Source organism: Legionella beliardensis (assembly GCF_900452395.1).
Classification (GTDB): Bacteria; Pseudomonadota; Gammaproteobacteria; order Legionellales; family Legionellaceae; genus Legionella_C; species Legionella_C beliardensis.
On the sequence record NZ_UGNV01000001.1, the window covers coordinates 1,262,568 to 2,185,313 of the forward strand.

Sequence of the window (922,746 nt, forward strand, 5' to 3'; positions counted from 1 at the left end):
TATTTTTTATATAAAAATAATCAAGAGTCTTTATCAGATTTTATTGATATTCATTTTGCAGCTTGCCGATTAGTAGCGCGTGCTTTAAATATGAAATTGTCTAAACCTACGGTTACTACTCAACAATTTAGTTCAATTAGTTATCTTCAGGCCGTAGCTGAGCACAATGTATTACGCATGCGTCGAATTCGTTTAAAAAATAAGTGGTGGCAAAATGACGCAGGCCCCTTCATTGGTTTTTTTGATCATCGATGTTGTGCACTTTTACCTAAAAAAGATAGCTATGAATTAGTAGATTGTAAAACCGGGGAACGTAAATTAGTAAATGAAAAGATAGCTCAGCATATCCATCAACATGCTTATATTTTTTATCCAGCATTGCCCGAAAAAAATGTTTCCATTACAGCTATAATTAAATTCACTTTTGCTCTACTAAAAAGAGAAATAAGAAAGGTCATTTTTTTCCAAATTATAGCTTCATTATTGTTAACCATGATTCCTATTGTGACAGGCATTATTTTTGAGCAAGTTATTCCTTATTCTAATTATTCTTTATTAGTCCAATATGCAACCTTACTCGTTATTATTGGTATTGTCATAAGCTTAATGAGCTTTATACAAAAGATTATTTTACTGCGTATTAGACTTAAAGCGCAACATCGAATCCAAGCAGCTATTTGGGATAAATTATTAAAATTACCGGCTTCTTTTTTTAAGAAATTTACTGCAGGGGATTTAAGTTTTAGAGTAGGCGTTATTAGCTTAATTCAAGAGCAATTGGGCGAGCATGTTATTTCTACCATCATCGGAGGTATTTTATCAATTACTTATTTAGGTTTGATGTTTTTTATCGATTTCTATCTAGCTCTAGTTACATCCCTGTTGGTATTAATTATGATTGTTTATTCTATTTGGATAAATACTAAAGTTTTTAAAGAAAAAAGAAAAATAACAACAAAACAAACCCAGATTAGTAGTACGTTACTAGGTTTATTAACATCAATTAGCAAGATTCGTGTCGCTCATAAAGAGAAAAATGCCTTTCAATTGTGGGAAAAAGTCTATGCGGCAAAAACAGCTTCACAATTTAGAGCGAATCAATTTATTAATCGACTTAATATCTTTACCAAAGGTTTCATGGGCGTTAGCACATTAATCATTTATGCCTTAGTTATTTGGCGGGGTAATACGTTAAGCTTTAGTGATTTTATTATTTTTAACGCAGCATTTATTCAATTTTTTTATGCTATTTTAGATTTAGTGATGATAGTTAGCGAAAGCCTAGAAATTATCCCATTATTTAAAAAAGCAAAACCGATATTTGATAGTTTGCCTGAACAAGAGAAAGGAAAAAGTAAATTACATGCGCTCGATGGTCATATTGTCATGCGCGATATTGTTTTTCGTTACCCAGGCGTGGATAAACCTTTATTTACTGATCTAACTATTGAAGTTCAACCCGGGGCATTTGTAGCATTTGTTGGGCCATCTGGCTCAGGTAAATCGACAATTTTCCGTCTATTATTAGGCTTAGATTTTCCTGAATCAGGTATTATTAAATACAGCGGCATTGATTTAAAAAATATTAATTTACGTAGCTTAAGATCGCAAATTGGTGTGGTAATGCAGTCAACCCAGTTAATTCCTGGGACTATTTATGAAAATATCTGCGGTAACAATACTTCCTTAACTCGTGAGCAAGCACTCGAAATTGCTCGCCACGTAGGGCTAGGTGATTTTTTACAAAACCTTCCTATGGGCATTGATACATTGATTAATGATGGTATCCAAATGTTATCGGGTGGTGAAATACAGCGTATTAATATGGCACGCGCTATAAGCACTCAGCCTAAAATTTTATTATTAGATGAAGCGACTAGTGCTTTAGATAACAAAGTACAAGCCCAGATTCAAGGATATTTAAATAAACTTAAAGTCACGCGTTTAGTGATAGCCCATCGTTTTAGCACCATTGTTGATGCTGATATTATTTATGTTATCCAGGATGGCCGCTGTGTTGAGGTAGGCAATTATCAACAGTTGATGGCAGCTAAAGGGCTTTTTTATCAATTATCTACTAAACAATAGGCTTAACCCTGGATGAGATATGACTAAAAGACAGCTGATACCATTTAGGATCAAGACTTATCAATTTCTGTGAAAAGCGAGTTGCATAAAAAATAACTTTATGCAAAAATAAATTTTCCTGCTTCTATTTTTAACAAACAGAGCTAAGAATGCAACAGCAAAACCATTCATTATTTTTAATAAATAACGTCAGTGTTATGTTTGCTGCTGTGTTAGCTATTCTCTCCATTATTACCATTATTATTAGCTGCCTGTCTTAACGGTGAGCGATTAATAAACACGTTAAGACAGGGCTCTTAACGAAATACGTTCGCTCAGTAATTCTGCTTATCTAATTTTATTAATTCCTTAAGAGAGTTGTTAATCATGGTAAACATGCTATTTAGAGCGCAAACTAAACGCTTTTCTGCCTATCCCTTATTTGTTATTACGTTGGCTTCTGGGTTTCTTTTCTATAAATACGTATTACAAGTTTTTCCTAGCATTATGACGGATGACTTAATGCAGCAATTTAATTTAACCGGCACAGGCTTAGGTGGCTTAGCAGCTAGCTTTTATTATGCTTATATGGTTATGCAATTATTTGTGGGTATTTTATTAGATAAGTACAGCACGCGCTATTTTATAGCGGCGGCTATCTTTAGCTGTGCTTTAGGTGTTTTGTTGTTTTCGCAAGCTCATACTTTTTTAATGGCTAGTTTATCGCGTGGTTTGATGGGCGCGGGGGTTGCATTTGCTACCGTTGCTTACATGAAATTAGCTGCTATTTGGTTTGCACCACGTCAATATGCTTTTATCAGCGGATTACTGGCAACAGCTGCCATGGCGGGTGCCGTTTTTGGTCAAGCACCATTGGCATGGTTAATTGATGAATTTGGTTGGCGGCACTGTTTACTACTCGTGGGCCTAGTTGGGCTTGCTTTGGCATGTTTATTTTTTGTTACGGTGCGCGATAAAGTGTCTTATGAACAAACTACCACGAATCTGTCATTTTCAGCTATTAAATTAGCCTTAAAAAATAAACAAAATTGGTTACTTACGATTTATAGTGGTTTAGCTTTTTCACCCGTTGCGGTGTTTGGTGGCCTTTGGGGTAACCCTTTTTTAGAACAAGCTTATCATTTAAGTAAAACCCAAGCAGCGTCTATTATTTCTTGTGTGTTTATCGGGCTAGGTTTAGGTAGCCCAATTTTAGGTATATTATCAGATAGGTTAAACAACCGACGTGATGTGATGTTGTTTAGTACCATTTTGTCTTGTGTTGCCATAACTACCGTTTTATATCACTCTTCTTTGTCACTTAGTGCCTTAGCTGCTTTATTGTTTGTATTTGGTTTTGGCTTAGGCGCTTTTATGCTGGTTTTTGCTATAGGAAAAGAAATTAATCCATTAGCTTTAACAGCGACTATTGCGGCTATGATTAATACGAGTGATGCTGTCTTAGATGCTTTAACAGAGCCATTTATAGGCAAATTATTAGATTTAAATTGGGATGGCAAAGTAATTAATGGTATGCATGTATTTTCATTAAGTAGTTATCGAATGGCATTATCTATTCTACCTATTTATTTAATCTTAGGTACGTTATTATTAATTTGGGTAAAGGAAAAGCCAAAAAGTTAGTAAAGTAAATTAATAGAAGTAAGGAGTAAAAGCTATGGCAAAACAGCACTCGCCGCGATTTTTAGCGTTAGTATCTGAAACCAAGAAAGATATTCAAGAAATAGACGCACAAACTCTTAAAGATAAGTTAGATAAACAGCTACCCATGTATCTTATAGATATTCGGGAAGATCATGAGTGGCCCATAGGGCATATTCCTACAGCAGTGCATATGAGCAAGGGTATTATTGAGCGGGATATAGAAACTAAAGTACCTAATCCAACTACGCCAATTATAGTCTATTGTAGTGGTGGTTTTCGTTGTGCCTTGGTTGCCAGTAATTTACAAAAAATGGGGTATACCGAAGTTTATTCACTAGATAAAGGCTTACAAGGATGGCTTGATGCAGGTTACAGTCTGGTAAAATAATGATGCAAGACTATAAACTGCATGAGGCTTTAAATAATTTTATCGGGTAACTACGGATGCAGTCATTCTAGAAACACAGCTTTGTTTGCCCTCGGCATTATAAATGTCTATTTGCCAAACATGAGTAGTGCGACCTATATGTATAGGTCGAGTTGTGCCTGTGACTAAGCCTTGGCTGACAGGCCTTATATGGTTAGCATTAATTTCTAAGCCTACACAGTAAGATTTGCTTAAATCAATGACTGAATTAGCTGCCACACTTGCTAATGTTTCTGCTAACACTACGTTAGCCCCACCATGGATAATGCCTAGAGGTTGTTTAGTGCGTTCAGTAGCAGGCATGGTAGCAGTTAGATAATCTTCACCTATTTCAGTAAACTCAATACCTAGAAAATCAGCTAGAGTATTTTGATTGCGTTTCTTTAACGCTTCGATAGTAATGGGTTGAAACCAAATAGCCATAATTATACTCACTTAAATTATTAAATATTATCATTTCTATCTGGCATTGTTGCATGGATAAAATAAGTGGTCAAAGTACCCTATATTCATTGAATTACCGAGGCTGGAGCGTGGTGTCTAGTGAAGTAAGTAGTATTGGTTGAAAAGTAAGCTAAATTATTATAAGTCCCAGACTGATTTTTCAATACGTGAAAATTTGCAATTGCTTGGATTGTAAGAATGCCTGATGTGAAAATATTGATTTTCGTTGACTGTTAGCTCTTTAATTAAACGTATTTTAAAATTACGCCATTGTGGTAGAGGGCCATTGACACTTTGGCCTTGGTATTGAAAGGCGTGTAACTGCTTTTTACCTTTTAAAATACCAAAGTGGTGTGGTTCGACTAAACGAGGCAAATTATTGTAGGTAAAATAAATGGGATGGCGCTGATGAATCGCTTTTGCAAGTTTAGTTTCAATAGACATGATTGATTCCTAAATTTATCTTAAAATAAATAGTTTTAATATTAAAAATAATAAAATTATACATTCTAATTTTAGAACAAAAATTGGATTTATTTTGAAAAATTTGATGAAAAAATAATGATTATTTTAATATTAAACTCATAAACTTACTGTGTTTCACCAACATTTTTATAATCTTTTTCATTAAAAATAGCAGAAGAATAAGTATAGTATTTGAATTCAAGTAGATTATTGCTTGGATCTTTTAAAAAGAAGGATTCATGCTCGATTTTGGTATTCGGAAATCGCACCTTAGGCTTTATTTCAAAAGGAACTTGCTTAGCAGTTAACTGTTGAATAAATGAATCAAATTCAGCTTTTTTAAGAAAAATCAGGCCAAAATGACGTGGATAAATGGTTTGTTGCACAGGTAGAGGCTCAGCAGTTAAATGAGCGACAATTTGGTGATTACCAAATTGAAAAATTAACGCATGCTCTGACTCACGCCCAATTGGAAAACCTAACTGCTTATGATAAAAAAACTTTGCTAAATTAAAATCATGAACAGGAAAGGCGAGATGAAATAATGTTTGCATAAAATTATTATGGATTGTTTAAATATAATTATTATATTAGCCTACACTAATAAAGATATGTTAATTTTTACGTTGCAAAATTAGTTTGCTCTAATAATTCTCTAGATAGGTTATAATGACCCCTAGGTTGAGGAGTTTAGGATGATTGCCATGTTGCTTAGAAATTATATGAGGCTTAAATTTGTTCAAGTTGTATTGAAGTTACTTAAAGGCAAAAAGGGTACTTTATTAAAGGGTGGGTTTCCCATTGCATTAGCTACCTTCGTTTTAGAAGAGGTTTTTAACCGAGCTTGGAAAGATAAAAGTAAAAACAAGGCAACTAACAAACCAAAGAAATAAAATGCTGGATTTAAATTATGGGCCGTATAGGGTTCGAACCTATGACACAGAGGTTAAGAGCCTCCTGCTCTACCAGCTGAGCTAACGGCCCATTAATAGGATACTTGGTTTAGGCAAAATTGCAAGTGATAAAAATTTGTTTTAGGATTGAGCAGCCGTATTTGATTTTCGCCAAAATTGGTTTTAAATCTTAACATTCAGTAGGGTTTAATTATTAGAGTTCTCTCAAGTTAATCCCAATCTTTATATGTTTCGATCGCTTTATCAACATGCAGGTTATTTTTCGAAGCGACTTGGGGTTTGTAAGTAAACGTTTTTAACGCTTCTTGTAAAGATACAAAGGTAAAGCCATGTTCTTTATAGAGATTAATAATATCAGGGAGCGTATAGGCGTTTAACAGATTTGCATGAATTAATAAGATTTGCGCCTGGTCAGGGTTATGGGCTCGACGGCTTCGCTCTTGTGCTTTTAAAGTTTGCTGCCAAATAAAATCTAGATACTGTGGTTTTAATTCATTTAGGTAGTTTTCGCGGGCTTCTTCTGGTACGGCGACTAATTTGCGATTAAATAAGAAATCTCTACTATCAATAGTAATTGGCGCAATTTGATAATTATTATCCACCAAGTATTGCATAACTTTTTCTTTTTTTTCGCCTGAGCCTGTCGCTAAATAAGGAAAGCGAAAGTATTTAGGCTCAGTCAATATCGGTAATAAGAGTTGGTCAGCTAGCTCTATTTCTTCAAGATAAGCTTCGGTATTTACTTTATTTAAATTAGCATGTGAAACAGTGTGATTTCCTAATCCAAAGCCTGCGTCACGAAATTTCTGCAACATTGTCCAATTACTGCTCTGTATATCTCCTGCAACAATAAATCCTGTGGCCGGTACGGCATATTCTTTTAATGTCGAGAGAATCATATTCAGATGAAAATTCTTTTTATTGCCGACAAAAGGCAAATCATCAATGGTGAGAGCAATTTCTCTATTTGCAGCAAAGCTTTGGTTTAAGCTTAACAACAATAAGATAAGGAGGGTAAATTTTCTTAACAATTTAATTCTCATAAAGTATAGCGTTATACGTCCTTGCAATCTCGCTTAGTCATGTACTTCAATGCATGTTCCTTCGCCCACTCACTTGGCCTTATCTAAGCTTAGTGAGCAACGCCATAGGATTAAGTAGTACGATAAATGTTTTATTCTAGCAAAAATTAATCTAAATGACGTTGATTTATTGCTTTTATATTGCAATTTTCAATAATATTTACAGTACGTAGGAATTATTTTTGCTTATGCTGGCAATTTATTGTTTAATAAAACCAAAGAAAATGCCCATATCACCATACTTGCAAGCAAGCTTAAGTCTTTAGATTTAATAAATCTAACTTAAGTATGCAGGAAGTTAATAGGAGTACAAATAGGATTATGGCTAAAATATGTATTACAGGACTTACCCTCCTTTCTTTGACAATGGCCGCACAGGCTAATGACACGGCAGTTGGCGGTAGTGGTGCTTCTCCTTATCCGGTTGAGCAACCTAATATTAAGATGGTTGCTGAGAAAATAATAATAACTGGGCAAGATCTCAATAAAGAAAATATGCGGGGGGCTTGGGATTATGATTGTAGTTTTGTGTTTAAAAATACCTTAAACCAACCCATATCTCTACAAATGGGTTTCCCTTTTCCAATTAATGATAAAGAAACGATGGTTGCGATTCCGGCAGGACAGCATTCAAAGCCAGGCGACGCGCTTGTTTATAATTTTACAGCGCGAGCTAATAACAAGCTTCTTCCCGTAAAAAGGCAGAAAATTACAGCTAATATCGAGAAAGATTTATTTTATCGGGATGCATACATTTGGAAATTCACCTTTTCGCCGCTTGAAACGGTGGCTATTAAGCATAATTATGAAACGGGCGCAACGTTTGATGTCATGGGTTTTCACTTTGTATCTTATGTATTAAAGACGGGCAAGTTATGGCAAGGTGGCCGTATTGGACGCACGGAGATAGAGGTGATACCTAATACCCCGACTCGCTTATGTAGCGAGGTTAATAAAGATGCCCAGTATACTAAACCAAAGCCTAAGGGAATAAAAATTATAGGGAAAGGGAAGAATAGGCGCTATGTTTGGAATTTAAAGAATTTTGCACCGACCGAAGACTTATCCTTGTGTTTACAAACAGGTAAAAACTATATTCGTTATCGCGTTATTTATCCTTTGCTGCAAGAAGATTTATCTCGTTTACATGCCATGACCAAAGAGCAATTAGCGTTAATAAGAAATACAATTTATGCTCAGTATGGGCGAGTTTTTGATACGCCTAAATTACAAGCTTATTTTAAGCGCCAATGGTGGTATGAACCGAATGCGCATTACTCAGATAATTTGTTAACGCCAGAAGATCAAAAACTTTTATCTGTTATAAAACAACTAGAAGCTAAAAAAACTTAACGTTACAGAGACATAGTTGCGTTTAATCAGTTGCATGCCCCTTTGCTTAAAAGAGGCATGTATAAAAATTGATTAGACTTTTGTAAATCCTAGCAACCCTTAGTGGCTAGAAAACCATTTAGGCGTAATCGAGTAGGGATTGAGATTATAAATACTGGTTGATGGTTCTTGTTCAGTGGGTGCTGTCTTTTTACTTGAAAAAAAGCTTTGTGGTTGATTAATTGAACTGCCTAATGCTGGTTTTGCATTTGGCTCATTGGCTTTATGTAGCTGTGCTGTAACCTGCGCTTTCATAGCTTGTAATTTTTGTTGACTATCTTTTAAATCTTTCACGTCATTAATTAAGTCATTGCGTTTATGCATGGTATTTGCATGTAATACATCAAAAAAGTTAAGGTGTGCCTTTTTATTTTCTTGCGCGCTTCTCTGAATTGCCAGGATTTCTAAGGCCAGATCTCGAAAATTTATAGGCCTGTTTTGATTGATTGGCTGTACAAACGAGTTATCTTTAACAAACCCTACGTCGCCAGTATCGCTAGCGATTGGATAATTTTGTCTAGCAGCTGTATCAAAAGTAACTTTTAAATTATTCAATTGTTGACGTAATTGATGCGATTGACTCAATATTGGCGCGGCTTCTCTACTACGATGTTTTTCAATTGCTTGAATAATTTGACTGATTTTAGCATCTGCTTGATGAAAATGATGAGTGTGATCAGGAAACATGGCCTGTTGTGATAAATCATCATCATAACTGGCTAAATCCCTATTTAAGCCATCAAAATCAGTCAGAATTGTAGTAAGATCATCAAAATGTTGTGTAGTTGATTGTCTATCTGCGACGATTTCTGTTAATTTGTTCTCAACTTTGGTTAACTCAGTTGTTTTAGCTTCTAAGGCTCGGTTTAATTCATATTCGAGTTTGCCAATCGATTCCAGTAAGGCCAATAATTGAACTGGATCGTCGTAATTAGCATTATTTGTTTTTTGATTATTGGCTAAAATCTTGTCAATTTGTAATTGAGCTTCATCACAAAGCTTTTTAAATTTCTCATCTTCTTTGTGAGCCAGCTTAAGGAGTAAGTAAGCTAATAAGCGTTGCTGTTCTGCTTGCTCTTGCGAGATTTGTCTAGATAAATTATCTTCTTGCTCAACTATCTTGATTAATTCTTCACGTACCAGCTCACGTACGGTTTCTCCCGCAGAGGTTTTTAAGAACGTAAGAACTTGGGTTGAATTTTGCAAGCCAAATTGACTTAAAAGCTCTTCTTTACCTGTAACATCAGGGGTTGTTAACGTATCAACCAGCCAGTTATGTAATGCGAGCTCATTTAATTCTACTTGCGTACCGTTAGCATTCGTTAACAATAAAGGGCTATTTTGCGCTAGTAAGGCGTGTTCAGCAGAGGAAGATAACCCGTGGGCCATAGTTTAGTCTCAAGAAGTGAATTAAACTAATTATATCAGATAAATTTGCTTCCAAGCAATACTTTTTGTATAAATATATATCAAAGTGGTTGTGTAGGTTAACTTTTAGCTAAATTAACTGTTTTAAGAAGGATAGAAACTAAGATGTCACCGGAAGACATGCATAAAGCGATCGAAACTAAACAATGGCAGCTCTTGCAGCTTTATAATTTTTTTCGTCTGTTTTGTGTGCTAATTTTTCTAGCTATTTCTTTATATCAACCTGATCTAATTCAATCAGGGGGATATTTTAACCTATTATCAGGTTACTTACTATTCAGTTTAATCTGCCTTTTTGTTACAAAAATCAAGCTTATACATTTTGAGAATCAAGTTTTATTGTTTGGCATGTTAGACATCTTATTCATTGTGGGCTTAATTAGTTTTATTGGTGGTTTGCGCTCAAGTTTTACCATTTTATTAAATGTTACTATTGCCGCTTTAAGTATACTTGTACCAGGTACCTTGGTTCTTTTTTTTGCAGCTTTTGCGAGTACCGTACTATTAATAATTAGCTTTATTGAATCCAGTTATGGGGAAACACCATTCTTGATTTCCTTTTATATAAGTGGATTACATGGCATTAGTCTTTTTGCAACAGCTATTGCTGTTTGGTATTTAGCCTATCGAGTGCGTATCAGTGAAACCATTGCTTACCGGCATGGTAGAGAATTAGCGGGCATGCAGCAAATTAATGAATACATTATTGAACGTTTATACTCAGGTGTTATCTATGTGGATTTAGACCGCTTTGTATATTTTATTAACTCAGCAGCGAAGCAATTTTTTAATATTGAACTAACCGAAGAAATTACGGAATTAAAGCAATTATCTGCTGCCTTAGATGAAAAATGCTTGCAATTTCTACAGAAAATTAAACTCGATAATAGGCCAGTGCAAACAGTAATGGAGGTGCCCTATTTACGAATCCATTTCTTTGCATCCTCAGTTGGGCCAAAAACAGCAGTGCTTATCTTCTTAGATGATTTATCAGCTATCGCCCAACAAGCTCAACAATTGAAGTTATCTTCTTTAGGGCGTTTTTCAGCGAGCATTGCGCACGAATTAAGAAATCCACTTGGCGCTATCTCGCATGCGGTGCAGCTTATGGGTGAGGCAAGTCAATTAAGTGCAGAAGATTTACGTATGAAGCAATTAATTATTAATAATTGTAATCGCATGAATGGCGTTATTAAAAATGTGCTGCAATTATCAAGAAGAGAGCCTCCGCATCCGCAGGTAATCGATTTTATTCCTTTTATTAAGCAATTTAAGCAGGATTTTTGTGTCTATAATCAATGTAATATGATTATAGAAAAAATAGGAGCGGCATCTGTGGAATTTGTTTTTGATAAAAGTCAATTAGAGCAAATTTTAGTCATCCTTTGTGAAAATGCGATTCAACATGGCAGCGTTAATAATCAGACGCTGATTACTATAAATATGAAAAAGACTCATCTAAAAACAGAAATTATGGTTGGTGACCAAGGGCCGGGGGTGCCAGCTCATTTAAAAGACGCTATTTTTGAACCTTTTTTTAGTACAAAACGTACAGGATTTGGGATGGGATTATTTATTGCTAAAGAGCTTTGTGAAATAAACCAATCTAGGCTTGAATTAATACCATCCGAACAAGGTTGTTGCTTTGCAATTATTATTGAACAAACAATCGGAACATTATAATGAGTAAGGCACGACTACTTGTCATAGATGATGAACCTGATATTTGTGAACTATTATGCCTAACCTTAATACGCATGGGATACGCCTGTGACTTAGCGCATACTTATCAGGAGGCTATTGCAAAGCTTAATACAACGACTAACTATTCACTTGTCCTAACGGATATGCGTTTGCCTGATGGGGATGGTATTGAATTAGTAAAGCATATTCAAAAAACAAAAAATCAATTACCCGTCGCTGTTATTACCGCTTATGGTAATGTAGAAGGTGCTGTAAATACATTAAAAGCTGGTGCGTTTGATTACTTATCTAAACCAGTTGATTTAAATCAATTAAAGGACTTAGTAAAAACTGCACTGGCCATGCAGGCAGAAGACAAGAAAGGGGGGTCAGATAAAGACGATGTTTTATTAGGTAAGAGCCTCGTTATGCAAGAATTGCGGAATAATATTGATAAGCTAGCTCGCAATCAAGCGCCTGTATTTATTTTAGGTGAGTCCGGTGTGGGTAAGGAATTAGTAGCCCAGCTTATTCATCGGCAAGGGCCACGCGCTGATAAACCATTTATTCCGGTAAATTGTGGTGCTATTCCTAGCGAATTAATGGAGTCGGAATTTTTTGGCCATAAAAAAGGAAGTTTTACCGGTGCAATTGCTGATAAATGTGGCCTTTTCGTAGCAGCTAATGGTGGTACGTTATTTCTTGATGAAATTGCTGAATTATCATTGCCTATGCAAGTTAAATTATTAAGAGCGATTCAAGAGAAAGCAATTAAGCCTATTGGTGAATATAATGAAATCTCAATTGACGTACGTTTGCTCAGTGCCAGTCACAAAAATTTACAGGATGAAATTCTAGCAGGACGTTTTCGCCAAGATCTATACTATCGTGTTAATGTTATTGAGCTACGCGTACCAACGCTTAGAGAACGCTTAGGCGATATAGCTATTTTAGCGAATCACATCTTAGCTAACTTAAGCCGCAAGCAGAATAGAACTATTTTGCCTTTAACGCCGGAGTGCATACAAAAACTACAAGCTTATCATTTTCCAGGAAATGTAAGGGAGTTAGAAAATATTCTGGAACGGGCAGTGGCCATGTGTGAAGGGAATACAATCACGCTTAACGATATACAACTACCACAAGCTACCCCGACTACCTTAGCTGCACAGCAGTTAAGTCCAAATTTAAATGCCTCTTTGTGCGAGCATGAAAAAGAGCTTATTCTTAATGCCCTAGAAAAGACTAAATGGAACCGCACCGCAGCGGCGAAGATTTTAGGAGTAAGCTTTCGCACACTACGTTATCGATTAAAAAAATTAGGCCTAGATTAGACTAGTTTATTAAGCTTTCTAAAGGCTCATCTATTTTGCTAATATCCGTTCTTTATCGGTTTTGCGTCAAATTTAGATTAATTTTTAGCCATATATTTTATATCTTCAATCATTGCTTCAGCGCGGGCGATTAAATACTGGTCTTTCTTAGCTAAGGCACGCGCCAATTTTAGCTGTCGCAATGCATCCCGCTGTCTACCTTGTAAAAGATGACATTGGGCTTCCGTAAAATACGCATAACCTTTTTGCTCAGCAGCAGCTTGGGCTTGCGCTAACTCTTCGCATAAAGGCAAATCATTTTTAAATTGTCTAAAACCTTTCAATAAGATGGTAACTGCCTGATCTGATTTACCAGCTAATCGTAATGTTTGCGCATAAGCCATTAAGGCAGCATAGTTTTCTGGGTAATTTAATTGTAATTCTTGTAATCTTTTTAATGAAGCCATAAATTGCTTACTGCCAGTTTCTGCTTGGGCCATCGCAATTTGATAAAAGAGATTGTTATTATCATTTTTGATCAATGGCATTAAATGTTGTTGGGCTTGTTGGTAATTATCGATTTTAATAAAAGAGATAGCATAGCCATATTGGCAGGCCGTATTTGAATTATGACGTTTACACTCGTGTTTATAATAAGTAAATAATTGTTGCGGGTTTTGGGTGACCGTTGTGCGAATGAGTTCTTTAAATAATTGGTAATCTAAATTATCTAAATATTTCTTATTTTTTAAATCAGCCGTACGACTTTCAGCTTCTGCAATGCGATCATCATCTAGAGGGTGGGTACGTAATATGGCTGGCAGATTAGCCGTATAGAAATAGCGTGAATGTTGTTGCAGCTTCTTAAAGAAATTAGCCATGCCTGTAGGATTTAATCCGGAACGAATTAGCATGTTAATGCCAATTCTATCTGCCTCTTTTTCATTAGCACGTATAAAATTAATATTGTCTTGAGCAAAGCCGGATAAAGAGGCCATTAATGCGCCGCTACCTAAGGTTGGGTTGACCGCGCCTAAAGCCACTGAAGCTAATAATGATGCAAGAAGGGGGATGCGCATTTGCTTTTCATGTTCTAGCAGGCGATATAAATGATGTAAACGCACGTGCGCTAATTCATGTGCCATAACGCCAGCAAGTTCACTTTCGTTTTCAGTCGCTAAAATAAGCTGTGAATTAAGGCCAATGTAACCGCCGGGGCCGGCAAAAGCATTTATCTCGTCGGATTTAACAATAAAAAAATAAGGCGAGAAAGAGGAATTTGAGCGTGTAAGTTGCCGGCCTAGATGATTAATATACTGATTTGCTAAAGGGTTGCGAACAATACTGTCAGATTGATTTATCTGTTGAACAAACTCTTTTTCTAATTCTTCGAGCTGTTTATTGGAATAAGGGGTTAAACAATAGGCATAATAGGTATGCAATTGTAAGCTAATGATAATAAGTAGAGTTTTGATTATCTTAAAGCGTTTAAGGATTTTGTTTTGGGCTCTTTGCTTCATAGGCTTTACTTTAAGTTGGATTTACTAAGCTTAGCTTGCATGCTGCTGTGGCAAACTCATATTAATTAGTTATCGCATACATTTAAAATTAATATATAACAAATATTAAGTTACATGCAATTTATGATATTGTTTCTACCTAATTTAAGTGTTTAATTTTTGCCCATAAATAGTTTAATTAGTTTCTAGATTAAGCATACTCTATGAAAATAGGTTTTCTCAAAATCCTCGAGGTCTCTACTCAATAATTGAATAATTTGTTATCATAGTCCCCTTTTTAAAGTGTTGTTTTAACTATGCACAAAGAGTTTATGATTGCCGCCCTTAAACAAGCTTGGCTAGGCCGAGGTGTTTGTGCGCCTAATCCTAGTGTTGGAGCGGTAGCTGTGCATGATAATCAAATTATTGCCAGCGCCTGGCATCAAGGCGCTGGCAAAGCACATGCAGAGCAAAGCCTTTTACAACAATTGCCGGCTAATTTAGATAATGTAACGTTATATGTCACGCTAGAACCCTGTAATCATTGGGGAAGGACGCCGCCTTGTGTTGCAGAAATTATCAATTCAAAAATTAACCGCGTTGTTTTTGGCTTTCGTGATCCAAACCCAGTCGTTGCTGCTAATGACACGCCACAAATTTTAAAAGCGGCAAAGATTAGCGTTGAACATTTTCCCTTGCCTGAAATTGATGAGTTCTATCAAAGCTATTTTTTTTGGACAAAAACTAAAAGGCCCTGGGTAACTGCTAAAATTGCGCAGACTTTTGATGGAAAAATTGCAGGCCCACAAGGTATGCGTGTATCATTATCAAATAAAATGTGCTGGGAGTTTACTCATCAACAACGTTCATATACGGATGTTATATTGACTACGGCACGCACTATTCGTCATGATAACCCAGCTTTAAATGTGCGCTTGCATGAAGTTTATACCAGCAAACCTATTGCTATTATTGACTCACAATTAGCGCTTACCGCAGATAAGCAAATTTTTACAACGGCGAAATATTGTCATATTTATCATGATGAATGTGTTGCAGTGAAGCAGCCAATCCCTAATTGCACCTATCATGCCATGCCAAGTCGTAATGGCCAATTAGATTTAGACGCTGTCATTAGCAAATTAGGCGAACTTGGTTATCATGATGTATGGGTAGAGGCAGGTGGGGCGCTTTTTTCAGCATTACATCAGCAATCATTAGTCCAAAAAACATACGTTTATCTTGTACCTAATTTACTAGGAGATGAAGCCATATCTGCTTATCAGGGTGATAATTTTTTTATCTACCCGCATCGAGTTTCTTGGCTTGCGCAAAAAGATAATGTGATTGCTTGTTTACTGTGGGAGAAGGCATGTTTACTGGATTAGTAGCACAGCAAGGGGAAGTCATTGTAAATGAAATTGGGAAAGTAGCCAATCGTTTGGTATTACGCTCATGTTTTAAAGAATTAGAACCGGGTGAAAGTATTGCTGTAAATGGGGTGTGCTTAACATTGCTTCCTGATAGTTTTGACTTGTTACAGTTTGATATTTCACCAGAAACATTAAGTTTAACGACGCTAAATAGATTAAAAAAGGGTGACAAAGTTAATTTAGAGCGCGCGATGCTAGCAAATAGTCGGTTTGGTGGGCATTATGTGAGTGGCCATGTTGACACCACGGCAGCTGTCTTAGGTATTATGCCTGTCGAAAATTTTCTTGAGATAACGCTAGGTGATTTTGGTAAAGTGGCTAATCTTTATCTACTGCCAAAAGGAAGCATTACCATAGAGGGCGTAAGCCTTACGATAAATACGGTTGCTAAAGAGGGTATTAAAATAATGCTAGTACCCCACACACTAGCAAATACAACACTCGGTCAAATGGAAATTGGTCAGCGAGTAAATGTGGAGTTTGATTATCTTACCCGGATTGTAGCACATCAGCTTACCGCTTCGGGGCAGTTAAAAGTTGAGGTTTAACATGACAAATTTTGCTACTATTGAGCAAGCCATTGCTACCTTGCAAGCAGGCCGTATGATCATCTTAATGGATGATGAAAATCGAGAAAATGAGGGCGATTTAGTTATTGCTGCTCAATTTGCGACCCCCGAGGCAATTAATTTTATGGCTCGTTTTGGGCGTGGGTTAATTTGTTTGCCTATGGCGCAAGAGTTAATTGATAGGTTGCATTTACCATTAATGGCTGCAAATAATCGTTCTCCTTATGGTACGGCTTTTACAATATCTATTGAAGCAGCCACAGGCGTTTCTACTGGCATTTCAGCACACGATAGAGCTCGCACGATACAAGTAGCAATTAATCCTGAAAGCGGTCCTGCTGATATTATTTCACCAGGTCATGTCTTTCCCTTAAGGGCTAGAGAAAAAGGGGTCCTTGAGCGGCCTGGCCAAACAGAAGGCAGTGTTGATTTAGCAAGACTAAGTGGATTGATCCCTGCTGCAGTCATTTGTGAAATTATTAATGATGATGGGAGCATGAGCCGACAGGGTGATTTAGTTACTTTTTCAGAACAGTATAATATTCCTTTAGTTACCATTAAGGATTTAATTGATTATCGCATTTGTCATGAAGAATTAGTTCAAGCTGCAGCGCAGTCAACTATTCCATTACATCAGCATGGCGACTTTTCAATGACAGTCTTTACCAATAAACTAGATAATGCTGAGCATTTTTGCTTAGTCAAGACGCCTAAGACTGCTAATCAAGTGCCTTTAGTACGTATTCATTCAGAATGCATTACTGGTGATGTTTTTGGCTCTTGTAAATGTGACTGTGGCATGCAATTGCAGCAATCTTTATCATTAATAAGCGAACAAGGTGGTATTTTAATTTACTTGCGTCAAGAAGGGCGCGGTATTGGGCTTGCCAATAAATTAAAAGCTTATGCATTACAAGATCAAGGTTATGATACGGTTGATGCCAATTTACAACTTGGTTTTCCTGCTGATGCCAGAAATTATGCCATTGCTTTTCAAATTTTAAAATTATTAGGTGTTGAAGCAGTACGCTTATTAACTAACAACCCTAAGAAAGTGCATGCTTTAGAGCGTTATGGTTTAATTGTTAGTGAGCGTATTCCTCTTACCATCGAACCGTCCCATGCTAATCGTGAGTATTTAAAGACCAAAAAGCTTAAGCTAGGCCATTTAATTACCATTGATTAGTTGAAGATAGCTTTATAGTCTTAACTAAAAATAAATGAAATTATTTAATAAATAAGTGCTGCTCACTTTAGTTTAAAAAATAAACAACTGGATAAGTTAAAGATTTAAAAATCAGATTACTTAGGAATTAGGTATTATTTCTTGCGTGATTTTGTTAAAATTTAGTCCCGTTTATATTTAAAATTGCTACAAGCGAATTAGCATTCTAAACGGGGTCTTTATGACAAAGTATATCTTCATTACCGGCGGCGTGGTTTCTTCATTAGGAAAAGGAATTGCAGCTGCTTCTCTGGCCGCAATTCTTGAAGCACGCGGCTTAAAAGTTACACTCATTAAACTTGATCCCTATATTAATGTTGATCCAGGCACAATGAGCCCTTTTCAACATGGCGAAGTATTTGTTACAGCTGATGGAGCAGAAACTGATTTAGATCTCGGTCATTATGAGCGTTTTGTACGCACAACCATGACTAAGCGTAATAATTTTACTTCGGGGAAAATTTACGAAACGGTAATCAAAAAAGAAAGAAGAGGGGATTACTTAGGCGGAACGGTACAAGTTATCCCACACATTACCAATGAGATTAAACGCTCTATTAAACTTGGCGCTGATGGCTTTGATATTGCTATGATAGAAATTGGCGGCACAGTGGGGGACATTGAATCGCTACCTTTTCTTGAAGCAATACGGCAGATGCGTATTGAGCTAGGTGTACAGCGTTCTTTGTTTATTCACCTAACCTTAGTGCCATACATCGCTACCTCAGGCGAGACAAAAACTAAGCCTACCCAGCATTCTGTAAAAGAATTGCGTTCTATTGGAATCCAGCCAGATATTTTAATTTGCCGTTCAGAGAAAGCATTGTCGGCAGCAGACCGTGCAAAAATCGCGCTTTTTACCAATGTTGAAAAAGAAGCCGTTGTTTCTCTAGAAGATGCTAAATGCATCTATCAAATTCCAATCATCCTCCATGAGCAAGGATTGGATGAAATTGTTATCAAGAAATTAGGGCTAGATTTAAAGCCTGCTGACTTAAGCGAATGGCAGGCCGTGGTTGAGGCGCAAGCTGTGCAAACTATGACTGTAAAAGTAGCTATGGTTGGTAAATACATTGAACTTAACGATGCTTACAAATCGATTAATGAAGCATTAGGTCATGCAGGTATTCATACGCAAACGAAGGTACAGATTGTTTATATTGATGCAGAGCTTATTGAAAAACATGATACAGAACTGCTAAAAAATATTGATGCTATTTTAATTCCAGGCGGCTTTGGCGAGCGAGGCATTGAAGGTAAAATTAAAGCAATACAATATGCACGTGAATCTAAAACGCCATTTTTAGGCATTTGTTTAGGCATGCAAACAGCTGTTATAGAATTTGCACGCAATGTAGCAGGCTTAGCTCAGGCAAATTCAACCGAATTTGATAAAAATACACCTCATCCTGTGATTGGTTTAATTACGGAATGGATGGAAGAAGATGGACGTGTTAATACACGTGATGAAAACACAGACTTAGGCGGTACGATGCGTCTAGGGGCACAATTATGCCAGCTTGAACCAGAATCTCAAGCGTATAAAATTTATAAAAAGCCAGCAATTATTGAGCGCCATCGTCATCGATATGAAGTAAATAATAAATTCGTTGAAGCGCTAATCACGAAAGGGCTAGTCATCTCGGGGCGCTCAAGTGATGGGGCGCTGGTTGAGATGATTGAATTAAATGATCATCCTTGGTTTATCGGTTGCCAGTTTCATCCAGAATTTACTTCAACACCGCGAGATGGTCATCCCTTGTTTGAGCAGTTTGTTATGGCTGCCCGCCTTCATCATGAGCAACAGGATAAAGCGATATGAAGCTATGTAATTTTGAAACAAGTTTAACAAGTCCTTTATTTTTAATTGCAGGCCCTTGTGTCATTGAAAGTGAGGAAATGGCACTAGAAACGGCTGGTTATTTAAAGGAACTTTGTCAGAGTTTACAAATTCCTTTTATTTACAAGTCTTCGTTTGATAAAGCGAATCGCTCATCAATTGCAAGTTATCGTGGCCCAGGATTTGAAAAAGGATTATTAATCCTTGAAAAAGTAAAGCATACGATAGGCGTGCCGGTTTTAACTGATGTTCATGAAGATACGCCTTTATTAGAAGTAGCAAGTGTTGTTGATGTATTACAAACACCAGCATTTTTATGCCGCCAAACTAATTTTATTCAAAATGTTGCTGCCATGGGAAAACCTGTAAATATTAAAAAAGGTCAGTTTTTAGCACCTTGGGAAATGAAACATGTTGTAGCTAAAGCTAAAGCAGGTGGGAATGAGCAAATTATGGTCTGCGAGCGAGGCGTTAGCTTTGGCTATAATAATTTAGTTTCCGATATGCGCTCTTTACAAATCATGCGTGAAACTGATTGCCCCGTTATTTATGATGCGACCCATTCTGTGCAATTGCCAGGTGGTAATAATGGTACCTCCGGTGGGCAGCGAGAATTTATTCCTGCTTTAGCACGTGCTGCGGTTGCAGTTGGTATTGCGGGAATTTTTATGGAAACTCACCCTAACCCCGATAAAGCGCTAAGTGATGGCCCTAATAGTTGGCCATTGCATGAAATTAAACCGTTATTGGAATCGTTAATTGAAATTGATAAGTTAGTTAAGGCGCATGCGCTATTATAAGCTTATTTATTGTTTATTGTAGCCTTGATGAACCAAGTGTAATCAAGGCCTTATAAGAATAGAACTTACAAATCGTTTGGATTAATTACTCCCCATATCCATTGGACTAATAGTGCACTCGTGGCTTAGCTGGCTTTCTAACTCCCGTAAGTGCGCTTGCTTTTGCTCTATATAGTTTTTTAAAGCCGAAAGCATTGGCTGCCCGCCACCACCACCCCCTCTTGTCCAAGTGCAAGCGGTGGAGTAACTAAAGCAAGCAAAATTGAAACCAAGCCCAGAATCAGCAAGTAAGGGAAAAAACTGTCCACCCTCAAGTTTAAAAGTCCGCCTAAATGAATTCTCATCCTCTAATACGTTATTTATGACCGAAGCATGTATTTGGGCATCATACGCGGTTACCTGCCTTTGCACATAACCAACAATTTTTTGCCAAAAAAGGTCACGGTTCTTCCAATTCAGCAAGACATTAAAATTAGCGATATAGGCTTTATGTACTGCGATTAAGTGCTTTAAATTAAAGTGCTTGCCCTGAGTAATTTTTTCTTGACAAGTTATTGCTCTTCTAAATGCTTCTAGCGCTGATTGCCCATGATCAGTATCATTGACAATAGCTATTGCAAGTTTATGATAGTAATCTTTTAGCGCTGCTGCAGAGACATCATCTTTATCATTTTCAATCCCATCAGGAAATTGCTCCTGAAATTGCCTTAAGGCTTCGCCTTCTTCTAAACTTTCAAAGTAGGGAAGTATCATCTCCCACATGGGTTTATCACCTGCACCGAGCGCTGCTTGAAAGGCTGTTCCTATAATAGTCCGCCCACTATAATCCAGCGTTTCTTGGCGAATTAATAGTAACTCTGGGTTTTTCTCTAACATCCTTTGCGCTTCATCTTGCTCGCCTAATACTACATGGGCCAATAGTTTTTGAGCTTCTCGCTGCAAAAGCTCGGGAGCTACGGTAGAGTAGAGTGTTTTTGAAGTTAAAGAAAGACTTAACAAATCTTCTTTCTTAAAAAAGGTTGGATTAAATCCCTCTGAGTAAATTTGTAAAATAGAAAATACTTCTTCTAACCTTGATAGGTCTTTTATAGTTGAATCATTTTCACTAAGAGGTATGTTTTTTGAATACATGATGTCATTTTGTTAATTAAAATAACATATTGTACTTTTGCATTATATATAGATGCAAATAAAAACTTATTCTCCTCGTGTTATAATACAATTAATTCGAGCATGTCTAAAAAGTATATTGACTAAAAAATATAGAATTGTTTAAAAGTATTGCTAAAATAATAGAATAATTTTTTCTGTATGTTGCTTAATGAAATAAATGATTTTTATAAAAAAACCCCGGCAATTTGCCGGGATGAGTAGCGGAGAAAGGGGTTAGTCGCGGCCTGAAAAAGCGCTTAATAGTTGTAATAAACTGATAAAGAGATTGTAAATTGAAACAAACAGTGACACGGTTGCTGAAATGTAATTTGTCTCGCCACCATGAATAATTTCACTTGTTTGGAACAAAATTAATCCTGAGGAAATCAGTACGAAAGCTGCTGAAATAGCTAACTGTAGAGCTGGTATTTGGAAAAACATGCCAGCAATCATAGCTAGAAGAGCTACCATAACGCCTATAAATAAGAACCCGCCTAAAAAGCTAAAGTCCTTACGGGTAACAAGGGCATAGCCTGATAGAGCAAAGAAAATCATGCCGGTGCCACCTAAGGCTGTTGCTACTAATTGTGCGCCATTAGAATAGTTTGCCATAATTAAGTTAAGGATGGGGCCCAAGGTATAACCTAGGAAGCCTGTAAAAGCAAATACGCTAATTAAACCTAGCGCACTGTTTCTTAAAGCATGGGTTAAAAACATAAGTCCATAAACCCCAACGATCATTAAAAGGGGATTCATTGGTCTAACTTGCCATGCAAAAGCCATGTAGGCAGTCAGCGCACTAAATAAAAACGTCATACTAAGTAGTAGATACGTATTACGTAATACCTTATTGGTTGCTAGTACCGATTCATTGCGCTGGCTTAAAATCGTTACATCATTCTGTTTCATATATCGCTCCAAAATAATTTATACTGTTATTGTAGCATATGTATGGTTAATTATTAGGTTTTTCAAGTCTATACATACTTAAAACACCAAGCAAGAGGTAAACTGCTTAACCTTTGGAAATTCATTCCATAAGAATGAAAGAATTCAACCAACCTGAGCTAAATTATGACTAAAGTGGCTGTTGTACAAATGACTTCCTCAAGCTCGATTGCAGCTAATTTAAGTATAGTAGAAAAATTGCTGTATCAGGGGGCCAAAGAGCATGTTAATCTGGTTATTTTACCAGAAAATTTTGCTTTTATGGGCAAAAATGAAACAGAAAAATTTAACATAGCGGAGCCGTTTGGCGAGGGGAGGATTCAACAGGCAATAAGTCAATTTGCTAAAGAGTATAATGTATGGATTGTTGCGGGCACTATACCAATTAAAACAACTACCAAGCGCACGCGCTCATCATGCTTAGTTTTTGATAATAAAGGTTTATGTGTTGCAAGATATGATAAAATTCATTTATTTGATGTAGATGTTTCAGAAAAGGAAACTTATCTTGAATCAGCAACGGTTGAGCCAGGAGAAGCATCTGTCGTCGTTGATACGCCTATTGGCCGATTAGGATTAAGCGTTTGTTATGATGTGCGTTTTCCGGAATTATACCGCCAGTTAGAAAAAAAGGGAGCACAATTATTTGCTATTCCTTCTGCGTTTACCGCCATAACAGGTCTTGCGCATTGGGATGTATTGCTGCGTGCTCGTGCTATAGAAAATTTATGTTATGTTTTAGCCCCAAACCAAGGAGGGAAACACGAGAATGGCCGCCATACTTATGGTCATAGCATGATTATTGATCCCTGGGGGAAGGTATTAGCGCAACAAACAGTTGATCCTGGTATAATAGTAGCAGCGATTGATTTAGAACAGTTAAAAAAGCTAAGGCAAAGATTCCCTTGTAATCAGCATCACGTATTATAATAATTTAGATTAAAGGAAGGCTTTAACTTTGTATAATTTATAAGCTTAAGGCGAATTTTAACTCATGCTTTAAGCATGAGCTTGCATTAAATAGGTAGACTATTATGACTCAGGCATTGGCTATTGCTAAAGATATTATTTTAAAACCTGCATCTCTTGATGAATCAGCAATTGAAAAATTATTGCAATCATTTAGAGGACGACACATCGATGATGCTGATCTTTATTTTCAAAGTAGTATTTATGAATCCTGGTATTTAGAAGATTCAGAAGTAAAAAGTGGGAGTTATTCTATTGATAGAGGCGTAGGTATACGAGCTATAAGCGGTGATAAGACAGGCTATGCTTACTGCGATGATATTATGTTATCTGCTATTGAAAGAGCAGCAAATGCTGCCCGCTCCATTGCTTTAACCACAGCAGCGCCTATTCAAGCAATCGCAGTTAAAGGTACAACCTTAGCTAGGTATGCAGGAATAAACCCTATAGAAAGCTTAACTAAACAAGAAAAAATTTCATTACTCGAAGCAATTGATAAAGAAGCAAGGCGATTAGACCCACGAGTCATTCAAGTTAATGCATCCTTAAACGGTTGTTATGAAGCAGTGATGGTCGCCGGTTTACACGGTGATTTGGTCGCCGATATAAGACCATTAGTTAGTGTTAATGTAAGTGTTATTGTAGAAGATAGCAAAGGACGTCGTGAAGCAGCGCGTTCAGGCGGCGGTGGCCGGGTGGCGTATTCTTATTTTTTACAAGAGGAAATGGCATTAAAGTATGCACGAGAGGCGGTGCGAGAAGCGTTAATGAATCTAGATGCTGAAGCAGCACCTGCCGGAACTATGCCTGTGGTGCTTGGCCCAGGCTGGCCTGGGGTGTTATTACACGAAGCAGTTGGCCATGGCTTAGAAGGAGATTTTAACCGTAAAGGCTTGTCTGCTTTTTCAGGTAAACTTGGCCAACAAGTAGCCGCAAAGGGCGTGACAGTTGTAGATGATGGTACGTTACCTAACCGCCGTGGTTCGTTAACGATTGATGATGAAGGCACGCCTAGCCAATGTACGACCTTAATTGAAGATGGCAAGTTGGTTAATTACATGCAGGACAAACTAAATGCCCGTTTAATGGGTATGCAGCCTACTGGAAATTGTCGTCGTGAATCCTATGCGCATCTACCTATGCCACGTATGACTAATACGTATATGTTGGCAGGCCAAGATGATCCAGAAGAAATCATCCGTTCAGTAAAACAAGGCCTGTATGCTGTTAATTTTGGTGGGGGCCAAGTAGATATTACTTCAGGCCAATTCGTATTTTCTGCTAGTGAAGCTTACTTAATTGAAAATGGGAAAGTAACAAGGCCTGTGAAGGGTGCAACCCTTATTGGTAATGGCCCAGATGTCATGAAAAAAATTAGCATGATAGGCAATGACTTATCCTTAGATGCGGGCATCGGCGTTTGTGGAAAAGATGGTCAATCCGTGCCAGTAGGCGTAGGGCAGCCTACCTTAAAAATTGACGCACTCACTGTAGGCGGCACGCGTTAGGCGAACAGTTTGGTAGGTTGGGCTAAGCAACACGCAGCCCAACAACTAATCGTTGGACTGCACTTTGTTTAGCCCGACCTACCTTACTATCTTTAAAAGCAAGCAAAATTTCATTAAAATTTTTTTTGTTTTTTTAAGGCAGCATCTACCTGCTTTATCTAACTTAAGTCCGAAATACCGTGGCTTGACCACGGTATCCACCCGTCAGTGCCACTTCACTGGATACCGCAGACACGTCGCAGTAATTCGATTGTGATTTATTTCATACTAAATAAACGTAGCTTGGGTGCAGGCCCACAGGGCCGTAACCCGGGTTGCACTTCGTTCACCCAGGCTACATCGCTAATTTTAACAAAATGGCTTGAATTTCAAAGATGCGTTCTTCGGTGCTTGTTTTATCTAAGGTGAAGCGTAGTTTAGTTGGGCCCTCTAATTGATAACGCTTGGCATGCACTTGAATTAAATTAATCAAAACACTCGTATTGATACGAGGATTCTCACCAAATTCAATTTTGCCTTGCTGCTCAGCTGCTGTAATTTTAATAATACCTAATTGCGCGGCTAATAATTTAAGCTCTGTAAGCAGGATTAAATTTTTAGCAGCTTGAGGTAATAATCCGAAGCGGTCAATCATTTCTATTTGCAAATCGCGCAATTGTTCTTTATCAGTGGCGTTAGCAATACGTTTATACATAATTAAACGGGTATGTATATCATAAATATAGTTTTCAGGAAGAATAGCGCTAATGCGTAAATCTATCTCAGGGCCTTGATGAATAGGCGTGGTTAATTCAGGCGTTTTACCTTTCTTTAAATCATCGACCGCTTTATCCAGCATATCCATGAATAAATTAAAGCCAATGGCATGCATGTTGCCGCTTTGTTCTTCACCGAGTAATTCACCTGCACCCCGAATTTCCATATCATGGGTTGCCAGAGTAAAGCCTGCTCCTAAATCTTCTAAAGAGACAATGGCTTCTAAACGCTTTACCGCATCAGAGGTTAAGAGTTTTTGATTAGGTGTTAATAAATAAGCATAAGCTTGATGGTGTGAGCGCCCGACGCGACCACGCAGTTGATGCAATTGTGCTAGGCCAAATTTATCAGCTCTATCAATGATAATCGTATTTGCTGTAGGGATATCAATCCCTGTTTCAATAATAGTGGTACAGACTAAGACATTAAAACGGTGATGATAAAAATCAGACATGATTTTTTCAAGCTCACGCTCTTTCATTTGCCCATGAGCACTACGAACCTTGGCTTCAGGAACTAATTGCTGCAATTCTTGGCCAATTCGCTCAATTGTCTCAATATTATTGTGCACAAAAAAAACTTGCCCGCCGCGTAAGATTTCTCGTAAGAGGGCTTCTCTAATGATTGTGTCATTTTTTTCTTGCCAAAAGGTTTTAATAGTAAGGCGCTTTGCAGGTGGCGTTGCAATTAGAGAGATATCCCGAATACCAGCCATAGCCATATTTAGTGTGCGTGGAATAGGGGTTGCTGTCATCGATAAGATATCAACATTTAAACGCATAGCCTTTATATGCTCTTTTTGTTTTACGCCAAAACGATGTTCTTCATCAATAATTAATAGACCTAAGTTCTTAAACTCAGTCTTTTTAGCAAAAAGCTTATGTGTGCCAATGATAATATCAATACGTCCATCTTTAAGTCCTGCCAGAATTTTTTCTGATTCTTTGGCGCTGCGAAAACGGGATAATAATTCAATATTGACTGGAAAATCAGCGAAGCGATCGCGAAAATTCTCATAATGTTGGGTAGCAAGTAAGGTTGTTGGTACCAATACGCAGACCTGTTTGCTATTTTGCACAGCTAAAAAGGCGGCGCGCATCGCCACTTCCGTTTTACCAAAACCGACATCGCCACAAATTAACCTATCCATAGGCCGAGGTGATTGCATATCTTGAATAATTTGCTCCACTGCGTGAGCTTGATCGGGCGTTTCTACAAAAGGAAAGCCACTGGCAAACCGTTGGTATTCTTGTTTATCAAACTGATAAATAAAACCAGGTTTTGTCTCACGCTTGGCGTATATTTCTAATAATTCAATGGCAACATCATGAATTTTTTCTGCTGCTTTTCTTTTTTCTTTCTGCCATTGATCGCTGCCCAGCCGATGTAGCGGGGCATGTTCACTATCTATGCCAGTATAGCGGCTAATTAAGTGTAGCGAGGTCACGGGCACATAAATTTTATCATCGCCGGCATAAGATAAGATAAGAAATTCATTGGCTGCGCCATCATTGGCAATTGTTTTTAAACCCTGATAGCGACCAACGCCAAATTGTAAATGGACAACCGGTGCATGTAACTGTAATTCAGCTAAATCACGAATAATTAAATCAGGATCAACTGATTTTGTAGTACTACGACGTTGGGGGGTGCTGTAATCTCCATATAATTGCGCTTCGGTAATAAGTGCTAAGCGTTCATTAATTAATTCAGCGCCATCCGTTAAAGGGCCAATAATAATACCTAGTCTTTCATTGGCAGCTAAAAATTCTTGCCAAGTTAGATAAGTCGTGGCAGGTAAGTTATTTTGCTTCATTAAATCAAGTAAAACCTCACGTCGGCCCGCACTTTCAGCGACGATAAGGTAACGGTAAGGTTGCCCCCCTAGGTAATCAGTTAATTTTTTTAAAGGATTAGGGGCTTTGCGATCAATAAAAAGGGTAGGGCCAGGCTGAATAGGAAAGTTAAAGGCATTTTTTTTATCTGATTCATCCGCGAAGCAATGAATTTGTTGATAGAGATTTGCCTTAGTAAGTAGCTCATTTGGTGTTAAAAAACATTGCTCTGGTTCTAATAAAGGCCTAGAAACATCATAGCGGCGTTGTTCGTAACGCGTGGTTACTTCATGCCAAAATGTTTCTGCTTGAGCAGGAATATCAGCAATTGTAAAAATTGCAGCATCCTTAGGTAAGTAGTCAAAAAAAGTCACTGTGTCTGAAAAAAACAGCCGCAGATAGTATTCAATGCCCGCAGGAAATTGGGCATTGCTCACTGCTTCATAAATTGGACTATGGCTAGGATTGCCAGGAAATTTTTCTCTAAAAGAACGACGAAATAGGGTGATGCTTGCATCATTTAAAGGAAATTCCCGCGCAGGCAATAAGTTAATTTCCGAAATTTTAGCAATGGTTCGCTGTGTTTCGGTGTCAAATTGCCGTAAGCTATCAATCGAGTCATCAAACAGTTCAATACGGAAAGGATGCGTACTACCCATAGGGAAAACATCAATAATGGAACCACGTACCGCGAATTCACCATGTTCCAGTACTTTATTAACAGCATAGTAACCTGATTCTTGTAAGCGGTATTGAAATTGGGGTAAGTCTAGTTTCTGCTCTTCTTTTAGAACAAATGCATATTGATTAAGAAACGATGGTGGTGCTAGGCGATGCATTAAGGTAGCAGCAGAGCTTATAATAATTGCGTTAGAGGTTTGTTGTAAGCGGCTTAAGGTCGACAAACGCTCAGAGATAATATCTTGGTGCGGTGAGAATTGATCATAGGGAAGCGTTTCCCAATCGGGAAAAAAAAGTATTTCTTGTTCATCAGAAGGGTTTAAGAAAAACTCTAACTCAGCAAGCAGTTGGCCAGCAGTTAGGTTATCCGGCGTAATTATTAATTTAATTCCTGCTTGATTTTGGCAATATTGTGATAAGACTAAGGGTAGGCTGGCGCCATATAATCGCCCCCAAGTTTGTTTTTTGCTAGGTTTTGGGATAGATGTCAGCATACAACTACAATATAAATCAAAAAATAATCACACAGTATACTATAATTATCGCTATTTTTTTAAAAAAATAGCGATAATTATACTTTTAAGGCATCTTTATAGAAAATATTAAGCGATTAGTAATATTACATAACCCATTAAAAAATATAATAAATAATTAATAAGTTGTACCTATAAAAAACAAATAGTAAAATTATTGACAACTAGCTTTAAACATGTTATTTTAGAATTGAGACAAGAAAACTGATGTATTCAAGGTATGGCAGGACTTCATGCCAGTGATTTCAATATTTATTGAGATCCAATCCATTAGTGGTATCGGGAGCTGTAATAAAAGTAGCGAATTTGTTGATAATTTGTATCCTTCGGCAACGGTTACTGTTTTAAGGTAAATCATTATAGGTTACCTAGCTAAGACACAAGACAACATATTGGTGGTCAATGGAAGGTTATTGCGCTTCCGAAAATAAATCCAACTTATGTTTGTGTTGAGGTCCATATGCCAAGTATTAAATTATCTAATGGGATGCCTATATCAAGTATAAAAGAACCTGGATCTTATTATTCTTCTGCTATTTCATTAAGTGAAAAAGCCCGAAAAAACGCTGTTCACGTAGCTGTAGGTGAATTTGAACTGCTAAGGGTAGATAAGCAGGGATGTATTTGGACAGATTCTTTACAGTCTTGCTTTCCAGCTGTATTTAAATTTAAAAATGGTGACATAGGCATGTTGCATGCAAACTCTGCAACAATACGGAAAATTTTGCCCCTACTAGATCGGTCAGATCTTGAAGAAATCCAAGTATTTGAAAAAGGACAGGAGTTTAATTCTCAGAAAGTAGGAGGATTTATAGAAAACGTTATAAATCACTACCAACAGAACAAACAACTTACTAAGCCACGTATAACTATTCAGATTCAAGAACATATTGCACCTTATGGAGTAGCGGTCTGTTATAAATCTCCTGACAACCAGCCTATTATAATCGTTGGTGAGAGTAATACAGATGGTAGTAATAGCTTAGCGCTCACCTTAAATGAGTGCACTAACTCAGAAGATTTCATTCGGCAATATGAATTCGAAGATGCAGCAGAGAGGTTTGGTATCGTTTTAAATACGGTTAACATTCCTGCGCCCACACCATCTGCAGAAAATAGTCATCGATTTCTTGGTGGGAAAAAGAAAAACAAATGGAATGATGAAGTGGAAATAGAAAGTGCTAAGAAAATTAAAAAATGTACTATTTTATAAAATAGGCTAATTAGGCCTGTAAAATTAGAGCTCAAAAATTCTTTAACATATTACCGCGGTTTAGCCCTCTCAGGGCTTGACCGCGGCTATCGCTTTTATTCAGGTAAGCAAGAAGGATTACAATTATTAGGATTAATACTGTTTGCATCGCAGGTATTTTTAGCCATAGAAAATGCTTGATCTTGATTAGGAGCGAAGAATGACCAATGCTCGCCTTTAAGATTGCTTACCACACAATGCCAGCGTCCCCCAGGCACACCATTATCCATGCATGTTGGATTGCAATTATTAGGGTTTACGCTATTCGCATCGCAAGCATTTTTAGCCATCGCTTGTGCACTTGTTTGTGTTGGCGCGGTAAATGTCCAATGTTGGCCTTTTAAGTTAGCCACATTACATATCCAATTTGCATGCGCCGTAAATGTCACAATTGATAAAGCGGCAAGACTAGTCATTAACTTGATTCTCATCATTTTTTCCTTAAATTGATGGTATTAAATATAATTTAACTGATTTATTTTAGAAATCAAACTAACCCATTACTATATAGCTTAAAAATACGGATTGTTTACGACTTTATTTGGGCTGATTTAACTTTAAAATGCGATGCTTAGCATCTCCTACTTTTAGGTTGACTATGTATAACTTTTTTTTTAACAGAAAATTATTTTTAAAACAAAAAGTTACTTTAATTTAGTTGCAATTTATTTTTAATGTATTTATTATGGTTAAATTGTTTTAATTTTTATTAATATTATTGGCTATAGGAATTGAGTTATGTATTGTCATAGTAAGCTGCACAAAGCCAATGCCTTTTTAAATTTACTACCGTGGATTATTCTCCTCCGCTGCGGCGGATAGATATTGAGCATTCTTAAAAGTTAAGTGTCGGATTTTTAAATAAGAAATCCTTAAGTCAGCCCTAGTCACGGAGAATAATTCATGCGCAGCCGTTCAATAGCTTGGATTGTTTGGTTCACAGCATCCATATTTTATGCTTATCAATATATTTTAAGAGTGATGCCAAGTGTCATGCTTGACAACATTACTCAGCACTTTCACATTGATCCCGCACTTTATGGGCAATATTCAGGTATTTATTATATTGGTTATTCCTTAATGCATTTACCAATTGGGATTATGTTAGATCGTTTTGGCCCAAAGCGAGTCATGTCAGGATGTATTTTACTTAGTGTGATTGGCTTGTTGCCTTTAATTTATGCCGATAACTGGATTTATCCGGTAATAGGGCGCGCCCTTATTGGTATGGGTTCGTCTGCGGCAATATTAGGAATTTTTAAAATAATTCGCATGACATTTAGTGAGCAACGTTTCACGCGCATGCTAAGTCTTTCGGTTACCATTGGTTTAATCGGTGCTATTTATGGTGGCGGCCCGCTACGTTCTTTATATGAGTTAGTTGGGTATCAAAAAGTAGTCGAAATTTTTGCGGTATTTGGCGCATTATTAGCGTTATTTACGTATTTTATTGTGCCAAATTTAAAAGAAACGCAACAAACTACCATTTTAGATGATATTAAGGTTGTTATTACTAATAAAAGAGTCATTTTCTTATGTCTTTGTGCAGGCTTTATGGTGGGTCCCTTAGAAGGATTTGCTGATGTGTGGGGGCCTGTGTTTTTAAGGCAAGTTTATGGTTTAGATGGTAGCCTTGCTAGTTATTTGCCTTCTTTAATTTTTGCAGGCATGTGTTTTGGCGCACCCGCTTTGAGTTTTTTTGCTGAGAAGATAGGTAATTATCTATTAGTCATTACCATTGCTGGCTTAGTTATGCTATTAAATTTTGTAGCCTTAATATCTGGCTTATTTAATACTGAGTTGATGATGGTTGCCTTTACGATAATAGGTGTCTGTTGCGCTTATCAAATTCTGGCTATTTATAAAGCATCTACTTATGTGCCTGAGCATGTAGCTGGTTTAACTACGGCTATTGCAAATATGATCATCATGAGCTTTGGCTATGGTATACATACCACGATTGGTATAGTCGTCAATGCCTTTAAGGAAACGAATGCTCTGCACTCCTTTACTTATGGTATCAGTGTTATACCGTGTACTTTAGGCATTGGTGTCTTAGGCTTTTTAGTGCTGCTGTTATTGGAGCAAAAAAAACTCAGCCGTATAAGTACTCATACTCAGTACAAGTTTGATACCTCAAGAGAAGCCACCTAATCATAAGCTAAATAAATACCGTGGCTTAACACGGTATTTATTACCAAACTAGCCTTTACCAGAAATTATAACACTCAGCTTTAAGATAAAATTAATAATATGGGGCAGAAAATAGCCTGTAGCAAAGCCTGCTATAAGTCCAAATAGATGCCCCTCCCAGGAAACGCCTTTTTTGCTAGGAAAAATACCGTAAAAAATACCGGCAAAATAATACAGAGAAATAATTCCTAAAATAATAGCAGTGACGCTGCCTTGGGAATAAATATTGCTGACCAAAAGTGCCCAATATCCGGTAATTAAAGCGCTTGCACCAATATGAATGCCAGGCTTAGCAAACAGCCAAATTAATAAACCACTGCCTAAGGTGATAACAATTGTTACTATGAGATAGTAAATAAACCCATCTATTAAGATAAAATTACTAAGTACCAGTAGGGGAATTGAGTTAAAAAATAAGTGATTAAAATTTGCATGCAGTAAAGGGGCAAGTAAAATACCTGGTATACCCCTTAAGTGACGCGGAATAATGCCTAAATAAAGAAGCCGCTGCTTAAAAATAAGTAAATTTACAAGATATACCGCCCAAGGTATAGCAATAATTTTTATTAAAATAGGCAAATGAATTTTAGTATTATTGATAATTGTGCTTAGGCTATCATTTAATTCATTAAGCATGCTTATAACTCTTCTTTTTTAGAAACTGTACAAGAAAGTCGTCCTTGGGCTAATTGTAAGTTAATTAAGTCGCCTACGTGGATGTGCTCAGTATTAAATAAGATTTTATCGTTATAAGTTGCAATAGCATAGCCTCTATCTAGAGTAGCTAGAGGGCTAACCGCATGTAGGGTTGCTAAGTGATGAATTAAATGCTGTTTTAATTGCTCTATTCTTTGCATCATTAGATTGTCTAGGGTTTGTTTTAGCTGCTGTATTTTTAACTTTAAGTGCTGTAACTCAGAGATTGGGTTTTTAGCCATTAAGGTCGCTAAATGAAGATTAATTTGATGGCGATGGCGGTGTAACATGCTCGTTATCTGTTGATTTAATTGTTTTTCTAGGTAATCTACCGTTTGCCAGTGCTGAATAATGAGTTGTTCTGGCGAAGACAGGCTGGCTATTTTATGAGTTAAAATAAGTTGATGCTGTTGAATAAAGCGATGTATCGCTGTAGCCATTCTTTTTTCAAGTGTGCTTAATAAATTAATGAGCTCAAGCTTGTCCGGCGTGGCAGCTTCTGCTGCAGCAGTAGGCGTAGCAGCGCGTAGGTCAGCCACAAAATCACAAATCGTAAAGTCCGTTTCATGACCCACGCCAGAGATGATAGGAATAGTGCTTTGATTAATTGCTATTGCTAATTGCTCGTCATTAAATGGCCATAAATCTTCAATACTGCCACCACCACGAGCGATTAAGATGACTTCCGCTCTGTTATCGGTATTTGCTTGCATGATAGCACTAATTAATTGCTGTGCCGCTCTTTTTCCCTGCACTTCGCAGGGATAAATTAAAACCTCTGCTAAAGGAAAGCGTCTGGCTAGCGTGCATAATATATCGCGTATAGCAGCACCAGTTTGTGAGGTAATAACTCCTATGGTTTTAGGAAAGCGTATTAGGGGTTTTTTTAAATGGGCAGCAAATAAACCTTGTTGTTCTAATTTCTTTTTTAATTTCTCAAATTGCTGATATAATTCGCCAATACCAGCTTCGGTCAAACTTTGGACAATAAGTTGATAATCACCTCGAGCTTCATATAAACTTAACTTACCCTGTACGATAACTTGTTGACCATCTTTAAAGAGTTTACTGCTAAGCGTTTGGTGGCTGCGGAAAAAAACGCAACGAATTTGAGCGCCTTGATCTTTAAGTGTGAAATAAAGATGGCCCGATGCGGGCCTGGTGACATTAGAAAGCTCACCTAGTACCGCAATATTAGCAAGCTCATGTTCTAACCACGTGCGAACTTGTTGATTAAGCTGGGTTACCGTTATAGGTGTTAGTTCTTGTTTAAAAATCGACAATTTCTTTCCATTAAAGCTGTAAAGAGTAAGTTAGTATTAATTTATACGCAATGCATTGAGATTTAAATCTTTTAAATAATTTAATTATGGATAGGTGATAAACATGAAGTTACTAGTATCAGTTTTTTTAGCCTTACCTTTTTTGTATACAACAGCCCTTAGTGCAGCTTCTCAAGTGTCATATACACGAGAGTATAATATGCTATTTGGTGTTTCTGGCGACTTGACCTCCTTGGATAGTTTATCTTTAAGCATTACGCCATATAAAGGCACAAAGAGAGTTAGCAGTATTAATCATCAATCCTTTACTAAAGGGCCAGCTGCTTATCTTATAGATATTGGAGAAAGTCCCAGATTAAGTAAATGGCAAGAAAAAATAAACGCCTTTTTAAATACAGACACTAACGCGTTACGCTTGCGTCCATCAGCCCATCCATTGCTAGTGCAAGAAAAATTAACAGCGTCTAATACAACTGCTAAAAAGGCAACGAATAGCAGGTGGTTTATTAAAACAGGACATTTCAAAACAAAAGCTAACGCTATTGCACTGGCTAATCGTTTAAAAAGGCTAGGCTTTAAGGTATTTGCCCAGCCCCTTAAAAAAGGCGCTTCTATATTAATAGGCCCTTACGAATATCGTTTCCATGCCACTAGTAGCATGGAAGCGCTAAAAGAAATTGCTCATGTTCAAGGTGCTTTAGTTAATTTTACACCTGAGCGCTGGTACGGTTAATTAGATTTAGTTTAAATAATGCCAGCATCCTCAAGTGACTCTTAAGGGAGCGCAAAGTGCCACTCCATTTCTTCGGATAACTTTTGCAGCATGATTTCACCTCGAATGCTATTGCCTTTAGAATTGACAAGAGGACTTAAGACAGCTATGCCAGCTTTGCCTGGAACAACGGCAATCGTATAGCCTGATACACCACTCTTAGCTGGCATGCCTGTTCTTACCATGTGAGTTCCGGTTTCATCATACAGGCCACAAGTCGCCATAACGGCAAGCGTAATCTTACAGGTTGTCGTTGAAATAACTTGCTCTTGCGTGATAGGGTCTCGGCCGCCATTAGCAAGTAGTGTAGGTAAGTAGAGCATTTGCTCTAGGAGAGCCTCATAGGAGCAAAGTGTAAAATATAAGTCTAGCGTTTCATAGACATCTGTTTGCAAACTATTGCGGCTTTTAAGTAAATAAGCTAAAGAACGATTGCGATTTCCCGTTCTTTTTTCTGACGCAAAGACTAAGGGGTTAATACTTAGCCGTTGGTTAAAGAGTTTTTGCACCCACTGCTCAAGCCAGGCAAATTGTTGCTCGCCTACGCCAGGAATATGAGAACAAAGTGTGATAGCACCTGCATTTAGCATAGGATTTGAGGGCTTAGGGCCAAACTGTTCAAGTCTTGTGATGGAAGCAAAGTCATCGCCAGAAGGCTCTACTTTGACCCACTCAAACACTTGCTCTGGCCCCATTTCTTCTAACAATCCAATGAGCGGAATTAATTTGCTTGTGCTTTGTAAAGTAACAGGAGAAAGTGGTTGATTACTATAGGAAAGGCTCTCACCGCCTAACCTCGCTACAGCTATTCCGGTAAGGTCTTTGTTAACATTGGCTAATTCAGGAATGTAATCTGCTGTATGGCCTTCTTGATTAGTTTGTGCGTAGTCAACAATATTTTTTAGAAAATCTAATGAAATGTCTTTTGTCATGGATACTACATAAAAGAAAAAAAAGTCATTATGCTAAATTTAGCACACTAAGACAAATAATTATCAGATAGAATTAATTCTTACAGCGCAATGGGTTAAATTATTTGGCTTGGATGAGCTCTTGTAATTTACGGCCAATATTTGTTGCCCGCATTAAACTTTCACCAATTAAAAAAGAATGGATGTTATTTCTTAACATAAGGGCAATGTCACCTGGGGTATTGATGCCACTTTCAGTGATAATAATTTTATCGTTTGGTATATCAGGCGCTAATGTAAGGGTTACATTTAAATCGGTTATAAATGTATGTAAGCTACGATTATTAATCCCTATAAGCGGTGTAGGCAATTTAATCGCTCGATGCAGCTCCTCTTTATTATGGCTTTCTACTAAAACAGCCATATTTAGCGCTTGGGCTTCTTGGCAATAATCAAGCAATTGATTATCACTTAAAAGATCAACAATAAGCAAAATACAATCGGCACCTAGTGCACGGCTTTCAGTAATTTGATAGCTGTCAATAATAAAATCTTTTCTTAAAATAGGCAGGCTTGAATTTTTTTTAGCCAACTCTATGTAGCTAAGCTCGCCTTGAAAAAATTGGCTATCGGTTAATACAGATAAACAGGCTGCACCATTGTCTTCATAGATTTTAGCAATTTTAGCAACATCAAAGTCTTGGCGAATAATTCCTTTACTTGGGGAAGCTTTTTTTATTTCAGCAATAATGGCTGGACAAGACTGTTTCATAGCGGCTATAAAATCGCGAGTAGGCTCAATTAATAAGTCTGCAAAACTTGCTAAAGGTCTTTTCTTCTTTGCAGCTTGTACTTCTAATAACTTTTGCTGGGCTATTTTTTGTAAAATACTAGTTGTCATAATGCTTGCAGTTGCGAGTAAAGTCTCGAAATTGTAAAAATTGTTGTTTAGCAGCGCCACTGTCAATGGCTGCAGCTGCCATTTCAATGCCTGATTTAAAATCACCGGCTAAGTCTGCACAATAAAGTGCAATAGCCGTATTTAATAAGATACTATCACGTGGCGCACCTAAAGCGCCAGCAAACACGGCCTCAATTAATTGAAGGCTTTGGCTCGCTGTATGAACAATGAGGTTATCTAGGTTAGGGTGATAACAATTAAAATCTTTAGGATTAATAGCCCAAGTAAACTGTCGTCCTTGATGATATTCAAGAATTGTGGTGGGTGCTGAGATACTAATTTCATCTAGCCCGTCTTCGGAATGCAGAATAATAACTCGCTCACTGCCTAAATTAACGAGTACTTGTAATAAACTCTCTTGCCAATCTTTGGCAAAAACGCCAATGACTTGTTTTTTAACATGGGCTGGATTTAATAAAGGGCCTAATAAATTAAACAAGGTTTTTATGCCTAGTTGCCTACGTACTTCTTTGACCCGCTGGGTAGCTTGGTTAAAATGAGGTGCAAATAGAAAGCAAATATTATTCTGGTTTAAGCAAGATTTTAATTGTTCATCAGAAAGCTCGATATTAAACCCTGCTTCTATTAGTAAGTCAGCACTACCACTTGAGCTTGAAACCGAACGATTACCATGTTTAGCAACTTTAGCGCCAGCTGCTGCAGCAACAATGCTACTTGCTGTAGAGATATTAAAGGTATGTTTACCATCGCCACCGGTTCCTGCCATATCGATTAAATCAGGCCCAAGATCGATACTATGTATTCTTTCTTGCATCGTTTTGGCAGCGGCTGTTAGTTCATCGATGGATTCACCTTTGGCGCGCATTAATGTAAGAAAGGCACCAATCTCGGCATCAGATAACTTGTCATCAATACAAGCTCGCATAACCTGCTGCATGTCAGCAAAGCTTAAGTTCTCCTGATTAATTAAGCGCTCAAAAATCTCTGATAGTTTCATAATTTAAAAAATTTGTTAATAATTGCAAGCCATGCTCACTTAAGATGGATTCGGGGTGAAATTGTAAACCAAACAGCGGATGTTGACGATGAGAAATTGCCATAATTGTATCCTCTGCCCACGCGTCAATTGAGAAAACAGGGGGCAGGGTCGCAACATCAACGGCTAACGAGTGGTAACGCATTGCTTGGAAAGGATTTGGTAAATCGTGGAATAATTTTCGTTTATGATGCATGATGGTTGATGTTTTACCATGTACCGTTTGTGGTGCCTGAATAATAGTTGCGCCAAAGGCTTGGGCTAGGCATTGATGGCCAAGGCAAATACCTAAAATAGGAATAGTTTGATAAAAGTGTGCAATAACCGCTAGTGAAATACCCGCATCCATTGGCCCTTTAGGGCCGGGTGAAATAACAAGATAAGAGGGCGATAATTGTTCAATATCGGTGATCGTTAAATCATTATTTTTAAATACTCTGACTTCTTGATTTAATACTTGAAAATAGTGCACTAAGTTATAGGTAAATGAATCATAATTATCAATAAGTAATAGCATAATAAGTTATAATGAAAATTCTTCACCAAGATAGACAGTACGTACTTGCTGATTAGCTAAAATATCAACAGGCGCCCCTTCACATAAAATTTTCCCCTGATTGACTATATAAGCTCGTTCACAAATGTCTAATGTTTCTCTAACATTATGATCGGTAATTAAAACGCCAATATTTTTTTCACATAAATGGGAAATAATACGTTTAATATCAATAACTGAAATAGGGTCAACTCCGGCGAAAGGCTCATCTAACAAAATAAAAGCCGGTTCAATTGCAAGTGCGCGCGCTATTTCAACACGACGGCGCTCTCCACCAGAGAGGCTCATGCCTAAGTTATTTTCTAGATGAGAAATATTAAATTCCTCTAATAATTGTTTTAATTTGTTTTGCCTGCCTTCATTATCAAGGTCTTTGCGTAATTGCAAAATGGAATAAATATTATCAGCAACACTCATTTTACGAAATACTGAGGCTTCTTGCGGTAAGTAGCCTATACCTAAGCGAGCACGCTGATGCATTGGTGCTAGCGTAATATTTTGCTCATCAAGAAAAATATTGCCTTCATCACAACTTTGTAAACCAACAATCATGTAAAAGCAGGTGGTTTTACCTGCACCATTTGGACCTAATAAGCCGACACATTCTCCTCGCTTTATATTGATACTAACATCACTGACGACCGTCCTTCCTTTAAAAGATTTTTTTAAGTGCAGTGCTGATAGTTTATTCATGCGCTTGACCCTGACCTTGATGAAAAATAATAGTGGTGCGCATTTTATTGTCACCTTGAGAGATGACATGTTTTTTTTCAGTATTGTAAGTGATTTTAGGCGCCGATAAAGAATCTTCACCTTGTTCAATACGGGCATTACCAATTAAAACAATTAAATGACGTTCAGGATAATAGTTTATTTTCAATGCATAAGCATGAAGGGGTGGTTTATTTGCATCAGTCTGCGTCCAAAAATGTGCAGGCTCTTTATCGGTACCAAGGGCTTGAGCAAAAGTAAGCTTATTATGCTGATTAACTTTGGTAATCGCTTTTGTTGCCCGTAAATGAGTTGTCCCTTGATCAAATTGCACATTACCAATATAGGTACCTTGATGTGCTTGTTGGTTTAAATCTGCTGTATCGGCAGCTAATTGAGCCGTGACATTTTTATCTGTGTCTAATGCGAATACTTTAAAACTAGCTAATGCTAGTAAACTTATCCGTATAAATTTTAAACTAGCCATGGTTTGGTTCATAGATTGCCTGCGCTTTATTTAATAATTCAACACGTTTTTGATCAAGATAAGCTTTCATTCCTTGTGAATGGATGACGCTACCGGGTTGTTCAAAAATAACAGCAAGCGTTGTTGTAGCAAATTTTTGTTCAGGGAAATAAACAAGCTCTTCTGTTTTCAAAGTACTTTCCGGCGATTTAATTCCCTTATCTTGATGTACAATAACGTGGCCAATAAACGTAATTTGCTTTCCTTTATCAAGTGCTAATGCTTTTTCTGATTGAATATCCCATTTAGGTTCATTATTGTTTTGGGTAAGAATAATGTGAGGAGAGTCAAAAAAATAAGTGTTTTTTTCCGGAACGTGCTTAGCTTGTGGGCTTTCTAGAAAATGAGCTAAGGTGCCTTTTGCATCAAATTGGCGAACCTTAATTCCTGTAGCCACGGAATCAGGCATTTTTGCTAAAGCATTATCATCAAGCTTTATGACCGAAGATGAGCTGGCAAAATACCAGCCAAAACAAGATAGAGCAATTAATAAGAAAAAACCCCAGACAGATTGCTTAGCGGCATTCATGATAAAAGATACCGAGCTAATGCATCTTCTTGTTTTTGTTGGGCATTTAAAATGAGATCACAAACTTCGCGAACCGCTCCACGTCCTCCTGTTTGTTCCGTTTGCCAGACAGCAAATTCTTTTACCTGTGGTACTGCGTTAGCAACAGCGATGCCTAAACCCACTTGTTGTATGATAGCTAAATCAGGTAAGTCATCGCCAATATAGGCTAAATGCTCATTGGCAAAGCCAAGCTGTTCTTTAAGCTTGATAAACGCATTGCGCTTATCAACTTGCCCCTTAAAATAATATTTAATACCAAGCTGCTCCATACGATAATCGATAACCGGGTTACGGGAAGTCGTAATCACACCGACTTCAATCCCAACTGCCATCAGTAATTTTAAACCCATGCCGTCTTGAACATGAAACGCTTTTAATTCATTACCGTAATTATCCAAATAGAGAAGGCCATCTGTTAAAACACCATCGACATCGCAGATTAGGCATTTTATTTTCTTAGCTCTTTCTATTAAGTTCGTTGTCATTATTACTCACTTGTTAATTGGTAAATCAGTAGCTGACCACTATAGTATAAAACTTAGGCAAAAAAGTCTAATAGACACCTGCTTTAAGTAAGTCATGCAAATGAAGCACGGCAAGAGGCCGTCTAACATCATCAATAACAACTAATGAGGTAATGGAAAACTTTTCCATAATAGCTAGTGCTTCAGCAGCTAGAATACCTTTAGAAATAGTTTTGCAATTTCTACTCATCACGTTGGTAATTGGCGTGGTATTAATATCAATCTGCTGATTTAAGGTTCGTCTAATATCGCCATCGGTGTAAACACCCACTAAATAGCCTTGTTTATCAATAATACAAGTCATACCTAATTTCTTAGCGGTAACTTCAATAAGTGCCTCGCTAATAGTGGCTGTTTCTGGTACTAAGGGTAGTGAGTCCCCTTGATGATAAAGATCGTCTATGCGCAGCAAGAGTCGACGTCCTAGTGCACCACCAGGATGTGATAAAGCAAAATCTATCTCACTAAATCCCTTGGCTTCTAATAAGGCAATAGCTAGGGCATCGCCCATAACGAGCGACACGGTTGTACTTGTAGTTGGCGCAAGACCAAGCGGGCATGCTTCTTGTTTAACACTGATATCTAGAGAAACAGTGGCAGCTTTAGCTAGTGTCGAATCTTGATTACCTGTTAAGGCGATAAGGGGTATTTGTAAACGCTTAAGTAGCGGCAAAAGAGTAATAATTTCATTGGTATGTCCTGAATTAGAGATAGCAATGACGGTATCTTGATTAGTTATCATACCCAAATCCCCATGACTCGCCTCACCTGGGTGTAAGAAAAAGGAGGGAGTTCCGGTGCTAGATAGGGTAGAAGCAATTTTATTAGCAATATGCCCTGACTTTCCCATGCCAGTGACTACAACGCGGCCTTGGCAATTTAAAAGGAGTTCGCAAGCTTGCTCAAAGCGATGATCAATACGTTGAGTTAACTCCAGCACAGCTTGTGCTTCCGTTTCAATTACAGCTAATGCTAATTTGCTAAAATTCATCTTTATTATTCTAAAATAAGCAAATTGAGGAGCTTACCATACAAATAAAATTGAATAAAAATAAATTTTTAATAGGTAGCAATGCTGCTTATTAAAGCAGTTTGGATAGTCCCTTAAAGGGTTTACTAAAAAACTAAAAAATAAAACAATTGGATAAAGTATTTACAGCTAAAGGAAATTGGTTTTAATAATAATTAATTTCTAGAAAAAATAGTATTTTTTGCCTAGCACCTATATACTGATTTCTTAGTTTAACGTGAGTTTGACAGACAGGCTATGAAATGGCCTCAATGTCGTTAAACAAACGTTTTTTATAATCGAACTGACATTAAAATAAGCGAGTTTCTATTATGCAGAATAGTTTGGTGCAAATCACCAATCTAACATTTAGTCGCGGCAACCGAGTCATATTTAATAATATTAATATGTCAGTTGAGCGTGGCAAAATTACTGCTATTATGGGACCTAGTGGCAGTGGTAAAACAACCTTATTAAAATTAATTGGTGCCCAGCTGCAACCTGAGGCTGGAGAGATAGTCATTGATGGTTTAAATTTGCACCATTTACCTCGTAAAGAGCTTTATAATGCCAGACGGAAAATGGGGCTACTATTTCAATCGAGTGCGTTATTCACCCATATGTCTGTCTTTGACAACGTAGCGTTTCCTCTGCACGAACATACCAAACTCAATGATGCTATGGTTCGTGACATAGTCCTGATGAAATTAGAAGCAGTCGGATTAAGAGGTGCTGCTCATTTAATGCCAGCAGAGTTATCAGGAGGCATGGCCAGGCGTGTGGCTCTCGCACGAACCATCGCACTTGATCCTGAATTAATGATGTATGACGAACCTTTTACGGGGCAAGATCCCATTTCAATGGGTGTTTTAGTACGGTTAATTAAACGGCTAAATCAACTATTGCATACAACAACTATTATTGTTTCTCACGATGTGGAAGAAACATGTTCTATTGCTGATTACGTTTATTTAATAGCTGATGGGCATTTCATAGGTTATGGAACGCCGCAAGAATTAAAAAATTCAGAAAAACCACAGATTAGGCAGTTTATGCATGGCGAACCTGATGGCGTTGTGCCTTTTCATTATCCAGCAAGGCCCTATATTGAGGAGTTGTTAGATGCTTAATAAGCTAGCATACATAGGACAACGCAGCCTGCATACCTTACAATCTATCGGCCATACGGGCCGTTTTTTGTGTGGTGTCTTTGTTCGTAATCCAGATATTCGTCGTCTTTGGCCAGCGCTTGTTGGCCAGGTTCATTTTGTAGGCGTGTTGTCTTGTTTAATCATTATAGTTTCAGCTTTATTTATAGGCATGGTTGTTGGATTACAAGGCTATAACACCCTGCAAAAATTTGGTGCTGCTAGTCAATTAGGGCAGTTACTTGCATTAAGCGTGGTTCGTGAATTAGGTCCGGTGATTAGTGCATTACTTTTTGCAGGTCGTGCAGGTTCTGCGGTGACTGCTGAAATTGGACTTATGAAAGCGACTGAGCAGCTTGCTAGTATGGATATGATGGGCGTAGATCCTCTAGGTCGTGTTATTTATCCTCGTTTACTAGCTGGTTTAATTTCACTTCCTATCTTAACCTTAATTTTTTCTGCCGTGGCTGTATATGGCGGGTACTTTATTGGGGTTGATTGGTTAGGTGTTGATGCGGGCAGTTTTTGGTCAAATATGCAGTCAGCTGTAAGTTTTAGAGTAGATGTCTTAAGTGGAATGATTAAGAGTGTCGTTTTTGCCTTTGTCGTTTCCTGGATTGCGGTTTTTCAGGGTTTTAATTGTATTCCAACTGCAGGAGGAATTAGTCAAGCTACTACGCGAACTGTCGTTTATTCATCGTTAGCAGTGTTAGGGCTTGATTTTCTTTTGACAGCCATGATGATTGGAGGTTGGTAAATGAATAGTACACAACGTTATACTGATATAAGCGTTGGATTTTTTATGCTGCTTGGTTTACTGGCTTTACTGATTATGGTAATGAAAGTAAGTGGCATTTCTCATTTTACAGCAGTCAAAGGTTATCATGTCACTGCTGAGTTTTCGGATATTGGTGGTCTTAAAATAAGAGCACCTGTGACAATTGCAGGTGTTAAAGTAGGTGAAGTAACTAATATTGAATTACAGCCTAGTGAACTCAATGCTAAAGTGACTATGCTATTGCGATCTGATAAGCACATTCCGTTTGAAGATGCGACAGCGCGTATTTTAACGGAAGGCTTACTAGGTTCTAATTATATTAGTATTGTGCCTGGCTTTGAGGATAGTAATAATGATCATCCTTATTTAAGAGAGGGTGATCAAATTCCTAAAACGCAAGAAGCAATTATTCTTGAAAATTTAATAGGTCAACTTTTATTTAATATTAAAAAATAGGTGGAGCATGAAAATAATAAAGTTAATTGTTATTGGTCTTTCCTTGTGTTTTATGCAAAGTATATGGGCTCAGCCGTCTCCTATTCCTATGTTGCAAGATACGGCAGATCAAATTCTCTCAACACTTAAGCAAAATAAAGCAAGCTTAAAACAAGATCATTCTATTATTTATCAAGCGGTAGAGCGCCACTTATTGCCTAAAGTCGATGTCAATGGCATGGCACGTTCGGTTTTAGGTCGCCAAGCTTGGAATAAAGCAACACCGGCTGAGCGTAGCCAATTTGCCCAAGCATTTACTCAATTGGTAATTCGTACTTATTCTAATCCCTTAGCAGAATATACTAACGAAACCATTAAGTTTTTACCTGTTAAAGGTTCATTAGATAAACGTTTTGTTAGAGTAAGTAGTCTCATTATTCGTTCTAATGGTAAGAATATTCCCCTTAATTACAGTCTAGTTGCTAAAAATGGTGATTGGAAAATTTATGATTTAAGTGTTGAAGGAGTAAGCTTATTACAAAGTTTCCGTTCGCAGTTTGCCCAAGCTTTGCAATCGTCTAATATGCAAACTCTAATCAAAGAAATGCGTGAGCGTAGTAATAAAAAGGCTGCTTAAGCATGAATTCATCCTCTTTTATTCCTGCTGAACATTTACTATTTACAACTGTTGAAGCAGAGAGAAAGCGATTACTGGATTACTGTTGCTCAAGTACAGGAAAGTTATTGACTATCGATCTTAACAAGGTATCTCAATGTGATAGTGCAGGCCTTGCTTTTTTAATTGAATTTAAAAGGCTAGCGCGTATTTACAATAAGCAGGGCAAGATAAAAGGCATTACCAACGCTATTTTTGCCTTAGCAGAATTCTGCGGCGTTGATCAAATCTTAGTAGAAGAGCATCAGGAGTGATGACGCCTTAAGGTTTCAGACAATCTTAGGGAGTCTGGTTAATTTAAGTTTAAGGAAAAAATAATAATTATTTTTTCCTTAAACTCATCTCTTTTAATCAAACGTTCGTTTAGTAACCCAAACACTTACATGATATTTGGTGTTGCACTCACGCTATTTTCTAGCTTTCTAAGCTGCAAATTATGATCTGTAATTATTTTTTACATTTTTGTTTTAGAGAAACTGTACTTTATCAGGTTTACAACATAAACTTGCTAATTTTTTTATAAATTAACCTCAAGTCTTGCAAGTGAGTTGCCGATGTTTCTAAAAGGATTAGCTATAAAAGTTTCAACGTTTAGATAAGGCTTTACAGTAATTCATTTTGCTGTTAAACAAAGGGGCAGCTTCGGCTGGTAAGAGTACTGTTAAGTGAGATGTTATGTTAACTAACGATGCCTTAGAAAAACAATTACGCGATATAGAAGATGTTTATTATGCCAAAGTTGAAGGTGATGGCTATCATTACCAAATTACTATTGTATCAGAAGCTTTTAAAGACAAATCTCCTGTCATGCGGCAACAATGGGTTTACGGGAAGTTAAAAGATTATATTACTTCTGGAATGCTGCATGCCCTAAGTATGAAAACCTGGACAAAAGAAGAATGGGAGAATAAACGTGGATAAGTTGATCATTAATGGTAATAAACCTTTAAATGGAGAAGTATTTATTTCAGGCGCTAAAAATTCAGCACTACCCATTATGGCTGCCACGTTGCTTGCTACGGATAACATCACGATTCGTAATGTGCCACAATTGCAAGATGTTAATACCATGTTTGCTTTGCTTAGACAGCTAGGTGTGCAAATTAGTGTTGATGAAGGAAGAAATGTACAGGTTGATTCAAATAATGTCGAGAGATTTGTTGCTCCCTATGAATTAGTTAAAACAATGCGTGCTTCAATTTTAGTCCTAGGCCCGCTGTTAACACGTTTTGGTAAAGCAGATGTATCGTTACCTGGCGGTTGCGCTATTGGTACAAGACCTGTTGATTTACATTTAAAGGCGTTAAAATCCATGGGCGCTGATATTACGGTTAAGAATGGTTTTATTAAAGCCCGCTGCAAAAAAGGACGCTTGCAAGGTAGGCAGTTATTGTTCGATACAGTTACAGTAACAGGTACAGAAAATATTATGATGGCTGCTGTACTAGCTGAGGGAAAAACGACGATTAAAAACGCTGCACGTGAACCAGAAATTGTCGATTTAGCGAATTTTTTAAATCAAATTGGTGCTAAGATTTCAGGTGCAGGAAGTGCAACCATTGAAATTGAAGGTGTAGAAGCGTTGAGCGGGGGTGTCTATTCCGTAATGCCTGATCGCATTGAAGCAGGCACTTACTTAGCTGCTGGGGCAATTACTCGCGGTAAGGTAACGGTGCGCCACGTTAAACCGGAAAATCTCTTATCTTTGTTATGTAAATTTGAAGAAGCAGGAGCTGATTTAACCATTGGCGAGGATTGGATTTCATTAAATATGAATGGGAAACGTCCGCAATCGGTTAATATAATTACAGCCCCTTATCCTGCTTTTCCTACTGATATGCAAGCTCAATTTATGGCGTTGAATGCAGTGGCTGAGGGTGCTTCTTCGGTTACAGAAAATATTTTTGAAAATCGGTTTATGCATGTACAAGAATTGCAGCGTATGGGTGCTCAAATACAACTTAATGGTAATACGGCAATGATAAATGGTGTGGAGCATTTAACAGGTGCACCAGTTATGGCAACCGATTTGCGGGCTTCGGCAAGTTTAATTCTTGCAGCCTTAGTGGCAGAAGGTCAAACAAAAATTGAACGTGTTTATCATGTAGATAGAGGTTATGAGCGCATCGAAGCAAAATTGTCAATGTTAGGTGCAGAGATAGAGCGAGAGCGAGAGTCTATGAGATGATATTGCGTCAAGAGTTAGTAAGTTATATTGATAAGTTGTTGGCATGTTCAAACTTTAATGATTATGCACCTAATGGTTTACAGATAGAAGGTAAGGAAACAATCACAAGTATTGCAACAGCTGTAACAGCCTCAAAACGCGTGATTGAAGAGGCTAGTACTTTGCAAGTTGATGCCTTACTTGTGCATCATGGGTTTTTTTGGCGCGGTGAAAATCCTACTATTATAGGAATGAAGCGCGCCCGCATTGCTGATTTATTAGCAGCTAATATTAATTTGTTTGCTTATCACCTACCTCTAGATTGTCATATTGAGTTAGGCAATAATGCTTGTCTTGGTCAACTATTAGGTTTGCAGGAAATTAACCAACATTGCGTACAGAATACGGCTAATTTATTGTGGTCAGGTGCGTTTGCGTTAAATAAAACTCGTGAAGAAGTGTCAACCTTATTAACAGAGCAGTTAAGGCAAAAACCAATTCATGTTGCGGGCACGGATAAATCTATTAAAACAATCGCTTGGTGTAGTGGGGCTGCCCAAGATTTTATCGAACAGGCGCACGCCCTAGGCGTAGATGCTTATATAAGTGGTGAAATTTCTGAAAGAACGTTTTATCAAGCGCAGGAATTAGGTATTCATTATTTCGCCTGTGGTCATCATGCAACTGAACGTTATGGTATTCAAGCATTAGGAAACCATTTGGCTGCGCAATTTACCTTAACCCATCAATTTATTGATAGTGAGAATTTTGTTTAAGCCTGTTTTAATGAATAGTCCGTGCCAACAAAGGCTTAAATTGAGGTCTTTGATAAACACGCATGAAGCCATCCTGGCGCTCTCAAAGCACATCTTTGTGCTTTGAAGGTTTATCAAAGACCTCAAACTTAATCCTTTGCTATGCCCATCGCTAAAATTGCTAGCATTTTGTTAATTTAAATAAAACTAATGTAGGCCAAGCTTGCAACAATTGGCCTATAGTTTGAGTTCCTAATAATGGTGAGGCTAATGAGGCAATAACATCTGCTCTTGTTTTTCCTCTGGTAAGCTTTCAACGGTAGCAAACCCTTCACTTGCCTTCAATTTAGTCATTAGTTCTTGTAGATAAACAGGATCTTTTTCGGAAACCTGCCACTTTATTTTAGCTTCTTCATCACCAATTTTAATCAAAAATCCATCTTCCGCCATATTTAATGTAATTGGATGTGCTTCATAATTGTTACTTTTAATTTTTTCTATTTCTATTAAATCCATCACAGCTAATTCAATCCCATTGACTACCCGATGGCCATTAACTAAATTAAAGCCAGTAATAGGCGGCAGCTTAGCTTGACTAATCATGGCTTTAGTAAGTAATGAGCAGGCATTACAGAGTAATTTCCAGGTTAAATCTAGGGTCATGCCCACACCCCAGCCAACACCTGTGCCTAATAAACGCATCACGGAACCTAGAACGTATGCAAATGAAACACCAAAAAATGTATCAAACAACTTACCGGCATAGGTAGGTGCTAAGAGCATAATACCCATACTCGATGTTGAGCCCATAAGTAAAATTAAGCCACTGCCAAAAAGCGCGGTAACGGCATGACGAGCTGGTAATAAGGAATAGGATTTTGCTGTTAGATCGCCAACTAACCAACCTATAGAAGTTCCGGCTGCGGCCATGGGTAGGGCAAATAAAGGCATCATGATGGCGGTAATTGGGTAATCCTTGTGCCATTTTTTATCTAAATTATTACATTGCTGATTAATAAAAATAGTAAATTTGTTCCATTCAATTTCTGAAATATAAGCATTTTTAGCATTGTTATTTCTCTTAGATAATATACTATTTATAGTTTGTAACTGATTATCACGGAGATAGCGTTGAGTTGCTAGTAAGCAACACGCATAGGTCTCTTCATCAACTAGATTGCTAGAACACAATAATAAGGCTTCTTCTAATAAAAGACCTAGGGTGGCATTAATACCGCTACGGATAGTATAAGTATCATCGATTTGATTGCGAATGTAAAAAGCAGTAGCCACCAACATTCTTAGTCCCATTAGGTGCGCTTGTATTTCTTCTTCACACGTGAAGTCTAAGTTTGGTTTTAGCTGGCTACTGAGAATAATTAGCCAATTTTCAATAAAAGATATTTGTTTGAGACGGGTTTTAATATCTTTTTTGCCAAAAAATAATGATACAGTATAAGGCTCAGGTGACGTTTCTAAGTTTAGTTTGGTGCGACTTTCATAATCAGAACGAAGAGTTAGTAGCTTTTTCAAAAAGCTATCAGCAAGAATTAGATGCATTTTTACCTCACTTCCAATGTTGAGTAAGCGTCTTTTTATATTACGAGTGTTTACTAAAAAAATGCAATTTAATTATTTTTTTCTCTAGAAATTTTAGCGCATTATTTAGAAAAAAGATGGCAAATGATATAGTAAGAATTCGATAAACGTAGGTAAAAAGCATGCCCTCATTAAAAAAAATTGCTTATTTATTAAGGCTATCTCATTGGAGTAAGGCCGCATTTATTTTTCTAGGCGTTATTTATTCAGGGTTGCCTGAGTATTTTTTAAGTGCATTCTTAGCAGCACTTGCTTTTTGTTTGTTATCAAGTGCGGTATATATTTATAATGATTTACAAGACCGCGAGCATGATAGGGCGCATCCGCAGAAATGTAACCGTCCTTTAGCCGCTGGTGAAATTTCCTTAGTTTGGGCAGTCAGTCTGTTAATTTTTCTTTTAGTAGGAGGAATATTACTTGCTTGGTTAATATCGAGTATTCTCGCAGCTATTTTAGGTATTTATTTAATCATTAATTTAGCTTACAACTATATTCTTAAACAAATTCCTGTATTAGATGTTTTATGTATCGCAAGTGGTTTTATGTTGCGCGTTTTAGCAGGAACAATAGGTATCGGTTTGCCCATATCTTGGTGGTTAACTATTACAGCTACTTTAATTAGTTTATTTATTGCTTTTTGCAAAAGAAGATTAGAAAAACAACTAAGTTTAAATAGCGAAACAAGAGCGGTTTTAAAGCGCTATTCACAGTCAACGCTTGATCTATTAATTACGATTACCGCGGTTAGTTCGTTTATTTCTTATTTACTTTATACTTTGCTTGTTCGCGATGAATCCTTTTACTTTCTTATAACGTTGCCTTTTGCAGCGATAGGAATTTGGCGATTTGCCTGGCTTTCTACCCGCACGAGTTTTGATGATGATCCTATCTCAATCTTTTTTGATGATGCACTATCTCGCTTTAATTTATTGTGTTTTATTTCGTTAACCTTGGTGGCTCTTGCTAATGGATAAAAGGAAGTGGCTTTTTTTATTACTTATTATTATTTTTGTTTATCTACTCGTTTTACAGATTGCTGCAATTTGGCCATTTACCATTGATGATATGTATATTAGCCTGCGTTATGCTAAGCATTGGGCCAATGGCCAAGGACTATTATGGAATATAGGGCAGTCGCCTGTTGAAGGTTATTCTAATTTTAGTTTTGTAGTTTTAGCAGCCTTGGCTATCAAAGTAGGGCTTAATCCTGTGTTTGTGCTTAAATTCATTGGCTGGATAGGGTTATTGCTTACCACCTATGGTGTCTACTTGCTTTCCCGTTTTTGGTTTATTCCAAGTTTGGCGTTACTTCCTTGCGTTGGCATGTTGCTTTATAGTGGCCAGATCATTTGGGCTGTGAGCGGCCTTGAAACAACAACTTATCAGGCCTTAATTTGCTTATCTTTATTTATATTACTTAAAGCAAGCGGTTATCAGGCCTATCCAAAGCCTCGGGGTGAAAGTAATCAATTAGGATTTGCAGCCGCTGGTATTTTGTTAGCCTTAGCAAGTTTCACTCGGCCAGAAGGCCCGTTTCTTACTATTTTATTTTATGGCATAGCTTGGTTTGATAGGCCAAGAAATAGCAAGATTTATACAAAAGGGCTACTGTTAGGGATTTTATCGTTTGGCTTACTTTACAGTCCTTATTTTTTATGGCGCTTGTATTACTATGGCCGTCTATTTCCTAATCCAGTTTATTGTAAAGGCCTTATGGATTCTTATTTTGGCCAGCTTGATAATAATTATTTGCATTTTGTTTGGCCCTTTTTATTATTAACAATACCTGCAATATGGCAAGCTACTGATAAGCGACATTATTACTTTTGGTTGCCTAGCATTATCTATTTGCTACTTTTAATCAGTGCTGATCCTGTTGTGGCCTTTGCTAATCGTTTATTTCTACCTGCTTTTATTCTACTTTTACCACTTAGTTTAAAAGGACTAGGGACGTTGCTTTCTAAGTATTTAAACAATAAAGAGCAAAGTGACTATTATCAATTTATTTTAATCATACTCGCAAGCTGGGTAGGTTTTCTTTTTATACCGATGATGAGTTTACCTAATCTTAGGTATTTTGCAAAGGCTCCCCAGGGCGGGCAGTTATTAAGAGAAAAAGTTAGCCTATGGCTTGATAAAAATATTTCAGCGCCTAATCAAGTCCTCTTAGCTGATAGTGGTTTAATTCCCTACCGTAGTTCATTAACCTTTATTGACTCTTATTGCTTAAATAATCGCGAAATGACACAAAAACCTGATAAAAATATGTATTGGCAACAATGTATAAAGACATTTCAGCAAAAACCAAAAGTAATTATTTTAACCTCATTGGTGGAAAAAGGCAGGGTAATTTATACACCAGTTGATGCCTGTCTCTCCAATCGTTTAAAAACGAATAAAGATTATGTGTATCAAACCACGCTGCAAACAACGGACAAAGACTTAAGGTATCGGTACGAAATATATACTGCATTAGATTAAAGATGTAGTAAGATAAGCTTATTTTCTTTATATGGGTTTAGAGCAATTAGTGGGTAACGCTATAGTTAGCTTAAAGCTTATACCTTGACAAATAACAATAAGGTGGCTGACCTTAATAAATAAAAAGGATTGGATAACCAATGCAGACCCTGAAATTAATTTTGATTAAAATTTATAAAAAAATGCCAGTGATTGCCTTTGATATTCTATCAATCCCGGTGGCATGGTACTTATCGTATTGGTTACGGTATAATATGAAACCGTTTCCTAATAATTTTACCAGTAAATATGCGCTAGCTGCACTCGCAACGTTAATGCTCTGTCAAATAGGTTGCTATTATTATTTTAGAGTTTACCGCGGTCTGTGGCGTTTTTCATCAATCAATGACGTGATTCGCATAATTAAGGCAGTTATTATAGCGATTGTTTTAACGCTGCCCGTGCTTTATTTAACCTCGCTTTTAAAGCATATTCCTCGTTCAGTTTTGCCTTTATACAGTATTATTTTAACCACCTTATTATGTGGTGGCCGATTACTTATGCGTACTTATCGCGAAAAAAACAATCGCAATGTGTCGAATAATTCTATTTATCGGGTACTAATCATCGGCGCAGGTCATGCCGGGGAGAGCTTAGCACGTGACATGAAGAGAACCTTTACCTATGCGCCTATTGGCTTTGTAGATGACAATCTTGGTAAACGAGGCTTGGAAATTCATGGAATTAGGGTTTTAGGTTCAACGAGAGAGTTGCCAGAGCTTGTGTTAGCTAATGCGGTTAATTTAATCTTCATAGCGCTTCCTTCAGCACGTTCTGCAGCGATGCGGCGTATCGTTAATTTGTGTGAAGCGTGTAAAGTTCCTTTTCAAACCCTACCTAGTTTATCTGACTTAGCTTCGGGCTTGGTTAAAGTAAATGCTTTACGTGAAGTAAATATTGAAGACTTATTAGGACGAGATCAAGTTCATTTAGACTGGAGTAAGATTGGTGCAGCCATCTATGATAAACCGATTGCTGTAACAGGCGGAGGTGGCTCAATTGGTTCGGAATTGTGTCGTCAAATTATGAAATTAAAACCGAGTAAATTACTTATTGTTGATAACTCAGAGTTTAATTTATATAAAATTGAGCAAGAACTTAAAAACGCTTACCCTCATGCCGTTATTATGCCAGTGTTAATTTCAATAACAGATGCTGTAGCAATTAATTTTCATTTTGGTAAATTTAAACCTCATATTGTTTTTCATGCTGCCGCTTATAAACATGTGCCAATGCTTGAGGATCAAATTAGGGTGGCGGTACTAAATAATGTTTTAGGAACGCAGATTGTAGCAGAAGCGAGTGTTAATGTGGCTGCTGAAAAATTTATCTTAATTTCTACCGACAAAGCAGTAAATCCTACCAATGTTATGGGTACAACAAAACGTGTTGCCGAAATTTATTGTCAAAATTTAAATGAGCGAGCAACAGAAACGCAATTTATTACCGTAAGATTTGGTAATGTCTTAGGATCAGCAGGTAGTGTGGTACCGCTATTTCAAAAACAATTGCAGCAGGGCGGTCCTTTAACCGTGACTCACCCTGATATCCAACGATACTTTATGACCATTCCCGAAGCTTGTCAGCTTATTTTGCAAGCGATGATTAATGGTTCAGGCAGTGAGATCTTTGTTTTGGATATGGGTGAGCCAATAAAAATTAGCTATCTAGCTGAGCAAATAATACGGTTAGCTGGCAAAGTACCAGGGCAAGATATTCAAATTAAGTACACTGGCTTAAGACCTGGCGAGAAATTATTTGAAGAATTATTCCATGAATCAGAGGAATTAACCCAGACAGAGCATGAGAAATTATTCAAAGCAAAATTTCGCAAAATTGATTGGAACGAGCTTGCTCAAACTATTCGCTTACTCGCTGCTGCCTGTGATAAACATCATAACGATGAATTGCATATTCTACTAAAAAGCTTAGTACCTGAATTTAAATCACAAATGGATACGGTATTTTAGAGTATAGACAATACCTAAAGATACCGTTATAACTTATTATTAACTTACTAATATTTGCAATTAGACGTACCAAGGTAGGGCTTTAGTAATTCAAGGAATAATGAATGATAAGTAGAGTGCATCAAGTCCCAGGACAGTTGAAAAGGATAGCTAAAGTCACTCTGCTTGTTCTATTAGTAAGCTGTTCTGACGCAAAACCTCCCGCTGTTCAACCTAAGGTTAAAGTAACTGTTACTCAAGTAAAAACTTCTTATATTCCTATTTATAAAGAATACATTGGTATCACTAAATCGATAGCAAGCGTTGATATTCGAGCACGAGTCAAAGGTTTTTTAATTAAAATGAATTTTGTTGAAGGGAAATTGGTTAAAAAAAACCAATTGTTGTATGTCATTGATCCTAAGCCATTTGAAGCTAAGCTAAATTTAGCGCAAGGGCAATTGTCTAAAAGCATCGCAGCAAAAGAGTATCAACAAATTGAATTTTTACGCATGCGCGATCTGGTTAAAAAAGGGGATGTAGCAAAAGCACGTTTTGATGAGGTAACAGCTCAATATCGGGAAGCAGTTGCCCAAGTGGAAATTGAAACAGCAGAAGTAGAAGAAGCAAAGATTAATTTAAGTTATTGCTCAATGTATTCCCCCATTGATGGCATCATTAGCCATAAATACGTGGATGTGGGAAATCTAGTTGGGGGCACTGAAAATACATTATTAGCTAATGTGGTACAGCTAAATCCTATCTATGTTGAATTTAATCCTAGCACAAGTGATTATTCTGAGTTTCTACAATATCGGGCTAATATGCCCTTTAAAGTGGAGGTTTCCTTACCCCATGATAAGAAGGATGTTTTTCACGGCAAAGTGGATTTGATAAATAATCAAGCTCAAGTTTCTACCTCGACTATTTTAATGCGTGCCGTTGTAGATAATCCCCAAAATTTGCTCCTACCAGGAATTTATGTCAATGTAAGGTTAACCCTAACAGATAAAAGCCCTGCCATTTTGGTACCCATATTAGCTGTGGTGCAAACGCAAGAATTGCGCTCTGTTTATGTTGTTACTAGTGCCAATAAAGTACAGTCACGTACCATTACTATTTCAGGGCAAGAAGGCGAGAATTATATTATTAAATCAGGCCTTAAAGATGGGGATATGGTTATCTTAAATGGGTTACAAAAAATTCAACCAGGCATGGAAGTTATACCCCAAGTAAGCAAATAGGAATGCATTAATTATGGTTAAATTTTTTATATACCGTCCTATATTTGCAATGGTAATTGCTATCCTTATGGTATTAATTGGTGGTATTTGCATTCTTATTCTGCCCGTTGCGCAGTATCCCTCTATTGTTCCACCTGTAGTACAAGTAAGCACACAATACTTAGGGGCCGGGGCCGGTGTTGTAGCAGATACTGTAACAACCCCACTTGAAAATAATATTAATGGTGTTGAAGGTATGATTTATATATCTTCTGCTAGTACCAATAATGGCAATTCTGTTATAAATATAACCTTCGATGTGGGTTATGATATCGATATTGGGGCGGTAGATGTTTTAAACGATACCAATACAGCAACGCCGTTACTTCCTGCAACGGTCACTCAATCTGGTATCACTATCCAAAAAGTTTCTACGAACATGGTGGTCGTTGTAAACTTGCTTAGTAATGATAATAGCTTTGATGAATCGTTTCTAAGTAATTATGCGCAAATTCAAGTAACGCCAGCACTGCAGCGCGTGCCTGGTGTAGGTAGTATTACTAATTTTGGTTTATTAGAGTATTCGATTCGTATTTGGTTAGATCCTAATAAATTAGCTAGCATGGAAATCGCGCCTCAAGAAGTGATTCAGGCGGTGCTTGAGCAAAATCAGCAGGCTGCAGTTGGCGTGATTGGGCAGCCGCCTGTACCTAAAAATGTACCCTTTCAATATCAAATTTCAACCTTAGGTCAATTAAGTGAAGTTAATCAGTTTGCCGACATAATTGTCAGAGTAAAAGAAAATGGCGAGATAGTTCGCGTTAAAGATTTAGGCCGCGTTGAGATGGGCGCTGAAACTTATACAACCACATCAAATTTTAGTGGTAGGGCAACTGCAAGTATCGGTGTCTATCAATTACCTGGTTCAAATGCAATTCAAGTAGCCAATAGCGTGCGCCAAGTGATGGAAGAATTAAAGAAAAGCTTTCCCAAAGGCCTGACTTATACCATTGCTTACGATACAACCAATTTCGTCCGCGAAGCGCTTAAAGAGGTAGTGATTACTTTATTTGAGGCCATTGTTTTAGTTTTTATAGTCGTTTTTGTTTTTTTACAAAATTGGCGAACCACGTTAATTCCTTGCATTGCTATACCTGTTTCTTTAATAGGTACGTTTGCGCTATTAGAGGCGTTTGGGTTTTCTATTAATATATTAAGTCTTCTAGGCTTAGTGTTAGCTATTGGCTTAGTTGTTGACGATGCGATTGTGGTTGTTGAGAACGTTGAGAAGAAATTAGAGCAAAGTTTTACTAATATAAGAGAAGCAACGCTTGAAGCGACTCAAGAAGTGCAAGGGCCAATTGTCGCAACGACATTAATTTTATTAGCGGTGTTTGTCCCTGTAGCTTTTATACCTGGGATGACAGGAAGTTTATATAATCAGTTTGCATTATCCATTGCTTTCTCGGTAGCTCTTTCAGGAATTAATTCATTAACATTAACACCTGCACTGTGTGGCCTTCTTTTAAAACAAAAAAAAGAAAATAAGTTCTTTTTATTTCGTTGGTTTGAATTGGGCTATGAGAAATTACTTGTTTACTACCAGTATGCGGTTAAGAGATGCATTGAGTATAGAAAATTAGTCTTGCTTATTTTTTGTTTATTAGGTGTAGCAGCAGCATTTGTATTTTATTACCTGCCGACAGGGTTTATCCCAGAGGAAGATCAGGGGTATTTTATTGTTATGATTAAGGGGCCTAATGGCTCTTCTCTTTACCGTACTGAACAAACCATTGATAAAGCACAGACAATTATAGGCAAAACGGAGGGAGTGGCCAGTAGCATTGCTGTTAATGGTTATAATATTATTGATTCAATTAATCAGCCTGACTCAGGCGTGATATTTGTTATCTTAAAACCTTGGGAAGAGCGCACGACGCCTGCGTTAAATGTAATCGGCATCATGGCTACTATGCAAAAGCAATTTAATCAAATCAATGATGCCGTGATTGTCGCTATGAATGCGCCTGCTATTCCTGGTTTAGGTTCTGTGAGTGGATTTCAACTTGAGGTTGAAGACAGAAATCATTTAGGCGTTGATGTTTTAGCTAAAGCAGTTAATGAATTGGTAGCTGAAGGCAATAAGCGCCCAGAGTTAAAAAGTTTATTTTCTGATTTAAACACCGATGTGCCTCAATTATATTTAGATATCGACAGGACAAAAGCAAAAGCGCTTGATGTCTCAATTACCAATTTACTTGCTACTTTGCAGACTTATTTAGGCTCATATTATGTTAATACGTTTACTAAATATGGACAAACTTATCGTGTTATGGTGCAGGCAGAAGGTCAGTCACGTGCCGATGTGGCTGATATTACAAAATTATATGTTAAAAGTAATGCGGGAAAAATGGTGCCCCTATCAAGTTTAGTGAGGGTTAAAATGATAAACGGGCCATTTAATATTCCGCATTATAATCTTTATACCTCTGCCCTGGTGACAGGCGGGCCTGCGCCAGGTTATAGCTCGGGGCAGGCATTGAATGCAATTCAAGAGGTAGCAAGCAAAGTGCTTCCGATTGGAATTGGCTATGAGTGGACTGGTATTACCTATCAACAATTAAAAGCTGGAAATCTTGCAGCACTTATCTTTATACTTTGCTTAGTTTTTGTATTCCTGTTCTTATCAGCTCTCTACGAAAGCTGGGCTATGCCCTTTATGATTCTGCTTGCAGTTCCTCTTGCTTTATTAGGCGCGGGATTAGCACTTATGATACGTTCTTTGGCACTCGATGTTTATGCGCAAATTGGTTTAGTACTGTTAATTGGGCTTGCTGCGAAGAATGCCATTCTTATTATCGAATTTGCCAAGGATAAGCGAGACGCCGGTGCAAGTATTATAGAAGCTGCAATGGATGCAGCGCGTTTACGTTTGCGGCCTATTTTAATGACTGCATTTGCATTTATCTTAGGAGTATTGCCTCTAGCCTTAGCAACAGGTGCTGGTGCTGCAAGTCGGCATTCTATAGGCACAACGGTATTAGGTGGAATGCTGGTTGCAACGATTTTAAGCTTACTTGTTGTTCCTGTATTTTATGTTGTTATTGAAGGGTGGCGTGAACGGCGTCTGGTTAAAAAGAATGCAGCAATGCGTAATGACTTAGAGTAAATTTATTTGCTTAGTGAGCGTTTGACATAACGCTCACTAAGCTCTTCTTGAGTAGACTAACTTCTATTAGGAAAAATATCTTTAAATTGAATAGGCTTGTTACGTTCCATGGCCTCAGTTCTTCGTTTATGAAATCCGCCTAATTTGTAAATAACAATAGGAACAACAAAACTCGCGACGCCCATAATAAAAGCAATCTTATAGGTAGGATCTTGATTCATGCATAAAAAGATAAGGCAGGCAACCATAAGTATGATTGCAATAATGCCTGTATAAGGGGAGCCTGGGGTCTTATATTGTAAATCATTGGTTGTATACCCAGCTTGATAAAGGCGGCGGCGAAAATTAATCTGCGCCCAGCATAAAGAAATCCAAGCTGTGGCACCTGTAAAGCCTGAAACAAGCAGTAACGCAATATAAAGGAGGGATTGGCCAAAGAAATAGCTTGTAGCCAGTAAAAGCCAAATTGAAATTAAGGTAACAATGCCAGCATTTTGTGGAACAAAGTTACGATTTAATTTACTAAGAGGATGAGGCGCCATTCCATTTCTTGCTAAGGCATTTAACGACCGTACAATGCCGTAAACCCCAGAATTCGAGCAAGATAGAGCTGCCGTCAGGGTGACAAAGCTGGTAGCAGCTCCTGCCCAATGCAAGCCATAAAAATTAAGTGCATCAGCAAAGACAGAATTATCTAAACCCGCTTTCTGCCAAGGGAATATAAGCACTAAACAAAAAACCGGAATAATATAAATAAATAAAATTCGGTAAGTAACGTTTCTGATGGCGCGAGGAATCATGCGCGCAGGATCAATGGATTCGCCAGCGGCAAGCCCAATAATTTCTGAGCCTTGGTAATTAACTAGCAACAATACCATGGCGGTTAACAAGGCAAACGTGCCATTAGGAAATAATCCGCCTTGATCAAAAATAAATTTACCACCTATAATGCTGTTTGGCTGGGGTCCGTGAATAATTCCAAAAAAGATTAATATCGATAAAAAAACAAAAGCTAGGAGAGCAAAAATTTTAATAACAGCCAACCAAAACTCTATTTCACCAAATGTGCCCACTTTGGCAATATTGACGTATGTAATTAATAAACCAAAACAAACAGCCCAAATATAGCCGTTTACTCCTGTAAAATGTTCCATAATAATACCGCCAGCAATACACTCAGCAGGAATATAAGCAACCCAACTTATCCAATATGACCACCCAACGCCACATGCTATTGACGGTGAAATAAATTCAGCTGTGTAGGTGATAAAAGAACCCGAGATAGGTATCGCGACTGCAAGCTCGCCCATGCAAAGCATGGTTAGATAAATAATTAACCCACCTAATATATAGGCAATAAATACAGAAGGCCCAACTTGATTAATGACGGCGCCTGTGCCTAAGAAATAACCAGAGCCAATTATTCCACCTAAGGCAATTAGTTGCACATGACGGTCTTTTAGACCACGTTTATAACCACCATCGTCAAGAGGCTTTTTTATAGAGTTATGTTGATTAATCACTAATTGTATAATCTCTGGGTTAATACAAGTCAAATTGTACAGTAATAATCAAAATTGCACAATTTTTTTTGTAGTTCTGCTGCAAAATGAGATTTTTATAAGAAAAACATTAAGAACGCAAGATTTATTTTTGTAGATTAGTGAAATTAATAGGTAATGTCATGTTTTTTAATAGATTATTAAAGAGGTTACCTAATAAAATATTGTCTTAGATCTAAGTTTAATGATTCAATTATAAAGTGGTTGAAACAGTGGCGGAGAGAGAGGGATTCGAACCCTCGATACGTTTTACCGTATACACACTTTCCAGGCGTGCGCCTTCAACCACTCGGCCACCTCTCCTCTGGCGCAAGAATAGCGGGTTGACCACACAAAATCAATCCCTCTATGAGTATCCTTCCTAATTTAGCTGAACAAACACGGGCTAAATACTCTATGGCCGTCAGGCTAAGCTCCCAAGAGCCAAGATTGAGGCAGGCAGAAGTAAAATGTGGTCCCTTGTTGGGAGCGCCGAAACCATCCATGCAGCTCGATGTTATGCATCCAGGCACAACTTCGTTCCAAAAAGAGGCCAAACTTACCTCCTGCGAGAGCGTAAGTACTCTAAACATATTATTTTCTATGGTGCTAAGAGAAATACTTGCTTAACCTGACGGCTATGGGCTAAATACTTCGAACTGGGATTAAAAAAGGAAGCGACTTAAATAGTTTTAGTTTATACTTAATATAAGTCGTTATTTTTAAATTATTCTTATGATTAAACATAAATTTTTGCTGCTAAGTGGGCTTGTGTTTTCTAGTCAGCTATTTGCTTTCCAGTGCTATTTTACGTTAGTAAAAGATAGTTGCTGGACTGATTATTCAGTGACTGTCAATGTAATGGATGTGGCAAACAATAGTACGGCAGTAACAGTTACGGCGCCTAAAGGCCAATCATGGGCAAGACAAGGATTTACATGCCAACCAGGTCAAGAATTTCTCTACAAAGCGACTTTTGAGCCTTATATCTGGTCAAGTGAAAAAGGGGAAGTCTATACTGCCATTAACTATTGGACTTTGCCTAAGGCGCCTAAGCCTGGTGAGTCTGCGTGGGAAATTCCTGTATGCTACCCTCAAGCTTTTTCAGCGGTTCCTTTGCCACCACAAGCGACTAATAATTGTGCCTGTGATTTTAGTAAAGTTCCAGCCATACCGCCTAAGAAACTTGATTGATATCTGTACAAGTGGCAATTTATTGATTGATAAATAGATTTATAATAACGAGTTGTGTATTATTCTTAAAAATTTCTTAATTTCGGATAATAATTGCTTACTTTAAGACAGCAAATTGGCCAGATGCTTATCATGGGCTTTAACGGACTTGAATTGAATTCATCAAATCCTGTGCGTGAATGGCTTGTTAAAGATGGGTTAGGCGGGGTTATTTTATTTGATAAAGACGTAGCAACTAACTTACCTAGAAAAAATTTAGAAAATTTAAATCAAATAGCAGCGTTAACTGCTCAACTAAAACAATGTGCCGAAAATAATAATACCCTCGTTGATTCACTGCCTTTATTTATAGGAATTGATTATGAGGGCGGTGCAGTTGATAGATTAAAAAATATTGCAGGCTGTCCTAAGACGTTAACGCCTGAGCAAATGGCTCAATTGTCTGATGTCGAATTTATAAAGCAAGCAGAGCAAATGGCAAAAGTAATAAAACAGTTAGGTTTTAACTTAAATTTTGCACCCGTGCTCGATTTAAACCTTAATAAAGATGAAGGTATCATCGGCAAGCTAGGACGTGGTTTTTCAGCAGAACCTGCTAAGGTAATTAAATATGCAGAGCTGTTTGTTAAGGTGTTTGCTGAGCAAGATATAACTTGCTGCTATAAGCACTTTCCTGGGCATGGTAGTGCTCTAGGGGATACTCATCAAGGTTTTGTCGATGTAACCGATACGTTTCAGGACTTAGAGCTTAGTCCCTATCAAGCGCTCTCTGCTAGAGGCCAATTACCTGCCATGATCATGACAGCGCATGTGATTAATCGCCACTTAGACTCAAGCGGTTTACCTGCAACCTTGTCAAAGCCTATATTAACTGATTTACTAAGAAAAAAATTGGGTTTTGATGGCGTCATAGTCAGTGATGACTTGCAGATGCATGCTATTAGTCATTATTTTTCTTTAGAAGAAATGCTTTGCCTTAGTATTAATGCTGGCGCTGATATGCTTATTTTTGCCAATCAGCTTGGGTATAATAGTGCCTCAGACATTATTGATATCATTGAACAATTAGTAAAGAAACAAGCTATTTCTAGTGCGCGTATCACAGAATCCTATAATCGGATTATGCGCTTAAAGCAAAGGCAGTTAGCAATTGTTTAAAAATCAATCTTGATCTCAAGGTAAATTGTGTTAAAATGTGGTCTTAATGTTCAAAAAGAACTCAAGAAGGTAACTATGGATAAATTTATTTTCATGACAAGGTTTTGTAATCTCACTAGCTTTTACGGCTGCTGTTGTTGCTGTTGCTGCTAAATGTTAAGTCATTAATTAAATTTATCAATGAATGTAGTTATAGGTAGTCTTCATGAGTATACAAGCTAAAAATAAATTTTGGTTCAGCCCGCTCTTCTTATATTCTCTAATGATTGTCTTGGGCTTGCTAAGTGGCTGGTCTGATATTTCTGAGTTAAAAACCCTAGGTTTATTTATTTCAGATGTGTTTATTCGCATTTTTAAATGCATCAGTTTGCCGATTATCTTTTTATCTATTATCGTAACCTTATCTAACTATCGCACTGATGGCTCTTTGCGCTTTGTTTGGCGTCGAGCGATGACTTATACGTTAGGAACAACCTTAGTTGCTGCAGCCATTAGTTGTTTATTGTATCTTTTAATTAAACCAAGTTTAATAGAAACGATTAAACAGCCTAGCGTGTTACCAGGTAAGCAATTAACCTATCTAGAGCATATTAGCCAGTTAATTCCATCAAATATTTTATCCCCCTTTTTAGAGCAGCAGGTATTAAGTGTGCTTTTACTTGGGATTGTCTTTGGCATTGCGATTCGTTTTATTCCTGAGCTTAAATCTCGTGAAGCAATTACCGCTTTTTTTCGTGGTACCCATAGTATGTTTATGGTTATTACTAGCTGGATTATCAAAATTATCCCTCTAGGCCTTTATGGATTTATAACAACAACGGTTATAGAGTTTCGCAGTGGGGTGGCTATTAGAGGCATTGGTGAATATTTATTAGTCATTATACTGGCTAATCTTGTGCAAGGTTTTATTGTTTTACCTCTTTGGCTAAGAGCGCAAGGTATTAAGCCGTTTGTTGCAATGAAAGGTATGCTGCCAGCATTATCAGTTGCTTTTTTCTCTAAGTCTTCAGTGGGTACGCTACCGGTTACAATGAAAACAGCCGAGCAAAATTTAAATATTAAACCTGAAGTGAGCCGTTTTGTTTTACCTTTATGCACGAGCTTAAATATGAATGGGTGCGCTGCCTTTATTTTTGCAACCGTTATTTATTTAATGCAAAATTATGGGATGGCTATTTCATTGCCTATGATGGCCCTTTGGGTAATTATTGCCACTATCGCTGCCATAGGAAATGCTGGTGTGCCCATGGGCTGCTTTTTCTTAAGTGCTAGTTTATTGGCAAGCATGAATGTGCCAATTACATTGATGGGTATTATTTTACCTTTTTATAGCGTCATTGATATGTTAGAAACCGCATTAAATGTTTGGTCAGACTCTTGTGTGACTCAAGTTGTTGATGAAAAATTAAAGCTAAGCGAAGCTGATACCTCAACAGATAAAGCAATTTTAGGAACTAACGCTATTTAATGCCTTAATAACTTACGTTCAGCTTAGCGTAAGTTTCACTTAGTTTATTAATAATTGCTTACAGATTAGAAAATAAATTTCTCTTAATACTTCTAAGTCAGCTAACGATACGCACTCATTGACTTGATGAATGGTTTTATTAATAGGCCCTAATTCAATGACCTCAACACCATAAGGCGCAATAAAACGCCCATCTGAAGTGCCACCATCAGTAGATAGATGAGGTTTTTGTCCGGTAACTTCGGTAATTACTTTAATTGAGTTATCCAGTAGCTTTCCGTGATTAGTTAAAAAAGGCTCACCATTAAGCCGCCATTTAATGACTGATTGAATCCCATATTTTTTGAAGCACTCTTGCACTTGAGTTTGGATACCAGTGACTGTTTGCTCAGTAGAAAAGCGAAAATTAAATTGTAAAAGTAATTCTCCAGGAATAATATTTTCTGCCTGTCCGCCTGATTGAATATGAGTAATTTGCAAAGAAGTGGGTGGGAAAAATTCGTTGCCATTATCCCATTGGGCATTTGTAAGCTCGGCTAAAGCTGGCGCTAATTGATGGATAGGATTTTGCGCAAGGCGCGGATAAGCAACATGGCCTTGTTTTCCTTGCACAGTGATATTGCCAGTTAATGAACCGCGACGGCCAACTTTAATCGTATCACCAAGCATATATTGACTGGATGGTTCGCCAACAATGCAGTAATCCGGTTGAATCCCAAGCTTTTGTAATTCACTCATCACATAAGGGGTGCCCTGATCAAATAAGCTTCCTTCTTCGCCACTGGTAATTAAGAAGCCTAAACTCCCTTGTAAGGGATGATTGTTAGCAACAACTTGTTCTGCCATAGCCATCATTGCGGCTAAGCTGCCTTTCATATCAGCAGCGCCACGAGCGTAAGCTATGCCATTTTGCTCGATGAGTTCAAATGGTTCAGTACGCCATTGCTCTCTATTACCTACAGGAACCACATCAGTATGTCCGGCAAATACTAGCAGGGGGCCTTTCTTGCCAATATGAGCAAAAAAATTAGCAACCGGAGGATTATTAAATTGGAAGCAAGTAAACCCAAGCTGATTAAAGAAATGCATCATATATTCTTGGCAGCCATCATCATTAGGGGTAATTGATTTGAACTGCACAAGCTCGCTTAATAATGAACGAATAGAAATCATTATTGATAATCTCTTAAAAGCTCATTAATACTTACTTTTGCTCTAGTTTTTTCATCGACTTGCTTAACAATGACCGCACAATACAAACTATAACGACCATCTTCACTGGGAAGGTTTCCAGGCACAACAACAGAGCCTGCAGGAATTCTGCCATAACTAATAGCGCCTGTTAGTCGATTATAAATTTTTGTGCTTTGACCTAGGAAGACACCCATCGATAGGACTGAGTTTTTTTCGACAATAACACCCTCAACAACTTCCGAGCGCGCTCCAATAAAGCAATTGTCTTCAATGATAGTTGGATTGGCTTGTAAAGGCTCAAGCACACCGCCAATACCTACGCCACCTGATAAGTGAACATTTTTACCAATCTGAGCACAGGAGCCAACAGTCGCCCAAGTGTCTATCATAGCACCCTCATCAATATAGGCGCCAATATTAACATACGAAGGCATTAAAACCGTATTTCTAGCCACATAAGCGCCGCGACGCACCATGGCATGCGGAACAACACGAATTTGCGCTTCCTGCCATTTGCCTTCATCATAATCTGTAAATTTAAGTGGAACTTTATCGTAAAATTGACAGAACCCTGCCTCAATAGGCCGATTTGGATACAATCTAAAAGACAACAAAACAGCTTTTTTAAGCCATTGATTCACCACCCAATGGCCATCTTTCAATTCAGCTACCCGATAATAGCCCTGGTCTAATCCTGCTAAGACCTCGTCTACGGCAGAAAGAAGATCAGAATGGGCATTATTGGCTGTTAATTGTTGACTTATTTTAAAACCCTCATCAATGATAGCTGCTAATGAATTCATAAATTGAACATTCTAAAAAATGATAATTGCTAGTATACCCAAACTTAATCAAGAATGAAGTAGTGACATTTACATAATTCTCGCAAAAGCCAGTAAACACGGGCTAAGTACTCCGGTATTGAGATTTAAGTAAGAGCAAATCAAGAAGAGATCACTTGGAGTCCTTTGATTAACTTATCTTTTTCTTCCCACTGCTCGTTTAACCAATTACGAAACTCTAATTGCTTATGCTCATTATGGATGAGTGATTGATCAAAAAATTTAGCCGGAATAGGAATTTGGCGTAATTTGACATAAATGGTATCAATACGATGACAGAGAAAATTCCATAAGGTTGGTTTTTTAGAAGAATAAACGATAGTCAAATCGGTAATCGACTTAACCCGGTTTTCTAACGCCGCAATAACAAAACTAATGCCGCCGGCTTTTGGTTTTAATAAAAAATGATAAGGTGATTTTTGATTTGTTTTCTTTTCAGCCGTGAAGCGTGTTCCCTCAATAAAGTTCATCACCGCTGATGGGGTGTTTTTAAATAACGTCATCGCCTTATTAGTAGACTCTAAATCTTTGCCGCGCTTATGTGGGTTTTTGGTTAAATATTCTTTAGAATAGCGTTTCATAAAAGGACAACCCATAGCCCACCAAGCAAACCCTAATAACGGAACCCATTTTAGCTGATCTTTTATAAAAAATTTTAAGACAGGAATTTTACGATTTAAAACGTATTGTAAAACAACAATATCTAACCAGCTCTGATGATTAGCGACGACTAAATACCAATTATCATCGGATAAATTATCTAATCCATTGACTTCCCATCTTACTTTCTTTGTTAAGCGAATATACCAATTATTGGTACTACTCCAGTAAGTCGTGATAGTATCAATGAGCTTGGTACAGAAAATACGAAAGCGTAAATTAGGAAATAATTTTAGCAAGCCCATAATAAGAATGGGTATGAAAAATATAATGGTTGAGGTAATAAGCACTAAAATAGATAAAACCCCATGCCATTGGCTACCTCTTTTCTGACGCATTTAACACTCCTTAGTTTTAAGCTAATGCATAATTTAAATCAGCAATCAAATCTTCAATATATTCAATACCTACTGACAGACGCACAAAGCCATCAACAATACCTAATACTTTTCTTGTTTCGGGTGGAATGGAAGCGTGGGTCATAATTGCTGGGTGCTCAATGAGACTTTCCACCCCACCTAAACTTTCAGCTAAAGTAAATACCTCACAACGATTAAGAAAACGCTGACTAAAATCAAGGCTGCCATCAAGGACAATAGAAATCATACCGCCAAAAGCATGCATTTGCTGTTTAGCTAGAGCATATTGTGGGTGGCTAGGTAATCCTGGGTAAATAACGTGTTTAACTTTAGCATGCTGCTCAAGCCACTGTGCAAGTACCATGGCATTCTCACAATGCCGTTGCATGCGAATAGAGAGGGTCTTTAAACTACGTAGCAATAAAAAACTATCAAATGGGCTAGCAATAGCACCACAGGAATTTTGTAAGAAAGCAAGTTTCTCAATAAGCTCTGGGTTGTCACCAACCACAACTGCGCCACTGACTACATCTGAATGACCATTAATATATTTTGTAGCCGAGTGTAGGACAATATCAAACCCTAATTCTAAAGGACGTTGAATCCAGGGGGTGGCAAACGTATTATCAGCAACAGTAATTAAGTTGTGTTGTTTAGCCAGGCGTGCAATCTCACTTAAATCTGCTAGTTTAAGCATGGGGTTAGATGGCGTTTCAACCCAAATCATCCGTGTTTCAGGACGAATTGCTTGTGCTATAGCTTGCGAGTTTTCCATATCAACAAATGAAAAAGAAAGACCTGAAGTACGTGTTTTTACTTTATCAAATAGGCGGTAAGTACCCCCGTATAAATCATTTGTTGCAATAACGTGATCACCCTGGTTTAATAAATCAATGACAGTATTAATGGCTGCCATACCAGAAGCAAAGGCAAATCCTTGAACGCCTGATTCTAAATTAGCTAAACACTGTTCATAGGCAAAGCGAGTAGGGTTTTTTGTGCGCGAGTACTCATAGCCTAAATGTACGCCAGGTGCTGTTTGTTTATAGGTTGATGTTGCATAAATTGGGGTCATTACAGCGCCCGTTGAAGGATCAGCCTGCTGTCCTGCATGGATGGCGCGTGTATCAAAATGTGTTTTGTCCATGGACGTTCCTTCTGGATAAGTTAAGCAAAAATTAATAATGCAGTATATACTTTAATTGATAAGTAACGCGTTTTCTAAAAATTATTTTAGATTAAGTCGCTAACATGGTTGTTATTTTAGTGAGGGATCGATGCGCAGGCAAGAAATCGACTACCAAAAAGTTGCCTTAGCAGCTGAGACAGTAAAGAAACGCGGTAAAGAACCATCTTTAACGAATGTATGCGAAGAGCTAGGTATCATTAAGATTACTCCCAATCTTCCTTCTCTATTAGAGAAGTGGTATCGCACGCAGCCTGAATTTCAACGCACCAACTTAGCCCCCTTATCTGAAAATATTAAGGTAAATACTAGCGCAATTCTTGAAAAAAATACTGAGCTTGAGAAATCCCTCTCTCTATTACGTGCAACATTAGAATGCACCACAGATGGTATTATGATGGTTAACGGCCAAGGACAAGTTGTTGATTGGAACCAAAAATTTGTCGAAATGTGGCGTATTCCTTCTTACATGCTAGAGTCAGGAACAGAAAGTATAGGATTTGAGTATATTTTAGATCAATTAAGTAATCCGGAAGCGGTAATTGCTGATGTGCAATATTTATATGAACACCCTGATTGGCAGGGCGAACTTCCATTAATTTATTTTAAAGATGGTCGGATTTTTGCACGCTATAGTCAGCCACAACGTATTGGCAATGACATTGTTGGTCGTGTTTATAGTTTTCGTGATGTAACCCAACGACAAATGGCAGACGAAGAGCTTAGAATTCGTGAGCGAGCTATTGAAGCCAGCACCCATGGGGTAGCAATTATCGATATCACGAAAGAAAATCTACCTATTATCTATGTTAATAAAGCCTTTGAAAGAATTACAGGGTTTAACGAAAAACAAATTTTAGGCCAAAATTTAGACTATATTCATGGTAAAAAAATAGATCAAGCGAATCATAAGCGTGTCATACTAGCAATTAAAGAATTACGGGAAGAGACCGTTGAGCTTGAGACATCTAGACGTGCTGGTGAGGCTTATTGGTGCGAAATGAGTGTAGCTCCGGTGGCTGATCTTTCAGGTAAAGTTAAACATTATGTTTGTATTATTAATGACATAACTCAACGTCGGGAAATGGAAAGTCAGTTGTTGATGCAGGCAACACACGATTCATTAACGGAACTGCCTAATCGAGTTTTGCTCATGGATAGGGTTGAGCAAGCCATCTTACAAGCGAAAAAGAAGGGCTCAATACTTGCATTTCTATTTCTAGATTTAGATCGTTTTAAATTAACTAATGATACGCTAGGTCATAGCGTTGGTGATAAGCTGTTACAAGCCGTTTCAAATCGTCTACTTGTTGCGACGAATGATTTTGATACCGTAGCCCGTTTAGGGGGGGACGAATTTGTTATTTTGCTACAAGATATTAATAGTGAAAAACAAGCTGAACAAACAGCGAATGAAATCTTACACCTCATTGAAAAACCATTTCAAATTGGCCAACATAATTTAAAAATCACGGGTAGTATTGGTATTAGTTATTATCCAAAAGATGGACTTGATTATGAATCGTTAATGAAAAATGCTGATTTATCTATGTATCATGCAAAAGACAGTGGTCGTAATAACTATCGTGTCTTTGAGCAAGAAATGAATAAGCGTGTTATTAATCGTATGCAGCTTGATAATGCGTTAAGAGATGCCTTAAAACGAAATGAATTTTACATGGTTTACCAACCTTTAATGGATTTAAGGAAAAATAGCGTTGTAGGTTTTGAGGCTTTAATTCGTTGGCACAGTCATTTGTTAGGTCAAGTTTCGCCTGCCGATTTTATAAGTACGGCAGAGGAGAATGGCTTAATTGTTGATATTGGTAAATGGGTTTTAGAAGAGTCTTGTCAACAATTAATGCGTTGGCATAAAGAAGGGTATAAGGATTTAATAATTGCTGTAAATATATCAGGTCGGCAATTTAGACAAACACGCTTACCTGAGGTTATCCATGATATTTTGGTCAATACAGGCTTGCCAGCAAAATATTTAGAGCTTGAATTAACTGAAAGTTTATTAGTAGAAGATGTTAAACATGCAGTAGAAACCATGTATCAGTTACGCGAGATGGGTACTAAATTAGTTATTGATGATTTTGGTACAGGTTATTCTAGCTTATCTTACTTAAAGAAATTTCCAGTTAATAAATTGAAAATTGACCGCTCTTTTATTAGTGAATTAGTTAATAAAGAAAACGATGCAGCCATTGCCAGAGCTATCATTAATCTTGGCCATAGCCTCAACCTAGAAGTATTGGCAGAAGGTGTAGAAAACGAGTTGCAAAAAGAATTTATTATCAAGCATGGTTGTGACTATGCTCAAGGCTACTATTTCAAACCACCAAATAAACCGAATGAGCTTAAGGAATTTTTAGACAAGTATAGCCTGCCGCAGCTTAATAAAAACTAAGCTTTTTTATTAAATTCAGTTAATTTTCCTACCTATTCATGATTATTAAACCCAGATCTGAGTATTTGGCCCGTGTTTACTTGTCTTTAAGGCCTTTTCCAAACACGCTATACACCTCCATGTCGCTCGGTGAAGGGCATCCATGCCCTTCAACAGTTTGGAAAAGGCCTTAAAAACAAGCAAACACTAGTACCGTAAAACATAAAAACTTCGAATTAAAATCCCGGGTCGGAGTATTTAGCCCATAGCCCTCAGGCTAAGCAAATAGTTCTCTTATCACCATAGAAAATAATATGTTTAGCGTACTTACGGTCTCGCAGCAGAGGTAAGTTTGGGCCCTTTTTGGAACGTGGTTGTGCATGGATGCACAACATCGAGCCGCATGGATGGTTTCGGCGCTTCCAAAAAGGGCCCAAATTTACCTCTACCTGCCTCTACCTTGACTCTTGGACGCTTAGCCTGACGGCCATAGAGTATTTATCCCGTGCAACATAAAAACTTCGAAGTGGGATTTATTAAAAAACAATGAATTAGTTAATCATTTTACAAATAGGTATGATTTTTGCTGTTTAAAAAATATTGAGCATAAAGAATGACTCTTTAGTTTGCTTAGGTGAAATCTATTTGATTTAGTATTTATAGGCAGATTAAGACTATTTTTCGTAAAAAGGATTAAATAAATGGATTAATTAATATAGGGTACAAGTAAATTAAAAGAAAATGAAAGTCCTACTTGAGAGGAGAGCAGGATGAGTCATGTGACCATTATTGGTTCAGGATTGGCAGGTACATTATTAAGCCTGTATTTAGCTAAGCGAGACTATCAAGTTGAGCTTTTCGAGTCTCGGCCTGATATGCGGCTAGGGGAGGTCGATAAAGGGCGCTCGATTAATTTAGCCATGTCTTGTCGCGGCCTTACTGGCTTAGCAGGTGTTGGTTTAATGCCTGAGGTTGAACAGATTATGGTACCCATGCGCGCGCGTGCCATTCATGAAATGAGCGGCGAAATTAAATACCAGCCTTTTGGGCGGCATGCAAATGAATACATTAACGCCATTCAACGCAGTGACTTAAATAAATTACTCCTAAGTCAGGCAGAAGCATTGCCTAATGTTAAGCTTTATTTTTCAACACGCCTGTTAGACATTAACTTAGATAAAAAATTATTAATTTTAGAAGACGCTGCAGGCCAGAAATTTAATAAATCTTATCAGCACTTAATAGGTGCAGATGGCGCAAGTTCAGTGGTTCGCCAACTATTGTCTGACAAAAAAGCCATTAATTTTACAAGAGATTATTTAAATTATGGCTATAAAGAATTATCCATTAGTGGTGCTTCACCTGAGAAGATGGCGCGTGAGCATTTGCATTTATGGCCACGTGCTTCCTTCTTATTATTAGGAAATCCGAACTGTGATCATTCAATAACTGGCTCATTATTTTTAGCCCATGAAGGTGAAAATAGCTTAGCTAAATTAAAAAATGAAATTACCGTCAATGCGTTTTTCAAGAAATTTTTTAAAGATGCCTATGATGAAATGCCAAATTTAGTTGAGGAATTTTTTCATAATCCTACGGGTAACATGAGTACAATTAAGTGTGCGCCTTGGTATTATCAAGATCAATGTTTATTAATAGGCGATGCAGCCCACGGCTTAGTGCCTTTTTTTGGCCAAGGAATGAATAGTGCCTTTGAAGATTGTCGAATCTTTAATGAAACATTGCAGCAATATAATGATAATTGGGCTGATGCATTACCTGCTTTTTACCAAACTCGTAAAATTAATACCGATGCTGTAGCACAAATGTCTATGGATAATTTTCATGAAATCCAAAGCGATATCTGTGATGAAAAATTTAATTTAAAAAAGCAATTAGAGCATATTTTGATGAATCGCTATCCGGAACGCTATGTTTCTAAGCATGCTTTGGTGATGTTTACTAATGTGTCTTATGCGCATGCATTAGCTGTTGGTCAGCTACAAAATGAGTTTTTAAATAAGATTTGTGCAAATATTAAAACCATAAATGACCTTAATTGGCCGCACATTGATTTATTGATGGAGGAATATGACAAAAAATTGGCGAATTTAAAAGTTCATTAGAAATAGTACTAAAATACAATCACATTTTAGTCAAAACTTTGTCAAAAAATGAGATTTCAGGGACAATTTTTTGTCGCTACCTGAGGCTCTCCCTCGTCTAAAAACCCTAAAAGCAGGCTTTTTAAGGGGTTTTTTTGTTAAAATCGCTTAAAAATTTGGCACGTCTTCTGCAATAGTAAAATTGTCCAACAAATTTATGTCCTGGAGACAGATATGAAAACTTTACAAGCATACATTGATTCAAAGCAACATGAGTTTATGAATCATCCTTTTTTTGAAGTTTTAGAACAATTAGATACAATTGAAGAAATCAGCTACTTTGTTCCAGAACTTACTTTCTGGGCTATGACTTTCCAAGATATTTTAAGACTAAATGAAGAAAGAGTAACCGATCCTTACTTGAAAAAAGTTGCTCGCCATCATCGCTTAGAAGATGCAGGCCATGAAAAATGGTTTATTCATGATAAAAAATACTTAGGCGAGTTAAGCACAGATAAATCTTGCAATAATGACGATGTGACTTGGTTGTATAGTAAAGAAACACAGCTAACACGTGATGCAGCCTATTCAATTATGTCAGAAATATACAAAGCAAGTGATGAAATATTGAATGTTGTCCTGTTACTAACATTAGAATCATCTGGCCATGTATTTTTTGAAAAAGTTGTGAAACAAGTTAAAAAAACGGGCGAAGATAAAAATTTAAAATATTTTTCAAGCTCACACTTAGAAGTAGAAATGGCACATGCCTTGTTTGAAGAAGAAATGGAAAAAAATCTCTTTTCAAGAACTATACCAGTGGAAACAAGACGTGAAGCTTTAAAAATGATTGACCGTTGCTATGATGCGTTCAGTAAGATGTTTGATGGCTTACTTATCGCTTGCAACCGTAGACTTGAGTTGGCCCGAGAAAGAGCATTACAAAATGCTGCTAACACAGTTGAGTACTCAACTTCAGCAGACCAAGCAAGTTAAATAAGTATCACCGAGTTGGACAAGCGTATGACCAGAGATGGCATACGCTTGTTTTTTATTACGACCTCTTTTAAACCAATAAACTTAATAAAAAATAATATTATTTGTCTGGATTTGCTCTATTTATAAAAATAACTCATTGATAATTAATTATAATTTTAAGTCAATGGCTGGTTTTTGAGCATAAATTTTGACTTTATAAAAACCCTACTCTAAGTTTTAACATGTTAAGAATTGTTCTTAACATTTAGGGCGATTTCTATACCCATATTCTAAGAGTGTATTTTAGCGTTAACAAGTAAAATGATATAGAGCGCTGAAGTATGGCCTAATTCAATCATTTTCACCGACCTAACTATAAGACGCATTCAAAGGTGTGGCACACGTATAATCATCGCAATTAAACAGCTATTTAAAAGGAGTTAGATATGCGTTTAAGATTAATGTTAACTGCTTCTGCTTTATTCGTTGCTGGGCAAGTTTTAGCTGATGTCTCCACAGATTTTTTAGCTAAAGAAAATACTGACCAGCAATCATTGTTAAATTACTGGACACCTGAGCGTATGAAAAATGCGAAAGAGATGCCACTGCCTGTAGCCGATTATAAAAGTGTGCAAGAGTTACCAATAAACGCCTGGCAAATACCCATGGATGGGGCGGCCTCAGGCGATGGTGCTCCGCCAGAAGGTGAAGACATCAAACCAGATGTTCGCCAACTTTATACGCCTGCATCGCTCTTAGATGATACCACGGAAGAAAATAGAGTTGCCAGCTTTGACCGAGGCACCCTTGGCTTTAATTTTTCAAGCTCTCGTTTAATTCCTTTATCTGCTGATTTAACGTATCCTTACCGTGCTGTAGGTAAGTTATTTTTTACTAAACCAGGTCAAGGGGATTTCGTTTGTTCAGCATCGGTAATAAGGCACCGCGTTATAGTAACGGCTGGCCACTGTATGCATAGTGGTTCAGGAGGTGCTGCTGGTTATCATACAAACTGGATATTTATACCCGCTTTTCGCGATGGTACTGCACCTTATCAGGTATGGACTTGGGCATATGCACTCGTTTCAGCTAGTTGGGCAACAGGCGGCGGGTCTGTTCCTAATGCTGCAGACTACGGTATGCTTGAAATGCAAGACAATATAGTGAATGGCAGTGCAAAACGTATTGGTAACGTCACGGGTTACTTAGGTTATCAAACCCAAGCGCTTAATCCTAATCATGCTCATTTATTAGGTTATCCTTGTAACTTTGATAGCTGTCTGAAAATGCATCAAGTGACTGCTCAAAGTGCTCGCAATGTTGCGCCTAATAATGTTGAATATGGTTCTGATATGCGTGGGGGCTCAAGTGGAGGTCCATGGGTACAGAATTTTGGTGCGTATTCTGTTGGCCAATCTGGGGGATTAAATGCTGGTATTAACCGAATTATAGGAATTACTTCTTATGGTTATATAAGCACTGATCCTAAAGCTCAAGGAAGTTCGATTCCTGATAGTCGCTTTACAAGTATACTTAATAGTGTTTGTGCTCATAGAGCTGGTAATTGTTCTTAAAATGAGTTGCTAAGCCAACGTTAATTCTTAAACGTTTTTAGCTTTCATAAAAGCCATTTATTGCCTCTAATGAATGGCTTTAATTATGTTAAAGAACGCTAGTATGTTTGAGAAATTCCTTTTAACATAGTAAGAAGATACCTAGGTAATTTTCCTCAAATGGTTTCTTAAATTAAGGTTGGAGTCAGTAGCAACGGAGGGAGCTATGTTTAATTTTCGGCTGCTTTTAAGTTCCGCAACAAAATATATTAAAGATAATCAACCTGTGGGTATTACAGGCTCGTTAATTCATAGTTATTATTGGTTAACTTCTAATTCAAATGACTATGTCTATTCTATACCTTATTTTAAACCAAAAGATAATGATGAAGGGGCAGCAATTTATTGCATTCATGGTACAGCAGATTACCCTTATTCGTTAGCACGTATTGCAGAGCGCCTTATAGCTAAAGGGGGTCTAAAAAATATTAATTCTATTACGTTAGTCTCTTTTACTAAACGTTATCGAGGTAGGAGCATTGATGATTTTTCGGAAGAATTTTTAGAGAAAATTAAAGTAAATAAGCATAAAAAAATAATAATAATTGGTCATTCTCGAGGTGGTTTAGTTGCTGCAAAAACTGCCTTAGAAGCAGCTAAACACGGTATTGAAGTTGCAGCAGTAATAGCATTAGGTACGCCTTTTAATGGTTCTTATTTAGCACTTCCACCTTTATCTTCCCTCTCCGCCTCAGTTAAGCAGATGGAAATTGGGCATGAATTCTTAAAGAATTTAGCGGAAGAAGTTTCAAAATCAACTATTCCCCATTATTTTATGATAGCTGAACACGATGAAATTGTGCCTTCAGGTGCATTTATCAAAGCGTGTGTAGAGGCTAACCCATTATCTATGACCGTTTTTCCTAGACATACTCATTTATCGTTAGTCTCATCTCATAAATTAATAGCCAAAATTCATGCTATTATTACGGGTAAAAATCTTGCTGAAGTAAATCCAACTTTGGTAGATGAGGGCGGTTATGAAGAGGATCTTTTTGGTTTTTTTAGTGGTAATGATTTAGAGGTAGTTCAAGAGTCGGTTCCTGAGCCAGGCGACGAACAGGATTGCTCTCCTACGATATAAAGACATTAATCTAAGCATAGCCCTGCTGATTGCAGTAGATTGACATGTTGCCATAACACATATGCCACATCGCTGAATACCGCTTAAAGCGGTATCCAGCGCAGTTAATTTAATTCAGTTGAATGATCGGCTTTAAAAAATTACTAATATCTGGTTTGCGTTGCATGCGATACTGATAAACAGCGTAAAAAGCAATGATGTTTTTTAAATAGTTACGAGTTTCTCGCCAAGGTAATGTCTCAATCCATATATCCATTTCGTTAGAAGGATGATTTTTAAGCCAATAATTGACTTGCCTTGGACCAGCATTATAAGCTGCGGCAATTAAAACAGGATGATCGTTAAAGCGCTTCGCCAAGTGCTTTAAATAGGCAACGCCTATGTTTATATTTTTCTGTCCAGTAAAAAGCTGCGCTTTATCTTTATAATCAATTCTTGCCTGTTTAGCTACTACGCTCGCAGTAGTTGGCATAACTTGCATTAAACCACGTGCACCTGCACTGGATACAGCATCATCTCTAAAGCCACTTTCTTGCCTAATGATGGCATAGATAAATTCCTGTGGTACTTGGTAACTCTTAGCATAATTATTAATAACAGCATGATAAGGCACAGGAAAACGCAGTGATAATTGATTGCTTAATTCATCCGTATTACTTAAAGCCAGTGATTTGCCATGCCATTGCAAATCATTCGCCACCCAGGAAAGAAGTGCGCTTTTATCTTCTTTTGGTAACTCAGCTACAAAATCATTTAATAAGCGCGAAGCTTCTAGCGTCTGCCGGCTGTTATAAAGTAACTTGACGTTTTCTGTCACCGGATAATAAGGCTTTAAAATAGTTTGATTAAGTGTTGGTCTTTCATTTTGAAATGAAAACGCTTTATTTAATCGCAGACTTGCAAGAAAGCCGTAGTACTGGCGTGATTTAGCAAGTTCTTGATAAATCTCTTTAGCCCTTTCTGGATGACCCGTTGCGTCTTTGGCGCGTGCCAACCAATACTGCCAGCACGGTTTTTCCTTATCTTGAAAATAATTAATTAGATTTTCAACTTGCTGCCATTGCTGACGCTTAAGGGCTAAACGAATCTGCCAATCTAATAGTAAATCATTGTAATAAGCGGGTTTAATTTTTGCGAACCATTCCCAAGCATCATCATGATTACGCATCGCCTTATATAAGGCAACATGCGCTAAAAAGGTTTGATTTTGAGCGGTATTTAAAAGGCTATTATGTTTGGCATGCTCCCAAAGCTTAATGGCTTTGTCCATGTTAATGGATACCATGCGTTTAAGGCCAAATAAATAAAAATAGCTATTTAAGCCTTTTGGTGTGAGTCGTTGTATGCGACTAGGATTTTGATCAATTGCAATTAATTCTTTTTCATCGTTCAAATGAGGAGGCTTATATTGCTTTAAAAGATAACGGGCAAGGGCAAGATTACGCTTATCAAGCGCTAAAATGATGCGTTGAGTAATTAAAGTTTCATTAAATGCTTTATCTTCTTTAAGCATTAAGTCAAATAACTGATTACATGCCGTGGGTTGAGAGTCCCCCGTAAGCCATAAGGCTCTAGCTTGCGTAAAGGCAATCTCTTTCTTGCCCTGATAGTAATTCGCTAAATGGTAAAAGCATTGTAAGTTGACATCCTCAGACTGCTTGTAATAGGCACTATAATCAGACCAATCTTTTTGGCGTGCCAATTGATATAACCATTTTTCCCGTAATTTTTTAGCCAATGGCGTGTCGCTATCAATAAAAAGCAAGAAATCTTTATCAGGCTTTTCTGGTAGGTTTTGTTTCCATTTAGTATAAGTTGCAAACCGCTCCATATAAGCTTCGCCTGACGCGGCATTCACGAATATGCACCAAAACAAAGACAACCAAAAAAGGAGTGTTTTCATAGTAAATTACAAGGCGGAAAGTTGAGTTCGCATAGCTGTAATAGACTTCTTATAATCCTTGTCGGCAAAGATAGCAGAACCCGCAACAAAGTGGGTAGCGCCTGCTTGGGCAAGTTTTTGTATGTTATGAGCAGTCACACCCCCATCAACAGAAATAGGTAACGTTGGGTAGCGCTCATGAATCATGGCAATTTTGTCAATTACTTGCGGAATAAGGGTTTGCCCGGCGAAGCCTGGATTTACAGTCATGACCAACACAAAGTCAAGTCGTTTAAGGCACCATTGAATACAGTCAGGCGAGGTCGCTGGGTTTAAAACAAGGCCAGCTTGAGAGCCTAATTCACGAATTAGCGCTAAGCTTCTATCTAAATGAATGGTGCTATCAGGATGAATACTAATACGTTTAGCACCTGCTTTGGCAAATTGTGTAATTAATTCATCAACCGGATTAACCATTAAATGAACATCCACAATAAGATCAGGAAATCGCTCTATAATATGCTGGCAGACAAAAGGGCCTAAAGTTAAGTTAGGTACGTAATGATTATCCATTACATCAAAATGAATCATATCTGCACCAGCGGCCATAACAGCCTCTATCTCGTCACCTAAACGAGTCATATCAGCAGATAATAAAGAAGGTGCAATTAAAAATGTCATAATAAAAATCTTATTAAAAATAAATGAGACAAAGCCATCCTTCCTAGACGTCATCGTTTTATTTATTCCAACTTTTAATTTATTGTTTTAATTGCTAGATGTAAATACGCTAGAAATTTAGCGTTAGAGATGACTTTGGTGGAGCTAAAACAATCTTAGACTAAATAGGTAATTTTAAGCAATATAATTTTTAAAGATTATACTTATTCTTACCCGTCCCTACAAGAACGGGTCTTGCAAGAAGTTAGGATGGGGTAGGTTGGTCAAAGCCAAAATTCATAAATAAATTAAGTGATCCGAGCGCAACTCTGCCGCCATTTAAATCGCTAATTTTATTAGTTGTTAAATAACGAAAATCTGCGCCAAATGAAATCGTGTCATCAAAAAAATAACTAATACCAAGAATACCTTGGCCAACTGGCGCTGTGGTTGATTCTTGAAAGTCAGTACCAGTAATTACATTGCCAAATTGATATAAATTAAATTTAGTACGTAAATAAGAATAACCAATGCCGATGCCGGCATAAGGAACTACATTTGTTGCACTGCCTGGTGTATAAAAATCATAATAAGCATTAAAAAAGCCAGCTAACATGCCCGTATTACCACTTACGCTTAAGCCCAGAGGGTTTTGGTGGCTTCTAATGGGGCCTATAATAGGAAATTGTACTTTTTCGAGTTTATTATAATTTATATAAAGTTGACCTTCAAAGCGATAATTTTCACACCAGCGATAACCAGCTTGAAACCCACCATTGAAACCAACTTTATAGGTAAATTCAGTGGTTAAATTTGAAGGAAGAGTCGTAGTAGTAATGGTAAGTAAAGGGAGGGTAGAAATATTAACATCAATATTATTTAAATAACTACCGCCAATCATAAAACCTGCATACCAGCCATCATCTGGTTCAGCCGCATATATTGCACTGCTTGCAAGCATAGTACTTGCAATACTTAATCGCATAATTAAATTCATAAACTAGCCCTTATTTATAAATATGTTCATTAAAACGGTAGATAACTCCAACAGTAGCTAAATTGGCTTGGAAGACTTTGCCTAATGCATCTACGCGATTGGTTCCAATATAACGATAAGCGATATTAAGTGCGTAGTTTTCTTCGAAATTATAGGTAAAGCCAAACGTAGCTTGGTAAGCAAAAACATTACTAGAATTGCGATAATAGGTATAGGCAGGATAAGTAGTAGAATAAGAATAGGTAGGATAATAAAAATTGCGGCTACTCAAGCTTCCTTTAATCCAACCATAGCCAATGCCTACTCCCAGAAAGGGGGAAATGGCTTCGACCATATCAGGAAAATCATAATATGCATTAGCCATTGCAAAGATAGCATCTGTATTGCCACTGGCATGGGTTTGACGAATATCATTGACATAAAATCTTCTCAAGTCAGCATTGAGATAAGTTAATTCCCCTTCATAGCGGATTTGATTCGCTTGCAAACCAAGCCGCCCACCAACTTCATAACCAAACTCATAAGAGGCATCAGTAAATGCAAGTCCATATTTATGGACACTAAGATTATCAAATAGATAATTAGTACCTGAAAAGATACTTGAATACCAACCATTGATTGGTGTTGCGCTCATTGCTGTAGTAGCAAATAGCAATGCGCTTGAAAAAAATGCAATTTTCATGACATCCCTTCTTATTATTTTTAAGCTACCTCATGTTAGCGATTTACTTTCATTTTGCAAGCAGCATTTATCGATTATCTTCTACGTGTAGATGAAGATCTATGGTCAACATGAATATCATGCTAATTTGGATATGGATCCCGCCTGCACGGGAAGGTATTCGGCTAGCGGCAAAACGCTATCCCATAGCGGGTTATATCGAATTCACGTTACTTAAAGCCCGAGGTAATTGGAAAGCGCCAGTCACGGCCAAATGCGCGTGAGCTAATTTTAATGCCTGGGGGAGCTTGGCGGCGTTTGTATTCGTTGCGTTTAATTAAGCGAATCACTTTACGCACTACTTCGGTATCATATCCTTTAGTAATAAGTGCTTCCGTATCAAGATTGTTTTCCATATAAGCTGTAATGATGGCATCAAGGATTGGATAATCGGGTAAACTGTCTTGATCAGTTTGGTTTGTTACTAGTTCAGCGGAAGGCGCGCGGGTAAGGACACGCTCTGGTATGACTGGGGACAATTGATTACGATAATGAGCTAGAGCATATACTTGCGTTTTTAACACATCTTTCAATACAGCAAAGCCACCCGCCATATCGCCATACAAAGTAGCATAACCAACTGCCGTCTCGCTTTTATTACTTGTTGTTAAGACGAGATTTCCTTTTTTATTTGATAAGGCCATTAAAAATAAACCACGAATGCGTGCTTGAATATTCTCCTCAGTAATGTCTTTAGGTAATCCAGCAAAGGTTGGTTCTAAGGTAGTTAAAATGCTTTCAAATACAGATTCAATTGGTAATAATTCGCTTTTAATACCTAGCGCCTCAATTTGTAGCTGGGCATCAGTATTACTCATTTCAGCCGTATAACGAGATGGCATCATCACGGCTTGCACCCGATTTGGTCCTAAGGCATCAACTGCAATGGCTAATGTTAATGCAGAATCAATACCACCTGAAAGGCCTAGTAAGACGCCGGGAAAATTATTTTTTTCCACATAATCCTTGGTGCCACAAATTAAGGCTTTATAAATTAATTCATTTAAGTCTAACAACGGAGTGATAGGGCCTGTTAATTTTTTTTCATGTAAGGTAACGGTGGTGAATTCTTCTTTAAACGCTGCTGCGCGAGCACACACCTTACCCGTTTCATCCATAGCAAAGGATTGCCCATCAAACACTAGCTCATCTTGTCCACCCACAGCATTAACATACAGAAGAGGAGCTCCTTTTTTAACATGTTCACGAATTAAATCTTCGCGTAACTGATACTTATTATATTCAAAAGGAGACGCGTTAATACAAATGATGGTATCGGCGCCAGCCGTAATGAGTTCATCAACGGGTTGTTTAAGCCAGACATCTTCACAAATACAAAGACCGACTTGGTAGCCTTCAATTGTTACAATACATGGCTTAGATTGGCCGGAGACAAAATAACGTATTTCATCAAACACGCCATAATTTGGTAAAGCTTGTTTGTGATAGATTGCAAACCTTTCACCACGAAAATAAATGCTTGCAGAATTAAAGCAGCGATTACCCTGCAAAGTAGGGTGGCCAAGAATTACATAACAATCGTTGACAACGCTGGCAATTTTATCTAGGGCTTTAGCGATTTGAGCATGAAATTCAGGTCTTAAAAGCAAATCTTCAGCCGGATAACCACTGATAATGAGTTCAGGAAAAACGATAATATCATGCTCTTCTTGATAATGAAGTATGATACTAATTACTTTATCAGTATTAGCATCAATGGCCGCAACAGTTGGGTTAATTTGCGCCATTAATACATTTAATTGTTTAGCCATTGTAGTTATAAGAAAAATAATCAGTCTAGTATAGTTTATAGTTCAAAGTGAAATTAATGTATATGATTATAGCAATTTTTTAGGCTGACTTTGGTGCATCCTGAACAGTTTAAAAACTAGTCTAATGAATAAAAAATTTATTTAATTTAAATATTGTCACTATTTTACTATAATAATCGGTTTATTTTTAATGTGGCCTAAATTATGTTGAAAGATGCGTTATCACGGATGGCTGACGTTTTTTTACCTACCGTTTTAATGCATGGTTTGGACTATCAAAAAAAAGGTTTTGTATTAAACATTCGCTTAAGTGAGGGTTTACTTAAAGCGCGCGTAAAAGACCCCTCCAGTCAGATTTATGATGTTCATATAGATTTAAAAATTTGGCCAAAACAGCCGGCTCGTTGTAGCTGCCAGGCTAAAAATTGTAAACATGCAGCAGCTAGCCTGTTTGCTTTACAAGCTAAAGAAAAAATTGAGATGAAGGTTATTAAGCCAGCGGTGCATGCAGAAAACTTACCATTTGGCCAACAGTTATCATTTATTAATAACCACAATAAAAAGGCCATTAGCGCTACCCATGACGTAGTTTACCTACTTGAGACAGAATTACAGGCAACTCGCGTTACAGCTCATCTAGCATTAGCTAGGCGCTTAAAAAGCGGTAGGTTAAGTAAAAAAATTATTTTTCATACTATTACCGAAAGTCGCAAGCAATTTTTTACTGAACTAGATGATGAAATTATTACCACGTTAGCGCTAAGAAATCATGTGCACGGTTGGTTTGAGCGACTAATTATTCCTACTAGCGTTTTGTTACAAAAAATTCTTTTAACACGAAGGGCTTATTTTAAAGACGTTAACGAGCCTGTTGCTTTTAAAGTTGATGATGAAGTGACATTCCATTGGCAATTAGATATTGATGGTACCCAGCATTTAATCATTGGAGAAAAGCAAGATTTACTCATGCCAATTTTGCTAGATAAGCTTTGGTATTATAATGAACAGGAACAAATTTTAGCAGAGCTAACAACTTCTTATCAAAGTGAACACTTAAAATGGCTTCTAAGTTTGCCACCTGTTTCTATTGCTAAAGCACATGACGTAGCGGCAGCAATAGATAAAGTTAATTCAGAGTTACCTAAGCCTAAAATTTACGAAAACAAACTAATTAAAGAGATAAAGCCTATACCAATTCTTATATTAGATGCAAAAGAGTTAGAGATTGATAAGTTAGATCCCTTAGGCACCTTTGATTCTAAAAATTATATTATTACTTGTGATTTATTGTTTGATTACAGAGGTATTCGTATTTCAGGGCGGGAAAATTATAAGCAACTCTACTATGAGCAAGGTAGCGATTTAATTGAGATAAACAGAGACTTTGTATTTGAGCAACACACGTTAGCTTATTATGAATCGCTTTTACTAAAATATGATAGTTTATATAGTCAAGACATTCATCAATTTTTAACAAATGCTGTAGTATTAAAAGATTATAGCTATGCATCAGATATAGCGAAATTACATGCTGAATTAGTACCTATTTTAAAAAATAAGGGATGGTTTGTTGAATTTAATCATGATATTTTTGCGGAAGAATTTAGCATCGATGCAGTTAAATGGTACTCTGAATTTCAAGAGCAGGGGAATGATTTTTTTTCCTATCAATTAGGTATTTTAGTCGAAGGGAAACCTGTTAATATTATCCCTTTAATTGCTAAATTAATACCTAAGTTGAAAGCAGTTAATTTAGAAGAACTATCAGATGAAAAACAAGTTGCCTTATTATTACCTCAGCAAAAAAGATTGCAAATTCCACTCGGCCGAATTAAACCTCTTCTGCGGTTTTTACTGCAATATGTGACGCAATTTAATCCTCTAGATGAGCAATTAAAAATTAATCATTATCAGCTTATGTTAATGTATGAAACAGAGCAAGCGTTTGCTACAACCTCTTTACGTTGGCAAGAAGCTGGAGCTATTGGGCAGAAAATTAAACAATTAATGAATCCTGCTGCTTTTAAAGAAAATTCTATTCCTCAAGGATTAACCGTTCATTTACGCGATTACCAGCAGCATGGCCTGGCTTGGTTACAATCGTTACGGCGAGGTAAATTTGGTGGGGTATTAGCAGATGATATGGGTTTGGGAAAGACAATCCAAACCTTAGCCCATCTACAGTTAGAGAAAGAACAAGGGCGTATGCAGCAAGCCTCTTTAATTATTGCGCCCACAAGTATTATTGCTAACTGGTATGAAGAAGCTAAGCGATGTACACCAAATTTAAGGGTTTTAGTATTTCATGGTAGCGGCCGACAAGAAGAAAATTTTGATGATTACGATCTTATTGTATCTACTTACAGTTTAATTCAGCGAGATAAAACTAGATTTACTAATTATCAATTTTATTATTGCATCTTGGATGAGGCACAATTTATTAAAAATGCTCGTGCTAAAGTAACCCAAATTATTCTACAAATTAAAGCTCATCAGCGACTTTGTTTATCAGGCACACCGCTTGAAAATCACTTAGGTGAGCTTTGGTCACTTTTTCATTTTTTAATACCAGGATTATTAGGCGATGGTAAGTATTTTCGTAAATTTTTTAGAATCCCTATTGAAAAAAATACAGACGAGCAACGTCATGAATTACTAATGGCCCGTATTCGCCCATTTATGCTGCGCAGAACTAAAAATCAAGTTGCCAAAGAATTACCGCCCAAAGTTGAAACCACACTTAAAATAGAATTAGTTGGCGCCCAGCGCGATCTCTATGAAACGATTCGTATAAGCATGCAACAGAAAGTTCAGTCAGCAATTGCCAAGTTAGGATTGAAGAGAAGTCATATTATTTTATTAGATGCCTTACTTAAATTAAGGCAAGTATGTTGCGATCCCCGTTTGGTTTCTATCAATGCTGCTGAAGTAGCTCATGAAAGCTCAGCAAAGTTAGACGCTTTAATGACGCTTTTAGATAATTTAATTGCTGAAAAACGGCGCATCTTAGTTTTCTCGCAATTTACTTCCATGATTGAACTGATTGAAGAAAAATTAGTAAATCGTTCTTATGACTATCTTAAATTAACTGGGCAGACAATAAATCGCTTAGAGCTTGTTAATAAATTTCAGGAAGGACATGTCCCTATCTTTTTAATTAGTCTTAAAGCAGGCGGTGTAGGATTAAATTTAACCCAAGCAGACACAGTGATTCATTATGATCCCTGGTGGAACCCTGCAGTAGAAAATCAAGCAACCGATAGAAGTCATCGTATTGGACAGAAAAACACGGTGTTTGTTTATAAGTTAATTACCGTAGGTACGGTCGAAGAAGTCATAGTAGCCATACAAAATAAGAAAAAACATCTTTTTGAAGGCATTTTAAATGAAAAATTGAGTGGACTTAGTTCAATTACCGAGCAAGATATCGAACAGTTCTTTTTACCGCTTAAAGATTAATCACTTGAAATTTAAAAAATTCGGCATAATTTGCAAAGTACACATTACTAGCTTATCCTTTTTAAGGATAACTTGTATGGAGAGAAATGATGAGCCAATGGAAATCGTTAATTGCGATTATGGTAATGGCGCTGCTTATGCCACTGATTACGATAGCTGCACAAACCCCTGCGGGGAATTGGACAACTATCGATGATAAAACGGGACAAAAAAGAGCGGTGATTAGGTTATCTGTCTCAGGTAATACATTGAATGGAACAATTGTTAAGGTTTACCCACAACCTGGTGATAGTGGCACATGCAAAAATTGTCCAGGTGGTTTCAAAAATAAACCTATTTTAGGTTTGCGTTTTCTCTGGGGTTTAAAAGACAAGGGCAATGGCGTTTGGGAAGATGGTCAAATTTTAGATCCTAAATCAGGTAAAATATACCGTGCTAAAATAACCGTGCAAGGTAATAAGCTATATGTACGGGGTTATGTAGGTATTTCTGCCCTAGGCCGTACGCAAGTCTGGGTTAGATAAGGTTTTAAAAAAGTTTCGCCTAATTAACTAAAGACACACAAAGAGTGTGTCTTTTTTTTTGTTCAGCATTACAATAGAGTTAAGTTTGAAAAAACAAATATAACGTTTTGTTGTAGAATGTAGGACATTGCGAACGTTCGAAGCAGCATAAAGCAATGTTAGGATAAGGGCAAACTCACGTTAATTAAATAAATTAGAAAATTATGGCCGAAGCATTAGCACGAAAAAACAAGCAAACAATTGATCCTTTAAAAAGACCTCCGCATTCTGCAGAAGCAGAACAGTCAATCATTGGTGGCCTCATGCTTGATAATCAAGCTTGGGATAAAGTAAATACAAAATTATGTGAAGCAGATTTTTATCGTACTGAACATCGAACCTTGTTTCGCGCTATTGTTGACCTAGCTCGCAAAAGCCAGCCATTTGATGTTGTGACCTTACTTGATACCTTAAAAACGAGTAATGAACTTGATCAAGCAGGCGGCGAGACGTATCTATTTGAACTAGCTAGCAACACCCCAAGTGTGGCTAATATTTCTGCTTATGCAGACATAGTGCGTGAAAAATCTGTACAACGACAGTTAATCGGTGTAGCAAGTGATATTGCGGATGCTGCCTATAATCCTGCGGGCCGCGAAGTGACTGAGCTACTAGATCTTGCCGAAACCAAAGTATTTGCTATTGCTGAGCAAACAGGGGGTGATGGGGGACCTGAAAGTATTAAGTCCATTTTAGTGAGAACCGTTGAAAGAATAGATGCGCTTTATCATAATGGTGACGCAATTACAGGCCTAGCTACCGGTTTAACTGACTTAGATGAATTAACCTCAGGATTACAGCCTTCTGATTTAATTATTGTTGCCGGTCGGCCATCTATGGGTAAAACAACCCTGGTTATGAATATGGCTGAACATGCTGCTATCCGGGGTGGAAAGCCCGTCTTAGTTTTTTCAATGGAAATGCCCTCAGATTCACTTGCTATGCGTATGATGTCTTCTTTAGGCCGCATTGATCAACATAGACTTCGCACCGGAAAATTAACAGACGATGACTGGCCGCGCGTGACTTCAGCGGTGCATATGTTATCTGAAGCCCCCTTATTCATGGATGATACACCAGGCTTAAGCCCGGCTGAGATGCGGGCAAGAGCAAGAAGAACAGCGAAAGAGTATGGGCAACTAGGCCTTATTGTTGTGGATTATTTACAGCTCATGAAGGTGCCAGGTTTTAAAGCTGAAAATCGCACAGCAGAAATCTCAGAAATATCACGAAGTCTTAAATCCCTCGCTAAAGAATTAAAAGTACCCGTAGTGGCTCTGTCGCAGTTAAACCGTAGTTTAGAGCAAAGACATGATAAACGGCCTGTTATGTCAGATTTACGGGAATCAGGTGCAATCGAGCAAGATGCCGATGTGATTTGCTTTATTTATAGAGATGAAGTTTATAATGAGGATAGTCCTGAAAAAGGCATGGCTGAAATCATTATTGCAAAACAGCGTAATGGTCCCATTGGCAGAGTTAAAGTCGCCTTCCTAGGTAAATATACACGCTTTGAAGATTTGGCCTTTAATGGTTATCAGGAGTAATTACCGGTGACTAGGCCAACCTATGTGCAAATTGATAAAGAAGCATTACTGCATAATTTAGCCGAGATAAAACACTATGCGCCAGGAAAAAAAATAATAGCAATGGTTAAAGCAAATGCCTATGGCTGTGGGCTACAAGCCGTAGTGCCTGTTTTGGATGGCCAGGTTTATGCGTTTGGAGTAGCGTGTGCGGAAGAGGCAATTGCTATACGTAAACTTGGCATAGCCAGTGAATGCATTTTATTTCAAGGTATTTTTAGTGCGGATGAATTAATAGCAGTAAGCCAATATCGGCTGCAATGCGTTATCCATCAAGCTCAACAATTACAATGGTTATTGGCTAATCCTCAACCGCATAAAATCAAGGTTTGGGTTAAAATCAATACAGGTATGCATCGTTTAGGTTTCGCACCAGAACAAGTTTATAGTGTAGTAGAGGCTTTGCAAAATTGCCCTTGGGTGGACGCTGAAATTGGTGTAATGACCCATTTGGCTTGCGCTGATGAACCAACTAATCCTGTTAATCAAGTACAACTCGCTCGTTACCATAAACTTAAATTACCCGCAGGTAAATTTATTAAGAGCATTGCTAATTCAGCTGCCATTATTGCAATTCCTGAGGCACAAGCGGAAGTTGTAAGGCCTGGGATCATGTTATATGGGGTTTCTCCATTCCTTGATAAGTCTGCAGCACAATTAGGTTTAAAACCTGTTTTGACTTTTGTTTCTGCAATTAGTGCCATCCATCACTACCCTGCAGGTGTCCCTATTGGTTATGGTGGTATTTGGCGAACTAAGAGGCCATCTATCATTGGTGTGGTTGCTGTAGGCTATGGTGATGGCTTTCCACGTCATATTAGTTCTGAGGCTCATGTTTGGATTAATGGGTTTGTTGCACCTATTGTTGGCCGAGTTTCTATGGACATCTTAACGATTGATTTAACAGATTATCCTCATGCTAAAATTGGGGACGCTGTTGAGCTTTGGGGGAAAAATATTCCTGTAGAATCAGTAGCTAAATCAGCTAATACCATTCCTTATGAATTACTCTGTCAGTTATCTCCGCGTGTACATCACAATTACAAGCTAAATTGTGGATAATATCTAACCTTGATGGTAGAATACAAACCGATTTCAAACGTTATACAGGTGAAATTGCATGAAAAAAATAGTATTAGCAACACTTGCAACCTCGGTTTTTTTGTCAAGCTGTGCTCAGATTAATAATGAAGGCGTTGGCTCATTGACAGGTGGCGTTGTTGGTGGTCTGATTGGTAGTCAATTTGGAGGCGGTTCTGGAAAAGTAGCAGCTGCTGCGGGTGGCGCATTATTAGGGGCCTATTTAGGTGGTAATATTGGCCGTACTATGGATAGATTAGATCGCTTAGAAATGCAAAAAGCATTAGAAACTGCGCCAACAGGTAGACCTGTAACTTGGAGAAATCCAGACAGTGGCAACAGCTATACAGTGAAACCAACACGTACTTATTATACTAACCAACAGCCTTGCCGTGAATATACAACGCGCGCAATCATTGGCGGTAAATCACAAGAAGTCTATGGTAAAGCATGCCGTCAAGCAGATGGTGCATGGCGTGTGGTGCAATAATTTAATCTTTTTTGAGTATCAATTATTTAATAATTGATACTCCTATCTAAATTTCTTCTTGGCTCATTTCACATATAATATTCATCAACTATACTTGTTAATAAATCGGATTTGTTAAGGTGATGCCATGGCTAATCTCATTTATTCCATTCTCCCAGATCCAAGACGTCCAGTTGTCTATATAGAGCCTTCCTTTACCGTCATGGATTGTGTCAATTTAATGGTCACTAAAGACATTGGGGCATTAGTTGTTCATGACAGAACTGAGCTACTGGGCTTAGTAAGTGAACGTGATGTGGTGCGCTCATGCGTACACCTTGGCCTAGATCCTAATCAAGCCACAGCGGGTGACATTGTTTATAAAGAGGTCAGTATATTAGATATCAATGATACCGTTGAAGATGCGATGGAAATAATAACGTTTACTAAGCGTCGTCATGTTTTGATTAATGAAGATAATAAGCTGGTAGCTATTATTTCTATCGGAGATATTTTGTTTTCATTAATTGAGGACAAGACACGCTTGATAGAACATTTAGAATCTTATATCCATTCATAGTGTCTAGAAAGATAGGTTACTTTACTAACTTATTGTTTTGCATAAAATACAATTGAGGATATCACCAGTCCCATCCCAAAAAATTGTATGTTAGTTAATTGCTCACCTAACAATAACCAAGCAAAAATGACAGTGCCAATTGGCATAACTGCTGTGGATAAAGACGCCATAATACCATCTACCCGTTGCGAGCCAAAATACCAAAAAATATAAAATAAACTAGTACTAATTCCAAGGCTACTTAAAATTAACCAATGGTTAGCGCTAATATTAGGTATATGTGTAATTTCAAATAGGGAAAAAGGTAATAAAACAATGGCATTAATACCATTCATAACGGCAGAAATTAAAAACACTGGCAGGCGCGAAATATGCATTTTATATAACACATAATAAGCTGCTTCCGGTAATAAGGCGACAAAAATTACCAAGTCACCTAAGAAAGAATGAGCCTTACTTAGATGATTGAATTTTTCAGTGGCAATAACAATAAGCCCAAGTGTTGCAAAAAGAATACAAAAACCAATCTTAGCGGATAGCTTTTCTTTTAAAAAAATAAAAGACATAATTGCGATGATTGCTGGCAAGGTGCTCGTTATAATTCCTGCGACATTAGCATCCGTCGTATGCAGACCTAACAACATAAAAAGGTTAAATAAAACTCCTGCTGATAAAGCTTGACCAAAAATAAAATACCAATCTTTATTATTTAAAAGAGAAAGATGATGCACTAAACTTTTTTCCTTTGCTGGAGTTAGCCAATGTAAAGGGAGTAAGATAATACTGGCTAAAGCAAAACGTATATTAATTAATAATAAGGTAGGAATGTCATTAACTAGCTTTTTAGACAACACAATATTTAAGCCAACCATAATTTGAGCAAGAATAAGTAAAAGAAGGCCAAGAAGGTAAGCATTATTATGTTTTTTCATAGTTTCACAAGGTGATTTAGCAATAAGATGCTACAAGTTGTGAATTATTTCAACTTCTTGCTGGTTATGCAATAGATAATTGTTGTGATTAAAATAAAAACATGTAAAAAAATAATGCCGCTAATTTAATAATGAATTGAAATTAAATCTCATTGTTTTAAATATAGGAGTATAATTTTTATTGAGGCTCTGGTTAGGAAGGTAAATAGGCAATGTATAAAAAATTGATAATAGGTCTAATGCTATCTTTAATTAGCCAAGTTAATTGGGCTAGCGATTTATCTACGCAGTGGTTTACAGGAAGTGGTAAACAGGTCACCCTACAAGTTCATTTATTTACTGTATCAACTTGTCCTTATTGTCAAAAAGCAGAAGCATTCCTTAACGACTTAGCCTCAAAAAACCCCTGGCTTGATATTCATCATTATGTCATCAATACAGACAAGCAGGCGCTGGTCACCTTTAGTCAATTTCTAAAAGGACAACAGCTTAATGATTTCTCGGTGCCTGCCATTTTCTTTTGTGATAGTCGCTGGGTAGGTTTTAAAGATAACGAGAAATCAGGGGCACAATTGCTTGCTGGTTTAAATTACTGCCGTGAACAGATTAGTAAGTCAGGTGAGTTAACTCCTGCAACCGTACAAACGTTAAAGCAAATGGCTTTAGCAAATTGGTATGAAGGAAGCTTAACCACACCGCCATCAACGCCATCATTTATTCCGTTAATGGCGATAGTTGATGCATTAAATCCGTCGGCGACTATTTTAGTTTTCGCGCTTATTGCTTTCTTAATTAGCCTTCCTACACAAAATAAACGGGCAGTTATTTTAATTTCTTTTGCTTTAGGTGCAGGCCTTGCTCATTATTTTCAATTCGCTCATTTATCTTTTTTTTATACGATTACTGCTTTACTCCGTCCTTTAGCTATTTTAATAGGGCTTGGATTAATGATCTTTATCCTAAAATTTGTCAAAAAATCGAACGCTCAGTTAGTGATTGCTACCACGGCTATCTTAGTGTTTTTTACCGCCTTAATTATTCAAAGTTACATACAAATTAATAATTCTCCTAATTTTGCCTTGATTGTTAAACAGTGGTTGGTTAGCCAGCAGTTTAGCGCAAGCAAGCAAATGTTCTATCAATTAATTTATATCATGACTTACGTCATCACCCTGGCATTAGATGCCTTAATCATTGTGCTACTATTTCGGTTAAAGCGCTTGCAAAACTATTTACCGTTGTTTAAACGATTAGGAGAATCGTTTCTTTTAGTTGTTGGGGTATTTTTAATTGCTTACCCTTATCAACTAAACCGCTTATCTTTTATTTTTATTGTATTAATTTTAACCGTACTAATCACCTGGATTTTGCCTAAATTTTACGTAACTAAGAAAAATCCTTCTTAACCCTTCTATATTATTAAATGCGGGATTAAATTTAGGTAGTCAAGGAGAAAGGAATGGAAGAGGATATAAGCCATAATTATTTCCCTATTGCTTATGATGTTGAAGCCGGTAAAACATATCATTGGTGTCGTTGTGGCAAAAGCAAGACAGAGCCTTTATGTGACCAACAAGATTGTGAGCTTGGCGTGGCTTATTATGCGCCTTATACTGATACGGTGTATTTTTGTGGTTGTAAGCAAACCAACGATCCACCCTTTTGTGATGGGTCGCATGCTAAATTATTACTTAAATTAATTGATGAACGTAAGCAAAAGAAAGATAATCTTAAATAAGGCGAGGCATTTAATCTTGATAGGTGTTGGTAATGAGTAAGTTAATTGATATCCCTGTTGTCATTGAGAGTGGTTATAAATACAAAACTCAACATGGTGTAACTGCTATTAAAGATGGCATTAAATCATGCTCTACCACTGTAGAAAGGCTACCTAAGCCAAAATGGTTAAGAATTGTTAACCAAACCACACCCGCGTATCATCAAGTCAAGGAGCAAGTTGTTAAACACCGCTTGGCTACTGTCTGTGAAGAAGCTAAATGCCCAAATATTGGTGAGTGTTGGTCACATGGTACTGCAACTATTATGCTTATGGGTGCAGTATGTACGCGCGCTTGCCGCTTTTGTTCTGTAGATACAGGAAATCCGCATGGCTGGTTAGATAAAGCTGAGCCTGAAAATACGGCCAACACCGTTGCCTTGATGAATTTGGATTATGTTGTTTTAACCTCCGTTAATCGTGACGATTTAGCTGACGGTGGTGCCAATCATTATGCAGAGACCATTCGAGCTATTAAAGCACGAAGCCCTGGTACAAAAGTCGAAGCACTTACGCCTGATTTTCAAGGCATCACCCAAGATATTGCTACGCTGCTTGATAGTGGGGTAGATGTGTTTGCTCAAAATGTCGAGACAGTCGAGCGCTTAACTCATCCAGTACGAGATAATCGAGCTGGCTATTGGCAGACTTTAAATGTATTAAAATTTGCCAAACAGTATCGCCCCGATGTGTTAACTAAAACAAGCTTAATGCTGGGCCTAGGTGAGACGGATGATGAAATCATTAAAACGATGGATGATTTGCGCGCGCAAAATATAGATATTCTTACGCTCGGTCAATATTTACAACCTACCAAAAATCATCTGCCTGTTATGCGTTATGTAACGCCTGAAAAATTTATTGAATTTCGAGAAATTGGTTTAGCAAAAGGTTTTTTTGAGGTAGCTTCAGGCCCACTTGTACGCTCTAGTTATCGCGCTGACAAGGTATTTAAAAGAAATAATTTAGACTTGTGAGAGGATTCTAACTAAATACGTAGCCTGGGTGCAGGCCCATAGGGCCGGAACCCAGTTTTCACTTCATTCACCCAGGCTACGTTTACTTAGTATGAAATAAATCACAACCGAATTACCGCGGCGTGTCTGCGGTATCCAATGAAGTGGCACTGACGGGTATGGATAACGTGGTCAAGCCACGGTATTTCGGACTGGGTTAGATAAAGCAAGTAGATGCTGTCTTAAAAAACAAAAAAACTTTTAATGAAATTTTGCTTGCTCTTAAAGATAGTATCTACTTGCTAACTTGGCTTCTACGCACTAAGTTACAAATCAATTAACTTTAATATTTGCTTTTGTTAATTTTCTTTGCATAACATAGGCGCCAGCACTCATAAAAGCACCTAAGATTATTCCAATACAGCCTAACCAGAAATAATAATGAGTGTAAATAGGGAGTGTTTCAAGCGGCGAAGCAGTTATATCTGGCATAGCAACGATTTTTGCAAGCCTGCCAGAAATGGCGTGCGATAAGGAACAGGCCAAATACCAAACGCCCATAGCAAAAGCTAAATTTTCACTATCACAATAAAGGCCAATCATGCTAAGCCCAATTGCACTGACCCAAAGCTCAGCAAGGGTAATTAAAATATAAGTTAAGCCTATGTAGTTACCATTCACATAGCCCTGGTTTGCTGTGAGCGTAGCAAACACAATAAGTAGTAGAGCTATGCCAGCGAGCAATGTACCCATAGCAAATTGGTAAGGAATGGTAAAGCGTGGAAAGCACCGATACAAACGCGGCAATTGCGAGCCTAATAGAATAATTAATAAAGGATTTAGCAGCTGATAATGTGCTGGTAAGACATCAAAACCTAATAACCTTAAATCCGAATTGTATTTCGCAAATAAAACCAGCGTACTATTCATTTGATTATAAATAATAAAAAATATAATCGCTTCTATAATTAAGATTAATGCAACAGCCTGCTTGAGGCGAGCTTGTGGCGCTAGGCGCAGCGTTTTAATAAAAAAAGCAAAAATACCTATTGCGCAACCTAAACCAATAATAATACTCGCTAAATAAACTTGAGAATAAGCGACTAAAGTAAAGCCATAAATACTGACGATATAAATAGCTAATTGTAATTTGGTGCGCGCTGACATAGGCTGCCTATCATGCCCATAAATCACGTTATCATAAAGACGGTAGTGCTTAGCAAAGTTCAGAGCCGCCAAGGATTTGCCAATAAAGGCTACCGTTAAAATGGATAAAGGCCCATACGCGCTTTCCAAGAGCACAGGTGCAATAACAGTAGCTAATAATGCTCCAACATTGATTGCCATATAATAATAGGTCATGGCAGATTTGGCTTTAATCGCATCATCACTATAAATATGAGAAACAAGCCCAGATGAGGTACCCATAAGCAAGGAGTTGGTGGCTGGTATAAGTGCGTAAGCTGCAATAAATAATTTATCGCCAAAGCTTGTTAACGTATAACCACTTAACATAATTAATAAATAAGCTAAAGCAAGCATAATACTGCCTAGCAAGATAGAACGTCTAAGGCCAAGTAGTTGATCAGCGACGAAACCACCCAACACGGGCATCAGATAGCCTGTTGCTTGAGTAATGCCAATAAAGGCATATGCTTTTGTTTGGCTATAACCTAAGCCATGTTTTAAGAGGGGACGTGTTAAGAATAAAATTAACACAGTATTTAAAGCATAAACAGAAAATTGGCTCCAAAAAGTAATCAGTACAATATTATTTGTTTGTCGTTGTTTTAAGTCAACCATAGGTAAGTAATTTTTGATCGCTTGATAAAGCACCTTCCCTCCCTAAATATTTTCTACTCAATGAGTAAACTATTTATACTGAAAATAACAAGCTCTTTACTGCTTTTGATCAAGTGTTACTTTTTTGCAAGGATAATGTCAATAATATGTGTATCATGATAAGGAAAAGTAAATACTCTATTAAATAAGCGTTTTAACCGTTCAAGAAGAAATGTTTTTGGTAACATTCTCATAGAAACACTGTTTAAAAACCAAGTTCCTTCAATGCCGAAACGCGCTAATTCATCCGCATTATTTAAAATAATAGGTATATATAAACGTTGATGCTCCATCACTTGAAATTGATGATGATTAAATACCTGTAATAACTCATCAAGACCTGTTGAGACCGTCGTATTTTTAATCATGGCTTTATAATAATGGCCCACGACGGTACTTACTAAGGTATCTTCAGCAATAAAATTAGCTAATTGTTGCTGAGCTATTGGAAAAGATTCGTATGTTGTTGTAATTAAAGAAAAATAACCATTTGACCGGGTTAACAAGTCAGCTTCACTAAATAAAGTATGGATAGGAATATAAGCATTAATAAAATGAGCAAGAACAAGATCTTGGCTATGATGGGGTAAATAACGACTGGCCTCGGTTGCACTTGCTTCAATGGTAGTCAGTGGCAGGGCTTTTCTAGCTGAGGCTAAGCGTTTACTGGAAATATCGATACCGGTAAATTCAGCATCGGGCATGTATTGCCTTAATTTTTCTAAAAATGCGCCATTGCCTACACCAAAATCAAGTACTTTATAACCTAAGCGCTGTCCTAAATGCGCTTTTCTAATTTGTTCAATTGCAACCTGATGACTATTACTGATCGATTTAAACATATCAGCAGTAGCATAGTGATCAGAGATGTTATTGTATTTAGCCCTAAAAGGCATTCGCTATCCACCTTTTAAACATCAAACTAGTATATCTCGAATTTATTGAAATTTGCGACTGTTTGTTTCTTAAATTATTTCTATTTAATGTAGCGCTTATACAGTTCGCTAGGTCACTTAGGATAAATTGTTGATAAGGATCGTTGATGACCGGGTTTTTAATATTAATAAAGAGAAGTTCAATATAAAATAGTGATTATTTTTTATATCGAACTCATGTTAATTATATTACTATTTGTTATCTTTGTTTTTAAGGGTTTCTTGTATGGCAATGCTTGAAATTACTTGGCCTAAATTCATAGTAAAAGACGCAGCTACGGTTTTGCTGGCTGCTTTGCTATTGGCCATTCCAATTAGTTCAAGCGGCAAAAGTATTTTTGCTAGCTTATCGTTAGTGGTTATCCTTTTATCTAGAGAGCATCGCACACAAATCAAAGAGATTTTAAGCCGTAGTTGGTGTAAGGCCATATTGTCTCTTGTTGTATTTGCTTTAATTGCTTGCTTATGGACTCCGGCCAACATGCAAATCATGGTATTTGTTTTGGAAAAATACAGTAAGCTTCTTTACTTGCCAATTTTTTTGGTTGGTTTCCGTAATGAAAGGGCCCGTTATTTAGGGGTGCATGCCTTTTTAATCGCTATGTTTATTACAGCCTGCTTATCGATAGGAAAAGAGTTTAATCTTCTAACCACATCCCATGCTTATGCCGATCACGTTTTCCGTAATCATATTATGACCAGCATGATGATGGCTTTTGCAGCGTATCTCGCGAGTTTTTTATTTTTCAAGCACAAAGGTTATATGCGCTTTGTATATGGTAGCTTAGTTGCTCTGTATAGTTATCAGGTTTTATTTATTAATACCGCGCGCATAGGTTACATTATCTATATTGCATTATTGATTACTTTACTAGCTCAGGTGCTAAATAAACGCCAAGCGCTACTAGGTCTATTATCTGTGGCCTTTTTTTGTTCTATTTGTTACCAGTTAACGCCTACAGTACAAGAAAGGATGACATCGCTATATAGTAATGTCTTACATTATCAGCAGGATAAAAATACGTCTGTTGGTTTTCGTTTGCAATTTCATAGCTATGCAAAAGAATTATTTAAACGCCACCCCTTAATGGGCGGGGGAACAGGGAGCTTTATTTATTATTTTGAAAAAGAAGATCCGGTACCTGCTTGGGGAGCTAGATATAATGGTTATAAACTAGGCCATAAGCTATTAGAGCCTCACAGTCAATATTGGTTAACTGCTGCAGAGCTTGGATTAATTGGGCTAATTATTTTTGCTGTATTGTTCTTAAACTTATTTAAGGAAGTAATGCAATTAAGAGTATGGCGCTTTCCAGCGATTGCATTGCTAATTTTAATTGCAATTGGTAATTTCTCTGATTCCTTGTTGTTTTATTCAGGATCTGGTTACTTTTTTATCGTATTTATGGCTTTATTTTTAAGTGAAAGGCAAAGATAGAATAAATTTTTTGCTTAGCTCTTACTCTCATTGGACGGTTTTAGCCTAATTTAGATACGCTTGCGAAAATGGGCTTAATCATTTTCGCAAAGATTTTTAGGTTGTCTCAACCTGTTTTATTGATTTGCAATTATATTGGCGCTTTGCCCGTTCAACACCTGGTTGGTCAAAAGGATTGATATCCCAAATGACACTTTGTGTAAATATTTTATGCTCGTAAAGGGCAATGAGTTGGCCAATATTAAATGGTGAGAAAGACGAAAGGCTAATATGATTTAAAGGTATATTACCTGGAATATAATTATTACGATCTGCCTCATCGTGTATACCATAGGCTAATACTTTCATTTTAGCCTGGCAAAAATAGTTAATCATTTCCTCGCGTGACGAGTCAAGACTAATAAAATCACCTGTAACCCGATGCGTGCCCTGACATAGTAATTGAAAATAGCTATGTTGCGCTTGATTGCCAAGCCCGCCCCAAACAATCGGGCCAGTCGCATAATTAATAGGTTGCCCTTGATTATTTACGGATTTGCCATTGCTTTCCATATCTAATTGTTGAACATAAGGTATAAAGTATTCCAGTTGTCTAGCGTAAGCTAAAATAAGATGGGTATTGATATGTAGGAAATTATTATTCCATATACCCATTAAAGCTAATAATATAGGTAGATTGTTAAAAATTTCTGTGTTCTGAAAGTGTTTATCCATGCTATGAGCACCCGCGAGCAATTCGATAAAACATTCATAACCAACCGCAACAACGGTAATGAAATTAATGGCTGAGCAAATAGAAAAGCGACCACCTATCCAATCCCAAAGACGCAAGATCTTTTGAAATCCTAATTCTTTGGCTTTAATTGCATTAGCAGTGACAGCAATAAAATGTTTTTCATCAAACGTTTTAAATTCACCCCACAATTTTATCTTATTTAAAGTATGTAACGTTTCTGGGGTCGTGAATGATTTTGAAGAAATGATAAAAAGCGTCGTTTCCGGTTTTAGTTCGTTTAAAACACTTTTAGTGCTATACGGATCAACGTCCGGAATAAAATGATATTTTAGCTTTTTTAAAGTCCATTCCTTAAGGGCATTAATACAGAATCTAGGGCCTAAATCAGAGCCACCAATACCAACATTGACAATATCTGTAATAGGTTTTCCTGTAGAGCCAAGCCACTTACCTTGACGAATTTGATTTGATAAACAACGCATTTCTTCACGTGTGGCTATAATATCGTTCATCACATTATAACCATCCACTAATATGGGTTGGTTATTGGGTTGCCTTAGCGCCGTATGCAGTGCTGGTCTTTTTTCACTTTGGTTAATTTTATCGCCACTAAGTAATGATTCGATCTTTTCAAAAATATTCTTTTCATTTGCAAGATTAAATAGTAATTCAAGGGTTGTGTCATCGACCTGTTGATGTGTAAAATCAATAGTAAGCTCAGGTATAGTGATGTATAAATTTTTATTTCTTGCAGAACTTCTATTTAAATCACTAAGACTTCTAGCGTTTGTTTTTTGTGCATGCTCTTGTAATGCACGCCAAGAATTAAGTTCAGTTAAATGTTTCATGCTAAGTTAATTCCTTTTATTACAGGTGTAATCATTAATTTGGCCGTAGTTAGAGAATTTACATAAGCTGTTACTTTAAATGAAAAAGTATAATTTATCTATTTTCGGTTAAATAAAAAATCATTATTTCTTAATATTCTGTTAAGAAACATTGTGTAAAATTACAATCAAACAATTAAAATTGATTGTTTGTTGTTCAAACTGCAGTTATTCTGTGCGCCATGGATGTTTCTATGGAAAAATAATAGCTGCAATTAAGGGAGATTAGTCATGTTGATTTTGACTCGGCGTATTGGTGAAACGTTAATTATTGGTGATGATGTTAATATCACCGTGTTAGGTGTAAAAGGAAATCAGGTGCGTTTAGGTATTAATGCGCCTAAGGATGTATCTGTTCATCGTGAAGAGATTTATTTGCGCATTCAGCAAGAAAAAGAATCTTCAGATAACGAAGAAGCAGTATAAACTGATTTTCCTCGCAGTCATCCAGTCCCCGAGTAAAATAGCTTAGCTTGGGGCAAACACCTTTCTTATCACTTCATTGCAATTCTTTAACTCTGTTTTTTTAAGCTTGTATCGCCTGATGAAAGGTAATGATAATTACCATGCTCATCTTTTAGACATAATTGCCCTTGCTCATTTACCCCACAAGCATACCCACTTAATGAGGTATTAGCTTGAAAAACTTCAATTTGACGGCCATTTAAATAATCAACTTGCTGCCAATGGTTTTGAAAAGATTTAAAGCCCTGTGCTAAAAATTGTTTTAGATGAGAATCTAGGGTGTAGATTAATGTCGCAATTAATTGATTGCGGTCAAAAAATTGACCTGTTATTTCCCTTAAAGAACACCAAGGTGTTTCAGCTTTATCATTTGAGGTATTAACATTAATACCAATACCAATAATAATTTGCACACAACCATTTGTTTCAGCCAAAATTTCAATTAAAACGCCAGCAAGTTTTCTGTGTTGCCATAGTAAATCATTGGGCCATTTCAATTGGATACCGTGTTGAATGTCAAGTTGTTGTAAACTAGTGAGAATGGCAAGACTTACAATTAAACTTAAGCCAGACAGTTGGGAAAGACAACAAGTTAATTGCCAACGACCTGAAAAGTAAATATTTTCGCCAAAAGGCGAGTGCCATTTACGTCCAAAACGGCCTCGGCCTTTAGTTTGTGCCTCTGAACAACAAATGGTAGTCGTTCGACTAATCGGTAAATCTTTGAGGAAGCGATTAGTCGAGTCAATGGTGGCAAATAAATTAAAGTTAATTTCGTTTTGATAATTTAATTCACTAAGATAATGACGTATTGCCGTCTCATTTAAAGCAATAAAAGGCTTATCTAATTGATAACCTTGGCCAGTATTACGTTTAATTGGTAAACCTAATTCAGTTAATTGGTTTATTTGCTTCCAAATAGCAGTCCTTGATACACCTAACTGTTGTGCAATAGTATGACCACTTTGACATGTCTCATCGCCAAGAAAATTAAGTAATTGCAATTGGATTGGCGTAAACTGCTTCATAATGTCATTAAGCTTAAGTAATTTGGTAAGTAGTTTAGCATCGCTTTTTTAATTACCAACAGCCGGCAAGATAAATATTTCGCCAGCAGGCAAATAACCGATAATTATAAGGTGTAATTATCGGAAAGTATTATTTGGCGAATCGTTTGAATTTCAGGATTGAAGCATAAAGCGGCAGAACAGCTTATAGTTGGCATAAATGAGATGATAGCTAAGGTGCTTTGGTGAATTTGATCAAATACCAGTTCTTTAGCAGCTGGCATAGCTTTTACTGAAAATTGTTCAGTTGGATAGCTAAGGCCCATGCCACACGCTTTAATAAATGCTTCTTTTTGTGACCAAATATTAAAAAAAGCTATCGCTCTCAGGGCAGGCGGTAGCTGGCTTAGCTCCTTTCTTTCCTGCTCTGAAAATAGATGTTTGGCAATACCTTGATAAGGCCTAGCAGAGAAAAATTCTAAATCAATGCCTAGAGACGATCGCTGACCTATAGCAAGTAGGGCTAAATCACTGGAATGGCTTAGATTAAATTCCAACTGCATGCTGTTAATGACAGAAGGTTTACCATATTGATTATAGGTAAACTTAAGCGTTGCAGGGGATATCTGTAAATAAGAGCTTAGGATGGTACGTAATATGCTACGAGCGACTGTAAACCGACGTTTATGACGTTTAAAATAAAAACGGTCAGCGCGCGCTAATTCGTCTTTATCTAAAATACTTAATGCGTTTGGTGGCAATACCTTTAATGGAAACTGCCAAACATCAATACGATCAGCGGCAAGTTGGCAATCATAATGAGACATGGGTTGAAATAAAGAGGCGTTCATTATTGCAAGGGTAGCATCAAAAGACAGTTACGGTTATCATAGCGCATGAGAATTAATTCGCCAACGAGTAATAAATGAGCCGACAATTTTTAGATTTTGAGCAACCTATTGAAGAGTTAAATCAAAAAATTCAAGCACTACGCATGGTTGGTAATGATAATGAAGTCAATTTAAGCGAAGAGATTACCCGCCTTGAAGCAAAGTGTGAAGAGTTAACTGCTTCTATTTTCGCAAATTTAGAGCCATGGCAAATCACGCAAATGGCACGCCACCCGTTACGCCCGCAAACAACCGATTATATTGAAAATATATTTACCGATTTTCAAGAGTTACATGGTGATAGGCATTATTCAGCAGCACCAGCCATCATTGGTGGTCTTGCCCGTTTAAATGGCGAGCCAGTATTAGTATTAGGACACCAAAAAGGAAAGCGCACAAAAGAAAAAGTCTATCGCAATTTTGGTATGGCAAGGCCTGAAGAGTATCGTAAAGCCTTACGTTTATTTAAGTTAGCCGAGAAATTTCAGCTGCCTGTTTTTACGTTTATCGATACCGCTGGTGCTTATCCTGGCATTGGTGCTGAAGAACGTAATCAATCCGAAGCAATCGCACGTAATTTACTAGAGATGGCTAAATTAAGAACACCAGTTATTTGTACAGTAACCGGTGAAGCAGGCTCTGGTGGTGCTTTAGCCATTGGCGTAGGCGATCGGGTGCTTATGTTACAGTTTGGAATTTACTCTGTTATCTCTCCAGAAGGCTGTGCATCCATTTTATGGAAAGATGCAGCAAAAGCGAGCGAGGCGGCTAAAGCAATGGGTATTATAGCTGATAAGATTTTTGAGCATCGCTTAGTTGATAAAATAATTAAAGAGCCATTAGGTGGTGCTCATCGTAATATTGAAGCAATGGCAGCCCGTCTAAAGCGCGTATTTATTGAAGAATTACAGGCTTTAAAAGAATTGTCTCCGGATGAATTATTAGAGCAGCGCTATAAAAAATTTATGGCCATGGGAGCCCCCAATTAGTGATATTTTAAAGTCAGAGTACCTTAGCCAACTTAAGCAGTATGCCCGCTTGTACGTAGGATTTAGTGGCGGGCTTGACTCCACTGTCCTTCTGCATGCCGTAGCGTCCCAGCCATTATTAGCTGGTAAAACAGTAGCTATTCATATTAATCACGGTTTAAGTGTTAATGCTAAACGTTGGCAACAGCATTGTGAACGCGTTTGTCAAATACTTAATTTGCCTATTATTACGCAGGAAATAACAGTTAAACGTGCTAACAACATAGAAGATAAAGCTAGACAAGCACGGTATGCGGTATTTTATTCACTGATTAAAAATCAGGAAGCATTATTATTAGGCCATCATCAAGATGATCAAGCGGAGACCTTGTTACTGCAATTATTTCGTGGAGCGGGTATTGATGGGTTAGCTGCAATGGCTGATTGTCAACCATTTGGTCTAGGTTGTTTGCTGCGGCCGCTATTAACTTTTTCTCGTCAGCACTTAACATCTTACGCTGCTAGTCATCAACTAGACTGGATTGACGATGAAAGTAATCTCGATTGCCGTTATTCAAGAAATTTTTTAAGACAACAAGTTATTCCCCTAATCCAGACACGTTGGTCAAATGTTGGGCTGAATTTGGCGCGTACGGCTGCGCATTGTCAAGAAGCACAAAAGAATCTAGAAGATTTAGCTTATCTAGATTGCCTAAGTATCACAGAGGATAGCAATAAGCTGTCGCTATTATCTTTGATTGGTTTAAGCAAAGCTAGAAAAAAAAATGTTTTAAGGGCTTGGCTTAAAAGACAAACACATTATATGCCTGATACGAAGGTGTTTAATCGCTTAATACCAGAAGTAATTGAGGCCAAAGAAGACAGTAATCCTGAACTTTCTTGGGGGAATTATTGTATTCGTCGCTATAAAGAGACGTTATATCTTTTAAATTTAACCAATGAAGTAAAGCCAGTTAGTATTCCTTGGGTTAATTTCCCTAAGCCTGTGACCTTACCTGGTAATCTTGGTAGCCTGAAAGCGATACCTGCGCTAACGGGATTGGTAATACCTACGGGAAGTCATATAGAAATTTGCTTTCGCCAAGGTGGTGAGAAAATTTACTGGCATGGGCAGACTAAGGTATTAAAAAAGCTTTTTCAACAGTGGCATGTACCTCCTTGGTTACGTGATCTAATTCCATTAATTTATATCAATCACGAATTAGCAGTTGTTGTCGGTTACGCGGTCAATGATAAATTTTATAATGCATCGGCTAAGACTTGTTATCAGATTGTTAACTAGTAGTTAATACATATTAACCATTACCTGCCTTTATATTAATTATTGATTTATTTATAGTCTATATCTTACTTGATATGGAGTGAGTGTGATGGTTTCACGATTTAAATTAGGGTTATTGCTGAGCTATTTATCAATGCCATCAATTGCGGCGGTCATTATTACGCCAGCGTTACCGTTTATTCAGCATCAATTTAATCTGAGCGCAGGTAAGGTAGAGGAATTAATTAGTTTATTTTTAGTAGGCTATGTAGTTGGGCAATTAATCTATGGGCCGCTTGCTAACCGTTTCGGTCGACTTTTCGCTCTACGTGCAGGTTTAATAATTTATATTATTGGGAATTTACTGTGCTTGGCTGCAGTTTATTACAATATCTACAGTTTATTAGAATGTGGTCGCTTAATTAGTGCGCTAGGATCAGCCAGCGGTCTTGCTTGTACTTACATGATAATTAATGAGTGGTTACCAACTGAGCAAAGAAAAACAGCCATGGCATACTCTATTGTCGCTTTTACAGTAGGTATAGGTCTAGCAGTTTCTTTAGGCGGTATCATTACGGAGTATTGGTTATGGTCTGGGTGTTTTATACTTCTGCTGTCCCAAAACCTATTCATGTTTCTAGGCACGTTTTTATTTAAAGAAACATTAAAAACACCACAGCCTATTAATATAAATACCATCTTAATTAACTACAAAAAGGCATTAAAGTGCCAGACATTAGTTATTTTTGCTTTAGCAGTTGGTTTCTGTTCAATTATTGGTTATTGTTTTGCGGCAGTTGCACCCCAAATTGCTAATGATTATCTATACCTGTCTGCTGCACAATATGGCTATTGGAACTTACTTAATATGCTCGGTATGTTAATAGGCGGATTATGGTCGAGAAGATTATTAGCTCATTATCCTGCTCTACAAATTATACTAGTAGGCCTAGGAATGAGTGTATTAGGAATAGCTAGTTTATTGTTTATGTGGGAAGTGAAGTCGCATTGCCCTCTATGGTTTTTTATAAGTACTACCCATTTATATCTCTTTAGCAGCGTAGTTTTTGCGGGCGCAACATTTATTGCCTCAAACGCATTAGCCGATAAGGCGAGTGGATCGGCAATGATGAGTTTCATTAACATGGGTAGCGCTACAGTAGCTGTTCTTATTCTTAGCAAGATTGCAACAAATCCACTACTCGCTTTTGTTGAGCTCTTAATAGGTGAGTGGATCTTAATAACCAGCTTGGTATTAATGTATCAACTAAAAAAACGTGCTATACAGCTAAATTAATTTAAGTTGAGGACATAGAAGGTATAAGACCTTCTGTGTCTCATTTATTTAGTGGTGATTTTTGATTGTCATTATTAGCATTCGGGAAGATTAACATTGACTGCTAAGCCGCCCATAGATGTTTCTTTATAAATACTTTGCATATCAAGTCCGGTTTGTTTCATAGTTTTTATTACTTTATCTAAAGAAATATGATGTTTACCGTCACCCATGAGTGCCATACGAGCAGCATTGACAGCTTTAACTGAACCCATAGCATTGCGCTCAATGCAAGGAATTTGTACTAAACCTAAAACTGGATCACATGTCATGCCTAAGTGATGTTCCATCGCTATTTCAGCAGCATTTTCAATTTGGTCAATTGACCCACCTAGCACGGCTGTAAGCCCTGCTGCCGCCATAGAAGAAGCAACGCCAACCTCCCCTTGGCAACCTACTTCAGCACCGGAGATAGATGCGCCTTTTTTATAAAGAATACCAATAGCCGCAGCGGTCAGGAAATAAGTGTAGATATCTTCTCTGTTAACCTTATGATGAGCTTCTTGAAAGTATTTTAAAACAGCTGGAATAATACCTGCTGCACCATTGGTAGGGGCGGTAACAATACGGCCTCCGGCTGCATTTTCTTCATTAACAGCCATAGCATATAAATTTATACGGTTCATAATGTCCGCATATTCAAAGCTACTTTTAATATCCTGATGATTAGTTAATTTTTTATAAAGTTCAGGCGCACGTCGTTTAAGCAGCAATCCTCCAGGTAAGATACCATCATGATGGCAACCATTTTCGATACACTCATTCATCACTTTGGCAATAGCTAATATACCCTCTTCAATTGCTTTGCTATCTCGCCAAGTTTGTTCATTCACCATCATTAATTCTGCGATTGATAAACTATTGTCTCGGCAATATCTTAATAACTCATCAGCAGTAGAGAAAGGGTAGGGTATGTTGCTTTCTAATGCCGGAAATTGATCCATTTCTTCTTCAGTTGCAATAAAACCACCACCGATTGAATAATAAATCTGACTTGCAAGTCTATTTTCTTGGCTATCGTAAATCGTAAAACGCATACCATTGCTATGTTTTGGTAGCAATTCTTTTTGTAAAAATAAGAAATCTGCCGTGTCATTAAATGAAATCTCATGGGTATTATTTAGTTTTATTTTTTGTGAACTAATAATTTCCCGCATGCGTGGCACCATATTTTCAGGGATGACGGTATCTGGTAGCTGGCCCTCTAATCCATTAAGAATCGCTTTATCTGTGCCATGGCCTTTACCAGTTAGGGCTAACGAGCCGTATAATTCAATTTTAATGCGGCTAACTTTAAATAAATCTTGATGCAAGGATACTTGCTTAACAAAAGCATTAGCAGCAAGCATAGGCCCAACGGTATGTGAGCTGGAAGGACCAATGCCAATAGAAAATAAATCAAATAGACTAATACTCATGGTGTTTAATTTTAAGAATTAAAATGGCAAGTGTAGAAGGAAAGCTATCTATTAACAATATAAGTATAAACAAAAGATGAGAAAAAAAAGTTTAAAATATCTAATTTTTGACATAAGTAAAAGTAATTCTAGGTTTTTATCAGTATTTGAGGGTATAAAAGGCGCCTTAAGTTTTTAATAGCTAGTAATTTAAGTTAAATTTAGGCAAAATAAGCGGGCATATTTCACAGATTTTAAATCTTACGAAGTTAGAAAGGGGAATTTTTTATGAAGATGAAATTAGTCGCTGCAGCGATAAGCTTAGTGGTATCAACTGCCTTTGCTGTGCCAGATACTACTAACACTAGTACTACAACTAATGGTACTAACGCTAGTGCTACTACACCAAGTACAAGTACAGTTTTAAGCAGTGACATGGATAAATTATCTTACAGTATTGGTGCTGATTTAGGACGAAATTTTAAAAAGCAAGGCATTGACATTAGCCCAAATGCTATGGCAAGAGGCTTGCAAGACGGCATGAATGGTGGCCAATTACTACTGACTGATGATCAAATGAAAGATGTTTTAAACAAATTTCAAAAAGATTTAATGGCAAAAAGAAATGCAGAATTCACTAAAAAAGCAGATGAAAATAAAAACAAAGGTGACGCATTTTTAAACCAAAATAAAAGCAAAGAGGGCGTAGTTGCTTTACCTAGCGGTTTACAATATAAAGTAATCGAAAATGGTAAAGGAGCTAAACCTGGTAAAGATGATATGGTTACTGTTGAATATACTGGTAAACTTATTGATGGCCAAGTATTTGACAGCACCGAGAAATCTGGCAAACCTGCTGAATTTAAAGTATCGCAAGTCATTCCTGGTTGGACAGAAGTACTGCAATTAATGCCAGCTGGCTCTACCTGGGAAGTTTATCTACCTGCTTCTTTAGCTTATGGCCCACGCGGCATTGGCGGCGCCATTGGTCCTAACGAAACGTTAATCTTTAAAATTCATTTAATTTCTGTAAAAAAATCATCTGAAGCTTAAAAAGCAATAGACGCACTTATAGTAAACCTATGAGTGCGTTATCTAAACTCATTAAAAATAATGATTGTTCTTAAAATCTTAGGAATATTTCCTAAATGAATAAACGCTTGCTTATTGTCTTTTTACTTGGCCTTTCTTCAGGACTCCCACTTGCTTTAATTACTTCTACGTTACAAGCTTGGTTTGCTGACAGCGGTATGCCCATTTTAGCGACAGGTATGCTAAGTTTAATTGGCCTTCCCTATTTATACAAAATTGTATGGGGGCCTTTGCTTGATCGTTATACACTATTATCGTTAGGCAAGCGGCGTAGCTGGATATTAATAACACAAGTTTGTTTATTTGTCGGTTTCAATGTCATGGCGCTACTTAACCCCACCGACTCTGCTTCTGCTTTAGCCCTAATTGCGTTGATACTAGCAATTTTTTCAGCAACTCAAGACACAGCGATTGATGCGCATCGGGTAGAATATTTACCAATAAAAGAGCATGGATTAGGGGCATCCCTTGCGGTATTTGGCTATCGATTAGCTTTGCTTATTGCCGGTGGGCTTGCTTTAATTATGGCCGCGCATATTGGCTGGGCGATGACTTACCATATTATGGGCTTAATCATGGGGCTATGTATCATTGTCACTTTATGGAGTCAGGAGCCGTCTGTTGAGAATCAGGTAGCTAAGCCTTTATTATCTTCTTTTTATGCTCCAATGAAAGAATTATTGCAGCGTCCTAAAACGTTAGCACTGCTTTTTTTTATTTTTTTCTATAAGCTAGGCGAAGCGTTTACGGCGACTACAAGTGGTATTGTCATGCCTTTTCTGATTCAAGGGATCGGCTTTTCATTAGATACCATTGGCTATATCAATAAGTTATTAGGCATTAGTTCTATCTTATTAGGTGGGTTAACAGCGGGTTTAGTCTTAATGCGTTGGCCTTTATATCAAGCGCTTCTTTGTTTTGGTTTATTGCAAGCCCTAACTAATATTTTATTTATTGCGCTTGCCATGGTGGGTAAGAATTTAGCTTTATTTGCTGTGGCAGTTTGTTGTGATAATTTTGCTGCTGGTATGGGTTCGACGGCATTAGTAGCCTTATTTATGCGCTTGGTAAATAGACAATTTACAGCGACTCAATTTGCAGTACTTGTGGCAGTTTCTAGCTTACCCCGTACTTTCTCAGGGCCAATTGCTGCTTTATTACAACTGTGGTTCGGTTGGGTTGGTTTATACCAATTATCATTTTTACTAGCATTAGGTTTTATTCCATTCTTGATCATGATTAAGGAACATACAAAACCTAGAGAAAACGACCAGTTGCCTTTTGATGAGCTAAAGCCAGCTCACTAGTTATACCGAGGGTGGGACTCGAACCCACACGGTGTCACCACCACCGGATTTTGAATCCGGCGCGTCTACCAATTCCGCCACCCCGGCATGAGCGAGGATTATAACAAAGAAATAAACTTAAACAATAGCTTAAAGATGATTTGACATGACTTAAGTAAATTAAATAATCTTAAAGAAAGATATAACGTGAGGTAATCATGAAAGCTGTCGTGATAACAACTTATTTAATTGCGAATTTATTTTATTCCCTTGCTTATGCTAGTAGTAATTGTCCTGATCCTAAGACAAGTTCACTGCAATGGGGAGAAATACCTGAGCCTTGGCAGCTAAACCCTTTTTCTGAGCACAAGCCTCAAGGTGATGTTAATACGCAATTTGCTCGAGCTAATATCATGGTGTATGGAGGTTATGGCCATGGTGTTATTTGCACCTATAGAAATTCCATAGGCAATTATTCAATTTGGTGGCCAGTGTTGGTAAAAATACCTGCACGGGTTGATTACAATTGGATTGATACCCTTGGGGGTTACGTTTGTACTGAATCGCTAACTGCTTGTCAGTTTTATACGGCTAATTAGCAGCAGTTTAGCTGCTAATGACCTGTCTTAGAGTGCCGGTGGTTCATCTACGTTTAGTCTTTCTATTTTACTATTTATCTCATCAATATCACACGTATCTGTTATTTCTGCTTTATCTTTAATAAATTGAAGTCGCGTTGCCAAACTTCCAGTAGGTTTAATAGGATTTTTGGCAGTAATTAATTCATCCCCTAAGGCAGTAAGCAGAGCATTAACTGTGGGTGTACCACTATAGTCTTTTAAGAAATTTCTTACGGTATTAGTATGATGACGCTTATGTAAAGTGGCGGCTAAGCTTACTTTACTAAACAGAGTTGCAAATCTCGACTCAGGCGCCTTGGTTTTGCAATAATCTTTTAAAAGCGCTAGCGCTGCTGAAAAATTTGAATCTACTATTCTTTCTTTTCCCTTAGCTGAAAATAAATCCTGAGTTTTGGCATTGAGCCAAAGCTCGGAATAGCTATCAGGGTAGGTTTCTTCTGGCTCTTTTTTAGTTTCTTCCATAATATGTCTAAATGCTTCTGCTTGGGCGAGGGATTTTTCCTTTTCTGCGGCTATTTCATTTGCTTGTTTATAAATTAATGCAATTATTTCGTTTGCCATTGCAATTCTGCTTTCATGATCTTCACTCGCAGACATAACAATTAAATCATCAATATCAAGTATATTATCTTTAAGCTCTTGCAATACCGCTGTAGGATTGTCACCTAGGTAGCTATCTGCTTTTGTCCCTACTAAAATAAATTTTGCTTGATCATTTGTAAGTTTAAATTGCCGCAATTCTTTCGCTATTTTATTTGGCTCTATTTCTTGACTTAGATCAACACAATATAAAAAAACATCCTTCTCTGGAGACAAACTTAATAAAAGTGATTTATATTCCTCTTTGCCTGTTGTATCTACAATTTTGATTTCACCATCGTCTGAAACATAATTATCAAGTACCAACGTACTTTCATAGCTAGGTCGGTAGGGTCTTTTTAAAATCAAATTTGTAAGCTGTGTTTTGCCACTTCCCTCAGGGCCTATGACACATACTTTAATAGGATTAGTCATGGTAAAATCTTATAGGTTAATTATTAAATTAATGAATAAATCTGCTTAAATAAGATTATTTATTAAGCACTGAACACTATAATTTTATCATAGATTGACTTAACTGATTATTAAGAGAGCATTTTGAATAATGATTAATTAAATAATTTGCTAAATTGAGGCAAGCTAAACGATTCTTTGACTGTTGCTCGCAAAGATAAAATATTAAGGCGTTAATTTAGGAAAATGCTCAAGTTCTTCTTCTTGTGCTGCAACTATTTCAATTAAATAGCGGCGCAAAATAGCTACTTCCGATACTAGTCCTATGAAATGGTGATTTTCATCAATGACTGATAAGCGTTTTAATTTTTTCTCATTAATTGTATCGATGTAATTAACAATGGATTCGGTTTGATAAACACAATGTGTATTTTTTTCAATAAGGTTACATAAGGATAAAGGGGATGTTTTTTCTAATTCCGTCAGCAATAGCTTATTATTAGCAAGCCCTAGAAAATGGCCATTTTTATCTTTGATGGCAATGTAATCGACTTCGGCGCGCTTTGCGGCGTTAGCAGCATCAATAAGCGACGTATGCTCTGCTATAGTTGGTAATTTGATTAAGGGTAAATTCCCAAATGTTAATGCTTTTAAGCGACCAATATCTTGTGGGCCAGTTATATCTGACCCACGAATATGAAATCGCCATGTTGAAAAAGAATAGCCAAATAAGTAACGGGTAAGCACGCTAGATACAATGACCGTGATGACAGTTGAGATAACGCCTAAATTTAAATTCGCAGTTTCTAATAGTAAAAGTATAATGGCGGCTGGCGTGCCAATAATCGATGCAGCAACCCCTGCCATGCCTGCGACGACGGTTAAGTCTAGGGGTATGGCATGGCCGAAAAGAGGTATGGTAATAATATCATGAATAATACAGCCTAAGGCTGCGCCTAAAAATAAAGAGGCTGAGAATAGTCCGCCCCGAAATCCTGATCCTACACATGCAATTGAAGCAGCCATTTTAGCTAGGAGAATTAGAATAATTAAATGAAGAGCCTTCGAGCCTGCAAGAATTTCATTAATCCCATAATGCCCAGGCCCCATGACTTGTGGCACAATAAGGGCAATTAATCCAAGAAAAAGTCCGCCAATGGCTGGTTTTAAAAAGTTAGGTAACTTTAGGCTTTTTAATAAATATTCTAAACTTGTTGTCCCACGCATCACAAGGATACCCACAGCGGCTGCCATACAGCCAATCAATATTGCGATTGGAAAATGCCAGATAGAAGGTGTTTCAACAATATTAGCCTTAAACAGTGGCTCGTAACCGATTAAAATATAAACCATGAGGCTACTTAGGGAGCTTGCCAAAAGGGTAGGCATTAAGGCGCGCGTTGCATAGCCACCTACCACTAATTCTAAGGCATAAAAAGCCCCAGCTAAGGGGGCCCCAAAAATAGCAGCAATACCAGCCCCTGTGCCACAGGAAACTAACATGCGTAGTTCTTGTCTTGCAAAATTTAAGCGCTGGCCTATTGCACTTAAGGTGCCTGCGCCAAGCTGAGTCATTGCTGCCTCAAAACCCACCGAACCACCTATAGAAATAGAAACCAGCGATAAGCCTACAAAAGTAAGTGAATCTAAAAAAGACATCTTGCCGCCATTGACTGCATTTGCTTCGATGGGATCAACCATAGAAAGGCGCTTATAACGCGCACTTAAAACAAGTAGCAAACCTAAGATTAATCCACCTACGGTTGTAACAGCTAGGATTCTTTCCCAAGGCGTACTTATGGCGCTATGCATATTAACATTCGTGCCGAATAATATCGTTTGAATAAAGCCAACTAAGGTGCGAATCAAAGAAACTGCTGAGCCAATGGCTATGCCTCCTAAAGCAGCTAAGCTAAACAATTTTAAGTTAAGAAAATTAGTTAGTTTCTGAACTACATCACTTACCATAGTTTATCCCTAAACATTGATTTAAATTGTTTAAACTACGTTTACCTAAATTGCATGCAGGCGCTTCACATGTATCAGATAGCGTTTGTCTAAGCCGAACTCATTTTATTTTTATCAATAAATTAACAGCTAAGCTCGCTTAAGCTGTCTGCTGAGGCTCTAGAATGTACTATACTTTTTCATGCAGCTTAATCCCAGGAGTATTAGCATGTCTAGTAAGATAAATCTAGAGAATCAGGATGATGTGCAAGTTATTCATCAATTTTATCAAGATATTATAAGTTCCCTACCCAACATCGTTTATTTATTAGATAAAGATTGTACCTTAGTTGGTGGTAATAACAATTTTCTAACGATGCTTGGCCTTACTCATTTAGATGAGTTAGAAGAAAATTTTTATCAGCGGTTAGTTACCTTTGCAAACTGGTCTGAAGAGCGGGCGCAACTGTTAAAGCGTGATGATATTAATGCCTTGCTTTCAGATACGGCTACCTACGATTCGCCTGAGAAACCTGTCCTTGGTGCGGAAGGAAAAATTACGTATTACTTAGCTACACGTGTACCTTTATTTTCTAATGATAAAAAAAATCAAGGCTTGTTAGTTGTTTTAATGGATGTTAGTGAGAAGCTGTTATTAACAGAGCAACTCAAAAAAATTAAAGAACAATTACAATTAAGCAATGCTCAACCAGCACCTACATCCGTTGCCTCTCATATTAATATGTCTAAAAATGAAAGGCCTTCTGTGTTATTAGTGGAAGATAATAGGATTGCTCAAAAGGCAGGGCAAGCTTTATTAATGCAATTTGATTGCAAAGTTGAAGTGGCTCCTTCTGAGGGCGAAGTGGCTAATTTATTTAAGCCTGGTAAATATGACATTGTTTTTATGGATATTAGCTTAGAAGATACATCAGGCTATGTCATGGCAAAAAAAATTCGACAAATGGAACAAAATACCGCTCACCATGTGCCGATTATTGCTCTTACCGGATATCAGGCAGATGTTGTTAAATATGACTGTGATGATTATTTTATGGAAGGTGCAATTACCAAGCCCCTTACCAGTGAGCAAGTAAAGCAAATTATTCAACACTATGTTTATCATATTGATATCCCTATTAGTGGCCTAAGAAGCATTAAAACAGCCCCGAAAAGTAATTAGCCGCGTTTAAATTGTAAGGATAATGTATGGCAGTCATAACAGGTTTATCAGGTAATGAAATTTTCTGCCTAGCACAGAAAGGTTTTATACCAGGCAATATAGTTGTTGGTAATAGCGTGCATTCTTTAGGCGTGATTGGCAGTGTTGGATCTAATTTAAAAGCAATGTTAGGCGGTGAATTAACGCAAATTACCAGGCTTATCGAAGAAGGACGAGAAACAGCCTTAGAAAGAATGTTTGCAGAAGCCGCAGCGCATGGGGCAACAGGTATTACAGGTGTAACAAGTCAATTAATATGGCATGACGCAAATATTGAATTTTTATCAATTGGCTCAGTAGTAAAATCAAAAAACATTGGACTTAAGCCTTTCTCAACCTCAGCAGATGGGCAAGAACTTTATGCGCAACTTGATGCAGGTTATGAACCTATCTGTTTTGCTTTTGGTAATGTAGCTTACTCCATGGGAATTGGACGTGGAATTATTGGTAGTTTGAAAACCTTAGCTCGTGGAGAGATTAGAGAATATTCAAATATTTTTAATGTGACTCGTCACTTAGCGTTAAATAGAATCAAGGCACATGCCAGCGCAAATAATGCCAATGCCGTTTTAGGCATACAATCTACTATATTACCGTTTGGTGGTGTCAACGAAATGCTCATGATTGGAACAGCGTCAAAAGCGCCATTTGTTGTTGGTTCGACTGAGCAGGGCATTATTACCAGTGACATGACTAACATTGAAATGTGGAATATGGCGTCATTAGGTTATATGCCTCTACGTTTACTGCTAGGAACATCTGTCTATTCCTTAGGCGTAGTTGGCGGGATTACTTCCGCAATTAAATCGTTCATGCGGGGAGAATTAACAGAGCTCTCGCGTCTAATTTATGATGCTCGGGAAAATTCTCTAGGTATCATTAATGATGAAGCCAAAGCGATTGGCGCAGAAGATGTCGTTGGCGTTAAAACATATGTCTATCAATTAGGTAATGGTTTAGTGGAATTTCTTGCTATAGGCACAGCAGTTAAAAAATCAGCCTCAGTAAAACCCCAGTCACCGCAGTTACCGCCACAAGCTATCGTTGTTGATAAGACTACCTATTATGACTTAGTAAGTAGCTATGGCACAAAAGTTAATATTAATGAAAGTCGCAAACCTATCGGTAGAAATAATTCATTATTACCCTTAATTCTTTTTTTCCTCATTTTCCTTATTTATACCGGCTTTCATGGCCTACTAGCTTTATTTAGATAGAATAGGGCTTCGCTCCATTTGCAAACGTCTTTAAATTAAAATTGCCTGGTAACAAAATCCAGGTCTATTAGACCTTTAATTTAGATCAAAAAACAATTAAGATGTGTAAAAAATACATATTTAGTTTTTTTTTTAGGAGATTTCATATGCTTAAAATAAGTACTTCCTTGGTGTTGCTAGGAATAACAGTTAGCGGCTTTGCTAATGATCTTTGTAGCCGTTTAGCTAACGATAATAAAGTACAAAGCTGGGCTTATGAGGCGATATTAGCAACCAATAATTATAACTTTGTACATTCGTCTAAAGAAAAAGAAGCGGCAAATTATTTTACGAAATCAGCATGGGCTAGTTATAAAAAAGAATTTAATGTAAATAATCAGGTAAAAAAAGTACAAAAAGAAAAGATGGTAGTCTCAGTTGGCCTGCAAAACTCTCCTTTAATTTTAGAAAAAAATAAGAACCACTGGAAAATACAACTGCCTTTGATTTTGAATTATCAAAATGAAACGACCAAACAAACTGAGCTAGCAGGACTAGAAGTGACTGTGGTTAAAGATAAGCAAAAAGAAGACTGTCTAGTCATTAGCTCGGTTAAAAAAATACCGCTTGCCAATGATTCATCTAGCTCCTAAAGTTTATTTATAATGCCTCAAATTATTTCCGACTAGATAGGGTCCATGCCTAAAATTGGTATGAGACTAAGGCTAAACGTGGATCTCCGCCTGTAAGAAAAAATGCAGCAAGCCTGGGTAAAGGCGTGAAGGCCCTATGGGCCTGCACCCAGGCTACTTATACTAAAAGTTTGTCATTCCCGTATAGACGGGAATCCATAGCTAAACTGGCAGCATGCTTATGTTGGGCATGGATCTTCGTCTGCGTGAAAAAAACATAATTTGAATTCAAAGCTATAAATAAAGACTTACGTTATTCGCGAGATTTTAATAATTCCTGAATAGGTTTAGGTAGTAATGCTTGTGCCTTTTGGGTGAGAGTTACTTCATGTTTTTGCCATAAAGTACCAAGATAAATAATAATTAAACCAATTAAGGTCAGGGCAATAGGAAATAGCATGCTATTTTGAAATACTTGCCAGGCTAAATGGCCCAAATAAATACAACAACCTATACCACCAAGCACTACAAAAATGCGCCTTACTAGAATAACGCCAATTCCTATCATGAATAGATTAATACAAAGGTAAAAGAATTTAGACAATTCGCTGTCTGAGCTTTGGGCAGTCATGCCTCCCCAGAACGTAATAACGCCAAACAAATAGAGCCAAAACGCATAATCTACAGTATGACGTGAACGCACATCAACCCAAAACGCAATTAATGTCACAATTAAACCAAAGTACATTGAAATTAACGCATTAAATTCAAAATCGACTGTATCACCCATGATTAAATCAGCAATATCCATAGACATATACCAAAGCGTTACCGCAATAGGCATAACCATAAATGGATAACGATATATCCAAGCTAAAATAAGGCCCACAATTAAGGTGGCAAACTCCATGAAAATCCAGTGCCAATGGATAATAGCGTGAAAACCACGGTAATGAGAATCTTCAATAGGCCATAAACCTAAAGCCTTTTGCACCGCGTAAACAGCCAGTGGCGTTAAGGCAATAACAAAGGTGGCGCAAATACCTGCAGGGATTTTATAGTTTTTCTTATCAAATAAAGCGGTTAGCCACAGACCAATCATTGCATAAATAACACAAAGAAAAAAAATTCCCCAAGGCCCAAAATTTTCCCAACCAAGGTTCATGAAGAGTGTCATCGCGCCAATAGCGATAAGGCCACCGAAATAATACAAAACATTGGTAAAATTAAAACTTGCTTGTTGGTCAGGTTGATTTTTTATAAATTGGTATAACGCGTTAGCCTGTTCAGGCGTAATAATCTGCTCATCTGCTGCTTTATCTAAAGTAGATCGAGAAATTTTCATGCGCTATCCTAATGTTAGTTAGATAGTTTCTCTCTCTAAATTATAGAGTGCATTTTTAAAACGCGGCAGGAAATGGGTGATTATTTAACAATGCGCTTTAAAAAGGAAGACAACGTAATGTAAAATAACTGAAAAAATAGCTGATTTAATTTGATTTTAAGCCCAAGAATAGCTATTGTATCGGCACTTGCTCGTTTGATAGTGATGTCTATGCAAGAAGTACCTAGTTTTTTTGATTTCGCCTCGCTTTCTACACAAGAAGTTGCCAACTTGCTTGCGCAATTTAATGTGCGCTTGACTGTGGATGAAGCACTTTTTATCCAAAATTCACTCCTTAAAAGACCGCCAACGTATGCTGAATGTATCCTTTGGTCTATACAGGGATCTGAGCATTGCTCATATAAAAGTAGTCGTAAGTACTTAAGTCAGTTTGTTACCACAGCGCCGCATGTTATTTTAGGGCCAAAAGAAGATGCGGGTATTGTCGCCGTTGCTACCGATAATCAAGGCATTCGTTATGGCATAGTAGTTAGCCATGAATCGCATAACCATCCCTCACAACTTGTACCCTATGAAGGGGCGGCAACAGGGGTAGGAGGTAATGTGCGCGATGTTGCTTGTATGGGCGCGGAAGTGATTGCGGTTGCTGATAGTTTACGTTTTGGTGATATTAATAAAGCTAAAACGAATTGGGTTACGGAAGGTGTGGTACATGGTATATCAGGTTATGCAAATCCACTAGGTATACCGAATCTTGCCGGCGATACGTATTTTGATGACGCTTATAATGAGAATTGCTTAGTTACCTTAGTTACCTTAGGCGTTATTCGAGAAGATCACGTTATTCACTCTTATGCGCCACCTAATGCTGAAAATTATAAATTTATTTTAGTCGGCAAACCCACTGATAATAGTGGTTTTGGGGGTGCTGCTTTTGCCTCAGCTAATCTAGATGTAGCGCAACAAGAGGAAAATAAAGGCGCTGTGCAAGAGCCAAATGCCTTTCTACAGCGCCACATTCTTAAAGCAAATTATGCATTATTTGCATGGCTTCGTGAGCAACATTTAATTAATAAGGTCGGTTTTAAAGATTTAGGTGCAGGCGGTATTGCATGTGCCTCAGTTGAGTTAGCTGATGCTGGTGGTTATGGTGCAGAGATTAATCTTAATCTTGTACCTACTAGTATGTCAGAATTATTACCAGCTGTTATTTTATGTTCTGAAACGCAAGAGCGTTTTATGTGGGTTGTTCCTGAGCATTTAGTGCCCATTGTCTTAGAGCATTATAATCAACGCTTTGCATTACCTGAGATTTGTGAAGGTGCAGGCGCTACAGTAATAGGCAGTTTACGCCATGATGGCCTCTACGTGGTGACTTATGATGGACAAGAAATCGTTTCAGCACAGGCTAAGGATATTACGCGTGGTATTGTCTATGATAGGCCTCATAATTATCAACAACCAAATAACCTTGAGCCAAAGAATTTGCCTACAAGGGATTTAAATGACACGTTGTTGCAACTGCTGAGCCACGAAAATATTGCTTCATGCGCACCCATTTATGAAATGTATGATAAGCAAGTGCAAGGTCGTTCAGTGATAGAACCAGGCAGTGCTGATGCAGGCGTCATGGCGCCTTTTAATGAGGATAAATATCCTATTGAAATACGTATGACCGGTGTTGCTTTATCCTTAGATCACAATCCTCGCTATAATAAGATTGATGCTTATTGGGGTGCTGTTAATGCTGTACTGGAATCAGTACGTAATGTGATTGCAGTTGGTGCTTGGCCTTTATCATTAACTGATTGTCTTTGCTTTGGTAATCCCGAAAAGCCACAACAAATGGGTGAATTTGTTGCATCAATAAAGGGTATTACAGATGCATGCAATGCAGTTAAATGGCCAGCTAATCCTGACGTAACCTTACCTATTATTTCCGGTAATGTTTCACTCTACAATGAATCTGAGCAAGGTGCTATTCCTCCTAGCCCAATTATTAGTTGCTTAGGTGTTATAAGTGATTATCGCAAAGCGCTCACTTATGACTTAAAACAACCTGATTCTTTATTACTACTAATTGGCGAGCGGCGAGATGAGTGCGGCGGTAGTGTTTATTATCAATTACACAATGAGCTTGGTAATGAGCTACCTAAACCGGATTTAGCCACATTTACGCAAGAAATCACTGCAGTTTTTACAGCAATTGAGCAAGAATTAGTTTTATCAGCGCATGATATTTCTGAAGGTGGATTAGCGGTTAGCCTTGCTGAAATGAGTTTTAAAAATAATATTGGTGTGACCATTGAAATACCGGGCAGCTTAGCGGAGGAAAAAAAGCTTTTTTCAGAAAGCGGTGGGTTTATTCTTGAAATTTTGCCTGCTAACTTGCCAGCTGTTACCACTATTTTTAGTGATTTTGCAGTCCCTTATATTGTATTAGGTAAAACGACAGCAGCGCCAATTCTTAAAATGAATAGCAAAATAGATTTAGCAATTAGCCAGGCAAAAGCAGCATGGCACAATGGTTTACGGGAGAAACTGACTTAATGGCAAGTATTGATTATAAAGCAGCAGGTGTCGATGTTGACGCAGGTAATGAAGCTGTACGTAATATTAAAAAAGCAGTAGAGAGCACTTTCTCACCGCAGGTCCTAACGCCTATCGGCAGTTTCGGTGCTATGTATGATCTTAAACCACTATTAGAGCAATATGATCACCCGGTCTTAGTACAGAGCATTGATGGTGTTGGTACTAAAATGATGGTTGCTAAAATGATGCAAAAATTTGATACCATCGGAATTGATTTAGTCAGTGCAACGACTAACGATATTATTGTAATGGGTGCTAAGCCCCTCACGCTTTTAGATTATATCGCCAACGATAAGTTAAAACCTGAAGTCATCGAACAAATTGTAAAAGGAATAGTGGCAGGCTGCCTTGACAATGATATTGCGCTTGTCGGTGGTGAAACTGCTGAAATGCCAGGTACTTATTTACCTGGCGAACACGATTTAGTAGGTATTATTACCGGCGTTGTTGAAAAAGAAAAAGCCATTTTGGGGAAGGATATTAAGGAAGGCGATGTAGTGGCTATGTTTCCATCCAGTGGGTTGCATACCAATGGCTACTCCTTAGCGCGCAAGTTACTCTTTGATACTGCAAGATTTACCGTTGAATCTTATGTTGATGAGCTAGGCCAATCGATTGGTGAACAGTTGTTAACCCCGCATATCAATTACACGCAGCCTGTTTTAAGCACCTTGCAACAGGGCATTGCCATTAAAGGAATGGCACATATTACCGGTGGCGGCTTATTAGAAAATATTCCTCGTATTTTACCTAACAACTGTGCCGTAGAAATTTATAAAAATAAAATTCCTGAACAACCATTATTTAGGTTATTACGCAAACTGGGTAATTTAGACGATAATCAAATGTATAAGACATTTAATATGGGTGTAGGTTTAGTGTTATTTTTATCAGCAAAAGATTTCGAATTAATGTCTAAATTTCTACAGATTGAATTTCCTTCATTTCCACTTTATGAAATTGGCCAGGTTATTTTAGGTAAGCCAGAGGTAAAATTGTTATGATACGCATTGGGCTGATTCAATTTCCAGGATCAAATTGTGAGCGTGAAACGGCATTAGCAATTAAGCGTGCTGGGATGCAGCCAGTTGAGTTTTTATGGAATGAGCCAATTTCTAAGCTTAAAGAAATGGAAGGGTATGTACTGATTGGTGGCTTTTCTTATGAAGATCGCTCGCGAGCAGGCATTATTGCAGCACTTGATCCTGTTATGCGCGAAATTAAAATACAAAGTGATGCCGGAAAACCGGTACTCGGTATTTGTAATGGCGCCCAAATTTTATTAGAAGCAGGCTTAGTTCCTGGCTTAACGGATAGCAATAATAAAATTGCCTTAACTGAAAACAAGCGCGTAAAAGATGGAAAAATCTTAGGCATAGGTTTTTATAATGCTTGGGTTAATGTGTGCTTAACTAAGCATTATCAGAAAAATAATGCATTTACCCGCTATCTTTCTGAAAATGATACAATTCATCTGCCTGTAGCGCATGCTGAAGGGCGCTTTATTATGCCTGTCGAATTTTATCAAGAACTTAAACAGCAAGGTTTAAATTTACTGCAATATTGTGATGAGCAAGGTGAAATTATTGATAATTTCCCAATAAATCCTAATGGCTCAATAGATAATATTGCTGCTATTAGTAATGTTGCAGGTAATGTGATGGCGATGATGCCGCATCCGGAGCGCACCACAAATGGTGATGTCTTTTTCCACTCCATGCGTGATTTTATCATATCCACGCCCTTAGCACACAAGCTTGTCGCGAAACCTATTCAAAGAAATGTAGCAAAACCGCCGCCATTTGCACCAACAATTGAACATACTCAGTGTGTTGTTAAATTAATTATTACAGACAATCAAGCATTAACAGTGCAAAAAACATTACAGAAATTAGGTATTCCTGTTACGGTAAATCGTTTTGTGCATTGGGAAATTAGCCATGATTCAGCTGCGATATTAGAGCAGATAAAAAAAAGCGGGGTTTTATACTGTGATCGCAAAGAACATGAAGTTAGTTTACCTATGGCTGCAACTGACGCTGATTATTTTTGTTTAGTGCGTGCGAAGGAAGACTTAGTTGGGCAGCGCGCTAAGCAAACGTTAACCGAGCATTATTCTATTTCAGAGGTCAAGTCTATTAAGCATAGTATTTTATGGCACTTCAGCAGTGACTATGGAAATATCGATTCATTAATGGATGAAATTTTATTAACTAATATAATTGGGAATCAATACGCTCATGAGTTCTTCAGCTATAACCGATAATTATCGCAATAAAATTCGCACAGCTTTGCCATTTTGCCTCAGTAAAACTAATTTTCCGTTTGCTAAAGTGCAAGCAGGTAAGGTACGAGATACCTATGACTTAGGTGATAAGCTCATGCTAATTACCACCGATCGTCTAACTGCCTTTGATAGACCCCTTGCTTTAATTCCTTATAAAGGGCAAGTTTTAAATCAAACCAGCGCTTGGTGGTTTGAGCAAACTGCATCTTTGGTGCCTAACCATGTAATAGCCGTGCCTGATCCAAATGTGCTGATTGCTAAAAAATGTGATGTTTTTCCTATAGAATTTGTGATTAGGGGTTATATTACCGGTACGACTAATACCTCGTTATGGACGCAATATAAACAAGGCGTTCGCGATTATTGTGGCATTACTTTTCCAGAAGGGCTGAAAAAAAATCAAAAACTTGATAAGCCTGTTTTAACACCAACCACTAAAGAAAAAGTTCATGACCGACCAATTGCACCTAAAGATATTATTGCTGAAGGTTGGATGACGGAAGAGGATTGGCTGGAGGCAAGTGATTTAGCCATGAAACTCTATGAAAAAGGTGTTGAGCTTGCTAAGCAGCAAAATTTAATATTAGTTGACACCAAATATGAATTTGGCCGCGACCAAGATGAAAAAATTATTGTCATTGATGAAATCCATACACCTGACTCAAGCCGCTATTGGCGAGCAGACACCTATGAGCAATGTTTTGCCGAAGGAAGAGATCCTGACAATATTGATAAGGAATTTTTACGCCTCTGGTTTGCAAAAAATTGCGATCCTTATCAAGATGAAACCCTACCAGAAGCGCCAACTGACTTAGTTGAAGAGCTCTCAGCGCGCTATATTCAACTGTATGAGATGATAACAGGTCAATCATTTCATTTTATTGAGCAAAATGAACCTATTGAAGAAAGAATTTTGCGTCATGTAAGCCGTTATATAAGTTAACTAATTTATTAAAATAATATAGTTCACCGTTACATGGATACCGCGTATAAAGCGCGGTACGTAGAGATAGGGTTGTTATTTCATAGCAAGTAGCCTGGGTGAAACAAAGTGAAACCCGGGTTCCGGCCCTATGGGCCTACACCCAGGCTACATTTATTTGGCATGGAGTAAAATATAAAAACCGAATTACCGCGGCTTGACCGCGGTATCCACCGATGTGACACGAATCTTATGATTAAGTCATAGTTTTTCGGTTGGAATAAGTAACAGGTAGAAACTCAGAAGCCTAGTTTATAGACTAGACTGTCTGATAAAGACTAGAAATTTAGCTTGCTAATTGTTTAAGGTATTAAAACATGTGCGGTATTGTTGGTATTCATAGTCATAAAGCTGTTGCGCCTGAGTTATATGAAAGCTTGATTCATTTACAACATCGTGGTCAGGATGCCGCTGGTATTTTAACTTCTGATCAACGTTTTTATCATAAATACGGTTTAGGACTTGTTAGAGAAATCTTTAATGCTGACAATGTACTGCCTTTAAAAGGCAATGTTGGCATTGCTCATACCCGTTATCCCACTGCCGGTGGCTATGGCACAGCAGATGTCCAACCACTCTGGATTGGTAGCCCACGTGGCATATCTCTTGCCCATAATGGTAATTTGACCAATTACCCTGAATTAGCAGAAGAAATTAGTAAGCAACATCGCCACTTAAATACCTCACTTGACTCTGAAGTATTATTACTTGTTTTTGCAGATTTGCTAGCAAATAGCCCTGGCTTTATTGATAATGATGAGCAATTCTTTGACGTATTATGCAGGGTGGTTAGCTTATTATTCGCTAAACTAGAAGGTGCATATTCAGTAGTTAGCGTCATTGTTGGTAAAGGTTTAATTGCTTTTCGGGATCCACATGGCATCCGCCCTTTAGTGTTAGGTACACGTGAAAATGAAGATGGCACAACTGACACTATTTTTGCATCTGAGACAACGCCTTTTTATGCCTTAGGTTTTAACCCACAAGGCGATATACTGCCCGGTGAAGTTGCTTACGTAAATAGTCAGGGCAAGTTATTTCGTCGTGTGGTTAAAGCAGCGGAATTTAGACCGTGTATTTTTGAATATGTTTATTTTGCAAGACCTGATGCCACCATTAATGACATCAGTGTTTATCGGGCACGATTACGAATGGGGCAGAATCTAGCCTGCCAGTGGAAAAATAAATACCCTAATCTTATACCCGATGTAGTGATACCTGCACCATTTACAGCCAATACGGCAGCGCTTTCTTTTGCACATGAATTAGGCGTACGCTATTCAGAAGGACTTTATAAAAATCCTTTTATTGGCCGTACGTTTATTATGCCGAATCAAAGTGTTCGTACAAGTAGTATTCGTCATAAATTAAACCCACAACGTACTGAAATTAAAAATAAAATTGTACTTATTGTGGATGACAGTATCGTTCGTGGCACCACCTCACGAGAAATTGTTAAAATGGTTCGTGAATTTGGAGCTAAGCAAATTTATTTTGTATCAACTTCTCCACCGCTTATCAATCCTTGCTTCTATGGTATAGATATTCCATCGACCAAAGAATTAATTGCTGCCAACTGTACAGAAGATGACATTGCTAAATTTATTGGTGTTGATGCGCTACTTTATCAAACGAAAGAAGATTTAATTGAAGCTGTCACGCGTCGCAGTCAATATAAGATTAATAAAACCTGTATGGCTTGTATGGATGGTGATTATTTTTGTAGCAAAATTACTCCAAATAAAATGCAGGAAATGGAAATTTATAGAGAAAAAGCTCGTCATAAAAATAGCGAAGACATAGAGGATTAATTACGTAATGAATATTCTTATTATTGGCTCAGGCGCACGTGAGCATGCCATTGCTAAAGCATTAGCTTATTCTAATCAAAAGCCACATTTATATTGTTTTGCTACCTCACTTAATCCAGGTATAAGGGCTCTTTGTAAACACTATGTTGTTGGCGATATTACTGATGCTCATGAAGTGATTAACCAAGCGACTTTATGGCATATTGATTTAGCAATTATTGGGCCTGAAGCACCCCTTGAGCAGGGCATAGCAGATGAGCTATGGCAAATGGATATTCCAACGATTGGGCCTAAAAAAGCGTTGGCACAAATTGAGACAAGCAAGCAATTTGGCCGTGATTTAATGCACAAGTATTCTATTCCTGGCTTGCCAAAATACAAAAATTTTAATTCTTTAGATAATATTGCTGAATTTATAAATGAATTAGGTCAAACAAATTATGTTATCAAAGCAAATGGTTTAATGGGTGGCAAGGGTGTTAAAGTGGCTGGAGAGCATCTACAGTCTGTGGGTGAAGCATTAGCGTTTGCCAAAGAAATTTTAGGTAAAAAACAAACACTTATTATTGAAGAAAAATTAATTGGCCAGGAATTTTCTTTTATGTGTTTTGCTGATGGGAAAAAGCTAATCCCTATGCCGTTAGTGCAAGATCATAAACGAGCTTATAATGGCGATAAAGGCCCAAACACGGGTGGCATGGGCAGTTATTCTGATAGCAATCATAGTCTCCCTTTTCTGACATCCAATGACTTAAAAGAAGCCTTGCAAATCAATCAGCAAGTTTTTACAGCACTCAATAAAGAATGTAATCAAGCTTATATTGGTATTTTGTACGGCAGTTTCATAGCGACTAAACAGGGCGTCTTTGTCATTGAATTTAATGCGCGTTTTGGTGATCCAGAAGCATTAAATGTTTTATCTATTTTAGAATCTGATTTTTTAGTCATTTGCCAGCACTTGGTTATGGGGGATTTAACTCCTGAACAAGTGCAATTTAAAAAGCAAGCTACCGTATGCAAATACGCGGTACCTGAAGGTTACCCAGATAGCCCTTTAAAAAATTTCCCAATTGATTTTGCAGCCATAGATAATAAGCAACACCTTTATTTAGCTGCTGTGGATGAACAAAACACAGGTACGGTTACTGCAACAGGCTCGCGTACAGCTGCTTATGTTGGTATTGCAGATACCATTACTGCTGCTGAGCAGCTTGCCGAAAAAGCCATGGCGCAAATTAAGGGCCCTTTATTTCATCGCACTGATATTGGGACAGCGCCATTGATTGAGCAACGTGTTAATCATATGAAAAGGATTCGCAACGCATGATTCGCTTAGGCATTCTAGGTTCAACACGAGGTACTAATTTATTAGCCTTAGTTGAGGCAATCAAGAACAAAAAACTTAATGCGTCGATTGAAATCGTCCTTAGTAATAAACCTGATGCTCTTATTTTAGACAAGGCAGCGCAGTTTGGCTTGCCGTCACAATACCTTTCTTCAAAAGGCTTAAGCCGGGAAGAGTTTGATCAAAGATTAACAGATTTATTAAAAATTAATCAGGTTGAACTTATTGTTTTAATTGGTTACATGCGTATTTTATCCCCAATATTTATCCATAATTGGCGAAATAAAATTATTAACATTCATCCTTCTTTATTGCCTGCTTTTGCAGGGCTGATGGATTTAGATGTTCATCGTGCCGTATTAGCTGCCGGTGAGAAGCAAAGTGGCTGTACCGTACATGTTGTTACGGAAGAAATTGATTCAGGACCGATTATTTTACAAAAACAATGTGATGTATTAGAGGAAGATACGCCAGAAGAGCTTAAAGCGCGTATTCAAGACCTGGAGGGCGCTTTATTAGTTGAAGCAATTACGCTTATTTCTCAACAAAAAAATAATTAATTTAGGAAAAGTTATGACAAAAGCACGAATAGCAATCTTAATGGGATCAAAGTCAGATTGGCCTTTGATGGAGGAAGCTAGCAAAATTCTTGATACTCTAAATATTCCTCATCAAGTACGCGCACTTTCAGCTCATCGAACGCCGGATGCCTTGTTTGATTATTTAAAAGCTGCTGAGGAAAATGGTGTTGAAGTATTTATCGCAGCAGCTGGCGGAGCTGCTCATTTACCAGGGGTAGTGGCAGCTAAAACAACGCTGCCTGTGTTAGGCGTCCCCATTCCTTCATCTACTTTTACCAATGGCTTAGATGCTTTATTATCCATCGTGCAAATGCCAGCAGGTATACCTGTAGGAACACTAGCAGTAGGTAAGGCAGGAGCGATAAATGCTGCATTATTAGCAGCGAGTATTTTAGGGAATAAGTACCCCGAGTATCAGCAAGCTGTTAAAAAATATCGCGCTGAGCAAGCGAAGAAGGTTTTAGATAATTCAGTGATTAAAGAATAGTATAAGATAAAAGGGCGGTAAACCGCCCTTTATTAAACAATCTTAACGACGTGTGTCATCAATGTCATATTGACGCCAATCGTTTTCTAACTCAGAGTAGTCACGGCTTGGGTCGCGACGAACGCCCATAACGATACCACCTGAACGCACACCTTCTTCGTAGCGACGAGCTTTATCTTCTGGGATACCCCAACCAGCTAATGCGCCAATTAATCCGCCAGAAAGGCTGCCAGCACCAGCGCCAGCAAGACCTGCAGCAATTGGGCCTGCGATAACTAAGCCTAAACCAGGAATAGCTAAGTTAGTGCCAATCGCAGCAATTGCGCCTAACGTAGCGCCTACAATACCACCTATTGCGCCACCAACACCCATGCCTTCTTTCATGCGGTTGTCATCAGCGCCATTATTCATTGTAGAGTCATTGTCTAAGTCTGATTGGCTTGCACCGGTGCTTGCTCTAGCAATATCAGAATTATAATATTTACTGCGTGTGTCTTCTGACATGATCACATTAATATCTTTAGGGTCATAACCACGATCAATGTAGGAACGGTAAGCTCTTTCGGCAGAGTCTTTATCTTGAAAGTAACCTGTTAGCATTGAGTCATTATGATGAGAGCGAGAAGTATCGCGATTCATCCCTTCATTACGATCCATATAATTGTCCATGTCTCTCTCCTAGATTTAAGTTACAATTAAACATAGACCATAAATTGTAATTCTGCAAATTTTTATTCAAATTCAATAAGTTTAATCAAAATACTTTTAATACGGTTGACGGTCAGGCTCACTGGTGTAAAATCGGGGCACTTTGCAGTAATTTATTAATGACCAGTTATTGGAAGGAAAATTTATGCAAGGAACGGCCGAAAATAATAAGGCATGTGATTTAATTTTATTTGGTACAAAAGGTGATCTTGCAAGCCGAAAGCTTTTACCAGCCCTTTATCAACTGGAAAAGCAAGGTTTGTTACATCCGCGCACGAATATCATTGGTGTTGCACGCGATGCTTTTAGTAAAGACCATTACCTTGAATTTGTAGCAGAGATATTAGAAAAATTTATTAATGAGCCCTTTGATACAGTTGTTTGGGAGCGGTTGCAACAAAAGTTGCATTATGTGCAAATCGATCTTACACAGATAGCAGACTATAATAAACTTAAAGAGTTTACTGATCCTGAAACGCGTGTTGCTGTGAGTTATTTTGCCACTTCGTCTTCGTTATTTGGACCTATATGTCAAGGGTTAGCTAGTGTTGAATTAACTCATGAACCTGCTCGCGTTGTTGTAGAAAAGCCTATTGGACATAATCTAGCCTCTTCTATTGCCATTAATGACCAAATTGCACAGTATTTTAAAGAAAGTCAAATTTATCGTATCGATCATTATTTAGGCAAAGAAACGGTATTAAATTTATTAGTATTGCGCTTTGCCAATGCGATTTTTGCAACCAATTGGGATTATAAAGCCATTGATCATGTGCAAATTTCGGTTGCCGAAGAAGTAGGGGTTGAAGGGCGCTGGGGCTATTATGACAGCGCAGGGCAAATGCGTGACATGGTACAAAACCATCTTTTACAGATTTTAACTTTAGTGGCAATGGAGCCCCCCCTTAGCTTAGACGCTAATAATATTCGTGATGAAAAACTCAAAGTACTCAAGGCGTTAAGGCCAATTAATTTAGAAAATGTTCATGAAATGACAGTCCGCGGCCAATATACTAGTGGTTTTGTTGCGGGCAGAACAGTGCCTGGGTATTTAGAAGAAAATGAAGCTAAGACAAGCACCACTGAAACATTTGTAGCATTAAAAGTATATATTGATAACTGGCGTTGGGCCGGCGTTCCTTTTTATTTGCGCACCGGTAAGCGTATGCCTAGAAAATACAGTGAAGTATTGATTTCATTTAAACCACAGCCACATAATATATTTCACCAAACGTATAAACATTTAAAAGCAAATAAGTTAATCATCCGCTTACAGCCTGATGAAGGTGTTGAAATCCAAATCATTAATAAAGTTCCAGGCTTAGGTGAAACGATGTTATTACAGCAAAGCAAACTAGATTTAAGCTTTGATGAAACATTTAAAACACAGCGAATTGCTGATGCTTATGAGCGCTTATTATTAGAAGCGATGCTAGGCAATCAATGTTTATTTGTGCGCCAAGATGAGGTAGAAGAAGCTTGGAAATGGGTTGATAGCATTCTTGAGGCTTGGGAAATTTATAATGAACCGCCAATATCTTATCAAGCTGGCACATGGGGACCGGCAGCAGCAACCTCCTTATTAGCTCGCGATGACAGAAATTGGGATGAGTAGTATGCATATACAGCAGTTTAATGATACTGATAGTTTAAATGATTTTCTTTGTAAAAAATTGCAAGCTATTTTAGCGGAGGCAATAAAAAGTCGCGGCCAAGCTTATTTAGTTGTCTCCGGTGGTAAGACGCCTGCGCCTTTATTTAAGCAACTCTCAGAAATCGATTTAGAATGGGATAAAGTAACTATACTTTTAGCAGATGAGCGCTGGCTACCTTCGTCTAGCGAAGATAGCAATGAAGGGATGTTAAAGCGCAATTTATTGATTAATAAAGCAAAAAAAGCAAGTTATATTAGTTTGCTTACTAACGCAGAAAGCCCTTATCAAGGTGTTCCAGAAATTCAAGATTGCCTGAGTCATTTACCACAATTTGATGTTGTGATTTTAGGCATGGGAGAAGATGGGCATACGGCGTCACTTTTTCCCTGCAGCAACGAAATCGAAGCTGGGTTGACTGATTTACATTCAGCAGTCATTGCAGTTACGCCAACAACAGCGCCTTATGAGCGTATTTCGTTAACAAAAAATCGGCTAATAAATAGTCGCTTTATTTTTCTACATTTAGTAGGAGAAAATAAATTAGCTGTGCTTAAGCAGGCAATGGCAGGCCAAGATGCTACTGCTATGCCCATCAGGGCTTTTTTGCACCATCCTTCTACCGATGTGCAAGTGATGTTTGCACCACAGTAAGTTAATACGATAGGATTTTATGAATAACGTAATTAAGCAAGTCACCGAGCGTATTATTAAACGAAGCACTGAAAGTCGCTCGCATTATTTGGCTCGTATAGAAAAAGCTCGCTTAAAAGGCCCTCATCGGGGCGCTTTACATTGTGGCAATTTAGCACATGGCTTTGCTGCCTGCCGAGAGGGCGATAAGCTGGTGATGCGTGCATTAGTACAGCCCAACATTGCCATTGTTTCTGCTTATAATGATGTTTTGTCTGCCCATAAGCCCTATGAAAATTATCCAATTTTGCTCAAAGAAGCTGTTAGCAAAGTAGGTGGTATCGCTCAATTTGCTGGTGGTGTTCCTGCTATGTGTGACGGGGTAACGCAAGGCCAGATGGGTATGGATTTAAGCTTGATGAGCAGAGACGTTATTGCTTTGTCAGCTACTATCGCTTTATCACATAATTTATTTGATGGCGGACTAATGCTTGGCATTTGTGACAAAATCGTTCCGGGTTTGTTAATCGCTGCCTTAACGTTTGGGCATTTACCTTTTGTTTTTGTACCAGCAGGGCCCATGCCGTCGGGGATTTCTAATAAAGAAAAAGCACGCATCCGACAATTATATGCAGAAGGAAAAGTCAATAAAGAGGCATTACTCGATGCAGAAGCAGCTTCTTATCATACTTCGGGAACATGTACTTTTTTTGGTACAGCTAATTCTAACCAGCTGATAGTAGAAATGATGGGTTTGCATTTACCTGGTGCATCATTTGTTAATCCGGAGGCTCCACTACGCCAGCATCTTACTGACGCTGCCGCCGAGCAAGTAATGACATTAACTGATTTAGGTGACAATTATTTACCTATTGGCCATTTAATTGAGGCTAAATCTATTGTTAATGGCATTATTGGTTTATTAGCCACAGGTGGTTCTACTAATCATACTATGCATCTTGTTGCCATTGCGCGAGCTGCGGGCTTTATAATTAATTGGGATGATTTTGCTGATTTATCAAAAGTGATTCCGCTTGTTGCGAAAATTTATCCGAATGGAAGCGCTGATATTAATCAGTTTCATCGTGCCGGTGGCATGGCTTATTTAATTCGTACTCTATTAGACGCTGATTTATTACATGATGATGTGCATACGGTAGTAGGTTATGGGTTACACCGCTATACAGAGCAACCTGTGTTGCGTGATGGTCGCCTACATTGGGTAGAGGGGCCAAATACGCCTTTAGATGATGACGTGCTCCGATCAGCTAATAATCCCTTTAGTTCACATGGCGGGTTAGAGGTTTTGTCAGGTAATATTGGGAGAGCAGTTATCAAAACTTCTGCTTTGCATGAAAATAATTTAGTTGTTCAAGCGCAAGCCGAAGTATTTACAAGCCAGGAAGAATTTATAACTGCTTTTAAAGAAGGGCGATTAAATAAAGATTGTATTATTGTTATTCGCTTCCAAGGTCCTAAAGCTTGTGGAATGCCCGAGTTACACCAGTTAACCCCCCAATTATCAGTATTACAAAACAAGGGCTATCGGGTTGCTTTAGTGACAGATGGACGTATGTCAGGCGCTTCAGGAAATGTACCAACAGCATTACATGTAACGCCTGAAGCCTTAGATGGCGGCGCTATTGCTAAGATTCAAACGGGTGATCTTATTTTGCTTGATAGTAAGCAAGGTATTTTACAGCTTCTTATTTCAGAAGATGAATTAGCCCAACGAAAACCAGCAAAATTCGATACCTCGAGCTATTATGTAGGTATGGGGCGTGAACTGTTTGGCTGCCTACGTACGCAATTAACTGGTGCTGAGCAGGGCGCTTGTAGTTTGTTTGTTACAGAGGATTACCTACAATGAGTACACAACAACTTGCTCTTGAGGCATGCGCCTATGCTATTGTTGCCGATATTGGAGGTACAAATGCACGCTTTAGTTTAGTCGACTTAGTCAATCTTACGGTAGATAAGGTAGCTGTTTTTCCTTGCGCAAATTTTCCAAACTTAAAAGACGCATTAATTTACTATCGTACAATGCATGATTTATCTGAGATAAAGCATGCGACCATTGCTATTGCTTGTCCAGTGATTAGCGATAATGTGGTGATGACTAATTGCACTTGGAATTTTTCAATTAGTCAATTGAAAGACGAGCTTGGATTTAGCCACCTACAAGTATTAAATGATTTAAGTGCTGCAGCAATGAGTTTACCTATTTTAACCGCTGAGGAAAAAGTACAAATCGGTTCTGGTGAACCTGATCTGACTAAGCCCATGGTGATGCTTGGAGTAGGAACAGGTTTAGGGGTGGCGCATCTAATTCCAACATCTTCTTGTTTTATGCCTTTATCAGGTGAAGGTGGGCATACAGCTTGGGCAGCTCAAAGTGAACAAGAATGGTTTATTCAGCGCTTTTTGATGAATAGATTCGGTCATGTTTCTTCTGAACGGCTATTATCAGGGCCTGGGTTAGAAAATTTATATTTAGCCATCGCTGCTTATCAAGGCTTAACTATTTCCCCTCTACCAGCGGCAGAAATTGTGCGCTTAGCACTAAATAATGAATCGACTTTAGCAATTGCTGTTGTTGAGCAATTTTTTGCAAGCTTAGGAAGTTATGCTGGTGATTTAGCCTTAAAATTATGCACTTTTGGGGGCGTGTATATCACAGGTGGCGTTGTACCTAAGCTCTTATCCTTGATGGAACAGAGTGAATTTAGAGCGCGCTTTGAAACCAAAGGCCGGTTTAGCGCGTTAAATAAACAAGTACCTAGCTATGTGGTTACAGCAAAACACCCAGGGTTAGTGGGTGCGGCTCTTTACTTAAAGCAAATTATGGAAAGTGAGTAGTATGTCATTAAATAATAGGGCATCATTGCCTCCAGAGGTCTTATTTTCACAGGGGCCTATTATTCCCGTCTTAGTGATACGCCATCTTGAAGATGCAATACCTTTAGCCACTGCTTTAATTAGTAGTGGCATTAGTCTCTTGGAAGTGACCTTAAGAACGGCAACTGCTTTAGAGGCTATTCGTCTATTAAGGCTAGAATTTCCTGATATAATCATAGGCGCAGGAACAGTTACCTCGCCGGCACAATTAGAGCAAGCCATTCAAGCAGGTGCTCAATTTGCAATTAGCCCTGGCTTAACACGCGAATTATTACAGGCAGGTAAGGACTCGACAATTCCATTAATTCCTGGTATTGCTAGTATTTCTGAACTGATGGAAGGACTTCAATTTGGTTTTAATCATTTTAAGTTTTTTCCAGCTGAAGTTGCAGGCGGGATTGCTATGCTAAAAGCCATTTCTGGGCCATTTCCAAACGTTCATTTTTGTCCTACAGGTGGTATTAATGAACATAACTTTTTAGATTACTTAAACCTCCCTAATGTGTCTTGTGTTGGAGGTTCATGGATCGTTCCTGATGAAGCAACAAAAACAAAAAATTGGGAGAAAATTAAAATGCTAAGCTCAGCGGCTATAACACAAGCAATCAGCGCGCTAGGTAAATTTGTACTACAGAAAAACTAAAGCATTCAGGTAAAAGTATTTAAAATGATTGACGTTACTTAACTCTCAAAATTTTAATGTTGATAATAAATCTACATAGGTCTTCTATAAAACTAAACTTATGAATTAGTATCTTCATACTAAATTGCGTTATTTAGTATTGTTTTGACTTAAGTATTGAAGGTTTGAATAAAGATAAGGAATAAATATGGCTTGGTTGGTAGCGGTTATTGGATCGGTAGCAGGCTTTTTATTTGGTTATGATGAAGGAATCATTGCTGGTTCTTTAGATCTGGTTAAAAATCACTTTTCACTTAGTCATACCCACGTTGGTATTATGACATCAGCGCTTCCTTTTGGTGCTTTATTTGGCTCAATGTTTATTGGCGCTTTAATCGCTTCACGTTTTGTTAAATACTTAGGTAGACGTACCACGTTATCGTTTAGTGGCGCTTTCTTTCTCCTAGGTGCTTTAGGTGCTGCATTTGCTACTACTGAATTAATATTAATAACGTCTCGTTTTATTCTAGGTCTTGCAATTGGTATTGCCGCCGTGACTACGCCTTTATATTTAGCAGAAACAGCGCCTGTTAAGCTGCGAGGTGCAATGGTCGCAATTTATCAATTAGCAATCACAATTGGTATTGTTTGTGCCTATGCTGTTAACTATTTACTTATTGAACAACAAGCATGGCGAGTTATGTTTGCTTCCAGCGCAATACCAGCCTTAATTTTAATGGTCGGTATTTTATTTTTACCTGAGTCACCCCGTTGGTTATGTTGTGTCGGTCTTGGATTCAACAGATTAGTGCAACTTTTGTATATAAAAGAGGCAGGATAAGAGAGTAAACTTCCTGCTGTTTTAGTACAGGAGTTGTAAATGAGTTACAAGCATTTGGATTATCTCAAGCGGTGTAAAATTCAAGCGTTTGTGCATGCAGGTTATACGCAGCAACAAATAGCCGATGAGCTAGGGGTCCATAAGTCAACGATTAGTAGGGAGCTTAATCGTAATCTAACCTTTATTCGCACGCGCTTAGGATATTGGACCTATAAGGCAAATTACGCGCAGAAGTATGCGGATGATAGGCAACGAGATAAGCCCAAGTACATCAAAGTCAATGAGGAGATTAAGCAGTTTATTAGGGAAAAGATAAGCCAGGACTGGAGTCCTGAACAAATTAGCGGCTATGCTAAACGCAAGCAGTTATTTAGCTTAAGTCATGAGTGGATTTATCAGTTTATTTTAACGGATAAAAAGCACGGCGGTAGCTTATTTAAACACTTAAGGCATCAACAAAAGAAGTATCGTAAGCGCTATGGTGGCCCTAAACGTCAAGGGCCAATTAGAAACAGGCGATTCATTGATGAAAGACCTAAAATCGTTGATGAAAAAGCGCGAATTGGTGATTGGGAGATTGATACCCTTATTGGCAAGAATCGTAAGCATGCTGTCGTTTCAATCGTTGAACGAAAGACTAAGTTTACTATCCTTAAAAAGGTTAACCAGAAAACCGCTGAAAACGTAAGCTTAGCCACGATAGATGCTTTAAAACCATATACCAACTCGGTTTTATCCATTACAGCTGATAACGGCTCTGAATTTGCTTATCATGAGAAGATAACCGAGCAGTTAAATTCCGATTTTTTCTTCGCTCATCCTTATTCATCTTGGGAACGTGGACTTAATGAAAATACCAATGGATTGGTACGACAATACTTAAAAAAAGGCGCAAGCTTTGAATCCATAACTGATGAACACTTAAAAGCAATTATGGAAAAATTGAATGACAGACCTAGAAAAACATTAGGCTTTAAATCACCAGCTATGTTATTTTTACCGCAGACAGCTGATGAAGAAAAGGTGGTTGCATTAGCTTGTTGAATCCGCCGGTAAACATAATTTAGCGTTAAACGCTTTAAAGAGATTGCGGGCTGGAAAGTCTGTGGAACAGGAATTAAATGACATAGAGGTAACTTTAGCAAGAGAGCCTCACGGGGATAAAAATTGGCGGTTACTCTTTCAGAAACCCTTACTGCCCGTATTACTTTTAGGCGTTACCTTATTCTGTTTACAACAGCTAAGCGGTATTAATGTAATTATTTATTATGCGCCAGAGATTTTTAAAAACTTAGGTTTTACTAATACGACTGGACAAATTTTAGCGACAATGGGTATTGGCCTAGTTAATCTACTAGTAACAATAATTGCTATATTTTGTGTCGATAAAATTGGTAGGCGTAAATTACTATTAGTTGGTTTCATTGGTACTTTTTTAAGTTTAACGGCGTTAAGCTTTTTCTCTTTCTATCAGACCGCATCGTTGGCTTATTTATCTGTATTATGTTTAACAATTTATATTTTTTCCTTTGCTATTAGTATTGGCCCTATTCCTCATATTGCAATGGCAGAAATTTTTCCACTTCATGTTCGTGGAGCTGGTATGGGACTATCATCGATGAGTAACTGGGGCTTTAATACGTTGATGGTATTTAGCTTTCCTATTTTGTATAGCCAAATTGGTATTGGCTTTACCTTTTTATTATATGGGATCATTTGTTTTCTAGGCTTTATCTATACGTATTATTGGATGCCAGAAACTAAAAATATAAGCCTTGAAGCGATTGAACGTTATTTAATGAGTAATAAGCCCTTACGTTATTTAGGTAGGCCGCAAGAAGACATTAAAAGTAACGTAGAGCAAGTCGAGTTGACGTCTATCATTTAATTTTCTACAAGCAAAAAATTCAGCTGATTCCGATTACTGCGTCGATAGTAACCGGAACCAGCAGTTCTTAAGATAAGTATCTTAACAATTAAATCGTAGCAATCATTGTAGCTAGTTTTTCACGCACTGCTAAAGCCCGCAATATAGAAACATAGCTCCAAGTTAGAGAATAAGCGCCTTGTTGCGCGCCTGTATGACGATTAATTTGTTCGCTAATGTATAGTGTTGGCGCATATTCTTTAATTAAACTTAAATAGCCGTCGCCTTGCCCCATATAAGAAGACAGCTTTGCTTTATTGTTTGCTGGGAGCATTGTGCCTAATGTGTAGTAGTATTCTGCCATGGTTGCTGTAAGAATAAACCAAGGATTACCTTCACCATTTCCATAACCATCATAAATGTCATCGATGTAGCGGCCAAATAAGATAGCATCGCTGTGATTATCATTGATTGGATAAGCTTTAAACTGCTCTTTTAAAGCCAGAGCCGTGTTTTTTATATAATCATTAGTTGGTGCAAACACATTATCATGCGTATTACCTAAGAGCGTGGCTAAAATGACTGATGAATCTAGCTCTTGTGTTTTTTGAGGGCCTGGGTGAGGAGGGCGGGTTGCCTGGATGGTTTTATGACTGTTATCAATGAATTGATTAAGATCCTCGGTAATTAGCTTTGCTTGAGTTTCATAATATTGTGCTTTTTGGTCATCACGAAGTTCGCGTGCAAATTGTGCGCCCTCGATTAAAGCTTTTCTTTGTACCATTTCAGTAAAGAAATGATGGCCATAAACTTCTTCCCATAAATCAAAGTTATTGTCTTGCCAATGTTCGGCAACAAAATCTAAGTCTGTTTTGATAATGCCTGGCGATGCAGATAGGTTATTTTTATTATAAAGATGTGCATTTACATAATCCATTTCCTTATCTTTTAATAAAACTTGGGCAAAATGAATGAATGTTAATGCTCTAAGTGCGGGGCCATCATGTTGCGGGCGCCCCCAAGGGCCGTCATAAGGAAAGCCGTTTAAATAAAATTTAGGTTCCCCCAGAATGTGCTGATCAGGCAGAGAATCAATTTGATTTTGAACTTTTTCAGTCCAACTTACATAATTTAAAAGCCTCGTTTTATCTTGAGCGCTATGGGTATTTTCATACCACGACTCCACTAAGCTCATCGTAATAGCAGCATCACGAATCCAGTCAAAGTAGTAATTAGGATAAATTTGAGAAGGAGAGGCTACTACAGCACCTTCTTCATTAATGTTAGCAAGAAAATTTTCTTTAAGTGTTTCAATTTCAGCAGTAGAAAAAACAGCCGCATAGCTTTGCCAGGACAACATGCATAAGCTTAAAATTAAACTCCTTTTCATTAAAACTCCTAGTATAGTTTTTAGCCTAAGCAGAATAGCTTAACGTAAATGAAAAAATCAAGTGATACCTAGACTTTAGAATAAGCGTCTCATTGATATACAAACTTATAAGATATATATTTAGCACATTACCAAAAATGATTTGTCTAACCCTTAGAATCAATATGAACACAATTTAAAAGAGTCTAACCACGCCAGAAATTATTCTGCACCATGTAGTGTATTTATATGCGAACTCATTTAAAAAGAACAATTAGGGTAAATTAATTAGCTGTTTTAATAGTTGTCTGATAAATTTAAAGATAAGCTATATGCAAAAGGATTGAACATGCAAACGCGACATTGGAACCAGCATCATATACAGCAGTGCAAGCAAACGTTTTCACAAAGCTTCTATACCGAAACGTCGCTTCTTAATGCATTTAGCCAGGATTTTGGTAAGTTAATAACATCTGATCCTAACGCCGTATTTATTCCAAAAAATGTTGACGAGATACAACAAATTGTCACCTATGCCAATAGCAATGGTTTGCCTATAACCATCCGTGGTAATGGGTTGAGCCAGTGTGGGCAATCTCTCGTAGTTCCAGGGGGGATCGTATTAAATACGGCTGAATTAAATGCTGTTCACCACCAAAATGAAAAAACAATTTGGGTAGATGGAAATACTAGCTGGGCTGCATTAATTGAAGCATCACTGCAGCAAAATAAAATTCCCTATGTTATTCCTTATAATTGTGGGTTATCGGTAGGTGGTGTACTGTCAGTAGGTGGAGTAGGGGCTGCTTCCTTCAAGTACGGTTGCGCTATAAATCATGTGCAAGCCTTAGAGGTAGTCACAGCAGATGGCGAACTTCAGCAGGTTAAATCAGGTTCACCATTATTTCAGGCTTGTTTAGGGGGACAAGGGCAGTTTGGTATTATTACGAAAGCTTGTATTGCATTACGACCTTGTGAAAAACAGGTAAGAACATTTTTTTTAACCTATTTAGACGAGAAGCAATGGCTTAATGATTTAACTGAATTGCAACAGGCTGCAGATTACCTAGAATGTTTTTGCTCCCCGGCAGTTCAAGGTGCAAAGCTAACTAACCAAGGTAGGCGACCTTTTGCCCAATGGTTATTTGCTGTGCATATTTCTATGGAATACACGGGTTCTGCCCCGGAGCTTAGTGATATTTGCCAACATATAAAGCCATGGAAAGTCTTGCATCAACAAGATGAGTCTATTGAATCTTATCTACACCGGCATGATGGTCGATTTCAATTAATGAAGTTGACTGGGCAATGGGAATTACAGCATCCTTGGTATGAATGTTTTGTATCTAAGGACGTTTTATTTGAAAATTTTACGGATTTCTTAGCCACCTTACCGCTACACTATGTTCCTATTTTGCAACTTGTTCCTATTGCATCTAAAAACTCAAACGGGTTTTTAATGCTACCTGATGAAGATGATGTTTTTGCCGTTATGATTTTAAACCCGGGCTTGCCTGCAGCACTTATTCCTAGTTGTTTAGAAACCATTGATGCGCTAGATAAAAGATTTTTACTTAAAGGCGGAAAACGCTATTTATCCGGCTTTTTAGGTAAAGACTTAAATAGTAATTACTGGAAAAATCATTTTGCTCAGCACTACGATGACTGGGTCGCTTTAAAACGGCGATATGATCCTAAACAATTGTTTCAATCAGCACTTCACAATTGGCTATAGAAAGGCACTATTTTTGAATTAAATGCTTAAGCAATTTTAGCTTGGGCTAAATTTCATTAATGTAAATAAGCTGGTTGTGTTATAGCTTGCTTCAAAATGAAATCCTAATGGCTCAATACTTTGTTGCCATTCCGATAATGTTCGCTGTCTACCTCCTAATAAGACCATCATAACAATATCCATCGTTTTATTAGGGTGAGGCGTATTATCATCAGGCATGACTTGTTCTGCAATAAATAACGTTGATTTTTTTGGCATCTGCTGAGCGCAATTTGTGAGAATTTGCTGCATAGTTGCATCATCAAAGTCATGTAAAACCCCTTTAAATAAATAAGCATCAGCCATTGGGATTTCTTTTAAAAAATCACCGGCAATTAACCTGGCTTGCGGCGGAAACTCATGAGCGTTTAATTGATTAATAACAGCAGGTGTATCAAAAAGAATCACGTTAACGGTAGGGTAATGCTTAGCAATAGATTGAACCATACCGCCTCGGCCACCGCCCATATCAACGATACTTGTTAGTTCACCAAAATTATAAGACTTACTTATTGTATCATCATCATAGGTTGATAATTTAGCCATGCCGCGATCAAAATTAGCCTGCTTTTGGGGGTTTTTACTTAGATAATTAAAAAAATGATCGCCGTGTTGATGATAAAAGGCAGACTTACCGGTCTTTAGGCTTTCATCAAACTGAGAAAAAGCTTGCCACCAGCTCTCATCAGCCATACATAACACGTCTCTTATTGAATGCGGATCATCGTCGCGCAAAGGTTTTGATAATTCTGTTAAAGAGTAACCATTTTGCTGAAAATTAAATAATTTATAGGCACTTAAAAAACGCATTAGCCTAGCTAATAATTCTGGTTTGGTATTACTTTGTTCTGCTAATTGTTCTATTGAAATAGGTTCATCTGACATATAGTTGGCTAAACCTAGCTGCGCTACAACGTGTATAGCACGAGAAACGACATACCAACGTGACATCGTTGCTAGTATCATAAAAGGTTCTTGTTCATAAGACATGCTATTATTTCCTTATTTTATTTTTCCTTGCTACATCCATATTATGGTAAGGTAGATTGGGCTAAACGAAGGGCCGCCTAGCCAATGATCATTGGGCGGTATGTTGCTTAGCCTAATCTACAACTCTACACAAATAAACGTAGCCTGGGCGCAGGCCCAAAGGACCGGAACCCGGGTTTTACTTCGTTTCACCCAGGCTACTTTGCTGGATACCGCGGTCAAGCCGCGGTAATTCGTTTTCCTTTTATCTATAACTTACTTTAACTCGAAATACCGCGGCTTGACCACGGTATCCATCTGGTTCAATATCTTCGCTATCTTACTTCTCAAGTATAAGCTACAGTGTCTTTACCGCTTTAAAGTAACTAGTGCTATTGTTTGAATTTTAGCAGAGTCTGATTTACTTTGGCTAAACTCTTCTCAAATTCAAAGCAAATAATTCCGTAAAACTTGCATGTTAATTCATTTATTTTTTATAATAAATTGTTTTAATATTGCACAGAGTTTAGTTTTGTATCGTGATCCTTTATAGAAAGTAGGTTACGTGTGGGGCATAAGTATGGTAGCTTTTAGTGTAAGAATTAATTTATGGAAGTTTGAAATTGTTTTTATCATTGTATGAGTCACAAAAGTTAATAGCTATTATCATCTTTTTAGTGATGGCTAGCTTATTTGCTTATCAACTCATAGATTTTTTACAACAAGATTTAACCAAGATTGTTCAGCCAAAGCCTGCTGTTATTAATTCTAAACAAGTGAAAATTACGACTCAATCTATACTTTTCACTAAACCTCTTTTCGGTGATTATATTCCGGTAATTAATGAAGCAGATATTAAAGAGTCAACGCTTGATGTTGAAATTGTAGGTATTGTATTTTCACCTGATATTGCAGAGTCACAAGTATTAATTAAAGATACCGCGGGAGAGGAGCGTACGTATTTTATTGGCGACACTTTACCCGGGGGGGCTGTGATTAAGCGTATCAGCGAAAATGGAATTGTTGTTTTGTATAATGGTTCTTTGGAGAGCTTAAGTTTACCTAAAGCTGAATTGCTCTTTGATAAACCAGCAAAGCCTTTAATTAGTGAGGAATAACGTTATGCGAGGAGTTGTCCGCTTGGCTCTGTTGGCACTATTAAGCTTTCTATTAGCAGCTTGTGTTACGCTTAGTAATTATAGTTTTAATGAAGGAATAAGTTGCTTTCGAGCAGGCAATTATCGCAAAGCTTTTATTCGCTTGTTACCCGCGGCTCAAAAAGGTCAACCTGATGCGCAATATGCAGTGGGTTATATGTATTACTATGGCCAAGGTGTGGTTGAAGATCGTGCAAAAGCTTGGTATTGGATTAAAAGCGCTGCCTCTAAAGGGCAGCCTGAAGCGGTAGCAGCTGCAAAAATATTATGCACAACGAACACCATTGAAAGTGTTTAATAAAATGAGGGAATAATTAATTTAGATATTCAATAATAAAACTATTCTGTTACTGATTTATCGGTTAGCACTAATAATAAGAGACATGATATAACAACAATAAACTAAAATTAAAAGCCCGCCATGCCACCTTGTCATTTTTTGATGACGTCTATTAATCCATAAGAGAATAAGTGTGGTTAAAAACATAACTGGCATATCTCGCCATAAAAGTGCATGACTAATTAATGAGGGATGAATAATTCCTGGAAAAATAAGTACCGCAAGTAAATTAAATAAATTAGCGCCTAAAATAGTTCCTACCGCAATGTCGTCTGCTCCTTTTCTTATAGCTAAAATAGCCGTAGTCAACTCAGGCAAACTGCTGCCGATTGCAATAAGAGTTAATCCTATAACTAAATCACTTAATCCTAATTGTTGCGCTAAATGTGAGCTATTAATAATAAGAAACTTGGCACTAATTGGCACAACAATGAGGCCAATACAAAGACTAAATGCATAGCTTAGTAAAGAATGTTTACGTAAAACAGCGTGTCGAAATTCCTCTGTAATTTGGTGCTGCACCCTTGAGTGTTTTAATGTATATAGCACATAGCCAATAAACAATACGCAAGCCAATAGCGATAAACAGCTATCAATAATACCTATATAGCCATCTAACATAAGAGAATAAATAAATAGCATGGCTAAAAAAAGCATAGGAAATTCACGCTGTAAAAAAGTAGGCTGTACTCTAAGTGGTCTTATTAATACAATTAAGCCAAGCACTAAACCGATATTAGCAATATTAGAGCCAATGGCATTACCTATAGCCATGTTATTTAGCCCCTCTAGCGATGCCCGAATCGCTATCATAATTTCAGGCGCCGATGTTCCTAGAGCAACTAAGGTAAAACCAATTAACAATGGTGGTAAGCGATAATAATAAGCTATTCCTGACGCGCCAGAGACAAGATGGCTTGCTGACCAGAGCAATGCGGCAAAATTAACTAGGATTAAAAAAAAACTATACATTTTATCTCTCAACCTTGTAATTGGTTATCAATCAAATTGCGCTTTTAAATGATTTTCAGATGTAACTTTTACTTTCAATAAATCCTAATCAAACAATTATGATACTTGATTTAAATAACAACACAAAGCTAGTTGGCTAATCTTTACTGGTATAATTGCAAGGTGTTAGGGTTTGGCAACAAACGATTTTTGTGTTAATATGGTTCAGATTTTTTTATTTAAACTCATTATGTTTTATATAATAACTTTTTGATAATGTTAACTTCATTCTCATAAATACTATTGTTAGCAATAATAACATAATACAAAATCGGGCGCCTTGATCTAAAGTGATTGGAGCCTACGCTCATACAATTTCAAACTACGTACCCTCCTTTTAAGGTACATCAGCTAAAGATAAATTCCTAATATCTTTGCGAGCGCAGGAAGCAATCTTACCTAGATACGCCCCAAAATAATGGTATTACTATGTTTAAAGAACAATATCGCCTGATGCGCCAAAGTAGCTTTAGGCGTTTTACACTAAGCTGTATGTTAGCTATGTTTGGTAGTGGCTTAACCTATATTATTATGGTTTGGGTTTTGATGCGTTATGATGCATCTGTGGTATCGACTGCTATATTAATGACTTGCTTTTGGTTACCTAATGTTTTATTGGGCTCTTTCTTTGGCGTGCTTGCTGATAGATGGAATCGCCATTACATATTAATTGTTGTAACCTTAGCTAGGGCTCTGTGTCTGTTTATTTTCGCCTGTTTAGGACAAACCTATGATACACCTCTAGCTGTTTATTTATTAGCAACGCTGATGGGGGTGTTTCTAGCTGCTTATGTTCCAGCCGCTATGAGCTTTGTGCGTGAATTAATTCCTGAAGAAGATTTACTTTATGGTAATGCACTAGGCGACATGGCTTATGAGGTAGGAGGTGTCGCCGGGATGGGCTGTGCGGGATTTGTTTTAGCCACAACCTCATTTAAAACTTGTTTTGTAATAAATGGTCTTTGCTATTTATTTGCAGCCATCATTCTAATGAGGATTAAACTGTCCGATGCGCAGCAAGCACCTTTAAGAAAAGAATCCTTCTGGACACAATTTGTTAAAGGGTGGCGCTATATTAAACGCAGGCCACCCTTATTGCTTGTCTACCTAACGCAAGGTTTATTTTTTGTAAGCTATATGACTGCACCAGTGTTATTGGCGCCGTATGCTAAAACAGTTCTCCATAGTAGTGTGAGTCAATTTGGCTGGCTTGAGTCAGGGTTATCCCTGGGAATTATCCTAGGTAGTTTTATTGCACCTTACTGTGCTTCTTATTTCTCAACGTTTAAAGTAATCGTTGGGCAAATTATTTTAGGCGTCATAGGCTTTTACTTATTTAGCCATACTACCAGTAATAATTTAGCTATTTTTTATCATCTTTTAATTGGCTTTTCTTTTTCATCTTGGGCGCTAATTACAACGTTGGCACAAGAGATGACAGATATTAATTATCAAGGGCGCGTACAATCATTATTTAATAGCTTATCCGGTGTGGTCATTATTTTATTTTATTATTTACTCGTTCAATGGAAAAATTTACCAATCGCTAATTTATATTTTGGAGAAATTGGCATTTTAGTCATTGCGATAATGATATTAATTTATGTAGGGATTAATAATAAAGATGAAATAGAGGTTAGCAATTATCAATAACGTCTTATCACAGCTTGGCTGCGATCGTAGCCTGGGTGCAGGCCAAAAGGCCGGAACCCGGGTTGCATTTCATTTCACTCAGGCTACTTACTGTTAATGTACCTCAAGAGCTATAGATACTATGGTCAAGCCACGGTATTTCGATAGGTGGCCTAGAATCAATCAAAATAACGAATTACCGCGGCTTGACCGCGGTATCCAGCGATGTTACTAAGTTCTTACGTTAATTCTAAAAAGTTTGAGATAATTTGATAGATGGGCTTAGCAAGACCAATAGACGTTAATTCCTGCGGCGCAAACCATTTACCTGCACCTTCCGCGACATAACAGCTCTTATGTTCGATTTTAAACGCAGTTGGATTAATATAAAGATGAAAATGGCTAAAGGTATGCTTGAAATTTGGTAAAGGTTTTGCTTGCATCAACGTAATGTCATACCACTGTGCTAGGTAATCGATAGGCTCTTCTTCTATGTCTAAAGTAGGTAAACACCATAACCCACCCCAAAGCCCAGTTGGCGGGCGCTTTTCTAAATAAATTTTATTATCGTCAGTATGCAGTAGTAAGAAATGCTGTGTTTTAGTAGGTAGCACTTTTTTCACTTTCCGAAAGGGATAATGCGCCACTTTCTTATTTAAATAAGCAAGGCATGTTTCCTGTACTGGACAATGAGAACAAGCTGGCCGTTTAACCGTACAGCAAGTGGCTCCTAAATCCATAATTGCTTGCGTGTAATCCGCGCAGCGCTTTGACGGCATGCATTGATTAGCAAGCTGCCATAGTTGATTTTTTATCTGAGCCTGCTCAGGCCAGCCATCAATCATAAAATAACGCGTTAGCACCCGCTTGACATTGCCATCTAAAATGGCAGTAGGTTGATTAAATGCTAATGAGGCAATAGCTGCAGCGGTAGATGGCCCTATGCCGGGTAACTGCATTAACTGATTGAGGTCTGCTGGAAATTGGCCGTTGAAATCGGAGGTAATTATTTTGGCAGCTTTATGCATATTGCGTGCGCGACTATAATAACCTAACCCAGACCAGTGGGATAAAAGTGTATCTTCATCAGCACAAGCAAGATGTTTGACCGTGGGAAAACTTGTCATAAAGCGTTCAAAATACGGTATGACAGTTTGCACCTGAGTTTGCTGTAACATGATTTCGGAAACCCAAACTCGGTAGGCTGATTTTGGGTATTGCCAAGGTAAATTCTTACGCCCATGGTGATCAAACCAAGCTAAGAGTGGATAGCTGAAATTTTGGTAAATAGCTTCGTTATTCATCATTAATGATTAAAAAATGAAACAAATTGATCTTTAATTTTTAGTACGGGTTTCACTAAGTTAGTCTTAATCCAAAATTTAGCCAAATTTGCGTTTATTTTTTTTAAATCAGGTAACACCGTAGGGTGGTTTAAATTACCTTGAATTATTAACGGGAAACTACCGCCTAGTGATTGCTGTATGTTGCTTATTTTATCATCTTCTGCGGTAAGCGTTGCCATAAGATGACTGGTTAAACGATAGTCTGTTAAGCTAAGTTTACCATCACCTTTCAATTGTAGCATGGCTGTTTGCAGTACGATTGCATCGCTTGATAAAAGCGTATGGTCTAGTTGATATTGAATTGACATGAGCTTAAGTGGTGTTGTTCCACGAAAAAACGTTGGATAATTAAATGCTTCAGCTTCTAAAGGTGGTGCTGCTTGATTCTCTTGATTTTGGCTAATAGCATTACTTAGTTTTTTAACTACTTTATTTAAATCAATTATTTCAAGCGTGCCTTGATGAAGACTAATATTGCCGCTACCCGTTGTTTGGTTTAACCAGTTATCTTGGCTCAAATTTGATTGTGAATGAAGAGATAGATCAAGTTTTCCCTGCAATAATTTTTGATTAAATAAAGCAGCCGTAAAGCGCGCGCTATTTATTCCTGTTGCTGTTTGATTAATTTTGAGCAACTTAGAAAAGAAATTGTAATTTAAGTCACCAATGGCTTCGCCTTGATAAAGATTAAGCGTCAGGGGATTTAAAGAAATAACACCATGTTTCATAATGGTATTGGCACTTAATTTATTGATTTTGAAATTATCAACTTGCAGATTTTGGAGAAGGAGTTGCCCTTTTAGAACAATCGATTTAAGAAGAGCATCTAATTCAGTCAGTGCCCTAAGAGGAGCACCTACTTCACCCTTAAATTGCAGTTGGGTAGAAGCATGTTTTTGATTAAAAACATAGTCAATTGCTGCTTTGAGTTGAAAGGAAAATAAATCTTGCTGTAAATTAATGCTCTCAGCGCCTAGCTGTAAAGAAGTGACATGAAGAACATTATTATCCATATTAATACTTAGTTTACCATGAGTCATTAATAGTCTCTCAATAGCAAATTGCTCTTCTAACTTCTTAGCAGGTGGAGTAATTGTTAATGGGGTTGTAGGTGCAGATACTACTAAAGGTGGCTTTTTATTTAAATTTATTACCGCTGTGACATTATCAATTTTAATTTCATTAAATACTATTTTACCCTGTAATAAGGCTGAGATTTTTAAATTAAAAAGTAATTGCCCTAATTTTATAGCACAGGGGCTTTGTGCAGTTTGATTGCCGATACAAATATTTTCTATTTTAATTCCTGGATGAGGGAATAGCTGCCAATTAATAGCCCCTTTTATCTCGCTAGGTTGCGTAGTCAGTGTGGTTATTTTCTGGTTGACAAAGCTTTTCATTAATTCTGGACTTACTGATTTGGTTAAAATCCAAAGAGAAAGAGCAACGAATGAAATGAAAGCTAAAAAGGTAACTATAAATTTTTTTAAAAACGGCATAAAAACGACAAAAGGTCAAAACGCAAGCATAGCGCTAACTTAAAGCATGTCAAGTTTTATTCAATGTGTTCTTAAAGGAATATTATCAATTTTCAAGAAATCTATTTTTATTTTTAAACGTTTAATTCAGTTAAAAGCGCAAATTAGCCTGCTAGTTCTGCATTTTTTGTCTATATTTATTGGTTCTTAGTGATTTATTCTATTTTTAAGGAATTTTTATATTAAATTTACGTTTAAGAATTCACAAATAAAAAGTATGAATTAAAAAAAATTAAAAAAAGCAAGTAATTACTATTGCTATTAAGCAAAGCTAAGTTTAATCTAAAGTCTTCCATATAAAAAGGTTAACTTATGGAAGGTTGTAGACGTAGGATTTAGTTTTTTAGATGTACTCAGGATGAGTCAAATAAAAATCAAGGAGAACGTCATGCAATTTAGTGAGTGGGAAATCATTATCCTCAAGCCAACCTATGTTTTTTCTTCATTTCTAGCTTCACAATTACCCGATATAGAATTACCTGATCCCCATATGTTAAGTGTTGATAATACAGCTTATGTTATTACAAAACAAAAAAATGATGAGGAAACTTTAAATGAAATAGAACGTCATTTTAAGTTTATGTTCCATCATGAAATTAGCCGCTGGCTAGGTGACACTGTACACAATGAGATTGAGAGTAGTTTTCTAGATTTCCTCTGTTGTTTCAAATTTGAGCTGCACTCACATATTGTTTTGATGGAAGAGTCCATGTCTCATGGTAAGCAATTAATGCGTGTTAAGCCTCGTTCTGTCTTATTAAAATGGATGAAATCTACTGTAGAAGAGCAAAGAGAATTAACTAGTATTATAGAAGAAGTAACGGTCTCTCATTTGGCTGAAAATGCTACAGTAATCATTAAGAATTTTAATGACTTATCAGAAGTAAAGCCCTTTCTTCAAGTACATTATCCACAAATCTTTGAAGCTGAGATGTTTAGAATGTGTGATGAAGCAGATCAGTGGCCAAAGATTGACTCTTATGAAACCTTCAGTCGTTATTTTTCTATAGATATACATACACAATTAATTCATCTGCACTAAGGAGGTTGGCTATGGGGCCAATAGCAATAGCTGTTATTTGTGCAACTGTTTTTGGTGTAATTAGCAGCATCGGCGCTTTTATACACCAAATGTTGAGTAGTCGAGATAAGCGCTTAAATGATTTAGCCCAACAAAGAGCATTGGGTCAAGAAACGACAGAATTAAAAAAATTACGTGATGAAATGCTCAATTTCAAGCGCTATAATGCCTATTATCAAGTTTTAGGTGAAAATAAGGAAGCAGTTCAGTATCTGGATCAAAAGATAGAAGAAATCTTAAAAAAGAAATCAGCGCTCATAGACCGTTACGCTCAGGCTATTATTAAAGAATCAAATGCCATTGTAGCTGGGGACTTGTCTTTAGCCCGCAAAGAAGTTTGTGATAAATTAAAAGATGAGATTGATAGCCAATGTAAAGCTTATGATCTAGAAATTGAGCAGTTGCAAAAAAGGCGTGCCAGCTTATGGGATTCACACAAAGAATTACAAGCTTATATTCTTGACCAAGAAAAAAAGCGCAATGAGCATATGGATGCTGTTTACCAACAACACTCAGCTTTACTTGAAAAAATCTTCCTTCGTCATAATGAGAATAGTGAACATACTGCTAAATCGCTTATAGAATCATCTACACAAGTGTTTAAATCCTTTATTGCTGCACCTATTGAATTTTTAGCTTCTTGTTTTAACTTATCCCAAGGGATATCATTAAAAGCCGCGCAGCAAGAAAAATTACGAAGACAAACGATTGCAGCCTTACAAGCCTCCATTAATAATGAACAAGACACGTTTGGCAGTCATAGCTTGGATAAGAAAAATCAGCATGACTCTGAAACTGCCGATAGAGGATACCCTGCGCAATTTTCTTTTACAGCATAGCATATTTAAGGAATTCACGGTTAAAATATGTTAATCGTGGATTTTTTTCTACCAATTTTGATCAAATTAGTGCATAATCTCGTTCTTCATAAATCTTAATTAGAATTATTTGGCTTGTTAAGTTAATTGAGGTCCAACGTCGTTAATAGACTCTTATGATAAATTTAAAGAGTTATTGCAGCTTTTTTAACTTAGTTTTAGCATAAGAAAAGACTGAACATCAGGTCAACAAATAATCAATTAAGACAGGCTTATTATGGAGTTCTAAGATGAGAAATAAGATTTGGAAGCATGTTTTTATTTGTTTTTTTAGTCTTTTAGCTTGTAATGCTATAGCAGGCAATCTAGGTGATCTTTTAAATTATGAACGAAACACGGTAGAAATTTTTCAAAAATTTTCTCCTAAAGTTGTTTCTGTTCATCGATTAGCAAGAGTGCAGCATGCTTATACCAAGATGCGTGTTCCTGCTGGTGCAGGGTCTGGAATTATCTGGGATAAACGGGGACACATAGTCACCAATTACCATGTCGTAAAAGGCGCTGATGATCTTGCCGTGACAATTGGTAATGTGACGGTACCGGCAAAAGTGATTGGTGCTGAGCCGCGTAAAGATATTGCCGTCCTTGCCATTTCATCAGCAAAAGCATTAGATCTGTTAAAGACATATACCCCATTTGAATTGATTCATAGTCGCGATTTATTAGTCGGACAAAAAGCAATTGCTATTGGCAACCCATTTGGTTTAGATCATAGCTTAACAATCGGTGTTATTTCTGCATTAGGTCGCCAAGTACCTGGGGCTGGGGGCGTTACCATTCGTGAAATGATTCAAACTGATGCCTCAATTAACCCCGGTAACTCAGGAGGGCCGTTACTAGATAGTCGCGGGCGTCTAATAGGGCTTAATACGGCGATTTACTCTAATTCAGGCTCTTCTGCGGGTATTGGCTTTGCAGTTCCTTCTGATGATGTAGAGCGCATTGTGCCGCAGTTGATAAAAAATGGTCGGGTTGTTTTAGCAGGTATTGGTATTCGTCGTGTTGAGCCTAGCATTGCTAAACGCTTTGGCATTACTAAAGGTATTTTAATATTAGACATCTTACCTCATTCACCAGGGGCTGCGGCGGGTTTGCGTGGTACATACCGCGATGCAGATGGAAGAATCCATTTAGGTGACATCATTACGGCAGTTAATGGCCATCCTGTACCTAATTATGATGCTTTTTATAATTTACTGACTGACATTAAAGTTGGTGAAGAAATTACTGTAACTGTTAAGCGTGGTAGTAGGTATGTTGATCATAAATTAAAAACGATTGATATCGCTAGTTATTAAAGGAAGATAGGTTGGGCTGCACTTTGTTTAGCCCAACCTACCATACTTAAGCGCCATAGTCTTCTTGATACGTTTTTAATCGTTCTAACTCTTCTACTAATTGTCTTTTTTCTAAATAATCCATCAAATCATGTACATTAATAATAGATAATACATTGATACCTTGATCTTGTATTTCGTTGATTGCTGATTGTGTGGTTAATCCACGCTCACAGCGATCTAGGGCAATAATGACTGTTGTTAGCTTCCCGCCATTGGTTTTTATTAAATGCTGTGCTTCACGAAAAGCAGTGCCTGCGGTAATCACATCGTCAATCATGATTGTCTCACCTATTAATGGTGCGCCAATAAGCACGCCGCCTTCACCATGGTCTTTAACTTCTTTACGATTAAACGTGACGGTAGCATCGATGCCTTGGCCTGCTAAGGCAATAGCTGTTGCAGTAGCTAATGGTAATCCTTTATAAGCCGGCCCAAATAAATGCTGGCAATTTATTTTATGCTCTATAAGCGTTTGCGCATAAAATTGGCCAAGTTTTTTTAAGGCTTGACCCTGGTAAAATAAACCAGCATTAAAAAAGTAGGGGCTTTGACGTCCCGATTTTAATAAAAAATTGCCAAACTTAAGTACATTGTTACTTATGGCTAAATCAATAAAGTCCTCTTTAGAATAGGTTTGTGGCGTTTTAACTAGGTTAACCAAAATAAAATCACTCCTATATTACAAAAAAACCTTAACAATCAACAAAAAAATGCTATGCTAATCTTAATGCTAATTATTTTTAGCATTGTTAGGTATTTATTCTAACTTAAAATTTCTTTTAATTAGAGGATTTAAAAGGAATGGTGTTTAATTAGTTTAATAAATACGCGTGTGGTTAGATTTTCGATTACGAAGCTTCAGATGGAAAGGAGATAGCAAATGTCGCAAGTAGAGACTGGCCGTGTAAAATGGTTCAATGAAAAAAAGGGATTTGGATTTATTGTTAATCAAAATGGTGACGACATCTTTATTCATTATCGAGATATTAATGGCACTGGGTTTTTAACATTGCATGAGAACGAGCTTGTTTCTTATACTGTTGCTAAAGGGCCTAAAGGATATAAAGCTCAAGATGTTACTGTTATTCGTGATGAATAGTTAAGTTAGGTAATTTATTGCCTTTAAATGGTTAACTAATCTAATACGAATTAGATTAATTGGTCTTTGTTAATAACATCATTGCTTAATTTACTAAGTAAAGCACAGCGATGATACTATCTAGCTATTGGCTAAATAAGCATATCTAAAGGCAGCATCTTAGAATAATACCAGCTAACATAGCGTAGTAGGCTGGCCTATTTCTTTTTTTCAAAAAATACTTGGCTTTGTATTCAGCATGTCTGATAATGACATTGAACTAGATAAGAATATTTTCAACTGTTAAGAGTTCTTAATCATGTCTTATAAAATCCCCCAATTCTCCAGGAGCCAAAATCATGGAAACTTCTAAGCAAGTAGCTGTGATTACTGGTGCTGCAAATGGTATTGGTTTTGCTTTAACAAAAAATTGCTTGCAACGTGGCATTAATGTGGTTATGGCAGATCATGCGATATCGACTTTATGTGATCGTGTTGAGCAATTAAGTGGCCAAAATCAAGCAGACGTTTTTGGGGTTACCTGTGATGTAACCAAACCTGAGGGGTTAAAGCATTTGGCTAAGCAAACGCTTGAGCGTTTTGGTCGTGTTGATTGGTTATTTAATAACGCTGGGATTTGCGGGCATTTTGAGCCAGTATGGGAATTAACAAGCGAGCATATCCGTAAAGTGATGGATGTTAATCTGTATGGTGTCATTCATGCCTTACATGCTTTTTTACCGATTATGTTTAATCAATCGCATCGTTCCTACGTTATCAATATGGCAAGTTTTTATGGTTTATGTAGCGGTTCGCAATTATCAGCTTATGCTATGTCAAAACATGCCCTAGTCGCGCTTTCTGAATCTCTTTATTTTGATTTAAACCGCCTAAATAAACCAGTTGATGTTTCTGTGGTTTGTCCTTCGTTCACTAACACACAGCTCTTAACTAATTCGACGCCATTAAATAACAATAAGCTTCATGAAATGATGAGTCATTTAATTGAAAGAAGCAGGCCAGCGGATGATGTAGCCAAGCATATTCTTAATGAATTAGAAAAGAAGACTTTTTATATTTTGCCTGATAAAGAGGTGAAAGAATATTGCACACAACGAACGGAAGCAATTATTAACCAGACCGAACCCCATCAACATAACATTGAAAAACTTATTGCATCATTAAGCAATCGCGCTTTAAAAGCGAATTCTTCAGTTACGTGAGTCTATCAATCCATGTTTTTAACCCTTTTCAGTAATTTTAAAAACCGAATGATAAAACATGCAGTTATTAAGAAGTAGATTATTTTTGCCGTTATTTTTAACTCAATTCTTTGGCGCATTTAACGATAATGTCTTTAAATTAGCCATGCTTACCTTGATTAGTTACCATTTAAGCACATCGCAAGCTAATTCTGAGCATTATCAATCAATAGCAGGTATTTTATTTACCTTGCCCTTTTTCTTATTTTCAGCGACAGCAGGTCAGTTAGCAGATGCGTATGATAAAGCAATGTTGACACGTTTAGTTAAGATTGTTGAAATAATATTAATGTTGATAGGTAGTATTGGGCTCTTAAAAAGTAATATTCCTTTGATGTTATTTACTTTAGCAGGACTAGGCATTCATTCTACGTTTTTTGGCCCAATTAAATATGCAATATTGCCTGATCACTTACCACGTCCGCAGTTGCTTAAGGCCACGGGTTTAATTGAAGCGAGTACGTTTTTCGCTATTCTAACAGGCACTATTTTGGGAACTTTATCCATAGGTAACGATAAAAATCATGTTCATTATGCTATTTATTTAATAAATGTTGCCTCTTTAAGCGGCTTTATCGCCAGTTTATTTATCCTGTCTGCTCCTTCTTCAGAGCTAAATCGAACGAAAATAGATTATAATATTTGGCGCGCTACCATAAACATGCTTAAGCGTGTACTAACTAATAAACAGATTTATCCTGCCGTCTTGCTAATATCTTGGTTTTGGTTAGTAGGCGCGGTTGTGGTCACTAAGCTTCCTGATTATGCCCATTATGTTTTAAGAGCCGATACAACTGTATTTGCCATGTTTTTAGGCATTTTTTCTATTGGTATTGCTGCGGGATCCCTGGCCATTACCAAATTTTTAGCCGGAAAAATTACACTTCGCTATGTCCCATTGGCTATGTTTTTTTTATCTTTATTTGCTCTGGATTTGTATTGGATATCGCCTATTGAAAATCCTGATTTACCCTTAGTAAATTTATGGCAATTTTTAATGTCGTTATCCCATTGGCGCATCACTATTGATTTTTTTCTCTTTTCCTTTTGTGGCGGTTTATTTGTCGTGCCGCTTTATACTTATTTACAAGTCATAAGCAAAGAAAGCCAACGTGCACAAACCATTGCCGCAAATAATATTTATAATGCCTTAGCGATGGTTTTAGGGGGAATTTTGGTCATCGTTATGCTTAAGCTTAAATTTTCGATTGCCGATGTTTTTTTAGTGATTGCTATACTAAATATTATCGTAGCAACCGTTTTAAATTATATTTATAAAATTAATCGCATAGCCAGTCTTTAGCAGGTAAAAAATCGGTGTAAAGTTTTGCTTCTGGACTATTTGCTTCAGGCTGCCAATTGTAAAGCCAATTTACCTCAGGTGGAAGGGACATAAGTATCGATTCTGTTCGCCCTCCTGACTGTAAACCAAACAGCGTTCCTCTGTCATAAATAAGATTAAATTCTACATAACGGCCACGACGGTATAATTGAAATGCTTTTTCGCGCGCGCCGTAAGGGTGGTCTTTGCGTTTGTTAATAATAGGTTCATAAGCTTTAATAAAATGATTACCTATGCTTTGCATGAAAGCAAAGCTATGCTCAAAGCTTACCTCATTAAAGTCATCAAAAAATAAGCCGCCAATTCCTCGTGCTTCTTGTCTATGCTTCAAAAAGAAGTAGTCATCACACCAGGCTTTAAACTTAGGATAAAGGTGCTCGCCAAAGCTTACGCAGGCTTGTCTGGCGGTGTAGTGCCAATGCTTGCAATCTTCGAGAAAGCCATAATAGGGGGTTAAGTCAAAACCGCCGCCAAACCACCAAATAGGGGGAAAGCCTTCCTTTTCAGCAATGAAGAAACGTATATTGGCATGCGTAGTAGGAGCATAAGGATTTTCTGGATGTAGCACAATAGATACGCCTAACGCATTAAATGTTCTGCCTGCAAGCTCAGGTCGTAATGCACTAGCTGCAGGAGGTAGTTTTTCACCTGAAACGTGGGAAAAATTTACACCAGCTTTAGCAAAGACATTGCCTTTTTCCATAACACGTGTGATTCCGCCACCACCAAGCGGTCTAGTCCAAATGTCTTCATGAAAGGCTTTACCATCCATGTTACTTAACGTAAGGCAAAGGCTATTTTGCAGATTAAGTAGGTAAGTTTTCACCAATTCAATGGCATTTTCAGGCAAAGGAAGGTTATTCACAGGATTCCTCATCAATCAGTTTTGCCCAATAGTACTATAGTCTGATTAAAAAACCAGAGACTTAGTAATTTTCTCGCAACATCTTCTAGGTCAGACTTTGTTTGTTTGTAAATTAGTAGTTTAATTTGCTGGCATAGCGCTTGCATCTTAAAGATTAAGTATACCATTGGAGCGCACATTGTGTTTGATTTAGATGGTTATCTTGAAAACTATGACGATTTAAATCAATTAGATACACAAATGCGGTTTCCTGACCAAAAATCAAATTCTTTTTTGCCGAGTGGCGATACAACGTGGGCATTACTGACCTGGTATCATTTGAATTACATAGTGCCAGATTTTAGCAAATGCTTAGCATCTACCTTTCAATCTAACCAAGTTTTACAGGCATCAGCGTTAGTTGGCCGTAAAGTCATTGTTACCGCAAATTATTTATTAATAAATAAAGAGCTTTCTTGCCAAATGCTTATTGAAGTCATTACCCATGTCAATAAAGCAATGGCCGTTATCTATGATTGTACCGGCAGGATAATTCGTAAGTTGCTATTAGGAGAGCAGCCTGCTGGTTTTTTAGAATTTGAATGGGATTTGTTAAACTACCAAGGCTTACGCATCCCCCCAGGTAAGTACTTATTACAAGCCAGTGGCTTTGTAGCAGACAAGAAAATCCCACTAAAAACTCTAATCATAGCGAATGTAAATGGAGTGAATTTAGAGCAGAAAACAGGTGAAATTAAATTAAGTATTGCAGGTCTTGGTGATGTTACCCTTGAGCAAGTCGAATTCATCTCTAATTAACTTAAATTTGTCATGCCCGTGTGGCATTGTTGCGTGGATCAACTAAGCGGCTTATATTATTAATTAAAGGTTAAACAACCTAGTCAGCTTGGCCTTAAAACCGCCAGTTGCTTTAATCCATTCGCTCGTCTTTGCGAGCGCAGCGAAGCAATCCAGGTCAGATGTTGTAAGTAGCACTGTTCTGGATTGCTTCACCTTTACGGTGTAAAGGTTCGCAATGACGGGGTGTTTTAGCAAGCACTCCAGATACCGTAGCCTGGCTGCAAGCAAGCGGGGATTAAATCTTAGTTACCTAACCAGATCCCAGCTGCTAGCAGCCGGGCTACAAGGTCGCTTTGACCATGCAACAAAGCCACGCGGAGATGACAATACAGGAAAGCTGTATAAAGCATTATCGAATGATCATTTTTATATTACTAAACGAATGTCATCTGCCAAAATGAGCAGTCATTATACTGAATCTAAGTTAAAAAGCTCTCTTAAATAAATAGTTGAAACTATTTATTTTTTAAACCTTATCGTCTAAAAAAAATTAAGATAGTATAAGCAAATTCTAAATAATTGTGAGTTATAATGGCTGAGCCGGTAATTCATTGTCCAAGTTGTAAAAATGAAGTCAAGTTAACTGAATCATTAGCTGCGCCTTTAGTCGAATCAATAAAAAAACAATATCAATTAGAATTGGCTCAAAAAGATTTAGCTATCGCCAATCGCGAAGAAATTTATAAAAGGAAAGAAGAACAATTAAAAGAAGCACAAAAAAAGCTCAATGAACAGATCGAAACGCAAGTCCAAGAGCAACTCAAGAAGGAACGCAATATTGTTGCTGCTGAGGAAGCAAAAAAGGCAAGGCTTGCTTTAGGAAATGAATTAGAAAGTAAAGCAAGTGAGGTCATGGAGTTACAAGCTATTCTAAAAGCGCGGGAAGAAAAGCTCGCTGCTGCACAAAAAGTTCAAGCTGATTTGCTAAGACAGCAGCGCGAGCTTGAAGATGCTAAGCGCGAAATGGATTTGACGATAGAAAAAAGTATTCAAGAAGGTTTAGCTGAAATTAGAGAAAAAGCGAGACGTGAAGCTGAAGGGGCATTGCAACTTAAAGTACAAGAAAAAGAAGAGACAATTCTTGCCATGCAAAAGCAAATTGAGCAATTGAAACAAAAAGCTGAGCAAGGCTCGCAGCAATTACAAGGTGAAGTACAAGAATTAATGTTAGAAAACATGTTGCAGGCTAAATTTCCAACTGATGTAATTGAATCTGTGCCTAAAGGTGAATTTGGCGGCGATATTCTACAACGTGTGTTTGCTTTCAATGGCCAAGATTGTGGCACTATTTTATGGGAATCAAAGCGTACCAAACATTGGAATGAACAATGGCTCACGAAATTACGTGATGATCAACGTGCTGCCAAAGCTGAAATTTGTGTCATTGTCAGTCAGGCCTTGCCTGTAAATGTCGAAACATTTGAACAAATAGATGGCGTTTGGGTCACTCATCCCCGAGCAGCCTTTCCTGTTGCTATGGTGTTAAGACAAACACTTTTAGACATTGCTATGGTTCGTAAAGCATCAGAGGGTCAGCAAACTAAAACCGAACTAGTCTATCAGTATTTAACTGGTCCCCGTTTTCGCCAGCGCATTGAGGCGATTGTAGAAGCCTTTTCTGCCATGCAAACTGATTTAGATAAAGAGCGTAAAGCCATTCTTAAGCAATGGGCTAAGCGCCATGAACAAATTGAGCGCGTTATGCTAGCAACTGTTGGCATGTATGGCGATCTTCAAGGTATTGCAGGTAAATCACTGCAAGAAATAGCTGGTTTAGATTTTGCTGCTTTAGAAGACGATAAGACAGTAGAAGTGATTCTTTGATCATATAAAGAAGTATTTATAACCGTAGTTTGGGCCACTCGGCCCAACAAATGATTTCAATTCCAAGTTGTAGGTCGGGCCTTTGGCCTATAGCCGTCAGGCTAAGCAAATAGCTCTCTTAGAACCGTAGAAAATAATATGCTTAGAGTACTTACGGCCTCGCAGCAGAGGTAAGTTTGGGCGCTTTTTGGAACGTGGTTGTGCATGGATGCACAACATCGAGCCGCATGGACGGTTTTGGCGCTTCCAAAAAGTGCCCAAACTTACCTCTGCCTGCATCGATCTTGACTCTTGGCCGCTTAGCCTGACGGCCATGGGCCCTTGGCCCGACGCTTCGCTCTAATTATTTAAACGGATATCGACCTTTATTTTTTCGCTCCATTTTAGAATGTTCATGAGCTTTTCTCGCTTTTACTGCAGATGCTTTAGGCGCTTGTGTAGGAAGGCGATGGTTAGGTTCAAAATCATCGACCTCTATTCGTTTAAGGCGATGATTAATTACTTTTTCAATAGCTTGTAATTGTTTAAATTCATCAGCGCACACTAACGAGACAGCTAGGCCTTGATGACCCGCGCGCCCAGTACGGCCTATACGGTGTACGTAGTCATGAGGTACATCAGGTAAATCAAAATTAACCACTAAAGGCAATTGCTCAATGTCAATTCCCCGTGCTGCAATGTCTGTGGCAACCAAAATTTGTACTTTGCCATTTTTAAAATCATTCAGTGCTTTAATGCGTTGGGGCTGGCTTTTATTACCATGAATAGCTAACGCTGGAACATTGGCTGAAGTTAAACCTTTAACAAGCTTATTAGCGCCATGTTTGGTGCGCGAAAAAACAAGTGCTTGCTGCCAATTTTCTTTGTGAATTAAATGACAAAGTAGGGCTGTTTTTCGTGCTTTATCGACAGGGAAAATAATCTGATTGACCTTAACTGCAGTGGCATTACGAGTAGCTACCGAAACTTCAACGGGATTTACAAGCAATTTTTTCGCTAATTTTCGAATATCATCTGAAAAAGTGGCTGAAAATAATAAATTTTGTCGTACACGCGGCAGTAATGCAATAATCCGTTTAATATCGTGAATAAATCCCATATCCAACATGCGGTCTGCTTCATCTAAAACCAAGGTTTGAATATCGGTAAAATGAATGGCATTTTGCTGGTGTAGATCAAGTAGCCGACCTGGGGTAGCTACCAATATTTCAACACCTTCTTGTAATGCTGCTATTTGAGCGTTAATTTTAACGCCACCGTAAACGACTGCTGAGCGAAGCTTAAGGTGCTGGCTATATTGCACCACATTGGTATGTATTTGAATTGCTAGTTCACGCGTAGGTGTTAATATCAGAGCTTGTGCCTGCTTTGCTTTTGCCTGCGGCTTCTCGGTTAATTTTTGTAAAATTGGCAGAGTAAAGGCTGCCGTTTTTCCTGTACCAGTTTGTGCTGATGCTAACAAATCAACGCCTTTTAATATGAAAGGAATTGCTTTTTCTTGTATGGGTGAAGGTGTTTCATAGCCTTGTTCACGAATTGCGCGCAACAAAGGTTTTATTAAATTTAAATTTTCAAAACTCATGTAGTTTTCTCGTTTCAATCAGACATGTTCAATATAAATTAGTTCATAATCGCTCTTTCTAGCTCTTTACTTAAAAGGCATGGAAAGTAGCGTCGTAAGAATAATATCTAGTGGTTAATCATAAAATAGAAAGCAACTATTTAGTCGCTTTGAAGGTTTTTATAAGGGCTTTTCTCAAAGATAATTAAAGAACTTCAATGTCTTGTGGTCCATTTTGGCCTTGCTAAACCATTAAACCTTTTAAGAGATTTATTTGACCTGTCTTTTTATTAAAAGCTAATTATAACAAATTTTTAATGGTTTAAATAGTAGCATCTAGCTTGCTAGCACCGCTGACAGCTACTATTCATGCGATAGATAACTTTATTACCCAGCTTGGCATTAAGATTTTAAATTATATAAAATTCGTTTCGCTTCTTCAGTTAAAACAGGATCTACTTTTATATCTTGTGCTTTTTCATAAGCTCGCTGAACAGCGGGTCTTGCTTGTATTCTTAAAAACCATTGTTTTAAATTGGGAAAATCATCTAAATTTTGGCTTTGTTTTTCAAAGGGAACAATCCAAGGGTAACAAGCCATATCAGCAATGGAGTAATCACCGGTAATGTAATCACGATTTGTTAATTGTTTATTTAAAACCCCATACAAACGAGTTGTTTCACGGATGTAGCGTTCAATTGCATATTGCAGTTTATCGTCTTCTTTAAATTGGCTGAAGTGATGATTTTGGCCAGCCATAGGGCCTAAGCCTGCTACTTGCCAAAATAGCCATTGCAAGGCTTCATAACGAGAGTAAAGGTCTTGTGGTAAAAAATGGCCTGTCTTTTCTGCTAAATAAATTAAGATTGCACCGGATTCAAAGATAGCTAAAGGTTTTCCGTCTTTTATAACGTCATGATCAACGATAGCTGGCATGCGGTTATTAGGGGAAATTGATAAAAAATGCTCGCTAAACTGGTCACCTTTCGTAATGTCTATAGGCTTAATTTCATAGGGTATGCCGCATTCTTCTAAAAAAATGGTAATTTTATGTCCATTTGGCGTCGGCCAATAGTAAAGGTCTATCATCATTTTCCTTTTATTTTTGTATAAAAATTTGTCATCTATGAACTATAGTAAAAAGAACTTACATTGTTATCATTGATAATGACGTAAATGAGCAAATGTATCAAATTAATCATTAATAACTAAGGCTATTAATTAAGTAGCTAGCATGGTGAGATTAATTTTTATTGTTTTAGGAGGTTGTGATGCACTATCGAGCTAAACAAATAAATCAATCGGTATTTTGTGCTTACGATATACGCGGCATCATTGATGAAAATTTTGATGAGCATGCTTTTTACAGTATTGGTCGTGCTATTGGTTGCCGTTTACATGCTTTAAATCGTCAAAAAATAATTGTTGCTCGCGATGGTCGTTTAACAAGTATGGGTTTATCAGCGGCTTTAAAGCAAGGACTACTCGATAGTGGCATAACGACGATAGACATAGGTGAGGTGCCTACGCCAGTGATGTATTTTGCCACATTTAAGTATGGCGTTGATAGTGGGGTTATTGTAACGGGAAGTCATAATCCTGCCGATTATAATGGGATTAAGATTGTTTTAGCGGGTAAAACCTTAGTTCAAGAAGATATTAATATACTCTATAATCTTGTCTTAAATCAGACATTTATTAACGGCCAGGGTCAATCTGATTATTTGGATGTTGTTCCTGATTATATAGAGCGTATTCTTAACGATGTTGTATTAAGGCGCCGCTTAAAAGTGGTTGTTGATTGTGGCAATGGGGTAGCTGGCGGAATTATTCCACAACTTCTGCAAAAGCTAGGTTGCGAGGTTATCTCGCTTTATTGTGATGTCGATGGCCGTTTTCCTAATCATCATCCCGATCCATCCATTGAAGAAAACTTAGTAACGTTGCAACAAACCGTTCTCCAAAATCAAGCAGACATTGGGCTTGCGTTTGATGGGGATGCTGATCGATTGGGTGTGGTAACTAACACAGGTAAAGTAATTTGGCCTGATCGCTTAATGATGCTTTATGCTCGTCACCTTTTAAAATCTAAACCGGGCGCTACCATTGTTTATGATGTGAAATGCTCGTCGCATTTAACAGATGTGATTACCGCTGCTGGCGGACAGGCTCATATGTGTCCAACAGGACACTCAATTGTTAAAGGCGTAATGAAAAGTACGCAAGCAGCGCTAGCAGGTGAGATGAGCGGCCATCTTTTTTTTAAAGACAGATGGTATGGTTTTGATGATGCGCTGTATAGCGCTTGTCGTTTATTAGAAATAATTAGTGAGAATCCTTTATCAGCAGACGCGCAATTTCTTACAGTTCCTGATAGCGTAAATACGCCTGAGATTAAAATTCCTATTAGTAATAGTCAGAAATTTAACTTCATGCAACAATTTATTGAACATGCTGTATTTGATGCTATCAGAAAAATAAAGATTGATGGTTTGCGAGTTGAGTTTGAGCATGGTTGGGGGCTTATACGTGCTTCTAATACCACACCTTGTCTAGTCGCGCGTTTTGAAGCTCGAGACCACCTTAGTTTAAAAGCAATTCAGGAATTATTTAAGCAGCAATTGCATAGTATTGCAAAAGATCTTGTTATTCCTTTCTAGCAAGAATTGGGTTTAGATTAATAAATAAGAATATATAAAAGTAGTCTTCTATAGCCCTTTGTAAAGGGCCTCATAACGAGCTAACGTATTTTTGATATCATGCTGTGCTGCCATTTCAAAGCTTGCTTGGCCCATTTTTAAGCGTAATGCTTCCGATAAGTTCTTTATTATCTCTATTTTTTCAGCCAACTCAGAACTATTTCCTGGTTGAAAAAGGTAGCCATTTTTACCTTCTATAACTAAGTGAGGAAGCGCTAAAGCATCGGCTAAGATAACCGGTAAAGAAGCGGACATTGCTTCTAATGTTGCCAGGGATTGTAACTCGGCTGTGCTCGGCATACAAAATAGAGATGCTCGAAGATAGGCTTTACGTAAATCCTCTTCACTAATTACACCTAGAAATGCTACTTTATCAGCAATATTTAAGCTTTTTGCCAGGTTTTTTAATTTATCACAAATTTCGCCATCGCCTACTATTTCTAAATAGATATTTAAATGAGATGGTGACTTAGCAATAGCCTTAATGAGTATATCAATATGCTTTTCCTCAGCGATCCTGCCTACAAAAAGAACGATAAATTTATTATTTTTATCAATATACTCATTAGGCTTTAATTGATAGTGTTCTGAATTAATGCCGTTTGAAATAGTGATTATTGGTAAATTTAATTCCTTACTAACAGACTTTGCCGCTAAATCAGTAGGCATAGTAATAGTTTGAACTTTGCTTAATACATTACGCATATCATAAAATAAGTATCTAATTAGCAAATTAATCAGCCAATTTGGTAGCGGTAAATAAGGTATAATATTTTCTGGCACGACATGGACGGTGGCTATGATAGGTATCTGACGACGGTTAGATTCCTTGATAGCTAATCTACCAATTGTAAAATGACATTGAATATGTACTACATCCGGTTGCACTTGGTCAAAAATCTTTTTTACTTCTTTTTTAATTTGCCAAGGAAAACACATACGAAAAGTAGAGTGAGTCAGTATAGGGTGAGAACGTAAACGATATTCTGTGACGCCATGATTAGATGTGCTAAAACTTTTCCCTTTTTCACTAGCAGGCGCAATGACATAAACATCATGTCCTAACTGGCATAAGCCTTCTGCCAAACGTTGGCCAAAGCGTGCAGCGCCATTAATTTCCGGAGGATAAGTCTCAGCTACAATAATAATTTTTAATTTTTGCTTAGCAGTGCTAGACATTTTGTAAGTAGTTGGCTAAAAAACCTTATCTCTAAATATAGCTTATAATAATTATTATTTACCTACCTATCAGGATGCTTGATGATATTGCCTATAATTTTAGCAGGTGGTACTGGAAGTCGTCTTTGGCCCTTATCGAGAGAACTCTATCCCAAACAATTTTTAAAGCTTTTTGAAACACAAACTATGTTGCAAATGACGCTAGCCCGTTTACAAGGCTTAGAGCATAAGCCACCAGTTATTATTTGTAATGAGGAACATCGCTTTCTTGTTGCCGAGCAATTAAGGCAGGTAAATAGTGAGGGCTCAATTATTCTTGAGCCCTTTGGAAGAAATACTGCCCCAACGATTGCCATTGGCGCTTTATTAGCCTTAAAACAAGATGATGATCCTGTTTTACTGACTCTTCCAGCTGATCATATGATTAGCGATATAGATAAATTTCATCAGGCAGTCAATGAAGCGTTAGTTTATGCTAACCAAGGTAAATTAGTTGCTTTTGGGGTATCTCCAGATAAACCTGAAATAGGTTATGGTTATATTAAAGCTTCTAAAAATAACCAAGCAATGGCTATTGAGCAATTCATAGAAAAGCCTGATTTACAAACTGCGCAATCTTTTTTGCAAAGCGGAGATTACTATTGGAATAGTGGGATATTTATGTTCCGCGCTAGTGTTTATTTAAATGAGTTACAACAATATAGAAGCGACATTTATGCAAGTTGTGTAGAAGCAGTTAATCATGGGCATAAAAATAATGGGTATATTTATATTAGTAAAGAGCATTTTTTAGAATGCCCAAGTCAGTCAATAGATTATGCCGTAATGGAAAAAACTACTCACGGTGTTGTTGTTCCTTTAAATGCTAATTGGTCAGATGTAGGCTCGTGGTGTTCAATTTGGGACATTTCGCAAAAAGATTTACAAAATAATGTACAACTCGGGGGGGATGTTGTGCATTTTGATAGTTCTAATAATTTAGTCAATAGCGAAGATAAATTAGTCGTAACGATGGGGCTTAAGGACACCATCATCATTAATACTAAAGATGTCTTACTTGTGGCGACCAAAGATAATGTGCAAAAAATTAAGCAGGTAGTTGAGGAGCTTAATAAAAAGGAGCGTAAAGAAGTTAAAATACACCGCGAAGTGCATCGACCATGGGGAAAATTTGATTCACTTGAGAATGGGAAACGTTATCAAGTAAAACATCTAACCATCTTACCAGGTCAAAAGATTTCTACACAAATGCACCATCATCGCGCTGAGCACTGGATAATCGTCTCAGGCTCCGCTTTAATTACTAAAGGCGAAGATACTTTTTTATTAACTGAAAATGAATCCACCTATATTCCAGTAGGTAAAGTACATACTTTGGAAAATCCGGGAATTATTCCTCTGGAAGTGATTGAGGTGCAAACAGGGTCTTACTTAGGAGAAGATGATATCGTTCGCTTTGAAGACCGGTATGGACGTGATACTTCCGAAGATGATTCGCCAGAGCTCTTAGAGCCGCAAGATAATAACATTAAATAATGTTATTTAATGTAAGCTTTAAAAGGGAAAATAATATGGCAAAGTCTGTACTTCAGGCAAAATATGATAGAAATTCACTTTTTTATTTAAAGCTATTGCTTTTGTTAGTGATTCTACAATTAGTTGCCTGCTCCCGTCCCTCTAAGCCTGTGATATCAGGGTATGTGGAAGGCCAGTATATTTATATCTCTACCTTATCTGCAGGTACCTTAAAATCATTACAAGTTACGCCTGGCATGCAGATTAAAAAAAATCAGGTGCTATTTACCTTAGAGCCGTTACTTACTGATGAAAATTTAACAATCGCGAAAGCTCGCGTTCAAGCTGCACTTATTGAAATAAAAAAGGCTGAAACACGCTACAAATTATTAGAAACTAATAAGAATAGAAATGCGCTTTTATTGAAAAAAGATATTATTTCTAAAGAAGTGTTTGAACAGAGTGTGATGGAATATCAGCAAGCTTTGGAGGATAAGAATAATGCATTAGCAAATCTTACTTCATTTAAAGCAGAAGAGAAAAAGGCGCATTGGGAAATACAACAGAAAACAGTTAGCGCGCCTAAAGATGGTATTGTTTTCGATACCTACTATGCGGCTGGAGAAAATATACAAGCAGGTTCACCTATATTATCTTTACTTGAGCCAGCTCAAATTAAAATTGTATTTTTTGTTCCTGAAATATTATTAGGTAAGCTACGTATTAATCAGCCAATCAAGGTGCATTATGACGGCGCTCAAGCGCCCATCGACGCTAAAATTACTTATATTTCACCTAAGGCTTCTTATAATCCGCCGATGATTTATAGTACTGAAGAAAGACAACGATTAGTGTTTCGTATTGAAGCGTCACCTGTGTTAAAAACAAAAATAACAGCTCATCCAGGGCAACCTGTTTCTATTGATTTATGAATTAGGACAATTAATGGAAAAAACCAATTTAATTATTGATGCCAATAATTTATACAAAAGTTTTTCTAATGTTCCTACCATTAAAAATGTCAGCATTAAGGTTGAGTATGGTGAAATTTTCGGTTTTTTAGGGCCTAATGGCTCTGGAAAAACCACAATTATTAGAATGTTATGTGGCTTATTAACGCCAGACGCAGGTTCTGGCACCTTTATGAATTACGACATTCTTACCGAAATAAATGCTATAAAAAAACACATAGGCTATGTCCCGCAGTTTTTTAGCTTATATAAACAATTAACAGTGTATCAAAATATTCTACTGACTGCAGAGTTATACAGTGTTCCGCATCGTTATGAACGTGTTGAGCAGGTGATACAACAATTAGGGCTATCTAGTGTGCGTAATCAATTGTCAGGAACGCTTTCAGGCGGCTGGAAGCAAAGATTAGCATTAGCAGCAGCAATTGTTCATGAACCGCTCCTCTTATTGTTAGATGAGCCTACTGCCAATGTGGATCCAGAGTCTAGCCAACGGTTTTGGCGCCTTATGCATCATTTATCCTCGGAAGGTATGACCATTTTACTAAGCTCGCATAATATGAATGAAGTACAGCACTGCAATCAAATTGCTTATATTTGCGAAGGGCAGGTAATTGTGCAGGGTAAGATAAATGAAATTATTAAGCATTTAAACCTTACAACCTGGGAAGTTCAGGGACCAAATATTATTAATTTAGCCAAAGAGCTTGAAGTGATTCCGGGCATTGAACAAATCAACGTTTATTTTAATAGACTCCATATCAGTGGGAAAGACTCGCATGCTCTCGCGCAGGCGATTAATCCCTATATGAAAGACCCACAGCTAGTATGGACTAAAATTACGCCTGAGCTGGAAGACGCTTTTATTTGGTTAGCTAAATATTAAGTTGAGTCAAGTGCATTAATAAGATAAATTAAATTAATCAGGAATTTAGTTACTATTGTTCTTAGCGCTGTAGAGCATTAATTTTATTAAAAATTAACCGTAAGAGTCTAAATGTCTAAAATTAATAATATGGCGTTACGCTTTTTCGCAATTCAGAAAAAAGAATTCATTGTCATGATGCGCGAAAAAAGAACTTATTTTTTCCTCGTTTTAATTCCTTTAATTCAAGTCGTTTTATTTGGATTTATCATTAATAGTGACGCGAAAAACCTCCCTACGGTCGTAGTAACTCAAGATACATCCCCCTTTGTTAATAGCATTGTTCATTCGTTTATTAATTCAGGCTATTTTAAAATATTACCTTTTAGTGGTAATGCCAAAGAAGCAGAAAATTTGATGGCGGCAGGAAAGGTAAAATTTATTATTTATATTCCTGAGCATTTTTCGCGAGATTTAGTCAATAATAAGCAACCCCATTTGTTATTAGAAGGTGATGCCAGTGATCCTATGGTCGTAGGTAATGCTTTTGCTGCTGCTAATATTATTGCAAGCGAGGCGCTTAACAGAGATGCTGTAGGGCATTTAAGTTATCTTGCTAGTAAAGAGCCAAGTTTTATTATTGACAGGCATGCTAAATATAATCCTGCTGCCAAAGCACAATTCCATACGCTGCCGGGTTTACTGGCTTCTATCACTACCATCTCATTAACCATGTTAACGGCAATCTCCATTATTAGCGAGTATGAGGCAGGTAATATGGAAATGTTGTTAATCTCGCCTATTCACCCTTTGGAAGTCATTTTTGGTAAAATTTTCCCTAATCTTATATTAGGCTATATCTTATTTTATTTAATTTTAATTATTACCCGATGGTTATTCCATGTGCCATTTCATGGCAGCCTATTACTCCTGTCGATAGTCGTTTTTCCTTTTTTTATCGCGAACTTAGGTATAGGAATAATAACGTCAGCCATATCAAAAACCCAATTTCAGGCAGCAAATATTGCCAGTACCTATGCGCTACCGGCCATTTTATTTTCAGGGTTTATGTTTCCTTTTGCAGCCATGCCTTATTGGGCGCAGTGGTTAGGTAATTTACTACCGCCTACCTATTTTTTGCGAATTACCAGTAACATCATGTTAAAAGATGCTAATTTAAAAGCTATTTGGCCGGATTTTTGGCCTATTTTACTGTTTGCTTGCATTGTTATTGTTGTTGGTGATCGCTTGTATCGGCAAACGTTAGACTAGTCGTATTGTAGTTAGTAGGAGAGAAATATAGCCTTTCAAAGGCATTGAGTGTTTCACCCATACTGTGCTTTTTAGCTATTTCTAAGCTAGCTTTACCCATTGCCATTCGTTCTTCTTCTGAAAGCTGTACCATTTTACTGATTTTATCAGCTAACTCTGTACTGTCATCAGGGGAAAATAAATAGCCATTTTTGTTATCATTAATAAGATGTGGTAGGGCCATTGCATTTGCTAATATGACAGGCTTCGCTGCAGCCATGGCTTCTAATGTTGCAATTGATTGCAATTCTACTGTTCCTGGCATGCAAAATAAAGTGGCAGATAAATAGGCTTCTCGAAGCGTGTTTTCACTAACATGTCCTAAAAAATGGACCCTATCGGCGATATTTAATATTTTCGCTTCTTGTTCGAGCGTATGACGTATTAAACCGTCGCCAACAATGACTAAATTGATATTTAAATGACTTGGAGTTTGGGCAATTGCTTTTATTAGGACGCTAATGCATTTATCGGGATCAAGGCGTCCTACGAAAAGAACAGTGGGGTATGGCGGTCTAGGTATCTCTTCATTGGGTAATACCTGGTACTGAGCTAGATCTATCCCATTTGAAATAGCAATCACTTCTTTCAAGGACGTGTTTGTTTGTAACGATTCAGCTGCCAAGGGCGATGGTGTTGTGACTACGTTTGCCTGGCTAAACACTTTGCCGATGTCACGCCAAGAATAATTGGCAATTTTATTTCTAAGCCATGAAGGAAGTGGTAAAAAAGGAGACAAGCATTCTGGAACAAAGTGATTAGTCGCAATTAAACGCAAATTTCGTTTTACAGCTTCTTTAATCGTAACTCGGCCAATGATGTAATGACATTGTGCATGAACAACGTCTGGCTTAATTGAATCAAACAGAGCAGCGATGTCTTTTTTTATTTCCCATGGGAAACAAATCCGATATGTTTTATGGGTTGGTACGGCATGAGAGCGTAACCGATGCTCGGTGATATTTTCTGATTTTATTGTGTAGCTTTTACCTTTTTTATAGGATGGCGCTAGGACGTGTACTTCATAATTTCTTGCACTCAATCCTTTAGCTAAACGATAGCTAAAGTGAGCAGAGCCATTAATATCAGGAAGATAAGTATCGGCCGCAATAATGATTTTTTTCTTATTAATATTAATAGGTTCCTTAGCCATAATGAGTTGATTCCTCTAAAAAGTCCTTTATTTTCTTTGCTACAGCCTCAGGTGCTTCATAGTGTAAAAGATGGCCATAGCTGGGAATAATATGTAATTTAATATTAGGCGATAAATTAGCTAATTTTCTTTGTTTAGAAGGAGAAGAAATGTTATCTTTTTCAGCAGCAATAATTAGACACGGGGTAGAAATATCTTTGGCGTATTGACTTACTGAATGGTTTTTAATCATTTGAAAGGTATGTAATATTGTCTTTTTTGAGGCGATATTAGTAAAGTGTTGATCATGCTGGCCATGTATCCATTTTTTTACTTTTTTGTTTTTGGTTTTAATCATGGCTTTACTCATGGCTTTGACGATGAATTTGCTTTGCAATAAATTCAAGCCTGAGCGCTCAGGTAAAATGCCTGCAAGCCAGTAATAAAATACTGTTAATTGTGCTATAGGGTTGTAACGAGGCAGAGTTTCTGCAAGTGGATTGACTAAAATAACTTGGTCAACAGGTAAACTTAACGCCAGCGCAGCTGAGACAATCAGTGTACCAAAAGAATGGCCAAAAATAATTACTTTACCCTGATTATGGATGTGCAGAATAAATTGTTGTAGCCAGTGAGTATAAGCATGGTTATGATGTTCAACGAAGGGTTCCGATAAGCCAAAGCCAGGTAAGTCAGGGACTATAACTCGGTATTCATTAAGCGCTTCGGCAATTAATTCAAGGCCATGATGATCACCGCGGAACCCATGGATAAGCACCAGGGTTGTGTCGGCATGAGGGTTACCATAAGTCCAATAATATGTTTTAGTTTGAAAGATAGTGACAGAATCTTTTTGGGGCAAAATAGACGAAGAAGACAGCATCTCTTTACAACTCACATATTTATAACAATAAGTATAACATTAGTACATTTTAAGTGTTATATGAAAAATTAATTAGCTAAATGATCAAATAAATTGGCGTTTTATAAAATAATTTAATAAGTTAATTGCTAAAAATTAAGAGGTTAAAGGCAATAAATTCGATAAAAATCACAATTTTTTTATCCAAGTGTTTTTTAATGCTTAAAACGATTTATAGGCCTATTAAAGGCTAAATTAAGCCTGACATTGCGATAAAAATGCTGTATCAAGGACGTTATAAATGAAAAAGATTTCTTTACTTGTGCTTTATTTTTGCTTAACCAGTTCCAGTTGGGCAGTTAACTTATTGGAAGTATTTCAGGATGCTTTGGAAAATGATCCTCAATACCAAGAAGAGATGATCAAAACTCAAATCTCGCTCAATGATATAAGAATTAGTGCCTCTACCTTATTGCCTCATGTCGGTTTTACAGCACAACCATTGACTGATAATCAGACTAGCGAGGGCGCTATTACTGCTAATGGGCTGCAGCCTGCTAATAATGTGTATCGAGTGATGGACATGAGATTGAGTGTCGCTCAACCCGTTTTTAATATGAGAAATTTTTTACGTCTATCTGCTGCTAAATTATCTCACCAAGCTGCGTGTGCGCATTTAAATGCCGAGTTTCAAAATCTCATGTTAAAGGTTGTCAAAGCTTATTTTAACACCTTGTTTTATGAGAATAATTTAATCTATTATGATCTACATAAAAGAACCATGGCAAAACAGCTGCGGCAAGTACAAGAAAGGCATCGATTAGGAAAAGCTAATGGCAGAGATGTAAGTAATGCTCAATCTGCATTGAGCGTTGCTGAATCTGATTACATTGATATGCAAATGCAATTAATGGATAGGCAGCAGGAATTAGCTCAAATCACTAATCATGATTATACCCATCTTAGTTTTTTAAATGATAGTTTTCCTTTGCTTTCTCCTCAACCCTCAAATCTTAAGGTGTGGATTGCCATTGCTTTAAAGCAAAACTGGACGATTAAAACCAATCAATTGCTTGTGAGGGTCGCGAAAGAACGAGTTAAACAACAGTTTGCCGGCCATCTACCAGTCATTAATGCCTACATAGATTATGATAGTCAAAATTTTCATGCCAAAAAGGGAAGTTTAATTGTTGCTCAAGGTTCAAGTAGTCAGAAGAATATGGCTGCTTACTTAAACCTAACTGTGCCTATTTATTCGGGCGGCTTAATTACCGCAACAACGAAGAAATTTTATAATATGGCCAAAATGGATAGATTAAGGCTTGATTTTTCCCTACGTGAAACTGTTTTAATGGTTAAGCAAAACTACATGAGGATTTTAGCTGACCTACAGCGAATAAAAAATGACAAACAAGCCATCTTAAGTGCTAAAAAATTACTGCGCGCCTCTCAAGAGCAATATGAACTTGGTAGTGGAAATATAATGGATGTCATTCAACAACAAAATCAATTAATTCGTACACAAATAAATTATAACCGCGATAAATATAACTATATCATCGAGTTGTTAAGTCTTAAAAAAGCAGCTGGGACCTTATCTATTGAGGATCTTAAGGTAGTAAATTGTTGGTTAAAAAATAACGCAAAGTATCAGATAATGCTTAAAAAACCTTGATTTAATACTAAAATAGGGAGTTTTTTTGATCTTAAATTAAATTTATTATTTAAATAAATATCTTTCATTTTTACACAAAACTGATTTTAACTACTACACTGTTTTATAAGTGTGGAGGTTAGATGTTTAATAAGTATCCAAAGATTGAATACCAACATTTATGTGACATACTCGCTTACCGCAATACGCACAACCCCGAAAGCATTGCCTATCGTTTTTTAGGGCCTGATGAGCAAGAGGAATTATTAACCTCAGGGGAATTATTTATTGAAGTTGCGAAGCTTGCTAATTTGCTTTTAGAGTATGCCAAACCAGGTGACCGGGTTATTTTAGCAGCACAACCTGGGTTAGAGTACATTATTGGCTTTTTTGCCTGCTTACGCGCTGGGATGATCGCGGTACCTGTTTTTCCGCCAGCTAATCCACAAATGGCCTCTCGTTTGTTACATATCATTGCTGATGCCAAGCCGAGCTTGATTTTAGGCGATAAGCCCGTTGTAAGCTCACTTAAAAAAGGTCAGCTAGCAACGCGCTTTTTACCCAATCGCCTAGGTAAGCTGATGGGTTTATCAGGTGAACTCGCAAGTTTATTTGACGTTTTTAAGCAACAGCAGTTGCCAGTGATTGCGACTAGCCAGCGCAAGCACTACACCACGACCTTACCGCCGGTAACCATTGGCGCAGGCACCATTGCATTTTTGCAATACACTTCAGGCTCAACGGATAATCCCAAAGGGGTGGTGTTAACGCATAAAAATTTATTAGCCAACTTCGCGATCATGAAGCAGGCCACACGGCAAACCCCAGAAAGCCATATTTATTCTTGGCTGCCGCCTTATCATGACATGGGACTCATTGGCAGTATCTTAGAGCCGCTTTACGCTAACATCATGACCACTTTTATGTCGCCGCAGGATTTTATTAAGGATCCAGTCAGGTGGGTTAAGCATATATCTAAGTACCGCTGCACAATTACCAGTGGCCCTAACTTTGCCTATGAACTTTGTGCAAGGCGCGTCTCAGAGGCAGTGCTGGCTACTTTGGATTTAAGTTGCTTGGATGTGGCTGTTAATGGGGCAGAACCGGTCTCAGCTAAAACATTGGCGCTCTTTTATGACACGTTTAAACAGGCAGGTTTAAAGCAAAGTGCGTTATTTCCTTGCTACGGCTTAGCAGAAGCCACGTTAATGGTGACTGCGGAAGCGGACTTTTCCCCAAAAAAAGTGATTCAGGTTTCTTTGCAAGATTTAAGTGCGCATCGGGTTGTCTTAGAAGAAAAATCAGCCACCCGTGTGGAGTTGGTGAGCTCTGGTAAAGCTCATTTGGATGTAGCCATTGTTGACCCTAACACCCAAACACGCTGCCGAAGTGATGAAGTAGGTGAAATTTGGGTGCATGGGGACTCGGTTGCCCAAGGGTATTATCGGAATGAACAAGAAACGCACAAGATTTTTAAAAATCGAATTAAAGACAGCAATGACCCTAAGGAGTACCTAAAAACCGGTGATTTAGGCTTTTTTCATGATAATCATTTATTCGTTTGCGGACGCGTTAAAGATTTAATCATCATCAATGGCCAAAACTATTACCCCCAAGATTTAGAAAAAGTGGTCGCCCATGCCAATGCCCACATTAAAAAAGGCAATGTCATTGCCTTTGCGAAACCAGGTCAGGTCACCGAGCGCTTAGTGATTGTGGCAGAGTTAAAAGGACCGGCCGATGAGGAGGTGTATCAAGCCATTATTACTGACATACAAAAAGCGCTATCAGCGGCGTTCTACCTCACCGCGCAATGTATTTATTTAATGCCTAAGCGCAGCATCCCTAAAACCACCAGTGGCAAATTACAGCGGCGCAAGTGTGCTGAATTAATTGCCGATGATAAAATAAAAGCGCTTTTTACTTATTGTGCTACAGAAGAAAGCCAACCTTCTGACCAACAAGCCAGTGCCACGTGGCTTCAAGCCCTTTTAAATACCCCTGAAGCGCTGCGACAAGACAAGCTTATTGCTGAGCTACAACAGCTGCTTGCCCAAGTGCTTAATTTACCGAACTCGCAAGATATTGATCCCAAAATGAGTTTATTTGAATTAGGGATTGATTCCTTAACTGCTGCAACATTAAATGAAAGGTTAAAAGAAAGACTATTAATTAATTTAAGTTTAAACGAACTATTTAAAAATCATACCTTAGTTAATTTAAGTCATTATCTATTAAGTAAGATACCAGCAACTGTTAAATTACCAGCGGTGAACGCTTCTATTTTACCGCTTGATAGCAACCAAAAATACCCATGCTCTTTTACACAAGAATCGATTTTAAAACATTATTCTATAAATAAAGAAGTGGCAAAATATAATCTATACACCTCCGTTCTATTAGATAAACAGGTCAGTCATGATGCAATAATTGAAAAAATTAGAGCGTTCATCACTAGCCATGACTCCCTGGCTATAAAATTTGTTAAAGACCATGATACTTATCAACTGTTTTACTCAAAGCAATTAGATGACGCCTGCATTTACTCGTTTAAATTAGCTAATAATCTTGATGCCCGAGATAAGGCTTTTCAAGAACAAGTACTGACTCAATTTGATTTACTAGGTGGCTTATTATTTCGATTTGTAATTTTTGAGTATGATTCAGGTGAGCATGAGATACTTTTTGTAGTAAATCATATTATATCTGACGTCTATTCCTTAATAGTAGCCCAGCAAGAATTAATCAATTCTGGCGGCATGAAAAAGCAGTTAGCCCAGGCCGAATTTAATATCGCCGAGCGATCACTTTATAGCCGGGATAATAGTGATGTTTACCAGTTAAAAGACTATGGGTTGCGCAGATTAGCTAGCCTGAAACCTATAAAGCTACATACACAGTCTAAAACAAAGAATGAATTGTTTAAGACGCAGACATTTAAATTATGCCCTACAAATACCATGCATACGCTCATGAATCAGTTTCACACCACCGGTTTTAGTGTATGCGTCGCTTTAATGAGCCTGTTACTAAATGCTCTGTCTCTAAATGAAAAAATTCAATTATTAATTCCGTTGAGTAAACGGAAATCTCACAATGATAGCCAAGGTTTGTTTGCGACTAATTTGCTAATTTGTCCATCCATTGACTGGAATATTGGTTTTAAACACTTATGTACGGCTACTCAAGATGAAATGCTTGCTATGCAAGAAAACTACTATCCACTTGAAGAGCTGCTGTCTGACTTAGTAATGACTAAGGGAATTAATATCAATCTACCGGTTGTAATAGGTTATCTAGGTGATTTTTCTGACTCATTCTCACAATTAGCAAATATTGGCGCTACTAGTATGGGCCTTGAATTAATGATTTATTACGCCATTGATCATAATAATCAGTGGACGATGCATATTAACTACGTAGAGGGAAATTTTTCATCCGTACTTATCAACGAAATAGGTATGTGTTTTAGGAAAATGTTAACTCAAGCCATTGATACCCCAAAGTTATTAACCTATGAGTTATATTCTAAATTTTCAAATAATAAAGCATTGCATGACTATGCGGAGTCACTGCATTCTTCTGCAATTACCGTAAAGACAAACATGGAAGGCGACATTCTAAGTGATGCATTGCATTTATTTTTTGAAACTTATCCATCCATTCATTTAACTGTTAATAAGGGGTCTAAAAATGACGCGTTGTTTAGATTGAGTAGCCTAGATAAACGCTTGGTTCAAGTAGTCATTATAGATGCTAATAGTTATGCGAAATCGGAAAACCTATCTGATGAGGAAGGCTTATTAAAACTTATAGACCAGATAAATCATTTATTTGTTGATGATAATCAGTTTTCACCAGTTATTGTTGGAATCATGGGTAGTCAAGTTTTAGATACAAATGCCTTTAAAAATAAACATAGCATTTTCCTGCAAGCATTAGACTCAAGCCAATATGAATTAAATTTAATTGAACTAATAAAAAAAATAACACCTCAAATTGTAAATAAAATATCCTAACATAGGAAATGAAGTTTATGCACATAGATAGCTTTAATGATCCATACCAACATTTATGTGACATACTCGCTTACCGCAACGCGAATAACCCCGAAGGTCTTGCCTACCGATTTTTAGGGCCTGATGAGCATGAGGAATTATTAACCTCTAGGGAATTGTTTATTGAGGTTGCGAAGCTTGCTAATTTGCTCTTAGAGTATGCCAAACCAGGTAATCGGGTTATTTTAGCAGCGCAACCTGGGCTAGAGTATATTATTGGTTTTTTTGCCTGCTTGCGCGCTGGGATGATTGCGGTGCCTGTTTTTCCGCCCGCTAATCCGCAAATGACCGCTCGCTTACTACACATTATTGCCGATGCCAAACCGAGTTTGATTTTAGGCGATAAGCCTGTTGTAAGCTCACTTAAAAAAGGTCAGTTGGCGACTCGCTTTTTACCCAATCGCCTAGGTAAGCTGATGGGTTTATCAGGTGAACTCGCAAGCTTATTTGACGTCTTTAAGCAGCAGCAGTTGCCGGTGATTGCGACTAACCAGCGCAAGCACTACACCACGACCTTACCACCGGTAACCATCGACGCAAACACCATCGCGTTTTTGCAATACACTTCAGGGTCCACGGGTAATCCCAAAGGGGTGGTGTTAACGCATAAAAATTTATTAGCCAATATGGCGATTATAAAGCAGGCGACACGCCAAACTCCACAAAGCCATCTTTATTCTTGGTTGCCGCCTTACCATGATATGGGGTTAATAGCTGGTCTCCTAGAGCCCCTATACGCCAATATTATGACTACCTATACGTCGCCACAGGATTTTATTAGGGATCCAGTCAGGTGGGTTAAGCATATATCTAAGTACCGTTGTACAATGACTGGCGGCCCTAATTTTGCCTATGAACTTTGCGCACGACGCGTCTCAGAGGCAGTGCTGGCCACCTTGGATTTAAGCTGTTTGGATGTGGCTGTCAATGGGGCTGAGCCAGTTTCAGCAAAAACTATGGCGCTATTTTATGACACGTTTAAACAGGCAGGCTTAAAGCAAAGTGCGTTATTTCCTTGCTACGGCTTAGCAGAAGCTACGTTAATGGTGTCGGCGGAAGCGGATTTTTCGCCCAAGAAAGTGATTCAGGTGGCCTTACAAGACTTAAGCGCGCATCGGGTCGTCTTAGAAGACAAATCAACCACCAGTGTGGAGTTGGTGAGCTCAGGTAAGGCCTGTGTGGATGTGCAAATTGTGGATCCTAACACCCAAACACGTTGCCAAAGCGATGAGGTGGGCGAAATCTGGGTGCATGGTGATTCAATTGCTCAAGGGTATTATCAAAATGAAAAAGAAACCTACAAGATTTTTAAAAATCAAATTAAAGACAGCAATGAGCCGAAGGAGTACCTCAAGACCGGCGATTTAGGTTTTTTTCATGATAACCATTTATTCGTTTGTGGACGCGTTAAAGATTTAATCATCATCAACGGCCAAAATTATTACCCTCAAGATCTAGAAAAAGTGGTCACCCATGCTAATGCCCACATTAAAAAAGGCAATGTCATTGCTTTTGCGAAACCTGGACAAGTCACCGAGCGCTTAGTGATTGTGGCCGAATTAAAAGGACCGGCCGATGAGGAGGTGTATCAAGCCATCATTACCGACATACAAAAAGCGCTATCAGCGGCGTTCCACCTCACTGCGCAATTTATTTATTTAATGCCTAAGCGCAGCATTCCTAAAACCACCAGTGGCAAATTACAGCGGCGTAAGTGTGCGGAATTAATTGCCGATGACAAAATAAAAGCACTTTTTGCTTATTGTGCTGCAGAGGACAGCCAGCCCGTCACTGATCAACAAGCCAATGCCACTTGGCTGCAAGCACTCTTAAGTACCCCTGAAGTGCTGCGACAAGACAAACTTATCGCTGAGCTACAACAGTTGCTAGCCCAAGTGCTTAATCTACCGAACGCACACAACATTGATCCTAAAATGAATCTTTTTGAGTTAGGGATTGATTCGCTGCAGCTCGGTGAGCTATTAACTAAACTCAATGCTAAGCTTCACAGCCTTTGTAATTTAAATGCAGCGTTAATTCTTGATAACCCAACCATTCTACATTTAGCCGATGTTATTGAAAAAGCTGTTAAAAAACTAGACTATAATGAAATTGAGCAAATATTATCTAAGCATTCACTAGCTAGCCAATTTGAGTACTCAACTTTTTACCCTATGACGGATAGACAACTCAATTTCTATTTAAGCGATAAGTTAGCACCTAGTAAAGGTGCTTATAATATTGCAGTTGCCGTAAAATTAAATTTTAAAATTGACCTTTCTAAACTTAAAAGTACGCTATTAAAACTCATTACAGCCCATTCAGTATTTAAATCTAAAGTTAAGCTGCAAAATGATAAATTATATGTTAATGAAGAAGGTAAAGCGCTTTCTCTTGCGCAATTTTTTATAAATATAAAATGCGAGGACAAAGAACTTAACTCCTTATTTAATCAATACACCATTGAGCCCTTCGAAACTGAGCAGGGGCTTTTATTTAGAATTATATTGATTGAATGCCAAGGGAATTATTATTTACAATTAGTAGCGCACCACTTAATTGCTGATGGGATATCATTAAAGCTATTTGTAGAGCAATTTTTACGGCTTTATCATCAAAATAAACTTAGCAGAGCGCACCAATATGCAGAATTTGCTTCTTGGCTTAAACAATATAAATCATTGCCGCAATATAATCAGGCTCAAGTCTATTGGAATAATTTAATTGAGCATGCGTCTTCTAAGAGTTATTTAAATCAGCCAAAGGGATGGGATATTGCCTTAAATCAAGATGAAATTAATTATGAGCAAAGCGAGCAAATTAAGCAATTTTGTCGAGCACATCATATTAGTGTGCAAAATTTATTAATGTATAGTTATTATTTAGTGCTAAGCAGGAAACTTGCAACGACCCAATTAACGATAGGAACTTTATTTTCTGGACGAATCTCTGAGCGTTGGCAAAATACTTTGGGGGTCTTTGTAAATCTATTACCAGTGGTATTTAATTACACATCCTACCCAGATGTTTTACAAGGTATTAAGAATTTACAAAAGCAAATTATTCATTCTGGCGAATATGCTGATTATACCCAGCCAAATCGTTTATTAAACAGTAAAAATAAAAAGCTTTTTGAATTTGTTTTTGTTTATCAAGTGACAAGTCAAGCAAATCAAGGCATTGACATTGTTTATAAAAACAATGGCCTAGGCCTAGATCCGTTTGTTTTAGAGGTGCGCAATGATGGCACAATAGAGCTACTTGTTAAATATAACCAAACCTTATTTTCTGCTAAGGACATTGAAAGCTTTATTAAAGAAATGAAAAACGTATGCCTAGCTATTGTCAACAATACCTTAGTGCACCAAAATTCTTTCCCCGTAGAGAAATTTGACCATTTAACATCGCCAAAAAAATCGATTGGCTTATTATCAACATTTACCATTGAACCAATTAAGCCATTTATAGAATATTGGTTTGACCAAATTGACCAGCACTATGATTTAGAAATTGGTGATTTTAATCAAGTGATTCAGAATTTAATTAATGTAAATAGCCTACTTTATAAACACAAAGTTAACTTTCTTTTTATTTCTCTTTATGATTGGTTTAAGGATAAATTAGATGAAAGCATAATCACTGATTTAATCAATGCGCTTGAGTTTTATGCACACAATACTACCTATCCCATTTTCTTAATGTTTACCCCACCGCCGCCAGATTTAACAGCAGAGATAAATTTTAATGACATGGAATTAACGGTGCAAAATCATTTTAAACAAGTTGGAACTGTTTATGTTAAAACCCATGCTGATTTCTTAAGTGTTTCTGCAGTCGCTAATTATTTTGACCAGTTAACTTACCAGCAGGGCAGCATACCCTATACCCAAGAACTATATCTGGCTTTAGCTACCTATTCGGTAAGGCAATTACACTGCCTACAACGAGCCCCTAAAAAAGTGATTGTGATTGATTGTGATAATACTTTATGGGAAGGAGAAATTGGCGAAGTAAGTTTTAAAGGAATAAAAATTAATCCTAATCATTTGCAATTACAAGCTAAGCTAAAAGAGTTAAGATCAAATGGATTTTTATTGGCATTAAGCAGTAAAAATACCTTAGAGGATGTGCAGTTAGCGTTTGAAAAGCGCAAGGAAATGGTTCTTAAATGGAGCGATATTGTACTTGCTAAGGTTGATTGGAATAATAAAGCAACTAACATTCTAGCTATAGCCGAGGCGCTTAATCTAAGCTTAAATTCATTTATTTTTATTGATGATAATCCCTTGGAGTGCCATGCCGTAAAAACTGCTCTTCCGGACGTTGAGGTTATCCAATTTCCTAAAGAACAAGCTGATATTAAACAGTTTTTAGCGAATATTTGGAGCTTTGATTTACCTAAAAAAACCAAAGAAGATTCATTAAGAACTGAATTTTATAACCAAGAGAAATACCGAGAGAGTATTAAAAAATCTGCACTTAATCTTAATGAGTTTATTAAGCAGCTTAATTTACAAATTAATATTGCTCCTTTAAAACAAGAAGATATTTCTCGAGTTTCTCAGTTATCTATGAGAACAAATCAATTCAATACAACGACTATCCGGCGTGATGAAAGTCAAATTATTGATTTTGTAAAACAAGAAAATTCAAATATATATACTGTGAGTGTTGCAGATAAGTTTGGAGATTATGGGTTAGTCGGTGTTCTCATGATTTATTGGCTTAAAGACCGTCTAGTGGTAGACAGCATGCTATTAAGTTGCCGCGCTTTAGGTCGTGGCGTTGAGCAACAAATGCAGCAAAAACTAATTGATTTGTGTCAGCAAAATCAAGTCAAAACGATTGAATATAAATTTATAAAAACTAAAAGAAACGATCCGGCGCAGCAATTTTTAGATTCTATCTATACTAAACTAAATTTGGATAATTATTTAGTTATTTTAAGTTGAGGATCAGGATGATGGAAAAAAATTTTTCGGATTTACAAAAAATGTCTCCCGCGGAGTTACTCCAAGAGATTCAAAAGCGTAAAACGAATAAAGTGAATGAGTTAGTCACTGACAATGAATTCGAACAATTTTTAATTGATTTATGGCAATCCTATTTTCCAGACAGTCATTTTGATACACACACTGATTTTTTTTCTCTTGGCGGGACGTCATTGCAAGCGGTCATGTTCTTATCAAAAATTAAGAGCAAATATAATATTGAATTTGACTTAATTGACATGTTTAAAGCCACAACAATTGCAGCGCAAGCTAAGTTAATTAAGGATACTTTAGATAATCATAAAGAAGAGGGTAAGTCCTTTGATTACCAAGCAGATATTAATTTAATAAAGCAAATTAATTTGAGCAGTGACATTAAACCTGTTTCGAATAAATTAGATAATATTTTGCTAACTGGTGCTTCTGGGTTTTTAGGTATTCATTTGCTTAAAGAATTGCTAACCAACACAGACGCAGTTATTTTTTGTATTATGCGTGCAACATCGAAAGAGGAGGGCTTAGCTCGATTATTAAAAATTGCTAAAGCTAATAAAATTACTTTGACTACGGCTGAGCAATGTAGAATTCAGTGTTTATGCGGCGACATAGCTCAAAAAAATTTAGGGTTATCGGAACCTGATCTGACATATGTAACCGAATGTTGCGATTTAATTATTCATTCTGCAGCCGCTGTGAACTTTGTTTATCCTTATGAGCGCTTGCGTGAAACGAATGTGTTAAGCCTTATTGAGTTAATTAAAATCGCCGCAACCTATAAATTAAAATCCATTCATTTAATATCAACCATTGGCGTATTTAATAATCAGTTTAATTCTTTAAATAAAATTAATGAAAATACACCCTTATTAGAATCAGCGCATCTTAATGGTTATTTTCAGTCAAAATGGGTAATTGAAAAGATAAGTGAGATTGCCAAAGAAAAGGGATTACCGATAGCAATTTATAGACCAAGTGGTATTACCATTAACTCTAAAACGAAAGCTCTAGGCTCAGAGGATCTAACGTATCAACTCATGAAATTATCGATGAAAATGGGTGCCTTTGCCGATTTAAATACTATCATTGATGTAGTGCCTGTAGATTATGTAGCCGAAGCTATCACTAAACTCGTAGCTAATCATCCTTTTCAAAGTAATATTTATCATCTCACCTCAGGGGAGGCGTTAAGTAGTAAAGAGTTGATTAATCAATTACCTAAATCAAAATTTATTAAAATATTATCTTATAAAGAGTATATCGAGCAGGCGAATAAGTTAGTGGCTAATACTGAGGATAAAGAATTACAAAGATTAGGAACCTTATTGATTAGTCATTTAGTTGTTAATTCTAATGCCACCGATAATCTCCCTACATTTAATTCCACTTTTACCGACTCTTTATTAAACTTAAAGAAAAAGCCTAAGCTTAAAGATACGTTATTATTAATTATGAAGGCTGCAAGTTAGAATCAGAGAGAAGATGTTGGGCTGCACTTCGTTTAGCCCAACTTACTTTTAACAGTTAAATGTTGGGTTTTTATCTGTAGTTTGATCTACTATCTCATGTTGGTTTAACTTAAAAGTTTCTTTTATAAATTGTATTCGACGAGCTAAGGATCCCGTAGGGTTTATCAAGGTAATATCATGGAGTTCATTAACTGCTTCTTGTAGAGTATTAAGCTGTCCACTATCAATTTTATTAACTAATTTGGTAACTTCTTTACAGTGATGTCGATTTAAGTGGCCAGAAAAAAACCGCTTAATCCAGGAATCATCTTTTGTATAATCAATCAATAGTGCTTTTAATTGATCCAATGGATTTTGGCTTGAGCACGCATGTATTTTTATTTCATAAGAGCTAGGTATTTTAAGATGGTTAATTAAAATATTTTTGATATTAAGTTTTGTAGAATCAGATAAGCAATCTGAAATTATTTTATTTATACAAGGTAAAGAGGGTTGGGTTATTGAATTTAAATTCAATAACCATTGCACCACATTTTCATCATTATCAAACGCAGCCCTTGCTAAGGCTTTATCTATTCCTTCTTGAGACGGCATAAGTTGATAGGGTTGGTCACATAAGAATTCAATTAAATCTTTATGCTTACTTATTACGGCTGAATACAATGCTTTATCGATTCCTTTCTGTGAGGGGGAGTGAGTAAGCAATTTTTTGATTATAGCCTGGCAATTGTGAAACCCAGCTGTAGACAGCGCGTCATCAATTCCTTGCTGTGAAGGCTTATATTTAGTGGAGGCCAGCAAAATTGCTAAGATTGTCTGTTTATCCTGCGATGCTGCTGTATTTAATGCTTTATCGATTCCTTTCTGTGAGAGCTTGTTCGCAGGCAATAGTGTCAGTAAAAGGTTAACAGTTGCAGCTTGATCATTTAATATTGCTGATGATAATGCTTCATCGAATCCGTGTTGAGAAGGTTGCATCGGCAAGGATTGGGTAAGAATCCATTCAATTAAAATTTGCTGGCCATAAAAGGCAGCTGAGGCTAGAGCTTCATCTATTCCCTGCTGCGAGGGCTTAATTTCACTTTGTGCAAAGCAAAGCTCAAACAAAGCTTGTGAGCCATTTATAGCAGCTATCCTTAGTAATCTATTCAATCGGATTTGTAGAACATGAAGCTCTGTATCTTGAGCAAGCAATTGTGTAACACGATTGCAATGCTCTTGAATAGCTTCTAATTCTAGAACTTTGCCTATCATTTGTTGTGAGGGTTTAAGCTTAGATGATTTTGCCAACAAAATATTAAAAATAGTCTGATTATCGGTTAACGCGCCTTGCTCTAGTAGATTATCGATAGCCTGTTGCGAAGGTCGTAACTCGGAAATTGGTGTTAGTAAAAGAGAAATAATTGGACAATTAGAATAATTGAAATTTTCTCCTAATAATTTTAGTGTATTGTCAATAATCTGTTGTGATAATTTAGGCTCAGAGGGCTGGATAAGAAATAACTGAACAATTCCTTTGTGACCTCTTTGTGCAGCAGCTGTAAAACCATTATCTATATCTTGCTGAGATGGATTGAAAATGGATAAATCTGCAAGAAAAAATTCAACGATGGGCTGATGGCCATTTTCGGAAGCTAAAACAAAGGCTTTGTTTTTTGCTAGAGACGATACTTTAGGCGCTGATGAGTGTTTTAATAATAGCTTAACCATATTTAGATGGCCATGATTTGCAGCGCGCACAAGTGCCTCATCTACTCCTGGCTGCTCTGGTAGGTTAGATGCAGATAAACGCTTAAGAAGTAAGTTAACCGCTCTTCGATGGTTAGCTTCCGCAGCCATCGCTAACGCATTATTTATCCCTTTCGGGGAAGGCTTGTTTTTAGAAAGTGTAAGTAATAGCTTAATTATGGCCTGATGACCTCTCCAAGCAGCCTCAGATAACGCTATATCTATACTTTCTTGTGAAAAAATTATTTCCGGTGAGGTAAGTAATAATTTAGCGATATCCTTATGGTTTTTTCTCGCAGCTGAAAACAGTACTTCCCTTATTACACCTTGCGATGGTTTAGGATCTGACAAATGGGTAAATATTAAATTAACTATTTTTTGATATCCTCGACGTGAGCCTAATAATACTGTTTCATCTAGGCACTCCTGTGAGAATTTGAAATGGGGAGAAGCGGCTAATATTATATTAACTATAGTGTATTGTTCGTTATCTACTGCTACTCTTAATGCACTTTCTACTCCCTGCTGTGAAGGGCTTGGGCTAAATTCCGCAGTTAATATGTTTTGTACAAGCTTCTTATTATTTAGCTTTATAGCCGTGTTTAGAGCAATGTCAGAATCACTCGCATCAGTCGGTAACTCAATCATTTCATTTTGTGGTTGGCGGCAGATGATTGCCCATTCTATAATCGATAAGCCCAGACTGTTTTTAATTTCTTCATTAATATACAACTTATTTAAAGTAGATTGATTATTTCCTTGGTGTATAGCATAAAGAAGAGAAAAGCCATTTTTCGTTTTTAATTTTAAACTCCTTAAAGCTAAATCTTCTTCATCTATAATTTTTCCCTCTAATGCTTTGCAAAATAATTTTTGCTCTTCTTTTGCAAGCTGACCAAATTGTGTTTGATAAAGTTGCCAAAATTGTTCAACAGCAGTGTATTTAGGATTGTGTAAAATGTTAGGAAAATATTGCCTTATTTTTTTAGTCCACAACTCTTTATTTTTAAATAATTGCTCAAGCCCTGTATCGGTTTGCTCTAAATGAGTACTAAGCTCAGGAAATAATTCTTCAATTTCTGCTCGGGACGGTAGGGATGTAGGTTTAGGCATTATAAATTACAAATTGTTTTTTTAATTTCGCCTACTATATCAAGTAGTAAAAAAAAATGTAATTATTTTGGTCTTCAATTATATAATTGGATCATAATAAATATTAACTTGTTGATCTTTTATAAACTTAAGAATAAAAACCTATATATCTTAGGGTGAGAAGATCTTAAAAAGTTAAGCATTCAGCTTGCAGCGCCGTGCGGCCTATAAGAGAGGATGAGGGAGTAAGGGAGAAATGATAAGTGTTTGAATGGTGGCTATGGGTAGACTCGAACTACCGACCTCAGCATTATGAGTGCCGCGCTCTAACCGGCTGAGCTACATAGCCACAAGAGGCGTGATTTTGGCTTTTTATAGGCGTTATGTCAATAGTGTGTAAGCAAATTTTTAAAAAGATACAGTAATGAAAAAAATAAACCTCCATAATGGAGGTTTATTTAAAGCAAGGCACATGTTTTTTTATATTAATTAAATAATTAATAAGAAGAGGGCACCAGGTCCACGCAATACTTGTACTAATAGGCGTTGCTTTTGTTGTTGGGCAACAGTTTGTAGTGTTTTCACATTTGGTGTGGTTAGTTTATTGGCTGAAACAATTACATCGCCTGGCCTTAAGCCAGCGCGCCAACCTGCACTATTTTCTGAAGCACCGACTACTTGAACGCCAATAATATTACCATGGGTAGGGGAATCTTGTTCAAAGTTTCTTAATGCGAGCCCATATAGAAAAGGATTACTTGCTTGCAGTCTTTGTTCATGTTTTTTGATATCAGTGACTACTGCATTTAATGTCATTTCTTTGCCATCTCGCAAAACATTGATTTTAGCATCACTACCAACGCGTAAGAGGCTAATGGTTGTTTTTACTTGGGTTGCTTGCGTAATTTTAGTGTTATTAATTTGTGTAATAATATCACCTGGTTTTAAACCGGCTTTTTCAGCAGGAGAGCCTTCATTAACTTGAGAGACCAAAGCACCTTGAAAATCTTCATTGTAACCCATCGCTTGAGCTAATTCTGGCGTTAAATGTTGCACAAAAATGCCCATTAATCCACGATGAATAGAACCAAACTTAAGAAGTTGCATAACAACGTCTTTAGCCATATTAATGGGTATAGCAAAGCCAATACCAACATTACCACCATAAGGAGAAATGATTGCGGTATTAATACCTATTAATTCACCTTTGGCATTCACTAAGGCACCACCTGAATTACCAGGATTGATAGCGGCATCAGTTTGGATAAAGTTTTCAACGCCTTCAATATTTAAATCACTGCGTTTCATAGCGCTAATAATACCAAACGTAGCTGATTGGCTATTACCAAAGCTATTTAAGCCAAAAGGATTGCCGATAGCAACGACAAAATCACCAACCTCGGCTTTATCAGAGTCACCTATGGGTAGGCTTTTAAGATTTTTTGCATCTACCTTTAAAACAGCTAAATCGGTTTCACTATCGCTACCAATTAATTTAGCTTTTAAGCGGCGGCCATCATTTAAGGTTACAGTAATTAAATTAGCATTGCGGATTACGTGATCATTGGTAATAATAACGCCATTATTAGGATCAATAATTACACCTGAACCTATACTTTGAAATTTTCTAGGTTTTTCGGGCATGAGCTGCTGGTTTTCTGGTGGGCTATTATTATTACCGCCCTCATTATCTTCTTCTTCAGTATTAGCAGCAGGCGTTTGAATAATTCCTTGTACCGCGATATTCACAATAGCAGGCATAGCATTTTTAAGCACTGGTGCTAAAGAAGGGATTGATTGCGAAGCAGGAACTTCAACTAAAGGTGCTTCAGCAAAGAGCGATAAAGGAAGTAAGTTCAATGCAATAGAACTTATTAAAAGTGGGAGATAACGTTGCATAGATTTAATCCTAGTTATTTGTTAACCAAATTAGTGTAACTATTCTACCTGTTTGTGCTTCTCGACGATAGGAATAGAAGTCATTTTTCTGTTCAAAAGTGCATAAATGTGACTGATAAACCCTAGAAACGGCTAATTTTTTAAGAACTTCCTCAGCAATACCTGGGATATCGCTAAGCCATTTTTGACCATAACGCTTAAAAAATGGCGTAGAAAATGGATAAGTTGCTTTATAAGTTTCGTAAACCTCATCACCTACTTCATAGCATTTAGAGCAAATAGATGGGCCAATCCAAGCACATAAATCACTTGGCAAGCTTGTCATTTGGGTTAGCGTGTTTTCTATAATACCATTCACTAGTCCACGCCAACCAGCATGAATAGCAGCAATCTCTGTTCCTTGTTTATTACAAAGCAAAATAGGCAAACAATCAGCAGTCATAATAGCTAAAACACGATTAGCAGTTCTAGTGATGGATGCATCGGCTTGGCGTAAGGTTGTATTTTCTATAGTGACACAAGTTGTGCTATGAGTTTGTTCTAGCCATTCAGGCTCGTTAGGCAAGGTAGCACTTAAAGCGCTACGATTGGCTTTAACATGATTAGGATCATCACCTACATGCAGCCCTAAATTGTTACTAGCATACAGACCTTCACTAAAACCGCCATGACGTTGGGTGGTGAAGGCAGATATGTTTGAAGGCGCCGCCCAATTGGGATAAGTATTAGTGAGCATAATTATCCAATAAAATTAAAAGTTGTTGAAAATCATCAGGCAAAGGTGCTTTTAAAGTCAAGGGTTGCTGATTAGTTGGATGGGTTAATGTTAGAGTGTGTGCATGTAGCGCTTGGCGTTTAAATTGCTGCAGCGTTAAAAGCAGCTCAGCACTTGCTTCCTTTGGCATACGCATGCGACCGCCATAAAGCGGATCACCAACAATAGGGTGATTGATATAGGCCATATGAACTCTAATTTGGTGTGTTCTGCCGGTAAGAAGCTCTACATCCAATAACGTGTAAACCTGATACTGTTTTGCCACAGTAAAACGGGTAACTGCTTGTTTACCTTGCTCGCATACTGCCATTTTTAAGCGATTACGGGGATGGCGGCCGTATAAAGTATCTATCTCTTCACCCGCAATAACATGGCCTTGAACTAAGGCTAAATAACGACGTTTAATTTGCCGTGCTTGCATTTGTCTTACTAAATAAGTGTGAGCTGTAAGCGTTTTAGCAATAAGGAGTAAGCCTGTTGTATCTTTATCTAGTCGATGGACAATACCTGCACGTGGTAAGCATTCTAAGGGAGGATGATAATGCAAGAGGGCGTTAACTAAAGTATGCGTCGGATTACCTGCGCCTGGATGAACGACAAAACCTGCAGGCTTATTAATGACAATAAGGTCTTCATCCTCAAAGATAATAGTTAAGGGAATGGCTTCAGGTTGAATATGTTCTAGTTTCGTGTCAAGGAAATCGAGATTAACATCAAAATCGATAAATTCACCACCAAGAATTTTATCTTTGGGCTTTAGTTGATGGTGATTTACTTTAATTTTACCTTCTTTTAACCACTGGCTCAATTGTGAGCGTGAGTAATCAGGGTATAATTGGGCAAGGACAACGTCAATGCGCTGCCCATGCATTTCTTTCGGAATACTAGTCATATTAAGCGGTTACACATGCCTCTTCTTCATAACGAGCGCGCAGCGAATTAGGTAGTGCCTCAGTAATTACTACCGATACAAATTGACCAATAAGCTCGGCCGGCCCGTCAAAATTAACGACTCGATTACATTCAGTTCTTCCAGCCACCTGGGCGGCATTTTTCTTAGATTGACCTGTTACCAGTACGCGCTGCCTACTACCAACCATCGACTGGCTATAACGAGATGCATTTAAAGCTAGTCTATTTTGTAAAATTTGCAAACGTTGTTTTTTAACTTCCATTGGAATTTCGTCATGGAGGTTTGCTGCTGGCGTACCAGGACGAGGGCTATAAATAAAGCTAAACGAGGTATCAAACCCTATTTCATGCACTAAATCCATTGTATCTTGGAAGTCTTTGTCTGTTTCACCAGGAAAGCCAACAATAATGTCAGTAGATAAACGAATATCAGGCCGCACTTTACGCAGTTTACGTATTTTAGATTTATATTCTAAAGCGGTATAACCACGCTTCATTAATGATAAAATCCTGTCTGAACCACTTTGTACTGGTAAATGCAGGTGATTAGCAAGTTCTGGTACTTCTGCAAAGGCATTAATTAAATTATCAGAAAAAGCGAGTGGATGAGACGTGGTAAAACGTATTCGGCCTATGCCTTTAATGGCGGCAAGATAGTGAATTAAAATTGCCAAATCAGCAATATCACCATTTTCCATCTGGCCACGGTAATCATTAACATTTTGTCCTAACAAATTAATTTCTCGCACACCTTGCAAAGCGAGCTGATAGCATTCTGCTAATACGTCATCAAAAGGTCGGCTAATTTCTTCGCCACGTGTATAGGGAACAACGCAATAACTGCAATATTTACTACAGCCTTCCATAATAGACACAAATGCAACAGGTCCTTCAGCACGTGGAGCTGGTAGATGATCAAATTTTTCGATTTCAGGAAAGCTGATATCAACGACGGGTTTTTTTGATTTAAGGCGCTCTTCTAATAAAGCAGGAAGGCGATGTAAAGTCTGGGGCCCAAAAACTAAATCCACAAAAGGCGCACGTTTGATGATATCACCACCTTCTTGGCTAGCTACACAGCCGCCAACACCAATAATGACATTTGGCTTAGCCTTTTTAAATTCTCGCCACTGACCAAGTTGAGAAAAAACCTTTTCTTGCGCCTTTTCTCTAATGGAACACGTGTTTAAGAGTATCACATCTGCTTCTTCTACCTTATCTGTTTTCTCTAAACCATGTGAATGTAATAAGACTTCTGCCATTTTTGATGAGTCATATTCATTCATTTGGCAACCATTGGTTTTAATAAAAAGTTTTTTAGACATAGTTTCTCTACTAATTGCTTTATTAATCTAATGTTCGTGATGGATATTATGGCAGTATGTTTCTTTAATCCGTGGCAAAATAAGTAGGGCAATTAACATACCAAGCGGTAAAATACTAAGAGCTAGATAATAGGCTTCTAGAGGATAAACCCTAACTTTATCGACTAGTTGACCTTGCCACATCTTATCTAAAATTAAACCGACAAAGGGTTGGGCAAGCGCAATGCCTATCATATTCATCATATTCATGAAGCTTAAGCCCGTTGCCACATATTGTCTGCTGCATAATTCTTTTGCAATAGCAAAAGCTGGCAGAAAGCCTGCAGAAAAAATGCCAAATAATAACAATAGCAAGTGCATTAAAAAGCCCGAACTAATCGGTGCATAAATAAATAACAAGCTAGTCGCTAAAGCGCCTATACTGCCAATATACAAAGGCGGTTTACGCAGTCCAATGCGGTTAGAATAAATCCCCCATAACGGGCTGGCAATGGCCCAGCCAATAAAAACGAAGGAAATATAATTGGCGGCTACCGCTTTTGCAAGATTCATTTTATACATTAAAAAAGGCACACCCCATAATCCACAGAAAACAGGCGTTGCCATGTACATTAATCCGCCGTATACAGCAACTAACCAGAGTTGCCTGTTTTTGATTAATTTCAATAAACTAGGCCATAAATGCTCTTCATTGTCATGTGGTATATGAGCTGTAGTTGATTGGTTTGGCGCATCTTTAGCAATTAAGAGAATAAGAATGGCTAAGAAAATACCTAATGTACCCAGAATAAACATGCTTTCCCGCCAGCCATAGGTATCTATTAACAAGGCTAAAGGTACTTCTCCGCCAATAGCACCAAGCATGCCTACTGTTACCATAATGCCTGTTAATAAAGCAAATCGATTTGCTGGAAACCAGTTGGCTGCCAACTTCATTGTACCGACGGCAGCAAACGCCGATCCAAAACCAATCATTAAGCGGGCAAAGCAGGCTGTGTAGAAACTATTGGTATAGCCAAAGGCGATAGTGCTTAAAGAACAAATTAAAGTCGCAATAGTAAGTAGGCGTTGTGGGCCAAAATAATCCATTAAAACCCCGCCAGGAAGCTGCATCGCTGCATAAGAATAAAAATAAATTCCTGATAAAAGCCCTAAGGTTTGACTGGTAACGGCAAAATCCCGCATCAATTCATTGCTCATCACACTAGGTGAGACTTGTAATAAGCATTCATAGAAATAAAAAAGACAACCTAACCCCCAAATAATCCAGGGCAGGATAGTGAATTGTTTTTTATGCGCTGATGGTGTGTCATTATAGGCCATTCTTAATAAACTCCCTCATTAATTGGTACTTGCATTCTAGATATGGCTTATTATTATTTATGTTACTTTTCAGTTAACTAACTGATAAATTATCTTTCAAAAAGAATTAAAATAATAAAATTTTATCATCTTCAGTACTTTATGTCTATTAATTACTCATTATCAAGAGTTGGTAGTCAATAATAACGCTGTAAAACAGAAAAGGCCATCAAAGATTGTTACTAACGTATTTTTCTTTTGAAGAATCATATAAAATATGGGGTGAAGTTTTTGTTAAAGGCCTAATTTAAACAAAATGGATAGGTCAGGTTTGAGAAGTAGGTTTAGGAGCAATTAGCTAGCTTAATAATTCCAATAAGGTGGGAACATGATTGTAGAAATCTTATCGAGAGCACAGTTTGGATTTAGTATAGGGTTTCATATCTTATTTCCTACTTTGAATTTGGGGTTGGCTATTTTTCTCATCATCATGGAAGCCACCTGGCTGAAAACACAAAACCCGCTTTATTTTCGAATTTGTAAATTTTGGACTAAAATTTTTGCCTTAACCTTTGGTATGGGCGTTGTCTCAGGCATTGTTTTAGCTTATCAGATAGGGACAAATTTCGGCCCTTTTATAATTCAATTTGGAAATATAGTAGGTGCTTTGTTTGCCTATGAAACCTTAACGGCGTTCTTTTTAGAGGCAGGGTTCTTAGGCGTCATGTTATTTGGGTGGAATCGAGTCCCACCTAAATTGCATTTTTTTGCGACAGTTTTTGTTGGCTTAGGTACAACAGTGTCTGCCTTTTGGATTTTATCTGCCAATTCATGGATGCAAATTCCAGCAGGTTATGAGGTGATAAACGGTAAATACGTCGTTAGCAGCTGGTGGGAAGCCGTGTTTAATCCCTTATTTATACCACGCCTACTTCATATGATTTTTGCTTCTTACACAACCACTTGTTTTGTGGTTGCTGGTGTTTCAGCTTACTTTCTATTAAAGAAAACACATATCGATGTTGCTAAAAAGTGCCTATCTTTTGCCATGTGGTCTGCTTTGATTGTTGTGCCATTACAAATAGCCATAGGGGATACAGTAGGCTTGGCAATTCATCAATATCAACCGCTTAAGACAGCGGCCATGGAAGGGGTATGGGAGACACAACGAGGCGCACCATTTGTCATTTTCGCCATTCCATCACAAGAAGAACAAAAAAATAACTATGCAATTGAAATACCGAAATTAGCAAGTCTAATCAATACGCATGAGTGGAATGGAAAAATGGTTGGCTTAAAATCAGTTAGTGTTGCTGATCAACCTAAAGTTGCCGCTGTGTTTTTCTCATTTCGCATTATGGTTGGTATTGGCCTTTTAATGTTAGCCACTGCAGTTACAGCGGCTTTTTTACGTCGAAAAGATAAGTTGTTTCAAGCCCGCTGGTTTCATCGCTGGTGTGTTATTACCGCGCCACTTGGTTTTATTGCGACAATTTGCGGTTGGTTAACTGCGGAATTTGGCCGCCAACCGTGGATTGTTTATAATCTACAGCGCACTCAAGAAGCGGTTTCGCGAGTTGGCTGGCAAGAAGTAGCAACTTCCTTTTTATTGCTTGTGTTAGTTTATATCATTATTTTTAGCTTTTATCTTTATTATTTGTTTAAAACGATTCGTCGTGGCCTAGTTATGCTTGATAAAGAAGCTGTTGATCACATGCCATTTCAATACATGTCTGAAGTTAATCCAGAAGGAGAAACCAAATAATGTTGCCATTTCTTTTTGCTGGCTTACTCGGCTTTATCATTATAATGTATGTTATCTTAGATGGCTTTGATCTGGGTATAGGAATTTTATTTCCCTTTACAGAAAGTGAAATTGAGCGCGATCAAATGATGAGTTCGGTTGCGCCAGTTTGGGATGGTAATGAAACTTGGTTAGTCTTTGGAGGTGCGATGCTTTATGGTGCCTTTCCAATGGTATATGGCTTATTACTACCTATTTTATATATGCCTCTTATGCTTATGTTAGTTGGTTTAATTTTTAGAGGTGTTAGCTTTGAATTTCGTTTCAAAGCAACCACAAGTAAGCCCCTATGGAATTGGATATTTACCATCAGTTCAATTTCAGCTGCCTTTTTTCAGGGCGTGGTTTTAGGCTGTGTCGTTCAGGGTTTTCCAATTAATGAAATGCAATTAACTATCAATGATATTAACTGGTTAAGTCCCTTTAGCTTACTTACAGGCATCGCATTAATTTGTGGTTATGGTCTGCTAGGCGCGACGTGGATGGTGATTAAGGGCCAAGGAAAATTGCAGCGCAAAATGATTCATTATGCAAAAGGCATGTTGATTTTGGTAAGTTTGTTTTTAATTATTGTAAGCATATGGACACCCTTACACAGTGAAGAGATTTTTACTCGCTGGTATAGTATGCCTAATATTTTCTTTTTAGCACCGCTGCCTATTTTGACTGGTGTTGCTATTTTAATCACATGGCTTAATTTATCAAACATCTCAGCAGGAAATGAGGTAAAACCTTTTATTGGTAGTATTATTATATTTCTTTGCGCTTATATAGGTATTGCCATCAGTATTTATCCCTATTTAATCCCTCATCAAGTAACGATTTGGGAAGCGGCCGCACCAGACTCGACACTCATTTTCATTTTAGTAGGTGTTGCAATTATGTTGCCCGTGCTGCTTGCTTATACACTTTATTCTTATCGTGTTTTTCGTGGGAAAACGGCAGAAAATTTTTATTAATTGATGTTTTCGGTATAAAGCTATGCCATAGTTGCCTGCAAAATGTGAGGTATTGATGCGGGCTTCCTAGTAAAAGATCAATTTAATATAAAAGTAATTCTTACTTACTAAACTTATGAGAGCTTGATTTTAAGTAATAACTGTTGTAAAAGCATGATTCAATTTTTATACCTAAAGCGATAGTGAACGCCAAGGTGCTAATAGCGCCGAATAATGATTTTGTAAAAGAAGGAAAATAACAACAATGCAACTTGAAATTACATCGTTAGCTATTAATTTTGTTATAAATACAAGCCTCACTTGACTACTAAGGCGTTGGTTTTATGCATACTGATTCAGTTTTCTATACTATTTTTCTAATTTTTGCTGGCGCTGCGGTATTTTCAACGTTTGTATTATATACAAGACAATCACTGCTTGTGGCTTACATTCTACTAGGGGCTGCTTTAGGACCTTGGGGGCTTAAGTTAGTTAATAACGTTACTACTGTGCAGCAGGTAGGTGATATAGGCATTGTTTTTCTCTTATTTTTATTAGGGTTACATTTACAACCACAAAACCTTGTCCATATGCTTAGGAAAATTACCGGCATTGCCCTAGTAAGCTCTATTCTCTTTGCTCTAATTGCGTTTGGTATAGGTCGCTGGTTTGGTCTTAGTGTTGCGGAGTCCTGGATTTTAGGGGCTACTATGATGTTTTCCAGTACTATTATTGGACTAAAACTGCTTCCTACTACTATTTTGCATCACCAGCATACAGGCGAGGTCATGATAAGCGTCTTATTGATGCAAGACGTTATTGCTATTGTTGTGCTTATTTTAATTAATGGCGCACAACAAGGTGGTGGGCTTTCTTTAAATGATATTATTCTTGTAGGATTTGCATTACCTGCCTTAACTTTATTTGCTTTTACTGTTGAGCGCTATATCCTGGTTAAGCTATTAGCTCGGTTTGATAGAACGCAGGAATATGTATTTTTACTATCAATTGGTTGGTGTCTAGGTCTTTCCTTTTTAGCAGAGCAAATTGGTTTATCAGAAGACATAGGTGCTTTTGTTGCCGGGGTTGCTATCGCATCGAGTCCTATATCACTTTATATTGCTGAAAGCTTAAAACCCTTGAGAGATTTCTTTTTAGTTATGTTCTTTTTTTCAATTGGGGCTACATTCAATTTTAGCTTTGTTGCGCAAGTTGTTATTCCCGCGTGTTTGCTAGCTTTACTTATGTTATTGCTTAAGCCCTTGTTATTTCAGTATCTTCTTGTAAAATCAGGGGAAAAAAAGGTAGTCGCTAAGGAAGTTGGTTTACGGCTTGGTCAAGCGAGTGAATTTTCACTCTTAGTCGCTAGCATTGCCTTAAATACAAAATTAATTTCTGAGGTCGCAGCTAATTTAATTCAAGCCACTACCATTTTAACATTTATTGTTTCTTCTTATTTGGTAGTTTTAAAATACCCGACCCCCATTGCATTATCTGATAAAATGCGTAAGGACTAGCCATGAAATTATTAATTATTCTTATAAGCGTTTTAAGTGAACGGCATTTAATTCATGCTATTTCTGCGACACGTTTTAACTGGTTTTCTAATTATGTTGAAAATTTAACAGGCCGATTTCCGCAAGCTGGATTTATACAAAACCCATATATTGCTTTATTGCTTCTTATAGTACCTTTATTGTTGATTGTTTGGATCTTATTTGCTCTTATAGGTCATTTATTATTTGGCTTTTTAGGGTTTTTAATGAGTCTAGCTATTTTTTATTATTGTATAGGGCCAGAAAATCCTTTTTATCCAATGAGTGCACCTAATGATGAATTAGAAAATGAATTGGCAGCAGGAAATTACTTTGCTAAGGTTAATAACCAACTTTTTGGCATTATTTTTTGGTTTGTAGTTTTTGGCCCCTTGTTTGTACTTTTTTATCGTTTAGTGTCCTTATGCGTGCATTATGATATTACTAAGCGAGCTGCGCTACGCATATTGACCATTTTGGATTGGCCTACATCGCGGGTAACGTTAATGCTTTATCTTTTTGTAGGTAATTTTCAACAAGGATTTAACTATTATCAGCAGATGTTTTTATCATCGCCACAAAATAATGAAGCAATGCTAAGTACGGGTGGGTTGCTAGCTGCCCGTAGTCAGGAAGATGAGGTCATTACTTTAGCTTATGCGCAAAGTTTAGTAGAGCATGCGTTAGTTGTTTATTTGATTTTAATTGCGGTGTTTACTTTATCCATATGGTTATAACAGGAAAATTTTGACTATAATGAGTATACTTAAATGATTATTTTCATGCGTGGTGCATTAGTCCTTTTATTAATCTTCTTGTGTTCCTGTACACATTACCCCTTCGGGCAAAATAAGGCTTCTTCATGCAACCTTTGCAAAGTTGTTTGTGAGCACCGTGCAATAGCTTGTAATAAAATCTGTCGCAATAGCCCATCCCAATGTGCTGCGTTTAGAAAACAGTCTGTATCAGAAGCTTATCTCTATTATAGGCATGAGCAATATGTAAAAGGTGGGGAAATTATTCGTGATTTGAATTCTTACCGCGATCCACTACAATGCCGCAAAACAACTTGTAATTGTCGCGCAGATTATCGCATTTGTGTGCAGGCTTGTACCGGGGCAATTTCTAAGCAATTGCGATCAACTGTATGAGCGTGCCAATAAAGACTTAAGACGAGGAACACATTCATGGCGAGTGAAACATTTAATGATATTGATCCAACGGAAACACGTGAATGGCTGGATGCCTTGCAATCTGTATTAAAAAATGATGGTAGTGAAAGGGCAGCATTCTTATTAAAAGAATTGCAAAATCTGGCTAGTGCCCAAGGTATAAAGCTGACTAATACTGTTTGTACGCCTTATCAAAATACCATTAAGCCACATCAAGAAAAACTGATTCCGCCTGATGAGGGCGTTGGTAAACGAATTAGTGCCCTTATCCGGTGGAATGCGGTTGCTATGGTTTTGCGTGCCGGCAAATACGCACCTGAGCTTGGTGGGCATATCGCTTCCTATGCATCAGCAGCGACATTATACGAAGTGGGATTTAATTATTTTTTTAAAGGCGCTAATGGTGAGCATGGCGGTGATTTAATTTATACACAAGGCCATTCATCGACAGGAATTTATGCACGCGCCTTTCTAGAAGGTAGGCTGTCTGAACAGCAATTAGCTAATTTTAGGCAAGAAGTAGAACGAGATGGTTTATCATCCTACCCTCATCCGTGGTTGATGAATAATTTTTGGCAGTTTCCAACCGTATCAATGGGCCTTGGTCCTTTACAAGCTATCTACCAAGCCCGATTTCTTAAATATTTAGAAAACCGTGGCTTAATAAAAGCAGAAGGAAGGAAAGTCTGGGCATTTTTAGGTGACGGTGAAATGGATGAGCCAGAATCAGTTGGTGCTTTATCCATTGCTGCCAGAGAAAAATTAGATAATTTAATTTTTGTGGTTAACTGTAATTTACAACGTCTTGATGGCCCCGTGCGCGGTAATAGTAAAATTATTCAAGAATTGGAAGGGTTATTCCATGGCGCTGGTTGGAATGTCATTAAGGTCATTTGGGGCGGACGTTGGGATAATTTATTTGCTCGCGATAAAAATGGTCTCTTGTTAAAGCGTATGGAAGAATGTGTTGATGGTGATTATCAAGCTTATAAGGCACATGACGGCGCTTATGTTCGTGAGCATTTTTTTGGCCAGTATCCTGAGCTTAAAAAAATGGTTGAACACATGTCGGATGATGAAATTTGGCGTCTAAATCGTGGTGGTCACGATGCACAGAAGGTTTATGCTGCCTATGCACAAGCAGTAGAAAGCCAGGGCGCGCCAACCGTTGTTCTAGCAAAAACTATTAAAGGCTATGGCATGGGTGCGGCTGGTGAAGGCCAAAACATCACACATCAACAAAAGAAAATGTCAATTGAGCAATTACGCGCTTTCCGTGATCGATTTAGTATACCAATTAGCGATGATAAAATTACTGAAATTCCTTTTTATCGTCCAGCTGATGACAGCCCAGAATTACAATTCTTACGCAAGCAGCGCGAAGCGTTAGGTGGTTATTTGCCTAGCAGGACTACTGATTTTGAACCATTGAAAATTCCTGAGCTAGCTACATTCGATTCCCTATTAAAAAGCTCAGGCGACAGGGAAATTTCGACAACCATGGCGTTTGTGCGCATTCTAACCTTGCTATTAAAAGATAAAGAAATTGGTAAGCGAGTAGTGCCTATTGTCCCTGATGAATGTCGAACTTTTGGTATGGAAGGTTTATTCCGCCAAATTGGTATTTACTCGCCAGTAGGACAGCTTTATACACCTGTCGATCATGAGCAAGTAATGTATTATCGTGAAGCACGCGACGGGCAAATTCTAGAAGAGGGCATTAATGAAGCTGGCGCTTTTTGTTCATGGATTGCAGCGGCTACCTCTTACAGCTCGAATAAGTTACCTATGATTCCTTTTTACATTTATTATTCGATGTTTGGTTTTCAACGCATAGGTGATTTAGCGTGGGCTGCTGGTGATATGCAAGCGAGGGGATTTTTATTGGGAGGTACAGCTGGGCGTACTACGTTAGCTGGTGAAGGTTTACAACATCAAGATGGGCATAGTCATATATTAGCCTCTACAATTCCTAATTGCGTGACTTATGATCCAACTTATGCGTATGAGTTAGCTGTGATTATTCAAGACGGCTTGCGGCGTATGTATGCTGAGCAGGAAAATATTTTTTACTATATTACCGTTATGAATGAAAACTATACTCAACCTGATATGCCAAAGGGAGTAGAAGAGGGAATCCTTAAAGGTATGTATCGATTACCAAGTAAAAATAAGAAAAATAAAAAGAGTAAAGCACACTTGCAACTTTTAGGTAGTGGAACTATTTTGCGTGAAGTCATTGCTGCTGCCGAGTTACTACAAAATGATTATGATGTAACCGCTGATATTTGGAGTGTGACAAGCTTTAATGAGCTACGTCGGGATGGCTTGGCTGTAGAGCGCCACAATAGAATGCATCCTAACGAGGCTCAGCAGCAAAGTTATGTAGCACAGCAACTTGCTGATTGCCAAGGACCAGTCGTCGCTGCAACTGATTACATGCGCTTGTATGCTGATCAAATTAGACCTTTTGTACCTGCTTTATATAAAGTATTAGGTACCGATGGTTATGGCCGTAGTGACACACGTGCTCGTTTGAGGCACTTTTTTGAAGTAGATGCGAAGTTTATTGCCCTAGCTGCTTTAGAAGCATTAATAGAGCAAGGGAGTCTACCTAAGAGTGTGTTAAAAGATGCCTTAAAACGTTACAATATCAATCCAGATAAGCTGGATCCTGCAACACATTAATATAAAATCGTCCTTGAATTGTTTGCTCTAGTTACATAATAGCTAGGCAAACAATCGTAAATAGAGCTAGAACTGACATTAGGCTTATTGCCTATGGCTTGAGGATAAACATGGCAGATGAAATTAAAATAAAAGTTCCAGATATTGGTGGAGCGACCAACGTAGACGTTATTGAAATCTTAGTGCATCCTGGCGACGATATTGATATAAACACGTCACTGATTACTTTAGAATCAGACAAAGCAAGCATGGAAATTCCTGCGTCTCAAGCTGGAAAAGTAGGAGAAATTTTTGTAAAAGTCGGTGATAAAGTCAGTGAAGGTGATGTGATTTTAACATTATCTGAAGCATCATCTACTGCTGATAAAGATAAAGCAAGCCCTACCTCTGATAACGGTAATGCAGCTGAGCAAGAAGATAAAAACCCTGAGCAAAAAAATCACAAAGATGAACAAGCAGTGCCAGAGAAAAAAACGATAGAAGTATTAATTCCGGATATTGGCGGTGCAACGGATGTTGATGTGATTGAAGTGATGGTTAAAGCTGGCGATACTATCGAAAAAGAGCAAGCTTTAATTACCTTAGAGGGTGATAAAGCCACCATGGATATTCCTGCGCCTGCTGCAGGAAAGGTAGAAAAGGTTACTATAAAAGTTGGTGATAAAGTATCGCAAGGTGGTCTGATTTTAACGTTAAGCACCGAATCAGCCCAAGAAATTAAAGATACTAAAACGTCAACTGAACCACCATTGGCTAAAAGAGATTCTGCAGATACTAAAGAGGAGTTAGCATCTGAAAAAACAGTAGCATCTTCTTCTAAGCCAGACGAAGCCTCACCTACGGAAACTGCAGATGTGGTAGTTTCTGCTGGTCCTGCGGTAAGGCGAATGGCAAGAGAACTAGGTGTTCAATTAAGTCGGGTCAGAGGAAGCGGCCGGAAAGGTCGAGTAACTAAAGAAGATGTACAAGCTTATGTAAAATCTCAACTCACAGAAAAAACAAGTTCAGGCCAATTTTCGTTACCACAGGCGCCTGCTATTGATTTTAGTAAATTTGGCGACATCGAAGTAAAACCACTTAATAAAATAAAGCGCTTAACAGGCCAAAATGTTCATCGCTCTTGGCTGACAATTCCGCATGTCACCCAATTTGATGAGGCAGATATTACTGAATTAGAAGCTTTTCGAAAAGCTGAGTCAGAAGCTCTCAAAAACATGGGATATAAATTAACCATTTTAGCGTTTGTTACTAAAGTAGTCAGTAAAGCGTTAAGTACTTTTCCCCAATTTAACGCATCCTTGGATGAGAAGGGTGAAAACTTAATTTATAAAAAATACATCAATATTGGCATCGCGGTTGAAACACCTAATGGGCTAGTAGTGCCTGTAATAAAAGGTATCGATAAGCTATCTGTTGGCGATATTGCTAAGCAGATGGGTGAAATAAGTCAAAAAGCGCGAGAAAAAGGCATTACTCCAATGGACATGAGCGGTGGGTGCTTTACTATTTCTAGCTTAGGCGGCATTGGCGGTACTGCATTTACGCCTATTGTGAATAGTCCAGAAGTAGCTATTCTTGGTTTATCTCGCAGCTCAATCAAACCGATTTATGTAAATGGTGAATTTAAACCACGATTAATGTTACCGTTATCTCTTTCTTATGATCATCGGGTGATTGACGGTGCTGAAGCGGCACGCTTTACACGTTTTATAGCGGAACTACTTGGCGATATTCGGCGAACCATACTCTAGGTTTTCCAGCCATAGCATGTATTCGCTATTATACTAGACAATGTAGGATTGTTTTGAAATAACTAATTAATGAGGCCGTAATGAGTGAAAGTATTAAAGCAGACGTAGTCGTTATTGGAAGTGGCCCTGGCGGCTATACGGCGGCTTTTCGTGCTGCTGATTTGGGTAAGAAAGTTGTTTTAGTCGAACGCTACAAAAGCTTAGGCGGTGTATGTCTTAATGTAGGGTGTATTCCTTCAAAAGCACTTCTGCATATCGCTAAAGTCGTTGATGAAGCGCATGAAATGGCAACGCAGGGGGTTACCTTTGGCGAGCCTACCTTTGATAATCAGAAATTAGTTACTTGGAAAAATTCAGTCGTAGGCAAGTTAACGGGTGGTTTAAAGGCACTTGCTAAGCAGCGTAAGGTTGAAGTGATAACAGGTACTGCGCAATTTGCAGGACCCAATCAACTGTTAATTGATAATGAGCAAACCGTTGATTTTGAGAATGCTATTATTGCTGTTGGTAGTGAGTCAGTGAATTTACCATTTATTCCTGAAGACCCGCGCATTTTCAGTTCAACTGGTGCTTTGGAATTAGCAGACATCAAGGGTGATTTACTCGTTTTAGGTGGTGGCATTATTGGTTTAGAAATGGCTACTGTTTATGCGGCTCTAGGTGTCAAAGTAACTGTGGTTGAATTTATGGATCAACTCATCCCAGGCGCTGATGCTGATCTTATTAGCATATTACAAAAGCGCATGAGCAAAAAAGGCGTGAATTTCTTATTAAAAACTAAAGTCACGGCTATCGAGGCAAAAGAAGACGGCATTTATGTCAGCATGGAAGGAGAACATAAAACAGATTCGCCTTTGTGTTTCCAACAAGTATTAGTTTCTGTAGGCCGCAGACCAAATGGTAAAGCCATTGCTGCCGAAAAAGCGGGCGTGCATGTTGATGAGCGCGGTTTTATTCCTGTTGATAAACAAATGCGTACAAATGTATCTCATATTTTTGCCATTGGCGATGTTGTAGGCCAGCCTATGCTTGCTCATAAAGCTATACCAGAAGGCAAAGTTGCGGCCGAAGTGATTGCTGGTATGAAGCATGAGTTTGCGCCTAAATGTATTGCTAATGTCGCTTATACTGATCCCGAAGTCGCTTGGGCAGGGCTTACTGAAAAAGAAGCAAAAGAAAAGGGAATTGCTTATGAGAAAGGCACTTTCCCATGGGCAGCCAGTGGTAGAGCATTGAGCATGGGTCGGGAAGAAGGGATGACTAAGTTACTTTTCTGCCCAGAGACCAAGCGTATTTTAGGTGCAGGTATTGTGGGCCTAAGCGCTGGTGATTTAATTGCTGAAACGGCATTAGCGATTGAAATGGGCTGTGATGTAGAAGATATTGCTTTAACCATTCATCCTCATCCAACGCTATCTGAAACCGTAGGTCAAGCAGCAGAAGCATTTGAAGGCACTATTACCGATTTATATTTACCGAAGAAAAAGAAAAAATAGGACTTAAGTAAATGTGACAAATGTAGCCTGGGTGCAGGCCCATAGGGCCGAAACCCGGGTTTCATTTGCTTCATCCAAGCTACTTGCTAGAACTCAAAATTTAATGAAGAGTAGTTCTTGAATTACACTTCAATCAACCCCCTCGCCCGCGCTAGAAGTCTGATTAATGCGAGTATGTTGTTTGCGGGAGGGGGAGTTGACTGAGGTAAAATGAAAAACTCAGCAAGTAGCTTGAGGCAGGTTAGAAGGTCTAAAGCCCAGGCTGCACTTCGTTTCACTCAGGCTACATCAGTCTTCGTCAGAAATAGTTTAATAAAGAATTATTAATATTTACTCTGAAGCATTTTCATTGCAAACATAATCAGCTACATTTTTATTATCTCCTCTTAATTAATTATTAAAGGTAGCTATTTATGTTTACCGTTCGCTCAATGCAATTTAAGGATATTGATGAGGTTTATCACATTGAGTTAACAGGCCATCGAACGCCCTGGAGCCGTGATATTTTAAATGACTGTGTTTTGGTTGGTTATGATTGCTATGTTCTAGAGCAGGAAAAAAACAAGAAAATTGTGGGCTATATTATTTCTCGCCAGCATTTGACTGTTTATCATATTCTTAATCTATGCATTATACCGAGTATGCAGGGTAAAGGCTTAGGAAAGTATTTATTAAAAGCAATTATCGATAAATTAAATGGTAGTGCAGTTGATAGTATGATTCTTGAAGTAAGACCAAGCAATCAGCGAGCTATTTCTTTGTATCAACGTTTTGGGTTTCAGCTAGATTCAATTAAAAAAGACTATTATCAAGATACCAATAGCCAAGAAGATGCTTGGCTATTAAGAAAAGTTCTACAGCAGCCCCCAAGCTCTTAACTCATTTTATTTAAAAATTCTTGCAAATGAATTTTGTGAGGGTGACTTGCTAAATAGGTTTTTAATTGTTCAATGGCTTGTAGGTAATCTTCTTGCGTAAATACGCCGCGCATTAATTCAAAGCGCAAATAAATACAATAAGTATTAAGTACATCCGTCTCGCAATAATTGCGAATATTTTTTATATCGCCAGCAAGATAGGCATCAAATACTTTTGCGCCACTCATGCCCATTTTACCTGGAAACCCTAACATGCTAGCGAGTTCATCTAACGGCGCAAAGGCTTTATTTTGATAGGCTGCTAAAATATCCATTAAATCCAGATGGCGATAATGGAAACGGTTTAAATAATTGTTAAAGCGAAAGGTTTGTTGATTTTCACCATATTCCCAATAAGTAGGCGCACTGACACCATGTAATAAGGCTCTATAATGAAGGACAGGTAAATCAAAACCACTGCCATTCCAGGTAATTAATGTTGGAGTAAATTTATCAAGGCCTGTAAAAAAACGGGTAATTAATTCTTTTTCATCCGCTTGCTCATTACCTAAAGACCAGACCTTAAGCTGTTGCTCTTGGTTAATTACCAAGGAAATAGCAATTACTTTCTGTAAGTAATGAGGCAAAAAATCATGGCCAGTTTTTGCCTTTCGTAAAGCGAGCATTGCTGAGGCGGTATCCTCATCAGATAGCTCATCTAAGCCATATAATTTTCTACCTGCATCAAGATCAGGAATAGTTTCAATATCAAAGACTAAAATATTCAAGCAAAAACTCAATAAATAGAAGTAGTTATTATTTTTATAATGCGATTGTAACATGCTTCTATTTAGTTACAATACCGTGCTAAGCCTGTGTATTTCAGTTTTGTTTGCAGGCGGGAAAAGAAAGGTATTATCGTAATAGCTATTGATAGGGTATAGACATGGAAGTACCTAAACTAGGAATTTTTTATAAAAGTGTTTTATTTCAGCTGCTTTTTTGCTACTAATACGCCTATTCTAAAATTAACTGTGAAATCTAAATGGGTTTTCTGCGCCTTTTATTAATAAGCTTGTTTTTTTTATTGTCCTCTTGTGTCACTAAGCCACCTAGGGATGTAGACAACCTTTGCCATATATTTAAACAATACCCCGATTGGTATGTTGCTGCGAAAGGGGTCGCTTATCGATGGAAAGTACCTATTTCTGTTCAAATGGCAATTATTCACCAAGAATCAAAATTTGATGGTAGAGCTAGACCTAAGCGGCAAAAACTATTATGGGTTATCCCGTGGAAAAGACCTTCTAGTGCTTATGGCTATACCCAAGCCTTACGCACCACCTGGAAAGTGTATAAGAAAAGTAAAGATGGTCGCCGCTGGTCATCGCGTAATGATTTTAATGATGCCGTTGATTTTATTGGTTGGTACGTAAACCAAGCCCATATTCGGGCAGGAATCCGGCGCAATGATGCTTATAATCTTTATTTAGCTTATCATGAAGGCATTGGCGGCTATCAGCGTCAAACCTATTTAAAAAAACCTTGGTTAATTCAGGTAGCAAAAAAAGTAAATTTACGCACGCAAGTGTATCATACGCAATTAATGCGTTGTCGATAATTAAAGATTATTCTACATTTGCCGAGTACAAAGAACTACTAAGTATTTAATCACTATGTAATACGTAAGTAGTTAAGTTTATATTCATTAAAATGGGTCTTGATAGGTTAGTAGACAGTCGATTTAAGTTTTAATTAGGAGCATCATTAATGCGTTTAATGTTATTAGGTAGTCCCGGCGCTGGCAAAGGTACTCAGGCCCTTAAGCTAAGAGAATATTTTAATATACCGCAAATCTCTACTGGGGACATGCTACGCTCTGCTATTGCATCAGGAACAGCAGTGGGTAAAAATGCGAAAGCAATTATGGACGCAGGTAAATTAGTTCCAGATGAAATTATTATAAGCTTAGTTAAAGAACGACTAACCGCAGAGGACTGCCATAATGGTTTTTTATTTGATGGTTTTCCAAGAACTATTCCGCAGGCAGACGCTTTAAGAAAAGCGAATATTAAGCTAGATCATGTGATTGAAATTACAGTTCCTGACAGTGAAATTATGAATCGATTAGGTGGTCGACGCGTTCACGTTGCTTCTGGACGGGTTTATCATATTAAATTTAATCCACCCAAAATTGCAGGTTTCGACGATATTACAGGTGAACCCCTAATTCATCGAGATGATGATAAAGAAGAGACTATTGCTAAGCGTTTAGAAGTTTATCATCAACAGACAGAGCCATTGGTCAACTATTATGAAAAATGGGCAGAAACTAAGACGACAGGTGCACCACAATTTCATCGTGTAAGCGGCCTTGGTGATACTGATATGATTTTTAAAAGCATTATTGCAGCTATTAATAAAAATAAAGCAATAAAGGATAATGTGACATGCTAAAAGCAGCTATTAATGCACAAGAGTTGGAAGTGCTTATTAAGCAAAATGACCTTGTTTTAGTTGACTTTTGGGCCGATTGGTGTGCTCCATGTAAACAATTTGCTACGGTGTACGAACGTATGGCTCAGCAAAACCCTGATCTTGTTTTTGCTAAAATAGATGTAGCACAGGAAACAGAGTTGGCTCAAGCTTTTCACATACGCTCAATACCTCATTTAATGATTTTTAAACAAGGTATAGTTATTTACTCAGATTCAGGAAGCCTGCCTGAATCTTCGTTAGCAGAGTTAATTAAACAGGCTATTGCGGCTGATGTAAAAAGTATTCGCGAGGCAATTGATAAAGATGACGGTAGTTAATCTTTTCCTAAAAGATAATTAGCTAATTTTTCTGTTGCCACTGAGTCAAAATTAATCCCTAGTTTAGTACGGCGCCATAGCAAATCATCAACTTGGATAACCCATTCTTGCTCGCGTAGGTAATCTACTTCTCTTTGAAACAAGCCATGGCCAAAGTTTAACCCAAGATCACTTAACTGATTACAATGAGCCAGAATTAATTCTAGCCTGGTGCCATAAGTTTTTAGCAAGCGCTTTAAGATATCATCTGCGAGCCATGAATATTTTTTATGAGCATACTGAACATAGTCTTGATAAGATAAATTATGAAAAACAGCGCCTGGCAACGGTGTTTTATGGGTGATGGAATGGCTTAAGTGTGGAAAAACAGTTTTTAACTGATTGACTGCTTCGCGTGCTAATTGTCTATAAGTAGTAATTTTACCCCCATAAATGGTGACGGCAGGCGCAGGCAGAGAAGTATAGTGATACGTATAATCTCTACTGATAGCTTGTGGTGACTCTCCTGGTTCAGCAATTAAGGGCCTGACACCACTCCAGCTAAATAAGATATCGTTGTTCGTTAATGGTTGATTAAAATAAAGACTAATTAAGTTAAGCAAATAATCTATTTCTTCAGGAGAAATACTGACTTGATTTAAGTCGCCTTTAAATGGAACATCGGTCGTGCCAATTAAGGAATAGTGGTGGTAAGGAATGACAAAGACGATACGTTTATCATTGTTTTGCAATAAATAAGCCTGATTGCCCTCATATAGTTTGCGCACCACAAGGTGGCTACCTTTGATTAAAGACATTTGATAGCGGGTATCTAATCCTAATAAATGATTAATAGACGCTACCCAGGGCCCTGTAGCATTAACAAGGGAACGAGCTTGGCAGGTAGTAAACTGACCTTGCTGATCGCAAAGCTGTAAATGCCACGTGTTATTTTTTACCGAAGCGTCTGTTAAGGCTGTATAAGAATGAATTTCAGCACCATATTCTTTAGCTTGTAAGGCATTAACTAGGGTCAGCCGCGCATCGTCTGTGTTGCAATCATAAAATAAAAAACCTTTGGTTAAGTTTTGCTTCAGTGGAGAAAAATAAAGAGATGAAGGGGCGCGCTTAATGAGCTTACTTTTAGGTAATTTATTTTTACGGCTTAAGTTGTCATAAAGAAATAACCCTGCGCGTAATAGCCACATAGGACGCATAGAGGGTAGATAAGGCAAGACAAAAGGCAAGGGATCAATAAGGTGAGGCGCTAAAGATAATAACGTTTGTCTTTCATCTAGTGCTTTTTTTACTAAGGAAAAATCATAATACTCAAGGTATCTTAATCCACCATGAATCAATTTACTGCTGCTCGATGAGGTTTTGGAAGCAATATCATCTTTTTCTATTAAGATAACTGATAAACCTCGAAGCGCTGCATCTGCTGCAATGCCACAGCCATTAATTCCACCACCTATCACAGCGAGATCAAAAAACTTAGTCATGTTTTTGCCTTGCTAAAAAGTATGTAAAATCAATTAATACTACCTTCATATTGAGGAAATAGAAAGAAATGCAAAAATATCTTTTAGCCATTGATCAAGGGACAAGTAGTACACGAGCTATTATCTACACGCATTTAGGGCAAGAAATAGCAATTAGCCAATATGACCTGACACAATTTTATCCACACGCAGGTTGGGTAGAACATTGCCCTGAAGAGATTTGGTCAAAGACTTTAAAGGCAATAAACGATGTAATAGCTCAGATTGATGTAAAAAAATTAGTTGCATGTGGTATTACCAATCAACGGGAAACAACGCTCATTTGGGATAAAGAGACAGGCAAATGTTTATATCCTGCCATCGTTTGGCAAGATAGACGAACAGAGGAATTTTGCTCTTCTTTAGATAAAGAAATGATAAAGAAAAAAACCGGCCTGCTACCAGACTCTTATTTTTCAGCGAGTAAATTACATTGGCTTTTGCAACACTGTCCAGAAGCTAAAACGCTTGCGGCTCAAAATCAACTTGCTTTTGGTACAATTGATAGCTTTTTGATTTGGCGCTTTACTCAAGGCAAAGTACATGCCACCGATGTTACCAATGCCTCAAGAACACTTTTGTTTAATATTTTTAAACAAGAATGGGATAAGGAATTGCTTACTCTTTTTGGCGTTAATCCCAGTGTTTTGCCTGAAGTTAAAGCGTGCGATGCTTACTTTGGTGAAATTGATCAAGGGCTATTTGGTTTTTCTATACCTATTACCGGCGTTGCAGGGGATCAGCAAGCCGCATTGATTGGTCAACGCGGCCTAGATGAGGGTATGATTAAAGCTACCTATGGCACCGGCGCTTTTTTATTAATGAACACAGGCTCCCGTCCCATAAGCTCAAATAATTTGCTTACCACGGTGGCTTATAAGATTAAAGATAATTTGGCCTATGGACTTGAGGGCAGCATTTATCAAGCTGGCACGACCATTAAATGGCTACGCGATGAAATGAAGCTACTTGCAAGTGCGGCCGAATCAGAAGAGCTCGCAGCAAGTTTAGCGGATAATGAAGGTGTTTATTTAATACCTGCCTTTAATGGTTTAGGTGCACCTTATTGGCTAGCATCAAGCGGTGCTTTAATAGTAGGGCTAACTCGAAAAAGCAATCGTGCACATTTTGCGCGCGCAGCACTTGAAAGTGTGTGTTATCAAACCAAACAGATTCTGCAATGTATGCAGCAAGAAAGTAATATCATTATCAAAATTCTTCGCGTTGATGGCGGCATGACAGTCAATCAATGGCTTTTGCAGTTTTTAGCATCTCAATGCCAAGTAACAGTACAGCGGCCAAAAAATATTGAAACAACCGCACAGGGGGCGGCATTACTTGCAGCAATAGGATGCGGGGAATTGAGTTCAATTAACGCTTTAAAAGCAAGTTGGCAATGCGAGCAAGAGTTTTTACCCGAGAATAAGCAAATCCAAATAGAAAGCAATTTTGCAGGCTGGCTACATGCCATTAACATGCTGATAGCTAATAGTGGCTAAATAATCTTGATTAATTATATTTTAGTAATTATGAGCTAAAATTAGAATAAGCTTAATTATAGGGTTTAGATAACCTATTAATTTTAAGGAAAATACAGCGAATGCGATGGCGAATTAGGCTTCTAAACTTATTATTTTCTTATTGCTTAATGGTATCTACAAGCCTAGCGGATATTAGAGTAGGCACTTTATTTTTCTACCCTCCTTTTGTTTTATCGAATGATAGTGGCTTTGATATACAATTAATTAAGACTATTTGCCAAAATATAAATCAAAAATGCATTATGGTGCCCATGGATTATTACAGCTTATTCTCAGCACTTAATACTGGTAAAATTGATATAGCTGTTGGTGGTATTACTATCTCGAAAAAGCTTAAAGAGACTTATATTTTTAGTTTGCCTTATATGCTCAGCAAAGGGCAATTTATTGTGCAAAAAGGCTCAGCTTATAAATCAGTTAATGATTTAAAAGGGAAAACAGTTGGCATATTAATGACTGAGGAAAAGCAAGGCGCTTATTATAATTATTTACTTGAGAATTTTCCCGGCTTATTTGTCATTCAACAATTTGATGACATTGAGGATTTAATGACATCGCTTAATGAGAACGAGATTTCTGCTGCTTTTTTAAATTATCTTAGCGCAAGCTATTGGGTTATGAGTTCTGCTAGCCAATTACAGAATCTAGATGCGGCAACGCCCTTAGGCGAAGGTATTGGTATTATGTCTATTCCTAATAATGCTAATTTAATTGACGAGATTAATGGCCAGTTATTGCAAATGGAAAAAGATGGCAGTTATTTAAAATTATATAATATGTATATTCCAACCTTCTAATTTTTAAAAACTAGCTATCCTAATTAAATCTCTCCCATGTAAATGAAGCGAAGTAAAGGGACTTAATAAAGAAGTCTTCAATTTATAACTATGCTTGTATGCAAATTTAAGTTAAATTGATTATATTCTTACAAAAGGCCTTGGAATGGAGCGCTAGCCTTTATGAAAGTTGCGTGGTTGTTTTGCCCTTTTTTAAGTTTGTTTTTGCTTAGCAGTGTTGCTTTTTCAGAAACTGCTAATGAAGAGCAAGTAGCAAGCTCAACTGCAAACGAAAAAACGATACTTGAAAAAAGAGTACGTGAAAAAAATAAAACAAAGCATTACAGCAATATTGTCAATTTATATCACCCAAATTATATTTTGCCCTACTATAGAACTGGAAGGCCTTATCAATCTATTTATTGGGAAGCAACGCCTAATAATCAATTTATTATGCAAGATGAATTGAAGGCTCAAATTAGTTTCTTAGTGCCATTAATTCATCATTTACTTGACTATAAACCCCTTTCGCTTAATTTTGCTTATACCCAGCTTATGTATTGGCAAGTATACGCTGATTCGCAATATTTTCGTGAAACCAATTATGAACCTGAATTTTTTATAGAAAATTATTTTAATCCCTATATAGCTACGCAAATTGGAATTAACCATCAATCAAATGGGCGCGGCGGGGTATTGGAGCGTAGCTGGAACCGAGTTATTTTACAGTTACAATTTTCAGGAACAAGGTGGCTTGCCCATATTCGTGGTTGGGCCTTAATTGATCAAGCAAAATCCAGTGATCTTCATAATCCTAACATTGCTTATTATTTGGGTTATGAAAACCTGTTATTTTCTTATAAATTTTCTAGTTTAAAGGCGAGTATTGAGGCGCAAAATATTGCCAGTGGGCTTAAACGAGGTTTTGTACAAGTCACGTTATCTTATCCATTATTAAAAGCCCTTTCGATTTATGGCCAGTTTTTCAGTGGTTATGGTCAAAGTTTAATTGAATATGATCATAGAACAACTAGCTTTGGTATTGGGGTGGCCTTAAATGATTGGATGAATTAATAGACAATGAAAGGACTGAGGTTTGGTTTAAGGTGCAGTTTTTATCCAAGCTCGCAGTACTTCAGCCACACTCCAAGCTTGAGCTACACAGCCTCTGGGTGTGTAAGGCTCCATAGCATCGAACACTTCACTAATTGAGCCTACGCCTGAATCTTCTAAATGCTGCTCAAAGCTTAATAAAAATTGGCGCGCTTTTATGCGTTGTTTGGGATAAGCTTTAATCCATGCATCAATAAAGGGTCCAATTAACCAAGCCCAAACAGTACCTTGATGATAAGCTGCATCCCGCACACGTAAGCTACCGTCATAATATGGTTTATAATCAGGGTGGTTAGGGGCTAATGAACGTAACCCATAGGGTGTAAGTAACTCTTTTTGACAAATTTTAATCACCTTTAGCCAGCGATTTTTTTCTAACACGGGGTATTTTAAAGAAATAGCAAATAACTGATTGGGCCTTAATGCATCATCATTTCCTATTTCACCTTCTATAACATCATAAAGATAACCTTTATTGGTAAGCCAAAATTTTTGATTAAAGGATTGGTAAACATGATGGGCAAGTTCCTGATAGTGTTGGCTAGCGCGTGTATCGCTATTTTGAGTCCATTCGGCCATTAATTTTAGCGCGTTATACCATAACGCATTAATTTCAACGGCTTTACCCCGTCTAGGGGTCACTACCCAATCACCCACTTTGGCATCCATCCAGGTTAATTGATAGCCTTCTTGGCCTTGCTTGATTAAACAATCGTTTGCATCCATGCCGATATTAAAGTGCGTACCGCGTTCATGAAACTGAATAATTTTTTTTAAAGTAGGTAAAAAATAAGGTAGTTCAGAGTAATTCTGGGTCAAGTCAAGGTAGCGATCAAGAGCATGAAAAAACCATAAAGTGGCATCTGCTGTGTGATATAGGCCTTCGTGAATACCTTCGGGGAACATATTGGGGATTAATCCGTCTTTCACATAATGGCAAAATGTTTTTAAAATCCACAATCCTTCTTTATGCCGGCCGGTACATAAAGTCAATCCTTCGAGAGAAATCATTGTATCGCGCCCCCAATCCGTAAACCAATGATACCCGGCAATGATAGTATAGGCTTCATTGCCTTCAGCGCGTGCACGAACGGCATCTGCAAAACGGCTTAAAGGCGTGATAATAAATTTGTCGGCAGCAAGTATGAGTTCAGCTCCCATTTCGTTTTGAGCTTCGGGTTGTGCTAATGATAGAAGGTGCCTGCGGCGTGCAAGCTCAGCTGGTAATGCATCTTCAGGTTTAAGGGCAGTGATAGTTTCCCATTTCTCGGTTGATGCGACCAGGGTTGCACCATATCCTTTCTGTAACTCTAAATTAAAGTAACCAGGTGTCCAAAGTTGACCTAAACATTCATAACCAAGCATCTCTTCCATTCTAAAATAAGCGTCTGGAATATGATTTTCTTGTAAAACAAATTTAACATTTTGGCCATGTAAAAAGAGACGAAGAGGGGGATGATTGTCAAAGGTAATTTCATAACGATTTTCAATGGCTAAAATTTGATAAGGCGCTGGGTTATGTTTACTTACTGGCGCTTCATGGGGTCTAAAGTTAAATGACGGTTGGATATTTAAATATACATTGTCACAGCCACTGATTAACTTATAAGTAATTTGTATCGTATTTTGTTGATAAATAAGAATAATTCTTTTTTCAATAATAATATCATTAATATGATACCGCCAAACGGGTAAACCATAATCTAAATAAAATTCTTGTAAGTAACTCATACCAGTTAAGGAAATATTGCCATTACTGCGCTCATCACAGCTGATTATGAACGTCTGTCCATCTGCAGTAATTACTTCTTCATGTAGATGGTTTAGCATAATCGTTCTACCATAAGGCGGTGGTAATGCTGCAACTAGATAACCATGGTATTTGCGCGTTGTTATTCCGGCTACGGAGTTAGAAGCATAACCGCCTAAGCCATTAGTAATGAGCCATTCGCCACGTAATAGGCGAGCAGCATTATTTAATGGTGTTTCATCTGTTTTATATTCGATGATGCGATGATGTCTTATAATTTGCTTCATATTAACTCTTTCAAATTTAAAACAATGGCGCAATAACCAGGAATATACCAATTACCTTTATCATTAGGACGAACAGTCCCGTGGCCGCCATAATTCGGATCTTCGCTAGACCAATATAAGTTCCATACACAATTAGCAGGTGGCGCTAATAAAGGTTCTGGTGCTGGATCTAAGTATAAATCAGCACCTAAATTTATGAGCATCAATCGTTCATCTTCTTCGCCAAAGAAACGAATGACAAATGCGTGACTTGATAAGACAGCGCCATCTATTTTTTTAGGCGTGTGACTATTAAATACCTGATCATTTTTCCTAAGTTTAATTAAATCTTTATGTAGCTGATACCAAGTATTGTTAGTTTTACATTCGGTTAAATCTAATTTACTTTTCATGAAAGTTTCTTTATCAATCGGATTAGGTAAGGAGGCGCGTATTTTAGGTGTGCGCAAACTAGGAAATTGTTTAAAAAACTCAAGCCGCCCTAAATAAACTTGTTTGGCAATTTCTGGTTTATGATCAGCAAAATAATTAAATGGACTTGAGGTAGCGAATTCTTGCCCTTGAAACAGTAAAGGCGTTTGTGGAGAAAGTATTAAAAAGGCAGTCATGGCACGCAATAAGCCTGGGTTTGCTTTGCGATGTAGTCTTTCACCATAAACAGAGTTTGCGATTTGATCGTGGTTTTCTAAAAAATTAATAAAACAGCTGGGATTAAGGTTAAATGTTGCTTTGCCCCGTGTTTTTTTCTGCCAGCGATACCATTGTCCTTGATATAAAAAGCTATATTTACTAATCGAAATGAACTCTTGTGGAGATCCTTTATAATCAGTGAAGTAAGCTTCGCGTTTGCCGGTTATTAATACTTTGGCAGTATGATGAAAATCATCATTCCAGAGCGCATCAAAACCTAAGCCACCATTATCAATGGGGCGTAAATAATCGCTATTTTGTGGTTCATTTTCAGCAATCAAATAAAGAGAGCGATGTGGTGCTTTACTGCGAATAGCTTGACCAATTTCTTGTAGAATATGTGGCTTAGAGTCATCATAAATATTTTGTGAAGCGTCCACTCTTAAGCCATCGAAGTGATATTCGTCTATCCAATAAGTGGCATTTGCTAAAAAATAATTTCTTACCTCACTTGCATCGTTATCAAAATTAATCGCTTCGCCCCAATCGGTGGTGTGTTTAGTAGAAAAATAGCTATCGGAAAATTGCCTTAAATAATTGCCATCTGGCCCTAAGTGGTTATAAACAATGTCTAAGATTACACCCATATTTAATTCATGAGCTCGATTTATAAAATGACGTAGATCATCTGGTTTACCGTAAGTATGCATAGGCGCAAATAAATCAACACCATCATAACCCCAACCAAATTCACCAGCAAATTCTGCAATAGGCATCATTTCAATAACGGTAATTCCTAAATCAGCTAAGTAGTCTAAATGTTGTGCTGCGCTAAGCCATGTGCCTTCTTGGGTAAACGTTCCTATATGCATTTCATAAATAATGGCATCTTCTTTTTTAATGCCTTTCCAGTTTTGATCTGTCCATTTAAATGAGTTAGGATCAACGACTTGTGAGGCTTGATGTGGGCCTGCTGGCTGATAGCGTGAAGCGGGATCAGGGTATAAATTAGGATCATCATCTAATTGAAAACTATATAAATCACCTGCTTTAACGTTTTTTACTAGTTTCTGAAAGTAACCAGTTTTTTCCGCAGTCATTGCAATTGGTGCGTTATCCCTATTTTTTAAAATAAGGTTTACTTTTTTTCTTTTTGGAGCCCAAACTCTAAAGTGTACATCCCCATTAATGACTTCAGCTCCAATTGGCATTCGCCGCCAGCTTAAAGATTTTTTTTGCGCCATTGATATCCTTATCATAAATTGTAGTGCCTAATCTTATAGCTTACGTTTAGTGACATAAGGCCTCTTTATAGCCTTTATGTAGTACTTACATTAAGTATAATCTTCATTTTATAAGAAAATCTAATACTTAGGAGCTTTATTGAGCATAGTTCTATAAATAGAAAAAAATCTAAAAATAGATTATACTTAGGAAAGAAGCTGAGGAAAGCTATGAAAACATCAACTCATAAAGCCATTGTAGTGTCTAACCAGGTAGCCTGGAAAGCGCTTAAAAACCTAATTGAGCGCTTTAATTTTACTAAAGAAGAGGCGCTTAAATTAATGGGTGATATGAAAGTTTCTTCCTACTACAAAGGTATCAATAAATTTGAAGGTAATTTAGATAGAGATGAGAAAGAGCGGATTTCATTACTATTGGGGATTTATAAAGACTTAAGAATTTTATTTATAGATAGTGCACAAGCAATGACTTGGATTAATCGAGAAAATAAGTTACCACCATTTAATGGCATCACACCTAAGCAGTACATGCTGGAAGGCAGTTTAATTCGCTTAGCTGAAGTGAGACGATTTTTAGATTTTTGGCGAGGGTAATTATTAGATGTTTAATTACAGGGAGTTTAAAGAAAAAACTCATAGGTTAATACCATCTAGGTTTCCGCCTATCAATCTTTTTGACTGGGCAGAATCACCTGAGGAACTGGAAGAACTTGCTTTATTAGAGGGGATGACCAACGATCGTTTAGCAACAGAGTATGGGCATATTTTTTTAGTTGAAAAAGAAGATTGGGTAAGCGGCGCTGGTTCAACGCCACTTATGGCAGCTTTTACCCATTTTGGTGTATCTCGCTTTAGTGACGGCACATCCTATGGTATTTATTATGCAGGTGACTGTATACAAACTGCGATTGCAGAAACAAGATTTCATCGAGAACAATTTTTAGTTGCCTCTAATGAGCCTCCGTGTATTATCCAGATGCGTGATTACACCGCCTTTATAACTAAAGAATTAGTCGATATTTCTCCGAGCACCTATCAAGAATACCTAAATCCTGACATCAATTCTTACCCTTTAAGTCAAGAATTTGGTCGGCAAATTAAATTAAAAAAAGAGTGGGGGATTTTATACCCCAGTGTGCGTAATCAAAATGCTTACTGTGTGGCCATTTTTAGACCGCCTGCCTTAACTATTCCCGTGCAGGCTGGTCATTATGATTATATATGGAATGGAAATTCCATTTTTGAAATAAGAAAATCCATTAAATATTAATGAAGATCGTTATGCATGCGTTTTTTATGTGAACCTTTTTGTTTGATCATTTTCCATAAAAAAGCTAGCACAGCTAAACGCATTGAATTTCTCGCCCATCGCATCATCGTAACCTCCAGTGTTAGCGATATCAGCTCAATGAACTGATATAAGTTATAAGTCCTCCTTAAAAAAATAGGTGAGGATTACTAAAATTGCAAACCAGCTGCATAAGATCTTTAAGACTTCAGATCAATCTTTAAGGCTAAGAATAGAAAGTTGGTGTAATTGCTGGTGTTTCGACAATTATAGGCTCAGGTAAACTTAAATTGCTTTTAGCAAAAAGTGGCTGAAAAGTGCGTACCTCTTCATTTATTTTACTTTCCTCATGAGAAAGCATGTTTTTAGGGGTTGCCTCTAATAAGTTTTCCGACATGTGCGTATAACTATCAACTAATTCATAGTCTGGTTTATGATCATCCATATTAGCGGTAATCCAACAGTTTAAAGCTTGAATGCCAATGACTAAACTAAGGATTGCGGAGCCAGTTAAAATGGCAAAACCGGCTAAGGGAAACAGCATACTACAGGTTACAGATAGGGCAGTAATGAGACTAACAGCAGTCATCAAAGCGGCATATTGTAAATAATTTGATTGGTAATTTGCTGAGTAATCACTGCTTTTTGGAGAAAATTTTAGTTTGTGAAATTCGGCAACACACCAAAATAGATTACTGCTAGCAAATAGCCAAGCTGCTGGAATGGCTATAAAGGGTGAACTTATCGCTACAAAAAAGCAAATTGTAGCTGTTAGGCCTAAATAAGCTGCATATTTATGTTGGGTATTAAAAGAGGCAAAGCCATACCAAAAGTCTTTATGTTTAATAGATTCAGGATTAACAAGGCTTGCGACTAACCAAAGAAGGTAGCCAATTAAATAACAAGCTGATGAAAAAATATTGGTAATAACCGAAAATAAATAAAAGGGCAAATATTGTACTTTTGCAGCTAGAAAGCCTGTTAAGAAAAAGAAGCTACTAGCTTTATTTAAGTGTTTTCCGTAACTCACTTATCATTTTCCTGTCATAAAAGATTCATTAATTTATAATAACTTTAGCTTTTGAATCCCGCAAGAAAGCAATGATGATTTGTTTAAATCATTTGAGAAATGTAGGGGCTAGGGATTTTTTTGTAGCCTGGGTGTAAGTCCGCAAGGACTGCAACCTGGGTTTCGCTGCGCTGCACCCAGGCTATGGGTGGGCTTAAAGATGATAATTGATTTAAATTATTGGTAAAATATACAAATTACAGTATCGACATAGCCAATTGATTTTCATTGAGATCATCTCCAATTAGATTAAGCGCGTTAAATATCACACCACCTTCTTTTATTGCATTTTGTACCCAAAACTGAAAGCCATACCAGTTATTGCAAGTTGCTAGTTGATCTCGTAATTTTCCAAAGGATTTTATATGAGCGCTGCCAGAAGGTAATAAATCTAAGATAACATTGATGTCTTGGACTACACTATTTTGGCTAGCATGTAGATTGCGAAAAAGAGCGCGATGCATGTAATTAGATAATAGCAAAGCTAATCCGTAAGACACGGAAGGAAGTGATGCAATAGTAAAAAATAGCTTGCTTAGCAAGAGAGTATCGCTCGCGGCCTCATGTTTACATCTTTCATGTCTAGGCACACTGCACAGATAATAACATGTCCATAACGTTACTCCAGTAAGAAGAGCTGCAAACGTAAATTGTTTTATTTTTAAAAAGTGATTTTTTTCGAGCGCTTTTGTTATGCTGTCTACGAGGGAGAGCCAACCTCTTTCGCTATTAATCTGAGTTACCATAAAACTATTTAAATCTTTAAATGATTGCTCTAATTCAACTATTTTTCTGCGCACTAATTTATAATGGCAATTTGATTCATATTTAGTGATTCCATCCCTAAAAAGGGTGAAGAGATTAGTTGAGTGGTATTTCTGAGCCTCTTTTTTGATGAGATCATAGTTTTTTTGTTGGTTATCAGACTGCGCTAAGGTATAAAATAAAAACTCTTTTAAACTGTGTTGGGAGCTCACATACTTTTGCAGGGCAGTGATATCTTGCTGTATCCTGTGAGTAGATGGAATAATTGGATTGTCTCTTAAACGCTGTAGTTGCTTAAGTAAATGGCTAAGCTGTTCTTTAGTAAGTTTGTTTTGGCCAATATGCTGTATAACATTTGATAACTGGTCATCATAGTCATAATAAGGAAGGCAGTAAGTTAGTTCATCAAGCTTATCTGTATTGGCTGCGAAAAGTTGCCATTGTTGCAAGGGTAAATCACAAAATAATACCTGGCCATTATGTTCTCTAAAGCAAGCTGCTGGAAGCAGTTGCCCTATGAGATAGTAGAATTGATTCAGGCATTGCAATATATTCTGTAAAGCCAATTTTTTTATTGGCTTCATGGTTAAACAATAGCGATGCAACGCCAATTCAACAGGCGTCATGTGCTCATAACGTGCCTCTTTGACATTCAGCAATGCTATAGCAGGGTTGTTCTGCTCTAATTCGGCCTTTAAAAGCCATTGAAATGAATCATAATCACAGCGATCTACTAATATATGCCAACAAGAAATGCCATCTTTATCTCTATCCTGAGTCGCTGCACCAAGACGGTATAATAATTCAATAAGCGATTTTTCCCTTGACTGACAAGCATATAAAAATGGCGTCCTTCCTATTTTACAACGAGAATCCAAGCTAGCTCCATTTTTATACAACCATTCTATCAGCTGAAGATCGCAGCTTTTATTTTTCCAAAAGCCACATGCAAGCATCAAAGGGGTGAAGCCATCAATTCTTGTAGGTTGATTGATGTACTGCACCAATGATTCATTTGTAAAAGATTCCTTTATTTTTTCCAAAAACTCAATAGCAAATTTTATATGACATACAGAAACTAAGTGTAAAATAGTAAAGCCTGATAAGTCAGCAAGGAAAATGCTATCAGGTGCATGGTTTTTAAATACTTCTAATAAGTAAAAGACAATTCTTTTCCCTGCTTCTGAAATAGGGGTTTGCAAGGAAATTTGCTTAAGAGCGTAAAATAAGAACGTTTCACCATCATCATTCTTGAAAGACAAATAGTTTGGACCTTTTTCTAAAATACGATTTATAGTTTGGTGAATTTGCGCTTCGTTTTTGTTATCAATGGCTGTAAATAAAAGTTGCACTGTGACTTCTAATTCGTTTTGCATATTACACCTTTAGCTAATCAATTATTATTGTTATCTTTATCTATCTATTAGGGTGATCACTCAATTGTGTATACTAATTAAACTTGTAGCCTGGGTGCAGCGCAGCGAAACCCGGGTTTCAGTCCTAGGGATTTACACCCAGGCTACAGATAGTTCTAATATTTATTGTATGAATTAAAGGTGAAAAATCATTGCAAAACAAGTGGTAAGGCAATAGTGACTCTTAATCCACCAGCTTCTCTATTATTAGCAGTAACCTGCCCATGATGTAAAGTGATTGCTTTTTCAGCAATCGATAAACCTAAACCATAGCCTCCTGTCTTCTTTTCACGTGACGTATCTACGCGATAAAAAGGGTTAAATATCGTCTTCAGTTGCTCTTCTGGCACGCCTGGGCCTCTGTCTTCGATATCAATGTATAGCGTTGTTTTTTCAGGATTGGTTGATAAGGAAATCGTAACTTTCTCATTAGCTGGTGAATAGCGCAAAGCATTCCTTACAATATTTTCAACGGCTCTATGAATTAGGCGTTCATCAACTAAAAGTTGATAATTTTCAGAAGCTACTAATTGCACTTTATTTTGTTCATCACTGTATTCAAAGTTAGCATCATCAATGATTCGTTTGACTAGATTTAAAATATTAACTTCTGTTTTATTCAGAACTTCTGCTGAGCGGTCGAGGCGCGCAAACTGCAGTATTTCACCAATTAAGTTATTTAAGCGTAAGCATTCAACTTCCATGCGACAAAACTCTACATCAGCAAGGGGTTTGGCTTTTTTGCGTCCTAATTCTATAGCAATTTGTAAGCGTGCTAAGGGTGAGCGTAACTCATGAGAAATATCTTGCAGCAACCTTTCTTTAGAGTTTATTAGTGTTTCTAATTGCTCTGCCATTCTATCAAAATCACTGCTTAATTCAGCAATTTCATCGCGGTAATGGCCTTTAAAATGGCCAACTCGCGTATTTAATTTTCCTTTTGCAATAGATTTAGCTGCCATTCCTAATGAGCGCAAGGGTTGGGTGAGATACACAGAAAGGAGATAACAAATTAGTCCACTAATAAAAATGGCAATTGTTAAACGAATGGTTAAGCCTGCCCAGGGGATAATAAAAAAGTGTGATAACGGTTTTTCACTGACAGCAGCTAGGCGATAAGCTTTGCCAGAGGTTGATAAAATTTCATGACTTACCAGTAAATTACCAAACTTAAGTACACCATCATCTAACTCTTCTTTTACTAAATCAGCGGCAACTCGTTTAATTTCTAAAGGAGGCGGTGAATTTCCTATTATTTCGCTAGTACTACTTAGTAAGTACAGGTTCATTTTTTTTGATTCGCCCGTTTGTGCAAGCCATTTTTTTAATGCAGCATGTTGTCCTGATTCAAACGTTGCGACTGCTGCATTAGCATAGCTATCCATGAATACTTTTTCATGTGCTGGAAGAGATGATTTTTGGGCGATTTCACTGGTAACCCAAGCTGTTGTAATAATAATAAGAATTGTAGCAAGCCAGAAAGAAAGGAATATTTTCCAATACAAACTACGCATTAAACATATATCCAAAACCACGAACCGTTTTAATTAAAGGCTCACCAAATTCATTATCACCTAATTTATTACGTAAGTTACTAATATGGACATCAATACTGCGATCATAGGCGGTATATTTTCGACCTAAGGCATATTCAGTTAACTCTTCTTTAGAAAAAGCTTGACCTGGTGACTTGATAAGCATCTCTAAAATATTAAACTCAGCATTAGTTAATTCCATAGGCTGGCTATGGTGTGTGGCGATACGCTTAGAGCAATCGACTACAATATCTTGATGCTCAATGACTGGTCGCTGCGCAGGAATTTTTTGTGTTCTACGTAAAATAGCACGCAATCTTGCAACGAGTTCTCTAGGATTACAGGGCTTAGGCAAATAGTCATCTGCCCCGATTTCAAGGCCAACAATACGATCAATGTCATCGCCTCGTGCAGTTAGCATGAGTACAGGCGTTTCTAAATGTTCACGGATAGCTTTTAATACTTCAAAGCCATTTAATTTAGGTAACATGACGTCAAGTATAATGGCATCAAACGCTTGGTTTAATGCTTTTTTTACGGCATTTTCGCCATCATGAACACAGATGACATTAAAACCTTCTGATACCAGATATTGCTCTAATAAGTCAGTAAGTTCCATATCGTCATCAACAATCAAAATGTTATTACTCATTTAACATTAATCCTTAACTTGCGTTTTATACTGTGAATATAAGGAAAAGGTATTATCTTACTTTTGCTTTGAAAGGACAGGTAAACTGTCTTGATATAGACTTTCGGTTTTATCAATTGTATTGGCACGCTTGTCAAAACAGCCTAATAATTTTATCCGTCTAGCATCGGCATTAATTACTTTGAATTCAAACTGATTAATTGTAATTACCTCACCTCGTTTAGGCAGGTAACCAAAATTAGCCATGACAATACCACCAATCGTATCATAGGTTTCATCACTAAAATCAGTGTGTAACTGCTCATTAAACTCCTCAATAGGCATATGCGCTTTTATAATATAATGTGCATCGCCATGGGCTTTAATGTAAGCTTCTTCATCCACATCAAATTCATCTTCTATATCGCCGATAATTTGTTCAATAATATCTTCGATAGTGACAAAACCACTTACTGTACCATATTCATCAACAACTAAAGCCATATGATTACGATTATTACGAAAATCACTTAATAATAAATCTAAGCGCTTGCTTTCTGGTACAAAAGTAGCATGCCGCACAATATCATTTAAATCAAATTCATTAGCATTTTTACCTTGAAATTTTAATAAATCTTTTGCATGCAAAATGCCAATAATATCATCAACATTATCACCTGTAACTGGAAAACGCGAATGGCCTGAGCTGGTAACTATCTCTACTACTTTTTCGAAATCATCATCTTGCGAAAGTGTTGTCATTTGTTTTTTTGGCAACATAATATCGCGTACTTTCATTTGCGAAAATTGAATAACGCCTTCAATCATGCCTAATGTTTCAGAGTTGATTAGTGAGCGAATTTGGGCATCACGCAATAAGCTGATTAGTTCCTCTTGATTTTGTGGTTCAACTTGCAGGAATTGTTTCAACCGCATAAACCACGAGCCAGAGTCGTCTTCTTTATTCACTGATCGCATCCTCTTGTTGGTAAGGGTTAGCGAAACCTAACTTCGCTAATAATTTAATTTCCATCGTTTGCATTTTTTGTGCATCTTTTTCTTTAATATGATCATAACCTAATAAGTGAAGTACGCCATGAATGACAATATGAGCCCAGTGTGCATCTAAAGCTATCGCTTGCTCTTGACTTTCTTTTTCTAATACATTTGGACAGATGATAATATCGCCTAGCAAAGGGTATTCTATTTTGATTTCATCAGGCAAATTGCTAGGAAAAGCAAGCACATTGGTTGGCTTGTCTTTTTTTCTATAGGTTTTATTTAATTCAGCAATTTCATGAGTGTCCACAAAACGTAGCGTAAGCTCAGCCACTTCGCTATGCTCTTTTAAAGTCAAATTTACCCATTTTCGTACATCCTCATCAGCAATGGGTAGAGGCTTTTCGCAAGCAACCTGAATATCAATACAATCGTCTAGCTCATGGCAATCATTCATTTTCTCCTCCTATTTCTCTATCATAACTATCGACAATGCGAGAAATTAAAGGGTGTCTAACGACTTCACGACTTGTAAACCGATGAATACTAATTTCATTTAAATCTTTAAACAGGTTAACTGCATGAGACAATCCTGACTGGGTCCCTTTTGGTAAGTCTACCTGGGTCATGTCACCTGTAACTACAGTTTTTGAGCCAAATCCCATACGAGTTAAAAACATTTTCATTTGCATGATTGTTGTATTTTGTGCTTCATCTAAAATAATAAAGGCGTCATTTAAAGTGCGCCCCCGCATAAATGCTAGCGGAAGAATTTCGATAATTTCGTTTTGAATTAATTTTTGTGCTTCTTTAAAGCCCAACATTTCATAAATTGCATCATAAATAGGCCGCAAATAAGGAAGTACTTTTTCAACCAAATCACCGGGTAAAAAGCCTAGCTTTTCACCCGCTTCAACCGCAGGTCTTACAAAGACTAAGCGTTGTACTTCACCTTTCTCAAAGCATTCTATTGCTTTAGAGACAGCTAAATACGTTTTTCCAGTTCCTGCCGGCCCTACAGCAAAAATTATATCATTTTTATCAATACTGGTTAAGTACTCGGCTTGCTTGCTATTGCGAGGCAAGATAACTTTTCGACTTAATTTAATAGAATTAATAGAACTCATAGTTGGTTCAGTTTCCTTAATAGTGAGTAGTGATTGCACAATATCTGGGCTAATTGGTTGCTCAGCAAGACGATATAGCTCGTTGATAATAACTTTTGCACGTAGCAGAGAAGAGGGTGAATGTGTGTATAAAGTCAGTTGGTTTTGATTAATTCTTATCGATAATTGGAGCGATTTTTCTAAAAGAATAATATTTTCATGTAAAACGCCACATAAATTAGCCAAACGCTGCACATTCAGGTGAGGTAAATAAACGTGTTCGCTTTGCGGTGTACTACTCAAGGTTGTTTAAAATGGTAAATAATCTATTTAAAGAATAGTTCAAAACCCCTCCATTTCGCAAGTGCTGAATCATATTTTCTTAAAGTATTCGAAAATTGCAGCCAACCGGCTTTTCCGCAAAATGATGGGATAAAAAGTAATGTATACTATACATTTAGTTATAAATAATTTTAAATTTTAACCTTTTTGATTAAAAATGATATAATAAGGCAATTTTATATGCTCCAAAATTGCCTTGCGGTTTAAATTTTAGCTACATTAGGATCTTATGATAGATTTACATTGTCACAGCCATTTTTCTGATGGAGTCCTCTCCCCAAATGAATTAATAATGAAAGCAGCAGCTGCTAATCTTAAGTTTTTAGCATTAACGGATCATGACACCACAGCGGGAATAGAGGATTTATTGCGCACAAACAATCAACATTCAGTTACCTTAATAACTGGTATTGAATTAAGCACGCGCTGGAAAAAATATGATATTCATATTATTGGTTTAGGAATCGATATTACCCATCCCTTTTTAATTGAGTTAATAACCAAACAAAATGATAGACGTATTAATCGGGCTAAACGCATTGCTGAGCAACTCACCCATATTGGTATACATGATGCGTTTAACAAAGCTTGCATTTTAGCTGGACATGACCGCATTGGGCGTCCTCATTTTGCGCAACTTTGTATAAATGAGGGTAAGGCTCGCGATATGCAATCAGCGTTTAAGCAATTTTTACGACGTGGCAAATGCGCTTATATCGAAACTTCATGGATTTCTGTTGACGAAGCAGTCACAGGCATTACTAAAGCCGGGGGGCAGGCAGTACTTGCTCATCCATTAAAGTACCAATTAACGCAGACTAAATTAAATGAATTAATTAAAGAATTTAAAAGTGTTGGTGGTGAGGGCCTAGAAGTTGTATCAGGTGCTGTAACGACTGATCAAAAAAATCTAGTTGCAGGTCTTTGCCAGCGTTATGAATTACTAGCTTCCAGTGGTTCAGATTATCATGGCGAAACTTTATCTCGCATTTCTCTTGGACGCCAAGCACAACTACCGTTAAACTGTATGCCTATTTGGCATAAGTGGAACATCTGACAGGGGACTTATATGAGTCAGTTTTTTGCAATCCATCCCGATAACCCACAAGCACGTTTGTTAAGACAGGCAGCAAAAGTTATTGAGGATGGAGGTTTGATTGCCTATCCAACCGATTCAGGCTATGCATTGGGCTGTAAGCTGGGTAATAAATCAGCATTAGAGCGTATCCGGCTTTTAAGGCATCTAGATAAGAATCATAATATGACACTTGTTTGTCGTGATTTATCACAATTAGGTACCTACGCACGCGTCTCTAATCCAATATTTCGTTTATTAAAGGCGTTTACGCCGGGATCCTATACCTTTATTTTGCAAGCAACCCATGATGTTCCACGTTTAATGCTTCATCCTAAGCGTCGAACCTTAGGTTTGCGTATTCCAGATAATAACATTACTCTTGCTTTGCTTGAGTATTTTCATGCGCCTTTAATGAGTACAACGCTGATTTTACCTGGTGCAGAAGCGCCTCTAAGCCAACCAGAAGCAATCCAAGATCTCTTAGGAAGTAAAATTGATTTAATTATTGATGGCGGTAATTGTGGCTACGAACCCACAACTGTTGTCGATTTAACAGGTGATTATCCCGTGATATTGCGAGAAGGAAAGGGCGATCCTGAGCCTTTTAGGTAGTTTAATAACAAATTAGAGTTTGATTCAGGTGTATTTTGAGGTTTTAAATGTCTGCTTTATTTGATTTAAATAAACGAGTAGTTTCTGGTATGCGGGCCAGTGGCCGTTTGCATCTTGGCCATTATCATGGTGTCTTAAAAAATTGGCTTACCTTACAGCATCAATATGACTGCTATTTTTTTGTTGCTGATTGGCATGGTTTAACGACGTGTTATGATGACCCTGGTTATATTGAAACCATTCTTTGGGATATCGTTATCGATTGGTTAGCGTGTGGTATTAACCCAAGTTTATGTAAATTATTTATTCAATCTTGGGTGCCAGAACATGCAGAACTGCATTTACTGCTATCAATGATAACACCTTTAGGCTGGCTTGAGCGTGTGCCAACGTTTAAGGATCAGCAAGAGAAATTACACGACCAAGATCTAGCGACTTATGGTTTCTTAGGTTATCCCTTACTACAAAGTGCAGATGTCTTATTATATAAAGCGTCTTATGTTCCTGTGGGAGAGGATCAAATATCACATATAGAGCTAATACGTGAAATAGCACGGCGTTTTAATCATATTTATGGTCGCGAGCCTAATTTCGAAGCTCAAGCTCAAGAAGCAATTGCCAAAATGGGTAGAAAAAATAGCAAACTATATTGTGAGTTAAGAAAAGAATTCCAGCAGGATGGTAAACTTGATTCTTTAAATACTGCCAAAGCACTCATAACTAATCAATATAATTTATCCATAGGTGATAAAGAACGGCTTTTAGGCTATTTAGATGGTTCTGGCAAAATTATACTCCCTGAGCCGCAAGCCTTATTAACTGAAACTGCCAAAATGCCCGGTATTGATGGCCAAAAGATGTCAAAATCGTATAATAATACCATTAGCCTGCGCGAAGAGCCTGCTTCGGTAGAACGTAAAATTTTAACGATGCCTACTGATCCAGCGCGTGTTAAAAGAACTGATCCTGGTAATCCGGAAAAATGCCCGGTGTGGCAATTTCATAAAATTTATTCCTCTGAAGAGGTAAAGGACTGGGCCCAAAACGGCTGTCTAACAGCGGGCATTGGTTGCATTGATTGTAAGCGGCCTGTTATTGATGCAATTAATCAAGAATTAGAAACAATTCAATCCTCAATAAAAGAGTTTGAATCAGACTTAGGCTCTGTTAAGCAAATTGTAGCTGAAGGAAGTGAAGCTGCGCGTGATGAAGCCAATAAAACATTAAAAGATGTACGTGAAGCCATGGGCCTTGACTATTAATGAAAGAAAGAGCAGAAGAGGATCTTGTTATTGCTACCCTTAGTGGGAAGTCATTTACTGATATACCTTCAGATCTCTTTATTCCTCCTGATGCCTTAGAGCTATTACTTGACTCGTTTACAGGCCCATTTGATTTACTGCTATATCTAATTCGCCATCAAAATATCGATATTATGGATATTCCTATTGCTCTCATCACGGAGCAATACATGCATTATATTCAACTGATGGAAGAGAGTCGTTTTGAATTAGCTGCTGAATATTTAGCGATGGCTGCCATGTTGGCTGAAATTAAATCGAGGCTTCTGCTGCCTAAAGCGCCTAATCTTGATGAAGAAATAGAAGAAGATCCTCGCCTTGCCCTAGTAGAAAAATTACAGCGTTATGAGCAGTTTAAATATGCTGCCTTAGCCATTGATAATTTACCCCGCTTAGAAAGAGATACCTTTCGTTTTAGCCTAAAACCGCAGGCTTTAGAGCCGGTTATCTTGCAACCAGAAGTTGCTTTATCTACGTTAATCCACGTGATGGATGAATTAATTAAACGCCAAGGACATAGCATTGGCCATCAGATCATTAAAGAAGCTCTTTCTGTTAAAGAGCGCATGCTTATCGTATTGGAAAAGTTACAAAATAAATCAATGTTATTCTCCCAACTTGTTATCCTTAAAGAAGGACGCACGGGCGTTGTGGTTACCTTGTTAGCTATTTTGGAATTAGCCAGGCAATCGCTTGTTTTTATTAATCAGACAACCGAGTTTGCGCCCATTCGCTTAGAGGTCATTTCATGACCAATAATGAATTAAAATACATTGTTGAAGCACTACTAATGAGTTCAGAAAAGCCATTGACTTTAGATCAACTCATGAATGCTTTTGAGGATTGGCAAAGGCCAGAGCAGAAGGAAATTAAAAAAATTTTACAAGAGCTCGCGTTAGATTACCAAGAAAGAGCCATTGAATTAGTTGAACTTGCAGGCGGCTATTGTATTCAGACCAAAGCGCAATATGGACGTTGGATAAGCCGGCTACAAGCTGAAAAACCAACTAAATACTCGCAAGCACTATTAGAAACATTAGCAATTATTGCTTATAAGCAACCGGTAACCCGAGCAGAAATTGAGGCCATTCGGGGTGTGAGTATCAGTACATCTATTCTAAAAACGCTACGTGAGCGAGAATGGATAAAAACAGCAGGGCATCGTGATGTGCCAGGAAAGCCCGCGGTTTATGTAACAACTAAGCAATTTTTAAATTATTTTAATTTAACATCAATTGAACAATTACCGCCTTTAAAGGACAATGCTACGCTTAAAAATAACAGGCAATCATCTTTAGAAGAGTACAGTGAATTATGAGTGCGGAACGATTACAAAAAATATTGAGTCAAGCAGGATTAGGCTCTAGACGAGAAATGGAGCGCTGGATTGAACAAGGTTTAGTTAAAGTCAATGGTCAGCTTGCTAAGTTAGGTGACAGCGCGACAGCAGAAGATAAGATTACTGCCAAAGGTAAAGATATTCCTAATCCTTTAAAACGAAGCGTAAAAACACGGATTTTAATTTATCACAAACCAATTGGTGAGATTTCAAGTCGCCATGACCCAAAGCACACCCGGACTGTGTTTGATAAGCTTCCTACTTTGCGCCAAGGTCGTTGGATACAAGTAGGTCGTTTAGACATTAATACCTCAGGGTTATTATTATTTACCAACAATGGTGAATTAGCTAACTATTTAATGCATCCAAAATATGGGTTAGAAAGAGAGTATGCGGTACGAGTTCACGGACAGGTAAGCCCTGAACTTATTAAAAATTTATTAAAAGGTGTTCAGCTTGAAGATGGGCTTGCGCAGTTTAAAAGCATTACCTTTCAGGGAGGCGAAGGTAGTAATGCATGGTATCATGTTACCTTAACGGAAGGGCGCAATCGTGAAGTAAGACGATTATGGGAATCACAAGGTGTTGAGGTAAGTCGTTTGATTCGCATTCGTTATGGTAATATCCATATGCCTCGTTTTTTAACAAGAGGTAGTTATCATGAATTATCAGCTAAAGAAATAGATTCATTACTTGCATCTATACCGGGGCTAAGATTGGGTTGAGAAAAATTTACAAGAGTTATTTTAACGTTCAGATAGGGGGTTAGGATAATTTTTTAAGATATGATTATAGTTGACAGTAGTTTCTAGCGTTAATTCAATTAACAAGCACTGTGTCTTTACAATTAAATTGTAATTATGAGTTTATAAAAATGGGAAATAAGCATCACTTATCTACTGCGCCTCAAGTGGCTCAAATCGAGAAGTTCAGTCACGATGGCCGTGGCATTGCCCGTATTAATGGTAAAACCACCTTTATTGGGGGCGCCTTACCAGGCGAGACAGTAAGCTTTCAGTATACTAAAGTAAAAAAAGATTTTGATGAGGGCCAATTACTATCTGTTATATCTAGGTCTGCTGCACGGGCAGAACCACGTTGTCCTCATTATCAGTTGTGTGGCGGTTGCTCGTTACAGCATTTAAATGAAGAAATGCAAATACAAGAAAAGCAATTACTACTACTAGACCTGCTGCAACGCATAGCGCACATTAAGCCCGAGCTTATTTTGCCGCCCCTAAGTAGCGTAAGTTGGAATTATCGCAATAAAGCGCGTTTAAGCGTGCGCTATGTCGAAAAGAAAAAAGCAGCCTTAGTTGGTTTTAGGGAAAAAAATAACCCCCGGTTTATTGCCGAGATTAGTCAATGTCCAATCTTAAACCCTAAGGTAGATGGAAACATTTCGAAATTAAGAGAATTAATTGATTCGTTAGAAAATCCACACAGTATTGCCCAAATTGAAGTAGCGGCGGGTGACGAAGAGGTTGCTTTAATCTTGCGCAATCTAGAGTCGTTAACTTCAAACGATGAGCAGGTGTTGCGGCAATTTAGCCAAGACAATGGTTTTACTTTATACCTACAACCTGGTAATGCACAAACAGTCACTCGGTTTCATCCGCCAGCCGACAGCGATTTTTTAACTTATAGTTTACCGAAAGAAAACATCCATTTTAAATTTCATCCAACTGATTTTACACAAGTTAATGCCAGTTTAAATCAATTAATGATTACGCACGCCATGCAATTAATGGATTTAAAGCCTGATGACATCGTATTAGATTTATTTTGTGGATTAGGAAATTTTTCCCTACCGCTTGCTAAGCGCTGTAAACGGGTAATTGGCATTGAAGGAAGTGGTGCGATGGTTTTAAGAGCTCAGTTAAATGCTCAAATTAATAACATAGCAAATGCCGAATTCTATTGTGCTGATCTGGATAAGCCAGATGGGTTAAAGCAATTTCCTATTGGAGAAGTCAATAAAATATTAATTGATCCGCCGCGATCAGGGGCTTTAGAACTTGTTAAACAGTTCGCTAAACTGAAAATTACAAGACTTGTTTATGTTTCCTGTAATCCTGCCACCCTAGCACGTGATAGTGATATTCTGGTTAATCAATTAGGTTTTAAGCTAAAAGCAGCTGGCGTGATGGATATGTTTCCCCATACAGCGCATGTTGAATCCATTGCTTTATTTGAAAAAGGGTAAGACATATGGTTAAAGTCAAAGAGAGTGAACCTTGGATAACTGAAGATGGCCATATTGATGTTGAGCTTTGGTTAGCGCAATTAGGCTCAAAAGGTTACTTTCAGGATTTAGAGCGTATACGCAATGCGTGCACATTAAGCCAACTGGCTTGCGGTGATCATGCAACTGAAGCCGGCTTTCCATGCCTACAGCAAGGTTTATTAATGGCTGATATTTTAGCCGATTTAGAAGTTGATCAAGATACGCTTATTGCAGCTATTATTTTTGTTAGCGTTCATTATGCAGATTTATCGCTAGATGATGTGGAAGAGCAATGTGGCCCTGCTATTTCTAAATTAGTTAAAGGCATTGAAAAAATGAATGCCATTAATAATTTAAAGCCTCTAAATACTTATCAACAAAATAAACACCAACTTGATAATGTTCGCAGAATGCTGTTAGCGATGGTTGATGATGCACGCGTTGTTTTAATTAAGTTAGCAGAACGTTTATGTTTTCTGCGTGCCTCCACTCAATTACCAGAAGCGTTACGTAAGCAAATTGCCACTGAGGCCATGGATATTTATGCACCGCTTGCTAATCGGTTGGGGATTGGCGCTATTAAATGGGAAATGGAAGATTTAGCGTTCCGACACCTTTGTCCTGAGGATTATAAGTCCATTGCGAAAGGGTTAAAAGCAAAACGACTGGAGCGTGACAAGTACGTTGATTTGATTGTGGCTGAATTAAATAATCAAATAAAAGCCACAGGCGCTCAACATTTTGCAGTCTATGGCCGCTCTAAACACATTCATAGCATCTATCGTAAGATGACTAGAAAGAATGTTTCACTAGATGAAATCTATGATGCAACGGCAGTCAGAGTGCTCGTTGAAACGGTCGATCAATGCTACGACGTGTTAGGTATTGTTCATTTTCTATGGAAACAAATTCCTGCAGAATTTGACGATTATATTAGCCACCCTAAAGCGAATGGTTATCAGTCGCTTCATACCGCTGTTGAAGGGCCTGAAGGGCGCGTATTTGAAGTGCAAATACGTACGTTTCATATGCATGATTTAGCAGAAATGGGAGTGGCTGCACATTGGAAATACAAAGAAGGTGGTACGTCGCGCAAAGAAAGTCATGAACTTAAAATTGAATGGCTGCGTGATGTATTAGCCTGGCATAAAGAAATGGCGACTTCTAGTGGTGTCCCTGAAGCCATGGAAAGAGAGTTTCTAGAAGACAGAGTTTATGTTTTTACGCCTGATGGTGATGTATTAGATTTACCAAATGGCGTCACGCCACTTGATTTTGCTTATCATGTTCACAGTCAGGTTGGTCATCGTTGTCGTGGCGCGAAAGTCAATGGCACGATTGTTCCTTTAACCTATGCCTTGAAAACCGGCGATCGCATCGAAATTTTAACAGGAAAAGAAGAACGACCTTCCAGAGATTGGATTAATCCCCACCTTAACTATTTAAAAACCTCTAGAGCCAAAGCAAAAGTTTTGCATTGGTTTAAGATGCAAGATTATGATAAGAATCGAGCCGAAGGTCAGGAAATTTTAGATAAAGAGCTAAAAAATCTAGGAATTAAAGCAGAGCGTTTGCATGATGTAGCTACTTCTTTTAATTTTAAGCGATTAGATGATTTACTTGCGGCCCTAGGTAGAGGAGATATTAAATTAGGGCAAATTCTACATCGCTTGTCTCCTATTGAAGAAATAGACCCAGAGTCTGTGATTGTTAAATCAAAACCACATCCTATCCCCGAGACACGCGGCAGTGATTTAAAAATTGAAGGTGTTGGTAATCTTCTTACTAGTATGGCTCGTTGTTGTCAGCCACTGCCAGGCGATGAAGTGGTTGGCTATATTACCATAGGACGAGGTGTCTCTATTCACCGGCAGGACTGTCCCAATATTATTCACGCTAGTGAAAAACAGCGGCAGCGTTTTATTCAGGTAAGCTGGGGTAGTTCAACACGCGATCATTATGTGGTTGATATTTTAGTCAAAGCATTTAATCGATCTGATTTACTTCGCGATATAACTTCACTGCTTGCTAATGAAAAAGCACATGTTTATGCGCTACAATCGCAAAGTAGTAAGCAGGATAATATCGCCTTTATTACTTTAACTATCGAAATAGATGGATTAAATAGTTTATCCAGGTTATTAAATAAATTAGAGCAAATACCAAATATCTTAGAAGCGCGTCGGCAAGTAGGCGGCTAAAGAGAACTTATGTTAAAATAAGGCCCAAAACAACTTCACGTTGTTCGTTAAGTAAAATATTATAAGTGCGACATGCAGCACCAATAGACATAGACTCAAGGCTAATTCGCTGACTTGATAAGTGTTGTAGCAAAGAAATAGGAGCAAATTTTCCTGCTAATTTATGGCCAATGATAATAATTTTAGGCTCATAAGTTAGCAAAGGCGACAAGTTTTCATGACTTAATTGTTGAATGGCGGGCACCTGCCAATTTGTTATAACACCATACTTGCTTACGACTAGGTTATCTTGATAAATGACAGAATCAATTTTAACTTCTGATTCGCTATAACCTTGAATGGCGTATTGATCGCCTGTTTCTAAACTAATGTGCATGTTTTATTCGAGCATTAAAAAGTACTATTTGCAGTATAACACAGAGGTAAAATTATGAGTCAATTTTCGCGTATTAAACGCTTACCGCCTTATGTATTTAACACCTTAACGCAATTGAAGGCCGAAGCGCGAGCGCGCGGCGAAGATATCATTGACTTTGGTATGGGTAACCCTGATCAACCAACACCTCCTCATATTGTTAATAAATTAATTGAAACTGCAAAACGCCCTGACACGCACCGATATTCAATGTCTAAAGGTATTCCGCGGTTACGACGTGCCATGGCAAACTGGTATAAAAAAAATTATCAAGTTGATTTAGATTCAGAAAAGCAAGTGCTCACTACCATAGGTTCTAAAGAGGGGCTGGCACACTTAGCGTTAGCAATAAGTGGCCCTGGCGATACCGTATTAGTCCCTGATCCTGCCTATCCAATTCATACCTACGGTTTTATTATCGCCGGTGCTAATGTGAAACAAATTCCTTTAATAGAGGAAAGTCAATTTTTACAGGCAATTGAAGAAGCTATCGAGCAAACTTGGCCTAGGCCTAAGGCATTGGTTATTAATTTTCCTGCTAATCCCAGTACGCATTGTGTCGATTATAACTTTTTTGAAAATGTAGTCGCTTTGGCCAAAAAACATAAAATTTGGGTTATTCACGACTTAGCTTATGCTGATATCGTATTTGATGGTTATAAAGCGCCTTCAATCTTGCAAGTGCCTGGAGCCATAGACATTGCTATTGAAACCTATTCCTTGTCTAAGTCTTATAACATGCCTGGCTGGCGGGTAGGGTTTGCTTGCGGCAATGAAGAACTAGTTGCGGCATTAACTCGCATAAAATCTTATTTAGATTATGGGACATTTACACCCATTCAAGTTGCTGCAATTACTGCTTTAGAAGGCCCTGATGATTGTGTAAAAGACATATGTAAGCTTTATGAAAAGCGCCGTGATGTTTTATGTGAGGGTTTACAAGAGTTAGGTTGGGAGGTTGAGAAACCTAAGGCGACAATGTTTGTATGGGCTAAAATACCGCCTCATTATCGCCATTTAGGGTCGTTAGAGTTTTCAAAATATTTGTTAAAAGAGGCGTATACAGCTGTTTCACCAGGTATTGGTTTTGGCCCACAAGGTGATAATTTCGTGCGTTTTGGTTTGATTGAAAATAATCAACGTATTCGTCAAGCTCTAAGAAATTTAAAAGCATTATTTAAACGAGATGGCTATGCTAAAGTGATTTAAAAGAAGATAGCTCATCTACAAAACAAGAAGCGCGACTAAATTGCTTCAACTTTACGGTGTAAAAGTTCGCAATGACGATGAAAATTGAGCAACGCTAGCATGGCTCGTTTTTGCGAGCGAGCATTGTTGCGTGGATAATTAAAACGTAGCTCAGGCAGGTGCAGGCCCATAGGGTCTAAGCCTGGGCTTCAATTCGTTTCACCCAGGCTACAAGGTCGTTTTGATCACTTATTCTATCCACGCAACAATGCCTGGCAAGCGAAGCAATCTAGGTCGGATATTGTAAGTAGCACCGCTTTGGGTTGCTTCACCTTTACGGTGTAAAGGTTCGCGATGACGGTGTGTGGGTCTGATAAAATCTACGCTATTGTTAATTTAATCTTAATTCAGTTATTGTCCTAAGAAGCAATAATTTTTTGCCTAAAGCAAATTATCTTTCTACAAGGTATTTAAAGATGGATGTAATCCTTAATGATAATAAGCATTATCCGCCGCAAAATTCTAAGCCATTGACTACTTACGGAAGCTTTGAATTAAATCTCTTAGTCAACCTAGGCTATGAAGCTAACAATCCACCTTTAGGAGATTTTCTAAGGCAATATCATCAACTTGACGGGCGCTGGCTAGTTGCTTGCCCAATTCATTGGCAGGCAACACATAATGATGCCCTAATCGTTGCCTCAGGTCAGGAGCTTGATTTAAGTGAGGAAGAATCTCTTCGGTGGTTAAAAGAGGTAAAAAAATTTCTTACTGAAGAAAGCTTTGATTTACATTATCATAATGCCAATATGTGGATGCTTAAGGTAAATGATAATACGCCACAATTAAAAGCTAAGCCGCTTCATCTTGTTCAACATCAATCATTAATGCCTTTTTTAGAGGAAATGGATGATACACTCTACTGGCAGCGCTTATTTACCGAATTACAGATGTTTCTAAATAACCATCCTTATAATGAGCAGCGCCAAGATAAGCTGCCAATCAATGGCTTATGGATCTATGGCGGTGGCCAATTTAAAGTTAATTCAAAAAGACCAATAATGACTGATGATTCTCAATTGTTATTCGTTTTTCCTGATAAAATAAAACCTTTAAAATTAACTAAGCCTATTGATAATAGAGGCATTTTTCTGATAAAACATGCAAACCAAATTAATATCGATGATCTAGCTAACCGCTTGAGTCATTACCGAGTTAACTGGTATTGGAATAACAATGCTTATCAAATAGCAAAATTAAGTTGGTGGAGTAAATTGTGGCGAGGACGAGTTAATGCTAATTAAACAAAGAACATTACCTGAATCATTGCCTTCATTAGGGGATATTTCACCTGTCTTACAACGCATTTACGCAGCGCGTGGCATTACTGATGAGACGCAATTAGATAAGCGTTTGCAGACGCTCTTACCTTTTACTCACTTAAGTGATATAGACAAGGCATGTTTGCGTTTAGAAAAAGCGTTAATTAACCAACAACGTATTTTAATCATTGGCGATTTTGATGCTGATGGTGCCACCTCAACAGCGCTGGCGGTGTCAGCTTTGCGAGTTATGGGCGCGCTTCATGTTGAGTTTTTAGTTCCTAATCGCTTTGAATATGGCTATGGTTTAACGCCAGCCATTATTGAAGTTGCTAAAAAATGGCAGCCTAATTTAATTATTACTGTTGATAACGGCATCACTAGTATAGAAGGGGTAGATGCGGCAAATGCAGCTGGCATCGAAGTGATTATTACCGATCATCATCTACCTGCTGAAATTTTACCGAACGCGTGCGCAATTGTTAATCCTAATCAAACTAATGATTTATTTCATAGCAAAGCCATTGCAGGCGTTGGGGTTATCTTTTATGTCATGCTTGCCTTACGTAGACATCTTGTTAATGTAGGCTGGTTTACAGCGCAAGCCTTGCCTGAGCCCAATATGGCTCAGTTTTTGGATTTAGTTGCTTTAGGCACGGTAGCAGATGTCGTTGCTCTTGATCAAAACAACCGTATTTTAGTAAATCAAGGCCTAGCCCGTATCAGGCAAGGGTTATGTCGGCCAGGTATTAAAGCTTTGATTGATATTACTAAGCGTGACTGTATGCGCTTGCGTGAAAGCGACTTAGGGTTTGCTATTGCGCCACGTCTAAACGCTGCAGGACGCCTAGATGATATGTCTTTAGGTATTGAATGCTTATTATGTGAGGATATTAATCAAGCAAGAAAATTAGCAGCCCATCTTGATGAATTAAACCAAGAACGCCGTATTATTGAAGCAGAAATGAAAGAACAAGCGTTGCGGGCGGTAGAGCAATTAACTAAAAAAATTGAACATGCTGAGCAGTTACCAGTCGCTTTATGTTTAATTGATCCAGCTTGGCACCAAGGTGTTATTGGTATCTTAGCTGGTCGTTTAAAAGATCGCTACCATCGGCCTGTCATCATTTTTTCTGTGGTCAGTGAGACAGAAATAAAAGGTTCAGCGCGTTCAGTGGCGGCATTAAATATTCGTGATGTTCTAGCAGCAATTGATAAAAATAACCCCGGGGTTATTCATAAATTTGGGGGCCATGCAATGGCCGCTGGCTTAAGCCTGCATCCTGATAATTTTTATAAGTTCCAGCAAGCTTTTATTGCTGAGGTTGAACGGCACCTGGATGTGTCACACTGTGAAGGGTTATTACTAACGGATGGGCCATTAGGTCTTCATGACCTTAACCTTGAAATGGCAAACTTACTTCAACAAGCAGGGCCCTGGGGACAACAATTTCCTGAACCTTGTTTTGATAATGAATTTGAAATTTTAGAGCAGCGCTTAGTTGGACAACAACACTTAAAATTAACCCTAGTACATAGCCTAGGCGGCGAGCCGCTAGATGCAATAGCATTTAATATTGATTTAAATAGCTGGCCTAATTACCGGGTTAAGAAAGTTCATCTAGCTTATAAACTAGATATCAATGTCTACCAAGGTCGCTCCCGCTTGCAGCTTTTAGTAACTGCTATAAAAGCGATATCTTAATCTTTAGTTAAATCCCCTATGTGCTGCGCTTCACGGCAATCCCTATGGATGTGGCCATTGATATGGATACCGTGGTCACGCCATGGTATTTTGGTGAGCTGAAAGAGAGCAAATAAAAGACGAATTACTGCGATGTAACCGCGTTATCCACGTCGCAGTGAAGTAATAAGGTAGGTTGGGCTAAGCAAAACGCCGCCCAACGATTAGTTATTGGACTGCGCTTCGTTTAGTCCAATCTTGCTTATACGTTAGTTTACCTAACCTCACCCGAAATACGGTGGCGTGACCACGGTATCCAGGTTGTTAAGGTGAAGTAATTTAGAATGAAACAAAATTGCTTAAATATAATTAGCCCATTAAAACCATGAATCTCGTTAAAAGTCCCATTTTAATTCTAAAATAGATTATAATGAGGGTTTATAATTTGTTGTTATTGCATTTACATGGTTAACGCTTTGCTGTCTCCTTTGTCTGTTGCGCCAATGATTGATTGGAGTTACACCCATTTTCGTGTATTAATGCGCCTTATTGCGCCTTGCGCCTTGTTGTATACTGATATGCAAACGGTAGGTGCGGTTAAGAATAACCCGCATCGAAGTCTCAGCTATTCACCCATGGAACTTCCCTTAGCACTCCAGCTTGGTGGCTCTGATAAAGAGGCGTTAGTTGCTAGTGCAAAACTTGCTGCTCAATATGGCTATAGTGAAGTAAATCTCAATTTAGGTTGTCCTAGTGACAGGGTTTTATCAGGGCGTATGGGCGCTTGCTTAATGGCCGAAGCTAATCATGTTGCTGATTGCATCAAAGCCATGAAACAAGCTGTGGCAATCCCAGTCACCGCTAAAACGCGGATTGGAATTGATAATCAAGATAGTTATGAATTTTTTGCCTCATTTGCGCATAAGTTAATAGACGCTGGCTGTGATAAATTAATTGTTCATGCTCGAAAAGCATGGCTCCATGGCCTAAGCCCTAAGCAAAATCGCAATATTCCGCCACTGCATTATGACTATGTTTACCGAATTAAAGCAGAATTGCCGCAAATTCCTATTATTATTAATGGCAATATCCTTGATCTTTCGGCAGTTAAGCACCATATGAATTATGTAGATGGTGTTATGTTAGGTCGACTTGCATGTAAAAACCCCTATGCATTAGCAGTAATGCATCAATGGTTTTTTCCCAATGTAGCTGTGCAAACGCGAAGTCAAATTATGGAAGCATATCTTAATTATATCGAACAGCAACATAAGCAAGGGATTAGGTTAAGTAGTTTAATTAAACCAATATTTAATTTTGCTCATGGTTTACCAGAGGCTAAATTCTGGAAAGATAGATTGCTTTTAGCGCAACAAAAGCAGGTAGTTAGTTATTTACAAGAGGCATTTAGGTGGCTTAAAGAAAATGAAAATGCCACAGCAATGACAAGTGAAATAGAGTATAATATTGTGCTAGTTTGACTTAAATTGCACAATTTTGAATTTATAGTTGGCTATTTTTTTTAATTTATTAAAAATAAGTGAAAAAGAGAAACATACATGGCAATTTTACTAGAATTCTAGTAAATTAAGCAGTTTTGATGCGAGACAGTTAGAGGATTATCGAGGCAATGCTAAATACGTTGATTAAAAAGATGTTTGGTAGTCGGAACGAACGTACCTTGCGACGCATGGAAAAAGTAGTCGAATCAATTAATGCATTTGAACCCTCAATGCAAAGTCTATCCGACGAGCAGCTCGCTGCAAAAACCCAAGAATTTAAAGCGCGTTTCAAAGAGGGTGAAACCTTGGATGAAATGTTAGCTGAAGCTTTTGCTGTCACGCGTGAAGTGTCTAAACGCACCTTAGGGCTTAGGCATTTTGATGTGCAGTTAATCGGCGGTATGGTGTTGCATGAAGGTAATATTGCTGAAATGCGCACGGGTGAAGGTAAAACATTGGTAGCAACCTTACCAGCTTATTTAAATGCGATTAGTGGAGCAGGCGTTCATATTGTCACAGTTAATGATTATCTTGCTAAGCGAGACAGTGAATGGATGCGGCCTATTTATGAATTTTTAGGGTTAAAAGTAGGGACTATTTTCCCAGATATGCCACATGCTGAGAAAAAACAAGCTTATGCGGCTGATATTGTCTATGGTACGAATAACGAATTTGGCTTTGATTATTTACGCGATAATATGGCCTTTAGCCTTGAAGACAAGGTACAACGAGAGCTTAATTTTGCCATCGTGGATGAAGTCGACTCTATTCTCATTGATGAAGCCAGAACCCCTTTAATTATTTCAGGAGCAGCTGAGAATAGCTCTGAACTTTATATTAAAGTTAATAAATTAATTCCTCTCCTTAAAAAACAAGAAGTTGAGGGTGATGGTGGTGACTTTACGATTGATGAAAAGCAAAAACAAGCCCACTTAACTGAAGCTGGACACCAACATATTGAAGAATTGCTAGCAGAGCAAGATTTATTAGCACCAGGCGATAGCTTGTATCATGCAAGCAATATTATGTTAATGCATCATGTTAATGCCGCCCTAAAAGCACATGCTATGTTTCATCGGGATATAGATTACATTGTTAAAGATAATCAAGTCATTATTGTCGATGAGCATACTGGCCGTACAATGCAAGGCCGTCGTTGGTCAGAAGGCTTGCATCAAGCAGTAGAGGCTAAAGAAGGCGTTTCTATTCAGCAAGAAAATCAAACGCTCGCCTCTATTACTTTCCAAAATTACTTTAGAATTTATAATAAACTAGCTGGTATGACAGGGACTGCTGACACCGAAGCTTATGAATTTCAACAAATCTATAATCTTGAAGTGGTTGTTATCCCAACTAACAAAACGATGTGTCGTAAAGATGAAGCTGATTTAGTTTATTTAACGCAACAAGATAAATTTCAAGCCATTATTGATGATGTAAAAGACTGCATTACACGCAAGCAGCCTGTTTTAGTTGGTACCACTTCCATTGAGTCATCAGAATTAGTCAGCCATCTATTGAAAAAAGCAGGCATAAAACATCAAGTTCTTAATGCGAAATTTCATGAAAAAGAAGCGCAAATTATTGCTGAGGCAGGCCGCCCAGGGGTGGTAACGATTGCAACAAATATGGCAGGTCGTGGAACAGATATTGTTTTAGGTGGAAGCCTTGCTGCAGAATTGGCTCAATTACCAGCAGACGCAACGCAAGAACAGAAAGATGCGGTTAAGCAAGAATGGGAAAAGAGACATCAAGAGGTTTTAAAAGCCGGTGGGTTAAGAATTGTTGGTTCAGAACGTCACGAATCACGCCGGATTGATAATCAGTTACGAGGACGGGCTGGCCGACAAGGTGACCCGGGAAGTAGCCGTTTTTATTTGTCTCTTGAAGATAATTTAATGCGTATATTTGCTTCTGAGCGCGTAGCTTCTATGATGCGTCGTTTAGGAATGCAGCCTGGTGAACCTATTGAGCATAATTTAGTTACTAAAGCTATCGAGAATGCGCAGCGCAAGCTCGAAGGCCATCATTTTGATGTGCGTAAACAGTTATTGGATTATGATAATGTTGCTAACAACCAGCGTAAGGTTATTTATACTCAGCGTGCGTCAATTATGGCTATGAGTGATCCTAAAGAAGTCGTGGATGCTATGCGTGAAGATGTCATGACTAGCTTGGTTGATAATTTTATTCCGCCCCAAAGCATGGAAGATCAGTGGGATTTACCGGGCTTAACTAAAGCTTTAGCTGAAGATTTTCAAATTAAAGCGGATGTAGTCCAGTGGGCAGAGCAAGATCATCATATTCAACCTGAACAAATACAAGAGCGCATACTTAAATTAAGTAAAGAACATTACGAAGAAAAAGAAAGGCAAGCTGGCAGAGAAGTGCTTGCGCAGTTTGAAAAATCAATTATTCTACAAACAATGGATAACCAGTGGCGCGAGCATTTAGCAGCCATGGATTATTTACGCCAAGGTATTCACTTACGTGGTTATGCACAAAAAGATCCTAAGCAAGAGTATAAGCGCGAAGCATTTTCCTTGTTTTCAGAAATGCTAGAGTCTTTAAAGTACGATTTAATTCGTATTCTAAGCTCAGTGCAAGTACAAAGCGAAGCAGATGTTAATGCGGCTGAAGAGCAACGTCGTGCTGAACAAGTTCATAAAATGACATTCTTGCATGAAGATGATTTAGAAGATGAGAATCAATCAGACTCAGAAGGAAATTTAATCCCATTTCGTCGTCGCGAAGATAAAGTAGGCCGCAATGATCCTTGCCCTTGTGATTCTGGCAAAAAATATAAAAATTGTCATGGTAAATTGGCCTAATGATGAATTTAACATAATTATTATAAATTTACGTGCTGCAAACTCGTTCCTGAGAGTTCAACGAAATTAAAACCCTAAATACCGTGCTTTATGTGCGGTATCTGGGTAGATTGGGCTAAACGAAACGCCGCTCAATGATTAATTGTTAGGTTGCATTATTCTAACCATCTTTACTGGATACCGTGGTCGAGCCACGGTATTTCGAGATCGGATAGTCATTAAAAATCGGGTTGTTTCATTTGACAATGGCACCTGAAGATGCAAAGGCAAGATAAGCTAAAGACAAAGGAATGCCGTATTACCGCAGCTTGACCGCAGTATCCATAGATACATAGGTGGATAAGCTAAAGGCGACTTGATCATGGTATCTGTAGATGCAGAGGCAGATAAATCAAAGACAAAGGAATGCCGCATTACCGCGGCTTGACCGCGGTATCCATAAAGATGTTGAAGATAAATAAATTCCTTTAAATTGCAGGTATTTTATAAAAGAAGTTCACTATGTCGATTAAAGTTGTGGTATGCATCATCATTAATAGTGAAAATCAGGTTCTGATTACAAAAAGACCATTGCATGTGGACCACGGTGGTTTTTGGGAATTTCCTGGCGGCAAAATAGAAAATTCAGAAACTCCTTATAATGCTTTAGTGCGGGAAATAAAAGAAGAAGTTGGTTTGCAAGTTCTGGATGCCCAATATTTAACTGAAATTAATCACGATTATAAATGCAAGCGGGTCACATTATTGGTTTATCGTGTGTTGAGTTTTCAAGGCATACCCAGTTGTCGAGAAAATCAAATTGATTTACGTTGGGTTAATTTGAACGACTTATCTGCTTATTCTTTTCCTGAGGCAAATCAGGCTATCATTAATTTAATTTGTAACTAAACTAAGTTGGCTTAAGCGTCTACTTCAATGGTTATGGTGCGGGCATCAGAAAAACCATGATCATCTACTACCCGCACGATAAATTTACCCGGTTTTGCTTGCCAAAAGTAAGATTCATCAGCGCGCGTTTTAGTTAAAAAAGAATCATTAATAAACCAATATAATGTTTTAATATCTGCATCTGTCACTGCGGAAAATGGAATAGTTGTTTTTTCTAAGGTATTGGCACGTAAAATATAGTGTAAGTCAATTTGAGGCGAAGTAATTTGCGGCTTTAATCCGCCTGCAGCTTTTAAGGCGCATCCGGGTTCAAACACAGGCGGCGTACGACGCTCAATCCCTGCTTGTTTGAAAATAGCAAGTAAATCAGAAGGCCAAAATTCATAAACCTCAAAACGCGTGTTTTCATCAAAATGACAAGTTCTAAGGCCATTTTGTTTATTAATTGCTATTTCACGGTAAATAGTATCAGTCTGAATGGGCGACTTACCCGGAATAAACCATGTTTTTTCAGTATCGTGACAAAAGCGAGTGGGTAGTAAACCTGATGCTTTGCATACATCTGTTTTGACTAAATTTAAGTGAGGTAAGGCATTGGAAAAGGTTGATGGCAAATTAGTTTTTTCATGCTTAATTGCACTAGCTAATTCAAAAAATAAAGGGGCGGCAATGTTTTTACCAACAAAGGCAGGATTACCTTTATTATCAAAATTGCCAATCCAAGTGATTAGAACGTAAGGGCCAAAGACACCTGCTGTCCAAGCGTCACGGTAACCAGATGAGGTGCCTGTTTTCCAAGCAATCATGTCTTGATTCGCTGTATTTTTGGTAAAATTAAAATCAGCTTGTGGTGTATCTTTTAGCATATCCAGTACTAAAAAACTTGCTTCAGGACTTAGTAAACGCTTGCCAGTTTGTTTTGGATCATTTTGTAGCTTGCGCAAAGGATGCCAGAGGCCTTCATTAACTAACATGGCGTATAAGCTGGCTAATTCTTGCATACTTAATTCAGCGCCACCCAACGTTAGTGCTAAACCATAAAAAGATTCTGATTTTAACTGCTGAACATGTGCGGCACTTAGTAGATCGTAGAGGCTAGGGTTAGTAAGTTGGCTTGCTAAGTAAATAGCAGGAATATTACGACTAAGAATTAACGCATCACGCGCCTTAAGAGGCCCCATAAAATCATAATCAAAATTTTCCGGATTATAATTACCAAAGCTGCGTGGCACATCTTTTAAAACCGTACTGGGGTGAATTAATCCTTGATCAAGCGCTAAGCCGTAAACGAAAGGCTTTAATGTTGAGCCAGGGGAGCGCTTTATTTCGGTGCCATTAATCTGACCACTAATCGCATTATTAAAAAAATCAACAGAGCCAATTAAGCTTTTAATACTCATATCGCGCGTATCAACTAACAATACCGAGGCATTATAGACACCAATATGATGCTTACGCTTAATGTAATTTTTGGTAATGCGTTCCAAAATCGTTTGCAGATGGCTATCTAAAGTAGTATTAATTTCTTTGCCCAAGCGCGCTTGGTGCAGTATAGAATTTACAAAATGAGGGGCAATAAAAGGCAGTGAAGCCACAGATTTCATAGCAAGAGGTAAGTCAATAGTTATTTTTTGTTTGCGGTCTTCTGGATGTAGCGCTAGCCAGCGAGCAAATAATTTATTGCGAATTTTTTTTAAATCTTTATTTTGCGGTGTCCGCTTATTCGGGTTTTGCGGCATAACAGCAAGCGTTAAGGCTTCAGGTAAATTAATATTAGCAATAGGCTTATTAAAGTAAATTAAGCTGGCAGCACCAGCCCCTTCAATATTACCGCCATAAGGTGCGAGATTTAAATAGGCTTCTAAAATTTGAGTCTTACTGTAATGCATCTCTAATTGCAGCGCTCGTATAATCTGCATAAACTTTCCAGATAAAGTTTTCGAGTTAATACCAAAACGCAATCGCGCAACCTGCATGGTAATTGTTGATGCACCCATACGACGTGATTTAATTAAATAAGTTTGCCAAGTTGCTTTTATTATTGCGAAAGGGTTGACACCATAGTGGTTGTAAAAATACTGATCTTCTTGTAGTAAGGTTGCAGTAACAAGGTGGGGCGAAATCTTTTTTAAAGGGGTATAAACGCGGTATTTATCGTCGTTATTAAGCGTTAAACGTAATAACTGCTTATGATCATCATAAACGACTGTGGAAAAATTTAGCTTTTCTAATAAGGGTGGCGGTGGAGAAAAAGATAATATGACCCAACTGGCAGTTAAAAAAATAAGGGCAGCCAATATTAATGATGTAAAAAAAATCTTCATAAAGCTTGAATCTAATCTTTTAAAAAAATAAACTGCATAGTAAACTTGGTGTTTTTTTAACCTCAATTCGTCTCTATGCCCCTTTTTAGGTCAGATTATATATGAACGATACGCCTATTGCTAAAAAAAAAACCAAGTTTAATTCTTTTTTAGCGCTTATATTAGGGCAGGTTCACTGGTCTAGCCCACCTTGGATTGGCTATTTACAGCGGAAAGCGAAAAATCGACCGGGTTTATTTTGGTCGATCACCGTATTTTTATTACTAGGGTTACTAACTGCCTTATATAGTTATCACTGGTATATAAACTTACCAAAACCACAATTAATTACCGCTAATATTGCGCCTCCTAAAATTACCCCGCTAGCAGATACCCTTAAACCAGACATTTTAGGAATTGATTTTGGTTTGCGCACCGATAAAGAATTTATCCCTAAGTCTGTTGCACCCTTAGAATTAGTTGATAAAGAAGTATCTCAGTATATCCAGTTAAAACCAGCGCTGAAAGGTGTGTGGGCTTGGGAAGGGGATCATCGCTTAGTATTTACCCCTGATGAAGACTGGCCTGCGGGGCAAACTTACACGATTCAATTTGGTAAAGAATTTTTCGCTAAAGGCACGCGTATGGAGAGTCTAGCCTACTCTTTTTCAACAGAGCCTTTTCAAGCGCAAATTAAAGAATTTAAATTCTATCAAGATCCAGTTGATCCTAAAGTTAGGCAAGCGGTGGCTACCGTTGACTTTAATTTTCCTGTAGATTCTGACAGTTTTGAGAAAAAAGTTTCCCTTCTATTGCAAGACATTAAAAATGAAAAGCTTAATTTAGCTGCGCAACATTTTAAATGGACTGTCGACTATGATGAGCACAAGCGTACAGCTTACATACGCTCAGAAACCCTGCCCATAACAGCGATTGAACGTTACTTGGTATTAACTATTGATAAGGGTGTTAAATCAAGCACAGGCAGTAGTTCCTTGGCTCAGGAAATTACTAAAAATTTATTAATTCCTGATGCAGCGAGTTACTTTAAAATAACCAACACCGCGGCCTCTATTGTGCGCAATGAGCAAGATAGGCCAGAGCAAGTGCTAACCATAGAAAGTTCCATCGGGATAACTGATACGCAAGTTAATAAATCATTACATGTTTATTTATTATCAGAAAACTACCCGGCAACAAAACTTGAAACAGAAAAATTAAATTATGAATGGCAAAATCCTGGTGAAGTAACACCAGCCATATTATCCCTCGCAAAACCTATAGCATTGCAGCCAATACCTGCCGATAGAAATTATGCAACGCTGCATAGCTATAAATTTAATGTACAAGGCCCACGCTACCTTTACTTAAAAATAGACAAGGGCGCACGAGCTTTTGGTAATTTTGCGCTTACTAATGATTATGCAGCAATTATTAAAGTGCCTGAATTACCTAAAGAAATTAGTTTCCTACATAAAGGGGCCTTACTTGCCTTAAGTGGTGAGAAAAAATTATCGGTGCTGGTGCGCGGCGTACCCGCAGTTAAATTTGAAATAGCACGGGTGTTACCGGGTAATATTAATCAATTAATTACGCAGACAGAAGGTGATTTTAACAACCCACGTTTTGTTAATTATACTTTTAATCAACAAAACATCAGTGAAATTTTTTCAGAAGTACAGTCGTTTGATGACAGTGATTTAACCAAGCAACAATACACAGCGCTGGATTTAACTAAATATTTATCTGCGCCTGTTGATGGTATGAAAGGCTTATTTTTGCTAAAGGCCACTGGTTGGGATTTAGTTAATAAGAACGCTTTGGACGTAAGGGCTAGCCGTTTAATACTTATTACCGATTTAGGTATGTTAGTAAAGGACAATAGTAACGGCAGTCATGATGTGTTTGTAGAATCTATTACCGGAGGAAATCCTATTGCAGGTGTGGAAGTATCGATCCTAGGTAAAAATGGATTGCCTATATTTTCTAGCCTCACGGATAATCAAGGGCGGGTTAGTTTTCCCACATTAAAAGATTTTATAGATGATCGCGAACCGGTCGTTTACTTAGCTCGCTTAGGCAATGATGTCTCGTTTATTCCTTATAATAACGCTAACCGGCAACTTAATTATTCTCGTTTTGATGTTGGTGGCCTTTATAGTAATAACCAAGAATTGCCGAGCCTAAGTGCTTATCTTTTTTCTGACAGAGGAATTTATAGACCAGGTGATGTAGCTCATCTTGGTATGGTTATTAAACAAGCCTATGCACAGCCGCAGCCACCAGGATTACCTTTAGAAGCGATTATCGTCGATCCCCGCGGAACGACTGTTTATGACCAAAAATACACTTTAGATGCAACGGGATTTTTAAGTTTTGATTTTAAAACCAATCCTAGTTCGCCTACAGGACAATATTCTGTTTATTTATATACGGTAAAAGATAAGCATACAGAAAGTATTCTTGGCAATACGACCATTAAGGTTGCTGAATTTCAACCTGATAGAATGCGTATAACAACTCAAATATTACCAACACCCAGTACGGCTGGGTGGATTGCGCCTGCGAAGGTTACAGCGCATGTTAATTTATGGAATCTCTATGGTGCACCTGCTGAAAATAGACGAGTGGGCGCAAAAATTCTCTTAACCCCCCAGAAAATAGAATTTGAAAAGTACCCAAGTTATATTTTCTCTGATCCGTTACTTGATCCTGCCAAGCCGGCTAAAGTATACACTGAAACGTTGTCTGATAACCAAACCAATGATAAGGGTGAGGCAAACTTTGACTTGCGCCTAGATCGTTTTGAAAAAGCAACGTATCAATTAACTTTTTTTGCAGAAGGTTTTGAAGCAGAAGGGGGCCGAAGTGTCACAGCCCAAGCTAAAACGCTAATAAGTCCTTTACCTTATTTTATTGGTTATAAGCCAGATGGCGCACTTAATTATATAAAGCAAAATAGTATACGAGAGCTTAATTTTATTGCCGTTAATCCTAAGCTTAATTTACAATCTGTTAGTAATCTAAAAATTCAGCTATTGTCTTTACGGCCAGTAAGTACACTTGTTAAAAATGCTAATGGCACTTATCAATACCAATCAGTAATACAGACCAAAGTGGTTAATACAAATCCTATTGCTATTAATGAGCAAGGTACTAATTATACGTTGCCCACTGATCAAATTGGTGATTTTGCTTTAAGTATCTTAGATGAAAATAATGTTGAATTAAACCGCATTAAATTTTCAGTAGTGGGCACAAGCCAATTACCATTAGCTAAAAATGCTGAGCTTAATGTTAAGCTTAACAAGGCTGAATATAGTGCTGGTGACGAGATCGAGTTGCAAGTTACAGCACCCTATACTGGCTCAGGATTAATTACTATCGAACGTGACAAAGTCTATGCGACGCAATGGTTTAAGACCGACACAACAAGTTCAGTACAAAGGATCCACATTCCAGAAAATTTTCAAGGCAATGGTTATGTTAATATTGCCTTTATTCGTGACTGGAATTCGCCTGAGTTATTTATTAGTCCACTCAGCTATAACGTTATTCCTTTTAAATTAAATCATGATAATCACGCTGTCCATATACAACTGGATACAGCTAAACTAGTGAAGCCGGGTGATAATTTAACCATTAAATATAGCACTGATAAGCCTGGGAAAATAATCGTATTTGCTGTTGATGAAGGCATATTACAAGTGGTTAAATATCCAAAGCCTGATCCTCTGGCTTTCTTTTTCCAAAAGCGTGCTTTAGAAGTGCTGACCCAGCAAACAGTTGATCAAATTTTACCAAAGTATATTCGGGAAAGAGAATTATCAACCGTAGGAGGGGATGGCAGCGAAGAGCTTCTTGCAGCTCATCTTAATCCCTTTAAACGTAAAACAGATTTACCGGTTGTTTTTTGGTCAGGAATTGTTACTGCCGATTCTAATCAACGGGAATTAATTTATCAGATACCTAATTACTTTAATGGCTCTATAAAAGTAATGGCAGTAGCGGTTGCGGACAATGCGGTGGGCTCTACTGATAAGTCGCTTGAAGTGCGTGGCAATTTTATTATTAATCCAAATGTTCCTACTTTTGTTACACCTAATGATAACTTTGAGATTACCGCAAGTGTTGCCAATAATATTCAGGGCTCAGGAGACAAGACACCCATCACTGTTAAATTACTTACTACCCCTGGCTTAGAAATCATAGGGCCTAACAAAGCAACGGTTAATATTGGCGAAGGACATGAAGGCGTGGTGCAATTTAAAGTAAGAGCTAAATCTGATTTAGGTTCTGCTAAAGTGACACTGGAAGCTAGTTTAAATGATAAAACCAGTAAGATGGATGCAACCTTAAGTATAAGGCCTGCTAGTCCCTTTATTACAACGGTTGATAGCCAAGTTGTAAGTGATGTACAAAAAACAGTTAATCTTACACGCAATTTATACTCAGAATATCGACAAGTAAATATCGCTGCATCCACTAATCCACTTATTTTAGTGAATGGATTGCAGCATTATTTAGATAATTTCCCTTACGGTTGTACCGAACAATTAACAAGCAAAGCGATGCCTTTGTTAGCAATGGCTAATAAAGATTGGTATCTAAACATAAAGGATAAAAGTCAAGCTCTTACGAAGGTGCAAGACACAATTCAATTGCTAAGCCAACGGCAAATGTCTAATGGTGCTTTTAGTTATTGGCCATCCGCTAGTGATAAATATAATGATACCTTTGCTTCTATTTATGCACTACATTTTTTAACTGAAGCAAGAGATCAAGGTTATGTTGTTCCTAATGATCTCATGTCAATTGGTATAAGTTATTTAAAAGACTTTGTATCACAAAATGCGCAAGATGCTGAAACTGCACGTCTGCAGGCTTACGCAATTTATATTTTGACGCGTAACGAAATTGTAACGACAAATTATTTAACAAATTTACAACTTTATTTAGATAGAGATAAAACTAATAATTGGCAAAAAACCATAACCGGCGCCTATCTGGCAGCAACGTATAAATTGCTAAAAAGTGAAACTAATGCAGAGCAATTAATTAGGCGCTATCAAGTACACAATACAAGTTTGCCAAATACAGATTTTTACAATGCTAATCTTGCGGATGCGCAATATTTGTATCTCATATCTAAGCATTTTCCTGATAAATTACCAAAATTAGGTAATGGTTTAATTATGTCATTAGTAAAAGCTATCAGCAGTGATGAGCTAAATACACTATTGTCAGGTTATGCAAGCTTAGCTTTAACGTCTTATGGGCAAGCAAATCAACCTGATCCTAACCAGCAGCCTCTAGTTATTCGTGAATTGTTACCAAATAACCAGCAAAAAATATTGGATGCATCTAATACCTTATTTAAAAAAGCAGCTATCTCTGAAAATGCTAAACAAGTTATCATTGATAACCCTGACAAGACGGCCTATTTTTATCAGTTAACTCAAGCAGGCTTTAATAAACAAATACCTGCAAAGGAAGTTAAACAAGGCTTAGAAATCTATCGCGAATATTTATCTCCGGATGGTAAGCCAATTACCAATACAAATTTAGGCACCGAAATAGAAGTACGGATTAAAATTCGAGCCTTAGATGATCAATACGTCAATAATATTGCTATTACTGACCTATTACCCGGTGGTTTTGAAGTAGTTAATGATTCAGTTAACCTTAATCAAGTAGATTATGCTGACCTACGAGAGGATAGGGCGCTTTTCTTTATTGGTGTAGGCAGTGAGGCAAAAGAAATTCGCTACCACATCAAAGCAACAAGCGTGGGTAAATTCATTGTACCACCTATTTATGCAGAATCCATGTATTATCCGGCCATACAAGCACAAGGAAAAGCCGCAAATATTACTGTAGATAACCTAAGCTAACGCGAGCTAATACAAATTAAACAAGCCTGATTAACTTACAAAAAGTCTTCTAATTAAACGTCTTAAACGATAACGAAAATGAAAATAAATAACCCATAATAATTTAGCACATTACCAAATTTATATTCAAAAAAAATTAAAGAAGATACAAACAAAATTGGGATTGTACCTATAAAATAACTGCTATATATTATGCCCAAGTTATTAACACATAGAGGATTAAAAAGAATAATGAATTGGATTACTGAGCGTAAAAAATTTCAAAAACAATTACAAAATCACCTTCATTCTGCCTTAACAATAAATAATCATGAACTCAAAAATAAACTATATGACAATCATCTGGTTATTCAAGGACAAAAATTCTTATTAAGTTTAGAAGAATTAAAAAATATCTTAAATAAAGGAACTCAGCCACTTTTACTAGCTATTTTATCAACAGCAACTTTATGTTTAGAAAATCCTACCCATGAAAACATTAATGCTCTAAAAACGCAATATAACTATTTAAAACTGCGCTTAGAGGAAAATAAAAAAAGTAATAAAGCAGCAACAGGCATTGGTTTGTTTTTTAATTCAATTTACTCTATATCTGGTTTCATAGCAGGCCTAACAGGGTTTGTGATGATGAGTGAAGCAATGGCAGCTCTTGCTGGAGCCACAGCGAGTGCATTAGTTTTAGCGACTGGACCCTGGGGCGCATTAGCATTAGGTTTAGGCGCAGTCATGATAGGTACTGCAATTGCTGTTATTAAGGGCCAATCGGTTGTTGAAGAAGTGAAATTCCTTGCTGATAAACAAACTAAAGGCATAGGGGAGTTTATAAATCTTCTAGATGCCCCACATACAGTTGATGCTGATCAAGTAGTGCCTGAGGAAACACGCAGTAATTCTTACGCCTTCATTTAAGCAGTCATTGACGTTAATATACGACGTGGGCCTTTAAACGTGGCCCGGCCATGCATCGCTAAAATGCATGATATCGCCTCTCTTCCAAGGAATAGAGGCAGTGCATTTATCCAAGATATCCATAATATGATAAATATCCTTGCGCGAGATTTTATCTCCATCAGCAAAAGTAACTTCATGCAAACGTGTTAAGCGGCGAAAATAAACTAATTTGGCAGCTAGGAATCTTAATAACCCTAATAACTTAGGACTAAAATCGAATAAGTGTGCTTGATTAAACCAAACCGTTTCTTTGGTAATGGGGTGTTGTAACAAAGGCGACATAGTATGTTTAAGTTCAATCCAATTCTTTCCTAGCCAATGCAATTCAATATTACTTTTTTTGCAAAACTGCATCACTTCTTCGGGATCAGTCGTTTCAAATACTTCTAACCAGGATTTATGTGAGCGTGCAAAATGATTAATTAAATCCATCAGCTTACTTTTCTGATAATAGTGGGAAATGTAGGTGATTTTTTTATCTTGAAAGCGCGCCACGAGTTTTGGATCAAGTTGTTTATAGACTTCTCGCGCATCACCAATAATAGTTTCACCTCGAGTCGCAGGTTCAATTTCACAAAAGAAATAAATATGTTTAGGGTAGGTTTGTAAATATGAAAGCTCTTGATGGAGAGGAATATAAATCTTAGGTGGCGCTTCAGTAGACGTATAGATGCCATCCATTAATTTACTTCTGGGGCTATCTCCGCCTACGTAGCTAAAAAATTTTCCTAAGCTTAGTTTTTCAATAAAATATGCAAATTGACTAGCTTCTGTTACAGGTAAATTACGAAAAATTATTGCGCCATATGTTAATAATAGTGTTTCGAATTCTTGTTTATAAGCTAGTAAATTCTCTAAAATGCTTGCTAATGTCAGTTTTTTTCTTAGCGTGGCTACTACAGGAAAAGATTCATGAATATCAAATATATCCATTATAATCTCCATCCATGAAGATAAATTTCGCTATAAATATACGTTTAAACTAGTAAAAATGGCAAGTAAATAATTTTAATCTTTGCATTCCTTATTAAATTAGTTAAAGTATTTGCAATGATGCATTTAAAATAAGGAAATGATTATGAATCAAAAATTAAAAATGGGTGCCTATAGTTTATTATTAATCGCGTCTACCCAAGCTAGTCATGCGGCAGCGAATAACTCAGCTTCGGCACCTGCTCAATCAGTAAATACACAAATTATGCAACTAAATAACCAAATTCAAAATCAATTTAAGCAAATGCAAGCGCAACATCAGCAACAAATAACCACTTTAAATACTCAAATACAACAGCAATTAAAGCAATTACAAACCACCTTTCAAGGTCAAATACAAGAGCTAAATACGCAGACTCAAAATCAGCTTAAACAAATTCAAGCAGGCTTGCAGCAACAAATGACACAATTACAAAGTCAAATTAATCGGATGGGTAAGCTGGGAGGCTAACCACCTGCTTTATAATTTTGAGACAAAGGGATTGCCTTGAATATAAAAGCGTAATGGCTTCTCTGCCCATTCTTTAGCATAAGCAACACCGATTCTTGGTCGGGTTACCATAGTAAATGATGGGCTATCTTCACTAATGGCAAGGTAAAAGTTATCACTTAATAAGTCATGCCCATTTAATTCTTTATTGATGTGCATTGCTCTACAAAGCAAACCCGGCCCTTGGGTGCGCTCAGTAATATGTTGAATAGGCTCAAGTGCTCTTATTAAGACTGCCGAGCCAAAACCTTCTTCTGCGGTAACCACATTCATGCAATGATACATACCATAGATTAAATAAACATAAGCAAAGCCTGGCGGGCCATACATAATTTTAGTTCTAGGCGTTATGCCTTTTGAAGCATGAGAGGCTAAATCATGAGGTCCAAGGTATGCTTCAACTTCAACAATTCGTCCTATTTTTTCTTGCTTATTAACCACATGTATAAGATATTTACCCAGTAATTGCTGGGCGACAGTTAGGGCATCATTGGCATAAAATTCGCGCTTAAGTTTTTCCATTTTAGTAAGTCATTTAAAATGGTTAGTTTAATGGATTATTGAGAATTGAAAAAGGCTACTTATGAATTATTATCTCATGTTAAAAATGTTACATATTTTTGGGGTAGTTTTATTCTTAGGCAATATCATCGTAACCGGATTTTGGAAAGGCTTTGCTGACATAAGTCGTGACTGGAAAGTCATTGCTTTTTCGCAGCGCCTGGTAACTTACACAGATATTATTTTTACGACAACTGGCGTTATTATTATCGCAATCACCGGTTTATTAATGGCTAGCTATTTCCATAATTTTCTATCAGTTAAATGGATTGTATGGGGAATTAGTTTATTTATTATATCTGGTCTTATCTGGGTAATCATACTAATACCACTCCAAATAAAATTGCATCGCCTAGCAAATTTATTTAAAAACAGTGAAACGATTCCAGTTACTTACTGGCAGTATGAAACATGGTGGATGGTGTTTGGAACCATTGCGACTATTTTGCCGCTCATGAATTTATATTGGATGGTTTTTAAACCCAGTTAAGTAGGTTGGGCCATGGACCCAACCTACATTTGTTAAATTAAAAGGATAAATTGCGCGTAAATTTAACTACACATTTAAGCTAGTTTGCTCAACCTTGTCTACATCGTCCGGCACTTGTAAGCTTGGTATTGCGGGGGTGAATACACCAAAGGTAGTTACGCCTGAAGATGTAACTAGCGGCGATAGCGAAAAAGCTGGATAGAAGGCCGGAGAATCTGGCGACTCAATTTCTAATGGTGCTTCTTCCATTTGAGTTTGCAGTGCTCGTTGAATATCATCAAGGTAAACTGACCACTTAAATTGACCGACACCTTCATTATGCGCAGACACACAATATGCGTACCCGTTTGCTTGGGCAGCTTGAATCATAGCGCGGTAATCTGCTTGACTGTCATCCATAATATAAATGCTATCAATAGATTCATTTCCTTTTTGTTGTTGTATATGCCAATTAACATCAGTATATTTACGGCCTGAATCCATAATATTTATTTTGTTAATCTCTTCTGCGCTAAAACCCTGATATTGAAGCATAGCTTGAATATAATCTGCTCGATTTTTAGTAACGATACTAATAATAACATTTTCTTGTTGTAGTAATTCGTGGAAGAAGATCACTGCATCTTTATGCATGAGCATATCTGCATCTTCTTTCGTGTAGTCAAAATCACTCGTAAATTCACCAAATTTTGTTCTAAATAACTGTTGAACTTCTTCGTTATTCTTTAAAGGGCTTAAGCGATAATTATTCTTATCTGGCGCTTGTTGCAAGGAAGCATAAAAAGTAGAAAACACGGTTTTACTGCCATCTCTGCCAGTAATCGTACCATCAAAATCAGTATAAATTAAAGTTTTGCCCATTATCTTTCCTATTTCGGTTGGAATTGGCGCAAGGATAACTGATTATTATTAAGACAATATTAAGAAAAAATAAGCTGTTGGGCGGCAGTAGATATAGCATATCGAATTTCGCAGCTAAATATTAATCCACTCTCCGGTATCGTAAAAATTCCAAATTTGCTCTAGATATGGGTCAATATTGATATTTTTCTCTTTTAACCAATCTTGATTATAATAAGTTTCATTGTAGAGATGGCCACTATCGCCAGCAATGGCAACAAGTGAGCCTGGCTTATTTTCTTGTAGTAAGTTTGCAATTAACTTAAATGATCCATAAAGCGTTGTGCCTGTTGACGCACCAAATCTTAAACCGGTTAATTTTTCTAAAAAGTGCAGGGCCGCAATGCTGCCTGCATCAGGAATTTTCATCATGTGAGAAATAACATTAGGAAAGAAAGAGGCGGGAATATAACTTCTACCAATACCTTCAATACGTGAGCAGGATGGCATAGTCACTGAGCTATCCCGTGTTTGATAATAATCATATAGGACAGAATCTTCAGGATCAACAACGCATAATTTTGTTGGATGTAAAGCGTATTGAATGTAACGTCCTAAGGTTGCCGCAGTGCCACCTGTTCCGGCACCGCATACAATCCAGCACGGAATAGGGTAGCGCTCTTGTGCCATTTGTCGGAATATTGACTCGGCAATATTATTATTCCCGCGCCAATCAACCGCTCTTTCGGCAAAGGTAAATTGATCCATAAAATGCCCATTAATTTCTTGTGCTAGCTGCTCGGCAACGCTTCTATCTATTTTGGCATTATCAATAAATACACAGTCACCGCCATAAAGTTGAATGCGTTTGATTTTAGTTTGTGAAATGGTTTTAGGCATAACAGCGATAAATTTAAGTCCTAATAAGGATGCAAAGTACGCTTCAGATACTGCCGTGTTTCCCGAAGAGGCTTCAATAATGGTTGTGTCTTTATCTATCCAGCCATTACAAAGGCCATAAAGATACAATGAGCGGGCAAGTCTGTGTTTTAGGCTTCCGGTTTTATGGCTGGTTTCATCTTTTATGTATAAATTAATGGATGAAAGTTTGGGTAAACGAATTTCTAAGAGATGCGTTTCTGCGCTTCGATTAATTTCAGCAAGAATTTCTTTTATCGCTTTTTTTCGCCATGGCATAGACATGCTATCCAATTATCCTTTTGGTAAGTGCCTAATTATTCCTATTTAAATAATAGCTGAATTTATTATTAAATATTAAGTATAGCCAATAAGATGAAATTTAATTCGACTTAATACTAAAAATGTTGAAGAAAATTAACATACTTAATATTTCATTAAGGTTAGCATTTTAAGATTTTTTCTCTTCTTAATTACTAGTAAGGTGTACAATGGGAAAAGTCATTCTTATTCATGCTAATTGTGTTAATCCAGAAGCTAGAGGTGATTACACTTTCGCTGGAAATATAGCTAAAGATCTTGTAAAAGAGATTACAAAATCTCAAGAGAATATTGATGTTATTTTAGTTAGTAGCTTAGATGGTATTTCTCAATTTGTAAGCCTCTACGGTCCTGTAGTAAATAATCGAGTTAATATAGAAAACACTAGTATTGGCCTTTCTTCGTTAGAAAAATTTGATGCTATTGAAAATACTGTTGTAGCGTTTATAGATGCGAATCGTTGCAAGTATGCAGCTGCAGATATTGTAAAGCGAGTTCTTGATCCTGAAAGCAAACTTTTGGTTGTGGGAAATGTTAATAAGCAAGCCTACGATACTGTATTTGCGCAGTTAGGTTATCGCCATTACCTTCGCAATAAGCAGCCTGGACTTTATGAATTATTTAGTGAAAGCGATCTATTTTTAGCCAGTGCCGGACTAAGTAATGAACGTTTAGGTTTACCAGCCATTAATAAAGCCAAAGATTTGCCAGAGCTATCTAGTGAACAACAATCTATGCTACCTTCTGGGAATTACGGATTTATGTATGTTAATGCAGCATTAGAGTGGACTGCATACGAATTAATTGCGCAGTATATTAAGTTAAGTAATCAGGATGAATATATACTCGTAGGAGATTTCAATAATAGCAAACCTGAAATTGAATTATTTTATAAGCTAGATGATTCCTTACCTGCTATTAAAAAATCATTTCCGCCGATTCAATTTTATCAATCCTTACCTAATCATTTGATGCGTAAAATGGTTGCCGGTGCAACGGCAACATTAGTTGCATCAACTGGTGTTACCAGTACACTTGAAGCCATGCAAGATAATAAGCTGCCCTTTTATCAGGATATAGATACTAATGAGAACTTCGTCACAGCTTATTTGATAGCAGTAAAGTCCATATTTTCTAATGACACATCCTTATTTGGAGGTATGCCACAACTTCTTATAGAATTATCCAATTTATTATTTGCTGAAAAACCACTTAGCAATCAAGAAATAGAGCGTACTCAGGAACTACTGTCTATGTCTTCAGTAAGCTCTAGATTAGTTGAAACAAATCAAAAGATAATAGAACAAGCAAATGGTAAGATTGCACCAAAATTGTTAAGCTTCATTCATCAAGGCCGTAGTACTCAGCAGCAAGTTCAGCTTGCCACTGTATGCACCTCATTACGTAAGCCGGGTGAAACAGGTAGTCCTGTTCATGAGCAAGCATTAAGACGAGCAGCTGCTTGGGGGCGCTTATTTGAACTTAAAGTACTTATCAAAGCAATACCTAATGATTTAGATAAAAAAGATGTAACCCTTGAACGTACTGCTCTACATTGGGCTGTTGCATGTCAAAATTTAGATTGTGCACGCGTTTTAGTAAAAGCCGGTGTCAGTTTAGACCTTCAGGATAAAGAAGGTAAAACACCACTTCATAAAGCAGTAGCTAATGGCGATAAGCCTATGATTGAAATGTTGATATTGGCTGGAGCTCGAAGTAACATTTTGGATAAAGCAAGTAAGAAACCAAAAGATTGTGCGCCTGATAAGGATACTTTATTGTTTATGCAGCAATGCCGAGAGCTAAGACAACCAATTTCTGCTTATTCCTAAATAGGGACTTATATAAGGCCGCAATAAGACATTATTGCGGCTGTTGGTAGTTACCATTGTGCTCATTTAGATACTTAAAACGATACTACTATAACATATCATATCATTGCCTTTGGCCAAGAAGGCGTATAATAAGTTTTTTTCTCGCATGCCATGCTAATAATCTGTCTTACTCAGGCAGTTCGATACCACAATAAGTATAGCCGCCATCTACTCGTAAGATGGTACCAGTCATATAACTTGAGGCATCAGAGGCTAATAATAATAGTGGGCCGGTTAACTCCTGGGGCTTAGCAGCTCGTCTTAAAGGAATCGTTTTACGCCATTTTTCACCTTCTGGGCCTTCTAAAAATTCTCTGACCATTTGCGTTTCCATCCAGCCAGGTGCTAGGCAATTAACCCGAATATCGTGCTCGGCTAATTCCATTGCCATGTTACGTGTAAGGTGTTCAACAGCTGCTTTTGATGACGCGTAAGCTATCCGTTTTAATTGCGCACGCTTACCTAAGGATGAAGAAATATTGATTATTTTCCCTTTGATTTTATGTTTAATCATATACCGAGCTACTTCCGTTGACATTAACCAAGTCCCTTTAAGATTAATATCGAGTACCTTATCCCACTCAGCCTCAGATACATCAAATAAAAAATGATCCCCGCCTAAGATGCCTGCACAATTGACTAAACTATCAATGCGACCAAATTTTTGATGTGTTTTTTTAATTAAATTATTAATAGCTTTTTTATCGGTTACATCACACAACTGGGCTAGAACTTTATTAGAATTAATCTCTAAAGCTAGGGCATTTAAACTTGATTGGTCTACATCGGCTAAAACAACGTTTGCTTCTGCGTCAACTAAAATTTTTACTAATTCCTGGCCAAGGCCCCCACAAGCCCCGGTTACAATAGCAACTTGATCAACTAAAGAAAATTGTTTACTGGCATTCATTTTGGAAATCCTATCCAATTAAGGCAATTATTTTTTACAAGTCAATGTCGGTATACAACTATACCCTAAAAATTTACTGGTACTTGTGCTCGGTGGCAATTTAAAATCAAACACGCTGACGCCATAAATCTGTCTGCCTTTATAAGTTCGCCCATCACTGGCGCCGACCATGAGCGGTTCGCCCTGTTTATTTTTTCCAAGGTACATCATAACATGAGTGACGTAGATGGGATGCTCTCTTTTATAAGTCCCGCTCCAAAAGAGTAAGTCACCAGGTTTAAGCTTTGAGAATTCAGGATCATTAAAAGAAGGCTTAGTTATTGGATAAAAATTACCTTTATCTTTCACCCATTGATATAAGCCTTCGGAAGAGCGGGGCACTGATTTTATGCCAAGTTTAGTGAGCAGGTAATACATGGTTCCTGAGCAATCCATGCCACCGGCTTCGGGTTTGGCAGAACCATATTGATAACCTATATTTTGCGCAGCCAAATCTAGCGCCATTTGAATAGCACGTTTTACTTCCACAGGATTTGATTCAAAATCAAGCAACATGGTTGCTGAAATACTTTCAGGTAGCCGACTTACTGTTTCAGCTGTCAGGCTCGTCATAAAAACAGCTAAAATGACACCAAAAAAATAAAACTTCTTCATATATCCATCCTAAAAAAAGCATTTCAGCTTTTAGTAATAACATGTTGTGTTTAATCTGTTAAGCACCTATAACAATTGCGTTTAAGCTAATTTGCTTTGTTCTATTTTTTAAATATGAGCAAGACGAGCAACTTTTGCGGTTAGAAATTAACTATTAATTAATTTCTTGTTACTATAAGAAAATTTAAAAAAGCTAACTAACTAGTATTTAGGTTTTTATAATTAAAAGGAATTAATCATGCAACAGCCTATAGAAAATGCTACTGCCTTGATATCTGGATTTGCTATTTCATTTATATCAGGCAAACCAATTCCAGATGCCACCATTACTGTGATTGAAAATGAGCAATTAAAGTTTAAGACTGACGATGCAGGAAAATTTGGGCCCTTTGAGTGGCCAGTTGGACAACCCATCACGTTGGTTTTGGAAAAACCAGGATCGTTCTGGTCAGGCTTTAAAACCACACAAACTGCAACCATGATAGTTCCACCTGAAGGAATAAATAATGATGATTTTTTGAAAAATATTTCCTTTCAAGTGCCATCAAACTTTATTTATAAGTTGTTTGCTCTTGCGATGGGGGAGAAAGAAGATCCAAACGCTTGCCAAGTGGCAGCAACGGTCACCCCGCCAAATATGACACTTGCTGATTTACCGCAAGGTATTGAAGGGGTCAAGGTTACTTTATCGCCTAATTTAAATAAAAAACCTTTCTATTTTGGTATTTTACCAATTACTAAAAAAACAAACCCGTTTAGTAGAAAACTAGCATCGACCTCACTTGATGGTGGCATCGCCTTTGTTAATGTGCCACCTGGGGATTATACGCTAGAGGCGCAAAAAGACGGCATGGTATTTTCTAAAGTAAACATCAAAGCCCGCAGCGGCGTTCTCGTAAACGCGAGCCCACCCTATGGCCCTACGGTGTTAGCAGAATAGTCAGGTAGGTTGGGCTAAACCCAATCTACCATCCAACCGATATGTATTAAGCTCAAAATTTTGCTGTTGGCGATAGCGATAAGGCATGGTCAACAGTATCATGCAGATCTTCTGGGATTATTTGTTTATAGTCTCTTAGTTGAGGATGCTGTTTATTTTTGGCTACAAAAAACGATGCTATCCCAAGCAAAGAAGGGACTTCCTCTCTTACTTTTAGTGATTTAATTAAGCTCGTTTCTAAACAGGGGCTTACCTTCTGACCTTTATTGTCTACAATATAAACTTCCTTTACATTAGGAAAGACAGCGCCTAATGCTTCCCGTTGTTCCAGTGACATTCTTTTAATTTCATTGGAACTTAAGACAATAGTTTCTATATGTGGCAGCGTATTGCTCAGCGCATTTAATTTGTCTAAGGATAATAAATGCAGTCTATTTTTACATAAATTAAGCGCACGCACACTTTGGGGTATAGCCCGAAAGGCAATATCTAAATTGCCATCTTTAATATCTTTTAACTGATTGTGGCTTAGATTTAATTTTGTTAAGTTAGGTGGAAAAGCAGCAAAAAAAGAAGCTAACTCGTTACCACGTTTATGAAAAAGTTTATTTTTTTCTAAATTAATTGAGCAAACTTCCCTGGGAATAAGATTAGCAAATTGCTGTAATTTGCCTGCCTCTATATTACCTAAATCATTGTCCACCAACGAAAATACAGAGACAGAAGGGGGAATAAGTTGAAAAGCTTGGACTAGATTGACAATTTTCTTGTGAGAAAGCCGGTTTTTATCAGCGTCAAGTATGGTTGTGTTAGCTGGGATGTTTGCAAAAGCCGCAATGAATTTAGCTCCAGAAACCTTTTCAAGACCTGTCAATCTATACTTCATTTAAGATCCTTAATGTTGCTCTAACGCAGTAATGAATTTAAAAGTGAAAGCATATTATACAGTAAGCCCTTTATTTATCAAGTCTGCTTTAAAAGAGATAATAGCTGCCTCTCTTAAAGGCAAAGGGTTGCTATGAGGAGAAGCATACTGAAGAAAATAATGATTATTGATTAGCTATTCGCTACAATTTGCTTGGGTTAATTAGTTTCACTGTAGAAGGGAAAATGGAATGCGTGAGATACAAAAAAAGGGCGAGCTAAAGAGCGGTAGCGAGGAGTTAGCTTTTGCAGATAATAGGTTGCTTAATGATAATCCGCTGCAACAGCAAGAGCAATTAACTCAAACTCTTGGGCGTAAAAGACAACTTGCGCAAATAAAAGAAAAGGTTATCCATTTAATTGACACACCACAAAATAACAGCCTCTTTGCTAAGGCATCTCACAGTTGGGGCAAGCTACCTGTTTGGCAAAAAATTTTTCTTGGTATCATCCTGACTGTTCCTTTATTTATTACAGCTATCGTTACACACCTTACCCTATTGCTAGCAATTAGCTTATTTTGTCTTATTAATTATGTCGCTAGCAGTTTATTACTTGATAATCATCATCAACAAAATGAAAAAAATAATGAGTACTTAAAAAATGAAATTGTAAGTTTGCTGACGGTATTTGAGTTATTAATGGATTCATTAAACCAATTAAACGAACAGTTAGTCCTTGAGTTAAATAAATTTCAAAAAGAAAATAGTTATTTAGCAGAATTGCTAGGCAAAATGGCGGGAGAAGTTAACTTCCTAACATCCGAGAATGAAAATTTAGCTGCAATTGAAGAAAAATTATACACAACGCAACAGGCCCTTGAACAAATGACAGTCAATTTAAACGTGACTGAAAAAAAATATTCCGAATTATTACAAACCAGCCAAGATGAATTAAATAAAATTATACAAGCAGCTGAACAAAGAGAGTTTACATTTAAAGCAGAAATCATTGATTTAGAGCAATTAAACGCAACCCTCACAGGCGATCTTAGGCAAGCAAAATTAATCGCACTTGCTCTACAAAATACATTACACTTGCTGACTGATACCCTGGTTCAGGCCAAAGATAAGAAAGAGGCATTCCAGCAAGGTTTAGAGGATTTGTTAACTAATCAAGAAAAATATCTCAGGCAATTTACCGCACGTCTTGGTGAAACGGGATCGCAATTGCAGGGGATTAGTGGGCAATTTAAAGACAACAATCAACGCTATGAAAAATTACTTGATAAAAATGAAGAGCAAGTTGAGCGATTAACTCGCCTAACGCAAAGCCAAGAGAGCGTAGGCGCGATACTTAATAAAGTAGGTTTTTATGCAGACACTTCTAAGGTTGATATTTTAGACAATCAATCTCATGCTCTGAGTATGTAAAGAGTGAATGAAATGAATGATTAGTATTTATTTGATCATTCATTTCAACCTCCTTACATTACTTAAGAGTAAGAAAACATACGCTCTTGACCTGTCGTGTGCTCTGCAAAGTAGTTATAGCGTGAATTAATTTTACTGGCAATTTCAGCCGATCTAGAGCCGGCGATATTTTTACTCACTAAATTATTTACGATAAATTTAATACTCTCATCTGTAATGTGATTGATTTTTTCCAAGTCTTGAAATTTAAAAGCTTCTATTTGCGTCATTAAGCTTTCTATCGCATCTATGAAAATAGTATTGATATTTGTTTGTGTTGAGTTAGAGCTGCTTCCATAGCGATTATTATCTCGGATGATTGGTTGTTTACCAAGCTCCCTTACTGCTGTATGTGCTACAACATGTTTAGGGTTTAACAGTAGAGCATTCTTGTAAAGTTCAAATGCTAATAACGAGGTATTCTTAAGGGGCAGCTTTGTATGACAGTAAAAATCTGCAATCAGAGAAAGAATATTAGCTAAAAAATTAGGATTAGACTCGTTGCCACCTAGTTCCTTAAGTGTTTTTACAAAAGCGATAGCATGAGAATCTTCTTTAAAGGTAACTTTTCTTGCAGCGGTATGCCTATTAGCAAAAAAGGTGGCTGTATTAGACATTTGAGACATACTCGGCAAATCTTTCGGGTATGACTGTTGTACCTCAGCAGTTGGAAGAGGCACTATACTTTCCGCCTCGGTATCGATAGCACTGATTTCCACACTTTCTGTAGCATCATTATCATCTATACAAATGGCTCTAGATTTTTTGTAAGTTTTTTTACTAGTAGATCGTTTTAGTACAAGACTCTCGTCTTCATCCTCATCTTCTGAAAAAACTTCTTTCTCTTCCTTTTCATTTAAAGGCTTATCAATTACTTTGAATTTGCGTTTCCTAAGAGGGGTAACTTCGTTATCGTCAGGTAACTGGGCAATTAAATTCTTTATATCTTCGATAAGAGGATGATCACTATCTATATCAGCAGAATTTGCTATTAATTCTCTAAATTCTGCTATATATTGATTGGCCGTATGCGCATCATCATTCGCAACAGCAACTAACAGTTGATAGCTTAGGATTTCAAGAGTTTGCATCGTTGTAAGGGGTAATTCGAGCAATTTATTGCTACTAATATGCTGACTTATTTTTACAAGATAACTTTTATCTAAACTACTTTTGTATCCTTTCTCTAATAAATTTAAGTATCCAAGGTGCAAGTCGAGATCTAGGGGTGAATTTCCTTGTTTAGCATAGTTTAATGCTTTAGTGATCCATTCTAAAGCAGGTGCAAGGTCGCTTTCAGGAGGTATTTCATTGAGATTATCAACTAATTCATCGCTAATTATTTCACACACATCAGCAAGTAATTGATAACCAAACACCATTTTTTCTTTGATAATCTCTTTCTTTTCGGATGAGCCCATCTCATCAAAAACAGTTTCTAATTCATTCACCAGCCCCGGGATGTCCTGCCATAATTTTTCAATAGGCGCACAATCAAACGTTGTTTGCTCATTGGTTGATTGCTCATTTATTGTTGCATTAATAACCTCACAATTAGTTATGATTTCTTCACAAATAACAAAAGCAAGGGCATAAAGAAAATCACTTCTTCTCTTAAAGTGGCGTTCTGCTGCTTTTTGATTCAAGGTTTGGTGGGCGTTCTTATAGTAAGTTAGGGCTTTGGTAAAATCAGCTTGATCATAAGCTTCATCACCATTGATTTGATCTGGCGTGTTAAAATAATAGCGCATTTTAATATTTAATTAAAAGGGAAAAATCGTATCATATGAGTAATATATGAACAATACAATAGCTCTCGCAATAATTTAGAGACGGGCTTTACTCTATTGTGATTAAATTGTGCTTGTTGTGAACCGTATATACTACAACCACATCCTTATCCACAAAATAGATAACAGATAGTGCTGTATTTTAGTTGTTGTTGTTTAGTTATTTACCCTTAATTTGGTATATCCGGATATTGGTAAGGAGCTGCCGGGGGAGCAATTTTATTCAATTCTCGTTCTATTTCCTTAATACAGCCATGAAAACTCGCGCGTTGAAAATGAGCTTTTAAATAAGCGGCTAAGTTAGGCCAGCGGCATGCATCAATAGGGAAACCTGAAAAATGCATATTCATAAACATGCTCACTATTGCAACATCAGCGATGGTGAATTGATCAGCTATAAAATAAAGATTTCCTACTAATTGCGTTTCTAGGTATGTGGCAACAGCGGGCAGCCTTTGGGTAAGCGCTTGGTCAATCTGGGTAGTATCTGGCTCACGCCCATGATAAAGCGGGACTAACACAGTTTGATAATAACAAGGTGCAATGGCTTGAAATAAAACAGTATCGGCGTATTCCTCAAACCACAACGCCTTGGCATAGGCTTGGGGGTCTTGTGGATAAAAACTAGGGGTTGGGTATTTTTTATCTAGGTAAGCACATATGGCTGATGAATCAGCTAAGGTAAACGAATCATCTCTTAATACAGGAATTTTAGTCAGGGGACTTGCTTGTTTAAACTCTTCATGAACATAACGATAGAGATTAATGGGGTCAACTATAAAAGGCACTTTTTTTTCATGCAATAAAATACGCGGTTTTCGTACAAATACTGAGCCAGGAGCGCCATATAAGGTAATCATCAACTATCCTTGATTTTTATTAAAAGCCTAAAATTGTGCAGCACTAGTGTCTATTCGCTACATAATTTGACGTAAGTTTAATAATCCATGTCCCTAATAATCAAGTAAATTATTAATAGTCTATCATTTATTCATAGAAGCTAAGGGACTAGGTATGGCGCATAATAGCATTAAATGGATAAGCTTAGTTTTACTAGGGTTATTTACTCTAGCTGTTGTGGCTATTCTTTTTGTTTCAGGGGGTGGCTTAGGATTTGCACTAGCGCCTATGGTTTGTGATAACCCCGCTTCCTGCCAAGGCATGTTTAGTATTTTAGCCGTGTGGATGCTCGTGCTTTTTCCAGTGCAATTAATACTTAGTTTACTTATTGGCTGGGTGTGCTTTTTTTTACAAAAATATAAACAAGCCATGTGGCTCACTTGGGGAGTTAGCATGTTATGGCTGGTATTTATTTTTGTGAGTCTTTAATCTTATTATTCCTTGGACAAAAGAAAATTAGGATATCGACTACAATAAAAGGAAAGCGCTTATTGTATACGGAAATTGAATCATGACTAATACTTACAAGAGTTCAAGCCGCGGCGATTTTCATACGATTTACCAGGGTAAGACAGTTGATCAATTAATCATCGATTACATGGAACAAAATAATATTCCTGGGATGTCACTGGCGATTGTGCAAGCGCCATACATTACCCGTGTCGTTGGTTATGGCTACGCTGATTTAGATAGTGGCCGCTTAGTAGCCACAAACACCATGTTTAATATCGGCCAAATTACCCATGCTTTTACCGCTGTTGCAATTATGCAATTAAAAGAGCAAGGCCAGCTTAAACTAGACGATAAAGTTAATCAGCATCTAGCAAATATACCACCAAGCTGGCGCACTATTACCATTCGCCACCTATTAAATCATAGCTCTGGCTTACCCGATTACACAGAAGCTGAAGATTTTGATCCAGCGCGAGATTATCAACCGCAAGATATTATTAAGCTTATTAAAGGTAGCAAACTAGCGTTTAAAGCAGGCGCTCAAATGCGCCCCAGTGCCACTAATTTTTATTTATTGGGCTTAATCATTGAACAGGCAAGTGGCACCACCTTTGAGAATTTTGTGACTAAACATCAGATTGAACGCATGGGATTACAGCATACCTATTTTCTTAGTAATTTAAACACCATTCAAAATGAAATAACCAATAAATCGACGCCGTTTAAACACAGCTTATTTTTGAAAAAAGCTGCTTTTATTAATCCTACCGAACCTGCAACAGGCTATAGTGAACAGGATAATACTTTAAATGCTGTCCTGCCTGCTTCCTGGGCTGCGGTCAAGGCAGATGCTGGCATCTATGCCTCAGCAGAGGATATTAGTCTTTGGGACATTGGCCTTGCGGGGAATATTTTAGTTAGTGCGCCCGAAGACCGCGATTTTTTATATAAATCGGTGATTTTAGCAAAAAATTTATCTAGCCCATCCAATGCCAGCTGGCTGTTTCCGGGACATCAAGGTTTAATGGAAATTAAAGGCAATGTTCCAGGTTACTCGGCCTTTTTAAGTCGGTTTACGGCAGCTGATGAATTGGTCTGCGTAACCTTATTAGCGAATAAAGGTAATTTACCCGATCTTGATATTTTAGCACGTAAAATTGCGGGTGCCTTTGATGCTAAACTTGCATCCCCCCAAGGTGCGCCTTGGTCTGAAGCCTTGCAAAGCCCATATAGCGTTAATGAAACTATAAAACGTATAACTAAACTAATTAAAAAGCAAGGCGGTAAAGTTTTTGCTCATATTGATCATGCTTATGAAGCAAAGCAGGCCAAGCAAACCCTTCCTCCTACCGAAGTTTTATTGATTGGTAATCCTGCCAAGGGCACATCATTAATGCAGGAAAATCCGGCTTTAGCGCTAGATTTACCGCTGCGTATTATGGCAACTCAAGACGACAATGGGCAAGTATGGCTTAGCTTTACAGAGCCCCTTAAGCTGGTTATGGCTTATGAGTTACCGAGTAAGCAGATGACTCTTTTACAACAAATGTCTCATAGCTTACGACAGACCTGCGAAAAAGCAGTTTCTTCGCAATCAGAATTTTAATTAATTGCCTATTCAATGTCATAAAAATGACAAAAAAATACACTTGTTACGGCAGGTAAAAAGCTTAAATATAAATTAAATCCTTATTAATTAATGACTTACGGGACGCACTGGGTTTTTTGTTATAGAATGGCTGCCACAAAAAAATTATGGAGATAGCTATCTATGGGAGAAAACCCTCGTTCCTTTTTAAGTAAAGCATGGTCTTATGGCACGTATTTCATAAAAAATAATAAATCGCAGCTAATACAAACTGCCGGCATCGTTGTTGCCTCTATTGGGGTATTTGTGGCTAAAATTATGGAAAAGTTTGCTGAACAAGAAGAGCCAGCTAATGCTGTCGCTCATGCAGCTGGAGCAACGATTAAGTATGTTTTATTTCCAGCCCTTACCCCTTACGTCATGCGGTTAACGACATCCGTTTTACAAAGCAGTAATATTGGCTATGTATTAGGATTAGACAAACGCTTTGATACCCATAAAGCAGTGGCTGGTTTCATTTCAATTAGTTCTGTTATACATACTGCTGGCCAGCTTTATCATCAGCCTAAAGTTAGCACTACACAAGAAGGTATAACGGGTTTTATCTTGCTTGGCTCCGTGGCATTGCCGTTAGGAGGAGCTTATTTTTTAGCTAAATCTAATTACATGAAAAATAAGCGCCTACCTTATGAGTTTATTTTTCTAAGGCCTCATCAAGTAGGCGCTGCACTATTTATAGCAACTTATGCATTACATACCAAAGATTTACGCTTACTGCCTTATGTCCTTGGCGTGGGGGGTGCATTTATACTAGATAGGCTAATTGAAAAACTCTTTTTCACTTTTTCAACGGTGACGAGTCACGCCACAGCCTATGGCAGAATAATAGAGCTTGAAATTGCTAAGCCACCTAAATTTGGCAAACACTTACCTGGTCAGTATGCTTACCTTAGCTTAATTGAAGAGGGCAAGCTTTATCACACGAGCCATCCGTTTACTATTGCTAATGGTCATCAACAGAATAATTTACGTTTTTATATTGCTAGCAGTGGGAAGTGGACTGAAGCGCTTGTTTCGCAAGTTATTAATAATAAATTTGCAGTGATGCAAGCCAAAATTGCCGGGCCATTTGGCTCACCCTTGCAATCGCAAGGTAAGAAAACAGAGTTAGTATTGATATCAACGGGGAGTGGTTTTACACCGTTTCTCGCTCTATTATCTTATCATGCGCAAACTAAAGCACCAATAAACGTCATCGCGATTCATTCAAGTAGCATTGTTAATGAATTTACACCCCTTATCCAAGCTATTTATGATGCTGCTTGCAATCACGTTAACATACATGAAAGCCATTTTTATTTAACTAGCGCTGATCCCATTCTCAAAAGAGATGGCATGATTCAATTAAAAACTAGTATTGAAAAATTAGGTATGAAATTTGTCGATGTGGATAAATTTATTCCGGCTGATTATGATGATTCTTTTATTTCAGGAGATACAATCGAGTCTGATGTCGTGGACGAATTATCTACTTCAGCGGATTTAATCCACTCTGATCTAGTGGATGAGCCAGATAATTCAGGAAGTACAATCCATTCTGATCCGTTAGAGGATGCCCAAGAACCAGTGATTAGCAATAATGAAGACACGGCATCTAGAAGGGTTAATGACACTGTATTTAATTTTTTCAAAAATAGGCATGTAGTAGAGAATGAAGAAGCGATATTAGAAATTTCTGAGAGACCAGAAGATATCCATATTGATATTTTGCAAGCCGAGGTAGAGGTACCAGAAGAAATAAGCCCCCTTGCTGAAAAGGTGATTTTTTGTCACGGTCGGCGTTTTGATCCTATTAGTAATGAAGACGTTTTCGGCCTGATGATCCAATCACTAATGAGCCTGCCATTTCAAATAAACTAGCCTTGTCAAAGCTCGCGGGCTCTTTTTTCTATTGTGGTAATGAAAAATTAGAAGCGCGCTTATTGCAAGCCCGTGTCGAGGTCGACAAACCACTTGCGAGAGAGCGATTTAGCTTTTAGCTCCTAACAACTAATTACACTGAGTTGGCAAGAAATTATTGCCAGCTTGGTATTTGCTGAATTTCACATTTTTGATTAGATGCAAACTGGATTAGAGGTCAGCATTTCATGTAATAATGCTTGCAAATTAGCTTCAGTTCCTAATAGGCTAAGAAGGCAATTTTTAATGTCTTTACGAAATTTCACGTAAATTAATTCACAAACGTCTTCCTTCTTCTCTTTAATATCTAACATAGCGTTTAAAACACCTTCATGTATTGTGGGTGAAAAATATAAGAGTTGATTGATTAGATTGGTAACAAAACGATGCTCTAGATCAGTAATATTATTTTCAGACGCTTTAACGACGCTAAATAAACTATAGCTAAATGATTCTCTTTCTTGATTAATTTGTTCTAAGACATTAATAAGCGAGTCTAGGTGCTTTTTGGCCAAAAATAAATATTGAAATAAGGTGTTATAGTCATTAAAAAACGCTTTTAATAAGGCAGGGGATAAGGCATTTTTACTGCCTAAAAAACCTATAGTATCAACGATACATTCATCACGGACTGAGTCACCATCCCTAACTATATGCCGATTAAATGATTTAATTATTTCCTTTGTTTGTTCAGAACTGTTTTCAATCATATTAATAATAAAGAGCTTAGATTTTAGTACAATATTATCTATTGCCCCCCATATTAGATTGCTTTTACCGGCCTCAAGCAATGCCTTTCTTTGACAAATGTTACTAAAGTAATCATTACGTTTTATTAAACTAGCAAAAACTTCTTGTGCTTTTATTACATCTACTTTGAATAATACAAAGTTAAGGCCAGCATCATCAAGAAACAATATTGTTTGGAAGCCTGAGGATTGTAAGTTATGAAAGAATTCGTAATTGTCTTTTTCATAAGCAATCGTAGGAAGCTTTAAACCGCTACAAATTTTATTAAGTAGGCCTGTGTGAAAATCCATGCCCACATGTGCAATTGAGCGGCCAAGGTATCTAGATAATATACCTAAGCACACGCCTTGTTCAGTTAATAAATAGCTTAAGTTAGTTATTGCTTGTTTATTGATGGCAGCGGGAGGCAAATGTTCAATTATTATTTGAGAAAATCTACCTTTTGGAAAAATTTCTTTAAGTTTTGCATCAGTTAAATCGCCTTCAATATCTGGCCTATAGCTACTACCTGGTAAATCCATCGTCAAGAATTCAGTCGGCGGGTGTATTTCCATATGATCAACTTTACCTAATCTTACTCCTTCCAGATACATACTCTCTTTACAAAGAGACCCACATCCAATCACAAGTTTTTCTTGTCTTTTTAATTCAAAATCATTACTTCTCATGGCAACCTTCCCTGGCCTGTCCAGTCTTTTGGAACAAACCGGCGCGCAAACTCATCTTGTCTTAAGGCTTTAAGATGAATTTTAATTGATCGGTATCCTATGGGGAATTTCTTGAAAATACGTTTATTTTCTTGTATTTGCTTAAGTAATTTGACATGTAATTTAGTAATAGCCATAAAATTTTTTGTCGGATAAATAGTAATTGGTTTTTATATTATACATATTGAGTTATTTTAACTCAATAATAAGTTTGGATTGAGTACAGTAAACGGCCTGTTCACCGTTCGTACTGGATTGCTTCGCTTTGCTCGCAAAGACGGCAATGCTTGGGTATTTTCACAGTCACTATCGCGCCGTCATTGCGAACTTTCACGCAGTGAAGGTGAAGCAATCCAGACCGGAGCCTGGTTCACTATCTGAAATGGATTGCCTTGCTTCGCTCGCAAAGACAATTTGTTCTAACATTAATTTATCTATTACTTTATAGCTTTTAAGACTAATGCAAAAGGCTCGTTATCGCTGCCATCAATTATTGGCCTTACCAGCTTAACCTGTACCAAAACATGCCTAGGTTTATCGGTTAGAGAACATTTGCCATCACTTAAGAGCTTGCAATTTGCAACTTGATGAACGGTATCGATTGGGCTGTCGTCATAGGCAATCACCTCACCCGTCTCTTTATCAATTAATTCCAGTGAAAGATGGCTAAGTTGCCATTCCGTATTATCTTTAAAATAGCCGACTCGGCGCTCATGAACTAGTGTGACTTTGTCACCCACCTCTAAAAAAGTGTCATAAGTTAAGGAAGAATGTTCTAACGTTACCTTATCTTCAATGATATTTTTGCGTTGCTCAAACGCTTCTTCCATGTTCAGGTAACCCCAACCATACGTTCTATTCCATTGTGAACCCCTGATGGGAAAATGATTTTTAATATCTCCACTATAAGGCTCTTCGTTGCCATTATCAGTCCACGTATCAGCACTATTGATAAGAAGAGCTTTTATCGCTAAAGGATTAGTAATTCCTGCATCTTGAATTAATAAAATCGCAGCGCCAACATGAGGAGCAGCAGCGCTGGTTCCAGTCATGAGCCGATAACCGCTTTTATAATCCATGCTATCGGTGTATTTAAAAGGATAAGTTTCCGGATCAGGCGCGCAAGTTCTCGTGCTATGCCCAGGAGCGGTTAAGTCAGGCTTGCGTCGTCCAGACGTCGTTGGGCCGCGGCTGCTCGTTGAGCGAATACTGTGTTTATCTCGATTTTCGGTTTTATAAGCAATACCATTCTCTGTAACAATAGGATTCATATTAGCAACGGTAAGCGCATTATAATTATCACCTGGCACAGTTAAAGTAGACGCAAACGGTGCTTGATTGGTTGGGGCGATATAGCCTGCGTTACCTGCCGATTTAACCCATAAGATCTTTTCATGATTAACAACGTAATCAATAACTTTTGCAAGCCCACTCCATTCAGGACAATTGGGGCAAGCCGTTTTCCCATTGCCCATACTGTAGTTAATAACAGTTGGTTTGAGCTTTGCCCGCGTTAACATCCAATCTAAGGTGCTCATGGTTAACATAATATCTTCGATGTTTGGCGTTTCTTTGCCTGATAAGCCTAAAACAAATTTTTTAGCGCCATAGGCAATGCCCTTATAATTTTTATTATTACTAGCATAAATACAAGCCACGCCTGTGCCATGAGGTGAGCGTACACCATTTAAAAAATTAGAATAAAGGGAACCTCCTTCTTTGCGTACAATTAATGTCTTATTGGCTAAGGCCGGGTGAGTAGGATCAAGACCATCATCAATCAAGCCAATGACTCCTTTGCAGCCAATATAACCATGATCCCACCAGTTTTTCACCTCTGGATAAGTTTTTGAAGGTCTTAGTTTTAGGATTTGAGTACTAATATCAAGCTCTGTTTTTCCTAAATTGTTAGCAGAAATTTGTGCGACAGCAGAGTGGTTTGCTAGTTTATTTAATAAATGTAGGTTTGCAGGCATAGTGATTGTAACAGCCGGCATGAAGTTTATTTCTTGAATAGCAAGACCTGGGTATTTACGCAGCTCTTCTAAGAAAGAGGGCTTCTCGTTAAGTGAATGCAAAAAAATCAATAAAGAAATTTTAGATTCATTGCTGGAATTAGTTTGTTGTATAGCTTGTCTTTGTTTTTGTTTTATATTATTTATGACATCGCTATCAATGAGCGCCTCTGCACCAGCAAAAGGCGAAAATAACACTAGCAAAACACCAGGTAGAATTTTTTTCATGTTGTAAAATTATCATTATGTTTAATTGAAGGTCAGCATAATTGGCCTTCATACTGAAGTCAACGTAAAAAACACCCTGATTATTAAAAGCTTTTTTATTTAATCTTTTGATCTTTGAGTATCAAATTTATTCACTTTAGGTGCGACTTTAACCTAACATTTAAAAATTGAAAACTAACCGTAATAGCCTAACAAATTAGCAATTTCAATGGTGTATCTGAAATTACAGGCACTGTCAGCCGTCATATTCCAGTTAAATAACCCAGCTAATCCCAAATAGGGTGGGATAGTTGGCTGGCATTTTTCCGTATCAATGCCATTGGCTATTTGGGTAGCAGGATAGCCAATATTAATAAGGCTACTTAAGAAATCTTGGCCAAAGGTTTCACTGCCATTATAGTAAGTTTGAATATTAATCAGATTAAAATTAGAAGCATTAGCGGCGTTAACTTGCGTATCGTCAAGCCCACCTTGTTGAGAATTATTACCGGCTGGGGTAATAGTTAAATAATAAGGCTTATTGTCTTGTAGGGATGCATAATTTAGGGCATTTCTTAAATTGGTAATGACGCTATTGAAATGTCGTTGCGGGATTCTACCGCTTGTTCCACCAATTTCTTCATCATCAATGTCTAGACCATCTAATTGATTGGCGCGAATAAATTGGATGACACTAGGGATAAAAATATTGGCATGATTAACATAATCCGTATTGATATAAGCCCAATCATTCTTACCCCAGCCTAACGAAATTAATAACTTGATGGAAGGGTTTAGAAGGCGGGCGGTTTGCACTAACCGTCCTATGCGTGCAGCCTGATCGGTTTGGCCAGCTTCATAGGTTAAAATTGCGCCATTGGCATAGGGGTAAGTGTGGGCAAAGGCTATAAAAATGGTATTAATCCGGTTAAAAGGCATAGAAAAAGTTGGCTCAATCCATTGTCCGGGGCCTGAATTATAAATAGGGTAAAATGTGCCTACATAAGGCAGGGGAAAGGTAGAATTGGGGATATTGCGACTCGCGATAACGAGCACGCGATTACTCAAAATAGGGACTGAGCAAACAGTGCCACGATAAGCACAAACACGCGGCGTAAGACTTGCAAATGTCGCTTGATTGTTACCTTGAATGCTGACCGTAAATTGACAGCTTGCACCTGGCTTAAGCTGCTTACATTGATTGCCGTTTAGCGCTAAAATCAAGACATTGCCTGGATTGCCATAACTTGAGTCAATGGTGATGGCAGTTAGCGTTTTCGTGGTATTGTTTTTAACAGTATACGTTAAATAGCTTGCCCCATTTGCGGCAATAGCGATAGGATAGGTACTGCTTGGTACGATATCTAAAATGGCGGCTGCATAAGCGCTGCTTAGGAAAAAGTAACATAATTTAGCAAGTAAAAAGTTAGTCCCTGTTTTCATGCAATTTATCCTAAAACTTAGCTTTCAGTGAATGAAATATGAATGGCAAAAATAATACTTTGCGCATATAAATTTCTGACTTTTAAGGTGGTCGCGGCTTGATTCGATAAGCCTAGTTTTCCTTCACCTAAATTAAAATAGCGATAACCTAAAGAAGCAGAATAATTCATTTTGCGTGACTTATCTGCAAGTAAATGATATTGGAGGCCTAATCCTAACTCATAGGAAAAGTCTTGGTGCTTGTTATCATTAAATAGCTGCGAGGTAGCAGCACTTGAGGCAGGATGAGTGGGGTATTCTTGATAGTTATATAAGTGATTCCACGCTTTGCCAATGCCTGCCAAGAGAAAAGGCTGCCAATTATTCCAGGCAGAGTAAGCTAAATAAGATTCAACCAGCAGTAACTTATTTTCTACCTGAAATCGGTAATTTAACGTATCAAATAAGCCTTCATTAACAAAAGGATACTCAATTCCCTGAACCTTGCCTAAGGATAATGAATAACCGGCAAGTCCTAAGGACAAGGACACATTATTTAAAAAACCACTAAACGTTTGATTAAAGCCGCCACCCCAAAAGCCCTGCCAATGGGATTCACGGCTTGTGTGATAATTATTCGTAACTAAATTATTTATGGCCAGTGCTGTCTCGTTTTTAAGCCGTGCAGCAGTCGCTCCACCAGCAACAAAGAAATTTAATGGGTTGGCATAAAGACAGGATGGGGCAATAAAAATAAAAAAGAATAATTTTTTCAAAATTAAATCCGTTTAATAATTAAAAATTAGATAAAAAATTTTTTAAGCGATTGAAAACAACAGTTTATGGATTTATAAAATAAAATCAACTTTTTTATAGTCATGCGCTTTGGCTAACTATTTAATTCGCACTAAATCCATTTGTAGGCACACCAAAATAGCTATAAGGTATTAAATTAATTTAAATTTGCTTTCTTAAAAACAATAATAGGTATAAATTTGGAGATCACGATTAATGCAAGTAAAAGCAGCAGTAGCATACCAAGCCAAAAAGCCTTTGGCTATTGAGATGGTTGATTTGGAAGGCCCACGAGCGGGCGAGGTGTTGATTGAAATTAAAGCAACAGGTGTTTGCCACACCGATGCCTTTACTTTATCAGGCAGCGACCCAGAAGGTTTATTTCCTGCAATTCTTGGTCATGAGGGGGCAGGAGTTGTGGTTGAAGTTGGCTCAGGCGTGACGTCAGTAAAGCCAGGCGATCATGTTATACCTTTATATACGCCTGAATGCCGGCAATGTGAATATTGCCTCTCGCAAAAAACTAATTTATGTCAGGCAATCCGTAATACGCAGGGTCAAGGGCTTATGCCAGATGGTACAAGCCGCTTTCATTTGCATGGGCAACAATTATTTCATTATATGGGTACCTCAACCTTTGCTAATTACACGGTTTTACCCGAAATAGCCGTAGCCAAAATTCGCTCTGATGCTCCTTTTGAGAAAGTGTGTTACATCGGTTGTGGGGTAACCACAGGCATTGGTGCGGTTATTTATACGGCGAAAGTGACGCCTGGTTCTAAAGTTGTTGTATTTGGCCTAGGCGGCATAGGACTTAATGTCATTCAAGGCGCACGCCTGGTAGGGGCCGAACAGATTATTGGTGTTGATATTAATCCAGAGCGCCAAACATTAGCCAAAAAAATGGGAATGACCGATTTCGTGAATCCTAAAGAAATTGGTGATAAGGAGTTAGTGGCCTATTTAGTAGAACTGACTAAAGGTGGTGCTGATTATAGTTTTGAGTGTGTGGGCAATGTGACATTGATGCGCCAGGCGTTAGAGTGCTGTCATAAAGGGTGGGGAGTTTCTACGATTATTGGGGTCGCGGGAGCCGGTCAGGAAATTGCCACCCGGCCTTTTCAGCTAGTCACAGGTAGAGTATGGCAAGGCTCAGCCTTTGGTGGCGCACGTGGGCGCACGGATGTGCCTAAAATTGTGGATTGGTATATGGATGGCAAAATTAATATTGATGATTTAATTACCCATGTTATGCCCATCGAACAAATTAATGACGCATTTGATTTAATGCACCAGGGTAAATCAATTCGCACAGTCGTTACTTTTTAAAGTTTACCTGGAGAGCTCATCATGACTGTTCAGCTTGTTGAAGAGCATTGCTGTTTTGGCGGCACGCAACGTGTGTACGCCCATCAATCCATAGCGACCCAATGCAACATGCGTTTTGGTCTTTTTTTACCACCTCAAACAAATAAGCATAAACTGCCAGTCTTGTATTGGCTTTCAGGTTTGACCTGCAATGAACAAAATTTCATTACTAAAGCTGGCGCCCAACGCCTAGCTGTAGAGTTGGGTTTAATCCTTGTTGTACCTGATACCAGCCCGCGTGGGGTTAATTTACCAGGTGATGATACGGATTATGATTTTGGGGTTGGAGCTGGGTTTTATCTTGATGCGACCCAAGCGCCCTGGTCAAATTATTATCGCATGGCGACTTATATTCAAGAAGAATTACCAGCGCTAGTGCAAGAACTTGTCCCAGTTGATAAAGCCGCTTGTGGTATCTTTGGTCACTCCATGGGCGGGCATGGCGCGCTTACATTAGCCTTGAAAAATCCACAACAGTATCGTTCCGTGTCTGCTTTTGCACCTATTTGTGCCCCTAGCCAATGCCCCTGGGGGGAAAAAGCATTTACCGGGTATTTAGGAGATAACAAAGCAATCTGGAAAGATTATGATGCTTGCGAATTGATTGTCGCTCGCGGGTGGCCAAATCACAGCATTTTAATTGATCAAGGGACAAGGGATCCCTTTTTACAAGAACAATTAAAACCAGATTTATTTAAGGATGCTTGCAAACAGGCTGGTATTGAGCTGACTCTACGCATGCAACCTGGTTATGATCACAGTTATTATTTTATTGCGAGTTTCATCGACGATCATTTACGGTTTCATGCTCGTCAATTAAAAGAATAAACGAGTTATCCCTGTTTCTCCACATGCTTATCCACCGTTTTTGTGGATAAGCCATTAGCATCTACCTCTTCCACATTAAAAGTGTATTGTGGTATCAGGATCCGCAGCACGAACTGTTGATGGTGCAGTTGTACTTATATTGTCTTTCAATGGATTGCTTTCTGCTTTTTCTACCGTTTGCACCTCATCTGTAGCATGACTATCTTCAATAAAATCAGGCGAAACAGGAATGTTAAGTATAACCTTAGTAGAATGATTAAGGTCTGTTTGTGCTTCAATCTCGTCGTTGATACTGGCTTGATTAATATCGTCTGCGCGCCCTTGTTTAGCAAAGGCAGTCTTCGCCAAAATAGGTGGGATAAGGACGCGGCCGATTAAATAAAGCAAACTTGCTGCTGATGCTGAGGCGATAATAATCAAACCCACAGGTAGAAAGAATACTGACGTGGCTATCCCTGCTAAGGTTAAGGATACTAAACTAATCCCTACAGCCCTATTGGCAATCACAAGTGATCCTCGTTTTGCTAATTTATAGTCATAAAGTCCTTTTTGATCATGCAAACTTTGTAATCGCTTACAACAGTTGTCATACTCTTCCTTTAGCGTCAAGACATCTTGACTACTGACAGATGTTTGTTGCAGTTCTTTTGCTTGACTACGTATTTTCTCTAAATTGTTAGTTTCCTCTGCAATGGCTTTATTAAGATTTTTTAATTGCTCTTTAATTTGCACACGCTGATAAATTAAACGGCCTAAGGTAAAAACAGAAACACTTAGCACAAACACGGTGGTTGCTAACCCAATAAGGGGGCCTACGCCTGGAACAGCAAGAGAAGCAATAGTTAAACCCAATAAAATCCCAGCATAAGCCCATTGCCCTCCTTTAGAGAGGGTAAAGGGGAGTGGTTCTTTTAAAATAGCCGCTGCTAGAAAAATCGCTGGAATGCGCACAAAATTAATGATTGCTAGCGCTAAGTCTACCCATTGCAGCGTTGCGCTCGCTGTAGTTAAGGATGGTGAAAGGTTACCTTCACTTTGTAATATCTTAATTAACGTTGAACTTATAGTATCAATCTTACTTAATAGACCTGATAACCAAGGTATTATCTTTAAACGTTCTAAAAATTTAGATTTTTTAGACAAAGCGGCAGGTTTAAAAAGTATAGGGTGATTTATTTCATCAAGAAGCGCTATAACATCGATTTCTGGGATGATGTTCAACGTTTTAATTTTATCATTTTCATGATTTATCTTGGTCGTTAGAACTTTGTCACCTTCTTGGATTCTATTTAGAGTAGAAATTCTATCACTGCTATGATTGCCCATGGGGACACCTAAATTTTATGTTCTTTTATTTCGTAAGATATCGAGAAAATATTAAGAAAATATTAAGAAAATGATAAAAAAAACAAGCCATACTAATCTGTTAACTTGGCTAACCTTAAGATTAGTTGGGGTTTTCTTTAATCCATTTTAAAAAATTACAAAAGACAGCTTACATTAAGGCAGTAGTAAGTATTGCGTAAATTTAATACAAATAACGTGGCGAGTGCCCCCCGTTACTATTATACTTGTAAGAGAGTATTTCTTGCTGGAAAGTGGTTGCTTATTAAGTCAAACTGCATTGGTGAGGTAGGTGTATAACATGGTTTCCATATCCGGATATACATTACAAGAAAGAATGCGGAATAATCATAATATAGATACCTATTATGCCTTGCGACGAAAAGATAGTTATAAAGTTCTGTTAAAAAAACCTAATAATCACAATGCCCCTTCAGAAAACTTAGCCATTTTACAGCATGAATATAATCTACTGCAAAAAATTACCGCCCCCACCATTATAAAAGCTTATGATTTTATTCAGAATTTTTCAGAACCTGTTTTAATTTTAGAAGGGGTAGAGGGACAACTTTTAAGTTTATACCTTAAAGAACAGCAATTATCAATCAGTGATTTTTTAAGTTTAGCACTACAGTTAGTTGATATTATTGAGGAATTACATCAATTAAAAATTATTCATAAAGAAATAAACCCTACAAATATTATTATCGATCCCAATAAATTAACTCTAAAATTAATTGATTTGAGTGCTTCCACTAAATTATCTGATGAAACATTTGATTATTTAAATTTAGATGGATTTAAAGAAAGTTGGGCCTATATTTCGCCTGAGCAAACTGGACGAATTAATCGTCCAGTGGATTATAGGACTGATTTTTATTCATTAGGCATTATGTTTTTTGAAATGCTAACTAATCAACTACCTTTTTCAACAGCAGATCCGCTTGAATTATTTCACTGTCATATTGCTAAACAACCACCCGCTGTCCATGAAATTCGCCGAGAAGTACCAGAAATCCTCACTAATATCATTGCTAAATTATTACAAAAAATGCCTGAAGAACGTTACTCAAGTACGATTGGATTAAGATATGATCTGCAGGAATGCCAAAAACAATGGCATGCTAAGGGCGGTATTAATAAGTTTAAATTAGCACTAAAGGATAAAAAAGACTACTTAAGTATCTCGCGTAATTTGTACGGCAGAGAAGAACAAGTGCGCCAGCTACTGGAAGCGTTTGAACGTGTAAGTCGGGGCACTAAGGAATTAATTTTTATTGCCGGCTATTCAGGAATAGGTAAAACCTCTTTAGTTAAAGAAGTGCACAAACCCATCATGCAGTATAGAGGGTATTATATTCAAGGTAAATTTGACCAATTACAGCAAAGTATACCTTATAGCGGTATCGTAGCAGCCTTTCAAAATTTAGTTAAGCAAGTATTATTAGAAAGTGAAGCACGCTTGCAAGAAATAAAAACATATTTGACTCAAGCCTTAGGAAATGTGGGGCAAGTAGTTATTGACGTTATTCCTGATGTTGAGCTTATCATCGGTAAGCAACCCCCGGTCCATCAATTGAATCCAAGTGAGGCACAAGCGCGATTTAATTTGGTTTTTCAAAATTTTGTACGTGTATTTGCCCAAGCCACTCATCCTTTAGTGATGTTTTTGGACGATTTACAATGGGCTGATACCTCATCCCTTAATTTTATCGAAACGTTATTACAAGACAGGGAAACTAATTATTTGCTCATCATTGGTGCCTATCGAGATAATGAAGTTCATGCTAATCATCCATTACAGTTTACAATAGACAGTCTAAAAAAAACGAAAGCGCCGTTTACCACGTTAACACTACAACCTTTGCACTTAAGCGACACGCAACAACTTTTATTTGACACATTATCTGGGCCTATGGAGGAAATTCGCAAGCTTGCCAAATGCATATACGATAAAACGCAGGGGAATCCTTTTTTTATTAACGAATTTATTAAAATTATTCATCAAGAAAAAATACTCAATTTTTCTTACGATAGGGGAACATGGGAATGGGACTTAGATAAAATAAAGCAGCAAAATGCAACCGATAATGTCGTTGAATTACTTACTACGAAAATTCATTTACTGTCAAAACCTACCCAAGAAAATCTAAAATTAGCCTCATGCCTTGGGCATCGGTTTGATTTTAAAACCTTACTTACAGTGACCGGCCAAAGTGTTCGAGAGACCGCAGAGCGATTATGCGATGCGATTAAAGCGGGTTTAATTTATCCGCTTGAGGAACCCTATAAAACAGTTGGTTTAATCGGGTTAGAAGAAATTATTACTGATCTTAACATCAGTTCCTTAAACTATCGCTTTGCTCATGACCGGATTCAACAGGCTAGTTATGGCCTTATTAGCCAACAAGATAGACCTACTATTCATCTTAAAATAGCGCGCTTACTTTTAAATGAGAAAATCCTTAAGCATCAAGATGAAAGTTTGTTTGAAGTGATGAATCACTTTAACCAAAGTTTACCGTTTATCACGGATAACGAAGAGCGGTTATTATTAGCCAAATATAATCTCTGGGCCGGCCAAAAAGCAAAGCGTGCTGCAGCTTATTATACGGCTAATGATTATTTAACAGCAGGCGTGGCACTACTTGAAAAGGATTGTTGGACAAGTGACTATAATCTCACCTTCCAACTGTACAAAGAGCTTGCCGTTTGTAAGTATCTTATTAGTGATTTTAAGGCAGCTGACCAGTATTTCTCACAGATACTAAGCTATATTAGTGACACGCTTGATATTCTCGAAGTTAATCGCCTTAAAATTGAAATGTTTTCAACATTAGGAAAACATACGGAAGCGTTAGATATAGGGCTCAATGTTTTAAGAAATTTTGGTATAAAAATACCTAAAAAACCAAGCACGGTGCAAACCCTATTTGCAATTTTTAGAATTAAATTTCAAATCAGAAAGGCACGCATCGAGGACATTGACCTACAACCCATGACCAATAAGACGCAACGAGCCATTGCTGATCTAATTACGCAATTGTTTAATAGTGCCTTTATTACCAATCAGCAATTATTTGTAATTCTTATCTGTAAAAGCATTAATTTAAGTTTAATCCATGGGTATACCGAAAGTACTTCCATGGCCATGCCTGTCTATGCCTTTGTAATTATGCATACCTTTAATCTATATGAGGATGCCCTGGCTTTTGTCAAACTCTATAATAATTTAAAGAAAAAATACGGCTCTTCTAATTTTGAAGGCAAAAATCAATTTGTATTGGGTACTTTTATCGAGCCTTATCAAATATCATTTAACCTTTGTAATAACACCGTCATTAAAGCCTTTAAGCTTTGCTGTGAAGTGGGTGATTTAGTCTACAGTAACTATTGTGAATTACTTTTGGTTATCCATGCTTTTTCAGCTGCAAAAGATTTAAATGAGGTGAAAAAAAATATTAAATCGTTTTTGTCTTTCACAACCCGAGTTAATACCTCTGACTTTATGATGATAGGGCAGTTTTGGGAATACGCCATCCAGTGTTTAGAGACGTTTGAGTTAGCAAATCTTGAGGAATCCATCCGTTTTGAAGAACTCATTATTAAGGGAAAAAATACCACAGAATTAAGTTTTTTTTACAGTACCTTAACTCGTTTACATTTTTTACTTGGAAATTATGAAGCAGCAATTAAATCTGGTTTAAATCATGAACGTTATTCAGATTATGATAAAGGCTTAATTAGTCATCTAGATGGTAAATTTTTCTTCGCTTTAGCTTTGTTTTATGACTATCCTAATGCTACCAAAAGCCAGCGTAGATTTTATTTAAAGAAACTAAATTACCTTTTAGTATTTATTAACAAATATGCGACTTGGTGCCCTAGTAATTTTGAAGCTTATGCCTTACTTATGACCGCTGAGATGGCCAATCTTAAAAAACAAGATGCTTTAGGCTTGTATGAGCAAGCCATTGAAGCCGCTCTCGCCAGTAGGCTCATTTTAGTGGCAGCTATCGCGAGTGAAAGTGCGGCTCATTATTGTCTAGCTAATAAAATGCAGCGATTGGCAAACTTATATTTGCAAAATGCCTACCGGTATTTTACTGATTGGGGTGCTATCGCTAAGGTGCAATGGCTAGAAAAAGCTTACCCTGATCTAAATCGTGATAATGCCTTACAAAAATTAGGGACTCAGCAAAGTAATGCCCCCAATTTAGATATGCTGGCTATCTTAAAATTTACTCAGCTTATCTCCAGTGAAATTCGCCTGGATAAATTATTACAAAAATTCATGGTAATTGTGCTAGAAACTGCCGGCGCACAGCGCAGTATTATCCTTGCCAAAGTTAACGATAACTGGGTCGTTGAAGCAGAAGGAAGTCTTGAGCAACAAGCTATTTATTTGAATAGCTTATCGTTAGAAGAAGCGCATCCGAGCTACCCAGTCTCCATTTTAAACTACGTGCAAAGAACCCAAAAGCCCATTATATTAAACGATGCAACCCAATCTGAGATTGGTTTTCATGATGCGTATGTGCAACAAGAATGCCCGCGATCTGTGTTAATGATGCCCTTGTTTTATAAAGGCCAATTGTGTCGTATCCTTTATTTAGAAAATAAAAGCACCACGCATATCTTTACGCCTAATCACTTAGACGGTTTACAATTATTGTCAGCACAAGCAATGACATCGCTTGAAAATGCAAAACTTTATTATCAAGCCACGCACGACCCTTTAACAGGACTTGCCAATCGCAATATGCTTTATGAAATATTTCAACAAACTGCGAAACAAATAACTCGCTCCCAAGATAAATTAGCCCTGTTATTTTTAGATTTGGATTATTTCAAAGTCATTAATGATACCTTAGGTCATGATAATGGTGATAAATTACTTATGCACGTTGCCAAAACATTTAATACTATTTTGCGTGAAGGTGATGTAGCAGCAAGGTTAGGAGGGGATGAATTTGCGATTATGTTGGCAAACATTAACACCAAAGAGCAAATCACCCGCATTGTTGAGCGCATCTTTCAAGAATTAGTAAAACCTGTATGCATAGACGAACATTTAGTGCAAATCACCTTCAGCATGGGTATTAGTATCTGCCCTGAACAGGGCAATGATGTTGAAAAATTGCTTAAGCTTGCTGATACAGCGCTTTATCAAGCAAAAGGTAAAGGGCGTAATCAGTTTCATTATTACTCTATGCAATTGTATGAAGAGTATCAAAAAATCCATGGCCTAGATAAGGATTTACAATGTGCTTATGATAACCAGGAATTCTTTTTAATGTATCAGCCTTTTTATGATATCAATTCGGGAGAAATCATAGGACTTGAAACATTACTACGCTGGAACCACCCTGAAAAAGGAGTGTTGGAAGCCAGTCATTTCATTCAAACATTAGAAAAAAGCCCACTTATTATTCCAGTAAGTGAATGGATTATTAAAACCGCGTGTAAACAAGCTAAAATTTGGCAAGATAAACATGTACCTTTTGGCTCGGTCGCTATTAATATTTCTACCGTCCAATTTCTACGCCAACCCTTAAGTAAACTTATCAGCGACGTGCTCGCTGAAACGCAACTAGATTCTACTTGTATTGAGCTAGAAATTACTGAAACCATTTTTATTGAATACAGTGATAAATTATTTGAAGAAATTAAATCCCTCAAAGAATTAGGCATTAACCTCGTGATGGATGATTTTGGCACAGGCTATTCGGGTTTATCTTATTTAAAAAATCTACCGGTTAATAAAATAAAATTAGATAAAGCGTTTGTGAAAAATTGTGATATCGATCAGCTCGATCAAACAATAATCAGTGGGATTACGATGATGGCTCATAATTTAAACATCAAGGTCATTGCCGAAGGTGTGGAAAATGAGAGCCAACTTCATATACTTAGAGCGCATGGGGTCGATGGAATTCAAGGCTATTATTATTCACGCCCACTGACCACCGAGGGGTGTGAAACTTATTTAACTAAAAATCAATTAGAGAAACTACCAAAAATATGAGTCTCCCCCGAGTGACTTATTTTAGAACTATTTAGTCTTCCTATATTTTATAATTTTTTGATTTAATTAAAAAAGTTAGCATATTAATGGCTAACTATGTACTCATTACGCCTTTGTATAACTATCTGGTTTTTTGATACATTATCATCCTATGGTTATAATATAAATACTGGTTTAATTTGGCTCATCTATACTTTGCCTCTGTTTTTATACAGTTGCAGCATAGAAACTAGCGGCGAGCGACGATGCTTACATGGTAGTTGGGGAAGGCGATGAAAAGGAAGACAACTTTTCGACTACAGGATGAGTGTTTTTTATTGCTTCTGCAAAATTCACTCAAATCAATTCCATTTAATATTTTTTTAGCCACGTTTATCTGGGGATATTTATTATACCGCGGTGCGCCCTCATTATCCGGTAGTATTTGGTATTCACTCATGGTCATATCTACCATTTCTCGCTGGATAAATAGTAAACAATGCATTACCAATCAAATTTATATCTTAAATAAACGAGCAACTAGAAATCGTTTTTTATTGCTCACTTTTATAACCGGAAGTTTATGGGGGCTATGTTACGTCATTTTCTATCCCTATTTCTCTGCCATGCATCAAAATGTTATTACGTTGGTGCTAGGAGGGATGGCTGCAGGCGGCTTAGCCTCACTATCAGTTTATACGCCAGCTTATTACGCTTATTTATTTCCTATGTTTTTACCGTTAATTATTTATAATTATTGGCTTGCTGATATAGACCATATACTTTTAGCAACCATGTTTGTCCTTTTTGTAGTTATGCTCGTCGTGACCGCAAACTACTCGTCTTATTTATTGCAAGAAACTATTCAACTGACGAAAGAGAAAGACAAAGCCTTAAAAGAAGTTCAGCGCGTGTCAATTACCGATGCATTAACCGGACTTTATAATCGTCGCTATTTTGATGAACGGCTTAATGAAGAGTTTAGACGGGCTAAACGAGATAATCATTCACTTAATTTAATCTTAATTGACGTGGATGACTTTAAAAACATTAATGATAATTATGGTCATCCTTCTGGTGATTTATTTTTAAAAGACTTAGCTAATGAGATAAAAGTGGTTGCTCAAAGGGCAAGTGATACCGCTTTTCGTATTGGCGGTGATGAATTTGCTGCTATTTTGTCTAATACCTCGTTGGAGGATGCCATTATTATTTGTAATAAAATGCAAAAAAAATTTAAACAGGAAACTTCTACGGGTAAATCCACTATTAGTATCGGTATCGTCGGTGTCTCGCCAGTTTGTGCAGACAGTGTCAGTGAAATTATTTCGGCTGCCGATAAAACCTTATATGAGGCTAAAAAATCAGGGAAAAATCAAATACGCTCTAAGAAGTTCAATTGTTAAGTTAGACTACTCACAACATATTCTAAATTGCAAGTAGCAATATTTAAGTTAAATTAAGCAAATATAACAAGTGTAATCATATAATAGGTATTGTATGATTTATTTTAAAAATAATTCTGTACAAGACAAAACGTTCAATCGCTTGCAATTTAGCGCTATCTTTGCCTTAAATAGTTTATTAAGGAACATTAACTATTAAATCACTTTAATAACATGGAGGTTTATATGAGTTTTACAATTCCTGGATTTAAAGAATTATTAAATACATCAAAAAAACTAGTGTCTTCTTATCAAGTGACGCGCGATCAATTTGATAGTCAACGAATTTTCGCGAGTATTCGTCCAAAAACCCACAATCCAGAGCGATTAAATGATGCTGCCTGTATTGAAAAATTAGCAACCTATATTATGGATAATAAATTTAACTATCAAAACCTAGATTTGCGATTTAACAAAGCTGATTACGCCAAGGTAATTGCGCCTTTTTTAAAAGAAGCTTTATCGGGTGCGCTGTTACTTGAGCTTATTAAAATTACTAACACTTATTCCAAGGAAGAAGATGCCAAAAATAGTGCGTTAGCTAAAATTATCCTAGATGTATTTAAAATTAATAAGTTAAGTGATGTTCCTACCGAGCAGCTCAATAAGTGCTTAACTAATTTTCTGTATTTTATAGAAGTTTATGAGCAGGCCGCGGCAAATAAAAACTTAAATATACCCTTACATCAAACAAAAAGTAATGAGGATTTAAAGCAGGAAATCTCTAGTGAATTAAGAAAACTTACTAATAATTTAGCCTGCGCTATTTAAGTTTAGAAAATAAATGTAATTGCTTGCATGACTAGCCCTTGAGGATGAAGGGCTAAGTGTTTTCTTAATAAATATTCTAATTATAGAGCCAGGTCCTTACGACAGTAGAGCAAGGTGAGAGATATCCTTATGAAAGGTTTAATCTTTTTATTATTACTATTGAGTGGCTCGTTAGCATTTGCCGCGCAAAAAGCAGTTGTTTGTCATATGCAAGGATTAACAGGCACACTCTCTTTTCCACTACCCAATAAAATGGGTGGTTTACCCACTATTGATTTTGATTACCCGGTTACCGCGACCCGATTTAGCATGCGCGACGGTAATTTACTCCTTATTGCTATGGATAAAGATGAAATGACTCGTCCGCGAATTTTTATTTCAGCGCAATTAAACAAACAAGGTAACGCCTACCTCGGACAATTCATGATAGATTCTGGCGGCAATCAATTACAACTTGATAATGGACCGGTTTCCTGTCTAGTAAAATAATTTCTTTAATTTATAGCAATAAAATCCTTCTTTAATGAGATTTAAAGAACTTATTGATGAGCATGCTGAACCATAATTTTACCTTTTAATACCAAACGCTTAGCAGAGCTGCTATTTTATATTGACAATATTAATTAGATATATAGTGACAAACATGTCAATTTGATTGACTCAAAAAAATATCCATGTTAAGTTAACTACACAATTAATAAAATTGAACTTGGAGATAAATATGCCTAATTACAACGATGCTTCAGAAGCAATTAAAAAAGGAAAAGATTATTTGCAAGAAGAAGGTTATGATACTTTAAAAAAAGGAGTCCAAGAGGCTAAAGAGTCTGGTAAAGACTGGTGGGCTTATGTGGAAACTCATCCAATTCAATCGATGTTTTTCGGCGTTATTGGTTATTTTGCCTTAAAGGGCATGTTTAAAAGTTAATTTTAACGCCTTCTAAAGATTAAGCATCACTTAGGTTAAGCCATAAAAAGTAATTAACTACTCCTAAGCGATGCTTATTATCAACTAGTTAAGCAGGGCCTTGCTTAAAAATAATCTAACTATAGATCATAGAAGTAACGCATAGTAGAACTACTTTTTTCTATCCTTCCCACCATACCATGAAGGCGCATCACTGGCAGGAAAAGTCTCTTTTAATGTTTCGTCTACCTTCTTTTCAATTGCTTTTTTGGAATTCAAATTATTTTTCTTAGGAAAACTTCTTTTCTTTGTTAGATAGTCCATATGAATGCCTCAATTAGAATGGTTTAATTTTCCTTATCTACTTATTATAACCTCTATCCAAAGATGCGGTTTTTTCGGTCATTCTAGACCTATCTAAAATTAAAATACCTAACTTGATGAAGCGTGCTGACTTTGTTTATAAATTGACTATAATTTGAATTAACTGGATAAAAATTGGAGGGAACCATGGCCAGTATCGATATGCACTATTCAATTAAGGACAAAGTCTTACTGATTTCTTGCTCTCATAATGTTTTTAATGCTTCAATGGGAGCCCAGCTTGCTCAGGCTGCACCGACCATTTCGTTAAACGCAACTGATCCAATCAATAATGATGCTGATTTAAAAGAGTGGTTAAAGGAACAATTTGAAACTATTAAAACACACCCAGATTACAATAGCGTTAAGCGTGTGGTTTATTTAGGCGATGTTAACTTAAATCATAGTGGCAAAGAAGAATTTCCTATGTGTTTAAGAGATAATTTTATTAAAAATCAATTTTCACCCCGTCCAGTTGAAAAGGTTTTATTTTCAGCCAATCAAAGTATTGTAGACCGAGCACGAACTTTAAATATTCCTGATACCACGGTTATTATTACGCCAAATTCTGGGCCAGAAGCCAAAAATTTAATTAAGCAAATTCAAGAAAATAAAATGCCGGTAGAAGAAAAAATGGCAGATAACTATGGTTTAATCACGGAAGAAAATGAAGAAATGGAAGATTGGGCGCCACCTGAAAACGCGGGAAAACCAGTGTTTAAGGGTGAGCAATTTAAATTTTTTAATCATGATAACGGCGCTACTAGAAAACCTATGAATCAAGAAAATAGGGAAGAGAGACCTGATTCTCCTAAAAATATGTAATTTATGACCAACATAGCAAATGCATAACCTCCTAATCACTGAAGAGCAGAAATCCTGTTACTTCAGTGATAGGGGGTATATAATAGCCACAGCTGCATAAATTAAAGGCTTAATCAATGTCGCCACTTAAACGCCTCCTAAGCTATTACCGCGCTTCCAAAGAAAATCGCATTCAACTCATTATCTTTCTAGGATTTGTAGTCATTCCTATCTTAGGCATGGGGCTACTTTATATTTTAGTGCGCCTATTTTGGCTTTAACCCATGAAATTTATGATTTCTCAGTTCTGCTAATAAGACTGCAACTTGCTTGTGCTGTGGGAAAAATAGTCATTTCAGCAATATTGACATGGGCCGGCCGGGTGAGGGCATAAAGTACTGCATCGGCAATATCTTCACCCATTAATGGATCAAACCCTTGATAAAATGCTTTTGCTTTTTCAGCATCATTCCAGCGTACGACACTAAATTCCGTGTCTACAGCGCCTGGCGCAATTTCTGTTACCCGAATACCTGTTCCTGCTAAATCAAGGCGCATGGATTTAGTAATGCTTCTAACAGCATGCTTCGTTGCACAATAAACATTGCCATTGACATAACAATCTTGGCCAGCAACTGAACCCATATTGACTACGTGCCCCTGACCTCGTTTAATCATGCTTGGTAAGATAAAACGACTGATATAGAGTAATCCCTTAATGTTGGTATCGATCATGGTGTCCCAATTATCGGTTTGCCCCTGCTGAATTGGGTCTGTGGCTAACGCTAAACCAGCATTATTGATTAGAATATCAATGGGTTGCCAGGCGGTTGGTAATGTTTCATAAAAATTGCCCATGGCTTCTTGGTCCCGTACATCTAATTCAATAGGAAGAACCTCTATAGCATGTTTTTGTTGCAGCGTATTGGCTAAGGCTTGGAGTTTATTAAAGCGCCTTGCTGTAAGAATTAAATTAGCGCCCTGCGCTGCTAATAGCTTGGCACATGCCTCACCAATGCCACTTGATGCACCCGTAATTAAAACAATTTTTTTATCTAAAGAGGTAGCCATAGGATTTATCTAGTTTAAAGAAAGCTTAAAAATATAACTTATTTCTTAGTAATTGCAAAATCATAGGCAGATTTGCTATCGTTTAAACCTTATAAACTTGGAGTAGTGCTTAAAATGGCTAAGCGAACAAGGATGTCTGGCTTTATCATCCTTATGTTTTTTTATTTAACTCACATGGTTTACGCCGAAGCAGACAATCCTTGTTTAGGTGCTAATGCTTTTATGAATATTATAGATAGGCCGAATAATGCTGATAGTGCATGCACTGTCCCCTTTAAGCACTTTGAATTTGAATCAGGTTACGCTTACCAACGAGTTGTTCAAGCCTTAGGCGAGGCACATGATTTCCCAGAGCCAGAATTACGTATTGGTCTGCCTTGGCAAAGTGAAATTTATCTTATACCACCTAATTACAATTATTTACCATCATCACATCTGACAGGTTTCACAGATGCAGTGATTGGGCTTAAGCATCAGGTTGGTTATAATGCTAAATGGATATTTACCGTAGAGGGCGCACTTAGTTTACCAGGCGGAAGTAGTAATTTTGGTAATAGAGCCTTAGGGAGCTTCGCTAATGCTATCATCAATTACAATATAACCGACACCCTTAGCCTTACCTTTATGCTAGGTGGCAGCACGGAGACCGATCCTGACGCTTCTGGCGGCAGGCGTTATAATAGTTTTAATCCAGATGGTGTTTTATCTTATGCACTTACCGAAAAAATATCTATGTATGCCGAAATTTTCGGACAAACAAAAACAAGTGCCGAAGACAGTAGTGGGTTTAATGCCGATGCCGGATTACTTTATTTATTACACCCCAATATTATCCTTGATGTAAGTGTAGGTCAGCGCCTTTGGGGTTATTTAGGTGGGTATGAAAATTATATTGGTAGTGGCATATCTTTTTTGATCTAGATCTTAAGTTCATTTAAAGAAAATGTTAAACCTAAGCCATTGTGTAGAGCATTCTGATAAACCACTTCAGCCACACTTACATCTTGGATGGCTAATCCTACTGATTTAAACACCGTTAACGTGTCTTTATAATTTTCTGTCTTATGTATTAGCCATTGACCGAGTTCAATGATTTGCTCTTTTTGTAGCGCTTGTTTCTCAATAGCGGCAATAATTTCACCTGCTTCCTGCAAAACCGCTTCTACTTGATCAACAATAACGACAGCCTCGCTTAATACCTCTGCGCTAATTTCTTGCATAAATTGCGTGTGTGAACCAATGGCATTGATATGGGCATGCGGTTTTAAAGAAGCTAATTCAATGAGAGGTTCCGTGCTGCTGGTGGCGGTACAGATAATGTCTGCCTGCTTAATAGCCGCATTGACAGTATGATGGACTTGTACGTTATATTGATGAGCAATGTTTTTTGCAAACGCTTGGGCATTATTTATATTACGCGACCATACGGATACGTGTGTAATAGGGCGTACGGCGGCTACCGCCTCAAGTTGGGTGTGGGATTGCGTCCCTGTACCAAGGATAGCAACCTGATGTGCCTCTTGTTTAGCAAAATAGTGAGTGGCTAGCCCAGAAATAGCGCCTGTGCGAAGTGCTGTTAAAAATCCTGCATCCATCAAGGCTTTTGGTTCACCGGTGGTCGCATCAAGTAGCATAATAAAGCCGGTAATCGATGGTATATTTTTCGCTATATTTTTTGGAAAAATAGACACAACCTTAAGTCCTAGCGTTTTGTCCTGCGCTAAATAAGCAGGCATTGTTAAGCTTAATGCCTCTTCTTCCTCAATCGTAATACCTGTTCTTAAAGGCAATTTAACCTGTTGGCGTGCTAATTGAATAAACGCATCTTCCATGGCCTGTATTGCCTGGGCCATTGAAATACTTTGTTTAACGTCATCTAGTGATAATAATTTTAAGCTCATGTTGTCTTTTAGCTAACTTAGATTAATTTATCTTGCACTTTCTTTAAAAATAACTCAATGCGCTAATTTATTTTCTTAAGATGAATAATTTCAGATGTGCAAAAAATAACCTGGATCACGGGGGTAGCGCGAGTATAATGCCAAAATTTAGGCAACTAGGATAATTCTAAGGTTTAATCACTATGAAAACTATTTTATTTTTGGTGAGCAGTATTGGTGATACTGATTTAGCATTGAAAACAATTAAAGCCCTTGAGCAAAAAAAATCAAACTACAAGACAAGCCTTATTAGTTTAACTAAAGCAGCCACTCTACGTATTGAAAATTTTCAATCAGCATCACTAACTACTAAAGTAACCCTGCCTGAAATTTTAAGTTTACCAGCAAATGATTTTCCACAAGAGGCTTGCAGTGATGCTGAATTGCACACAATCCTTCAATATATTAAAGATAAAGCCAGTGACTATGCGTATGTAGGGGTTCCTTCTGTCAGTAGTAAGACCCCTTTTCAAATCGCTGAACGACTAACAATTCCAGCATTAATAGCTTATGAATTTATGTTTAAGCCTGAAAATCATTCTTTATGGGACTATTTACCAAATTTAGAAGAAAAGCCTAATTTAAGTTGGGCTATACCGTTAGCGCAAGCTAAAGAAGATTTTCCTCGCTTAGAACATAAGTCATTTATCACCGGTCATTTAAGTATTGATAATTCCTATCAAGCCGTGACATTTGACAAAAGCAAAGAAGAAATAGCAAAAGCTCTACATGTATTACCAGAGCAATCTTACGCTTTTATAAGCAGTACAACTCAGCCTGTAGAAATTGATGCCGATTTTTTAGATTGCTTGTTGTCTGAGTTAAAATCTCATCCAGGTATGCAAGTTCGCTTAGGCTTACATCCTGGTATCGCAAACCTAGATGCTTATTTAACAAGGATTTTAGCAATTTGTGCTAAGTATCCTCAGGTGGGCGAGCAATTTAAAATTATTTTACCAGATAATTTACTAACTCGACTTAAGACGCCAGAATTAACGATTGATAATGACTTATACCGACATTTGTTTTTGCGCGTTAATATCACCGGTGCTGAAGCAGCTTATGCGGCAGATAGAGTTACTCAGGCGGTTCCAGGTGCCTTATTAAATCAAGCAGTAATAGAAGGAAAACCAACTTATTCGCATCGAGGTAAATCTTATTTGCCACAAAACTATTTTTCTACCTCGTTAAATTCTTTTTTCAATGCAAAACCTAATAAAGTGGTAAGTAAAGAAGAGTTAGGTCTAGATGATAAGACAGCGCCAGAAAAATACGCTGATTTAATTATGAACAGCGTTAAATTATAACTAATTAGCAACTGTCTTGAGATTAATACAAGGCAGTTGCTAAGTTCATTCTATGAAATTAACTGGTCAGCGCTAAAGTCTAAAGGAAATATTAAATTGTTTTAATGCGTAATTTTTAGAGTTAACGTACCATAATTCTGGTTTACTAATATTTCATAATATCTTTATTATAAAATAGTTAAAATTTAGTCAGCATGGTTTTAATTTTATGCCACATGTCGTCATTATTGGAGCAGGACCTACCGGGTTAGATTTAGCAAATAAGCTCAAGCAAAAAGGGATAAAAGATATCATCGTTTATGACCCTCGAGCAGGCGATTACGTTAGGCCCGGCCTTCTTGATGTTGATATATTCCAACGAGCAGAGGCGGGCTTAAGTCTTCCTCTTAACTTTAACAAACAGACTAGTCATATTAGAGATATTGAGAAAAAATTATACAACCAGGCTATTTTGCAACATATCCTAATCGAGAAAAAGCAATTTGTTCGTTTGTCGGAAGAAGAAAAAGGCATTTATGTTGCCTATCAAAATGAACAGCATGAATTAGTCGAAGAATTTGTACCCTGTGACTATGTTTTTGACTGTTCAGGCTCAAAACGTGTATTAGCGCATAACATTAATAGCAAGCATGAAAGAAATAAACTATCTAAGCCATTTGTAACGTCTCCTATTTCGCAGGATGTAATCATCAAAAAACATCTTATCGCTTATCTAAAAATAGACAATGATCTTGCTTTAAAAGTCCAAAACCCAATACCCTCTGAAACAACTATTTTCTCAGGAAAAACGCCTTTGGAACGTGCTCAGGCTCTTGAAAAATTACGGCCATTTGGTTGGACAGAATTTACAATACCTGCTTGCTATCACACCCATTTTAAAGAAAATAAAAATTGCTTTTATATCGAGTGCCCTAATAATTTACCCGAAGAACAAAAGCAAGCTTGGTTGAACATCGTTTTAAGTATCGTAACTGATCAAACTACGATTCAGTATGAACATATGAAATCCAAGAAAGGTCGCTCTAAGCCGAACTTTACTCTCTTTACCGTCGATCCACAGCAATTGAATTGTTTTACTTATCATGAACAAGGCTTACCGCATGTCGTCATTTTAGGCGATGGGCAAATGGAGCCGAATTTTGTTTTAGGGCACGGTATTGCAGGTGCATTCGAACGCAATGATATCTTAATCAAAAGCATGGTTGTAAGTCATGAGGAAATTACCAGTTACGATGCTCAAGAATACAATAGAAGTGAAAAAATCATTTATTACAATGCTAAGGAGTATAATAAAAGTGTTAAGGATGCTATCAAAATGCACCAACATGCGATTATAGATTATTATAAAATTCGAAAAATAGATTTTCGAGCAGGGGCCAATGGCGTCAAACCCTATTATACGGATGCTATTACACAAACAACGGACCCTGTAGAAAAAGCCCTTTTAACAGAAAGACTGGAAGAAATTACAGCACGGACTGCTTATTATTCTGCTTTATACACGATAGCGGAAAATAGCGTGCAGCTTAACCAGAACAATAGCGCAGATGTACTTGAAGCGCTTACTGATGCTAAACAAGTAATTGAACAAGCTCTAAGCAAATTAACACAATTCGAGCAAAGAGAAGCCACGCAAATATCGCAAAGATTAATTATTAACTTTAAAAATATTGGTTATCAAGCTCTTCAACAAGCAAAGTATGGTTTGGCAATTAAAGCCTACAAGGAAGCGCTAGGCTTACATGCGATTAATGGTATAAAAAATAATGAAGAACGATTATCTACCTATGCTAGCCTTATTGTTTGTTATCGTAAAACAGGCCAATTAGAAAATGTGCTTGCAGCCTTCCAGGAAGCCGCTCCTTTCCTAGAGCAGGCAAGTGATGCGATTAAGAAAAAAATACTATTTCACGTTATTAAAATAATAGCTAAAAATTTAAACGTACCTATGTCAGATAATCAACGCTTAAAGAGCTTAGCTAGCGCTGCTAGTATACTTGATACTTATCATGACGTTATCAACACACATCTTGCAGGTAGTTTAAAGTTAGAGTTGAATAAAATAGATGATGCTATAGCTGAGGTTCATAATAGTAGTATGCCTGCAAAAAAAGTAGAAAACTGCCCTAATTTCTAAACATTTGGCAGCCAAATAGCTCGCAGCGTCAGGGTTATTCAGCAAGCATAGGTCAGGTCTTAGTCCAACCTATACTAAAGAATGCGTTAAGGAAATACACCATGATTGGGGCGCTCATCAAACGTGCTTTCTGGCGTTTTAACCTCTTGATTAACTTGAGCTGAGTTGCTTGCATTCCCATTAAAAAAGAGATGCGGTGAATTAGTTTGTAAAATAGGCGCTTTGCCAGTTAACTGCTTACAATGGGTACGGAAGTTCTCATCTGCTTCAGCTATCGAAATAACCTTAGACATTAAAAAATAAGGCAGCAAGGATTTAACATGCGCTATAGCTGCAGGGTCATTGTGAGTAAAAATCTTTATTGACTTTGAACAATCATAAAAAGCACAATAATCAATCACTTTAATGGCTGGAGAAATAAATACTGCTTCTAAACTTTGACAAGTATCAAAAGCATATTTATCAATTTCAGTGAGTTGCTCTGGCAGAATGAGGGATTTTAAACGAGTACAATTATGACATGCCCCTTCTTTAATAGCTGTTACAGAATTAGCCAGTATAAGCGTTTCTAAGCTAGTACAATTAACGAATGTAGCCGTCTCAATCTGAGTTATGCCTTCAGAAAGCGTAACGCATTGTAAATTAATACAATTGCGAAATGCGAAGCCGCCAATAGAGGTAATCCTTACAGGCGGGTTAATTGTTTTTAAACTCGTGCAGTCTTCAAATGCCATATCAGCAATGGCAGTGACACTGTCAGGAAAATCAAAAGAACCATCTGGTTTAATGTCTTTATTCTCTACTTCTAGCAGTATTTTCCCATCTTCAGATAATTTCATAATCCTTCTTTCTCATGGTTAAGGTAATAGATTTTGTGGGCATTATATTAAGTAAATTCCCTAAAAGACACTGTTCTTCAGACATTATAAATAACTCAATTTAAACTACTTAAATCCCTTAGCCAGGACATTTTTGCGGCATAAGCAGGATTTAAATTAATCAAAAAATTATAACCAGGAAGTTAAATTATCAAGCAAGATTAGAAAGGAGCTATGTTAAGATAGGGCCATTTTAAGATAAGAAAAAAGGACAATAAACCATGCCATATACTAACACATGCCCAATCTCGCTTGAGCCACTTTCTAAAGAACAGGCTTTTTTAATCAAGGTTCCCAAACAAGATAAACAGATAAGCGATAAATATTATTATATCGGCGATGAAAAAACCTTAAAACAACTCTTTGAATGCCCATTCACTAGACGCAAAGGTGATTATTATGCCCTTAAATTATCGGAAACTTCTTCTGCTGTTATTAGTAAGCTTTTGGCAGAAAATGATAAGAATACACTGATTGAGGATAATGATCTTCTTGCTAAGATTGATGCAGAAAATAGGTTTAATTGGCAAGTAAGGTATTTTGGCAATAGATTAATTAATAATCAGCCTAATATAAATATTCAGGATCTAGTAGCGGTGATGGATAGGTCTGTAGCAAACACGCGTCATTTAATTAGTGATTACAAAATAAATTTTTTGCGTCATCCTTCGCCAAGAATTGGGCCTGAGGATGTTATTCTACGTCGGGGTAGTCTTGCAAGGTATTGCAAAACTGTTAATAAATTAATGAATAATGCGCTTGTAGAAGAACATGACTTACTCTTTCTAATTCATTCCTACATCCTCATTTCTAAACTTGAAGATAGCCGCTATAAAACAGCACTACAAAATGCTGTGGCTAATCAGCTAGTAAGGTATCTAACGGGTTTACTCCTTGTAACTAACGCCGTTTCAGTTGCTATTGATGTAGTTAATAATGGTTTTTCATCTTCTGCTTTTTGGGGAGTTTTGAAAATTTTGCTGATTGATCGCGCACAAGATAGCCTGCAGCATTTATTTAGCAAAAATATGTGTTTCAACGCTCACTCAATTTTATATGCCATCATTAGCAATGGTCCTAAACAATTAGCAAATCCCGCAAACCTTTATGTGAGCGCAAAAAGTGCAACAACCCATGCTTATGAATTTGTGAAAACAAATTTAAGCTTTTTTCATAATAAATTTATAAAATCAGAACCGGTGCAGTATGAACTTCCTGAGGATTTAGAAGCGCTTCGTGAGAGTGCGGCAAGGGGTTTAAGGGGATATCTAAATTAAAGATAGAGGGCTAATTTTTCCCTGAATTAGAGCGTTAAATATTACCAAATAACGCTCTACTCATGATTTACGGCACTCAATATTTTATTTCAAATACTGGACCATTGTGCTTAGGGACGTAGGTATCCTTATCAATTTTAAGTTTAGTTATCATATCTATTTTTTTGAGCGCATCTGTGTATTTAATTTCATTATTTTCAGCCTTTCTAATTAAATCCCATAATAATTGATTTCTTAAATTGGCAGATGATGATTTCACACCAAATATCCCTTTTTTAATTAGCATTGAACGTTTGATTAAATCAATTTGAGCCTTGGCTTGGGTTTCTTTTGTAATATTCTCAACAGGTTTTGCTAATTTTATATGTGTTTCACTGTGAAAGCTTTGCACAGTATAATCTGTAAGTATAAACTTCTTTACATTGGAACGTGTCATTTCGGCGTTAGTTCTTCTTTTTATAATTTGCTTGACGAAAGGGCTATGATTTTCTTGTTGAGCTGTTGTAAATTGAGGCTGAGGAAAAACTTCAGCAAGGTTTTGATATTTCCTTTGACTTTGAAAGTTATTAAAAATAAAACCTAAGACACCTTCCTGTGCTTCTCTTTTAAACCATATTCTAAAATCATTAAAATTAGAAAAGGTTATTTCACCATAATTTGGGTCAAACCACGCTATTTCAATGCCTCTTTTAGCGAAAGAAACGGCATGCCCAAAGTTGTCAGGTAAATCCCCCTTATTTTGATCAAATATGCAAACTCCTGAACAAATAAGGCCATAATGGCACTTATGGCGTGCCATATAATTTAACAGATTATCAATATTTGCAGCGAAAGTATGCTCATTTGGCTCAGAGGAATAATTACCGCCATCTATTGCAGCTTGTGATATATCAGCAGTCTGATAATGCTTACTTAAAATGCTACGCACCTCTTTATCGGCAGTTCTATTATCACCAAAGGCGACAAAATAAGGCACACTAGAATCGGTTATTTTATGGATGGTAGGCGTTTGAATATCATCGCTGCATATTTTATTTAGCATCCATTCACTGGCTAAGGCATTACATGCACCATACCAAGTAGGATCTAATACTTCTATCAAGGCACCTTGATCAAAGGGCGTATAGTTATACTTAATACCTTGTTCCTTTAAAAAATCCAAACATTGATAACTTTTCATTCCTTGAGGTTTTTCTAACTTACTTTGCACAACGATCTCTCTAATAGATTTATAGTAAACACATCATACTAAATAATTATTAAGTGATTATTAAATAATCAATAATATTATAAAATGACCCAATCGTCTAAATATACATTATAATATATGAGCAAGTGAACTTAGTTTTCCTAAAGGGCAAGTAGTATCTATGTTAATAGTGCAATTAGCATTGTTAAATTCATAAGATGGGGCGCCTAAAGAAAATACGATGATCTTCATCTTAAATAGGATTTATGAACAGCTTTTAGGTATCTAAATTTCAAGCAATTTTTCGGACTTACTGAGGAGATTATATGTTTAGTAAAAAAGAAAGCTTTTTTAAGAGAAAAAATGTAAGCCGATTTAATGTTGCAAAAGAAGTAAGCGGTACGGTTAATCCAAAGGATGACATTGCTATGGGTGATTCAAATACGGGAAAGTTATTAGTTTCACGGCATTTTGCACCTTGTGTGGCCGTTTTTGCTGAGTTAAACAATGGCGAGTATGCGCTATTTCATGCTAATGTCCCATACTATAGTGCCGATATGAAAAAATTTATTGAACTTATTAAAGACAAAGCAAGCGAAGTTGTGGTGTTTCAAAAAAATACTCCAGCAAGAAATGCTGAAAAATCGCCTCTTTTAGCCCTGCAATTAACAATTCATTTAAGCTTAGAAGTTAAAATTCTTTGTGTAGAAAAATACACAGGCATTATTGCCAATGCCTCTGAGAAAAAAATTATTTTATTTGATAAGGATAACTTAAAGGTAGATAAGGGCAATACGACAGAATTTTATCTTAAAAGTAGCAGTTTTATTGCTGAAAAAAAACTTATTCCTTGGAATAAAACGTTTGAAAATTTAAGTGAAAAATATAAATTTGAACTAAGTAGTGATGGTAGTTGCTCATTTAATATAGCTGATAAAACAGTGACTGTTCCCTCAAAACTTGTGCCAGAACACTTTAAAGCAGAACGTGCTTTTAACAGTTTGCCATTTATTTAAGCGCTAAATGGAGTACAAGTACTCCATTTCAAGTTTACATGAATGAGCTAGGCGATATTTCTGGCTCTGATCTAAAACCTAGAGTCGTTTCTAAGATAGCTATATCTCTTACTTTATCTTGACCCTTAGGTAATAATGATTGAACTAAGGCAATCTTATCAGTGGGAACAAATATCGCATCTACTTCATCATAAGTACAACCACCTACAACAGTCATTTCACCTGAAACATCACTACCCCGATATTTCGCTCTACCATCTTTTATTTGGCAGGCATAAACAATAGGGAAGGGCTCATCAATTAATTGCTTATTAACATGGTCATAATTATTAAGCTGCAGTTCAATATTTTTTGCTTGTCGTTTGTAGATGTGGATTTCATCTTGTAATTTCTTAGGAATCTGTCTACCAATGCTTTCTTGTTCGGCATAATAATCAATTTGATGTTTTAGTTTAATTAATTTCTTCTGGGCACTTTCTGCTATCCAACGATTTTCTGCCATGCTTTTAGACCAGATTAAGGCATTTTCAGCACGCTGGATGTCGCATCCAGATATGGCAATTTTGTTAATGGAATTTTTTGCAAATACGTTACCTAATTCGCCGCTATATACTGCGAGACCCGCAGAAAGCAATTCCATAGTTGGAAATAATAACCTGTCATCAGGGTCGCTACGTAATGCAGCTAAATATAATAAACTGCATGAGGTGGAGCCTGTAAAAAAATTAGCTGTTGGTAATAATTGGCGAAGTTTATTCGTTTTATTCTCGCGTCCCCTAGTGTCAATTTTTAATCGGAAATCAAACATATTAAATAAATATTAGACAAAGTATATTTATTATATACTACTTTGACTTAAGGTATTATTAAATCAGCTTATTTGATAGCTTTGCTTGGCTACTTCTAAAAGCAAGGTAGGTTGGGCTAAAACGAAGTGCAGCCCAACAATTTAACAGTTTTAATTTGTCAAAATATACCCTAACCGATACTCAAACGTTTCGCCCTCACAGTTTGGATCAAGTGAGACAAAGTGGGAGCCATAGGTTTTAGGGCTCCAGCAGCGATACAATGCTGTCGTATTAGGTTGCTCATCTTGGTACAGCCAACCTAAGGTACGTAGCCTTTTATAACCCCCAGGAGCACAGACGCCATCCGGCGTGACGACATGGTCGACATAATTTGACCAATAACCAATGCATTCTTCTATTTTTACGGTCGCAGGAGCATTCGTGCCTGTTAATTGCCGGGTCATCATATAGCCTAATTTTTTATTATAGGTAAATGGGCCTATGACGGGCGCTGTGGTACTAATTATTTCTGGTTTATTGTTATGTAGCCACCGGCTTAATTCAACGCCTACTTGTGGCTTTTCACCTGCTTCATTTTTTGTCGTGCTTAAGGTTAAGATCACATCGCGATTAACTAAATAGCGGCTACCATAATCTGCACCAGGCTCTAAATACATGTGCGTTAGTGTAAAATGACCCTTTTCCCACTGGCGCTCCCCTAAAGAGCTAACTACCGCAACATAAGCAATTAGTTCTGTAGCATCAGGTGTCCTATGCCACGTGGAATTATCACTCATTAATAATGGATCAGGAAGAGTAATAAAATTAATGCGGTCAGCAGAGAAATAAGTGACAACACCGCTGTTTCCTGAAGGAATGCTAGTTAACATAATATAATCTTTTTCAAGCCAGCGTGAGGCTGCGCCATAGGCATTGATGCTCGTGGCATTGCCCCCTAACCCTGGAGAAGACCAGCTACCATTAAAGTATTTTTGCCAGGTGCCACTTAAAGGAGGAAGGCTTCGGGGCGCTCTGGCCACAATTGTTTTGTAGTCTGTATTGCGATAACAATAAATATAATAATAATTATCATCAGCAACCGTTGAGCAGTCACCCTCACCAGTTGTTTTTCCAGGGGTAGGCAGTTCTGAACCGGCAATAATTTGTCCTTCTAACGTCCAAGTTTTTCCCGCATCAAACGATTGCGCAACCGCCATAGATTTATGCGTTGTGCCTTGATTGTAATTACAATCCTGTTCTGCATGCACAAAGGCATATAAATGCGACGCATCACTAGGATCGCGGTTAAGATCGTTTACCCAAAGCCCACAATTGGCATAATCATTGTTAACGGGTTTAAGAATAGGGGTTAATTGTGAGCCAGTACACAAAGGCTTTGTGCCAGTCATTGCATACGTGGTTGCATTGGCAGTGGTGCATAAATAATTTCCATTTTCAAGCTTGATTGAATTAAATAACGCATCCACTTTATCAGGGACAGGACCTAATGTTGTCTTAGGTGGCCCTATGCGAATTTGTACTCGCTTAATATCATCTTCTAAATTAGCAGGATTAGTCGAGCGCGCGCCCTCGGCTTGCAATATAAATGGCCCTTGGGGTTGCGGCAATGTAGGGGCTGCATTAAATTGAATGGTGATGGGTTTGGCACACGTAGGATCAGGTTGTAAAACAGGCACATAAGGACTGCCACCTTTTAAGGTCACCGTGTTATTAGTTTGACTAGATACCTGCCAATTTAGCCAGGGATTTCCCCAAATATTGGTGGGCATAGCCACAGCATAATGAAAGCTAAAATTAAGATTGCTTAAGGGCACTGTCCAAGATGAATTATTACAAAGGGTAATTGTTTGTACCCAATTGTTATTGGTAACTGTGACTTTAACCGGCACGGTTGTGAGTGGCAAAGCATAAGATATAGGTGGCGCAAAGCTTAAAATAAGTAATGGGAAAATAAAAAATAGCTTATTGGCGGGTAGGACTAAGTGTTTTTGGCTCATTATTTTTCTTTTTCACTTAGTGAGCTAATACTAATTACTATAGTACAGATATCATAAAAACTTATAGTAATTTAATGGCATGAGTACGAATAATTAATCGCTCCTGTTTAAATCTTGTCTCTAAGCAAGTGCGATAATTGTGCCACCACTTAGAAGAAAAATGATCATCCATAACTTCATAAATAATCAATTCATCTTTCACTACCTTGTCATTTTCTTTTTGCCAAAATCCTTGCATGGGCGCGCGTGTATAAGCAGTTAATCCCCCAAATTCATCGATTAATTCATCATAGGTTTGTTTGAATAAATCAGCAGGAATTTTTTTATTGTTATTATCATAAACGGGTAAAAATAATTCGATAAGTTGCATAAGAACTCTCGTTTCATAAATTATATTTATACAAAATTAATTAAATAATAATTTTTTTATTTCACTGTAGGTGTACTGTATCGTTTTTACCGATTTGGGTGCAATAAAAATAGAGTCATCGCCGGCAATGGTCCCTAAAATTTCAATCTTATCTTTATGATAATCTAACACCCGCGCCACCAGTTGAGCAGCGCCCGGGCTGGTATTTACAATAATGATAGTCTCATTAGCAATGACTTCAATAATTAAGCTGGATAGTTGACTAGATGTGGTCGGTGGAGCCGGTTCTCGAGCTAGACGATAGACAATTTGCCCTAATTCATTTTTAGATTTAATCGCATTTAACTTATGAATTAAGCGCGACACTTTAGATTGATTAACATGATGGCCTTTAGCTTGGAGCTCAGCGCAGATTTCTTCTTGTTTGGTGACGTTACCATCTAATAATAATTGCCTTAAGTCATCCATTAAACTTTGTTCACTTTCTTCTTTCTTAGGGAGTGTGCCCGACATAGGTTAGATCCTTTAGATAAATATTTTATTCACATAAAGTGGTTATTAATGCAATATTATGCCATAAAATTGAATAAATTGTCATTATTGACTTGTTATAGTTAAATTTTTGAGTTAATATTCAAAAATATTGAATATTTAATCAATATTAAAGTCATATTTTGGATATTTATTCATGAATAAACAGTATAAAGTAGCTATCGTTGGTATTCAAGGTTACATTGGCCAGGAGCTTACCCGGCTGGTAACTAATCATCCTTATTTACAATTAGTTGCCGGTTATAGTCGGCAAGCAAAAGAAGAGCTCTACCAACAAATACCTGCTTTAGCAGGGCAAGAAATATCCATTTACTCCCCTGACAAATTAAAAAATCATGCCTCGCAATTGGATATCATTTTTTTAGCAACGCCTGCTGAGGCCTCTATGGAACTGACTACCCAAGTTATTTACCAAGGGAGCATCATTATTGATTTAAGTGGTGCCTTTCGCTTACCGCAAGCGCAATTTACTTCATGGTATGCTATGGCGCATACCGCTCCTGAACTCATCAAATACGCTTGTTACGGCTTATCACCTTGGGTTACTTCTCAGGCTCAATACACCTTAATTGCCAACCCAGGGTGCTATGCAGCCTGCGCACTGATGACTTTATTGCCTTTGCTTAAAGCAGACTTGCTGCAATTAAATCAAATAATTATTGATGCTAAATCGGGCGTATCAGGCAGTGGCAAACAAATTAACCCTGATTTAATGTTTTGTGAACTCGCAAACAATTTTTTTCCTTATAAAATTGGCAAGCATCAACATACGCCTGAAATTAACAAGGCGCTATCTGACTTAAGCCACAGGGAAGTCAATGTTAGATTAACCACGTCCATGCTACCTCTTACTCGAGGACTGGCCATGACTATTTATGCCCAAGCCAAATCTTCCTGTTCAGATGATAGCCTGTCTTTTGCCATCGAAACTGCATTTAAACAAGCGTATCAAGCTTATCCTTTAGTGCGCTACCAAGAGGTTGGCAAGGCAGGCAATCCGTTCATTTTAGCGTTAAAACACGTCATCAACACACCCTATTGTCATATTGGGTATTTCGTTAAAGAAGGGCAGATTACGCTTTTTTCTACGATTGACAACCTATTAAAAGGTGCAGCAAGTCAGGCGATAGAAAACGTGAATGCGTTTTATAAGTTACCACTGCACACCGGCTTATTGTCATTTAAGGGGGCATTATGATACTTGGTTCAGGCATTTTTAGAACAAAGTTACCGCTGGGGTTTAAAGCTGGGGGTATAAATTGCGGAGTAAGATTATATCGCCCTGACTTAGGCGTTATTATTTCTGAATCACCTGCCGTGACTGTTGGCGTTTTTACGCAAAACCAATTTAAAGCAGCACCAGTTCACTATTGCGAACAATGCTTACCGTCTAATGACATTAAAGCCATTATTACCAATAGTGGGGAGGCAAATGCCGCAACCGGTAGCGAAGGCATTAATAATAATTTTTTAATGGCCGATACCCTGGCCAAAACATTAGATTGTTACACTAACCAGGTGCTTACAGCCTCAACAGGAGTCATTGGCAAATCATTATCTATTGAAAAAATTACTCACGCTATTCCTACCTTAGTAACAAAAACAACGGACATTGCAGAAAATTTTGCAACCGCCATTTTAACCACCGATCTCGTGCCCAAAGCGGTTTATAAAGATGTCGACCTGTCGTTAGGAAGGGTACGAATTACCGGCATTTGTAAAGGCTCAGGTATGATTCATCCAAATATGGCAACCATGTTAGGTTATTTATTAACGGATGTGCAATTAGACATTCCTGAAGCACAAAAATGGCTTAAAGAAATTTGTGATAAAAGCTTCAACATGATCAGTGTTGATGGTGAAACATCAACTAATGATTGTGTGTTTTTAATGGCCAATGGGTGCAGTAAGGTCACGTTAGCTAACACCGATGATTGCACACTTTTTTATGAATCACTCCTAGAAGTCGCAGTCACGCTTGCAAAAAGCATTGCTCGTGATGGCGAGGGCGCGACTAAGCTTATCGAGGCAAACGTAACTGGCGCTGAAAGTGAGTTGCAAGCGCAAACAATTGCGAAATCCATTATCACTAGCTCCTTAATTAAAACAGCTATCTATGGCGAATCTCCTAATTGGGGTCGAATTATTGCTCGCATTAGCAATGAAGCCATTTCGGAATCTATGCTTAATCGCTGTAACATTTCTATTCAAGGCGTCACCCTATTTTCGGCAGGCGCACCGCTTGCAGAGTTAGAGCTAAGCACACTTAAACAACTATTAACAAAAGATGAAGTAATCATCAACGTCACCTTTTTTCAAGGCACGGGCAAAGCCCGCGCTTGGGGGTGTGATTTGACTGAGAAATACATCAAAATTAATGCCGAGTATCTATCATGACTTTTCTCAAATTTAATCAAGCAAATCATAAACTAATTCTGATTAAAGTGGGTGGCTCAATCTTACAAGATGCAGCAGCAATCACCGCATTATGTCTAGATTTTAAGGAAATTTTAGCCCACGGTTATCAGATTGTTTTAGTTCACGGTGGCAGCAAAGCTATCAATGAAGCACTTAAGGTCTATGGCATTGAATCAACCTTTATTCAGGGGCTCAGAGTGACTTCTAAAGCGGCAATAAACATCATTGAAATGGTGCTTTGCGGGCAAGTTAATCAATTATTAATTAGAAAATTAAATCACGTGGGCATCAAGGCGAGCGGTTTATCAGGCGCTGAAAATCAACTGCTACTTTGTGATTACTTAGCTAGCCAATACGGTTTTGTGGGTGATATAAAAACAGTCAACGCCACGCATATTAAACAGTTATTAGCCAATAATTTACTGCCAGTTATTGCGACATTAGGGGTTGATAAAGAAGGACAGGCCGTTAATGTCAATGGCGATATGGCGGCGTGTCATCTTGCGCATGCCTTAGCCGTTGACCAACTTATTTATCTAACGGATCAAGACGGTGTTTATGACAGTCAGGGGCAATTATTTTCCGAACTTGCCGAAGAGGATTTAAAACACTTAATTGCACAGTCCATTGTCACAGACGGCATGCTAGTTAAAGTCCAAGCTATCTTAAATTCACTAGAGCAAGGTCTTCGGCAAATTAGGATTTTAAATGGCAAACAACAGCGAATTTTAACTGAGGCGATTTTGCATGAAAAAAAGCGAGGGACTTTGTGTGTAAGGACTACCTGCCAGCCAACATTAAAGAAATGCGTTTAGGAGAAAATGATGAATTCTGAGATTAAAAAAATTGTTTTAGCTTATTCAGGTGGTTTAGATACATCAGTGATGATCCCCTGGCTTAAGCAGCACTATAAACATGTTGAAATTATTGCAGTGATTTGTAATTTAGGCCAACAAGAAGATTTGACTGCTATTTATCACAAAGCCCTTAAAAGTGGGGCTGCTAAAGCGTTCGTTTTAGACGTACAAGACACCTTTGTGACAGAGTATTTATGGCCGCTAGTCAAGGCAGGTGCTTTGTATGAGGACCAGTATATTTTAGGGACCATTTCACGACCACTGATTGCCCAAAAATTAGTGGAAATTGCCAAACAAGAAAAAGCTCAAGCCATTGCACACGGTGCAACGGGTAAAGGCAATGATCAAGTGCGCTTTGAATACACAATTAATGCTTTAGCACCGCACCTTAAAGTGATTGCACCTTGGCGCACCTGGGAAATTAAATCACGGCAACAAGCCATCGATTATGCAAAACAACACGGTATCGAGCTGTCAGTCACTCCCAAAGCGCCTTACTCTCGTGATCATAATATTTGGTATATTTCACATGAAGGTGGTGTATTAGAAGATCCAGCACAAGACTGCCCAGATGACGTGCTATTAATGACTAATTCGCTGGCACAAACGCCTAATCAACCCGAAAAAATTAGTATTGAATTCATGCAAGGTTTGCCTGTGGCTATCAATGAGCAGCCATTGCCACCTACCGAGTTATTAACCTTGCTTAATGAAATAGCGGGTAATCATGGTATTGGGGTGGCCGATATTATTGAGAATCGACTGGTTGGTATGAAAATTCGCGGTGTTTATGAAGCGCCTGCGGCAGCAGTTCTTTATAAAGCCCATAAAATACTAGAGAGTTTATGTCTTGATAAAGCAACCTTACATCTTAAACAATCACTGCAATCCACTTATGCAAACTTAGTCTATGAAGGTCGATGGTTTTCACAGGCAAGAGAAGCATTAGATGCTTTATTTAATGTTACCCAACAACATGTTAGCGGAACGGTTAGCCTTAAATTATTTAAGGGTAACATCATGCCTGCTGGTGTCACGTCCCCGTTTAGTTTGCATCAAGCAGCGCTAGCCACGTTTGAGGAAGATCATGTTTATAACCAGCAAGATGCACAAGGGTTTATTAATTTGTTTTCATTATCTGCCAAAGTTTACGGCTTAGTGCACGGAGGCAATCATGACGAATAAACCCTGGGGAGGCCGCTTTAAAAAAGCACTCCATCCTTTAGCTACTGCCTTTAATGCCTCTTTAGCGTTTGATAAGGCTCTTTACCCTTATGATATTTTAGGCAGTAAAGCCCATGCAAACATGCTCGGTGCGCAAGGTATTATTCCTGCTCAGGAAGCCAAACTTATTTGTGATGCCCTCGACGCCATTAAACTTGAATTACAAGCAGGGCAACATGTATTAGACGAAGAGTTTGAAGACATTCACATGTTCATTGAACACCTTTTAATTCAAAAAATAGGGGATATAGGAAAAAAACTACACACAGGCCGCAGTCGCAATGACCAAGTTGCCCTTGATCTGCGCTTATATACCAGAGATGCCATTGGGGATGTGAGTGCTTGTTTGCAACAGTTAATTAATCGTTTAAAGGCCTTAAGCTCTAAGCACACTCAGGATAAAATGCCAGGCTATACGCATTTGCAACAAGCACAACCTATTTATTTGTCAAGGTATTTGGATGCTTACCAACAAATGTTTTTAAGGGATTTAAGTCGTTTTAGTGATTTACAAGAACGAATGAATTTTTCACCGCTGGGTGCCGGTGCCTTGGCAGGTAGCCTCCTGCCCCTCGATAGGCAAAAAGTAGCAGAAGAGCTCGGGTTTAAAGGGGTAATAACCAATACCCTAGATGCTGTCAGTGACCGAGATTTCATTATGGAGTTTTGTAGTGCTGCGGCTATTACTATGGTGCATTTATCGAGACTTTGTGAGGATTTAATTATTTGGGCCACCAGTGAATTTAATTTTCTTATTTTAGATGATGAATTTGCAACCGGTTCATCTCTGATGCCTAACAAAAAAAATCCTGATATTTTAGAACTCATCCGCGGTAAATCAGGTCGGGTCTTTGGCAGCTTAATGAGTATTTTAACGGTCATGAAAGGGTTACCATTAGCTTATAACAAAGACATGCAAGAAGATAAAGAAGGCTTGTTTGACACCACCCGCACCTTAACCGCGTGCCTTACTATTTTAGTGCCTTTTTTAGAAAGTGTGACCTTTAATACTGAGCATATGGCGAAAGCAGCAGAAAGTGGTTATCTTGATGCAACAACTGTGTTAGAAACACTAGTTAAGCAAGGCATGCCTTTTCGAGATGCCCATCACCAGGTTGGGTTATGGGTGGCAGCGGCATTGGAAAAACAATGTTCTTTAACGGACTTGCTTAAGGAGATTAGCCCTGATTCTTTTACATCGGCCGCGCATGAATTATCCCATCAGATACAGCAAGAGCCCCTGCCAAAGCCGGCTAAAACAAAACATGTCATCACAGGGCAAGAATTAACTGCGAGTGCTATCGCAGACATACTGCACTTGGCGAGCCTGCTTAAAAAAAATCCTAGCCATTATCAAGATAAACTTAAAAACAAAACGCTTGCAATGGTTTTTGATAAACTCTCCTTTAGAACGCGCTTAAGTTTTAATTTAGCAATAGAAAGTCTAGGGGGCATTGCGATAGAAAGTGTTAATAGCACTAGAAAATCTGAAACACCTAGTGACTTAATCCGCGTTTTAAATGGGTATTGTGATTTTGTCATGGTACGAACGCATGATGATGAGCATTTACAAGAAATGAGTAAGCATGCCACTATACCACTTATTAATGGCTTGTCAGCCTTACATCATCCTTGCCAAATTCTCGCCGACTTACTGTCCTTACAAGAATGCTTTGGCTCGTTGAAGGGTTTAACGCTTGCTTATGTCGGTGATGGTAATAATATTTTAAATAGCCTGTTGCTCATAGCGCCTCAAGTGGGCTTAACCATTAATTATTGCTGCCCTGCAGGGCATGAGCCGGATAACGCCATTTTATCTAACAGTAAAGAGCAATTTCCGGGGCAAATTAATCGCTTTGCTACCCCTGAGGAAGCCGTGCACAATGCGCATGCTGTCTATACCGATGTATGGGTTAGTATGGGTTTTGAGCACACGGAAAAGGGTGATTTTACCGGGTTTCAAGTGAATGAAGCACTGATGGCTAAGGCCCATGCTGACGCTGTTTTTATGCATTGCATGCCTATGGAGCGCGGTAAAGAAGTCTCAATGACTTTGCCTGATAGCCCGTGTTCAATTATTTTTTTGCAAAGTGAAAATCGGCTGCACGTACAGAAAGCGTTATTAATTTATCTAGCCTACTAAGAGTTAATGGGGCAACCATTTAAGCGTTGCCCTTAAGTTTATCATACAGTCAACGAGCTATGGCTTATACAGTCTTCTAAAATCGAGCTAATCCATTTATTAAGCGCAACAGGCGTAACCAAGCTGTCATTATTAAACGTTAATACCGTTAAATTAACGATGTCAGATAACTTAATTAACTCACTATTATAAGTCTTTGGTAAAAGCTCAGGAAATTGGTTAGCCCAGCTTGCTTGAGAGGTTAACTTTTTAAATTGCAATAGCTCCGTTAGGTCTGGATGGTTATTAATATAATGACATAGTATGGGAAAATGTTCAGTTGCTTGTTGCTCTAGCAAATTAATGTAAATCATGCATTTAAGAACTTGTACTTCCGGCTTATCCTGTTCAATATAGCTAAAAATTCCCTTAATCATCTCATAACTTTCTTTAAAAGGTGCTAGTAATGTTGATTTCCCGGCAATGAAAAATTGCGGATCAATGTTGAAATTAAGCCAAACATCAGGCGCTTTAACTAAATTAATAAAGGTTAAAATGCCCGCTGTGGTCAAGCCCTTATTGATTAAGAATAAAAAACCCCCATTGGTAGGCAAATCCTTACCGATACTTAGCATTCTACAAAATAAATCGGTATTATCTTCGATTGATAAATGCTCTAAACTCGATAAATATAAATAGCTTATCGGTTTACCAAGCTCTTTCATGTAGTTTGAATTATTTTTAGCTTCCTTTTCCTCATCTTCAGCCAACTCGTCCTCAACATAGCCTGAATTAATTTTAGCTCCCTTTTCCGTATCTTCATCTGGCTCATCCTCATCAGAATTAGTACCATAGGCCAAGGTTAATGCATTATGAAGGTCTTCAGAATCATAAGCATAAGTAAACTCTGCATCATGCCAGTGCCAGATTTCTTTATTTATGTTTAGCTGTGTTTGTTGTTTTAAGTTATCACTGATGTGCCATAATGCTTGTATTAAGCATTTTGGTGTTTTTGACATGAGTAAGCTATGAAACCGGTCATGGTCAAGTGCTTCTTTAAGGGTGACGTTTTTAAACTTATGAATATTCTCGTAATTGGGGGTTCCTGGAAATGCCATGGCAGCTGAACGGGTAAAAAACCTTACCCCTTGCATAATATCATCAACCGATAACACGCCTAGGCGCGAAATAGGTCTTACATAATATTGTTCAAAACGCGCAATACCTAACGCATCAAATGCCCCGGTCGATAAACAGACTAACTCTTTTTTATCAACGAGCATGGCTTCATTATCTTCTTCTGAGCTTCTTTCTTCGTATTTATGAACATACAAAGACCCTAAATTGAGCAAATCATGTCCTAAGGATTTATCATAAGTATCGAAAGTCAAATGGCCGGTTTCTGTGGTATAAAAAATTTGTTCAGATGGCTCTAGAGTCAAGACTAGCAATCGGAAAGATTCAAGCTGCTCATCACTTAAAGGCAATTGTTTTGGCGCAGTTACTGCAGGAAGTAAAATTGTTTTCGCAGCTTCAGTAAAATTGCCTTCTGAATCTAAAATCCTATAGGTTTTTCTAGGTTTAAAATCTTTAAAAACGTAATGTCTTTCTAAAGTAGTACACATTTGCTGATGGGAAATTTTATCGGCTGCAAACAACGCTAGGGCAATATGAGGTAAATCGCGATGAGAAAAAATAGCAGCATCCCAGTCTGCCGCCTGTAGGGCTATTTCTAATGCTAAAACCTGCGCCTTGTTTAAGGATTTTTTAACAAACTGGCCATTTAAAAAATAAATAAATTGCTGGCTGTGATTTCCCCTAGGATTTACCCATATTTTCTTATCTGAAGTACGTTGATTGTGCCAAAAAGATTGGATGGCATATGCAGCACTGTCCGGGGATTCAAATTTTATAGAACCAGCTAAGCGATTGGCGACAAAATTAATATAATCTTGCGCCTCTATTTCTGATAGTTTAGCTACATAGCGCTCGCGTTTTGGCGAGTAAGAAATTCTTTTAAAATTAGCCCAAGCCTGCTCTGCTTGTAATCTATTAACAATGGGCATGATTTTTAACCTCAATATCTATCTCATTTCCCTTAAGATTACTTTTCTTGCTTAGACTTAGCAGTAAAGATTTATACCTTCAATTGTAAAGAAAAATTATTAAGAAATTATTAAATGAGCTAGTTTTTAATTAATTTTCAGGCTAAACGCACAGTCATTAGGCCGCACTTAACCCAGTTACCTCGCTAGGTACATTTTGGTACCACGTTGTTTGTATGTTTAGCAGGCAAGCTAAATGTATGATCCTCATTGGTGTTTAAAAAGCGCACTATTTCTATTAAAGCTGGTACATCAATTTGTTGGCTAGGCGGAATTGCTAGATTATTTTTTTTAGCCAATTGCAGCCATAAATTATGGATAGGTTCTTGGTTAAATAGACTTAAAAGTGAATCATCCATGGCATTTAAGTTTTTCCACAGGTATTTATCTGCATCTTTTTCAATAGCTCTGGCGTAAAATGCTAATGTTCCTAATGTTACCCCTTTTTTTGCAGCGATTTCTTTAGTTTTTACCGCGCCAACCAATTCTTTCATTAAGTCTCTTTTAACGGAATTGCCTGTGTGTTGTGCAAGCGTATTTAAAAAATCAATGGCCGCTTTTTGCTCTCTAGATAAGACTATTTCTTTGGGGCTGGTTGTTAGTCTTGTGAAAAAATTACTTGGGGTTATCGCATAGCCACTTCCGGGTTTGCAGGCCTTATGTTCAGATAGATTTTGCTTAGCCTCAGGTACTTGATTGTCATAGCAACAGGTGAGTTGGGTTAACATACCAGAAAAAGGGTAATTATCTTTGGTATAAATACCATAGGTTGATACATGCCCCATGGCAACAGCCCAGGGATCAACAATTAAGCAATTTGCTAACTCATTTAAATCATCTGAATTATGATCAATTAACAGAAAAGTATGTGAACCTAAATCATGATTATGGCTTACCATTTTTATGTGCATAGGTGGCAACTGCCCGCTATCAATAAGGTTTAAAAAGTGATCGGCAGCAAGCTGGGCAAAACTGTGACACTCACCCATCTTTAATTTTTTAACGTGTTTTGCCGTTTGTTCTATGGCTTTGCGATTATAGTTAGGTAGGGCTCCTGTACCAATCACCGGCGGGCCATAGTAGTCTTTTTTAGCTTTCTCTAAAATACTTTCTTTTGCATCTTCATTGATACATTGCGGAAATCGTGCTGCATCTGTTGAGGCGTAATCTGGCAGATGCAATTGATACATAGCCTTAGTAAGAGGGGTGTATATAAACGTATTTGGGGCTACCACCCGATGTACTGAAGGCAAACTATTGAATTTAGGATCATTAATTACAGATTGCAGAATTTGCTGATTATAAGCTGAGGTAGTACGGTGACTATCAAGATAGGCTTGTGGGTTAGCAATGAAGGAATTTAAGTCATTATCATTGTTTAATATTGCTAGAAATTTTTCGCTATTTATAATTAAATTTTCTGAAGGTAATTTCGATTTTTCAGAAACAAATCTGGCAAAAAAATTAATTTTATCGTTAAGATTGTCAAGGCCTTGCAGCGTACTTAATAATAGCGCTGTTTCGCTCGAATTTTTATAACTTAAACACAAGTTTTCGAATAAATTTTCGAGAGATAAATTGGCATCACTAGGTGATTCATTTAGAAATTTTTTTTTGAGAATTGTGATAGTGTTATTAAAAATCTTAATTCTTTCATTCTGAATTAAATTAGCAATATCTTTTCTAACCTCACCTCTATTTCGCATTATTTTAAGAATACTTATTAGAATTTATCTACTTATACAGGAGAAAAATTAAGGAATTATTAAGTAATAATTAACAAAATAATTAATCGCTTAATAATGAACAAGAAAATTTGAAAAAATTCAAGCGCTAAATAATTTGATTTAAGAGATTAATTTTAGCCATTTGGCGCAATAAAATTAGCCTTAAAAAATCGTCTATAATTTAGATATAGGATTTGCCATGGAGGGCGTATGTACCGTCTAAGTAGCCAAGCAGATATTACTATTTATGAAAATCCTGCCCGGGATCTCACCGCGGTTCAGGGTAATTCTAGCGTTGTTTATCCTTTTTATAAATCATCGGGTAACAATAGCAAAAGTGACCAAACCTGGTTTCCATGGATGGGTTATTTTGATAAACATCCCAAAAATCCCAATGAATTATATATGGTTAAACCTGATGTTAAATCTCTATCTGCAGAGACTAAAGCCATTATTAGGCAGCATTTAGGTACCAACGAAGTATCAGAGAACTTAATCAGCCGAATGGGCAATGATGAGGCTCTGGCTATTTCTTGTTCCTTAGGGGGCGGTGTATGGGCAACCTACCCAAAGCTTCGGGAAGATATTATGATGGCCTCTGCTACTAAAGATTATATTAAAATGTTACATGTAGAAGCAGTCAAAGAAATGCAGGTTCCGCCTGCACAAAAAGGTCTTACTCCGTTTATAGGTAAAAGATACGAAGGTGAAGCGTTTGACAGTCATGTGGGCATGGCCACAGCCATGGAAGGAGTCGTGGCTAGGCAAGCAGCTAAATTCGTTTCAACCTATTCTGTACAAGATAAAGGCAAATTTCCTAAGACGCAAGAATTAGAAAGCATTGCGCAGCTATCCCATGGTAAATCCATTAGAGATAATTATATTGCCAAACTAGATAAGTTAGGTCTTTTTCAGAAAATCCCACCCACCATGCCGCCGAAGACCGGTGATGACTTAAAAGGAGGCATGCAACTTAAATAAAGCTCTATTTGACTCTAAAATAAACATTTCAGTATTTCCTGCTACACTAAACATTGGCAATTAATAAATGAGTTTATCGTAACTTATTCTTTCTATTATATAAATTTAAGGATAAATTAGCGGCTTATACGATTTAAGCTGCGCTCAATGAAACTATTAGGGAAAAATCATGATAAAGGCTATCCAACGCTGCTTGTTGATGACATCACTCTTATTTTTTTGTGTTAGTACTCACGGAGAAGTAAATCAACGTTTTTTAGAGGAAAATTTAGAAACACTGCTTAAAGAGGGGGGATTTGGTTTTGGTAATCTAGAGCACCGCGAATTAGGCGATTTCATTGCTTTAAAAGGATTACAAAATCCTCATACCAAATTAACGCTTCCTAATCACCTGCAATTGACTTATGGTGAAATTGTCATGCTCGCAGGCGATTTATTCGGCAATCCTAAATACCCTGTATCAAGCTGTCCTTTATCCTCCCCTAGTGATTGCTTTGATGCGCAATTTAATGCACTAGCCTCGTCTCCTATCAAAGAAACCGCAGAACAAGTTAACAAGTTAAAAATTTTTTTTGATGAAATAGATATCCAACTACAACAGGCGAGAAAGCAAGGCCGCAGTGACTGGGATTTTTATCGAGAAAACTCAAGTGCCATGTCAAAAAAGCTCAATCGCTTAACAGGTGGCGGAAGTTTTATTAGTGATTATATTCCGTTTGGCCAATACATTTTATTAGCCCAAGCTAATTTTGATCATTTTGTACCCGATTCGTTGGTCGCTTATCAGGTAGGCCACAAAAGGGCATTGCAAACGGCTTTAACTGCACACCAACTATTCCTGGATAATAAGCTGCAACAAGCCGATGAAACATTACAATTAGCTTACGCACAAAATGCTTTTGCGAATCATTATTTAACCGATTCCTTGTCTGCTGGCCATATGCGTACCCCAAGGCGCGCTATTGCCAACATTTGCTTACCTGCGGTTTTGAATTTGCTGATTGCTAATTTAATGCATGATGAAGACAGCCATCAAGGGCTGTGGGTTTCTAATTCAGAAGGAACAAGTTGGTTAGCTTATGGTGATGGGGATTTATACAGTGATAACAGTGCCTTTCATCGTGAAATGATCCTTAAAATGATGCAACTGTCTGCCGATGATATTTATAAAGCATTTCAACTTGGCACCATCCCGAACACGTTTCCAGAAATGGCTCTTATGCCTCTTTATCAACAAATTGGCGAGTTAAATAATACCGCGCCCTTATTTAAATTAGAAAATGGCAAGCTTTGGAAACGAAAAAGTAATGATAACCCTTGGGACTTTAATTGGACTGACGTGTGGAGCCCTTTAGTGACTTTGCTAGAATTTGAAATTAAAAATAAATAACTATGCCCTCAAAGCAGGGCATGCTATTTAAAGTTTACAAGTTGGTTGAGAAGAATGCGCTTCTTCTTTAACAGGTTTAGTTTTATCTTTTGGTATTACACCAATTGGCACAATGCTATTGTCAAAGAAGAATGCTGCTTGAGTCAGCTTAGCAATATAGTTTTCTGACTTAGTTTTTTCTGCTTTATTGTCATCGTTATTTAATTTATGTGCTTTAAACATACCTATCCTTTTACGTAAAAAAAGAGAGTCCACTTAATATTTACTTAAGGTTTATTATTTATCATTTTGCCTAAGTTATATTAGCTATCATAATAAATATGTCTAAAACAAAGCAAGATCTAACAGCTGCAAAATCATTTAATGTCGAAAAATTTACTGAACAGGTTGTGAAAGGCGCTATTGTAGGTAGTATTAGTACAACAGCTACTTTCTTTGGCATTGACAAGCCATTAGCACATGCGACTAAAGCTGCTGCAGAAAAAAATTACTTTCACTTTCCTAATCCAAAAAATTTTCTACTGTCTTGGAATAATAGTCTTTATGTAAATGCCTATCGGGCTACTTGGCAGCATCCTGTTAAAGGATATTCAATGGCTCTCTTTAATTCTTGTATGAAAAATATTGTTCTTTTTCCAACAAAATATGTGACTGAGAAAGTAATCTATACCTTAACTTCTAGTGAAGAGGCAGCAAAAAACTATTCTGGATTTTTAGCAGGTATGTTTACTGTTTATGGTACAACACCTATCTCTGTCTTAAAAACAAGAATGATGACCAACGTACCGCTTAAAGACTTGAGCATAAACCGGTTAATGTCAGGCGTAAATGCCATTGCCTTACGAGATGGCATTCAATATGGCATTTATTTTAATACTCTAGAATTATTTAAAGAAAAAATGGGCGATAATTTTCTTGCTGCAGGAGCCGCAGGAATTCTTGGGTATACGCTTAGTAATCCTCTGAGTGTCATTGGTCTTAACCAAAAAACATCAATAGAGCCACTTAATATTGCTGACATGGGTAAGAAAATTTATAAGGCCAATGGTGTAAAAGGCTTTTATCCCTTAATTGCCTTATCTGCTTTTGGCATGTTTGCTCGTGGTGTAGCCATTAGTAAAGGCCTTGAATTGTATGATTCTATCACTGAAAGTCAGGCTCAAAGTAACAAAGCCAGGTAAGCAACACGCCGCCTAACCCAACGATTGTTTGTTGGGCGGCCTTCATTTAGCCCTACCTTCCATAAATACCTTAATTGGTAAGGTTAAGCTTTATATATCATCAGCATATGTAATTATTCGATTAAGATGCTCTGATAATAATTGACGAACTCTTATCTGCTTATAAATCTCTTCTATCATTTTTTTAGCGCAAGTGTGCACAACTTGATTTAAAGCATCCCAAGAATCTTCGTGTTCACCCCTACAGACTGCTTGTGCTCTTTCCATCATGATTTGCAGTTCTTTAGGCAAGTGATTAATTGCCCAGGCGGCTGCTTTAAGTTTAGAGCGCATGGCATCTGTTGCCAGCGTGCTCCAAATTCGTGCGAGCGTTAACAACACGTTGCATGTATCTGTTGCAATAGTTGCCATTAACTCTTCAATCGAATCAATTGAAGCTAATATAAAATCTTTATAAGGAACGCGACTAAGTAGCTGTTGAGGGCTTGGACCAAAAAGAGGTTGGCTGGCTAGTAAAACTTGCGTAATAAGCAAGGCTAAATCAGGAAGCGCTTTGGTTGCCCAAGGTTCAATATTACCTTGTTCAAAAGGCACGCGCAGCCACTCCCCATATTGAAAATCAAATTTGGGTGGATAATGCCAAGGATTTATTTCCGATTTAACAGCAATCGACATTTCAATAGGGCGCTTTAAACTTTTTTTATAAATGCCTGAGATTTGTAGTAAGTGCGTAACGAGCTGCTTTTTTTCTTGCGTATTAGTTGGGCGGTTCACAACAACGAATAAATCAATATCACTGTATTTTTGCAACCCACCAACAATAGCAGAGCCATACAAATATACGCCTAGTAGACTGTTTCCTAATACTTCTTGCAGTAGATTAAGACAGGCAGCAAGTTGGTGTTCTGAGTTTTTTTCTAATTTAAATTTCATAACCTGCAATTCATTGGTTATTTTCCATTCTTTATGAATATATAATTCTTTAAATGCCTATAAAATAGCTTCTAACTTTTTTATAATCGCCCAACATGGTTGGTAGGATAACTTATGAACACATTTTTAGTCACGAAAAAAAAGCTAGCTCTCTGCCTTGCTGCACTAACATTAACTCTGCCTGCGCAGGCGATTACCACTGCTGACTATGCAAAATTATTTAAAGGGTATGATGCTTGTTTTATTCTATACAATGTAAATGACCATAAAATCATCAGCGAATACAATCCCAATAATCGGTGCAATCAACGCCTTGCTCCCGACTCTACCTTTAAAATCGCCTTATCATTAATGGCGTTTAACCAAGGCACGATTAATCAAAACACAGAATTTAAGTGGGATGGACATAAAGGGGTGCTACCTGAACATGACCGTAATCAAACACCAGCCAGCTGGTTAAAATATTCAGTCCTTTGGGTTTCACAACAAATTACACCGCAATTAGGTGAGGCGCGTATTAAGCATTATTTAGCTGGATTTGCTTACGGTAATCAAGATTTTTCTGGCGATAAAAATAAACACAACGGCCTTACCCATGCCTGGCTTTCAAGTAGCCTTAAACTATCTGGCTTTGAGCAATTGAATTTTTTAAAGGCTATGTTAACTAACGAATTACCAGTTAATGCCAATGCTGTTAAATACACGAAAGAAAATTTGTACTTAGGCAAACTTGCTAATGGCGCTGATTATTATGGCAAAACTGGTTCAGGCAGACATGGTCGTAACGAAAGATACGCACATCCTAGTCAATTACGCGATGGTTGGTTCGTTGGTTTTATCGAGCAGGGTAAACAACAATATATTTTTGTAAGTAATCTTACCGATAAACAAGTGCAAGCGACAATTGATCCAGCCGATGGCAGTTTAAAGCCTTTTGGAAGTCAGTTGTTAAAACCTATTACTATGAACATATTAAATACACTCCTTAAGCCTAAGGTTTAAACTTAATCTAATAAATTTACTTTATTGTATATACTAAGTATAATTATATTAAGTATATACTTTTTGAGAAAAATATGTCTATTGTGACTTTAACTAAATGGGGAAATTCCATTGGTGTTCGTATACCATCAGCTATTCTTAAAGAAGCTCATTTAAATCCCGGCGAAGAATTAGAGATTACAGCAGATGAAAAGGGTGTGCTGACCCTAATTCCCATAAAAAACCAGCAAGAAAACTGGCTAGAGCAATTTAATGCTGCTGCAGATTCAGGTAATGAAAAAACCGCTATTAATATAGTTAATGACTTTGATAAAGATGAATGGACATGGTAAAACGGTTTGATGTTGTTTTGGTAAACTTAGATCCAACGATTGGCTCTGAAATAAAAAAGACGCGTCCTGCAGTCATTATATCACCGGATTCAATGAATTTAAGTCGGTTAAAAACGGTTATTATTGCACCCATGACCAGTACGATTAAAGAGAATTTCCCAACCAGGGTTATGACGCTATTTAAAGATAAGCAAGGGCAGATAGCACTCGATCAATTAAGAGCAATAGATCGCTCACGTATTATCCAAAAATTAGGAGTTATTGAAAAAAAAGCGCAAATAAGTGTATTAACTATTTTAGCGATTTTATTTCAAAAATAGGTACGTTTACTAACAACAGACCGTCGGTTTTGCTATAACTTAAGTGCCACATCGCTGGATACCGCGGTCAAGCCGCGGTAATTCGTTTTTCTCTCTCTGACTTCTTTGTATTCTATTTTCTCTTTGGCTTCTTTTCACTCTATCGAAATACCGTGGCTTGACCACTGTATCCAGTCTGATTTACATATTAAAAGCCTGATTAGATGGAACTTCTAAATGCTTTGAACGCACACATTCAATCATCTCGCTAGTACGTTTTAGGATTTGATCTGCGAGGTAGCCAGGTTGATTATTAATAGTTCCCATCGCTTTAGCAAATGATGTGTAATGATTCTGATTAAGTGATAATTCGCCTGCAAAAACAGTTTTTACCACATCATAGACGCCTTTATGCTGCGTTTTGGCATTTTCTAATAGTTGCGGGTTCATTTCCTTTAATGATGCAATAGCTGCCTTCAATACATTATATATAGCTTGCGGTTTAGGGCCTGGCGCGACTTTTATTTTTTGCCATGGCAGTGGTTCAAGCATAGCCTTTTCAATCAAAGCAAAAAATAAAAGTGAAAAATTATCAATTCTTCCTCGCGGTTGTGGCCCGGTTTCAAAACCTAATGCATAAATAAGATTTTGAATATCTTCCAGCAAGTGATCACGCTCTTTTTTTTCTAACTCTGTAAGGCTTACGGTGGAAGCTTGCGGGTTTCTGGTAGCATTTAATTGGCTCTCTCTAGCCCTTTGCTCTCTTTCTCGCTGCTGACGCAACGCTGCAGCTGACTGCCTGTCTCGTTGCTGCATCTCACGTTCCTGCATTGCTCTTGCTAGAGCGGCATCATTTGCAACCTGTTGATTGTTGCCGTGCTGATGTGAGCTAGTAGTAGAATTCGCTGTTTTAATAGTTTCAGGCTCGCTACTTTCTCTCTGATATTGTTGGTTGCGCACATTTGCATTGACTTTCAAATAATCTTCAACGGCTGACGCAATATTGTATGCTTTTGCATACCCTGTAATAGGTTCTCTATTTAAGGGACATAGTAAAGTTTGACCCTTGTTTGCTGCTTCTTGCAATAATCTGACAATAATTTCTTTTTCATAAACTCTTCCAGTTGGAAAAACCGTGACTGGCTGTAAAAAAATTAATTGGGTTATAGGGCAAATTAGATGCTCGGGTATTGTTAAAGGTTGGGGTGCTTCAATGTTACTCATTTCATGTTTACTAATCATAGATTCTCCTTAAATTTATTATTATTTGCTGATTAATCAGTTGCTGTTTCTTAGTATCTTAGTAAACATTAATAGGCTGGTTTTTGTTAACTCGTAGGGGCAGTTTTATTACCTATAAAAAAATTTAGGCATAATATAGAAGGAAATTTATTAGGTATAGTTATTTATGAAAAATTTTCTTATTTAATTGATTTTAAATTAGAAATTGAGGGCACGTGGGCATAAGCGAGTGGCTGAGTAACTTACTAAGAATTAGGAAGCTACTCAGTCAGGCATTTCTTATAGATTGCTAAAATCACATGATAGTGCAGGGATTTTCAATGTTCTCTTTCGAGTGCTCAATCTCTTTCACAGCAGTAAATAAGGTTTTAGGCGCTCCCTGGACTGTGGTTGATTTTCTCCACCAGTCGGAACTAGAATATGTTCCAGGGCTTGTAATTAAACTGCGCCTTAATGCAAGGTTTTCAAAGATAAGCGTGGCACATTCCTTCATCGCTTTTTCATTCATACCCAACGTACCTTTACTAGCTTCCATTATAATTCGTAAGGTTAATTCCAAAGGGAAAAAAGTACTAGCTGAAAAAACTGACAGGTTATCCGGATTAACTCTATAATAAATTTGCGCAAATACGATGCAGGCATTAACAAAAGCAGCTTGAGATTGTTGAGTTTTTTTACGTCTATTAATTTTCGTAGCATCACTTAATAAGGGATTCGTTCCACCAGGCGGATTAAAGGAAAGTAGGTTAGGGTTCTTTCTGATAGCATCTAATATCTTTTGCTGTGTTTTTGATTCAAGATCAAAATTATCTACGAAGGTAAACCCATAAAGAGAGCATTGATTAGGATCTGAAAATAAAGGAATTAGTTCGGATACATGCCCATCCGCTAAATTACAAAAGTTCATACTTAAAGAGTTTAGGGTTAAATTATTTCTAATAAGTTTTTTGATAGCATTCATGTCCTCTACCCAGACGGAGTTAGAGTCCAGGATTAACTTTTTGATAGAGCAGTTTGATGTACGTAATCCTGTGACTAGGCTATCTAAACCATTCGAGCTAATTCCTATTGAATTAAGGTACAGTACTGTTAAATTTTTTAATAAGGGTAGTTCATTCACTAAATACTGAATGCCGTCGTCACCAAGATTATTACTACTTAAATTCAATACCTCAATTGCACAATGATGAGTTAAGGCAGGCAATAAATCCTTCGTGGCTTTTCCGGTAAAACCGCATTGATTAAGTGTTAATTCTTTTAAAGGATGTTGATTTAAGAAAGTTGCAAGTTTTTTAACGCCGTCATCGCCTAATTGGATGTAATTTATAGTAAGTGCTCTAAGCGATTTAGATTCCATCAATCCATCAACAAAGGTTAGAGGCGCAAGATTTAATGAGCTTATTTTTCCTTGTAAGTAAATCGATTCTAGGCTCTTATTATTCATTAACAGCGCGCCTAAATGATTCATAGATGCTAGGTCATCACAATAAAAATAAAAATCAAGGTGTTTAATCTGCGCATTGCCGTTTAGGCATTCTAGAAATCCCATTACTTCTGGCCCGCTTAAGGATAAATTTTGGAGATTAATGGTGACCGTTTCTAAAGTGGGAATGTTTTTTAACGCCTGGCCAATTGCTTGGGCACCGGCTTCAGTCCATTGAAGCTTACAAGAGCTACCACGGTCTATTACTTTAAATTCTTTTAAAGTAGTATTTGTTTCTAGGGCTTGTGCAAGAAGCAATAAATCAGCATCGTAATACTGGTAAATAAAGTGCCCGGCATAATGGGGATCAGGTATAGGATTTACGGCGATATGAGTGAGTGATAAGCTAGTAAGGTTATCATCATTTGCTAAACGCTTAATAACCTCAGGTAAAGTTTCAATTTTAGATTGCATTAGAAATTCTCAAAAAATGATTTAATTGGCCGCAGATTATACAATGCTTATTCTTAACATTTTCTTAATAGAGATTAAAATCTTCATTTTGCTTAATTAACTATATAAATTGGCCAAAAAATGAATTTTTAATTATTAAATCTGGCTAGAGAACTAAGGAGTAATGGAACAGAAAAATGCGCTAAGTACTTGGCTCATCGCATTTAAAATAGTTAGCATTCAAGCGTGGTAACAGCTGATTGGAAAAAAAGGGTTCCTCTACGTTCCAAAATAGAATTGCAGCGCCTAAATAATCGTTTGAGAAAGAATAGAAATCAGAAAAACTGTATAAATTACCGGTGGATGGATTTTTATAGGTGTAATCAGGCTCTTGGATAGCGATAGCGGTCAATAGTTTACCTCTAAATTTATGAAAAAAAGGATAGCTATTTTTCATTTGCGAGTCTTTAAAAGGCACAACATCTGGACCACCTAAGCCAATGTGATGCTTGATAGCGAAAGCAAATAGCCTACTCATGTAATGGTGTTCATTATTCCATTCGCCAGGAAAGAAATTGACATACTGAATAACGCTACTCTTTTTAAAAGCCTTTTTTAAATAGCTTATATTATCAATGACTGAATAAAAATACTTATCAAAGGTGAAATCTTTAGGCAAATGGTTAGGATCAAAATCAGCGGATGTTTCTGGGAGATTTATACCGTCAATTTTTCCATCAAATTGCGCTGCTAATTTTTTTAGTAATAAATGAAAACGAGCCCTAACCGCAGGATCCCAGGTTCGGGCTACCCATCCTGTAGTAATAGGTAGTCCTTCGCCTGGAAAATCATGTTGCATTTCCACGCCACCGTGATATCTAGTTTCTGCGCGGATATAATCAGGCACATTAAATTCATCTGGAGTAAAAGAGCGGTCTTGTATTTGAATAAATAACTTTTTATGCGCTTGATTAAGAAACTTTAAATCATTTTCAATTTTTTCAAAGTCATAAATACCTTTTTTAGGCTCTAATTGTTTCCAAGAATAAATTATTTGAACGCCACTTACACAATTATTCGTAAGGACATGTTCATAGGCACTGGCATCATCTCCACCTAAAAACAAAAATAATTTTGGTAAACTAGCTTGTGCGCAAGTAAGGCTATTAAAAAATAATAGGGGCCCAAGAAGCCATGTCTTTTTAATGTTCATTAAATATCCTGGATTATAATTTGACTTTATCTAATCTAATGAATAAAGCGATACAAGATCTTCACTCGGCTCAACTTTTTTAGATACTTGCTGAGATGCAGTTTTAAAAAAGCGAATTGCAGCCCATACATCTTGAGAAGTAGGTAAATTGGCTTGAGCTGAATCTCTTATTATTCCTGTAGAGGCTAATCGATTGCTTGATGAGCTAGGCTCTTTTAATTCAATCTCATCTTCAGATGAATTAGGCGAAGCTTTAAGTTGTAATAACTGTCTATATTGGCCTTTTTCGAACAAGGTAATATCAGTTATATCTTGCTGAGATAACGGTAACTCTGGTTCGAGGGCACCTAAAACAGCCCAGCCAGCTACTTTCTTAGTTATTACCAGTGAACTAGGACTGGTTGCCTGTAAAAATTCTTTTCTTAATTTCTCGACTTTAGCTTCATTATTTTTACTCGGCACACAAGAGATACATTCGATAGGCATTTGCTTATCTTTATTTCTTAAGTTTGAGTCTGCGCCAGCGGCTATGAGTAAACTAGCCGATTTAAGCAACTGATTAGTATAGAGACTGCTTAATCTGTCTGCAGCTTCATGAAGTGGGGTATTGCCAGAATTGCTTTTTAGATTTGGGTTAGCATCTTGGGATAATAACAATTCAACCACTTCTGGGGATGAAACAGCATAAGTTAAAGCCGGTCTGTTGTTATCATCGACTGTGTTAGCATCCATACCTTGATCCAAATACCACCTAATTATATCAATCACCGCATTTTTCAAAACCTGATTCTCGTATACTTCTCCAAAAACGTTTGCTAAGTGCTCTTCTTGGGCAAGAAGGGACGCATATTTTACATAAAGAATAAATTTTTCCTGATTATTTTCTGCTTGATTCAATTCTACTTTTAATTTAGCTTGTGTTGATAAATGGCCAAACGCTTTTTTTTTCTGTTCTTTTAATCATTGTTTAAACCTATCAAATTTGTTTAAAAAATTTATTTTACATCATCACCGCAGTATAAAAGAAATTATTTATGATTTTTTTATGATCACTATGATATATTTCGCCCCTATTTAAAAAGAGTAATTATTATGCAAAATATACGTTATGAAACAGAGGCTTATCAAATTTGCTTACTCCAACTAGGTATACCGCCTGTGGGGTAAGGGGTAATTCGTTTGCACATTACGCGAACTGAGCAGGGCGCATAGATATCTTAATATGGTTTAAAGAACATGATCCTGAGCAATTATTAGAAAAAGACAGAATAAGAGAGCCGGTAGCTTTGATAGGTAATAATAAAGACGCCACCTTAAAAATGAAAAACCCAGAGAGCCTATGACGATGGATTTCTTTGGTTAAAAATATTCTAAATAATAGCGAAAAAGAAGAAAATGAGCTGGCAAATCAATCAACAGTAAATGGTGTTTAACTTTAGAGGCATTAATTAGGTCGTTGTGAATCTTTACGAAGTAAAGGTGATGGAATATAGTCAGGTACGTTTGTCAAAGCCCGACCTGGATTGCTTCGCGTCGCTCGCAAAGACGAACAAAAGGATTAAATCAAATGGCGACTTTAAAGCAACGCTGAATAGCGACTGCTCAAAATGACCTTGTAGCCTGGGTGAAACGCAGTGAAACCCGGGTTTCTGTCCTTTGGGCCTGCGCCTGAGCTACGTTTATTTAAATCACAACCGAAATACCGCGGCGTGTCTGCGGTATCCATTGAAGTGGCACGATGAGTATGGATACCGTAGACACGCCACGGTATTTCGGATTTAAGTTAGATAAAGCAAGTAGAGACTGTCTTAAAAAAACAAAAAACTTTTAATGCAATATTGAGGCTAAGTTGAGTAAAGTAATAACGTATAAAATCCTAGTAAAACCCTAGAAAAAGTAGCTTTTTCTAGGGTTACCCACTAAGTCTGATTATCACAATAATCAGACTTAACATTTAGGATTTAAGGATGGAAGGCTCTCTATGGAAGGCTCTCTTTTGTCAAACAAAGCCCCTTCCTTAATATGTAAGTTGATTTGTATTACTAAAATATTCATAGTGCCTTGCACTTCAGTAAGTAAGTAGCAATAATTTCAATTTTTTATATTCTTCTTCATTCTCAGAACGTGGCGAGACATTGAATCGGACTTAATAAATTAGATAACTTGTAGCTGAATGGTTTATCAAGTTAAAAGCTTGGCAAGTCCCCATGCTATTGTTAGTATATTTTTTTACTATTTGTTAAGTTAAAGGAATAACGATGCAGTATAAAAAAATATTCTCCTATTTTGTCATTCTTTTTTTTGTCTTTGTAAATACTGTATTTGGCAATACGAAGACAATAGCCAGCCCCATTTTAACAAAAATTCCTGGATTATCTTTTACAAGCTCTGTAGGACAACTAACTGTTACTAATTCATCAGGAAAAGACATTGCAGTGTCTACGATGTTACTGAGTTTTTCTCTCGATCAAGCAGGTATTGCTGGTTTATGGGGAGCACCTTGGTTAAATTGGCAACCTTACACCTCTAGCTATGCAAAAAAAGATTTAGCTTCTAGTGATTATCGGTTTGTTAATCAAGCTAATTTACCTAACAATCTATTCCAGGCAGGATCTTCTATTACTGTGCAATATTCGCCACAGCCTTGGAATAATCAAGCTGTGCCTGAGAATATTGAATTGTTTCACTTATCCTACACTTTAAGTCCCGTTGCCATTAATTCCTCTGTTAGCTATTCTGGGGGGGTTAATACACTAACCATTACTAATGCTTCAAATGCACCTATTAAACTAAAAGGCGCCCAACTTAAATTCAATTATGGAGGGCAAATTGGTCCTTCTATTTGGGGCGCACCTTGGGTGAATTGGACAGTAGGAAATTCTGGGCCTGATTATATTTTAAACGCTGGCACAGCCGCTCAAATTCCAGAAAATGGCATATTAACTGTCTCCTTTGCTGGTGATTCTAAGCCTATTACCAATATTTCATTATGGGTTCAAAGTGATGGTGATACCACCAGACAAGGCAGTATGAAAATAAATATACCGGCCGCTCCTGCAAATGTAACAGCAAATCCAAAAATTACACTAACTGGCCCTAGTTACCCGAATGGCCAACTTTACACAGGGAGTTGGGGACAGCCTCTAACGATAAATAATTTACAAGGAGGAAGTTATACTCTTTCAACACCCGATATTCAAATTCCGACACAAATTTATACTGCGAGCTTTTCGCCTAATCCAGTGATTGTCAGTGGCCCTAATCCGGTGAGTGTTACTCTTTCATATACTACTCAAAAATCGCTAGCTAAATTAAGCATAATGATGCCAGAGGCGCCTGAACTAGGTATTGCTGCACCTGTTATGACTGTACAAGGCCCAGATTTTCCAACAGCAACAAAATTTTCAACTAATTGGGGAAGTAGCTTACAAGTCTGTGCTAATGGTGCTAGCACTTGTTGTGGAATATCACCAGGAAATTATACGCTCTCTTTTTCTAATATCTATTCTTCAACAGACGCGTTTATGGCATCTGGTTTTTCTAATCCAGTTGTACTTAAAGCTAATCAGGATGTAAAGCTGCCAATTACCTATGTGCCTATTCCAAAGGGAAGTTTTTTAGTAACAATATCGATGAGCACGCAAGCTAAAAAAACAAAACAGCAAAATTTTATTGTATCCTTTACTAATTCTGTTGGGCATATTTTTACTAAAAATTTAGTCGGAGGCGCAAACTCTGTTTCACTTCCAAGCAACGATACTTATACTATTTCTGCGCCTAACTTAAATGGCAAAGTTGCAACGGTCACACCACCTAGTATTACCGTTACTCCTACAGGAGCACCTAATGTTTCTATTAAATATACGGATAGTGCGCCAGGTCATTTCGTTGTTTATTTTGGAGGTTGGCAAGGTGGTCTTTTTAATCTTAACACTAACTTACCTTCTAACGTAACCGCTGTTAATTTGTCTTTTGCTAATATTACTTCAAACTTGCAAATTGATACTGCCCCTTCTGGGTGGTTAACCAATATTCCTGCACCTAACGTTACTATGCAGCCAAGTTATGTTAATTGGACAGTATATAAATACAATCATCCTAGCACCAAAGTTCTCTTAGCGATTGGTGGAGCTACGTATTCAGCAATTTGGAATAATGTGCTTACTGCAGCTAATGCAGAGACGATTGCTCAGAACATTGCGAAAGTGATTAACACCACTTACCCGGTCTATAAAGGCAATATTTCCTATCCTAATGACTTAATAGGACAAGTAACTATTGACGGTGTTGATTTAGATGTCGAAACGGGTGGGCGTTTAAGTTCTGCTATTAGTAATAATATCGCTTTATTAACAACTCATTTGAAGAAGTATCTTAATCCTGGGAAGTTAATTACTTTTGCTGGGTTTTCTGTTGGAGCTGATCCGAATGATAGTCAGTGTACAGTACCTGAAAGTATACACTGCGGCGAAGATATTCCACTTTTACAAAGTACAGGCCACTTATTTGATTGGGTAAATGTAATGGCTTATGATGCTGGGCAAAAATATGCAACATCTCTATATCAAATTGCGATGGCAAACTATGCTAAATACTTACCGAAGAGCAAATTATTATTAGGCTTAGACATTCAACTGCAGTGGCCTGGTTTTTCAGAAACTGCCGAACAGTTAGCTGCTAAGGCGTTATGGCAAAAACAAAATGGCTATGGAGGTGCTATGTTTTGGGGCGTGAATGTACAAAATAACCCTACTCAAGAACTAGAATTCATTACAGCTATTTCTGCAGCCTTAAGATAAACTAGAATCTAGGCCTCACAATCTCCCGTGAGGTCTAGAAGCTATCAATACTGATAAAAACTGGCTTATACCTATCGAAGGATAGTTTGTACAAGCATGCAACAGGCCCTTTAATTTTGTCTTGTGCTAAAGATATTTATGAGATTTATTAATAACATACTAGAAGGAGGCTTACTTTTTAAAAAATAAAATCAGCTTTAGAGCTTTATTTATCTAGTTAATAGATAACTAGATTTATTCATCTTGTTATGTTTTCAAGTAAGAAAAGCATATTGCATTTATTTTTAAAATTTTAATACGATAAGGATATTAAATAAGAATGAAAAAATTAAAACCCTTGTATCTTCTTATGGGAATGAATTTTATCACTCCTGTGGCTCAAGCAGCTACGCCTCTATGGACTTTTACTTTAACTCAGGGCAGCGAGTCTGTTCAAACTGTGCCAGAAAATATCACGTCCCAAGTAAGTTACCTTGTTAAAAATCAATCAAAACGTTCAAAAATCCTTGTTTTAAGGCCTAGAAAAGGTTTAGTCCAAGCGACTTATTGTCAGCTTGCACCTAAAGGAAGTATCGGAGATAGTTGTGTTTTAACATTGAATATTATTGGAAATTTATTGCCTAAAGGTGGGTTAAATGGTGGGCCTACTCTTTGTCAAGCTAATATAGATGGCAGCCCAAACCCTCTGCAGTGTTACCAGCCTAGTTTAGCGGATAGATTGCATATAACAAAAGTAGCAAAATTAGAAGATTGGCCTAGTTGGGGGCAAAACACCAATAACAATCATCATAATCCGAACTCAGGAATAGCGATAGACAATATCTCTAAAATAAGTCAGCTATGTAAAATAGACTATACGCAAGGACTTACCGGTGCTCAAGCTATGTCATATTCTACGAGTGCCAAGCCTATTCTTATTAACGATACCATTTATTGGACAGGTTTTGCTGGCAAGCTTGGAGCGCATAAATTAATACGAGATAACCAGGGTAACTTTATCGGCTGTAATCAACTTTGGGTACAAGACGTTAGTAATCTATTAGGTTTAGACGTTTCTGGTTACACGCCCTCAGTTCGGTCTTCTCCGGGTTACTATCGTCGAATGAATGGACGGGGCACATTACTCTATACTGCAATTGATAGTATTTTTTCTTTACCCTTTCCTTTATGGTTTTCTACACCACCAGTAGCATTTGCTCTAGACGCTAATACCGGCCAAAAGCTTTGGCAAATAGAATTAGCTAGCCAAAGCGCCATAGAGCCAGGAGGAGATGCAATTGCACCAAGTACCACTTCTAGCCCTAGAATATACAAAAATACGGCTTATATTGGTCTTGCAAGTCTTAATAATGCACTCGATACTGTCCCTCTAACCTTTAGAGGACACATGATAGCCCTTAATTTAGGTGGTCAAGGCAGTTCACCTGATATGCCTTCTATTAAATGGGTTCAATACACCGTCCCTCCTCGCCCTTCTAATTATGAGCTCGGCTCGTGGTTTGCAGGTGGTGGCGTATGGGCTAGTGCTCCCTCAATTGTTCCTGAATTAAATTTAGTCATTTTTGGATCTGGTCAGCTTTATAATTACCCTGATTTCACTGCAAGGTGTATGGAGAGACCGTTACCTATTACTACTTCGTCATTTAGTACAACTAAACAAGGGGAAACTGGTAAAGGGGCTCAGGATTGCCTAATAGCTGCACAAAAAAGATTAAAAGCTTTAGGTATTTCACAGCCGCTCGCCACAAACTCTATTATCGCTTTAAATATGTCTAATGGAAAATACGTATGGCATGTACCTACCGCCGGAATTGATGGCTGGCAATCAGCATGTGGGTTAGGTGAGCAACAACCCTGTAATATTCCTGTTCCTGGGCCAGATTGGGACATTAGTGGCAGCTCACCTATCGTCGCAAATCTTAGTTCACTTGGTAAAGTGATTATCTCGCATAATAAAGGAGGAGAAATTTTTTGGATAAAAGCTTCCAATGGAAAACTAATAAGGCGAGCTGATGTGTGTGTAGGAAGTACAATAGGTGGCATACACTGGGGATTAAGTTTTGATCCTGTAAGTGAAACAATTTATGCAGCTTGTTCTGCCGGGGGTATAGCGCCTTCTTTTGGTGGAAGCGTAAACTTTTTATCTATATTAGCTAATGGTAGAAAAACTTGTATGACAGGTTATCTAAACGCTATTGATGCTAATACTGGACAATTAAAATGGCAATCTGCTCCTGCAAGTTCTGAAATTATTGATGTTAATACTCCTGACTGCCCAGATCAGATTTACGCCACGGATGCACGCTTTAAGTATGGGTTAAATTTTGACATAGTTATTAAAAACAACGTATTTAATGTGCCTGTCAATATTATGCCTAACAACAGTGGGATTCCTTTAGCTAATCAACAAAAAGCAAGAAGTAATGGCGTTCCAGCAAATGCCAACGGCATAGTCTATTGGCCTGTATACTATGGAACTGTCTATGCATTGGATGGAAGAACCGGAGCCTTCCTAAACCAGATGAACTGCGATCAAGGGGCAATGTATTCAGCAGGGCCTTCTGTGGCTAAAGGATTAGTTATGTTTGGATGTGGGTATGGTTTCTTAAATCCTGATGATGTTGGCAGATCTATTATGGTTTATGGTTTACCTAAAATCGTTACTACTGAAACAAATAGCAACGGCTAAAGACTACATAACCCCACTAAATTTAGTGGGGTTAATTTAACATAGCCATTCTTTCTTTGCTTTTGCTTATATTAATAAAACTACAAACTACTCACAAAGATTTACTTAAATAAAAAAAGCCTTGCTTTAAGATAACCGTGCCATGATCGATGAAATAATTAAGCTTCTAAATTACTTCATTAACGCACAAAAAATTTACTTAGCTCTCAATTGTGAAATCCTTTTGCAGTACCTCAGGCTGATAAAATTGCTTTATCTACTTTGTGCGTAAGTTATCTTAAAAATTTTTATTTTCACCGGCTTATCTTTAAACTACTAACGAAAGATTAAACATTAAACCATGGGTATAAAAATGATTAAGGTCTAACCGGTTATTCACTGTTTGACCATAAGCTCGACCTAATTCACTTTTTCCCCAATCGGCAAATTCATAGCCTATGCCTGCCTGCAAATAGTCAGTAATGGATTTTTGTAAACCAGCACCAACTGTATAGGTAAATGTATTTTTTGTGTGATTATGGAAATTAGGGTTAGGCACCGCTTCAGGAATTAAAGGAGTATTAGTAAAATTATGTGATCGGTTAAAGCCGACACCCAAGCTACCACTCACCCAAGGAGTAAGCCAATAACCATAATCTTTCAATAATTTTCCTTTTACTGCCACACGTTTATGTCTTACTTTATATCGATACGTGTAATTACTAAACTCTGGGTCAGCATCATCCCAAATCACCCCGTGCAATTTAGCACTACCGGCTGTCGCTATAGCTAATCCTAGCTGGGCTTGCCAATCAGAAGAAAAGTTTTTCTGTGGGCCTAAAAAAAACTCTCCAGAAGCCAGAACATCATTTGTCTTTTTAGCTGCGTAAGTTTTTACAATGTCTGGCGTTAGGAAAAGAGTCTTTGACTCCCCGCTGTCGGTCCATATAGGGCCTCCACTAATAGAGCTGACCCAGCTCCAAGTAGCTGGCACAACGATTGGACCCATAGTACCAGCTAAAATCTGGCTAGACATACTACCAGCTGTCGCTGCTAATATAAATAAATACTTCTTCATAAATTGCTCCTTGCACAAATATGGGGATTAATGGAAGAATGAGAATAGCATTCAGCGTGTATAATAATGGAATCAAGATAGATGTCATGAAAATTGATATCAATTAGTATCTATCTAAGACGCTAACTCATTTCATGATATTGCAGGTGATTTGCAAGCGAAAGTTCCTCTTGATTTTAGTTATAAACTATCTCAATTATTTACAACTCCTATTTAATACTAACACGTTATTTTATATCGATAAAATACTTATTAGTCCAAAACACCTAATAATTTATATCTGCCTTAATTTCTTACCAATGCCTCGATTTAAATATATGAAAATTGATTATAGAAATTCAGTTAATTCGTCAGTTACCAACCATTTAAACTTCAGTAATTAATTTAATGCAATGCCGTAGCGTTCTCTCAGATTCAGGAGGAAGGGTTTGGTAATCACCATACTCTTTACTTAAGATTGATTCAGCTTTGTTGGGTATATTAAAGTATCTATTTTCAAAAAGAGCACGCTTAAGGGGATAAACTTCGGTAAATTCTATAAGGGTTACCTTTTTGCAATGATAGCCTCTGCCTAAATAAGGGCTATCAATTTTTTTGGACATAGATACTAAATAATTTAGTGCCTTATTGAGAACAGCTTTAGGAAAAATATATCCTAAAGTGCGATATAAATTATGACTGCGCCCCATTGGAAGTAATGAGTGCTTAGTTCCTAGCATTCGTAAACATTTGCGTGACAACCTTTTATAAAAACGGCGCTTCCATGGTATTGTCGTCATTTTGTCATAAACAAAAATATCAATAAATATACCCTGTACATAAGGTTCATTGCCCTTCTCATGTCTTTCTAAATAATAACTAGAACGGTCACGAATCTTTAATGGCGTACCTAGATTATAATAGCCAGGCTCAATCCCTGCCTGCTGTAAATGCATATGCGCAGGAAGTTCTAAAGGCGCAACTTGCAGAAATTTTTCATAACTTTCTCGTGGCATAGCAATATCCATGTCATCATCCCAAGGAATGAAACCTTGATGTCTAATAGCACCAAGCAGCGTGCCTGCATCGAGCCAATAATCTATTTGATATTTTACACAAATAGAATCAATAATAGTTAACATCTCCAACATCTTTAATTGAGCCCGACGCAAGCGACCATCAGCAAGAATTTCTTGTGGCGAGTGAGTTAATTTTTCTGATAGTTGAATTGATTCCAATTGAAAATTGCCCATATAAATTTATAGCAAAGATATCACTAAAGCCTTATTTCGTATAGATGCTTAAACTTCGTATACTTGCCCTATGCTATAACTAAATTTAATTTTAAACGTAAATAATGTAGCCTGGGTGAAACAAAGTGAAACCCAGGTTTCTATCCTTCGGCTCTGCACCCAGACTGCGCTTGCTTACTTTATTAACTAGTTGCGCTTCATTATTAAAAGGCTTCTAATCCCTCAAATTCATTTTTAGCAAACAATTGGCGCTCCTGCGTTAAAATTTCATCGCGCGTAAATTCAATAACATTGGCGTTGGCAAGGCAGCGCCAATTTTGCATATTAAATATGTATTGTTTGTCTTGCATTACAAAAATATCTGGCGTGAATGCGGCTATATTCTTCCCAGGCTGCTTTGCTCGTGCTGAAAAAAAGATAAACGCCTCAATCCCTGCTTTACGCATATCCGAGCCTAGCGGTTGACTGTATTCATAACTTATTTTATTAGAAATTTTATCTTGATGTTCATTAAATGGTGATTTAGTTAAATCTATCCCTTTTTTGGCCTTGATAGCCACTTTAAATGCACTCATAGGAATTTCGCTATACTCAAGATTTGCTAAAGTATCAGCAAAAAACTTTAAACGATAATAAGCTACTTCAGCAAACGCTGTTTGTAGATCGTGTGAACCATACCAAAGAGATGGTTCATAAGTTCTACCAAATCGAGAACCATATTTTAAAGGTGGATATCTAAAGGGAGTAAAAATTAAATAGTGCTTCTTATGAGCTATGAGAGGTTTTGATTCCTCTAATAATGATTCTAAGAGATCATGCTCCTCGATGTTATCTACTAAGTCTCTTGAGCTAGAAATATGTTGTGCCTCAACAACCCGCCATGGCTCAATTTCAATGTGTTTACAGAATTTTTCCCCTTGGCAACGTTCCCAAAGGCTCATAATTTACCACGCATTGCATCTAGGTAATTAAGGACTGCAATTAAGCCAGGTATGGTTTTCATTTCTTCGATCGGTTTATTATTGAAATAGTTATTTTTACTGTTTAACCATAATTTGGCTTTCTCGTGATTATTTCCAACCATAGCATTTAAACTTCTATATATTCTTATAAGTAATAGCGCCATTTCCCCTTCTTTCGTGCTTGGGGAAATTAATTTTTTGCCTTGGCTAAGGCGTGAGGCGCTCGCTTCGCTTATCCCAATGATTTTACTAAGATCTTTACCAGTAAAAGAATAAAATTTTGCCAAATTAGCAATAGCTTTGGTCAAAACAATTTCTTTCTGAGAATGTAGATGTTCAGAGGTTTTCATATTTTCTCCTTTCATTTGAAATTATAGTAAAATTATATTTCATATGCAATAAATCAGGATATTAATATTTCCTTAAGTTTTTATTGGTAAAATTAAGTACTTTGTGATTATTTTTTGCGCTTTATAAGTAAGAAGGAAGGTGTGATATGCAAAATAGAGAAGAAATGGAACGGCCCTATTCTTATCAAGATCATATAGCAAGGCATCAAGCTCAACCAGAGAGTTGGAATATAGTGGAATACTTGCGAAGCTATATACTGATTACGACTGAAGCCAGAAATTATATTGAGCGAGCCTATAATGAAAATAGCCCTGGCTATTTAGGACGAATATTTAATAGTCTACCTTCACTTGACACAAAAACTATTGATGAATTTGCAGAAGAGTACTTAAGAGAAATCAAAAAAGGAAGCTTTGCAGAATACACCCTGAGAAAAGTTTCAGATTTATTACATACACTAATTGATTGTAATCAAACCACCAATCACGCTGAACCCAATCCCCATTATGGACAATTAACGGATACTGCCTTACAAATTTTTTCAGAGGTGCTAAACAAAACGCCAGATGAAATTAAGGCACATTTTTACGGCGATCCAATTGAGCAAAAAAGAGTCATGAATCTCGCCAATCAAATGTATGCCTCACTAATGATTGCCATGACTTCCCGTTTTACGGATATTAAAGAACGCTCCCAAACACCTGAAGGCGCGACTTATAAGGATTTTAGCCATTATAATTATTTATTTAATGGTTTTAAGATGAGCGAGGATGGTTTATCTGTTTTACCAGCAGGTGAATTAACTTTCAAAGATTTAAACCAGTTAAACCTAGATGCGTTAACCCAGCGTCGTGAATTAAATCCTCAAAGTGTAGAAACTAACCAATCCTTAAGAAAATTTGTAGAGCATATTGATGCAATTATAGAAAAATGGCAGTCAGAACCTTTAGTAAAAGATGCCTTAAATATTTTAATGACCATGAAAACTCATGCCCTTGTGATTATTAGCGGTAATGATGTTGTCGCTCATAATTATGTTAGCCAGCGAAAAGAAGTGATCAATAGTTACATTGATGAACAACTTCATGAAGAACAGCCTAAGGCCACAGGAAGCAAGAGTCTATTGTCAATATTTAACAGAAGAGAGAAAAAAGCAACGACCCGTCACTCACTTTTAGGGGAGCTACAACAGGATATTAATCATGGTATAGAGCCCGCCTCTTTATCTTTAGATAATAAGATGTAAGTGAAGAAAAAAGGTCCTATCTAGCTCAAGTGCAAGATTAGGAATAAGGTGAAGAGATAATTTGATTACATTAGCAATAAGTTTAAGCTAACTAGGCCAAATTTCATTTCTCTTCGCCTACCGTTGCCGAAGATTTTTCAATGGGTTTACGTTTTTCAAATAATTCCCCCATATTTTTCTGCTCACTAGCAGATAAATTCTTCTGGGCTTTAATAAAAAGCTCTTCCTCTTCCTCATTGATATGATGCAGATAATCTTTTTCAAGAATTTCAAATTGATTAATCCATTTGTTATCAATGGCCTTTAGCTCTGCAAGCTCATTAATCGAATCTTCAATCTCTTTATGTTCAGCTACAGAGTGTCTTGCATCAGCAGTAAATTCTGGTTTTTTCATTAAAGATGAATAGAGGGCTTGTTCCTCTGCTAAAGCATGGGCTTTTACTTCTAGAGAAAAATTAGAAAAAAGCTCTTTACATACAGTAGGATTATTAATTTCTTCCTTAATTCGTTTGAGCATATTTCGATGGCGATCATGGTCTGTTTTTAATTCAATAAAAATAGAAGTGGATACACTAGACTTTTTGTTTGGCAAAAGTGATTCTCCTGTTAAAGCGTTAAGTTTTTATTTATATAGGTATAGAAGATAACTCAAGTAATGGTGTTTTATCCTCTTTCTTATCCTGCGTTTGAAGGCCAAAAAATTGATACCTAGCGGTGTTTTTATTTGTTCCATACGAACCGGTGCCTGCCATAATACCACCATCAATATTGTACTGCGAACCGGTAATAAACAAAGAGTCATCAGAGGCTAAAAAAACAGCAAGGCTTGCGACCTCACTTACTTGCCCCATACGTTTTAACGGGATGGTGTTGCTATATTCCTCAATACGACGTGAGCGTTCTTCACCCTGGCCAAATTCAGGATCCCACATTTCAGTCAAGATTGCAGCAGGCACAATGGTGTTGCAACGAATATGGTAATTTTGTTTAGCGCAATGCATGGCGACAGTTCTAGTAAGATTTAAAATTGCGGCCTTACTTGATGCATAAGCAGCATTAGAAGGAATCCCTACTAAACCCGACCGGGAACCCATATTTATAATGGATGCATTAAGGCTCTTTTTTAAAAGTGGCATCATCATTTTACATCCCAGAAATGTCCCATCTAAGTTAACACGATGAACAAGTCGCCAGTCTTCAAGAGAACAATTTTCTATGTCTTGCGGCTTATCAGATTTAGCAGGAGCATCTATGCCTGCATTGTTAACTAAAATATCAAGCCGTTGATATTTGCTTGCAATATAGTTTGCTACATCCTGCCAACTCTGCTCAGAACAAACATCTAAATTGAGATAATCGTTTGCCCCAACTGATTGTGCAATGCGTTCGCCTTCTGCCTGCAAAAGTCTACCTGTGAGGATTACTGTAGCGCCTTTCTTACAAAATGACTCAGCGATGGCAAGACCAATTGATCTCGTACTTCCAGTAACTAAGGCAACTTTATTCTTTAATTTTCCCATGATTATCAATCCTTGTTAATTCCTTAGGGTTGCTAAATTATAAGTATTGTCATTGATTAGCACAATTCATACTGGTTACCAAGCGATTACCCTACCATCATAATTAAGAAGTCTTTCTGCATGACTATGTGTTAATTCTTTCTCTACTTGTTTTAGAATTCCTACCACACTGGTTTGTACATCAAGTGGCGCATTTGGCCCACCCATTGCTGTTTTTACCCATCCAGGGTTAATTAACATGACATGAACGCCTCTGTCTTGCACATCGATGGCAAAGCTTCGCATGACACAATTAAGAGCTGCTTTACTGGCACGATAGGCATAAGAGCGCCCGCGTTTATTTTCAGAAATACTTCCCATGTCTGAGCTAATCACTAAAATACTTTTTTCTTGACTCGCCTGGATATTGGTTAGTAAAGCGTCACTCAATTTAACGACACTAAGACAATTTATATTGATAACATTAAGGAAATTCTCTCTATTAATATTACCTAGTGTTACGCCTTGCTCACCACTCGTGCCGGCATTATTGACAAGCAAATCAATTGGTCTGTCATTTAGTGTTTGCTTTAAAGATGCGATATCCTTGTCGCTGGTCACATCTAATTGAATCAATTCATCAGCTAAGGCTTTAAGTTCCTGTGCTTCTGATGGGTTACGGCAACATCCTAGAATATAATATCCTTTATCTTTAAGTTGACGCGCAAATTCCAAACCAAGTCCTTTATTGGCACCTGTAATAAGAGCAGTTTTCATATCAACCTCCTGTATCTGAAATCAGTAAAGTATAGCCCCTTTTGTCTTTACTTTAGAAACAAGTAGCGCTACTATCTTGAAAAATGAAACAACAATCAAGAGAATTATCGATGACTCATGGCGGAAAAAGACTGGGCGCCGGCCGTCCTAAAGGCAGTGGTCAATATGGTGAGGCTACATGTACTGTCCGTATCCCGCGCTCACGACTAAACGCGGTAAGAGCCTTTTTGTCAACAAATCCGTTAAACGTAGGTCTTCCTTTTTTTTCGACAACCATACGCGCAGGGTGCCCTACGCCGATTGATGAAGGCAGAGAAGAATACATTGACTTAAATACGCATCTTGCCTCTCAACCTGAATCAACATTTATAGCCACTGCCTCTGGTGACTCGATGATAGAGGCAGACATTTATGAAGGTGACATGCTGGTTGTAGATAGTAAACAAGAAGCTTGCTCAGGTGATATTGTCATCGCCATGATTCATGGCGAGGCTACGGTTAAACGTTTAGCTATTCTAAGTCATGAGATTCAATTATTACCTGAAAATCCCCGTTATCAACCGATTATCGTGAACAACGAAGTAGACTTTAAAGTGTTAGGTGTAGTGACTCATGTCATTCATCGTGTTAAGTAAAGGAGAATAGGTCATGAAAATGTTGTTTAACGCCCTCTTTAATTCAAAAGATACGTTAAAAAGTAAAGCACTTGCAATCCTTGCTCAAGATAGGAAGGACATGATGAAGCCAATAATAAACGGTAAAAAAAATAAAAAGTCGTGAAGGATTTAAATTTTTAAAGTACTAAATCACTATTTTTTATAAACTCAAGAAAGGAGGCAACTTTTTTAGGTAAATGCTTTCTATTCGGATAGAGTAAATAAACAAACAAAGGGGGTTGCTTTAAGTTAGGTAACAATTGAATTAGAGTGCCTTGTGCAAGTTCTTTGCGTACAAAAAGTTCAGGCACTCTCCCTATGCCTGTGCCTAATAAGAGAAATTGAATTTGGGCGCGTAAGCCATCAACTTCAAAATTGGCATTGGGGATAAATTTAATTAAATTATTATGCTCATCATAATAAGGCCAAACATTGGTTGTTTGCCCCGTAGGTGAGGTGCAATTAAGAGTTTTTAAATCTTCTATCGTGGTGGGGTGCGCGATATTGGCTAAATAAGAAGGAGCGGCCACATACACCATATCAAGCGTCGACAAGACACGCATTTTTAGGCTTGAATCGGGTAATTGCGCCGCAATTCTAAACGATAAATCAAAGTTTTTTTCTACCAAATTTTCAGTAGCACTCGATAAAGACAATACAATTTTGATATTAGGGTACATTTGACTGAATTGATAAATAATTTTTGGCAAAAATTCAGAACCAAAAGCAATCGGGGCGGTAATTCTTAACGTGCCTTTTATCGCGGTAAATTCCTGTTTTAGCTCATCAACTGCTGCCATGTAATTTTCCTCAATCTCGTGACATCTTAGAAAAAAACTGTGGCCAGATTCCGTTAAGGATAGCGAGCGGGTCGTACGATAAAGCAATTGAATGCCAAGTGACTTTTCCAATTGATTGACGTGCCGGCTTAATTGCGACTTTGACACACCCAAAATGGCAGCGGCCTTTGAAAAGCTACCGGCTTTAACAACTGCTACAAAAGAAATTGCATTGCTTATCATTCGCCACCTATTGTTGCAAATATGGAACAATAGGATAACACAAATGAATATTGTCTGAAAATTGATCTTAATCACATAATAGAATTCCTTGAAAAACCTAGGAGTCTTCTATGTCGATTAGAAAAAAATTGCAAAATGGCTTACTAAACATAAAAGATGGAATTCAAGCTACCTTGTCATTTATCAGTGCAAATGCCAAATGGCTTACCACATTTAATAATTCCCCAGTAGGGCTTGTACTTAGGCCTATTTTAGGCTCTGTGCTGCTAATACTGCTTATTCACCAAGCTTATGAATTTTATATACTTGCGCAATTTAATCTCGCCAAGTTCCTTGACTTCATTGTAAATTTAATTAGCACAACCTTAACCAATATGGCGTTTACAGGTAGTCTTGCCGCAACCGTCTGGCACGTAAGTTTTGTCCTAGGACCTTGGTTAATGATGGGCGCATTTGCCATCGGATTCATACATCAAATTGGATTATTTGGCTACAATCTCTATAACTATCTAATTGCAGACAAACAAGCGACGCGTACGCATTATCTACAGGCTACAGTTAATAATCTGTTTAATAGTTTGTTATTTGCTGCAGCTATAATTTGCTCTGCGCTAGCCATTGCATCCCCCGCAGCCCCTATCGTCCTTAGTGTATTTTCAGTCCTAGTAGCCTCATTGATAGTGGCTAACCTGGTTTGGAGAAACATGCCTGACGCAATGAAACAAAAAATTAAACAAACTCTTTCTATAGAAAAACAAGAAACTAATGAGTTAGATAAAAGCTATTCAGCGCAAATAAATCTAAAACATGAACCAGAAAAGCAATGCCTTGCACCAGATGAGCCTAAAATTAGACGCCCTCTACATTTTTGGGCTGTAAAAAATGAAGAAAGCAAGGATAATACTTTGGCAAGGCCTCAATTTAAAATTTAATTGATGATTCTTTCAAAGAGCAGCATACGCACTATCAAACTATGATTAGGTTGCTCTTAGATAAATACACCGAATATTTTCGCAATTAATTTAATTAATAGTTCAGCAAACTAGCCACCTTTAAAAGGTGGCCGTGTGAGACACTAATGCAAAAACTCAGGATAAAAATAATTCATTAATTTGTTTAACTAACTTCAAACCATCTGGATCTGCCTGTGTTTTTATTGCGCAAAAGTTATTTGCCCAATCAGAGCTTCTCACTCTTAATGGTGGGTTAGGGTTGTTGATGACATCGACAACACAATCAGCGACTTCACTTGATGTTTGATAAATATCGCCACTGTCTGCCTTACTTAAACGTTTCTGTGCGCCACTTAAATATTGCTGTAAACAAGGCTCATAGTCATTCGCGTTATTGTCAGGCTCCATTTTATAACGAGCAAGAAGATTATTAGCAAATTCAGAAGTAATACCACCTGGCTCAACTAAACTAAATTTAACGTTAAAAAACGCAGGAATATAAGTTGCCATGCTTTCAGTATAACCTTCTAGAGCAAATTTCGAAGCACAATAGATTTCATTGAAGGGTTGGCCAATTAAGCCTCCTACTGAAGAAATATTGATGATATGTCCACTACCTGCTTTTCGCATGTGGGGTAATACTGCTTTAATACAGCGAACGACACCAATGAAATTAGTATCTATGACTTCTTTAATTTCTGTCTCGGAAGCTAACTCAGTGCTTTTAATAAATCCCATCCCCGCATTATTTACCAAACAATCAATTCGACCTTGCTCTTTAATAATTTCATTAATGCAGGTATTGATACTGGTCGTATCTGATACATTTAATGACTTTATAAAAAGCTTAGCATCCTGAGAATAGGATGCATTGACTAATTCTCCTTTCTTGCTTAAATCACGCATGGTTGCATAAACGCAATGACCTTGTTTGGCTAATTTAATGGCTAAACTCAGTCCAAGCCCAGAAGAGGTGCCGGTTATAACAATTACTTTATTCATTATTTTCTTCCCTGTTTATAAACACTATTTTTTCCCTTACAAAAATGCCAAGAGAAACAAATTAAAGATATCGTATTAGGGAGTTTTTCACTAACATTTTTATTTGCTAATAATTTCCTGAGGAATACAAGGAACACAAACTGGCTTCCTTAAGGATTATTTCTTCAAGTCTCTATAAAAGTTCTCGTGAACTCCCAGTGCCAACAATACTCTTTCTTCTGGAAGCCACTCATAGGCTAAAAGATACTCTTGGTTGCTTACCCTAAACTTATAGACATAAACACCCAATAAATCGCCTTTTTTAGCTACTCCTAAATTGGGGTTCTTTATAATAGCTTTGATTGCTTTTTTAACTTCTAGTTGTTGGGCCGTATGCAATTTTTTAAATGCCTTCTTAAAAGCAGGCATTTGGCTAACTTGTATGTTACCCATTTTATTCTTCGGCAAAATCGAAGGGTTCAGCAAGAGAGCGATCGGTGTTTTTTGCTATTAACAGATCTTTAATAAATTCAATGGGTAAATCCGGATTGTCTAAGGCACATTTACCAATCTTAGCCCAAAATTCAATTTGCCCAGGTATTGAGCGGCATTCAGCCTTAGCTACTTTTCTAGCATCTTCATAAATCTCATCATCAATTCTGATTGGGACACCCATCACTTTTACCTTTGTATTAAATTACTACTTTTGTAGTATAGCATAGCGTTGGTAGTTTTTTATTGGTTTTTTTGGGATAAATTAAACCGGTAGTATGGTAATCTTTGGGTAAAAAATTATTATTATTTCTTCCACTTACGAGAATCTTTATGAATCCTGATGTTCTTTTTATCGGTGCGGGGCCTATCGGACTTTTAGCAGCCATTCAATTAAAACTACAATGTTCTGACAAAGAAATCCTGATGTTTGAAAAATACGAGCATCCTATACGCAACCATGCCATGTATGTTGAGCAAAGTTCCTTTGCTGGAATGGATAAGAGTAACGGCTTTGGAGCAATCCTTGCTGGTATTTCATCTAAAGTATTGATTAGTGATTTAGAAAAAACACTCAGAGAATATGCTCTGTCGATTGGGATTAAAATTCAATACCAAGAGATTAAAAATTTTAATGCATTAAAAGACCAATATCCTGATACTAATTATTTTATAGGAAGTGGCGGGTTGCGAGGAATTGTTCATCCGCAGGTTTTTAATGATGAAAATCAAATTAATGAGCCGCTGCGGTATGCGGTTGAAGTTAAATATAAAGCTGAAGGTAGAGCGCGCGCTTTAAATAAAGTTACAGAACTGCCTGGCGTACTGGCCTATACAAAGCACTTGGTTTCTGAATACGTAGGTCGTTTGAAAGATGATTTGACCCCAATTTCTCTTAGAATCTTTATTGATGAAACCACTTATCAAGCAATGAAGAGTGCTACATTTAAAAATCCATTTACGCTTAAGGATCAAGATAAAATTCCAGTCGACCTAGTTAGAACCATCGATACTTATTTGAAAGCACGACAACACCTAACTGCTGAAACATGTGTAAAAGACAGTTTAAAAATATCTACCATTACTTTATCCATTTATGCCAGTAAAGTATTCTGTAAGAACCTAGATGGGAAAATAGTCTTTCAACTTGGAGAAGAAGCTTTTGCTTGCCCATTTTACCGAAGCTTTAATGATAATGCTTCTTGCATACCCTTATTTATTAAGGCAATGAAAGCACTGTTTGCAAATACTAATGTTGAGGTAAATAAAATCAGCTCAAGCACTTTCTTTAGCTCATCAAAAACCCAAAAAGAGCCTCTTGAATACTACCAACATGATGTTCAACGCTTTGTGAATAGTGAAATTCGCACTATTTATTTCTTAAATACTGGTATTGACGTACTCGAAACTTCCGTGGCCTCATCACAAACTGTACCGCAATTTACAGGGTCAAAGTTAAAATTAAAAACCGGAGGCAAACTATTTCTTGAAGAAGTAAATAGGGCGAAACCAGAAGTAGAGGATAATAAAGAGGCTTATAGCGCAAAATCAAAATGTGTTATTTTTTAAATTTAATTTTGAGAGTATAAGATTTAATATTAGCAAAGTGCTCTCATAGATTTAGCTGCATTGACTTAAGCCAGCCCTTATACTTTGCTGGCTTATTATATCCATGCCCTCATCTACTACTATTCCCAAGGATTAATTAAGTCTACAAAAGCATATTCAAAGTCTTTTGTATTTAAAGACGGAATTGGGATTAAAAATTTATCCTAAGTACATTAACTATTATACTTAATCTAACTTGTCTAAAAGTGCAATCGCCGCGTTTGCAGGGTCAACAATAACAGCAATTCTGCCAAAATTACTAAGCTTAGTAATAGGCACTTTTACTGTGGCGCCATGTTCAATTGCCTTGTTGACTGTTTCTTCCAGATCTTCAACTAAAATATAACTTGTCCAGCGAGGTAAAAGTTGAGCTTTTTCGTGGTTAGGTATTTCCCACATTCCACCAATTGGCTTATCGTCTGTTGCTATCTTAATAAATGTGTAAACATGTTCACCCATGGCTTGCTCGGTATACTGCCACCCTAATACTTTTTCATAAAATTCTTTAGCGGCAGCAATATTTGTAGTCATGAGTTCGTTCCAACAGAACTTTCCAACTTGAGATTTATTCATAATTCACCTATTCATCTTCATTTCAAAGGGAAAGTGCTAAATCTCTACGCATCCAATCATTAAATTACTTATTACAACCCTTAAATTACTTAGCAAATACCCTATTTATCTACCTTCTAGAGCCAGTTAGTTGATTGTCATGAGAAGTCCTACATTTAGTAAATAATAGTAGACGAGCTAAACGGGTGCAAGGCGCCCTGACTGCTTACAACGCTTAAGCCTATAAAAATAAATAGGATATTTCTTATGACTAAATCTTAAAATGAATTAAAAGAATAACAAGGAGACATATGATTCTTCTTCATACGATTTACCATGACGAGTAATATATTCCTCTTTAGGATAAATTGCGGACTGGTGGGCATTTTGACAAACCTGTGCAATATTAGTCCTTTTCTTCCAGTCAAGATACTCGCCGATAGTTTGACCTATTTCTTGAGGTAAACCAATTTGCTCGTTGGTCGAATTAGAATAAGGTTGCCACATTAAAAACATACCACCTGTACCAGCCATGGTAAATTTTTTCTCTTCTATTGAGTTATAACGTGCTTGCTTATTTCGTCTACGTATTTGGTCATTACAATAAATAATGTCTTTATTGGTTAACTTCATTTTACAACCCTAATTCCAATTAAATTGTTATTTTTATTGTAATTTATAATGAAATTATACTGAGCGCTTAAATTTTAGCTTAATTTTATTGAAATAAAAATAGATAAGCACTGTTAGCGCACCAGCAACTATACCAATTAAGAAATCACTGACCAGCGCTGTGAAAAAAGTTAAGTCTTGTGTGTAATGATGTATGACAGGTACTTCATGGCTAATGATGCTACCTCCTACTAAAAACATGGCAATTGTTCCGGCTATAGCTAAGAGTTTCATGAGTATAGGTGCGCTACCCACCAAAAGAAGGCCTAGTTGTTTAATGGGGCGCTTCTTTTCCTGCAAAATAAAGCCGAGATCATCTAATTTGACAATCAAAGCGACTAAGCCATAAACACCAATCGTCATAATTAATGAAATTAATGTTAATACAATGACTTGATTAATCAATGACGCAGTGGCAATTGTACCTAGTGTAATCACAATAATTTCAGCGGATAAGACAAAATCAGTACGTACTGCGCCCTTAATTTTATCTCTTTCGAATAGATGCATATCAGTATCTTGCAACGCTATTTTTTCTAACTTCTTCTCTGGATCATGCTGTTTCTTATGAAATTTTTTGATGACTTTTTCAAACCCTTCAAAACATAAGTACAAGCCACCGACTATTAACAAAATACTCACAAAAGTAGGCATAAAGAAGCTTATTAAGAGCGCCAATGGGATTAATATGAGTTTATTAAGAGCTGAACCCTTCGCTACTGCCCATACCACAGGAAGCTCTCTATTGGCATGTATTCCTATGACTTGCTCGGCGTTAAGTGCCAAATCATCGCCTAACACACCAGCAGTTTTTTTCGTAGCGACTTTGGTCATAACCGCGATATCATCGAGGGCTGTGGCAATATCATCAATGAGTGCAACTAAACTTGTCCCTGCCATTTTGTCTAACCTCAATGCCTTGATTTTATTTATAATAACTCAAAATGAATACAGCCCAAAAGATGATTATTTTTAGTCATTTTTTACCTAATCAGCAATAACCTTCTTGCAAAAATGTTGGGCAATTTCTTCTAGAATAAATTAAAATTATTAATCAACTTAATTATTGTTCCAGACCTCTTAAGGAGAGGATAAATTCTTATGACTTATCCACAGAAAACTGCAGCCGCTATTGCAAAAGAAAATGACTATCCAGCGTCTGCCATGTTAAATTTATCGCAAGTAGGTAAGCAATTTAATTTTTTCAAGCAGCTGCCACCTTATCAAGAAGCTTTAACTAAGTTAAGGCAACTCCTTAGTCATGCTGCATTAGGTGAATGGGAGCAAGCAAAAACCATTTGGTTAAATGATCCATTACTTTTAACGCATGGTGGCACAATATACCATCCCAATTGCATTGATGAGTTAGACCAAAAAATCGAAATTCCAATTGAGATGAATCCAGGGCGTTATAAATATGTTAATTGCACGGCATGGCAAATTGCTTTGATGAATGAAGAATATGATGTGGCGCAAGAAATGGCTAAGTTTATGACACTTGAAGAAAAGCAAAAACAGTTCAAAATCTTTCCAAATGGAAAAATTACTAAAGTTAATTGGGATTTGAGAGACGCCATAGAACGATTAAAAGCGGTTTTTTATGCGATCATAAACGATAAAACCATTAACCCTAGCTGTAATAAGATGAATGAAGACACTTACAAAAAACTAAATGATTTTTATCTTTATGTAAAACCAGCAAAACAACAGCGTATGGGCTTGGTATTTGATGTTACTATTTATTTAGAGGCACTTAAATTATATAAAAGTAAATTTAATTCATTTCAAAGCTATGCCCAACGTGCCTTTTGGTGTGTGCGTGTCGAAGAATATTTAGCGTCATTATTAGGTACAAGTTATTTACGGTCTCATGTTCAAGGTCTACCTAGCGATTTTAAAAAAAAAGATTGTCTCTTAATAGATGGTTCATCTTATTTTGCCTTTCGACGATCTTCTAAATCCATCCCTGGCTTTCATTTTTTTCTTAATTATAAGGGCCAGCAAATACATGGCGGATGGCGCGATTGCACCCAAGAAAAAGACTATACATTCTGGCCATGGGCTAAGGACTTATTAGGTTATTTTGAAAAAATTCATCAAGATAATATCAAACAGGGAACATACTTTATGCAGCAATATTCGCCTCAACAGTCCTCTTTGTGCAATATTTTATAGAAACAATCTTATTGTTTTAGGTATTATTCTACCAATATTCACTAATCATGACGCGGCCCTGGTATTCCTCAACGCGTCTTTTTGTTGCTGGCGAGATATCTACGGGCAATTGCTGTAAATAAAACCACTGTTGCTCGGCAATTTCTGCAGAAACAACTGGCTCTTGCTGGCCTAATTGGCAAATATAAAAAATGATATAATCGTCGCGTTTTTCATGGCAACTGTAATAAACTGAAAATAATTTTGGCCGGCAGGATAAGGTTACGCCTACTTCTTCTTGCAACTCACGTATGAGCGCCTGATAAGGTGTTTCGCCTGGCTCAATACTGCCACCTATGGTATACCACCCTTTTTGATAAGTATGTTTCACTAATAAAATTTTATCTTCATGCAGCAGTAATGCACGAACACCAATGGTTCGTTTTGCTAACAGGTAAAAAATAGCATTTTTTATGACATGATAAAACCGCATCATCTGTAAAATTTACTCCTCAAGCAATCAAGAAAAGCTTACGCCTCAATAACTTGAGGCGTAAAGTCTAGTGATTTATGGTATTAAAACATCCTTTTGCACCATGGTTGAGCTCTTTTGGTTTTGACACACACTATTTAAGAAATACGTAAATTTTCCAGAATTTCCGGGTAGTGTTTTATCCGTCCAAGTTAAACCGGCACCTTTCCATAGGACCCTCTTCATCCAATCGCGCACCTCAAAGGTGGTAGCAGGCGACCCACTGCTAGGTGTAACCCACTTTAAAGTAACGGATTTTTTATCCGCAGAGTAAGTTGTTGTAATGTTTCCTGGGGGATTACAGATATTTTCAGCTACATTCGCATCGTATTGCACATCAGGTGATTCCTGGTTAGCGCACATTGAGCTTAAAAAATAGGTGTATTTACCAGGTTGACCAGGTAAGGTTTTATCGGTAAAGGTTAATAGCGAACCTTCCCATAATAAACGTTTCTGCCAGTCTTTTACCCGATACAATTGGATGGGTGCGCTATTTTGTGGTTGATTCCACTTTAAGGTAACACTTCTCATATCATCGGTTTGCGATGAGGTGATATTAACTGGTGCTATACATTGCTCCGTAGGCTTACCTCCACCGACCTGGTACACTTTAATGCTATTTACATCCATACTAGCTTTTTGCAATTGCGGGTTTGGCGCACCAGCGTAAGGGCCACCAACCGCTAAGTTAACAATTAAATAAAAGCCACCATTAGGATCGTTAAAGCCTCTTCGTAAAGCATTAGGGCCATCGGCAGGTAGCGTATCCGTTCTTAGCGGGCCCCAAACTCTCGTATTATCAATATAGCCGGTCATAATATAGCCACCGTTTGGACTTTGGGGATCTTTTTCCCATTCATATCCCCACGTATGAGGCTGTCGATAGGCTAATTCAGGGAATGTACGATTACCTAAGCCATAGCCCCAGCCACGACAATCATTACCGCCGCAACGAGGGTCGTTGCCATTAAAATGTAAGGCCGCAGTCGTTACGTTAAATGCTGTATCCTTAGGATAAGCTTCCATAATATCAATCTCACCATTTAATGGCCATTCATTATCATAAGTGGGCATCATCCAAATGGCGGGCCAAAGGCCGCGATTATAATCAGCTGGGTTACTGCCATTTTGGCATCTTCCATCAGCACTAGCTGTACAATAAGGTAATCTGACGTTGACTTCCAAGTAACCATGCGTCATTACTTTGGTTGTCCAAATTGCAGAGGGAGTTGGGGCATTGTATGGCGGTGATGTGAGATTAGCGCGAGTCATAATCTCACCTGAGCGCCAGAATCCAGGATTAACAATATCAGCTAAAAGCGTTAAGGCCCCATCTGTTTTCTTAACAACTTTTCCTGCATCATACACATTGATTTCGCCAGACATGCGATGATCATAATTAGTCGGTGCGTAATAATTTAAACCTTCAGGAGATTTATCCTTTAAAATATCTGTTTTGAGTTCACAATTCTTTGCTTGGTCAAATGGACAAGGGGCCGCAATAATAACTTGAGAAAGTAAAATAGAAGGTAATATCCATTTCTTTTTCATAATAATTCCTTAATATTGTTATTGTAATTTTTACATCCTTTACCAGCTTAACATAAGCCTAGAATTAAAAGAAAATAGTAAGAAATTTTGCAATTTAAATAATTAATTTACTAACAATAGCTTCATTGGTAAAAATGTAAGAAAATAGCTTTCATAAAACAATTAAGCAATTTCTCTCAATTTATCAACTGCTGATACGAGCTTCTAATTAACGATTTTAGTTATTACGTTTAGAGTTTCTGAACTGACTTTAAATGAATACATGCAGGTTTCATGCATTAATTAAGCAAGTATAATAACAGTGTGCTTTAATTTAAATATCAAGTTAATGGCAGAAATAAAGATGAATGAACCTGTACGAATATTAGTCGTAGAAGACGCCAAAGCAGCCCAAATTGTAGCCAAGCTTTATTTAACTGAATTAAATTGTTTAGTTGATACGGCTGACAATGGCATGATCGCTTTAACTCAAGCTAATACAGTACGTTATGATGCAATTTTAATGGATTTAGGCTTAAGCAATGGCCCCAATGGATTTGAAACCACCAGTTTAATCAAAGCAAGCAGTACTCTTAATAAAGACACGCCTGTCATCGCCTTAACAATTCATAGTGAAGCTCAATTTAATGCACAAGCAGCGGCTGTCGGTATGAAAGGATTCTTATATAAACCATTTACCCTTTCAGAAGCTAAAGAATTAGTCGATTCCATTAGAAATTCTCTACAATAGTTTCTTAAAGTAACTTCATTAAACAGATTCCCCACACAGTTATCCACAGTTTTTGGGGATAACTCATAGACTATTAATATTCACTTAATTTTCTTTTGCTAGAATTTGTAATTAGATTAGTTTTATAAGTTCATCATGAAGAAGCTTTTTGAAAAAACCCCAGCTACAGCTCATATAGCCGTGTCTGACATGCATGATATACTGCAGCCAGATAATACGCAAGAAATAACTTTCGAACCTCAGAACCAAGAGATAAAACCAGAGAGCCCTGCTGAGCAAAAATTATCTTTAAATTCAAGAAAAAGGACTAATTTAGCGGTAGAAAAGAAGGATAATAAAGAAGAAAACCCTCTTGATGCAAAAAGGAAAAAAGAGGCAACATTAGAGCCCAGGAAAGAGAAAGAGGTAGAGCCTGACGAAGATGATGAAAAATCTGTAGCAGAAAATTATTTTTATGAGCGAGAAGCAGGATTACGTGATATTTCTTTTATCGTTTTAAACGAAATCGGAATTGTTATTGGGGCCAGTAGTAAGCTTGAAGATAAAAATGAGCCATTTTTAGTATCTAAAAATGGGATTATTCCTAGCGAAGATGGTTCAACTCATGCCTACATTGTTATTAATGCCCAACTTAGAAACCAATCTAATCAAATTGCAAACGTGCAAGTCGTCGTTATGCGTGGATTTATTGGCAAAGATAGTAGCCACACTTTCTTATTTCAATCAGTGGTATCTAACGCCTATAAGCTTCAAAATGTATTAAAAAAACACGGCATTACTATAGATAGTAGAGACTATTATTTTAGCGGAGAATGCCAATCTTTATTAAAAGTTAGCGATGTTCAATCTATGATCGGTCAACCTTTAAAAGGCATCACTTTTAATACCAAGGGAACGATAACGGATCGTTTTAAAAAATCAGATGGTCCTGAACTCACTAGCTATATACCTAAGTCTTGCTTGACTTTGCATTCAAAGCATGACGAGCATCTGAAACTTAGATGCTCTGATGATGGAATTTTAATAAATAAACAAAGGTCAATTTCATCTTCATCTTTATCATCTTCCCTGCCATCAGATCCTTTCTCATCTATGCCTTATACTTTTTTTGCTAATGAAGCTAACTTAAGCAAACAGCCTGATGATAGCCCTACAGAGAAAGATAACGCAGAAAGTACAGTAAGCACTACTACTAAGCTTCATTATGGAAATTAATGGTTTAATATTGCCTTAATTTTTCAATGTTAGAATAATTAGAGTAAATTATATACATAAGTCTAATTATGAAGCAACCTTTTGAATCTAATTTGAAAAACCCTAATTCCCAAGAATTAAATGATGGTAATTTAGTTGACTCAGATTACTATTTTTATGAAGAGGAAGTAGGGTTACGGGAACACTGTTTTATTATTTTAAATGAAATGGGCACTATCATTGGGGCTGGTAGAAAACCAGAGGACGGCAATGATGAGTCATTTTTAGTTTCCAAAAATAACATTATTCCTAGTACTGATCAGTCAACGCACGCCTACATCGTTATTAAGGCCGAGCGTGAAATCATTATTAATGGCGATCGCCAAAAAGAAGCATTACAGATCGTTGCTATGCGTGGATTTATTGGCAAAGATAGTGCTCATAACTCCATCTATACTTATCTCACCAAGATGAAATTAAGTAATTTTAAAGCATTTCTTGATAGAAAAAATATCAAAATGGAAACAGATTATTATTTTAGTGGTGAATGTCAATCTAAGCTAACTATTGGTGAGATACAAAAAATGATTGGCCATACTTTAACTAACATAACATTTAATAGCAAAGGTACAGCAACTGAGCGCTATCAATCAAGAACTAGTCCACCTATAATTAGCTATATTCCTGAGTCATGTATGTCTACCCATGAAGTCCATAAAAAGTTTGATAAGTATTTAAAACTTCATGGCCCTGAATATCGCAGGAAGGTTGAGCAAGGAATTATTTGTCCATCTTCGTCATTTTCATCTTCATCTTCTTCTAATGAAGAGGATACAACAGTTGATCAGAGTCCAACATTTATTTCTTCGCTTAAGACTTCTATTTCTGCTGCTACTTCCTATTCTTATTCTTCAATTTCCTCCATTTATAGTTTTTTTAGCGGCAGTAAAAACCCTACAGCACCTGTGAGTAACGCTAATAATGAGCAAAAACAAGATGAGAACGGGAATACAAATCCTTCTTCTACTATATAATTTTGCCTTATTAAGTCGCATTATTTAGCCTAAGCCTTTTAAAGGCTAGGCTTTTATTTTTTTTTCTTATAACGATAAGCTGCAGCTGAAGGTAAAAAAACTTCATCTTCAATTTTTTTATCACTTCTGACAGTTGCTAACGAACGTTTCTGTCGACGACTAAAATTCACATCCGTAATTGGTAAATCATCCTGATGAAGGTAAATGATAGGCATAGACGTCATTAATTTTTTAGTAAAAGATAATCCATCTTCATTTTTGAAAGTAGCTACATTTGCGGCCCATAGGCATTGCGTGTCACGATGTATGGCAAGTTTATCATCGTCTAAGAATTGTAATTTTTGTTGTTGAACATCAATATGAAGCCCCTTACCTATTTTATCTAATCGAGCAGCAAGTTCTTTCTTACTAATTATAATATGAGAATTGTGCTTAACCTGCGTAAAAGTAATACGTCTTGGATGATAATCAAGGCAAGGTATATGGCGATATACTTGCTTTAATTTAAGTCTACGAAAACCAGCATTTTTGAGTATGGTGTGAATCACTTGGGTATCTTTGCTCTTCATTTCTTTTAAGTAGTCATTGATGACAGACTTTAATTCATCTTTACTGTTGTTAACATTTTGAACGAGTTGCAGCGTTGCTAACGTACCACCTAAAGCACCTTGATAAGATTTAGTATGTTGAGGAGTTTCCAGATCGCCTGGGTAAAAATCAATTAATGCAGCAAAGAAATGCTCATAATTTGGAACTAAAATTTCTTTATTTGCCGGATCATTGATCCAAACGGGATGAGTAGTTAATTTTGTACGAATATGATCCTGCAAGATCTCCATGCTTTTAAGCAAAGCATTAAAATGATCAACAATATCAATTGCACTGCTCATAACCGGCTTAACCTTATTGTTCGATAATAAAGTGATATTATACAAGCTATTTACAAAATAGCGGAATTGTATTTCTATTTTGCTTGGTTTAATTTGCTCAATTTTTTATTTATTGGTTTGAATTTTTTAAACTTTTGTAATTTAATTAATATATTTTGGTAATGTGCTAAATATTGAATACCTGTCATTTTACCAACGTTATTTTTGGCTATATTTTATTAATGGCTTAATGAAGCTTTTGCCCATTAGGTACTTTAGCCTCAGTGGTAGCTAAGCATATTGCGCCATTCTCATCAGAAAAGCCTACTAATAAAAATTGCGAAGTAAATCCTGCGATATTCTTTTCACCTAAGTTTACACAGCCAATCACTTTGCGCCCTACAAGTGACTTAGGCGTATAATGAATGGTAATTTGTGCTGATGTCTGTAAAATACCAAAAGTCGGCCCAAAATCAACCCACACTTTATAAGCTGGCTTTTTAGCTCGTAAGAATTGCTCTGCCTTAATAATTGTTCCTGAGCGTAAGTCTATTTTTTCAAATTCATCATAAGTGATAATCATGCTGCCCCACCCTTCCAAAATTAGTTGTATTACATTTTTACGTATATTCGGGTAAAATTCTATTGAAAAGAGCCTATTAATCTACTGCATGACCATTTACTTAATTATTAAAATTTTGCATATCATTAGCTCAACTATCCTCTTTGGTACAGGGATGGGGATTGCATTTTTTATGTATCGCACCAAATTTACGACTAATTTGCAGGAAAAATATTATGCTATTCGTAATACTGTATTGGCAGATTTTATTTTTACGACCCCCGCAGTTATTGTACAACCATTAACAGGGATAGCACTAATCTGGCTTCTAGGCTATCCTTGGGATGCTCCCTGGCTTTTAGCAACCTATGTTTTATATGTGTTTATAGGTTGTTTTTGGCTCCCTGTGGTATGGATTCAAATCAAATTACGAAACATACTCGCGCACTGCATACAAAACCAGACTGACCTACCAGCAAATTATTATAAACTTTTTAACATATGGTTTCTTTTTGGATTCCCTGCTTTTTTAGGAATAATTGTTATTTTCTATTTAATGGTCGCTAAGATAGTGCCCTTTTCCATGTGGCCTTGAAGATATTATTGTTTGTCTTTTATTATTTTACTTTCAATTTGAGATTGCCTTTATTTTAGGTATTTTTGCAATCTTTATTGGTAATGTGCTAAATATTTGTATGCGTTTAAGTGTGCCTCCTTTAAACCTCATTAATTGTATAAAAATTAATCTCTTATTTGGCCATCCCCTAACACAATCCACTTATAACTCATTAAAGCATCTAGTCCCATAGGCCCACGAGCATGGATTTTTTGGGTACTAATACCTATCTCAGCCCCTAAACCAAACTGACCACCATCGGTAAACGCTGTAGATGCGTTTACGTAAACAACAGCAGCATCAACGGCGGATAGAAATTTATGACAGGCTTCTGTATCTTCTGTAATAATTGCCTCACTATGGTGAGAAGTATATAGTTGAATATGTTCAATAGCCTCTTCTAAGGTCGAGACGGTCTTAATAGCCATTTTAAAGTCTAAGTATTCTTGGCCAAAATTTTGCGCCTCAGCTTGATGTAGCAGATTGCTGGGGTAATGTTTCTCTAAAGCATGAAAACTTAAGCTATCTGCATAAATTTTCACCTCTTTATTAGCAAGTAGCTTAATAAGCTCTGGTAAGTCTGCTAAACGTTTTTGATGAATTACTAAGGTATCTAACGCATTGCATACGCTTACTCGCCTTGTTTTCGCATTATTAATAATCAATTGACCTTTGTTTAAATCACCTTTCTTGTCAAAATAAGTATGCACAATGCCGGCGCCTGTTTCGATAATAGGGACTTGGGCATTTTTTCTGACAAATTCTATTAGCGCTTGACTGCCACGCGGAATACACAAATCAATATATTCTCTTGCTTTAAGTAAATAGAGTGTGTATTCGCGTTCAGGTGGTAACAAATACACAAGGTTTGGGTTTAACTTATAATCATTTAACGTATTTTTTATGATGGTCACTAAAAACTGATTAGAAAAAAAAGCTTCTTTACTACCCTTTAAAACACAGGCATTTCCAGTTTTGAAACAAAGACTAAAAACATCTAAGGTCACATTTGGCCTTGACTCATAAATGACTGCAATAACGCCTATCGGCACTGTCATTTTCTTAATAATTAACCCATTAGGCATTTTATTTTCTACAAGAATTTTTCCTATTGGATTAGGTAAAGTAGCAACTAGTTCAATATCACGAGCTATTGATTGGATTCTTTCTTGGTTAAGTAGTAGGCGATCATACTTTGGATCATTACTGTCCATTAAATCCAAGTCTTTTTTATTTTCAATAATTAATTGCTCACTGGCAGCCCTCACCCTTGTGGCTAGGTCTTTTAAAACCTGAGTACGTGTTTCTGAATTTAAATTTTCAAGTTCATAAAATGATTTTTTTACCGCTTTTAATTGTGCAATAATTTCGGAGTTCATTACTTTCCTTCATATTTACATTTAACTAATTTAACTATTTTTAGCAATTGTTAATAACTTACCAAGGCATTATCTGCAATTGATCATAGTGGATAAAGGCTGGTTTATTTTTCTGACCTAAGTACTCTTCTAAACGTTTAACATCATACCGAGCCAGTCCAATCCCTATTTTTTCTTTTCTTAAATTTAAGATATCTATTAAATCGCCCTTTTTCCACTCGCCCAGGTAACTAACAATTCCTATGGGTAGAATACTTAATATTTGTTTATTTTCCTTAATTAGAGAAAATAAGGGATCATTAATTGTGATTGAAGGTAGCTGTTTTGTATTGTGTAGGGCAATCCAACGTTTTATATTGGATGTCTTTCTATTAGCTAAGATAGTTGTGCCAATATTTCCATTATCGATAATCTTCGTAATCACAGAATCGGTATTAATATTAGCAATGGTAGTTGCTATTCCTAAGCTAGACATTTTACGAGCGATATTAAGCTTAGAAAACATACCTCCTCGCCCTAAAGTAGATTTAGCTGTCGATACAGTTGGCCAACTTTGGGCAGGATTAATCTGCTTGATAAGTTTTGCGCTTGGTTCTTTAGGATCGCCTGTAAATACTCCGTCTACATTAGTAAGAATAATTAAATGATCCGCATCTATTTGCGCTGCAATAAGCCCTGCTAATTCATCATTATCAGTAAACATTAACTCTTCAATAGCAACAGAATCATTTTCATTAATAATGGGTATGATGTTTTGATGTTTAAGGAGCTCAGCTAATAAACGAGCAATATTTAAGTAGTGCTGGCGCGTTTGGAAGTCTTGTTTAGTCAGTAATAATTGCGATACTAAAATACGTTGTGATTTAAATAAACTCGAATAAATATTCATTAATTCAGGTTGACCGATAGAGGCTAAAAGTTGTTTTTCGCCAACAGAGAGGCCTGCTTGTTTTTGTAAAAATGACTCTGCTACTTTTCGACCTGAGCCTACTGCACCAGAGCTTACTAAAATAACATGGTGATTTGCCTTAAGAAGGGAGGAGATTTGGCTTACAATACTGTTAAGCACTGAGTCTATTGGTTTCCCATCTACTTCTAAAATACTTTGCGTGCCAACTTTAATGACAATTTTCATAAACGTCTTAAGCTATTTCTAATTGCTAAACTATATCATTTTATAGACTGATTATTTAATCCTTATCTTTTTTACTAAATGCTTCTTCAGCAACCTCAAATGAAATAATAGCCTATTTAATTAATAGGCCAATCAATTAAGAATTGTCTAAACCTTCCTCATGCAAGGATTTTTTAACAGACTCACGTCGACTTAATTCGTTAGCAAAATCCTGTAAGTTACTTAACTCATCTAAGTTAATTTTAAAATTTTTCGCCCACAGTAACATAACAAATAAATAAGCATCAGCTATAGTAAAATGATTATCTGCTAAATAGGGTTTCTGCATCGCTTTATTAATAAAGGAAAATTTTGATTTAATTAAAGGAATAAAAATCTCTTCTTTTACCTGCTCGGGCATCTTTGGATTAAATAAAGGACCAAAACTCTTATGAACTTCGGTAGTAATATAATTAACCCATTCTAATATACGATAACGCTGCATATTACCAACTTCAGGCAATAACGTGGTTGCCTTAGCTTCATCAGCTAGATATTGCAAAATAACTGCATTTTCAGTAATAATCTCGCCATTATCTAATTTTAAAGCAGGAACTGCACCTTTAGGATTAATGGATAAGTAGTTTTCTCCTGTTTCCGTTTTCTTTTCCTTTAAGTCAACAGATTCAAACTGTGCTTTTAGCCCTAATTCATTAATAATAATTCGTTGAACTAGTGAGCAGGCACCTTTAGTATAATAAAGCTTCATTTTTTCTCCTTGTGTAAAAATCGACATACTTCAATTAACTAAATGGCTTACACCAATCATTTCACTTAATCCACTTTATTCTCTAAAGCGACAGTTAACAAGATTTTTTCTTCTAATTCTTTTGCTTTAACAATATTGGTATTTATACCATTACTTATGATAGAAAAAACGTATTCCTTACCATTAGGTGCAACCATATAGCCTGATAATGCAGAAACGTCATGCATGGAACCAGTTTTTGCAGCAATTTTTCCCATAAGTGGAGACTTTTTCATTCTCTCTTTTAAGGTACCTGATTGCCCCATTTTAGGTAATGCGCCTAAAAACAGTGGGCCTAGCGCTTCATCATGATATAAATCGGTAAGGAGAACTACAAGTTGTTCAGGCGTGATAAGATTGTATCTCGTCCCTACTCCATCAGCTAGTTCTATTTGCTTCATATTAAGATGAGTATGCTTGCTAAGCGATGTTTTAATACTATAAGCACCTTGTTTATAAGTTCCTTCGCCTGTCAAATTTACTGCTAACTGTTTGGTGATACTGTCAGCATAGAGGTTATCAGATTCTTCCAACATGTGCGCGAGTAAAACAATTAAATTAGCCGATTCTTCCTTAGCAAGAATTTGCGCGCTTGCAGGCGTTCGGCCAGGGGTCACTCTTCCCTTTAATTCAATGCCATTTTTTACTAAAGTTTGCTCAATTATTTGCTTAGCAAATAGCATCGGATTTGGTATAGCAAAAAACATTTTTTTAGGCTGCTTAGTTTGGGCAATACATCCGTAAAGACGTAACGTATTATTTTTTAACGTTTGGATATTAAATGAGCAATGCTCTTTTTCGTCTGCTTTACTAACTGTAATTACCTCATTAATGACAGTTAACGGATTATCCACAGCTTGCGAGGTAATTTCAGCAATTTTATTAAGCTCTTTGGCACTAACATCATAGGCTATAGCATTTTCATTAAGGATAATTGCTGTACTCGGTGCTGCATAATACCAACCTAAATCATCATAAGAAGTACCAGGCGCGTAAAATGGCGGTTTAAAGTGGGATGCATCTAAAATAACATTGTTAATTTTATTAATACCTAACTTAGGTAATTGTAAAACTAAATTTTGTAACTTTTCGGTAGTTAAGGAGGGTGAGCCATTAAAGTTAAAATAAATATCATCCCCCTGCTTTGCTAAATTAGTTGTATAGCGATAATTGGGTCCTAACTCATATAACGCTGCTGCAGCAGATAATAGCTTCATATTACTTGCTGGGTTAAACAGCTTGTTGGCATTACGTTGATAAACAACTTTGTTAGATTGTATATCTTTTATATAGATACCAACATTAGCATAAGGCAACATTTGATCAATTACGGCATCTAAATTTTCTTGCAGGGTTTGCGCAGAAAGCATTGTGGAGGAAAAAAAGGCTATAGAGGTAATAAGTAATTTAAATGGCTGCATAATGGTTTCAAGAAAGAGGGTAATACTTTTATTCTCAATGTTTAGCTGCCAATCATCAAGGCTTAATAAAAAAAATTATGGAATTACTTCATCGTTCATTCAGAAGTTATTTATTTTTTGCCTGTTTTATTTGTAAATAAAAAATATAATCAAGGTATTCGCTTAAACTACATCTTCTCGCTAATAAGGGACTATAATAGCGACTTAAAGAAATGCACGAAAAGTAAAAAAGCTCAGCTAATGTACGCTTTCTCTGTCGCCTTACGAGATTTGTTTTATCCACCGTCAGCCCCCAATTTGCATAAAATGGTGAGCCATAGCAATAAACAGTTTTGCCAGCCATTAAGCCTAAAAATCCAGCTTTGGAATTAACGACAAACAATTGCTCTATTTGATTAAAAAGCTCATATATATTAGTTAGCGAATCAATAATTGAAATATTCTGATGGTGTTTTAAATAGCTATCTAGTAAAGATTGATTTAAATAAGTATTTTTGTGTTTTCTTGTTACATCAGGCCGCTTAATTAAAATATCATAATCAGAGTAATATCTTACTGCTTCGTCAAGCATTCTTTTAAAATAACTCTCCACAAGGGGATTAGTTGATTCAATGTGCTCATCAAGCAATAAAATTTTAGGTTTTCCCATGCGCCCAATCGGTTTATCTGCAATTGGCTTCGTAAATTCAAAAGAAACGTGTTGCGATATAATTTTATTAATACAAAATTCGGCTTCTATTATTTGCGCACGAGTTAATTCTACCTTGCCTTCTAAAAAAGTTTGCAAGCGCGTATTTTTATTTGTTTCATCATAATAAGCTAAATCATCTAAGGTAATAGCAGTCCATTCCTCTCCGATACAAAGAATGCCGCGCTCTATATATGTTTTTGGAATCTTGTTATTTAAACTTAGCGATTTTCTCTCTCTAACTTGACAATTAATTTCTACCCAATTTTGCAAATTATTAAGTTTATTAGTAATGATTTTCTTGGCATTTAATAAATGCGGAATATAGGAAAAAGGGCCACTTAAGTCAGGGAAATAAACTAAATCAACGGCAGGTTTTTCATCAGTAATAAATCGTCTGATAGCTAGAGGAATAGCATTTAGAGGCTGTATCGTTATTGACTGCAGAAATTCCGTTATTCGCTTTGTTGCCTGACCATCAAAACCATTCTTCGAAAATGATTGCACAGCCCAGTCTGTAGGAACAGGTTGCACAGTTTGCTTCTCCTGGAACCAATCATCTAATGTCGCTACTAATTGCTCATTATTAAAAACGCATTTTATGCCAGCTCGTTGCCAATCTTCATTAAAATCGAAATATTTAACAGACAAGGCTTTCTTGCCCATCAATAAGGCTTCAAATAACATCGTACTATTAATTGAGATAATAATATCAGCGTGATAAATAGCTTCTTCGGGTGCAAAAATATAGTTTGGTGAAGGCGAGTCAATAAAAAAGTCATCGCTCCTTCCCATTTGCTTATTAATCTGTTCATCAACAATAGGATATTCAGTGGGCGGACAACGTAAGATAAAGGCACACCCTTTTTCCTGGCAATAATTGATTAACTCACTAATTATTTGCCGCTGTATTGATAAGGCTAGTTTATGTTGAACTTGAAAATCAAGGGTTTGAGCAGTAAACATAATAATTTTTTTATTATGTGTTAATGCTGCCTGTTGGCAAAACTCTGTTTTCGAAAATTGCGGTTGATACTGATGATAACGATCAAATTTTGGTGCACCTACAATGTTGATACGCTCTGCAGGATAGCCTCTGCTAATAAATATATCTTTTTGTAATTGCCCCCAACACAGCACATAATCACATAAAGGTGTATCAATTCCTGTTATAGGATGCAAATAGTATTTATTGCGATTAAAAAATACTGATTCATGCGGAATAAGAATGGTTGGAATAGCAAGTTGTTGACATATTTTAATAATTTGGCGTTGTAATAAGCCATAGTCAAATGTAAAAATAAACCCTCTTATGTTGTGGGCTATGGGCTGTAGCCACGCAAAAATAATTTGATTTAATTGCTGATTATTATAGTGCGTAAAGAAATTTATTCTTTGGCGATTTTTAGATGTTTGTGTACTTGAAAAAACAGGAAAAGGAATTAAATGAACATGGGGTGTAGCACTATCTAGATGTTCCATTAATCTGTTGGTTAATGCCTCTATCCAGGGTAAATATAAATAGCAGGGATAGTCCTGACAGCGCTTAATGAGGCTCTCACTTGGCGTTTTCTGAATTAGACAAGACTGATTAATAAATTGTAATGCAATTTTTCTGCGTACAAACTTAACTAATTGTATGTACTGTTTTAACCCCGGTAACGCGGTGAAAACCTTGAGCATCCGCTTATAATTTGCTCTTTTTAGTAATATGTCCATTTTTTACTTCAATCATTTAGAGTGTTAAATCTATTTTAAATGGTAATAGCTCAACTATTTACCTTGCTTATCTTAAAGATTAGCTGCTACCTTCGCAGCCAAAGCCAACTGATACAAGATAGACGACATCATGCCAGTTACTTTAATGCCATTTTCAGTTTGTTTAGGCAAGACAATGAGCTGGTCGCCGCCTTGGAGTCCTACGTGTCCTGAATGCCAGGAGTGTTTAACCAGTTGCACTTGGCCATTTTGTCTGACTAACAAAAACTCGCCTTGATTGGCTGTTTTTTGAAAGCCACCGGCCGCTTGAATGTAATCAATCAAGCGATACTGCGGGTTGATGGTTAGCGAGATGGAATTCACCACATCACCACTGACGGTTACCACAGAGGAGTGCGGAGGAATATTAATGACATCATTATTTTGCAACAGGATGGTATTCCACTGGTCTAACTCACCTAAGACCACTTGGCCTTTGGTTTCAACTTGCTTGGCTTCTTGCACAAATTTGGTAATTAATTCCGAGCGTGCGGCTTGCAGTTTGGCATCATCTCCGGTGAGTGTTTCACCGGTCATGGTCTGGCGCTGTAAGCGAGCAAGATTGGCATTGAGGGCTTCTTTTTGTTGTCTTGCCACTGATTCGCGAAACAGTTGCACATTGGCGAGATTAGCATCCGGCGCAAGCGGCAGTGTTTTTAGAAATTGGCGCAAGGTGGTGCCTTGTTTGACCACGTACTGATGCGGTCCTTTGACTTGGCCTTTGACCGTAATCAACGTTTGTTGCACTTCTTTATCCGCCACAAAGGTAATGCGGTCACCGGCTTTGATTTTAAGCGGTTTGGAAGAGTGAATGGGTTCGTAAATAAAGGTTGGCTGGCGGCCTTGGTTGCGTTGAATACGCACGTAAGTCGCTGTCGGCTCGACATTCGCTAAGCTCATTAAGGCGGATAAGGGCAACTCTTGGTCTAGCAATTCATATTGATAGGCACTTTTCACATCCCCCGCCACCGAGATAATGTACTTTTGCGCCTTGACTAAAATCGTATCCCCTTGGTGCAATTGAAACGGGGTGACAAAGCCTTTAAACAGAAAATCGTATAAATCAACCTGGCGAAGCGGCTTGCCATTGCGAATCACTGCAATGTCACGAAAGCTCCCCTCATTTAAATTGATGCCACCGGCGGCACAAAGAAAGTAAATCACCGAGTCAGACGATAGCCCATCATAAAGGCCCGGTGAATTCACAAACCCTGCCACATACACTTGCACCGGTTGCGCGGTCACTAAATCAGCATACAGATTCACGCCCTTCTTAAAGCTCTTTTTCACATGCTGTTGGATGACCTCATTTAATTGTTGGTTTTCAACCCCTTCCACTTTCACAGGCCCTACGTCTGGGATAAAAATATTCCCCTGACTATCAACCGTAATCCGTTGCGACAACTGATACGCACCCCACATCTGAACATTCACTTCATCACCAACCGTTATCCGATATTCTGGATTAAAAAATCGTGCTTGGTGTAATTGTTCACATTGCCGCCCAAATAAATTGCGTCCAAACACTGGCAACCGTTGGTTTAACACATCTCCCATGTGCGTGCTTGATTTTAAATGGATATTCGTTTCTTCATCATCCGCGGCATCTCGGCCATCATCCGCGCTGTTACTGGCGGCAGAAAATCCAGTCGCTGATAAGCTAGTTGTATTCCTAGCTTGATCTACTGAAGTTTTTTCGACCTGCTCAAAACTAGACTTAGTCATGTCTTGCAGGCCCGGAATATTTCGTTGCTCACCAGCTAAAGCCATCAAAGGAAATAGACATATTAGTAATAATGTAGTGAGCTTTTTCATTAATCTCTATGCTCTCTGATAATAATAATAGCCATTTTTGTTAGAACAAATAAGATTAAAAATAAGAATAACAGATTAACTAAGTCATAAAATGGTGCAGGCTTACTAGGTTCATCAGGTAGATTTGGCGCCTCAATTTGAATGAGCAAATTTTGATTTTTAGATAGATTAATTGCTGCAATATCATACGCTTGCTGGGCTGCCTGATATTCAGCCTGAGCAAATTTTAACTGCAACTGTATCCACTCAAAATCTGTCATTATTTGATTAAGCTTGCCATTTTTCTCTTTATTGCCTAATAAAAGATTGGTTTGCTGTTCAATCTGATCTTTAAGTGCCTTAATTTCCTCAGTTAAGGTGACAACTTTATTAGAATTAGGCTGCATAAAGGATGAATAAGTAATTAGCTCGGTTTGCTTTTCAACTAAGGTACCTTTTAATTTAGCCATTACAGATGATACGACTTGTGCTGTTTCTTTTGGGTCAAATAAACCATTTTGGTTTTGCCATTCCATTACATCTTTACCTGCTTGAAATAGCTTTTCTTTAGCTAAAGCTAGTTTCATCTTAGCGAAATTATATTGCTTCTTAGCTAACGTGTTAGATACTTTGTTAACAAATTCTTTAGTTTCTTTAATAATTTCTATTAATATTTGCTTTGCTGCTTCCGGGGTGAAAGCTGATGACGTAATAACGATCTCAAACGTTTCAGGCTCAACAACAGCGTTAACCATGTTGCGATAATATTTTAATAACTCACCCTGCGTAGCACTTTTATTTAGGCGAGAAAGAAAATCATTATGCTTTGATTGATAATGATCTCTAATAGCAAATCGCTGCTCAAGCCGAGATAAAAGCTCACGCGAAACAATATACTCACGTGTTAAATAAATTTCGGAGAGTGCTGGATTTCCATTTCCCCATAATTTCATAGTCATATTGACAGGATCATACTGCTCATCACGCTCAACTAAAACTTTAGCGCTGCTTTCATAGATGGGTGACTGCAAGAATAGAATATAGAAGGCTGCAAATAGCCAAGGAAAAAAAACTATTAAAGAAAATAGCTGTTTAGTCCTAACAAAAAATATAAAGCGCCCACTGATAGGGTGCGATTTTAAGGCTAAAAGGGTTCTATGTTGCTGTAAGGACTTTATTTCTAAAGGTATTAAGTCGGTCCCACGCTTAATAAATCGACGCAGCTGTTTCAAAGATCCTTCCATAATAAGCTATGCTGTCCAATAAAAATTGCTTTAATAATTTCATACTGATTAAACAATACCTTTAAGCAAACCAGCAGGCACACATGTTAAAATATTTCATTGTTATCTGCAAGCTGTAATAATACTGGTTTAAATTACTCATAATCAAGAATTTCTAGTATTTTAATGTTTCTTTATAGATAGCCTCAATAAATTTATACTTTACATTTAAAAAAGGTTCGTTATAGTATTTTAATTTTTCTACCCACGGATGAATTTAACTTTAAGGAGGAAAAGTTGAAAAATATTTTTACAAGTCACCCTAATGAGGTGGGCGAATCTTACATTGAACATATGTTTTTCGCGCTTCGGTTTTCTCTTAAAATGTTATTAGGCTCAATTGCTTGTTTTTTACATGCATTTTTTCCTTTTACTTTTAAAAGAACTGGTAGCACAATTGTATTAAAGATAGTTACTAACCTAAATCAAGGAGGCCGTAAAAATTTATTTGATGTTCCTTTAAAGAATAAATCTTAGTAAATATTACTAAAGATTATGAAATAAAATCTTTACAGCTTAGGTTGAAAAATAAATATTGTTTTTTTCGAGGATATAGAAAGAAAAAGCTTTAATAAGCTATCTTATTTTGTATTTTAAATAATTTGAATTCAAAACTATGACAAATTTCAATATATTGAGGATAGCTACTTAATGTATGAAATTAAAATGTTCTTTTGTAATATTTAACATGTAAGATAAGCAATTAATTTTTAACCTCCGTTATAAGCATAGATTTAAATAAATCTTTTATACTTGCTTATCAATAACCAAACCTTATAGCTACCGAATTTAAGTATAAAATAATAATTTCAAAGTTACACTTAAGTTCGAAGTAAATAAGTTTATTATTTATTTAGATAGTTTAAAATATTATCGTCAAGGATAAGTCAGTAGGACTGTAATATGGATAAAAAAGCGACTCACATTAAAAAATATCCTAACAAGGAAATTAATATAGTTACTAAGCCCGCCAAAGGTTTAAAGCAAGCCAATACCTCGAAAGAAGAGATTAATGAAAAATATTTGAATTATATCGAAATTTTAATTCTACAAAAAGAAGAGCAATCCATTAAAATTACCCAACTACAAGAGAGCCTTCAAAAAAAACAAGAAAATAATAACAGGTATTTAAAACATATAGAAGCTTTGACCGAACAAAATGCACATAAGCAAACTCAAATAAAAAAACTACATGAGCGGTTGGAGAAACAAGCTAAATATTTCGAACAAGTCGTTGAAAAAACCGCTCAGCATAGAAGCCTTTTAACAGCAAAAATCAAAGATCAACTGATTACCATTAGCAAGCTCAAAGAAAATGTTCATAAAAAACAAGTACACCATGATAAGCATTTAAAACGCATGGAAGCTTTGACTGAACAAAATGCACATAAGCAAGCTCAGATAAAAAAATTACATGAACGGCTGGAAAAACAAGCTAAATATTTCGAACAAGTCGTTGAAAAAACCGCTCAGCATAGAAGCCTTTTAACAGCAAAAAACAAAGATCAACTGATTACCATTAGCAAGCTCAAAGAAAATGTTCATAAAAAACAAGTACACCATGATAAGCATTTAAAACGCATGGAAGCTTTGACTGAACAAAATGCACATAAGCAAGCTCAGATAAAAAAATTACATGAACGGCTGGAAAAACAAGCTAAATATTTCGAACAAGTCGTTGAAAAAACCGCTCAGCATAGAAGCCTTTTAACAGCAAAAAACAAAGATCAACTGATTACCATTAGCAAGCTCAAAGAAAATGTTCATAAAAAACAAGTACACCATGATAAGCATTTAAAACGCATGGAAGCTTTGACTGAACAAAATGCACATAAGCAAGCTCAGATAAAAAAATTACATGAACGGCTGGAAAAACAAACTAAGTATTTCGAGCAAGTCATTGAAAAAACCGCTCAGCATAGAAGCCTTTTAACAGCAAAAACCAAAGATCAACTGATTACCATTAGCAAGCTCAAAGAAAATATTCACAAAAAACAAGCACACCATGACAAACATTTAAAACGCATGGAAGCTTTGACTAAACAAAATGCACGTAAACAAAATCAAATTAAGAAACTACACGAACGGTTGGAAAAACAAACTAAGTATTTCGAGCAAGTCATTGAAAAAACCACTCAGCATAGAAGCCTTTTAACGGCAAAAACCAAAGATCAACTGATTACCATTAGCAAGCTCAAAGAAAATATTCACAAAAAACAAGCACACCATGACAAACATTTAAAACGCATGGAAGCTTTGACTAAACAAAATGCACGTAAACAAAATCAAATTAAGAAACTACACGAACGGTTGGAAAAACAAACTAAGTATTTCGAGCAAGTCATTGAAAAAACCGCTCAGCATAGAAGCCTTTTAACGGCAAAAACCAAAGATCAGCTGATTACCATTAGCAAGCTCAAAGAAAATATTCACAAAAAACAAGCACACCATGACAAATATTTAAAACACATGGAAGCGTTGACTGAGCAAAATGCACATAAACAAACTCAGATAAAAAAACTACATGAAAATCTTAAACGGCAGACAAAACATTATACAATGAAGGCGCAAGCCGAATTAAAAAATTTTGATAAGTCTATTACACCAAGCCTAACAAGTGTAAATTTCTTCGATAATATGTTTAGTTTTGCAAGTCACGTTGAGAATTTAGCTGAAAGCTTGCAAGCAGATGCGTATCTCCTTATAGGGCGGTCAGATTTACTCTCCGTAGCCACCTTAAAGGAGCGTTTTGGCGGAAAGATCATTTGGTATGTAAATGAGCACCCTTTGTCCAACTTACAAAGAAGGTATTCACCAAAACTATATAATAAGACTGATCGACAATTTATAACCTACTTAGATACCATACATCACGAACTCATCAAAGTGATTGATTCCTGTATTTGTACGGGGCAAGGTTATGCTAATCTTTTAGCTCAAGTGGGTGTACCCTCATACAATGTTAACCGTTATATTGATATCGATACTACGATTATTGATAATCAAAATGATAATATTATTCGCGATAAGCTATCATTGAATCCAGCTAAACAGATTATTCTAGCTTATCCGTGTAATATTTACCCTACCTCTGATTTTATAAGTATTCTTAAATATATACTAAGTTTACCTAAACATTTTGTCTTGGTTCACTTAGGTAATTTTGCTAGCAAAGAACTTCAATCGAAAATAGAATATTACCGTGATACGATGGGATTAAAAGACAGAGTAAAATTTTGTGGCTCTTTTGAAAAAAATGAAATGATTGGGATCTTAAAAAGCAGTCATTTAGGAATAGTTCATTTTGCTAACTTTATAGAGTGTAACCGACTTAGCTTACATAATCGTTATGCAGATCTAGTAGCAGCAGGTTTACCTTTTATTTCCACAGAAAACGAAAGCTTGTCTTTCTTATTAGAAGACTCTCCTGCTGCCACTATTTATAGCTGGACCTGCCTTGAGAGCATGAGAAATGCTACCTTTAGTATGCTTAATCAATTGGGTGAAGCTCGTATAGCAATACGAGATCTACGAAAAAAGTTTGATATAAAAAATTATGATTCTATATTTCAAGAAGTTTTTTCTGATATTCGGACTATAAGCCTTATTAGCCAAGTGGATTGGCGAAAAATAGTGGAATTACCTCCCTTTTTGACATATCTACTAAAAAATAATTTAAAGATAAAAATACTAAGTTTACTGGATAAAAAATATCTTCCAACTAGTGGAATAGGTCATATTATATCGCACCCTAATATCACTTTTGTCTCGCAAGATTGAGGATTTATAATGAGCGATACGTTCATAGTACCTTATTTAAATGGAGTAGAAGCAACTAGTATTCCTTATACGCGTTGTATGATTACTAATATTGTCGATCACATAGGGGATGAACTTAAAGCTGATATCTACGTTGCACACCTTGAAGAAGCAGTATGGGCGGCTTATGCATTAAAACAAAAATTTAATGATGGAGCCATATATCTTGATCAAGTAGAAATACCTGGTTTGTATATGCAAGACCGCTGCTTGCTTAAACCCTATAAAAATTTCCTAGAAATTTATATGGAATTTACAGCTAAGGCAATGATTAAAAAGGTCGACAAAATATTAACTGCTAGCAAACCATTAAAAGATTTTATAAATGAAAAATATTCTTTTAAAGACATTATTACTATAGAAAATTACCCTTACTATCATAAATTAAAAAATGATAAACAAACAATAATACGAGCCTTATGTAGGGCTGAGGACTCCGATATATTAATACTTTATCCAAATAACATTTATTCAGTATTACAATTTGAAAAAATATTAGATTGGCTAGCTTCATTGCCTGCTCACTTTAAAATGGTTAGTGTTGGACATATTTCTACTAAGGACTTAAATGACCTGAATTTGTATGCTGAAAAGATTGGAATGAAAAATAGAGTCATGTTTTTTAACGAAAACGACTTTAGTAATATGGCTGATTTTTGTAGTGGCGCTGATTTCAGTTTTATTTGTCCAAATCCGCAGATTCTCAATGATTATTTAACATTATCTAATAGAATTTTTGATTGCATTCGAGCAAGGTTGCCCATACTTTCTTATGATGTTCCTGCACATAAATTTTATATTGACGAGTATAAAATTGGAGAGGTTGTTTCGCTAGAAAACCAATCAAATCAAATGCCCGAACTAATTAAACGGTTTGCCGATAAATTAGAATTTTATCGGAGTAATCTCGAAAATGCAGCGAAGGCTCTTGTCTGGGAAGCACAAGAAAATAAGTTTTTAGAATTTTTTAATTATCCTAAAACAGTAACCTTTATTGGGAAAAATGATTTAAGTAATAACAATCGTACCTTGCGTATGGTTCAAACTTTAGTAAATCTAGGAACAAAGGTCAATATTGTAACAACAAGTGACCCCAAAGAACCTATTACTAAAGTAAATTACTATAATATGCATACGTATTTTAAACAAAATTTATCTAATTAAATCTTCAAAAAGATAATCATTTTTAATTTAATGAATTAATTAACATTAACCACTTAGAAATACAAGTAGATACTTTATTTCCATTTTTTGGTAATTTCATTTTATTAAAGAGAGTATTGTTTTTTATTAAACGGAACATAATAAGATTTCTTGAATTTAAATTGATCATACAATCGTTCCATTAATATTTCCAAGTCGAGCAAACGACGTTTATTAATACCAAAATTAGCTGTACCAAATTTATTACACGTTGTTCTTGAATCATTTCTATGCGCTGCCAAAGTTAGTACCAAAGGTGAGACAATCAAATTCCGTGCGCTATAAAAAAGTCTTATTCTTTCGGGATATTCAGAGTCTGATCCAAGTAAATCCGTATAAAAATAACCTAAATCTTTTATTACTTGTCGTTTAAATAAGAGGGAGGATACACAAATACGGTTTAAAGGATAAATATGTTTTGAAAAAAGCTCACCAGTAGGCTTGATTCTAATTAGCTTAGACATAGAGGCCATTGCATTACGTTTAATTATCTCATTAAGTTGAGCTGATATGCGCTGAGGGTGTGCCCAATCATCTGCGCCATGAAATGTGATAAAATCACCTTTTGCTGCTTGCATACCTAAATTCATACAATAAAACGGGCCAACATTTCTATCAAGGTTTATCGTTTTAAAATTTTTAAATTTATGTTTATTACAAGTATTGATGAAGACGTCTAATGTTTTATCGCTAGATGCATCATTTATAAAAATGATTTCAATATTTTTATAGCTTTGGTTTATTAATGATTGTATAGCACCTTCTATTAAAAGCTCTTCATTTTTAGCGCTAACAATAATTGAAACTTGGCCATAATTTTTTTTACTCTCTATATGAGAGACGATAGCAATGTTATCTATGTATAATGGTTTGTTTTCATTTACCTTAGTAAGAGGTAATAAATTATTTGAATTAAAATATTGATTTAATGTTTTCTCTGCTTGAGAGGCGTTATAATAGTGATAATGATTATAAAGATTAAAAATAAGAGAGGGTTTCTTTTTCAAAAGATTTTTTAACGTACTTTCATCGCTTTGGCTAGGAAATAAAAAAGAACGATAAATAAAGGCTAAATCTGACTTTCTTCTAGTTCTATCTAAGAGTTGTAGACTCATTTCTGGATTTTGTTGCGTAAAAACTTTAATAATTTTTTTAAAATCTTTTAACTTAAGCTTTTTTGAAAAGGTAACAAGATACTCAAAAGAAATACTTTCTATATCTAAATATAGCTTTAATAATAGAGAAAAAAACTCATTTTTTTTGGCGCTTGCCTCTCTACATTTTTGTAAAAATTGTCTTTGATAAAGTAAATTATAATAATATTTATTGTTAGTAAATTTTATTAACTCACAAATATAAATTAAATAAAAAAGATTTAAATTAATAATTAACCTTATCACTAAAATTACCTTAATTTTTAAAACCTAAAATTTTTTCAATATATGATATTGAATATTGGGATGAAAATATTTTTGCTCATGATTGCTTAGGCAAAATATCTTAACGAAAACCCCGTTATTGGCCAATGTACCTGCTATTCGCCTAGCACGCTGATTGTTTACTAAATCATTCATACTTAAAATAGTAACCGACTCTCTTCCATTAATTATTTTTAATAAATTTGACTCGCAAGAGGTCCAACTATAGAGTTGATTTAAATTAGTCATATTTAATTTATAAAAATTTAAATCTAATAACACCTTATTGATAGCTTGTGACCAAGACAAAGGATTTATATCTTTTAATATCAGGCCACATTTATGCTTAAATAATAAATTTCTTATATCGGGGATATCTGGAGAGATAATGGGTAGAGTGGCAGCAAAATAATCAAATATACGATTTGGTAGAGATAGATAGCTATTCAATCTTTCTGGATCTAATAAAATGATACCTAATTTAGCGCAAGCGATTGTTTTGATAAGGTTATGATAAGGTATTGGTTTAATCCAATGGCACCTATTATAAACCTTATTATCCTTCGCAAATTTTTGCATCGATTGTTTATATGCTTCTGGACGTATCTCTCCTAAGAAAACTAAATCAACATCTTTTGGAAGATGGTTAATACTTAAAATTAAACTTTCCACATGACTAGTTATAGTACTTAAAATTAAGACTAATTTTTTGCAACTATTAACTCTAACTAGCCTATGTAAACAATCATTGTGACAAGCGAGAGAGAGTTCTACTTGATTGTTTAAACGATAATTAGGGATAACATGTACTGGTAACTTATAACTACGTAGATAGTTTCCTAAAGACTCACTTACAGTCATTATCTCACTTGTATTTTTTATGTAAAAATCATTAAGAAGCTCTATAGTATCAAGAACAGTTGGATGCCATTTAACAGACGTATTCCGATGCTTGAAAGATGGGACTTCAATAGCATCATATATATAATTTTTATTTGTTATGGTGCTAAGCGTATAGGCTGCGGATAGCGCTCGTACTCCATGAGATATATATAATTCGGAAGAAAGCAGTTTAGAATTATCATAAGCATATCTTGCAAAAGTTAATATTCTATCCAAATGAAAATTATATAAATGAGATTTATGATTATTTAATAATCTTGATACTACTTTTTTTGTATAACGCTTTCTAATAAAATTTTGAAAACGTTTTTGCAGCTTAATCAAAATCTTTGACCTGCTGTAAAATATTTACAAGCTGAATTGAATCCTTTATGCCTGGGGATTGATTCAATTTATTTTGTTTAATATTTACAATAAATTCATTCATTTGATTATGAAATAAATCTTGTTTATTTGTCACAATTTGGTGTTTGCCAGCTTGATAAGAATTTGTGCTATTTATTAAATAAAATTCAGATAATCGATTTGCTTGAATAGACCCAAAAAAGCTTCCATTTTCCCCCTGAACTTCAATAGATTGACTAAAGGCAGGCGTTAATAGGTCAGCTTGCACCGTAACATAAACGCCTGATCTAGTAAAACCTGCAACAGACACAAAATCTTCTGCGTCAGCATCAATAGTTATACCATTAATAATACGTTTGGACCGAAGCAAATGAGTGTTACAATGATTAACGTCTGTAATATCTCCAAATAACCAGTTAACCAGATCCAGCATATGCACTAACATTTCATTAATAGCCCCACCTCCAAGTGATTTTTTGTGCTTCCAAGCATTATGATCACCTCGGCCACCAATTTTAAGGTTTGCTAAGATCACCCCCCCCAAAGGCTTTTCACTTAAGTTAATAAGCTTGTGCAGCTCTTTAAACGCTGGTACTTGTCTATATACATAACCAACCTGAACGAAATAGCCGGTCCTTAAAGAAACATCATTTAATATATTGGCTTGCTCTAGATTTTCACAAAGTGGTTTCTCACAAAAAACATGTTTTTTTGCATTTAACGAATCTAAAATTAATTCATAATGCGTTAAAGTAGGAGTAGCAATAATAACTCCATGGATATTAGGATTTTCAATTATTTCTTTAACAGATGAAACAGCATTAAGATCATTTTCTTTTGCTAACTTTATTGCTGCCTCCTGATTAATATCAAATAATGAAATATTCTCTACATTTCCACGTAAACTTAAAATATGCTTGGCTGCTTGTTTTCCACAACCAATGATTCCAATATTAATCATATAAAAACCCTAATATTTATTAATGGCTAATTTTTAGAAAATTTAGTTTATTTTTTAAAATTTTCAGCGGTGACTTAAAGCGCCTTTTTTTCTTAAAAGGTTTATCTGCAGTCAAAAAAGTATCCGTAGTTTTAAAATGTTTTATCTCTTCATTAAGCTTTTGAATGGATTGATTTGCTCTAATAAGTTTAGAGAGAGTTTGTTCGCATTGATTTGTTTGCCACCCTAAATAATCAAGATCTTTATAAGTCTTAGGTAAATGACTAGACTTATGCATAACCGATTGATAAGTATCAATAAAATCATCAATAACTAGGTCAATGTCATGATGTTTTTCAACAATTTTTCTACCAAATGTTGATAAATGTTTTCGCCATTCATAATCTTGAACTAATTTTTTTATAACTTGCTTAATATTAACTGGATTCGCGTTAGCAACAGGCATTTCATTGCCATAAACACAACTAAATAGGTCTTCTCTTAAATTAGCTATAACAGGCTTTCCTAAAGCCATTGCCTCAAGCGTAAATACGCCTGGTGCGCCTATTAAAATTTGGTCAATGATGATATCAGAGTTACGATAAATTTGGGCTGCTTTCTGATGAGACATTCCTTGAATTAATTTTAATTCAAACTTTAAACCCTCATTTTTTAATTCTTCCAAAGCTTTCAAAATAAAATTTGAACCTTTGCATATCTTATCAGTTGGAGCATGTACTATTAGCGGTACATCATTTTTTTTTATTCCAACAAATTTATAGTCATTCAAAGCTAGAGCTCTAGGTATAATTTTAGCCTCACTACAAAATTGCTGGAGCTCAGGGTCTTGAACTAAAAACTGATCGACATATTCATGAAGGAAATCAATATAGCGTAAAATTGCTTCCTCAGGCACCTTGCTAACATAGCCATAGCGAAACGGACTATAGGGGTTAAAAGCGAGATCTTTACTAGAAGTTCTTAAATCAAACCCCGTAAAACGATGTATAATTTTCTTTCCTCTGGCTTTAATAAGGGGTATATCTAATCCCGACATTAAGGAGACATCAGCTTTATAAAATAAAGATTTGTTCCAGAAATGAAAAATATCAAAATCGCGTTCAAGATATTCTTTTAAAATAGTAATTTGCGCTTTAGTACGCCCCCCCAGAGCTTTAAAATTTACACTTCTATCTAATGGATAACCCAAAGGATGTCCATCACCTAAGTTATAATGTACCTGCTCAGCCTCATACCCTCTTTCTTTTAACTTGTTAACAATAACCATTGGCATATTAGCAATATTCATTGGTGCTAATACAATTTTTAACTTATTTTCTGTCATTATGAGCTCATGGTTTAAGATAAATTTTGACAAATTACTTCAGTAATATATTTAGTATCTTCTATAGATAAACCATGATGGACAGGTATTGCTATGATCTCATTACATAAGCGCTCAGTCACTGGAAGGGTTAAATGGCCATATTTTTCAATAAAAATAGGCTGCTGATGCAATCCTCTAGGGTAATGAATGCCCGATTCAATTCCTTTCTCTTTTAATCTTATAATTAATTCATTTCGATTAATTTTTGCTTGATTTGAATTGATAGTAAAACAATATTGATGAACAGCCGGTTGTGTATTAGGTAATGCTTGCTGAAGCTTAATACTAGGAATTGAAGATAAATATTCATTATATAGATGATAATTTCTACGCCGGATGGTTAACATGTCATCTAAACGTTTTAATTGCTCTCTTCCAATTGCAGCTTCTACATCTGTCATTCTATAATTTAAACCAATCATAGTATGAAGATATTTTCCTGTTTGCCCATGAGAACGCATATACCGTAGTTTATAAGCTATCTCTTCATCATTGGTAAGAATCATTCCACCTTCGCCTACAAATAAATTTTTTGAAGGATAAAAAGAATAAGATGTAAAATCATTAAATCCCCCTACATCTTTATTTTGATACTTAGCACCATGTGCTTGCGCATTGTCCCAAATTACTTTTAAATCATATTTTTTAGCAAACTTTTCTATGCTATTAATATCGCAAACATTACCAAACAAGTGTACAGGAGAAATAGCTCTAGTTTTATCCGTAATACGTTTGGCTGCATCTTCTAAGTCAATTAAAAATGTATCAGGATTAACATCACATATGACTGGCTTACCACCAGCCATCATGACCATTGAGCCAGTTGCCATAAATGTAAAAGAAGGCACTAATACTTCATCACCTGGTTGTAAGAAAGTCATGTATGCTAAATGCAAAGAAGCGGAACCATTCGCACAAGCGATAGCATGCTGAGCGCCAACCTTTTTTGCAAATTCTTTCTCAAAAGCCTCACATTCTACACCTTGTCTTAACGAGCCTGATTTCAGTATAGTAGTGGCAGCATCTATTTCAGAGGATGATAGGCTAATCTCTGCCATTTTAATTGTTTTGGAAATAGACATTTTAAGATACTCCTTGTAAATAATATTTTTATGCTAATAAATATTTTTGCCAGCTTAGTGCAATATTCTTTTCCTCAAGCTCTTTAGGTAAAACAGTAATTTTGCCAGCACTACCCATTACCAAGCTCATAGGTGGAATATCTTTAGTAACTACTGTCCCTGCTGCTATAAAAGAGCCTCTTCCTATACGAATGCCAGGTACTATAATTACTCCCCCTCCAATAGTTACTTCATCTTCAATAATTGGGCCTATAGGTTTATAAGTATCACGCATTTTCAAAGGATATTTATCATTTGTCATGGTTACTCCAGGACCAATGAATACACGTGAACCAATGGTTGTATGTGTCGGAATATAGCAATTAGACTCAATTTTTACATAATCACCAATAATAATGTTTCCATCGAGAACCGTATTTGTTCCTATAACAACATGTTGTCCAATTTCCGTATGTTCACGAATTAAAACATAATGTCCGGTTTGAAAATTAGAGCCGCAAGTAACATCACAATAAATAATACTACCTGCGCGAATAAGTGTATTTTGACTAAACGTTGTATTTTGACTATTCTCTTTGTATTTTAACCCTATGATAGCACCGGGCTGGATGATAATATCTTCTGGTGCGGTATAACAACCTTGCATTGAATTCACTACTAGTCCTTAAATAATTTTTAATATTTACCATTTAATCCCTTTAAAAATAATATCTTGACGGATGTTATTTTTATAACGGTTAACAACTTCAAATATTTTTTGCATAGAATCTTCTGTTAAATAATGGGGCTTAACACCAATATTTTGTAAGCCTTGATAAGCGGGGTTATAGTAATGCTCCTCTTTTTCCTTCCGAGGATTTTCTATATTTTTAATTTCAACCCTAAACCCAAGATTATCACCTACCTTCTTAGTCAATTCAGCTAATTGGTTGGCAGTGAACGTTTCCATGATTTGATTAAATATTCGTAGCTCGCCTTTTTGGGCAGGTATTTTTTCAGAAGCATGAACACATTGCAGGGTATCATTAATATTTAAATAACCGCGTGTTTGTCCACCTTTACCATAGACTGTTAAAGGGTAACCTATAACAGCTTGTACAATAAAACGATTAATGATTGTGCCAAAAATTTCATCATAATTGAAAATAGTTTTAAGCCGATCATCGATTATAGATTCTGGTGTATCAATGCCATAAACAGGGCCTTGCATTAAATCTGTGCACTTAAGATCCCACATACGCACAGCAAACCAAATTAAATCGGTATCCATAACCTTTGTTGTATGATAAATGGAACTAGCTTGACGGGGAAATAAAAATTTGTCTTTACGACCTTTATGCTCTATCTCTAACCACCCTTCTTCAATATCAATATTGGGGGTACCATATTCGCCCATGGTACCTAATTTAATTAAATGGGTATCAGGCGCAAAATCTTTTAATGCGAACAAAATATTATTAGTTACTAATAAATTATTTTGTATTGTATTGTTTGCATACTTATAATTAATTAAAGAATAAGGCGCTGATGGTTGTTCTGCGTAATGAATTACGGTATCAGGAATTCCTGTAAAATTATTATTTTCAGCCCTTTGATAAGCCACACGCCCGTTAAACAGACTGCGCATGACTTCCGGGTCAGCAAGATCACCAATAACAACTTTAATATCTTTACCAGTTAATTCAAACCATAATTTAGCGCGCTCAATAAGTGATGGAACTGGGTAAAGCATGTCTACATCAAGCTCAACACAAGAGTTACGCCTTAGATAATTATCAACAACTGTTACCTCATAACCCCGGTTTGAAAAATACATGCACGTAGGCCAACCGAGATACCCATCTCCGCCTAATATTAAAACATGAGGCACGTTACTTCTCCTTAAGACTTAAATAGTTAATGCAGTATAATTTTGCTCTGCCTGGGAGGCAGCTATAGGTATAACTCGCTTAGTAATATGGTTTGACACAGCGCCTTGGTATTTATAGCAATCCAGAAGAAAATGTGACAGTAAGTAATCTTTTATTTCTTCTACTGTCATAAATTTTTCACTTGAACTAATGTAGGGCTTAGTTACATTTTTACTAACTAAGGTTTCATAACTGCTATAATCTATTTCTTCATATAAAGGAAGCATGGCGGGCTTTACCATAAACATATGTTCAAGCTCATAAGCTCTTTCAGTCTCATCCTGGGTCATTAATTCTTCATAAAGCTTTTCACCAGGTTTTGTCCCTATATATTCAATGCCTATACTATCTGGATCGCGATCAAATTTTGGGGCTACGAGCTCTATCATGGCAGTTGCTAAATCTATAATACGCATTACAGGCATTTTTGTGATAAAAACCTCACCACCTTTAGCTAATAATGATGCCTCAATAACTAACTTAACAGCCTCGTCCGCAGTCATGAAAAAGCGAGTCATACGACTGTCGGTAATAGTGATATTTTGGCCTTCTTTAATTTGAGAATAGAAAATGGGAAGAACAGAACCTCTCGAGCCAATAACGTTACCAAAACGTGTACTAGTAAAAATGATATTACTAGAGCCCTTAATATTACTTGCCGAAGTAATAAGGCGTTCACCTAATAGTTTGGTAGTACCCATTACATTAGTAGAGTTAACAGCTTTATCACTACTTGTATAAATAACTCGGCTAACAGTTGTAGACTCTATAGCAGCACTAATAACATTCAGTGTGCCTTCAGCATTGGTTCGTACGGCTTCAAATGGGCTTTGTTCACTGATAATAACATGTTTCATTGCAGCGGTATGTAAAATAATATCTACATTGCGAGCAAGATATTTAAGCCTATCTAAATCTCTGATATCAGCAAAGAAACCATTATAACGAGATTCTTTTCGATTTTTTTCATTTAAATAAAATAATTCAGATTCATTGTTATCAAGGGCTTTGACTTCCTTAATATTTAACTTCAATAATTTTGCAGTTAAAACACTACCGATTGTGCCTGCAGCACCTGTAATAAGAACCCTTTTTCCTTTATATACTTGCTCCATACAATTCCTTTAATAAATCAAACTCCAAATTTGCAATAAAACAGTAACATAAATTGTTCATATAAAGCTAGAAACTAAGCTTTAAATCAAGCGTGTAACTTTAATTTATAAAAAATTAAGCCAAATATTTATATAATTGAATTATTTCCTCTATTGAATTAGCTTTTATAATTTTAGTGCCTTTCAAAAATATGCCTTGCTTACAAAATTCTCTTACTACACCTACGCTATGAGAAACCATAATAATACCTTTACTTTCGGCTTTCTCATTGAAAATAAGTTTACATTTTTTTCTAAACGATAAATCACCAACAGCTAAAGCCTCATCAACAATGTAAAAATCAAAATCAAAAGCCATTGATAAACCAAAAGCTAAACGTGAGCGCATTCCAGAACTATATGTTTGGACAGGCATATCAAAATAATGACCAATTTCAGCAAAATCCTGCACAAAATTAATTTTCTCTATTGTTTCGTCTTTATCATTCATAAAGAGCCGACAAACAAATTTTACATTTTCTCGTCCCGTTAAATTGGCAATAAAGCCACCTGCCACACCGACGGGCCAGGATAAACGGCTAGTAATATTAACTACCCCACTACTGGGCTTTTCTATACCACATAAAATACGTAATAATGTAGATTTACCCGCACCATTTGAGCCCATTAAAGCAATTCGTTCGCCTGGCTTAATACATAAAGACAAATCATTAAATACAATGTGCTTTTTTCCTTGTACTTTATAATATTTACTAATATTAATTGCCTCAATCATCGCTGCTCGATCTCAATCATTATTTTTTGATAGGTAGCTAAATAAAGCCCCATCCCGATTGCTAATGTAATTAATGATACCTTTAATAAATAGTCACTTGATGTATACGAAGTAAATGAAAAAGGTGGCGTAAAACTCTCGCGTATTATTTCTATAAATTGAAAAATAGGATTATAAAGAACTATATTTCTTACAGATTTAGGTAACATATCAGCGCTAAAAAAAATGCCTGAAAAAATGTAAGTCATTCGATTAATAATTGAGATAACAGTCGACATAAAGTTAAAGAAAAAACAAGCAATTGAAATAATAAGGGATAGCCCCAAAATAAAACCTACAAATGATACTGAATTTCGTAGCAACCTTAAAAAATCATAAAGATTCCATTTGATTCCAAACCATTTAAGTCCTATTAATAGAATGATAAAAATCAGTAATGAAACCATAATCTCACTAATAATTTTTGCAAATATGGGGTCTACAGGCTTAATCTGGCGAAATAGATAGAAGCCTTTATTAATTTTAATACTTCCCTTACTGCTATTTATAACATTGCGAAATAATAGAAAGGGTATAACCCCTAATAAAATGAAAAGTGGTGCAGGAAGAAGAGTATGAATATTTCGATTAAAGCCGATCCGAATCAACATCCATACGCCAATATGCGTAATAGGCTCTAATATCACCCATAACATACCAATAGAGCGCTCTGTATTTACTGTTTTAATAAATCTTTTTTGAATATCTCGAATAACTAGAGCAAAAACTGAAGCATACATTACTTGCCATGAATAACGCATTGAATGACTAGTCATTGCTAAGTGTCTCAACAAATAATTTAAAAAGACTGTAGCGCTAGCAACATTAAGCTGCTAGCTTTAAAATATTTTGACAACCAAATTTATTGGCAAACAAGAACATTTGCTTCATCATCGTCATCATCATTACCAACAAAAGCAATAATACCACCAATAACCGCTGCAGCTAAGACACCGCCCGCTATCCAGCCTGGAGACCAACTCATCCCGGGGCCGCCAGCAAAAGCAACTGAATTTGCTAGAGCAATGTATAAACCTAGAGTGAACTTATTTATTAATTTAGAAAATATAGTTTTCATCCTCTCATCCTTGTTTATGAAATAATCTGTTAGCTTTATGTAAATAGCTTTGCTACGCTATTGAATAATACCAGTCCCTATTCTTAATATCAATCTAAATATAATGATAATTAATTAGAATATTTTTCTATAAGCCTATGATTTTATAAATTTTTAACTAAACAATTTTTTTACTTTATGCTAAAAATAATCTCGGTAAACGACCTTCTTAAATAAAAGCCCCGAGGCAAAGTCAGGATTTTGTTTCCTTCATTGTCTAAGCCATAACATAGAGAACGAGCATTGGCAGCTTTAGGTCGCACTTGCAAATAATGTCCCATCGTTGCATCAATCTCTTCTAGGCGGCCAGTACCTATCATAGTGGTTAATTCTAACCAATCTTGCTGTAAAATCTCCTCTTGCTCAGGAGTAGGCGACCATAGATAGGCTTGGCCAATTCGACGTTGCGCAAACGGTATTTCTCTTGCGCCTTCAACTGGAATCCAAAGGATACGCTTTAGCTTTTGATAACATTCTGAAGCGTACCATTCTTGACGATGCACATGTAAAAGAGGAATAGAGGTAATAAATGTAGATTCTGCAGGCTTTCCACGATTATTAAAAGGAATTGTTTTTAATTCAATATTGAGATGATTAAAATCAGGCACAGCTTTAGTGCCTGCAGTCGCACCTAAAATTAACTCTATCGCTTGGCCTGCCCAGCCTTTACGTTTTACTTGATCTTTAGGAATAGAGGCTTGGATAAAATTTGCTAGCTGAGCAAAGCTAATTCCTTCAATTTGTAAGCAGCGAAACAGTAATTCATCCTCATTGTTCGGGGGTGATTTTGGTAAGCGCGCGTTCATATTTTTTTTCTTCTCGCCCTTCTTTTTCTTTCAATTCTACACTAATAGGAGGAATAGGAGATTTTATACCTGCTAATTTAAATTGCTCCATAATTGCAAAAAGAACTTTTGAGCGAACCTCAAAACGAGTATGTGTTTGCACATTTATAAAATATCGCACTTCAAACTCAATTAAAGCTTCATCAATTTTCTTTAAAAAAACCTGCGCCGGCGGCTCACTTACAATTTCTGGTGTGATAGCCAATACATCTAAAATTATCTGCTGGATAATACTTGGATCATCAGCACGACTTACTTTAATAGGAACGACTGTTCTTATGATACTATCTTGATGAGTCCAATTGGTAAAAGGCTTATTAAATGTTTCAGCATTGGGAATTAAGACTTCCATATTATCCCAAGAAGAAACCCGCATTGAGCGAATACCAATATGGGATACGCGCCCCTCATAATTACCTAAAGTGATTAAATCACCTTCTCTAACTGGCCTCTCTATAAGTAGCATAATGCCACCTACTACATTACTGGCAAAATCTCGTAAACCAAAACCCATACCTACAGCAAGACCACCAATTACCATGGACATGCCACTAAAATCAAATCCCAGCACGCGTAACGTAATAATACTGCCAATCAGAATAACTGCATATTGAGTAAATACAGATAAGCTATTGCGGATGCCTGCATCTCTGGTATTACGGTATAACCAACGGTAACAAAATTCCCTCGTCCATTTCGCAGTCCAATAAAACACAGCCAGTACCACAAGAAACTCGCCTATACTCACTGACGTAATATGAATACCCGAAATATTAACTAAAGGATATTCTGCGATATGCTGTAATTTTGCAACAATGGCTGAGTCTGACAACCAGCCAAATAATTGGCAAAAAATAACCAAAGACAATATAAGTAAAGATACGCGCAAAATTTTATCTAAAGGCTTTAAAATAACTTCTATCCATAACCACCCATTCGTTGAATTTGAAATCATCCATTCTGATAAAAGCTCCAGGGCATCAAACATTAATCCACGTACAACGATATAACTGGTAATGATAAATAAAACTTGTACCTGATAACGGCTCATTGTCCAAGCTAAATTAATATAGCCAATTAAACCAATCACAGCGGTGATAAACAAAGTAAGTGGTGTAAGTATCATTAATATCATGACCGCATTACGAACATAGCGTTTCTTATTTTTTAATACAGGATATAAAAGATGAGTGATAACATCCTTGCTCTTTAAAACAAGAATTGACACGGCCACTAAGAACAACATAAACAATCGATTAAATATATCTTGTAAAATTAATGGCAGCGGTAATTGATAGCTAAATACCATTAAAGCAGTCGTCCATCCCCCTGCTAGCAGCAGCCATTTTACTTGATAATATAATTTAACGTCCTTACCTGAAGAGTCGCTAATGCGCTCTAGCAAGATTAAACGAGCAATTAACAACATGGTACGAAATGTAAGCCACACTAGAATAAGATTAATTAATAATTGGTAATTACTAAAAGGAACCTTATTTAGATATAACATAAGGAATAGCGTACTGATAAATGCTAAATAAGGCATATTACGGCTTAATAGGGTTAAAAGCCCACCATATAAATGGCCTGAAAGCCTTGAACGCTCTTTATCTTGAGTTAAACGCTTTAATAAGTGCTGTAGGAAATAAAAGATAGCCGCTGTAACAATTAAAGTCAGCCAAATAAAGATGGCCGGTACTGTATCTTGCCATAAATAATTATCGCGGGTTTTTAATGCCAGCGATTTTAAATAACTATAAAATTGCATAGGCATACGTGATAGCTCATGAATAATAACAGGCCAACTGTCAATCCGATACTCAGATAAGCTTTGCCTTACAGAGAGCTGTTTTTTTAACTCCTGTTGATGATTTTCTAAATCTTCTTGCAGCGTTTGCTCTTGTATAGTGATATCAGCAATCCGTTTGTTAATAATGCTAGTTAATGTTGAGAATTGCTGCTTTAAGCTTGCCTCAGTTAAATGGCGCTGTTCTATATTTAGCAATTGCACCATCTTTTTTAGGGCTTGCTCCATGTCTGAAAGTTGTGAAATAGTATTTTTATAAACTTCAGTTACCATTTGCAAGGTGCGAATATCTGGCGCTCTTAATAATTCATAATCAGCTTTTATTAGCTTACGCTGTAAGTTAAGACCAGCTTTCTTATGCTGAGTTAAATTAATCACTTGATTATTTAATAATAATTTTGCTTCCAGTAGATAAACTGTTTTAGAATTTGCTTCTGCCTTAATTTTCTGCTGTAAAGTTAAGCTATTTTCATATAATTTATCTAAGGATTGGTTTAGTTTATCTTCTTGGGCATGTAACTCCCCTAAGCGTTGCCGCAATTGTGCTTTAGATTTCCATAGATCAAGTTTGTGTTTCTGCTCTAATAATAATTCTTGATAGCGAGTGGCTAGGCTTAAATTTTCATTAATAAGTTCAATGGTTCTCTTATTAACTTCATTAAGTGAATTAATTCTTTCAATTTTTGCTTGCGAATTAATTTGTGGCGAGTCGGTTACTTGAAACTGCTGCAGCTGTTTAAGACGCAAACCAAAATCAGCTTGCAGCTTTTTTTGCGTAATTAAAAAACTTTCTAAGTTAGCAATTTTAGCCTTATTTAGAGCAATGAGCGCCTCGTTTTGCTGAACTTTTTTTAAATAATCCTCATCTGTTGTCGGTAAGGCAAATAATTTAGCCTCACCGCTGACTAAGGTAAAATTTGTTTTTTCTTGGGTTAAATATTCAATTAGTTTACTTGAATTATTCGTTGACGAGCGCGCAAACACCATTGTAGTACACAGTAACAGCACTATAATGACAAACAGCCACTTCCTTAGCATTCCAAAAGAAACCTCATGTCGTTTATTTAGATACCGATAAGTTGGGTGCAAGGCGAATTCCCAATTCATTAAGTTGCGCCTGACCTACGGGCGTAGGCGCGTTAGTTAATAAACACGATGCAGATTGGGTTTTAGGAAACGCAATCACATCACGTATCGATGATGAGTTAGTTAATAGCATGGCTAAGCGATCAACCCCTAAGGCAATGCCTCCATGGGGTGGGCAACCAAACTGTAGGGCATCAAGTAAGAAACCAAATTTATCACTAGCTTCTTGCTCATTAATGCCAATTAAGTCAAACACAGTTTGCTGAAGCTCTGGTTGATGTATACGAATTGAGCCGCCACCAATTTCATAACCATTAATAACAATATCATAAGCCTTCGCTAACATGTTTGCAGGAGAAGCTTTCAAAGCGTCGCCATCGAGTTTACTAGGAGAAGTAAACGGATGGTGCATTGGCTGTAATGCATTTGTTTTTGGATCAATTTCAAACATTGGCCAGTCAACTACCCAAAGTAATTGCCAACCAGATTGTACCAACCCATTATCATGACCAAGCTTTACTCGTAAAGCGCCCATCGATTCGTTAACAATAGTTGCTTTATCTGCACCAAAAAATAATACATCACCTGTTTGCGCATCTAATCTATCCAAAATAGAGTTTATCATATCTTCAGATAAGAATTTAAGAATAGGTGATTGCAGACCTGTCATACCCTGGGTGCGATCGTTGACTTTAATATAAGCTAAGCCTTTAGCGCCATAGATGCCTACAAAACTCGCATAGTCATCTAATTCTTTGCGGCTTAGTTTAATACCATTGGGTAACTTTAATCCAACAACTCGACTGTCTGGGTCATTGGCAGCTGCTGCAAACACTTTAAAATCAGCGGCTTGTACCAAGTCAGCAATATCAACAAGTTCCAATGGAATGCGTAAATCGGGTTTATCACTTCCAAAACGACGCATGGCTTCAGCAAAGCTCATCCGCCTTAAAGGCAGGCTTAAGTCGACTTGCAATATATCTTTAAAAACTTTTGCTAACATGCCTTCAATTAATTGTTGAACATTTTGTTCATCAATAAAAGACATCTCAATATCAAGCTGGGTAAATTCAGGCTGCCTATCCGCCCTTAAATCTTCATCCCGAAAACAGCGCACAATTTGATAATACTTATCAAACCCTGACATCATTAATAACTGTTTAAATAATTGTGGGGACTGAGGAAGCGCATAAAAAGACCCCGGGTGTACTCGCGAGGGAACTAAGTAATCCCGGGCACCTTCAGGTGTTGCTTTGGTCAACATGGGGGTTTCAATATCAACAAAATCTTGTGCATTTAAGTATTCGCGTATACAACGAATGAGATTATGCCTAAGAATTAGATTCTTTTGCATATCAGGGCGACGAAGATCTAGGTATCGATAGCGGTAACGTAAATCTTCATTGATTGATTGATAATCATCAGGAAGAAACGGTGGGGTTTGCGCTTGATTTAGTATGTTAAGCTCATGGCCTAAAATTTCAATTTGGCCAGTAGGCATCTTAGGATTTACCATGCCTTCAGGTCGTGCTCTTACTTTTCCTTGAACACACACTACAAATTCAAGACGTAATTTTTCTGCTATTTTAAATACGTCAACTTGCTCAGGCTCATAAACAACCTGCACTAATCCTGAGCGATCACGAATATCTAAAAAAATAACGCCACCATGATCACGGCGATTATGAATCCACCCACAGATGGTTACAACCTGGCCTATCATTGTTTCATTAATTTCTGCACTGTAATGTGATCGCATGGGACACCTATCTTAATAAGGATAAATAACAGGCTCTGCACCATTTTGTGGTTGCATAACACCTAAAGAAATAGTAAATTTCAACGCTTCATCAATAGTCATAGTCAGTTCAATCACTTCTCGTTTAGGCACCATGACTAAAAAACCTGAGGTAGGATTTGGCGTAGTTGGTATAAATAAACAAACCATCTCATCCCCGGCATGAGAGACTATTTCAGGATTAGCCATGCCAGTTTGAAAAGCTAGTGTCCAAACGCCCTTACGCGGGTATTGAATTAACATCACTTTACGAAACGCTTGGCTATTGGTCGCAAAAATTGCTTGAATGACTTGCTTAGCAGCATTGTAAATAGAGCGCACAAGAGGAATACGAGCCAGTAAGGCTTCACCCCAGCCCATTAACCGCTGCCCAAGAATATTAGTTGCAACAACGCCGGTTATTATCAATAACAACAGTGATAAAACTACGCCCAAGCCAGGAATACGTACCCCAAGCAGGTGCTCTGGTTGATAGGCCTGTGGTAAGAGCGCCATTGTTGAATCTAATATGTCAATGATAAATCTTAAAACAACAAACGTCACAAGTATCGGCAGCCAAATTATCAAGCCTGCAAAGATAAAGCTGCGTATTGATTTAGGTTTCAATCTCTTTCACCCTTTTCACCTGTTTGGGTTTTTACGTCACTCGAACTTTTATCTGAGCTCTCCTTGCCACTCCCTTTCTGAGTTGCGGGCGCAGAAGACTTATTTTTAAAATCAGTAGCATACCAACCTGTTCCTTTTAATTGAAAGCCAGCCGCAGAAATAAGCCTAACCGCAGTATCTTTAAAGCATTGCGGACATTGGGTTGCGGGAGCGTCATGTATTTTTTGCATTAAATCAAATTTATGATGGCAATTCGCACACTCATACTCATAAATTGGCATCCAGAAATCTCCATAATTATCAAGGTTCAGGAAATAAAAGAAAATAAAGCTGATATTTCGAGTTTATTGTATATAGTAATTTTTAAATAAAATTTCAATGAAAATTACTAAAATCTATGTTTCTAGCTAAAGAAATACTTATAAATTATAACTAACTCATTGAGTATAAACAATGCATACTTCGTATAAACTCTGGTTCAACAAGGGTAATTTCCTAGTTTTTAACAGGTTTGACCTAAATTTAGGAAAGCTATCGCACTATCTTTGCAAATCTTACGAAATGAAGGTAGAACAATCCAGTCTTAAGAGTTCTTCATCATCTGAACTCGGGAACTTCAAAACCCCCGGTCATTGCGAGCCTTTACAGCGTAAAGGTGAAGCAATCCAGAGCTTTCTTATCATTGTAAACTCTACCTATAAGCGGCATATGCATTCTGGCTTCTAACGTGGCAATATTCTCTTCAACAACGAGCATATTATTGTCTAAATAATTAGCTACCCAACCAAAACAAGTAATTTGGTTCGCTTTAAGCACAGCATCTGTTAATAAGGCGTGATTTATACACCCTAAGCGCATGCCAACAACTAATATAACGGGTATTCTAGTTAGTTTTAAAAAATCGAGCCATGTTTCTTGAGAATTTAGAGGAACTAGTAGCCCGCCTGCGCCCTCAATAAGCAAGTAATCAAACCGAGTAAACACGTCTTGTTGACAAAATTGAGCAATCTCGTCAACGGTAATTACCTCACCTGCAAATTGTGCCGCCAGGTGTGGCGAGATAGGTGGCAAATATTGCCAGCGATTAATAGTCAAATTGGGATCAGCATTGTATCGCTGCAGCCTTATTACATCCTGACTAATTAATTGACCATTTATTTCATCACAACCACTTGCTAAAGGCTTTAACGCTTGCGCTTTATACGTTTGGTTAAGATAATTTAACAAACTACCTAGTACATAGGTTTTACCACAATCAGTGTCAGTACCTGTAATAAAAAATTGTTTCATAATAAGAATTTCTCAACTTCTTTAATAAAATCCTGTTGATGACTTATAAATGGCATGTGTGCCGCTTTAGGAAATAAAATATAATTAAACTGCGGATATAATTCTTGCATTCTGGGTAATAAATGCCTTGGTACGATGGCATCTAAACGTCCAAACATAAAACAAGTCGGGCTTTTTAAGCCTGGTAGACAGGGGCGTAAATCCCAGCTAGCAAGTATAGTTAAGCCATTGGTGAGTGCTTCTAGGTTTGAGCTAAACTCTCCCAAATTAGCGACTGAAGAAGAAAAATTCTGTAATTGCAAAGCGATAAATTCTTCCGTCGTTTGTTTGGGATTCTGGCTTAAATTGATAAAAAATTGTTCTAAGGTCTGCGGTGTTATTCCTGGCCACTCTGTATCTTGGACAAAATAAGGTGACGTTGTCACATTGAGTAAATGCGAAACTCGCTCATGCTCCTCAATAGCAAGCTTGGTTGCAAAAAGCCCACCTAATGACCAACCGAGAACTGCAAATTTTTCTGGCAGCTTACTTAGTAATTGTTCCTTAAATAAAGACCAGGACATCATTGTACTTTGTCCAAATCCAGGTAAATCGACTAAATAAAGGGTAAAATTATTGGTTAATAGAGGAATTAGGGATTGCCAAATTTTTTGATTAAATCCCCAGCCATGTAATAAAACAAGGGGCCTATTACCCTTACCTATTTGGTTGACTTTGAGTATCATCAATTTGCTGCAACCTATCAAATAAGTGATCAATATCCTGCGGCTCATGCTGAGCATTCAAGACAACGCGCAACCCTGTTGCAGTACGACATACGGTTGGTTCACGCATGGCTTGACAAATAATACCGTATTTTTTTAATTGTAAAGCATAATCAAGCGCTTTATGTGGGCATCCTAATTGTAATTGTTGAATTGGGGTATGCGAGTGGCGCCATTTTAAAGGTGATTTTTGTATTTTCTGCTGAAAATAGGCAATTAATTCAGCCAGTTTACTGCGCCTATCATCTGATTTCATAACAATATCTAGGCTTTTTAAAAGACCATAACTTAAAGCAGGACTTACGGCAGTTGAGTAAATATTTGAACGTGCTTGTTGGAATAAAGCCTCTACCCACTCCCCTTGTCCAACTATAATAGCGCCTTGCCCACCTAATGATTTACTAAAGGTAATTAAACGTAGTGGCACTTGGTGTTGAGGCAATTGATAATAAGCGACAGCACCTAAACCATGTGGCCCCACCACACCGAATGAATGCGCTTCATCAACTAAAATAGGTATTTGCCCGGTTGCACATAGCTTAGCAAGTATAGCCAAATTGGATTGCTGTCCGCTCATGCTAAAAATGGCCTCAGTAATAACCGCAGGGTTAATTATAGAATTAGAAAGCTTTCCTTCTAAATCCTCATAATTATTATGCAAGAATCTCGTGTACTTTATATTATTTAATTTAATACCATCATAGATAGAAGCATGAACTGCTTTATCAATTAAAACATGGCAATTTAATTGGGCAAGCAAAGAAACAATGCCAAGATTAGCTGCATACCCTGAACTAAATAAAAGCGCACTGTCAGCTTTTAAATAGTGTGCAAAGGTTCTTTCTAGCTCCTGATGAATTTTATGATAGCCACCCACAGACATAGAAGCACCACTGCCAGATGAATGCTTACAAAAACCCTGGGCATAAGCCCTTCTAACTTGCTCATCATGTCTTAGCGATAGATAGTCATTAGAACTAAAATTAAGTACATGCGGCCCATATTCATCAATAATAGGTCGTGTTCTATATAAACCTTGTTGCAGCAATAAGCTCTTTTGCTGCCTTAACAAATCAGTAATCATGCTGGCAATGCTTGTAATCCTAATTTGTTAAATAGCTGCTCATCTTTATCAAGCTGGGGATTCTCTTGAGTTAATAATTTATCACCAGCCCAGACTGAATTTGCACCCGCAAAATAACATAATGCTTGTAACTCATCACTCATTTTGGTACGGCCAGCGCTAAGCCTTAGCATACTTCCAGGCATCAGTAAACGCGCTGTGGCAATAGTACGAACCAGCTCAAAAGGATCAATGGGTTTTGCCTGAGCTAGCGGTGTACCTTCGACAGGAATTAAGCTATTAATAGGTATACTTTCTGGCGGTGAAGGTAGATTTACTAAGGTATGTAAAAACTCAATACGATCCTCCCTGCTCTCCCCTAAACCTAATATGCCGCCACAGCAGACTTTCATGCCTGATTTCCGCACCTCATCAATAGTGGCAAGGCGATCGTCGAAAGTACGTGTAGTTACTACCTTGTCATAATAGGATGGCGATGTATCGATGTTATGATTATAAAAATCAAGGCCAGCTTGCTGTAAAGTGGTTGCCTGCTCCGTACTGAGCATGCCTAACGTCATGCAGGTCTCAAGGCCTAGGGCTTTTATTTCTTGAATTATTTCTACCAACTTAGGCATAGCTTTTGCTGGCGGACTACGCCATGCGGCACCCATACAAAACCGAGTAGCACCCTTTGCTTTGGCTTCCTGAGCTTTTTGCATGACTTCTTCTACTGATAACAAATTTTCTTTCTGAATAGCGGTTTTGTAATGCCCACTTTGCGAACAATAACCACAATCTTCTGGGCAAGCGCCTGTTTTAATATTTAACAACACGGCTAGTTGCAACTGATTAGCGCTATGGTGCTGACGATGGCATTGGTGTGCTTGAAACAATAAATCATTAAAAGGTTGTGTATAAATTTTTTCAATATCAGCTTTAGTCCAGCTAATTATCTGCTTATCCACGAATTTACTCATTTTGTTATGGTGCGCTACATGATAAAGTGAACACTTTTATTGTCAACTCAAATTTTAAATATGGTTAACAAAGAGCAAATTATTACAAAAGATTTAAATCACATTTGGCATCCCTGTATGCAAATGAAAGATTTTGAAACAAGCCCTCCCGTTATCGTTTACGCTGCAAAAGGAAGTTATCTGGAAACCAATCAAGGGAAACTCATTGATGGAATTTCCAGTTGGTGGTGTAAATCGTTAGGCCATGGCCATCCAGCTATCACTGCGGCTATCAAAGAGCAGTTGACAACATTTGAACATGTGATTGCTGCGCATACCACCCATGCCTCATTAGCAAAATTAGGTGAAAAATTAGCAGAAATCACTAAAAATCAACACTTATTTTTTGCCAGCGATGGCTCATGTGCGGTTGAAATTGCGCTTAAATTAGCCCTACACGCCCAACAGTTGCAAGGAGAGGGTCAGCGCAGAGAATTTATTTCACTACGCAATAGCTATCATGGTGAAACCTTTGGCGCATTAAGTGTTAGCGATTTAGGATTATATAAAAAACCCTATGAAGGACTTGGGTTAAAATGCCACTTTATTGATAATCTCCCTTATGTAAGTGGCGAACATGACCCGGCCTGGCAGGATGCAACAATACACTGGCAAACAACACAGACCTATTTAGAACAAATTAAAGACCACGTTTGCGCAATCATTGTAGAGCCTATTCTACAAGCTGCTAGTGGCATGCGCTGTTATAGTGCAGATTTTTTAAATAAACTTGCCACTTGGGCACAACAACATGGCATTTACGTGATTGCTGATGAAATTATGACCGGCATTGGCCGCACTGGAAAATGGCTAGCAAGTGAGTATGCAGGTATCAAACCTGACCTAATATGCCTTTCTAAGGGCCTAACATCAGGTAGTATACCATTTAGCTGTGTGTTAATTGATAATGCCATTTATAATCTTTTTTACGCAGATTATAATCAAGGTAAATCCTTTCTTCATTCTCATACCTACAGTGGCAATGCATTAGCTATTAGTGCCGCTTTGGCGACAATTAAAACGATAGAAGAAGAGAAACTTAACCAAAAAGCATTACTAGTAGGAAAACAAATGCTTAAGCTCTTTGAAGAAATTGCTGAAAAAACTCAGAAGATAACCAATATTAGATCGATAGGCGCAGTGGTCGCTGGCGATATGGTTGATATACCTAACCAACGCGTAGGTTTTCAATTTTACCAAGAAGCTTTAAAACGAGGTGCATTACTGCGACCAATAGGAAATACCCTTTATTGGCTGCCTCCCTTAACCATTAGCGAGCAAACTATTATGCATTTAGCAGAAATCACCCTAAACTCTATTTATGCAGTTTATGATAACTTAAGTTATGGCTAAACAAGCACCTACAGAAGATTTACGACTAAAGTTTAGTACAGTATGGGCTATCGCAACAATTTTATTAATCTGCTTGGTTAACTTTTATCAAGGCTGGCATTTAAAGTACCAAAAAGAGAGTCATTTACAGCTACAAGCAAGTCATTTGGGCTATAAACTAGATCACTTTATCGATACTATTGTTAAACCACTTGATTTATTACCGCTTACGCAAGAACAACTTAAAAATTGCCAACACCTTCTTTTGCCAAAATTACAAGCGCTTGTTTTTAATAGCCCTATTATTACAGGCATTGTAATTTACAATGCTAAAACAAATTTTATTTGCACGACATTTGATCCACAAGCGCCTCTTCCTAATCCCTATATCTCACAGCAAATACTACTTGGGCCAATGAAAACAACTCAAGTTAATAATGAATTCTTTTTATTACAGCGCCCTTATCAAGATATTTATATAGGTATTTATATTTTAAAGTCAACGTTAGAAACATTTCTACTCGATGATTTAGATCATACAACAATGGCACTGTACGATATGCAAAAAAAACAGATTATTTTAGATAGTAATATTTCTACTACTAGTGATAAACAACTATACCCAATGACTTTAAATAACTTAACAAATCTGAATAAAAATACCTTAATCCTTCCTTTAGATTCCTTAAAAAATATTAAATTAATTGTTCAAGCTGACTCATTTAATTTTTATAAGAATTTAATTGTGCAACTCTTGTTAATTTCTTTGCCTTTACTCTTTCTATCTTGGCTATTACATAATTATTTTCAACAAATAATGAATAAGCGTTTTTCTATTACTGCTGCTTTAAATAATGCATTAAAAATGCACCAATTCTTTCCTTCTTATCAGCCTATACTTTGCCCTAAAACAAAAACATTTTGTGGGGCAGAAATATTGATACGTTGGATAAATGATGAAAACGAACTTATCATGCCAGATTATTTTATAGATGATGCAGAACGTTCAGATTTAATTGTACCGATTACCTTACAATTAGTTGAAAAAACTTTAGCGGAATGCGCAGAATTTCTACATAAAAACCCTTCTTTTCATTTAGGATTTAATATAGCGCCTAGTCATTTTAAAAGTGAAACCTTCTTTGAGGATTTTGATAACCTTTGTAAATACAACGCCATCTTTCCAAAACAAATTATGCTAGAGCTTACAGAAAGAGAGCTATTTAATAATGTTGAACAACGCATCAAAATAAAAATGGCAGAATTAAGAAACAAGGGGTACTTATTAGCAATAGATGATTTTGGCACGGGTCATGCAAGTATTAGTTATCTGCAACATTTTCCATTTAATTTTTTAAAAATTGACAAACTATTTATTCAATCTATTGGAACAGGAGCCATAACAGAAGCATTAAATGAGGCAATTATTAGTATTGCTAACTCATTAAAACTAAAAATTATTGCTGAAGGTGTAGAAACTCAGGAACAATTTGATTATTTAATAGCAAAAAAGGTTGATTTTATACAGGGATGGTTTATTGCAAAAGCAATGAATTTTAATCAATTACAAGAATTAATACTTAGCAAAAGGAAAAAGCATGAATAAAAAGAGTCTTTATTGTATTGTACCCTTTTCTTTCTATGCCCAATTTGCTCTAGCTCAATGGCATTGCATCGCTGAGGATGGTGCGAATCGGCAGTGGCTTGCTATAAGCAATTATCAAAGAAGCGCCATTAATAGGGCCATGGAAGTATGTAAAAAAGAAAGCCATGAACCAAGCTCATGTAAAACTTCCAAAGCTAATTGTGATTTATTTGTTAATGGAATCTCAACTAAACCAGCCTGGCAATGCACAGCACTTGATCAGATGGCTGTTGTTTGGCGTAGTAACTCTTATTCCAATCGGGACGATGCAGCGCTGGCAGCTAAAGCTTACTGCCAAGAGAACAGCGGTTTTCCTGATACGTGTTATGTTAATTTATTAACATGCAAAAATATTAATCGAAGAAATATTAATCAATAGGAATAAATGATGTTTTGTGTTGGTCTAACGGGTAATATTGGTAGTGGTAAATCAACGGCTATTTCTATTTTTAAATCGTTGGGTGCTGCAGTCATTATTGCTGATGATATTGCCAAAGAACTGACTATGCCTAATCAACCAGCTTTTAAACTTATTAAAGAGCATTTTGGTGCCCAAATTATCACCGAAACAGGGCAACTTAATCGTGCGCAATTAAGAACAATTATTTTTAACCATGCCGAAGAACGTATCTGGCTTGAAAACTTATTGCACCCATTAATTCGTAAACAGATAATGATAAATGTATTTAATAGCCAAGGCCCTTATGCTGTCATTGAAATACCGCTATTATATAGCCGTATAGATTACCCTTATTTAGATCGAATATTGGTTATTCTTGCAGATTTTAAAACGCAGCTTGCCCGGATTTTACAACGTGATTTATGTACCGAAGAACAAGCCCTTGCTATACTTGCAACCCAATCTAATGAAACACTAAGACGTGAACTCGCCGATGATATTGTTATTAATGATAATTCTTTAGAACAATTACAGCATGATATAAGAAAATTACATGGAAAGTATTTACAATTGGCTATTGAAAAGTCATCATAAAACTCTTTATTTAGAACTTAATTATTATTTAATAATAGTGCTTAAAAGAATAACAGCTTATGTCTTCTGATACCATAATTTTTCAATTAGCAACTCATTATTTACCTAAAATAGCCTTGCGCTTAGAATCGCTTTATCAAACAGTAAACCAAGCTTGCTCGGAAACGCATCCTGTCATTCATCATTATGCGCTAAAAAGTATCATTGAGATTATTCAACTTATTGAAAAGCCAGAACTTAAAAGCCGTTTTTTAAAAGAGTTAATGCGGATCGAACATCTGGTGAACAAAACTCAGCCTCCCTTGCCTCCTGAATTGAGCAAAGACTTGCATGCTCAGATTTATACCTTAAGTCATGTAGCTGGGCGGTTTGGTGAAAAAATTCACTTAGATCCATTTTTAAATTCTATTAGAGCCGCTCAACCTTTGATTGACTCTGAAATGCAATCACCCCAACTGCTATTATGGTTAGAATCCAATTCTACGCTACGACAACGCGATCTAATACTTTGGCAGTCGTGTCTGCATACGCTCCATGCTGCCGTTAGCTTATACTTACAATTATTACGTGATACAGCTCAGTTTCAACAAGTTGACATGAATCATGGTTTTTATCAGTGTCCTTTACCACCAAAAGCCTATTGCCATCTTATTTTATTACGCATGAATAAATCCTTTGGTATAGTACCTCGAATGCAACTTGGGCATCATGGTTTAAGCGTTAGATTATGTGAAGCAGCCACAATGCGGGAAGTTAAAGATACAAATGCTAAGCTAGATCTCGCAATCTGCCAACTTTAATTTGGTACATTTGCCACTTTCATATAAAATTGTGCCTCTATAAGAGTTAACTCATCACTTTAATAAAATGTAAATCTAATTTTGGAATTTCAATTACAATGAATACAGGCAAACAAACTGCTGCTCATCAAGCTGCTAAAGCAATTAAAGAACGCGTACCTAATTTTAAACCTACTATAGGCGTGGTTTTAGGCTCAGGCTTAGGAAGCTTTGCGGAGCAATTAGAAGATGCGGTCATGATTAGTTATGATGATCTTCCTGGTTTTCCTAGATTGACTGTTTATGGGCATAAAAGCAATCTCGTTTTAGGTTATTTAGGTGGCGTTGGTGTGGTGTGCTTACAAGGTCGAGCACACAGTTATGAAGGGTTTGATTATGAAATTGTTAGAACCTATGTACGTACATTGCGTTTATTAGGATGTGATTACTTCTTAGCAACAAATGCCTCTGGCTCGTTACGTGAAGATGTAGGCCCAGGTGAGTTAATGCTAATTACCGATCACATCAACATGCAGCCAGGCAATCCATTAGTAGGTCCAAATGATGAAGAATTTGGCCCTCGCTTCTTCCCCCTCGATAATGCCTATGACTTAGAGATGCGTGAGCGCTTACTGCAGATAGCTCACCAAGAAGATATTGCTTTACATCAAGGCATTTATCTTTCTGTTTTAGGACCTAATTATGAAACAGCAGCCGAAATACGTGCCTTTAGAATTATGGGCGCTGATGCTGTTGGTATGTCTACCGTACCTGAGGTTTTAGTCGCCAACCATTGCGGTATGAAAGTTGCCGTTATTGCAACCATTACCAACTATGCGACAGGACTAACGTTTTGTAGTCATAGTCATGAAGCCGTAGTGCTCATGGCTTCAAAGGCTGCTGAAAAATTAAACCACCTTATAAAACAATTTATAAAAAACCTTACATGAGCCTGAACCTAGACAAAACATGGCTAGCCACCCTCAAAAAAATTGATAAGGAATCAATCGAGTTTACTACTGACTTAGTAAAATCAGTGATTGACTTAACGCTGCTTGATGAATTAGCTGATAATGATGCTTTAAAAACCCTTGCGGAAGAAGCAAATAGTCATCGAGTAGCAGCAGTATGTGTTTTTCCTGAGCATTTAGAAAAATTTAAACACCTAGAGACGAGCAAACGAGCCACGGTCGTTAATTTCCCTAAAGGGCAAGACTCGCTAGATACTACATTAGCTACCATTCAAAAAATAGCCCTTGCTCATGTTGATGAGGTAGATTATGTATTTGCTTATCCTGATTACTTAAGCGGACACCAACGCTATGCTTTACAACAATGCCATGAAGTTTATGCATGTTGCCAAGCAAATAATATCAGGCTTAAGGTAATTTTAGAAACAGGTGCTTTCCCAAATGCCCCGCTGATTTATAAAGCAAGTTGTGACATTTTAAATTCTGGTTGTGATTTTTTAAAAACGTCGACAGGAAAAATCAAGATAGGAGCGACACCACTTGCAGCCTTTAGTATGCTTAAAGCAATTACAGATTCTAATAGTTCTGTTGGGATTAAAATCTCTGGCGGCATTAAACAGCTTAAACAAGCTTATTTTTATATGGCATTAGCTGCTTTTATTTGCAAAAAAGAAATTGATAACTCGTGGTTTCGTATTGGCTCAAGTAGTCTTCATAGGATGATTTAAGCTTAAACATTGTAGCCTAAAATAATAGCTAGCCACATTATTAAGCCATACCAGCCATTCCAAGAAAAAGCGTTTAGACATTTTTCTTCATTACGATCAATTGTTAACCATTGTTGATAGATTAAAATAATAGCGCCTACAACCCAGGCACTAAAAAACGAGCTTCTTAGGTTTAAAAAGTGGACTAAGGGAATCCAAAGAGTATGAAAAAATAATTGCAAAAAGCCTACTGCTAAGCGGTCATAGTTGGCAAATAAAATAGCAGTAGATTTAACGCCAATGCGCAAATCATCTTTGCGATCAACGATTGCATATTGCGTATCATACGCAATAATCCAAGCATAATTAATGAGTAGCAAATAAAAAATACTTTTATTAAAGGGTGAATTAGACGCAACAAACGCCATTGGAATACCTAATGAAAAAGCAATACCTAAAACAAGCTGCGGCCCTTGAATAAAACGCTTACAAAACGGATAGATAAACGTTACTAATAGTGCAAATAATGCATAATAGAAGCAAGTTACCGGCAATTGTATTAATATTATTAGTGAGGCAACAAGAAAACTTATAAGCAAGGTTATCGCTTCATTCAAGCCTACCTCGCCCGCTGTTAATGGTCTATTACAAGTGCGTTTTACATGCAAATCAATGTTGCGATCAGCGATGTCATTCATAATACAACCGGCCGCTCGCATAAATACGGTACCTAATAGAAATAAAATCAGCAAATAAATAGGTGGGTTTCCTTGGTTAGCTACCCATAATGCCCACGCGGTAGGAGACCATAGTAACAGAATACCAACGGGTTTATGAAACCGTGCTAATCGATAATAACTATTCCAATTCATGCGCTACCTTTAATAAATCTGGTAAAAATATTTCAACTAAATAAAAGGGATCCTGAGTATTAATCGTAAATACCGCCAACCTTCCCCATAGGTTCTCCTCATTACCAGTAATTACAGACTTTAACCAATAGTATTCGATTGACTTAGGTGTAATCAAATAATAATCCAGTGCAAGACGAGTTATTTCTTGATTATCAAAAATCAGATGCCCTAAACTTTCATGCTCTAAGCGAGCAAAAAAACTTTGATGCGTGTGATAAGTATGAGCAGGTATAATAGTTCGTGCATACCAGCACTTCTTACCTTGTGCAGAAATTATGATTTCACGCTGAAAAACTGGTTGACTCGCATCTAGCTCAAAAACATAGCGGTTCCACCAAGTCATATTACGCCAGTATTGCTTAAGCACTATTAAATGAGCTTCCCCAGCCTGCTCCTTAAGCTTTTTTGTTAGTGACTTAGTATGGGTCAGCCATGGGAATAATTCAGATGGAGGCAAAATACTCGTTTTTATCGTCTCAAAAAAAGGGAGTAGCATGTTGTATTAGTTAAGACAATATAGGGGCTTATTATAGTCTTTTTTACTTCTTATTGTTAGCTTTTATAGCTACTTTCAGGATAAACCTCTTAAGACAGAGGCTCTACTTAGTCACCTCATTAACTACATGCCCCACGCGTAATGCCTAAGCGCCCACTGGCTAGGATATTAATAATCCGCACATTATTTCCTGTACAACCTGTAGCATTAACGGTCATATTAAAAGCGCCACTCGTGATAAATCCTGAACCATCATAACTAACCAAGGAATTATTAGCTGTCACTGCCATGTTAGCTGGCAATGCTTCGTGAACACGAATAATATCAGCTGTTGAGTCAATAGCATTATTATTGTTAGTATCTACAAAAACTAACCAGCCTTGTCTCCATTGAGTTGCACTACCGCATGATGTCAATGAAGTATTTGCTGCCGCACAAACTGATACTCTTACCCCTCTTCTAATAGCCTCTGTACGTGCAAAATGCATAAATGCTGAAATTTCATTAACGGCTGAAACGACTCTATTATTTTGGATTGTTGAATAATAGCCTGGTACTGCTAACGCAAGAAAAATCGCAGCAATAGCAAGCGTGACCATAAATTCTGTAAGTGTAAAACCAGTTTTCTTTTTCACATTCCCTGCCCAGTGATTCATCCTAGTTTTGATTATAGATGAATTTCTTTTTTTATGAATTTAAAAAGAATTTTTCTTTTGCAAGGTATTCATGCTAGCTTTTGTTGAACTATTAAATTCGTCATTCCCGCAAACAAAAATTCATGCATAGCTCTCCGCCTGCAAGGTATTGTTGTGTAGATAACTAAGTAATCAAACCGATCTTGTGGCCCGGCTGCTAGAGCCGGGATCCGTTTAGCTAAACTAAGATTTAATCCCTGGCTGCAAGCAACTGGGCTATGATAGCTGGGGCACTTGCTAAAACACATCGTCATTGCGAACCTTTACACCGTAAAGGTGAAGCAATCCAGAACAGTTCTACTTACAACAACCGACCTGGATTGCTTCGCTTCGCTCGCAAAGACGAGTAAATAGACTAAGGCAACTGGCGGTTTTAAAGCAAAGCTGACGAGGTTATTTGACGTTTAATTAATAATATAGGCGTAGTTGATCCACGCAACAATGCCGCCTGCGCAGAGATGGCAAGCTAGTTTAATTTTAAATAGCTCTATTTAGAGCTCAACTACTCTAATCTAAAGAAATACAGAAAGAGCAGTTTTATTTTCAACTCCCATTACAGCTTACCAAACTCACTGTGAGCAAAACAAAATCTATTAATGATTAATTTCTCTTGTTCATGCCCTTTAATCAAGAAAGAAAAATGACCATTGCAGCTGGCATTTTTTAAAGCAGGTGAAAAAAGAATATAGTTTTTCGACTGAAATCCTTGCCAACGTATTTGCATTCCATTGGGAGCCCACTGCCATACTTGTATTATTTTTTCTGCTGTAGGAGCATGGGTTTTATCACTTAAAAACAAAGCTATTCCATTAGACCAATCTAAACCATCCCATGGTCTAAGTATTAAAAAATTACCCTGTGCAAGTGCCATATTTCTTCCATATTGAATAGCGCTTTGTAACTTATCACTAATAATTTTTATTTGGTTTTTTTGATAGAGGGGTTGACCTATTGGAGCAAATAATAGTAACAAACCAATAATACTAACAACCATTAAAACTTCAATTAGGGTAAATCCTTGTCTATGTAGCATCTTTATTTAGTAATTCTTTAACATAAAGTAAATCTTGGTACGCTTTCTTTTTATCCGTTAACTTGCGTAGTAAGTAAGCAGGATGATAACTAACAACAAAAGGGGTTTGCTGATAATAATGAACCTGGCCACGCATTTTACTGAGCGTAGTTGCTTCTTTTAATAAAAATTGCCCTGCAAAGCGACCTAATGCCAGTAATAATTTTGGTGCCACCAACTCAATTTGCTCGGTAAGATAAGGAGTGCATTGCATTATTTCTTCATTACGAGGATCGCGATTTTCAGGTGGGCGGCATTTTAAAACATTGGCAATATAAACCTCTTCTTCCGTAAGGCCCACGCTCTGTAACATATGATTAAGTAACGCGCCGGCCCTACCTACAAAAGGTAACCCTTGCTTATCCTCATTATATCCTGGTGCTTCCCCAATAATCATTAATTCTGCAGTTGGATTGCCACGAGCAAAAACCGTTTTAGTTCGACATTGAGATAAAGGACATTTAGTACAATTAGCAACAATACCGGCTAAATCAGCTAATTTATTGTCAGATAAATTAATTTGGCGGGGGACCCAAGGCTCAACACCCATTTGCTGTAAATAATAAAAATGATCCTGCTTTGCCATAGTTGCATACAACAATAAAAAATTAAGTATATACCTTAATGGATTGATTGTATAACCATACCTTCTGGCTCCTCGTTAGCAGCACGTTTAAATAAATTTAATTCAGCCTTTTTATCATTTATTTTATCATTGGCAGATAAAATAGATGAGGTTACAACTGATTTTTCAGGTTTTTTAATATTACGGCAGAAATCAGCTAATAAAGGCCAGTCTATTTTTTCAAAATCTTCTAAGATAGTTTTTGTTTGCGTAAGCGTAGGCCAAGCAGCATAAAAACTAGGATCATGCAGTTTATTTTCTGAACTAATGAGAGATTCAAAAACAGTAAGTTTTCGGCATAAGGTATCTATATCTATTAAAGCTGCTTTAAAGTCTTTAAGAAGATGAACCAAGAGATTAATTAATAAATGTGTTTCACCCTGTAGTTTTTCTAAATACTCAAGGCAACCTAAAGGCTCTCTAATAGAAAAGGAATGCCTCGCCCACCTATATAGTTTTAAATCAAAGGCATTATTAATAAAATTACAAGGCAGCTTTAAAAAAATTGGATAAATAGCGGCAAACAATATTCTATTGATACTTAAATCCTCAATACTAGTAAAAGAATTGGATTCGGCAACGATACCATTTTTATTTTCATCAGTAAGATCACTAATAGACTCATTAAAGTAGCGAATCCTTAATTGATTAACCGCATATTCGGTTGATCCCTCTAATAATGACCGCCTAGCAAAGTATTCAAACCAATCTTTACGACCCCGATAGCAGCTGTAATACATTGCTTCTTGGCTATTGGCAAAGGTTAAAAATAAATGCTCCTCATTTAAAGCTGAATAGCTAGCATCGTTTTGTTGTTGATAGCGGGCATTGATATAATTTTTGCCAGCCTGATAACCATTTTCAAATAATAGGGCTTGCCCATGAGCATCAATGTTAAATTGAGTAGAACTGATATCAGCTGGTGAAATTAATACGACTTGACTGCCGTAATTTCTTAATTTAATTCGTTCACGTTCCCAAGCACTAACTGGATCTTTCACGCCAGTTAAAAACCCATAAATCCAATTTAAAACAAAATTTTCTCTATAAACTCGCGTTAAAAAAGTATCTAAAATTCCTCTTTCATACCCATTATCAAATTGAAAAGCTACAAGACTTAAACAATTATTGTATTGTGATTCTAAAAATGTTGAATAATCATCACTAAAAACTTCGGTAGGTAGGTTATTTAAAATACCTCCATCGTTATACTGTTCGCCTTCAAAAACTGTGGGTTTAAAGACAACTGGAAAACTAGCAGAAATTGCACCAGCTTCGCTGATTTCCATTGCCGGAGTGAGCGTGTAAGAAAAATAACGAGTTTCTCGTTTTTTGATGTTGGTGGCAGTAACAATTAGCTCGTCTCCTAACCCACAATTAGGGTATGCATTTTTTAAGTTCTTAAGTGATTCAAATGTAATTTTACCATCTTTAAAAACATGATTTACTAAAAATTGTTGCCCCTCAGATGTTTGATCTAAATCATGAGACGCAATAATATGATTAACTTTTTTAACAATCATAAAATCAAGTGCTGCTTTTAAAGCACGAGTGTCAGAAATTCCGTACCGATCAATATCATAAAATATCAAATGTTCTTGACGAAAATTTTTAAAAAATTCATATATTTCAGTTGAGGAATAGCCTAAATAACAAAGAATTGCCATAATTGCGCCAGCTGAACTACCAGCAAATTTTTTAGGCTTGATTTTTGCATCTTCAAATGCTTTATAAGCACCTAGATGTGCAAAAAATTTTACCCCACCGCCACAAAAAACAAACGTATCTAAATCAGGGCGTTTCTCAGTAATTAATATTTCGCCATTATCAGGCCGCTGATAAACTTGCACATTCCCTTTTATGGTAAGTAGTTGCGGCTCTTTAAAAGATACTTTTTGCTCTTGCTGCTTGATTTCAGGCTTAATCGCTAATGGCTGAAACCAAGTTATAAACCATCGCCATAAGCGAGCATGCCAGGATAAGGTATAAATAAGCCCTTGAACTTGCCTATGCTCATGCATGGCTTTAAGACGTTGCTCTTGTGAAATAACTCTAATTGCAAAAGGATGAGGATTAGACACTATCTCGCTGTAATCAAAAGAATCTAGATCACTTAACATAAGTTGTTTTACTAAAGCGTCGGTAAAAAAAACTCGTTTTGTATTTCGCAGAGGTTTATCTTGATTATCATTATCCAGATGATATTTGTTTGCAGTATTTTCAGTAGCGTGCTGATTTAATCCAATCAACAAGCCATATTCACCTTCAGAAATTTCTATACTATTTAGCTGATAATCGTTAGTTAGTTCAAACGGTGCTAAATGCCATTTATATGATTTTTTACGTCGAAATAATAAATTAGTAATTCTACCCCACCAACTTAAACCAACCTCCGCAGTATAGCCACGATAATCATTAGTCGTTGCGTCGCTTAAAAAAAACCGCTGGGCATTTTTTTGATGTGCCTCTAAAAACCAATTTAAAAATTCATCTTTTTTTTGTTTACTTAAGTGGGTGAAATCAAAAATGACTCTTTCTTCATCAAGCAAATAATCACTTAAAGAAAACTGTTGATCAGGCGAAAGCCCATTGATTCTAAACCGCCCAAAATAAACACAAAGTAGATACTTTTTCAATAAAACACTATTAGGATTTTTTATTCCATTTTGCTGCAGTAATTCACTTAAAACATGTCCTTTGCCCATAGTCTGCTCCCATTAGAGTTTTAAAACTCTTTTCGTTTTAAAAGGTCAGATCTATCAAATTGTGAATCTATACAAAGCTTACTTGGTTATCCGCTTACATCCTGATCAGTTGATTATCACTACGTTGTAATAGAAATCTTCTAATTAAGAAGCTAACTCAGCGATTTACTCCTAACTAACTTGAATACAATATCCGGTAACATGCGCAGCATTGATACAGGATCTAAGTTAAACAAGATGAATTAAATAAGTCATCCTTTTTATAACTAACATAAATTTTATGAGAAATGAATAGCAAGCGCACACTTCTTCGAGCAAGCAAGCTATTTTATTATAGACAAAGAGTTAATTTTTTAAGTATTTCTTACCCAAATCCGTTTAGGTAGATAAGGAATGGATAATTGAGTCAATGACTGCTTTTGGATTCGCAGCACGTGTAATAGGCCTACCAATCACTAAATAATCACTGCCCATTTTTATTGCTTGCTCTGGGCTGGTGATCCGTATTTGATCATCAACACCGCTATGAGGTAAACGTATACCAGGCGTGACCGCTAAAAAAGATGGGCCGCAAAGGGATTTAACGAGGGGAGCCTCATGAGCAGAACAGACAACGCCATCAAGGCCTGCTTGATAAGTAAGTTTTGTTAAACGTATGATCTGCTCTTCTAAAGGGGAAATAATACCCATGGCAGGTAAATCTTCGGCAGCCATACTTGTTAACACAGTGACACCAATTAATAAGGGCTTACGCAGACCGTAAGGTGTAAGTGCCTCTCTTGCCGCTTGCATCATTTTTAAACCACCGGATGCATGAACATTAACCATCCAAACACCTAACTCAGCCGCGGCTCGGCAAGCATGTGCTACTGTGTTGGGAATATCATGAAATTTTAAATCAAGAAACACGTTGAAATTTTGTTTAATTAAATGCCGAACGAAATCTGCTCCAAACAATGTAAACATTTCACTACCTATTTTTACAGCGCAGTGCTCAGGGTTTACATCCTTAATTAATGCTAATGCCTCTGCTTGATTAAAAAAATCGAGCGCTATAATAATTTTAGTGTTCATCTAGCTAGCCACTTTCATTTCATTAAGGCAGTATTTTAATGCATTTACTATGGTCTGCTGCTCATTAATACTTAAATAAGGATGCATAGGTAAACTAATCACATGCTTACTCGCTTGCTCTGCATGCGGAAAATCACCTATTTTATACCCTAAATGAGCTAATGCTTCTTGTTGATGCATGGCGATTGGATAATGGATAGCTGTTGGGATTCCAAGCTGTTGTAGCTGAACTTGAAATTCATCGCGGTGGGGTACCTCAATCGTGTATTGGGCATAAACACTTTTATTATTAGGTAGAATGCAAGGGATGTTTACAACATCAGCAAGCAACGTATTATATTGAGTAGCCACTGAGTTTCGTAACTCAATCTCATGGGCAAATAATTTCATTTTCTCAATCAAAATTGCAGCCTGGATGGTATCCATGCGCCCATTAAGGCCAATACGTTTATGATGATAACGTACGTCCTGACCATGGTTGCGAATTTCACGTAACTTTATAGCAAGCTCATCACTATCGGTAAAACAAGCGCCTGAATCACCATAGCCGCCTAAAGGCTTTGATGGGAAGAAGCTAGTGCAGCCAATCGTGGATAATGCACACGAATAGTGACCAAAATGAGTAGCTCCAAAACTTTGGGCGCCATCTTCTATAACTGGGATTTGATATTTATTAGCAATTGCATTAATAGCAGCCATGTTTGCACATTGGCCATATAAACTAACTGGCATGATTGCTTTAGTTTTCTTGGTAATAGCTGCTTCAATTTTGTTAGAATCAATGTTATAAGTTAGTGGATCAATATCTACAAAAACAGGTTTAGCCTGACACAAAGCAATGACTTCTGCAGTCGCAAAAAAGCTGAAAGGGCTTGTAATAACTTCATCCCCTGGGCCTACATCCAAAGCTAATAAAGACATGAATAGTGCATCGGTACCACTTGCATTAACTACAGCATGTTTCACACCAATAAAATCAGCTAATTTTTTTTCTAAAATTGTGATTTCTGGACCCATAACATATTGACCATGATTCAGTACATTTTGGATGCTATTTAAAATATCTGTCTCAATTAATTTATATTGCTTTTTTAAATCAATAAATTGCATAAAATTCTCTAATGTTTAACAACTTTAGTAGGTAGCTATAACAAGTTTTGCCTAAGATATAAGAAAAATTCAATTAGTCACCTTCTAACCCATAAACAGGCTTCATTTTACCCCACTGCTTACAACTTGGGCAATGCCAGTGCAAATGCTTACCTCCAAAACCACAGTACCCACAGCGATATTTGGGCTTATTTTCTAAAAATTTACTCGTTATATTATATAAAATCTGTAATTTTGTTTTGACTTTGCCGTGTGCACTCTCTAAATGCCAAAAAATTAAGCGATTTAATCCTTTGATAGAAGGATAAGTGCTTAATTTTTCCGAGACAAAATCAATGGCAGTATCTATATTTTCTTCTTTTTGTAGGTGATCTGCAATAACAAAAATAGTTGAAGCGCGGGGATTAGATAATAATGTTTGCTGTAAATATTCTATGCATTCATTCATTGCATCTAATTGACGATAGCAAAACACGAGAGGCTCAATAATTTCAGCTAAAAAATCAGGATCTTGCAAAGGAACTCGTTTCAATGAGCGAAGCGCTTGTTTATAGCGAGCATTTTTAATGTCTAGCGATGCCTGTAGTAAACTTGCTCGGACAGATTCTTTATCAATAAGCAGGGCTTGGCGCGTAGCACTTTGGGCTTTATCAAGTAAATTAGCTTTCAATGCTTGTTCAGCAATTTCACAGTAATAATGGGCTGCTTGATGGTTTAAACTTTGTCCGGTAGAGCACTCTAATTTCTGAATTATTTCTAGTGCTTTTTCCCAGGCCTTCTCTTGTTGATAAATAGCTAATAATCCATGAAGGCTATTTATTTCTTGGTTACCGCCTAATTTAACTGCCTCTAAGAAAATACGCTCTGCTCTATCGAAAACACCAGCACTCATATAATCTTGACCAAGAGCACGTAATGCTTCTTGACGCTCGGTTAGACTTAATTGTGGCCTTGCTATAAGATTTTGATGAATTCGAATTGCCCTATCAACTTCACCACGACGTCGAAATAAGCTACCTAGTGCTAAATGAGTTTCTACAGTTTCACTATCAACATCTAGTAGCCTAATGAAAATATCTACTGCTTTATCAGGTTGCTCATTTAGTAAATAATTTAAGCCTACGACATATTCACGCGAGAGGTAATTACCACTTTTTGATCCTTTAAGTGAATAATTACGGCTAGCAACCCACCAGCCAGATAATGCTGCAGCAGGTAATAATAACGGCCATAAGTTAATCATTAAAGAATCCCTATCAGAACCAATAGAAGCAAGTTATTTTAATGTGTTTTAAGCTAGTTTTGCTAGTATTATCTGCTTTACTATCAATTTAAATTTAAACCGCTTAAATAAAAGCAATAGACTTACTAATCGGAAGACTCACAACTATGAAAATAATCTAGTAGACAGGAATAATCAGGGTTGATCTTTCAGAGGCATCGTTCGCAAATTTTTAATTTCTTTTTCAGTAATCTTTAGTTGATTTCTTATTTTTAAACACGCCATTTTAAGACGCCAATAACGGCTTAAGAAAAGCAAAAAACCAATAATAAGCCCAATACCTAAGGTTAATGCCATTAATACTGAAATGGGCAGAGTCAGAGTAGTTACATAAAAATTAACCTGCACTGAAGCTGCATTTAAAGCAGCAAAGCTTATACCTAATAGTATTAATAATAAATATAATATAATCATTATTATACGCATCAATTAATCCTTTTGTAGACTACAAAAATAATCTATTTGAGCTCTTTAGAATGAAGCATGAACAAAGTAAAGAATTAGAATAATATTATTTTTTGATTAAAGTAAAAAATAAAAAGCGTAGTGGCCTACGCTTTTTATCATCATTAAATCAAACTATTCTGCTTCTTTATGAGCCATTTTTTCTTTAAGTAAATCACCTAAAGTGGTTGAAGCAACTTCACTGCGTGAATATTTTTTAATTGCTTCTGCTTGGTCATGAGCATCTTTTGCTTTGATTGAAAGAGATACAATGCGGCTCTTTTTGTCAATATTAACAATTTTAGCTTCTACTTCATCACCTTCTTTAAAGCAAGTAGTTGCATCATCAACGCGGTCTTCAGATAATTCATTAGCCCGAATAGTACCAATTACTTCACGGCCTAAGTCTACCGTTACCGTTTTTGGCTCAACGCCAACTACTTTGCCTTTAACAATTGCACCCTTATTGTATTCTTCCACAAAAGTAGCAAAAGAATCACCTTCTAATTGTTTCAGACCTAAAGAAATACGCTCTCTTTCTGGATCAATAGCTAATATGACTGCTTCCAGCTCTTGGCCTTTCTTAAACTGCTTAACTGCCTCTTCACCTGGTGTAGTCCAGGAAATATCAGATAAGTGAACAAGCCCATCAATATCACCATCAAGTCCAATGAAGATACCAAAGTCAGTAATTGAACGGATTTTACCGGTTACTTTCTGACCTTTATTGTGAGTTTGGGCAAATTGATGCCAAGGGTTGCCTACGCACTGCTTCATACCTAGAGAAATTCGACGACGCTCTTCATCAATTTCGAGTACCATAACATCAACGATATCACCCATTGAAACAACTTTACTTGGATGAACGTTTTTGTTTGTCCAATCCATTTCAGACATATGGACTAAGCCTTCTACACCCTCTTCAATCTCTACAAAACAACCATAATCGGTGATATTAGTTACTTTACCCTGCATTTTCTTACCAACTGGGTAACGTTCTACTAAATCAACCCATGGATCATTTCCAAGTTGTTTCATACCTAATGAAACGCGATTACGCTCGCTATCAAAGCTTAATACTTTAACTTTAACATCTTGACCTACAGTAAGAACTTCACTTGGGTGTTTTACTCGTTTCCAAGAAATATCAGTAATATGTAATAAGCCGTCAATGCCACCTAAATCAATAAATGCACCGTAATCTGTGAGGTTTTTGACGATACCATGTAGAATTTGTCCATCGTGCAATGAATCCAATAATGCTTGTCTATCAGCACTACTTTCTTCTTCTACAACAGCGCGACGTGAAACAACAATATTATTGCGTTTCAAGTCCATTTTAATTACTTTGAACTCAAGTTCTTTACCTTCGAGGTAAGACGGATCGCGAACAGGTCTGACGTCAACCAAAGAACCGGGCAAGAATGCTCTTATTGTGCCAATCTCAACTGTAAAACCACCTTTAACTTTACCAGAAATTAAACCAGTAACTGTATCGTTATTTTCATGTGATTTTGATAGTTTACGCCATGCTTCTTGACGTTTTGCTTTTTCCCGGGAAAGCAATGTTTCACCGAAACCATCTTCAACAGAATCTAGAGCAACTTCAACTGTATCCCCAACATGGATTTCTAACTTACCATTTTTATCTTGGAACTCTTCTACCGCTACAATTCCTTCAGATTTCAAGCCAGCATTTAGGGTTACATAATCATCATCAATATCAATAACTTTTGCAGTAATTATGGCACCAGGATAAAATTGAGCACCGGCGATGCTTTGCTCGAATAACTCTTTGAAACTTTCAGACATGTTAATTAACTCTCTAGTAAAAAAAATAGCCATGTGACATCCAAATCACAAAGCCTCCCAATATTTAATTCAGATTATCTTTTATAATAAATAAAATCATTTAACTTAACTATAAATGATATTAATTCTGAATCGCACCACAAGCATTACTGAAAAAACGGGTGCTTGTTCACTAATTTTAAAACATTATTGAACACTTGTACAATCGTTAATCCAGTTGTATCAATAAGAATTGCATCTGCAGCTGGCATTAAAGGCGCATGTTGACGTCCAGTATCACGCTCATCCCGCATTTTTAACTCATTAATAACTTCGGCGAGGCTAACATCAATTCCAGATTCTTTCAACTGTAAGTAGCGTCTATTTGCCCTAACCTCGGCTGAGGCATATAAATATAACTTAAGAATTGCATCAGGAAAAACGACTGTACCCATATCACGCCCATCGGTTACTAACCCTGGTAATTTGGCAAAAGCACGCTGTCTCGCTAGTAATGCCTCTCTAACTTCGGGAATAACAGCAATCTTTGAGGCATCTTGTCCACATTGCTCACTTCGAACTTCCTTGTAAACATCGTTATTATCTAAAATAACGCTGCATTTTAAGTGAGGATCAGTCTCAAATTTAACATTTAAATGATGAGCAAGGTTGACCATACTGTTTATATCATTAAAATCAATCGCTTTTTTTCTAGCAGCATAAGCAAGCACTCTATAAATCGAGCCACTATCAAGAACATGCCAATTTAGATGATCGGCTAACCTATAACAAATGGTGCCTTTTCCTGTACCACTAGGGCCATCAATGGTAATAACAGGAATTAACTTACTTGACTGCATGACGTTGTTCCTTGATAGCTAACTGAATCATGTTAGCTGTATTAACAAAAGTTGGAAATGACGTGGCGACATTTTCACAGTTTTTTATAATAATTTCATTCTTAGCAGCCGCGCCTGCAATAGCAAACGCCATCGCTATGCGGTGATCGTGATAACTGTCTATCTCGCCACCTTGTAGCGTACCGCCATTAATAAATACGCCGTCATAAAATGCTTGTGCTTCTATACCGAGTCGTTGCAAGCCATCAACCATAGCGCTAATTCTGTCACTTTCTTTATTACGTAATTCCTTAGCCCCATGTAACCTCGTTTGTCCTTTTGCACACGCAGCCGCAATAAATATAATAGGAAATTCATCAATCGCTAATGGTACCAAGGCTGTAGGAATATCAATTCCTTCTAAAGGCGCATACTGAACATGTAAATCAGCAACTAATTCCTCGCCATAAAGTCTTTTATTTTTAAGCTCAATCTTTGCACCCATCTGTTGTAGAATTTGAATAATTCCAGTACGTGTTGGATTTATTCCTACATTTCTTATTAAGATATCTGAATCAGGAATGAGCGTTGCTGCAACGATAAAAAAGGCTGCTGATGAAATATCACCTGGTACAATGACATCCGTACCAATACAGGTTGCTTCCGAGTTAATAATAATTTTATTCTCAGACTTACTGATAGGATAAGAAAAAGCCGTTAGCATTCTTTCAGTATGATCACGGGTTAAACCAGGTTCTATAACTGTTGTCTCCCCTGAGGCGTATAAACCTGCTAAGAGTAAAGAAGATTTAACTTGGGCGCTTGCCTCAGGCATTTCATAGGTAATGCCTGTTAGCGATTGTCCCCCTTTGATAGATAAAGGTGGCTTTCCTTCCGTCGTATCAATGTCAGCCCCCATTTGCGTAAGGGGCCGGCTAATTCTTTCCATGGGCCTTTTAAGTAAACTTGCATCGCCAGTAAGCACGCTATCAAATGATTGAGCAGCTAATAATCCTGCTAGAAGTCGGATACTGGTACCTGAATTACCACAATCAATGACCTCGGCAGGGGCTTGCAAACCATGTTTACCAACCCCTTGAATAATGACCCGCTGTGCTATGGGGCCTTCAATGGCTACGCCCATTAGGCGAAATGCATTTAAAGTGGCTAAACAATCTTCACCATCTAAAAAGCCATTAATTGTCGTTGTGCCTTCTGCAATAGCACCAAACATAATTGCCCGATGCGAAATAGATTTATCGCCAGGAACAGTAATATCCCCTCGTAACTGCTGAACTGGGCTACTGACATAATCGAACGTATTCATAAATATTGTTCCTTGGCAAAATCATGCATAAATTGAATTAAAGTCTCAACTCCGGCAAGTGGCATCGAATTATATATACTTGCTCTTAAGCCTCCTACCATGCGGTGGCCCTTTAATGCCAATAAGCCTCTGTTACGTGCTTTTTTAAGAAACAAATCGTTAAGTTCTGGGCGAGATAAATTAAAGCAAATATTTAAAAACGAGCGAGCCTTCTTATCAATATTGCATTGATAAAAGGGCTCGTTATCGATATAGGTATATAATTTTTCCGCTTTTTTACAATTTTGCTCGTAAAGTTTTTGCACGCCACCTTGCTTTGCAATCCACTTAAACATCTTTAAAGCTAAATAGCAATTAAGGGTAGGCGGGGTTGCGTACAGGGATTTATACTGAGCATGAATGCGAAAATCAAGCATTGTTGGTAATTTAGTCTCTTTAATCTTATGGATTAAATCGTCTCGTATAATAACCACAGTTAAGCCTGCATTAGCAATATTTTTTTGCGCACCGGCAAAAATTAAATCATAGTCATTAATATTAATTGGTTCAGCTAATAAACAAGACGTCATATCAGCAATGACAGGAATCATGCCATGTTTAGGGGGAAAAGCAACCCGTACACCGTTTATTGTTTCATTGGGTGTGTAATAGATATAAGACGTATTTTCTTTAAATTGCCATGCTTGCTTTGCTGGTATTGATAAAAATTGATTCGCTTCACTAGAGGCAATGACATAAGCTTGCTTAAGGTGCTTTGCTTCTTCGTAAGCCATTAATGACCATATGCCTGTTATAAGAAAGCCAGATTGCTCATTATCTGCAACTAAATTCATTGGAATCATGCTAAATTGGGTACGGGCAGCACCACCTAAAAATAAAACATGATAGGTTGCAGGGATGGATAAGAGCTGGCGTAATAATTGCTCAGCTTCCGCCATAAGCGACATGAATTCTTCAGTTCGGTGTCCTACTTCCATAACCGACATGCCTAACCCTTGCCAATTTAATAGTTCCTCTTGTGCCTCACGTAATATTTCCTCAGGCAACATGGCGGGGCCTGCGCCAAAATTATAGCCCCTATTCATCAATCATTTCTTCAGCAACTGCTAAGTCTGGCTCTTCATCAAGCTCAACAATACGTTGCATTCCTACAACTTGCTCACCTGTATGTAAATTCATTAAGCGCACGCCCTGTGTATTTCTACCAATGACCGACAATTCATCTACTCTAAACCGCACCAATGTGCCTTTATCCGTAATTAGCATTGCTTCATCCCCTGCTTCTACCTGCAGGGCACGAACCACTTTACCATTACGTTCATTTACTTGGATGGAAATAACACCTTGTCCTCCGCGGCCAGAAATTCGATACTCGGCAATATTGGTTCGCTTGCCATACCCGTTTTCAGTTGCAGTTAGAATTGTTCCTTCGGATTTAGCAACAACAAGTGAAATAACAGATTGATCATCACTTAAACGAATACCTCTCACGCCCCTGGCTGTTCTACCCATAGGCCTAACTAATTTTTCGTCAAAGCGAATGACTTTACCCGCATCGGTAAATAACATGATATCTTTGCTGCCATCTGTAATATCTACCCCTACTAAGCGATCAGCTTCACCAAGATCAACGGCAATGATTCCATTAGAACGCGGCCTGCTGAAAGCTTCTAGAGGAACTTTCTTAACCGTACCATGCTTAGTAGCCATAAATACAAAATAGCCTTCGTCATAGCTACGTACAGGCAACATGGCGTTAATTGCTTCACCTGGTGCTAAAGGCAGGATATTAATAATAGGCTTACCACGTGAAATGCGGCTTGCTAATGGCAATTGATAAGCCTTTAGCCAATAAAGTTTACCGTGATTAGAAAAACACAATAACGTATCATGCGTGCTAGCAATTACTAATTTTTCAATAAAATCTTCATCTTTAACATTGGTTGCAGATTTACCCTTACCACCGCGGCGCTGAGCTTGATAGGCCGATAAAGGCTGGTATTTGACATAACCTTCATGCGATAAAGTCACCACCACATCTTCTTCGGTAATTAAATCCTCAATGGTTAAATCTTCTTGCGAGGCAATTACTTCCGTGCGGCGCGTATCACCAAATTGATTTCTAATATCTACAAGCTCATTATAAATAACTGTTAACAACCTATCAGGTGAGGCAAGAATATCGAGTAAGTCTTTAATATGTGCCAAAAGCTGCTCAAATTCTTTGATTATTTTATCTTGCTCTAACGCCGTTAAACGATGTAGTCTTAATTCTAAAATAGCTTGGGCTTGCTCTGGCGATAAACGATAACCCTCGTCACTTAAACCATATTCTGCAGATAAATTATCTGGGCGACAGGCGTCACTGCCTGCAGTTTGCAACATACTTTTTACTAAGCCAGAATTCCAAGTTTTTGCTAATAAGCGTTCTTTAGCATCATGCGGAGTTGGCGATTCCTTAATTAACGCTATCATTTCATCAATATTTGCTAGAGCAATGCCTAACCCTTCTAATAAATGGGCTCTGTCCCGTGCTTTCTTGAGTTCAAAAATAGTTCGTCTGGTTACTACTTCGCGACGATGCTTAATAAAGTATTCTAAGACTTGCTTTAAATTTAAGGTACGCGGTTGCCCATCAACAAGAGCTACCATATTAATACCAAATACATTTTGCATTTGCGTATGGGCATAAAGGTTATTTAAGATAACTTCTGCTACTTCACCACGCTTTAGCTCTATTACCACGCGCATACCTTGTTTATCTGACTCATCGCGCAAGCCAGATATCCCTTCTATTTTCTTTTCCCTGACTAATTCCGCAATTTTTTCTATTAAACGGGCTTTATTTACTTGGTAAGGTAGCTCCGTAATAATAATAGCTTGCCTGCCTGAATGCTGATCAGTTTCAATGTCAGTACGAGCTCGAATAAATAGCCGACCACGACCTGTGTGGTAAGCTTGGACAATACCAGCCCTGCCATTAATGATGGCCGCTGTAGGAAAATCAGGGGCAGGTATATACTCCATTAAGTCATCGATACTTAAGCTTGGGTCTTGAATTAAAGCAATACATGCATTAATGACTTCGGTTAAATTATGCGGCGGGATATTAGTAGCCATCCCTACTGCGATGCCTGAAGAGCCATTAATTAATAAATTAGGTACACGGGTAGGTAAAACCGAAGGCGCAAACTCTGTTTCATCATAGTTAGGCACAAAATCAACGGTGTCTTTATCTAAATCTGCTAATAAGGCATGTGCAAGCTTTGACATGCGTATCTCAGTATAACGCATAGCTGCAGCCCGATCGCCATCAACTGACCCAAAGTTTCCCTGACCATCAACCAATAAATAACGCATTGAAAAAGGTTGGGCCATACGGACAATGGTATCATAAACTGCAGTATCACCATGCGGATGGTATTTACCAATCACATCCCCTACTACGCGTGCTGATTTTTTATAGGCTTTATTCCAGTCATTACCTAGCTCACTCATTGCAAATAGTACACGCCTATGCACAGGCTTCAAACCATCCCGTACATCTGGCAAGGCCCGGCCTACAATAACACTCATTGCATAGTCAAGATAGGACTGCTTTAGCTCATCTTCAATATTAACTGATATAATTTCTTTGGCAGAATAAACCATGGGGAAGAAAGATCCTTATGCAATTTTTAGATAAAATAAAATCCTATAAGGATACCATAATGCCAGCCTCAATTGAATCAGACAAATCAGCTATGTACATCTTTCTGGTAAAAATCCTTTTCTCTTAAGCTTAATGAACCTGATTGCGGCACTAAATCTCTAACCAACTTTCGTATCCTAAACGAATATTAATCCGTAAAATGGGAAAACATTATACAGATCTAGATTAAAATGATTAATTTCCCATAAAAAATTCTTCATTTTAGTGGAATTTCAGTATAATAGCTCTTTTCTTAAGATAGGATGCACCTAGCTATTTTAGAGCTTTAAAGGGGGGTTTAATATATTAAAGTTTGATCACTAATTATTCAAATTATAATATAATTAACCATCAAGTGTAAAAAAAATTGTAGACTGTAGAAAAGCATTTTTATATAGTCTTGTGCACTAACGCATCCAGGCTCTCAAGCCATTACTCAGGAGACGCTATGACCGAAAAGTTTGCCAAACTTAGCCTAGAGGGCCACGAGCCGGTAGAATTACCTATTTATAGCCCTACACTTGGTAATGATGTTATTGATATTAATAACTTAAGCCGGGTTGGTTTATTTACTTTTGATCCAGGGTTTGTTTCAACTGCTGCTTGCGAATCTAAGATTACCTTTATTGATGGCGATAAGGGTGTATTACTTTATCGAGGTTATCCTATTGAGCAATTAGCTGAGAAAAAAGATTTTCTGGATGTGAGTTATTTATTATTAAATGGCGAATTACCAAACGAAGAAGAGAAAAAAGACTTCGTTAGCCTGATTAATAACCATACCATGGTACATCAACAAATGTACCAATTTTTAAATGGCTTTCGACGTGACGCTCATCCCATGGCAATTATGGTAGGTATTGTGGGTGCCTTATCCGCTTTTTATCATGACTCCATGGATTTAACGAACCAATATGACAGGTATATTTCTGCAATACGATTAATCGCTAAAATGCCTACTCTTGCTGCCATGAGCTATAAATACTCAATAGGCCAGCCCTATATGTATCCTTTAAATAAAATGTCATATGCAGAAAATTTTCTGCATATGATGTTTGGTGTGCCCACAGAAAATGTGACACCTAATCCAATTATTGTTAATGCAATGGATACTATTTTTACCTTACATGCTGATCATGAGCAAAATGCCTCAACATCAACAGTAAGACTTGCAGGCTCAACAGGCGCTAATCCATTTGCTTGTATATCTGCGGGAATTGGTGCGCTTTGGGGTCCTGCCCATGGTGGTGCCAATGAAGCGTGCCTCAACATGCTACAAAACATTGGTGATGTTAAAAATATTAATCACTATATTAAGCGAGCTAAGGATAAAGATGATCCATTTCGCTTAATGGGCTTTGGCCATAGGGTTTATAAAAGCTATGACCCCCGTGCTAAGGTTATGCGCAAGACTTGCCATGCTGTATTACAAGCAGTAGGCGCGCTTGATTCACCACTTTTTAAATTAGCTATGGAACTTGAGCGTATTGCGCTTGAAGATGATTATTTTATTGATAAAAAGCTTTATCCAAATGTGGATTTTTATTCAGGATTAACTTTAAGCGCTATCGGCATTCCAACCAATATGTTTACTGTTATTTTTGCGCTAGCAAGAACAGTAGGCTGGATGTCTCATTGGATGGAAATGGTGGCTAGCCGCTCTAAACTCGGCCGTCCCCGCCAGCTATATACAGGCGAGAAAGAAAGAGATGTGCCTTAGGCTTAATTTTCCTATTGTTAAAAGCGCCCAGCCAAGCTAGGATTGGGCGTTCCAATCAACTTTTCTACTTAATACCTAAATAATTGATTTGACCGCTGTGACTCGGCATCTGTATCAGTGGCTCTTTTGGTAAATAAATTATATTTTTTAGCATAACTAAGATCAGATTCTCCTTCCCTTTTTGCCAGCTTTAAATAGACATTGCGGGTTGTTTCAGCAGCCAAATGTTGCTCTCGTTGATAGGCTTTAATGGCGGCAACAGCGAGTTGATTATTATTTTCCCTGGCAATCATTAAAGCATTTTTATTGGCGTCATTTTGCCAGGTTACACATGCACCTGCTTGTAGCAATAATGTGATTAACTCGCTGTCTTTTTTATGGTACTTACAAGCAAGCATCAGCGGCGTATTACCCTTAAGATTAGAATGATTAATTTTTATAAAGGGATGGGTCAGCAATAACTTAACTAACGCTGTATTCCCTGCTTTACATGCAAGACCAAGTACTGTTGTTTGATTAATTACACAAGTATTAATATCTAAGCCTTTTGCATTCATTAAAGCAATTAATATTGCTTTTTGATTTCTTCTAACACAAGACAGTAGCACACCTTTAATCTGCTCTAAAGTCAGGTAACTACGCCTACTGCTATTATGTAGCCTTATTAATTCTTCAAAACTATATTCATCACCGCTTTGAATACAAATATCGATAAAGCTATAGTCACGGCTATTTTTATGAAAAAAATGTTTATAAGTTAGGGAATAACTACTATTTAATTTTTCTAAGCGCAATCTTAAAGATTTATTCTCGGTAGAAATAAAATCGAGATTAAATATAAGATTACCCGATTCTTCAAAACTATCTTTTAACTGACTACTCAATTGTGCACTATCAAGCACAAGATAAGGATAATAAGTAGATTGCTCATACAGGTAATTAATATCAATAAATAACCAATAATTTGCTGCTTTTTTTAATCCAACCGCGTGACTTTCATTACTAACAACCATAGCTAAATGATCATTTTTTTTTATCAGCAAACTTAGTTGGTTAAAGAAATCTGTAGTATGGGTCAACGATTCAAACGCCACAGTCTTAGCAAAAATACGCTTAACAGGCTGCGTAATGCAGCCTTGTTGTGCTGCAGCAATAATATGATTAATGTTTACTTGTGTTAACCGCCTTGCATAAACATCTTCATAAGCGTCTGGTGATTGTGCCATACAAATCATTTCAATAAATGATTTGATTTCTAGTAGTTGATAGTCTTGCCATTTAATGGGTTGTTTATGTTTAACTTTATAAGTAATCGCATCAGTTTTTGGTAAAATCTGCCCTTTTTCTCGTCTAATTAAGTTAAGACGCTCATAAAACTCCTCTGCCTGTAGCAATGCCACCTCTTGCGCCCAGGTAATTGTAAAACCAAAGCAAATTCCTTGTTCAGGTCGGTAGTTAAAATGCTGCAATAAAGCAAGTAAATCATCGTGACTTAGCTTATTAGAAGATAAGCCTACGTGAGGAGGTAACAAGCGAGATTTAATTAACACCCCGAGCGCGAGAATAAACAGCAGCAAATAAATAAGATAAGCCATGTCGTTTACCCAGGAAGTCCCTTTAAAAAATCAAAACATAGTTTTGAATTAAATGTAAATAGATAAAAATAGAAAACGCCTGTATCTGCTAAATAAACTTTATTTAATACGCATCGGCTAAATACTTATTGATGACGCTTAGCATGAAACCAATTAAGCGCCAGCACAGTAGCGGCATCAATTAGTTGCATACCATCCATAAGTTGATAAACTTTTTCACGCTTTATAACGTGAGTCATGATTTCTTCATCATCTACGCCATGTAATTTACAGCTAGGCAACTCATTTACTTCAGCATAAAAAAGATAATTTTTCTCAGTTAGAAGGCCTGGGCTTTTGTATACAGTAGCAATAAGTTGAATGTCTTTAATTTCAATTCCTGTCTCTTCTTTCACTTCACGATAGGCAGCTTTTTTAGGACATTCTGCTTTATCAATGTTTCCGGCTACACATTCTAAGGTAAAGCAATCATCTTCAATTTTATTAAGAAATACACCCACCCGAAATTGTTGGCATAGTATAAAACTATCTTTAGCTGGTACATAAAGAAGAACCGATACTGAGTCATTTGTGTTTATTACTTCTCGATCATTGATTGCAATATAGTCCTTCTGAGAAGATAAGCTAGGCACTTTAAGACTAAGCTTAGAAATTTTCAAATAACCATCATGTAACGTTTGTTGATTTATAATCTTTACTTTTTTATTCATTTTTCTAATCCGTATTATTTTTAACTAGCTTAGTCGAATTAGCCGGAAAAAAGGATAGGGTGGATGTTAAGTCATTAATTTTTAAATATAAAAAAATTAAAAAACTACACAAATGCTTACATTTATGACATGATACGCCTGCAAATTTTAACTTATTTTTTAGGAATATTATGAAAGTAAAACAAAAAGGACTAATCTCTTTAGCGGCACTCGTCTTGTCTTCTGCTACTTATGCAACTGATTTATTAGCAACAAGACATTATGAGTTTGAACCAAATCAAGGGAAAGTATTAACGAATCCCTTTTTGTGGCAGCTCACTATGACATGTACTTTATCTACCCAAGATGAGAAGAGTTCTCTAACAGCTCACATGCTAAAGTACACAGGCATTGTTAATAATCATGTTCTTAAAGAGGGTGAAGAAGTTAGCCTTGATATCAAAGATCAAGATACCTTAAATATTAGTGTCGATGGCAGTGCGCAAGTAGAAATCACCAATCATGGCGCTTCAGTTATTACAGCGGATTGTGAGTTATAAATAGAACAGAGCATGCTCAGTTGAATATTACTCTTAAAGCTGAAGCATGCTTGATTTAAGAAAAGTGGTTATAACCCATACACTCAAAAGGAGCTTATGCAATCGAATACGAATTGTATTCTATTTGCTCCTTTTCTTTTTTCTCTTCAGGAGCCCACAGGCCATATATACCTGGCGATTTTATAATTGTTTTTTCCATTACATAATCGAAGTACCCAGGCGCATGAACCTCATCATAAGGGACTTTTTTCATTACTTGAAACCCTTGCTTTTTATAGAAGTTAACTGCCTTTTCATTATCAACATCGACCTCTAATTCTAGCCCAGAAATATTTTTCTCTTTTAAATACGAGTAGCATTGCTGTAATAAAATTGTCCCTAATCCTTTCCCTTGCTCTTCTTGTATTAGATAAATTTGATCTAAAAAAGCTGGTTTCTTATTCTCCTTAGGTAAAATGATATGTGCATAACCAACCATATTATTTTGTGAATTAGTAACAACCCATAATCTACGATTTATATCTTTAAGATAAGATTGAACCTTTTCTATTGAAAATCGGTCAGCAATTTCATGTGCAATAGCTTCTTCTCCCTGTTTAGCGATGTAGCTTGGGTAAGTTTCTCGCCAAGTTTTAATGATCAACGCGTGCAATTCTTTGCAATCTTTCTCTTCTGCTACACGAATTTCCATGGATTTAATAGCTCCTGATTTACATTTAACTAGGTAACACGTCCTTAAATAGCATGCGATAAGTTTTTAATCGCTTACCTTAAAGTCAAAATTCTTGATTATCTACATCTTCGTTTGTAATTTCTCCGTTAATTGATAAAGAAGAAATAGCTAGTGCTGGTGGTTTAAAGAAAGCAGCATTTTTAGCGATATTGCTTTTATGAGCTACGTCATAAAACACTTTTAATTCTTGTTTTAAATTAGGAAAATCCTTAGTTGTTCATCCTAAGGATAAACCTAAAAATATTTCATGTAAATTTAATAAATTGTTTATCTATAAAAAAAGAAAAGTCACGGAAGCTATTGGGCATTATTAGATTTATCGAACAAAAAAAAAAAATTATAATGACTGATAGCTAGCTGGTAAATAAAATCTGAAGCTAATATTAAAGCTAGCTTTACAGCCATTATTTATTTTATTTGCAAGTGAACGTCAATCTTGAAATAGTCAAAAATAAATTAACGCCCTCAACCGCTGCGAAAAAGTCATTTACATGATGTTACAATTGATGCCATTTACCAATTCATTTTCACCTTCAAAGCCTTCCTCTACAATAAGATTGGGGTTATTTTGAATAGTATTACTAATAAATTCAATGACATTATCTATCTCTGAAATTATTCCCATGTGCGGTAAAGGGAATTGATCTGCTCCAAAATAATCGATTAATTTCTGCCCTAATACCTCTAACTCATCATTTGTGTCCCAACTGATGTCCCATATTATTCTGAAATATTTTTGATAGGAGCTTTCTTTAATTGTATTTAATAAACTTAATAGTTGGTTCGCTGTGGTAATTTTTTCATGACTTTTAATAGAAGCAACAAAATGATTATTCAGAGCATTTGAATGAAGTTCTTTTTTTACTTGCTTTTCATTTTGAAATATCGTTAAAAATAAACTAAATTTATGGCCTTGTGCCTGCGCTATTATGCCAATTGGTGTATCTATATCAAAATAAATATAAAAACCCAGTAAGTCATTGTGGCTACCATACATTCCTCCGATACGCAGGAGCACAGGGCAAATAGGCTGTTTGGCTAATTCTTCAAAATTACAAGTTAGCTCTTGTGGCGTATAGGCGTTTGCTAAGGCAAGCTTTAAAAATCTGGTCGACAGATCATTAAAATGCTTACCAGCTAAATGATTTGGCAGATATTTTTGCGCATAAAGTATAATTTTCAACAAATGTACTCTTAATAATGCTACTCCTTCTATTAAGTCTTGAACTTCATCATATGATTGCTCATCTGATCCAAGATCGGCACCATCATTGAAAATAAAGTTGTAAAAAAAATCCCCTTGATACTCTAATTGGCCATGGTGAGAAAATCTATCGTTTAAAAGTTCTAATTGGCAGAGCCTATCATTCAAGATATTTAATTGACGTGAGAATTTTTCAGAGTGAGACGCTTTAAAAAAGAGCGCATTGACATTAGAAAATGAATTTAATGTTTTTTTATCTAAAAATGTTTGCAGATTTTTTATGCTATAGATGGGCAAATCATTTATCATAAAAAACCCCTTTAAAACAAAGAAAATTTTAAAATTATCTTATAAACTTTTTTGCAACACAATCACCTGTGTACACGTCCTGGATGAGACTCTTTTAAAACAAAAGCAGCAATGATCAAGCTTATTAAGAAGCAACAAGGCATAACCAGTAAGGCTTTATTGTAACTAGCAACTGTATAGATATGTACACCATTAATTGCTTGCCAATCATTGCTATGGTGCAAAAATACGCCAACTAGCGGTTGAAATACAGCACCACCTATAAGCACCGATAAATTATTAAAACCTGAGGCTGTGCCAACTAATTCGGCTGGATTATTGTCTTTTACAACAGCAAAACTAACCGTCTGGCCGCCTGCGCCTAAACCTAAGATAAAGAGAATTAAGTACATCCAACCTAAAGTAACACCAGGAATATATAATAAGAATATTGTTGCAGCTAGGCCTAACACAGCACTAGTAATTAACGAAAAGCGGCGACTGTACACCCTGTCACTTAACCAACCCAGAAGCGGGCTGCCAACACCAATCCCCAACCAAATCATACTGCATAATCCTGAAGCAGCAATCACACTGATTTGAAATTTTTGCTGTAAATAAGGAACACCCCATAATGCTGCAAAAACTGCAATTGGCGTCCATATAGCGCAAGAATAAATACCAATAACCCAAGTATATGCTCGGCCACAAACTGCAATAAGCCGCCGCCACTCATCGCGAATATGACGCTTTGCCACAAATTGAGTGGGTTGATGTGGGTAATCCCGAATAACCAGCCAAATTAGTAAAGCGAGTAAAAGGCCAATTAACGCTAAAATAAAGCTAGCTTCTCGCCAACCTACTGCTTCAATTAAAGCAGCAAGAGGCATTTCACCAAACATCGCACCTACTGAGCTCATCAATTGAGCAATTCCTGCTAGTAGCGCAAATTGCTGAGGCGGAAACCAACGCGATACTAAAACTAATACACCAATAAACGAGAAAGCCGACCCTATACCTATTAAAAAACGCCCTAAGGCTGCAGTAAATAAGCTATCGGTAGAGGCAAAGAAAAATGAGCCTACAGCGCATAATATAAGCGCAAAGGTCATTAATTTTCTTGGGCCATAGCGATCAAACAATAAACCGGCAGGTAATTGCATGGGCGCATAGGCATAAAAATAAAAAGCAGAAACTATACCAAAACCCGCAGCCCCCACGCTAAATGTTTGCATCATTGAATCTGCCATAACACTTGGTGCTACTTGCAGAACAAATTCATACAAATAAAAGGTCGCTGATAATAAAAAGATTATGTAGGCATCCAATTTATAGCTATGCCTAATTTTTATGTCCTGTGCTTGCAAAATATTTTCTTTGTTTAAATTAAAACGCACATTACACCGCAAGCGAATTTCGTTTGTCAATCCCCGCTGGATAGATTACACCTAATATTGCAGGATAATTTGCACCAGTAATTGCTTTTAAGTCTAAGGGAACTTGATTTAGTGTTTTATCAGCAAGCCAAGCCATCATTAATGCTTCAATAAAATCGGGATTACAATTAACCGCTTGTGTAGATAAAACAGGTACTTGCGGCAATAATTGGGCAAGCTCTTTTAATAGTAACTGATTATGAGCACCACCCCCACAAACAAATAAGTGTTTAGGTTTTGCCGACTTAGTATTAATACTAGTTGCAATAGATACCGCTGTTAGCTGCAATAACGTTGCCTGTATATCAACAGGTTTATACTCAGAGTGACAGTACTTGCTTAGCCATTCTAAGGAAAAATATTCTCTACCAATACTTTTAGGTGATGTGCGTAAAAGATAGGGATCTTGTAATAAATCATTTAATAAAGGCTCAATGACATTACCTTGTGATGCCCAATTACCATTTTGGTCATAATCCTGTTTTAAATGCTGATAGATCCAGGCATCCATTAAACAGTTCCCAGGACCTACATCAAAACCACAAACGTTAAATTCATCTTTAAGATAAGTTAAATTTGCTATACCACCAATATTTACAACAGCTAAAGGATAACCAAAATCCTTAAAAATAGCCTGGTGATAAACAGGTGCAAAAGGAGCACCTTGTCCCCCTACTACTAAATCCCGCGTTCTAAAATCAGCGACAACTGTAATTCCTGTCATTTCGGCAATAGTATGGGCACAGCCTAATTGCACCGTATATGGAATATCAGTCATGGTATTATGACAAAGTGTTTGCCCATGGCTGCCAATGGCAATAATATTTTGTGCAGAGTGATTACTTTTTTCTAATAGCAACAGTACAGCGTTAGCAAACTCTCTTCCTAATAAGGTATGTAGTTGACTAAAATAGCCTAGGTCATGGGGCTGCATAGCAATTGACTCCCTAAGTCTTGCTTTAACATCTAAACTGTAGGGACAGGTCATGCCATAAAGAAATTCATTTTTAGTAAGATCAACGAGTGCAACGTCAATACCATCCATACTGGTTCCTGACATGATCCCAATATATAGCTCCATTCTAACCCGTACTCCTACATACAAAGCCTCAAAAGAAGTTTTTTCAAGTTAATTTAAGTAAAAGTGTCTGCAAAACAGCAGCTAAGCATTGCTCAGGGTTGTCTTCACCATTTTTACTTCGCCAAGCCACATGACCATCCGGCCTAACTAAGACCGCACCTGTCTTATCAATTTGGTATACATCTAACCAACGCCCCTCTGGATCATGTAGATCGCCACCTACTTTTCCTATACGATAACTTATTAATGGTAAATTTTTATACTTTAAAGCGGCTTTTTGCCATACATCTGTCTGATCTGAACTTAGCAATACAAATTTATTATCAAATAAATCAAGCGTTGACAGCCGTTGGTTATCTTTTTCTAGCACATAATAAGGAGCTCTACATCCAGGATAAGTTGATGGGCTATAGGTATAGACATCTTGAGCAGCTTGCGGCACTGCTTCAGCAATAACAGTACCCTCCTCATAACAAAAACCTAAATCTAGGCTAACCTGGTTAAGGTGCTCATGCTGTTCTTCAATTGCAGTCATCATTTCTTTAACATTGCCTGCATACATAGCTGTGAAAATCTTATTAAACCGCATAGCATTTTTAGCACTCCATTCTATGTTTTTACCAGCTATGGGTGCCCGCTCCTGAAAGTAAGTTTCTAATAACGCTTCATCAGCATAGCCTTTAATAACAGCTGCTAATTTCCAAGCAAGATTATGAGCATCTTGAATACCAGTATTCATGCCCAATCCACCTGTTGGTGGCAACCTATGAGCAGCATCACCTGCTAGAAAAATTCGCCCTTCATGGAATTGCTCTGCCACGAGTGCTGCCATTGTCCAAAATGCTTTATTAATTAGCTTAATATCAATTGTGTCATCTTGAAGGACAGTTTTAATTAACTGTATACAAAATTCATCTGTAAAGCTTTCTTTTGTCAAACCAGACTGAAGATCATAACGTGTACCTATCAACCACTTTTGTAACCCATCTTTTGCTAACAGGAAAGTGCCTCTAACATCCTCACGAGTAAAGATATAACCAACGCTAGGTCTGTCTTGAACATATTTTTCTAAATTCATTTCACAGTAAATATTACAAAACTCGCCTAAGTTATCTTGACCTTGCATAGGAATATTTAATAATTTACGAGTTGGACTAGAGGCTCCATCAGCCGCGACCAAATACTCTGAGGTTAATTGGTACCTTTTACCGGTTAATTTGTCTTCTACTGTTGTTACTACTTTATCCTTAGTTTGTTCTATATTAAGCATTGCAACATTAAAGTAATAACAAATTTCAGGATACGTTTTTACTTTATTTAAAAGTTCTTGCTCGACCCAATCTTGCGAAATTAGAGCGCCTGTTACTGGGCTATTTAAATTTGGCTTAGCTTCAGCGTTAACACGTTTTATTTCTTTTCCTTGTAACGATTCAAGCCAAATAAAGCGATGCGCCTCTTTAGGCAATTGTTGCTTTCGCAAAGCTGCATCAATTCCCCATAATCTAAAAATTTCCATGCTTCTTGTATTAACACCACGGGCCTTAGGATGATTAGTTGTGCTAGCGTGCCGCTCAATAAGAATACTTTTAATCCCATGACGAGCCAAACCAATCGCTGTGCTTAAGCCTACAGGGCCTGCGCCAATAATGACTACTTGAGCATTCGTTTCCATAAAACCTCTCTTAATTTGCTTTAGGCTAGCTTAAAGCAGCGCTTAAAATTTTCAGTGGTTTGCTTGGCAACCTGCTCATAAGTTTCTTGCCTAAGCTCACTTATTGCAGCTGCTACATATTTAACCAAGGCCGGATGATTTTGCTTACCGCGATAAGGGACAGGCGCTAAATAAGGTGAGTCTGTTTCGATTAATAAGCGTTCTAGCGGAATAGATTTAGCTACTTCATGCAGTGAAGTTGCGTTTTTAAATGTTACAATACCTGATAAAGAAATATAAAAATTCATCTCAATGGCGCGCTCTGCAATGCTTAAATCTTCAGCAAAACAATGCATAACACCGCCAATTTGACTGGCATTTTCATCTGCTAAGACTCGCAATGTATCTTCAGCGGCTTGGCGGGTATGAATAATTAATGGCTTTTGACAAGCAATGGCAGCACGAATATGCTCTCTAAAACGCGCTCTCTGGTGCTCTTGAGCATCGGGCTCATGCGTCCTATAGTAATCAAGTCCCGTTTCACCAATAGCAATACAGGCTGGATGCTCGGTTGCTAATTTTATAAGCATGGCAGCGTTAGGTTCTTGATCTATTAAATTATTAGGATGCAGGCCAACTGATATTTTAATCTGTTGGTAATCATCTGCTATTTTACATAGCGTAGGATAGTCAGCTAAATCTACGCAAACACATAAAAGCGAGTTCACCTCATTAAGCGTAGCCGCATTAATGACATTGCTTAATTGATTGTCAAATTCCGTTAAGTCAATCAAATTTAAGTGGCAGTGTGAATCAGTTAGCATACATTACATCGTATCAGTCATTTGTGATGATTTTAGCATAGCGGCTAAATAAGTTTCTATTTTATTTTTTAAAGCTCTAGCATCATCACCTATGAGTTGAAATCCTAAACCGGCAGGCTTATTACCCTGGGAGCCTCTAGGCGTTATCCAAGCTACTTTAGCAGAAATAACATACGGATTTACTTCAGAAAGTAATTTTACTGACAAGTTAACTGTGCTGCCTAAAGGCAGTGTTAAATTTGTCCGTACAAACAAACCACCGCCACTTATAAAGGGCATGTAACCCATATAAAGTGCGGACTCTGTTGGATAACTACAATCTACAATAGGCACATCCATTATTTAAACTCCCTGGTCTCGTAGAAGCTAAGCAGCAAGTCTTCTAAAGCAAGTAGTTGATTTACGTTTATACTATAGCTTAAATTCTTAATGATCTGATTTAATTTATCGAGTAAAAAAAATAAATTAATAGGTTTAAAATACTTAGTTAATTCTTCTAACATAGAGAATAACACTGATTGCGGGTAATTTTTATGAAAATAATTATGAATCATCTGCGCTGTAACTAAGTACATAAACCGGGCCAAATCCATTAATTCATAAATTGACCATTTCTCAGCAATAGCGATAATTGATATTTTTTCTTTTTGAATAGCTAGCAAATCATTTATTAAAGATTCACTTTGCTCAGACAATTTACCCAAAGAGCTTTCAGCGTCACCTAGGCTACTTTCTACTAAATAATTGCCATTGTAATGATTAAAATTAGAAAAAAACCAATACTGACAACGGCTAAAAATTGTTGCGGGAATTGTATTGATGGACTCAGCACCTAAAATAAAATAACTATTTTGCGGCGGCTCTTCTAGTATTTTTAACAGGGAATTTGCCGCTGAATGATTCATTTTTTCAGCATTTTTAATAAAAACAATCTTATTTTCGGCGATTTGCGGTGAGGTATATAAATAATTTTGTAACTCTCTAACCTGTTCAACTTTAATAACCCCGCCTACTTTATCAGGCTCAATAAGGTGTAAATCCGGATGCTCACCTTGTATAGCTAAATTACATGATTTACAGGTTGTGCATGGCGCTGTAACTTGCTTACATAACATGGTAGCTATCATATGATTAACTAATGGCTTTAGATAAGCTAATGATGCGCCACTTAATAAAAGCGCATGGGTTAAACGCTGATTATCATAGGCACGCTTAAACTGCTGCCAAAAACCATGGTATTCTGGTTTAAGATCAGTTAAATCAACCTTATGCATGCTCATTCAAAAAAGCCTCTAAGTGTAAGCAGATAGCCTGCTGTACTTGGTCTAAGGGTAGGCTTGCATCGATAAGTTTCGCTCCAGTAGTATTATTTAATTTATTATGATAAGCATCATAAACCCGATTAAAAAAAGCCAATGACTCTTGCTCAATGCGATCGAGTTTACCGCGATTATCAGCACGTTTAAGACCTAATTCCGGCGAAATATCTAAGAAAATTGTTAAATCGGGTTTTAATCCTGAAAGACAAAAAGCTGACAAGGTATCTAGAATGGTTTGGTTAATACCTCGGCCACCCCCCTGGTAAGCATAAGTTGATAGTTCAAAACGATCTGCTATGACCCAGTCCCCTCTAGCCAAAGCTGGCCGAATTACTTGCTCAAGTAATTGTACACGAGCAGCATATAGCATTAATAATTCACTACGTTCATCCAGAGGTTCATTAGGAATGGTTTCTTTAATTAACGCCCTAAGCTTTTCGGCAATATAAGTGCCACCTGGCTCGCGAGTAATGATGACATTATTAACTTTATCGTGAAGATAGTGCTTAATTGTTTCAATAGCAGTTGTTTTACCAGCGCCTTCAAGGCCTTCAACTACAATAAATCGCCCTGGCGTCATTCGTGCTCCTTGTTCATATAGCGAGCGATCGCTTTTTTCTGCTCTTCATAAGTTTTTGAGAAAATATGGGTACCGTCGCCTTTCGCTACAAAATAAAGGTAATCAGAAAACTTAGGATGAGCTGCAGCATCAATAGCATCACGCCCAACCATGGCAATAGGTGTAGGCGGTAACCCTCTATAGCGATAAGTATTATAAGGAGAATCATAATCTAAATTATGATGCCCTAGTTTGCCTGAGAAAGAAGGGCCCAGGCCATAAATAACCGTTGGATCCATTTGCAATGGCATCCTTTTTTTAAGCCGATTAACCACAATACCACCAACAATTCGTCGCTCAGATGGTAAAGAAGTTTCTTTCTCAAGGATAGAAGCAACAATAAGGAGCTCATAAGGCGTTTTATAGGGCAAACCGGGGCTACGTGTTTCCCAATTTGAATTTAATATAGCTAGCAAACTTTTATTAGCATGCAAAAGCAGTCGTTTGGCATCACTGCCAGCATCATAATGGTAGGTATCAGCAAGAAGCAAACCTTCAGCGCTTGAATAATTACCTATGACTGTTGCCCAGTCATCAGATTGGTAATTTAAATAAGGTGCTTGCAGGAGCTTTTGCTGCACTTGATAAACATTACTACCTTCGATAATTCGAAAAGCTGCTGTTAAAACATCACCCTTAACAATACGATCAATAAAATTTGGTGCTGACTCACCTGGTTGAATTTGATAAACACCAGCTTTTAAATGATTTGCTAACCCTTTATATTTAATATAATTTTGTATTAAAGGCTTAGATTGAATGTAGCCATTATTATATAAGTATTGCACTAATGCGCTCGCAGTCGAGTTAGCTTTAACTTCGACAATCAGCGGCTTACCCTCTGTCATCATTGGTTTCATCAAAAAAAAGTAAAGTCCGCCTAAAAAAACTGCTATTAATAAACCAAGAGTTATTAAAAAATAGCTGATTATTTTTAAGGCTGAGCGTTTCTGCCCAGCTACGTGAGTGTTTAGTGTTGGCTTGTTGTCAGTTTGCATTTATTGCACCATAGATAAAAGCTACTGTTCTAGCAATCCCTATGAATAATTTCCCATTTGAAACAGAATTAAACATAAAATAACCACGCAACCTTAATTGTCGGTTTAAAAGATTAAGATATACTATTTATACTTAATTTAAAATTGGCGCCTTACAAATCCTTTAATATTCTTTTATGTTTTAGACTTCTTACGAACCTGTCAATACCGTACCAAAGCCTAGTAAAAAATCATCTGAAAGAACAAGCGCGTACAGGCAGTACGTAAGTAAGCAATCTGAAGATTTTTTTCGTGAGATTAGTCCGTTGATAGTAGACTTTAAAAGCCTGATGTAGTTTACCTGGTGTACTTAGCTATTTACGTAAATTTAGCTACAGATATAAAATTACTCAGGCAAATCGATACGTTTAAATAACAAACTACCATTTGTTCCACCAAAGCCTAGCGAATTACTTAATGCATAATCAATTTTTCTAGATTGAGGTTCATGTGGTACATAATTTAAATCACAGCCTTCATCTGGTTGATCTAAATTTATAGTAGGCGGAGCTACTTGATCTTGAATAGCCAAGATACTAAATATGGCTTCTACTGCACCAGCAGCACCAAGTAGATGGCCTGTCATTGATTTAGTCGAGCTCATTGCTAATTTATAAGCATGCTCTTTAAAAACCCTTTTTACCGCTTTTGTTTCATTTAAATCATTTAAATAAGTAGATGTTCCATGGGCATTGATATAATCAATTAAGGCTGGATCAATATTGGCATCTTGAATTGCTGCAAGCATGGCTCGTGATGCACCATCAGCATCTTCATCGGGTGCTGTAATATGGAAAGCATCGCCCGACATGCCAAAACCTACTAATTCAGCATACATTTTTGCACCGCGCGCTTTAGCATGCTCATATTCTTCTAAGATTAAAATACCAGCACCCTCACCCATAACAAAACCATCTCTATCCTTATCCCATGGGCGCGAAGCCTTTTCTGGCTCCTCATTACGTTTAGAAAGCGAGCGTACAGCTGAGAAACCAGCTAAACATAAAGGCGTGGTTGTCATCTCAGCACCACCACAAATCATGATATCAGCATCGCCATGAGCAATCATACGCCCTGCTAATCCAATATTATGCGTACCCGTAGTGCAAGCCGTGACAACAGAAATATTAGGGCCTTTTAATTTATACTTAATAGAAATTTGTCCTGCAACCATATTAATAATACCTGCAGGTATAAAGAATGGAGAAACCTTCCGGGGCCCGCCCGCCATCAGTTTTTCTTGATTATTGGTGATCGTTTCTATACCACCAATACCAGCACCTACAGCCACGCCAGCACGTAAGGCCGTTTCATCGTTGATATCAAGCCCAGAGCTAGCTAAGGCTTCATCAGCTGCAGCTAGCCCATATTGGGTAAATAAATCCATTTTTCGAGCATCTTTAAGCGGCACGTATTTTTCAATGTTAAAATTCTTTACCTTAGCCCAAATTTTAGTAGGAAAATCAGTTGTATCAAAACCTTCTACAGGGCCGACACCACTTTTACCTGCCAAAATATTATGCCAAGTTTCTTCTACATTTAGACCAAGTGGGGTTACCATCCCCATGCCAGTAACTACAATACGCCGCTTACTCAATGAATAGCTCCTTAATTTCAAGCTTCTTCTTTATTCATATTAGATTCAATATAATCAATTGCTTCTTGAATAGTCGTAATTTTTTCTGCTTTCTCATCTGGAATTTCAGTTTCAAATTCTTCTTCAAGAGCCATAACAAGTTCTACTGTATCAAGAGAATCAGCACCTAAATCTTCTACAAATGAAGCATCATTCTTCAATTCATCTGCCGTAACACCTAATTGCTCGCCGACAATTTTACGAACTCGCTCTTCAACTGTACTCATAACTTGTATTTCCTTTCTTAAGGTTAAAAAAATATATGGTGGGTAGTTTATTCATTTCTTTAAAGAACGCAAGCTTAATTAATATAAGTTTAACAGAATCTCCCTTAAAAGACCCAAGTTAACTAATCCATATATAAGCCACCGTTCACATGAATAGTCTCACCAGTAATATAGCTTGCATGATCAGAAGCTAGGAATGCAACAATTGCTGCTATGTCTTTGACTTGGCCAAAACGTTTCATAGGAATGCGTTTCATCATTTCTTCTTTTACCAAATCAGGCAGAGCATTTGTCATATCCGTTTCAATAAAACCAGGCGCAACCACATTAACAGTCACACCTCGACTAGCTATTTCTTGCGCTAATGATTTTGAAAAACCTATGACACCTGCTTTAGCAGCCGTATAATTAGCTTGGCCTGAGTTCCCACTTGAACCCACCACAGAGCCAATTGTAATAATACGTCCCCACCTTGCTCTAAACATAGGCTTAATACAAGCCTTGCTCATGCGGAAAATAGCATTTAAATTGGTTTCAATGACTCGGTACCATTCTTCATCATCCATGCGTAACAATAGATTATCTGCTGTAATACCGGCATTATTGATTAAGATTGAAGGTAACTTTTTTTCATCAGAAAGCTCTGCCATAAGGCTTTCAACCTGTTCTGTACTCGTTACATCAAGAACCATTCCCTCGCCCTGAAGATTATTATCCTTAAAACGTTGGCTAATGGCCAGGGCGGCATCTTTGGTGGTTGCAGTGCCTATGACATAAGCGCCATTCTGGGCCAATGTTTGCGCAACAGCGCTACCAATACCTCGGCTTGCACCTGTCACCAAAGCTAGTTTACCTTCTAGGTTAATCATATAAACCCCTTTATTAAATCATATTTAATCTTAACTGATTAAGATTGAACACCCTTTGAGCTTAATTTTCTTGCGTTTGCAATTGCGATACAACGTGATTAAGTGAATTTTTATCATGTGTATTAAATATTGCTAAGCTTTTATCAATGCGCTTTATTAATCCTGCAAGAACTTTTCCAGGACCACATTCGATAAATTGACTTACACCCTTTTTTTGCATCATTTGAATGGTTTCAACCCATCTTACGGGCTTATATAATTGTTCTTTTAATAAAGAACGAATTTGTTCAGGGCTTTCATAACAGCTTAAATCAACATTACTAATTACTTTTATTGCCGGTGTAAAAATTGGCGTTTCATCTAAATAAGATTTAAAAGCCATTGCTGCTTCTTCTAGCAAAGAACAGTGACAAGGAACGCTGACAGGAATAAGTTTAGCTAGCCGCGCGTCTCGATTATTTGCTTCAGTAATGGCCTTTTCAACTGCAATACTGTGACCTGCAATCACTACTTGGCCTATCGTATTATAATTTGCTATTGATACTTGCTCACTAGGAGTACTTACCTTAGAACAAATGTCATGCACCACTTCATCAGTTAAACCAATGATAGCTGCCATCGCACCTTGTCCTAGCGGAATGGTTTCCTGCATCAATTGACCACGTTTTGCTACTAATTTTACGGCATGAGGTAAACTTAATGCGCCAGCACATACCAAAGCAGCATACTCACCCAAACTATGCCCAGCCATCCATTTAGGCTGCGGCAATTCTTGCGCACGTAACAAATTATAGATAGCTACATCAGCTGCTAACATAATGACTTGCGTGTTTTCAGTCTGATTTAACTTATTTTCAGGTCCATGTTGAACAAGATCCCATGTATCATAGCCAACTTGCTGAGAAGCAATAGCAAAGGTTTCTTCAATTATTGGGTAATTTCGAGCCAGCTCTGCTAACATTCCTATTGATTGAGAACCTTGGCCTGGAAATACAAATGCGCACTCTGTCATGTAAAAAAACCTCTAAATTCTCACTGTCCCCACAGTTAATAACTTAATCAAAAATGAGATGACTGTTGCTAACGGCTATTAACTTAAGCGTTAATACCGTATTATCATCGCTCCCCAAGTCATGCCACCGCCAAACGATTCTAGTAATAACAAATCACCCCGTTTAATGCGTTGCTCTTTAATGGCTGCATCTAGCGCAAGTGGAATGGATGCTGCTGAGGTATTGCCTTGGTTTTCGATGGTAACAACAACTTGTGACATAGGTAAGTTTAATTTTTTAGCAATTCCTTGAATAATACGGATATTCGCTTGATGAGGAATTAACCAATTAATATCAGATTGGGCGAGCCCGCTGGCCTCTAAAATTTCGTCAACGATATCTCCCATAATATTGACTGCAATTTTAAACACCTCATTGCCACGCATACCGATTAACGCTTTATTGCCTTGAGAAGTGTAGTTTGGATAAGACAATAGTGAATTTGCATCAAAGGCAGCGTGCAAGACACTAGCCATAATACCAGGCTCCTCTTGCGCACTTAATATTGCTGCTCCTGCACCATCACCAAATAATACACAGGTTGAGCGATCATTCCAATCAACGGCCCTTGACATCGATTCACTGCCAACAACTAACACGTGCTTTGCTGAGCCAGCTTGAATATACTGTTTAGCGACATCCATTGCATAAACAAAACCACTGCATGCAGCCCCAACATCAAGCGCGGGGATACCTGCCGACGTTAAACCTAAAGCATGTTGTACATAACAAGCAACCCCTGGGAAAAAATTATCCGGTGTACAGCTTGCAGCTATAATCAAGTCAATGTCGTTAGGCAAAATAGTTGACGATTCAAACGCTTGTTTTGCGGCTTGAGCTGCCATGTAAGATGTTGTTTCATAATCAGAAGCAATATGACGGCTACTAATGCCTGTACGCGAAAAAATCCAATCATGAGTTGTATTTAATTTAGTTTCTAGCTCATAATTTGTAAGATTTCGCTCTGGTAGATAGCTACCTGTTCCATTAATAACCGCATGCATCATAACAATAAACCTTGATTAATAAACTCATTTATTTGATCACGCACTAAATCAACCACATTATTTTTTACTTGTAACATAGCTTCTTCAATAGCATATTGAAAAGCTAATTCATTAGCACTACCATGACTTTTGACTACCGTGCCATTTAATCCTAATAAACTTGCACCGTTATAACGAGCTGGATCCATGCGAGTTTTTAAGCGTTTTAAGGCTGGCCAAGCAACAATACTCATAAACCGAGTTAAAACATTTTTTAAAAAAGATTCTTTTAAAATAGCCAGCATTAATTTGGCAAGTCCCTCACTTGCTTTTAGAGCGACATTGCCAACGAACCCATCACAAACAACTAAATCGACTTCACCTGAGTAAAAATCATCGCCTTCCACATAGCCGACATAATTTAATAGACTACAATCAGCTAACATGTGCGCTGTTCGCTTGATTTTGTCATTGCCTTTTATTTCTTCTACACCAATATTTAACAGAGCAATTTTTGGTTTAGGCTTTTTATCAAGGGCTTGAATAAGTGCTGAACCCATTACTGCAAATTGAAAAAGATGCTCAGCACAGGAATCAACATTTGCCCCTAAATCAATCACACGGGTTTTATCTTGTAAAGTAGGTAACTCCGCAATAATTGCTGGTCTATCTATTCCTGGCAGTGTTTTTAACACAAAACGAGCAGTAGCCATTAAAGCACCCGTATTGCCAGCGCTAACACAAGCTTGGGCGCGTCCAGATTTAACGAGGTTAATTGCCACTCGCATCGAGGAATCTTTCTTATTACGCATTGCATGCGAAGGCAATTCATCCATACCAACTACTTCAGAGGTATGGATAATAGTAAACTGAGCGCTATTAGAACCGCCGTGCTTTTTAAGATAAGTAGCAACTTGAGTTTGATCACCTACTAACAACAACCTTAAATCAGGATTGTGTTTCGCAGCACGAACGCAAGCAGGAACCAGGACCTTTGGCCCATGATCCCCACCCATCACATCAATTGCAATGGTGATAGTTTTCAATCGATTTACTCTTGTTCGTAGACGTCGTTATCTTTATCTAATACCTTGCGGCCACGATAATAACCATCAGCGGTAATATGATGTCTACGATGAGTTTCACCCGTTGTGCTATCAACACTTAAAGTTGGTCCAGTTAACGCGTCATGTGAACGCCTCATATCACGTCTTGAACGTGTTTTTCGGTTTTGTTGTACGGCCATGCATTACTCCTAGGCAATTTGTATTCGTTGGTGCGAAATATTACCCATTTTTTGTCATTAATCCAAGTATTACTTATAGTTTCTCATTAATATTAGGCGAAAAATGGATAAATTTACTGACTTCTGCATCACATTTCGTAATATCCGAGTGATATTCGGGGCTACAAAGATGTAATTCATCAGTGATTAATTCTACTAAGTTAACTAGCGAGTTTTTAGTCACAATACACTCATACTCATCCATTAACTTCTCCGCTTGAGCATCATTGTCGCAAATCGCTAATGTTGTACTGTTGTTATAATTGTATAAAAATTGAGTCAAACAACGCTGGCATTCAATTGTAATATCGCCACTAACATTTAGCGTTAAGAGAAAATAGTTAGTCATTGCTTTAGCTGCATAAGAACAACTTAGTAAGCATGGGGGGGCAACTCTAGATGGCATTCGCTCGGTTAATTCAAGTTGCACGCTTTCTGGCTCGGCTGTTTTAGCGCACGTTTTAAGATCAATTAGCATATCAAGTCTCAAATATAATATAATAATACTCTTTAAGTTTAACAAATATAGGCTAATTAAGGTTAATAAATTTAATTTAGTCTTTCTCTTTAAATGAATTAATTAATATATGAAGAAAAAAGTAATTGTAGGAATGTCTGGCGGCGTTGATTCATCTGTAGCGGCATGGCTATTAAAAGAAGAAGGTTATCAGGTTGAAGGTTTATTTATGAAAAACTGGGAACAAGATGATAACGATAGCTTTTGCTCTGCTGCCATTGACTTGGCAGACGCACAAGCCGTGGCAAATCAACTGGATATTCCGCTACATACTGTTAATTTTTCTGAAGAATATTGGCATGACGTTTTTGCCCATTTTTTGCAGGAATATGAAGCCGGCCGCACACCCAACCCAGACGTTCTTTGCAATAAAGAAATTAAATTTAAAGCCTTCTTAAACCATGCCTTAGGTTTAGGTGCAGATTATATTGCTACAGGACATTACGCTCGAGGCGAGCAGGGTCGTTTATTTAAAGCTAAGGATAGAGACAAAGATCAAACATATTTCTTGCATGCAGTTGACAAAGAAGCATTAGCAAAAACCTTGTTTCCTATAGGAAATTATTTAAAAAGCGAAATTCGCACCTTGGCTACTAAGTTAGAGTTAGTGACTTCGCATAAGAAAGACTCAACTGGAATTTGCTTTATTGGTGAGAAGCGTTTTAAATCATTCCTTAATGAGTTTATTTTAGCCAAGCCAGGTGAGATCCAAAGTGCAGACGGCAAGTTCTTGGGCAAGCACGATGGACTCATGTTTTATACAATAGGACAGCGCCAAGGTTTAGGCATTGGTGGGCGACAAGATAGTCCTGATGAACCCTGGTATGTTGTAGATAAAGACATTAAAACAAACACATTAATTGTGGCACAAGGAAAAGACCATCCCATGTTGTATGTGCAAGGTTTAATTTGCAGCCCTGTCCATTGGTTAGAGCCTTATGAAGATAAATTGCCATTAACATGCTACGCAAAAACCCGCTATCGCCAACCAGATCAGGCTTGCGTGCTCTCGCCTGCACTTGATAAAGGCCATTGTGTCATGTTTTCAACGCCACAACGCGCCATAACGCCTGGGCAATATATTGTATTTTATGAACGTAATCAATGCCTAGGTGGGGCCATTATTGAACAAATTATCCGTTAGTTAACCCTACTTTGGCGTTTTTAGATTTCATGGGACTTGCGTTGCTTGTCTTTAAGGGCTTTTCCAAACCCATGAAGGGCATTCATGCCTTTTATCGAGCAACCTGGATGTGTGTAAGCATGTTTGAAAAGGCCTTAAAGAACAAGTAAACATGGGCTAAATACTCCAAACTGGGTATTAATTAATAAATTAAATCATTTTAGGACACAAAAATTTAAGATAAATGTTACAATATAAATAATTAAGGGACAGCTTTCTCTATTAATCGCCATCCTCATTTATAACCATTTTAATTAGGAGTAACTAATGAGCTCTGTGAATGTAGCATCTGCTGAAGTAGAGCCTAATACCAAAACAGGTATTTATTTCTCAATTAGCGCAGCTGACAAAGTTGCCTCCCTGCTTGCTGAAGAAGATAACCCTAACTTAAACTTACGCGTTTATATTACCGGTGGTGGCTGCTCAGGGTTTCAATATGGTTTTACCTTTGATGAGTCCATCCAACACGATGATACTATTATTACTCAGCGTTGCTCGGATGGTAAAACGTCAGTTAAGCTATTAGTTGATTCAATGAGTTACCAATTTCTGCATGAAGCTGAAATCGATTATATAAAAGGCATACAGGGCGAACAATTTGTTATTCGCAACCCTAATGCCAAAACAACGTGTGGTTGTGGTTCTTCCTTTAGTATCGACGATGAAGACGAGGATGCTAAAGGCCAAAGTGGCAACACCACAGACACAGAAGATAACCTTAAAGATAGCAAAGGCGGCATCGACGAAGATGGCAAGGTGTAACAGGCCCTATTCAGTTATCTTAATAAGGGTGCACAACCACTTTAGTACCTATTTTAATAAAATTACTATGTAACCATTTAGCATCATGTGGTCTCACTCGGATGCAACCATGACTAGCATTGTAGTTAGGTACATCATAAGAACCATGAATTGCATAATATTTAGAAAAAAACATACAATAAGGCATTGGCGATCCACCACGGCCAAGCGGGTAACGACTTGAACGGCAGCCTGCGCCTTGTTTGCTAATCACCGTATACGTGCCTGAAGGGGTTTTACATGCTCTTTTTATATCGGAGCAGTATTTACTACCACCTGACGCTTTACCACTGCGAACAACTTTGCCATTATGATTAACTGCAGTCCAAGTTAATTTCTTAGGATTAAAGATAAACGTGTTTGCATAAGATAGAGCTGAAAAAGATAAGAAGGTAACGAAAATGAAAGGTACGGCAAGACGTTTAGTTAGCTCAGTATCCATAATGAGTCCCGTCTCTGGTTAGGATATTTTAAATATAGGTCAAATTTTGTATAAAGTGATAAATTTTTATACTTATTTTATTATTTAATGCTAAATTATTTATTAAACTTTTGAATTTTAATTAATAATTTTTTAAATGGCTGTTAAAGTTGCTTTAGGTAATAATCTTCTTTGTTATGAAAAGACAACTGGACCTCTAAAAGGGCGTGGTGTTTTCCAGATTGAATTCGATTGCTTCGCTTGCAAAGACGGATGATGACGAAGAATAGTGACAAACATTGCCTGATGTTAAAACACAAGCATAAACCCCCTATCAATTTGATTGTTCTTTGCAGAAAGTAGATACTGTCTTTAAAATCAAGCTAAACTTTCATTAAAAGGTTTTTGTTTTTAAGACAGCCTCTACTTGTCTTATCTACCCTCGTCCGAAATACCGTGGAGTATCTATGGTATCGAACCCGTCAGTGCCACTTCACTGGATACCGCAGACACGCCGCGGTAATTCGATTGTGATTTATTTCATACTAAGTAAATGTAGCCTGGGTGAAACGCAGTGAAACCCGGGTTTCGGCCCTCTGGGCCTGCGCCTGAGCTACGTTTTAATTTATCCATGCAACAATGCCGCGTAGGCGGAGATCCATACCTGATATTAGCATCATGCCATTACCAGGCTAGATTCCCGTCTACACGGGAATGACAATATTCGGCGTTATTCATATTGTGAGACCTAGCAAGTAGCCTAGGTGAGACGAAGTGAAACCTGGGCTCCGGCCCTTTGGGCCTGCACCCAGGCTACATTTAATGCTTAATCAGAAAAGTCGTCGTTGCGAACCTTTACGCAGTAAGGGTGAAGCAATCTAGTAGAGTGTCCAGCCTAAGCTGGATTGCTTTGCTCGCAAAGACGGCTAATTGTGAAGAATAGTGTTAGGAACATCACCTGATTTTAAAACACGAGTGCAGCAAGGCCCCTATTAATTCGACTCCTCTTCCCAATGATTTGTCCCAGACTTTTTTACTAAAAATTGAACAAATTCTTGATGGCTCGCCAACTCTTGCTCTGTTGCGTAAATAATTGGTGATGTACTTTGTAATGTCGCTTGACTAACGGTAGTCGTTATAATAGTTGAATCAACTTGCTCAAGGTTATCTTCAAATAAGCTGCCTTGCCCACCGGTCATCGCTAAGTAGACTAAGGCTAAAATTTCAGCGTCAAGCAAAGCGCCATGAAGCTCACGATTAGAGTTATCTATTTCATAACGCTTACAAAGTGCGTCTAAGCTATTTCGTTGTCCTGGGTGTTTCTCGCGAGCTAATAAAAGCGTGTCTAATACTTTGCAGTAATTGTGTACTTGGTGCGGCCAATTAAGCAGGGTTAATTCTGCATTTAAAAAACCGATATCAAACGCTGCATTATGAATAATTAATTCCGCATCCTTAATAAACTCTAATAGCTCCTCAACAACTTCACAGAATCGTGGCTTATCTGCTAAAAATTCAGTACTAATACCATGAACTTTAAAAGCCCCCTCATCTACCTCACGCTCGGGATTTAAATAGGCATGGTAGTTATTGCCAGTTAATTTTCTATCAATTAATTCCACACAACCTATCTCAATGATTCGATGACCATTTTGAGGGTCAATACCTGTGGTTTCTGTATCTAAAACGATTTGCCGCATACATACCTTAACAATATATTTAGAAGTTAAAATTTAATGAATTTAAGTATGGCACATATTTGTTAATTTATAAGCTCAACTATACCTTGATTTGCTAAGGCATCCGCTATTTCATTTTCGACATGACCATTATGCCCTCTAACCCAATGCCAATTAATACGATGTCGGCTTGCCAGCTCATCTAATTGCTGCCAAAGATCAGCATTTTTAACTAATTCTTTCTTAGAGTTACGCCAACCATTTTTCTTCCATCCTAATAACCAGGTAGTCATACCCTGTCGAAGGTATTGTGAATCTGTATACAATTCGACGTCACACGCGCGCTTTAAGGCTTGTAGGGCTTTTATCGCAGCAGTTAATTCCATACGATTATTGGTAGTCATCATCTCGCCACCATACAGTCGTTTTTCTTGGCCATTGTATCTTAGTAAAGCCCCCCAACCGCCTGGCCCAGGATTACCTTTACATGCCCCATCAGTAAATATTTCAACGCTCATAATACTTAATATCAACCTTATCAAAGGCTTACATAAACCAACTCTGTTTCATGTTTGTTTATTTTTTGGAATATGTATGCCTGCCCAGTAACGAAGAAAATAATACAATAATTTTCCATAAGGTGGATAAAAAAAAGTAATCGCTGACAATTTGCCTTGTTTTAATACTGGTTTTAATTTTGAAAAAGTATCAAAACCTTCTTGCCCATGATAATTTCCTAATCCACTTTGACCAACGCCACCAAAGGGCAAGTCATCCATCGCAGCATGCATGATTGTATCATTAATTGTTAGCGCACCAGAGAGAGTTTTAAATTGTAATTGCTTAATTTCATCTTCATCTTTACCGAAATAGTAAACCGCTAAGGGATTAGGCCTTGATTTAATTAAATCAAGCGCTTGAGAAAAGCTATCATAAACAATAATTGGCAATATAGGACCAAATATCTCTTCATTCATCAGCTGCATTGAACGATCAACATTAAACACTAGATAAAATGGCATACGCGACCCTTCCTGCTCATTGCCAAATTGCTTAATTCGAGCCCCTTTATTGCGTGCATCTGCTAGTAACTCATTAAGACGCGCTTTGTGAGTGGTAGAAATCACATTAGAGTAATGATTATTTTCAGTTAATTGCGGGTAGCGATTCTCTATAAATCGCGTAAATAGCTGCTCAAGCGTGTCTTCCCAAGGCCGTGCAATCAGTAAGTAATCCGGCGCCAAACAGGTTTGCCCAGCGTTAAAGAGCTTGCCCATAAAAACTCTATCTAAATAATGTGCGTCAGCTGTAGCAGAAATAATAGTAGGTGATTTACCACCTAATTCTAAAGTAACTGGCGTTAAGTTTTCACTCGCAGCTGCCATCACTTTTTTGCCTACTTTGGTAGAACCTGTAAATAATAAATGCCCAAACGGCAAGCTGGTAAAAGCTGCCGCCAATGATGCATCACCATTATAAATACTAACAAATTCATTTAAAATAGAGTCCTGACTAACGAGCTCTTGAATTAGGTTGCCTGTTAGAGGTGTTGATTCTGACATCTTAAGCATGACGTGATTCCCAGCCGCTAGAGCATAGGCAAGAGGAACAAAAGAAAGATAAACAGGGTAATTCCAGGGGGAAATAATACCAACAACGCCTAAGGGTTGGGCTAAGATAAACGCTTTCCCCGTGCCAAAATACCAATCTATTTTTCGCTTTCTTAATCTAGTCCATTTTTTTAAATGCTTAATGCAATAATTAATGGCGCTAATGGTTGGAAAAATTTCTAGTAACAATGTTTCTTCAAACGCGCGCTGCCGGTAATCACTATTAATTGCCTGGGCTAAATCTATTGCTCTAACTTGTAATAATTTTTTTAAAGCACGTAAATTTTTTACCCTGCTTGCAATGGGTAAATAAGAATGATGAGCAAACCGTTGCTGGTGCGCTTGAAATCGCGTGAATAATTCCTCTTTAACGTCCATTAGCGTCCTTTCTAGCATATTGATGGCTAACTAAAATTAGAACAATTCCTCATTTATATAACGAGTAAACTCCCCTTGTAAAATTTTTTCTTTCATGATGGCGATGTCAGGTGCAAAATACCTATCTTGCTCATACGGTAAAGCATACGTTCTAACTACATCATACACATCTCTAAGCATAGGTGAGGTCGTTAAGGGCTTATGAAACTCAAGTCCCTGGCAAGCAGCTAATAATTCAATTGCTAAAATTGTCGCAGTATTATTTACCATATTACTTAAGCGCCTTGCTGCATTAGTAGCCATGGAAACATGATCTTCCTGGTTGGCAGAGGTTGGCAAGCTGTCTACCGAATGAGGGTGAGCTAATGCCTTATTATCACTGGCACAAGCTGCAGCGGTAACGTGAGCTATCATAAAGCCTGAGTTAAGACCGCTTTCATTAACTAAAAAAGCCGGTAAGCCGCTGAAGTGATGATCAATTAGCAAAGCGATTCGCCTTTCAGCATTAGCGCCTATCTCAGCAATAGCTAGTGCTAGATTATCTGCTGCCATCGCAATAATTTCACCATGAAAATTCCCACCTGATAAAATATCCTTTTCAGCAGCAAAGACCAGCGGATTATCAGTGATGGCATTTACTTCAACTGCTAAGGTTTGAGCTACGAATGTTAACTGATGTAAAACAGCACCCATGATTTGTGGCTGACAACGAAGCGAATAAGGATCTTGCACGCGCGTACATAAGCGATGTGATTCGCGTATTTGGCTACCTGATAAAAGCATACGATATAAGCTAGCTACATGTCGCTGAGCTTCATGACCACGAATAAGATGAATGCGATCATCGAAAGGCACATCACTTCCTCTAGCTGCATCAACGGACAGGCTACCTGCTATTAGCGCGGTTTTAAATAATAAATTTGTGTTAAATAAAGCTTGCAAGCATATCGCCGTTGAGGCTTGCAGCCCATTTAACAGGGCCAACCCTTCTTTTGGTCCTAATTCAAATGTACTTAAGCCAAATCTAGCCAGTCCCTCTTGCGCTGGTATAATAGCGTTATCAATACGCACATTCCCTTCGCCTAGTAATGGTAATGCTAAATGTGCTAAAGGTGCTAAATCCCCTGAAGCGCCTACCGAGCCCATAGCGGGAATACAGGGATAGATTTGGTGGTTATAAAGTGCGATAAGTGCATCAATTAACTCTTTTCTTACGCCAGAATAACCTTGCGCTAAGGCATTTATTTTTAATAATAAGGTCAGTGCTGTAACGTCATCATCTAATAATTCACCACTACCACAAGCATGCGATAAGACAATGTTACGTTGTAATTGCTGTAAATTCTCAGTTGAAATGCGTTGATAGGCAAGAGAGCCAAAGCCTGTATTTATCCCATAGACTGTTTTTTCACCGGCAATTATCTCATTTACAGCCTCATTAGCTGCTTCAATTTTTAGCAGGCAAGAGGGTGCCAGCGAAATTTTATCCCGAGTTTGCAACAGTAATTTAATATCATATAAACTTAATTGCCCTGGATTGAGCTCGACGTCGTTTGCCATCCCTGCAACTCCTTTAAAGCATAGGTAACCATAAATTATTCTCTTGCGCACATTGCTTAGCTAAATCATAGCCAGCATCTGCATGACGCATGACACCTGTGGCCGGATCATTATGTAGTACACGTTGCAGACGCTTATGTGCGTCATCAGTCCCATCAGCAACGATAACTACACCTGCATGCTGAGAAAAACCCATGCCCACACCGCCACCATGGTGAATACTTACCCAAGTTGCACCACTTGCACAGTTTAATAAGGCATTTAAAAAAGGCCAATCCGATACAGCATCACTACCATCTAGCATGCCTTCAGTTTCTCGATTCGGGCTTGCCACAGAACCTGAATCAAGATGATCACGCCCGATTACAATAGGCGCTTTGACTTCTTTATTTTTTACCATCTCATTAAATGCTAAACCAAGGCGTGCCCTATCCTCTAAACCGACCCAGCAGATTCTGGCAGGCAAACCCTGAAAAGCGATTTTTTCTCGTGCCATGTCTAGCCACCGATGTAAATGTTTGTCGTGAGGAATTAATTGTTTTACTTTTTCATCAGTAGCATAAATATCATTAGGATCGCCAGAGAGCGCTACCCAACGAAAAGGACCAATTCCTTCACAAAATAATGGGCGTATATAGGCAGGAACAAAGCCGGGAATATCAAACGCATGCTCTACATTTTGCTCAAAAGCCATTTGCCGAATATTATTACCATAATCAAACACAGGAATACCTTGCGCCTGAAAGCCGAGCATAGCTCGCACTTGTAGCGCCATAGATTGCTTAGCAGCTTTAATCACTTCATCAGGTGCTGTCTCACGCTTTAACTGAGCTTGCTCTAACGTCCACCCTTTAGGTAAGTAGCCATTTAATGGATCATGGGCACTGGTTTGATCGGTGATTAGTGAAGGCTTAACACCGCGCCGTAATAATTCTGGGTATATTTCAGCCGCATTCCCTAATAAACCCACCGATAAGGGCTGTTTTTTTTGACAAGAATCATCAATCAATTGCAATGCTTTATCTAAATCAGTGGTATAACAATCAAGATAACGAGTCTGGAGGCGTTTCTTAATGCGATTTAAATCACACTCAACAGCAAGCATGCTTGCCCCTGCCATCGTAGCGGCTAAGGGTTGCGCGCCTCCCATCCCTCCTAAACCAGCTGTTAATACCCAATGACCGGCTAGGTTGCCATTAAAATGCTTTTTAGCTGCTGCGCTAAACGTTTCATAGGTACCTTGCACAATACCTTGCGAACCAATATAAATCCAACTTCCTGCTGTCATCTGGCCATACATCATAAGGCCTTTTTTATCTAATTCATTAAAGTGAGCCCAGGTCGCCCAATGAGGGACTAAATTTGAATTAGCGATTAATACGCGTGGTGCGTCTTTATGGGTAGGAAATACACCGACTGGTTTCCCGGATTGAATTAATAATGTTTGATCGTTGCCTAATTGCTTTAGAACTTCAACAATTTTATCAAATGCTTCCCAATTACGAGCAGCCTTACCCAGACCACCATAGACAATTAAAGACTGAGGAGCTTCAGCAACCTCTGGATCAAGATTATTGCAAAGCATTCGCAATGCAGCCTCTGTTAACCAGCTTTTTGCTTCTAAATTTAAGCCGGTTCTCGCTTTAATCTGCCGTGTTGGCATATTTTCCATAGCCATGTCCTTCCTTAATATCCATAATGGAGAATAGATAATTGCTAATTAAATGGAGCAAGCCACTTAAAACCTGCTACTATAGGTGATTGCTGATTTATTGCAATACTATCCATTTAAATTTTAAAATCTACTTAAATAAGTCGTTCTAATTAGAAGAAATTGCTGCAATAAAACTATACAATTAAACAATTTAACTATAATTATCTAAGGTGAATACTTCAATGACTTTTATTAATCTCAACCTCATCAATAAAAGTTAAAGGAATTGATTTATGGGAGCTCTAAAAAAAAAATACAGTTTTGCTATCATTGGTGGAGGTTGGTGCGGAATTGGTTGCTTGGGCGAGCTTATTAAAGCTGGCCATGATGTTGCCTTATATGAAAAAAATGATGATGTCGGGGGCACTTGGCATCCTAGCAATTATTACTGCGATTTAAAAATACATGCCCCAAGTTATTCGATTGAATATCCAGATTTTCCTCTACCAAGTCATATCGATAGGCTTGAAAAACTCTCTGCAGCACAAGTCTATGATTATATAAAATCTTACTGTAAATTCAAAAAATTCTATGAAGTCATGAATTTTAATTGTCAGGTAGAAAAGGTTAATTATTTAACGCAAGAGAATAAAATTGAGCTCTTTATTAGACATACTCAATCCAATACGCTAACGAGTAAAAAATATGATTATATTATTTATGCAAATGGTTTTTCTGAACGAACTAAGCCTTATTTTAAGGGGCAAGAAGACTTTTTAGGACAAATTATTCATTCACTTGATGCCACAGAAACTACAATAGCCAAGCTTGTCAGTGAAAATAAAAATATCACGGTCTTAGGAGGAAGCAAAGCAGCTACGGATGTTGTGCAATATTTAGCGACACGTAATTATAAAGCAACTTGGCTATATAAAGCGCCTTACTGGTTTTTACGTTTTGACTCTATAGTTGATGCTCTAAAAAAAAGGGCTTCTAGCAAATGGTATACAATAAATCTACATAGAAAATTCTTGGTTTTTGGGTTTATATTAGCCGGAATAAATTTAAATAAACTTAGCCTATTACTATGGAAATTTTTTAGAATAATTGATTCTTATAATACAAAAAAACCCTATAATTTTAAAAAATTTCATCTGGGTATCTTAGACGATAAAGAAATCAAACTTTTAAATAATTATAGTCATCTTTATTCCATACAAGGTGAGATTGAAAAATTACAGCCTAATGGCATCCTGCTTAATGACAAAAGGTTTATAAAAACAGATGTATTAATCTGTTGTACAGGCAGTGGTATTACTATACCAAATATAGAAGTAAGAATTGATAATAATAAGGTAAATTTTAATAAAGTTTTTACGGTATACCATGGCAGAATAATACCGGCCATTCCGAGGCTAATTTTTGCCGATCATTTTATACCAATTGGCTCTATTTATAATGGCATTTTACAAGGAAAATGGATTGTAAACTATGTCAAGAAATCACCAAGCACAAAGTATTTGCTCAAACATTCTACTAAGTATGAGATACCTTTTTTTCATAAAAAACAATTCATCTTTAATTCACAAGATTATGTTCTTAAAAATTTACTTAATGATTTAGATATATTCTTCTTAAATGACTCCCTCTCTGAGAAGGAGTTTTTACGAGGTTTCCTTGATATTTTTTATCAAGGCTCTGCAGGATTTAAAGCAGAAAAATTTAATGAGAAAATTTAAATTTAATCCAATTAAATTAACCTTATTTATTCATTTTTTATAATGATAAAAACTCTTAAAAAAATAAACTTTTTTTATTATATTTGGATAAATTCCCTATTTATTCAATAGCTAATCATCTTAAATTTATTTCATATTTCCAGACTAAAATTGAAGAATTTTTATACAAAATTGCACTTGAGTCTTAAACTCAATCAAAATTTAACAAAAAGAGTATAAAATATACACAACAATATGATAAGATAAAGCTACCTGATTCATGGTGTAAACTTACAGTGCAGAATATTAATAACCAACCCCCAGCTTTAAAGATCTTCTTTGCTACTGAAATGTGGGAAAGATATGGCTTTTATGTGGTTCAATCGTTACTTGCCTTGTACATGGCCTTACACTTTAAATGGCATGATAAGCACGTTTATGCGCTAGTTGGCTCATTTACTGCTATGACCTATTTATCGCCTATTGTTGGCGGCTGGATAGCTGATCAATTGCTTGGTCAAAAACGAACGATTCTTGCGGGCGCTTTCTTTTTATTTGTCAGTTACATCATGTTAGCCTTTATAACCTCCACCTTAGGGTTGATCACAGCTTTAGCAGGAATTGCCGTAGGAACAGGTTTGCTTAAACCTAATATTTCCTCCTTATTAGGTAACGCCTATGAGACTGATTGCCCAAAGAAAGAGCGAGGGTTTACCATTTTTTATATGGGTATCACGTCAGGCATCATTTTAGGCACCACGCTACCTAGTTATTTAAGTACAAACTATGGCTGGTCTGCAGCTTTTCTTAGTGCATCCTTTGGTATGATCATTGCTGCTTTCGTGTTTACTCTTGGTGCTAAATGCTACAAAATTGCTGATTATCAAGCCTATCAATATGCACCTAGCAAAATTATTAAGGCTGCTTTGTTAATAGCAGTCCTTTGGTCTATGTCCTTTTTTATTTTATTTTACCCACATTTCGCTGATTTAGCGTTTGGCTTCGTTGTCTTAATTTCTCTAGGTTATCTAATTTTAACTTATATGCATGAGCCTCCAAAGCAAGCAAATCAAACGATGGTTATAGGCTTACTTTGCATTATTTCAGTTGTGTTTTGGGCATTCTATTTTCAAATGTTTTTATCACTGACACTCTTTATTTCACGGGTTGTTAACCCTACCTTATTGGGTATAAAGTTTCCGCCGCCTTATTATGTGAGTATTCAAAGCGTTGGTATGTTGCTTTTTGGTTATTTCATTGCCAAAAATAAGCAGAAATTAAGCCTTAATCAAAGTGGTATTAAAACTGGAAATAAATTTTTAATGGCCATCTTATTTACTTTGCTAGCCTATGCTTTTATTCTCTTAGTTTGTCATTTCTCTGAAAATACCACTAATTTATTATCACCTCTTTTATTTATACCTACTTATTTACTACTTTCTGTAGCCGAATTACTTCTATCACCTGTAGGGCTTGCAGCGATTACAACCTTAGCTAGTCGTGAAAAAGTGAGCACGATGATGGGCATTTTCTTTGTGTCATTAGGCATCGGTGCTTATTTATCTGGGAAATTAGCTGACTTAACCGCAATTAACCCTGATTTAATGACAATTACTGAATTAAAATCACACTATAGCCAAACTTTTAGTCACATGTTTTTAATATTGCTCGTGGCAACTATGCTATGTGTTTTACTTAATAAGCTAATTAAACACTTGCTTTTAAGAAATGAGCAAACGACTACTACGTTACTTAATTCAGTACCTCAACAATAGTGTCTGTAAATGCTGAGTCAGTTTGATAATCAATGACTATGGCTGAATCTAGACCATTAACCAGCATAGGCATAACTATTTCTTGTGCTATTCGTTTATGTTCGGGATGATCTAAATAAGCATCCCTACTTTCAATGGTTGCAAACTCCATAACAAAGGCGTGGGTAAACCCCTTACTTAATCCCTCAGGACTACAATTTCTGCCACCTGAGAAGCTTTTCATTAAAGGAATAAACTGTTTTAAATGTCCAAACTGATTAATTGCTTCTGCAATTTCCACCTCACTAAAAGTGGATTTAAATTGTAAAAAGACAATATGCTTTATCATGTTATGCCTTATAAATTAAATTAAACGTTGTTCGTTTAACCATCGGTAGCCAGTAAAATTAATGCTATTAAAGCAAAAACCATTCCCAACGCTTGTTTATAGGTAATTGCTTGCTTTAAAAAAACCATAGACAAGATAAGCGTTACAACTGGGTACATGGAAGTCATTAACACGACAGGCATCGCAGGGCCTTTACGCAACGCAATTATAAAGAAAATACAAGCAATGCCACTTGCTAAGCCATTTAATAATCCGTAAATACTGCCTTTCCCAGACAGTTCTGGTTTAAAATTTAATAGCACGAGTGCCAAAATACCTGAAATAAGCACGCCTAAGCTTGAGTAAAAAGTAATCGATAACGGATTAATAAAACCAGCGGCCCTTGATCCCCAATAGCCCCATGCCCCATATAATAAAAGGGCTATTAAGGAAGGATAATACCAAGCGTTAAGTACCATATGAGTTAGCTCATTAAAACAGCAGTTATACTTGGCAGCATACCTTGTGTAGGGTAAGAATAAAACTATCTTCTATCAAATTTATCTCATGCTTACCAATTCATATTTACAACTTATTGACTTTAATCTAGCGACTTTAATACCATACCTCATGTTTTTATAAATTATTTTAGGCGAGTGAATGGACTACCATTATTTCAAAGACATTATTAATGCCATTTATGGTCGTCACATCGGTTATGACAAACGCCCAACGTTTTTCAATATTGATCAAACCTACCCCTCGTTAAACGAAATCACTAAGCATTTTCCAGAGATAAAAAAAGAATTTTATCAAGTATTAGCTAATAACACCCAATTACCGCGATATCATGATATTGATCCAGGCGAAGCTGACATCTCAGGCACGACACAAAAAAATTGGAATGTTTTTATGCTCTATCTACTTGGTTATCAAGTAGAAAAAGCACAAGCTTTATGCCCTACTCTTTGTCGATTAGTAGAGCGAATACCCAATTTAATTCAAGCTTTTTTTTCTATTTTGGAACCCGGAAAATCAATCCCACTTCATAAAGGCCCCTATATGGGCTATTTACGTTATCATTTAGGAATTCATATTCCCAAAAACCAACCACCAGAAATAATTGTTAATGGTCAAACTTATACCTGGCGAGAAGGCGAAGCTGTTTTATTTGATGATTCTTGGCCACACGAAGTTAAAAATGAAAGTGATGATTATCGTGCTGTTTTAATTATTGATGTATTAAGACCTATGCCACTTGTCCCTCATTTACTTAACCAGTTTGTCACCAATGTGATTGGCAGGTATTTCTATGGCCGCAAAGTCATAAAAAGGGCACTGCAATTTAATGAAGAGATAAAGCCCATCGCGCAATAGCTCAATAACAGAAGAAATAAAGAAACTATGAAAAAATTATTAAGCTTACTATTTATTTTATCAGCTAGCATCACCTCAAATGCCTTATCAGCATCTTGCTCAACTCACATCGAATGCCCTGCTAATACTCAATGCGTCTGCTCAACTGGCGCCTCATCCGCTTACTCAAGGTATTTCTATTTTGACGTTAAATTACAAAAAGGCTTTCACTACGAATGCACTTTAAGTACTTCGATATTTAATGCCAATGTTTTAGATAGGATCTCCCTTCCTAAGGGCGCTGAATATCAACAACCTAGCTCCCCTCGTTTTCCTTTAAAATTGAATGTAGACACCACCAACATGGAAAATCAAGATGAAATAATAAGCATTAGATTCTTAGTCCCACCATCTGACATGGCAGATGATTTTCAGGGTATTTGCCATATAAAAGAAGGTGTATTATAAAATATAGAGCTTAGGATCTCACTAATGAGTTACTCTGTTGTAAGATATTGAATTCATTGAAAAAATGCTTGAATATTAAACACTTAATTGTTTAAATACCCTTTTAAATTATTAAGGATTTCTCATGTCTTTTAAAAAGATGGAAAAAATATTTGCCGAGCAATTAAAAAAAAGCAAAGATGAATTTGAAACCTCAACATATAATGTAATCAATTGCTTGAAGTATCGTGAAAATCATGAAGAATGTAGAAAAAAGGTCCGTCAATTTAATCATGATCTCGTGAATTACGATGATATGCACGAAACTTATTTTGGGGTTTTAGACGATGTATTAGATAAAACTAGACAGCAATTTGATGATAAGCTGGAAAAAAATTATCCACATATGGAATTGGTAGATATGGTCAATTTACCAGAAAAATTAGCAAAGCTTAAAACAGATTATAGTGATCACTCTAAACAATATCTTGCCACTAAAAAGAAGGCAGAAGAATTTAAAGAAAAAATGGTTAAGGCACTAAGTCAAACTTGTGTACAAGAGAATTCATCTTACTGGAGAAGTTGCCAAGATCTTAATCAAACAGCAAAACAGTTAGATAGTTCGATTAAAAGAATCGATAAAACACAAGCACAGAATGAAAAAGCTCCATACATTTCTACCCTTGAATCCCTATTAGTTAGTCAAAAATTTTTTGATACCTACAACCGCGCTATAGAAGAGCAGCGCATCGAAAAACAAAATGAAGAGCTTTTAACTCAATATTCACCATTTTAAGCTCTATTGAAAAATAGAAAAAAGATGTATTTTGAATTTAGCTTAGCTGGTTGAGATAGTGTAGCAAGCCTGAGCTAAGCTAAATTCTGGCTGGACAAAAAATTTATTCAAAATTAAACAACCCATTCACTGGCAATTAACATAGCTTTTTCTTTATTCAGAAACAAATTAAAAGCCCAATAAATCATGTAATGTTAGCTTAATACAAAACTCATATTAAAAAATTAAGCTGCAGGCGACGTTAAGTTGTCATACTCATGTTCTTTATCAAGCTCCACGCCAGGCTGTACGAAAGAAAAGATATGTTTCTTTAATTCAGGCGGTAGAGCATTCAAAGAAGAATTTTCAGCTTTTTTACTGCCTTCCCAAAAGAATGTTACTCTGGCTTCAAGTAGCGAACGTGCGCCTGCCATAAATGCTTTAAACTCTTTACTTTCATGATTTGCTTTTACGCTTTGACCCATTAAAGAGCGGGCACAGTTGATAAGTGACTCAATAAGATTACCTGAACTTTTATTCAAAATCACAGTTAAGGGATGGTTAGGATTGATTTTTAACTGTTTTAAAAAAGTCAAACTGGTTGCTAAGGGAGAAGCCTTTAAGCGCGCCATAATGTCTTCTTTACAAAACTGATTTAATGCTGACAGGGTGTGATCTGAAAATGATTTGCCTGCAAGTAAATCATCCCAGATTAAATCTAACAATGGCTTAGCAGTCTCTGCAGTAATAATGAGTTGATTTAAATACTCCTGAATTCGGGTAAAATCATGTCTTATGGCACATTCATAAAGCCTAATGGCTTGGGGTAAGTCAATAGGGCCACCGCGGCCCATTTGATGCATGCGAGCCCGATTAGACATAGCCGTGCCATTCCCTAATTTAATTGCTTCCTCATACAGCCTAATGGCTTCATCATGATTTACGGCTCCTCCCTGGCCTAGACAATGCATCAAAGCACGGTTATTCATTGCCTCAGCATTGCCTAAATTAATCGCGTCATTATAAAGCTCGATAGCCTTATCATAATCGATGGGTCCACCTTGGCCATTCTGATGCATTGAAGCACGGTTATTCATTGCCTCAGCATCATTTAATTTAATTGCTTCTTCATAAAGCGCAATGGCTGCAGCATAATTAACGGGCCCGCCTTGACCGCATTGGTGCATCAGAGCGCGGTTATACATGGCGCCAGCATGCCCTAATTTAATTGCATCGTTATAAAGCGCAATCATTGCATCATAATTCACAGGCCCGCCTTGGCCGTTTCGATACATCAAAGCGCGATGGTACATGGCGCCAGCATGCCCTAATTTCATTGCTTCCTCATAAAGCGCAATGGCTGCATCATAATCAACGGGCCCGCCTTGGCCGTTTTGTTGCATTAAAGCCCGCCTATTCATGGCATAAGGATTCTTAAGCTTAACTGCCTCATCAAATAAATGGCTGGCTTTCTGGTAATCGGTTGGACAATCAATACCAAAGAAGTATAAAAGTCCGTCTAAGACCATAGCATGCGAACAACTTGCGCTTTTTTCTTGGCATTGAACACGAATAGTGTTGATAACGTATTGCAGAGTAAGATCAGTCTCTATATTTGCCTTAAATGCAGCAGAATGAAATGTCTGGGTTAATAAGGAGAATTTAGTATAGTTCCCTTCTAAAAGCTCTTGAGCAACTTGAGTTACCAATTTAGCTTGTACATAGGGTGATGTAGCTACAACTGAGTATGGGTAAGTTTCATTAAAAAGCATTCTTAATATCCAAAAGAACAAAAATTTACCAATATTAACATTTTCTGATTAATATTTGAATGTTTTTAATGAAATTTGTTTAATTTAAATACAAAAAGATAATTGGACTCAATCTTTCAAGATCTAATTCTTAAGTAAACGGGTAAATTAAAAAATTAAGTTATATTACATTTGATCCTTGTAGGTGCAATTATTACCGCAATTGAGCTTGTCCAGTGCTAAAAAAGCTTTGCAATCGCCACTGCTTTTGATCTAGCTAACTTGAATTCTTTTAGGCATGTCTGTTATTATGCAACGCTTTAAAAAATGATTAAATTATGTTAGAACAACCAGCAGAACTTAAAAAACTTCTTCACTTTCTAGAAGATAATCAAGCCATTGATATTAAAACGATTGATGTGAGTGAACAAACAGCGGTGACTGACTTTATGGTCATTAGTAGTGGCCGCTCTTCTCGCCATGTCAAAGCGATTGCTATGAATGTGATGGAAAAAATGAAATTAGCGCAGATACCTATTTTAGGCTCGCACGGGCTAGATGGTGGTGATTGGGCTTTGATTGATTTTGGCGACTTCGTCTTACACGTTATGCAACCTGACACCAGGGCTTTTTATAATTTAGAAGCACTCTGGCAAGATAACCCTTAAATATAATGTTTAAAATTACTCTTATTTCTTGCGGCAATAAAATGCCTGCATGGGTTGAGCAAGGTGTTAATGAATATACTAAGCGGTTAAAAGACTATATTAAATTTAATCTAATAGAAATTCCTTTAATTAAGCGTGCTAAAACAAGTGATTTAAAACGTATTTTAGAAAAGGAAGCCTTATTAATTAACGCGTCTATACCGGATGGCGCAAGAGTTATTGCACTTACCATTGATGGCGAGACGTTTAGTAGTGAGAAGTTAGCTACTAAATTTGAAGCATTACAACAAATGGTAAGCCATGTATGCTTTATTATAGGCGGGCCAGAAGGCTTGAGTGAGCTTACTTTAAGCCAATGCCAAGAACGATGGTCTTTGTCAGCTTTAACGCTACCTCATCCCTTAGTTAGAGTTGTTTTAATAGAAGCCATCTACCGAGCTTGGTCAATTATTCATAATCACCCTTACCATAAGTGACATTTTACGCTAAGATGTTTTCTCGTTTTTGCACTTAGTTTTTTCAAACTTAAATCAGAATTAATAATAAAATGCGCTTAAACTCACGTGTAAACAATGAACAAATAGAATTTCATATCCACCGCTCTCGCCTAAATATATTAATTGCAATGATTATTTGTTTCTCTGCGCTTTTAATCTCAAGGCTTGGTTATTTACAGCTAGCACAATACAAACGTTACGAAACGCTGTCTTTAAAAAATCAAATGAGTATTATTCCAATCGCACCGCCACGAGGAATTATACTGGATAGAAAAGGTGTGGTACTGGCAGAAAATACGCCCGTGTATGTTTTAGAAATTATCCCAGAACATGTCAAAGACTTAAACAAAACATTAGCTGATTTACGAACCCTTATTCCGTCAATTACTGATGAAGACATTAAGAACTTTAATCGCACACGGCGCCAGAATCGTTCGTTCGTTCCCATTCCTTTAAAACTTAAATTAAATCAGGAAGAAGTAGCTATTTTTGCGTCTCACCAATATCAATTCACCGGTGTCAGTATCAAGGCACGCTTAATGCGTTATTATCCTTTAGGTGAAATTACCGCGCACTTTTTAGGGTATGTAGGGCGAATTAATATCCCAGAACTTAGGCAAGTTGATCCGACCAATTATCGCGCAACTAATTTTATTGGTAAGGCAGGCATTGAAAAATACTATGAAAAATTACTACATGGAAAAGTTGGTTACCAATTAGTAGAGACTGATGTCAGTGGCCGAACATTGCGAATTTTAGACAAACAAAATCCTGTTTCTGGTGAAAAATTATATTTAACGATTGACTCACGTTTACAACAAGTTGCTTTTGACGCCTTAAAAGATAAGCGAGGCGCGGTTGTTGCCATGAGTACTCATAACGGTGATATCCTAGCAATGGTCAGCGCCCCAAGCTATGATCCCAATATCTTTGTAAATGGCATTAAGCTAAATGATTACCAGAAGTTAGCCACCGCAAAAGATAAACCCCTTTATAATCGCGCTGTCAGAGGACTATATCCACCTGCTTCTACTGTCAAACCCTTTGTGGCTCTAGCTGGATTAGAAAAAGGTGTAGTCGATACGAACTATCGAGTTTTTGATCCAGGTTGGTTTAAATTACCGGGTGTTAGTCATGAATACCGTGATTGGAAAAAAACAGGCCATGGGATGATTAACCTTACTCGCGCCATCACAGTTTCTTGTGATACGTATTTTTACCAACTCGGACATAAGATGGGAATTAAATCCCTAGAAGAAATGCTACGTAAATTTGGCTTTGGCCAACTTGCCAATGTAGACTTAAATGAAGAAGCGCCTGGTATTGTGCCAAGCGCCCACTGGAAGCGCAGTAGTAAAGGCGTGCCTTGGTTTCCCGGTGATACACTAATTACAGCCATTGGCCAAGGATTTATGCTAGCCTCACCGTTGCAATTGGCCAATGCCACAGCAGCATTAAGTCAAAAAGGCCATCGATATCGACCTCATTTATTAGCAAAATCCATTCAAAGTGATAAAGAGGAAGTTCATCTTTTTAAGCCAGTAGAAGAATACCCTGTGCGACTAAAAGATGATAAGTATTGGACTATCGTAGCAGAGGCAATGCATGCGGTTATTACCACTGAGGAAGGCACAGGTTATCGCTTTGGTCGCACAGCACCTTACTCCGTTGCTGGTAAAACGGGAACCGCGCAAGTATTTAGCGGTCGTCAATATGAGAAAAAACGTTATGAAGATATACCGGAATTTCTAAGAGATCACTCGTTATTTATTGCTTTCGCGCCCGTTGAGAAACCCGAAATTGCTATCGCTGTTATGGTTGAAAATGATTTTGCAGCCGCAAGCGTAGCTCGTAAAGTTCTTGATGCTTATTTTCAATTTAAACAAAGCGAGGCTAGCGCATGAAACATCAGCAAACACGCCCAGTTTATCGGCTAACTGCTAAATCGATTCACCTCGATTGGCCTTTGCTAGGGTTACTATTTATATTAACCGCCTTTGGCATGCTTATTTTATATAGCGCTTCTAATGAGAATATAAATATGATCATGCGTCAAGCAATGCGCTTGTCTTTTGCCTTTACTGTCATGCTAATCTTTGCTGCCATTCCTCCGCATAAATATAAAATATGGACACCCTGGATTTATGGTATAGGACTTGCCCTGTTAATTGCGGTCATGGTCATCGGAAAAATTGGTAAGGGAGCACAGCGATGGCTTGATTTAGGGTTATTTCGTTTTCAGCCCTCAGAAATCATGAAATTAGCTGTACCGCTTATGGCGGCCTGGTATTTAGACAGAAAACCCACCCCTATTGATTTAAAAACCTTAGCGTCGGTGGTCTTAATCATTTTTATACCAGCCCTTCTAATCGCTAAGCAGCCTGATTTAGGTACTGCTATTATGGTGATCTCAGCAGGTTTAAGTGCTGTCTTTTTAGCAGGCATATCCCTGCGCATTATTCTGCTTGTAGGAATATGTGTTGGATTTAGCGCACCTCTTTTGTGGCATGTTATGCATGATTATCAAAAGCAGCGTATTTTTACCTTGCTTAATCCTGAGCAAGATCCACTTGGCTCAGGCTATCATATTATTCAGTCTAAGATTGCGATAGGCTCAGGGGGTGCTTTTGGCAAAGGTTGGCTACAGGGATCACAATCGCATCTTAATTTTCTTCCAGAACATGCAACTGACTTTATCTTTGCGGTGAGCGGAGAAGAGTTTGGTTTTGTTGGCAGCAGTCTGCTAATTATTCTTTTCATTATTATTTCTTGGCGAGGATTACAAATTGCTAAACAAGCTCAAACCTGTTTTACCCGTTTGTTGGCAGCGAGCCTTGCCATGACTTTTTTCCTTTCTGCCTTTGTGAACATTGGTATGGTAATGGGTATCTTGCCAGTCGTTGGTATTCCTCTACCGCTTGTTAGCTATGGCGGAACAGCCATGGTTACTTTTTTAGCTAGCTTTGGGATTTTAATGTCGATTAGTTCGCATCGAATTTTATTTAATGCCCATCGCTAGGCTAAATTTTTAAGCTTCAACAGGCATTGGCTGTGCGAGTTGGTTAGCTTGAGCAGCCAACAATTTAGCAACGGGCCCATAGCTTTTTCGATGAATAGCACAAGGGCCAAGTAGTTGCAGTGCATTTAAGTGCTTAGCAGTTGGATAGCCTTTATGCGTAGCAAATTCATATCCAGGATAATGCAATTCCAGGGCATCCATTTCAGCATCCCTCGCTACTTTCGCCAAAATTGAAGCAGCACTGATTTCCGCTACAAGTAAATCCCCCTGCACAATCGCTTCGCAGCTAATTTCTATAGTTGGAACATATAAACCATCTACCTTAATATGATGTGGGCATATGGGTAGGTTTTCGATGGCACGCTTCATGGCTAATAGGGTTGCATGGTGTATGTTTAAATGGTCAATTTCTGCCACTTCCGCTCGACCATAAGCAAATGCTAAGGCTTTACTTTGTATTTCTAGAGCAAGCACGCTTCGTTTTGCGGCCGTTAATTTCTTTGAATCAGTTAAACCCGCAATAGGTTCATTTAAAATAACAGCTGCTGTCACAACTGGGCCTGCTAAAGGTCCGCGACCAGCTTCATCGACACCCGCAATATAGTTAACCATGTTTTTAGCCTTTTTGTATTACCTAGCATTTTGTAGGCTGCATACTAAAACAGCAAGTCTTACTTTTCAAATTGATTTATCAGCTAAGACATGCGATCATGCGCTTAAATTACCCAATTTTAATCTTCATGAATGTGTTAAAATGTGCTGTTATTGGTGTTGGCTACTTAGGCCGCTTTCACGCCCAAAAATACAAAAGCCTACCTAATATTACCCTGGTTGGCGTATGCGACATTAATCCAGATGTCTGCGACCTTGTAGCTCAAGAACTTAATGTCCCCTCTTATTATGATTATAAAGAATTATTTGGAAAAGTGGATGTTGTTAGTATTGCAACAACCACAAATCAGCATTTTGCTGTTGCTAAAGAGTGTTTAGAGCAAGGTATTCATGTTCTCATTGAAAAACCGATTACCGAAACCGTAGAGCAAGCTAATCAGTTGATTGCTTTAGCAAAAAAACACGGCGCCAAATTGCAAGTTGGTCATTTAGAACGCTTTAACTCGGCACGTTTAGCCTTAGAAGAACATCTTGATAAACCGCTTTTTATTGAATCACAGCGATTAGCACCTTTTAATCCACGTGGCACAGATGTTAATGTAATTTTAGATTTAATGATTCATGACATTGATATCATTCAAACCATCGTAAATAGCCCTATTACTAAAATAGATGCGCAAGGAACACCAATTCTGTCTTCGTCAATCGATATTGCTAATGCGCGCATTAAATTTAAAAACAATTGTGTCGCTAACATTACAGCGAGCCGTATTAGTTTTAAAACTGAACGTAAAACGCGTATTTTTCAACCCAATTCTTATATTTCTATTGATTATCACAATAAGCAATTTGCGGTATTTCGTAAAGGAGAAGGCGAAATGTTTCCGGGGATTCCTGAAATCACTAGACACCAATCTGTCTTTGAGAAAGGTGATGCGCTCTTAGAAGAAATTAATTCATTTATTCATTGTATTCGTGCCGATACCACACCTTTAGTTACTGGAGAAGAAGGACGCAACGCGCTAGCTACTGCTCAGAAAATTACCAAGCTTATTAATACGGATCTCGTATCTAGGCTGACTGATGCTTATGCCTAAGCATATTGTACTTCTTGCAGGTGAGGAATCGGGCGATCACCATGCGGCGCATTTAGTTAAAGAATTATTAGCCTATGACCCAACATTACAATTTAGCGGCATGGGCGGCAAACACATGCAAGAAGCAGGCGTTGACGTCATTGCCGACTTAGGTCGCTTTGGTGTTATAGGTATCACTGCTGTTATTACTCATGCCTTTGTCATTAAAAAAATACTTACTACTGTAAAAAAGCATTTAGAACAGGTTAAGCCTGACTTAGTCATTTTGGTGGATTGCCCAGGTTTTAATATTCCTATGGCAAAATTCGCTAAACAGCGATTGGGACTCCGTATTATTTACTACATTAGCCCGCAAATATGGGCGTGGAAAGCAAATCGCATTCATACCCTTAAAGCCTGCGTTGATCATATGGCAGTTATTTTCCCTTTTGAAAAAGAAATTTATCAAAAAGCAGGCGTTCCGGTATCGTTTGTTGGTCATCCGTTAGTAGACAGGGTAAAACCCTCAAAAGATATTGAACAAATTAAGCAAGCGCTTAATCTTCCTCGTGATAAGAAATTAATTGCCATGCTACCTGGTAGCCGTCGCAATGAAATAGAAAAACACCTGCCCGTTTTGGTTAAAACTGCCGAAAAATTAACCGCCTTACATCCAGATCTCCATTTTGTTATTCCTATTGCGCAAACCATTAAACCTAATCTTATTCAAGATTATTTTAAAAATAGCCCAGTCAATATAAGCTTTATTCCTGGACAAGCCATTGATGTTCTTGCTTGCAGTGACTGTGTCGTGGTGGCTTCAGGAACTGCATCCCTTGAATGCGCTTTAATGCAAAAACCCATGTGTATCATTTATAAAGGTTCTTTTTTAAGTTATCTTATTGCTGTAAAAGTAATTAAGGTTAAATACTTAGGATTATGTAATTTATTACAAAATAAGATGATAGTTCCTGAGCTGTTACAATACGATTGTAACGATGTTGAGCTAACGCGTACTTTAAATGAACTTATCGTTGATAAATCGCTGCAAGAAAAACTTACCAATCGTTTAACAAAGCTTAAACATTCTTTATCTAGCGAGCAAGCTGACCGCTCGATGGTTAATGTTATAAAAATGGAACTTGATAAGGTTTAAAGGTCATTAAATAAAAAACAATTAACAAGCTAATTAGCGCTGGCCAACCTAAGATAAACCAAGATTTAAAATAAGTATAATATGCCTTAGGTAATGGAGTTCTTGTTTTTGCTGCATAAGAAGTTAGGTTGCGAATTTTAATTTGTAGATAAACCACAATTAACCAACATAACAAAGCAAACCCATAAGCTATTAAGCTTCCCATTATCCAAAAAGATGTTAAAGGAAAGCCACTGATATAAACCATCGCTAAGCCTGTTAGGGGCTGAACTATCATGGTGCTGCCAGTGAAAATCCAATCAACAACAACGACATACTCATTAATAGCACCCATCACCACAATGTCTTTTTTTAAATGACCATAAAGCATGATGCATGCGGTACCAATACCGGTGCCAAATAAGATAGTGGAACTTAAGATGTGTATGTATTTTAGCCATAAATAGAGCATATTAATCCATTAAATAGAGAATAATAATACTAATTAAAACCGGAATATTCTTAACTATAGAGCCAAATGGCTCTAACCACAAATCGGGTAATTTGATGGTAATAATAACCGTGTAAGCAGCCATAACCAGCACTTGTAACACGCAATTTAGCTTTGTTTTATAATTAAATAATAAGCTAATTCCAATAAGTGCATTAATGATACAAGCACTATTTAGTAAAAACGGTTGCCAAGAACTAGCTACCCCAACCTTCGCTAAAAGCGTATAAGACGCAACCCTGGGAAAGAAAAACGCACTAACAAGCGCACTGGCTAACCACATAAAGGCTAAGCTTAAGCGCAGTAAAGGTTTGATAAAAAATAATCGAGCATAAAAACGATCTGGCTTATTGCTCGGATAGCTATAAACACCTTCTGTAAAACTTCTTGGCGTAAGTCGCGCCGTTTGGGCAAATTTTTTCGCCTCAGCGGGGCTCGTCACATTGCCCAGTTCAAGCATCGCAATCGCTGGTGTATTTATAGTAGAAAAAGGCAAATAATCTCCCAGCTTAGCACCTAATTTAATGAGGATTAAAGGAATAGATAAACAGTAACCACGAGCGAGCTGTAACCAGCTGCGCAGGGTTAATAGTATTTCTTTTAAGGTGATTGGCGTGCTTGCTACAGCCGCTAAAATAACGGCTTCATTGATATCATGCTCAATCATATTACTTATAGCGTGTGCTAAATCCCCAACATGAATAGGCTGAAATTGCTGCATTCCTTTTCCTGGTAAAGGAATAATGCCAGGAAAAGCGGCCAAAGCACGCATTAACGCCATCCCGCCCTCTGATGCGGGACCATAAATAAAAGAAGGTCTTAAAATAATGGCAGGAATTTTTAGGGTTAATAAATAATCCTCAATCGCTTTTTTACTGGTTGCATAATCAGACTGGTAGCAGTCAACACCTAAGGCTGAGAGGTGAATAATTTGTTTAACGGTTGACTGCTCAGCCGCTTTAAATAACGCCTTTGGCGTATCAAAATGGATAGCCCACATGATTTTAGGATTTGAATGGTAAAAGATACCTACGCAATTAATGACAACATCAATGCCTGCTAACCGAGGCAGCCACGCTTCAACAGTTGTATCCTTCACAAAATCACAAGCCTGTACTTGCGCTTGTGGAAATAATTTTTGGGTGTACGCTATATCTCTTACTGCAGCAACTACTTGATGCCCTTTTTGAATTAACTCTCTGGTGACCCAAGTACCAGCAAACCCTGATGCGCCTGTAATTAAAATATTCATTACAATTCGCTCACCTTAATTATCTTGTTTAGTTAGCGCGCGGCCATAACCTAAATAACCACCAATACAGCTGGCTAGAGCCCCAACACAAAACATGATAAAAGTAATTAAAGCATTAAGTACGATAACTTTCTTATCTTCCTCTAAAGTAACACTCAAGGGTGCTTTGCCACTTAAAAATATCTCAGTTAACATAGGTGCGTCATTGGTAATTTTTATAGCGACTAAACTTGAAGTAAAATTAGCATGAAAGATAGTAAATTGAATCATATTGGTAATTAAAATAATGGTCATGATTAATAATAAAGCCCACGCTAAAAAACCAATAAAGATGCCCCAAAATCGATTTAAGGTAGGGTAAGAGAGCCTACCAGCTAACCAGCCTGTTGAAAACATAGCAATAACGGCTGCGATACAAAAGCAAATAAGCCCCCACAGAGAAAACTCAATTTTACCGGATAACCTGATAGTAAAGCTGGCTATACCTAAAGCAAGTGCTAATAAATTTAACAAAAAATTAAGCCCAACGCCGGCAATAGCTGCTGAAAAAATGGCTGACCAGGTAATATAAGTACGATTTTTTAATTTATTCATTAACATTTCAGCCATACTTGCTCCTTACGAGGCCGTAAATTGAAATACAATCAAACATATAAAAGCAATGACAGCAATAAGGCCATGACCTACTACAAAAAATTTAGGAACGGGCTTAAGCGTTACATCACGCCAAACCATATAAAAACCACCAAGAGCCGCTAAAATAAATAAAATTAAGCTAACAACAGGCGAGGATTGACTGGAAAAAAAATATAAAATGAGTAAAACAATTCCTAGTGCTGCAAACGCACCATGGATCATGACAATACCTTTAGGGGTATTTTTATCTTGAAAAATATAGTTAATTAAATAAATACCTAATGCAGCTGCAATTGCAAAAACAATGGTTGCCAAAATTAACATGGATAAACGCTCCTTATCAAAAATCTATTCTTGTTTTATGGTCAAATCAGCCATGGCCGGTCCCTCAATGTATTTACCTTGCTTAGTAAAGCGGCTGCCGTGGCAAGGGCAATCCCAAGTTTTTTCAGCGCTATTCCAATTAACAATACATTTCATATGTGGGCAGACAGCAGAGACCATGTGTAGTTCATTTTTATCTCGGCAAACAGCAAATTTTTCCTTATTAATTTCGATAACTTTGCCTTCCCCCTCTTTAACTGATTCAATATCAGCCGCTGCAATGGGTAAATCCTTACTATATTGCATAGCAACATTACTATTTTCCTTAGCCATAAAGCCTAAAGACGCACCAAGGGTGTTGCGATTAGCTTGATAGACATCCTTAAAGGGTATAGTTTTTTTAAGAATCAAATCAGCAATATTAAGTCCTGCTAATGTGCCATACGTTAATCCATCTGCAAAATAGCCAGTAGCCATAAAGGTATGTTTTGCAGTTCGTGAAGCTAGGCCTATGTAAGGGATATTATCAGCTGATTTATAATGCTGGGCTGACCATTTAAAAATAACTTCTTCGATTGGCAGGAAGGTTTTTAAATACGTTTCTAATTCTTGATAATGCTTTTCGGTATTATTCCCTTGCCCGGTTTTATGATGGCTACCAGAAAGCATCAATAATTCAGGATCATCACTTTGATAAGCATGCGCCGAAAAGATATGAGACTGCTCACTTAAATCCCAAAAGTGTCCTTCAGGACAAACGTGATTTTTTAAACGCACAGCAACGACATAACTTCGATAAGGAGCCGTAAAAAAGTGAGCATTATTGATACCAAGCGGCGTATGGGTAGCTAAGAAAAGCTTATCTGCCTTAATTTTTGCATTTTTAGTGTAAGCAAAGCATATCTCTTTTTCTTCAAAATGCGTCACCTGAGTATTTTCATAAATCATACACCCTTTTTCATGCAGGTAGTCTGCCATGGAAATAACATATTGTAGTGGATTAAAGCGCGCTTGATTAGGCATGACAGCTGCTTTTTTGTAGGGTACTGCAAGAGGCATTTGAGTTGTGTAATCAATATCAATGCCTAAGCGCTTAAATAACTCAACTTCCTTTTCAATAGAAGCACGCTCTTTTGCAGCCGTCGTGTAGCAATACCAAGGCCTGCGGTTAAAGTGGCAATTGATATTTTTTTCACGTACATTTTTTTCGATATGATCGATAGCCATGAGCCGCGATTGCGCAACCACTTTAGCGGTATCTAAATCAAATTTTTTTTCAATGGTTTGATAAAATGGCTGTACAGCAACGTATAAATTACCGGTTGAATAACTGGTTGTTAGTCCACCAATTTGACCAGCTTCAATGATAGCCACGCGTTTACCGGCTTCGATTAATTGACAAGCAGCAGTAACCGCCGTAATACCGCCGCCAACAATAGCTACATCCACCTCAATGTCAGCCATTAGCGTTGGATAATTTTTTTCTCGCTTACTAATAGCAACCCACAGCGATTTACCTTCTTCCATTACCGTTCCTTAGCGTTAATTAGCGTTAGTTGGCTTAAACCCGCTTTATAGCCAACTGATCTTTAACCTAGATCCTTTATGAATACTGCACAAAATTCTATAAAATTTTCCGTTAAATTCAAACATCTAATTATAGCCTATATAATAAATCAAGCTTAAATAAAAACTTATTAAGTTAAATTTTATTTAAGACTATTAGCGATGGCAATTTAATAAGAAGTCTAATGTAACATGCTATAATGCAAAATGAACAACTAATTGAAAAGATATGAAACTAAATTTTGATAATAGTTTTGCGCGCTTACCTAATTATTTTTTTACGAAGCTCAACCCCACTTCTGTGAAAGAGCCTAGGCTTGTTCATGCTAATCATGAAACAGCTGCCTTATTAGAAATAAGCGATAAAGATATTCAGAAAAAAACCTTTGCTAATTATTTTTCTGGCAATACGCATCTACCAGGAAGCGAGCCTTTAGCCACTGTCTATTCAGGCCATCAATTTGGTTATTATGTGCCACAGTTAGGCGATGGTCGGGCTCTTTTATTAGGCGAAGTCGTTAATCAGCAAGGTGAGCGTTGGGATGTGCAATTAAAAGGCGCAGGCCAAACACCTTATTCGCGTATGGGCGATGGGCGCTCCGTATTGCGTTCCGCAATCCGAGAATATTTATGCTCAGCTGCCATGCATGCCTTAAATATTCCTACCACTCGTGCCTTATCTATTGTCGCAACCAATGAATTGGTTTACCGCGAAGTGCCAGAACCTGGTGCGGTATTAACGCGGGTTGCCGAATCACACATTCGTTTTGGCCATTTTGAGTACTTTTACTATACCAATCAACATCAGGCGCTAAAAGAATTAGCAGACTATGTTTTGCATAGACATTATCCTGATATACCAACTAATGTCGAAGGTTATCTTCACTTATTTGAGCAGGCCGTCTTAAAAACCGCACAATTAATTGCAAAATGGCAAGCAGTAGGGTTTTGTCATGGCGTCATGAATACAGATAATATGTCCATTTTAGGATTAACTATCGATTATGGCCCCTTTGGCTTTCTTAATGCCTTTAATGCAAATCATATTTGCAATAGTTCTGACTATACGGGACGTTATGCATTTGATCAGCAGCCAACAATTGCCTTTTGGAATTTATTAGCGTTAGCACAAGCACTAACACCTCTTATTGCTGCTGAGCAACTGCAAGAAACCGTGGCGCGCTTTGATAATGAATTACAAGCTCATTACTATCAGTTAGTTCAGCAAAAATTAGGATTAGAAAGAACACACAATACTGATAAACAGTTAGTTGCTGAATTATTCTCTCTACTACAACGTGATAAAGTAGATTATACCGTGTTCTTTCGTCGTTTAAGCAATTTTAATCCACAAAAAGACAATGATTTTTTAGCTTACCTTTTTGAGAATAAAAAAGAATTAAATACCTGGCTAGCTCGCTATAAAGATAGATTAACGCATGAAGAAATGCCTATTAGCGTTCGCCAAGAAAAAATGAAGAAGATTAATCCAAAATATATACTACGTAATCACCTAGCGCAGCAAGCTATTTCACAAGCTTACGAAAACCAAAATTATCGTGAGATTGGCAAATTATATACTATTTTACAAAAGCCTTTCGATGAACAGCCAGAGTATGAATTATATTCCCTACCACCGCCAAAAGACTTAGCAGAAATTAAAGTAAGCTGTTCATCTTAATTTTGTTATAAACCAATCTAAAAATAGCTAAAAATAGAAAGTTTGTAATTAATCGATTATGATTGCATTAACTCAGTTAAGAAGGACTTAAACATGCTAGTCACTTTTACGTGTGAGTCTTATGGAAAACTCATATTCTTTGGTAATGTTGCAAGGCATTTAATTAAGCTAATGGGTCATAGCGATAATATACCCGGAGCCATTAAGGCTGAAGAAGTGGAGCAAGCGTTAAATAATTTATTAGCAGGGCTTAATCAAACAAATAAAAACGCGCCCTTACCAAGGGATAAAGAAGATGAACCACCTATTAGTCTCGCAACCCGCGCTGTTCCTTTAATTGATATGCTTAAATCAGCGCAAAAACATCAATCTGATATTATCTGGCAATAGCTTAGAACCTATTGCCAAATTATTTAATACAAACATGCTCTTCAGCTTATTGCCATATTTTCAACAACTGCTAGTAAAAACTGTTCACACTGTTGTAGTTGCGCAAGTGTTACAAATTCATTAGCCCGATGCGCTTGCTCGATACTACCTGGGCCACAAACAATAGTAGAAATAGCAGCTTCTTGAAATAAACCTGCCTCAGTGGCGTAAGCTACTTTTTTTGCTGCATATTGACCCGTGATGGCTTGGCAAAGTTGCGTTAATTTAGAATCTGCATGGGCAGCAAAACTTGGCACGCCCGCTATTTCATTTAAATTAACAGCAGCTAGGGGATATTCTTGCTGCATTTCGTGTAATAAATGGCTATTTATATATTGATCTATTTGATTTTTTATACTACTAGCAGCATGTTCAGGTAAATGGCGAAATTCGAAAACAAATTCACAATAAGCTGGAATTATATTATGAGCATTTCCGCCTTGAATCATATTGGTTGTGAGCGTCGTAAATGGTACATCAAAATCTCTATCAAGCTGCTCTTTTTTGAACTTTTCAGCCAATTGCCTTAAAAATAAAATCAATTTTGCTGCATACTCTATCGCGTTACAGCCATTGGGCGTTAAGGAAGAATGTGCGGCATTGCCTTGAATTTGACAACGAAATACCCGAATGCCTTTATGAGCTACCACAGGCTGCATATTAGTCGGCTCACCAACAATACACAATTTCGGATTACAATTTAATGGCTTTAAATCGGCAATCATCACCGGTGCCCCACAACAACCAATTTCTTCGTCATAGGAAAAAGCAAAGTGCACTGGGAAATTTAAATTAAGGGCTTGCAATTTAGGCAATAAAGCCAAAGTAACGGCAATAAACCCTTTCATATCGCAAGCACCTCGCCCAAATACTTTATCGTCACGTAGTTCTGCTTTAAATGGATCACTATCCCAAGCCTGTCCAACAACAGGCACGACATCCGTATGGCCTGATAAAATAATACCGCCTTGAGTGTTTCCATCGACACTTGGTAATGTTGCAAATAGATTTGCCTTATTATCTGCTTTTGAAGTGAATCTTGATTTAATATTGTGCTGTAAAAACCAATCGGCAATGGTATGAATTAATTGCAAATTAGACTTAGATGAAGTGGTATCAAAAGCGATTAACGCTGAAAGCCAATCAATTGTTGTCATTATTAAGAATCCTATCAATACTACCGCTTACTTTGTGGTTGTGATTACAGTATAGACCCATCGCTTCTATTTAACTAATTGAATTTAATAAATAAAATAATAGTCAACTAAATCAACTCTTGAACAAAATAGCCTTTATGGTCAATATTTGCTACTTACGTTAGTAGATTATCAATTAACCTTGAGGTACAATAATTCAGCTTTCGGCAACCCGAGGGCATTTGGATTAAGCTTTTAACAAAAATAAGGAAGTTATGATGAACGTGATTGATACACAAGCATCTGCTCAAGGCATAAAACAAGAACAAGGCCTCCAAGAATTAGTTTATACACTAGTTACCCGTTTTCTTGCAGAAAACAAAAATAAACCTATAGATGATTTATATGATATGATTTTGTCAGAAGTTGAGCCACCTCTTCTACAGGCTGTCATGGAAAAACGCCGTGGCAATCAATTACAAGCAGCTAAAATGCTTGGTATAAGCCGTGGCACCATTAGAAAAAAACTATTACGTTATTTTGGAACAAAATATTTCCGCTTAACAGACGAGTAATTCGTTAATGTCGTGATAGTTTAAAGGCCTGCTTAGATGGGCCTTTTTTATATAAAAATATATCTTTGGCTTTCTAAAGACAAACGCCATTAATGCAGTCGCACCAGGCAAACCTTAGCCGTGTTAAAATGCGAAACATTTGTATGGGCTCACATTAAAAAGATTAGTTTGCTATAAAAAGGATTTAAAATGCTCACCTTATATTCCTACCCTGAACTTTTTGGCTTACCCGATAATAATCCTTTTGGTTTAAAAGTTGATACCTTTCTCCGCTTAGCAAAAATTAATTACAACCATGAGCATATTGTAGATACTAAAAATGCGCCCAGAGGGCAGTTACCTTATATTAAAGATAACGAACAAATTATTACTGATAGCAATAAGATTATTCATTATTTATCAGAGCACTATAAAAACTTGGATACAGATTTAACAGCGGCACAAAAAAATCTACATTTCTTAGTGACCAGCATGTTAGATAATCATCTCTATTGGGTAATGTCATATTCGCGTTGGCAAGATGACGCGTGTTGGCCGCTATTTAAAGCGGAATTCCTACGCAATTTACCAGAGCTATCTGCAGACGATCTAGAAAAATTTAGAACCTATAATATTGAAAAATACCATTACCAGGGCATTGGTCGTTATTCTGCTGAGGACATTTATCAAGCCGGTGTTGCGGATTTAAAAGCTATTTCCTTCTTATTAGAAGATAATGATTTTATATTTGGCAATACAGTACATGCTTTAGACGCTTGTTGTTATGGTTTTCTCGCAAATATCGTCTATTTTGAGATACCCACGCCCCTTAAAGATTTTGTAATCCAAACAAATCTTAATGCTTATGTAATAAGAATAAGGAAATTACTTGATTATTAAAAGGTAGCTTCCTTGCAATCTGATACACTACTTCCATTAGACAATCCACGTACCTATTATACGCTATAGTATAAATACTATGTACAAGTGAGAGCACGATGGTAGATATCATTAATCTTAATAAAAAAAGAAAGGCTAAACTGCGTCTGGAAAAAGAAAAAAAGGCTGCTGAAAATCGAATTAAATTCGGCAGGACAAAAAAAGAAAAGCAGCTAGAGAAACAAGACAGTAAACGCAGCGAGCGGCATCTCGATGGTCACAAGTTGGAAGAAAAAGAGAAAAAATAGAAACTGTAAGTCTTTTAGCGTAGAAAACTAAGCTTGTAGCCTGGGTGCAACAAAAGTGAAACCCGGGTTCCGGCCCTTTGGGCCTGCACCTAAGCTACATTTATTTGTAGTAGCTCAGACTTGAGTTGACAGTTTTCCATTTACAGAAGTATCTTTATAGTTTAATTTTTATACTTTTTACTCTACCTTCTTCTGTTAAGACTTGAGCATCGTTTTTCGCTTTTTTTTCATCAATATTGGATTGATTAGATGGCGAGCCTGGCTGGTAAAATCGATAATACTCTCCTTTTTTTCTAACGTCAGAACGAGTTGTAATCAATCTTCCTTCTTGTCGACTTTCTGGATAAAGCAGCTCTCGGTACCCTTTTACCACTTGAACTGAGACTGGCTTTTCTCTCGATTGCACTTGCAACTCACTAACTACTCGCCCTGCCAAAGTTGCCATAAGTTTTTCAAATTCTTTATCTTGAGCGCTAACTTCTACCCCACGGGTGATTGCTGGTCTCTTGTTTTTAAGCAAATCAGTGTAGTGAGTATTGCGAGTATGGGTTAAGTACCTCTGAGAAAGTATCCAAGGTAGGCGATTTTAAGATAGCAACCTTGTCTTTATTGTTTGTACACCATCCACCGCTGATGGGTTCAAATAAATGTTTTCTCTCGCCTTTTTTGCCTTTAACCAATTCCGGCCTCCCTGTAAGGCGCGCAACTTGCTCATCATTTAATGAATCAGAGATAAGCGCACAAGTGATGCCATTTATGCCCCTTTCTAGATAATAAGCAGCAAAAGAGTTGGTTTGTTTTTTATTTACAAAAACATAGGCTGCATCTACGGAATTATCCAAACCATTTTCAATCAGTATCTCTGGCGTTATCTTTTCTTGAGATTCCACAACTACCTGAGCTCCGCAACAACGTAGATCCTCCTGCCAATAAATATCATCAACTAATTCATCTTGCTGCATCTTCATTTTAAATCCGAAACATCTATATTGATTTAAATACTAGCATCTTCACTTCAGGGAAAAATAAAACTAATTAGATAATTATAGTACAATTTTTGATTAATTTGTTTTTGTAAGTTGATCTAATAGAATAGGAAACCGTAGAAGAACTAAACAATTTAATTATTAATCATTAGTTTAAATTTATCGTGCTATACGGGCCATTAAAATCAAGATCTAATCCTTCATACAAATGGGTTTTCATAATTTGAATCACTTCATCTGCATCGATACCTTTAAAAGTAAATGTAGTTGGGTGTAGGCCCAAAGGGACGAAACCCGGGTTTCGCGTCGCTGCACCCAGGCTACTTGCTACTTACTTCGCTTTTTAAAAGACAGCCACCTGAAAAAGCTATATTAAAGACACATATTGTACTGGTTCCTCTACTTGGCTTTCTTCCTTTGGTAATGCATTCTGCATTAAAAAATTAAACTGCCTTTTTAATTCTTTAATTTCATTGCCTTGAGATTCAATTTTCTCTGCCTGTAATCTGATTATCTCTCTTTGAGCTTTCATTTCCTGTTTTTGAGATTTTATTTCCTTGCTGGGAGATTTATATTCACTCAATTCAGTCTCAAAAGGTGCCTTTTCTGCCAATAATAATAATTCCCGCTCATTAAATCTTAATGGATGCTCAAGCAAGGTGGCGGTAGTAGATATTGTTTCTGTGTATTCTTTATCAGCCCTTCGCCTGGCTAACAGCTCATTTAAAGCTGTCATTTCAGTTGGTGTTGCCCAACGTTTTGGGTGATCGGAAATTTGGCCATTAACAGTACAATAGCAATCCCCATTTTTTCCCTCTGAGGAGAATTTTAAGCCTGGCTGCATGAAAAAAGCTTGGGCTTCTTGCTTTTCTGCTGCTGTTAACATATCACTCCGTACCACGGTATCTCGAATAGGGACATAGGAAAGATAAGTGATGGCTTCTTCTATAAACGTGTCAGCTGTAAATTTTTTAGTTATAATGCCTGACATCAGTAAATCTGATATATGCAAAAAGGCATATTTCGCTATTATAGCTGCCTTTTCAGGCGGTAAGTTACTCATACTATCTTTATAATAATGAAAAATAGCATGTGACAAAGATTTGGCTTTACTTAAGGCTGTTGTTAAATTCCCAAAACAATTTACCAAATGATCGCATGAGTCTCTCATGGTTGCGCCATGAATTTGGCGAATGATAAAATTTTTAATGTCATCGCTACAAGGAATATGCATGATAATATCAGCGACTTCCGTGGTTTTGCCAATGAGCCCTGCGCCCTCAAGTACAACAGTCTTTAAGCCTTCTCCTGCGAATTCTAATAACTGACAATGTCCTTCTATTACCTTACTAAAACCACTTAACCCTAAAATGAGATTTTTTGCCATGCTGATCATTTTTTCAGCCGGTGTCACGATTTGACTATCCACATGACCGCTAAATATATTCCAAGAAGCACTAAATAAGGCCTGCATGTTATTTTCAAACGTAGAGCGAAAAACCTCTAGCGAATTTTTATCTTTTGTCTTGTATGCAGTAATTATTCTTAACACATTTGAAGTACGTGAAAGTTCGAGAATTTTTAATACCTCATCAAAGCATTGCACGAGATCAATAAAATCATTTTCTAACGCAACATCAATAAATTTCATTAATCCAGCTGCTATTCCTTCTAAATAAAGACTGATATCCTCTCCGGTAAAATCTTTCTTACAATTATTAAGATACTCTATACTTTTCCCTAATAATGCGGCTGCTCTTTCTTCATTAGGGCGGTAGCTCGTTAACTTATTTTTACATTGCACGATAGCACCAATAAAATAGGAATTTCCTTGGGTGGTGCGAATGACATCTCTATCTGCTGCTGGCAAAGCCGCAAGCACCGCCTCAGGCACATCGAAATCAATTCTCTCTAATTTAGAATCTTGTGGTTTTTCTTTTAGAAAATTGAGTAACGTATTAATATCCGCTTTATCTAATAGGCAACCTTTTACATTAAGGTATTGCAGTTGTGTATTCTTAGACAGCGCATGAATTAAATATTGAAAGCCAGAATAAAGAAGCCCTGGGCGAGAGCCAATTTTTTTGTTATTACTTAAATCTAAAGATTGCAAGGTAGTATTATTTTTTAATGCAGCTGCTAAGTCGCCTAATCCGCTATGTGACAAAGAATTATTTGATAAATCAAGTTTTGCAACATAAAGATAAAATTCTTTGAATTTTAAAACATCGGCTAAATTGCTTAAGTCAGAATCATTGATATCACGATTAGATAAATCAACCGAGATTAAACGTTTAGGATTTTTTTCCTTCCAGTATGAAATTAAGCCGGTAAAAAGTGATCGACTATTAGCATCACAAAAACAATGAAGGTGAGCCTGAAGGTTATCTTGTTCTTGCAGGTAAGGAGGTGGTTGATGTGCCCATAGCAATTGGATGATGTTCGCTGCTTGTTGACGCTGCCCCTCATCATTTTTTCTACATGCTTTTTTCCATAAAAATATCACTTCAGCTAAAGTCGTTGCCTTAGTAAGTGCCCAATGAGGATAAGGCTTATTGATATCAGCCCCCCTATTTAACAAAAATGTAATCATGTCTGCATTTAAATTGGCACAAGCAAGCGACAAGGCAGTTTTGCCATCTGGATTTACAGCATTAACGTTTAGCTTATACTTGCTAAAAAGGATCCTCACCTTTGTTAAGTGTCCTGATTTAACAGCTTTAAAAAATGGTTTATGATCTTGCAGGGGCAGTTTTTCAAATCTATAAAAATGCATTAGTTTACTCCACAGTTTACTTAAGTTATTACAACGAGCTATCTCTTAAGTAAGTGGATTTTTTTTAACCCAACCCCTCAATACGATCTCTTTTTGCAGGCAATTATTACTAAATGCGCGAAATTATATTATGGTGATCATTAATAAATCAATGAAAATTATATTAGGTTAAATGATATAAAGAAGCTAAGGTTAATTAACATGAAAAAAATCAAACGTTAATTGAATGCAGGTAAACTATCTCTTAACAAGCAAGCGTAGGTCGGGCGCATCGCCCGACACTTCCTTTTTGCTAAAAAAAATTAAAACTGATATATACACTTTTCACAATAGAATACAGACAACAATCCGACATGCGCTATCGACGAGTGATTATGCCCGGGGTATCTTATTTTTTTACTGTGAACCTGCAAAATAGAAAAAATAAATGACTCATTGAATAGATTGATTTATTACGAGCTTCTTTCGGTCATGCGAAACGCCATCATCCTTTTATTAGTGATGCCATTGTCATAATTGGACTTATGAAGAACGGCCTCATGCGCTTAAATTTTGAGAAAAAGAAATGTCGGGCGAAGCGCCCGACCTACGCTTATTTTATTAAACTGTTACCCATGTCCCGTTACATGTGTTACCTATGTCACAGGGCTATATACAAGCCACAGTAATTCGTTTTTTCTTTGGCTTCTTTCAATTCTCTCGAAATACCGTGGCTTAACCACGGTATCCAGTCTGATTTTTGCGTCTGACTAAGGCAGCTAAATAGCTCATCTAGCAAGCAGCCTGGGTGAAAGGAAATACAACCTAAGTTTTAGTCCTTTGGGTCTGCACTTATCTCTTAAAGAGAGGTGGATCAGAGACAGCTAAGAGCAGCAGTGATTTTTGGACTATGTTAAAAGAAACTTATCTAGTTTAATCAAAGTAATACTCACCCATATTTTCCGTAAAGAAGTCTGGTGTTTCATAGTTTTGTACAATGATTTTTGCTTTTTCCAATAATGAAGAATCGTTAAATTCTAATAATTTTTTAATGTCTTTAGCAATATACTCTGGCCTATCTGCGCCTAAGATAACTGAGCTAATGTGATTGTCTTGATAGAGAAAAGCAAGAGCAAGGCTTGTTAACATATCATAGTTGTGTTGGGTTAACTCTAATAAAGCACGTACTTTTTGCCCATAAGGCAGGTTAGGATCATTAATGTGTTGTTTGACATAAGGCGTTAATAAACCTGTTCCTAGTCCACCGCGTATAATAACTCCCATACCTTTCTTATACGCTGCATCAATATAGGGTTTATTACGTTGGTTAATTAAACTGTACTCCATTTCAATGACATCAAATAAATTCATATCAATGGCATATTGTGCGGCTTCGCCATTAACAGAAACACCAATAAAACTTAATTTTCCGAGCGCTCTTAACTCTTGTAATGCGCGCACTGCTTCGCCTTTTTTTAATGTTTCAACGGCGTTTTTGTTATCTAGATGCAACAGTACTACATCAAGTTTGTCTATTTTTAATTTTTGTAAACTTTCTTCAACGTCTTTAAAAATGGCTTTACGACTAAAGTCATAAGCAGCAGCAGGTTTTGCACAATAAATTTCATCATAGGCTTTTTTTTGGCAGCGTGGATCAGTGGCTTTAATATTATGCTCACCGGGTTTGGTAATTAACAAATAATCAAAACGCGTGCGAGGAATATAACGGCCGATTCGCTCTTCGCTTAAACCGTAGGAAGAGGCCGTATCAACAACAGTTATGCCATTTTTTAATGCACTTTGTAGTACATCTTTGGCGATTGATTCTGATGGATGTAAGCTATCTTTACCAGCAATACCCCAATAACGTCCTAATTCAACAGTACCTAATCCTATAAAGGATACCTGTTTATCTAATTTTTTAATATAGCGCTTAGGCAAGTCTGTAGATTGATCAGGTAGTGATTTTCTAGCCATGGAATAATTTCCTACAAATAGAATCAATAGGCTTAAAAGAAATACTAAAAACTTCATTGTAAATTCCCTGTCCATAATTAATGCGCATAGGCACTATACATGAATCCATAATAAAAAGCACATCTATTAATAATTTGGGTAATAGATGGGCTTATTTAGAAGTACATCCAAACTAAATTAAGCAGTAGTCATTAACAATTTATTTACTCGGCTAACAAAGTCAGCTGGGTTATCAAGTTGACCACCTTCAGCAAGGACTGCTTGTTCAAACAGCATAGTCACCCATTCAGCGAAACGCTCATCATCTTCAATATTATGTAAACGCTTAATCAAGGTATGCTCAGGATTAATTTCGAAGATAGGTTTAGAACCAGGCACTTGTTGGCCTGCAGCTTGTAAAATACGTTGCATTTCTAGGCCCATATCTTGTTCATCAGCAACAACACAAGCAGGCGAGTCAGTTAATCTATTAGTTAGATTGACCTCTTTAACTTTATCGCCTAATACATCCTTCATGTGCTTAAGCATAGGTTCTAGCGATTTTTCTTGCTCCTTAATATTTTTTCCTTCACCGTCATCCTCACCTTCAAAATCGATTTTACCCTTGCTAATGGATTGTAATTTTTTGCCTTCAAACTCACTTAAATAACCGACTAACCATTCATCGATACGATCACTTAATAATAAAACCTCAATGCCTTTTTTCTTAAATATTTCTAAATGCGGGCTATGTTTAGCTGCATTATAGCTTGAGGCGGTAATGTAATAGATTTTATCCTGTTTTTCCTTCATGCGTGCTAAGTAATCCATCAAGGATACATTTTGTTTTTCAGAATCAGTGTGTGTTGATGTAAACCGGAGTAATTTAGCGATGGCTTCACGATTAGCAAAATCTTCAACAGGCCCCTCTTTTAATACCAAGCCAAATTCATTCCAAAAACGCTGATACATGTCTGCGTCTTGCGTACTCATTTTTTCAAGCATGGATAAAACACGCTTTGTACAAGCAGAGCGAATAGATTCGACTTGCTTATTGTCTTGTAAAATTTCTCGAGACACATTTAAAGGTAAATCACTGGCATCAATAATACCTTTAATAAAACGTAGATAACGAGGTAAAAATTGGGTTGCGTCATCTAAAATGAATACTCGTTTTACGTATAACTTTAAACCATGTTTCGATTCTTGCTGCCATAAATCAAATGGCGCATGCGCTGGCACATACAATAAACTAATATAATCATGTTTGCCTTCAACATGGTTGTGCGACCAAGTTAAGGGATCTTGGTAATCATGAGAAATATGCTTATATAACGCTTTATAATCTTCATCACTGATTTCAGATTTAGGCAGTGTCCAAAGCGCTGTTGCTTTATTTACTGTTTCATAATCAACAGCATTGTCATCTTTATTGTCTTTATTCTCTTCATCATGTTGTTTTTTCATGAGGATAGGCCAGCAAATATGATCGGAGTATTTGGTAATAATTCCTCGCAGCCGCCAATCACTTAAGAATTCCTCTTCCTCTTTCTTTAAATGAATGATTACCTCAGTACCGCGTTCAGCACGTGTTTCTTCAGCAATGGTAAATTCACCCTCACCCTCTGACTGCCAAACAATACCTTCTTCAGGTGCTAAGCCTGCGCGGCGGCTTTTAACCGTGACTTTATCCGCTACAATAAATGCTGAATAAAAACCAACGCCAAATTGGCCAATTAAATGAGAATCTTTGCTGCTTTCGCCGGTTAAATGACTTAAAAATTCTTTAGTTCCCGATTTTGCAATAGTACCTAAGTTTTCAATCGCTTCATCCCGACTCATACCAATACCATTATCTTTAATGGTAATTGTTTTTAGCTTTTCATTATAATCAATGGTAATTTTAAGATCAGAATCTTTCTCATAGAGAGATGAATTAGCCAAGGCAAGGAAGCGCAGCTTATCAAGCGCATCAGAAGCATTTGATATCAATTCGCGCAGAAAAATTTCTTTATTACTATAAAGTGAATGCACAACCAAATGAAGCATTTGCTTTACTTCAGTTTGGAACCCCATTGTTTGTTTCTTACCCGCCATTTAAAATCTCCCCTAAAGCATTTTTACTTAATGCATTAATAAAATAAACGCTGTTCCTCAATATAGGGATGGTCTGCAAAATTTCAAGGGGCATTATTTGCTGGACGTGTTTGTGGCACCATGCCAACGCGTGGCCTTTGCATATGAATAGAAATTTTATCACTTGCCTCTAAAACACTGCCATCAGCACCAACAACCTGTACTGCAATAGTATGTGTGCCACGATTAACATTATTTAAAGTAAAAATTTTATTAGCTTGTGGTTTTCCTATGGGCTGACCATCAAAAAGAAGCTGTAGAGCATCACCAGGTTGAAGATCTGGTTCAATATTTACTACCACTGAGACATAACCTTGATTATTACGAATCGTTGAATCAGTCTTAGGCTGTGAAATAACAATTGATTCATATTCATGAGTTGCCGCTGCAGCAGAGGCATTGTTCGTTGTGGCCGCAGGTGTGGTTGGTTTAGGCTGTGGTGCTGTAGTCTCTATGGGTGGTAGTGTTACTTTTTCGGCGCCCGGGTGCGGTTCATCACTGAAGTGAACAACACCTTGACTATCTGTCCATTTATAAATTTCAGCATGCAGCGGGCTAATTATTAGAGAAAATAAAAGAGAAATAATAATTTTTATCATCAATGCATTCCCTTAGCGTTTTTACTTAGTAAATCTTCTTTTAACAACTTAATAATTGCTAAATTTAATTTATAAAGGCCAGTTTATATAAAACTAGCCTTTTATATCTACTTATAAATGATAACTTAAGCAATTTATAAACTATAATAAAGTTCAAATTCAAATGGATGAACGAAACTGCGATATTGGTTAATCTCAGCTTCTCTAAGCTCAATATAACTTTCTATAAAATCTTTGGTAAAAACATCACCTTGCAATAAAAATTCATGATCACGGCGTAAGTACTTCACTGCTTGTTCTAACGAAGAACAGACAGTAGGAACGTCTTTTAGCTCTTCTGGTGGTAAATCATAAAGATCTTTATCTATAGGATCACCAGGATGAATTTTCTTTTGGATACCGTCTAAGCCTGCCATCATCATAGCTGCAAAAGCTAAATAAGGATTTGCCATCGGATCGGGAAAACGCACTTCAATGCGCCGACCTTTAGGATTACTAACGTGCGGTATACGTATGGCTGCAGAGCGATTACGTGCAGAATAAGCCAGTAAAACAGGTGCTTCAAAACCAGGAACTAAGCGTTTATAACTATTGGTCGCAGGATTTGTAAATGCATTTAATGCACGCGCATGCTTAATAATACCGCCTAAGTAATAAAGGGCAGTTTCAGATAAACCTGCATACTTATCACCACTGAATAGATTAACACCATCTTTTACTAAAGACTGATGGCAGTGCATACCGTTACCATTATCACCTACTAAAGGTTTAGGCATAAAAGTGGCCGTCTTACCATAATTATGAGAGACATTGTGCACCACATACTTAAGTAGCTGCATTTCATCCGCTTTACGAACCAAAGTACCAAACTTCGTAGCTATTTCACACTGATTTGCTGTGGCCACTTCATGGTGGTGAGCTTCAACAACGACCTGTAGTTCTTCTAAGGTACGGCAAATATCTGAGCGAATGTCTTGCGATGAATCTACAGGAGGCACTGGAAAGTAACCACCTTTAATAGCAGGACGGTGACCAATATTACCACCGTCAAAGCTCTTTCCTGAATTCCATTGCGCTTCTGCCGAGTCAATTTCATAGAAAGAACTATTTATCGTTGTTTTCCAACGGACATCATCAAAGATAAAAAACTCAGGTTCAGGGCCAAATAAAGCGGCATCAGCAATACCTGTTGATTTAAGATAGGCTTCAGCGCGTTTAGCAAGTGACCGAGGATCCCTGTCGTAACCGAGCATCGTTTGGGGATCGACGACATTACAACGGATAATTAAGGTGTTATCCTGATAGAAAGGATCTAGTAAAATTTTCTCGCAGTCGGGAACGAGCGCTAAATCCGATTGGTGAATTTTTTGCCAGCCTTTAATTGAAGAGCCATCAATCATTTTACCGTTTTCAATAAAATCTTCATCAACCGCAGAAATAGGAAGGGTAATATGCTGCTCTTTGCCTCGAGTATCGGTAAAACGTAGATCAACAAATTTAGCATCATGTTCTTTGATTGCTGCTTGAACTGCACTAAAGCTCATTATCATCTCCAGCATTAACTAATCAGGATTAACTAACTAATAGTTTACCTTAAGTGACTTCCGAAACCTAATAGATTAAACTAATTGCACGCATGTTCTTTTAAAAAATTATGGGCGCCTATCATTATCAAGCATTAACTCAGTCTGGTAGCACTAATAAGGGTGTTATTGAAGCTGATTCTGAGCGCCAAGCGCGGCAATTATTGCGCGAGCAAGGATTAATTCCCACACAAATCCGCACTTTAACTAAGCAGTCAGCCACGCCCCGTAGACGAGACAAGATCTCTGCACAAGATTTATCATTACTCACAAGACAATTAGCTACGCTCTTAGCAGCAGGAATTCCTGTAGAAGAAGCACTAAAAGGCGTAAGCGAGCAAACCGAAAAAGACAAAGTCAGAAGTTTACTAATCGGCATTAGAGCGAAAGTATTGGAAGGCTATTCACTGGCTCAAGCTATGGGTGAATTCCCTAATTCATTTTCGGAGCTTTATCGTGCTACAGTGAGTGCCGGTGAGCAAACGGGCCGTTTAGATTTAGTACTCGAAAAGCTGGCAGATTACACTGAAAATCAACAAGGAACGCGGCAAAAGATTCAACAAGCACTTATCTACCCCTCGCTAATGATTATTGTCTCAGTGACCATTATTAGTTTTTTGTTAGCTTTTGTTGTACCTAAAATTATTGAGGTATTTACCAGCAGTGGTCAGAGTTTGCCCCAAATGACAAAAGCACTCATTGTTATTAGTGATTTCATCAAAGCATATGGCTTATATGCAGCTATTGTTATCATATTATTATTTATTGGTTTTCGCCGCAGTTTAAGAAATTTAAAAGTAAAAACGGCATGGCATAATGTGTTATTAAAATTACCCGTAACTTCCTATTTAGTAAAATCAACAAATGTTGCGCGCTATATCCATACGTTTGGTATACTCTTCGCAGCCGGGGTAAATGTGCTTGAAACCATGCGGGTGTCAGCGAGCGTTGTTAACAATCTAATTATGCGCAATGCCTTTGATATTGCAGCAACAAGAGTCCGGGAAGGCACAGGAATAAGTACCGCTTTAAAAGAAACAGGTTTTTTAAATCCTATGGCAGTCCATTTAATTGCTAGTGGTGAAAAAAGCGGCCAGTTAGCAGAGATGATGGACCGTGCTGCTTCTCATTTGGATAATGAAGTTAAGCGCTTGATTGATACAGCCCTTACTCTTTTGGAGCCAATGGTGATTATGTTTATGGGAGCTGTTGTATTATTTATTGTTTTAGCAACGCTATTACCTATTTTTTCAATGGAGCAGCTAGTCACTTAGAAATAAAATTAACTCAAACTTAGTTTAAATCATTTTTAGAAGTCATTCTTAGGAGAGAGTATGAGAGCGCAAAAAGGTTTCTCGTTAATTGAAATTATGGTCGTTGTCGTCATTTTAGGCATTTTAGCATCTATCGTTGTACCTAAAATTATTAGCCGTCCTGATGAGGCACGTGCTGTTAAGGCAAAACAAGATGTTTTGGCCATTCAAAATGCGCTTGATTTATATAAGCTTGATAATGGCTTTTATCCAACTACCGATCAAGGTTTAGTGGCTTTAGTAGAAAAACCTACCAGTAATCCCACGCCTCGCGATTGGAAACAATATTTAAAGTCGGTGCCTAAAGATCCATGGGGTCGTGATTACTTGTATTTAAACCCAGGTGAGCATGGCGAAATTGATGTGTTTACCCTAGGCGCTAATGGTCAACCTGGTGGAACAGGCAAAGATGCTGAAATAGGTAATTGGGATGCGAAATGAGCGTGGTTTCACACTCATTGAAATACTCGTTGTTATTTTAATTATTGGCATTATTGCAAGTGCAACCTTATTTGCTTTCGGTGATTTTGGCACAAGCAGGCGTGTTAAAGTCACCGCCGAACAGTTTATAGCTTATACCAAGCTCGTACAACAAAGGGCAATATTGGAAATGACGACCCTTGGCATAAATGTAAGCTCTGGAGGTTATGAAACCTATCGCTATGTAAACGATAATTCTTGGCAACCTATGCCTAAAAATAGCCTTATTTTTCATCGTACCTTTCCAAAGGATGTGATCGTCACGTTGCAAAACAATATAAAAAACAAAACCAATGGCCCGAATATTATAGTCACTTCGTCAGGTAATATGACTGAATTTAAGCTTATATTTGGCACATCTGCACAGCCAAATATTATTACCATAACCGGTGAACACAATGGCAATTTAACCTTAGATACCAATCCACCAAACAAATGAAAAATCAACATCACCATAGACACCACCAAGTTGGGTTTACTCTAATCGAAGTGCTACTTGCTTTAGCAATTATCGCTATCGCACTAACAGCCATATTAAAAGTCACCGCGCAAAATGTTGCGAATACCGCGCGTATTAAGGATAAAACAATCAGTCATTGGATTGCTTTACAAGGCGTAACAATGGTACAACTAGGACTTTTAACCCCTAGCTTAAGTCAGGAAACTACCCAAGTAACAACCATGCTAGGTCAGCGTTGGTATTGGCGTGTTAAATTAAATCAAACACCTATGAAAACAGTACAAGAGATTTCTATTAAAGTGAGTAAAAATCAGGCGGGTCCTTTTACTGAAGCATTAACTGCTTTCCGGTATTTTCATGAACAACAGTAATGGCTTTACTCTTTTAGAAATACTTATCGCGCTTGCTGTCTTTGCTATCTTAGCAACTCTGACTTCTTCTGCCTTATATTATGCGTTTAATACACGTGCACGCGTTACCGCGCAAGCTGATCAATTAACTAACTTACAATTAGCTATTAGTTTATTAGAGCGTGACACTGCTCAAATGGTAAATAGGTCAATTCGTAGTACTGAAATGCACTTATTTCCAGCATTTATCGGACAAAAAGAATACACTGAATTTACCCGCGGTGGCTTAGCTAACCCAAATAGCTTAGAAAAGCGTAGCACCTTAACCCGTGTAGGACTACTGTGCAGGGATAATCAATTAATTAGAAGAAGCTGGCCTAGTTTAGATCCAGTCAATAAAGAGCAGTATGAAGATAAAATCTTGTTAAAAGATCTTGGTAAGTGTCAATTTGCTTACTTAAATAAAACCCTGCAAGTTCTACCACAATGGCATGATAGCGCAGGTGAGGTTGAACAAGTGGAGCCCTTACCTAAAGCAGTACAATTGAATTTAACCATTAAAGAATGGGGTAAAATAAGTTTTCTTCTGCCTATCCTTGGGGCTGATTATGCAAGTTAACTCTAAACGTGGCGTTTTTTGTTTTTTGCAGCAAGGAAGCGCGTTACTCTCTGCTCTATTTATCATGACTTTAGTGGCAATCGCCGCGACCGCCATGAGCGTACGTCTACAGCTTGATATTTATAGAACCCAATTAACCATTATCAGCGATAAGCTTTATTTAGCATCGCAAGTAGTCTCCTTTTGGGCTATGGGTGAGATACTCAATACTAAAAACCGATTTGCAATAGCTGATAAGTATGGCAAAGTCATGGATTTTCCTAAACAATATGAAGCGATTTACCCGGGATTTGTAATCAGTGGTTCCTTATATGATTTACAAGGACGATTTAATCTAAATAATGTCTCTGATCGTAATTATTACCCTATCTTTCTAAAATTCCTAAAAAATACCCTTAATAAAACGCCAACACAAGAGCAATTAAATATTGCGGCTGCTACCTATCAATGGCTAAGCCCTTATACGCCAGGACGAGGTAACGATGAATTCATGACTTATTATCTTAAACAAAAGCCTGCTTATTATCCTAGCAAACAATTATTTGAAAGCGTGACCGAATTTCGCTTGGTTCGTGGCATAAACGCGGTAATTTATCGGCAATTAGAAAATTTTATAACCGCTTTACCTGCTGTTACACCCATTAATATTAATACCGCCTCACGTCAATTGTTAATGTCACTTGGTGATAAATTAAATGAGCAGCAAATTAATGACATCATGACCGCTCGCGGAAAAGACGGCATTATGACTGATAAAAAGCTTAATGCATTGTTAAAAAAACTAAACCTTCGTAAAGAAATTATTACCATTGAAAGTGAGTATTTTTTAAGTATTGCTAAAATAAAAAGCAGCGATTTAACATTAGTGAATTTTTCTATTCTAAAACGTAGCAAAGATAAAGAAGGAAAAATGTCTGTTAGTCTGGTTAAAGAGAGTCTAAATACTTTATAAATGATAGCTCAACAGATATCCGATCTTGGCAATAGTTAAGTGAGCCATCATCTATTCATCATCCTGACCTTCTAGCACAGGACCTTTTTTCTTTAACTCTTGAAAAATTTGCTCACCCTGTTGTTTCTCCTGCGGTGTTAATTTTGCTTCGAGTCGACTAAACTCACGCGTTGCCTGTTCATTTTTATTATCAATAGCTAATTTAAACCAAGCATAAGCTTGCGCCGTATTTTTGGTAACGCCTAAACCGGCTAGGTATAAATAGCCAAGTTTTCCTTGCGCGACAGGATCACCTTGGGCTGCTGATTTGCCAAACCAATAAGCTGCTTGTTGATAATCTTTTTCAACACCTGTGCCACTTAAATAGAGTTGCCCTAGTTCAGCTTGCGCCTCAGCATGACCTTGCTCTGCAGCGGCCTGATACCAGTACGCAGCTTTCTTTGGATCTTGCGTGATGCCTAAGCCATTTAAATATTGATAAGCTAAATAAGCTTGTGCATTACGGTGTCCTTGGCTCGCCGCTTTCGCAAACCAGTAGGTCGCGGCCTGTTGATCAGGCGCAATACCATACTTTCCGGTATATAAAAGACCTAAACTAAATTCTCCTTTGGAATCACCTTGCTCTGCTGCTTGGTTGTACCAATAGAGGGCTTTATCGACGTCTTTCTCAGTCCCCGAGCCCATCATATATTGATAGCCTAGATTTACTTGCGCTTTAGCATACCCTTTTTCAGCAGATTTTTTAAACCATACGAAAGCTTGCTGCTCATTTACCGCGACCCCGTCACCTATCGCATACATAAGTCCGACATTGCGCTGTGCAATAGCGTTTCCTTGTTCAGCTGCTTTTAAATACCATTTAAATGCCTCTTTAAAATCTTGCTTTACGCCTTTACCTATATCATACATATAACCTAAGCTAAGCTGGGCAAGGGCATTGTTTTTTTCAGCTGATTTTCGATACCATTCCATGGCTTTTGTATCATCTTGATTAACACCATGACCATATTGATACATTCGTCCAATGAGATACATAGCTTCTTCATTTCCTTGATTTGCTGCCTGCATTAAATGAGGATAAGCAGTGTTGTAATCTTCATTTTCATAGGCAGTAAAACCAATAATTTCATCAGCGAGGGCTACGTTGGCAAATAAGCACGCAGCGATAATAAATGGACGCATGCAGGATCCTTAGGAAATTTTCCCTTATCTTATAGCGTAGGATATCCACAGAACAAATCAAATTTTAGACAATAAATTTTATTATTAGTCAATGATAAGCAGTTGACTTTTCATAGGTTTTTGTTTTTTCACGGATTTAAGCTAAATGATTTAAAAGCAAGAAAAAATAAGCAACCGTTTAAGATAGACAAAGAAGCAAATCTTAAGCGACTACTTATCGCATAGTTTATCAAGTTAAATAATCTTAGCAAAAATTCGCATTTTTGAGGTTATTTTGCTAGCAACCAGCCCTAAAGTTAGGGCTGAATAATTTATTAATTAATTTTCACCGTTGCTGTAGAGCCACCGGCTGTTAACGCATTAATTTTAATATTATTTGTTGCATCAACAAAGGTTTGGCCAGTACTCAATGTTCTAATAAAATAAGTATGGCTATCACCAGCGCGCGTTCTATGTATACTAATTTTATCTAAATAGGTTGGTGCACCTGCACCAAAGGTACCCATATTTTTACGATAGGAAACATAATAAGTATCTGTTGCATTCTTTTTTATTTTTAAGACTAATAATCCTGCGCTGTTAGCACCAGACTCTAGTGGATAGAGGACATGAGTACCCGATGTAACTGTCGTAATGCGATTGGGGAAAGCTGCAAACCAACCTCTTAAGTCTCGATGTGGCGCATTAACTTCTTTATAATATTGAAAATCACCTACACCCATAATACAAGCAATATCCCCATACTCTGATTCGACTGAACCATCATTATTCGTATCTGTCGCTGCGTGATGCATGCCTAAATTGTGGCCAAGCTCATGAGTATAAACAAGTTGAGAGTAAACTTGAGAAGGGTTATATGCTCTAATCCAAGTATTACAAGTCGTGCCGCAACCTAAATTACCTAAGCCGCCCCAGTTACAATTCACATCTTGCGGGATAACAAACATATGATGTTTATATAAAGATAAATTAACCCCAGCTTGTGCTGCAGCATTCTTAGCATCCGTTGCCCATTGATTGTAATTACAGCCGCTGGCAGCATAATTTAAATTAACGACATAGATATCTGGCCTGCCATCACCATTGGTATCACGCACCAGATTAAGTTGGTTAAACGAGCTAAGTTGAAAATTTTTCTGAGCAGACTTAAGACCTGTATACAACATAGAATCAACATTACTGGTTGATACGGTATTGGTTGCTTTTATATTAGTAAAATTAACTAATAATGCTAAAACCTTTCTTGTATCAGCAAGGGCAGAATCTTTTGTTGCACTCTTCAGACTCATTTTTTGTTGTACAGTAAGGGAATCCACTTTAATGGCTTTTTCTTTTATGCCTTTAATCTCTTGGCCTTCAATAATGACTTTGTCACCAGACAAAAGTGTACCTTTATTAACCGAATTAGGCAGCTCTAAAATATAAACTTCGCCTCCCTCATGTAATTGATAAACAGTTTTTGATTTATTATTTTCAAAATCATCGAAAATTAAAACTTCTAATTCACCCTGGTAGGTATGAGCAAATAGAAATGATGAAAAGCTAAGAAAAAAGCAAAGAACGATATACTTTAATTTATGCACAATAACCTCCGTGTGATGGTAATTTAACGTTTATGTCCGAGTTTGTGTTACTTTAAAAGACGAACAATAACAAACAAAACTATCGCGAATCCTTTCACGTAACCTATAGTTCTGTTAACGTTTCAGTCTATGTTATAAGGTTTAAACAGTCAATTAAGCTAATTTATCTTTCAGCTAAGGCGTAACCATTTACTAACTGATAAATCAAAAAAGTAGCCCGCTCTGTTTGCATAAGTAATGATGGAATATCTAATGTTTCTTGGGTGGAATGAGCGCCACTGCCAACGGGGCCTAATCCTGCTAGAGCGTAGGGTACATTTGCAGCAATGTAGGAAATATCACCTGCTCCTCTTAAAGCTGGATCAACAGGCTCAATTTTTCCATAACCTAAATGAATACTTATATCGCTATATAACTGTAATAATTTTAAATTAGCTTTCCTAGGAGGCATCGATGGGATACCCTCATTAAAAATGATCTTTGCTTTCGTGTCTGGTAAGTGTTGCTCGACAATAGAGATTATTTTTTTCTTAGCCGCATCTTTTTGCGCCTCAGTAAGAAATCGCAAATCCCCTTTGGCTATAGCTGTTTTGGCAATAATATTCTCCTTGCCAGAAACACTAGGTTCGGCCTTGTCTATATGATTAACCGTAGTTCCACCTACTATTAACCCCGGATTAAAAGTTAAATATAATTCGCCAGCGAGTTCTGTACGCATGGTATTTAAAATACGAACTAATTCAAAAACTGCTCCACTGCCAATTTTTTCCTTAAAAATTTGCGATGAATGCGCTTCATTTCCTTGTGCATCTATTTGCCAGTCAGCAATCCCTCTGCGTGCTATTGTTGCTGTATTTGGTGATATAGCCCACTCAAAATCTAGCGCGACATCATGGTGATCTGCTGCCTCAATTAATGGACGTCTAGAGATTGTTGAGGGCTTCCCAGAATCCTCTTCGTCTCCAGTAAATACCACTGTAATGGTTGCATCACTTAACGCATTGATATTGGCTAATGCTTTTAAGGCATAAATAATGACAACATCGCCGCCTTTAGCATCTATAACGCCTGGGCCGGTCGCTTTATTGCCCATTCGTTTAAAAGACTTAAAAGCACTTTGTTTGGGAAAAACAGTATCAAGATGACCTATTAATAGTACCTTCTTACCCGTATTACCCTGATGATAAGCTATTAATGTACCTGCTCGATTCATATTAGGCGGCATAGCCACCCAATAAGTCTTAAAGCCCAGCTGTTCAAGTTCGGCTTTTAAAATGTCTCCTACTTGCTTAACACCAGGAAGATTTGTTGTTGTGCCACTATTGATATTTACTAATTTTTCTAGAAGGTTTAATTGCTCTTGCGATTTAGAAGCAAGGTAATGCGATATTTGTGCTTCCTTGGAGCTAGCGGTATTTAAGCCATAAACTTGCGTTACAAACAATAAACTTAACAAAAAGCCAATATTTTTTTTCATAATTATGCAAACAACGATGACTAAATAATAATTTGTCTTAGAAAGGGCTAGCTGCTTATTTGTTTAATTGCAGATTGATTACGCTGAAAGAAACTGCAGGTTAAGGAATAAGCGAATATAAGTTAGCCTTTCTTTATATCTAAAATCGGGGCAATCGCATACTGCATGCAGTAAGCGATTGTCAACATTTAAACTGCTTCAAAAATTGCCGCAGCGCCCATACCTGTACCAATACACATAGTCACCATGCCATAGCGCCCTTTTGTACGACGAAGACCATGCAGCAACGTTGCTGTGCGAATAGTACCTGTAGCACCTAAGGGGTGACCTAAAGCAATTGCACCGCCTAAGGGGTTTACCTTTTCAGCCGGTAAATGCAGAGTTTTAATTACCGCTAAGGCTTGCGCAGCGAACGCTTCATTTAACTCTATCCAATCTAGTTGGTCTAAGGTTAGGCCTGCTTGCTGCAGTGCTAAAGGCACAGCATTCACTGGCCCTATACCCATCACGGCTGGGTCAACACCTGCTACCGCATAACTAAGGAGACGGCCCATAGGTTGTAGATCAAATTTTGTTAATGCTTCTTCACTTGCTAATAGTGCGATAGCAGCGCCATCACTGGTCTGTGAACTATTACCAGCTGTTACACTGCCTTTAGCAGCAAACACAGGGCGCAAACGTGCAATGGCCTCATAAGAGGTATCAGCACGAGGGCCTTCATCTTGAGAAATGATTTTTTTTGTTGCTATAGGCGCTAGCGTATTTAGATTTGGATGCCGTTCAACAATTTCTATAGGAACAATTTCCTGATCAAAGTCACCACGCTGTTGCGCTGCAATTGCTTTTTGATGGCTTAGCGCTGCAAATTCATCTTGCTCTTCTCGGGAAATATGCCATTGCTTGGCTACATTTTCCGCAGTAATTCCCATGCCGTATGCAATAGCAACCTGCTCGTTTTCAAAAATCTTAGGATTTGCTGTATATTTATTACCGCCTAAAGGAACCATAGACATGCTTTCCACGCCACCAGCTAAAGCTAGGGGCATAGCACCTTGGCTGATAGCCGACGCTGCTGTAGCAATACTTTGCACGCCTGAAGAACAAAAGCGATTAATTGTCATGGCTGGCACTGATTGGGGCATACCGGCAAGCAGCGCCGAAATACGCGCCACATTCATGCCTTGCTCAGCCTCAGGCATAGCACAACCAATAACGACATCACCAACTGCCGCCCAATCCACAGATGAATTACGTGCCATCAAAGTTTTGATGGTATGAGCGAGTAAATCATCAGGCAGAGTATGTCTAAACACACCTCGAGGTGCTTTACCGACGGGTGTGCGCAATACATCAACTATATATATATTTGTCATCGATAGGCTCCTTGATTAATTGCGCAATGGCTTGCCAGTTTCTAGTAAATGAGCGATACGGGCTTGGGTTAAGGGCGTTTCTAATAGCTTTATAAAAGCGTCTCGCTCTAATTTTAGCAACCATTGCTCATCTACTACCTCACCCTGATAAAGATTTCCGCCACATAAGACTTCAGCGAGTAAATTCGCTAAATAATAATCATGTTCAGAAATAAAACCGCCTTCTAGCCAATTGACTAATCCTGCTTGTAACTTAGCGTGTCCCTCACGACCTGCCACTTTAAAACGTCGTTGTAATGGGGCTTGATAATTTTGGGCTACCAGCGCTTCAACTTCTGCTAATGCCGCATAGAGCACTTCTTCACGGTGCATAACCCAGTGATCAGTGGGTTTTAAAAACCCTCGCTGCAAGGCATCAGCAGCACTGCTTGCTACTGTTCCTGTTGCAATTTGCTCAAAGAAAGGTTGAATAAATGTCATCAAATCCACTTTACCCGCACTTTCTGCTGCACGTAACGCCATTTCTTTGCATCCGCCGCCAGCAGGAATAAGCCCGACACCCACTTCGACAAGACCAGGATAAGATTCAAACGCAGCAATCGTTCTGTGGCAATGCATCATCAGCTCACAGCCACCCCCTAGTGCTCGGCCCCGTAAAGCAGCAATTGTCGGTATAGCACAATACTTTAAACGCATCGCCGCCTGTTGAAAGTGCTCGATCATTTCTTCTACGGCGGTTATCTTCCCTGTTTGTACTAAGGAAGCGACATGGCGTAAATCTGCCCCAGAACTAAAATTATCAGCATTATCTTGATAAATAATTAAGGCTCTACATTGACGCTCAGCCCTATCAATGGCCTGGTGCAAACCGTCAAGCACGGATTGCCCAATTGTATTGGCTTTGCTTTTAAACGAAACTAAACCAACATCGTCTTTAAACCTACATAAACGAAGCCCTTCATTTTCAAACAAAGTCTCTAATTTAATATTCTTCTCACCAGGTAATTGATAAGAGAAATACTGCCGTTTATAGACAGGCAAGGAGCTTCTAGGTACTAGAGAATGCGTTGCAGGTGCAAAGGCGCCTTCCTCAGTATAAAAAGATGTACGTTCATTAACCCAGGCTGGCAATGAGGCGCTACTCAGGGTTTTATGCTTAGCTAAATCTGCTTCTATGAGTGAGCGCATTCGTTCTAAGCCCACATATTGCCAAGTTTCAAATGGGCCAGTATTCCAACCAAACCCCCAGCGCATGGCTAAATCAATGTCACGGACACTTGTTGCAATATGCTCTAAATGATAGGCGCAATAGTGAAAAAGATCACGGTAACAAGCGGTAAGAAACTGTGCCTGCTTGTCTTGAGAGGCTAATAAAGCCTGCATGCGTGCCGCTGGCTCCTTAATACCCATAATTGCTTTAATTTCCGGGTTAACTTCGCCTGCTGCTAGTCGATAAGAACCACTTAAATAGTCAAATACCTCTATTGTTTTGCCAGTTTTACGGTAGATACCTTGGCCTGTTTTCTGCCCTAGGTGACCCTCACTAATTAATTGAATTAACCACTCAGGTAATTTAAATAACCCATGCCATGGATCGTCAGTTAGATGCTCATTCATTGTATTAACTACATGCTGCATAGTATCTAAACCTACCACATCCATGGTTCTAAAGGTTGCCGACTTAGGCCGACCTATTAAGGCGCCTGTTAAGGCATCAACCTCATCTAGGCCTAATTGCATAGCTTGTGCATGTTCTAAAGTAGCTAACAAAGAAAACACACCAATTCTATTGGCAATAAAATTAGGCGTGTCTTTAGCAATAACCACGCCTTTACCTAGGTAACTCGTCAACCAAGCTTCTAAGCTTTCTAGCAAGGTTATCGACGTTGTTTTAGCAGGAATAAGTTCAGCAAGATGCATATAACGTGGTGGATTAAAGAAATGCACACCACAAAAACGATGATGCAATGTTTCAGGAAGTACACTACAAAGTTTATTAATACTTAAACCTGAGGTATTACTGACTAGAATGGCATGCGAGCTAATAACAGGTGTAATCTTTTTATAGAGATCTTCCTTCCAATCCATCCGCTCAGCAATTGCTTCAATGATTAAGTCGCATGTTGTAAGCTCATTTAGGTCATCACTATAATTTTTAGCTTGAATTAATGAGGCTGTGTCCGAGGTAGCAACAGGTGAAGGCTTTAACTTATTCAAATTCGCGATTGCTTTATCAACTAGCGCGTTACTTTTGCCTTCTTTAGCTGCTAAATCAAATAACAACGTCTCAATGCCAGCATTGACACAATGAGCTGCAATCTGAGCACCCATGACACCTGCACCAAGAACTGCAACCTTCTTAATCAGAAATGGCTCCTGCATAATTTATCCTTAATTAATATAAGTTAGATATAAAAGGTGGCTCCTTCTCTACCCAACCTGCGTCTTTCATTTTAATATCTCGTCCAACTGCTTCACTTTTTACAGGGTGAGACCTCTTGCCTAGCCGGTAGATTCTACTTAATTCAAGAGGTCTATTCTTAGTTGTTAACCGATGTTGAAACGTATACCTTGAGCTAATGGCAACACATCGCCCCAATTAATGGTATTTGTTTGCCTACGCATATAAGCTTTCCATGAATCTGATCCAGACTCACGACCACCACCGGTTTCCTTTTCGCCACCGAATGCGCCACCAATTTCTGCACCTGAGGTGCCAATATTAATATTTGCTATCCCACAATCACTGCCAAAGGCGCTTAAGAAGCGTTCGGCATGCTTAAGGTTTTGCGTAAATAAAGCAGACGACAGCCCTTGAGGAACACCATTTTGTAGGGTAATTGCCTCTTCAATATTATTATAGGGCATGACGTATAAAATAGGCGCAAACGTTTCTTGCTGTACAATGTCCCAATGATTTTCAACATCTGTCACTAATGTAGGTTGAACGAAATAACCTTTCTTGGCTAGTGCTTCACCACCAAAAGCAATACGACCGCCAGCAGCCTTAATGCGCTCAATAGCACGATTAAATTGTTGCACTGCCTGCTCATCAATTAATGGTCCCATTAAATTATGCGTATCTAGGGGATCGCCAATAGTCACTTGCTCATAAGCATGCTGCAGACGTTTTATTACATCGTTATACATTGACTGATGTACAAATAACCGACGGGTTGTCGTACAGCGTTGGCCAGCTGTTCCGACTGCGCCAAAAACAATGGCAGGTATCGCTAAATTAAGATCAGCTGCTTCATCAACAATGATGGCATTATTCCCGCCTAGTTCTAAAATTGTTTTACCTAGCCGACCTGCGACTTTAGCCGCAACTTGTCTACCAACGGCAGTTGAGCCGGTAAATGAAATCAATGGCATGCGGCTATCATCAACCATCTTTTCTACAACATCATGAGAATGAGGAATAAATAAACCAAAAATCTCTGGGCAATTATTTTTTTGTAAGACCTCACTACAAATCTTATGAGTTGCAATGGCACAAAGCGGTGTCTTAGCGGAAGGTTTCCAAATGGTTACATTGCCACAAATAGCAGCAATAAAGGCATTCCAAGACCAAACAGCCACAGGAAAATTAAACGCCGAAATCACCCCAATAATACCATAAGGATGCCACTGTTCGTACATGCGATGATTAGGACGCTCAGAATGCATGGTATTACCATAAAGCATGCGTGACTGACCTACTGCAAAATCAGCAATATCAATCATTTCTTGAACTTCACCGTCACCTTCTTGTTTAGATTTACCCATCTCTAACGAAACAAGGCTACCAAGCCAATCTTTATGCTCTCTTAAAGCTTGGCCAATTTGGCGGATGATTTCACCACGTTTTGGCGCAGGATACTCCCGCCATGCTAGTGCTGCTTTTTCAGCGCGCGCCATTAAATTCTCATAATCTTCTTCCGAGCAGCCAGCTACTTCACCTAATTTTTCTGCGGTTGCAGGATTTAAAGATTCTAATCTATTAGAATTAATTTCACTTTGCCAACCAGCGCCACTAAAAGCGCCAGGATTTAATTCATCAATTTTTAAACGCTTTAGAAAATCCATACTTCACTCCTAAGCATAATACTGGCCAAAACGATTTGCTAAAACATCCGCTAAGCGGAACTTTTCTTGCAATACCAGGCCGCGGTATTCATTTGCCTGCCCCATCACTAAATCAACAACCGCACAAACACCAGCTGCAGTACTTACTTGAATTGCAGACCACTCTAAGCCATGAATAACGGCTGGATAAACCTTCTTAACATAGCTTTTTTCGGTAAGCTCGCCTTGTTTAATACCTTCAACAGTGACATAGACAATGACAATATCTTGGTAGGTTTTTGGAATAGCGCGCTCAAGTATGTGTTTTAATGTATCGCGGTCTTCATTTAATTTTAGATCATTCATCAAAAGACGCATCTTTTCACAATGTCCTGGATAGCGCATTGTTTTATAATTTAATGTGTTCACTTTGCCATCGTAAAGGTCAGCTAAACTACCTAACCCACCTGAGGTATTGAAAGCTTCATATTCACAACCATCGATTTGAATGGATTCTAAGCCTTCTAATGGCTTCATGACGATAGGTTTACCGTTTTCAATGCCGTAACAAGGATTGCCATATTCATTAATCACGCCGTCAGTAGACCACGTTAAAGAATAATGTAGCGCATTGTTAGCGCGTTGTGGCAACGCACCAACTCGAAGCTTCGCGTGAAAACATTGTTCAAATTCTTGCATTAAGCTATTAGCAGCAATACTAATAAATCCTGGCGCCAAACCACATTGGGGCACTAAGGCCGTGGTTGCACCTTCTGCAATGGCTTTAACAGCCTCAGTCACAGCAGTGTCTTCCGTTAAATCAAAGTAATGAGCCTTAGATGCTTTTGCGGCTTCCGCAACATACGTATTTAGAAAGTAAGGAAGACTTGAGATGACCGCGATAATATTATTTTTTTGTAAATAAGATTTTATTGAGCCTTCATTCGTAACATCAAGGGCTACAGTTTTTATATTAGGAAGAGCATGAAGTAGGCGAGTTACATCGGTTCCTGAAAACTCCAAATCAGCTAAATGTACCTGATAATCACCACTACCTGCTAGCATACATGCGATTAAACTTCCAATCTTGCCTGCGCCAGTAATCATAACGTTATACATACTTTCCTTCTCCATGGTAAAACGACGAGTCATCCTACACTAAAAAATTAATTTCTTGAACATTAAAATTTATAAATTCTAAGCCACCCCACTTAGTCTTTGCGAGCAAAGCGAAGCAATCCAGTTTAGATGACAAGCAGCGCATCACTCTGGATTGCTTCACCTTCACTTCATGAAGGCTCGTAATGGCGACCTTTTTTAAGGTTGGATAAGGCCCAGTTAGCTGAGCACCTTAAAGCAGTTATTAACTTAATATATAATCCTGTAAAATTCTTGACCTTTAAAGACCAGTATCTTATTGTCTTGTTTTTCACAACACTATGCCGCTAAGATGATAAGTACGTCTGTAAATAAACTTGAGCTTTTTTCAGCGCGTGCAGTAGAGCGTATTCCCTATCTTCAATATTTTTTATTCGGCTTGTTATTGCCTTTAGGGTTTGCGCCCTTTCATTTACCAGGGTTTACCTTATTAGGCTTAGCGCTGTTTTATCATCAATTAAATAGTAGAAAGACTAAGTCACCTTTTTTTAGTGGCTTATTTTTCGGCTTAGGTTTTTTTGGCTTGGGCACTTCTTGGATTTATGTCAGTATCCATGACTATGGCCATTTAAGTATTATTACCGCAGGCTTCATTACTTTTTTATTCTTACTTTATATTTCTTGTTTTCCAGCGCTTCTTTCTGTTATTTTTTGCCGGCTGTTAATCAAGCCTTATACGCTTGGAGCTAGTTTACTCTTTAGTAGTTTATGGTTGGGGAGTGAATATTTACGCGCTACCCTCTTAAGCGGTTTTCCCTGGCTACTGATAGGCTTTGGCCAGATTGATGCACCTACACGGTTTCTTTTACCTATTCTTGGCGTTTTTGGCGTCGGGTTTTTGACGTGCTTGGCTGCTACTTTATTAAGCAATATTATACAAAAAAATAGAAACTATAAGCGTTATAGCTACCTGCTTCTATTCATTATAATTATTGGTTGCCCAGTTTTACTAAAAGACATAAATTGGGCTGCCGTTGATAAACAGCCTATTTCTGTTGGCGTTATTCAAGCTAATTTATCTATGCGTGACAAATGGGATGAAACTCTTTTTTGGCAGCTATTAGAACGCTATCAAAACGCAGCCAAATCTTTATTAGGCACACAACTTATTGTGATGCCCGAATCAGCAATTCCACTGCCGCCAACTTATATCAGTGATTTTTTAGATAGTCTAAATGACGATGCTAAACAGGCAGGTAGCGCTATTTTATTAGGAATCCCTCAGCCTACCAGCATTGATGAAAGCTCTTATTTTAATTCGTTAATTAGCCTTGGCAAAGCAAAAGGTGTTTACCTTAAGCAACATTTAGTGCCTTTTGGAGAATACATCCCACCAGCGTTTCAATTTATTATTAATAAATTAGGTATTCCTGATCCTAATATGAAGCCAGGACAAAGTAACCAGCGCTTAATTCAAGTACACCATCACCCTATTGCAACCCTTATTTGTTATGAAATAGCGTATGGCAATTTACTACGTGAGCAACTTCCTACCGCAGAATGGATTGTTTCTATTAGTGATGATGGTTGGTTTGGTCACTCATTAGCACTTTATCAACAATTACAAATGGCGCAAGTTCGCTCACTACAAGCAGCTCGCTATCAAATAGTAGCAAACAATGATGGTTTATCAGCTGTGATTGATACCCAAGGAAAAATTGAAAACTTTTTACCTGCTTATAGTGAAGGCGTATTAAAGGCAGCTATTTTTTCAGCAACGGGTAAAACACCTTGGGTAACCTTAGGAGACCTGCCAGCGCTTGTTTTTGGGTTATTAATTATTCTAATTTTCGTTAGTTATCACTTAATGTTTGCTAAAGTCTCTACTCAAACTATTGCTGCCAAGCACAAGAGACGCTATCCTTACCAGCCCAGTTGAATATAACTTATAAACTATGGATACCAGCTATAAACCGCAAGAAATTGAAGAACAGGCACAACAATATTGGCACAAGAAACAAAGCTTCAGTGTGACTGAAGACTTAAATAAAGAGAAATTTTATTGTTTGTCCATGTTTCCCTATCCCAGTGGCACGCTCCATATGGGACATGTTCGTAACTACACGCTTGGCGATGTCATCTCTCGCTATCAGCGAGCTTTAGGAAAAAATGTATTACAGCCTATTGGTTGGGATGCTTTTGGACTGCCCGCAGAAAATGCAGCCATTAAGCATGGCATTCATCCTGCTGAGTGGACAAAGAAAAATATTGCCTCGATGAAAGAGCAATTTCTAAGGTTAGGTAACGCTTATGATTGGAAGCGTGAATTAGCAACCTGTGATCCCGATTACTATCGTTGGGAGCAATGGTTTTTTATTAAACTATATGAAAAAGGCTTAGTCTATAAAAAGAATTCTGTAGTCAATTGGGATCCTGTCGATCAAACTGTTTTAGCAAACGAACAGGTCGTTGATGGTCGCGGCTGGCGCTCTGGTGCATTAGTTGAACGTCGAGAAATTCCTCAATGGTTTATCAAAATTACAGCTTATGCTGATGAGCTATTGCGAGATTTGGATACGTTAACTGAATGGCCTGCGCAAGTAAAACAAATGCAGCGCAATTGGATTGGCCGTTCTGAAGGTTGTGAAATTAGTTTTACTGTACATAATTACTCTAAACGCTTAAAAATTTATACCACACGACCTGATACATTAATGGGAGCGACCTATCTCGCCATCGCGCCTGATCATCCCTTAGCTAAAGAAGCAGGCCGGCAATCAGATGAGGTACAATCATTTATTGATAGCTGTCAATGTGGGCGTGTTGCTGAAGCAGACATTGCCACCATGGAAAAACGTGGCATCGCAACACCATTTACGGCAAGTCATCCCATTACCAACGAAGAACTACCTATTTGGATTGCCAACTTTGTATTAATGCAATATGGCTCAGGCGCCGTTATGGCAGTTCCTGCCCACGATCAGCGGGATTTTGAATTCGCTATCAAATATCATTTACCTATCAAACAAGTCATTAAACCTCTTGGCAATGTAGCACATGATTTTTCTAAATCAGCTTTTACAGCAGAAGGACAACTGATTAATTCGGGGCAATTTGATGAATTAAATTCCCCTGAGGCAATAAAAGTCATTGCAAATTATTTAGAAGAGCAAGAACTTGGCAAAGTAACGGTCAACTATCGCTTACGTGACTGGGGTATTTCGCGCCAAAGGTATTGGGGAACACCTATCCCCATGATTCATTGCGATGATTGCGGCATTGTTCCTGTGCCTGAAGAAGAATTACCCGTTATGTTGCCTGATAATATTGAATTAACAGGTAGTGGCTCGCCATTGGCGAATTCCATTGAATTTACCCAAGTTCAATGCCCTAAATGCGGCCAAGACGCAACCCGAGAAACAGATACATTTGATACATTTATTGAATCATCTTGGTACTATGCTCGGTTTGCTTGTAAAGGCCAAGATAATGCTATGCTTGATGATCGCGCAAAATATTGGACACCTGTTGATCAATACATTGGCGGTATTGAGCATGCTGTTATGCATTTATTGTACGCTCGTTTTTTTCACAAATTAATGCGTGATGAAGGGTTAGTCAATTCAGATGAGCCATTTATACGTCTTTTGACCCAAGGCATGGTATTAAAAGATGGCCACAAAATGTCTAAATCACTAGGCAATGTAGTCGATCCAAACCACTTAATTAATACCTATGGCGCAGACACTGCTCGTTTATTTGTTATGTTTGCCGCCCCACCTGAGCAATCCTTAGAATGGTCTGATACAGCGGTTGAGGGTGCGCATCGGTTTTTAAAGCGCATCTGGACATTTAGCCATCAACATCAACAATTATTCCTTGAAACCAATGACTCGATTTTTGGTGGTAACGGCCATATTGATTGGGATAGTGCTGATTTACGACTAAAAAAATCCTATCGCAATGTCAATCAAATTTTAGCGCAAGCTAGCCATGATTATGAGCGACAACAGTTTAATACCGTGGTTTCAGGCTGCATGAAATTATTCAATGAACTATCAAGTTATGTCATTGAAACGGATGCTGATCGATTTTTCTTACACCACGCCATGAGTGTTTTACTTCGACTTTTAGCTCCTATCACGCCACACTTATGCCATCATCTATGGCTAAAATTAGGCTATGAAAAAATTATCATTGACGCACCTTGGCCCAAGGTAGATAAAAACGCTTTAAAGAGCGAAGAAACAACATTTGTTGTGCAAGTTAATGGTAAATTAAGAGCACAATTTACCGTGGCTACTGATGCTGATGAAAGTAAGCTCATTGAAATGGCTAAAGAACAAGCCCACAATTTCCTTGTGGAAAAAGAAGTAATTAAAGCAATCGTTGTTACGCATCGCCAACTGATTAACTTGGTTATTAAATAATGAAACGCTTAATTTTATTCTGTCTTATTGGCCTTATCACGAGTTGCGGTTTTAAACTTCGTGGTTGGGTCGAAATGCCAACGTGGCTTAATAATGTTGCTATTATCGTTAGGGGCGCACATCACGATTTGATCCCAATGCTTAAGGACAGCCTACAAGCTTATCGCATTCATGTTACGGATAATCCAAGCCAAGCTAGTTATCTACTCATTTTAGAAAGAGATGCAGTACAACAACAAATTACCAGCGTAGGCGCTAGCACAAACTCACGCCAATACTTATTAATTTATACATTACAATATTCTTTGCTCAAAGTTGGTGGAGAACAGGTGATTACATCTCGGACAGTTACGTCAAGCCGGCAACTTACGGTTAATAATAATCGCATTTTAGGTTCAGATAATGAGGAAACGATGCTTTATCATGAAATGCGCCAGGATGCGGTAAGACAAATTGTTAATCAATTAAGTCAACGAAAAGCTTAACTTATGTTAGTAAAACACAATAGCCTAACTGTCCAGCTACCAAAACAATTGCCGGCCGTTTTTTTTCTTTTAGGCCAAGAGTTATTTCAAATCAACCAGCTCCTAGAAGCAATTAAGCTAGCTTGGCGCCAACACCAACGCGAATCCGAAACGATCATTTTTTCTATTGAAAGTACCACAGATTGGGCGAGCCTTGAGCAAACAGTAAATAGCTATTCTTTGTTTACCGAAGCGCGATTAATTGATATTCGTTATGATAAAAAAACACTGGAACCTGCAGGAAAATTATTTTTTTCAAACTACTTAAATGATCCAAATCCTGACTGCTTATTATTATTTAAATCGTCCAATTTAACAGTTAAGCAATTACAACCCTTTTTAAATCATAGTAATGCTTATATCATGCAAACAATGACACCAAGCTCTACTCTTATTAAAAAATGGCTTCAAGAAAGATTACAACCATTTGGCATCACCGATCCGCACATTTCTACGTTAATTTACCAATTTAATGAAGGCAACTTATTTGCGTGCGCACAGCTTTTAGAAAAACTAAAATTAATCAATGAGCCTAACACACCTCTTACCCTAACCGACATCAAAGAACATTTACATAATCAGTGCAATTATTCACTCTTTGAGCTTGCTGAGACATGCCTTAGCGGGGATACATTAAAGGTCATTCAGCTTTTAAGGCAAACACTTAATAATAAAACAGAACCAGCATTAATTTTATGGCTATTAACCCAAGAAATTCGTCTTTTGTTACAACTTAGTCATTTAATTAGCCAAGGACAAGCTTTTCAAGCAGTAGCTAATCAGTTAAAAATATGGTCTACCAAACATAATCTTTATCAAAACGCTTTAAAAAAATATGATCATCATTCTTTAAGTTGTTTATTAAAACATTGTAATAAAATAGATAAACAAATAAAGACCACACAAAGCAAACAAATATGGCAACATATCGAGCTTGTTGCTATATCTTTAAGCAAAGGAAATACGGTAGGTACACTTGCCTAATTTAATTATTTTTGGGGGGACGTTTGATCCCATTCATAACGGCCATTTAAACACTGCGATCAATGTGCAGCAATTTTTTCATTTTGAGCGGTTTATTTTTCTGCCTTGTAAAGTACCTATTCTAAAAAATAAAGCGCTTGCTACAACAACACAGCGTCTGGATATGCTGAAGTTGGCACTAAAAGAACAGGACCAAACAGCAAATTTTGCAATTGATACCCGAGAAATAACACGAACCTCACCTTCCTATATGGTAACTACCTTAGAAGATTACCGACGTGAATTAGGTCAAACGCTAGCCATTTCATTACTAATTGGTGTAGATAGCTTTGCAACACTGACCAAATGGTATCAATGGGAAAGATTACTTCATCTAGCCAATCTGGTTGTTATTGATAGGCCAGGCTATCATATCGAATCACAAGTCTTGCTTAACTTACTAAAAAATCACGAAACCAGTGAAGTACAACAAATTAAAAACGTGCCCAATGGTTTAATTTTTAAGTTCAATGCCGGCCTTTATGATTTATCTTCCACGGCAATTCGCAGCCAAATCCAGCAAGGTTATTTATTAAATGCTGATGTACCTAAATCAGTCGCTAATTATATTAAAGAGCACCAAATTTATACTAGAATTAAGGAATGAATGGAAGAAAAATTGACCAAGAAGGTCGCTACAGCTATTACCCAGGCACCACTGTCATTGCTGAAATAAGCAAACACGATCATACTTTTTGGCGAAAAATACAGCAAATTATATTACAGGCAGAAGTTGTAAATAACTACTATACACCTCTTCCTTATGATAGTTACCATATGACGGCAATAAGGTTATTTAATCAAGCTGAGTATACCGGCAATAACTGGCAAAAATTTATAATAAGCCAGCAATTTTTCTTTAAAAATATTGCTAATTACCTGCAAGAAAATCAATTTCTGCCACAAATTACCATTGAAAAATTAAACATGGCTGAGACTTTAAATTTACAAGTCTCTATACCTAAGCAGCAAGAAGAACTCATTTTAAAAACAGCTAACTGTTTTAATATAGCTACTAAAATCCCTGACCCTTTTCACATCACCTTAGCTTACGCTTATCAAGTGTTAAATGCTGAGCTTAAAAAAAACATGTATTCTCATATCAATAAAAGCTTAAATAAACTGCTTGCTGTACATGGCAATACATTTACCTTAAACGCGCCACAACTATACTACTACAATGATATGACTCACTTTTCCCTGTGGCATGGCAAAAATTACCCTTTTGCCAAAAAATAAAAGACTTTACCTCAATAAGAATAAAATAATTCTGGCTAGAAAAAGCATTTTACTGCAAAATAGACACCTTAAGTCCCGGTGGCACAGCTGGATAGCGCAGCCCCCTCCTAAGGGGCAGGTCGGAGGTTCGAATCCTCTCCGGGACGCCATTTTTTGCTGGTCTATTCCGAAGACATGGGTTACAAATTATATCGGAGACATAGGTAACACTTTAGGCCCAAAAGGGTTAGGTAAAGGCTCCAGTTTACATGTCTGCTCATCAAAATAACCTAAATCATACTGCATAAAACTAACTAACCATATATTTTCTTCAACCTCCTTAATTCCTACGTTTTGTCCAGCCAGCACACGGTCTATTCTGGAGACATAGCAGGCGTAGCCTGGGAGTAGGCCCCATGGGCCGTATCCCAGGTTTTCATTTTACTTTCCTAACTTAACAAACTCCTCTAAAATTCCCTTCATAGAAAATCTAATTTCATAAACAAAGATGGTTTATTTTCGCAAAGATTTCACGCCTGGCAGCACTTATTTTTTACTCTTACCCTTAGAGGAAAACGGAAATTACCATTATTAAATCGTCATCTTGCTCTGCTGAATGAGATATTTCGAAAAATGAAACAAAACTATATAGCAGCGTCGGTTCTAGGAGCATCGAATACGTTATGTACCTTTAGCTAAAGAATGGCCCTAGTCCAGTTTCATCGTTATATTCAATGAATATAAACCTGGGATACGGCCCTTGGGGCCTACTCCTAGGCTACGGTTGCTGTTTTAGGGAATTTTTAATGGATAATGATTAGTGAAGTAATATTTAACTTCTAAATCATGCATATTCTTCTGAGCCTAAAGTCCAAATAAATGATTGTATATCAATGTAATCGCGGGGTTTTAATGCTTCTAGATCACTTTTCAATAGTTTTGCAAAGTTCATTAAACTTTGATAGGTTTGCCACGTGGGGTGAGAAATATATTCAAATTCATAATCATATTTTTTCGCTGCAACTCTCGTTACCATTGGTTTCAAATATATAAAATGTTTAGGATCTGCAATAAAACTAAATACTGTCACTAAAGGCCAAGTTAACACCCGACTTTGTTTTCTTGGTAATAAAGAGAGAGTTTCTACAAAATTATTAAAACGTTCACTTTTCTTTCCAGGACCATGTATTAAATTATATAAACTTTCAGAAAATTGTTTTGATGTTGAGCAAGTCTTCAAAGCATCTCGTATAGCCATCTTTTCAAAAGAAAATAACAAATGAGTTTTACCTTCTATTGATAAAGCGGTTTGTGAAATTTCTTTATATTTTTTATTTTCCAGTAAGTAGGTAAATTGTTTTTTATTTAATAACTTTTGCCAAAGTAGATGTGCGTTCCATTTATAACCTCTTTCCCATGAGATATATTTAGGATCAGCAAAGCCCGAAGGAAAAAAACCTAAGAATTTTTTATAAGCATCTTTTCTCATATCTTCTGTTCGTTCCATAATCACTTTCACCGCTTTATCTAGGGGCTTATTCTGATTATAGTCAAACGATTATATAAGCACTGATTAGAAATACTCAAAAAAGTCTACAATTTTCTAAGCGATTTGCCGAAATGTACGACATATTTACAGCCGGCGTAGTTTAGCAGTAGACCTAAACGGCCGTTTCATTACGTACTCGATGCTCCCAGTAAGTCTAGGTTAGGTTGGGCCCGTAGCCCAACAACTACTTGTAATTCTACGCTTTCTATTAATTTAAAACCTAACAGCAGGCATGAATTGAGGTAAATGTTGGGCGAGTGGCCCAACCTACACTCTTATCCCATAGGAGTTGCTAAATGATCCTTTTCTTCTTTAGCTGCTTCTCCTGTAGAGCTTTCTAATTCAGGAGCAGAAGGAAATATACTTAGTTTAGTTAGAGCAGAGCCGAGCTTATTTACGGAATCCTCGTCTGACACTTTAGTTGTCGTTGCAGGTATATCAGACTCGCTCATTGATTCTTTAGATAAGTTATCACCCTCTTCGATTATATTTGGTAAGCTTAAGCTTGAGTGTAAACTAGTAGCAGTATGGGAAACAGCTTTTGGATTAGCAAATACTAATGCACTGTCTGATGTTCGACGTGTCACGACGTTGAAAGTAGGCGGTTTTGTCCCAGCAACATTCACATATAGCTGAGGATGAGTAAATGCTTCATTATAATTTTCCTTAAACTCCTGTTCAAAAAGCGCTTTAGCCTCTTGAACGATCTCCTTAGTACTACTAAATGCCCGTAGTTCGATTGACGAGCCAAGGTCCTGAAAGACTTGATGAACAGAGCCATCCAGTAAAAATGACGAAAAAATTGATGAGGAAGGAAACCCTAAATTGATATCTCCATCATATTTAATAGTTGCAATAGTCTTATCACTATTATCCCTTTTTATAGCTTCCAATTCTGAGATTACAGTAGATCGCAACCATGATAATTTCTCAGCCACCTTATCTTTTCCCTCAAGATAGTCTGGAACTACAATTGGTTTAGCGTCTGATTTAAAAGCAAACCCCATCTTTGCGTTAAAATTTCTTCCTTCAAATTTAGGCGCTTGTCTAGACATATCAGTGCCATGAGTGCAATAAATTCCTAATATGTTCTCCGTGGGCTCATACCCAACAAGAAGCAATATCTTCATAAAAAACCTTAAATTAAAAAAAATTAACTTTTTAATGATTATATCAATCTTTTATTAACAAATAATTAAGTAAAAAATATATTAAATTTTAATCCAAAAATTATAAATTTAAAAATAAAAGGAAATCATAAATTTCTACATGAAAATATAACTCATTAAGTCCGTAAATTATTAACTTAATTTAATAATTTTTAATATATTAATCAGCTAATTAATTATAATATTTTATTATTTTACTTATAAAAAATTTATCATTTATAAGCTAAAAGTTAACTAAAATTAGCATAATTATGGGGCTTTTAAAGAAAATTTATTAATAATTTAACAAGATATATTAACTGAATAAGGCTGAACTGACTTCAAATCTAAGCTAATTTTTCCGTTACTTCATGAACAACACGTCGCGTTGCAATTATTGTGCCGTTCACGGAGGCAGGGTGAGCAATTTCAGTGTAATCACCACAAAAAAACAAGTTACCGCATCCTTGTTGTAAAACGCGCTAAGGCAATGCCGTTGGCCCGGTTTTAAATAAAGATAAGCGCCTTGCTGATATGGCTGTTCACTCCAAAAAAAAGATAAAGGCACGTGTGAATTACATGATTTTTTAAACTTACTTCCATACACTTGTGTAATTTGTTCACTGGCTTCAGTAACTGGGGCTGTAGAGTCAATGATTTTTTTACCGATTTCTCCACACGTATGGGATTCTAAAATAGCCTTTTCTGCTGGCAACATGCACTATGATCTTCTATCCACGAAGTGTCTATATCAATAATAGTCATAGCTGTTTTAGAATCTTTTAACCAAAATCGATGATTAACTTCAAAGTAAACTCGTGCGACATTTTGATTAAATGAAACACTATTAATGGCTTGTTTTTTGAGAGAGGATAATTCAGGCTTAAATTTAATCGCAGAAGGATTAGTTGCTTGTAAAGAAGTTAATGAGACTGCCATAACAATATAATTAAAACTAAAATCTTGCTGTTCTTTTAAATTAATGCCTTTGATTTTTAGCTCGCCTGTTTCATTAGTTTCTATACTCGTCATGGGACAATTAAACCAAATCCGGCAACCATTTTTTACTAGAATTTCATACAATACTTGCGTCAGCTTATCATTACCCCTTCAATATTTTCTTACAGCTCCTTAAGCTCTCACAATTCAACCTCCAGGGCAGCAATAGGCTGTCCTTTTTCTTCAAATTTTATTACCTCCTCCCTTTTAATCACCTGAAATAAAGTAACAATTGACATCACAATAAAAGGTAAAATAATAAGACCAATATTTTGAAACGAGCCCTGATAGGTGAAGCCTGCCAGTTGCAGTGATAGCGCACAGAAAATAAGGCGTCCGCCAACAATAATAGCGGAAACACGTCCCTTAGCTTCAGGCATAAAATTTAAACACAAGGGATAGAGCATGGTCGCTGGAATAATTTGGCCAATGACAAAAGGGATAAACGCCATGGTGATAAACAAAGGATTATTGCTATCTACCCAAGTTACCCAAATCATACTTACCAAACTGACAATAAAAATCTGATTAGCCACATAAAGTATTTTCTTCTGTTCAAATCGATTGATTAAAAAACCAAATACAATACTGCCCACGGCAAAGAGTAACGCCAATACCCCTTGATAATAGCCAAAATGGGTGAGGCTTACTCCGAGCGCTTTCATGTATAAAAGCGGCGACATGCCTACAAAAATCCAATAAGGAACAATCATAAATATAATGTGCATCATTAAAAGCAGCAATGGCCTTGATTTAAATAGCGGTAAGTAATGAAACAGCCTCGTATCTTCTTTTTGCCTAGATAAATTACTTGTCGGAATAAATAACGTCGTCATAAACAGTGCGATGAGTGCTAAACCTAATAAAGTAATAAAATTACCTTGCCAATGAAAATAGAGGGTAATATAGCTGCCTAAAATCGGACTCGCTGCAACAGCCATATTCATAACCCCATTCATCATCGCCATGAAAACCTGTTGCTTCTTTAATGGGTAAGCATCTGCAATAATTAAAAAACTAAGAATGGCCGGCGCTGCAATCCCTATACCATGTAAAAAACGCCCTATTAATAGTAATGAATAAAATGGCGCCCATAAACAAAGAATGCTCCCTATAATAAAAGCAATTAGTCCAAGTACAATAATCGGTTTTCGCCCATAACGATCAGCTAAACTGCCAACAAAAAATAAACTTAAGCAATAGCCTAAAAAATTAACTGACAATAAAGCCTCTACCCAAAATGGCGATAGATTAAATTGATGTTGTAATTCAGGAAAACTAGGGACAAAGAGATCAAACTCCATCCCGGTTAATAGATCCATCAACATAATAGTTAATAAAACGAGACTTTTAGACATAATTTGTTTCATTTACAACGCTTCCATTTTAGATTTAAGTAAGCCACCCTGAATAAAATAATGTGATGTAATTCCTATAGCTGATAAAAAATCAGCCTCATGGGAAATCACCACCAATGTCCCGGGATAATCCTTTAATACCTGAATCACATGCGCTTTGGTTTCTAAATCGAGGTTATTGGTTATTTCATCGAGTATTAACAATTTCGGGGTTATAGCGGCAATTTGAGCTAACGATAACCGTGCCTTTTCTCCACCAGATAAGCTTGCCACAAGCGCATTAATTTCATTATTTTTGCGAAATAAAAAATCATTGAGATGTTTTCTAATCTCAATATAAGACCAAGCAGGTACGTAGTCTTGTATGGTCTCTAAAACCGTTTTTTCAGGATTTAAAGTTGAATAATGTTGATCAAGATAACCAATCGCATCGCGATTTAATAATTGCCAATCTCCTGTAGTAACTACTTGTTCATCACGCAAAAGCGCCCTAATCAATGTTGATTTTCCAGCCCCATTATTACCAGAAATTGCTAACCTCTCACCATTAGATATGGATAAATTAATGGCTGTTAAAATTGGCATTTCAAAACCAACGCTCCCATTATTAATGCACACCTGTACCCTGCTATGCTTGCTCGCTTGAATTGAAAAGGTAGGCTTAATGATTTCAGGGAGCCTAAGAGTAGACAGTTGCTGTTTTAAGACTTGGCTTTTAGCGTTGATTTCACTTCGTTTTCTATTAGCTGTTTCATTTCCCCGCCCTAACTTGGCAGAGGAAACAACCGTTGGCCATTTTCTATCTTTAACTTTTTTTTCACCACCCAGACGACTGTGTTTGGCACGCACTTGCTCTTTCATTAATGTTTGATGGAGGCCTTTTTTTTGCCGCGACAACTTCACTAACTCTTGCTCAATCGTTTGATATTCAATAGCCAATTCATGCTGATAATCTTTATACGTTCCTGTAAATATTCGAACCTTATCCTGATCAATATGCCAAATAGTATTGATGACTTGCTCTAGCAACGCCACATCATGCGTCACAATAATTAAAGTTCCCGGAAACAATCGCAACATCCGCATAAGAGACTGCCGATTTTTGTCATCTAAATGATTAGTCGGCTCATCTAGTAATAAAATACTAGGCGAGCTGCCCAATACTTGTGTTAATTTTTCATGAAATCGTTGCCCACCACTTAATGTTTTAAGCTCAGTAATCACTTGTGGTATGTACCCTATATTAATCGTTTGAGGAATCCTTAACTCACCTTCGGTTGGTTCAACAAGCCCTTGCAGCATGCGCAATAACGTTGATTTACCACTGCCATTTTGACCAATAACGCCTATACGTTGGCCATAGGAGATTGAGCCGCTAAATTGTTTAAAGCAGAGTTTGTGTGGTAGTGAAAAACAGAGGTCTTTAAATTGGATTGGTTTATGCATCATATCGTTCTCTTAAGTAAAGGGCGTGATAATTGCTTTAGCAATGCACCACATGGCTGTTAACCACTGCCCAGCGCCTGGGCAAACTTAAGAAATGATATTCATGACTCGCTAAACCTAAAAAGATGTGAAAATAAATACAAGCTGTTATTTTACGTGAATAGATAATAAAAGTCTATTAATGAGATACGCCAGCAAGTAGCCTGGGTGAAACAAAGTGAAACCTGGGTTTCGGCCCTACGGGCCTGCGCCCAGGCTACGCCAAATACGATTTTTTCTAAATAGAGCCAAAATTTTGACTGGCTCTACATGGATATTTTACGTTTTTCGGTATTTGTAGCTAAGTTTTGCTCAAAAATTTTATTATACACTTCAAGAAACTTACCTTTAAATAAGCGTATAATTGTTAATGGAACTTCTACTGGAGAGCTTTTCGCACGTGTAATCAGCGAGCTTGCTGTCCTTAATACATCAATATCACCAGAACGTGTTAGTGTTACAGGATTATTTGAATCATTGGGTACAGTATCTATTGATTTCTCATCACGAGAATATTGCACCACTTGTTGCTCAACTATCATGTCTACCATATTCTGGTAGTTTGGTAATACATTTGCCTCTAAGTAACCATACTTTGGTAAAGCAATTTCCGCTAAATCATCATCATCTGAGTGGTTTGTACCAAAAGAATCTTTACCAAAAAGCTTCATTCTTAACGCTTCAGTAGCAATATGCTTCTCTCGCTCTTGCTTAGCTTTCGTATCAGTACTTAGGTCATTAAGCGCTGAATAATTAGCAAATCTTAATTCTTTCTCAACAGTACACCCCATTTGTGTGTAAGTATTATTAAACCATTTATTTCCTTTCTTATTTTGAAAGCAGCAAACCATAAGCATTTTAAACATATCAAGCACTTCTTTATCGCCAGGCGCATGACCGCCATTGGAGGTTATTATACTCTGAACTTGACTAGCACTAAGTTTAAATAGTGCATGTTGAGCGTCACCCTGATATGGAATTTGCTCAAGATCGCCCATAAGTTTACCAAAATTATTAATCTTTACCTTCTCAGCAACCCCATTGGCCTTAATATAATATGTGCATCGCTTACTATATTGCTTATCCTTATATTGGTAGGAATGTTGGTAGGAAACATAGCTATTTTTATAGTTTTCAAAAGAATCTGGTTTTTCGGACATTGTATAGAAGTTACATTCCTCATTGCTGTTAAACCTTTTGTGATTATCAATAGATTCTTTTAATAACCTGAGTGCATTATTAACATAATCGACTTTAGCCGTGCCCTTATAACGGGGCTGGTTTATTTGCTCTTCTATTACCTTTGCTATGTCTTCCAAACGTGTGAGCCATGGAGGTGATGGCTGGGTGTGCTCTTCATCTCCTAAGCCTTCATCATCAGAGTAAGATCCATCATAATTTAAGCCTGAACTTTCCTCGCTACTCTCTGGTGCATAGAAACTAATTACCTCAGAGTTAGTTTCCTCATCAGAAGTAACGATTTCTAGTTCTGAATTATTTTCTTCTTCCCTATCTGGGGGGATAATTGGTTTAACTAAACTTTCGTTAGACTTGCTTTGAACTTCTATTATCTGCTCTTCTGATTCAATAGATAAAGGCACAATTTTAGATGAGCTAAAATCCTTTGGAGATTTTTCCTCTGATGAATCTGTGTTTGTTTTTAATACTTCAACCTCTTGTGGTTGCGATATAGTGATGCTTTGAGGTTCTTCAGTCTCCCTTCTATCTTCTAATTTTTGGGGATTAATAATTGTGATTTCAGGCTGGTTTTGCACCTCAGGAAAAGCTACACCTTGATCTACTTGTTCATTACTTTCTAGACGAACTGGGATTTCTGCTGTTTTTTCAAGCTCTCTAGCTTTTTCTTGTTCTAAGGCAGCATTAGCTTGCTCGGTAATACTCTGCTGTTTTTCGGCAATCTTTGAGAGTTCTTCTTGCGGCTCATTAAGTTCTAATAGTTTAGATAGACTGTTTAACTTTTCTTTTAAAGCATTTAATTGGGTAATAGCTTTTTCTTTTAATTGATTTACTTCGCCGCTATTTAAGTTAGTAAAATCATAAGCCTTTGCAGTAGCTGTGGCAATCTCCTCTTTGGTTTTAGTAAGCTCGTTAAGTTGCTTTATGCGCTGCTCTTCTTTGTCAATTGCAGCTAGTCTATCTTTATAGGCCTGCTTTATTGCACTTTTTTGCTTATCTAAAGCAGTAGTAATTTTTGAATTTGTCATGTTTATATTCAATTCAGCACAAACTTCTGCTGCATGAGCGAATACATTATCCTTAAGCTTCTTTAAATGAGCTTTGCTTTGAGGCTTATCCTGGCCGGTAAAATCAAATTTAAACGCTTGAATACGGAGTACAGCCTCATTAAGTACTTTATTTTCTTCCTGGATTTTGTTAACCGCGTGGTTAATAAATTGCTTTTTTCTATCCACTAACCTTTCAAGATCACTCCGGATTCCGGGGATATCTGTAATACTTGGAATTTCTTTACCAATGTCTTCTACTGTCTTCAATCGCGCTAGCTTATGAGCCTCCAAATCCTCTTCCAAAGAAGTACTAAAGTCTGTACTCACATCTCTTATCTTTTTTTCAATTATCCCTCTCTTTCTTTTCTCAACTGCACGGTCTAGTTCAGCTATTTTATCTTGCTTAGTTATTTCTAAATATCTAATAGCTTTTTGTACAGCAGGAGAATCAGCTTCGTTAACAGGTACTTTAACCGTTATTGAGTTGATTTGATTGGTAAGCTCTTTTTTTAAACTATCAACATCTGGTAGGGTAATTTTTTTATCAAAATTAATAACAAAAGCTTCTACATTGTCCGTAGCGTCTTTTAACTTTTGAACATAATCTATCCTAGGCACTTTCTGAGTTATGGGAGCTGTTGGTTGTTGTAAAATATTAGTAGGTTTCGACTCGACGTGGTCGGGGATAGGTCTTACTTCTGGCAATGGCTTAGGTGGAGTCACCTGCATGGAAGCTTGTTTTAGTTCTGGCTTAACAAAAGAAACAGATGGTTCTGGTTGTACAGGCTGGCTTACGGGATTTACTACCTTAGCTGTAGCGGGCTGGTAACCAAATTTTGACAACATTCTATCGTTAAAGTCTGACTTATTAATGTCTTTTTGGTCCTTTATATAACGATCCAGTACCTCTCCTATAGATGCAATTTTTTGCTCACCATATCCTCCCACCTTTCGTCTCTCAACACTCAAGGTACCAATATCACGCCATAAATTAGTGAATTTTTCTTTATCAAGACAAATGTCTCTCCTAATAAGCAATTCTTCACAAAGACACTTTATACCCCGGGCCTCATTACCTTCTTTACTGATTTTTTCTTTAGCATCAGCTAGAATCGCATTCAAAGAATCCTCTAAATCTACATCGATCCGTTTCTGAGCAATTACAGCGGGAGAAAGTTGCTTAAGTTTAGCTTCTGCTTGTTCTTTATTTTCTGCTTTTACTTTTACTCTACTAATTAAGACATCTAACTTGTCAAAATGGGGCTGAAATTCGCCTTTTAAAATTATTCCCTGGGCTTTCTCTTGCTCAGCTTGAACCTCGAAATTCCTATCTCTAAGCGTATCTTTTCCGGTATACTCTGGCTTACTACCCAAAAATGCATTCAAACAAACTTCTATTCGCTCTTTAACTGTTTTAGGCAATAATTGAGCAGATAAATTAAATTTATATAAATCATCAAGCATTAAAGAGATCGATCGAACCTGATTTTGTATAGGGTAATTTCTCCAGCGATGAGCCTCATATTCCTTAATAAAATCACCTAAGATACCCTTTAGGTCTGATTGTATCGCTGTAATTTCATCATTTAAGCTTTCTTCTGCGCTTTTATAAACTTGCTCTTTAGCAACATACTTATTACAGTCACTCTGATTAAATAAATCTACTTTTTCTTTATCATCGCCACTCTGTTTAATTGACTCTAACTTTTCATAAGACATTTAAGTTCCACAAATAGATACTGATACTTAAATTTTAACTGATTAATATTAAGACAGTGTTAACAAGATTCAATGGCAGAAAACGATAGCTTTTTGTTTCTGTTTGCTGAGGAATATTCATGATTCCTTTTGCCCACTATCTGGTAATTTTCGATACAACCTTTTAATGAATCTATTCAGCTCATTATATGAGCCGAATATTAGATGTAATCGGCTCATAAAGTAAGCCTGTTATTCACTGAATAAAAATTTATTTTAATTTAGCTGAATATTCTTCATAATCTCTTAATGTTAGTATGAGATAATTTACCTACACAACTGTCAGTACTTGGTATTACTATGTCTCTTTCAGCATCTCAAGAAAAAAAATTGCGTGAAGAATATGATAATCTGCAAGAATTCCTCGTGCCTGAAAAACAAGCCACTTGGCTAGAAAAAAAAGAAGATATTATTAGGTTTTGCGTTGAGCTGGAGATTGAGCTTTATAATATCGTATCCTTAAAGCAAATTGTGGTAAGTCGGCTTTTAACTGAATTAGTTGATCATTTTTCTATCCCACTTAACTTACTGAATGCTGCACAGCATGAGCAATGGCAAGAGCAAGAGCAAGCACTGAGATGGCGCCAATATTTTGCTAAAAGCCTAGAAAACGAACAATCACATTTGCGCCAAATTCATGAAAATGCCCATTTAAGTGTGGCTGATCAATATAGAAAAACACAATCCGTCGCACCCCAAACCTTACTAACTAATCAAGATATGTTAGATCTTTTCAACGTTCATGATTTTGACTCTGATGAAATATGGCGTTCGGAACCTTTCTCCTTAACCGAATTATCGAAGGAACAGGAAAGACAGTTAAAACAACTAGTTCAAAGAAGTAATGAGGAACAAAAAGATCTCTTTTTACCAGTTAACCACGATGGCCATTGGTTTTATCTGTTAAAGCAGGAAGGCGCCTGGTCTTTACAAGATTCCCAGCCTTTTAAAGATGAGCAACTATCGCCTAGACAACACTCTATGTTAGATGAAAGTCAAGAGCTCATAACTAAGCTGACTGATGGAGAAGTTAAATTATTAGAATTCAAAACCAGCGGCAACCAATTAGACGATTATACTTGTGGCACAGAAGTTATTAATGCTTATCGCCAAAAAGTTGTTGGTAATGATTATGAAAGAACTCATTCTGAAATTCTAAGAGAGTTACTTAAAATACAGCTTGATGAGCAAGAATTTCAGGAAATACCAATGGCGCTTCTGAATGATCATCTTGTTGACTATGATCTTGAATACTCAGACGATGTTGATGATGACGATGCTCTCGCGCAGTTGACTAAGCAACAGCAACAAATTATTGCTACTACAGCATCTGCCCAGATAGAGAAAGAACAGGCAAAGCTATACCGAAATAACTTGAAAGACTTAGTCATTGCAGTCACTAAAAAAGGGCTATTTGCTAATATAGAAAATAAAATGGTCGATCTTTCAGAACCTGCACTTGATTCAGCTGAAGCCAAAGACCATGAATCTGATAAAGACTTTGCAAAACGCTTACAGGAAGCTTGGTGTAGAAAAGCTGGATTAAATTACTGATTACTTAAGTCTTGATTAATCATGGCTTTTTAAAGCATCTACTTTATGGCTCAATTTTCAATTTTATTTTTACTTAAAAAGACAGCATGCAACTTAGCTTATTGCTTAGCTAAGTTGCTATTATATTTAACCAATACTCAACTTTGAGAGCACTTGGCTAGTCTCTTCTGGTTCTGAATTGGAAGGAGCAACAGTTGCAATATTATTATTATCTGAAGGAGACGTAAACAAGGTAAAGGGGTTGCCAGCGTAAACTTGGGGCGCAGATTGACTAAGAGTTACGCCACTCGTTTCTTCTTCTTTAGAGAAAACTTCAGGTGATGATTTGCGCAGCATATGTTCTTCAGAGCGGACATATTCATCAGACGAGTAACGGCGCTCACCTAGTTTCCATCCTTTATGCCTAATTACAACTGGTGAGCCAGGATAATCACGTTCATGATTGTCGGCATAAGTCGCTTTATGCTTTTCCTCAGCAGCGTCAACCACATCAGGCGTAGCACTTATGAGCGTTAAATTTATTTTTGCTTCCTTGAAAAACTCTCTTTCCTTAAATAATTGATGAATTGTACTGTTTAAGAGACAATCAGGGAATTTTTCACCATTAAAACCTAAATTAACATCACCTTGATATTCAACAGCAATTAATTTAGTATCTTTTGCCGCTAGATGATTTTCAATTTCATCTAGTATCTCGCATAGCGCTACTACAAACTTTTCATTTATCTCTTTTATCCTCTCAATATCATCTTTTTTTTCTAAATTAAAACTTTTTTGCCAAGGGATAGTACCCCCCAATTTTCCTTTAACAAAAACCGCACTCATCGCTTCTTGGTTATGTACGCCATAAATGACTAATGTCGCTTTTTCTCCCTCTGTTTTAGTACCGTATATTAATGTAACTTTGTTTACCATATTACACCTATCTTGAACTGGAAAGCCTACCTAAATAGAGCCTATAAATAATTACTTCCTTACCCAATAGACAACAAAAAAATTTCACTATGTTTAATTAATATACTTCATGCAGATTAAGGAATTATTAAATAGCAATGCTATTTCTAGGATATGCGCAAATTAAATGTAAAATTGTTGTTTAACGTGACTATTAATCTATAAGACCTTTATAAACGTCTGCAATAATCATTGACGAGTGTCGTTATTTACTTCATCTTAGTCACTTGCACCTATTCCTATGAAATTTAAATAAAAAAATGTATTAGGTGCGAAAAATTCTAATAAAACTCTATTTATAGATAGGAGAAGGATAACAAAATGATGTTAAGGAAAAATAAATCAAGCCATAAAAATAATAGGAAGCGAGCTTTTCCCCTATTAATTTTAAGTCTTTCGTCATTAAATCTCTTTGCTTCGGTAACTGATGGTAATGGCGCATGGGTATATGACACCCTCTACAATAACCAAGGCCAGAAGATTGGCCAATCTCCAGGACTATTTGCTAGTCAAATTAATAACTTTAACGCAGCCGCGACCGGCGATCATACCATTACTAAGTTGTATAGCTATGGTGGCAGCTTAGAAATGTATTGTAAGGGTTCAGGCGGAACGGCGACAAATAAGGCGTGTAACGCAAGCAATATGTATGCTTATTACGATAATGGGAAATTATCGACAGCTGCTTATTATGAAGTTCTAGGTAATGGCTGTAAGCCTGTTGCTATTATGCCTGTGGTCGATGGCAGACTTGATCAAAAAGGGGCAGATGATTATTTAAGCGCTTTAAATAATTTAGACAAAAAAACAGCAGCACTTTTTGCAGATAAAGTAGCTAAATTATACTGTAGTGATGAAAATGTAGCTGGTGTGCAATTTGATATTGAGCCCTTTGATATTAGCAAACCAGGACAAGCTTATTTCTACGAACAAATCGCTAAGGATTTTGCAAGCGACATGTGCATTGATGCTAAGCATCCTAAAGGCCGAACTTTCTCAATTTTTACCTTCTCTGGCAAAGTTGACAGCACAGTTGCTAGAATATTAAACACTTATAACAATGGTTATGTCATTGACTCATTGTATGACTTAGGCTCTAAACCAGGCGGTTCTGTTAATTCACCAGCAGAATACCGTAATTATATTTCTAACGAAGTTAAAAGAATGCTGGATAAAGCAAAGCAATATAACATTAAGTTTCAATTTGCAATTCCAGCAGCAGCGTCCGCCCATGAGTTTGAAAGCAAAGGCGGGAAAAGCACAGGCTTTGCTCAGCTAGATTATGTGAAAGCATCTTATGAGGTCTTTCAACAATATAAAGTTCAAGCAAATCCAAATTTTGTAGGGGTTGCTTTATGGACTTGGCTTGATCAAATGTGGTGGGGTGGACAGCGCTTTACACCTTCTGTTCCAAACGAACAAACAAAAGCATTTCTTGCTAATAATCTGTAACCTTAAATTAAGACAAAGTTGGGTCAAAGCGACCCAACTATTCCCTAAAGCTAATCGAACGGCATTCATTTTAAAATGATAAAAAGTTACTCTTCTTGATATTCAATAATATCACCTGGCTGGCAGCTTAAATAAGCACAAATGGCATCAAGGGTTGTAAGCCTAAGGGCTTTGGCTTTGCCATTTTTAAGAATGGATAAGTTAGCTTCAGTAATGCCTATTGCCTCGGCTAACTCTTTTAAGCGACATTTTCTTTTTGCCATCATTACATCTAAATTAACAATAATTGTCATAGTAAAACCCTTAAATTGTTAATTGCGCTTCAACTTTTAATTGATTAGCTTCTTTAATAATCCACGAAGCAACTAAAATGATACATGCGGTAATTAAGGTTGAGACATTAGTAGAACCTAAAGTAATACTTGCTATGCGCTGTCCCGGTGGATTATTAAACGTAAGAGACGCTGTTATAAGTGGCTGATAAATTAATTGAATAACTTCGCCTAGAATCATGTAAATACTAATACTTCTTATTAATTTAATGGTAGATTCTGCAAATAACTCACCCTTTTCATACAATTTAAAGAGGTTAGCTAATTTATAACAAATTGATACGGTAATGGATAATGGCAACAATTGTACAGCTAATATCATTAAGCGATGTAAAAATGAGAAATGAACCGTATCTTGCACGTGAACAGCAGGAATGATTAACGCAAAAGCGCCCCACTCTAATAACCCACTTAAATGGAATAGGATTAAATACGAAGTAACCATTGGCATAACCCAACAAAGCACCCTAAAAAATAAAGAAAGAATACGGCTAACTGTTTGTATTTTTTTCATAATCAAAACCCTTAACTAATGAATCAGGCTTAATTATAATCACTATTTATTGAATTACAATAATATATTTATGAATTTCAATAAAAAATTATTAAATAATTTTTAAAAGCAGTAGAGATATACACAGTAAGCGTTAGATTATTTTATTTCTGCTTAGGCTATACTTTAATAAGCAAATAAAGGACCAGTGGGATTTAAGAAAGAAAGCCTAAAAATAATTTTCCTTAAACCCATGAAAAAAACAAAATTTGTTACTATTATAAAGCCGATACGGCGCTGTAATTATTTATATTTTCATCAAGCAAGGGAATGGATTAATGAAAATCATATCGACAAGAGTCTTGAATGGTCCAAATTACTGGTCGAATTTCAGGCAGAAATTAATTGAAATTAGGCTCGACTTAGAAAGTTATGAGTACTCTCCAAGCAATATCCTAGAAGGATTTAACACGCGATTAAAAGAACTAATCCCTAGCTTATACAACCATTATTGCTCACCCGGCATTGAGGGTGGTTTTTATATCCGTCTTGAAGAAGGAACTTGGTTAGGACATGTCATGGAGCATGTAGCGCTCGAACTACAAAATCTCGCTGGTTTAGACTGCGGCTTTGGCCGAACCTTTGGTACTGATACAGAGGGAGTGTATGACGTCATATTTACTTATGAAATAGAAAAAGCGGGGCTTTATGCCGGTAACGCCGCTTTTAATATTATTCAAAGCTTAGCTCAAGGTAAAAATTATTTAAATTTTGAACAAGATATTACAGAATTAAAACATATCATAGCCCATGAGAAAATAGGTCCTAGTACCGAAGCTATTCTTAAGGAAGCTAAAAAAAGAAATATACCCATAAGCCCTTTTAAAGATACTTCCTTAATTACTTTAGGCTACGGCGTTTATCAAAAACGGGTTTGGGCAACAATTTCATCCCAAACAAGCTCAATTGGGGTAGACATCGCTACCCATAAAGACATGACTAAACAACTTCTAGCAGCAAATGCCATTCCTGTACCAGATGGTATCACTATCCGCTCACTAGACCAATTAGATGATGCTATCGATTTGTTAAACTTTCCACTGGTTATTAAACCACTTAACGGCAACCATGGCCGTGGCATTATTACCAATATTCAAACCAAAGAAAAAGCTATCTTAGCGTTCAACCTAGCGCAAAAAGTGTCTAAAGATATTATTGTAGAGCAATTTATTGAAGGCAATGATTATCGATTTTTAGTGATTAATTATAAGTTAATCGCAGTAGCAAAACGAACGCCGGCAAAAATTACTGGCGATGGCATAAAAACAATTCAGCAATTAATCGATGAGGTTAACGACGATCCTAAGCGGGGCTTGGCTCATGAAAACTGCCTCACCACGATTAAGGTTGATGAAGAAACACATTCCATTTTAGCCGAGAAAAAACTAACTTTACACAGCGTGTTAAAGGCCGGTGAACATTTATATTTGAAATGCACGGCTAATCTAAGCTCTGGCGGCACAGCAACCAATATCACCAATCAAGTACATCCAGAGAATATCGCCCTAGCTGAACGAGTAGCACGCTTAATACAACTTGATGTATGTGGAATTGATGTGGTTTGCAAAAGTGTACGTGTTCCTCTTGCTAAACAACGAGGTGCTGTCATTGAAGTCAATGCAAGCCCTGGCTTTCGTATGCATACTGCGCCAAATGAAGGTGCACCTATCAATGTAGGTGCGCCGTTTATTGATATGCTGTTTCCACCTGGCAAACCCTCACGCATACCTATCATTGCTGTAACAGGTACGAATGGCAAAACGACAGTGGTTCGTTTAATTGCCCGTTTTGCCAAACAGGCCAATCATTATGTTGGCTTTACCACCACTGAAGGTATTTACCTTAATAATAAACTAATCTATCGCGGTGATTGTAGCGGGCCTTTAAGTGCACGCACCGTCCTGATGGAACCCTTAGTCGATTTTGCAGTTTTAGAATGCGCACGTGGCGGGATTATTCGTTCAGGATTAGGTTTTGATCAATGTGATATTAGTATTATTACCAATATAACCACTGATCACTTAGGTATTGATGGGATTAATACGATTGAAAAGCTTGTTGATGTTAAATCCGTGGTCGCCCGCAGCACACATAAAAATGGATATGCCTTATTAAATGCTGATAATAAATTAGTCTATGATTTGAAAAATGAGCTAGTTTGCAACATTGCTTTATTTGCTTTAACCAAAAACGCGCGCATTAAACAACACTGCCAAGCAGGCGGTCTAGCAGCCTTTATAGAAGATGACATGGTAATTGTGCAAAAAGGCATAGAAAAACAAGCAATTGCTAAAATAAAAGACATTCCGCTTACTTTTAAGGGCAGTGCTACGTTTATGGTTAATAATATTCTCCCTGCGGTCTTAGCAGGTATCATTCAAGGATTTTCAGCCAAACTAATGGCCCAAAGCCTATACGACTTTCAACCGACCGTTGAAAATACCCCAGGCCGTATGAACATGTTTAATTTTGATCACTGCCAAGTAATCATTGACTATGCTCATAATGAAGATGCTTATATTCAACTTAAGAAATTTTTAGATACGATGGAATATGCTAAAAAAGTAGGCATTATTGCTGCAAGCGGTGATCGCCGAGAGGAAGATATTCAACGATTGGGCTATTATGCTGCGCAAATGTTTGATGAAATTATAATCCGCCACAACAAAAATGGACGTGGTAGAACCAATCAGCAATTAACTGATTTAATAACGACAGGCATTCATTCTGCTGATCCTAAAGTAAAAATAAAAGTTATTTCTGAAGAATTTGAAGCATTAGAGTATGCAATAGAGCACGCTGAGCGAAATAGTTTAATTTATTGTTCCGTGGATGATGTTTTTGACTCCGTAGAATTTATGCTGGAACAAAAGCACATTCAACCAGTCAAACAGATTAATGAGACTATTTTCTTATGAGACCAAAAGGCAAAATACTGATTATCGGTGGGGCTGAAGACAAGGTGGATGAACCACCAGATATTTTTCAACATCGAGAAGAGATGCCACGCTATGAAATTTTAAGCGAGCTTTTGTCTGATTGCAAAACTAAACAAATAGAAATTATTACCACCGGCTCTGAAGTTCAAGATGAAGTAAAAAAATCATATGAGCGCGTTTTTTATGAAATGGGTTATAACAAAGTTGGCTTTATACCTATTGAAGAGCGTCGACAAGCTCGATTAGACGACTATTTACAGCGTGTTGAAAAAGCAAGGGCTATTTTTTTTACAGGCGGTGATCAGTTTCGTATTTCAACTATTTTAGGCGGTACACCAATTATTGAAATCATCAAGAGACGTTATGTGGAAGATAAGGATTTTATCGTAGCAGGCACGAGTGCCGGCGCTATGGTGATGTCTTCCGTGATGATTACTTCAGGTGGTTTAACCGAAGCATTGCTTTATCGCAATTTAGCTACTTCATCAGGATTAGGGTTATTGCCAACGTGTATTGTTGATACTCACTTTATTAAACGTGGACGATTTGGCCGACTTGCGCATGCTATTATTATGAATCCCGAGCAACTCGGTATTGGCTTAGGAGAGGATACCGCTTTAGTAATTAAAAATGGCTCCGATGCCGAATGCCGAGGATCTGGCATGGTAGTCATTATCGATGGCAGATATATTAATCAAACGAATATTACTAAAGTGAAAGAAGGGCAACCGGTCTATGTCGAGAATTTAAAAGTTCATTTATTGGTAAAGGGATGTCATTTCTCGTTAACCCAGCGTAAATTAGCAAATCCTGCTGATTCAACCAATTTCGATTAATTAGACTTCTTTAGAAACTAACTTAGGTAACTTATGAAGATAGCAATGGCAGTTCATGGTGGTGCAAGCGAAAGCTCTCCTTTTTTACAAAAAAATGAAGAAGCAACTAAAAAAGTGTTAGCCCAAGCTTGTCAAACAGGCTATGACATTTTAAAGCAAGGCGGCAGTGCACTGGATGCTGTTGAAGAAGCAGTAAAAATTCTTGAAGACAGCCCCTATTTTAATGCCGGCCGTGGTTCAGCATTAAATTGTTGTGGCGATGTTGAAATGGATGCCTCTATCATGGATGGCAGAGAAATTAAAGCCGGTGCTGTATCAATGGTTAAGCAAGTTAAAAATCCAATCACTCTAGCGCGCTTAATTATGTCAAAAACAAAGCATGTCTTTTTATCAGGTTATGGTGCTCTAGAATTTGCAACTAAAGAAGGACTAGACTTAAAACCACCCTCTTATTTTGTTACCAATAACCAATATGACGAATACGAACGTCTGCATGAGAAAGAGACTTATGAGGCGCTCTTAGCTAAAAAGCAAAGTGGCACGGTTGGTGCTGTCGCATTAGATGCCCAGGGTAATCTTGCGGCTGGCACCTCTACTGGTGGAACAAGTAATAGCTTGCCAGGTCGAATTGGTGATAGCTGTGTCATTGGTGCAGGATGCTATGCTAACAATAACACTTGCGCGGTTTCCGGAACAGGCGAAGGCGAATACTTAATTACCGGTGTTATTGCTCATACCATTTCAATGTTGACTGAATTAAACATCCCACTACAAGAAGTATGTGAGCAAGTGCTTTATGAGCGTAATAAAAATAAAGGTGAAATTGGTGTTATTTCTATCAACCAACACGGAGATGTAGCCTGCGCTTTTAACACTGAAATTATGAAACGCGCATGGATTGGTTTAGATGGAAAGCTAGTGGTAGAAATTAACAGATAATTTCATTCTTAGGTGGTTGGGCTAAACAAAGTGCAGCCAACAATCGTTGATCGGCGTTTTACTTAGGTCGTCATTGCTGTATCTACTGTATTAGAAAAGCATGGATACCGTGGTCAAGCCACGGTATTTCGGTAGCTGGTATGCAATAAATCAAAAACGAATTACCGCGGTTTGACCGCGATATCGATCAATGGAGCACGAAAGCTGAATAACGTAGCAAGTAGGCTAAGTGAAACAAAGTAAAACCCAAGTTGCAGCCCTGCGGACTTGAACCTAGACTATCTTACTGATGCAAATTAATCTTGGTTAGTTTTCTTTTCAACGCGTTAAATAACAAGACCGTATGCCGCCTATTATCTTCTACATTGCTTTCACTTTGTTGCAGGCGTAATCGTTCATAATTAGATAAAAATAAGGAAATTTCAGGCGCCATCCTGGGTAGCTTATTTATCAAAATATTACATTGTTTTTTAAGTGTCATTGAAGGCTTAGTCGGCACATTAAATCGCCTTAATTCTTTTTGTAATTGCTGATATGCTTTTAATAACTGATCTACTTGCCTGTGCTGACGCCAAGTATATAAAAATCCAATAACAAACAGAAAAATTAAGAAGAAAATGATAGTAGCCTGCAATAATTTACTGGCAGTTAATTTTTCTAAACCTATTTTCTTTAATAAATCTTGCTGCGCATCTTTATTATAAAAAAGTAACCAACGCTCAGCAAAAAATCGCAGTGATTCAATAAAAAATTGTGACCGTTGTAACCAAGATAAATTAGCAGAAAAAGAATTATCTGTTTGATTCAAATAAGATGAATGGAAATCTCTAATCGCTTGGTCGATACGCTCAGGCGCTATAAAACTTGTAGGATCAATAAGCTGCCAGCCCATGGGTGCTTGCCAATACTCAACCCAAGCATGGGCATTATTTTGCTGAATATCAAGGTAATGGCCAACAGAATTCCATATTCCTCCTTGATAACCAACAACTACTCTGGCAGGAATACCAACGGCGCGCAAAATAAATGCTATGGCACCCGCATAATGCTCACAATACCCCTTTTTTGTATTAAACCAAAAATCATCCATTTGATTTGGCAGGCTGAGCCTATCTGGCGCCAAAGTATAATAAAATGGTTGCTGATGAATATATTGCTGCAGAAAACGAATAAATAACTTTGGATCATTTTGTAAGTTTGTAAAGTGTGCTTTCGCCCAAGCGGCTAATTGTGGATTAACCTTATTAGGCAGCTGTAGATACTGCCTAAGTTCAGTATCATTTAATGTTTGCTGCGGCTTAGTTTGCATGGTTATTATGCCATAGGCAAAGCGCTGCTGTATCATGTCTTCATTCATTGCCCTAACTAAACCATAGTCGGTTGAGAAAAGCAGCCTAGGGCGTGCTGCAAGTGGTAAACTTAAATAAAATAACCATTTCTTTTGATGTGGCTCTAAAATCACCTCATAATCTGCGTTTTGATTAGCAGTAAGCTCAACTAATGGATTAAATTTTGCGCTAGCTAACTGTACAGAATTCCAACTAATACCATTGTAATGGTTAAGCACTAACCCTTGCCAGTAACCATTTAATATTGGTTTGTTATTAAAAGTAACCCGTAATGCGGTACGATCATCATTAAATAACTCAGTCATTGATCCAGGACTCATGCTTTCGCTAAAACCCAATTGACTAATAGACTGTGATGGAACTTGCCACAACGGTTTAGAAATTCTAGGAAAAATATAAAAAAGTAACAAACTAAAAGGGATCGCTATCAGCAGCTGGGTCGCACTTTTCCTACTTAGGTATTTTAAAGAAACTTGCCTAACACTTAACTTAAACATCAGCATTAAGTTAGCTAAAATAGCAGCAAATAAATAAACTACAATCCACAGCTCTTGATTAATAACTAACGCTGAAAAAATAAGATAAAAATTACAGATAATTATAAATTTAATATCACGAACCTTATAAATCTCAAGGCATTTTAAGCCAACGAAAATGATTAAAAATCCGATAAAAAACCCGCTGGTTATCATATTTCCGTAAGCAATTTTTAATAATGCTAACGAAGCCATGACTAAGATTACCCTTATCCAGACAGGTAAAATGGGATAATTAAAATAGGCCGCGATAAATTTATAACCTATTGCCGCTACTGCTAACAGCATTACCCATGAAGGTGATTGGAAAAAATGTGGTATATAGCATAGTAATACGACTAATAGAGTGTAGCGAGTCAAGGTTAAAAAATGGCGTTGTTCGCTATTAGTCATGAGCAAATAGCCAGCTGACGCAAGCATTGTTGTAAATGCTGCTTACCATGAGACAATGGCGTGGTAAAACGCCCTAATTTTAAGCTATATAAATCCTGATTTACTTCGGCATTTTGTAACCAAAAACTTAAATATTGCAGTTTTTTTTCTAAATCATCAAAAGGTAAATCGGATAACTGAAAAAGCCAGTAATTTCCTGCGCTACTATCCATTGTTTTAACATGCCACCCCTGATCTTTAGCAACAATTTTCCAAGCAATAAGATTTGGCTGCGCCCAGGGGTTTTCAACTTGTCTTAAATCATAAAATTCGTTGTCACCTACTAAGGCAACTTGGTTATTACTTTGTACGGTGATGGGTGCCGGCCAAAAACCTGGAAAAACCGGTTGTGGGTAAACATAAAAACCTTCATCAAAATAAAGATAACCCCATGTTTTAAATAGTCCTAGCGGGTATAAAGTATAAATTTTGATTGTAGGTAGCTTGAAGTAGCCTCGGCGATCAGTTGATAGAGGTAGAACCATTCTAAATTCATTTAAAGAGGTTTGTTCTAAGCCAATAGCAGCTTGCTTACCTACTTGAAATTCCAAGGCATAACGCAACTTATTGTTAGGACTAATTAATAAATTAATGCACACAGCTTGTCCCACTTCTGCATCATCAATAGCCAATAATTTTACTGATAGCCCTTTAAGATTAGCCTGCGCCTCCCAAGCGCTACCTATCCCAATTAACGCTAATAAAAATACCAGTAAAAAAATTAAGCTAATTTGATAATTAATTGCGCCAGTAAATAAAGTAATAAGAACAAAGGCATAGAGCCATCCAAAGCTTGACGGTAATATATAGCTATTTCTAGAACCAAATGTTTGCGAGTTGCCCTTATCGTTACGCGCTCTAAACCATTGGTTTAAATTTTTAAGTAGCCTTTCTTTCATCATGTAATCACACAGGGACAGTTACGTTATTGATTAATAACTCTGCTGCAGATAAATTATTTTGTGCCTTTTTAATTAGCAAACGATGATTAACCACAGCGGGTAAAATGGTTTGTATGTCATCCGGGCGAACAAAATTGCGCTCATCAACAAGGGCATAAGCTTGTGCAGCCCTAACTATGCCCTTTCCAGCCCTAGGGCTAAGCCCATGATTAAACCAATCCTGATTACGGCTAGCGGTTAGTAATAACTGGACATAATCAAGTACGGTGTCTGAAATAATGACACGCTCACTTTCCTTTTGTAAGGCGAGTAATTGTTGCGGATTAATCACAGGCTTTAAGGTAGTTAGTTTGGTATTAGCTGCCGGCGCTTTTAAAATCTCTCGCTCCGCATCTGCCGGAGGATAACCAATTACTAGGCGCATTAGAAAACGATCTAATTGGGATTCAGGTAAAGAATAGGTACCAAGATGATAGGACGGATTTTGGGTGGCAATGATAAAAAATGGCTCCGGTAGCGATTCTGTACCGGCATCAGTGGTAATTTGTTTCTCTTCCATTACCTCAAGCAACGCACTTTGCGTTTTAGGTGGCGCTCGATTAATTTCATCGGCTAAAATGAGCTGTGAAAAAATAGGCCCCCGGTGGAAAGTAAATAGGCGTTGCTGTTGATCAAAAATAGATACGCCTAACAAATCACTTGGCAGCAAATCACTGGTAAATTGAATGCGCCTGTATTGCATGCCTGTTAATTGAGCTAAGCCATGGCTAAATGTTGTTTTTCCCATGCCAGGACTGTCTTCAAGTAATAAGTTACCATTGGCTAATAGGCAAGTAATCCCTAACCGAATAATCTCCTCTTTTCCTAAAAGAACATGACTCAATGCATCCTGCAATTGTTTAATCATAATAAAATAAGCAATTTTTAGTCACTATTCTTTAGTATATACCCATTCAACCTGAAAGAAAGTATTGGATTTTCGCTATCGCTTTTTATACTTGCCGCCACTCATTTTTATACTTTATAAGCTAAAAATAAAAGACTGAAATTTAGGATAATAATTAACTTCGATTACTTTTTTGTAACCACTTATTCATTTAGTTCATAATCAAAAATGACTTTTATTTGTATAGAGAGATGGCTTAATTAACAGTTTTTTGCTTCTTTAAATTGAATTAACAAAAAGTCTATTGTATCTAATTAAATTTAGTTATGATGTGGTATTGCTTATTGGGTGGTTGGTTAATGCGAAAGTTTGTTTTAATCTTTTTATTTGTTTTTTGCTTTACTGGTGTACAGGCTGCTGATATCGGTATCAAAAAAATTAATTTAGATGGCAAAACCGCTTATATGGTTGATGCAGGCGCTTTTCCACATGAAAATAACGCGCTACAACTAAAATTTAAGCTTTCTTCCGTATATAAACAACCCATTCGGATTGATTACGATAAAGTGCGCAAGCTCTATATAGTCAAAGTAGGCCCCATTACTGAGCTTGATCTCGCAAAAACAATCCGCAAAGAAGTAAGCGCTAGTAACATGCCATTAACTCATACAGATAATACTCCGGATGTTTCAGTAATCCCACCTATTGATATCGTTGAAGAAAAGAAATTATGGAACTTACGAAATGCGGATATTCGTGCCGTTATTGCTGAAGTTTCACGAATAACGGGTAAAAACTTTATCATTGATCCGCGCGTACAAGGCAAAATATCTATTGTTTCTAACACTCCTATCTCTGATAAAGAATTATATCAAGTCTTTTTATCAGTGTTACAAGTATCGGGCTATGCTGCTATTCCCACTGGTAAAGTCATCAAAATTATTCCTAATATCGAAGCAAAAACCGTCACCGCTGACTTGCTAGATGATTTGCAAAATCCGCCACGTGGTGATGACATGATGGTTGAGGTCGTACCTGTCCACTTTGTACCGGCTGAGCAATTAATTCCCGTCCTAAGGCCGTTAATGCCTCAATGGAGTAATGTTTCTGCTTATGGGCCTTCTAACATGTTAATTTTGTCAGGGCGAGCAAGTAATATTAGGCAATTAGCTAGTATTATTAAACAAGTAGATAGTTCTACCGCCAATGGCATTGATATGGTGCCCTTAAAGTATGCGTTAGCAATGGACATTGCTAATACACTTAAAGATTTAATTAAAACTCAGCCTGGTATGGCTGGCCACAGTCAAGTGATGATTGCCGCTGATGATCGCAGCAACTCTATTTTAATAAGCGGCAGCCGCACAGACCGCATTCGTTTACGTATGCTCATTGCCCAACTTGATAAGCAAAATTTACATGGCGTAAATAGTAATACTAAAGTGGTTTACTTAAATTATTTAAGGGCAGAAGATTTAGTGCCTATTTTAGCCGGTATTGCCCAAGCAAATTTTAGCGGTAACGTAGGTACAACAATAGGGACAATTACACGGCCAGAATTAGACAGCACAAATCCTGCTTCTAACCTGGCTAATGGCACATCAAGCACACAAACATCTAGCTCACAAAATCAAGCCCCAGCACCCTCAAACCCTGCTGCGACGCCTAATACCACAGGCGCTACTACGCAAAATGAAGGCACGACTAAGCCTACCGTACAAATTATTGCTGAACCAAACACAAATTCCATTATTATTAATGCCCCTGCTAGCTTAATTCGCATTTTACAATCTGTTATTAGCCAATTAGATATAAGGCCTGCGCAATTACTCATTGAAGCTTTAGTTGCTGAAGTGGATGAAAATGATATTAATAGCTTAGGAATCGAATGGGGAAGTAACTTGCAAACAGGCGATCCAGCCGCTTTTAGACCTGGCTTTGCGATTATTAACTCACAAACAACCATTGATGACTTCCAAGCGCAACTCTACGGACTTGTGCAGCGGCATAGAGCGAATATTTTATCGACACCATCAGTCGTCGTACTGGATAACCGCCAAGCTAAAATCTTAGTAGGTAGACAAGTCTCGGTAGCGAGTACTACTTATCCTAATAATGCAGGCGGCACGACCACTGCTAGCCCTTATGTTACCTTTGATCGCGTGAATGTTGCCCTGCATCTCTATGTAAGGCCCCAAATTACTCGCGGGAAAGGTATTCAATTACAAATAGACCAAGGTAACGACACCATTGATCCCACAACGCTTTTAAATGTCAATAACCCAGTCTTTAAAATTAGCAGTATTGTCACATCGGTGCATGTAGAAAGTGGTGATGTTGTTGTTTTAGGCGGACTGATTCAAGATAGCTTAGCCAATGATAATGTCGCTGTTCCTATTTTAGCTGACATACCAGGTGTTGGCCGACTTTTCCAACACAATGCGCACACACGCGAGAAAAGAGTGCTAATGGTCTTTATTCGTCCTATAATTTTAAGAACACCTGGCGACGCAGTGCAGGTAACAGGCGCCAAATACAATGATTTAAGACAAGATGAGCTTGCTTATTTACGTTCACAAGACTATGTCAATGTAAATAAGAATATGGTTTTACCCCCGCTGAAGCAAGCCGAGTTACCAAAGCCTTTTAGTCGTTCGCTACAGCAGAGAGTTATTATGACCAAATGATAGAGCCTAGTACGGTAGTAGAAGAAACGCCTAAGCAACTTCCTTATAGTTTTGCTAAAGCCAATGGCGTTATAGCCATAGCAAATGAAGCAGACAAAGCATTAATATTGCATCTGCCCAATCCTTCTTTGCCCGTATTGGCTGAGGTTTCGCGCCTTTTACAGCGTAAATTAGAATTACGCGAAGTGTCTGAAGGTGAATTTCAACAGCACTTAACCAATCACTATCAATCAAAATCCTCTATTTTAGATGCTGCCGAAGGCATGGAAGGTGATATGGATTTATCACTACTCGCAGGCCAACTACCTGCTACCGAAGATTTACTTGATAATCAAGATGATGCACCTATCATTCGCTTATTAAATGCTTTATTTACTCAAGCCATTAAACAAAAAGCCTCAGATATTCATATTGAAACTTATGAAAATCGAGTTCTAGTACGCAATCGTATTGATGGTGTTTTGCATGAAGTATTAGAAATCCAACGCGCTATTGCGCCGCTAGTGATTTCAAGAGTTAAAGTAATGGCTAAGTTAGATATAGCCGAAAAACGTATACCACAAGATGGCCGTATTGCCCTTCGTATTGGCGGGCATAATATCGATGTACGTGTTTCTACTCTTCCCTCTAATCATGGCGAGCGCATCGTTTTACGTATCTTAGATAAACAAGCAGCTCAGCTTAATTTAAGTCTTTTGGGCATGGCTGACGATACACTAGGCATTATTCGCACCATGATTTCACAGCCTCATGGCATCATTTTAGTAACAGGCCCAACAGGCTCTGGTAAAACAACATCCCTTTATGCCATGCTCAGCGAACTTAATGAAGTAAGCCGCAATATTCTTACCATTGAAGATCCTATTGAATATGATTTACCAGGTATTGGTCAAACCCAAGTTAATACTAAAGTACAAATGACTTTTGCTAAAGGTTTAAGAGCCATTTTAAGGCAAGACCCTGATGTGGTCATGATTGGAGAAATACGTGATTTGGAAACCGCCGAAATCGCTGTACAGGCGAGTTTAACTGGGCACTTAGTATTGTCAACATTACACACCAACAGTGCACTAGGCGCCTTAACCCGTTTACGCGACATGGGTGTTGAGTCTTTTCTTCTTTCTTCAAGTATTATTGGCTTAATTGCCCAGCGCTTGGTTAGAAAGCTTTGTTCGGAATGTAAAACGCTCCATGAGCTAAGAGAAGATGAAAAAGAACTGCTAGGTTTAACAGAAAACTCACAAATTGTCCAAGTGTATGAGCCTAAAGGTTGTGATCATTGCAATCAGCTTGGTTACCGAGGCCGAACTGGCATTTATGAATTAATAGTTATTGATGAAACACTGCGAGGCATGATTCATCGCAATGAAAGCCTACAAACAATAGATGACTATTTACGACCGCAAATCCCAACCATTCGTCAAGATGGTTTTAAGCGTGTGCTCGCTGGTGATACCTCATTGGCTGAAATTTTACGCGTAACGAGTCAACATTAATCAGAAAATAACCAATTTGCTATTTTTAATATATCTTAGTAGTATTAACTAGAAGCCTAATTAATCCTTCAGTCTTAAACAAAAAGGAGCCTAATTATGGGAAAAAAGAAAAGCGAAAAAAAACCATCAGAATCTAATGATGTGAAAAAAGCAAAACGTGTCAAACGAGAAAGAAAATACGACAAAGAGGTGGAAGATACGTTTCCTGCGAGCGATCCAATCACTAAATATTAGTAGGTGCTCTTACATACAATGCATGGATACCGAGGTCAAGCCGCGGTAATACGGTTTTCTTTTTAACTCGTTTACCTGCATTCGAAATACCGTGGCTCGATGACGATATTCATGTCTACCGTCTCTAATTCTGGTAAGTAGGTTGAGCTTGGTGACATGCCCCAACGATTAGTTGTTGGGCTGCACTTCGTTTAGCCCAACCTACCTTACAAAAATTTATAGACCAGGCTTTATATTTAAAGCTCTAGCTCACTAATTTCTTACGCCAGGTTGTACCATCGGGGCCATCTTCTAATTCTATGTCGTAATTAAGTAATGTTGCCCTAATTTCATCCGCTTGCTGCCAATTTTTTGCAGCGCGAGCTGCCTGTCTTTCTTCAATGAGTGATTCAATAAGCTCTTTATCAACTTCAGCCGCTTGCGCTTGTAAAAATTCTTTTGGCGAGCTCTGCAATAACCCTAATACTCCCGCTAGTTTTTTTAATGTTGCTGCTAACGCAGGTGTTTTAGATTTATTAAATTCATGGCTTAATTGAAATAAAATGGATAAAGCCACCGGTGTATTGAAATCATCGTTCATAGCTTTATTAAATGCTGCCAGCCAATCTGCCACAACCTCTTCTTCAGATGCCTCGTTTATATCCTTCAGAGACTGATAAAGCCTTGTTAAAGCCCGAGCAGCGCTATGCAAATTTTCTTCAGAATAATTAAGGGGGCTGCGGTAATGGCTGCTTAAGAGGAAGTAACGAATCACTTCAGGATGGTGATGCTGTAATACATCTTGTATCGTAAAAAAGTTGCCTGTAGATTTTGCCATCTTTTCGTTATTAACTTGCAACATACCTACATGAAGCCAATAATTAGCAAAAGGTTTGCCACTGGCTGCCTCACTTTGGGCAATCTCATTTTCATGATGAGGAAATTGTAAATCAAGTCCACCGCCATGAATATCAAATTGCTCGCCTAACTCATCCATAGCCATCGCTGAACATTCAATATGCCAACCAGGACGACCCTCGCCCCAAGGAGATGACCAACTAGGTTCATTAGGTTTTGCTTTTTTCCATAAAACAAAATCAAGTGGTGAACGCTTCTCTTTAACCACACCAATACGGGCACCCGCAACCAGTCCTTCTATGTCTTTATGAGACAATTTACCATAACCTTTAAAGCTTTCTACTGCAAAGCAAATATCTCCATTGTCACTTTGATAAGCATACTCTTTATCCATTAGACGCTGAATTAAGCTAATAATAGGACTCATATAATCTGTAGCGCGGGGTTCAAAGTCAGGTGTTAAAATATTTAATGCTGCTGCATCCTCATGCATGGCTTTAATATAATATTCAGTCAGCTCTTGAATAGACACGCCGCGTTCTTGCGCACGTAAAATGATTTTGTCATCAATGTCGGTAATATTGCGTACGAATTTAACTTTAAAACCTTGGCTGCGTAAAAACCTAACGATAACATCAAAACAAACCATTGAACGAGCATGCCCCAGATGGCAGTAATCATAAACTGTAATGCCGCAGGTGTACAAACCAATCTGGTCAGGTATCAAAGGTGTAAAAATTTCTTTTTTACGTGTTAATGAATTGTATAAATAAAGCATCATTCTCTCTTTAAGATTTTAACTCATTTTTCCCCAGGTATCTTTCAAGTCAACCACCCGATGAAAAGCCGTGACCTTTTCTTCTTCACAAGTATGAACACCATAGTAACCTAACCGCTCAAATTGAAACACGTCCCCTAACGGCTGTTTAGCTAAAGAAGGTTCGCATAAAGCCTGTTGTACAGTTAATGAATTTGGATTTAAAAACTGTAAAAAATCCTCTTCACGTGCTGGGTTTGGATCAGTAAATAACCTGTCATACTGATACACAGTCACTGGATGAGCATACTTACACGATACCCAATGAATCACACCCTTAACTTTTCGGCCTTCAGGGTTTTTACCTAACGTATCAGGGTCATAAGTACAATGAATTTCTTTTATTTCACCATTACTGTCATGAATGACTTCGTTACAGCGAATCACATAAGCATGTCTTAAGCGTACCTCAGTCCCAGGCGATAAACGGAAATAACCTTTAGGTGGATTTTCCATAAAATCGCTTTTTTCGATATAAATTTCACGAGTAAAAGGCAATACTCTACTGCCTGCCTCAGGATTATTTTGTTGATAGGCTGCCTCAATCTCTTGGGTTTCTTCTGAGAAGTTATCAATGATAATTTTAATTGGATCAAGCACACATAAAGCACGTTTAGCTGTTCTATTTAACTCATCGCGCACACATGCTTCTAAAATGGACATATCGATGACCGAATCACTTCGCGATAACCCTATTTCCTCGCAAAATTGGCGAATTGCCGCTGCAGGATAGCCTCGTTGCCGCATGCCTCTTAATGTAGGCAGACGTGGGTCATCCCAACCAGTCACTATTTTTTGCTCAACTAACTGTCTTAGTTTGCGTTTACTAGTTACTGTGTGAGATAAATTAAGGCGAGCAAATTCAGTTTGTACAGGCCTTGCAGGTACTGGTAGATTTTCAATAAGCCAATCATATAAAGGCCTATGATCTTGAAACTCGAGGGTGCAAAGAGAATGCGTTATTTTTTCTAGGGCATCAGAGATGGGATGTGCATAGTCATACATAGGGTAAATACACCAATCATTACCCGTTCGTTGGTGATGAGCATGGCGAATACGGTATAAAACCGGATCACGCATATTCACATTACCTGATTGCATATCAATTCGAGCACGTAAAACGTGCGTGCCATCAGGAAACTCACCTGCTTTCATGCGCGCAAATAAACTTAAGTTTTCATCAATGCTGCGATTACGATAAGGACTTTCCTTGCCAGGCTCCTGTAGTGTCCCGCGATAGGCACGTATTTCCTCCATGCTTAAACTATCTACATAAGCTTTACCCGATATGATTAAATAAACGGCGTAATCATAAAGCTGTTGATAATAATCAGACGAATGGGTGATTTCTTTCCATTCAAAACCAAGCCATTTAACATCATCAATAATAGCCCGGACATACTCTTCTTCTTCTTTAATTGGATTGGTATCGTCAAAACGTAAATAACAGCACCCTTTAAACTCTTCTGCAATGCCAAAATTTAAACAAATAGACTTGGCATGTCCTACATGTAAATAGCCATTAGGCTCTGGTGGAAAGCGTGTTACGATTGCCTTGTGTTTTCCAGTGGCTAAATCATCTGTAATAAGTTGGCGAATAAAATGCGTACGTTTTTCATTAATTTCTGTCATAATCTACTCAATATTATCTATAGCTTGTCGCATTTCTTGTATTAAAGAGGCACCTGCGGCAAAAATATCTTGCGTGACTTCATAAGCTTCTATAATCTGCTGAATTAAAGCTGCACCTACAATAACACCATCAGCAAACTTTGCAACCTCTGCTGCAACAGTAGCGGTTTTAATGCCAAATCCTACCATAAGGGGTAATTTAGTTTGTTCTTTTCTTTGCTGGTAGAGCATTTTAACATTATTTAAATCAAAGGTATTAGAACCAGTGACACCTTTTAAAGAAACATAATATAAATAGCCGTTACCATAATGGTTGATTAATGCCATACGCTCTAAAGTGGTTGTAGGCGAGCAAAGATAAATATTACATAAGCTATAAGATTTCCAAATGGCTGCTACCTCATCACTTTCTTCAGGTGGTAAATCAACTAAAATGGTACCATCAACACCTGCTTCCTGCGCCTGCTTGGCAAAACGTTCGTAACCATAGAATTCGATAGGGTTAGTATAACCCATCAGGACAATCGGCGTATTAACATCTTTCTTGCGAAAATCCCGCACCATGTTTAATACATCCATGCATGTGATATTGTGATGTAAGGCGCGTTCCATAGCGGCCTGAATAACCGGCCCTTCTGCCATGGGATCAGAAAAAGGAATGCCTATTTCTAAAATATCTGCGCCAGCATCTACGAGCGCATGCATTAATTGCACAGTTGCTTCAGGGTATGGATCACCAGCAGTTAAATAAGGGCTTAACATTTTTCTCTTGCCTGCTTGCAAGGCTGATAGTGTTTTTACAATTCGATTCATTTTAACTCCAAATACCTTCAAGCAAGCTTAAATAGTTAAGCCATCAATACTTGCTACGGTATGTATATCTTTATCGCCACGGCCTGATAAATTAACGATAATGCGTTGATTAGGCGTCATCGTTGTAGCTAACTTCATGGCGTAAGCAACCGCATGACTTGATTCAAGAGCAGGCATGATCCCTTCAACTTTTGTTAAAATACGAAACGCGTCTAGTGCTTCATCATCATTGATTGCCACATACTCGACACGCCCTGTGTCTTTTAAATGAGCGTGCTCTGGGCCAACACCTGGGTAATCAAGCCCAGCAGACACAGAATGGGTATCTTTTACTTGGCCAAACTCATCACATAGTAAATAAGTACGATTTCCATGCAAAACACCTGGTTTGCCAGCAATTAAAGAAGCTGCGTGTTGTCCTGTTTCAATGCCTTTACCGCCTGCCTCAACGCCATATATTTTCACTGTTTCATCCTGTAAAAAAGGATAAAACAAACCAATAGCATTTGAACCACCACCTACACAAGCCACAAGCGCATCAGGCAAGCAACCTTCTTTTTCTAAGAGCTGTTGGCGGGCTTCTTGACCAATAATTGCTTGGAAGTCTCTAACCATTTGCGGATAAGGGTGCGGGCCTGCCACTGTACCAATAATATAATAAGTATTATCAATATGACTGACCCAATCACGCATTGCTTCATTTAAAGCATCTTTTAAGGTTTGAGAACCTGCTGTAACCGGGACAACTTGAGCGCCTAATAATTTCATGCGATAGACATTGCTCGCTTGGCGTTTAATATCTTCAGCACCCATATAAACTACGCACTCTAAGCCAAGTTTTGCCGAGACAGTGGCTGTTGCTACCCCATGTTGACCGGCACCTGTTTCAGCAATGATGCGGGTTTTACCCATTCGTTTAGCCAGTAGGGCTTGGCCTACGGCATTATTTATTTTATGGGCACCGGTATGATTTAAATCTTCTCTTTTTAAATAAATTTTACCGCCCTTTGCCAACTCGGTTAAACGTTTAGCAAAATACAAGGGAGATGGGCGACCTACATAATCCTTTAATTCTTCCCTTAATTCATTTAAAAAATTCTCATTGGTTCGATAAGTGTTATAGGCTGCTTGTAACTCTTGCAGCGCATGCATTAAGGTATCGGCAACGAATATGCCACCATAGGGGCCAAAGTGACCTTTATTATCAGGAAGTTCTTTACTCATAATTTTCTCTTAATGCCTTAACAAATTGAATCATTTTATTATGATCTTTTATTCCTGGCGACTGCTCAATGCCACTACAAACATCCACAGCAGCCGGCTTAACTGCCGCAACGGCGTGACTAATATTAGCTGCAGCTAAACCACCAGCCAAGATAAGGGGTTTCGGGCTTTGCGTAGGAATGTCATCCCAGTTAAATGTTTTACCGGTACCACCATATAGACCTTGAGCAGGTGTATCTAATAAGAAAGCTGATGCATCTGGGTATAAGCTCATTGTTTGCTTAATCTCAATAGCGCTAGTCGCTCTGATCATTTTAATATAAGGTAGGTGAAATTGATTACAAAACGCTGCTGTTTCATCACCATGGAATTGTAACCATTGAATCGGTAATTCTTGCACAATCTGCTGAACACCCGCTAACGTTGGATTAACCACTACCGCAACCGTTGCCATAAATAAAGGTACATCGACAAGAAGTTGTTTCGCCTTTTCAATGGATACCGCACGCTTACTACCTGGATAAAAGATTAAACCAATCGCATCAATACCTAATGCTATAGCATAATCTATATCTTCTCGCCGTGTCATACCACACATTTTAATTCGGACTTTGTTACTTCTCATTTAGCGCTCTGAAAAAAATAAGGGACCAGATGTTGTCGTTATAATACCAAATTCTTTTGGATAAACCACATTGACTAAATAAAGGCCATATGGCGGTGCAGTTTCCGCCCCTAAACGTCTATCAGTCGCTTTTAATACCTCATCTACCCACTGACTTGGTTTTTTACCTGAGCCTACAGCAATTAGTACGCCTGCGATATTTCTTACCATATGATGTAAAAAAGCATTAGCGGTAATATCAATAATGACTAAATCACCCTGACGCATTACCTGTACCTGATGAATATTGCGCATAGGCGTATTAGATTGACACTCTACTGAGCGAAAAGAGGTGAAATCATTTTCGCCAAGTAAATATTGACTTGCTTCATGCATATGGCGATGATTTAACTGGCGATACTGCCAAGTCACATTACCACGCAATAAAGCAGGTCGGATGGCTGAATTATAAATGATATAACGATATTGGCGCGATAAAGCGGAATAACGGGCATGGAAATGATTAGGCATTTCCTTACCCCATCTAACACATACATCTTTAGGTAAATAAGAATTAGCCCCTTGAATCCAAGCACGAATCGAGCGTTCCTTGTCACAATCAAAATGAATAATCTGGTTAGTAGCATGTACACCCGTATCTGTTCTACCAGCGCAAATGACAGTTATTTTACTATCTGCAACACGGCTAAGTGCTGTTTCAATAACTTGTTGAACGGTATGTAAACCTGCTTGCGCCTGCCAACCATGGTACTGGCTTCCATCGTATTCAACCCCTAAGGCAATACGCATACGCATTTCCTAATAAAAATGGCCAATGTATACCACCATAATTTGTTTGTCTAGGGAATAAGGGCTAACAATCAGTAATTTGCCGATTTCTACTGATAGTATTATTTATCATTTAAATCTTGCAATAGTTTCTGTGCTTCTTCTTTTTGCGCCTCATTACCAAACTCAATAACTTCTTGCAAAGATTGCTCGGCTGACTCAAAATCTTCCATGCTGATATATGTTTTAGCTAACGATAACAGAGTATCTAACGCAGCACTACTTTTAACCAATTGTTCCTCTTGGGAGGTATTACTTTGCTCTTCTGATGATTGTGCTGTTTTTACACCATCAGAAGCAACATTTGTATTTAAATTAGCTTGCTCTTCATTTTCTTTATCAGGCTGACCAAGTCCTAGGTCTAAGGTACTTAAGTCAGGATCACTCCCTTGTTCTACTTGCCCTGTTTGTTGACCTTCACTACCCTCTGGCTCAGCTAACGTTGCATCACTTGCAGTTAAACCAGGTAACTTATCACCTTTTAATTGGTCATCTAAGTCAAAATTAAGAGCCATGTCATCCTGCGGCATATCTGATTTAGGAGTTGGTATAATTAACTTGTCCAAACCGGGTTCAAAATTTAGGGTATGATTATCGGCTATATCCTGCGTCTGTTTAAAATCAGATTTGTCAGACGTCTCGCTTGGAGTATCTAGATTATTAATATTCTTATTGCCTAAGTCATCTTTTTCTACTTCTGAATTAGCCCGAGCAGGTACAGTCACTTCATTAAAATCAGCGGGCTTCTCTTGATTTTCTTTACGATTATCCATTGTCTTATTAACGTTTGATGACAAATCATCTTCCCTCTCTGCAATCACTGGCTCTGTTTGCTCATTATTTTCAGCGGATTTATCAATACCCACTTGTTTACTTTCAGAAATATTATCGTCATTTAACTCATCTCTACTCTTTTCTACAAGCTTTGTTTCCTCTTGAGCATCCTGGCTCTCACTAGGCTTAGCCAGATTAACTCCCATTACTTGTGGCGTTAGGGGCTCCATTTTATCTGTTGTTTCTGACGATTCATTCATTTCACTAGCAATCGTATGAGCAGGTACATCATTTACTGTTGCTACAGACTTTGTTTCTGCCTGAGCTTGAGAATCTTCTAAGTAATTTGTTGCAACTACAGGCGTTATATTCTCTCCTTCTATGTCTTCAACTTCATAATATCTTTGCCTTAACCAAAACCAATAAAGTAATCCATAGGCAATCACAATTGCTGTGCCACCAATTATTAACCAATAAAGCCAAGAAGTGGAGTTTTCTTGCGGCTTTAATGCCTGCGCCTGCGATTGAATACCTGGTCGCTGCTGAATAATCACTTTAAGCTGCTCTTGTAGACGGGTAATTTCCTGCTGCTGTTTGTTAATTTGCTGCTGTAGCTGCGTATTCGCTGCCTTTAGTTTATTCATTTGTTCTTTCATTAATGAATTTTCAGTACGTACTGAATCAATAGCAGCTAATGTCACGCCAAGCTCTGCCCTTATATTGGCATCATCTTTTTGCGCGTTAAGATTACTCACTTGATTTTTGGTAAAAGGCGTTACCGTAATTGCTGGGTTTAAAAAGACTTCAGGTACCGGTAGCGATGTCGTTGCGTTAGATGTGGGTTTCTCTAAACTAAATTTTGGAATTGATGCAATTTTTGAAACATAATAAGTTGTGTCAATTTTATTAAACTGGGTCGTCCCAGGAACTGCATCAATATAAGGTGGCAAAATGACATGTTTAATTTCTTGTTTATTTTTCCAAGCAGTGTCATGAGCAAGTACTTCTTCCTTGGCAAGTTTTGCTGGAATTTTTGCTATTTCATCGTTTGTAGGTATCCTAAGGCGTTCACCTACTTTTAAACCATTTAAATTCCCTTGAGTAAATGCTTCTGAGTTAGTACCTACAATAGCAAGAATGACCTGTTGCAGGGTCGTCTCAGAGGTTATATAGCGCTGCGCAATTTGCCAGATATCTTCATTAGCTACTGTTGGCCCATAAGTAAGCTCAGCTTTTGTAGGCTTTAAGCTACCTTGGATATGTTGGTATACCGGTTTATCAACGACGCCGGGTTTATCCAGGCTAACCTTATTAACATTTAGGTGCTTAATTTCTGTAACTGACGTTACTTTTTTCAATTGATAGCCAGGAGGGTCTAGTAAGATGGTATAAGCGCGGTAAATCTGACCTTGAGGCCATGCTAAATCCACAACAATTTGGAGATAAGGCTCCGATATCCTTTCTGTTGAGGTAATACTAATAACCGGCTGACCTTGCGCGTTTTTTGTAATACTAAATTTTAGAAAAGACAATATTTCACTTTGTTGCAGCCCGATACGCTTATAATCTTCCATGGACGCTAAATTTGCTTTTATTGCCTCTAAAGAAATGCCCTCTGTATCCATAATTGGAATCTCAGCATTAAAGGGCTGATTAAGAGATGAATGCAATCTTATATCACCCATTCCTAGAGCTAGCGCTGAAAAAGGTAACGATAGAGATAAAATTACTGCATATAAACGATTAACTTTCAAGCAGTGCTCCCTGCTGGCACTATTCCATTAGATGATAGAAAAATAACATCTAAACTCATGGTATTCAACAAGTTAACTAGAATTCCTGCGAAATAAATGGTTTAAAAAATTGCATCAAACAAGTTAGTATTCCATAATTAGACCTCTTACATAACTTGCCTCTATGCGTGTGTAAAGTATTCGTATTCTAAAAAGCGGAGTTTAGAACACGGGCAACGCCGCAATTTTATAAAGAGGTAGGTTATAGGGTCTACTCTCTTACTTGAATTAATTAGGCTAATATGACAGCAACTCTTTTAAATGGGAAACAGCTTGCATCACAATTAAGAGCGGCAGTCGCTCAAGAAATTTTAGCAATGAAAAACCAAAATATACGACCGCCGTCTTTGGCAGTCATTTTAGTAGGTGATGACCCAGCATCAGAAATTTATGTGACTAATAAGAGGCGAGCTTGTGAAGAAGCAGGGATTACTTCTGTTGCGTTTAATCTTCCTGAACACACCAGTGAGAAAAAATTATTAGAATTAATTAAAGAGCTTAATGACAATCCCAATATTGACGGTATTCTCGTGCAATTTCCTTTACCATCCGCCATTAATAGCGATCACATTATTGAATGTATTAAGCCCGCTAAAGATGTTGATGGTTTTCATCCCTACAATGTAGGGCGTTTAGCGCAACGAATCCCTTTACTTAGACCTTGTACTCCGCTAGGAATTATTCAATTACTTAATTTTTATAATATCCCATTACGAGGTAAAAATACGGTTGTGGTCGGCTCTTCTAATATTGTTGGTCGTCCCATGGCACTGGAGTTCTTATTAGCAGGCGCAACGGTCACTGTTTGTCACCGATTTACTAAAGATTTAGAACCGCATGTGAGGCTTGCAGACATCATTGTGGTAGCGACAGGTGTTTATGACTTAATTCATTACGACTGGCTAAATCAATCGCAAGTTGTGATTGATGTCGGAATACATCGCTTAGAGAATGGTAAATTAAGAGGCGATGTTGACTTTGATAAAATCAGTCAACAGGTAGGATGGATTACGCCGGTACCAGGTGGGGTTGGTCCAATGACTATTGCAACACTATTACAAAATACTCTACAAGCGAGTAAGCTACAAAGAAACTAAGCTTTTTAATTTTAGCTCCCGTCTAATGCTAAGCATTTAACGGGATAACGTTCGTCTAACGCTCTAACTCATCCCAGTCAAAATCACCATCTAGCTCATCGATATCTTCACGTATGCGTTTACGCTCAAGCTTTTCTTCAAGCAGTTTGCGTACTTGCTTCTTATGAGCTAAATCTTCTTCCTCTTCTAGAGGAAAATCAGAAAACGATTGCGCATCATCATCCAATTCTCTCTCATAGTCTTTTGATAAGCCCATTATCTGACCTCCTATAATTAGGATTTATTTAAATTATAGTTTAATTTTCGTTCATATTGTCCATTGATTTGAAATTTAATAGTCCTAGTGAAATTACCTAATAAAGTGACTACAAAAAGCTCATGGATTAGGTCAGCATAACATCGTATACTGCGACAATTTTTAGCGGATAATACGCCTATGCTCAGTTACCAACACGGCTATCATGCGGGAAATTTTGCGGATGTCGTTAAACATTTAACGCTTTGTCGTATCGTAAATTATATGATTCAGAAAGAAAAACCGCTTTTTTACTTAGAGACGCATGCTGGCAGCGGGATTTATGATTTAAACGATAAAAAAGCCCAAAAAACAACTGAATTTAATACAGGCATTGCCCATCTTTGGGAACAGCGAAACAAATTACTACCCCTTTTTGATCCGTATATAAAGGTAATTAAATCAATGAACTTAGATAATAACCTACGTTATTACCCAGGTTCACCCTATTTAGCCATAGCAAGCCTACGGCCACAAGACCGATTAATTTGTACCGAATTACATCCGCAAGAATTTAAACAATTAGCACAATTACCACGCCTGAAGAAACGTGTCTTTTTCAGCCATATGGACGGCATTCAAGCAATGCATTCATTACTGCCCCCGGCTGAACGCCGCGGTCTAATTTTTATAGATCCTGCCTATGAAGTGAAAACAGAGTATAAAGACATTGCTAAAGCTGTAAATGCAGCATACCATAAGTTTGCAACAGGCGTTTATTGCATTTGGTATCCTATTCTAGATAATCGCCTACATACGCAACTGGTTAGAAAGATTAAAGAAGATGGCCTAAAACAAGTATTGCGTATAGAATTTTTATTATCAAACACAAACCAGGATGGAATGACAGGTTGTGGCCTATTAATTATCAATCCGCCGTTTAAGCTTGCAGAAGAAATAACAACTATTTTAGATTATTTAGTAACAGTTATTAATCCCGGAAAATCATTTTATTTCATTGAATAAAATGATATTTATTAGGGTCTGCCTTTAAATTGTAATTAAGAGCTTCTAAAAGGACTTACTGTGACTATTGTTCCGCTCAACGCCTTTCAAGATAATTATATTTGGCTACTTATTGATACCGCAGGCTCCGTAATCTGTGTTGATCCAGGTGATGCCCAACCTGTTATTGATTATTTGCAAAAAATGCAATTAACGCTTAAAGCCATTCTAATTACCCATCATCACTGGGATCATAGTGGGGGCGTGGTTGAGCTATACCAACACCATCCCAGAGCTATGGTTTATGCGCCTGCTGACACTCGAATTCCGCTTATAACTCATACTGTACATGATAATGATTTAATTGACTTAAGCGCTTGGCATTTTCGTGTACTAAGCATTCCAGGGCATACCTCAAGTCACATTTGTTATTTTGAAACTAAACAGCAGTTATTATTTTGTGGAGATACTTTATTTTCTGCTGGCTGCGGGCGAGTTTTTGATGGCACTTACGAACAACTTTTAACGTCTTTAAATTTACTTAAAAATTTACCAGAGGATACGAAAGTGTATTGTGGCCATGAATACACGCGGCAAAATTTACGTTTTGCCGCGACCGTTGAACCCAATAATTTAGCTATTCAAAAATACCAGCATGTACTCAATCAAGAACCTAATACTTGCTCTTTGCCTTCCACGATTGCGCTTGAGAAACAAGTTAATCCTTTTTTGCGATTACATGAACCACACGTACAAAACTACGCCAAAATGCGTGGTTGCGAAGCAAAAGACGAGCTATCTATATTTAAACAGATAAGAACAGACAAAGACAATTTCACTTAAAAAGAATCAATTAATAAAAAATTAAGTCAGTTTTAAATTAAAAAAAAGGTTTCTCACCTAAATTTTATCGAGTACACTGATAAACCTTTTGGCTAGACACAGGCTTATATATTGAAGGTTAAAACGACAATTTTATTGAAATTATTTGTTTTGCTATCAAGCTTCTGCCTCTTAATCAATTCAGTACACAGTAATACGCCCCCGACTGTTTGGGATGTACTGCGTGGTCAAATGTCAATGAACCACGAAATAAATCAACCCGAGGTGCAAGCTCAATTGCGCTGGTTAAGTTCTCATCCGGGCTATATACAAATGTTAGCTCGCTCTGAACCTTATATGTACCATATTGTCACTGAAGTTAAAAAAAGAAACATGCCAGGTGAGCTTGCTCTTATACCTATGCTTGAAAGCGCATATGATCCTTTCGCTTATTCTGGTGCAGGGGCTGCAGGCCTATGGCAGTTAATGCCCGGCACTGGCAGTACTTTAGGTTTGAAGCGAGACTGGTGGTTTGATGGACGTCGAAGCATTGGCCCATCTACAAATGCTGCCTTAAATTACCTAGCTTACTTAAATCGCTTTTTTCATGGTGATTGGACGTTAGCAATTGCTGCTTATGACTCAGGTGAAGGAACTGTGCTGCGCGCTATTAAACATAGCCGGCAAACACGCCACGTTCGCTTTTGGTCATTACCCGTGCCCAGCGAAACTAAATTTTATGTACCTCGCCTACTTGCTTTAGCCGAAATTATTAAAAACCCACAACGTTATCATGTAACATTACCTTATATTGCGCATGTACCTTATTTTGAAGAAGTCAATATTGGCAGCCAAATTGATTTAAATCACGCAGCTAAGTTAGCAGGCATACCTTATAAGGATTTAATCAAACTAAACCCAGGCTACAATCGCTGGGCCACCGCACCCTATAAACCCTTTAAATTATTAATCCCTGCGAATAAAGTAGCTAATTTTAACCGTAATCTTGCTAATTTTCCTCAATATAAACGCACCAGCTGGACCCGTCATCAAGTACGCTCTGGTGATAATCTGAGCTCTATTGCTAAGCGTTACTTTACTACCGCCAAACTGATACGAGAGCTTAATCAGCTAAAATCTGATAAACTTAAGAATGGCCAATATATCCTTATTCCCAGCACAAGAAATGCCCCAACCGTTGATGCAAAACCTGCGCCAAATACACCTCATGATAAGCCGCCGGTTATTCAAACTTACAAAGTAATACACATTGTGCAACCAGGTGATACATTTCAGAGTCTTGAACGAAAATACGGTATAACCGCTCAAGATATACAAACTTGGAATAAATTAAAAGAAAAGCAAGCGCTCGCTAAAGGCGATCAATTAATTATTTGGCGAAAGGCAATAAGCCCTGGAGTTTATACTGTACTTGCAGGCGATAGCATTAATAGCATTGCTAAGCGACTTAATACTAAGGTGGCTATTTTAGAAAAACTAAACCCGCATATTAATAAGCGAGTGTTAAAACCTGGTGAAAAATTACTTATTGGTTAAAATGCAGGTACTATTTTAGCCAAATAAGCAATAGCTAATCTATACCTTTAAGCCATGAAATTGATAAAATGCAAAGCATTTATGTGGAAGACTGATTAAATAATTAAGCAAGGTGATCTCTAATAAAACAAGCCCCGTATCGCTATTACGCTTGAAAACTATAGCTATAAATTGTTAGTAATTGTATAATTAATATACGAAAAATCTGCCTAGATACTTGCAAGTTATATTAAAAACATGTGTTATAATTAGTTAATCAGCATATAAACTTAAATTTTATGAAAATACTTTTTGATTTTTTTCCAGTATTTCTTTTTTTTATCGGCTACAAGCTCTTTGATATTTATGTAGCTACAGCTATTGCTATGGTTGCGTCTTTACTGCAAGTTATACTTTTCAGATTAAAGCACCAGCGTTATGAGAAGATGCATTTATTCAGCTTAGCCATTATTCTAATCTTAGGTAGTGCTACATTATTTTTTCATGATCCCTGGTTTATCAAATGGAAACCAACTGGTATTTACTGGTTAACGGCGCTGGTTTTTTTATTTTCACCCGTCATTACCCAAAAACCACTCATTCAGAAAATCATGGATGGCAATATTAATTTGCCTAAAAAAATCTGGTTTAGACTAAATTATGCTTGGTCATTATTCTTTATACTTATGGGCGCTGTTAATATTTACGTAGCCTATCATTACAGTACCAATACCTGGGTTAATTTTAAATTATTTGGTGGAGCTGGCTTAACTCTGTTATTTGTTTTTTTGCAAGCACTTTATTTAACACGACATGTATTAGATAAAGAGAAAGAGCCACAGGCCTCAGACTCTTCTCAACGTTTGCTATAAACGAAGGAGCAACCATGAGATTGCTATTAGTTGAAGATGATGAATTACTTGGCGATGCTGTTAAGACAGGGTTAACGCAATTTGGTTATGTGGTCGATTGGCTTAAAGATGGTGAAGCAGCACGCGCAGCAGTCAAGTCTGAGTCATTTGAATTAATTATTCTTGACTTAGGCTTACCGAAGCTCTCTGGTCTTGGTTTTTTACAATCCATTCGTAGTGATGGGAATGCAACACCAGTTATTATACTAACCGCTAGAGAATCAGTTGAAGATCGCGTTAAGGGCCTTGATAGTGGTGCTGATGATTACATTATTAAACCGTTTGATTTAAACGAATTAAGTGCTCGTGTGCGAGCGTTGGTCAGACGTTCACAAGGACGGGCGGATTCTGTTTTACAATATCGCAATATTACTCTTGATCCAGCTGCTCATTCTGTTTATGTGGATGATATTATGGTTAATGTGCCACGCCGTGAATTTGCGCTTTTACAAAAACTGCTTGAAAATAGTGGTCAAGTTTTATCTCGAGAACAATTAATGCAAAGTATCTATGGCTGGGACGAAGACGTAGACAGTAATGCCTTAGAAGTTCATATCCATAATTTACGCAAAAAACTTAATGCTAACTTCATTCGTACTATTCGAGGTGTAGGATACATGGTAGAAAAAAGTGAGAGCCATCAATCCTGATGAAATCGTCGATACGAAAATTCTTATTAATTAATTTACTACTAGCTATTACTATTACAACAACGTTAACAGCTATTGGTAATTATTATTTAGATCAAAAAGATATTCAGGAACATCTAGATACCTTAATGGCTATCTCTGCCCTTTCCTATCAAGCCTTATTAGGCGATGATGTACATCAGCGGCCACTTACAAAAATTCAAGAAAATCTTGAGGTTATTCCAGAAAAAATTGAAAATTTCTATCAGCGCCGCTTTTTAAATGATTTGCCCCCTAAAAACTATTTAGATAAATTTAATTTTCAAGTATGGACAAATGGTGGCAAATTATTACTTCACTCTTCAGCCGCACCTAGACTTCCTCTCACCGCAGAAGTAGATGGTTTTAGTGACAAAATGATCTCTAACCAAAAATGGCGAGTTTTTACTACGTATAATGATCAAGCCGGCATCCGTACTGTACTCGCAGAACGTTATGATACGCGTAATGAATTAGGGCATCGCATTGCGCAAGATGATCTATACATCATGCTGCTTACCTTCCCACTCTCAGGCTTATTAATCTGGATTATTATTGGCCGCGGTTTAGACAGCTTGGATAGAGTTGCTCAAGAAGTGGCTAATCGTGCCCCTACTCATTTAGAGCCCGTTGATTTACAAGAAGTTCCTGAAGAAATTAAGCCTGTTATTGATGAATTGAATAAACTATTCTACCGTTTGCAAGAAGGCTTTGAGCGTGAAAAACGCTTTGCTGCTGACGCTGCACATGAGCTACGCACTCCACTCGCAGCCCTTAAAGCACAAGCTCAGGTGGCATTAAATACTAATGACATTACCGAGAAAAATTTAGCCTTACAAAAACTCATTGCTAGCGTTAACCGCAGCACGCATATTGTTCAACAGTTACTGACAATGAGCAAATTGGTGCCTGAGGCAGCAAGTATTAATGACATTGATGAAGTCAATCTGGTTAAGATAACTCGAGAAATTCTAGCTATGCTGGCCCCAAGCGCTGTTGAAAAACAAATTGAACTTGAATTTGAACATGGTGAAAACGTACCTAAATTTGAAGGCAACACAACCGCCCTTAGTATTTTAATTCGTAACCTAGTTGATAATGCCATTCGGTATTGCAAAGAAGAAGGTAAAGTTTTAGTTAGAGTATATCAACAAGATCAAGAATTAGTCCTGCACGTCCAAGATAACGGGCCAGGCATTCCGAATGAGTTAAAAAACCGTGTATTTGAACGTTTCTTTAGAGTATTAGGTAATAAAACAACAGGTAGTGGCTTAGGCCTTGCTATTGTTAGGCAAATTTGTGATTTACATGGTGCCCGCGTCGAGCTAGATTCTCCTAAAGAAGGTACAGGGCTTATAGTACGTGTTTATTTCCTTATCCAACATCCTAATAGTCCTAATAGTAAAGAAAACACTTAAGCTCATACATTGTTATAGAAATATTATAATCCATGATGAACAGCTAGCTGCCTTAAGGCTTCCCTAATAAGTTGCTCGCATGTTTTTGCACCATCGTCTAATTTCTTAATCATTTTAGCCGCCTCATGCGATTTATAGCCTAGCGCTTCTAAAGCCGAAATGGCTTCTTGTTGCTCTTGGTGCTGACTTACAATTTGCTCAGCAATTGGCGCACTCTCATGTTGAAAGAGTTTAGCTACCGTGTCTTTCATTTCAATAATAAGACGCTCTGCCGTTTTCTTACCGATGCCTGGTAACTTAGTTAAAAATTGAGCATTATTCTGGCTTATTGATTGGATAAGCTCTGTTGGTGTCACACTAGAAAGGATCCCCATAGCAACCTTTGGCCCGACACCATTTATTTTAATTAATGCTCTAAACACAGAACGCTCTAATTTATCTAAAAAACCATATAATAAAAAGGCATCTTCACGAACAACAGTGTGGATATGTAAACTGACTACATCAAGATAGGAATCCATCTTAAAAAACGTTTGTAATGATGTTTCAACATCATAACCGACGCCATTAACATTAATAACTAACTTCCCTGGCTGCTCTTTATCAATAATTTTACCCTGTAGCCAACCGATCATTATTTATTCCTTAAACACAATTGCTTATCTATACGAGTACGCATATGGCTATGGCAAATAGCAATTGCTAAGGCATCAGCCGCGTCTTTTTGCGGTGCGCTATTAAGCATGAGTAAACGTACCACCATATGACTGACTTGATCTTTTTCAGCAGCGCCATAACCAACAACCGTTTGTTTTACTTCGCGCGCCGAGTACTCGCTTACTTTGATACGATGTGAGGCAGCAGCAACTAAAGCTGCACCCCGAGCATGGCCTAATTTAAGCGCAGCATTAGCATTTTGATGCATAAATACTTCCTCAATAGCAACTTCATCAGGCGTAAAATTTTCCATAATTTCACAGATGCCATCAAATATTTGCAGCAAGCGCGTACTTAAATCATCTTTAGAAGTGCGAATACAGCCGCTATCTAGGTAATATATTTTTTTCTTTTCTTCTTTAATGACGCCATAGCCAGTCACGCGTGAGCCTGGATCAATGCCTAGTATAATACTCATTAATTAATAGATTCTAATAAAGACTCAGGAAGCTTTGCATTACTATGTACTTCTTGCACATCATCTAAATCTTCAAGCATATCAATTAACTTAATCAATGATTCTGCTGTTTTTTCATCAACTTCTACCATGGTTTGGGCATGCATGGTTAAATGCGACTGCTCAATTTCAAAACCATTATCTTGTAAGGCTTGTAAAAGGTCATGGTAATTTTCTGCAGCAGTAATAATTTCAGTTTGCCCTTCTTCAAAATTGACGTCTTCAGCGCCCGCTTCAATAGCCACTTCCATGGCTTTATCCTCTGCCTGCCCTGCAGTAAGCAAAATTTCACCACGTTTGGTAAATAGATAAGAAACCGAGCCATCAGTGCCTAAATTACCACCGTGTTTGGTAAATGCATGGCGTACTTCAGAAACGGTACGATTTTTATTGTCAGACAGACAATCTACTAAAATAGCAACACCACCTGGCCCATAGCCTTCATAACGCATTTGCATCATATTATCGCCTTCAAGGCCGCCAGCGCCTCGCTTAATGGCATTATCAATTGTATCGCGTTTCATATTAGCTTTTAATGCTTTGATAATAGCGTCCCGTAACCGTGGATTACTTGTCTCATCAGCACCACCCATACGAGCAGATACGGTAATTTCACGAATTAATTTTGTGAAAATTTTGCCACGCTTAGCATCTTGTACGCCTTTTCTAAATTTAATATTTGCCCATTTACTGTGACCGGCCATAGCTACCTCTATTTACTCAAAACGAAATGATAAATTATATCCTGTCACGGCGTTAAAAAGAATGTCTAAAAGACGCCTGAAAAATTATTCTTTTTTATTAATAAAGAACTTGAGGATTAAAGTAGTGTAAAGTAATGTGATAAGCAAAATCTGCAAATACTTTTCAAGGAGATAGGTTGTGTATCTAGCAGGATTTGGAAATCATCATCAAACAGAAGCAATTACAGGTGCCCTACCACAACATCAAAATTCCCCACAACAATGCGCATATGGGCTATATGCTGAACAATTAAGTGGTAGTGCTTTCACAAGACCACGCCATGTGAATTTACATAGTTGGTTATACCGAACAGTACCGTCAGTTGTACAAGGGGATTATAGCTATCATCATGAAGACCCTATTAAGTTTATCGCGTTACAACCACCAAATCCTTATCGCTGGTCACCCCTGCCACCACCAATAAATCAAATTGACTTTGTTGCCAGTTTATTTCATGTCGCAGGTAATGCCCTGGTAGATGCTTATTTGTATCAATGTACCCAATCTATGGTTAATCGCTATTTCAGTAATTACGACGGTGAAATGTTATTTGTACCTTACCAGGGAGACATTGTTTTATTTACAGAATTTGGCCGCTTAGAGATTGGGCCTGGCAAAATAGCAGTAATTCCGCGAGGTGTGAAATTTAAAGTTGAGTTAAAAGACAACTTAGCTTGTGGCTATCTTGCTGAAAACCGAGCGCAACCATTAACAATTCCATCCTTAGGTGTTATGGGATCCAACGGTTTAGCCAATCCACGTCACTTTCTTTATCCTTGTGCGGCCTTTGAAGATTTAAGAGAGCCGGTTATTTTAATCTGCAAATCATCCAATCATCTATGGCTTGCAAGAAGTAATCATTCACCCCTTAATGTGGTCGCTTGGCATGGTAATTACGCACCTTATAGCTATGATTTATCATTATTTAATACGATTAATACCGTAAGCTTTGATCATCCTGATCCATCTATTTTTACCGTACTTACCTCAGAAAGTAGCACGCCTGGTATTGCTAATTTAGATTTTGTCATTTTTCCACCACGCTGGATGGTGGCTGAGCATACGTTTAGACCGCCCTATTTCCATCGTAATATCATGAGTGAGCTTATGGGTTTAATAACTGGTGCATACGATGCTAAGAAAGAAGGGTTTTTACCAGGAGGCTTTAGTATTCACAATTGTATGACCGGACATGGCCCAGATGCGAGTACCTATAAGGCCATGATTGAGGAAGAACAAAAGCCTATGCGCTATGAAAATACATTAGCTTTTATGTTTGAGACATCAAAACCTTGGTTAATTAGCGAAAAAGCCTTTTCGCATCCTGCTCGTCAAGCCAATTATTCAACTTGTTGGCAAGGTCTGAAAATAAATTATACACAACAAGGCTAACTCAAACTTTTATAACTTGTGCTAAAGCTCTGTAAATAATTTTTTTTCTCCTTGTTTTCAATCCAGCATCGCTAAAAATCATAATCTACTTAATAGGTAATGTGCTAAATTAAGGTGAAAGATAATGATGATATATTAAGTTCAGCGTTTACTCATAGCTAATTAATTTTACAGCCATTAAAAATTAATCAATCGCAATTTGCAGCGAAATTATAGTTAGTTATGGGTTTCGCTACCCTCTACAGCGCTTATGCTGAAAAGCACTGTAGAGTAGCCTTATGTGATAATTAAAACAGATCTTCCTGAGTTAAACCAACGCGTTCTAGCAAGCCTCTTAATGTTTTTAATGCCTCAACCTGAATTTGTCTAACCCGCTCCCTTGTTAAATCAATTTCCTTACCAACATCTTCTAAGGTTGCTTTTTCAAAACCGCGTAAACCAAAGCGTCTCGCTATGACTTGCTGCTGATTTTCAGTCAATTTATCTAGGAGTGATTCAATATGAATCCTTAAATCCTCATCAGTCAATAATTCAGCTGGATTCATACTGTTTTCATCTGGAATTGTATCTAATAACGATTTATTTTCATCGTAACCTATCGGTGTATCAATGGAGGTTACTTTATCGTTTAAACCAAGAAGTTTTTGCACATCCTCTAAGGGTCTATCAACTAAGTCGGCAATTTCTTCTGGCGAAGGCTCATGATCTAACTTCTGAGTTAAATGCCTTGCTGCTCGTAAATAAACGTTTAATTCTTTAACGACATGAATAGGTAGTCGTATTGTGCGTGTTTGATTCATAATAGCGCGCTCAATCGTTTGTCTTATCCACCAAGTCGCATAAGTTGAAAAACGAAAACCTCGATTAGGATCAAATTTTTCTACAGATTTCATTAAGCCTAGATTACCCTCTTCTATTAAATCCAATAAGGGCAACCCGCGATTTAAATAGCGTCGCGCAATCTTAACCACTAAGCGAAGGTTGGATTCAATCATTTTTTTGCGCGCCGTAGCATCGCCTTTTAAAGCAAGCTTAGCATAATGGACTTCTTCCTCTGCCGAGAGAAGAGGAGAAAAGCCAATCTCACTTAAGTACAATTGAGTAGCATCCATTATTTTGTTGGCTTGGCGGCCGCGCTGGAATGATGGAAAAGCTTCTTCATCAGAAAAGTCAGGAAATTCATCAGGCTCAATCTCGAGACTTAAATCATCTTCAGACGCAAGTAGATCAGCTGGCTCCTCCCAATCTTCATCTGGTACATCAGACTTTTTAATTGAATCGTTATCTGCCTGCATGATTTCACCTTTGTGTATCATTCATTCCTGAGAAACTGGTTACTTTGAAATTTAGGCATTCTTTTATAAACTTAAAACTAACTAAGCTTAATAAAGAGTCACAGTCATTATTGCTGTGCCAGGTAGACCAGTGGGTTGACTGGTTGTCCTGCTTTCCTAATTTCAAAATGAACCCCCCAAAATTTCCTTTCCACAATACCCATGTCGGCAATTATCTGACCAGCTTTAACAAATTGACCTTCTTTAACTCGATTGCGTAAATTATTTCCATAGGCTGTTAGAAATTGACCATTATGTTTAATTATAATCAAATTTCCGTACCCTGATAGGCCATTTCCAGAGTAAGCCACTACACCTGAAAAGGCTGCATAAACTGTTCCACCTCTTTTACCAGCAATATCTATGCCTTTTTTACCTAATTGGGGATTAAAATTATTAATAATTTTACCTTGGGCCGGCCAAACCCAAGAAGTAGTCGAGCGAGACTTGGGTGGTTGGTAATGATTTTGTGGACGATTTAATTTCTGTAGAGGCAGAATTTTGGGTCCAATGGGTCTTACTATAGGTTGAGACTGCCAAGACATCGATGAGTTATGATGAGGTAATTTTAAAACTTGGCCAACCTGAAGCACTTTTTTACGTAAATGATTATAGGTGATTAATTCACGAAAATCTAAATCATAGCGAAAAGCTATTGCATAAATTGTTTCTCCAAAACGAACTGTATGGGTTGCAGGCCTTCCTAAATATGAATGCCATTTAATTTCTTCAACCGGAGCTAGGGTACTCTGTCGCTCATGGCAACCTGCTAACACAAAAAGCAGAAATAAGAAGGAAAGCTTGCGCATAATGATCTCATGGCTAAATTAGGTAATATTTTATTTAAGTAGATTTATAGCTTTTGTTTCTAGCCGCCATAATATTTAAGTTATATCTAATTTATTAATCCAAGTTGTTAATTGATTAAACACTTTATGGTGGGTCATATCCAAATGAAGCGGAGTGATGGATACATAATTTTGACTGACCGCATGGAAATCTGTTCCAGGACCTGCATCAGCTTGAATCCCGGGCGGGCCAATCCAATAGATAGGACGACCCCGGGGATCGATATCCTTAACAATAGGCTCTGCCCCATGACGGGTACCAAGGCGAGTTACTTGAAAGCCTTTAATTTTGCTTATTGGTAAATCGGGTACATTAACATTTAATATTGTTTGCGTTGGCAACATCTTAGCTCGCATATTAGAAACTAGCTTACGCGCTATGATTGCAGCTGTATCATAATGCTTAATATTATCGCCTACCATAGAAAAGGCCAGCGCAGGATAGCCAAGGTAACGTCCTTCAACAGCCGCTGCTACGGTCCCTGAATATAACGTATCATCGCCTAGATTTGCACCATCATTAATACCAGAAACAACAATATCAGCTACAGAATCTAGAAGCCCTGTTAAAGCTAGATGGACACAATCTGTTGGCGTACCCTCAACACTATAATAACCATTGTCAAGGCGTCTGATGTGTAGGGGCCTCGTCAGGGTTAGCGAGTTACTTGCGCCACTACGATTTCTATCGGGGGCAACAACATCAACTTCAGCAATCTTAGCCATTTCAGTAGCTAATGCACGAATACCTGGTGCATATACACCATCATCATTACTTACTAAAATTCTCATGAGTGACTCTCTGGTGATTCTAGCCATTTTACTACGGCTAAACGCGTTTCTAATTCTTGTTGATTCTGAACAATTTTATCTTTTAAATTAGGTTGATTGCTGTTTTGCTTTATTTCATCTTGCATTTTGGCTAACTGTACTTGTAGCAATAATATCTTTTGACCAAATTGCTGTGGGCTTAATTGTAATTCATAAGCATACCGATTCATTTCTTGCGCAATATCTTTAAGCACATCGCAGCTGACAGCTTTAGGTTGTTGCTCAGGACAATTTTTAAGCGCAGCTTGTAACTTTTGTGGATTATTACGATAATACTGTTTATCATGTGCCATACAGCTTGTTAAAAAAAGCATCATAAGGCATCCTATTAAACGTTGAGCCATATTAACCTCTTGGTTCTAAAATTAATGATGTTAACACTAGTTAATTACTTGTGCTATGAGCAGAACCTTTATTAATTTTTTTTAAACAACTTTAATTGAATAAAACGTACCAATTAGCTATTGTTGCGCTCTTTATTCGTCAAGAAAAGATAATAATTATGCTAGATTTTGATATTTCTCGCGATGAAGAAACAGGTGAATTATACCTTGAAACCTCAATTTGTGGTAAAGCACTACTTACTTTGCCGCAATTAAATAAAAGCACGGCTTTTACATTCGATGAGCGCCGGGAATTTGGCTTATTAGGGAAGCTCCCACATCGAGTTGAAACATTAGAAGAGCAAGTTAAGCGAGCTTATCTACAATTTTCTAGCTATAAAACAAGCTTACAGCAAAATATCTATCTCAATAATCTACACGATAAAAATCAAATTTTATTCTACAAACTTGTTAGTCGACATTTAGCTGAAATGCTACCTACAATTTATACGCCCATTGTAGGTACCGCAGTGAAACGCTTTAGCCATGAATATCGGCAACCAAGAGGGCTATATATTGCCCATTCCGATAAAAATCAAATTGAAGAAATTATTGATAATCGCTCTAACCCTGAAATTGACGTGATTGTAGTAACAGATGGTGAGGGTGTATTAGGGATTGGTGATCAGGGCATAGGCGGCATGGATATACCCGTAGCTAAATTAATGGTTTATAGTTTATGTGGCGGTATTAATCCTACCCGGACATTGCCGGTATTTCTTGATGTAGGCACAAATAATGCTGAATTATTGAATGATCCTCTTTATTTAGGCTGCCGACACCCGCGTATAAATTCAGAGCAATATGATTCTTTCATTGAAATATTTGTTAAAGCAGTACATAAACAGTTTCCTAATGCTTTCTTACATTGGGAAGATTTTGGCCGCGGCAATGCCAGACGTATACTAGATAAATTTCAAAATGAATTATGTACATTTAATGACGATATTCAAGGTACAGGTGCTGTTACCTTAGCTGCCTTATTGGCTGCATGCGATGTTACAGGCAAAAAATTACATGAACATCGTATCGTAGTCTTTGGTGCAGGCTCTGCAGGGACAGGTATTAGTGATCAGATAGTAGATGCCCTAATTAAACTTGGCATTGATGAAGAGGAAGCCTATCAAAATTTTTGGCTCATTGATCGCCAAGGTCTTTTGATGGACTCTGATTTAGAACTTACAAATGCTCAAAAACCTTATGCTCGTAAAGTCGTTGATATTGCAGATTGGACTATTAACGATAAGCAATACCCTTCTTTAACTGACACTATCCGCCATGTTAAACCCTCGATATTAATTGGCTGTTCAGCGCAACCAGGGGCTTTTTCGCAGGATATTGTTGAAATTATGTCGCTTAATTGCGACAGACCCATTATTTTCCCTCTTTCTAATCCCGATGATAAATGTGAATCGCAACCTGCTGATATTTTAAACTGGAGCCAAGGTAAAGCTCTTATTGCAACAGGTACCGCTTTCCCAGCTGTGGAATATCAAAATCGCTTAGTACAAATTGCGCAATGTAATAATGCGTTAGTTTTCCCAGGCATTGGTTTAGGTGTATTAGCTGTTCAAGCAAGCCGTTTATCAAAAGGAATGATTTGGGCTGCTGCACAAGCGTTAAGCGAATTTGCGCCTTCTAAAAAAGACAGCTTTCTCCCGCTTTTGCCTTCATTAGACGATGCTCAATCGGTAGCAAAATATATTGCTATTGCCGTGGCTAAGGAAGCCATTAGCGAAGGTTTAGCAGAGCGGAATCAAAATTCTGATTTAGAAAAAGTAATTAACGATTTATTTTGGGAACCACGCTACTTACCTTTCCGTAAAAGAAACAGCCAGGACAATTAGACTAAGCTCATTTTTTATTAATAGACCTCTTACCTAAATTATTGTCATTGAGAGCAATGTGAAGCAATCCAGATACTATCTATAACGAAACATCGCTCTGGATTACTTCGCCAAGGCTCGCAATGACGAAATTTACCCACCTCGTGGCCAGTTAAGAAAAGGCCTATCTACTTATTGGCCTATTACCGGTGTATCTCGAAAGTGCACCGTCACCGTTTGGAATGTTTCGTTTTGGGTTGTCCAAGGGCGTGCGTAGCTAAAAACAAGCGCTGTAACTCTGGGCGTAATCGCGCCTGGAATAACTTGAAAATTAAATACAGTAGTTCCTGGGACTCCCATTAACTTTGAATGAGGTGCATTAAATTGGCTAGAAACCAAGCGAAGCAAAGATTTATCATAAGTATGTAATGTCCACTCAAAACCGGTCGTCTGATTAGCAGGCAATATAACCTGAAAATGAGTGTCTGTTGGCTTTAAATGTATGACCATAGGATTATCAGCAGCATAAGTTATAGCTACTATAAAAAATAATAAGCTACCCCCTATTACTTTCATATAGCCCTCCTAATCTTAAACCTACTACTTAAGTATAAACTCAATTTTAAGGCTCACTTATTAATAACTTTGCGATATACTCAAGTGACTTAAATTTAAGGATGATACAATGATGAAAGCTATTGGCTATAAAAATGTTGGCACGCCCGATGTTTTAGAGGATATAGAGCTGCCAGTTCCTAAAGCGACAGGTTATGACCTCTTAGTTGAGGTTAAAGCAATTGCCGTAAATCCTATTGATTGCAAAGCTCGCGCTTATTTAGTTAATCCTGAAAATAATAGCTATAAAATTCCAGGCTGGGATGCAGCAGGCGTTGTTAAAGCCGTTGGCGATAAGGTTTCTTTATTTAAGCCAGGCGATGAAGTTTGGTATGCAGGCTCTTTAAATCGTCAAGGCTGTAATAGTGAATATCATTTAGTTGATGAGCGCATTGTTGGCTTTAAACCTAAAACACTTTCTTATAGTCAAGCAGCAGCACTACCCTTAACTACCCTCACCGCTTGGGAACTATTATTTGATAGATTAACGATTAATGAAAAAGAACAGGCAACCCTACTAATAACAGGTGCTGCCGGCGGCGTGGGCTCTATTCTTACGCAACTTGCACGCCAGCTAACATCACTGACCATTATTGGTACGGCCTCTAGAACACAATCTCAAGCCTGGGTAAAAAGCAATGGCGCCCACCATGTGATAAACCATAATCAGCCTCTTAAAGCGCAATTAAACGAATTAGGATTCAGTGACGTTGATTATGTCATTAGCTTAACGCATACAGATGAACATGGTTCGCAGCTCATAGATTGTCTAAAGCCTCAAGGAAAATTTGCTCTAATCGATGATCCAGAACACTTTGACTTTAGAGCATTTAAATTAAAAAGTATTTCTATTCATTGGGAACTTATGTTTACCCGCTCTATGTTTATGACGTCTGATTTAATCAAACAGCATGACATTTTAAATGAAACAGCCAAACTAGTGGATAGTGGATTAATAAAAACAACCTTAAATGAAGAATTTGGTAGTATTAATGCGCTTAATTTAAAACGCGCACACCAATTAATTGAGAGCGGGAAATCAGTAGGTAAAATCGTTTTAGAAGGATTTAATCATTAATGGTGTATACATAAGCTGAGATTTTAGAGCATACCTGTTAATAAACGTAATAAATATAGCCTGGGTGCAGGTCCGGAACCCGGATTTCACTTCATCCACCTAGGCTACTTGCTAATTGATTTAATTCATTTGATCATCTTTGTGAGCCTTGGCAAAGCAATCCAGAGCGATGTTTCGTTATCGGTAGCGTTTGGACTGCTTCACGTTGTTCGCAATGACGACTATAATTTTATGCCTTTCCCTAAAGCAAAAACTACCGGTTATACGCGAGGCCTATTGTTTTTTTTATCGAACTCAAGTTAAATTAATTGACAGTTCTAGTTACTTAAGAAATACTAGTTTCTAAAAGTTCTTTAAATACTACCAAAAGCTCTTTAACACGACTAAATCACTTAGGATTCTGTGATTTATTATTCATTAAGCACGACTAATAACCCATTAAGAATGGATTTAATTGAAACTTGTGCACCCTGCTATTTCATTAATATTACAGCAATTTTTAGGAAAAAATTAAATCAATTGTTTATAAAATTTAAACTTAAGAATTTAATCCATTAGCAGCTAGTTCAAATAGTTTAATTTATTATTAATCAAGGAGGAGTCTGTTATGAGATATCTGTTACTTGGCTTAAGTGCCGTAATTCCTTTCTATACGTGTGCGAGTATCCCTATTCAGGAAGCAACCCCGCCGCCTATAGCACAACCTACCACCTGTATTTCCTCTCAATTCACTTCTACCGGTACTCAACATTGGAAGCAAGTTATCCTAAAATTAACTAATCAATGCGGTACACCAGTAGATTTTCAAAATGCGACGATTACTTTTAAAAGTAAAACAGCGATAAGCACTTCATTTTGGGGCGACTTTGCACCACTACCTTATCCTGATAATAATCTTACTATTACTTCACAGTCGCAATCCGATAGCAGCTTTTTAGCGACCCTTAACCTACATTTCCCTTCCTACCCAGGCTCAACTACTATGTTACCTGCTGGAAGCTCTATTCAACTAAAATATGGTGTTCCTTCAGAGGATCACATAGAGGGTAGTACCAGTGTCTATTTACAATCTACGCCAAGCACCGGAACTATTCGTTTAAAAAATAATTCTACTAAACCTGCAAATGTCACGCAAAATTATGCCCTTGTTCACATCACGATGAATGGCCAGGCGGTTAAAGATGTGCAGCTAGGTTGGGGGGCAACCACAGATGTAACAGGCTTAGCAACAGGAAATTATAATATTTCGCCTGAAAATGTAGCCGATACGACAGGTAATACTTATCAAGGAACGGCTGTACCAAGTACGCTCACGCTTACTGCCAATCAAACTGCTACTTCGACTATCACTTATACTGCCGTACAAAATACGGGTAAAATTAGCATTAAACTTCAATCCTTACCGTCTCAGTTAAACGGCTATACAGGAAACCCTTCAGTATTACTCACTCAAACCTCCTCAGGCACGTCTACTTCACAAGCGCTTGCTTGGAATACGACTACTACCGTTTCTCAATTAAAAAATGGCAGTGCTTATAGCTTTTCAACAGCAGCCATAAATTACAACAATTATAAATGCACACCTACCTTTAACCCAACGAGTGCAATAGCGAATGCAACCACAGTACCTGTTGTTAATTTAACCTATCAATGTGTACAAATTGCACAAGCAAACGTAACGCTAAATGTACGTAATGCACCAACGACATTAACTTCTTTGAAAGTCACTCTTACTCCTAACGATAATACAGCACCTATCGTGCAAACTATTACGTTAGCCAATGGTGCTGGCTCTAAAGTTGTTGATTTGACAGAAGGAGCGATTTATACCGTTTCTGCTGACAATGTCTCTGGTTATTCCGTCTCGTTTTCGCCACAGCCTTTAACAGCTACAGCAAATGGGGTTGAAACCATTACTTTCACGCCAAATAATAACACAGCAAATGGTAGAATTATTACCTACATTCCCGGATGGAAGACACCGCCTTCTGCACAGGCTTTGGCAAATGCAGGTTACACACATGCTATGATTGCCTTTGGTGTATTTAGCACAACAAATCCAGGTGCCATTGTTCCTGCTTTTGATATGGTGACTAAAGAGTATATTCAATCTCTGCACACTGCAGGCATTAAAGTCATACTATCATTAGGCGGGGCATTAACTAGTATTCCTAATACTAGCGTTGATTTTCATCAAGTTTTGAGTGCCGCGTCTTCACCAGATGCATTCAAACAAACGTTTATCAATTCTTTAAATGGCTTAATAACGCAATATGGTTTTGATGGTTTTGATATTGACATAGAGCACGGCATTAATGCTGGTGGCACGTTCTCACAACCACAAGGGGATATTGCTGTCTTAGCTAGTATTATTAATACCATGTATCAGCAAAATTCAGCTTTATTGATTACTCTAACACCACAAGTAGCTAATATTGCTGCAACAAGTGGCTTTGATCAAACTTGGGGTAATTATGCTGCTTTAATTATGCAAACTCATCAATCTTTAGCTTGGGTTGGTATTCAGGTTTATAACACAGGCTGTGCTTATGGTATTGATTTGGTTTGTTATGCTGATTTGGCAAATTCACCTAATTTGAGCGTAGCCATGGCAACAGACTTACTAGAAAATTGGCCTGCTACTATTAATGGTCGTGCAACAGGTTTCCAACCTTACATTAGCTATCTAAAACCAAGCCAGGTTGTACTGGGTTATCCAGCACCTAACGCGAGTGGCGCTAGTGATGGTTTACCAGCAAAACCAACGAACATTATCAAGCGAGCTCTTGAGTGTTTAAAAACTGCTGTTAAAAGCCCCACAAGCTGTGATACCTATGCTCCACCACGTGCTTATGGCGCGATTGGCGGTGTTTTCAATTGGGAAGTAACTTATGATCAGAACAATAATTTTAAATTCGCAACTGATCTAAAAAATTGTGTCCTCAACGGCAATTGTAATTAACTCTTAAGTGCGCCAGTACTGGCGCACTTTCAATTATTCTATCGCGTCACCCACTAAGCTTTATACTTCGTTGCAAGCTCTTTCGGTGAAGTACAGTACTGCATGTAGACTCCTTTGCCTCACTTCACTTGCGCCTCGTCTAAAACTTAGTGGGTGACGCTAGTTAATTTTAAAGCTTGATCTTACTTAAGAGACAAGCGATCATTTTCTTTTTGTTTAAGAAGGAATTAGGCGTGGAACATGAAACAATGGAATATGATGTTGTTATTGTCGGTGGCGGCCCTGCGGGACTCGCTGCCGCAATTAAATTAAAACAACTGGCGCTTCTTGCTAATAAAGATATCAGCATTTGTATTCTAGAAAAAGGTGCACAAATAGGCTCACATATTATTTCTGGCGCCATACTTGAGCCAAGAAGCCTAAAAGAATTATTACCTGATACCTGGCAAAATGCCCCTTTAAATACGCCTGTTAAGGAAGACAAATTTTACTATCTTACTGCAAAAAGAGCCATTCGTTTTCCCAAACCACCACAAATGCATAATGATGGTAATTTTATTATTAGCTTAGGCGAACTCTGCCAATTCCTTGCTAAACAAGCAGAAGAACTAGGCTGTGAAATTTACCCAGGGTTTCCGGCAACAGACATTCTTTATAATCCTAATGGCGAAGTAATTGGTGTCGCTACTGGTGATGTTGGTATAGATAAAGCTGGAAATAAAACATCCAATTATCAACCTGGGATGCATTTATATGCTAAGCAAACTCTTTTTGCCGAAGGGTGCCGTGGCCAATTAAGTCAAAGCTTAATGAATCGTTTTAATCTAAGGCAAGATGTTCAGCCACAAACTTATGGCATTGGCATAAAAGAAATTTGGCAAGTTAAACCTGAAAAACATCAGCAAGGCAAAGTTATTCATACATTTGGCTGGCCTCTCAATCAAAAAACATACGGGGGATCTTTTATTTATCATCTGGCTAATAACCAGGTTGCACTAGGCTTTGTTATCGGTTTAGATTATGAAAACCCATGGCTTAATCCTTTTGGTGAAATGCAACGTTTCAAAACTCACCCATTCGTACGCGATCTACTAACAGGGGGTGAGCGAATTAGTTATGGTGCCCGAGCAATTAATGAAGGCGGCTGGCAATCTTTACCAAAATTAACTTTTCCTGGCGGCGCTTTAATTGGTGATGCAGCAGGTTTTTTAAATGTACCTAAAATTAAAGGCATCCATGCTGCGATGAAATCCGGTATATTAGCTGCCGAAGCTTGCTTTGCGGCCTTAAATACCGGTGAAACAGAAGAAGGCCAAACCATTGAATTAACTGATTACACTCAGCAATTCAAAGACTCTTGGCTTGCCAAAGAATTACGTAGTGTGCGTAATATACGTCCAGCATTTAAATATGGTTTATGGGTAGGTCTAGCTAACGGTGCTTTAGAAACCATTACTCAGGGCTTAACCCCTTGGACACTCAAACACCATGCTGATAATACTACCCTGAAACCTGCAGATCAAAGTAAGAAGATTGAATACCCAAAACCTGATGGTGTTTTAACGTTCGATAGGCTTTCTTCGGTATTTTTAACTAATACCTATCATGAAGAAAATCAACCTTCTCACCTAAAGCTTCGTGCTCCATCCCTTGCTATTGAAATTAATTATAAACAGTATGCTTCGCCTGAAATTAGATATTGCCCTGCAGGCGTGTATGAAATCATTGAAGAAGAAACAGGACCACGCTTACAAATCAATGCTCAAAACTGTATACACTGTAAAACCTGTGATATTAAGGATCCAAAACAAAATATCGTCTGGGTAGCACCTGAAGGCGGTGGCGGGCCTAATTACATGAGTATGTAGCTTAATTGTTAGTTGAAGATTGATGGGAAGGAATAGAAAGTAGCCTGGGTGCAAAAAATTGAAACCCGGGTTCCGGCCCTATGGGCCTGCACCCAGGCTACATTTACTGTAAAACCTGTGATATTAAGGATCCAAAACAAAATATCGTCTGGGTAGCACCTAAAGGCGGTGGCGGGCCTAATTACATTAATATGTAGCTTAATTGTTAGTTGAAGATTGATGGGAAGGAATAGAAAGTAGCCTGGGTGCAAAAAATTGAAACCTGGGTTCCGGCCCTATGGGCCTGCACCCAGGCTACATTTACTGTAAAACCTGTGATATTAAGGATCCAAAACAAAATATCGTCTGGGTAGCACCTAAAGGCGGTGGCGGGCCTAATTACATTAATATGTAGCTTAATTGTTAGTTGAAGATTGATGGGAAGGAATAGAAAGTAGCCTAGGTGCAAAAAAATGAAACCCGGGTTCCGGTCCTATGGGCCTGCACCCAGGCTACATTGATTGAGAGGAACTTTAAGATCGCCTCAATCAGCCCCCTCGCCCGCGCTAGGAATGTGTTTAATGTGAGTATGATGTTCGCGGGAGAGGGTTGGGGAGAGGGAATAGCAAGCAAGTCATAAGGTGCAGACAGTCTGCACAAACTATACAGACGTTACCTAGCTCACCTGAACATGGTTAATATAATTTACAATACTTCTAGTGGAATCAATTGATTTGACTTGATTAATTAAACCAGGCATTAACCCAGAAAGCCAATTTACCATAGGGTCAAATTGAGCATAAAGCTGAGATTGGGCAATGTACTGTTGATAAGGTAAGGATGTCATTTTAATAACAACCATAATCAAAGAAACTATAAAAACACCTCTAACAAAACCAAAGGCCATACCCAATAACCTATCCGTACCACTTAATCCTGACCGCTTTAAAAATAAACTTAGTAAGAGATTAACAATAGCGCCTAAAATAATGATGGCCAGTAGTACAGCAACAAAGGTGATAATAGTTCTTGCTGTTTGATTTTGAATATAGCTTTGTAGCCAAGGATCAACAACATAAGAGTAATGGAAAGCCACCCAAATCGCTACAATCCATACGCATAAAGCGACTAATTCTTTAACAAAGCCACGAAAAAGTCCTGTTATTACGGAAAGAGAGATGATACCTATGATAGCTAAATCGATATAATTCCATTGCATAATTAACTAATCCTTGTTGTAACAATAAAACCTTCCATTTGTATTGCTTTTGCTAAACGCTGCTGTAATAAAACAGCTTGTTGTTTTTGATTTAGCTGACCTACGATCACGCGATAAACGATACCTTTTTTGCCCTTTACTTTTGTATAGGCAGCAGCATAACCTTTACTTTTTAATTTATTAACTAATGCAATAGCATTATTTTGTTGCGAAAATAGTCCTAATTGTACAGCATAATGCGCCCCTTTCTGACCTTGTATAGTAGAAGTCTTAGGGGATGGTGCTGTTTTTAAAATAACTTCCTTAAGTTTATTTTTAGGTTGCATAGCATCTGGCTGCTTAGGAAGCGGTTTTTGCTTGTTAGAAGCAAGAATGACTGTGTTGGGTTGGGTTGGCTTTGTAATGACGGTAATAGGCTTTGAGCTTTTAGGTTTTTCTGCAACAAGCAATTGACTACTGGGTTTAATGCCCTCTTTGGTTGCAGTAACTATTGTTGTTTTTAAGTCATTAAGGGTACTAATTGACTCAGCCTTAGGCACAGCTTTTGCTAAGGGCTTGGTTTCGGCTGGCACATCGGGTATTTCTACATGAGCTACTTTCATGCTTTGAAAAACACGCTCTTTCTCTGGCATAGCTAGCTTAGGGGCAGGCGGTTTAAGAGGTAGTGTTATAGACATATCCTCATCAAAGCGATGGCTTGATTTTTTTATTAAAGCGGGAGCAAAGATAGTACCAATGGATACAATAACAGCAATGCCGATTAATCTATGCTTTAATCGCTCATCAATTACTAATTTCATAGCCACTCCTTTAAAGTGCTAAAAACTACTATTGGGATATTTGCCTTCACTGGTATAGAGTAGATAAAACGGTGCCCACTATTATGAAAGACCCAAAAACTACAATTAAATCATGCTTGTTTACTTGTTTACAAGCAGCTTGGTACGCTAAAAATGGCGTATTGTAACATTTATTTATATATATTTCGTTAGCTTCTAAAGAAGAAAGCAGTTGGCTCGCGGATGCTGCTCGTTTTCCAGATAATAATGCTGGGTACCAATGTTGTATACAAGATTTAAATGGCTTGATCATAGTTACAATATCTTTATCAGCAAACGCTGAAAAAACAGCATGAATTCTAACATTAGCATAATTAGTCATTAAATACTTGGCTAAATACTCTGTTGCCTGCGGATTATGGGCAACATCTAAAATAGTTTTATGCGGATGAGTAATAAGTTGCAAGCGGCCAGCTAGGTTTATTTCTGCTATACCTTCAATACGATGTTGTAAATTAACTGGCAATTGCTCTTGTAAGCAAAAGGTAGCCATCAATGCTGCTGCAATAGAATTAGCGTGCAATGGTATATTTGGCAAAACAATCCTATTGCCATTAAATGTAAATGTTATTTTTTCATGTACCTGATAGCTATATTCATGGCCATATCTATACATAGGAGCAGCGCAACTTAAGGCATGCTGTATGATACTTTGCGGCGGATTTTTATCCGCATAAATAATAGGTTTTTTATGACGAATGATTCCCGCCTTCTCATAACCAATTGCTTCAAGGGTATTACCTAAGTATGCTTCATGATCATAATCAATGGTTGTGATGATAGCTAAATCTGTATCAATACAGTTTACGGCATCAAGACGCCCCCCTAGCCCGACTTCAAGAACAATTACGTCAAGATCATGCTGTTTAAAACACCATAAAGCGGCTAATGTCGTCATTTCAAAATAAGTTAAAGGAATGTCTCCTCTAGCTCCATCAATTGCGGTGAATGCTGCAGTTAATTCCTCATCCGCAATGGGTTGCTGATTAATACGAATGCGCTCATTAAATTTAATTAAATGTGGGGAGGTATAACTAGCAACCTTATAGCCTGCTTGGCTATAAATTGATTCAAGCGCCGAAACAGTTGTTCCCTTGCCATTTGTTCCTGCCACCGTAATAATAAGCGCATTTAAATCAAGAAGCTTTAAGAGACTACCCACTTGCTTGACACGATCTAGGCCTAGCTGAATTTCTTGCTGATGGCGATTTTCTAATTCGGTAAGCCAGTCTAATAAGCTTTTTGATTTGACTAAATTCATATCATTTGTGGGTAAGTTTAGAAATTAGCTCGGCAATAGTGGAACGTAACGCTTTACGTTCTAAAATCATATCGACATGGCCATGTTCAAGCAAAAACTCGCTACGCTGAAAGCCTTCAGGTAAAGTTTGCCGCACTGTTTGTTCAATAACGCGTGGGCCTGCGAAACCAATTAAGGCATTCGGTTCAGCAATAATGATATCGCCTAAGCTCGCAAAACTTGCTGATACACCACCCATCGTTGGGTCGGTGAGTACGACAACAAATGGAAGTTTTGTCTTAGAAAAATGAGCTAAAGCAGCTGAGGTTTTAGCCATTTGCATAAGGGAGAATAAACCTTCCTGCATACGTGCGCCCCCGCTGGCGGTAAAGCAAATATAGGGCCGATTTTCAGCAGTAGCTGTATTCACAGCGCGCACAAATTTCTCGCCTACTGTGGCTCCCATAGAGCCGCCCATAAAGTTAAATTCAAAAGCACTGACAACTACCGGATGTGATTGTAGTGTTCCTTTCATCACAATAATTGCTTCTTTCTCGCCAGTCGCTTTTTGCGCTTGGCTAATTCTATCCTTATATTTTTTTGAATCCTTAAATTTTAAGCGATCAACTGGCTCAAGATTTGCTGCAATTTCTTCTCGGTTATCTTCATCTAAGAATTGATTTAAACGCTCACGTGCTGTAAGGCGATGGTGGTGATTGCAACTTGGGCAAACAGATAAATTCTTTATAAGCTCTGTGCTATATAATACCGAATTACAACCTTGACATTTTATCCATAATCCTTCTGGTACCCCTTTTTTTTGGGTAGAGTCTGTTTTAATAATGGAAGGTAATAATTTTTTCAGCCAACTCATACATAAACCTATACTAATTGAATAGCGATAGTATAACGCGAAAATAACTTTAAGGTTAGCACACATTAGACTTCTTCATTACTAAGCTAAAATCCGTATAAATACTGCACATATTAGAAAGTTAGGTCTGTATAGCGTCGTCAACACTATTTTATTAACCTCACTTCGGAGTCTTTATTAATTTGATATTGAATTTAATTTAGTTAAGTTTTTTTTAAAAAAGCCGCTAATACGATCAACAACCATCGGTATCGGGGTAATTATGAAACAATTAGCAATTATAATTATAACGATGATGGCCTACATCGGCGCTGGGTGGTCACAGACTCGCTATGGAGAAAGCCTTTGTAATCAAACCGACTATTTCTGTGTAAAAGTGAATTCTGGCGAAAGTTGGGAAAAATTATTCCCAAATCCCGAGGCGCTTGATATTGTAAAACGCATTAATAGAATGAATGTCCGCCTACGCCCAGGGATGGTTATTGCGGTACCCAAAAATCTAGACAGGCTAAGTATTTATGATGTTGCTCCCTTCCCACGCTATATTGAAGGAAATAATGAAAAGACAATTTATGTTAGCCAAAAACAATTAGCTTGGGCTGCTTACGATGAATCGGGAGAATTAGTTTGGTGGGGGCCTATTTCATCTGGCTCTGATAAGTGTGCGGGCGTCTATGGTGGCTGTGTAACACCGACAGGTTCATTTCGTATTGTCAGAAAACAAGACATTGATTGTATCTCAACAGCATTCCCAAGACGTGCCGATGGCGACAATGGGGGCGCTGTCATGCCCTTTTGTATGCATTTTTTTCGGGGCTATGCCCTCCATGGCAGCAATGAAGTTCCCGGCTACCGCGCAAGTCATGGCTGCATCCGGATGTTTACTGAAGATGCACGGTGGCTCAATGAAGAGTTTATTGACTTGCCTGGCGGCGGCATGCTCGGCACCCGTGTTGTTATCGATGCACCAAAATAATTTAAGGACTGATAATGGTAGGTTGGGTCACTCGGCCTAACCTACCAGAATAGGCAGTCTATTGTAGCATGGTAAAAGAACCTAATATGCCGTGAGCTGCAAGCTGCATTTTAAACGATTCGGTCATTTGCTTATTCGCAAAAGGGCCTACTTTTACAATAAAATGCTCTTGATGATTTTCAATAACAACAGGCGATGGCGTAAATTTAGTTAACTTTTTTTGCAGTGAGTTGGCTAAATCTTTCGATACAAATGCACCTGCTTGCACATAATAGCGAGCTAATGCTGATTTACCGGGAATAGTTAGTGCTTCTATTTCTACAGGGGCGGTACCATGTGGTAATAAACCTAGCTTTGTAGCAGCCGCATAAGATAAATCAATGACTCTGTCATGTCGGAAAGGGCCTCGGTCATTCACTTTTACAATAGCCTCGCGTCCATTACTTAAATTTTTCACTTTCACATAAGTTGGCAGAGGCAGGGTTTTATGCGCAGCAGTCATCGCATACATATTATAATCTTCGCCACTTGAGGTACGTTGACTATGAAATTTAGTGCCATACCAAGATGCTATACCTCGTGTTTTATAACCACTCGCAGTCCTAAGTATGGAATAGGTTCGGCCTTCTATTTTATAAGATTCAGGATTTCCATAGCGACTTAAAGGTTCATAAGCAGGTTTAACATGTGGAAATCGAGTAGGTGGCGGTCCTGGAGGAGCGCCATCTTTACTCGTTGAAAATTTTGAAAATACGGCCTTTTTTGGCAGGGTATTTTTTTTGAATTTAGCTTGTTGCTTCGCTGCGGGTGCTTTCATCGCCCCAGGCTCATGATAGCAACCACTTACGGCTACCGCTAAAATCAAAATTAACCAATTCATAAGTGATACCCTTTAATTTTTTTCATTAATATATACAATGCCTCAGCTCAATAAAATACTTCTAATGGATCATTGGATGGTAAGTTAAGGCTGTGATACTATGGCAGCATTTTGGAATAACGAGTATAAAAATGAGGATCTTACATACTTCAATTAAATTAGCAATTGCCACATCATTGCTTTTCAATTCAACTAATTTTTATGCTACATCCTCTTTATCTAATGTACCAACCCCGCCTGCTGCTGTAACTAATAAACCGTTAATTATTCCATCACCTCCAGCTATAAACGCGCAATCCTTTATTCTTATTGATGTTAACAGTGGTAAAATTATTGCTGAAAAAAATAGTGAGCAAAAATTGCCTCCGGCAAGCTTAACTAAAATGATGACGCTTTATGTTATTTCTAATGCCCTGCGCAGTGAGCAAATCCATCTTAATGATGCCGTGCGCATAAGTCGCGATGCTTGGAAAACAGGCGGCTCACGAATGTTTGTCAAAGAAGGGCAAGAAGTTGCAATTGAAGAGTTACTTAAAGGAATTATTGTTGATTCCGGAAATGATGCGTGTGTGGCTATGGCAGAGCATCTAGGTGGCAGTGAGGCCGGCTTTGCCGAAATCATGAACCAACAAGCACAACAACTCGGCATGAAAGATAGCCACTTTACCGATAGCACAGGCTTACCTGATGAAAAGCTGTACACCACAGCTAAAGATTTAGCAATCCTAGGCAGAGCGCTTATTAATGATTTCCCACAATACTATCATTGGTATAAACAAAAATGGTTTACTTTTAATGGCATTCGCCAACCAAATCGTAACCGTTTATTATGGCGAAACAGCCAAGTTGATGGTGTTAAAACAGGGCATACCAGTGAAGCTGGCTTCTGTTTAGTATCTTCAGCTAAACGCGACAATATGCGTCTGTTAGCTGTTGTGATGGGCTCACCTAGCGATTCAATTCGCGCCGATGATAGCGAGCGTTTATTAAATTATGGTTTTCGTTTTTATGAAACCCATGAATTATATAAGGCCAATCAAACGGTTACAGAATTACCAATTTACAAAGGCAAAAAAGATAAATTTAATGTGGGATTATTACAAGATCAATCGATTACTATCCCAAATGGGCAGTATCAACGTTTAAGTATTAAAACTCAGATTCCACAAATTATTCAAGCTCCTATAAAAAAAGGCGATTCTGTAGGCAGTATTATTGTACGCTTTGATGATAAAGTCATTGAAACTTACCCCTTATATTCCTTAGAAGAAGTACCTGCTGGCGGTTTTTTTGCACGCTGCAAAGACTCTATCTATTTAATGTTTAAACGCTGGGTTGGCTGAGGTTTTAATGAGTACTGTTGTCTTTTTAAATGGCGACTATTGCCCTGCAAATGACGCAAAAATTTCTATTTTTGATCGCGGCATTCTGTTTGGAGACTCTATCTATGAAGTCATTCCTGTTTATAAGAGTAAACCCTTTTTTCTTGACTTACATCTTGACCGCTTGGAGTCAAACCTTAAAAAATTAAAAATTAATAAACCATCCTATGATTGGGTAGCAACACTTGATCAATTAATTCAATTAAATGGTGGCGGCAATTTGCAACTGTATGTTCAGATTACCCGGGGCAATCCTGGTATTCGCAAGCACGACATACCTTACGATATTAAACCGACCTGTTTTGCATTTACCTTGCATAACCCCTTCCCTACTATTGAAAATAAGCATCAAGGTTTGCATGCTAAGCTTGTTGAGGATTTACGCTGGCTAAGATGTGATATTAAAACGACGTCCTTGTTAGGAAATATATTGCTTCATGAAGAAGCCTTATCTGCTGGCGCAGACGTGGCGCTACTAACGCGCCATGGTTTTCTTACAGAAGGCAGCGCGACTAATTTCTTTATTGTAGACAAACAAGGTGTGATTAAAACACCGCCACTCAGTAATCTTTGCCTACCAGGAATTACAAGGCATATTACTATTGAATTAATTAGGCAGCTTAAGCTACCCTTTATAGAGGAACCTATTTCTGTTCAATCCCTTTTTAATGCGAAAGAGGTTTGGATTACCAGCACAACAAAAGAAATTTTTCCTATTGCAAGTATCGATGGGATTCCTGTTGGCAGAAACGATGGCAGCTCTTATTGGGAGCAATTAAATCATGCGTATCAACTACTAATCAAAAGGCTTTAATGACTGATAAACCACTTATTGAATTTCCTTGTGATTTTCCAATTAAAATTATTGGCACTTATTCTGTTACATTTAATCAAGATATTACAGCGATTATTCTTAAGCATTTTCCTAAAACTGATGCTAGTAATATCAGTTATAAGCAAAGTGAACATGGGAATTATGCTGCTATTACAGCAACAGTCTATCCAACCTGCCAGCAAGAATTAGATGCTCTTTATCAAGAACTTACTCAATACCCTGGCATGAAGATGGTGTTGTGATGATAATTCGTCAATTAGGTCAGCAAGATTATCTTTCTACTTGGGAGCAGATGAGGCAATTTACGCTAGATCGAACTCGTCAAACTCAAGATGAATGCTGGCTACTTGAACATCCTGCTGTTTATACTCAAGGCCAAGCCGGAAAAGCAGAACATATCATTAATCCTGGCCATATTCCTATTATCCAAACAGATAGAGGAGGTCAAGTTACCTATCATGGACCCGGACAGTTAGTTGCTTATATATTAATCGATTTAAACCGCCGCAATCTTGGTATTAGAACCCTAGTACTTCAGCTAGAACAGCTCCTTATTTCCTTATTGGCTACGTATAACATTACCGCGCTTACTCGGGAAAAAGCCCCTGGGGTATATGTCCTAGATAAAAAGATAGCATCTATTGGGCTGCGCGTTAAAAATGGCTGCACCTATCATGGCATTGCTTTAAATGTAGATATGGATTTAACCCCTTTTGCTGGCATAAATCCTTGTGGTTTTGCTAAATTGCAAATGACTCAGATGCGCGATTATGTGCCCAATGTGGATTTTGCAGAGGTTAATACTAAATTAGCAGAACTGTTCTCTAGACACTTTAAAAATTAACAGGCTATGCAATTATTTTCGGAATATGTACAACCTATTACAATTTGGCTTGAGGCCCATCCCCATTGGGCATTGCTTTTTACTTTTTTAGTATCGTTTACTGAATCTCTAGCAATAGTTGGCAGCATTATTCCTGGCTCAGTGACCATGACTGCAATTGGCATATTAGCAGGCTCAGGCATTATGCGTATTGATCTTACGCTTTTAGCTGCTATTTTGGGCGCCGTAGGCGGCGATAGTTTTAGCTATTTATTAGGCTATACATTCAGAGATAGGTTACGGGATATTTGGCCTTTTAGCAAAAATCCAACGTGGCTTGCCTATGGACAAAATTATTTCCAGCGTCATGGTGGTAAAAGTGTTTTACTTGGCCGCTTTATTGGCCCGCTGCGCTCCCTTATTCCGCTCATTGCTGGCATGATGCGTATGAGTCAATGGCAATTCCTTACTGCCAATGTTCTTTCAGCGATTGGCTGGGCACTATTATATGTTATGCCAGGAATCTTTATTGGCGCCGCCAGTAGCGAGTTATCACCCGAGATTGCTACGCGTTTGTTTATTGTTGTTTTAATTTTTCTTGCTGGATTATGGCTTATTACTGTTACGGTCAAATGGCTAGTCATTCAGCTTAATTATTTTTTGCGCATACAATTGCAGGATTTTTGGACTTGGTCAGGAAAGCACCCGCGCCTTGCCAAATTAATACAATTCTTAACACCGCCTGGCGAAAGCAAGCATTATCAAACTGCTTCTTTATGCCTTGTTTTTATTTTAAGTTTTTTTCTTTTTTGTCTATTGAGCTTTTTTGTCATTCAAGGAATAGGCCATAAAACAATTAATGAACCTATTCATTTTTTTCTGCAAAGCTTAAAAACACATCCCTTTGATGTTTGTTTTATTAGTTTTAGCCAGTTTGTTAGCAATCTGAGCTTAATCTGCCTGTTTGCCTTTATTCTACTGATAGCTATTTATTTGCAAGATAGGCGTACCCTTACCTATTGGTTAAGCCTTAATTTCTCTTGCGTCGTTGTCTTAGCACTAACTCACTTTTTCATTGATAGCCCAAGACCTGTTGATCTCTTAGAAATTAAAGCAGGAAACTCTTATCCGGCAATACATTTAACCTTTGCAACAGCGCAATTTTTAGCAATTATTTTCTTTTTAAATAAGTATGGGAAATGTCGCTTCAACCAATTTTTAGCGGTGTTATTGCCTATTGTCTTACTTATTGCGGGTATTGCTTATATTTATTTAGGTGATAATTGGGTTACGGATATTTTAGGTGCTTATCTTGCAGGTTTGAGCATCAGCTTATTGCATTGGCTTTTGTATAGGCGTCATGGCAACCCTCTCGAATACCAACCTTTTTTATCGCCTTTGTTATTTTTAATTCTTATGGCCAGCACTACTTTTTCTTTATTTATTAATTATGAGACAGCAGTACGCTCTCACCAGGCCTTTTTAGCGCAATATGTTTTTACAGATGATCTTTGGTGGAATCAACAAAAGCCCTTGTTACCAATTTTTCGTACTAATCGCTTTGGTAAAAACATTAGTCTATTTAATATTCAATACGCAGGCAATTTAAGCCACCTGGAAGCAGCTTTATTAAACTCAGGTTGGCATAAAGAGAATGAGTCCTTTGTTAAATCATTAGTTAAGCGTATAAGCGGCGGTCACTCCTCATTAGATTCACCATTAATGGCTCAACTCTACTTAAATAGAAAACCGGCACTTGTCATGACTTATCAACCTAATCCCAATGAGCCTGGTGTGATTTTACGTATGTGGCGCTCAAATTACCATTTAACCCACTTTCAGCAACCTATCTGGCTTGGATCAGCTAATTTATTTTCTTTAGCAAAAGTTAAAGCAAATCATAAAGACATTGCCATAAACTATGTTAGTTCTTCTGTGCCCCACTTCTTGCAAAGACGTAATATTATTCAAGTAAGATTCCCACGTAAATTACGTCGTGCGCCTTATTACGTAGAACCGGTAATTTTATTAATTAAAGAAAATCCTTCGTTTAATGAAAAAAAGCACTAGAATTTTCTTTTTTTAATCATTAATCTAGTACTTAATATTTAAAAGTGAACTTGGAATAAAAGTAAATTGATATAAAAAATAATTATTATTTTTCATATCGCATTAAGTAAATAAATATGATTTAGCGAAGATACTGTTATTTACGAGTCAATGGCCAACAAGGAAATTACAATGAATTATGTCAGAGATTTAATCCATATGATTCTGCCATTAGTCAGTTTGGCATTACTTATCATAGGCATTAAGAATAAATATAAAAACTATATTATCCTAGCTCTTTGGATAAATATCTTTGCTCTTATTATTAACTATCAATTAGCAGGCGGCGAGATACTCGGTTATTACTTTAATTACTTCCAAGCACTAATTTACTCTATTAATCTTTTAGTGTTATTAGCTTGCATTAGCTATTTAGTTCTTAGTTTTAGCAGTGAAATAACACCTATCCGTTACCTAAATAGCTTTCTTGCAGCCGTTTCATCCATTGGGGTGGTGCTACTTCTTATTAATCTTTGGGTTAATGCTTGGTTTATAGAAAACAGGATGCCTGGCACGCCGGTTTTACAAGTAGCTGCATTTAAGCCGCTAGATTATTGTGCTTATCGTTATGTGTTTTACAAAGTGAATAACGATGGTACATTAAAATTTATGTGCCCTAATCATTACGGTCTAGTCCCCTCAGTAGGCACTTTAACCAAGGCCCCTGACTTTTTATTAAAGCAGTTACCTACTAATTTAAAAAATAAATTTCAGCATACGCAAATAAAACATAAACCAAAGGTACTAGCCTAGTATAGGCACTAGACAGCTTCCAGCTAGTACTCTGGTTTGCTGATGCTGGTTATTTCTTTCTTTAATATTTCAACGTATTATATAGTCATTGAACTTGAAAATATGGGATTTTTGCTATCGCTTTTTGTACTGTTTAACTTAAAGATCAAGTTGCAAAAAAAATCAGTACTTTCAGGATGATTGGGTATATACTAAAACTCATATTAAATTTGACACCTTAATGAAGTTTATTGTTTTGGGTAAATTCTATAAAGGTTAGGCATCGTAGTTACCGCAGAGCCTTTGCTAGATATTTGTTCTATTATTTAGTATTTTTTTGATACCATGCTGAAATTTTCATCGTCGCTTAATTTTACGCGTGCCTTACTCGTTTGCCTACTAGCAAGTTTGAGTCATTTCGTTCTAGCTATGGCGCCTAAAGTAAATTGGGATAAAGCGGTTGATCATGCCATTATCCGGTATGGATTACGTACTGAGCCAGAAATGATTCGCTTTTTTAATAAAGCGCATGTAAATTATCCTCCTAAAGAAATTGCCTTACTTGCTTTCAAAAAAGAGAGAGAAATTGAGCTTTGGGCAAGAAATGATAAGCAAGCCTGGCATTTTATTCATAGCTATCCGCTAACTGCCTTTAGTGGCCGATTAGGCCCTAAATTAAAAGAAAGAGATGGACAAATTCCAGAAGGGATTTATCGTTTAGTCAATTTTAATCCCTTTAGTAGCATGCATTTATCAATGATGATTGATTATCCTAATCATTTTGATCGCTTGCAAGCCAGCAAAGATGGCCGGCGTAATTTAGGAAATAATATTTTTTTACATGGAAAAGCATTTTCAGTAGGCTGCTTAGCTGTTGGGGACTGGGCCATTGATCAATTATTCTTATTAACAAGACGAGTTGGGCTAAATCAAGTAAAACTAATCATTGCACCTAACGATCTACGCAAGGCCAAGCCAGCCACCACTAACTTTGCCCAACCGCGCTGGCTTCCGGAATTATATAAACAGATAAATACAGCCTTGATTGAATTTCCCAGCGCGAGAAAACTACTTTAAATGACGCTCTAATCCTGCTTATAAACCAGAGAATGTAGCAAACGGGAGCAAGCTCAATTAAGCCAAGGGTAAGAGCTTCGTTGAGTATCAATTTTGCAAACAGCTATCTCTTAATCACATCTCATCAAAAGACAGGTGCAAGTTTAGAGTATTGAACCTGGGTTTCACTTTGTTTCACCCAGGCTACATTAATTAATTTAACTGACGTTTTGACTCTAATTATTCATGCTCTGGCGATACTACAAAAATACCAGGGGCATTCCGTAAGTATTCATTATAATCCATGCCATAACCAAAAATATAATGATCATCTACGTGCAAGCCGACAAAATCTGCATTTTTTAAGCCATTGGGAACACGCTTATGGTGTTTATCAACCAATACCGCACTGTACACATTAGTTGCGCCCATATCTTGTACATCTTTGATAATCGCAGCTAAGGTAAGCCCGCCATCAAGTATATCATCAACAACTAAAACAGTTCGATTAGCAAGGCTAAGGCTAGGTTTAACTTTCCAAATCAGCTCGCTTGCCTTGATATCACCTTTATAGCGAGTTGCGTGTACATAATCGACCTCTAATGGAAAATCTAGCCTGGGTAAAAGATTACCCATAGGGACTAAACCGCCTATCATGACACATAGAATAATAGGATTTTTATCATGAAGCTCTTGATGTATGTTAATTGCCATTCTATCGAGAGCCGCTTCTACCTCTTTCGTTGTATATAAACAAGTAGACTTTTCATATACTTCTTTAATCTTACTTGGAATTGACATGGATTGACCTGCTTAATAAATAATTAGTTAACGCTTATCAGGCACAGGAAACAAACTTATTTTGCTTTCATCGCCTTTTATTTTTTCTTTAACTTTTCCTACACCTTGTTTACTTACTTCGTCTATCCTATACACAAAATGCATAGGAATAAAGGTTCGCTTTACATTGCTAAACTCAAGCTTTAAGCGCTCCTCTGAAGGATCTACCACTAAGGCTGTATTCTCACCAAATACAAATTCTTCTACTTCAAGAAAACCAAACATTTCGCTTTCACAAATCTTTCGCGCATAAATTTCATAAACCACATCTTGATTGGCAAAAATTAAACGGTATAAAGATTTTTTGGACATGCAATTTAACCGAAAATTAAATGGCTACATTATACAGAGAAAACTTTTTTTTCATACTACTGAATAAAGCTAATCCTCAATGCTTACACGTTGGTTGCAGTGAAACAGGACTTGCAGCAGCAAGCGTTTCTTCCTCTTCTAGCACAATAGGACCAATTAGATTTTCCTGCTGTTTTTGTACGACAAGGCAGTAAAAACCCGCAGGAATTGGTGAAATCATTTTGCCTATTTCATTAAAAAACTCAAGCCTTGCGAGCCATTTTTCTGCTTTACAAGGTGGAATATAATAAAAACTTGATAAATGACACTGCACATAACCTCGATGCAGCATCGCTCGCTTAATAGATAAGACTGATTTGGGCTTACCTGATAAGGTGCCAAAAAAATTTTTGCCAGCTTTACGCAGCCACCATCCCCATAAGCTAACTGGATTTACTCCCAAAAAAATTGCATAACCTGAAGGCTTAAGTACCCTATCAATTTCATCAATTGGGCTTTTTATAGCTAAGGCTTCTAAAGTAAAAGGCACTATAATGCAATCAACACTATCTCTATCCAGAGGAAGCTGATTAAGTAAGGTGATAACGGTAGAAGAAGAACTAATATAAGGCGTTGCTAACCATTTATGTTGAAAGCGCAATTCAGAAAAAAAAAGATTGTCACCACAACTACCAAGCTGTAGCAGCGTATCGCCATGTAAAAGGTCTTTAAGTGGAGCTAATTCAGAAAAAAAAGCCTGAGCAATTTTAATCCCCTGCTCCGTGGAAAACCACTCATTTAAAGCCTGAAATTTATATTGCTGTTCCTCTAAAGACAAAATGATAGCCCTAGAAAGTGATGAAATTTATCTTTTTACCACAGTGGTTCTAGGACAGCAAGGACCACTTTTTTCTAAAATTTAATAAAATCCAAATATATCTAAAAAGATTATAATTAAAAATAGATTTAAAGATAATAAGAAATTGTAACTATTTTGCAGTTTTTTTTAAAACTTTTTTACGTTTTTAATGCACTTAACCTCAATTTTGTCTATAGTACTCATAGGATTATAGGAAAACCAACTAAGCCATGAGAGCAACAGCCGAAGACCAACGCTTGCAAGGTATTGCCCAGCTGATAGTGCATGAACAACTTTTAGATAAAGTAAAAGCACTAGAATATCAACATATTGCCCAAAGTAATGGGCAAAGTTTATTACAATATCTTGTTTCTAATCATATTCTTAATTCAGAAAGAATTGCATTTACTATTGCTCATAATTTTGGAGTTCCTTTAATTGATTTAGATAGTATTGATCTTGATACTATACCTATTTCACTGGTCAATGAAAAACTGATATCTCGGCATTGCATCATTCCACTTTATACGCACGGCAATCACTTATTTTTAGCAATAGACGACCCAAGTAAACAAGCAGCCTTAAAAGAAATACAGTTCCATACCGGTTTGCATACCAATGCTATCGTGGTAGAAACAGATAAGTTAGGCAAACTGATTGATAAATTCCTTCATGATAAAGAAAGTGCAGGGCTTGCTAGTTATGAAAATACCGATGATAGCTATGAAGGTATAGAAATTAATGCTGGCGATGAAGAGCAAGAAGTTGATGCGCTTAAGCAAGACGATGCGCCAATTGTTAAATTTGTAAATAAGCTAATCATTGAAGCAATCAAAAAAGGTGCATCAGACATTCATTTTGAACCATTTGAAAAAGAATATCGTATTCGTTATCGCCTGGATGGGGTATTGATGGAAGTTGCATCACCACCAGTAAATTTAGCGAGCCGCATTACCTCGCGTGTTAAGGTCATGTCAAGCTTAGATATATCTGAGCGCCGGGTTCCACAAGATGGTCGATTTAAAATGAGGTTATCAAAAACACGCGCTATTGATTTTAGGGTTAGCACCTGCCCTACAGTGGGCGGTGAGAAAGTCGTCATGCGTATTTTAGATCCTGGCTCAACTAAACTAGGCATAGAATCATTAGGCTTTAATCCTATTCAAAAGAAAAACTTCCTCAAAGCCATTGAAAAACCGCAAGGAATGATTCTCGTAACAGGTCCAACAGGTAGTGGGAAAACAGTTACCCAATATACAGCATTGAATATTCTTAATACCAAAGAAGTTAATATTTCAACTGCCGAAGATCCTGTAGAAATTAAACTGCAAGGTATTAATCAAGTAAATATTAATCCTAAAGCCGGTTTAACGTTTTCTGGTGCACTTCGCGCCTTTTTACGTCAAGATCCAGACATCATCATGGTGGGCGAAATAAGAGACTTAGAAACAGCAGAAATTGCGATTAAAGCGGCCCAAACTGGGCATTTAGTACTTTCTACCTTGCATACCAATAGTGCAACAGAAACATTAACACGCTTAATTAATATGGGTGTGCCTTCCTTTAATATTGCAAGCTCTGTCACGCTAATCATTGCCCAGCGTTTAGCAAGACGTTTATGTGAACAATGCAAGGCTGTACGTGATGATATCACCCCTAAAGGATTAATTGAGCTAGGCTTTAATGAAGAAGAGGCTCAAACCATTAAATTATATAAAGCAGCCGGTTGTCCTCACTGCTCAAATAATGGTTATAAAGGGCGAATTGGCTTATTTGAAGTCCTGCCTATGTCAAAGGCAATAGGAGAAGTTATTATGTCGGGCGGAAATTCCTTTGACATTTTACAACAAGCCCAATCTGAAAACTTTATGACTATTTATCAGTCAGGACTGGAAACAATAAAGGCTGGCGTTACAACACTTGAGGAGGTCAATCGAGTAACGGTTGAGTAAGCTATGGATAGAAGTAAGAATACGATTGTTACTTATCGATGGGAGGGAGTCAATCGCTCGGGAGAACGAGTGAATGGTATTATTGAATCAAACAGCATTGCAATAGCCAAAGCAGCCCTACGTAAACAAGGGATCATCACCAATAAAGTTATTAAAAAGCGCAAGCCCCTTTTTGATAAGAAAAATAAGAAAATTACCTCCGCTGACATTACGGCATTTACCCGTCAGTTAGCTACCATGCTAAATGCTGGTATTCCTTTAGTACAATCTTTCGATATTATTGCTCAAGGCCAAACAAACCAAAAGGTTAAAGCTCTCCTTGAAACCATTAAAAAGGATATTGAATCAGGCTTAACATTATCAGAAGCTTTGAGAAAACACCCAAAATTCTTCAATGAACTTTATTATAATTTAGTTGACGCTGGCGAAAAATCAGGCTCACTTGATGTGATGCTAGCTAAAATTGCTACTTATAAGGAAAAAATAGAAAAAATCAAAAAGAAAATTAAAAAGGCTTTAACTTATCCTATTGCGGTACTGATTGTAGCCTTTCTAGTAACAGCTGCTTTATTAATTTTTGTTGTACCACAATTTGAGTCCCTGTTTAAAGGTTTTGGTGCGGATCTGCCGGCTTTAACGCGGGGAGTTATTGATATGTCAGAATTTTTTCAATCCTATTGGTATATTATCTTTGGGATTCTAGGCATCGCGGTTTATGCTTTTATTCATGCTAAAAATCATTCTGCTAATTTTGCCCATACCATTGATCGTCTAATGCTTAAATTTCCTATTATTGGGCCTATTTTACAAAAAGCTGCCATTGCACGCTTTGCCCGTACCCTCTCTATTACTTTCGCTGCAGGATTACCTTTAGTCGATGCTTTAAAATCCGTAGCTGGGGCAACCGGTAATATTATTTATGCGCAAGCAACGGATAGAATACGCGAAGAAGTTTCAAGTGGTCAACGGATAAAACTAGCAATGGAAAATACCCGTTTATTCCCTAGTATGGTTGTTCAGATGGTTGCAATTGGTGAAGAATCGGGTGCTTTAGAGCAAATGCTCACTAAAGTTGCTGATTTTTATGAAGAAGAAGTTGATAATGCGGTTGATTCGTTAAGTAGTTTATTAGAGCCCATAATTATGTCAATATTAGGTATTTTAGTTGGCGGTTTAGTCGTTGCTATGTATCTACCTATCTTTAAACTAGGCTCCGTGGTTTAACTCATGTTAGACAGCGAATTAATCCTGCAAAATAGCGCAATCTTTTACTTTTTGATTGCTTTGTTTTCATTAGTTATTGGCAGCTTATTAAATGTCATTATTTATCGCTTGCCCTTGATGTTAATGGCTGAACAGCTAGCTGAATGCGCCTATTTACTAAATTTATCTACTACAGAAAATCGGAAAATCAACCTTTTCTTACCACGCTCATTTTGTCCTAATTGCAATAACACCGTTAAGGCAATTGATAATATTCCAGTCCTTAGTTATATTGCGCTGCGAGGTCGTTGCCGTTACTGTCAAGTGCCAATTTCATGGCGTTATCCAATGATTGAAGTCTTAAGTTGTTTATTAGGCCTTTATGCAAGCTGGCATTTTGGTTTTGGGATTGCTTTAATTTTCTCTTTAATCTTTATTTGGATAACACTTTGCTTAGTTTTCATTGACCTAGATCATCAATTGCTACCAGATAGCTTAACTTTACTTTTACTTTGGCTTGGTTTAATTGCTAATACCCAAGCCTTATTTACTGCCTTACCTAATGCTGTTTTAAGTGCCGCTGGCGCCTACTTTTTATTATGGCTATTCATAAAAATTTTCTACTTAATTACTGGCAAAATTGGCATGGGGCATGGTGATTTTAAATTATTTGCAGCCTTCGGCGCCTGGTTTGGATGGACTGTTTTACCTTTAATTCTACTTTTGTCTTCAATCACTGGCGCTATTGTTGGTTTAATTTATTTAAAATTAAAAAAGCAATCCAAAGATACGCCTATCCCCTTTGGGCCATTTCTTTGCATTGCTGGATTAGTTACCCTATTTTGGGGACAAAAAATTCTTACGCTTTATTTAAGTTATTGGAGTTAAGAAAAATTAACGTGCAGCTCACCCTTTTATCAAGATTCAGATACCCACCTGCTATATTATAAACTAATAGAAGGCTAGTAATTTACCGATGGGAATAACTAAGGATTAAGTTTGAGGTCTTTGGTAAACCTTCAAAGCACAAGGATGTGCTTTGAGAACGACAGGATGGCTTTATGCGTGTTTACCAAAGACCTCAAATTTAATCCTTAGTTGGCACTGATTTCAGTAATTTAAAAAGCCCTAGCTAAATTTAGCCCCTTTAATAACACAAAGTCTCGCTAAACAGATTAAATATTAACCTTTACCTCGATGCTTAGCTAGAGCGGAAAAAAACTCAGGCTTGTTAAGCCCCATAGATGCAAAAATTTGCGGTACTTTATCCCAGCTATTTTCTTTATCAATGCTTTCGACAATTAAATCAAATCCTTTCTTCTTATCTGATTCAACTCCCCAGCCATTAATATAACTAAGACCGCGTAACCTTTTTGCCTCAATATGCCCTAAATTATCTGCAGCAAGTAAATAAGCATGTGCTTCTTCATACAGTTGTTTTTTTTGACGCTCATTACTAACATTTGCAAATAACTCTTCTTGCTCAAGTTGATCCCGGAATTTTCCCTCTTCTAGTAACTTATTACCAAGCTTATACTGCGCCTCGGTAGAATCTAGGGAGGCCGCAGCACGTAAGCACTCTTCTTCCATTAATATTGCAAAGGGAAATTTTTTTCTATTTTTTACTGATTGATAAATTTTTGCTAAATTTATATACAGACCAATTTCTTTAGCAATCGCCTCATCTGAAGCAGGATTAAGCAAACGATTATGCTTCAGGGCTTTAAGCTTTTTCTTCATGGATCGGATAGTAAAACGTGTAAAAAAATTCATTAACAACTCCTATTGGTTTAGGGCGGTACTGAAAGTAACCAATGTATACTATAGACACCTGCAATAACCAGCCCAATAATTATCAATAATTGCAGCGTAACTAATAGGGTTTCTTTACTACTGTCTTTTACAGCTTTTGTTCTAAACTCTCTTTCAGGTGGCGTAAAACCATATAATTCATTTTCAATCGTATTTGACGTTAAATAAGCAATAAAGGTAGCGAGAATTGCTGGTATAAAAAAAATTAAAAACACAACAAGGCGAGCTCCTATATTAGTAAAATTATAGTTCTGTTTAAGACTTTCACTCCATAGGTAGATAAATGAAGGGACATCATAATTAAGATCCCAAATTAAATTAGGTAAAATATAAAGCGAAAAAGCTAACAATGTTAAGCCAATTATTAAGCTAGCTATGCTAATAATAAATAACATTTTGTTATGCTGATACCTATCATGTTCCATAAAGTTATAGCCTAGCTAAATTTAAAAAATCAATCAAAAACTGTATAACCTACCTCTGAGTCAACTAACTTAATTAGTTCATTTATTTGCTTTTTTGTAATCCTACTTAATGATAAAGGTGGCAAGTTATTTAAAGGAAAAAAACTGATATCCATTATTTCATGATCACTTTCAAATTTGCCGCCGAGAATTTCACACTGAAAAATGCACTTGTAAGTATAAGGCCAATGCGGGGGATGATCATGCCGCGCCGTATCCCACAAAGCGACTAGCTTAACAGCTCTACAAATGAGTCCTGTTTCTTCTTTCACCTCTTTTACTATACATTCTGAAGGTGATAAATTTACATCAGCCCAACCGCCTGGTAAAGCCCACTTACCATCTTGTCTTTCTTGCACTAATAATAATTCATCATCTTTGCGAATAAACGCCCTTACATCTATTTTAGGAGAGGCGTAACCCCTTTCTGCTAAGAATTTTACTTTTAATTCTAGCGCCTCTTCTGACTTTATATTAAACAATTTAGCAGATACGGCCATCAATTGCTTATACCGCTCCCTATCATACTGGTCTTTACAATACGCCAGTCCTATCTGCGCAATAGCCTGTATCTCATTGGCGATAGATAATAGATTTTTAGTATTCAAGACAGCTTCTTTCATAGTAAACTTCTATCATGTGAAATATTATTCAACATAGCAGAAGAACCATACCCAAGCAATGAACTTTTAAGCCTTAAATGGTTGAAAAAGCGTTATTTTCTAACTTCGTACTGCTATTATTTATCTTATTCTTAATTGAGAACCATTATGAAGCGCCATGTATTTATAATTTCTGACGGTACTGGTATTACTGCAGAAAATTTAGGACACAGTCTACTTACTCAATTTAATAATATTGAATTTGAAAAACACACCATTCCTTATATCGATACTTTACCAAAAGCTAAATCAGCTGTTGACCAGATTAATCAGTTATTTAAGCAAACAGGCGTAAAGCCATTAGTATTTATCACCTTAATTAATTCCGATATAGCTCATACTATTAACCAAGCCAATGCTTGTGTGCTAGATTTATTTAATACCTTCCTTGGCCCTCTTGAAAAAGAATTAGGTGAAAAGTCATCCTATACAGTAGGTAGAGCACATGGTGTTTCTCAATCCTATACCCACCGTATTATTGCGGTTGATTATGCTTTAGCTCATGATGATGGCGTAAAGATCAAAGGTTATGAACAAGCAGACATCATTTTAATAGGCGTCTCACGCTGTGGTAAAACACCAAGCTGCTTATATATGGCACTCCACTTTGGTATCTTTGCTGCTAATTACCCTTTTACTGAGGATGATTTAAGTTCCTTTAGGCTGCCAGAATTACTGCGGCCTTATAAAAACAAATTATTTGGCCTAACTATTGATCCAGAGCGTTTACAACAAATACGCACTGAGCGTCGGCCAAACAGTAGGTATGCGTCAGCTGAGCAATGCCGCTTAGAAGTTTCTGAGGTTGAAGCCATGTACCAACATGAAAATATTCCTTATTTAAATTCTACTCGTTTTTCTGTCGAGGAAATTGCTACTAAAATAATGAGTATTACACGCATACCACGTAAATTTTAAACCATTCATTCTAGTGAGAAATTATCCATTTCTCACTATCATTGCACTAATCAAGCTTGCCAAAGTGCCATAAAATCAACGACAGATAGACTACTTAATACATTGGTATCACTCATTGTCTCTGAAATTTGTTTAAATTGAGCTTCGTTAAAACGACTGCGTAGATTACGTTCAAATTTAGCTAATAAAACAGGCATGCCTTCTTGTCTTCGGCGCTGATGACCAATAGGGTATTCAACAGTAACTAGCTCTGATTCTTCACCATCTTTGAAAATGACTTTAAGGCTATTGGCAATGGAGCGCTTTTGGGGATCATGATAATCTTGTGAAAATTGCTTATTCTCAGTTACCTGCATTTTATCGCGTAACGCATCAATGCGTGGATCGGTCGCTGCCTCATCTTCGTAGTGCTCAGCTCTTAGATCCCCATGCAATAAACCTATAGCAACCATGTATTGAAGGCAGTGATCTCTATCGGCAGGATTATGGAGTTTTCCTTGTTTGCTGATAATTCTAATGGCTGATTCATGCGTTATTATTTCTATGCGAGCAATGTCATCTAATTTATCTTTGACTAAAGAATGCAATTTGACAGCGCATTCAACGGCTGTTTGTGCATGGAATTCAGCAGGATAAGATAATTTAAATAAAACATTTTCCATAACATAGCTGCTATAAGGCCTTTGGAATTGGAAGGAATTGTGCTTGAAAAGCACATCATAAAAACCCCAAGTAGGTGCCGTCAAAGCACTTGGGTAGCCCATCTCTTTTTGAGCGGCTATCAATGCCAACCTGACAGCGCGAGACGTTGCATCACCAGCTGCCCATGATTTACGTGAACCTGTATTTGGTGCATGCCTATAGGTTCGCAAACTCTGACCGTCAACAAATGCTTGTGATACGGCACTTAACATGGTGTCACGATCGCACCCTAAAAGCCAACTCGCGACAGCCGTACTTGCTATTTTCACGAGGATAACGTGATCAAGGCCTACTCGATTAAAGCTATTTTCCAACGCTAAACAGCCTTGGATCTCATGGGCTTTAATCATTGCTGTGAGTACGTCATGCATAGTAAGAGAACGTTTAGTGTTACGACTGACATAATCAGCAACAGCAAGGATAGCGCCTAGATTATCAGAGGGGTGTCCCCACTCTGCTGCCAGCCAAGTATCATTAAAATCAAGCCACCTTATCATCGTACCAATATTAAAAGCAGCTTGCACGGGATCAAGTTCATAGGATGTGCCTGGAACTCGAGCACCTTGAGGTAAATTAGCATGAGGCACAACTGGGCCTAGCAATTTAGTACATTCTGGAAAATTAAGTGCTAACATGCCACAACCTAAGGTATCCATAAGGCAAAAGCGCGCTGTTTCATAAGCAGTTACACTAGCAATATTGTAATTCAAGACATAATCAACAATATCCACTATAACGGTGTCATACTCAGGTTTAATGTTATCTTCAACATAAGCATTCATTTATTCTCTATCCTCAATAGCAACAAAAGGGCGTGGTGCAGGGCCAATGTATTCGGAGCTAGGCCTAATTAATCGGTTATCAGCACGTTGCTCAAACACATGCGCTGCCCAACCTGTGATACGAGACATAACAAAAATTGGTGTAAATAAAGGTGTTGGTATATCGCAATAGTGATAAGCAGAAGCGCTATAAAAATCTAAATTAGGAAATAGCTTCTTTTCACGCCGCATAACCGCTTCAACACGCTCTGAAATTTCAAATAATAAGGTATCATTCTTACTTTCGGCTAATTCTTTTGACCAGGCTTTAATAATATCAGAACGTGGATCGCAGTCTTTATAGACTCGGTGCCCAAAGCCCATGATTTTTGCTTTGTTGGCTAACATAAGCATTAGCTTTTCTTCAGCATCCTCTGGCGATTTAAACTGGGTTAATAATTCCATCGCTGCCTCATTTGCCCCACCATGTAAAGGGCCGCGCAAGGTGCCTATTGCTGACGTAATGGCAGAATAAAAATCAGCTAATGTCGCAGCCGTCACCCGGGCTGCAAATGTTGATGCATTAAATTCATGCTCAGCGTATAAGATTAAAGAAACATTCATCATCTTACGCTCAAGCTCGGTAGGCTCTCTCTCGTTTAACAAGAAAAGAAAGTGGCCACCAAGTGTTCTTTCCTCACTCAGCCCACTAATTTCTTTCCCATGGAAATGGTAAGCATACCAAAAGCACATGATGCCTGGAAATAAGGCTAATAGCCTATCGGCAATATCATACTGTTGGGAAAAATCATTTTCAGGCTCTAATGTGCCTAACATAGAGCAGGCAGTACGTAATACATCCATGGGATGCGCTTGCTTTGGAATCAATTTTAAAATATTTTTTAAGATACTTGGCAAGTGACGTAAGCCTATGAGTTTTTCTATATAAGTATTGAGCTCATGGCGAGTAGGTAGGCGACCATAATGTAATAAGTAAGCCACTTCTTCAAACGACGCTTTTTCAGCAAGATCATCAATAGAGTACCCCCGATAATTAAGGCCACTTCCCTCTTGTCCTACGGTAGCAATTGCTGACTGCCCAGCAATCACACCAGCCAATCCTGCTGTATTATTAACCATCTTGTTCCTCCATTAATTGATCCAATCGCTTTTCATAACTATGGTAACCTAATACCTCATATAACTCATTTCTTGTTTGCATAGCAGGTAGCATTTCTTTTTGTGTACCCGCACCTAAAATTGTCTTGTAAACATCTGAAGCAGCCTTAGACATGGCTCGAAAAGCACTTAATGGATAAAGAATTAATTGTATGCCTACATCAGCAAGCTCTTGCCTAGTAAATAGAGGCGTTTTACCAAATTCAGTGATATTTGCCAAAACAGGCACCTTAACTGATTGCGTAAATCGCTGATAATCGGCAAGAGATGTAATTGCTTCAGCAAAAATCATGTCTGCGCCAAGTTCAACATAATACTGGGCTCTTTCAATCGTAGCTGCTAAGCCTTCAATAGCATAAGCATCTGTCCGCGCCATAATGACAAATTCATCATCTAGTCTTGCATCAACTGCTGCCTTAATTCGATCTCCCATTTCATGTTTAGATACTACTTCTTTATTAGGTCTATGGCCACAGCGTTTAGCAAGAATTTGATCTTCAATATGAATGGCAGCAACGCCTGCACTTTCCATAAGCTTTATGGTTCGCGCGACATTAAACGCATGCCCCCAACCCGTATCAACATCAACTAATAAAGGGAGTGAGGTGACCTGATTAATGCGGCGCACATCTTCTAGCACATCGGTTAAATTGGTCATACCTAAGTCAGGTATACCATAAGAGGCATTAGCAACACCTGCACCAGAAAGGTAAATTGCTTGGCAACCAGCTTGTTCAGCAAGCATGGCACAATAGGCATTAATTACGCCTACAACCTGTAATGGTAGCTGATTTGCAACTAATTCACGAAAAATTCTTCCTTTTGAACTAATCATAACCTAGTTCCTTTTGAGCTTATGAATGGACTTTTTATCATGACCTTAAGCTGATAGCAACTTAAAATTATGCGTGTGTCGTGTTTTAAAATTCCTCGCTGAAGGCGAGGAATTAGATTAGTAGAACGAACTAAAAATTAGATAAACAATAATTATTTACTGGGTGAAATTTCTTTCCACCAACTGGTCTTTGTTTCAGTAGCCCATTGTTGCTCACGCATGCGAGATACAAAGGCTTCTGTTTTTTCAGGGGTAGAGGCCTCACCATTAAGCTTAATACACCAATCCCAATCGCCCATAGTAGACCACATTTTCTCTACACCTTCCCACTTTGCCATCGCATTAATTTCAGACCAAGGCTTATTTGTTTTCATAAAAATAACACTGTTCCATGCGTTCATTGTTTATCCTTATAAAAATTAATAAAAGGCCGAAGTTACCTTCAGCTTTATTCATCATAGTGCAATTTCTTCTAACCTGCTACGTACTCAAAGCGTTTAACTACCTGGTTCGAAATATTTATTCCCTATTTGCTTGTCTTTAAGGCCTTTTCAAGCAGTTGAAGGGTATGGATGTGTATAGCGTGTTTGGAAAAGGTCTTAAAGACAAAGCAAACACGCTTCCGTGAAACATAAAAACCTCAAAGTGGGGTTTTAAACTTAAAATTTTACTATTGAATAAAAAAATAAACTTACCCACAATATTAATCTGGTTAAACTTGGTGTTTGGACAGTAAGTCTTATGCAAATGAAATTAAATAAACTTTTTTTAATTGTGGTAATTTTAATAATACCTATAAAAAATGGGCTTGCTCAAATAGAAGTGGCAAAAATTTGGAATACCTTGACTATTAACATTAACAGTAATAACTATCGATTTTATTTAGAGCCACAATTGCGTGTACAAGATGCGCCTAACCCACTTGATCAGTTTTTAAATAATATAGGTGTAGGTTATCGGGTTTTACCTTCTTTGACTGTCTGGGTTGGTACAACATCACTTATTATCGGTTCCTTAACAGCAAATGTGCCTGATAGGACTGAATTTAGAACTTGGCAACAAAGCGTTCTAGCAGGCAAAGTAAACCAATATAACCTGCAATTAAGAAGCAGGCTTGAAGAACGTAGACGCGATAATTTTTCAGCATTAAATTATCGATTTCGTAATCGCTTAACGATAAATAGGCCCTTTTATAAGTCTTTAAATTGGGTTTGGTATGATGAGTTTTTTATAAATTTAAATAGGCCTATTTGGATTACCAGTAATACCATCGAGCAAAATCGTTTTCTTATTGGCATTAATCAGAAAGCTTCTAAGACATTCACCGTTGGCGTGGGTTACCTAAATCAATATATTTTTACTAAACCACGAATCATAGGCCATGTCGCTTCCCTTTTTGCGCAAATAGAAATTGATGGTTAGTCACTTTAGGTAAATTAAATAAATAACTTTCCTTTTAAATACCATCGGCAGTGGCCGGAAATAGAAACGCGTCGGTCTTTTACTTCACAAAATACTTCACCTTTTCTGTAAGAACCTTGAATACCATGTAAACTTATTTTATTTAGACGCGCAGACCAATAAGGCGCTAAAACACAATGTGCTGAACCTGTTACCGGATCCTCAGCAATATTATGTTTTGGATAAAAGCAACGTGAGTAAAAATCAGCCTCACTACTGATGCTAGATAATATTAATCCGCGCTTGGCCAAACTGGTTAATGCCGTTAAGTTCACTGTCGAACGGCTAACCTGCTCTTCATCAGCAAGAATGGCTAAATAATCTAACTCACTTTCGTAAACTTCAATTAGGGGCTTATCAACGATTGTCTTAATTACATCGGGTATATTACATGCTTGATAGCTTAGGCGCGGAAAATCTAATGTGTAGAGGTTATCTTTTTTACTTACACTAATCGAGCCGCTTTGACTAGAAAATTCAATAATCTCATTGGCATTACCCAATTCAAATAAAACAAACCCCGCAGCTAGTGTTGCATGACCACACAAACTTACCTCACCTCTTGGCGTAAACCAACGAATAGAAAGGCCCTTCTCGTCTTCAATAATAAAAGCCGTCTCGGAAAGATTATTTTCAAAGGCAATCGCTTGCATCAATTCATCATTAAGCCATTCATCTAAAAGACAAACTGCAGCTGGATTTCCATGGAATATCTTATCAGTAAAAGCATCTATTTGAAAAATCTCAATGTCCATGGAGTACCCTCATTAAACTTTAAGTAAAGTGTGGCGGAAGATTACCTATCTCAATTTAAATTAGCAAGCTTCTTAAATTAAAATAAAAGCATTCTTTTATGCATAAATAGATATAGCCTAAATTAGGCAAGAGGTCTATGACTCACCTGCTCATGATAACTGGTATTCAGAGAAAATGCTTGTTTAACTTGTGGCTCAATCAATTGATTTATTAAATTTTTTAACGTTTGCATGGCTGATTTTGCGTCATTTTCACTTCCAAATTCAATGCCTTGTCCTAAAAAAGTAGACTGGGTTTTTAATGTATCAAGGACTTCTTTTAGCAAAAAGGATGAATCTAAACTCATTAATTTATCAAAAAGTGCCACAAACATTTTTAATAGTTCAATATAATTATCTTCTTCAGTCATCATAAATTGCGTGTTATCCTCTTCTTGCAAAACAGTAAGGATGACTTTAATGACTTGATTATAAGTCGTTTTTAATTGCTCTGCTAAAGCTTGCTCAAATTCTTTATTTGAAAATAAACGAGCTTGATAAACCATATTGTAGTGTTTTCCTTTTTTATAAAAAGCGATCAGATCTTTTTTACTTGGGCATTCTAAGGTTAGAGCAGAAACCATGAGTGCAAATTGATTATGTAAATGAGCGTTATTTACATAATTAAGGGCTTCATCGACTTCAATACCACTTATGAGCGCTTCACAGATATAATGTAGGAATTTTTGCAATTCAATGTCATGAGACGTCATTGTTTTGCCTTTAAAAATTGCTTGATTAATTGCCTCAGATAAATACCCATGCGCTACTTCTTTGGCTGAAAAAAAGCCGTAATGATAGCTCCAAGAAAATTCTTCATTACTTACAAGCTCAGCTAATACAGGCTTTAATAGTTGATAACTACTTTCTATTACATCAGGTTGAGGTGGAAAATGCACTTCGGTTAAGGGGATGGTTATTTTCTTAGCAAATCGACCCATCTCAACAAGCTCATCTAATCCCATCGCAAATGGTTTAATAGGCCTTAGCTGCCCCTCTCGCAATTGCTGTAAATACTCGGGTAACGTCCATACTTGCATCGTAAACTCCTTTTATAGGGTATTATAAAAGTATAGAACATTTCATAAACTCACTTAGCTTATTGCGCCTTGCTTCATCATTTCTTTAAGCAAAAAGCGCGCAGGCGATAATGCACGAATAAAAGAATAAGGTAAAAAAGTAGGTTGATTAGCGATTAAAGCACTTAGCCAATCAGCACAAAGAGGGATACTGGTTAAACCTCGTGAGCCAAAACCGGTAAAAAGATAGATACCGGGGTAATAACCTCCAGCCAAGGGTAAGCAACGTTTAGGATCTTTTGCTAAACGTGCGAAACATTTTTTAAAATTAAGCTTATCAGGCAGTGGTCCAACAATGGGTAAGTAATCAGGCGTTGCTGCACGTATACCATGCCAACTGCCACACACAGTCATTGGTTCATTTAAATCAGGTAATAACTTGCTTAATTTAGTCAGATTTATCAAATGATCAGCTTGAATACTATCTATTTTAAGTTTATTTGGGTAATAAGTTGCCCCTATGGCGTGTTTATTATTGTGCTTTGGTAAAATATGCCCAGAACCACACAGAGGGATTCGCAATTGCGCTAATTCTTCATTAGTCTTAACAAATGTTAATTGCCCAAACGTGGGTTGTATTGGTAGAAAAGAAGACTCAGTAAATTGGTTTGCTTGGTAACCATTAGCCAGTATGACTATTTCTGATTGGTAGTCACCACAGTGCCATAACTTTTGATCATAAGACAGTGAATCAACTTGATAATTAGCAACATGCTGTATATTTGGATGATTAATTAATACTGCACACAGTGCCTGGCTATCAATCCAACCGGACAGGGGCAAAAATAATCCCGCGCACTCAAGCTCTAAATGTGCATAGCTTGATACTTCTTTAATAGTAAGTAATTTACCTAACTCAGGATAATACGCCAATAAACTATTATTTATTTTAGTGATTGCTTTATACTCTTTATCCGTATAAGCAAGTTGTAATATACCTGATAAATCACCAATAGGCTCAGTTATTAATAATTCCTTATAAAATCGATGAGCATATAAATAAGCCGTTAGCATAAAGTTAGCAGCAGGCGAGCTAAATGCTGAAAGTTGAGGATATAAAATAGCTTGTCTATTACCAGATGCCCCATTGCCCACGTGTGGGTGATTATCCAGTAAGATAACTTCCTGCCCTCGTTTAGCTAGAAAATAAGCAAGAAAACACCCAGCTAATCCGCCACCAATCACCGTAACTTTTTTATTTTCTGTAGGATTTAATAAGGGCATATGCCATGGCGTTGTCTTACCTTTTACATGGTTAATTGCTCGCGTAAATTTAGCCTTTAAAATGTAATTATCATTTTTATATTCTATTGTTTTAGCACTTATAAAACCTACCTCTTTTAAATAAGTTTCTACTAGGCATGTTGGGTTAAAACAGGCTATATGAGTTTGAGGCTTTGATAATAAAGCAATGGTATTAAATAATTCCTTCTCTTTTCCTGATGAGGTCAATTGAGGTTGTTTAAGCAACCAGGCATCTATCGCATAAGTTCGCAATTGCCTTTCAAGGTTTTTTTCACCACAAATCAATAGCTGCTGCAGGCAAGAAAAAACATCACCTAGCATTAAAATTAAATTGACTCGGCCCTCCTCAAATCTTAAGCAGTGAAAACCAGGGATTAAAATAGGGTATTGGGCTAATAAATGCCCTGCTTGCTGCTTAAATTGCGGGAAATTAGCTAAAATTTTTGCTAAATCCTCTTTTTGTAAAGGCTGCTCATCACAGCAAAGATAATAAAGGGAGGCAGATCTTGGCGCATGCTGTTGCCAATAATTCCAGCTTAATAAAAAAGTTAGGCCTGCTTTAAAATGCGTATCAGCAATAATGTAGTAGGCATCTTTTTTTTGACTTAGCTGTTGCCACCTTGTAGGAATACCTAGGCTCTCAAGGTAGGATTTTTCAATCTGCAGCTGCTGCTCCGGCGCGAGACAGTATAAACTGCCATCTGCAGCAGAATAAGGTAACTCTTTATCCCATATTACATTTAATATTTTAATTGGGTTAAACAAACTACTCAATTAACCAACCTAATTAGTATCAATTCGCTATGGCATTATTGCGTGGATAGAATAAGTGCTCAAAATGACCTTGTAGCCTGGGTGAAACAAAGTGAAACCCAGGTTTAGGCCCTATGGGCCTGCGCCTAAGCTACGTTTTAATTTATCCATCCATGCAACAATGCCGTTCGCTATTAAAGGCGTCATTTTCTTAGCGAACTGACTTTTTTAATCCAATATCCGTATAATTGCATCGCTGTAAAAGACTATTTTAAAGCGTTTATTTTAAATTTACTTTAATTACACCGTAACTAACGTAGCACTGCTTTCTTCAATTTGCTTCTTATCATTCATCCATCTTTTTATAACTGGCGATATAATACATAAACAAGCGCCTGCGGCAATAGCTACACAACCTAAAATTAAAAACACGCGACTATAGCCGGCATTTGTTAATAATGGATTAACCGTGTTTTGCCCGATTGTCATCCAGTTCGAACTATAGCTAGACAACGTGGCCCCTACCCCTGATGATAACATCCATATACCCATCATCACCCCTTGCAGGGAAACTGGCGCGAGTGCACCAATCATGGCATAGCCTATGGGTGAAATTAGTAGCTCGCCTGCACTTTGCAAAATAAAACTAAGCACAATCCATTCAGGCCCTATTAAGCCCTTAGCATTCGCATTGACAATACCAAGCGGTAAAATAGCAAATGCTAAACCAATTAAAAACAAAGCAGCAGCAAATTGCATCGGAATATTAATATAAATGCCGCGGTTTCGCATACGAGTAAATAACATACTTAATAAAGGCCCACCTAATACAATGCAAATAGTATTTATATTTTGAAACCATTGCGGTGGAATCGTAATCATTAGCCAATGCCTTTGTACATTATGATCAATAAAATGCGTTAATCCCATAGGGCCTATCTGATAAAGCATCCAAAATACAATACCTATTACCATGAGTATGCCAAAGGCGAATATCTTTTGTCGCGCCTCCTGCTCAGCTTGCTTAAAAGCTAGTACGTAAACTACGCCAAGCATAATAATGCCTGTTAAAAGAACGAGTTTATTAGCAAGATCAGCAAAATGCAGCAGTGGGCTTAAAACAAAAGGCAAGCAAATAACCATTAATAAGCCCTTTAAAGATAAACGTCGTTGCCTTGCCTTGTCCTGCTGAATAAAAAGGCTATACCTGTCTGCCAAAGCATGCCAAAAATATAAACAAATTAACAAAGCCACTAAATTACCAATACTACTTAATAGAAATAAGCGATGATAATTTTGTAGTAATTGAAAATAGCCACTTAAACTAAAACCGGCAAAAAAACCAATATTCATACCAGCATAATTATAAAGAAAAGCACTTTCTCGCCTGGTATCTTCAGGTTCAAAACGCTGGGTTAGCATACAATTTAGACAGGTAATGTTTACGCCTGACCCAGTTAGGAAAACAGCTAAGCCATAGTAAAAATAGTCTATTTGCACAAGCGAAAGCAGTACACAGCCCAAAATTTGCGCGAGCATGCCGACACAAAATAAAGCCCGATAAGATAAAAATCGCCCTCCCCAATAACCGCCTAATAAATGCAAAGCAAAATTAAAGGCTACAAAAACACCCATCACACTATTGGCATATTGCGTCGTTAAATGTAAAGGGCCAGTCATATAGAGAACTAAGGTTGAATATAAAACACTAAAACTTAATGTCGAAAAAATCTGAATACAAAACAGTGCAAAAATGCTTTGAGAAAAAAGACTACTCAATGATTTATTGCTATCTTTAGTCGACATGCAGTGCTTCCTCCGTAGCGATAGTCTCTTTGACTATGCCATGCAATTTTTTAACTGTCTATGCTCACTTTAAAGGAAAATCCAAACTAAATATCTTTTTTACAAGAAAATACATTTTCTTTACAAAATTAGACCTAAAGAAAACAGCGAGGTTAAGGCAAAATAGGGGTTTAATGAAGTAGTTTAGAAGCTCTAAATGATCAAATTAAAAACATATCTTCAAGAAGAGGTTGGGGTTTTTTGTAAGCCATGAAAATGTTATTATTAGAGCATATTGCTACTTACCCATTCAACCTGGATGCGTATATTTTAATCCTTAGCTAAATTAGCTGAAGCTATACTTATAAAATCGTTTAAATTTCTGCTACATTAATTTATTAAAACTAGGCTATCTACATGCATAAAAAAATATATTTATCCGGTATTGAAAAAAGGCCTGGAAAATCATTTACTTCATTAGGAATTGTAGCTCTTTTACAAAAGCATTTTTCATTACGCTGCGTGAAGCTATTTCAAGAATTAGATAATGAACAAAATTCTCTTCTTAAAACCATTGTAAATAAAACGATTTCTCCCGTCATGGAAATTACCCAAGCTATTACCATGATGCGTAATGCGCCTGATGATTTATTTTCAGTTATTTTTGAGAAAATTAAAGATAATAAAAATGATGAAATAACTTATATTGAAGGCAGTGATTTTGAAAGCGATAATGATGTTTTTGAATATGAATTTAATTTAACTATTGCCACACAATTAAATTGTGAAATTCTTCTTACAGTTTCCGCAAAAGATAGAACATTAAATCATACCCTTTCAGTCATTGCGACCGCCTTAGATATAAGCAAAAGAAACCATGCGCAAGTTATAGGTATTATCGTTAACCGTGTGGCACTTAAAGATGAAGTTAAAGCTTATGAACTATTTACCAATCAATTTCCTCAATTGGCCTTTATTATCATTCCTGAGTTTGATGATTTAGCCAACCCTTCTATGGGTGATATCGCTAATAAATTAAACGCTAGCATTATTTGCGGCAAAGATGAATTACAACGCCGGGTTAAGCAATTTACAGTTGCTGCTAAAACCATAGGAAATTTTCTTGAATCCCGACTTGAAAGAGAGGGTATGCTAATTATTACGCCTGGCGATCGTATTGATATTTTATTAGGTTCGTTATTAGCTGATCAATCAAGCTTTTATCCTAAAATAGCGGGCATCGTTCTCACTGGAGGCGATATACCTGGTAAGACAATTCGCCAAATTATTTCAGGCCTTGAACACCCTTTCCCAGTTTTACTAACGTCTCATAAAACTTACGAAACAGCTACCTTATTGTTTTCCTCTAAATTTAGCCTTAATAAAGACAATCTAACTAAAGTTAATACCGCTATTGCAGCGATGGAAACTTACCTATCACAACCGCTTTTAAAATTAATTAGTGAAACCCAACAAATTTCAGGGTTAACGCCAGCTATTTTTCTCCATGAATTACTCAATAAAGCACGACTCGCCAAACGCCATATTGTTCTTCCAGAAGGCACCGATCCGCGCATTTTAATTGCGGCAGATTACCTTTTAAAACGTCATGTGGCTCAAATTACGTTACTAGGAAATAAAGAAAAAATTCACCTCCTAGCGAGAAGGATGCAGCTTGATTTAGGCCAAGCTCAAATTATTGATGTTGAAAAGTCCGATAAAAAAGCTAAATATGCTAAAGAATATTGGCAACTTCGTAAACACAAAAACATTAATCTTCCCATTGCTACTGAGCGCATGGCTGACGTTAATTATTTCGCAGCGATGATGGTTTATTGTGGTGAAGCAGATGGCATGGTATCTGGTGCTGAACATACCACAGCAGATACGGTAAGACCTGCCTTAGAAATTATAAAAACTAAACCAGGAGTTACTAAAGTCTCTTCAATCTTTATTATGTGTATGCCAACTCGCGTACTCATTTATGGCGATTGCGCTATTAATCCCGAGCCAGATAGCCAAACACTTGCTGAAATTACACTACAGGCGGTACAAATCGCTAAGCACTTAGGAATTGAACCAAAAGCCGCCCTTCTCTCTTACTCTTCGGGCACATCAGGTAGTGGAAAAAGCGTTGATAAGGTGGTCAATGCCGTGCAAATTCTACAACGTGATTTTCAGGGTATTCCTGTCGAAGGGCCAATGCAATATGACGCCGCAGTAGACCCTGAAGTAGCCGCAAAGAAGCTACCTCATTCAGCGATAGCAGGCAAAGCCAATGTATTAATCTTTCCTGACCTTAATACAGGCAATAATACTTATAAAGCCGTACAGCGCGAAACAGGCGCTTTAGCAATTGGCCCTGTTTTATTAGGCTTAAATAAACCAGTTAATGATTTAAGTCGAGGCTGTACACCGCAAGATATTATTAACACTATTTTAGTCACCGCCTTACAAGTAGAAGATCATCATGGTAACTGAGCAACTAAACAAAAGACAACCCTGTATTTTAACCATTAATGCGGGCAGTTCTTCTATTAAATACAAAGTATTTACTCATCAGAATAATAATAAAAATACTGTTTTATTATCAGGTCTTATTGAGGGTATTGCTGAAAAAACTGGCCAATGGCATCATCATTATCAGCAAAAAGAACAGCTTAATTGCTATTTTAGCAATCACCAAGAGGCGTTTAGCGCCTTAGAAGAAAGGCTAAAGAAAGATTTAAACAATAAGATTATTGTTGGTGTAGGGCACCGGGTAGTTCATGGTGGCCAACATTTATGGCAGCCAACAATCATTACCTCTGCAGTACTTACAGAGATTAAATCCCTTGCTAAATTAGCGCCACTGCATAACCCAATTAACGCGGCTGGTATTGAATATGCCCAGTCACATTTCAAAGAGGCTATCCATGTCGCCGTTTTTGATACGGGCTTTCATCATACTATGCCTAACCATACCCATTTATATGCTATAGACACGCAAATAGCGCAGCAATTTCATATTCAACGCTATGGTTTTCATGGTATCAATCATGATTATGTTAGCCATGAAGCAGCAAACTACTTAAAAAAATCGCTACTAACGTGTAATTTTATCTCATTGCACCTAGGTAATGGCGCCAGTGCTTGCTTGATTAAGCAGGGTAAATCATTTGATACATCCATGGGCATGACACCCCTTGCAGGTTTAATCATGGGAACACGGTGTGGAGACATTGATCCAGCTATCCCAATTTTTTTGCAAGAACAGGGTCTTGAAGCGTCTCAAATTAATGATTTATTAAATAAGAACAGCGGTTTAAAAGGGATAGCCCATGAAAACGATATGCGCGCTATTGTAGAACGCTTTCATCTAGGAGATAAGGAGGCAATATTAGCATTAGAGATGTATGTTTATGCCATTCAAAAAATCATTGGCGCTTATTTAAGCCAAACAGAAAACCTCGATGCTTTAATTTTCACAGGTGGTGTTGGTGAAAACTCAGCCTTAATTAGAGAAAAAATAATGACGCCACTAATTCATTTCGGTTTTATTATAGATAAAGTATTAAATAGTGCCGTTAAAAAAGGCTGTTGCTATCAACTATCTTATCAAGGAATTCCGATTATTATTGTTCCTGGTGATGAAGAAAGTTGGATAGCAAAACAAGTCGCTGAAAAACTAGTTAACCGTCCGCAATAAATTTAAGCTGGTCAATTTAATTAGATGGATTAGTGAGAGCGATTGGCGACATAACTACTTTTTATGTCGCCAATTGCTTAAGGCAAGGAATTATGGTTGGCTTACTCTATTTATTTCATCTGTCCAATAGGCTGCACTAGGCAAAGTATCCCAAGGATTAGGAAGCACATCTGGTGTGACATAAACCCAACCCGCATGTCTTTGCTTCGTTAAACTGATGGCATTACTAAGCGAACTCTGAGCTGTTCCATAAACTAAATGCCAAAAGCGTGACGCAGGATACTTTGTTTCCCAACCAACAGGACGCCAGTTTACATAGGCTCTATAGTCAGATTCAAAGGTAACCAATATATCAGCTGAATTAATATAACATTCAGGCGTGCCTGTGCCAAAATTTACGATAGTAATTCCTTTACCGCCCTTCGCTTTAACATAATTATTTAAATTTTGATAATAACTAAGCTGGCCGCAATTACTAGAAAAGCCTTCATCGAAGAAAATACCATCCACAGCATACCATTGGTAAAACTTATCGATATCAGCCTTCACTGCAGCAAGACTTCGTTTAGCATAACTGGTATAAACGTAACCTAGCACTGCTTGCCCAGCATTTTTACTTCTAGTTACTTGCTGCGCATAAGCCGTACTTTTACTTGAGCCTGGGCCATTTGCAGGATTAATTAAGGCAATACCTGCTGTTGGTGCCGCTTTAATTAATTGATCCCAGTAACAATTACTAGAGCCTGTACAAGGGTAAAAATAAGAAGGGACAGCTATTTTTTGTGAATCATTTTCCCCGCCACCATCACAATCTGGGGTAGAAGGAAAAGGAAGATTCATCTTTACTAGCGACGAAATTCCGGCCGCTGACTCAACCTGATAGAGATAATCTAAATTACCTGCACAAGCTTGCGTGGGCAATAAATCACTTCGAGGTATTACCCAAGTTTTAACCGTACTTCCCGTAACAGAAACAGATTTCACAGGCGTCCAATTCCATCCCGGACCTACATACTTATACAGCGTTTGATTCTCAATAAGATAGTTTGCCATGAGGCCCCCTTGGGGAAAACCTGTATCGGCGCGATGCTCAACATCAATGTAAATACGAGAATAATCCTGTGGAGCAGTTACCCCATAAGAAAAAGTAAAGGAGCTAGGACCAGCTGCCGCTTTTGGGTTAATAATTACATCAGCTGCCAGCGGCGCACACCAAGAAGCACACGAGTAAAAATAGAGGGAAAGTATACTAATTTTTTTTAGACTCATTTTATATCCTTATTTTAAATTAATACCCTTAAACTACAGTAACAATATAAATGAGTTTTGTTAACTTACTTTGAGAAAAATTTTTATAATTATTAGTTTAAATAAAATCACTTTGTAAAAACTAAAATTTATATCAAAGACGATATCAATCTACCTCTTTGATATAAATAAATTTTTTGAAAGAATTAATTTTTTTGTAAAAGACGAAATACTTCTTCTGCAGCGCTTAAGGTTAGGCGTATTTCTTCTAATTTATGAGCACTAGAGATAAATCCTGCTTCATACATAGAAGGTGCAAAATAAATACCTTTTTCTAACATCTGGTGGTAAAAATCTTTAAAAAATAGTTCATCAGAAGTAGCAACATCATCGTAATTCCATACCTGTTGTTTCTGATTAAAACAAAAACCAAACATACCACCTAAAGAAGCTTGGCAAAAAGGAATGGAAAACGCCTCTGCTAATTCAGCCAAGCCCGTCATTAATAATTCTGCATAGGAAGTTAATTGCTGATAAAAATTAGGTTTTTCAACTTCATATAATGTCGCTAATCCAGCAGCCATTGCTAGTGGATTACCCGATAACGTCCCTGCTTGATACACGCTACCTTCGGGTGCTAAATGCGCCATAATTTCTTTGCGCCCGCCAAGCGCGCCAACAGGCATTCCTCCACCTATGACTTTACCTAAGGTTGTAATATCAGGGGTAATGTTAAATAACGCCTGAGCACCGCCTAAGGCTACTCTAAAGCCAGTCATTACTTCATCAAAAATCAGTAATGCTTGGTTTTCGTCACATAATTTACGAAGCCCTGCTAAGAATCCAGGCTTAGGCATAATAAATCCCATGTTGCCTGCAACAGGTTCAATAATAATAGCAGCAATATCATTAGGATATTGCTTAAATAAAGCATCTACTTGCTCTAAATCATTAAAATCAGCTGTTAACGTATGTTCAGTAATACTTTTTGGTATCCCAGGAGAGGCAGGAATTCCTAACGTTAAAACACCAGAACCTGCCTTTACTAGCAAGCTATCATTATGCCCATGATAACAACCATTAAATTTAATGATTTTATTTTTAGCCGTATACCCGCGAGCTAAACGTATAGCGGTCATCGTGGCTTCAGTCCCTGAATTAACCATTCTTATTTTTTCAATGGATGGCATTAATTCAATAATTTTTTGGGCTAATTTAATTTCTAACTCCGTTGGCGCGCCAAAACTTATGCCTTGATGAAGTACTTCTGCAACTGCTTCAATAACTTTTGGGTGACAATGTCCTAAAATTAAAGGCCCCCATGAGCCAACGTAATCAATATAATGACGATCATCAACATCCGTTAAGTAAGCACCTTTGCCTTGCTTAAAGAAAATAGGATTACCTCCAACGCCTTTAAAAGCACGCACAGGTGAGTTAACTCCTCCTGGAATGATAGCTTGGGCAGCAGCAAACAATTGCAGAGAATTAGACATTGATCCTTCCTATTTAAAAAAATAATAATTTTACTAAATTTTAATCATTATACAAAATACAGGATTATCTTTACATTACTTAGCTCAATCGGCAAAATTACCCTTTTGTAAAAATTGAGATACATTATGCAAGATTATAAGCGTTATATTTGCGTTATTTGTGGTTTTATTTATGATGAGGCAGAAGGATGGCCAGAAGATGGCATTGAGCCAGGTACACGCTGGGAAGATGTACCTGAAAACTGGTTTTGCCCTGACTGTGGTGCCGGCAAAGAAGATTTTGAAATGGTAGAAATGGAATAATCCTTAAAAAGGTTTGACCACAACTAACAAGACAATTCCAGTTAGTAATACGGTCGGAATTTCATTAAATATACGAAAAAATAATACAGCTCTACAGTTTGAATCCCTAGCAAAGCACTTAAGGAAATAGCCACAGCCTAAATGATAAAGCCACACTATAATCACTAAGGTAAGCTTGGCATGCATCCAGGGTGCTTTTAAATAATAGCTAGGATTAAAAGTAAGAAGCCATATTCCTAGCCCAGTCGTCAATAACGCAGCTGGCCACGTAATACCATAATACAGTCGACGTTCCATGATCTTAAAACGATCATCGCTTATTTTATCCTTGGCAGCGGCATGATAAACAAACAAACGGGGTAAATAAAAAAGACCTGCAAACCAGGCTACCATAGCGATAATATGAAATGCTTTAACAACTAACATAATTACTCTTTTTGTTTTTTACGGTGTTTATTCTTACGAGAACGCTTAAGCAAGTTTAAACCTTCTACACCTAGTGAAAACCCCATAGCGAAATAAATATAAGCACGAGGAATATGAAATTTAAAACTATCTGCAATTAAAACCATACCAATTAAAATTAGAAAGCTTAGTGCTAACATTTTTACAGTTGGGTGTTTATCAATAAAACGACTTACCGGCTCACTAGCATAAATCATCACTAAGATAGCGCAAGTGATTGCTATGGCCATGACCCACAAGCGAGTCGTTAAACCTATGGCGGTTAACACGCTATCTAGTGAAAACACAATGTCCATAATGCCAACTTGAATGACGACTCCCTTAAAAGTAACGAGTCTAGCTTTTATCTCTTTGATTTCAACATCATCCTCACCAACTTCATGCCTAATCTCTTGTGTCGCTTTAACGATTAAGAACCCACCACCAAGAAAAAGAAACAAGTCGCGTGCTGAGATCCCAAAATCGCCAAATTGAACTAAGGGCGTTGTAAGCTTAACTAACCAAACAGCAGAGGCTAATAAGAGTAAACGCGTTACCCAAGCAAAAGTAAGCCCCCATCGTCTAGCACTGCGACGTTGTCCAACTGGTAATTTTTCAGTCAGAATAGATAAAAAGACTAAATTATCTATGCCCAACACAATTTCAAGAACGATGAGTGCACTTAAACTCAAAAGAATATCTATAACATCCATACGTTTGCCTCAAATAACATCCAATGATCGTTGGCTAAGTCATAAAAAAGCTAACAATAACCTTAACTTAGCTTTTTATGCAATAGTCTTCTTGCATAAGCGGCAGATTTTGCCTTAGTGGAAGGCCTATTAATAATTTGTCTTGAAACGCTATTGCAAACGTTTCACATTACGTTCTATCTTAGTTATAATATGATTTGTTATACAAATTAATTGTGAGTATCAGCAATAATTAAATTAATTAAAAAACTATTACGTAAGTCTCGGGGCAAACATGCACCAGCAGTTGCTAATTATGTTATTCCCCGCAACCAGCATAATATCTCTAAAACAGATATTAGTACAAATGCTCTAAAGGTCTTAAACCGACTCAATAGCGCAGGTTTTCAAGCCTATTTAGTTGGTGGTAGCGTTAGGGACTTACTTTTAGGTAAAGCACCAAAAGATTTTGATGTCGCAACTAATGCAACGCCGAATGAAATTAAAGCCCTTTTTAGAAATGGGAGAATAATCGGTCGTCGTTTTAAATTAGTTCATATTATTTTTCATCGCGATATTATCGAAGTAGCCACTTTTCGTGGTAATGACGTCTTAGACGATAGCCAAGTTCAAATGACCAATGAGCGTGGTATGCTTATACGCGATAATGTATACGGCACTATCGATGAGGATGCATGGCGGCGTGATTTTACGATTAATTCCCTCTATTACAGTATTGAAGATGCAGCTATTGTCGATTTTACGGGCGGTGTTAAAGATATTCATAATCAGACTTTACGAATTATTGGCAATCCTCACATTCGCTATCAGGAAGATCCTGTACGCATGCTAAGAGCTATTCGCTTTAGCGCTAAACTTCACTTTAATCTTGCCCCTGAAACAGCTAAGCCTTTAGAAGAGCTCAGTGCTTTGATTTTAAATGTTTCAAGCTCTCGTTTATTTGATGAAATGATTAAGCTTTATCAGTGTGGTGAGGCAGAAACAGTACAAAATTTATTAATCAAGTATGGCCTTTTCAAGTATCTTTTTGCGCAAACACATGCGCTATTCGACAGCCCATACCCGGTTAAGGCGTTTTTAGGTGTGTCATTAGAAAATACAGATGCTCGTATTCATGATAATAAACCAATTACCCCCGCCTTTTTGTATGCTGTATTTCTTTGGTTTCCTTTACTTAATTATGCAGCTAACTTACAACGAGACGAGCAACTGCCACCCTTACCTGCTTTAGAAAAGGCAATGTCGCATGTCATTAGTGAACAAAACAAAGTGATTGCGATTCCTAAACGATTTAGCCAAGTTATGCGTGAAATATGGTTATTGCAATTTCGTTTTCCTAAGCGCTGGGGTGGGCGTGCTATTAATTTACTTAAACATCCCCGTTTTCGTGCAGCTTATGATTTTATGTCACTGCGGGCCTTAGCTGGTGACGAATCAATGGAACTAGCTCAATGGTGGACTACCTTTCAGAATGCTTCAGAAGAAGAGCAAGCTCACATGATTGCGAGCCTCCCTACACCCGCCGGTAAAAAATCAAAAAGAAGAAAAAAACAGAAAACACTCATATGATTTTATGTTACTTAGCATTAGGTAGTAATTTAAATTCTCCTCAACGCCAACTGCAACTAGCTATTAAACAATTACAGAGCTTACCGCACACTCATGTTAAGAAAATTGCCACATTTTATAAAAATCAAGCTGTAGGTAGGAAATCACAGCCTAGCTTTTATAATACTGTTGTTGAGATTTCTACGACATTACCACCAGAGAAGCTCTTGGCTAAATGTCAAGAGATAGAGCGTAAGCAAGGAAGAATACGCCGTGTAAGGTGGAGCGCAAGAACTATTGATATTGATATATTGCTTTATGACAATCAGGTGATAAAAAGGCCTTATCTGGTTATTCCACATCCACAATTATTGAATCGTGATTTTGTACTTATACCATTAATCGAAATTGCTCCTGCCATTCGCTTACCAAATGGTCAACCTATTGGTTTAAAAGTTTAGGTAACATGCTTTTGACATAAAAAACATGGAATAGCTTTTATTCACGTTACTTTGTAAAATATGCAGTATTAGATGGAGCGAGTACTAAGTAAATAGTATTAATTAAATTTACTTTAGCTTCCGAAAGAACTTAGAATAATTGTCTTTAGCATTTATTAATTCGGGATATTTAAGGAGAAAGATTTGTATAAAACGATATTACATGCAACCGATCTAAGTGAAAATCATTACAATCTTTGTCAGCAAGCAGTCAAACTAGCTCAATGCTTTAAAGCTTCCCTTCATTTTCTACATGTTATAGAAACACCTGCCTCTTTACAATGGGCACAAAGCTTAGGATTTGCTGAATTAGCAACGCCTGTGAAAGATGACGCGATAACAACAATGGCTACTTTAGGAGAGGCACTCAATATTCCTCTAGCCCACCAGCATGTTGAAGTTGGCTCAGCTTATAGCCATATTTTAAACAAGGCCAATGAATTAAACTGCGATTTAATTATTATAGGCAGCCACTCGCGCCATTCACTGCCACCTTTCTTAGGGAGCTCATTTTTAGGAAGCACAGCTAACACCATCGTTCATCACGCACCTTGTGCTGTTTTAACCTTAAAAGCGGAGTAAGTGCTGAGGTTTTACTTGAGTTTTCTTTTTAATTTCATCTTCAACGCCACAACGCTGGATACCGCGGTCAAGCCGCGGTAATTCATTTTTTTGCTTTATTCTATATGATTAAACTAGCCTGGGTGCAAGCCCATAGGGCCGAAACCTGGGTTGCACTTCGTTTCACCCAGGCTACTTACTGGATACCTCATAAAGCGCGGTACGTAGCGATGTGGTTATATTCATAGAGCGATGCCTGATAATATTAAAGTGTTTAACTTCTTTTAACGTGCCTCATTAAGCGCTTCTTACGCTTTACTTGTCTTGGCGAGAGCTTATTCTTTTTATCTTTAAACGGGTTAACATTACCTTTAAACTCTAATTTTAACGGCGTTCCAACTAAACCTAAGTGGTTTGTGAAATGATTAATTAAATAGCGCTTATAGCTATTTGGTAGAGCATCAAGTTGGTTGCCATGAATGACAATAATGGGCGGATTATGTCCACCTGCGTGAGCGTAGCGAAGTTTAATTCTTCGGCCTTGCACTAATGGCGGTGGATGTTGACTCACTAGATCTAAGAGTAAACGAGTTAATTTTGGCGTAGAAAAACGCTGTGTTGCAGACGCATAAGCTTCCTCAATGTCATTAAATAATAATCCCACTCCACTACCATGTAGGGCAGAAATAAAGCGCATTTTAGCAAAACTAGCAAATTGCAATTTACGCGCTAATTCATTGCGTACATGCTCTTTATGGTCTTCATCTAAGCCATCCCATTTATTAACGGCTATGACTAGTGCTTTACCCGCCTCAATAATAAAGCCTAATAAATGCATGTCTTGTTCGGTTAAGCCTTCTCTTGCATCGAGCAGCATTAAACAAACATGAGATTCTCGAATGGATTGTAACGTTTTAATGACGGAAAATTTTTCAATCTTTTCATCAATTCGTGCACGGCGTCTTATCCCAGCCGTGTCGATTAATAAATATTGTTTCTCATCTCTTGCAAAAGGAATCGTAATGCTGTCACGTGTCGTACCAGGCATATCATAAACAACGACTCGTTCTTCACCTAAAATACGATTTACTAAAGTAGATTTTCCGACATTAGGGCGTCCAACAAAGGTAATTTTAATCGCTTGATTATCAGACTCTATAGGTTCAATATTTATTGAAAAATTAGCAGTAAGGGCTGTAAGGAAAGTAGCTATACCACTGCCGTGGGCTGCCGAAATAGAGTAAATATGGCTAAAACCTAAGCGCTGAAATTCTGAGCACGCAACCTGCTCATCTAATCCTTCAGTTTTATTAACAATAAGAAAAACAGGCTTATTTAATTTACGTAAACGGCTAGCAATTGTTTCATCAATGCCGGTTAGGCCAGCTCTGCCATCTACTAAAAATAAAACTATAGTTGCCTCATCGAGTGCGGCTGCCGACTGCTTTGACATCAATTCATCCACAGCCAAATCATCAACACCTATGCCACCTGTGTCAACAACAATGAATTGCTTTTTCTCAAACTCTGCTTCCCCATATTGCCTATCTCGGGTTAACCCTGGAAAATCAGCAACCAAAGCATTTTGGGTATGAGTTAAACGATTAAATAAGGTTGATTTTCCTACATTAGGCCGACCAACTAACGCTACAACAGGGACCATTTTTAACCTACAGTAAAATGACTTAACTTACCGTTTGCAGTCATAACATAAATATTATTACCAGAAACGCTTGGCGCTACATGAATAGCGCTGCCTAATTCAGCTCGCGAAATAAATTCGCCAGTTTGAGTGGATAAAACATGTAGTATACCTGTCTTATCCCCTACCACTACGTAATTTTCCATTAAAACTGGCTCAGTTAACCCGCGGGCTTTTAGGGCATCTTGCTTCCATTCTACTTGGCCATTATTCTTATTAATAGCCCAAATAATATCCTGACTATCAGTCATAAAAAGTGTTTTACCCTTAACAGCTATATTTGTAAACGTTGAAGCAGGTTTACGCCATACAAATTGGCCGTCAGTAAGTGATAAAGCGCCAATGTAGCCTTGATAACTAGCTAATAGAGCAATATTACCTTGCACAATGGGATCAGCATCAATATCGACTAAGCGTTCAACATCACTAGAGCCATTAGCAAAAGCAATACTGCGTTGCCATAACACTTGTCCTGTTTGAATATCAACTGCATCCATTTTACCATCAGAATATCCGACTAAGGCAGTACTATCATTCATAATAACAGGTGATGAGCTTGCTTTTAAAATTAGACTAGGTGCACCATGATCGGATACCCAAAGCTTATTGCCTGATTTTAAGTCAAACGCATATAAGTTCCCATCAATTGTTTTAGCAATAACTTTATTTTGAGCAATAGCAGGTTGGCCAAGTACATCACCAGAAACCTTAGCTTGCCAAATTTCTTCACCATTGCTTTGCTTAAGAGCAACAAGGCTTGAAGAATCTGTACTAACAACTAGGTGATCTTGGCCTATGCTAGGCCCGCTTACTACACCAGTCGTAAGCTGTTTTGTCCATAAAATTTTACCCGTTGCTTTATCAACTGCCTCAATAATGCCATTATTATCAGCAGTATAAACAACGTTACCGCGTATAACAGGTTTTAACTTTAAATAAGCAGTTTTATTCTTTTGCCCAGATCCGATAGCCACTGTCCATTTTTCTTTTAATTTTGTTTTTGTAGCAACAGGCGCTAAGGTTTGTGGGGTAGGCGTGTTGTCTTTGCCAAGCATATAATCATCAAGCTTAGTGCAACCTGCAACCGAAAGAGAAAGAATTAAAGAGAACAGTGTTTTTCTTTTCAGATTTGACATAAAACCTCTTAAGCTATTTTTGCCGAATTATTTACAGATTGAGCTAACGCAGCTAACTCATTTGTTTTCATTTCCAAATAAAGATTTCCCATTCCTTGCGTACGAACTTCTGAAATTGCTTTTTTATAATAGTTAATTGCTTGCTGGTATTGACCAGTTTCCGTATAGATATCACCTTTTAATTCATTGACTACTGGTATATAAACCAAATCGTCAACTTTATTTAACTCTGTTAACGCTTTGTCATAAGATTTTTGTGCTGTATAAAGCCTAGCCGTACGAATGCGTGCGACATCTCTTAAGGGCTTCATGGGGCAATTATTAGCCACATAATCTAGCAGCTCACTTGCCTTACTCAAATTTCCTTCATTAACATATAATTTTGCCAATGTTAATCGTGCCGCATGAGCATAGATAGTGTGACTATGTTCTTTTATTAATTGGTTAGCATAGGATTTTACATTCTTATTGTCTTGATTTGATAAGGCAACCATTAAGTGCTCATAGCTGTTAGACGCTTGAGTCACTACTTTATCTTGATGCCAATGCCAATATTTATAACCTGATATAATAAGTAGGATGACAGAAAGCACAATGGTAATTAATGTGCTATGTTTATGCCACCACTTTTTGATTGCTTCTAACTGCTCTTCTTCTGTCATATACATTGACATGCTTATCTTCCTCTCTATAGGATTTTCATACCCTTTGTTTCAAATCATGTAAAAACCATGTCCTATGAAACGATGCTTCACCAATAATATTGTTTAGACTTTATAATCTTGTAAATAGCTAATTAATTGTTTTTGCGAAATGGTGACTTGTTGTGCCGTATTTCGCAAGTCTTTAATGCTGATTTGTCCATTTTTCAACTCCTCTTCCCCAAAAATTAAAGCGAGATGAGCGCCAATTTTATCAGCTTTTTTAAATTGGCTTTTAAAGCTTCCGCCAGCAGTATTCGTAATCACTTGCCAATTCTGGTTATGATCGCGCAATTGTTCTGCAACAATAAGAGCTTGCTGCATACCTTCCTCATTAGTAGCTATCAAAAACAAACTAAGATTAGCTTTAGGAATTAGATTAACAGCTAACGTATCCATTAATAATAATAAACGCTCAGCACCCATCGCAAATCCAACAGCAGGCATTGGGTTACCGCCTAATTGCTGAATTAAGGAATCATAGCGACCGCCTGCACATACGGTAGCTTGGCTACCTAGTTTATCTGTTACCCATTCAAAAACAGTATGGCCATAATAATCTAAACCCCGAACTAAAAATGGATTGACTTCATAAGCAATACCCATTTTATCTAACCCTGCACATAAATTAAAAAAATGTTGTTTACTTTCTTCTCCTACATAGTCGATGAGTTTAGGCGCATCAACTAGTAGAGCTTGCATATCAGGGTTTTTACTATCTAATATTCTTAAGGGATTTCTTGTTAAACGGCGCTGACTATCTTCATCTAATTTGTCATGATGCTTATTAAAAAACAACACGAGCTGCTCTTTATAATTTTGCCGTTCATTTAACTCACCTAAGGTATTAATTTGTAAGTGGACTACCTCATTAACACCCAACTCTTGCCATAAACGTTTACAAATGGCAATAAGCTCCAGTTCAATTGCCGTGCCTGCTATTCCTAGTGCTTCAACGCCCAATTGATTAAATTGCCGGTAGCGCCCTTTTTGTGGTCGCTCATGGCGAAACATAGGCCCAATATACCATAGCTTTTGCTGCTGATTATATAAAAGCCCGTGCTCTAAACAAGCCCTAAGGCACCCTGCCGTTCCTTCAGGACGTAACGTAATGCTATCACCATTGAGATCTTGAAAAGTATACATTTCTTTTTCAACAATATCTGTGACTTCACCAATAGTACGCTTAAATAATTGCGTGCTTTCGATTAAGGGAAAGCGAATCTCTTGATAAGCATAATTAGTTAAACAACGTATAAAAGTTTGCTCTAATAATCTCCATGACTCAGTTTCATGAGGTAAAACATCATTCATACCTCGTACTGCACGAATTTTATCAACCACTCTGCTTCTCCGCTGCTTGTTCATTATTACCAGACTCTTCACTGGCTGCAAACATGGATTGCATTCTTGAGATTGCTGTTAATTTTGTTTCAGCCTCAGCTTCAGCGTTTTGCATTGGCGGAATCTGGTTAACCGTGCTCTCATGCTTAGTGGAAAAAACAGGCTGCATATTATCTTTATTTTTTTGCCACCATAAACCAATAGAAACAATGGCAGCGATTGCCACAAGCGCTGTAAACCAGCGAACAAAACGCTCACCTTTATTAATTTCTCGCCTGCTTTGCCATAATGCCTTTTCGGGCTTTCTTTCATAAGCATAACGACTATTAAAAATTTGTAAAAAAGGCTCAGGCGATACACCGAGTAACTTCGCATATGCTCGCAGATACCCTTTTATAAATACTGGTTCTGGCATATTTTCATAGTCATCTGTTTCAAGTAACTCGATAACTTTCACCCTTAAATGCAATTTTCCTGCTACATATTCTTGTGTGAATCCTTTTTTTTCGCGAAGTTGTGCTAATTGTGATCCTGGGCTACCTTTATCTGGTGTGTTAATTTCATCCATTATTGTTGTTGTATTCATTTATTACTCCAGAATTGTTCGTTAAGTAAGTTAACCTACTTAACCGTAACTTATAATCTGCCTCTAAATCAGGTTTACCTGCTTTGTTTGCTGCTTGGGCAGCTAATTTTAGTAAAATGGCATCGGTTAATGATATATCTTGGTACGTTTGTAAATAATTTAAGGCCTTATCTGGCTTATCGTGTTTGAGTTGAATTGACACTAATTCAATCAAAGACTGCTTTCGGCGCGGGTCTTGCTCTAAGGCTTTTAGAAAATAATTTTCTGCTTTTGTATCATCAGGAATTGCAGAAGCACATAAGCCAGCGTTTTCATAGGCGCCAGCAGTATGAATATAATTAACATTATTAGCTGCCTTGAGAAAATAGCCTTCTGCTTCCTGATAAGAACCATTTCGACAAAGAAACGTACCGTAGTTATTTAATTGTGCACCACTCGTTGGCGCTAGAGTCAACGCTTTTTTATAAAATGCTTTTGCCTCATTTAAATTGCCTGTTTTTTCCATGTAATAGGCTAAGGCTGCATTTGCTTCAGGCGATTTAGGTGATAATTCTAATGCTTTAAGAAACTTCTTTTTTGCACGCGGCCTATTGCCCTTTTGTAAATAGCCTAAACCTAATTGAATATTGTAGGCAGCGGTATTACTACGTTTAGTAGCCTGCTCTGCTTTTTTTGCATTGTCCTCTGTATTAATCTGACATCCTTGTAATAATAACAAGCCCAATAAAAATAATGACTGCACCACACTAGACAAAGTTTTATTCCAATTATTTATCTTTATAAATTGGGCATTATAACCGCTAATGGATAAATTAAAAAAGCTTATTGTTAAGCAAATAAGTGGCCTTTTGCTAATTATAAGTTTAGAACCTGGTTTTCAATTCGCTTAATTGTAGAACAAACAAAAATGGTCACGTTTTTATAGAAGCAAAATCTTATGATTTAGGCTTTTTTTTCTCTAATAGAAGGTGCTTTTTCTTTAAGGCTTGATACTGTTCATCTTCCATGACTTGCTGATAAAAAGCTAAAAATATGCGCGCTGACTCAGCTTTTAGTGAACTCTCTGAGTTTGGCTCTTGGGGCTTTACCGCACCACTACTATCATACTTACGACCACTGGCATGGTTTGCGTAGCGTCTTGCGCGTGTAAACCCCATTTGTAAATACTTCCTTGCCATATCCATCCCTACAAAATCGTTACCATCGCGATAATTAAGGAATAAATTATAAATCGTTTCTGCAGATTGCTTAGCAATTTGCGGGGTTTTGAAACGCCAATGAGGAAGTATTTCACTTTTATAAGGTTCAGCAATCAATACACCCTGCTCTCCTTTGCCAATAATATATCGCTCAGGATGAAGTCTGAAATTAATATGGCGATAGCGATTAGCATAATCCGTTTTATCCATATATTTATCTCAATAATTGTGGGCCTTTTAATTTTAGCCAATAAGATAATTAATTTTGTTCTTTAGTTAAATTAACGGGCTGAAAATGTAACTTCTGCCAGCGAGACGACCGACTTGTTTTATCTTTTACTGAACCAGCTAATTGACCGCAAGCTGCATCAATATCATCACCACGAGTCTTACGAGTAATGGTATTAATGCCTTTAGACATCAAAATATCCCGAAAATGATTGATTGTGGCTTCTGAAGAACGCTCATACTGTGTCAAAGGAAACGGATTAAATGGAATTAAATTTACTTTAGCCGGTACATTATGTAATAACTTAACTAATTGAAAAGCATGCTCTGGTTGATCATTGACGCCTTTAAGCATCACATATTCAAAGGTGACCTTTCGCCTTGGCTCGTCTTTAAAATAACGTTTACAAAGCGCCATTAATTGAGACAAGGGATACTTTTTATTAATTGGTACTAATTCATTACGTAACTCATCGTTAGGTGCGTGCAAGGAAACTGCTAATGCAACTGGACTCACTTCACGTAAACGCTCTAAATCAGGTAAAACGCCTGAGGTGCTTAAGGTCACCCGTCGTTTTGATAAACCATAAGCAAAATCATCCATCATGATATCCATAGCGGTTACTACATTATCAAAATTAAGTAAGGGTTCACCCATACCCATCATCACGACATTGGTAACCCGTTTATCATGAATACCATTATCTTTTGACAGTTCACGCACAGCGAGCCATACCTGGCCAATAATTTCTGCTGTGGTTAGATTGCGATTAAATCCTTGTTTAGCTGTCGAGCAGAAACTACAATTTAGTGCGCACCCTACTTGTGATGATACACAAAGTGTTCCTCGATTTTTTTCAGGAATAAATACCGTTTCGATGCAGTTATTGCAATCAAGTTTTAATAGCCACTTGTGCGTACCATCACTTGATTTTTGACAGGAAACAATTTCCGGCAGCCGGATCTCGGCAAGCTCTGATAAGCGTTCGCGTAAGGATTTGCTTAGGTTAGTCATTTGAGAAAAATCATGAAAGCCCGCTTGATGAATCCATTGCATCACTTGCTGGGCGCGAAATGGTTTTTCACCTAATTGCTTAAAAAATTCTCTCATTTGTTGAGAATTAAAATTCAACAAATTGGTTAGTTCAGCCATACAATCCTCAACGCTTACCAGTACATACAAAAATTAAATGTACCATTTAGCATACGCAAATGAACGTATGCTCTTACCATTAATTCATCAGTTTTCACTTAGCGTACACAAACCTCATGAGGCTCAAAGAAAAATGCTACTTCTTGAGCCGCGGTCTCTGCACTATCAGAACCATGAACAGCATTAGCATCAATACTATCAGCAAAATCAGCACGAATTGTTCCGGGAGCTGCTTCTTTTGGGTTAGTAGCGCCCATCAATTCACGATTCTTAGCAATGGCATTTTCACCATGTAAAACTTGAATCATGACTGGGCCTGAAATCATAAAGCTAACTAAATCATTAAAGAAAGGACGTGCTTTATGAACGGCATAAAAACCCTCTGCTTGCTCGCGTGTTAACTGTTGCATTTTAGCAGCAACAATGTTTAACCCAGCTTTTTCAAAACGCGTATAAATCTCGCCAATGACTGATTTCTTAACAGCATCAGGTTTAATTATAGACAAAGTGAATTCAACAGCCATGCAGGTACTCCATGATTAAAATTAAAAGGCGCTATTATACATGAACAATTACCAATGTGGATAATATTAATTCGCTGCTTAGCAATTTGTGCTAACTTATACAGGCAGTTTTACCTAGTAAAGGTGGGCAATCTAGTATCGCCGCCATGTTCAGCACCCAGCCTGGATTGCTTCGCTGTGCTCGCAAGGCATTGTTGCGTAGATAAATTAAAATGTAGCCTGGGTGCAGGCCCATAGGGCCTAAACCCGGGTTTCACTGCGTTTCACCCAGACTACAAGGTCGTTTTGATCACTTATTCTACCCACGCAACAATGCCTACTTGCAAAAACGAGCTATTCTGAGCTTTTAACAGATGCACCGTCATTGCACTTACTGCCTTAGCTATCTATCGCCTAAGTTAGGATCAAAAAAGAGAGATTCTTTATTTTCTGCTTCTTGGGTTAAATCACGGCGATAATTAGGTAGAAGTATAATAATGTCTTTCGCTCTTAAGATTAAATTATAAAAATCAGTCCGGAACTCGCGTATACGTCTACCCATACTTGCAATTTGCTGAGCAAAATCAGCTAAATTATCTTCCGAATCTTCAGTATAGGCAGCTAGTTCATTAATTTTATCAGTAATTTTGGCACGTTCTTCATTACCAAGTGACACGCCTAAAATTTGCTCAGCGCGACGCCAATCACTTGGCTTATCTTTAAAATTAAAATTGCATAACAAGGCAGTAAGCGCTTGCGCAATAGCTGTTTCGCTTTTTTTAATTTTTAGAGCTTGTAACTCTTTCTTAAGCTCCTTAGCAATAGTCATTAATTTAGCATGCCAAGCTTGAGCTTTTTTAATTAATATGGCTTGGCTGCCAGCAATTAATTTCTCATGCTCCAACTCAAGCTCATGAAAATCCTTATTTAAATCAATTAATAATTGACGCTCTTTTTCTAATTCTGCACGCGCTGACGTGCCCGGTGATCCTTCCTCTTTGCCACTTTCACCAGATAATAAATAATCGATTATTAGTTTCTGTGCATAAAGCTGGTAATCTTGTGCTTGTTGAAAAATAATACCATTAAAAACATGCCGAAACGGTAAGCGTAATAATTGGTTATAGAACGTATCTGGAATTTTTAGAGCACATAATAAATCTTCTTGTGGTAATTTGATGCGATAACGCTCAAGGATACGTTGTGCTGTAATTAGCCCATAGGTTGAAAACCATCCGGTTAATTCATTTTCTGATTGTTCACTCATTATCAATCCAACTTGATTTTACAACAATGTATGATATAACGCTTTCAATTTTAAAGATTCTACTTAATATGATAAGCGCTCCTATACAAAATATACCTAATTTTTCTACTTTTTTACGTATTTCTACGCCAACTGCTTGGCTAGAGGCAGCCACACAAAATTTACCGCTTCTTTTGCTGGATCATGCACATTGTGAACGTAAAGCTGCCGCGACCGCAATTAATTTTATGAGTAAGTATCCAGGCTATCAAGAATTAGTCAATATGATGTCTCCGTTGGCGCGCGAAGAATTACTTCATTTTGAAAAAGTCCTAGCGTTTATGGCACAACGCGGCTTAAAATTTGGCCCCCTACCTCCTTCTAATTATGCTCAGCAACTTCATATGTTAGCTAGCAAAAAAAACACCCCTGAACGCTTAAGCGATTTATTATTAATTGGTGCTATTATTGAAGCGCGCTCATGTGAACGGTTTAATGCACTTGTTCCACAGCTTACCGATCATAGTTTAGCACGATTTTACGCGACCTTGGTCAAAGCTGAAGCAAGGCACTTCGAAGATTATTTAAAGCTGGCGAGTTTATATGGTAGGAACATCGAGCAACGTCTAGATTATTTTCTTACCGTTGAAAATCAATTAATTAGTAAGCCAGATTGCGTATTCCGCTTTCATAGCGGAATACCAATTGAATAAGATTAGGGAGAAAGGGAAGTAGCAGGTGTTGGCGCTGCGTCAATTATTAATTTAAATTTATCTGCAAAATAGGTTTTCATGCCCTTTTCATCATCTTTTTGCAAATCCTTGAGCACAGCGGGCGTCACCGGTTGGCCAGTACTATCCGTAAGCTTTTTATTTGCTGGATCAAAATTGTAGCCTCGTTCTTTAAGCCATGCTACAGCCAATGTATCAAACATTTCCTTTTCATTATCTTGTTCATGCTCTTCTTTCTTCTCTACTAACGGTTCTCTATTTTTAAAAGCTTTTGTTGTTAGGACGCCCTTATCATCTATCTCTAGGGAGTAGGTCAGCTCATGAGACTGTTTTTTCGAACGCCAATCGTCATACTTTAAGCCTAATTTTATTAGCTTACCGCGCGTACCCGCTTCATACGTACCGTCGTCTAAAGCTGCTGCAAATGGCGTAAATCGTAATGCCTTAGCTAAATCCTCAGCGGCTCCAAAAATATCCATCATCCCCGTATGCCATTCTACATAGGACTGCTGGCCAGTTGATTGAATAAAATCTTCTGCTTTACGAGCGACCCTGTCCCAGTATGTTTCTTTTTTACCGTGCTGATCTACAACCCCAGTGAATTGGCCCGGGTCTGCACGCACAGCTTCATCATTTCTTCGCGCTTCAAGTAATGCTCGATCGTAATCTTCCTTAAATTTTTGCTGTTTAAGCGTATTTTTTAACTCTTCAGCTGCCTTAAGTTCATTCATGGTAGGCATAGGGCTAACCTCTACAGATAAATATGAGTAAAATAGAAACCTTTTGTTTTATGATAACACAATAATTGTGGGTTGTCATCCCAGTCACTTAATACATATTGATTAAATAAATTACCCTTAAAATAGTGTTTTGTTAAGCCTGGCTTGTGAGTATGCCCATGAATTAATAGTTTAACCTGGTAACGTTGCATATGGTTTAACATAGCACTAGACTCAATGGCCATCTGATTGATAGGTTTTGCACGATTATTTTGACTATGCTGCCTAACCCGAGCCACCATTTTCTGGCGTATTGTCTTAGGAATATGCAAAAAAAGCCAAGTAAACAAGGCATTACGAGTTAATCTTCGGAATCGTTGGTGTGCTTTATCCTGAGTACAATACCTATCGCCATGCACTAATAAGATGGGCGTGTCTGCTAATTTAATGACACTTGGCTCAGGAAGTAAGGTTATGTGAGCCATGCGACTAAATTCTCGACCAACAAGAAAATCACGATTGCCATGCATAAAAAAAATTTTAATGCCCTGACTAACAAGAGATTTAAGCTGATTAGCAATCGTTAAACTCCAAGCTTCTATCGTATCGTCACCAGCCCAAGCATGAAAAAAATCACCTAATATATAAATAGATCGGGTATTAGTAGCCGCCCACTTGGTAAAGCCTTCAAAACGCTTAGTAATCTCTTCAGCTTGCGGGTGAAGGTGTAAATCTGAAATAAATACCGCATCTAACATAAAGGCTCAACTAAAATATGCTCATCCTGAAGGTAAATTTGACAAGGCCCGGTTTGTGCTTGAATTGCATCGCTTAAGCGATAGAAGCCGGCAATAGAGACTAGTTCCGCCTCCAGTGACTGGCAAAAAATGCGTGCATTTTTATCACCAGAAATGCCAGCTAATGCTCTACCGCGCAACGCGCCATAGACATGAATATTACCATCAGCTAATAACTCTGCACCATGACTAACTGACGCTGTAATCACTAGATCACCACCCTTACTAACTACTTGTTGACCAGAGCGAACTGGTGAAGTTAATAATTTTGTTTTTAATGCTTCAGGACTTACAACAGGGGCTTCATCTGTTGTTAATTCTGACGTTGATACATTAATAAGGGGTTTATCATGGGTAGAGGACGCATGTAAAACAGCTATGCCTTTTGATTGGGCCATAGTAGCTAAAAAGGAATTTGCCCCTTGGATGCCGACTGGAAAAATGCTATGTAAGCGCATGCAGTGGCAAAAGGCATCTAAGTCAATTTCTTCATCTTTTAAAGCACTGCAATCAATAACTACTGGTGTATTGTTAAATAATTTGGGTGCTTTTACAACAACCTCTTCTAATTGCTGCGCAAATAAAAGCTTATCTGCACTTAGTAATTGAATGACTGTAAAAGTATATAATCTACCTTTAAGCTTAAACACTTGTGATTTCAATGTATTATCTATCATGCTTACAATATCCATAGCCCCCTTTTTTGTTTATACTAACACGTGGGGATTCATAACAGAAGGACATCATCGTGGAGAAAATTTGGTTAAAAAATTATCAGCAAGGCGTGCCCCATGAAATCGAGCCAAATCAATATAACTCATTGGTCGAATTATTTGAACAGTCCTGCCAAAAATATGCTAACCGGGTTGCCTATTCTAATCTGGGTTATGATATAACTTATGCTCAGTTAGAGCAAAAAAGCAAGCAATTTGCTCATTTTCTTCAAGGGTTTGGCTTAAAAAAAGGCACTCGCATCGCTATTATGATGCCTAATTTGTTACAATACCCTATTGCTTTATTTGGAATTCTGCGGGCAGGTTACGTTGTTGTTAATACTAACCCTCTCTATACAGCAGATGAAGTTATTCATCAAATGAATGATTCCGGTGCCGAAATCATTATTGTTTTAGCAAATTTTGCCAAGACCGTTGAGAAAGCGCTTCCTCATACAGCCATTAAACATGTTATTGTCACGCAAGTAGGTGATGTCTTACCTGCTTTAAAACGAACCATTGTCAATTTAGTTGTCAAATATGTGAAAAAAATGGTTCCTACCTATCATTTACCACAAGCAATACCCTTTAAATCTGCTTTTAAACAACCCGATAAGCCTCTAGAGACGCTGTCTTTAACTCATAAAGACATCGCTTTCTTGCAATACACAGGCGGCACGACCGGCATTGCCAAAGGGGCTATTTTAACGCATGGCAATATGGTAGCTAATGTCTTACAGGCTTACGCATGGATTGTCCCCTTAGGCCTTAGTAACCAAGATATCATCGTTACAGCATTACCTCTTTATCATATTTTTTCTTTAACAGCGAATTGCTTAACGTTTATTAAAGCAGGTGCTAAAAATATTTTAATTACCAATCCACGTGATATCCCACATTTTATTAATGAAATCAAAAACAGTAAATTTACAGCGTTAACCGGTGTAAATACATTATTTAATGCATTACTCAATCACTCTAAATTTAAAGAAATTGACTTTTCTAAAGTCAAACTTACTCTGTCAGGTGGCATGGCTTTACAAAAAAGTGTGGCTCTTAAATGGCATGAAGTAACTAAAACCAGGATACTTGAGGCCTATGGATTAACTGAAACCTGCCCTGCTGTAACTATTAATCCTATGTATCTTGAAGATTATAATGGCAGTATTGGCCTACCCTTGCCTTCAACAGATGTATCAATTCAAGATAACAATGGTCAAGAACTAGGTATAGATGAAGTGGGTGAGCTTTGTGTAAAAGGCCCACAAGTGATGGCAGGCTATTGGCAACGTCCTGATGAAACAGCTTTAGTTATGACTAAGGATGGCTATTTAAAAACAGGTGATATTGCTAGGATAGATGATCAAGGCTATGTCTATTTAGTCGATAGAAAAAAAGATTTAATTATTGTTTCTGGGTTTAATGTTTACCCTAATGAAGTTGAGCAAGTCATAAGCCTGCATCCGGGTGTACTTGAAGTGGGTGTTATTGGTGTAAAAAATGACAAAGTTGGTGAGCGAGTTAAAGCTTGTGTAGTAAAACGAGATGAAAAAGTTACAGTAGAAGATATTATTGCTCACTGTCGTGAACATTTAACTTCTTATAAGGTACCCAAAGAAGTTGAATTTTACCAAGAGTTACCTAAGACAAATGTAGGTAAAATCTTAAGACGCGCTTTACGTTGATTGTGAGCCAGCGGGCGGCCTTGTTGCGTAGATAAATTAAAACATAGTTCAGGCGGAGGCTCATAGGGCCTAAACCCGGGTTTCACTTTGTTTCACCTAGGCTACAAGGTCGTTTTGATCACTTATTCTATCCACGCAACAATGCCAGGCGAGGGAGCCTGAAGCTTGGTGAAAGGTTAGAGTGGCGAGCTATGGCTATTAATTGCTCTGTAATCCTTGCATATAAGCATGCACTGATTTAGCTAATGCTTGTAAATGATAGCCCCCTTCAAGGACTGAAATTATTTTATCGTCTGCATAATTATTAGCAATTTCCATTAATCTTTTTCCAAGCCAGAAGTAATCTTCTTCATCTAAATTTAATCCACCGATTGGATCAAGATAATGGGCATCAAAACCTGCAGATACAAATAAAATTTCAGGCTTAAATTGTTCAAAACGCATAAGTATTGTTTCTTCAAATTGCTTACGATAAGCCCTCCCTGTAGAACCTGCACCTAACGGCATATGTACAACCACTGGATGCTCAGCAATAAGGGGATCAAAAGGATAAAAAGGATACTGAAAGGATGAGCAGAACAACACATGGGGATTATTATGAATAATATTTTGTGTACCATTACCATGATGCACATCAAAATCCATGATACCAATGCGCTTGGCACCATAGTTCTGAATAGCATACAAAACACCGCAAGCAAGGCTATTGATAAAACAAAAACCCATTGCTTGCTCAAGCATTGCATGATGCCCTGGCGGCCTCACTAAGCAAAACACTTTTTTAGCCTCACCTTTATAGACTTTATCTACTGCCTCTATAACACTACCAGCAGCATGAGATGCTGCTGATAATGTTTGCGTATTCATAAGTGCATCTGGCCCTACTAAACTGTATCCTGCTTGTGGTGCAGCTGAGTTTAATAATTTTAAATAATGCGAGGCATGAGTATTTTCTAATAAAAAATTTGGAATCGCTTTTGATTGGTGCCAAATCAAAGGCAAAGAAGAGGATTGCAGCTCATCAATTAATACTTGAAGACGTGCTGGTGATTCAGGATGACCACTGCCCATCTCATGTAACAGGCAGCTATTATGCGTCATTAAATGTATTTTATCGGTAGTCATAGCCAGAAACTAATTATGCTTTCTATTATTAATTTTATAAGATATTTCTAATTATGTGGCTTACCATATATTTTTTTGTCTGGTTAACAATTTTTTATTAGGGAACGCCTTTAAATTAAATAACACTTATTTTCCACTGCACATAACTGCATCATAATTCTGGCAGTAACGCCCCATACAAAGCGCTTTTCTGCAGTAAATTGATAGGACTTTATTTTAACCCCTTGGCGCTCCACTTCAACGAGCTGATAATTAGCTAGATTACAAGCATCGATGACCGAAACTTTAAATACCGTGTCTACTTCATTTTCATTAAGAACATAAGGAACAATTGTTGCAATCGTAGCAAGCCAGGGATAAATTAAGAAACCTGTTACGGTTTGCTCAGGTTTTAATAATTTTTTAGGCACTACTCGGTCAGCAGTTATGCCTAACTCTTCATGCAATTCTCTTAATGCTGTAGCCCATAAGGATTCATCCTGCTGTTCAAAGCGTCCGCCGGGAAAACAAATTTCACCTGGATGAATTTTTAAATGATTACTGCGTTGGGTTAATATAATAGAATTTGTTGCTTGCTCATATAAAATAAGAACAGCCGCATGGTGACTTTGCATAGTTGCACTCTTTATCTCATAGAATAAATTAGACCAATCTAACGCTTATTTACATCACAAGCGCTATTTTAGAAATCATAGCCCTCGTAAAATAGCAGCAATTTTGGTAAAACATTCTTCATATTCTTCCTCACACACTGAATCAATGACAATACCACCGCCGCTAGCAAGATAAAGGCTATTATCAGCAGCAATTAACGTTCGTATCGCAATATTAGTATCAAAGCTGCCATGTGCAGAAAAATAACCAACACTACCACAATAAACACCGCGTTGATAAGCCTCTTGTTCAGCAATAATATGCATCGCTTCCCGTTTGGGCGCCCCCGTAATAGAGCCACCTGGAAAACAATTAGCAAACGCTGCAATAGGCGAAACAATGTCAGCACATTCTGCAATAATATGACTAACTAAATGATGCACTGCCTGATAACTTTCGACTGCACATAAAGCAGGCACTTGCACTGAACCGACTTTAGCAATCTTGCTTAAATCATTGCGCATTAGATCCACTATCATAATATTTTCTGCACGATTTTTAGGGCATGTACTTAATAATTGTTTTAAAGCCCTGTCTTCTGCTTCTGATGCTCCCCTAGGCTTTGTCCCCTTAATTGGCGAGGTAAGTAAATTCCCCTGCTCTAATTTAATAAAACGCTCAGGCGAAAAACTTAAAATACTAACATCACCAATTGTCATAAACGCGCTAAAAGGCACAGGATTATAAGCCTTTATCTTATTATAGATTGCCCAAGGCTCACCCTGATAAGCTGCCTTAAAGGGTTGAGTATAATTTACTTGATAACAACGACCGTGCCGTAGCGCTTGATGAATAGTGTAAAAGGCCTCTTCATATACGGCTTTAGTCACTAAAGGCGTAAACGATTTTTTGGGAACAAAGCCTTCTATTTTGCAATCTTGACTGTGCCATCTTAATAAGACGTCTTCGACAATAGCAACCGTTTCAACTTGCGTGTGTGCGGCAAAAAGAGAGATTTTTTTTAAATGATGATCCGTAATAATAGCCCAATCATATAAACCAACCACCGCTTTCGGTAAATTAACTAATGCCGCTTGATCAGACGTTATACCAGCCAATTCACAACCAAAATCATAAGAGAAAAATCCTATACCGCCCCCTTGAAAAGGCAAATCTAATTGATAATCAACAAGGGGTATATTTCTTTGTAATGCATCTAAAAAAGCATTGGCAGTAAAATGCTCCGTTGACAAAACATCATAAGGACAAGCGCTTAAAATATCATATCGGCCACGAATAACATCGGTACTTTCTAAAAGTATAAAACCAGGTAACTTTATTAGCTTTTTATAATAGTCACTGACCTTATCAATATAAGGAATATCAATTACTGTAAATTTAGTCATAATTTTTATAAAACACTACCTTACTATTAGCCACTTAATGTTGCGCTTATTTTTCACAAAAGTAAAAAAAACATGAAACTTTAATTTAAAATTATTCAACTGCATAGTAACTTCCTTTTAAAGGCTAAGCATAGAGATGGTTTTTATTAAAATTTATGAGTATTCTATGTCTTTGCGCTAAAAAAGGAGACTCAGTGTGACAGTAATCGCACAGTTTGAAATAGCATTTAAGCAATTTATTAATGCGCAAGGAGAGCAGAGTAATTCGCTACCCTCTTGGGCAGAGGATGGCGCTATCTTGCAAGAACTTTATCGTATTATGGTTCTTACACGAATTTTTGATAAGAAGGCCATTGCTCTGCAGCGCACAGGTAGAATGGGAACTTATGCTTCTATTAATGGTCAAGAAGCAATTTCTACTGCCATTGGCCATGTTATGCGTAAAGAAGATGTGTTAATTCCTTATTATCGTGATTATGCAGCTCAAATACAACGTGGCGTTAAAATGTCTGAGATTTTAGCTTATTGGGGCGGCGATGAGCGTGGTAGTCAATTTGGTTGTAATTCTGAAGATTTACCTATTTGTGTTCCTATTGCTTCACAATGTTTACATGCTGCAGGCGTTGCTTTTGCATTTAAATATCGCAACCAATCGAGAGTCGCTGTGACTTGCATAGGCGAAGGCGGCACTTCTGAAGGTGATTTTTATGAGGCAATGAATGTTGCTGGTACCTGGCAGCTACCTGTGGTTTTTGTTGTAAATAATAATCGCTGGGCAATTTCAGTCCCTTTAACCAAACAAACAGCATGCCAAACGATTGCACAGAAAGCAATTGCTGCCGGTTTTGAAGGTATTCAAGTCGATGGCAATGATGTGATAGCTTGTCGCGAAGTTTTAGCGGAGGCTATTGAAAAAGCACGACACGGAAAAGGCCCAACGCTTATTGAAGCACTTACCTATCGCTTATGTGATCACACGACTGCTGACGATGCGACACGTTATCAACCTGCAGAAGAAGTCCAAGAAGCGCAATTAAAAGAACCTGTTAGCCGCTTAAAGCACTTTTTAGAAGAGCGTGAGCTATGGGATAAGGATAAAGAACAGCAATTGTTAGACGAATGCAGTCAACGTGTTCAACAACAAGTCGATGAATATCTTAATCGCTCGCCTCAAACTATTAATACGGCCTTTGATTACCATTATGCCACCTTACCCGATTATTTAATTGAACAGCGTGCAATAGCCATGGAGGAAGCCGCTCATGCCTGATATCACTCTTGTTGAGGCAGTTACCCAAGCGCTAGCCTATGAATTAGCCCATGATGAAAATGTCATTGTTTTTGGTGAGGATGTGGGTAAAAATGGTGGAGTATTTCGTGCCACTGTAGGCTTACAAGATCGCTTTGGCGAGCATCGCGTGTTTGACTCACCATTAGCTGAATCAATGATTGCAGGCCTTGCAGTAGGCATGTCAATTCAAGGGTTAAAACCCGTCGCTGAATTTCAGTTCATGGGCTTTATTTACCCTGCAATGAATCAGATTATTTCCCATGCAGCTCGAATGCGCAACCGTACCCGCGGCCGCTTACACTGCCCCTTAGTCTTTCGTGCACCCTTTGGGGGTGGAATACGTGCACCTGAGCATCATTCTGAAAGTACAGAAGCATTATTTGCGCATATCCCAGGTTTACAAGTCGTTATTCCTTCTTCCCCTAAACGAGCTTACGGCTTACTTTTAGCAGCTATAAGAAACCCTGATCCGATTATTTTTCTAGAGCCTAAACGCATTTATCGTTTAGTAAAACAACCTGTAGAAGACAATGGCGAAGCATTACCACTAGGTAAATGTTTTACGCTACAGCAAGGTGATGACGTCACTTTAATAAGCTGGGGCGCTAGTATGCATGAAACGCTACAAGCAGCAAAACAATTAAATGAAGAAGGCTTATCCTGCGAAGTTATTGACGTTGCTACCATTAAGCCACTTGATATAGAAACTATTCTTAATTCTGTGGAAAAAACGGGCCGTTGTGTCATTGTGCATGAAGGCGCTAAAACAGGCGGCGTGGGTGCGGAAATTACAGCTCAGTTAATGGAAAATTGTTTAGATAGCTTACTTGCGCCAGTACAAAGAGTCACAGGATATGATATTGTTATGCCCTATTTTCAATTAGAAAAATATTACATTCCTAGTGTTAAGCGAATTAAAGACAGTGTCATCAGCATAATGGAGTAATAATGAATATTTTTAATTTACCTGATTTAGGTGAAGGCTTACCCGATGCAGAAATTCATGAGTGGTTTGTCAAAGAAGGCGATTTAGTTAAAGCTGATCAACCATTAGTTTCTATGGAAACCGCTAAAGCTGTTGTTGATGTTCCCTGCCCGCAAGATGGGGTAATTGCTAAACTCTATGGAAAACCCGGGGATATTTTAAAGACGGGCACACCACTGGTTGCTTTTGAAGCCTCAACAACAGCAAAAGTAGACAAAGGCACCGTGGTTGGAAATCTTGAAGAAAGCCATGAGGTAAGCGAAGATACTTTCACCATTGGCTCAAGTGAAAAGAATTCTAGCCGCAGTAAAGCAACCCCAGCTGTGCGAATGTTGGCTAAAAAATTAGGTGTTAACTTAGCCACCTTATTAGGTAGTGGCGAACATGGCATGATCACGCGTGATGATGTTGAAAAGGCAGCGTTTAATCAAACCCAACTACCAGAAGGTTTTGAAGCCTTACGTGGGGTTAGAAGAACAATGCTCACTAGCATGATACAGTCTCATCGCGATGTGGTACCTGTTACTATTTTTGATGAAGCTGATATTCATGCCTGGTCGAGTGAAGCTGACATCACCGTTCGTCTCATCCAAGCTTTAAGTGAAGCCTGCCAAAAAGAACCTGCTTTAAATGCTTGGTTTGATACCTTACATAACGCCAGAAAACGCTTTAATGAAATGCATTTAGGATTAGCGATGGATACTGATGAAGGGCTTTTTGTCCCCGTTATTCATCAGGCGCATAGCCTATCGGCAGAAGAACTAAGGCAAAAAATTAACGACTATAAACAATCAGTCCGCGCACGCTCTGTGCCTGCTGAGGATTTGAAAGGAGCCACAATTACCTTGTCTAATTTTGGTAAATTTGCAGGCCGCTTTGCAAGCCCTATCATTGTACCCCCTACGGTTGCAATACTTGGTGTTGGACGTTTATATGAAGCACCAGTCGTAGAAAAAGAAGGTAAAATAGCTGCACATCAACTATTGCCTCTATCTTTAAGCTTTGATCACAGAGCGGTAACCGGCGGCGAAGCAACACGCTTTTTAGGTATTGTAATTGATGCCTTACAAAGAGCTTAAGGTTAACAATCCATATAAACATTAAAGCTAATAGGATTTACATTTTTAAGCGTGGACTAATTTAGGTGTCATCCCCCGCAGGCGGGGGTACGCATTTGCGTGTTGCTAAACCCAAGTTCGAAGAGTTGTCGCCCCCATGCGGGCGGGAATCCAAACCTTATACTTTCAATCCTTATGCCCCAAATATTGTCATCCCCGCGTAGGCGGGGATCCATGCAACTACATAGCCGACACCTGAATCTTGATCGTGTCATCCCCGCGTAGGCGGGGATCCATCTTGGCGGACACCGTGTTCTTGAAGAGAATATTTGCTCTCTTCTCCGAGCAGAGCCATCAATATAAACTATTGGCTAAATTTACCCAGCGAGGATTATGCTGCTCAATAAGATTGATTTTCCATTATCTATTCCACTTCTTTATACATCTCTCTCTAGCTACTGCTTGATAGGCATCAGAATGAACTTCATAATATATTAATTGATGTACATTATATTTTTTTGTAAACCCATCAATCAATCCTGCTTGATGTTGATATATTCGTTGAATCAAATTACTTGTAATACCAATGTATAAAGTACCATATGGTTTACTTGCAAGTATGTAAACATAATACTGCTTATCCATTACAACTAACTTCCATAAATATTGGACTATTTAAGCATTTAAGACCTTTCCTTCATATATCTATTTAAATGCTTTGGCTATCTTATCATGAAAATAGGCAAAAATTTTAATGTAAAATTGGATCGTTAGTTATTTTAAATCTGTTCCATCATCAACATGGATCCCCGCCTACGCGGGGATGACACGATCAAGATTCAAGCATCGGCTATGTAGTTGCATGGATCCCGCCTACGTGGGATGACAATACTTCTAAGAAATTAAGATGAATACAATCAAGTGGATCCCGCTTGTGCAGGGATGATTCTAGCTTAATGTTGGTATCTCTCTTAGTTAACTCTTTCTATCTTAAAGATGTACTATTAAGACGTAGGACCTATTTCATAGACATAACTACTTTCTACTGTAGAAATTAATGACTGCTCTATTGCTTCAACTTTTTCCATACGCGTTGTTTGCTGGAAAAAGAATGAGGCATGACCAGTTATAATTTTACTTACTGCGAGTTTAAGCAGTGCGAGCAGGTTAAGTGCTATATTAGCCACTATCGGCTTCCAGGAGTCCTTATCTCTATGTTCGCTCATGGTATCCGCTTGGCTGTACAAATGCGTATCAAAATCTTGATAGAAAGTATGCATTAACTGGTTACGTGTTGCACCTGGTTTTTTAATCTTATCCTCATTGACTACTAGAAATTCATCTAAGCGTTCTTTTAAACCTTCCGCGAGCTCAATAGGGGTTTGGCTTAGTTCCTTATTAGTGCCACATTCATAATTTAAGGTTTTACCATACTGCAGCATGTCTTCAATATCTTGATATATTTGTTTTATTTTTGCCGCTAATTCCTTTGTGCTCTTACTCAATTGTAATCGCTGCAAAACACGTGGAGCTTCCTCAAGGTTAGGCTTAGGCAAATGAATTTCTTCAGTAAAATCTGCGTTGTATGCTTGAGGTAGCGTTTTATCATGATTCTGAATAGCTAGTATTAATCGGTTTAATAGGGGTTGTAAATATTGGCCTGGAAATTTTGACTTGTTATTCCTGATAAGCTCCAATATTAGTTGGCTGTCGCCATTCTCAGTATAATTATCTAGTCTATCTTTCAAAGCGCTCACAAATGCTTCGCGATGGTTTTTATCAATTGGAATTAACTTATCTTTAATATTATATTTCTCAGCGCGCTTATCTAAATACGTCTGTAAAGCTTGCTTAAATTGATTACTTAGCTTTTGTCGCTCTATAATCCTTATTTGCGCAATGTTAACGCAACCTGCTTTAGCAATTATTTCATTACGAACTTTTGTACTGCTTACTTCACTTGTTGTGATTAATTTAAGTAGTTCAGCACTTCCTCTTAAAGGAGTGACCTGTAACAATTCTTTTATTTTGATAGACTTATTAATTGCTGCATTTACAAGCCGGTTAGCATCGGCTATCTCTTGACTATAAATGATATTTATTGGCCTTAGATGTACTGCCTTAATATCAGTAAGCACCACCCGATCGCACGTTTCTTTAGCAGCGGCTGCTGTTGTATCGATGTATTCTTTCATCTTTCTTACTAAAGAATTAGCAATTAGCTCTTCTGAAACAGAATTAATAAAGTAATTTTTTACAGCAGACTTATTTATAGTCGCTTTGAGCGCCTCAGGAATTTTTTCTAATTTTTCCTTAATGTCTTTCTTAGCTTTTTTGAGTGCTTCTAGTTGCTTAAATAATAAAAGAGTACTGTCTAGGGTAGGCGCTCGATTTTGCCTATATTCTTCAAGGGCTAAATTAAAGTCGCCATGTAATTTATTTAAGGTTTCAGATTCTAAACTAAATTCACTCACTAATCTTTGGTAATAAGTACTGGTTACTTCATCAACTTCTTGTTGCAACGTACTGAGATTATCGCTTAACTGATTTACTTTTAATGCATAATCATTATTAGCATTATCTAATTGCGGTAAGCTTTTCAACTGCTCAATCTCTAGTACTATCTCGGCTAGAACCTGCTGTAATTTTTGCATAGCTAGCTCAGTTTCAATTAACACAGTCATTAGATTAGGACTAGTTAATATTGTCTTTAAATCGTTAAATGCTTGCGTGACGGTTTGATTTTTTTCTAATAAAGCTATTATTTTTTCTAAAATTAATTCTTCCTGTTTTAAAACAATGATCTGGCTTTCTATTATAGTTAAAGGATTGATCTTTTCTTGTAGTTCTTTTTCTTGAGTTAAAGTGGCAATATCTTTTTCATCTTGAGTTAATTTTTCATTTGTATCTTTTAATACATGAATTAATTTCTCTACTGTAGGCTTTACAAATAAAATGTCTGAATTGTTGTTAAATACTTGACCTAGTGCCTTTAATTTTTCTTTATTATTTGCTTTTGTTGTTTCACCAGAAAAAATCGATGGATGATGTATTTTTTGTAAGCTTTGATAAAATTCTTTCCATTTATTGAGGCTATCAAATTTTATCTCTGGACATATAATATCAAAAAGAGGTTGTATAAGATAAGCTTGATTAAAGTCCTTAGCTTTCTCAAACACCTTCGCTAGTTGATTTACGGATAAATCTTGCTTAGCCGCAGGAATTAACTCTCCTTCTATCCAATGAAATATTCTTTCTTTACCATAACAATTTTCATTAACGACATTGACCTCGTGCAGAGCCAGTAAATTTTCTAGGCACATGATTACTTCAAGGCGATTTGCTTGAGCTAATTTTCTTAATGACTCTACTAATTCCTGTGGTTTTTCTTCATTAATAGGGATAAGTAATTTGCTTAAATTTGTATAAAGAATTTCTAGTGTTTGATTAAATAAATTGCTAGTAGTTTGAATGCGCTCTTGGATTTTAATTGAACTTTCTGTAGGCTTAGAGGCTTGAATAACGTCTAATTCGGTTCTTAGTATTTGCAACTGCGAATCATTTAAGTCTTTTTGTAATATAACCAGTGCCTGGCTTTTTTCTTGTAAAATGGATTTTAATTCTTGCGGATTACTATCACTCATTCTTTTTTCAAAATGTGCCCTTTCTAAGGCAGCGTTTATTTCATTTTCTTGTTGAATTAAGCCATCATTAACGTGATTTAAAACATGATTTACCTCTACTAAGTCATTCTGCTGCTCTTCATAAATGATATTAATTCGTTGTTGCAGCCCCTGACCAAAGAATTTAGAAAAATCGTCTGGCGTTCTTGCATTTAATCTAAATTCTTCAAACTGATTTGCTTGCAAATTAAGTTCTTTTTGCAAAGACTGCACCTGTTGTTTTTTGCTTTCTATCTCCACAAGCGTCGCTTCAAAATAGCTAATTTTTTGATTTAATTCGCCTGGAAGGTCGCTCACTTCAACCCTCACTTGTTCTGCTTGCGCTTTAATTACATTTGCAGATTCACTAATAGTAGCCGTAGCTTGTTCATGTTTTTCTAGTTCTTGTGTAGCCCATAGTTGCCAATACTGATTTATATCTTGCAATATTGTCATTTTCGCCTGATTAAGGGGCTCTTCAATTTCTAACTTTAACTTCTTAAAAACAGCAGCGATATAATCACTAACAGACGTTAAATGTGCTGAATTAGTTAAGTTCCTGACAAAATAAGTAGTCAGTAAATCTTGCTCTACAAACGATGTATCTAAACCTTCCTGATTATATTGACTCAATAACGTATTTAGTTGCCCTACAGGAGATTCAGCATTTATCTCATCTATAAGTCTTGTTGATGTTAATCGACTTATTAGATTAGCTTTCTGTTTCTTTAATTGCTCTAAACTTGCTAGAGTAAGTTGCTCTAAATTGTCAAAGCGCTGTACTAATTCATGTAATATTGCATCTAATTGCAAATTAGCTGACTCTTTTAAGGTTGAAAATCTCTCGGCTTGTTCAGGTATTGCGCGCACTTTAATAAGTAAATCACGATTTAAGTGGTCAATAGTTTGCTGAATCAGTTCAGATTTAGCTTGTTCACTTTTCACCTTTGGCGTTTCAGCAAACTCTTTAAAATAATTAAAGATAACAGCATCAATGAATTTGAAGATGACAGGCAAATTGCGTTTATATTGTAACTTAATATCAATGACTCTTTTATTATCCGGTGTCTCTTGTGCTACAAAAACGAAATCTCCCGTATGATGCATAGGTTTGCCTATCAATTTGGAAGTAGATTCAATAGCAGCTGGGTTAAGAAAAGATAAGAGCTTTGCAACATCATCAGGTAAAGACGATAATAATTTCGCTAACTCAATAAAAAAATCAAATAAAACCGGATGTTTAATTTGAAATTTAATATGCTGAAATGGTTGGCTTAAATAGTTTCGTTTTAAATACTGCAAAATAGCAAAAGAAAAATCTACTGAAAAATTATTATCTTTATTAGCAAAGTAGCTTTTATTGAACCGGGATAAATCCACACTTTCCAATATATCTTCAATAATTTTGCCAGCGTCAGGTGTTTTTAATAGTGTATTTTTTAACAACTCAAACTTTATATGCGCTCTTAATTGCTGTATAGCATGCTCTAACCTCACTTCATCGAGCCGAACTTCACTTGTCAAATAAGAAGATAGATTTCTCTCGATTATTTTCTGTAAGTTCTTATCAAGAAAATCATATATTTTGTAATTGATACTTAAATAATCCTCTCGCTTATTTTTTAATCTTAGTAAAGTTGGGATGGTAAACGCATCAGTAAAACCAGGCGAGCCGCCTTCGCTATATACATTAAGCACACTGCGGAGTTTACTTATTAAGTCTAATAATTCTTGAATTTGATTGTCAGTTTCTATCGCTGTCTTTGTTTTATCATCTCTTAAAGCCGGAACAACTTGAGCATCTTTTAGTCTGCTTTCTAAACTTGTCAGAAATTTACCAAGTGGACTATCTATGAATTTAGTATAAGACATAGCAACTCTCCCTAAAATTTAATTATTATTTAAATCCAAGTAGGAGTTAAAATTTGCCAATTGTGCCCTTTCTTTTTCCAAGAAAGCAATAAAAAAATTTTTATTTACTGGTTTTTTACAAGTTGGTTCAATAATTTACCAAGGCGGCAACCAGCCATTGCTAAGCGTTGCTTGCTAATTGTTTTGACGGATTGTTGGTATATTTTTGAGGGTTTATCCCCTTTTTTTAAAAGATAAGCTACTTTGATTGCCAATTGATGCGATTCATCAGCCCATTGTTTTGCACTTGGTTCATCTCTATTAACATGACAAGGCCAACGCTTTTCTAGAAGATGAGCCTGTTTAACCACATATTTATAAGAATAACCTTGTTTCGGTTTAAGGAAACCGCCACCATTATCCCAATAAGCATGTAAATTAGTGGCAACAGAATTAGCTCCTAAAACCACTTGATTTCCACCCTGATCACCTTTAGGGTAATTCACACTAAATAAATTTACAGCATGCATTGGTTGATGAATATCACCCACCACATGCAAAAGAACTCGCAAACTAAATCCCTTATCATAGGACGAGGCTGTTTCACTTTTTAAAATAGACACTGCTTCATTAATGGCATAAACAGCATTAATTTTATCTGGATTGATGGGGGGTGTCTTATCAATAACGTAAGGAATATCAATATAATGCATTGCTTGTAGCCATAGCTCATTACGATAACGTAATCTATCTAGCCAGGGGGCCGCACTGACTAAAGATTTAGCGCTATAAACCCCATCAAGGGCATGGTTATAACGATTATAAATCTGCTTGGCTTCTGGCGTTAGTTGGTCATAAGCAATTTGGGCGACAATACGATGGCCTAAACTATTCCAAGCATTTGCAGTGAAACTAAAGCCTACACTTAATCCTAATATCGCAAGCGTTGGGACTTTTCTTCTCATCATTTATCCTAAATAATATGAGTTCGCTAAGCTAGTAAGTTTTATAGCGAACTGCTTTTTTAAATTAAATCCTGCTAGATGCTTTGCCTGCTATGAAATAATATTCGTCGACATAAAAGTAATGGCACTACTTTTATGTCGAACTCACATTAAATAGGGTGACCATGCCGGCTCTTGCACATCACCTTCACGGATAGGTAAACGTACTTTGATGCGCCCATCAATTGAAACAATACCTAATACACCTTTATCCTGATAGCGAGTTGCGTATAATATTAAACGTCCATTAGGCGCAACTGAGGGTGACTCAGCTAGTGAAGAAAACGTTAATTGATTAATATGTCCTGTATCAACATCTTGTACAGCAATATTAAAACGACTTTTTTCATCACGATGAAAGATGGCAATGTGTTTTTGATCAGGTGTATAAGATGCCCGTGCATTGTAATTACCTTCATAGGTTACCCGGCTAACACTTCCTAAGGCTAAGTCTAACTTATAAATTTGTGGCGACCCGCCTCGTCCTGAAGTAAATAGTAACGAGCGTCCATCAGGTGAAAACCTAGGCTCAGTATCTATCGCTTCTCCAAAGGTAAGCTGCTTTAAATTACCATCGGTTAAGTTAACACTATATACTTTTGGATTGCCGCCCTTGGAAAGCACGACTGCTAGCTCACGGCCGTCAGGTGACCAAGTTGGCGCACCATTTAAACCCATAAAATCTGTCACTAGTCGTCTGCGCCCTGTTTCTACGCTAACAATAAAAATTTGAGCTTTTTTCTTTTCAAAAGAAACATACGCAATTTGCCGACCATCTGGGGACCAAGAAGGCGACATAATGGGAGCTGATGAGACAAGTAAACTATGCGGATTGTACCCATCAACATCTGCTACCTCAAGCGAATACCTAGCACGGCCTCCTTGACGCTGCACTAAAATATAAGCGATACGAGTTGAAAAGACACCGCGCTCGCCGGTTAGTTTTTCATAAACAAGGTCACTGATGTGATGTGCAAGCGAACGAAGTTCATTACCATTAACTTGGAAACTACTACTAAGTAATACGCGGCCTTGAGCCACAGCATCAATAAGCTTATAACTCACTTCATAGCGATTAAATCCTGTTTTAACGACATGCCCCGTTAACAGGCTATCTGCCCCTGCTTGCCGCCATAACTGAAAAGGCACTTCTTCTGTTGTCCTTGCAGGTAGGGGAACAAGTTTAAACCGACCAGAAAAATGTAAATCATTATTAACAACATTGGTAAACACCTGTGCTGCATTATCATTGCCGAAAGAATTAATGGCAATCGGCAATGCAGAATTAACACCTTGAGTTAATTCTAAATCAAGAGCAAATAATGCTGTTGGCCCTATCACTAATAGTAACGCTATAATTCGTTTAAACACCACCTTACCCCCTAACGTTTTCTGGCCTTACGGTTAAACTGATATCACGAAATAAATCAAATGTTGCTGGATCAGTTGGCACGGGTAGCGGGGATGCTTTGTAAATAGCCGTCTGGGCTGATCTGTCAAGAACAGGATCGCCACTACTACGTGTTAAGCTAACTTCTAATACCGCGCCATTTGGCGCTAAGCGAATACGAAATTGACTAGATAAACTACTATCGACATTTTCAGGTAGAATCCATTGCTGGCTTATAGCATTCACTATCATCGCCTTATATTTATTAACTTCTCCAGCAATTTTTGCTTTTTCCGCAGCCTCTTCTGCAGCTTGTGCAGCGCGGCGCTTTTCTGCCGCAGCTTTTTCTGCTTGCGCTTTTAACGCCTCCTCCTGCTTAAGTTTTGCTTCTTTTTCTTGCTCCACTTGCGCTAATTTCATTTGCTCTTCAGCTTGCTGTTTCTTAAGTAGAGCTAACTTTTCTGCTTCCTGGCGCTGCTTTTGTTCCAGTTGTTGTTGCTTGTTTTTGAGCTCTTCTAAGCGTTTTGCTTCTTTCTCTTTTTGCAGCGCTAACTGTTTTAAGCGCTTTTGCTCTTCTTCTATTTCTTTCTTCTTAGCAAGTGCTAGTTTTGCTGCTTCTTCTTTTAATTTTGCTAATTGTTGCTGCTCTTGTAAGCGCGCCAACCGTGCAGCTTCTGCTTGTTTTTTCAAAGCAAGCTGATGAGCTTGTTCTGCTTTTTGTTTCTTAACCCGCTCTTCCTTCAAGCGATTTAAAGTATCCATCACTTCTTGGTTATCAATACTAACCGCTTTAACAAGTTCCTGTTTTGGTTTCGTTGCTAACTCTGTTGGCATAATTTGGCCGGGTTCATTTTTGGTTTCTTTTACTAAAACTGGTCTCGGGCTGGTCACTTCTACTAGTAATAAAATACCTAAAAATACATGCAAGAAAATAGCAGCAAAAAATGCTTTACGATAACTGTTTTCAATGATCATCCTTGGTTCTCCTGCCCTTCGTCTGAAGAATCAGTTAACAAACCAACTTGGGCTGCGCCTGCCTGTTTTAATAAGCCCATGGCTGTAACAACCTTACCATAAGAAACACCTTGATCACCCTTAACCAAAACAGGTAGCGTTTCGTGTGTCTGTTTTGCTAGCTCTAATTCTGCTGCCACCCGTACCATTAACGCTCGCGGCTCAATGGGCAGGTTAGGCTCATTGGTAATATTTAAGAAATAATCACCCTGCTGATTCACAGAAACAATGATGGGTTCGCGATCACCTGTGGCGACTGATTCGCTAGCAGCTTTAGGTAATTCTACCGTAACACCCTGGGTTAACATGGGCGCTGTAATCATAAAAATAACTAATAAAACAAGCATGACATCAATGTATGGTACAACATTAATCTCGGCTACTGGCCGTATACTAGTTCGCTTTTTTCTTAACATGTTAACCTCTAACTGGAGCAGCTGTTTGCTGTTCTATTAAGGCAATTAATTCATCTTGAAATAAATCATATTGATTCAATAAGCCATTTGCCCGAGTTGAATAGCGATTGTAGGCGATGACTGCAGGAATAGCTGTAAATAAACCGAGTGCTGTTGCAACAAGCGCTTCAGAAATTCCCGGCGCCACCATCGCAATCGTTGCTTGCTGTGCCTGGCCTAGTGCCTGAAATGATGTCATAATTCCCCAAACTGTTCCAAATAAGCCGATATAAGGCGCAATGGAACCAACTGATGCAAAATAAGGTAGATGTTTTTCTAATTTTGTTGCTTCTTTAGCCTGGCTAATTTGCATAACTCGCTGAATAGGTTCAAGCGCCACATTACCATGCTTGCGGGAACGAATGTATTCTCGAAAACCTGCATGAAAAATTGCTGCCAAACCATGCTTATAATCAGGGTTGTTATCTATGTCAGTATATAATTTACTTAAATCACTGCTTTCCCAAAAGCGTCTAGTAAAATTATCACATTCACTTTTTTTGCGATTAAAATACCAGGCGCGCTGTAAAATAAGAGTCCATGAAAAAATTGAAGCAACAAGTAAAAGAAGCATCACAACTTTTACGACAAGGCCTGCTTGTAAAAAATAACCCAAAACACTGGCATGGCTACCCATGTTTTTATTCCTCCAACTAATAGGTTTGCTGAGAATAATTACAAAGCGTTAGCTAAAAAATTATTTGGTAAGCGCTTTGGTTTCATTGCTTTATTTACACACACCACATTAATGCTCGCTTGGCAAAGCATCTTATTATCCTGGTTTTTCATTTTTTGTTCAAATAAAAGGCTACAACTTCTTTGCTCGGCAATCACCGTGCTAATAGATAATACATCATCTAAACGAGCAGGGTAATCATAATGAAGCTTAATATCCCTGATAGCAAAGTGGTAATCACTGGTTATGAGTGCCGTTAACGGCAAACCAGCTTGCCTAAACATATCGGAACGCGCTCGCTCAAAAAAGCGAAGATAATTAGCATGGTAAACAACACCCATAGCATCTGTATCTTCTATATAAACGCGAAAGGTCGCATGACTACTATTAAGATTCATTCTTAAGTTCACACTGAGTTGGCTGCAGACCAAAATGCTCATAAGCAAGCTGCGAAGCAATTCGACCGCGAGCTGTGCGCATTAAAAATCCTTGTTGGATTAAGTAAGGTTCAATGACATCCTCAATTGTTCCTTTTTCTTCACCAATTGCAGCAGCAATACTTTCAACCCCTACAGGGCCCCCGGCAAATCGCTCCATAACGGCGAGCAGCAATTTTCTATCCATGATATCAAGCCCATGTTTATCCACATCTAGCATCTGTAAAGCAAGCTTAGCTATTTCCAAGGTTATTATGCCTTCACCACATACTTCTGCATAGTCACGGACACGCCTTAAAAGACGATTGGCAATACGAGGCGTGCCACGCGAGCGCATCGCAATTTCCCAAGCGCCGTCCTCTTCAGTAACAACTTTTAATAAGCGTGCTGAGCGTGACACAATATTTGTTAAGGCTTCAACTGAATAAAACTCCAAACGTTGTACAATGCCAAAACGATCGCGAAGTGGGGAGGTTAATGAGCCTGCGCGTGTAGTAGCCCCGATTAAAGTAAAAGGCGGCAATTCAAGCTTAATAGAACGTGCGGCAGGCCCCTCTCCTATCATAATATCTAATTTATAATCTTCCATCGCCGGATAAAGGACTTCTTCAATGACAGGGTTAAGGCGATGGATTTCATCAATAAAAAGCACATCATTTTCTTCAAGATTTGTTAAGAGAGCGGCGATATCACCTGCTCTTTCCAACACAGGCCCTGAGGTTTGTCTTAAATTAACCCCCAATTCATGAGCAATAATTCCTGCTAAGGTTGTTTTTCCAAGGCCTGGGGGGCCAAACACTAAAACATGATCAAGCGCATCACGGCGATTTTTAGCAGCATCAATAAAAATTCGCATTTGTTGGCGAACCGCATCTTGCCCAATATAATCTTCTAGACATAAAGGGCGAATGGCTCTATCAATAGCTTCTTCTGATGGCGTGGCATTTGCGCTTATTAAACGATCACTTTGGAGCATAATTTTTCAAAACTTAACGATTTATTTTGCAGCATTCTAACACATTTCTTTGGCGAGGTTGATGGTCTTTTTGCTTTTCTATTCGGCTTTTTAGAAGTAGTCAACAGACTCTGGGTCAAATGTGCTACAAAGAAGTAGGTGCTCGGCAAAATAGCAATGATCAACGTATAAAATCTTCATCGTATCTTTTCAATGAGCTGTAAAGAACGATAATCATCTAACGACAGTTGATCAAAAAAAATAACCATCACACGGTGTTTTGTTTCGTGGCTTAATTCCATAAGAAAAAATAGACCGCAATCCAAAATCAATCGATGTTTTTGATAGTTAAATTGGGCGCCATATTTATCAAATAAACGCCATTCATCTTGCACGAATATAAGTTGATTAAAATCTCGATAAGGGCAAGGATAAATGTAAATAGAAACAAGCTTAATAATTAAATACAATAAAAGGCTACTTTTAATAAGCCAAAAAAATTGACAATGAATGACTACATAAGCTGCAAAACAATACAGCACAACAGCCAATCGTCGGTAAGAATCAGAATTACCGAGGTTGATTATACATCTGGATAAGTTCAACAACTGCTAGTAAGTCCTTATTAGAAGGTTTGTCATTGCCCATCAGCCAGCAATAAAGTTCAGGGTCAGAAATTGTAAGTAGCTGTTCAAAGGCTGCAATTTGTGACTCATTTAATTTATCTAAAGCTTGTTTAATAAATTGATTAAGAATTAAATCAAGTTCTAGCATGCCTCGTCGACACTGCCATTTGATTCTGGCTTTTCTGGTTGTATCAATCATCGTATTTCAAGGATTAAAAATAATGATATATTACAGCAATTACCGCCAATTTTCACAGATGGCGATAATAAAAGTTTGACGCAAAAACCAATGGTGAACCTTCATAGCTTAAGGAAGGCTTTCGGCGTGATTATAATGAGCCTGTGCGTTTAGGCTTTGTTGATACTGATTTTTAAGTGATAATTGCTAGGTATAGTACACTACACCTTACATTTACCGCAATTAGGGTTAAGACAATGAAGCAACCATTTTATTTAATTAATAATCGGCAATACACGCTTTTAGCAGACTACAATACTGAGCTTTTTTTAGAAGACAATCAGAATTATCTCTTCGACTTATCTTATTTATCTATCATTCATGTAATAGGTGATAATGCTGCTACCTTTTTGCAAGGACAGCTTACCTGTGATATTCGCGACGTAACGACCAGCACTATGCGCCAAGGCGCTTTATGCAATCTTAAAGGACGAATACAAGCGCTGTTAGATATCGTTAATCCTCGCGGGTATCAATTAATTTTAGCGGCTGATTTAGTTGCAGATACTGTGGCAAGCTTAAGCAAAGTCGCTATGTTATCACGTGTTAAACTACAAGCGATTACCGATTATAAAGTCTATGGTTTTTATTTAACTAACGACTGCGGTTTACTACCTGCTGGCATTAAATTACCTCAAATTAAGTACGCCTTAAGTGTCAATGGAGAAAGTTATTGTTATAGCCTTGGAGAAAAACTCTTTATAATCGTAATTCCCTCAGCTCAGCATGCTGAATTAACTGAGCCTTTTATAAACATGAAAAAATTACGCGGCTCTTTAGCATGGCATCGCTTACAAATTGCTAGTAAACAAATACAGATTTACCCTGATACACGTGGTTTATTTCTACCTCATCGTCTTGATTTACATCGCAATGGCTATATAAGCTTTGATAAAGGCTGTTATAAAGGCCAAGAAATTATCGCGCGTACTCATTACCGTGCTAAATTAAAACATAGCCTGGAAGTTTTTAAAATTTCTACTAATGAATCGATAAGTGCAGGAAAAAAACTGATGAATTCATCAAGGCAAAGCGAAGTCGGTGAAATCGTTGATTATTGCCCCCTACCTAATAAAGATGAATTTTTAATTGCGGCCAGCGTGTTGCATGACTACCCACCGACGGTTTTTATTGAAGGGCAACAAGATGCTATAACATTAGAACGTGTTATCTAATTAAAGCATTAAAAATTATTCTTTTCTGCACGCAGGTATTGTTATATGGATAAACTAAAATGTAGCCTGGGTGCAGGTCCATAGGACCGGAACCCGGGTTTCACTTTGTTTCACCCAGGCTACTTTCTGGATTGCTTTACAGTGTAAAGGCTCGCAATGACAGCTGTTAGTTAAGAAGCAACCGTATCCTTTTCTGACATTTGTACTGTCGTTTGTGTTAGATCCAGTAATTCTCGAATAGCTACAAAGAACATTGTGTAATTAAGTGTTGTGGCTGAACGTAAATCAGTTAAGATATGACGCCATCTGCCAATTAGACTGGCATGCTGCTCAGACCACTCTCTAAAACTAGTCATGTAATCTTGTTTTTCATCACCTAACCTAATAATACCCGCCGTGAGCTGGCGTTGTTGCCAATCTAAGTCGTCTCGCAATGCCTCTCTTGATAATGATTCCCAATTGTTCTCTGCTGGATGCGCAATAACCTGGTTGCGAATCCATGCTAAATCTAAAAATTCACCAATACCAAAATAAACTTCAGCAACACTAGTCACACTAATATCCAGCTGTTGGGACACTTCAATAATATCCATGGCTGAAAATAAAGGGCGAGTTAGTGATAACTCATGCGCTAAACTAGGTGGAATACCTAACTCTAAATACTGGTTTAAATATTCTTCATATTGCGCCCGATTATTTTCACCAAATATAACAGGGATAGCACTTTTAAGCTCAATCACGCCAGGTGAATAAGTTTTAACTGCTTTGCCAATATTTAATCGCATACGCTGATTACGTAAAAACCAACGAGTAACCCGCCTTAATAAGCGAACATAAAGCATCACAAGTTCCATCTGTTTTTCGGCAACAACAATGGCTTCAATATTTTCAATTTGCTTCCATATGCTATCAATCTCAAGTACTCGACGCGCTATCATATAAGCTCGAACGATTGCTGAAATTGGCGCACCTGTTTCTTCCTGCATTCTAAATACAAATGCAAAACTCATCTCATTCAAAATAATATTACTTAACTTCGTAGAAATAATTTCTCTTTTCAATGGATGATCTTGCATCTCTTTGCTAAAACGCTCTTGCAGGGGCTTCGGAAAATAATTGACTAATAACCCTTTCAAATAAGAATCTTCTGGCACATTGGATGCTAAGATTTGCTCTTTTAGCAATGTTTTACTATAGCAAAGCAGTACTGAAATGGTTGGCCGTGTTAGGCCTTTACCCATTAATTTGCGCTCCATCAATAACTTTTCTGTAGGTATAAATTCAACTGATCGATCAATCTTACCCGTACGTTCTAGTTCATTAATGTAACGACTATGCAACTCAATGGTGCGCAAACCTTGAGCTGCTGTTAAGCTAATGGCTCGGGTTTGCATGAAATTATCAGCTAGAACTAAGGAAGCAACTTCACCAGTCATTTCACTTAGTAATTCATTACGTTGTTTAACGGTTAAGTCACCCGCAGCAACAATGCTATTGAGTAAAATTTTAATGTTGACTTCTTTATCAGAACAACTGACACCAGCAGAATTATCAATAAAATCGGTGTAAATAAGACCACCATTTAGAGCATATTCAACGCGAGCTAACTGAGTAAGACCTAAGTTACCTCCTTCGGCCACTACCTTACACCGCAATTGATTAGCATTAATACGTGTCGCGTCATTAGAGCGATCACCCACATCAGTATGGCTTTCACTTTGAGCTTTTACGAATGTGCCTATGCCTGCGCTCCATAATAAATCTACGTTAGCGCGTAAAATGACTTTAATTAGTTCATTCGGCTCAATCTCATTGACTTTAATATCAAATAACTGCTTCATTTCCTTACTAACTGGAATTGATTTTGCAGTCCGGTTAAATACACCACCACCTTTAGAAATTAATTTTTTCTGATAATCCATCCACGTAGAGCGTGGTAAATTAAACAAGCGCTCACGTTCGTTAAAACTAATTTCTGGATCAGGATCAGGGTCAATAAAAATATGAACATGGTTAAATGCACCAACTAATTTAATGCGCTTAGAAAGCAACATCCCATTACCAAAAACGTCGCCTGCCATATCGCCAATACCAACGACTGTAAAGTCAGTCTGGCTTATATCCATATTCATTTCGTAAAAATGACGTTTAACCGATTCCCAAGCGCCTCTCGCAGTAATACCCATCTTTTTATGGTCATAACCAACTGAGCCACCTGAGGCAAACGCATCACCCAACCAGAAATCATATTCCAAGGAAATTGCATTGGCGATATCAGAAAACGTTGCTGTTCCTTTATCAGCTGCAACAACTAAGTAAGGATCATCTTCATCAAAACAAACCACTTGTGGTGGCTTAACAATATTACCTTCTTTATAATTATCCGTGACATCAAGTAGGCTTCTTATAAATAATTGATAACAAGCAACTGCTTCTGCTTGTATTTCTTCCCTATTGCCTGTAGTAGGTAAACGTTTAGGAACAAATCCACCTTTAGCTCCGGAAGGGACAATCACGGCATTTTTAACCTGCTGCGCCTTCATCAAGCCTAGTATTTCAGTGCGAAAATCTTCGCGGCGATCTGACCAACGCAAGCCACCCCGAGCAACCTTACCACCTCGTAAATGCACCCCTTCAAATTTTGGTGAATAGACGAAAATTTCAAACATTGGGTAAGGCTTAGGTAAACGTGGAATTAACTTGCTATTTAGCTTAATGGCAATACATGATTTAGGTTTACCTTGATCGTCCACCTGATAAAAATTGGTTCTTACGGTCGCGGTTATAGCCTGAATGTATTGTCTAATTATTTTATCTTCGTCTAAGTTTGAAACATCATCAAGGGCTTTGAGTATTTGATTTAACTGATCAGTGAATTGAATATCACGTGTAGTAGATTCTTGTGGATTAAACCGAATTTCAAATAGCTGAACTAATTTTCTAGCAATAGTCGCGTTATTATTAAGCGACGTTTCTATATACTCTTGGCTAAATGTAAAGCCAATTTGCTTGAAATATTTGGCGTAGGTACGAAGAACAGCAACTTGGCGCCAATTTAATCCTGCTCCTAAAACAAGTTGATTAAACCCGTCATTCTCAGCCTCACCTGCCCATACTCGCGCAAACGCATTTTGAAAAAGGTCTTTTATTTCATCGATATCAAATGACATTTGCTTGGTGTATTGTAATGCAAAGTCATTAATCCAAGTAATCTTACCGTCTTCAAATTTTAAAACATAGGGTCTTTCACTGATAGCACGCATGCCTAAGTGCTCTACAATAGGCAAAACATCTGATAAGGGAATAGTTACATCATGCTGATAAATTTTTAAACGAAAACTATCCGCCATTTCATCCATAGGTCGATAGAAGTTCATAACTAGTGGATTTTCGGGTGACAATGCCTCAACATGTTTAATATCATAAACTGCCGTGCGTGCAGTAAAATTATCACGGTAATTACTAGGAAAAGCATTCTTATAACGAGCATAAATCCGATTAGCTGCTTCTTCGCCAAACGCTTCTGCGAGAAAATGCAAAAGCTCATCAGGCCAGGAGCGACCTATTTCGACTAACTTACGTTCAATTTCTTTGAAATCCCACTGGGTATTATCATCTGGGTTAGTTCTAATTAAAAATTCAATACGAGCTAATATAGATTCAGTAAAAGTAGTAGAAAAAGTAATGTCTATTGCATGGAAACTTTCCTCTAATATCTTTTGCATTGCTTGGCGCAATTCAGAAGTAAACAGATCTTTAGGCACATAAACCAAACAAGATACAAAACGACGATAGGGATCTGTGCGCGCAAATAATCTGATTCGGCGTCGCTCTTGCATGTAATAAATGCCCATCGCGATTTCTAATAATTCATCTTCAGAAGCCTGAATAAGCTCATCTCTGGGTAAGGTTTCTATAATATTAAGCAGTATCTTGCCAACATGACTACGTGGATCTAAGTTAGAATTCTTCATAACTTGTGCCACTTTATGACGCAAGAATGGAATGTGCTTAGGATTGGTATTATAAGCTGCAGAAGTATAGAGCCCAATAATACGACGCTCACCAATGACTTGCCCTTCTTTATTAAAACGCTTAACACCAATATAATCGGTGTAGGTACGTCTGTGTACGGTTGCCTCAGTGTTCGTTTTAAACATGACTAAAATACGGGGCGATAACGTCAACTCACGAGCCTCAGGCGTCATCGAAGAGATGCTGCGTGCATTTGATTTACTCATATTGGGCCGAAGTACACCTAGACCTGTTTCAGGCAAAGGTTGTAAAACCATTTCCTCGCCTTTTTGTACTAACTCATAGTCACGGACGCCTAAAAAAGTGAAATGATGATCTTCAATCCAATGTAAAAACGCTTTCGTTTCTTCTGCTTCAGCTGGATCAAGTACACCTTTTAACTTATCAATTTCCTCAACTGCCTCGCACACTTTTTTACGCATCAAGGGCCAATCTTCAACTACCGCACGATTATCGTCTAATACACGTTCTATATTGCGATGTAATTCTTCAAGGATAGCCGGGTTAGTTTGGCGGTCAATTTCCATCAAGATAGAGGCTTCTACTAAAACGCCTGCTTTCTTTTCACTACCGTGGGGTAAAACAGCAATAATGTTGTTATTCTTATCTCTTTTAACACATAAACCGCCTACATGAATCACTAAATGGGAAATAAGCCCTAATCGTGTAATGACCATGCGCAGGGAGTCAACCAGGAAAGGAATATCTTCGGTAATTACTTCAACTACTGTATGTGTAGTCTGCCAGCCATGTCGTTCGAATTCAGGATTATAAATACGAACTTTTGTTTCATGTGGAGCCCGATGCTGCATACAAGCCCAAAAATTAATGGTAGCACCATATAAATCATCGATATCCCACTCTTGAAGATCATCTAAAGCCACTGTACCTAAAAATTGCTTGGCAAAAGCAGCACATAATTCTGCTTGCTCAGGGCTCATCTTTTGCTTTATTTTGGTTATCACGGCTTCAATAATTAAATCTTTGCCTTCTTCAAATTTGTAAGACATTCATTCACCTCATTAGGCATGAAAATAAATTGTGCGAATTATATACCGTTACTGCAGAGAGAGCACTGGTTAATATTAACTTTTAACAACTATTTCTCTTATTTTTAACTACTTTTAGTAAGCAGCATTTAATTTTTTAATAAATTTAAACTAAAATCATGCAGCTTAAGCAACACCTCACTCAATACACACATAAGTACCTAACTTAACCCATTCAGCAAATTCAACAATGTCAGCATTATACATACGTATGCAACCATGTGACTTAGGGTTATTCATCTTCGTACTGTCTGGTGTACCATGAATGTAAATATAGCGTTGCAAACTATCAACCCTGCCCTCTTTATTACGTCCTTTTTCTAAGCCATCTAATTGAATAATCCGTGTCAAAATCCAGTCTCGGTTCGGATAGAGAACGGCTAGTTGCGGCGAATAAACTTCGCCGGTCCATCGTCTACCTACAAATACACTATTTAATTGGGCTTCCATTCCAATATGGGAGTGAATGCGATGCCAACCTCTAGGCGTGCATTGACTACCCTCTAACTCGCCTAACCCATTTTTTGCTGTCGAAACAGGATAGGTTTTACAAAGCGTATCATTATCATAACAATACAACTGCTGTTTTTTTGCTGAAATAAAAACAAATTGATTAGTCATTTAAGTCTCAACATCCAATTAATTATTGTCAGAATAAAACAAATAAAAAGCAATAGGTCTTCTATACTGCCAGGCTTACATACCCATTATTTCACTGAGACTGTCTTAACATTGACAAATTCAAGAATACCTTCTTTTGATAATTCTCGTCCATAGCCAGAAAATTTTACACCACCAAAAGGTACTCTAGGATCAGAGGCGACAAAGGTATTTACAAAACAAACCCCTGTATTAATGTCTTGCTTAGCGATAGCTTCACCGCGCTCTAGATCACGCGTAAAAACAGCTGCTGCTAGACCATAACGGCTGTTATTGGCTAGCGAAATTGCTTCTTCTTGGTCTTTACTGCTAATGATGGCGATAACAGGGCCAAATAACTCCTCATCAAACGCAGGCATGCCAGGCTTGACATGAGTTAATACGGTAGGTGGATAATAATAACCTTCACCTGGTGGGATTTTACCTCCTTGTACTAAAACTGCTCCTTTTTTAATACTTTCAGTCACTTGTTTATGTAGCGTATCACGCAAATCTTTACGCGCCATAGGCCCAAGCATTGTGGCTGGATTGGTGGGATCACCCATTGAGTAGTCAGTCATTAAAGATAGAATTTTAGCAACCAATTCATCATGAATGGACTCATCCACAATAATACGTTTGGCAGCGATACAGACCTGCCCACAATTATTTAAACGAGAAGCTAGAATATTACTAGCTGCTAATTCAATATCTGCATCAGCAAGGATAAGGTAAGGATCATTGCCACCAAGTTCAAGCACTGATTTTTTTAAATTCGCTGCAGCAAGACTCGCCACTAAGCGCCCGGTCTTCTCGCTACCTGTAAAACTCAATGCTGCAATTTTAGGATGAGCAATTGCTTTAGCAGTCATCTCATTGTCTAAGATAACATGTTGAAATAAATGAGCGGGAAAACCTGCCTCCTGAATTAAACTCGCAATCGTTTCTCCAGCCTCAATAGAATTAGGGGCATGCTTTAAAATAGCCGCATTACCAGCCATGATCGTTGGTATTGCAAAGCGAAAAACCTGCCAAAAAGGAAAATTCCAAGGCATAACAGCCAAAATAACACCCATTGGATGGTATGAGACAAAGGTTTTAGACATCTCGGTTTGCACAAAACGTGGCTTTAAGAAATCTTCAGCTTGCTCAGCATAATATTGACAAACCCAAGCACACTTTTCTATTTCCGCCTGACTTTGCTTGATAGGTTTACCTATCTCCTGGGTAATGATAGCGCTTAATGTTGCTTTCTGTGCTTGTAATAAGTTTACTAAATTGCTCATTAGTAAACGACGCTCGGTAAAAGGCACTTGGCGCCATTTAGTAAACGCTAAATAACCCTGCTCAACTGCCTGGTTCAGGGCCCCTTCATCTAAGGTTTTATAATTTTTAATCACAGCACCTGTTGCTGGGTTAATCGTTTCAATAGTCATATTCTATCCTTACAAATTATTTATTAAGTGTAGACTAAGGGATAATTGAATCAAATACCTATCCATACAACCATAAGTAACGGGATTTTTTGCTATCATTTTTCTGCCGCCATTAAACCATTCATAATTAAGCCTGATAATCATTATCAATTATTAAAATAATTCAGGTTTAAGCGGCCACAATCCTAAAAATCAAGTTGTAAGGAATTAAACCTAGCCCGCGAATGGATGAATAATTTTTAAACAGGGTTAAGAAATTTAGGAAAGATAAGCTAAATTAGTGGCCTAAAATACAGCTTAAGTCAGTCTTCCTTCGGCAAATTCTTGCGTATTCGATTTAATTGTTGTTACTATCTTGCAAGTTGCTTTATTTCACGATGAACTAAGCTATTATTTCAAATAATAAATTTAATTTATGCACTTTGAATTTAAGATAATCAATTTGCTTAAATATAAATTTTTACTTGAAAACATGTTTAAAATAACAAATTTATGTCTAAATTTAGAACCATTTGATAAGGGCTTCGGATAGAAAATGACGAATAGAACGCTAGGCTACCATCCCGCTCACTACCTGGTTGCCTGGGCTGTGCACGCTTTTACTGCAAGTGCTGCCTGCGCCGGCCTTTTTACCCTTGCCAAAATTTATCAACATGAATACATACATGCCCTGTGGTTTATGGCTATTGCGGTGGTCATCGATGCAGTTGATGGTACCTTAGCGAGAGTTGTGGGTGTTAAAAAAGTTTTACCTAATATCGATGGTGCGTTACTCGATAACATAGTTGATTATTTAAACTACGTCATTACGCCCTGCTTTTTTCTCTTCGTCAAACCGGATATGCTACCCCCTGATTTAACCATTATCATAATTATTGCAGTTATTATCACGTCGTCTTATCAATTTTGCCAAGCCGATGCTAAAACGCCTGATCATTTTTTTAAAGGATTTCCTTGTTACTGGAATATTGCCGTTTTTTACATGTTTATTTTCAATACTTCCATGAACACGAACGCGATGATTTTATCTATTCTTTGTATCTTAATCTTTGTTCCTATCAAATATGTTTACCCCTCAAGATTGGATTACCTGACAGAGTCAAAATTACTCAAATTATTAATGCATAGTTTTTCGTTATTATATGGTATATGTTCTGCGATTGTTTTATGGACTTACCCAACTATCAATAGGCTTTGCTTGGTGCTATCACTAGGCTATATTATTATGTATTTAGCTTTAAGTATTTATCGAACCTTTTCGCCTATGTTGCTTTCTAAAATTGCTTCTTACAAAGAATAACTTAACTAAGCTTGCTATCTTTATTGGATTAAGAAAAATGTAGGCCTTTAAAATAGTCATTGAAAATCCTTACAATCACATTAAAATAGCGGCATTATTTAATAATATAAAAGGGTCTCATGTTTAAGAAATCATCTTTGTTTCCTCTATTTCTATTAGCAAATACCCTAGCTTACGCGGGCTTTCCTCGGGGGTGTGAGGTTACAGGTTTTGGTTATAATGGTACTAACCTTGTAGTCAATGATAAAGGCGGGCAGACGTTTTATTTACTACAAAATCGCAGTAATCGTCCCATTGAATTAAGGCGCATAGAAACCCAAGAAGTCTTTATGAGCCCTTCTCTGACCGCGAAAATTGAGCCAACAAACTGGGCTGCTTTTGCATCAGATGTAGAAAATTTACATTTTCAATGCTTTTATATGGAGGAAAGTAATAATACCTTGGTTGACTGCCGTGAAGTTTTAGACATTTGCCAATACCCACGTGTAAAATTTGCCCTGAGCAACATGGGAAATTATTGGGTTTCTGTGAATAAATCACAGCGAAATGTTATCAATGACGCAACAGCCAAGGGTATTTATTTACGCTGGTAATAATAAAAAAATAAAACAGACTTATGTCTATATAATTAAGCAGCATGTTTAGCAGAAAAAACTATTTTTTATCAGGGGAAGTATAAAACGCACAGGATTGCAATGCTAAAAAAGAATGTTGTTTTTCTGATAATTGGAATAACTGGCTCATTAATTTCGTTAATTGGGTTAACGCAGGCCCATGCAGCATTTTTTTATGTCATAGGCTCAACATTATTATTGTGTACAGCAAGTCACTTTAAGTTGCTTTATTTTATTGCTCTTGAGCTTATTTTAGTCGCTGGGCATGGCGCTAAATTACTAGGTATTGGTTCTATCCTACAGGTCGCAATACCTATATTACTTTGTGTTCAATTAGCAGTTTTCTATCTTTTAAGTGGGTGGCTTAATAATATTTATTTAATGATAGGGATTGCAGGCATTGCTACCCTATCAATAGGATTGTCCTATGAGGATCAATGGATATTTTTTATAGGCAGTACAGCCATAGCTATTTTCGCATATTATTATGCTTATAAAAAACCTGTAGCACTTATTTGGGCTGTTATGAATACTATTTTTGCCATAACAGCCATTGTAAAAATAATTATTTATCGCTAGTTTAGGAAAACCAGATGGCTAAAACACCTTCTAAAATGATACCGCTTGGTAGTCAAGCCCCGCTATTTTGCTTACTTGATGTGGTAAGCGGCCAACCTATTCGTTTAAACAAATCTCCTTCTGTTAAAGGTACGGTTATTATGTTTATTTGCAATCATTGCCCGTATGTTAAGCATATCCAAAAAGGAATTGTTCAATTAGCGAATGATTATGCTACACGTGGCATACAGTTTATTGCCATCAATTCAAATGATATAGAAAATTACCCTGACGATTCTCCCGAAAACATGAAATTAACGGCTATTAGGGAATCCTATCCCTTTCCTTACCTTTTTGATGAAAATCAAGACATTGCCAAGGCTTATCAAGCAACCTGTACGCCCGATTTTTTTGTTTATGACACTAATTTAAATTTAATTTATCGTGGTCAATTTGATGACTCACGTCCTGGAAATCAAATCCCTATTACCGGTGATTCTATACGCAGCGCTCTTGATTGCCTTTTAGAGGGCAAACCTGTTTTTGAAGCGCAAAAACCAAGTTTAGGATGTAATATAAAATGGAAAATGTAGCATTCAATTATAAGTTATCTTTTTATATTCCAGAGAGTCATTTAGACACCGTTAAAGAGGCCTTATTTGCAATAGGCGCTGGCAAACAAGGTGACTATGATAAAGCTTGCTGGCAATGTTTAGGTCAAGGTCAGTTTCGTCCTTTAAGTAATGCTAATCCGGCGATTGGTGAAGTTTGTCAGCTTAATTATGTACCAGAGTATAAAGTAGAAATTCTTTGTAGCTCAAAAATTATAAAAAAAGCCGTGCAAGCTTTACGAGATAGTCATCCTTATGAAGAGCCAGCTTACGAGGTAGTTCGTATAGAAAATTTTTAAGCGATTGCTGCGATTAAGACAGCTTTGACTTAAAAATTTTATCAAACATTGGCGATCACACATCTATAGATTTTGAGCTTGCTTACCTTATGTCTGTAATCAATCTGCTAGCTCTAGATACCGCGGTCATTCGATGATTCATTAATGTAGTCTAGGTGCAGCCATAGGACCAAAACCTGGGTTGCACTTCGTTTTTCGCCCAGGCTACTTACTGTTAGGCTTGCTTACCTTCTTGTAAACGCTTCACCACCATCTATGGATCCCGCGGTCAAGCCGCGGCAATTCGTCTATTTCTTTAACTTTTTTACTTCACCGAAATACCGTGGCTTGACCACGGTATCTATCTCACATGCCACGTTCTTGGATATGGCAGTCAAGACAAAATATTCCGTGATTTGCTGAAATGATAAGCAAGCAAAAGAAACACGTTACCACAACCTAAACGTTTCTAGACTCAATAACCGCTTGCTCGATTGCTACCTTATTTTTCAGGAACAATTTGCACTTGAACTTGCGCTGTAATATCACTATGCACTTGAATTTCAACGACATAGTCACCGGCAGAATGAATTGGACCTTCAGGCAAGGAAATTTCACGCTTGCTTACTTCAATGTCTTTAGCAAGTAATGCTTCTCTAATTTCATTAGCTCCGATAGAGCCATAAAGCTTTCCTTCATCACTAGCTAATGCAGAAATAACTAGCGACGTATCATTTAATTTAGCAGCACGTTGCTCAGCTCGCGCTTGATCTTGTTGCGCTTTCTTTTCTAATTCTGCACGACGATTTTCAAAATATTCAATATTTTTTTCTGTTGCAGAAACTGCTTTACTTTGTGGGATGAGGTAGTTACGGCCATAACCTGCCTTCACTTCAACTCGATCACCTAAATTTCCTAAATTTCTTACTTTCTCTAATAAAATAACTTCCATCATTAACCCCTTAATTCTTGAATTTCTGATTTGCAGCTAAACGTAGCCTTAAATCAAATAAACTATCTAATGAACCAAAAAATACGTACACTGGCAGCATGATATAAGGTACGATTATAAGTGGTACAACAATTAAAAAAATAATTACTAAATCCTTTTTTCTAGCCATCATATTAAAAAGCAAACTAATCCCAGCACTCATTAAATAAACTACTAGCAACGGTAAGCAGCTAATTGCTATAGGATTATTTTGATAGACTCCAAAAGCAGCGATGACTAATAATAGCACACCAGCACGGCTTGCCCGAAACGCAAGCATTTCCTTCCTAAAGCCTCCTGGATAAAATAACGCAGACTGAATACCTCGTGCTAACATAAGCGAGCTTAACGCGGAAAAGACTATGCTTAAGACTCTAATGCCTAACAAAGAATTCAAAATTAAGGTAGGATTTGCACGTTGTTGACTCTCCAATAATTGCGCCATCACATAGTTTGAATCTATTTCTTTTAATGAATTAAGTAATAACGTATATTGCTCATAGGCATAATTCGGTAAAAGCATATGAATTAAACCAATACTTAATAAAGCAGCAATTAAAATACCAAAAATCACTATTCGCCAATTTGCGGTTATTCTTAATGCTATAGCAGCACTAAATCCCACAATAAACGTTATAAAATCGATAGAAAAAACATGTGATGCAGGTGCTGTAAATTGATAAGCAACATAGGCAACAACCAGCCCGCACGCAAATACCTTTAAGCCGCTTACGCTACCATGACGTAAGGTAACTAAAGCAACTACGGCTAAAGATAACCACATGGTAATAGGCGTCAACGCCAATACAGCAGCTACTAAAAATGCATAGAGTTCATTTGCTAGCAAATATTGGCCTTGTTTACGCAAAAAGGTATTCATAACGCTCTTTTATCGGTGACTATCACAGTAAGGTAGTAAGCCTAAGAAACGAGCACGCTTAATAGCTTGTGCCAACTGGCGCTGAAAGCGCGTTGGAACGCCCGTAATTCTGCTAGGAACAATCTTACCAGTTTCAGTAATATAATTTTTTAATAAATTAATATCTTTGTAATCAATTTCACTTGCGCCTTCGGCATTGAAACGTACATTTTTTTTACGACGAAAATATGCTGACATCTTAATTCTCCTTAGGCTGCTCTCGTGTCTTTCTCTTTATCTTTATCTTTTTTCATTAATGGAGATTCATCAGTAATGGCATGCTTTTTAGCCATAATCAACTTACGAATAATGGCATCATTAAATTTAAATACATTATTTAATTCATCTAGAGCAGCTTGATTACATTCTATATTCATAAGAATATAATGTGCTTTATGAACATCTTTAATAGCATAAGCCAACTGACGGCGACCTAAATCTTCCCGACGGTGAATAGTACCACCATCTGTGGTTATGATGTTTTCATAACGCTCAATCATGCCAGGCACTTGCTCACTTCGGTCTGGGTGAACAAGAAGTACAATTTCATAATGTCTCATGAATTCTCCTTATGGATTAAAGCCTTCTTTAAAAGGGAAATAAAGTAAGGCAAGGGATTAAACCGCGCAATTCTAACTTATTTTGGGGCCTGGAGCAAATATACGTCAGAAAATTACTGCCTAAATCTTAATTAAGTTTAGCAAATTATTTATCTTAATAGGCCTGAATACATCAATACTTGTTAAATAAAGTCATCACAATAATCTTTTAATTCACTATAAAATCCTTATCTCTTTATTTAACCACTACTTTTTCCTTACCAGGTCTTTTCCATAAGCTTGCCTTATCTACATGAGTAAGTTTTACCGACATTTTGTACAAACAAGTAGATCATTAATATTTTATTAAGGTTCATGGTTTAAAATCATGCCCAATTTGATTACTACATGGTTAAATATGGCTAGCGGTAAGCACCGAAAGGAAATAAATGCACGCAAGCATTTTGTTAAATCGACTTTACAAAAGCGTTTCAAAGAATTTTTATCTCTTAAAAACAATATCAAATCTGCAATTTCCCTATTAGAGTCAGATATAATTTACACAGATAATATAAAGATTACTCTTTCTGATTGTTTATCTCCTGTTATGCCCTATAAAAATTCTATCCCAAAGGGCTACTTAAAAACACTTAAAGATTTAAAAGCTAAGCTCAAAGAGCAAGATGAAAACGAACAAACTAGCCAGACTAGGAAACCTTTAGCAGCCAATTTAATTGATTTAACTGATACCCAGAGCTTAATGCCTGCTCCTCAGTCCCCTATTGCTTTACATAAAGTACCTTTATTTGAAAATACCGAACTTATCGATTGGCCTAAGGATGGTCGAACTAATCAATTGAACCGCTTAGTCGTTGCCATAAGCAGAATCATAAAGCAAACTAATCAACTTTATGATGTTACCGAGCTCTTCAAGCAACTTGACCAGATTTGGTCAATAGCCCGTTTGCCCATTCCTTCTACTATTAATTTGGATTCGTTTCTTTCTTTCTATAGGCCACTACTGCAAGAAGCAATTGAAAAATTTGCCAAGATTGAAGGAATTAGCCTTATGCCTTTTGAATCGGCAGCAAAAATTAGCGCAGAGCAACGTAATTTTAAAGCGTTTGAAACATTTATAAGACAACAACTAACTCCTAGCAGCAGTTTGGCTGCAAGCGCTCCTCCCATAAAATCTAGCAAAAAAAGCCCTATACCAATACAAAGTCACCCTAGTGGTGATCTTGAACGTATTACAGATTCATTTGATATGCTCTGCAAAGCGCAGCAAGCTAATCGGAATAAGCAAGGGTTTACAAAAAAAGCAATCCACACTTATGTGCTTAGAGCAAATCATTCATCACAAATCTCTATACCTCCTATTTTTGTGAGAAGATTATTTATAGGTTGTGGTTATGCTGGCATGACTTTGATGAGTACTGACCCTTCAGTACCGAAACTAGCTGACACCGCTTTTAAACAATTAGAAGATTATTTTAAGAACCCTGAAAAAACACAACAACTCTTCTTAGAAACGCTTCTTATTTCTGATAAAAAAACTGGGTATTGGACGGAAGCTGAACATAGAGCAGAGCAAGAGCATCCTTTGTTGGAGATAGCGGGCAATGCTAATGCCAGCGATTTTATTCCAAAATCACAAAGTATTAATCGCTTCAAAAGAACAAATACACGTCATTTGTTTTATAGTAATACAGTTAATATGGCTTTAAAATCTACGCCACCTCCTTTATTTGGTGCAAGAGTACAAAAACTAGAAGCGCGCATAAAACACCTTGCAGATTGGGATACCGCTGATTCTTCCTATAACTTTCGGGTAAAAGTGGCAATTGAGACTGAGACAGGCATCATTCTTACTTATATTTATGCTAAAACTATGGACTTTGCTCTAGGTATGGGTGTAGGACAAAATACATCATTTGAAAATGCTCTACAGTATGAAAAATTAAGAGAGCTTAGCCAACATCAAGGACAGCAAATTGAGTCTTTAGCTTTAGAAAATCAAGGCAAACAATTATTTGCAAGGCACTCAATTTATCAGCCGAAAAAAGGTTACACGCCAATTATTCATGGTAATGAATTTGATTTAAGCAATCGAGAAAGGCAATCCATAGCTTGTGTAAAAACAAGACGAGTCGTTATTATAGGAGGCGCTGGCGGGGCTGCGACTGCTTATCGGATTTCATTGCTAGGCACAGATAAATCCGGTTATAGATTACAAAATGAAAAAGGTGAGTTTCTGCAAAATGGCCCAAATATATCACTAAATCCTAATGTCAAAATTTTTTCACGTGGTATTGTTAGCTACAGAAATTTAGCCAAACAAGCGACAGAATCTTTTGAATATGCAAAATCAAAAGGCACACTGTATGAAGGTTATTTATTAATCGGTATTAAGGTAGAATCAGACGATATTATCTTACGCTTTCATAAACGAACTGGGGCTAAAGAAATTGACAAGCAAACGGCCACGGAAATTAAAATTAATGAAAAACACTTTAAAACTGAAGTAGTAGAAGACAATAATAGGTATTATCTTTTAAATCTCCATGAAGAAAGATGTGATCAATTAATTTCTGGAATGGGGCAAGATGCTAGTTAAATCCGTGCCTTAATTCTTGATGAAATCGAAGAAAACCAGTTAAAAATTATGCGGGGTTATGATGGTCATGTTGTTGGCTTAACAACCCATTGTCAGAGTATACATCTTCATGGCGCGATGGCTGGTAATATAACCAATAAATTTACTGAAGATTTAGCTGCAAGTTTGCGTCAAAGTGATTTGCCTCGCAATGGTAATGATCAAAACATTATGCCCTGCGTTGTTTCAAAGTTATTTTCTTTCTTTTCAGCACGCCTCGATCAACCTCAACGTGTGGCTTTTAATGTAAACACCTGCTTACTCAGGCGAGGTGATTTAAGAGATGGGCCCACAGAATTTGAGCAATTTTTAGACCGGGCAGGACTTAATAAGGAAGAGAGGGAAACTTTTATTGAATTTTTATTAGATGAACGTGCCACGGATGAGACTGGCGCAGGTGTTTCCTTTGACAACTTAGAGCAGTATATTAAGCAATCAGGACTTTCTGACAAAATAGCAATTGTCTCTTCCTGTAGCATAATTGCTATGAATAATTTAACGTCATTAGGCCTTTTACATAATCCCTAGTTTCTGCTTTAGTGCAAGGCATCAATGCTTCGAAAAGCAGCGCAGAAATATTTATAATGCCGCAATAAAGCAAAGATGGCAGCTAGGAAAAGGGCTATTTAATCAAATTAGGAATTCTAAATGACTAGTACTTTACCGACATCACTAGATTTGACTAAATCTATAAAATTTGCACAATTAAGTGCAGCTGTACGAAGTGGGAATGTTACACGCGTGTTAGCTTATTTGTCTAACAAAAATTGCCAAACCAGAGATCCCTTAGCTGATCAGGGTTATCCTGATGAAGATGGCTATAATACTACCGTGGTTAATAGCTTACTTTATGAAGCAGTTCCACACTTTGAGGTTTTAAAAATCCTGCTTGAGGATGGACGTTTTGATCCTAATGATAATAATAAAGATGCATTTTATCGCTGCTTACTTGCTGGAAACATCCAAGGTTTAAAACTTTTTTATGATCAGCCAAATTTTACTTTCCCAGATGATACGTTAACTAAAGTAGCTGAATTAGGCGGTAGACAAGTTATAAAATTCTTACTTCATTTAGATGAATTATCTGACTATTCGTTATTTTCGCAAGACGATAAAGTCAATGCGTTAGACAAGGCCCGTGAAAGTCATGATCAATTGATTACAACCATGTTACAAGAAAATATTGATATAGCTTACAGACCTGCGTTCGGGCTCTAAAGAATTAACTTTTTCGCCTTTAAAAATATCAAAGCGTTTGCAATCAGCGATTTTAATTGTTTACTGTTTGTCCTAAAACAACTATTTATTAGCTAATAAGTGTTATCCGTGACAGCCTGGAAAGAAGCTTCTTTTCTTTAACAATTAACAATATATTGCTTTTGCCATGCCTATGGGCTATAACAACCTAAAAAAAAGAGAGTTTATATGGATATCCTTACTGTTAATTTTGAAGAAGCCTTAAAAATCACCATTGATGGTAAATCTGTCCTATTGATGGCATTTAAAACGTTAGAGCATGGAAACATTAAATTTGGCGTTGAAGCACCTCGAGCGATAAAAGTGCATAGAGAAGAAATTTACCAAGCTATCCAATCACAAGAAAAACAAAATGAAGCTACTTAGCTTTGATACCCTTGAACGCCCTGCCCGCACCTGTTCAATCATAGCAGGATTAATAGCATGTTTGCTTGCTAGCATAGCTTTTTACATTAATTCACATTACTACCATTATCTTGGCAATAATTATTTCCCCCCGTTTGCACTATGGGCGGGGTTCTGTCTGATACTTATTTTGCTTGGCTTAAGATTACAATTTAGCCATAATGATTATTTTATTGAAATCGCTCGGGCTTTTGCTGGCATTTATCTTACAATGGCAGTCATTGCTATTGCAACCAATGCCACGCAATACACACCCTTTGCTCCTATTGATAAATACATTGTTAATCTAGAAGCTAGATTCTATATTGATTTACCCGCGCTTATGGCTTGGACAGTTAAACATCCTTTTCTTAAGCGGGCCCTTGCCATGGCTTATGATAGCTTAGCTTGGCAAATGGGCTTTTTACCTTTATTAATAGCTCTTTTAGGTCAATTTTCTAAAGTATGGCAGTACTACTGTTTACTACTGATATCGGTAATTATCGGCTTTACCTTCTACTACTTTTTCCCAACAACTGCACCCGCAAGTATTTTAAAAAGCCCTTTTTTTATACCCGAACAATACATGACTGGTATAAAATTTCATCAAATTCACAGCCACCAACGACCTACTTCTGTAGACGGTGGTATGATTGCTTTGCCTTCTTTTCATATCATTTGGGCGTGGTTATGTCTTTACTTAGTGCGTGGTTTTAAACCCTTATTTTTTTTACTACTACCAATTAATATACTTTTAGCTTTATCGAGTGTTCTTTTAGGATGGCATTACCCTCTTGACTTAGTAGGTAGTGCTATTGTCTTACTAATCACGCATTTTATTTATAATTTTTTGCAAGAAAAAAAATTTTCTAACTTATTTTGACAGGGATACCCGATGGATAACTGATTGCTGTTTGAATAAGTTTATCATTTTTATGGCGTAAATTTTTCTGTTTCATCAGTAAGTTTGCTGCTAAGGTATGTAAATCTCTACCATGATGTTCAGCTAATAAGGGATGTGCTTCAAGAAAAAAATCTCCCTGAGCGTAACCTAACTTAATGGGTTCATTAACTACTCTTACCACAGTGCCAATAGGAACATAGTCAAATAAATATTCAATGTCTTCTGGCATCATACGTATGCAACCCGCACTTACTCGCGATCCCACCACATCACGACGATTTGTACCATGAATAAGATAGGTAGACCAACCTAATCGTAATGCATAGCGACCTAAGGGATTGCCCTCACCCGGTGGAAACTCATCTGGAATTGGCGTGCCGTGGCGGGCAGCTTCTGCTCTTACATTGGCTGTAGGCCGCCATTTCGGATCGCGCTCTTTAGAAACAACTTTTGTGATACCTATGGGCGTTGTCCAACCTTTACGGCCAATACCCACTGGCATGGTAATCACCACGTTATCGTGAGGCACGTAATAATAAAGCCTAAATTCAGCTAAGTTGATAACTAAACCCTGGCGTGGGCCTGATGGTAAAATATATTGCGAAGGAATGACTACTTTCGTTTGTGGGTATAAAGGGCGCAATGGATCAAGCTTAGGGTTAGCTTGTACCATTTCATCATAGCCAATATCATAGCGTATTCCCACATCACTTAATGTTTCCCCTGCTTGTACTGTCGCATATTGAATAGTTCCAATTAGGTCACTGTGTTCTGAAATAACCCAAGTTGCAGCGTGGCAAGTGAACATCATCATGAATAAAAAAAGGCAACTAACCTGTTTTAAACCTCGCAACAGGTTAGCCTTTATCAATAGATAGGTTTTTTTATAGCTAACAGTCATGTTTTTATTTACAACTTATTCATCAACGCTACTTAATAATTAGAGCTTTCACTAAGCTGCTTATCCAATTTAAAGCGTTGGCCATATTGATTTTCTAATTTTAGAAATAATTCATTTAATTTGTCATGACCAAAATGCTTTGCGTAATTCATTGGTCCCCCGCGAAACGGTGCAAAACCTGCCGCAAAAATCATTGCCCCATCTAATAAATCACTATCAGCGACCACGCCCTCACGCAAGCAAGCTGCTGATTCATTAACCATTCTTAAGATTAAGCGGTTAGCAATATCTTGGTAAGATTTATCAGTTTGTGGTTTTTTCTTAATGGGTTTTCCATCCTTATAACGATAAAAACCTTCCCCAGTCTTGCGGCCAAGCTTACCTGCCTTAACCATGTCACGCAATTTCTGCGGCACAGTTCCACCATAGTATTTAGTTAAATTTTCAGCCACGGCTAAACACACATCCATCCCAACCGTATCAGCAAGCTCAACTGGCCCCATAAACATGCCAAATTCTTTAGCCGCCTCATCAATGGTTTCACCTGAATAGCCTTCCTCAAGTAATTGCACACTTTCCATTAAATAAGGCATAAGCACGCGATTCACTAGGAAGCCAGGGCTTGACTTAACAGGTAAGGGCAAACGGCCAATTTGATTAACAAAGGCACAGGCTTTATCACGCACATCGCTTGCAGTTTTATCACTACTTACGACTTCTACTAATTCCATTTTAGCAACCGGATTAAAATAATGAATACCTACAAGACGGCTAGGATCGGTCATGACCTGACTTATTTCATCTAGAGGAATACTTGATGTATTTGTAGCTATGATTGCATCAGCTTTTGCCTTTTCCTCTACCTGCTTCATAATGGTTTGCTTAACAGCCAAATCTTCAAATACCGCTTCAATAATCACATCGGCACGCGTCATACCATAGCCATTAGGATCAGCAACTAATCTATCCATGGCTGCTTGAATTAATCGGGGTTGTTTTAACTTTTTCTTAAATAAAGAGTAAGCACGAGCAATAGCTGGCGCAACTTGGGCATAAGATTTATCTTGCAAGGTGACTCTTAATCCTCGCAGGGCACACCAAGCTGCAATATCACCACCCATTACACCTGCACCAATAACATGAACATGTTCTGCTGCAAATGTACTCGCCTTAGCAAATCCTTTGATACGTTCACGCAATAAAAAAGCGCGAATAAGATTTTTAGCAGTTTCTCCTCGTGTTACTAACTGTTCAACTGAATCAGCTTCTTTTAAATAAGCACGCTCGCCATACCCGCCTTCTTTCTCCCAGAGATCAATAACAGCAAAGGGTGCTGGATAATGTTTCTTGCGTACTCGCTTAGCGACATTGTACCGAATAACAGGTGCCAGTATGGGACGTATCCAAGCATAGTTGGTGAGAGATTGCATAAAAGTAGATTGATGCTTTTTAGGTTTATTTTTAATAAAATAAACAGCAGCTCGCTTTAATTGGCGAATAGGTACGACATCATCTACAATACCCATAGACTTTGCTTTATAAGCCGAAACAGGCATTCCTGGCAAAATAATTTTAGTTAATGCTTCAAAACCACCCATTAAGCGAACAAGCCTAACTGTACCGCCCCAACCAGGATGAATTCCTAACATAATTTCAGGTAAACCTAAACGAGTATCTGGCTCATCTGATGCTACGCGATAATCACAAGCCAGCGCTAATTCTAATCCGCCACCCATGCAAAAGCCGTCAATCATGGCTACTTTAGGCATCGCTAAAGATTCTAGACGAGAAAAAACAGCTTGGCCTTTTCTTAAAAACTCGACCGCTTCATCAGGTGTTTGAAATTTAGAAAAGGCATTGACATCAGCACCAGCAATAAATCCTTTTTCTTTTGCTGAATAAATAACTAACCCAATATGAGCAGGTTGCTTAGCGAGTTCCTGTAAAATAATATTTAATTCGTCTAAGACTTCTGAATTAATAGAATTTACTAGCGCATCAGAACGATCAAGCCCTAACCAGATAATCTTTTCAGCATCCGTTTCAATTTTCCAATGTTTATAATTATTCATTATCCTTTTACCTCAGTCAGTCTTTCTAGATACATAGCGCCACCTTGTCCACCGCCAATACAAATTGCAGCCATGCCATGGGTACCATTTGTTTGCTGTAAGGATTGCAGCGTGTGTAATACAATTCGTGCCCCGCTTGCACCAATAGGATGACCTACAGCAATCGCGCCACCATCTTTATTAACTTTATCTAAGGAAGGTGCTCCTATTGCTTGTTTTAAACCTAACTGCTCACGACAATAGTCGTCATCTTCCCAAGCAGCCAAGCAGCCTAAAACTTGGGCAGCAAAAGCTTCATTAATTTCCCAACAATCTAGATCGGCCGGTTTTAAATGATGGCGTTGTAAAATAGGTGTTGCAGCATGGGTAGGTCCTAACCCCATATGGGCTGGATCTAGCGCTACCCACTCTACATCAACAATTCGACCTAACACCGGCAAATCATATTTTTTAACGGCATCAGCGCTTGCTAAAATCAATAAACAGGCACCATCGGTAACCTGTGAGCTGTTGCCTGGGGTAACCATGCCGTATTTTCTATCAAAAAATGGTTTAAGCGTTGCCAGCTTTTCCATGGTTGTGTCGGCTCTTAAGCCCGTATCTTGACCGTATACTTGCCCTTTGTTGTCAATGATTGGCGTAACCTCTGACATCCTTCCTTCTTCATAAGCACGCAATAGGCGTTGATGACTTTCATAAGCAAAGGCATCCATTTGCTCACGCGTAATATTAAAGCGGTAAGCAACTTTCTCAGCAGTCTGGCCCATGTTTAAACCTACAATAGGATCGGTTAGACCCCGTAGAAGTGCAATGACAGGCGACAGATATCCTGGCCTAAATTGAGCCATTAATCGCGCACGTTGGCCAACACTCTTTGCTGCCATCCAATTGCCTAGCCAAGATGCCATTTTTTGATTAAATAACAAAGGCGCATGACTCATAGCCTCTGTGCCACCTGCTAGGATTAAATTGCTGCGGCCGGAAGCAATTTGCAATGCTGCATTATCTAGCGCTTGTAACCCTGATGCACAATTACGCATGACAGTAAACGCTGGCATACGTTCACCACAGCCTAGGCGTAATGACACAACACGAGCAATATTGGCTTCATCAGGACCTGGCATGGCAGCGCCAAGGATAACTTCATCTAGACTGGTAGGTGAGAATGGCTGCCGACTTAAAAGGGACATACCTGCGGCAACAGCTAAATCAGAACCACTAAAAGGTCCTACATTTTTAGCTTTAAGAAAAGGGGTGCGATTACCGTCAATCACATAGACATCCCTACCACCTAGATTCGATTTGTGTTTCATTACTCCTCCTATCAGTCATCTTGCACACAGCAACCACAGCCACTCATTCAGCTTATAGTAAATTAAGCCTTAAAGTTAAGGCACTTACATTAGATTTAAATAAAGTCAGAATGAGAGGAATAATTAAGGCATTTTACTTTAAATCTTTAATAAGCCACTTACTATATACTTCTCACTGCTGAAGTGACAGGATTTTTACGCTGTAGTGATCTTAAAAACCCATTTAAAAACTCGCCATCGACCTTGCTATGACTCGCTTTTAGACAGCCTTTTAGGACAACAAACAAGTCGCTTAAAAACCAGTCGATCTAATAGTGCAAGGTATATATGAAAGATAGCAGTTAATTAGATAATATGTAAATTACACACTTCATTAAAATAGATATTTTTTAATAGGAATTAGCATAACTGTGATTGACGTAGCAAAAATAACTGTTATACTTCGCCGCATTACTTGGAGAGATGGCCGAGTGGTCGAAGGCGCTCCCCTGCTAAGGGAGTATGGGAGAAATCCCATCGAGGGTTCGAATCCCTCTCTCTCCGCCAGTCCGTTTACGCGCCCGTAGCTCAGTTGGATAGAGTATCTGGCTACGAACCAGGGGGTCGGAGGTTCGAATCCTTCCGGGCGCGCCATTTTGGACTGAATAATCAAATACTTATGTAAAACTTCAAACTGACAAAAAAAGTGATGTAGAAAATTTGTAGCACTTTTTTATCATGCTTGTTACACATAGGTATTACTAATACCTAATGTACTACTTCTGTTTGCTGCAATTTGTAAATGATCACTTGAGAGGTGCGCTTAGGGCAACACTATTTCAAAATTTGACCATCCCTTAATTGTTGTAGCTCTTATAAGCTAGGGCCCTTTTGAACATACTAACTTGCCCATACATACCTTAAATTAGGCATTGTTGCAAAAATTAAATGATAAACTTGGCAATATAGCGGGCGCACATTTATCCTTACTACTCTAACTATAGTTTAATTATAATCCTTTTAGGGCTTACAAAGCGGCTAAAAGGTTTATGAAAAATTCACGAAGGGTTAACCCACTCTGAGCTATTAGTTTAACTAATACAGATAAAAACTCAGCTTAACATCAGCAATTAATTCGTTAAACACAAAGACTATCTTTCTAAACACATTAATTATTCACAGATTATGTAATCGTAATAATAAATCACAGTAAGCTTAAATGGTTCCTCTATGATTAGAAGTTTCTCTATTTATAAATACCCTACTCTCTACACGAATAGATTATTGTTAATATTTTCCACAACAAAACCTAATTGTATAAATAATCTTTGGGAAATAAGTCTAGTTCTGAAAGATTTTATATTAAAAAAATTGCCACTACCGGTATTTTTGTAAAGAAAAAGCAAAAAATAGGTGTTTAAATTTTAATCTATTTGTAAATTTATACAATAACCACGAAATGAACTTTCCCTTGAGATTATTGTTATGTCTACTAAAGAAGAGCGAGATGAAGAGGCTATGAAAAGCCAGCAAGAATATGCCGCATTCTTAATTAAATTCATGAAAGAAGTAGTTGATCTCTTGGCTACTTTAGCTAAAACAGAGCCCCGTAGGGACCCGTTAGAGTCTAACGATACCAAGGCTAAATACGTGCCTAATTTATCTTTTTTTTCTCCAGAGCCTATTTCTACTAATGATTTTAATTTAGATAACTTAACTATGGAAAATAAAGGAATGACTAAGTCATCTAATGAAGAATTAATCGACAATGATACGTCGTTTAGGTTTAGCTAACTAGCGATAAACTTCAGCCTATTATTAGGTTGAGCACCAAATTAAATAGCGTAATCATGGCCTAATCTTGCTCAGGCGATATATTTGCAGGCCATTCGATGTAACTCAAACGAGGCATTAAGAAATTTAAACGATATTTCTATTAATGAAGAGGTTGCTAAAAAACTAGTAGACCTCCTAACTTTAATTCTTCACGATAATGATGTGAGTAAACAAAGTAATGAGTTTAATAAAATAATACAATAGGCACGTTTACTGACCCCTGTAAGGAAACTCTTTTTTAAGCAAAGTCAGCAGCCAACCTGTACTTTAGTTAAGCTATCCCCCGACATAAATAACTATATGTTGTCATTCGCACAGCCAGAGCTTTCATATGATAGAAAACGAGACCATAGCAATAATTTTTCTGATGTTCAAAGTCAATTTAGTGAGCAAGACCTACAACGTATCGCTGAGCTTATAAATCAACTTAAGAAAGAAGTTGATAGTCACTGGCCCTACCCTAATAAAAAAGCTAAAAAGGAAAAAATTAATGCCTTAGTCGAGTTAATATCGCTATCTAAATCAATGACTATTAGTGAAGCGATTGAAAAAATTGAGCAACGTTATCCAACGATAAGGGAAGGCAAAATAAATACAAGGACAAGTGATTTATTGGATGCTTTAAAATGCTCCGTAATCGTACCCAGTGAGCCTTAATCGCGTAAAAATTAATAATAGAATATGGCTTGTGTCTGGCAACTTATTTTATTTGGCAGGTTCTGTTTTATTCAGAGCATTAGGGTCTACTCATTCATTTTATAACGCTCACAGAAAATTTTTTTAATGGCTAGCAGAATCCCGCGCTAAGGCTTAAGTAGGCCCTAGCGCTGAGTCAATAGGATTAATTACAGAACGTCACTTTTTCTTTCAAGCTACCGTCTTTTTTTATAGCACTGAAACGCATCGCATTAGCCTTAGAGCAAAATTTGCTTGTTGCTAAATTATACTCAACATTAAGCACCGCTTTATTGGCATTAATAAACGGCATTAAATCGTCACACTCATTGTACTCAAAGCATTGCTCATTGATGGCAAAATCAAAATAAGGCAATAATTGCTCAACTTGGTTGAGGTCGTTTTTTAATCCGACCGCAAGACCTGCTTGATGTGCCATATTAGCTAACGAGGCATTATAATAAGCTTGCTCAGCACTTTTCAAAGGAAAACCGGTTTTATTGGTATAGCCATCGACATTATCAAATTCAATGGCATCAAAGCCTTTCTCTTTACACATGTTAATACGGGCCTGCATGATAGGTAGGAGAATTTTAGTTTGTCGAATATCAAGCCATTTTTCGCCTGGCCAACCATTGGAGCTCCCTTTAACCGACTCAGGAAATTGATTGGCATCTGGACGCCAATCTTCCCAAGAGCCAGCACTCACATAACAAATTGCTTTACTGCCTTGGGTATGAATTTTATTAACAAGTTTAGCATCACTACTAAAACCGCTGATATCATAAATATCAGCTAAAACAGAAAATTTGGGTGTTTCAGAGATAACATAATTCCATTTAGCTCCCTGAGCGATTTGACTTGTACATTTTGCACAAGCTATGGGTGGCGGTAAATCAGAGTTTTGACCGTCTGCTCCTGGATAAGTTAATGTTAACTTAGTGTATGAAGAAATACCTAAGGGTGATTCTACCTGATAGAGGTAATCCACGGTCCCTGCAAGGTTAGCATTAGCAAGAACATCGGCTCTCGGTACAACCCAGCTGTTATTAGTTCCTGTTGTACTGCCAAGTGACTTGACTTTACTCCAATTCCAGCCAGGGCCTACATACTTATACAAGACGTCATTTTCAATGAGGTAGTTTGCGTAAAGCCCGCCTTGTGGAAATCCACCAGTTGCCTGATGCTCTACGTCCAAATAAACCCGATAGTATTTTTGTAACGAAGTCACTGAATAAGAAAAGTTAAACACGGTGTTATCCGCTGAGGCTTGCGGATTGGTAATCACATCTGCTATAGGGGCAGACCATGACGTATTCATAAAGAAGCAAACAGAAATAATCGTTGTTTTTTTTAAATTCATTATCCTATCCTTAGTGATGATTTTATGAAGTTGGCTCCAAAATTATTAAAACAACTGCTTAGTAATTAAAGCACCCAAACTTCATTTTTCAAGCTGTTTAGCCTCGAAACTCAAAACTAATTTAGAGCGGAAAACCAAGCGTAAGAGAATTTCAGACTACGCTCACGTTTAAGTGAACAATACCTTAATCGAGTATGATGCTAAATTGAAAGAGGTATCTCGTTTGTTAAAAAAATACAAAATTTTATTCTTATTAATTTTCTAATTAATATTTAGTTAATAATTTATCTATGCAATATAATTTTTAATCAAATTGATACATTGCTATATAAGGAAATATGCTTTGAAAATAATAGTACTTCATGGTTATGACAAAGAATTAAAAAAATTAGGCATTTATGCTTTTCATAGTGATAGCCAGATTACTACACTAATTCATAATAAAGATTTTAAGTCAATGGGATTTTCTGGGAAATGTATTGCTACTTTAGATACAATAACTGGAGCGCTTTCTCTCAATGAAGATTGGCTTACTAATTTAGAGATAACAACCTCAGAAAAAAAATTATTACAAGCTACAATTAGTAAAGGCGGCCCATGTACAGATAAAATAGAAGAGCAACAACAGGAGCTCATAGGTAAATTTATATTGCATGTATTGAAGTGTGTTAAAGATAGAGAAGAGAAAAATGAGCACAGCTTAGTTGATAAAATTGAATACGTGGGTGATGTTAACTTAGGTTTTCCAGGTCAAAGTATTTTCCCTAAGTTTATTTTAGATAGCTCAATTCATCAACTTTTTTCCTCGAAAGAAGTCAAGGTATTCAGTTTTAGTAGCACACTAGAGGTAATTGAGCAAGCCTCTTTATTAACAGACCTTAAAGAAAATAACTCACTAACTTTATATGTTAGAAAAAGTGGTGCACAAGACAAAAAGTCACCTCTTTATTCTTCAGATAATCAAATATTAAATAATAATTCGGTCATTAAGCCAATAAAGCAAGCAAGGTTAGACAGTAGTCATTCAGAAATAAAACATTGCGATGATACAGAAAAAGAAGCAATAGCTTTAGATTTGTCTCTGAATCAATCTCAAGAATTACCAAAAAGAAAGCCTAGCTTTAAAAAAATGTTTTTTCAGTCGGAAAATCCTCTCAGTCAAATGCAAGAAATACCCCAAGAAGATAATGAAGATACAAATACAAATTCTATTACTTAATGAAACAGAAAACTATTTTAACAAAGCCATCCTAATTTAAATAAATTACCCAATACCTTATTGTGTTGGTTATTTTCTAAATAACCAACGATTTGCCTAACCAATAATATATTATTCAATAAAATCATTAATAATTACTTTGTTTTAAACAAACGAATACTTTAGCTAATTAAGGGGTCTTAATAATGATGATTTATAAATTAAGAATGGTATCTATATTATCTCATAGGGTCAAAATACCTTTTTAATTCCTACGGTGATAGGGTAAGACAACATGGGACCATTTTCACCACCAATAATACGGGTTAAGCCAAGTGGATTAGGCGGTGGAACGATACTCTGATTACTTTTAATAGGCCCTGAGTAGACAAGCTCTAATAATAAGTTAAGAGAAAATCCCTGTCTTAATAGAAAATCTAGACCAGCTTGCAAACCAGCACTTGGTGTCGCTGCGGATTCTGAAAAGGGTAAATTATTATAAGTATAATTAAGTGGGGTTAAAACGTAGACACTATATTTTCTTGAATCTCGCCAAAGCGCGCCAGCTTTAAAGCCTAAGAAAGCACTGGCCGAAGTATTAAGCAAAGACCAACGGTCAAAATAGTATTGTGAGCCAAGATATACACCTAAAGAATGGTAGTTTGAAAAAGGCTCATAAGTATAGACAGGAGGTAGGCTAATATTTCGAGCCTTGCCGCTGCCTTTACTGTATTCGGCACTTATAAATGACTCAATATGATTAGTTAACACATAGTCAAGTTCCCCTCGTATCGACCAGGGGGCGCGAAAAGTTGGTTTATTAACAGTAGATGATGTTCTATATCCGGAAGGAAACTCAGGGTTAACCAAGGTCGTATTTCGTTCATAAGTGAATTTATATGGGTTATATGCGCCTGAAATTCTTATTCCCACGTGATGAGTATTAAGTGGGCCTGGGTCTGATAATAGTCCATCTGCCTGTCCTGATAAAGGCAATATATATAAAAATCCAATAAAAATTAATAGCTTGCATTTCATGTAACAACTTCCTTTTTAAAGTAAACCACTTAGTTATCTGTTTAAAAAACTACAACGTCGTACAGTCTTTGCTCCTTGGCCTTTTTATTAGCTTTGGCACAGTATTAAGCTATTAAGCAAAGTGCCAAGTCAGGCGTGCAGCCACCCCATTATCAGTGACCTGATTACTATATTGGCCAATATAAGAGACCGATAAATGCAGGTTATTGCTGAGCCTTGCCACATTGAAGCCTGCATCAATTAAAAGCGCATTTTGCGCGATAGGTACGCCGCCAATGAAGAATGGCACGCTGCCTGCGGCAAAATTAAAGGTGGCCTTAGGCGTTAAGTTATCATAGGCATGGCGCCAACCTAAGAATACATGGTGATTAAGCGCATACATGTCAGTCTGATAAAGTAACCCTTTCTCTTGTACACCCAGGGTTGAGAGCAATACGCTTTGACTGGCTTTGTGCGCACGTAAGCGGGCATCGCCGCCTTGCTCTGTTAAGTTGTCGGCCTTCACATCCACATAAGCCACATTGACAAGTGGCTTCATGTCTAAGTAATTAACGGCTAATTCATAGCCTAATTCACCAACTACTTGTGCGGTGTGTGCGTCACCGGTGCTGTTTAACGGGTTGGTAAAACCTGGGAAGGCAATCGTGCGATGCGTGCTTAACGTATGCCAGCTGTAAGCCGCGCCCGCACTGGCCACCAGGTGATTAAACGCCAAGCGGCCATAAGCTCCCAAATGTGCGTTATCACTTTCACTATAAGAATGACGGCTATCGACATCAAAAGTCGACTGACTGTACCCACCTACTACGCCAAAGCGACCCGTCCCGCCAAATGCTTGGTCAGCGCCAATAAAAAAGCCTTGGGTTGAGCGGTCAAGTTTGGCGGCATTGCCATTGCCCTCTAATTGTCCTGCGGCCCCAAAACCGTGCGCCCAGAAAGCAAGGCCGCTGGGTGTTTTGGCTTCGGCTAATGTGTCATTGCTGTCTAGACGCGAACGCATGGCATCACGAACATAGCGGCTTTCTTCCATTAAAGCACTTAAGGTGGACGCATAGATTTCACCGCTTAAATCGTTTAAAGCCGTTTGAATGGTTTGTGGGTTATCTAAATTAACAAACGCATCGTATAACCGATTGCCGCCACCTAAACTTTCAACGCCCATGGCGGTTTCCGCTTGATTGGGTGTGACTGCAAACGAATTAAACGGCCGGTCATTGCGCGCGATGTCTAAATAAACATGGTTCGTATCATAATTTAACAGCAACTCGAGAAACGGTAAGTTTTGCGACAGGTTGCTGTAGGTGCCAACGACACCATTTTCGGCAGCCAAAATCGTGTAACGGGTGCCTGGCGTATACAGTCCTGCTGTTTTTAGCACCGATACCCCAGCGCCTGGCTGTAACGTGGCACGCCCACTGATATTGATTAAATCCGACGCCCCAGCAGGATTAATCTCAACGTCATAAACAGAGCCTGCGGTTTGTACGTAATTACCTGCAACGGTTAAGGTGCCAATCGAATTACCTGGCGCAATCGTACCTGCGACTGTCGTGTTACCGACGGTGCCAGAACCACTTAACCGACCTGCAGCGCTGACCCTTAAATCACCCCCTAATAAGCCATTGACCCTAAGCTCACCTGAATTAACCCGCGTGGTGCCCGTATAATTGGCTGACTGGCCCGTGAGAATGAGTCTACCCTGCCCTTGTTTGGTAAAATTACCTTGGCCTACTAATTCACCCGCAAAGGTTGTGTTACTTCGTTGATTGACAGTTAAGGCGGCTGTGCCAAGAGCTACCTCACCGCCTGTGCCAGACAGTAAGGACATGGTTAAGTCAAAGCCATTTAAATCAAGCGTACCCCCATTAACCTGATAAGCGGTATTCACAGCGAACGCTGTGGCACTACCTGCGCGAAGAATACCGGCTGTCACCGTAGTCCCCCCTTTATAACGGTTTAGGCCATCCAAAATGACAAGCCCAGCACCCATTTTATTTAGGCCACCATTGCCGGTCAAATTACCTCTTAGTGTAAATTGGTCATCTGCTGATAAGGCGGCTAAGGCAACTTTACCGGCTAAGGTAATATCATTAGCCGCACTTAAACTTAAGACTGAGGTAATACCACCCACAGGCTCGCCTCGGTCAGTGCTATTGCCACCGCGAATGAGGCTGCCCTCTTGTAAGACAATGCTGCCTTCCGTACTTATGGCATTGTCGCCACTAGCAACTAAGGTAGCACCTGTGCCTAAAGTAAAACTTGACTCACTCCCTAAAAGGCTAATACGACCTGCAGTGACTAAGGCAGACGGATCAATCGCATTACCATTAGCAACCTCGCCGTCTGCGTATAAATACAACTGCCCTTCGTTCACAGTGAAATTTGTACTTCCCGTATTATCAGCAGAAGTAAAGGTATTTGCGCCGCCTAGACGCCAGGTCCCTTGACCAGTTTGGCTAATAGCAATCTCACCTGCATTATCCGTACTGTCCATTGGGTCACGCATGTCGAGCACGCCACCTGCTTCGATAAAAGCATTAAGCGAACTTAGTCGACTAACGTCAGTAGCTGATAGAGTAATCGAGGAAGCTTGGCCATTAGCTGTATTACCTATAAATTGACTGACATTGCTTGCTGTTACTAACAAATTTATAGTGCTATCAAAATTGTAAATTGCGCCACCAAAGTTACTGGCTGTATTATTACTAAAGGTTGAGTTAGTGATACTAAATATACTATTGTCACCGGCAAGAATTACTCCGGCAGCCCCAACCGCTTGATTATTGCTAAAGATGGAATGGTTAATATTGACTAAACTATCGCCAGAAGCAATTACACCACCCCAAGAGCCAGTAGCTGTATTATTATTAAAAGTCGAATCAGTAATGTTGAGTGTGCTATGTGTACTAAAAAGTGCTCCGCCAGCATAAGCTGTATTACCAATAAAAGTTGAACTAGCAATAGTGAGGAAACTGTTTCGATTAGAAACTGCCCCGCCAGCAGTTTCAGCTATATTACCAATAAAAGTTGAATTAGCGATGCTGAGTGTACTGTTTTGATTAATAGAAATGGCGCCGCCCAACCCAGCTGTATTATTAGTAAATATAACTTGCGCCCCAGTTTCTGCATTAATATCGAGTATTGAACCATTACTTAACAAAATAGCGCTATTATTACCTATATGATTTAAAACAGTTAAACTTGTATTGTCGCCAGTAGCATGAATGAAGGCGGCCTGATTATTAAGAAAAAAGGAATTAGCACCGCTGTCATTGCCATTAATGGTATCTTGATTGCCGCCACTAACTGTCAAGATGGCCGTGGGGTTAGCCGCGCTTGTAACAGCAACTGCTTGGTTATAAGTGGCTTGCGCTTGTGCTAAGGCTTGCGCATTAGCAGGTGTAGGCTCCTCAATATAAACTGTCATTGCAGTGTTTAGGTTAGCCGCAGCAGTAGCTAGCGGAGCGGGCGTGGCAATAGGCACAGGCCAATTCACTTCTGCTGCAAAACTCATGGTTATTGGCAACGCCATACTCATGGTAATATGAGTAATGAGCCAAGCTGCTAAGGGCTTAATCTTAAAAGGAGGTTGAGTGAGTCGCATACGTTATCCTTAACTTGCTTATAGAGGCATGATTTGCTTAGTCATTGTAATAATGAGTAATTATTAATGTACAGCAAAGTTAATAAATAGTTTATAGGAAATAAGAGCTTTGTTGCAAAAACAATTAGAGTCACAATTATTTATTTGGGATTGACTCTTAATTAGATTACTTTAAACTGATTTATTCAATGATTAAGGATTAATCATGCTATTAAAAAAAATTTTAATGATTGTAGCCTGCCTAAGTGTTAATGTTTCTGTAGCAGCTAATACGATGCAAACACATCCTACTCTTTTACTGGTTCATGGCGCTCTCCTAACCAGCGGTATTTGGGCCCCAGTACAAAGTTATTTGCAAAATCACCATTATAATGTAGTTACCGTAGATATTCCTGGAAGAGCCGAAGATGATATTTCTGCCAAAGAAGCAACTCTTTACCAGGCGGCCAAAAAAGTATGTGATGTTGCCCGCATGCAATATGGGCCAGTAATCTTAGTTGGACATAGTCAAGGAGGTGCTGTAATTAATCAAGCCATCAATGAATGTGAAACTAAAATTAAAGCGCTAATTTATGTGGCTGCTGTAGTGCCGTTAAATGGAGAGAAACCTTATCAATTATTAAGTGAGGAAGATAATGAGCATTTCGATAGCTGTACGCAGTTAGATGAAAAAAGTGGTTTATATAAAATTAATTATAACGGCCCATTAAAAGAAATGTTTATGGCTGATGCCAGCCTCGAACAAGTGCAACACGCCACTGCAAACATGGTTCCTGAACCAATCATCATTGGGGAAAACCTATTGCATTTTCCAGAAGATACTTTCGAAAAAATACCAAAATTTTATATAGAAACCACCGAAGATAAAATTATTTCACCTAAAACACAGCAGCGAATGCGCTCACGCATTCATTTCATCCATAGTTACTCCTTGCAGAGTAGTCATTCCCCATTTATTTCAAAATCAAAACAACTTAGCCGATTATTAATGGGTATTGCTGATCATTATACAATAGATGATTAGGCTGGCTATTCTGTATTATATTGACAGTGAGCTATAAAAGTATAGACTTTCGCCTCTATAAACGTATTGAAAATAAAAAGTTAAATTATGTTTAAGTTAGATTTGTCTCAATTAAGGCATTACGTAGAAAGTCAAAAGAATGCAAATAAAGCAAAATTCAATTTAAGTAATAATTTATTAAATTTTTTAGAGAAAGAAGGTTTTACAGGGGAGATTTTAAAGGCCTCCTTGATAAAGGCATATCTTGATAATAGCCAAATTGAAGAAGAAGCAGACCTACAAAATAAAGGATATTGGAGTTTAGGAAAATTATGGCAATCATCACTTGGTGAGGATAAACTTTTCAATTTTGAAATGATTAATTCATTTTTGAACACTGATCCTTATAAGGAGACTATTGTTAAAGGCATACCCTCATCACTACCAACTAAATACTGGTATCAGTCACAAAAACTCCATACGATTATTTACAATCTCTATCAGCAAGCTCTAGAGTATGAAAAGAAATTACTAGAGGAAATTGAATGTTTTAATTCCCTTACCGCTGACTTGATGAGGCCCTTTTAAAGGAAGGGTATGAGGCTTTTGGCTCTTCATTTAATTTACTTTTAACTAAATGAACTGCATATTTAGAAAGTTGATCCCTAGCAAGGAGAAAGCCAATAGTAGCTCGACTAATGTGGTTTTCATTTTTCTTGGGATTCATGTGTATAAATAACAATCCCATCCTTTAGAGTATCTGCTCGCGCATAGCCTGCCAAAAAAGTTAAGGCAGGCATGCTTGATAAACGCGCTAAGTATTTGCAAATAAAATACAGACGTTAACTATCAACTCATCATAATATATCCTAAGATAAATTCTGTTGTTTCTCCTTCACAATTAATATCTGTAGAAGCAAAATGAGACTTGTATTTCTCAGGACTCCAACATCGATAAAGCGCTATTGTATTAGGTAAATTATCTTTATATAACCAACCTAACGTACGGAGGCGAGTATAACCCGCCTTAGTGCAAGTACCATCAAGCGTAATAACATGATCAACACCACCCGTCCAGTTACTAACACATTCTTCTATCGCGACAGTCTCTGGCGCCTTAGTACCAGTCAGTTTGCGAGTCATAAGATAACCTAATCGGCCTAAATATTTAAAAAAGCCAGGCGTAGCGGCTGTGGTTGTCCAAATCTCATTTGGATTGCTAAGAGGATTAATCCAGCGACTTAATTCTACACCGACTTGTGGGATGGACCCGTCTGTATTTGGTGAACTTACTGAGCTTATATTTACATTTCGCTTAACAAGATAGCGTGAACTAAAATTAGCACCTGGTTCTAAGTACATATAAGTCATAATAAATTGGCCATTGTTCCATACTCGTCCACCTTGCATAGCTGTTGCAGATAGATAGGCAAAAAGTTCAGTAGAATCGGGTTGTCGATCCCAGCTTGAATTATCACTAACAAGAAGCGGGTCTAATAATTGGGTGAAATTTATATAATCGGAAGAAAATGATGCACGTACCCCTTCACTTGCATTAGGGAGCGATAAAAGCATCACGTAATTTTTTTCACGCCACACGGAGGCAGACCCAAATACCTTAAGTGCAGTAGCATTACCCCCTAGCCCTGGTGAGTTCCAATTGCCATTATAGTATTTATACCATGGACCTGCTGGCGTGGTTTTTAATGCTCTCGCAACAATAGTACGGTAGTCGCTATTGCGTAATATATATAAGTAATTGTAATTATCTTTTCCTGGAATAATATTCGCGTCACCTTCACCGGTAATCTTGCCTGATGTCGGTCTGTCCACTCCAGTTATAATTTGTCCAGTTAGGCTCCATGTTTTGCCATTATCATGAGACTCAACTAAATTCATTGATTTATGTGTACCAGAATTTATACAAGCAGTTTCGGCATGAGCAAAGCCTAATAAATGATTACTATTCTCTGAGTCGATTAAAACATCGTTAATCCAAAGCCCACAATCAGCATATCCATTAGCAATTGGCCCAATAACAGCTGTTAACTTACTTTTTTGACATAAAGGGTCACTGCCAGTCATTTTATAACTGTAAGAATTAGCGGTAAAACATAAATAAGAGTTGTTAGTTAAGCGAATGGAATTAAATAAATTATCTATGATATTAGGTGCTGGTCCTAATGTTATAAAAGGGGCACCTACACGTATCTTAATTGATTGAATATCAGAGCTAATATCTGCAAAAGCTGAAGCTGATAAACATAAAAAGAACAAAATAAGCTTTAGCATATATTTCCCTATAGCGAATAAAGTTTATTGAGGTTACTACTAGCGACTAACAATATTTATAGTTTAATAATCTATTAAATCAATCTAATAAATAAGATATTAGATAAGTCATTTAATCATTTGTTAAACATAAATATCAATAAGAATAATTAATATTTATGTTTAGTTTAAACTTGGTATCTTTATATTTGTCTAATTTTCTCATCTGTAAATAAGGCATTAGTTAGCGTGATTTAGAAGAAATGATAGCGGAACGAGGACTGTTAATTGATCACACCAGCATTTATCATTGGGTACAACATTATGTCCGTAAATTGAAAACGCTTAGACTGTTATAAGAAACACTATTCTAACCGTTGGCATGTAGATATAACCTATTATTACTGTTTGAAGACCTGGGATACGGGCTCTGCCCTCCTCCCAGGCTACTTGCTGATTTGATTTAACTAATCTTTGCAATACTTTATCTATTGCATCTCGATTTCCTAATAAAACCTGTAGGTTGGGCCACCTGGCCCAACAAATGCTGGTCAATTTCACACGCTTTTTGTCAATTTCAAACCTAACGAAATAGAATTAAGAATAATCTAGGCTGTCTCAGCTCATTAAAAGATGCTCTACCGAACGACTGAAATGACAAGAAGCCCAAAACTGTAGAAGGTATGAGTTGAAATAAATGTTGGCCGAGTGGCCAACCTACGCTTGCTGAAGGAACCTTCATTAATAAACAATTTGGTTTATACAGTTGATATCTAACCAAAATTTAAGATTATTTAATTTGATCCTTATTTGCAACGAAGCCTAAATTATAAACTAGTTGCCTTTTTTGCAGTTGAGCTAATATTTTCATTTAGATTGAAACGCTCTATCTGGCTCTTTTCTTCAGTACTTTTTTTACATCCAGTAGCAGCAAAAGTACCTAAAAAAATTAACATATAACTAGGAATCCAAACGAAAGGCCGCTGATAAATATTAAGCAAAAAAACGAACAGAAAAATATACCCATCAATTCGATAAAAAGCGCTATTATTTTTTGTAAAAGCATAACCTATAAGAAGGATTATTAAATAGCTCAATCCTATTAGTCCATAATTAGTTAAAATAATTTTCCACGTAGAACTGTAGCCATCATAAACACTATTTGCATTACTAGCGATGCCAAATAGTAAAACACTTATATCCCCATGCAGATATGTAGAAAATAATTTTTCCATTCTAAGGGATGTACGATTATCAAATTTATCTAATGCATTTTGGTAATAGGAGGATTTATCTTTCTTTAACACTAATGATTGCTCTGAGCCTGGCCGTAAAGAAGATAATGGTGTATAAGGTACCTGGGTGCTTATTAAAAAAGATATTAGAATAAATGCAAATAGTCTAAAATTCTTAGAAAGGAGAAAACCCAGGAGAGTAATCATATAGAAGGCAAATGAAAATGTTAAAATCCCGCCAATAATCAAAAGGCTTGTTTTCCATTTTTCTTTCAATCCATTTAGTCTATTGGCAGAAATCAAAAGAAGCGCTGCAAAAGTACCCACCGAGCCAGGTTCATCGTAAATCGCACAAACACGAGCAATCACCCCGCCATTAGGAAGTGGGTAAATAACATTATTTGGGAAAACTGCTCCAAAAAATTTTAAATAATAAATGTTTTCTTGAGTTTTAAGTGCACTTAATGGTGTAAGCCGGCTAAAGCTAAGTGGAATATCTAGCAGCATTAAAAACCAAACAGTAATTCCAGGTATTAATGTAAGTGCAAAGATAGTAGAAAAACACTCTAAACTTAATATTTTATCCTTTCTAGGTAGAGTAAATAAAATAAACATTGCTGGGATAAGTAAAAACCAGCCCTTATGTGTATGAGTTGTAGTATATAGTAAGCTTAAATAAGCAAGAAATCCGCAAAAGGCGCTAGCCCAATAAATGTCTGATTTTATTATATATTTATAATTAAATTTAAAAATAAAATCACCAATTAATAGTAATACTATTATAATTAACCAGGCACTTTGATGAGTCCACATAAAATACGGATAAATGAAAGCTAACGCTAACAATGCAACGATAAAATGAAGTGAATTAAATTTTTGCATACTTAAATAATTTTCAACTTAAATCGGATTCTAGCTAGATTAGAGCAATATTTTCAAGATATTGATAGGAATCAATTTTTTAGGTTAAGAAAGGTAAAATCAGGAAAAATAAGGGCAATGTATTTAGCTAACACTTGTGATAAAGTATCACATTAAAGTTCGTAACTCTAGAAAAACCAGAAAATTTTACTTTTTCAAGTACTTGTCTTAGCTGGCGTAGCCTTAGGAGAACGGCTACGCCCGGAGATTGGTGTTTCCAGGTCATATGTTATAGCAATTCTTTGCTTCAAAAAACCAATTGAAAACCTGGGATACGGGCTCTGCCTTCCTCCCAGGCTACTTGCTGATTTAATTTAACTAATCTCCGCAATACTTTATCTATTGCATCTCGATTTCCTAGATCAAGAAAATTGCCGTCCAAACATATGGCTCTTTTATATTATTGCTGCGACTTAGAATTGAATTATTTAAACTCATAACACCACCTTCTGTCCGATAAATGCATACATATTCCGGACAATTAGCAAGACTCAAATAATTTAAAAGTAATATTAAAGGAAGTGATAAAAAGAAGCTTCTTCCTTCTTTCACTATTATAAAAGTATGATTCTAAACTAGCTATTTCAAAGGTGATTAGTGTAGCAAAATTGTAACAAAGTACCGCTGAAATCCCTTAAAATCAGGTGGTTTCAGGCAGTAGTTGATACATTTGTTACATTGCAAGGCATTGATTTATAAATAAATTATATTTGACTATTCAGGATACGAACCCGGGGGTGGGAAGTTCGAATCCTTCCGGGTACGCCATTTTCGGATTGATAATCAAGCAATTACAAAAATTTCAGGCCTTCCCTGTTTTAAGAGCACATTAATCAACCGCATAAAATCTGTAGGTTGCTCAATCCTCAGGAATTAGTTAACCAAGATGTTAAAGACAACTGTAATCATTTCAGAGCGATGAAAACTATTGATAAGTTAACTCTAAACACCCACAATTGGTTGATAAAAATTCAATTTAATTCTGATAAGATCACAAGCTTTTTTAGGAAAAAAGAAGTCGTTTATGCAGTAGTATAATTATTATTATACTTTAGGGCCGGGGTAATCATAAATCTCTTGGAGTTGTAGGACTTTCTAGCCCTGCTAAAGTACATGCTGCCTAAGCCTATAGTGTTGCAAAATAAAACTGCCGTAGTGGATTTCATGAATATTTTCTCTAAACTTAAAAAAACCATTAGATTTGAAATGGCAACATTAAGGTATCCGTTGATATGTTTTGTAGCTTTTTATTTTTTTTGTGGTGAACAAAAAGGATTATCTAATAGGTCAATAATGTCATCGCATTTCATATTCTGAGCTTCTCGTAATTCTGGAATATTATATTTTTTTACAATTTCTCCAAGCTCTCCATTACTAAGAGCAAATAACATTTCGGTTGAAAAACGCTCAAAATCCATTTCTTCACCGCAAAGCTTTATTAATTCTTTTGCAGCGATTAATTCTACGTGTTCACTAATATCACTAAATCGACTCCAAAATTTGCTAGACTGCTGCAGCTCGTGTTTCTTAATATATTTTTCTAATTCTAATTTTAATGCGTCTAAGTCATCTAATTCTGCTTCTTGATTACATGCAGTCGCTTTAATTTCTTGAAGACTTTGCTTCATAGCGCAAGTAGAGCGAGTTTCATTAAAGGACAACCACTCACCAGTAGTCACTTTAAAAATTGGGTCAATTATTGAAAATACACCCGTAACGACTAATACAATTTCAGCAATTAGTTTTGTAGCTTTCCCAATAATACTCCGATTGAAATCTAACGCTTGTTTTTCAAATTCTCTCTGAGCGTTATCAATACGTTTAACAAACGTATTTAAATCTTTTTCTCCAGCTGTTAAATAGTCGAAACTGGCTTCAAAAATTTCTCTTTTAAAAACTTTTGAGTGATTGACAATTAGAGTGGTTTTTGTGTTTTTTGAGCTATCTTCACCCTTTTTTTCATCTCTTATAACCTGAGCTAAATAGGTTGTCACGCTGTCTATCTTATTAACAATCTCAATAAATTTTTTTGATTGACGATCATTTTTAAGAATTAATTCAAGAAGCTCTTTTCCCGGATCAATTAATTGAGAATCTTCTCTATATAGTTTATAAATAGTAATTATAGCATTTGCTTGTGACGCCGTTATTGAAAAATCTGCCGGCCTAACTGTTGAGATACTTTCCAAAATTCTTTTTGCCTCTTCTATAAGCATGTCGGTATAGAGAGGATCAATACTAATATTCGCCTCCTCAGTACCGAATATTTTTTGTGAAAATTCGGGCGGGGTGAAATATAAAGTTCTATTGAAGTCTTCAAATAAATCGTCACCATATCGCTCTTTTATTCGGGCTTCAAAGTTGCTGTCGTATCGAGGGCGCTGTTGTGTATACCCTTGTTTTAGAAACTGCATTTTGATATGCCAATCTATTATTTCACGCCCCAACCAGTCTTTATGAGAATGATGTGGGATCAACCAGTTTTTCGCATCGGTTTCTTGTGGAAATTTGGCAACCATTTGTTGAAAAAAATTATTATGGAGAAAACCTTTTTCTAAATTATGAGTAACGAGCAAGGTGACGGCCGATCTTATATTTTTACACTTAGTTAAATCATGGTATTTTTTATAAAGTGAAAAGGGAGTAGAATCAAATATTTCACCAGGTACAGGTTGATTAGCTATAATATCCATAGGAATAGCTAGGTCATCCAATTTTTGAGCTACAGAAAAACAAGTAACTGCACCCCGACTAAACCCTTGTAAGCCTATATTGTCAATTTTTCCTTGATTATTGTCTCGACCTTTAATTACATAAATTCCATCACCAAATTCTGCTTCAAGTTTATCGAGATCTAGCAATTTATCAGCCGTAAATGCTGCTCTTATTTTGCTTGCAACAATTTCTAAATCTGGAAAAACCACACCATTACCTATATTTTTTTTTTGACAACCTTTAAAGTAAACCCTTATTACATCGTCATTAAAGGATTGTTTTTCTAATTCTTGATCATCGAATTTTCCATCATCGCCTGTTCCAGCAAAAGAGAATATTACCTTTGGCATATCATCGCCTTGTAGACAATAAAAACATATTTAATTATATGACAAAATTTTAAACAAATACGATCCTTATACTTTTTTTATCTTTTTCCTCATTATAAAAAGAGGTCTAAAATTAGGTTTACAAGTTACAAAACAATTTTTTAAGATAAAATAGATGCTTAGATATTGAAAAGTTGGTAAGGTATTTGGTCCTTTTGCGAAAAATTAATAATCTTATAAAGACAAAATTTAAGATTATTTTCTTCAGTAGCTCATCCAAGTCATAATACGGACATGAACCTTCCCTATCTCGTTTCTAAAATGAATATTAAGCTACCTCTAATCACTGTTTAATCACTTACATTAAGAAGTAAAAGATACCTATTTGTTCGTTCAATATGCTCTTAAAGAAGATAAAAGATAAACTACTATTTAAATAATTAGTATATTACAAAAAGTTTTAAAAAAGGACTGTTTTTAAATATTTGCATCCCTTTGCAAAGACTATAGCTAATTTTAATTAGCTAACCTTTTCTTTTAATTATAAAGTTACATTCTTCTGCTAATGGCTCTTCTGTTTGTTTTCTTTTAGAGAACAATGAAGAGCTTGCCGAAAAACAATGGTCCTTACTTAAGCCATGTTGATGAGAATTATCATTTATCGATTTAAGATGGTTTATAATAAGGTTAGCAATTTCATTATGGCCCATTATTTTAGCAATATCATAAGGCTTCATTTTAACCTGCTTTGAAGATTGTGTTTTTAAAAACTCATGCATGCGTTGACCGATTTCAGGGTTTTGTTGTCTTTCTGACTTATCGGCTGCAAATTTTACAAGCTCATCTATGGTTGATTCAAAAGAAATTTCAACATCACACCTTTTACTAGCCAGTAGTAATTTAACTACCTCAACATGACCAAATTGTGCTGCAATAAACACAGGTGTAGCATTATCTATTAGCACTTTATTTAAGTCTGCATTTTCTTTAATTAAAACCTCAATCACTGCAACATGGCCCCTTTGCGCTGCAATAAAAGTCGGTGTAGTACCATCTGCCATGGCTTTATTTACATCAGCTTTTCCTTTAATTAAGGCTGTCATAACAGTAGCATCTCCTATTGCCGCAGCAATCATAGCAGCGGTTACACCATCTTTATCAGCTTGATCAAAATTAGCACCCTTTTCGGCTAAAATAGTAATGACTGACATGTGACGTAATCGTGCAGCAGCCATTAGAGGAGTTACGCCATTTATATCAGGCTTATCTAAATTCGCGCCTTTTTCTGCTAAAATAATGATGGTCGAAATATAACCAAGTTTTGCTGCCAAAGAAATAGGCGTTACTCCGCTTGCATCACCCTTATTTAAATCAACCCCTTTTTCAACTAAAATTGTAAGCATTTCAATAAAATCATTTTCTACAGCAATATAAAGGGGAGTTTGACCTTTCGGCGTTGTTTTATTTAAAAACTCTATATCAACAACATTAACTAAAGCTGTCATAAATGCCGTATCATTTTGTTGCGCAACTAATAAAGCTAATGTAATACCATCTTCACCTTCCCGCAGAGCAAGCTCTTTTAATGCCTCAGCACTTGGCTCTACAGGAATTATTTTTTTAATTCAAAATTAATAATATTATTGGTAGTTAAGATAAAACTTGTATTAAAAGCAACATAGGGGGATGAATTATTAGGATTAAGAGCCTTGATGATATTATCAACCAAATTATAATCTATAGCTGTCCTTGTCATCGTTATTAAAGGCTGATTTATATCACGAAATAACCAGCCTAAACTAGCGGTATAACTTAATGAAATAGCATGATTATAGCTTGATAGTAAAAAACCAACGGGTTTATTATTATCCTTTAAATTATTATTTATTAAATAAGCTAATCCATGAAGATAGTTGTAAAGTTCATCTCGTGCTAGAATCTTAGGCTCTGAATAGATTTGTTTTAAATGGCCTTGGGCCTCAACCATAGCAGAAGATGCCACGGGTGAAATCAGGGAAATATCATTTTGATTTAGATTTTGCTCGAATAAGGTAATATATTTCTCAGGTGAATGAAATAGTTCCAAACTGTCAAAAAAAGCAAGTATGCTTAGTAGAGCGTTATCTTCATCATTAAGATTTTGGCCTTTTTTAGATTGGGTTTGCTGTATTTTCGCCAATAACAAATCATGGGGTATGACTTGAATAAGAGCCATCCGTAATTCAAAACGTTTGAGCTCTTGCTCGCCTAAAAAAGTTGCTTCCAACCAGCGCAGCGAAAAACCATGACACAAGCCTGAGGTTTCTTTATATCCTAATACGTTATGTAAATTTAATAATGCCCTATGCAATGCCATAGTATGGTGAATTATTAATATAATTGTTTAATTTTAGCACAAATAAATTATTAATGAAAAACTAACAAGGTTCTTTTCTGCTTTTCTAAGTAAAATACTATTACACTGGCAGTAAAAACTGTTATATGGGGTACACATTAATTATTTCTTACAATATGTGGGCTATTTTTTAAATTCTTAGTCAGTGAACAATTTGGTCTATATAGTTACGTTTAATATCTGCTTAAAATTTATGATTTTGTAAGTTTAATCTTTTTTGCAATAGAGCCAATATTACTTATTATAATACAATTCATTTAATTGACTTAAATATGCTTTTATTGTAGTATAATTGACCTATAATTTATATGTTCTTTTTTATGTTCTCAAATACAGCCCAAAGACATCAAGCATCAACTACTCGCAAAAAAGAACAGGCAAATAAAGTTTGGGTTTATGCTAATACTTGTACCGCTTATGAAGGGTCATTGAGTCATATTCCTTTTGCGGAAGAAAAAATAAAATGCCAATTTTATAATGATAAACATGAATTAATTGCCTTAGAGAAGATTGGTACTACTGCTCAGAACAATCGAAAAACCAAGGGCTTACATTTTAAACCTATCGTCTCTAGTACAGAAAGCTATTCATCAGAAGCCTTCAGCTATACTAGTTTAAGCACGCCCTCAATTACTGCTTTACCGGCCGTTTTTGTTGATTCATTTGAAAATGAAAATGGCCATAGTAACTATAGCTATTCTTCAAATTATTCTACTCAAACACAGAGTAATTTAACTCAAAAAATATGGGATATTTCTGAATCAGAAACAGTTATGGCTGATAATCCTTGTTTTGACAATATAAATTTAAATAATTTTGTTACATCTATTGACTCAGAAGACTGTGAAAATTGTTATTCATCAAATGCTTTCAGCCAAGCTAATAAATTTAACAATCAGTTCATCGAAACCACTGGACAACAACTAGAAGATAGCTTAGATGTTCGTAATGAAAATCCAAGTGAACTTCAAAAAACTCCAATGTCACTTAACCCCGATTTAACTTATGAAAACTTCCTACACATGTCAGTAGAGGAGAATCCTTTTTTAAGTGTAACTTATTTACCGCCAGACTATATTGATTATTTTAACGAATCGATTGAAGAATCACCCTACCCTAAACACGCGTCAATCTCATCTGGTTCTACTGGAGAGGTTAATTTAGATGAGTTAAAATCTTGGCCAGATGACCTTATTTCGCAAGAATCAACCGATTTTTCTTTTGCAGAAGAAGGCCGAACAGTAGATCAAGGCAGCGTGCCTGAAATTGAGCTTGAAAAAATTGCTGAACGGCAAAAAAACGCTATTAGTTCATCTTCACTTGCTCAAAGTCCCATGACATTTTTTACCTCAAAATCGAAAAGGTCGAGTGTTGACGACTGCGATGAACCAAGGAGACAACATAAAGCCTCAAAATGTTAGCTTAGATAGGGTCTCAAGAAACGACCGTTCTTGAGACTATTCCACCTATTTATAGAGGATACAAGCATTGTTGCTGAGAGCCATTCTGAAGATGGATTTGGATCGAGTAGGAGCATTCGCCTTTTAAGTGCTTACTCAATTTAAATACCTATTAATTTATAAGTAATCTCAAAACGAACATTATTTAAGCTAAAATAGTTAACCCTTTATCGGCTATTAAATTTAGTAATTTTAAGGAAGTACCTCTTGGGTGTTTCTCCCCTTGTTCCCATTGTCGAACAGTTGAGGGTGATGTGTTTAAATATTTAGCGAAAACGACCTGACTAACATGCTCTTTTAAACGCAAGGTTTTAATTTCTTGCGCTGTAAAAGGTTTAATAGGAGGCAAACATAAGGCATCAAATTCATGCATTGTAGTAGCATCTACAATACCAGCATCATAAAGACCTTTAGCAGACCCATGCACAACATCTAAAATTGATTTTTTCATTTTTCACCTACTGTAATTAGATTGCCAGAATCTAATGCATTCATAATTTCTAAATCTGATAAAGAAAAATAAAGTTTGGCTAATTTTTTTAAAGCTTTAAGCTCTTTATCATTAATATTAGCTTTTTTGTTTTTTGCAAAACTATATATAAAAAAGGCTTTATTATTAAATTTAAAGGCAACTATAGTTCTCGCGCCTCCTCTCTTACCTTTATTATCTAATGAAATTCTTTTTTTATAAATGTTACTACCTAGATTAGCATCAAATAATCCATTATTCATTTTTGAGATGGCATCTATAAGCAACTGATCGGAAATCTTGTGCTCTTGTGCCCCTTCAGAAAAGACATTAACTTTATATATTTCTAATTTTTTCTTTTTTAAATAATTATATCACTTAGTGCTATAATTGCAAATATTTATTAACGCTAAACTTAGTAGAAAAATTAGGGTTCCGTTGCAAAAATGAGCCCCTAATTTATACTTGCGCGATTTCTCATCAGAGTTTTAAAATGAAAGGTCCTGAATCATTTAAGTGGCACCATTTTCATGATGAGATCATTTTGCAATATGTCCGTTGGTACTGTAAATATGGGATCAGTTACAGGGAATTAGAAGAAATGATGGCTGAGCGCAGCAGGTTATCGATTGATCATACAACAGTTTATCGTTGAGTTTAGTACTATGCGCCGGAACTTAAAAAACGACTAGATTGGTATAAAAAGCGCTATTCTAGCCGTTGGCACTTAGATGAAACAAAAGGTCAATGGAAATACCTTTACTGGGCCTATTAACACGATCATAGGCTTTCAGTCTATGAAGACAGCGTTCTCGCTACAATTAAAGGATTTGAAGTCACGCGAATGTTTAGAAAAAGGCAATTTGATAAGGGGATGGTTGGCAATCAGAATGAAGTTTCATTTATTAACTAATTGTTTTAAAGGTTGAATATTTTTTTGAACTATTAATTGCAAAGGATAAAAAAACAAAATAGCTCCCAGTAGCATTATGACTAAAGTAACTAATTTAGTAGAATAAACCGAGTAACGCATGAAAACTCTCTCTTTAAATATCTTCTATATAGTTAACGACTAATTATTATACAATTTAGCGTTCATTAGGGTACTTTTTCATACAAATTAATATTATCTGCATCTTTACTTTTATCACCCTTTCAGAAAAAGCGAAAGCTGACTAGAGTTTTGATATATAATTTTGCACCTAAAAATCTAATATGATTATTTCAATTAATATCAGGCTAAAGTCTCAAGAAATAACCTATTTTTTGACATTAGCTGGCTCATTAAAAATAAGCATTACATCCTAAAATTACTTTCTGAAATGGATCTTAAATCATTGTATTCGGTTGCTTTTTGAATACATTCAAGTGCTATTTTGCGTAAATTTTTTAAATAAATTATTTTTTCTTCTGCAGTTTGGGGCAAATTAGTGTTATAAAGGTATTGATTTATTTTATTAGTATATCGTTTACTCACACCATTAAAATGGTTCATGTAATTTAAAACTGGGTGGGACAGAGTAGGAAGTATGTCGCCATTCTCAAGGCGAATTTCAGGCGACTGACGGTTAAAAAATCGATATAAAGGATTAACAGCTGGCGTGTTTTTAACTCGATTGATTTCACCTTGCACTTCAAGCCAAACATTATAAGGCATAACATTAACTTTCAAATTATTTGGAATTTTTGCTTTTATTCTTTCATAAATTTTTTCATCCAGTGTATCAATGATAATCACTTTAATGTTTGGGCATTCCGCGAAAACACGATCCTCAATGCAATTGAGATTTTCTCGTAAAATGATTGTTCTTAAATTACAACATCCATAAAATGCACCAAGCTCTATTGTTTGCAACGTGTGTGGTGTATCAAGTAAAGAGAGATTTTTGCATTCTTTGAATGCCCATGCGGCGATAGTTTTAAGATTATGAGGCCAAACTACTTTTATAAGGTTAGTGCAACCTGAAAAAAATGCCCATGGTATATTCTTATATGCAGGCTCGAATTTAGATAAGTCAATAAATTGAAGTGTAGTGCAATCAGAAAATGCACGCTGTTCAAACCTTTTGATGATAGTATTGATAGGGTAAGTGAGTAATCCCGTTGTTTTATCTTTAACAAGATCTTTGTCGTGAATAGCATATAAATAATTATTTTCGTTAGACATAAATTAAAATTCATTTTGTGAAAAATTGAATTTAAACTAGATTATATTTAAAAATAAAGAAAATTATTTAATAAGACTAAGCTATGTACTGCGCTTAAGTTAACTAAAGTTGGCGAAATAAGAAACTAGTGTCTTGCAACACCACCCTTCCGCATACATCTTTTTAAGCCGAGTATTTTCAGCTTCCAGCTCTTTTAAACGCGGCATCATCGAAGCATCCATCCCTCCAAATTTCGCTCGCTATTTGTAAAATATAGCGGCGCTGATAATATGTTCACGACAAAGCTCTGGTATAGGGCTGCCATTTTCAGCCTGTTTTAGAATCGACAATATTTGACTGTCTGTGAATTTCGATCTTTTCATGAAGAAGCTCTGTATGTGATTATGAGAAAATTCTACTTTTGACGCCAGTTAATTTTTGGAAGGATTACCAAACTATAAGTTTTTTTAAATTAAATCTTTTTTGCAGCAGAGCCAGCTGTTTTAATATTTTATGAAGCCGAATAGAGCCAAGAATGCCATTTCCTCCCCAACAAATAATGTTTTCTTCTTAAAAAGAAATAGTAAAATTCTTGAACTGTATAATTTTTAACATAAGCTATAATAAGATTAAGTACATTTTTACCATTTACTTACTATGAAAGATTCACTCACGGATGAGAAAGGAAAATGGGTTAAAATTGGCCAGGGCTCTTTTAATATCGTTTATTATAATCAAGAAAACAATTTAGTATTTAAAGTTCCTATTCAAAATACTGACAAGAAGATGGCTAAACTTGACCAAGGTAAACGGCCTCAAGAACTATGGAATTTAATCAATAGCAATCTTAAGCCTGTCGCTGCAGCCTATGAGATAGAAGGCATGATAGGTTGGACTTGTCCATACATTAAAGGAAAAGCTGCTACAGATAGCGAAATTAGCTTTAAGCTCACTGAAATTTATAATAAGACTGGGCGAATCGTCATTGATGCTATGGGATGGCAAAACTTTATCACTATTGAGAAAGGCCCAAATCGTGGTCAAACTATATGTATTGATGTTGGCTTAGCTCTTTTATTAAACAAGTCTAATGAACTTCCAAAAAGCCAAACTAGCTTAGATGCGTGGGATGCTTATAAAAGTAATGTTATGGATAGTTTTTCAAGCTCTAAAATACAATACTATTTTCCAAAAACGGTAGTTACTATAAAAGCATTGCTTTTTCTACAAGAGTTTAATCAATTCTTAAATGCTGATTTTCTACATGGAAAATATGAAGGAAAAAAAATAGCTAAATTATTAGCAGATATGTATGACCTTAAAAATCAAAAGTCCATTCATTATAAAGACAAAGACAAGCGTAAAATTTTACAACGTACTGTTAATGAGTTAATACATAATAATCATTTTGATCAATCTCTTTTTCCAAAATTTAATTATTTTTTAAATGAAAATAATAAAAACAAAGAAGAAGAAAAGAAATCAGTGGCTCCCGAAGAAAAGAAATATTTTCAACCTATACCCACTATGGAAGATAAAATTAGGCATATGCCAAAGCAAGCAGGCCAGTTAACCGCTAGAGATTTTACTGTTGGAGCTGATAAATTTACTCTATTTTCACATGGCGAAAATTTACTAGATAATAGTAAATTAAATAGCTCAGAAAGCGTACAAATCGAAGATGATTTATCAGATGACATAGATGAAGGTTCAGGGGCTGACAGGCCTAGTAGACATTAAAAATTTACAATTTTTGTAATCTAGCAATACTACTTTACCTGCTAAACTCCTAAAAACTTCATAAATAAATTGTTTAACTCAGCTGTAAAAATTATAGAGATATTTTTAGCTTTGTTGCAGATAAGAATTAAATTAAAAATCTTAAATTTTGTCTTTATTAAGTTATTAATTTCTCGCAACAGAACCAAATACCTTACCAACTTTTCAATATCTAAGCATCTATTTTATCTTAAAAAATTGTTTTATGATTTCCAAACCTAATTTTAGAATCTCTTTTTATAATGAGGAAAAAAGATAAAAAACGTGTAAGGATCGTATTTGTTTAAAATTTTGTCATATAATTAAATATGTTTTTATTGTCTACAAGGCGATGATATGCCAAAGGTAATATTCTCTTTTGCTGGAACACGTGATAATGGAGAAGTAGATACTGAAAAATTAGAAAAACAATCCTTTAATGACGATGTAATAAGGGTTTACTTTAGAGGTTGTCAAGAAAAAAATATGGGTAATGGTTAGATTTTTCCAGATTTAGAAATTGTTGCAAGCAAAATAAGAGCAGCATTTACGGCTGATAAACTGCTAGATCTCGATGAGGTAAGCAAAAATGATGGTTAACATATGACGCTAAATTTCCTTCCTGTTTCAATTCTTTAATGGCTTGATTATAGGCTGGATTCTTATCAGTATTGATAATGCTGACATCGCAAGTAGGATTGCTTTTTATCAGTTTCTTTAGAAAATGTTTAGCCGCTTTGGCGTTACGGCGATAAGACAAATAAAAATCAATGGTATTCCCACCTTCATCAATTGCTCTGTATAAATATTTCCATTCGCCTTTGACTTTGACGTACGTTTCATCGATATGCCATCTTCTAGAGTAACAATGTTGGACCCAGCGCTAAGCAGTCGTATGATCTAATTCAAGACCTCGCTCTTTCATCATTTCCTCTAGATCACAATAACTAATCCCGTATTTATAATACCAGCGTATGCATTGCAGGATTAATTCGCCATGAAAGTGACGCCATTTGAAAGTTAGAAGTTTAGCGAACGCATTTGTAATTCTAGTATTCAATCAACTTAGATTAAATTATAAACGAAGGTCGTTTTGTAACAGAGCCTGAATTTGAGCCCAAACAACCAAATTATTAACCATCACTAGATCTTAATATGTGCCATACTGTTACAAATTTCATAGTCTTTATTTGTCAGATTTTCAGCGGATAATAAAGTTTCTTTTTTATCAGGATTAAATTCTTTGGCTTTATTAATACACAAATCGATAATATGTTCTATTCGTTGACTATACGCGTCTAATTCACTTGGGTATTGTGGTAAAGGCTCTTTCAATATTAACATTTTTGCTTTTTGATAGTAACGATTATCCTCGCCTAAAATATGATTTATATCTTTTAATATATCGCATGGTAACGTTACACAATCTTTCTTTATGGATTGTATCTTACCATTTTCTTTATTTACATCTACTGCAACAATGGGTTTAGTGTGCGGATTAAAAAAACGGTAGAGAACATTAGTTTGTGCAACTGGTAAAAGTCTTTCTAGTTGAATTTTTTGTATACGATATACTTCCTCAGATGCTTTTTTAGCTATGGCTTTTCCCTGTATAGCTTGAGGTAACAAATCAATAATCCTTGCAATTTCAACTTCATTGTCAGTATCAAGAATAATCGTGTTTAAATATAAATAATGAAAAGCACTCTCTGCAACTGAATTAATATTTTCTGAAAGAACAATCTCGTTTAAATACCTGCAATCAGCAAATACCGCATGAGCAATTGAATTGAGACTTGGCATCACAAAAGCTTTTAAATAACGACAACCATTAAAGGCAAGCTGCTCAATTAAATTAACTTTTGGGCCTACTACAATTTCTAATTGATCACAAACTATGAATGCTGCCTGGCGTATAGTTACCACATTTGGCATATTAATAGTTTTCAAACTTGTGCATGCGCAAAATGCATAGGAATCAATTTCAGTAACTGTGGTAGGAACACAATAGTGACCATCTTTATCAATATCATCATTAGTTACCTTAATAAGCCTTTGGCCATTTCCACTTACTATCATGATTAAACCTCGAAAAATTAGTATTTTTGAATATAAAAAGGCAGAATTGTATCACAAAAAGACCAACTAATTAATTTTTTATTAATATGAGCGAAATTTTAAACAAAATTGGTTTTAAAGCTCTCTAGTCATACTATTATTTATTTATAATTAGTAAACTGAGTGACCCATATGTGCAAAGGGTTGTTAGAAATAATCTTATCGCTTTGCATACTATTACCTCGGCACTAAATTGTTATAATATTTTTCATGCGGCATAAGCGACATATTTTTCTTAAAAAAGCTTATGATTTTATCAGAGTTAAATTGAATTTTTGTCAGTTAATATCGGATGTTTATTGTTAAATCCTTAATGGTTCTTAGTACTCTAAAGTTATTAGAATTAGTCTTAACGTCTTGATTAACTAATTCCTGAAAATTTAGCTCAGGGCTGTATAGGGACAAAAAAAATTTCAATTTCCTCATTAAACTGACTAACACGCCTTGAAGAAAAAAATCCAAGATTAACCCTGGAAGAAATGGAGCGTCGCCTTAGTTTGAAAGATTGAGTTCAATTCAGAGCTGCGTTGCAAATAATATCAAGGATAGATAAAGTTAATTTTAGGTAGATCTCACTTGTAAATGCCGAACTGTTCATTAATAAATGATACTTCGGTTCTCGTACTATGTAGTCAGATATTGAATTGTCCTTTCTTAAACATGCGCATTATTTCAAAACCTTTGATAGTAGCATAAGCAGTTTTCATTTAATAAACGGCCTTCCTGTTTTAATGCCTTAATAGCGTGATTATAAGCTGGATTTTTATCGGTATTAATGACACTAATATCGCAGGTAGAATCGTTCTTTATTAATTTTTTCAGAAACCGTTTAGTTGCTTTAGCATTACGGCGATGGGAGAGATAAAAATCAATGGTATTAATACCCTAATCAATTGCGCGATACAAGTGTTTCCATTCGCCTTTTACTTTAATATTGGTTTCATTAAGGTACCAACGGCTAGCATAACGCTTCTTGTACCAAGCTAATCTTTTCTTTAGCTCAGGCGCATAATGCTGAACCCAACGATAAACTGTGGTGTGGTTAACTATTCTTCTAGATCGCAATAGCTAATACCGTACTTACAATACCAGCGACCCCATTGCAAAATGACTTCACCATGAAATTGGCGCCATTTGAAATCAGCCGGACTTTTTAAACTCATTAGAATTACTACGTTAAAATTCAGATAGTATACTACCGCCTTGTTTTTGCAACAGCGCCGTGTGACCTATCTTAGGCGCTATGATTTATGCCTTTAAGTGGCCTGATCCTTTTCCTAGCGTCTTTGAATATCATGAAGTTTTCCATATTTTATTGGTCGTGGGAAGTGGGTTACTATAATTTAGCAACCTAATTTTTATCTAAATTTCGCCATAATTACACCTAATTTAGGCTTCAAAAGTTAATATCGCTAGACACAATGACATAATGTGCGTAACATTCTATCTTAGCTAAGAAAAAGTCTATTGTTTATTCTCTCCTATTCGTTGCTTCCTTTGTTAATCGACGTCCTGCAGTTTATAAGTTTAAGCCCTCTCTTTTGCTATTTAAGCCTTTAAGGGCACTTTATTAATTATAATCAGGAAATTATTATGTCTAATACAAAAATTGGCACGGTCAAATGGTTTAACGAAACAAAAGGTTTTGGCTTTATTGAGCAATCCTCTGGACCAGATGTATTTGCCCACTTTAAATCTATCGTAAGCCCAGGATTTAAAACGTTGGCCGAAGGTCAAAAAGTAGAGTTCATACTTGCTCAAGGCCCCAAAGGGCTTCAAGCAGAAAATATAGTAGCTATCTAATTAGCTGCTTTATTAACCAGAACAGATCAATGAGGTACCTTATTTAAGGTACCATTTTCTTAAATAGATTAACTCGACGTTTAGATATCAATTACTTAATTGAGTATTAATTTCTATTCTTCTTTTATTATGATGTAGGTCTTAAAAAACGACCTTGTTTGAGATTTTCTTACTCATAACATTATTAATGTATCGCTATAACAGGGTAGAATCAGATTATTGAAAGCTTAAACAAATTATTAATTCTGTAAATGTTTATGCCACGATTAAGGCTTTAAAATCATGCCTATGCTTAAAAAAGGACAACTCAATAAATCGATTATTAGAACTAATGTGGGATTTTAAAGTTAAATATTAACTAATCTTGTTCTTTATATAGAAATTTCACTAATTAATTTCGCTTACATTCAAAATAGAACTGCGTTGAAAAAAATAAAAAAGCGACTAAAACTTAAATTAAGACATAGTTCAGCCATATACCTGAAATACCTAGTTAATAAAAGGCACCTCATTTCTGTGCCGACTATTCAACGATTAAACTGTTTTTCTTTTGCTGATGAAGGTTAATAAACAAATAAATAATGATTGAATAAATAAAAATCATTGTGTTATTATTTTGAGTAAATAAATTTTGAGATAATTATGAGACAGAAACCTTCATTTAAGCTAGAAAAATTTACTTTCGGTCATATCCATAAAATAATTAGAACAACTGAAAGTATGGATGAAGCTAGTGCGAAGTTAAATGTAGCATCTTCAACCCTAGGTAAATTTCTAAGCTCTACAATTCCAGATGGAGAAAAAAACTTTAAAATAAGTTACAGAATTATAAAAAAAATGTCAGCAGAAGAAGTAATTAAGAAATACGGAGAAGATGCCTACAATAAACCCCTAAAGCACTTCCTAATACTTCCTCAAGAATATCCACTTAGTATGATTCATCAAGCCATTAGAGAGAATATATTTATTGGAGCAGTGGCGAATAAATTAAAAGTAAACCGTACCGATTTGGCAAGATATTTAAAAAATATTGCTAAGATTGATTCCTACTTATCCTATAAAAATTTAATAATTCTTTCAGAACAAGAGTTAGAGAATCGCCTTGGCCCTAAATATAAGCAACCATGGCTGACAGCTAAAAACACCTTAACTTTTTTTAAAAATGGGGGGTTACAAGCATCTACTCCTTCATCCTTAACCATTGCCTACAATTACACTGATGTAGATGGCACGTTAGAGCAACTTATGAACGAATATGCCTCTACACAACTAACCCCTAACAATGAAGTTGATGGCGAAAACTATAAAGATACGGTACTGCAAATGCTACCTTCTATCGAAGGAGGCGTTGCTGTATCTAAATCACCACCAGCAATAACAACTTATGCTAAACCAGATGGCAGACAGGATCCAAGCTTTACGCATGAGCCTGTTGTTTCTCAGCAGTTAAAATCACCCTTTATGTCTGATTCTCCCTACATGTATGTTTACTCACCCTTTTCTTATGAGGGTTATAGTCTACTCAACAAAAATCCTATAACGCCCCCTTTCGATTTTTTAAGCCAAGTTTATAGTGCTACGGTGGCCAATGAAGCTGCACTAGTAGCAATCTTTGAAACTGAAACCTATCAACCTCAATTACCCGCAACCTTTTCCATAGTGAGTAAGCAATTTATGCCTGAGAGGGCTAACCAGTGTCCTAGAAAAATGTATCAATCTTCACCATTAAGTAACCATAGTATATTTACAAATCAACAAGCTGAACAACAAGAAGAAAATGTATATCAAGCTAAGGTTTGTAACTTAATAAGTCATAATTGTTGACTCCTTATAATTTAATAAGGTGTAATCATTAATGTCTCTGTAGAGACATTAATGTTATTACGACTAGATTTAAAAATGTTAAGTCATTACCTATAGAATCAGAAATTCCTGTATGCTTTTGCTCTAACATATCTATTAGAGGAGAAAATGGAGCGGTGTTGCAAAAACTATAATAGTTATATAAACACATAATCAGGACAGATTTCAGCTGTAAATGTGAAATAACTGATTGATAAATGAAACTTCATTTTGCTTGCCAACCATCCACCTATTAAATTGTCCTTTTCTAAACATGCGCATGTTTAAGAAAGGGCAGTTTAAAAGTTGGATGTATGGTGCTCGCAATGAAGTATCTTTTATCAATGAGCAGTTTGGCATTTACAAATGAGACCTATCTAAAATTTAACTCTTTTTATCTTTGATAGTATTTGCAACATGGCCTCTTTTTTAAGTATTAACCCGGTACTAAATTGTAACAATATAATTATACGCTTATGTTGCCTAAAGTTTTTTAAAGTATCAGCATGGGCAACAAGCATCTAGATGAAAAAGCAATAGTCATTATTGTCGGATGTGTTTGCGAATGCAACAAATCCATGAGCAAGCATTATTGATATGCAACCGCTACATACTCTTGCTTTTCTAATAACGCAATCGTTGCCAGAAACGGCTGTTGCTTATCGAGCAGGCGACACTTTAAATATAACTCTTGGGCAGACAGCTTTGAATAAATTAAAAGTAAGGGTGGATCAGCGGGTAGGTATGCAAAAAAGTTAAGAGAAGAAAACATAGTGCTCTTTGAATTACAAAGGAGTTCATTGTAATGATTTTATAACTTTTTTAAATCGATTATTCATTTTAAAAAAAATCTTAAAAAACGACCCATAAATGAATCATTGAAGCTCAAAATCCCCTGCCGGATAAATTTATTTTGTTCTTCAAGCCTTTTGATATCTATTACAAGTTCAAATTGATAAGACATGTATTAATCCTCTTTTTCATTATTTTAAATTACATAATGATTATTCTCATGTTAATGGGATACTACATGACTACATAGGAAGACATTTCATATCATTTGATTTTAGTACACCTTATTATTCCTTTCTACCTCCGGCCTCGTCATAGACTTTGTTCTTATTCCTTTTGCCAACAGCTATTACCGTTATTATTAATTTATTATCAGTTACCTAATAGACCAAACGATAATCCGACTGGCATAATTTAATTTTATAATAATCTTGCAATTTGCCACTTAGAATTGACGATATTATATGTGAGTTATCAAGGCAGAATTTTAATATTTTTTTAAATTGCTCCTGCAACCCTTTTGCAAGTTTTTTCCATTCTTTAAGTGCTAAAAGATGAAAATGTAGCTCATAGCTCATCAACATCAACATCAACATCAACATCAACATCAACTTTTACAGATTTAAAAGGAGAAGACAAGCGCTGCTCAACTAGGTTAGTCAATTCATTATCATCAAGTAATTCCATCATTCGCTCATAATTTTCTACAGGTATCAGATAAGCAGCCGCTGTATCGTAGCATAAGCAGTTTTCATAGATGGAAAGCCCCGTGTTGGATTGATAAGACGTTTATGCTTACCATGGTCTGACGTCTTATTTTTGCAACGCCACTATTTAACTTATAAACTAATATCCGTTTTTGCAACAGAGTCATTGATAATGCTTTTTAAAGACATGCCTCGCGCCTCATTTTCAGATAAACATGCCTACTAGAAAGCTCAAACAATTAATCGAGTTAGTAGTGGGCCTGTTAATTATCTTCAAGCTATTCGCCTTTATGAGTGTGCACTGCGCAGAGGTTATAAAAGCGCGCAAATTGGCCTTGATTCTATTGAAATTGACAAAGCATTAGCTTTTGAGCTAATAGATGTATTATGGGTTGACTTAATTTATGGCAACTCACTTAGTAAGTCTACTATCACTGCCTTAAGCGAGCATTGCAATGAATATAATCCACATGCGCCTGCAAATCTGATTCATTGCGTATTTGGTGCGCCCAAAACCTTCTGCCCGGAGATTGATGTTTCCAGGTCGTATGTTATAGCAATTCTTTACTTCAAAAACCAATTGAAAACCTGGGATACGGGCTATACCCTCCTCCCAGGCTACTTGCTCAAAACTGCAGAAGGTATGAGTTGCAGTAAATGTTGAGCCGAGTGGCCCAACCTACGCTTACTAATCTGTTTCTATTATCAAAATATGTTTTATAAAAGTTAGTTTAATGTAAATAATAATCTAACTAAATTTATATAAATTAAATTGTATTAAAATATGTCAATTAAATAAATTTTTACAACTCCCTTAAAAACTAGGAAACACTATGCCTAAACCTATTGCCTATGTTTATAGAAAATCGCCTGATAATACTAATGCGTTGGGTAGCCTGATACCTAAAGATATGGTACAGGAAGCCCTAGATGACGACCGCCTCCTTTATATTCAACAGCCACCTTCTACTGAAACTAAACCCGGGCTTTTAATACTTATGGATGGCAAACAGGAAATGGATCCAGGGGAGATTAAATCTACTCCTACAATTTTAGATGAGCTATATGAAAATAAAAAAATCTCTCCGCACATCACAGTATATACTCCTGCTTCCGAAGATAGGATTACGGAATACGCCTGTAATGAAGAATTCGCCTATTTTTTAAACAATAGGCTTGTCCCGTTGCTTAGAGAGCCACCATTTAATTGCAGTGATCGCCGTGAACAAACAACAATCGCCGGCACCAGCTTCGGTGGGCTTGCAGCAACCCATGCAGCGCTTACTTATCCTGAAACATTTGGTAATGTTCTTTCGCAATCAGGCACTTTCTGGTGGTATAAAGAATGGCAAAGAGGGTTTGATGAGCCTGATAAATGGGCAGTTGCTGTCAAAACAGCGGCGTGTGAAACAACAAAGAAAGCGACAGAGATGGCATGGTTGAGTAACCTCCCCCACAAAGAAGGCTTACCAATTAATTTTTATTTAAGTGAATGAAGCTTGAATAATAGATTTTTAGCCAATGTCCACTTGGTTTCTGATAGTTTATATACGCCCAAACACTCATGTAGTATCCAAAGAGAATAATTCTACTCAACAATAAACATTAGGTAGTGCACTTAAAAAATCATTATAGCGCTATTTGAAATCAGTCGGTTTCTTCAATTATTGATGTAATTTAAGTACAATGATTATAATGACACTTTATTTTGCAATAGCGCCTTTCCATTCGCCTTTCACTTTAATATATGTCTCATCGAGTTGCCATCTTCTAGAGTAATGTTGTTTATATTAATCTAGTCGTTTCTTTAGCTCAGGTGCATAGTGTTGTACCCATAGTAAAATAATAGATGATTAAATTATTTTAATGTCGAAAAAATTTCCTAATATTAGTTCGCGGTTTTGGAGTGACTGTAGGAGCATTGCTAGAATTAAGCTTTTCATTTATTTTAGCTAAAAGCATTTCATTTTGAGACTTAACAGTAGTTATCTCTGCTCGCATTTCTTGTATCTGAGAGGCTAAATTATCCTGCTTATGCCTAGATGTCTTAACATTATTTTTTGATTCTAGTTTTAAAATTAACTCCATAATTTGGTTCAAGGCGTTTGAATGATTTTCGCTGTCTATCTGTCTTTTTTGCTCCATGTCTTTAATCTGCGCTCTAAACTCTTGTTGGGCAGCTTCAAGTTTTTTACCTAAGATTTCGTTCTCGGTTAGCATATTTCTAAGTTGCTCAACATGAAGTTCATTGTCCATACCTAGTTTAATATAATCTTCTTCTAAACCTCTATATTTTTTCATGGTGATACTTGATTCACTTTCACCAAATAAAAGTTGAGCAACTTTATGCGTTTCTTCATTAATTTTCTGGTCAAGTTTAGATAAGCTATTTGACTCTTCATCTAATAAGGAAAGTCTAATTTTTAATTTAATGGAGTCAACTAGTTGACTAGTATTTAAATCAAGTTCTGTAAAAAAAGGGCTCGAGCTATTTTGTAGTTCAGCAGCGTAATCGCTCGCTTTAGTCATTATTAATTGGACAAACTGCAATATTGCATTAGCCAAGTTATTAGTATCATTTATATACTCGAAAGAAAACTTTTTACCATAGACTACAGATGATGAAATAGATTTACAAACTTCTTTAATCGCTTTTTCTCGCGCTTGTAATTGCTGCAACATACCTGCTGAAGGCTTTTGTACAAAATTGTCCAATATATTAATCATTTCAGTGACTTCAGCTCGAAAAAAATCTTTATTATAAACATTGTTATAGTTTTTTCCGGCAGCTAATATTTTATTTAAAGTTGCTAAATCTATTTTCATTATTATCTCTTAAGTTATTTAAATTTAAAAACTGCTAGTATATTAATTAGAGGATTATTGTATGTTATCAGCTTTAATTATCGCTTTTTTACCAATATAGCCATAACACAGCGCTTATTAATAGATTCCATCAACGTCGATGGTTTTTCAGATTTAATCAATGTGACACCCGAATATTTCTAAATTAATCTATTGGATTAGCTCAGCTTAAAAAACAACCTTTTTAAAATCCTTTACACCTCTTTAGCAGCAACAACCATACCTACACACAGGCACGATATAACTACCTTATTAAATTGCCCCTCTTAAACCTGGGCCTGATTTCAAATTCTTTACTACTAAGCCTAAACGGTCTCATCGATTGAAAGCCCATAGTGCCCAGGCGGGCAAATTTCCAATTAGGAAAGTAATAGATTCCAAAATACATGATTCTCAACAAGCCCTAATCGCCCTAGAATAGTATAAATTTCAGCCAGCATGATTTCTTTATATACCGATACCTAGTTAGATGGCCAATGTATTAAGAATGAAGAAAAAGGCACTAAAAAATAGAGCATTTTTTAACATGTTTCAACGAAAGAGGATTTATTATGTTACCGCGTTTTAAAAAAGCCAGAGAGATTGCCGATTGGATGGACAGCAGAGATTATCCCCTGGTTGCCTGTTATGAAAATCAAATCGAGGGTTATTCACGAGCCGCTTTTTTAAGCGACTTAAGGCAACTCCCGGCTGCAATTTTAGCTAAACATCTAGTGGACTGGAGAGAGATTACGATTTCTCGCTGTTTTAAAGGATTAAAAAGACTGCCGCTTATAAACGAAGTAAAAGAGGTCCTTAAGGCACTGGCTGAAAGATTAAATACATTACCTATAGAGTTAGATGCCCAAGCCATTGGAAATGCGTTGTATGGGTTACAGAGCATGGATGCCAAAAATGAGGCGGTGCAAGCGGTACTCTGCGCATTAGCTGATAAAATTACTGCCTCATCTGCAAGCTTAAATGCCCAAGAAATTGGGAATGCGTTGTATGGCTTACAGAACATGGATGCCCGAAGTGAAGCAGTGCAAGCCGTACTCAGGGCATTAGCTGATAAAATTACAGCTTCATCTGCAATGTTAAGTGCCCAAGCCATCGGGAATGCATTGTATGGCTTACAGAATATGGGTGCCCGAAGTGAGGCAGTGCAAGCCGTACTCAGGGCATTAGCTGATAAAATAACCACTTCATCCGCACGCTTAGATGCGCAAGCCATTGGAAATGCCTTGTATGGCTTACAGAATATGGATGCCCGAAGTGAAGCGGTGCAAATGGTACTCCAAGCACTAGCGGCTAAAATAACCACTTCATCCGCAAGCTTAGATGCGCAAGCCATCGGGAATGCCTTGTATGGCTTACAAAACATGGATGCCCGAAGTGAGGCAGTGCAAGCCGTACTCAGGGCATTAGCTGATAAAATTACTGTCTCATCCGCAAACTTAAATGGCCAAGCCATCGGGAATGCGTTGTATGGCTTACAGAATATGGATGCCCGAAGTGAGGCGGTGCAAGCTGTACTCTGGACATTAGCTAATAAAATTACTGTCTCATCGGCAAGCTTAAATGCCCAAGAAATTGGGAATGCTTTGTATGGGTTACAGAATATGGATGCCCAAAATGAAGCAGTGCAAGCCGTACTCTGGGCATTAGCTAATAAAATTACTACCTCATCTGCACGCTTAAATGCCCAAGATATTGGAAATGCCTTGTATGGGTTACAGAATATGGGTAACTTTAGAGCGCTTCCCGCCTTAATTAAACACCTGACTAACAAATACCCTGCCGATTTTTCGTACGAAAAGACACCATTAGAATGGCAAATGGCGGTCGCCAGCTACCTTACCATTGCCTATCAGACTCAAAATGTGAACTTACGAGCCTTGATTAGTCAGCACTTAAAAAGGCTTTTTCCTACCTGCTCAACAAACCAACCCAATGAAATAATCAAACAGATAGAAACCATGTTTATTAACAAATTAAAATTAACCCATGTTAAAAACAGCCAGATTGATTTGCATCACTTAGACTACTTGTCTGCATCGTTGCTGTTAAATAAGGGACTTAAAGAGACAACAGGCGTCAACGCAATCATTTTCGGCGCCGGCAGTCATAGCAAAAGCGCTCATCAGCATAAAATGAGAGACATCGTCGTTAATTATTGCCAAACCAATCATATCGCTACTAAAGAGTGGGAGAAAGGGAGAGTAAAATTAGATGCGCTGACACAGCCAAGCAATTCTAGCATATGGCGATCGCCTGGTTTTGTTTCTAATTTGAATGTTAAAGCACCGGCATTTAATCCTCGAACTAAAGCTAGTAATTAAACTTACTTCAACGCGCTTAAAGCATACTGTCTCAAAAAGCGACCTTTTTGAGACTACCTATCCCCTTGACTTAGCAAGTCATGCCTCAATTGTGACCACTGCCATTTATGTAGATGTAACGCTTTATTCTATTTGTTTATATGACGTAAAACCAATCACTACTCCTGTCTTTTCTAGCAATTGAGTTTATGGCAGTTTTAAGATGAGTTAAAATTAAGCATCAACTGTATTAACAAAGAATTTTATGGCCCATCGTATTATGATTATGGGACGCAGTGGAAGTGGCAAATCTACTTTTGCTTATCATCTGCATCAACAAACGAAACTCCCTCTCTATCATCTGGACAAGTATTTTTTTACAGATTACTGGGTAGAGCGTGATTATCAGGAATTTTTGACTATTCAGCAGGCGCTTGTTAATCAGGAACAATGGATTATTGACGGCAACTCAACTAAATCCTTTGAGCTGCGCTATCAACGAGCGAGCGTTTGTATTTATTTTAATTATCCTCGCTATCGTTGTTATTGGCGGGTCTTTAAAAGACTTTTTTTTAAAGATAAACGCATTGATGATCGCGCCAATAACTGTCCTGAAAAGGTGAGTTGGTCGCTTATAAAATATATGTGGGGTTTTGAACGGCGCGTTGAGGTTATTTTGCATCAATTAAAAAGAAGCTACCCCCAAACTCAATTTATTGAGATCCGCTCTGATAAATTACTTAAGCTATTTAGCCAAAATTTCTTGACTGATTTATGATTAGTTCAGCCTGAACTAGTGAATGGCAGCAAAGAAACACTCCACCAGTGTAGGGAAGATTGCTATATGAGATTTAATAGTAGCGATACGCTACAGTAGCCTCATTAGGCCGTTAAGCTCAATGTAGTATTATAGCGATTGGCGAGGTCTTCCTAAACGTTAGTGACGGAGATCCTAATTTTGGCAGAGTGCTCTATTATCCTAGAAATTATCTGGATCATCATCTGTTAAAACACTAAGATTTGGGTCAAGCGTTTTTCCAGGAATTTTTCGCGTTTCATTGGCCCATTCGCCTAAATCAATGAGCTTGCAGCGCTCAGAACAAAAGGGCCTAAATGCATTTTGCACCTGCCACGTATTTTGCTTGCCACAGGTAGGACATACAACGTTTGGATGGTTATTCATAACAGCCTTCATTCATTTATATTAACTACAAGATAGATAAAAATAGAGTTTGCTTGTTATTAAGTTAGACTTATTTTAACCTCTTCTGTCTTATTAGTTTAGAAAAAAATAAACTATTTATCACTTAAATTAAAGCTATAGTTTCTTAATGTATTTTAATAGCTATATAAAAGGATTTTATAAGTTTAGGAATAGTTTTAATTCTCTATGATTGAACCCTTTTTCTTTTATAAGATTTTTTGCCATTTCACTGGCTGAAATATCTGAATTATCATAAAATATTTTGGGAAATTTATCCTTCCATCTTTCATAATTATCCCAGTATTCTGCGACTCTATCTGAACCAACCCTATACTCCCTATTACAATCTCGCGCTAGATTTATAGCTTTCTTTGGCAAAAGAAATATAGGATAAAATATGTTTTCGTGTCCGATTTGGTTAAAAAGGCAATAAATCTCCCTGAGTGACCAAACATAATCTGCAATGACAACAAATCCAGCTTGTAAGTATATTTTGGCTTGTGATGCTAGCGCATTTTGCATAAGAGAAATTAAAGTATCAGCGCCATCTTCCCAAGGTTTCTTGTAACCCCCTTGCACCATATTATAGAGTGAATCACATTCAATATGGATGCTCTTATTAAAAAGCTGGGCTAGGGCTTGTGCTAAAGTTGATTTTCCAGCACCAGGTGGCCCAGAAATTAGAAAGATCTTTCTATTCATATTTGATTGACTCATTAGAATGGATAAATATACCGCGTAATTTTGAATGAGCAAATTATTAACAAAAAATTGGTTTTTTTATCATTAGAATATCTTTACAGAAATAAATTTTGTTAAGGATAACTTATATTGACTTAGACAGCAGCTCTGCTGAAGCAGCGTATGTATTTTAGCGGGACTAGGAAGTCCCGCAATTCTAAGAAATTCATTACTATCTAAATACAATATCATCTCATCCAATCATTAAATTAAATAAAAAGTGGAGGTTTTATTTAAATTAATCTTGATGAAAGAAAATTACACAGCTCCGATCCATTTGATACCAGCATAAGCGCCATGTAGGCCGAAATCGCTTTGTAATCTCGTTTCTTGCGCTGTATTTAAATCTAAATCACTGATGTGGAGAGGATTGAAGTAATTAACAACCATATAACCAACATCAAGCGTCAAATTACCTTGTGCTAGAGGAAATGTATACGCTGCGCCGAGTTTAGCATCTAGCTCAGGTACTAAGCCTGTATAGGAAGAACGTACTGGCCGTGAGCGATTACCATCCTCATCACTGAATGGTGAATTATTATAATATTTTGTTTCGCCAACCAGAGCAGCCACTGCGCCTTTACCATAAATAGCAAAGCCATTACCCCAGTTATACATCATATCTAGGCCAAGACGTGGACCACCACCATTAAATTTTAATGTATCTGTCAGACTATCTGAACCATTTAAGTCAGCAAATTCAGGCGGTGCACCAGAAATAACTTGATTGGCGCGAAATCTTGATTTTATCTGAGCATATTGAGCACCTGCATGAAAACGAATATCTTTAAATTCGCCAAAATCAACATGTTGGCCAAATTCAGCATTCACCGAATCAAAATCAGTATTACTATAATAGCGGGTTGCTAGAGAAATTGTATTAATTTCAGGCGCGCCTGGGACAAGAACAGTCCCTGGTATGGGTGTTAACCTATTTTCAAAATCTTCATGCCAACGCACCCAATTAACATTGAGATCATTGCCTGTATTAAAATGAAAGGAGCCCTCTAATCTAAAACCCCAGTCAAAATCATTGTCTAAATCTTTATAGATTCGGGTTCCACTAGCGCTACCAATATTAACAGCACTTAAATTTATGTTGCTATATAACGACTGTAAATAAAGCGCCTGTATACCCACACCCCAGCCCATTGTTGGGCAAGGTACAGTAACATTTCCCGGCGTACAAACTGGGCCCATTGTACCTGAAAATCCTATACTACTACTTAAAAGACCAGTTGCTATTATTATCCCTTTAAGTTTAAACATACCATCCTTTCCTTTACTTAATAAAATTCCAGTAAGTTTATACTGTAGTAATTAGTATTTAGCAATTTTTTTAATACAGTTTGGGATGTCGTTGCCAAAATAAAAATTAAGTTATAATACCTTTTACAGGTTAATAAGCCCCTAAAATTCAAGTATATTTAAATAAATATTTTTTATAATTTTTCTCATCAAAACTTTATATTGTGGAACAAAGCTGCGAGAACTCTTGCTCCAGCTCTTCATAGTTTTTATCTGATCTAAAACTTTTCGGGATACAATCATTGTATTGGGTAGGGCTTTTCTTATCCTTTAAAGCAGCTAAATTAACCATTACCTCATAAAAACTATGATTACCACCAGCAGCTAAATAAGCAAATACCGCTAAACCATACTCTTGCCATTCTTCAGCTGATAAATTGCAATAATAATTTGCTGCTTCAAATAAGCGCAGTGCATGCCCCGACAAACCTGATGCAAATGGCATTAAACCGTGAATAAATTTGCTATAAGTATCGCTTTTAACCTCAGGAGCAAATTCATCTAGTCCTCTTAAATGAGGAGGTACGGTAGTCTTATTTAAGCGCTTAAGGTAAACAGGATGTTGACTTATGCCCATATTGATCGTTGGTGAGGGAGCGCTATTAACAGTACAACGACCCCGTGTTAAATCACTAGCAAATAAGGAATGTTTAACTATACTAAACGCTTGTTGATTTTTTAGCGAGCTTGCTTGTTTAATTAAACTTGGCAAGTAGCGACTAAAGATAGCATGAATATGAATGATTTGAATTAAAGGTGTTTGATCATCGGCGAGCGCGTCTAAAGCCGCAGTCAACGCGTCTTTACCTGAATTAGGTAATCTTCCAAAATAATGCTCGCCAAATAATTCTTCAGCAAATCGCTGATTTGATTGTAGCAAGCTTGAAAATTTATAATATTTCTTATTCACAATCTTGATGATTTGCTGAGAAATACGTGTTACCGCTGGCGGGACAGTGTTTAATACAGCAAGAGCAAGTTTACTTTCAAAATAGGCCTTATAATTTAAATTAAATTCTGTATTTAATAATTTCTTTGTAAAATAGCGTTCACAATAATCAAAATAATTATCCCACAATGAAATAATTTTTTTCTGATGTTCTTTATCCTGGTTAAAATGATTAATAAGACTTTCGTATTCCCCTAATTGATAATTGGGAAAATAGCCTAATAAATCATGTGCTACTAGTAAAACTTCATGTAACGAATGCAGGCCACCGCTGACTAAATAACTTGCTATCGCGAGTACGTAGTTGTCTTTTAATTCTTGAGTTGGTAAAGCTAATAATAACTCTAACACACCAAGCATTAAAGTAGTCATCCCTGAGGGTCCAGAAACATAAGTTAAATCTTTATTTAAAATAGTTTGAATATGATTAGATGGGTAATAAGGTGCTTGACAGATGGCGTCCGGCTGCCAAGAAATAGTTTGAGGTAATTGTGGCAAGAGCTCACGGTCTTGCCGCAATAAACAAGTACCTAAGGTATTAGTTGATAAGTTTAAGGTAAAGTCCCCACGGCCGCGAGTTAATTTCCAATCGCTAAAACAAGAAGCCCCTCGTAACTTACCATCAATAAAATCTTTCCTTAATTGTTGCGGTAAGCGCGACAAAGTCGCTTGATTACTTTTACTGTTAACTTGATTTAAATAATCATAGAAACCACCTTTAAGTAGATAGTTTGGAAGCGGGGTTGCAAAATCAATATTTTCTCTTATTAAATACCTAGCAAAACTATAATGAATTAACAACACTCGAATAAAATTAGAGCTATTTACATTCTTTAATTCAGTTAGCAGATCAGTTAAATCATCTAGATTTTTTTCGAATTTTCCAAATGCTTCTTGTTCGCTAGATGTTTGAGAAATCTTAGCTAAAAAGAGTTGAACCTTAGGATGATTACTATTTTTTTCTAAAATCAAACTTAATTTTTGGGAAATTAAAGCCACAGCTTCAATCATTTTTTTTGGGGGATTAGTAGTATAAGCAATAGCAAAGAGCGATTCCAAATAGCGATTAAAAGGATTTTCCCAACGCTTTTTTAAAGACTGACCCTCTATATTGGCAAATTTTATAGAATAATATAATGGAATATACTGTTCTTCGCTTATATTATCTTTTAAGCCTTCTAAAGCCTGCAGAAAATTTTCTTTATCAAGCGGCTTATGATTGAGTAAATTATTTTTTATTGTTTCAATTAATAACGTTGTTGCTTCATTTTCTGGATTTTGTTTACGCGTTAATTTTGTCAAAAACCATAGAAGATAACTATAAATTTCTGTTGTACTAGTTAACGATAAAATTTGATTAAACTTAGCCATAGTTCACCTGTTTTAATGAGTTTAATTTTTCATTTTTCTAAAAATAAAAACTAGCACATCAGGTATAAAACAAGACGAACAGCTATAGAATTAAGCCTAGCTATTTGTTGTAAGAAAAGAATTAAAAAGGATAAAGACATAGTTAAACCTCGCTTTAGCATATTTATTATGCGCCTGCAAGCTGAGCTCAAATTGCGCATTTTGGAAAAATATAACATTTAATTAACCCCAATGCAACTATTTTTGTTTAACATAAGATCTATTTGATCTAATAATATCATTTTGATCGGGGGTAAAATCGAGTGTAATCAAAAAGCATTAAAGCGTGATTAATTTAATTGCTTAGCTGCTTTTATATAATATCGATTAAGGAAGCAGCTTAATATTATACTCTGTGTTGTTAGACAATTTATTTGTTCTTTTATAAAAAAAACCTGTTTTTTTTGAGTTTATTTTCTTTATTTGTATGCTTATAGAATTCATACCTAAAATTACCGGTAGCACCATTTTTAAAATTTTGCGGAACAATCGCTATTGTGATGACATCATGAAAATGAGGATAACATGTAAGCGTTGTCCCAGCTGCAACATCATATCGGCCAATCTGTCCATTACCTGTATTGCAATGAATAGTAATAGTATCTGAAGGAAGACTATTGTAGAGGTCTGAAACTTGAACAATAAATTTTTTATCATCATGCAGGCCAAGTAGTTGGAAATAACCATCTTCTTGTGCTGCAATTGTCCAGGACGCTTGTTCATTCTGATTTATTAGATACTTAAAAGCCGGAACGTTTGCAAATACATTTGTAATCAATGAGCAAATTATTAACAAAAAAATTAGTTTTTTTATCATTAGAATATCTTTACAGAAATAAATTTTGCTAAGGATAACTTATACGTCTTAAAATACTAATATTTTTTGAAACTAGTATTGACTTAGGCGGCAGCTTTGCTGAAACAGCGTATGTATTTTAGCGGGACTAGAAAGTCCCGCAATCCTAAGACATTCCTTACTACTTAAATACAATATCATCTCATCCAATCATTAAATTAAATAAAAAGTGGAGGTTTTATTTAAATTAATAAGGTTGCTTATCCAAAAGCAAATCTTTAATCAAGGGCTTAAAGTCTCCTTTGGTAATTTTAATATTAAATCAGGAATATGAAGCCTTTCTCTTTGGCAACTATGTGATGGAAACGCTAACAAACGGTGTTATCAAAACTAAAGACATGGGTACGTTGGCTAGTCAGTATCTCACGGGTATAGATTTAAGACTGGATTTACCAAAATTAGCCCGAGAGACTAACCCTCAAAACCTTCTCAATGTATTTAATGAATTAGAAAAAACACAATACGAAGAAAGGTCTAGAGGATAATGTCATACTTATTCAACATTGCTCACTGCATATACCTGCCTACATCAAGCCGTTTAGCTATACTTCACGTAAAGTGTAGCTATAGGTAATCAGAAAGCACTTGCATAGCATAAGAATCTGATTTAACCCGTAGGTTATAATCACCCCAACCATGACCTGAGGACCAAATTGTCCAACCAGCAAACCCATAACTCTTACCTTTACTCGCGTTTTGTTGCAAGTACTGCATAAATTGGTTAAGAGCAACAGAGCAACTTGCTGAATCTTTACCAACACCAAATTCAGTGACTATTGCTTTAAGCTGATTATTCTTTAAAAATTCAATAAATGGGTTTAAGTTAAATCCCTGTGGGCCTTGAGAAGTTAAATCTGTTAAGCATTGGTCATGCGTACCACTGTAATCAGCATCAAAATACTGATGCACATTAATTAAAATTTTAGATAAGTCTGTTATGCCAGATTTAATAAAATTCTCTCGTGTAAATAAAGTTGCATTAGCATAGACTTGATTATTATCACCAACCCATTCGTCGCTCCAAGAATGTAAACCAGACCAATTATTACCTTCAATTAAAATGTAACCTGTGTATTGATTGTTACGCAACATTTTAATGAGAGAGGCTTGGATAGTGAAGACTTTATCATTAGGGACTTTTACTGGCTCATTCATTAAATCTAAAAGTATATAATCTTTGTTGATCTCTGAATCATTCTGAATTAATTTAATAAGCTGACTCCAAACTGACTTATAAGCTTCTTCATTATCAATTAAAGTACCATCGGGACAATTGCCACTAGGGCCGCATCCAGAGTATTGCTCACCAAATTTAGAATAACGCATGTAAGCATGTAAATCGACAATGGTGTGAACTTTTGCTTTGGTTAAAGTTTGCAGTAATGGTTTTATGTAATTATTGTAATAATCTAAGTTTGAGCTGCCCTTGCCAGGCCCATCGAGTTGCAAATATCCCCAACTTAAAGGTACTCTTACCGTGTTCATACCTGCCTGAATAAATGCTTCAGTTTCTTTTAAGTCAGAATATTGAGAGTCAGTGTCTTCTTGCGATAGATTAGGAATAACAGTAGGGTCAATCACCTTCCCAAATTCAAGCCCAGATAGGTTAATTCCTGCTAATTCCCAATAATTGGCAGCTTTCGCACTTCTAAGTTCCTTATTAATCTTAATAGGCGTATAAACTATCCTTCCTCCTACCTGTCCTTGCGCATTGATATTGGGATTAGCATAACTAATATGGATCCCATCAGGAGGGGTATATTTTGTTATAGAGTTATTGCCGTTACTGCTAATATTAATACCAACATAACCAAGGTAAGTATTATTATTGCCACAACCATCAAACCTTAATGTAGCTCCCGCATAAGAAAGATTGCCTGATGCTTTATTAGCGTCTCCTGATTGCCCTGGAGCTAAGGATAGAGTTAAATTACCTAACTTATTTTGGATACAAATCCAAGGCCTAATTTTTCCTTGTGGGCCAACGCCTTCTATTTGATTGGTCATATTAGCTGCGAGAGCTAAGCTGGGTAAAAAAAGAAAAGATGTAAAAATTTTCACCATAATGGCATCCTCGACAATTATTTATTGTATAATATTTAATCGCAGTGACATTGAAAAGCTGTCATTTATAGCAGGTTTATAGGAAAATTATGCATAAAATGAATAATTTATTGGCAGGAGCTAAAACAAATGAGGAATTATCAGAACATCTTGGTAGATACTTTGCTGAACAAGGTATTAAAAGTTTAGCCGTTACTTATTATCAACAGCATACTAAAACAGGTAATCGTTTAATTTATGATTGGGTTACGCCAGAATTAAGTGCATGGCACAATTATTATATTGAACAACAGTATGCAGATATCGATCGTACCTTAGAATCATCTGAACATGCCACGTTACCTATTTTTTGGGATGTTAATGAACAATTGCGACTCGCAAAAAATAGACGTGAAAAGAGAATGCGGGAAGAATCTATTCAATTTGGTATTGATAAAGGTTTATGTATTCCTATATATGGTCCTAAAGGTGACTTTATCATCTTAGTTTTGCATCAGCGCAAAGACGAGGATGGATTAACTAATTGGCATAATAAGCAATATATTTGGTTAGCTGTCGCCTATATTTACCTGCATTTTTTAAGGTCTCTTCTCCCAGAACAAGTGTGTCTAGCTGCTTTAACAAAAAGAGAAAGGCAATGCCTAATTTTAACTGCCGAGGGCTTTAGAGTTCATTTGATTGCCAAACAGCTTCATATTTCTGAACGAACAGTTAATTTTCATCTTCATAATGCCAATAAAAAATTAGGTGCTAAAAATAAATATTTGGCTGTACTTCATTTGAAAAATATCAAGTTATAAAGAGTAAAAAAGCGAGCTTTACTTTTTCTTTACTTCCTATGTGACTCGCCTTTAGCTTTAAACCTAACTTTAACAAGGCCTTTAAAGTTAATACTACGTTTGCAAATTAACTTATTACACAATTACTAGAGTTAGTCTTGCTCTCTTTAGCCTTATTAAAATCTTGTGCCTGCTTAATATGGGCCTTAATGATGTCATCTAAGTGTTTTTGATAATCTTTAAACTCATTGTCATTTCTAGGCCAGGGCAAACGACTTACTAAATCTTTCGCTTTTTGGTAATAAAGATTAGCCTCGACTCCTTGTACATTGATATAACAAAATAGCTCTTCAGGGAGCTGTTTACATACTTTTGCAATTTGCTCTCCTTGTTTATTTTTTACCTCAACCTGCGACACGTGTTGAGTATCCAAATGAAAGAAGCGATAAATCCGATTAGTTTGCGGCGTATAGAGAAGCCTGGCTAGTTGTTTGTCCTGAAGGCGCATAATCCCATCGGACCAACTTTTGGTGATAACTTTACTTTTTAACTCATTAGGTAATAAGGCAATTATTCGTGTCACGTCAGCTTCAGCAGCACTATCAATTATAATATAGTTTAAATTAGCACAGCCCTGAAATGCATTAGAAGCAATAGATGTCACACCGGCAGGAAGCATAATTATTTCTAATTGACTACACCCTGAAAAGGTCTGCTCACCAATTGATGTAATGCCTGCAGGAAGCGTTATCCTTTGTAAGCAACTACAATCACTAAATGCTCGATCACCTATAATATGAACCCCAGCAGGAAGGGTTATCGCTTGTAAGCTGGCACATCCTTCAAAGGCTGAAATACCAATTACTGTGACACCACTTGGAATTATTATGCTTTGTAAGCTGGTACAATTGTAAAATACTCCAACATCAATGGTTGTCAGGCCAGGAGGAAGTGTGAGCATTTGTAAGCTAGTACATCCAAGAAATGCCGCACGCTCTATAGAAGTGATACTCTCAGGAAGCACTATTGTTGTTAAATTGATACATTGGTTAAATGCTGACTTACCTATAAACGTGACACCAGCGGGGGGAAACATTACCTTTTTCAAACCGCTAGAATGAATAAATGCTTGCTTACCAATCCGTGTGACGCCAGAGGGAATCTGATAAGAGCCGTCAATCATATCGCTTTCATTTACTTCAAGAAGTGTCTGACTATCATCACTTAATTGCATTAGGGCTTATCTTATGACTGGATTTAAATACTTGCTTCCTAAGTTTAACGATGCTTAATTTAAATTGGCGTGAAAAAGACTAGTGAAAATTAGCCAAAAAAGCAGTTAAATTATCAAGTAGATTATAAAGGTCACATATTATACTTTGGAAAACACATTGGTCAACGAAGACAATATTTCTAGGATTTAATTAATACCTCGCTTTTCCTAGACTAATAGCGAGAAAGCGTGCTGAAGAAATGTGCAGTACGCCACACAACAATTAAAGCCGCCTTAGCTTGCTCTTAAATTTTAATTTAAAAAAATGACCCTTTTAAATAAATGCTATTAACTTATGATTGGCTTTGTAATCGTTGCTTAATATCATCAACCAAACTGTCTTGATTAGAATCAATAGATAAAACAGGCTTTCCTTCAGCAAAATCTAATGTATTTAAATCAAGCCAGATAATATATTGTGGCCCATGATAAATCACCTTTTTATCATTAATAAACTCAATCACCGCAGCATCCCCTGAAGAATCTTGAATATTAAGATGTAGAGGCCATTTTTGATTAGAAAACAACCGTTTCTCTAATTTGGAATTTATCTGTAGCTGCTACCACTTCATTAACTGTTTTATAATTATCAAGTATATATTGTGCCCATAACGTATTTGATATAGCAGGGCGTGTGTTATCTCTCGTTTCATAAGCAGAGCCTGTTAAGTATAAAAGATGAGCAACCAAACCATGTTCATTTATACCATCAGACGCTGCTGCTGAGTTAAATTCACTTGATTACCATTATATAAGCTAACTTCATTTAATGAGAAACTTAAATCTATTAGCCTGTTCTTAAAAACTAACGCCATCACTATTTAGAATGATAGGATAGTTTATTACATCGAGATAGAATTATTAAAACTATAAATCAGGAGTAATAATCAATTACTTTATTGTATTCATTCATGGAATGAGTTCATCTATTCCTTTTGCGCTTGTCACAACAACGTTGCAAAGTTGGTATATTGCCACAGGCTTATCTTTAGCAACCTTAGGATGGCTTGCGTTAATAGCACAAGCTTATCTCTTTAAGTTTTTATGGGCAAATTACTGTGATACCTATCTTGTATTTGGCCATCAACTGAGAAAAAGCTGGATCATTAGTATGCAGCTCATCATTATATTTTTAACTATAATAATGTCGTTTCTTTCTCCGAATAAGAACACAACATGGTTAGGATTAGTTGCAGCCTTTATTGCCCTATTTTCAGCAACACAAGATTTAAGTATTGATGCTTATCGTAGTGAATTGATTGCACAAGAAAGACAGCAAGAAAAATTAATCGGTATTTTCTATATTGTAGGCTTTCGCATAGGTTATTTATTTGCAGGCGCAGGAGGATTAATAATCGCACAATTTTATGGTTGGCAAATGGCTTACCAATTGATGGCAGGTATTGTAATAATAATTTGCCTAATAACATTTACAAATCCTGAAAAGCCATATGTCCGCCCAATAGATAATTTTTCAAAGTTTAAAGCCATAAAGTTTTTATGGTCAAAAAATAAAAGTGGTTTATTTCTGAGTTTTATTTTCTTTTTTGAGTTTGGCGATAGCCTAATTAATTCAATTTACCCGGCTTACTTGTATCAAATAAAAAAATATGATTTAGCACAAATTGCTCTTTTAATAAAAGCAACTAATATTATGGCATTAAGTATCAGCCCCTTACTAGCTCTCTTTTTATTGCGTTTCTCTTTCTTTAAGGCCATTTCATTAGGCCTTCTTGGTGAAGCAATTTGCTTAGTATTATTGCCCGTATTAAGTGACACTATCTCGCATTTATTTTGGTTACAATTAATTTTAGGTTTATTTGAAGGTTTGCTGGGTGTTTTAATTATTCTACTTTATACTCATTTAGCTCAGGGCCGATTACGCGCATTTAATTATGCATTTATTGCAGCTATAGGTGGCGTTAAATCTTTACTAACACCCACACTAGGTATAGTAATTATCCACTATTTTTCTTGGCAGACACTATTTTGTATGGGAGCAATTCTGACGCTTCCTAGTTATCTAATGAGTAGGTATTTAATCAAAAAAACAAATGATAATTACTTTAATCAACCTCAAGTTATTTAACTAAATAAATCATGTTAAGCACCTATAAATATTGCTAATAAAATGAATAAGTAGCAATAAGTATTTTCATTAACGCAATAATATACCTGACACAATTGAGAATATAAATCTTATTTTGAACCGTTTAAAATTTTATTAACTGATTTACTAAGATTGGTATTAAGCATAAATGGCTTAATACCAATTATTTTAAATAAAGGAAATACCTTAGCTTACTTCTATCTGATTTTAATCGTGCATCATGCCTTTTAAGGCAAAATAAATAACAACACCAAAAACCATCGATTGCAAAGGATGACTTTGCACATAGTCAAGCCAGTCTTTTCCTGATTTTTTCAGCTCTTTTTTGCCTTGCTCTGCCATCTCATTCATATTATCTGACATTCCTTTGTTTCTCATCATAGCTCTCCTTTATTTATCATTATCAAATAATTAATTTTTTAATATCAACTAAAAAATTAAACATGGCTATAAAAGATTTATCGCTAAGACCTCAATTGTCGATAAACAAATATCTTTTTTGACCATACTAGCCTGTTATTTTGTATCGTCCGTTTTTATTAAAGCTTTACCTAGAAAAATTAGTGCATGTAATAGAGGCCATTAATTAATTTAAAGTCACCACTTAAGGCAACTTTTATTTTGAGCAAATCACTTAATGACTTAATCTAGTTTGAAAATTTATAAATTAGGTAAAGTGTATATAAGGCTGATAAGCCCACCAGACAATACAATACGTGAAAAAACACTCATTGGCCCGAAAAGGAAAGCGACTAAATCAAAGCCAGCTAGCATCAGGAAAATGAAATTAACATGACAATGCGTTCTTGCTTCAACGCTAAAAGAGATACCATAGAAATCCCTACATCCCTACATCCCTACTTATTTAACTTATAAAAAATAATGAGTTTTTTCAGCGAAAAAAACTTGCCGCCCCAATATATCCCTTGCCTTAAAATACATAAACTGACAGAGCGAACACCTATATATAACGTGATTAGAGCAGCTAGTGGATAGCTGAATGCGTAAATTTTTGACACCTTCAAATGATGACAACTTAGCATGATAGCAAAAACTATATTAATAATTGCTATGCTACTTAATAGAAAAATTAAACTATTAAAAAGTGTTAAGCTAACTAATGGCAAGAAAATAAAAGTCAGAAAACTCAGTAATGCTATGGCTGATTTTATGAGGCTAAAATCAAAGAAGGCAAAAATATTTTTTTCAAACCCAATTTGACACGCCCTAATAGTTTCATACCAAGGAAGGCTTAATAAACCCTCTGAATTTGCGATACCTTGTTTAATGGAATATTGTTTAACAAGGCGTGCTAAGCCAACATCATCAATCGGATTGAGGGCTAAAGATTTTACCCCACCTATCAAGTTAAGTGTCTCTCGACTCACACAATTAAAGGCCCCTATCCCTACTGCATCTTTAGGATTGGTACTTTTAACTCGCCAAGGCATCATAGCAAGGAACATGATATAGAGTAAAAAGGGTATAAATAATTTCATACTAAAATGTGTTACTTCAATTTTTGGTGATAATGTTAAATGCCCAAGCTTTTCAGCCAGCATATAATCTATGGCTTTACTAAGAATGGACGGTTTAAAATTTACATCGGCATCAGTAAACACAATGTAATCGCCTGTCGCATGCTTTAAACCTTGATGTAAGGCATGGGGCTTGCCTAACCAGTTGATGGGTAAAGTTTCTACCTTTATCAATTTTAAACGTGGATTTTTGTTAGCTAGTTGACTTACTATTTCATAACTTAAATCGGTAGAGCGGTCATCAACGGCAATAATCTCATAGTTAGCATAATCTAATAAACACAAAGACATCATAGCGCCCTTTAAATTTTGTTGTTCATTGTGAAAAGGAACAATAATAGATACTTTGGGCCATAGACGACTATGATTAATACATCGCTTTTCTAAGCCCGCTATTGACCGAAAAAGGTAAATAAGACGAAATAAACTGCCTATACTGGCTATTGCCACAATAAACAAGACTGGTAATAAAAGCCAATAAAAGGATAAGGTTATCATTTAACAGCCGCTTTGATTATCGATTTGACTTAATTGATAAGCTTTACCAATATCTTGCATCATAGTCTTTAGCATATGGTCTTTTAATTGAAGATTAGATGTTCTTAAAATAGCAGATGGGTGATACGTTGCGCCTATTAAGTAGTTATCAACTGGCTTAAAACACCCACGCTCGTCTTTAATACGAAAAGCAGGGTTAATAAGTGCTTTTGCCGCGGTTAATCCTAAGCAAAGAACGACGTCAGGTTTAATCAGTTCAATCTCTGCTAATAACCAAGGTTTACACGCATGAATTTCTCTTATATTAGGCGAGTGATGAATACGTCGACCATTTTCCAATTTAAATTTGAAATGTTTAACCGTATTGGTTAGATAAACAGCTTCTATTTGTATTGTTAACTTTTTTAAAATATCCCTAAGTAATTGCCCAGCAGGCCCTATAAAAGGCACGCCTTTTCTATCTTCTTGGTCACCAGGTTGCTCGCCTACTATCATTAATTTAGCATGAATGAAGCCCGTTCCAAACACGGTTTGCGTTGCATTTTTATACAGTGGACAACCCCTACAAGCCTGCGCCTTGCCCTTAAACAGCTCTATTGACGCTGGTAATTGAGGAAAATATTGTTCAGCTGAGCTACTTATTCCTTCTTGGTGTTGCATCATCTGAGCTACTCGCCTAGGTGCTTCATTTAATAACGAAGGGATCACCTGTGTTTCAGGTAAATTATGCCAAAATCTAACAGGCATTTCTTTTTTCATTGCTTTAATTTTTACCCGTGCAGGATTAAAGGTCGCTTTATAATAAGTTTGCCATAATGTTTCTAAGCCATCTTTAGGATTAGTTAATAATATTTTTCCCGCTCCATACACAAGCTCTTTTCCATTCCAGGATACCGTTTCGTCTGGTGTTATAATAACCCAGTTCATGACGGCAAAACGCATTTGAAAAAAAGGAGCAACTAAATGGACAATCAAATGATCAGGCTTATACCACGCTAAAAAATAATCATTACCATTATCTTCAGTAAATTTACAAAAGCGTACAAAGGCTTTCATTTTATGTGCATCACGAGTCACTGCTTTATGCATTCGCAATAAATCATACACCAGTGGATCGCTTGCAATATTCAACAAATAAGGTTCATCATGGGTCAAGCGCCATAATAAATCATAAAGTTTTCCCCATTTGTCGGCACTACGATGACAAGCAATAATTTTTGCTAAGGTTATAAATTTTTTTGAGATAAAAAATTGCTTATTAAATTGACCATTATCAGGCGTTAATGTTTTTTTATCAAAAAGTGTCGATTGACCGGTATTATCATCTTCCCAAAAAACAGAAGCAGGACATTGATCATGTGCTAGTAGATAACGCGCACCTGAGCGCCATTGTTCAAAATTATTCGCTTTGATTGTAATCATTAAAATCAAACGCCAGTTGTTGAAATTCATGCATATTTTTCTTTAAATCCCATGGATTAAGGTTTTTTGGTGGCTTATAGTCAGCTGTGCAAATAAAATACCTAGCTTTATTCATACTAATTTTTAATTGAATTAAATCTTTATAATATATTTGAGTGAAACGGCGAATGGTTAATAATTTATCGACTGTCCGTACTCCTATACCTGGAATTCTTAACAGTAAATAACGTGAAGCTTTGTTAATATCGATTGGAAAAATCGCTGGATTCCTTAATGCCCAGCTAGTTTTTGGATCAAGTTCAATATCTAAATTGGGGTTTGAATCTGGTACTATTTCTTCTGCTTGGTAATTATAAAAGCGCAGTAGCCAATCTGCTTGATAGAGGCGATGTTCCCGTAATAAAGGTGGTATAATACTAGGTAATCTCGCATCAGCGTGAGGAATAGGGCTATAGGCTGAGTAATACACTCGCCGTAAATTATAGTCTTTGTATAATTTTGATGATGTTTGTAAAATTACTTTATCTGTACTGGGTGTAGCCCCTACAATCATTTGAGTGGTTTGTCCTGCAGGCACATAGATTGGAGAGCTTAATCCTTTCTTTTTATCTTCCTTTATCTCTTGCCGCTTAAGCTCAACATCAGCCATATTTTTTTCAAGATTATCTCGTTTTTTTTCAGGCGCTAACTGTTTTAAATCCTCTGCAGTAGGCAGCTCAATATTAATACTTAATCGATCAGCATAAAGCCCTGCCTCTTGTACTAATGATTCTGCTGCATTAGGAATAGTTTTTAAATGAATATAACCTCGAAAATGGTGTTCCTGACGTAATGATTTAGCCACCAATATAAGCTGCTCCATCGTATAATCTGCACTTCTAATAATACCTGAGCTTAGAAATAGGCCTTCTATATAATTGCGCCGGTAGAAATCAAGGGTTAGATTAACGACTTCTTTGACTGTAAAGGTAGCTCGAACCACATCGCTAGAAACCCGATTAATACAATATTTACAATCAAAAATACAATAATTAGTTAATAAAATCTTTAACAAGGAAATACATCTACCATCAGGCGTATAACTATGGCAAATACCCATACCAGTCGTGCTACCTAATCCTTTCTTACCTCTGTTTTTTTTAGCACCACTACTTGAGCAAGAAGCATCGTATTTTGCCGCATCTGCTAAAATAGATAACTTTTTATTAATATCCATTATTTTTAATCAATAATTAAGTAGTCATAGAATTTGACATCATTTAATATGCTTATACATCAATTGCCAAAGGCAAAAAAATGCTTTTGATTATTGTTTCACTTTTCAAGATAGTATAGGTTACTTTTAAAAAAGTAAATACAGTTGAATGCAGTAGATCACTTTAACACTATGATGATATTGCTTTTAAGATGTTAACCAGCTAGCAGTCATAAGCCATCTTAAGTTAAGACGCAAGCTGCAGAAAAGGATTTAAAATTTTGACCAATTTTAAAGTGTAAAGATTTTAGAAATCATTAAAAGCATTAATAAAAGACAAACTATTTTAAGTTAAAATCTTGATTAAATTTAGGATAAGCCTCTACAATTTGTTGAGGTGCGGTATCGCTTAAGGCACCATTTTTCTTTAACCAATTTAATTCGACACAAATCTGTCTACTTCTATTATTATCTTTTATTGCATGCAAAATTATTTCAGCTAAATTTTCATGCCCTTTAATACCAACATTTCGGAGAAAAGAAAAACGTTCTTTTTCTGCTATATCTTTATAAAGCTGATGAAATTGACTACGATAAATATCTTCTAATTTAATAGATGCAAACGCCATAATTGCATTATTAATATCTGAACGCTCTTCCGGATTATGTTTTAGCATATTTGCTAACGCATCAAAGATATCTCGCTCAACTTTTCCTAACTTACCACACCTACTAAATAGTCCTTTTAATATTTCATGTGTAGGTAGATTTTTAAATAGATAGGCACCGTATTTATCATTATACGTCTCATTATTACAGCCCCAAAGAAGAGCTAAGACTCGACCCATAGAATAGACATCACTTTTAGGACTGGTATTTATTGGATTTGTAAATATTTCCGGTGCAGAATAGATAGGCGTACCAGCACCGTTTCCATCGGGTGTACTAATACTCACGCCATAATCAATAATATTGACCAGTAGAGGTGGGCCTAAGTCAACAAGAATATTGCCTGGCTTAATATCGCGATGGATGATGCCTTTATCAATCACTTGCGCCTGCAAGGCTTTCAATAGAGCATGAGTTAATTCCATTCTTTCAGCAACGGTCAGTACCCTTTTTTTGGTTAAATCATCTTGTAAAATAGACTGAAGCTCTTGCCCTGGTAAATGTTTCATTCGCATTAAACTAAACTGCTTGTCTTCAATTAAAATTGGCTTTTTTACAGCTAGATGAGTAGCTTTCGTAGAGATTTGATACTCGCTCTCTAAAGATTCAAATGACTCTGGGCTAGCATGGTATTGCATTTTAACAACACGCCTACTGCCATCTTTTTTACTCGATTTTTTAAAGTAAATTTGTTCATTATCAAAAGTCACTGTATTTTTTATTAAATTTACTGTACCAAAGCTACCCTGTCCTAATTCTTTACTACTAATAACTTCATAACGGTAACGGCCATCCTTACCTTCCCGTTGAAACATATCATTAGTAAAAGTACATACTTTTCCATTGACAGAATATCTTTTATTTTTTTGCCAATATTTAATACCTAATTGCGATTGATTTTCTAAAAAAATATATAAGTCTTGTGCTTCTTTTTCGGTAAGTTGACCGCTTTTTACATTAATTTGATTAGGCATATTCAATAACTTATTCAAGCTTATACTTGAATTTAATTTACATCATTGGCCTAATTATAGATCATATTGAGTATATTTTTACTTATTAAAGCAGGTATTTTAAGGTTGATTTTTGCAAAGGGACTAAATGGGAGATTAGGCAGAAACAGAAAAAATTTATGTATTAGCACGGTCAAAAAGGTAGAAATTTGAGTATTGCTTCTAGAAAAGGCTTAAGAAAAAATAACTATAATCAATCAATTTAAAACTGTTACATAAATATAAAAATAAATGAGCTAGGTCGATGTTATTTCTTTTGTTATACTTAAACGACGAGGATGGACAAAGAATGTATTAAGGTTTTATGGACAAGACGTAAGTTACGGATAAGCTAAAATCCTACCTCGACCATCTTGTCATCTTTTATCTTCTACTATCTTTATTTACTGATTTTAGGATCTTTTAATGCACCAACTTATCTATTCAAGTCGAGCTATACCTGGTTTTACCTTAGATGATTTAACTTATTTAACGGAGCAATCCCGTAAAAATAATACAGAGCTAGATATTACAGGCTTACTTCTATTTTATAATCACTATTTTTTTCAAGTCCTTGAAGGCGATAAAGCTAGCCTTGATTTAGTCTATCTTAATATTGCTCGTGATAAACGCCATACGGATGTAACCTTACTAGAAATAAAACCGATTGATGTTCGTGCGTTTGCTCACTGGCGCTTAGGCATTGCTAATTTTCCAACTCAACTTCCCTCTATGACACCGTATAATTTTTTCACTAAAAATTTGCAATTTACATTAGATGATAAAGCTTACATTGAGCCCCTTATTCATTCATTTGCCCAAGGTTTAAATCAAGTTTATGTCAGCATTTAGGGATAGAGCTTATATCGAGTCAACGTGTGGCTATTGTCTTAGTTAAGCCACCAAATAGCACCATTAAGGTAGGCTGCGAACAATAACCACAATAAATAAGGTGTTAGCATTATAGCTAGACCAGTTTTCTTATTCCAAAGTTTAAAAATAAGTACTGCGGTTAAACAAAAAATAATAACAAGCCACGCTAGACTTAATTCTATTAAATGAAAATGAAAAAACAGCGGTGTCCAGGCCCAATTCATGATTAATTGAGCCCAATATAACGTTATTATTGAACGCATAGGTAACTGTTTATTCTGATAATACAGGGCCCAACCTGCTAGGGCGAGCATAGCATACAATATTGACCACACGACTGAAAATACTATCGGCGGTGGGGTTAAAACGGATTTATTAAGGGCTTCATACCACGGATGGATGTTCGCGCGTGTAATTAATCCCATAAAATAGCCCACTAGCTCAAAACCAACAATCCAACCTATTAACTTTAAATTATTATTTTTTTGATTCACTTAAGGCTCTCAGTTTTTAAAAAAAGAGTTTTCATGACCTGCCTAGCTCATAAGCTTGCATAAGCTATTGCATTTAGTCTTGTTATGGCATTATGGCTCATCTTAATGAATAATTGCTTATTTCACAAACTAACTATGCCTTATAATGAATTGAAAAGTAACATGTCAAAAATTAAGTTAATAAAAAAATTAGCAAGAAAAGAAAAAAAGAGCATTAATAAACTTGAGCAAGAGTGTGCACTTATTGTTGCAACTTACTTACAATACCCTACTAATTTTGATTTATCCATTGCCTGTTTAAAAACGTTAGAGAATTTAAGTGATGCTTGGTTGAAAATATTTAGCAACCACCTTGAAAAAAGACAGCAAGCCGAAGACACCTATAGAAAAACGCATTTTTCTTTTTTTAAAAAACAAGCTGCTAAAAAATTTGAAAAAGAAAAAAAAATTATTAAAGCAGTTCATAAACAAGTTCAATGTCAAACGGTCTGCTTCGAACAAAAAGGTGACCGTAGGCCATTTGCTCGAAATCTTACGCAATTAAACGTTAAAACTGATAACAATAATAAAAAATATATCATGAAATTTTCAGATAATTCTTTCTTTACATTTAATAGCCTTGAAGACAAATCTCATATTCTAAATAAAATAGCTCCTATTTAAGATGTGGCAAACTGCAGTACAACACATATAAGCTATTTAAAGGTGTTGACTTTTCTAGTCGTTTTCTAGCAGCTCATGTCTATAATTTTCTAAATTTTTTATATTATTTATTATAGAGATTATATCTTATGCCTCTTAGGGTTATTTTCTTCTGAATCTTCAATAGCTGATTTGGAATCAGTTAAATTATCAATGTCTATCTTCTCTTCGGATATAATTTGTTGTCTGTGAGATACTTTATACGTTAAATTAGTTTGATTCATCATGTGAATAAAAGCGTCTGTTGTGTTCTTGAAAGAAGAAACGCCTTTCTCCTCTATAAAATAATAAACTTGCTGCGTGTTATTAAATTTAATTAAGTATGGATAAGAGAAATCTTCACTATTTCGAAGACGCGCAACTTCAGCCCTTAAATTTTTAAAAAGACTTCGATTAGATAATATTAATTGCCCTGTTTCCGCTTCAAATACCACATGAGCTTTACTGTTTATAGTATATTGCAATTCTTTTGATTGAGCTGAGGTATTATTTCTTTTTCGAAACATGCCCGCTTGAGAGGCAGTAGCAGGCTTTATGCTTGCTTGTAATTCAGGCTCATGAGATTTTTTATCTGAATAATTATCATTTTCAAAAATATCACTGAATTCTTGCATTGCAATATTTACTTCTTCCTCATTTAAATGACTAGTGTCTGTTAATTCCCTAAGTAATTGTTCATCAGCGAGTGTAAGGCTAGTTGGTGCACTTGTAGAACTATTTGCAACTTCAAATAGATCACTTATTTCTCTCATTGCAATGCTTACTTCCCCTGCAGTTAGATGGGTAGTATCTGTTAAATCTTTCAATAACTCTTCATCAGCTGATTTAAAGTTAGTTAATACTCCTAAACTATCTTCACTTACAGAAACATTACTTAGTCCTCTGTCTGCAGTGGTTACCTCCTGTTCATTTGTAGTGTGTTGTCTCTGACGTACTACATACGTAAATCTACTTTGTTCCATCATCTTAATAAAGGCTTCAGTTTTATTTTTAAACGAAGAAACACCCGGCTCTTCTATAAAATAAATATTTCGTTTAATGGATTTAATTAAATATGGATAAGAGAGGTCTTTGCTAGTGCGAAGTTTAGCAACTATATATCTTAAATCCCTTAAAAGCTCTATATTATAAGATTCTAAATGTCCTGTTTCTTCTTCAAATATTACTTGTGCTTTATTTAGTGTGCTGCTTTTTAATAATCGAGTGCTGTTAATGCTTGGTGAGGAAGCTGATAAATTAGGCATAATATTCCTTGATATAGCTCATTTGAATTTTTAATGAGCATATTGTATTAAATATTAACAACTAAAGTCAACTAAATGAGACGTTTTTTATTAGCTTATCTTGTTCAAAGCTAGGGCTATCATGAACTAGGCAATTTTTAACTGCTATTTTTTGAGTTGTCTCATAGTTGAAAATTGAATGACTTAGCAAACTAGCAACATTATCTTTTTCAATTTTTTCCATACGAGGTGCTTGGACTTTAGTTGTTACCTGTTCTTTTACTACAAATTGTCTAAATTTTTTAAATCCAATACAAATATGGTCTACTAATTCATCAGGTGATGAGCCTTCGATTAAAGCTGGATCAGAAAGAATACAAAGAGGGAGATTATTTTTAGCTAAAAGAAAATTTAAAAGTTGTTGAGATAAGCGTAAATTGCCATCACTAAAAGGATGAATCAAGGAAAAATAATGTGAGAACGTTGCACATGCTTTTATAAGTTCTCGTATTCGGTGCATACTGCTACTAGCACGAGTAATATCTAAATAATAGTTATTAATTAACTCTAATAATTTGTTTTCGATTTCAGCAGGATTTGTATATATTTCTAATATAAATGAATCAAGGTAGGCTGATAGTATAATATTATAGTTAGATGCATCATTGTTATTTATATTTTCTTTTTCTACCCAATCTAACACATTATAAAGTCCTGCTAGCGATGTATTATCTACAAGCATGCCAAAACGTACTGGCTCTTGTCTAAACTCGCCAGCCGTTATAGCAAAGCTTCTATTTGCCTGAGGTAATACTACATCTTCTAATGCCAACTTATGCATTTCTTTTATAAAATCAATAGAGAGTTCAGCACTTGCATTAAACATGATTCGTATGAGTTTAATCATAGCTTGAACCGAACCAGGCTCTGTTTGGTTCCACAAATCTATAGGATTATCAGTTTGGGCCTGCTGCTCCAAATCAATAAAATAGCGAGCTAAAATTTCATCTGAACTATCAACGAGCGATGCTGCTTTGTTAGATTCATACTCTTTTATAAGTAAGTTCAATTTATCTTCCAATACTTCTTCTACGCTTATAGATTGTTGTCTATAAATTGGCTGCACTGCCTTTTGCAGTTCAATTTGTTTTTGAACTAATGTTTCCAAATGGCTGGTTTCGGCACAGCGTATTTTTTCCGGAAACGTTTTAGCTACGCTAAGGGCTTCATTTGCCTTCTCAAAATTACCTTTTATAAAATATAACCAATTTCTCAATAGGTGAAAGTAGAAGAAAGTAAAATCTTCTTTCGCTCTAAAACGTGGTGGAAATCTTAAATTTTGCTTGTTTAAATTATTTAATAGGTAGTCAATAATTTGCTGCCCTGTTTCATCTAAAATAAAAATTTGACTATTTTTTTTTATATTTAAGAATAGAAAGTTAAGTTCAAAACAGAGAGAATAATAATAAGAGGCACATTGCCTCTCGCCCTCTGCTAACCTTACCCCTAAACTTACTATTGATTTATATAAGCGTGCCTTTACTGCCATTTTTACATTTTCTTTAACTAAATTTGAATTATATGCCTTTTTAACGCCTTTTCTTTCCTGTTAACAGTCTATTAAATACTTTTTTAACTTAAATTTAATTATTAGTACAATTAATGTGTTTAAATTAAGTAATATAATTTATATGTCCAATTTTAAATTAGAATTAGATTCGTATGTTGATAAAATGGATAAACTTGATTTTGCCCCACTTTAGGAGTAATCCCATCAATAGAGGCAATGCTAGCAATAGAGCGAATATTAGGGTAAATAACAATTAAATTTTAATCATTGTAACCAATACAGCGGTTAAGGGTGTAGCTGAATATCATACTCTTCGTTAGGCAATTTATTTGTCCTTTTATAAAAAAACCCTGCTTTTTCTGATTTTATTTGCTCTATTTGCATGCTTTCTTTTGGAAACCTAGGAATCTTATTTTCCCAGTGACGCGTAAGGATTAATTCATCACCTTCATAAACAACTAATTTAGCTGCTAATAAGTAATCTGATTTATTAACTTGCATAGTGGAATTTACTTCAGTACGAGTTTGCCATTCATCACGTCCAATACCGATTATTGTTTTAACATTAAGTTTAGCTGATAAGGGGTCATCATCCTGAATAGAATACTCTTCCTGCTGGGTATAATTTATAGCAAGGCCAATATTATCAATAAGCGTATGTCCTGAATCCTCTTTTACCGTATAAATTACCCTGTTATTTTGATCGCGCTTAATGTAACGTTCTACTGAGGGATTTCGCAGATAAGTTAAGCTTAAAGGAGGAGCGCTTTCAGGCTCTGGAAAAACAAATAGCGAGTTATCTTCTTCGCACGGTGCACGAGTAGGTAGAGTAAGCTTAGAATTTTTCACAAATATCTTAAGATTTACTTTTTCAGGCGCAGGCCATAATAAAGGCCAATACGTAGTCGAAATAGCAAGACGTAAGTGATTTCCTGGTGCAAAGGAATGAGCAATACCATTAAGCTTCATCGTAATGTGCATTTTTTCCCCAGGTATAATAGGTGTTAGTGTTTCATGACTATTACGATGAGCCAAATTTAATACCCCATAAGTTACACGTCTTGATACGCCATCCGGGGAGACTTCATTAAGTCGAACCACAATAAAGGCCTGAGGTTTATCCACCGCCACTTCTAATTCAACTACGGGTGCACCAAAAATTTCTAAACGATGATTAAAAGGCGACATATCGAAGCAAATTGAACGCTCATCATCAACACGCTGATCAAGCGGTTTTTCTGGACTCATGCCATGGCCATACCAACTTCTACCAGTTTCACCTACTGATTGTGGTGAGCAATGAGTAATAATATCGTTATTTACTGGATAAGTTGAAATACACTCATCACCTAACCAGAACACTTCGTTTTTAACTTGCTCACTAGGCCAACTTTTTTCAGCTACCCACCTACCTGGTCGATCATCATAATCAAGCTTAGATGGCACTGAGTCTTGCATCCAAACACGAAGCATAGGCTCAGCCATAATACCGGTGTCTATCCCTTTTAACCAATAATCCCACCAACGTAATAATTCTTGTAAAAAACCAATTTGTGGACCGGGTTTGGCAAAGTGCGGGTATTTGTGCGCCCAAGGACCAATTAATCCTTTACGTGGACATTGTAAGCTAGATAACAAATTAAAAACGGTATTAGAATAACCATCCTCCCAACCACCAACTAAATAGGTAGGGCAATTAAAGTTGTTTGTTTGCTCACAGACAGAGCCATGCTTCCAATATTCATCACGTAAAGGGTGTTGAAGCCATGTAGCTGATAATAATGGTTGCTTACTAATTCGAGTTAGCCATCTTTCCCGCCAATCCTCTACTAATTTTTTATCTGGCGCGCGAGACATCATAGCTAGCATAGTTGCCGACCAAACAAAATCTTCTGTCAACAAACAACCGCCCATATAATGTATGTCATTATTATACCGATCATCTGCTGAGCAGATTGAAACAATAGCTTTTAATTCTGGAGGTTTAAGGGCTGCAACTTGCAAGCTATTAAATCCTCCCCAAGAAATACCCATCATACCGATGCTGCCTGTACACCAGGATTGTTTAGCTATCCAACGCAATACTTCCAAGCAATCTTCTTGCTCTTGTTTAAGATATTCGTCTTGCAAAAAACCTTGGGACTCTCCAGATCCGCGCATATCAACACGAATACAAGCATAACCATGTGAGGCTAAATAAGGATGAGTTAGCTCATCACGCACAGCAGTCCCATCGCGCTTACGATAGGGTAAATACTCTAGGATAGCTGGAACTTTTTTTTCTGGCTTCTTTATGGGCAACCAGATTTTGGCTGCCAATTCACAGCCATCAGACATTTTAATAATAGTGTGTTCAATGACAGTAACTTTATATTTTCCCAAAGACACTATTACTCTCCTATTCATTTCGTACTATTTTTACACACTGCTTATTAGATGCTTATAATAAATTACTATCTTACTATTTAAAGGCTCAGAACAAGGTAAAGCCAATTCAGCTAACTCTAACTCAATCCCACTTGCCCCACTGTCAACCCTGTTGATTTCAATCTGTGTGTTACTACCCGCTTGAGTTTTTAAGATGATATTATTAATAAGACTTTTAAGAAATATAAATATGATCGCTAAAAAAGAAGTTGCAAAGCTGTTTTTCATCTTAATTTTACTTTTTCCGCTAACTGGCCATGTCAACGGCCACAGCGCTAGGCAGTGTTTAGCTAATATACCAAAAGCGCATTTGTCAATTCATTTAGAGGGCAGCTTGACCACCAAACTATATTGGAAATTTGCCGAAAGAAATCATCTTAAAATACCTTATGCATCTCGCCAAGATCTAAAAAACCGCATAGAAAATTTAACAACCCTCTCTCAATTTTTGTCCTTATATTATGCTAATAGCGAAGCCTTGCAAAAAAAACAAGATTATTATGAACTCATGACAGCGCTGCTTAGAGCCCAGCATAAACAAGGCGTCGTTCATTTAGAAATACAATTTGACCCAGATTCACATTTGCACAGAGGCGTTAAATTAAACGATTTACTTGATGGCATTACTGCTGCAGTTGATGATTTTAATAAGCATACCCGTCTATCAGTCCTGTTGATTCCCGCATTCTTACGGGATAAGCCGCAAGAATTAGCCTTATCAACGTTAAATAAATTAATTTATTATGCTAAGCAGCACGCCAAATTTAAAGCTAAATTTGTTGCTATTGGCTTAGACTCTGACGAAAAAGACAATCCACCTTCCAAATTTTATAAGCTATTTGAGCTTGCTAGGAAAAATAATTTAAAGATTATTCCACATGGTGGTCATGATGAATTAGCACAACCTTATATCAGTGAGTTTTTAATAAATTGTAACTTAATTAGCCGGCTTGATCATGGCAATATGGCTTCTTCCGATAAACAAGTTATCAAGCGTTTGAAACAATGTAAAATTCCGCTTGCGCTATGTCCGATTTCTGAAGTTAAAATTGGTCCTATTAATAATTTAGCAAGTCATCCAGCACATTTTTTCATGAAACAGGGCCTTGTCATTTCAATAAATGCTGATGATCCCGCTTATCTTAATGCAGATTTACTTGATAACTATTTAGAATTATCTAAAGCACTTAGACTTAATAATAGAGACATAAAGAAGTTGATAATTAATAGCTTTCGTTCTTCATTATTAAAGAAAACCATGCAGGATAAATGGATTAAGGAAGTTTTAAAAAGTCGCTGCGCTTTAACTGAAAAGATATAACCCATTGAAAATAAAATTATTATATTCAATAATACAGGGCTTACTATATTTACTAATCTAATGGACTAGACTAAAATGACACACGCAACAGCCTTGACTGCGAAAACAACTATAATTCCAAGCACAATCATGGCTTTTATTTTTTCCCTCTATTCAGAAGTAACCTATAGTGAATTCATAACGGCTCCATGGTCAACAAGATTTACAGGCCAAGGGTTAGTTGGTGACCATCTTGTAAGTGGTTTTATTGATGGCATGCAACCTTTAATAGGAAATAATAATCAACTCTGGTTTCTAGATGGCTCTGTTTTAGGTGGTAGCGGCGATTTTCATAAAGAAAATGTAGTCTACAGTCTTGGCACGGGATTTCGACAACTCACGCATTTAAATCAAGCGCCTGTGGCTTTGGGTGGATTCTTCTTTGCTGATTATCAAAAAACAGCTAACCGCACCCAGGCCTGGCTTGCTAATCCGGGTATTGAATTACTTGGTCAATATAATGAAGCGCGTGTACAAGGTTATATTCCTTTAAGTCATGCTAGCCAGCCTTATCAAAACCTCTTTGCAAGCGAGCTTAGCCAAATGAATGTTGCCAGCTCACCAAATTTTAATCACTTAAATTATGTTCAGGGGCACAGTTTTTTTGATACACCAGTCGCTTTAACTGATGAATATGGAACGGGTGTTGAGGCAGAGTTAGGTCATTACCTTCCCTGGTATCAAGGTGGGTGGCTACGTGGTGGCGTCTATTATTTTCAATTTAACCATGCTAAAGAAATTACAGGCGTTGAAGCGAATATTGAATTATTCGCCAGGAAAAATGCTGCCCTTATTGTTCAAGATAATTATGATAACCAAAATAAAAATAAATTTTCTATAGGCATAAGATTGAGCTTTGATGGTTTTAATTATGCAGAAACGCAACCTATATCTGAGCGTATGACAGCACCCATTATTCGTCATCTCGCTCGTCAATATGAAGGGTTAGGAACACCAGTTCGGAAAGGTTTTAAGCCTACCTCGCCGCAAGTTATTACTAATAATATTTGGTTTTTTAGTCCAAATGGTACGTTTCAAGGACATAATGCACCAGTAAACTTGTTAAATTGCACTGCTGAAAACCCCTGCTTAAACTTAGACCAAACACTAACTAATGGCATTGCTACAATAGCACCTCAAGCACAAATGTGGTTTGCACCAGGCACCTACATTCTTCCCAGCACAGGAAATAATGGCTTTATTCAATTAGCAGATGGGCAAACGCTTTGGGGACGAACCAGCAATTTTATTAATCCAGCTAACTTTAACCAGCTTCCACATATTATTGGTGGGCTGTGGTGGAGTAATAATGGTTTAATCAATAATATGCAGGTAACTAATATTAATCAGGTTATGCCTACTGTTATAACCGGTTCGTTATTTGATGCAGCCATTACGGTAGGCGCGAATACTAATATGGTTATTAATAACTCTGTCATTAACTCGCTGGGGACTCAAGAGGTAAATGCCTATGCATCCTATGCTAACAATAATAACTTGTATGTTAATTATTCGATACTTAATGCCAACAGTGAAACAGGGCTTGCTGTAGGCGGGCTTAATAATTATGAAAAGATTTTTATTAATTATTCAATAATCAATATTGCAGGCTCTAATTTAGAATTTGGTAATTATGGGGTTGTCGGACAAAACCTTTCTGTTAAACACTCAACAATCAACGCAATCGGAACCAGCGAGACAGGCACATATGGGGTAGCCGCTAATAATAATGCCACTGTCACGCAGTCCATAGTCAATGTAACTGGGACAGGTCTTATTTTTGGTGTTAGCGCTATTAATAATGCTCACGTGAGTAATAGTGTAATTAATACAACTGCAGACGGCGATGTTTACGGCCTAAGCACTGGCAATGATGCGCTTGTTACCAGCAGTTTAATTACTTCTTATGCGAGAAGCAGTGGCTTATCTCATGCTGTTGATGCCTTTAATTCAATTATTACTAGCTCACAAATCTATGCAAAAAGTGCCTCTGATAATGAAGCAATTGGCGTAATTGACTATATTGGTGGAGCTACGATAAACATCAGTAATTCATTCATTAACGCAGAAAATACCCAAGGTGGGTTAGCTCAGGGTATTGATACTGTTGGTGGTGAGATCACTTTTACAGGTGGCGCAAGCCACGTCATTGCGCAAGCAAATGAGCCTTCATTGGCTCTACCCACTAGGGGAGCTGTTAGAAATAGAAGTAAACCTAAATCACTATGCATAGCCAATGGAGTCATTACTAACTGTTAGGATTACCCTCTGGTTAATCCAAAAAGCTCGTAGCCTGTTTGCTTGGTATTTCGATAGAGTGGAAGAATTCAAAAAGAAAACGAATTACCGTGGCTTGACCGCAGTATCCAGCGATGTGGCACTTTCTGTAGCTAGTAAACGAAGCTTGCTGTAGGCCCCTGCTTCCCGATGAGATATGATCAAAAGACAGTTGCAGATAAATAGGTTACATGTGCTGATTTTCTTATTATTTAACCCATAAGTTGCCATAAACCAACTTCAATTTGAACTTGCTCTTCAGGTGTTGGATCAGGTTTTGGGGCCTGACTCTCTTTACGCTTAGTAAGCTGTGGATTTAATCTACTGTATTGACGATCTGCGTAGATTGCCATGCCTAAATCCTCAAACATATCGCCCCTACTTAAGCTCGTATTAGCAGTTGTTTTTAATAATTCCCCCAACATATTTTTGTAAGTATATGGTTTATGTTGCTGTGCTTGTGAATTAGCATTATCTTTACTTTCCTTATTAACGAGTACTTGATATCCATCTAGAAAATCTTTCTTAAATTGCGTAAGCGCTGGACGCTTACTTTCTTCTATGTCGGGAATAATTTTCTCAATTTCCACTGCAAAATTCGCTTCTGATAATTTACCTTCTGTAAAGGCTTCTAATAAGCAAATGAAAGATGCTTGCGCTTTTAAATTATCATAACGCTTGCGTTCATCTTGACGCCAAACTTTTAATAACCCAGGCTTGTTTTCAGCAACTAAATTATCAATCAGTTGAAGTTTAGCTTTCCAATGTAATTGGTCATTATTTACAATCTGATAAACTTTAACCCTATGTTCAAACTCAAAATGCTGATGCCGCTTCGGCCAGTTCCAAAATGCCAATATATTAGGTTTAGACGCTTCACCCTTGCCCCTAAGAATATTTGTTCGATCATTATCTTTTAGGCGGGGGAGATTAGAGGCATCGGCCCAGGTATTTTCACTCTTTGCATTCTGCAATAAATTTGGAACCGATAATTGCTGAGCAATTTGAATGTTAGCAGGTAAAAACAATTTCATTAAATTATCTAAATGAGCATTATTTATTTCTAATGCTCCCGGTTTAAAATAGATCTCATTGCGTAACGTTGCTAAGGTATTTACTAATTGTTCGTGAGCGGCTCGATAATAATCGGTTAAATTTGTAAAATGTGCCTTTAGCTTTTCACGATCTTCTTTTTTTTTGTAACTTTTTTCCTTATCTTTATAACCTTCCCTTTCCGCCTGATATAATTCATTTAATTGGTAAAGTGTCGTTCTAATTTGCAGCGTTTTAGCAAATAAACTCATGTCAGAGTCATAAGCAACAGAAGACACTTTATTATTCATATCTAGATATGTTATTTTGAAATCGCCAAATTCTCCATTTACATGACGTGAGTTGTAAGAGTGTAAATTATTGACTATGCTACTAGTAATTACATTAATAAATAGCTTGTCCTGAGGTGGCATTAAGCTCGACAAATTTTTCAAAGTCTCAATAATCTCAGAACAATCAGCATGCGTGTCTTGGACTATGAAATGGTTAATAACCCCATGCAAGTTTACAAATAATTCATCAATATAACCTTTAACTTCTGTGTCTGGTAATTTAGCTATTTCATCTGCTGCGTTATATAGTTGACCAATTAAACTGTCTAAAGCAGTCTGAAGCTCTGGATCAGCTGTCTTAACTAATTCTAATCTAGCAATCGCAAATTTTATATAATAGCTATATTTTTCCTGCAAAGTCTTACTGCCATCAGCAAGAATTTTATTTTCTTCCGCGTAGATTTTAGCTCTTTCGGCAAGTGTTTTTTCTAAAGATTGTGCGTATTTGCGCACCCCAGTTGGTGTATCAAGGCTGGCTAATGTACTACCAGAGTATTTAAGGACTGATTCAGCTCCTGCCTGGCGCAAAGCTTCTATGCCAAAGGAAGCGCAATTTTTGTTATAAAAATTATAATCATCAATAATTTGAATTTTTTTTGACCCTTTTCCTTTACTAGGGTATTTTGCTTTAGTTCTTCTTGCCCATTCATACGCAGCATTAAAATCAAGCTCAGCGCCTGGGCGATCGCATTTTACGACGACTGTTTCACAGCGGCGAAATTTTTTGTCTTTACCTACAAGTGATTGATCATAGCCCAAATCAACAAAATAACCTTTACCTACCGTAGGTGAAGGCAGTCCTGCTTTTTTAAATGCTTGTTTAACCAGCGATTGATCTTGTCTATCTGGGACAACATAAAAACCTAAGTAAATACGTTCATTCTTATTCTTGTATAATTCGACTGTGGTATGGCCATCTGTTGGAATGCCCATAATTTGACGAGTATCTTCTTCATCATTTTCTGACCCATACCAGGTTCTGATAACAATGGAATTTTCGAATTTTTCTTCTTCTTTTTTCTCTTCTATTATTTCTAATTCGGTTTTAATTTGCTGAAAGTGTAAGTCAAGCGCATCATTAAGCTGCTCTAATGTTTTGGTTAAGGCTACATAATGTTTATTTAATTTTTTTAAATCAAAATTACCTAAATCATCTTTAGAACGAGAAAAAGCAATTTGTAGATGCGTTGACTTAGCATTACTTAGGGTAGCTAATATTGCGTCTACAGACTGTAATTGTCTTTCTAATTCTTGCTTTTTACTTATAAGCTGTTCTTGCCTGCCATTCCCTCTATAAGAAGAAAGATCAAGCTTAGGCCCAGGGATTACTTTTCTAAGGTCTTCAATTTCTCTATAAAAATCTGCTAATACCGCAGGAAGCCTTTTTGAAATATTAATCTTTTCTCGATAGTTCGCATCATTTAATTGAGAAAATTGCGCTAATTTTTCTTGAACAGTGTCTATTATAGATTGAACAGTAAAGGAAGGCTCTGATATTACTTCTTTCTTATTAGCTGAAATCTCAATTATTTTTTTTTGATCTTCGACAGTTTCGACCAGACCGTCATCCTCTTCTAGGTCAACAGATTTACCTTTTTCTAACTTCAATAACTCACTTTTAATTTCTTCGTAGTAATGGATATTTTGCTTATCAAATTCGTAATGTTTACCATCTATAATAATATGCGATTCTTCTGAATGAATATCGCTATCTGCTGGCCTGGCATGTTGATTGACTATTTCTGCAATATTAAACATTGCCTTCTTACTTATTTTATAAGTACGAAGCTCTGTGCTTTGCTTGCCAGGAATATTGACATAAATTGAAATTTTGCTCATAACTTTTCTAATTTAGGACATACTAATAGAATTACTATACTTATTATACATGATGATTATTAATTAATCATTATGTAAATATTATGTATTTATGAGATAAAGGATGAACTCATAGAAACATGAGTGAATTCAAAGGATTGTTAAAGATGAAACCAATTGCAATTGGTTTATAGCATAAGTTTTTTTAGGAAAGTTTGCCCTTTTAAATAAAACAAGCTAATTTTATTGTGATTAGTAAGAACAATAGGCAACGACGTCTAAGGTATCTAAGTATGGATAATCTTATATTTCTACGTAAACCCAATAAGTAGCCTTTATTTTAATGGCGTGCCTTGATGAAAGATCATGCGCCACTGCCCTTGCTTCAATCGCCAAATTGATGAGCGCATCGCTTGCTTGCTTTTAGCCTCAGGCGTCGCCTTAATTGAGCTAATGTAGGTTAATAAGATGATATTCTCAGCAAGCGCTTGTGCTTTAAATGAATTTCCACTACGTTGAGATTGATCGTCACTCGCAAGCCATCGTATAACTTCAGCTTTATCATAACAGGTCGCGCTACTGCCAATTTCTATAAAGTCATCATCAATAAGATTGGCCAACTCAGTTAAAGAATCTGTCTTATCTAGTAATTGTTTTTCTTTTTTAATCAATAAATTAATAATCGTTTCTTGCATTATTTATAGTCTTTAATTGAGAAGCTATCTAATATCATGATGTGAATTTGGCGTGGAAGCAAATTTTTAGACAATAAAATACAATTTAATATTCGCCTCATCGTTAAGCATGTAGCGCTCAAATTTATCAGGGTAGACGCCTGTTAGGAAATCAGTTAAGCCATAAGAGAACGCTTCTTCTTCGAGAAACACTTTCTTTCCTTGGTTGACAAAGGGCAGTAGTAACAAGTCCCCGATGTATTTTATATGGACAATAAAGTCTACTTGGTTATAACTTAATTTAACATCGACATCACCTTCAGTTAGTTGAGTCCGACGAATATGTTGCATCACTTCGCCAGTTGTAAGTGCTACTCTGTCTATTATTGTCGGGTTGATGCCCCATTTTTTACCATTTTCATAGATAAAATAATTCAGATCATCTTTAGATAACTCTTTTTCTTTTTCAAAGGTTACCACTGCATCTTTGCGTATACCTATACGGAAAATCAGATGCAGGATAAGAGCAACAAAAACTGAAAGTGAAAGTGAGGTACTTGTAATCGCTTGTAATGCATGCGGTAATGAGCTATAAAATGCAGGGTATATTTCTTTACTAAGTCCAAATAAAAAAGCAAAACCTATAACATAAGTCATCCTGGCATCAATATTTCTTGAGGTCATAACCTGAATACCGCCTACTATCATAAAACTTGCAGTAAACATTAATGCAGGACCTACAACAGACATGGGAATAATTAATAAAATGGAGACTATTTTGGGCAGTAATGCCAGAATCAACAAAATACCGCTTGTTGCAAAAGCAATGTAGCGGCTCGTGGCTCCTGCAGCACTTGATATACCCACTAAACTTGGACCGGTACTAATACCAGGAATACCTAATAACCCTGCAATTACCGCACCCATACCGTCAGCAAATACCCCGCCTTTAATTGACTTTAAATCAGGACTTTTCCAATTTATATCATTAATTTTTTGACACGTCGTAATCACGCCAATCGTGCGCAGAGCTGCCGCAATGCTAGCTATAAAAAAAGGCAAAATAAGCGAGAACGAAAATTGATAAGAAATAAACGAGAAATTAGGCAAGGCAACATAGGGTATCGATTTTAGGAGGGCAATTTTTTCAGGATTGATGACTCCAAATAGAAAAGCTATTATAAAGCCAGACAATAAACCTATAAAAGAGCAAATAAGTTTAATAATACCTCGCCACCAGATGCTTAACCCCACCATCATGACTAAAGTAAATAGGCCAACCAAAAAATGCGTCTCAAAGTGATAGGCCCCAGGTTTTGCTACCCCTAGAAATTGCCTAATACCTTCAAGGCCTAATTCAATACCAACAATCACAATGATAAAACCAGAAATTCCAGGCGGGAAAATTACTCGTAATCGATATAACAGGCGAGAAAACAAAATCTCTAAAAATCCTGCAAAGATAGTCATTCCCATGACTAAGGGGAGTCCCCCTGCGTCAGCAGCTAGTAGGGATGCCTTGAAATAAATAGCAGATACCACAGGGGCTGCCAAAAAGCCTGAGCCCAAGGGTGGCTTTAAGGCTTGTAGCGAGGTTGCAATAGCAAGCGCAATCATACCTACTCTGACAGCATCAACCGCTATAGCATCGGATAGCTTTGACGCTCTTACCACAATAATAATGAGAACCAAATAGACAGACATGAGCAGGGTATGTTGTAGCCCAAGTAAAATTAATTTTACGAAAGGAGGTTTATCATTGACTGCATAAATTAGTTCATTACCATCCATAGAAAGACGCCTACGCTAGGAAACTGTTTAGTTGGTTACTTGTTTTCTATAAACTAGGAGCTAAACACTGAAGCTGCAACTCATTATTTTTACCTTAGCATAAGAACCTATAAAAGTCGTCAAGAATTACTTTTTAATCTGGGGAATGAATAAGAACTAGTTAGATATTAATTTTATTTATTATTAAGGCCCTCTTTAAGTTTATTCTAAAGAAATAGGTTATATATTCGCTACACAAAATAGGATTATTAAGGATAATTAATGCAAATACTATTGCAGTAAATGTAGTCTAGGTGTGGGCCTGAAAGATTAAAACCTGGGTTTCACTTTGTTTCACCCAGGCTACCTAAGATTATTGCTATAAGATATAACCCCATCCCTACGTACCGCGGTGCGTGAATTTAAGCGTAAGAGTAGTATGTAGAGTTTTAAGCGTAAAGCGAGTACATAGGGTTTAATTTCTTGTGAAACTTTTAGTAACAAATTGCCTCACGTCGCGAAAACGTAGACCAAGCCTCATGACTTTGCTACCCTGATGTTCAATTAATAGAACCTCGCTCTAATCTAGAGGTAAATCAATTTATCAAAGATGTTCTTGAATAAATAAACTACCTAAAGAGTAAAAATATGAATCATTTTACATTTAAGCCATTAGCTGTGGAAGATTTAAATCAACTCTATCAATGGTTTCAAGAACCAGCTATTAACTATTGGTATGCAAGAGATAAACACTGGACACGCAGTGAAATTAAAGAAAAATATGAACCGAGAATTTTAGGCAAAGAGCATGTACCGAGCTTTATAGCATATATCGCTGACTCCCCTTTTGGATTCATACAATATTATTTACTCACCGAATCATTACCTGAGGGGATTGATGGTTATGATAATGCACTTTTTCAACAATATGAGGCCCACTCTCTAGTGGGAATTGATCTGTTTATTGCAGAAGAGAAAGGACGAAGCAAGGGAGCTGGAGTAGAACTCATCAATCAATTTATTAATAACTTTCTAACTCACTTTAAAGCGATTATTGTTGATCCAGATGTCAACAACCAACAAGCCATTCGCTGTTACGAAAAAGTGGGCTTTAAGCAAACAAAATTTAGTGGCGATCCAAACCATCTCATCATGATAAAATCCTTATTTTAGAAGGCAGGACAAAGCATTAATTCAGAAACTGTTAACTGAGAATCAGAAACCTTAGGCTTTTTAAGCAGACTCATCGTGAATAAAAATCAATTACCACACTCTCCTTTTTGATCAAATCCAAGTCAATTTAGAGTATAAATTTAACTTTTCAATTAAGCGCTTAGTTACCCTGGCCCTTGAATGTTTCTATTAAATCAGAGGCAACATCTTTACCATAGCGGTTTAATGCATAAATTGTCATGTTTTTTGCAATCTCTCCTTCAGCAAAGAATACTTTTCCGGTGACTTCTTCCTGCAATAACTGTGCTTCTTCTTCATCGTGGGTACGCACGACTATTTCTATGTCAGGGTTAAGGGTGTATGCGAGTTTAATCATTTTTCTGACATGAAAAGTATCTGCTATCACTATCATCAGCATGCTGGCGCGAGCAATGTGGCTTTGAATCAGTACCGATGGGTTAGAGGCATCACCATAAATTGCCGGAATATTAGACTCTCGCAACTCCTGTATTAGCTCACGATTTTCTTCAACAACCACATAAGGGATAGATTGCTCAGAAAGTAAGTTAGCAATATGTCTGCCTACCCGTCCATAGCCTACTAAAACAATTTGACCTGCAAGATAATCTTCTTTAGTCGTCATGGGTAATTCAGCCAGCGGATCGTTAGCGCGCTCAAAAAATCTCACCAATTTAGGACACGACTTTATCCAAGTATAAAATGGATTTATAAGCCTAAAGATAAACGAATTAAGCGCAATTGAGATTAATGCTCCCGCTAAAATAAAGCTGCGCCCTTCTTCTGAAAGCAGGCCTAAACGCACGCCTAATTCCGCCAGGATAAATGAAAATTCGCCAATTTGGGCTAAGCTTGCTGAGACTATTAAGGCTGATTGCAACGGATAGCGAAAAGCGAGTACTAGTATAAATGCCGCAATGGATTTTCCAATAATAATAATCCCCACTACGATGAGTACTTGTAAGGGGTATTCCACTAAAACTGCTGGATTAAATAACATGCCCACTGACACAAAAAATAAAACCGCAAACGCTTCTCGAAAAGGCAAAGATTCTTCAGCCGCCCGGTGGCTAAATGAGGATTCGCGCAGGATCATGCCAGCAAAAAAAGCACCGAGCGCAAAAGAAACATTAAACAATGTGGCTGCTATATAAGCAATACCAATTGCAGCGGTAATAATACACAGGGTAAATAATTCACGCGAGCCAATACGGGCGACATGCCAAAGTACCTTAGGGAAAATGCGTCTTCCTACCAATAGCATTAATGCGATAAACGTTGATATTTTAACAAGTGTTAAACCCAGTATAAGCCACAACGGTTTATGCATATCAGCAGCAGCTGCTTGACCTCCGAATAAATAAGACAAGGGTGGCAGTAAGACTAAGACAATAATCATGACTAAGTCTTCGACCAACAGCCAACCAACTGCAATATGCCCGTTAATTGAATCTAAGGCCCCTCTTTCTTCAATTGCTCTTAATAAGACAACCGTGCTAGCTACCGATAATGAAAGCCCTAAAATTAAAGCACTACCATGATCCCAGCCCCACATGATAGCGGCACCATAGCCGAGTATGGTTGCAACAATGATTTGCACAAGTGCGCCAGGGATTGCAATCTTACGCACACGTAATAAATCTGATAATGAGAAATGGAGCCCTACGCCAAACATCAGCAGCATAATGCCAATTTCTGCAAGTTCCTGCGCAATTTTAACGTTGGCTGTTAATCCAGGTGTAAAGGGGCCAATAATCACACCGGCTAATAAATAACCTACCAAGGCTGGAATTTTAAGACGTACAGCAATAAATCCCATAATTAATGCCAGAGTAAATCCCATAGCAATCATATTAATTAGGGGAAGACCATGATCCATTTGCATATCCTTATTTAACAACTAGGCTTAAACGCTATTAAGACTACACTTATATTGATTATAAGCGCAAATAGCTACATTGCTTATTAAACAAAGATTTATTGATAATTTAAACCGACGAACTGCTGACAATCACGTGCAGCATTGTTACGTGGATAACTAAGTGTTCAAAGCGACCTTGTAGCCCGGCTGCTAGCAGCTGGGCTCTGTTTAGCTAAACTAAGATTTAATCCCCGTTGCAAGCAACCGGGCTACGATAGCTAACTAAAGCTCAAACAATTAACCTTTAAAGCAAACTTATTTTTTAAATCGTTGAGAGTCTTCTCTAGTTAGTTCCTCTCCAGAATCTTTAGGTTTGCGTTCCTGTTCCTTCTCGGCAAAATAAGTATGTTTTTTTACATCAGGCTTACTCATTTGTCTTTGCATTCTCTGTTGCTCTGTTACATTATGCTGTCTTTCTAAAGGGCGGCGCGGGCGATCGGTACTTACTTTCACCTGCGGCTGCTCCTGCACCTGCGGTTGACTTTGCTCTAACTTTGTAGTGAATTTGGCAGGCTTTATTGTACTCTTACTTTTTAATCTTTTACTGCTTACTGAACGGGAAACCGACTGCCTTTTCTTCTCTGGCTCTGGCCCTACTTCCTTCTTAGCTTCTTTAGTGATGAAATCAGGGCGTCTAGTTTCACTTTGGCGTTTAATTTCTCGCTCTTCTTTTAAGACTCCTGACTTTCGCTTGCTGCTTGCTAAGCTCTTAGGCGTTGTTTTTTTCTCTACTTCTTCTGGTTCTGATTTCTTTTTATTTTGTGGATCATTGAAAAAAGTATAATTTGTAATTGGAGCAGGTGCTTCTATTGTAATAGAGCTATTTAGTTCTTGGGGCTCTTCGAGGAAGATAGTATTTCCTGCTGCTATTAACTTGTCTACATTAATTTCCTCCTTCTTAACTGCAAACTCTTTAGCCAAAAAATAGATTTCATCTATATCCCGCTGCATGCCTGTTTTAAATCTCTCGTAAGAATCATTGAAATCTGTAAGGCCTTTAATTTTATCTGAGATTTTCTTAGGGTCAGCAACAAGGTTTGATATTTCTCTTCCTCTCTTAATCGTTGCTTTGGTGTTTTCTGCTTGAGTTAAAGCGGTTTCCAAATCTGCTCTCTTAAAATTTAATTTGCTCAATAAATCACTTAATGCTCTAATTTTCGCTGATTCTTCTTTAAAAATCTTTTCATTTTCTCCTTTAATTTTTAAAGAAGTGCCCATAGAAAGCGTATCCTTTTGATTTAATAGCTTAAAAATGGGGTTATTCATGCTTACAAATACTTTATTTTGCCCATGCCATTCTGGAGGTAGTACGAAATTTTGATCTAATTTTAAATCGAACAATTGCCATTTACCTTTTTGAGATGCCCAAAGCTTATAGGTATATGCCCCTTCTGCGTCTCTTAAAGCCACTAGGTGTTGGGCATTACTTAAGATTTCTGGGTTAAATTCGTCAGCATTGACTGACATTAAAATAAGATCTTGCCCTTTATACTGATTTTCTACGCGCTCTAAATCCGCTAATTCTCTACCTATTTCTCTAATCTTCTCATAAATTTCAGCTATTTCTAGAGCATATTCTTCTAATTTCAATTTTTTTGCTTTAGGTTCAGATTTCTTTACTCTAGTCTCAGTTTCTTTACTTTCGTTGCGGTCTTTCATAAGGTAATCCTAAATTTTGCTACTTTGGCCTTACAATAAAGTATAGCTTTTGCTCAAAGCAATGTTTAATTTTTATATAAATCGCTAATTATTTATAAAATTTATATAATTTTAAATCTATTTAATTGTTTAATTTTTAAGCGTTTGAAAGATAATATTTTTTAAGTAGCAATCTTTTCCTACCATTTCTATCCTTAGCCTTTTTATAATAATCATTAAATCAAATTGATAATTATTTGATCTATAATTACTTAATAATGTTTTAATTTTATCCTTATAAAAACAAAAATAGGCAATTGAGATTAACTAGTAGTATGAAAAGTTATAAATGCTTAGATTTTTTAGAGAAAAAGGGAATTGATTTTATTTATACTCCTTTTGATCAGGGTGCAACAACTAATATTTTAGATCCTGATTGGAAGGGCTCTTGTAATGCGCTATCGCATGAATGGATGTTACGTAAAATGTTTGTAGCAGATATGAGGGAACCCGCAACTTATGAAATCACAGAACCTCACCTACCTCATCCGGTCATTATAGGAGATAACGAGGCATCCCCAGAAAAAATACATAAAGATTTAAAGAAATTCTATAAATACGCTTCAACCGAGCAGTATCTAATAGATAAACATGTGCCAAGCTTAGAGGCTAAAGCAGATAAACTCCTTAACTATATCGAATCGCAGCAATTCCATTCTGGTATTATTGAAGCCAATATCTACATTAAGGATAAAAACAGAGGTGGACTTCCACAGAATTTCGGCCATGCTGTATCCTTCGTAAAACGGGGTAATGCCATTTCTTGGTTTGACCCTAATTATGGTGAAATTACTTTTTCCAACTTTAAGGACTTTCGCGTATGGTTTAAACAAGAGGTAAAAGAAGGCGCTTTAAATTATCTTTTTAGCATGGCCGACCATGAACATGAACAGACCTATCAAACGCTAGCAGATGTTTTTCCTCAGCCTAAGTTTACAGATGAACAAAAACAAATTGACAATCCTCTTGTTCAAAAAATTATTGCTAGGCGTGAAAAAGAGCAAGAGATTCGATCGCAAATTAAAGATTTTTTTATATACGATTACACTATTAAAACCTATTCAAGCCCTAGATATATTACGGAAAAAGAAGCATCTAGGTCATGTATGGAAGCATTTCAGGCAGAGCATCGACGATTATTTACTAAAGATAAAGACGGTTTCTTCAGTAAATGGTATAAAACTGAACTAAAAAATGATTGGGAGCTTAGCGATTATCTTAAACATGCGAAAGAAAATAATAACCGAAGTCGCGAAGCATTTGTCAATCTTAACTGGATGAATAAGGATGGCACGTTAACTGAAAATGCGCCAGAAGAGATTCTAGAAGCCTACTTTTCCATGGACGATCCATTACAATTAAAGCAGTGAACATCTAATTTACTCTTATAATTTTAATTTTCCTAAGACATGCCCACCCTTATCACTTCTAGGTGCTTCAAGAGCAAGAAAACTAACCAGAATAAGTCCATTTAATTTTCGGTTTTCTCGCGCATGTTTTATTTCATATTGGGAAAGTTTAATAAACAAGAGATAAGATAGAAGCCTAAGCAACTAGGTAATTGCTTAGGCTAAACTGAGATTAGCTGGAATAACAACTGCCATCTTGATTTATTAATACACTAATAACATTCTTATTCGATAAAATTATTTTACAAGCTTTACTGTAGCCTGCGAATTTGAAGGTCATTGTTGAATCTTCGCCAGTTAAACTTTTTTTCAAAATATGGTTTACATTTTCTTGGTTAAAAGCCAAAAGCCAGTCACCAAACTTTGCCATAGGAAAATCTGTTACTGACATATTCTCATTAGGACAATCCCAATTAGGTGCTGAACAGCTACCCCAATTTAAATTCCAATCCAGGTTAAGTTGTTTTGCTTTATTAACATTTTCTAAGCCAGCTAATTGAACCATTGTGGCTGAGGAAAGATTTAAATAAGCAACTAATGCCAAAAATATTGTTTTTTTCATTTTATTTCCTTCAAAAGAGGTCAATTTAAAGCAAATTAACCCACCGGAAACCCATTATGAATAATAAATTATCAATAAGCAAATAAAGTATTAAATAAGATTTGTATCTAATCTGTTTAATTGGAAACCTAGCTAAACAAATTAAAATTAGACAACACACTTATAACCATTTACTCTAATCTTTTTCATAGATGAAAAAAACGAGCACTAAAACCATTATTTTAATCATTCAAGGGAGCAAGTAGTGATGAAAATAACTAATCAACAATCCAAAACCGCAGGACCGATTGTAGTTAAAACTCATGATAACCAAGCGAGTATTTTCTCTAATCGTTTGGAACTTAAATCACTTAATCAGAGCAAAGATAGCTATTTAAATGAGCAATATGGTCTTCTTTTAGGAAAACCTGAAAATATTAGCATGTTTGGCGAAGGTAAAGTTTGGAGTACACAAGCGGTAAACGAATTTGTTGCAAGTGAGGTGCAAAAATGGAACAGTGGCGAAAACTATAGTAATTTTTCCGTTCATGATAAGCAAACTCAAGAGTTTATAGGCAGCTTATTTCTAAAACAAGTGAGTGATGAATTCGCTCACGTAGGCGCTGGCCATAAAAATACGGTAGAAATTGGGTATATTATTGATCAACGATTTGGCGGGAAAGGCTATGGTACTGAAGTCGCTATTTTAGGAAAAAAATACATTAAACATGTTCTAGCCACAGAAACTCAAACCAAACCAGTAGACTTGGCTGTTGCGACAGTTCATCCAAATAATATTGGGTCAAAGAAAATTTTACAAAAAACATTAAAACATCAGGAACCAGAAGAATTTCTAAAGTTTGGCAACCGGCCACGTTTTTTATTTTTTAAACCCTTAAAACCAGAAGCTATTTCTGCACTACAGTTAACTTATGAGGCAAGATTATAAATAGGTAGATAGATACCGTGGTCAAGCCACGGTATTTCGGGCTAGATTCTAAAAGAGGTAAGTAGCCTGGCTGAAACGAAGAGGGCTCCGGCCCCTTAGGCACCTATCTCGTGTTAACAAGAATCTACAATAGAGCAAGTATCTTATGGGGTTTGTGTTTTAAACCGTTGCGCACATGGATGTGCGCACCGATCGCAGGAAGCGGCTTCGTTTAAAACACAAACCCCATAAGGTTCTTGCGGGCCACCTGCACAGATATAGTCAAGATACAGGGCCCCGCACAGAAGTATAGGTACCGTGGTCGAGCTACGGTATTTCGGTAAGAATAAAGTTCACTTTAAAGCAGGGAAACCAGTTGAAAATTATTTTTTTAGCTTTTTTACTATATAAAGCTACGCTGATGAGCGCTGAAAAAATTTTATTAGCAGAATGTCCAATTAGCCAGGTAAATACTAGCTTTCTTCAATTATATAACGATCAAAAAGACCGCCCTAGTGCGGTATGGGAATCCTTATTTAAAGAAGCGCATAACTTAGGCATAAACCATATTATTATTCAATGGAGTTCATACGACGAATCAGCTTTTTATCCTGTTATTAATCAGCCTTTTAATTCACTTTTATTTACTGTTATAAAAGCTGCTCAGAAAGAACACTTAACTATAACTATGGGTTTAAATTACAATCGGCAATTTTGGCAAGCCCTTTCAGGAAGTGATGCAGAACTAAATGCCTACCTAGAACAGCATTATCAACAGCAGCAAACCACAATGCCTTACCTTATGAATCTAATTAACACAGCAGATCCAGAAGGTAATACTGTTGCAGGTTGGTATATTGCTGAAGAAATTGATGACTTAAATTGGCAAAATGATAAACGTCGTAATCTCTTAAAAAATTATTTAAGTCAACTTACGCAATTACTTAAAAGCCAAAGACCCAATTGGCCTATCAGCCTATCTACCTATGCTACAGGTCAAGTAGACCCTAAGCAGGTAGCCGCTTTATATAAATTCCTTTTTACTAATACAACAATCGATAACTTCTTATTTCAAGATAGTATTGGCACTCAAAACTTAACGTTAAGTACACTAGAAGACTACTTAAAAATAATTACTGCGGCTCACGAAGGAAGTGATAAGCAATTTGCGGTTATTGTAGAATTATTTATAGAAGACAGTAAGCAAAATGTGTTTCTAAGTGCCCCACCTGACTTAGTTCTTCCCCAATTAAAAATAGCTAACAAATACAGCACAACTAATCCTGTCGTCTTTTCTTTTTTCCCCTATGTGCTACCTAGCGAAACTATGGATAATGCTGCTCTTTATAACTTTTGGCGCCAAGAAACCCAGCGCTGCAAATCCTTATGGCATTTTATTTTTGCTAAAGTAAAATCTTTGCCTTTTTTCATTAATCAAGATTAAAATATTTTATTAGAGCCAAACCCTGTTAAGCTAAATAAAATAACCCCTAAGGAATGAAATCAGGCGATTAACTGAGTGGTCTTAAGATTACTATTAAATGATTTTATTGTATGTAATTTTGAAAGGTTTCTCTAGAAAAAGCCTCTAATATAAAACCGGCATCGTTTTTATTAGCAGCTGCGAGATTTATATTTGATTGCATATAATTGACTAATTGCTGCTTAATATCACTGTCATCATCAATAATTGTTAAACCCATATTCCACCGCCAAAAAGTTCGGGAAGCGATGGGCTCTTTAGTTAGAAGAACAATATTCTCGTGGCGATCATCTTCTTCAATTTTTTGATAAATAAGTTCTATTGAAGAAAGTTTTCCTTCTAAAACCTGAAAAAATCGTTGCTCAGAATAGATTAATAGACCACTTAATTGGTAAATGAAATTTTTAAAACGTGCAAGCTTAGCTAATTCGGTTAATTCGCATGCATCTAATGGTTTTTTAGCTTCGCTTTTGTAAATAAGATGATATAAATCTGACATTAAATTTAAATTACTGCTTAAAATTTGACAGGTGATAGACTATCATTTTAATTCATTATTTAATAGCTTTACTTATAAATAATTTTACCTAAAGAGACCCTCTTGCTCATCATGCAATTCATAGATAAGATTTAAAACCCGAATCCCTATTTCACCTTAACTGGCTAAATTAAGACTATCTTCAGATTATAAGGAAATAAAAGAAATTGTCTTTTCTCTTTAAAATTTTATCGCTATTAGCCTATTTTATGCTTAGTTCTTGTTTAGTCGGACCTAACTATCACGAGCCTAAAAAGAAGGTAACACGCTATTGGCTTAAGAATAGTCCTGCCGTTAAAATTGCCCCTATTCAAAATGCTAACTGGTGGAAAGTCTTTCGCGATCCTAATTTAACTTGTTTAATTTATAAGGGATATCACGATAATCTCTCACTACAAATCGCAGGCGTCAAAGTACTACAAGCTCGAGCACAACTAGCTCAGTCTGTCGGCGAACTTTATCCCCAACAACAAGCCTTAGTTGGTAACTATACTTATTACCGTATTGGTGGCAGTCAATTTCAAAGTATTTTACCGCCTAATTTTGAAACCGCAGCATTAGGATTTACAGCAAGCTGGGAATTAGATTTTTGGGGTAAATACCGGCGTGCTATTTTAGCTAACGATGCCCTTTTTCTTGCCTCTTTAGCAGCTTATGATCAGGCATTAGTCACGTTAACAGCAGACATTGCTGAAACGTACATGAATATTCGTACTGCTGAGCAACAAATTAGAGTGACCAAACAAAATATTGCTGTACAAACTGAAAGTTTAAGAATTGCAAAATCACGTTATAAAGGTGGGCAAACAAGCCTACTTGATGTACAACAAGCTGAAACGGAGCTCGCGGAGACACAAGCAAGCCTGCCAAAATATGTCAGTGAAGTGCAGCATCAAAAAGATATTCTTGCGGTTTTATTAGGAACGGTGCCTACTGATATTGACCGGTTTTTGACAAAATCAAAAGGTATCCCTAAGGCACCGCCTACTGTGGCTATCGGCATACCTAAAGAAGCGATGGCCAGACGGCCTGACATTTATCAAGCACGCATGGAAGCTGTTGCAGAATCTGAAGCAATTGGTGCCATTGCAGCTAACCTCTATCCTGCCTTAACCCTTGCAGGAACGTTTGCCTTCACAGCTAATACAATTGGCAAATCCTCTATAAGCGACTTATTTAACTGGTCAAATCGCACAATTACTGCTGGCCCTTCTTTTGCGTGGCCTATTTTAAATTATGGACAAATAACCAATGCTGTACGGGCCCAAGATGCGGCATTTCAACAAGCGCTCCTTAGGTATGTCAACTTAGTATTAAGGGCACAGCAAGAAGTACAAGACAACATCACCCGCTATCTTGAAGCACGCAAAGCAGCCTCATTATTAACGACTGCTAATATCTATGCGATTAAAACAACTAAGCTTGCGCTAGTTCGCTATAAACAAGGTGAAAACGCCTATACCGCGGTCCTTGATGCAGAACGTCAGCAATTACGTATCGAAATAAATTTGGTGAACACCCAAGGTGAGATCGCTAAATCGTTAGTTGCTCTTTATCGTTCCTTAGGCGGAGGTTGGCAAATTCGTGGCTGCAATGATGTAGTACCGCTTAACGTAAAAGCCACGATGGCCGCGCGTACAAATTGGGGTAATTTACTAAAACAACAAAATCATCAATACCCTGTTACTCGTAATCAGCAAATTCAACAGCTTTACTTACCTAATTGGTGATCTTATGAACAATAAGCAATATGTAAAAATCATCAAAATAACAATAGTTATTCTAATCTTATTATTACTCTTTTACTTATTCATGCACCGAACGCCTAAACAAATAACAGCACTTCCTGCACCCATTGTGGTAGTACAAAAACCAACCTCCGTTAAATTAGGCAACTACATTACTCAAACAGGTAATACCATTGCCTATAACGCTGTTAACTTAGTAGCCAGGGTTGAAGGGTACTTACAACAAATTGAATTTCAAGATGGCAGTTTCGTTAAAAAGGGACAAGGTTTATTTGTCATTGAGCCTGAACCCTACTTGGATAAAGTTAAAGAAGCAGAAGCGGTATTAGCGGCTCAAAAAGCCAACTATGATTATGCTAGCGCCGAGTATGCACGCCAAAAACAAATGTATCGCGAAAACGCAACGTCTTTAAAAAATGTGGAAAAATGGTCTGCCAAAACGGATGAAGCAAAAGCAGGTATTGCCAAAGCCCAAGCGAGCCTTAATATTGCCCAGATTAACTATAGTTATACCCATGTATTAGCACCTTTTGACGGCCGTATTGGCCGCCATTTAGTTGATATAGGCAATCTTGTTGGACATGGTGAGGCCACAAAATTAGCCACGATTGAACAAATCGATCCTATTTATGTTTACATCAATCTTAATGAATTAGACTTAATTAAATTACGTAAAGCGGCCCGCGCGCGTGGTATCAATGCAAGTAAAATTAATACAATTCCTGTGTATGTCGCCATGCAAAGTGATACTGACTTTCCTTACAAAGGCCAATTAGATTTTGTAAACACCAGTCTTAATGCATCGACTGGTACCATGCAATTTCGTGCCATTATTCCCAACAAAAGCTTTGGCCTTGTGCCAGGATTATTTGTAAAAATACGCATACCTGTGGCTGAGCCAACACAGCATTTAACCGTCCCTGATACAGCAATTCAATATGATCAAATTGGGGCATACGTCTTAGTCGTGGGTAAAAATAATTATGTCCTTATTAAGCGTGTTGTATTAGGGCCATTAGAAAATGGCAGGCAAGCAATAACTAAAGGCATTGGGGCCTACGATCAAATTGTTATCAATGGATTACAAAATGCCGTACCTGGTCAGCAAGTGACGCCTAAGCTTGAAGCAACCATGTAAAAAATAAACAATAAGCGGTAAGATGGAAGGATTACTTTGAAATGATTTCTAAATTTTTTATTGAAAGGCCAGTTTTAGCTAATGTCATTGCCATCTTATTAGTATTTTTAGGTCTTATTGCTATTGGTATTCTTCCAGTCTCTCAATACCCAGCCATTGTGCCTCCTACTATTCAAGTCACAACAACTTATCCTGGCGCGGATGCTAAAACACTGATTAAAACAGTGGCTTTACCAATTGAGCAACAAGTGAACGGGGTTGAGAACATGCTTTACATGCAATCAACTAACACGAATAGCGGTGCTTATAATTTAATTGTTACCTTTGCAATAGGCACTGATCTTAATTACGCGCAAGTTTTAGTGCAAAATCGCGTACAAGCTGCCATGGCGCAACTACCACAAGCTGTGCAAAAACAAGGGGTACTCGTACAACAAAAATCAACAGCCATTTTACAATTTATTACCTTGACTGCTGAAAACAACGAATACGATGGCGTATTTCTTAATAGTTACGCAGCCATTAATATGCAAGATGAATTATCTCGCTTACCAGGTGTGGGCAATGTGATGATTTTTGGCTCTGGTAATTATGCAATGCGCGTATGGCTTGATCCGCAAAAGATGTTAGCGTATTCTCTAAATCCAAGTGATGTGTTAGCTGCCATTAGCCATCAAAACCAAGAGGTCTCAGCAGGTCAAGTTGCCTCACCACCTACGACAGGCTCGCCTTCCTATCAATTTACAGTAAACGTGCCTGGTCAGCTTGCTGACCCTGAGCAATTTGCCAATATTATTATTAAAACAATCCCTACAGAACCAGATCAAAGTGCTAATACCAGCAGTACCGCTCAAATTGTACGTATTCGCGATGTAGGCCGCGTTGAACTTGGATCAGCTAGCTACAGTCAAGATGCAAAACTCAATAATAATCCCACAGCTGCAATAGGTATCTTTCAACTTCCAGGCGCCAATGCCTTACAAGTTGCCAAAGAAGTTCGGCAACTTGTGGCTAAAATGGCAAAAAAATTTCCACCCGGTTTAAAATACTCCATCCCTTTTGATACCACCATTTTCGTCGAAGCCTCTATTTCTGAGGTATATAAAACACTCTTTGAAGCAGGCATTTTAGTCTTACTGGTGATTGTGGTTTTTTTACAAAATTTTCGTGCGTCCCTAGTGCCAGCAACTACCGTGCCTGTAACCATTATTGGTACTTTTTTTGCCATGTTTTTATTAGGCTACTCCATTAATTTATTAACGCTGTTTGCGTTAGTTTTAGCAATTGGCATTGTTGTTGATGATGCCATTGTGATTGTTGAAGGGGTCACGCAACATATTGAACGCGGCCTTTCTCCCAAAGAAGCCTCTATTGAAGCCATGCGGGAATTATTAGGCCCTATTATTGGTATTACCTTGGTGCTAATGGCAGTCTTTGTACCTGCTGGTTTCCTACCTGGATTAACTGGATCAATGTATGCACAATTTGCATTAGTGATTGCGGCTACAGCGTTAATTAGTGCGATTAATGCGATGACCCTTAAACCTACTCAATGTGCTTTATGGCTTAAGCCAATTGATCCTAATAAACAAAAAAATATTTTCTTTAGGGCATTTGATAGAATCTATTACCCTATCGAAACACGTTATATTAATTTTATTGGCAGGTTAGTTCAGCGAAGCCCAATGGTGTCTCTCATTGGTTTTATTCTAGTAGGCTTAGCGATTTTTGGACTTACCCGTATTCCTACCGGCTTTATTCCAATAGAAGATCAAGGTTATTTAGTCTTAAGTGTTCAATTACCTGATGCAGCGACACTTGCACGCACTGAAGCAGTATTAGAAAAATTAAGCAAAAAAATCTTAAGGCTCGATGGCATTGCCAATGTCATCGCTATTGATGGCGTATCCGTCTTAGATAATAACGCAAGCTTAGCCAATGCAGGTGTTATGTACATTATGTTTAAGGATTGGAGTGTAAGAGGCAAGAATGAAGATTTATTATCGATGTATACTAAGCTTAATGAAATTGCTAAACAAACACTTGATGCGAAAGTATTAGTTGTTGTACCCCCGCCCATTCAAGGATTAGGATTGTCTGGCGGTTTTCAAATGCAAGTCGAGCTACAAGATGGCAGCTTTGATTATCAAAAATTACAACAAGCGACTGATTCAATTGTGAGAACAGCTAACCAACAGCCCAATCTACAAAATGTCATGACGACGTTTAGAGCAAACGTACCTCAAATCGCAGCACCCATTAACCGAACCAAAGCAGAAAGTTTAGGGGTAACTGTTGGGGCGGCTTTTGATACCTTACAAACGTATTTAGGCTCTTCTTATGTCAATCTTTTTACTAAATTTGGCCAAGTCTTTCCCGTCTATGTGCAGGCAGATGCTAGTTCGCGCAGCAGTATAAATGACTTGCGTAATTTTTATGTAAAAAATCAGTTTGGCGCTATGGTGCCTTATGGGACATTAGTTGATCTTAAACAAGCGGTGGGCCCTGGAATTATCTCATTATACAACCTTTATCCTTCTGGAAACATTAATGGCATGGCGGCAAAGGGTTATAGCTCAGGTCAAGGCATCATTACTATGGAACAATTAGCAAAGCAACAATTGCCTGCTGGTTTTTCTTATGAATGGACAAGTACCGCGTATCAAGAAAAAATTGCTGGTAATTTAAGTTATTTTATTTTTGCGATGTCTTTGGTATTAGTTTACCTCATTTTAGCAGGGCAATATGAAAATTGGCTTTTGCCTGGTGCTATTTTATTTAGTGTGCCTCTTACTTTAATAGGGACGGTATTAGCTTTATCAGCTTTAGGCCTAGCTAATAACATGTATACGCAAATTGGCTTGTTATTGTTAATTGCTTTAGCGACTAAAAATGCGATCCTGATCGTAGAAATGGCTCATGAGCAACATACCATACACCATAAATCTATTTTAGAAGCCGCAGTGCTTGGCGCAAAAACACGATTTCGACCAATTTTAATGACCTCATTTGCCTTTATCATGGGCGTTTTACCTTTAGTATTTGCAACAGGTGCAGGCGCTAATGCTAGGCGCTCTATTGGTGTTGCAGTTTGTAGCGGTATGTTAGCTTCAACTTGTTTGGCCGTTGTGTTTGTGCCTGTGTTTTATGTTTGGTTACAAACTTGGCAGGAAAAAAGATTATTAAAGAAGAAGCCTGCACTCAGTACAAAACCAATACCTGAGACTGATCTAAACCAATAAACATGTTACTATGCGGTTTATGGTAGTAACGCGAAGATTAACACAATGAGATATGGGTTTAGTAATAGAACATGGCTCTATTACCTTACTTCTCAACAGGGCAATAATTGGTATCAACTACGCTTTGAAAAAGCGTCAAGTTACATTACTCTTTGTTTAGAAACTGACTTATTAGGCGATTGGACAATTGTTATATGTAGTGGCCGTCGCTTTTCAAAAAATGGCCAAAAGCGCTTAATTGCTTTTACATCATATGATGCCGCCTATGAACAATTAGGTTATTTTATCCAAAATCATTTACAACAGCGCTATAAGCTGTGTTCTTTTGCCACGAATCATTTACTTTTAATAAGCTTAATTGCTCATGCAGGTAACTATCAGCACGGCAACGATGATCAACTAAATCGAAGCCCTGCTCTTAAACACGCTTATCGAAAAACCACTGACCCTACACGTCCTAAACGTAATAAATCGATAAAGAAAGTTATACAAGCTGACGAGCGATTTCAGCAATTAAGTTTATTTTAACGAACGCCCCATTCCCTGTAAGCAGGCACCCATGCTCAGTACTGGCATAATGCTACTTCTAGAAATGGATCTCCGCCTGCGCGGAGATGACAATAAAAAGAGTCCTAGAAAACTGCAATTTAATGCTGTCATTCCCGTGCAAACGGGAATCTATACTTAAATTGGTAGGGTGCTCATGGGCATGGCTCTCTGCTTGCGTGAAGATAGGTTAGTATGCTTTATCTAAAAAACTAACAACGAACGTGGTAAAGATAGGTTTAGAAACAAATCGATAAACTGACAACAAATGTAGAGGCAGTAGCTTATGATACTGCCTCTTTAAAATAGCCTTTGCTTTTAATAATAGTCATAGCTTACAGTCGTAATATCGACAGGTTCAGTATTAACAACGGTCATCGTGTCATAAACAGGCGTGGTTTGCACATAAGAAGAGCAGCATGGGGTAGCAACTGGTCTGACGATCTTAGTACTACAGCAAGAACGCTTAACAATGGGTTTGACAACAACAGGTTTTACAACGACTCGTTTGCAACATGGATTGTTTACTACGACTGAATTACAACAACCCGCTGTTGTTGGATAAACAGTTGTGTAATCACTGACGCCCATATAACCGCAGGCCGTTAAACTACTGACTAATGGCAAAAGCATTATTCCTTTCATGTTATCCCCCTTATTTCCATATACAAACTAAGTGTATAATATACATGCATATTATTCCAATTTTGATCACTAATTACTTGTTTAATAAAGAAATACTCGGAAAAAATAATTGATTTGTTTATATCCAATAGGATCAAAGTGAACAATCTTTAGGAAAAAGGCCTTTAAGGGTGCAGATTCAACCTAGCAACGTAGCTCATTTATAGTTTGCTATCTGCAAGCCCTTAATCATTGATGAGATTTTTAATTTTTTTCTTATTTCTGCTATTTGATAGTTAATTCGCTTTTCAACCAATTATAAATTGCTGCATTAAATAAACGCGGGGCTAACGGCTCACAATGCCCGCCAGTGCCCTCTTCTGAATTGAAAAGAATATAATGCTTTTTACATTGTAATTCGTCATAAAGCTTTTTGGCTTGCCCATAGGTAATGTACTCTTGAGTATTATCACATACCAACATTGAACATTGAATCTGCTTAACTATCCCTTGTAAGGTATAAGCCTTCGTAGCATTAAGCATTTCTTCAATTGTTTGAGCACCAAATCGCCATTTACGACTTGCCAACATAAACCTCATATTTTCATCTTCATTCATAAGATGCTCTAGGGCTTGTGATAACGGAACATCTTTTAGTGCAGGAAATTTCTTGTCAACTAATGACTTCACTTTCTCTTCTATACTGGAACTTGATTCAAAAATACCCGGATCAACAATACAAGCTCTAATACGCTTTTCCTTAGTTACAGCACGTGCTGCAAGGTAGCCGCCAAAACTTCTACCCATAAGAATGATGTTATTTTTATCTACTTCCGGACGTTTAATAACAAAGTCTATCACTTTTTCTATGACCTGTTCCCACTCGGGAATAAAAGGTATTTTTTGCAATCGTAAAACACTACCTTGGCCAGGCCCTTCAAAGCATAAGCAATGAAACCCACGCTTTAAAGCTTCTGCTGCTGTACCAAAATAAGATTCTTCTTTAGTTCCATCGCCACCACCCGTATCAATAAGAATAGGTTTTTCTTTCATTGGTGATGACGTATTGAGATAGAGGTAGCCTGGTAAAGCTAGATCAGAACGATAGGGAATAAGCACTTTTTCTACGGGTGTATCAAATAAGTCAAGTGCATTGTGAAACGCATCAATACTGGCTTTTAAAGCTCCCTCAATGCGTTCATCCTCAGGTTCATCTTCAAGGAAAAAAAAAGAGGTACGATAGTAATTACTTGCACGTAGGAATGCCATTTTTGCATCAAAATTAAGATTTTTTTTACTATAATCTTTAGCTCGTAGAGCATTTTTCTCAGCAAAAGAAAACCATTGCTCATACCAACTATTTTGGTTTCCTTTCTCAATATTATTTAATATAGCAAAACACTCACCAATCTCTGCTCCTTGGTAGGTAGTATGGCCTAACGTTCTCATAAACTGAACATTAAACAAAGATGGCTGTATAAATTCCTGCATCACTACTCCTTAGCTCATTGTTTTGTATATTTATCATTCGGTTTTTTTTAAGGTCGACAAAACGACTGGAAAAATTGGCATTGTCTTATTAGTCATAAGCAAAGGTCTATACAATAATCCTTGATAAAGACTATCCATGGATAATACATCCAATAGGATTGGCACTAAAAGACCATTTGGTTGCTTAGTAGGCACAATTAAATCACCCTGTTTTAGCAAAATAGGTGATGTTATATACTGAATATCAGCTTGATAAGTTATGCGGAAATTTACAGGCTTAGGATAATTAATTTTTATGGAAGTTAATTGGATAGAGTTAGCTAAAACCAATTGCGGTTTATCAATAGCTTTAAAAGCGATATGGTGCTTTCTTAATAATGCTGCAATCCTGTCGTGCCAAATAGTCACTGCATAAGCCTCAGGTAAAGCACTATTTTTTTCGATAGCAATAAAATCAAAATTAGGAAATAACTTACCCACCAAATGGCCTGTTTTTTCTTCAATCAATTGAATAGAAACACGTGGGTTGCGCACATTTAACGAATAATTAAACGTTAGATAGACAGGCTTTTGCGCAAATGTATTATTTTGCCAAGTTTCTTTAGCTAATCTTACCTTACTTTTTAATTCTTCTTTATGCTGGTTGATGACTTGCAGAAAGCTAACTGCACTTAAGTATTGTTTCTCCAAACGATTTAAAATATTAGCTGGTGTGGCAAATTTTCCACTGGCGGGATCAAGCCGATTCTCAACTAAAAATGAAGCAACACCTTGCAAGGCCGCATAATTACGTAGATTACTAACACGCAAACCGCCGTGGGCTACAGGTTGCTCTAGTTGCTGAATTTCACCTTGATAATGCCTACTTGGTAGCCCATTTTTCTCACTCCTTTGAATTAAATCTGGGAGTAAAATATCTTGCATGTATTGTCTTAAATCAGGGTCAATATTTAAATTATTTCCTGCATCATATTGCGCGTTTACATTGGTCATAAATCCTTGCTGATCAGTTAAGATTTTCTTGCGCACTGATGATTCATGTAAATCTAATAAAACATCAGGTTGATATTTTCTTAAAACATTAACAATAATTTGGGCTTCTGGTGTAACAAGATTAATAAAATCAATGTTAATATTATTATTCTTTTCATTAAAGCGAATGCGTTTATCTCGTCCGTCTGGATTACCATTAACAATTAATATTAGATTCATATGCTGCAAATAATTATCTAAGTTACCGCGAGCAAAATTCAAAGCAAGTTTTTGTAAGGCTTCGCAGCCTGAAAATTCAGTACCATGTTGCGAGCCAATCAATAAAACAGTTAATTTATTAGTTTGATTAGGGCCAGATTGCAGCCATGATTCATCATTAGAAATAAGTAGCGCTGTAAATGGCCTGCCCCCTGCGCTTTGTCCTAAATGAATAAGCTTAAGTTTATTGCTACTTTGCTCTAGATTTTTTAAAAATTGATTAATTTCTGCTGAGTTGGGAAGCTTTTGATAATTACTTAGCTCTAATAACGTTTTATTATTAATATTAGCAATAGATGAATACATCGTATTAATGACAAAACATTGCATTAATAACGCTAAAAGTAGCTGTATAAAAACGCTAGTTCTAATGGTCTGATTGAATAAAGAAGCCATTGATAAATTTAGCAATTTGGCCTCAGCAAAGGATTTTAATTTAAAGTATAGATGAAAAATGAGAATGCAACTAAGTAACTTAGCAATAAGTTAGTGTTTCGTATTTCGTAAAAAACGTAATAAGGCAAAATTGGCACGCGTTACCGCATCATCCATAGCGACCTGAGGGCTTTTAATTCCAGCAAAAATTGCTTCTATCTCTTCATCATTAATCATCCTTATTTGATTTTGCGGTATACTAAATAAGCTTAGTGTTTTCTGACTGCTTTTTGCTAACTCTTTTTCTGCCAACGCAAGTATAGGCTGAGCGTCATGTTGGGCGATAAATGCATAGTTGCCTGTTAAGCTAATGGGAATATAGCCGGTATTCTGATACCAGTGTTGTTGTATTTCGGGTTTGACCAAGTAAGCATAAAATTGGGCAATGCCACGATACACATCATCTGACTGACCTGCTACAGCCCAAAGCGCCGCACCACCATTAAGATTACTATGACGTACCTTGCTTATGCTGGTGTCTAATGGCAAAACAGCGACACCAAGAGAAAATTTTACCAATTCTGATAAACTGGCATAACTTCCAGATGACTGACTATACATGGCACATTTACCACTAGTAAATAAAACCGTTGCATCGCTGGCACGACCACCATAAGCAAAGTAATGGCGTGTTTGCCAATTTTTTAATCGTTCTAAATGGTGAATAAGCGCTTTATTATTGTAAACCGCTTTTCGCGCTCCCAAATCAACAAGCGGTAAACCATGTATTGCTGAAAAGGCTTCAATTTGTATCCAAGCTGGATAGGAGGAAGTATAAGCACATGAATAACCATTAGCTAACAATTTAGCAGCGACCTGCTCCAACTCATCCCAAGTCTTGGGAAAATTATGAGCATTAACACCTACTTTAGCTAAGGCATCAGCATTATAAAAAATAACTGGAATAGAAGTATTAAAAGGAAGAGCTTGTAACTCTCCTTTATGGCTATAAAAAGAAAGCAAGGCTGGCAGAAAATCTTGTGTAGGTAATGGCTGTTTTTGTTCCAACATTAATTCATGCAAGGGCTTAATAATACCTTTTGGTGAGAGCATAATGCCGGTGCCTACTTCAAATACTTGAATAATTGCTGGCGGCTTTTTCGCTTTAAAGGCAGCAGCAAAGCTTGTAATGGTATCTGTATACTCGCCTTTATAAACTGACTTAATAAAATAATTAGTTTGGCTTTTGTTAAATCCATTAACTAAATGCTGCACCTCAGCACCAATCTGACCTGCTAGCGAATGCCATAAAACGATTTCTACTTTTGCAGCATACGTGTTGCTTAAGAGAAAAAATAGGATGAAAAAAAGCCATCGTCTCATGATAATAAATCAGGATAATCACTAAACACTGCATCTACTCCCCAATTTAACAGTGCCCCTGCCCGGGCTTTACAATTAACGGTATATACATAAAGCTGATAACCTTGTCTTTTAATGTCTTGTATACGAGCAGCATCTAGTGCAAGCTCATTAATATGGATGGAATAACAACCTAAGGATTGTGCTTTGTTAAGCCAATCTTCATCCCAGGCATCTAAAAGTAAACCTAAAGGCATGTGGGGAGCTATTGTATGACAAAGCGTTAATGCCGTTAAGTCAAAGCTTGATAATAAGGGTAATGATTTCTCTTGCGGCCAGAAACGATGTAAGCAGTCTAAAACAGCTGCCGTTGTTTGTTCGCTCATACCAGGATACGGCTTAATTTCAATGTTGGCATTCATATTATTTTGCATTAACCAAATTAATATTGTTTTAAAATGAGGAATTTTCTCACCAGCAAATGCATCAGAAAACCACCTGCCTGCATCTAACGTTTCTAAATAAGCAGCAGTGACTAAACCTACGGCCCCCTTACCATTTGTTGTCCTTTCTAACACTTCATCATGAAAGACAAACGGTTCACCATCGCCACTTAACATGACATCAAATTCAACCGTATTGCACCCAAGAGTAAGTGCTTTATTAAATGCCGCTAGCGTATTTTCTGGCGCATAAGCTGATGCACCTCGATGGCCAATTACTGAGTTATTTATTTGCAAGGAGCTACATCCATCCGACGATTTGAAGCAACTTCTGCTGAAGCACTTAGAGTGATTTCATTACTGACAGCTAAGTTAGCTCCAGGCGCCGCTCCCACTGCCATGGTACTCATTGCAGTTTGTTCTTTATAGGCTCTCGGTTGTTGAATGACAACATCGCCCTCATTAATATATAAATTGCTTAAGGAATAACTTTGGTTGGGATAAACACTATTTAATCGAGATATTTCTTCATTCACTTGTTGATATAAGCGCTGACGAATTTGTGATTTTACTTGCTGAATTTCCTCAAGACTAGGCTTAAATTCAATATTATTAATTGTATAAGTACTTCCAGGTTGGCTAATTGTTTTTGCATTTTTATAAATATCAGTCAAACTTGCCTGCGGAATACGAGCTTGTCCTTCTACAAATAATTTTTCAAGGCCTGAGCTATCTTGAGAACGATCAAACTGGGTTAAATGCCATTCCCCAGAGGCAATTTTGTTTAAATTAGTCATAATGTCATTACGTGCTTTTACCAAATCAGCAGTATTTAAGGTGGCATTGATATCAACTGTTAATAAAGCAGTTTGAGTACTCACCCATTGTTTGGCAGATACTTGAAAAAAAACTTTATCCAGGGGGATATCGGGTGAGCTAGGTGGGCATATATTATTCGCGAAGGTCAAAGGAGGTAACAAAAATAACGCCACAACATTAGTTATTTTTTTCATCTAAATCTCCACTGAATTTAAACTTAATTAAATAATTATTTTATATAAATCAATTTTTGCAGCCAATCTTAATACTATGCATTTTGTAGTTAATCTTACACTTAGCAATATAAACTGTGTGTAAAGCTCACCTATTTTAAATTTAATGCTATCATAGCAGTAAACAATTGTCGTCCTATGACTATAATCTAATTAATTACTCTGTTCCTAATAGCGACTAATAAACGGTCTTTTTGTATTTTAATTAGTTTTTAGTGCCTTAAGTTTAATCGATATCGCTAACTTAATCGCGCATCCATTGATTTAGTGAGCGAATCGATCTATAAATTGAGCACATAAAGTTTGCTGGAGCCAAGCCAATGATGTCAATGGAAACATTAGTAAAAAATGAGTTAAGTTCTCCTGCTGCAGATGATTTTTTGGATTATGCTTTGAAACATGGTTTTGGTGATTTACATTTTAAAGTAGATCCTACAACCGGCATGAAAGCAATCATTGCTATTCATAGTACAAAACTTGGTCCAGCTTTAGGTGGGTGTCGTTTTATTGAATATGATGATACCCCTAGCGCCATTAATGATGCGATGCGATTAGCTCGCGGGATGAGCTTTAAAGCAGCCTCTGTTGATCTTCCCTTAGGAGGCGGTAAATCTGTTATTATTAAACCTGCTCACCCCTTTGATCGCGAGGCCTATTTTCATGCCTTTGGTAAGTTTATTAATGAATTAGGTGGACGGTATATCACGGCATTAGATAGTGGTACCCAATTAAGCGATATGGATATTATTAATCAGCATACGCCTTATGTAGCTAGTTTATCAAAATATAATGGCGATCCTTCACCATTTACTGCCAAAGGAATATTTCAAGGTATTCAAGCAGCAGTAGCCTTTAAATTAGGTAAAGACAATTTACACGGTTTACATATTGCTATTCAAGGCTTAGGTCATGTTGGTTATTTATTAGCAAAATATTTATATGAAGCTGGTGCAAGACTTACTGTTGCTGATATAAATCGTGCCAATACAGAACGTGCTGCAGAAGAATTTGGTGCTACTATTACATCTACTGAGTTAATTCATAAAATCCCTTGCGATGTTTTCTCTCCGTGTGCATTAGGTGCAATCATTAATGATATTAGCATTCAGCAATTTCAAACACCCATTATTGCTGGCGCTGCTAATAATCAACTAGCACATACTTATCACGGTAAATTGCTACATAACAAAGGAATCTGTTATGCGCCTGATTACGTCATTAACGCCGGCGGTTTAATTTTTGCAGCTAGCAAATACTTACATGTACATGAAGATGAAGTTGAGCAACAAATTGAACGTATTCCTAATTCTTTATTTGAAATATTTGCGCGTTCGGCACGTGAGGATCAACCCACAAGTGACATTGCTGACATGATTGCACAAGAAAAATTAACTTAAAGGAATAAAGAGATTTATATTTCTAAAGCAATAAACTTGCTATCTTATAGTGAACAATAGGAAATTATAAATCAAGGCAACTTATGACTATTAAACACTTAAATCTCACGCCTGAATTATATGAATACATGCTAGATGTCTCATTACGTGAGCACCCAGTTTTAAAATCATTACGCGAACACACTGCAACCATGTCACTGGCGGCTATGCAAAGTGCGCCAGAGCAAGTGCAATTTATGCAATTTCTTCTTAAATTAATATCTGCGCGAAAAGTTTTAGAATTAGGAACATTTACAGGCTATAGCGCGCTCGCCATGGCACTGGCTTTGCCTGAGGATGGGGAACTCATAACATGTGATATTAATTCCGAGTGGACTAAAGATGCTTATGATTTTTGGCGCCAAGCAGGACAAGAAAAAAAAATTAAACTTCGCTTAGCACCAGCGCTGCAATCACTGGATGAGTTACTTGTTACAGGCTATAAGCATGCATTCGATTTTATATTTATCGACGCTGATAAAACAAATTATATACAATACTATGAATTAGCATTACAGTTAGTAAATCCTCGCGGTTTAATAGCAATTGATAATATTTTTTGGGGTGGCAAAGTTATTGATCCTAATGAAACAGGTGGCCAAACCAGAACAATTAAGCAGCTAAATGAATTACTTAAACATGATAAGCGTGTTGATGTAAGCTTACTCACTATTGCGGATGGATTATTTTTAATTAAACCCATTTAAGAAGTTTATTATAACAAGGAGTTACTATGACTACTAATGGAAACCCATGTGGACTTGATGGTTTTGCTTTTCTTGAGTTTTCTGCTCCAAATGCTTCATCTTTACACCAGCAATTTAATCAAATGGGCTTTCAGATTGTAGCTAAACATAAATCTCAAGATATCACGCTTTATCAGCAAGGAAATATTAGATTTATTGTTAATCACGCAGCAAATACACAAGCACAAGATCATGCAAAAACACATGGTGCAGGTGCGTGTGCCATGGGCTTTCAAGTTCAAGACGTCAACAAAGCCTATGAATATGTCATTGCCCAAGGAGCCGTCCCTTTTCAAGATTGTCAGCATGCAGATCATGGCTTATTAGCCATCCAGGCTATTGGTGGTAGTGTGATTTATTTTGTTGATGACACGCATCAACCTTTTGCAGAGCAGTGGGAACGTCAAACAGCAGATAATCAAAACACGGTTGATTGCGGTTTAACTGCCATTGACCATTTAACTCATAATGTTTATCGCGGTAATATGGATAAGTGGGCACAATTTTATGAATCGCTGTTTAATTTTGAAGAAATTCGTTTCTTTAATATTGAAGGAAAGATGACTGGGTTAATTAGCCGTGCTTTAGCAAGCCCTTGTGGCAAAATTAAAATTCCTTTAAATGAATCTAAAGATGATAAATCGCAAATTGAAGAATTTTTGCATGAATATAGTGGTGAGGGCATTCAACATATTGCCTTAAATACCGATAATATTTATCACAGTGTTAATACACTCAGAAAAAGAGGCGTCAGCTTCCTTGATGTGCCTGAAACTTATTATGAAATGATTGAAGCGCGCATTCCATGGCATCAAGAGCCAGTAGCACAGCTACAGCAAGAACGTATCTTAATTGATGGAGAAGTTGATCCTAAGCATGGCCTTTTATTACAAATTTTTACTGAAAATGTATTTGGTCCAGTCTTTTTCGAAATCATTCAACGGCAGGGCAATCAAGGATTTGGAGAGGGCAATTTTAAAGCACTTTTCGAAGCGATTGAACGTGACCAAATTAAAAGAGGCACATTACAGCCCTCTCAATAACGTAAGGCTTTAAAATGAAATTAGCTACTCTAAAATCAGCACATAGCCGTGATGGTGAGCTTTGTGTCGTTGATAAGACATTAACTTCAGCAGTTAAAGTGAAACATATTGCACAAACCTTACAATTAGCTCTAGAAAATTGGGACACAGTAAAAGAAGCGCTTGCGGAAATTTCGCAAGCGCTTCATAACGGCGTGGCGGCTGATGCATTTCCTTATGTACCTAATCAATGGGCATCACCGCTTCCTAGAGCCTATCAATGGGCAGATGGCAGTGCTTATGTAAATCATGTTGAATTAGTGCGTAAGGCACGTGGGGCTGAGATGCCCTCTAATTTTTGGACCGATCCTTTGCTTTATCAAGGCGGCTCAGATAGCTTTTTAGCGCCCACCGAAGATATTTTAATGGCTGATGAAGATTATGGGATTGATTTTGAGGCAGAAATTGCTGTCATTACTGATGATGTTCCTATGGGCGTTAGCAAAGAAGATGCAGGACAACATATTAAGCTTATTATGTTAGTTAATGATGTGTCTTTGCGTAATCTTATACCTGCTGAACTAGGTAAAGGCTTTGGCTTCTTTCAATCTAAGCCTTCCAGTAGTTTTTCACCTATTGCTTTAACACCTGACGAGTTAGGCACTTATTGGCGAGATAATCGTGTCCACTTACCTTTATTAAGTTTTTTAAACGGCAAGTTATTTGGCCAGCCTAATGCAGGCGTGGATATGACTTTTTCATTTGCTGATTTAATTGCCCATGCTGCTAAAACAAGAAAATTAACTGCTGGCACAATTATTGGCTCTGGTACTGTTTCTAATACTGATCGCAGCCGAGGCTCATCTTGCATTGCTGAGAGAAGAATGCTTGAGTTATTAGAGCATGGCAAAGTTAGCACACCATTTATGCGTTTTGGTGATGCTATCCGCATTGAAATGCTTGATGAACAAGGCCATTCTTTATTTGGCACTATTGAGCAAACTCTAATCCAATACAAAGGCCCCTAACGTGAAACTTTATGATTATTATCGCTCAACAGCAAGTTATCGAGTACGCATAGCATTGAATATAAAAAATATTAGCTATGAAACACTGTCTGTACATCTGGTAAATAATGGCGGGGAGCATCATCATGCTAGTTATTTAGCCTTAAATCCACAAGGCCTGGTTCCTACGTTAGATGAAAATGGGCATATAATTAGTCAATCTTTAGCAATTATTGAGTATTTAGATGAAATTAACCCAACCCCCGCCCTCCTGCCACAAACTCCTTTAGGGCGTGCGCATGTACGCAGTTTAGCTTTAATGATTGCTTGTGATATACATCCCTTAAATAACCTACGTGTCCTTAATCGTCTACGCCATCAATTTAATGCAGAAGACGAGCAGGTAAAGTGTTGGTACCATCATTGGCTAAAAGAAGGCTTTGACGCGTTAGAGCGCCGTTTGCAAAGCATACCCCATAAAGGCCAGGTATGCTATGGTAGCGATATAACACTTGCAGACATCTGTTTAGTACCGCAAGTTTTTAATGCCAAACGTTTTGGCTTTTCGCTAATTGAGTATCCTTTAATTAATAAAATTAATGCCTATTGTCTGTCTCTGCCAGCTTTTAAAGACGCAGCGCCAGCAGAATATTAATTAACCAAAGACATGATAAGCATGTGTTAATAAAAGAATACCTATTATTCCGGCAATAGCTGCTGTTACATACAAACTACCTATGCTAAATCGCTTAATTAAGTTTGCCATAAATTCAGGAACAGCAAGCCATAGAACGGCTTTTATTAAAATAAGCCAGGCGACAAGTGTTATTATTAAACCAAATCTCACTTCCCAAATATTATGAATTACAACCATAATTAGACCTAGTACCAGCGTCAAAGAAGCACTAACCATAACTAATGCTCGGTTAGCTGTTAAATCCTTAAGCACGTTACGATAATAATCTGCACGTGCGATCATAACTATTGCCATAATTATCAAGTACAAACCTAAAACTTGCTCAATTAAAAAGCTATGTAAAGGGGTAGGAATCATTGTTTCTCTCCTTAAACAGTACTCATTTTCAAGTTTAGCATATGCTTTTAAATAAAACTTTTAAAAACATATGACTTAGAAAACCCCGCTTCGGAGTCCTTATATTTCATGGCACTAGTGTTTGCTTGTCTTTAAAGCTTTTTCCAAACCGTTGAAGGGCATGGATGCCCTTCATCGAGCGACATGGATGTGTATAGCGGGTTTGGAAAAGGCTTTAAAGACAAGCAAACACGTGCTAAATACTCCGAATTAAGATTTAGAAAAGAATTTAATTACTTAATTAAAGCATAGCAAATGCCTAAGATTAATTAAAAAGTACCCCCTGTAATCAATGGACATGGTTGCAGACAAATAAAATTTCCGCTAACGTTAAGAATTTAGTCATAAGATGAATTATGAATTCCACCATAAAGGACTTACTTCTTTCCTTGCAAGAAAATCAACCAATCATGGTGGAGCAACTACACCAGTTTTGTGAAATTAATTCCGGCACTTACAATCAAACCGGATTACAAATCATGCATCAAAAATTGGTTGATGCCTTTCAGCCTCTAGCTGACAAAGTAGACTCTTTAAGTCTTCCTGGGGTAACTACCATGGATATGAAAGGGAATATCACAACGCTGCGAAGTGGTGATACCCTATTTATTCGTAAACGGCCTAAACTTAAAAGACGTATATTATTAGCTGGCCATATGGATACTGTTTTCTCTATTAATCATCCTTTCCAAAAGCTAACCTTTATTAATGATAACCACCTAAATGGGCCTGGGGTAGCTGATATGAAAGGCGGCTTAATTGTCATGCTACATGCACTTTCGGCATTTGAACAAACGAAGGAATCTAAATTAGTTGGCTGGGATGTTTTAATTAATGCTGATGAAGAAATTGGCTCCCCTGCGTCAAGCGCCCTTTTTAATGATTTAGCTAGCCATTACCAAGCTGGACTTGTGTATGAGCCTGCTATGGACAGCGATGGAACACTTGCAAAAAACCGTAAAGGTAGCGGTAAATTAACTCTTTTAGCTACGGGTAAAGCGGCGCATGCTGGAAGAGCATTTTACGACGGCAGAAATGCGATATGCTATTTGGCTGAAGCCGTCACAGCGATTCATGCTTTAAATGGCAAGCGTGATGGCGTTACTATTAACGTAGGTAAAATTGCAGGCGGAACAGCATTAAATATAGTCCCGGAAAAAGCCATTGCTAAACTTGATGTACGCATTAGTCAGCCAAATGACGAATACTGGGTCAGAGACGAACTTAATCAAATTATTCAAAACTTAAAACATCCTGATTATAGTTTAACAGTACATGGAAACTTTAACCGGCCTGTTAAGCGAGTAAGTGGTGGAACGGAGCGTCTTTACCAAAGAATTAAAAGCGTAGGGCAAGCGCTTGGTCTTACGTTAAATTGGCAAGACAGTGGTGGCTGTTGTGATGGTAATAATTTAGCAGCCCAAGGATTACCGGTTATCGATACATTAGGTGTACGTGGCGGAAATATACATAGCGAAGATGAATTTATACTCATTGATAGCTTGGTTGAACGAGCTAGATTAAGTGCCCTTATTTTAATGGATTTAGCACAAGGAGGGCTTGAGGAGCTGATAATATGATATTATTTCGCTGTTCTCAAATGTCTGACATAGAAGCCATTTATGAGCTGGCGCTGCATAGCGGCTTTGGGATAACTACCTTGCCTAAAGATAAAGACTTTTTACATGCTCGCGTTTCATTATCTTGTGCTTCTTTTAATAAAGAAGTACAAAAGCCACAAAATGAATACTACCTTTTTGTGCTAGAAGATCTAGCGGCAAAAAAGATTGTGGGCACAGCAGCAATTGAAGCATTTACAGGTTTTGAAACCCCTTTTTACTCTTATAAATTGTCTCTACGTACTCGCATCTCCCATTCTTTAAGTATCCGCAGTGATTACGAAGTTTTAAGTTTAGTTAATGATAATCAAAGACGTAGTGAACTATGTACGCTTTTTCTAGAACCTTCCTATCGAGTAGATGGTAATGGATTATTACTTTCTAAGGGTCGGCTTCTATTTATGGCTCAATTTCCTCACCGCTTTGCTTCGACATTGATAGCGGAGATGCGTGGTATTTCTGATGAAGAGGGAAACTCACCATTTTGGGATAATGTCGGAAGGTATTTTTTCCATATGCCTTTTGCTGAAGCTGATCGATTAACTATTCTAACCAATAAGCAATTTATTGCTGACTTAATGCCACGTAACCCACTTTATGTCAAATTATTAGCCCCAGAAGCACAAGAAGTCATAGGTCAACCACACCCTTCTAGCCGTCCGGCTCTCAAGATTTTGTTTAATGAAGGCTTTCGTTATAATAATTATATTGATATCTTTGACGCAGGCCCTACGATTGAAGCACCCTGTCATGATATTAATACCATTGCAGCCAGTCAAATTTTTATAATCAAAAGCCTTAGTGATGAAGTGACAGGGCCGCGCTTTTTACTATCTAATAGTAAGTTAGACTTTAAAGCGACTATAAGCCACGCTATTTTTAATAATCAAACGGGTAAGTGCATTATCAGCAAAGAAACAGCTGAGTTATTACAAGTTAGAAAAAATGAGGCTATCCGCTTAGTGCCTTTGCAATTTGAACGGCTCGCCCCGTTTCCTAAAAACCCTGATAACAACCAATCTAATCTGTCTCATTGTAAAAAAAGAGATGAATCTTTACCGGAGCGTAATCAATGACTTTTGGTGTAAATGAAAATTTAAAAGGATGTCATTATTTAAACGGACATTGGCGAGCTGGGACTGGAGAAATGTTCACCTCCCAAAATCCTTTAAATGGCGACATTATTTGGCGTGGTACACAAGCTAGTAAAGAAGAAGTTAATGAAGCGACTGAAGCAGCCCAGAGCGCTTTAGCAGCATGGTCTGACTTAAACGTAAATACGCGTAGCTCTTATTTACAAGCATTTGCAGAACAGGTGGATGCCAACCGTCAAACATTAATTGAGTTAATTGCCTTAGAAACAGGTAAGCCTTTATGGGAATCGGCAACTGAAGTTAATTCAGTGATTGCTAAAATAAAAATTTCGATACAAGCTTATCAAGAAAGGACAGCTGATAAATGCACACCAACGCCAGAAGCTAATGCTTGCCTACGCTATAAACCACATGGTGTTGTCGCCGTCTTTGGTGCCTTTAATTTCCCGGCCCATTTAAGTAATGGTCATATCGTACCTGCCCTGCTCGCTGGCAATACTGTTGTTTACAAACCTAGTGAACTCGCTCCAGGCGTTGCTGAGTTCATTATGCAATGTTGGCATAATACTAACATCCCTGCCGGCGTTATTAATTGTGTTCAAGGTGCTAAAAGTACCGGTGAATATTTATTACAAGCCGATATACAAGGCGTATATTTTACAGGCAGTTATCAAGTAGGCAAGCTTATCCATCGTCATTTTAGCGAAAGACCTGAGGTCATTTTAGCGCTAGAAATGGGTGGTAATAACCCTCTAATTATTGATGATGTTAAAGAGATAGAGGCTGCTGTTTATCAGACTATTTTATCGACTATCATTACCGCAGGGCAACGTTGTAGCTGCGCTCGCCGTGTTATCATTAAAGACAACGCCTTTGGTGATGACTTCTTAAACCTGCTTATTACCAGTTTTAAAAAAATAAAAGTAGGCGGCTTTACTGACAAGCCTGAACCATTTATGGGACCTGTTATTAGTTACGAACACGCAATTCACCATTTAAAAGCACAAGAAAATCTCATCAAACTAGGCGGTAACCCTTTATTAAAAATGTCACTATTGGCCGAAAATTCAGGATTACTCTCCCCGGCCTTAATTGATATGACTACGGTAGCAAACCCGCCTGATGAAGAAATCTTTGCACCCTTAGTACAAATTTATCGTTATCAGCACTTTGAAGATGCGCTAAACATTGCTAATCAAACGCGCTATGGTTTAGCAGCGGGATTATTCAGTGATAGTAAGGTACAGTTTGACCAATTTTATAAAACAGTGCGTGCAGGCCTAATTAATTGGAACAGAGCAACAACGGGCGCCAGTAGCAGCTTGCCATTTGGTGGTATCGGATGTAGTGGTAATCATCGCCCGAGCGCTTATTTTGCAGCAGATTATTGTGCATACCCTATTGCAAGCTTAGAGCAGCCTCTTTTAGCAAAACCTGCACAACTATTACCTGGCATAGCGTTAGGATAAACAAACGATGACGGTATATGAGTTAAATATTGATGGATTAGTTGGCCCAAACCATAATTACGCTGGACTATCAGCGGGGAATATCGCCTCAACTACGAATGCTTTAAGCATAGCTAATCCGCAAGCTGCGGCTTTGCAGGGATTACAAAAAATGCAAATGCTGCATAATATGGGCATTAAACAAGCGATACTGCCACCTCACCAACGACCCAATTTTAATTTATTAACCCAATTAGGTTTTGATGGTTCACCAGAGCAGCAAATTAATACTGCCGCAAAAATTGCCCCGGAGTTACTTGCTGCTTGTTATTCAGCTTCTAGTATGTGGTCAGCTAATGCAGCAACAGTATCTGCAAGTCTCGATTGCGCTGATAATCATGTTCATTTCACAGCAGCTAACTTAATTAGTAATTTACACCGACATCAAGAAGCGCCTTTCTCAGAAAAACTTCTCCAGAAAATTTTTGCTGATGAGCGCTATTTTCACCATCATGCTGCCTTGCCTAAGAGTTTAGTTACCAGTGATGAAGGCGCTGCCAATCACAGCCGTTTATGCAAAACACACAGCAGCCCAGGCACTAGCCTGTTTGTTTATAGCAAAAAAGCCATGCAGCCAGATGATATCACGTATCAACCACGCCGCTATCCAGCAAGACAAACGCTAGAAGCCTCAGAAGCAATCGCACGCGCTCATTTATTAAATCCTAAGCACATTGTATTTGCACGCCAGAATCCTACCGTAGTTGATCAAGGGGTTTTTCACAATGATGTCATTGCAGTCGCTAATGAGCATGTGTTATTGATTCATGAAAGTGCTTTTTTAAATCAACAGGCTGTTTTAGATGAATTAGAATTAAAAACTAATTTTCTACAGGTAATTGAGGTCAAAGAAAATCAGCTTAGTGTAACCGATGCAGTGTCCACTTATTTATTTAATTCACAGCTTATTACCTTGCCTGATGATTCTATGATGCTTATTGCGCCTTCAGAATGTGAAATTAATTCGCAAGTACGACAATTTATCGCAGAACTTATTACTGATAAAAATAACCCTATTAATCAAGTTTATTTCCTTGATTTAAAACAAAGCATGCGCAATGGTGGCGGGCCTGCTTGCCTGCGATTACGTGTCCCACTGACCACTTATGAATTACAAGCGATGCATCAAGGTGTTTTGCTAACTGATACATTATTTACTCAATTAGAATCTTGGATTTATCGACACTATCGGACAGAGCTACAAAGTAAAGATTTAGCAGACTTTAAGTTAGTTAATGAAATTTACACCGCCTTAGATGAGTTAACCGAGCTACTTAACTTAGGATCAATTTATCCATTTCAACAAGAGAATTCGGTATTATGCTCTGGAAAAGTTTAGCTGGACGGTGTATTTATCGCTCGGATAATATGCGAGTCTTTGATAATTATTTTTTTCGCTGGCTAAAATTTAATAGCAATGCTTTTCAAAGTTTACTAAACAAACATGCACCTCATAGGCCTGCGCTTAATTATGTCAAAGCACTAACTTTCGCTGCTCGACAGCTTCCTGGAGACACGTGCATGCTGGGTTTAGGTGGCGCAAGTGTCGCGCATACACTAGCTCCTAGACTTCACTCAGGCACACTAACGGCAGTAGAAATGAATGCAGAAGTTATTGATGTAGCAACACATTATTTTATGGTCGATAAGTTAAAAAACCTCGTTATCGTTCATGATGAGGCGCATCATTTCATTAAGCATTGCCAACAAAATTTTAAACACCTTCTTATTGATATATCAGACGCTAATAGCTTTCCCTCTTCCTGTAACAATAAAGAATTTTTTATTCATTGTGCGCGCTTAATTTCTAATCAAGGAATACTAGCCATCAATATAGCCAATGCTTATGAACATCAAGCTATTTTTTCTATGTTACAGCAACAGTTCGGTAATAATATTATTACAATTCCTGTTAAGCGCTGCGTCAATATTATTTTTATTGCAACGTTTAAAGATAATTTTAATCATTTAATCCATTATTTTAAGAACACAAAAGAAGTGAAACAATTAATATGGGATAAAAAATGGGGCTGTATGGCTAACTTACGTTATGGCACATTTTTCTAGTTTTTATTGCTGTCCTGCATTTAAGCAAGCATGGCCTGGGTGCAGGTCCAAAGAACCTAAACCTGGGTTGCACTGCGTTTCACCCAGGCTACTTGCTTCGTTTCACACAAGCTACCTGATCCCTACCACATCAATGGATACCGCGGTCAAGCCGCGGTAATTCGGGTTTTTCTTTTTTACTTAAACTCATTTTACTGCCGTGATTTCCGGTTTTTCTTTTTTACTTAAATTGGTTTTTACTGCCTTAAGTTTGAAATACCGTGGCTTGACCGCGGTATCCATCCTTACGCCACCGCAGAATATCACAGTAAGGTAAGTTGGGCTGCACTTCGTGTAACCCAATCAACCTTTAAATTTCCATTAAATCCTTTTCTTTATCGCTTAAAACTGAATCCACTTCGCCTATGTATTTGTCTGTTAATTTCTGAACAACTTCATTAGCTCTGCGCTCATCATCTTCAGAGATTGATTTTTCTTTAACCAGCTCTTTAAGATGAGTATTTGCATCACGACGAATATTACGAATAGCGACTTTACCTTGCTCGCCTTCAGCACGGACAACACGAATTAACTCTTTACGTCGCTCTTCTGTTAAAGGAGGCATTGGGACACGGATTGCAGTGCCTGCTGAAGCAGGGTTTAAACCTAAATCAGAGTTTAAAATTGCTTTTTCAATAGCAGCCACCATGGGTTTTTCCCAAGGAGTAATTAAAAGAGTACGGGCATCACTCGCTGTGATATTGGCAACTTGATTTAATGGCATCGGATTGCCATAGTAATCAACTTGAATATGATCTAATAAACTGGCATTGGCTCGCCCTGTTCTGATTTTTGTTAGATCATGTTTTAAAGTTTCAACCGTTTTTTTCATCCGCTTCTCAGCGTCCTGCTTAATGTCATTAATCATGATTTGCTCCAACAATAGTACCTATGTGTTCGCCAAGCACAATTTTTCGCAGTGCATGGGGCGCGCTCATATTAAACACTTGCAATGGCATATTATGTTCTTCACACAAACAAATTGCAGTTGAATCCATTACTTTTAAGCCATCACTTAGTATCTGTTTATACGTTAAAAATTCATAGCGCTTAGCTTTATCATTCTTAACAGGATCGTCTGAATAAATACCATCAACTTTGGTCGCCTTTAACACAACATCTGCACCCACCTCAATGGCACGCAAACAGGCTGCTGTATCTGTTGTGAAAAACGGATTGCCAGTTCCTGCAGCAAAAATAACCACATGTTTGTCTCGCAAATGGGTTATCGCTTTGCGGCGATGATAAGGATCAACAACACCAAGCATAGGTATAGCTGACATTATCCGAGCAGGTAAATCAATTCGCTCCATTGAATCTCGCATAGCAAGCGCATTCATTAGTGTGGCTAACATACCCATATGATCACCAGTCACACGTCCTAAGCCTGCCTCAGATAACGCTTTACCTCGAAATAAATTACCACCGCCAACAACTACGCCAACTTCGACACCTATTGATATTAATTCAGCAACCTCGTTAGCAATACGATCCAAAACCATTGGATCGATGCCAAACTGCGAATTTCCCATCAACGCTTCGCCGCTATACTTTAATAAAATACGTTTGTATTTTAGCTGATTCTCATTACTCATTAATCACGAACCTGTGCCATAACTTCTTCAACAAAATTATCTTCTTTTTTGGCAATTCCTTCACCGACTTCAAAACGAATAAAGGAAATCACTTCAGCATTTTTCTCTTTTAATAATTGGCCTACTTTAATGTCAGGATTCTTTACAAACGGCTGACCTAACAAGCTTACTTCGTCGACAAATTTGTTAATACGACCCTCAATCATTTTGTCAATGATTTCTTGTGGCTTACCGCTTTCGCGTGCTTGTGCAGTGAAAATTTCACGCTCATTTTCAATGACATCAGCTGAGACTTGATCCCGATTAACAACCATAGGCCGGCTTGCGGCGATATGCATGGCGATGTCTTTAGCAAGTGCTTCTTCGCCATTTCTAACAGCAACAATTACACCGATACGCTTACCGTGTAAGTAAGTGCCAATAACACCATCTTCGCAAGCCATTTTCTCTAAGCGACGAATCTTGATATTTTCACCAATCTTAGCAACCAACTGTTGTCTCTCATGCTCAACAGTATTATCTGTATCGATTAAAATAGCATCAGATAAGCTAGCAACATCTTTAATAGCTTCGTTGTTTAACGCCGTAGCAGGAACTCTATCTGCAAATTTAATGAAATTTTCTTCCCTAGCAACAAAATCAGTTTCAGTATTGATTTCAACCATGACTGCCACACGACTATCAGAAGAAAGAGCAATAGAAATTACACCTTCTGCTGCTATTCTATCAGCCTTCTTATCAGCTTTAGTTTGACCTGCCTTGCGCATTTCAGAAATAGCTTGCTCAATGTCGCCATTGGTCATAAGCAAGAATTTTTTGCACTCCATCATTGGAGCTCCAGTACGTTCTCTTAACTTCATTACTAGCGATGCACTAACTGACATTTAATCCTCCACATAACAAAAAGGGAATACGCCCTTACGACGTATTTCCCTTTATTTGATATTTCGCGTCTTAAGCTATAAAGAAGCAATACTTAAATTATTACTTTATCTACAATTAAACTAGCTCAAACGCGAAACTAAAATTATATAAACTATTCTTCGTTGGTTTTTTCAGCTTCTTGTTCATTTACTTCAACGAATTCAGTATCTACATTGGCTCCGCCAACAGTATTACCATTTTTGGCATCTAGAATCGCATCAGCAACACAGCGAATATAAATATCCACAGCGCGCATAGAATCATCATTTCCAGGAATAACATAATCAATGTTATCTGGGTTATTATTCGTATCAACAATACCAATGACTGGAATTTTTAATCGACGTGCTTCTTCTACAGCAATATGCTCAAATCCTACATCAATTACAAATAAGGCGTCAGGTAAGCCATTCATATTCTCAATACCACCTAAGCCTCTTTCTAATTTTTCAAGCTCACGAGTTAGCATTAGTGCTTCTTTCTTGATCATGCCAGCAAAAGCACCTCTGTCACGCATCTCTTTTAATTCTTTCAAGCGAACAATAGATTGGCGGACCGTTTTGAAGTTTGTCAACATACCACCTAACCAGCGGTGGTCAATATAGGGCATGCCACAACGAGTAGCATGAGTACGAATACTTTCTTGTGCTGCTCTTTTAGTACCAACAAACAAAATCTTAGCTTTATTCGCTGCTAGACGACCAACGTAATTGGTCACATCATTTAGCATAGGGAGCGTTTTTTCTAAATTGATAATATGGATTTTATTTCTTGATCCAAAAATATAAGGCGACATTTTTGGATTCCAAAATCGAGTTCTATGCCCAAAATGAGCACCTGCTTCGAGCAGTTCACGCATACTTACAGTCATTATATTCTCCAGGGTTAAGCCTCCACGTTTCCCATGAGACACCTCTATTCCTAAAATAAAGGACCCTACCTCATGTGACGAAACGTGTGTGTCGTTAAAAAGCGCGGTATTTATACCATATTTAACCTAAACCAGCAACGTTAACTTCAGGAATGCCAAATTAATAGCAATTTTTTTAGGTAGATTTGTGCAGAACTAATAATCCCGGTATATAATTAATCACGATTAAAAACAATTAATTAAGGAGAGCTTCATGTTCATTAAACAATTAATACCTGCTGTAGCACTGGTTATTATGACAACACAGCCTATCTTTGCAGCAGATTCTTCTACTTCTGCTCCAAGCAGTACATCTGCCACAGGCGCATCGTCTACAGACACATCAACTACAGGTACATCAACACCTACTACCCCACCTACTGCAACTACACCGTCTTCAACGTCTACCAGTTCTTCCTATGCTCCCAGCGATTCAAATTCAGGCACATGCGGATGTAAAAGAGGCCTTATGAAAATGCTGGAGCCCTTACAATTAACTGATGCTCAAAAAGATCAAATTAAGGCAATAAGGGACAAAGCAAAAGCTAGCCTTCAATCTAATAAAGATCAATTGCGATCAATCCGCACTCAGATGCATAGCCTCATTACTACAAGCTCAATGGACAATGCAAAGTTAGATTCTTTAATTAGCCAAAAAACAACTATTCTTGGTAACATGATGCGAGTTAAAGCAACTGCTAAAAATCAAATCTATAATGTGCTTAATCCACAACAACAACAGCAATTTCAACAAATGTTGCAAGAAAAAGCGCAAGGCAAATCTCACAACTGCCACTAAGAGTCTATAGCTACGGTTAGGTAACCGGTTATGCCATACTCTATACTTAAGTATGGCATAATCGATTTAATCACGCTAAGTGTGATACAAATTTAAAGATTATATTTTATATAATTTACTGCTCTTTAGGCTAAAGTAATATAAAATTGGACCTTACGATGCTTAATGTGTTTGAACTTAGTAACTATTATTTCTATTTGTGGATTTAAATCATGGCAGTCACTATTAAAACTCCAGAAGAAATTGAAAAAATGCGCGTAGCTGGGCGTTTAGCAGGCGAAGTTTTAACAATGATTGGGCCTTATGTTAAGGAAGGGATAACAACAGATGAGTTAGATGCCATTTGCCATGATTATATTGTCAACACTCAACAGGCAATACCAGCGCCTCTCAATTATAATGGCTTTCCCAAATCCATATGTACCTCAATTAATCACGTTGTTTGCCATGGCATCCCTGGCAAAAAAATTTTAAAAAATGGCGATATATTAAATATTGATGTCACGGTGCTTAAAAATGGCTATCACGGTGATACCAGCAAAATGTTTTGTGTTGGCGAACCAACTGTAAAAGGTAGTCACGTTGTTAAAATTGCCCATGAATGCCTTTTTATTGGCATAGAGTTAGTCAAGCCAGGTGTAAAACTTGGTGATATAGGCCATGCTATTCAACAACATGCAGAAAAAAATCGCTGCTCGGTCGTACGCGATTACTGTGGACATGGCATAGGCGCTATCTTTCACGAAGACCCACAAGTTCTGCATTATGGCACACCGGGTACAGGTGAAATGCTACGTGAAGGAATGACTTTTACCATTGAGCCTATGGTAAACTTAGGCAAGCATCACACGCGTTTATTACCAGATAAATGGACAGTGGTAACGCGTGATCATAGTTTATCGGCACAGTGGGAGCACACGCTTTTAGTCACTTCCAGTGGTGTCGAAATTTTAACATTACGCGATGAAGAACGATAATTATCCTTTTAAGCTTACTTTAAAACAATTTAAAGAAGAGTTAGTCCAGCAATTTAATGCTAAAAAAAATATCATTACGATAGCTCAGAAATTAGTTAATTTTATTGATCAATCACTGTTAACTCTATTTCAAAAAAATTATCTCCACCAAGATGATTGCTTCTGTCTCATCGCCCTTGGCAGCTATGGACGCCAAGAATTACAACTCCACTCTGATATCGATATTCTATTACTGCATACCAATGCCCTAACAGATGCACAATTATTGCATGCACAAGCTTTTATCCAAAATTGCTGGGATAATGGTTTTGGTATTAGTCATCAAATCACCACAGTTAAGGCTTGCGCTGACTTAGCCAGCCAAGATGTTAGTGTCATTTCTAGTATTTTAGACATGCGCTTATTATGCGGCCATAGTAAATTAATGGAGGAATTACACTATCAAACCCATACGCTACACATGTGGCCAAGCGAGCAATACTTTTTTGCTAAACAACAAGAACAACATCAACGTTATCAAAAATATGGCGAAACAGCGTCTAATTTAGAGCCTAATGTAAAATATGGGCCAGGCGGGTTACGAGATATTCAAATTTTACTGAGTATTAGTAAGCGTCATTTTAATATTAAAAAATTGGCAGATGGCATTAATTTTAATTTTATTACTGATAAGGAATATGAAGAATTAATTAATTGCCAGCATTTCCTTTGGCGAGTTCGCTTTGCTTTACATGCCTTAGCAGGAAAACCAGAAGAACGTTTACTTTTTGACTATCAGGTTAAACTGGCTGCTTTATTTGGCTATCAGGATAAGCCTCATTCCTTAGCAATTGAGCAATTTATGAAAGCTTATTTTCAAGCGATTAAGCGTAGCCGTGAAATTAATGAAATGCTTTTACAATGGTTTTCAGAAACAATTATTCATAAAGAAAAACAACAATTAAAACCATTAAATGCCTACTTTCAACTGTCTAATCAATTTATTGAAGTTAAGCATACTAAAGTGTTTTCAACCACCCCTACTTGTTTACTTGAATTATTCCTATGGATTGCTAAATGCCCCACTATTGTTGGCGTGCGTGCTAGTACGATACGTTTAATTAGACAATATCTTTATTTAATAGGAACTAACTTCCGTAACTCAACAGCAGCCAGGCAATGTTTTTTAGCCATTTTTAAGGAAGGCATTAATCTATTTGACGCTTTAAATTATATGAATAAATATGGTGTATTAAGCCATTATTTAGATTGCTTTGCTGCTGTTACCGGGCAAATGCAATATGATTTATTTCATGTGTATACGGTTGATCAGCATACTCTCTTCGTTATTCGTAATTTATGCCGCTTTTTAGATAAAAACTATGCTAATCAATTTCCTTTAGCCGTTAAGCTAATGGCTACGATACAAAAACGTGAAATCTTATATTTAGCAGCGTTGTTTCATGATATTGCTAAAGGCCGAGGTGGCGATCATTCTGAATTAGGTGCCCATGAAGCACAAGAATTTGCTTCTCAACATCAATTAAGTCAAGACGATGCGAATTTACTTGTCTGGCTGGTAAAACATCATTTATTAATGTCACACACGGCACAACGTCAGGATATTTATGATCCTAAAACAATTCAGCATTTCTGTATGATGTTTCCTAAACCGAGTTATTTAGACTACCTTTACTTGTTAACAGTTGCTGATATTTGTGCTACCAACCAACGCTTATGGAATACCTGGAAAGATTCCTTATTAAAAGAATTACATCGAGCAGCTACTGAAGCATTTCAACAACAAGAAACACTTTTAAACGAGAATGAGCTCATTGATGCCAGAAAACAGCAAGCATTAACTCTATTAAAACAACAAGGATTTACCCAAGCCGCGGTTGAACAACTTTGGTCATCCTTTAAGCCTAAGTATTTTTTGCATGAATCAGCTGACATCATTGCTGTTCATACTAAAGCCATATTAACCTGCCAAAGCTACCCGTTAGTACTCATTTTGCCTCATTATAATCGCGGTGGCATTGAGGTATTTATTTATATGCCTCATCGAGATGATAGGTTTACTATTGCTACGACGGTATTAAGTAATCATCACACCACGATTCAAGAAGCTATTATTTTAACTTGTGATAATCAATTTGACTTAGATACTTACATTATTTTAAACGAGCAACATCAAGCATTTCTTGATCAACAAAGAATGCAATTAATTGAGCAAGAATTAACTAAACGCTTAGGTAATACCAAAGATCTACCTAGAATAGCCAAGCATCGGCTCTCACGGACATTAGCGCATTTCAAAATTAAACCGGAAATTAGCTTTAATGATGAATTTCTTTATACACGTTTATTTTTAGTCGCTGCTGATAGGCCAGGCTTGTTAGCCCATGTTAGTCGTGTTTTTACTAAGCTTAATCTTCATCTGCATAATGCTAAAATTGTAACTGCTGGTGAGAAGGCAGAGGATACCTTTTATATCTCAACAAAAACGGACGCCTTACTTAGCTTAAGTGAAAAAGAGTTATTGCAAAAACTGCTAATAAAAGAACTTAGCACCGAATTTTAACGACGTATTTTAAAAAATTGGTGCAATAATTGGGCACATTCTTTTTCCAAGATACCCTCGTCAATTTGCACTTGATGATTTAGAGGATAACCCTTTAATAAATTATAAACAGAGCCCGCTGCACCAGCTTTAAAATCGCGCGTTGCAAATACTAACCTTGCAACTCGCGCATGCACTATAGCACCTGCACACATAGCACAGGGTTCTAAGGTGACATACAAGGTTGCTTGGGTTAAACGATAATTGCCTAGAGCTTGCGCTGCTTTTCGTAAGGCAACCATTTCTGCATGCGCACTGGGGTCACTATCAGTAATGACCCGATTGTAGCTACCACTCACAAGTTGTTCATCGATAACCAGCACAGCACCAACGGGTACTTCATTTAAATGATATGCTTTAAGAGCTTGCTCATAGGCCTGTTGCATCCAATAGTGATCATTTATTCCCATTCAATGGTCGCTGGTGGTTTACCTGAAATATCGTAAGTCACTCGTGAAACACCTGGAACCTCATTAATAATACGATTAGAAACTCGGCCTAAGAATTCCCAGGGCAGATGTGACCAATGAGCTGTCATAAAATCAATCGTTTCAACTGCTCGCAAACAAATCACAAAATCATAACGGCGGCCATCACCCATCACGCCAACGCTTTTAACAGGTAAAAAGACTGCAAACGCTTGACTAACTTTATGATATAGCCCTTCATTGTATAGTTCTTCTAGAAAAATAGCGTCGGCGCGGCGCAGAATATCAGCATATTCCTTTTTGATTTCGCCAAGAATACGCACGCCTAAACCTGGGCCGGGAAAAGGATGACGATAAACCATGTCATAAGGTAAACCTAATTCTAAACCAATTTTTCTTACTTCATCTTTAAACAATTCACGAATTGGTTCTAGCAACTTCAAATTTAACGTATCCGGCAAGCCGCCCACATTATGATGCGACTTAATGACAACCGCAGCCTCCTTGGTGTGCGTTGCAGCAGACTCTATCACATCAGGATAAATAGTACCTTGAGCTAACCATTTGACTTCTGGAATTTTAAACGCTTCATCATCAAACACATCAATAAAGGTTTTGCCAATAATTTTTCGTTTCTGTTCAGGGCAGCTAATCCCTTCTAAGACATTTAAAAACCTTTCCTCGGCATCAACAGCAATAATACGAATACCTAAATGACGGCCAAACATGGTTAAAACTTGCTCTGATTCATTTAAACGTAATAACCCTGTGTTTACAAATACACAGATTAACTGATCTCCAATGGCTTTATGTAATAAAGCAGCTACCACTGACGAATCAACACCGCCTGATAAGCCTAATAGAACATGCTCAGACCCTACTTGCTCTTTAATTGAAGAAATAGCTTGGTCAATAATATTGTTTGGCGTCCAATCCGCTTTTGCTCCGCATATGTCAATAACAAAACGCTCAAGAATTCTTAAACCTTGCGTAGTATGGGTAACTTCTGGATGGAATTGCACGCCGTACCAGCCGCGCTCCTCATTTGCCATACCTGCTATTGGTGCATTGCGTGTTTCACAAATGACTTTAAAACCTGGCGGCAACATGGTGACTTTGTCGCCATGGCTCATCCACACATCGAGTAATGCGTCACCAGCCGACGTCGTTCTATCCTCAATATTATTGAGCAATTTAGAATGGCCATGTAGGCGAAGTTCAGCATAGCCAAATTCGCGTACTAAAGAAGACTGTACTTCACCGCTAAGTTGGACTGCCATTGTTTGCATGCCATAGCATATACCTAGCACAGGTACATTCGCTGCAAAAACCCAATCTGGCGCTCTAGGCGTAGAATGCATTGTGGCTGTTGCTGGCCCGCCTGACAAAATAATGCCACAGGGCGATAAAGCGTTGAAAGCCTCGTCAGTCATGTTAAATGCATGAATTTCGCAATAGACTCCCATCTCCCGAATTCGTCTAGCAATTAATTGGGTATACTGAGAGCCAAAATCAAGAATCAGCAAAGGCTGTCGTTTAATTGTCGTCATTACTAATCATCAACCTGGTAGTTAGGGGCTTGTTTAATAATATTCACATCGTGAACGTGAGATTCACGCATACCGGCATTCGTGACGCGCACGAATTCTGCGTTTTCATGCAACGCGTCGATAGACACACATCCGGTATAACCCATACAAGAACGCAACCCACCAATCATTTGATGGATAATACCCTGTACAGGCCCTTTATAAGCAACACGTCCCTCAATACCTTCAGGAACTAATTTATCACTACCTTGTGTTAAATCTTGGAAATAGCGATCACTTGAGCCTTGTGCTTGTGCCATTGCGCCAATTGACCCCATACCACGATAACTTTTATACGTTCGGCCTTGATAAAATTCAAGTTCACCAGGTGACTCTTCGGTACCTGCAAAAAGATTACCAAGCATCACGGTATTGGCACCGGCTGCTAAGGCCTTACACATATCCCCAGAAAACCTAATACCACCATCAGCAATAATAGGAATATTTGTACCTTTTAAACCTTCAGCGACATTAGAAATAGCGGTAATTTGGGGCACGCCCACGCCTGTTACAATTCGAGTGGTACAAATAGAGCCTGGGCCAATCCCTACCTTAACCGCGTCAGCCCCGACTTCCATAAGAGCCCGTGCGGCAGCGGCTGTTGCGATATTACCACCAATTACTTGCACCTTAGGAAAATTCTTTTTAATCCAAGCAATTCTATTTAATACACCTTGTGAATGGCCATGTGCTGTATCGACAATAATGACATCGACACCAGCATCTACTAAAGCAGCCACCCGCTCATCCGTCCCTTCACCAACACCTACAGCCGCACCAACACGTAATTGCTCAGCGGCGTCTTTACAAGCAAAGGGATTTTCTTTCGCCTTTTGAATATCTTTGACGGTAATCAAGCCGCGTAAATTAAATGCATCATTGACCACAAGTAATTTTTCTAAGCGATGCTTATGAAGGAGACTTCGAATTTCTTCACGACTGGCGCCTTCTTTGACGGTGACTAAACGCTCTTTAGGCGTCATGACTGCTGAAACAGGTAGAGAGAGATTAGTTTCAAAGCGAATATCACGACTGGTAACAATACCTACTAATGCATTGCCATCAACCACAGGAACACCTGAGAAACTATGCTTGGCCATCACATTGAGTAATTCTTTCACGGTTAAGTCGGGCGCAACATAAATAGGATCTTTAACCATCCCACTTTCAAATTTTTTAACCTTGCGAACTTCCTCTGCCTGGGCCAAGATACTCATATTTTTATGAATAATCCCTATCCCACCTTCTTGAGCCATTGCAATCGCAAGGCGTGCCTCAGTCACCGTATCCATGGCCGCAGAAATTAAAGGAATGTTTAATTGAATGTCCCGCGTTAATTGCGTTTTTAATATAACTTCTTTGGGGAGTACCTGCGAATGGGCAGGAACTAACAATACATCATCGAAAGTCAATGCCTGTTGCAGAATAGAAAGCGACATAATCGAGCTCCTGCAGTTAATTAACCGCATAGTCTAGCAAAATTTTAATCAAGTTACCAATAAAAATACATTTATAAGTAAATTATAAGCTGTAGGCAACGAGTTGTTATAGCCAAATTCTATTGGTTTAATAATAAACTTTTATATCAATTTTTATAAAAAATAAGAATTATACATACTAATTGAACATTATAATAACTTCCAAATAATAAAATCCTTTACTTAGTGTCTCGCAAAAGCTAGGTGGTACGGTATATACTTTTTGTTCAGCTCAGCAATAGCACTGCAGATGTCAAAATATATTCCTTCAAAAAAATTGATCGTGCTTTTTATAGCCCCTCAAGTTTTATTAACCTTAATATTTTTCATTTGGCCTGCTTTTAATGCCTTAGTGCAAGCCTTTATGTTTAGTGACGCGTTTGGTCTTCATACGCAGTTTGCAGGATTGGTTAATTTTATTGATTTAGCCTCTGATCCCGCTTTTTTAAAAGCAGTCACGGTAACCCTTTTACTCGCTTTCTTTATTACTTTTCTTACCTTAACATTAGGATTATTTCTAGCAACTTTAATTCAAAAACGGCGTAAAAGTCAGCAACTTTATAAAACGCTCTTTATTTGGCCGTATGCTGTTGCGCCAGCCATTGCAGCCATTTTGTGGCGGTTTCTCTGCCAACCCACTATAGGCTGGTTGACTGCAGGGCTGCATTATTTTAATTATGATTTTAATTATTTAATCTACCCTAAACAGGCATTACTAGTTATTATTTTTACTGCCAGTTGGCAGCAGCTTAGTTATAATTTTTTATTTTTTTTCGCAGCCCTGCAAGCTATTCCTAAATCCCTTATTGAAGCTGCTATTTTAGATGGTGCAAGTGGTTGGCGCCGATTTTGGCAAATTATTTTTCCCTTGTTATCCCCTACTACGTTCTTTTTATTAATTATGAATCTTATTTATGCTTGTTTTGATACCTTTGGCATCATTGATGTTCTAACTAAAGGTGGGCCTGAAAATAGTACAAGCACGTTAATATACAAAGTTTATCAAGACGGCTTTGTAGGCATGGATCCAGGAAGCTCTGCTGCTCAGTCGATTTTATTAATGGCTATTGTTATTAGTCTAACCTATATCCAATTTCATTATCTTGAAAAGAAGGTTCATTACACATGAGATTAGCCAATAGACTTTTTAATCATATTTTATTAGCCAGTTTCATTATATTATTATTTTTTCCTCTATATTTAGCTTTGGTGGCAGCAAGCCACTCAAGCGGAGCTTTAATGCAAGTGCCTATGCCAATATGGCCAGGCCCCCTCTTATGGCATAATTTAAAAATCGTTTTAACGCAAGGAATTGCTTCTACCGGTGGCCAGCCAGTTTGGCACTTACTGATTAATAGTTTAATTATGGCTTTATTAATTGCTGTCGGGAAAATAATCATGGCGCTTTGCAGTGCCTATGCTTTTATTTATTTTGATATGCCCTTCAAAAAGTTGTTGTTTGTGCTTATCTTTTCAACCATGATGCTGCCTGTGGAAGTAAGAATAGTTCCTACTTTCCAAGTTGTTGCCTCGTTTAAATGGTTAAACACCTTTAGCGGACTCACCTTTCCTTTGATGGTTTCAGCAACAGCCACGTTTCTATTTCGTCAATTTTTTAAAACCATACCTAGTGAATTAGTAGATGCAGCTCGATTAGATGGTGCAGGCCCATGGCGGTTCTTTTTTGATATGCTTCTCCCAATTAGTAAACCCCAAATTGCTGCCTTATTTATTATCCTTTTTATCTATGGTTGGAATCAATACTTGTGGCCGTTAGTGATGACCACAGATGCAAACATGGCAACAGTCGTTATGGGGATTCGCTACTTAGCCGGTGTCGCTGATCAAATTCCTCAGTGGCACTATATTATGTGTGTTACATTATTAGCCATGTTACCACCATGTCTTGTTGTAATAGTGATGCAGCGCTGGTTTGAAAAGGGGTTAGTGCACTAATGGCCACAGTAAATCTTATCGATGTTTGTAAACAATACGGTCAGCAAACGATTCTTAATCATATTAATCTTACTATTGAACGTGGTGAATTTATTGCGGTGATTGGGCCTTCCGGCTGCGGTAAGTCGACGTTATTGCGACTTGTAGCTGGATTAGATGAAGTCAGTAGCGGGCGCATTCTTATTAATAATGAATGTGTTAATGAAACACCAGCGCATCGGCGTGATATGGCAATGGTTTTTCAAAGTTATGCGCTCTACCCGCATATGACTGTTTATGACAACATGGCTTATGGTTTAAAATTACGTGGTATGAAAAAAGAGGCCATAAAACAGCGGGTAACAGACGTGGCTGCTTTATTGCATCTTTCAGATTATCTCCAACGTAAACCACAAGCCTTATCAGGAGGGCAGCGCCAGCGCGTTGCCATGGGACGCGCTATTGTGCGCTCGCCTGCTGTTTTTTTATTTGATGAACCTTTGTCTAATCTTGATACCAAATTACGTGCTCAAATGCGCCATGAGATTAAAAAACTACATCAAGAGCTAAACACAACATGCTTATATGTCACGCACGATCAAGTTGAAGCCATGACCATGGCTGCTCGTATTTTAGTTTTAAATAATGGCAAAGTTGAACAATTTGGTTCACCACAATTACTATATCAAAAGCCAGCCTCCATCTTTGTTGCCGAATATATTGGCTTATATCCCGTTAATTTTTTACCAGGCAAATTAAATACTCATCAGAAAAAAATACAAACTAATTTCGGATTTGATTTTCCTTGGCCTGATGAGCATCAACCGATGATGGATAATGAAAGCGTGCTTATTGGCATTCGTCCTGAACATTTACACATTACTGATGAATCTGATGATACAATTGAAGTAAGGGTTTCATTTATTGATAATATGGGAGCTGATAAATTGATTCATGCTTACAGCTTACATGATAATCATCGCTTCACGATTAAAACGTCTGCTGAAACAATCATAAATAAGGAAATAATTAAAGTTAAGCCCGTTGTTAATAAAGCAAACTTATTCCAGCAACAAACTGGATTACGTATAGGAGGGTGGCATGACTGATGCGCAGACAACAACGCTACGTGATATTGATGAGCCGCATTATAATTACCTACAGGCTTTATACTTGTCATTTTTTAGCAATCGTTTATATGTAGATGTGGGCAGGCGCTGGAAAGGTTTTTCACTGCTTTATTTGTTTTTAGTTTTTTTAATTGTAGCCCTCCCTTTTTCATTACGTCTTATTCTTAACTTCGATGACTATTTTAATAAGCAAATTATTCTTCCCTTAAAAAGCCTACCTCCATTTTACATTCAAAATGGTATTGTGTCGCTTGACAAGCCAATGCCTTATTTTATTAAAAATAATTCCGGTAAAGTGATTGCTATCATTGATACAACCGGAACTATCAATAAAATTGATGAAAAATTCCCTGATTTGTCCATATTAATTGTAAAAGACCGGTTATTTTACCGCGTGCCTGATCCACAGCCATTGATTAGTAAGAGTAATAAGACCCAAAATCTGCAGATCAATGAGGCTGTGTTTAATCCAAATATGAATCAATATTTTGATAGCAATCAATGGATAAGCACGGCAGGTATTGGTAATCTTAAATTAATATCACAAGTCATTATTTATCCTACTGTCGTCTTAGCCTTGTTTTTTATGTATTTAGTTTTTTTCTTAGTCATTGCTGTGCTCGCGCAAGTTGTCTCTTTAGCAATATTTAGATTTTCGTTATCTTATAAACAAGCATTTCGGCTTTTAATCGTTGCAGCTACGCCTCATCTTGCGGCTCTCATGATTATTTTAGCATTTGACTGGATGTTTATGGGGCTAGGCTTATTTTTAGTCTCTTTAGTTGCCATGTATTTTAGCTACGCTGTTCTCTCGTTAAAACGAGACAGTAACAAGCTGGTAACGGCGTGAAAGATACCATTTTCTTTGCCCATGGAAATGGTTTTCCCTCTGCCTGTTATCGACAATTATTTCTTGCGCTAGAAAAACATTTCCATTGCAGCTATATCGATAAAATTGGTCATAATCCAAAATTCCCAGTGACTGAAAATTGGGATTATTTAGTCGAGGAATTAATAGTAACTGTCCAGGGTAAATTTTCTCAACCAATCATTGGGGTTGGGCATTCCTTTGGCGGTGTCTTAATCCTGCTTGCAGCTATCAAAGTGCCTAGCCTATTTAAGGCTGTCATCATGATTGATTCCCCGCTGCTTGGGCGGCTTAAATCAACGCTCGTTGGTCTTGCGAAAATGCTTGGTCTAATTGATAAAGTAACGCCTGCACGTCGTGCTAAGAAACGCCAATTTTTATGGAAAGATAAAAGTGAACTTATCACGTACTTAAGAAGTAAGCCGCTTTTTAAAACGTTTAATGAGGCATGCTTGCAAGATTACATTGATTTTGGTTTTAAAAAAACTGAAAAAGGTTATAGGCTATGCTTTAATCGTTTTATTGAATATTTAATTTTTCGCACTATCCCGCATGATTTACCACGTTATGAAGGCTTGCTAACTGTACCAACAGCCCTAATTTATGGTGAGCAAAGCAATATAATTGATCGTTTAGACTTGCGCTACATGAAAAAAAAGTATGATATTAGATGTTACCCCATGAAAGGAACACACATGCTCCCTATGGAAGATCCAAATGCCATAGCGAGACAAATTTTTATCATACTTAATGATTTAAATGTATTGAATACTTAGATCTATTGCGCGCTTTTTAGTCTTTATTAATTGAAAAAGCAATAGTAGAAATCCCGTACTTTCAGGTTGAATGGGTATATACTATTACCATAGTATTAAAAAAGTAACGATTACTAGATTATATTAAAAGGAGAGAAATTGTGGTGTCTAGTTTAGGGTTTATTGCTACCATAGCAGCAATACTTTTCTTGCTAAGTAAGCAAGCATCCATGATTGTCTGGACTATTAGCTATGCAGTCGTTGCTTTATTAATATGGCAATTTAGTTCTCATTCCTTATTACTTGCAGTCAGTTTAATCACCCTATTTACCATTTTATTGTTCTTTTCTATTCCAGTTTTACGCACCCAATTGGTTTCTCGCTACTTATTCAAAGCAATCAGTAAAACCATGCCTACTATGTCTGCCACAGAACGGGAAGCATTAGAAGCAGGTACCGTCAGTTGGGAGGCTGATATTTTTAGTGGGGCACCTGATTTTGATAAATTACAAAGCTTACCTACTGTACAATTAACAGCAGAAGAGCAAGCCTTTATAGATGGGCCTGTTAATGAATTATGTCGCATGCTAGATGAATGGGATATTACTCACAATCGCACGGATCTTCCACCTGAGGTATGGGAATTTATTAAGGAAAAAGGTTTCCTTGGTATGATTATTCCTAAACAATATGGTGGCCTTGAATTCTCAGCGACCGCCCAAGCATTTATCTTAGCGCGTGTTTATGGACGCTCTATCAGTGCTGCTACAACGATTTCTGTTCCTAACTCGCTAGGGCCTGCTGAGTTATTATTAAAATATGGCACTGAAGAACAAAAACAATATTATTTACCACGCCTAGCGATAGGATTAGAAATCCCTTGTTTTGCTTTAACAGGGCCAAATGCAGGCTCAGATGCCGCGTCCATTCCTGATACTGGCATAGTCTGCAAACAGGTTGTTGATGGAAAAGAAGTGTTGGGGCTGCGTTTAACGTGGAACAAGCGTTATATTACTTTATGCCCTGTAGCCACAGTCATTGGCCTTGCCTTTAGAATGTTTGATCCAGATAATTTATTAGGCCACGGTTATGACGTTGGTATTAGTTGTGCCCTTATTCCAGCGAATACGCCAGGCGTTATTAAAGGAAGACGCCATTTTCCATTAAATACTGGGTTTTTAAATGGCCCCACTCAAGGCAAAGATGTTTTTATGCCACTTGATTGCTTAATTGGTGGCGCTGCTATGGCAGGTCATGGTTGGCGTATGTTAATGGAATGTTTGAGTGCTGGCCGAGCTATTTCTTTACCTTCCAGCGCTAGAGGAGGCTCGCAAGCAGCAGCACTGGCAAGTGGCGCTTATTCGCGAGTTCGCAAACAATTTAATCAGGCAATAGGCAATTTTGAAGGGATTGAAGAGCCTTTAGCACGTATTGCCGGTAATACTTATTTAATTGAAGCCGGAATAGCTTTTGCTGCTGCAGCAATTGATCACGGTGAAAAACCCTCCGTAGCAGGCGCTATCTTAAAATATCATACAACAGAAAGAGCACGCCAAGTCGCTATTGATGCGATGGATATTCATGGCGGGAAAGGTATTTGCTTAGGCCCTAAAAATTACATCGGCCGCGGTTTTCAAAATACACCCATTGGTATTACGGTTGAAGGTGCTAATATTTTAACCCGTAGCCTGATCATTTTTGGTCAAGGTGCCATTCGCTGTCACCCTTATGTTTTTCAAGAGCTAGAAAGTGTTCGTCAACAAAATATTCAAGCCTTTGATAAAGCATTTTGGGGTCATATTGGGTTTACATTAGCTAATCTAGTTAAATCCATTATATTTATTTTCACCGATGGCCATTTTACTTATGCGCCACAAAGCCATGCTAAACGCTATTACCAACTCATTCATCGGTACAGTACTAATTTAGCTTTTACCGCAGATTTTTGTATGGCTATTTTAGGCGGTGATCTTAAGCGTCGGGAAAAAATATCTGCTCGCTTAGGCGATGTGTTAAGCAACTTATATTTAACGTCAGCTGTTTTAAAAAGGTTTCAAACAGATGGCGAGCCTTTAACCGATTTACCCTTAGTTGAATGGTGTTGTCAGCAATTGCTCTATGAGTGTGAAGTCGCCTTACGTGGTGTTATTACCAATTTTCCAAAAACGTGGGGGCGCATTTTTTTAAAATTGATTTTACAACCTTTTGGCAATCTTAGACAAAAATCAGCTGATAAGCTTGGCCGTCAATTAGCTAAGCTGATGATTGAGCCTAGCGAGGCACGCACGAGGCTAACAACAACTACGTTTACCGAGTCCTTACCAAATTGTCCTATTGGGCGCTTAGAGGCTACGTTTAAGAAAATTTGTGCTGTTGAAACGCTGGAGCGCAAAGTTGCAAAAGCAACTCGTGAAGGTCACTTACATGCCCTATCACTACTTGAGCAAATTGCTGAAGCTGAAGAAGTAGGTATTTTAAATGCCAGTGAAGCAGCTCAATTAAAAGAAGCAGAATTAGCAAGGCAAGAAGTCATTGCAGTAGATGATTTTAGCGACGATGAATTACGCCGTATTCCAAGTAATTCTGTAATTATCAAGTCTAAAAAAAACGTATTAAGCTATGATGACTTATCAAATGAAGCAGAGATAATACGTTAATTCCTATAAGGAAAAGCAGCTTATCCCGTAAAATGTAAAGCCATTATACGGGATTTCAATTAAAAAGATGGAGTTGATACGCTAAGCTATTCTTAAATAGATAATCTGTTTTAGGAATGAAAATGTACTGTAATCAGTGTCATTTTATACTGCAGGAGCAAAAATTTTGTCCCCAGTGTGGCACACCTACTAGGGTGACAAAAACTTGCCCAAATTGCCATAAAGAATGCAGCCTAGACAGCAATTTTTGCGGTGAATGTGGAACTTCTCTGGTAACCCAACCTAAGCCAATTCAACCTATGGCTAATAGAAAGGATTCTGAGGCAATTAAAAAACATGTGTCAATTTTATTTGCTGATATTAAAGAATCCACTTCAGCCATTTCAAATCTAGATCCAGAAGAAGCTAGAAACTTACTAAGTCCTGCTATAGAAAAAATGTTAAATGCAGTCTATCAATACAGTGGAACTATTATTCATACGGCCGGTGATGGCATCGTCGCTATTTTCGGAGCACCACAAGCACTTGAAGATCATGCATTCCGTGCTTGCTTAGCAGCGAACTTCATGCAAACTCAACTTAATGCGCTGCCTTTGGGACTTAAAATCAGGGTTGGACTTAACTCAGGTGAAATACTGATGGATGTTGTAGGCAGAAGCGAGCAACACTTAGAATATGACATTACCGGAGCTGCGGTAAATCTTGCAGCTCGAATGGAGCAGACAGCAACGCCAGGTAACATACAAATTACCAAACATACTTTAATCTTAGTAAAAGACGCCGTTGAGGTTGAATCTATTGGAAGAATAACTATTAAAGGATTTAGTGAACCAGTAGAAGTGTTTAAGCTAAAAGGAATAAAAGATGAAAGCAATTTAATATCTCTAAAATATCGCCCTACCTTTACTCCTTTTGTAGGAAGAAATGATACTATAAAAAAACTAAATGAACTATTAGATTTAGCAGAAGCAGGACAAGGTAGTATGGTTTGCTTAGAAGCAGAAGCAGGGCAAGGAAAGTCACGCGTTATTTATGAATTACTAAATAATAATACTAGCTTACAGATCATTTACAGTGGTGGCTTCTCTCATTTATGCAATGTAACACTATTTCCAATCGTGCAATTATTCAGAAAATTATTAGACATTCATCAAGACGACCTGACAGAAAATATTTATGACAAAGTATGCCCTTACACAAAAGATTTGACTGTTCCTTATGCTACAGATGCAGCGTTAAGCCTATTAAATAGCAGTGGTTATTCTAAAGCGTGGGAAAAATTAGCCCCGCAATTAAAGCATAAATATTTATTTTTAATTGGTATAGCTATTTTAACTAAGGCTTGTACAAATAAAACGCTAGTCCTGATTATAGAAGATTTACATTGGATAGATAATGAAACTGAAAATTTTATTAGTTTATTATTAAATGAAATTCATAAATTAAAAATTCTTTTAATAGGAACTTATAGACCTAGTTTTAATGATACCTGGCTAAAAAACCCTAATTATCATCTTATTAAATTAGGACCTATTCCACAAAAGCATTTAAAAACTCTAGCAGATATTATTTTAGGAACTCATCCAAGCATTAATTCACTTAAAAAAGATATTTTACATGCTTGCTCCGGCAATCCATTTTTTATACAAGAAATAATTGATTCATTAATTGCTGATAACTTATTAACTGGCCGTTTAGGTAATTATCAATTAGATACAGTGAACTTCGCTAAACGTAGTAAACTACCAGAAAGTATTTTTGCTTTACTACAAACAAAAATTGATAAGCTTCCTGCCCACCAAAAAGAATTATTAGAAATTGCTTCTGTCATTGGTGAGCGTTTTCCATATACTTTAATTGCTCAATTATCAACAACTGAAAATAAGGTAACCAGAAAAAATTTAAATCAATTAACCGCACTCAATTATATCTATGAAGCCCAACTTTATCCTGATTTGGAGTTTTCTTTTAGCCATGCCTTAATTCAAGAAGTTTTATACAATACGTTATTAAAAAAAGTACGCCATCAAATCCATCTCAAAATTTTAGAATTCTTTGAGTGTTTACCAGAAGACCAAAAAAAAGAGAAAATACAAATTCTGGCCAATCATGCTTATTTAGGGCAACACTGGGAAAAAGCATTTTACTATTGTGCACAAGCCGCCGAAAAAACATTCATTATTAATGCTCTCAAACTAACAATTCAATATTCAAAACAAGCTATTGAAGCTGCTGCTTATATTAAAGATCAAAGCAGTATTATTGACTCCTTAATTATGGTTCATATCGATATGATGCATGCTTATTTGCATTTAGGATTACCCGAAGAACAAGGGCCAATTTTAGAAAAAATATTAAAATTATCTGTAGAGGCAAAGAGACCAGCAGTCAAGTGTGCAGTATATGGCGCTTATGCTACTTTTATTATGGGTATTTCATGCCCACAACATGCTGAACCTTTTTTAGAAAAAGCTAACCAATATGCAAAAGAATCTAAACGTCAAGATTTAATGAAATTTGTCGATTTTGCATTCCTCCTACGCTATACCTTAGGTGGTGACTACATAAAAGGTCAAAAAATAGGTAGAACATTTCTTGCCCAGCAAGCCAGTCAAGATTTTTTTTGTCCTGAGTTTAGGCTTAATTTTCGTTACGTAGGCATTATCATTTTAATGATCAATCAATTGACATCAGGCGCCTTTTTAGACTTTGATAGACAGATAGAATTTTATAGTACTTGCTTCAATCTTACCGAGCCTAGTATTTATTCTGCTGGGATAACAACAGCGCTAGGTACCGCTTTAGTACAAAAGGGTGATTTTTCCTCTACAGCAGAAAGATACCTTCACCTTGCTATTTATTACCTCATAGAAGTCAATTTTTTTCTTATTTTACCTTTAGCCCAAGCGGCGTTAGCCCTTCTTTATCTTAATACTAAAAGATTGAAAGAAGGCAAAGAACAACTTGAAAAAGCACAAAACTCTATTGAGTTAGTGGGTTATTATTTGAGCTCAAACTATAGCGTAGGCTTCATCGCTGAAGGCTTATTATTATCAGGCCAGCTTACCAAAGCTGACAAATTTATCCAAAATGCCTTAGCTCTTTCGGAAAAAAGAAACTTAAAAGGAAATATGGCTTGGTTAAAGCGTCTGTCTGCCGAAATAGCATTGAAAAAAAGTAAACTTAATCCATTAAAAATTAAAAATTTACTGGAAGAAGCATTAATACTTACTAAAGAAACGCACATGAAAATTCAAGAAGGAAAATGCCATCTTACTCTAGCGAAGTATTATCAAATAAGTAAGCATAATGAAATGGCAGTAAAAGAAGAAAAACTAGCCTATGCTATTTTTAAACAAATAGGTTATAAGCTATAAAAATTTCATTGAGCAAATGCCAGGGTGAAGGAACATATTAACAGCGTTTCACAAAATATAAGAAGTTAAAATACGGCAAATCACCCACTCATTTTACATAAAATATATAAAATTGGACAAAAATTATCATTATTTAGATAAATTAATGGATTACCAAACTAAAATGGGGATAGGAAAATGATATTGGTGTAAGCAAATTTTAACTTCAAACTTCTTCAAGTGCTTCATCTGGCATCGTAACATTTAATTCTAGTACAGCATTATCACCCATGCGCTCCAGATTAACACTCACTTTATCACGCGTTATTGGAATGTACTTAGCAATAACTGTAAGTATTTCTTCTTGTAATTTGGGTAAGTAGTCTGGCGTACTCCGTTGAGTACGCTCATGAGAAATAATAATTTGCAACCGTTCTTTGGCAACAGATGCGGTGCTATTTCGTTTTTTTAAGTAACTAAATATACTCATGCTGGAACATCCTCCCTGTTTTTACTGAATAGCCGGCGTAGTAATCCTTTACGTTCCGTACTAATAAAGCGCATGGGCCGGCTTTCACCTAGAAAGCGTGCTATCGAATCTTGATAGGCAAGGCCTGCGTCACTCACATCATCTAAAACAACAGGTGTACCTGTATTAGAAGCTTTTAATACTGCTTTTGACTCGGGAATAACACCAATAAGAGGAATAGCAAGAATTTCCTTAACGTCTTCTACTGAGAGCATTTCCCCTTTTTCCACTCTTATTGGATCATAGCGTGTTAATAAGAGATGCTCTTGAATAGGATCAGCATTGTCAATAGCGCGTTTAGTTTTACTTGCTAAAATACCTAAAATTCTATCCGAATCCCGTACTGACGACACTTCAGGATTAGTTACAACAATAGCATGATCGGCATAATACATAGCCATTAATGCGCCTGTTTCGATTCCAGCAGGGGAATCACAGACAATGTACTCAAAATCCTGAGATAAATCTTGTAATACTTTACCGACTCCTTCAAGCGTCAATGCATCTTTATCCCGAGTTTGTGAAGCAGGTAAAATGCATAGCTGAGGAATACGTTTATCTTTAATTAAAGCTTGATTAAGACTCGCTTCTCCATTAATAACATTAATAAAATCAAACACAACACGGCGTTCACATCCCATAATGATATCTAAATTTCGAAGTCCAATGTCAAAATCCACAACAACCGTCTTATGGCCCTGTAGCGCAAGACCTGATGAGATTGCTGCAGATGTTGTGGTTTTCCCTACCCCGCCTTTACCTGAGGTGACAACTATTATCTTAGCCAAAACGATGCCCCTGTAAGTAATTAACAAATTATTTGGATTCAGTTTACACGTTATTGATTGTTCAGTTCAAGCTCAATAAGCTACTACGAAAAAATATTATCTTTTACAATAAAATTAAGCCACGAAAAGGATGATAAATAATTCATTGTGGGTTAACATCACGCATTATGTGGATAAGTACTAAAATGAATACGCATCCTAATAAGCTAATTAATCTTAAGCGTTACAAATTTCTTAAAAAAATAGTCAATAAGTATTACTTAATTCATTCATTTTATAAAGGGTTATAATGACTTATCGCCGTATGTTAAAATCTAAAATTCATCGTGCTCATGTCACTCATGCTGATCTTAACTATGAAGGAAGCATAACAATTTCCCCTGAGCTACTTGCTGCAGCTAATATATTGCCCTATGAAGCAGTACATGTGTGGAATGTAACAGCAGGAACACGTTTTGAAACTTACACCATCGAAGGCGAACCGCTTTCATCAGCCATCTGCGTTAATGGTGCAGCCGCCCATTTAGTAACACCTGGAGACATTATAATTATTGCTTCTTTTATTCAATTAGAAGAACAACAATGCCAAAATTATCAACCGAAAGTTGTTTTTGTTACTGAGAAAAATCAGCTTTTAGAAATACGCGCAGAAATTCCAGCAGTGTTAACGGAAAATTAAAAATTTATAAGGAAAATCTATGTCTAAATATGCATTTGCTTTTATTCTAGCTATCTGGCAATTTAACTTGTTATACGCAGCCAATTGCGAAACTAAGCGCGAAATTTTAATCGAAAATAAAGTGACTAAAGTCTGGAAAACAACCCTTTGCCCCGAGCAAAAACTACCGCTACATGCCCATGAATTTGCGAGAATTGTCATTCCTGACGAAAATGGACAAATGAAAGTAATCTATCAAACAGGTAAAGAAGAAACCATTACCCTTAAAAAAGGCAAGCCGGTATTTTTGAGCGTTGAACAAGGGCGAAATGCTCATCAAGACTTAAATATAAGCAAAAAACCCCTTCATGTGACTGTGGTTGAATTACGTCAATAGAAGGCTCAAATGAGAGCCTTCTATTTTATTTAATTCTACCAATTAGAACTACAACAAGACGTTGTGGTATAAGAAACGGCACTATAATCAGGGCAGCATCCACCGCCTAACATGCCAAAACCACATCCAGTCATAGCTAAAGAAGATGAAACAACAACAAGGGCTAGTAGTAGTCTTTTCATAATGGCTTCCTTGCTAAAGTTTTAATTAAATTATATTACAATTTACCTTTTTTGCACAAATTAAGAGCTTATTAGCTTAAGTTGCTTTAATATTTTCTTTATTAATTATAGCTTAGTGGATAAAAAAGACATTCGAGCGATCTTTTTTGTGGGCTATTGAATTCGTATAATCCAGCATCATACTATTGTTATTGGCTCATTTGTCCTTCACATGCAACAGTGTTGCGCAGAAAGCCAAGCTAGAACAATTAAGTCATTGCGAACCTTTATGAAGTAAAGGTAAAGCAATCCAGTCAAGTGCGTTTGTCAAAACCCGCGCTGGATTGCTTCGCTTCGCTCGCAAAGACGAACGAATGTACTAAATCAAATGGCTAATTTAAGACAAATAAACGTAGCTTAGGCGCAGGCCCATAGGGCCTAAACCCGGGTTTCACTTCGTTTCACCCAGGCTACAAGGTCGCTTTGATCGCTTAGTTATCCACGCAGATGACAAGTTTAAGGAATTCTGCGCAAATTTTCCGACTAATGGATCTTCGCAGATAGGAAAATAAGTGATGTGGAATTAAAGAGGTAATCTATGAAAACACCAATCATTAAGCATTTAACAGCACCTCGCCTGATGAGCACTGCGGCTCAATTATCCTTGCAGGGAAAGCTTGCTATCTCAGCTAATAACTTAGTTTATCTCGATATAGATAATAATTATATTCACCACCTTTACCCTTTATTAGGCTTACCGCAAGTCGTCCTTCCTAATTATTTTAATCAAGATGGGATTGGCGCTCATATTAGTGTGATTTATCCTGAAGAACTCCACAGTGTAAGTGTACAAGAATTAGGAAATACTTATCAATTTAGTATTCAAGAGCTTGTAAGTGCTCAATTTGAGCATAAGATTTATTATGTTTTACTTGTCAAATCTGCTGAATTACTAGAATTACGAAGACGCTATCATTTTAAAGACTATCTTAATTTTAAGGGCTACAAAATAGACTTTCATATTACCATAGGAAAAAGCCTATAAAATAGCGCTATGCACTGTTGATAATTGCTTTGTAAGCTACTCAGTGATTAGGAATGAATGTTTATACAATTTTTTACTACTTATTAACATAGTATGAGGACATACGAGAGCTTCTATAATCTTCAGATTCATTACTTTCCTCACGCTCCTCCACAATATGTTCCTCATACCAATGCTCAATAATGTCAGGAAGTCGCTCATCGTTCACATATTTTTGCAAAGCTACACATAAAATAGGCTCTTTTGCCAGTAATTTTTTTATAGGTTGATCGCTTTGCCCTAATAAGCTAATAGCTTCTTCAAATTGTACCCGGAGTGGCTTGTCCTCTAGGTTATTCTTCTCAACTTCGAGTGCTTCAATTACAGGGGTAGCTATCTCTAATAACGTTTCATAGTCTTTTTGATTTCTCTTGCTTTTTCATCAAGCTGCCTAACTTCTTTGGCTTGAATATCTGTAATTTTATTCGCTATAAGGCGTTGATTTATTGAAATTTTTTGAATTATTTTCTCATTCTCTCTAATCTGCTTACGATCGTCCCTATTCTTTTTAGGTTTTTGACTTAAGATTTGGTTCTCATCCATAAGTTCTTGAATTATAGCTTCAGTATCCATAAACTTATTGCTTATCTTTTCTAAAGGCCTACTGATTGCAAGCCATGCACCTGTCTCTTGATCTCGAGCTAAATAGACACAGCCGAAATTATCTTCACTTAGAATCGTATCAAGTAAATATTCTTTACCTTGGATTAATAGAGTCTTCGCCTCTTCGAGGGTTAAATTAAGGCTTGGTTTAGTCACCCTGGAAGGTAACTTCGCTGCTAACCCATAATCACAGCGCTTTACGGCAAGCGTTGCCGCATTTACATACAGGTTTTCGAGTTTTATATTCCGATGGAGAATACCCTGCTTCTGACTTCTAGCTGCTAGGATAGCTTGAATTGTCTCGTGAGCATCTGCATGCTCCTTTACTTTTTGCGGATCTCCTAAAATCTTTTTTGCAATAGCTAGTTGTCGTTCTTCTTCCTCGTGCTTAACCATATGCCTAGCATCATGGTGTAGATGTGCTATTGCTTCTAAGGCATTTTTAGCAATAATAAGTTTATCTAAAATTGAAAACGCTTGACTAGCCTCAAAAATGGCATCAAATAATTCATGTGTGTCTAATAATTTCATCCCTATACTGTGCGTATTTTCATCATAGAAAACTAAATTATCTTTCTTTTCAAGGTATTGAGCTTCTTCTTCAATTTTCTCTTTCTTAATTTTTACATTTTTTTTCGGTTGCTTGATTGCAAGCCATTCGCCTGTATCTCAGTCTTGTGCCAAATGTACTGTACCAAAACTACCTTCGCCTAATACTGCATAAAGTAAATAATCTTTATTACCAATGCTTAAGGTTTTACAAGGTCGATTCACTCGACTATAGCTAGGGTTATTTTCCTTGAAATCTAGATGTTGAGGGCCTATATGCCAATCTAGATATGGCATCGTGATTTTTTTAGCAGAGCCGTGCTGTACCGTTTTTATCTTTTGTACTTTAATACGATCACGCTTTTCGAGGGCCGTGTGCTCAAATGTTTCTTTCACGTCAATTCAACTTTAAATCACCAATTTATATATTTATATTATTAATTAAACATTACGCCATATAATCGGTTTAATTGGACTATAACCACAAGAATGGAGTAATGAACAGTAAAAAACAAATTTTGGAGGCGAAAACTAACTCTTAGATGGCGTTTTAATTTGCTGTGAATGATTAATGATTAAAGGGGGCCTGCTTAAATGCTGCTATAGGATTTCCAAATATAATTACTTGTAAACCTGATAGCCAATATACATTAAATAATAAACTTAAGGCGCTGCCATTTCTTGCTGTTTTCTTAACGTTCGCTCGAGTAATTGCGTGTAAATGGGCGGGTTATTGGCTAGCTGCACAATGGTAGTTGCGGTAAGACAAGCAACCATTAAAGGTAAAATTAACAAATAATTTTGGGTCATTTCTACGATTAAAACAATGCCAGTTATTGGCGCTCTGACCGCGGCTGAAAATAAAGCACCCATGCCAGCCACTGCAAACATTCCTGGATGAATACCCAAATCGGGAGCAAGCCTAATAAAAAGCTCAAAGCAAGCGAGCCCTAGTAACGTTCCTAAGGCTAATAACGGCGCAAATACACCACCTGGAACACCAGTCATATAGGAAACCATGGTGCCCATGAAACGCCAAATGATTAAACTGATTAAAACTGGAAAGGTGGGAAATATATGTAGTGATTGTTCAATAATGACATAACCCCCGCCAACTAAAGGCAGGTGCGAAACTGCTAAAAAACCAACGAGCGCACCAATAACAGCGGCATAAATAAAGTGCGCAGACGTTTTTAAATTATCAACTAAAGATAAACTAAACATCAACACCTTATTAAATAGTAAACCTACAAACCCAACAATGATGCCTAATAAAAAGAAAAACCCTAAAGAAGCCAAACTAGGTGTAGAAAAAACATCCATAGGGATAGCAGGGTCTGAGCCTAAAATAAAACGCAATGTGATGGTAGCCGCTACACAGCAGATAGCAACCATTTTAAAATTAGTAAAGCTGAAATTAAATTGATTGCGCATTTCTTCTAGAACAAATAACACACCCGCTAAGGGCGCATTAAAGGCCGTGGCTAAACCAGCTGCCGCTCCTGCAGCAACGAGTGTGTCGCGCTTATCTTGTTTGATATGCATCAGATCACCTAACATATCACCTAAATTACCACCCATCTGAATCGTTGGCCCTTCACGACCAACTAATAGCCTAGAACTAATCGCAAATACCCCACCAATAAATTTCACAGGTAATAAACGCCGCCAATAGATTGGCCGCTCGTGTAATAGCGCACCTTCGATCTCTTGAATACCACTACCTCCTGCCTCTGGCGCAAAACGCTTAACTAGAAATAACGCTAATACAACCAAAGTCATCGATAACAGAGCTGAAGTAAGCTGGGGTGGAATATGAAAAGCACTGGCATAATGAATGATATGGGCTAATAAATAATTAGCACCTTCAATAGCTAGTTGAAAAACAGACCCTACTATACCAACTAAAATTCCTAGTAGAATTGAAATAGCATAAATAATCAGGATCTTATTGGCCATTTTCTATTATCTTCATTAAATTATTTATTATGCGCATTCCTGCTTGCTTAGGTAAAGATAAAATTGTTTCTGGGTGAAACTGTACGGCATAAATTGGCAATGTTTGATGAGATATTCCCATAATTACGTCATCTTGACTAGAGGCGATGATATTTAATTCTTGCGGAAAACTATCTTTACACGCATAAAGCGAATGATAACGACCTGCAGTAAACGATGGGCCTAATTCTGCTAATAAACCGGTATTATCGGTTACCTTAATCTCAGAAGCTTTACCATGCATTGGGTAAGGCAAAATAGCCAGTTGGCCGCCAAAATATTCAACAATCCCTTGTAACCCTAAACACACTCCAAATAGAGGTATCTTGCGCTCAATAGCAGCTGCAATGGTTTCAGCTAACTTAAAATCAGCAGGCTTGCCAGGGCCTGGCGAAAGAACGACAAGATCATAATGATTATTTTTTAGATAAGAGACAGCGTGAAGGCTGCGAATCGTTTGCACTTCTGCCCCAGTTTGCCTTAAGTAATTACCCAGTGTATGTACAAATGAATCTTGATGATCAACCAGTAATACTTTTTTATTAAGTCCTGGCTTATCAGTTAACATGACTTCTTCTTTTTTCTTAGGCTTAGTTAATAAATCTAAAAAAGCAGAGGCTTTAAGACGCGTTTCTTCTTCTTCCGCCTCAGGAATAGAATCATACAGCAAGGTTGCACCAACCCGAATTTCAGCAATGCCTTCTTTAATACGCATGGTTCTTAACACTAATCCCGTATTAAGATTGCCATCAAAGCCAAACCAACCTACTGCGCCAGCATACCAACGACGCGGTGATTTTTCATATTTTTCAATAAAATTCATGGCCCACAATTTAGGAGCACCAGTCACAGTGACGACCCACATATGGGTTAGAAAAGCATCAATTGCATCAAAGCCTTCACGCAGTATGCCTTCGACGTGATCAACGGTATGAATTAAACGTGAGTACATTTCAATTTGGCGCCGCCCTACCACGTTAACACTTCCTGCTTCACAAATTCTTGACTTGTCATTGCGATCAACATCAGTACACATGGTCAACTCAGAGCACTCTTTTTCCGATTCTAAAAGCAGCTGAATATTTTTAGCATCTTCAATGGCATCTTGTCCGCGTTTAATTGTTCCTGAAATGGGACAAGTTTCTACACGGCGGCCTTGTACCCGCACATACATTTCGGGAGATGCGCCTACTAAGTATTCATCCTCACCTAAATTAATAAAAAAACCGTAGGGAGAAGGATTGGTTTTGCGCATGCGGTTAAAAATCGCGGAAGGTTTTTCATGGCAAGCAGCATAAAAAGTTTGGCTTGGTACGACTTCAAACAAATCACCACAGGCAAAACGCTCTTTGGCTGTCTCAACGATTTTTGCATATTCTCCAGGCTCGTGATCGCCTAGCGCGGTTGGTTTATATTTAAATTCATAAGGTTTATATTGACCCTCACGAGGCAATGAGTGGGTCGATTTACCTTGAAATTGAAAATTATAGCGCCTAACAAATGCTTCTTCTTTACGATGATTCACCACATAAATTTCATCGGGTAAATAAAGCACCATATCACGCTGATCAGCAGCGCGCTCTTTGCATCTTTCTAAAGATTCAAATTGAAAAATCAAATCATAGCCAAAAGCACCATACAAGCCTAAGTAAGGATCATTGGGCAATTTAAAAAAGGTTAGCAATTCACGAATGACGGTAAATACTGAAGGCTGTAAGCTACGCTCTTCCTCACTAAAGACTTCTTGGGTGGATTTAACTTCTAAATAACAGGCATATGGGGTATAAGAGCTAATGATAATCGTTGCAGTTTGCTCTAATTGCTTATGCACAATAGCCAATAACTCTTCACCCCGTTGATTTAGAGCTTGTAAGCAGATTTGCGCCCCAACCAAGCTAATTACCAGCGGTGGATTAACAAAACCAATATCCCAGCAAGTATAACGTCCCGGGTATTCGAAACTAGAAGCAAATAAAGCGCCACGTTGTGAGTCTAATTTTTCTAATAATGGTTCAATCGCTTTATCGTAGGCCAAAGGCTGCTCTTCACATTCAATGTGAATACCACCTAGCGTTTTATTTTGCATTAACACTATAATATACCTCTTAGGAACTGCTTTATATTTAGTTTCGTTAACCAAGTAAACTGAACTTCTTGCAAATAAAGAAAGCAAGCTTCCTAAATTTTAAGTGATACTTTTTGCTTTTACCAGGAGGCTTGATGACCATTTCTAAAAATGACCTACATAAGATAGCTCGTTTAGCTTATCTTGAACCCGAAACTGAGGAAATGGAAAAGCTTGCTTTAGAAGTTAATGCAATTATTGATTTTGTTCAACAACTACAAGGCTTAGATACAGCCGAAGTACACCCGCTGTTTCATCCCCTAAATTTAAAACAACGCTTGCGTGATGATGAAATCACTGAGCAAAATTGTATTGATGAATTAGCAAGCATTGCACCGCAGTTTGAAAATGATTTGTATTTGGTGCCTAAATTTGTTGATGTTGATACAGGACAATAATATGCTAGATTCGCTGCAATCAATCGTTGATGCCTTAAAAAATAAAAAAATATCCAGCGTCGAATTAATTAATCACTATATTAAACGCATTCAGGCTCATAAAGAATTAAATGCTTTTATTTCATTAAATGAAGACTATGCTCTAATCCAAGCCAAAGAAGCGGATCAATTAATACAGGCGGGGCATGCGAAGCAATTAACTGGCATTCCTATTGCTCATAAAGATATCTTTTGTACCCATCAGCTACCCACGACCTGTGGCTCTAAAATGCTAGCTAATTTCCAATCACCCTATCAAGCAACCATTGTAAATCGCCTGCAACAAGCAGGTGCCATTACCTTAGGCAAAACCAATATGGATGAGTTTGCTATGGGTTCGAGTAATGAAAACAGCTACTTTGGCCCTGTTAAAAATCCATGGGATATCGATTGTGTACCCGGTGGTTCTTCAGGCGGCTCGGCGGCTGCGGTTGCGGCCAGTTTAATTCCTTTTGCCACCGGCTCAGATACGGGCGGTTCGATTAGGCAACCGGCTGCTTTTTGTGGTATTTCTGGCATAAAACCAACGTATGGCTTAGCCTCACGATTTGGCATGGTTGCTTTTGCTTCAAGCCTCGATCAAGCAGGCCCCATGGCGCGCTCTGCCGAAGATTTAGCCTTAATTTTGCAAATTATGGCAGGCTTTGATAGCAACGACTCCACATCCATAGATAAGCCCATACCTAATTACACAGCGACCTTAACTAATTCATTAAAGAATTTAAAAATTGGCTTACCTGCTTGTTTTTTGCAAAATGAAATGGATACGGCTATTCAAGATGCCCTACAAAAAGCGATTAAACTCTTAGAGCAAGCAGGCGCTATTATTATTCCGCTAGAATTATCCTTACAACCACAGTGGGTTCCATGTTATTACGTAATTGCTTGTGCTGAGGCTTCTGCCAACTTAGCTCGTTATGATGGACTTCGTTTTGGGCATCGCAGTACTAAAGCGGCAACATTACAAGAGCTAATCACTCAGTCTCGCACTGAAGGATTTGGCACTGAAGTAAAACGTCGAATTCTTACTGGAACTTACGTGCTTTCTTCAGGCTATTATGATGCTTATTACCTACAAGCACTTAAAACTAGAAGACTCATTCAACAAGAATTGTTAAGCACGTTAGAACAAGTCGATGTCATTTTAGGGCCAACTACTCCAACTTGTGCATTTAAGTTAGGCCACTCAGCCGCCGATCCGATACAAAATTATTTAGCAGATGTGTTTACCGTCGCTGCTAATCTCGCCGGCCTCCCAGCACTTTCCATCCCTGTAGGCTTTAAAGCAAACTTGCCTATTGGTATGCAATTAATGGGAAAACATTTTAGTGAAGCCTTGCTACTTAATGTAGCGCATCAATATCAACAAATGACTCATTGGCATTTAGCTAAACCAACTGGAATATAAGTTATGACATGGGATACAGTAATTGGCCTTGAAGTGCACGCACAATTAAAAACTAAATCCAAATTATTTTCAGGTGCCTCGACCACATTTGGTGCAACCCCTAACTCACAAACATCATTAATTGATGCAGGCTTGCCTGGTGTTTTGCCCGTGTTAAATAAACAAGCGGTCCTTATGGCGATTCAATTTGGTTTGGCAATAAAAGCCACTATTAATGATTTATCCTATTTCGAACGCAAAAATTATTTCTATCCTGATTTACCTAAAGGGTATCAAATTAGCCAATTTCAAAAGCCTATCATTAGCGATGGGCAATTAACCATTGAAGTTGGCCCAGAAGATTATAAAACCATCACGATTGCAAGAGCTCATTTAGAAGAAGATGCAGGAAAATCACTCCACGAATTGCATCAAGACTTTACCGGAATTGATTTAAATCGCGCTGGCACGCCTTTGCTTGAAATCGTAACAACACCTTGTATTTACTCAGCTCACGAGGCAATTAGTTATTTAAAAACCCTGCACCAATTAGTTCGTTTCCTAGATATTTGTGATGGTAACATGCAAGAAGGCTCGTTTCGTTGTGATGTTAATATTTCCATTAAGCCTGCGGGTTCAGATAAATTAGGCGTACGTACAGAATTAAAAAATCTAAATTCATTTCGGTTTATTGAAAAAGCCATTGCCTTTGAGCAACACCGCCAACAAGAGCTTTTAGAAACAGGGCAACCCCTTTTACAAGAAACCCGCGCCTTTTGCCATATTACGGAAACAACACGCGCGCTACGCAGCAAAGAAAATGAATTTGACTATCGCTATTTTCCTGATCCAGATTTACTGCCTATTGCAATTAGCGCAGAAGAGATTAAAACAGTTAAAAGCCAGCTGCCGCCCTTACCTGAAGAAATCAAAGAATCACTCCTTGTAGAAGCTATCTATTCAACAGAAGACATTCAATTTTTACTATCAAGCCCTAGCACTTATCATTTTTTCTGCGCGGTAAAAAAACACAGTCAAGCAGATGGTAAAACCATTAGCAATTGGTTAAAAACTACCTATACTGCGGCTTTAAATGAAAGCAATACAACATTTGAAAACCCACCTATTTCAGCACAATTATTAGGCGAACTATTAACCCTTATTAAAGACAAAACTATTTCAAACGCGATTGCTAAACAAATTTTTAGTAAGCTTTTAGCGGGTGAACATACTATTCAAGACATTATAGCGCGTGAAGGCTATAACCAACTAAGTGATCAAACCCATATTGAGCAATTAATTAAAGAATTAACCCAGCAATACCCGCAGCAAGCAGAAGATTATCGTAGTGGTAAAGAAAAAATCCTAGCGTTTTTTGTTGGCCAAATAATGAAACAAACTAAAGGAAAGGCAAATCCCGAAGAAGTGAATAAGCTACTTAAACAGCATTTATTAGGCACGCCTTGATAATAAGGCAACTCATCTTCATAACAAGTTTATAGAAAAGCAAAGTGCGTATTGTAATGCTTCTTTGCTTATTATAAAGTCGCTGAATTTTTATAAGGGTAATTCAAGGAGTTAAAATGAAGAGAGACAGCAGTTTCTTTGAGGTTGTAGTGGAAGGGTTTGCCGCACTTTCTGAGAAAAATGCCATTAGCATATTTTGCAGAAACTCAGAAACTTTAAAAACCATGCAAAAAGATTCATTAGCAGTAGGAGCATCTAGTCGTAACCAGAATTTTATTCAGGCAATAAAAGAGGCCAACACATTTTCTGACATGCTTCCACTTATTGATAACTTTCATCCTAGTAGAGAAAAAGAATCTGTGGCGATTCAGGCGGTAATCAAAACAGTATTGTTTTTTGGTAGTTATGTTAATAGCGACATTGATTTTATTTATCACTTGCCAGCCTTAAAAAAGGAAATTATCAATTACGCAGTTGAGCATGGCTATGAAATAAATTATCAGCGAGATAACTCTTATACCGTGTAGCTAAGGCTATAAGCTTCGAAACCCAAACTTAAATAAGATTATAAAATTCATCATATAAATCTAATAAGCAAGTGTAGGTCGGGCGCTTCGCCCGACACTTCTTTCCGGTGTAGCATAGTTATGTTACTTATCTAACCGATTGGCCCTTTTCAAGCATTCATCGATTTATTTGAAAAGGTCTTATTCATCCTTATTAGACTTATGAAGAACACTCCCATTCGCTTGAGTTTGGAGAAAAATGAGATGTCGGGCGAAGCGCCCGACCTATACTTGCTCACGCTCTGTTAGATTTTATAGCTTATTTATTAGCTAGGTCTCGGCGTTTCTTGGGTTGACTGCATATCAGATTCATTTGCTAACCTAGCTTCATTTTCCAAATGAGCAAAAAATGCCCTAAACATTGTTGATGTTATTTCTGCTATTTGCTCTTGTGGATTAGGAGAAGACATAATGGCAAGCGGTATTGAAATCATAAAAGAGAAATTGGACACAAGTCCTTCATCTTCTTGCTGAACTTGATTATTTCCAGAATGTTGTTGCACAGAAATGGGCCTAAAAAATAAATGAATATTTTGAGATGCATGAGAAAATTCATCTCGCACTACTTCATTTGCCCAATTATCAACCAATTCTTCCTTAATAGAAGGATTAAATTGTACGGGAGATATTTTATCAGGATCAAATCCAAAAAGTGTTATCACTTGCTCTTTGGTTATTGATTGAGTAGTTAATTTACCCTCTTGAAAAAGAACATCATTATCTGTCTGATCAAGCAACGACTTTATATTAATAGGCCAATAGGCTGTGGCATGCGTAGTTGGATCGCTAGGTAATTTATCCAGCCCTGATGAAATGGCTTTAATACTAAATTTTTCATCACTTAGTTTAACTAAGTAAGCTAAAGTATTTTCATCCAAATCAATATCTTGTTGCATAATAGGATCGAAATAGTTTGACATAATAGTATCCACCATTTTTATTTAAGGTAAAAGAACGCTATATGATCATATGGATTTTTTCAATACTAAGAATATATTATTTAATCAAATGAAAGTAATAAGTTAGTTGGTAATTATGATTTCTATTTATCGAATGTTTAGAAAGGATGTCTAACAGAGCAATCATTAAAACTTTTGGCTAATTATATTTTAAGCTTATTTAAATTTTTCAACATAACGAATAAAACAATAAACAAAAACATGACTAATATATGTATAAATTGCTTAGTGCTATTGATTCTTTGATGTTAATCAGTTGATATTTTACACGTCACCTTGTTTAAGGATAACAAATGTCTCATTCTACTTCTCAATTGAGAGTGTTTAAATTTTTTATGTTAATAGGTTCATTTTCTGCAATGACGGCCACAATTTTAGGTGCTTTTGCAGCCCATGCTTTAAAGACACAATTTAGCGACTACCAAATGCAAATTTTTCAAACAGGTATTTTTTATCAGTTTATCCATAGTTTTGCTTTATTGTTTGTTGGAATAATTCTTTGGCAATTTAATATAAGAGCCCTGCAAATATCAGGGTGGTTGTTTATTATTGGGATTCTGCTCTTTTCAGGAAGCTTATATTTAATGAGTTTGATACAAGTAAAATCAATTGGACTAGTTACGCCATTTGGAGGAGCTTGCTTTATTATTGGCTGGCTATTACTAACTATTGGAATATACAAGCTCAATTCATAAAGAGAGTTAAGAGAAAAGTACTACACTATTCGCGGATTTAGCAAGCTAATGCAATCGTTCTTTCTTCGTCATTGGTATTTTTATTAAGCCACGTTCCCAGGTAGTTAACATGCCTTTCTCAACTCTACAATATAATTTAAATGCTGACTTCTTAATTGATCCTGAATTAGTAATTCCAATAAAGCTTCAATTGAATAACCTCAAGCATCAGAAACTTTCTTAGCAAAGCTAATTCCAATATCTTTTCTATTGCGCTCAACATCGCTTAGAAATTGTTTTGAAACACTAATTTTTTTAGCTAACTCTACTTGAGTAATTTCATCGCTTAAACGTAAAGAGCGTATAAGTCCGCCAAAGGTCATGGTGTCCCATATATCTTTTGTTGCCGCAAGTGCATCAACAGCTTGGGGGTTTCTAGTAGTCATGTGGTGTTACCTCCATTACCTCAATAAATTCGATTGTGCCATCTTTCTTAAGAATATAAATTGCACCCTTGTTTATTTAGCCGGATTGAACGTTGACCTGCACGCTCTCCTTTTAATGGTTCATCATGCCAACCAGGACTCTTTCTTGTTTCCATAAGCCCCTATTTTATTAATAGCTACTCGCCATGCTCAAAATTTTTCTTGTAAATGTTTAGGCTTACGTTTTAAATCTTTAAGAGCTTGCTTTGTTATTAGAACCTCGGTAATCACAACTAACTCGTTTTATTTTAAATAGTACACCTAACTAAGTGCACTTTTAAGTTAGGCCTAATAAAAATTTATAAACTAATCCTATTGCGCTGCATTTGAGTTACATCCTACCTCTATGAATTTTTTTGTAACTTCTTAAGAATTTTAATAAAATTTTTTGCGTTATTGATGGCATGGCCCTCGCGGTCATTATTAAAATAAGCCCAAATCCGTTTAGCATTACTTAGAGCGATTTTCTCTGCCCAAGCCATAAGTTCATCATCGCTGTAATCATACCAGTACCACTTTTCTCGACCATGAAAACGGATATAAACCTCATCGGTTGTTGAAATTAACTCCTCAGGTAATTGAGGCCCACTGCATGAACAGAAAATGATACCCGCTTGTCGGAAAGCAGCATAAACCTCTTCATTCCACCAGCTGGCATGCCGAAATTCAACAACATTGCGTCGTTTTGAGTCTAATTGCATGACAATATTACGCAATCGCTCCGGTGTATAGTGAAAGCTCGGAGGTAATTGATAAAGGAAACAACCCATGTGTGATTGCAGCAAATCAGCAATGTAGCTGAAGTCTTGCACTAATGTTTCTGTGTCAATAAAACCTTTTATATGGGTAATTAATTCACAGACTTTGACAGTATAAATAAATTTTTTGCGACCTATTTGACGTTGCCAGGTAGCTACATTAGCAAGTGTTGGCCAAGAATAAAAAGGCGCATTTAATTCTACTGTCTTAAAATTCTTGCTGTAGTGGCTAAACCAGTTCGTGGTAGGCATATCTGTAGGATAAAATTGACCTCGCCAATGCCAATAAAACCAACCTGAACACCCAACATTAATGGCGGGCAGGTTCGGGGTAGGATAGCTCAAATCAGCTGCTGCCATACGCGCATTATGCATTTTTTGCGCCCGGCCAACATTAGCTTCACGTTGTTTTTGTCTACGAAGTGCACGTTTAGCACGGCGTTCTTCTTGTTCCAAATCCCTTTCTTTTGTCAACGTAACTATTCCTTAACTGACCTAAATGAGACTAGGGTTCTTCTCTTGCAAACAATGTTCATCGAATTCACTAATTGCTTGGGCAAATTCTTGAATTTCGTAATCTTCCATTTCACGCTTAAAATTATTTACTATTTTATAATAATTCAAAACGCCTGATTGGTTGCTCTCTCGTATATAACGTTTTCCTTCTTTACTTTGAGCATAACGTCCCTCAGAAAGAAGCTCAACAGGACCATTTTTATAAACAATAGGTGTATGCCAAGAAAATATTCCAGCGTGAGAGCTATTTGGTACTGTTACAGATAAATTCCTATGCCATTTTAAGCCGACGCCCTCACAATGTTCGTGTTGGAGAAACAACTGGATGTTTATTTGGTCTATTGGGCTCGCTAGATTCACTTTGTTTAAATAAATTTCTTTATTCTTCTTATCAAATAGCCCCAATATATTCCCTATTGGAAATACATTCTTATTTGCCTCAGCCACATTGGCTGGTCTTCGATACTTAGGATAATTCTCATTAACTCTAGCATAAAAACACTCAAAGAACGGCGTAAAGAATAAATCTTCACGATCGTACATTTTACATGCGGCTATCACATCATTATTAATTAATGGAACTATTGGAAAGACCATACCCCACGTTGTTTTTGCAAGCCTCTCTTCTAAATGGAGTAAATCATCAGATAAATTGTTAAATTTAATATCATTGCAATCAGCATAAATAAATACATCTTTTTTTGGCGCTATTTCTAATAAAACAATTCTTAAAATATCTGATGCTACTGCATAAGATGCATAGTCTCCAGAGTGACCTTGTTGAACAAATTGTTTAATTATTCCATACATCCTATGATTATGAAGTTCATCAATACCATGGATTTTAATATTTTTATTTAATCTTTCTGTTTTTTCTTTATTTAATTTTGAACTATCAGTCCAAAGTAAAATCTTACAGTCAGAATTATTTAATAGGCTTGACCAGTAAGCCAAATTATCTAAGGCGCTATTAGGAATACTTCCATCATTTGAAAACCAGATAACATTTAGAGTTTTAGACATATATATTTAACAAATAATAAACACAATGTATTATAAATGATGATTATATACTAAGTAAATACATTATTTTGATGACTTAAACTTAGTTTTCTAGATTTTCGCTTTAAAAATTAAATATCAATTATTAGTTAATCTTAAACCTTGAGTAGCTTGTTCCTTATCTTTCACTTTATGAGCTTTAAAGAATAGATACTTGTCTTTTCCAGATAATTTAAATAAAGGGGGTTGGGGTCTATTAGGTAGTGCATAGCACATCATGGCCTGCAAGGGGTTAATGTATTCACCGTTATGATTTATCATAAAATTTATGCCACTAATATTTCTTCCATTAAAGTCACCCACTACCCCACGATTGGTAATAATTAATTTCATTGGGGTAGGCTCATTAGAATAAGACGTCCATTGTTTGAGTGTTAATAGGTGCTTATTAAGCCCTACCCATGGATCCCAGATATAAGCATGATTTTGGTCATCAATAACCATGGTAGCACAATGAAATCCCCACGCGTCTTTATCATAATAAGGTTTCCATTGTTCAAAATTCCAAGTTTTGTATACCTTTACAGATTCTATGCCATACCAACTTAATAATATACTGGCAAAATGGGCTCTAATATGACAATAACCTTGAGAAGCTTGATATTGAATCTTTAATTTTTCGTCTTCATTATAATGAATAAAATCCTGATAAATCTTTTCTAGAGTACTAACATTTGGTCTATTCTCAGGTAAAAGGATGGGATATTCACCTGTAAATAGAGGAATATTGCTTACTGAAGTTTGAAGATTTTTTTGCAGATAGCTATTTTGTGGAATAAATTGATAACCTTTAACTACACCACCTAAAGCAAGACCTCTTAAGCTGCTTTTATTTAGGTACATTGTTAGCTGTGCCGGTTTGATTAGCCTATTAGGATAGAGCGTACTATTCCACAGCAGGATAGGTGATAAATTTTCTTTTTTATAATCTGCTGGCAGTAATTCCTTTGAGATAAATGAGAAAGCATTGAAGTCAAGAATATTAAAAATCTTCTCCTTATTAGAATCTTTAGTGAATACCCCGGATGCTAAATCGATGCTAGACATAGTTTCTACATTATCGCCATATAGAGAAATAGTGATTTCGCCACCAACACTTTTTGGGTTTTTTAAGTGATAAGTTATCCCTATCTTTGGTTTTTTAATAACAGTACTCTCTATAACCTGATGTCCAGTTGTTTGGGGGTATTTTGCACCTAAATTTATTAACACCTCGACAAAGGCTGGAAAAAATTTCTGAGCGTAAGTCAATGGTGTGTTTTGTTGATGGTTTATAAAGTTGACACCAGCGCCTGCCTTTATCAGCACCATGCTTAATAAGCAAAGCCACAAGCTTAGCATTTTTATTTTTGACAGCCATCCAAAGAACACCTCTTCCTTTGCATGGGGTATTAACGTTTGCACCAAATTGAATTAATACTTCGACTATTTTTTCATCACCCTGTTTTACTGACCGCCATAAGGGTGATAAACCCTTATGCATTTTATTCGTTGGTATTCCTTTTTTTAGAAGTGACTTAACTTTCTTTAAGTTGTGGGAAGATATTGCAGAAGCTAATAATTTTTCATTCATAACTAATAAATATGCAAAAATAAGGAGTATATTGTCATTAAGTTTGTATTTCAATCAATATGATTCTGTTATGATTACAAAGATTGATAAGTAGAAATTTTGTTTAAAATTATTAATAAGCCAATTAACAAGTAGCTTGGGTGAAGCGAAGTGAAACCTGGGTTCCGGCCCTATGGGCCTGCACCCAGGCTACATTTACTAACCACAAAAATTACGGCGGAGCCAAGCCATTAATATCTCCTTTATCTCAGTACTAACTAATAAGGCTTAACAACAACAGTTGTACCAATGTCGATAAAGTTTTCATTTAGCCATTGTGCTGCACTGGGTAGGACTCGGATACAGCCATGGCTGGCGTTATAATCAGGTACTTCATAGGCGCCGTGAATTGAATAGCCTCCTGAGAAATGCATACAGTAAGGCATCTTAGCGCCGCCATTTGTTTCTACAGGATAAAGGCTTGACGTACACTCAGGACCCTTTTTCGAATAAACTCTAAATGTGCCTGTGATGGTGCGACAGCCTCTGCCAATATCCTCACAAAAATCCTTTCCACCTGAACCCCTACCTGTCTTAACTCGCACCCCATTAGCATCATAAGCAGCCCAAGCGGTGACTTTAGGATCATAAATAAATACTTTACGCCCGGTCGCTTCTCTTTGCGCTGGAAAGTAAGAATCTCCTTTGTTATCGAAACTATGATGCATTGTGTAATGCGTAAACCCGCCATCATCTACGATAGCAACTGATCTATCCATTGAAGAGCATGCGGCTGTTAATACACACAACGGTCCAAGAATAACGAGTTTTTTCATTGGTGTATCCTCCCTTTTTTTTATTTATCGGGAGAATTTGTAATAGGTTTAGCTTTTTAAATAAAAAATTTAACTTATTGGGTTATTTATTCTCTTTTAGCTCATTATTCAACTTATTTTTTAAAGAAACGGGCAGCATGGCGAGAATAGCTAATTGCAGTTGTTCATCACTACATTCAAAGCAGCCCCCACGAGCAGGCATCGCACCATATCCTTCGGCAGTATGCGCCAAAAGTTTAGCTAAACCTTGCGCTATGCGAGGTTCCCAATCCGTTTTATTATTTATCCTAGGAGCCCCTAGGGCAATTAAAGGCTTCTTAGCATGGCAAGTAGCACAAAAATGTTGCACAATTTGCCTGCCTTCATCCTTGGTACCATGAATTTTACTTAAAAATTCTTCTGGATGATGGGTGGTTGCTGTAGCAGCGTTTATCATTAGTAAGTTTATTATTAAACTTGTTTGCCAAAATTTCATGTCATTACATCTCTTTTAAAACAGCTAATCATTTTGTACGTTCGGAACAAATTCGTAGCAGTTTACCTTAAACTAATCCTGTAGAACCACTTTTCTTTGTAGATAAAAAAACTTTATAAATTAACCCGTGACTTTAATTTATAGGTATGGTATAGATAAATTTAAGAATTGAATTTTCTAAAGATTTTATCATAAGGAGCCGACGAAAATGATGGATGAGATCGAGGACATGGTTATGGTAAAATCTATTAGCAACAGAAATACAGCTAAGTTGTCGAAAAATCAATTCTTGTCTTACAGTAACTATGATTGGAGCCTCTTTTTGAGTCAATTTTCTATTTTGAAAGAGATTATCCATCAAGCTTCTACTATTAATCAAACTCGCATTATGCACCTTAAACAAGAAATTGCATCTGGCCGTTATCAGATTAATAGTGAGCTAATCGCTATGAAGCTCATTGCAGATTTATAAGGTACATAACTCGCGCTGTCGTTTCTCATTCGTTATCAAATTAAAAATAGTCATAAGTACTATTTTTAATTTGAGCGCAATTACCCTCTTCATCTTCTCAGTTCACTCCCTGAATTATTCATCTGGCTTCATGTCTGAGAAAGCGACGACTTGATTACGCCCATGCCCTTTCGCAAAATAAAGGGCCTTATCAGCAGCCTCAATTAGCTCTGCAGGCGTTTTAGCATCAGTAGGATACATAGCTATGCCAATAGAAACGCTAATCGGGCCTACATGCGTATTACCATAGCGAATTTGCAATCTTAGTACAGACTGTCTAATGCTCTCTGCACGGATTAACGTTGTTTGGTAATCCATATCATAAAATGCGACAACAAACTCTTCACCGCCATAGCGCGTTGCAACATCACCAATTCGGATTATATTTTGTAATATTTGCCCAAACTCTTTTAATACTGCATCGCCAGCGTCATGGCCATAGGTATCATTTATCTTTTTAAAGTGATCTATATCGAGCATTAACACGGAGAAAACAGATTTCGCTCGCTCTGCTTGATGCGTTTGTTTAAAGAGGAAATCTTCTAAATAGCGACGATTGTAGAGGCCTGTTAATGGATCTCTTATAGATTGATGGCGCAGATTTTCTCTTAAGCGCACATTAGCTAGCGCTAAAGCAACTAATTCAGCAAAGGCATTGATTAGAAGTCTTTGGTTTTCGTCAATACTAGCTTTTTCTTCGAACTCTAAGTATAAAAGTCCATAGATATCATTCTGCGCCATTAAGGGAACGCAAAGGTAAGCTTTTTTAACGGACTCAATTTTTATATGACTGCATAGTAATTCACTCTGATTAGTGCCACTGATGTGGTGCTTCCTTCCTAAGCGAATCGCCCAACACTGATCAGGTGTGAATGTGACTTCTTGGGTCGTTGGCTGTCCCCATTTGGATATAACTTCTAAATAGTTTTTAGATGGATGCATTACAAACAAATAGCCATCTGCGAAGTTTAAGAGCCTTGCAGAATATTTTGATAACACATCGCTTAATTCTTCTTGTGAATTTGACGCTAACATAATGTCACTCATTTCCACTAATAAAGAAATTTGTACATTTTTTTCTGTTAATGCTTGCATTCCCTGCTCAAGCTGGGCATAGGATTGTTGTAGTTCAGTATGCTCCTTAACACGATTAGTAATATTGCGAATACTTTGTACTGCCCCATTAAACTCATTTTTATCGTTGTAAATTAGGTTTGCTGAGAGCTCATAGATTTGTTTTTCATCATTAACTATTGTTTCTAATGCTTTAATAGTATTGTCTTCACCTAATGAGTTTCTCCAAGCTTGGGCGAGACTTTGTTTTGACTCTGTCACTTCAGCCAGCGCCTCATTTAACGACATGCCAACCTGTAAGGATTTACCAAAAATAAGTTTAAATTCACGTTGATAATCTTCATTAAAAATAATGAAACGACAATCTTTATCAAATGCCGCAATCATATCACTTGTGCTTTCAATAATTTTTCTTAAGCGAAATTGCGTGTTTTTATTCTGAACTTCTATACTTCTGCGAATAAGTAACTCTCTGTTAGATAACAGTAGAGCAATTATAAGTGAAACAATTCCAACTAGATTACCTATAATCAGCACCCTATTAACAGTATCTACATAGCTAACTGCAGTTAAATGCCTTTCATTTAAGAGCACCATCTCTACAGACTTAATTTCTTGCCCTAAGCTCCTAACGCGTATTGATGTTTCCTGACCCTCTAAAAATAACGTCATGCCATCTTGGGTATCAAATTTATTTAATGACTTTAATTTAATAACCTTTTGGATTATTGCTAAGCGATTATTCATTAACGTTATAAATCTGGCTACACGTGGAGTTTGTTCTAAGTTATCTTTGGTTAAATCCTTTAAAGCTTGTAATTCAATATTGATATCTGATTTAATATTATCCATATCAATCAAAAAATGCTCATTTCCTGTTAGGACATAAGCTCGCTGATCAGATTCAAGACTAATGATTTTATAAAGCGAGGAATCAACTTTTTGAATCACATCATAAGTGTGGTTTACCCACTTAATCGATGTAACTAAGTGCTTAACTTGCAGGTAGGAAAAATAACTGATAGCAATAAGGACTAAAATTGCAGCAATAAATATACCGTTAAGCAGGGGTTTGCTTAAACGAATACCTTTAACCTTATCTTTTAGCTTAGCATTATCCATCTGTATTTAAATACCCCCGAATAAGCCAATGATAAAAGAGCCTTACTTATAGCCCTCTTTCCCTAAGTCCTTTTATTAAGTATAGGGAAAAATAAGAATAAATCATTATAACAAGACTCTAAACCCCTCTCCTTTGAGACAAAATTGGTATTTAATAACGAAGAAATAAGAGGTTTTATAAGTCCTTGATAAGCTTATTTAGCCTGCATCCTTAATGCGCCATCTAAACGAATAACTTCCCCATTAATCAGTTGATTTTCAATAAGATGTATTACTAAGGCTGCAAATTCTTCTGGCCTACCTAATCGCTTAGGAAAAGTTACCGTGGCCGCTAAATTATCTTGTACTTCTTTAGGCATATTAAGTAGTAAAGGGGTTGCAATAAGCCCTGGTGCAATCGTGTTAACCCGTATGGCATGCTGGGCTAATTCTCTTGCCGCAGGCAAGGTCATTGCAACAACACCGCCTTTAGAAGCGCTATAAGCTAATTGACCAATTTGTCCTTCAAATGCCGCAATGGAGGCAGTATTAATAATAACGCCACGCTCCTTGGTTGCTGCATCAATCTCTAGGTGAGTCATTGCTTCAGCAACAAGGCGCATCACATTAAATGTTCCTACTAAATTAATATCAATGACTTGCTTAAAGGCCGCTAAGGGCATAGCGCCTTCTTTCCCCACCATACGCTTAGCCGGTGCAATGCCTGCACAATTAATACAAATACGTGGGATGCCAGCTTTTTCTTTCGTTTCTTGCATTGCAGCCATTACCGCTTCATCTGAGCTTACATCGCAGCTAATCGCAATAATATTTTCCTCATCATTTGCTAAAGCGCGAATGTCTTTATCCCAAACTACGACACGTGCGCCTCGTGCTGAGAGCTCACTTGCACATGCTTTCCCCATGCCAGAAGCGCCACCTGTAACTACTGCAATTTGATTATCTAAGTTCATTGCTTAACCATCCATTGATTAAATGTTACCCTATTCTTAAGAAACATGTTCACTTTAAATAAGCATTACTTAATGCTTTAAATAAAGGGGTTCCTGCCTGCTCTAACCACTCAAAAAATACCATTTCAGCAGTCACCAGTATCGCGCCTGCCTGCTGTAAGCGTTTAAGTGCATATTTTTTATCGATTAGCTTGCGGCTGCTTACGGCATCCACCACAATAAAAACGTCATTATCTTCGGCAAGTAAATCCAGTGCAGTTTGCAACACACAAACATGAGCTTCAATACCAATAAGAACAAATTGCGTTTTACCAAGCTGCTTTACGCGTTGCACAAAATTAGGCTCGCGATAACATGAAAAATGTACTTTCTCGATTGGTGGCTCTTGTGAACTGACTTCAAGCAGCGGTTTCACAGTATGGCCTAATCCCCGTGGGTATTGTTCGCTAACTAAGCAGGGTACTTCTAATTCATTGGCTAAGCGCAGCAGCCATTGGCATCTATCTATTAAGGCTTCTGAATCTGCAACAAGTGGTAGTAATTTTTCTTGTACATCAATTAACAGCAAACACGCGTCATCCTTTTTAATTAACATGCCTTCCTCCTTCTAGTTAAGTTGTTTATATCATATTTTTCCAAGGTTTAAAGCTTATTGACTTTATATTTAAATTTTGCTAGATTGTCACAATGTTCTAATGCGCTATAACATTAAAATGAAAATCAATTATTCATCAAAACAACATGCTCATGATTTATTAATGCAAGCTATTTCGCTTTTACAAACGCAAGAGGAAGTTACCGCATTTTTTAATGATCTTTGCACACCTGCTGAGCTTGAAGCGATGGCAGATCGATTTCAAGTGGTGCCTTTACTCCGTCAAGGCATTTCATACCGTGCTATCCATGAACAAACTGGCGTGAGTGTCACAACCATCACCCGTGTTGCCCGCAGTTTAATGATGGGCAGTGGCGGATACTCATTAATTGCTAATAGACTGGAGCAATCATGACTAGACGGTTACGCTTAGCTTTACAAAAAAAGGGCCGTTTGGCACAAGAATCTTTAAATCTACTCAAGCGCTGTGGTTTACGCTATCGCTTGAAAGACAATGCGCTACTTTGTCATGTTGATAATTTTCCGATTGATCTTCTATTTGTACGCGATGATGACATACCAACTTTAATTTTTGATGGTCTTTGTGATGGCGGTATTGTTGGCGAAAATGTTCTATTAGAAGCAGCTGCAACGTTAGTAAAACCGGCTTATAACCTTATTTTACCTTTAGGAATTTGCCGCTGTCGTTTAGCTATCGCCATACCTGAGTCATTTGATTATCAAAGCCCGGGAAGCCTAGATGGTAAACGTATTGCCACAAGTTATCCCAATTTATTAATGCAATACTTACAAGAAAGAAAAATTTGTGCTGATATTTTAACCTTATCTGGTTCGGTAGAAGTAGCGCCACGTATGGGCATGGCGGATGTCATTTGCGACCTTGTCTCCAGTGGCCAAACCCTTGAAGATAATAAATTAACGGAAGTAGACACGGTCTTAAATAGCCAAGCGGTATTTATTCAATCTACCCAAGCGTTTCCTAAAGAATTTAATGATATTTTTCTCATGTTAAAGAGAAGAATTCAAGCCGTGCAACAAGCGTGTGAGCGGAAATACATTGTCTTTCATGCACCTAAACACGCGTTAACAAGAATTTGCCAAGCCCTACCTGGCGCTGAATCACCAACCATACTTTCGCTTTCAGACTCCCCAGATAAGGTCGCAGTTCATGCAGTCTCAAGTGAAGGTATTTTTTGGAATACGCTAGAAACACTGCAATCCTTAGGCGCAAGTTCCATTTTAGTCTTACCAATTGAAAAAATGTTGGAGTAGTTGATGTTAAAAATAGTAGATTGGCAAACGTTATCAGCAAAAGAAAAACAAACTGTTTTAGCGCGCCCTAAAGAAATAACTTCTATCAAAGACCAAGTGAGTGCCATTATTGCCGCAGTTCGTAGTCAAGGTGATCAAGCGCTCATTGATTTTACTCAGCGCTTTGATCACTATGATTTAAATAATTTACCCATTGCATCATCAGCCATTAATCAAGCGGCCATTGCGCCAGAGGCAGTCAATGCCATAAAGACGGCGATTGCAACCATCACTTGCTATCATCAAGCAACCTTACCTGAACCAATAACAGTAACGACCTCCCCCGGCCTAAACATTCAGCGCATTTATCGCCCAATACAAAAGGTAGGTTTATACGTACCAGGCGGCAACAACACCCCCTTAATTTCTTCACTGTTAATGCAAGCAATTCCTGCTAAAATCGCTGGCTGCCCTATTCGAGTCTTATGTACACCAGCAGATAAGCAAGGAAAAATTAACCCGCACTTATTAGTTGCTGCTAAATTATGTGATATTGAGACTATTTACCCTATTGGTGGTGCACAAGCTATTGCTGCAATGGCCTATGGCACCGAATCTATTACCAAAGTTGATAAAATTTTTGGGCCTGGCAATGCCTTTGTGACCGAAGCTAAATCACAAGTTGCCCTTGATGCTGACGGTGCTGCTATCGACATGCCCGCAGGGCCATCAGAAGTGCTAGTCGTTGCAGACAGTGAGGCTAATCCTGAGTATGTGGCAGCTGATTTATTAGCCCAAGCAGAACATGGGCCTGATTCACAAGTACTATTCCTGTGTGATGATGAGACTATTGCTACTGCCGTACAACAAGCGCTTGCTAAACAATTTGTTAAACTTTCAAGACAGGCAATCATTAAACAATCTTTAGCTCATAGCACAATCATTATTTGCCCGCCCCTTGAGCAACCAGCCTTAATTAATCATTATGCACCAGAGCACTTAATTATTAATCGTCAAGATGCTTTAAATTGGCTGCCACAAATCACTGCTGCTGGAACTATTTTTGTTGGGCAATGGGGAGCTGAAACCTTAGGCGATTATGTCACCGGCAGTAATCATGTATTACCAACCAATGGTTATGCACGTAACCATAGTGGCTTAAGTACGCTAGATTTTTTAAAAGCGATTACTGTGCAAGAAATTAATGAAGATGGTATTAAAAAAATAGGAAATGCGGCAGTGACTTTAGCGCATTTAGAAGGTTTAGACGCACATGCTAATGCGGTTGCTATTCGTTTACGAAATTTGGAGAACTAACATGTCGATAATGGATTTAATACGCCCTGAATTAAAAAAAATTAATCATTATAAGCCCTCAGCAGATAACCCTTCTTATCGCCTTCATGCAAATGAATCACCCTGGTCGCCTGTAAGCTTAGAGCCTGTTGCTTTAAATCATTACCCTGACATTAATGAGCAGATAAATTTGCAAAAGCAATTAGCTCGTCATTATCAAATTAATGACAATCAGCTTGTGTTAACTAGAGGTAGTGATGATGGCATTGATTTTCTGATGCGGTTATTTTTATCGCCTGGCAAGGACAGCATTTTACAATGCCCTCCTACGTTTCCCATGTACGAATTTTATGCACAATTGCAACATGCTAAGGTTCTTAATTGCCCCCTTGAGCTAGAAAAAGAATTTACTTTAGCGCTTGATAAACTGTTTGCCATTTGGGAGCCAAATTGCAAACTTATTATGTTGTGCAGGCCTAATAATCCGACTGGCAATTTAATTACGTTAGAGAATATTGCTGTTATCTGTGAGCAATTTCGTGATAAGGCCATGGTGGTGGTGGATGAAGCTTATATTGAATTTGCTACGTCTAAAAGCGCAACTACCCTGCTTGCTCATTATGAGAACCTGATAATCCTGCGTACTTTATCTAAAGCGTTTGGCTTAGCCGGGCTTCGCTTAGGGTGCGTGATTGCTAATCACTTAGTCATTCAAGCGTTAGAAAAAATCATGGCGCCTTATTTGCTGCCTAGCCCGGTTATAGCTTTAGCGCAACAAGCTTTAAAACAACCAGACTGGCTAGCCGAAAGTGTGCAGCAAATTATTACTGAACGTGACCGAGTAGGTGCATTTTTACAACAGCTACCATGGATAGAAGCAATTTATCCCAGTGACGCTAATTTTATTTTTATCAAAAGTAAGCAAGTAGAGCCTTTAATCACCTGGCTTAGCAAACATAACCTAGCCATACGGCATTTTTTAAATACGCCATTAGCTAGCTTTTTACGCATTAGTATTGGTGATAAAGCCCATAATCAATTATTGATGAAACTAATGCAGACGTTTAACCAAGAAGCGCTGGTAACGACTTGATACCTAACTGAGACTCTTATGCAAAAGATATTATTTATTGACCGTGATGGAACATTAATTGAAGAACCACCTGATTTTCAAGTGGATTCTCTTAGTAAAATTAGACTATGTAGGGATGTTATTCCTTCATTATTAGCCTTAAAAAAAGCAGGCTTTCGCTTGATTATGGTTAGCAATCAAGATGGCTTAGGTAGTTTAAGTTTCCCACAAGCCCAATTTCAAACCTGTCATGATTTTATTTTAGAACTCTTTGCCTCACAGGGTATTGTCTTTAACGATATTTTTATTTGCCCCCATAAAGAAGAGGATAATTGTAAATGCCGTAAACCTAAAATTGGCTTGTTAGATAATTTTATAAGTACCACGTCGTTTAATCGCGCGCAATCATGGATGATTGGGGATCGCTTAACTGATAAGCAATTTGCCGACAATTTAAGTATTGGCTTTCTACCTGTATCTAACGACCATGGCTGGCAAGAGATCACCAAGGCTATTTTAACCCGCCGTGCAACCATTAAACGCAAAACAAACGAAACAGACATTACCGTACAAATTGAACTAGACACTGATAAACCAAGTGAAATCAAAACACCCCTTGGTTTCTTCAGTCATATGCTAGAACAAATTGCCAAACACGCAGGTTTTAGCATGAACTTGCAGGCCAAAGGGGATGTAGAGGTTGATGAACATCATCTGATTGAAGATACAGCGCTTGCATTAGGTGAGACTTTAAAAATGGCGTTAGGTGATAAATGGGGTATTGGGCGCTATGGATTTACCCTGCCTATGGATGAAGCGCTAGCCACGGTGGCTATTGATTTAAGTGGCCGTCGTTTTTGTGCTTTTGAAGGCCAGTTCACACGTGAATTTGTTGGTGGCATGGCGACAGAAATGGTGCCGCACTTTTTTAACTCTTTAGCAGATAGCCTAAGTGCGAGTTTACATATTTCCGTTAAAGGCGAAAACCATCACCACATGATTGAGGCGTGTTTCAAAGGCTTTGGTCGCGCTTTAAAACAAGCGCTACAACAAACTGATTTAAGTGTGCCTTCTACCAAGGGGGTTTTATGATTGCAATCATTGATGTCAGTGGTAATAACTTAACGTCTTTAGGCAATGCTTTAAAACAATTAGGCTACTCTTATCAATTTACGCATGATGAAGAAGAAATTTTAAAAGCAAGCCATGTCATCATTCCGGGAGTTGGCGCAGCCCCTGCTGGTATGCAAGCGCTGCAAGAATACCAGTTAATTTCTGCTATTAAACAACTTAAACAACCGACGCTCGGTATTTGTTTAGGCATGCAACTTTTAGCAGAATTTAGTGAAGAAGGAGATGTTGATTGCTTAGGCTTAATTCCAGGTATCGTTAAGCGATTACCGCAAGCGCCCCACTGTCCCGTACCACATATGGGTTGGAATACCTTAGAATGGGTAAAACAATCTTCTCTTAACACAGGACTTAAGGAAAAAGATTACGTGTACTTTGTACACAGTTATGCTTTCCTAAGTGACAGTAGTCATGCCCTTGCTTATTGCGATTACAGCACCAAATTTACAGCCATCATCCAGTATAAAAATTTTTACGGCATGCAATTTCATCCAGAAAAATCAGCCTCAGTTGGCCTCGTTTTACTGCGTAATTTTTTAGAGATTGAGTCTAGTATTGTACCTATTGGAGCTTTAAATGAAACTTATTCCTGCGATTGATTTGCAACAGGGACAATGCGTGCGCCTACGGCAGGGCAACTTTAATCAAACGACTATTTACCCCTATGAACCTTTAGATTTGGCACAACGCTATGCCACCCAAGGTGCTAGACACTTACATATTGTTGATTTAGATGGCGCTAAACAGGGAGCCATTCAACAACTTCCTTTAATTAAATCGCTACAATCGGCAGGCTGCACGCTGCAAGTTGGTGGTGGTATTCGCGATTTAACGACTGCAAAAGCCTGTCTTGATGCAGGCATTGAGCAATTAGTCCTTGGCAGTATCGCAATTGATGATGTAGAAACGACAAAGGAAATTATCCAGGTAGCAGGTGCAGATAGAATCGTTCTCGCTTTAGATGTTTTTGTTAAAGACAATATCCATAAACCTGCAATTCATGGTTGGCAAACTTGCACCGAGACCAACCTATGGGATATCGCAGATCATTATCAGAAGTTGGATATTAAAAACATACTATGTACTGATATAAGTTGTGATGGAATGATGCAGGGCCCAAATTTTAATCTCTATGAGCAAGCCATAGCTCGCTTTCCAAGCTTAGGCTGGCAAGCTTCAGGCGGCATACGCGATCAAGGTGATTTAAACGCCTTAGCCAAACTTGGTGTACGCGCTGCCATCTTAGGCCGCATGCTTTATCAGAATAAATCTGTCTTATCCTTTGAGAATGTATTATGTTAGCAAAACGAATTATTCCATGCCTTGACGTACGCGATAATGTAGTTGTTAAAGGGGTTAAATTTGACCACCATCGCATTATAGGTGACATTTTAGAGCTTGCTAAACGCTACTCTGATGAGAATGCCGATGAACTTGTTTTCTATGACATCACAGCCAGCTCGGAACAACGACCGGTATGCCCTGAGTGGATTAATCGTGTGGCAGCTACTATTAATATTCCTTTTACCGTGGCAGGCGGTATTCGCACAGTTGCTAAAGCACGCGCTATTTTAAATGCCGGTGCTGATAAAATTTCGATTAATAGTCCGGCGCTTGAAAATCCTAATCTCATCAATGAATTAAGCCAAGCTTTTGGCAGTCAATGTGTGGTAATAGGTGTTGATAGTCAATGGATTGAAGATGATTTTTATGTCTTTCAATACACAGGCAATGTTAAAACCATGCGTAACGCAGCACGTAAAACAATTGATTGGGTAAAAGAAGTCCAAGAACGGGGTGCTGGTGAAATCGTACTTAATTGCATGCAATCGGATGGTGTGCGCAATGGCTATGATATTGAACAGTTAAAGAAAATACGCGCTGTTACAGAAGTACCGCTTATTGCTTCAGGTGGGGCTGGCAAAGAAAGTGATTTTATGGAAGTTTTTAAGCAGTCACAGGTTGATGGGGCCCTTGCCGCCAGCATTTTTCATGACCAATTGCTAGCTATTCCTACGTTAAAAGCTTATTTAGCAGCCCAGAATATTGAGGTAAGACAATGATTAATTTTGCTAGCACAACCCTTGACTGGGAAAAAATGTCAGGCTTAATTCCTGCTGTCATTCAACATGCACAAAGCGGTGATGTGCTGATGTTAGGCTATATGAATCAAGACGCGCTGGCGTTAACCCAAACCAGTGGACAATTGACTCTTTTTAGCCGCAGTCGACAAGAATTGTGGCACAAAGGGAGTACTTCTGGTAACGCCATGTCTGTTCAAGCGATCAGCACAGATTGTGATGGTGATAGCCTGTTAATCCAAGTATTGCCCGCAGGGCCTGCTTGCCATTTAGGCTTTAAAACCTGCTTTCAACCTGTTAGTTATACCAAAATTGGTTTTTTAAGCTATCTTCTTGATGTAATTACTAATCGTGCTAGCAACCCAAGCCAAGCAAGTTATACCACCCAATTATTACAGGCAGGCAGAGCACGCTGTGCGCAAAAAGTTGGTGAAGAGGCAACTGAAGTTGTCATTGCTGCTGTAAAACAAGACGAAAACGAGTTAATTAATGAAAGCGCTGATTTACTTTATCATTTACTCGTTCTTTTAACCGTGTGTAACGTTGATTTTTATAGTGTCGTTGATTGTTTACAGCAACGCCATAAAATATAAATCAAGCTTGATGAAAGCGTTAGTATAAAAGTTATGCACCCAGTTGCTCGCCTGGTTCTTGATTATCAGGCGCAGCTTGGTTCTCTACTTCTTTTTTAGTAGAGAAAAATTTTGACTCCGCTCGCCTGCGTTTTTCACTATACGCTTTCTTATGTCTTAATTTAAAGGGTACTTTTTTATCAGTACCTTCGTGGCGCTCTGTCAGAGATGGGTCATCGCGTTTACGCTTTGCAAAACCAGATTGTTCTTTTTGAGATTTACATTTTTCTTTAATGAGTTTAGCAATGTCAAAATGTCCCATAATTCTAGCAATTTGCACGGGAGTCATGGAGACAAACTCATCTTCATGTTTGTCGTTAGCTAATGAATATAAGCGATATTTAATAGGATGTTCGGCACTTGCAGCCCAATCATTTAATTCAGCAGCTGTCATGCGCAAAGGAATATTAAAATCAGCTTGAGCTGCTAGTAATGCTTCTACTGTTTCTTGATCACCATTCTGGGCGGCAATAAAAAGAGGTGTTTTACCATCGCACATTGCATCTACATCAGCGCCAGCTTGGGCTAATTGATTAACAATGTTGGCATGCCCTCTATGGGTAGCAAGCCAAATAGGCGTTGCTCCTGTGCCATCATTTTGATTTAAATTAGCACCAGCTCGAATAAATACATTAACAACTTCAGTATGACCCTTTTGAGCGGCAATACATATAGGTGGCGCTCGTAGCATATTAGATTGATCTAGATTAGCACCGGCTTTAGCTAAAGCTTCTGCAGCGGCAGCATTGCCCTTTAAAGCAGCAATCCAGATGGGTGTTGCTCCCTTATTATCCGCTTGATTGATATCAGCGCCTGCTTTAGCTAGTAATGCAATAATATCAGGATGATTATTAATAGCGGCAAAAAAGATAGCCGTTTCACCCGCGCCAGTCGCTTGATTTAAATCTATTGTATCTTTATATTGCATTAAGACTTCGATGACAGAGGTATGACCTTGGAAAGCTGCTACACAGACAGGCGCTATACCCTGCTGATAAGGTATATTTAAATTCGCGCCAGCTTGAGCGAGGGACTCTATAGCGGCAGCATGCCCTTTAGAAGCAGCAATCCAGACAGGTGTTGCACCACTATTATCAACTTCATCTATTTTAGCCCCTGCTTTTGCTAATAACTTGATGGTGGCAGGGTGGTTATTACAGGCGGCAAGAAAGATAGCGGTTTTACCATCTTCATCAGTTTGATTTAAATCTACTATATCTTTATATTGCGTAAAGACTTCTATAACGTCGATATGACCATTAGCGGCTGCTACACAGATAGGTGGTATACCCTCATTATTAACGATATTTAAATCATCGCAAACTTTGGCGAAGACTTCTAAAGCGGCAGCGTGACCGTTTGCAGCCGCAATCCAGGTGGGCGTTACTCCCTGACATGCTTGCTCGGCATTAGCTCCTGCTTTAGCTAGGACTTCTATAGTAGCAGCATGACCGTTAGCAGCAGCAAGCCAAATGGGTGTTGCATCATCATCATCAGTTTGATCTAATTCTACCTTATCTTTATATTGCACAAAGAGTTCTATGACTGAAGTATGACCATTACGGGCTGCTATACAGATAGGCGGTATACCTTCCTTATTAATGATATTTAAATTAGCGCCAGCTTTTGCAAAAAATTCTAAAGCAGCAACACCACCTTTAGAAGCAGCAATCCAGACAGGTGTTTTTCCATATTTATCAACGTGATGTATGTTGGCGCCTGCTTTAGCTAATAACTCGATCATGACAAGATCGTTACTATAAGTAGCAAGTCCAATAGGTGTTAGGCCATGGATATTAGCTTGATTTACATTTGCGCCGGCTGCAATTAATGCTTCAACCTCTTCTAAAATTCCACATTCAACTGCAATCCATAATAAATTGATAGTACTGGTCTGACGATTGGCAATCTCTTCAGTGATAGGATAGGTACTTTTAAATTTTTGAAGTTCACGTTGTAAAAGCTCACAACGTGGGTCACTGTTAGTTGATAAGAGTTGAACATTAAAAGCAGTATAAGCGCTGTGATTACTGTATGCAAAGCTTCTTTTGATCGCTGCTGCCATTTGCTGACTTTGCCTTATAACCGGCTTTGTGGCTTCTACATCTTGATTAATATCACGAAAATCCCATCCTTGCCCGGGATAATAAATCACGCCAATACTATGATCTTCGTTACCCAATAAGAGAGCGACTGGCTCCTTAGAAAGGGCAGCTGTGTTTTCCAGGAGGGCGCCTAAATTATTTAAATAATCTATAATTTCAGCTTCAGTTAATATGAAAGAGGCTGAATACAATTTCTTTAATCCACCTTTTTCCTTTATTATCTCAGAAGAAGCAATAAGTGAGATCTCTTCAATTTGACGTTGTAGTATGAAAAGATTATCGATTACAGAAGACCAATTATCTGGACTATGAAACAAGGCTAAGCTATCAAAAAAGCTTCGCAGGTCAAGTAGGATATGATCCCATTCAGTTAAATCCGAAGATTGCTTTGCGGCTACACAACGAATTTCTTTAACCAGTTCGTCTGTTGATTTGGAGGCAATGTAATTAATGCGCTCCTCAAAAAACTGCACCTCGTATTCGCCTAACAAAGAAGCTTCTAACCAACGTACAGCAAAACCATGACATAGCCCTTCTACCTTATACTGATAACCTAAGGCCTGATATAAATTAATCAAAGCTGAATGGGTTGACATTTAAAACCATCCTTTAAGCACAGAAAAGCCTTTAATTACATTTTAGAGCAAAAATATTAAGCAGTTATTAAATTATTTAATCAAAATAGTCGTTTGACCTTTTAATCTTAGCTTTTAAAGAGGAAGTTAAAAGCCTAATAAAATTTGCAATCGGGTAGTAACAGTTAAGCCATTAGGGTAGGATAAAGGTTTTATAATTAAATTATGAAGCCTTCTAATCGAATATCACCACTTACAACGCTTCCTCCTGAATTAAAATCTCAAATTGCTTTATTTTTGACCATAAATGATTGGTTTTCCCTGCGTCTAGCCGATTCCGCATGGAAGTCTATAGTAACCTCTGCAGCGACCCTTTACCTGACTTCTATGGAACAGCGGTTACCTCAGTTAATAGCCAGCAATTTCGATTTCGATCTCCTTTTGCAAAAATTGCTTGAAGAATTTAAGAGCCTTCGAGAACGATTCGAAGGAAAAGGAGTAAAAAGAGCAGAGAAAAGATTAGAGGAAATGAATGATGTAATTAAGAACCTGCAAGACCCGATAGCTAAATTTTTATTTCTTAAAGAGCAATTGAGTGAGCAGTTAGCAGATTCAAGCCAACAATTATTTAAGGAAAGTAACGCTACGCACTCATTTCTTTTTAGGTCGGGATTCATGCAAAGCTTTCATCAACGATTTAAAGAAATTATTCAACCTATATTTGATAATTGCACTAATTTTAGTGAATCCCTCGGGTTTAAAAAAATGCTGATTTGCATTAAATTGTGTTCAGAGCATCCATTAGCGCAACGATGGGCGCAAGCTACTTTGCAAGTAAAAGAGCAAAAAGCATCGATGTCTCCTGCACAGACAAATGAAGAGAATATTTCTAGCCTTAAAGAGGTCCAACGTGAGCGGGAAAGGAGAGAGGCCCAACGTTGGGAAGGGTTGCGTCTGCCCACATCTGTTTCTTTTTTCTCCATACCAAAGCTTGAAATTTCATTTCCACCCTCCTCTGAATCAAAGCCGAATAGAAACATGAAACGAAATCCATAAAGGGCTTATATCATTAAAAGAGCCTGATAACTTAAACAGTCAGGCTGAAATTTAACCCCTTGTCATTAAAACTATTTGTTATTATACATTTGGTAAACTTCGAGAGCCTCTGAGTCAGGTTGATGATCCATAGGCATAGCCCTTTCAGACCAAGGTTTATTAATTTCCTCATAAAAATTTTCAAGAGTAAAATACTTGCGGTCATCTTTATAATAAACTTTATACTCGTCCCTGGTGGTAATAAAAATTACTTTCTTTGGGCTGCAATAATACATAGCAGCCAAACACATAGGGCAAGGATGAGCTAATATATAAAACTCACAATCATATAAATGCTCACAACCTAGCTTTGCTGTGGCAATCCGGATGGCGTTGATTTCGGCATGAGAAGTGGGGTCTTGTGTCTGGGCCACCGTATTGACCGCTTCAGCAAGAATTTTACCCTGTTTTACAATGAGACAGGCAAACGGTCTGCCACCATGTTTAACATTTTCTTTTGCAAGCGCTATAGTGCGTTTTACAAAATTCATAGTTCCCTCTTAAAATAGTTCAAGCGTTCCTTAATTATAGGTAGAATTTCTAGGGAACTAGCTGGCTTTTAAATATAGCGTATTTCAATGATTTCTAACTTCTCTTCTCCATCTGGAGTTTGTACTGTGACAAGATCGTCAACTTGAGCTTTTAATAGGGCTTTTGCAACAGGTGAGTTCCAACTAATCTTACCCTGCTCAATATCAGCTTCATCAACTCCAACTAATTTTACAGTGATTTCTTTATCCTGCTGAAGATAGGTGACTGTTGCACCAAAAAAGACTCTGGTCAAATATTTCTGCAGGGACGGATCAACAACTATCGCCGTCTCAATTCGCTTACTAAGATAGCGTGCTCTTCTATCAATTTCCCTTAAACGTTTTTTCCCATAAATATAATCACCGTTCTCGGAACGATCGCCATTGCCTGCAGCCCATCTGACTACCTCAACGATTTTAGGACGTTCAGCATATAATAAGTCTTTAATTTCTTGCTGTAATAATTCTAGCCCCAAAGGTGTCACATAGTTTTTGCTGGGTTCAGCAATAATTTCGGGTAGCTCATCATCATTGTCATCATCTGATTCTTTAGTAAATGCTTTGCTCATAGTCATTGCCTTCAATTAGTTAAACAGGATTATCATTAACATTTTTTTAAATTGATAGAAATAGGTTTTTAATTTGGGGCCCATATAAAGGAATGTTTTTATGGGTTACAAAAACTATTTTATAGCTTTTGTATCGAGCTTATGCTGATTAGTGCGTTTTCTTTTGGAATACATAACTGTTCTATTGCGCCCTGATTTTTTAGCTTGATAAAGTGCGCGGTCAGCGCAAGCAATTAAAGTATGCATGTCTTTGCCATGCTCCGGATGAATTGCGATACCAACAGAAATAGTGATTTGGCTCAACATATTACCACCATAACGTAAATGAATTTTACTAATCGCTTTATGTAATTGCTGGGCACGAGCTAAGGCCGTTTTAGGTTCAATTTCTGGAAGAAACAGAATAAATTCCTCGCCACCGTATCGGCAGGCAATATCATATTTACGAGCAGCCTTATTTAAAACTTGGGCAAATGATTGAATCACTAAATCACCTGCTTCATGGCCAAATTTATCATTAAATTGTTTAAAGTGATCGATGTCTATCATTAAAGTAGCACAGGAAGAAGATTTTCGCCCACAGCGGCTAAGCTCACGTTCTAGTGTTTCCTCGAGGTAGCGACGATTATAAAGGCCTGTTAAGGTGTCTCGAAAAGATTGGTTACGTAATGTTTCTCGCAACTTAATATTTGAAAGTCCTAACGCAATTTGTTCAGCTACCGTGTTAGCTAAAACTTCTTGATTTTCTTTATATTTATCTTGAGAAAAAGGCTTCCATTCTAAGTAGAGCAAACCCAAAATATCACTTTGCGCAAATAGTGGGATACATGTGTAAGCTCGGTCATTATCTGTTTGGTAGTGCGCGCAGGTTAATTCCTTCTTTGGGTCAGTTACCTTATAAAGTGTGCCGCGGCGTAACCCCATACACTCATCAGGTTTAATAAACTTTTCTTCAAAAAATGGCTCATTCCAAATAGCCATAGACTCAAGGTAATTACGAGATGGATGCATGATATAAAAGATACCGGCCGTATTGGGAAAAAGCTTGGTTAAAAAATTAGCAATTAACTTGTAAGACTCCTCTAAATAAATGCAGGTTTGCAGACCTGAACTTAATTCTCTTAAATGTTGCATTTCTGCATTGCGATGATTTAATTCTTCTAAAGCAGCCGCAAGCTCTTTATTAGCCTCCATAAGGTTGCGGGTAACTTCCATTTGGGCAAAAGTTTGTTGATTGCCTTGTTCCAGCTTAGAGTGCAGCTGAATATTCTCCATGGCCACCGAAGTACTGTCTGCTAAGACTTTCAATAAATAAAGCTGCTCTTTGGTTGGCTGATAGTATTCTGACCAATAAGTACCAATGGCGCCTATAGGTGCCTGCGAGCAGATGGGTGTCATTGATAAGCTTTTAACAAAGGTCGAGCGATAAGCATCAGCTGGTACTCTCGGGTCGTTATAAATGTCTTCAATTACAATTTGCTGCTGATTGAGCATAACCCAGCCACTCACACAGGTATTTAAAGGAAAACGTTTGCCTTTCCATAAGGGTTCAATAGCATCTTCATCGGCATAATAACATTGGCTATTATCACGAAGTACAAAGGTAGCGCCATCAGAATTAGCAAGTTGGCGAGCAGCTTTACGTACAATAAACATAATCGTTTCAATATCTTTTGCTAATGATAATTTCTGGATAATATCTAATATTATATTGATAGTGTTAGCTTGAGATACCTTCTGTCGGCTTAGTGTATAACCATCATCTGTACGATTGAAATCTCTTACTTTCATGGCCAACCTGCTCGTTTTTTCTTCTTAAAGTATAGTAGGGATATCGGTAAAATTCTGTATGGATTTGCACAGATTAATGTAAATTATTTGTATTTATAATGGCATCTAGTGACTCATATACTATATGCATTTGAGTTGGCCTCCTATTAATAGGGTATTTATAAAATTACATGCTATCGGAATTAATAAATAATCCCTATCTCTTTACTCCTATTACTATAATTACTGCGATATCTCCCACAGCAGAGCAACTGGCAATAAAACTACTTAAATATTAAAAAAACATCAAATTTGATATAAATAAAAAGAATTTATGTTAATTTGTTATACATTTCAAATACATATGATTAAAATTTGATATTATTTTTACAGATATATATACCCAAAATTAACAGCTATAATTAACAAAGATATATGTTTTCAATAATATACTTATTAATTTTAAGGAAAATTCAAAAAAGGGTGTGAGGTGGTTGATATTTAGATGGAGTAAGCATGAGACAGTTTAATAAAAAAACCTCTAGAAAGCTTGGGTATAACGAAGTAATAAGTAAATGTGTAGGTGATATAGCTGAAGGTCATTTAAATATTATAGGTTTTTCATGCTTGCAGGGTTTTTTTGATAAATCAATTTTTAATGAGGCACTACAGTTAGTTGTTAAAAAACAACCCCTATTACGCGCAAGACTAGTCGAGTGCGAGGGGGAAAAAGATGAATTTGAAATATTGGAAGAGCTGCCTGTTTTACCTGTAGAGTATATCCCCTTAAATGAACCAATTAATATTAAAAATTTTGTTGAAAAAGAGCAACAAAGATTTATTCGCTCAGATCAGACTCCACTTTGGCGATGCGTAGTCCTTTATTCAGAAAAAAAAACTTTTATTTTTTCTATTGTTCATTATCTTATAACTGATGGCAAATCTTCTTTTTTTGTACTTCATGATGTGTTGTCATTTTATGAAAAATTATACAGAAAAGAAAAATTCGATGTTATTGAGTATAATTTATTACCTAATTTTGAAGAAATTATTAATGTTAAACAATTAGCAGAAATGCCTGACTTTTTTGCTAAAAATTTAATTGTGGCGACCCATACTACTCCTGCAAAAACTGAATGCCTTTTACCAAAATATATATTTGAAGAAATTTCAGAAGATATAGTGACAAAAATACAATTGCAATGTAGCAAAAATAATACAACAATTAATGCATTTATGATTGCTGCTCTATTTTTATCATTAGATTATTCGGATTATAAACAAGAAGAAATAATTTTTGGAACCTCGATAGATATAAGAGATGGGTGCATTCCTAAAGTTCCGTATGATTATTTAGGATGTTATAGAGCATTTGCACAAACAACAATTAATATAAAGCAAAATGATATCTGGCAAATTGCAAAACAGTATAATAATGATTTATGGGAATCAATCGATAAACTAAAAATTAATTTTGAAAAAGATTATAATAAACAAAGTATTTATGAAGAATGGATTATGAACAAAGAAATGGTTGAAAAAAAGGGCAAATCTCCTTTATATCTTCAGTTAACATTTTCAGGAAACTTATCCATAAATAATCCTAATAGTGTTCTGAAATTAATGTCTATGCATGGTGCAACTGTACAAAAATTAGGTGTTACATTAATTAATGTTCATATGGCTATTTTGAATGGAAAAATTTATTTTTCAATTTCTTTTAGTGAGCCTCTTATAATGGAAGAACAAATACTACAAATTATTATTCGTTTTAAAGCGTTACTTGTGAAGATTGCTAGGTAAGATTTATATAAATTTTAATTGTAGTTATTACCAGCATTTAATCAAAGGAAATTTAAGATAGTAATATCTTTCCTTAGCTATGCACTTATTTTAATTATCTGTATATCTGATCTTTATAACTTGATTCTTTGAAAGTAAAAATTAATGTTCAAGGAAATTATTCACATGGCAACGTACAGTACGCCACATCCATTTAAAAAAATTTTAAGTACGTCTATGCCAATAATTTTGGCACAACTTATAATGGCATTGACACAATTTTTAAGTGTATTATTAATATCTTACTTGAGTCCAGAAGTATTTGCTGCCAGTATGTTAATTTTTTCATCTCAAGTAACAGCACTCACAATTTTTAATTCGTTATTTTTTTGTGTCAGTGCTCTTGTTGGCCGTATTGTGGGAGAAGAAACTAATCTTCACAGGGTTGGTGTTATTTTTCAAGCAAGTATAATTTTAAGTTTATTACTTAGCTCTCTTGTCATCATATTTTTTTTAAATTTAGAATTTATATTGCTTTTTTTAGACCAACCTAAATCACTAATAACAATATGTTCTAACTACTTTTATATTTTTGTATGGGTGGTTCCTATAAACGCTGTTATAAATATTTTATTTCAAATCACCCTTGGAGTTTTTAAGCAAAAATTTGTATTTATATTAAGTATTATTAATTTAGTATTAACTATTATTTTTGGCTACCTATTTATATTTGGTAAATTTGGCTTTAATCCTATGGGGATAAATGGCCTTGCCTGGACCTTTTTAATTCAAAGCATAATAACTTTAGTTATATTTTTAGCCTATATATTGATAAATAAAAATATTAAAAATTATTATCTATTTAAGATTAATTCACTCAAAAATATTACTGCATCAAGCTATATTATTTTAAAGTTAGGAATCCCCGTTAGCTTACAAATAAGTAATGAATTACTGTCTTTTTTTACACTAACAATTATGGTCGGTTGGCTAGGTCAACAAGCATTAATGGTTAATCAGGTGGTTATGCAATATTTATTTTTACTTATTATTCCTTTGTTTGGTTTAAGTCAATCTAATAGTATTTTAGTTGGATATGCTTGGGGTAAAAACCGTTTAAATGAATTAAGAGTTTATGGCAATAAAACAATTATATTAGGCATCATTTACACATTAATCATTATGACGGTATTTATAACAATGCCTAAACCATTTATTACTATTTTTCTTCATAATAACCAAGAAATCACACAATTATATGAAATAATATCAATTGTATTATTAATAGTTATTGTGGGTCAATTATTTGATGGTGTTAGAAATATTGCAGCTGGTGGATTACGAGGATTAGAAGATACAACCTATCCTATGCTTATTAGTGTTATTTGTATTTGGCCTATAGGGATAACACTTGCTTACTTATTTGGTTTTATCTTGCATTGGGGACTAATAGGCATTACCGTTGCCAGTGATATATCACTTTTAGTTGCTGCAATTTTAATATTTATGCGCTGGCGAAAGCTTTCTACAAAATTAAAAAATTCTTAAAAAGATTATTGTGAAATGACTTAAAAAGTGAACTATTTCTAAATTAGCTTTTTGCTCTTGCACTATGTTTGTAACGCAGCCAATTCAATTATATAAGCTGCTATCTCTTCTATAGTACGCTCTTCAAACAATAGCGCTTTGATTGATAGTGTGCTTAAAGGCATGGCGTTATTGATGGCATTCAATAACTCTACCCCTGTAATTGAATCCATACCTAACTCCAACAACCTGCTTTCACCTAACTTATAATCTTTTTTATTAATATTTAATATTTTACTGACTTCTTTAATTAAAAACTCTACTATAATTTTATTTTTTTCTTCTATATCAACTTGTTTTTGTATCTTTGACAAAAGACTATCTTCTATAAATAGGTCTGGTACAGGTTCAGAAACTAAGTAGTTTGAATTTAATTCCGATCCAAAAAGTTGATGCATCAAGTCTAATTGCATAGTTGATAAAAATTTAACTGCTTTTTGCTCAAACACATGAGGTAGTAAAATAAGTTGGGGGCTACTGGTGTTTAACATTTTTCCAATTATTTGTAAGCCATTGCCTAGTGGTATATTTTTGACGCCAACCTTTAACCATGGTTGCTCATGATTAAGAGTCATGCCTATATTTTCCCATGGACCAAAATTTATACTTAAAGCAGGTAAGCTTAGACTATGACGGTAGTGTGATAACCCATCTAAAAATGCATTTGCAGCTGCATAATTAGCTTGGCCCCTACTACCTAATAAAGAGCTAATAGAAGAAAACAGTACAAAATAATCTAATGCAAAATTTAATTTTTGACTTAATTGATGTAGATTCCAACTTCCTGCAATTTTAGGATCAGCAACTTCTTTAAATTTTTGCCATGTATGATTTGTTATTAGGCAATCTTGTAGTACACCAGCCGTATGAAAAATTCCTTTTATTGACGGCATTTCTTGTATTAATTGGAGCATTTTCTGTTTTAAATTTTCTAAATTAGAGACATCAGCTTGATAATAATTAACTACAGCGCTACCTTTTAATTCTTGTAGCTGATTTTCTAATTGGTCATTTAATTTTCTTCTCCCTATTATTGCAATGTATTTTCCACCCTGACGTACTATCCATTTACATAATTCAAAGCCTAACCCGCCTAAACCTCCTGTTATTAAATAGGTGTAATCAGACTTAAAAAGAGAAGAAGGTAGTTGCGTAGGAAGAGTATAAGGCGATACAACAGGCGTATAACGCTTATTATTATTGTAAGCTATCAATTGCCCTTGTGTTTTAGCCGTAACTTCTTTATAGAGTAACGCTACAACTTCATTTATTTTAATTTCGGTATTTACTATATCAATATAATTATAGTTAAGTTGAGGAAATTCTAAATTAATAACTTTGCTAAGGCCGATTAAGGGACTTGCAATAGGCAGCTTTGATTTTTGTGATGGATATAGTGTAGCGTATGTCACCACCCAAAGTGATAATTCGTGGGTTGGCTGTTTAGATACAGTATTTACTAAATTAAGTAAACCATCACAAGTTGTTTTAACATAGTTATTTATATCTTCTGAAGAAGTATATTCAGCGTCATTATTTTTTAAGTCTAAACCCCACAGATAAAATATACCTGATATAATAGAATTTTCAGCTAATAACTTATCAAAATCCTCAAGATTATTAGGATCAATAGTAAATAACTTCCTGTTAATATTGTGGAAAGAAGTACCAGGTTTCACATAAATAATTTTTTCAAATTTTTGTTGAAAATCAATAGAAAATTGCTCAATTTTATAATCAGTAGGAATAAAAACTAGCCATACTCCTGTTTGTTTGTCGGTTGAACAACAGGTGACTATTTCTTGCTCTCGCCATTGCAATGAATACACAGCGTTCTGTAATTTATTTTGGGATGAATTAGATACCGTTGTGAGTATTTCGGGCCAATATAATTTTCTTTGAAAAGGATAAGTAGGCAAATTTATTTTTTTCATCGTATTCATAAGATGCTTATTAAGCTTTTTCCAATCCAAAGAAACACCTGATAAATAGAATTTTTCTAAGCTATTTAAAATAGATTGCCAATCACCTTCATTTTTCTTTAATGAACTAAGCCAAGTTACTTTACCTGACTCAGGGTGACACGCGATGCCAAAATTAGTTAAAATAGGTTGTGGACCAGTTTCTATAAAAAAGTTAAAGTTATTATCTATTAAAGTTTTTATCCCTTTAGCAAATTCTACTGGCTTCAGAATGTGTTCTCGCCAATAGTTAGCATTAGGTTTTATTACTACATTAAGCCCCGTCAAATTTGAAATAAATGCTATTTTAGGTGAATGATAGGTGATGTTTTCGGCACACTTTTGAAATTCATCTAAAATAGGTAACATTAGCCTTGAATGAAAAGCATGAGAAACATTTAACAAGATTGTTTGTATAGCTTTTTCATTACAAATTTTTTCTACTTTTTTTATAGCTTTTTTTTCTCCAGAAACAACAATTTGCTGTAAGCTATTAACAGCTGCAATATCTAATATTAGATCAGGATTAGCTTGTCTTATTGCATCGATCACCTTTAGAGAATTTTCATACGGACCATTTAAAGCGAGCATAAAGCCTTTAGGTAAAGACTGCATTAGTTTACCGCGTAACGCAATAAGTTTAAGTGCATCTCGCAAGCTCATAATTTCAGCAATTACTGCTGCAGCATATTCACCAACGCTATGGCCAATTACCGCTGATGGCATAATACCTAAACTCATCCAAAATTTTGCTAGTGCATAATCAATAGTAAATATAGCAGGCTGCGTATATTGAGTTTGATTTAATAATTCTTTATTTTTCTCTTCAAATAAAATTTCTAATAAGGATATAGGTAAATATTCATTAAGAATTGCACTACATTCATCAATAGCCTGTTTAAAGGCAGGTTGAGCAAAATAAAGATCCTTACCCATGTGAGTATATTGTGCACCTTGTCCTGTAAATAGAAAGGCAATTTTATTCTTATTATTTACAGGGATAAGATTGGTTAAGTAATCTCCGGACATCAATTTATTTTCTAAATCTATTATGTCAGTGGCAGTTAGCGCTAGGCGATATTGAAAGTGAGTGCGATAGTTAAGGAGATTTTGACATAATTCAGCTAGGTTAATATCAGAATTATCTTTTAAATAGCCTATGTAATTGACTATTTGAGCTTGTAAAGCTTCTCTAGATTGTCCAGATAAAATAAACAAATAAGGAGATGGAGCTAATGCAGCTTTTTGCTCATCAGTATGATTGCTTATACTTTCTGTATTTTCTTCCAAAATAGCATGTGCATTAGTTCCAGTAAATCCAAAGGAACAAACACCTGCGTAACGTTTGTTATTTTGTTCTACAGTCCATTCTGTTAAATACTGAGGTATTTCTGCTGGTATTGCTTGTAAGTTTATTAATGGATTAATAGAATTTAAATGTAGATTCTTAGGTATCTTTTTATTCTTTAGCATAAGAGCAACTTTTATAAAACTTGCAATGCTAGCAGCAGCCTCTAAGTGACCTATATTACTTTTTACCGAACCAATCCTTAGAGGTTCTTTACGTCCCTTAGAGCCAAATATTTCAGTAAGTGCATTAAATTCTATCGGGTCTCCTAATTTTGTTCCTGTACCATGTGCTTCAATATAAGTAATGTCATTAGGGGTCAGCTTGGCTGTAGACAAGGCCTTTTCAATTACCTCTTTTTGTGCTTTAGGATTAGGCGCTGTAATACCATTGCTAAAACCATCATGATTAATTTCAACTGACTTTACGATAGCAATAATATTATCGCCTGCCTCTTTTGCATCACTAAGACGCTTTAATATTACAATACCGCATCCTTCACTGCGGACATACCCATCTGCTTTCTCATCAAATACTTTGCATTTACCATCAGGCGCTAACATATTAGCATTTGAGAGGCCAATACTGATGAAAGGATCTAGGATGCAATTAACGCCACCGGCAATGGCTAAATCACATTTTTTACTTTGTAAATTTTGGCAGGCATTATAGATAGCTACTAATGATGATGAACAAGCAGTATCAATTGACATTACTGGACCATGTAAATTATAAAAATAGGCAAGACGGCCTGAAGCAGCACTATGCGAGTTACCAATATTAAAATAAGTATTAGTACGATAATGTTCAGCGTTATTATGAAGTAAATAACCAAAGTCATTAGTACCAAGGCCAACTAAAACCGCACAATTACTATTGGATATGCTTAAGGGCTCAATATTTGCTCTTTCTAGAGCATCCCACGTGACCTCAAGTAAAATCCGATGTTGTGGATCCATTACTTCCGCTTCGCGCGGGCTAATATTAAATAGCATGGCATCAAATTCTTTTATATGTTTAATGAATCCGCCACGGCTGCTAGCTATTTTGCCAGTCGTATTAGGGCCGTCAGAATAATCATCTACAGCCCATCGTTCAGCAGGAACTTCAGTAATACCATCAGAGCCATTGCAAAGTAAATTCCAATACTCTTCTGGTGAATTAACATCGCCAGGAAAGCGACAGCCTATACCTACTATAGCTATTGGTTCTAAAGGTAAATTTTCAATCTGTAAAGGTTGAGGAATTAAAGATTTTTTTTGTGAGTCTATTAAATAATTAGCAAGTAAATTTACAGTAGAATATTGCCATAATAATGCTGGACTAAGCTCGTAATTTAAGCTTGTTTGTAACGCAGTGCAAAATTCCATGGCTATGACTGAATTCAATCCATAATACGCAAAGTTTTTATTAGGATCAATTTGCTCAATATTAAGATTTAAGTAGCTAGCCAACCATGATTTAATCCAATTTAATATATTTTGATTCAAATCATATTGCGCGAAACCAGAGGGTTGTAAGGTATCATTATTTGAGATCTTATTATTAGATGAAACGGATTTCCATTCGCTAATAATGGGTAATAAACCTGCAGCCAACTGCTGTCTGCAATCACTTCGTTGAACTTTACCACTTGAAGTTTTTGGTAAGCTACCTCTTTTAATTAAAACTATCCTATCAGGTAGGATGTCATGCTCCGCTATACAAATGTTTATAATTTCATCAAAAAGCTCTGAAAATTTTTTTATATTTTTTGATACTTCTTGGACAATGATCAATCTATCATATCCTGCATCATTTTGGGCAAAAGCGATATTACTATTAATACTCAATGCAGGATAATTATTGACAATACTTAACTCAATATCTTGAGGATAATAATTACGACCATGAATAATAATTATGTCTTTAATTCTTCCTGTTACATATAGATTGCTTTTATTATCTATAAAACCTAAATCGCCTGTCCTAAGGTAGGATTTATTTTCTAAATTAGGCTTAGGTGAACAAAAAATCTGCTTATTTAGTTTTGAATTCTGCCAATAGCCTTGGGTAACACTTGGACCAGCACAAATAATCTCCCCAATCTGATAAGGCTTAAGGCTAACAAGTGTTTTAGGATTAATAATTTTAATATCAAAGCCATCATTAAACTGACCAGAGGAAATTAAGCAAATTGAACTAGCCTCATTTTTAGTAAGCTCAATTTTATTATTTCTTAATGCTTTTTTATCTACCTGGCAAGACACAAGCGGCTCATTTTCAATTTTTCCAGTAACCATTAATGTAGCTTCTGCTAAACCATAAGCTGGGAATAAGGCCTTTCTATCAAATCCACATATTGCAAATGATTGCGCAAATCGTTCCATAGTAGCTACATTAATAGGTTCAGCACCATTTAAAGCAATGCGCCAATGTTTTAAATCAAGATCTTTTTTTTGTTCCTCTTTTACTGTTCTAGTCCATAATTCATAAGCAAAATTAGGTGAAGGAGAGATAGTAATTTTAAAATCAGAAATGGCTTTTAGCCATTGATAAGGTTTTTTTATAAAAAAAGTTGGCATCATTAATATGCTAGTCATATTCACTATAAAAGGATAAATGATACAACCTATGAGTCCCATATCATGGTATGGAGGGACCCATGAGCCCAATACATCTTTACAAGTACTTTTGAAACTTTTCTGTATCGAATTGGAGTTTGCAATTAAATTTTGATGAGTAATAATTACTCCTTTAGGGTTTCCAGTAGAGGCTGAAGTGTATTGTAAAAAAGCAATATCTTTAGGTGTAACTTTTTTGGGTATAAAATCAATAGGATCAGTTACTATCATATCCTCAATAATATTAACATTTGGCACTATCGATGAAATATTATCAGCTAATCGCTTAAGCGTAATAATATTGTTAGAACCAGCATTATTAAGAATATATTTCAGTCTATCCATTTTCTTATTATTAGTAGGGGGATAAGCAGGCACAGCGATAACACCTGCTAGTAAACAACCAAAAATTGCATAAATGTATTCTTCACCAGGTGGAATTAATAACAAACTACTTTGGCTACCATTTTTCTGACGACTTAATGAAGCTGCAATACTTAAGGATTTTTTGTATAAATTTGAATAGGTTATATCAATAATTTTACGGTCATTTGCAATAATTTTAAAAATTGTTTTTAAGCCATCTTTTTTTTCTCTTTCTTGTAAAATTTCCGCAATATTTCTCATATAATAAACACCTATGTTCACCTGACTAATTACAGTTCTTAATCAGTATAGTATATAGCTGTTCAAAATTAGGGCATTTTTTGACTTTTAGTTAACTTAGAGCAAACATATTATTTACTCAAGTTATAGCGCAGGAATATAAAATTGATAAGCGATTTATTTTAATACAAAATTATTAAATAAAATTAATTGTTTAATAGAAAATTTTATTTTTTAATTAAACCCCTTATAGTCAAAAAATGAAAAGCTTGGTCTCTAAAAATTATCTTTTTAATTAAATTTATTCAAATAGTTGCGTCTATATAAGCAATTAATATTGCCTCTTTGTTCTGTAATATTTAGCTACCGTAGTGCCTAGGTCAACTATAATTAAAAAATCTTGATAAAATTATAGAAACTATAACTTTAATTTTTGATTATAGTTTTAACTTATTATTAAAATTATCATTAGCTATTTTAAAAATAAATTCTTTAGTAAATAAGTATTTTTTCGGTAATCTAAAAGGAAAATCGAAATGATCACCCTATTGATTGTTTATTTACTTTTAATTGCTCTTATTTCTTTGATTTTTGCTTATATAAAAATTGCTTTGTTTTTAATTTTTATATCCGTAGCTTTTCTACTGCTAGGTGGCTGCGGAATCATAACTTCTATTCTTTTAAAATATTTACAAGCCGCTTATACTGTCCCCATTACTTCTATAAATAAAAAACGCGTTGCTATTATTTTATTTGGTTGTAGTACCATTAGGTGGCCCAATTTTCTTGTTAAAGCAACTTTTTTTAGTTATTCAAGGATATTTGAAGCTGTAAGACTCTATTATTTATGTCAAAAGAATAATTGTAAATGCACTATTATTATTTCTGGAGCAGATGTTCATACTCCAGGAAAAACTGAAGCAGAAACTTATTATGAAGAGCTTTTAAGCGCAGGTATTGATGCAAAAAATATTAAACTTGAAAAAATGAGCGTAAATACTTATCAAAATGCACAATTTGTTTGTAAAATCATGGATGAGTTAGAGCCCTATGAACAAATATTTTTGGTAACTTCTGCTATATTTTTAAAGCGTATGATGATGTATCTTTTGCATTTTGGTCTGCGCCCTATTCCTACACCTTCTCCAGCTGATTATATGGGAGCATGGGTTTCATTAAAGCCTTCAGGTTATAATTTATTTATTTTAGAGCATGTTATTCACGAATATGTCGCCCTACTAAGATTTTATTTTTATCAAAAATTAAAAGCAAAATTATAACTATGCCTCATCTTCAGCTGAATAAGGAGTGCAAAATGCTTTTTTTGTAGGCTGCTCAATAAAGTCAACTATTTCTTGTACATAAGGATTATCAGGGAACTCAGTTTTTATTTTTTTAACGCTTTCTTTCCATAAATCCTTATTAGATTTATCAAAAAGAATTTTATAGGTCTGCCGAACAACATGAATATCTCTATTAGGAATGCATAAACGCTTCATGCCAATAATATTTAGTCCACGCAGCTTTGCTCTAAAACCAGATACTATTCCATACGGAATAACATTTTCAGAAACTAACGTGTGTGCAGTAACAAAAGCGCCTTGTCCAATTATTGTATTTTGTACAACGCTACTAGCTCCCCCAAAAACAACATTATTGCCTACTTTAACATGCCCTGCCAGTAATACGTGGTTAGGTATAACTACATAATCACCTACTTTACAATCATGGGCTACATGCGAACCATCCATAAAGATCCCATAATTACCAATCTGAGTTATTAAACCGCCGCTCTGTGTGCCGCCATTCATAGTTACATAGTGCCCAATCTTGTTGTGCATGCCAATAATTAATTTCGAACGTTCTCCGTTATAGGCTAAATCTTGCGGAGGATCTCCTAAACAGGCAAAAGGGTATACAATAGTATAATCCCCAATTGTTGTATATCCATTGATGGTAACATGATTATGTAAAGACACATGATCACCAATTTTAACATGAGGCCCTATTACACTATAGGGTCCAATATAAACATTTACTCCTAGTTTTGCTTTTGGCGATACAATAGCTGTTGGATGAATTTGTGTCTTATCATTTTTATCATGTTTCATATCCTAAATCTCAGCTTTCTAATTTAGTTAAAGTTAGTATAGCTTATTGTTTTAATTCAATATCTAAACAGTGCCTAACTTGTTATTAAATAATTAAATTTAATAGTTTTAGAAATTTCTTCATTGAAAGACATACTAACAATATTATTAATTATCTATTTGGTTGCCTCTAAATTTTTAAAAACTATTAGCAAGTGTTCAATTTTTATGATTTTAGACATATTTATCAGTGATTAGTATGAATCTACGTTTTATTTATCGTTATTTTAGAACGCATTAAAAATAACGCTAGGTGTGAACAAAATTGATTGAATTTCAACTAAAGATTTAAGGTGTACTATAGTTAAATATAGTATGAAAAATGAACATCTAATTTTACAAAATTTTTCTTAGAGATATACCTTATGTATATGATAAAAATAGGTATCATTGGTTATGGTTATTGGGGTAGAAAACTGGCAGCTGAATTTTCAAAATTACATAATATAGATCTTGTATACATTTGTGACTTAATTAGTGAAAACTTAAAGGATGCTCATCATTGCTATAATAACGCTAAATTGACTAATAATTATCAAATTTTACTTGATGACAACCAAATAGATGCAGTGATTATTGCTACCCCAATTCATACACATTATCGGCTAACTTTAGCAGCTCTTGATTCTGGAAAACACGTATTAGTAGAAAAGCCTTTAGTAACAAATCTTAACGAGGCACTCGAAATTCAGGAGTTAGCCCAAAAAAAAAATAAGATTGTGATGGTTGACTATACACCCGTTTATTCAAGTGCTGCTCAGATGCTATTTTATCTCCTTGAGCAAGATGAATTAGGAAGTATTGTCTATTTAAATTTTAACCGCACTAATTTTGGAAGCAATGACTTAAAAAGCAGCGTAATTTGGGATCTTGCAGTTCATGATATAGCTTTAATTAGTTATCTCCTACCAGCCAGGCTATATGCAGTTAGCGCTATTAGTAGTGGATATTTTGATAAAAATATAGCTACAATCGCTCATATAAATTTATTTTTTGAAGGGGATATTACTGCGTATATTTACGTAAGCAACATAACAACAGAAAAATTACGACATGTCACTATAGCAGGTAATAGAAAAGTCGCCGTATTTAATGATTGCTTAACGCAGGACAAAATTAAATTATATAATGTTGGTATTGATGATATCAATGATAAAACTAAGTATATGACTATTAAAATGAACGTACTAAATACTGCACAGTCATTACCGGTTGGACACAATGATGGCCTAACTATGATGGCTAATCACTTTGTTGAGTGTATTGAACAAAATAAGTTACCTCGAACAAATTCACAAAATTCTCTTAAACTGATTTATATACTGGAATTAATTGAAAAATCCATAAAATCATGTGGTGAAAAAATTTTAGTTAATCAACATATTTAATCAAGGACTGAGAATGATCAGGTTATTTAATTCAGTAACCAGTAAGAGCTTACAGAATGAATTATTAGCAGCAATTGAGATTGTTTTAACAAGTGGACAATATATATTAGGGAGCTTTACAGAAGAATTTGAAAAAGCATTTGCTGCTTATTGTAATGTTGATTATTGTATTGGGGTTAGTTCAGGTACTAGTGCTTTGCATTTAGCTTTAGTTGCTGCGGATGTACAAAAAGGTGATGAAGTAATTACAACGCCATTTACATTTATAGCTACTAGTAATGCAATTGATTATGTTGGTGCTAAACCTGTATTTGTTGATATTGATCCAGTCTCATTCACTATTGATCCAGCATTAATTAAAAAAGCTATCACTAAAAATACTAAAGCAATTATTCCTGTACATTTATTTGGACAAATGGCAGATATGGATCCTATTATGGAAATTGCTAAAGAATATAAACTTATAGTTATAGAAGATGCTGCTCAAGCCAATGGTGCTGTCTATAAGGGTAAACAGGCGGGCAGTATAGGAGATTTAGGTTGTTTTAGCTGTTACCCAACTAAAAATTTATCTGCTGCTGGTGATGCGGGCATGATTACCACCAATAATAAGCAGTATGCTGAAAAAATTCGTCTACTAAGGAGCTGGGGAAAAAATTTATCTGGTGATTATGATTTTATGGCTTTTAATTATCGAATCTCTGAAATTCAAGCTGCTATTCTCTTATATAAACTAAAATATTTAGAACAATGGAATATGCAGAGGGCTATTTATGCAGAACATTATATTGATGCTTTGATTAATAAAGGCTATAAACTACCTATTAAATTACCCTATACAAATAAGCATACTTATTCTCTATTTACACTAGCCTCAAGTAAACGGATGCAAATAATGGAATTTTTGGCAGATAAAGGAATTCAAACATCTATCTACTACCCCAAGCCACTGCATTTACAGCCTATGTATCATGAACTAAAGTATAAGTTAGGTGATTTTCCTCAAGCTGAACAAGCTGCTAGAAGCGTTTTTTCAATTCCAATTTATCCAGAATTATCTAAAAAAGAACACTTATTTATAATCAATTGCTTGTTAGAATTTTATACAAAAACTTCTCGCTAAGTTTCTAAAACGTTAAATAAGTTTGCTTAAAATATCCAGCACTTAAGGCATTGGTCTATCTTTAATTTTATAGCCACTATCCTAGCTATTGGCCTACACTATTAAGCTAAAAGAAACCTCCTTTATAGCCTTAAATTAATTTAATTTTCGTAAACTATATCACTAGATAAAGTAATGTTGCAGTAGACCTAATTCTAAATGACAGCCACTAAAACGGCAGTTAAATAATGCCCCTCAGGAAAAGCAGGTAACGTTGGGTGGCAACTTGCTGGCCCAAAGGTACCCAATACTCTTACCTGCTTTTGCACTGCTAAAGCTTGCATATTAACCAGATTAACAAATTCTGTTGTTGAAAGTGCTGCTGAGCAATTGCAAGTCATTAACAAAGACCCTGAACGCATGACCTTAAACAGCTCACGATGCAAAAAGCGATAATAATTCTTAGCGCGCTGCAAGTGTTGTTGCGAGGGTACGAGCTTAGGCGGGTCTAAAACAATTAAATCATAATCACTTGCATTACTTAAATAATCGCGCGCATCACCCGTAATAAATTCAATCGTAGTTATGTTATTAATAATAGCATTTTGCTTGGCTTGCTCAATGGCTTGTGCTGAGCTATCTACAGCGGTTACTTTAGTTGCTCCAGCCTGTGCTGCATGAAGCGCAAAACCGCCCGTATAAGTATATAAATCAAGGACCGTCTTTCCTTTGGCAAGGTTGGCAATACGTTGGTGGTTTTCACGCTGATCGATAAAAAGCCCCGTTTTTTGTGCTTGTGCAAAATTAACTTGATACCGCACACCTGCTTCAAGTACTTCGGTTTTAATTTCTTTCGCTTCTTCCTCGTTAACCTGCCACCCATCCTGGTTTAAGGGTTTGCGTTGTGCCAACCAAACTAACTCCTGACAATGACATGTTTGTTTAATAATCGTAGTAATATCTTTTTTATGTGCCTCAACCCAGAAAGCAGAACTAGACACCACACAAATGCCGTTAAAGTAATCTATTGTTAAACCTGATAAACCATCTGCCTCACTATTGAATAACCGAAAAGCTGTGGTAAATTCATTAGGTAAATGAAGGGCTTGGCGAATAATTAGTGCTTGTTCCAAGCGCAATTGAATTAATTTATTTAGCGTAAAATCTGTTGATATTTCCCAAGCTTGAGCTAATATACGTACGCGGTATAATGAATGCTCATTGTAAATTCCTATGCCTAATAATTCATCATTTAAATTGTAAACATGGACTAAATTCCCCGTTTGCGGATTTCCTTTAACCTTACTAATAGCCTTAGGGAAAATCCATGGATGACCACGAAGCATAGCATGTTGCTTTTCAGGATGAAGATAAACGACAGGTTTCATAGGTATTTCACAACGATTAAAAGTGGGCTAATCTACACTATAGCCTCTTGAATTGAAATTACTACATGAGTGTATTTTCAAATACTAGATAGATTTAAGCACTCAATTTAATGAATTAGGTCAATTAAGGACAAACATGCAACGGGTAGCAGCTAAATTCTTACTATTCTTTTTATGTACTTCAATATATGGCCTCGCAGCAGCTGACGGCCCTTGGTATACCGGCCCCTTGCTCGCACCAGCTGGGCATACTATCCCTAAAGGCCATACCAATTTTGAACCCTATGCCTTTATTACTGACAATGATGGCATATTTAATCGCTATTGGCGCTTAACGCATGTTCCTCACAGCAATAGCGTGGTTGGTAACCCTATTTTTACTCATGGTTTAACTGATTCTATGGATATTCAGTATAGTTTACCTTATTCTTATAATCGCCAAAAAAGTAGAGAATATGAGCATATTAGTGATGTTAGTGCGATATTAGGCTACCAATTAATTGAGCAAGGTAAATCCAAGTGGCGGCCTGATTTACGTGTGACATTACAAGAAATTTTCCCAACGGGTAAATACAAAGGCTTAAACCCATTAAATAATGGTATCGATGCCACAGGTCTTGGTAGCTACCAAACCGGAGTTAATTTAAATTTCCAACACCGTTTACAATTTTCTGAAATAAATTACTTACGTACACGTTTAAGCATAGCTTACCTTGTGCCTCTTGATGTGAATTTACGTGGCATTACCAGTTTTGGTGGTAATCCAGACACATTTGGGCGAATTGATCCAGGCAATATGTTTAGCATTGATTTAGCGGGCGAATTCAATCTCACCCAAAATTGGGTAGCCGTTATGGAAGGTTATTATGCGACTCGCCAAGGCACTAAATTTCGCGGCTACCCAGGCTTTAACTCTAAAGGCAACGCCGAAACAATTGGTCATGGATTAGTCGAAGAAATAACCCTTGCTCCAGCTATTGAGTATAATTTCAATGAAAACGTAGGCATCATTGGCGGCTATTGGTTTTCCCTAACAGGAAGAGATACGGTTGACTTTAAATCTATAGTAATAGCCTTAAATATTTTTATGTAACAATTATATTGCCAGCATCGCCAACCTCGTTAACTTGCTTTGATGGCTAATCAAAATCAATCATGTTAGCATGCCATTTTTTGCTGATAGGATAGATTATATGTGGTTTAACAATGCTCTAATTTACCATTATGAATTGACTGATGAGTTAGATTTTGCTGCTTTATTCGCAGAGGAAAAATTAAAACCTTGTCCTCCACATGCCCGCTTTATTTATGGCTGGTTACCTGTTTTAGCCAACGAACTGACGCAAGAAGTTGCCGGCGCGACACTGCTGTGTCTAGGTAAAGAAGAGCGAATTTTACCACGAGCAGTCATTAATCAGATAGTTGCTGAACGCATGCAAACTTTAGAAACCCAACATGGGCGCAAAGTAAAACGCACTGAGAAAGCACAGTTGGCAGAAGAAGTTGAGTTTGAATTATTACCCAAATCATTTTGTATCCAGAAGCGTTTATTAGCCCTCTTAGATACACAGACTAAACGTCTTATTGTTAATACAGCAAGCGAAAATCAAGCGTCACAATTAACTTCTCTATTACGTAAAACATTGCCTAACCTACAACTAGAACCATTAACTCATCAAGATAACTTAGCCCTGCGTTTTGCTGAATGGATAACTAATCCTGCAACACTACCCGCTAATTTTCAACTTGCTTCTGATTGTTTGTTATTTTCTATGGATGATGAAAAGAAACGTATTAATTGCAAAGGTTATGAATTACCAGCCGATGAAATCATTACGCTCTTGTCTCAAGGTTTAGCAGCAGCAGAAATTTCTTTAATTTGGAATGAACGAATTCAATTCACCTTAACTCATGATTTAACATTTAAACGCTTAAAAAGCTTAGATTACCTGATTGATGAGTTTAATGATATTAACCAGCTAGAAGAAGATGATTTAAAACGTGATGCAGCCCTTACTTTATTAGGTGGCGAATTACGCCATTTAATTAATGATTTACTTAAAGGTTTAAATAAGGGTGAGCCATTAACTAAAAAAGAAGCCCAATTTGAAGCTGAGCTTGCCTAGTTCGCAAGGCATTGTTGCGTGGATAAATTAAAATGTAGCTCAGGCGCAGACCTAAAGAGCCGAAACCCGGGTTTCACTTTGTTTCACCCAGGCTACAAGGTCGTTTTAATCACTTAATTTATCCACGCAACAATGCCAGTTCGCAATGTCGCTTAACGATTGAGTCTAATTAAGGATAAACTTCTTACTTCATTGTCTTTAACAGCGACTTTAATCTTTGTGCTGATACCGGCGGTATTAATAAAAAGCTGATAACGACCAGCAGCCAAACCTGTAGTATAAAACTCACCTGCTTCAGTGATGGTTAATGGAATAGTAGGCTGTAACCACGGCTTATTTTGGTTAGCTATTAAAGCATCCTCAGGCATTAAAAGTATATTACCTTGCGTTAAACCATGCCAAGGTAATACTCTGCCGATTAGACCAGTTTGCTTATGATGTGGTAGAGGCTCAAGCACCACTGCCCTAATCGGTTGAATATTTTTAGTTAACTTAATAACCACGGGTTTATAACCTGCTAGCGTAAACGTAGCGCGATGGCCTGTAGGACGTCCCACAAAAAATCCATGAGAAGAAATTTTTACATCCATCTTATTAGTCTGAACCATCTCGGGAGATTCAGGTCCTTTAACAATAATCTGCCCATACACAATAGGAAATTGGTGAGCTAAAAATAAGTTATAAGCATATTTATCTAATGATTCTGCTGTTTCTAGATCAACATTATCAGCTACCCAGGTAATCCAATGTTTAAATTTACTAGCTATATTTAAGGGCACTGAAGGGACTGGCAGGTGTAACCAATCATTAGTTATATCTCGCAATACATAAGCTCGCGATAATTCCTCTTCTGATAAAGCAGGCTTAAGCTTATAGTCGGCCATTAAACGTTGAGCCTCCGCAGTCGCTTTCTTTATCTGTTTACTAGTGAGCCCTTCTTGGTATGGAGTTATTAATTTTTCTTTTTGCGGATAAGTAGGAGGCAATAAATTTATATAAACGAGCTGCCAAGCTAGGGCACATAGTTTATTTGGCTTTACTGTAGAACCAAAATGATAATTACGACTCACAGACCAAGCTTGATAAAGTAAGTAATCTTTACGTAATAATTGTCCATCTTCGTAAGTCATAGCCCATAAGGGCCACGACATACAATATATTAATAAACAGCCTATGCGCTTGTTAATAGTTTCCACCATTTACCATAACTAAACAGTCACCCCAGCAGGTAGAGCATGATAAGTCGCTTGATAAACTCGCAATGCATCCTCTGCTGCTTTTTCTAGACCTAAGGCCTTATTAGCACGGTAAAGCACAATCAGCGCTGGCTTTACACTGGTTGCTTGCGGGTAATTTTTTATGAGGTAGCTAGCACGTTCAGCAGCAGCAACGTATTTTTTTCGTTCAAAATAATAATTTGCTGCATTTAATTCACGCTGTGCAAACATATTGCGTAAGTAAATCATGCGTTGTAAGGCATTGTCTTTGTATTTGCTTTCGGGAAAACGCTGCACTAGAAGTGCAAAATCAGCATACGCTTGAGCTTGGGTGCCAGGATCACGCCATGACTCATCCATGGGCAAGAAATTAGTAAAGGTACCTCGATTCTGCTGGAAGTTAGCCAGTCCTTTCATGTAATAAGCGTAATCGACATTCTTTGCTCGTGGGTAGAGGTGAATAAATCGTTCTGCGGTTGCCGCAGCTGAGGGGTAATCTTCTTTCTGATAGTAAGCATAGATTAAATCTAATTGCGCTTTTTCAGCATACTCACTGAAAGGATACATTGATTCTAATGCTTCAAGCCGCTTTACTGCAGCACTGTATTCTTTTTTTGCCATCGCGTCTTGCGATTGATCAAAAATTTGTTTGGCTGTCATACCTTTATAAGGGCCATTATCATCACTCTCATTATTCCACCATGATGCACATGACGTGAGTAAGAAAATCATCATAGTTAAAGTTAGTGCTAGAATATGTTTCATAAAAATACCTGCCAACAGTTAAAAGACTTCTTTCAAAGAAGAGCCATTATACTCATCCTCTGGCAATTACAAAACTCTCTAAGCAAAACTCTAACTAACATTTAACTAATCATAAAAAAATAAAAATTTATCCTAAAAATAATTTGCATTGCGATGATGGTTGTTATAGTATTCGCGGTGGAGAGATGGCAGAGTGGTCGATTGCGGCGGTCTTGAAAACCGTTGAAGGGCAACCTTCCCAGGGTTCGAATCCCTGTCTCTCCGCCAGGATAAAATTCTCACTAAAATTCAGTGTTCCCTGTCAAACTAATAATTAATACCCATAAAATTAAACCTGCTGCCAATTTGCCTTTTCCCTGAATAATTTTTCTATATCAGAATCAGTTTTTGTAATTGAACGGCTTAACCTAAAAACATCGCGCGCTTGTTGATAATAAATACCTAAAGGCACGGGAAAATCAGGGTAATGAAGCTTAGCTAAACGTATGGCATTCATGAAATTAGCAGGTTGATGCGTGCAAAAATCGCTCACCTCGGAATTATGATCAATAATTTGCAGCCTATCTTCTTTAAGAGCGAGAGCCCATTGCTGATTTGCACCAAATACCAAGGGTTGCCCTTCCATAAGTGTCATCGTTTTATCAGCACGATTAGTTTTTACAGCAAAACTATCAAATGCACCGTGGTTGAAAATATTACAATCCTGATAAATTTCTACAAACGAGCACCCTTGGTGGGCATACGCTTGTTTTAAGATAGAAATTAAATGCTGTGGGTCTTTATCAACAGCACGCGCTACAAACGTAGCACCTGCCGCCAAAGCTAATAAAATTGGATTAATAGGCTCGCTATTAACACCTTGTGGCGAGGTTTTAGTCACTTGACCTTTTTGTGAAGTTGGCGAAAATTGGCCTTTTGTTAAGCCATAAACTTGGTTATTAAAAAGTAAAATATTGACATTAACATTTCTTCTTAAGCAGTGAATCAAATGATTACCACCAATGCTCAGCGCATCCCCATCGCCGGTAATAATCCAAACTGTTAAATCATCGCGCATCGCTTTTAATCCAGTAGCAACCGCCGGCGCACGCCCATGAATCGTATGAAAACCGTAAGTATTCATGTAATAAGGTAAACGTCCAGCACACCCAATGCCTGAAATAAAAACGTGCTGCTCGGGTGCTAAATCAAGCTCAGGTAATAATTTTTGCAAAGCAGCCAAAATCGCGTAGTCGCCACAACCCGGGCACCATCTTACCTCTGCAGCACTGGCAAAATCCTCACGCTTGTATTTGTTCATAATTAAGTTCCGTTTTTATGGCCTTAATCAACGTGCTTACTGTAAAAGGCTGGCCATTGCATTGGTTAATTGAACGAGCATCAATTAAATATTCTCCACGAATAATTTGACATAATTGCCCTGAGTTTAATTCCACAACGAAGACATTTTTATAACGCGTTAAAAAAATACCTAACTCTTCTGGTAAAGGATTTAAATAGCGTAAATGTAATAAAGCAAGCGCTAATCCTTCTTCGCGACCCTGCTTAACAGCGGACCTAAGACTGCCATAAGTGCTTCCCCAACTAATTAATAAAGTCGCTGCTTGCTCATCACCCTCAATAACCAATGGGGGATATTCTCTGGTAATACCTGCTATTTTTTGCGCTCGTAATGTCACCATTTTTTGATGGTTATCGGCATCATAGCTGACTTTTCCATCTTCCCCTTCTTTCTCAAGGCCACCTATTTGATGAATATAGCCAGCACTACCTGGTATATTCCAACTGCGCACAAGGTACTCATCACGCTGGTAAGGTTTAGGAAAACGATTAAACTGAATATTAGGTACATTAATTGATTCTAAGGGAGGTATTTTCCAAGGCTCAGCTGCATTAGCTAAATACGCATCAAGTAACACGATAACTGGCGTCATATAGGTAACAGCGATTTTAAACGCTTCAAGGATAATGTTAAAACAATCAGCCGGCGATTGCGCGGCAATTATAGGTAGTGGGGCTTCGCCATGGCGTCCATAGAATGCTTGCCTTAAATCACTTTGGCCTGTTTTAGTAGGTAGTCCCGTAGACGCACCGGCACGTTGAATGTCAATTAAAACGAGTGGTAATTCCGTAACGACCGCAAGACCTAAGCTTTCACTTTTTAAATCAAGGCCTGGGCCTGATGTGCAGGTCATAGCTAGACAGCCTCCAAAGGCTGCCCCTAAGCAAGAACCTATGGCAGCAATTTCATCTTCTGCCTGCAATAACTGCACACCATAATCAGCTAATTTTGCACATTCCTGTAAAATTGCTGATGATGGCGTAATTGGATAACCGGCTACTAAAAGTGGTGTTTTTGTTTTAACAGCAATGGTTGCTAAGGCAAGCCCAATTGCCTCAACACCGGTAATTTGTCTATATTCTCCTGCTTCGCGATTAATTTGGCCAAGCATAAAGTGTTGCCGACTTAACTCTAGAGTCATTGCATAATTGAAGCCTGCCAAAAGAGTTAATTCATTAGCCTTTGCCATGATAGGATTTGCTTTAAATTTTTTCTTAATAAAGGCGAGACAGCTTTCAGTAGGTAAATCAAAAAGCCATAAAACAAGTCCAAGAATATAAAAATTTTTAGCCTTTTTAGATTGAGCATGGCTTATTTCTATTCCTTGAACAGCTTGTAACGTCTGCGTAATTAAAGGCAGACTAATCACTTGATACAGCGCCTTTTTATCTTCTAAGAAACTGGCAGACAAGCCAGCCTTTTGCCAATCTTTTTCTTGGAAGCTATCTTCATTAATAATTAATAAGCCACCTGCAGATAAGTAAGGAAGAGAATTTTTTAATGCAGCCGGGTTTAAAGCAACTAAAACGTCAAGACTTTCACCGGCAGTAAAAATGGCCTCTTCGGCCATTGCGAGTTGAAAACCAGAAACACCAGAAATAGTGCCTGCTGGCGCTCTAATTTCAGCTGGAAAATCAGGTAACGTGCGCACATCTCGTCCTGTTAGGGCAGCAGAAATGGTTAACTGCTCACCTAATAATTGCACCCCGTCTCCTGAATCCCCTGTTAAGCGAATAATAATTGCGTCATTCATTGACATAGTTTCTAGCTTCCACCATAAGCTGGCGCATATGCCTTACTGCGTCCTTTAAACCAGTAAAAAGTGCTCGCGCAACAATGGCATGGCCAATATTTAATTCATGTAATTCTTGTATGGCTGCAATAGGTTTAACATTCTGATAGTTTAGACCATGACCTGCATTAACTATCAAACCAAGTTTTGCAGCATGCCTAGCAGCTACATTCACCCGCTTTAATTCTTCCAAACGACTTGTAGCCGTTGGTGCATCAGCATAAGCGCCAGTATGAATTTCAATAACTGGCGCACCTGTGGCTACCGCTGCTTCAATTTGGTCAACATCTGGGTCAATAAATAAAGATACTTCACTATCAAAAGCCTGTAAACGTTTTACGGCCCTCGTAATTAATTCAAAGTTACCAATAACATCTAATCCACCCTCTGTTGTAAGTTCAGCACGTTTTTCAGGTACAAGGCAAGTATGCTCGGGTAAAATTTCCTCAGCAAAATCCAACATAGCATCAGTCACTGCTAATTCTAAATTCATTCTTGTTTGCAGCACCTGCTTAATTAAACGTACATCACGCGCCTGAATATGGCGCAAATCTTCACGCATATGTAGGGTAATCCCATCAGCACCCGCCTCTTCCGCATCAATTGCAGCTTGCACAGGATCAGGATAACGTGTACCACGCGCCTGACGAACAGTTGCTATATGATCTATGTTAACACCTAATAAAATTTCTTTCATACTTCACTCACTACTTAAAAAACTTACATCTATATTATGAAATTAATTTAGCCCAATAAGCTATGGTTTTCTGCAATAATTCCCTTTGCCTAGTTCGGAGTATTTAAACTTTGTATTAGTATTCAGTAGGTCTGTTTTATCTAATGCTTAAAGGAAGTTCGCATCTTAAACAGGTTTCGCGAAATTAACGCTCTGCCGTCTAAAGCATGGTTAATTGCTTGGCGCATAATGTGTTTAGCTAGCTTTAAAAGATGTGGCGTATTTAACTGGCCCTGGCCAAGAGCTAAGATATCACTTCCTAATAAACCTTGGTGAGCTGGTACAAAGCCATGGCCGGCAATAAAAGTATAATGTTTTTTTAAATCAATTAATTGATAAGAATAAGCTTCGTGAGTATAAGAAAAAGCATAACCACATAGCTGTAATAACCTGTATTCAAAATACCTTAATATGGCTTCAAGCTCTAATCGTGCCTGCGTTTGTGCTAATGCCTTTAGAGTCAATTCATAGCTGTCATAGAATAAAGTAGATGGTTCTGAATCCGCTAATAAATAATAGATTAATTCGTTAATATAAAGGCCTGCGAACAAGGAGTCACCATTAAGAATCAAAGATGGGCCCGTATTCTCGATTTGACTAACGTAACACCATTGAGAATTCTTTTGGTGTCTAACAGATAGCCACAAAGGAATAAATGGTTGTAGCAAAGTTTGTTTTTTAGGTAAGCGCCCGCCTTTATACACGCAAGGAATAATACCTTGCTCGCGCGTATAAAAAATAGCTTTTAAACTCGTATCTCCGAGTGGCTGCTTATGCAGCAACCACGCATTTAAAGAATTATCAGTCATAGCCTAAGTGTTTTAGTAAGCGATCATTGTCAGCCCAACCAGATTTCACTTTGCACCAACATTGGAGAAAAACTTTTTTATCTAAGAGTTTTTCAATATCAAGCCTGGCAGCTGTGGCAATCTCTTTAAGCTTTTGTCCTTTTTCGCCAATAACAATGGGTTTATGGTTTGCTTTATCAAGCATAATTAATGCTTGAATCCTTACTAAGTTTTCTTCTTCTTTAAATGACTCGATTTCAATGGTTGTGGAATAAGGAATCTCTTGACCACAAAGACGAAATACTTTTTCTCGCAGCAATTCTGCACATAAAAAGCGAACTGAGCGATCAGTCACTTGATCGTCGGCAAATAAATGCGGTCCTTCTGGTAATAAATCTTTTAACGCAGTCTGCAATTGATCAACCTGCTCGCCTGTTCGGGCAGATAAGGGAATGATAGCCGTGAAATCATGAGCTTGACTCATTTTTTCTATCCAGGGTAGAAGCTGGGCTTTATCAGCCACTTTGTCTACTTTATTGATAACCAAAATACAAGGCACTGCCACTTGTTTAATGAGCTGCAATACTTTTTCATCATCATCAGTCCAATGTGTACCATCAACCACTAACACTGTTGCATCAACATCACGCAACACACTGCTTGCTGTTTTATTCATTAAGCGATTGATTGCTTTCTTTTCACCTTGATGAATACCTGGCGTATCGACATAAACAAATTGATACTCATCAACCGTATGAATACCTAAAATACTATGCCTTGTCGTTTGCGGTTTACGGGAAGTGATGCTTACTTTTTGCTGCAAAATTTGGTTAAGTAGCGTTGACTTACCTACGTTAGGTCTTCCTACTAAAGCAATATAACCACAATAACTTGTCATTCATTTCCAACCATGTTTATTTTTAAAACATTTTAACACGTATTCTAGGATCAATAAATTTTAATCTTAAGAAGCAGCGTGCAGGAAATTTGTCACTGCAACTATTATCTGGTTGCTATCTCCTGCCGCTTGGTAAATTTCATCAAGAGACAGAAACCTGCACCCAGGCTAGGGTTATTAACTATAGGCCGTAGGTTCACATGTTTCCCTAACTTAAGTGCCACATCGATGGATACCGCGGTCAAGCCGCGGTAATTCGTTTTCTCTTTAGCTTCTTGCCATTCTATCGAAATACCGTGGCTTGACTACGGTATCCAGTCTGATTGCTATATATGACTACTACAACTCAATAGCTCACCTATCTAACAAGTAACCTGGATAAAACAAAGTAAGCAATCCAGGTTTTGGTCCTGCGAACCTGTCTCTTAATGAGATGTGACCAAGAGACAGGTGCTATCTTGTAGGCGCTAAAGAGCTACGACCACTTTCGCGGCCAAAGCCAACTGATACAAGATAGACGACATCATGCCGGTTACTTTAATGCCATTTTCAGTTTGTTTAGGCAAGACAATGAGCTGATCGCCACCTTGGAGTCCTACGTGTCCTGAATGCCAGGAGTGTTTAACCAGTTGCACTTGGCCATTTTGTCTGACTAACAAAAACTCACCTTGATTGGCTGTTTTTTGAAAGCCACCGGCCGCTTGAATGTAATCAATCAAGCGATACTGCGGATTGATGGTTAGCGAGATGGAATTCACCACATCGCCACTGACGGTCACCACAGAGGAGTGCGGAGGAATATTAATGACATCATTATTTTGCAACAGGATGTGCCCCCATTGGCTTGGCTCACCTAAGACCACTTGACCTTTGGTCTCCACTTGCTTGGCTTCTTGCACAAATTTAGTAATTAATTCCGAGCGTGCGGCTTGCAGTTTGGCATCATCTCCGGTGAGTGTTTCACCGGTCATGGTCTGGCGCTGTAAGCGAGCGAGATTGGCATTGAGGGCTTCTTTTTGTTGTCTTGCCACTGATTCGCGAAACAGTTGCACATTGGCGAGATTAGCATCCGGCGCAAGCGGCAGTGTTTTTAGAAATTGGCGCAAGGTGGTGCCTTGTTTGACCACGTATTGATGCGGTCCTTTGACTTGGCCTTTGACCGTAATCAACGTTTGTTGCACTTCTTTATCCGCCACAAAGGTAATGCGGTCACCGGCTTTGATTTTAAGCGGTTTGGAAGAGTGAATGGGTTCGTAAATAAAGGTTGGCTGGCGGCCTTGGTTGCGTTGAATGCGCACGTAAGTCGCTGTCGGCTCGACATTCGCTAAGCTCATTAAGGCGGATAAGGGCAATTCTTGGTCTAGCAATTCATATTGATAAGAACTTTTCACATCCCCTGCCACCGAGATAATGTACTTTTGCGCCTTGACTAAAATCGTATCCCCTTGGTGCAATTGAAACGGGGTGACAAAGCCTTTAAACAGAAAATCGTATAAATCAACCTGGCGAAGCGGCTTGCCATTGCGAATCACTGCAATGTCACGAAAGCTCCCCTCATTTAAATTGATGCCACCGGCGGCACAAAGAAAGTAAATCACCGAGTCAGACGATAGCCCATCATAAAGGCCCGGTGAATTCACAAACCCTGCCACATACACTTGCACCGGTTGCGCGGTCACTAAATCAGCATACAGATTCACGCCCTTCTTAAAGCTCTTTTTCACATGCTGTTGGATGACCTCATTTAATTGTTGGTTTTCAACCCCTTCCACTTTCACAGGCCCTACGTCTGGGATAAAAATATTCCCCTGACTATCAACCGTAATCCGTTGCGACAACTGATACGCACCCCACATCTGAACATTCACTTCATCACCAACCGTTATCCGATATTCTGGATTAAAAAATCGTGCTTGGTGTAATTGTTCACATTGCCGCCCAAATAAATTGCGTCCAAACACTGGCAACCGTTGGTTTAACACATCCCCCATGTGCGTGCTTGACTTTAAATGGATATTCGTTTCTTCATCATCCGCGGCATCTTGGCCATCATCTGCACTGTTACTGGCGGCAGAAAATCCAGTCGCTGATAAGCTTGCTCCCCTAGCCGCCGCCGTTTTTGCTTGCTCAAGTGTATTTTTTTGTACCTCTTCTGAGGATAGATTAGGAGAAGATAGCGCCGGATTAGTCAATGAAGACGGCCGCGACGTGTTTTCAGCAAACACCATAAGCGGTAATGCAAGTAATAATAGCATCAACGTCTTCAATCCCTATGCTCCTTAACAGTGATGGTCTTTTAATTAATATAGAAAGAATTAACAGCAGCAAGAATAAAATTAACTAAGTCAAATAAGGATGCCTTGTGAGTAGGCTCCCGGTCAATTGAGGCGCAATTCAATCTAGGTAAAAACAAAATCATATTAAGAGATTTTAATTTAATCTGCAACAAATCTATAAGCACATGCATTATTTAAAAGTACTGAAAATAGCAAAGAAATTAATAAGCTAATTTATAGCATAAGACCGTTTCGAGCTTATTAATATAGTGATAGTCTAAGAGTAATAACCCCTGCTTATTAAACATAAATGTCTAATTTAAAAGATATAAAAAATTCCTTCATGAAAGTACCTCTACAAGTACGCCCTTTAAATCATGGCGTAGAAAGTACTTGCATTGGTTCCATCCATGGCGCTCAGGCCGGTGCAGTTATTTTCGGTTATTATCACATGGACTATTGCCTGCCAGGTGGAGATTATCTACGAATTATAGCGAATCATAATAAATCAGCCTCACAAATTTTATTGTTTACAAGCGATCCAGAGAAATTAAAACAACTACCGGGCAAACGCGTTTCTTCCTTAGTCGCTGAATGCATAAGGCAGATTAACGGCTATTTAATTCGCTCAGACAGTTATACCAATCCTCGCTATAAACACCAAGAAAAAAAATATTATTATGCAAGGCTTTGTCTCCAAGGGTTATCAGACTTACTTGAAGAAGAGCGGAAATTAGCCAGCCATGATTGGACTGGTCAAGAAAAGCTACGTACTAAAGTCATCTCTCTTATTGAACAATGCCGTGATAAAAATAGATTATTAGCGAATAGCTCGGTGGTTTCTGAGGGTTATTTAGGTAATATTTTGTATCATACGAAACAAACAGCACAATATTATCAGTTTAATCGCGTCTTTCCCGTCTCACGAATCGATCAACTTGATTTTACTGATGCTTCGCAATCTGCCGCGGAAAGACAGGCATGTTTTGTTTGGGATAGTGACATTCATGTCGAACAAGACGAAAAAGAACTTGATGATACGTTACGAGTCCTTTGCAAACTGTATAACCTCAAAGCCGCCCCATCCCTTAATAAAACGCCAGCTAATCGTTTTGAGCGTTTGGCCGCATTTTTTTATGATTTTTATGAAAACTCAAAATACTTAGCTAACCATCTCGCTAAAGAAAAATTAATTACAGAAAAACATATAAAAATACGCAGCGATGGCCTGACTCTAACAACCATTAAACCTTATTACCAGTTTGTCGGCCCTATCCAACAGGGGCAATCAAGTTTACAAGCATTAATTGCTCATTTCACCCATTTAAATCATCCAGGCCTTCTAGCTAATTCTAAACAACATGCTTATGACCTTTTAACGACCCAAGCAAATGGTAGTTGGGCTGATTTACCTCATGAAAATCGAGCTATTATCAGAGTAAAAAATAACATGATAGCTTTACATTACTTTGAACAAGATGGTTTATTTTATCCTTTACCAAGTGGAGAAGATTTAGTAACGTTAAGTCACCTAACTAAAAAGCATCTTTTTTTACCCGAAAAAATTAATCTACAAGTTAAAGCGTTCTTCTCTCGCATTCCACTCTTTTTTAAACATAGCCTGCATAGCTTGCATTATTTTTTTACTCAAGATTTGTATTATGATTTTGTAAATCATATTCATAAAGATCATCAAAAAGCCAAGCAAATAAAACAAGAAACAAAACCCATCCTAGATAAGCCTGCCTTTTTTAAATCAATAGTAGAAATAATGATTGGTCATGGTTTATTAAAAAATGGTCAATCTTTAGATGCGTTTATTCAAGAACATATTACTAAAAGTAAGCATATTATTGTAAAAGAAGAACATATGCCGAATGCAATTTTTTATACTAACCCACTGCACCGATTGCTTAGTGTCGTTCGTCATTTAGGTATGTTTTTTGTAGATAAAAGTGAGGAAAATCCGCTTATAGGAACATTAGCATTACTGGCCTATATTTACGGTGGTGGTGCTATTGTTGCACCTGAAGTATTAAAAGCGGTGCTGAATAAACTTTACTTAAACGGGTTAATTGCTGGCATTGAGCCAACTCAGAAACTCGGACAATGGATGAGCCATGGCACTATGTCTGAAGCTATTTCTGCCGCGGTTACTTATTGGCAAGGCATCATTGTAGCTGGCGACCTTGATCATTTTTTTATTAATGCCGTGAACGTTTTACGCGACAAGCCTGCTGAAGTTGCTATTATAATTACGCTTGCAATGGGGCTAGGTTATAGCATGTGCAAGCTTATTCCAGCATTGCAAAAAGAAATGGGGCCGCGCCCTGAAATTAATTACTTAGCACTAGGCGCAAAAGGTGGGGCAGCTATTTATGATACCATCATGCACCCAGGTAATGACTGGCTTTTAGGTACTATTAAGTGGCTTTTTCGTGGACTTTCTACCCTCGGTAAAATTGTTTTAGGTCCAGCAATAGAAGCTTATTATTATGGCTACAAAGCGGGTTTCCTAAATGGCCTTAAAAAAAGTAAAAATTTAGCTATGTTATTTTTAAAACAAATAGGCGCTGCCACATTAGATTTTTTATTAGCCTTAGCTACTGTTCCATTTTTAGAAATGGGGGCCCTATTAATCCATGTTCCCTTTCGAGGCATAACGAATTTTGCGAGCCGTTTATTAGGTGGCTTAGGTAAGTTAAAACCTATTGGTGATCATTTTATCAATTTTGCCAAGCGCCCTGGGAATTTAAATTATTTAACTGGTTTTCGCTTATTGCCTTTGTACGGTTACACCAACCCTATTGGTCATTATCATCCTAATAAATTTATCAATTTTATTATGAATGGCTTTCTGCTACTTACCTATCCTATCTTCCAGACAATTAAAAATTTCCTGATTCTTCCTCTGATTGAACTCTTATCTTTTTCTACTCGACTTCTGTTAACGATTCTTAATCCCCTTAGTCGACTTTTAGCTTACACACTAGGACTCGCAATCTTAGCGACTGCTTTTATATGGGATGACTCTGTTGGCGGCGTATTTCGCTTAGCGGCAAAAGGAATTACTTATAGTAGTAATTGGCTTGATAAGCAGGCAGGTCATGTTAAGCAGTTTTGCTTGGCAAAAATTCAGATTTGCCGACAGTATTTATATCATATGACGTTTGCGGCAGAGGATGCAAAGCTTTATCATATTAATGAAGATAAGAATTATTATCTAGAAAAACCAATTCGACTAGATAAGCTTGAGAAAACATTCACTGCAAATAATCCACGTTTTCTTACTTTATTATTAAATACCATTTCTACTGACTCTCCTGCAAACACAGATTTGCCCAAGCAAAAAGAGTATCATTATTCACCTTTATTTACTGAATTAAAACAACCAAAGCAACAAGGGTTTGCACTAACTAACAGTGACCTAACGATGTGAAAGCTCCGATTAGCAATATTTAATATAACTAGTTAAAATAATAAAACCACAGCATTTTAGCGATTTAATATCACTGACAGCAATAAGGAAATTAGCATGTTTATGCTTAAACGTTTAAATAAGGGCTTTAGTTTAATTGAGATGATGATTGTTCTAGTCATTTTCGCTATCCTAGTTACCATCGCCTACCCTAGTTATCAAGATTATGTATCTCGCGGTAGACGGTCTGATGGGCAAGCTGCCTTACTTGATTTAGCTAGCCGAATGGAACGCTATTATGCTCAACAAAATACTTATCAAACTGCTACCATTGGAACGGGTGCTGCAACCGATGTAAGAGGAAGTAACTTATCACCAGAAGGCTGGTATACCCTATCTATTTCAGCTCAAACAGCTTCAAGTTATACCTTACAAGCGGTACCGAACAATCAACAAGCAACGACTGATAAGCGATGCCAAACGTTAACAATAAACAATTTAGGGGTAAAAGGAATTACTGCAGGCCCTGCGGGTACTCCTACGGGAACGGTTGCAAATTGTTGGTAGCATAACCCTGTAGCTGGACTATAAATAGTCATCAAGGCTTTTATAAGGCCAGTTATTTCATTATAATTAACTTAAGTGATTATTGAGCTTAGCTATGGAAATTGAATTAACCCCTCTTACAGATTCAAGTTTATCAACCCAAGAGAAAACAGTGAGCAAGGCAGCACAAGAATCCGTGTTGTTGTCTAATACTGAAGGTAAACAGGTAGAATTAACTGCTGCTGCATTGGATAATTGGCTAACTGAGCTCAGCAAAGATGATCCTACCTTTGAGGAAATCCTTCTAAGTCGTAATGGCTTACAAAACTCAAGTCAAGTGATTGCCTTCCTACATACGCCTGCCGGCGAAACTGTGCGCGAGCTTGCCCAAGAAGAACTTATTGAAATTGCTGAGCAAGAAGATGCTCTACGTGAAAAAATAATGGAAAAGCAAGCCGAGCGTCACCATTTATTAGCATACATTCTCCATAAACTTACTTATAAATATCAGGAGCGCTACCAAGAATTTTGTGAAAGAGTTCAAGAGCAAATTGATAAACTATTGCATCATAATCAAGAAGAAGAAAAAGCTCACCACACGGAAGATCCTATTGAATTACTAGGTTTGCTAGAATTTGCTGAGAGCCTTGAGCATAAAGTACAGGATGAACTTGCTACAAAATCAGCTGAACAGGAAAAAATTCAGCAAGAATTAGATAAGATTGCCGAGTATGGTGAAACAATTGATAACCGTTACGAAAAAAATCTTGAACCAGGCGCAAACGAGCTAGATGAGCTTAGTGAAAAATTATTAGCTGCTGATAATGCTCAAGAGGCTATTAAAGGGCAAATCAATGAGCTTGAGTCTAAACTAGATAAGCAAACCGATGAAATTAGCCAGTTGATTGCTAATAATGAAGACAAAAAAGCAATGGAATTGCTCCATGAACATAATAAATTACACTTGCAAGTGGCAGGATTAAAAGACATGCTTGCTGTCGTAAATGAGGAGAAAAAACTTTTTGATAAAGATGGTAAAGAAACAGACTCATTTAAAGAGGCGGCTTTTATCTTAAAGCCTGATCAACGAGTTGTTATCCAAAACAATAAGTATTATTTAGTAACTGGCACGCAGTTAACCGAGGATAATAAGCTACAAGCAGAGGCGAAATTCAATAAGCTTAAACCAGAAATTTTAGCCGTTAAAAGCCTTGTTCAAGAAAATAAAAAAGAAGAAAAGGCCTTCCATGGGAAGCGACTGGAAGCGGCGACCGAGCGAAACAAAACCTTACAAGATGAAGTTAGTGCGTTAAACAATAAACTTAATCAACTTCAAGTCACTAAAGCAAATATTGCAGCACAATTAAAGGAAGCCAATCCAAATTTAAAATTAACAAACACAATGCAACATGCGAAGCCAACTATCTCCCGTAGTTCAGCAAGGCAATTAGAAAATTTTCTTTCTGAGGCTTTAGATTCAGAAATAAAGCAAATCACCATGAAAGAGCAATTACAAGCACAAAAAAATAATAACAATAAAACCTCAGCGCCAACACCCTTTGCAACGACACCTAAGCCTTAAAACGTTACACTGGCCAGTATCAGTATTTTTGTGTTTAATTTATATTGCTGGCTATACATATAGGCACTGTTGCGTAGAAAACCAAGCTAGAAGACAGCAATCTAGACAAGTGCGTTTTCCAAAGCCCAAGCTGGATTGCTTCGCTTCGCTCGCAAAGGCGAACGAATGGACTAAAGTAAGTGGCTGCTTTTTATTTTATCCACGCAACTATACCCTACATATAAGGCATTTGACCGCAACGTGATTTTTCAATCTTAAATCGTAGGCTATTGATATTTATATAAAAATATGTAAACTTACCCACCCAGAATGATTTTTTCTTAGTGTAAATAAGCAAAAATCATCAAAGATGACTGCATTAAAAGTAAAAAGTAAAAAACACACATCTAGGTTATTTCACCATTAACAATGGTTGATAAATTATTAAATTTTACTCCAAACTCTATATGAGGTAGACATGCAATTTAAGATAGAACCCAAAATAGCTAAACATATCGATAATAAGTCATTCCAAGAATCAAGTATCTATCGTGGCCCAAAGCTCGACTCTGCTGCTACTCGCAGTAACACGCAGAGACTTTTAAGAAACCAGGGAAATATGTTCAATGCTCTGATTGAACTGAGCCGAGGGTTGGAAACAATAAACGCCAACTTCCTTAACGTCAAAGAATCGCAAACTTTAAATAAAAAAACATACCCTGACTGTTTAACTTCCTATAAAGCTGATGCCAAAAAAATTAGTAAGACTGACGTAAACATCATTCTTGCTAAACTACAAGCTCATTTAGGCTTATTAGCTTCATCGGTGGCTAATGTTAACATGTCTTCTCTACAGGAAGGCGATTTAGCACAGCCAATGGAGGATGAGCACGATGCGCTTCCTGCCATTAAGCGTTTTATTGCGCCCGATAACAAAGAGCAAGTTTTCGTGGCTATTTGCCTAAACCAAGGCGTCAGAGAATGCATTTGCCAACTAGCAGTACATGAGAAAATTGCAATTGAAGACAGAAATCACTATATCAATTTATTATTAGCCTATGAGAATAGGTCCGCTTCAGACGTTCACACCGCCTATTTAGCTATATATCAATTAGAAATAATTGGCCAAATGCTCATGTCCCAACAAGCTGTCTGCTAATGTCTCAGCAAAAATTATTTGCGGAAAGAGAAGAAAAGCTACAAGAAAAGATTACAATACTTGAACAAAAACACGACATGAGTCAACAAGAACTACAAGGAATAAAAAAAGATTTATCACAAGTTCTTTCTATACTTACCGAGATGCAGCAAAAAGAAAAAACTGTTATCAATGAATCTACACCCTCGCAATCTTCTATAAAGGGGCCATCTCCTCAAAGGAATAGACTATTTTCTTCTAGTTCTCCTAACCCTGCTAATAAAAAAAATGAACTAAAAACTATTACCCCGTGCCCTAATAGCTCGGATGATGATCTTGACTTTATGTCAAGCTTTTGTGCTGTAGAGTATAGAAAATAATAATTTCCGCTAACGCGCTTGATATTGTTGCGTGGATAGATTAAGTAATCAAAACGATCTTGTAGCCTGGGTGCAGCACAGCGAAACCCGGGTTGCAGTCCTTGCGGACTTACACCCAGGCTACAAAAAAATCCATAGCCTCTACACTTCACCCATAATTTAAATCAATCATCATTGCTATGCCTAGGTGAAACGATGTGGAAACCTGGGTTCCAGCCCTCTGGGCCTGCACCCCATAGCCGTCAGGCTAAGCAAATAGTTCTCTTATCACCATAGAAAATAATATGTTTAGAGTAATTACGGTCTCACAGCAGAGGTAAGTTTGGTCCCTTTTTGGAACGTGGTTGTGCATGGATGCACAACATCGAGCCGCATGGATGGTTTCGGCGCCTCCAAAAAGGGACCAAATTTACCTCTGCCTGCCTCTACCTTGACTCTTGGGCGCTTAGCCTGACGGCTATGGGCCTGCTCCCAGGCTCCATTTACTTAGTATAAAATAAATCACAACCGCGGCTTGGCGATGCTTGTCTATAAAAGCGCTTAGACAAGAAACTTAAAGCCATGCTTAGACTTTGCAATCTAAGCATGTAATATACTTGCTAAGAAGCGCTAACTCTTCTACCATAAGTGCATTGCCGTTTGTTCATGAAGAGTATAATGACTGATAAATTATTTAACACACAGACAATCATCGTCACACTGGATGTGGATGCCTTACTTTTTAACAGGTTGGAGCAGGTTGCCCAAGCAGGTTTTTCAGCCGTTGAAATTAATACGCATGATACAGGTTTATTAAAAGCTATTTTAGAGCAATTTCCCGGACTGCGCATCGGAGCAGCTAATATTCTTAATACTGAGCAGTTAGAAAATTGCTATCAAGCGGGCGTTCATTTCGCTTCAAGCCCAGGCTTCTTGCCTGCAATTGCACAAACTGCAGCAATTTATTCTATTAATTACTTACCTGGTATTGCGACTATTTCTGAAGCGATGCAAGTCATGGCTCTTGGCTATTCACAAGCTCGCCCTTACCCATCTACTTTATCGTTTTGTGCTTTATTAAATCGCTGCTTGCCTATGTTACGTTTATTTCCAACTGAAGTTGAATGGGATGAGGCTGAGCATTATTTATCGCTGCCTTGTGTTGATGCAGTAAGTATTTTAAATCCTGAATCAACTCAGTTAAGCACGTTGTCTACAGCTATTTTTGCCTAAATCAATCAATAGTAAGAAAGCGCCAACACAAATGGCGCTGTCTGCAAAATTAAATACTGGCCAATGGTAATTTTTATAGTACACTTCAATAAAATCAACTACATAACCAACGATAGCCCGATCATAAAGATTGCCAATTGCGCCACCTAATATTAAGCTTACCCCAATTAATTGTAATTTTAAATGCTTAGGAATACGCAATAACCATACTAGTAAAACTACACTCATGACTAAGCTAAATATGGCAAATAACCAGCGCTGCCATCCACCCGCGCTACTTAAAAAGCTAAAAGCAGCGCCTGTATTGTAGGCTAAGGTAAAATTAACCATAGGTAATAGTGGCTCAGGTTGATAGGGTAGTAACTGTGTTGCAGCCCAAAATTTAGTAAGCTGATCAATAATAACAACTACCAAACTTAAGAGTAACCAGGGCCATTTTTTCATGCAAAATTCCTAACCTCATCTTTTCCAGTAATATTGTCAGTACAGCGGCGGCATAAATCAGCATACTCTGGATTTAAGCCAATGTCACCTGTTCGATGCCAGCAACGCGCACATTTCGCCATGTCGCTTGCTTTGACTGCAATAGCTAAATCAAGCTCAGCATTAACACTAAGGTCAGCAGGCTTAGCATTTAACGGTTCAACAGTTGCAGAGGAAGTAATTAATAAAAATCGTAATTCCTCACCTAACTGACTTAATTGATCTTTTAATTTAGGACCTGCATATAAAATAACTTCCGCAGCTAAAGCAGAGCCCACCACACCTTGCTGTCGTTGGTTTTCAATTGCTTTATTGACTTCATTACGTACTGTTTGTAATAACTGCCAAAAATTCATATCGATTGTTTTAATATCAGGCCATGCTGTATACCAAGTTTCTAAAAAGATTGAGTCATTTGTTTTGCCCGGTATAAATTGCCAAATCTCTTCAGCAGTAAATGACAAGATGGGTGCTAACCAACGAGTTAAAGCTTGGACAATATGATACATCGCCGTTTGGCACGAGCGCCGAGCTAGGCTATTTTTTGGCGTTGTGTATTGCCTGTCTTTAATAACGTCCAAATAAAAACTACCCAAATCTACCGCACAAAAGTTATGAACTTTTTGATAGATAATATGAAAATTATAGTTTTGGTAGGCGGTTAGGATTTCATCTTGTAACTGTTGTGCTCTTTTAATAGCCCAGCTATCAAGTACTACTAAATTTTCGCCAGAAAGCAAATGCTCGCGAGGTTCAAAATCGACTAAATTAGCTAATAAGAAACGAGCTGTATTACGTATACGACGATAAGCATCACTGGTTCGTTTAATAATTTCCTCAGAAATACTGACTTCATTACGGTAATCGGTTGAGGAAACCCACAAACGTAACACGTCAGCACCATGCTGGTTAATAAGCTTATCTAGAGAAACATAGTTACCCTTAGATTTAGATAATTTTCTACCCTCGGCATCAACAGTATACCCATGCGTTAACACAGTTTTGTAGGGCGCATGCCCATACATGGCAACAGCCGTTGTTAGAGATGAATTAAACCAGCCGCGGTGTTGATCAGACCCTTCAAAATAAATATCAGCAGGTAACCCCAACGCCTGATTTTGCATCAAAACGCTGTAATGTGAAACGCCAGAATCAAACCACACATCCAATGTGTCAGTTAGCTTGTCATAATCATTAGCATCATCACCTAAAAGATCTTCCGTCTTAAGTTCAAACCAAGCCTCAATACCCTTTTCTTCAACCTGCTTAGCAACTTTTTCAATTAACTCCAAGGTATTTGGATGTAAATCACGCGTTGATTTATGCACAAATAAGGGTATAGGTGTACCCCAAGCCCTTTGTCTAGAAATACACCAATCAGGCCTATTTTCTACCATACTACTAATGCGAGGCTTGCCCCACTCTGGAATCCAATTAACGTGCTCAATTTCCTTTAAAATATCTTTCCGTAAATTATTTTTATCCATGGAAATAAACCACTGTGGAGTTGCTAAAAATATCATGGGTGTTTTATGACGCCAACAATGTGGATAGCTATGCTGAATCAATTCCTTATGTAATAGCACCTGTCTTTCGCTAAGCAATTCAATGATTTTTTCATTTGTTTTTAAAACTGACATGCCACCAAAATACTGAACATCAGCCGCATAACAACCATTGCCCATAACAGGATTTATTAAAGGTAAGTTAAACGCTTGGCCAACCGTGTAATCTTCAACACCATGAGCAGGTGCTGTATGTACACAGCCTGTACCGGAGTCAGTTGTTACATGCTCACCAGTGATAATAGGCACTAATCTGTCATAAAAAGGATGCTTTAACTTTAAGTAGGTAAATGTTTCACCAGGTAACTTGCCAAAACGTTTGTAATTTGCAAGACCATACCGGCTCATTACTTGCTCAACTAAAACATCAATAATTAAGAAATAGTTATCACCACCATCAACTAATTCATAATTTAATTCAGGATGCAAAGTGACCGCTTCATTTGCAGGCAAAGTCCAGGGCGTGGTTGTCCATATAGGTACAATCACAGGCTTAGTGGGAAGGCTTAAGTCAACTCGGCTGATAAAATCATTGGGATTTTCTGCATAAAAAGCAACATCAATAGAGGAGGATGTTTTATCTTCATAATCTACTTCAGCTTCGGCTAAAGCAGAGCCACAATCTATACACCAATGGACAGGCTTAAACCCTTGTTGTAAATGGCCATTGGCAATTATTTTACCCAGAGCGCGAATAATATTTGCCTCATAATGAGGATGATAAGTGGCGTAAGGATTATCCCAATCGCCAAAAACACCTAAGCGCTTAAACTCTTCTCGCTGTATATCAATTTGACTGGCTGCATAATCACGGCATTTAGCACGAAATTCTTTTGCATCTACTTTAACACCCGCTTTGCCGATTTTTTTCTCGACATTTAATTCAATAGGCAAGCCATGGCAATCCCAACCAGGTACAAAAGGGGCATTAAAACCACTTAAGGTTTTTGATTTAATAATAATATCTTTTAAAATTTTGTTTAAAGCATGGCCGCAATGCAAATGGCCATTAGCATACGGCGGCCCATCATGCAGGATAAACTGCTTATCATTAGCGTGTGCTTGCCGAATTTGGTTATAAAGATTATTTGCATACCAAGCTTCTAAACATTGAGGCTCGCGCCCGGCTAAATTTGCCTTCATAGGAAAAGCCGTATGAGGTAAATTAAGGGTATCTTTATAATCTGCCATCTATTGTTACTCTCATCATTAAAATCAAACTAATATTTATACTATTAAATCATTAAAATAGCACTTTGCTGAAAAAACGTCATCATGAATTTGTTGAACTAGCTTTTCAATAGAAGAAAATTTTACTTCATCACGCAGCTTGTGCAAGAAAACAACTTTTAACATTTCACCATACAAATTGCCACTAAAATCAAACAAATGTATTTCTAATACATTACGACTGCCATCCACTGTAGGTCGACGACCTAAGTTAGCAACACCATTGACAATCTGCCCATTTAAACGCTGCACTTGCACACAAAAGACACCACTTAAAGGTAAGCTAATGCGATGCAAGCTTAGATTCGCTGTTGGTATCCCCCATTCACGCGCCCTACCCTGCCCAGGTACAACACGCCCACAAAGGCTATATGGCCGGCCTAATAAGGCTTGTGCTTGCTTTAATTGATTAGAAGCCAATAATTCTCTAATTTTAGTCGAACTAACCCGCTGGTTATCTACTGTAAAGTTAGGAAAAGTTTCTAAGGTGCACTTAGCCTGCTTAGCTAGATTAGATAATAAATTAACATCACCTTGCCGGTCTTGGCCAAAACGAAAGTCTTCACCTATCAAGAGATACTTTGTTTGCAATAAAGAAAAAAAATAAGTTGTGGCAAAGTCAGAAGGCAGCATGCTAGCTAATTTTTTGTTAAATTTAAGGCAGCAAACATAATCAACTTGCGCCGCTTTTAACATATCTACTTTTTCTCTTAAATTAGTTAAACGTGCAGGAACATTCTTTTGATAAAAAAATTCACTAGGCTGTGGCTCAAAAATTAAAACAACCATAGGGAGCCTAAATCGCAAAGATTGTATTTTAAGTTGCGCTAGTAGCGCTTGGTGTCCTAAATGCACACCGTCAAAATTTCCTATAGTCGCTACGGTACCTGCTTTAAAAGCAGCCGCAGGATTTAAGCCACGCAACAGCTTCATATCATCTTTAAATAATAAAAAAAAGAATTATACCTAGTTTAAGTAAGTTTGCGAAATATAGTTTCGTTTAAATTCATTTCAATTAAATTTGAATGCCATCAGTAGGAACCTTCGTCATGTGAACGTGAAGCAATCTAGAAGGTTGCGCCTCCTAAGCTCAACCTGGGTTGCTTCGCTTTGCGAGCAAAGATGGGCAAACTCTAGAAAAGTCGTCATTGCTTCACCTTCACATAGGTGAAGCAATCTAGAATGGTTTGTTTTTTTAGGATTACTGAGTTTAAGGTCGATCGTCAATTTCGCGGCGCTGGGAAGGAAGAAAATCTTTTCTATCTAAACCCATACCAACGGCTAATGCGCCAGCGACATAAATAGAAGAGTATGTTCCTATAACAATACCAATTATCAGAGCCAGTGAAAAACCACGGATTGTCTCACCACCATAAACAAAAAGCGCGACCACTACAAATAACGTCAATAGCGAGGTCATGATAGTTCTTGATAGCGTTTGGTTGATAGAGATATTCATGATATCTAAAGGTTCAGCACGGCGAATTTTAACAAAATTTTCTCTAACTCGGTCAAATACAACAATTGTATCATTTAGAGAATAGCCAATTACGGCTAATAATCCAGCTAAAGCTTTTAAATCAAATTCAATATTAAACAGAGCAAATATACCAAGTATTAATATGGGGTCATGAATTAAAGCAACCGCGGAACTAACCGCCAGCCGGTACTCAAAGCGCATAGCAATATAAATCATTGTTCCTAGTAAGGAAACAATAATCGCTAGAGCACCTTTAGTAGCTAATTCTTCACCTACTTGCGGACCTACAAAGTCAACCCGTTGCTTAATAGCGCCAGGAGGTAAAGCACTCATTACCTTATCAACTAAGATACTTTGCTCTTGATTCATTCTTGGCGCAATACTAATTAAAACATCTTTAGACGTGCCATAACTAATAACTTGTGCTTCTTTAAATCCAGCTGTATACAAATTATCGCGAATCAATGTTAAATTCGCTGTATCTGGAAAAGAAACTTCAATTTGGGTGCCGCCCGTAAAATCAAGCCCCCACTTTAGTCCGTTAACTAATAAAGCTCCGATAGAAATAATAAAAATTAGGGCAGAAAATAGTGCTGTCCACTTTCTGGCCCCCATAAAATCTATTTTTGAATTTGGATTAAAAAATTCCATCTATGTCTCGCTTTAAATACCTATAGATAATTTCTTTACATTTCGCCCACCATAGTACCAATTTACTATAGCGCGAGTATACGTGATACTTGTCAACATTGAAGTCAATAAACCCAATGATAAAATAACTGCAAACCCACGCACAGGCCCTGTCCCGATAGCGAATAACACAATACCAACAATTAAGGTCGTGACATTAGCATCAATGATGGTTGAGAATGCCCTATCGTAGCCCGCGTATATTGCAGCCTGTGGCGACATGCCGTTACGTAGCTCTTCGCGTATTCGTTCGTAGATTAACACGTTAGCATCAACTGCCATCCCTACTGTCAATACAAATCCTGCAATACCTGGCAAGGTTAGCGTAGTACCAATGACAGATAATAATGCGCTTAGCAAAATAAGGTTTAAAAATAAACCAATGTTGGCAACAAGTCCAAAAAAACGATAGTAAACAAGCATTAATATCAAAATTAAGCCCATACCTACTTCTAAAGAGACTATGCCACGTTTTATATTTTCTTTACCAAGCGATGGCCCAACTGTGCGCTCTTCAACCGGGTAAATTACAGCCGGTAAAGCACCAGCACGTAGCAATAAAGCTAAGTTACTTGCCTCTTTAGCATCTGTAAGCCCTGTGATTTGGAAATTGTTGCCTAGTGCATTTTGAATCACTGGTGCACTAATGACACGTTCTTCACGATGGGTAACGCGTTTTGTAACGCCATTTACGGTTTGTAGACTAGCTTTTGTTTCCACAAAAACAATAGCCATACGCTTACCTATGTTTTCTCGAGTTATTTTAGTAAATAAGCTCTCGCCGCCTCCGCCGAGTTGAACCTGTACTGCGGGTGAAGCACTTTGTTGATCAAAACTAGAAACGGCACTGGTAATTGAATCTCCGCTTAAAACCACTTGTTTTTTTAATAAAATAGGGTAGCCATCCATCATGTATAGCTTACTATTAACTGGTACAGCACCTGTTTGTTTGGCAACTTGTGGATCATTTTCTTGATCAACTAGATGAAATTGCAACGTTGCTGTTCCACCTAAAATTTGTTTTGCCCGTGCAGCATCTTGAATACCAGGTAAATCAACAGCGATACGAGTAGCACCTTGCTGTTGAACCACGGCCTCACCAACACCCAGCTCATTAACACGATTACGCAAGATACTCATTGTTTGCTCAATGGTATTTTGTCGTATTGAATTCAATTCTGCTGGTGCTAATGTAACATTTAAGGTATTGGTTTCTTTTGCTTTAGTAAAGACAAGCCCTGGTAAGTTATTCTTTATTTCAGCAATAGCATCATCCATAACATCTGGAGTACGAAATATAATATTAACGCCTTTATCTGGAAAATAACGTATACCAGCATAACGAATGCCTTTTTCACGTAGATCTTGGCCAATGTTTTTCATTAAGCCTTCGTAACGCCGATTTATTAAGCTATCAACGTCAACCTCGAGGAGAAAATGTACACCACCGCGCAAGTCTAACCCTTGTTTCATAGGTTCTGCACCTATTCTATTAAACCAGCTGGGTGTAGCAGGTGCTAAATTTAAGGCGATAGTATAACCTTGCCCCAAACCTTTCTTAAGTGTATCTTGAGCCAATAACTGTGTATCAGTTGATGAGAACCTGATTTCAACACTTTCATTGCCTACCGACATTGAATTGTAATTTATTTTAGCTTCAGCAAGAATATCAGCTACTTGTTGCTTGAGTTGCTCAATATCAATAGCTGTTTGCGGAGATATTTGTATAGCCGGATCTTCGCTATATAAATTAGGCATAGCATAGATAAGGCCAATTATAACAACAATAACTAATGCTATGTTTTTCCAAAACGGATATTTATTATGCATCATAATTCTAGTCCCTACCACCTTAAAGGGATTTAACTGTACCTTTAGGCAATACTGCCGCAACAGCATTACGTTGGATGTAAATGTCAACGCCCTCAGCAACACTAATTTTGATAAATTGGTCGTCCAAATTTACCACTTTTGCCACCATACCACCTGATGTCACAATTTCATCGCCCTTTTTTAAATTGCTTATTAAATCACGGTGCTCCTTTGCCCTTTTGCTGTTTGGCCTTATTATCATGAAATAAAATAAGACAAAAATAGCAATTAGCATCACTAAAGGAAATGCGCCATCAGTCTGCCCGGTAGGCACTGTTTTAGCTGCAGCTATTGCATCGGTGATAAAAAAACTCATTTTGCTCTCCTCAAACTCGCCATTTTAGCCTTACCCCAAAAGGCAGGACAAGATTGCGTGACATCATATCGGTATTTTGCGCTTACGTAAATGAACATCTACATATTTCAGGCGTTTAATTTTGATTAATAATGTAATTTTGGCAAAAATATAAATTATGCTGCACTAAATAACGCTGTGCTAATAAAGGCGTTTGCCCTAGTAAATGATGTAAATAAGCCCGAGTGAGCTGTGCGCTACAGGTCTTACACTGACAACTATTATCCAGTGTTTGATAATCCATGCTCATTTCTTGAGCAATAATTGTTAACTGCTCATCCTTTTCTCGACTATAAAATAAGCCCATCATGCCATCCAAAGCAGGCCGATTAGTCTCAACAGTATGTTTATTTTCAAGCAACTCTTGCATTTGTGCTAGATTAAAATCACCTAACAAGTACATAGGCTTATCTAACTTCTGAACATCATTAAAAAAGTCTTTAAAAGATTGTTGCTTATAAATACCATAATAATTTAAATGATCTAGATTTAAATGGCTAGGTTCTCCTTGAGGAAAATAAAGTTCAATGTCCGTTTCAGTAACTAGCGTCTGCCAAAATTCGTTAAAAAACGTTAAGCTATCTAATGGTAAAAGTACCTTATTGGGCTTAAGCTCGGCAATTAAAGAAGCTAGCTCTTGTATTGATAGTTGCACAAGTTGCCCATCATAAGTAGATCGAATTAGATAAATTCCATTTGAATTCGCAGGCGGCAAGACTGCATTTAAAACGATAGTTCCTGGCCATGAAATATAATCACGTAATTGAATTAATTTTTTAAGAAAAGCTACGCCAGGCTTTATCATTAAAGCATCTAATTGATAAGCAATTGTTGTAACGCTTGCGTCTTGCCAATTTGCAAAGGTAAGACAGCTACCTGCTTGACTTGTTAGTACTGGCACTAATGTACCTTGACGTTGTTGCATATGAATAATCCAAATTACAGTAATAAACAGGCATCACCATAACTAAAAAAACGATAGCGCTTAGCAATTGCTTCTTTATACAAGGCCATTGTCTGCTGGTAACCAATAAATGCTGATACCAGCATTAATAAAGTTGATTCTGGTAAATGAAAATTGGTAATTAAACCATTACAAAGTTTAAAGGTATAGCCAGGATAAATGAAAATATCTGTCTCATGCTTTCCTGGTTTTAAATAGCCATCTTGCGTGGCACTTTCTAAGCTGCGCATGGCTGTCGTACCCACCGCAATAATACGGCCACCATGTGATTGCGTTTGCTTGACAAGCTCACTTAACTCTTCAGTGATTACATAGTGTTCTTTATGCATTTTATGATCATTAATATTCTCACAACGAACCGGTCTAAATGTGCCTGCGCCAACATGTAGCGTGCAATAGCCTAATTGTATACCCTTCTCTTGTAGTTGAGCTAAAACATAATCATCAAAATGTAAACCTGCAGTAGGGGCTGCAACCGAGCCTTTATGCTTGGCATAAATTGTTTGATAACGCTCTTTATCCAAGGTCTCATCAGTTCGGGTAATATAGGGTGGTAGAGGAATATGTCCAATTTCTTCTAACATTGTTTCGATGTCACCGGAAACAAAACATTGATATAAGTCATCAATTTTTGCCATAACTTTAACTTGCCATTTAGCATCAAGAAATATAGTCATTCCTGCGCGCGGTGCCTTGCTTGCTTTAATGTGAGCGAGGAAATGATGGTCATCTTGGACACGCTCAACTAAAAACTCTACGCGCCCGCCTGTTTCCTTTAGACCAAAAAAACGTGCCGGAATTACCTTAGTATCATTCATCACTAATAAGTCACCTGGCTCTAGTAATTCAGACAATTGACTAAATTGATAATGGGCCTGGGTTTGTGTGTGCCGATTATAATTTAATAACCTTGAATCACGACGTTTCGCTAGAGGGTATTGAGCAATTAACTCTGGAGGTAATTCAAAATAGAAATCTTGTTTATTCATTAACCAACCTGCAAATCATATTGGCTACATTATAACTGCATAAGATTCTTTTAGCATCATTTATAGAATAACCTAGTATTATTGTTATAATACTTTAATTATTAGTTTGTCTTAGTCTTATGTTAACCCTGCGCCAAGTCACATTTTCTCAAGGTAATAAAGTTTTACTTAAAAACGCCTCTATTGCATTACATGAAAAGCAAAAAATTGGTTTAGTAGGGAATAACGGTTGTGGTAAATCAAGCCTTTTTAGCCTTATTTTAGGCCAACTAACGACTGATGAAGGCGAATGCCAGCTTAATCCGCAGTTGCGCATTAGCTCTCTTTCCCAACAATTACCAGACAGTAAAGAGACTGCATTAAACTTTGTTCTCTCTGGCGATGAAGAGTATTTCCTGTTACAGCAGCGTTTAATTGACGCTGAGCGTTTAGGTCATGATGCCGATGTTTTAAGTTGTCATGAGCAACTAAATCAAACAGGAGGTTATAGTAAACCTGCCAAAGCCGCTACTATTATGAATGGCTTAGGCTTTAGCTTTAGCGAACAACAGCAACCTGTTAATAGTTTCTCAGGTGGCTGGCGTATGCGTTTAAGTTTAGGCCGCTGTCTTATGAGCCCGGCTGACTTAATTCTGCTTGATGAACCTACAAATCATCTAGATATGGAAGCAATTTTCTGGTTAGAAAAATGGCTTAAACAGAGTCCAAGTAGTGTGATTGTTATTTCGCATGATCGCGAATTTCTTGATGCCTTTGTCAGTCATATTTTACATATTGAACAGCAAAATACATTTCTTTATACAGGTAACTACAGTGTATTTGAGCAAGCAAGAGCACAAAAACTAGCTTTGCTGCAAGCGACTTATGTCAAACAACAAGAGAAAATTAAGCACTTGATGTCATTTGTTAATCGTTTTCGGGCGAAAGCAACAAAAGCCCAGCAAGCGCAAAGCCGGCTTAAAACGATTGCAAAGATGGAGATAGTTGCGCAAGCTCAAGTTGATTCACCTTTTTCCTTTGAATTTTATCCCTGTCATAAAGTTACTACGTCTCTTATCCGCTGTGAGCAAGTTACTATTGGTTATGAACCGACAACACCTATCTTACAACGCATTAATTTGCTCATTAACCCAGGTGCTCGCATTGGGTTACTTGGCCCTAATGGCGAAGGAAAATCGACATTAATTAAAGCGCTAACCGGAAAACTCGTGCCATTATCGGGAGAAATTTCTCATTCTGCTCATTTAAAAATTGGTTATTATGCCCAGCATCAATTAGAAGAATTAAATTCTAGCTTAAGTCCCCTCGCAACAATTCAAGCACTGTCTCCGAATGCAAGTGAACAAAGTATACGCGATTACTTAGGGGGATTTAACTTTATTGGTGATACCGCAGTAAACTCTATTGAACACTTTTCTGGCGGCGAAAAAGCCAGATTAGCATTGGCAAAACTAGTATGGCAAAAGCCCAATTTATTATTGCTCGATGAGCCTACTAACCACCTTGATTTAAGCATGCGAGCAGCAATAGAAATTGCATTACAAAGTTATGAAGGTGCTTTAATCTTAATTTCTCACGATAGACATTTACTGCGTAGCGCCGTTGATGAATATTACTTAGTTTATCAAAAACAAGTACAACCCTTTAAAGGTGATTTAGATGACTATTATAATTGGCTAACCGATAAAACAACGGGAAAAAACCAACCTACTTCTGAAGCTGGCGTAAATAACAATTATAAAGAACGAAAAAACTTACAAAATAAATTAAAAAAACTTGAACAAGAAGTAGTCAATTATCAGCAACGCCTAAATTTATTAGAAGATAAACTTGCCGATCAAACACTGTATACCGACAATTATTCTACTAAACTACAATCACTTTTACAGGAACAACAAGAAGTTAAAAATTCTCTACTTCTAGCTGAAGAAGAATGGTTAGCGGTGGCTTCCTTTTTAGAAGAAATCAGTGAATAAATTAAGCGCTGATAAACAGTGCCTTAATCCGAAATCAGCTTCAGTTCATTTATTCTTTCAAAATGTGAACTATTTCAGTTAGTAGGAAAATCAAATAGCTTAGCTGCATTCTCACTTAGTATTTTTTTTACTAAATGCTCAGGTAGATTAGCTTCTTTAATATAATTGACTGCAAGTTGATACTTGTCTTGATTAGCATAAGGTTAATCGGTACCCAGTATAATATGTTCTGCAGGATACACAGACAAAGCATGATGCAAAGCTGGGATGTGGCCATGACTTACTGTGTCAAACCAAAATTTTTTAATAAAATCACTAGGTTTTCCTACAATTTCGCCCTCTCCCCAATCTTTATATAAATTATCAATACGTTGCATGATCATGGGTAAACACCCCCCAAGATGGGTACTAACAAATTTAATATAGGGATAACGGCTGGTAACTCCTGAAAGGATGAGATGTAATACACCGTATGTGTCTTCAAATGGCGCACCAATAATCCAGGTCAATTTATAAAGCTGCGTTTGCTCTCCAGTACAACAACCCGCTGGATGTAGAAAAACCACAGCCTTTCTTCGATTCAATTCTGCAAAAATTGGTTCTAGCGAATTTGATGCAACTAAGGATTTTTTTAATACCGTTGTGGTCAGCGTAACCCCTACCATCCCCAATTCATCATAGCAGCGATTAATCTCATCTAATGATTCTTGAATATGCGGAAGTGGAAATATACCAAAGGCTTTAAATCGTTTTGGGTATTTATTAACCAATTGCGCGTACAGATCATTTGCCATACGTGCCCCTTCAACTGCGTCTTTCCTGGCAGCAAAATAGGGAACTTGGGGTACAATCGAAATAACTTGCAAATCAACACCTGCACGGTCCATGTTTGCAAAACGAGTCTCCAATTCCTTCTCGGCTATCCCAGCCTTCATACAACGAGCTACATCAACTAAATCGCTACCCTTTTGTTCTGTATAATCGAGGTAATCTTTGGGAAAGCAATGGGCATGAATATCTATAATCATCCTTATGACCCGGCTAGAATTTATTATTTATTATAGCTTACTCAGAATAATTTTAGTTTTTCAAAAATTGTAAAAACAGCTTAGCTGCCTCTTGTTCGGCTTTGCGTCGATTTGAACCTGAGCCAATTGTGCTGTTAGTCATGCCATTTACAGTGCATGAGATGTAGAAAATTTGCTCATGTTCTTCACCTTCTATTCGAAGTAAAGAATATTCTGGTAATGGCTTTTTCTTTGCTTGCAAAAACTCTTGTAATTGCGTTTTTGCATCTTTCAAGTTCGTTTGTAATTGTTTATGCTCTAAACGAGTGGCAAAAAATTTAAGAATGAGTTTCTGACACGCTTGCAGGCCGCCATCTAAATAAACCGCTGCAAAGACAGCCTCCAAAGCATCAGCTAAAATAGAAGCCCTACGAAATCCCCCACTTTTTAACTCACCCTGGCCAAGAAATAAATAATCACCTAATCCTATCTCCATAGCAATTTCAGCCAAGGTTTCACCCTTTACTAAAAAAGCGCGCAACCGGCTTAATTGCCCCTCGCTTTCGTCTTGAAAACGCTGAAATAGCGCATCGGCGATAACAAAACTTAAAATAGAATCACCTAAAAACTCAAATCTCTCATTGTTATCATTACCAGCACTACAATGCGTTAATGCTTGCTTCAAATAAGCAATATTTTGGAATTCGTATCCTATTTTCCGACAAAAACGGGGTAAATCAATGGGTATCAACAGTAACCTCTTGCGATTCATTAAATTTAAATAATAGACTTATATTATAGACAAGAGGCTTTATTACCAAATAATTTACCGTTACTCGATAATGATTCTCCTGATCAGTAGGTACAATAGTTACATTGTCTGCCTTAATCGTATCTATTCCATTGATATAGAGTTGATTGAGTAATTTTTGTTTTAACGACTCAGCATCAAATGTCATATCTTCATTGCGTACATTATTTAACGCTTTAATAGAGCTTTTAACTTCATAATTCTGTATATAAACAGGTACTATCCGCATGATTAAAACACCCAGAATTACAATGGTTGCTGCTAAAAGTACTACGCCAATAAAAGTAACTCCCTGTTGTTTACGCATTTTTCTTCCTTTAATGAATTAAATGACCTATTTTCGACCAACGGATGCTATCTGTTTTACCATTCCAACTCATCCAGACTAAAAAAGCCTTGCCTCGTAAATATTCATCGGAAACAAAGCCCCAATAACGACTATCAGCGCTATCATCACGATTATCACCCATCATAAAATATTGTCCTTGCGGAACTTCTATTTCGAAATCATAAGCGCCTACATCGGGACGAATGTAGATATCATGCTCGACGCCATTGAGATTCTCGCGGTACTTAGCTACCGCTTTACCTGAACTCTCATCTATTGTTTGTTCAACAAACGTTTGCTTCATTTCCTCGCCATTGACCGTTAGTACCTTATTACGATAAGCAATTTTATCACCAGGGACACCAATAACACGCTTTATGTAGTCATAAGTAGGGTCAGGTGGCCAACGAAACACAGCAATTTGACCTCGCTTAGGTTTTGCCACAGGAATTACTTCTTTCTCAACTACCGGCAAGCGCAACCCATAAGCAAATTTATTGACAGCTAAAAAATCACCTACTAATAATGTAGGTTCTAAAGAGCCTGAAGGAATTCGAAAAGGCTCTACTAAAAATGAACGCAGCAGTAAAACAATAAAAAAAACAGGAAAAAATGAGCGCGCGTATTCAATAATTTTATTAGGCTTTTGATTAGGGGCTCGCTTTTTTTGCCAAATAAGAATATCTAATAAATAAATAACACCGCTTACAAAAGAAAGGATAACTAATAACAACGCAAAATTCATAGTTTATTTTCCTAATAAAAAATTAACCTAGGAAACTTAAGTTCATTTAATACCTTATCAATTTAAGGTAATTAAGTTGCTGCTTCTAAACATCTATTTTTTTCTGTCTGTTTGGAACACAGCCATGAATGCTTCCTGAGGAATTTCAACATGTCCAACTTGCTTCATGCGCTTTTTACCCGCTTTTTGTTTTTCTAGCAGCTTACGCTTGCGAGTTACATCCCCACCGTAGCATTTTGCTGTTACATTTTTGCGCAGAGCTTTAACGGTTTGACGAGCAATAATATGACTTCCTAAGGCTGCCTGAATTGCCACATCAAACATTTGCCTAGGTATTAATTCACGCATTTTATCAGTTAAACCTCTGCCTCGGCTTTGAGCCGCACTGCGATGTACAATCACGGCTAGCGCATCTACTTTTTCACTATTAATGAGTACATCTAATTTAACTAAATCTGCTTCGTCAAAGCGTAGAAAATTATAATCCAGTGATGCATAACCTCTGCTAACTGATTTTAATCTATCAAAAAAATCTGAAACAACTTCACTCATAGGTAAATCATAAGTCACAGAGACTTGACGACCACTGTACATCATATTTACTTGCACACCCCGTCTTTCAACACAAAGTGTGATGATCTGCCCTAAGTAGTCATTCGGTACTAAAATATTAGCTCTGACAATAGGCTCAAACATTTGCTTAACTTGTTGAGTGGGCGGTAACTGGGAAGGGTTATCTATCATCAGCGTTTCACCCTTGGTCGTAATGACTTTATAAACCACTGTTGGCGCCGTTGAGATTAAATCAAGATTGTATTCTCGCTCTAGGCGTTCTTGCACAATTTCCATATGCAACATACCTAAAAAACCACAGCGAAAACCAAAACCTAAGGCTTCTGAAGATTCTGGTTCATAGAATAAAGATGCATCATTTAAACTTAACTTTGCGAGTGCTTCACGAAATGCTTCAAAATCGTCAGCGCTAATAGGAAATAACCCTGCATAAACCTGTGGTTTTACCCGTTTAAATCCCGGCAAGGGCTGTTCAGCTTGAAACTTTTCAAGGGTTAATGTATCACCTACGGGTGCACCTTGAATATCTTTAATACCAGCAACAACATAACCTACTTCACCAGCTTGCAGCATATCGGTTTTAGTACGTTTAGGCGTAAAAATTCCAATTTGATCAACTTCGTATGCTCGGCCTGTTGACATAACACGCATTTTATCACCTTTACGTAGCGTGCCATTGACAATACGAACTAAAGAAACAACCCCTAAATAACTATCAAACCAGGAATCAATAATCAATGCTTGTAATGGTGCATCAAGCTCGCCTATAGGTGGAGGAATATATTGTACTAGCGCTTCTAGTACTTCTACAACGCCTAATCCACTTTTAGCACTTGCGTGAATAGCATGTTGGGCTTCAAGACCAATAATATCTTCAATTTCACTAATGACTCGCTCTGGTTCTGCTTGTGGCAAGTCAATTTTATTAAGTACGGGTAAGACTTCTAAATTCTGCTCAATTGCTGTATAGCAAACAGCCACAGTTTGAGCTTCTACACCTTGTGCAGCATCAACCACTAAAATAGCGCCTTCACACGCAGCCAACGAGCGAGAAACCTCATAGCTAAAATCAACATGGCCGGGCGTGTCAATAAAGTTAAGTAAATATGTCTTGCCATCACGTGCTTTATAATTTAAAGAGACACACTGAGCTTTGATGGTAATACCCCGCTCACGCTCAATATCCATAGAATCTAGCACTTGCTCAGCCATTTCCCGATCAGTTAAGCCACCACAAATTTGTATAAATCGATCGGCTAGTGTGGATTTACCATGATCAATATGAGCTATGATTGAAAAATTTCGAATTCGCGTTAAGTCGCTCAATTGAAAAACCTATTGTTAAAATGTGTGTATTCTAGCTTATTAATCATTTTGCAGAAAGTATGTTTTGATGTCTATTCATACTTTAGCTCGTAAAATGTCCAGCATTTATACGAAATCTAGATTTAATATTAAATAAATAAAATAAATCAGCATTGTTGTCATTAAAATTCTTGCATACAATTAATACCTTTCATAAAGATAAAACGGATGACCATGCGCTTATTTCTAACATTGTGTTTTGCTTTACTCACTTTTTGCAATCAGTGCATAGCCTATGCTGATGCAGCTTTTGTGCAACGCCCAGATGTGCAAAATTTTATTAATTTTATGGTAAAAAATCATGGGTTTAATAAGCAATATATCACCCAAGTAATGAATGATGTGCAGATACAGCCACAAATTATTGAGTCCATGGAAAAGCCTTATGAAAAAAAGCCCTGGGATATTTATAAGCAACTTTTTATAACTCAACAACGAATTGATGGCGGTATTGCGTTTTGGAAAGCTAATCACCAGGCTTTGCTACAAGCTGAAAAACAATATAAAGTGCCGGCTAGTGTTATTGTTGCAATCATTGGCGTTGAAACCTTTTATGGTAAACATCAGGGTAACTATCGGGTACTTGATGCTCTATCAACATTAGCCTTTAACTACCCCAAGCGATCTGCTTTTTTTACTAAAGAACTTACAGAATACTTACTGCTTTGCCGTGAGCATCAAGTTGCTCCCACGCAATATTTAGGCTCTTATGCAGGTGCCATGGGCAAACCACAATTCATGCCAAGTAGCTACCGTTATTACGCAGCAGATTTCTTAGGAAGACCGAAAAAAGATTTAATGAATGACGATAGTGCGGTGATTGCCAGTGTAGCAAATTACTTTCATAAGCATGGCTGGAGTTTAAATCAAAGTGTTGCTCAACCAGCACGCGTAACAGGCAACCAAGTTAAACGAATAAATACTAATTTTAAAAATGCAACTTATGCACCTAAACAACTTATCGCCGCCGGTATCAGACCTTTACTAGACACGCAAAAACAGCCTAATAAAGTTGGCTTAATTGCCTTAGAAACCGCCAAGGGTTCAGAGTATTGGCTTACTTATCCAAATTTTTACGTGATTACTCGCTACAATAATAGCCCGCAATATGCCCTTGCTGTCTACCTGCTTGCGCAAGAATTACAACACCAATGGGCGGCGCTAACCATTAAAAAATCTGCTTACGTCTAATGTGATCTCGGCATACATGCTATTTATAGCGTGTATGTCACTAAAGAACCTTATCCTATACGCATGAAGTCTAAACGCATCAATTTAAGCTTACAGTAAAACGCCGCTTAACTTTTTAAAAGTCTATTTTGGCCATTTTAAAAATTCTAGGTATACTGCTGTAGTGAACGATGAACTTCTTTAATTAAACAAGGATCGGTGTGTCTACCTGTTTTCTATTTATAAAACATTTAACTGATGAAGGCTGTTTAAGCTTAAGCTTAAATACCCAAGGTATCCTTGATGCACCACTAGCACAGCGTAGTTTTAGTGAAATTCAACAATTACAAGCCACTGCTAAAACCATTGTAGTTGATTCTGCTGAACATTTTAGTTTTCATCAAATCGAATTAGCTTGGCTTCCTGAAAAAAAAGCCCGAGTTGCCGTTCCCTATGCGCTTGAAGAAAAACTCGCTGAACCTGTTGAAGAGTTACATTTTTGCTTTAATAAACACTATTATGAACAAGGCCACTACTTAATTGTTGTCTGTAAAAAAAACTACCTAGCTAATATTCTTAATAAGCTAGATACCTATAATATTCGGATTGATTTCTTTACACTTGATTGGTTTGCTCTCGCTCATAATGAGGCTTGCTTTTTAGATCATTACTTGTTAGTTCGTGATAATTCTAAATTCAATGGTCTCTTAAGCTTGGAATTAGCACCTGTTTATTTAGAACAAATACCTCCCGATTTAACTTTATATACGTTTAATAACGATACACCACCTATTATGTTACCGCAGTCACAGCTCATTGATGAAGAGCCACTTGTTTGGGTAGCTAAACGCTTAAAAACACATCATCCAATTAATCTTTGCCAAGGGCAGTTTACTCATGATTCTACAGCAAAGAAGGTCAAAAAATGGTATTATGCTGCTGCCGCTATGTCGTTATTGTGGCTGATTAGTTTAATCACTCTAAATAGCATTAAAATACACTCCTTAAATACGCAATTAAGCGCAGTAGACGCTCAAATTGCTACCATTTATCGACAGTTCTTTCCACAAGCGCAACAAGTTCTTAGCCCGCGATTTCGGATTGGCCAGCTACTTAAAGGCAGCACGGATACTGATAATAATTTTTGGCTTTTACTCAATTCGCTTACCCAAGCTCTAGCAAACAACAATTCCACTATTGAGCAATTACGGTTTCAAAATCAAATCATGCAAGTTACGGTAATTAGCCAGGATTTTAAAGCGCTTGAAGGATTGCAAATTAATTTACAGCGTAAACGCATCAATGTAAAACAAACCCAAGCTTCCTCGAAAGATAATCAAGTTATAGGTGTGTTGGAGCTTAATTTATGATGAATTATTGGAATAATTTAAATGATAGAGAAAAGTGGCTATTAGGCTTAGGATTAATTAGTACACTCATCTATCTCTTTTATTTACTCCTTTACTCGCCACTCATAAGTGCAGTAGATGAAAAAGAAACGCAACTTAAAGAAAAGCAAGAGACCTTAATATGGATGCAACAAGTCAGACAGCAATTGCCTCATAAAAGTAACCTAAAGACTATTTCCAGTAGTAAACTATTAACTGTCATTGCCACTGAATTAACCAATCAAGCCTTACAAAAATTCCCTTATCAATTGCAACAGACAAGCCAGGGCGATATTCAATTATCTTTTGAAAATGTACCCTATAAGACATTTTTAGTGTGGTTGTGGCAGCTCAATAATAATTATGCTTTAACATTAAAACAGTTAGTCATTGAAAAAACAGCGACTGTAGGCTTAGTTAAATTAACAGCCGTCATTGCCAGTAAAACATAGTAAACCGTATTAGATTTCTTATCTAAGCTCTAGGCTATAGATTATCTTTTTATTAGGTTTTTTGAATAAGCGCTAGATTTTGCTTTAGTGCGAAACATAAAACTGCCGTCATTGCGAACAAAGTGAAGCAATCCAGGTAAAGTCTATAATAAAACACCGTGCCGGATTGCTTCGCCAAGGCTCGTAAAGACGGCATTTATATACATTTACATATTAGTAAACAGCTCATAGTAGTCAGGTAAGAGAGCTATTCACTAACCGAGCTTTGAATAGCTCCCCAGTTTTTAACCCCAGCGCTTTGCTTTAAATCTTCAGGTAAATTATTTAAAGCTTTTTGTGCTTCTTCTTGACTAGAGAAACTGCCATATAATCCTTTATAATAATTTTTGCCATTATTTTGATATCTAACTTCTGCGGTTCTATCTGTTTTAGGCGCCATATATAATTTTTTAGCCACTTGAGCTGCTTTTTCATCATCTGCTATTTCAATTGTGTATCCTTGCGGATTCTGGCTACTTACCCATGTTTTATCACGATCTTTAGCCCGTGCCGGAGCATGGTAAGCACCAACATGATAAGATTCAGGAACAGCTACTTCTTGCGAAGAAACAATGGCAGACGAATTATAATCGCCATAATTTATACCCTGTGAATAAACCTGAGAATAATACCTCATGTCATCATAGCGTTGAGATGTGTAGGTCGGTGGATAAGGTATATCACTTACCCTTCCACAAGATGCTAACGCGCTAAAGCAAATACAAACAGTTAAACGATGATAGTTCATAGCATAGTTCTCCCTTTTATTTGCTAATGGGATTGTGCTTTAGACTTTCTCTTGCTCTTATATCTGCTTAATTTGCAAAAAACTTTAATTTATAGGCCTATTCTTGTATCACTAGAAAAGTTGGCATAAAGTTAAGTATTTACACCATACAAAAAATTATGTGGACTCATCGACGCTCTGGCCAGATTAACCAACGCGGTATTCATGACCATCGCGACTCTTATGAAAGAGATAGGACGCGTGTGATTCATTGCCCTGCATTTCGCCGCTTGCAGCGTAAAACACAGATTTTAGGTACTGACGAAGGAGATTTTCACCGCACTCGTCTTACTCATTCATTAGAAGTAGCATCAATTGGCCACAGTATTGTCCGTAATCTGATTGTTAATCAAACAACTTTAGGTGTACCAGATTTATTTCCTAATGATGATTTGATCAGTGTTATCTGCCTACTGCATGATATCGGCCACCCTCCTTTCGGGCATGGCGGTGAGGTTGCTTTAAATTTTATGATGCGTAACCACGGTGGCTTTGAAGGGAATGGCCAAACATTACGTTTACTCACTAAGGTTGAAGACAGCTATGGGCCGTTTGGGCTTGATTTAACTAGGCGATCTTTATTAGGCTTATTAAAATACCCGGTACCTTACAATAAAGTGCAAGCGCTAGCCAAACCGGTAGTCAATGCCACCCTAAATCAAACGATTCGTATCAATGATTGGTTACCGCCTAAAGGTTATTTTGACTCTGAACAAGCTGAGGTTGATTGGCTGTTAAGCCCATTTAATGCCAGTGATAAACAATTATTTCAATCGTTAGCTAAAAAACCTGAAGAAAACAGTCATGGTAAGTCTGCATTCTGTTCATTTGATTGCTCAATCATGACTATTGCTGATGACATTGCTTATGGCGTTCATGATTTAGAAGATGCGATTCATTTACAATTAATTAATCGCGAGCAACTAGATAATGCAACACTGCACGCCTTAATCAAAGAAACATCGCTAAGTGATAATGTTAGAGCGTTAATTAATAATCTTTTTGCCTCCGAGCTATATAAACGCAAGCAAGCCATTGGTGAAATGGTTAATTATTTCATTACTGCTACGTCGGTAGCCATTACTCATACAGATTTTGAGAACATTTTACTTAAATATAATGTCGTACTACGGCAGGAAGCAGCTGATTTATTGAATTATTTAATGCAGTGTATCTATCAACACGTTATTGACTCACAAGCAGCTCGCACTTTTGAATATGGTGGTCAAACTGTTGTATTGCGCCTTTTTGAAGCAATTGCTTCTAACCCCATTGCACTTTTAGATCATAAAAATCGCAAATTATACGAAGAAGCATCTGATGCAAATTCAGCATTGCGTATCGTTTGTGACTATATTGCGAACATGACAGATGAATATGCCTATCGTATGCATGAGAGACTTTCGGGATTTAATACTAGAACTATTTTTGAACGCTTATGAATAGATTCTATGTTAGCAAAAATTCTTTAACCATTAAAATAAACTATTTTAATGGCGTCCCCAAGGGGATTCGAACCCCTGTTACCGCCGTGAAAGGGCGATGTCCTAGGCCTCTAGACGATGGGGACCTAAAACTAACTTATTTATAACCTACATCAGCCAAAAATGGCGTCCCCAAGGGGATTCGAACCCCTGTTACCGCCGTGAAAGGGCGATGTCCTAGGCCTCTAGACGATGGGGACCTAAATTTTCCACCAAAAACCTAAGTTAATGGTGGTGGAGCTAGGCGGGATCGAACCGCCGACCTCTTGCATGCCATGCAAGCGCTCTCCCAGCTGAGCTATAGCCCCAAAAGAGATTGGCAGTTTAATGAGGCTCTTAGAGACTGTCAAGAAATATTTGTAAAATATTATCTAATATAACTTTTAATTACGCTGCCTCATTTAACTGGCTTTAAATGAACCGTCTGTTCTTATCTCTTAAATTTAAACTAGGTTAATGTTTACCAGGTAAACAATATTTATATAGCTTAAAATTTCTCGATTACCTAGAGACCCATAGACTTAGATAGGAAAAAATATCCCATAGGGATAACTAATTTATTAACCAGCGTGCACTTGTTTTTTCTTAAGAGCCTTACTATGTTGCTTCCAATCGCGATCTTTTGCAAACACCAAGTTAGCAGCCTCTTCAATAAATAAACTAATATTAGTGATATTTGCCCAAGCACAATACGCGTTAATTTTGTCAAAAATTTCACTGTTAAGCTGAATATTTAGCTTATTTTTCTTCTGCAGGTGATTACCATTAATAATTGGCATAACTAATCCTCCGCTATTAAAATTACAAAAAAATAGTAACAAACAAACTATGAATTGAAAAGCTAGGCTAAATTAAACTATTTTTTACTATTAAATAATTAAATAACTGTATCATTATTTTAATTATTCCTACTCAAAAAAAAAACTTTCAGTTAAAATAACGGCAACCTCTCTCCTAATCAGATTGTAAAACTTATGTCCTTAGCCTGCCCGTGTGGATCGCAAATTCCTTACTTAAACTGCTGCGGCCTTTATATTGAACAATCACAAGACGCACCTACGCCTGAAAAACTCATGCGATCTCGATACACAGCTTATACCAAGTCAAATATTGCCTACATCAAAGCAACAATGCGTGGTAATCCCCTAGTACATTTTGATGAAGTTGAAGTAAAAAATTGGGCCAACGAATCTAAATGGATTAATCTAGAAATAATTGATACTTATCCTGAATTTCAGCACCAAGATTGTCAATTTGTAGAGTTTATTGCCTCTTTTGAATTAAATGGCCTTATCAAATTCCTTCATGAAAAAAGCGAGTTTAGGAAGTATCAAGGCAAGTGGTTTTATACTGAAGCCTTAGAACCTAGACAAGCCAGAAAACCGACTCTTTCTCGTAATAGGCCATGCCCTTGCGGTAGTAGTAAGAAATATAAAAGCTGTCATGGCCGCAGGGATTAACACTAGTTGTTATTGATTAACAAAAAAGGCAAAATTGTAATTATATAAGGTTACAAACGTACCATCTGTCTCAAACCTAGTTAATAAGGCATTAATTCTATCTATATTTTCTTTGTTATCAGCGCGGCTTAATATGCCAATACCATTGGCGAAACTTATTGATGTATTAATTAATTTTACAAAATCTGGATATTGATGCAGTAAATACATCGCTGTATAGTTATTTAAAAATATTGCATCCACTTTTTTCGTATAAAAATCGTTTAATAAATCCATATAGTTATAATAATCAACGACTTGTAAATTTAGAGCAGAAGGATTTTGCTTTAAGTACTCACCATAGCCTCGTCCAGCTAAAACCCCTACTTTTTTATTTTGTAGTGATGCTAAATTAGTGATTTCAGTATTTGACTTTAGGGTTATAAAATTACCTGCGCTAATTAAATAAGGAATACTAAATAACAAATTTGGGTTTTTTAGAGGGGTTATTACAATCCCACTCATAGCGTAATCAACATTATTCGTAAGCAATGCATCGATAAGTTTACTGTAGTCTTTAAAAATCACAAACTTGCACGACCAATTTAATTCAGAACAAATGCATTTCATTAATTCAATATCAAACCCTGACAAGACAAATCGCTTATCAGTAGTCACAAAGGGGGGATCAAATTGCAGTATGCCGACCTTAACAGCAGCATAAGAAGGCGAAACAAAGTAAAGAATAGAAATCAATATAAAATATGATAATTTTCTTAACATAATCCATTGTATCTTTGCTTACTTTGATTTAACTATAGCCTAATCTTTCTCTCTTGTAGAAATCTTTAAAAGTTTAGTTAGTTTATCTTTTGCTACACTTAATAATATTTCCTTAAGTGTACCTTTATGCAAAAAATTATCGTAAGTTACATTATTATAGTTTTTTCATCCTTAACTCATGCCGCTATTGACCCTAGTAAATTGCTTAAAGTTAATAAGGAAAATAACCCATCTTGTGTTGAATATTATAATTATCAAGGTGACTTATATTGCAGCACAACGAAGTTGCAAGCCAACAGCCCTTTGTCAGCACAGGAAATAACTAATTATGAAAAACAACACCTTGTTTTTGATAATCGCTTTTGGCAAGCTGCCTGGGGAAAACAAACGGATGCTATTACAACGATTGAATATGTGCCCGCTGGCGATGATATTGATCAGTGGCAGGAGCTTATTACAAGTCAATTTATACCAAGCGCTACGCAACAATTATCACCTCGACAATACCTAGACCTGATTATTGCTAACTTTAGGCAATCGGGGTTAGATCCTAAAGTTACGATACATGAACAAACACCTAAACAAATTATCTTCGAATTTCAAATAAATACACCTAAAAACCTGCAACAAGACGAGATACAAAAAGTAACACAAACAGATAATGGACTCTATCTACTACATTACGTTACAAAAAAACCAGATATGGGTACAGAAAATCGCCAAAAATGGCTTAATAATATTAAAGCTAGCCGTGTCTGATTTATTGGTAATTTCTGAGCCAGCTCATCTTCATAGCCCTAGCAATCGTATTTTTAAATTAAGCAAGGTATTGGACGCTTGCCTAACGCTAGTTATTTTTCAAAGAGCTAGGTAACTATCTACAAGTTATCCACAAGTTTTTTACAGGAAAAACACAATATATAGTTTATCAAAGATTAGCAAAACCCTATATATTGTGTTTATGCTATACTTAAGTTATGATTTCTTCATTAAATAGAATGGAGAAACTATGTCAGAACAACCGGTAGATACTATGCCTTACATTAATCAAATTGAGCTAACTACGAACGCCCCTGGCTTACTTAAAGTCATTAAGCGCAATGGTAAAGTAGTTAGTTATGATGACAGCAAAATAAAATTAGCTATTACGAAAGCATTTATTGCAGAAGAAGGCAATAATGCAGTAGCGTCTAATCGAATTCATCAACAAATTGATGAAATCACAAAGCAAATTACAGCAGCCCTTAAACGCCGTCAACCCACAGGCGGTACTATTCATATTGAAGATATCCAAGATCAAGTTGAATTAGCATTGATGCGCAGTCATCATTACAAAGTTGCACGTGCTTATGTCTTGTATCGAGAGGAGCATCGTAAAGCCCGAGAAGAACAACAACAGCAGCAAGCGAAAGACAGTGAAGTACCATTAATTATTATGCCTGATGGTAAAACCAAGCCATTAGACATGGAACGTGTAAACACAATTGTACAAGAAGCTTGCCGCGATTTAGAAAATGTAAATGCGGAACCCGTTATTAAAGACGCGCTACGTAATCTTTATAATCAAGCAAAATTAGAGGATGTACATCGCGCTTTAATTATGGCTGCGCGTACGTTAGTAGAAAAAGAACCAAATTATACCTACGTATCTGCACGTCTCTTGCTTGATAGCTTGCGAAGTGAAGCGTTAAATAAACTTAATATACAAGCTGAAGCAACCTTTGATGAAATGGCAACGCTTTACCCTTCTTATTTCAAAGTATTTATTCAGCAAGGAATTGCGCAAGGTTTACTCGATAGCAAATTAGGTGAATTCAATTTAGATAAATTGGCTCAAGCTTTACTGCCACAACGTGATATGAAGTTTACTTATCTAAGTTTACAAACACTCTATGATCGTTATTTTATTCATGAGCATGGTGCCCGTTATGAATTACCGCAAGCCTTTTTTATGCGTGTTGCCATGGGCTTAGCGATTCGAGAGCAAGATAAGGAAGAAAAAGCCATTGAGTTTTATCTATTACTTTCTTCTTTTGATTACATGTCTTCCACACCGACTCTCTTTAATTCAGGTACCGTGAGGCCTCAATTATCTAGTTGTTATTTAACGACCGTTCCTGATCACTTAGACGGTATTTATGGTGCAATAAAAGATAATGCTTTACTGTCTAAATTTGCCGGTGGCCTAGGTAATGATTGGACACCTGTACGAGCCATGGGTTCGCATATTAAAGGCACTAATGGCAAATCACAGGGCGTTGTACCTTTCTTAAATGTGGTTAATGCTACTGCTGTCGCAGTCAATCAAGGCGGTAAACGCAAAGGTGCTGTTTGTGCATACCTTGAATGCTGGCACCGTGATATTGAAGAGTTCCTGGAATTACGTAAAAACACAGGTGATGACAGGCGCCGTACGCACGATATGAATACAGCAGTTTGGATTCCTGATCTATTTATGAAACGAGTACATGAAGAAGGCCAATGGACGCTTTTCTCACCTGATGAAGTGCCTGAGTTACACGATTTATATGGCCAAGCCTTTGAAACAGCATACCTCAATGCTGAAGCAAGAGCAGAGCGTGATGAAGTTAAAAATACCAAAACCATTGCTGCAGTTACGTTGTGGCGTAAGATGCTATCCATGCTATTTGAAACAGGCCATCCATGGCTTACTTTTAAAGATCCCTGTAACTTACGCTCGCCACAACAGCATGTGGGTGTTGTCCATAGCTCTAATCTTTGTACAGAAATTACGCTTAATACCTCAGCCAATGAAATTGCTGTTTGTAATTTAGGCAGTATTAATCTACCTGCTCACTTAACCAATGGTAAATTGGATGAAAATAAACTAAAGCGTACTATCAAAACTGCAATTCGCATGTTAGATAATGTGATTGATATTAATTTTTATTCCGTTCCGCAAGCACGTAATTCTAATTTACAACACAGGCCTATTGGCTTAGGTTTAATGGGTTTCCAAGATGCCTTATATCAATTAAAGATTAACTATACTTCAAAAGAAGCCGTAGAATTTGCTGATATATCCATGGAAATGGTAAGCTATTATGCTATTGAAGCTTCTTGTGAATTAGCGCAAGAACGCGGAAACTATTCAAGTTATGAAGGGTCTTTATGGAGTAAAGGAATTCTACCTATCGATTCTATTAACTTATTACAACAAACTCGCAACAGCTATTTAGAGCAAGATAGATCACAACGATTAGATTGGGAAAGCTTACGGGTTAAAGTTCGTACCCAAGGCATGCGCAACTCCAACGTTATGGCTATTGCCCCTACAGCAACGATTTCTAACATTTGTGGCGTGTCTCAATCTATTGAGCCTACTTATCAAAACTTATATGTTAAATCGAACCTGTCTGGTGAGTTTACAGTGATTAATCCTTATTTAGTCGCTGAGTTAAAAGAGTTAAATTTATGGGATGAAGTCATGGTTAATGACTTAAAATACTTCAATGGTAGTGTACAGCCTATTAATCGCATACCAGCGGAACTTAAAGAACGCTATGCGACTGCTTTTGAAGTTGATCCAACGTGGTTAATTGAGGCCGCTTCAAGGCGTCAAAAATGGATTGATCAAGCTCAATCTCTAAATATTTATATGGCTAAACCATCGGGTAAAAAACTTGATCAACTCTATAAACAGGCTTGGCTACGCGGTTTAAAAACCACCTATTATTTACGTAGCTTAGGCGCTAGTAATGCCGAAAAATCAACGATTCATGATGGCACGCTCAACGCAGTAAAAATTGAAGAACCTAAAGTCTGTTCAATTTTAGATCCCGACTGCGAAGCATGCCAATAGGAGGAAATTTAAATGCCAAATACAACAAGTCAACAGGCAGAGACAGCGACGATACTACATGCAACTGGTTTAGAGCCACTAGAAATGGGGGCTAGTCGCATTCAAGTTGATGATAAGCAAATTATTAACTGTCGAGCTGATTTAAATCAGCTCGTTCCCTTTAAATATAAATGGGCTTGGGATAAATATCTAATGGCCTGTGCTAATCATTGGATGCCTAATGAAATTAATATGAGCGCCGATGTCGCCTTATGGAAAGACCCTAATGGCTTAACAGAGGATGAGCGGTTAATTATTTTACGCAACCTAGGTTTCTTCTCTACGGCAGATTCTTTAGTTGCTAATAATTTAGTCTTAGCTGTTTACCGTCATATTACTAATCCTGAATGCAGACAATATTTATTACGTCAAGCATTTGAGGAGGCACTTCATACCCATGCTTATCAATATGTTATTGAAAGCTTAGGCTTAAATGAAGCAGCAGTATTTAATATGTACCGTGAAATTCCCTCAGTGGCAAGAAAAGCAGCCTGGGCACTCCCTTTTACTGAAAGTTTAAGTGATCCCAATTTCCATACAGGCACACTAGAAGACGATCAACGTTTATTGCGAGATCTTATCGCTTTTTATGTTGTGTTTGAGGGCATCTTCTTTTACGTCGGCTTTACCCAAATTTTATCTATGGGCCGTCGTAATAAAATGGTAGGAACATCTGAGCAGTTCCAATATATTTTGCGTGATGAATCCATGCATATGAATTTTGGTATTGATGTCATTAATCAAATTAAAATTGAAAATCCGCAATTATGGACACCTGAATTTAAAGAAGAAATTATTAAACTGATTAAAGACGGCGTCGAACTTGAGTATACGTATGCTAGAGATACTATGCCGCACGGCATCTTAGGTATGAATGCGGATATGTTTGAAGAATATTTACAATTCATTGCCAACAGACGCTTAAATCAAATTGGCTTACCTGAACAATACCCAGGCGCAGAAAATCCCTTCCCGTGGATGAGTGAAATCATGGACTTAAAGAAGGAAAAGAATTTCTTCGAAACACGGGTCATCGAATACCAAGCAGGCGGTACATTAAGCTGGGATGACGAAGATTAAACATCACTTAACTAACAACGCTGCTATTTTCATTAAATAGCAGCGTTAAAGTTAATTATTTTAAAAGTAGCTTATTATTAATGAATAACGAACAAGACCTTACTATCTATCACAATCCAAGCTGTTCAAAATCAAGAGAAGCGCTAGATATATTACAGAATAAAGGCCTTAAATTTAAAATTATTGATTACTTAAAGACACCACTTAGCCTAGACCAATTAACTAAGTTACGTTCTTATTTTAAGCTTGCAGATTTTGTACGCACCAATGAAAAGCGTTTTAAAGATCTAGGCTTATCACTAGAGAAGGAAGATGAACTTTTACAAGTCATGTTGCAAGAGCCTATCTTAATGCAGCGCCCAATCGTTACATTTAAAAACAAAGCCATCATTGGCCGACCACCAGAAAAAATCCTAGCGCTCTTTGAGTAGCCTTGATGCAGCGCAGTTGTTTATATCGGGCCCCTAGTCCATGGCCGTCAGGCTAAGCGCCCAAGAGCCAAGATTGAGGTAGGCAGAGGTAAATTTGGCCCCTGGCCCGACCTACTATTAATTTATCCTTGATTATGCGACGCTGCACCAAGGCTACCAACAACTGATAATTCAACTAGATTTCTCTTGACTTTGTAAGCTTGAAGTTTAGGATGAATAGCGGTTTTAATTTGTTTATTGTTCTTTTAATCAATAAGAATAATTATGGAGAAATGTATGGCAAAAGTACTTTGCGTTCTTTATGATGATCCAGTTAATGGTTACCCTACTTCTTACCCGCGTGATGATATACCTTTCATTACTCATTATCCTGATGGTTCTCAAGTTCCTAACCCTAAGGCTATTGATTTTAAGCCAGGCACACTTTTAGGTAGTGTTTCAGGAGAATTGGGGCTGCGTCACTTTCTGGAAAGTAATGGCCATACATTGGTGGTAACCAGTGATAAGGAAGGTCCTAACTCAGTTTTTGAAAAAGAATTACCGGATGCAGATATTGTTATATCACAGCCTTTTTGGCCGGCCTATTTAACAGCCAAACGCTTAGAGAAAGCGAAAAAACTTAAACTGGTGATTACTGCCGGAATTGGTTCTGATCATGTTGATTTACAAGCAGCAATAGACAAAGGCATCACAGTCACTGAAGTGACCTACTCTAACAGCATTAGTGTCGCTGAGCATGTGGTTATGGTCATTTTAACCTTAGTGCGTCATTATATTCCTTCTCATCAATGGGCAGTCAATGGTGGTTGGAATATTGCTGATTGCGCTACTCGCTCTTATGATCTTGAGGGTATGGTTGTGGGCTCTGTCGGCGCCGGTCGTATTGGTTTAGCAGTCATGAAACGATTAAAAGGCTTTGATGTTAAGATCCATTATACTGATAATCACCGCCTACCAATTGCCACTGAAAAAGAATTAGGTCTTGTTTATCATGCAAACTTACAATCCCTGCTACCTCTTTGTGATGTTATAACCATTAATATTCCTTTACACGCTAAAACAGAACATTTATTTGATGATTCATTAATTCAAAAAATGAAGCGCGGTGCTTATCTCATTAATACAGCGCGGGGTAAAATTTGTGATGCACAAGCGATAGAAAAAGCCATTAAAAATGGTCATCTTGCAGGGTATGCTGGTGATGTCTGGTTTCCACAGCCAGCCCCAAAAGATCACCCCTGGCGTCATATGCCAAACCATGGGATGACTCCCCACATTTCCGGTACCTCTTTATCAGCACAGGCTCGCTATGCAGCAGGAACGCGTGAAATATTAGAATGCTGGTTTGCTAACCGCCCTATTCGAACTGATTACTTAGTCGTAAGTAATGGGGAATTAGCCGGAATTGGCGCGCACTCTTACACAGCCGGTAAAGTGACTGTTGGTATCGATTAACCAATGTAGCCTTGATGAAGCACAGCGTAATCAAGGTTTTATCAGGATATAAATTACAACAAGTCCTTGATTACGCTGCGCTTCATCAAGGCTACAGCTAGAGTAAATTTTTACAAATCTAGCTTTCAAATAATAAAATAAGCACCAATTGCAATCGTTTTATTATAAGGCAGGTTGTAAAATTCAATATTTAAATTAGCTGAATAATTGCGTATTAAGAAAGCGAAAATCTTTTCTTGAAAATGAAACATAAACGAGCGCTTTTTCTTCGAGGCATAAATATTAGGAACTTCAACGATATACGTTGTCGCTTCAACATTAATTGCAAAAGGCAGGATTTTTCTATTATTAGCAAGCTCGAGTGCATCTGGAACTGAAATATTATCCATAAAGCCATAATGTAGAACTAATTTACAGACTTTACTACTCAGACAACTTACCTCATAGCGCTTCGTGTAGTGTACATAAGGAATATTTTCTACCACATAACTTAATATTAAAACATGCTCTGGCATCGCTCGACTAAATCTTAAAAAGTGGAGAAAACTGCCTCCACTCTTATCATAAACATCGGTAATAAAAATAGAAGTCACGCCTTTTAATTGATGGAGTGCTTTATAATCTAGTTGTTTTAAAATCTTAGAAAGCTCTTCTTTTTTATGATAAAAATGCTCTCGCAAATACTCAAGCCCAAAGCTCCAAGTATACATGATAAAGCCCACCACCAAGGCAAAAGACACAGGCACCCAACCACCGGTTAAGAATTTATGTAAGTTTGCGCCTAAATAAGCTAGGTCAATTAAGAAAAATAAACTAAGTATCGCTATGACTTTAATCAGTGGCCAGCGCCAAATATGCAAGGCCGTATAAGCAATCATTAACGTAATCAACAACATATCTAAGTTCACCGCAATACCATAGGCATGTGTTAAGTTACTTGAGCTTCTAAATGTTAATAACAGAAAAAATGTTCCTATTGCCAAAATAAAATTAATTTGCGGCACATAGATTTGTCCTTGAAATTCTTTAGAAGTATGGATAATCGAGATCCTTGGACAAAACCCAAGCAAAACAGCTTGTTTAGCTAAAGAAAAAGTTGCTGTAATGACAGCCTGTGATGCAATGATGGTAGCTAACGTTGCAATAACTAGCAAAGGGATCCCAAACCAGGCAGGTGCAATCATGTAGAAAGGGTTACTAATAGCAGCTGGATTTAATAATAAATAAGCACCTTGGCCAAAATAATTTAAAATCAAGCTTGGAAAAACAACAGTAAACCAACTCAGGCGAATTGAATTTTTACCAAAATGACCAATATCCGCATAGAGAGCTTCGCCACCGGTAACAACTAAAAATACCCCACCTAATAGAAAATAACCCTGCCAACCGGAATGCAGTAAGAAATGGATACCGTAGTATGGGTTAATAGCATTTAAAACAACAGGGTTGTTAAAAATTTGTATAATACCTAGAATGGCAATAGTAATAAACCAAACCATAATAATAGGGCCAAATACGGCCCCTATTTTGCTTGTGCCTTTTTCTTGAGCAATAAATAAAAAGAATAAGATGACACAAGAAATAGGTAGAATATAGCCATCTAACTCAGGTGCGAATGTTTTTAAGCCTTCAACAGCTGAGGTAACAGAAATAGCCGGCGTTAACATACCATCGCCTAACAATAATCCTGCACCAAATATGGCTAATAGATAGAAGAATCTTTCATACTTCGTACTTTTTTGCTTCAAAAGGGCCAATAAAGCAAGAATACCTCCTTCCCCATTATTATCAGCACGAAATACAATAGCTAAGTACTTAATAGAAATAATAATAACTAATGACCAAAAAATTAAAGATAAGATACCTAGGACAGCAAATAAATCGACCGGTAAACCACCAAGAGATTCACGCAACGCATATAAAGGGCTTGTACCAATATCGCCAAAAACCACGCCCAGCGCTGCCAGCGTAGACCCTAATGTAACATTAGTCTTTTGATCAGTATTTTTCATAGTTACTTATTATTAGTTTTATATAGCAAATATGACAGCTGTTTTTTATTAAATGTAACTTATAATTTCATTAAAAAATATCAGTAGCTTATAATTAATTAAGTATAGCTCTTTATTTTCTAAAGAAATTTAGAATCAGTGTTATTTTTTAAGCTTGATTTTGCCTGATAGCCACTTAAAAGTGCACTTAGCATTTAAATAGAGTAGGCCCATACTGTAGCACTATTTTTTATAGTCTAATTTAGCTGCAATGACAGCCGAAGAAATACCTAGTAGGGCTACTGCGACAATGACCGATAATCCTGAAAATATCGTTGCAGCAATAACTAAATCAGATACTAGGTTAGACATAGATAAAAATACAATACACATCATAGCTAGCATGCCGAAAAAAGCACCAGAAGCCAGGGCCATTTCTGCCTGGATTAACAAGCGTAAGCTTAATGGTCGTGCTTTATTAACACGACGCTCGGTTTTACCTACACCACTTTCTCTAATTTCTAATAGCTTAATTAAAGCAGGCATTTTATATCTCATCTAATCATAATGGCTTTATTATATTTGAATAGAATTAAGGCAATATTAAAATGACTTATTTTTTTACTAAAAATTTAAATTTTATACTTTAAGTTATAAAAATGTATAAAACTCAGCTTTTAATTACCTAAATCTATTCATTTTCAATGTCTAATTCCTTTATGGCATGCGTTTTATCAAAATGAATCAAACAATCAAATTGATAAGGCAGACGGGTAAGAAAATAGTGGCTGAAACGCTCAGTCTCAGGACGATAAATCACGCCAATAGCACGCTGTAAGCGAGGAAATTGCAGGAAGTGGACTAATTTCTCATGATCATGTAAATCTAATACAAAGTTTTTATGGCTTAATTGATGAAATAAATCTTCATAGCTTCCAGGCAGCCCAGGTACTATTTTTTTGCATTCTGCAGGTTTATCCCAATCAGACGCTGCCGTTACAAAACCTTCATAAGTAGAAAATCCAATGAGATAGGCATGTAAATCGTATTGCTCGCGAATTAATTGGCCTATATTAATTTCATCCCGTTCATTTCGTTCCGTAGCTCGCGCATCGCCAACGTGCGAATTATGCGCCCAAATGATGATCTTAGCTGGTTTTTGCAAGCGTTGTTCGAGATGATCTGCTAAAACAGTGACCGTTTCTGCCATATGTCGATCGCGAATATTCCATGATGAGGTATAACCTTCAAACATAGAACGATAGTAGCTCTCTGCATCCTTAACAATACGTGCATTTTGCGCTGCAAAGAAGTAATCTTCTTCAATAACCACACCATCTTGACATAGATACTCAAACGCATTTTGTTGTAAATCCATTAACACAGCTAATGCTTCTTTAATGCACTTCTTTTTAATACCTAAATTAGCTAAATAACCATAAGATTGCGGATCAAGATTTTGGTGATCAAAACAAGCATAACGTTCCATTGCTTTTTTGGCAGCAGAAGGATCAACTTTCATTAAATAACTAATTACCGCTTCTTGCGAAGCATGTAAACTATACAAATCAAGGCCATAAAAACCTATTTTATTCTCTTTTGGTAAATTATCATTAAATTCTCTTAGCCATTTCATAAAAGGCGGCATAGTTGTATTGCGCCACATCCAACGTGGAAAACGTTGAAAACGACTTAATGCGCGACTGTAGTCACTAATATGGCCCTCTCCCTGAATATAGCTATGAATACCATAGGCATCAGGCCAATCTCCTTCTACAGCAACGGCCATAAATCCTTGTTCTTGAATTAGGCGCTTAGTGAGTTGGATGCGAGCTTGATAAAATTCATCTGTCCCATGCGTTGCTTCCCCCATTAGGACAAAACGCTTATTCCCTATTTTTTCTATTAAATCAGAATAATCTTGTGTATCGACCAGGGGTTTTATAGCATGATTTAAAATTTCTACTACTTTTTGCTGGGCATCCATTTCAACTCCTAGAAAGCTAGGCTGTAGGAAGGTAGGTAGTAAACCAGTTTTTAGCTAACTCAGCTACTTTGGCCAGTGCCCCCTTTTCTTCAAATAAGTGGGTAGCGCGAGGCACAATTTCTAATTGTTTAACACAGCCTGTTAGACTAGTCATTGCTAATTCATTTAACTCAATGACCACTTTATCTTTTTCACCCACAATTAATAACGTGGGCGCTTTTACTTGCGTCAATGAATTTCCTGCTAAATCTGGCCTGCCACCACGAGAAACAACGGCTTTGATTAAAGCTTGCTCTTTCGCTGCGGCAACTAAGGCTGCAGCAGCACCAGTACTTGCGCCAAAATAACCTAAATTTAGAGCAGGAAACTGCTTCGTACTCCAATGCGTTACTTCAATTAACCGATTGACTAAAAAAGAAATATTAAATCGTAATTCACGGGTTATATCATCAATTTTTTCTTCAGTAGGGGTTAATAAATCAAATAATAATGTCGCTAAGTTAGCTTGATTTAGAAGACCTGCTACGTATTGATTACGCGTGCTACGTGCACTACTACCACTACCATGAGCAAATAAAACAAGCCCTATCGCTTCTTTAGGCACAAATAAAAAACCAGACAACGTTGCATTGGCAGTTAATATGGTAATTTGTTTTACTTTATCTAAAGAATAAAATCCCATAAAGTAACCTCACGAAGCATTGGCTAAATAATTTTCATTCGCTTTTCTAAGTAATTCAGTGACTTCAGCATCTGTGGTCTGTGGAAAGTGCGCATACCAAAGCCCAACCGCATAAAAATGCACTGGTTTCAATGGGCATACAACCCGTTGCACTAACCGTGTCATCTCTTTATAAGTTGATAAAGCAGCCACCGGTACGGACACGATAATACTGGCAGGCTTGCTATTTTTTAACGCTTTAATGGCTGCGCGTATTGTCGCGCCCGTAGCAATGCCATCATCAACTAATATAATGGTTTTATTATAGAAATTAGGCAAAGGTTGATTATTTCGATAAAGCAGTTCTCGTCGTTGCAATTCTTTTTCTTCTTTTTGAATGACCTTATCGATATCATCTTGCGCTATTTCTAACGACTCGATGACTTCTTGATTAAAAAACTTACACCCACCAGACGCAATGGCACCCATCGCCAGCTCTTTATGCCATGGCACCCCAAGTTTTCTAACAATAAAAACATCAAGTGGTAAACTTAAAGCACTTGCTACTTCATAAGCAACAGGAACCCCGCCTCTGGGGAGCGCCAATACAATAGTATTGGTTTTATTAGCATAGTCTTTTAAATGCTTTGCAAGTACTTTCCCGGCAGCTTGCCGATCTTGATACTTATCCATATGCGTATTCCTTGCCTTTTTATTCATAGTATAGTGCTTGAAGCAGATTTTTATGGAAAAACACTTTGCTTAGGTAGTGTCTTACCAGAACACAAATTGATAAGTTTTTGATAGTTTAAGTAAAACTTAAACTATCGTAGAAAAAATAATTTAATAGGAAAACTAAGTAAGCAATTTACACTCTGACAAAATAAGCAGCTAATTAACTGCCTAAATTATTAAACACTTTTCACACATGCTTATCCACAGAAACTGTGGATAACCCCCAAAATAATACTGTGCACTCTGCGACAATATATTTAGGATTAAATAAGCTATTTTTGGATTGCCCATAAATAGCTTATAGAAAAGAGAGTTTAATCAGCTTAAATAGTAAAAGCTACACGACTTTCTGGCTCAATAGAGGGATGCCTGACATTCACGAGCTGTCGATGTAGCTCGCGTTTAAATAATTCCATTCCTTCCCAAGCTTCTGTCTTAATTAAATCAACCTGACCTAAATCAACAAAAAGTTGCAAAGAAGTTAAGGCAAGATCACGGGTTTCATTATCTAGCTTGTTGCTATCCTGCTCACCAATAGCAAATTTTAAGGCTTTTTTTAATTCCTCCATTAACATTTTCTCACTATAGACAGTTACTAACTGTTGCAATTCATTAATTCTTGTTAAAACTAAGATATAAGCAGCAAGTAAAGCATACTGACAGTAGGTCGTTATTCTTTGATGTACATCGGCTTGAAAGCCTTTGGCATTTTGGCCGTCAAATACAACAACCTGCGAGTCTTCAACTGCAATATTATAATCTTCAGGTAAAATTCTGGCACATAAATTATAGAGACTCATTTTAGGTTCACAGGTTAATAATAATTCTAAAATCTCTTTTTTATTCAAAACCTGTCTAACTGTTGAGCTTTGACTTTCTAACACCTCTTTTAATTTACCTGTTAGCTGCAATACTTCTGCCGAGTACCCATCAAGCATTTTAAGCACGGATTGAATAAATAAAATGTACTGTGATAACTTTATCATAGGTTGCGCTTTTTCTTGCTCTCTCCTTATCATCCAATCTAGATTAGGAAAGAAATAAGGATCATTGTTAACATAGCTATAACTGGCGTAATTATCATTTTCTTTTAAATAGTCAAGATAAGCAGTGCAACAATCAGCCCAAGTTAAAGGATCCATTTTATTTTCTTCTGATAAACCCAATACCTCCCCCAATGCCATATTAAGTGCACTATTGTCTTGAGCATCGCCAAAAAAACCAAATAAAAATTTATAAGAATTATCAATCCTGGTGTAACGATAGAGGCCTGAGCCTATTAGAATAGCTTGCGCTTTTTTCACTACCTCTTCATTGCGAGCTGTTTGGTTAGATGGCATATTATTTGCCAATTGACTGATACAAGCAATCTGTTCAAGCCTGGTTTTATCAGGTAAGCATTTTGTCCATCGTTGCTTTTCTTTTTCTTTCAACTTTTTCTTATAAAGATCTTCTAGTTTTAAAAATTTTTCTCGTAAGGATTGATAGCAAGGAGCAATATAACGTTTGGTTAATCGTGCGAAAGATTGCTGTAATCGTTCGGTTTCAGTTTTTAAATAACTATACTCTGGGGCGTCATATGCCATACGATCTCCTTAAAATAACCTATGAATTCCTATATCCTTTAGTAAGCTTGATAGGGTACCTCCCCACGTTGGGGTCTCGTCTTCGTGTGATAGAAAGCGGCGCGTGTGAATAGTTGCTTGCATATCATTAGGAAAAGCTCGATACAATTCACCTAACTCACGATGAGAGCGATTACGATATACCCAATTACAAAACTCATCTAGGGCCTGAAAACTTTCTTCACAGATATTTTTATCAAGTGTTTCTAACGATTCAACTTCTAAATGTGCACTTAAAGCATCCAAAAGTGGTTTATTTAATATGCGTTCTACAGAGCTTTCATAACGCTCCCAAATATATAAATACATCCCTTGTAGCACTGATAATTTGTCTTTTTCTGTTGCAAACGAATAATGATTAAGACACTTAGCTACGCTTTGAATTAAATATACATCATCAAATAACTGGGAGCGCATAAAAGGAAGGCAAGAACAAAAAAGACCGCCCATAGTATATAATTTAGCATAACAATTATTTAATTTAATGGGTAAAAATTCCGCTTTTTGCTGCAACTGAGTAAAGGTTAGCATACTAGATTTCCTCCGCAAGTCAGTACTTGCCTTCCTAAGGCAGCAAGCATGTAGCCTAGGGCTAAATCTTTAAGACTTTAATTAACTTTCTTGAAATTTTGCAGCTACAAAAAAACGCAAGCGGAATGCTAGATTTACTCAAGAAAGTCTGCAGGATTTTAATAGCGCTACCTGCTATTTCTTTTTTTATAACAACGAATAGCACAATTTGCAAGGAGAGAATCTAATTGACAATAAAACAATCATTTTCATCAGTTATAAACGTCGCAATATTAGGTACTAAAATGCCTGAAAGTACCTATATTCTTATGCCGTTAGTAATTTTCTTTTACTTCTATCAATGGCAAAAGGCTTATGACTCAAAGCCTAGCCAGCGTTTTTCAAGCAGCTCACTTAATAATACGTAAGCCATTAACTTAAATTTTGTACACCATTAAACAGAAAAATTTTCTGCTGTTGCAAACCGATTAGCAATACTGGTAATTAGTTGCTGATGAATATTATCAAAGCCACGGTTACTCATAACGACCACAGCATCTCCTGGCTTGGCATATTGCACAATTGCATCAATAATTGCTGGCGTATTTGATAAAATTTTAAAAGTACATGTCCAATCTTTAGCAAAACTGGCTAAGTCGAATTGTTCTGGACTTAAAATAAAGGCATTATCAACTTGTGCTAATGCTTTGGCCATGTTTTCGGCATGCACACCTGAACGCATTGTATAAGAGGCAAATTCTAATGCTACGATAATCCGCTTGTGACGCTTACTCTGTCTTAATGCTTGGATTGTTTTAGCAATAGCAGTAGGATGATGAGCAAAATCATCATAAACGGTAATATCATATTGATTTGCCCTAACTTCAAGCCTTCTTTTGACAGGTTTAAAGGTTTTTAATGCTTGAGCTGCAACTTTTGGTTCAATACCAACATGGCTACTAGCGGCAATTGCAGCCAACCCATTCTCAACATTAAATCGGCCAATCAAAGGCCAATTCACTTCCGCAATGTCCTCTTGATTATGCCAAATTCGAAAAGCACAACCGCTTTCATCTAAAATTTCAGCTCGCCAATTGGCTTTGCCATCTAACGCGGTGTCTTCTAAGTTAGAAAAAACTCCCCGCGCAATCACTGCATTTAAAGCAGCATCATCCCGTGGTTTAATGACCACACCTTTATTAGGAATAGTTTTTAAATAATAATGAAATTGCTGCTGTATAGCCTCTAGATTTGCGTAAATATCAGCATGATCAAATTCTAAATTATTAAGAATCGCAACTTCAGGTCGATAGTGCATAAGTTTTGGTCGCTTATCAAAGTAAGCGCTGTCATATTCATCGGCTTCAATGACAAACCACGGTCCTTGGCCTAAATTAGCACTGGTATTAAAATTTGGTGCAACGCCACCAATTAAAAAACCAGGATTTAAACCCGCTTGGTCTAAAATATGAGCGAGCATAGAGGTTGTTGTTGTCTTGCCATGTGTGCCTGCAACGGCTAACACCTTGTAGCGTGGTAAAATATTTTCCGCAAGCCATTGCGGGCCTGATGTATAACATTTACCTGCATTTAATATCGCTTCTAAAACAGGCATTCCTCGTTTAATGGCATTACCAACGATGATCACGTCAGCCTCTAAAGCCTGTGTACTGTCTTCATACCCTTCAGTCCACTGAATACCTTTTGCTTGTAATAAATCACTTACCGGTGGGTAGCAGTTGGCATCGCATCCGGTAACATGATGACCCGCATCGCGTGCTAATAGTGCTAACGCACTCATAAATGTGCCACTAATTCCTAAAATATGTAAATGCATTTCTTTCTCATCGCCAAAGTGAAACAGTTAAAATATTAGCCGCTAATAAACCAAAACTAACGAGCATAGCAACAAAAAAACTCATTTCTAATGCATAGCGATAGATATGTGCTATCGCTAAAAATTGCCAAATGCTTAAGATTAACGTACCCAATATATAAATAATTACAAATAATAACATATCAGCCTGTTTTATATCAGCTGGCACCAGGTAAGAAGTCATTAATAAAAGCGGAAAAGCCAAACAATGGATGATTAAGTTACTCATCAATAAAGAAGAAATGGTTTGAATAAAGCGATTATCCTTTTTATAGATATACAAAAGTAACTTTGTATAAACACAATAAGACAGCAAAAGCGATAGGCCAGTAAGAATAGAATTGATTAAGCTATATTCATTTTTAATATCAGCTAAAGACCATTGAATAAGAAGTATAATTAAATAAACTAATAAAATAAGACTTAATAAAAATAAGGAACAAGGTGTATTTGCTGGCGTTTCTTTCAAAATGGCTACCTGCCAATATCGCTTTAAAAGTGAGCCCCACATAATATTATCCTATTTTATTAGTGCATGAACCGATTGTGCCTTAAAGTTCCATGGCAGGCTCAAGGCTAACCGTTATCAGTAAAATCTATTTATTCAACATTATTTAAGCATATGTCATAAATTGTTTTTATTTAATTTTTTATACGCAAGGTTTACTTTTTTAATTATATTTACCTGTTGCACAAGGGGTTTTTTCCATGGGCCAGAAATTTTATAAGTATAGCCACTTATTTTCTGCATGCCATGGTTAATAATTGTACTTGCTATCCAAGTAGCAAACCCAATTACAGGTCCACCAGCGATTGTAGCAACAATAGGTAGGCTTGCTGTAATATGAGGCGTAATTTCTAAATCTAAATTATAACGTTGATTAACAACATCTAGATTGCCTTTCATGCTTGCATAAGCTACCGGGCCATCAATATAGCTGTGCTGGGTCGTGACAAGACCGTGATTAACTTTAAATGCGCCATTATACTCATCAAAACTATAACCATGTTGCGCTAAATCACTAAAATCAAGTTTGAGGCGACGAGGTATAGTTTGCAGGCTTAATATACTAAGTAATTTACCCATGCCTAGTTTTTCTTCCGTTTCGGGGCTTAAATTAGTAATACGACCATCCTTAAAAAGAAGATGTAAATCACCTGCAAATTGTTTTAAAGAAAAATCGTGGAAGCCTCCAGGCCATTGGCCTGTAAATTGAATATTACCGCGATGAGCTTCTAACGCTGGACTAATCTTCAAGCGCTGCAAAGCTTTAGCTAAATCATTAATTTCCATAGTACCTTGCAAAAACGTGCTACTTTCGTTTTCTTTTTGACGCCATTCTCCCTTGGCTTGCATATCATAGCCTAATGCGCTTAATTTAAAGGAATCTAGTTGTAGCTTATTAGGCTTAGTGGTCGTCTTAATCACTGCTTTACCTAAATCTAAGGTATTAAATTGTAATTGCTCAATCGTTAAATCTAAATTAGGTATATCCTTAATGTTTAAAGCAGAAGGTTTATTTAGGCTACTTGGCGTTGGCCCATTAGCAAGAATTAGCTTAGCAACGTGGCCACTTAAACGATGGCAGTCTTCTTGATAATGCAATTTAGCAGCTATTTGTTTTTGTTTTATATCAACTAACCACTCCTTGTCATGAATTTTTGTGGCCTTTAAGTTTAAATTAGGATAGCTTTGGCTACCTATTTTGGCCTGTTTTAACAAAATATCGACCACACGAAGCGGGATAGCACTTGAGCTAGTTTTATTAAAAGGTATTTTTGCTAATGCATCCTGCCAACGTTGTAAGTTAAAATTAGACAGTGTACCTACCACTTGTAAACCCGGCTTTTCCTGCCATAACGCTTGACCATTACCAAGGCGTATCTCGCCCCTTTCTAGTTGAAACTTGCCATTTAACCAAGAAAACCATAAATCACTATTGACTAGCTCATTATAAGCAATACGTAAGCGCACTGCTTTTTTAGGATTGAAATTAACATCAATGGTCAATGGCGCCAGCGCAGAGAAGGTTTTTCCAAGAGGAGGCGGTAGATTAATTGCCATGCCAGCTAGAGAGGTTTTGATTTGTAAATGATCTAAATCATCAGGATCGTTTGTTATAGTTAAAATGCCTTCCAATCCTACCTCACCATCTAATAAAGAAAGCCAAGGTAAATTAAATTTATTACGCAATACTTGGCTTGTTGTAGTTGCAGTAATTTTTACTTCTGTGTACGGCTTAGGGTAACGCACCGATTGAATCACTAAATTAACTGGGCAATCCATGGTGGCTGCTTTAAGGTTACTGCTTAAAATACCTTGTTCATCAAATTGCAACGAACCAGCTAAGTGATCTAATTGCACATCATTAATGATATGATTGACTAAAACTTGATTATTTTTAAAGACAAGATCACCTAAGGCTAAAATATGATCATGTCCAGGAGCACTATAAAAAGGGACTTCTAATTGCAGGCTTAAATCTAAATCGCCCTTCATCTTTAATATGTTTAAAGCAGATAATTTTTTAGCCAATGGCGATGAATGAACGTAGTCTAGTGCCTTACTAGTAGTCGTATTGATTTGTGTTCGTAACAATAAAGTTTCTTTGTCCAAACCTATATCAGGCACACGTAAGTTAGTATGACTAATCTTAAAACCCTTTGTCGTTGCTTGCTCAAGCGTTGCATCCAGCAGGCGTTTGTTTAAATTTAAATAACCATTAATATCTTTGACTAAGGGCCAATTTGGCGCAAAACTTAAATCAACCCCCTGCAAATAGCTTCTAATAGTAAATTCGCCTGGCTGCTTATCAAAAGGAAAATCTGCAGCGCGGCCATGAATAGCAATTTTTGCAACAACTTGTTTAATCCGTTTTACATCGTGCTTAAGCCATACATCTAACTTAGGCTTTAGGTATTTTTTAGGTAAATAGGTAAGCCACTGCTCGGCATTATTCCCTAATATTTGGGCAGTCAAATCAATTTGGCCTGCAGATTTTGCAGAAACATCTTGAATACTTCCCTCTGCATTAACTTTTAAATCTGGTCGGATAAGCGTCAAGCGATGAAGATTAATTTGCACGCCTTTAGCGAGTACTTGCCAATTAAGAGAACCTGCCAGCACATCAAATGCGACAGAAGGTTTAGTGAGAAAGTTTAAATGAGGAGATGCATAGCTATTTAACTCTAAACGGCCTTCATTAGGCTGCCAGTACAATGCACCTGATAAATTTTGCATACCCGGCAATTTTTTCTGTGCTAACCAGCTTAGGCGACTAAATTTAGTTAATAAGCGTGTAGGATTCTTATCTTTTAGAGTAAGCCGCACATCTTGCAGCAAACCTTGTGGCATAACCGCTAAAATTGGATTAAATTGCTCTGGCCAATTCGAAATGGTTGGTAGCAAGGATTCTAAAATAAGATTTTTAACATAAAGATCGAGCGTTTTACCACTTTGATTATAATTAAGCAGAAATTCATTCTTAGGCCATTTAATATCACCTAATTGCATTCTCATATTATTGCCAGCTAACTGCCACCCTGCCTCGGTTGGATGCCAAGCTAAGTTAGCAAATAGGTAAGGTAAGTGCTGGTCTATTTTTGTTACTTTATCCTGCCAAGCTAATTTATTAAGCTCAACGTTCGCTTGCATTTGATTTATATGGCCTGCTTGCCAATCCAGCCATAGTAAAAGATTTGCTTTTCCATCGTTTATTTGCATACGTGATGATGGTAAAAAGGTATCCCATTGCGTGAGTTGCAGGTGCTTTGCAGCAAAAAATAACCGACCTTTTGCTTCATTTAATTTATAGGGATTAAGCGTCATATCTGCTAATAATCGAAATGATGTCAGCGGGGTTTGGGCAAGATAGGCATTGCCTGTCACCGTATATTTTCCCGAATGATTGGTTATTTTTAAATTAAAACGTCTTAATGGTAAGCGTGTTTCATCCTTTAAATACACTTGCAGGTTAAGGTTGTTAATCACAATTTTCTGTTGTGCTAAAACCCACGACAAGACAGGCTCATAAGCAAGATTAGTATTATTTTTATTGATATTAGTTAAGCCATCTATTTGCCATTGCTTATCTATCTGACGCAACGTTAAATTGAGATCATCAATATACAAAATTCCAGGTTGTAGTTGCCAATGCCGGAGCGACTCAAAAAGATTAATGCCTACTAGGAATTTTTTTAAATAAATCGTGGTGTTTTTGCTTTGAACTGTAACGCCTTTTAGCTTAATAACCGGTTCAAACCAAAACCAACCTGTTTCCATCTTTTGAATGGTAACCGGCTCACCTAGGAGCATTGTTAAGCGCTGCTCAAGCTTAGGTTTGTATTGTTTAGCCCAGGGAGTTAGTACCCGAAATAGACTAGACATAATTGCTAAAGCAATAACTAAGATCGCAAAAATCAGCCAACAGCGTTTGAAAAACTTAAGCAAAGGTGGTAACAGGTGTGAACGCATAGTAATATGAATCGTTGCATAAAATAGTATTGACTTGTCTAATATCAATACTATTTTTAGTAAAATAAATTGATTTTTTAAACGACATAACCTCCCTCACGCATTTTTGCTAATTTATAACGTAATGTCCGTTCGCTTACCCCTAATGCCGCAGCGACTTGCTGACGATTTCCTCCATGGGCTTCTAAAGTACGAATTATCATATCAAACTCATGCTCTTGTAAATTTTTCATAGCCATATTGATAGATAACGCTCGCTCTGTTTCTACCGCTGGCAACTGCAAATGAACTGGCTCAATGATACCACTTGTTTGTAACACTAATGCTCTTTGGATGACATTATCTAATTCGCGTGCGTTCCCTGGCCAAGGGTAATGCAACAGCGCCTGAATTGCTTCTTCGCTTAATACAGGAACTCTTAAGGCATTTCCTTTACAAAAACGACGAATCAGATAATCTGCCAAAGGTATGATATCACATATTCTTTCTCTCAAAGGCAGCCAATGTAGTGGAAAAATATTTAGGCGATAATATAAATCTTCCCTAAAACGCCCTAATTGCACTTCTTCCAGTAATTGTCTATTGCTAGTAGCAAGCACGCGCACATCTAAATGGATGAGCTTATTTGCACCAATACGCTCTACTTCTTTTTCTTGGATAACACGCAGCAATTTAGCTTGCAAGCTTAAGCTCATTTCACTGACTTCATCTAACAACAGTGTACCGCCTTGTGCTTGCTCAAATTTTCCAGGTGTGGATTTATAAGCACCAGTGAAGGCTCCTTTTTCATAACCAAACAAGGTGGCTTCAAGCATCTGTTCAGGAATAGCGGCACAATTAATAGCAATAAAAGGCTGCCTGTGGCGTGCAGAGTGATCATGAATAAAATGAGCGAGAACCTCTTTACCCGTTCCACTTTCACCTGTAATCATCACACCAACATCAGATTGCGCAACGCGTAACGCCATTGATAATAAGGCTTGGCTTTTAGGATCTTTAGCAATGGGCTCATCCTCATTATCTGTAGATTCAGGCCTTACGTATGTCTTGATTTTTTCAGTTAATACATTTGCGCTAAACGGCTTTTCTAAATAATCTACGGCGCCATGTCTCATGGCTTTGACAGCATCTTCTACGGAACCATAGGCAGTCATCAGGATAACTGGCATACCAGGAACTCGGCGTTGAATCTCAGTTAAAAGCTCTTGACCATCAATTTTATCCATACGTATATCAGTTAATACAATTGCTGGGCTATAGGTTTCTAGCATTGCCAATGCTTCTTTGCCATCTTTTGCAGCTAAATATGAGTGCCCTGCTAAATTCATGGTTTCAGCAAGCGCTTCACGCAACACCGGATCATCTTCTACGATTAATACGCCACTCATTGTTGCCTTCCTTTTATTAGTTTGATTAGCAGATATAACGTCACCCACTACGCTATAGCTTACCAAAAGCTATTGTGAAAGTTTTATTTTTATACAACACCCCTGACCAGGAGAAGAATCAAGCGTTATTTCGCCATGATGGGCCTTTACTACCGCTTTAACAACAGCAAGCCCTAAACCCGTTCCTTTTGCTTTGGTTGTAAAAAAAGGAGAAAAGGCCTGAACTTTGACTGATTCGGTCATGCCACAGCCATTATCTCTAACACAAATGATAAGGTTGCTTCCAGTATAACTAAGCATAAGCTCAATGCAACTTGCTTTCGCTTGTATTGCATTCGTAATCAAATTTAAAACAGCGCCTATTAATGATTCGGTATGAAGATAATAGGTACCTGATAAAAGCTGATTGTTAATGGTTAGTTGCACTGATGAAGGCAGGGCTAAAGAATGAATTCGTTTTTCTAGCTCTTTTCCCCAATCCAAAACATTTACTGCCACAAGCTCAATCGTCTCTCCGCGCGCAAAAAGCAATAAATCCTGAATCTGCTTTTCGATGCTGGTATGACATTCTTGAATACGCATGATCCACTTAGCCATGCGCTCCTGAGTTACTGTAGGATTTGTTAGATGCTCTGTATACAGCATCGCGGAAGACAATGGTGTACGTATTTGGTGCGCAAGTTGGGCGGTCATTCTACCTAATGCTAAAAATCGTCCGTATTCAGCCTTTTCTTGTTCATACTGTCTTGTGGTGGTTAAATCAGTTAGGGTAACTAACTCACCTGGCAGGCTATCTAATGAAGAAATGGCAACACTAATTCGACGGCCATCTACTAAGGAGATTTCATAGCCATCATCTTCCTTAGGTGCAAATGAACGTTTAATAATATCAAGCCATACAGAGTCTTTTAAATCATTTCCCAGTAAACCTTGAGCAACCTTATTCGCCCAAGCCACTCTGCCTTGCGCATTAATTACCACTAAACCACAAGGAAGGCGCTCGCATATGTCATAAGACAGAGCGCTTATTTCTAAGTAATTGAAATCCTTATTGCTAAATGTAGAGGTCATAATTGTTAAGCTTAACGCTTAATTGATTAATTATTAATAAGTTATAGGATATTTCTTGATAATACCAGGCTGTGAACTTTATTTTTTCGAATCCGGTTTTTTTTGTTTATATTCCGCATCCAATGACTTTAAAAAAGTCATTTTTTCACTAAGTTTTATTTCTAAACCTCTAGCAACAGGTTGATACCAGTTAAGATTACTGAGTCCAGCTGGTAAATAGGTTTCGCCAGCTGCATAACCAAAAGGCTCATCATGGGCATAACGGTAATGATGCCCATACCCAAGTTTATCCATTAATTTAGTCGGTGCATTACGCAAATGATGGGGAACTTCACGAGACTTATCTTTTTTAACAAAATCCCTGGCTTGATTAAATGCGAGATAACCGGCATTGCTTTTGGGCGCTAAAGCCAGATAAATAACCGCTTGTGCTAAAGCAAGCTCTCCTTCCGGCGAGCCTAGGCGTTCGTAGGTCAAAGCGGCATCGTTAGCAAGTTGCATGGCGCGTGGGTCAGCAAGGCCTATGTCTTCCCAAGCCATCCTAATAATTCTTCTAGCCAGATAACGGGCATCCACACCGCCATCAAGCATGCGAGTTAACCAATATAAAGCTGCATCAGGATGAGAACCGCGGACTGATTTATGAAGAGCAGAAATTTGATCATAAAAATTCTCACCGCCTTTATCAAAACGACGGCCGCTTGCTACGATAACATTTTGTAAAAACTTAAGTGATAATTGCGTAATACCTTTAACATTTGCTGCATTAGCAATTTGCTCTAAAAGATTAAGTAAACGCCTGGCATCCCCATCAGCATAATTCACTATAAAATCAATCGCCGACTGTTCAAAATTTAGATAAGGAAAGACTCGTTGCTGAGCACGTTCTAATAATAGCCCAAGCTCTTCTTCAGTGAGCGACTTAAGCACATAAACTTGTGCTCTTGATAATAATGCTGAATTAACTTCAAATGAGGGGTTTTCCGTAGTTGCTCCAATGAACGTCAACAAACCAGACTCAGTATAGGGTAATAATGCATCCTGTTGTGATTTATTAAAGCGATGAATTTCATCTATAAAAAGCAACGTTTGGCGCTGATTTTCCAAATTAGCTTGCGCTTGTTCGATAGCTGCCCGAATCTCTTTAACACCAGCCAATACAGCAGAAATCGCTATCCACTCACAATCAAATGCGTTTGCACTTAATCTCGCCAAGGTCGTTTTACCAACCCCTGGCGGCCCCCAAAATATCATAGAGTGAGGTTTACCTGAAGTAAAAGCTAAACGCAGTGGCTTACCTGGGCCTAATAAATGAGTTTGGCCTATCACTTCATCCCAATGTTTAGGCCGTAACTGCTCGGCTAATGGCGAGACGGGCTCCATCGGTTAGCTACTGTTCAACCACATCCACGCCTTTAGGTGGCTTAAATTGAAACAATTTCGTCGCTAAAGAAGGGTTTGTTTTTATATTTTTTAATTTGACGATGGTGTGCTGGCCTAGCTGATCGAAAAATTCAATTAAACTGAGCGCGTCCTTATTAAAGGTTAAATGGACTGTTTGAAAATTTTCTTTCGGAGACTTTGCTTTTAAAATATAAGTTCGTACACCATCTTTATCTTTAGCGGTAACATCAAAGTCTCGAGTTACGGTATTATCATAACCGCTTAAAAAAAGTCCTGGCGTGCCACCTAAGCCTTGTTCCTGCTTTTTAACAGTGACTTGCTCTAAATCAATATCATATACCCATAATTGCTTACTATCTGCAACAACCAGTTGTTCTAATGGGCTTTTGGTTTCCCAACGAAAACGCCCAGGTCTAACAAGTGCCATTTTTCCTGAGGTTTGGGATACTTCTCGTTTACCAGCAGTGACAATTTGATCGAAATTTGCACTCATACTGTGGATAGCGTTGAGCTTGGCTTGCACTTCTGCAGCGGGTGTATCAGCCCAAACACTGGGTATGCAAATGATTAATAGTAATGTAAGTAATTTTCTCATGCTTTTTCCTCATTATTCTTCCGGGACAGCTGAAACGAGTACATCTCTATAGCCACCATCTAGCGGACCAACAATACCGGTACGCTCCATTTCTTCCACTAAACGAGCTGCGCGATTATAGCCTATTTTAAACCGTCTTTGTACCGATGAAATACTGGCCTTACGAGTCTGGATGATAAACTCTACCGCTTGATCATATAATGGATCAGCATCTTCCGTATCTTGCCCATCTTCACTCATTCCACCTTCTGAACTATCTAGTGTTTGCGTAATCTCCTCAATGTAATCAGGCTCACCACGACCACGCCAATCATCAGCAATACGATGTACCTCTTTATCATCAACAAACGCACCATGTACTCGTAATGGCGCACCTGTACCGGGTGCTAAATACAGCATATCACCATGACCTAGTAATTGTTCGGCTCCCTGTTGATCAAGAATAGTACGTGAATCAATTTTTGAGGAAACCTGAAACGACATACGTGTCGGAATATTTGACTTAATTAAGCCTGTTAACACATCCACTGAAGGACGCTGCGTTGCTAGAATTAAATGGATACCAGCAGCTCTGGCTTTTTGAGCAATTCTGGCAATTAATTGCTCAACCTTTTTACCAACAACCATCATCATGTCTGCTAATTCATCGACAATGACTACAATATAAGGTAGTTGCTGTAATAGGGGCGGATTACTATCAACGCCATCGCTTGCTTTCCATAAAGGATCAGTTAAAGGTTCACCTTTCTCAGCCGCTTCATTCACCTTGATATTAAAACCAGTTAAATTACGCACACCTAAAGCTGCCATCAATCGGTAACGCCGCTCCATTTCAGCAACACACCAACGTAATGCACTTGCAGCCTCTTTCATGTCAGTAACCACAGGAGTTAATAAATGAGGAATACCGTCATAGACTGATAACTCTAACATTTTAGGATCAATCATGATTAAACGGACCTGATCAGGGCCTGCTTTAAATAATAGACTTAAAATCATGGCATTAATGCCTACTGATTTGCCTGAACCGGTCGTACCAGCAACTAGTAAATGAGGCATTTTAGCTAAATCAACTACCATTGGATGACCTGCAATATCCACGCCTAAGGCCAATGTTAAAGGTGACATAGCATGCTGGTAAACATCAGCCGAGAATACCGAAGATAGGCGCACAATTTCTCGTTGCTGATTAGGTAGCTCAAGGCCTACGACTGTTTTTCCTGGAATAACTTCAACAACACGTACGCTAATTACCGATAATGAGCGTGCCAAATCTTTGGCTAATGCCGTAAGCTTACTTACTTTAATACCTGCAGCCAACTGCAATTCAAAACGCGTAATTACAGGCCCTGGGTGGACCGCAACCACATCGGCTTGAATACCAAAATCTAAAAGATGCTGCTCAACTTCGCGTGATAGTGTTTCTAGTTCCTGATGTGTATAACCACCTAAAGGCCTTCCCGCCTGCCCTTTATCAAGCAAACTTAACGAAGGTAGGCCACCAGCCACAGGTGGTTTGGCTTTCTTCTCTTTGGCTACAGGCTTGCTAGGTGCAGCTTCCACCATCGTATTAAACGCGGTGTTAATTACAACAGGCTCTGCGGGCATGAGAATTGGAATAGGTTTATTGTCTATCTTTTCTTTCTTTTCTGGCTCTCTTCTTAACGCTAAGTTAGGCCGTCTATCTTGCCGCGTTGGTTGTAGAGTAGGCTTATTTCTTGTCGTCAGCTGCCTAGCTTGTGTTTTTATAAAAAGGCCTGCAGCTTTTAAATTGTTAACCGTCCATCGACAAGCAAGCATGGTATAAAAACCAATTAATTCTGAGAGTTTTAACCAAGAAAATCCTGTTAACCAAGTGACACCAACGAGGAGAAATGCTAATAGAAGTAAGGATGCACCTTGTAAATTTAAAGCATAATAAAACCCTTTAGCTATCCAATAGCCTAAAACACCACCGGCACTGTGTATGTTATTCAGATTAGCAATAACCGATTCTAAACTGAGTAAACCACAACTGCCTATAATAGTGAGGAGAAAGCCACTGATTCTTAAGGAGAGTACGAGCTTATTAATATGTTGCGATGTGCGATATTCTTTTAAAGCCAACCAAGCGATAAAGATAATACCTATTGGTAGAAAAAAACAGCAATAACCAAAGGCAAAATATAAGGCATTAGCAATATAAGCGCCTACATGGCCGCCTGCATTTGCTATTTCTACCTGACTTTGTTTTTTACCTATCCAGCTAGGATCACTGACATGATAAGTACATAAAGACAGGATAACAAACAAAACACCCGTTAAAAGCAGAATAAAACTACCTTCACTGATTCGCTTTATAAGAAACGCGGGTCGCGTTTTATTATTTTTAGATTTGGTGCTTGCGTCTCTTTTTGTCATAACTATTTTAAAATCTGTTTTTCTATCATACTATTTGCCATATTAACATATTTTATTAAGAAGAAAGAAATGATAAGCAGTAACAATCATCATCGATTAATTATATTAGGTTCTGGTCCCGCAGGATATACGGCTGCCGTTTATGCCGCACGTGCAAATCTTAAACCCGTATTAATTACCGGCATGCAACCTGGTGGCCAGTTAACAACAACTACTGAGGTAGATAATTGGCCTGGTGATGTTGAAGGTTTACAAGGGCCAGCCTTGATGGAGCGCATGCAAAAACATGCTGAGCGGTTTGAAACTAAAGTCATTTTTGATCACATTACTGATGCTGATTTAAGCCAGCGCCCTTTCATCTTGCGTGGTGATAGTGAAACCTATACCTGTGATGCATTAATTATTGCAACGGGTGCCTCAGCGCGTTATCTGGGGCTACCTTCAGAACAAGCGTATCAGGGGCGAGGCGTTTCAGCTTGTGCTACTTGTGATGGCTTTTTTTATCGCAACAAAGATGTCTGTGTCATTGGAGGTGGTAATACTGCTGTGGAAGAAGCACTTTATCTTTCTAATATCGCTGCCTCAGTTACCCTAATTCACCGCCGGGATACGTTAAGAGCCGAAAAAATTCTGCAAGATAAATTATTTGAAAAAGCACAAACAGGCAATATTAAGTTACTCTGGAACCACACCTTAGATGAAGTCTTAGGCGACGGTATTAAAGTAACTGGCGTTAATCTACGTCAAACCAATCAAGATAACATCAGCTACCTTAAAGTAGACGGTGTCTTTATTGCGATTGGTCATGACCCTAATACTAGCTTATTTAAAAACCAATTAACCATGACTAATGATGGGTATTTAATTATTCGTTCTGGTTTAGAAGGAATGGCAACTGCGACATCTATTCCTGGTGTTTTCGCTTGTGGCGATGTGGCTGATCATGTTTACCGACAAGCCATTACCTCCGCAGGCTTCGGTTGTATGGCGGCCTTAGATGCGGAAAAATTTCTAGATGATTT

Annotated in this window: 785 protein-coding genes, 11 tRNA genes and 10 pseudogenes (2 of these 806 running past the window's edge); 372 read left to right on the forward strand and 434 right to left on the reverse strand. The window is 37.2% G+C overall.

What is annotated here, in order from left to right; genetic code table 11:
• The 3 genes from DYE47_RS05620 to DYE47_RS05630 all read left to right on the forward strand — a co-directional run.
• Positions 1-2,088: the 3' portion of an ATP-binding cassette domain-containing protein gene (locus DYE47_RS05620; RefSeq protein ID WP_115302328.1), read on the forward strand. The gene continues 51 nt to the left of window position 1, outside the view; 2,088 of the gene's 2,139 nt are visible here — the last part of the coding sequence; its start codon lies beyond the left edge, outside the window; the stop codon is at positions 2,086-2,088.
• A 366-nt stretch (positions 2,089-2,454) separates the two neighbouring features.
• Positions 2,455-3,711, forward strand: coding sequence for an MFS transporter (locus DYE47_RS05625; RefSeq protein WP_115302329.1), 1,257 nt, complete (start codon positions 2,455-2,457; stop codon positions 3,709-3,711).
• A 34-nt stretch (positions 3,712-3,745) separates the two neighbouring features.
• Positions 3,746-4,120, forward strand: coding sequence for a rhodanese-like domain-containing protein (locus DYE47_RS05630; RefSeq protein ID WP_115302330.1), 375 nt, complete (start codon positions 3,746-3,748; stop codon positions 4,118-4,120).
• Positions 4,121-4,159: 39 nt separating this feature from the next.
• Here DYE47_RS05630 and DYE47_RS05635 read toward each other — a convergent pair whose 3' ends face one another.
• The 3 genes from DYE47_RS05635 to DYE47_RS05645 form a co-directional block, all read right to left on the reverse strand.
• A complete protein-coding gene (locus DYE47_RS05635; protein ID WP_115302331.1) occupies positions 4,160-4,582 on the reverse strand; it encodes a hotdog fold thioesterase in 423 nt (140 codons plus the stop codon).
• Between the two features lie 159 nt (positions 4,583-4,741).
• Positions 4,742-5,047: a WYL domain-containing protein gene (locus tag DYE47_RS05640; RefSeq protein ID WP_115302332.1), complete on the reverse strand. Its 306-nt coding sequence runs from the start codon at positions 5,045-5,047 to the stop codon at positions 4,742-4,744.
• Between the two features lie 146 nt (positions 5,048-5,193).
• Entirely contained in the window at positions 5,194-5,622 is a 429-nt protein-coding gene (locus tag DYE47_RS05645; protein WP_115302333.1) for a VOC family protein, read from the reverse strand.
• Positions 5,623-5,763: 141 nt separating this feature from the next.
• Here DYE47_RS05645 and DYE47_RS05650 point away from each other — a divergent pair, with 141 nt between their 5' ends.
• Positions 5,764-5,961 (forward strand): hypothetical protein, encoded by a 198-nt coding sequence (locus DYE47_RS05650; RefSeq protein ID WP_115302334.1) that lies wholly within the window; start codon positions 5,764-5,766, stop codon positions 5,959-5,961.
• Between the two features lie 18 nt (positions 5,962-5,979).
• Here DYE47_RS05650 and DYE47_RS05655 read toward each other — a convergent pair.
• Positions 5,980-6,052: transfer RNA gene (locus tag DYE47_RS05655), tRNA-Lys, on the reverse strand.
• A 139-nt stretch (positions 6,053-6,191) separates the two neighbouring features.
• Complete coding sequence (locus DYE47_RS05660) at positions 6,192-7,025, reverse strand: polysaccharide deacetylase family protein (RefSeq protein ID WP_115302335.1); 834 nt, start codon at positions 7,023-7,025, stop codon at positions 6,192-6,194.
• A gap of 360 nt (positions 7,026-7,385) precedes the next feature.
• Between DYE47_RS05660 and DYE47_RS05665 the strand changes: the two genes are divergently transcribed.
• Complete coding sequence (locus tag DYE47_RS05665) at positions 7,386-8,417, forward strand: YARHG domain-containing protein (RefSeq protein ID WP_160149858.1); 1,032 nt, start codon at positions 7,386-7,388, stop codon at positions 8,415-8,417.
• 99 nt (positions 8,418-8,516) lie between these two features.
• On the opposite strand, the gene DYE47_RS05670 is transcribed toward DYE47_RS05665, so the two are convergent.
• A complete protein-coding gene (locus DYE47_RS05670) occupies positions 8,517-9,845 on the reverse strand; it encodes a hypothetical protein (protein WP_115302337.1) in 1,329 nt (442 codons plus the stop codon).
• A gap of 144 nt (positions 9,846-9,989) precedes the next feature.
• Here DYE47_RS05670 and DYE47_RS05675 point away from each other — a divergent pair, with 144 nt between their 5' ends.
• The gene (locus DYE47_RS05675; protein ID WP_115302338.1) at positions 9,990-11,567 is read left to right on the forward strand and encodes a sensor histidine kinase; all 1,578 of its coding nucleotides are present in this window, start codon (positions 9,990-9,992) and stop codon (positions 11,565-11,567) included.
• The gene (locus DYE47_RS05680; RefSeq protein ID WP_115302339.1) at positions 11,567-12,901 is read left to right on the forward strand and encodes a sigma-54-dependent transcriptional regulator; all 1,335 of its coding nucleotides are present in this window, start codon (positions 11,567-11,569) and stop codon (positions 12,899-12,901) included. The genes DYE47_RS05675 and DYE47_RS05680 overlap by 1 nt, the downstream gene beginning before the upstream one ends.
• Positions 12,902-12,978: 77 nt before the next feature.
• Here DYE47_RS05680 and DYE47_RS05685 read toward each other — a convergent pair whose 3' ends face one another.
• Complete coding sequence (locus DYE47_RS05685; RefSeq protein WP_115302340.1) at positions 12,979-14,400, reverse strand: M48 family metalloprotease; 1,422 nt, start codon at positions 14,398-14,400, stop codon at positions 12,979-12,981.
• Between the two features lie 296 nt (positions 14,401-14,696).
• Here DYE47_RS05685 and ribD point away from each other — a divergent pair, with 296 nt between their 5' ends.
• The 5 genes from ribD to kdsA all read left to right on the forward strand — a co-directional run bounded on the left by ribD (position 14,697) and on the right by kdsA (position 20,246).
• Complete coding sequence (ribD, locus tag DYE47_RS05690) at positions 14,697-15,767, forward strand: bifunctional diaminohydroxyphosphoribosylaminopyrimidine deaminase/5-amino-6-(5-phosphoribosylamino)uracil reductase RibD (RefSeq protein WP_115302341.1); 1,071 nt, start codon at positions 14,697-14,699, stop codon at positions 15,765-15,767.
• Positions 15,752-16,360 carry a riboflavin synthase gene (ribE, locus tag DYE47_RS05695; protein ID WP_115302342.1) on the forward strand — a complete coding sequence of 203 codons (609 nt, stop codon included), beginning with the start codon at positions 15,752-15,754 and terminating at the stop codon, positions 16,358-16,360. Before ribD ends, ribE begins: the two co-directional genes overlap by 16 nt.
• Before the next feature lies 1 nt (position 16,361).
• Positions 16,362-17,567 carry a GTP cyclohydrolase II gene (gene ribA, locus DYE47_RS05700; RefSeq protein WP_115302343.1) on the forward strand — a complete coding sequence of 402 codons (1,206 nt, stop codon included), beginning with the start codon at positions 16,362-16,364 and terminating at the stop codon, positions 17,565-17,567.
• A gap of 220 nt (positions 17,568-17,787) precedes the next feature.
• Positions 17,788-19,428 (forward strand): CTP synthase, encoded by a 1,641-nt coding sequence (locus DYE47_RS05705; protein ID WP_115302344.1) that lies wholly within the window; start codon positions 17,788-17,790, stop codon positions 19,426-19,428.
• On the forward strand, positions 19,425-20,246 hold the full coding sequence (gene kdsA, locus DYE47_RS05710) for a 3-deoxy-8-phosphooctulonate synthase (RefSeq protein WP_115302345.1): 822 nt from the start codon (positions 19,425-19,427) through the stop codon (positions 20,244-20,246). The genes DYE47_RS05705 and kdsA overlap by 4 nt, the downstream gene beginning before the upstream one ends.
• A gap of 81 nt (positions 20,247-20,327) precedes the next feature.
• On the opposite strand, the gene DYE47_RS05715 is transcribed toward kdsA, so the two are convergent.
• A complete protein-coding gene (locus DYE47_RS05715; RefSeq protein ID WP_115302346.1) occupies positions 20,328-21,377 on the reverse strand; it encodes a hypothetical protein in 1,050 nt (349 codons plus the stop codon).
• Between the two features lie 255 nt (positions 21,378-21,632).
• Positions 21,633-22,307 carry a Bax inhibitor-1/YccA family protein gene (locus DYE47_RS05720; RefSeq protein WP_115302347.1) on the reverse strand — a complete coding sequence of 225 codons (675 nt, stop codon included), beginning with the start codon at positions 22,305-22,307 and terminating at the stop codon, positions 21,633-21,635.
• 165 nt (positions 22,308-22,472) lie between these two features.
• On the opposite strand from DYE47_RS05720, the gene DYE47_RS05725 reads away from it, so the two are divergent.
• The gene (locus DYE47_RS05725; protein ID WP_115302348.1) at positions 22,473-23,276 is read left to right on the forward strand and encodes a carbon-nitrogen hydrolase family protein; all 804 of its coding nucleotides are present in this window, start codon (positions 22,473-22,475) and stop codon (positions 23,274-23,276) included.
• A 104-nt stretch (positions 23,277-23,380) separates the two neighbouring features.
• Positions 23,381-24,823 (forward strand): metalloprotease TldD, encoded by a 1,443-nt coding sequence (tldD, locus tag DYE47_RS05730; protein WP_115302349.1) that lies wholly within the window; start codon positions 23,381-23,383, stop codon positions 24,821-24,823.
• 334 nt (positions 24,824-25,157) lie between these two features.
• On the opposite strand, the gene mfd is transcribed toward tldD, so the two are convergent.
• Positions 25,158-28,589, reverse strand: a complete 3,432-nt coding sequence (gene mfd, locus DYE47_RS05735) for a transcription-repair coupling factor (protein ID WP_115302350.1) — start codon at positions 28,587-28,589, stop codon at positions 25,158-25,160.
• Between the two features lie 499 nt (positions 28,590-29,088).
• Between mfd and DYE47_RS05740 the strand changes: the two genes are divergently transcribed.
• Positions 29,089-29,841 (forward strand): hypothetical protein, encoded by a 753-nt coding sequence (locus DYE47_RS05740; protein ID WP_115302351.1) that lies wholly within the window; start codon positions 29,089-29,091, stop codon positions 29,839-29,841.
• 95 nt (positions 29,842-29,936) lie between these two features.
• On the opposite strand, the gene DYE47_RS05745 is transcribed toward DYE47_RS05740, so the two are convergent.
• Positions 29,937-30,314: a hypothetical protein gene (locus DYE47_RS05745; RefSeq protein WP_131750055.1), complete on the reverse strand. Its 378-nt coding sequence runs from the start codon at positions 30,312-30,314 to the stop codon at positions 29,937-29,939.
• 469 nt (positions 30,315-30,783) lie between these two features.
• On the opposite strand from DYE47_RS05745, the gene DYE47_RS05750 reads away from it, so the two are divergent.
• Positions 30,784-32,034, forward strand: coding sequence for an MFS transporter (locus DYE47_RS05750; RefSeq protein WP_242604174.1), 1,251 nt, complete (start codon positions 30,784-30,786; stop codon positions 32,032-32,034).
• 48 nt (positions 32,035-32,082) lie between these two features.
• Here the strand turns inward: DYE47_RS05750 and DYE47_RS05755 are convergent, their stop codons facing one another.
• Positions 32,083-32,709, reverse strand: a complete 627-nt coding sequence (locus tag DYE47_RS05755) for a rhomboid family intramembrane serine protease (protein WP_115302353.1) — start codon at positions 32,707-32,709, stop codon at positions 32,083-32,085.
• A gap of 2 nt (positions 32,710-32,711) precedes the next feature.
• Entirely contained in the window at positions 32,712-34,052 is a 1,341-nt protein-coding gene (xseA, locus tag DYE47_RS05760) for an exodeoxyribonuclease VII large subunit (RefSeq protein ID WP_242604173.1), read from the reverse strand.
• A 103-nt stretch (positions 34,053-34,155) separates the two neighbouring features.
• Here xseA and DYE47_RS05765 point away from each other — a divergent pair, with 103 nt between their 5' ends.
• On the forward strand, positions 34,156-34,785 hold the full coding sequence (locus tag DYE47_RS05765) for an SPOR domain-containing protein (RefSeq protein ID WP_115302354.1): 630 nt from the start codon (positions 34,156-34,158) through the stop codon (positions 34,783-34,785).
• A gap of 41 nt (positions 34,786-34,826) precedes the next feature.
• Here DYE47_RS05765 and glsA read toward each other — a convergent pair whose 3' ends face one another.
• From glsA to DYE47_RS05810, 9 genes are all read right to left on the reverse strand, one after another.
• On the reverse strand, positions 34,827-35,756 hold the full coding sequence (gene glsA / locus DYE47_RS05770; protein WP_115302355.1) for a glutaminase A: 930 nt from the start codon (positions 35,754-35,756) through the stop codon (positions 34,827-34,829).
• 100 nt (positions 35,757-35,856) lie between these two features.
• Complete coding sequence (gene trpC / locus DYE47_RS05775) at positions 35,857-36,636, reverse strand: indole-3-glycerol phosphate synthase TrpC (protein ID WP_115302356.1); 780 nt, start codon at positions 36,634-36,636, stop codon at positions 35,857-35,859.
• Positions 36,626-37,654 carry an anthranilate phosphoribosyltransferase gene (trpD, locus tag DYE47_RS05780; protein ID WP_115302357.1) on the reverse strand — a complete coding sequence of 343 codons (1,029 nt, stop codon included), beginning with the start codon at positions 37,652-37,654 and terminating at the stop codon, positions 36,626-36,628. The genes trpC and trpD overlap by 11 nt, the downstream gene beginning before the upstream one ends.
• On the reverse strand, positions 37,632-38,210 hold the full coding sequence (locus tag DYE47_RS05785) for an anthranilate synthase component II (RefSeq protein WP_115302358.1): 579 nt from the start codon (positions 38,208-38,210) through the stop codon (positions 37,632-37,634). The genes trpD and DYE47_RS05785 overlap by 23 nt, the downstream gene beginning before the upstream one ends.
• A 6-nt stretch (positions 38,211-38,216) precedes the next feature.
• On the reverse strand, positions 38,217-38,942 hold the full coding sequence (gene lptB, locus DYE47_RS05790) for an LPS export ABC transporter ATP-binding protein (RefSeq protein WP_115302359.1): 726 nt from the start codon (positions 38,940-38,942) through the stop codon (positions 38,217-38,219).
• Complete coding sequence (gene lptA / locus DYE47_RS05795) at positions 38,935-39,447, reverse strand: lipopolysaccharide transport periplasmic protein LptA (RefSeq protein ID WP_174224086.1); 513 nt, start codon at positions 39,445-39,447, stop codon at positions 38,935-38,937. The genes lptB and lptA overlap by 8 nt, the downstream gene beginning before the upstream one ends.
• A complete protein-coding gene (gene lptC, locus DYE47_RS05800) occupies positions 39,440-40,015 on the reverse strand; it encodes an LPS export ABC transporter periplasmic protein LptC (RefSeq protein ID WP_115302361.1) in 576 nt (191 codons plus the stop codon). Before lptC ends, lptA begins: the two co-directional genes overlap by 8 nt.
• The gene (locus tag DYE47_RS05805) at positions 40,012-40,542 is read right to left on the reverse strand and encodes a KdsC family phosphatase (RefSeq protein ID WP_115302362.1); all 531 of its coding nucleotides are present in this window, start codon (positions 40,540-40,542) and stop codon (positions 40,012-40,014) included. Before DYE47_RS05805 ends, lptC begins: the two co-directional genes overlap by 4 nt.
• 67 nt (positions 40,543-40,609) lie before the next feature.
• The gene (locus tag DYE47_RS05810) at positions 40,610-41,572 is read right to left on the reverse strand and encodes a KpsF/GutQ family sugar-phosphate isomerase (protein WP_115302363.1); all 963 of its coding nucleotides are present in this window, start codon (positions 41,570-41,572) and stop codon (positions 40,610-40,612) included.
• 350 nt (positions 41,573-41,922) lie between these two features.
• Between DYE47_RS05810 and DYE47_RS05815 the strand changes: the two genes are divergently transcribed.
• The 8 genes from DYE47_RS05815 (at position 41,923) to DYE47_RS05850 (ending at position 47,570) form a co-directional block, all read left to right on the forward strand.
• Positions 41,923-42,720 (forward strand): ABC transporter ATP-binding protein, encoded by a 798-nt coding sequence (locus DYE47_RS05815; RefSeq protein WP_115302364.1) that lies wholly within the window; start codon positions 41,923-41,925, stop codon positions 42,718-42,720.
• Entirely contained in the window at positions 42,713-43,495 is a 783-nt protein-coding gene (mlaE, locus tag DYE47_RS05820) for a lipid asymmetry maintenance ABC transporter permease subunit MlaE (protein ID WP_115302365.1), read from the forward strand. The genes DYE47_RS05815 and mlaE overlap by 8 nt, the downstream gene beginning before the upstream one ends.
• Positions 43,496-43,972 (forward strand): outer membrane lipid asymmetry maintenance protein MlaD, encoded by a 477-nt coding sequence (gene mlaD / locus DYE47_RS05825; RefSeq protein ID WP_115302366.1) that lies wholly within the window; start codon positions 43,496-43,498, stop codon positions 43,970-43,972.
• Positions 43,973-43,979: 7 nt separating this feature from the next.
• Positions 43,980-44,588 carry an MlaC/ttg2D family ABC transporter substrate-binding protein gene (locus DYE47_RS05830; RefSeq protein WP_115302367.1) on the forward strand — a complete coding sequence of 203 codons (609 nt, stop codon included), beginning with the start codon at positions 43,980-43,982 and terminating at the stop codon, positions 44,586-44,588.
• A 2-nt stretch (positions 44,589-44,590) separates the two neighbouring features.
• Positions 44,591-44,881: an STAS domain-containing protein gene (locus DYE47_RS05835; protein WP_115302368.1), complete on the forward strand. Its 291-nt coding sequence runs from the start codon at positions 44,591-44,593 to the stop codon at positions 44,879-44,881.
• Between the two features lie 421 nt (positions 44,882-45,302).
• Entirely contained in the window at positions 45,303-45,548 is a 246-nt protein-coding gene (locus DYE47_RS05840; RefSeq protein WP_115302369.1) for a BolA family protein, read from the forward strand.
• Positions 45,541-46,815: a UDP-N-acetylglucosamine 1-carboxyvinyltransferase gene (gene murA, locus DYE47_RS05845; protein WP_115302370.1), complete on the forward strand. Its 1,275-nt coding sequence runs from the start codon at positions 45,541-45,543 to the stop codon at positions 46,813-46,815. Before DYE47_RS05840 ends, murA begins: the two co-directional genes overlap by 8 nt.
• A complete protein-coding gene (locus DYE47_RS05850) occupies positions 46,812-47,570 on the forward strand; it encodes a Nif3-like dinuclear metal center hexameric protein (protein WP_115302371.1) in 759 nt (252 codons plus the stop codon). Before murA ends, DYE47_RS05850 begins: the two co-directional genes overlap by 4 nt.
• 246 nt (positions 47,571-47,816) lie before the next feature.
• Here the strand turns inward: DYE47_RS05850 and DYE47_RS05855 are convergent, their stop codons facing one another.
• Complete coding sequence (locus DYE47_RS05855) at positions 47,817-49,109, reverse strand: hypothetical protein (protein WP_115302372.1); 1,293 nt, start codon at positions 49,107-49,109, stop codon at positions 47,817-47,819.
• A 161-nt stretch (positions 49,110-49,270) separates the two neighbouring features.
• Between DYE47_RS05855 and DYE47_RS05860 the strand changes: the two genes are divergently transcribed.
• The 5 genes from DYE47_RS05860 (at position 49,271) to DYE47_RS05880 (ending at position 58,009) form a co-directional block, all read left to right on the forward strand.
• Entirely contained in the window at positions 49,271-50,122 is an 852-nt protein-coding gene (locus tag DYE47_RS05860) for a decaprenyl-phosphate phosphoribosyltransferase (protein WP_115302373.1), read from the forward strand.
• On the forward strand, positions 50,115-51,629 hold the full coding sequence (locus tag DYE47_RS05865) for a protein LphB (RefSeq protein ID WP_115302374.1): 1,515 nt from the start codon (positions 50,115-50,117) through the stop codon (positions 51,627-51,629). Before DYE47_RS05860 ends, DYE47_RS05865 begins: the two co-directional genes overlap by 8 nt.
• Positions 51,630-51,769: 140 nt before the next feature.
• Entirely contained in the window at positions 51,770-53,638 is a 1,869-nt protein-coding gene (locus DYE47_RS05870; RefSeq protein WP_115302375.1) for a polysaccharide biosynthesis protein, read from the forward strand.
• Between the two features lie 104 nt (positions 53,639-53,742).
• Positions 53,743-54,861, forward strand: coding sequence for an efflux RND transporter periplasmic adaptor subunit (locus DYE47_RS05875; protein ID WP_115302376.1), 1,119 nt, complete (start codon positions 53,743-53,745; stop codon positions 54,859-54,861).
• 13 nt (positions 54,862-54,874) lie between these two features.
• Positions 54,875-58,009 carry an efflux RND transporter permease subunit gene (locus DYE47_RS05880; RefSeq protein WP_115302377.1) on the forward strand — a complete coding sequence of 1,045 codons (3,135 nt, stop codon included), beginning with the start codon at positions 54,875-54,877 and terminating at the stop codon, positions 58,007-58,009.
• A gap of 56 nt (positions 58,010-58,065) precedes the next feature.
• Here the strand turns inward: DYE47_RS05880 and DYE47_RS05885 are convergent, their stop codons facing one another.
• Positions 58,066-59,532: an amino acid permease gene (locus DYE47_RS05885; protein WP_115304025.1), complete on the reverse strand. Its 1,467-nt coding sequence runs from the start codon at positions 59,530-59,532 to the stop codon at positions 58,066-58,068.
• Positions 59,533-59,784: 252 nt separating this feature from the next.
• A tRNA-Ser gene (locus tag DYE47_RS05890) sits at positions 59,785-59,874 on the reverse strand.
• 411 nt (positions 59,875-60,285) lie between these two features.
• Here DYE47_RS05890 and DYE47_RS05900 point away from each other — a divergent pair.
• The 3 genes from DYE47_RS05900 to DYE47_RS05910 all read left to right on the forward strand — a co-directional run bounded on the left by DYE47_RS05900 (position 60,286) and on the right by DYE47_RS05910 (position 63,370).
• Entirely contained in the window at positions 60,286-60,744 is a 459-nt protein-coding gene (locus tag DYE47_RS05900) for a hypothetical protein (protein WP_115302379.1), read from the forward strand.
• Between the two features lie 93 nt (positions 60,745-60,837).
• Positions 60,838-61,902: a glycoside hydrolase family 3 protein gene (locus tag DYE47_RS05905; protein ID WP_115302380.1), complete on the forward strand. Its 1,065-nt coding sequence runs from the start codon at positions 60,838-60,840 to the stop codon at positions 61,900-61,902.
• 205 nt (positions 61,903-62,107) lie between these two features.
• Positions 62,108-63,370 carry a dicarboxylate/amino acid:cation symporter gene (locus tag DYE47_RS05910; protein ID WP_115302381.1) on the forward strand — a complete coding sequence of 421 codons (1,263 nt, stop codon included), beginning with the start codon at positions 62,108-62,110 and terminating at the stop codon, positions 63,368-63,370.
• A 39-nt stretch (positions 63,371-63,409) separates the two neighbouring features.
• Here DYE47_RS05910 and dapE read toward each other — a convergent pair whose 3' ends face one another.
• From dapE to DYE47_RS05930, 4 genes are all read right to left on the reverse strand, one after another.
• A complete protein-coding gene (dapE, locus tag DYE47_RS05915; protein ID WP_115302382.1) occupies positions 63,410-64,543 on the reverse strand; it encodes a succinyl-diaminopimelate desuccinylase in 1,134 nt (377 codons plus the stop codon).
• The gene (dapD, locus tag DYE47_RS05920) at positions 64,543-65,367 is read right to left on the reverse strand and encodes a 2,3,4,5-tetrahydropyridine-2,6-dicarboxylate N-succinyltransferase (RefSeq protein ID WP_115302383.1); all 825 of its coding nucleotides are present in this window, start codon (positions 65,365-65,367) and stop codon (positions 64,543-64,545) included. The genes dapE and dapD overlap by 1 nt, the downstream gene beginning before the upstream one ends.
• Positions 65,368-65,507: 140 nt before the next feature.
• Positions 65,508-66,404, reverse strand: a complete 897-nt coding sequence (locus DYE47_RS05925; protein ID WP_115302384.1) for an acyltransferase — start codon at positions 66,402-66,404, stop codon at positions 65,508-65,510.
• 16 nt (positions 66,405-66,420) lie between these two features.
• Positions 66,421-67,572, reverse strand: a complete 1,152-nt coding sequence (locus DYE47_RS05930; protein ID WP_115302385.1) for a trans-sulfuration enzyme family protein — start codon at positions 67,570-67,572, stop codon at positions 66,421-66,423.
• Positions 67,573-67,702: 130 nt separating this feature from the next.
• On the opposite strand from DYE47_RS05930, the gene DYE47_RS05935 reads away from it, so the two are divergent.
• From DYE47_RS05935 to DYE47_RS05955, 5 genes are all read left to right on the forward strand, one after another.
• Entirely contained in the window at positions 67,703-70,024 is a 2,322-nt protein-coding gene (locus DYE47_RS05935; RefSeq protein WP_115302386.1) for an EAL domain-containing protein, read from the forward strand.
• A gap of 749 nt (positions 70,025-70,773) precedes the next feature.
• Entirely contained in the window at positions 70,774-72,129 is a 1,356-nt protein-coding gene (locus DYE47_RS05940) for an FAD-dependent oxidoreductase (RefSeq protein WP_115302387.1), read from the forward strand.
• 213 nt (positions 72,130-72,342) lie between these two features.
• Positions 72,343-73,104: a hypothetical protein gene (locus tag DYE47_RS05945; RefSeq protein ID WP_165482018.1), complete on the forward strand. Its 762-nt coding sequence runs from the start codon at positions 72,343-72,345 to the stop codon at positions 73,102-73,104.
• A 428-nt stretch (positions 73,105-73,532) separates the two neighbouring features.
• Positions 73,533-74,660 (forward strand): trypsin-like serine peptidase, encoded by a 1,128-nt coding sequence (locus DYE47_RS05950; protein ID WP_115302389.1) that lies wholly within the window; start codon positions 73,533-73,535, stop codon positions 74,658-74,660.
• 205 nt (positions 74,661-74,865) lie between these two features.
• On the forward strand, positions 74,866-75,783 hold the full coding sequence (locus tag DYE47_RS05955; RefSeq protein WP_115302390.1) for an alpha/beta hydrolase: 918 nt from the start codon (positions 74,866-74,868) through the stop codon (positions 75,781-75,783).
• Positions 75,784-75,892: 109 nt separating this feature from the next.
• On the opposite strand, the gene DYE47_RS05960 is transcribed toward DYE47_RS05955, so the two are convergent.
• The 5 genes from DYE47_RS05960 to DYE47_RS05980 all read right to left on the reverse strand — a co-directional run bounded on the left by DYE47_RS05960 (position 75,893) and on the right by DYE47_RS05980 (position 81,815).
• Complete coding sequence (locus DYE47_RS05960) at positions 75,893-77,686, reverse strand: lytic transglycosylase domain-containing protein (RefSeq protein ID WP_115302391.1); 1,794 nt, start codon at positions 77,684-77,686, stop codon at positions 75,893-75,895.
• A gap of 6 nt (positions 77,687-77,692) precedes the next feature.
• Positions 77,693-78,346 (reverse strand): ribulose-phosphate 3-epimerase, encoded by a 654-nt coding sequence (rpe, locus tag DYE47_RS05965; protein ID WP_115304026.1) that lies wholly within the window; start codon positions 78,344-78,346, stop codon positions 77,693-77,695.
• Positions 78,347-78,590: 244 nt separating this feature from the next.
• Entirely contained in the window at positions 78,591-79,322 is a 732-nt protein-coding gene (locus DYE47_RS05970; RefSeq protein WP_115302392.1) for an outer membrane protein, read from the reverse strand.
• 10 nt (positions 79,323-79,332) lie between these two features.
• Positions 79,333-80,004, reverse strand: coding sequence for an outer membrane protein (locus DYE47_RS05975; protein ID WP_115302393.1), 672 nt, complete (start codon positions 80,002-80,004; stop codon positions 79,333-79,335).
• A gap of 209 nt (positions 80,005-80,213) precedes the next feature.
• A complete protein-coding gene (locus DYE47_RS05980) occupies positions 80,214-81,815 on the reverse strand; it encodes an NAD+ synthase (protein ID WP_115302394.1) in 1,602 nt (533 codons plus the stop codon).
• Between the two features lie 204 nt (positions 81,816-82,019).
• On the opposite strand from DYE47_RS05980, the gene DYE47_RS05985 reads away from it, so the two are divergent.
• The 6 genes from DYE47_RS05985 (at position 82,020) to DYE47_RS06010 (ending at position 89,552) form a co-directional block, all read left to right on the forward strand.
• A complete protein-coding gene (locus DYE47_RS05985; RefSeq protein ID WP_115302395.1) occupies positions 82,020-85,274 on the forward strand; it encodes a DEAD/DEAH box helicase in 3,255 nt (1,084 codons plus the stop codon).
• Positions 85,275-85,363: 89 nt separating this feature from the next.
• A complete protein-coding gene (locus tag DYE47_RS05990; RefSeq protein WP_115302396.1) occupies positions 85,364-85,798 on the forward strand; it encodes a DUF2147 domain-containing protein in 435 nt (144 codons plus the stop codon).
• Positions 85,799-86,001: 203 nt separating this feature from the next.
• Positions 86,002-87,384: a replicative DNA helicase gene (gene dnaB / locus DYE47_RS05995; protein ID WP_115302397.1), complete on the forward strand. Its 1,383-nt coding sequence runs from the start codon at positions 86,002-86,004 to the stop codon at positions 87,382-87,384.
• A gap of 6 nt (positions 87,385-87,390) precedes the next feature.
• Entirely contained in the window at positions 87,391-88,485 is a 1,095-nt protein-coding gene (alr, locus tag DYE47_RS06000; protein ID WP_115302398.1) for an alanine racemase, read from the forward strand.
• A 58-nt stretch (positions 88,486-88,543) separates the two neighbouring features.
• Positions 88,544-88,993 carry an RT0821/Lpp0805 family surface protein gene (locus DYE47_RS06005; RefSeq protein WP_115302399.1) on the forward strand — a complete coding sequence of 150 codons (450 nt, stop codon included), beginning with the start codon at positions 88,544-88,546 and terminating at the stop codon, positions 88,991-88,993.
• A gap of 127 nt (positions 88,994-89,120) precedes the next feature.
• Positions 89,121-89,552 (forward strand): CBS domain-containing protein, encoded by a 432-nt coding sequence (locus DYE47_RS06010; RefSeq protein WP_115302400.1) that lies wholly within the window; start codon positions 89,121-89,123, stop codon positions 89,550-89,552.
• Positions 89,553-89,581: 29 nt separating this feature from the next.
• On the opposite strand, the gene DYE47_RS06015 is transcribed toward DYE47_RS06010, so the two are convergent.
• Positions 89,582-90,484 (reverse strand): DMT family transporter, encoded by a 903-nt coding sequence (locus DYE47_RS06015; protein WP_115302401.1) that lies wholly within the window; start codon positions 90,482-90,484, stop codon positions 89,582-89,584.
• A 212-nt stretch (positions 90,485-90,696) separates the two neighbouring features.
• Here DYE47_RS06015 and DYE47_RS06020 point away from each other — a divergent pair, with 212 nt between their 5' ends.
• Genes DYE47_RS06020 through lipA form a run of 3 tightly spaced genes read left to right on the forward strand, consistent with a single transcriptional unit; the run spans position 90,697 to position 93,238 of the window.
• Entirely contained in the window at positions 90,697-91,890 is a 1,194-nt protein-coding gene (locus DYE47_RS06020) for a glutaredoxin family protein (protein ID WP_115302402.1), read from the forward strand.
• Between the two features lie 53 nt (positions 91,891-91,943).
• On the forward strand, positions 91,944-92,222 hold the full coding sequence (locus DYE47_RS06025) for a CDGSH iron-sulfur domain-containing protein (RefSeq protein ID WP_115302403.1): 279 nt from the start codon (positions 91,944-91,946) through the stop codon (positions 92,220-92,222).
• A 32-nt stretch (positions 92,223-92,254) separates the two neighbouring features.
• A complete protein-coding gene (gene lipA / locus DYE47_RS06030; RefSeq protein WP_115302404.1) occupies positions 92,255-93,238 on the forward strand; it encodes a lipoyl synthase in 984 nt (327 codons plus the stop codon).
• Between the two features lie 312 nt (positions 93,239-93,550).
• On the opposite strand, the gene DYE47_RS06035 is transcribed toward lipA, so the two are convergent.
• Together DYE47_RS06035 and DYE47_RS06040 are read right to left on the reverse strand one after the other, a co-directional pair.
• The gene (locus DYE47_RS06035; protein WP_115302405.1) at positions 93,551-95,053 is read right to left on the reverse strand and encodes a peptide MFS transporter; all 1,503 of its coding nucleotides are present in this window, start codon (positions 95,051-95,053) and stop codon (positions 93,551-93,553) included.
• 83 nt (positions 95,054-95,136) lie between these two features.
• The gene (locus tag DYE47_RS06040) at positions 95,137-95,955 is read right to left on the reverse strand and encodes a class I SAM-dependent methyltransferase (RefSeq protein WP_115302406.1); all 819 of its coding nucleotides are present in this window, start codon (positions 95,953-95,955) and stop codon (positions 95,137-95,139) included.
• Between the two features lie 265 nt (positions 95,956-96,220).
• Between DYE47_RS06040 and DYE47_RS06045 the strand changes: the two genes are divergently transcribed.
• Positions 96,221-97,432: an O-antigen ligase family protein gene (locus tag DYE47_RS06045; protein ID WP_115302407.1), complete on the forward strand. Its 1,212-nt coding sequence runs from the start codon at positions 96,221-96,223 to the stop codon at positions 97,430-97,432.
• Between the two features lie 96 nt (positions 97,433-97,528).
• Here the strand turns inward: DYE47_RS06045 and pgi are convergent, their stop codons facing one another.
• The gene (gene pgi / locus DYE47_RS06050; protein WP_115302408.1) at positions 97,529-99,016 is read right to left on the reverse strand and encodes a glucose-6-phosphate isomerase; all 1,488 of its coding nucleotides are present in this window, start codon (positions 99,014-99,016) and stop codon (positions 97,529-97,531) included.
• Between the two features lie 270 nt (positions 99,017-99,286).
• On the opposite strand from pgi, the gene csrA reads away from it, so the two are divergent.
• Entirely contained in the window at positions 99,287-99,481 is a 195-nt protein-coding gene (gene csrA / locus DYE47_RS06055; protein ID WP_115302409.1) for a carbon storage regulator CsrA, read from the forward strand.
• 86 nt (positions 99,482-99,567) lie between these two features.
• Here the strand turns inward: csrA and DYE47_RS06060 are convergent, their stop codons facing one another.
• Together DYE47_RS06060 and DYE47_RS06065 are read right to left on the reverse strand one after the other, a co-directional pair.
• Positions 99,568-100,548 carry a biotin--[acetyl-CoA-carboxylase] ligase gene (locus DYE47_RS06060; RefSeq protein ID WP_115302410.1) on the reverse strand — a complete coding sequence of 327 codons (981 nt, stop codon included), beginning with the start codon at positions 100,546-100,548 and terminating at the stop codon, positions 99,568-99,570.
• Between the two features lie 104 nt (positions 100,549-100,652).
• Positions 100,653-101,378 carry a 4'-phosphopantetheinyl transferase family protein gene (locus DYE47_RS06065; RefSeq protein WP_115302411.1) on the reverse strand — a complete coding sequence of 242 codons (726 nt, stop codon included), beginning with the start codon at positions 101,376-101,378 and terminating at the stop codon, positions 100,653-100,655.
• 74 nt (positions 101,379-101,452) lie between these two features.
• On the opposite strand from DYE47_RS06065, the gene DYE47_RS06070 reads away from it, so the two are divergent.
• From DYE47_RS06070 to DYE47_RS06080, 3 genes are all read left to right on the forward strand, one after another.
• Positions 101,453-102,406, forward strand: coding sequence for an acetyl-CoA carboxylase carboxyltransferase subunit alpha (locus DYE47_RS06070; protein WP_115302412.1), 954 nt, complete (start codon positions 101,453-101,455; stop codon positions 102,404-102,406).
• A 49-nt stretch (positions 102,407-102,455) separates the two neighbouring features.
• On the forward strand, positions 102,456-103,688 hold the full coding sequence (tilS, locus tag DYE47_RS06075) for a tRNA lysidine(34) synthetase TilS (RefSeq protein WP_242604172.1): 1,233 nt from the start codon (positions 102,456-102,458) through the stop codon (positions 103,686-103,688).
• Positions 103,689-103,776: 88 nt separating this feature from the next.
• Positions 103,777-104,964, forward strand: coding sequence for an MFS transporter (locus DYE47_RS06080; RefSeq protein ID WP_115302414.1), 1,188 nt, complete (start codon positions 103,777-103,779; stop codon positions 104,962-104,964).
• Between the two features lie 74 nt (positions 104,965-105,038).
• Here DYE47_RS06080 and DYE47_RS06085 read toward each other — a convergent pair whose 3' ends face one another.
• A complete protein-coding gene (locus DYE47_RS06085; RefSeq protein WP_115302415.1) occupies positions 105,039-106,421 on the reverse strand; it encodes an L-serine ammonia-lyase in 1,383 nt (460 codons plus the stop codon).
• Between the two features lie 267 nt (positions 106,422-106,688).
• Between DYE47_RS06085 and bamJ the strand changes: the two genes are divergently transcribed.
• Positions 106,689-107,453, forward strand: coding sequence for a BamJ family beta-barrel-assembly machinery protein (gene bamJ, locus DYE47_RS06090; RefSeq protein WP_115302416.1), 765 nt, complete (start codon positions 106,689-106,691; stop codon positions 107,451-107,453).
• A 95-nt stretch (positions 107,454-107,548) separates the two neighbouring features.
• Positions 107,549-108,799: an AmpG family muropeptide MFS transporter gene (locus tag DYE47_RS06095; protein WP_115302417.1), complete on the forward strand. Its 1,251-nt coding sequence runs from the start codon at positions 107,549-107,551 to the stop codon at positions 108,797-108,799.
• Positions 108,800-108,802: 3 nt separating this feature from the next.
• On the opposite strand, the gene DYE47_RS06100 is transcribed toward DYE47_RS06095, so the two are convergent.
• A tRNA-Leu gene (locus DYE47_RS06100) sits at positions 108,803-108,886 on the reverse strand.
• Between the two features lie 110 nt (positions 108,887-108,996).
• Here DYE47_RS06100 and DYE47_RS06105 point away from each other — a divergent pair.
• Positions 108,997-109,377, forward strand: coding sequence for a DUF3757 domain-containing protein (locus DYE47_RS06105; RefSeq protein WP_115302418.1), 381 nt, complete (start codon positions 108,997-108,999; stop codon positions 109,375-109,377).
• Positions 109,378-109,404: 27 nt separating this feature from the next.
• Here the strand turns inward: DYE47_RS06105 and DYE47_RS06110 are convergent, their stop codons facing one another.
• Both DYE47_RS06110 and DYE47_RS06115 read right to left on the reverse strand, forming a co-directional pair.
• Positions 109,405-110,433, reverse strand: coding sequence for a DUF5617 domain-containing protein (locus tag DYE47_RS06110; protein WP_115302419.1), 1,029 nt, complete (start codon positions 110,431-110,433; stop codon positions 109,405-109,407).
• 204 nt (positions 110,434-110,637) lie between these two features.
• Positions 110,638-112,380 (reverse strand): chloride channel protein, encoded by a 1,743-nt coding sequence (locus DYE47_RS06115; RefSeq protein ID WP_115302420.1) that lies wholly within the window; start codon positions 112,378-112,380, stop codon positions 110,638-110,640.
• 208 nt (positions 112,381-112,588) lie between these two features.
• On the opposite strand from DYE47_RS06115, the gene DYE47_RS06120 reads away from it, so the two are divergent.
• The 3 genes from DYE47_RS06120 to DYE47_RS06130 all read left to right on the forward strand — a co-directional run bounded on the left by DYE47_RS06120 (position 112,589) and on the right by DYE47_RS06130 (position 115,430).
• Entirely contained in the window at positions 112,589-113,542 is a 954-nt protein-coding gene (locus DYE47_RS06120) for a response regulator (protein ID WP_115302421.1), read from the forward strand.
• A 26-nt stretch (positions 113,543-113,568) separates the two neighbouring features.
• Complete coding sequence (locus DYE47_RS06125) at positions 113,569-114,798, forward strand: heavy metal-binding domain-containing protein (protein WP_115302422.1); 1,230 nt, start codon at positions 113,569-113,571, stop codon at positions 114,796-114,798.
• Positions 114,799-114,944: 146 nt separating this feature from the next.
• Positions 114,945-115,430 (forward strand): DotI/IcmL family type IV secretion protein, encoded by a 486-nt coding sequence (locus DYE47_RS06130; protein ID WP_160149859.1) that lies wholly within the window; start codon positions 114,945-114,947, stop codon positions 115,428-115,430.
• A gap of 292 nt (positions 115,431-115,722) precedes the next feature.
• Here the strand turns inward: DYE47_RS06130 and DYE47_RS06135 are convergent, their stop codons facing one another.
• On the reverse strand, positions 115,723-116,754 hold the full coding sequence (locus tag DYE47_RS06135; protein ID WP_115302424.1) for a DUF2157 domain-containing protein: 1,032 nt from the start codon (positions 116,752-116,754) through the stop codon (positions 115,723-115,725).
• A gap of 210 nt (positions 116,755-116,964) precedes the next feature.
• On the opposite strand from DYE47_RS06135, the gene purL reads away from it, so the two are divergent.
• The 8 genes from purL (at position 116,965) to purE (ending at position 126,839) form a co-directional block, all read left to right on the forward strand.
• Positions 116,965-119,304, forward strand: a complete 2,340-nt coding sequence (gene purL / locus DYE47_RS06140; RefSeq protein WP_115302425.1) for a phosphoribosylformylglycinamidine synthase subunit PurL — start codon at positions 116,965-116,967, stop codon at positions 119,302-119,304.
• Positions 119,304-120,350: a phosphoribosylformylglycinamidine cyclo-ligase gene (gene purM, locus DYE47_RS06145; RefSeq protein WP_115304027.1), complete on the forward strand. Its 1,047-nt coding sequence runs from the start codon at positions 119,304-119,306 to the stop codon at positions 120,348-120,350. Before purL ends, purM begins: the two co-directional genes overlap by 1 nt.
• On the forward strand, positions 120,347-121,612 hold the full coding sequence (gene purQ / locus DYE47_RS06150) for a phosphoribosylformylglycinamidine synthase I (protein WP_115302426.1): 1,266 nt from the start codon (positions 120,347-120,349) through the stop codon (positions 121,610-121,612). The genes purM and purQ overlap by 4 nt, the downstream gene beginning before the upstream one ends.
• A complete protein-coding gene (locus tag DYE47_RS06155) occupies positions 121,587-122,576 on the forward strand; it encodes a phosphoribosylaminoimidazolesuccinocarboxamide synthase (RefSeq protein WP_115302427.1) in 990 nt (329 codons plus the stop codon). Before purQ ends, DYE47_RS06155 begins: the two co-directional genes overlap by 26 nt.
• Before the next feature lie 356 nt (positions 122,577-122,932).
• Positions 122,933-124,426: an amidophosphoribosyltransferase gene (purF, locus tag DYE47_RS06160; RefSeq protein ID WP_115302428.1), complete on the forward strand. Its 1,494-nt coding sequence runs from the start codon at positions 122,933-122,935 to the stop codon at positions 124,424-124,426.
• A 7-nt stretch (positions 124,427-124,433) separates the two neighbouring features.
• Positions 124,434-125,753, forward strand: coding sequence for a phosphoribosylamine--glycine ligase (gene purD / locus DYE47_RS06165; protein WP_115302429.1), 1,320 nt, complete (start codon positions 124,434-124,436; stop codon positions 125,751-125,753).
• On the forward strand, positions 125,750-126,331 hold the full coding sequence (gene purN / locus DYE47_RS06170; RefSeq protein WP_115302430.1) for a phosphoribosylglycinamide formyltransferase: 582 nt from the start codon (positions 125,750-125,752) through the stop codon (positions 126,329-126,331). Before purD ends, purN begins: the two co-directional genes overlap by 4 nt.
• Before the next feature lie 13 nt (positions 126,332-126,344).
• Positions 126,345-126,839, forward strand: coding sequence for a 5-(carboxyamino)imidazole ribonucleotide mutase (gene purE / locus DYE47_RS06175; RefSeq protein WP_115302431.1), 495 nt, complete (start codon positions 126,345-126,347; stop codon positions 126,837-126,839).
• A gap of 42 nt (positions 126,840-126,881) precedes the next feature.
• On the opposite strand, the gene DYE47_RS06180 is transcribed toward purE, so the two are convergent.
• On the reverse strand, positions 126,882-127,508 hold the full coding sequence (locus DYE47_RS06180) for a hypothetical protein (RefSeq protein ID WP_207385170.1): 627 nt from the start codon (positions 127,506-127,508) through the stop codon (positions 126,882-126,884).
• A gap of 184 nt (positions 127,509-127,692) precedes the next feature.
• Between DYE47_RS06180 and zwf the strand changes: the two genes are divergently transcribed.
• From zwf to DYE47_RS06220, 8 genes and pseudogenes are all read left to right on the forward strand, one after another.
• Entirely contained in the window at positions 127,693-129,162 is a 1,470-nt protein-coding gene (zwf, locus tag DYE47_RS06185) for a glucose-6-phosphate dehydrogenase (RefSeq protein ID WP_115302432.1), read from the forward strand.
• Positions 129,155-129,853: a 6-phosphogluconolactonase gene (gene pgl, locus DYE47_RS06190; RefSeq protein ID WP_341273384.1), complete on the forward strand. Its 699-nt coding sequence runs from the start codon at positions 129,155-129,157 to the stop codon at positions 129,851-129,853. The genes zwf and pgl overlap by 8 nt, the downstream gene beginning before the upstream one ends.
• Positions 129,854-129,872: 19 nt before the next feature.
• On the forward strand, positions 129,873-131,702 hold the full coding sequence (edd, locus tag DYE47_RS06195) for a phosphogluconate dehydratase (RefSeq protein WP_115302434.1): 1,830 nt from the start codon (positions 129,873-129,875) through the stop codon (positions 131,700-131,702).
• Positions 131,699-132,691 carry a glucokinase gene (glk, locus tag DYE47_RS06200; RefSeq protein ID WP_115302435.1) on the forward strand — a complete coding sequence of 331 codons (993 nt, stop codon included), beginning with the start codon at positions 131,699-131,701 and terminating at the stop codon, positions 132,689-132,691. The genes edd and glk overlap by 4 nt, the downstream gene beginning before the upstream one ends.
• A 1-nt stretch (position 132,692) precedes the next feature.
• On the forward strand, positions 132,693-133,373 hold the full coding sequence (locus DYE47_RS06205; RefSeq protein WP_115302436.1) for a bifunctional 4-hydroxy-2-oxoglutarate aldolase/2-dehydro-3-deoxy-phosphogluconate aldolase: 681 nt from the start codon (positions 132,693-132,695) through the stop codon (positions 133,371-133,373).
• 187 nt (positions 133,374-133,560) lie between these two features.
• Positions 133,561-134,142: pseudogene (locus DYE47_RS06210) on the forward strand (MFS transporter); the annotation flags it as partial.
• 90 nt (positions 134,143-134,232) lie between these two features.
• On the forward strand, positions 134,233-135,237 hold the full coding sequence (locus DYE47_RS06215; RefSeq protein ID WP_115302438.1) for an IS30 family transposase: 1,005 nt from the start codon (positions 134,233-134,235) through the stop codon (positions 135,235-135,237).
• Between the two features lies 1 nt (position 135,238).
• Positions 135,239-136,081, forward strand: a pseudogene (locus DYE47_RS06220) (MFS transporter); the annotation flags it as partial.
• Positions 136,082-136,169: 88 nt separating this feature from the next.
• Here the strand turns inward: DYE47_RS06220 and DYE47_RS06225 are convergent.
• On the reverse strand, positions 136,170-137,450 hold the full coding sequence (locus DYE47_RS06225) for a glycoside hydrolase family 15 protein (RefSeq protein WP_115302440.1): 1,281 nt from the start codon (positions 137,448-137,450) through the stop codon (positions 136,170-136,172).
• Between the two features lie 328 nt (positions 137,451-137,778).
• On the opposite strand from DYE47_RS06225, the gene DYE47_RS06230 reads away from it, so the two are divergent.
• Entirely contained in the window at positions 137,779-139,164 is a 1,386-nt protein-coding gene (locus DYE47_RS06230) for an FAD-binding protein (RefSeq protein WP_115302441.1), read from the forward strand.
• Between the two features lie 36 nt (positions 139,165-139,200).
• On the opposite strand, the gene DYE47_RS06235 is transcribed toward DYE47_RS06230, so the two are convergent.
• The gene (locus tag DYE47_RS06235; RefSeq protein ID WP_115302442.1) at positions 139,201-140,193 is read right to left on the reverse strand and encodes a methyltransferase; all 993 of its coding nucleotides are present in this window, start codon (positions 140,191-140,193) and stop codon (positions 139,201-139,203) included.
• 602 nt (positions 140,194-140,795) lie between these two features.
• Here DYE47_RS06235 and DYE47_RS06240 point away from each other — a divergent pair.
• Together DYE47_RS06240 and DYE47_RS06245 are read left to right on the forward strand one after the other, a co-directional pair.
• Positions 140,796-141,290: a type II secretion system protein N gene (locus tag DYE47_RS06240; protein ID WP_115302443.1), complete on the forward strand. Its 495-nt coding sequence runs from the start codon at positions 140,796-140,798 to the stop codon at positions 141,288-141,290.
• Positions 141,291-141,294: 4 nt separating this feature from the next.
• The gene (locus DYE47_RS06245; RefSeq protein ID WP_115302444.1) at positions 141,295-141,627 is read left to right on the forward strand and encodes a tetratricopeptide repeat protein; all 333 of its coding nucleotides are present in this window, start codon (positions 141,295-141,297) and stop codon (positions 141,625-141,627) included.
• Between the two features lie 57 nt (positions 141,628-141,684).
• Here the strand turns inward: DYE47_RS06245 and DYE47_RS06250 are convergent, their stop codons facing one another.
• Positions 141,685-142,641 (reverse strand): calcium/sodium antiporter, encoded by a 957-nt coding sequence (locus tag DYE47_RS06250; protein WP_115302445.1) that lies wholly within the window; start codon positions 142,639-142,641, stop codon positions 141,685-141,687.
• A 468-nt stretch (positions 142,642-143,109) separates the two neighbouring features.
• On the opposite strand from DYE47_RS06250, the gene DYE47_RS06255 reads away from it, so the two are divergent.
• Positions 143,110-144,333 carry an MFS transporter gene (locus DYE47_RS06255; protein ID WP_115302446.1) on the forward strand — a complete coding sequence of 408 codons (1,224 nt, stop codon included), beginning with the start codon at positions 143,110-143,112 and terminating at the stop codon, positions 144,331-144,333.
• 218 nt (positions 144,334-144,551) lie between these two features.
• Here the strand turns inward: DYE47_RS06255 and mutY are convergent, their stop codons facing one another.
• Entirely contained in the window at positions 144,552-145,619 is a 1,068-nt protein-coding gene (gene mutY, locus DYE47_RS06260) for an A/G-specific adenine glycosylase (protein WP_242604169.1), read from the reverse strand.
• The gene (locus DYE47_RS06265; protein WP_115302448.1) at positions 145,619-147,157 is read right to left on the reverse strand and encodes an AsmA family protein; all 1,539 of its coding nucleotides are present in this window, start codon (positions 147,155-147,157) and stop codon (positions 145,619-145,621) included. The genes mutY and DYE47_RS06265 overlap by 1 nt, the downstream gene beginning before the upstream one ends.
• 427 nt (positions 147,158-147,584) lie before the next feature.
• Between DYE47_RS06265 and DYE47_RS06270 the strand changes: the two genes are divergently transcribed.
• From DYE47_RS06270 to DYE47_RS06280, 3 genes are all read left to right on the forward strand, one after another.
• Entirely contained in the window at positions 147,585-148,238 is a 654-nt protein-coding gene (locus DYE47_RS06270; RefSeq protein ID WP_115302449.1) for a hypothetical protein, read from the forward strand.
• An 11-nt stretch (positions 148,239-148,249) separates the two neighbouring features.
• Positions 148,250-149,116, forward strand: coding sequence for a hypothetical protein (locus DYE47_RS06275; protein ID WP_115302450.1), 867 nt, complete (start codon positions 148,250-148,252; stop codon positions 149,114-149,116).
• Between the two features lie 269 nt (positions 149,117-149,385).
• Complete coding sequence (locus DYE47_RS06280) at positions 149,386-150,453, forward strand: S1C family serine protease (protein WP_115302451.1); 1,068 nt, start codon at positions 149,386-149,388, stop codon at positions 150,451-150,453.
• Between the two features lie 46 nt (positions 150,454-150,499).
• Here DYE47_RS06280 and pyrE read toward each other — a convergent pair whose 3' ends face one another.
• Positions 150,500-151,156: an orotate phosphoribosyltransferase gene (gene pyrE / locus DYE47_RS06285; protein WP_115302452.1), complete on the reverse strand. Its 657-nt coding sequence runs from the start codon at positions 151,154-151,156 to the stop codon at positions 150,500-150,502.
• A 219-nt stretch (positions 151,157-151,375) separates the two neighbouring features.
• Between pyrE and DYE47_RS06290 the strand changes: the two genes are divergently transcribed.
• The 3 genes from DYE47_RS06290 to DYE47_RS06300 all read left to right on the forward strand — a co-directional run bounded on the left by DYE47_RS06290 (position 151,376) and on the right by DYE47_RS06300 (position 154,138).
• Positions 151,376-151,594, forward strand: a complete 219-nt coding sequence (locus DYE47_RS06290) for a cold-shock protein (protein WP_115302453.1) — start codon at positions 151,376-151,378, stop codon at positions 151,592-151,594.
• A 338-nt stretch (positions 151,595-151,932) separates the two neighbouring features.
• Positions 151,933-152,796, forward strand: a complete 864-nt coding sequence (locus DYE47_RS06295; RefSeq protein WP_115302454.1) for an SDR family NAD(P)-dependent oxidoreductase — start codon at positions 151,933-151,935, stop codon at positions 152,794-152,796.
• A gap of 58 nt (positions 152,797-152,854) precedes the next feature.
• Entirely contained in the window at positions 152,855-154,138 is a 1,284-nt protein-coding gene (locus DYE47_RS06300) for an MFS transporter (protein WP_115302455.1), read from the forward strand.
• On the opposite strand, the gene hemF is transcribed toward DYE47_RS06300, so the two are convergent.
• Positions 154,116-155,054 carry an oxygen-dependent coproporphyrinogen oxidase gene (gene hemF, locus DYE47_RS06305; protein ID WP_115302456.1) on the reverse strand — a complete coding sequence of 313 codons (939 nt, stop codon included), beginning with the start codon at positions 155,052-155,054 and terminating at the stop codon, positions 154,116-154,118. The two genes, DYE47_RS06300 and hemF, sit on opposite strands and share 23 nt — an antisense overlap.
• Before the next feature lie 168 nt (positions 155,055-155,222).
• Here hemF and DYE47_RS06310 point away from each other — a divergent pair, with 168 nt between their 5' ends.
• Together DYE47_RS06310 and DYE47_RS06320 are read left to right on the forward strand one after the other, a co-directional pair.
• A complete protein-coding gene (locus DYE47_RS06310; protein ID WP_115302457.1) occupies positions 155,223-155,840 on the forward strand; it encodes an FLgD tudor-like domain-containing protein in 618 nt (205 codons plus the stop codon).
• A 573-nt stretch (positions 155,841-156,413) separates the two neighbouring features.
• Entirely contained in the window at positions 156,414-157,706 is a 1,293-nt protein-coding gene (locus DYE47_RS06320; protein ID WP_115302459.1) for a DUF2130 domain-containing protein, read from the forward strand.
• Between the two features lie 343 nt (positions 157,707-158,049).
• Here DYE47_RS06320 and DYE47_RS06325 read toward each other — a convergent pair whose 3' ends face one another.
• Positions 158,050-159,288: a DEAD/DEAH box helicase gene (locus tag DYE47_RS06325; RefSeq protein ID WP_115302460.1), complete on the reverse strand. Its 1,239-nt coding sequence runs from the start codon at positions 159,286-159,288 to the stop codon at positions 158,050-158,052.
• A 381-nt stretch (positions 159,289-159,669) separates the two neighbouring features.
• A complete protein-coding gene (locus DYE47_RS06330) occupies positions 159,670-160,359 on the reverse strand; it encodes a glutathione S-transferase N-terminal domain-containing protein (RefSeq protein WP_242604168.1) in 690 nt (229 codons plus the stop codon).
• Between the two features lie 179 nt (positions 160,360-160,538).
• Between DYE47_RS06330 and DYE47_RS06335 the strand changes: the two genes are divergently transcribed.
• Complete coding sequence (locus tag DYE47_RS06335; protein WP_115302462.1) at positions 160,539-161,927, forward strand: phosphomannomutase/phosphoglucomutase; 1,389 nt, start codon at positions 160,539-160,541, stop codon at positions 161,925-161,927.
• A gap of 48 nt (positions 161,928-161,975) precedes the next feature.
• On the opposite strand, the gene DYE47_RS06340 is transcribed toward DYE47_RS06335, so the two are convergent.
• On the reverse strand, positions 161,976-163,145 hold the full coding sequence (locus tag DYE47_RS06340; protein WP_115302463.1) for a glycosyltransferase: 1,170 nt from the start codon (positions 163,143-163,145) through the stop codon (positions 161,976-161,978).
• Between the two features lie 81 nt (positions 163,146-163,226).
• On the opposite strand from DYE47_RS06340, the gene DYE47_RS06345 reads away from it, so the two are divergent.
• The 4 genes from DYE47_RS06345 to DYE47_RS06360 all read left to right on the forward strand — a co-directional run bounded on the left by DYE47_RS06345 (position 163,227) and on the right by DYE47_RS06360 (position 167,768).
• Entirely contained in the window at positions 163,227-164,681 is a 1,455-nt protein-coding gene (locus DYE47_RS06345) for a mannose-1-phosphate guanylyltransferase/mannose-6-phosphate isomerase (protein ID WP_115302464.1), read from the forward strand.
• 35 nt (positions 164,682-164,716) lie between these two features.
• Positions 164,717-165,592, forward strand: a complete 876-nt coding sequence (locus DYE47_RS06350; protein WP_160149860.1) for an HlyD family secretion protein — start codon at positions 164,717-164,719, stop codon at positions 165,590-165,592.
• Positions 165,593-165,605: 13 nt separating this feature from the next.
• Positions 165,606-166,517, forward strand: coding sequence for an ABC transporter ATP-binding protein (locus tag DYE47_RS06355; protein WP_115302466.1), 912 nt, complete (start codon positions 165,606-165,608; stop codon positions 166,515-166,517).
• Positions 166,518-166,628: 111 nt separating this feature from the next.
• Positions 166,629-167,768, forward strand: coding sequence for an ABC transporter permease (locus DYE47_RS06360; protein ID WP_115302467.1), 1,140 nt, complete (start codon positions 166,629-166,631; stop codon positions 167,766-167,768).
• Here the strand turns inward: DYE47_RS06360 and DYE47_RS06365 are convergent.
• Both DYE47_RS06365 and DYE47_RS06370 read right to left on the reverse strand, forming a co-directional pair.
• Positions 167,725-168,960, reverse strand: a complete 1,236-nt coding sequence (locus DYE47_RS06365; protein ID WP_115302468.1) for a glycosyltransferase — start codon at positions 168,958-168,960, stop codon at positions 167,725-167,727. The two genes, DYE47_RS06360 and DYE47_RS06365, sit on opposite strands and share 44 nt — an antisense overlap.
• Positions 168,953-169,822 carry an alpha/beta fold hydrolase gene (locus DYE47_RS06370; RefSeq protein WP_115302469.1) on the reverse strand — a complete coding sequence of 290 codons (870 nt, stop codon included), beginning with the start codon at positions 169,820-169,822 and terminating at the stop codon, positions 168,953-168,955. The genes DYE47_RS06365 and DYE47_RS06370 overlap by 8 nt, the downstream gene beginning before the upstream one ends.
• Positions 169,823-170,102: 280 nt before the next feature.
• Here DYE47_RS06370 and DYE47_RS06375 point away from each other — a divergent pair, with 280 nt between their 5' ends.
• The 4 genes from DYE47_RS06375 (at position 170,103) to DYE47_RS06390 (ending at position 181,970) form a co-directional block, all read left to right on the forward strand.
• Complete coding sequence (locus DYE47_RS06375) at positions 170,103-171,476, forward strand: TolC family protein (RefSeq protein WP_115302470.1); 1,374 nt, start codon at positions 170,103-170,105, stop codon at positions 171,474-171,476.
• 122 nt (positions 171,477-171,598) lie between these two features.
• The gene (locus tag DYE47_RS06380) at positions 171,599-175,474 is read left to right on the forward strand and encodes an AMP-binding protein (RefSeq protein WP_115302471.1); all 3,876 of its coding nucleotides are present in this window, start codon (positions 171,599-171,601) and stop codon (positions 175,472-175,474) included.
• Positions 175,475-175,491: 17 nt separating this feature from the next.
• Positions 175,492-180,465 carry an HAD-IIIC family phosphatase gene (locus tag DYE47_RS06385; RefSeq protein ID WP_160149861.1) on the forward strand — a complete coding sequence of 1,658 codons (4,974 nt, stop codon included), beginning with the start codon at positions 175,492-175,494 and terminating at the stop codon, positions 180,463-180,465.
• A gap of 8 nt (positions 180,466-180,473) precedes the next feature.
• Positions 180,474-181,970 carry a thioester reductase domain-containing protein gene (locus tag DYE47_RS06390; protein WP_115302473.1) on the forward strand — a complete coding sequence of 499 codons (1,497 nt, stop codon included), beginning with the start codon at positions 180,474-180,476 and terminating at the stop codon, positions 181,968-181,970.
• A gap of 48 nt (positions 181,971-182,018) precedes the next feature.
• Here the strand turns inward: DYE47_RS06390 and DYE47_RS06395 are convergent, their stop codons facing one another.
• The 7 genes from DYE47_RS06395 to DYE47_RS06425 form a co-directional block, all read right to left on the reverse strand.
• Positions 182,019-184,811 carry an ankyrin repeat domain-containing protein gene (locus DYE47_RS06395; RefSeq protein WP_115302474.1) on the reverse strand — a complete coding sequence of 931 codons (2,793 nt, stop codon included), beginning with the start codon at positions 184,809-184,811 and terminating at the stop codon, positions 182,019-182,021.
• A gap of 251 nt (positions 184,812-185,062) precedes the next feature.
• A tRNA-Met gene (locus tag DYE47_RS06400) sits at positions 185,063-185,139 on the reverse strand.
• A gap of 140 nt (positions 185,140-185,279) precedes the next feature.
• Entirely contained in the window at positions 185,280-186,551 is a 1,272-nt protein-coding gene (locus DYE47_RS06405) for a Do family serine endopeptidase (protein ID WP_242604187.1), read from the reverse strand.
• Between the two features lie 148 nt (positions 186,552-186,699).
• Positions 186,700-187,425 (reverse strand): peptidoglycan editing factor PgeF, encoded by a 726-nt coding sequence (gene pgeF, locus DYE47_RS06410; RefSeq protein WP_115302476.1) that lies wholly within the window; start codon positions 187,423-187,425, stop codon positions 186,700-186,702.
• Positions 187,415-188,356 carry a 23S rRNA pseudouridine(1911/1915/1917) synthase RluD gene (gene rluD / locus DYE47_RS06415; protein WP_115302477.1) on the reverse strand — a complete coding sequence of 314 codons (942 nt, stop codon included), beginning with the start codon at positions 188,354-188,356 and terminating at the stop codon, positions 187,415-187,417. The genes pgeF and rluD overlap by 11 nt, the downstream gene beginning before the upstream one ends.
• A 1-nt stretch (position 188,357) precedes the next feature.
• Positions 188,358-189,701, reverse strand: a complete 1,344-nt coding sequence (gene miaB / locus DYE47_RS06420; RefSeq protein ID WP_115302478.1) for a tRNA (N6-isopentenyl adenosine(37)-C2)-methylthiotransferase MiaB — start codon at positions 189,699-189,701, stop codon at positions 188,358-188,360.
• A 27-nt stretch (positions 189,702-189,728) separates the two neighbouring features.
• Positions 189,729-191,024, reverse strand: a complete 1,296-nt coding sequence (locus tag DYE47_RS06425) for an MFS transporter (protein WP_115302479.1) — start codon at positions 191,022-191,024, stop codon at positions 189,729-189,731.
• Between the two features lie 367 nt (positions 191,025-191,391).
• Between DYE47_RS06425 and DYE47_RS06430 the strand changes: the two genes are divergently transcribed.
• The 9 genes from DYE47_RS06430 (at position 191,392) to rimI (ending at position 203,265) form a co-directional block, all read left to right on the forward strand.
• Positions 191,392-192,768: a cytochrome ubiquinol oxidase subunit I gene (locus DYE47_RS06430; RefSeq protein ID WP_115302480.1), complete on the forward strand. Its 1,377-nt coding sequence runs from the start codon at positions 191,392-191,394 to the stop codon at positions 192,766-192,768.
• Positions 192,768-193,766: a cytochrome d ubiquinol oxidase subunit II gene (gene cydB, locus DYE47_RS06435; RefSeq protein WP_115302481.1), complete on the forward strand. Its 999-nt coding sequence runs from the start codon at positions 192,768-192,770 to the stop codon at positions 193,764-193,766. The genes DYE47_RS06430 and cydB overlap by 1 nt, the downstream gene beginning before the upstream one ends.
• A 323-nt stretch (positions 193,767-194,089) precedes the next feature.
• Positions 194,090-195,262: a cation:proton antiporter gene (locus tag DYE47_RS06440; protein WP_115302482.1), complete on the forward strand. Its 1,173-nt coding sequence runs from the start codon at positions 194,090-194,092 to the stop codon at positions 195,260-195,262.
• Positions 195,263-195,264: 2 nt separating this feature from the next.
• The gene (locus DYE47_RS06445) at positions 195,265-196,017 is read left to right on the forward strand and encodes a hypothetical protein (protein WP_115302483.1); all 753 of its coding nucleotides are present in this window, start codon (positions 195,265-195,267) and stop codon (positions 196,015-196,017) included.
• Between the two features lie 33 nt (positions 196,018-196,050).
• On the forward strand, positions 196,051-196,431 hold the full coding sequence (locus tag DYE47_RS06450; RefSeq protein ID WP_115302484.1) for a hypothetical protein: 381 nt from the start codon (positions 196,051-196,053) through the stop codon (positions 196,429-196,431).
• Between the two features lie 36 nt (positions 196,432-196,467).
• Positions 196,468-199,140: a pyruvate dehydrogenase (acetyl-transferring), homodimeric type gene (gene aceE / locus DYE47_RS06455; protein WP_115302485.1), complete on the forward strand. Its 2,673-nt coding sequence runs from the start codon at positions 196,468-196,470 to the stop codon at positions 199,138-199,140.
• A gap of 110 nt (positions 199,141-199,250) precedes the next feature.
• On the forward strand, positions 199,251-200,891 hold the full coding sequence (gene aceF / locus DYE47_RS06460) for a dihydrolipoyllysine-residue acetyltransferase (protein ID WP_115302486.1): 1,641 nt from the start codon (positions 199,251-199,253) through the stop codon (positions 200,889-200,891).
• 80 nt (positions 200,892-200,971) lie between these two features.
• The gene (gene lpdA / locus DYE47_RS06465) at positions 200,972-202,387 is read left to right on the forward strand and encodes a dihydrolipoyl dehydrogenase (protein ID WP_115302487.1); all 1,416 of its coding nucleotides are present in this window, start codon (positions 200,972-200,974) and stop codon (positions 202,385-202,387) included.
• Positions 202,388-202,800: 413 nt separating this feature from the next.
• Complete coding sequence (gene rimI, locus DYE47_RS06470) at positions 202,801-203,265, forward strand: ribosomal protein S18-alanine N-acetyltransferase (protein ID WP_242604167.1); 465 nt, start codon at positions 202,801-202,803, stop codon at positions 203,263-203,265.
• Here the strand turns inward: rimI and DYE47_RS06475 are convergent.
• Positions 203,262-204,032: a 3'-5' exonuclease gene (locus tag DYE47_RS06475; protein WP_115304030.1), complete on the reverse strand. Its 771-nt coding sequence runs from the start codon at positions 204,030-204,032 to the stop codon at positions 203,262-203,264. The genes rimI and DYE47_RS06475 overlap by 4 nt on opposite strands.
• Positions 204,033-204,289: 257 nt before the next feature.
• On the opposite strand from DYE47_RS06475, the gene DYE47_RS06480 reads away from it, so the two are divergent.
• The 3 genes from DYE47_RS06480 (at position 204,290) to DYE47_RS06490 (ending at position 206,060) form a co-directional block, all read left to right on the forward strand.
• Positions 204,290-204,865: a transglycosylase SLT domain-containing protein gene (locus tag DYE47_RS06480; RefSeq protein ID WP_115302488.1), complete on the forward strand. Its 576-nt coding sequence runs from the start codon at positions 204,290-204,292 to the stop codon at positions 204,863-204,865.
• A 149-nt stretch (positions 204,866-205,014) separates the two neighbouring features.
• Positions 205,015-205,701, forward strand: coding sequence for an adenylate kinase (gene adk / locus DYE47_RS06485; protein WP_115302489.1), 687 nt, complete (start codon positions 205,015-205,017; stop codon positions 205,699-205,701).
• Positions 205,695-206,060, forward strand: coding sequence for a thioredoxin family protein (locus DYE47_RS06490; protein ID WP_115302490.1), 366 nt, complete (start codon positions 205,695-205,697; stop codon positions 206,058-206,060). Before adk ends, DYE47_RS06490 begins: the two co-directional genes overlap by 7 nt.
• Here the strand turns inward: DYE47_RS06490 and glpD are convergent.
• Positions 206,057-207,541, reverse strand: coding sequence for a glycerol-3-phosphate dehydrogenase (gene glpD / locus DYE47_RS06495; RefSeq protein ID WP_115302491.1), 1,485 nt, complete (start codon positions 207,539-207,541; stop codon positions 206,057-206,059). The genes DYE47_RS06490 and glpD overlap by 4 nt on opposite strands.
• A gap of 68 nt (positions 207,542-207,609) precedes the next feature.
• Here glpD and glpK point away from each other — a divergent pair, with 68 nt between their 5' ends.
• The 3 genes from glpK to DYE47_RS06510 all read left to right on the forward strand — a co-directional run bounded on the left by glpK (position 207,610) and on the right by DYE47_RS06510 (position 210,971).
• Entirely contained in the window at positions 207,610-209,079 is a 1,470-nt protein-coding gene (glpK, locus tag DYE47_RS06500) for a glycerol kinase GlpK (RefSeq protein WP_115302492.1), read from the forward strand.
• 101 nt (positions 209,080-209,180) lie between these two features.
• Entirely contained in the window at positions 209,181-209,918 is a 738-nt protein-coding gene (locus DYE47_RS06505; RefSeq protein ID WP_115302493.1) for a transporter substrate-binding domain-containing protein, read from the forward strand.
• 162 nt (positions 209,919-210,080) lie between these two features.
• Complete coding sequence (locus DYE47_RS06510; RefSeq protein ID WP_115302494.1) at positions 210,081-210,971, forward strand: phospholipase A; 891 nt, start codon at positions 210,081-210,083, stop codon at positions 210,969-210,971.
• A gap of 27 nt (positions 210,972-210,998) precedes the next feature.
• On the opposite strand, the gene DYE47_RS06515 is transcribed toward DYE47_RS06510, so the two are convergent.
• Both DYE47_RS06515 and treZ read right to left on the reverse strand, forming a co-directional pair.
• Positions 210,999-213,047 (reverse strand): amylo-alpha-1,6-glucosidase, encoded by a 2,049-nt coding sequence (locus DYE47_RS06515; protein WP_115302495.1) that lies wholly within the window; start codon positions 213,045-213,047, stop codon positions 210,999-211,001.
• Entirely contained in the window at positions 213,044-214,921 is a 1,878-nt protein-coding gene (gene treZ, locus DYE47_RS06520) for a malto-oligosyltrehalose trehalohydrolase (RefSeq protein ID WP_115302496.1), read from the reverse strand. Before treZ ends, DYE47_RS06515 begins: the two co-directional genes overlap by 4 nt.
• Before the next feature lie 210 nt (positions 214,922-215,131).
• Between treZ and DYE47_RS06525 the strand changes: the two genes are divergently transcribed.
• Together DYE47_RS06525 and DYE47_RS06530 are read left to right on the forward strand one after the other, a co-directional pair.
• Positions 215,132-215,515, forward strand: a complete 384-nt coding sequence (locus DYE47_RS06525; protein WP_115302497.1) for an antitoxin Xre-like helix-turn-helix domain-containing protein — start codon at positions 215,132-215,134, stop codon at positions 215,513-215,515.
• 7 nt (positions 215,516-215,522) lie between these two features.
• Complete coding sequence (locus DYE47_RS06530; protein ID WP_115302498.1) at positions 215,523-216,191, forward strand: RES family NAD+ phosphorylase; 669 nt, start codon at positions 215,523-215,525, stop codon at positions 216,189-216,191.
• A gap of 244 nt (positions 216,192-216,435) precedes the next feature.
• Here DYE47_RS06530 and DYE47_RS06535 read toward each other — a convergent pair whose 3' ends face one another.
• The 7 genes from DYE47_RS06535 to DYE47_RS06565 form a co-directional block, all read right to left on the reverse strand.
• Positions 216,436-217,239, reverse strand: coding sequence for a hypothetical protein (locus DYE47_RS06535; RefSeq protein WP_115302499.1), 804 nt, complete (start codon positions 217,237-217,239; stop codon positions 216,436-216,438).
• Positions 217,240-217,475: 236 nt separating this feature from the next.
• Positions 217,476-219,419, reverse strand: coding sequence for an ankyrin repeat domain-containing protein (locus DYE47_RS06540; protein WP_115302500.1), 1,944 nt, complete (start codon positions 219,417-219,419; stop codon positions 217,476-217,478).
• A gap of 188 nt (positions 219,420-219,607) precedes the next feature.
• Positions 219,608-220,972 carry a two-component system sensor histidine kinase CpxA gene (cpxA, locus tag DYE47_RS06545; protein ID WP_115302501.1) on the reverse strand — a complete coding sequence of 455 codons (1,365 nt, stop codon included), beginning with the start codon at positions 220,970-220,972 and terminating at the stop codon, positions 219,608-219,610.
• Positions 220,965-221,645: a two-component system response regulator CpxR gene (gene cpxR / locus DYE47_RS06550; RefSeq protein ID WP_115302502.1), complete on the reverse strand. Its 681-nt coding sequence runs from the start codon at positions 221,643-221,645 to the stop codon at positions 220,965-220,967. The genes cpxA and cpxR overlap by 8 nt, the downstream gene beginning before the upstream one ends.
• A gap of 57 nt (positions 221,646-221,702) precedes the next feature.
• Positions 221,703-222,593 (reverse strand): CorC family transporter, encoded by an 891-nt coding sequence (locus tag DYE47_RS06555; protein ID WP_165482017.1) that lies wholly within the window; start codon positions 222,591-222,593, stop codon positions 221,703-221,705.
• Entirely contained in the window at positions 222,586-223,080 is a 495-nt protein-coding gene (gene ybeY, locus DYE47_RS06560; protein WP_115302504.1) for an rRNA maturation RNase YbeY, read from the reverse strand. Before ybeY ends, DYE47_RS06555 begins: the two co-directional genes overlap by 8 nt.
• Positions 223,073-224,032 carry a PhoH family protein gene (locus tag DYE47_RS06565; protein ID WP_242604166.1) on the reverse strand — a complete coding sequence of 320 codons (960 nt, stop codon included), beginning with the start codon at positions 224,030-224,032 and terminating at the stop codon, positions 223,073-223,075. The genes ybeY and DYE47_RS06565 overlap by 8 nt, the downstream gene beginning before the upstream one ends.
• 268 nt (positions 224,033-224,300) lie before the next feature.
• Here DYE47_RS06565 and DYE47_RS06570 point away from each other — a divergent pair, with 268 nt between their 5' ends.
• The 8 genes from DYE47_RS06570 (at position 224,301) to relA (ending at position 232,829) form a co-directional block, all read left to right on the forward strand.
• Positions 224,301-225,128, forward strand: a complete 828-nt coding sequence (locus DYE47_RS06570) for a PHP domain-containing protein (RefSeq protein ID WP_115302505.1) — start codon at positions 224,301-224,303, stop codon at positions 225,126-225,128.
• 12 nt (positions 225,129-225,140) lie between these two features.
• Positions 225,141-225,761 carry an L-threonylcarbamoyladenylate synthase gene (locus DYE47_RS06575; RefSeq protein WP_115302506.1) on the forward strand — a complete coding sequence of 207 codons (621 nt, stop codon included), beginning with the start codon at positions 225,141-225,143 and terminating at the stop codon, positions 225,759-225,761.
• A 47-nt stretch (positions 225,762-225,808) separates the two neighbouring features.
• Complete coding sequence (locus DYE47_RS06580) at positions 225,809-227,023, forward strand: tryptophan--tRNA ligase (protein ID WP_115302507.1); 1,215 nt, start codon at positions 225,809-225,811, stop codon at positions 227,021-227,023.
• The gene (locus DYE47_RS06585; protein WP_115302508.1) at positions 227,023-227,814 is read left to right on the forward strand and encodes a segregation and condensation protein A; all 792 of its coding nucleotides are present in this window, start codon (positions 227,023-227,025) and stop codon (positions 227,812-227,814) included. The genes DYE47_RS06580 and DYE47_RS06585 overlap by 1 nt, the downstream gene beginning before the upstream one ends.
• Positions 227,811-228,380 (forward strand): SMC-Scp complex subunit ScpB, encoded by a 570-nt coding sequence (scpB, locus tag DYE47_RS06590; RefSeq protein ID WP_115302509.1) that lies wholly within the window; start codon positions 227,811-227,813, stop codon positions 228,378-228,380. The genes DYE47_RS06585 and scpB overlap by 4 nt, the downstream gene beginning before the upstream one ends.
• Positions 228,377-229,126: a 23S rRNA pseudouridine(2605) synthase RluB gene (rluB, locus tag DYE47_RS06595; protein WP_115302510.1), complete on the forward strand. Its 750-nt coding sequence runs from the start codon at positions 228,377-228,379 to the stop codon at positions 229,124-229,126. Before scpB ends, rluB begins: the two co-directional genes overlap by 4 nt.
• Positions 229,127-229,275: 149 nt before the next feature.
• Positions 229,276-230,607, forward strand: a complete 1,332-nt coding sequence (gene rlmD, locus DYE47_RS06600) for a 23S rRNA (uracil(1939)-C(5))-methyltransferase RlmD (protein WP_115304032.1) — start codon at positions 229,276-229,278, stop codon at positions 230,605-230,607.
• Between the two features lie 5 nt (positions 230,608-230,612).
• Entirely contained in the window at positions 230,613-232,829 is a 2,217-nt protein-coding gene (gene relA / locus DYE47_RS06605; protein WP_115302511.1) for a GTP diphosphokinase, read from the forward strand.
• Positions 232,830-232,836: 7 nt separating this feature from the next.
• On the opposite strand, the gene DYE47_RS06610 is transcribed toward relA, so the two are convergent.
• On the reverse strand, positions 232,837-233,205 hold the full coding sequence (locus DYE47_RS06610) for an Mth938-like domain-containing protein (protein WP_115302512.1): 369 nt from the start codon (positions 233,203-233,205) through the stop codon (positions 232,837-232,839).
• Positions 233,206-233,259: 54 nt separating this feature from the next.
• On the opposite strand from DYE47_RS06610, the gene alaC reads away from it, so the two are divergent.
• The 6 genes from alaC (at position 233,260) to mutT (ending at position 242,659) form a co-directional block, all read left to right on the forward strand.
• A complete protein-coding gene (gene alaC / locus DYE47_RS06615; RefSeq protein ID WP_115302513.1) occupies positions 233,260-234,453 on the forward strand; it encodes an alanine transaminase in 1,194 nt (397 codons plus the stop codon).
• Positions 234,454-234,908: 455 nt separating this feature from the next.
• On the forward strand, positions 234,909-235,736 hold the full coding sequence (locus tag DYE47_RS06620) for a hypothetical protein (protein ID WP_115302514.1): 828 nt from the start codon (positions 234,909-234,911) through the stop codon (positions 235,734-235,736).
• Positions 235,726-237,459: a single-stranded-DNA-specific exonuclease RecJ gene (recJ, locus tag DYE47_RS06625; protein ID WP_115302515.1), complete on the forward strand. Its 1,734-nt coding sequence runs from the start codon at positions 235,726-235,728 to the stop codon at positions 237,457-237,459. The genes DYE47_RS06620 and recJ overlap by 11 nt, the downstream gene beginning before the upstream one ends.
• A 443-nt stretch (positions 237,460-237,902) precedes the next feature.
• Positions 237,903-238,919 (forward strand): tRNA dihydrouridine(20/20a) synthase DusA, encoded by a 1,017-nt coding sequence (gene dusA, locus DYE47_RS06630; protein WP_115302516.1) that lies wholly within the window; start codon positions 237,903-237,905, stop codon positions 238,917-238,919.
• 149 nt (positions 238,920-239,068) lie between these two features.
• Entirely contained in the window at positions 239,069-241,771 is a 2,703-nt protein-coding gene (secA, locus tag DYE47_RS06635; protein WP_115302517.1) for a preprotein translocase subunit SecA, read from the forward strand.
• A gap of 501 nt (positions 241,772-242,272) precedes the next feature.
• Entirely contained in the window at positions 242,273-242,659 is a 387-nt protein-coding gene (mutT, locus tag DYE47_RS06640; RefSeq protein WP_115302518.1) for an 8-oxo-dGTP diphosphatase MutT, read from the forward strand.
• A gap of 11 nt (positions 242,660-242,670) precedes the next feature.
• Here mutT and pbpC read toward each other — a convergent pair whose 3' ends face one another.
• Positions 242,671-244,983: a penicillin-binding protein 1C gene (pbpC, locus tag DYE47_RS06645; protein WP_115304033.1), complete on the reverse strand. Its 2,313-nt coding sequence runs from the start codon at positions 244,981-244,983 to the stop codon at positions 242,671-242,673.
• A 101-nt stretch (positions 244,984-245,084) separates the two neighbouring features.
• Between pbpC and DYE47_RS06650 the strand changes: the two genes are divergently transcribed.
• Positions 245,085-250,856, forward strand: a complete 5,772-nt coding sequence (locus DYE47_RS06650; protein WP_115302519.1) for an alpha-2-macroglobulin family protein — start codon at positions 245,085-245,087, stop codon at positions 250,854-250,856.
• A 231-nt stretch (positions 250,857-251,087) separates the two neighbouring features.
• Positions 251,088-251,765, forward strand: a complete 678-nt coding sequence (locus tag DYE47_RS06655) for a hypothetical protein (RefSeq protein WP_115302520.1) — start codon at positions 251,088-251,090, stop codon at positions 251,763-251,765.
• A 33-nt stretch (positions 251,766-251,798) separates the two neighbouring features.
• Here DYE47_RS06655 and DYE47_RS06660 read toward each other — a convergent pair whose 3' ends face one another.
• Positions 251,799-252,740 carry a TauD/TfdA family dioxygenase gene (locus DYE47_RS06660; RefSeq protein WP_160149862.1) on the reverse strand — a complete coding sequence of 314 codons (942 nt, stop codon included), beginning with the start codon at positions 252,738-252,740 and terminating at the stop codon, positions 251,799-251,801.
• A 145-nt stretch (positions 252,741-252,885) separates the two neighbouring features.
• Between DYE47_RS06660 and DYE47_RS06665 the strand changes: the two genes are divergently transcribed.
• Entirely contained in the window at positions 252,886-253,251 is a 366-nt protein-coding gene (locus DYE47_RS06665; protein WP_115302522.1) for a hypothetical protein, read from the forward strand.
• Positions 253,252-253,260: 9 nt separating this feature from the next.
• Here DYE47_RS06665 and DYE47_RS06670 read toward each other — a convergent pair whose 3' ends face one another.
• The gene (locus tag DYE47_RS06670) at positions 253,261-253,812 is read right to left on the reverse strand and encodes a DNA-3-methyladenine glycosylase (protein WP_115302523.1); all 552 of its coding nucleotides are present in this window, start codon (positions 253,810-253,812) and stop codon (positions 253,261-253,263) included.
• A gap of 61 nt (positions 253,813-253,873) precedes the next feature.
• Here DYE47_RS06670 and DYE47_RS06675 point away from each other — a divergent pair, with 61 nt between their 5' ends.
• Positions 253,874-254,341: a DUF2269 family protein gene (locus tag DYE47_RS06675; protein ID WP_115302524.1), complete on the forward strand. Its 468-nt coding sequence runs from the start codon at positions 253,874-253,876 to the stop codon at positions 254,339-254,341.
• A gap of 66 nt (positions 254,342-254,407) precedes the next feature.
• On the opposite strand, the gene DYE47_RS06680 is transcribed toward DYE47_RS06675, so the two are convergent.
• Both DYE47_RS06680 and DYE47_RS06685 read right to left on the reverse strand, forming a co-directional pair.
• Complete coding sequence (locus tag DYE47_RS06680; RefSeq protein WP_115302525.1) at positions 254,408-255,202, reverse strand: hypothetical protein; 795 nt, start codon at positions 255,200-255,202, stop codon at positions 254,408-254,410.
• Positions 255,203-255,316: 114 nt separating this feature from the next.
• Positions 255,317-256,384, reverse strand: a complete 1,068-nt coding sequence (locus tag DYE47_RS06685) for a PLP-dependent cysteine synthase family protein (RefSeq protein WP_207385169.1) — start codon at positions 256,382-256,384, stop codon at positions 255,317-255,319.
• 206 nt (positions 256,385-256,590) lie between these two features.
• Between DYE47_RS06685 and ankY the strand changes: the two genes are divergently transcribed.
• Positions 256,591-258,252, forward strand: coding sequence for a Dot/Icm T4SS effector AnkY/LegA9 (gene ankY, locus DYE47_RS06690; RefSeq protein WP_115302526.1), 1,662 nt, complete (start codon positions 256,591-256,593; stop codon positions 258,250-258,252).
• A gap of 169 nt (positions 258,253-258,421) precedes the next feature.
• Here the strand turns inward: ankY and DYE47_RS06695 are convergent, their stop codons facing one another.
• Together DYE47_RS06695 and DYE47_RS06700 are read right to left on the reverse strand one after the other, a co-directional pair.
• Positions 258,422-259,204: an SDR family NAD(P)-dependent oxidoreductase gene (locus tag DYE47_RS06695; protein WP_115302527.1), complete on the reverse strand. Its 783-nt coding sequence runs from the start codon at positions 259,202-259,204 to the stop codon at positions 258,422-258,424.
• Between the two features lie 27 nt (positions 259,205-259,231).
• The gene (locus tag DYE47_RS06700) at positions 259,232-259,858 is read right to left on the reverse strand and encodes a C40 family peptidase (RefSeq protein WP_115302528.1); all 627 of its coding nucleotides are present in this window, start codon (positions 259,856-259,858) and stop codon (positions 259,232-259,234) included.
• A 238-nt stretch (positions 259,859-260,096) separates the two neighbouring features.
• Here DYE47_RS06700 and DYE47_RS06705 point away from each other — a divergent pair, with 238 nt between their 5' ends.
• Positions 260,097-260,798 (forward strand): carboxypeptidase regulatory-like domain-containing protein, encoded by a 702-nt coding sequence (locus DYE47_RS06705; protein ID WP_242604165.1) that lies wholly within the window; start codon positions 260,097-260,099, stop codon positions 260,796-260,798.
• A 52-nt stretch (positions 260,799-260,850) separates the two neighbouring features.
• Here DYE47_RS06705 and DYE47_RS06710 read toward each other — a convergent pair whose 3' ends face one another.
• Entirely contained in the window at positions 260,851-261,684 is an 834-nt protein-coding gene (locus tag DYE47_RS06710; RefSeq protein WP_115302529.1) for a leucine-rich repeat domain-containing protein, read from the reverse strand.
• Between the two features lie 229 nt (positions 261,685-261,913).
• On the opposite strand from DYE47_RS06710, the gene DYE47_RS06715 reads away from it, so the two are divergent.
• The gene (locus DYE47_RS06715) at positions 261,914-263,095 is read left to right on the forward strand and encodes a hypothetical protein (RefSeq protein WP_115302530.1); all 1,182 of its coding nucleotides are present in this window, start codon (positions 261,914-261,916) and stop codon (positions 263,093-263,095) included.
• A gap of 62 nt (positions 263,096-263,157) precedes the next feature.
• Here DYE47_RS06715 and DYE47_RS06720 read toward each other — a convergent pair whose 3' ends face one another.
• Together DYE47_RS06720 and DYE47_RS06725 are read right to left on the reverse strand one after the other, a co-directional pair.
• A complete protein-coding gene (locus DYE47_RS06720; protein ID WP_115302531.1) occupies positions 263,158-264,885 on the reverse strand; it encodes a hypothetical protein in 1,728 nt (575 codons plus the stop codon).
• Between the two features lie 209 nt (positions 264,886-265,094).
• On the reverse strand, positions 265,095-265,784 hold the full coding sequence (locus DYE47_RS06725) for a glutathione S-transferase family protein (RefSeq protein ID WP_115302532.1): 690 nt from the start codon (positions 265,782-265,784) through the stop codon (positions 265,095-265,097).
• A 154-nt stretch (positions 265,785-265,938) separates the two neighbouring features.
• On the opposite strand from DYE47_RS06725, the gene DYE47_RS06730 reads away from it, so the two are divergent.
• From DYE47_RS06730 to DYE47_RS06740, 3 genes are all read left to right on the forward strand, one after another.
• The gene (locus DYE47_RS06730) at positions 265,939-266,253 is read left to right on the forward strand and encodes a hypothetical protein (RefSeq protein ID WP_115302533.1); all 315 of its coding nucleotides are present in this window, start codon (positions 265,939-265,941) and stop codon (positions 266,251-266,253) included.
• 82 nt (positions 266,254-266,335) lie between these two features.
• Positions 266,336-267,883 (forward strand): serine hydrolase, encoded by a 1,548-nt coding sequence (locus tag DYE47_RS06735; RefSeq protein WP_115302534.1) that lies wholly within the window; start codon positions 266,336-266,338, stop codon positions 267,881-267,883.
• Between the two features lie 165 nt (positions 267,884-268,048).
• Positions 268,049-269,785: an NADPH oxidase family protein gene (locus DYE47_RS06740; protein ID WP_115302535.1), complete on the forward strand. Its 1,737-nt coding sequence runs from the start codon at positions 268,049-268,051 to the stop codon at positions 269,783-269,785.
• A 194-nt stretch (positions 269,786-269,979) separates the two neighbouring features.
• Here DYE47_RS06740 and DYE47_RS06745 read toward each other — a convergent pair whose 3' ends face one another.
• From DYE47_RS06745 to DYE47_RS06765, 4 genes are all read right to left on the reverse strand, one after another.
• Positions 269,980-271,242 carry a hypothetical protein gene (locus DYE47_RS06745; RefSeq protein WP_115302536.1) on the reverse strand — a complete coding sequence of 421 codons (1,263 nt, stop codon included), beginning with the start codon at positions 271,240-271,242 and terminating at the stop codon, positions 269,980-269,982.
• 476 nt (positions 271,243-271,718) lie between these two features.
• A complete protein-coding gene (locus tag DYE47_RS06755) occupies positions 271,719-273,524 on the reverse strand; it encodes a S8 family serine peptidase (RefSeq protein ID WP_115302538.1) in 1,806 nt (601 codons plus the stop codon).
• Between the two features lie 174 nt (positions 273,525-273,698).
• Positions 273,699-274,946 (reverse strand): glycoside hydrolase family 18 protein, encoded by a 1,248-nt coding sequence (locus tag DYE47_RS06760; RefSeq protein WP_115302539.1) that lies wholly within the window; start codon positions 274,944-274,946, stop codon positions 273,699-273,701.
• A 17-nt stretch (positions 274,947-274,963) separates the two neighbouring features.
• Positions 274,964-275,701: a hypothetical protein gene (locus DYE47_RS06765; protein WP_115302540.1), complete on the reverse strand. Its 738-nt coding sequence runs from the start codon at positions 275,699-275,701 to the stop codon at positions 274,964-274,966.
• Positions 275,702-275,936: 235 nt separating this feature from the next.
• On the opposite strand from DYE47_RS06765, the gene DYE47_RS06770 reads away from it, so the two are divergent.
• On the forward strand, positions 275,937-277,049 hold the full coding sequence (locus tag DYE47_RS06770) for an S-(hydroxymethyl)glutathione dehydrogenase/class III alcohol dehydrogenase (protein ID WP_115302541.1): 1,113 nt from the start codon (positions 275,937-275,939) through the stop codon (positions 277,047-277,049).
• Positions 277,050-277,070: 21 nt separating this feature from the next.
• Complete coding sequence (gene fghA / locus DYE47_RS06775; protein WP_115302542.1) at positions 277,071-277,916, forward strand: S-formylglutathione hydrolase; 846 nt, start codon at positions 277,071-277,073, stop codon at positions 277,914-277,916.
• Positions 277,917-277,991: 75 nt separating this feature from the next.
• Here the strand turns inward: fghA and DYE47_RS06780 are convergent, their stop codons facing one another.
• Positions 277,992-279,242: a hypothetical protein gene (locus DYE47_RS06780; RefSeq protein WP_115302543.1), complete on the reverse strand. Its 1,251-nt coding sequence runs from the start codon at positions 279,240-279,242 to the stop codon at positions 277,992-277,994.
• A 319-nt stretch (positions 279,243-279,561) separates the two neighbouring features.
• Here DYE47_RS06780 and DYE47_RS06785 point away from each other — a divergent pair, with 319 nt between their 5' ends.
• The 5 genes from DYE47_RS06785 to DYE47_RS06805 all read left to right on the forward strand — a co-directional run bounded on the left by DYE47_RS06785 (position 279,562) and on the right by DYE47_RS06805 (position 288,411).
• Positions 279,562-285,288, forward strand: a complete 5,727-nt coding sequence (locus DYE47_RS06785; protein ID WP_115302544.1) for an EAL domain-containing protein — start codon at positions 279,562-279,564, stop codon at positions 285,286-285,288.
• A 272-nt stretch (positions 285,289-285,560) separates the two neighbouring features.
• Positions 285,561-286,673 (forward strand): GGDEF domain-containing protein, encoded by a 1,113-nt coding sequence (locus DYE47_RS06790; RefSeq protein ID WP_115302545.1) that lies wholly within the window; start codon positions 285,561-285,563, stop codon positions 286,671-286,673.
• Positions 286,674-286,898: 225 nt separating this feature from the next.
• Positions 286,899-287,483, forward strand: coding sequence for a hypothetical protein (locus tag DYE47_RS06795; RefSeq protein WP_115302546.1), 585 nt, complete (start codon positions 286,899-286,901; stop codon positions 287,481-287,483).
• 129 nt (positions 287,484-287,612) lie between these two features.
• The gene (locus tag DYE47_RS06800; RefSeq protein ID WP_115302547.1) at positions 287,613-287,972 is read left to right on the forward strand and encodes a hypothetical protein; all 360 of its coding nucleotides are present in this window, start codon (positions 287,613-287,615) and stop codon (positions 287,970-287,972) included.
• Positions 287,973-288,204: 232 nt separating this feature from the next.
• Positions 288,205-288,411 carry a hypothetical protein gene (locus tag DYE47_RS06805; RefSeq protein WP_115302548.1) on the forward strand — a complete coding sequence of 69 codons (207 nt, stop codon included), beginning with the start codon at positions 288,205-288,207 and terminating at the stop codon, positions 288,409-288,411.
• Between the two features lie 150 nt (positions 288,412-288,561).
• Here DYE47_RS06805 and DYE47_RS16025 read toward each other — a convergent pair whose 3' ends face one another.
• The gene (locus tag DYE47_RS16025) at positions 288,562-288,714 is read right to left on the reverse strand and encodes a hypothetical protein (protein ID WP_160149863.1); all 153 of its coding nucleotides are present in this window, start codon (positions 288,712-288,714) and stop codon (positions 288,562-288,564) included.
• Between the two features lie 186 nt (positions 288,715-288,900).
• On the opposite strand from DYE47_RS16025, the gene DYE47_RS06810 reads away from it, so the two are divergent.
• Together DYE47_RS06810 and DYE47_RS16190 are read left to right on the forward strand one after the other, a co-directional pair.
• Positions 288,901-289,578, forward strand: coding sequence for a type 1 periplasmic-binding domain-containing protein (locus DYE47_RS06810; RefSeq protein ID WP_115302549.1), 678 nt, complete (start codon positions 288,901-288,903; stop codon positions 289,576-289,578).
• A 116-nt stretch (positions 289,579-289,694) separates the two neighbouring features.
• A complete protein-coding gene (locus DYE47_RS16190) occupies positions 289,695-289,838 on the forward strand; it encodes a hypothetical protein (RefSeq protein ID WP_165482016.1) in 144 nt (47 codons plus the stop codon).
• 10 nt (positions 289,839-289,848) lie between these two features.
• Here the strand turns inward: DYE47_RS16190 and DYE47_RS06815 are convergent, their stop codons facing one another.
• Positions 289,849-290,628, reverse strand: a complete 780-nt coding sequence (locus DYE47_RS06815; protein ID WP_115302550.1) for an SDR family NAD(P)-dependent oxidoreductase — start codon at positions 290,626-290,628, stop codon at positions 289,849-289,851.
• Between the two features lie 114 nt (positions 290,629-290,742).
• Between DYE47_RS06815 and DYE47_RS06820 the strand changes: the two genes are divergently transcribed.
• On the forward strand, positions 290,743-291,549 hold the full coding sequence (locus DYE47_RS06820; protein WP_115302551.1) for a transporter: 807 nt from the start codon (positions 290,743-290,745) through the stop codon (positions 291,547-291,549).
• Here DYE47_RS06820 and DYE47_RS06825 read toward each other — a convergent pair.
• Entirely contained in the window at positions 291,546-292,529 is a 984-nt protein-coding gene (locus tag DYE47_RS06825) for an ornithine cyclodeaminase family protein (protein WP_115302552.1), read from the reverse strand. The two genes, DYE47_RS06820 and DYE47_RS06825, sit on opposite strands and share 4 nt — an antisense overlap.
• 182 nt (positions 292,530-292,711) lie before the next feature.
• On the opposite strand from DYE47_RS06825, the gene DYE47_RS06830 reads away from it, so the two are divergent.
• Positions 292,712-293,875 (forward strand): hypothetical protein, encoded by a 1,164-nt coding sequence (locus DYE47_RS06830; protein ID WP_115302553.1) that lies wholly within the window; start codon positions 292,712-292,714, stop codon positions 293,873-293,875.
• Between the two features lie 208 nt (positions 293,876-294,083).
• The gene (locus DYE47_RS06835; RefSeq protein WP_115302554.1) at positions 294,084-296,012 is read left to right on the forward strand and encodes a tetratricopeptide repeat protein; all 1,929 of its coding nucleotides are present in this window, start codon (positions 294,084-294,086) and stop codon (positions 296,010-296,012) included.
• Between the two features lie 86 nt (positions 296,013-296,098).
• Here DYE47_RS06835 and DYE47_RS06840 read toward each other — a convergent pair whose 3' ends face one another.
• Positions 296,099-296,851 (reverse strand): leucine-rich repeat domain-containing protein, encoded by a 753-nt coding sequence (locus DYE47_RS06840; protein ID WP_115302555.1) that lies wholly within the window; start codon positions 296,849-296,851, stop codon positions 296,099-296,101.
• Positions 296,852-297,111: 260 nt separating this feature from the next.
• Here DYE47_RS06840 and DYE47_RS06845 point away from each other — a divergent pair, with 260 nt between their 5' ends.
• Positions 297,112-298,167, forward strand: a complete 1,056-nt coding sequence (locus DYE47_RS06845; RefSeq protein WP_115302556.1) for a hypothetical protein — start codon at positions 297,112-297,114, stop codon at positions 298,165-298,167.
• A 76-nt stretch (positions 298,168-298,243) separates the two neighbouring features.
• Here DYE47_RS06845 and DYE47_RS06850 read toward each other — a convergent pair whose 3' ends face one another.
• Positions 298,244-299,269, reverse strand: a complete 1,026-nt coding sequence (locus tag DYE47_RS06850; protein WP_160149864.1) for a YopT-type cysteine protease domain-containing protein — start codon at positions 299,267-299,269, stop codon at positions 298,244-298,246.
• 413 nt (positions 299,270-299,682) lie between these two features.
• Here DYE47_RS06850 and DYE47_RS06855 point away from each other — a divergent pair, with 413 nt between their 5' ends.
• Positions 299,683-300,372, forward strand: a complete 690-nt coding sequence (locus tag DYE47_RS06855) for a hypothetical protein (RefSeq protein WP_115302558.1) — start codon at positions 299,683-299,685, stop codon at positions 300,370-300,372.
• A 34-nt stretch (positions 300,373-300,406) separates the two neighbouring features.
• Here the strand turns inward: DYE47_RS06855 and DYE47_RS06860 are convergent, their stop codons facing one another.
• The 4 genes from DYE47_RS06860 to DYE47_RS06875 form a co-directional block, all read right to left on the reverse strand.
• Positions 300,407-301,180, reverse strand: a complete 774-nt coding sequence (locus DYE47_RS06860) for a hypothetical protein (RefSeq protein WP_115302559.1) — start codon at positions 301,178-301,180, stop codon at positions 300,407-300,409.
• A 150-nt stretch (positions 301,181-301,330) separates the two neighbouring features.
• Positions 301,331-303,178, reverse strand: a complete 1,848-nt coding sequence (locus DYE47_RS06865; RefSeq protein WP_115302560.1) for a hypothetical protein — start codon at positions 303,176-303,178, stop codon at positions 301,331-301,333.
• A gap of 61 nt (positions 303,179-303,239) precedes the next feature.
• On the reverse strand, positions 303,240-303,548 hold the full coding sequence (locus DYE47_RS06870) for a hypothetical protein (protein ID WP_115302561.1): 309 nt from the start codon (positions 303,546-303,548) through the stop codon (positions 303,240-303,242).
• Between the two features lie 36 nt (positions 303,549-303,584).
• Positions 303,585-304,061, reverse strand: coding sequence for an arginine repressor (locus DYE47_RS06875; protein WP_115302562.1), 477 nt, complete (start codon positions 304,059-304,061; stop codon positions 303,585-303,587).
• Between the two features lie 175 nt (positions 304,062-304,236).
• Between DYE47_RS06875 and argC the strand changes: the two genes are divergently transcribed.
• From argC to argF, 6 genes and pseudogenes are all read left to right on the forward strand, one after another.
• A complete protein-coding gene (gene argC / locus DYE47_RS06880) occupies positions 304,237-305,298 on the forward strand; it encodes an N-acetyl-gamma-glutamyl-phosphate reductase (protein ID WP_115302563.1) in 1,062 nt (353 codons plus the stop codon).
• Entirely contained in the window at positions 305,295-306,497 is a 1,203-nt protein-coding gene (gene argJ, locus DYE47_RS06885) for a bifunctional glutamate N-acetyltransferase/amino-acid acetyltransferase ArgJ (protein WP_115302564.1), read from the forward strand. The genes argC and argJ overlap by 4 nt, the downstream gene beginning before the upstream one ends.
• A complete protein-coding gene (argB, locus tag DYE47_RS06890) occupies positions 306,494-307,333 on the forward strand; it encodes an acetylglutamate kinase (protein WP_115302565.1) in 840 nt (279 codons plus the stop codon). Before argJ ends, argB begins: the two co-directional genes overlap by 4 nt.
• Before the next feature lie 9 nt (positions 307,334-307,342).
• Positions 307,343-308,560: an argininosuccinate synthase gene (locus tag DYE47_RS06895; RefSeq protein ID WP_115302566.1), complete on the forward strand. Its 1,218-nt coding sequence runs from the start codon at positions 307,343-307,345 to the stop codon at positions 308,558-308,560.
• Positions 308,550-309,818: pseudogene (gene argH / locus DYE47_RS16540) on the forward strand (argininosuccinate lyase); the annotation flags it as partial. The gene DYE47_RS06895 and the pseudogene argH, both read left to right, overlap by 11 nt.
• Before the next feature lie 21 nt (positions 309,819-309,839).
• Positions 309,840-310,742 (forward strand): ornithine carbamoyltransferase, encoded by a 903-nt coding sequence (gene argF / locus DYE47_RS16545; RefSeq protein ID WP_342352893.1) that lies wholly within the window; start codon positions 309,840-309,842, stop codon positions 310,740-310,742.
• Between the two features lie 41 nt (positions 310,743-310,783).
• On the opposite strand, the gene DYE47_RS06905 is transcribed toward argF, so the two are convergent.
• Both DYE47_RS06905 and DYE47_RS06910 read right to left on the reverse strand, forming a co-directional pair.
• Positions 310,784-312,787, reverse strand: coding sequence for a hypothetical protein (locus tag DYE47_RS06905; RefSeq protein ID WP_115302567.1), 2,004 nt, complete (start codon positions 312,785-312,787; stop codon positions 310,784-310,786).
• 185 nt (positions 312,788-312,972) lie between these two features.
• Positions 312,973-314,532 carry a hypothetical protein gene (locus tag DYE47_RS06910; protein ID WP_115302568.1) on the reverse strand — a complete coding sequence of 520 codons (1,560 nt, stop codon included), beginning with the start codon at positions 314,530-314,532 and terminating at the stop codon, positions 312,973-312,975.
• Positions 314,533-314,763: 231 nt separating this feature from the next.
• Between DYE47_RS06910 and DYE47_RS06915 the strand changes: the two genes are divergently transcribed.
• Entirely contained in the window at positions 314,764-315,534 is a 771-nt protein-coding gene (locus DYE47_RS06915; RefSeq protein WP_115302569.1) for a hypothetical protein, read from the forward strand.
• 169 nt (positions 315,535-315,703) lie between these two features.
• Entirely contained in the window at positions 315,704-316,924 is a 1,221-nt protein-coding gene (locus DYE47_RS06920) for a phospholipase (RefSeq protein ID WP_115302570.1), read from the forward strand.
• A gap of 27 nt (positions 316,925-316,951) precedes the next feature.
• Here the strand turns inward: DYE47_RS06920 and DYE47_RS06925 are convergent, their stop codons facing one another.
• On the reverse strand, positions 316,952-317,146 hold the full coding sequence (locus DYE47_RS06925) for a hypothetical protein (RefSeq protein WP_115302571.1): 195 nt from the start codon (positions 317,144-317,146) through the stop codon (positions 316,952-316,954).
• A 98-nt stretch (positions 317,147-317,244) separates the two neighbouring features.
• On the opposite strand from DYE47_RS06925, the gene DYE47_RS06930 reads away from it, so the two are divergent.
• The gene (locus tag DYE47_RS06930) at positions 317,245-318,105 is read left to right on the forward strand and encodes an MC/SLC25 family protein (RefSeq protein WP_115302572.1); all 861 of its coding nucleotides are present in this window, start codon (positions 317,245-317,247) and stop codon (positions 318,103-318,105) included.
• 90 nt (positions 318,106-318,195) lie between these two features.
• Here the strand turns inward: DYE47_RS06930 and DYE47_RS06935 are convergent, their stop codons facing one another.
• Positions 318,196-319,038 carry an aminoglycoside adenylyltransferase family protein gene (locus tag DYE47_RS06935; protein ID WP_115302573.1) on the reverse strand — a complete coding sequence of 281 codons (843 nt, stop codon included), beginning with the start codon at positions 319,036-319,038 and terminating at the stop codon, positions 318,196-318,198.
• Between the two features lie 114 nt (positions 319,039-319,152).
• Here DYE47_RS06935 and DYE47_RS06940 point away from each other — a divergent pair, with 114 nt between their 5' ends.
• From DYE47_RS06940 to DYE47_RS06950, 3 genes are all read left to right on the forward strand, one after another.
• Positions 319,153-320,040 carry a penicillin-binding transpeptidase domain-containing protein gene (locus DYE47_RS06940; RefSeq protein ID WP_115302574.1) on the forward strand — a complete coding sequence of 296 codons (888 nt, stop codon included), beginning with the start codon at positions 319,153-319,155 and terminating at the stop codon, positions 320,038-320,040.
• 74 nt (positions 320,041-320,114) lie between these two features.
• Entirely contained in the window at positions 320,115-320,372 is a 258-nt protein-coding gene (locus DYE47_RS06945; RefSeq protein WP_115302575.1) for an AbrB/MazE/SpoVT family DNA-binding domain-containing protein, read from the forward strand.
• The gene (locus tag DYE47_RS06950) at positions 320,366-320,692 is read left to right on the forward strand and encodes a type II toxin-antitoxin system PemK/MazF family toxin (RefSeq protein ID WP_242604164.1); all 327 of its coding nucleotides are present in this window, start codon (positions 320,366-320,368) and stop codon (positions 320,690-320,692) included. The genes DYE47_RS06945 and DYE47_RS06950 overlap by 7 nt, the downstream gene beginning before the upstream one ends.
• Before the next feature lie 180 nt (positions 320,693-320,872).
• On the opposite strand, the gene DYE47_RS06955 is transcribed toward DYE47_RS06950, so the two are convergent.
• From DYE47_RS06955 to DYE47_RS06970, 4 genes are all read right to left on the reverse strand, one after another.
• Positions 320,873-321,913, reverse strand: coding sequence for a U-box domain-containing protein (locus DYE47_RS06955; protein WP_115302577.1), 1,041 nt, complete (start codon positions 321,911-321,913; stop codon positions 320,873-320,875).
• A 295-nt stretch (positions 321,914-322,208) separates the two neighbouring features.
• The gene (locus tag DYE47_RS06960; protein ID WP_115302578.1) at positions 322,209-323,810 is read right to left on the reverse strand and encodes a leucine-rich repeat domain-containing protein; all 1,602 of its coding nucleotides are present in this window, start codon (positions 323,808-323,810) and stop codon (positions 322,209-322,211) included.
• Positions 323,811-323,991: 181 nt separating this feature from the next.
• Positions 323,992-325,002, reverse strand: coding sequence for a hypothetical protein (locus tag DYE47_RS06965; RefSeq protein WP_115302579.1), 1,011 nt, complete (start codon positions 325,000-325,002; stop codon positions 323,992-323,994).
• Between the two features lie 30 nt (positions 325,003-325,032).
• Entirely contained in the window at positions 325,033-325,899 is an 867-nt protein-coding gene (locus DYE47_RS06970) for an ankyrin repeat domain-containing protein (RefSeq protein WP_115302580.1), read from the reverse strand.
• Positions 325,900-327,260: 1,361 nt separating this feature from the next.
• Here DYE47_RS06970 and DYE47_RS06975 point away from each other — a divergent pair.
• Positions 327,261-329,801 carry a glycoside hydrolase family 18 protein gene (locus DYE47_RS06975; RefSeq protein ID WP_115302581.1) on the forward strand — a complete coding sequence of 847 codons (2,541 nt, stop codon included), beginning with the start codon at positions 327,261-327,263 and terminating at the stop codon, positions 329,799-329,801.
• A 319-nt stretch (positions 329,802-330,120) separates the two neighbouring features.
• The gene (locus DYE47_RS06980) at positions 330,121-332,490 is read left to right on the forward strand and encodes a hypothetical protein (RefSeq protein ID WP_115302582.1); all 2,370 of its coding nucleotides are present in this window, start codon (positions 330,121-330,123) and stop codon (positions 332,488-332,490) included.
• 307 nt (positions 332,491-332,797) lie between these two features.
• Here DYE47_RS06980 and DYE47_RS06985 read toward each other — a convergent pair whose 3' ends face one another.
• The 4 genes from DYE47_RS06985 to DYE47_RS07000 form a co-directional block, all read right to left on the reverse strand.
• Positions 332,798-333,547: an outer membrane protein gene (locus DYE47_RS06985; RefSeq protein ID WP_115302583.1), complete on the reverse strand. Its 750-nt coding sequence runs from the start codon at positions 333,545-333,547 to the stop codon at positions 332,798-332,800.
• A 365-nt stretch (positions 333,548-333,912) separates the two neighbouring features.
• The gene (locus DYE47_RS06990) at positions 333,913-334,764 is read right to left on the reverse strand and encodes a LicD family protein (RefSeq protein ID WP_242604163.1); all 852 of its coding nucleotides are present in this window, start codon (positions 334,762-334,764) and stop codon (positions 333,913-333,915) included.
• 218 nt (positions 334,765-334,982) lie between these two features.
• A complete protein-coding gene (locus DYE47_RS06995) occupies positions 334,983-335,720 on the reverse strand; it encodes an RES family NAD+ phosphorylase (RefSeq protein ID WP_115302585.1) in 738 nt (245 codons plus the stop codon).
• Complete coding sequence (locus DYE47_RS07000) at positions 335,717-336,091, reverse strand: MbcA/ParS/Xre antitoxin family protein (protein WP_115302586.1); 375 nt, start codon at positions 336,089-336,091, stop codon at positions 335,717-335,719. Before DYE47_RS07000 ends, DYE47_RS06995 begins: the two co-directional genes overlap by 4 nt.
• A 146-nt stretch (positions 336,092-336,237) precedes the next feature.
• Here DYE47_RS07000 and DYE47_RS07005 point away from each other — a divergent pair, with 146 nt between their 5' ends.
• Positions 336,238-337,338 (forward strand): hypothetical protein, encoded by a 1,101-nt coding sequence (locus tag DYE47_RS07005; RefSeq protein WP_115302587.1) that lies wholly within the window; start codon positions 336,238-336,240, stop codon positions 337,336-337,338.
• 103 nt (positions 337,339-337,441) lie between these two features.
• Here DYE47_RS07005 and DYE47_RS07010 read toward each other — a convergent pair whose 3' ends face one another.
• The 3 genes from DYE47_RS07010 to DYE47_RS07020 all read right to left on the reverse strand — a co-directional run bounded on the left by DYE47_RS07010 (position 337,442) and on the right by DYE47_RS07020 (position 339,614).
• A complete protein-coding gene (locus DYE47_RS07010; protein WP_115302588.1) occupies positions 337,442-337,930 on the reverse strand; it encodes a hemerythrin domain-containing protein in 489 nt (162 codons plus the stop codon).
• 34 nt (positions 337,931-337,964) lie between these two features.
• Positions 337,965-338,858 carry an SDR family NAD(P)-dependent oxidoreductase gene (locus tag DYE47_RS07015; protein ID WP_115302589.1) on the reverse strand — a complete coding sequence of 298 codons (894 nt, stop codon included), beginning with the start codon at positions 338,856-338,858 and terminating at the stop codon, positions 337,965-337,967.
• A 75-nt stretch (positions 338,859-338,933) separates the two neighbouring features.
• A complete protein-coding gene (locus DYE47_RS07020; protein ID WP_115302590.1) occupies positions 338,934-339,614 on the reverse strand; it encodes an SDR family oxidoreductase in 681 nt (226 codons plus the stop codon).
• A gap of 83 nt (positions 339,615-339,697) precedes the next feature.
• Here DYE47_RS07020 and DYE47_RS07025 point away from each other — a divergent pair, with 83 nt between their 5' ends.
• Positions 339,698-340,249 (forward strand): LexA family protein, encoded by a 552-nt coding sequence (locus DYE47_RS07025; protein WP_242604162.1) that lies wholly within the window; start codon positions 339,698-339,700, stop codon positions 340,247-340,249.
• 13 nt (positions 340,250-340,262) lie between these two features.
• Entirely contained in the window at positions 340,263-340,394 is a 132-nt protein-coding gene (locus DYE47_RS16480) for a hypothetical protein (protein ID WP_278043837.1), read from the forward strand.
• A gap of 13 nt (positions 340,395-340,407) precedes the next feature.
• Here the strand turns inward: DYE47_RS16480 and DYE47_RS07030 are convergent, their stop codons facing one another.
• Positions 340,408-341,292: a LysR family transcriptional regulator gene (locus DYE47_RS07030; RefSeq protein ID WP_115302592.1), complete on the reverse strand. Its 885-nt coding sequence runs from the start codon at positions 341,290-341,292 to the stop codon at positions 340,408-340,410.
• Positions 341,293-341,402: 110 nt separating this feature from the next.
• On the opposite strand from DYE47_RS07030, the gene DYE47_RS07035 reads away from it, so the two are divergent.
• Positions 341,403-342,224, forward strand: a complete 822-nt coding sequence (locus DYE47_RS07035; RefSeq protein ID WP_115302593.1) for a hypothetical protein — start codon at positions 341,403-341,405, stop codon at positions 342,222-342,224.
• Between the two features lie 156 nt (positions 342,225-342,380).
• On the opposite strand, the gene DYE47_RS07040 is transcribed toward DYE47_RS07035, so the two are convergent.
• From DYE47_RS07040 to DYE47_RS07050, 3 genes are all read right to left on the reverse strand, one after another.
• The gene (locus DYE47_RS07040) at positions 342,381-343,247 is read right to left on the reverse strand and encodes an SDR family oxidoreductase (protein ID WP_115302594.1); all 867 of its coding nucleotides are present in this window, start codon (positions 343,245-343,247) and stop codon (positions 342,381-342,383) included.
• A 156-nt stretch (positions 343,248-343,403) separates the two neighbouring features.
• Positions 343,404-343,679, reverse strand: coding sequence for a type II toxin-antitoxin system RelE/ParE family toxin (locus DYE47_RS07045; RefSeq protein WP_115302595.1), 276 nt, complete (start codon positions 343,677-343,679; stop codon positions 343,404-343,406).
• 1 nt (position 343,680) lies between these two features.
• Positions 343,681-343,902, reverse strand: coding sequence for a ParD-like family protein (locus DYE47_RS07050; protein ID WP_115302596.1), 222 nt, complete (start codon positions 343,900-343,902; stop codon positions 343,681-343,683).
• Between the two features lie 149 nt (positions 343,903-344,051).
• Between DYE47_RS07050 and DYE47_RS16365 the strand changes: the two genes are divergently transcribed.
• Positions 344,052-345,287, forward strand: coding sequence for a hypothetical protein (locus DYE47_RS16365; protein ID WP_242604161.1), 1,236 nt, complete (start codon positions 344,052-344,054; stop codon positions 345,285-345,287).
• Between the two features lie 225 nt (positions 345,288-345,512).
• Here DYE47_RS16365 and DYE47_RS07065 read toward each other — a convergent pair whose 3' ends face one another.
• From DYE47_RS07065 to DYE47_RS07075, 3 genes are all read right to left on the reverse strand, one after another.
• On the reverse strand, positions 345,513-345,857 hold the full coding sequence (locus DYE47_RS07065; protein WP_242604160.1) for a VOC family protein: 345 nt from the start codon (positions 345,855-345,857) through the stop codon (positions 345,513-345,515).
• Positions 345,858-346,166: 309 nt separating this feature from the next.
• A complete protein-coding gene (locus tag DYE47_RS07070) occupies positions 346,167-346,511 on the reverse strand; it encodes an F-box protein (protein ID WP_115302598.1) in 345 nt (114 codons plus the stop codon).
• A 54-nt stretch (positions 346,512-346,565) separates the two neighbouring features.
• Complete coding sequence (locus DYE47_RS07075) at positions 346,566-347,450, reverse strand: DUF808 domain-containing protein (RefSeq protein WP_115302599.1); 885 nt, start codon at positions 347,448-347,450, stop codon at positions 346,566-346,568.
• A gap of 201 nt (positions 347,451-347,651) precedes the next feature.
• Here DYE47_RS07075 and DYE47_RS07080 point away from each other — a divergent pair, with 201 nt between their 5' ends.
• A complete protein-coding gene (locus DYE47_RS07080; RefSeq protein ID WP_115302600.1) occupies positions 347,652-348,725 on the forward strand; it encodes a hypothetical protein in 1,074 nt (357 codons plus the stop codon).
• Positions 348,726-348,753: 28 nt separating this feature from the next.
• Here the strand turns inward: DYE47_RS07080 and DYE47_RS16370 are convergent, their stop codons facing one another.
• Together DYE47_RS16370 and DYE47_RS07090 are read right to left on the reverse strand one after the other, a co-directional pair.
• Entirely contained in the window at positions 348,754-349,200 is a 447-nt protein-coding gene (locus tag DYE47_RS16370; protein WP_115302601.1) for an NUDIX domain-containing protein, read from the reverse strand.
• 72 nt (positions 349,201-349,272) lie between these two features.
• Complete coding sequence (locus DYE47_RS07090) at positions 349,273-350,787, reverse strand: glycoside hydrolase family 16 protein (protein WP_242604159.1); 1,515 nt, start codon at positions 350,785-350,787, stop codon at positions 349,273-349,275.
• A 328-nt stretch (positions 350,788-351,115) separates the two neighbouring features.
• Between DYE47_RS07090 and DYE47_RS07095 the strand changes: the two genes are divergently transcribed.
• The 3 genes from DYE47_RS07095 to DYE47_RS07105 all read left to right on the forward strand — a co-directional run bounded on the left by DYE47_RS07095 (position 351,116) and on the right by DYE47_RS07105 (position 353,745).
• Positions 351,116-351,517 (forward strand): response regulator, encoded by a 402-nt coding sequence (locus DYE47_RS07095; protein ID WP_131750050.1) that lies wholly within the window; start codon positions 351,116-351,118, stop codon positions 351,515-351,517.
• 135 nt (positions 351,518-351,652) lie between these two features.
• A complete protein-coding gene (locus DYE47_RS07100) occupies positions 351,653-352,732 on the forward strand; it encodes a hypothetical protein (protein ID WP_115302604.1) in 1,080 nt (359 codons plus the stop codon).
• Positions 352,733-352,800: 68 nt separating this feature from the next.
• Entirely contained in the window at positions 352,801-353,745 is a 945-nt protein-coding gene (locus tag DYE47_RS07105) for a hypothetical protein (protein WP_115302605.1), read from the forward strand.
• A 53-nt stretch (positions 353,746-353,798) separates the two neighbouring features.
• On the opposite strand, the gene DYE47_RS07110 is transcribed toward DYE47_RS07105, so the two are convergent.
• Both DYE47_RS07110 and DYE47_RS07115 read right to left on the reverse strand, forming a co-directional pair.
• Positions 353,799-354,635, reverse strand: a complete 837-nt coding sequence (locus DYE47_RS07110) for a hypothetical protein (RefSeq protein WP_115302606.1) — start codon at positions 354,633-354,635, stop codon at positions 353,799-353,801.
• Between the two features lie 226 nt (positions 354,636-354,861).
• Positions 354,862-355,197: a tRNA-binding protein gene (locus DYE47_RS07115; protein ID WP_115302607.1), complete on the reverse strand. Its 336-nt coding sequence runs from the start codon at positions 355,195-355,197 to the stop codon at positions 354,862-354,864.
• Positions 355,198-355,285: 88 nt separating this feature from the next.
• Between DYE47_RS07115 and DYE47_RS07120 the strand changes: the two genes are divergently transcribed.
• Positions 355,286-355,771 carry a DUF2269 family protein gene (locus DYE47_RS07120; protein ID WP_115302608.1) on the forward strand — a complete coding sequence of 162 codons (486 nt, stop codon included), beginning with the start codon at positions 355,286-355,288 and terminating at the stop codon, positions 355,769-355,771.
• Positions 355,772-355,917: 146 nt separating this feature from the next.
• On the opposite strand, the gene DYE47_RS07125 is transcribed toward DYE47_RS07120, so the two are convergent.
• The 7 genes from DYE47_RS07125 to DYE47_RS07155 form a co-directional block, all read right to left on the reverse strand.
• Positions 355,918-357,171, reverse strand: a complete 1,254-nt coding sequence (locus DYE47_RS07125; protein ID WP_115302609.1) for a glutamate-5-semialdehyde dehydrogenase — start codon at positions 357,169-357,171, stop codon at positions 355,918-355,920.
• 58 nt (positions 357,172-357,229) lie between these two features.
• Complete coding sequence (gene proB / locus DYE47_RS07130) at positions 357,230-358,306, reverse strand: glutamate 5-kinase (RefSeq protein WP_115302610.1); 1,077 nt, start codon at positions 358,304-358,306, stop codon at positions 357,230-357,232.
• A 136-nt stretch (positions 358,307-358,442) separates the two neighbouring features.
• Entirely contained in the window at positions 358,443-359,054 is a 612-nt protein-coding gene (gstA, locus tag DYE47_RS07135; RefSeq protein ID WP_115302611.1) for a glutathione transferase GstA, read from the reverse strand.
• Between the two features lie 65 nt (positions 359,055-359,119).
• The gene (gene dacB, locus DYE47_RS07140) at positions 359,120-360,514 is read right to left on the reverse strand and encodes a D-alanyl-D-alanine carboxypeptidase/D-alanyl-D-alanine endopeptidase (RefSeq protein ID WP_115302612.1); all 1,395 of its coding nucleotides are present in this window, start codon (positions 360,512-360,514) and stop codon (positions 359,120-359,122) included.
• Between the two features lie 106 nt (positions 360,515-360,620).
• On the reverse strand, positions 360,621-362,921 hold the full coding sequence (locus DYE47_RS07145) for a capsular polysaccharide export protein, LipB/KpsS family (protein WP_115302613.1): 2,301 nt from the start codon (positions 362,919-362,921) through the stop codon (positions 360,621-360,623).
• A 72-nt stretch (positions 362,922-362,993) separates the two neighbouring features.
• Positions 362,994-364,775: a polysaccharide biosynthesis/export family protein gene (locus DYE47_RS07150; RefSeq protein ID WP_115302614.1), complete on the reverse strand. Its 1,782-nt coding sequence runs from the start codon at positions 364,773-364,775 to the stop codon at positions 362,994-362,996.
• The gene (locus DYE47_RS07155) at positions 364,775-365,986 is read right to left on the reverse strand and encodes a KpsE/RkpR family capsule polysaccharide export protein (RefSeq protein WP_131750128.1); all 1,212 of its coding nucleotides are present in this window, start codon (positions 365,984-365,986) and stop codon (positions 364,775-364,777) included. The genes DYE47_RS07150 and DYE47_RS07155 overlap by 1 nt, the downstream gene beginning before the upstream one ends.
• 288 nt (positions 365,987-366,274) lie before the next feature.
• Between DYE47_RS07155 and DYE47_RS07160 the strand changes: the two genes are divergently transcribed.
• The 3 genes from DYE47_RS07160 to DYE47_RS07170 all read left to right on the forward strand — a co-directional run bounded on the left by DYE47_RS07160 (position 366,275) and on the right by DYE47_RS07170 (position 371,020).
• Positions 366,275-366,514, forward strand: coding sequence for a DUF6356 family protein (locus DYE47_RS07160; protein WP_115302616.1), 240 nt, complete (start codon positions 366,275-366,277; stop codon positions 366,512-366,514).
• 426 nt (positions 366,515-366,940) lie between these two features.
• Entirely contained in the window at positions 366,941-369,817 is a 2,877-nt protein-coding gene (locus tag DYE47_RS07165; protein WP_115302617.1) for a hypothetical protein, read from the forward strand.
• 9 nt (positions 369,818-369,826) lie between these two features.
• Entirely contained in the window at positions 369,827-371,020 is a 1,194-nt protein-coding gene (locus tag DYE47_RS07170) for a glycosyltransferase family protein (protein WP_115302618.1), read from the forward strand.
• Positions 371,021-371,124: 104 nt separating this feature from the next.
• Here DYE47_RS07170 and DYE47_RS07175 read toward each other — a convergent pair whose 3' ends face one another.
• From DYE47_RS07175 to bioB, 20 genes are all read right to left on the reverse strand, one after another.
• Positions 371,125-372,459, reverse strand: a complete 1,335-nt coding sequence (locus DYE47_RS07175) for a glycosyltransferase family 2 protein (RefSeq protein WP_115302619.1) — start codon at positions 372,457-372,459, stop codon at positions 371,125-371,127.
• 24 nt (positions 372,460-372,483) lie between these two features.
• Positions 372,484-373,704: a glycosyltransferase family protein gene (locus DYE47_RS07180; protein WP_115302620.1), complete on the reverse strand. Its 1,221-nt coding sequence runs from the start codon at positions 373,702-373,704 to the stop codon at positions 372,484-372,486.
• The gene (locus DYE47_RS07185) at positions 373,697-374,686 is read right to left on the reverse strand and encodes a Gfo/Idh/MocA family protein (RefSeq protein ID WP_115302621.1); all 990 of its coding nucleotides are present in this window, start codon (positions 374,684-374,686) and stop codon (positions 373,697-373,699) included. Before DYE47_RS07185 ends, DYE47_RS07180 begins: the two co-directional genes overlap by 8 nt.
• Positions 374,687-374,705: 19 nt before the next feature.
• On the reverse strand, positions 374,706-375,974 hold the full coding sequence (locus tag DYE47_RS07190) for a glycosyltransferase family protein (protein ID WP_131750085.1): 1,269 nt from the start codon (positions 375,972-375,974) through the stop codon (positions 374,706-374,708).
• 50 nt (positions 375,975-376,024) lie between these two features.
• Positions 376,025-377,134, reverse strand: coding sequence for a DegT/DnrJ/EryC1/StrS family aminotransferase (locus DYE47_RS07195; protein WP_115302623.1), 1,110 nt, complete (start codon positions 377,132-377,134; stop codon positions 376,025-376,027).
• Between the two features lie 28 nt (positions 377,135-377,162).
• On the reverse strand, positions 377,163-377,780 hold the full coding sequence (locus tag DYE47_RS07200; protein ID WP_242604231.1) for an acyltransferase: 618 nt from the start codon (positions 377,778-377,780) through the stop codon (positions 377,163-377,165).
• A 36-nt stretch (positions 377,781-377,816) separates the two neighbouring features.
• Positions 377,817-379,004 (reverse strand): NAD-dependent epimerase/dehydratase family protein, encoded by a 1,188-nt coding sequence (locus DYE47_RS07205; protein ID WP_115302625.1) that lies wholly within the window; start codon positions 379,002-379,004, stop codon positions 377,817-377,819.
• A gap of 18 nt (positions 379,005-379,022) precedes the next feature.
• A complete protein-coding gene (locus DYE47_RS07210; protein WP_115302626.1) occupies positions 379,023-380,159 on the reverse strand; it encodes a polysaccharide biosynthesis protein in 1,137 nt (378 codons plus the stop codon).
• A 115-nt stretch (positions 380,160-380,274) separates the two neighbouring features.
• Complete coding sequence (locus tag DYE47_RS07215) at positions 380,275-380,934, reverse strand: ABC transporter ATP-binding protein (RefSeq protein WP_115302627.1); 660 nt, start codon at positions 380,932-380,934, stop codon at positions 380,275-380,277.
• Positions 380,931-381,749 (reverse strand): ABC transporter permease, encoded by an 819-nt coding sequence (locus DYE47_RS07220; protein WP_115302628.1) that lies wholly within the window; start codon positions 381,747-381,749, stop codon positions 380,931-380,933. The genes DYE47_RS07215 and DYE47_RS07220 overlap by 4 nt, the downstream gene beginning before the upstream one ends.
• An 86-nt stretch (positions 381,750-381,835) precedes the next feature.
• Positions 381,836-382,051, reverse strand: a complete 216-nt coding sequence (locus DYE47_RS07225; RefSeq protein WP_115302629.1) for a hypothetical protein — start codon at positions 382,049-382,051, stop codon at positions 381,836-381,838.
• Positions 382,052-382,221: 170 nt separating this feature from the next.
• Entirely contained in the window at positions 382,222-382,896 is a 675-nt protein-coding gene (gene mutH, locus DYE47_RS07230; RefSeq protein WP_115302630.1) for a DNA mismatch repair endonuclease MutH, read from the reverse strand.
• On the reverse strand, positions 382,859-385,849 hold the full coding sequence (locus DYE47_RS07235) for a mechanosensitive ion channel domain-containing protein (protein ID WP_242604224.1): 2,991 nt from the start codon (positions 385,847-385,849) through the stop codon (positions 382,859-382,861). Before DYE47_RS07235 ends, mutH begins: the two co-directional genes overlap by 38 nt.
• Positions 385,803-387,587, reverse strand: coding sequence for an aspartate--tRNA ligase (gene aspS, locus DYE47_RS07240; RefSeq protein WP_115302631.1), 1,785 nt, complete (start codon positions 387,585-387,587; stop codon positions 385,803-385,805). Before aspS ends, DYE47_RS07235 begins: the two co-directional genes overlap by 47 nt.
• A 12-nt stretch (positions 387,588-387,599) precedes the next feature.
• Positions 387,600-388,232 (reverse strand): DUF502 domain-containing protein, encoded by a 633-nt coding sequence (locus tag DYE47_RS07245; RefSeq protein WP_115302632.1) that lies wholly within the window; start codon positions 388,230-388,232, stop codon positions 387,600-387,602.
• Positions 388,229-388,513 (reverse strand): FmdB family zinc ribbon protein, encoded by a 285-nt coding sequence (locus DYE47_RS07250; RefSeq protein ID WP_115302633.1) that lies wholly within the window; start codon positions 388,511-388,513, stop codon positions 388,229-388,231. The genes DYE47_RS07245 and DYE47_RS07250 overlap by 4 nt, the downstream gene beginning before the upstream one ends.
• A gap of 361 nt (positions 388,514-388,874) precedes the next feature.
• Positions 388,875-389,522, reverse strand: coding sequence for a dethiobiotin synthase (gene bioD, locus DYE47_RS07255; RefSeq protein ID WP_115302634.1), 648 nt, complete (start codon positions 389,520-389,522; stop codon positions 388,875-388,877).
• Positions 389,519-390,247, reverse strand: coding sequence for an alpha/beta fold hydrolase (locus tag DYE47_RS07260; protein WP_115302635.1), 729 nt, complete (start codon positions 390,245-390,247; stop codon positions 389,519-389,521). Before DYE47_RS07260 ends, bioD begins: the two co-directional genes overlap by 4 nt.
• A complete protein-coding gene (locus DYE47_RS07265; RefSeq protein ID WP_115302636.1) occupies positions 390,219-391,370 on the reverse strand; it encodes an aminotransferase class I/II-fold pyridoxal phosphate-dependent enzyme in 1,152 nt (383 codons plus the stop codon). The genes DYE47_RS07260 and DYE47_RS07265 overlap by 29 nt, the downstream gene beginning before the upstream one ends.
• Positions 391,367-392,317, reverse strand: coding sequence for a biotin synthase BioB (gene bioB / locus DYE47_RS07270; RefSeq protein WP_423202367.1), 951 nt, complete (start codon positions 392,315-392,317; stop codon positions 391,367-391,369). The genes DYE47_RS07265 and bioB overlap by 4 nt, the downstream gene beginning before the upstream one ends.
• A gap of 72 nt (positions 392,318-392,389) precedes the next feature.
• Between bioB and bioA the strand changes: the two genes are divergently transcribed.
• The 7 genes from bioA to DYE47_RS07305 all read left to right on the forward strand — a co-directional run bounded on the left by bioA (position 392,390) and on the right by DYE47_RS07305 (position 398,817).
• Positions 392,390-393,721 (forward strand): adenosylmethionine--8-amino-7-oxononanoate transaminase, encoded by a 1,332-nt coding sequence (gene bioA / locus DYE47_RS07275; protein WP_115302638.1) that lies wholly within the window; start codon positions 392,390-392,392, stop codon positions 393,719-393,721.
• Positions 393,714-395,306, forward strand: coding sequence for an EAL domain-containing protein (locus DYE47_RS07280; protein ID WP_115302639.1), 1,593 nt, complete (start codon positions 393,714-393,716; stop codon positions 395,304-395,306). Before bioA ends, DYE47_RS07280 begins: the two co-directional genes overlap by 8 nt.
• Positions 395,299-395,724 (forward strand): hypothetical protein, encoded by a 426-nt coding sequence (locus DYE47_RS07285; RefSeq protein WP_115302640.1) that lies wholly within the window; start codon positions 395,299-395,301, stop codon positions 395,722-395,724. Before DYE47_RS07280 ends, DYE47_RS07285 begins: the two co-directional genes overlap by 8 nt.
• A 6-nt stretch (positions 395,725-395,730) precedes the next feature.
• Positions 395,731-396,339 carry a dephospho-CoA kinase gene (gene coaE / locus DYE47_RS07290; RefSeq protein WP_115302641.1) on the forward strand — a complete coding sequence of 203 codons (609 nt, stop codon included), beginning with the start codon at positions 395,731-395,733 and terminating at the stop codon, positions 396,337-396,339.
• A gap of 59 nt (positions 396,340-396,398) precedes the next feature.
• Entirely contained in the window at positions 396,399-397,139 is a 741-nt protein-coding gene (gene zapD / locus DYE47_RS07295; RefSeq protein WP_115302642.1) for a cell division protein ZapD, read from the forward strand.
• Positions 397,140-397,237: 98 nt separating this feature from the next.
• The gene (locus tag DYE47_RS07300; RefSeq protein WP_115302643.1) at positions 397,238-398,068 is read left to right on the forward strand and encodes a purine-nucleoside phosphorylase; all 831 of its coding nucleotides are present in this window, start codon (positions 397,238-397,240) and stop codon (positions 398,066-398,068) included.
• Complete coding sequence (locus tag DYE47_RS07305; RefSeq protein ID WP_115302644.1) at positions 398,065-398,817, forward strand: deoxyribose-phosphate aldolase; 753 nt, start codon at positions 398,065-398,067, stop codon at positions 398,815-398,817. Before DYE47_RS07300 ends, DYE47_RS07305 begins: the two co-directional genes overlap by 4 nt.
• Positions 398,818-398,819: 2 nt before the next feature.
• Here the strand turns inward: DYE47_RS07305 and DYE47_RS07310 are convergent, their stop codons facing one another.
• The 15 genes from DYE47_RS07310 to gyrA form a co-directional block, all read right to left on the reverse strand.
• Complete coding sequence (locus DYE47_RS07310) at positions 398,820-399,668, reverse strand: 4-hydroxybenzoate octaprenyltransferase (protein ID WP_115302645.1); 849 nt, start codon at positions 399,666-399,668, stop codon at positions 398,820-398,822.
• The gene (locus tag DYE47_RS07315; RefSeq protein WP_115302646.1) at positions 399,655-400,206 is read right to left on the reverse strand and encodes a chorismate--pyruvate lyase family protein; all 552 of its coding nucleotides are present in this window, start codon (positions 400,204-400,206) and stop codon (positions 399,655-399,657) included. Before DYE47_RS07315 ends, DYE47_RS07310 begins: the two co-directional genes overlap by 14 nt.
• Before the next feature lie 119 nt (positions 400,207-400,325).
• Entirely contained in the window at positions 400,326-400,841 is a 516-nt protein-coding gene (locus tag DYE47_RS07320) for a GspH/FimT family pseudopilin (protein ID WP_160149866.1), read from the reverse strand.
• Positions 400,842-401,454: 613 nt separating this feature from the next.
• Positions 401,455-401,934, reverse strand: coding sequence for a pilus assembly FimT family protein (locus DYE47_RS07325; RefSeq protein ID WP_115302648.1), 480 nt, complete (start codon positions 401,932-401,934; stop codon positions 401,455-401,457).
• A complete protein-coding gene (locus tag DYE47_RS07330; RefSeq protein WP_115302649.1) occupies positions 401,924-402,559 on the reverse strand; it encodes a uracil-DNA glycosylase in 636 nt (211 codons plus the stop codon). The genes DYE47_RS07325 and DYE47_RS07330 overlap by 11 nt, the downstream gene beginning before the upstream one ends.
• Positions 402,560-402,594: 35 nt before the next feature.
• Complete coding sequence (vpdC, locus tag DYE47_RS07335) at positions 402,595-405,303, reverse strand: Dot/Icm T4SS effector VpdC (RefSeq protein WP_115302650.1); 2,709 nt, start codon at positions 405,301-405,303, stop codon at positions 402,595-402,597.
• A 378-nt stretch (positions 405,304-405,681) separates the two neighbouring features.
• Entirely contained in the window at positions 405,682-406,377 is a 696-nt protein-coding gene (gene pyrF, locus DYE47_RS07340; RefSeq protein ID WP_115302651.1) for an orotidine-5'-phosphate decarboxylase, read from the reverse strand.
• On the reverse strand, positions 406,378-407,487 hold the full coding sequence (locus DYE47_RS07345) for a DegT/DnrJ/EryC1/StrS family aminotransferase (protein ID WP_115302652.1): 1,110 nt from the start codon (positions 407,485-407,487) through the stop codon (positions 406,378-406,380).
• Positions 407,488-407,560: 73 nt separating this feature from the next.
• Positions 407,561-408,730 carry a lipopolysaccharide assembly protein LapB gene (gene lapB / locus DYE47_RS07350; protein WP_115302653.1) on the reverse strand — a complete coding sequence of 390 codons (1,170 nt, stop codon included), beginning with the start codon at positions 408,728-408,730 and terminating at the stop codon, positions 407,561-407,563.
• Between the two features lie 174 nt (positions 408,731-408,904).
• On the reverse strand, positions 408,905-409,195 hold the full coding sequence (locus tag DYE47_RS07355) for a lipopolysaccharide assembly protein LapA domain-containing protein (protein ID WP_115302654.1): 291 nt from the start codon (positions 409,193-409,195) through the stop codon (positions 408,905-408,907).
• Positions 409,196-409,348: 153 nt separating this feature from the next.
• On the reverse strand, positions 409,349-411,025 hold the full coding sequence (rpsA, locus tag DYE47_RS07360; protein WP_115304036.1) for a 30S ribosomal protein S1: 1,677 nt from the start codon (positions 411,023-411,025) through the stop codon (positions 409,349-409,351).
• 146 nt (positions 411,026-411,171) lie between these two features.
• The gene (gene cmk, locus DYE47_RS07365; protein WP_115302655.1) at positions 411,172-411,864 is read right to left on the reverse strand and encodes a (d)CMP kinase; all 693 of its coding nucleotides are present in this window, start codon (positions 411,862-411,864) and stop codon (positions 411,172-411,174) included.
• A complete protein-coding gene (aroA, locus tag DYE47_RS07370) occupies positions 411,851-413,170 on the reverse strand; it encodes a 3-phosphoshikimate 1-carboxyvinyltransferase (protein ID WP_115302656.1) in 1,320 nt (439 codons plus the stop codon). The genes cmk and aroA overlap by 14 nt, the downstream gene beginning before the upstream one ends.
• Positions 413,167-414,255, reverse strand: coding sequence for a 3-phosphoserine/phosphohydroxythreonine transaminase (gene serC / locus DYE47_RS07375; protein ID WP_115302657.1), 1,089 nt, complete (start codon positions 414,253-414,255; stop codon positions 413,167-413,169). The genes aroA and serC overlap by 4 nt, the downstream gene beginning before the upstream one ends.
• Complete coding sequence (gene gyrA / locus DYE47_RS07380; protein ID WP_115302658.1) at positions 414,248-416,821, reverse strand: DNA gyrase subunit A; 2,574 nt, start codon at positions 416,819-416,821, stop codon at positions 414,248-414,250. Before gyrA ends, serC begins: the two co-directional genes overlap by 8 nt.
• Positions 416,822-417,309: 488 nt before the next feature.
• Here gyrA and gltA point away from each other — a divergent pair, with 488 nt between their 5' ends.
• A complete protein-coding gene (gene gltA, locus DYE47_RS07385; protein WP_115302659.1) occupies positions 417,310-418,581 on the forward strand; it encodes a citrate synthase in 1,272 nt (423 codons plus the stop codon).
• Between the two features lie 68 nt (positions 418,582-418,649).
• On the opposite strand, the gene DYE47_RS07390 is transcribed toward gltA, so the two are convergent.
• The gene (locus DYE47_RS07390) at positions 418,650-420,176 is read right to left on the reverse strand and encodes an ankyrin repeat domain-containing protein (protein ID WP_115302660.1); all 1,527 of its coding nucleotides are present in this window, start codon (positions 420,174-420,176) and stop codon (positions 418,650-418,652) included.
• Between the two features lie 125 nt (positions 420,177-420,301).
• Entirely contained in the window at positions 420,302-420,886 is a 585-nt protein-coding gene (locus DYE47_RS07395) for an NUDIX domain-containing protein (RefSeq protein ID WP_115302661.1), read from the reverse strand.
• Between the two features lie 170 nt (positions 420,887-421,056).
• Here DYE47_RS07395 and DYE47_RS07400 point away from each other — a divergent pair, with 170 nt between their 5' ends.
• Positions 421,057-421,425, forward strand: a complete 369-nt coding sequence (locus DYE47_RS07400; protein ID WP_115302662.1) for a hypothetical protein — start codon at positions 421,057-421,059, stop codon at positions 421,423-421,425.
• A 94-nt stretch (positions 421,426-421,519) separates the two neighbouring features.
• Here DYE47_RS07400 and DYE47_RS07405 read toward each other — a convergent pair whose 3' ends face one another.
• From DYE47_RS07405 to DYE47_RS07490, 19 genes are all read right to left on the reverse strand, one after another.
• Positions 421,520-422,116: a GNAT family N-acetyltransferase gene (locus DYE47_RS07405; protein ID WP_115302663.1), complete on the reverse strand. Its 597-nt coding sequence runs from the start codon at positions 422,114-422,116 to the stop codon at positions 421,520-421,522.
• Positions 422,117-422,201: 85 nt separating this feature from the next.
• Complete coding sequence (locus DYE47_RS16485; protein WP_278043857.1) at positions 422,202-422,336, reverse strand: hypothetical protein; 135 nt, start codon at positions 422,334-422,336, stop codon at positions 422,202-422,204.
• A 309-nt stretch (positions 422,337-422,645) separates the two neighbouring features.
• A complete protein-coding gene (locus DYE47_RS07410) occupies positions 422,646-423,671 on the reverse strand; it encodes a hypothetical protein (protein ID WP_115302664.1) in 1,026 nt (341 codons plus the stop codon).
• A gap of 62 nt (positions 423,672-423,733) precedes the next feature.
• A complete protein-coding gene (locus DYE47_RS07415) occupies positions 423,734-425,020 on the reverse strand; it encodes an MFS transporter (RefSeq protein ID WP_423202368.1) in 1,287 nt (428 codons plus the stop codon).
• 28 nt (positions 425,021-425,048) lie between these two features.
• Positions 425,049-426,167, reverse strand: coding sequence for an anhydro-N-acetylmuramic acid kinase (locus DYE47_RS07420; RefSeq protein ID WP_115302665.1), 1,119 nt, complete (start codon positions 426,165-426,167; stop codon positions 425,049-425,051).
• Positions 426,168-426,210: 43 nt separating this feature from the next.
• Positions 426,211-427,839: an FAD-dependent monooxygenase gene (locus DYE47_RS07425; RefSeq protein WP_115302666.1), complete on the reverse strand. Its 1,629-nt coding sequence runs from the start codon at positions 427,837-427,839 to the stop codon at positions 426,211-426,213.
• A 20-nt stretch (positions 427,840-427,859) separates the two neighbouring features.
• Positions 427,860-428,642: a TatD family hydrolase gene (locus tag DYE47_RS07430; protein ID WP_115302667.1), complete on the reverse strand. Its 783-nt coding sequence runs from the start codon at positions 428,640-428,642 to the stop codon at positions 427,860-427,862.
• Between the two features lie 3 nt (positions 428,643-428,645).
• Complete coding sequence (locus tag DYE47_RS07435; RefSeq protein ID WP_115302668.1) at positions 428,646-428,981, reverse strand: PilZ domain-containing protein; 336 nt, start codon at positions 428,979-428,981, stop codon at positions 428,646-428,648.
• On the reverse strand, positions 428,981-429,922 hold the full coding sequence (locus tag DYE47_RS07440) for a hypothetical protein (protein ID WP_115302669.1): 942 nt from the start codon (positions 429,920-429,922) through the stop codon (positions 428,981-428,983). Before DYE47_RS07440 ends, DYE47_RS07435 begins: the two co-directional genes overlap by 1 nt.
• On the reverse strand, positions 429,909-430,541 hold the full coding sequence (gene tmk / locus DYE47_RS07445; protein WP_115302670.1) for a dTMP kinase: 633 nt from the start codon (positions 430,539-430,541) through the stop codon (positions 429,909-429,911). Before tmk ends, DYE47_RS07440 begins: the two co-directional genes overlap by 14 nt.
• Entirely contained in the window at positions 430,538-431,578 is a 1,041-nt protein-coding gene (mltG, locus tag DYE47_RS07450) for an endolytic transglycosylase MltG (protein ID WP_115302671.1), read from the reverse strand. Before mltG ends, tmk begins: the two co-directional genes overlap by 4 nt.
• A gap of 385 nt (positions 431,579-431,963) precedes the next feature.
• Positions 431,964-433,214 carry a beta-ketoacyl-ACP synthase II gene (fabF, locus tag DYE47_RS07455; protein ID WP_115302672.1) on the reverse strand — a complete coding sequence of 417 codons (1,251 nt, stop codon included), beginning with the start codon at positions 433,212-433,214 and terminating at the stop codon, positions 431,964-431,966.
• Positions 433,215-433,231: 17 nt separating this feature from the next.
• Complete coding sequence (acpP, locus tag DYE47_RS07460) at positions 433,232-433,480, reverse strand: acyl carrier protein (protein WP_115302673.1); 249 nt, start codon at positions 433,478-433,480, stop codon at positions 433,232-433,234.
• A 122-nt stretch (positions 433,481-433,602) separates the two neighbouring features.
• Positions 433,603-434,349 carry a 3-oxoacyl-ACP reductase FabG gene (gene fabG / locus DYE47_RS07465; protein ID WP_115302674.1) on the reverse strand — a complete coding sequence of 249 codons (747 nt, stop codon included), beginning with the start codon at positions 434,347-434,349 and terminating at the stop codon, positions 433,603-433,605.
• Positions 434,350-434,410: 61 nt separating this feature from the next.
• The gene (fabD, locus tag DYE47_RS07470; RefSeq protein ID WP_115302675.1) at positions 434,411-435,361 is read right to left on the reverse strand and encodes an ACP S-malonyltransferase; all 951 of its coding nucleotides are present in this window, start codon (positions 435,359-435,361) and stop codon (positions 434,411-434,413) included.
• 90 nt (positions 435,362-435,451) lie between these two features.
• The gene (locus DYE47_RS07475; protein ID WP_115302676.1) at positions 435,452-436,408 is read right to left on the reverse strand and encodes a beta-ketoacyl-ACP synthase III; all 957 of its coding nucleotides are present in this window, start codon (positions 436,406-436,408) and stop codon (positions 435,452-435,454) included.
• Complete coding sequence (gene plsX / locus DYE47_RS07480) at positions 436,405-437,433, reverse strand: phosphate acyltransferase PlsX (RefSeq protein ID WP_115302677.1); 1,029 nt, start codon at positions 437,431-437,433, stop codon at positions 436,405-436,407. The genes DYE47_RS07475 and plsX overlap by 4 nt, the downstream gene beginning before the upstream one ends.
• 5 nt (positions 437,434-437,438) lie before the next feature.
• Complete coding sequence (gene rpmF / locus DYE47_RS07485; protein ID WP_115302678.1) at positions 437,439-437,633, reverse strand: 50S ribosomal protein L32; 195 nt, start codon at positions 437,631-437,633, stop codon at positions 437,439-437,441.
• Positions 437,634-437,706: 73 nt separating this feature from the next.
• Positions 437,707-438,150 (reverse strand): YceD family protein, encoded by a 444-nt coding sequence (locus tag DYE47_RS07490; protein WP_115302679.1) that lies wholly within the window; start codon positions 438,148-438,150, stop codon positions 437,707-437,709.
• 109 nt (positions 438,151-438,259) lie between these two features.
• Here DYE47_RS07490 and mnmA point away from each other — a divergent pair, with 109 nt between their 5' ends.
• Both mnmA and erpA read left to right on the forward strand, forming a co-directional pair.
• Positions 438,260-439,333 carry a tRNA 2-thiouridine(34) synthase MnmA gene (gene mnmA, locus DYE47_RS07495; protein WP_115302680.1) on the forward strand — a complete coding sequence of 358 codons (1,074 nt, stop codon included), beginning with the start codon at positions 438,260-438,262 and terminating at the stop codon, positions 439,331-439,333.
• 306 nt (positions 439,334-439,639) lie between these two features.
• A pseudogene (erpA, locus tag DYE47_RS07500) lies at positions 439,640-440,044 on the forward strand (iron-sulfur cluster insertion protein ErpA); the annotation flags it as partial.
• 109 nt (positions 440,045-440,153) lie between these two features.
• On the opposite strand, the gene DYE47_RS07505 reads toward erpA, so the two are convergent.
• The 6 genes from DYE47_RS07505 to hutU all read right to left on the reverse strand — a co-directional run bounded on the left by DYE47_RS07505 (position 440,154) and on the right by hutU (position 447,493).
• Positions 440,154-440,615, reverse strand: a complete 462-nt coding sequence (locus DYE47_RS07505; protein ID WP_115302682.1) for a L,D-transpeptidase — start codon at positions 440,613-440,615, stop codon at positions 440,154-440,156.
• 971 nt (positions 440,616-441,586) lie between these two features.
• Positions 441,587-442,294 carry a DNA polymerase III subunit epsilon gene (gene dnaQ, locus DYE47_RS07510; protein ID WP_115302683.1) on the reverse strand — a complete coding sequence of 236 codons (708 nt, stop codon included), beginning with the start codon at positions 442,292-442,294 and terminating at the stop codon, positions 441,587-441,589.
• Positions 442,295-442,356: 62 nt separating this feature from the next.
• Positions 442,357-442,791: a ribonuclease HI gene (rnhA, locus tag DYE47_RS07515; protein ID WP_115302684.1), complete on the reverse strand. Its 435-nt coding sequence runs from the start codon at positions 442,789-442,791 to the stop codon at positions 442,357-442,359.
• Between the two features lie 48 nt (positions 442,792-442,839).
• Complete coding sequence (locus DYE47_RS07520; RefSeq protein ID WP_115302685.1) at positions 442,840-444,261, reverse strand: coniferyl aldehyde dehydrogenase; 1,422 nt, start codon at positions 444,259-444,261, stop codon at positions 442,840-442,842.
• 36 nt (positions 444,262-444,297) lie between these two features.
• Positions 444,298-445,821, reverse strand: a complete 1,524-nt coding sequence (gene hutH / locus DYE47_RS07525; RefSeq protein WP_115302686.1) for a histidine ammonia-lyase — start codon at positions 445,819-445,821, stop codon at positions 444,298-444,300.
• A 13-nt stretch (positions 445,822-445,834) separates the two neighbouring features.
• The gene (gene hutU, locus DYE47_RS07530) at positions 445,835-447,493 is read right to left on the reverse strand and encodes a urocanate hydratase (RefSeq protein ID WP_115304038.1); all 1,659 of its coding nucleotides are present in this window, start codon (positions 447,491-447,493) and stop codon (positions 445,835-445,837) included.
• 275 nt (positions 447,494-447,768) lie between these two features.
• Here hutU and DYE47_RS07535 point away from each other — a divergent pair, with 275 nt between their 5' ends.
• Together DYE47_RS07535 and DYE47_RS07540 are read left to right on the forward strand one after the other, a co-directional pair.
• Complete coding sequence (locus tag DYE47_RS07535) at positions 447,769-449,214, forward strand: FAD-dependent oxidoreductase (RefSeq protein WP_115302687.1); 1,446 nt, start codon at positions 447,769-447,771, stop codon at positions 449,212-449,214.
• A gap of 275 nt (positions 449,215-449,489) precedes the next feature.
• Positions 449,490-450,968: a peptide MFS transporter gene (locus DYE47_RS07540; RefSeq protein WP_479724364.1), complete on the forward strand. Its 1,479-nt coding sequence runs from the start codon at positions 449,490-449,492 to the stop codon at positions 450,966-450,968.
• Here the strand turns inward: DYE47_RS07540 and DYE47_RS07545 are convergent.
• Entirely contained in the window at positions 450,946-451,296 is a 351-nt protein-coding gene (locus DYE47_RS07545; protein ID WP_115302688.1) for a Dabb family protein, read from the reverse strand. The two genes, DYE47_RS07540 and DYE47_RS07545, sit on opposite strands and share 23 nt — an antisense overlap.
• 35 nt (positions 451,297-451,331) lie before the next feature.
• Positions 451,332-451,754, reverse strand: a complete 423-nt coding sequence (locus DYE47_RS07550; protein WP_115302689.1) for an EamA family transporter — start codon at positions 451,752-451,754, stop codon at positions 451,332-451,334.
• A gap of 181 nt (positions 451,755-451,935) precedes the next feature.
• Here DYE47_RS07550 and DYE47_RS07555 point away from each other — a divergent pair, with 181 nt between their 5' ends.
• From DYE47_RS07555 to DYE47_RS07565, 3 genes are all read left to right on the forward strand, one after another.
• Positions 451,936-452,652 (forward strand): aspartyl/asparaginyl beta-hydroxylase domain-containing protein, encoded by a 717-nt coding sequence (locus DYE47_RS07555; protein WP_115302690.1) that lies wholly within the window; start codon positions 451,936-451,938, stop codon positions 452,650-452,652.
• Between the two features lie 27 nt (positions 452,653-452,679).
• Complete coding sequence (locus DYE47_RS07560; protein ID WP_115302691.1) at positions 452,680-453,099, forward strand: hypothetical protein; 420 nt, start codon at positions 452,680-452,682, stop codon at positions 453,097-453,099.
• A gap of 124 nt (positions 453,100-453,223) precedes the next feature.
• Complete coding sequence (locus DYE47_RS07565; protein ID WP_115302692.1) at positions 453,224-453,874, forward strand: hypothetical protein; 651 nt, start codon at positions 453,224-453,226, stop codon at positions 453,872-453,874.
• Positions 453,875-454,098: 224 nt separating this feature from the next.
• Here DYE47_RS07565 and DYE47_RS07570 read toward each other — a convergent pair whose 3' ends face one another.
• On the reverse strand, positions 454,099-455,625 hold the full coding sequence (locus tag DYE47_RS07570) for a tetratricopeptide repeat protein (RefSeq protein ID WP_115302693.1): 1,527 nt from the start codon (positions 455,623-455,625) through the stop codon (positions 454,099-454,101).
• Between the two features lie 317 nt (positions 455,626-455,942).
• Here DYE47_RS07570 and rsfS point away from each other — a divergent pair, with 317 nt between their 5' ends.
• From rsfS to rodA, 4 genes are all read left to right on the forward strand, one after another.
• Entirely contained in the window at positions 455,943-456,272 is a 330-nt protein-coding gene (gene rsfS, locus DYE47_RS07575; RefSeq protein ID WP_115302694.1) for a ribosome silencing factor, read from the forward strand.
• A 5-nt stretch (positions 456,273-456,277) separates the two neighbouring features.
• The gene (rlmH, locus tag DYE47_RS07580) at positions 456,278-456,748 is read left to right on the forward strand and encodes a 23S rRNA (pseudouridine(1915)-N(3))-methyltransferase RlmH (RefSeq protein WP_115302695.1); all 471 of its coding nucleotides are present in this window, start codon (positions 456,278-456,280) and stop codon (positions 456,746-456,748) included.
• Between the two features lie 71 nt (positions 456,749-456,819).
• Positions 456,820-458,673: a penicillin-binding protein 2 gene (gene mrdA, locus DYE47_RS07585; protein ID WP_115302696.1), complete on the forward strand. Its 1,854-nt coding sequence runs from the start codon at positions 456,820-456,822 to the stop codon at positions 458,671-458,673.
• Positions 458,670-459,788 carry a rod shape-determining protein RodA gene (rodA, locus tag DYE47_RS07590; RefSeq protein ID WP_115302697.1) on the forward strand — a complete coding sequence of 373 codons (1,119 nt, stop codon included), beginning with the start codon at positions 458,670-458,672 and terminating at the stop codon, positions 459,786-459,788. The genes mrdA and rodA overlap by 4 nt, the downstream gene beginning before the upstream one ends.
• 9 nt (positions 459,789-459,797) lie before the next feature.
• Here rodA and rnhB read toward each other — a convergent pair whose 3' ends face one another.
• Positions 459,798-460,400, reverse strand: a complete 603-nt coding sequence (gene rnhB / locus DYE47_RS07595) for a ribonuclease HII (RefSeq protein WP_115302698.1) — start codon at positions 460,398-460,400, stop codon at positions 459,798-459,800.
• Between the two features lie 128 nt (positions 460,401-460,528).
• Here rnhB and DYE47_RS07600 point away from each other — a divergent pair, with 128 nt between their 5' ends.
• Together DYE47_RS07600 and lpxB are read left to right on the forward strand one after the other, a co-directional pair.
• Positions 460,529-461,497, forward strand: coding sequence for a Gfo/Idh/MocA family protein (locus tag DYE47_RS07600; RefSeq protein WP_115304040.1), 969 nt, complete (start codon positions 460,529-460,531; stop codon positions 461,495-461,497).
• Positions 461,484-462,632, forward strand: coding sequence for a lipid-A-disaccharide synthase (gene lpxB / locus DYE47_RS07605; protein ID WP_115302699.1), 1,149 nt, complete (start codon positions 461,484-461,486; stop codon positions 462,630-462,632). The genes DYE47_RS07600 and lpxB overlap by 14 nt, the downstream gene beginning before the upstream one ends.
• Here the strand turns inward: lpxB and DYE47_RS07610 are convergent.
• Genes DYE47_RS07610 through DYE47_RS07630 form a run of 5 tightly spaced genes read right to left on the reverse strand, consistent with a single transcriptional unit; the run spans position 462,604 to position 466,861 of the window.
• A complete protein-coding gene (locus tag DYE47_RS07610; protein ID WP_115302700.1) occupies positions 462,604-463,083 on the reverse strand; it encodes a DUF2269 family protein in 480 nt (159 codons plus the stop codon). The two genes, lpxB and DYE47_RS07610, sit on opposite strands and share 29 nt — an antisense overlap.
• Position 463,084: 1 nt before the next feature.
• A complete protein-coding gene (locus DYE47_RS07615) occupies positions 463,085-464,374 on the reverse strand; it encodes an NAD(P)H-binding protein (protein ID WP_115302701.1) in 1,290 nt (429 codons plus the stop codon).
• Positions 464,375-464,389: 15 nt separating this feature from the next.
• Positions 464,390-464,983 (reverse strand): hypothetical protein, encoded by a 594-nt coding sequence (locus tag DYE47_RS07620; RefSeq protein WP_115302702.1) that lies wholly within the window; start codon positions 464,981-464,983, stop codon positions 464,390-464,392.
• A 9-nt stretch (positions 464,984-464,992) separates the two neighbouring features.
• Complete coding sequence (locus tag DYE47_RS07625) at positions 464,993-465,334, reverse strand: hypothetical protein (RefSeq protein ID WP_115302703.1); 342 nt, start codon at positions 465,332-465,334, stop codon at positions 464,993-464,995.
• A 24-nt stretch (positions 465,335-465,358) separates the two neighbouring features.
• Positions 465,359-466,861: an FAD-dependent oxidoreductase gene (locus tag DYE47_RS07630; RefSeq protein WP_115302704.1), complete on the reverse strand. Its 1,503-nt coding sequence runs from the start codon at positions 466,859-466,861 to the stop codon at positions 465,359-465,361.
• A 268-nt stretch (positions 466,862-467,129) separates the two neighbouring features.
• Here DYE47_RS07630 and DYE47_RS07635 point away from each other — a divergent pair, with 268 nt between their 5' ends.
• Both DYE47_RS07635 and DYE47_RS07640 read left to right on the forward strand, forming a co-directional pair.
• The gene (locus tag DYE47_RS07635; RefSeq protein ID WP_115302705.1) at positions 467,130-468,581 is read left to right on the forward strand and encodes a protein adenylyltransferase SelO; all 1,452 of its coding nucleotides are present in this window, start codon (positions 467,130-467,132) and stop codon (positions 468,579-468,581) included.
• A 93-nt stretch (positions 468,582-468,674) separates the two neighbouring features.
• On the forward strand, positions 468,675-468,971 hold the full coding sequence (locus DYE47_RS07640) for a DUF1840 domain-containing protein (RefSeq protein ID WP_115302706.1): 297 nt from the start codon (positions 468,675-468,677) through the stop codon (positions 468,969-468,971).
• 41 nt (positions 468,972-469,012) lie between these two features.
• Here the strand turns inward: DYE47_RS07640 and argE are convergent, their stop codons facing one another.
• Positions 469,013-470,167, reverse strand: a complete 1,155-nt coding sequence (gene argE, locus DYE47_RS07645; protein ID WP_115302707.1) for an acetylornithine deacetylase — start codon at positions 470,165-470,167, stop codon at positions 469,013-469,015.
• 257 nt (positions 470,168-470,424) lie between these two features.
• Between argE and DYE47_RS07650 the strand changes: the two genes are divergently transcribed.
• The 3 genes from DYE47_RS07650 (at position 470,425) to DYE47_RS07660 (ending at position 471,887) form a co-directional block, all read left to right on the forward strand.
• Positions 470,425-470,721 (forward strand): helix-turn-helix domain-containing protein, encoded by a 297-nt coding sequence (locus DYE47_RS07650; RefSeq protein ID WP_115302708.1) that lies wholly within the window; start codon positions 470,425-470,427, stop codon positions 470,719-470,721.
• Positions 470,722-470,910: 189 nt separating this feature from the next.
• On the forward strand, positions 470,911-471,600 hold the full coding sequence (locus DYE47_RS07655; RefSeq protein ID WP_115302709.1) for a glutathione S-transferase family protein: 690 nt from the start codon (positions 470,911-470,913) through the stop codon (positions 471,598-471,600).
• Positions 471,601-471,698: 98 nt separating this feature from the next.
• Complete coding sequence (locus DYE47_RS07660; protein ID WP_115302710.1) at positions 471,699-471,887, forward strand: DUF4169 family protein; 189 nt, start codon at positions 471,699-471,701, stop codon at positions 471,885-471,887.
• A gap of 154 nt (positions 471,888-472,041) precedes the next feature.
• Here the strand turns inward: DYE47_RS07660 and DYE47_RS07665 are convergent, their stop codons facing one another.
• From DYE47_RS07665 to glnA, 7 genes are all read right to left on the reverse strand, one after another.
• Positions 472,042-472,332 (reverse strand): hypothetical protein, encoded by a 291-nt coding sequence (locus DYE47_RS07665; RefSeq protein ID WP_131750084.1) that lies wholly within the window; start codon positions 472,330-472,332, stop codon positions 472,042-472,044.
• Positions 472,333-472,408: 76 nt separating this feature from the next.
• A complete protein-coding gene (locus DYE47_RS07670) occupies positions 472,409-472,855 on the reverse strand; it encodes a hypothetical protein (RefSeq protein WP_115302712.1) in 447 nt (148 codons plus the stop codon).
• Positions 472,856-473,240: 385 nt separating this feature from the next.
• Positions 473,241-475,649, reverse strand: a complete 2,409-nt coding sequence (locus DYE47_RS07675) for an ankyrin repeat domain-containing protein (RefSeq protein WP_115302713.1) — start codon at positions 475,647-475,649, stop codon at positions 473,241-473,243.
• A 912-nt stretch (positions 475,650-476,561) separates the two neighbouring features.
• Positions 476,562-477,662 carry an aldo/keto reductase gene (locus DYE47_RS07680; RefSeq protein WP_160149868.1) on the reverse strand — a complete coding sequence of 367 codons (1,101 nt, stop codon included), beginning with the start codon at positions 477,660-477,662 and terminating at the stop codon, positions 476,562-476,564.
• A gap of 120 nt (positions 477,663-477,782) precedes the next feature.
• Entirely contained in the window at positions 477,783-479,681 is a 1,899-nt protein-coding gene (gene htpG, locus DYE47_RS07685; RefSeq protein WP_115302715.1) for a molecular chaperone HtpG, read from the reverse strand.
• Positions 479,682-479,764: 83 nt separating this feature from the next.
• On the reverse strand, positions 479,765-480,319 hold the full coding sequence (locus DYE47_RS07690; protein WP_115302716.1) for a DUF4124 domain-containing protein: 555 nt from the start codon (positions 480,317-480,319) through the stop codon (positions 479,765-479,767).
• 134 nt (positions 480,320-480,453) lie between these two features.
• Positions 480,454-481,863 carry a type I glutamate--ammonia ligase gene (glnA, locus tag DYE47_RS07695; RefSeq protein WP_115302717.1) on the reverse strand — a complete coding sequence of 470 codons (1,410 nt, stop codon included), beginning with the start codon at positions 481,861-481,863 and terminating at the stop codon, positions 480,454-480,456.
• 110 nt (positions 481,864-481,973) lie between these two features.
• Between glnA and lspF the strand changes: the two genes are divergently transcribed.
• The 6 genes from lspF to gspK are packed head-to-tail and all read left to right on the forward strand — an operon-like array spanning position 481,974 to position 486,076.
• The gene (gene lspF / locus DYE47_RS07700; protein ID WP_115302718.1) at positions 481,974-483,176 is read left to right on the forward strand and encodes a GspF family T2SS innner membrane protein variant LspF; all 1,203 of its coding nucleotides are present in this window, start codon (positions 481,974-481,976) and stop codon (positions 483,174-483,176) included.
• 60 nt (positions 483,177-483,236) lie between these two features.
• Positions 483,237-483,656, forward strand: coding sequence for a GspG family T2SS major pseudopilin variant LspG (gene lspG, locus DYE47_RS07705; RefSeq protein ID WP_115302719.1), 420 nt, complete (start codon positions 483,237-483,239; stop codon positions 483,654-483,656).
• Positions 483,646-484,134, forward strand: coding sequence for a type II secretion system minor pseudopilin GspH (gene gspH / locus DYE47_RS07710; RefSeq protein ID WP_115304041.1), 489 nt, complete (start codon positions 483,646-483,648; stop codon positions 484,132-484,134). The genes lspG and gspH overlap by 11 nt, the downstream gene beginning before the upstream one ends.
• A complete protein-coding gene (gene gspI / locus DYE47_RS07715; RefSeq protein ID WP_115302720.1) occupies positions 484,131-484,526 on the forward strand; it encodes a type II secretion system minor pseudopilin GspI in 396 nt (131 codons plus the stop codon). Before gspH ends, gspI begins: the two co-directional genes overlap by 4 nt.
• Complete coding sequence (gene lspJ / locus DYE47_RS07720) at positions 484,513-485,124, forward strand: GspJ family T2SS minor pseudopilin variant LspJ (RefSeq protein WP_115302721.1); 612 nt, start codon at positions 484,513-484,515, stop codon at positions 485,122-485,124. The genes gspI and lspJ overlap by 14 nt, the downstream gene beginning before the upstream one ends.
• Positions 485,114-486,076 (forward strand): type II secretion system minor pseudopilin GspK, encoded by a 963-nt coding sequence (gene gspK / locus DYE47_RS07725; RefSeq protein ID WP_115302722.1) that lies wholly within the window; start codon positions 485,114-485,116, stop codon positions 486,074-486,076. Before lspJ ends, gspK begins: the two co-directional genes overlap by 11 nt.
• A 51-nt stretch (positions 486,077-486,127) precedes the next feature.
• Here gspK and DYE47_RS07730 read toward each other — a convergent pair whose 3' ends face one another.
• From DYE47_RS07730 to DYE47_RS07760, 7 genes are all read right to left on the reverse strand, one after another.
• Complete coding sequence (locus tag DYE47_RS07730) at positions 486,128-487,258, reverse strand: tetratricopeptide repeat protein (RefSeq protein ID WP_115302723.1); 1,131 nt, start codon at positions 487,256-487,258, stop codon at positions 486,128-486,130.
• A gap of 314 nt (positions 487,259-487,572) precedes the next feature.
• The gene (locus tag DYE47_RS07735; RefSeq protein ID WP_115302724.1) at positions 487,573-488,841 is read right to left on the reverse strand and encodes a metallopeptidase domain-containing protein; all 1,269 of its coding nucleotides are present in this window, start codon (positions 488,839-488,841) and stop codon (positions 487,573-487,575) included.
• A 163-nt stretch (positions 488,842-489,004) separates the two neighbouring features.
• Complete coding sequence (locus DYE47_RS07740; protein WP_115302725.1) at positions 489,005-490,318, reverse strand: M20/M25/M40 family metallo-hydrolase; 1,314 nt, start codon at positions 490,316-490,318, stop codon at positions 489,005-489,007.
• 188 nt (positions 490,319-490,506) lie between these two features.
• The gene (locus tag DYE47_RS07745; RefSeq protein WP_115302726.1) at positions 490,507-491,691 is read right to left on the reverse strand and encodes an acetyl-CoA C-acyltransferase; all 1,185 of its coding nucleotides are present in this window, start codon (positions 491,689-491,691) and stop codon (positions 490,507-490,509) included.
• A gap of 15 nt (positions 491,692-491,706) precedes the next feature.
• Positions 491,707-494,073 (reverse strand): 3-hydroxyacyl-CoA dehydrogenase/enoyl-CoA hydratase family protein, encoded by a 2,367-nt coding sequence (locus DYE47_RS07750; protein WP_115302727.1) that lies wholly within the window; start codon positions 494,071-494,073, stop codon positions 491,707-491,709.
• Between the two features lie 165 nt (positions 494,074-494,238).
• A complete protein-coding gene (amaB, locus tag DYE47_RS07755; protein ID WP_115302728.1) occupies positions 494,239-495,759 on the reverse strand; it encodes an L-piperidine-6-carboxylate dehydrogenase in 1,521 nt (506 codons plus the stop codon).
• A gap of 9 nt (positions 495,760-495,768) precedes the next feature.
• The gene (locus tag DYE47_RS07760; RefSeq protein ID WP_115302729.1) at positions 495,769-496,857 is read right to left on the reverse strand and encodes a saccharopine dehydrogenase C-terminal domain-containing protein; all 1,089 of its coding nucleotides are present in this window, start codon (positions 496,855-496,857) and stop codon (positions 495,769-495,771) included.
• A gap of 331 nt (positions 496,858-497,188) precedes the next feature.
• Here DYE47_RS07760 and lnt point away from each other — a divergent pair, with 331 nt between their 5' ends.
• The 7 genes from lnt (at position 497,189) to DYE47_RS07795 (ending at position 504,201) form a co-directional block, all read left to right on the forward strand.
• Positions 497,189-498,775, forward strand: coding sequence for an apolipoprotein N-acyltransferase (gene lnt, locus DYE47_RS07765; protein ID WP_115302730.1), 1,587 nt, complete (start codon positions 497,189-497,191; stop codon positions 498,773-498,775).
• Positions 498,776-498,791: 16 nt separating this feature from the next.
• A complete protein-coding gene (gene leuS / locus DYE47_RS07770; protein ID WP_115302731.1) occupies positions 498,792-501,266 on the forward strand; it encodes a leucine--tRNA ligase in 2,475 nt (824 codons plus the stop codon).
• A complete protein-coding gene (locus tag DYE47_RS07775) occupies positions 501,266-501,751 on the forward strand; it encodes an LPS-assembly lipoprotein LptE (RefSeq protein WP_115302732.1) in 486 nt (161 codons plus the stop codon). Before leuS ends, DYE47_RS07775 begins: the two co-directional genes overlap by 1 nt.
• 3 nt (positions 501,752-501,754) lie before the next feature.
• A complete protein-coding gene (gene holA, locus DYE47_RS07780) occupies positions 501,755-502,774 on the forward strand; it encodes a DNA polymerase III subunit delta (protein WP_115302733.1) in 1,020 nt (339 codons plus the stop codon).
• Positions 502,767-503,420, forward strand: coding sequence for a nicotinate-nucleotide adenylyltransferase (gene nadD / locus DYE47_RS07785; RefSeq protein ID WP_115302734.1), 654 nt, complete (start codon positions 502,767-502,769; stop codon positions 503,418-503,420). Before holA ends, nadD begins: the two co-directional genes overlap by 8 nt.
• Positions 503,417-504,052, forward strand: a complete 636-nt coding sequence (locus DYE47_RS07790) for a DUF1868 domain-containing protein (protein WP_115302735.1) — start codon at positions 503,417-503,419, stop codon at positions 504,050-504,052. Before nadD ends, DYE47_RS07790 begins: the two co-directional genes overlap by 4 nt.
• A gap of 72 nt (positions 504,053-504,124) precedes the next feature.
• A tRNA-Arg gene (locus DYE47_RS07795) sits at positions 504,125-504,201 on the forward strand.
• 674 nt (positions 504,202-504,875) lie between these two features.
• Here the strand turns inward: DYE47_RS07795 and DYE47_RS07800 are convergent.
• The 7 genes from DYE47_RS07800 to DYE47_RS07830 all read right to left on the reverse strand — a co-directional run bounded on the left by DYE47_RS07800 (position 504,876) and on the right by DYE47_RS07830 (position 514,535).
• Positions 504,876-505,538 carry a hypothetical protein gene (locus tag DYE47_RS07800; protein WP_115302736.1) on the reverse strand — a complete coding sequence of 221 codons (663 nt, stop codon included), beginning with the start codon at positions 505,536-505,538 and terminating at the stop codon, positions 504,876-504,878.
• A 317-nt stretch (positions 505,539-505,855) separates the two neighbouring features.
• On the reverse strand, positions 505,856-506,635 hold the full coding sequence (locus DYE47_RS07805; RefSeq protein WP_147285927.1) for a hypothetical protein: 780 nt from the start codon (positions 506,633-506,635) through the stop codon (positions 505,856-505,858).
• Positions 506,636-507,134: 499 nt separating this feature from the next.
• Entirely contained in the window at positions 507,135-507,446 is a 312-nt protein-coding gene (locus tag DYE47_RS07810) for a hypothetical protein (protein WP_115302738.1), read from the reverse strand.
• Positions 507,419-507,823, reverse strand: coding sequence for an FAD-dependent oxidoreductase (locus DYE47_RS07815; RefSeq protein WP_115302739.1), 405 nt, complete (start codon positions 507,821-507,823; stop codon positions 507,419-507,421). The genes DYE47_RS07810 and DYE47_RS07815 overlap by 28 nt, the downstream gene beginning before the upstream one ends.
• 44 nt (positions 507,824-507,867) lie before the next feature.
• Positions 507,868-509,097, reverse strand: coding sequence for a multidrug effflux MFS transporter (locus DYE47_RS07820; protein ID WP_115302740.1), 1,230 nt, complete (start codon positions 509,095-509,097; stop codon positions 507,868-507,870).
• A complete protein-coding gene (locus tag DYE47_RS07825) occupies positions 509,098-510,534 on the reverse strand; it encodes an ATP-binding cassette domain-containing protein (protein ID WP_174224090.1) in 1,437 nt (478 codons plus the stop codon).
• A 302-nt stretch (positions 510,535-510,836) separates the two neighbouring features.
• Positions 510,837-514,535: a hypothetical protein gene (locus DYE47_RS07830; protein WP_115302741.1), complete on the reverse strand. Its 3,699-nt coding sequence runs from the start codon at positions 514,533-514,535 to the stop codon at positions 510,837-510,839.
• Positions 514,536-514,874: 339 nt separating this feature from the next.
• On the opposite strand from DYE47_RS07830, the gene DYE47_RS07835 reads away from it, so the two are divergent.
• Positions 514,875-516,128, forward strand: coding sequence for a hypothetical protein (locus DYE47_RS07835; RefSeq protein ID WP_115302742.1), 1,254 nt, complete (start codon positions 514,875-514,877; stop codon positions 516,126-516,128).
• Positions 516,129-516,254: 126 nt separating this feature from the next.
• On the opposite strand, the gene DYE47_RS07840 is transcribed toward DYE47_RS07835, so the two are convergent.
• Positions 516,255-517,043 carry a hypothetical protein gene (locus tag DYE47_RS07840; protein ID WP_115302743.1) on the reverse strand — a complete coding sequence of 263 codons (789 nt, stop codon included), beginning with the start codon at positions 517,041-517,043 and terminating at the stop codon, positions 516,255-516,257.
• 360 nt (positions 517,044-517,403) lie between these two features.
• Between DYE47_RS07840 and DYE47_RS07845 the strand changes: the two genes are divergently transcribed.
• Entirely contained in the window at positions 517,404-518,534 is a 1,131-nt protein-coding gene (locus DYE47_RS07845; RefSeq protein ID WP_115302744.1) for a hypothetical protein, read from the forward strand.
• A gap of 86 nt (positions 518,535-518,620) precedes the next feature.
• Here DYE47_RS07845 and DYE47_RS07850 read toward each other — a convergent pair whose 3' ends face one another.
• Positions 518,621-518,827: a helix-turn-helix domain-containing protein gene (locus tag DYE47_RS07850; RefSeq protein WP_115302745.1), complete on the reverse strand. Its 207-nt coding sequence runs from the start codon at positions 518,825-518,827 to the stop codon at positions 518,621-518,623.
• A gap of 10 nt (positions 518,828-518,837) precedes the next feature.
• Positions 518,838-519,380 (reverse strand): DUF2975 domain-containing protein, encoded by a 543-nt coding sequence (locus tag DYE47_RS07855; RefSeq protein WP_115302746.1) that lies wholly within the window; start codon positions 519,378-519,380, stop codon positions 518,838-518,840.
• Between the two features lie 317 nt (positions 519,381-519,697).
• On the opposite strand from DYE47_RS07855, the gene cphA reads away from it, so the two are divergent.
• The 3 genes from cphA to DYE47_RS07870 are packed head-to-tail and all read left to right on the forward strand — an operon-like array spanning position 519,698 to position 524,133.
• On the forward strand, positions 519,698-522,337 hold the full coding sequence (cphA, locus tag DYE47_RS07860; protein ID WP_115302747.1) for a cyanophycin synthetase: 2,640 nt from the start codon (positions 519,698-519,700) through the stop codon (positions 522,335-522,337).
• Positions 522,334-523,194, forward strand: coding sequence for a cyanophycinase (locus DYE47_RS07865; RefSeq protein ID WP_115302748.1), 861 nt, complete (start codon positions 522,334-522,336; stop codon positions 523,192-523,194). The genes cphA and DYE47_RS07865 overlap by 4 nt, the downstream gene beginning before the upstream one ends.
• Before the next feature lie 33 nt (positions 523,195-523,227).
• Positions 523,228-524,133: an isoaspartyl peptidase/L-asparaginase family protein gene (locus DYE47_RS07870; protein ID WP_115302749.1), complete on the forward strand. Its 906-nt coding sequence runs from the start codon at positions 523,228-523,230 to the stop codon at positions 524,131-524,133.
• Between the two features lie 283 nt (positions 524,134-524,416).
• Here the strand turns inward: DYE47_RS07870 and DYE47_RS07875 are convergent, their stop codons facing one another.
• Genes DYE47_RS07875 through DYE47_RS07885 form a run of 3 tightly spaced genes read right to left on the reverse strand, consistent with a single transcriptional unit; the run spans position 524,417 to position 528,259 of the window.
• The gene (locus tag DYE47_RS07875; RefSeq protein WP_115302750.1) at positions 524,417-526,411 is read right to left on the reverse strand and encodes a transglutaminase TgpA family protein; all 1,995 of its coding nucleotides are present in this window, start codon (positions 526,409-526,411) and stop codon (positions 524,417-524,419) included.
• Positions 526,408-527,352 (reverse strand): hypothetical protein, encoded by a 945-nt coding sequence (locus DYE47_RS07880; protein ID WP_176579712.1) that lies wholly within the window; start codon positions 527,350-527,352, stop codon positions 526,408-526,410. Before DYE47_RS07880 ends, DYE47_RS07875 begins: the two co-directional genes overlap by 4 nt.
• Before the next feature lie 4 nt (positions 527,353-527,356).
• Positions 527,357-528,259 (reverse strand): AAA family ATPase, encoded by a 903-nt coding sequence (locus tag DYE47_RS07885; protein ID WP_115302751.1) that lies wholly within the window; start codon positions 528,257-528,259, stop codon positions 527,357-527,359.
• Positions 528,260-528,597: 338 nt separating this feature from the next.
• Here DYE47_RS07885 and lspD point away from each other — a divergent pair, with 338 nt between their 5' ends.
• From lspD to DYE47_RS16040, 3 genes are all read left to right on the forward strand, one after another.
• Positions 528,598-530,925 (forward strand): GspD family T2SS secretin variant LspD, encoded by a 2,328-nt coding sequence (gene lspD / locus DYE47_RS07890; protein WP_115302752.1) that lies wholly within the window; start codon positions 528,598-528,600, stop codon positions 530,923-530,925.
• Positions 530,922-532,421, forward strand: a complete 1,500-nt coding sequence (gene lspE, locus DYE47_RS07895) for a GspE family T2SS ATPase variant LspE (RefSeq protein WP_115302753.1) — start codon at positions 530,922-530,924, stop codon at positions 532,419-532,421. The genes lspD and lspE overlap by 4 nt, the downstream gene beginning before the upstream one ends.
• Before the next feature lie 96 nt (positions 532,422-532,517).
• Complete coding sequence (locus DYE47_RS16040) at positions 532,518-532,655, forward strand: hypothetical protein (RefSeq protein WP_160149871.1); 138 nt, start codon at positions 532,518-532,520, stop codon at positions 532,653-532,655.
• Between the two features lie 244 nt (positions 532,656-532,899).
• On the opposite strand, the gene cysS is transcribed toward DYE47_RS16040, so the two are convergent.
• The 7 genes from cysS to DYE47_RS07930 form a co-directional block, all read right to left on the reverse strand.
• Entirely contained in the window at positions 532,900-534,270 is a 1,371-nt protein-coding gene (gene cysS / locus DYE47_RS07900) for a cysteine--tRNA ligase (protein ID WP_115302754.1), read from the reverse strand.
• Between the two features lie 18 nt (positions 534,271-534,288).
• A complete protein-coding gene (locus tag DYE47_RS07905; RefSeq protein WP_115302755.1) occupies positions 534,289-535,941 on the reverse strand; it encodes a glutamine--tRNA ligase/YqeY domain fusion protein in 1,653 nt (550 codons plus the stop codon).
• Between the two features lie 3 nt (positions 535,942-535,944).
• A complete protein-coding gene (gene trpA / locus DYE47_RS07910) occupies positions 535,945-536,754 on the reverse strand; it encodes a tryptophan synthase subunit alpha (RefSeq protein ID WP_115302756.1) in 810 nt (269 codons plus the stop codon).
• A 27-nt stretch (positions 536,755-536,781) separates the two neighbouring features.
• Positions 536,782-537,981, reverse strand: a complete 1,200-nt coding sequence (gene trpB, locus DYE47_RS07915; RefSeq protein ID WP_115302757.1) for a tryptophan synthase subunit beta — start codon at positions 537,979-537,981, stop codon at positions 536,782-536,784.
• Positions 537,971-538,603, reverse strand: a complete 633-nt coding sequence (locus DYE47_RS07920) for a phosphoribosylanthranilate isomerase (protein ID WP_115302758.1) — start codon at positions 538,601-538,603, stop codon at positions 537,971-537,973. The genes trpB and DYE47_RS07920 overlap by 11 nt, the downstream gene beginning before the upstream one ends.
• Positions 538,604-539,392 carry a tRNA pseudouridine(38-40) synthase TruA gene (gene truA, locus DYE47_RS07925; RefSeq protein WP_115302759.1) on the reverse strand — a complete coding sequence of 263 codons (789 nt, stop codon included), beginning with the start codon at positions 539,390-539,392 and terminating at the stop codon, positions 538,604-538,606.
• Between the two features lie 101 nt (positions 539,393-539,493).
• A complete protein-coding gene (locus DYE47_RS07930; protein WP_115302760.1) occupies positions 539,494-541,959 on the reverse strand; it encodes a motility hub landmark protein FimV in 2,466 nt (821 codons plus the stop codon).
• Positions 541,960-542,240: 281 nt separating this feature from the next.
• Between DYE47_RS07930 and folD the strand changes: the two genes are divergently transcribed.
• Complete coding sequence (gene folD, locus DYE47_RS07935; protein ID WP_115302761.1) at positions 542,241-543,095, forward strand: bifunctional methylenetetrahydrofolate dehydrogenase/methenyltetrahydrofolate cyclohydrolase FolD; 855 nt, start codon at positions 542,241-542,243, stop codon at positions 543,093-543,095.
• Positions 543,096-543,150: 55 nt separating this feature from the next.
• On the opposite strand, the gene DYE47_RS07940 is transcribed toward folD, so the two are convergent.
• Positions 543,151-543,351 carry a hypothetical protein gene (locus DYE47_RS07940; protein ID WP_115302762.1) on the reverse strand — a complete coding sequence of 67 codons (201 nt, stop codon included), beginning with the start codon at positions 543,349-543,351 and terminating at the stop codon, positions 543,151-543,153.
• A gap of 180 nt (positions 543,352-543,531) precedes the next feature.
• Between DYE47_RS07940 and DYE47_RS07945 the strand changes: the two genes are divergently transcribed.
• The 6 genes from DYE47_RS07945 (at position 543,532) to DYE47_RS07970 (ending at position 549,690) form a co-directional block, all read left to right on the forward strand.
• Positions 543,532-544,356 carry a 23S rRNA (adenine(2030)-N(6))-methyltransferase RlmJ gene (locus DYE47_RS07945; RefSeq protein ID WP_115302763.1) on the forward strand — a complete coding sequence of 275 codons (825 nt, stop codon included), beginning with the start codon at positions 543,532-543,534 and terminating at the stop codon, positions 544,354-544,356.
• 60 nt (positions 544,357-544,416) lie between these two features.
• Positions 544,417-545,178 (forward strand): hydroxyacylglutathione hydrolase, encoded by a 762-nt coding sequence (gloB, locus tag DYE47_RS07950; protein ID WP_115302764.1) that lies wholly within the window; start codon positions 544,417-544,419, stop codon positions 545,176-545,178.
• Positions 545,179-545,289: 111 nt separating this feature from the next.
• Positions 545,290-546,714, forward strand: a complete 1,425-nt coding sequence (locus DYE47_RS07955; RefSeq protein ID WP_423202366.1) for a lytic transglycosylase — start codon at positions 545,290-545,292, stop codon at positions 546,712-546,714.
• 278 nt (positions 546,715-546,992) lie between these two features.
• Complete coding sequence (locus DYE47_RS07960; protein ID WP_115302766.1) at positions 546,993-547,565, forward strand: septation protein A; 573 nt, start codon at positions 546,993-546,995, stop codon at positions 547,563-547,565.
• A gap of 14 nt (positions 547,566-547,579) precedes the next feature.
• Positions 547,580-548,254, forward strand: coding sequence for a response regulator (locus DYE47_RS07965; protein ID WP_115302767.1), 675 nt, complete (start codon positions 547,580-547,582; stop codon positions 548,252-548,254).
• Positions 548,254-549,690: an ATP-binding protein gene (locus tag DYE47_RS07970; RefSeq protein WP_115302768.1), complete on the forward strand. Its 1,437-nt coding sequence runs from the start codon at positions 548,254-548,256 to the stop codon at positions 549,688-549,690. The genes DYE47_RS07965 and DYE47_RS07970 overlap by 1 nt, the downstream gene beginning before the upstream one ends.
• Before the next feature lie 23 nt (positions 549,691-549,713).
• Here DYE47_RS07970 and ruvA read toward each other — a convergent pair whose 3' ends face one another.
• From ruvA to DYE47_RS07985, 3 genes are read right to left on the reverse strand one after another with little or no spacing between them, the layout of a single operon-like run.
• Positions 549,714-550,325: a Holliday junction branch migration protein RuvA gene (gene ruvA, locus DYE47_RS07975; protein WP_115302769.1), complete on the reverse strand. Its 612-nt coding sequence runs from the start codon at positions 550,323-550,325 to the stop codon at positions 549,714-549,716.
• Complete coding sequence (gene ruvC / locus DYE47_RS07980) at positions 550,325-550,825, reverse strand: crossover junction endodeoxyribonuclease RuvC (protein ID WP_115302770.1); 501 nt, start codon at positions 550,823-550,825, stop codon at positions 550,325-550,327. The genes ruvA and ruvC overlap by 1 nt, the downstream gene beginning before the upstream one ends.
• Positions 550,825-551,568, reverse strand: coding sequence for a YebC/PmpR family DNA-binding transcriptional regulator (locus tag DYE47_RS07985; protein WP_115302771.1), 744 nt, complete (start codon positions 551,566-551,568; stop codon positions 550,825-550,827). The genes ruvC and DYE47_RS07985 overlap by 1 nt, the downstream gene beginning before the upstream one ends.
• 178 nt (positions 551,569-551,746) lie before the next feature.
• Here DYE47_RS07985 and hmgA point away from each other — a divergent pair, with 178 nt between their 5' ends.
• Entirely contained in the window at positions 551,747-553,000 is a 1,254-nt protein-coding gene (gene hmgA, locus DYE47_RS07990; RefSeq protein ID WP_115302772.1) for a homogentisate 1,2-dioxygenase, read from the forward strand.
• Between the two features lie 287 nt (positions 553,001-553,287).
• On the opposite strand, the gene rpoS is transcribed toward hmgA, so the two are convergent.
• The 4 genes from rpoS to DYE47_RS08010 all read right to left on the reverse strand — a co-directional run bounded on the left by rpoS (position 553,288) and on the right by DYE47_RS08010 (position 556,330).
• Entirely contained in the window at positions 553,288-554,295 is a 1,008-nt protein-coding gene (rpoS, locus tag DYE47_RS07995) for an RNA polymerase sigma factor RpoS (RefSeq protein WP_115302773.1), read from the reverse strand.
• A gap of 107 nt (positions 554,296-554,402) precedes the next feature.
• Complete coding sequence (locus DYE47_RS08000) at positions 554,403-555,143, reverse strand: peptidoglycan DD-metalloendopeptidase family protein (RefSeq protein ID WP_115302774.1); 741 nt, start codon at positions 555,141-555,143, stop codon at positions 554,403-554,405.
• 75 nt (positions 555,144-555,218) lie between these two features.
• Positions 555,219-555,974: a 5'/3'-nucleotidase SurE gene (gene surE, locus DYE47_RS08005; RefSeq protein ID WP_115302775.1), complete on the reverse strand. Its 756-nt coding sequence runs from the start codon at positions 555,972-555,974 to the stop codon at positions 555,219-555,221.
• Complete coding sequence (locus DYE47_RS08010) at positions 555,971-556,330, reverse strand: hypothetical protein (RefSeq protein WP_115302776.1); 360 nt, start codon at positions 556,328-556,330, stop codon at positions 555,971-555,973. Before DYE47_RS08010 ends, surE begins: the two co-directional genes overlap by 4 nt.
• Positions 556,331-556,515: 185 nt before the next feature.
• Here DYE47_RS08010 and DYE47_RS08015 point away from each other — a divergent pair, with 185 nt between their 5' ends.
• A complete protein-coding gene (locus tag DYE47_RS08015) occupies positions 556,516-558,243 on the forward strand; it encodes an NAD-dependent malic enzyme (RefSeq protein WP_115304043.1) in 1,728 nt (575 codons plus the stop codon).
• A 171-nt stretch (positions 558,244-558,414) separates the two neighbouring features.
• Here the strand turns inward: DYE47_RS08015 and DYE47_RS08020 are convergent, their stop codons facing one another.
• On the reverse strand, positions 558,415-558,798 hold the full coding sequence (locus DYE47_RS08020; protein ID WP_115302777.1) for a protease inhibitor I42 family protein: 384 nt from the start codon (positions 558,796-558,798) through the stop codon (positions 558,415-558,417).
• A 109-nt stretch (positions 558,799-558,907) separates the two neighbouring features.
• Between DYE47_RS08020 and DYE47_RS08025 the strand changes: the two genes are divergently transcribed.
• The 5 genes and pseudogenes from DYE47_RS08025 to DYE47_RS16600 form a co-directional block, all read left to right on the forward strand.
• Positions 558,908-559,915: a zinc-binding alcohol dehydrogenase family protein gene (locus tag DYE47_RS08025; protein WP_242604221.1), complete on the forward strand. Its 1,008-nt coding sequence runs from the start codon at positions 558,908-558,910 to the stop codon at positions 559,913-559,915.
• A 607-nt stretch (positions 559,916-560,522) separates the two neighbouring features.
• Positions 560,523-562,877, forward strand: a complete 2,355-nt coding sequence (locus DYE47_RS08030; RefSeq protein WP_115302778.1) for a glycosyl hydrolase family 18 protein — start codon at positions 560,523-560,525, stop codon at positions 562,875-562,877.
• A 233-nt stretch (positions 562,878-563,110) separates the two neighbouring features.
• On the forward strand, positions 563,111-564,745 hold the full coding sequence (locus DYE47_RS08035) for an electron transfer flavoprotein-ubiquinone oxidoreductase (protein ID WP_115302779.1): 1,635 nt from the start codon (positions 563,111-563,113) through the stop codon (positions 564,743-564,745).
• Positions 564,746-564,825: 80 nt separating this feature from the next.
• Complete coding sequence (locus tag DYE47_RS16595; protein WP_115302780.1) at positions 564,826-564,942, forward strand: 4Fe-4S dicluster domain-containing protein; 117 nt, start codon at positions 564,826-564,828, stop codon at positions 564,940-564,942.
• A 101-nt stretch (positions 564,943-565,043) separates the two neighbouring features.
• Positions 565,044-565,139, forward strand: a pseudogene (locus DYE47_RS16600) (4Fe-4S dicluster domain-containing protein); the annotation flags it as partial.
• Positions 565,140-565,400: 261 nt separating this feature from the next.
• Here the strand turns inward: DYE47_RS16600 and DYE47_RS08050 are convergent.
• From DYE47_RS08050 to accD, 4 genes are read right to left on the reverse strand one after another with little or no spacing between them, the layout of a single operon-like run.
• Entirely contained in the window at positions 565,401-565,943 is a 543-nt protein-coding gene (locus tag DYE47_RS08050; RefSeq protein WP_115302781.1) for a CvpA family protein, read from the reverse strand.
• 2 nt (positions 565,944-565,945) lie between these two features.
• Positions 565,946-566,743, reverse strand: coding sequence for an SPOR domain-containing protein (locus DYE47_RS08055; protein ID WP_115302782.1), 798 nt, complete (start codon positions 566,741-566,743; stop codon positions 565,946-565,948).
• A 46-nt stretch (positions 566,744-566,789) separates the two neighbouring features.
• Entirely contained in the window at positions 566,790-568,043 is a 1,254-nt protein-coding gene (gene folC, locus DYE47_RS08060) for a bifunctional tetrahydrofolate synthase/dihydrofolate synthase (RefSeq protein ID WP_115302783.1), read from the reverse strand.
• Between the two features lies 1 nt (position 568,044).
• Positions 568,045-568,896: an acetyl-CoA carboxylase, carboxyltransferase subunit beta gene (accD, locus tag DYE47_RS08065; protein WP_115302784.1), complete on the reverse strand. Its 852-nt coding sequence runs from the start codon at positions 568,894-568,896 to the stop codon at positions 568,045-568,047.
• Between the two features lie 262 nt (positions 568,897-569,158).
• Between accD and DYE47_RS08070 the strand changes: the two genes are divergently transcribed.
• Positions 569,159-569,872 (forward strand): L,D-transpeptidase, encoded by a 714-nt coding sequence (locus tag DYE47_RS08070; RefSeq protein WP_115302785.1) that lies wholly within the window; start codon positions 569,159-569,161, stop codon positions 569,870-569,872.
• Positions 569,873-569,930: 58 nt separating this feature from the next.
• On the opposite strand, the gene DYE47_RS08075 is transcribed toward DYE47_RS08070, so the two are convergent.
• On the reverse strand, positions 569,931-570,752 hold the full coding sequence (locus DYE47_RS08075) for a septal ring lytic transglycosylase RlpA family protein (RefSeq protein ID WP_165482050.1): 822 nt from the start codon (positions 570,750-570,752) through the stop codon (positions 569,931-569,933).
• A gap of 131 nt (positions 570,753-570,883) precedes the next feature.
• On the opposite strand from DYE47_RS08075, the gene DYE47_RS08080 reads away from it, so the two are divergent.
• The 7 genes from DYE47_RS08080 (at position 570,884) to DYE47_RS08110 (ending at position 577,710) form a co-directional block, all read left to right on the forward strand.
• Entirely contained in the window at positions 570,884-572,095 is a 1,212-nt protein-coding gene (locus DYE47_RS08080; protein ID WP_115302786.1) for a D-alanyl-D-alanine carboxypeptidase family protein, read from the forward strand.
• Positions 572,096-572,102: 7 nt separating this feature from the next.
• Positions 572,103-572,948, forward strand: a complete 846-nt coding sequence (locus DYE47_RS08085) for a D-amino acid aminotransferase (RefSeq protein ID WP_115302787.1) — start codon at positions 572,103-572,105, stop codon at positions 572,946-572,948.
• Positions 572,948-573,211: a YbeD family protein gene (locus DYE47_RS08090; RefSeq protein ID WP_115302788.1), complete on the forward strand. Its 264-nt coding sequence runs from the start codon at positions 572,948-572,950 to the stop codon at positions 573,209-573,211. The genes DYE47_RS08085 and DYE47_RS08090 overlap by 1 nt, the downstream gene beginning before the upstream one ends.
• Positions 573,211-573,813 (forward strand): lipoyl(octanoyl) transferase LipB, encoded by a 603-nt coding sequence (gene lipB / locus DYE47_RS08095; protein ID WP_115302789.1) that lies wholly within the window; start codon positions 573,211-573,213, stop codon positions 573,811-573,813. Before DYE47_RS08090 ends, lipB begins: the two co-directional genes overlap by 1 nt.
• Positions 573,814-573,819: 6 nt before the next feature.
• A complete protein-coding gene (locus DYE47_RS08100; RefSeq protein ID WP_115302790.1) occupies positions 573,820-575,862 on the forward strand; it encodes a VTT domain-containing protein in 2,043 nt (680 codons plus the stop codon).
• A gap of 171 nt (positions 575,863-576,033) precedes the next feature.
• Positions 576,034-576,654, forward strand: a complete 621-nt coding sequence (locus DYE47_RS08105; RefSeq protein WP_115302791.1) for a type I secretion system protein LssZ — start codon at positions 576,034-576,036, stop codon at positions 576,652-576,654.
• A 408-nt stretch (positions 576,655-577,062) separates the two neighbouring features.
• Positions 577,063-577,710 (forward strand): L,D-transpeptidase family protein, encoded by a 648-nt coding sequence (locus tag DYE47_RS08110; protein ID WP_115302792.1) that lies wholly within the window; start codon positions 577,063-577,065, stop codon positions 577,708-577,710.
• A gap of 219 nt (positions 577,711-577,929) precedes the next feature.
• On the opposite strand, the gene DYE47_RS08115 is transcribed toward DYE47_RS08110, so the two are convergent.
• The 3 genes from DYE47_RS08115 to DYE47_RS08125 form a co-directional block, all read right to left on the reverse strand.
• Positions 577,930-578,490, reverse strand: a complete 561-nt coding sequence (locus tag DYE47_RS08115; RefSeq protein ID WP_115302793.1) for a hypoxanthine-guanine phosphoribosyltransferase — start codon at positions 578,488-578,490, stop codon at positions 577,930-577,932.
• 27 nt (positions 578,491-578,517) lie between these two features.
• Positions 578,518-578,841 carry a DUF1820 family protein gene (locus DYE47_RS08120; protein WP_115302794.1) on the reverse strand — a complete coding sequence of 108 codons (324 nt, stop codon included), beginning with the start codon at positions 578,839-578,841 and terminating at the stop codon, positions 578,518-578,520.
• Positions 578,842-578,917: 76 nt separating this feature from the next.
• Complete coding sequence (locus DYE47_RS08125; protein ID WP_160149872.1) at positions 578,918-579,658, reverse strand: class I SAM-dependent methyltransferase; 741 nt, start codon at positions 579,656-579,658, stop codon at positions 578,918-578,920.
• Positions 579,659-579,909: 251 nt separating this feature from the next.
• Here DYE47_RS08125 and pilB point away from each other — a divergent pair, with 251 nt between their 5' ends.
• The 3 genes from pilB to DYE47_RS08140 are packed head-to-tail and all read left to right on the forward strand — an operon-like array spanning position 579,910 to position 583,722.
• A complete protein-coding gene (gene pilB, locus DYE47_RS08130; RefSeq protein ID WP_115302796.1) occupies positions 579,910-581,631 on the forward strand; it encodes a type IV-A pilus assembly ATPase PilB in 1,722 nt (573 codons plus the stop codon).
• A gap of 3 nt (positions 581,632-581,634) precedes the next feature.
• Positions 581,635-582,855, forward strand: coding sequence for a type II secretion system F family protein (locus tag DYE47_RS08135; protein WP_115302797.1), 1,221 nt, complete (start codon positions 581,635-581,637; stop codon positions 582,853-582,855).
• A 3-nt stretch (positions 582,856-582,858) separates the two neighbouring features.
• Positions 582,859-583,722 (forward strand): prepilin peptidase, encoded by an 864-nt coding sequence (locus DYE47_RS08140; protein ID WP_115302798.1) that lies wholly within the window; start codon positions 582,859-582,861, stop codon positions 583,720-583,722.
• A 294-nt stretch (positions 583,723-584,016) separates the two neighbouring features.
• Here DYE47_RS08140 and DYE47_RS08145 read toward each other — a convergent pair whose 3' ends face one another.
• From DYE47_RS08145 to DYE47_RS08155, 3 genes are read right to left on the reverse strand one after another with little or no spacing between them, the layout of a single operon-like run.
• Positions 584,017-584,607 (reverse strand): SEL1-like repeat protein, encoded by a 591-nt coding sequence (locus tag DYE47_RS08145; protein ID WP_115302799.1) that lies wholly within the window; start codon positions 584,605-584,607, stop codon positions 584,017-584,019.
• A 17-nt stretch (positions 584,608-584,624) separates the two neighbouring features.
• Positions 584,625-585,071, reverse strand: a complete 447-nt coding sequence (locus DYE47_RS08150; protein WP_115302800.1) for a hypothetical protein — start codon at positions 585,069-585,071, stop codon at positions 584,625-584,627.
• Between the two features lie 29 nt (positions 585,072-585,100).
• The gene (locus tag DYE47_RS08155; RefSeq protein WP_115302801.1) at positions 585,101-585,733 is read right to left on the reverse strand and encodes an NUDIX hydrolase; all 633 of its coding nucleotides are present in this window, start codon (positions 585,731-585,733) and stop codon (positions 585,101-585,103) included.
• 147 nt (positions 585,734-585,880) lie between these two features.
• Here DYE47_RS08155 and ppsR point away from each other — a divergent pair, with 147 nt between their 5' ends.
• Positions 585,881-586,690 carry a posphoenolpyruvate synthetase regulatory kinase/phosphorylase PpsR gene (ppsR, locus tag DYE47_RS08160; protein ID WP_115302802.1) on the forward strand — a complete coding sequence of 270 codons (810 nt, stop codon included), beginning with the start codon at positions 585,881-585,883 and terminating at the stop codon, positions 586,688-586,690.
• Positions 586,691-586,740: 50 nt separating this feature from the next.
• Here ppsR and DYE47_RS08165 read toward each other — a convergent pair whose 3' ends face one another.
• From DYE47_RS08165 to DYE47_RS08180, 4 genes are all read right to left on the reverse strand, one after another.
• Positions 586,741-588,174, reverse strand: coding sequence for a bifunctional 2-methylcitrate dehydratase/aconitate hydratase (locus DYE47_RS08165; RefSeq protein ID WP_115302803.1), 1,434 nt, complete (start codon positions 588,172-588,174; stop codon positions 586,741-586,743).
• Entirely contained in the window at positions 588,175-589,293 is a 1,119-nt protein-coding gene (gene prpC, locus DYE47_RS08170) for a bifunctional 2-methylcitrate synthase/citrate synthase (protein WP_115302804.1), read from the reverse strand.
• Positions 589,286-590,167, reverse strand: coding sequence for a methylisocitrate lyase (prpB, locus tag DYE47_RS08175; RefSeq protein WP_115302805.1), 882 nt, complete (start codon positions 590,165-590,167; stop codon positions 589,286-589,288). The genes prpC and prpB overlap by 8 nt, the downstream gene beginning before the upstream one ends.
• 152 nt (positions 590,168-590,319) lie before the next feature.
• The gene (locus tag DYE47_RS08180) at positions 590,320-590,568 is read right to left on the reverse strand and encodes a hypothetical protein (RefSeq protein WP_115302806.1); all 249 of its coding nucleotides are present in this window, start codon (positions 590,566-590,568) and stop codon (positions 590,320-590,322) included.
• Positions 590,569-590,908: 340 nt separating this feature from the next.
• Between DYE47_RS08180 and DYE47_RS08185 the strand changes: the two genes are divergently transcribed.
• Positions 590,909-591,589, forward strand: coding sequence for a DUF2490 domain-containing protein (locus tag DYE47_RS08185; protein ID WP_115302807.1), 681 nt, complete (start codon positions 590,909-590,911; stop codon positions 591,587-591,589).
• Positions 591,590-591,603: 14 nt separating this feature from the next.
• On the opposite strand, the gene DYE47_RS08190 is transcribed toward DYE47_RS08185, so the two are convergent.
• The 4 genes from DYE47_RS08190 to DYE47_RS08205 form a co-directional block, all read right to left on the reverse strand.
• The gene (locus DYE47_RS08190; RefSeq protein WP_115302808.1) at positions 591,604-592,383 is read right to left on the reverse strand and encodes a PhzF family phenazine biosynthesis protein; all 780 of its coding nucleotides are present in this window, start codon (positions 592,381-592,383) and stop codon (positions 591,604-591,606) included.
• 122 nt (positions 592,384-592,505) lie between these two features.
• Positions 592,506-593,462 (reverse strand): hypothetical protein, encoded by a 957-nt coding sequence (locus tag DYE47_RS08195; RefSeq protein WP_115302809.1) that lies wholly within the window; start codon positions 593,460-593,462, stop codon positions 592,506-592,508.
• A 54-nt stretch (positions 593,463-593,516) separates the two neighbouring features.
• On the reverse strand, positions 593,517-595,520 hold the full coding sequence (gene mnmC1, locus DYE47_RS08200) for an FAD-dependent 5-carboxymethylaminomethyl-2-thiouridine(34) oxidoreductase MnmC1 (RefSeq protein WP_115302810.1): 2,004 nt from the start codon (positions 595,518-595,520) through the stop codon (positions 593,517-593,519).
• A 279-nt stretch (positions 595,521-595,799) separates the two neighbouring features.
• Positions 595,800-597,305, reverse strand: coding sequence for a peptide MFS transporter (locus tag DYE47_RS08205; protein ID WP_115302811.1), 1,506 nt, complete (start codon positions 597,303-597,305; stop codon positions 595,800-595,802).
• Between the two features lie 396 nt (positions 597,306-597,701).
• On the opposite strand from DYE47_RS08205, the gene pta reads away from it, so the two are divergent.
• The gene (gene pta / locus DYE47_RS08210; protein ID WP_115302812.1) at positions 597,702-599,765 is read left to right on the forward strand and encodes a phosphate acetyltransferase; all 2,064 of its coding nucleotides are present in this window, start codon (positions 597,702-597,704) and stop codon (positions 599,763-599,765) included.
• On the forward strand, positions 599,755-600,972 hold the full coding sequence (locus DYE47_RS08215) for an acetate/propionate family kinase (protein WP_115302813.1): 1,218 nt from the start codon (positions 599,755-599,757) through the stop codon (positions 600,970-600,972). The genes pta and DYE47_RS08215 overlap by 11 nt, the downstream gene beginning before the upstream one ends.
• A 90-nt stretch (positions 600,973-601,062) precedes the next feature.
• Here the strand turns inward: DYE47_RS08215 and DYE47_RS08220 are convergent, their stop codons facing one another.
• Together DYE47_RS08220 and hemL are read right to left on the reverse strand one after the other, a co-directional pair.
• A complete protein-coding gene (locus DYE47_RS08220; RefSeq protein ID WP_115302814.1) occupies positions 601,063-602,241 on the reverse strand; it encodes a spherulation-specific family 4 protein in 1,179 nt (392 codons plus the stop codon).
• Positions 602,242-602,426: 185 nt separating this feature from the next.
• Positions 602,427-603,716 carry a glutamate-1-semialdehyde 2,1-aminomutase gene (hemL, locus tag DYE47_RS08225; RefSeq protein ID WP_115302815.1) on the reverse strand — a complete coding sequence of 430 codons (1,290 nt, stop codon included), beginning with the start codon at positions 603,714-603,716 and terminating at the stop codon, positions 602,427-602,429.
• Between the two features lie 126 nt (positions 603,717-603,842).
• Here hemL and DYE47_RS08230 point away from each other — a divergent pair, with 126 nt between their 5' ends.
• Entirely contained in the window at positions 603,843-604,019 is a 177-nt protein-coding gene (locus DYE47_RS08230) for a rubredoxin (RefSeq protein ID WP_115302816.1), read from the forward strand.
• Between the two features lie 3 nt (positions 604,020-604,022).
• Here DYE47_RS08230 and hemJ read toward each other — a convergent pair whose 3' ends face one another.
• Entirely contained in the window at positions 604,023-604,445 is a 423-nt protein-coding gene (hemJ, locus tag DYE47_RS08235) for a protoporphyrinogen oxidase HemJ (RefSeq protein WP_115302817.1), read from the reverse strand.
• A gap of 2 nt (positions 604,446-604,447) precedes the next feature.
• Positions 604,448-605,176 (reverse strand): TerC family protein, encoded by a 729-nt coding sequence (locus DYE47_RS08240; RefSeq protein ID WP_115302818.1) that lies wholly within the window; start codon positions 605,174-605,176, stop codon positions 604,448-604,450.
• Between the two features lie 240 nt (positions 605,177-605,416).
• Between DYE47_RS08240 and pcnB the strand changes: the two genes are divergently transcribed.
• The 3 genes from pcnB to DYE47_RS08255 all read left to right on the forward strand — a co-directional run bounded on the left by pcnB (position 605,417) and on the right by DYE47_RS08255 (position 607,806).
• Positions 605,417-606,745, forward strand: a complete 1,329-nt coding sequence (gene pcnB / locus DYE47_RS08245; RefSeq protein WP_115302819.1) for a polynucleotide adenylyltransferase PcnB — start codon at positions 605,417-605,419, stop codon at positions 606,743-606,745.
• Positions 606,742-607,185 (forward strand): 2-amino-4-hydroxy-6-hydroxymethyldihydropteridine diphosphokinase, encoded by a 444-nt coding sequence (folK, locus tag DYE47_RS08250; protein ID WP_115302820.1) that lies wholly within the window; start codon positions 606,742-606,744, stop codon positions 607,183-607,185. The genes pcnB and folK overlap by 4 nt, the downstream gene beginning before the upstream one ends.
• 183 nt (positions 607,186-607,368) lie before the next feature.
• Positions 607,369-607,806 (forward strand): universal stress protein, encoded by a 438-nt coding sequence (locus DYE47_RS08255; protein ID WP_115302821.1) that lies wholly within the window; start codon positions 607,369-607,371, stop codon positions 607,804-607,806.
• A gap of 253 nt (positions 607,807-608,059) precedes the next feature.
• On the opposite strand, the gene der is transcribed toward DYE47_RS08255, so the two are convergent.
• The 10 genes from der to DYE47_RS08305 all read right to left on the reverse strand — a co-directional run bounded on the left by der (position 608,060) and on the right by DYE47_RS08305 (position 617,604).
• On the reverse strand, positions 608,060-609,448 hold the full coding sequence (gene der, locus DYE47_RS08260; protein ID WP_115302822.1) for a ribosome biogenesis GTPase Der: 1,389 nt from the start codon (positions 609,446-609,448) through the stop codon (positions 608,060-608,062).
• A 2-nt stretch (positions 609,449-609,450) separates the two neighbouring features.
• Positions 609,451-610,623, reverse strand: coding sequence for an outer membrane protein assembly factor BamB (gene bamB, locus DYE47_RS08265; RefSeq protein ID WP_115302823.1), 1,173 nt, complete (start codon positions 610,621-610,623; stop codon positions 609,451-609,453).
• A gap of 8 nt (positions 610,624-610,631) precedes the next feature.
• Positions 610,632-611,297 carry a YfgM family protein gene (locus tag DYE47_RS08270; protein WP_115302824.1) on the reverse strand — a complete coding sequence of 222 codons (666 nt, stop codon included), beginning with the start codon at positions 611,295-611,297 and terminating at the stop codon, positions 610,632-610,634.
• Between the two features lie 93 nt (positions 611,298-611,390).
• Positions 611,391-612,692: a histidine--tRNA ligase gene (gene hisS / locus DYE47_RS08275; protein ID WP_174224092.1), complete on the reverse strand. Its 1,302-nt coding sequence runs from the start codon at positions 612,690-612,692 to the stop codon at positions 611,391-611,393.
• Entirely contained in the window at positions 612,661-613,254 is a 594-nt protein-coding gene (locus DYE47_RS08280) for a helix-turn-helix domain-containing protein (protein WP_115302826.1), read from the reverse strand. Before DYE47_RS08280 ends, hisS begins: the two co-directional genes overlap by 32 nt.
• Positions 613,229-613,999: a type IV pilus biogenesis/stability protein PilW gene (gene pilW / locus DYE47_RS08285; protein WP_242604226.1), complete on the reverse strand. Its 771-nt coding sequence runs from the start codon at positions 613,997-613,999 to the stop codon at positions 613,229-613,231. Before pilW ends, DYE47_RS08280 begins: the two co-directional genes overlap by 26 nt.
• 190 nt (positions 614,000-614,189) lie before the next feature.
• On the reverse strand, positions 614,190-614,663 hold the full coding sequence (locus DYE47_RS08290; RefSeq protein ID WP_115302828.1) for a DUF4385 domain-containing protein: 474 nt from the start codon (positions 614,661-614,663) through the stop codon (positions 614,190-614,192).
• Between the two features lie 49 nt (positions 614,664-614,712).
• On the reverse strand, positions 614,713-615,834 hold the full coding sequence (gene rlmN / locus DYE47_RS08295) for a dual-specificity RNA methyltransferase RlmN (RefSeq protein WP_115302829.1): 1,122 nt from the start codon (positions 615,832-615,834) through the stop codon (positions 614,713-614,715).
• Positions 615,835-615,932: 98 nt separating this feature from the next.
• The gene (gene ndk / locus DYE47_RS08300; protein WP_115302830.1) at positions 615,933-616,358 is read right to left on the reverse strand and encodes a nucleoside-diphosphate kinase; all 426 of its coding nucleotides are present in this window, start codon (positions 616,356-616,358) and stop codon (positions 615,933-615,935) included.
• A 382-nt stretch (positions 616,359-616,740) separates the two neighbouring features.
• Positions 616,741-617,604: a hypothetical protein gene (locus tag DYE47_RS08305; protein WP_115302831.1), complete on the reverse strand. Its 864-nt coding sequence runs from the start codon at positions 617,602-617,604 to the stop codon at positions 616,741-616,743.
• A gap of 68 nt (positions 617,605-617,672) precedes the next feature.
• Here DYE47_RS08305 and DYE47_RS08310 point away from each other — a divergent pair, with 68 nt between their 5' ends.
• Positions 617,673-618,296: a MiaE family protein gene (locus DYE47_RS08310; RefSeq protein ID WP_115302832.1), complete on the forward strand. Its 624-nt coding sequence runs from the start codon at positions 617,673-617,675 to the stop codon at positions 618,294-618,296.
• Positions 618,297-618,298: 2 nt separating this feature from the next.
• Here DYE47_RS08310 and DYE47_RS08315 read toward each other — a convergent pair whose 3' ends face one another.
• The 3 genes from DYE47_RS08315 to minC are packed head-to-tail and all read right to left on the reverse strand — an operon-like array spanning position 618,299 to position 620,507.
• Positions 618,299-619,054 carry a hypothetical protein gene (locus DYE47_RS08315; RefSeq protein WP_115302833.1) on the reverse strand — a complete coding sequence of 252 codons (756 nt, stop codon included), beginning with the start codon at positions 619,052-619,054 and terminating at the stop codon, positions 618,299-618,301.
• A gap of 11 nt (positions 619,055-619,065) precedes the next feature.
• Positions 619,066-619,791, reverse strand: a complete 726-nt coding sequence (locus DYE47_RS08320; protein WP_115302834.1) for a UDP-2,3-diacylglucosamine diphosphatase — start codon at positions 619,789-619,791, stop codon at positions 619,066-619,068.
• Positions 619,785-620,507, reverse strand: a complete 723-nt coding sequence (minC, locus tag DYE47_RS08325; protein WP_115304046.1) for a septum site-determining protein MinC — start codon at positions 620,505-620,507, stop codon at positions 619,785-619,787. The genes DYE47_RS08320 and minC overlap by 7 nt, the downstream gene beginning before the upstream one ends.
• Before the next feature lie 71 nt (positions 620,508-620,578).
• Here minC and DYE47_RS08330 point away from each other — a divergent pair, with 71 nt between their 5' ends.
• Complete coding sequence (locus tag DYE47_RS08330) at positions 620,579-622,228, forward strand: AMP-binding protein (protein WP_115302835.1); 1,650 nt, start codon at positions 620,579-620,581, stop codon at positions 622,226-622,228.
• Between the two features lie 198 nt (positions 622,229-622,426).
• Here DYE47_RS08330 and DYE47_RS08335 read toward each other — a convergent pair whose 3' ends face one another.
• The 3 genes from DYE47_RS08335 to pabB all read right to left on the reverse strand — a co-directional run bounded on the left by DYE47_RS08335 (position 622,427) and on the right by pabB (position 625,353).
• The gene (locus DYE47_RS08335) at positions 622,427-623,353 is read right to left on the reverse strand and encodes a histone deacetylase family protein (RefSeq protein ID WP_115302836.1); all 927 of its coding nucleotides are present in this window, start codon (positions 623,351-623,353) and stop codon (positions 622,427-622,429) included.
• Positions 623,354-623,463: 110 nt separating this feature from the next.
• The gene (locus DYE47_RS08340; RefSeq protein WP_115302837.1) at positions 623,464-623,967 is read right to left on the reverse strand and encodes an NUDIX hydrolase; all 504 of its coding nucleotides are present in this window, start codon (positions 623,965-623,967) and stop codon (positions 623,464-623,466) included.
• 75 nt (positions 623,968-624,042) lie between these two features.
• Complete coding sequence (gene pabB, locus DYE47_RS08345; RefSeq protein WP_115302838.1) at positions 624,043-625,353, reverse strand: aminodeoxychorismate synthase component I; 1,311 nt, start codon at positions 625,351-625,353, stop codon at positions 624,043-624,045.
• A 196-nt stretch (positions 625,354-625,549) separates the two neighbouring features.
• On the opposite strand from pabB, the gene pdhA reads away from it, so the two are divergent.
• From pdhA to DYE47_RS08360, 3 genes are read left to right on the forward strand one after another with little or no spacing between them, the layout of a single operon-like run.
• Positions 625,550-626,623 carry a pyruvate dehydrogenase (acetyl-transferring) E1 component subunit alpha gene (gene pdhA, locus DYE47_RS08350; protein ID WP_115302839.1) on the forward strand — a complete coding sequence of 358 codons (1,074 nt, stop codon included), beginning with the start codon at positions 625,550-625,552 and terminating at the stop codon, positions 626,621-626,623.
• Positions 626,616-627,590, forward strand: coding sequence for an alpha-ketoacid dehydrogenase subunit beta (locus DYE47_RS08355; protein ID WP_115302840.1), 975 nt, complete (start codon positions 626,616-626,618; stop codon positions 627,588-627,590). Before pdhA ends, DYE47_RS08355 begins: the two co-directional genes overlap by 8 nt.
• Before the next feature lie 2 nt (positions 627,591-627,592).
• Entirely contained in the window at positions 627,593-628,708 is a 1,116-nt protein-coding gene (locus DYE47_RS08360) for a dihydrolipoamide acetyltransferase family protein (RefSeq protein WP_115302841.1), read from the forward strand.
• A gap of 399 nt (positions 628,709-629,107) precedes the next feature.
• Here DYE47_RS08360 and DYE47_RS08365 read toward each other — a convergent pair whose 3' ends face one another.
• From DYE47_RS08365 to DYE47_RS08415, 11 genes are all read right to left on the reverse strand, one after another.
• Positions 629,108-629,332 carry a GIY-YIG nuclease family protein gene (locus tag DYE47_RS08365; protein ID WP_115302842.1) on the reverse strand — a complete coding sequence of 75 codons (225 nt, stop codon included), beginning with the start codon at positions 629,330-629,332 and terminating at the stop codon, positions 629,108-629,110.
• A 359-nt stretch (positions 629,333-629,691) separates the two neighbouring features.
• Positions 629,692-634,221 carry a coiled-coil domain-containing protein gene (locus tag DYE47_RS08370; protein ID WP_115302843.1) on the reverse strand — a complete coding sequence of 1,510 codons (4,530 nt, stop codon included), beginning with the start codon at positions 634,219-634,221 and terminating at the stop codon, positions 629,692-629,694.
• A 104-nt stretch (positions 634,222-634,325) separates the two neighbouring features.
• Complete coding sequence (locus tag DYE47_RS08375) at positions 634,326-635,168, reverse strand: S1/P1 nuclease (RefSeq protein WP_115302844.1); 843 nt, start codon at positions 635,166-635,168, stop codon at positions 634,326-634,328.
• 141 nt (positions 635,169-635,309) lie between these two features.
• Positions 635,310-636,575, reverse strand: coding sequence for a Tol-Pal system beta propeller repeat protein TolB (tolB, locus tag DYE47_RS08380; RefSeq protein WP_115304047.1), 1,266 nt, complete (start codon positions 636,573-636,575; stop codon positions 635,310-635,312).
• 4 nt (positions 636,576-636,579) lie between these two features.
• Complete coding sequence (gene tolA, locus DYE47_RS08385; RefSeq protein ID WP_115302845.1) at positions 636,580-637,569, reverse strand: cell envelope integrity protein TolA; 990 nt, start codon at positions 637,567-637,569, stop codon at positions 636,580-636,582.
• On the reverse strand, positions 637,566-638,024 hold the full coding sequence (gene tolR, locus DYE47_RS08390) for a protein TolR (RefSeq protein WP_115302846.1): 459 nt from the start codon (positions 638,022-638,024) through the stop codon (positions 637,566-637,568). The genes tolA and tolR overlap by 4 nt, the downstream gene beginning before the upstream one ends.
• 1 nt (position 638,025) lies before the next feature.
• Positions 638,026-638,700 carry a protein TolQ gene (tolQ, locus tag DYE47_RS08395; protein ID WP_115302847.1) on the reverse strand — a complete coding sequence of 225 codons (675 nt, stop codon included), beginning with the start codon at positions 638,698-638,700 and terminating at the stop codon, positions 638,026-638,028.
• Between the two features lie 38 nt (positions 638,701-638,738).
• Positions 638,739-639,137, reverse strand: a complete 399-nt coding sequence (gene ybgC / locus DYE47_RS08400) for a tol-pal system-associated acyl-CoA thioesterase (RefSeq protein WP_115302848.1) — start codon at positions 639,135-639,137, stop codon at positions 638,739-638,741.
• The gene (ruvB, locus tag DYE47_RS08405; protein WP_115302849.1) at positions 639,127-640,152 is read right to left on the reverse strand and encodes a Holliday junction branch migration DNA helicase RuvB; all 1,026 of its coding nucleotides are present in this window, start codon (positions 640,150-640,152) and stop codon (positions 639,127-639,129) included. The genes ybgC and ruvB overlap by 11 nt, the downstream gene beginning before the upstream one ends.
• A 176-nt stretch (positions 640,153-640,328) precedes the next feature.
• On the reverse strand, positions 640,329-640,673 hold the full coding sequence (locus DYE47_RS08410) for a hypothetical protein (RefSeq protein ID WP_115302850.1): 345 nt from the start codon (positions 640,671-640,673) through the stop codon (positions 640,329-640,331).
• A 28-nt stretch (positions 640,674-640,701) separates the two neighbouring features.
• Positions 640,702-640,956 (reverse strand): FAD assembly factor SdhE, encoded by a 255-nt coding sequence (locus DYE47_RS08415; RefSeq protein ID WP_242604220.1) that lies wholly within the window; start codon positions 640,954-640,956, stop codon positions 640,702-640,704.
• 236 nt (positions 640,957-641,192) lie between these two features.
• Between DYE47_RS08415 and ygfZ the strand changes: the two genes are divergently transcribed.
• Complete coding sequence (gene ygfZ, locus DYE47_RS08420; RefSeq protein ID WP_115302851.1) at positions 641,193-642,170, forward strand: CAF17-like 4Fe-4S cluster assembly/insertion protein YgfZ; 978 nt, start codon at positions 641,193-641,195, stop codon at positions 642,168-642,170.
• 170 nt (positions 642,171-642,340) lie between these two features.
• Here ygfZ and DYE47_RS08425 read toward each other — a convergent pair whose 3' ends face one another.
• The 3 genes from DYE47_RS08425 to DYE47_RS08435 form a co-directional block, all read right to left on the reverse strand.
• A complete protein-coding gene (locus tag DYE47_RS08425) occupies positions 642,341-647,215 on the reverse strand; it encodes an NAD-glutamate dehydrogenase (RefSeq protein WP_115302852.1) in 4,875 nt (1,624 codons plus the stop codon).
• A gap of 177 nt (positions 647,216-647,392) precedes the next feature.
• On the reverse strand, positions 647,393-647,875 hold the full coding sequence (locus tag DYE47_RS08430; RefSeq protein WP_115302853.1) for a L,D-transpeptidase: 483 nt from the start codon (positions 647,873-647,875) through the stop codon (positions 647,393-647,395).
• Positions 647,876-647,961: 86 nt separating this feature from the next.
• A complete protein-coding gene (locus tag DYE47_RS08435; protein WP_115302854.1) occupies positions 647,962-649,329 on the reverse strand; it encodes an NAD-dependent succinate-semialdehyde dehydrogenase in 1,368 nt (455 codons plus the stop codon).
• Positions 649,330-649,864: 535 nt separating this feature from the next.
• On the opposite strand from DYE47_RS08435, the gene pcsA reads away from it, so the two are divergent.
• The 5 genes from pcsA (at position 649,865) to DYE47_RS08460 (ending at position 652,711) form a co-directional block, all read left to right on the forward strand.
• Entirely contained in the window at positions 649,865-650,629 is a 765-nt protein-coding gene (pcsA, locus tag DYE47_RS08440) for a phosphatidylcholine synthase (protein WP_115302855.1), read from the forward strand.
• A 119-nt stretch (positions 650,630-650,748) separates the two neighbouring features.
• Positions 650,749-651,222, forward strand: coding sequence for an enhanced entry protein EnhB (locus tag DYE47_RS08445; protein ID WP_115302856.1), 474 nt, complete (start codon positions 650,749-650,751; stop codon positions 651,220-651,222).
• 102 nt (positions 651,223-651,324) lie between these two features.
• Complete coding sequence (locus tag DYE47_RS08450; RefSeq protein WP_242604219.1) at positions 651,325-651,822, forward strand: hypothetical protein; 498 nt, start codon at positions 651,325-651,327, stop codon at positions 651,820-651,822.
• A gap of 14 nt (positions 651,823-651,836) precedes the next feature.
• Positions 651,837-652,394, forward strand: a complete 558-nt coding sequence (locus DYE47_RS08455; protein ID WP_115302857.1) for a thioredoxin family protein — start codon at positions 651,837-651,839, stop codon at positions 652,392-652,394.
• On the forward strand, positions 652,382-652,711 hold the full coding sequence (locus tag DYE47_RS08460; RefSeq protein WP_115302858.1) for a YqfO family protein: 330 nt from the start codon (positions 652,382-652,384) through the stop codon (positions 652,709-652,711). Before DYE47_RS08455 ends, DYE47_RS08460 begins: the two co-directional genes overlap by 13 nt.
• 481 nt (positions 652,712-653,192) lie before the next feature.
• Here the strand turns inward: DYE47_RS08460 and rplI are convergent, their stop codons facing one another.
• Genes rplI through rpsF form a run of 4 tightly spaced genes read right to left on the reverse strand, consistent with a single transcriptional unit; the run spans position 653,193 to position 655,160 of the window.
• A complete protein-coding gene (rplI, locus tag DYE47_RS08465; protein ID WP_115302859.1) occupies positions 653,193-653,642 on the reverse strand; it encodes a 50S ribosomal protein L9 in 450 nt (149 codons plus the stop codon).
• A gap of 10 nt (positions 653,643-653,652) precedes the next feature.
• The gene (locus DYE47_RS08470) at positions 653,653-654,561 is read right to left on the reverse strand and encodes a hypothetical protein (protein ID WP_115302860.1); all 909 of its coding nucleotides are present in this window, start codon (positions 654,559-654,561) and stop codon (positions 653,653-653,655) included.
• 9 nt (positions 654,562-654,570) lie between these two features.
• Positions 654,571-654,798: a 30S ribosomal protein S18 gene (rpsR, locus tag DYE47_RS08475; protein ID WP_115302861.1), complete on the reverse strand. Its 228-nt coding sequence runs from the start codon at positions 654,796-654,798 to the stop codon at positions 654,571-654,573.
• 11 nt (positions 654,799-654,809) lie between these two features.
• Positions 654,810-655,160 (reverse strand): 30S ribosomal protein S6, encoded by a 351-nt coding sequence (gene rpsF, locus DYE47_RS08480; protein WP_115302862.1) that lies wholly within the window; start codon positions 655,158-655,160, stop codon positions 654,810-654,812.
• Between the two features lie 367 nt (positions 655,161-655,527).
• Between rpsF and DYE47_RS08485 the strand changes: the two genes are divergently transcribed.
• The 5 genes from DYE47_RS08485 (at position 655,528) to DYE47_RS08505 (ending at position 660,319) form a co-directional block, all read left to right on the forward strand.
• Positions 655,528-657,756: a hypothetical protein gene (locus tag DYE47_RS08485; protein ID WP_115302863.1), complete on the forward strand. Its 2,229-nt coding sequence runs from the start codon at positions 655,528-655,530 to the stop codon at positions 657,754-657,756.
• Between the two features lie 48 nt (positions 657,757-657,804).
• Complete coding sequence (locus DYE47_RS08490; protein ID WP_115302864.1) at positions 657,805-658,323, forward strand: hypothetical protein; 519 nt, start codon at positions 657,805-657,807, stop codon at positions 658,321-658,323.
• 120 nt (positions 658,324-658,443) lie between these two features.
• Entirely contained in the window at positions 658,444-659,013 is a 570-nt protein-coding gene (locus tag DYE47_RS08495) for a hypothetical protein (RefSeq protein ID WP_115302865.1), read from the forward strand.
• 207 nt (positions 659,014-659,220) lie between these two features.
• Positions 659,221-659,418, forward strand: coding sequence for a carbon storage regulator (locus tag DYE47_RS08500; RefSeq protein ID WP_115302866.1), 198 nt, complete (start codon positions 659,221-659,223; stop codon positions 659,416-659,418).
• Complete coding sequence (locus tag DYE47_RS08505) at positions 659,405-660,319, forward strand: phosphatase PAP2 family protein (RefSeq protein ID WP_115302867.1); 915 nt, start codon at positions 659,405-659,407, stop codon at positions 660,317-660,319. The genes DYE47_RS08500 and DYE47_RS08505 overlap by 14 nt, the downstream gene beginning before the upstream one ends.
• Here the strand turns inward: DYE47_RS08505 and DYE47_RS08510 are convergent.
• The 3 genes from DYE47_RS08510 to DYE47_RS08520 all read right to left on the reverse strand — a co-directional run bounded on the left by DYE47_RS08510 (position 660,306) and on the right by DYE47_RS08520 (position 664,626).
• Positions 660,306-661,154, reverse strand: a complete 849-nt coding sequence (locus tag DYE47_RS08510; protein WP_242604218.1) for a L,D-transpeptidase family protein — start codon at positions 661,152-661,154, stop codon at positions 660,306-660,308. The two genes, DYE47_RS08505 and DYE47_RS08510, sit on opposite strands and share 14 nt — an antisense overlap.
• Before the next feature lie 119 nt (positions 661,155-661,273).
• Positions 661,274-663,313: a 3-hydroxyacyl-CoA dehydrogenase NAD-binding domain-containing protein gene (locus DYE47_RS08515; protein WP_115302869.1), complete on the reverse strand. Its 2,040-nt coding sequence runs from the start codon at positions 663,311-663,313 to the stop codon at positions 661,274-661,276.
• Positions 663,313-664,626: an acetyl-CoA C-acetyltransferase gene (locus DYE47_RS08520; protein ID WP_115302870.1), complete on the reverse strand. Its 1,314-nt coding sequence runs from the start codon at positions 664,624-664,626 to the stop codon at positions 663,313-663,315. The genes DYE47_RS08515 and DYE47_RS08520 overlap by 1 nt, the downstream gene beginning before the upstream one ends.
• 456 nt (positions 664,627-665,082) lie before the next feature.
• Between DYE47_RS08520 and DYE47_RS08525 the strand changes: the two genes are divergently transcribed.
• The 4 genes from DYE47_RS08525 (at position 665,083) to DYE47_RS08540 (ending at position 667,098) form a co-directional block, all read left to right on the forward strand.
• A tRNA-Ser gene (locus tag DYE47_RS08525) sits at positions 665,083-665,172 on the forward strand.
• A gap of 10 nt (positions 665,173-665,182) precedes the next feature.
• A tRNA-Arg gene (locus DYE47_RS08530) sits at positions 665,183-665,259 on the forward strand.
• 831 nt (positions 665,260-666,090) lie between these two features.
• Entirely contained in the window at positions 666,091-666,399 is a 309-nt protein-coding gene (locus tag DYE47_RS08535) for a hypothetical protein (protein WP_115302871.1), read from the forward strand.
• A gap of 342 nt (positions 666,400-666,741) precedes the next feature.
• Positions 666,742-667,098, forward strand: a complete 357-nt coding sequence (locus DYE47_RS08540; protein ID WP_115302872.1) for a hypothetical protein — start codon at positions 666,742-666,744, stop codon at positions 667,096-667,098.
• 184 nt (positions 667,099-667,282) lie between these two features.
• Here DYE47_RS08540 and DYE47_RS08545 read toward each other — a convergent pair whose 3' ends face one another.
• Positions 667,283-668,479, reverse strand: coding sequence for an endo alpha-1,4 polygalactosaminidase (locus DYE47_RS08545; protein WP_115302873.1), 1,197 nt, complete (start codon positions 668,477-668,479; stop codon positions 667,283-667,285).
• A 343-nt stretch (positions 668,480-668,822) separates the two neighbouring features.
• Here DYE47_RS08545 and DYE47_RS08550 point away from each other — a divergent pair, with 343 nt between their 5' ends.
• Positions 668,823-669,698, forward strand: coding sequence for a hypothetical protein (locus tag DYE47_RS08550; protein WP_115302874.1), 876 nt, complete (start codon positions 668,823-668,825; stop codon positions 669,696-669,698).
• Between the two features lie 231 nt (positions 669,699-669,929).
• Here the strand turns inward: DYE47_RS08550 and DYE47_RS08555 are convergent, their stop codons facing one another.
• Entirely contained in the window at positions 669,930-670,715 is a 786-nt protein-coding gene (locus DYE47_RS08555) for a hypothetical protein (RefSeq protein WP_115302875.1), read from the reverse strand.
• Positions 670,716-670,827: 112 nt separating this feature from the next.
• Positions 670,828-674,319: an autotransporter domain-containing protein gene (locus DYE47_RS08560; protein ID WP_115302876.1), complete on the reverse strand. Its 3,492-nt coding sequence runs from the start codon at positions 674,317-674,319 to the stop codon at positions 670,828-670,830.
• 205 nt (positions 674,320-674,524) lie between these two features.
• Between DYE47_RS08560 and DYE47_RS08565 the strand changes: the two genes are divergently transcribed.
• Positions 674,525-675,343 (forward strand): alpha/beta fold hydrolase, encoded by an 819-nt coding sequence (locus DYE47_RS08565; RefSeq protein ID WP_115302877.1) that lies wholly within the window; start codon positions 674,525-674,527, stop codon positions 675,341-675,343.
• Positions 675,344-675,430: 87 nt separating this feature from the next.
• Entirely contained in the window at positions 675,431-675,910 is a 480-nt protein-coding gene (locus DYE47_RS08570) for a hypothetical protein (RefSeq protein WP_115302878.1), read from the forward strand.
• 261 nt (positions 675,911-676,171) lie between these two features.
• Here the strand turns inward: DYE47_RS08570 and DYE47_RS08575 are convergent, their stop codons facing one another.
• From DYE47_RS08575 to DYE47_RS08595, 5 genes are all read right to left on the reverse strand, one after another.
• A complete protein-coding gene (locus DYE47_RS08575; RefSeq protein ID WP_115302879.1) occupies positions 676,172-677,614 on the reverse strand; it encodes a hypothetical protein in 1,443 nt (480 codons plus the stop codon).
• Positions 677,615-678,420: 806 nt separating this feature from the next.
• Positions 678,421-679,710, reverse strand: coding sequence for a hypothetical protein (locus tag DYE47_RS08580; protein WP_115302880.1), 1,290 nt, complete (start codon positions 679,708-679,710; stop codon positions 678,421-678,423).
• Between the two features lie 1,286 nt (positions 679,711-680,996).
• Complete coding sequence (locus tag DYE47_RS08585) at positions 680,997-682,814, reverse strand: hypothetical protein (RefSeq protein ID WP_115302881.1); 1,818 nt, start codon at positions 682,812-682,814, stop codon at positions 680,997-680,999.
• 503 nt (positions 682,815-683,317) lie between these two features.
• Positions 683,318-684,418, reverse strand: coding sequence for an ankyrin repeat domain-containing protein (locus tag DYE47_RS08590; protein WP_341273404.1), 1,101 nt, complete (start codon positions 684,416-684,418; stop codon positions 683,318-683,320).
• Positions 684,406-685,149 carry a hypothetical protein gene (locus DYE47_RS08595; protein ID WP_115302883.1) on the reverse strand — a complete coding sequence of 248 codons (744 nt, stop codon included), beginning with the start codon at positions 685,147-685,149 and terminating at the stop codon, positions 684,406-684,408. Before DYE47_RS08595 ends, DYE47_RS08590 begins: the two co-directional genes overlap by 13 nt.
• 359 nt (positions 685,150-685,508) lie before the next feature.
• Here DYE47_RS08595 and DYE47_RS08600 point away from each other — a divergent pair, with 359 nt between their 5' ends.
• A complete protein-coding gene (locus DYE47_RS08600; RefSeq protein ID WP_115302884.1) occupies positions 685,509-686,609 on the forward strand; it encodes a hypothetical protein in 1,101 nt (366 codons plus the stop codon).
• A 184-nt stretch (positions 686,610-686,793) separates the two neighbouring features.
• Here the strand turns inward: DYE47_RS08600 and DYE47_RS08605 are convergent, their stop codons facing one another.
• Positions 686,794-687,099 carry a helix-turn-helix domain-containing protein gene (locus DYE47_RS08605; RefSeq protein ID WP_115302885.1) on the reverse strand — a complete coding sequence of 102 codons (306 nt, stop codon included), beginning with the start codon at positions 687,097-687,099 and terminating at the stop codon, positions 686,794-686,796.
• Positions 687,096-687,461 (reverse strand): type II toxin-antitoxin system RelE/ParE family toxin, encoded by a 366-nt coding sequence (locus tag DYE47_RS08610; protein ID WP_115302886.1) that lies wholly within the window; start codon positions 687,459-687,461, stop codon positions 687,096-687,098. The genes DYE47_RS08605 and DYE47_RS08610 overlap by 4 nt, the downstream gene beginning before the upstream one ends.
• A gap of 149 nt (positions 687,462-687,610) precedes the next feature.
• Between DYE47_RS08610 and DYE47_RS16380 the strand changes: the two are divergent.
• Positions 687,611-687,886 (forward strand): annotated as a pseudogene (locus tag DYE47_RS16380) (IS6 family transposase); the annotation flags it as partial.
• 528 nt (positions 687,887-688,414) lie between these two features.
• On the opposite strand, the gene DYE47_RS08620 reads toward DYE47_RS16380, so the two are convergent.
• Positions 688,415-689,284: a leucine-rich repeat domain-containing protein gene (locus tag DYE47_RS08620; RefSeq protein WP_115302887.1), complete on the reverse strand. Its 870-nt coding sequence runs from the start codon at positions 689,282-689,284 to the stop codon at positions 688,415-688,417.
• Positions 689,285-689,431: 147 nt separating this feature from the next.
• Positions 689,432-689,647, reverse strand: a pseudogene (locus DYE47_RS08625) (transposase); the annotation flags it as partial.
• A 274-nt stretch (positions 689,648-689,921) separates the two neighbouring features.
• Between DYE47_RS08625 and DYE47_RS08630 the strand changes: the two are divergent.
• On the forward strand, positions 689,922-691,004 hold the full coding sequence (locus DYE47_RS08630; protein ID WP_115302888.1) for a hypothetical protein: 1,083 nt from the start codon (positions 689,922-689,924) through the stop codon (positions 691,002-691,004).
• A gap of 375 nt (positions 691,005-691,379) precedes the next feature.
• Complete coding sequence (locus DYE47_RS16045; RefSeq protein ID WP_160149874.1) at positions 691,380-691,523, forward strand: hypothetical protein; 144 nt, start codon at positions 691,380-691,382, stop codon at positions 691,521-691,523.
• Between the two features lie 46 nt (positions 691,524-691,569).
• On the opposite strand, the gene DYE47_RS16385 is transcribed toward DYE47_RS16045, so the two are convergent.
• From DYE47_RS16385 to DYE47_RS08645, 3 genes and pseudogenes are all read right to left on the reverse strand, one after another.
• The gene (locus DYE47_RS16385) at positions 691,570-691,869 is read right to left on the reverse strand and encodes a DDE-type integrase/transposase/recombinase (RefSeq protein ID WP_242604250.1); all 300 of its coding nucleotides are present in this window, start codon (positions 691,867-691,869) and stop codon (positions 691,570-691,572) included.
• A 296-nt stretch (positions 691,870-692,165) separates the two neighbouring features.
• Positions 692,166-693,101 carry a leucine-rich repeat domain-containing protein gene (locus DYE47_RS08640; protein ID WP_115302889.1) on the reverse strand — a complete coding sequence of 312 codons (936 nt, stop codon included), beginning with the start codon at positions 693,099-693,101 and terminating at the stop codon, positions 692,166-692,168.
• Between the two features lie 671 nt (positions 693,102-693,772).
• Positions 693,773-694,303, reverse strand: a pseudogene (locus DYE47_RS08645) (IS6 family transposase).
• An 80-nt stretch (positions 694,304-694,383) separates the two neighbouring features.
• Here DYE47_RS08645 and DYE47_RS16605 point away from each other — a divergent pair.
• The 3 genes from DYE47_RS16605 (at position 694,384) to DYE47_RS08660 (ending at position 696,767) form a co-directional block, all read left to right on the forward strand.
• The gene (locus DYE47_RS16605) at positions 694,384-694,482 is read left to right on the forward strand and encodes a hemolysin III family protein (protein WP_115302890.1); all 99 of its coding nucleotides are present in this window, start codon (positions 694,384-694,386) and stop codon (positions 694,480-694,482) included.
• 251 nt (positions 694,483-694,733) lie between these two features.
• Entirely contained in the window at positions 694,734-694,943 is a 210-nt protein-coding gene (locus tag DYE47_RS08655; protein WP_115302891.1) for a cold-shock protein, read from the forward strand.
• A 642-nt stretch (positions 694,944-695,585) separates the two neighbouring features.
• On the forward strand, positions 695,586-696,767 hold the full coding sequence (locus tag DYE47_RS08660; protein WP_131750095.1) for a hypothetical protein: 1,182 nt from the start codon (positions 695,586-695,588) through the stop codon (positions 696,765-696,767).
• A 607-nt stretch (positions 696,768-697,374) separates the two neighbouring features.
• On the opposite strand, the gene DYE47_RS15940 is transcribed toward DYE47_RS08660, so the two are convergent.
• Both DYE47_RS15940 and DYE47_RS16490 read right to left on the reverse strand, forming a co-directional pair.
• Entirely contained in the window at positions 697,375-697,557 is a 183-nt protein-coding gene (locus tag DYE47_RS15940; protein WP_131750096.1) for a hypothetical protein, read from the reverse strand.
• Between the two features lie 587 nt (positions 697,558-698,144).
• Positions 698,145-698,267, reverse strand: a complete 123-nt coding sequence (locus tag DYE47_RS16490; RefSeq protein WP_278043865.1) for a hypothetical protein — start codon at positions 698,265-698,267, stop codon at positions 698,145-698,147.
• Positions 698,268-699,117: 850 nt separating this feature from the next.
• Here DYE47_RS16490 and DYE47_RS08685 point away from each other — a divergent pair.
• Positions 699,118-699,780: an alpha/beta hydrolase gene (locus DYE47_RS08685; RefSeq protein ID WP_115302893.1), complete on the forward strand. Its 663-nt coding sequence runs from the start codon at positions 699,118-699,120 to the stop codon at positions 699,778-699,780.
• Positions 699,781-700,147: 367 nt separating this feature from the next.
• On the opposite strand, the gene DYE47_RS08695 is transcribed toward DYE47_RS08685, so the two are convergent.
• A complete protein-coding gene (locus DYE47_RS08695; RefSeq protein ID WP_115302894.1) occupies positions 700,148-701,110 on the reverse strand; it encodes a hypothetical protein in 963 nt (320 codons plus the stop codon).
• A 590-nt stretch (positions 701,111-701,700) separates the two neighbouring features.
• On the opposite strand from DYE47_RS08695, the gene DYE47_RS08700 reads away from it, so the two are divergent.
• The gene (locus tag DYE47_RS08700) at positions 701,701-703,470 is read left to right on the forward strand and encodes a hypothetical protein (RefSeq protein ID WP_115302895.1); all 1,770 of its coding nucleotides are present in this window, start codon (positions 701,701-701,703) and stop codon (positions 703,468-703,470) included.
• A 244-nt stretch (positions 703,471-703,714) separates the two neighbouring features.
• Positions 703,715-704,227: a P-loop NTPase family protein gene (locus DYE47_RS08705; RefSeq protein WP_115302896.1), complete on the forward strand. Its 513-nt coding sequence runs from the start codon at positions 703,715-703,717 to the stop codon at positions 704,225-704,227.
• Between the two features lie 201 nt (positions 704,228-704,428).
• Here DYE47_RS08705 and yacG read toward each other — a convergent pair whose 3' ends face one another.
• From yacG to DYE47_RS08730, 5 genes are all read right to left on the reverse strand, one after another.
• The gene (yacG, locus tag DYE47_RS08710) at positions 704,429-704,632 is read right to left on the reverse strand and encodes a DNA gyrase inhibitor YacG (protein WP_115302897.1); all 204 of its coding nucleotides are present in this window, start codon (positions 704,630-704,632) and stop codon (positions 704,429-704,431) included.
• A 177-nt stretch (positions 704,633-704,809) separates the two neighbouring features.
• Complete coding sequence (locus DYE47_RS08715) at positions 704,810-705,355, reverse strand: P-loop nucleotide/nucleoside kinase family protein (RefSeq protein WP_160149875.1); 546 nt, start codon at positions 705,353-705,355, stop codon at positions 704,810-704,812.
• A 297-nt stretch (positions 705,356-705,652) separates the two neighbouring features.
• Positions 705,653-706,663, reverse strand: coding sequence for an Lpg1974 family pore-forming outer membrane protein (locus DYE47_RS08720; RefSeq protein ID WP_115302899.1), 1,011 nt, complete (start codon positions 706,661-706,663; stop codon positions 705,653-705,655).
• Between the two features lie 196 nt (positions 706,664-706,859).
• Positions 706,860-709,022 (reverse strand): hypothetical protein, encoded by a 2,163-nt coding sequence (locus DYE47_RS08725; RefSeq protein WP_115302900.1) that lies wholly within the window; start codon positions 709,020-709,022, stop codon positions 706,860-706,862.
• Between the two features lie 421 nt (positions 709,023-709,443).
• Entirely contained in the window at positions 709,444-709,878 is a 435-nt protein-coding gene (locus tag DYE47_RS08730; RefSeq protein WP_115302901.1) for a hypothetical protein, read from the reverse strand.
• Between the two features lie 281 nt (positions 709,879-710,159).
• Here DYE47_RS08730 and DYE47_RS08735 point away from each other — a divergent pair, with 281 nt between their 5' ends.
• The gene (locus tag DYE47_RS08735) at positions 710,160-710,402 is read left to right on the forward strand and encodes a hypothetical protein (protein WP_218019043.1); all 243 of its coding nucleotides are present in this window, start codon (positions 710,160-710,162) and stop codon (positions 710,400-710,402) included.
• 79 nt (positions 710,403-710,481) lie between these two features.
• Here the strand turns inward: DYE47_RS08735 and DYE47_RS08740 are convergent, their stop codons facing one another.
• Positions 710,482-711,981, reverse strand: a complete 1,500-nt coding sequence (locus DYE47_RS08740) for a glycoside hydrolase family 5 protein (protein ID WP_115302903.1) — start codon at positions 711,979-711,981, stop codon at positions 710,482-710,484.
• An 89-nt stretch (positions 711,982-712,070) separates the two neighbouring features.
• Between DYE47_RS08740 and DYE47_RS08745 the strand changes: the two genes are divergently transcribed.
• Positions 712,071-712,781, forward strand: a complete 711-nt coding sequence (locus DYE47_RS08745) for a helix-turn-helix transcriptional regulator (RefSeq protein ID WP_115302904.1) — start codon at positions 712,071-712,073, stop codon at positions 712,779-712,781.
• Between the two features lie 106 nt (positions 712,782-712,887).
• On the opposite strand, the gene DYE47_RS08750 is transcribed toward DYE47_RS08745, so the two are convergent.
• The 3 genes from DYE47_RS08750 to DYE47_RS08760 form a co-directional block, all read right to left on the reverse strand.
• A complete protein-coding gene (locus DYE47_RS08750) occupies positions 712,888-713,994 on the reverse strand; it encodes a leucine-rich repeat domain-containing protein (RefSeq protein ID WP_115302905.1) in 1,107 nt (368 codons plus the stop codon).
• A gap of 332 nt (positions 713,995-714,326) precedes the next feature.
• A complete protein-coding gene (locus DYE47_RS08755) occupies positions 714,327-714,560 on the reverse strand; it encodes a hypothetical protein (protein ID WP_115302906.1) in 234 nt (77 codons plus the stop codon).
• Positions 714,550-714,738 carry a linear amide C-N hydrolase gene (locus tag DYE47_RS08760; RefSeq protein ID WP_115302907.1) on the reverse strand — a complete coding sequence of 63 codons (189 nt, stop codon included), beginning with the start codon at positions 714,736-714,738 and terminating at the stop codon, positions 714,550-714,552. The genes DYE47_RS08755 and DYE47_RS08760 overlap by 11 nt, the downstream gene beginning before the upstream one ends.
• A 202-nt stretch (positions 714,739-714,940) precedes the next feature.
• On the opposite strand from DYE47_RS08760, the gene DYE47_RS08765 reads away from it, so the two are divergent.
• Complete coding sequence (locus DYE47_RS08765) at positions 714,941-716,122, forward strand: MFS transporter (protein WP_278043871.1); 1,182 nt, start codon at positions 714,941-714,943, stop codon at positions 716,120-716,122.
• Positions 716,123-716,350: 228 nt separating this feature from the next.
• On the opposite strand, the gene DYE47_RS16050 is transcribed toward DYE47_RS08765, so the two are convergent.
• The 5 genes from DYE47_RS16050 to DYE47_RS08785 all read right to left on the reverse strand — a co-directional run bounded on the left by DYE47_RS16050 (position 716,351) and on the right by DYE47_RS08785 (position 722,439).
• Entirely contained in the window at positions 716,351-716,524 is a 174-nt protein-coding gene (locus DYE47_RS16050; RefSeq protein WP_160149877.1) for a hypothetical protein, read from the reverse strand.
• 476 nt (positions 716,525-717,000) lie between these two features.
• The gene (locus DYE47_RS08770) at positions 717,001-718,179 is read right to left on the reverse strand and encodes a glycosyltransferase family 2 protein (RefSeq protein WP_115302909.1); all 1,179 of its coding nucleotides are present in this window, start codon (positions 718,177-718,179) and stop codon (positions 717,001-717,003) included.
• On the reverse strand, positions 718,180-719,601 hold the full coding sequence (locus tag DYE47_RS08775) for a UdgX family uracil-DNA binding protein (protein WP_160149878.1): 1,422 nt from the start codon (positions 719,599-719,601) through the stop codon (positions 718,180-718,182).
• Positions 719,579-720,817, reverse strand: a complete 1,239-nt coding sequence (locus DYE47_RS08780; protein WP_115302911.1) for a putative DNA modification/repair radical SAM protein — start codon at positions 720,815-720,817, stop codon at positions 719,579-719,581. Before DYE47_RS08780 ends, DYE47_RS08775 begins: the two co-directional genes overlap by 23 nt.
• A 320-nt stretch (positions 720,818-721,137) precedes the next feature.
• Complete coding sequence (locus DYE47_RS08785) at positions 721,138-722,439, reverse strand: serine/threonine protein kinase (protein WP_115302912.1); 1,302 nt, start codon at positions 722,437-722,439, stop codon at positions 721,138-721,140.
• 444 nt (positions 722,440-722,883) lie between these two features.
• Here DYE47_RS08785 and DYE47_RS08790 point away from each other — a divergent pair, with 444 nt between their 5' ends.
• A complete protein-coding gene (locus DYE47_RS08790; RefSeq protein WP_115302913.1) occupies positions 722,884-723,309 on the forward strand; it encodes a BLUF domain-containing protein in 426 nt (141 codons plus the stop codon).
• A 38-nt stretch (positions 723,310-723,347) separates the two neighbouring features.
• Here the strand turns inward: DYE47_RS08790 and DYE47_RS08795 are convergent, their stop codons facing one another.
• Positions 723,348-723,824, reverse strand: a complete 477-nt coding sequence (locus tag DYE47_RS08795) for a TspO/MBR family protein (RefSeq protein ID WP_242604246.1) — start codon at positions 723,822-723,824, stop codon at positions 723,348-723,350.
• 162 nt (positions 723,825-723,986) lie between these two features.
• Here DYE47_RS08795 and DYE47_RS08800 point away from each other — a divergent pair, with 162 nt between their 5' ends.
• A complete protein-coding gene (locus DYE47_RS08800; RefSeq protein WP_131750099.1) occupies positions 723,987-724,487 on the forward strand; it encodes a hypothetical protein in 501 nt (166 codons plus the stop codon).
• A 119-nt stretch (positions 724,488-724,606) separates the two neighbouring features.
• Here the strand turns inward: DYE47_RS08800 and DYE47_RS08805 are convergent, their stop codons facing one another.
• From DYE47_RS08805 to DYE47_RS08815, 3 genes are all read right to left on the reverse strand, one after another.
• Positions 724,607-725,770, reverse strand: coding sequence for a hypothetical protein (locus tag DYE47_RS08805; RefSeq protein ID WP_115302915.1), 1,164 nt, complete (start codon positions 725,768-725,770; stop codon positions 724,607-724,609).
• Between the two features lie 67 nt (positions 725,771-725,837).
• A complete protein-coding gene (locus tag DYE47_RS08810; RefSeq protein WP_115302916.1) occupies positions 725,838-727,298 on the reverse strand; it encodes a Fic family protein in 1,461 nt (486 codons plus the stop codon).
• A 306-nt stretch (positions 727,299-727,604) separates the two neighbouring features.
• Positions 727,605-729,707: a CocE/NonD family hydrolase gene (locus tag DYE47_RS08815; protein ID WP_207385204.1), complete on the reverse strand. Its 2,103-nt coding sequence runs from the start codon at positions 729,705-729,707 to the stop codon at positions 727,605-727,607.
• A 229-nt stretch (positions 729,708-729,936) separates the two neighbouring features.
• Between DYE47_RS08815 and add the strand changes: the two genes are divergently transcribed.
• Both add and DYE47_RS08825 read left to right on the forward strand, forming a co-directional pair.
• The gene (gene add / locus DYE47_RS08820) at positions 729,937-731,067 is read left to right on the forward strand and encodes an adenosine deaminase (protein WP_160149879.1); all 1,131 of its coding nucleotides are present in this window, start codon (positions 729,937-729,939) and stop codon (positions 731,065-731,067) included.
• 75 nt (positions 731,068-731,142) lie between these two features.
• Positions 731,143-733,365, forward strand: coding sequence for an autotransporter outer membrane beta-barrel domain-containing protein (locus DYE47_RS08825; RefSeq protein WP_115302919.1), 2,223 nt, complete (start codon positions 731,143-731,145; stop codon positions 733,363-733,365).
• A 230-nt stretch (positions 733,366-733,595) separates the two neighbouring features.
• On the opposite strand, the gene DYE47_RS08830 is transcribed toward DYE47_RS08825, so the two are convergent.
• The 3 genes from DYE47_RS08830 to DYE47_RS08840 all read right to left on the reverse strand — a co-directional run bounded on the left by DYE47_RS08830 (position 733,596) and on the right by DYE47_RS08840 (position 739,051).
• Positions 733,596-736,607: a hypothetical protein gene (locus tag DYE47_RS08830; protein WP_115302920.1), complete on the reverse strand. Its 3,012-nt coding sequence runs from the start codon at positions 736,605-736,607 to the stop codon at positions 733,596-733,598.
• A 314-nt stretch (positions 736,608-736,921) separates the two neighbouring features.
• Positions 736,922-737,281 carry a nuclear transport factor 2 family protein gene (locus DYE47_RS08835; protein WP_115302921.1) on the reverse strand — a complete coding sequence of 120 codons (360 nt, stop codon included), beginning with the start codon at positions 737,279-737,281 and terminating at the stop codon, positions 736,922-736,924.
• A 66-nt stretch (positions 737,282-737,347) separates the two neighbouring features.
• The gene (locus tag DYE47_RS08840; protein ID WP_115302922.1) at positions 737,348-739,051 is read right to left on the reverse strand and encodes a uracil-xanthine permease family protein; all 1,704 of its coding nucleotides are present in this window, start codon (positions 739,049-739,051) and stop codon (positions 737,348-737,350) included.
• Positions 739,052-739,678: 627 nt separating this feature from the next.
• On the opposite strand from DYE47_RS08840, the gene DYE47_RS08845 reads away from it, so the two are divergent.
• A complete protein-coding gene (locus DYE47_RS08845) occupies positions 739,679-740,203 on the forward strand; it encodes a GNAT family N-acetyltransferase (RefSeq protein WP_115302923.1) in 525 nt (174 codons plus the stop codon).
• 160 nt (positions 740,204-740,363) lie between these two features.
• Here the strand turns inward: DYE47_RS08845 and DYE47_RS08850 are convergent, their stop codons facing one another.
• Both DYE47_RS08850 and DYE47_RS08855 read right to left on the reverse strand, forming a co-directional pair.
• Positions 740,364-742,100, reverse strand: a complete 1,737-nt coding sequence (locus tag DYE47_RS08850) for a cation:proton antiporter domain-containing protein (RefSeq protein ID WP_115302924.1) — start codon at positions 742,098-742,100, stop codon at positions 740,364-740,366.
• Between the two features lie 297 nt (positions 742,101-742,397).
• Positions 742,398-743,801, reverse strand: coding sequence for a hypothetical protein (locus DYE47_RS08855; RefSeq protein ID WP_115302925.1), 1,404 nt, complete (start codon positions 743,799-743,801; stop codon positions 742,398-742,400).
• 314 nt (positions 743,802-744,115) lie between these two features.
• On the opposite strand from DYE47_RS08855, the gene DYE47_RS08860 reads away from it, so the two are divergent.
• Positions 744,116-745,210 (forward strand): YopT-type cysteine protease domain-containing protein, encoded by a 1,095-nt coding sequence (locus DYE47_RS08860; RefSeq protein ID WP_115302926.1) that lies wholly within the window; start codon positions 744,116-744,118, stop codon positions 745,208-745,210.
• A 211-nt stretch (positions 745,211-745,421) separates the two neighbouring features.
• Here DYE47_RS08860 and DYE47_RS08865 read toward each other — a convergent pair whose 3' ends face one another.
• The gene (locus DYE47_RS08865) at positions 745,422-745,811 is read right to left on the reverse strand and encodes a hypothetical protein (RefSeq protein ID WP_115302927.1); all 390 of its coding nucleotides are present in this window, start codon (positions 745,809-745,811) and stop codon (positions 745,422-745,424) included.
• A gap of 247 nt (positions 745,812-746,058) precedes the next feature.
• On the opposite strand from DYE47_RS08865, the gene DYE47_RS08870 reads away from it, so the two are divergent.
• Together DYE47_RS08870 and DYE47_RS08875 are read left to right on the forward strand one after the other, a co-directional pair.
• Positions 746,059-746,739 (forward strand): GNAT family N-acetyltransferase, encoded by a 681-nt coding sequence (locus tag DYE47_RS08870; protein ID WP_115302928.1) that lies wholly within the window; start codon positions 746,059-746,061, stop codon positions 746,737-746,739.
• Between the two features lie 355 nt (positions 746,740-747,094).
• Positions 747,095-748,162 (forward strand): DUF4434 domain-containing protein, encoded by a 1,068-nt coding sequence (locus DYE47_RS08875; protein WP_115302929.1) that lies wholly within the window; start codon positions 747,095-747,097, stop codon positions 748,160-748,162.
• 103 nt (positions 748,163-748,265) lie between these two features.
• On the opposite strand, the gene DYE47_RS08880 is transcribed toward DYE47_RS08875, so the two are convergent.
• Entirely contained in the window at positions 748,266-748,700 is a 435-nt protein-coding gene (locus DYE47_RS08880; RefSeq protein WP_115302930.1) for a BLUF domain-containing protein, read from the reverse strand.
• 248 nt (positions 748,701-748,948) lie between these two features.
• Here DYE47_RS08880 and DYE47_RS08885 point away from each other — a divergent pair, with 248 nt between their 5' ends.
• From DYE47_RS08885 to DYE47_RS08900, 4 genes are read left to right on the forward strand one after another with little or no spacing between them, the layout of a single operon-like run.
• Complete coding sequence (locus DYE47_RS08885) at positions 748,949-750,469, forward strand: efflux transporter outer membrane subunit (RefSeq protein ID WP_115304051.1); 1,521 nt, start codon at positions 748,949-748,951, stop codon at positions 750,467-750,469.
• Between the two features lie 4 nt (positions 750,470-750,473).
• The gene (locus DYE47_RS08890; protein ID WP_115302931.1) at positions 750,474-751,625 is read left to right on the forward strand and encodes an efflux RND transporter periplasmic adaptor subunit; all 1,152 of its coding nucleotides are present in this window, start codon (positions 750,474-750,476) and stop codon (positions 751,623-751,625) included.
• A gap of 41 nt (positions 751,626-751,666) precedes the next feature.
• Positions 751,667-754,867 carry an efflux RND transporter permease subunit gene (locus DYE47_RS08895; protein WP_115302932.1) on the forward strand — a complete coding sequence of 1,067 codons (3,201 nt, stop codon included), beginning with the start codon at positions 751,667-751,669 and terminating at the stop codon, positions 754,865-754,867.
• Between the two features lie 45 nt (positions 754,868-754,912).
• Complete coding sequence (locus tag DYE47_RS08900) at positions 754,913-755,395, forward strand: hypothetical protein (RefSeq protein ID WP_115302933.1); 483 nt, start codon at positions 754,913-754,915, stop codon at positions 755,393-755,395.
• A 336-nt stretch (positions 755,396-755,731) separates the two neighbouring features.
• On the opposite strand, the gene DYE47_RS08905 is transcribed toward DYE47_RS08900, so the two are convergent.
• The 6 genes from DYE47_RS08905 to DYE47_RS08930 form a co-directional block, all read right to left on the reverse strand.
• The gene (locus tag DYE47_RS08905) at positions 755,732-756,058 is read right to left on the reverse strand and encodes a hypothetical protein (RefSeq protein WP_115302934.1); all 327 of its coding nucleotides are present in this window, start codon (positions 756,056-756,058) and stop codon (positions 755,732-755,734) included.
• Positions 756,059-756,322: 264 nt separating this feature from the next.
• Positions 756,323-757,528 carry an alpha/beta hydrolase family protein gene (locus tag DYE47_RS08910; protein ID WP_115302935.1) on the reverse strand — a complete coding sequence of 402 codons (1,206 nt, stop codon included), beginning with the start codon at positions 757,526-757,528 and terminating at the stop codon, positions 756,323-756,325.
• 33 nt (positions 757,529-757,561) lie between these two features.
• Positions 757,562-759,190: a M14 family zinc carboxypeptidase gene (locus tag DYE47_RS08915; protein WP_218019044.1), complete on the reverse strand. Its 1,629-nt coding sequence runs from the start codon at positions 759,188-759,190 to the stop codon at positions 757,562-757,564.
• Positions 759,191-759,265: 75 nt separating this feature from the next.
• On the reverse strand, positions 759,266-760,537 hold the full coding sequence (locus DYE47_RS08920; RefSeq protein WP_115302937.1) for an extracellular solute-binding protein: 1,272 nt from the start codon (positions 760,535-760,537) through the stop codon (positions 759,266-759,268).
• Positions 760,534-761,256, reverse strand: a complete 723-nt coding sequence (gene ugpQ, locus DYE47_RS08925; protein WP_115302938.1) for a glycerophosphodiester phosphodiesterase — start codon at positions 761,254-761,256, stop codon at positions 760,534-760,536. The genes DYE47_RS08920 and ugpQ overlap by 4 nt, the downstream gene beginning before the upstream one ends.
• Positions 761,247-761,972 (reverse strand): hypothetical protein, encoded by a 726-nt coding sequence (locus tag DYE47_RS08930; protein ID WP_115302939.1) that lies wholly within the window; start codon positions 761,970-761,972, stop codon positions 761,247-761,249. Before DYE47_RS08930 ends, ugpQ begins: the two co-directional genes overlap by 10 nt.
• A 359-nt stretch (positions 761,973-762,331) precedes the next feature.
• Here DYE47_RS08930 and DYE47_RS08935 point away from each other — a divergent pair, with 359 nt between their 5' ends.
• The 5 genes from DYE47_RS08935 to maiA all read left to right on the forward strand — a co-directional run bounded on the left by DYE47_RS08935 (position 762,332) and on the right by maiA (position 766,877).
• Positions 762,332-763,408: a Leu/Phe/Val dehydrogenase gene (locus DYE47_RS08935; protein ID WP_115302940.1), complete on the forward strand. Its 1,077-nt coding sequence runs from the start codon at positions 762,332-762,334 to the stop codon at positions 763,406-763,408.
• An 89-nt stretch (positions 763,409-763,497) separates the two neighbouring features.
• Entirely contained in the window at positions 763,498-764,154 is a 657-nt protein-coding gene (locus tag DYE47_RS08940; RefSeq protein WP_115304052.1) for a class I SAM-dependent methyltransferase, read from the forward strand.
• A 26-nt stretch (positions 764,155-764,180) separates the two neighbouring features.
• Positions 764,181-765,236, forward strand: coding sequence for a 4-hydroxyphenylpyruvate dioxygenase (gene hppD, locus DYE47_RS08945; protein ID WP_115302941.1), 1,056 nt, complete (start codon positions 764,181-764,183; stop codon positions 765,234-765,236).
• Between the two features lie 14 nt (positions 765,237-765,250).
• Positions 765,251-766,243: a fumarylacetoacetate hydrolase family protein gene (locus tag DYE47_RS08950; protein WP_115302942.1), complete on the forward strand. Its 993-nt coding sequence runs from the start codon at positions 765,251-765,253 to the stop codon at positions 766,241-766,243.
• A gap of 1 nt (position 766,244) precedes the next feature.
• Entirely contained in the window at positions 766,245-766,877 is a 633-nt protein-coding gene (gene maiA, locus DYE47_RS08955) for a maleylacetoacetate isomerase (protein WP_115302943.1), read from the forward strand.
• Here maiA and DYE47_RS08960 read toward each other — a convergent pair whose 3' ends face one another.
• Positions 766,878-767,276 (reverse strand): hypothetical protein, encoded by a 399-nt coding sequence (locus tag DYE47_RS08960; protein ID WP_115302944.1) that lies wholly within the window; start codon positions 767,274-767,276, stop codon positions 766,878-766,880.
• Positions 767,277-767,671: 395 nt separating this feature from the next.
• On the opposite strand from DYE47_RS08960, the gene DYE47_RS08965 reads away from it, so the two are divergent.
• Genes DYE47_RS08965 through DYE47_RS08985 form a run of 5 tightly spaced genes read left to right on the forward strand, consistent with a single transcriptional unit; the run spans position 767,672 to position 773,603 of the window.
• A complete protein-coding gene (locus DYE47_RS08965) occupies positions 767,672-768,895 on the forward strand; it encodes a hydrolase (RefSeq protein ID WP_115302945.1) in 1,224 nt (407 codons plus the stop codon).
• Positions 768,892-770,010 carry an arginine N-succinyltransferase gene (locus DYE47_RS08970; RefSeq protein ID WP_115302946.1) on the forward strand — a complete coding sequence of 373 codons (1,119 nt, stop codon included), beginning with the start codon at positions 768,892-768,894 and terminating at the stop codon, positions 770,008-770,010. Before DYE47_RS08965 ends, DYE47_RS08970 begins: the two co-directional genes overlap by 4 nt.
• Positions 770,007-771,497, forward strand: a complete 1,491-nt coding sequence (gene astD / locus DYE47_RS08975; protein WP_115302947.1) for a succinylglutamate-semialdehyde dehydrogenase — start codon at positions 770,007-770,009, stop codon at positions 771,495-771,497. The genes DYE47_RS08970 and astD overlap by 4 nt, the downstream gene beginning before the upstream one ends.
• Positions 771,498-771,504: 7 nt before the next feature.
• Entirely contained in the window at positions 771,505-772,875 is a 1,371-nt protein-coding gene (gene astB / locus DYE47_RS08980; protein ID WP_115302948.1) for an N-succinylarginine dihydrolase, read from the forward strand.
• On the forward strand, positions 772,857-773,603 hold the full coding sequence (locus tag DYE47_RS08985; protein WP_115302949.1) for a spermidine synthase: 747 nt from the start codon (positions 772,857-772,859) through the stop codon (positions 773,601-773,603). Before astB ends, DYE47_RS08985 begins: the two co-directional genes overlap by 19 nt.
• A gap of 349 nt (positions 773,604-773,952) precedes the next feature.
• On the opposite strand, the gene frr is transcribed toward DYE47_RS08985, so the two are convergent.
• The 4 genes from frr to rpsB all read right to left on the reverse strand — a co-directional run bounded on the left by frr (position 773,953) and on the right by rpsB (position 777,035).
• Positions 773,953-774,510, reverse strand: coding sequence for a ribosome recycling factor (frr, locus tag DYE47_RS08990; RefSeq protein WP_115302950.1), 558 nt, complete (start codon positions 774,508-774,510; stop codon positions 773,953-773,955).
• Entirely contained in the window at positions 774,503-775,237 is a 735-nt protein-coding gene (gene pyrH / locus DYE47_RS08995) for a UMP kinase (protein ID WP_115302951.1), read from the reverse strand. Before pyrH ends, frr begins: the two co-directional genes overlap by 8 nt.
• Complete coding sequence (tsf, locus tag DYE47_RS09000) at positions 775,237-776,121, reverse strand: translation elongation factor Ts (protein ID WP_115302952.1); 885 nt, start codon at positions 776,119-776,121, stop codon at positions 775,237-775,239. Before tsf ends, pyrH begins: the two co-directional genes overlap by 1 nt.
• A 152-nt stretch (positions 776,122-776,273) precedes the next feature.
• Positions 776,274-777,035, reverse strand: coding sequence for a 30S ribosomal protein S2 (gene rpsB / locus DYE47_RS09005; protein WP_115304053.1), 762 nt, complete (start codon positions 777,033-777,035; stop codon positions 776,274-776,276).
• A 250-nt stretch (positions 777,036-777,285) separates the two neighbouring features.
• On the opposite strand from rpsB, the gene DYE47_RS09010 reads away from it, so the two are divergent.
• The 3 genes from DYE47_RS09010 (at position 777,286) to glnD (ending at position 781,410) form a co-directional block, all read left to right on the forward strand.
• Positions 777,286-777,870 (forward strand): Spy/CpxP family protein refolding chaperone, encoded by a 585-nt coding sequence (locus DYE47_RS09010; RefSeq protein WP_115302953.1) that lies wholly within the window; start codon positions 777,286-777,288, stop codon positions 777,868-777,870.
• A gap of 212 nt (positions 777,871-778,082) precedes the next feature.
• Complete coding sequence (gene map / locus DYE47_RS09015; protein ID WP_115302954.1) at positions 778,083-778,847, forward strand: type I methionyl aminopeptidase; 765 nt, start codon at positions 778,083-778,085, stop codon at positions 778,845-778,847.
• Positions 778,834-781,410, forward strand: a complete 2,577-nt coding sequence (gene glnD, locus DYE47_RS09020; protein WP_115302955.1) for a [protein-PII] uridylyltransferase — start codon at positions 778,834-778,836, stop codon at positions 781,408-781,410. Before map ends, glnD begins: the two co-directional genes overlap by 14 nt.
• On the opposite strand, the gene tadA is transcribed toward glnD, so the two are convergent.
• Genes tadA through guaB form a run of 3 tightly spaced genes read right to left on the reverse strand, consistent with a single transcriptional unit; the run spans position 781,407 to position 784,905 of the window.
• Positions 781,407-781,853: a tRNA adenosine(34) deaminase TadA gene (tadA, locus tag DYE47_RS09025; protein WP_115304054.1), complete on the reverse strand. Its 447-nt coding sequence runs from the start codon at positions 781,851-781,853 to the stop codon at positions 781,407-781,409. The genes glnD and tadA overlap by 4 nt on opposite strands.
• Positions 781,850-783,427 (reverse strand): glutamine-hydrolyzing GMP synthase, encoded by a 1,578-nt coding sequence (guaA, locus tag DYE47_RS09030; RefSeq protein WP_115302956.1) that lies wholly within the window; start codon positions 783,425-783,427, stop codon positions 781,850-781,852. Before guaA ends, tadA begins: the two co-directional genes overlap by 4 nt.
• Before the next feature lie 2 nt (positions 783,428-783,429).
• The gene (guaB, locus tag DYE47_RS09035) at positions 783,430-784,905 is read right to left on the reverse strand and encodes an IMP dehydrogenase (RefSeq protein ID WP_115302957.1); all 1,476 of its coding nucleotides are present in this window, start codon (positions 784,903-784,905) and stop codon (positions 783,430-783,432) included.
• 289 nt (positions 784,906-785,194) lie between these two features.
• Here guaB and DYE47_RS09040 point away from each other — a divergent pair, with 289 nt between their 5' ends.
• The 8 genes and pseudogenes from DYE47_RS09040 to DYE47_RS09070 all read left to right on the forward strand — a co-directional run bounded on the left by DYE47_RS09040 (position 785,195) and on the right by DYE47_RS09070 (position 795,666).
• Positions 785,195-786,073, forward strand: a complete 879-nt coding sequence (locus tag DYE47_RS09040) for an ABC transporter permease subunit (protein WP_115302958.1) — start codon at positions 785,195-785,197, stop codon at positions 786,071-786,073.
• Positions 786,070-786,900 (forward strand): sn-glycerol-3-phosphate ABC transporter permease UgpE, encoded by an 831-nt coding sequence (gene ugpE, locus DYE47_RS09045; RefSeq protein ID WP_115302959.1) that lies wholly within the window; start codon positions 786,070-786,072, stop codon positions 786,898-786,900. Before DYE47_RS09040 ends, ugpE begins: the two co-directional genes overlap by 4 nt.
• Positions 786,900-787,988: an ABC transporter ATP-binding protein gene (locus DYE47_RS09050; protein ID WP_115302960.1), complete on the forward strand. Its 1,089-nt coding sequence runs from the start codon at positions 786,900-786,902 to the stop codon at positions 787,986-787,988. The genes ugpE and DYE47_RS09050 overlap by 1 nt, the downstream gene beginning before the upstream one ends.
• Positions 787,981-788,859 carry a DUF1189 family protein gene (locus DYE47_RS09055; protein WP_115302961.1) on the forward strand — a complete coding sequence of 293 codons (879 nt, stop codon included), beginning with the start codon at positions 787,981-787,983 and terminating at the stop codon, positions 788,857-788,859. The genes DYE47_RS09050 and DYE47_RS09055 overlap by 8 nt, the downstream gene beginning before the upstream one ends.
• Positions 788,856-789,653 carry an alpha/beta fold hydrolase gene (locus DYE47_RS09060; RefSeq protein ID WP_115302962.1) on the forward strand — a complete coding sequence of 266 codons (798 nt, stop codon included), beginning with the start codon at positions 788,856-788,858 and terminating at the stop codon, positions 789,651-789,653. The genes DYE47_RS09055 and DYE47_RS09060 overlap by 4 nt, the downstream gene beginning before the upstream one ends.
• 140 nt (positions 789,654-789,793) lie before the next feature.
• Positions 789,794-792,289, forward strand: coding sequence for an acyl-CoA dehydrogenase (locus DYE47_RS09065; protein ID WP_115302963.1), 2,496 nt, complete (start codon positions 789,794-789,796; stop codon positions 792,287-792,289).
• Between the two features lie 122 nt (positions 792,290-792,411).
• Positions 792,412-792,540: pseudogene (locus DYE47_RS16610) on the forward strand (double zinc ribbon domain-containing protein); the annotation flags it as partial.
• Between the two features lie 48 nt (positions 792,541-792,588).
• Positions 792,589-795,666: an ATP-binding protein gene (locus tag DYE47_RS09070; RefSeq protein WP_244924156.1), complete on the forward strand. Its 3,078-nt coding sequence runs from the start codon at positions 792,589-792,591 to the stop codon at positions 795,664-795,666.
• Positions 795,667-795,871: 205 nt separating this feature from the next.
• Here DYE47_RS09070 and minE read toward each other — a convergent pair whose 3' ends face one another.
• Positions 795,872-796,135, reverse strand: a complete 264-nt coding sequence (gene minE, locus DYE47_RS09075) for a cell division topological specificity factor MinE (protein WP_115302965.1) — start codon at positions 796,133-796,135, stop codon at positions 795,872-795,874.
• Positions 796,132-796,962, reverse strand: a complete 831-nt coding sequence (gene minD, locus DYE47_RS09080) for a septum site-determining protein MinD (RefSeq protein ID WP_115302966.1) — start codon at positions 796,960-796,962, stop codon at positions 796,132-796,134. The genes minE and minD overlap by 4 nt, the downstream gene beginning before the upstream one ends.
• A gap of 289 nt (positions 796,963-797,251) precedes the next feature.
• On the opposite strand from minD, the gene panD reads away from it, so the two are divergent.
• The gene (gene panD, locus DYE47_RS09085; protein ID WP_115302967.1) at positions 797,252-797,641 is read left to right on the forward strand and encodes an aspartate 1-decarboxylase; all 390 of its coding nucleotides are present in this window, start codon (positions 797,252-797,254) and stop codon (positions 797,639-797,641) included.
• A gap of 19 nt (positions 797,642-797,660) precedes the next feature.
• Positions 797,661-798,017, forward strand: a complete 357-nt coding sequence (locus DYE47_RS09090) for a hypothetical protein (protein WP_115302968.1) — start codon at positions 797,661-797,663, stop codon at positions 798,015-798,017.
• Positions 798,018-798,052: 35 nt separating this feature from the next.
• Here DYE47_RS09090 and DYE47_RS16055 read toward each other — a convergent pair whose 3' ends face one another.
• Positions 798,053-798,199 carry a hypothetical protein gene (locus tag DYE47_RS16055; protein WP_160149881.1) on the reverse strand — a complete coding sequence of 49 codons (147 nt, stop codon included), beginning with the start codon at positions 798,197-798,199 and terminating at the stop codon, positions 798,053-798,055.
• A 577-nt stretch (positions 798,200-798,776) separates the two neighbouring features.
• Here DYE47_RS16055 and DYE47_RS09095 point away from each other — a divergent pair.
• Positions 798,777-799,223, forward strand: coding sequence for a hypothetical protein (locus DYE47_RS09095; protein WP_115302969.1), 447 nt, complete (start codon positions 798,777-798,779; stop codon positions 799,221-799,223).
• Between the two features lie 76 nt (positions 799,224-799,299).
• Here the strand turns inward: DYE47_RS09095 and DYE47_RS16495 are convergent, their stop codons facing one another.
• The 5 genes from DYE47_RS16495 to DYE47_RS09115 form a co-directional block, all read right to left on the reverse strand.
• Positions 799,300-799,431, reverse strand: a complete 132-nt coding sequence (locus DYE47_RS16495; protein ID WP_278043868.1) for a hypothetical protein — start codon at positions 799,429-799,431, stop codon at positions 799,300-799,302.
• 170 nt (positions 799,432-799,601) lie between these two features.
• Positions 799,602-800,396: a hypothetical protein gene (locus tag DYE47_RS09100; RefSeq protein WP_115302970.1), complete on the reverse strand. Its 795-nt coding sequence runs from the start codon at positions 800,394-800,396 to the stop codon at positions 799,602-799,604.
• 138 nt (positions 800,397-800,534) lie between these two features.
• A complete protein-coding gene (locus tag DYE47_RS09105; protein ID WP_115302971.1) occupies positions 800,535-800,810 on the reverse strand; it encodes a hypothetical protein in 276 nt (91 codons plus the stop codon).
• A gap of 267 nt (positions 800,811-801,077) precedes the next feature.
• A complete protein-coding gene (clcA, locus tag DYE47_RS09110) occupies positions 801,078-802,373 on the reverse strand; it encodes a H(+)/Cl(-) exchange transporter ClcA (RefSeq protein ID WP_115302972.1) in 1,296 nt (431 codons plus the stop codon).
• On the reverse strand, positions 802,363-804,504 hold the full coding sequence (locus tag DYE47_RS09115) for an anthranilate synthase component I (protein ID WP_165482068.1): 2,142 nt from the start codon (positions 804,502-804,504) through the stop codon (positions 802,363-802,365). Before DYE47_RS09115 ends, clcA begins: the two co-directional genes overlap by 11 nt.
• Positions 804,505-804,632: 128 nt before the next feature.
• On the opposite strand from DYE47_RS09115, the gene gatC reads away from it, so the two are divergent.
• The 4 genes from gatC (at position 804,633) to DYE47_RS09135 (ending at position 808,355) form a co-directional block, all read left to right on the forward strand.
• A complete protein-coding gene (gene gatC / locus DYE47_RS09120; RefSeq protein ID WP_115302973.1) occupies positions 804,633-804,935 on the forward strand; it encodes an Asp-tRNA(Asn)/Glu-tRNA(Gln) amidotransferase subunit GatC in 303 nt (100 codons plus the stop codon).
• 1 nt (position 804,936) lies between these two features.
• Positions 804,937-806,382 (forward strand): Asp-tRNA(Asn)/Glu-tRNA(Gln) amidotransferase subunit GatA, encoded by a 1,446-nt coding sequence (gene gatA, locus DYE47_RS09125; RefSeq protein ID WP_115302974.1) that lies wholly within the window; start codon positions 804,937-804,939, stop codon positions 806,380-806,382.
• Between the two features lie 3 nt (positions 806,383-806,385).
• Complete coding sequence (gene gatB, locus DYE47_RS09130) at positions 806,386-807,828, forward strand: Asp-tRNA(Asn)/Glu-tRNA(Gln) amidotransferase subunit GatB (RefSeq protein WP_115302975.1); 1,443 nt, start codon at positions 806,386-806,388, stop codon at positions 807,826-807,828.
• A gap of 116 nt (positions 807,829-807,944) precedes the next feature.
• Positions 807,945-808,355, forward strand: a complete 411-nt coding sequence (locus tag DYE47_RS09135; protein ID WP_115302976.1) for a hypothetical protein — start codon at positions 807,945-807,947, stop codon at positions 808,353-808,355.
• A gap of 305 nt (positions 808,356-808,660) precedes the next feature.
• Here the strand turns inward: DYE47_RS09135 and DYE47_RS09140 are convergent, their stop codons facing one another.
• Positions 808,661-809,314, reverse strand: a complete 654-nt coding sequence (locus DYE47_RS09140; protein ID WP_115302977.1) for a hypothetical protein — start codon at positions 809,312-809,314, stop codon at positions 808,661-808,663.
• Positions 809,315-809,646: 332 nt separating this feature from the next.
• On the opposite strand from DYE47_RS09140, the gene DYE47_RS09145 reads away from it, so the two are divergent.
• Entirely contained in the window at positions 809,647-810,048 is a 402-nt protein-coding gene (locus DYE47_RS09145; protein WP_115302978.1) for a DUF423 domain-containing protein, read from the forward strand.
• A gap of 200 nt (positions 810,049-810,248) precedes the next feature.
• On the opposite strand, the gene DYE47_RS09150 is transcribed toward DYE47_RS09145, so the two are convergent.
• From DYE47_RS09150 to DYE47_RS09185, 7 genes and pseudogenes are all read right to left on the reverse strand, one after another.
• Positions 810,249-810,473, reverse strand: coding sequence for a helix-turn-helix transcriptional regulator (locus DYE47_RS09150; protein WP_242604247.1), 225 nt, complete (start codon positions 810,471-810,473; stop codon positions 810,249-810,251).
• A gap of 383 nt (positions 810,474-810,856) precedes the next feature.
• Positions 810,857-811,744 carry a DUF72 domain-containing protein gene (locus tag DYE47_RS09160; protein ID WP_207385205.1) on the reverse strand — a complete coding sequence of 296 codons (888 nt, stop codon included), beginning with the start codon at positions 811,742-811,744 and terminating at the stop codon, positions 810,857-810,859.
• A 21-nt stretch (positions 811,745-811,765) separates the two neighbouring features.
• Positions 811,766-812,809 (reverse strand): hypothetical protein, encoded by a 1,044-nt coding sequence (locus DYE47_RS09165; protein ID WP_115302979.1) that lies wholly within the window; start codon positions 812,807-812,809, stop codon positions 811,766-811,768.
• Positions 812,810-812,926: 117 nt separating this feature from the next.
• A complete protein-coding gene (locus DYE47_RS09170) occupies positions 812,927-814,159 on the reverse strand; it encodes a protein-glutamine glutaminase family protein (RefSeq protein ID WP_242604248.1) in 1,233 nt (410 codons plus the stop codon).
• Between the two features lie 40 nt (positions 814,160-814,199).
• A pseudogene (locus tag DYE47_RS16615) lies at positions 814,200-814,421 on the reverse strand (ankyrin repeat domain-containing protein); the annotation flags it as partial.
• A gap of 257 nt (positions 814,422-814,678) precedes the next feature.
• Positions 814,679-815,236: a L,D-transpeptidase gene (locus DYE47_RS09180; RefSeq protein ID WP_115302982.1), complete on the reverse strand. Its 558-nt coding sequence runs from the start codon at positions 815,234-815,236 to the stop codon at positions 814,679-814,681.
• An 82-nt stretch (positions 815,237-815,318) separates the two neighbouring features.
• Complete coding sequence (locus DYE47_RS09185; RefSeq protein WP_115302983.1) at positions 815,319-815,711, reverse strand: c-type cytochrome; 393 nt, start codon at positions 815,709-815,711, stop codon at positions 815,319-815,321.
• 208 nt (positions 815,712-815,919) lie between these two features.
• Here DYE47_RS09185 and DYE47_RS09190 point away from each other — a divergent pair, with 208 nt between their 5' ends.
• Entirely contained in the window at positions 815,920-816,183 is a 264-nt protein-coding gene (locus DYE47_RS09190; RefSeq protein WP_115302984.1) for a flagellar biosynthesis anti-sigma factor FlgM, read from the forward strand.
• Between the two features lie 114 nt (positions 816,184-816,297).
• Here the strand turns inward: DYE47_RS09190 and DYE47_RS09195 are convergent, their stop codons facing one another.
• The 3 genes from DYE47_RS09195 to DYE47_RS09205 form a co-directional block, all read right to left on the reverse strand.
• Positions 816,298-818,418, reverse strand: coding sequence for a sensor domain-containing diguanylate cyclase (locus DYE47_RS09195; protein ID WP_115302985.1), 2,121 nt, complete (start codon positions 818,416-818,418; stop codon positions 816,298-816,300).
• Positions 818,419-818,612: 194 nt separating this feature from the next.
• The gene (locus DYE47_RS09200) at positions 818,613-819,371 is read right to left on the reverse strand and encodes an SDR family NAD(P)-dependent oxidoreductase (protein ID WP_115302986.1); all 759 of its coding nucleotides are present in this window, start codon (positions 819,369-819,371) and stop codon (positions 818,613-818,615) included.
• A 49-nt stretch (positions 819,372-819,420) separates the two neighbouring features.
• The gene (locus tag DYE47_RS09205) at positions 819,421-819,966 is read right to left on the reverse strand and encodes a hydrolase (protein WP_115302987.1); all 546 of its coding nucleotides are present in this window, start codon (positions 819,964-819,966) and stop codon (positions 819,421-819,423) included.
• A gap of 118 nt (positions 819,967-820,084) precedes the next feature.
• Here DYE47_RS09205 and DYE47_RS09210 point away from each other — a divergent pair, with 118 nt between their 5' ends.
• The 9 genes from DYE47_RS09210 to hisIE are packed head-to-tail and all read left to right on the forward strand — an operon-like array spanning position 820,085 to position 827,411.
• Positions 820,085-820,381, forward strand: coding sequence for a YerC/YecD family TrpR-related protein (locus DYE47_RS09210; protein WP_115302988.1), 297 nt, complete (start codon positions 820,085-820,087; stop codon positions 820,379-820,381).
• Positions 820,378-821,259: an ATP phosphoribosyltransferase gene (gene hisG, locus DYE47_RS09215; RefSeq protein WP_115302989.1), complete on the forward strand. Its 882-nt coding sequence runs from the start codon at positions 820,378-820,380 to the stop codon at positions 821,257-821,259. Before DYE47_RS09210 ends, hisG begins: the two co-directional genes overlap by 4 nt.
• Before the next feature lie 3 nt (positions 821,260-821,262).
• Positions 821,263-822,555, forward strand: a complete 1,293-nt coding sequence (hisD, locus tag DYE47_RS09220) for a histidinol dehydrogenase (RefSeq protein ID WP_115302990.1) — start codon at positions 821,263-821,265, stop codon at positions 822,553-822,555.
• 1 nt (position 822,556) lies between these two features.
• Positions 822,557-823,627, forward strand: coding sequence for a histidinol-phosphate transaminase (gene hisC, locus DYE47_RS09225; RefSeq protein WP_115302991.1), 1,071 nt, complete (start codon positions 822,557-822,559; stop codon positions 823,625-823,627).
• A gap of 18 nt (positions 823,628-823,645) precedes the next feature.
• The gene (gene hisB / locus DYE47_RS09230) at positions 823,646-824,698 is read left to right on the forward strand and encodes a bifunctional histidinol-phosphatase/imidazoleglycerol-phosphate dehydratase HisB (RefSeq protein ID WP_115302992.1); all 1,053 of its coding nucleotides are present in this window, start codon (positions 823,646-823,648) and stop codon (positions 824,696-824,698) included.
• A complete protein-coding gene (gene hisH, locus DYE47_RS09235) occupies positions 824,695-825,336 on the forward strand; it encodes an imidazole glycerol phosphate synthase subunit HisH (protein WP_115302993.1) in 642 nt (213 codons plus the stop codon). Before hisB ends, hisH begins: the two co-directional genes overlap by 4 nt.
• The gene (locus tag DYE47_RS09240) at positions 825,314-826,039 is read left to right on the forward strand and encodes a 1-(5-phosphoribosyl)-5-[(5-phosphoribosylamino)methylideneamino] imidazole-4-carboxamide isomerase (RefSeq protein WP_115302994.1); all 726 of its coding nucleotides are present in this window, start codon (positions 825,314-825,316) and stop codon (positions 826,037-826,039) included. The genes hisH and DYE47_RS09240 overlap by 23 nt, the downstream gene beginning before the upstream one ends.
• Positions 826,033-826,800 (forward strand): imidazole glycerol phosphate synthase subunit HisF, encoded by a 768-nt coding sequence (gene hisF, locus DYE47_RS09245; protein ID WP_115302995.1) that lies wholly within the window; start codon positions 826,033-826,035, stop codon positions 826,798-826,800. The genes DYE47_RS09240 and hisF overlap by 7 nt, the downstream gene beginning before the upstream one ends.
• Positions 826,797-827,411, forward strand: coding sequence for a bifunctional phosphoribosyl-AMP cyclohydrolase/phosphoribosyl-ATP diphosphatase HisIE (hisIE, locus tag DYE47_RS09250; protein WP_115302996.1), 615 nt, complete (start codon positions 826,797-826,799; stop codon positions 827,409-827,411). Before hisF ends, hisIE begins: the two co-directional genes overlap by 4 nt.
• A gap of 31 nt (positions 827,412-827,442) precedes the next feature.
• On the opposite strand, the gene DYE47_RS09255 is transcribed toward hisIE, so the two are convergent.
• A complete protein-coding gene (locus DYE47_RS09255; protein ID WP_115302997.1) occupies positions 827,443-830,151 on the reverse strand; it encodes an ankyrin repeat domain-containing protein in 2,709 nt (902 codons plus the stop codon).
• 204 nt (positions 830,152-830,355) lie between these two features.
• Here DYE47_RS09255 and DYE47_RS09260 point away from each other — a divergent pair, with 204 nt between their 5' ends.
• Positions 830,356-831,186: a hypothetical protein gene (locus tag DYE47_RS09260; RefSeq protein ID WP_115302998.1), complete on the forward strand. Its 831-nt coding sequence runs from the start codon at positions 830,356-830,358 to the stop codon at positions 831,184-831,186.
• Between the two features lie 71 nt (positions 831,187-831,257).
• Here DYE47_RS09260 and DYE47_RS09265 read toward each other — a convergent pair whose 3' ends face one another.
• The 3 genes from DYE47_RS09265 to DYE47_RS09275 form a co-directional block, all read right to left on the reverse strand.
• The gene (locus DYE47_RS09265; RefSeq protein ID WP_115302999.1) at positions 831,258-831,716 is read right to left on the reverse strand and encodes a nucleoside deaminase; all 459 of its coding nucleotides are present in this window, start codon (positions 831,714-831,716) and stop codon (positions 831,258-831,260) included.
• Positions 831,717-831,784: 68 nt separating this feature from the next.
• Positions 831,785-832,324: a transcription elongation factor GreB gene (gene greB, locus DYE47_RS09270; protein ID WP_115303000.1), complete on the reverse strand. Its 540-nt coding sequence runs from the start codon at positions 832,322-832,324 to the stop codon at positions 831,785-831,787.
• Positions 832,325-832,438: 114 nt separating this feature from the next.
• Entirely contained in the window at positions 832,439-834,115 is a 1,677-nt protein-coding gene (locus tag DYE47_RS09275) for a diguanylate cyclase (protein ID WP_115303001.1), read from the reverse strand.
• Between the two features lie 495 nt (positions 834,116-834,610).
• Here DYE47_RS09275 and DYE47_RS09280 point away from each other — a divergent pair, with 495 nt between their 5' ends.
• Positions 834,611-835,897, forward strand: a complete 1,287-nt coding sequence (locus DYE47_RS09280) for a condensation domain-containing protein (protein ID WP_115303002.1) — start codon at positions 834,611-834,613, stop codon at positions 835,895-835,897.
• A 165-nt stretch (positions 835,898-836,062) separates the two neighbouring features.
• Positions 836,063-837,424 (forward strand): MATE family efflux transporter, encoded by a 1,362-nt coding sequence (locus DYE47_RS09285; RefSeq protein ID WP_160149883.1) that lies wholly within the window; start codon positions 836,063-836,065, stop codon positions 837,422-837,424.
• A 62-nt stretch (positions 837,425-837,486) separates the two neighbouring features.
• On the opposite strand, the gene DYE47_RS09290 is transcribed toward DYE47_RS09285, so the two are convergent.
• Entirely contained in the window at positions 837,487-844,002 is a 6,516-nt protein-coding gene (locus tag DYE47_RS09290; RefSeq protein ID WP_115303004.1) for a type I polyketide synthase, read from the reverse strand.
• A gap of 527 nt (positions 844,003-844,529) precedes the next feature.
• Between DYE47_RS09290 and DYE47_RS09295 the strand changes: the two genes are divergently transcribed.
• On the forward strand, positions 844,530-845,261 hold the full coding sequence (locus DYE47_RS09295; protein WP_160149884.1) for a YdcF family protein: 732 nt from the start codon (positions 844,530-844,532) through the stop codon (positions 845,259-845,261).
• Here the strand turns inward: DYE47_RS09295 and lpxA are convergent, their stop codons facing one another.
• Positions 845,262-846,092, reverse strand: a complete 831-nt coding sequence (lpxA, locus tag DYE47_RS09300; RefSeq protein ID WP_115303006.1) for an acyl-ACP--UDP-N-acetylglucosamine O-acyltransferase — start codon at positions 846,090-846,092, stop codon at positions 845,262-845,264.
• A gap of 404 nt (positions 846,093-846,496) precedes the next feature.
• Here lpxA and DYE47_RS09305 point away from each other — a divergent pair, with 404 nt between their 5' ends.
• Both DYE47_RS09305 and DYE47_RS09310 read left to right on the forward strand, forming a co-directional pair.
• Positions 846,497-847,519 (forward strand): Gfo/Idh/MocA family protein, encoded by a 1,023-nt coding sequence (locus DYE47_RS09305; RefSeq protein ID WP_115303007.1) that lies wholly within the window; start codon positions 846,497-846,499, stop codon positions 847,517-847,519.
• Positions 847,520-847,532: 13 nt separating this feature from the next.
• Positions 847,533-848,642, forward strand: a complete 1,110-nt coding sequence (locus tag DYE47_RS09310; RefSeq protein ID WP_115303008.1) for a DegT/DnrJ/EryC1/StrS family aminotransferase — start codon at positions 847,533-847,535, stop codon at positions 848,640-848,642.
• A gap of 194 nt (positions 848,643-848,836) precedes the next feature.
• Here the strand turns inward: DYE47_RS09310 and DYE47_RS09315 are convergent, their stop codons facing one another.
• Positions 848,837-850,009, reverse strand: a complete 1,173-nt coding sequence (locus DYE47_RS09315) for a class I SAM-dependent rRNA methyltransferase (protein WP_115303009.1) — start codon at positions 850,007-850,009, stop codon at positions 848,837-848,839.
• Positions 850,010-850,145: 136 nt separating this feature from the next.
• Here DYE47_RS09315 and DYE47_RS09320 point away from each other — a divergent pair, with 136 nt between their 5' ends.
• Together DYE47_RS09320 and DYE47_RS09325 are read left to right on the forward strand one after the other, a co-directional pair.
• Positions 850,146-851,102 (forward strand): hypothetical protein, encoded by a 957-nt coding sequence (locus DYE47_RS09320; protein ID WP_115303010.1) that lies wholly within the window; start codon positions 850,146-850,148, stop codon positions 851,100-851,102.
• Positions 851,103-851,202: 100 nt separating this feature from the next.
• The gene (locus DYE47_RS09325; protein WP_115303011.1) at positions 851,203-852,135 is read left to right on the forward strand and encodes a recombination-associated protein RdgC; all 933 of its coding nucleotides are present in this window, start codon (positions 851,203-851,205) and stop codon (positions 852,133-852,135) included.
• 152 nt (positions 852,136-852,287) lie between these two features.
• Here the strand turns inward: DYE47_RS09325 and DYE47_RS09330 are convergent, their stop codons facing one another.
• Together DYE47_RS09330 and DYE47_RS09335 are read right to left on the reverse strand one after the other, a co-directional pair.
• Positions 852,288-853,334, reverse strand: a complete 1,047-nt coding sequence (locus tag DYE47_RS09330) for a hypothetical protein (protein WP_115303012.1) — start codon at positions 853,332-853,334, stop codon at positions 852,288-852,290.
• Positions 853,335-853,343: 9 nt separating this feature from the next.
• The gene (locus tag DYE47_RS09335) at positions 853,344-854,117 is read right to left on the reverse strand and encodes an outer membrane protein assembly factor BamD (protein ID WP_115303013.1); all 774 of its coding nucleotides are present in this window, start codon (positions 854,115-854,117) and stop codon (positions 853,344-853,346) included.
• Between the two features lie 179 nt (positions 854,118-854,296).
• Here DYE47_RS09335 and DYE47_RS09340 point away from each other — a divergent pair.
• Positions 854,297-854,384 (forward strand) — tRNA-Ser (locus tag DYE47_RS09340).
• 61 nt (positions 854,385-854,445) lie between these two features.
• On the opposite strand, the gene DYE47_RS09345 is transcribed toward DYE47_RS09340, so the two are convergent.
• The 6 genes from DYE47_RS09345 to DYE47_RS09370 all read right to left on the reverse strand — a co-directional run bounded on the left by DYE47_RS09345 (position 854,446) and on the right by DYE47_RS09370 (position 861,940).
• Positions 854,446-855,420 carry a 2-oxoacid:ferredoxin oxidoreductase subunit beta gene (locus tag DYE47_RS09345; RefSeq protein ID WP_115303014.1) on the reverse strand — a complete coding sequence of 325 codons (975 nt, stop codon included), beginning with the start codon at positions 855,418-855,420 and terminating at the stop codon, positions 854,446-854,448.
• The gene (locus DYE47_RS09350; protein WP_115303015.1) at positions 855,398-857,218 is read right to left on the reverse strand and encodes a 2-oxoacid:acceptor oxidoreductase subunit alpha; all 1,821 of its coding nucleotides are present in this window, start codon (positions 857,216-857,218) and stop codon (positions 855,398-855,400) included. Before DYE47_RS09350 ends, DYE47_RS09345 begins: the two co-directional genes overlap by 23 nt.
• Positions 857,205-857,948: a pyridoxine 5'-phosphate synthase gene (pdxJ, locus tag DYE47_RS09355; protein WP_115303016.1), complete on the reverse strand. Its 744-nt coding sequence runs from the start codon at positions 857,946-857,948 to the stop codon at positions 857,205-857,207. The genes DYE47_RS09350 and pdxJ overlap by 14 nt, the downstream gene beginning before the upstream one ends.
• A 140-nt stretch (positions 857,949-858,088) precedes the next feature.
• The gene (gene recO, locus DYE47_RS09360; protein ID WP_115303017.1) at positions 858,089-858,796 is read right to left on the reverse strand and encodes a DNA repair protein RecO; all 708 of its coding nucleotides are present in this window, start codon (positions 858,794-858,796) and stop codon (positions 858,089-858,091) included.
• Complete coding sequence (era, locus tag DYE47_RS09365; RefSeq protein WP_115303018.1) at positions 858,789-859,673, reverse strand: GTPase Era; 885 nt, start codon at positions 859,671-859,673, stop codon at positions 858,789-858,791. Before era ends, recO begins: the two co-directional genes overlap by 8 nt.
• A 467-nt stretch (positions 859,674-860,140) precedes the next feature.
• Positions 860,141-861,940 (reverse strand): polysaccharide biosynthesis/export family protein, encoded by a 1,800-nt coding sequence (locus tag DYE47_RS09370; protein WP_147285929.1) that lies wholly within the window; start codon positions 861,938-861,940, stop codon positions 860,141-860,143.
• A 319-nt stretch (positions 861,941-862,259) separates the two neighbouring features.
• Here DYE47_RS09370 and DYE47_RS09375 point away from each other — a divergent pair, with 319 nt between their 5' ends.
• The 6 genes from DYE47_RS09375 (at position 862,260) to DYE47_RS09400 (ending at position 870,204) form a co-directional block, all read left to right on the forward strand.
• Positions 862,260-865,388: a hypothetical protein gene (locus DYE47_RS09375; RefSeq protein ID WP_115303020.1), complete on the forward strand. Its 3,129-nt coding sequence runs from the start codon at positions 862,260-862,262 to the stop codon at positions 865,386-865,388.
• Positions 865,389-865,484: 96 nt separating this feature from the next.
• Positions 865,485-865,934 (forward strand): type IV pilin protein, encoded by a 450-nt coding sequence (locus DYE47_RS09380; RefSeq protein WP_115303021.1) that lies wholly within the window; start codon positions 865,485-865,487, stop codon positions 865,932-865,934.
• 94 nt (positions 865,935-866,028) lie between these two features.
• A complete protein-coding gene (locus DYE47_RS09385) occupies positions 866,029-867,495 on the forward strand; it encodes a hypothetical protein (protein ID WP_115303022.1) in 1,467 nt (488 codons plus the stop codon).
• Between the two features lie 457 nt (positions 867,496-867,952).
• The gene (locus DYE47_RS09390; RefSeq protein WP_115303023.1) at positions 867,953-868,633 is read left to right on the forward strand and encodes a hypothetical protein; all 681 of its coding nucleotides are present in this window, start codon (positions 867,953-867,955) and stop codon (positions 868,631-868,633) included.
• Entirely contained in the window at positions 868,633-868,992 is a 360-nt protein-coding gene (locus DYE47_RS09395) for a hypothetical protein (RefSeq protein ID WP_115303024.1), read from the forward strand. Before DYE47_RS09390 ends, DYE47_RS09395 begins: the two co-directional genes overlap by 1 nt.
• A 654-nt stretch (positions 868,993-869,646) precedes the next feature.
• Positions 869,647-870,204 carry a bifunctional 4-hydroxy-2-oxoglutarate aldolase/2-dehydro-3-deoxy-phosphogluconate aldolase gene (locus DYE47_RS09400; protein WP_115304057.1) on the forward strand — a complete coding sequence of 186 codons (558 nt, stop codon included), beginning with the start codon at positions 869,647-869,649 and terminating at the stop codon, positions 870,202-870,204.
• On the opposite strand, the gene lspA is transcribed toward DYE47_RS09400, so the two are convergent.
• The 8 genes from lspA to queA all read right to left on the reverse strand — a co-directional run bounded on the left by lspA (position 870,172) and on the right by queA (position 879,832).
• A complete protein-coding gene (lspA, locus tag DYE47_RS09405) occupies positions 870,172-870,648 on the reverse strand; it encodes a signal peptidase II (protein WP_115303025.1) in 477 nt (158 codons plus the stop codon). The genes DYE47_RS09400 and lspA overlap by 33 nt on opposite strands.
• Entirely contained in the window at positions 870,645-873,443 is a 2,799-nt protein-coding gene (gene ileS / locus DYE47_RS09410) for an isoleucine--tRNA ligase (RefSeq protein ID WP_115303026.1), read from the reverse strand. The genes lspA and ileS overlap by 4 nt, the downstream gene beginning before the upstream one ends.
• Positions 873,444-873,479: 36 nt before the next feature.
• Positions 873,480-874,415: a bifunctional riboflavin kinase/FAD synthetase gene (gene ribF, locus DYE47_RS09415; RefSeq protein WP_115303027.1), complete on the reverse strand. Its 936-nt coding sequence runs from the start codon at positions 874,413-874,415 to the stop codon at positions 873,480-873,482.
• 277 nt (positions 874,416-874,692) lie between these two features.
• The gene (gene secF, locus DYE47_RS09420; RefSeq protein WP_115303028.1) at positions 874,693-875,613 is read right to left on the reverse strand and encodes a protein translocase subunit SecF; all 921 of its coding nucleotides are present in this window, start codon (positions 875,611-875,613) and stop codon (positions 874,693-874,695) included.
• Positions 875,614-875,625: 12 nt separating this feature from the next.
• Positions 875,626-877,482, reverse strand: a complete 1,857-nt coding sequence (gene secD, locus DYE47_RS09425; protein ID WP_115304058.1) for a protein translocase subunit SecD — start codon at positions 877,480-877,482, stop codon at positions 875,626-875,628.
• Between the two features lie 22 nt (positions 877,483-877,504).
• On the reverse strand, positions 877,505-877,840 hold the full coding sequence (gene yajC, locus DYE47_RS09430) for a preprotein translocase subunit YajC (RefSeq protein WP_115303029.1): 336 nt from the start codon (positions 877,838-877,840) through the stop codon (positions 877,505-877,507).
• Between the two features lie 115 nt (positions 877,841-877,955).
• The gene (locus DYE47_RS09435; protein ID WP_115303030.1) at positions 877,956-878,804 is read right to left on the reverse strand and encodes a tRNA guanosine transglycosylase family protein; all 849 of its coding nucleotides are present in this window, start codon (positions 878,802-878,804) and stop codon (positions 877,956-877,958) included.
• Positions 878,805-878,818: 14 nt separating this feature from the next.
• Entirely contained in the window at positions 878,819-879,832 is a 1,014-nt protein-coding gene (queA, locus tag DYE47_RS09440; RefSeq protein WP_115303031.1) for a tRNA preQ1(34) S-adenosylmethionine ribosyltransferase-isomerase QueA, read from the reverse strand.
• A 119-nt stretch (positions 879,833-879,951) separates the two neighbouring features.
• Between queA and DYE47_RS09445 the strand changes: the two genes are divergently transcribed.
• Positions 879,952-881,808 (forward strand): ABC-F family ATP-binding cassette domain-containing protein, encoded by a 1,857-nt coding sequence (locus DYE47_RS09445; RefSeq protein ID WP_115303032.1) that lies wholly within the window; start codon positions 879,952-879,954, stop codon positions 881,806-881,808.
• 203 nt (positions 881,809-882,011) lie between these two features.
• Here the strand turns inward: DYE47_RS09445 and DYE47_RS09450 are convergent, their stop codons facing one another.
• From DYE47_RS09450 to lepA, 5 genes are all read right to left on the reverse strand, one after another.
• Entirely contained in the window at positions 882,012-882,836 is an 825-nt protein-coding gene (locus DYE47_RS09450; RefSeq protein WP_115303033.1) for an amidohydrolase family protein, read from the reverse strand.
• 52 nt (positions 882,837-882,888) lie between these two features.
• Complete coding sequence (rnc, locus tag DYE47_RS09455) at positions 882,889-883,563, reverse strand: ribonuclease III (protein WP_131750076.1); 675 nt, start codon at positions 883,561-883,563, stop codon at positions 882,889-882,891.
• Positions 883,553-883,933, reverse strand: coding sequence for a DUF4845 domain-containing protein (locus DYE47_RS09460; RefSeq protein WP_115303035.1), 381 nt, complete (start codon positions 883,931-883,933; stop codon positions 883,553-883,555). Before DYE47_RS09460 ends, rnc begins: the two co-directional genes overlap by 11 nt.
• 10 nt (positions 883,934-883,943) lie before the next feature.
• A complete protein-coding gene (gene lepB / locus DYE47_RS09465) occupies positions 883,944-884,699 on the reverse strand; it encodes a signal peptidase I (RefSeq protein ID WP_115303036.1) in 756 nt (251 codons plus the stop codon).
• Positions 884,700-884,792: 93 nt separating this feature from the next.
• Positions 884,793-886,598, reverse strand: a complete 1,806-nt coding sequence (lepA, locus tag DYE47_RS09470; protein ID WP_115303037.1) for a translation elongation factor 4 — start codon at positions 886,596-886,598, stop codon at positions 884,793-884,795.
• Positions 886,599-886,811: 213 nt separating this feature from the next.
• On the opposite strand from lepA, the gene mltB reads away from it, so the two are divergent.
• The 3 genes from mltB to gspM all read left to right on the forward strand — a co-directional run bounded on the left by mltB (position 886,812) and on the right by gspM (position 889,647).
• The gene (gene mltB, locus DYE47_RS09475; RefSeq protein ID WP_115304059.1) at positions 886,812-887,828 is read left to right on the forward strand and encodes a lytic murein transglycosylase B; all 1,017 of its coding nucleotides are present in this window, start codon (positions 886,812-886,814) and stop codon (positions 887,826-887,828) included.
• A 200-nt stretch (positions 887,829-888,028) separates the two neighbouring features.
• On the forward strand, positions 888,029-889,177 hold the full coding sequence (gspL, locus tag DYE47_RS09480) for a type II secretion system protein GspL (protein ID WP_115303038.1): 1,149 nt from the start codon (positions 888,029-888,031) through the stop codon (positions 889,175-889,177).
• A complete protein-coding gene (gene gspM, locus DYE47_RS09485) occupies positions 889,174-889,647 on the forward strand; it encodes a type II secretion system protein GspM (RefSeq protein ID WP_115303039.1) in 474 nt (157 codons plus the stop codon). Before gspL ends, gspM begins: the two co-directional genes overlap by 4 nt.
• A gap of 247 nt (positions 889,648-889,894) precedes the next feature.
• On the opposite strand, the gene DYE47_RS09490 is transcribed toward gspM, so the two are convergent.
• Positions 889,895-890,434 carry an SPOR domain-containing protein gene (locus tag DYE47_RS09490; RefSeq protein WP_242604202.1) on the reverse strand — a complete coding sequence of 180 codons (540 nt, stop codon included), beginning with the start codon at positions 890,432-890,434 and terminating at the stop codon, positions 889,895-889,897.
• Positions 890,435-890,592: 158 nt separating this feature from the next.
• Here DYE47_RS09490 and DYE47_RS09495 point away from each other — a divergent pair, with 158 nt between their 5' ends.
• Positions 890,593-891,915 (forward strand): anti-phage deoxyguanosine triphosphatase, encoded by a 1,323-nt coding sequence (locus DYE47_RS09495; RefSeq protein WP_115303040.1) that lies wholly within the window; start codon positions 890,593-890,595, stop codon positions 891,913-891,915.
• A 52-nt stretch (positions 891,916-891,967) separates the two neighbouring features.
• Here the strand turns inward: DYE47_RS09495 and DYE47_RS09500 are convergent.
• The 4 genes from DYE47_RS09500 to DYE47_RS09515 all read right to left on the reverse strand — a co-directional run bounded on the left by DYE47_RS09500 (position 891,968) and on the right by DYE47_RS09515 (position 892,736).
• Positions 891,968-892,043, reverse strand: a tRNA-Glu gene (locus DYE47_RS09500).
• Between the two features lie 38 nt (positions 892,044-892,081).
• A tRNA-Glu gene (locus DYE47_RS09505) sits at positions 892,082-892,157 on the reverse strand.
• A 32-nt stretch (positions 892,158-892,189) separates the two neighbouring features.
• Positions 892,190-892,265: transfer RNA gene (locus DYE47_RS09510), tRNA-Ala, on the reverse strand.
• Positions 892,266-892,517: 252 nt separating this feature from the next.
• Positions 892,518-892,736, reverse strand: coding sequence for a hypothetical protein (locus DYE47_RS09515; protein ID WP_115303041.1), 219 nt, complete (start codon positions 892,734-892,736; stop codon positions 892,518-892,520).
• A gap of 195 nt (positions 892,737-892,931) precedes the next feature.
• Between DYE47_RS09515 and DYE47_RS09520 the strand changes: the two genes are divergently transcribed.
• Positions 892,932-893,417 carry a YchJ family protein gene (locus DYE47_RS09520; protein WP_115303042.1) on the forward strand — a complete coding sequence of 162 codons (486 nt, stop codon included), beginning with the start codon at positions 892,932-892,934 and terminating at the stop codon, positions 893,415-893,417.
• Between the two features lie 9 nt (positions 893,418-893,426).
• Here DYE47_RS09520 and DYE47_RS09525 read toward each other — a convergent pair whose 3' ends face one another.
• Positions 893,427-894,179 carry a transporter substrate-binding domain-containing protein gene (locus DYE47_RS09525; protein ID WP_115303043.1) on the reverse strand — a complete coding sequence of 251 codons (753 nt, stop codon included), beginning with the start codon at positions 894,177-894,179 and terminating at the stop codon, positions 893,427-893,429.
• A 126-nt stretch (positions 894,180-894,305) separates the two neighbouring features.
• On the opposite strand from DYE47_RS09525, the gene DYE47_RS09530 reads away from it, so the two are divergent.
• The 5 genes from DYE47_RS09530 (at position 894,306) to DYE47_RS09550 (ending at position 901,007) form a co-directional block, all read left to right on the forward strand.
• Positions 894,306-894,938, forward strand: coding sequence for a hypothetical protein (locus tag DYE47_RS09530; RefSeq protein WP_115303044.1), 633 nt, complete (start codon positions 894,306-894,308; stop codon positions 894,936-894,938).
• A gap of 274 nt (positions 894,939-895,212) precedes the next feature.
• Entirely contained in the window at positions 895,213-898,002 is a 2,790-nt protein-coding gene (locus tag DYE47_RS09535; protein WP_423202361.1) for a ribonucleoside-diphosphate reductase subunit alpha, read from the forward strand.
• 12 nt (positions 898,003-898,014) lie between these two features.
• On the forward strand, positions 898,015-899,121 hold the full coding sequence (locus DYE47_RS09540; protein WP_115303046.1) for a ribonucleotide-diphosphate reductase subunit beta: 1,107 nt from the start codon (positions 898,015-898,017) through the stop codon (positions 899,119-899,121).
• Positions 899,122-899,201: 80 nt separating this feature from the next.
• Positions 899,202-899,552, forward strand: a complete 351-nt coding sequence (gene arsC / locus DYE47_RS09545; protein ID WP_115303047.1) for an arsenate reductase (glutaredoxin) — start codon at positions 899,202-899,204, stop codon at positions 899,550-899,552.
• 276 nt (positions 899,553-899,828) lie between these two features.
• Entirely contained in the window at positions 899,829-901,007 is a 1,179-nt protein-coding gene (locus DYE47_RS09550) for an NAD-dependent formate dehydrogenase (protein WP_115303048.1), read from the forward strand.
• 125 nt (positions 901,008-901,132) lie between these two features.
• Here the strand turns inward: DYE47_RS09550 and DYE47_RS09555 are convergent, their stop codons facing one another.
• From DYE47_RS09555 to DYE47_RS09625, 15 genes are all read right to left on the reverse strand, one after another.
• Positions 901,133-903,019: a potassium transporter Kup gene (locus tag DYE47_RS09555; RefSeq protein WP_115303049.1), complete on the reverse strand. Its 1,887-nt coding sequence runs from the start codon at positions 903,017-903,019 to the stop codon at positions 901,133-901,135.
• 222 nt (positions 903,020-903,241) lie between these two features.
• Positions 903,242-903,544, reverse strand: coding sequence for a hypothetical protein (locus DYE47_RS09560; protein ID WP_115303050.1), 303 nt, complete (start codon positions 903,542-903,544; stop codon positions 903,242-903,244).
• A 145-nt stretch (positions 903,545-903,689) separates the two neighbouring features.
• Positions 903,690-904,985 carry an erythromycin esterase family protein gene (locus DYE47_RS09565; protein WP_115303051.1) on the reverse strand — a complete coding sequence of 432 codons (1,296 nt, stop codon included), beginning with the start codon at positions 904,983-904,985 and terminating at the stop codon, positions 903,690-903,692.
• A gap of 16 nt (positions 904,986-905,001) precedes the next feature.
• Positions 905,002-905,667 carry a dienelactone hydrolase family protein gene (locus DYE47_RS09570; RefSeq protein ID WP_115303052.1) on the reverse strand — a complete coding sequence of 222 codons (666 nt, stop codon included), beginning with the start codon at positions 905,665-905,667 and terminating at the stop codon, positions 905,002-905,004.
• 9 nt (positions 905,668-905,676) lie between these two features.
• Positions 905,677-906,339 carry a phosphoribosyltransferase gene (locus DYE47_RS09575; RefSeq protein ID WP_115303053.1) on the reverse strand — a complete coding sequence of 221 codons (663 nt, stop codon included), beginning with the start codon at positions 906,337-906,339 and terminating at the stop codon, positions 905,677-905,679.
• A 365-nt stretch (positions 906,340-906,704) separates the two neighbouring features.
• Positions 906,705-907,967, reverse strand: coding sequence for a hypothetical protein (locus tag DYE47_RS09580; protein WP_115303054.1), 1,263 nt, complete (start codon positions 907,965-907,967; stop codon positions 906,705-906,707).
• Between the two features lie 9 nt (positions 907,968-907,976).
• Entirely contained in the window at positions 907,977-908,537 is a 561-nt protein-coding gene (locus DYE47_RS09585; RefSeq protein WP_115303055.1) for a hypothetical protein, read from the reverse strand.
• Between the two features lie 433 nt (positions 908,538-908,970).
• Complete coding sequence (gene mpl / locus DYE47_RS09590; protein WP_115303056.1) at positions 908,971-910,353, reverse strand: UDP-N-acetylmuramate:L-alanyl-gamma-D-glutamyl-meso-diaminopimelate ligase; 1,383 nt, start codon at positions 910,351-910,353, stop codon at positions 908,971-908,973.
• A 7-nt stretch (positions 910,354-910,360) separates the two neighbouring features.
• On the reverse strand, positions 910,361-910,903 hold the full coding sequence (locus DYE47_RS09595; protein ID WP_115303057.1) for a hypothetical protein: 543 nt from the start codon (positions 910,901-910,903) through the stop codon (positions 910,361-910,363).
• Positions 910,904-911,017: 114 nt separating this feature from the next.
• On the reverse strand, positions 911,018-914,866 hold the full coding sequence (locus DYE47_RS09600) for a YhdP family protein (protein WP_115303058.1): 3,849 nt from the start codon (positions 914,864-914,866) through the stop codon (positions 911,018-911,020).
• Positions 914,867-914,943: 77 nt separating this feature from the next.
• Positions 914,944-916,254, reverse strand: a complete 1,311-nt coding sequence (locus DYE47_RS09605) for a sigma-54-dependent transcriptional regulator (protein WP_115303059.1) — start codon at positions 916,252-916,254, stop codon at positions 914,944-914,946.
• 69 nt (positions 916,255-916,323) lie between these two features.
• Positions 916,324-917,325, reverse strand: a complete 1,002-nt coding sequence (locus tag DYE47_RS09610; RefSeq protein ID WP_115303060.1) for a sensor histidine kinase — start codon at positions 917,323-917,325, stop codon at positions 916,324-916,326.
• A 78-nt stretch (positions 917,326-917,403) separates the two neighbouring features.
• Positions 917,404-918,708 (reverse strand): replication-associated recombination protein A, encoded by a 1,305-nt coding sequence (locus tag DYE47_RS09615; RefSeq protein WP_115303061.1) that lies wholly within the window; start codon positions 918,706-918,708, stop codon positions 917,404-917,406.
• A 7-nt stretch (positions 918,709-918,715) separates the two neighbouring features.
• Entirely contained in the window at positions 918,716-919,324 is a 609-nt protein-coding gene (gene lolA / locus DYE47_RS09620) for an outer membrane lipoprotein periplasmic chaperone LolA (protein WP_115303062.1), read from the reverse strand.
• Between the two features lie 12 nt (positions 919,325-919,336).
• On the reverse strand, positions 919,337-921,724 hold the full coding sequence (locus DYE47_RS09625) for a DNA translocase FtsK (protein WP_115303063.1): 2,388 nt from the start codon (positions 921,722-921,724) through the stop codon (positions 919,337-919,339).
• Between the two features lie 69 nt (positions 921,725-921,793).
• Here DYE47_RS09625 and trxB point away from each other — a divergent pair, with 69 nt between their 5' ends.
• Positions 921,794-922,746 carry the 5' portion of a thioredoxin-disulfide reductase gene (trxB, locus tag DYE47_RS09630; RefSeq protein WP_423202357.1) on the forward strand. The gene runs 10 nt beyond the window's last position, so 953 of the gene's 963 nt are visible here — the first part of the coding sequence; it begins with the start codon at positions 921,794-921,796; its stop codon lies beyond the right edge, outside the window.

Coding starts and splice junctions, on each gene's coding strand:
- DYE47_RS05625 (WP_115302329.1), top strand. CDS start 2,455: ATGGTAAACATGCTATTTAGAGCGCAAACTAAACGCTTTTCTGCCTAT.
- DYE47_RS05630 (WP_115302330.1), top strand. CDS start 3,746: ATGGCAAAACAGCACTCGCCGCGATTTTTAGCGTTAGTATCTGAAACC.
- DYE47_RS05635 (WP_115302331.1), bottom strand. CDS start 4,582: ATGGCTATTTGGTTTCAACCCATTACTATCGAAGCGTTAAAGAAACGC.
- DYE47_RS05640 (WP_115302332.1), bottom strand. CDS start 5,047: ATGTCTATTGAAACTAAACTTGCAAAAGCGATTCATCAGCGCCATCCC.
- DYE47_RS05645 (WP_115302333.1), bottom strand. CDS start 5,622: ATGCAAACATTATTTCATCTCGCCTTTCCTGTTCATGATTTTAATTTA.
- DYE47_RS05650 (WP_115302334.1), top strand. CDS start 5,764: ATGATTGCCATGTTGCTTAGAAATTATATGAGGCTTAAATTTGTTCAA.
- DYE47_RS05660 (WP_115302335.1), bottom strand. CDS start 7,025: ATGAGAATTAAATTGTTAAGAAAATTTACCCTCCTTATCTTATTGTTG.
- DYE47_RS05665 (WP_160149858.1), top strand. CDS start 7,386: ATGGCTAAAATATGTATTACAGGACTTACCCTCCTTTCTTTGACAATG.
- DYE47_RS05670 (WP_115302337.1), bottom strand. CDS start 9,845: ATGGCCCACGGGTTATCTTCCTCTGCTGAACACGCCTTACTAGCGCAA.
- DYE47_RS05675 (WP_115302338.1), top strand. CDS start 9,990: ATGTCACCGGAAGACATGCATAAAGCGATCGAAACTAAACAATGGCAG.
- DYE47_RS05680 (WP_115302339.1), top strand. CDS start 11,567: ATGAGTAAGGCACGACTACTTGTCATAGATGATGAACCTGATATTTGT.
- DYE47_RS05685 (WP_115302340.1), bottom strand. CDS start 14,400: ATGAAGCAAAGAGCCCAAAACAAAATCCTTAAACGCTTTAAGATAATC.
- ribD (WP_115302341.1), top strand. CDS start 14,697: ATGCACAAAGAGTTTATGATTGCCGCCCTTAAACAAGCTTGGCTAGGC.
- ribE (WP_115302342.1), top strand. CDS start 15,752: ATGTTTACTGGATTAGTAGCACAGCAAGGGGAAGTCATTGTAAATGAA.
- ribA (WP_115302343.1), top strand. CDS start 16,362: ATGACAAATTTTGCTACTATTGAGCAAGCCATTGCTACCTTGCAAGCA.
- DYE47_RS05705 (WP_115302344.1), top strand. CDS start 17,788: ATGACAAAGTATATCTTCATTACCGGCGGCGTGGTTTCTTCATTAGGA.
- kdsA (WP_115302345.1), top strand. CDS start 19,425: ATGAAGCTATGTAATTTTGAAACAAGTTTAACAAGTCCTTTATTTTTA.
- DYE47_RS05715 (WP_115302346.1), bottom strand. CDS start 21,377: ATGTATTCAAAAAACATACCTCTTAGTGAAAATGATTCAACTATAAAA.
- DYE47_RS05720 (WP_115302347.1), bottom strand. CDS start 22,307: ATGAAACAGAATGATGTAACGATTTTAAGCCAGCGCAATGAATCGGTA.
- DYE47_RS05725 (WP_115302348.1), top strand. CDS start 22,473: ATGACTAAAGTGGCTGTTGTACAAATGACTTCCTCAAGCTCGATTGCA.
- tldD (WP_115302349.1), top strand. CDS start 23,381: ATGACTCAGGCATTGGCTATTGCTAAAGATATTATTTTAAAACCTGCA.
- mfd (WP_115302350.1), bottom strand. CDS start 28,589: ATGCTGACATCTATCCCAAAACCTAGCAAAAAACAAACTTGGGGGCGA.
- DYE47_RS05740 (WP_115302351.1), top strand. CDS start 29,089: ATGCCAAGTATTAAATTATCTAATGGGATGCCTATATCAAGTATAAAA.
- DYE47_RS05745 (WP_131750055.1), bottom strand. CDS start 30,314: ATGATGAGAATCAAGTTAATGACTAGTCTTGCCGCTTTATCAATTGTG.
- DYE47_RS05750 (WP_242604174.1), top strand. CDS start 30,784: ATGCGCAGCCGTTCAATAGCTTGGATTGTTTGGTTCACAGCATCCATA.
- DYE47_RS05755 (WP_115302353.1), bottom strand. CDS start 32,709: ATGCTTAATGAATTAAATGATAGCCTAAGCACAATTATCAATAATACT.
- DYE47_RS05765 (WP_115302354.1), top strand. CDS start 34,156: ATGAAGTTACTAGTATCAGTTTTTTTAGCCTTACCTTTTTTGTATACA.
- glsA (WP_115302355.1), bottom strand. CDS start 35,756: ATGACAAAAGACATTTCATTAGATTTTCTAAAAAATATTGTTGACTAC.
- trpC (WP_115302356.1), bottom strand. CDS start 36,636: ATGACAACTAGTATTTTACAAAAAATAGCCCAGCAAAAGTTATTAGAA.
- trpD (WP_115302357.1), bottom strand. CDS start 37,654: ATGAAACTATCAGAGATTTTTGAGCGCTTAATTAATCAGGAGAACTTA.
- DYE47_RS05785 (WP_115302358.1), bottom strand. CDS start 38,210: ATGCTATTACTTATTGATAATTATGATTCATTTACCTATAACTTAGTG.
- lptB (WP_115302359.1), bottom strand. CDS start 38,942: ATGAATAAACTATCAGCACTGCACTTAAAAAAATCTTTTAAAGGAAGG.
- lptA (WP_174224086.1), bottom strand. CDS start 39,447: ATGGCTAGTTTAAAATTTATACGGATAAGTTTACTAGCATTAGCTAGT.
- lptC (WP_115302361.1), bottom strand. CDS start 40,015: ATGAATGCCGCTAAGCAATCTGTCTGGGGTTTTTTCTTATTAATTGCT.
- DYE47_RS05805 (WP_115302362.1), bottom strand. CDS start 40,542: ATGACAACGAACTTAATAGAAAGAGCTAAGAAAATAAAATGCCTAATC.
- DYE47_RS05810 (WP_115302363.1), bottom strand. CDS start 41,572: ATGAATTTTAGCAAATTAGCATTAGCTGTAATTGAAACGGAAGCACAA.
- DYE47_RS05815 (WP_115302364.1), top strand. CDS start 41,923: ATGCAGAATAGTTTGGTGCAAATCACCAATCTAACATTTAGTCGCGGC.
- mlaE (WP_115302365.1), top strand. CDS start 42,713: ATGCTTAATAAGCTAGCATACATAGGACAACGCAGCCTGCATACCTTA.
- mlaD (WP_115302366.1), top strand. CDS start 43,496: ATGAATAGTACACAACGTTATACTGATATAAGCGTTGGATTTTTTATG.
- DYE47_RS05830 (WP_115302367.1), top strand. CDS start 43,980: ATGAAAATAATAAAGTTAATTGTTATTGGTCTTTCCTTGTGTTTTATG.
- DYE47_RS05835 (WP_115302368.1), top strand. CDS start 44,591: ATGAATTCATCCTCTTTTATTCCTGCTGAACATTTACTATTTACAACT.
- DYE47_RS05840 (WP_115302369.1), top strand. CDS start 45,303: ATGTTAACTAACGATGCCTTAGAAAAACAATTACGCGATATAGAAGAT.
- DYE47_RS05850 (WP_115302371.1), top strand. CDS start 46,812: ATGATATTGCGTCAAGAGTTAGTAAGTTATATTGATAAGTTGTTGGCA.
- DYE47_RS05855 (WP_115302372.1), bottom strand. CDS start 49,109: ATGCATCTAATTCTTGCTGATAGCTTTTTGAAAAAGCTACTAACTCTT.
- DYE47_RS05860 (WP_115302373.1), top strand. CDS start 49,271: ATGCCCTCATTAAAAAAAATTGCTTATTTATTAAGGCTATCTCATTGG.
- DYE47_RS05865 (WP_115302374.1), top strand. CDS start 50,115: ATGGATAAAAGGAAGTGGCTTTTTTTATTACTTATTATTATTTTTGTT.
- DYE47_RS05870 (WP_115302375.1), top strand. CDS start 51,770: ATGCAGACCCTGAAATTAATTTTGATTAAAATTTATAAAAAAATGCCA.
- DYE47_RS05875 (WP_115302376.1), top strand. CDS start 53,743: ATGATAAGTAGAGTGCATCAAGTCCCAGGACAGTTGAAAAGGATAGCT.
- DYE47_RS05880 (WP_115302377.1), top strand. CDS start 54,875: ATGGTTAAATTTTTTATATACCGTCCTATATTTGCAATGGTAATTGCT.
- DYE47_RS05900 (WP_115302379.1), top strand. CDS start 60,286: ATGATTAAACATAAATTTTTGCTGCTAAGTGGGCTTGTGTTTTCTAGT.
- DYE47_RS05910 (WP_115302381.1), top strand. CDS start 62,108: ATGAGTATACAAGCTAAAAATAAATTTTGGTTCAGCCCGCTCTTCTTA.
- dapE (WP_115302382.1), bottom strand. CDS start 64,543: ATGATTTCTATTCGTTCATTATTAAGCGAGCTTGTGCAGTTCAAATCA.
- dapD (WP_115302383.1), bottom strand. CDS start 65,367: ATGAATTCATTAGCAGCTATCATTGATGAGGGTTTTAAAATAAGTCAA.
- DYE47_RS05925 (WP_115302384.1), bottom strand. CDS start 66,404: ATGCGTCAGAAAAGAGGTAGCCAATGGCATGGGGTTTTATCTATTTTA.
- DYE47_RS05930 (WP_115302385.1), bottom strand. CDS start 67,572: ATGGACAAAACACATTTTGATACACGCGCCATCCATGCAGGACAGCAG.
- DYE47_RS05935 (WP_115302386.1), top strand. CDS start 67,703: ATGCGCAGGCAAGAAATCGACTACCAAAAAGTTGCCTTAGCAGCTGAG.
- DYE47_RS05940 (WP_115302387.1), top strand. CDS start 70,774: ATGAGTCATGTGACCATTATTGGTTCAGGATTGGCAGGTACATTATTA.
- DYE47_RS05945 (WP_165482018.1), top strand. CDS start 72,343: ATGAAAACTTTACAAGCATACATTGATTCAAAGCAACATGAGTTTATG.
- DYE47_RS05950 (WP_115302389.1), top strand. CDS start 73,533: ATGCGTTTAAGATTAATGTTAACTGCTTCTGCTTTATTCGTTGCTGGG.
- DYE47_RS05955 (WP_115302390.1), top strand. CDS start 74,866: ATGTTTAATTTTCGGCTGCTTTTAAGTTCCGCAACAAAATATATTAAA.
- DYE47_RS05960 (WP_115302391.1), bottom strand. CDS start 77,686: ATGAAAACACTCCTTTTTTGGTTGTCTTTGTTTTGGTGCATATTCGTG.
- rpe (WP_115304026.1), bottom strand. CDS start 78,346: ATGACATTTTTAATTGCACCTTCTTTATTATCTGCTGATATGACTCGT.
- DYE47_RS05970 (WP_115302392.1), bottom strand. CDS start 79,322: ATGAATTTAATTATGCGATTAAGTATTGCAAGTACTATGCTTGCAAGC.
- DYE47_RS05975 (WP_115302393.1), bottom strand. CDS start 80,004: ATGAAAATTGCATTTTTTTCAAGCGCATTGCTATTTGCTACTACAGCA.
- DYE47_RS05980 (WP_115302394.1), bottom strand. CDS start 81,815: ATGGCTAAACAATTAAATGTATTAATGGCGCAAATTAACCCAACTGTT.
- DYE47_RS05985 (WP_115302395.1), top strand. CDS start 82,020: ATGTTGAAAGATGCGTTATCACGGATGGCTGACGTTTTTTTACCTACC.
- DYE47_RS05990 (WP_115302396.1), top strand. CDS start 85,364: ATGAGCCAATGGAAATCGTTAATTGCGATTATGGTAATGGCGCTGCTT.
- dnaB (WP_115302397.1), top strand. CDS start 86,002: ATGGCCGAAGCATTAGCACGAAAAAACAAGCAAACAATTGATCCTTTA.
- DYE47_RS06005 (WP_115302399.1), top strand. CDS start 88,544: ATGAAAAAAATAGTATTAGCAACACTTGCAACCTCGGTTTTTTTGTCA.
- DYE47_RS06010 (WP_115302400.1), top strand. CDS start 89,121: ATGGCTAATCTCATTTATTCCATTCTCCCAGATCCAAGACGTCCAGTT.
- DYE47_RS06015 (WP_115302401.1), bottom strand. CDS start 90,484: ATGAAAAAACATAATAATGCTTACCTTCTTGGCCTTCTTTTACTTATT.
- DYE47_RS06020 (WP_115302402.1), top strand. CDS start 90,697: ATGTATAAAAAATTGATAATAGGTCTAATGCTATCTTTAATTAGCCAA.
- DYE47_RS06025 (WP_115302403.1), top strand. CDS start 91,944: ATGGAAGAGGATATAAGCCATAATTATTTCCCTATTGCTTATGATGTT.
- lipA (WP_115302404.1), top strand. CDS start 92,255: ATGAGTAAGTTAATTGATATCCCTGTTGTCATTGAGAGTGGTTATAAA.
- DYE47_RS06040 (WP_115302406.1), bottom strand. CDS start 95,955: ATGCCTTTTAGGGCTAAATACAATAACATCTCTGATCACTATGCTACT.
- DYE47_RS06045 (WP_115302407.1), top strand. CDS start 96,221: ATGGCAATGCTTGAAATTACTTGGCCTAAATTCATAGTAAAAGACGCA.
- pgi (WP_115302408.1), bottom strand. CDS start 99,016: ATGAAACATTTAACTGAACTTAATTCTTGGCGTGCATTACAAGAGCAT.
- csrA (WP_115302409.1), top strand. CDS start 99,287: ATGTTGATTTTGACTCGGCGTATTGGTGAAACGTTAATTATTGGTGAT.
- DYE47_RS06060 (WP_115302410.1), bottom strand. CDS start 100,548: ATGAAGCAGTTTACGCCAATCCAATTGCAATTACTTAATTTTCTTGGC.
- DYE47_RS06065 (WP_115302411.1), bottom strand. CDS start 101,378: ATGAACGCCTCTTTATTTCAACCCATGTCTCATTATGATTGCCAACTT.
- DYE47_RS06070 (WP_115302412.1), top strand. CDS start 101,453: ATGAGCCGACAATTTTTAGATTTTGAGCAACCTATTGAAGAGTTAAAT.
- DYE47_RS06080 (WP_115302414.1), top strand. CDS start 103,777: ATGGTTTCACGATTTAAATTAGGGTTATTGCTGAGCTATTTATCAATG.
- DYE47_RS06085 (WP_115302415.1), bottom strand. CDS start 106,421: ATGAGTATTAGTCTATTTGATTTATTTTCTATTGGCATTGGTCCTTCC.
- bamJ (WP_115302416.1), top strand. CDS start 106,689: ATGAAGATGAAATTAGTCGCTGCAGCGATAAGCTTAGTGGTATCAACT.
- DYE47_RS06095 (WP_115302417.1), top strand. CDS start 107,549: ATGAATAAACGCTTGCTTATTGTCTTTTTACTTGGCCTTTCTTCAGGA.
- DYE47_RS06105 (WP_115302418.1), top strand. CDS start 108,997: ATGAAAGCTGTCGTGATAACAACTTATTTAATTGCGAATTTATTTTAT.
- DYE47_RS06110 (WP_115302419.1), bottom strand. CDS start 110,433: ATGACTAATCCTATTAAAGTATGTGTCATAGGCCCTGAGGGAAGTGGC.
- DYE47_RS06115 (WP_115302420.1), bottom strand. CDS start 112,380: ATGGTAAGTGATGTAGTTCAGAAACTAACTAATTTTCTTAACTTAAAA.
- DYE47_RS06120 (WP_115302421.1), top strand. CDS start 112,589: ATGTCTAGTAAGATAAATCTAGAGAATCAGGATGATGTGCAAGTTATT.
- DYE47_RS06125 (WP_115302422.1), top strand. CDS start 113,569: ATGGCAGTCATAACAGGTTTATCAGGTAATGAAATTTTCTGCCTAGCA.
- DYE47_RS06130 (WP_160149859.1), top strand. CDS start 114,945: ATGCTTAAAATAAGTACTTCCTTGGTGTTGCTAGGAATAACAGTTAGC.
- DYE47_RS06135 (WP_115302424.1), bottom strand. CDS start 116,754: ATGAAAATTTCTCGATCTACTTTAGATAAAGCAGCAGATGAGCAGATT.
- purL (WP_115302425.1), top strand. CDS start 116,965: ATGCAAGAAGTACCTAGTTTTTTTGATTTCGCCTCGCTTTCTACACAA.
- purM (WP_115304027.1), top strand. CDS start 119,304: ATGGCAAGTATTGATTATAAAGCAGCAGGTGTCGATGTTGACGCAGGT.
- purQ (WP_115302426.1), top strand. CDS start 120,347: ATGATACGCATTGGGCTGATTCAATTTCCAGGATCAAATTGTGAGCGT.
- DYE47_RS06155 (WP_115302427.1), top strand. CDS start 121,587: ATGAGTTCTTCAGCTATAACCGATAATTATCGCAATAAAATTCGCACA.
- purF (WP_115302428.1), top strand. CDS start 122,933: ATGTGCGGTATTGTTGGTATTCATAGTCATAAAGCTGTTGCGCCTGAG.
- purD (WP_115302429.1), top strand. CDS start 124,434: ATGAATATTCTTATTATTGGCTCAGGCGCACGTGAGCATGCCATTGCT.
- purN (WP_115302430.1), top strand. CDS start 125,750: ATGATTCGCTTAGGCATTCTAGGTTCAACACGAGGTACTAATTTATTA.
- purE (WP_115302431.1), top strand. CDS start 126,345: ATGACAAAAGCACGAATAGCAATCTTAATGGGATCAAAGTCAGATTGG.
- DYE47_RS06180 (WP_207385170.1), bottom strand. CDS start 127,508: ATGGACAATTATATGGATCGTAATGAAGGGATGAATCGCGATACTTCT.
- zwf (WP_115302432.1), top strand. CDS start 127,693: ATGCAAGGAACGGCCGAAAATAATAAGGCATGTGATTTAATTTTATTT.
- pgl (WP_341273384.1), top strand. CDS start 129,155: ATGAGTAGTATGCATATACAGCAGTTTAATGATACTGATAGTTTAAAT.
- edd (WP_115302434.1), top strand. CDS start 129,873: ATGAATAACGTAATTAAGCAAGTCACCGAGCGTATTATTAAACGAAGC.
- glk (WP_115302435.1), top strand. CDS start 131,699: ATGAGTACACAACAACTTGCTCTTGAGGCATGCGCCTATGCTATTGTT.
- DYE47_RS06205 (WP_115302436.1), top strand. CDS start 132,693: ATGTCATTAAATAATAGGGCATCATTGCCTCCAGAGGTCTTATTTTCA.
- DYE47_RS06215 (WP_115302438.1), top strand. CDS start 134,233: ATGAGTTACAAGCATTTGGATTATCTCAAGCGGTGTAAAATTCAAGCG.
- DYE47_RS06225 (WP_115302440.1), bottom strand. CDS start 137,450: ATGAAAAGGAGTTTAATTTTAAGCTTATGCATGTTGTCCTGGCAAAGC.
- DYE47_RS06230 (WP_115302441.1), top strand. CDS start 137,779: ATGCAAACGCGACATTGGAACCAGCATCATATACAGCAGTGCAAGCAA.
- DYE47_RS06235 (WP_115302442.1), bottom strand. CDS start 140,193: ATGTCTTATGAACAAGAACCTTTTATGATACTAGCAACGATGTCACGT.
- DYE47_RS06245 (WP_115302444.1), top strand. CDS start 141,295: ATGCGAGGAGTTGTCCGCTTGGCTCTGTTGGCACTATTAAGCTTTCTA.
- DYE47_RS06250 (WP_115302445.1), bottom strand. CDS start 142,641: ATGTATAGTTTTTTTTTAATCCTAGTTAATTTTGCCGCATTGCTCTGG.
- DYE47_RS06255 (WP_115302446.1), top strand. CDS start 143,110: ATGTTTAAAGAACAATATCGCCTGATGCGCCAAAGTAGCTTTAGGCGT.
- mutY (WP_242604169.1), bottom strand. CDS start 145,619: ATGATGAATAACGAAGCTATTTACCAAAATTTCAGCTATCCACTCTTA.
- DYE47_RS06265 (WP_115302448.1), bottom strand. CDS start 147,157: ATGCCGTTTTTAAAAAAATTTATAGTTACCTTTTTAGCTTTCATTTCA.
- DYE47_RS06270 (WP_115302449.1), top strand. CDS start 147,585: ATGCAATTTAGTGAGTGGGAAATCATTATCCTCAAGCCAACCTATGTT.
- DYE47_RS06275 (WP_115302450.1), top strand. CDS start 148,250: ATGGGGCCAATAGCAATAGCTGTTATTTGTGCAACTGTTTTTGGTGTA.
- DYE47_RS06280 (WP_115302451.1), top strand. CDS start 149,386: ATGAGAAATAAGATTTGGAAGCATGTTTTTATTTGTTTTTTTAGTCTT.
- DYE47_RS06290 (WP_115302453.1), top strand. CDS start 151,376: ATGTCGCAAGTAGAGACTGGCCGTGTAAAATGGTTCAATGAAAAAAAG.
- DYE47_RS06295 (WP_115302454.1), top strand. CDS start 151,933: ATGGAAACTTCTAAGCAAGTAGCTGTGATTACTGGTGCTGCAAATGGT.
- DYE47_RS06300 (WP_115302455.1), top strand. CDS start 152,855: ATGCAGTTATTAAGAAGTAGATTATTTTTGCCGTTATTTTTAACTCAA.
- hemF (WP_115302456.1), bottom strand. CDS start 155,054: ATGAGGAATCCTGTGAATAACCTTCCTTTGCCTGAAAATGCCATTGAA.
- DYE47_RS06320 (WP_115302459.1), top strand. CDS start 156,414: ATGGCTGAGCCGGTAATTCATTGTCCAAGTTGTAAAAATGAAGTCAAG.
- DYE47_RS06325 (WP_115302460.1), bottom strand. CDS start 159,288: ATGAGTTTTGAAAATTTAAATTTAATAAAACCTTTGTTGCGCGCAATT.
- DYE47_RS06330 (WP_242604168.1), bottom strand. CDS start 160,359: ATGATGATAGACCTTTACTATTGGCCGACGCCAAATGGACATAAAATT.
- DYE47_RS06335 (WP_115302462.1), top strand. CDS start 160,539: ATGCACTATCGAGCTAAACAAATAAATCAATCGGTATTTTGTGCTTAC.
- DYE47_RS06340 (WP_115302463.1), bottom strand. CDS start 163,145: ATGTCTAGCACTGCTAAGCAAAAATTAAAAATTATTATTGTAGCTGAG.
- DYE47_RS06345 (WP_115302464.1), top strand. CDS start 163,227: ATGATATTGCCTATAATTTTAGCAGGTGGTACTGGAAGTCGTCTTTGG.
- DYE47_RS06350 (WP_160149860.1), top strand. CDS start 164,717: ATGGCAAAGTCTGTACTTCAGGCAAAATATGATAGAAATTCACTTTTT.
- DYE47_RS06355 (WP_115302466.1), top strand. CDS start 165,606: ATGGAAAAAACCAATTTAATTATTGATGCCAATAATTTATACAAAAGT.
- DYE47_RS06360 (WP_115302467.1), top strand. CDS start 166,629: ATGTCTAAAATTAATAATATGGCGTTACGCTTTTTCGCAATTCAGAAA.
- DYE47_RS06365 (WP_115302468.1), bottom strand. CDS start 168,960: ATGGCTAAGGAACCTATTAATATTAATAAGAAAAAAATCATTATTGCG.
- DYE47_RS06370 (WP_115302469.1), bottom strand. CDS start 169,822: ATGCTGTCTTCTTCGTCTATTTTGCCCCAAAAAGATTCTGTCACTATC.
- DYE47_RS06375 (WP_115302470.1), top strand. CDS start 170,103: ATGAAAAAGATTTCTTTACTTGTGCTTTATTTTTGCTTAACCAGTTCC.
- DYE47_RS06380 (WP_115302471.1), top strand. CDS start 171,599: ATGTTTAATAAGTATCCAAAGATTGAATACCAACATTTATGTGACATA.
- DYE47_RS06385 (WP_160149861.1), top strand. CDS start 175,492: ATGCACATAGATAGCTTTAATGATCCATACCAACATTTATGTGACATA.
- DYE47_RS06390 (WP_115302473.1), top strand. CDS start 180,474: ATGATGGAAAAAAATTTTTCGGATTTACAAAAAATGTCTCCCGCGGAG.
- DYE47_RS06395 (WP_115302474.1), bottom strand. CDS start 184,811: ATGCCTAAACCTACATCCCTACCGTCCCGAGCAGAAATTGAAGAATTA.
- DYE47_RS06405 (WP_242604187.1), bottom strand. CDS start 186,551: ATGCCTGCTATTGTGAATATCGCGGTACAAGGAATTATTCAAACGCCT.
- pgeF (WP_115302476.1), bottom strand. CDS start 187,425: ATGCTCACTAATACTTATCCCAATTGGGCGGCGCCTTCAAACATATCT.
- rluD (WP_115302477.1), bottom strand. CDS start 188,356: ATGACTAGTATTCCGAAAGAAATGCATGGGCAGCGCATTGACGTTGTC.
- miaB (WP_115302478.1), bottom strand. CDS start 189,701: ATGTCTAAAAAACTTTTTATTAAAACCAATGGTTGCCAAATGAATGAA.
- DYE47_RS06425 (WP_115302479.1), bottom strand. CDS start 191,024: ATGGCCTATAATGACACACCATCAGCGCATAAAAAACAATTCACTATC.
- DYE47_RS06430 (WP_115302480.1), top strand. CDS start 191,392: ATGATTGTAGAAATCTTATCGAGAGCACAGTTTGGATTTAGTATAGGG.
- cydB (WP_115302481.1), top strand. CDS start 192,768: ATGTTGCCATTTCTTTTTGCTGGCTTACTCGGCTTTATCATTATAATG.
- DYE47_RS06440 (WP_115302482.1), top strand. CDS start 194,090: ATGCATACTGATTCAGTTTTCTATACTATTTTTCTAATTTTTGCTGGC.
- DYE47_RS06445 (WP_115302483.1), top strand. CDS start 195,265: ATGAAATTATTAATTATTCTTATAAGCGTTTTAAGTGAACGGCATTTA.
- DYE47_RS06450 (WP_115302484.1), top strand. CDS start 196,051: ATGATTATTTTCATGCGTGGTGCATTAGTCCTTTTATTAATCTTCTTG.
- aceE (WP_115302485.1), top strand. CDS start 196,468: ATGGCGAGTGAAACATTTAATGATATTGATCCAACGGAAACACGTGAA.
- aceF (WP_115302486.1), top strand. CDS start 199,251: ATGGCAGATGAAATTAAAATAAAAGTTCCAGATATTGGTGGAGCGACC.
- lpdA (WP_115302487.1), top strand. CDS start 200,972: ATGAGTGAAAGTATTAAAGCAGACGTAGTCGTTATTGGAAGTGGCCCT.
- rimI (WP_242604167.1), top strand. CDS start 202,801: ATGTTTACCGTTCGCTCAATGCAATTTAAGGATATTGATGAGGTTTAT.
- DYE47_RS06480 (WP_115302488.1), top strand. CDS start 204,290: ATGGGTTTTCTGCGCCTTTTATTAATAAGCTTGTTTTTTTTATTGTCC.
- adk (WP_115302489.1), top strand. CDS start 205,015: ATGCGTTTAATGTTATTAGGTAGTCCCGGCGCTGGCAAAGGTACTCAG.
- DYE47_RS06490 (WP_115302490.1), top strand. CDS start 205,695: ATGCTAAAAGCAGCTATTAATGCACAAGAGTTGGAAGTGCTTATTAAG.
- glpD (WP_115302491.1), bottom strand. CDS start 207,541: ATGACTAAGTTTTTTGATCTCGCTGTGATAGGTGGTGGAATTAATGGC.
- glpK (WP_115302492.1), top strand. CDS start 207,610: ATGCAAAAATATCTTTTAGCCATTGATCAAGGGACAAGTAGTACACGA.
- DYE47_RS06505 (WP_115302493.1), top strand. CDS start 209,181: ATGCGATGGCGAATTAGGCTTCTAAACTTATTATTTTCTTATTGCTTA.
- DYE47_RS06510 (WP_115302494.1), top strand. CDS start 210,081: ATGAAAGTTGCGTGGTTGTTTTGCCCTTTTTTAAGTTTGTTTTTGCTT.
- DYE47_RS06515 (WP_115302495.1), bottom strand. CDS start 213,047: ATGAAGCAAATTATAAGACATCATCGCATCATCGAATATAAAACAGAT.
- treZ (WP_115302496.1), bottom strand. CDS start 214,921: ATGGCGCAAAAAAAATCTTTAAGCTGGCGGCGAATGCCAATTGGAGCT.
- DYE47_RS06525 (WP_115302497.1), top strand. CDS start 215,132: ATGAAAACATCAACTCATAAAGCCATTGTAGTGTCTAACCAGGTAGCC.
- DYE47_RS06530 (WP_115302498.1), top strand. CDS start 215,523: ATGTTTAATTACAGGGAGTTTAAAGAAAAAACTCATAGGTTAATACCA.
- DYE47_RS06540 (WP_115302500.1), bottom strand. CDS start 219,419: ATGCAAAACGAATTAGAAGTCACAGTGCAACTTTTATTTACAGCCATT.
- cpxA (WP_115302501.1), bottom strand. CDS start 220,972: ATGCGTAGTTTGTATTGGAAAATATTCCTTTCTTTCTGGCTTGCTACA.
- cpxR (WP_115302502.1), bottom strand. CDS start 221,645: ATGAGTAATAACATTTTGATTGTTGATGACGATATGGAACTTACTGAC.
- ybeY (WP_115302504.1), bottom strand. CDS start 223,080: ATGAATGATTGCCATGAGCTAGACGATTGTATTGATATTCAGGTTGCT.
- DYE47_RS06570 (WP_115302505.1), top strand. CDS start 224,301: ATGATAGATTTACATTGTCACAGCCATTTTTCTGATGGAGTCCTCTCC.
- DYE47_RS06575 (WP_115302506.1), top strand. CDS start 225,141: ATGAGTCAGTTTTTTGCAATCCATCCCGATAACCCACAAGCACGTTTG.
- DYE47_RS06580 (WP_115302507.1), top strand. CDS start 225,809: ATGTCTGCTTTATTTGATTTAAATAAACGAGTAGTTTCTGGTATGCGG.
- DYE47_RS06585 (WP_115302508.1), top strand. CDS start 227,023: ATGAAAGAAAGAGCAGAAGAGGATCTTGTTATTGCTACCCTTAGTGGG.
- scpB (WP_115302509.1), top strand. CDS start 227,811: ATGACCAATAATGAATTAAAATACATTGTTGAAGCACTACTAATGAGT.
- rluB (WP_115302510.1), top strand. CDS start 228,377: ATGAGTGCGGAACGATTACAAAAAATATTGAGTCAAGCAGGATTAGGC.
- rlmD (WP_115304032.1), top strand. CDS start 229,276: ATGGGAAATAAGCATCACTTATCTACTGCGCCTCAAGTGGCTCAAATC.
- relA (WP_115302511.1), top strand. CDS start 230,613: ATGGTTAAAGTCAAAGAGAGTGAACCTTGGATAACTGAAGATGGCCAT.
- DYE47_RS06610 (WP_115302512.1), bottom strand. CDS start 233,205: ATGCACATTAGTTTAGAAACAGGCGATCAATACGCCATTCAAGGTTAT.
- alaC (WP_115302513.1), top strand. CDS start 233,260: ATGAGTCAATTTTCGCGTATTAAACGCTTACCGCCTTATGTATTTAAC.
- DYE47_RS06620 (WP_115302514.1), top strand. CDS start 234,909: ATGGATGTAATCCTTAATGATAATAAGCATTATCCGCCGCAAAATTCT.
- recJ (WP_115302515.1), top strand. CDS start 235,726: ATGCTAATTAAACAAAGAACATTACCTGAATCATTGCCTTCATTAGGG.
- dusA (WP_115302516.1), top strand. CDS start 237,903: ATGGTTAACGCTTTGCTGTCTCCTTTGTCTGTTGCGCCAATGATTGAT.
- secA (WP_115302517.1), top strand. CDS start 239,069: ATGCTAAATACGTTGATTAAAAAGATGTTTGGTAGTCGGAACGAACGT.
- mutT (WP_115302518.1), top strand. CDS start 242,273: ATGTCGATTAAAGTTGTGGTATGCATCATCATTAATAGTGAAAATCAG.
- pbpC (WP_115304033.1), bottom strand. CDS start 244,983: ATGAAGATTTTTTTTACATCATTAATATTGGCTGCCCTTATTTTTTTA.
- DYE47_RS06650 (WP_115302519.1), top strand. CDS start 245,085: ATGAACGATACGCCTATTGCTAAAAAAAAAACCAAGTTTAATTCTTTT.
- DYE47_RS06655 (WP_115302520.1), top strand. CDS start 251,088: ATGAATTGGATTACTGAGCGTAAAAAATTTCAAAAACAATTACAAAAT.
- DYE47_RS06660 (WP_160149862.1), bottom strand. CDS start 252,740: ATGGATATATTTGATATTCATGAATCTTTTCCTGTAGTAGCCACGCTA.
- DYE47_RS06665 (WP_115302522.1), top strand. CDS start 252,886: ATGAATCAAAAATTAAAAATGGGTGCCTATAGTTTATTATTAATCGCG.
- DYE47_RS06670 (WP_115302523.1), bottom strand. CDS start 253,812: ATGGAAAAACTTAAGCGCGAATTTTATGCCAATGATGCCCTAACTGTC.
- DYE47_RS06675 (WP_115302524.1), top strand. CDS start 253,874: ATGAATTATTATCTCATGTTAAAAATGTTACATATTTTTGGGGTAGTT.
- DYE47_RS06680 (WP_115302525.1), bottom strand. CDS start 255,202: ATGGGCAAAACTTTAATTTATACTGATTTTGATGGTACGATTACTGGC.
- DYE47_RS06685 (WP_207385169.1), bottom strand. CDS start 256,384: ATGTCTATGCCATGGCGAAAAAAAGCGATAAAAGAAATTCTTGCTGAA.
- ankY (WP_115302526.1), top strand. CDS start 256,591: ATGGGAAAAGTCATTCTTATTCATGCTAATTGTGTTAATCCAGAAGCT.
- DYE47_RS06695 (WP_115302527.1), bottom strand. CDS start 259,204: ATGAATGCCAGTAAACAATTTTCTTTAGTTGATCAAGTTGCTATTGTA.
- DYE47_RS06700 (WP_115302528.1), bottom strand. CDS start 259,858: ATGAAGAAGTTTTATTTTTTTGGTGTCATTTTAGCTGTTTTTATGACG.
- DYE47_RS06705 (WP_242604165.1), top strand. CDS start 260,097: ATGCAACAGCCTATAGAAAATGCTACTGCCTTGATATCTGGATTTGCT.
- DYE47_RS06710 (WP_115302529.1), bottom strand. CDS start 261,684: ATGAAGTATAGATTGACAGGTCTTGAAAAGGTTTCTGGAGCTAAATTC.
- DYE47_RS06715 (WP_115302530.1), top strand. CDS start 261,914: ATGCGTGAGATACAAAAAAAGGGCGAGCTAAAGAGCGGTAGCGAGGAG.
- DYE47_RS06720 (WP_115302531.1), bottom strand. CDS start 264,885: ATGCGCTATTATTTTAACACGCCAGATCAAATCAATGGTGATGAAGCT.
- DYE47_RS06725 (WP_115302532.1), bottom strand. CDS start 265,784: ATGATTACCTTATATGGCGCTCCTGGCTCAGTATTTGTACGAAAACCG.
- DYE47_RS06730 (WP_115302533.1), top strand. CDS start 265,939: ATGGCGCATAATAGCATTAAATGGATAAGCTTAGTTTTACTAGGGTTA.
- DYE47_RS06735 (WP_115302534.1), top strand. CDS start 266,336: ATGACTAATACTTACAAGAGTTCAAGCCGCGGCGATTTTCATACGATT.
- DYE47_RS06740 (WP_115302535.1), top strand. CDS start 268,049: ATGGGAGAAAACCCTCGTTCCTTTTTAAGTAAAGCATGGTCTTATGGC.
- DYE47_RS06745 (WP_115302536.1), bottom strand. CDS start 271,242: ATGAGAAGTAATGATTTTGAATTAAAAAGACAAGAAAAACTTGTGATT.
- DYE47_RS06755 (WP_115302538.1), bottom strand. CDS start 273,524: ATGAAAAAAATTCTACCTGGTGTTTTGCTAGTGTTATTTTCGCCTTTT.
- DYE47_RS06760 (WP_115302539.1), bottom strand. CDS start 274,946: ATGAAAACAGGGACTAACTTTTTACTTGCTAAATTATGTTACTTTTTC.
- DYE47_RS06770 (WP_115302541.1), top strand. CDS start 275,937: ATGCAAGTAAAAGCAGCAGTAGCATACCAAGCCAAAAAGCCTTTGGCT.
- fghA (WP_115302542.1), top strand. CDS start 277,071: ATGACTGTTCAGCTTGTTGAAGAGCATTGCTGTTTTGGCGGCACGCAA.
- DYE47_RS06780 (WP_115302543.1), bottom strand. CDS start 279,242: ATGGGCAATCATAGCAGTGATAGAATTTCTACTCTAAATAGAATCCAA.
- DYE47_RS06785 (WP_115302544.1), top strand. CDS start 279,562: ATGGTTTCCATATCCGGATATACATTACAAGAAAGAATGCGGAATAAT.
- DYE47_RS06790 (WP_115302545.1), top strand. CDS start 285,561: ATGAAAAGGAAGACAACTTTTCGACTACAGGATGAGTGTTTTTTATTG.
- DYE47_RS06795 (WP_115302546.1), top strand. CDS start 286,899: ATGAGTTTTACAATTCCTGGATTTAAAGAATTATTAAATACATCAAAA.
- DYE47_RS06800 (WP_115302547.1), top strand. CDS start 287,613: ATGAAAGGTTTAATCTTTTTATTATTACTATTGAGTGGCTCGTTAGCA.
- DYE47_RS06805 (WP_115302548.1), top strand. CDS start 288,205: ATGCCTAATTACAACGATGCTTCAGAAGCAATTAAAAAAGGAAAAGAT.
- DYE47_RS16025 (WP_160149863.1), bottom strand. CDS start 288,714: ATGGACTATCTAACAAAGAAAAGAAGTTTTCCTAAGAAAAATAATTTG.
- DYE47_RS06810 (WP_115302549.1), top strand. CDS start 288,901: ATGGCCAGTATCGATATGCACTATTCAATTAAGGACAAAGTCTTACTG.
- DYE47_RS16190 (WP_165482016.1), top strand. CDS start 289,695: ATGTCGCCACTTAAACGCCTCCTAAGCTATTACCGCGCTTCCAAAGAA.
- DYE47_RS06815 (WP_115302550.1), bottom strand. CDS start 290,628: ATGGCTACCTCTTTAGATAAAAAAATTGTTTTAATTACGGGTGCATCA.
- DYE47_RS06820 (WP_115302551.1), top strand. CDS start 290,743: ATGGCTAAGCGAACAAGGATGTCTGGCTTTATCATCCTTATGTTTTTT.
- DYE47_RS06825 (WP_115302552.1), bottom strand. CDS start 292,529: ATGAGCTTAAAATTATTATCACTAGATGACGTTAAACAAAGTATTTCA.
- DYE47_RS06830 (WP_115302553.1), top strand. CDS start 292,712: ATGAAAACTATTTTATTTTTGGTGAGCAGTATTGGTGATACTGATTTA.
- DYE47_RS06835 (WP_115302554.1), top strand. CDS start 294,084: ATGCCACATGTCGTCATTATTGGAGCAGGACCTACCGGGTTAGATTTA.
- DYE47_RS06840 (WP_115302555.1), bottom strand. CDS start 296,851: ATGAAATTATCTGAAGATGGGAAAATACTGCTAGAAGTAGAGAATAAA.
- DYE47_RS06845 (WP_115302556.1), top strand. CDS start 297,112: ATGCCATATACTAACACATGCCCAATCTCGCTTGAGCCACTTTCTAAA.
- DYE47_RS06855 (WP_115302558.1), top strand. CDS start 299,683: ATGTTTAGTAAAAAAGAAAGCTTTTTTAAGAGAAAAAATGTAAGCCGA.
- DYE47_RS06860 (WP_115302559.1), bottom strand. CDS start 301,180: ATGTTTGATTTCCGATTAAAAATTGACACTAGGGGACGCGAGAATAAA.
- DYE47_RS06865 (WP_115302560.1), bottom strand. CDS start 303,178: ATGAGCCAAAAACACTTAGTCCTACCCGCCAATAAGCTATTTTTTATT.
- DYE47_RS06870 (WP_115302561.1), bottom strand. CDS start 303,548: ATGCAACTTATCGAATTATTTTTACCCGTTTATGATAATAACAATAAA.
- DYE47_RS06875 (WP_115302562.1), bottom strand. CDS start 304,061: ATGTCGGGCACACTCCCTAAGAAAGAAGAAAGTGAACAAAGTTTAATG.
- argC (WP_115302563.1), top strand. CDS start 304,237: ATGAATAAACAGTATAAAGTAGCTATCGTTGGTATTCAAGGTTACATT.
- argJ (WP_115302564.1), top strand. CDS start 305,295: ATGATACTTGGTTCAGGCATTTTTAGAACAAAGTTACCGCTGGGGTTT.
- argB (WP_115302565.1), top strand. CDS start 306,494: ATGACTTTTCTCAAATTTAATCAAGCAAATCATAAACTAATTCTGATT.
- DYE47_RS06895 (WP_115302566.1), top strand. CDS start 307,343: ATGAATTCTGAGATTAAAAAAATTGTTTTAGCTTATTCAGGTGGTTTA.
- DYE47_RS06905 (WP_115302567.1), bottom strand. CDS start 312,787: ATGCCCATTGTTAATAGATTACAAGCAGAGCAGGCTTGGGCTAATTTT.
- DYE47_RS06910 (WP_115302568.1), bottom strand. CDS start 314,532: ATGCGAAATAGAGGTGAGGTTAGAAAAGATATTGCTAATTTAATTCAG.
- DYE47_RS06915 (WP_115302569.1), top strand. CDS start 314,764: ATGTACCGTCTAAGTAGCCAAGCAGATATTACTATTTATGAAAATCCT.
- DYE47_RS06920 (WP_115302570.1), top strand. CDS start 315,704: ATGATAAAGGCTATCCAACGCTGCTTGTTGATGACATCACTCTTATTT.
- DYE47_RS06925 (WP_115302571.1), bottom strand. CDS start 317,146: ATGTTTAAAGCACATAAATTAAATAACGATGACAATAAAGCAGAAAAA.
- DYE47_RS06930 (WP_115302572.1), top strand. CDS start 317,245: ATGTCTAAAACAAAGCAAGATCTAACAGCTGCAAAATCATTTAATGTC.
- DYE47_RS06935 (WP_115302573.1), bottom strand. CDS start 319,038: ATGAAATTTAAATTAGAAAAAAACTCAGAACACCAACTTGCTGCCTGT.
- DYE47_RS06940 (WP_115302574.1), top strand. CDS start 319,153: ATGAACACATTTTTAGTCACGAAAAAAAAGCTAGCTCTCTGCCTTGCT.
- DYE47_RS06945 (WP_115302575.1), top strand. CDS start 320,115: ATGTCTATTGTGACTTTAACTAAATGGGGAAATTCCATTGGTGTTCGT.
- DYE47_RS06950 (WP_242604164.1), top strand. CDS start 320,366: ATGGTAAAACGGTTTGATGTTGTTTTGGTAAACTTAGATCCAACGATT.
- DYE47_RS06955 (WP_115302577.1), bottom strand. CDS start 321,913: ATGATTAGTAAACATGAAATGAGTAACATTGAAGCACCCCAACCTTTA.
- DYE47_RS06960 (WP_115302578.1), bottom strand. CDS start 323,810: ATGCAATCTAAAATTGAAACTTTACCTGAGGTTATTAAGCGTTTAGCA.
- DYE47_RS06965 (WP_115302579.1), bottom strand. CDS start 325,002: ATGAACATTAAAAAGACATGGCTTCTTGGGCCCCTATTATTTTTTAAT.
- DYE47_RS06975 (WP_115302581.1), top strand. CDS start 327,261: ATGCAGTATAAAAAAATATTCTCCTATTTTGTCATTCTTTTTTTTGTC.
- DYE47_RS06980 (WP_115302582.1), top strand. CDS start 330,121: ATGAAAAAATTAAAACCCTTGTATCTTCTTATGGGAATGAATTTTATC.
- DYE47_RS06985 (WP_115302583.1), bottom strand. CDS start 333,547: ATGAAGAAGTATTTATTTATATTAGCAGCGACAGCTGGTAGTATGTCT.
- DYE47_RS06995 (WP_115302585.1), bottom strand. CDS start 335,720: ATGAGCCTTTGGGAACGTTGCCAAGGGGAAAAATTCTGTAAACACATT.
- DYE47_RS07000 (WP_115302586.1), bottom strand. CDS start 336,091: ATGAAAACCTCTGAACATCTACATTCTCAGAAAGAAATTGTTTTGACC.
- DYE47_RS07005 (WP_115302587.1), top strand. CDS start 336,238: ATGCAAAATAGAGAAGAAATGGAACGGCCCTATTCTTATCAAGATCAT.
- DYE47_RS07015 (WP_115302589.1), bottom strand. CDS start 338,858: ATGGGAAAATTAAAGAATAAAGTTGCCTTAGTTACTGGAAGTACGAGA.
- DYE47_RS07020 (WP_115302590.1), bottom strand. CDS start 339,614: ATGAAAACTGCTCTTATTACAGGTGCCAATAAAGGACTTGGTTTGGAA.
- DYE47_RS07025 (WP_242604162.1), top strand. CDS start 339,698: ATGAAACAACAATCAAGAGAATTATCGATGACTCATGGCGGAAAAAGA.
- DYE47_RS16480 (WP_278043837.1), top strand. CDS start 340,263: ATGAAAATGTTGTTTAACGCCCTCTTTAATTCAAAAGATACGTTAAAA.
- DYE47_RS07030 (WP_115302592.1), bottom strand. CDS start 341,292: ATGATAAGCAATGCAATTTCTTTTGTAGCAGTTGTTAAAGCCGGTAGC.
- DYE47_RS07035 (WP_115302593.1), top strand. CDS start 341,403: ATGTCGATTAGAAAAAAATTGCAAAATGGCTTACTAAACATAAAAGAT.
- DYE47_RS07040 (WP_115302594.1), bottom strand. CDS start 343,247: ATGAATAAAGTAATTGTTATAACCGGCACCTCTTCTGGGCTTGGACTG.
- DYE47_RS07045 (WP_115302595.1), bottom strand. CDS start 343,679: ATGGGTAACATACAAGTTAGCCAAATGCCTGCTTTTAAGAAGGCATTT.
- DYE47_RS07050 (WP_115302596.1), bottom strand. CDS start 343,902: ATGGGTGTCCCAATCAGAATTGATGATGAGATTTATGAAGATGCTAGA.
- DYE47_RS16365 (WP_242604161.1), top strand. CDS start 344,052: ATGAATCCTGATGTTCTTTTTATCGGTGCGGGGCCTATCGGACTTTTA.
- DYE47_RS07065 (WP_242604160.1), bottom strand. CDS start 345,857: ATGACTACAAATATTGCTGCCGCTAAAGAATTTTATGAAAAAGTATTA.
- DYE47_RS07070 (WP_115302598.1), bottom strand. CDS start 346,511: ATGAAGTTAACCAATAAAGACATTATTTATTGTAATGACCAAATACGT.
- DYE47_RS07075 (WP_115302599.1), bottom strand. CDS start 347,450: ATGGCAGGGACAAGTTTAGTTGCACTCATTGATGATATTGCCACAGCC.
- DYE47_RS07080 (WP_115302600.1), top strand. CDS start 347,652: ATGACTTATCCACAGAAAACTGCAGCCGCTATTGCAAAAGAAAATGAC.
- DYE47_RS16370 (WP_115302601.1), bottom strand. CDS start 349,200: ATGATGCGGTTTTATCATGTCATAAAAAATGCTATTTTTTACCTGTTA.
- DYE47_RS07090 (WP_242604159.1), bottom strand. CDS start 350,787: ATGAAAAAGAAATGGATATTACCTTCTATTTTACTTTCTCAAGTTATT.
- DYE47_RS07095 (WP_131750050.1), top strand. CDS start 351,116: ATGGCAGAAATAAAGATGAATGAACCTGTACGAATATTAGTCGTAGAA.
- DYE47_RS07100 (WP_115302604.1), top strand. CDS start 351,653: ATGAAGAAGCTTTTTGAAAAAACCCCAGCTACAGCTCATATAGCCGTG.
- DYE47_RS07105 (WP_115302605.1), top strand. CDS start 352,801: ATGAAGCAACCTTTTGAATCTAATTTGAAAAACCCTAATTCCCAAGAA.
- DYE47_RS07110 (WP_115302606.1), bottom strand. CDS start 354,635: ATGAGCAGTGCAATTGATATTGTTGATCATTTTAATGCTTTGCTTAAA.
- DYE47_RS07115 (WP_115302607.1), bottom strand. CDS start 355,197: ATGATTATCACTTATGATGAATTTGAAAAAATAGACTTACGCTCAGGA.
- DYE47_RS07120 (WP_115302608.1), top strand. CDS start 355,286: ATGACCATTTACTTAATTATTAAAATTTTGCATATCATTAGCTCAACT.
- DYE47_RS07125 (WP_115302609.1), bottom strand. CDS start 357,171: ATGAACTCCGAAATTATTGCACAATTAAAAGCGGTAAAAAAATCATTT.
- proB (WP_115302610.1), bottom strand. CDS start 358,306: ATGAAAATTGTCATTAAAGTTGGCACGCAAAGTATTTTAGAAGTAGAT.
- gstA (WP_115302611.1), bottom strand. CDS start 359,054: ATGAAGCTTTATTATACTAAAGGTGCCTGCTCACTAGTTCAACGAATT.
- dacB (WP_115302612.1), bottom strand. CDS start 360,514: ATGCAGCCATTTAAATTACTTATTACCTCTATAGCCTTTTTTTCCTCC.
- DYE47_RS07145 (WP_115302613.1), bottom strand. CDS start 362,921: ATGGACATATTACTAAAAAGAGCAAATTATAAGCGGATGCTCAAGGTT.
- DYE47_RS07150 (WP_115302614.1), bottom strand. CDS start 364,775: ATGAAAAAGCTCACTACATTATTACTAATATGTCTATTTCCTTTGATG.
- DYE47_RS07165 (WP_115302617.1), top strand. CDS start 366,941: ATGGATAAAAAAGCGACTCACATTAAAAAATATCCTAACAAGGAAATT.
- DYE47_RS07170 (WP_115302618.1), top strand. CDS start 369,827: ATGAGCGATACGTTCATAGTACCTTATTTAAATGGAGTAGAAGCAACT.
- DYE47_RS07185 (WP_115302621.1), bottom strand. CDS start 374,686: ATGATTAATATTGGAATCATTGGTTGTGGAAAACAAGCAGCCAAGCAT.
- DYE47_RS07190 (WP_131750085.1), bottom strand. CDS start 375,974: ATGAATATTGCTAATATGCCAATGGTTATTGTTAACAAGTTAAAAGAA.
- DYE47_RS07195 (WP_115302623.1), bottom strand. CDS start 377,134: ATGTCTATTTCCAAAACAATTAAAATGGCAGAGATTAGCCTATCATCC.
- DYE47_RS07200 (WP_242604231.1), bottom strand. CDS start 377,780: ATGCAAGGTTGTTATACCGCACCAGAAGATATTATCATCCAGCCCGGT.
- DYE47_RS07210 (WP_115302626.1), bottom strand. CDS start 380,159: ATGGAGCAAGTATATAAAGGAAAAAGGGTTCTTATTACAGGTGCTGCA.
- DYE47_RS07215 (WP_115302627.1), bottom strand. CDS start 380,934: ATGATTGAGGCAATTAATATTAGTAAATATTATAAAGTACAAGGAAAA.
- DYE47_RS07220 (WP_115302628.1), bottom strand. CDS start 381,749: ATGACTAGTCATTCAATGCGTTATTCATGGCAAGTAATGTATGCTTCA.
- DYE47_RS07225 (WP_115302629.1), bottom strand. CDS start 382,051: ATGAAAACTATATTTTCTAAATTAATAAATAAGTTCACTCTAGGTTTA.
- mutH (WP_115302630.1), bottom strand. CDS start 382,896: ATGAACGCGCGCTTACCAAAATCACCCCCGAACAATGAGGATGAATTA.
- DYE47_RS07235 (WP_242604224.1), bottom strand. CDS start 385,849: ATGAATTGGGAATTCGCCTTGCACCCAACTTATCGGTATCTAAATAAA.
- aspS (WP_115302631.1), bottom strand. CDS start 387,587: ATGCGATCACATTACAGTGCAGAAATTAATGAAACAATGATAGGCCAG.
- DYE47_RS07250 (WP_115302633.1), bottom strand. CDS start 388,513: ATGCCAATTTATGAGTATGAGTGTGCGAATTGCCATCATAAATTTGAT.
- bioD (WP_115302634.1), bottom strand. CDS start 389,522: ATGAAACAATTTTTTATTACAGGTACTGACACTGATTGTGGTAAAACC.
- DYE47_RS07260 (WP_115302635.1), bottom strand. CDS start 390,247: ATGATACTCAAAGTCAACCAAATAGGTAAGGGTAATAGGCCCCTTGTT.
- DYE47_RS07265 (WP_115302636.1), bottom strand. CDS start 391,370: ATGATTACTGATTTGTTAAGGCAGCAAAAGAGCTTATTGCTGCAACAA.
- bioA (WP_115302638.1), top strand. CDS start 392,390: ATGGTTAACAAAGAGCAAATTATTACAAAAGATTTAAATCACATTTGG.
- DYE47_RS07280 (WP_115302639.1), top strand. CDS start 393,714: ATGGCTAAACAAGCACCTACAGAAGATTTACGACTAAAGTTTAGTACA.
- DYE47_RS07285 (WP_115302640.1), top strand. CDS start 395,299: ATGAATAAAAAGAGTCTTTATTGTATTGTACCCTTTTCTTTCTATGCC.
- coaE (WP_115302641.1), top strand. CDS start 395,731: ATGATGTTTTGTGTTGGTCTAACGGGTAATATTGGTAGTGGTAAATCA.
- zapD (WP_115302642.1), top strand. CDS start 396,399: ATGTCTTCTGATACCATAATTTTTCAATTAGCAACTCATTATTTACCT.
- DYE47_RS07300 (WP_115302643.1), top strand. CDS start 397,238: ATGAATACAGGCAAACAAACTGCTGCTCATCAAGCTGCTAAAGCAATT.
- DYE47_RS07305 (WP_115302644.1), top strand. CDS start 398,065: ATGAGCCTGAACCTAGACAAAACATGGCTAGCCACCCTCAAAAAAATT.
- DYE47_RS07310 (WP_115302645.1), bottom strand. CDS start 399,668: ATGAATTGGAATAGTTATTATCGATTAGCACGGTTTCATAAACCCGTT.
- DYE47_RS07315 (WP_115302646.1), bottom strand. CDS start 400,206: ATGCTACTCCCTTTTTTTGAGACGATAAAAACGAGTATTTTGCCTCCA.
- DYE47_RS07325 (WP_115302648.1), bottom strand. CDS start 401,934: ATGCTACATAGACAAGGATTTACCCTAATTGAAGTTTTAATGGTTGTT.
- DYE47_RS07330 (WP_115302649.1), bottom strand. CDS start 402,559: ATGGCAAAGCAGGATCATTTTTATTATTTACAGCAAATGGGTGTTGAG.
- vpdC (WP_115302650.1), bottom strand. CDS start 405,303: ATGGGCAAAGGACATGTTTTAAGTGAATTACTGCAGCAAAATGGAATA.
- pyrF (WP_115302651.1), bottom strand. CDS start 406,377: ATGAACACTAAAATTATTATAGCGCTCGATTTTTTTAATCAAGCAGAG.
- DYE47_RS07345 (WP_115302652.1), bottom strand. CDS start 407,487: ATGCAATTTATTGATTTAAAAAAGCAATATAAATTAATTGAGACAGAT.
- lapB (WP_115302653.1), bottom strand. CDS start 408,730: ATGATTAACTTATGGCCGTTATTATTACCTGCTGCAGCATTATCTGGC.
- DYE47_RS07355 (WP_115302654.1), bottom strand. CDS start 409,195: ATGCGTATAATAATGATTATATTATATTTATTATTAATACTATTAGGT.
- rpsA (WP_115304036.1), bottom strand. CDS start 411,025: ATGTCTGAAAGTTTCAAAGAGTTATTCGAGCAAAGCATCGCCGGTGCT.
- cmk (WP_115302655.1), bottom strand. CDS start 411,864: ATGCAGTCAAGTAAGTTAATTCCTGTTATTACCATTGATGGCCCTAGT.
- aroA (WP_115302656.1), bottom strand. CDS start 413,170: ATGAATACGTTCGATTATGTCAGTAGCCCAGTTCAGCAGTTACGAGGG.
- serC (WP_115302657.1), bottom strand. CDS start 414,255: ATGAATAGGGGCTATAATTTTGGCGCAGGCCCCGCCATGTTGCCTGAG.
- gyrA (WP_115302658.1), bottom strand. CDS start 416,821: ATGGTTTATTCTGCCAAAGAAATTATATCAGTTAATATTGAAGATGAG.
- gltA (WP_115302659.1), top strand. CDS start 417,310: ATGACCGAAAAGTTTGCCAAACTTAGCCTAGAGGGCCACGAGCCGGTA.
- DYE47_RS07390 (WP_115302660.1), bottom strand. CDS start 420,176: ATGGCTTATCTTATTTATTTGCTGCTGTTTATTCTCGCGCTCGGGGTG.
- DYE47_RS07395 (WP_115302661.1), bottom strand. CDS start 420,886: ATGAATAAAAAAGTAAAGATTATAAATCAACAAACGTTACATGATGGT.
- DYE47_RS07400 (WP_115302662.1), top strand. CDS start 421,057: ATGAAAGTAAAACAAAAAGGACTAATCTCTTTAGCGGCACTCGTCTTG.
- DYE47_RS07405 (WP_115302663.1), bottom strand. CDS start 422,116: ATGGAAATTCGTGTAGCAGAAGAGAAAGATTGCAAAGAATTGCACGCG.
- DYE47_RS07410 (WP_115302664.1), bottom strand. CDS start 423,671: ATGATAAATGATTTGCCCATCTATAGCATAAAAAATCTGCAAACATTT.
- DYE47_RS07420 (WP_115302665.1), bottom strand. CDS start 426,167: ATGGAGCTATATATTGGGATCATGTCAGGAACCAGTATGGATGGTATT.
- DYE47_RS07425 (WP_115302666.1), bottom strand. CDS start 427,839: ATGGAAACGAATGCTCAAGTAGTCATTATTGGCGCAGGCCCTGTAGGC.
- DYE47_RS07430 (WP_115302667.1), bottom strand. CDS start 428,642: ATGCTAACTGATTCACACTGCCACTTAAATTTGATTGACTTAACGGAA.
- DYE47_RS07435 (WP_115302668.1), bottom strand. CDS start 428,981: ATGGATGTGCCTATTGTAGATTGTAGTTATCCAACAGAGTCCGCACTT.
- DYE47_RS07440 (WP_115302669.1), bottom strand. CDS start 429,922: ATGAGCATGCATAAGGTTGATTTAACTGATCTTAAACCAGAATACCAT.
- tmk (WP_115302670.1), bottom strand. CDS start 430,541: ATGACGCCAGGGCGATTTATTGTAGTTGAAGGCCTTGAAGGCGCTGGT.
- mltG (WP_115302671.1), bottom strand. CDS start 431,578: ATGCAAACTGACAACAAGCCAACACTAAACACTCACGTAGCTGGGCAG.
- acpP (WP_115302673.1), bottom strand. CDS start 433,480: ATGAGTACAGTTGAAGAGCGAGTTCGTAAAATTGTCGGCGAGCAATTA.
- fabG (WP_115302674.1), bottom strand. CDS start 434,349: ATGATTAACCTAGAAGGTAAACTAGCTTTGGTGACAGGTGCAAGCCGA.
- fabD (WP_115302675.1), bottom strand. CDS start 435,361: ATGACAGAGTGCGCATTTGTATTTCCAGGCCAAGGTTCTCAATCAATA.
- DYE47_RS07475 (WP_115302676.1), bottom strand. CDS start 436,408: ATGATGCATGCGGTTATTAATGGAACAGGTAGCTATCTACCAGAGCGA.
- rpmF (WP_115302678.1), bottom strand. CDS start 437,633: ATGGCCGTACAACAAAACCGAAAAACACGTTCAAGACGTGATATGAGG.
- DYE47_RS07490 (WP_115302679.1), bottom strand. CDS start 438,150: ATGCTAATTGATCTTAAAACGTGCGCTAAAACAGCCGAGCCAGAAAGC.
- mnmA (WP_115302680.1), top strand. CDS start 438,260: ATGAAGAAAAAAGTAATTGTAGGAATGTCTGGCGGCGTTGATTCATCT.
- DYE47_RS07505 (WP_115302682.1), bottom strand. CDS start 440,615: ATGGATACTGAGCTAACTAAACGTCTTGCCGTACCTTTCATTTTCGTT.
- dnaQ (WP_115302683.1), bottom strand. CDS start 442,294: ATGCGGCAAATCGTTTTAGATACAGAAACCACAGGTATTGACCCTCAA.
- rnhA (WP_115302684.1), bottom strand. CDS start 442,791: ATGAGCGTTGAAATATTTACTGATGGGGCATGTAAAGGTAATCCTGGG.
- DYE47_RS07520 (WP_115302685.1), bottom strand. CDS start 444,261: ATGGACGTTAAAGAGGAATTATTCACGCGATTTCAAGCGCACCAGCAA.
- hutH (WP_115302686.1), bottom strand. CDS start 445,821: ATGGCAAACGACGTCGAGCTCAATCCAGGGCAATTAAGTTTATATGAT.
- hutU (WP_115304038.1), bottom strand. CDS start 447,493: ATGGAAAATATGCCAACACGGCAGATTAAAGCGAGAACCGGCTTAAAT.
- DYE47_RS07535 (WP_115302687.1), top strand. CDS start 447,769: ATGGGAGCTCTAAAAAAAAAATACAGTTTTGCTATCATTGGTGGAGGT.
- DYE47_RS07545 (WP_115302688.1), bottom strand. CDS start 451,296: ATGATAAAGCATATTGTCTTTTTACAATTTAAATCCACTTTTAGTGAG.
- DYE47_RS07550 (WP_115302689.1), bottom strand. CDS start 451,754: ATGGTACTTAACGCTTGGTATTATCCTTCCTTAATAGCCCTTTTATTA.
- DYE47_RS07555 (WP_115302690.1), top strand. CDS start 451,936: ATGGACTACCATTATTTCAAAGACATTATTAATGCCATTTATGGTCGT.
- DYE47_RS07560 (WP_115302691.1), top strand. CDS start 452,680: ATGAAAAAATTATTAAGCTTACTATTTATTTTATCAGCTAGCATCACC.
- DYE47_RS07565 (WP_115302692.1), top strand. CDS start 453,224: ATGTCTTTTAAAAAGATGGAAAAAATATTTGCCGAGCAATTAAAAAAA.
- DYE47_RS07570 (WP_115302693.1), bottom strand. CDS start 455,625: ATGCTTTTTAATGAAACTTACCCATACTCAGTTGTAGCTACATCACCC.
- rsfS (WP_115302694.1), top strand. CDS start 455,943: ATGTTAGAACAACCAGCAGAACTTAAAAAACTTCTTCACTTTCTAGAA.
- rlmH (WP_115302695.1), top strand. CDS start 456,278: ATGTTTAAAATTACTCTTATTTCTTGCGGCAATAAAATGCCTGCATGG.
- mrdA (WP_115302696.1), top strand. CDS start 456,820: ATGCGCTTAAACTCACGTGTAAACAATGAACAAATAGAATTTCATATC.
- rodA (WP_115302697.1), top strand. CDS start 458,670: ATGAAACATCAGCAAACACGCCCAGTTTATCGGCTAACTGCTAAATCG.
- rnhB (WP_115302698.1), bottom strand. CDS start 460,400: ATGGTTAACTATATTGCGGGTGTCGATGAAGCTGGTCGCGGACCTTTA.
- DYE47_RS07600 (WP_115304040.1), top strand. CDS start 460,529: ATGAATGTGTTAAAATGTGCTGTTATTGGTGTTGGCTACTTAGGCCGC.
- lpxB (WP_115302699.1), top strand. CDS start 461,484: ATGCTTATGCCTAAGCATATTGTACTTCTTGCAGGTGAGGAATCGGGC.
- DYE47_RS07610 (WP_115302700.1), bottom strand. CDS start 463,083: ATGCTCTATTTATGGCTAAAATACATACACATCTTAAGTTCCACTATC.
- DYE47_RS07615 (WP_115302701.1), bottom strand. CDS start 464,374: ATGAATATTTTAATTACAGGCGCATCAGGGTTTGCTGGTACTTGGGTC.
- DYE47_RS07620 (WP_115302702.1), bottom strand. CDS start 464,983: ATGGCTGAAATGTTAATGAATAAATTAAAAAATCGTACTTATATTACC.
- DYE47_RS07625 (WP_115302703.1), bottom strand. CDS start 465,334: ATGTTAATTTTGGCAACCATTGTTTTTGCAATTGCAGCTGCATTAGGT.
- DYE47_RS07630 (WP_115302704.1), bottom strand. CDS start 466,861: ATGGAAGAAGGTAAATCGCTGTGGGTTGCTATTAGTAAGCGAGAAAAA.
- DYE47_RS07635 (WP_115302705.1), top strand. CDS start 467,130: ATGAAACTAAATTTTGATAATAGTTTTGCGCGCTTACCTAATTATTTT.
- DYE47_RS07640 (WP_115302706.1), top strand. CDS start 468,675: ATGCTAGTCACTTTTACGTGTGAGTCTTATGGAAAACTCATATTCTTT.
- argE (WP_115302707.1), bottom strand. CDS start 470,167: ATGACAACAATTGATTGGCTTTCAGCGTTAATCGCTTTTGATACCACT.
- DYE47_RS07650 (WP_115302708.1), top strand. CDS start 470,425: ATGAACGTGATTGATACACAAGCATCTGCTCAAGGCATAAAACAAGAA.
- DYE47_RS07655 (WP_115302709.1), top strand. CDS start 470,911: ATGCTCACCTTATATTCCTACCCTGAACTTTTTGGCTTACCCGATAAT.
- DYE47_RS07660 (WP_115302710.1), top strand. CDS start 471,699: ATGGTAGATATCATTAATCTTAATAAAAAAAGAAAGGCTAAACTGCGT.
- DYE47_RS07665 (WP_131750084.1), bottom strand. CDS start 472,332: ATGGCAACTTTGGCAGGGCGAGTAGTTAGTGAGTTGCAAGTGCAATCG.
- DYE47_RS07670 (WP_115302712.1), bottom strand. CDS start 472,855: ATGAAGATGCAGCAAGATGAATTAGTTGATGATATTTATTGGCAGGAG.
- DYE47_RS07675 (WP_115302713.1), bottom strand. CDS start 475,649: ATGCATTTTTATAGATTTGAAAAACTGCCCCTGCAAGATCATAAACCA.
- DYE47_RS07680 (WP_160149868.1), bottom strand. CDS start 477,662: ATGAAGTTTTTAGTATTTCTTTTAAGCCTATTGATTCTATTTGTAGGA.
- htpG (WP_115302715.1), bottom strand. CDS start 479,681: ATGGCGGGTAAGAAACAAACAATGGGGTTCCAAACTGAAGTAAAGCAA.
- DYE47_RS07690 (WP_115302716.1), bottom strand. CDS start 480,319: ATGATAAAAATTATTATTTCTCTTTTATTTTCTCTAATAATTAGCCCG.
- glnA (WP_115302717.1), bottom strand. CDS start 481,863: ATGAGCTTTAGTGCAGTTCAAGCAGCAATCAAAGAACATGATGCTAAA.
- lspF (WP_115302718.1), top strand. CDS start 481,974: ATGGGCGCCTATCATTATCAAGCATTAACTCAGTCTGGTAGCACTAAT.
- lspG (WP_115302719.1), top strand. CDS start 483,237: ATGAGAGCGCAAAAAGGTTTCTCGTTAATTGAAATTATGGTCGTTGTC.
- gspH (WP_115304041.1), top strand. CDS start 483,646: ATGCGAAATGAGCGTGGTTTCACACTCATTGAAATACTCGTTGTTATT.
- gspI (WP_115302720.1), top strand. CDS start 484,131: ATGAAAAATCAACATCACCATAGACACCACCAAGTTGGGTTTACTCTA.
- lspJ (WP_115302721.1), top strand. CDS start 484,513: ATGAACAACAGTAATGGCTTTACTCTTTTAGAAATACTTATCGCGCTT.
- gspK (WP_115302722.1), top strand. CDS start 485,114: ATGCAAGTTAACTCTAAACGTGGCGTTTTTTGTTTTTTGCAGCAAGGA.
- DYE47_RS07730 (WP_115302723.1), bottom strand. CDS start 487,258: ATGCGTCCATTTATTATCGCTGCGTGCTTATTTGCCAACGTAGCCCTC.
- DYE47_RS07740 (WP_115302725.1), bottom strand. CDS start 490,318: ATGAAAAAAAATATTGGCTTTTTGTTAAGTTTATTGTTTGTAACGCAA.
- DYE47_RS07745 (WP_115302726.1), bottom strand. CDS start 491,691: ATGACAAATATATATATAGTTGATGTATTGCGCACACCCGTCGGTAAA.
- DYE47_RS07750 (WP_115302727.1), bottom strand. CDS start 494,073: ATGCAGGAGCCATTTCTGATTAAGAAGGTTGCAGTTCTTGGTGCAGGT.
- amaB (WP_115302728.1), bottom strand. CDS start 495,759: ATGGATTTTCTAAAGCGTTTAAAAATTGATGAATTAAATCCTGGCGCT.
- DYE47_RS07760 (WP_115302729.1), bottom strand. CDS start 496,857: ATGTATAACGTTATGATTACTGGCGCAGGCAAGATTGGAAGTTTAATC.
- lnt (WP_115302730.1), top strand. CDS start 497,189: ATGATAAGTACGTCTGTAAATAAACTTGAGCTTTTTTCAGCGCGTGCA.
- leuS (WP_115302731.1), top strand. CDS start 498,792: ATGGATACCAGCTATAAACCGCAAGAAATTGAAGAACAGGCACAACAA.
- DYE47_RS07775 (WP_115302732.1), top strand. CDS start 501,266: ATGAAACGCTTAATTTTATTCTGTCTTATTGGCCTTATCACGAGTTGC.
- holA (WP_115302733.1), top strand. CDS start 501,755: ATGTTAGTAAAACACAATAGCCTAACTGTCCAGCTACCAAAACAATTG.
- DYE47_RS07790 (WP_115302735.1), top strand. CDS start 503,417: ATGAATGGAAGAAAAATTGACCAAGAAGGTCGCTACAGCTATTACCCA.
- DYE47_RS07800 (WP_115302736.1), bottom strand. CDS start 505,538: ATGGAACGAACAGAAGATATGAGAAAAGATGCTTATAAAAAATTCTTA.
- DYE47_RS07805 (WP_147285927.1), bottom strand. CDS start 506,635: ATGTCTAGACAAGCGCCTAAATTTGAAGGAAGAAATTTTAACGCAAAG.
- DYE47_RS07810 (WP_115302738.1), bottom strand. CDS start 507,446: ATGTTGCCAGCAGAAAAGGCTATTTTAGAATCCCATACGTGTGGAGAA.
- DYE47_RS07820 (WP_115302740.1), bottom strand. CDS start 509,097: ATGAAACAAATTATGTCTAAAAGTCTCGTTTTATTAACTATTATGTTG.
- DYE47_RS07825 (WP_174224090.1), bottom strand. CDS start 510,534: ATGATGCATAAACCAATCCAATTTAAAGACCTCTGTTTTTCACTACCA.
- DYE47_RS07830 (WP_115302741.1), bottom strand. CDS start 514,535: ATGTCTTATGAAAAGTTAGAGTCAATTAAACAGAGTGGCGATGATAAA.
- DYE47_RS07835 (WP_115302742.1), top strand. CDS start 514,875: ATGTCTCTTTCAGCATCTCAAGAAAAAAAATTGCGTGAAGAATATGAT.
- DYE47_RS07840 (WP_115302743.1), bottom strand. CDS start 517,043: ATGGTAAACAAAGTTACATTAATATACGGTACTAAAACAGAGGGAGAA.
- DYE47_RS07845 (WP_115302744.1), top strand. CDS start 517,404: ATGATGTTAAGGAAAAATAAATCAAGCCATAAAAATAATAGGAAGCGA.
- DYE47_RS07850 (WP_115302745.1), bottom strand. CDS start 518,827: ATGACAATTATTGTTAATTTAGATGTAATGATGGCAAAAAGAAAATGT.
- DYE47_RS07855 (WP_115302746.1), bottom strand. CDS start 519,380: ATGAAAAAAATACAAACAGTTAGCCGTATTCTTTCTTTATTTTTTAGG.
- cphA (WP_115302747.1), top strand. CDS start 519,698: ATGAAAATCATATCGACAAGAGTCTTGAATGGTCCAAATTACTGGTCG.
- DYE47_RS07865 (WP_115302748.1), top strand. CDS start 522,334: ATGAGACCAAAAGGCAAAATACTGATTATCGGTGGGGCTGAAGACAAG.
- DYE47_RS07870 (WP_115302749.1), top strand. CDS start 523,228: ATGAAGATAGCAATGGCAGTTCATGGTGGTGCAAGCGAAAGCTCTCCT.
- DYE47_RS07875 (WP_115302750.1), bottom strand. CDS start 526,411: ATGACTAATAGCGAACAACGCCATTTTTTAACCTTGACTCGCTACACT.
- DYE47_RS07880 (WP_176579712.1), bottom strand. CDS start 527,352: ATGATGAAAGAAAGGCTACTTAAAAATTTAAACCAATGGTTTAGAGCG.
- DYE47_RS07885 (WP_115302751.1), bottom strand. CDS start 528,259: ATGATTAAACAATTGCAGGATGCATTGAGTCATGTTCTTTTAGGAAAA.
- lspD (WP_115302752.1), top strand. CDS start 528,598: ATGCGAAAGTTTGTTTTAATCTTTTTATTTGTTTTTTGCTTTACTGGT.
- lspE (WP_115302753.1), top strand. CDS start 530,922: ATGATAGAGCCTAGTACGGTAGTAGAAGAAACGCCTAAGCAACTTCCT.
- DYE47_RS16040 (WP_160149871.1), top strand. CDS start 532,518: ATGGGAAAAAAGAAAAGCGAAAAAAAACCATCAGAATCTAATGATGTG.
- cysS (WP_115302754.1), bottom strand. CDS start 534,270: ATGCTTTATTTATACAATTCATTAACACGTAAAAAAGAAATTTTTACA.
- DYE47_RS07905 (WP_115302755.1), bottom strand. CDS start 535,941: ATGACAGAAATTAATGAAAAACGTACGCATTTTATTCGCCAACTTATT.
- trpA (WP_115302756.1), bottom strand. CDS start 536,754: ATGAATCGAATTGTAAAAACACTATCAGCCTTGCAAGCAGGCAAGAGA.
- DYE47_RS07920 (WP_115302758.1), bottom strand. CDS start 538,603: ATGAGAAGTAACAAAGTCCGAATTAAAATGTGTGGTATGACACGGCGA.
- truA (WP_115302759.1), bottom strand. CDS start 539,392: ATGCGTATTGCCTTAGGGGTTGAATACGATGGAAGCCAGTACCATGGT.
- folD (WP_115302761.1), top strand. CDS start 542,241: ATGACAGCAACTCTTTTAAATGGGAAACAGCTTGCATCACAATTAAGA.
- DYE47_RS07940 (WP_115302762.1), bottom strand. CDS start 543,351: ATGGGCTTATCAAAAGACTATGAGAGAGAATTGGATGATGATGCGCAA.
- DYE47_RS07945 (WP_115302763.1), top strand. CDS start 543,532: ATGCTCAGTTACCAACACGGCTATCATGCGGGAAATTTTGCGGATGTC.
- DYE47_RS07960 (WP_115302766.1), top strand. CDS start 546,993: ATGAAAATACTTTTTGATTTTTTTCCAGTATTTCTTTTTTTTATCGGC.
- DYE47_RS07965 (WP_115302767.1), top strand. CDS start 547,580: ATGAGATTGCTATTAGTTGAAGATGATGAATTACTTGGCGATGCTGTT.
- DYE47_RS07970 (WP_115302768.1), top strand. CDS start 548,254: ATGAAATCGTCGATACGAAAATTCTTATTAATTAATTTACTACTAGCT.
- ruvA (WP_115302769.1), bottom strand. CDS start 550,325: ATGATCGGTTGGCTACAGGGTAAAATTATTGATAAAGAGCAGCCAGGG.
- ruvC (WP_115302770.1), bottom strand. CDS start 550,825: ATGAGTATTATACTAGGCATTGATCCAGGCTCACGCGTGACTGGCTAT.
- DYE47_RS07985 (WP_115302771.1), bottom strand. CDS start 551,568: ATGGCCGGTCACAGTAAATGGGCAAATATTAAATTTAGAAAAGGCGTA.
- rpoS (WP_115302773.1), bottom strand. CDS start 554,295: ATGCAGGCAGATAACGATTCAATTAAAAAGTCTGATGTACCAGATGAA.
- DYE47_RS08000 (WP_115302774.1), bottom strand. CDS start 555,143: ATGCGCAAGCTTTCCTTCTTATTTCTGCTTTTTGTGTTAGCAGGTTGC.
- surE (WP_115302775.1), bottom strand. CDS start 555,974: ATGAGAATTTTAGTAAGTAATGATGATGGTGTATATGCACCAGGTATT.
- DYE47_RS08010 (WP_115302776.1), bottom strand. CDS start 556,330: ATGATGCTTTTTTTAACAAGCTGTATGGCACATGATAAACAGTATTAT.
- DYE47_RS08015 (WP_115304043.1), top strand. CDS start 556,516: ATGCTAGATTTTGATATTTCTCGCGATGAAGAAACAGGTGAATTATAC.
- DYE47_RS08020 (WP_115302777.1), bottom strand. CDS start 558,798: ATGAAAGTAATAGGGGGTAGCTTATTATTTTTTATAGTAGCTATAACT.
- DYE47_RS08025 (WP_242604221.1), top strand. CDS start 558,908: ATGATGAAAGCTATTGGCTATAAAAATGTTGGCACGCCCGATGTTTTA.
- DYE47_RS08030 (WP_115302778.1), top strand. CDS start 560,523: ATGAGATATCTGTTACTTGGCTTAAGTGCCGTAATTCCTTTCTATACG.
- DYE47_RS16595 (WP_115302780.1), top strand. CDS start 564,826: ATGGGCCTGCACCCAGGCTACATTTACTGTAAAACCTGTGATATTAAG.
- DYE47_RS08050 (WP_115302781.1), bottom strand. CDS start 565,943: ATGCAATGGAATTATATCGATTTAGCTATCATAGGTATCATCTCTCTT.
- DYE47_RS08055 (WP_115302782.1), bottom strand. CDS start 566,743: ATGAAATTAGTAATTGATGAGCGATTAAAGCATAGATTAATCGGCATT.
- folC (WP_115302783.1), bottom strand. CDS start 568,043: ATGAATTTAGTCAAATCAAAAAGCTTATTAGACTGGCTTACCGAATTA.
- accD (WP_115302784.1), bottom strand. CDS start 568,896: ATGAGTTGGCTGAAAAAATTATTACCTTCCATTATTAAAACAGACTCT.
- DYE47_RS08070 (WP_115302785.1), top strand. CDS start 569,159: ATGAAACAATTAGCAATTATAATTATAACGATGATGGCCTACATCGGC.
- DYE47_RS08075 (WP_165482050.1), bottom strand. CDS start 570,752: ATGAATTGGTTAATTTTGATTTTAGCGGTAGCCGTAAGTGGTTGCTAT.
- DYE47_RS08080 (WP_115302786.1), top strand. CDS start 570,884: ATGAGGATCTTACATACTTCAATTAAATTAGCAATTGCCACATCATTG.
- DYE47_RS08085 (WP_115302787.1), top strand. CDS start 572,103: ATGAGTACTGTTGTCTTTTTAAATGGCGACTATTGCCCTGCAAATGAC.
- DYE47_RS08090 (WP_115302788.1), top strand. CDS start 572,948: ATGACTGATAAACCACTTATTGAATTTCCTTGTGATTTTCCAATTAAA.
- lipB (WP_115302789.1), top strand. CDS start 573,211: ATGATAATTCGTCAATTAGGTCAGCAAGATTATCTTTCTACTTGGGAG.
- DYE47_RS08100 (WP_115302790.1), top strand. CDS start 573,820: ATGCAATTATTTTCGGAATATGTACAACCTATTACAATTTGGCTTGAG.
- DYE47_RS08105 (WP_115302791.1), top strand. CDS start 576,034: ATGAATTATGTCAGAGATTTAATCCATATGATTCTGCCATTAGTCAGT.
- DYE47_RS08110 (WP_115302792.1), top strand. CDS start 577,063: ATGGCGCCTAAAGTAAATTGGGATAAAGCGGTTGATCATGCCATTATC.
- DYE47_RS08115 (WP_115302793.1), bottom strand. CDS start 578,490: ATGTCAATTCCAAGTAAGATTAAAGAAGTATATGAAAAGTCTACTTGT.
- DYE47_RS08120 (WP_115302794.1), bottom strand. CDS start 578,841: ATGTCCAAAAAATCTTTATACCGTTTAATTTTTGCCAATCAAGATGTG.
- pilB (WP_115302796.1), top strand. CDS start 579,910: ATGAGAGCAACAGCCGAAGACCAACGCTTGCAAGGTATTGCCCAGCTG.
- DYE47_RS08135 (WP_115302797.1), top strand. CDS start 581,635: ATGGATAGAAGTAAGAATACGATTGTTACTTATCGATGGGAGGGAGTC.
- DYE47_RS08140 (WP_115302798.1), top strand. CDS start 582,859: ATGTTAGACAGCGAATTAATCCTGCAAAATAGCGCAATCTTTTACTTT.
- DYE47_RS08145 (WP_115302799.1), bottom strand. CDS start 584,607: ATGAATTTTTTTACACGTTTTACTATCCGATCCATGAAGAAAAAGCTT.
- DYE47_RS08150 (WP_115302800.1), bottom strand. CDS start 585,071: ATGGAACATGATAGGTATCAGCATAACAAAATGTTATTTATTATTAGC.
- DYE47_RS08155 (WP_115302801.1), bottom strand. CDS start 585,733: ATGAAAGAAGCTGTCTTGAATACTAAAAATCTATTATCTATCGCCAAT.
- ppsR (WP_115302802.1), top strand. CDS start 585,881: ATGAAGCGCCATGTATTTATAATTTCTGACGGTACTGGTATTACTGCA.
- DYE47_RS08165 (WP_115302803.1), bottom strand. CDS start 588,174: ATGAATGCTTATGTTGAAGATAACATTAAACCTGAGTATGACACCGTT.
- prpC (WP_115302804.1), bottom strand. CDS start 589,293: ATGGTTAATAATACAGCAGGATTGGCTGGTGTGATTGCTGGGCAGTCA.
- prpB (WP_115302805.1), bottom strand. CDS start 590,167: ATGATTAGTTCAAAAGGAAGAATTTTTCGTGAATTAGTTGCAAATCAG.
- DYE47_RS08180 (WP_115302806.1), bottom strand. CDS start 590,568: ATGAACGCATGGAACAGTGTTATTTTTATGAAAACAAATAAGCCTTGG.
- DYE47_RS08185 (WP_115302807.1), top strand. CDS start 590,909: ATGCAAATGAAATTAAATAAACTTTTTTTAATTGTGGTAATTTTAATA.
- DYE47_RS08190 (WP_115302808.1), bottom strand. CDS start 592,383: ATGGACATTGAGATTTTTCAAATAGATGCTTTTACTGATAAGATATTC.
- DYE47_RS08195 (WP_115302809.1), bottom strand. CDS start 593,462: ATGCAAGTATGGACGTTACCCGAGTATTTACAGCAATTGCGAGAGGGG.
- DYE47_RS08205 (WP_115302811.1), bottom strand. CDS start 597,305: ATGTCGACTAAAGATAGCAATAAATCATTGAGTAGTCTTTTTTCTCAA.
- pta (WP_115302812.1), top strand. CDS start 597,702: ATGCATAAAAAAATATATTTATCCGGTATTGAAAAAAGGCCTGGAAAA.
- DYE47_RS08215 (WP_115302813.1), top strand. CDS start 599,755: ATGGTAACTGAGCAACTAAACAAAAGACAACCCTGTATTTTAACCATT.
- DYE47_RS08220 (WP_115302814.1), bottom strand. CDS start 602,241: ATGAGTCTAAAAAAAATTAGTATACTTTCCCTCTATTTTTACTCGTGT.
- hemL (WP_115302815.1), bottom strand. CDS start 603,716: ATGTCTAATTCTCTGCAATTGTTTGCTGCTGCCCAAGCTATCATTCCA.
- DYE47_RS08230 (WP_115302816.1), top strand. CDS start 603,843: ATGCAAGATTATAAGCGTTATATTTGCGTTATTTGTGGTTTTATTTAT.
- hemJ (WP_115302817.1), bottom strand. CDS start 604,445: ATGTTAGTTGTTAAAGCATTTCATATTATCGCTATGGTAGCCTGGTTT.
- DYE47_RS08240 (WP_115302818.1), bottom strand. CDS start 605,176: ATGGATGTTATAGATATTCTTTTGAGTTTAAGTGCACTCATCGTTCTT.
- folK (WP_115302820.1), top strand. CDS start 606,742: ATGATTTTATGTTACTTAGCATTAGGTAGTAATTTAAATTCTCCTCAA.
- der (WP_115302822.1), bottom strand. CDS start 609,448: ATGGTCCCTGTTGTAGCGTTAGTTGGTCGGCCTAATGTAGGAAAATCA.
- bamB (WP_115302823.1), bottom strand. CDS start 610,623: ATGTCAAATCTGAAAAGAAAAACACTGTTCTCTTTAATTCTTTCTCTT.
- DYE47_RS08270 (WP_115302824.1), bottom strand. CDS start 611,297: ATGTCAATGTATATGACAGAAGAAGAGCAGTTAGAAGCAATCAAAAAG.
- hisS (WP_174224092.1), bottom strand. CDS start 612,692: ATGAACAAGCAGCGGAGAAGCAGAGTGGTTGATAAAATTCGTGCAGTA.
- DYE47_RS08280 (WP_115302826.1), bottom strand. CDS start 613,254: ATGAATACAACAACAATAATGGATGAAATTAACACACCAGATAAAGGT.
- DYE47_RS08290 (WP_115302828.1), bottom strand. CDS start 614,663: ATGGATAAAACGGATTATGCTAATCGCTATCGCCATATTAATTTCAGA.
- rlmN (WP_115302829.1), bottom strand. CDS start 615,834: ATGGCTGAACTAACCAATTTGTTGAATTTTAATTCTCAACAAATGAGA.
- ndk (WP_115302830.1), bottom strand. CDS start 616,358: ATGGCTGTTGAATTCACTTTGTCTATAATTAAACCTGATGCTGTTAAG.
- DYE47_RS08305 (WP_115302831.1), bottom strand. CDS start 617,604: ATGAGTGAACAATCAGAAAATGAATTAACCGGATGGTTTTCAACCTAT.
- DYE47_RS08310 (WP_115302832.1), top strand. CDS start 617,673: ATGATAAGCGCTCCTATACAAAATATACCTAATTTTTCTACTTTTTTA.
- DYE47_RS08315 (WP_115302833.1), bottom strand. CDS start 619,054: ATGCCTACCATGAATGAACTTAAGGCAGCTGAAGAGTTAAAAAATACG.
- DYE47_RS08320 (WP_115302834.1), bottom strand. CDS start 619,791: ATGTTAGATGCGGTATTTATTTCAGATTTACACCTTCACCCGCAAGCT.
- minC (WP_115304046.1), bottom strand. CDS start 620,507: ATGATAGATAATACATTGAAATCACAAGTGTTTAAGCTTAAAGGTAGA.
- DYE47_RS08335 (WP_115302836.1), bottom strand. CDS start 623,353: ATGACTACCGATAAAATACATTTAATGACGCATAATAGCTGCCTGTTA.
- DYE47_RS08340 (WP_115302837.1), bottom strand. CDS start 623,967: ATGCAAAGTCACCATGCGGCTGTTCTTATTTTATATGAGCAAGCAACA.
- pabB (WP_115302838.1), bottom strand. CDS start 625,353: ATGACTAAATTTACAGTAATTGATATTCCTTATATTGATAAGGTCAGT.
- DYE47_RS08355 (WP_115302840.1), top strand. CDS start 626,616: ATGCCTGATATCACTCTTGTTGAGGCAGTTACCCAAGCGCTAGCCTAT.
- DYE47_RS08360 (WP_115302841.1), top strand. CDS start 627,593: ATGAATATTTTTAATTTACCTGATTTAGGTGAAGGCTTACCCGATGCA.
- DYE47_RS08365 (WP_115302842.1), bottom strand. CDS start 629,332: ATGGATAAGCAGTATTATGTTTACATACTTGCAAGTAAACCATATGGT.
- DYE47_RS08370 (WP_115302843.1), bottom strand. CDS start 634,221: ATGTCTTATACTAAATTCATAGATAGTCCACTTGGTAAATTTCTGACA.
- DYE47_RS08375 (WP_115302844.1), bottom strand. CDS start 635,168: ATGATGAGAAGAAAAGTCCCAACGCTTGCGATATTAGGATTAAGTGTA.
- tolA (WP_115302845.1), bottom strand. CDS start 637,569: ATGATCATTGAAAACAGTTATCGTAAAGCATTTTTTGCTGCTATTTTC.
- tolR (WP_115302846.1), bottom strand. CDS start 638,024: ATGTTAAGAAAAAAGCGAACTAGTATACGGCCAGTAGCCGAGATTAAT.
- tolQ (WP_115302847.1), bottom strand. CDS start 638,700: ATGGGTAGCCATGCCAGTGTTTTGGGTTATTTTTTACAAGCAGGCCTT.
- ybgC (WP_115302848.1), bottom strand. CDS start 639,137: ATGAATCTTAATAGTAGTCATGCGACCTTTCGCGTTTATATAGAAGAT.
- ruvB (WP_115302849.1), bottom strand. CDS start 640,152: ATGCTCCAAAGTGATCGTTTAATAAGCGCAAATGCCACGCCATCAGAA.
- DYE47_RS08415 (WP_242604220.1), bottom strand. CDS start 640,956: ATGATTGATACAACCAGAAAAGCCAGAATCAAATGGCAGTGTCGACGA.
- ygfZ (WP_115302851.1), top strand. CDS start 641,193: ATGAAGCAACCATTTTATTTAATTAATAATCGGCAATACACGCTTTTA.
- DYE47_RS08425 (WP_115302852.1), bottom strand. CDS start 647,215: ATGTCTTACAAATTTGAAGAAGGCAAAGATTTAATTATTGAAGCCGTG.
- DYE47_RS08430 (WP_115302853.1), bottom strand. CDS start 647,875: ATGACTAATCAATTTGTTTTTATTTCAGCAAAAAAACAGCAGTTGTAT.
- DYE47_RS08435 (WP_115302854.1), bottom strand. CDS start 649,329: ATGACTATTGAAACGATTAACCCAGCAACAGGTGCTGTGATTAAAAAT.
- pcsA (WP_115302855.1), top strand. CDS start 649,865: ATGACGAATAGAACGCTAGGCTACCATCCCGCTCACTACCTGGTTGCC.
- DYE47_RS08445 (WP_115302856.1), top strand. CDS start 650,749: ATGTTTAAGAAATCATCTTTGTTTCCTCTATTTCTATTAGCAAATACC.
- DYE47_RS08450 (WP_242604219.1), top strand. CDS start 651,325: ATGCTAAAAAAGAATGTTGTTTTTCTGATAATTGGAATAACTGGCTCA.
- DYE47_RS08455 (WP_115302857.1), top strand. CDS start 651,837: ATGGCTAAAACACCTTCTAAAATGATACCGCTTGGTAGTCAAGCCCCG.
- DYE47_RS08460 (WP_115302858.1), top strand. CDS start 652,382: ATGGAAAATGTAGCATTCAATTATAAGTTATCTTTTTATATTCCAGAG.
- rplI (WP_115302859.1), bottom strand. CDS start 653,642: ATGGAAGTTATTTTATTAGAGAAAGTAAGAAATTTAGGAAATTTAGGT.
- DYE47_RS08470 (WP_115302860.1), bottom strand. CDS start 654,561: ATGAATACCTTTTTGCGTAAACAAGGCCAATATTTGCTAGCAAATGAA.
- rpsR (WP_115302861.1), bottom strand. CDS start 654,798: ATGTCAGCATATTTTCGTCGTAAAAAAAATGTACGTTTCAATGCCGAA.
- rpsF (WP_115302862.1), bottom strand. CDS start 655,160: ATGAGACATTATGAAATTGTACTTCTTGTTCACCCAGACCGAAGTGAG.
- DYE47_RS08485 (WP_115302863.1), top strand. CDS start 655,528: ATGCCCAATTTGATTACTACATGGTTAAATATGGCTAGCGGTAAGCAC.
- DYE47_RS08490 (WP_115302864.1), top strand. CDS start 657,805: ATGCGGGGTTATGATGGTCATGTTGTTGGCTTAACAACCCATTGTCAG.
- DYE47_RS08495 (WP_115302865.1), top strand. CDS start 658,444: ATGACTAGTACTTTACCGACATCACTAGATTTGACTAAATCTATAAAA.
- DYE47_RS08500 (WP_115302866.1), top strand. CDS start 659,221: ATGGATATCCTTACTGTTAATTTTGAAGAAGCCTTAAAAATCACCATT.
- DYE47_RS08505 (WP_115302867.1), top strand. CDS start 659,405: ATGAAGCTACTTAGCTTTGATACCCTTGAACGCCCTGCCCGCACCTGT.
- DYE47_RS08510 (WP_242604218.1), bottom strand. CDS start 661,154: ATGATGATGTTCACTTGCCACGCTGCAACTTGGGTTATTTCAGAACAC.
- DYE47_RS08515 (WP_115302869.1), bottom strand. CDS start 663,313: ATGAATAATTATAAACATTGGAAAATTGAAACGGATGCTGAAAAGATT.
- DYE47_RS08520 (WP_115302870.1), bottom strand. CDS start 664,626: ATGAAACACAAATCGAATCTAGGTGGTAGGGATGTCTATGTGATTGAC.
- DYE47_RS08535 (WP_115302871.1), top strand. CDS start 666,091: ATGTCTACTAAAGAAGAGCGAGATGAAGAGGCTATGAAAAGCCAGCAA.
- DYE47_RS08540 (WP_115302872.1), top strand. CDS start 666,742: ATGTTGTCATTCGCACAGCCAGAGCTTTCATATGATAGAAAACGAGAC.
- DYE47_RS08545 (WP_115302873.1), bottom strand. CDS start 668,479: ATGAATTTAAAAAAAACAACGATTATTTCTGTTTGCTTCTTTATGAAT.
- DYE47_RS08555 (WP_115302875.1), bottom strand. CDS start 670,715: ATGAAATGCAAGCTATTAATTTTTATTGGATTTTTATATATATTGCCT.
- DYE47_RS08560 (WP_115302876.1), bottom strand. CDS start 674,319: ATGCGACTCACTCAACCTCCTTTTAAGATTAAGCCCTTAGCAGCTTGG.
- DYE47_RS08565 (WP_115302877.1), top strand. CDS start 674,525: ATGCTATTAAAAAAAATTTTAATGATTGTAGCCTGCCTAAGTGTTAAT.
- DYE47_RS08570 (WP_115302878.1), top strand. CDS start 675,431: ATGTTTAAGTTAGATTTGTCTCAATTAAGGCATTACGTAGAAAGTCAA.
- DYE47_RS08575 (WP_115302879.1), bottom strand. CDS start 677,614: ATGCTAAAGCTTATTTTGTTCTTTTTATGTTTATCAGCTTCAGCTTTT.
- DYE47_RS08580 (WP_115302880.1), bottom strand. CDS start 679,710: ATGCAAAAATTTAATTCACTTCATTTTATCGTTGCATTGTTAGCGTTA.
- DYE47_RS08585 (WP_115302881.1), bottom strand. CDS start 682,814: ATGCCAAAGGTAATATTCTCTTTTGCTGGAACAGGCGATGATGGAAAA.
- DYE47_RS08595 (WP_115302883.1), bottom strand. CDS start 685,149: ATGGCATTGCATAGGGCATTATTAAATTTACATAACGTATTAGGATAT.
- DYE47_RS08600 (WP_115302884.1), top strand. CDS start 685,509: ATGTTCTCAAATACAGCCCAAAGACATCAAGCATCAACTACTCGCAAA.
- DYE47_RS08605 (WP_115302885.1), bottom strand. CDS start 687,099: ATGAAAAAATCAATTTTAGATGTTGTGCATGGGTCTGCTAAAGGTCTT.
- DYE47_RS08620 (WP_115302887.1), bottom strand. CDS start 689,284: ATGTCTAACGAAAATAATTATTTATATGCTATTCACGACAAAGATCTT.
- DYE47_RS08630 (WP_115302888.1), top strand. CDS start 689,922: ATGAAAGATTCACTCACGGATGAGAAAGGAAAATGGGTTAAAATTGGC.
- DYE47_RS16045 (WP_160149874.1), top strand. CDS start 691,380: ATGCCAAAGGTAATATTCTCTTTTGCTGGAACACGTGATAATGGAGAA.
- DYE47_RS08640 (WP_115302889.1), bottom strand. CDS start 693,101: ATGATAGTAAGTGGAAATGGCCAAAGGCTTATTAAGGTAACTAATGAT.
- DYE47_RS16605 (WP_115302890.1), top strand. CDS start 694,384: ATGATTTATGCCTTTAAGTGGCCTGATCCTTTTCCTAGCGTCTTTGAA.
- DYE47_RS08655 (WP_115302891.1), top strand. CDS start 694,734: ATGTCTAATACAAAAATTGGCACGGTCAAATGGTTTAACGAAACAAAA.
- DYE47_RS08660 (WP_131750095.1), top strand. CDS start 695,586: ATGAGACAGAAACCTTCATTTAAGCTAGAAAAATTTACTTTCGGTCAT.
- DYE47_RS15940 (WP_131750096.1), bottom strand. CDS start 697,557: ATGTTTTCTTCTCTTAACTTTTTTGCATACCTACCCGCTGATCCACCC.
- DYE47_RS16490 (WP_278043865.1), bottom strand. CDS start 698,267: ATGATGGAATTACTTGATGATAATGAATTGACTAACCTAGTTGAGCAG.
- DYE47_RS08685 (WP_115302893.1), top strand. CDS start 699,118: ATGCCTAAACCTATTGCCTATGTTTATAGAAAATCGCCTGATAATACT.
- DYE47_RS08695 (WP_115302894.1), bottom strand. CDS start 701,110: ATGAAAATAGATTTAGCAACTTTAAATAAAATATTAGCTGCCGGAAAA.
- DYE47_RS08700 (WP_115302895.1), top strand. CDS start 701,701: ATGTTACCGCGTTTTAAAAAAGCCAGAGAGATTGCCGATTGGATGGAC.
- DYE47_RS08705 (WP_115302896.1), top strand. CDS start 703,715: ATGGCCCATCGTATTATGATTATGGGACGCAGTGGAAGTGGCAAATCT.
- yacG (WP_115302897.1), bottom strand. CDS start 704,632: ATGAATAACCATCCAAACGTTGTATGTCCTACCTGTGGCAAGCAAAAT.
- DYE47_RS08715 (WP_160149875.1), bottom strand. CDS start 705,355: ATGAATAGAAAGATCTTTCTAATTTCTGGGCCACCTGGTGCTGGAAAA.
- DYE47_RS08720 (WP_115302899.1), bottom strand. CDS start 706,663: ATGTTTAAACTTAAAGGGATAATAATAGCAACTGGTCTTTTAAGTAGT.
- DYE47_RS08725 (WP_115302900.1), bottom strand. CDS start 709,022: ATGGCTAAGTTTAATCAAATTTTATCGTTAACTAGTACAACAGAAATT.
- DYE47_RS08730 (WP_115302901.1), bottom strand. CDS start 709,878: ATGATAAAAAAACTAATTTTTTTGTTAATAATTTGCTCATTGATTACA.
- DYE47_RS08740 (WP_115302903.1), bottom strand. CDS start 711,981: ATGGTGAAAATTTTTACATCTTTTCTTTTTTTACCCAGCTTAGCTCTC.
- DYE47_RS08745 (WP_115302904.1), top strand. CDS start 712,071: ATGCATAAAATGAATAATTTATTGGCAGGAGCTAAAACAAATGAGGAA.
- DYE47_RS08750 (WP_115302905.1), bottom strand. CDS start 713,994: ATGCAATTAAGTGATGATAGTCAGACACTTCTTGAAGTAAATGAAAGC.
- DYE47_RS16050 (WP_160149877.1), bottom strand. CDS start 716,524: ATGATGAGAAACAAAGGAATGTCAGATAATATGAATGAGATGGCAGAG.
- DYE47_RS08770 (WP_115302909.1), bottom strand. CDS start 718,179: ATGATAACCTTATCCTTTTATTGGCTTTTATTACCAGTCTTGTTTATT.
- DYE47_RS08775 (WP_160149878.1), bottom strand. CDS start 719,601: ATGATTACAATCAAAGCGAATAATTTTGAACAATGGCGCTCAGGTGCG.
- DYE47_RS08780 (WP_115302911.1), bottom strand. CDS start 720,817: ATGGATATTAATAAAAAGTTATCTATTTTAGCAGATGCGGCAAAATAC.
- DYE47_RS08785 (WP_115302912.1), bottom strand. CDS start 722,439: ATGCCTAATCAAATTAATGTAAAAAGCGGTCAACTTACCGAAAAAGAA.
- DYE47_RS08790 (WP_115302913.1), top strand. CDS start 722,884: ATGCACCAACTTATCTATTCAAGTCGAGCTATACCTGGTTTTACCTTA.
- DYE47_RS08800 (WP_131750099.1), top strand. CDS start 723,987: ATGTCAAAAATTAAGTTAATAAAAAAATTAGCAAGAAAAGAAAAAAAG.
- DYE47_RS08805 (WP_115302915.1), bottom strand. CDS start 725,770: ATGCCTAATTTATCAGCTTCCTCACCAAGCATTAACAGCACTCGATTA.
- DYE47_RS08810 (WP_115302916.1), bottom strand. CDS start 727,298: ATGGCAGTAAAGGCACGCTTATATAAATCAATAGTAAGTTTAGGGGTA.
- add (WP_160149879.1), top strand. CDS start 729,937: ATGATCGCTAAAAAAGAAGTTGCAAAGCTGTTTTTCATCTTAATTTTA.
- DYE47_RS08825 (WP_115302919.1), top strand. CDS start 731,143: ATGACACACGCAACAGCCTTGACTGCGAAAACAACTATAATTCCAAGC.
- DYE47_RS08830 (WP_115302920.1), bottom strand. CDS start 736,607: ATGAGCAAAATTTCAATTTATGTCAATATTCCTGGCAAGCAAAGCACA.
- DYE47_RS08835 (WP_115302921.1), bottom strand. CDS start 737,281: ATGCAAGAAACGATTATTAATTTATTGATTAAAAAAGAAAAACAATTA.
- DYE47_RS08840 (WP_115302922.1), bottom strand. CDS start 739,051: ATGGATGGTAATGAACTAATTTATGCAGTCAATGATAAACCTCCTTTC.
- DYE47_RS08845 (WP_115302923.1), top strand. CDS start 739,679: ATGAATCATTTTACATTTAAGCCATTAGCTGTGGAAGATTTAAATCAA.
- DYE47_RS08850 (WP_115302924.1), bottom strand. CDS start 742,100: ATGGATCATGGTCTTCCCCTAATTAATATGATTGCTATGGGATTTACT.
- DYE47_RS08855 (WP_115302925.1), bottom strand. CDS start 743,801: ATGAAAGACCGCAACGAAAGTAAAGAAACTGAGACTAGAGTAAAGAAA.
- DYE47_RS08860 (WP_115302926.1), top strand. CDS start 744,116: ATGAAAAGTTATAAATGCTTAGATTTTTTAGAGAAAAAGGGAATTGAT.
- DYE47_RS08865 (WP_115302927.1), bottom strand. CDS start 745,811: ATGAAAAAAACAATATTTTTGGCATTAGTTGCTTATTTAAATCTTTCC.
- DYE47_RS08870 (WP_115302928.1), top strand. CDS start 746,059: ATGAAAATAACTAATCAACAATCCAAAACCGCAGGACCGATTGTAGTT.
- DYE47_RS08880 (WP_115302930.1), bottom strand. CDS start 748,700: ATGTCAGATTTATATCATCTTATTTACAAAAGCGAAGCTAAAAAACCA.
- DYE47_RS08885 (WP_115304051.1), top strand. CDS start 748,949: ATGCTTAGTTCTTGTTTAGTCGGACCTAACTATCACGAGCCTAAAAAG.
- DYE47_RS08890 (WP_115302931.1), top strand. CDS start 750,474: ATGAACAATAAGCAATATGTAAAAATCATCAAAATAACAATAGTTATT.
- DYE47_RS08895 (WP_115302932.1), top strand. CDS start 751,667: ATGATTTCTAAATTTTTTATTGAAAGGCCAGTTTTAGCTAATGTCATT.
- DYE47_RS08900 (WP_115302933.1), top strand. CDS start 754,913: ATGAGATATGGGTTTAGTAATAGAACATGGCTCTATTACCTTACTTCT.
- DYE47_RS08905 (WP_115302934.1), bottom strand. CDS start 756,058: ATGAAAGGAATAATGCTTTTGCCATTAGTCAGTAGTTTAACGGCCTGC.
- DYE47_RS08910 (WP_115302935.1), bottom strand. CDS start 757,528: ATGCAGGAATTTATACAGCCATCTTTGTTTAATGTTCAGTTTATGAGA.
- DYE47_RS08920 (WP_115302937.1), bottom strand. CDS start 760,537: ATGAGACGATGGCTTTTTTTCATCCTATTTTTTCTCTTAAGCAACACG.
- DYE47_RS08930 (WP_115302939.1), bottom strand. CDS start 761,972: ATGAAAAAAATAACTAATGTTGTGGCGTTATTTTTGTTACCTCCTTTG.
- DYE47_RS08935 (WP_115302940.1), top strand. CDS start 762,332: ATGATGTCAATGGAAACATTAGTAAAAAATGAGTTAAGTTCTCCTGCT.
- hppD (WP_115302941.1), top strand. CDS start 764,181: ATGACTACTAATGGAAACCCATGTGGACTTGATGGTTTTGCTTTTCTT.
- DYE47_RS08950 (WP_115302942.1), top strand. CDS start 765,251: ATGAAATTAGCTACTCTAAAATCAGCACATAGCCGTGATGGTGAGCTT.
- DYE47_RS08960 (WP_115302944.1), bottom strand. CDS start 767,276: ATGATTCCTACCCCTTTACATAGCTTTTTAATTGAGCAAGTTTTAGGT.
- DYE47_RS08965 (WP_115302945.1), top strand. CDS start 767,672: ATGAATTCCACCATAAAGGACTTACTTCTTTCCTTGCAAGAAAATCAA.
- DYE47_RS08970 (WP_115302946.1), top strand. CDS start 768,892: ATGATATTATTTCGCTGTTCTCAAATGTCTGACATAGAAGCCATTTAT.
- astD (WP_115302947.1), top strand. CDS start 770,007: ATGACTTTTGGTGTAAATGAAAATTTAAAAGGATGTCATTATTTAAAC.
- astB (WP_115302948.1), top strand. CDS start 771,505: ATGACGGTATATGAGTTAAATATTGATGGATTAGTTGGCCCAAACCAT.
- DYE47_RS08985 (WP_115302949.1), top strand. CDS start 772,857: ATGCTCTGGAAAAGTTTAGCTGGACGGTGTATTTATCGCTCGGATAAT.
- frr (WP_115302950.1), bottom strand. CDS start 774,510: ATGATTAATGACATTAAGCAGGACGCTGAGAAGCGGATGAAAAAAACG.
- pyrH (WP_115302951.1), bottom strand. CDS start 775,237: ATGAGTAATGAGAATCAGCTAAAATACAAACGTATTTTATTAAAGTAT.
- tsf (WP_115302952.1), bottom strand. CDS start 776,121: ATGTCAGTTAGTGCATCGCTAGTAATGAAGTTAAGAGAACGTACTGGA.
- DYE47_RS09010 (WP_115302953.1), top strand. CDS start 777,286: ATGTTCATTAAACAATTAATACCTGCTGTAGCACTGGTTATTATGACA.
- map (WP_115302954.1), top strand. CDS start 778,083: ATGGCAGTCACTATTAAAACTCCAGAAGAAATTGAAAAAATGCGCGTA.
- glnD (WP_115302955.1), top strand. CDS start 778,834: ATGAAGAACGATAATTATCCTTTTAAGCTTACTTTAAAACAATTTAAA.
- guaA (WP_115302956.1), bottom strand. CDS start 783,427: ATGACGACAATTAAACGACAGCCTTTGCTGATTCTTGATTTTGGCTCT.
- guaB (WP_115302957.1), bottom strand. CDS start 784,905: ATGTCGCTTTCTATTCTGCAACAGGCATTGACTTTCGATGATGTATTG.
- DYE47_RS09040 (WP_115302958.1), top strand. CDS start 785,195: ATGTCAAAATATATTCCTTCAAAAAAATTGATCGTGCTTTTTATAGCC.
- ugpE (WP_115302959.1), top strand. CDS start 786,070: ATGAGATTAGCCAATAGACTTTTTAATCATATTTTATTAGCCAGTTTC.
- DYE47_RS09050 (WP_115302960.1), top strand. CDS start 786,900: ATGGCCACAGTAAATCTTATCGATGTTTGTAAACAATACGGTCAGCAA.
- DYE47_RS09055 (WP_115302961.1), top strand. CDS start 787,981: ATGACTGATGCGCAGACAACAACGCTACGTGATATTGATGAGCCGCAT.
- DYE47_RS09070 (WP_244924156.1), top strand. CDS start 792,589: ATGGCTAATAGAAAGGATTCTGAGGCAATTAAAAAACATGTGTCAATT.
- minE (WP_115302965.1), bottom strand. CDS start 796,135: ATGAGTATATTTAGTTACTTAAAAAAACGAAATAGCACCGCATCTGTT.
- panD (WP_115302967.1), top strand. CDS start 797,252: ATGACTTATCGCCGTATGTTAAAATCTAAAATTCATCGTGCTCATGTC.
- DYE47_RS09090 (WP_115302968.1), top strand. CDS start 797,661: ATGTCTAAATATGCATTTGCTTTTATTCTAGCTATCTGGCAATTTAAC.
- DYE47_RS16055 (WP_160149881.1), bottom strand. CDS start 798,199: ATGAAAAGACTACTACTAGCCCTTGTTGTTGTTTCATCTTCTTTAGCT.
- DYE47_RS09095 (WP_115302969.1), top strand. CDS start 798,777: ATGAAAACACCAATCATTAAGCATTTAACAGCACCTCGCCTGATGAGC.
- DYE47_RS09100 (WP_115302970.1), bottom strand. CDS start 800,396: ATGAAATTATTAGACACACATGAATTATTTGATGCCATTTTTGAGGCT.
- clcA (WP_115302972.1), bottom strand. CDS start 802,373: ATGGCCAATAAGATCCTGATTATTTATGCTATTTCAATTCTACTAGGA.
- gatC (WP_115302973.1), top strand. CDS start 804,633: ATGACCATTTCTAAAAATGACCTACATAAGATAGCTCGTTTAGCTTAT.
- gatA (WP_115302974.1), top strand. CDS start 804,937: ATGCTAGATTCGCTGCAATCAATCGTTGATGCCTTAAAAAATAAAAAA.
- gatB (WP_115302975.1), top strand. CDS start 806,386: ATGACATGGGATACAGTAATTGGCCTTGAAGTGCACGCACAATTAAAA.
- DYE47_RS09135 (WP_115302976.1), top strand. CDS start 807,945: ATGAAGAGAGACAGCAGTTTCTTTGAGGTTGTAGTGGAAGGGTTTGCC.
- DYE47_RS09140 (WP_115302977.1), bottom strand. CDS start 809,314: ATGTCAAACTATTTCGATCCTATTATGCAACAAGATATTGATTTGGAT.
- DYE47_RS09145 (WP_115302978.1), top strand. CDS start 809,647: ATGTCTCATTCTACTTCTCAATTGAGAGTGTTTAAATTTTTTATGTTA.
- DYE47_RS09150 (WP_242604247.1), bottom strand. CDS start 810,473: ATGACTACTAGAAACCCCCAAGCTGTTGATGCACTTGCGGCAACAAAA.
- DYE47_RS09165 (WP_115302979.1), bottom strand. CDS start 812,809: ATGTCTAAAACTCTAAATGTTATCTGGTTTTCAAATGATGGAAGTATT.
- DYE47_RS09170 (WP_242604248.1), bottom strand. CDS start 814,159: ATGGTGCTGATAAAGGCAGGCGCTGGTGTCAACTTTATAAACCATCAA.
- DYE47_RS09180 (WP_115302982.1), bottom strand. CDS start 815,236: ATGAAAAAACTCGTTATTCTTGGACCGTTGTGTGTATTAACAGCCGCA.
- DYE47_RS09185 (WP_115302983.1), bottom strand. CDS start 815,711: ATGAAATTTTGGCAAACAAGTTTAATAATAAACTTACTAATGATAAAC.
- DYE47_RS09190 (WP_115302984.1), top strand. CDS start 815,920: ATGATGGATGAGATCGAGGACATGGTTATGGTAAAATCTATTAGCAAC.
- DYE47_RS09195 (WP_115302985.1), bottom strand. CDS start 818,418: ATGGATAATGCTAAGCTAAAAGATAAGGTTAAAGGTATTCGTTTAAGC.
- DYE47_RS09200 (WP_115302986.1), bottom strand. CDS start 819,371: ATGAACTTAGATAATCAAATTGCAGTAGTTACAGGTGGCGCTTCTGGC.
- DYE47_RS09205 (WP_115302987.1), bottom strand. CDS start 819,966: ATGTTAATTAAAAAGGATGACGCGTGTTTGCTGTTAATTGATGTACAA.
- DYE47_RS09210 (WP_115302988.1), top strand. CDS start 820,085: ATGAAAATCAATTATTCATCAAAACAACATGCTCATGATTTATTAATG.
- hisG (WP_115302989.1), top strand. CDS start 820,378: ATGACTAGACGGTTACGCTTAGCTTTACAAAAAAAGGGCCGTTTGGCA.
- hisD (WP_115302990.1), top strand. CDS start 821,263: ATGTTAAAAATAGTAGATTGGCAAACGTTATCAGCAAAAGAAAAACAA.
- hisC (WP_115302991.1), top strand. CDS start 822,557: ATGTCGATAATGGATTTAATACGCCCTGAATTAAAAAAAATTAATCAT.
- hisB (WP_115302992.1), top strand. CDS start 823,646: ATGCAAAAGATATTATTTATTGACCGTGATGGAACATTAATTGAAGAA.
- hisH (WP_115302993.1), top strand. CDS start 824,695: ATGATTGCAATCATTGATGTCAGTGGTAATAACTTAACGTCTTTAGGC.
- DYE47_RS09240 (WP_115302994.1), top strand. CDS start 825,314: ATGAAACTTATTCCTGCGATTGATTTGCAACAGGGACAATGCGTGCGC.
- hisF (WP_115302995.1), top strand. CDS start 826,033: ATGTTAGCAAAACGAATTATTCCATGCCTTGACGTACGCGATAATGTA.
- hisIE (WP_115302996.1), top strand. CDS start 826,797: ATGATTAATTTTGCTAGCACAACCCTTGACTGGGAAAAAATGTCAGGC.
- DYE47_RS09255 (WP_115302997.1), bottom strand. CDS start 830,151: ATGTCAACCCATTCAGCTTTGATTAATTTATATCAGGCCTTAGGTTAT.
- DYE47_RS09260 (WP_115302998.1), top strand. CDS start 830,356: ATGAAGCCTTCTAATCGAATATCACCACTTACAACGCTTCCTCCTGAA.
- DYE47_RS09265 (WP_115302999.1), bottom strand. CDS start 831,716: ATGAATTTTGTAAAACGCACTATAGCGCTTGCAAAAGAAAATGTTAAA.
- greB (WP_115303000.1), bottom strand. CDS start 832,324: ATGAGCAAAGCATTTACTAAAGAATCAGATGATGACAATGATGATGAG.
- DYE47_RS09275 (WP_115303001.1), bottom strand. CDS start 834,115: ATGAAAGTAAGAGATTTCAATCGTACAGATGATGGTTATACACTAAGC.
- DYE47_RS09280 (WP_115303002.1), top strand. CDS start 834,611: ATGAGACAGTTTAATAAAAAAACCTCTAGAAAGCTTGGGTATAACGAA.
- DYE47_RS09285 (WP_160149883.1), top strand. CDS start 836,063: ATGGCAACGTACAGTACGCCACATCCATTTAAAAAAATTTTAAGTACG.
- DYE47_RS09290 (WP_115303004.1), bottom strand. CDS start 844,002: ATGAGAAATATTGCGGAAATTTTACAAGAAAGAGAAAAAAAAGATGGC.
- lpxA (WP_115303006.1), bottom strand. CDS start 846,092: ATGAAACATGATAAAAATGATAAGACACAAATTCATCCAACAGCTATT.
- DYE47_RS09305 (WP_115303007.1), top strand. CDS start 846,497: ATGTATATGATAAAAATAGGTATCATTGGTTATGGTTATTGGGGTAGA.
- DYE47_RS09310 (WP_115303008.1), top strand. CDS start 847,533: ATGATCAGGTTATTTAATTCAGTAACCAGTAAGAGCTTACAGAATGAA.
- DYE47_RS09315 (WP_115303009.1), bottom strand. CDS start 850,009: ATGAAACCTGTCGTTTATCTTCATCCTGAAAAGCAACATGCTATGCTT.
- DYE47_RS09320 (WP_115303010.1), top strand. CDS start 850,146: ATGCAACGGGTAGCAGCTAAATTCTTACTATTCTTTTTATGTACTTCA.
- DYE47_RS09325 (WP_115303011.1), top strand. CDS start 851,203: ATGTGGTTTAACAATGCTCTAATTTACCATTATGAATTGACTGATGAG.
- DYE47_RS09330 (WP_115303012.1), bottom strand. CDS start 853,334: ATGGTGGAAACTATTAACAAGCGCATAGGCTGTTTATTAATATATTGT.
- DYE47_RS09335 (WP_115303013.1), bottom strand. CDS start 854,117: ATGAAACATATTCTAGCACTAACTTTAACTATGATGATTTTCTTACTC.
- DYE47_RS09350 (WP_115303015.1), bottom strand. CDS start 857,218: ATGTCAATGAATGACGCAATTATTATTCGCTTAACAGGGGATTCAGGA.
- pdxJ (WP_115303016.1), bottom strand. CDS start 857,948: ATGAAAGAAATTTTATTAGGTGTTAACATAGATCATATAGCAACTGTT.
- recO (WP_115303017.1), bottom strand. CDS start 858,796: ATGACTGATAATTCTTTAAATGCGTGGTTGCTGCATAAGCAGCCACTC.
- era (WP_115303018.1), bottom strand. CDS start 859,673: ATGACAAGTTATTGTGGTTATATTGCTTTAGTAGGAAGACCTAACGTA.
- DYE47_RS09375 (WP_115303020.1), top strand. CDS start 862,260: ATGTCTAATTTAAAAGATATAAAAAATTCCTTCATGAAAGTACCTCTA.
- DYE47_RS09380 (WP_115303021.1), top strand. CDS start 865,485: ATGTTTATGCTTAAACGTTTAAATAAGGGCTTTAGTTTAATTGAGATG.
- DYE47_RS09385 (WP_115303022.1), top strand. CDS start 866,029: ATGGAAATTGAATTAACCCCTCTTACAGATTCAAGTTTATCAACCCAA.
- DYE47_RS09390 (WP_115303023.1), top strand. CDS start 867,953: ATGCAATTTAAGATAGAACCCAAAATAGCTAAACATATCGATAATAAG.
- DYE47_RS09395 (WP_115303024.1), top strand. CDS start 868,633: ATGTCTCAGCAAAAATTATTTGCGGAAAGAGAAGAAAAGCTACAAGAA.
- lspA (WP_115303025.1), bottom strand. CDS start 870,648: ATGAAAAAATGGCCCTGGTTACTCTTAAGTTTGGTAGTTGTTATTATT.
- ileS (WP_115303026.1), bottom strand. CDS start 873,443: ATGGCAGATTATAAAGATACCCTTAATTTACCTCATACGGCTTTTCCT.
- ribF (WP_115303027.1), bottom strand. CDS start 874,415: ATGAAGCTGTTGCGTGGCTTAAATCCTGCGGCTGCTTTTAAAGCAGGT.
- secF (WP_115303028.1), bottom strand. CDS start 875,613: ATGGAATTTTTTAATCCAAATTCAAAAATAGATTTTATGGGGGCCAGA.
- secD (WP_115304058.1), bottom strand. CDS start 877,482: ATGCATAATAAATATCCGTTTTGGAAAAACATAGCATTAGTTATTGTT.
- yajC (WP_115303029.1), bottom strand. CDS start 877,840: ATGAGTTTTTTTATCACCGATGCAATAGCTGCAGCTAAAACAGTGCCT.
- DYE47_RS09435 (WP_115303030.1), bottom strand. CDS start 878,804: ATGCAACAACGTCAAGGTACATTAGTGCCAGTACTAACAAGTCAAGCA.
- queA (WP_115303031.1), bottom strand. CDS start 879,832: ATGAATAAACAAGATTTCTATTTTGAATTACCTCCAGAGTTAATTGCT.
- DYE47_RS09445 (WP_115303032.1), top strand. CDS start 879,952: ATGTTAACCCTGCGCCAAGTCACATTTTCTCAAGGTAATAAAGTTTTA.
- DYE47_RS09450 (WP_115303033.1), bottom strand. CDS start 882,836: ATGATTATAGATATTCATGCCCATTGCTTTCCCAAAGATTACCTCGAT.
- DYE47_RS09460 (WP_115303035.1), bottom strand. CDS start 883,933: ATGCGTAAACAACAGGGAGTTACTTTTATTGGCGTAGTACTTTTAGCA.
- lepB (WP_115303036.1), bottom strand. CDS start 884,699: ATGAATTTTGCGTTGTTATTAGTTATCCTTTCTTTTGTAAGCGGTGTT.
- mltB (WP_115304059.1), top strand. CDS start 886,812: ATGCGCTTATTTCTAACATTGTGTTTTGCTTTACTCACTTTTTGCAAT.
- gspM (WP_115303039.1), top strand. CDS start 889,174: ATGATGAATTATTGGAATAATTTAAATGATAGAGAAAAGTGGCTATTA.
- DYE47_RS09490 (WP_242604202.1), bottom strand. CDS start 890,434: ATGAACTATCATCGTTTAACTGTTTGTATTTGCTTTAGCGCGTTAGCA.
- DYE47_RS09495 (WP_115303040.1), top strand. CDS start 890,593: ATGTGGACTCATCGACGCTCTGGCCAGATTAACCAACGCGGTATTCAT.
- DYE47_RS09515 (WP_115303041.1), bottom strand. CDS start 892,736: ATGCCAATTATTAATGGTAATCACCTGCAGAAGAAAAATAAGCTAAAT.
- DYE47_RS09520 (WP_115303042.1), top strand. CDS start 892,932: ATGTCCTTAGCCTGCCCGTGTGGATCGCAAATTCCTTACTTAAACTGC.
- DYE47_RS09525 (WP_115303043.1), bottom strand. CDS start 894,179: ATGTTAAGAAAATTATCATATTTTATATTGATTTCTATTCTTTACTTT.
- DYE47_RS09530 (WP_115303044.1), top strand. CDS start 894,306: ATGCAAAAAATTATCGTAAGTTACATTATTATAGTTTTTTCATCCTTA.
- DYE47_RS09535 (WP_423202361.1), top strand. CDS start 895,213: ATGCCTTACATTAATCAAATTGAGCTAACTACGAACGCCCCTGGCTTA.
- DYE47_RS09540 (WP_115303046.1), top strand. CDS start 898,015: ATGCCAAATACAACAAGTCAACAGGCAGAGACAGCGACGATACTACAT.
- arsC (WP_115303047.1), top strand. CDS start 899,202: ATGAATAACGAACAAGACCTTACTATCTATCACAATCCAAGCTGTTCA.
- DYE47_RS09550 (WP_115303048.1), top strand. CDS start 899,829: ATGGCAAAAGTACTTTGCGTTCTTTATGATGATCCAGTTAATGGTTAC.
- DYE47_RS09555 (WP_115303049.1), bottom strand. CDS start 903,019: ATGAAAAATACTGATCAAAAGACTAATGTTACATTAGGGTCTACGCTG.
- DYE47_RS09560 (WP_115303050.1), bottom strand. CDS start 903,544: ATGCCTGCTTTAATTAAGCTATTAGAAATTAGAGAAAGTGGTGTAGGT.
- DYE47_RS09565 (WP_115303051.1), bottom strand. CDS start 904,985: ATGGATGCCCAGCAAAAAGTAGTAGAAATTTTAAATCATGCTATAAAA.
- DYE47_RS09570 (WP_115303052.1), bottom strand. CDS start 905,667: ATGGGATTTTATTCTTTAGATAAAGTAAAACAAATTACCATATTAACT.
- DYE47_RS09575 (WP_115303053.1), bottom strand. CDS start 906,339: ATGGATAAGTATCAAGATCGGCAAGCTGCCGGGAAAGTACTTGCAAAG.
- DYE47_RS09580 (WP_115303054.1), bottom strand. CDS start 907,967: ATGGCATATGACGCCCCAGAGTATAGTTATTTAAAAACTGAAACCGAA.
- DYE47_RS09585 (WP_115303055.1), bottom strand. CDS start 908,537: ATGCTAACCTTTACTCAGTTGCAGCAAAAAGCGGAATTTTTACCCATT.
- mpl (WP_115303056.1), bottom strand. CDS start 910,353: ATGCATTTACATATTTTAGGAATTAGTGGCACATTTATGAGTGCGTTA.
- DYE47_RS09595 (WP_115303057.1), bottom strand. CDS start 910,903: ATGTGGGGCTCACTTTTAAAGCGATATTGGCAGGTAGCCATTTTGAAA.
- DYE47_RS09600 (WP_115303058.1), bottom strand. CDS start 914,866: ATGCGTTCACACCTGTTACCACCTTTGCTTAAGTTTTTCAAACGCTGT.
- DYE47_RS09605 (WP_115303059.1), bottom strand. CDS start 916,254: ATGAGTGGCGTATTAATCGTAGAAGATGATCCGGTGTTGCGTGAAGCG.
- DYE47_RS09610 (WP_115303060.1), bottom strand. CDS start 917,325: ATGACCTCTACATTTAGCAATAAGGATTTCAATTACTTAGAAATAAGC.
- DYE47_RS09615 (WP_115303061.1), bottom strand. CDS start 918,708: ATGGAGCCCGTCTCGCCATTAGCCGAGCAGTTACGGCCTAAACATTGG.
- lolA (WP_115303062.1), bottom strand. CDS start 919,324: ATGAGAAAATTACTTACATTACTATTAATCATTTGCATACCCAGTGTT.
- DYE47_RS09625 (WP_115303063.1), bottom strand. CDS start 921,724: ATGACAAAAAGAGACGCAAGCACCAAATCTAAAAATAATAAAACGCGA.